Here is a 760,850-nt window from a genome sequence, read left to right as displayed (position 1 = left end):
CAAGAGGCGAACCAGGGGAACTGAAACATCTAAGTACCCTGAGGAAAAGAAATCAACCGAGATTCCCTTAGTAGTGGCGAGCGAACGGGGACTAGCCCTTAAGTGGCTTTGAGATTAGCGGAACGCTCTGGAAAGTGCGGCCATAGTGGGTGATAGCCCTGTACGCGAAAATCTCTTGGTCATGAAATCGAGTAGGACGGAGCACGAGAAACTTTGTCTGAATATGGGGGGACCATCCTCCAAGGCTAAATACTACTGACTGACCGATAGTGAACTAGTACCGTGAGGGAAAGGCGAAAAGAACCCCGGAGAGGGGAGTGAAATAGATCCTGAAACCGTATGCGTACAAGCAGTGGGAGCCCACTTTGTTGGGTGACTGCGTACCTTTTGTATAATGGGTCAGCGACTTATTTTCAGTGGCGAGCTTAACCGAATAGGGGAGGCGTAGCGAAAGCGAGTCTTAATAGGGCGTCTAGTCGCTGGGAATAGACCCGAAACCGGGCGATCTATCCATGGGCAGGTTGAAGGTTAGGTAACACTGACTGGAGGACCGAACCGACTACCGTTGAAAAGTTAGCGGATGACCTGTGGATCGGAGTGAAAGGCTAATCAAGCTCGGAGATAGCTGGTTCTCCTCGAAAGCTATTTAGGTAGCGCCTCATGTATCACTGTAGGGGGTAGAGCACTGTTTCGGCTAGGGGGTCATCCCGACTTACCAAACCGATGCAAACTCCGAATACCTACAAGTGCCGAGCATGGGAGACACACGGCGGGTGCTAACGTCCGTCGTGAAAAGGGAAACAACCCAGACCGTCAGCTAAGGTCCCAAAGTTATGGTTAAGTGGGAAACGATGTGGGAAGGCTTAGACAGCTAGGAGGTTGGCTTAGAAGCAGCCACCCTTTAAAGAAAGCGTAATAGCTCACTAGTCGAGTCGGCCTGCGCGGAAGATGTAACGGGGCTCAAACCATACACCGAAGCTACGGGTATCACTTAGGTGATGCGGTAGAGGAGCGTTCTGTAAGCCTGTGAAGGTGAGTTGAGAAGCTTGCTGGAGGTATCAGAAGTGCGAATGCTGACATGAGTAACGACAATGGGTGTGAAAAACACCCACGCCGAAAGACCAAGGTTTCCTGCGCAACGTTAATCGACGCAGGGTTAGTCGGTCCCTAAGGCGAGGCTGAAAAGCGTAGTCGATGGAAAACAGGTTAATATTCCTGTACTTCTGGTTATTGCGATGGAGGGACGGAGAAGGCTAGGCCAGCTTGGCGTTGGTTGTCCAAGTTTAAGGTGGTAGGCTGGAATCTTAGGTAAATCCGGGATTCCAAGGCCGAGAGCTGATGACGAGTGTTCTTTTAGAACACGAAGTGGTTGATGCCATGCTTCCAAGAAAAGCTTCTAAGCTTCAGGTAACCAGGAACCGTACCCCAAACCGACACAGGTGGTTGGGTAGAGAATACCAAGGCGCTTGAGAGAACTCGGGTGAAGGAACTAGGCAAAATGGCACCGTAACTTCGGGAGAAGGTGCGCCGGTGAGGGTGAAGGACTTGCTCCGTAAGCCCACGCCGGTCGAAGATACCAGGCCGCTGCGACTGTTTATTAAAAACACAGCACTCTGCAAACACGAAAGTGGACGTATAGGGTGTGACGCCTGCCCGGTGCCGGAAGGTTAATTGATGGGGTTAGCTAACGCGAAGCTCTTGATCGAAGCCCCGGTAAACGGCGGCCGTAACTATAACGGTCCTAAGGTAGCGAAATTCCTTGTCGGGTAAGTTCCGACCTGCACGAATGGCGTAACGATGGCGGCGCTGTCTCCACCCGAGACTCAGTGAAATTGAAATCGCTGTGAAGATGCAGTGTATCCGCGGCTAGACGGAAAGACCCCGTGAACCTTTACTATAGCTTTGCACTGGACTTTGAATTTGCTTGTGTAGGATAGGTGGGAGGCTTTGAAGCGTGGACGCCAGTTCGCGTGGAGCCAACCTTGAAATACCACCCTGGCAACTTTGAGGTTCTAACTCAGGTCCGTTATCCGGATCGAGGACAGTGTATGGTGGGTAGTTTGACTGGGGCGGTCTCCTCCTAAAGAGTAACGGAGGAGTACGAAGGTGCGCTCAGACCGGTCGGAAATCGGTCGTAGAGTATAAAGGCAAAAGCGCGCTTGACTGCGAGACAGACACGTCGAGCAGGTACGAAAGTAGGTCTTAGTGATCCGGTGGTTCTGTATGGAAGGGCCATCGCTCAACGGATAAAAGGTACTCCGGGGATAACAGGCTGATACCGCCCAAGAGTTCATATCGACGGCGGTGTTTGGCACCTCGATGTCGGCTCATCACATCCTGGGGCTGAAGCCGGTCCCAAGGGTATGGCTGTTCGCCATTTAAAGTGGTACGCGAGCTGGGTTTAGAACGTCGTGAGACAGTTCGGTCCCTATCTGCCGTGGACGTTTGAGATTTGAGAGGGGCTGCTCCTAGTACGAGAGGACCGGAGTGGACGAACCTCTGGTGTTCCGGTTGTCACGCCAGTGGCATTGCCGGGTAGCTATGTTCGGAAAAGATAACCGCTGAAAGCATCTAAGCGGGAAACTTGCCTCAAGATGAGATCTCACTGGGACCTTGAGTCCCCTGAAGGGCCGTCGAAGACTACGACGTTGATAGGTTGGGTGTGTAAGCGCTGTGAGGCGTTGAGCTAACCAATACTAATTGCCCGTGAGGCTTGACCATATAACACCCAAGCAATTTGCTGCTCCTAGTTGAAGAAACGAAAGAGGCCAGATTGCGGTGTGTGAAGACGAAACGAACCGAAAGTTCGAGATACTCACAAAACACCAAACTATCGCATACCCAATTTGCTGAAGCGAGGCCAGCCGGCCACGACTCAGTACCCGAATTTCTTGACGACCATAGAGCGTTGGAACCACCTGATCCCATCCCGAACTCAGCAGTGAAACGATGCATCGCCGATGGTAGTGTGGGGTTTCCCCATGTGAGAGTAGGTCATCGTCAAGATTAAATTCCGAAACCCCAATTGCGAAAGCAGTTGGGGTTTTGTTTTTGTCCGCAAGAAAGCCACGGCTGCTGGATTTCTATGCAATCGCTCGATGCGTGGCTATCATGCGGGCCTCATTGTGAGGCGAGACCTGCATGCTGACGTTGTTAAAGCTTCTTAAAGATGGCCGATTCCATTCGGGCCAAGCATTGGGTGCCGCCCTGGGCGTCAGTCGTAGTGCTGTGTGGAAGCAGCTTCAGCATTTGGAAGCTGAGCTGGGTCTGTCTATTCATAAGGTTCGTGGGCGCGGCTATCAACTGTCCGCGCCATTGGCGCTGCTCGATCCTGCCGAGATTAGCGCTCAGGCGCACTCCTGCGCCTGGCCCGTCCAGGTTTACGACTCAATCGACTCCACTAATGCCGAAGCACTGCGTGCTATCGAGCGTGGGCAAGCGGCACCCTTTGTGGTGCTTTCGGAGCGGCAGACAGCCGGACGCGGGCGACGTGGTCGCAAGTGGGTCAGTCCATTCGCAGAAAACGTCTATTACAGCCTGGTGCTACGCATTGATGGTGGGATGCGCCAGCTGGAGGGCTTGAGTCTTGTCGTTGGGCTCGCTGTCTTGCAGGCGTTGCGCGAGCTCGGTATTGCATCCGCTGGATTGAAGTGGCCTAACGATGTCCTTGTAGGCCAGAAAAAGATCGCGGGAATACTGCTCGAGTTGGTTGGTGATCCTGCTGATGTGTGCCACGTGGTCCTGGGGGTGGGGATCAATGTGAACATGCAGTCCGCTGATGAGGTGGACCAGCAATGGACATCCCTGCGGCTCGAGTCAGGCAAATTTTTTGACCGCAACCAATTGGTTGCGGTGCTGGGGGAGATGCTGCAGCGATACCTGGCTCGTCACCAGGCGGGTGGTTTTTTGGCCATCCAGTCGGAGTGGGAGCAAAATCACCTATGGCAGGGGCGAAGCGTGTCCTTGATTGCCGGCGTCAATCAAATTGATGGTGAAGTACTTGGTATTGATGGCCAGGGCGCTTTGCGCCTGAAGGTGGATGGTGTGGAGAAAGTCTTCAGTGGTGGTGAGTTGAGCCTGAGGTTGCGTGATGATTCTTGAGCTCGATTGTGGGAATAGTTTCATCAAGTGGCGTGTGCTTGCCGCTAATGCCGGGCAGGTGCTCGGTGAAGGGGTCGTCGATTCCAATCTTGGATTGCTGGAGGGTTTGGGGGCGATCAAAGGGCTTGCCCTCACGTTTTGCCGGTTGGTGAGCGTCAGGACCGCGGAGGAAACCGCTGCGTTGACGTCATTGCTCGGCGATACCTTTGATGTGCCGGTTGTATGCGCAACGCCTGCTCGCGAAATGTCAGGCGTGCGTAATGGGTATGAAGAGTTTGAGCGGTTGGGGCTGGATCGGTGGCTCGCAATGCTCGGAGGCTTTCATCTGGCCTCGGGTGCGTGTCTGGTGCTCGATTTCGGTACGGCCGTGACCGCTGACTTTATCGCGGCGGATGGAGGGCACCTGGGTGGTTTCATCTGTCCAGGGATGCCGTTGATGCGCAACCAGTTGCGCACCCACACCCGCAAAATTCGTTATGGGGATCTGGCGGCCGAGCAGGCTCAGGAAAGTCTTGTTCCTGGTCGCGCGACTGTCGAGGCTGTAGAGCGTGGTTGTCTGTTGATGTTGCGCGGCTTCGTGCTGACCCAGCTCGAGTTGGCGCGCAGTTACTGGGGTGAGGACTTTGTCGTGTTCCTCACCGGGGGGGATGCGAGCCTGGTTGCTGAGGTCGTGCCTCAGGCCAGGGTTGTTCCGGACTTGGTGTTTGTCGGATTGGCCATGGCCTGTCCCTTGTCCTGAGGTTTTTATGCGTTGGTTGTTTCTGCTGCTGCTTGTCCTCAATGGCTTCTACTACATCTGGCATCAACAAGAGGCTCCTTTGCGCGCGAAGGATGTCACGCCTTTGAGTCTGTATCGCGGATCTCAACAAGATATTCGCTTGTTGAGCGAAGCAAGTGACGTATCCAAGGATAAGGGAAAAGCTGCCTCGGCAGACAATGGCTGCCTTTATCTGGGCGGCTATACGCGCCAGGAGGCCGCACAGGCGGTTGAGCGTCGTTTGAGCGGGATGGAGGTCAAGTTTCAGTCCCTGCCGAAAACTGCGGCTGAAGGAGCGGCGTATTGGGTGCGTATCGCACCGGAAAGCCGGCGTTGGCTGGACGATTTGCAGCTGCAAAACCTTTCTAAAGAATTCAATGAGTTAAAACATAAAATAATGCCGTGCGAGGGGGTTGCACCCACCGAATAGTTTGCATAGAATGGCGCCCGCTCCACAGCGAACACCGGAAACGGTAAGCGGTGTGAAGCGAGGTCAACGCAGCTAAGCTCAGGTTTTTAATGAGAAAAATGCTTGACAGAAGGCTGGCATGATGTAGAATGCCGGCTCGCTTAGGAGGGGTTCCCGAGCGGCCAAAGGGATCAGACTGTAAATCTGACGTCTACGACTTCGAAGGTTCGAATCCTTCCCCCTCCACCATTTTTAGCGAGAGCTGTAAGCCTCGCGGGTATAGTTTAGTGGTAGAACCTCAGCCTTCCAAGCTGATGATGCGGGTTCGATTCCCGCTACCCGCTCCAAGTTTACGGGTTTTGCACAGTGTTACGCTCTTGTAGCTCAGTTGGTAGAGCACACCCTTGGTAAGGGTGAGGTCAGCGGTTCAAATCCGCTCAAGAGCTCCATATAACAAGGCAGATATGAAAATATCTGCCTTTGTTTTAGGTGGTAGTGGTTGCGCCTGATTGTGTTTCTGAGGGTTGCCGGTGTCATGGATATCGGTGTTGCAGCCAGGATTGCCTCGTAAGTGTTGTAAAGTCTTTTTCGGGTCGGCATAATGGTCGGCCTGATTTTGTTTTAGGTCAGTAGCTCAATTGGCAGAGCGACGGTCTCCAAAACCGTAGGTTGGGGGTTCGATTCCCTCCTGACCTGCCAGATTCACTCGGTGTGTCTGGCTTTCTTTTCACAGGATCTTCATAGATGACTCCTAAAGCTGAAGCTCAAGGCTCTCGTTTCGACCTCCTCAAGTGGCTTGTAGTAGTCGCTCTGGTGGTTGTTGGCGTTGTTGGCAATCAGTACTTTTCTGCTTCGCCGATCCTGTACCGCGTACTCGCATTGCTTGCTATTGCTGCCGTAGCTGCCTTTGTAGGCCTGCAGACAGTCAAGGGCAAGTCTTTCTTTGTACTGGTTAAGGAAGCGCGCACCGAAATTCGTAAAGTCGTTTGGCCAACTCGCCAAGAAACCACGCAGACCACGTTGATCGTTGTGGCTGTTGTCCTGGTTATGGCGTTGCTGTTGTGGGGGCTTGATTCCCTGCTCGGCTGGCTTGTTTCCTTGATCGTCGGCTAAGGGTGTCCCGTGGCTAAGCGTTGGTATGTTGTGCATGCTTACTCCGGTTACGAGAAGCATGTAATGCGCTCGCTGATCGAGCGCGTAAAGCTGGCTGGTATGGAAGATGGCTTCGGCGAGATTCTGGTTCCCACTGAAGAAGTGGTTGAAATGCGCAATGGCCAGAAGCGCAAAAGCGAACGCAAATTCTTCCCTGGCTATGTGCTGGTGCAGATGGATATGAACGAGGGTACTTGGCACTTGGTCAAGGATACGCCTCGGGTGATGGGTTTCATTGGCGGTACTGCCGATAAGCCTGCGCCAATCACCGATAAAGAAGCAGAAGCGATTCTGCGTCGCGTTGCCGATGGCAGCGACAAGCCGAAGCCGAAGACGTTGTTCGAGCCGGGCGAGTCGGTGCGTGTCAATGACGGTCCGTTCGCAGACTTTACCGGTGTTGTTGAAGAAGTTAACTACGAAAAGAGCCGGATCCAGGTCGCAGTGCTCATTTTCGGTCGCTCTACTCCGGTGGAGCTCGAGTTCAGCCAGGTCGAAAAGGTCTAGTTGAGCAAAAATCCCAACCCCGCAGCCGTAGGCTGTGGGGTTTTGTTGTCACTGGGATAAACGCGCAAGTAACCGGGGAGCCTCTCGAGGCGTTCGAACCCGTAATTGGAGTGCCTCATGGCCAAGAAGATTACCGCTTACATCAAGCTGCAAGTGAAGGCCGCTCAGGCTAACCCAAGCCCACCTGTTGGTCCTGCTCTGGGTCAGCACGGCGTGAACATCATGGAATTCTGCAAGGCTTTCAACGCCCGTACTCAGGGTCTTGAGCCAGGTCTGCCGACTCCAGTGATCATCACTGTCTATAGCGACCGTAGCTTCACTTTCGAAACCAAATCCACCCCTGCTTCGGTTCTGCTGAAGAAGGCGGCCGGTCTGACCAGCGGTTCCGCTCGTCCGAACACCGTTAAGGTTGGCACCGTGACTCGTGCTCAGCTGGAAGAAATCGCGAAAACCAAAAACGCGGATCTGACTGCAGCTGATATGGAAGCAGCCGTGCGTACTATCGCCGGTTCTGCTCGTAGCATGGGCCTTAACGTGGAGGGTGTGTAATGGCTAAGCTGACCAAGCGTCAAAAGGCTATCGCCGGCAAAATCGAAGCAGGCAAGGCCTACAACTTTGTAGACGCCGCTGCCCTGCTGGCTGAGCTGTCGACTGTCAAGTTCAGCGAGTCGTTCGACGTAGCTGTAAACCTGGGTGTTGACCCGCGTAAATCCGACCAGGTCGTTCGTAGCGCTACTGTGCTGCCACACGGCACTGGCAAGACCGTTCGCGTTGCTGTGTTCACCCAGGGTCCAGCTGCTGAAGCCGCTCTGGCTGCCGGCGCTGACCGCGTAGGCATGGACGACCTGGCTGCCGAAATGAAAGGCGGCGACCTGAACTATGACGTAGTGATCGCATCCCCGGATGCAATGCGTGTTGTAGGTCAGTTGGGTCAGATCCTCGGTCCACGTGGCCTGATGCCTAACCCTAAAGTCGGCACCGTAACTCCAGACGTAGCTACCGCGGTTAAGAACGCCAAGGCTGGTCAGGTTCGTTATCGCACCGACAAAAACGGCATCATCCACACTTCCGTTGGCAAGATCGGCTTCGACGCCGTCAAGCTGAAGGAAAACGTTGAAGCCCTGATCGCTGATCTGAAGCGTATCAAGCCAGCTTCCTCGAAAGGCATTTACGTCAAGCGCGTTACCCTGAGCACCACTATGGGCCCAGGTCTGGTCATCGACCAAAGCTCGCTCGACGCGTAAGACACAAATTGGCGCAAGCGATTGCGCCAATTGAAAAATTGGGGTCCCTGCCTGGCGGGGGCTATCCAAGACCGTAGGCGACGCAAGTCTTAAACCACAAGCCTACGCAGATGGTGCTCCCGGTTCCTTACCGAATCAGACACCAAAACGACATCCGGTTTCGACCAGATGAAACGGTAACAAGCAGGAGTTAAACCCGTGGCAATTAAACTCGAAGACAAGAAGGCCATCGTCGCTGAAGTCAACGAGGCTGCCAAAGTCGCTCTGTCCGCTGTCGTGGCTGATGCCCGTGGCGTAACAGTAGGCGCGATGACCGGACTCCGTAAAGAGGCTCGTGAAGCTGGCGTTTACGTACGTGTTGTACGTAACACCCTGCTCAAGCGCGCTGTTGCTGACACTGAATTCAGTGTCCTCAACGACGTGTTCACTGGCCCTACCCTGATTGCGTTCTCCAAGGAACATCCAGGCGCTGCTGCCCGGATCTTCAAGGAATTCGCAAAGGGTCAGGACAAGTTCGAGATCAAGGCAGCTGCGTTCGAGGGCAAGTTCCTCGCAGCTAACCAAATCGACGTACTGGCAACTCTGCCGACCCGTGACGAAGCAATTTCTCAGCTGATGAGCGTGATTCAAGGCGCTACCAGCAAGTTGGCTCGTACTCTGGCGGCAATTCGCGACCAGAAAGAAGCTGCTGCAGCCTAAGGCTCGTCAACTTCTCGCGTTTTTTGTTTTTTTCGATGGTCGCGTAGGCCGTCCCCAATATCAGGAATTAGATTCATGTCTATCTCTCAGAACGATATCCTTGAAGCAGTTGGCAACATGTCCGTAATGGAAGTTGTTGAGCTGATCAAAGCTTTCGAAGAAAAATTCGGTGTTACCGCTGCTGCTGCATCGGCTGGTCCAGCTGTTGCTGCTGCCGTTGCTGAAGAGCAAACCGAATTCAACGTCATGCTGACCGAAGCTGGCGAGAAGAAAGTTAACGTGATCAAGGCTGTACGTGAACTGACCGGTCTGGGCTTGAAAGAAGCCAAGGCTGTAGTTGACGGCGCACCTGCCATGGTTCTGGAAGCTGTTGCCAAAGACGCAGCTGACAAAGCCAAAGCAGCTCTGGAAGAAGCAGGCGCTAAAGTCGAGCTGAAGTAAGCATCGACTTTGCTCCTCCAGCCCGAGCGTTAAGCGACAGGCTGATGGCTGGTGGCTCTTGCCACCGGCCTTTTTCCGTTATTGGCAGCCGACTGGGTCGGTGCCGATAACGTGCTGTAACCACCCGATGCGGTGGCGCAAACCATGGGGTTTGCACGATTTTCTGGCTGCTCCCGTCGGGAGGGGCCAAACAAGCAGGTGACCAAGCTGGGGAACGCTGATGGCTTACTCATATACTGAGAAAAAACGTATCCGCAAGGACTTTAGCAAGTTGCCGGACGTCATGGATGTGCCGTACCTCCTGGCCATCCAGCTGGATTCGTATCGTGAATTCTTGCAAGCGGGAGCGACTAAAGATCAGTTCCGCGACGTGGGCCTGCATGCGGCCTTCAAATCCGTTTTCCCGATCATCAGCTACTCCGGCAATGCTGCGCTGGAGTACGTCGGTTATCGCCTGGGCGAACCGGCATTTGATGTCAAAGAATGCGTATTGCGCGGTGTAACTTACGCCGTACCTTTGCGGGTAAAAGTGCGCCTGATCATTTTCGACAAAGAGTCGTCGAACAAAGCGATCAAGGACATCAAAGAGCAAGAAGTCTACATGGGTGAAATCCCCCTGATGACTGAAAACGGTACCTTCGTAATCAACGGTACCGAGCGTGTAATCGTTTCCCAGCTGCACCGTTCCCCGGGCGTGTTCTTCGACCACGACCGTGGCAAGACGCACAGCTCCGGTAAACTGCTGTACTCCGCGCGCATCATTCCTTACCGCGGTTCGTGGCTGGACTTCGAGTTCGACCCGAAAGACTGCGTATTCGTGCGTATCGACCGTCGTCGCAAGCTGCCTGCATCGGTACTGCTGCGCGCGCTGGGCTATACCACTGAAGAAGTGCTGGACGCGTTCTATACCACCAACGTATTCCATGTGAAGGGCGAGACCCTGAGCCTGGAGCTGGTGCCTCAGCGCCTGCGTGGTGAAATCGCTGTCCTCGATATTCAGGATGACAAGGGCAAGGTTATTGTCGAGCAGGGTCGTCGTATCACCGCTCGCCACATCAACCAGCTGGAAAAAGCCGGGATCAAAGAGCTGGATGTGCCTCTGGACTACGTCCTGGGTCGTACAACCGCCAAGGTCATCGTGCACCCGGCAACCGGCGAAATCCTGGCAGAGTGCAACACCGAGCTGAACACCGAGATCCTGGCCAAAATCGCCAAGGCTCAGGTTGTTCGCATCGAAACTCTGTACACCAACGATATCGACTGCGGTCCGTTCGTCTCCGACACCCTGAAGATTGACTCCACCAGCAACCAACTGGAAGCGCTGGTCGAGATCTATCGCATGATGCGTCCTGGCGAACCGCCAACCAAAGACGCTGCCGAGACCCTGTTCAACAACCTGTTCTTCAGCCCTGAGCGCTATGACCTGTCTGCGGTCGGCCGGATGAAGTTCAACCGTCGTATCGGTCGTACCGAGATCGAAGGTTCGGGCGTGCTGTGCAAGGAAGATATCGTCGCGGTACTGAAGACCCTGGTCGACATCCGTAACGGTAAAGGCATCGTCGATGACATCGACCACCTGGGTAACCGTCGTGTTCGCTGCGTAGGCGAAATGGCCGAGAACCAGTTCCGCGTTGGCCTGGTACGTGTTGAGCGTGCGGTCAAAGAGCGTCTGTCGATGGCTGAAAGCGAAGGCCTGATGCCGCAAGACCTGATCAACGCCAAGCCAGTGGCTGCGGCGGTGAAAGAGTTCTTCGGTTCCAGCCAGCTGTCCCAGTTCATGGACCAGAACAACCCGCTGTCCGAGATCACCCACAAGCGTCGTGTTTCCGCACTCGGCCCTGGCGGTCTGACTCGTGAGCGCGCCGGCTTCGAAGTTCGTGACGTACACCCGACTCACTACGGTCGTGTATGCCCGATTGAAACGCCGGAAGGTCCGAACATCGGTCTGATCAACTCCCTGGCCGCTTATGCGCGCACCAACCAGTACGGCTTCCTGGAAAGCCCGTACCGCGTGGTGAAAGACGCTCTGGTCACCGACGAGATCGTGTTCCTGTCCGCCATCGAAGAAGCCGATCACGTGATCGCTCAGGCCTCGGCCACGATGAACGACAAGAAAGTCCTGATCGACGAACTGGTAGCTGTTCGTCACTTGAACGAATTCACCGTCAAGGCGCCGGAAGACGTCACCTTGATGGACGTATCGCCGAAGCAGGTAGTTTCGGTTGCTGCGTCGCTGATTCCGTTCCTCGAGCACGACGACGCCAACCGTGCGTTGATGGGTTCGAACATGCAGCGTCAAGCTGTACCAACCCTGCGCGCTGACAAGCCGCTGGTAGGTACCGGCATGGAGCGAAACGTAGCCCGTGACTCCGGCGTTTGCGTCGTGGCTCGTCGTGGCGGCGTGATCGACTCCGTCGACGCCAGCCGTATCGTGGTTCGTGTTGCCGATGACGAAGTTGAAACCGGTGAAGCCGGTGTCGACATCTACAACCTGACCAAGTACACCCGCTCCAACCAGAACACCTGCATCAACCAGCGTCCGCTGGTGCGTAAGGGTGATCGGGTTCAGCGTAGCGACATCATGGCCGACGGCCCGTCCACCGATATGGGTGAACTGGCACTGGGTCAGAACATGCGCATCGCGTTCATGGCATGGAACGGCTTCAACTTCGAAGACTCCATCTGCCTGTCCGAGCGTGTTGTTCAGGAAGACCGCTTCACCACGATCCACATCCAGGAACTGACCTGTGTGGCTCGTGACACCAAGCTTGGCCCAGAGGAAATCACCGCCGACATCCCGAACGTGGGTGAAGCGGCTCTGAACAAGCTGGACGAAGCCGGTATCGTTTACGTAGGTGCCGAAGTTGGCGCAGGCGACATCCTGGTCGGTAAGGTCACTCCGAAAGGCGAGACCCAGCTGACTCCGGAAGAAAAACTGCTGCGTGCGATCTTCGGTGAAAAAGCCAGCGACGTTAAAGACACTTCCCTGCGCGTACCTACCGGTACCAAGGGTACTGTCATCGACGTACAGGTCTTCACTCGCGACGGCGTTGAGCGTGATGCTCGTGCCCTGTCGATCGAGAAGTCCCAGCTGGACGAGATCCGCAAGGACCTCAACGAAGAGTTCCGTATCGTTGAAGGTGCTACTTTCGAACGTCTGCGTTCCGCTCTGGTCGGCCACAAAGCCGAAGGCGGCGCCGGTCTGAAGAAAGGCCAGGACATCACCGACGAAGTTCTCGACGGTCTTGAGCACGGCCAGTGGTTCAAACTGCGCATGGCTGAAGATGCTCTGAACGAGCAGCTCGAGAAGGCTCAGGCCTACATCGTTGATCGTCGCCGTCTGCTGGACGACAAGTTCGAAGACAAGAAGCGCAAACTGCAGCAGGGCGATGACCTGGCTCCAGGCGTGCTGAAAATCGTCAAGGTTTACCTGGCAATCCGTCGTCGCATCCAGCCGGGCGACAAGATGGCCGGTCGTCACGGTAACAAGGGTGTGGTCTCCGTGATCATGCCGGTTGAAGACATGCCGCACGATGCCAATGGCACCCCGGTCGACGTCGTCCTCAACCCGTTGGGCGTACCTTCGCGTATGAACGTCGGTCAGATCCTTGAAACCCACCTGGGCCTCGCGGCCAAAGGTCTGGGCGAGAAGATCAACCGCATGATTGAAGAGCAGCGCAAGGTTGCCGAGCTGCGCAAGTTCCTGCACGAGATCTATAACGAGATCGGCGGTCGTCAGGAAAGCCTCGATGACTTCTCGGACCAGGAAATCCTGGACCTGGCTCAAAACCTGCGTGGCGGCGTTCCAATGGCCACTCCAGTGTTCGACGGCGCCAAGGAAAGCGAAATCAAGGCCATGCTGAAACTGGCGGACCTGCCAGAAAGCGGCCAGATGCAGCTGACCGACGGCCGTACCGGCAACAAGTTCGAGCGCCCGGTTACCGTTGGCTACATGTACATGCTGAAGCTGAACCACTTGGTAGACGACAAGATGCACGCTCGTTCTACCGGTTCGTACAGCCTGGTTACCCAGCAGCCGCTGGGTGGTAAGGCGCAGTTCGGTGGTCAGCGTTTCGGGGAGATGGAGGTCTGGGCACTGGAAGCATACGGTGCCGCTTACACTCTGCAAGAAATGCTCACAGTGAAGTCGGACGATGTGAACGGCCGTACCAAGATGTACAAGAACATCGTGGATGGCGATCACCGTATGGAGCCGGGCATGCCCGAGTCCTTCAACGTGTTGATCAAGGAAATTCGTTCCCTCGGCATCGATATCGATCTGGAAACCGAATAACACGTGACGCGAATCGAGAGCGGGGCAGGATTGCCCGCTCTCTGCTCCGCCAGGAGGAAAGGCCTTGAAAGACCTACTGAATTTGCTGAAAAACCAGGGTCAAGTCGAAGAGTTCGACGCCATCCGTATCGGATTGGCATCGCCTGAGATGATCCGTTCGTGGTCGTTCGGTGAAGTTAAAAAGCCGGAAACCATCAACTACCGTACGTTCAAACCTGAGCGTGACGGCCTGTTCTGCGCCAAAATCTTTGGCCCGGTAAAGGATTACGAGTGCCTGTGCGGTAAGTACAAGCGCTTGAAGCACCGTGGTGTGATCTGCGAGAAGTGCGGCGTTGAAGTCGCGCTGGCAAAAGTTCGTCGTGAGCGCATGGCGCACATCGAACTGGCCTCGCCAGTTGCCCACATCTGGTTCCTGAAATCGCTGCCGTCCCGTATCGGCTTGCTGATGGACATGACCCTGCGTGATATCGAGCGCGTTCTCTACTTCGAGAGCTACGTCGTTATCGATCCAGGCATGACCACCCTTGAAAAAGGTCAGCTGCTGAACGACGAGCAGTACTTCGAAGCGCTGGAAGAGTTCGGCGACGATTTCGATGCCCGCATGGGTGCCGAAGCTGTCCGCGAACTGCTGCACGCTATCGACCTGGAGCACGAGATTGGTCGTCTGCGCGAAGAGATTCCGCAAACCAACTCCGAAACCAAGATCAAGAAGCTGTCCAAGCGTCTGAAGTTGATGGAAGCCTTCCAGGGTTCCGGCAACCTGCCAGAGTGGATGGTGCTGACCGTTCTGCCGGTTCTGCCGCCAGATCTGCGTCCACTGGTCCCGCTCGATGGCGGTCGCTTCGCGACTTCCGACCTCAACGATCTGTATCGTCGAGTGATCAACCGTAACAACCGCTTGAAGCGCCTGCTCGATCTGTCCGCTCCGGACATCATCGTGCGCAACGAAAAGCGTATGTTGCAGGAAGCCGTCGATGCATTGCTCGACAACGGTCGTCGTGGCCGCGCTATCACCGGTTCCAACAAGCGTCCTCTGAAATCCCTGGCTGACATGATCAAGGGTAAGCAGGGTCGTTTCCGTCAGAACTTGCTCGGTAAGCGTGTTGACTACTCCGGCCGTTCGGTAATTACCGTAGGTCCGACCTTGCGTCTGCACCAGTGCGGTCTGCCGAAGAAAATGGCTCTCGAGCTGTTCAAGCCGTTCATTTTCGGCAAGCTTGAAATGCGTGGTCTTGCTACCACCATCAAGGCTGCCAAGAAGATGGTCGAGCGCGAGCTGCCAGAGGTTTGGGACGTTCTCGCTGAAGTGATTCGCGAACACCCGGTTCTTCTCAACCGTGCACCGACCCTTCACCGTCTGGGTATCCAGGCGTTTGAACCGGTACTGATCGAAGGTAAGGCTATCCAGCTGCACCCTCTGGTCTGCGCCGCGTACAACGCCGACTTCGACGGCGACCAAATGGCCGTGCACGTACCGCTGACGCTGGAAGCCCAGCTCGAAGCGCGTGCGTTGATGATGTCGACCAACAACATTCTGTCGCCAGCCAACGGTGAGCCAATCATCGTTCCGTCGCAGGACGTTGTATTGGGTCTGTACTACATGACTCGTGAAGCGATCAACGCCAAGGGCGAAGGTCGTGTGTTCGCGGATCTGCAGGAAGTTGACCGTGTGTTCCGTGCCGGCGAAGCCGCACTGCACGCCAAGGTTAAAGTCCGGATCAACGAAACCGTCAACGACCGTGATGGCGGCAGCGTGAGCAACACCCGTATCGTCGACACCACTGTCGGCCGTGCTCTGTTGTTCCAGGTTGTGCCAAAGGGCCTGTCGTACGACGTCGTCAACCTGCCGATGAAGAAGAAGGCAATCTCCAAGCTGATCAACCAGTGCTATCGCGTGGTTGGTTTGAAAGAGACTGTGATCTTTGCTGACCAGTTGATGTACACCGGTTTTGCGTATTCGACCATTTCCGGCGTTTCCATCGGTGTTAACGACTTCGTTATCCCGGATGAAAAAGCCCGCATCATCAATGCTGCCACTGATGAAGTGAAAGAGATCGAAAGCCAGTACGCCTCCGGCCTGGTAACCCAGGGCGAGAAGTACAACAAAGTGATCGACCTTTGGTCGAAAGCGAACGACGAAGTTTCCAAGGCAATGATGGCCAACCTCTCGAAAGAGAAGGTTATCGACCGTCATGGCGTTGAAGTCGATCAAGAGTCTTTCAACTCGATGTACATGATGGCCGACTCGGGTGCGCGGGGTTCCGCAGCGCAGATTCGTCAGCTGGCCGGTATGCGTGGTCTGATGGCCAAGCCGGACGGTTCCATCATTGAAACGCCGATTACTGCGAACTTCCGTGAAGGTTTGAGCGTACTTCAGTACTTCATCTCCACTCACGGTGCTCGTAAGGGTCTTGCGGATACCGCGTTGAAAACGGCTAACTCCGGTTACCTGACTCGTCGTCTGGTAGACGTTGCACAAGATCTGGTTGTAACCGAGATCGATTGCGGCACTGAACACGGTCTGCTGATGACTCCGCACATTGAAGGCGGTGACGTTGTAGAGCCGCTGGGTGAGCGCGTATTGGGTCGTGTTATCGCCCGTGACGTATTCAAGCCAGGTACCGAGGACGTCATCGTTCCTGCCGGCACCCTGGTAGACGAAAAGTGGGTCGAGTTCATCGAACTCAACAGCATCGACGAAGTGATCGTGCGTTCGCCGATCAGCTGCGAAACCCGCTTCGGTATTTGCGCCAAGTGCTACGGCCGCGATCTGGCTCGTGGTCACCAGGTGAACATCGGTGAAGCGGTCGGCGTTATCGCTGCCCAGTCCATCGGTGAGCCGGGTACCCAGCTGACGATGCGTACGTTCCACATCGGTGGTGCGGCAAGCCGGACCTCCGCAGCCGACAGCGTTCAGGTGAAGAATGGCGGTACCGTCCGTCTGCATAACCTGAAGCACGTTGAGCGAGTGGATGGTCACCTGGTTGCTGTGTCCCGTTCCGGTGAGCTGGCCATCGCTGATGACTTCGGTCGTGAGCGTGAGCGTTACAAGCTGCCGTACGGTGCCGTGATTTCGGTTAAAGAGGGGGACAAGGTCGAAGCTGGCGCCATCGTGGCCAAGTGGGATCCGCACACTCACCCGATCGTTACCGAAATGAAAGGTACCGTGACCTACGTGGGCATGGAAGAAGGCATCACGATCAAGCGTCAGACTGACGAATTGACCGGTATGACCAACATTGAAGTACTCGACGCCAAAGATCGTCCAGCTGCCGGTAAGGACATCCGTCCTGCCGTGAAGATGGTCGACGACAACGGCAAGGATCTGTTGCTGCCAGGCACTGACGTTATCGCTCAGTACTTCCTGCCAGCCAACGCCCTGGTCGGTGTAGCGGATGGTGCGAAGATCGCGATCGGTGATGTTATCGCTCGTATCCCGCAAGAGACTTCGAAAACTCGCGACATCACCGGTGGTCTGCCGCGTGTTGCCGACTTGTTCGAAGCCCGTCGTCCGAAAGAAGCGTCGATTCTGGCTGAAGTCAGCGGCACCATCGCGTTCGGTAAAGAGACCAAAGGCAAACGCCGTCTGGTTATCACCCCGAACGACGGTACCGATCCGTACGAAGAGCTGATTCCGAAGTGGCGTCACCTGAACGTGTTCGAAGGCGAACAGGTAAACCGCGGCGAAGTTATCTCCGACGGTCCGAGCGATCCACACGACATCCTGCGTCTGCTGGGTGTGAGTGCGCTGGCCAAGTACATCGTCAACGAGATCCAGGACGTTTACCGTCTGCAAGGCGTGAAGATCAACGACAAGCACATCGAGACCATCCTGCGTCAGATGCTGCGTAAAGTTGAGATCGCTGAATCCGGCGATTCCAGTTTCATCAAGGGCGACCAGATGGAATTGACTCACGTACTGGTAGAGAACGAGCGTCTGAGCGGCGAAGACAAGTTTGTCTCCAAGTTCACTCGCGTTCTGCTGGGTATCACCAAGGCGTCGTTGTCCACCGAATCGTTCATCTCGGCGGCTTCCTTCCAGGAAACCACTCGCGTACTGACCGAAGCGGCGGTAACCGGCAAGCGCGATTACCTGCGCGGCCTGAAAGAAAACGTGGTCGTGGGTCGTCTGATCCCGGCTGGTACCGGCCTGGCTTATCACAGCGAGCGTAAGCGCCGCCGTGATGCAGACAAGCCGTTGCGCGTAAGCGCCAGTGAAGTGGAAGCTGCACTGACCGAAGCGCTGAACTCGAGCGGTAACTGAGTTCTGCGGTAAATGAGTGTGAGGCCCTGGTCACTCCGTTCATCGAATCGAGACAATTTGTCGAGATTGGATGAGCGGGGAGGGCGGGGCCTTGCCTTGACTGGGGACAAGATCCTCTTTAGACTCTTGTACCCCTAAATTTGGCGGGAACTCGTTCCTGCCATTTTGCTTTTCTTGCAAGACAATAGCGTCGCAAGACAACAGTGGAGCTAGTAGATGGCAACTATCAACCAGCTGGTACGTCAGCCGCGTAAGCGTATCGTCGAGAAATCCGACGTGCCTGCGCTGCAGAACTGCCCGCAACGCCGTGGCGTGTGCACCCGTGTGTACACCACCACGCCGAAAAAACCTAACTCGGCACTGCGTAAAGTATGCCGTGTGCGCCTGACCAACGGTTTCGAGGTTTCCTCGTACATCGGCGGTGAAGGCCACAACCTGCAAGAGCACAGCGTGGTACTGATCCGCGGCGGTCGTGTAAAAGACTTGCCAGGTGTTCGTTACCACACCGTTCGCGGTTCGTTGGATACTTCCGGTGTTAAAGGTCGTAACCAGGGTCGTTCGAAGTACGGTACCAAGCGTCCGAAGTAATCGGCCGTTTTGCAGTTTTTCATTTTATTGAGTCGATAAGAGTAAGGTCGGGCACGCATCCATAGGAGCTGTCCCGGGCTAACCTGAAGACCGTTTGAGGGCTTATCAATGCCAAGACGTCGCGTAGCAGCCAAGCGTGAGATTCTGGACGATCCGAAATACGGAAGCCAAATCCTCGCCAAATTCATGAACCACGTAATGGAAAGCGGCAAGAAAGCCGTTGCCGAGCGTATCGTTTATGGTGCCCTGGATACCGTGAAGGCTCGTAAGGCCGGCACCGATCCCCTGGAACTCTTCGAAAAAGCACTCGACGCCATCGCTCCGCTGGTCGAAGTGAAGTCGCGCCGCGTTGGTGGTGCTACTTACCAGGTTCCGGTCGAGGTTCGTCCTTCCCGTCGTAACGCTCTGGCAATGCGCTGGTTGGTAGACTACGCCCGCAAGCGCGGCGAGAAGTCTATGGCTCTGCGTTTGGCTGGCGAACTGTTGGACGCTGCCGAAGGTAAAGGTGCTGCAGTTAAGAAGCGTGAAGACGTTCACCGTATGGCTGAAGCCAACAAGGCTTTCTCGCACTACCGCTTCTAATTTTAGCGTCACTAATTTTGCGAGGGCTTTATGGCTCGTACAACACCGATTAATCGCTACCGTAACATTGGTATCGTTGCACACGTGGATGCTGGTAAAACCACCACCACTGAGCGCGTCCTTTTTTACACTGGCAAAAGTCACAAAATGGGCGAGGTGCATGACGGCGCCGCGACCACAGACTGGATGGTTCAGGAGCAGGAGCGTGGTATTACCATTACTTCTGCTGCCATTACCGCCTTCTGGCAGGGTTCCGCCAAGCAGCACAAAGACCAGTACCGTTTCAACGTCATCGATACCCCGGGCCACGTAGACTTCACTATTGAAGTTGAGCGTTCCCTGCGTGTACTCGACGGCGCGGTCGTTGTGTTCTGCGGTACTTCCGGCGTTGAGCCTCAGTCCGAAACCGTATGGCGTCAAGCCAACAAGTACGGTGTTCCACGTATCGTTTACGTGAACAAGATGGACCGTGCCGGTGCGAACTTCCTGCGCGTGATCGCTCAGATCAAGCAGCGTCTGGGTCACACTCCGGTGCCTATCCAGCTGGCTATCGGTTCCGAAGACAACTTCCAGGGTCAGATCGATCTGATGACCATGGAAGCCGTTTACTGGAACGATGCCGACAAGGGTATGACCCCTCGTCGTGAAGCCATCCCTGCTGAACTGCAGGAACTGGCTGAAGAGTGGCGCAACAACATGGTTGAGGCTGCGGCCGAAGCCAGCGAAGAGCTGATGAACAAGTACCTTGAAGGTGAAGAACTCACCATCGAGGAAATCAAGGGTGCTCTGCGTCAGCGTACTATCGCTGGTGAGATCGTTCTGGCTGTTTGCGGTTCTTCCTTCAAGAACAAGGGTGTTCCCCTGGTTCTCGACGCCGTTATCGACTACCTGCCGGCTCCAACCGACATTCCTGCCATCAAGGGTACTGACCCGGATGACGAGGAAAAGCAGATGGAGCGTCATGCAGACGACAACGAGCCGTTCTCGGCTCTGGCGTTCAAGATCGCTACCGACCCATTCGTGGGTACCTTGACTTTCGTCCGTGTTTACTCGGGCGTGTTGGCCTCCGGCGACGGCGTGATCAACTCGGTCAAAGGCAAGAAAGAGCGCGTGGGTCGTATGGTGCAAATGCACGCAAACGCCCGTGAAGAGATCAAGGAAGTACGCGCTGGTGACATCGCGGCCCTGATCGGCATGAAGGACGTCACCACTGGTGAAACCTTGTGCAACGCTGACAAGCCAATCATCCTGGTTCGCATGGACTTCCCGGAGCCGGTTATTTCGGTTGCCGTTGAGCCTAAGACCAAGGATGACCAGGAAAAAATGGGTATCGCTCTGGGCAAACTTGCTCAGGAAGACCCGTCTTTCCGCGTCAAGACTGATGAAGAGACTGGTCAAACGATCATCTCTGGCATGGGCGAGTTGCACCTGGACATCCTGGTTGACCGGATGCGCCGTGAGTTCAACGTCGAAGCCAACATCGGTAAGCCTCAGGTTTCGTATCGTGAGCGCATCACGAAGAATTGCGAAATCGAAGGCAAGTTCGTTCGTCAGTCCGGCGGTCGTGGCCAGTTCGGCCATTGCTGGATCCGTTTTGCTCCTGCTGACGAAGGTCAGGAAGGTCTGCAATTCGTGAACGAAGTAGTGGGTGGTGTGGTTCCTAAGGAATACATCCCGGCTATCCAGAAGGGTATCGAAGAGCAGATGAAGAACGGCGTAGTTGCCGGCTATCCGCTGATCGGCCTGAAGGCTACCGTGTTTGATGGTTCTTACCACGACGTCGACTCGAACGAGATGGCGTTTAAGGTGGCTGCTTCCATGGCGACCAAGCAACTGGCCCAGAAGGGCGGTGGTGAGTTGCTCGAGCCGATCATGGCGGTAGAGGTTGTTACGCCTGAAGACTATATGGGTGACGTGATGGGCGACCTTAACCGTCGTCGCGGCATGATTCTGGGTATGGAAGACACGGTCTCCGGTAAGGTGATCCGTGCTGAAGTTCCGTTGGGCGAGATGTTCGGTTATGCGACCGACGTTCGTTCGATGTCCCAGGGTCGCGCAAGCTACTCTATGGAATTCAAAAAATACAATACAGCTCCGTCGCACATCGTCGAAACTGTAACCAAAAAACAAGGCTGATTCAGTCCTTTAGGCAAGGAGTTAATTGTCGTGGCTAAAGAAAAATTTGATCGTTCCCTACCGCACGTCAACGTTGGCACCATCGGTCACGTTGACCACGGTAAAACCACTCTGACCGCAGCTCTGACTCGCGTTTGCTCCGAAGTTTTCGGTTCCGCAATCGTTGATTTCGATAAAATCGACAGCGCTCCAGAAGAAAAAGCTCGTGGTATCACCATCAACACCGCGCACGTCGAGTACAACTCGAAGATCCGTCACTACGCTCACGTTGACTGCCCAGGTCACGCTGACTATGTGAAGAACATGATCACCGGTGCTGCCCAGATGGACGGCGCGATTCTGGTTTGCTCGGCCGCTGATGGTCCGATGCCGCAAACTCGTGAGCACATCCTGCTGTCCCGTCAGGTAGGCGTTCCGTACATCGTGGTTTTCCTGAACAAGGCTGACCTGGTAGACGACGCTGAGCTGCTGGAACTGGTCGAGATGGAAGTTCGCGACCTGCTGTCCACCTACGACTTCCCGGGCGATGACACTCCAATCATCATCGGTTCGGCTCGTATGGCGCTGGAAGGCAAAGACGATAACGAAATGGGCACCACTGCCGTTCGTAAACTGGTTGAGACTCTGGACAGCTACATCCCAGAACCAGAGCGTGCTATCGACAAGCCATTCCTGATGCCAATCGAAGACGTATTCTCGATCTCGGGTCGTGGTACTGTTGTGACTGGTCGTATCGAGCGCGGTATCGTTCGCGTTCAAGATGCACTGGAAATCGTTGGTCTGCGTGACACCACCACTACCACCTGCACCGGTGTTGAAATGTTCCGCAAGCTGCTCGACGAAGGTCGTGCTGGCGAGAACTGCGGCGTTCTGCTGCGTGGTACCAAGCGTGACGACGTTGAGCGTGGCCAGGTTCTGGTTAAGCCAGGTTCGGTTAAGCCGCACACCAAGTTCACCGCAGAAGTTTACGTTCTGAGCAAGGAAGAAGGCGGTCGTCACACTCCGTTCTTCAAAGGCTACCGTCCACAGTTCTACTTCCGTACTACTGACGTGACTGGTAACTGCCAGCTGCCAGAAGGCGTTGAAATGGTAATGCCAGGTGACAACATCCAGATGGAAGTTACCCTGATCAAGACCATCGCAATGGAAGACGGCCTGCGTTTCGCTATCCGTGAAGGCGGTCGTACCGTCGGCGCTGGCGTCGTAGCCAAAATCATCGAGTAAGCATCTCTTTTGAGATAGCTTCGATGCTTTGAAAAGCCCCCGCTCAGCGGGGGCTTTTTTATTGGGTTGACACCCATCTGGGGCGTCTATAGAATTGCGCCTCCTTTTAACGGGCGTATTGCGCTCGGTGGGAATAGCAGCCGGAGTCTGAAATCCAATGCAAAATCAGCAAATCCGTATCAGGTTGAAGGCTTTCGACCATCGCCTGATCGACCAATCAACCCAGGAAATCGTGGAAACCGCGAAACGTACTGGTGCTCAAGTGCGTGGTCCAATTCCACTGCCTACCCGTAAAGAGCGGTTCACCGTTCTGGTCTCCCCGCACGTCAACAAAGACGCGCGTGACCAGTACGAGATCCGTACTCATAAGCGCGTTCTGGACATCGTCCAGCCAACGGATAAAACCGTTGATGCTCTTATGAAGCTTGATCTTGCGGCCGGTGTGGAAGTGCAGATCAGCCTCGGCTAAGACTCGGTCTTAGTCGTGTAACGCTCTGAAATGGGCGGCCATAGCGGGTGAAAGCCCCGTACACTCATGAGGTTTACAACATGACTATTGGTGTAGTCGGTCGTAAATGCGGTATGACCCGTATTTTCACCGAAGAAGGTGTCTCCATTCCGGTCACGGTCATTGAGATCGAACCGAATCGCGTCACCCAGTTCAAAACTGAAGAGACCGATGGCTATCGTGCAGTGCAAGTCACTGTCGGCGAGCGTCGTGCTTCGCGTGTAACAGCAGCTCAGGCTGGCCACTTCGCTAAAGCGAACGTTGCCGCTGGTCGTACCGTAATGGAATTCCGCCTTGAAGAAGGCGAGTACCAGGCCGGCGATCTGATCAACGCTGAAATCTTCGCCGCTGGTCAACTGGTTGATGTAACCGGTCAGTCCAAGGGTAAAGGCTTCCAGGGTACGATCAAGCGTTGGAATTTCCGCGGGCAAGATAACACCCACGGTAACTCCGTATCCCACCGCGTTCCAGGCTCTATCGGCCAGTGCCAGACTCCTGGTCGTGTATTCAAGGGCAAAAAAATGTCCGGTCATATGGGCGCTGAGCGCGTGACCGTGCAGTCCCTCGAAGTAGTGCGCGTGGACGCTGAACGCAATCTGTTGTTGGTCAAGGGCGCTGTTCCTGGCGCTACTGGCGGCAACTTGGTTGTACGTCCAGCAGCCAAGGCTCGCGGTTAAGGGGAAGCTGACATGCAATTAAATGTAAATGACGCTCAAGCGATCGAAGTTTCCGAACTGACATTTGGCGGCGAGTTCAACGAGACGCTGGTTCACCAAGCAGTCGTAGCCTACATGGCTGGCGGTCGTCAGGGTTCCAAGCAGCAAAAGACCCGTTCCGACGTTCGTGGTGGCGGCAAGCGCCCATGGCGTCAGAAAGGTACTGGCCGTGCTCGTGCCGGTACTATCCGTAGCCCAATCTGGCGTGGCGGCGGTACCACTTTCGCAGCTCGTCCTCAGGATCACTCCCAGAAGCTGAACAAGAAGATGTATCGCGCAGCAATGCGTTCCATCCTTGCTGAGCTGGTGCGTACTGATCGTCTGGTCGTGGTTCAGGATTTCGCCGTTGAAACGCCGAAAACCAAAGACCTGCTGGGCAAACTGAACAACATGAGCCTGACCGACGTTCTGATCGTGTCCGACGCTGTTGATCAGAACCTGTACCTGGCTGCTCGTAACCTGCCACACGTAGATGTACGTGACGTGCAAGGTTCCGATCCAGTTAGTCTGATCGCATACGACAAGGTGTTGATCACCGTGTCGGCCGTGAAGAAATTCGAGGAGCTGCTGGGATGAACCAGGAACGCGTATTTAAAGTTCTGCTTGGCCCGCACGTTTCCGAGAAGGCTACGGTTCTGGCAGACAAGAAAGGCCAGTTCGTTTTCAAGGTTGCTACCGACGCAACCAAGCTGGAAATCAAGAAGGCCGTCGAAAGCCTGTTCAGCGTGAAAGTAGAGCGTGTTACTACCCTGAATGTTCTGGGTAAGAGCAAGCGCACTGCTCGCGGTCTGGGCAAGCGTAATGACTGGAAGAAGGCAGTTATCTCCCTTCAGCCAGGCCAAGATCTCGATTTCAGCAGCAGTGCTGAGTAAGGAAGGGGTGCATCATGGCAATCGTTAAATGCAAACCGACTTCCCCTGGCCGCCGTTTTGTGGTCAAGGTGGTCAACCAGGAGCTGCATAAAGGCGCTCCTCACGCACCGCTGCTCGAGAAGAAATCGAAGACTGGTGGTCGTAACAACAATGGCCGTATTACCACTCGTCACATCGGTGGTGGTCATAAGCAGCATTATCGTCTGGTCGACTTCCGTCGCAACGACAAAGATGGCATCTCTGCCACTGTCGAGCGTATCGAATACGATCCAAACCGTACTGCTCACATCGCTCTGCTGCTGTACGCAGATGGCGAGCGTCGCTACATCATCGCCCCTAAAGGCGTGAGCGCTGGCGACCAGCTGATCGCAGGTGCCCTGGCACCGATCAAGCCGGGCAACGCTCTGCAACTGCGCAACATTCCAGTTGGTAGCACCGTACACGGCATCGAATTGAAGCCAGGTAAAGGCGCTCAGATCGCTCGTTCCGCTGGTGCTTCGGCTCAGCTGATCGCTCGTGAAGGCGTGTACGTTACCCTGCGTCTGCGTTCCGGTGAAATGCGTAAAGTCCTGGCTGAATGCCGTGCGACCCTGGGCGAAGTCTCGAACTCCGAGCACAGCCTGCGTTCGCTGGGTAAAGCTGGTGCCAAACGCTGGCGTGGCGTTCGCCCAACCGTTCGTGGTGTTGCCATGAACCCGGTTGACCACCCACATGGTGGTGGTGAAGGTCGTACCTCTGGTGGTCGTCATCCGGTATCGCCATGGGGCTTCCCGACTAAGGGCGCGAAGACTCGTGGTAATAAGCGTACCGACAAAATGATCGTCCGTCGTCGCAAGTAAATAGAGGGATACGACAGTGCCACGTTCTCTGAAAAAAGGTCCTTTTATCGATCTTCACCTACTGAAGAAGATCGAAGTGGCGGCGGAAAAGAACGATCGCAAGCCGGTGAAAACCTGGTCGCGTCGTTCGATGATCCTGCCACAAATGGTCGGTTTGACCATCGCAGTACACAACGGTCGTCAGCACGTCCCAGTTCTCGTGAACGAAGACATGGTCGGCCACAAACTGGGCGAGTTCGCCGGTACCCGCACTTATCGCGGGCACGTGGCAGACAAGAAAGCCAAGCGTTAAGGGGTTAGGAAATGGAAGTAGCCGCTAAGTTGTCGGGCGCTCGAATCTCCGCCCAGAAAGCCCGCTTGGTCGCCGACCAGATCCGCGGGAAGAAGGTGGGCGAAGCGCTCAACCTGTTGGCTTTCAGCAGTAAGAAAGCCGCCGAGATCATGAAGAAAGTGCTGGAGTCGGCCGTAGCCAACGCCGAGCATAACGAAGGCGCAGACGTTGATGACCTGAAGGTCAGCACTGTTTTCGTCAACGAAGGGCGTTCGCTGAAGCGCATCATGCCACGTGCCAAAGGCCGTGCTGATCGCATCGTCAAGCGGTCTTGCCATATCACTGTCAAGGTTGCTGACAAGTAACGGAGTCGAAGAGATGGGTCAGAAAGTACATCCCATTGGCATTCGCCTGGGAATCGTCAAGGAGCACACCTCCGTCTGGTACGCAGACGGTCGGACTTATGCGGACTATTTGCTCGCAGATCTGAATGTGCGTGAGTACCTCCAAGACAAACTAAAAAGCGCGTCCGTAAGCCGTATCGATATCCATCGTCCGGCCCAAACTGCACGCATCACCATCCACACCGCTCGTCCAGGTATCGTTATCGGGAAGAAAGGTGAAGATGTTGAGAAACTGCGTCAGGACCTGACCAAGCAAATGGGTGTGCCTGTGCACATCAATATCGAAGAGATCCGCAAGCCGGAGCTCGACGGTATGCTGGTTGCGCAGAGCGTAGCTCAGCAGCTGGAGCGTCGCGTAATGTTCCGTCGCGCTATGAAGCGCGCTGTACAGAACGCCATGCGCATTGGTGCCAAAGGCATCAAAATCCAAGTGAGCGGTCGTCTCGGCGGTGCTGAAATCGCACGTACTGAATGGTATCGCGAAGGTCGTGTGCCGTTGCACACCCTGCGTGCCGACATCGACTATGCCAACTACGAAGCTCACACCACTTACGGTGTGATCGGTGTAAAGGTTTGGATCTTCAAAGGCGAAGTAATTGGTGGTCGCCAAGAAGAACTGAAACCACAAGCACCAGCGCCTCGTAAAAAAGCTGCTAAGTAAGGGGTACGCCAAATGTTGCAACCAAAGCGTACGAAGTTCCGCAAGCAAATGACTGGTCACAACCGTGGCCTGGCATTGCGCGGTAGCAAAGTCAGCTTCGGCGAGTTCGCGCTGAAGTCTGTTGCTCGTGGTCGTCTCACCGCTCGTCAGATCGAGTCAGCGCGTCGTGCTCTGACCCGTCACGTAAAACGTGGCGGCAAGATCTGGATCCGTGTATTCCCGGACAAGCCTATTTCCAAGAAGCCACTCGAAGTTCGGATGGGTAAAGGTAAGGGTAACGTCGAATACTGGGTTGCCCAGATTCAGCCAGGCAAAGTCCTGTATGAAATCGAGGGTGTTTCTGAAGAGCTGGCGCGTGAGGCTTTCGCCCTGGCTGCTGCAAAGCTGCCGCTCGCCACCTCCTTTGTTAAACGGACGGTGATGTGATGAAAGCGAATGAACTTCGTGAAAAATCCGCACAGCAGCTGAACGAGCAACTGCTCGGCTTGCTGCGCGACCAGTTCAATCTGCGTATGCAGAAAGCAACTGGCCAGTTGGGGCAGTCTCATCTGCTCTCGCAAGTTAAGCGTGACATCGCTCGCGTGAAGACTGTGCTCAACCAGCAGGCAGGTAAGTAATCATGGCTGAAGCCGAAAAAACTGTCCGTACGCTGACTGGCCGTGTTGTCAGCGACAAGATGGACAAAACCATCACCGTTCTGATCGAGCGTCGCGTTAAGCACCCGATCTACGGTAAATACGTTAAGCGTTCGACTAAGCTGCACGCGCACGACGAAACCAATCAGTGCCACATCGGCGACAAAGTCACTATTCGTGAAACTCGTCCTTTGGCCAAGACCAAGTCTTGGGCGCTGGTTGATGTTCTCGAACGCGCTGTGGAAGTCTAAGGACTAGGGGTCGGAGAAATTATATGATTCAGACTCAATCCATGCTCGATGTGGCCGATAACAGCGGCGCTCGCCGCGTTATGTGCATCAAGGTGCTGGGTGGCTCCCATCGTCGTTACGCTGGTATCGGTGACATCATCAAAGTTACCGTGAAGGAAGCAATTCCTCGCGGTAAAGTGAAAAAAGGCCAAGTGATGACTGCTGTTGTAGTCCGCACTCGTCACGGCGTACGTCGTGCTGATGGCTCCATTATCCGCTTTGATGGCAACGCTGCTGTTCTGTTGAACAACAAGCAAGAGCCGATCGGCACCCGTATCTTTGGGCCAGTGACCCGTGAACTTCGTACTGAGAAGTTCATGAAGATCGTCTCGCTCGCCCCAGAAGTGCTGTAAGGAGATCCGACATGCAAAAGATTCGTCGTGACGACGAGATCATCGTGATCGCCGGCAAAGACAAAGGTAAGCGCGGTAAGGTGCTTAAGGTTCTCGCTAACAACCGTCTGGTTATTGGTGGTCTGAACCTGGTCAAGCGTCATACCAAGCCTAACCCGATGTCGGGCGTGCAGGGCGGTATCGTCGAAAAAGAAGCTCCACTGGATGCTTCTAACGTCGCCATTTTCAACGGCGAAACCAACAAGGCTGACCGCGTTGGTTTCAAAGTAGAAGACGGCAAGAAAATTCGTGTCTTCAAGTCGACCCAAAAAGCGGTTGATGCTTGAACACTGCTAGGTAGATGAGACCATGGCACGACTAAAAGAGATTTACCGGAAGGAAATTGCTCCGAAACTTAAGGAAGAACTTAAGCTTTCGAACGTGATGGAAGTTCCGCGCGTTACCAAAATCACCCTGAACATGGGTCTGGGCGAAGCGATCGGTGACAAAAAAGTCATCGAGCACGCTGTTGCTGACCTGGAAAAGATCACCGGCCAGAAAGTCGTTGTGACCTACGCTCGCAAATCCATCGCTGGCTTTAAAGTCCGTGAAGGTTGGCCGATCGGCGTCAAAGTGACCCTGCGCCGTGAGCGTATGTACGAGTTCCTGGATCGTCTGCTGTCGATCTCCCTGCCTCGGGTTCGCGACTTCCGCGGCCTGAATGCCAAGTCCTTCGATGGTCGTGGCAACTACAGCATGGGCGTGAAAGAGCAGATCATCTTCCCGGAAATCGACTACGACAAGATCGATGCTCTCCGCGGTCTGGACATTACCCTGACCACCACTGCCAAGAACGATGATGAAGGCCGCGCTCTGCTGCGTGCGTTCAAATTCCCGTTCCGCAACTGATTGGAGTAGGACCATGGCCAAGATGAGCATGAAAAACCGCGAGCTGAAGCGTCAGCTCACGGTTGCCAAGTACGCCAAGAAGCGTGCAGCACTGAAAGCTATCATCGTTGATCTGAACGCAAGTCCAGAAGCGCGTTGGGAAGCTACAGTAGCCCTGCAGAAGCAGCCACGTGACGCAAGCGCTTCGCGCATGCGTAACCGCTGCCGCCTGACCGGTCGTCCACACGGCGTTTACCGCAAGTTCGGCCTCGGCCGTAACAAGCTGCGTGAAGCTGCCATGCGTGGTGACGTACCGGGTCTGGTTAAAGCCAGCTGGTAAGTACTGTCAAAGTCTCGGTGTCCAGGATCGCAAGATCCTGACCACCGGTGGCCTTGAATCTGGATCAAGCCCCTTTTGGGGCTTGATTCATTTCCGGGGTGTGTCTAGAATACCCGGCTCGCCTGAGCCCGTGTTTTTCATGCTCGGAGATTCTCGGCGACACGTAATAGCCGCAAGGCTAATTTTTTTGTATTAGGAGCGTCTAGCCCATGAGTATGCAGGACCCGTTAGCGGACATGCTAACTCGTATCCGTAATGCCCAGATGGCTGAAAAGTCCGTCGTAAGCATGCCATCTTCCACGTTGAAGGTAGCTGTTGCCAAAGTCCTGAAGGACGAAGGTTACATTGCGGGTTATCAGATCAGCAGCGAAATCAAACCACTGCTGTCCATCGAGCTGAAGTACTTCGAAGGCCGTCCGGTTATCGAAGAAGTGAAGCGCGTTAGCCGTCCAGGCCTGCGTCAGTACAAGTCCGTCGATGATCTGCCAAAAGTTCGTGGCGGTCTCGGTGTGTCTATCGTCTCCACCAACAAGGGTGTGATGACTGATCGTGCTGCGCGCGCTGCCGGTGTCGGCGGCGAAGTTCTTTGCACTGTGTTCTAAGGGGGGATAAGCATGTCTCGCGTCGCTAAGAACCCCGTTAAGCTGCCAGCCGGTGTCGAAGTAAAATTCGCAGGCCAACAGCTTTCGGTGAAGGGTGCCAAGGGCACTCTCGAACTGAACATCCATTCGTCCGTTGAGATCGTTGAAGAAGCCGGTGAGTTGCGTTTCGCTGCTCGCAATGGCGATCAACAGACTCGCGCAATGGCTGGTACCACTCGTGCGTTGGTAAACAACATGGTCCAAGGCGTAAGCCAAGGCTTCGAGCGCAAGCTCCAGCTGGTCGGTGTTGGTTACAAAGCGCAAGCAAAAGGCACAGTGCTGAACCTGGCTCTTGGCTTCTCGCACCCAGTGGATTACGAACTGCCGGAAGGCATCACCGCTGAGACTCCTAGCCAGACCGATATCCTGATCAAGGGCATCGACAAGCAGCTGGTAGGTCAAGTGGCCGCCGAGATCCGCGACTTCCGTCCACCAGAGCCGTACAAAGGCAAAGGTGTGCGCTACGCGGACGAAGTCGTCCGTCGTAAAGAAGCCAAGAAGAAGTAGGGCATAGCAAATGACCGACAAAAAAGTTACTCGACTGCGTCGCGCTCGCAAAGCACGCCTGAAAATGCACGAACTCGAAGTCGTGCGTCTCTGCGTGTTCCGCTCTTCGCAGCACATCTACGCCCAGGTCATTTCGGCCGACGGCAACAAAGTCCTGGCAAGCGCCTCGACTTTGGATAAAGAACTGCGTGATGGTGCCACCGGCAACATCGACGCGGCCACTAAGGTTGGCCAGCTGGTCGCTACGCGTGCTAAGGCCGCTGGCGTCTCGCAAGTGGCTTTCGACCGCTCTGGCTTCAAGTACCACGGCCGCGTTAAAGCGCTGGCTGATGCTGCTCGTGAAGCTGGGCTGGAGTTCTAAGTTATGTCAAATAACGACCAAAAGCGCGACGAAGGCTACATCGAGAAGCTGGTTCAAGTTAACCGCGTAGCCAAAACCGTTAAAGGCGGCCGTATCTTCACTTTCACCGCGTTGACCGTGGTTGGTGATGGTAAGGGCCGTGTTGGCTTCGGCCGTGGCAAGTCGCGTGAAGTGCCTGCTGCGATCCAGAAGGCAATGGAAGCTGCTCGCCGCAACATGATCCAGGTTGATCTGAACGGCACCACTCTGCAGTACGCAATGAAGTCCGCTCACGGCGCTTCGAAGGTGTACATGCAGCCTGCTTCTGAAGGTACCGGTATCATCGCTGGCGGCGCCATGCGTGCTGTCCTCGAAGTTGCTGGCGTTCAGAACGTTCTGGCCAAGTGCTACGGCTCGACTAACCCGGTAAACGTGGTTCACGCCACTTTCAAAGGTTTGAAGGCCATGCAGTCTCCTGAATCCATTGCCGCCAAGCGTGGCAAAAGCGTCAAGGAGATCTTCTGATCATGGCTACCGTTAAAGTTACGCTGATCAAAAGCATGACCGGCCGCATCCCTAACCACAAACTGTGCGTTAAGGGTCTGGGTCTGCGTCGCATCGGTCACACTGTAGAAGTCCTGGATACTCCCGAGAATCGCGGGATGATCAACAAGGCTTACTACATGCTGCGTGTCGAGGGTTAATCGATGAAACTCAATGATCTGAGTCCAGCGCCGGGTTCCCGTCGCGAAAAGCATCGTCCGGGCCGTGGTATCGGTAGCGGTTTGGGTAAGACTGGTGGCCGTGGTCACAAAGGTCAGACCTCCCGCTCCGGTGGCACCATTGCTCCAGGCTTTGAAGGCGGTCAACAGCCGCTGCATCGTCGCCTGCCGAAGTTCGGTTTCGTTTCCCTGAAGGCCATGGACCGCGCAGAAGTGCGTTTGTCCGAGCTGGCTAAAGTGGAAGGCGACATCGTCACCGTGCAGTCCCTGAAAGATGCCAACGTGATCAACGTCAACGTACAGCGTGTGAAAATCATGCTGTCCGGTGAAGTGACTCGCGCTGTCACTATCGGCAAGGGAATCGGCGCCACCAAAGGTGCGCGTGCGGCTATCGAAGCAGCTGGCGGCAAGTTCGAGGAATAAATGGCTAAGCAAGGTGCTCTCTCTGCGCTCGGCAAAGGCGGTATGTCTGAACTCTGGGCTCGTCTGCGTTTTCTGTTCCTGGCGATTATCGTCTACCGAATAGGCGCACACATCCCGGTTCCAGGTATCAACCCGGACCGACTCGCGGACCTGTTTCGACAGAATGAGGGGACCATTCTTAGCTTGTTCAACATGTTTTCCGGCGGCGCGCTGGAACGGATGAGCATCTTTGCACTGGGGATCATGCCGTACATCTCGGCATCGATCATCATGCAACTGATGACCGCCGTCAGCCCGCAGCTGGAGCAGTTGAAGAAGGAAGGTGAAGCTGGCCGTCGCAAGATCAGCCAGTACACCCGCTACGGCACTGTCGTCCTCGCTCTCGTCCAGGCCATTGGCATGTCCATTGGTCTGGCGGGGCAGGGCGTTGCGTTCACTGGTGACTTTGGCTTCCATTTCGTCGCGGTATCCACTTTTGTGGCTGGTGCGATGTTCATGATGTGGCTGGGTGAGCAGATTACTGAGCGTGGTGTTGGCAACGGTATCTCGATGTTGATTTTTTCGGGTATCGTCGCCGGTCTTCCGAGAGCGATCGGGCAGTCTTTCGAGTCTGCACGTCAGGGTGATATCAACATCTTCGCCCTGGTTGCCATCGGTTTGCTGGCAGTAGCGATTATCGGTTTCGTGGTGTTCATTGAGCGTGGTCAGCGTCGTATTGCTGTTCACTACGCCAAGCGTCAGCAGGGCCGTAAGGTCTTCGCTGCGCAGACCAGCCACTTGCCGCTGAAGGTGAACATGGCCGGTGTTATTCCGGCTATTTTCGCGAGCAGCATTTTGCTGTTCCCGGCTTCGTTGGGTGCCTGGTTCGGTCAGTCTGAAGGTATGGGCTGGTTGCAGGACATCTCGCAGTCGATCGCTCCTGGTCAGCCGTTGAATATTCTGCTGTTTAGTGCAGGGATTATTTTCTTCTGCTTCTTCTATACGGCGTTGATGTTCAATCCGAAAGACGTAGCGGAAAACCTGAAGAAGTCCGGTGCCTTTATTCCGGGCATCCGTCCAGGTGAGCAGTCTGCGCGCTACATTGATGGCGTTCTGACTCGCTTGACCATGTTCGGTGCTCTTTACATGACGGCCGTCTGCCTGTTGCCCCAGTTCCTGGTGGTTGCAGCCAACGTACCGTTCTACCTTGGCGGGACCTCGTTGCTGATCGTCGTCGTGGTTGTGATGGACTTCATGTCCCAAGTACAATCGCACCTCGTTTCGCACCAGTACGAATCCCTGATGAAGAAAGCCAACCTGAAGGGTTACGGCAGCGGCATGCTGCGCTGACCCATAAGGTTCGAGGAGTTGGTGATGAAAGTTCGTGCATCGGTGAAAAAGCTGTGCCGTAACTGCAAGATTATTCGCCGCGAAGGTGTTGTTCGAGTAATTTGCAGCGCGGAACCGCGTCACAAACAGCGCCAAGGCTGAGTGTGATTGTGCTTCAAGCCCGGCAGCTAGTGCGCTGCCGGGTTGATTATTTGTTATTACAGCGATATTATCTCGCGCCCTATTTCTTGGCTTCCGGGGCGTAGGTAGCTGTCAATTGGAGTCCCACTGAATGGCCCGTATTGCAGGCGTTAACATTCCAGATAACAAGCATACTGTTATCTCGCTGACCTACATCTATGGTGTTGGTCGCACTACTGCACAGAAAATTTGTGCAGAGACTGGGGTAAACCCAGCAGCAAAGATCAAAGATCTGAGCGACGAGCAGATTGAACAGCTGCGTGGCGAAGTGGCGAAGTTCACCACTGAAGGTGACCTGCGTCGCGAAATCAACATGAAAATCAAGCGCTTGATGGACCTCGGTTGCTATCGCGGTCTGCGTCATCGTCGCGGTCTTCCAGTACGCGGTCAGCGTACCAAGACCAACGCGCGTACCCGTAAAGGTCCGCGTAAGCCGATCCGCAAGTAATCGCCCCAGCGAATCGACAGGAATTTAATCATGGCAAAACCTGCTGCTCGTCCTCGTAAAAAAGTTAAAAAGACAGTGGTTGATGGCATCGCCCACATCCATGCATCTTTTAACAACACCATCGTGACCATCACCGACCGTCAAGGTAACGCTCTTTCCTGGGCTACCTCCGGTGGTTCGGGTTTCCGCGGTTCCCGCAAGTCCACCCCGTTTGCTGCTCAAGTAGCTGCTGAACGTGCTGGTCAAGCTGCGCTGGAATACGGCCTGAAAAACCTTGACGTCAACGTCAAAGGTCCAGGTCCAGGTCGTGAATCCGCAGTCCGCGCTTTGAACGGCTGTGGCTACAAGATCGCCAGCATCACCGACGTGACGCCAATCCCGCACAACGGGTGCCGTCCGCCGAAGAAGCGCCGCGTGTAATCCAGGAGATTGTAAAGAATGGCTCGTTACATTGGTCCAAAATGCAAACTCGCTCGTCGCGAAGGCACCGATCTCTTCCTGAAGAGCGGCGTGCGCGCGATCGAATCGAAGTGCAACATTGAAGCAGCACCTGGTATCCACGGCCAACGCCGCGGTCGCCAGTCCGACTACGGCACCCAACTGCGTGAAAAGCAGAAGGTCCGTCGTATCTACGGCGTTCTCGAGCGTCAATTCAGCGGCTACTACAAAGAAGCTGCTGGCAAGAAAGGTGCAACCGGTGAAAACCTGCTGCAACTGCTCGAATGCCGTCTGGACAACGTTGTATACCGTATGGGCTTTGGTTCGACTCGCGCCGAATCCCGTCAGCTGGTATCGCACAAGTCGATCAGCGTAAACGGTCAGACCGTTAACGTTCCGTCCTACCAGGTTCGTGCTGGTGACGTGGTCGCTGTTCGCGAGAAAGCAAAAAATCAACTTCGCATTGTCCAAGCTCTCGATCTGTGTGCCCAACGTGGCCGCGTAGAATGGGTAGAAGTAGACACTGAGAAGAAGTCGGGCGTTTTCAAGAACGTTCCAGCTCGCAGTGATCTGTCCGCCGACATCAACGAAAGCCTGATTGTCGAGCTCTACTCCAAGTAAGGGCTAGAAAATAGGTGCATCCATGCAGATTTCGGTAAATGAGTTCCTGACACCCCGCCACATTGATGTGCAGGTTGTCAGTCCAACCCGCGCCAAGATCACTCTCGAGCCTCTCGAGCGTGGTTTCGGCCATACCCTGGGCAACGCGCTGCGCCGCATCCTGTTGTCCTCAATGCCCGGCTGTGCAGTAGTCGAGGCCGAGATTGACGGTGTGCTCCACGAGTACAGCGCCATCGAAGGTGTACAGGAAGACGTAATTGAAATCCTGTTGAACCTTAAAGGTCTGGCTATCAAGCTGCACGGTCGTGACGAAGTTACGCTGACCTTGTCGAAGAAGGGTTCGGGGGTGGTTACCGCTGCCGATATTCAGCTGGATCATGATGTCGAGATCGTTAATCCCGATCACGTAATCGCTAACCTGGCGTCTAACGGCGCCCTGAACATGAAGCTCGTAGTGGCTCGTGGTCGTGGTTATGAACCGGCAGACTCGCGTCAGAGCGATGAAGACGAAAGCCGCAGCATCGGTCGCTTGCAGCTTGACTCTTCGTTCAGCCCGGTTCGCCGTATCGCATACGTGGTGGAAAACGCCCGTGTCGAGCAGCGTACTAACCTGGACAAGCTGGTTATTGATCTGGAAACCAACGGTACTCTGGATCCTGAAGAGGCAATTCGCCGCGCTGCAACCATCCTGCAACAGCAGTTGGCTGCGTTCGTCGACCTCAAGGGTGACAGTGAGCCAGTGGTTGTCGAGCAGGAAGACGAGATCGATCCGATCCTGCTTCGCCCGGTTGACGATCTGGAACTGACTGTACGTTCGGCTAACTGCCTTAAGGCGGAAAACATCTACTACATCGGTGACCTGATTCAGCGTACCGAAGTAGAGCTGTTGAAGACTCCGAACCTGGGCAAGAAATCCTTGACTGAAATCAAGGACGTTCTGGCCTCCCGCGGTCTGTCCCTCGGCATGCGCCTCGACAACTGGCCGCCTGCAAGTCTTAAGAAGGACGACAAGGCGACTGCCTGATCGTCGTAATCACCGAACGTAGTGTTTGGTAAGGAATGAACCATGCGTCATCGTAAAAGTGGTCGTCACCTGAGCCGCACCAGCTCGCACCGCAAGGCCATGTTCCAAAACATGGCGGTGTCGCTGTTCGAGCACGAGCTGATCAAAACTACTCTGCCAAAAGCTAAAGAACTGCGCCGCGTTGCCGAGCCGCTGATCACTTTGGCCAAGATAGATAGCGTTGCTAACCGCCGTCTGGCTTTCGACCGTACTCGTTCGAAAGCTATCGTTGGTAAGCTCTTCAACGACCTGGGCAAGCGTTACGCTACCCGTGAGGGTGGCTACCTGCGCATCCTCAAGTGCGGTTTCCGCGCTGGCGACAACGCGCCTATGGCGTACGTCGAGTTGGTTGATCGTGCTACTGCTGGCGAAGCTGTATCTGCCGAGTAAGACGTCAGTCTGAAACAAAGAACCGGGCCTAGTGCCCGGTTTTTTGTGCCTGTAAGAAACGCGCCGTTTGTACAAGCGTCTCCTTCGTCCACATCGTCATGATGTGATGGGGATGATCATTAGTTTTTATCTATCGATGTCTACAAGTTAATGAATTTGTAGCTGTCATATTGATGATCAATACTCCTTCTCAGCCGATAGCCGGCAGTTCAAGACCGACAGAGGAAGGAACATCGCATGAGCCAAAACAAAACGCTTACTACCGCCAGTGGCGCTCCTGTTGCCGATAACCAGAATTCCCGTTCCGCTGGCCCTCGTGGCCCGCTGCTGCTCGACGACTTTCACCTGATCGAGAAGCTTGCTCACTTCAACCGTGAAAACATCCCAGAGCGCCGCGTACACGCCAAGGGCTCGGGTGCCTACGGTACGTTCACCGTGACGCGCGATATCACTCAATACACCAGCGCGAAGCTGTTTGAGGCAGTCGGCAAGCAAACCCCCACTTTCCTGCGGTTTTCCACCGTGGGTGGCGAGCGTGGTTCGGCCGATACCGAGCGTGATCCACGCGGGTTTGCCTTGAAGTTCTACACCGAGGAAGGAAACTGGGACATCGTGGGCAACAACACCCCCGTGTTCTTCATTCGTGATCCACTGAAGTTCCCGGACTTTATCCACACCCAGAAGCGTTTGCCGCAAAGCAACCTGAAGAGTGCTCAGGCGATGTGGGACTTCTGGTCGCATTCGCCCGAGGCGCTGCACCAGGTCACCATCCTGTTTTCCGACCGCGGTATCCCTGATGGATACCGTCACATGCACGGCTTCGGCAGCCACACTTACAGCCTTATCAACGCTCAGGGCGAGCGTCACTGGGTGAAATGGCACTACAAGACCAAACAAGGGATCAAGAACCTTGCACCTGCCGAGGCTGCTCGCCTGGCGGGTACTGATCCGGATTACGCTCAGCGCGACTTGTTCAATGCAATCGACCAGGGTGATTTTCCGAAATGGCGCGTGTGCATTCAGATCATGAGCGAGGCTCAAGCAGCGGCGCACTACGAGAACCCGTTTGATGTCACCAAAACCTGGTCGCAGAAAGAGTTTCCACTGATTGAAGTCGGAGAACTTGAGCTCAATCGCAATCCGCAGAACTACTTCGCGGAAGTCGAGCAAGCCGCGTTCGGGCCCAGCAACATGGTTCCAGGCGTTGGACTGTCGCCGGATCGTATGCTGCAAGGTCGGGTCTTCGCCTATGCGGACGCTCATCGCTACCGTGTCGGCACCAATCACCAGCAGTTGCCCGTCAATGCTCCTCGGAGTCCGGTCAACAGTTATCAGCGCGATGGTTCGATGGCTTTTGGCAGCAATGGCGGTGCGACGCCGAACTACGAGCCCAACAGCTACGTCGAGTCGCCGAAGCAGGCGCCTCGTTACGCAGAGCCGGCGTTGGCCCTCAGTGGTGCCGCCGATCGTTACGACCACCGTGAAGACACGGACTACTACAGTCACGCCGGCGCATTATTCCGCTTGATGACTGAAGAGCAGAAATCACTGCTGGTCAGCAACATCGCCGGTGCGATGGCGGGTGTGTCGAGTGATGTGGTTGACCGCCAGTTGCAACATTTCTACAAGGCTGACCCGGCGTATGGAGACGCAATCGCAAAGTTGCTCAACGTACAGCTTAACGAAGTCTAAATGAGAAGCAGAACCGCCCTTGTTTGGGCGGTTTTTGCGTTATTTCAGCCGGTTTTCTCAGAATATCTTCGCTTTTATTGCGTCTTGCGAGTGACGATACCGGCATGTTGGTTCAAACTACAACTTTCAAGCAGGGAGATGTAGGGCGATGCAGGGCCACCCAGATGTAATCGATTACCTCAACACGTTGCTGACCGGCGAACTGGCCGCGCGTGATCAATATTTCGTCCACTCGCGGATGTATGAGGACTGGGGTTTCACCAAGCTCTACGAACGAATCAACCACGAGATGGAAGAGGAAGCAGGGCACGCTGATGCCCTGATGCGCCGGATTCTGATGCTCGAGGGCACGCCGCGGATGCGTCCGGACGATCTCGATGTCGGCACCACAGTCACCGAGATGCTCGAAGCGGATTTGCGCCTGGAATACAAAGTGCGGGCAGCGCTGTGCAAGGGCATCAAGCTCTGCGAGCAACACAAGGACTATGTCAGCCGCGAAATGCTGCGGGTTCAATTGCATGACACCGAAGAAGATCACACCTACTGGCTCGAGAAGCAGTTGGGTCTGATCAAGTTGATCGGGCTTGAGAACTACCTGCAATCCCACACCTGATTGCTGCGAATACAAAAAAGCCCCTGTCACTGATGAAGTGACAGGGGCTTTTTCATGGGGCCCGGTTAAGCCCTGTCGCGTTCCAGCAGCGGCTTGAGGTAGTAACCGGTGTGGGATTGCTTCATCTCTGACACCTCCTCCGGCGTGCCGACGGCAATGATCTGTCCGCCCTTGGAACCGCCCTCCGGACCCAGGTCCACCAGCCAGTCGGCGGTCTTGATCACGTCCAGGTTGTGTTCGATCACCACCACTGTATTGCCGTGGTCGCGCAGGCGGTGCAAAACGTCCAGCAGTTGCTGGATATCCGCGAAGTGCAGCCCGGTAGTGGGTTCGTCGAGGATGTACAGGGTCTTGCCGGTATCGCGCTTGGACAGTTCGCGGGACAGCTTCACCCGCTGGGCTTCACCGCCGGAAAGCGTGGTCGCCGATTGCCCCAGCTTGATGTACGACAGTCCGACGTCCATCAAGGTTTGCAGCTTGCGCGCCAGGGCCGGTACGGCATCGAAGAACACCCGTGCTTCCTCGATGGTCATCTCGAGGGTCTCGTGGATGCTCTTGCCCTTGTACTTGATCTCCAGGGTCTCGCGGTTGTAACGCTTGCTCTTGCACACGTCGCAGGGCACGTAGATGTCCGGCAGGAAGTGCATCTCGACTTTGATCAGGCCGTCGCCCTGGCAGGCCTCGCAGCGGCCGCCCTTGACGTTGAAGGAGAAACGCCCCGGCCCGTAGCCCCGGGAGCGGGACTCCGGTACGCCGGCGAACAACTCGCGGATCGGTGTGAACAACCCGGTGTAGGTCGCCGGGTTGGAGCGCGGTGTACGGCCGATCGGGCTCTGGTCGATGTCGACGACCTTGTCCAGGTGTTCCAGACCCTTGATGCTGTCGTGAGCGGCAGCTTCAAGCGTCGTCGCGCCGTTCAGCGCCGTGGCGCTCAATGGAAACAGCGTGTTGTTGATCAGCGTCGACTTGCCCGAGCCGGACACGCCGGTCACGCAGGTCAACAAACCGATTGGAATCTCCAGGTCGACATTGCGCAAGTTGTTGCCGCGAGCACCCTTGAGCGACAGCGACAGCTTCTTGTTGCGCGGCGTGCGGTTGGCAGGGACTTCGATCTTCACCCGGCCCGACAGATATTTGCCGGTCAGGGAGTCAGGGTGAGCCATGACTTCGGCCGGTGTGCCTTCGGCGACGATGTGCCCGCCGTGCACGCCAGCGCCCGGTCCGATGTCCACCACGTAATCGGCCAGACGGATCGCGTCTTCGTCGTGCTCGACCACGATCACCGTGTTGCCGATATCGCGCAGGTGCTTGAGGGTGCCGAGCAACCGGTCGTTATCGCGCTGGTGCAGACCAATCGAAGGTTCGTCGAGGATGTACAGCACGCCGACCAGGCCAGCGCCAATCTGGCTGGCCAGACGAATACGCTGGGCCTCGCCACCGGACAGGGTGTCCGCGCTGCGATCCAGCGACAGGTAGTCGAGGCCGACGTTGACCAGGAATTGCAGGCGCTCGCGAATTTCCTTGAGGATCTTGTCGGCGATTTCGCCACGTCGGCCGGTGAGCTTGAGCCCGCCAAAATAATCGGACGCATCGCCGATTGGCAGGTTGGTCACCGCCGGCAGGGTTTTCTCGCCAACCCACACGTGCCGCGCTTCACGCCGCAGACGGGTGCCACGGCAATCCGGGCACGACTGGGTGCTGAGGAACTTGGCCAGTTCTTCGCGCACCGATGCCGATTCGGTTTCGCGGTAACGGCGTTCCAGGTTCGGCACGATGCCTTCGAACGGGTGCGAGCGTTTGACGATATCGCCACGGTCGTTCAGGTATTTGAAATCGACGTTTTGCGAGCCGCTGCCGTGCAGGATGAATTTCTGCTGATCGGCGGGCAGTTCGTTGAACGGAACTTCCAGGCTGAATTTGTAGTGCGAGGCCAGCGAGCCGAGCATCTGGAAGTAATAGACGTTACGCCTGTCCCAGCCACGAATCGCCCCTTCGGCCAGGGTCAGTTCGCCATTGACCAGGCGCTTGATATCGAAGAACTGCTTCACCCCCAAACCATCGCAGGTCGGGCAAGCGCCGGCCGGGTTGTTGAAGGAGAACAGCTTGGGTTCCAGTTCGCTGATCGCGTGGCCGCAGATCGGGCAGGCGAAGCGTGCGGAGAAGATCATCTCTTCACCCGGCTCGTCGTCCATCGGCGCCACCAGGGCGATACCGTCCGCCAGTTTCAGCGCGGTCTCGAAGGATTCGGCCAGGCGCTGTTGCAGGTCGGCGCGAACCTTGAAGCGGTCGACCACGACATCGATGGTGTGTTTTTTCTGCTTGTCGAGCTTGGGCGCTTCGTCCAGTTCATAGAGCTTGCCGTTGATTCGGGCGCGGACGAAGCCCTGCGCGCGCAGCTCTTCGAAAACCGACAGGTGCTCGCCTTTGCGCTCGCGGATGACCGGCGCCAACAGCATCAGCTTGCTGCCCTCCGGTTCGGCGAGGACCAGGTCGACCATCTGGCTGACGGTCTGCGCTTCCAGCGGGATGTCGTGATCCGGGCAGCGGGGAATACCCACGCGTGCATAAAGCAGACGCAGGTAGTCGTAGATTTCGGTGATGGTGCCGACCGTCGAACGCGGGTTATGCGAGGTCGACTTCTGTTCGATGGAAATCGCCGGCGACAGGCCTTCGATGGTGTCGACGTCGGGCTTTTCCATCATCGACAGGAACTGCCGGGCATAGGCCGACAGCGATTCGACGTAGCGACGCTGACCTTCGGCGTACAGGGTGTCGAAAGCCAGGGACGACTTGCCGGAGCCGGACAGGCCGGTGATGACGATCAGCTTGTCCCGCGGCAGGGTCAGGTCGATGTTCTTCAGGTTGTGGGTTCGAGCCCCACGAATCAGGATCTTGTCCAAGGTGGCCTCGCTCGGCGGGCGTCGAAAACGTAGGAGTATACGGCCAAATACTGGATGGATGCACACTATCAAACGAGTGGGCTACTGTCTTACATGAAGAGTGTGTCAGCAATGCGCGTCAAAGCGTCGCGATATACCCTGCCAATCGATGGGACTGGTAGAATCGCCGCCGGTTCACATGAGGTTTTTCCATGCACGATCCCCACAGCGAGCGCATGAGTGGCAGCGAGACCCGCGCGGCAAGCGGTCTGGCCCTGGTGTTCGCCTTCCGTATGCTTGGCATGTTCATGGTGTTGCCGGTACTGGCGACCTATGGGATGGATCTGGCTGGCGCCACGCCGGCGCTGATCGGTCTGGCGATTGGCGCCTATGGCCTGACCCAGGCAGTGTTCCAGATTCCTTTCGGTTTCATTTCCGACCGCATCGGTCGCCGCCCGGTGATTTACCTGGGCCTGATCGTGTTTGCCCTCGGCAGTCTGCTGGCAGCCAATGCCGACTCGATCTGGGGCGTGATTGCCGGCCGGATCCTGCAGGGCGCCGGGGCGATTTCCGCGGCGGTCATGGCCTTGCTGTCCGACCTGACCCGCGAGCAGCACCGGACCAAGGCCATGGCCATGATCGGCATGACCATCGGCCTGTCGTTTGCGGTGGCCATGGTGGTCGGCCCGCTGCTGACCCGCGCCTTCGGGTTGTCCGGGCTGTTCCTTGCCACGGGCGGTATGGCGCTGTTCGGCATCGTGATCGTGATGTTCATGGTGCCGCGCTCCACCGGCCCGTTGCAGCACCGTGAGTCCGGTGTCGCGCGCCAGGCGCTGATCCCGACCCTCAAGCATCCGGACCTGTTGCGCCTGGACCTGGGCATTTTTGTGTTGCACGCGATGCTGATGTCCAGCTTCGTCGCCTTGCCGCTGGCGCTGGTCGAGAAAGCCGGGCTGCCCAAAGAGCAGCACTGGTGGGTATACCTGACCGCGTTGCTGATTTCTTTCTTCGCCATGATCCCGTTCATTATCTACGGCGAGAAGAAACGCAAAATGAAACGAGTTTTACTCGGCGCCGTCGTGACGCTGATGCTCACTGAGCTATTCTTCTGGCAGTTCGGCGACAGCTTGCGGACTCTGGTGATCGGTACGGTGGTGTTCTTCACCGCGTTCAATCTGCTGGAAGCTTCGTTGCCGTCGCTGATCAGCAAGGTTTCACCGGCCGGCGGCAAGGGCACGGCGATGGGGGTTTACTCCACCAGCCAGTTCCTCGGCTCGGCACTGGGGGGAATCCTCGGTGGCTGGCTGTTCCAGCATGGCGGTCTGTCGGTTGTGTTCCTCGGATGCGCCGCTCTCGCTGCCCTCTGGCTGGCCTTTGCTGTTACCATGCGCGAACCTCCCTACGTCACGAGCCTGCGCTTGCCGTTGTCGCCCGAGGCGATCCGCGAAGCGGGTCTGGTCGAGCGCCTGAAGGCGGTCGTAGGGGTAACAGATGCAGTCATCGTCGCGGAAGAGGCGGCGATTTACATCAAACTGGACACCGAACTATTGGATCGCACCACCCTTGAGCGCCTGGTGAACAACCCGGCCGGGGCAGCGTGCGTAGCCTAGGAGAACGTTATGGCCCGTGGGGTTAACAAAGTCATATTGGTCGGCACTTGCGGCCAGGATCCCGAAGTTCGCTACTTGCCTAACGGTAACGCCGTGACCAACCTGAGTCTGGCGACCAGCGAACAGTGGACCGACAAGCAAACCGGTCAGAAAGTCGAAAAGACCGAATGGCACCGTGTGTCGATGTTCGGCAAGGTTGCAGAAATCGCTGGCGAATACCTGCGTAAAGGTTCGCAGGTCTACATCGAAGGCAAGCTGCAGACCCGCGAGTGGGAAAAAGACGGTATCAAGCGCTACACCACCGAAATCGTGGTCGACATGCAAGGCACCATGCAACTGCTGGGCGGCCGTCCACAGGGCGACCAGCAAGGCCAGGGCGGCGGTAACAACTACCAGCAATCCGCTCCGCGCCAGCAGGCTCCGCGTCCACAGCAGTCGGCACCGCAACAGTCGCGCCCGGCTCCACAGCAGGCGGCTCCTCAGCCGGCTCCGGATTTCGACAGCTTTGATGACGATATTCCGTTCTAATTCTTACCTAAGACTATTCTGTAAAGTTTAGGCTTGAGACCCCCGCCCTGCGGGGGTTTTGCGTTTTTGTGCGTCAATGCACCGGTCACGTTTGCTGACTTGGAGGCCGTGGGTGAGGGTATTGCTCACGTAACAGAGGCTTTTGTGTGCATGACTTTTCCATGTTGCCATGCCAGAAGCATCGCGACTGCTTGAACTGCACTGAGCAAGTTTGCACCAAGGGTGATGATGAAAAACTGGAGCGCCTGAAAAACAACGTGATGGCATTCGCTTGCAGCTTGGTAAAGCTCAAGAAGCCTCTGAAGAAGACGTCTACGGTGCAGATCGCTGGAGTCAGCATCAAAGTAAGACGCTGGACAGAATCGGGCAGCTTATCGAGATTCTGGAGTCGCCAAGCACTGCGAACGGCTCGGCAATCCGTTTGAGCATTGATCAGGAATTCAGTCCACTGAAGCGCGAGATCGCAGCTCGCTCAGGCATTTCAAAGCTCGCCACATCGACATCAGTGGAGCCTGATCTTGATGAACTTCGCTTGCTCCATGGAGGTAGCCATGGCTAAGCATTTGACCAGCAAGGACATCAACATCCTAGTCAACCTGATTGATACCTGGGAAAGAAAATTGGGCTGGGAAGTTCTCTGCGATGCGGCGGCATCCCTCGTTGGCGTGAGGCCGCCCCGTCAGACCCTTAACTCGCACGCGCAAATCAAAGCGCGTTCGGGCACAAGAAAAAACAGCAGAAAACAGGCTTTGTCTCGACGAAAAGACCGCCGAGCTTGAGCATTGCAGAGCAACGCATCAAACGCTTGGAAAACGAAAATGACCGTCTTAAAGCCGAGAATGCGGGTCTCCTGGAGAGATTTCTCAAATGGCAATACAACGCTTACAAGCATGGTGTACCAAAGGAGAAGCTTGATGCAAAGCTGCCAGCGATTGATCGCGACTCGTCAGAATAGAACTGACCATGGTGCTCGGATAGCCGGTTGCAGTGTTTCAGAATAAAAAATTGAATGAGCCATATTTTTCCACTGGGACTGCAGATAGCTCGAATATCGGAGTTTCGAGTCGCTTTCAGCCATAATGCGCCCAGCTCGCCTTTGGTTGGAAAGTTTTAGTGGGCACCCGTATATGCTGATTGAGTCCACAGAACTGGCACTAAACGCCTTTCTACCATCATGGATCGCTACTGATTAGCTGTCGCATAGTGCACTCAGGGGCTCTAGGCAGCGGCGCGTACAAATTGGATACAGGTAGGTTGGCATGAGTGCGATACCTTTCACGGATCGTGAATTGAAGCGGGCATGGCGGGATCTTTCTGCCATTGCCTCGCCCCCATCTGGCGATATGCGCAAGAATCCGCATCGCCTTCTGTTGTTCTATGCCGTTGAATGTGGCTTGAAAGCCGTCTGGTTGAAGCGGCAGAACCGCTCCCTTTTTGACCGCGCGGACATTGAGAAGACCGGTCATGATCTCCGTCAGGTACTCAAGGAGTTAAAGGTGGGCAGTCAGTTTTCATTGCCAGAAAATTTACAGCTTTCATCCGTCACGCGGGGCCAGAATCAGGTTCCGCGCAATGGCGATATCAGTATCCTGCATCAGGCCTGGCGCTACGGTGGAGTGTGTTCGGCACCCACTGATCAAGATTGCGAAGTTCAGCTGCAAAAGGTGTTGGACTGGATTCAAGGAGAACTCAAATGAGCTTGCGGAATACCGTTGCCGATCGCCTTTTGACCTGGCTGGATGTAGAGCGCCTGTTAAAGCAAAGGACGGCGCTGTGGAGTCGTCTTCCAGATGGCGTGCACTCCATCGACTGTTTTGCTGATGGGATGGAGATTCGTCATGCTGTCGAGGCCAACGCAGTTGAAGACTGGATAGCCAGTGTTTTTTCTCATGCTTACGACCGTGAGCGAAAGGCCATTCGCCTGCGTATCGCAGACGCCTGGTACCCCGTGCAGTTGGTCGTTGAATCTGCCGCAATAGTCAACGGGGAAAGTCCGACTTACCCCTTGTGGCGGGATGTGACTTATCTCCCGGAGGAGGTCACAGAGCAGCCTACGGATTTATCTAGTCTGTCCGTCCAGCGTTGGCCAGCAGTCTGGACAGCAGGCCCTTACATGGTTTCGTTCCACTCGTTCAAGGGCGGTGTGGGACGTACAACTGCGCTGATGACCTACGTTGCGGCTTGCATGCAGGAGCCCAGTGAGGGCCCGAAAAAAGTCCTCGTGATTGATGCAGACCTAGAGGCTCCGGGAGTTAGCTTCTGGCTGGATGAGGTGAATCGGCCGACAGTTTCATTCGTACAGTTGCTGGAGGCATTGCATTACCCGCCGGTCAGTGCCGAGGAAACACTGGACTTTTTTGCCGAAGAACTGCGCAAAACCTCATTGAGCGTTTCGGGCATGCAGCGCGAGTTGTTCATTTTGCCAGCCGCACTCGATCTTTCCGAAATTCAGGACATGCCCGTGGCACCAGAGCACTTGGCCCGCCATCCTGATAACCCGTGGCGCTTGTCCGATCATCTACACGCACTGGGTCGACGTTTAGGTGTTGATGCTGTCTTCATTGACCTTCGGGCGGGTTTGAGCGAGCTGGCCAGTCCGATTCTTTTTGACCCGCGTGTAGACCACTTCTTTGTCAGCACGGTGGCGCCGCAGTCGGTGATGGGGATGGCTGAAGTGCTGCGGCGCTTGCACGCTTTCAATAGCCGACTGCCTTTAGATAGGCGAGATGATGCTCGGCCAACCGTCATCTTGAGTTTGTTGACTAAAGAGCTGCGTGAAGCAGATAGCTACGAGCGGGCATTAGAGATGCTTGGGGAGGCATATCCAGCTGTCGATACCCTAGCCTCAGGCGTCCAATGGTTGGAAGCAGAGTTCTTGAGCACCCTCATGTCTATCAGTTCTGTGCGGGAGGCTCTGGATGTTTTGCCTGCGTCAAACCGGCTGTTTACCGGGGCTAGTGAATGGGCTGAAGCCCTTTATGCCGAGCTAGCTCCGACGCCGCAAGGCGCGTCGGCTGTAGTGAGTGCCGAGTCTTCTAGGCAGGCACTGGCTACACGACTGCACGAAGTTTGTAAGGTGGCACAGTTCGCAGAAAGCGATGGCAATGCTTCGATCTTAGCGATTGAGCCATTACTAAACTTGGGCAAGCTCCACGCTAAGGAGTTGCCCAATTTGTTGATGATTGGTGCTAAGGGAGCGGGCAAGACTTTCACCTGCCGACAAATTGTCAGGAGCGGCAAATGGAGTCTCTTTTTGGAGAGGCTTGGGTTTGACGCGGCTAGTACCGTTGATGCATCTATTTTTCCCGCACTTTGGTCCAGCAACATTGAAGATTCGCCAGAAGGCGAGATCAAGACCGCGCAGGGAGGTGCGCTCGATTTGATCGCGGGTGATAAGAGCAACCTGAAGCGTGGCTCGGACTTGTCTCGCTTAATCAAGGATGCACTTGGCAATCCACCTGCATCCTGGGAGCACTTTTGGGATGGGCTCATCGCGCAGCAGTTAGGTGCAGTCGATGGCAAGTTGAGTACGCTGAATGAGGAACTGATCAAAAAATCAGCGCGTATCATTATTGTTTTCGATGGCATTGAGGATGCGTTTGAAGATGCGACCAATAGCGTCGCTGCTGAAGCTATTCAGGCATTGCTGAGGTTGACCAATCGTTTGAGCGAACTGGATAGCAGGCACATTGGCGCGATAATTTTTGTGCGAGCGGACTATGTGCAGGCTGCGGTTCGACAAAATTTCGGTCAACTGCAACAACGTTATCAACCGTTCCGACTGCAATGGAATCCGGAGAGCTTTTTACGGCTAGCTTTCATGCTTAGCTGCCAGGCCGGAATTCATGCTGATGATCCAAGCTCGGCCGAATCACTCCGCGTGGAGCAGTTGAAAGACAAGCTTGAAGAATTATGGGGGAAAAAGCTCGGTAGCGAAAAATCGAAAGAAGCTCACTCTGCTCGTTGGGTGTATGCAGCCTTATGTGACCTGAAAGGCAATGTTCAGGCCCGCGACTTGGTACGGTTCCTCAAGTTTGCCTCTGACATCGAGTCGGAAAGAGTTGGATCTTCGTGGACAGATCGTGTCCTCTCTCCCGAGTCAATGCGAAAAGCTATTCCGTTTTGCAGTCAAGAAAAGGTTAGCGAAGCCGTCGCGGAGATTGCACCACTCAAAATGTGGACTCAATTGTTAAAGCAAAATGGTGTCCGCTCACTCAGGGTTCCTTTCAGTCAGGAAAGCGTTTGCCTGACAGTCGAGTTATTGGGGGCACTGCAAGATATCGGTGTCATTTATGAAGATCTTGATGGCAAATTGGGCGAAGAGCGACTTTTCCTACCGGAAATTTACCGTTCCGGGCTAGGTTTTGAAACGTCGGCGACTGGGCGTCCACGCATGCAGGCTTTGCTCAAGAAAAATATTGGGAGCATTCCTTTGTGAGCCGATTTCTCTAATGTTTTGCCGGTAAAAAACTAAATTATTTACGTATTTCTTTACATTTAAGTGAGTGTTCTTCATTTTTTGATTGGATTTATTTTATTTAAAAGGTTTTTTGCTATTAGTGGCTCTTTTGATATTTGTATCTAGGTATCCACTTCCGTACTAAAGCAGCCTCAAGCTACAAGCGGCAAGCTGAAACACAAAACCCGCACTTCACTTCGAAGTGCGGGTTTTTTATGGGCGGTAAAATTTGGTTGCAGACTCAGGCCGCTAGGAACTCGTTGGTCGACACCACGCTGGCATACGCAAACGCCAGGGCTGCCATGAACGCTGCATGAACCTGCACCGCCGCAACCGTCACGCCATTGAACTCCAGGTCACGGGTGGCGCAGGCGTCGTGGATCACGGTGACCGTATAGCCAAAATCCGCCGCCGCACGGGTGATGCCGTCGACGCACATGTGGCTCATGCTGCCCACGACCACCAGTTCCTTGATGCCTTGCTCGTCGAGGATCGATTTCAATTCGGTTTCGCGGAATGAGTTGACGAAGTGCTTGAGTACCACCGGTTCGTCGGCGCGGTTGAGCACTTTCGGATGCAGCTTGGCGCCTTCGGAGTTCGGAGTGAAAAACGGCGCCTCTTCGGAGGTGAATTCGTGGCGGATGTGCACCACCGAATCCCCCGCGTCGCGGAAGGCCTTGATCAGGCGGACGGCGTTGTCGGCGGCGGCGTCGGCACCGACCAGCGGCCACTTGCCTTGGGGGAAGTAGTCGTTCTGGATATCGACTACGATGAGCGCTTGCTTGGCCATGACTGTTTCCTCGAAGTGTGTGTTGGTGTGGAATGAAGTATTGGCTGTGGCAGGCAATCCGAGGATTGGCCGCACCGACAATAGAAGGGGGAAAACTGACAATGGACGCAGAAAGGGCAATCGCCGAACTCGGTGTGCTGATCTATCCCGGCGCGCAGATGGCGGCGGTGCACGGTTTGACGGACTTGTTCGGGGTGGCGAACCGGATCGCCGCCGAGCATCAGGCTGCGCAGTTACCGCTGTTGCGGGTCAGCCATTGGCAGGTCGAGGGTGATCAGCCGCCGGTTCGGGTATTCGATAGTCATTCCGGCCCGGGGCGCGCCCTGGTGGCCGTGTTGATTCCGCCGTCGATCGGCGGTTTTTCCGAGGGCCAGGCGCCACAGGGATTGATCCGCTGGTTGCGTGAGCAACATGCCAGCGGTGCGACACTGGGCGGGGTTTGCGTGGGTTCTATCCTGTTGGCCGAAAGCGGTCTGCTTGACGGTCGCAGCGCCACTACCCACTGGACCTCGGCCAAAGCCTTCGCCGAGCGTTATCCGGCGATCAGACTCAAGGCCGATACGCCGATTGTCGATGACGGCGACCTGATTACCACCGCCGGGCTGATGGCCTGGTCCGAACTGGGTCTGCGCCTGGTCAATCGACTGCTGGGGCCGAGCATCGCCACCAACACCGCACGTTTTCTGGTGGTGGAACACAGCGACAGCGCCAGTGAGTGCGGCAGCAACTTTGCGCCGATCCTCAGTCATGGCGATGCGGCGATCCTCAAGGTGCAACACTGGCTGCAAAGCACCGGGGCGACCGATGTGTCGCTGGCGGCGATGGCCGAAAAGGCAGGGCTGGAAGAACGTACCTTCCTGCGCCGCTTCCGCGCGGCCAGCGGGCTCAAACCCACCGAATACTGCCAGCATCTGCGGGTCGGCAAGGCCCGGGAAATGCTTGAGTTCACCAACGGCACTATCGATCACATCGCCTGGACCGTGGGGTATCAGGACCCCGGGGCATTTCGTGCGACGTTCAGGAAAATCACCGGGTTGGCGCCGAGTGATTATCGGACGCGGTTTGGGGTGACGCCGGGGGCCGCGGCACGGTAGGCCGTTCACAACAAATCCCCCTGTGGGAGCGGGCTTGCTCCGGGCGGCGTTCCGACGAATGCGGACTTTCAGTCAACATTTGCGGTGAATGACACTCTGCTTTCGCGAGCAAGCCCGCTTCCACATGTGTTCTGTGCCAGTCTGGAATCGTGCAAAATGCCGGAGTATCAAAGGGCGTCGTGCAGAATAAAACAGGCCTAATGCCATCGCTGTCTGTGCAACGGGCTGATTTTAAACCCCTTTTCCCTCGACGGGCCTTGGCCTGATCTCTGCACCCCTTCAGCTACATTCATCAAGCGTCGATTGAAGGGGGATGCATGACCCCAGCAAACTCCAGGAGACTGGTGGTCGCCCATTCGGTGCTCGCCGATGCACCGCAGCACGAAGTTGAAACCAACCGTGCGCTGGCCCGCTGGCTGGCTCAGATACTGGGGCTCAAGTATGGCGGCAGCTACGACCCGCAACTGCATGTCGGGCGGGACCTCTACCTGTTGCCGACCCAGACCCTGGTGGGCGCTGCGATTGCCCGGCAACTGGGGGTCAAGGGGCCGGAGGATTTGTGGGGTGGTTATGTCGACCACGACTTCATTTGCACCAAGGCCATCAGCCACGGATTGCTCAACCGCCACGCCCATGCGCCGCCAGGCTGGGCTCCGTTGTTTTCCGAGCGGGTGCGCAGCGTGGTGCTCGACGGTCTCAGTGTGTTCTCTCTGAAGGATGCGCGTCCGGCGGCAGAGCATTTGCTGTACACCGGGCCGATCCGCCTGAAACCGATTCATGCCTGTGCCGGACGTGGTCAGGAAGTGATCAAAAGCCTCGACGAGTTCGATGAGCTGCTTGCCCAGCCGGAGGCTGAGGCGATGTTCACCGAAGGCGTGGTACTCGAACAGGACCTGGACCAGGTGATCACCCACAGCGTCGGCCAGAGTCGTATCGGCGGCCACGTACTCAGTTACTGCGGTGATCAATATTTGACCGAGGACGCTCAGGGGGAACAGGTGTATGGCGGGTCCAACCTGCTGGTGGTGCCAGGCGGCTATGACGCATTACTGGAACTGGATCTTCCGGAAGACGTGCGCCTGGCGATCCATCAGGCACAGGTGTTCGACAGCGCGGCGGATGAAGCCTATCCCGGTTTCTATGCCTCGCGGCGCAACTACGACATCGCCCAGGGCGTCGGCAGCGACGGCCGGCCACGCAGCGGTGTGCTGGAGCAGTCCTGGCGCATGGGCGGTGCCAGCAGCGCCGAGGTGGCGGCCTTGCAGAGTTTCGTCAACGATCCGGGGATATGCGCGATTCGTGTGTCTTCGGTGGAAACCTACATCGACCAGCCGCTACCGGCGGACGCCATCGAGGTGTACCGCGGGCCGGCGCAGGCCAGTGACTTTCTCCTCAAGTACGTGACGGTTGAATCCTATGACGGCTAGAAGCGAATCCATTCAGATCGACATCGACGACGAACAGATGAGCGGGACCTTCCTGAGTCCCAAATCGAAAGTTCCCGGTGTGCTCTTCGTGCACGGTTGGGGCGGCAGCCAGGAGCGGGACCTGGAGCGCGCCAAAGGCATCGCCGGCTTGGGATGCGTGTGCCTGACATTCGATTTGCGCGGGCACACCAATGGCACCGGTATCCCATTGACACGGGTGACCCGGGAAGACAATTTGCGCGACCTGCTGGCGGCCTATGACCGCTTGCTCGCGCACCCGGCTCTCGATACCTCGGCGATTGCCGTGGTCGGCACCAGTTACGGGGGGTATCTGGCCTCGATCCTGACCTCGCTCAGGCCGGTTCGCTGGCTGGCGTTGCGGGTGCCGGCGCTGTATCGCGACGAGCAATGGCACGCGCCGAAACGCGATCTGGACAAGCTGGACCTGCGTGATTACCGAAGCACCCTGGTGCGTGCCGACAGCAATCGCGCCTTGCATGCCTGCTCGCAATTCACCGGGGATGTCCTGCTGGTGCAGTCCGAGACCGACGACTATGTGCCCCATTCGACGATCATGAGTTACCGCGCGGCGTGCCAGCAGACTCACTCGCTGACCCATCGCATCATCGATGGTGCCGATCACGCGCTGAGCGACCCGGTTTCGCAGCAGGCCTACACCTCGATCCTTGTCGGCTGGATTACCGAGATGGTGGTGGGGGAGCGGTTGAGCATTATTCAATCCCGGTGATTTGCGGTGTGCTCGCGAAGGCGTCTTCACAACCAGCACAAAATCACTTGGGTTTTTTCTCTATCCGCAGCGCCTTGGCCTTGGCTTCCACCAGCAAATACATCACCAGGGTAATCAACAGCGGCAGGATGAAATAAATCGCCCGATAGGCCAGCAGTCCCGCCACCAGGCTGCCCCGCGAAGCCTCGTGTTGCAGCAGGGCCACAAACACGGCTTCCAGCACGCCGAGCCCGGCCGGGATGTGAGTGATGACCCCGGCGATGGCGCTGATCAACAGCACGCCCAACACCAGTGGATAGTCCAGTTTGCTCGGCAGCAAGGTGAAAATCACCGCCGCCATCAGCGACCAGTTCAGGGCACCGAGGGCCAGTTGCAGCACCGCCATGCGCAAGGATGGCAGGTCGATTTCGATGCCGCGAATCGCCCACTCCCGACGCCTGGCAAACCGGCACGCCGCCAGGTACCCGGCGCTCAGCAGCAACAACACGACCCCCACGCCTTGCAGCGTGCTACTGCTGAGCTTCCAGCCCGGAGGCATGCGTACCAGCCCGCTGCTGAACACGGCACCGGCAATTACCATGTACCCAAACCAGTTGGTCGCCAGGCTCAGGCCGAGGATTTTCGCGATGTTGCTCTTGCTGACCCCGAGCCGCGAATACAACCGGTAACGCATGGCGATGCCGCCGACCCAGGCGCTGAGGTTCAGGTTGAAGGCGTAGCTGATGATTCCCACCGGCAGGATTTGCTTCCAGGTCAGGTTCTGGCGGATGTAAGTGCGGCCGATCAGGTCGAAGCAGGCGTACACCAGAAAACTCACCAGGGTCAGCCCCGACGCAATGATCAGTGTGCGCACCTTGAAGTCCGCCAGGTTATCGAACACTTCGTTCCATTCCAGGCGCTGGGCGAGCATCGTGAACAGCACGATCAGCATCAGGAAGAACAGCATCGTCAGCGGTCGTTTCCAGCGGCTCCAGTGCGACTTGCCCGGGCTTTTGGCGTGAGTTGCCGTGTGGGGATCAGCGCGGTTCATGGTCAGCGCTCTCGGTCGGAGGGGGGAAGGGTTTCAGGCGAGGTTTATGCGCCGGCAACCAACCGGCCCATGCCGGGAAATGCCGCAGGAAGTGGAACACCAGAAAACCGATGGTCATGTGCCAGACACGCCCGCGTGGCGCGATGTCGTGAGACATGACCTTGCAGTGGTTGTCGCTGAGGTCTTCCAGGCGATCGAACAGAACTCGATTGAAGCCACGGTCGCGGATCAGCACGTTGGCTTCCAGATTCAGCGACAGGCTCAACGGGTCGAGATTGCTCGAGCCAACGGTACTCCAGTCCTCATCCACCAGTGCGACCTTGCCGTGTAGTGGGCGGTCGCAATATTCGTAGATCTTCACCCCGGACTTGAGCAAGTAATCGTAGGTCATGCGCGCCGCGAGCTTGGCCACCCGCATGTCTGGCTGTCCCTGCAGGATCAACCGCACATCCACCCCTCGGCGTGCCGCGTTGCGGATCTCGCGCAGCAAGCGGAAACCGGGAAAGAAGTAGGCGTTGGCGATCACCACCCGGCGCTGCGCCTGGCGCAACACCTGGCGGTAAACCTCCTCGATGTCGGTCTGGTGTTCCCCGTTGTCGCGGTACACCAGCCGCACCTGGCCATCGTGATCACTGAAGGCCAGTTCCGAACGCCGCTGCCGACGGCGCTGCCACCAGTATTTGGCGTGTGCCGGGCGACCGCATTGCAGCAGGGCAAAGTGATGGATGTCGGCAACGGCCGGACCCTGAACCTCTACGGAATAATCCTGCTTGGCCTCGGGGCCGAAATCGGCCAGATGATCGGCGGAAAAGTTGATCCCGCCGACGAACGCGACGGTGCCATCGACCACCACAATCTTGCGGTGCAGGCGCCGGAACCAGTTGGTGCGGATGCCCAGGCGTTTCGGTGCCGGATCGAACATTTGCAGATGCACGCCGGCGGCTGTCAGGGCGGTGAGGAACCCGGTACTCAGTTCGCCGCAGCCAAAGCCGTCGAGGCTGACGGTGGTGCGCACGCCCCGTTGAGCGGCTTCGATCAGGATTTGTTGCAGCTCATTGCCCACCTTGTCCTCGAACAGAATGAAGGTTTCCAGCAAGATTTCACTTTGCGCCCGGCGCAGGGCTTCAAACACCCGGGGAAAATACGCCTCACCGTTTTCCAGCAACTCGACACGATTGCTGCCTTGCCAGCCGTATTCGACATCGACCGCTGTCGGCTCGCGGGTCGGCGGAGCGGGGATGTGTTCCAGCGTGGTTTTTTCCATCGACTGGCTGCTCATAGCTCGATCTCCACCGACAGCGGGACGTGGTCGGAAAGGTGCGACCAGGGCCGGGAGGTCAGCACTCGCGGATGGCTGGCCTTGAGGTTGCGCACGTAGATTCGGTCCAGGCGCAATGCCGGCAAGCGCGCGGGGAAACTGCGTGCCGGTTTGCCATGGTGCGCGGCGAAGACTTCACGCAAACCACTGGGTTTTAGCAACGCATCGGCGCGCTGGCGCCAATCGTTGAAGTCACCGGCGACAATCACCGGGGCGTCGCCGGGCAGTGCGTCCAGGCGTTGGGCGAGCAGCTTCAGTTGTGCGGTGCGATGGGTTTCGAGCAACCCCAGGTGTACGCAAATGGCATGCACCTCCTGGCCATCGCCGGGCAGGCGCAACACGCAATGCAGGAGCCCGCGGTTCTCGTGGCCGCTGATGGATACATCGAGGTTGTCGTGGCGGATGATCTGGAACTTCGACAACAGCGCATTGCCGTGATCGCCCGCCGGATACACCGCATTGCGGCCATAGGCGAACTGTGGCCACAGGCTGTCGGCGAGGAATTCGTATTGCGGCATCGCCGGCCAGTTGGTGTAGCGCCTGGGATGCTGTTCGTGGGTGCCGTGGACTTCCTGCAAAAACACCACATCGGCAGACACACTGCGCACCGCTTCACGCAGTTCCGGCAGGATGAAACGGCGATTGAGCGCGGTGAAACCTTTGTGGGTGTTGACCGTCAGCACTGTGAAGCTGCGCACTGTCGTATTGATGGGTGTCTGCTCGTCCGTGACGCCGACCGGCTCGGGAATGTTCATGGCAACACGCCCTCGGTGGCAGGCTCACCGGGGACGGTGGCGAGGTTTTTGTCGAGGTGCAGGCGTTGCAGCAAATGGCGTGCATCAAAGGGGGCGCGGATTTTGATGTCGTTATCGAAATAGCAGAATACCTCCCGGGATTTGCACGCCTTTGGTTTCTGCCGGGGCGCGATCAGTTGTGCATCATCCGGTTGCCGGCCGTGATGCCAGGCTTCGATTCGTTCGCCCCAGTGTTTTAGTGCCTGCGGGGTGTAGCCGCTGGCATAGAGTGTTTCGGCGCCATGCAGGCGCAGGTAGACGAAATCGCTGGTGATGTCTTCGCGGTACGGCCATTTACCTGCCGTGTCGGCGATGACCAGGGCCGTGTTGTAGCGCTTGAGCAAGCGGACGAACAGCGGATCGATAAAACTGTCGTGACGGATCTCTACGGCATGGCGCAAGGGCTGTTTTTTGTGAGCCTTCAGACTCGCATGGCCGGTGACGTGGGAGTCGTGCTGGCGGGCGAGGGCGGCGGCCTGTTCGGTATTGTGGGGCAATTGGTCGAGGAAGTTTTCGAACAACTCGGCATCGAATTTGAAACTGGGGGGAAACTGCCAGAGGACAGGGCCGAGCTTTTCTTTTAATTCCAGCACTCCGGACGCAAAGAAATTGGCCAGCGGTCTGTGGATGTCCCGCAGCCGCTTGATATGGGTAATGAAGCGCGGGGCCTTGACGCTGAAAACGAAGTCGAGCGGGGTTTCGCCGTACCACTGGGCATAACGTTCGGGCCGCTGCAGCGCGTAGAACGATCCATTGATTTCGATGCTGTTGACCGCCCGCGAGGCGAATTGCAATTCGCGCTTGTGGGTCAGGCCACTGGGGTAGAAGTCTCCCCGCCAGGGCGTGTAGCGCCAGCCTGAAATACCGATATGAATCGTCGCCATGTCGCCTCCGGTCTGACAGCGCCTGTCTTGAGATGACTACGAGGCTGCGGCGAAAGTTTCGATGGCGCTACGGACGGTAAATTTTCTACAGAGCACCACTTGTGGGCGATATATTCCGGCACGTAGCTGCCGATGAGGGCGATTACACCCGGAGCCAAAACGGCAAGGACGGTTTCACACCAGTCCAAATGCTGGCCGATGAATGTCCCCAGCGGCACGCCGGTGACCAACGCCGGCCAGGCTGGTGAACATGCTCGCAATCGTGCTGGCGGCTTTTTCCTTCGGCACTAGACTGGTGGCGATAGTCGAGTTGATCGAGAAAAACACCCCGTGGGCAGCGCAGCGTCTGGATTTGGCTCGTTCAGAAAAATACAGGGAAGGACATTTGATATTTGCCTCGGGCGCAAAGATCGCGAGCGCGGGTGTTAGTCTGTGGCGAGGGATCTATATCCGAACTTGTCCGGCATTTCTCGATCAGTTCCCTACCGACACAGCCAAAGGAGCGGGTGTTTTGATCAGGCTCAAGACCGCGATACTGCTCGGAGCGTTGCTGTTTGTGGGCAGCGAGCAACTGGAAGCCGCCGCGATACCGGGGCTGCCCGCCACCGCGACCGCCGCGACGCCGCCGGCCCACCCCGAGCCGCTGGTGCAAGGCGGGTTACTGGGGGCCATCAGTTCAAGCATCGACGAGGTCCAGACCAAACTCGATCTCAATGAAAATCTCGTCGACGTCTGGCGCCTGCGTGCCGACCTCGCAGTCGATGAAGTGGATCAGTTAGTCAATCAGCCTTCGGCCCGTTCGCCCTGGAGCGTGGCTGGCGATTTCCTGCTGCTGACCTGCGTGTGGGCGGTGGTGTTTGCCTGTCTTTGGCTGCTTGGGCGGATGGCCGTCAGGCGCCTGTGCGAGCATCGTCTGCTGCTCAGTCGTGAGCGGGGCCAGGCGTTGCTCGGCTACGTGCTGCCCTACACCCTTGCGGCGGTGATCAGTCTGCCGTTGACGATTTATGCCAGTCAGTTCTTGTCGATATCGGCGGGACGGGCGCTGGCGCTGTGTCTGGCTTATGCCGCCAGCGCGGGGATATTTGCCGCGTCATTGGTGCTGTCGCTGGTGGTGGTGTTCAATGTCGGGCACAAGCGGCGGGCGGTGCAGATCATCCGCGAGAAGAGTCCCCGCCCCTTGTTCGTCATCGGCTTTCTGGTTGCATTGAGCGATGCCCTGACCAGCCCGCAGATCGCCCATCAACTGGGCAGCAACCTCACCAGCAGCATCGCCGTGTTCACCGGGTTGGCAGCATCGATGTCCTTCGGCTTACTGGTGATCCGCATGCGCCGACCGGTCGCCCAGGTGATCCGCATCCTGCCGCTGGCCCAGCGCCTCAGGCAGCCGGCGCTGCGTGAAACCCTGCGGATATTTTCCGGGCTCTGGTATTGGCCGATTCTGTTGATGGTACTGGTTTCGATCATCAACCTGATCGGTGCCGGGGCCGACAACCAGAGAGTGCTGCGCAGCGCCTTGTTCACCACGGTGTTGCTGATTGCCACGGTGTTCCTCAGCACCACGCTGCACCATTTGTTCAAGGCCCGCAGCGAGACGGAGCTGCGCCGCAGCAGCGCCTACAAGGAACGCTTTCTCAATCTGTCCCACGCCTTGCTGCGCATCGGCATGGCCATCGTGTTCATCGATATCCTCGGACGGATCTGGGGCGTGTCGCTGTTCGAATTCGCAGTGACCAATGCCGTGGGCCGGGCGATCAGCGATTCCCTGAGCCACATCGGTTTGATCCTCCTGGTGACCTGGATGGTCTGGGTGTTGCTCGACACGGCCATTCAGGAAGCCCTGAAACCACCCACCAACAAGCGCTCGGCGCGCCAGCCGAGTACGCGGGTGAAAACCATCCTGCCGCTGCTGCGCAACGCGATCAAAATCATCCTGGTGGTGATTTGCGCGATCACCACCATGGCCAACCTGGGAATCAACGTCGCGCCATTCCTGGCCGGTGCCGGGGTCATCGGCCTGGCGATCGGTTTCGGTTCCCAGCAACTGGTGCAGGATGTGATTACCGGGTTGTTCATCATCATCGAAGACACCTTGTCCATTGGTGACTGGGTGGTGCTCGATTCCGGCCACGCAGGCACCGTCGAAGGCCTGACCATCCGCACCTTGCGCCTGCGCGACGGCAAGGGATTCGTGCACTCGGTGCCGTTCGGGCAGATCAAGGCCGTGACCAACCAATCGCGGCAATTCGCCTATGCGTTTTTCTCGGTGCAGTTCACTTACGACACCGATGTCGACAAGGCCATCGAACTGATCCGCGAGGCCGGGCACTCCATCAGCAACGACCCGTTCCTGCGCTACAACCTGCAAGGATCGCTGGATGTGTTTGGCGTCGACAAGATGGACCTCAACGGTGTGGTGCTGACCGCGCAATTCCGCACGGTGTCCGGTGGTCAATACGCGGTGAGCCGGGCCTTCAACCAGCGGTTGAAAAAGCTTGTGGATAACTGCCCGTGGGTGAACTTCGCGCAGACTTATCCACAGCAGGCATTGGTGCCGCGGCATCCGGTCGAAGCGCAACCCGAGGCAGGGCATGAGCCGGATCACTCGGCGGTGCTGATGCCGGATCGGCCGCGGTCTCAGTAGAAGGTTTTGTCCTGAGGTTCTTTGTTGGCTGTGATGGCCTCTTCGCGGTCGGATCGCCGCACCGCCGCTCCCACAGGGTTTTGTGTTGGAACACCAATCTGCGTCCGAACATAGATCCAATGTGGGAGCGGGCTTGCTCGCGAAGGCGCCAGACCAGACAACTTCAATGCCGGATCAGTTTGTTGCGCACCTCGGCACCACCGAGCTGATCCAACTCCCCCCAGAACTGCTGCTTGCCGGCAATCTCGGCAGCCACCGGCAACCCGTCCCGATACACCAGCCGATTGCTCGCCAGCGCTGGGACTTTCATGCCGGGCAATAGCGTGCCGGCGAGGTTCAGCGGATCGACCCCGCACACCGCGACCAGGCTGCCGTCATGGGGCCGACGCCGCACCTCTCGCAACAAGGGGATCGCCTCGGGCAGGGCGAATTGCTCGCCCGCCAGGCCACTGACAAACCGCCCGCCGCGAATCTCGCCGCGTGCCTCCAACCGATGGAAGGTACGCAGCAGTTCCCGCCAGCTCGGCAACCAGTCCGCCTCGCGTTCCAGCAAGCGCCAGAACACCACGCCGTAGCGGCGCAGCAAGGTCATGGCGATGTGTTCAAGGGTTTCGGCAGACATCCGCAGGTTTTGCACCATCGGCCCGGTAGGTGCGCGTCGCAACAGGGCCCAGCGTCCGGCGTCGTCCATGCCACCGATGAATGCTCCGCGTCCACGCCGACTGTTGCGCGGCTGGCGCTTGCTGGCCGGGGTAATCAGGGCGCGCAATCCGGCGAAGCTGTCGGCGTTCACCAGCCCCGCGCCCACCAGTTCCTGCAGGGCGATTTCCAGCTCTGAACGCAGCAGGTGGGCCTCATGGATCAGCTCATCGAAAAACAGCGCGCCATGCTGGCTGAGGGCGGCGTGGACCTTTTGCGTTTTCGGCGACAGTTCGCTGACCGGCGTCTGTTCGGTCAAGCTGCTCCAGAGGCCGACCTGGTTGCGCGGCAGCAACACGATCGGCGTGCTGCGCAGGGCGGTGCTGGCGCTTTTGTTGTGCGCAGTCAGGCGTGTCCATACCAGTCTGCCGCTGCGGCACAACTCATCCAGCCAGGTCGCCGAGTAGTCCTTGATTCGCGCTGGCAGGATATCGCTGTCCCAGGCTGAAGCAGCGGCGGGGTAGCCTTCGAATTGCGCAATAACGGCCGGCAAAACCGCCGCGCCCTGGCCCTGGCTTGCGCTCGATACATTCTGCCAGTCGAACAGGAATCGCATGAAATCCTGCAACGCCACCGGCTCGATTTCCCGGCGCAGGCGCTTGACCGTATAGCGGTGAATCCGCGCCAGCAAATGCCGCTCGCACCATTCTTCCTGGGCGGTGCCCGGGGTGAATCGGCCGCGCAGCACGTAACCTTCGCGTTCCAGTTGCGCCAGGGCCTGGTTGACCTGCGCAGCGGGCAAACCGAGCGGTTCGGCAATGCGCTCGAGAGCCAGCGGCCCGAAGGCGCTGAGCCGTGCACGGATCAGTTCGAGGATGGCGTCGTCGGGTTCCCAGGCCTCCTCGAAGTCCGGCAGCGCTTGCAGCGATGGCGTCAATTCGGCCTGTGGATAAATCGCCCGCAGGCAGGTCAGGCGTTCCAGTGCCAGCCACAGCGATTGCCCGGCGTTGATCTGCAAACGGCTCGCGCGCCCGCTGTCGGCCAGGGTTGTGAGCCAGTCTAGCCACTGCGGATTGGCGCTGGCCTCGGCATTGGTGATGCACGCCAGGCTCATCAAGGCCTCATGCATTTCATCGACACCGGAGGGCGTCGGCCAGGCTTCGTCGCGCACGGCGGCAATCGCCTCGGCGTCCAGCGCACCAAGATCATCGGTGGATTGCGGGTCGCTCCAGCGGCGGTTGAGTACGGCTTGAGTGCGGCGTTCTTCCAGTGGTGCATCGTCGAGAAAGGTATAGGGCCGGGCGCTGAGAATCTCCGCCGCCAGCGGCGAGGGTGCCGGCAAGTCGCGGCTGATCAGGCGAATGTCGCCGCGCTCCATGCGTCGAAGCAAAGCCAGCCAGCCTTCGGTGTCCATGGCGTCGTGCAGGCAATCGTCGAGGGTCTGTTCCACCAACGGATGGTCGGGAATCTCCCGTTCGCCAGCGAGGTTTTCCACGCAGGCGATCTGATCGGGAAACACGCTGGCGATCAGGTCTTCGCTTTTCATCCGCTGGATCTGCGGCGGGACCTTGCGCCCGCCGCTGTAGCGCGGTAGCGCCAGGGCCACGCCGGCATTCCAGCGCCAGCGCACGCCGAACAGCGGCGCGTCGAGCACGGCTTGAATCAGGATGTGTTCGGCACTGTTGCTGTGCAGGTAGCGCCAGACGTCATCCAGTTCAAAACTGTGGCCGGTGGACAACGACAGCACGATGGCGTCTTCGCTGGCGGCTGCCTGCAACTCGAAGTTGAAGGTGCGACAGAAGCGCTTGCGCAAGGCCAGGCCCCAGGCGCGGTTGATGCGGCTGCCGAACGGCGTGTGAATGACCAGTTGGGTGCCGCCGGACTCGTCGAAAAAGCGTTCCATCAGCAGCGTGTCCTGGGATGGCAGGGCACTCAGCGCTTGCCGTGCGCGAGCCAGGTAGTCCACCAGTTGTTCGGCGCTGGCAAGGTTCAGGCCCAGGGTCTCGGTCAGCCAGTCGAGTGCTGGTTGCAAGTTGCCTGGCGCAGCCCCCAGCAGGTCGTCGAGTTGTGCCTGCAAGCGCGCCACCGCCGCGGACAATTCGGCGCTGCGCCCCGGTGCTTCACCGAGCCAGAACGGAATGGTCGGCGGCAGGCCCCGGGCATCCTCGACCCGGACTTTGCCGGTTTCCACCCGCAGGATCCGATAGGACGTGTTGCCCAACTGGAAGATATCCCCGGCAATGCTTTCCACTGCGAAGTCTTCGTTGATGGTGCCGATGTTCAGCCCTTGAGGCTCCAGCAGCACGCTGTAGTCGGCGTTGTCCGGAATGGTCCCGCCACTGGTCACCGCCGTCAGTTTTGCGCCCCGGCGCCCGCGCAGGGTGCGGCTCACGGCGTCGCGATGCAGATAGGCGCTACGGATGCCCTGACGGCCGTTGTAGCCCTCGGCGAGCATGTGCAGCAGTGCCTGATAGTGTTTGTCGTCGAGTGCGGCGTAGGGCGAGGCGCGGCGCAGCATGTGCAGCAGCGCTTGCTCCGGCCATTCCTGACAACTGACCTCGGCGATGATCTGCTGCGCCAGCACGTCCAGCGGCGCTTGCGGGATCAGCAAGGTATCGAGTTCGCCCCGGCGCACGCAGTCGAGCAGCGCGGCACATTCGATCAGGTCGTCGCGGGTGGTGGCGAACAAACGGCCCTTGGGCGTGCCGCCGACCTGGTGCCCGGAACGGCCGACCCGTTGCAGAAACCCGGCAATCGAACGCGGCGAGGCGATCTGGCACACCAGGTCGACGTCGCCGATGTCTATCCCCAGTTCCAGCGATGCCGTGGCAATCAGCACTTGCAGGTCGCCGCGCTTGAGTCGCTGCTCGGCATCCAGGCGAAATTCCTTGGCCAGGCTGCCGTGATGGGCGGCCACGGCATCCTTGCCCAGGCGCTCGCTCAGGTGCCGGCTCAGGCGCTCGGCGAGGCGCCGGGTGTTGACGAAAATCAGCGTGGTCCGGTGTTCCCGGGCGAGGGCGGCGAGGCGGTCGTACACCAGTTCCCAGACATCGTTGGCCATCACGGCCGATAGCGGCACGGGCGGCACTTCGATGTCCAGGTCGCGGGGGCGGGCGTGGCCGATGTCGACGATCTCGCACGGACGATCGCCACCGACAAGGAAGCGCGAAACGGCTTCGATGGGCTTTTGCGTGGCCGACAGACCGATGCGCAGCAGCGGCTCCGGGCAGAGTGCTTGCAGGCGTTCAAGGCTCAGTGCCAGGTGGCTGCCGCGTTTGCTGGCGGCCATGGCGTGGATCTCGTCGACGATCACCGTGCGTGCCGTGCCGAGCATCTGCCGGCCGGAATCGGAGCCGAGCAGCACATACAGGGATTCCGGCGTGGTCACCAGAATGTGCGGCGCCGTTTTGCGCATCGCCGAACGGTCTTTTTGCGGTGTATCGCCGGTGCGCACGGCAGTGCTGATCTGCAGTTGCGGCAGGCCCATCACGCCCAATTGCTCGGTAATGCCGGCCAGCGGGTTTTGCAGGTTGATCTGGATGTCGTTGGACAGCGCCTTGAGGGGCGAGACGTAGACCACCAGGGTGGCGTCGGGCAAGCCTTCGGGGTTTTCCAGGCCGCGGTGTACCAGGTCGTCGATGACGGCGAGAAAGGCGGTAAGGGTCTTGCCGGAACCGGTGGGCGCGGCGACCAGGGTCGAGCGGCGCTGGCGGATCAACGGCCACGCCCGGGCCTGGGCGGCGGTGACGGCCGGGAACGTATGGTTGAACCAGGCGCTGACGGCAGGGTGAAAGCCGCTCAGGGCACTGTCTGCGGGGATGGGCAGGTTCATGCAGCAATTTATGCGGGTGGGGACGGGAAGTTGCAAGTACCGCTCAAGACCTTCGCTGGTCTTCAGGGCCTCATCGCGAGCAAGCTCGCTCCCACAGGGGGGCGGTTTACACAAAACCATTGTGGGAGCGAGCTTGCTCGCGATGAGGCCAGTGGCGGCAACGCAAAAGTCGGACATCTACACTTTACGGGTGACGGTTGCGCACTAAACCCGCAAAATGCAACGATTCCGGCAATTATCAACGACATCGCCTGGGGCGGTGTCGATAAAGCCATCGTTTCAATCAGACTGGGCCTGCTGACTCTATGCGAATGCGCCTTATGTTACTGGGCGGCGGAAATGCCCTTGGGCAGGCGCTGATTCGCCTTGGTGCGGAGGAAGACATCGGATTCCTCGCCCCCCGCCCGCCCGAAGACGGCTGGGATGCCGCGAGCCTGACACAACTGCTCGACGACACCCGTCCCGATGCATTGATCAACCTTGCCTACTACTTCGACTGGTTTCAGGCCGAGGCAGTGAGCGAATCGCGCCTGGCCGGCCAGGAGCGCGCTATCGAGCGTCTGGCGGAACTGTGCCAGCACCACAACATCGTTCTGCTGCAACCCTCCAGCTATCGCGTGTTCGACGGCTCCCGCGCCACGGCCTACAGCGAAAAAGACGAACCGGTACCCCTGGGTCTGCGGGGTCAGGCATTGTGGCGGATCGAGCAAAGTGTGCGCGCTACCTGCCCCCAGCACGTGCTGCTGCGTTTCGGCTGGCTGCTGGACGATAGCCCGGACGGCGCCCTTGGCCGCTTCCTCGCCCGTGCCGAGCAACCCGAAGAGCTGCTGATGGCCGACGACCGACGGGGCAATCCGACGCCGGTCGACGATGCCGCCCGCGTGATCATTTCAGTGCTCAAACAACTCGATTGCGCCGCGCCGCTGTGGGGCACCTACCACTACGCCGGGCATGAGGCGACCACGCCGCTGGCGCTGGGGCAGGCGATCCTGACCGAAGCCCGCAGCCTGCATCCGCTGGCTATCGAAGCCCCGACCGCCCAGGCCCACGCCGCGCGTCCGGATGCCGCCGAAGAACCGCAACACGCGGTACTGGCCTGCAAAAAAATTCTGCACACCTTTGGAATCAAACCGCGCGCCTGGCGTGCGGCGCTTCCCGGTCTACTGGACAGGTTTTATCGCCATGGCTGACGGCCCCGTTTTGATCACCGGTGGTGCCGGTTTCATTGGTTCTCACCTGACTGACGCGCTGCTTGCCAAGGGCCACTCGGTGCGGATTCTCGATGACCTGTCCACGGGCAAACGCAGCAATCTGCCGCTGGACAATCCCAGGGTCGAACTGATCGTTGGCGACGTGGCCGATGCAGCTTTGGTTGCCCGGACGATGGCCGGTTGCAGCGCCGTGGCGCACCTGGCGGCCGTGGCTTCGGTGCAGGCCTCGGTAGACGATCCGGTGCGCACGCACCAGAGCAACTTCATCGGCACGCTGAACGTCTGCGAAGCCATGCGCCAGACCGGGGTCAAGCGTGTGCTGTTTGCTTCGAGCGCGGCGGTGTATGGCAACAACGGCGAAGGTGAGTCGATTGACGAAGACACGCCCAAGGCGCCGTTGACGCCTTACGCGGTGGACAAACTGGCCAGCGAGCATTACTTCGACTTCTACCGCCGCCAACATGCGCTGGAGCCGGTGATTTTCCGCTTCTTCAACATCTTCGGTCCGCGCCAGGATCCGTCCTCGCCGTACTCCGGGGTAATCAGCATATTCAGCGAGCGCGCACTGAAGGGCTTGCCGATCACGGTGTTCGGCGATGGCGAGCAGACCCGGGATTTTGTCTATGTCGAAGATCTGGTCGACTTGCTGGTGCAGGCCATCGAGAAGCCCCGGGTCGAAGACGGTGCGGTCAACGTCGGCTGGAACCAGGCGACGACCCTCAAGCAAATGCTCGAAGCGCTCGAAGCGGTGGTCGGCAAGCTGCCACCGGTGAGCTACGGCCCGGCGCGCTCCGGTGACATTCGTCATTCCCGGGCGAACAACCGGCGCCTGTTGGAACGCTTCAGTACCACTGAGCAGACCCCGATGCGCGAGGGGCTGGCGCGGTTGCTGGGGCGATAGATCGCTTCCATGCGGACATGAAAAAGGCGCCTTTTTACAGGCGCCTTTTTCATGGCCGGAATTTACGTACAACTTGTGCAACTCCTGTGGCGAGGGAGCTTGCTCCCGCTCGACTGCGCAGCAGTCGTAAATCCAGTCAATGCGGTTTGTTTGAATCACCGCTTTTGTCGGTTTTAGGGTCGCTTCGCAACCCAGCGGGAGCAAGCTCCCTCGCCACAACAGCCAGGTTCACCACCACGTGAACATTCTTCCAGCAGTGTCGCTTAGAACTTGTAACCCAGACCCACCATGTAGACGAACGGATCCACATCAACGTCTACCTTGGCCCGGGTGCCCGGTGCAATGGCGTTGTTTTCCACAGTGGCGGTGGTATCGATGTCGATGTAGCGCACCTGGGCGTTAATCATCACGTTGTCGGTCAGCATGTAGTCGGCACCGACCTGCCAGGCCAGCCCCCAGGAATTATCCGCCTTGAAGTTACTGAAACCGGCGGACTGGGCTCGGCTGCCGACATGTTCGTCGTAGATATAGGTGTAGTTGATGCCACCGCCGATGTACGGCTGGAACGCCGACTTGGGATCCAGCGGGTAATACACCAGGCTCAAGGTCGGCGGCAGCTGTTTGATGCTACCGAGCTTGCCGTTGGCGGGTGCCAGCGCGGTGCCCTTGATTTTTACATCATGTTCAAATGGGGTCGCCGCCAGCAGCTCGATGCCCAGGTGGTTGGTGAGCATGTAGGCGAAGTTCAAGCCCAGTTGCGTGTCGCTGCTCAGTGTCGCCTTGCCACCCAGGTCGGCACCCGCCAGCGGGCCTTGATCAACCTTGACACTGGAGCTGTCGGCTTCCGGGTTGACGGTGATTGCACCGGCGCGAAGGAGAATGTCGCCCGCCTCGAAGGCGTGGGCGAGCGGGGCTGCAAGCGCGAGGGCAACCAGCGAAGCGCTGAGCATGGACTTGTTCATGGGGGCTCCAGAGGACGTTAAAAAGTTCGATGTCCAATGGTAAGCGGGCTAACTATTCGGTCTTTTGATGCAGCTCAATGAAAGTGGGGTGGGAGTGATTTTTGTGGTGTTTTTCATGGCCTGATCGTCGGATCGCCGCCCGGAGCAAGCTCGCTCCCACAAGGAGTTGTGGTGTGCTGAAGATTTGTGTTTCAGCACTTGACCCTGTGGGAGCGAGCTTGCTCGCGATGGCGGACAGACAGTTGACACAATACAGTCGGACTCACTCCGGCAATTCATACAGGTAAATCTTGTCCGCCTCCATCTGATATCCGGCATCCGCCAGTTCGCTGGTGGACGCCTTGACCTGCAACGCGCCTTCGATCCAATAAGGCTGATACAACTCGTCGAGCTTCACGCCGACTTCGCTCTTGACGTGCACGATCTGGTTCGAAGGCGGTGGCGGTACGTGGATGCAGGCGCCGAAATACGGCACCAGCAGGAACTCCGTGGTGCGGCCTTCTTCGCTCACTTCCAGCGGCACGATGTAACCCGGCAGGCGAATGTTCTGGCCATCGAGGGTCTTGACCACCGGTGCATTGGGCAGGTCTTGCTTGGCGGCGGGCGCCGATTCGGCCGACAGAGCATTGCTCATCTGCGAAAGATCGTGCAGCGGCGTCATGTTCGGCACTTCTTTTGGCGCGTCGGGCGGGATCATCTCCGACCAGGTCAGGTCTTTTGGCTGGGCCGCCCACAGCGGCAGGGCGACCAGCATCAACAGCGCAAGTACGGCGCGGGGCATTTTCAACGTCCTCATAAACGGATCGACAGGCCATCGGCCAGGGATTGGCGATAGGCGCGCCAGGCCGGCACACTGCCCATCAGCAGCGCGGCGATCAGGATGCCACCGAGCAGCGTCCATTCATATTCGCTCGGCCAGGACAGCGGCAGGAACAGACCGTAGTTGGCTTGCACATAGCCCTGGGCCGCCGCGATGCACACATACAACAACGCCACACCGGCGATCACGCCCGACAGCGCCAGGGCAAAGGCTTCCAGCACCAACAGCGTCGCGATGTGCCAGGGGCGTGCGCCCACCGAGCGCAGGATCGCCATCTCCCGGCGGCGTTCATTGAGGCTGGTGAGAATCGCCGTAAGCATGCCGATCAACCCGGTCAGCACCACAAACAGCGAGACCACGAACAAAGCCTTTTCCGCGGTGCCCATCAGACTCCACAGCTCCTGCAACGCCACGCCCGGCAGGATCGCCAGCATCGGCTCACCACGGAACTCGTTGATTTCCCGTTGCAGGGCAAAGGTCGAAATCTTGTTGTTCAGGCCGAGCATGAACGCGGTGATCGCTTGCGGCGTGAGGTCCATGTTGCGCGCCTGGTCGGCGGTGATGCGCCCCTCGCCCCGGGCCGGCACGCCGTTATGCCAGTCGATGTGAATCGCTTCCATGCCACCGAGGCTGATGTGCAGCGTGCGGTCCACCGGTGTGCCGGTGCGTTTGAGAATGCCGACCACGGTGAACGGCTTGTCGTCGTGCTTGACCAGGCTGATCGCCGCCACGCCGTGGGCCAGCACCAGTTTGTCACCGAGTTTGTAGTGCAGTGCATCGGCCACTTCGGCGCCGAGCACCACTTCGAACGGGTCAGTGGCAAAAGCCCGGCCATCGGCCAGTTGCAGGTGTTGCTGGCGTCCGTACTGGTAATGTTCGAAGTACGCCTCAGTGGTCCCCATCACCCGATAACCACGATGGGAGTCGCCGAGGGACATCGGGATCGCCCACTTCACTTTCGGGTTGCTGGCGAAGTGTTCGAAGCTGTCCCAGCGGATGTTGTTGGTGGCGTTGCCGATACGGAACACCGAATACAGCAACAGGTTCACCGAGCCGGAGCGGGCGCCGACGATCAGGTCGGTGCCGCTGATGGTGCTGGCGAAACTGGCCTTGGCTTCGGTGCGCACGCGCTCCACCGCCAGCAACAGGCACACCGACAGGGCAATGGCGAACGCGGTGAGGATCGCAGTGAAGCGACGGTTAGCCAGGCTGGCCATGGCTAGACGAAACAGATACATCTCAGACCTCGGGCGGGGTGGCGGCGCGATTGAGTTCGGCCAGCGACAGGTTGTGGTCGAACAGCGGCGCCAGGCTCTGGTCATGGCTGACGAACAACAGGCTCGACCCGGCTTCGCGGCACTCGGCGAACAGCAGGCGAATGAAGTTCTCGCGGGCGTCGTAATCGAGGGCCGAGGTCGGCTCATCGGCGATCACCAGTTCCGGTTGACCGATCAGTGCGCGGGCGGCGGCGACCCGTTGCTGCTGGCCGATGGACAGCGAGTCGGCGCGGCGACCGAGGATGTTTTCATCCTTCAAACCCAGGTGGGCGAGCAGCGTGGCGGCGGCTTTGTCGACGCTGCCGTGGCGTTGTTTCGCCCGTTCGGCGCGCAGTTTCGAGAAGTGGCAGGGCAGTTCGACGTTCTCGCGCACCGACAGAAACGGCAGCAGGTTGAACTGCTGGAAGATGTAGCCGGTGTGATCGACGCGGAAGTGGTCGCGGGCGCCGGCCGAGAGTTGCGTCAGTTCCTGGCCGAGCAGGCGGATGCTGCCGCGATCAGGCTTTTGCACGCCGCCGAGCAAGCCGAGCAGGGTGGTCTTGCCGCTGCCGCTGGGGCCTTTGAGGAACAGGGTTTCGCCGCGCTCCAGGCGAAACGCCGGGATGTCCAGCAGCGGCGGGTGACCGGGCCAACTGAAGCCCAGGTCGGACAGTTCGATGAGTGCTTGGGTCATTTAGCCGATTTCATGGGTGTTGATTGACCTGTGTAGGAGCTGCCGCAGGCTGCGATCTTTTGATCGTTGAAGGTCAAAAGATCGCAGCCTCGTTTCACTCCGCAGCTCCTACAGGGGGGCTTCAGTGAATTCAGAATTTCAGCGCAGCAGCCTTGGCCGTCACATCAACCCCTTGCTGCCCGCTCGGGCCGATCAGTTGTACCTGAATTTTCCGGGTGGCCGGGAAGCGGGTGAAAATATTCGCCAGGTCCAGGGTCTTCAATGCATCTGGCGTGGCGCAGGTGAACTGATAGCGAGCGTGGATTTCGCTGTGATCATGATGATGTTCGTGGCCGTCTTCGTCCTTGGCGTCTTCATCGTGATCATCGTCGGCCTCGGGCTTGTCGCCGAACAGCGGGCTTTCCAGTTCCTGGTTTTCCACCACGCAACCGGCGGCTTTCGGCAGGTTGAACAGGGCCAGTGGTTGCTCGAGTTGCGCGCGGGTGGCGGCGACCTTGGCTTTGTCGGCGTCGCTGGTGGCGACGTGCTCGAAACCCACCAGGTTCATGGCCGGGCTTTCCAGCTCCAGCTCCAGGGTCTTGCCGTCCAGCGCCGCGTTCAGGCGTTCCACGCCGTGTTCGTGGGCGGCCAGGCTGCCATGCTCATGATCGTGTTCGTCGGCGGCATGGGCGACAGCCAGCGGCAACATGGCAAACGGCAGGGCGAGAAGCAGACAGCGCATGACGAGTCTCCGAAAAGTAAAATGAAGAAAATGTTATGTAATCTTATAACGTAGGTGCGGAGAGTTTGACTGCCTGCTTGGCGTTGCACAAGTCCCATGGGAGCATGCCGGGAAGAAATGTGCGGGAGCAGACCTATGTTGCGAATTCGCGGAAGCATCGGCGATTGGCCGGTGGATTTGACCCTGGAGATGGACGACGCGGACTGGGCGCGGCTAGGGGCGCAGTTGCAGGTGGAAAAATCCGCCGTCAGCGTGCCAGCGGCGAAACCACTGAATCAGGATGATGCGCTGTGGCAGATCGCCAGGGATTTGCTGCGCAAGGCAGGGCAGCTCAGCGGGCCGGACCTGCTTGATCAACTCGAAGGGCTGACCGGCAGCGCGGCGGCGGGCAAACGCCTGCTGGTGCGTTTGCGCCATAGTCCGGACGTGAAGGTAGTGAGCGGCGGGGATACGCCGCTCTACAGCTGGATCGAGTAGACCGTAAAAAGATCGCAGCCTGCGGCAGCTCCTACAGGGTGAATACATATTCTCTGTAGGAGCTGCCGCAGGCTGCGATCTTTTGATTTTTAATAGAGGGCGGCAAACAACTTGCGGCGGTAGGTGCTCACCAACGGATGATCATTGCCCAGCAACTCGAACACCTGCAGCAAGGTCTTGTGTGGCAGGCCTTCGCTGTAGCTGCGGTTGCGGGTGAACAGCTTGAGCAAAGCATCCAGAGCGGCGTCGTACTGCTGACGGGCCAGTTGCTGGATCGCCAGTTGATAGACCGCTTCATCGTCCAGCGGGTCTTTTGCCAGCCGGGCCTTCAGATCGGCGGCATCCGGCAGGTCCTTGGCCAGACCGAGAAACTTGATCTGTGCCTTGGCGCCAGCCAGCGCGGCCTTGTGCTCGTCGCTCTTGACCGCATCCAGCACGGCTTGCGCTTCGCCCAGTTCACCGCGCTCGGTCAGGCAGCGGGCGTAGAGGATCAGTGCCTTGGCGTTGGTGTTGTCTTCACCCAGGATCACTTTGAGCAGCGCTTCGGCATCGGCAAAGCGGCTGTCGTCGAACAGCGCCTGGGCCTGTTCGAACGGATCGGCGGCGGCCGGTGGCGGCATCTGCACGTGGGGTTCGAGCAGGGCGCGCACGGCGGATTCCGGCTGGGCACCGGCAAAGCCGTCGACAGGCTGGCCGTCCTTGAACAGCACCACGGTCGGCAGGCTGCGGATGCCGAAGCGGGCGACGATGTCTTGTTCGAGGTCGCAATTGACCTTGGCCAGCAGCAATTCACCCTGATAGCTCTCGGCAATGCTCTGCAACATCGGCATCAGCACTTTGCAGGGCGCGCACCATTCGGCCCAGAAATCCACCAGCACCGGCTTGTGGAAAGAGTTCTCGATCACCGACTGGTCGAAATCGGCAGTCGTGGCGTCGAAGATGTACGGCGTTTCCTGACTCATGGGCAATCTCGTAAAAGCGTGAATGGGGCAACTATACGGCTTGGTGGGGGCGCGCCGGAAGCGGGGTGGCCGTTAGAGATGTTTCGTCTGACAAGACGTCATCGCGAGCAAGCTCGCTCCCACAGGGATTGAAGTCGGCCACAAGACTTGTGGTTCACACCAACCACTGTAGGAGCGAGCCTGCTCGCGATGCTTTTAGCTAGCGCTGCGCGTGGTACAGGCTCACATGCCGAAACTCGTGGGGCTCGGCCAGATCCGGCAGGGTCATCGCCTCCAGCATCTCTATGCGCCGGTACAACGGATGGCGAAAATCCCGCACTCGAGAATCCGCCACCAGCGCCTCTCGGCCGCGGCTGAGGAACTGGTCGAGCAGCGGCAGGTTGGCCCTGTCGTACAGCACATCCGCCACCAGAATCAGGTCGAAGCGATCAGCCTCAGCAAAAAAATCCGTCGAGTAGTTGAGCTCTACGTCATTGAGCTCGGCATTGGCCCGACACGCGGCAATCGCCAGTGGGTCGAGGTCGCAGGCCAGCACTTCCAGCGCGCCGGCCTTGGCAGCGGCAATCCCCGCCACCCCGGAACCGGCACCGAAATCCAGCACGCGCTTGCCTTCGACCCAATGCGGGTTGTCGGCCAGATAACGGGCCACGGCCAGGCCGCTGGCCCAGCAGAAACTCCAGTACGGCGGCTCATGCAGGATGCGCCGGGTCTCTTCCGGGCTGAAGGCGCGGTCCATGTTGTCGCCGTCGATCAGCCACAACTTCAGGTCGGTCCCTGGTAACTCACAGGCAACCAATTGCGCATCACCGAGCAGTTCACCCAACGCCTTTTGCAGGTCGAGCGGTGCACTCATGGGGCTTTGACAAATTGCAGTTGGCCCAGGGCCTGGGTGGTCGGCTGGGTAATCAGCTGCGACGGCAAGTGCAGGATCAGCTGCCCGGACTGACTGGCGCGGCCTCGCAGTTCAACACGGCCCCCGGACGGGAAGGATTGCGGATTGAAACGCAGGTGAAATGGCAGCACCTGGTTGTTGCCGATCAGGCTGGAACTGGCGAGCAATTGTTGCGGGCGGTCCTTATCGTCGATCACCAGCAATGCCAGTTCGACCTCAGCGCCGGCTGGAACGCCTTGCAGGGTACCGCTCAGTTCACGCTGATAGGCGGGCAGAGGGCCGAGGTCAGCCGCCTCCCGGGCTTTCTTCTGCGCTTGCTGCGGCGCCGGGCCTGGCGTTGGCGGCTGGGACTTGGGGGCATCGCTGCCGCAAGCCACCAGCAGACTGAAAACACTGAGCAAAATGAGCGGACGTAACGACATTGGTGGCTCCATAAAGCTGAATTCCATGGATCAAGTGATCATCCCGTCTGTATACCGCAAACCCTATGGCTTGTCTTGCCACCGGGATGCGCTACCATGGCCCTCCCTTTTTTTGTTGCCTGCCACCATGCACTGTCCCTTCTGCGGTGCCAACGACACCAAGGTCATCGACTCGCGTCTGGTCGCCGAGGGCGAACAGGTGCGCCGCCGGCGTGAATGCCTGGCCTGCGGCGAGCGTTTCACGACGTTCGAGACGGCTGAACTGGTGTTGCCGCGCCTGATCAAAACCGACGGCAGTCGCCAGCCGTTCGACGAAGAAAAACTCCGCGCCGGCATGCAGCGCGCGCTGGAGAAGCGCCCGGTGAGTGTCGAGCGCCTCGAGTCGTCGCTGGTGCACATCAAACACAAACTGCGCGCCACGGGCGAGCGCGAGGTCAAATCCCTCGTGGTCGGCGAACTGGTGATGGCCGAGCTGCAGAAGCTCGACGAAGTCGCCTATATCCGCTTCGCTTCGGTATATCGTCGCTTCCAGGATCTCAATGAGTTCCGCGAAGAGATCGATCGCCTGGCCCGTGAACCGGTGAAAGAATGACCATACCCGCAGAACAAGCCATCCTCGACGCCCATTTCATGGCTCGTGCCCTGGAACTGGCGCGCAAGGGACATTACACGACGCACCCCAATCCGCGTGTCGGTTGCGTGATCGTGCAGGGCGGGCAGATTGTCGGCGAAGGCTGGCACGAGCGCGCCGGCGAGCCCCACGCTGAAGTCCACGCCTTGCGCGCGGCCGGTGAGCAAGCTCGTGGCGCCACCGCATACGTGACGCTTGAGCCTTGCAGCCACCACGGCCGCACACCGCCTTGCGCCGATGCACTGGTCAATGCCGGTGTGGCTCGCGTGGTCGCAGCGATGCAGGACCCGAATCCGGAAATCGCCGGTCGCGGTCTGCAACGCCTGGCCCAGACCGGTATCGCCACTGAAAGCGGTGTGCTGGAAGGCGAGGCGCGCAAGCTTAATCAAGGCTTTCTGAAACGCATGGAACACGGCTTGCCGTTCGTGCGGGTCAAGCTGGCCATGAGCCTGGACGGGCGCACGGCGATGGAAAGCGGCGAAAGCCAGTGGATCACCGGCCCGGCAGCGCGTTCGGCGGTACAACGGCTACGTGCCCAGGCGAGTGTGGTGCTGACTGGTGCCGATACAGTGCTGGCGGACAGTGCTCGTTTGACCGTGCGCGCCGATGAGTTGGGTCTGGATGCCGGGCAAACGGCACTGGCCATGAGCCGTCCACCGCTGCGGGTGCTGGTCGACGGGCGCCTGCGGGTGCCGCTGGATGCACCGTTCTTCAAGGCCGGGCCGGCGCTGGTCGCGACCTGCGTGGCAGTGGAAGAGCAATACGCCAACGGTCCGGAATGCCTGATCGTGCCGGGCTACGATGGCCAGGTCGATCTGCGCCAGCTGCTGGTTGAGCTCGCCGCCCGTGGTGCCAACGAGGTGCTGGTCGAGGCCGGCCCGCGTCTGGCGGGTGCCTTTGCCCAGCTCGGTCTGGTGGACGAGTTCCAGATTTTTATTGCCGGCAAGTTCCTGGGTTCCTCGGCGCGGCCGCTGCTGGACTGGCCGCTCGCGCAAATGAAGGATGCGCCCGAGCTTAAAATCATCGAAATTCGCGCGGTGGGCGATGACTGGCGAGTCATTGCCATTCCTACGCCAGCAGCGAGCGTATAATTTCCGGCCATCGCTATAGCGCTGGCTTTGTTCTCGAGGAGAACCTCATGTTTACCGGCATCATCGAATCCATCGGCAGTATTCGTGCATTGACCCCAAAGGGCGGTGATGTGCGGGTTCACGTCGAAACCGGCAAGCTCGACCTGAGCGACGTCAAACTGGGCGACAGCATCGCGGTCAACGGCGTGTGCCTGACGGCCGTGGAATTGCCGGGCAATGGCTTTGCGGCGGACGTCAGTCGCGAAACCCTCGACTGCACCGCCATGAACGACCTGAAAAGCGGCAGCCCGGTCAATCTGGAAAAAGCCCTGACCCCGACCACTCGCCTCGGCGGGCATCTGGTCAGCGGTCACGTCGACGGCGTGGGCGAAGTGGTTGCCCGTACCGAGAACGCGCGCGCCGTGGAATTCCGCATCCGCGCGCCGAAGGACCTGGCCAAATACATCGCCCATAAAGGCTCGATCACCGTCGACGGCACCAGCCTGACCGTGAACGCAGTCGATGGCGCCGAGTTCCTGCTGACCATTATTCCCCACACCCTGAGCGAAACCATCATGGCGTCGTATCAGCCAGGCCGCCGGGTGAACCTGGAGGTGGACTTGCTGGCCCGTTACCTGGAGCGCCTGCTTCTGGGCGACAAGGCCGCAGAGCCGACTGCCGGCAGCACCATTACCGAAAGCTTTCTGGCCCAAAACGGCTACCTCAAATCCTGAGCTCTAATTTCGAAAGAAGGGGGGTGCCTTGTGGCGCTCAATAGCATCGAAGAACTGGTTGAAGACATCCGCCAAGGCAAGATGGTCATCCTCATGGATGACGAAGACCGCGAGAACGAAGGCGACCTGATCATGGCCGCCGAGTGCTGCAAGCCCGAGCACATCAACTTCATGGCCAAGCATGCCCGTGGCCTGATCTGCATGCCGATGAGCCGCGAGCGTTGCGAACTGCTCAAGCTGCCATTGATGGCGCCGCGCAACGGTTCCGGTTTCGGCACCAAGTTCACCGTATCGATCGAAGCGGCCACCGGCGTGACCACCGGCATCTCGGCCGCCGACCGTGCGCGCACCGTGCAGGCTGCCGCTGCCCGTGATGCCAAGGCTGAAGACATCGTCAGCCCGGGCCACATCTTCCCGCTGATGGCTCAGGCCGGCGGTACCCTGGCCCGTGCCGGCCACACCGAAGCGGCGTGCGACCTGGCGCGCATGGCCGGTTTCGAGCCGAGCGGCGTGATCTGCGAAGTGATGAACGACGACGGCACCATGTCCCGTCGCGCCGAGCTGGAAGCTTTTGCCGCTGAACACGACATCAAGATCGGCACCATCGCCGACCTGATTCACTACCGGATGATCCACGAACGTACCGTTCAGCGGATTGCCGAGCAGCCACTGGACAGCGAACTGGGCCAATTCAACCTGGTGACCTATCGTGATTCGGTGGAAGGCGACGTGCACATGGCGCTGACCCTGGGCAACGTATGTGCCGAAGAACCAACCCTGGTTCGCGTGCACAACATGGACCCGCTGCGTGACCTGCTGATGGTCAAGCAACCCGGCCGCTGGAGCCTGCGCGCCGCCATGGCCACGGTTGCCGAGGCTGGCAGCGGCGTGGTGCTGTTGCTCGGTCACCCGCTCGATGGCGACGTGTTGCTCGCGCATATCCGCGAAACCGCCGATCACGCAGCGGTGAAAAAACCGACCACCTACAGCACTGTCGGTGCCGGTTCGCAGATCCTGCGTGACCTTGGCGTACGCAAAATGCGCCTGATGTCGGCACCCATGAAATTTAATGCGATATCCGGTTTCGATCTGGAAGTTGTAGAATACGTGCCCTCCGAATAATGACCGGTTGTTTCCGGCCTTGAATTCGCGGTTCAAATATCACCGAGGGACGCGTACGAGACGCGTCCCGGCTCTTTAAGAGATCTATCGAATGACCCTGAAGACCATCGAAGGTACCTTCATCGCCCCTAAAGGCCGCTACGCTCTGGTAGTGGGCCGTTTCAACAGCTTCGTCGTTGAAAGCCTGGTCAGCGGTGCAGTTGATGCCCTGGTTCGCCACGGCGTGAGCGAAAGCGACATCACCATCATCCGCGCACCTGGCGCCTTCGAAATCCCGCTGGTTGCGCAGAAAGTCGCCCAGAAAGGCGAATTCGCGGCAATCATCGCCCTGGGCGCGGTCATTCGTGGCGGCACCCCGCACTTCGAATACGTGGCTGGCGAGTGCACCAAGGGCCTGGCCCAGGTGTCCATGGAGTTCGGCGTACCGGTCGCTTTCGGCGTCCTGACCGTTGATTCCATCGAGCAAGCCATCGAACGTTCCGGCACCAAGGCCGGCAACAAAGGTGCTGAAGCTGCCCTGTCCGCTCTGGAAATGGTCAGCCTGCTGGCGCAGTTGGAGGCCAAGTGATTAGCGACGAAAGCGATCGTTTCAACCCGCGCGATCCAAAGCCTGCGGATGCCGGCAAGCCATCGAAAAGCGTCAAGCGTCGCGAAGCCCGTCAGCTCGCGACTCAGGCGCTGTACCAATGGCACATGGCCAAGCAGTCGCTGAACGAGATCGAAGCGCAGTTCCGGGTCGATAACGATTTCAGTGATGTCGACGGCGCGTACTTCCGCGAAATCCTGCACGGGGTTCCGCAATTCAAGACCGAAATCGACACCGCGCTCACGCCTTGCCTGGACTTGACCATCGATGAGCTGGACCCGGTTGAACTGGCGGTTCTGCGTCTGTCCACTTGGGAGCTGCTCAAGCGCGTCGACGTGCCGTACCGCGTTGTGATCAACGAGGGTATCGAACTGGCCAAGGTCTTCGGTTCCACCGACGGCCACAAGTTCGTCAACGGTGTGCTCGACAAGCTGGCCCCGCGTCTGCGTGAAGCTGAAGTGAAGGCGTTCAAGCGCTGATCGGCGCTTGGAATGTCGACACGAAGCCATGGGCGAGTTTGAGCTGATCCGCAATTTCTTCGCCGCCGCGCCTTGTGCGCAGGGCGGCGAAGGCGTTGCCCTCGGGATCGGCGATGACTGCGCCTTGCTGGCTGTTCCCTCCGGGGAGCAGATGGCGATCTCTACCGATACGTTGGTGGCCGGTGTGCATTTCGCCGATCCCTGCGATCCGTTTCTGCTCGGTCAGCGCTCGCTGGCCGTGGCCGTCAGCGACCTGGCCGCCATGGGCGCCACCCCGATTGCCTTTACCCTTGCCCTGACTTTGCCGACGGTGACCGCCGATTGGCTGCAAGCCTATGCCCGTGGTTTGAACCAGATGGCGCAAAGCTGCGGCGTGGCGCTGGTGGGGGGCGACACGACCCGCGGGCCGCTGAGCCTGACCATGACCGTGTTCGGACGCGTGCCGGCCGGCCTGGCGCTGACCCGCAGTGGAGCGCAACCGGGCGACCTGCTGTGTGTCGGCGGCAACCTGGGCAATGCCGCCGGTGCCTTGCCCTTGGTGCTCGGCCAGCGCACAGCCGAAGCACGCATTGCCGAGCCATTGCTGGCGCATTACTGGTCGCCGCAACCGCAGCTCGGTTTGGGTCAGGCGCTACGGGGCAAGGCCACTTCGGCAATGGATATCTCCGACGGCCTGCTCGCGGATTGCGGGCATATCGCGCTGGCGTCGAAGGTCGGAATCGAAGTCGAGCGGGATCGATTGCCGCTGTCGCAGAGTCTGGTCGACTTTCTCGGTCAGTCGGACGCACAGGCTGCAGCCCTGAGCGGCGGCGACGATTACGTCCTGGCCTTCACCTTGCCGCCCGTCGAATTGCCGCTATTACTGGCCGGTGGCTGGCCGATCCATGTAATTGGCCAGGTTGTGACAGGGCAGGGCGTGAGGCTGCTGGACGCCGATGGCAAAGACATCACCCCGCAATCCCGGGGTTATCAACATTTTCGGGAGTCACCGTGACAGATCATCCCAAACAGGTCCCGGCGGAGTTCGTACCGCCGTCGGTCTGGCGCAATCCATGGCATTTCCTGGCGTTCGGCTTTGGCTCGGGCACCTTGCCAAAGGCGCCCGGCACTTGGGGGTCGTTGGTTGCGCTGCCCTTTATCCCGTTGTGGCAGATGCTGCCCGACTGGGGTTACTGGCTGATGCTGGGCATCACCATGCTGTTCGGCTTCTGGCTGTGCGGCAAAGTGGCCGACGATTTGCGGGTACACGACCATGAAGGCATCGTCTGGGACGAAATGGTCGGGATGTGGATCACCCTGTGGCTGGTGCCGGAAGGCTGGCAGTGGTTGCTGGCGGGTTTCCTGATGTTCCGCTTCTTCGACATCCTCAAGCCATGGCCGATTCGCTGGATTGACCGGCACGTACATGGCGGCGTCGGCATCATGCTCGATGATGTCCTGGCCGGGGTGTTCGCCTGGTTGGCGATGCAGGGACTGGTGTGGTTTTTCGCCTGACCGGGGATTCCAGGCGTTGATCATGAGAGCTGTTGATTCGAACTGACACGGTTCTTAAGGTAGATGATGTATCCATTGTGGGATCGCCGCACCGCCGCTCCCACATTGATTGTGGTGCGGTGTATATCAAACATTTTGATAGTTATCGCCGATAATTCAGCCTAAGCGTCCTCCGGAACCTGCTGTTACAATGCCGGCTCTGCGAATCTTCAGACTTTTAGATCAGGAGCACACCGGTGCCTGTCGTTTTTGTCGCCGCTTCCAAGCTGCCAACGCCTTTTGCGCAATTCACCATGCATGGCTTTCTCGATGAAGCCACCGGCCGCGAGCACGTTGTGCTGAGCCTGGGTGAGATTGCCGACGGTGCCCCGGTACTCGGCCGGTTGCACTCCGAATGCCTGACGGGCGATGCCTTGTTCAGCCAGCGCTGCGACTGCGGGTCGCAACTGGAGGCCGCCTTGCAGGCCATCGCCCGCGAAGGTCGTGGCGTCTTGCTCTACCTGCGCCAGGAAGGCCGGGGCATTGGCCTGCTCAACAAGATCCGAGCCTATGAGTTGCAGGACGGTGGCGCCGATACCGTCGAAGCCAACGAACGCCTGGGCTTTGCCGCCGACCAGCGTGACTACGCCATGTGCCTGCCGATGCTGGAGCACCTGGGCGTGAAGTCCTTGCGCCTGATGACCAACAACCCGCGCAAGGTCAAGGCCTTGACCGACATGGGTATCGTGGTCGCCGAGCGCGTGCCGCTGCACACCGGCCACAATCCGCATAACCGACTCTACCTGGCGACCAAGGCCAGCAAGCTCGACCACATGATGGGCAATGAGCATCAGGGCGAGGTAGATCGGGCGTGACCCGCGGTCAGGTGCGGCGGCGATTGTCCTTCAACTGGTGGCAATACCTGGCGCTGGCCTTGTTGCCGCTGTTTGTGATCAACGCGGTATTCGGTCAGAGCGAAGCGATTCTGCCGGTGCTGGCGATGCCGTTGTTCATCGCCGGAGTCGCCTCGATGTTTGTCAGCCTGAAATTTTTCGGTGCCTACAAACACGCGCTTATCGCCACCCAGAAAGCCCTCGATACCCCTGAAGAACCTGGCGCCTGGATCAGTCTGGCGGCCAAGCGGCGCACGGCATTCCTGGCCGCCGGGCTGCCGGCCTGGATCGGTGCCCTGGCGGTGTTCGTCGGTCTCGAAGCCGTGCCGCTGATGCTGCTGGCCCTGTCGACCGCCGTGCTGTTCTACCTTTACCGTATTCCGCGTCAACTCGGTTGATGCGCGCGCTCTGGCTGGCGGTGTTGCTGCTGGCCGCCAGCGGCTCGGCATTCGCGGTCGAACGGGTTGTCAGCCTCGCCCCGTCGCTCTCTGAAATCGTCGTTGAACTGGGTTCCGCCGACCTCCTGGTAGGGGTGCTGGACGCCGGTGAACGACCTGCCGAACTCAAGAACCTGCCCTCCGTTGGTCGCTATGGCCAGTTGGACATGGAGCGCCTGCTCAGCCTGAAACCCGATCTGTTGCTGCTATGGCCCGGTAGCGTCGGCCCGGCCCAGCGTGATCAGCTCAAGCGACTGAATATGCCCACCTACGTCGCCGAACCCCACAGCCTGAACCAGCTCGCCGCACAGATCGAGGCCATTGCCGCTCAGCTCGGTCGGCCTGAGCGCGGAACTTCATTGGCCGGCGATTTACGCCAGCGGCTGTATGAATTGCGTCAGCGCTATCGCCGGGACAAGCCGTTGCGAGTGTTCTATCAGGTCTGGGATCGGCCGCTGTATACGGTTGGCGGCGAGCAGATCATCAGCGATGCGCTGGAGGTCTGCGGTGCGCAAAACGTATTTGATGACCTGAAGCTGCCGGCACCGCAAGTCAGCGTGGAAGCCGTGTTGCAGCGCAATCCCGAGGTAATCCTGGCCAGCGATCAGGCGCAGCTCGATGCGTGGAAAGCCTGGCCGCAGGTGGCGGCCGTGGCACAAGGGCAATTGCGACTGGTGACGGACAAGGGCCTGGAGCGGCCGAGCGGGCAGATGATTGAGGCAACTGCAAAACTGTGCCAGTTGATCGCGCCGAATTTGTAACTGTGGCGAGGGAGCTTGCTCCCGCTGGGCTGCGAAGCAGCCCTAAAAACCAACACTGCAATTTGTCTGATTGCCCTGTCAGCTTTGATTGCGACTGCTGCGCAGTCGAGCGGGAGCAAGCTCCCTCGCCACAATGATTTGCGTCAGCCTCAGATCTCCGGCGTCCAGGTTACCCCGAACATCCACGCCCGACCTTCCTCGCGATACCCGTACTGGCTCCCTTGGAAGCTGTACAGCGCCCGGCTGTAACCCTTGTCCAGCAGGTTGTCGACCTTCAGCTCCAGCCGGACTTCACGATTGAGCTCCCAACTGCTGCGTAGTCCCAACAAGGCATAACCGCCCAATGGCTGTTGATTGTTCAGGTCGTCATAGCTGCTGCTGACCGCTTGCCAACTGGCGCCAAGGCCCAGGCGATCGAACTGACGGTCCAGATCCCAACTCAAGGTGCGGCGCGCGCGACGGGCCAGGGTGTGACCCGTGTCACGATCTCGTGGGTCGATAATCGCCACGCCAAGGTTGCTCTGCCAGCCGAACAGTTCCTGTTTCAGCGCTGCTTCGAAGCCGTTGATCCGTGCCGAGGCAACGTTCTCGGGGCGCGAGTTGCTGCCGAAAATGATCGCGTCTTCAAGGTCGGTGCGATACAGCGACGTCTCCAGGCGACTGTCCTCGGTCAATTGGCTACGCCATTGCAGCTCATAGCTTTTCGAGGTTTCAGGCTTCAGGTCGGGGTTGCTGAAGTCAGGGTAATACAGGTCGTTGAAGGTCGGCGCGCGGAAGCCTTCGCTGTAGGTCAGCAGCACTTCGTTGTCCGGGTTCAGCGGCAGGGTGAAGGTGCCGCTCCAGGTGTTCTGGCTGCCGAACTGCTGGTTATCGTCGTGGCGCAGGCCCAACTCCGTGGAAAAACTGTCAGCCTGATAGCGATGCTGGATAAATGCGGCGCGGTTCCAGCGGCTGTCTTCGTCGAATGCCGTGGTGCTATTGATCCGGTCTTCGTACCAGTCGCCGCCGAGCATCAGGCTGTTGCGCTCATTGAGCGTCAGGTCGTTTTGCCAGGTCACCGAGTCGCGATAGGTGTTGAACACGGTGCGCTCATCGCTGAGCTTGTCGAGGGTCTTCTCGCGGTTTTCACTGTGGCCGACATCAACGCGGGTTTTCCAGAGATCGTTGATCCGTGCATCGACATAGCTGCTGACGCTGCTCACGTCGAAGTCGCTGTAGGGCTGTTGCTGGACCGATTCGAACGTATTCATGTCGAAGCGACCGAACGGGTTGTCGAACTCGCTCTTGCCACGGTTATCCAGCAGGTTGGCGCCGACTTCGATGTCTTGCGTCAGGGCGTGACTCAGGCTCAGGCTGAGCGACTTGTTGCGATATTCGTCATGGTCGCCATCACTGGGATACGACTCATGGGTGCGATTGATGCCGGCGGTTTCGTCGAGGCTGGCGCCGAGGTTGAAGCGGGTTTGCTCATCACCGCCGGACAAACCGAGACTGCGCTCCCAGGTCTGGTTGCTGCCAAATCCCATGTGCAATCGAGGTTGCAGGCCTTGCTCGCCACCACGGCGGGTGAAGATCTGGATCACCCCGCCAATCGCATCGCTGCCATAAATCACCGAGCGGGAGCCGCGCAGCACTTCCACGCGCTCGACCTGCTCGATATTGATGTGTTGCAGGTTGCTGTCGCCGGAGGTCGAACTGCCGATGCGCTGGCCATCCACCAACACCAGGCTCTGGGCCGACTGGGTGCCACGGATGTAGACACCCGGAATGCTGCCGCGCCCGCCGGACTGCGAGACTTGCACGCCCGGCACCCGACGCAACAGGTCAGTGACGCTATAGGGTTGCAGGCGATCGATGTCTTCGCGGGTGAATACGGTGTTGGCGGCGCTGCTGTCGTTGCGCGCTTCGACCTGGCGGTTGGCGCTGATCAACACGTCGGGCAGCTTCAGGGCCTGGTCGCGTTCGAAGGCGTCGGCCAGCAATTGACCGGCCGGCAGCAGGGTCAGCGTCAGGGCGAAGGGAGAGAGTTTCATGGAGTATCCGAGATTTCAGATGCGACGCAACTCTCCGTAGGAGCTGCCGAAGGCTGCGATCTTTTGATTTTGATTTTTTCAGATATGGAGTTGTCGAGGGCCAGGATCAAAAGATCGCAGCCTTCGGCAGCTCCTACACAGGGTTTTGCGTTTAGAGGTTGAGCAGTTGCAGGCGTTCGCGAATGGACGCTTCGATTCCCGCCTCGTCCAAGCCACACTCGGCCAGCATTTGCGCCGGCTTGGCGTGCTCGACGTAAATATCCGGCAAGCCCAGGTGCAGCATCGACTTGAGGATGTTTTCGCGGGCGAGGAATTCGCTGACCGCGCCACCGGCGCCGCCCATGATCGCGTTTTCTTCGACGGTCACCAGCAAGTCGTGGCTGCCGGCGATTTCGCGAACCAGCGCTTCATCCAGCGGTTTGACGAAACGCATGTCGACCACGGTCGCGTCCAGCGTCTCGGCGACTTTCAGGGCTTCGGCCAGTTGCACGCCGAACACCAGCAGGGCGACTTTGCTGCCCTGTCGGCGAATCACACCCTTGCCGATCTCGATCGGCTCGAGGTCTTTCTCGATGGTCGCGTTCGGGCCGTTACCCCGTGGATAACGCACCGCCGCCGGACCTTCGTACAGGTGGCCGGTAGTGAGCATCTTGCGCAGCTCGTTTTCATCGCTCGGGGTCATCACCAGCATGCCGGGGATGCAGCGCAGGAACGACAAATCGAAGCTGCCGGCGTGGGTCGGACCGTCTTCGCCCACCAGGCCTGCGCGGTCGATGGCGAACAGTACGTCGAGATTCTGCACCGCGACGTCATGCACCAACTGGTCGTAGCCGCGCTGCAGGAAGGTCGAATAGATGGCCACCACGGGTTTGGCGCCTTCGCAGGCCATGCCGGCCGCGAGGGTGACGGCGTGTTGCTCGGCAATGGCGACGTCGAAGTAGCGCAGCGGGAAGCGTTCGCTGAAAGCAACCAGGTCCGAGCCTTCCTTCATCGCCGGGGTAATCCCGACCAGACGCGGGTCGGCAGCCGCCATGTCGCACAGCCATTCGCCGAACACACCGGAGTACTTCGGCCCGCTGGCTTTTTTCGGCGCGGCGGCCGGGGCGTCCAGGGGTTCGAGCTTGGTGATGGCGTGGTAACCGATCGGGTCGACTTCCGCCGGGGCGAAGCCTTTGCCTTTCTTGGTGACGACGTGCAGGAACTGCGGGCCTTTCAGATCGCGCATGTTGCGCAGGGTGGCGATCAGGGTCGGCAGGTCGTGGCCATCAATCGGGCCAATGTAGTTCCAGCCCAGTTCTTCGAACAGCGTGCCGGGAACCAGCATGCCTTTGGCATATTCTTCGGTCCGGCGAGCGATTTCCCAGGCACCGGGCAGGCGCGACAGCACTTTCTTGCTGCCTTCGCGCATGCTCGCGTAGGTGCGGCTGGAAAGGATCTTCGCCAGGTAGTTCGACAAGCCACCGACGTTACGCGAGATCGACATGTCGTTGTCGTTGAGGATCACCAGCATGTTGGCGTCCACTTCCGGTGCATGGTTCAGCGCCTCGAACGCCATGCCCGCGGTCAACGCGCCGTCGCCGATCACCGCGATCGCCTTGCGCTCGCTGTTTTGCAGGCGGGCGGCAATCGCCATGCCCAGCGCGGCACTGATCGAGGTGCTGGAGTGACCGACGCCAAAGGTGTCGTACTCGCTCTCGGAGCGGCGCGGGAACGCAGCGACGCCGTCCTTCTGGCGCAGGGTGCCCATGCGCTCGCGACGACCGGTGAGGATCTTGTGTGGATAAGCCTGATGACCCACGTCCCACACCAGCCGGTCGTCCGGGGTGTCGAAGACGTAATGCAGCGCGATGGTCAGCTCGATCACGCCCAGGCCGGCACCGAAATGCCCACCGGTCTGGCCGACCGTGTAGAGCAATTCCAGGCGCAACTCATCGGCCAGGGTTTCCAGCTCGGCTTCGCCTAACCGGCGCAGGCCGTCCGGCGTGTTCGCGCGGTCGAGCAGGGGCGTGGTCGGGCGCTTGCGGGGAATCTCATGAAACGTCGTGGGCATCAGGCGAATCGTTATAGGTATAAAAGATGCGGCAGTTTACCTGATGCATCGCCCCCTGCCCACGCGTTGGGCTTTTTTGGCGCAATCGCCTTCAGCTGCGGCGATCGACGATATACCGGGCCAGATCACGCAAGGGTTCGGCCGCCGCGTCAAACGGTCGCAGCGCGTGCAGGGCCTGATCGCGCAGCTCCAGCGCATAGGCCTTGGCGGCGTCGAGGCCGAGCAGGGCCGGGTAGGTCGGCTTATCCCGGGCAATGTCGGCACCCTGGCGTTTGCCGAGGGTTTCGGTATCGCTTTCGACGTCGAGAATGTCGTCCTGGACCTGGAATGCCAGGCCGATGGCCTGTGCATAAGTCTGCAGGGACTTGAGTTCGTCTTTTTCGGCACGGCCGCTGGCCAGGGCACCGAGCTTGACGCTGACCTCGATCAGCGCGCCGGTCTTGTGCCGGTGCATGTACTCCAGGGCTTTCTGGTCAAGCTTCAGTCCGACCGAGCCGAGGTCGATGGCCTGACCGCCGACCATGCCCGCCGGGCCTGCGGCCAGTGCCAGGGCGCTGACCATTTGCAGGTGGATTTCGGCATCCAACGCGCTCAGGCGCGGGTCGAGCAGGGCGCTGAAGGCCAGGCTCTGCAAGCCGTCGCCGGCGAGGATCGCGCAGGCTTCATCGAATTTCTTGTGGGTGGTGGGCTGGCCGCGACGCAGATCGTCATCGTCCATCGCCGGCAAATCGTCATGCACCAGCGAATAAGCATGGATCAGCTCCACGGCACAGGCTGCGCCGTTGGCTTGCTCGGGTTTGCCGCCCAACGCTTCGCAGGCGGCGTAGCTCAACAGTGGACGCACGCGTTTGCCGCCATTCATCACGCTGTAGCGCATGGCCTCGTACAGCCGCGCCAGCTCGGGGCTCGGGGCAGTGAACAGGGTTTCCAGAGCCGCATTGACGCGGGCCTGGCTGGTTGCCGAGTACGCTGCAATCATTCTGGCTGATCCGCTTCGAAGGGTTCCTCGGCCAGCTCGCCATCACGCTCGAGCAGCACCTGAACCTTTTGCTCGGCCTGGGCCAGCGCCGCCTGGCAATCGCGGGTCAGACCGATGCCTTGCTCGAAAGCGGCCAGCGAGTCCTCCAGCGACAATTCGCCATTCTCCAGACGCTCCACCAGCGTTTGCAGGTCGGCGAGGGACTGTTCGAAATCCAGTGCAGCTTTTTTGCGGGCCATGGCGGCGATTTCCGGTTGACGTTAAACCGGCGCGACACTAGCAGATAGGGGGTTCATGGGCAAATGAGCGGGGTGTTTGACACGCGAAAAGCGGAGCCCTGTGGCGAGGGAGCTTGCTCCCGTTGGGGCGCAAAGCGGCCCTAAATTCATCTGCCAGATTTTTCAGGAATACTGAGGTCAATTGATTGGGCCTGCCTCGCAAGCCAGCGGGAGCAAGCTCCCTCGCCACAAAGTAAGTGGACCTCAAGTGTACTGAGGATTATTCGGCTCACTTTATGAGCCGAATAACATCGCTATTCGGCTCACCGTCCACCCATTACCGTGATTCCCACCGCAATTTCGCAGCCGTCCGATTGTTAAAAAACACCCGAATGGATAACCTTCGAGCCCTATACGACCTGGTAGTCACGGGTCTTTCAGACGAAACGCAGTATTCGCATCTGTAACGTGCCCAGGATCAGGCGCAAGGTTTCGTCATGCATGGCAGGAGGCGTCGCATGCGCTCATTTCTATTGCTGCTGATCGGGCTGGTTTTCGCCCCCGTGATTCTGGCTGCGCCGAATGCCGAGTTATCGGAACCGGTGGGTGGATGGCGTTACAACGGTCTGTTGGACCGTAGCGAAAACCCGCAAGTCGCCTATCCCACTCCACCCATCGACCGGGGTGTGCAGCGCAATCGCACGATGATCGAAGGCCAACTGAAGGCCCTGGGCACCCAGCGCGGGCCGCACACCTTGGCGGTCAACGGCAATCCGCTGAATCTCTATACCGACGAGCAAGGGCGTTTCGCCCGGCCCTATGCATTTGGCGCCGGTTCCAACAGCGTCGAAGTGCGCAGCGCCGAAGGCCAGTCCCTCAAGCGTGTTCAATTCTATGAAGCCAACAACCTGCGCACCCCGGCGCGGATTCGCGTGGTGCTGGGTTGGGATGATCCGAAAGCCGAACTCGACCTGCATATTGTCACGCCCGATGGCCAGCATGCCTTCTGGGCACATTCGGCCTTGACCAATGGCGGCGGCCTCGACCCCGACGGCGTCGATGGCCCGGGTCCGGAAATGTTCACCATGACCGCGCCGCTGCGTGGCACCTATCTGGTTTACGTGAACTATTGGGGCAACTTCGGCAGCGGCGGCTATAACTTCGATGAGTCCGGCAACCAGAACGAGGTGATTACCTCGCAGATCAACCTGGTGCTCAACGAAAACACCGTCGATGAAAAACGCGAGACGTTCATCGTGCCCCTGCGCGCAATCGGCGACCTGCTGCTGGTCAAGACTTTCAACTACTAGGCATCCCCGCTCCACGGATGAACATCGGGTTTTGTGAACATGAGTGATAGCACTGTTACTCCGGCCGCAGGCGCACCAGCGGCCAAACCTTCTCTGCATTGGCCGACGCTGCTGATCGGGATATGCCTGGTCATTGGCGTGGCCGGTGGGCTGGGGTGGTTCATGCACAAGCCCAAGGCCCCGGCGCCTGTGTTGGCCAGTGACAAACTGGGCATGAGCCGCCCGGATGGCTTGCTGGAAACCCACTCCTTGAGCCAGTTACCCAAGGACTTGTTGGCAGTGCCGTTCCTCAAGGAAACCCTGACCGAAGATTTCGTCTTCTATTACGAAACCCACGCCGATCGCCTGGGGTTGATCGGCAGCTTGCGGCGGATCATCTACGAACATGACTTGAAACTGCAGGACACCTTGATCGAGCAACTGTTCGATCAACCGGCGGACGTAGCGTTGTGGCGCGGGGCGGATGGGCGGCTCAAGGATTTCCTGCTGGTGATGGATCGCGGCGGGCTGGCCAAGGTGCTGGAGCCGCTGGTCAAAGTGGCACTGGACGACTCGCAACTGAGCAAGGTTGCGGACCTGAAGGTCGGCACCGACGACGTGGGGCTCTATCAACTCAGTTACAACGCGAGCAAGGCGCTGCTGTTCGCGTCCCATGGCGACAAACTGGTGGTGTTGTCCAATCCGGCGAAACTCTACGATCCGCAAAGTGGCGCAACGGAAGAATCGGGCAGCGTGTCGACCACGGCCATTGCCGCGTTGCTCAATGGCGACAAACTGTTCCCCGAAGCCTTCGGCCTGCCGCCTCGTACGCCGGAGGTGAAACAACGCCTGTCGGTGAATGCCAGCGTGCTGGCCATGGGTTACCAGCGCTTTATTCCGAACTTCGCTGGCCTGCGTTTCGACATGGATGACAAGGGCTGGCACAGCTTCCTGGCCATGGATGAACTGGAGAATCAGCCGGACTTCGATTTCAAACCGATCTGGCAAGCCATGCCCATGGGCGCCAGCGCTTGCGTGGCGTTGCCGCTGGCTGCCGAACAACAGAAACCGCTGCTGGTGAAACTCGGTGCCGAAGATAGCGTGGCACAAGCGTTGACCGAACACATGGCCGGCGCGGCGGGGCTCTGCTGGTACGCTGATTCGCGTCTGTACACGCCGTTGCTGGTGGCCAGTCTGAGCGACGAGGATAGCGGCACGCTCGATGGCGATCTGGGCAAGCTGTTCGGCTCGATGGTCGGCGCCTATGAAAGCAATGTCGCCGGGCACGCATTCCCGGTGGTGGAGAAACAGGAGGGGCAGAGCCATCAGTGGCAGCGGCAAGTCAGTTCCAGTTTCGGCCCGTACAAAGCCAAGGACGCCGAAAATCCGGAGGCGATCAGCGGCAAGGCGTTCATGCGTGTGAGCCTGGCCCGCCACGGTTCAACCTTGCTGTTTTCCCTCGATGACAAACTCGTCGACAAGGCTCTAGGCACCCTCGACAAACGCTTCCCGCCGATGGCCGACGTGGTGCCCAAGGACCTGCTGATGCCGGTCTATTTCGGCCCGGATTCCATGGCGCAACTGATGCAGCAGGAAACCCTCGACAGCCTGCCCCAGGACATGGAACCGGTGTTCTACAACGCCGCGCAAACCTACCTTATCCCGAAGCTGCGCAAGCTCGGCGGCTACGGCAAGTACGCCCTGACCTTGCCCGAAGGCAGTGAGCCCGACGGCCATTGGCAATGGCTGCCGCTGGAGTGGAAAGCCCTGTGACGGCATTGATCCGAAGTCTCGGCCTGCTGGCGTTGTTGTTGAGCGCGGGTGCCCACGCTGTCGAGGCACCATCGCTCGACCCGCAGCAATCCCAGGTGTTTCGCGCCTGGTTCGTGCGTATCGCCCAGGAGCAACTGAGCCAGGGCCCGAGCCCCCGTTGGTATCAGCAAGACTGCGCCGGACTGGTGCGCTTCGCTGCCAATGAAGCGCTGAAAGTCCATGACGACAAATGGCTGCGCAGCAATGGCCTGTCCAATCGTTACCTGCCGCCGGAACTGCAACTGAGCGACGCCCAGCGCAGCCTTGCCCAGCAATGGCAGCAGGGCGGCGGCAAGGTCGGGCCATACGTCAATGCGATCAAGTTGATCCAGTTCAACAGCCATCTGGTCAGCCGCGATGTGTCTCAGGCACGCCCTGGCGACCTGATGTTTTTCGATCAGGGCGACGACCAGCACCTGATGATCTGGATGGGCCGCTACATCGCCTATCACACTGGCACCAGCACACCCACCGACAACGGCATGCGTTCGGCAAGCCTGCAGCAACTCATGACATGGAAGGACACCCGATGGATACCCGACGCAGCCAACCCCAACTTCATCGGCGTCTATCGACTGAATTTTCTTTCCCAATGACCGGTGCCCGCATGCTGCGTTTTCTGTCTCTGATGTTGGTATTGGTGCTGCCGTTCTCGGCGGGTTACGCCGACGATTCGGTCCCGGCCAGCGGCTATGCGCCGGTGGCCGGCGAGAGTTTTTTCCTGCTGGCCGACAGCAGTTTTGCCAGCGATGAACCGGCGATGGTGCGTCTCGAAGCGCCGGGCCGCGACTATCGCCGGTTTCGCATGGAGCCCTACGGCGGCGCCGACATTCGGGTGTATCGCATCGACAGACCGCTGGATTTCCTCAAGCGTCAGAAGAACCTGCATCGAGTGGTCAGCGATGGCCAGTTCAAGGGTGAAGGCCTGTCCAACACCCTCGCTTACCTGTGGGATAACTGGTATCGCAAATCCCGTCGGGTGATGCAGCGGGCGTTTTCCTACGAGTCGCGTAAACAAGTCACCGAGGAAGTGCCGGAACTGAAGATGGGCAATGCGATGGCCGCGCCAACGCCCTACGATGCGCAGCCGCAATTCGCGCTGATACCGGGTTTGCCGGTGGTCAGCCAGTTCCGTTATCCGTTGTGGCAGGCCAAGCCGATCCAGCCACCTGCGGGGGTGAACCTGGCCGGTTCCTCCAGCGAGTTCGTCAGCGTCGCGCCGGGCAACGTGTACATCCCGTTGGGCAATCTCAAACCAGGTCTTTATCTGGTGGAAGCGCTGATCGGCAAGTACCGTGCGACCACCATGGTGTTCGTCTCCAACACCGTGGCGGTGAGCAAGATCGCCGGCGACGAATTGCTGGTGTGGGCCGCGCGCAAACACGAAGGCAGCTCGGTGCCAAAGGTCAATGTGCTGTGGACCGATGGCCTCGGCGTAATGAGCAGCGGCGCTACGGATATCGATGGCTTGCTGCGCTTGAAGCACGTCAGCCCCGAGCGTTCGTTCGTGATCGGCGAGGACGAAGAGGGCGGGGTGTTCGTCTCCGAGAACTTCTACTACGACAGCGAAATCTACGACACCAAACTCTATGCCTTCACCGACCGGCCGCTGTATCGGCCGGGGGATTGGGTGTCGCTGAAAATCGTCGGGCGTGAATTCAAGAACGCGCGGGATTCGGTGCAGCCAAGCGCGGCCGACGTCAATGTAACCGTGCTGGATGCGACCGGTACGGCACTGCAATCCCTCGATCTGAAGCTCGATTCCAAGGCTGGCACCCAAGCCCGATTCCAGTTGCCGGACAACGCCGTGGCCGGTGGATATGAACTGCGTTTCAACTACAAGGATCAGGCCTACAGCAGCGCCTTTCGCGTCGCTGAGTACATCAAGCCGCACTTCGAGATTTCACTCAACCTGGCCAAGCAGGATTACCGTACTGGCGAGCCGGTCAAGGGCAACCTGGTGCTGCTGTACCCGGACGGAAAACCGGTGGCCAATGCGAAGTTGAGCCTGAGCCTGCGTGCCCAACAGCTGTCGATGGTCGACAACGAACTGCAATACCTTGGGCAGTTTCCGGTGGAACTGACCAGCACCGAATTGACCACCGACGCCAAGGGCAATGCGTCCCTCGACCTGCCGGCAGCCGACAAACCGAGTCGCTACATGCTGACCGTGTTTGCCAGCGACGGTGCGGCGTATCGGGTCAAGACCACCAAGGAAATCCTGATTGACCGTGGCGCGGCGAATTTCCGCTTGAGCGCGCCTCGGCGTTTCAGCGCGGTGGGTGACAAGGTTGCCTTCAGCTACACCCGCGAAGGCGAGCAGGTCGACGCCGTTACGCCAGGCAGTTTCAGTTGGGTACGCCTAGAGGACCAGAGCACCGGCGAAGGCAAACTCGCGGCAACCGACAAAGGTTTCACCCTGGCCTTTGACCGGCCGGGCACCTACAACCTGACGCTCAAGGATGATCATGGCCGGGTGGTCGGCGCCACCGGCCATTCGGTTACCGGCGAAGGTGTCAAAGCCGTACCCGGCACCGTGGAAATCGTCCTCGACAAGCCCGAGTACATCGCAGGCGATGAAGCGCTGGCGCTGATCACTTTCCCGGAACCGGTCAGCGATGCCTTGCTGTCGCTGGAGCGGGACAAGGTCGAAGCCACTGCGCTGCTGTCCAAGGGCGGCGACTGGCTGAAGATGGAAAAACTCAGCGATACCCAATATCGCGCGCGCATTCCGGTGAAGGACGGTTTCGCGCCGAACCTGACCTTCTCGGTGCTGTACACCAAGGGTGGCCAATACAGTTTCCAGAACGCCGGCATCAAGGTGGTCACGCCACAGATCGACGTGGCCATCGCCACGGACAAAGAAACCTATCAGCCGGGTGAAACCGTGTCGGTGGACCTGACCACCCAGTTCGCCGGCAAAGCGATTCCCGCGCACCTGACGGTCAGCGTGGTCGATGAAATGGTCTACGCCCTGCAACCGGAAGTGGCGCCGAGCATCGACCAGTTCTTCTATCACCCACGGCGCAACAACGTGCGCACCAGTGCCAGTTTGTCGTTCATCAGTTATGACGTCGCTTTGCCGGGCAGCCCCGGTGCACCGGGCAAAGCCAATCGCAGTGAGCGTGGCGTGAAGGTGCTGGAGCGACCACGTCGCGAGGACGTCGACACGGCGGCGTGGCAACCTGAATTGCTGACCGATGCCAACGGCAAAACCCGCTTCACCTTTAAGATGCCCGACTCCCTGACCCGCTGGCGCATCACCGCCAGGGCCATCGCCGATGGCGGGCAGGTCGGGCAGAAGAAGCAATTCGTGCGCTCGGAAAAACCGCTGTACCTGAAGTGGAGCGGCCCGACCCGATTCCGCGCTGGCGACAAACCGGACCTTGGTGTGTTCGCCTTCAGTCAGGCCGAGAAACCGGTCAAGGCCGAACTGGTGACCCGTTACGCCGGCAACGAACAACGCGTGCCTGTGACCCTGAACAGCGGCATCAACTACATCCCGTTGCCAGAATTTGAACTGGCCAATGGCGAGTGGAGCGCCGAGCTGGTGCAGGATGGCAAAACCGCTGACGCCCTGGCGGTGCGCCTGAGCGCGACCGGTGAAGGCTGGCAGGTGACTCAAACCCAGAGCCTCGATGTGGCTGAGGGCGATACGCCGCTGACGTTGCCGACAGACGCCAGTGATATCCGCCTGCGTCTGGACGACAGTGCGCAAGCGTTGTTCCGTTCTGCCCTCGACGATCTGTTGAGCTACCCCTACGGTGGCGTCGAGCAGACCGCCAGCCGCCTGCTTCCGTTGAGCATCGCTTACCCGACGCTGGCGGCGAATCCGCAGATCCGTGATCGTCTGCGCCTGATCATGCAAAACAGTCGTTTGCGCCTGGTGCAAATGGCCGGCCCTTCGGCGAGCTTCACCTGGTGGGGCATGGACGGCGAGCCCGATGCCTTCCTCACCGCCTACGCCTATTACGCCGACTGGCACGCCAGCCAGGTGCTGGAACTGAGCCTGCCGCCGGAGCATTGGCAGCGGGTGCTGGAGGTCTACGCCAAGCAGGCGAAGAACACGCCGCTGTTGCAGCGGGCGCTGATCCTGTCGTTCGCCAAACAGATGCAGTTGCCGGTCAATACCTTGCTCAGTGGCTTGATGGACGACCTGGCGAAAGCGGGCGAGGGCACTGCCGCGAACCTGATGGAAGACGGCGAAGACAGCCTCGTCATGAGCGATCCGGATTCCGCCTTGGGGCTGGCGGGTGCACGAGTGCTGACGGCATCGCTGGCCAGGCAGGCGAAGGTCGCTTTGCCGGTCCCGTTCAATCGGCAACTGGCCGACGCGCAGCAGCGTCTGGCGGTCAGTTCCCAGCCGTTTGCCGAAGCGTTGAACCTGTCGCTGCAACCCTTCGATCAGGCTCGCGCCCAGGCCTTGCTGCAACGTTTGCTGCCACAGCAATCGACCCTGGAACGTGCATTGTCGCTCACCTGGCTGCAACGCGGCATCGAGCAGGCATCGCCCACCATTGCATTGGCGCCGGGTGAAGGCTGGAAGAAGCAGTATGGGGTTTCTGGTGAGATGTACTGGACGTGGCAGGGGCCTGCGCCAGTGCCGGCGGTATTGACGCTGACCGGCGCGCAAGAGCGTCCACTGCGCGCTGCATTGAGCTACCGCAGTCAGCAGCCGGCGGTCGATCCGATGGCCGTGACCATTACCCGTCGCCTGTCGCGACTGGTGCCGGGGGATGAGGCTTTCACCTTCAAACTCGAAGCGGTCGGCAGCGCGCCGCTGTCCAGCGACAGCCTCTATCTCGATGAAGTGATCATCACCAGCAAAGCCGCCAGACCGTTGCGCTATGGCCTGCTGGAAGTGCCGCTGCCACCGGGTGCCGATGTCGAGCGCACCACCTGGGGCATCAAGCTCATGGGCAAGGCCGGCACCGAACCGACATCGCTGGAGAAGGCGCGTTTCGAGCCGGGGCAAATGGCTTATGCCGTTCCGGTCGATGCCTTGAGTGGCGAATTGCGCCTGCGGCATTTGGTGCGTTTCTCGCAGAAGGGGCAGTTCAACTTGCCGCCGGTGCGTTTCACTCAGGTGTATGCGCCGCAGCATCAGGCGATGGAACAAAAGGCTGCCCTTGGCCAGGTCACGGTTCACTGACGTGCACAGGCGGCTGATCGCTTGGTTGCTGTGTTTGACTCCTGTGCTGGCAATGGCGCAGGACGAACCTTTGCGCCTGGCCTTCAAGGGCGATTTGTTGTCCCTGAGCCGAACGCAGATGACCACCCGCGAGCCGTTGCCGCAGACGTTGCAGGCGCCGCTGGGCAGTGTGTGGAAGTTGTTCGTCTACGCCTGGCTGGTGGACACCGGCGCGCGCGAGCCTGCTTATGAATGCCGCGGACAGTCGAAAGAAGAGGTGTATTGCTGCACGGCGGGCGGCAGGGTCGAGCGTGATCAGGCGTTGGTGAAGTCATGCGGTCTGTATTTCGAACCCGCGCGATTGGGCATCAGCGATGCCGACTGGCGAGCCTATTGGCAGACGCGGCAGGCGCCGCAATGGCTGCTGGATTTGCCTTCGTTGCAACCGGCTACCCGGGTTTCGGTGGCGGAGCTTTTGAAGGTGTTGGCCGTGCTGCCAGCGCAGGATCAAGCCCGACGTGTGTTGCTCGATGTGGTGCTCAATGCCGCCGATGGCCAAGCCGTCGGCGAACTCGGAAGCCGCCTGCGGGTAAAGACCTGGAGCTGGTTGGCGGATCAGGATGCAACATCGCGTCAGGGTGGGTTTGCCGGTTGGACAGCGGACGGCACAGCGGTCTGGGCCGGTGGGCGCGGCACCAGTCAACGGGTTCTTCGAGATTACGCGCAGGCACTCTCTACGGTGATTCCAGTTGCATGGCCTGCGGATGCAGGGCAGTGCGTAGAGGTCGACCTGTTCTCCCGCTATCCACTTCGGGGCGTGCTGTCAGGGGGCACCGCGGTGAATTCCGGGGCGTTGCGGGGTGACTACCGCGTTGAATTCGCCAACGGCAATACGCTGGATATCCACAGCGACGGCGAACTGTTTCTGCTGAACCACAAGCTGGTGGCACGCCTGGATCGCGAAGAGTACGTGGCCCGTGTTCTCCAGCGCGAAGCCAGCGCCGAACCGGTCGAGGCCGCCAAAGCCCTGGCCGTGGCCATCCGCACCTACCTGCTGCAAAACGCCACGCGCAGCGGTGATTGCCTGAGCATCGACGACAGCAGCAGCCGTCAGCGGGTCGCACCGCGTCCGGCGTCGCCCGAGTCGCGCGACATCGCCGCCTGGACCAGCGACCTGGTGCTGGCCGGCAGCACCGTCACCTACCATTCCGATCAACCCGGCCCGGACAAGCTGTCCTGGCAGCAAGCCGTCGAACAGGCCCGTGCCGGCCAGCGCTACGATGCCATCCTGCTGCACGCCTACCCACGCGCCAGTCTCAGTCGCTGGGACAACCCGATCGCGTCCTGCGAAGCGTTGCCCGCCGCACAAGAATGGCTGCAAAAGCAACGGCGCGGCTGGCGCCAGAAACTTGAAAGCGAAACCGGCTACAGCGAAGTCAGCACCTTCGCCGTCTGCCGCCTGGCCTTCGGTCGTCCCTATGTCGACCGCGAACGTCGGCGCATCTACGTGCGTGGCGTGCAGACACTGCAAGACCGCCTCGACCTGACCCACGAATACCTGCACCTGGCCTTCGAAGCACACCCCAATGGCCAGGATGAAACCTACATCGAAGGGCTCGCCCGCCACCTCTTGCTGGAATAGTCCATGAAACTCCGTTATCCACAGGTCTTGCTGTTGCTCTGCTCGCTGGTGGCGTTGCCATCGGTGATGGCGGCTGACAGCGTCAAACTCGACACCCCCGCAGGTGGCTGGCGCACCGGCGCGCCTGAGGGCGAAGGGGAACACTTCCGGCAGACCGTGAACTACCCGGCCTCGTCGGTGAATACCCCGGCAGGGCAGGCCAACACCGCGCGCATCAGCGGGCAGATCAAAGCCACGCCCAAATCCACAGAGCCCGGCCGGTTGATCGTCAACGGAGTGAGCATGCCGCTGAAAATCGACCCGGCCGGCCGCTTCGATCGCCCGTTCTCATTCCCCAACGGCAGCAACAGCGTCGAGGTGCGCAGCCCCGATGGCCAGCAACGTCAGCGCACGCAATTTCTCAACAGCAGCGGCGGTGCGACCCCGGCCAAACTGCGCGTCTTGCTGGCGTGGGACAGCGACAACACCGACCTCGACCTGCACCTGATCACCCCCGACGGCGCGCACATCTGGTACGGCGACCGCGTCGCCCCCAACGGCGCCGCGCTCGACGTCGACGTCACCACCGGCTACGGCCCGGAAATCTTCGCCATGCCCGCACCGATCAAGGGGCAATATCTGGTCTATGTGAACTACTTTGGCGGCGGCTACAGCAGTGATGAAGAGGGGCAGGAAGATGCGGTGCAAGCGCTGACCACGGCCCAGGTGACGGTGATTACCGAGGAAGGCACGCCGAGCGAGAAGATGGAAACCTTCCTGGTGCCGATGCGTGCGGTGGGGGAGTTGACGTTGGTGAAGTCGTTTAGTTATCCGTGAGGGGAAAGTGACAGCAGTGCTGACACTATTTGTTTTTTATTTGTCGCAGCAGTGCTGCGACAAATGCAGGTTCTGGGCGGTTCACTTTCTTTCAGGCATTAAAAAGCCGGCTTGTGGCCGGCTTCTCGGGGACTGGCTTGGATCATTTTTGGTAAACCGCGCCAGCCTTCAAAACGTACACCCGGATCTTGCGTCCGGCTGTGGGACCTGGTGAGAAAGTCATCTGTCAGGCCAGTGCATCTGAGCCGCTGGGCGGTTCGATACGCAAATGTGGGGCGCAGCATACGCAGGTTTGATGGAAATTCCCAGCGGGAAGTGCCGGGCAGAGCCGTTTGGCCACTCGGGTGGGCGGCCGATGGGCGTTCTGGAGTGCTTAAAGAAAGGGCACCGTTGGCCGTCGTTTGTTCAGGGTCGACCACCAGAACACCCAGCCCAGCACCCTGATGTTCTGCTCTTCGATTTGTGCGGCCCTGAAGATTTCATCCGGGTATTCGGCGCGGTTGTGGCTGCGCAGTCGCAGGGAGTTGCCCGGCAGTCGATGCAGGTACTTGATGCGCAGCATGCCGTCATGTTCGATGGCGTAGATCTCGCCATCGACAATCTGGGTCAGGCCACGGTCAATCGCCAGGGTCGAACCGTCTTCAATTTTTTCCCCCATGCTGTTGCCGCTCATCAGGGCGCAGATGGCGTCTGAGTGATTGATTTCCAGGGAATCGAGGTGGCTGCGGGGCAGGCGGATGGATTTCTCGGGGTCTTCTATGACGTGGGTTTTGTTGGAGCCCAAGGCGGTGACAGCTTCCTTGAGGAATGGCAGTTCGACGTCGACAGGCTCGATGACCGTGTAGACACCGCGGATGGTCTGGGCATCGAAGGTGTTGCCAGTTTCGTCGAGCAGGCGCAGGAGCTGGGCATCTTTCGGGCCTTCGCCGGTTTTCAGCCAGTCGCTGCTGACGGAGAGTTTTCGGGCGACTTCTTCCATGCAATGGGCGGGCACACCGCGGGTGTACCAGTTATGTACATTTTGTGGAGCCGTATCCAGGAATTCGGCAAATCCGGTGGTCGTGATGTTCGCTGCTTCGAGGAGCGCTTTAAAGCGTGGGCCGCTAGTGTTCTTTTTCATGAACGTGAGTCTACTGGCGGCTAACAAGGGTTTGAATAAACGCCTCGTTCAAATTTTGCGGGTAATTTACGACCGGATGTAAGACGTTCCTGGGGCGTTTTAAACAAGCAAAAACTATTGGAAGGTCTGTTTAAACGGGGTGTTTGGCGTGCTTATCAAGCGCCCACAAAAAACCCCGGATTACCCGGGGTTTTTCTTGCCGTTTGCAGCTAAAAGCCTGCAGCCGGGCTTAGCCTTTGTAGGCGGCAACCGACTTGGTGATCGCTTCGCGGGCGGCGTCTGCACCGGCCCAGCCTTCGATCTTCACCCATTTGCCTTTTTCGAGATCTTTGTAGTTCGCGAAGAAGTGCTCGATCTGCTGGATCAGCAGTGGTGGCAGGTCGGTGTATTCCTTTACGTCCACGTACAGCTGGGACAGCTTGTCGTGTGGGACTGCGATGACTTTGGCATCGCCGCCGCCGTCGTCGGTCATGTTCAGGATGCCGACCGGACGGGCGCGGATTACCGAACCTGGAGCAACCGGGTAAGGGGTTACGACCAGCACGTCGAGGGGATCACCGTCGTCAGCCAGGGTGTTCGGGATGTAACCGTAGTTGGCCGGGTAGAACATTGGGGTGGCCATGAAACGGTCAACGAACAGGCAATCGCTGTCTTTGTCGATTTCGTATTTGATCGGCGCGTGGTTGGCCGGAATCTCGATCGCGACGTAGATGTCGTTCGGCAGGTCTTTGCCAGCCGGAATCTTGCTGTAGCTCATTGGGCGTTGCCCCCGTTAGTTGACCAAAAACACTTGGCCGGATTGACCAAAAAGTGGCGGCGATTATAGGCATATTCCTGTGTCGACGCCATGGACCAGAAGTCGTATGGCGCTTACTGGTGTGCCTGATAGACAGGGTCATGCGCCTGAAGTTGCTTCAACCTCGCCAACGGGTCCTGGCGATAGAACAGCTTCAACTGCTGGTACACCTGTGGATAAGCCTCGTGCAGCAAATCCGGGGCGCTGAAGAAGTATTCGCTGGTGACGGCGAAGAACTCGGCAGGATTCTCGGCGGCATACGGGTCGATGGCGGTTTCGGCATCGGGATTGCGTTCCAGTTGCCGGTCGAGGTCGTCGTAGGCCTCTTGCATGACGCAGGCCCAGTCACTGACACGCATGTCGGGATGCAACGGAGGCAGGCCGTTGGCGACACCGTTGAGCATGTCGAGTTTGTGCGCCAGTTCGTGGATCACCAGGTTGTAGCCTTCCCAGCCACCACTGGCCATTACACCGGGCCAGGCGAGGATGATCGGGCCCTGCTGCCAGGCTTCACCGCTGTGCTCACCGTCCCATTCGTGCTCGACGCCGCTGGCATCGCGATGGCGCTGGGGGCTGAGGAAGTCGTCGGGGTAGAGAATGATTTCGTGGAAGCCCTGATACCAGTTCAGGTCGCCGAGGTGGAGCAGCGGCAGCTGTGCCTGGGCGGCGAGCAGCAAGCGTTGTTCCTGATGCAGTTCGACACCGGGCAGGGCGCTCAGGTGCTTGTCTTCGAGGAACAGCACGCAGGCTTCGCGCAGCCATTGGTCTTCGGCGGCGCTGATGCCATCGAGAAAGCTCAGGTGATGGCGCACCCGTTGCCACATGTCATCGGCAATCGGGTGCTTTGCCAGGGTGCGCCGGCGACGCCAGGCGCTCAGGGACCACATCGTGTCAGCGCGATTCGGCTTTGGAGTTCGAACCGGCGAGGCGGTTGCGCACCATGCCAATGATCATCGGCACCAGCGATATCAGGATGATGCCGACTACCAGTAGCGACAGGTTCTTCTTGATGAACGGCACGTTGCCAAAGAAGTAACCGAGCGTCACCAGGCCGCCGACCCACAGGATGGTGCCCAGCACGCTGAAGGCAAAGAAACGCGGGTAAGGCATTTTCCCCACGCCGGCGACGAATGGCGCAAAGGTGCGGATGATCGGCAGGAAGCGCGCCAGGGTCACGGTTTTGCCGCCATGCTTGTCGTAGAAATCGTGGGTTTGTTGCAGGTAGTCACGACGGAAGATCTTCGAGTCCGGATTGCTGAACAGCTTTTCACCCGCCGTTCGTCCGATGATGTAGTTGGTGCTGTCGCCCAGGATCGCCGCCAGCATCAGCAGGCCGCCGAGCAGGACCGGGTCCATGCCGCCGCCGGCCGCCACGGCGCCAGCAATGAACAGCAGAGAGTCGCCCGGCAGGAAAGGCATGACCACAAGGCCGGTTTCACAGAAGATCACCATGAACAGAATGGCGTAGATCCATGCCCCGTAGTTGGTTACAAGCATGTCGAGGTAGACGTCGAGATGCAGGACAATGTCGATCGGGTTGAAATCCATGGAAAGCACCTGTGGTGACGGCCCGACTCGGCAGGCCTGTGCGGATGACTTCGCGTAAGACTACGGATAGGGGTAGTTTTTCTTACAAGCCGGGAATATCGGGATTATACGAGGCGAGTGGTGAAAATCGCGTCGAGATTGTAGCGGGGAATGTCATCACAGGGCTGATGTTTGATAACGATCGGGTGGGAGCGAGCCTGCTCGCGATGCCGTTGCCTCGTTGGACCAGTGTAATCCAGTCGATGCCATCGCGAGCAGGGTGCAGGTGATTCAGAGTTCTTCGCTGATCGGCAGCACATAGTTCTTGAATTCGGTGTCTTCCTTGAATCCGATGGACTCGTAGGTTTTCTGCGCGACTTCGTTGTTGCTGCTGGTGGAAACACGCATGCGCACGGCATTGGTTTCCTTGGCCATTTTTTTCGCAGTGCGGATCAGGTTGTCGGCCACCAACTGGCGGCGGGCGTCCTCGGCGACATAAATATCGTTGAGGATCCATACCCGCTTGAGCGAAAGCGAAGAGAAGCTCGGGTACAGCTGGCAGAAGCCCATCAGTTTGTTGCTGTCGTCATCGGACAGCGCCAGATAGATCACCGATTCCTTGCGACGCAGGCGTTTTTCGAGGAACGCCCGGGACGAGTCCGGATACGGCAGGGAACCATAAAACTCGCGATATTTGACGAACAACGGGGTCAGCAGGTCCAGGTGTTCGAGGGTCGCTTGAATAATCCGCATGGTAGGTCTCGTCTTCAAGTGGCTGTCTTGCGTCTCTGACGGCGATGGGAAACCCTTGGCGGGCGCGCAACGATCCTGCCTGAAACTGGTACGAATGTGCAATGCGCAAGCGGTTCAGGCATTCGGCGGGCCGAGCAGGAAATTTCCTTTCATGTCGCCTCCCGTGTCCGACTCCAGTGTCTGAACCTGTGCTTCGTCCTTCAGATTCACCCCTGACAACTGCCGTCGGCAGGCTTCGCGCATCAAATACAGCAAACGGTGTGCGGCCATGCCGTAGCTCAGGCCTTCGAGCCGAACGTTGGAGATGCAATTACGGTAGGCATCGGTAAGACCGACCTTGGGATTGTAGGTGAAATATAATCCAAGGCTGTCCGGAGAGCTGAGGCCAGGGCGTTCGCCGATGAGGATTACGGTCATTTTTGCACCAAGCAACTCACCGATTTCATCGGCGACGGCCACCCGGCCCTGTTCCACGAGTACGACTGGCGCAACAGTCCAACTGTCGCCGGCCATTTGCTCCTCGAAACGTGTCAGAAACGGCAGGGTATGACGATGAACGGCCAGTGCCGACAGGCCGTCGGCGACCACGATCACCAGATCCACGCCACCCGGATGAGCCGCTGCGTACTCACGCAAGGTCTGCGCCGAGGCATCACTGAGTTTTCGCCCCAGGTCGGGGCGTTGCAGGTAGGTGTTGCGATCCGTCGCCGCACTGTGCAGCAAAAGGCACTGGCGATCACGTTCGGCCAATTGCGCGCTGAGGGAGGCATGGTCAAACGGCAAGTGCACCGCATCTCGCGCCTGGGCGTGGGCGTATTGGAAGTCCAGTTGTGCACGGGTGGGAATGCTGGTGCCGGTGCGGCCCAGAGCGATTCGCGCTGGTGTCAGGCGTCGTAGCTCCAGCCAAGGGTTGTGTGGATCGAAGGGTAGTTTTTCCATGTCGATGCTCATCCCAGTTGCGCCAGGGCCTGCCGGAAGGCTGGCGGCAGGCTGTCGCCGAAGAGAACCCTGCCATCGGCTTGAGTGAAGATGCCCATTTTCGCCAGCCACTGTTCGAATTCCGGTGCGGGCTTCAGGCCCAGGGTCTGCCGGGCGTAGAGCGCATCGTGGAACGAAGTGGTCTGGTAGTTGAGCATGATGTCGTCGGAGCCGGGGATGCCCATGATGAAGTTGATCCCGGCGACGCCCAGCAGGGTCAGCAGGGTGTCCATGTCATCCTGGTCGGCTTCGGCGTGGTTGGTGTAGCAGATGTCGCAACCCATGGGCACACCGAGCAATTTGCCGCAGAAGTGGTCTTCCAGGCCGGCGCGGATGATCTGTTTGCCGTTGTACAGGTATTCCGGGCCGATGAAGCCGACGACGGTATTTACCAGGAACGGTTTGAAATGCCGCGCGACGGCGTAGGCACGGGTTTCGCAGGTTTGCTGATCGACGCCGTGATGGGCGTTGGCCGACAGGGCGCTGCCCTGGCCGGTTTCGAAGTACATCAGGTTCTGGCCCAGTGTGCCGCGATTGAGGCTCAAACCTGCGTCGTAACCTTCCTGCAATATATTGAGGTTGATGCCGAAACTGGCGTTGGCCGCCTCGGTGCCGGCGATCGACTGGAACACCAGGTCCAATGGGACGCCGCGATTGATCGCTTCGATCGAGGTGGTGACATGGGTCAGCACGCACGCCTGGGTCGGGATTTCATAGCGCTGGATGATCGCGTCGAGCATCTCCAGCATGGCGCAGATCGAGGCGATGCTGTCGGTCGCCGGGTTGATGCCGATCATGGCATCGCCGTTGCCGTGCAGCAGGCCGTCGAGAATACTTGCGGCGATGCCGGCCGGTTCGTCGGTGGGGTGATTCGGTTGCAGGCGCGTGGACAGTCGACCGCGCAGGCCCAGGGTGCCGCGAAACTGGGTGACCACGCGGATTTTCTGCGCCACCAGCACCAAATCCTGCACGCGCATGATCTTCGACACGGCGGCGGCCATTTCCGGCGTCAGGCCAGGGGCGAGGGCGCGCAGGACCTGCTCGTCGGCGGCATCGCTGAGCAGCCAGTCGCGAAAGCCGCCGACGGTGAGGTGGCTGACGACCGCGAAGGCTTGTTTGTCGTGAGTGTCGATGATCAAGCGGGTGACTTCATCGGACTCATAGGGAATCAGCACCTCTTGCAGGAAGTGGGATAGCGGAATGTCGGCCAACGTCATCTGGGCCGCGACGCGCTCGCCGTCATTGAGGGCCGCGACGCCGGCCAGAAAATCCCCGGAACGCGCCGGGCTGGCCTTGGCCATCACATCCTTGAGGCTGTCGAAGCGATAGGTCTGGGCGCCGACGGAATGGGCATATACGGCCATGGGGCGGGGGCCTCCTGATCAATTTAAAATGCGATCCGCTTTTCTGTGGGAGCGAGCTTGCTCGCGATAGCTGTCTTGCATCCGCCACATGTGCTGAATGACACACCGCCTTCGCGAGCAAGCCCGCTCCCACAGGGGAATTGCATGCACTTCAATAATGCAGGCGCCAGGCTCGAGGCCCGGCGCCGGTGCATTCATATACCTTCGAGCATAGCGTCTGCCGGTGCCTCGGAACGTTGCTTGGCGGTCACCTGGAAGTACAGGTAGCCGACAACCATGAAGCCGAGGAAAACCAGGCCGATCACAGTGTTGAACCAGGCCATCGCCACCAGGCACACCACCGCCAGGAACAGCGCGATCCCCGGTACGATCGGATAACCCGGTGCGCGGAAGGTGCGCTCCAGGTTCGGTTCGGTCTTACGCAGCTTGAACAGGCTCAGCATACTGATGATGTACATCACGATGGCGCCGAATACCGACATGGTGATCATTGCCGCCGTCAGGGTCATGCCTTGCAGGTTGACCAGGCCGTCGCTGTAGATCGCCGCGATGCCGATCACGCCGCCGGCCAGAATCGCCCGATGCGGGGTCTGGAAACGCGAGAGTTTGGCCAGCCCCTTGGGCAGGTAGCCGGCGCGAGCCAGGGCGAAGAACTGTCGTGAGTAGCCAAGAATGATCCCGTGAAAACTTGCCACCAGGCCGAAGAGGCCGATCCAGACCAGCATGTGCATCCAGGTCGAGTTATTGCCGACCACGGCTTTCATCGCCTGGGGCAGCGGATCGTTGATGTTCGACAGTTGACGCCAGTCGCCGACGCCGCCGGCCATCACCATCACGCCGATGGCCAGGAACACTAGGGTCAGAATGCCGCTGACATAGGCTCTGGGGATCGTGCGTTTCGGGTCCTTGGCTTCCTCGGCGGCCATGGCCGCGCCTTCGATGGCGAGGAAGAACCAGATCGCAAAGGGGATCGCCGCAAAGATCCCGGGAATCGAGTCCATCGTGAACTCGTTCGAGCCCGACCAGCCATTGAGTACGAAGTTGCTGAAGCTGAAGCCCGGGGCGACCACGCCCATGAACACCAGCAATTCAGCGACTGCCAGCACGGTGACCACCAGTTCGAAGGTGGCCGCGATGCTGACGCCGAGGATGTTCAGGCCCATGAACACGAAATAGGCGCCAACGGCGGCGATCTTCGGGTCCAGTTCCGGGTATTGCACGTTGAGGTAGGCACCGATGGCCATGGCGATGGCCGGTGGTGCAAAGACGAATTCGATCAGTGTGGCGATGCCGGCGATCAACCCGCCTTTCTCACCAAAGGCCCGGCGGCTGTAGGCAAACGGCCCGCCAGCGTGGGGAATCGCCGTCGTCAGTTCGGTGAAGCTGAAGATGAAGCAGGTGTACATCGTCGCCACCATCAGCGCGGTGACGAGAAAGCCCAGTGTGCCAGCGGTGCCCCAGCCGTAACTCCAGCCGAAGTACTCGCCGGAAATCACCAGGCCGACGGCAATACCCCATAAATGCAGGGTGCCGAGTGTGGGTTTGAGCTGTGTGGAAGAAGTAGTCATAAGTCCTCTCTAATTTTTATTGTTCAATCTTTTGGACTTTCGGGTACGACGGGTTGGGTGCAAATCCTGAATGATGGGTAGGCAAGGCCCGTGCCAGAGCGGCCAGGCCTTGTGTGTTGGGTCATTTAAGAAGGCGGTAGAAAGGGCGACACAGAAATACCTGTGTCGCCCCCGGTTTTTAGAAGAAGCCCAGCGGATTGATGTCGTAGCTCACCAGCAGGTTTTTGGTCTGCTGATAGTGGTCGAGCATCATCTTGTGGGTTTCACGGCCGACGCCGGACTTCTTGTAGCCACCGAACGCGGCGTGCGCCGGGTACAGGTGGTAGCAGTTGGTCCACACACGACCGGCCTTGATGGCGCGGCCCATGCGGTAGGCGCGGTTGATGTCGCGGGTCCAGAGGCCGGCACCCAGGCCGAACTCGGTGTCGTTGGCGATGGCCAGGGCTTCGGCTTCGTCCTTGAAGGTGGTGATGCTCACCACCGGGCCGAAGATTTCTTCCTGGAACACGCGCATTTTGTTGGTGCCCTTGAGTAGCGTCGGCTGGATGTAATACCCGCTCGCCAGGCTGCCCTCGAGTTTTTCCACCTTGCCGCCGGTCAGCAGCTCGGCGCCTTCGCCCTTGGCGATTTCCAGGTACGAAAGGATTTTGTCGAATTGCTGCTCGGACGCCTGGGCGCCGACCATGGTGTCGGTGTCCAGCGGGTCGCCACGTTTGATTTGCAGGACCTTCTTCATCACCACTTGCATGAATTCGTCGTAGATCGACTCCTGCACCAGCGCCCGGGAAGGGCAGGTGCAGACTTCGCCCTGGTTGAAGAACGCCAGCACCAGGCCTTCGGCGGCCTTCTCGATGAAGGACGGTTCGGCCTTCATGATGTCTTCGAAGAAGATGTTCGGCGACTTGCCACCCAGCTCCACGGTGGACGGAATGATGTTTTCCGCCGCGCATTTCATGATGTGCGAGCCGACCGGGGTCGAGCCGGTGAAGGCAATCTTGGCGATGCGCTTGCTGGTGGCCAAGGCCTCGCCGGCTTCGCGACCGAAACCCTGGACGATGTTCAGCACGCCCGGTGGCAGCAGGTCGCCGATCAGTTCGACCAGCACGGTGATGCCCAGCGGGGTTTGCTCGGCAGGCTTGAGCACCACGCAGTTGCCGGCAGCCAGCGCCGGGGCGAGTTTCCAGGCGGCCATCAGGATCGGGAAGTTCCACGGAATGATCTGCCCGACCACGCCCAGCGGTTCATGGATGTGATAGGCCACGGTGCTGCCGTCGATCTCGGCGGCGCTGCCTTCCTGGGCACGGATGCAACCGGCGAAGTAGCGGAAGTGGTCGGCGGCCAGCGGGATGTCGGCGTTGAGGGTTTCACGCACGGCTTTGCCGTTGTCCCAGGATTCGGTGATTGCCAGCAGTTCAAGGTTCTGTTCGATGCGGTCGGCGATTTTCAGCAGCACCAGCGAACGCGCCTGGGCTGAGGTGGCGCCCCAGGCATCGGCAGCGGCGTGGGCAGCGTCCAGGGCCTTGTCGATGTCTTCGGCCGTGGAACGGGGGAATTCGGCAATCGGTTGGCCATTTACTGGCGAGGTATTGGTGAAGTACTGACCTTTGACAGGCGCGACGAACTCGCCGCCGATGTAGTTACCGTATTTGGCTTTGAACGAAACGATAGCGCCTTCAGTACCGGGGTGAGCGTAACGCATGGTGGTCTCTCCTTGCTTTTGTGCTTATAGGGAGTCGCGCATGTGCGCTTGCTTTAAGCGTAGAGCAAGGGCCGGGCCAGTGCCTTGCATGTCAGGTAAATCAAGGCTTTGCGAGGTTTTTGTCGGACGGGTGGGCAGCGCCTGTGACGCTTTCGGTACAGCCTGGGTGACACTTTGTACCCTTTGTGGCACAGCTTGTGACCAACCGGTCTTGCAGGCATTGCAATGCGGGCCGGGCTGGAGGATGCTCGGCATCACCTCATGCACGGGACGCCGAGCCCCGGGGAGAATAATAAGAAATGCACGACAATCATTTGAGTCGCCATGCCCAGCAAGTATTGACGGTGACTCAGGGCAAGACCCACCTGCACGGTCCTGGCAGTGATCCGTCCATCGCCCGTTCCTGGCTGCGCTGCCTTGAGGACTATCACCTCGATCCGGCCCTGAGCATCGCGCCGACGGTGCTGGAACATGGCCGTGTCCTGGAAAGCCGCGAGCGCTTGCAGCAAGTGCTGCACATCGCCGGCAATGAAATGACCAGCTTGCATCAACAACTCTCCGGCGCCGGTCATGCCGTGCTGCTGACCGACGCCCGCGGCGTGATCCTCAACTGCGTCACCGCGCCCGCCGAACGACAGATCTTCGAGCGCGCCGGCCTTTGGCTCGGGGCCGACTGGAGCGAGGCTTGCGAAGGCACTAACGGTATCGGCACCTGCCTGGTGGAGCGTCAGTCGCTGACCATCCATCAGGACGAACACTTTCGCGGCCGCCACACCGGCCTGACCTGCTCGGCGAGCCCGGTCTTCGATCCCCATGGCGAATTGCTGGCGGTGCTCGACGTGTCGTCGGCGCGGCGCGATGTGTCGCGGCAAAGTCAGTTCCACACCATGGCGCTGGTCAATCTGTCGGCGAAGATGATCGAGAGCTGCTACTTCCTGCGCTGCTTCGACAATCAATGGTTGTTGCGTTTTCACTTGCAGGCCGAGTCCGTCGGTTTGTTCAGCGAAGGCTTGCTGGCGTTCGACGGGGAAGGGCGCATTAGCGCGGTCAACCAGAGTGCGCTGAACCTGCTGGGACATATTCGCGGCGGCTTGCTTGGCAAACCGGTGGAGGCGTTTTTCGATTGCTCGCTCGATGAGTTGCTCGGACGCGCGAGCACCAATGCCGCCGCCAGTTGGCCGTTGCGCACCCGTGATGGCCGCAAGCTGTTCGCGGTATTGCGCGGTGAGGCACGGCGACCGCTGCCGATTCCGATGGTGCCCGCGGCCAAGGTTGTACAAGCGCCGCGCCTGTCGGGCATTTGCCTGGATGACGCGATGTTGCAGGCGGACTTCCGCAAAGCCTTGCGCGTCTACGAGCGCGACGTGCCGCTGCTGATCAATGGTGAAACCGGGTCCGGCAAGGAGGCCTTTGCCAAAGCGGTGCACCACGCCAGCCAGCGGGCGGAGAAAGCCTTTGTCGCCCTCAACTGCGCGGCCATTCCCGAAAGCCTGATCGAAAGCGAGCTGTTCGGATATCGCGGCGGCAGCTTTACCGGTGCGCGCAAGGAAGGCATGCGCGGCAAGTTGCAGCAGGCCGATGGTGGGACCTTGTTCCTCGATGAAATCGGTGACATGCCACTGGCCATGCAGACGCGCTTGCTGAGGGTGCTCGAAGACCGTCAAGTGGTGCCGATCGGCGGCGAGCCGGAATCGGTGAATGTGCGGATCATCAGTGCCACTCACCGTAACTTGCTGGATCGTGTGCAGGACGGCAGCTTCCGTGAGGATTTGTATTACCGCCTCAACGGGCTGGAAGTCGCGTTGCCGGCCTTGCGTGATCGTAGCGACAAATCCCGGTTGCTCGACTTTCTGCTGGCCGAGGAGGCGGGCGGCGAAACCGTGTTGATCGACGGGCCGGCGCGGGCGGCCTTATTGGGATTCGCCTGGCCGGGAAACGTGCGGCAGTTACGAAATGTGCTGCGTACGTTGGCCGCCCTGTGTGAGGACGGGCGGATTGGCCTGGAGGATTTGCCGGCGATGATTCGTCAGGCGCGGCCGGTGGTGTCGACGATTGAAGAGGTGTCGGAGCATCCGCTGGAAGATGCCGAGCGGCTGGCATTACTCACGGCGCTGGAGCAGACGCGCTGGCATATGACGCACACGGCGGAGCAGCTGGGGGTCAGTCGAAATACCCTCTATCGGAAGCTGCGTAAACACGGTATCGCCCGCTAAATCGTGTCGCGCCCAATCGCGAGCAAGCTCGCTCCCACAGGGTCTGCGCATACCCTGTGGGAGCGGGCTTGCCCGCGAAGGCGTCTTCAGATCTGAAACACAAGGTGCGATTTTCCCCTCCCTAAGCTAACCTGCGGCCATGTTTTACGAGGTCGACTATGCACATTCATATTCTTGGTATCTGCGGCACTTTCATGGGGTCAATGGCGGTTCTGGCCAAAGAGCTGGGCCATCACGTGACGGGCTCCGATGCCAACGTCTATCCGCCGATGAGCACTCAGCTGCAAGCCCAGGGCATTGAATTGACCCAAGGCTACGACCCGGCGCAACTCGATCCGGCCCCTGATCTGGTAGTGATCGGCAACGCCATGTCCCGGGGCAACCCGGCTGTGGAGTACGTGCTGAACAAAGGCCTGCCCTATGTCTCCGGCCCGCAATGGCTGGCCGATCACGTGCTGCAAGGTCGCTGGGTACTGGCGGTTGCCGGTACGCACGGCAAAACCACCACCAGCAGCATGCTGGCCTGGGTGCTGGAGCACGCGGGCATGAGCCCCGGCTTCCTGATCGGCGGCGTACCGCAGAACTTCTCGGTGTCGGCGCGTTTGGGCGATACGCCGTTCTTCGTCATCGAAGCCGACGAATACGACAGCGCGTTCTTCGACAAGCGTTCCAAGTTCGTTCACTACCGTCCACGTACGGCCATCCTGAACAACCTGGAATTCGATCACGCGGACATTTTCCCGGACCTGCCGGCCATCGAGCGGCAGTTCCATCATCTGGTGCGAACCATCCCGAGCGAAGGCCTGGTGATTCATCCGACTACTGAGCCGGCCTTGCTGCGCGTGATCGAGATGGGTTGCTGGACTCCGGTGCAAACCACCGGTGCCGGCGGCCAGTGGCAGGTCAAGCTGCTCAGTGAAGATGGCTCGAAGTTCGAAGTGATGTTCGAAGGCGTCGCCCAAGGTGTGGTCGAGTGGGACATGACTGGCCAGCACAACGTCGCCAACGCCCTGGCGACCCTGGCGGCCGCACGCCACGTCGGTGTGGTGCCGTCCATGGGCATCGCCGCGTTGAGCGCGTTCAAAAGCGTGAAGCGCCGGATGGAGAAAGTCGCGGAAGTGGGTGGCATCACCATTTATGACGACTTCGCTCACCATCCGACCGCCATCGCCACCACGCTGGATGGCCTGCGCAAGCGCATCGGCGATGCACCATTGATCGCGATCATCGAGCCGCGTTCCAACTCCATGAAGCTTGGCGCGCACCGTGACGGATTGCCGGAAAGCGTGGTCGATGCCGATCAGGTGATCTGGTACGCACCGGCCAACCTCGGCTGGGATCTGGCGGGTACCGCGGCGCTGTGCACCGTGCCGTCGATTGTCAGCGATTCCCTGGAAGGCATCATCGAGCGCGTGAAGAGCCAGGCTCAGCCGGGCACCCACGTGGTGATCATGAGTAACGGCGGCTTCGGCGGCCTGCACGGCAAACTGGCCGAGGCGCTCAAATGAACCATGGCCCGGACCGCATCACCCTGGCCATGACCGGCGCTTCGGGCGCCCAGTACGGTTTGCGTCTGCTCGACTGCCTGGTGCGGGAAGATCGTGAAGTGCACTTCCTGATTTCCAAGGCCGCGCAGTTGGTGATGGCCACCGAAACCGACGTCACACTGCCGGCCAAGCCGCAGATGATGCAGGCGTTCCTCACCGAATACACGGGGGCTGCCGCCGGGCAGATTCGGGTATACGGCAAGGAAGACTGGATGTCGCCGGTGGCCTCGGGTTCCGGCTCTCCGGCGGCGATGGTGGTGGTGCCGTGTTCCACGGGCACGTTGTCGGCCATCGCTACCGGTGCTTGCAACAACCTGATCGAACGGGCCGCCGACGTGACGCTCAAAGAGCGTCGGCAGTTGATCCTGGTGCCCCGTGAAGCGCCGTATTCGAGCATTCACCTGGAGCACATGCTCAAGTTGTCGAACATGGGCGTGACAATCTTGCCGGCATCTCCGGGCTTCTATCATCAGCCGCAAACCATCGACGACCTGATCGATTTCGTCGTGGCGCGGATCCTCAACCTGCTGAATATTCCTCAGGACATGTTGCCGCGCTGGGGCGAGCATCATCTGACCAGCGATGAATAAGCTGCTGGTGATGGTGCTGGCGCTGCAATTGGCCGGGTGTGCGACCGTGCGCACCCTCGATGCAGCGAAGCCGGGGGCGCCGGTGGTGTACTCGGGGACTCGCCTGGATTTGTACGCGTTGAATGGTGGGTGCTGCGCGATGGACCGTTTCGGAGCCGAAGCACCGAGTTATCCGGGCGTTGATCTGCCGGCCAGTGCGTTGCTCGACACGCTGCTGTTGCCGTTGTCGTTGCTGACGGTGATCGGGGTGAGCTTTCAGGCGACGGGTGGATTGTAAGAGAGCGCTTCGCGCTCTATCGCGAGCAAGCTCGCTCCCACAGGATTTTGTGTTGTACACAAATTTTGTAATCGCTGAAAAAACCTGTGGGAGCGGGCTTGCCCGCGATGAGGCCCGCTCAGGCACCATAAAGTTACTTGCCCAACTTCCTCAGCTCATCCGACTCGACAATCCTGACCCCGTCCTGCTCTTCCAGTGCCAGACGCCACATTGCCCGGGCCAACTGGCACGCTTCGATGCCGTGGTATTTGCCAGGAATCAGCCGAGACAGCGGGCCTGCGACTTTCTCGCCCAGTCGCGGTTCGGTGCGATCACCCAGCAATAGCGAAGGGCGGCAGATGGTCAACTGCGGCCAGTCCTGCGCGCGCAGTGCGTACTCCATCTCGCCTTTGACCCGGTTGTAGAAAATCGAGGATCTGCGATCGGCTCCCAGAGCACTGATCACGATCAGGTGCCGTGCGCCCATCTCCCGTGCACGTTTGGCAAAGGCTACGACCATGTCCAGGTCCACCGCGCGGAACGCCTGTTCCGAGCCCGCCTGTTTGATGGTGGTGCCCAGGCAGCAGTAGGCGATATCGACCCGGCCGTTCAACTGCGGCAGAAACTCCGCCGGGTCGCCGACGGGGTTTTCAAGGTGCGGGTGCTCGGCCAATGGCCTGCGTGAGGGGGCCAATACCCGTGAAATCGTTGGCTCGTTGAGCAAACGATCAAGCAGATGTTCACCGGTCAGGCCGGTGGCTCCGGCAAGCAATACGTGCTGAGGCGTCAAGTACATAGTGTTTCTCCCTTGATACTATTCAGCTTAGTTGCTGTTTGCATCCTTGCTTTCAATGGACGCACTTTGCAGGGCTTTTCGTGCCTGCTGTTTGCGCAGCAGTTGCCAATGCGAGAGGACGGTTTTCGGTGCCCAGATCTGTGGTTCGGACGCTTCGAAACCGTCCGCCAGTTCACGTTCGGCGACAGTGGCCTTGGCCAGTTTGAAAGCTTGTTCCAGGTCATCGGTCTGGTTCAGGGCCTGGGCGAACAGGGCATCGCCGAAGTAAGTGAAGTTGGCTTCCTCCGAGCAACCGAAGGACACTCGGTCGGCCCGCGAGGCTGTCATGATCAGGGTCCGTTCATCCTTGAGCGCGGGGATGAAACCGCCGGAGTAGCAGGACGAAATCACGATGATCTTGTCGCGGTTCTTCAGTGGGGCGAGAACAGCGGCCAATTCGTCGGCCGGCAGATCGGCCAATTCCATGCGTGGCTGGTCTAGCACCAGTTCGTGTTCGCTGGTGCCATGGCTGGTCAGGTAGATGAAAATCAGGTCTTCCGGACCGCTGCGTTCGGCCAGCGTCAGGGCTGCGCGGCGCAGGTTTTCCCGGGTAGCCATCGGGCGGTCGGCGAGGTGGTCACGATGGTTCACCAGGCGGATCTGGCCAAAGGTGCCGAAACGGGTGTTGAGCATGTTGGCGACATAGTCGGATTCGCGCAGAAACACGCTTTGCTTGCCATCGCCACCCAGGGTCAACGAATACAGCTCCACCGCCGGGGTCGAGGGTGGAACGTTGGCCAGCGCTGCGTCGAGCAGGCGCCCCTGGGCCAGCAGGCCGAGCTCCAGGGTGTCGGGCAGTAATTTGCCCTCGGCGTCGCGTACGCGCTGGCCGTTGATCCAGGTGCCGCTGAGCACGGTGCCGTCGGTCAACACCAATGTGCCGCGCCCCTGGTAACTGTCGTTGTCGAACTGGCCGGTGTAAAAGCTGCCGTCGGACAGGTTCAAGCGACCCTGGCCGGAAAAGCGCCAGTCATTGAACTGGCCGATGTAGTGGCTGCCGTCAGTGCCGATCAACTCGCCCTTGCCGTTCAGCGAGCCTTCCTTGAACTGACCCAGCCAGACATCGCCGTCGGCGTTTTCGTAGCGGCCCTTGCCGTGCAGTTGATTGTTCTTGAAGCTGCCGACATAGATGTCGCCGTCGGCGCTGTTGAAAGTCCCGTTGCCTTCCAGCTGGCCGTCGACGAAATGCCCGGTGAACTGATTGCCGTTGCCGTCGCCGCGCTGACCTTCGCCATTGGGTTTGCCGTGGGCGAACTGGCCTTGATAGGAGCTGCCGTCTTCGAGTTCGAGTCGCCCCAGGCCGGCGTATTGATCGGCCTTGAACTCTCCGCGATAGCTCATGCCGTTTTCTTTGAGTGTGCCTTCGCCGTTGCGCCGGCCGGCCTTGAAGCCGCCGCTGTAGCTGCTGGCGTTGGTGGTCAGTGCCCCCTGGCCGTCGAACAGTCCCTGATTGAACTGCCCGCGATAGACTTCGCCATTGCTGCCATGCCATTCGCCCTGGCCCTGCCACTGGCCTTTGTCGAACTCGCCGGCGTACCAGCTGCCATTCGGGTAGTCGATACGCCCCTTGCCTTGCAGCAAACCATTGACCAGATCACCGCGATAGCGTCCGCCGTCCGGCAGGCGTGCGTCAGGAGGCAATGGCGATTCGCCGTCGCCGCAAGCGGTGAGCATCAGGGTCAAGGCGAGGAGTGCAAGTGGGCGCATAGCGGATTCCGGGCAATTAGGCGAGGGAGTATGCCGCAGCTATGTGCCCTTATACAGGTCGAGGTACCGCGTGAGGTCGCGAAACAGCGTGAACTGCTTCGCATCCAGGACGGTTTATACGAAGCACAGGGACAGGGGTTCGGCGATGTACGCCGGTTTGTCCGAACCTTCGATTTCCAGGGTGGTGGTGGCCTTGAGCAGCCATTGGCCGGGTTTCTTCTCGATGACTTCGGTCAGGTCGACCTTCAGGCGCACTTTCGAATTGACCTTGACCGGCTGGATGAAGCGCACGCTGTCGAGGCCGTAGTTGACCACCATCTTCAAGCCTTCTGGCATGACGAGGATGTCTTCCATCAATTTCGGGATCAGCGACAACGACAGGAAGCCGTGAGCGATGGTGCAGCCAAATGGCGTTTGCGCGGCCTTGACCGGGTCGACGTGGATGAACTGAAAATCCCCTGTGGCTTCGGCGAACAGGTTGATGCGGTCCTGGTCGATGGTGAGCCATTCGGAACGTCCAAGTTCCTTGCCGACATAATCTTTGAGCTCTGCAACTGGAACATAGGGCATTGAGACTCTCCTTGGGTTCATCGGTTTTATGGTTTTGGCTTGCGGGGATCTGACCTCCCGGCTTACCACTTTAGATCAACATGGCCAAACGCTCCGGTCAACTGACCATGCTTTTGGCGAATGCCGGTCTATAGCGCGAGCATGCTTATAATGCCCTGCCAATGCGGGTGACGGATTTTGCGGGAGATCTTTGATGCTGTTACGGGGCCTGACGTGGCTGGTGCTGTTCCAATTGCTCGGCACTGCGATCAATCATTTGTTCTTGCCGGTGCTGCCGGGGCCGATTGTGGGGTTGCTGCTGTTGCTGGTGTACCTCATCTGTCGCGGACAGGTCGGCGAACCGCTGAACCTGGCGGCCAGCAGCCTGCTGCGCTACCTGCCGCTGTTGCTGGTACCGCCGGCCGTGGGCGTAATGGTCTACGCCGCTGACATCGCGGCGGATTTCTGGGCCATTGTCGGTGCACTGGTGTTGTCACTGCTGCTTTCGATGGCCTTCGCCGGGGTGCTGATGCAGCGCATGGTCAAGCGTCACGCTCACTCCGAGGACAACCAATGATCTTCGACTGGCACGGCGCCTGGACGTCGGTAATTCATCATCCCTTGTTTGGTATCGGCATCACTCTTGGCGCCTACCAACTCGTCCTGGCGGCATTCGAGAAAACCCGATGGATCTTTTTGCAGCCGGTGCTTGTCTCCATGTTGCTGGTGATCGGCGTGCTGGTGGGTTGCGGCCTGACCTACGCCGAGTACCGCAAGAGCACCGAGATTCTCAGCATCCTGTTAGGCCCGGCCACTGTCGCGCTGGCGGTGCCGCTTTATCTCAACCTGCGACGGATTCGGCAGTTGTTCTGGCCGATATTTACTACGCTGGTGATAGGTGGGGTGGTGGCCACGGGAATGGGTGTGTTACTGGGCTGGTCGTTCGGTGCCGAGCACATGATCCTGATGACCATGGCGCCGAAATCGGTGACTTCGCCTATCGCCATGTTGGTGGCTGAGCAGATCGGTGGTGTCGCGGCGCTGGCAGCGGTGTTCGTCTTGATTACTGGCGTGATCGGCGCGATTTTCGGCCCGGCGTTGTTGACCCGTCTCGGCGTGCACAGCCCGGAAGCCAGGGGCATGGCGCTGGGCATGACGGCCCACGCGGTCGGCACGGCGGTGGCGATGCAGGAAAGTGAAGAGTGCGGCGCCTTCGCGGCGCTGGCGATGAGCCTGATGGGTGTGGCCACGGCGGTGTTCCTGCCGTTGGCGGTATCGATGGTGGTGTAAGGAAATGTCTATGAGTCTGCCGCTTTTTCCGCTCAATACAGTGCTGTTTCCAGGCTGCATCCTCGACTTGCAGATCTTCGAGGCGCGCTATCTGGACATGATCGGCCGCTGCATGAAGCAGGGCGGCGGGTTCGGCGTGGTATGCATCCTCGATGGCGAAGAAGTCGGTATCGCCCCGGCTGGATACGCCCTGGTCGGGTGCGAGGCGCTGATCACCGATTTCAAGCAGCAGGACAACGGCCTGCTGGGGATTCGGGTTCAGGGCGGGCGGCGTTTCCATGTATTACGAACGGACGTCCAGCGCGATCAGTTGACCGTCGCCGAGGTCGAGTGGCTGGAAGACGAGCCGGAGCAACCGTTGCAGGACGAAGATGCCGACCTGGTGGCGCTGCTCAAGGCTTTGGCCGAACACCCGATGGTCGAAGCCTTGAACATGGGCACCGAAGCGACCGGCCAGCAGTCGCTGGCCAATCAATTGGCGTACCTGTTGCCCTTCGCTGAACTGGACAAGATCGACCTGCTGCAACTCGATGATCCGCAGCAACGACTGGATGCGATTCAGGCGTTGCTGGATGAGTTGCAGGGGGAGTTGTTTGCCTGATTAATAATGACAAACCAACGATTGTTTGGCTGGGTGTTGTTGTTTGGTTGGGTCATCAATTTAATGGTTGGTTGTTTAGGTGGGGGTGTAGTCAGTTTACCTGTCTGGTCGTTGTATTGATTTATAATAAATTCGGGTAGTGGTTTGTGTTGATCTGTAAAGTTCAGCTGATTATATTTGCGTTGCCTGCATGAGGCGGGCATTACATATATAAGGAGCTGTTTTGTGAGAGATTTAAGCGGTGATGAACGTACGTTGTGGGGGTTGTGCTTTTCCCGTGTCATGGTGAAGTATGTTTTTGTAAATACACCACAGGTCGACGTTGAGTTTGCGGCGAACTCGGCGGCGAATGCGGCGAGTGCGTTGATCCTGGCGCGACGTTCGGGTGAGGGTGCCAATCGCGATAGTTTTGAGCAACGACTCTGGGATGATTATGCGGGGGAGGCGATGATCAAATTCTCTACGCAAGTTCGTTGGAAGTTGGATGACTATGTTGCCGTCGCTCGTGAAGTTGCCAGGCATGCCGAAGTAGCCATTGAGAAATATCGTGGTGTTAGTGGCTCGAATTTGCCAAGCTTCCCTTTTGATGATTGAGATTTAATATAAGTCATCAGGAGTCGTTGTTGTTTGGTATGGAGGCGATTACTGGTTGACCTGCAGTGATTGAGTGAGTCACTGAAAAATTGATTGCCTGGCATTGTTGAGAAGATCGCAGTCTTTGGCAGCTTCTACAGGGCGAACACCCCATTCATGTAGGTGCGACTGAAGGCTGCGATCTTCTGTTTTATCTAGTACGCATATCGCAACATCGTATGCGGTAAATGCCGCAACACGAAGAAACCGAACAATGCCAGCAGCGCCGGCAACACCAGCCACCAGACCTTGGGCGGCAAAGCATTGAGCGGTTCTTTGCGCTGGATCAGCCACAGGCTGGCCGCGCAGACACACGCTGCCAGCATTGCGCCGGCCAATACATCCGTCGGCCAATGCGCTCCGAGGTAGACCCGCGAAAGCGAAATCGCCATTGCGGGCAGGCAGCCCACCAATAACCAGGTCAGACGCATCCGGGGCGGTTGCCCGCGGCCGGCCAGGACGGCGAGGGTCAGGAACAGCGCGAAAGACCCTGAAGCATGGCCGCTGGGCATGCTGTAGCTGGTGAGCGGGTCGCTCAACACCTCGGGGCGCACGCGGGCGAAAAAGTACTTGGTCGCGGTATTGGCCAGTGCCGTGAAGAGCAGCGTGCTGCCCGCGAAAATCGCGTGCTGCCATTGGCGCATCAGCAGCAGCAAACCGGTCAGTAGCGCACTGAACAGCAACATGTTGCGGAATTCGCCGATCAGCGTGAAGACCACCGCTACTTCATCCAGCAACGGTTTACGATGTTCCTGCACCAGCGTCATCACGCCTTGATCGAGTGCGGACAGGTGCGAATATCCGATAAACAGCCCCGCAAGAATCAGTAGACTCATCCCGGTAATGAACAATGTCGCGCGGCGATGCCGGCGCAGACTGCTGGTCGCGCTCAAGCCGACCATCAGAGCAATACTGCCGGCAACAACCCCGGCCTGGAGCCAGAAACCTTCGGGTAAAGGCAAGCGGATTGCCGCGCCCGTGGCCCAGCCAGGCATCAGATAAGCGACAGACCAACCCGCGCCGGCCAGCAGGCTGACAGCGAAGAAACGCGGGAAAGGCATGTCGCACATGCCGGCCACCATGGGCAGCATGGGCCGCAGGGGGCCGATAAAACGCCCGACCAGCAGGCTGGCGATGCCGTAGCGCTGGAAATATGACTCGGCCCCGGCGATCCATTCCGGATGATGGCGCAAGCCCGGCAGGCGCCGGATGTTCTGATGGAAGTGCCGTCCCAGAAAATACGAAATGACGTCACCCAGCACCCCGGCGACGAAACCCAGCAAGAGCGTCTCACTGAGCGTCAGCGCGCCACTGCCTGCCAGTACCGCCACGGCGAACAGTAACACCGTGCCGGGAACGATCAGCCCGGCAATCGCCAGGCATTCCACAAAGGCCACGATGAATACCGCTGCCGCCAGCCACTGCGGGTTGACCGCCAACCATCCGGTCACGCTATCGAGCCATGGGCCCATAAAAACCACTCCATCAAATGTTCAATTGCTTCCAGGGGATAAGTGCAACTTTGAATACGCCACTGACCCCTGTGGGAGCGGGCTTGCCCGCGAATAGGCCCTATCGGTCAATATTGACGTCGCCTGACACGCCGCCTTCGCGGGCAAGCCCGCTCCCACAGGGGATCTCCGTTTGCATCAAGTCTGAGCCAATCTCAGGTCAGCACAAAATAATCGCGACCTTCGACCTGGCCCCGTCGTAGCGGGTTGCGCGTGCAATAAGCCGCGTAGGCTGCATCGACGAAGCGGTACATCAGGTGTTCATCGCGCCCGTGGGGGATGCCCAGCCGCGTGGTCTGGATGATGTGGGCGGGCGTCTGGCCGACGTGTTCCACCAGCAACACCTCATGATCGAAGCGTTTGGCGTCCCACACCGGTACTTTCAGGCCCAGTGCCTTGCACAGCAGGGTTTGCCCGGCGCAGAGTTTTTGTGACGGGCGAGGGCGGCCCTGGGCATCGGGATTGTTCAATAGCATCTGTGCAAGGCTGGCAGGCCCGCTCAATTGATCGACCCACGGGTAGGCGGATTTGATCAGCACGGCGTTACCTGGACCCTGGGCACTGAAGTTCAGTGAATCGCCGCCCCGGGCGTAATACATATAGATGTGGCCGCCATCCAGAAACAAAGCCTTACGTTTTTCTGTGTAGCCGAGGGACGCGTGGCTACCCTTTTCTGCACAGTAATAGGCTTCGGTCTCGATGATCCTGGCACTGAGCCACAGGTCACCAACCCGATGGCGAATGACTTTGCCCAGTAAGTCCCGGGCCAGAATTTTCGCGTCACGGTCGAAAAACGCGTCCGGGAGGCCCGTGGGCAGGCTCACGGCGGACGCTCGAACAGTCAGGTTGGACATGATGACCGGCATTTGTCAGGGCTGAATGAGTCGTGATGATAACAATTTGCGGCTTAATCCCGGCTGAACATCGGCAAATTGCCCTCCATTTCGACCATCCGCCTGTCACCGCTGTTAGTCAGTGGGCGCGACAGCTATAATCTGTCGCTTTACTCTTTACCAAGACCTAATCAAAGACCACGCCAGACCATGACTGAGTCCGTTCTTGACTATATGACCCGCCTGGGTCGCGCTGCCCGCGAAGCTTCCCGCGTGATCGGCCGTGCCAGTACCGCGCAGAAGAACCGCGCCCTGCAGGCCACCGCCAACGCGCTGGACGCTGCCCGCGCCGAGCTGACGGCGGCCAATGAACAGGATTTGGCCGCCGGTCGTGCCAATGGTCTTGAGCCGGCCCTGCTCGAACGCCTGGCGCTGACCCCGGCGCGTATCGATGGCATGATCGTCGGCCTGCGTCAGGTAGCGGCCCTGCCGGACCCGGTAGGCGCGATCCGCGACATGAGCTTCCGTCCGTCCGGTATTCAGGTCGGCAAGATGCGTGTGCCGTTGGGCGTGATCGGAATCATCTACGAGTCGCGGCCGAACGTGACCATCGATGCCGCGAGCCTGTGCCTGAAGTCCGGTAACGCAACCATCCTGCGTGGCGGTTCCGAGGCGATTCATTCCAATCGCGCCATCGCCGCCTGCATTCAGCGTGGCCTGGCCGAGGCCGATCTGCCGGCCGCGGTGGTGCAAGTGGTCGAAACCACCGATCGCGCTGCCGTCGGCGCGCTGATCACCATGCCTGAGTACGTCGATGTCATCGTACCGCGCGGCGGCCGTGGCCTGATCGAGCGCGTCAGCCGTGATGCCCGTGTCCCGGTGATCAAGCACCTGGACGGCATCTGCCACGTTTACGTGAGTGAACATGCCGACCTGACCAAGGCCCAGCGCATCGCGTTCAACGCCAAGACTTACCGTTATGGCATCTGCGGAGCCATGGAAACGCTGCTGGTGGATCAAACCGTCGCCAAGGAGTTCCTGCCGGCGATGGCTGCCCAGTTCCGCGAAAAAGGCGTCGAGCTGCGCGGTTGCGAGCGCACCCGGGCGATCATCGAGGCCGTGCCGGCCACCGAGCAAGACTGGAGCACCGAGTACCTGGCGGCAATTCTGTCGATCCGCGTGGTCGACGGACTGGACCAGGCCATCGAACACATCAATCATTACGGCTCCCATCACACCGATTCGATTGTCAGCGAACACCAGGGCGACACCCGGCGTTTCGTGGCTGAAGTCGATTCCTCGTCGGTGATGATCAATACCCCGACATGCTTCGCCGATGGCTTCGAATACGGATTGGGTGCCGAGATCGGCATTTCTACTGATAAGCTGCACGCCCGCGGCCCGGTGGGCCTCGAAGGACTGACCTGCGAGAAGTACATCGTGGTCGGCGACGGGCAGCTGCGCGGACAGGAGCCGGTCTGACTTGGGCGACTTCGACCCGTCAGCCCCGGTCACTGCCAGCGAGCCAGCCCCTCGCCGCATTGGCGTGCTGGGCGGAACGTTCGACCCGGTGCACATCGGCCATTTGCGCGGTGCGCTGGAAGTCGCCGAAACCCTGGCCCTCGATGAGTTGCGCCTGACACCCAGTGCCAGGCCGCCCCATCGGGACAAGCCGCAGGTGTCGGCAAAAGACCGTCTGGCGATGGTCGAGTGCGCGGTGGCCGGTGTGGCGCCGTTGGTGGTGGACGCCCGCGAATTGCAGCGGGACAAACCGTCCTACACCATTGATACCCTGGAACTGATGCGCGCCGAACTGGCCGAATCCGACCAGGTTTTTCTGCTTTTGGGCTGGGACGCTTTTTGCGGCCTGCCCACTTGGCACCGCTGGGAAGAGTTGCTCCAGCATTGCCATATCCTGGTGTTGCAACGCCCGGATGCCGACAGCGAACCGCCGGATGCCTTGCGCAACCTGCTGGCAGCGCGCTCGGTGAGCGACCCGCTGGCCCTCAAAGGGCCGAGCGGACAGATTGCATTCGTCTGGCAGACACCGCTCGCGGTATCCGCCACCCAGATCCGTCAACTGCTGGCCAGCGGTAAGTCGGTACGTTTCCTGGTGCCCGACGCGGTCCTGGCCTACATCGATGCGCACGGTCTGTACCGTGCGTCGAACTGAATAGGAGTGCCTCAAGGCACGTGGCAACAACGTGTATTGAAGCGCCCGAACATACGAGCAAAACGAGTTTTATATGACGAGCAACAACGAAAGCAAAGTAAAACGCAAAGGCACATTCAAGAGTGCCCCGTTGCCGGAAAAGGTCCTCGCCGCCGAGCCGCCTAAAGGCGACGAGCTGGTCAAGATCGCCGTAGCCGCCCTGGAAGACGTCAAGGCCCAGGACGTGCTGGTGATTGATGTTCGCGACAAGCAGAGCATCACTGACTACATGATCATCGCCACCGGTACCTCCAACCGCCAGATCGGCGCGATGCTGGACAAGGTTCGCGAGGCCGTCAAAGCCCTGGGTATCAAGCCGCTGGGTGAAGAAGGCAAGGGCGACAGCGACTGGGTGCTGTTGGACATGGACGACGTGATCGTTCATATGATGACCTCCAACGCCCGTCAGTTCTACGACCTGGAGCGCCTGTGGAAAGGTGCCGAGCAGAGCCGTGCAGCCGATGGCAAGCACCACAGCCCTGAAGTTGGTCACGAGCACTTCAACAAGCTCAACAAAGACCAGGAATAAGGGACCGCTGTGCGACTGCGACTGATCGCCGTCGGTTCACGCATGCCCAAATGGGTGGAAGAAGGCTGGCATGAATATGCCAAGCGTCTTCCGTCCGAGCTGGCGCTGGAACTGGTGGAAATTCCGCTCAATACCCGTGGCAAGAACGCCGACGTGGCCCGTTTCATCCGCCAGGAAGGCGAAGCCATGCTGGCCAAGGTCGGGCCGAACGAGCGGATTGTCACTCTCGAAGTCCATGGCAAGCCCTGGAGCACCGAGCAACTGGCGGTCGAACTCGATCGCTGGCGGCTGGACTCACGCACCGTCAACTTCATGGTCGGTGGCCCCGAAGGGCTGGCGCCGGAAGTCTGTGCGCGGGCTGACCAGCGCTGGTCGTTGTCGCCGCTGACCTTGCCGCACCCGCTGGTGCGGATCCTGATCGGCGAACAGATGTACCGTGCCTGGACCGTGCTGTCCGGTCACCCTTACCACAAGTAGTTCTGCCCCCATGTCCCAGCCGATCCGCATCAAGGACCACGAAAAAGACGCCCGTCTGGTGCGTGGGCGCGTCGTGTTCGGGGCAATTGCGGTGGTAGCGCTGATTGGCGTACTGATCGCTCGCCTGTATTTCTTGCAAGTGATCCAGTACGAGTACCATTCGACCCTGTCGGAAAACAACCGCGTCCATGTGCAGCCGATTCCACCCACTCGCGGGCTGATTTTCGACCGCAATGGCGTTGTGATTGCCGACAACCGGCCCAGTTTCAGCCTGAGCATGACCCGCGAGCGTTCTGGCGATTGGCAGCAAGTACTCGACGTGATCGTCGAAGTGCTGGAGCTGACACCCGAGGACCGGGTGATCTTTGAGAAGCGCATGCGTCAGGGGCGTCGGCCGTTCGAGCCGGTGCCGATCCTGTTTGAGCTGACTGAAGAGCAGATCGCGCGAATTGCCGTGAACCAGTTCAGGCTGCCGGGGGTGGAAGTGGTCGCGCAACTGGTTCGTCACTATCCCCAGGGCGCGCATTTTGCGCACTCGGTGGGCTACATGGGGCGGATCAACGAGAAAGAGCTCAAGTCTCTGGACCCGGTCAGTTATAGCGGCACCCATCAGATCGGCAAAACCGGCATCGAGCGCTTTTATGAGCCGGAGCTGCATGGTCAGGTGGGTTACGAGGAGGTCGAGACCAACGCTCGGGGCCGTGTATTGCGGGTGCTCAAGCGCACCGAACCGGTTTCCGGCAAAGACATCGTCCTGAGCCTGGACATCAAATTGCAGGAAGCCGCCGAAGCCGCGCTCGGCGGTCGTCGTGGTGCGGTGGTTGCCCTGAACCCGAAAACCGGCGAGGTGCTGGCGATGGTCAGTCAGCCGAGCTTCGATCCGAACCTGTTCGTCACCGGCATCAGTTCCAAGGCCTATTCCGAACTGCGCGACTCCATCGACCGGCCGCTGTTCAACCGCGTATTGCGCGGTCTGTACCCGCCGGGTTCGACCATCAAGCCTGCTGTGGCGATTGCCGGTCTGGATTCGGGCGTGGTGACGGCCTCGACCCGGGTGTTCGACCCCGGTTACTACATGCTGCCCAACTACGATCACAAGTACCGCAACTGGAACCGCACCGGTGATGGTTTTGTCGACCTCGACACGGCGATCATGCGTTCCAACGACACTTACTTCTATGACCTTGCCCACAAGCTGGGGATCGATCGGTTGTCGTCGTATCTGTCCAAGTTCGGTATCGGTCAGAAGGTTTCCCTGGACATGTTCGAGGAATCGCCGGGTCTGATGCCGACCCGCGAATGGAAGCGCGCGACCCGTCGCCAGGCATGGTTCCCGGGCGAAACGCTGATTCTCGGGATCGGTCAGGGCTACATGCAGTCGACCCCACTGCAGCTGGCCCAGGCCACGGCGCTGGTGGCCAACAAAGGCATCTGGAACCGTCCTCACCTGGCCAAGACCATCGAAGGCGAGAAACCGGTGGATCAGAACCCGATGCCGGACATTATCCTGCGCGATCCGTCTGACTGGACCAAGGTCAACCACGGCATGCAGCAGGTGATGCACGGCGCCCGCGGTACCGCACGCAAGGCTTCGATCGGTGCGCAGTACCGTATCGCGGGCAAGAGTGGTACGGCCCAGGTGGTCGCGATCAAGCAGGGCGAGAAGTACGACCGCTCCAAGGTTCAGGAGCGCCACCGCGATCACGCCTTGTTCGTGGGCTTCGCCCCGGCGGACGATCCGCAGATCGTGGTGTCGGTGATGGTCGAGAACGGTGAGTCCGGCTCCGGCGTCGCCGCGCCAGTGGTGCGTCAGATCATGGACGCCTGGTTGCTCGACCAGAACGGGCACCTCAAAGCCGAATACGCCAGCCCTACTAGCGCGGAGGCCACGGCCCGTGATGAATAATTTTGATCGCATGCTCTCCAGTGAGGATGTGATGCGTCGCCGTGCGACGCTGCTACAACGCCTGCACATTGACGGCCCGCTGCTGATCCTGCTGCTGACCCTCGCCGCCGGCAGCCTGTTCGTGCTGTATTCGGCCAGCGGCAAGAGCTGGGATCTGCTGGGCAAGCAAGCCACTTCGTTTGGCATCGGCCTGGTGTCGATGATCGTCATCGCCCAGTTCGAGCCGCGATTCATGGCACGCTGGGTGCCACTGGGCTACGTGGTCGGGGTGATGCTGTTGCTGGTGGTGGACATCATGGGCCACAACGCCATGGGCGCTACCCGCTGGATCAATATTCCCGGGGTGATTCGCTTCCAGCCCTCGGAATTCATGAAGATCCTGATGCCGGCGACCATTGCCTGGTATTTGTCCAAACGCACATTGCCGCCCCAGCTCAAACATGTGGGCGTCAGCCTGATGCTGATCGGCGTGCCGTTCATTCTGATCGTGCGGCAACCGGACCTGGGCACTTCGCTGCTGATCCTGGCCGGCGGCGCATTCGTGCTGTTCATGGGTGGCCTGCGCTGGCGCTGGATCCTCAGCGTGCTGGCCGCCGCCGTTCCCGTGGCGATTGCCATGTGGTTCTTCATCATGCACGACTACCAGAAGCAGCGAATCCTGACGTTCCTCGACCCGGAGAGCGATCCGCTCGGTACCGGCTGGAACATCATCCAGTCCAAGGCCGCCATCGGCTCCGGTGGTGTGTTCGGCAAGGGCTGGTTGCTGGGTACCCAGTCGCACCTGGACTTCCTGCCGGAAAGCCATACCGACTTCATCATTGCGGTACTGGGTGAAGAGTTCGGCCTGGTGGGGATCTGCGCGCTGTTGCTGATCTACCTGCTGTTGATCGGCCGCGGCCTGGTGATTACCGCCCAAGCGCAGACATTGTTCGGCAAGTTGCTCGCGGGCAGCCTGACCATGACGTTTTTTGTTTATGTTTTCGTCAACATCGGTATGGTCAGTGGCCTGTTGCCGGTGGTGGGGGTGCCGTTGCCTTTCATTAGCTACGGAGGAACTTCGCTGGTGACGCTACTGTCAGCGTTTGGGGTTTTGATGTCGATCCATACCCATCGCAAGTGGATCGCGCAGGTTTGAATAAGGTGAAATTTTCAATGCAAGTAATGCGTGGCTGGGCGACTCGATACGCGCCATGGGTCGGCCTGGTAAGCATCCTTGGCACCATGCAGGAAGCGTTGGCCGGCGACTACGAAGGCTCACCCCAGGTGGCCGAATTCGTCGGTGAAATGACCCGCGACTACGGTTTCGCCGGTGAGCAATTGATGGGCGTGTTCCGCGAGGCCGAGCGCAAGCAGTCGATTCTGGACGCCATCTCGAAACCCGCCGAACGGGTTAAGCAGTGGAGCGAATATCGCCCGATGTTCATCACCGATGCGCGCATCGCCCGGGGTGTGGATTTCTGGCGTCAGCACGAAGCGGTGCTGGCCCGTGCCGAGCAGGAATACGGCGTGCCGGCCCAGGTGATTGTCTCGATCATCGGCGTTGAAACCTTTTTCGGCCGTAATACCGGAAATTTCCGGGTGATCGATGCCTTATCGACCCTGGGTTTCGACTATCCTCCCCGTGCCGAGTTTTTCCGCAAGGAGTTGCGTGAGTTCCTGCTGCTGGCCCGTGAAGAGCAGGTCGATCCATTGACGCTCAAAGGCTCCTACGCCGGCGCAATGGGATTGCCGCAATTCATGCCGAGCAGTTTCCGCGCCTATGCGGTGGATTTCGACGGTGATGGCCATATCAACATCTGGACCAACCCGGACGATGCCATCGGCAGTGTCGCCAGTTACTTCAAGCGTCATGGCTGGGTTGCAGGCGAACCGGTGGTCAGCCGCGCCGATGTCCGTGGCGATCAGGTCGACGAAGGTCTGACCACAGGAATCGAACCGACGAAAACCGTCGGGGAGTTGCGAGCCCTGGGGTGGTCAAGTCATGATGCGCTGCGCGATGATATGCCGGTTACTGCGTTCCGCCTGGAAGGCGACAATGGCCCAGAGTACTGGATGGGCCTGAAGAATTTTTACGCGATCACGCGATATAACCGCAGCGTGATGTACGCCATGGCCGTACATCAACTGTCTGAACAGCTGGTCCAAGCACGGGGCGTCAAGTAATGCGGGCATTGCCTATCAATAAACCCCTGAAGCTGATGGCATTCGCCGCGCTGGCAGTGCTGGTCGCCAGTTGTTCGACCAGCCGCGCGCCAGCCCAGAAGACCAGCACCGCCGCCGTGCGCACGACGCCGGGGCTGGACATCAACCGCGCCCACAAGGATGGCGCGCCATGGTGGGATGTCGATGTTTCGCGCATCCCGGACGCCACGCCGACCCTGCATACCGGCCCGTACAAGGCCAACCCGTACACCGTGCTGGGCAAGACATACTTTCCGCTGCAAGAGTCCAAGACCTACGTGCAGTCGGGCACGGCGTCCTGGTACGGCACCAAGTTCCACGGTCAGAACACTGCCAACGGCGAAGTGTATGACCTGTACGGCATGAGTGCCGCGCACAAGACATTGCCACTGCCAAGCTACGTCCGGGTGACCAACCTGGACAACAACAAGAGCGTGATTCTGCGAGTCAACGACCGCGGTCCGTTCTACTCGGACCGGATCATCGACTTGTCCTACGCTGCCGCCAAGAAGCTCGGTTACGCCGAAACCGGCACGGCGCGGGTCAAGGTCGAAGGCATCGACCCGCAGCAATGGTGGGCCGCCAAGGGCCGTCCGGCACCATTAATGCTCAACGAACCGAAAGTCGCGCAGAATGGCGCCCCGGTGATTACGGCTTCGGCCGGTACCGTTGAGCAATGGACACCGCCGCCGCAGCAACACGCCGCCGCGGTGGTGCCTGTGCAGCTTGATGCAAAAAAAAACGCTTCTGCATCAGCCTCTGGCCAGTATCTGCAGGTGGGCGCGTTCGCCAACCCGGACGCTGCAGAACTCCTGAGATCGAAGCTCAGCGGGATGGTGAGCGCTCCGGTGTTCATCAGCTCGATCGTGCGCAATCAGCAGACCCTGCATCGGGTTCGCCTGGGCCCGATCGGATCGCCGGGTGAAATCCAGCAGGTGCAGAACAGTGTCCGGCTGGCCAATCTCGGTTCGCCAAGCGTTGTGACTGAGTAATACGTAGGACTTGATTGACGGTTCATCTGCGGTTTTGGGGGGTGAACCAGGTTGTTGGCTCTTCGAAGAACAAAAGCCCGGCAAAGGGTGATTGGAGTGAGCAACTGAACACGCGATGACTCGTTAGAAAGTCATCTGATTAGTTTTGCCCTTGGGCAGTTTCCATTAGCGATTTCGAGAGACGGATGAACATCACCACCTTTGCCAAACGCCTGTTCCTGCTAGTCCCGCTGCTTCTCTCACCCGCCGCATTCGCGGTCGAGATGATGCCTTCGCCACCACAACTGGCCGCCAAGGCCTATGTGCTCATGGATGCCAGCAGCGGCAACGTGCTGGTCGAGAACAATGGTGACCAGCGTCTGCCACCGGCCAGCCTGACCAAGCTGATGACCGCGTACATCGCGACCCTGGAAATCCGTCGTGGCCAGATCGGCGAAAACGACCCGGTAACCGTCAGCGAAAACGCCTGGCGTACCGGCGGTTCGCGGATGTTCATCAAGGTCGGCTCTCAGGTCACCGTCAGCGACCTGCTGCACGGCATCATCATCCAGTCGGGCAACGACGCCAGTGTTGCGCTCTCCGAGCACATCGCCGGCAGCGAAGACGCGTTCGCCGACATGATGAACAAAACCGTTGGCGACCTGGGCATGACCAACAGCCACTTCATGAACCCGACCGGACTGCCGAACCCGGAGCACTATTCGTCGGCTCACGACATGGCTGTGCTGGCTCGCGCGATCATCCACGAAGACCCGGCTCACTACGCGATCTACTCGCAGAAAGAGTTCTTCTGGAACGGCATCAAGCAGCCGAACCGCAACCTGCTGTTGTGGCGTGACAAGACCGTCGACGGTCTGAAAACCGGCCACACCGACGAAGCCGGCTACTGCATGGTGTCCTCGGCCGTACGTGATGGCATGCGCCTGATCGCCGTGGTCTTCGGCACCAATAGCGAAGTGGCCCGTGCCGCCGAAACCCAGAAGCTGCTGACCTACGGTTTCCGTTTCTTCGAAACCCAGACCTTCTACCAGAAGGGCACCGAGCTGGCTCAGGCTCCAGTCTGGAAAGGTTCCACCAACCAGGTCAAGGCTGGCCTGGCGCAAGACCTGACCATGACCCTGCCAAAAGGCCAGCTGAAAAAGCTCGCTGCCAGCATGACCATGAACCCGCAGCTGATCGCGCCAATCGCCAAAGGCGACGTGATCGGTAAAGTCGAAGTCAAACTGGACGACAAGGTGGTGCACAGCGCCGATCTGATCGCCCTGGATGGCGTCGAAGAGGGTGGTATCTTCCGCCGCATGTGGGATAGCATCCGTCTATTCTTCTACGGCTTGTTCAACTGATAGTGTGCACCTGCATGGCCCTGCGCTGATCCGGCGCGGGGCTTTGCCGTCGCCACGGCTTACGCTTACGAGGCCGTTACGCCATGACCGATACCGAAGTAAAGGCGCCAAAGATCGAGTTCCCTGCCAATGATTACCCGGTTAAGGTGATCAGCGACACCGGCGTGGGCAACAAGGACAGAATCATCGACATCGTCAGCAAGTACGCCAAGATCAATGATGAGCGTATTGACGAGCGCCAGAGCAGCAACGGCAAATACACCACGATTCAGTTGCACATCGTCGCGACGGACCAGGACCAGCTGTACAACATCAACAGCGAACTGCGGGCAACCGGTTTCGTGCACATGGTGTTGTGATGTCAGGCACGCTGGGCTTTCGTGAACTTGGCCAGATGGCTTACGAGCCGGTCTGGCACGCCATGCAACGCTTCACCAACGAACGCGGCAGCGATGCCGCCGACGAGATCTGGCTGGTGGAACACCCTGCGGTGTTCACACAGGGCCAGGCCGGCAAGGCCGAGCACCTGCTGCTTCCCGGTGATATCCCGGTGGTGCAGGTTGACCGTGGTGGTCAGGTGACCTACCACGGCCCCGGCCAGTTGGTGGCTTATCTGCTGCTGGACGTGCGCAAGCTCGGATTTGGCGTGCGCGATCTGGTCAGCCGGATGGAGCTCTGCCTGATCGAGCTACTGGCCAGTTACGGTGTCACCGCCGTGGCCAAGCCCGATGCACCGGGTGTCTACGTCGACGGGGCGAAAATCGCCTCCCTGGGTCTACGGATCCGCCACGGCTGTTCCTTTCATGGCCTGGCCTTGAACGTGGACATGAACCTGGAACCGTTTCGACGGATTAATCCCTGCGGCTATGCCGGGCTGGCGATGACCCAGCTGAGCGATCACGCAGGATCGATTGAATTTGCCGAGGTAAGTGCCCGGCTGCGCGCGCAGCTCGTCAAACACCTCGACTATGCTGAGCAGACGACCCTGACGGGCGGAATCGACTGATATGACTACTGATGCAGTGCAAACCATGATCCCGACGCTCGATGTCTCCGAGCGCCCGGCCCCGCGTCCCAAGGTTGAAGCGGGCGTCAAGCTGCGCGGCGCCGAAAAGGTTGCACGCATCCCGGTAAAGATCATTCCCACCACCGAACTGCCGAAGAAACCAGACTGGATTCGTGTACGCATCCCGGTTTCGCCGGAAGTCGACCGCATCAAGGCCCTGCTGCGCAAACATAAGCTGCACAGTGTGTGCGAAGAGGCGTCCTGCCCGAACCTGGGCGAGTGCTTCTCCGGTGGCACCGCGACTTTCATGATCATGGGTGACATCTGCACCCGTCGCTGCCCGTTCTGCGATGTTGGCCACGGTCGTCCGAAGCCACTGGACGTCAACGAGCCGGAAAGCCTGGCCATTGCCATTGCCGACCTGCGCCTGAAGTACGTGGTGATCACCTCGGTGGACCGCGACGACCTGCGTGACGGCGGTGCCCAGCACTTTGCCGACTGCATCCGTGAAATCCGCAAACTGTCGCCGAACGTGCAGCTCGAGACCCTGGTCCCGGACTACCGTGGTCGCATGGACATCGCACTGGAAATCACCGCTGCCGAGCCGCCGGATGTATTCAACCACAACCTGGAAACCGTGCCGCGCCTGTACAAGGCTGCGCGTCCGGGTTCGGACTACCAGTGGTCGCTGACCCTGCTGCAACGCTTCAAGCAGATGATGCCGCACATTCCGACCAAGTCCGGCCTGATGCTGGGCCTGGGCGAGACCGACGAAGAAGTCATCGAAGTCATGAAGCGCATGCGCGAGCACGACATCGACATGCTGACCCTGGGCCAGTACCTGCAGCCGTCCCGCAGCCACTTGCCGGTGCAGCGCTTCGTGCACCCGGACACCTTCGCCTGGTTCGCCGAGGAAGGCTACAAGATGGGCTTCAAGAACGTTGCCTCGGGTCCGCTGGTACGCTCCTCGTATCACGCTGACGAACAGGCCAAGCTGGTCAAGGCCGAGCTGATGTCGTCCTGATCGACGCAATGAAATGAAAAGCGCCCGCACGGCATCCAGCCTCGCGGGCGTTTTTTTGCCTGGCCTACGGCAATGGCTGTTTTTTCCTGCAACCTGCGGGGCAACGGTTCCTCTTCTGTTTGTCCCCGTTCCTGACTACTGTGTGCTGAAGATTTCACGCAGGGAGATTCACGGATGACCGCTCGACCGACCCACACCCTTTGCCCTCATGCTCCCGTCCCGGCACTGCCGTCGGAAGGCATGATCGGCGTTATCGCCCCCGCCGGTCCCGCGCCGCTGGACACCGACAAGGCGGTGCAATGGATGCGTGCCCGGGGTTATTCACTGAAATTGTTTCCCGGGGTCTACGAAAAAAACGGCTACCTGGCCGGGAGCGACGAAGTGCGACTGGGCGACCTGCATGCAGCGTTCGCCGACAGCGAAGTGGATGCCATCATCTGCCTGCGCGGTGGTTACGGCACGCCGCGGCTGCTCGATCGTATCGATTTTGATTTGCTGCGTGACAACGCCAAGCCGTTCGTCGGCTACAGCGACATCACCGCATTGCATTTGGCGATCAGTCGTTATGCCGGATTCGTGACCTTTCATGGTCCGTTGTTCAATGCCGATCTGCTGGGGGGCAAGCAAATACCTACCGAGTCTTCGTTCTTCAACATGCTGCGCGGGCAGGTGAGGGCGGGCACGGTGCTGGCTCATCCGGTGGCTTACCCGCTGACCACGATCGAGCCGGGCGTGGCTCATGGGCGCTTGCTCGGAGGCAATCTGGCCATGATCGCCGCGACCATGGGCACGCCCTACGAGATTGATGCCGAGGGCGTCATTCTGTTGATCGAGGACATCAACGAGCCGCTGTATCGCATCGACCGGTTGCTGACCCAACTGCGGCTGGCTGGCACCTTGCACAAGCTGCGCGGCGTGTTGGTCGGGGACGTGGCGGGGGTTGAGGTGGCAGCGCTGGACAGGTTGCTCAAGCAGACCTTCGAGCCATTGAAGATTCCGGTGCTGTCCGGGTGGCGCAGTGGGCATTGCGACCCGAACCTGACGCTGCCCATGGGCGCATTGGTCAGGCTGGATGCGGGGAATCAGGAATTGATGTTGGAGCAGGATGTGGTAATCAGGTAAGTCGCGAATATCTTGAAAAGATCGCAGCCTGCGGCAGCTCCTACGGGGTTTTGTGTACACCCGTAGGAGCTGCCGCAGGCTGCGATCTTTTGCTTTTAACGGTTACGCAATCCTTCCAGCAACTTGTGCGTCGGATACCCGTCCGCCGGCCAGCCAAACGACTGCTGGGCACTGCGGATCGCCTTGCGGGTATTGGCGCCGATGATCCCGTCGGCGGTACCGGCGTCATAGTTTTGCGCGCTCAGCAGGTTCTGCAGCTCGATCCGCTCGGTGCGGCTCAGAGGCAGGTCATCCTTTGGCCAGGTGCCGCTGATCAGGCCTGCGCCATTGAAGCGTTCCGACAGCAGGCTAACCCCCAAGGCGTAGGACGACGAGTTGTTGTACTTGAGGATCGCACGGAAGTTGTCGAGCACCAGAAAGGCCGGGCCACGGTAGCCAGCCGGCAGCAGCAGGGCCGCGGACAACTGCTCGGAGCCTGCCGGGACCTGGCCGCCGTTGGGCAGCGTAACGCCCAGTTGGCGCCACTCGGCGACACTCTTGCGAATCGTGCCATCGGCCAGCACGTAGTTGAAGCCGCCCGGCAGTTGGACTTCAAAGCCCCACGGCTGACCTCTCTGCCAGCCGGAGCTTTGCAGGTAATGCGCGGTCGAGGCCAGGGCGTCAGCCGAGCTGCCCCAGATATCGCGACGGCCGTCGCCGTCGAAATCGACGGCGTGGGTGTTGTAGGTGGTCGGGATGAACTGGGTCTGGCCCATGGCGCCGGCCCAGGATCCGAGCATCTTCTCGGGTTCGATGTCGCCTTGTTGCAGAATTTGCAGGGCCGCGATCAACTGCGCGTGGGCGAAGCCGGGGCGGCGGCCTTCATAGGCCAGGGTCGCCAGTGAGTTGATCACCGACTTGCTGCCCTGGAACTGCCCAAAGTTGCTTTCCATGCCCCACACCGCCACCAGCGCCTGGCGATCGACGCCGTAGCGCTGCTCGATGCCTTGCAAGATGTCGGCGTATTGGTCGATCAGCGACTGGCCTTTGCGTACCCGCAGCGGCGACAAGGCGCCGTCCAGGTATTCCCACACCGGTTTTGCGAATTCCGGTTGGCTGCGATCGGCACGAATCACACTGGGATCGAAGCTGACATTGGCGAAAGCGCGATCAAACAGATCGGCGCGGATACCGGCGGCCAGGGCATCCTTGCGGAAACCCGCCTGCCATTCGGCGAAAGTCTGGGTCGGCTGGATGTCGAGGTTCTCACCGGTCGGAACCACTGGCGGAACAACCGCCGGGGCGGTGGCGACAGGAAGTGTCTGAAGCGGCTGAGCGTCGGCTGCGGTCGGTTTTTCCGCACAGGCGACAAGCAAAACTAGGCTGGAGGCAGCGATCAATTGGCGCAGGTGCCAACGACGGGAAAGACAAAAGGGCATGCACGGGTCCAGGGAATACGAATCAGGTACAGACCTTAACATGTCGAAGGGGTGTTCTGCTTTACGCAGCCAGAAAGTAAGAAGCCTCCCAGTTGTCAGACTGGAAGGCTTCGCGGCGGTAACTGCCTTTGCCCTTGGCCGGGCGTTCCTTGCGGCTGCGGAACAATGGCTGGGCGATGATGGATTTGGCCTTGTTGGGGCCATGCGCTGATGGCTTTTTGCTCATGATGATGCCTCGCAAGTGAGTGGTTTTTGCGGGGCAAATAATCGGCCGAAGTTCGGGATCTGTCTAGTCCCTACATTGTGTAGGACCTTTCATTGATCTTGATAGCGATGTGGTTTATGTGGCGAGGGGGCTATTCAGCGGGCAATGTCAGACGCTGCCCGGCCATCAACAACGTCAACCGGCTCAAACTCATCCACGGCGAACCGGCCGCCTGGCCTTTGATCTGGGCATCAATGCGTTGCGCTTCGAGCAGCAGTTGCGCCCAGCGTTGGGCCGAGTAGCGTTGCAGGGCCTTGCTCACCAACGGTTTACGTTTGTCCCAGACTGGCGGTTTGGCCTGGCTGAAGGCCTTGTCCAGGGGGGTGCCCTGGCTGTATTGCAGGGAAATATTGGCCAGCAGGCGCAACTCCCGGGCCAGGGCCCAAAGAATCACCGGCGGCTCGACGCCTTCACCGCGCAACCCTTCGAGCATGCGCAAGGCGTGGGCGGCTTCGCCATTGAGCACCGCATCGGTCAGGCCAAAGACATCGAAGCGCGCACTGTCTGCCACCGCAGCCTGCACGGTTTCAACGGTGATCTGACCGCCTTCGGCCATCAGCTTGAGCTTTTCGATTTCCTGGGCGGCGGCCAGCAAGTTGCCCTCGACCCGTGCCGCGATCAGCTCAACGGCGTCCTGGCTGGCGGAAAGCCCGGCCTGGGACAAACGTTGGCGGATCCAGCTTGGCAACTGGGCGACATCGACCGGCCAGATCTGCACGAACTGGGTCTGCGGCCCTTCGACCAGCGCTTTGCCCCACTTGGTTTTCTGCGCGCTGCCATCGAGCTTCGGCAAGCTGATCAGCAGCACGGTGTCCTCGGCCGGGCGCGAGCAGTACTCAATCAGCGCGGCAGCGCCCTTGTCGCCGGGTTTGCCGGAAGGCAGGCGCAGCTCCAGCAGGCGCTTTTCGGCGAACAGCGACATGCTGGCACCGGCTTGCAACAGAGTCCCCCAGTCGAAACTGGCGTCGGCGGCAAATACCTGGCGTTCATCGAATCCCTGCTGACGGGCGGCAGCGCGAACAGCGTCGGCCGCTTCCTGGCACAACAACGGGTCATCGCCGCTGATGATATAGACCGGCGCAAGGGCGCCTTGCAGGTGTTTGGCGAGTTGGGCGGGAGCGAGCTTCATAATAGAGGGCGAACGGGGCGCCTGGGCGCCCCGTAAGTCTTACTGCTGCGGCAGTTCGACAGGCGACTGACGCGGGGTTTGCGCCTCAGCCTTCTTTGCCGCTTCCAGTGCAGCGGCGTCAGCCTTGGCCCTGGCTTCGGCAGTCTGCTGCAACTGATCCAGTTGGCCTGGGGTCAGTTGTTCCAGGCGCAGCATCATGCGCTGGACCATCTCCCGACGGCCTTCTGTCCGGGCCGTTGCGGCTTCCTGGTCAGAGCCCACCAGGTTGTTGCCGTCGTGCATATAGATCTTCTGCACTTCAAGCTTGTCACTCAACAGGGGCAGATCGCCGCGACCGCGGATGTCGTAGCTCAGCACGGTGGTGACCTGGTACTCGCCAGCACGACCGGCGCCTGCGTAGCTGATGATACGCTGGCTTTCCTGCTCATTGGTCAGCACCAGTTTGTACGGAGCGCCGGTATAGACCTTGACGCCGCTGCCCTCCAGTGCCTGGCGCAACTGGGTAACGGTTGGGCCATAAGCGTTACGGGCGCTCAGGTCGAGCTCCTTGATCGCCAGTACATTGGTGCCGGTGCCGCGCAGCTGGAAACCGCAGGCGCTCAGCAGAACCGCGAGGCCCATCACCAGCAGATTGCGTTTGATCATCTTGTTGCTCCCCTTGAAACCATGTGGGCCGATCAGGCGGCCCGAAAGGTTTTACTCGGCGCCAGGCTCACCTGGCGCCTGATCCAATTAGCTGGCGACGATATTGACCAGTTTCCCGGGCACTACGATCACTTTACGAATGGTCAGACCGTCGACGAAGCGCAACACGTTCTCGTTGGCACGGGCGGCGGCTTCGACTTCTTCACGGCTGGCACTGGCCGGCATTTCGATGTGGCCACGCAGCTTGCCGTTGACCTGAATCACCAGTTGCAGGCTGTCCTGTACCAACGCGCTGTCATCCACCACCGGCCAGCCGGCGTCGATCACAGGTTCAGCGTGGCCCAGTTGATTCCACAGCTCGTGGCTGATGTGCGGCGTGATCGGAGCCAGCAGCAGTGTCACGGTTTCCAGGCCTTCGTGAATCAGGGCGCGATCCTGGTCGGTGCCTTGCGCGGCTTTTTCCAGTACGTTCATCAGCGTCATCACCTGAGCGATGGCGGTGTTGAACTTGTGGTTCTGGCCAACATCCTGGCTGGCTTGCTTGATGGCCAGGTGGATCGAGCGACGAACGGCTTTCTGCTCGTCATTCAGGCCGGCGACGTCCAGTTTGCCCGGCAGGCCCTGAGTGACGTGGGCTTGAGCCAGGCGCCAGACGCGCTTGAGGAAACGGTGCGAACCCTCTACGCCGGAGTCGGACCATTCCGCGCTCATGTCAGGTGGCGAAGCGAACATCATGAACAGGCGGCAGGTGTCTGCGCCGAACTGGTCGATCATCGACTGTGGGTCGACGCCGTTGTTCTTCGACTTGGCCATCTTCTCGGTGCCGCCGATTTCCACCGGCAGGCCGTCGGATTTCAACTTGGCGCTGATAACCTTGGCTTTGCTGTCACGCTCAAGCTCGACGTCCGCCGGGTTGAACCAGGTGTAAGCGCCATTGGCTTCGCGGCGATAGTAAGTCTCGGCGATCACCATGCCCTGGGTCAGCAGGTTCTTGAACGGCTCGTTGGAGCTCACCAGGCCTTCGTCGCGCATCAGCTTGTGGAAGAAGCGCGCGTAGAGCAGGTGAAGAATCGCGTGTTCGATCCCGCCGATGTATTGATCCACCGGCAGCCAGTGGTCGGCGGCCGATTTTTCCACCAGGCCGCCTTCAAAGTGCGGCGAGGCATAGCGGGCGTAGTACCACGAGGACTCGACGAAGGTGTCCATGGTGTCGGTTTCACGCTTGGCAGGCTGGCCGCATTTAGGGCAGCTGCACTCGTAGAACTCGGGCATGCGCGCCAGTGGCGAACCGGCGCCGTCGGGTACGACGTCTTCCGGCAGCACGACAGGCAGTTGATCTTCCGGTACCGGCACGTCACCGCAAGTGTTGCAGTGGATGATCGGGATCGGGCAGCCCCAGTAACGCTGGCGGCTGATGCCCCAGTCGCGCAGGCGGAACTGGGTACGCGAGGCGCCCAGCTCTTTCTTGATCAGCGCGACTTCGATGGCGTCGAAGGCGCCTGCGAAGTCGAGGCCGTCGAACTCGCCGGAATTGATCAGCGTGCCGTGCTCGCCGTAGGCGTCTTGCCATGGCGCCGGGTTGCTGTCACCGGAACTGGTCTGCACCACGGATTTGACCGGCAGGTTGTACTTGTGGGCGAATTCGAAATCGCGCTCATCGTGGGCCGGAACCGCCATCACCGCGCCGTCGCCGTAGTGCATCAGCACATAGTTGGCGACCCAGACCGGCAGTTTTTCCCCGGTCAGCGGATGTTCGACGAACAGGCCGGTCGGCAGGCCTTTTTTCTCCTGGGTGGCGACGTCGGCTTCGGCCACGCTGCCGCCCTTGCATTCAGCGATGAACGCTTGCAGCTCTGGATTGTTCTGTGCGGCCAGGGTAGCCAGGTGGTGTTCGGCGGCCACTGCGACGTAGGTCGCGCCCATCAGGGTGTCCGGACGGGTGGTGAAGACCTTCAGCGCGCCGGTTTCGCCGATGGAATCGACGTTGTACGGGAACTGCACTTCCATGCCGCGGGATTTGCCGATCCAGTTGCGCTGCATGGTCTTGACCTGTTCAGGCCAGCCAGTCAGCTCGTCGAGGCTCTCCAGCAACTCATCCGCGTAGGCGGTGATCTTGAAGTAGTACATCGGGATTTCGCGCTTTTCGATCAGCGCGCCGGAACGCCAGCCGCGACCGTCGATCACCTGTTCGTTGGCCAGGACGGTCTGGTCGACCGGGTCCCAGTTCACGGTGCCGCTTTTCTTGTAGATCACGCCTTTTTCGAACAGGCGGGTGAACAGCCACTGTTCCCAGCGGTAGTAATCGGGCTTGCAGGTGGTCACTTCGCGCGACCAGTCCACCGCAAGGCCCAGGCTACGCAGCTGGGACTTCATGTAGGCGATGTTTTCGTAGGTCCACTTGGCGGGCGCTACGTTGTTCTTCATCGCGGCGTTTTCCGCCGGCATGCCGAAGGCGTCCCAACCCATGGGTTGCAGAACGTTCTTGCCCTGCATGCGCTGATAGCGGGAGATCACGTCGCCGATGGTGTAGTTGCGCACGTGCCCCATGTGTAGCTTGCCGCTGGGGTAAGGGAACATCGACAGGCAGTAGTAAGTCTCCTTGCCTGGCTGTTCACTGACTTCAAAGGACTTTTGCTCGTCCCAGAACGACTGGGCGGCGGCTTCGATTTCACGGGGCTGATATTGTTCGTGCATGGCTACTTTTGAACTGAATAGGGGTGGCCTAATCCTCTTCAATGCAACGCTGGACGCTGATCACGCCGCATTGGCGTTTTCGATGTCCAGCCGAGCTGGAAGTGGAGTTACAGGAAGCGCCGTAGCATACATGACCGCGCTCTACCGAGGGAAACCCTGATTGCTGCCGCGCGTCTCGCGAAAACCGCCGCGAGGGCCGTTGGTCGCGGCGCTCAGCCGGTTTGTTCATGGAGGCTAAGCTCTAACTGGGGAGTTGGTCTTATCTTCCAATGAGGTGAGGGATGGTTGAGTCACAGCAAAAAGCTACGAAACCGGAGCTGTACGAAAGACTGATCGATCGTTTGGCCCTGGCCCTGGAAGCGGCAAGAACTGCTGGCCGGTTGCGTGACGTACGCCCTCTGGAGCTGGAACTGCGTGGCCTCAGCCCCGCAGAGTTTGCACTGGTCAAGGCGTATCTGGATCGCAGTGAGCGTGAGACGCACGGATGCTTGTCAGAGGCGGTAAAGCAACTCGACGCACCACGTTCGGCCAAGATCATCTGGCTCAAGGACAAGGTTCCCGGCAGAGACGCGGTAAAGGTCCGGTCTTTGCAGTTCAAGTAAGACGCAGAGCCATGCTCCATGGTTTTTTTGAAGCATAGTCCTCCTGTATTGATTGTCGCATCGCACCAACCCACTTAGGCTTCGGGCATCTCCAGGAGATGCTCGATGCCTTTTCGTTATTTTTTAAAACAACTTCTTTTGCCCCCCGGCATTCTATTGCTGCTGCTTTTACTTGCCTGGTGGTTGCGCCGCTCAAGACCAAGGCTCGCCGGTGTGTGCTTTGCACTGGGGTTGGGTGGCCTTTGGCTGATGAGCCTGCCGGTGGTGGTGCAGTGGAGTGCCGGCCTGCTCGAGCGTGAGCCACCGCTGGCTCGCGGCGAATGGGCGGTGCTGGGGCAGCGCGCGGACGCCATCGTTGTCCTTGGTTCCGGGCGCGAGCGCGGTGACGCGGCCTGGGGCGCCGACCAGCCCACGGGTGTCGGCCTGGAACGCCAGCGGTTTGCCGCGCGGCTGGCCAAGGCTTCCGGCCTGCCGGTACTGACCAGCGGCGGCTTGCATTACGGCACCCCGCCAAGCGAAGCGCAGATGATGGCTGACTCCTTGCGCGACGATTTTGGCGTGACCGTGCGCTGGCAGGAAGGACGCAGTCGCACGACCTGGGAAAATGCCCGGTTCAGCGCCGAGGTATTGCTGCCACAGGGCATCAAGCGCGTGGTGCTCGTGACTCATGCCGGGCATATGCCGCGAGCGGTCTGGAGTTTCCGCAAGGCCGGGTTTGAGGTGGTGCCGGCGCCGGTAGGGTTTCTGGGCGGCGACAATGCGCGGCCACTGGGTGGCTGGATGCCGGAGTACAAGGCGATCTGGCAGAACGGGCAATTGATGAACGAGGCGGTGGGGCAGGTCGGTTATTCGTTGTTTTACCGGTAAAGATCAAAAGATCGCAGCCTGCGGCAGCTCCTACAGTTGGAATGCAATCCCCTGTAGGAGCTGCCGCAGGCTGCGATCTTTTCTAGACAGTCTTGGCCATCCGGCTCGCAATCAGCGCCCAGCCAAACAACAACACGCAGAGAATGAGCAATGGCCACGAGCGCCATTCCAGGTACGGCGTGAGGTTGTGCATCGGCACCACTTCGCCATACAGGATGCCGCGTTCGAACTGCGGGATCTGATCGGTAATCTGACCGAACGGGTTGATCAGGCCGGATACGCCGTTGTTGGTGGCGCGGATCATCCAGCGGCCGGCCTCCAGCGCACGCATCTGCGCCATCTGCAGGTGTTGCAGCGGACCGATGGAGGTGCCGAACCAGGTGTCGTTGCTGATGGTCAGCAACAGGTCACTGCGGGCGGCAAGGCTCGCGGCGAATTCCGGGTAAACCACTTCATAACAGATGTATGGCGCGATCTGATAACCCTTGGCTTGCAGCAGCGGCTGGTCAGCCGGGCCGCGAGCGAAGTCCGACATTGGCAGGTCGAAGAAGGCGATCAGCCCGCGCAGCACATCCTGCAGCGGAACATATTCCCCAAACGGCACCAGTTTTTGCTTGAGGTAAGTGCCGTCGCCTTCGCCGACAACGGTGATGCCATTGAAGAAGCGCTTCTCGTGGTGGACCTCCATGCGGACCGGGACGCCGGTAATCAGCGCCGATTTACGCTCGGCCGCGAAGCTGCCCATCATGTTCAGGTAACCCTCGGCGGACTCCTTGAGCACCGGGATTGCCGTTTCCGGCCAGATGAGAAGATCGGCGCGCCTGGAGCTGAAACTCATGTCGCGGTACAGCGCCAGTTGCGCGTTGAGCTGCGCCGGATCCCACTTCATGCTTTGTTCGATGTTGCCCTGAATGGCGGCGACGCTCAGTGGCGGGCCCGACGGGCTGGTCCAGGCGTGGTGCTTGAGCGCCATGCCGAGCAGCCATGGACCGACCAGCAGCAATGCACCGGCAGCGATGAAGCCTTTGCGCCCCGTGCGAACCAGGCGCAAGCCGTTGTAGATCAACGCTGCTGTCAGGGCCAGGGTGAAGGAAATCAGCCACATTCCGCCGATAGGCGCGAGCCCGGCCAGCGGGCCGTCGAGCTGACTGTACCCGGAATACAGCCATGGGAAGCCTGTCAGGAACCAGCCGCGGAAGGCTTCCTGGCCGACCCACAGCGCTGCGAAAGCCAGGGCGTCGGCCAGCGGCGCTTCATTTCGGCGCAGCCAACGCGCCCAGATCCAGGCGGGCAGGGCAAAGAACCAGGCAATCGCCGCCGTGAAGAGCAGCATCAGGAAACCGGCCAGCAATACCGAGGCGCCGCCGAAGTGGTGAATGCTGTAGTAGATCCAGCTGGTGCCGGCACCGAACAGGCCGAAACCGAAACACCAGCCGCGACCCAGTGCCTGACGTGGGCTCAGCTCGCGCAGGCCGGCATAGAACAGGCCGACGGCGAGCAGTGCCAGTGGCCAGATATCGAACGGCGCCAGGGCCAGTGTGGTGATTGCACCGGCCGCCACGGCCAGCAGGTTACCGGGCCAGCCGGGGCGGGTTGTCCAGCGCATTTCAATCCTTAGCGAGCAATGGGCGTCAGGCGAAGCAAGTGAATCCGACGGCTGTCGGCGTTCAGGATGCGGAAGCGGTAGGGGCCGATTTCAGTGATTTCGTTACGTTTTGGCAAATGCCCGAACGCGCTCATCACCAGGCCGCCAACGGTGTCGAACTCGTCGTCGGAGAATTCGCTGTCGAAGAACTCGTTGAAGTTCTCGATTGGCGTCAGGGCCTTGATCAGGAAATCACCGCTGGGCAGCGGCTTGATGTAGCTGTCTTCTTCGACGTCGTGTTCGTCTTCGATGTCGCCGACGATCTGTTCCAGCACGTCTTCGATGGTCACCAAACCAGCCACGCCGCCGTATTCGTCGATGACGATGGCCATGTGGTTGTGGTTGGCGCGAAACTCGCGCAGCAGCACGTTGAGGCGCTTGGATTCCGGCACGAAGGTGGCCGGGCGCAACAGGTCCTTGATGTTGAAGCTGTCGCCGTTTTCCTTGAGGATCAACGGCAGCAAGTCTTTGGCCAGCAACACGCCCATCACGTCATCGTGGCTTTCGCCGATCACCGGGTAGCGGGAGTGGGCCGAGTCGACCACGGCAGGCAGGAACTCGCGGGGTGTCTGGGTCGCCTTGATGCTGACCATCTGCGAGCGCGGGACCATGATGTCCCGGACCTGCAAGTCAGCCACCTGGATGGCGCCTTCGACGATGGCCAGCGCTTCGCTGTCCAGCAGTTTGTTCTGGTGTGCATCGCGCAGCAACTCCAGCAGCTCCTGGCGGTTTTTCGGCTCGTGGGCAAAAGCCTGGGTGAGCTTACCCAGCCATGACTTCTGCCCGTTGCTCGATCGATCTTCGCTCATAGCGATTACTCTGAATCCTTTGTTGTTTCGGTAGGGAATGCGTCAGTTTCGTCGTCCGCGTACGGATCGGGAAAGCCCAGTTCTGCAAGCAACGTTCGTTCCAGTGCTTCCATTTCTTCGGCTTCCTCGTCATCAATATGGTCGTAACCAAGCAGATGCAAGCAGCCGTGAATCACCAGGTGTGCCCAGTGGGCCTTGAGTTCCTTGCCCTGTTCAGCGGCTTCGCGCTCGACCACGGCCACGCAGATCACCAGATCGCCCAGCAGCGGGATGTCGAGGAACTCATCCGGCACGTCGGCCGGGAATGACAAGACGTTAGTTGCGTAGTCTTTTTGCCGCCAGGTGTGGTTCAGCTCGCGTCCTTCGGCTTCGTCGACCAGACGAATGGTCATCTCCGAGTCTGCGGTGCGCTGGCGCAAAGCCAGCTCGCACCACTGGCGGAATTCGGCTTCGCCGGGGGCGTCGGCTTCGGTGGCGATTTGCAGGTCAAGCTCAAGCATCGCGGCGGCTGTCCTTGGCGGCGGCATCATCGGCCGCTTTGGTTTCGAAGCGCTCATAGGCTTCGACAATCCGCTGCACCAGTGGATGGCGCACGACGTCCTTGGGCTGGAAATGGGTGAAGCTGATCCCTGGCACATCCTTGAGCACTTCAATCACGTGGTGCAGGCCGGACTTGGTGCCGCGTGGCAGGTCGACCTGGGTGATGTCCCCGGTGATGACGGCCGTGGAGCCGAAGCCGATCCGGGTCAGGAACATCTTCATTTGCTCGACCGTAGTGTTCTGGCTTTCGTCGAGAATGATGAAGCTGTTGTTCAGTGTACGGCCGCGCATGTAGGCCAGCGGCGCGACTTCGATCACCTGGCGCTCGATCAGCTTGGCGACGTATTCGAAGCCGAGCATTTCGTAGAGTGCGTCGTAGAGCGGGCGCAGGTACGGGTCGATTTTTTGCGACAGGTCGCCGGGCAGGAAGCCGAGTTTTTCACCCGCTTCGACTGCTGGGCGAACCAGCAGGATGCGGCGAATCTGCTCGCGCTCCAGTGCATCCACCGCGCAGGCCACGGCCAGGTAAGTCTTGCCGGTACCGGCCGGGCCGATGCCGAAGTTGATATCGTTACCGAGGATTTCCTTCACGTAGCGCACTTGATTCAAGCCGCGTGGGCGAATCATGCCTTTCTTGGTGCGCAGGGCCACGGAGGGTTCGGCGGGGGAGTGGTTGTCCAACTGCTCGACGGCCGATTCCTGCAGGAACAGGTGCACCATGTCCGGCGACAGCTCGGTACCCTTGGTTTCCCGGTACAGGCGGCGCAGGAGGTTTTCCGCGGAGGTGGTGTGTTTGGGTTCGCCGATCAGCTCGAACTGGTTTCCGCGATTGCGGATCTCGATGGTCAGGCGCTGTTCGATCAAGCGCAGGTGCTCGTCGAATTGCCCGCACAGATTGGCGAAGCGACGAGCTTCAAAAGGCTCGAGGATGAAACGATGTGGTTCTATAGGTGCGTTCAAGGTCGTATTTAGCCGCCCTGGGGCAATTGAGATAAATCAAGGATAGCGCCAGTGGCGCGGGTGCGAAAGCTCTTATATAGACCAAGTTAATTCACTGGCCTGGCGCTGTCCCTGTGGGAGCGGGCTTGCTCGCGAAGAGGGTGTCTCAGTCGACAATCATTTAACTGACACACCGTTTTCGCGAGCAAGCCCGCTCCCACAAGGGGGATGCGGTATTACTGGATCAGCGAGCCCCGCAGCGAGTGCGGCTGCGCGGCATCGATGTGCACATCCGCGAACTGGCCGATCAGGGTCGGATTGTCGCAGCGGAAGTTGACGATCCGGTTATTCTCGGTTCGGCCCTGCAGTTCGCCCGGGTCCTTTTTCGAGTAATCGGTCACCAGGATCCGCTGGATCGAACCGACCATTTGTCGGCTGATCTCGAAACCTTGCTGGTTCAAGCGATGTTGCAGTGCGTTCAGGCGTTCTTTTTTCAGCTCTTCCGGAGTGTCATCGGCCAGGTCGGCGGCCGGAGTGCCCGGGCGCTGGCTGTAGACGAACGAGTAGGAAAAGTCGAAACCCACGTCGGCAATCAGCTTCATGGTTTGTTCGAAATCTTTCTCGGTCTCGCCCGGGAAGCCGACGATGAAGTCCGAACTGATGCAGATCCCCGGTACGGCGGCGCGCAGCTTGCGCAGTTTGGATTTGTATTCCAACGCGGTGTGGTTGCGCTTCATCGCCGCGAGAATTCGGTCCGAGCCCGATTGCACCGGCAAGTGCAGGTGTTTGACCAGCTCCGGCACGTCAGCGTGGGCCTGGATCAGGCTGTCGGAGAACTCCAGCGGGTGTGACGTGGTGTAGCGGATGCGGTCGATGCCGTCGACCGCGGCGACCACGCGGATCAGCTCGGCCAGATCCGCCAGGCGCCCATCATGAGTCGTCCCACGATAGCCGTTGACGTTCTGCCCCAGCAGCGTCACTTCGCGCACGCCGTTTTCGGCCAGGTGAATGATCTCGGCAAGCACGTCGTCGAACGGCCGGCTGACTTCTTCGCCGCGGGTGTAGGGCACCACGCAGAACGTGCAGTACTTGCTGCAACCTTCCATCACCGACACGTAAGCGCTCGGGCCGTCGATGCGGGGCTCGGGCAAATGGTCGAATTTTTCGATTTCCGGGAACGAGACGTCAACTTGCGGCAGCTTGCTGCTGCGCGCGGCGTCGATCATTTCCGGCAGGCGGTGCAGGGTCTGCGGGCCGAAGACCACGTCGACGTACGGCGCGCGATCACGAATGGCCGCGCCTTCCTGGCTGGCCACGCAACCGCCGACGGCGATCACCATGTCCGGGTTGGCCAGCTTCAGTTCGCGCCAGCGACCGAGTTGGGAATAGACCCGGTCCTGTGCACGTTCGCGGATCGAGCAGGTGTTGAGCAGGATCACGTCGGCGTCTTCAGCGCGGGCGGTGACTTCCAGGGCCTGATGCTCGCCCAGCAGATCGACCATGCGCGAGCTGTCGTACTCGTTCATCTGGCAACCGTGGGTTTCGATGTAAAGCTTCTTGGCCATGGAATAGAGTCATCACGTGATTCAAAGAACCGCGCATTATAGGGAACATGTACCCAGGTTCCTACCGCTGCGCGTCCGATGGCTATGCTATAGTTCGCGCCCTCATTTTTATCCCCCGATGTGTTGCTCGCCTGCCATGACCAAACGTGAAGCTCCAATCTACAAGGTGATTTTCCTCAACCAGGGCCAGGTGTTCGAAATGTATGCCAAGCAGATCTATCAAAGTGATCTGTGGGGCTTTCTGGAAGTGGAAGAGTTCGTCTTTGGCGAGCGCACGCAAATGGTCGTCGATCCGAGCGAAGAAAAGCTCAAGGCTCAGTTCGAAGGCGTGGTACGCAGTTTTGTGCCAATGCATTCGATCGTGCGCATCGATGAAGTCGAGCGTATGGGCACACCAAAAATCAGCGAAGCCCGTGGCGCGGTCGGCAATGTCATGCCGTTTCCGATGCCGATGCCTGAGAAGTAAGTCTCAAGACCGAGTCGCCCCCATCGTCGGAACGCCGCCCGGAGCAAGCTCGCTCCCACAGGGAATTGCGGCGCACACAGGTTTTGTGAGCGCCAGAGATCAAATGTGGGAGCGAGCTTGCTCGCGATGGGGCCAGTCAGATCAACACAGAATCAGGGCAGTGGCGCGAAAGGCGTACGCCCGTCAGCGCTTTGCAATTCCATCAAATATTTACGGAAAATTTGCCCGAGCACCTGGGTCGCAAGCTCCAGTTCTTCGCGGGGCATTTTCTCGGTGACTTCGTCGGCGGTGTCCAGGGCGTCTTCGGCGCCGTTGACCGCTGCCATCTTCAGCAGGATGTACGCCTGAACGTTATTGGCCGGCACGCCTTCGCCGTGGAAGAACATGGTGCCGAGTTTGAATTGTGCCTGGGCGTGGCCTTGCAGCGAGGCTTTTTCGAAATAGCTCAGGGCCTGATTGAGGTCGCGCGGCGTGTTTTTGCCTTCGTAGTAGAACTCACCCAACTCGTATTGCGCTTGCGCATCCCCTTCTTCCGACGCTTTCTGGCAGGCGGCGAGCGCCTGTTCCAGGTCTTGCGGCTGGGTATTGAGGGTGCAGCGACCCATCGCTGGGATTAACAACGAGTTGCCGCCTGCTTGTGCGTGCGTGAGCAGGGGCTGAAGAAGCAACAGGCAGCCCAGTGCAAGGGTGCGGCCGGTGCGGTTCATGGGAATCGACTTACCTCTGAAGGGCGCGCGGACCCATCGAGGGGATCCAATAAGCGCGCATTATGAAATAAGCAGGGCCAACCTTACAAAGTCTTTACTCGTTTTTCTGCTGCGCGGGAAATTTATCGCCCACTTTGCGGGGGATTATTGGCAGACGAGCAGGAAAAATCGTGGGAATGCCGGCGAAAGCTGACGCTGGCAAGGGCCAGCGTCAGCATTTGAGCGTTACTTCAAGGCCGCGAAGGCGCGCTCGGCGGCGTCCAGGGTCAGCTTCAGTTCAGCTTCGCCGTGGGCGATCGAAGTGAAACCGGCTTCGAATGCGCTCGGAGCCAGGTACACGCCACCTTCGAGCATCAGGTGGAAGAAGCGACCGAACAGGGCTGCGTCGCTGGCCATGACGTCATCGAAGGTGACGATGTCGTCGGCACCGCTGAAGTACAGGCCGAACATGCCGCCGGCCTGGGTGGTCACGAACGGAATGCCGGCCGCATCGGCGCGCTGTTGCAGGCCGTCGAGCAGGCGAGTGGTGTAGTCGGTCAGCTCGGCGTGGAAGCCCGGGCGGCTGATCAGGCGCAGGGTGGTCAGGCCGGCTGCCATCGCCAGCGGGTTACCAGACAGGGTGCCGGCCTGGTAGACCGGGCCCAGCGGGGCGATGCGCTGCATGATTTCGCGCTTGCCGCCAAAGCAGCCGACCGGCATGCCGCCACCGATGATCTTGCCGAAGGTGGTCAGGTCTGGCGTCACGCCGTAGTACGCCTGGGCACCGCCGAGGGCGACACGGAAGCCGGTCATGACTTCGTCGAAAATCAGCACCACGCCGTGCTTGTCGCACAGGGTCCGCAGGCCTTCGAGGAAGCCTGGTGCCGGCGGCACGCAGTTCATGTTGCCGGCCACTGGCTCGACGATGATGCAGGCCACGTCCTGGCCGACTTCGGCGAGCATGGTTTCTACCGCGTCGATGTCGTTGAATGGCAGGGTCAGGGTGTGTTTGGCGAATGCCGCCGGTACACCGGCCGAGCTCGGTACGCCTTGGGTCAGTGCGCCGGAGCCGGCCTTGACCAGCAGGCTGTCGGAGTGACCGTGGTAGCAGCCTTCGAACTTGATAATGCTGTCGCGACCGGTGAAGCCGCGGGCCAGGCGAATGGCGCTCATGGTCGCTTCGGTGCCGGAGCTGACCATGCGCACCATTTCCATCGACGGCACGAGGGAGCAGACCAGGTCGGCCATCTGCGTTTCCATCTCGGTCGGGGCGCCGTAGGACAGACCGTGCTCAAGCTGTTTACGCACCGCGTCCAGTACGTCCGGGTGGCTGTGGCCGAGAATCATCGGACCCCAGGAACCGACGTAATCCACATAGCGCTTGTCGTCTTCGTCGGTGACGTAGGCGCCTTCGGCGTGCTTGAAGAACAGCGGCGTGCCGCCGACGCTCTTGAACGCGCGAACCGGCGAGTTCACGCCACCGGGAATGTGTTTCTGGGCATTGGCAAACAGGGTTTCGGAACGAGACATGATCGGGCTCTCAAATCAGATTTAAAGCTTAAATAGAAAACAATTCGTTGAAGGCGCGGGCGCGGCGGGTCACTTCAGCCGTGCTCTCGGCGCCGAACAGGCCATGCACCACCGCCAGCAGATCGACGCCATGGGCCACCAGTGGGGCGGCGTTATCCAGGGTGATACCGCCGATCGCGCAGATCGGCAGGTGCAGCTGTTTGCGGGCCTGGTCGAGCAGGTCGAGGCTGCAGGTCGGTGCACCGGGCTTGGTGTTCGAATTGAAGAAGCGGCCGAAGGCGACATAGCTGGCGCCTTCCCTGGCGGCCTGTTCGGCCAGTTCGAGCTGCGCGTGGCAGGTCGAGCCGATGATCGCCTGGCGCCCGAGCAGTGCACGGGCCGGGGTCAGCGGGCCGTCGGTCTGGCCCAAGTGCACGCCCACGTTCAGGCGTGCCGCCAACTCGGCGTCGTCATTGATGATCAACTGCGTCTTGTAACGTTCGCACAGCCCGCGCAAGGCTTCGGCCTCACGCAGACGGCGGGCTTCGTCGCTGCTCTTGTCGCGGTATTGCAGCAAGGTGACGCCGCCTTCCAGCGCCGCCTCCACGTACTTGAGCAACTTACCGTCCAGCAAATGGCTATCGGTAATGGCGTACAGGCCACGTAGTTTCATCGGAGAAGCCTCACCGCATACGAATAGAAGTTACGAACAGAAATCCAGCGGCAAACGGCGCGGCACGAACTGGCCTTTGCCCAGTTGCTCGGCATCACGCAGGGTGCGCCACGTGTAGTTAAGCGCGGTCTGCACGGCGCTGGCGAGGTTTTCGCCCTGGGCCAGACGACCGGCCAAGGCACTGGCCAGGGTGCAACCGGAACCGTGATAACTGCCCGGCAAACGCTGGCAGGTATAGGTTTCGCGCAGGCCATCGCGGCTATACAGGCGGTTGTGGATTTCGGTTTCGTCGCCGTGGCCGCCGGTGATCAGCAGGTGTTTGACGAACGGCAAGAGTTTTTCAGCGCACTCGTCCGCGGTGCCTTCGGGCAGTTCGGCGAGGATGCGGGCTTCGGGAAGGTTGGGGGTCGCAATGATCGACAAGGGCAGCAGACGCTCGCGCATGGCGTAGCCGACTTCGTCCTTGCCCAGGCGTCCGCCGCCGCCGGCGCGCAGCACCGGATCGCAAACCACCGGCAAATGCGGGTGCGCCGAAAGCAGTTCGACCACGGTGTCGACCATTTCCAGGGAACCGAGCATGCCCAGTTTGACCGCCGCGACTTCGGAGTCGTTGAGCACGGCATTGGCCTGGGCCAATACCCACTCACGGTCAAGGACGCGGAAGTCCGTGACATTGACGGTGTCTTGCACGGTCAGGGCGGTGACGGCCGGAGCCGCATGGCAACCCTGAGCGAGCAGGGCTTCGATATCTGCCTGCAAGCCGGCGCCACCACTTGGGTCGTGGCCGGAGAGACAGAGGACAACGGGGCGAGAGCTGTAGATATTCATGGTGCGCGAGCTTACCACCAAACCTGTTTTCCGGGTGTTGTGGCGGTGTGTTTGGTCGATACATTGTGGCGAAGGGGACAGCACCCTTGCCTGGATGATTTTCCTGCCATTGATAATCGTTCAGTTATGTCGCTGAAATGCCCGTCCTAGAGCCTTTTCAGGAAAAATTTCAATGGTGTTTAATGGCCATCAACGGCTATGCTAGAGTGGATCCAAACCAATAACAGGTGATGCCGGTTTTACGTCTGCTCAAAAGGAATGGGGGGCTTCCTGACAGAACCGGACAGGCCACGCTGGGGCTTCAATGCGCTATTTGCTGATGTTGCTGTTGTGTTTGCCCCTCCTGGCAAACGCCGTCGAGTTCGATGAGTTCACTCAAAGCCTCCCCTTGGGCCGAACCTTGCAGGTCTATGAGGACGCAAGTGGTCAGGCGACCATCGCGGATATCCGTGCGCAAGCGGCGGCCGGCAACTTCAAACCGCACCACAAGGACACGCTCAACGCCGGGTACTCGCGTTCGGTGTTCTGGCTGAAAATCGACCTGCATTACCGTCCGGCCAATCCGGCGGCGCAAAGGACCTGGCTGCTGGAACTGGCCTATCCGCCCCTCGATCGCCTCGATCTCTATTTGCCCGATGCGGCCGGCAACTATCAGTTGGTCAGTCAGACCGGCGATGCCTTGCCCTTCACCAGCCGCGAGATTCGTCAGAACAATTATCTGTTCGACCTGACGTTCAAGCCCGATCAGGCCGAAACCGTATTCATGCGCTTGCAAAGCGAAGGCTCGATCCAGGCGCCGGTCACCTTGTGGTCGAGCACCGCCTACCTCGAGGAGCAGCCCGTGCGCCTTTATGTACTGGGGCTGATCTACGGCGTGTTGCTGGGGATGCTGGTCTACAACCTGTTCATCTACCTCAGCGTGCGCGACACCAGTTACCTCTACTACATCTTCTATATCGCCTCGTTCGGCTTGTATCAGCTGTCGGTAAACGGTGCGGCCGTGCAGTATTTCTGGCCGGACAATCCATGGTGGGCCAACGCCGCAACGCCGTTTTTCATCGGCTGTGCCGGGCTGTTCGGCAGTCAGTTCGCCCGCAGTTTCCTGCAAATGGCAACCCACAGTCGCTGGCTCGACCGCCTGTTGCTGGCGTTGGTTGGCTTCGGTGCGCTGGTGGTCGGCCTGTCATTGATGACCAGCTACGCCTTGGCCTTGCGTCTGGCCACGGCCCTGGCGCTGACGTTCACCGTGGTGATTTTTGCCGCCGGGATCTTTGCCTGGTTGCGCGGCCTGCGGGTGGCGCGGTATTTCATCATTGCCTGGTCGGCGTTTTTGCTCGGCGGCATCGTCAATACGCTGATGGTGCTGGGTTACCTGCCGAACGTGTTCCTGACCATGTACTCCAGCCAGATCGGTTCGGCCATTGAAGTGGCGCTGCTGTCCCTGGCGCTGGCCGACCGCATCAACGCCATGCGCGAGCAGCAGGCTCAGACCCTGTTCGACGCCAGCCAGAAGCTTGAAGTCCTAAACCAGCAACTGGCCCGCAGTAACAAACTCAAGGACGAGTTCCTTGCCACCCTGACCCACGAATTGCGCACGCCCATGAACGGTGTGATCGGTTCGCTGGAACTGATGCAAACGGTCGAAATGGACCCGGAGCTCGAGCAGTACCAGCAGACGGCGTCTGGATCGGCGCGGGACATGATGCGCATGGTCAACGGCATCCTCACCCTCACCGAATTGCAGGCCGGCAAACTCAAGGCCTCGGCCGACACCTTCAGCTTGCGTGGCATGGTCGAGGCACTGCGCACGCAGTTCGAGGGCAATGCGTCGGGCAAGTCGCTGGACTTCAAGGTCGATGTCGCGCCAGGTGTGCCGGATCGTTTGCGCGGCGACAACGTCAAGATCGCGCAGTGCCTGGAATGCCTGCTGGATAACGCCATCAAGTTCACCAAGGTCGGCGGCCTGGCCCTGCGGGTGACCGGCAAGACCGTTGAGCCCGACCGGCTGGCGTTGACCTTTGCGGTGATTGACACGGGCATTGGTTTCACCGATTTGGGGGAGGCCACGATGTATCAACGGTTCTTCCAGCTCGATGGCTCGATGACCCGTGAATACGGCGGCCTGGGTGTTGGCCTGGCGATTTGTCGACAGTTGGTCGAGTTGCTCGGTGGACGCCTGACACACCGCTCCGAGCCAGGACGCGGCAGCCGGTTTCAGCTGGATGTGGAAGTCGGGCTGCCGGTAGTCGAGCGTCCGGTGACGCCATTGATGACCCGGGACTTTCCGCGCCTGCGCTTGCCTCAGGATTGTGCCGTGCTGTTGGTGGATGACAACGACATCAGCCAGTTGGTGATGCGCGGCATGTTGCTCAAGCTGGGCTTTCGCGTACGTACGGCCGACAGCGTCGATGCTGCTCTCGATCTCCTGCAGCGCGAAGTGTTCGACGCGGTGCTGGTCGATTGTCAGTTGCCGCTATTGGGCGGTGAGTCGGTGTGCTGCCGGATCCGCGCGTTACCTGGTTATGCCGAACTGCCGTTGTTCTTGATCGCCCTGAACGGTGACCGTGAGCGCTGCCCGACCGGCGCGGTGATTGATCACTTGAACAAGCCGGTGAAATTCGAGGAATTGCAGGCCGCGCTCTACCGCCGTGTACTTTGTTTGCAGCAGGGCGAAAGCGCCGGAAGTTAGGCGGATATGACACTTTGATCGGCCGAGGGGCGGTGATTAACTGATGTCAGTTGGCCGACCAAAGGAGCCCTGTCATGAACCTGCATCAGTTCGCCGAAACCCACGAAGTCACCAACCAGCCACCGTCACTGGACGGCGCCAACCTGTACCGCATCGACTTGCCGTTGCAGGAGTGGTCGCGGCGGTTCGGGGCCGGTTGGGCCGAATCGCGGATCGACGCCTATGGCGCACTGGCCGGTGGCCCGTTGATGGAAGCCGGGTTCCTGGCCAATCAGAACAAGCCGGTGTTCAACAGCCATGACCGGTTTGGTCATCGCATTGACCTGGTGGAGTTTCACCCGGCTTATCACGAACTGATGCGTACGGCGGTTGAACATGGCTTGACCTCGCTGCCCTGGGCTCATCCGCAGTCCGGCGCCCACGTGGCCCGCGCTTCCATGACTTACCTGCACAGCCAGGCCGAGGCCGGCAGCGGCTGCCCGTTGACCATGACCTTCGCCAGCGTTCCGGCCATGCGCCTGCAACCGGACCTGGCGCAAAAGTGGCTGCCGAAAATCCTCGCCACCGAATACGACCCGCGTAATGTCGCCATGGCCCACAAGGCCGGGGTCACCATCGGCATGGCCATGACCGAGAAGCAGGGCGGCACCGATGTGCGGGCCAATACCACCAAGGCGTATCCGGTGGGTGCCAGCGGTCCGGGCCAGGCCTATGAACTGGTTGGGCACAAATGGTTTTGCTCGGCGCCGATGTGCGACGCCTTCCTGACTCTGGCGCAGACCGACAAGGGCCTGACCTGTTTCCTGTTGCCGCGCCATCGTCCGGACGACACGCGCAATCAGTTCTATATCCAGCGCCTGAAGAACAAGCTCGGCAATTGTTCCAACGCCTCCAGCGAAGTGGAGTTCCGTGGCGCACTGGCGTGGATGGTCGGTGAAGAGGGCCGTGGCGTTCCGACGATCATCGAGATGGTGGCCATGACCCGCTTCGATTGCATGGTCGGCTCCAGTTCACTGATGCGCCAGGCGCTGACCCAGGCCAGCCATCACTGCGCTCATCGTTCGGTTGGCGGCAAGCTGCTCAGCGAACAGCCATTGATGCAGAACGTGCTGGCGGATCTGGCGCTGGAAAGCGAAGCCGCCCTGGCCTTGAGCCTGCGCATGGGCCGGGCGCTGGATCATCTGGACGATTCGCAGGAAGCCAAATTCGCCCGGCTGGTGACGGCGGTGGGCAAGTACTGGATCTGCAAACGGGCGCCGGCGATGATCAACGAAGCGGCCGAATGCATGGGCGGTGCGGGTTATGTCGAAGACAGTATCCTGCCGCGCCTCTACCGCGAGGCGCCGGTGAATTCGACCTGGGAAGGTTCGGGGAACGTGCAGTGCCTCGACGTGCTGCGTGCCCTGTCGAAAGAACCGGGTGTGCTCGATGCACTGTTCAGCGAGTTGGGCGATGGCCATGGCGACAAGCGCCTGGCTGCACACATCAATCAATTGCAGGCGGCCTTCAAGGACACCAGCGACATTCAGTACCGTGCCCGGCAACTGACTGAGGACATTGCCCTGGGGCTGCAGGCGAAGTTGTTGCTGGAAGCCGGGAATGCGGTGGTCAGTGATGCGTTTATTGCCAGTCGACTGAATGGTGGCGGCCGGGTGTACGGCGCATTGCCACGCGGGCTGGATGTGGAAGCGATTGTCGCTCGTTCGACTCCACAAGGCTTCTGATCGGTCAGAAGATCGCAGCCTGCGGCAGCTCCTACGGGTGCACGACGAGCCCTTGTAGGAGCTGCCGCAGGCTGCGATTTTTTTTGGCTGTTCCCGTGAAGCGACGATGCAGGCAAGATGAAGGTCTGCAAGTCAGAACACAGGATGCTGATCGTGACCGAAGCTTTTATTGTCGTTCAAACCGCCGAGCAAGCCGTGGACCGGCTCGCACACTTGCACAATCGTGCAACCACCGCGTTGAGCCAGGCGCTCAAGCGTTACCTCAAGGATCGCGTCGAGCCCGATGCCGAACAGCGCTCGATGTTCCGCTATCCCGAATTGCGCCTGACCTACCACTGCCAGGGCGAAGTCCCGCAGACCACCCGTGCCTACGCCAAGGTTCAGTTGCCTGGCACCTACAGCGTCACCGTCACCCATCCCTCGGCTTTTCGTAAATACCTGCTGGAGCAGCTCGTTCCGTTGATGCACGACTTCACCGTGACTGTGGAAGTCGGTGTCAGCCAGCAGAACATTCCGTATCCGTATGTGGTCGAGCAGGGCGATGAGCTGGCGGGTTCCGGTGTCACTGCCCCCGTGTTGGCGCGGGTGTTCCCGAGCACTGACCTGTCGGCGGCGACCGATGGCATTGCCGATGGTCTGTACGATTGGGAAAACACCGATCCGCTGCCCCTGGCGCTGTTCGATGCCGCGCGGGTGGATTTCTCCCTGCGCCGACTGGTGCATTACACCGGCAGCGACTGGCGGCACGTGCAGCCGTGGATTTTGCTGACCAACTATCACCGCTACGTCGACCAGTTCATCGTCCATGGCCTGGAGCAACTACGCAGCGATCCGCGTTTCGTGCGCATGGTGCTGCCGGGCAACGTGATCATTGAAAAAAGCATGGACCACGGCGAAGCCTCGGCGATTGCCGCCGGGGTGGTCTGGCACCGCTACCAGATGCCGGCCTATCACCTGATCGCCAGCGATGGCCACGGCGTGACCCTGGTCAACATCGGTGTCGGCCCGTCCAACGCCAAGAACATCACCGACCACCTGGCTGTATTGCGTCCGCATTGCTGGCTGATGATCGGTCACTGCGGCGGCCTGCGTCAGTCGCAGACCATTGGCGATTACGTGCTGGCCCACGCCTACATGCGTCGCGACGGCATTCTCGACCGGGTGGTGCCGCCGAACATTCCGATTCCGGCGTTGGCCGAAGTGCAACTCGCGCTTCAGCAGGCGGCGGCCAACGTCACCGGCGAGAAGGGCGACGAACTGAAGAAGCGCCTGCGTACCGGCACCGTGCTGACCTATGACGACCGTAACTGGGAGCTGCGCTGGGCGCAGGAACGGCCGCTGATCAACCTGTCCCGCGCCGTGGCGGTGGACATGGAAAGCGGCACGATTGCCGCGCAGGGTTATCGTTTGCGGGTGCCATACGGCACGTTGCTGTGCGTTTCGGACAAGCCGCTGCACAGCGAAATCAAGCTGCCGGGCTCGGCCAACGCCTTCTATGAGCGCGCGGTCAGCCAGCACCTGAAGATCGGTATCGAGGCGGTGGATCTGTTGCGCACCGAACTCAACTCGCTGCATTCGCGCAAACTGCGCAGCTTCGACGAGCCGCCGTTCCGCTGATTTGTCGATGGTCATTTAACGGTCGGGCTACTAGCATTAGCAGCCCTGACCGTTAGATGTTGTTTTGCCCATGTCGCGTCCATCTCGTCCACCTTCCCGCCGCCCTGGCGCGAAACCCTCTCCTTCAGCCCCGCGCCGTGTCGCCAAGGCACCACCGGCCGAGCCGAAGCTGATCCTGTTTAACAAACCTTTCGATGTGCTGACGCAATTCAGCGACGGCGAAGGGCGCGCGACCCTCAAGGATTACATTGATGTACCGGGAATCTATCCGGCCGGACGGCTGGACCGCGACAGCGAAGGCTTGTTGCTGCTGACCAACGACGGCCAGCTTCAGGCGCGGATCGCCGACCCGAAACACAAGCTGGCCAAGACCTATTGGGTACAGGTCGAGGGCGAGCCGAGCGCCGAGCAGTTGCAGCGCTTGCGTGACGGCGTCGAATTGAATGATGGCATGACCTTGCCCGCCGAGGCGCGGCAACTGGACGAGCCCGAGCTGTGGCCGCGCAATCCGCCGGTGCGTTTTCGTAAAAGCGTGCCGACCAGCTGGCTGGAGTTGGTGATTCGCGAAGGGCGCAACCGACAGGTGCGGCGCATGACCGCTGCGGTCGGGTTGCCGACCTTGCGTCTGGTGCGGGTCAGGATCGGCGACTGGACGATCGAGGGGCTCGATCAGGGCCAGTGGAAGGAAGTGCCGGCGCGCTTATAACGTGCCGGATTCGATCAGGCCGATCACCACGCTCTTGATCACGAACGCCGCCACGCCCAGGCCCAGCACGAAGAACAAAATGAACGAGCCGAAGCGCCCGGCCTTGGACTTCTTCGCCAGATCCCAGACGATGAAACCCATGAAAATGATCAGGATGCTGACCAGTCCGGTCATCATCCATTCTTCGAATACGGCAGGATCCATCGAATATCTCCAGCGCGGGCGTGGCTAAAAGGGCGCGGGGAGTATACGCCTGCGCGGGTTCGCGCTGTATTGACCTGCGTCGGTGTGTCGCAGTCATTCGTCGCCCGGTCTGACAACCGACCTGCTCTTGTAGGAGCTGCCGAAGGCTGCGATCTTTTGATTTTGCTGCTAAGAAAAGATCAAAGGATCGCAGCCTCGTTTCACTCGACAGCTCCTACAGGCGCCTACAGAAGTGCTACTCAGCTACGCAGATGAGTCAAAGGCAGTTCGGTGCTGTTCAAAACCTGATTCAGCACAAAACTCGATCGCACGCTGGTCACGCCTTCAATCCGTGTCAGATGCCCCAGCAACAATTTCTGGTAGTGATCCATGTCCGGCACCACGACCTTGAGTTGATAGTCGGCATCCATCCCGGTCACCAGGCTGCATTCGAGCACTTGGGGCAGGGTGCGGATGGCCGCTTCGAAATTCTCGAAACGCTCCGGCGTGTGACGGTCCATGCCGATCAGCACGTAAGCGGTCAGGCTCAGGCCGAGCATCTTGCGGTCGAGCAGGGCGACCTGGCGGGAAATGTAGCCGTCGTCTTCCAGTTGCTTGACCCGCCGCGAGCACGGCGAAGGCGACAGGCCGATGCGCTCGGCCAGCTCCTGGTTGGAGATGCGTGCGTCGCGCTGCAATTCCGCCAGAATACTCAGGTCGTAACGGTCGAGCTTGCTCATCAAACGGTCCTTTGTCGTAACTATTGCGGAGGATTATGTATCCGGGGTTAAAAATTGCGCAAGTGATGTTTAATTCAGCAATCTTCGCAATCCTCTGCCGGCGCTCCCGGCCTATTCTTATCACCAGAATCACTGCTCGGACAAACAGTCCAGTGCGGCTCGCCGAATCAGGCCCGCCGCGGTCGCCACCCCCACCGGGGATGTGCCGGCCCCCGAGCTACACACTGTCCAGAAGACGGCGTGAGGTGAGCCGACGCCACAAGTGTCGAGCCAGGACGAAGTTCTCTAAGGGGAGGCCGACGGGTCTCCCCTTTTTCTTGCGTGGAATTTGCTGCCGTGAATTAAAGAGCAGGCCTCAATAAATAAGTTGCGTGACTGATAACCTGTCGCAGAACCGGCCACTGCTTTCCCAGTCTTATGTACAGGCCCTTACCCGCAATGAGGAACAGCATGAAATCGCGCATCTGGCGTTTGGCCGGTGTTGGTTTGTTGTGTGTCAGTGTCTCTGCGCAAACGATGGCTGATGAGCAGCAAAATCGTGGTCATGATGGCGGGCAACACGGCCAGGGTGGGCATCAGGGCGATAACCAGGGCCATGGTGGCGGCAACCAGCCACATCCGCAAAACGGCCAGCAGCAGAATCAGCCCCGTGCGCAGAACAACGACAATCGCCAGTACGAGCACAGCGGCCAGGATCAACGTCAGGACAATGACCAGAGGCAGAGCCGCCCAGCACCGGACTACAACAGCCGGGTGCGCTCGCCGCCGCCTCCGCCGCAGATGCCGGCCACTGACATGCCGATCCAGCCACGCCCCGACACCGTGGGCCAGACCCGGGAGCCGCCGCACGGTTACGACCAGAATCAACCGCGTCGCAACGATTACAACAAGCACTGGAATGGCTACATAGGCGCGCCGTCCAATGACACGCATTGGGAGGGGCGTCCGAGTGGGCGCGGCAACGGCTGGGGGCCTGGTCCCAAGTATCGTCCCGGCCAGGTGATCGACCGTTTCCCCGAGCGCGACTACCGCGTGCCTTACCGTGGCATGGATTACTACTATTCCGGTGGCTACTGGTATCGCCCGCTGGGCCCGCGTTACGTGGTGGTGGAGCCACCGCGGGGGATTCGTGTCAGGTACCTGCCTGATTACGCCGAGCAGGTGTGGATCGGTGGGGCGCTGCTGTTCCTGGCGGCAGGTTCCTACTACGCCTATCAGCAAAGCACTCAGGATTACGTCGTGGTCGAACCGCCGGTTGGCCAATCGCAACCTCCAGCCGGCAACAGTGGTTATGACGTGGAGGCCTATCCAGCCAACGGTCAGTCGCCGGAACAGGTCAGCCGGGATGGTTACGAGTGTTATCAATATGCGGTGCAGCAGAGTGGTTTCGATCCACGAACCGCCACCTACCGGCCAGACCCGTCGGTGGTGCAAGCCTACCGACAGGCCCAGGGTGACTGCCTGAGCAGTCGCGGTTATCAGGTGACTTACTGATCCCGGGCGGCTTTTACCACTTCCTGCGGGTCGGCGTGCACCAGCACTTCGGCCCGCGGGTAGGCGGTGTGAATCGCCGCGGCAGCCTGATCGCTGATGCCGTGGGCCACTGACAGCGTCAGTTCCCCCGACAGCTCCAGATGCAACTGCACGAACCACTGGTTGCCGGAGATCCGTGTGCGCAGGTCATGGGCCCCCAACACGCCGGGCACGCTGCACGCCAGTTCCAGCATGTGCTGGCTGACCTCCGGCGGCAGTTCTTCATCCATCAACACCGCAAAGCTTTCCCGGGCGATCTGCACTGCGCTCCAGAGAATGTAGGCAGCGATGCCCAGACCGAACCAGGGGTCGACCTGGTGCAGTCCAAACCCGGCGAACACCAGTGCGATCAGAATGCTGCCGTTGAGCAACAGGTCCGAACGGTAGTGCAGCGAGTCGGCCCGCACGGCGTTGGAGCCCGTGGCCTTGATCACCCGATGTTGCAGCGACAGCAAGGCTAAGGTCAGGACGAGGGAGAAGACAATCACGCCGATACTGATCCACGGCGCGCCGACCGGTTCGGGATGTTTGAGTCGATCATAGGCCTGCAACGCGATCAGTACCGCACTGCCGCCAATGAACAGCGCCTGGGCCATGCCCGCCAATGACTCGGCCTTGCCGTGTCCGTAGCGATGATCGTTGTCGGCGGGGCGCAGGGCGTAATGCACCGCCAGCAGGTTGAGCAATGACGTGACACCGTCGAGTGTCGAGTCGGTGAGCCCGGCGAGCATGCTCACTGAGCCGCTCAGCCACCAGGCGATGGCTTTGGCGACGATCAGGATGCACGCCACCGCCACCGAGGCACGGGTCGCCAGCCGCAGCAGGCGGGCGTGTTCGGAGCTGGAGGTCATAGGGGCCATCGTTCCTTGAAGAGTCCTTTCGTGCGTAGGGATTACGCGGCGGGTTGCAGGCCGAACATCGCCAGTTGTTGAGAGCTGCCTTTACTCTGGATCAGGCGTGGATCGTCCAGCGGGAAGCTGCGGCCCAGTTCGCTTTCCAGAATAGTCTGCAACTTGCGATTATCGACCTTGCCGTCGGGACCGATAGCGTCCTTGAGTTTTTGCGGGTCGACCTGGGCGGTCTTGCCTGGCTCGAAGTAAATCGCGCCGGTGGCGAAGTCCACGGCAAACGCAATCAGGCCGGGGATGATGTAGAACAACAGGCCCACGGCGTCGAGCGCGGCGATGGCCGGGTCGATCTTGCCTTCGATCTGGCCACGTCGATCCGGGTAGAAGATCGACCCGCAGGCGGTCACTTGAGTCAGCAAGGTTGCGACCAGAACACCGCCAATCAGGCGAAAGGGAGCACGCATATGAAATCTCCTGAGTAGAACGCCAAGAACGTTACTGGTTAGAGCCCAGACTACGCCAAACAGTTCGCCGTTATACTCGCCGCTCTGTTTTGGAGCCAGCATGATTTCTTTGCCGATCGATGAAGTTTTACCCGCCCTGCGTGAAGCCCTCGCTACACGCCACGAAGCCGTGCTCGAAGCGCCGCCCGGCGCCGGTAAAACCACCCGCGTGCCTTTGGCCTTGCTCAACGAGTCGTGGCTGGCCGGTCAGACCATCCTGATGCTCGAACCCCGCCGGTTGGCCGCGCGCGCAGCGGCTGAACGGCTGGCCAGTGAGCTGGGGGAGAAGGTCGGCGAAACCGTGGGTTATCGCATTCGGCTCGACAGCAAGGTCGGCCCCAACACCCGTATCGAAGTGGTCACCGAAGGCATCCTCACCCGGCGTTTGCAGGATGACCCGGCGCTCGAAGGCGTGGGTCTGCTGATCTTCGATGAATTTCACGAACGCAGTCTCGACGCTGATCTGGCGCTGGCCCTGAGCCTCAATGGCCGCGAACTGTTCCGTGACGATCAGCCGCTGAAAATCCTCTTGATGTCTGCCACGCTCGAAGGCGAACGCTTGGCCGGGTTGCTCGACGACGCGCCGATCCTGCGCAGCGAAGGGCGCATGTACCCGGTGGCGATGCGCTGGGGGCGGCCATTCCAGGCCGGTGAATTCATCGAGCCGCGTCTGGTGCAGACCATCCTCGAAGCCTTGGACGACGAGACCGGCAGTGTGCTGGTGTTCCTGCCGGGGCAAGCAGAAATCCGCCGCGTGCATCAGCAACTGGCCGATGCCTTGGGCGAAAACACTCAGGTCCTACTGTGCCCGTTGCACGGTGAACTGGACCTCGCGGCGCAACGGGCAGCCATCGATCCGGCACCGGCGGGCAAGCGCAAAGTGGTGCTGGCCACCAACATCGCCGAGACCAGTTTGACCATCAATGGCGTGAGGGTCGTGATCGATGCCGGGCTGGCGCGGGTGCCGCGTTTCGACCCCGGTAGCGGTATGACCCGTCTCGACACCCAGCGCATTTCCAAGGCCAGCGCCACCCAGCGCGCTGGCCGGGCCGGGCGACTGGAACCGGGCGTGTGTTATCGCTTGTGGTCCCAGGACCAGCACGAGCAACTGGCGGCCTATGGCAGTGCGGAAATACTCTCGGCGGACCTCGCCGGGCTGGCCTTGCAGCTTGGTCGTTGGGGCGTGACGCCCGGGCAACTGGTGTGGCTCGACGTGCCGCCGGCCGCCGCTTATGCACAGGCTCAGGACCTGCTCGAACGCCTGGGGGCGCTGGAAGGAGAAGCGCTGACCCGCCATGGTCAGGCCATGGCCGAACTGCCGGCGCATCCGCGCATCGCGCATTTACTGTTGCGTGGCCAGGCGCTGGGGCTGGCGGACATGGCCTGCGACGTCGCGGCACTGCTCGGCGAGCGCGATATCTTGCGCGGTGCCGGGGCGGACTTGCATAGCCGACTGGCGCTGCTGTCCGGCGAAGAGCGTGCTGCACGCGGCGCGCAGGGCGGGGTGCAGCGCGCACGGCAACTGGCGCGGCAATATCGTGGTTACCTGCGCGGCAAAGCCTCGGAGCCGGTCAGCGATCCCGACCATCCACGCTGGCTCGGCGCCTTGCTGGCGCTGGCCTATCCCGACCGGGTCGCCCAACAACGGCGTGCCGGTGGCGCGGAATACCGTTTGGCCAACGGTCGTGCGGCACTGTTCGCCGAAGCCGACAGCCTGATGAAGCAAGCGTGGCTGGTGATCGCCGATCTGGGCAGTCGCCAGGGCCAGCGTGAGGAGCGGATTTACCTGGCGACGGACTTCGATCCGGCGCTCTTCGATTCAGTGCTGGCCGAGCAGGTGCGCTGCGTCGATCAACTGGATTGGGATGAGCGCGAGGGCGTGCTGCGGGCCGAGCGTCAGCGCAAGGTTGGCGAACTGATCCTCAGCCGCGAGCCACTGACCGGCCTCGACGAAACCGCCCGTAGCCAGGCGCTGGTGAACCTGGTGCGGCGCAAAGGCCTGGAGCTGTTGCCGTGGACCCCGGAACTGCGTCAGTGGCAGGCGCGGGTCGCCTTGTTGCGGCAACTGGACCTCGCCGCCAAGGGCGAGAGCGAGTGGCCGGATGTCAGCGACGCGGCATTGCTCAAGAATCTGGAACACTGGCTGATGCCGTATCTGGGCAAGGTTTCTCGGCTCAGTCACTTCGCCAACCTGGACTTGTCGAGCATCGTCCACAACCTGCTGCCGTGGCCGCTGCCGCAACGGCTGGACGAGCTGGCACCGCATCATTTGAGCGTGCCCTCGGGGTCGTCGATTCGTCTGGACTACAGCGAACAGCCGCCGATTCTGGCGGTGCGATTGCAGGAGTTATTCGGTCTGGCCGAAACCCCGCGCATCGCCGGCGGCCGGCAAGTGGTCAAGCTGCATCTGTTGTCCCCGGCAAGGCGACCGGTGCAGGTGACTCAGGACCTGGCCAACTTCTGGCGCAGCACCTATGCCGAGGTGAAGAAGGATTTGAAGGGGCGTTATCCCAAGCATTACTGGCCGGATGATCCGCTGGTGGCGGAGGCGACTGCACGGATAAAACCGCGCAAGTAATCGCAGCTCCTACACGGACGGCCTTGAGCTTTCGGATTTGGCGGTCAGTTGTTCGCGGCAGTAGTCGGCGAACAACTGCGCCGGCTTGGTCAGTTGCCCACGCTTGAGCCATGCGGCCACCAGCCCGGATCCGGTGACGTTTTCGGCGATGTCCACGCACACTACTTTCTGTCCGTCGTAGGTGCACTCCGAATGCGGCTTGGTCACCAGGATCGAGAACCCGAATCCCTGGCCAACCATGCCCCGCACCATCTCGATCGATGGCGAGCTGAAGGCGATGCGCGGGGTCAGGTCCAGCTCTTCGAACAGGCTGACGAAGTAGGTCCGGCTCGGTTGCACGTCCAAAAGAATCATCGGTTCCAGGCACAGGTCCCGCAATGACACCTGCGCCTGATGGGCAAAGCGGTGATCCGCCGGCAACAACGCATAAGGTCGTTGCGCCGGCATCAGCGGTTCGGTCGCGATGGTGCCGTCCAGGTCGTGTTCGTAGAGGATCGCCAGATCGAAGGCCCCGGAGGTCAGGCCCTGCACCAGCTCTTGTTGCTCGCCATCGCGGATGCGGATTTCTACCCCCGGGTACAACGCCGAAAATCCTGCGATCAATTGCGGCAGGTACAGCGGCGCGACGGTTTCGAAACAGCCGATATCAATCTGCCCGGAGACCACGTCGTTGTCGGCCAGAGCGTTCTGCTCGAACTCCTTGGCCATGCGCAGCAGTTCCTGTGCCTTGCGGTAGAAGCGTGCACCGCTGGGGGTCAATGACACGCCCTGTGCATGATGGCGGATCAGCAGTTGCACGCCGAAACTGTCTTCCAGCCCTTTGATGGCCGTGGAGATCGAAGGCTGGGCGATGTACAGCTTGCGCGAGGCCTCGGCAACGCTGCCGCACTCGACGGTGGTGATGAAGTATTTCAGTTGACGCAGATTGTAGGCAGCCACAGCAAACCTCGGGGGAGAACGGATCAGGCATCCTGGCAATTTGCGCGCCACCCTTATCCGCTCGGGTAGCGATTTGTTGTGTTTGAACAATAACCACATGCTGCGCCAGAAGGGAGATTGGCTACGTAGTTTTTTCTTGGCCTGCGAACACATTTTTACTGGTTTTCCACCGCTCGGGCCTGAGCGACTATCCAATACACAAGAATGTCCTCTGGAGCATCTGAACGTGTTCGAGCTTGAGTATTGGCAACGCAAGGCCGCTTCCCTGCGGTTTCCCGACCAGGCTGTGATAGACGGCCAGCGCCGCGCGGCGCAGTCGGGGCAGACCTTCGCCGCGATCAACCCCGCCACCGGGCAATGCCTGGCCAACGTTGCCGCCTGTGGTGAAGAAGATGTGAACGCGGCGGTGCACAATGCGCGGCAGGTCTTCGAGGCTGGCACCTGGGCTGCGCGCTCGCCGACCGAACGCAAGCAAGTACTGTTGCGCCTGGCCGACTTGATCCTGGAAAACCGTGAAGAATTGGCGCTGCTCGATTCGCTGAACATGGGCAAGCCCGTCACCGATGCCTACAACATCGACGTGCCGGGTGCCGCAGGCGTGTTCCGCTGGTACGCCGAAAGCCTCGACAAACTCTACGACCAGATCGCCCCCAGCGCGCAGAACGTGCTGGCAACCATTACTCGCGAAGCCCTCGGCGTGGTGGCTGCCGTGGTGCCGTGGAATTTCCCTCTGGACATGGCGGCGTGGAAACTCGCCCCGGCCCTGGCCGCCGGTAACTCGGTAATCCTCAAACCGGCCGAGCAGTCGCCGTTTTCCGCCCTGCGCCTGGCTGAGCTGGCGCTGGAGGCGGGGATTCCGGCAGGCGTCCTCAACGTACTGCCGGGCCTCGGCGAGCAGACCGGCAAAGCCCTCGGCCTGCACCCGGACGTCGATTGCCTGGTGTTCACCGGCTCCACCGAAGTCGGCAAATATTTCATGCAGTACTCGGCCCAGTCGAACCTCAAGCAGGTGTGGCTGGAGTGCGGCGGCAAGAGTGCGAACCTGGTGTTTGCCGATTGTCAGGACCTGGATCTGGCCGCGGAAAAAGCCGCGTTCGGCATCTTCTTCAATCAGGGCGAAGTCTGCTCGGCCAACTCGCGGTTGCTGGTGCAGCGCTCGATTCATGACGAGTTCGTCGAGTGCCTCAAGGCCCAGGCTGAACGCTGGTTGCCGGGCGATCCTCTGGACCCGTCGAGCGCCGCCGGGGCCATCGTCGACAGCCGGCAGACCGCGCGGATCATGAAGTTCATCCAGCAGGCCGAACAGCAAGGCGCGACTAAGGTTTGTGGCGGTCGGCAGTCGATCTTCAACGGCTCGGACAACTTCATCCAGCCGACGATTTTCACCGGTGTGACCCCGGACATGCCGCTGTTTCGCGATGAAGTGTTCGGCCCGGTGCTGGCGATTACGCCATTCGACGATGAGGCCCACGCCTTGCAACTGGCCAACGACAGCGTCTACGGTCTGGCGGCTTCGCTGTGGACCGACGACCTCAACCGCGCCCACCGTGTGGCGCGACAATTGCGGGCCGGTACGGTGTCGGTCAACAGCGTCGATGCGCTGGACGTGACCGTGCCTTTTGGCGGCGGCAAGCAGTCGGGTTTCGGCCGCGACCTGTCCCTGCATTCATTCGATAAATACACCCAGTTGAAGACCACCTGGTTTCAATTGCGCTGATAACAAAACGGAGAACTGGCGATGACCACACCACGTGACACCCGCGACTACCAGGCCGCCGACGCTGCGCACCACATCCATGCATTCGTCGATCAAAAAGCCCTCAACGACGAGGGGCCACGGGTGATGGTCCGTGGCGAACGCCTGCACCTGTGGGACAACGATGGCCGGCGTTACCTCGACGGCATGTCCGGGCTGTGGTGCACCAACCTCGGTTACGGGCGCAAGGACCTGGCCTTTGCTGCGAGCCAGCAGCTGGAGCAACTGCCGTACTACAACATGTTTTTCCACACCACCCACCCGCAGGTGATCGAGCTGTCCGAGCTGCTGTTCAGCCTGCTGCCGGCTCACTACAGCCACGCGATCTACACCAACTCCGGCTCCGAGGCCAACGAGGTGTTGATCCGCACGGTGCGTCGTTACTGGCAGGTGCTCGGCAAGCCCGAGAAGAAAATCATGATCGGCCGCTGGAACGGTTACCACGGTTCGACCCTGGCCGCGACGGCGCTGGGCGGCATGAAATTCATGCACGAAATGGGCGGCATGATTCCGGACATCGAGCACATCGACGAGCCGTACTTCTTCGCCCACGAAGGCAACCTGACACCGGCGGAATTCGGTCTGCGCGCGGCCCAGCAACTGGAAGCGAAGATCCTCGAACTGGGTGCGGACAAGGTCGCGGGCTTTATCGCCGAACCGTTCCAGGGCGCCGGCGGCATGATCTTCCCGCCAGAAAGCTACTGGCCGGAAATCCAGCGCATCTGCCGCAAGTACGACGTGCTGCTGTGCGCCGATGAAGTGATCGGCGGCTTCGGTCGCACCGGCGAATGGTTCGCCCACGAGTACTTCGGTTTCGAGCCGGACACCCTGTCCATCGCCAAGGGCCTGACCTCGGGCTACATCCCCATGGGCGGTTTGATCCTGTCGAAGAAAATGGCTTCGGTGCTGGTGGAGCAGGGCGGCGTGTTCGCCCACGGCCTGACCTATTCCGGGCACCCGGTGGCGGCGGCGGTGGCGATTGCCAACCTCAAGGCATTGCGTGACGAAGGCGTGGTGACGCGGGTCAAGGACGACATCGGCCCTTACCTGCAACAGTGCCTGCGGGAAGTGTTCGGCAAGCACCCGTTGGTGGGTGACATCCAGGGCACCGGCATGGTCGCGGCGTTGCAACTGGCCGAAGACAAATCCACTCGCAAGCGTTTTGCCAACGAGAACGATATTGCCTGGCGTTGCCGCACGATCGGTTTCGAGGAGGGGGTGATCATTCGCTCGACCTTGGGCCGGATGATCATGGCGCCGGCGTTGATTGCCAGTCGTGAAGAGATTGATGAGCTGATCGCCAAGACCCTGAAAGCGGTGGATCGTACGGCGCAGGAATACGGCCGGCTCTGATCTTGCTGGAAGGTCCTGCGGACCTTATCGCGAGCAGGCTCGCTCCTACATTGGATTTGTGTCGATCATCGGAAACGAGGGCGACATAGACCCCTGTAGGAGCGAGCCTGCTCGCGATTGCGACAGACATAAAAGATCGCAGCCTTCGGCAGCTCCTACAGGGGATCGCATTCCAATGTAGGAGCTGCCGAAGGCTGCGATCTTTTGCTGTTCTCAAGCTTTGCACCCACCTCGGGCATCCCCGCCCACAGCGCCCTTTCGCGGTGCGCGCTAACCAGTTTTTTCATCACTCGCATCCACATATTTCCTCGTTTTCCTAAGCCCTCCCATGGGCCAACATCGATCTCGCCAGCCCGCCGAATGCTGCCCGCCGAAGGGTCCATCCAGAGACCACAGGTCGCAGCCGATTCAGGGCTGGCCGTACTGCCCATGACAAAACTAAATCAACAGCTTTGGGAGTGCTCCATGACCAAGTCCTTGCTCACCCGCTTCACTTATCCGCTGGCGGTCACCGCCATCGCCGCGACGGTTGCCACCAGCGTCCAGGCCGGCACTCTGTCCATCGGTCATACCACCTGGGTCGGCTACGGCACCCTGTACCTGGCCCAGGACCTTGGCTACTTCAAGGAAAACGGTTTGACCGTCGAATTGCCGGTGGTCGAGGAAGCGGCGATGTACATGGCCGCACAAGCATCCGGCGAGTTGTCCGGCTCGGCGTCGACCATCGACGAGGTGCTCAAGTACCGTCCGCAATTCTGCTTCAAGGCCGTGGCCGCGCTGGACGACAGCCATGGTGGCGACGGCGTGCTGGTAGGCAAGGACATCAAGAGCCTGCAGGAACTCAAGGGCAAGGCCGTTGCGGTCAACGAAGGTTCGACCTCGCAGTTCTGGCTGTCCTATCTGCTGAAAAAACACGGCATGAGCATGAGCGACATCACCGTGCAGAACATGACGGCCGACGACGCCGCCACCGCGTTCATCGCCGGTCGCGTACCCGCCGCCGTGACCTGGGAGCCGCACCTGTCGATGGTTCGCGACAAAAAGCAGGGCAAGGTGCTGATCGACAGCAGCAGCACACCGGGGGTGATCGTCGATGTGGTCGCACTGAATTGCAGCGTGATCGAAAAACAGCCGGAAGACGTCAAGGCCCTGGTGGCCGGTTTGTACAAAGCCGTGCAGTACACCAAGGATCATCCGCAGGAAGCCTACAAAATCATGGCCAAGGGTGTCGGCGGTTACCTGGCCGATCCGAAGGAGCTGGAAGCCGCAGCGCAAGGCGTGCGTTTCTACGATCAGGCCATGAGCGAAAAACTGCTGGGCTCGCCGGGCAAGCCGGGTGACAGCGCACCGCTGATCAAACTGGCCAACGAGACCGCCAGCGAGCTGCAGGGCAAGCCCTACAACGTCAGCAATGACGACCTGATCGACAACCGTTTCGTCACCCCGCTCTAGGAGGCTGCATGTTCAAGCGCAATTCATGGCTGAGCCGTTGCATTACGCCCAAGACCGGTTTGCCGGTCTCGGTGATCTGGAGCGCGAGCGGCCTGGCCTGGGTGCTGCTGGTCGGTCTGTGGGCCGGCTTGTCCTACGGTGGCGTGGTGCCAGGCATGTTCCTGCCGACGCCGGGCGCGGTGGTCGAGGCCGCCGTGCGGTTAGGCCGCGACGGCACCCTTGGCCAACATGTGTGGGCCAGCGTTGAAGTGGTGATGGTCGGTTTCATCGTGTCGTCCCTGGTGGCGGTGCCGCTGGGACTGTTGATGGGCAGCTTCCGCATCGTCCAGGCCTTTCTTGAGCCACTGGTGAACTTCATTCGCTACCTGCCGGTGACCTCCTTCGTGCCGCTGTTCATCCTGTGGATCGGCATCGGTCTGGAGCAGCGGGTGTCGGTGATCATCTTCGGCGTGTTCTTCCAGCAACTGGTGATGATCGCGGACGTGTCCAAAGGCATCTCCAAGGACCTGATCAACGCCTCCTACACCCTCGGTTCCAATCGCCGCGATGCAGTGCTGCATGTGATCGCTCCGGCTTCCCTGCCTGGTGTGCTCGACACCTTGCGCGTGACCATGGGCTGGGCCTGGACTTACCTGGTGGTGGCTGAACTGGTCGCCGCTTCCAGTGGCCTGGGTTACCTGAGCCTCAAGGCCATGCGTGGCTTCCAGGTGGATGTGATTTTCCTCGCCATCGCGATCATCGGCCTGCTGGGCCTGGTCACCGATCAACTGTTCCGTTTCCTACGCCTGAGGATCACCGCATGGGCTCAGTAACCGCCGCCACTCATCGTTTTACCGCGCCTCATGCTGCCCCAGTGAACGCGCCTCGGCTGAAGGTGGACAAGGTCAGCCTGAGTTACAAGAAACCCGATGGCGGTACCTTTACCGCCTTGGAGGAAGTGTCGTTCGAGGTGCCGGACCAGCAATTTGCGGTACTGGTCGGACCTTCGGGTTGCGGTAAGTCGAGCCTGCTGTACCTCACCGCCGGCCTGGCCGAACCGACCTCGGGCGAGATCTACGTCGGCGGCCAACAGGTGGAAGGCCCCGGTGCGGACCGTGGCATGGTGTTCCAGAGCTACACGCTGTTCCCGTGGCTGACGGTGCGGCAGAACGTCGAGTTCGGCCTCAAGCGCCGCGGCATGCCGGCGGCGCAACGCAAGGACATCGTCGACTACTACGTCAATGAAGTGGGCTTGAGCGGCTTTGCCGACAACTACGCCAAGCAGTTGTCCGGCGGCATGATGCAGCGCGTCGCCATTGCCCGCGCGCTGGCCAATGATCCGCAGATCCTGCTGATGGACGAACCCTTCGGCGCCCTCGACAGCCAGACGCGCCTGCAAATGCAGCAGTTATTGCTGCGGGTGTGGGGCAACAGCAAAAAGACCGTGTTGTTCGTGACCCACGACATCGACGAGGCGATTCTGCTGGGTGACCGGGTGTATGTGATGGGCGCCAGGCCAGGGCGGATCAAGCAGACTCTGGATGTGCCGATCGAACGTCCACGCAACCTCGATATGGTCATGGAGCGCTCGTTCATCGAGATGAAGCGCGAGATCTTCGGGCTGCTGCATGATGATCTGGAGGAGGTGCATTAAGTCGAGCATACACAGACCCTGTGGGAGCGGGCTTGCTCGCGAAAGCGGTGTATCAGACAACATTGATCTCGGATGTACTGGCCTCTTCGCGAGCAAGCCCGCTCCCACAGGTATTGTGTTGCCTCGGTATCAGGGCGCAACCGGCAACAAAAACCGCGCAATCACCGGCAGGTGATCGGAGATGCGCAACGTATCATCCTGCCGCACCATCGCCTCCACCCGTTTGATCCGCGGGCTGTAGAACAGGTAGTCGACGGTCCGGTCCGGGCCGTTCAGCCCGGGATCGTTCGGGTAATGGGTCAGCCAGCGTTCGCGGTCGATACCACTGGCTTCGTTGTTGCTCGGGATCATCGGGTACTTGTCCCACAGCAGGTGCAGCGGGCTGTCGGCGGAGTAGGGCGCGCGTTGTGCGTCGGACAGGCGTCGATACTGGCCCAGCGGCAACAGGTTGAAATCCCCACCGATCAGCCACGGCGTGCCACGGCTTTCGAGTTTATCGAGGGCCCTGGCCACGGCGTTCACCTGGTTTTGCAAGGTGTTGTCGGCTCGATTGGCGCGGTCCAAATGGGTATTGAGCACCGCTATTTGCCCGCCATCAATCAACGGCAAGTAGCTCACCAGCAAGGCGTCTTTGGGTTTGAATTGGCGGCTGAGCGGATTGCCCGAGGCGATGGGCAGTTGCAGGCGTTCGGCATGTTCGATCCGGTAACGGCTCAGGGTCGCCAGTTGCCGGCCGACACTGCCGAAGATGTGCGGGTTCGGTACGAAGTCGGCCTTCCAGTCGAACGCGCTGGCGCCACAGGGATACAAGTCGGCAAGCCGTTCCTGCAGCAGTTTGAACTGCTGCTGGTAATCGCTGGCCTTGGCGCCGTCGTCCAGTTCCTGCAACAGCACGATGTCCGGTTGTTCGTCGCGAATCACCCGCGCCACTTCGTCGAGGCTGAAGGCCATATCTTCCGCTGTGGGACGTTCGTCGGCACCGGCGGCCAGGTCATTCCAGAATACGTAGCGCTTGCCGGCCAGGTACTGGACGTTCCAGGTCATCACCTTCAACGCCTGCCCGGGGACCAGGGAAGGGGCCTGGGTACTGCAACTGACTGGCAACACTTCTTTGGCGTCGGGGCGCCAGGTCAGGCTGTAGATCATCGCGCTGATCAGGACGGTCATGATCAGCAGGCCCAGCAGGGTGTAGCGCAGTAGACGGGTCATGGCTCGGCTTAATAGCGTTACAGAGTTGTTCCCGAGCATACCCGAGAGCGATGGTCGCGCCCAAGGTCAGAGCGAGTTGTCATTTCTCTCAGGCAACGGGTTGATCAGCATGAACAACCGGAACAGCACCACGCTGGTAAACAGTTGCAGGAAGCTGTGGGCACTGTCGATCAATAGTGAGATCACCGGGTTCTGCGGTTCCGGGTACGCCGCCAGCGTCACGCCCTTGAGCAGCCACAACGGCCCCATCACACACAGAATGCACAGCAGGATGCGCAAGAAATGCCCTTGGGTCATGCGCAGGCTTTCCTTCATGGCCGCCAGCGGCGCCAGGCCGCGCAACACCAGCAGGTATTCGCCAAACGCCAGGGTCACCATCAAGTAGATACCGGGCAGGAAGTACAGCGACAGGCCCAGCAGAATCAGCACGGTATTGAGCGCCGTCAGCAGGGCGAAGCGCGGCCACAGGTAGGCGGACCTGGACAGCAGCTCGCGGTTGCTCGGCGATTCGCCTCGGCTGCGGGCGTCGAGAAACAGAATCAGCGCGGCGGTGTACAGCGGATACACCAGCAAGCCGACAATCACGCTGATGCCGGGGAAACTGTCCGGCTCGGTGGAATGGTCGACCACTTGTTGCAGCAGTGCCTCAAGCATCACCAGCGGCAGGCACAGTTGCACGATCTGGCCCAGATTGCGCTTGAAGAAATACAGGGAGTCACGCAGCACATCTAACGGATTCATCAGTTGGTATCGCAGGTTGGAAGCAGTGGCCCACTTTAACCGATCAAGCGCAGGGGGAAGCAAACGTAAACGTTCGGTAAAGGACATTGAAACATCTTGTTTCAGCCTCCATTAAGGTCGAGCACCTTATCCTCATTGGATAAAGGCAACGATTTCCCCGGCAATCTACGAGGTCGCCATGAACAGCGAAGAACAAACCCTGATCGATGGACTGTTTTCCCGGCTGCAACAGGCCGAAACGGACTCAGCCCCGCGCGACGCCCAGGCCGAGGCGCGGATCAAGGAACACCTGACGCGCCAGCCCGCGGCAGGTTATTTCATGACCCAGGCGATTCTGGTGCAAGAGGCGGCGATCAAGAGCCTCGATGAGCAGAACAAACAACTGACCCGGCAAGTCCAGCAATTGCAGGCCGAACTGCAACAGGCCAAGGCCCAGGCGACCCCGGCTCCTGCGCCGAGTGGCGGTGGCTTTTTGTCGAGCATCTTTGGCGGCAACTCCCGCGAGCCACAGCCCGCATCAACCCAGAGCGCACCGCCGTCGAACGGTGGCTGGCGTGAGCCGGGACGCTCGTCGTTCGGTTCGCAGCCGCCACAGCAGAACATTCCACAACAGGGCTATGCACCCCAGCAACAGGCTCCGGCAGCGGCCGGCAGCAGTTTCCTCGGTGGCGCGCTGAAAACCGCCGCCGGCGTGGCGGGTGGAGTGATGCTGGCACAAGGCATCAGCAGCCTGTTCCATCACAATCAGCAACCGGAAGTCGTCGAAGTCATCAAGGAAGAGCCGGCCCAGGTCAACGACCAGGGCAACAATGGCTGGGGCGATGACCAGCGCATGGCCGGTAACGATTCCAGGAGCAACGATCAGGGCGGATTCAGCGACGCCGACTACAGCGATGACAGCTCATCGTTCTTCGGCGGCGACGACGATTCCTTCGTCTGACACGCCATTCGTCCGGAGCGCAACCACGCTCCGGGCTGATTATTCGCGGAACAATCCTTCGGGCTGGCATACTGGGCGACTTTTCGGGCCTGGTGCCTGATTCAGCCTCGAGGAAAGCCGGTGAAAAAAATCGCAGTGTTCGCCGATGTCCAGAACCTCTACTACACCGTGCGTCAGGCCTATGGTTGCCACTTCAATTACGCCGCACTGTGGGCTGACATCAGCAAACAGGGCGAGATCGTCGAAGCCTACGCCTACGCCATCGACCGTGGCGACAGCAAACAGCAGCAGTTCCAGCAGATCCTGCGCAACCTCGGTTTCACCGTGAAGCTCAAGCCGTACATCCAGCGCAGCGATGGTTCGGCCAAGGGCGACTGGGACGTGGGCATTACCCTCGACATCATGGATGCCGCCGACCATGTCGACGAAATCGTCCTGGCCTCCGGTGATGGCGATTTCGACATGCTGCTGGAACGCATCATCAGCAAACACGGGGTGCAAGCGGTGGCCTACGGCGTGCCGGGCCTGACCGCCAACTCGCTGATCCGCGCCGCCAGCCGCTACGTGCCGATCGAAGGCGCGTTGCTGCTCAAGAATTGATTTTTACGGAGTTGAAACAGGTTTGGAACGCATAGCAGTCATCGACTTTGAAACCACCGGGATCTCCCCGAGCAGCAGCTGCCGGGCTACGGAAATCGCCGTGGTGATCCTTGAACAGGGGCGCATCGTCGAGCGTTACCAAAGCCTGATGAACGCCGGCGTACGCGTCCCGGCCTTCATCGAACAACTCACCGGCATCAGCAACGCCATGCTGCGCACCGCGCCGTCGGCGGAGCAGGTGATGAATGAAGTGAATGAATTCGTCGGTACCACGCCATTGCTGGCGCACAACGCCGCGTTCGACCAGAAGTTCTGGGACTTCGAGCTCGGACGAATCAAACGCACCCGCTTGCAGAACTTTGCCTGCTCGCTGCTATTGGCCCGACGCCTGATGCCCGCCGCGCCGAACCACAAACTCGGCACCCTCACCACGTTCGCCAACTTGCCCCACACCGGCAAGGCCCACCGGGCGATGGCCGATGCCGAGATGGCGGCCAACCTGACGGCGCACCTGGCGGACGAACTGCGGCACAAGCATGGCTTGCGCGAGCTGTCCCATGATTTGCTGTGCAAGTTGCAGAAGGTCCCGGCGGCGAAAGTGGGCGAGCACCTAAAGCGTTATCGCTGATCCCGAAAACACCGCATAACCCCTGTAGGAGCTGCCGAGTGAAACGAGGCTGCGATCTCTTGATCTTGATCTTTAAAATCAAAGTCAAAAGATCGCAGCCTCGTTTCACTCGGCAGCTCCTACGGTCCCAAAGAAAGCTATTTGCCATTGCCTTCGATGTGCCCCAATGGCACCCGCTTCTCTATCGCACTCGACAACACGATCGACGTCTTGCTGAAGCCAAACGTGGCGATCCGGTTGATCAGTTCTTCCAGCTCCGGCATTGAGCCCACCGCCGCTTGCATGATCACGCACGGGTCGCCGGTCACCCGATGGCATTCGGTCAATTGCGGGATTTTGATCAGGTCGTCGTAGGCTTTCTGGTTACCGTGCTGGTTCAGGCGCAGTTCGATCACGCACTGGATCGGCAGGCCGAGCTTGGCCATGTCGACCTTCGCCTGATAACCGGTGATCACGCCGCTGGCTTCGAGCTTGGCCACGCGCTCGGCCACGGCCGGGGCAGACAGGTTGACCTTGCGCGCCAGGTCCGCGTAGGACGCGCGACCGTTTTCCAGCAGGGCGCTGAGCAGCATGCGGTCGTACTTATCCATCGGGGTGACTCCTGAAAATGGCCAGCTTTCGAAAATACGGTTTATAGCGCTGAACTCCGTGTTTTGAAAAGTGTACTGGCGCTTTAAACAGGTTTTGTAACTTATTTTCCGACGCTGGCCTTTCTAGAATAGCCGTTCACTTGTCCTTGCCTGTGAGCTGCCCCCATGTCCGGCCTTCGTCGCTTTCCCTTACCCTTGATCGCTGCCTTCTTCGCCTTGTATGTGATTTGGGGCTCGACTTACCTGGTGATCCGCATCGGCGTGGAGTATTGGCCGCCACTGCTGCTCGCCGGCATCCGTTTCGTCATCGCCGGGACCTTGATGTATGCCTTCCTGCGCTGGCGCGGGGCGCCGGCACCGACCTGGGCGCAGTGGAAAGCTGCCGGGATCATCGGGATCTTGTTGCTGGCGTGCGGCAACGGCGCGGTGAGCGTGGCCGAACACACCGGCGTTGCTTCCGGTGTCGCGGCACTGGCAGTGGCGACGGTGCCGCTGTTTACCTTGCTCTGCGGATATTTCTGGGGCGCACGTAATACCCGTCTCGAATGGGCCGGGATTGTGCTCGGGCTGATCGGCATCGGCATGCTCAACCTCGGTTCCAACCTGCAATCGAGCCCGCTGGGTGCGGCGTTGCTGATTTTTGCGGCGGCGACCTGGGCCTTTGGCTCGGTGTGGAGCAAACATTTGCCATTGCCTCAGGGCGCGATGGCCAGTGCTGTGGAAATGCTGGTGGGCGGTGTGGTGTTGCTGATTGCCAGCGCAGTCAGTGGTGAGCAGCTGGAAAAGGTGCCGCCGATCGAAGGCTGGGCCGCGTTGGCGTATCTGACCGTGTTCGGTTCGATCATCGCCTTCAACGCCTACATGTATCTGTTGAAGCATGTGCGTCCGGCGGCGGCCACCAGTTATGCCTACGTCAACCCGGCGGTGGCGGTGTTGCTGGGGATCGTGTTCGTTGGCGAGACCATCGGCATCGAAGAAGCCCTGGCGATGGCGGTGATCATCAGTGCCGTGGTGTTGATCGGCTTGCCACAATGGCGCCGCACGCCAGAACGGCCAGTGGTGGTGACGGCAGTACCGACAGAATCCCGTGTGAATTAGGGTAAACTGCGCGGTATTGCATCTTGTTTTGCACACTTGTTTTGAACAACCCGCGCTGAATTTTCCTACGGTACTCCCATGACTTTCGCCACCCTTGGCCTGATCGAACCCTTGCTGCGCTCCCTCGAGACGCTCGGCTACCAGACACCGACGCCGGTTCAGGCGCAAGCCATTCCGGCAGTGCTGGCCGGTCGCGACCTGATGGCCGCCGCCCAGACCGGCACCGGCAAGACCGCCGGTTTCGCCCTGCCGCTGTTGCAACTGCTGGCCATGGAAGGGCCGAAAGTCACCGCCAACTCGGTTCGCGCGCTGATCCTGGTACCGACCCGCGAGCTGGCCGAGCAGGTTCACGAAGCCGTGCGCCAGTACGCCGAAAACCTGCCGCTGCGCACCTACGCGGTATACGGCGGCGTCAGCATCAACCCACAGATGATGAAACTGCGCAGCGGTGTCGACCTGTTGGTGGCGACCCCGGGCCGCTTGCTCGACCTGTTCCGCCAGAACGCGCTGAAGTTCAACCAGCTGCAGACCCTGGTGCTGGACGAAGCCGACCGCATGCTCGACCTGGGCTTTTCCGAGGAGTTGGCGAACATTTACCGCGCTCTTCCAAAGAAACGTCAGACGCTGCTGTTCTCCGCGACCTTCTCCGACGACATCCGCCTGCTGGCCGGGCAAATGCTCAACGATCCGCTGACCATCGAGGTCAGCCCGCGCAACGTTGCGGCCAATACGGTCAAGCAATGGATCGTGACGGTGGACAAGAAGCGCAAGCCGGAACTGTTCGTGCACCTGATGCGCAAGGGCAAGTGGAAGCAGGTGCTGGTGTTCGCCAAGACCCGCAACGGCGTGGATGCGCTGGTGGATAAACTCCAGGGCCTGGGCATCAACGCAGACGGCATCCACGGCGACAAACCCCAGGCGACTCGTCAGCGCGCACTGGATCGTTTCAAGGCCAGTGAAGTGCAGATCCTGGTCGCTACCGACGTGGCCGCCCGTGGCCTGGACATCGAAGACCTGCCGTTGGTGGTCAACTTCGATTTGCCGATTGTCGCTGAGGACTACATCCACCGTATCGGTCGTACCGGCCGCGCGGGCTCGACCGGCGAGGCGATTTCCCTGGTCTGCGCCGATGAAGTGAATCTGCTGTCGGCCATCGAGATGCTGACCCGCCAAACCTTGAAGCGACAGAACGAGCCGGACTTCGAACCTGAACACCGCGTGCCGGACACCGATGCCAGTGGCCAGGTCGTCAAGAAGCCGAAAAAACCGAAGAAGCCCAAGGCTTCCGGTGGTGGCGGTGGTAAACGCAATCTGGGTCGGTGGGTTGATAGCGGAGAGGTTGCGCCGGCGGAACCTTCGATCAAGCCTGTGCGCAAAGTGCCGGTGTTCAATACCGGGCCGCGCAAGCGTAAGCCTTGATTTACCTCTGCGTCTGTTAGGCCGCCTTCGCGAGCAAGCCCGCTCCCACACTGGATCTGTGTTGTTCACAAATCCCCTGTGGGAGCGGGCTTGCTCGCGAAGGGCGCGCCTCGGTCTTCAGCCCTTGCGCTGCAACCATTTCACCATCCCCAACCCCGCCGCTCGCCCGCTGGCGAAACACGCGGTCAGCAGATAGCCGCCGGTCGGCGCTTCCCAATCGAGCATTTCCCCGGCGCAAAACACGCCAGGCAGTTGCTTGAGCATCAATCGCTCATCCATCGACTCGAACAACACACCGCCAGCACTGCTGATGGCCTCATCCAGTGGTCGGGTTTTCACCAGCGTCAGTGGCAATGCCTTGATCGATTTGGCCAGCAAGGCCATGTCGGCAAAGCAATCGGCGCTGGCCAGTTCACGCAATAGCGCCGCTTTTACGCCATCGATGCCCAACTGACTGTGCAAGTGCTTGGCCATGGAACGCGATCCCCGCGGCTTGCTCAACGCCGCTTGAACTTTATCCACAGGCCGGCCGGGCAACAGGTCCAGATGAATGGTTGCCGAGCCGTGCCGGTTGATTGCCTCGCGGATCGGTGCCGACAGGGCGTAGATCAGACTGCCTTCGATTCCGGTGGCGGTAATCACACATTCGCCAAGTCGCGGCACGTCATCGTTAAGGCCGATAGCGATGTTTTTCAGCGGCGCACCGGCGAATTTGTTGACCATCAATTCGCTCCAGGCCTGCACCTCGAAGCCGCAATTGCTCGGTTGCAATGGCGCCAGTCCTACACCCAGTTGCTCCAGTGCCAGCATCCATGCGCCGTCCGAACCCAGGCGCGACCAACTGCCGCCACCGAGGGCGAGCAGGGTGGCATCGGCTTGCACGGTTTTTTCGCCTTCCGGGCTGTCGATGCGCAATCCGCCACGCTCGTCCCAGCCGAGCCAGCGGTGGCGGGTGTGGATAACTACGCCGCTGTCGCGCAGGTGCTTGAGCCAGGCGCGCAGTAGTGGCGCGGCCTTCATGTCGGTGGGGAATACCCGGCCGGAACTGCCGACGAAGGTCTCGATGCCCAGGTCATGAATCCACTGGCACAGCGCTTCGGCGCCGAAGCCACGCAGCAGCGGGGCAATCTGCGGGGCGCGTTCGGCGTAGCGCGAGAGAAACGCCGGGTAGGCTTCGGAGTGCGTGATGTTCATGCCGCCGACGCCGGCCAGCAGGAGTTTTCGTCCGACCGAGGGCATGCCGTCGTACAGGTCGACCTTGATCCCGGCCTGGCTCAACACTTCGGCCGCCATCAGACCGGCGGGGCCGCCGCCGATGATGGCGACGTGAGGGGGAAGGGGTGACGAGGATTGGGTCATGGGATGCGCTGCGGTCTGGCGGGATAAGCCGGGCATTCTACCAGCCCGAATCCCTGTGGGAGCGAGCAAGCTCGCTCCCACAGGGATGATCGGTGTATTGGAGGGCTGGTTAAAAAACAACCACCGTTCTGTAGCCTATACGCAGCATGGGCTACAGGCCCTTTCACTCAGGTTATCCACAGGCAGTTCCACAGGCATTGTGGGTAAAGCATCCACAACTCAGTGACAACCTGATGACTGCCAGACGCGCTGCGCGCTGTGATGGAGGATGCCGTGACGGCGGGCCAGGGCCTGGCGGTCCTTGCTGTAGCCGCCGCCGATCACCCCGACCAGCGGAATGTCGCGGCCCAGGCAATGGCGCATCACGCTTTCATCGCGGGCGGCGACGCCTTCGTCTGTCAGCTTCAGATAACCCAGGGCGTCGTCCTTGTGCACATCGACTCCGGCGTCATACAGCACCAGGTCCGGCTGGTAGAGCGGCAACAGGTAGTTGAGTGCATCGTCCACCACCTTCAGGTAGTCGACATCGCCCATGCCGTTGGGCAGCGGAATGTCCCAGTCACTTTCGGCCTTGCGTGTGGGAAAGTTCTTCTCGCAGTGCAGGGAAACGGTCACCGCTTCCGGAGTGTTGTGCAGTATTCGCGCGGTCCCGTCGCCCTGATGCACATCGCAATCGAAGATCAGCACCCGATTCACCCGACCACTTTCCAGCAGGTAATGGCTGATCACCGCCAGGTCATTGAAGATGCAGAACCCGGCCGGGTAGTCGTAGTGCGCATGGTGGGTGCCGCCCGCCAGGTGGCAGGCCAGGCCATGCTCCAGCGCCTGCTCGGCTGCCAGCAACGAGCCGCCCACCGCCCGCACCGTACGCCGGGCCAGGGCTTCGTTCCAGGGCAGGCCGAGGCGGCGCTGGTCTTCGCGGGATAATTCGCCACTCATGTAGCGCTCGATGTATGAAGGGTCATGGGCGAGGGCGAGAATCTCTGCGGGACACAGTTCCGGGCGCAACAGGTCGGCATCGCGGGTCAGGCCGCTGTCCACCAGGTGATCGCGCAACAGGCGGAACTTGTCCATGGGGAAGCGGTGATCCGCCGGAAACTCGGGGCTGTAGTCTTCGTGATAAATCAGCGGGAGCGGCATGATGATTTCATTCAGGAATGAGAGAAGAATCCTACCAGCGTTGTAGACTTGCGGCATGCAAACGGAGGGCGGGGAGCAATGGAGCCAATACTGGAACTTGAAAGCGCCCGGCTGCTGTTGCGCCAGTGGCGCGATGAAGATTTACCTGACTTTGCGGCGATGTGTGCCGATCCGCAGGTGATGCGCTATTTCCCGGCAACCTTGAGCCGACTGGAAAGCGCATCATTGATCGGGCGAATCCGTGGTCATTTCGCCGAGCACGGTTATGGTCTCTGGGCTTTGCAGCGCAAGGACTCTGGCCAGTTCATCGGGTTTACCGGGCTTGGCGTAGTCGGTTTCGATGCACCCTTTACCCCGGCCACGGAAATCGGCTGGCGCCTGGCCCGCGAGCACTGGGGGTTGGGTTACGCCAGTGAAGCGGCGTGGACCGCTCTGCGCTGCGGGTTCGACCGCTTGCCGCTGAAAGAGGTCGTGGCCTTCACTACGCAAACCAACCTGCCGTCAGAGAAAGTCATGCAGGCCATCGGCATGCACCATGATCCGGAAAATGACTTCGATCACCCGCGACTCGACGTCGATCATCCGTTGCGTCGGCATGTGCTGTATCGCATCAGCCGGGAGCAATGGCTGCAAACCTTGCATGGATAACCTGGCACGGACGTTTACAATGGCCCCATGGGTAGAGTCCAGAAACTGAATCGAGCGTTGCAGCCAAGGCTGCGCGGCAATGTTTTGCGTGAGGAGCATCTGAATGAGCCAAGTGTTGGATGATCTGGTCGACCTGCTGACCCTGGAACCGATCGAAGAAAACCTGTTCCGTGGCCGTAGCCAGGATCTGGGCTTTCGTCAGCTGTTCGGTGGTCAGGTACTCGGTCAGTCGCTGTCGGCGGCCAGTCAGACGGTGGAAGAGGCGCGCCATGTGCATTCGATGCACGGCTATTTCCTGCGACCGGGCGATGCCGGGTTGCCGGTGGTGTATCAGGTTGACCGGGTGCGTGACGGTGGCAGTTTCAGCACGCGCAGGGTGACGGCGATCCAGAAGGGCCACCCGATCTTCACCTGTAGTGCGTCGTTCCAGTACGACGAAGAAGGCTTCCAGCACCAGTCCGAAATGCCGCAAGTGGTCGGTCCGGAAAACCTGCCATCGGAGCTGGAGATCACCCAGCAGCGCGCGCACCTGATCCCCGAGAAAATGCGCGAAAAATTGCTGTGCCCGAAGCCGATCGAATTTCGCCCGGTGACCGAGAAAGATCCCTACAACCCGCTGCCCTCCGATCCGGTCAAGTACGTCTGGTTCCGCGCCGACGGGGCGTTGGCCGATTCGCCGGCGCTGCATAAATACCTGCTGGCCTATGCCTCGGACTTCGGTCTGCTGGTCACCTCGATGCAGCCCCATGGCAAAACGGTCTGGAACAAGGACATGCAGGTGGCCAGCCTCGATCACGCGTTGTGGTTCCACCAGGATCTGCGTGCCGATGACTGGTTGCTTTACGCAATGGATAGTCCATGGGCCGGCAACTCCCGTGGATTCTCCCGTGGCAGCGTGTTCAACCGTGCCGGACAATTGGTGGCCTCGGTCACCCAGGAAGGCTTGATCCGTCATCGCAAGGATTGGGCATGAGCCTGGCCGACGTGCGTCACTGGGTGTTCGACATGGACGGCACCCTGACCGTGGCCGTGCACGACTTCGCGGCGATTCGCGTGGCATTGGCGATCCCTGCCGAACACGACATCCTGACCCACCTCGCCGCACTGCCGGCCGATGAAGCCGCAGCCAAACATGCGTGGCTGCTGGAGCATGAGCGGGACCTGGCCCTCGGTTCGCAACCGGCACCGGGTGCGGTGGAACTGGTGCGCGAACTGGCCGGGCGCGGTTATCGCCTGGGCATTCTCACGCGCAATGCCCGGGAGCTGGCACATGTCACGCTGGAGGCCATTGGCCTGGCCGACTGCTTTGCGCTGGAGGATGTATTGGGCCGCGATGATGCGCCGCCCAAGCCGCATCCGGGCGGGTTGCTGAAACTGGCCGAAGCTTGGAATGTACCGGCGAGCGAGATGGTGATGGTTGGCGACTACCGCTTCGATCTCGATTGTGGGCGGGCGGCGGGAGCGCGGACTGTATTGGTGAATCTGCCGGATAATCCATGGCCGGAATTGACTGATTGGCATGCGGCGGATTGTGTCGAGTTGCGGCAGATGCTGTTGGCTTGAGTGCTTCGTTGCCTGGTCAACCGCTTTCGCGAGCAAGCCCGCTCCCACAATGATTCTGTGTTGTTCACGATGTCGTGTTCACGCAGATCCAATGTGGGAGCGGGCTTGCTCGCGAAGAGACAGGCCCAGGCACTACAAGAGTCATTGCCCAAACAACGCCTTCTGCCCCTCCGGCGATGTAAACATCCCATCCCCATCATGTCCGACCCCGGGCACTTCAATCAGTTGCTGCTTCAACCCTTGCGGTTGCAACCGCTTCAGATAATCGAAGTAGTAACGCCCGCGGGCCAATCGAGACGGCCCTTGCGCTTTGGCCTCACAACTCTTGTCCAGCGCCGGATGGTTCGGATCGATGTCCTGCTGCCCCAGCAGGTAAACGACTTCACGCTTGAGGTAACTTTCCTGCAACTGCGCGGCGGTTTGTCCTTCGGCGTAGGCCGGTAAATCCGCCAGCCCGTACTTCCAGCGATTGAAATTCGGGCAACCGGCGTGGCTGAACGCTACCGGTCGACGCTCATCGAAATAAGCGTAGGAGGACGGATTGGCGATCACGTAGCGCACCTGCACGCCGGCCGCATCGAGCTCGGATTGCGCGTGGCCGAGCAACGCATAGCGCTGAACCACCTGCGCGCCACCGGAGTGCCCGGCGATGACGATTTGCTTCACATCCGGAAACTGCTGATGGTCGCCCAAGCGGGCGATGATTTCGTCGAGCGCCGCGTAGGAGCTCAGCCGAAACGGTGCCGTGGATTCGCCGCCGGCCATCCATTCATTGCCTTGCCAGCGCAAAACGGTGTCGGCCACCGGATGGACCGCAACGTCAGTTTCATTGAGGAATTGCGGGGCGATCACCAGGGTCGTTGCGCTTTGCCCGGCCAGTTCGGCGGCGTGCTCACCGCTCTGCAGGTAGGTTTGCGCGTTGCGCAAGCGACCATGGAGGATGATCAGCACCCGTTCGATTTTTGCCGGAGCGGGGCTGATGCCCACCGCGATTTCACCTGACTTCAACAGCAGGCGCCCTGAGCTGAGTTCCTTGACCCCAGGCTCGGCGGCCTGGGACGTTGCGCAAGTAAACAGAACAACCAACAACCACTTCTTCATTTACAGATTTTTCGCCGCAAAGGTATCGCACTGGCCAACCTGGCCTTGGGCGAAACCGGTTTTGAACCAGCGCACCCGTTGCGCTGACGTACCGTGGGTGAACGAGTCCGGGACTACACGGCCCTGACCCTGCTGCTGCAAACGATCGTCACCGATGGCGTTCGCGGCGTTCAGTGCTTCTTCGATGTCGCCTGGTTCCAGCCAGTTCAGGCGCTTCTGCGCATTGTTGGCCCAGACGCCGGCCAGGCAATCGGCCTGAAGTTCCTGGCGAACCAGCAAACCACCGTCACCCTCCATCTGCCGGCCTTGCTGGCGTGCGGCCTGAATTTTCGCGGACACCCCGAGCAAGGTCTGCACGTGGTGTCCGACTTCGTGAGCGATCACGTAGGCCTGGGCGAAGTCGCCCGCAGCGGAAAAGCGTTGGGACATTTCCTGGAAGAACGCCATGTCCAGGTAGACCTTCTGGTCGGCCGGGCAATAGAAGGGGCCGGTCGCCGAGGTGGCCAGACCGCAGGCCGAATTCACGCGGTTGCTGAACAACACCAGGGTCGGGTCCTTATATTGGCGGCCGGCCTGCTGGAATATCGCGCCCCAGGTGTCTTCGGTGTCGCCGAGGATCGAGCGCACGAACTCAGCGCTCTCATCATTGGCCGGCGGTGCCTGGCGACTCTGGTTGGTGGCGGGCGCCGATTGCTGCTCCATTTGCCCGGTCAGTTGTCCGAGGATTTGCAACGGATCCTGGCCGGTGATCCAGCCGATGCCGACAATCAAGAGGATCGCCGTCAGGCTCAGGCCCTTGCCACCGCCAAAACGCATGCCGCCGCCACCGCCACCAACATCATCGCCCCGGGCGTCGACCACGTTGTCGCTGCGTCGGCCTTTTTTCCATAGCATGTGCGAATCCTCTTCTGTTCCGGGTAAAGCTCTGTGCGATGAGTGTTGCTGCCAAGTGGGAGGGGCGCCAGTCCGGCCGTCCGTCTTTTTTCCGCGCACAGGTCAATTCCCGGCTACCCGTGAAGGGCTGCCGAGAAGGTTTCAGGCTTGTATTGAACACGGATAACCCATCGAATTCCGTAGGACGATGGTTTTTTATCGTAAGGGCGATCGCCGGTCTTGCGGATTATTCGTCGAACGCATCCCATACCGGCGCAAAGTCGGGGCTGACCTGACGCTCGCGTTTGGACAGGCTGGCGATCAAGGCACGGTCTTCATCATCCAGTCGCACATCCATCGCCGCGAGATTGGCCAATTGATTGGACTCGCTGCTGGCCTTGGGGATCGCGGCCACGTTGGGTTGATCGAGCAGCCATTTGAGCGCGACCTGGGTCGGCAGTACGCCGTGTTTCGCGGCGATCTGCTGGATGGCCGGAATGTCGGATACCTTGTTGCGCGCCAGTGGCGTGTAGGCTGTCAGCGCAAGATCCTGTTGACGGGCGTAGTTGAGCAGGGCGTTTTGTCCGAGCAGCACGTGGTACTCGACCTGGATCGCCGACAGCGGAGCCCCCAGTTCTTCGACGACTTTGCGTAGCAAGTGCAGTGGAAAATTCGCCACGCCAATGTTGCGCGCCAGGCCTTGCTCCCTGAACGACACCAGGGTTTCTATGGTGCGCGGCAAATCCCAATCGGTGGATGGCCAATGGAGCATGAACAGGTCGACGTATTCGCTGCGCAGGGCTTTGAGGCTGCGGTCCATGGAGTGGCGCATGGCGTCGGGTTGCAGTTGGTCCCACCAGACTTTGGTCGTGACGTGGATCTGCTCGCGGGGTGTCGGACTGTTCGTCAGCGCCTGACCGACAGCGTCTTCGTTGTTGTAGGCCGCTGCCGTGTCGATGTGCCGGTAACCCAGAGCCAGAGCCTGCTCCACGGCACGGGTGCATTCCTCGCCGAGCATTGGCCAGGTGCCGAGGCCGAGTTTCGGCATGTTCAAACCCTGTGCGTTAACGATGTGCTGCATGGTCGATCTCCTTTTCATAAGCCGTGACGCCTGCGATGTGGCGCGCGGCGATGTAGCCGAACGTCAGCGCCGGGCCGAGATTGATGCCGCCAGCGGGGTAGTGACCGCCCATGATGCTGGCCATGTCGCCGCCCGCCGCGTACAGGCCGGCGATGGGTTGTGCCGCGCTATCCAGGACCTGGGCATGTTGGTTGACCTTGAGCCCGGCGAAGGTGCCGAAGCAGCCCGGCTGGACTTTCACGGCATAGAAGGGGCCTTGTTTGATCGGCGCGACGCATGGGTTGGGTCGTTGCAGTGCGTCACCCTGCTTGCGGTTGTAAGGCGTGGAACCACGACCGAACTGCGGGTCCTCACCGTTGCGCGCGTGGCGGTTGTAGTCCGACACGGTGCTGCGCAAGCCAACCGGGTCGATGCCGCAGGCTGCAGCCAATTCCTCAAGGGTGTTGCCGGTTTTCAGATAGCCGCTGCGGATGAAGGATGACAGCGGCACCGGAAATGGCCGAGAGATGCCCAGGCCATATCGACGCTGAAAGCCATGGGTGCAGATCAGCCACGACGCCACCTCTTCACCCGGCGGGGCGGCGGCGACCATGGCCGTGACGTAGTCGTAGTAGCCGTTGGCTTCATTGACGAAGCGCTGGCCGTTGCTCAGCACACCGATGATGCCGGGTTTGCCACGCTCGATGATGTGCGGGAAGTGTCCCGTGCTGCCGTCGCTGTGCGGCACTTGCGAAACCGGCGCCCAGGCGACGGCGGACGCCATGTCGCTATTGACCCGGGCACCGGCACTTTCGCCCAGGCGCAGGCCATCGCCGCAAACGCCGAGGGGCGGCAAGGCCAGATGTTCATGCCCGGTCGGCGTGCGGGGGAACAGTGCCTTGCGGCGTTGGATGTCATTGGCGAAACCACCCGCGGCGAGCACCACGGCCTTGCGTGCATGGATGCGCACCGAGCCTTTGGCGGTGATGACCACTGCACCTCGTACCTGATCATTCTCGCGCAGCAATCGGCTCACGGGCGCTGATTCCCAGAGCAACACGCCGAGGTCATCGGCGGATTTCGCCAGGCGTGCCACCAAGGCCACGCCGTTGACCAGCTGCATCGCCCGGCCATGCATGGCGAGATCGAACAGGTGCCGGCTGAAACGCCGCGTAACGTGCCAGGCCGCCGACAGCGAACGGGTCAGGTTGAGGAATGCCGTGAGGTCCGCCCCCGCCATGATCGGCATGCCCATGAACGATGTTTCCCGCATGGTTTTGCGCAGGCGCTTGAGTAGCGCGCCGACTTTTCGTGCGTCGTAAGGGGCGGCGATCACCGAGCGTCCTCCGGTGCCGGCCCCGGGCGTGTCGCCATGAATGTCGGCGATGGCGTTGCCGTCGGCGAACTGCAGCGAGGTGTGCTGCTCGAAGAACGACACCATCCGGGGGCCGGCTTCCAGGAAAGCGTCGATCATCGCCGGATCAAAGCGCTCGCCCAGTTCGTGTTTCAGGTAAGTGCGCGGCAGTTCAACGTCTTCGACAATGCCCGCGCGCCGGGCCAGCGGGTTGCAAGGGACCCAGGCCCAGCCACCGGACCAGGCCGTGGCACCGCCGAACACCGGGTCTTTTTCCACCACTATGACTTTCAGCCCATGCCACGCGGCGGTCACGGCCGTCGACAGTCCCGCCGCACCGGAGCCAACAATCAGCACATCGCAGTCGATGTCGGGAAGAAAGTGCGCTTCGGCAGGCATTGTTTGAGCTCCGGTGTTTTATTGTTTTGGAATCTGGTTCCAGAAAATATAAGAATCGGGTGAGGTCGAACAAGTCTGGAGGGTGTAAAGCGGGCGGTTATCGAACGCTCAGTTCCAGATTTCGCATTCGTGTGGTTGTCTTCTAGAATCGAGCAAATTTTGCGTGGAAGCGACCATGGCTGGCAGTCAGATCGAACGTGTTTTCAGTGTGCTCGAAAGCCTCACCAGCGATCCCCGTGGCCTGCCGATGCAGACCCTGGCGGAGCAACTGGACATCCCCAAGAGCGCGACCCATCGCCTGCTGGCCGAGCTGATCCGCCTCGGTTATGTGCGGCAGAATCCGGATAATTTGCGTTATCACCTTTCGACCAAACTGGTGGCGATGGGCTTCCGTTACCTGTCGAGCAGCGGTGCCGACATTGTGCAGCCGGTGCTTGACCGCCTGGCGCAGGAAACCGGCGAACTGGTGCGCCTGGGCGTGATCGACGGCGAGCGTCAGACCTGGATCGCCAAATCCCAGGGCGCGCGCTCCGGTCTGCGTTACGACCCGGACATGGGCCGCGACGCGCCGTTGTTCTACACCGCCTCGGGGCATGCGTGGCTGGCGTGCATGAGCGATGCCGAAGCCTTGTCGCTGGTGGAGCGGCAGGGCGCGCAGGTGCCGGAACATGTGGGGCCGAACGCGCCGCGCTCGAACATCGAATTGCTCGAACGCCTGCGTCTGGCGCGGGAGCAGGGCTATGCCTGGGTCGAGGAGAGTTCGGCGGTGGGCACTTCGGCGATTGCGGCAGTGGTGCGCCATCCCGCCGATGGGCGGGTGATCGGGGTGCTCAGCATCGCCGGGCCGAGCGCGCGGATGCCGGGAGCGCGGCTGCATGAGCTGGCGCCGTTGTTGCTGGCTTACACCGAGGAGTTGTCGGCGGCGAGTCTGGCGTCGGAGTTGTTCAGCTAAGGCCTGCGCAAATCGACTGTGGGAGCGGCGGTGCGGCGATCCGACTTGCTCGCGAATGCAGTGGGTCATGCGATCTGGATGGCGACTGACACACCGCATTCGCGAGCAAGCCCGCTCCCACATTTTGAACAGTGTTCAGCTTGAGAAGCTGTGCGCTGTTCGAACACTTTCAGGACAGGTCTGTGTAAGAATCTGGAACCAGGTTCTAAATTATTGGAATTCATCGCTCCAATAACACTCACAAGAGGACCGTATCTTGAATTCGCCACTTCGCATCGCCCTGATCGGTGCTGGCAACATGGGCCAGCAGCACTACCAGCATCTGCAATCCTTGACTGAAGCGACGTTGTGCGCCGTGGCGGATCCCGGACCGCAGGCGGCCAGTCTTGCGGCGCAATGGGGCGTAGCCTGTTTCGCCGATCATCGTCAGATGCTGGAGCAGGCGAAGCCAGACGCTGCCGTCGTCGCCAATCCGAACACGCAGCACGTCAGCACGGCCCTCGATTGCCTCGCGGCCGGCGTGCCGGTATTGCTGGAAAAACCGGTGGGCGTGCACCTGGATGAAGCCAGGGAACTGGTGGCTGCCTCGAAGGCCAGTGGTGTTCCGGTACTGGTCGGACATCACCGCCGGCACAATCCGCTGATCGTCCGCGCCCACGAACTTGTCCACAGCGGCGCACTGGGTCGGTTGACCACGGTCACAGCGCTCTGGCAGTTGCGCAAGCCCGACAGCTATTTTGAAACATCCTGGCGCCGCGAGGCCGGTGCGGGGATGTTGTTGACCAACCTGATCCACGACCTCGATCTGCTGCGGCATTTGTGCGGTGAAGTGCGTCAGGTTCAGGCCATCACCAGCAATGCCATTCGCGGGTTTGCCAATGAGGATTGCGCGGCGGTGTTGCTGCAATTCGACAGCGGTGCACTGGGCAGCCTGACCGGCTCCGATGCGGTGGCTTCGCCCTGGAGCTGGGAGCTGGATTCGGGGGAGAACCCGGTGTATCCGCGTCATCCTGATCAACCGTGCTACTTGCTGGCCGGAACGGGTGGGGCGCTGAGCATTCCGCAGCTTAAACGCTGGCACTACAACGAAGTCGACGGCGGCTGGCATCAACCGTTGCTGGCAACCCAGGAAAGCTTCAGTGCCGATGAAGCCCTGCGTTTGCAGTTGCAGCACTTCGTGCGCGTTGCGCGCCGGGAGGTCGAGCCACTGGTGAGTGCCGCCGATGCCGCGCGTACGTTGGCGCTGATCGAAGCCATCCGCGAAGCCGCCGAAACCGGGCGTGCCTGTGCGCCATCGTTGATCGAGGGTTGAGCATGAGCGAACGTATCTTCTCCCTGGCCAGCCTGACCGTGCTGGAGTTGTCACCGCCCGACATGGTCGAGGTCGCCGCGCGGGCCGGTTACAGCCATGTCGGCTTGCGTCTGGTACCGGCGACCCCTGAGGAGCACCATTTTGCCCTGGTGGCCGACCACGAATTGCGGCGCCAGACCCTGGCGCGTCTGCGCGATACTGGTATTCGGGTGCTGGACGTCGAAATCCTGCGGCTCAAGCCGGAAACCGTCGTCGCCGATTTCGAAAGAATCCTCGCGGTGGGTGCCGAGTTCGGCGCCAGTGAGTTGCTGGTGGCCGGAAACGATCCTGACGAACAGCGGCTGACGCAGCATTTTGCCGAGCTCTGTGATCTGGCGGCAGCCTATGGACTGCACCCGCACCTGGAGTTCATGCCTTGGACCGATGCGCGCAATCTTCAACAAGCCACGCGTATCGTGGAAAACGCCGGGCGTGAAAACGGCGCCGTGCTGGTGGACGCCTTCCACTTCGATCGTTCGGGATCGCGGCTGGAAGATCTGGTCAAAGTTGCTCCCTCACGGTTACGGTATGCACAGTTGTGTGACGTCGCAGGACCACGGCCGGCCGATATGGCGGAGATCTTGCGTCAGGCGCGTAACGAACGGCGTTTTCCCGGCGATGGCGATTGTGATCTGCGGGGGTTGTTGGGGAGCTTGCCGGCTGACATTCCGTTGAGTCTGGAGATTCCCACCGTGCAGTTGCTGGAGCAGGGCGTGAGTGGATTGGACCGGGCGCAGATGGCGCTGGATAAAACCCGGGAATTGTTGGCGCAGCTCTAATCGGTGCTGCGCACCTATCGCGGGCAAGCCACGCTCCCACAGGTTCTATGCTGACTGGATGGACGCGTGGTTTGCCCGTGATGCTTTTGATTTCAAGTAAGGAAACCCCATGACCGTCAGCACCCCGCTTTCCGGCGTCAATCAGCCCTTCAAAGGGATCCTGCTGATCGTTGTCGCAACCTTCCTGTTTTCCAGCCACGACGCCTTTTCCAAATACCTCTCCGGTTTCTATCCCATCGTCATGGTGGTCTGGGCGCGCTACGTGGTTCACACCTTGTTGATGGCCGGGATTTTCCTGCCGCAGTCCGGGCTGCGGGTGCTGCGTACCAAACGGCCATTACTGCAGGTGATCCGGGCGCTGTGCCTGTTGGGCACCAGTCTGTTTTTCACCACGGGGCTGATGTACATCCCGTTGGCCGAGGCCACGTCGGTCAACTTCCTGGCTCCGGTATTGGTCACCGCGCTGTCGGTACCGCTGCTTGGCGAGCGGGTGACGCGGGGACAATGGCTGGCGGTGATTTTCGGTTTCAGCGGGGTGCTGATCATCGTTCACCCCGGGGGCGATCTGTTTACCCCGGCGGTGTTGCTGCCGTTCTGCTCGGCGCTGTTTTTCTGCTTCTATCAACTGCTGACGCGCAAGCTCAGCGAGATCGACAGCCCGACCACCAGCAACTTTTTCGCAGGCCTGTGCAACACGCTGGTGATGAGTGCGCTGGTGCCGTTCTTCTGGCAGACGCCGAACCTGGTGCATGGCGCGATGATGCTGGCGCTTGGGGCCTGCGGGATGACGGCTCACCTGTTCCTGACCCAGGCTTTCCGTCTCGCGGCACCGGCACTGCTGGCGCCGTTCAGCTATTGCCAGATCATCTTCGCCGGCCTCTTGGGCTGGCTGCTGTTTTCCCATACACCGACACTGACCACCGTGCTCGGCATTGCCGTGATCTGCTGCAGCGGGTTGGCGGCGGCCTGGCAGCAAAGCCGCCGCTAAGCGGCGGCAAAACGCAGGCAAAAAAAGCGCAGACCCGAGATCGGGCCTGCGCCGAGGGAACATCAGTCTTCTACTTTCGGAATCTTGCGCGGTGCCATGAAGTACATCCAGGTCAGCGCAATGAAGTACATCGCTGGAATCATGGTGAACAGCACGGTGTAGTTGTTGTTGGTGATGGTCAGGATGTGGCCGACCAGTTGGGTCATGAACATCCCGCCAATCGCCGCACACATGCCGCCGAAGCCGAACACCGTACTCATCATGTGCTTGGGCGTGTAGTCCATCACCAGGCTCCAGATGTTCGCGGTCCAGGCCTGGTGCGCGCCGATGGCCAGGGAGATGGCGGCCACCGCGACCCACAGGTTGCTGGAACCGGCCGCCATGATCACGCCGATGATGCAGCAGGCGAACAGGAACATGGACATCAGTCGCGCCTTGATCGGGTTGACGCCGCGACCGATCAGGAACGAAGAGAGAATGCCGCCGCCAACGCTACCGAAGTCGGCAGTGAGGTAGATGATGATCAGCGGGATACCCATCTGGGTGACGTTGATGCCCAGGTTGTATTGCTGGTTGAGGAACGGCGGCAGCCAATACAGGTAGAACCAGAACACCGGCGCGGTGATCGAGTAGGCGAGGGCGAAGGCCCAAGTACCACGCATGCGCAGGATTTTCGAGAACGGTACGCGGGTTTGTTCCGGTTCGACTTCGTTCTGGATGTAGTCCAGCTCCGACTGTTTGACGCTTGGGTGATCTTCCGGGTTGAAGTACTTCAGGCCCCAGAACAGCAACCAGATCCCGCCCAGTGCCGACATGCACAGGAACGCGGCCTGCCAGCCCCAGACGTGCAGGATCAGCGGCAGCAGCATCGGGGTGAACATCGCACCGACGTTGGTGCCGGCGTTGAAAATGCCGGTGGCCACGGCGCGCTCGCCGGCCGGGAACCACAGGCGCGTGGTTTTCACGCAGGCCGGGTAGTTGGCCGCTTCGGTCAGGCCGAGGATGAATCGGCAAACCATGAAGCCGACCGCCGAAGTGGCCAGGCCGTGGGCGCCGGTTGCCAGGCTCCAGAGCAGTACCGCGCAGAAGAACACACGCTTGACGCCAACCCGGTCGATCAGGCGGCCTTGCAGCACGAAGCCGATGGCGTAACCGACCTGGAACCAGAAGTTGATGTTGGCGTAGTCCATCGCCGTCCAGCTCATTTCCTTGGCCAGGATAGGCTGCATCACGCCCAGGGCGGCGCGGTCGATGTAGTTCAGGGTGGTGGCGAAAAACACCAATGCCAGCATGCCCCAACGGGTTTTGCCGACCGCCATGGCGCCGCGGATTTTGTCGCCGATGCCACCGGCAGTGGTGTTCATGGCCGGAGCCATGCGTGAGCTTTGGGAAGGAATCATGTGTACCACCCGTTTTTTGAATTTGTTATTTGGTGTTTTGGACATCGCGGCCGGTGCTGCGTGTCCGGACTTAATGTGAGGACGATGTTGGGCAGTGGACAAAAAATCGTCAATTCGCCAATCACCATTTTGTTCGATAATCGAACACAAAACTAACTGGGTAGTACACTTTAAATTGCTGTGTAAGTCTGTCGGCCCAATAATTCTCGCAAGACAAACGCTACCCACGTAGGAGCTGCCGAAGGCTGCGATCTTTTCCTCGATCAACATCAAAAGATCGCAGCCTTCGGCAGCTCCTACACAAGCGTGCAACGCCCCTAACAAGATTGCCTCCACCGGGAGCCGAAAACATGCAGCGTTCCATTGCCACCGTATCCTTGAGCGGTACCCTGCCGGAAAAACTCGAAGCCATTGCCGCCGCCGGTTTCGACGGCGTCGAGATTTTCGAGAACGACCTTCTCTACTACGACGGTAGTCCGCGGGAAATTAAACAGATGTGCGCCGATCTCGGGATCGCCATCACCCTGTTTCAACCGTTCCGCGATTTCGAAGGTTGCCGCCGCGATCGCCTGTCGCGCAACCTGGAACGCGCCGAGCGCAAGTTCGACCTGATGCAGGAGCTGGGCACTGACCTGGTGCTGGTGTGCAGCAACGCCTCGGCCGAGTCCATCGGTGATGAGCAGATTCTGGTCGATGACTTGCGACTGCTGGCTGAGCACGCCGGGGCACGTGGCCTGCGCATCGGTTACGAAGCGCTGGCCTGGGGCCGGCATGTGAACACCTGGCAACAGGTGTGGAGCATCGTGCGTCAGGCTGATCACCCAAGCCTCGGCGTGTTGCTGGACAGCTTTCACACCCTGTCGCTCAAGGGCGATCCAAGTGCTATCGCCGAGATTCCCGGCGACAAGATTTTCTTCGTGCAAATGGCTGACGCGCCGATCCTGGCCATGGACGTGCTGGAGTGGAGCCGGCATTTTCGCTGCTTCCCGGGCCAGGGTGAATTCGATTTGCCGGGGTTCCTCGCGCCGATCATCAAGAGCGGCTACACCGGACCGCTGTCGCTGGAAATCTTCAACGACGGTTTCCGCGCCGCACCACCACGGGCCAACGCCGCCGACGGCTTGCGTTCGTTGCTGTACCTGGAAGAGAAAACCCGCGAGCGCCTGGCCCAGGAAGCCAAGCCCGCGGCCAACGCCGGGATTTTGTTCGAAACGCCCAAGGCCAGCGAGTACAACGGCATTGAGTTCCTGGAGTTTGCCGTGGACGAAAGCCTCGGCGCCAAGCTCGCCCATTGGCTGGAGCGACTGGGTTTCGTCAAGGCCGGGCAGCATCGTTCCAAGAGCGTTAGCTTGATGCGTCAGGGCGATATCAACCTGATCCTCAACTCCGAGCCTTACTCGTTCGGTCACAGTTTCTTCGAGGCCCACGGCCCTTCGTTGTGCGCCACCGCCGTGCGGGTCAAGGACAGTGCCAGCGCGCTGGCCCGTGCCGTGGCCTACAAGGGCCAGCCCTATCGCGGGCTGGTCGGCCCCAATGAACTGGAACTGGCGGCGGTGCGTGCGCCGGATGGCAGCCTGATCTATCTGGTGGACCAGGATGCCGACGTCTACGGCACAGACTTCAATCTGCTGGCGGATGCGCCGGTCAGTGGTGGCCTCAAGCGCATCGACCACATGGCCATGGCGCTGCCGGCCGACAGCCTCGACAGCTGGGTGCTGTTCTATAAGAGCCTGCTGGATTTCGAGGCGGACGATGAAGTCGTGCTGCCGGATCCTTATGGTCTAGTGAAGAGCCGTGCCTTGCGCAGCCGGGACAGTTCGATCCGTCTGCCGCTGAACATTTCCGAGAACCGCAACACCGCGATCTCGCACGCGCTGTCGAGTTATCGCGGCTCCGGCGTGCATCACATCGCGTTTGATTGTGATGACATCTTTGCCCAGGTCAGCCGTGCAAAAGAGGCGGGCGTGCCGCTGTTGGATATCCCGCTCAACTACTACGATGACCTGGCGGCGCGGTTCGATTTCGACGACGAGTTCCTCAGCGAACTGGCCTACTACAATGTGTTGTACGACCGCGACGCCCAGGGCGGTGAGCTGTTTCATGTGTACACCGAGCCGTTCGAGGGTCGATTCTTCTTCGAGATCATCCAGCGTAAAAACGGTTATGCCGGCTACGGCGCGGCCAACGTCGCGGTGCGCCTGGCGGCCATGGCCAAATCCCGTAGCGGCGCATTGCGCCAGGCGAAGTTGTAGGTAATTCGTAAACGCGGGATTAAACGTGGGCCGCGCGGCTTCCTTCACCGTGCCGCGCGGCCCATAATCGCCAGCCTGTGCAGTGATGGCCGTGAGCCCGCAATGACAATGACTTCAGAACTCCCCGCAGCCTCCGTAGAACCTGGTGCCGAGCCGCGCAAGAGTCGCAAGAACAACCCGGAAAAGACCCGCGAAAACATCCTGCAGGAGGCGATTGTCGAATTCGTCCAGCAGGGGCTTTCCGGGGCTCGTGTCGATGCCATCGCCGAGCGCATCCACACCTCCAAGCGCATGATCTATTACTACTTCGGCAGTAAGGAGCAGCTCTACGTCGAGGTGCTGGAGAAACTCTACGGCGATATCCGCAACACTGAAAATCGCCTGCACCTGGCGGAACTGGCGCCGGTCGAAGCCATTCGGCGGCTGGTGGAGTTCACCTTCGATCACCATGATCGCAACGTCGATTTCGTGCGCATCGTCAGCATCGAGAACATTCACAACGCCGAGTATGTGAAGCGCTCCGATGCGATCAAGGCGATGAACAACACCATCCTCGACTCACTGGGCGAGATTCTGCGTCGCGGTGCCGAGCAGGGGGTGTTCCGTACCGGTCTTGATCCGCTGGATGTGCATCTGTTGATCAGTTCGTTCTGCTTCTATCGCGTCTCGAACCGCCACACCTTTGGTGAGATTTTTCAGATCGACCTGCCGGACGAACACATCAAGCAGCGTCATCGGGAGATGATTTGCGAGTCGGTGTTGCGTTATTTGCAGGCTTGAAAAGATCGCAGCCTTCGGCAGCTCCTACGTCAATCGCATTGATCTGTAGGAGCTGCCGAAGGCTGCGATCTTTTGATTTTCAGTCATTCATGCTCTGGAAATGCTCAAGCATCCGCTGGGCATCCGGCACCACGCCGCTGAACAACTCGAACGCCTTCACTGCCTGAAACACCGCCATGTTGCCGCCGTCCAGCGTCCGGCAACCAAGGGCGCGGGCGTTGCGCAGCAGTTCGGTTTCCAGCGGGAAGTAGACGATCTCCGCTACCCACAGTTCGGCTCGCAGCAACTCTACCGGCACTGGCATGCCCGGCAGCTTTTTCATGCCCATCGGCGTGGTGTTCACCAGGCCATCAGCCTGGGCCATGGCCTTGGCCAGGTCATACCCGGCCACCGCTCGAGCGACGCCGAAATGCTGATTGAGATTGTCAGCCAGATCCTGGGCGCGGCGGATGTCCACGTCAAAAATGCTCAGCTGTTGTACGCCTTCGCTCAACAACGCGTGGGCCACCGCCGCACCTGCGCCGCCGGCGCCCATTTGTACGACACGCTCAACGGCAACGCCTTTCAAACCCCGGCGAAACCCCTCGGCAAAGCCCAGGCAATCGGTGTTGTGGCCGATGCGTTTGCCATCCTTGAGCACCACCGTATTGACTGCGCCGATGCCGCGGGCCTCCGGCGAGAGTTCGTCGAGCAGCGGGATGATCGCCTGCTTGCATGGAAAGGTGATGTTCAGCCCGGTGTAGTTCATGCGCTCGGCAGCCATCAACAGGTCGGGCAGGGCGTTGCTGTCGAGCTTCAACTGATCAAGATCAATCAGGCGATAGAGGTAGCGCAGCCCTTGGGCATCGCCTTCATGCTCGTGCATGGCTGGTGTGCGAGAAGCCTGGATGCCGGCGCCAATCAGCCCGGCGAGTATCACGTGGTTCTGAGTCACGGCGATCACCCCTTCAAACGATGACTGAAGTGTTCCAGCGCCAGGCGATAGCCATGACTGCCAAAACCGGCCATCACCGCCGTTGCAATGGCGGATACGAACGAGTGGTGGCGGAAGGGTTCGCGGGCGTGGACGTTGGACAGGTGGACTTCGATCACCGGCAGTTCGCTGGCGACCAGGGCGTCGCGGATGGCGACCGAGGTGTGGGTCCACGCGGCAGGATTGATGATGATCCCGGCACAGCGACCGCGGGCGGCGTGAATCCAGTCGAGCAATTCGCCTTCATGGTTGGTCTGGCGAAACTCCACTGCCAGGCCGAACTCTTCGGCGCTACGTGCGCACAGGGCCGAAACATCTGCCAGGGTTTCGTGGCCGTAAGTCGCCGGTTCACGGGTGCCGAGCAGGTTCAGGTTCGGGCCGTTGAGCACCAGAACGATAGGGGACATCGCAATCTCTCCACTTATTATTTTTGGAATCGGCCGAGAATTTCGGCCTGTGGAGATAAATTGTACTAACTAGTTAATTTGGTCAATTGGAGTGAGGGCACGCGGGCGGGTTGTGGGCGGTGATCGGACACTTTCGCTGTTCAGCGCGGCAAATGCTCCACCAGAAAATCAATGAACGCCCTCAAGCGCAGCGGTACATGGCGACTTTGCGGGTACAGCAAGGTAAACGGCCGCGAACGCCCGCCATAGGGCTTGAGTACCTCCACCAGCGAGCCGTCGGCCAGTTCCTTTTCCACGATAAAACGATAGGTCTGAAACAACCCCGCCCCGTGTTTGGCCAAGGTGACGCCACCCAATACATCGTCAGAGCAACTGAGGCTGCCCTCGGCCAGAATCTCCCGGGGCACGCCCTCATCGTTGAACAACCAGGCAATGCGCCGACCGCTGCTGGGCAATTCGTATTGAATGCACTCGTGGTGTTCGAGGTCGTCGAGGGTTTGTGGAATGCCGGCCCGTTTCAGGTAATCAGGGCTGGCGATCATCACCAGGGCGGCATCTTCCAGCTGTCGGGCAATCAGGCCGGAATCCGGGATGGCTCGCACGCGAATTGCCATGTCGTAGCCTTCGCCGACGAAATCGATGTTGCGATTGCTGATGTGCGATTCGACCTTCACCGCCGGATAACGCGCCCGAAATTCGGGCAGCAAAGGCAGGATTCGATGATGCGCGTAGGTGGTCGGAATACTGATGCGCAAGGTACCGGACGGCACTTGTTGCTGGCCCATCACCTCGCGCTGGGCCTCGATCAGTTGCGCCAGGGCCAGGCGGCACTCCTCGTAATAGCGGCGGCCACTGTCGGTCAGCTTCACGCTGCGGGTGGTGCGCGCGAACAGGCGCACGCCCAGGCGTTCCTCCATGCGCGACACCGAACGGCTCACGGCCGCTGGGGTGACACCCGCCACCAGCGCCGCGGCAGTAAAACTGCCGGCCTCGGCGGCCAGGCAAAACAGCTCAATGCTGCCCAACTGAAGATCGTCGAATTGTCGCTGCATGATTGATTACACCGGGGATCAGATGAAGGGGCTTGATCAGTATTTATCAGGTGCCAGCGCCGTAATGAAAGGATTTCTTACCATTGCGCGCGGTGTTCCGCAGGGCTGGGTAACGGCAGGACACTAGTCTGAGGACGGAAGAAGTGATTCGACGGCCATTGCCAACGGTCGGATTTTCCAGAGAATGTCGAATCCTCGGATTCATTAACCTAACGGATGGGTTAGCATGAAGGTATGCAATTACAAAGGACTGTCGGTAGTGATCATGTTGCGAGACGAGCATTGTCCGCCTCATGCGCATGTGGAGGCCGGTACGTGGAGTGCGAGATTCAGGTTCTGCTTTTGGCACAACGGTGTCGAGCTCTGGGATGTAGTTCCGCTTTCGCGTCGGCCACCGTTGGCGGTGCTTGAGGGATTGCGCCAATCGCTCCAGCAACCTGCCCATTTGCGGCGCGCCCGGGGCATCTGGTGGCGAAAGTTACAAACGGCCTGTCTTGATAATCAATTGTGGGACTGGCAAAGCAACGAAGTCGTTGTGGTGAAAAGGGTTGTCAGTACCACCAACATGATTGGATCGGCTTGCTACGAACCCGAATCGAACAAGACGTTGCTGTCCCTGATAGGCACACAGGAAGGTGTGGAGATCGAGTTATGAAAACGATAAAAGCCAAGGTTCAGGCCGATAATCCCGTAACGGAAAGTAGCCTGGACAAAGCCATTGAACGTGGCGAATTACGTAGAAAAAATAGCCTGCAGGCGACAGCGGTTACCTACCAGCCCCCCTGCCTGGCTGTCAGCTTCGAAGACGGCAGCGGCGTATTGTTGCCCGTGGCCAACTATCCGGAGTTCGATGATTTTGAGGGCGGGGACTTCGCCAGTCTGACTGTCGGCTATGCGGGTACTGCCCTATGCCATGAAGGCAAGGACCTGCATGTATCCATCGCCGGGATGATTTCTGCGAGCAAGTCGCTGATGGCCATGGCGGCCTCGGTCGTCGCTTCGCGCAATGGTCGTCAGAGCAGCGCAGCAAAGTCTGAAGCCGCGCGGGCCAACGGCAGGAAAGGCGGGCGCCCGCGCAAGGTCGATGTTGTCTTGTAAACGCCCACAAAAAAGCCGTCGTGAAGACGGCTTTTTTGTGCCTGGCAGGCGCCATCAACGCCGGGTCAGCATCACCCCGGATTCCATGTGATGGGTCCACGGGAACTGGTCGAACATTGCGCATCGGGAGATGCGGTGGGTGTCGTGCAGTTGGGCGATGTTGGCCGCCAGGGTCTCCGGGTTGCAGGAGATGTACAGGATGTTGTCGAAGCGCCGGGTCAGCTCGCAGGTGTCCGGGTCCATGCCGGCACGGGGCGGGTCAACGAACACGCTACCGAACTCGTAGCTTTTGAGGTCGATGCCATGCAGGCGCCGGAACGGGCGCACTTCATTCAGGGCTTCGGTCAGCTCTTCAGCGGACAAACGCACCAGGGTGACGTTATCCACAGCGTTTTCGCTGAGGTTGCTCAAGGCCGCGTTGACCGAAGTCTTGCTGATTTCGGTGGCCAGCACCTTGCGCACGCGGGTGGCGAGCGGCAGGGTGAAGTTGCCGTTGCCGCAATACAGCTCCAGCAAATCATCGGAGCGATCGCCAAGCGCATCGTATGCCCAGTTGAGCATCTTCTGGTTCACCGTGCCGTTGGGCTGGGTGAACGCGCCTTCGGGCTGGCGATAGCTGAAGGTGCGGCCGCCGACTTCCAGCTTCTCGACCACGTAATCGTGACCGATGACTTCGCGTTTGCCCTTGGAGCGGCCGATGATGCTGACGTTCAAGTCGGCCGCGAGTTTCGACGCCGCCGCATGCCAGTGCTCGTCCAGCGGGCGGTGATAGCACAGGGTGATCATCGCATCGCCGGCCAGAGTGGTCAGGAACTCCACCTGGAACAGTTTGTGGCTCAGGGGCGCACTGGCTTGCCACGCTGCCTTGAGCTTGGGCATCAATTCATTGATGCGCAGGCTGGCAATCGGGAACTCTTCGATCAGGATCGGCGTGCGTTTGTCTTCCTGGGAAAACATCGCGTAGTGACGCTCGCCGGCTTCACGCCACAGGCGGAACTCGGCGCGCAGGCGAAAGTTTTTCAGCGGCGAATCGAATACGGCTGGCTCCGGTGCATCGAACGGGGCCAGCAGGTCACGCAAGCGCGTGACCTTTTCTTCGAGCTGAACGGCGTAGGCCTGGGAATCAAAAGTCATGCGTTGAACCAACCCAGCTTGATCACGAACAGAATCGACAGGATCACCAGCGCCGGGTTCAGCTCACGGCCGCGACCGGACATCAGCTTGATGGCGGTCCAGGAAATGAAACCGAAGGCGATGCCATTGGCGATGGAGTAAGTGAACGGCATTGCCAGCGCGGTGATCACCACCGGCGCGGCGACGGTAATGTCGTCCCAGTCTATTTCGGCCAGGCCGGATGTCATCAGCACGGCGACGAACAGCAGTGCCGGTGCGGTGGCGAAGGCCGGAACGCTGGCGGCCAGTGGCGAGAAGAACAGTGCCAGCAGGAACAGGATCGCCACCACGACGGCGGTCAGGCCGGTGCGGCCGCCGGCACTCACGCCCGCGGCGGATTCGATGTAGCTGGTGGTGGTCGAGGTGCCCAGCAGGGAACCGGCCATGGCCGCGGTGCTGTCAGCGATCAGCGCGCGGCCCATTTTCGGCATATGGCCGTCCTTGCCCATCAGGCCGGCGCGCTTGGCTACACCGATCAGGGTGCCGGAGTTGTCGAACAGATCGACGAACAGGAAGGCGAAGATCACGCTGACCAGACCTATGTCCAGCGCACCCTTGATGTCCAGTTGCAGGAAGGTCGGGGCCAGGGACGGTGGCATCGACATCACGCCGCCGAACGGGGTGAAGCCCATCACGATGGAAATGATGGTCACCACCAGAATGCCGATCAGCACCGCGCCGCGCACGGCAAGGGCTTCGAGGGCGACGATTAGGGCAAAACCGAGGGTAGCGAGGATCGGAGCCGGTTGTTTCAGGTCACCGAGGCCGACCATGGTCGCCGGGTTGCTGACCACGATGCCGGCGTTGTGCAGGGCGATCAACGCCAGGAACAGACCGATACCGGCGGCAATCGCCGAGCGCAGCGGCAGCGGGATGCTGTTGATGATCCATTCACGGATGCGGAAGATCGACAGCAGGAAGAAGCACACCGCCGAGATGAACACCGCACCCAGCGCCACTTGCCAGGTGTGACCCATGTGCAGGACCACGGTGTAGGTGAAGAAGGCGTTAAGGCCCATGCCCGGTGCGAGGGCGATCGGGTAGTTGGCGATCAGGCCCATGGTTGTCGAGCCGATGGCGGCGGCCAGGCAGGTGGCGACGAACACCGCGCCCTTGTCCATGCCGGTCTCGCCGAGGATGCTCGGGTTGACGAACAGGATGTAGGCCATGGCCAAAAAGGTCGTGACGCCCGCCAGAATCTCGGTCCGCACGTTGGTGTTGTGTGCCTTGAGTTGAAACAGCCTTTCCAGCATGTCTGCTCCCCGTGGCGCGCCGGGCGCCGTGAATGTATCGACCTCAACAGCAAAGCACAGGCAGCAGAACGCGCCTGGAAATTACTGTGGGCCGGAAAAAGCCGCGCATCATACCAGTAGCTTGGGAATATGGCTGCTTTGGCGGTGATCGTCGTCGATGTTTTGCGACAAGGCCAAGTGCGCCATACTGCGCGCTGGTTTTTTTGGGGGGATGGGTCCTGCATGAAAAAGTGTCTGGTTGCCGCCTCCGGTGCATGGATGGCATTGATTCTTGGGGTCCAAATGGCCGTGGCGGCCTCGGCGCCACCGCTGACGCAATTGAAAGTGCTCAAGGTCGCGTCGCCGTCCTGTGGTGTCGAGAACATCGACGAAGGGCAAACCCGGACGCGCTGCGATCACAATGGCCCGAACATCATGGTGTACGTGCTGGAAGTGGGTTACGGGCGTGAGGCCCATGTCGCCCTCGACGGTTTCGACGTGAACGGCACACGGACAGCGGTTTGCGCGTTCAAGAACGGCAACCTGACCAGTTGCACCGCCGGGGAAAAAACCGTCGGCTATTTGTATGCCCTCGATCTGGCGGGCAAGCAGGAAGGCACGCTGACCTTCAGCGATACCTCGATCAACGCGCCCGGAAACACGATGTCGACGCAGCTTTACATCAAGTAACCACAGGTCTCGAACACGGGGCGGGAAAGCTGACTACGCTTAAATGATCATTCCGTGGACAGCACCTGATGACCTTTAGAGCCTTGATTGCCCTCGCCGAGGGCACCGACGACCTGCAAACCGTGACCCTGATCGACGTACTGCGCCGTGCCAAGATAGAAGTGGTGGTGGCCAGTATCGAAGGTCGGCGCATGCTCACCTGCGCCCGGGGCACTCGCCTGACGTCCGATGCGATGCTGGTGGATTTGCTGGCACAACCCTTCGACCTGATTGCCTTACCCGGTGGTGCGGTGGGTTCGCAGCACCTGGCAGCACACCAGCCCCTGCAGCAATTGATCAAGGATCAGGCGGCGGCCGGTCGCCTGTTCGCCGGCATCGCCGAAGCGCCCGCCGTGGCACTGCAGGCCTTTGGCGTATTGCGTCAACGGCGCATGACCTGCCTGCCCACAGCCAGCCATCAACTGTCCGGTTGTACCTTTGTCGATCAACCGGTGGTGGTCGACGGCAATTGCATCACGGCCCAGGGCTCGGCTGCCGCATTGGCATTTGCCCTGGCGCTGGTAGAGCAACTCTGCGGTAAAGCCATACGTACGGCGGTGGAGGGGGAGTTGCTCGTTTAGAGAGCGTCAGACTTTCGCCTCTTCCTTCTCTTCATCTTTAGCCACGTGCATGCGATCGCGGCTCGCCAGAGTCGGGAACAGTTTGACCCACACCCCGGTCACCACCAGCGTACCGATCCCGCCCATGACCACCGCTGGCACAGTGCCGAACCAGTGGGCGGTCAGGCCCGATTCGAATTCGCCCAACTGGTTCGAGGCACCGATGAACAGACCATTGACAGCGCTGACCCGGCCACGCATTTCGTCCGGGGTTTCCAGTTGAACGAACGAGGCGCGGATCACCATGCTGATCATGTCTGCCGCGCCCAACACCACCAACACCGCCAGGGAAAACCAGAACGAGGTCGACAGGCCGAAGGCGATGGTTGCCACGCCGAAGATGCCCACGGCGGTGAACATCACCCGCCCGACGTTGCGCTCCACGGCAAACCGCGCCAGGAACAGCGACATCAGTAGCGCGCCCACCGCCGGTGCCGAGCGCAGCAGGCCCAGCCCCCACGGGCCGGTCAGCAGAATGTCCTTGGCGAACACCGGCAGCAGCGCCGTCGCACCACCCAATAGCACCGCGAACAGATCGAGGGAGATCGCCCCGAGAATGTCCGGACGACTGCGGATAAAGCGAATACCCGCCAGCAGTGAGTCCAGAGTGGCCTTGCCCTTGTTCAGCGGGGTTTGCCGGGCCGGCAGGTTGAGCATCAGCGAACAGGCGATGACATACAAAAGCACCGTCGGGCCATACACCCAGACGCTGCCGAAGGCGTAGAGCAAACCGCCGAGGGCCGGGGCGACGATGGTGGCCGATTGCTGAGCCGATTGCGCGGCGGCGACCGCGCGGGGAAACAGCGCGCTGGGCACGATACTGGGCAGCAGGGCCTGGGTGGTGGGCATTTCAAAGGAGCGAGCCGCACCGAGCAGGAAGGCCAGGATAAAGATCATTTCCCGGGTGACATGGTCGGTGGCGCTGCCGATGGCCAGCGACAGGGCGATCAATGCCTGCAAGGACTGGCAGATCGCCGCGACCTTGCGCCTGTCATAGCGGTCGGCGACGTGCCCGGTGTGCAGCATGAACAGTACGCGCGGGGCGAACTCGACCAGGCCGACCAGACCCAGGTCGAGCACGTTGCCGGTCAATTGGTACAGGTTCCAGCCGATGGCCACGGTGAGCATCTGGAAGCCGCTGGCGGTAAATACCCGTGCCAGCCAGAACGCGAGAAAAGGGCGATGGTGACGTAACAGCAAGGGCTCTTGGCTGGGCATCTGCGGGGAAGTCTGGGGAGAGGGGAACGGCGAGATTATCACCAACCTGTAACAAAAAGTTGCCGTGACAAAAAATTAGTTAGCCAGACATCGATTTTCTCCAGGTTCCCACAGGGAATGTGTTGCTGGCGATGACAAAAGCCGTGAGGCAACTTGTCACGCGGCAAAAGACCACGCGGTTCATCCCCGAAATTGGGACTACTCTTTCAACGTTGATTGATCCAGGTCAAGACCCACAAAAGGAATTGATCCGGCGGCCGCAAGGCCAGACTCCCTGCGTTGTGATGCGTGCAAAAAGAAGAACAAACAGAGATTCGCCACACTCCATATCCGTGGGGGCCGTGGGTGCAGGCTTCCAGCCAGCAGCCGTACTACCTGACAGAGGAAGACTTATGTTCGGTTTAGAGGCACTTGATCTCGCCCGAATTCAGTTCGCGTTCACCATCTCGTTCCACATCCTGTTTCCGGCCATCACCATCGGCCTGGCGAGTTACCTGGCGGTACTCGAAGGCCTGTGGCTGAAAACCCATAACGACACCTACCGTGACCTCTACCATTTCTGGTCGAAGATCTTTGCCGTCAACTTCGGCATGGGAGTGGTTTCCGGCCTGGTAATGGCCTATCAGTTCGGCACCAACTGGAGCCGCTTCTCGGATTTCGCCGGTTCCGTGACCGGGCCGTTGCTGACCTATGAAGTACTCACGGCATTCTTCCTCGAGGCCGGGTTCCTGGGCGTCATGCTGTTTGGCTGGAACAAGGTCGGGCGTGGCCTGCACTTTTTCGCCACCGTGATGGTGGCCATCGGTACGTTGATCTCCACGTTCTGGATTCTCGCGTCCAACAGCTGGATGCAGACCCCGCAGGGTTTCGAGATCGTCAACGGTCAGGTCATCCCCACCGACTGGCTGGCGATTATCTTCAACCCTTCGTTCCCGTATCGCCTGATGCACATGGCCACGGCAGCCTTCGTCGCCACGGCGTTCTTCGTCGGTTCTTCCGCGGCCTGGCATTTGCTGCGCGGCAAGGACAACCCGGCGATCCGCAAAATGCTCTCGATGGCCATGTGGATGGCATTGATCGTCGCGCCGATCCAGGCGGTCATCGGTGATTTCCACGGTCTCAATACGCTCAAGCATCAGCCGGCGAAAATCGCCGCGATCGAGGGGCATTGGGAAAACAAGGGCAACGAGGCGACGCCGCTGATCCTGTTCGGCTGGCCGGACATGAAGGAGGAAAAAACCAGATTCGCCGTCGAGATCCCGTACCTGGGCAGCCTGATCCTCACGCACTCCCTGGATAAACAGGTGCCGGCGCTCAAGGAGTTCCCGCCTGAAGACCGGCCGAATTCGACCATCGTGTTCTGGTCGTTCCGGGTCATGGTAGGCCTGGGCATGCTGATGATCTTCACCGGTTTGTGGAGCCTGTGGCTGCGCAAGCGCGACACCCTCTATACCTCGCGGCCGTTCCTGTACCTGGCATTGTGGATGGGGCCGTCCGGCCTGATCGCGATCCTCGCCGGCTGGTTCACCACGGAAATCGGCCGTCAGCCATGGGTGGTCTATGGCCTGATGCGTACGGCGGATGCGTCGTCCAACCATAGCTTCATGCAGATGAGCATCACCCTGATCCTGTTCGTCGTGGTTTATTTCGCGCTGTTTGGCGCCGGTCTTGGCTACATGATGCGCCTGGTGCGCAAGGGGCCGAAGATCGACGAAGGCAAGGAAACCAACGACGGTGGCCCCGGCCAGAAACGCACACCGGCCCGTCCGCTGTCGGCCGCCGACGACGATCACGCCGATGCCGGCCAAAGCCTGACCAAGGAGATTTGAATCATGGGTATTGATCTTCCGCTGATCTGGGCCGTGATCATCATCTTCGGCATCATGATGTACGTGGTCATGGACGGTTTCGACCTGGGCATCGGCATTCTCTTCCCGTTCATTCCGGGCAAGACCGATCGCGATGTGATGATGAACACCGTCGCCCCGGTCTGGGACGGCAACGAGACCTGGCTGGTGTTGGGGGGCGCGGCGTTGTTCGGCGCGTTTCCTCTGGCCTATTCAGTGGTGCTCTCGGCGTTGTACCTGCCGCTGATCCTGATGTTGATCGGGTTGATCTTCCGCGGCGTGGCCTTCGAGTTCCGCTTCAAGGCCAGGGACGACAAGCGTCACCTGTGGGACAAGGCGTTCATCGGTGGTTCGGTCACCGCGACGTTCTTCCAGGGCGTTGCGCTTGGCGCGTTCATCGATGGGCTGCCGGTGGTCAACCGGCAGTTCGCCGGTGGTTCGCTGGACTGGCTGACACCGTTCACGATGTTCTGTGGTGCGGCGCTGGTGGTGGCGTATGCCTTGCTCGGATGTACCTGGCTGATCATGAAGACCGAAGGCAAATTGCAGGAACAGATGCATGACCTGGCACGACCATTGGCCTTCGTGCTGCTGGCGGTGATCGGCATCGTCAGTATCTGGACTCCGTTGGCCCACACGGATATCGCCGCTCGCTGGTTCACCATGCCGAATCTGTTCTGGTTCATGCCGGTGCCAATCCTGGTGCTGGTGACAATGTACGGCCTGATCCGCGCCGTGGCCCGCAACGCGCACTACACGCCGTTCCTGCTGACCCTGGTGCTGATCTTCCTCGGTTACAGCGGGCTGGGCATCAGCCTGTGGCCGAACATCATCCCGCCTTCGATCTCGATCTGGGACGCCGCCGCGCCGCCGCAAAGCCAGGGCTTCATGCTGGTGGGCACGCTGTTCATCATCCCGTTCATCCTGGGCTACACCTTCTGGAGCTATTACGTGTTCCGCGGCAAGGTCACCCATGAAGACGGCTATCACTAGTCTGCTGCACAACGAACCTGTGGGAGCGAGCTTACTCCGGGCGGCGTTCCGACGATGGCGTCGGATGCGACGCCATCAATCTTGAAGAGGATTGACGTTATGGCTGCAAAACATTCCCTGCACGACATTGAAGAAGCCGAAAAAAAGCCGCTGTGGCAGCGGCTCGGCTGGTTGGCCCTTATCTGGGTCGGCAGCGTGGGCGCCTTGTTCATCGTCGCCAGCCTGATGCGTATGTTCATGAACGCAGCCGGCCTGACCACACACTGACATCTCTCCCGTGGCCTAAGGGCACGGATTTACGACCCTCCGACCGGAGGGTTTTTTTTGCCTGTTACTTGCGTGCCTTGAGGATCACGAATTTCGGGTTGGCCGCCACTTGCTCGACCCCCCGGAACAATCGCGCCAGCTTGCTGTGGTAGCCCAGGTGACGATTGCCGACGATGTACAGCGCGCCGCCCACGACCAGCGCTTCGCGGGCCTGCTGGAACATCCGCCACGCCAGGAAGTCGCCCACCACCTGTTGCTGGTGAAACGGTGGATTGCACAGTACGACGTCGAGCGATTGCGGTTCCTGGCCGGCCAGGCCATCGCCGGCGCGCACGATCACTTCCCGTTCACCCAAGGCTGCGCGCCAGTTCTCGGACGCCGATTGCACCGCCATGAATGACTCGTCCACCAGCGTGTAGTGGGCCTCGGGGTTTTGCAGGGCGCTGGCGATGGCCAGGACGCCGTTACCGCAACCGAGATCGGCGACTTGCGCCGAGCCGAGGTTTTTCGGCAGGTGTGGCAAAAATGCCCGGGTGCCGATGTCCAGGCCTTCGCGGCAAAACACATTGGCGTGGTTGAGCAGTTCGATAGCCGGTTCATCGAGTCTGTATCGCGTTGGGTAAGGCGACACTGCTGGCGTTTTGTCCTGAGCCGTGGCAATCAATAACCGCGCCTTCTTCACCGCCAACGAGGCTTGCACGGGGCCGATGTAACGCTCCAGCAAGTCGCCCGCCGCCCGGGGCAGATGCTTGATCATGGCTGCGGCGACCACTTGGGCGCCGGGTGCCAGTTGGCCTTGCAGGCGAATCAGTTGTTCTTCCAGCAGGGCCAGGGTTTTCGGTACACGGATCAGAACGCAGTCGAACGGCCCGGCAATGGCTTCGCTGGCGGGTATGCTCGGCACCGCATCAAAGGCCAGGCCGTTGCGCACCAGGTTCTTTTCCAGACCCTGCGTGGCCAGGAACGAATCACCGCTGCTGACCACTCGCACCTTGCCCGCCAGGCTGGCCGCCAGCGCGCCGAAACTGTCATTGAGCACCAATACCCGGGTGTCCGACGCCGGCTGCTGTTCGGCCAGGTGATTGAGCAGGTATTCATCGGCCGCATCGAAAGCTTGCAGCGGTTCGTTCTGCTGTTCGGGCTGGCGGATCAGGTCGAGGCTGGCGAAGGGTGTTTCGAGCAAAGGCATGGGGCGGGGCTCTGGGTAATCTACGGATGTCCCGCTGCCCGAAGGCGTTGGAGCGGGCGGAGCCGTCCGAGTGAACTGCGTCGTGACGGTCTACACGCCATCACTCAGGAAGGACCGCAAATGGTACGTTTTTTTTGCCTGGATTACCCGCAGGTTTTCTCGCGGGCGGGCGCTTTCAGATGGCTCCGGACCGGGCCGCGGCGATGACTGCCGCAATCTTGTTATTGACGCCGAACTTCTCGATAGCCCTGTGCACATGAAAATTGACGGTGCGTTCACTCAAACTGAGAATCCTGGCAATTTCATAGGCCGTCTTGCCATCGGCTGAGAGTTTCAATACTTCGAGTTCCCTCCGTGACAAGGGGGGAGCCTGGGGGCGAGCCGGTTTTTCCGGGTGCATTGCGAGCGCCAGTGCGTGCAAATGGCGGCTGATGAATACCGAGAATCCAAGATGCTCGTACAGCTCATAGGCTGAAATCGGGCAGTGGCTTCTGGCCAGGCTGAGAATACTGCGCAGGCCGGTTTCCTCATCGTGGATCCCCTGGGACCAGCCATGCTGCAAACCTTGTTGCTGCAGCAACTGCCATAGCCATGGCGTCCTGGAAAAAAGCTCTTCGCTCCAGAGAACGGGCAGCGTTGAGTGATTGCAATGCGCTATTACCGGGTCTATTTGCGTGACGTTGTTTTTTTCATATTGAACGTTCCACTCATGGGGAAAATTGTTCAGGTTCACCGTACTGGCGTCGGCTCCGACTGAGTTAGAAGTAACTGAAAATCCACAAAATTTATATCCAAGGTTTCTAACGAAGTTGAGCGCGATTCGATAGGCCGTATTGATCTCTTGCGTGTGCGCCAAATGATTGAGCTGTGACTCCTTCCAAATCTCCATAGTATTTTCTCCATGTGCGTATTGTCCGTTGGCAGTATTGGATCCGAAATGCGGCACGTCACGGAGTGTAGGACAGTTCTTACAGAAATGGTCCGACAATTTTGCTCTTTTGACTGTTGGAAAAGTGTGTTGAAGGTTCTTAGACAATGGAGGCGTTATAAGATGTCGTGTGGCATTTTGTAATCATTGATGTATGTCGCATTTGGTAAACAGTCTTTGGTATGGATTAATGTCACTACAAATTGTCGGTGGTTACGCCGCTTTCTTTGCGGGACACTGGGGCATCTTCGATTGGAGCCTTCCATGTCCGTCAGTGAAGAAAAATTTACCCGTCAGACCTTGCTTGAGGTTCATCCCCTGACCCAGAGCCTGTTTACCTTGCGTGCCACCCGGGACGCAGGGTTTCGGTTTCGGGCGGGGCAGTTTGCCCGATTGGGTGTCACCAAGGCTGACGGCAGCACGGTATGGCGCGCCTACTCCATGGTGTCCTCGCCCTATGACGAGTTCCTCGAGTTCTTTTCAATTGTCGTACCGGGCGGTGAGTTCACCAGCGAGCTCAGCCGCCTGGGGGTTGGCGATGCATTGCTGGTCGACCGCCAGGCGTTCGGTTACCTGACGCTGGACCGTTTTGTCGATGGGCGCGATCTGTGGCTGTTATCCACAGGCACGGGCATCGCGCCGTTCCTGTCGATACTCCAGGACTTCGAAGTCTGGGAGCGATTCGAGCGGATCATCCTGGTCTACAGCGTTCGCGAAGCCCGGGAACTGGCTTATCAGGAGCTGATCGCCGGGCTGGCCCAGCGTGATTATCTGGCAGAGTACGCACACAAACTGCAATTCATCACCACGGTCACTCGTGAGCAGCATCCCGGTTCATTGAACGGGCGGATCACTACGCTGATTGAAAACGGCGAACTGGAGCGCGCGGCGGGTGTTGCGCTGACCCCTGAGCATTCTCGGGTCATGTTGTGTGGCAACCCGCAGATGATCGATGACACGCGCAAGCTGCTTAAACAGCGGGACATGCACTTGAGCCTCAGCCGGCGCCCCGGCCAGGTGGCGGTAGAAAATTTCTGGTAAAAAAAACGGCGCCTCGAAGGCGCCGTACTTTTTTGCCAATGCCGTCAAGGCCGGTTGTTCTGGGCCTTGAGCAAGTCGCGGATCTCGCCCAGCAACTCTTCTTCCTTGGTTGGAACCGGCGGCAGGCTAGGGGCCACGGCCTCTTCGCGCTTCAGGCGGTTGATGGCCTTGACGCCCATGAAGATCGCGAAGGCGACAATGACAAAGTCGATGATGGTCTGGAAGAATTTGCCATAAGCCAGCACCACCGCCGGAGTCGCGCCGTCCGCTGCCTTGAGCGTTACGACCAGATCAGTGAAGTCCACGCCACCGATCAGCATCCCGATTGGCGGCATGATCAGGTCACCGACAAACGAGGTAACGATCTTGCCGAAGGCCGCACCGATAATGATGCCGACGGCCATGTCGACCACGTTGCCTTTGACCGCGAAGGCCTTGAACTCATTTAGCACGCCCATAGGTTATTTCCTTGTTACAGATGAGATTGATGAGCGCAGTGTAAATCAGCAAATCGCATTCTGCTCGAATCAACTGCCTGCCGTGCTTGCAGCAATCGACGGCGGGTGATGTTGAAAAACGCACCGATTGATCTCAACTGTGGGGTGGCCAGGCCTTTTGCGGTGTTTTGCATACGACGTTTTTCAGCGATATGGCTTCTATGTGTGAGCGAGCCAGGGTCAAGGGACTATCCCTGGATCGGGACGTTAAGTTAATCGGGTAGTTAGAAGTCGGCGGGCGGAATGTGGACTGTTTGGTTAGTTTCGGGGTTGGCAAGTTGCGTATTTTTTTTGGTTAATAACCGCGCATTATGTAAGTGTATTTGAGGTTGTGTTTTAAATGTGTAAATGAATAAGGTTTGTATAGGTTTTCAAGTTGCGCAATAGAGCTTGTCTCTAGAGTTTGTTGGTTATATTGAACAAAAAACTTATACAAGGCTTGTAAGTGAGTGTGTATCAATCTGTCTGAGTTTAATGGGGCTGTTTGAAGTCACCAAAAGGGTTGCGAAGTATCCGGCCGCACTCGCGCGCTTCAGCTGAGCTATCATCGCGTTTTTTTCCGGGAGTTCCGATGGCCAAGGCCAAGCGCATGTACGGCTGCACCGAGTGCGGCTCAACCTTCCCCAAATGGGCCGGCCAGTGCGGTGAGTGCGGAGCCTGGAACACGCTCACCGAAACCATGGTGGAAAGCGGCGGGGCAGCCGCCCCCAGCGGTCGTACCGGGTGGACCGGCCAGCAGGCGCAGATCAAGACCCTGGCCGAAGTCAGTGTCGAAGAAATTCCGCGCTTCTCCACCGCTTCCAGCGAGCTCGACCGGGTTCTGGGTGGCGGTCTGGTGGATGGCTCGGTGGTGCTGATCGGTGGCGACCCCGGCATCGGCAAGTCGACCATTCTGTTGCAAACCTTGTGCAACCTCGCCAAGAGCATGCCGGCGCTGTACGTCACCGGCGAAGAATCCCAGCAGCAAGTGGCCATGCGTGCGCGGCGCCTGGGGTTGCCCCAGGATCAACTGCGGGTCATGACCGAAACCTGCATCGAAACCATCATTGCCATGGCTCGTCAGGAAAAGCCCAAGGTGATGGTGATCGATTCGATCCAGACGATCTTTACCGAGCAACTGCAATCGGCACCGGGGGGCGTATCCCAGGTGCGTGAAAGCGCGGCGTTGCTGGTGCGTTACGCCAAACAGAGCGGCACGGCGATTTTCCTGGTGGGCCACGTCACCAAGGAAGGCGCGCTGGCTGGCCCTCGGGTTCTGGAACACATGGTCGACACCGTGCTGTATTTCGAAGGCGAGTCCGACGGGCGCCTACGTTTGTTGCGGGCAGTGAAGAACCGTTTCGGTGCGGTCAATGAACTGGGTGTGTTCGGCATGACCGACAAGGGCCTGAAAGAAGTCTCCAACCCCTCGGCGATTTTTCTGACCCGTGCCCAGGAAGAAGTCCCGGGTAGCGTGGTGATGGCAACTTGGGAAGGCACGCGGCCGATGCTGGTGGAGGTTCAGGCGCTGGTGGACGACAGCCACCTGGCCAACCCCCGTCGGGTCACGCTGGGGCTGGATCAGAACCGGCTGGCAATGTTGCTGGCGGTGCTGCACCGCCACGGTGGCATTCCGACCCACGACCAGGACGTGTTTCTCAACGTGGTCGGCGGAGTCAAGGTGCTGGAAACGGCGTCCGACCTGGCGTTGATGGCGGCGGTGATGTCCAGCTTGCGCAACCGGCCGTTGCCCCACGATCTGCTGGTATTCGGTGAGGTCGGGCTTTCCGGTGAGGTGCGTCCGGTGCCGAGTGGTCAGGAGCGCTTGAAGGAAGCTGCCAAGCACGGGTTCAAGCGGGCCATCGTGCCCAAGGGCAATGCGCCGAAGGAGGCGCCGGCTGGGTTGCAGATTATTGCTGTTACGCGTCTGGAGCAGGCGTTGGATGCGTTGTTCGAATAACTTGCAGGTTGAATACAAACCCTGTGGGAGCGAGCTTGCTCGCGATAGCATTGATTCAGACAATCTCTTTATTGACTGAACGGCCGCCATCGCGAGCAAGCTCGCTCCCACAAAGATTTTCGGTGATGGCTAGATCTCGATCAGCGCACCTAGTTCTCGCTCCAGTTCCTGCGGATCAGCGAGATTGAGCTCGATCAATCGCCGCAGGCGTTCGATGGACTCCAGACTGATGTGCAGGCAGACAAAGCCGAGTTGGCCATGGTCGTCGTGGGCCAGTTGCACATCCATGGTGATGTCGGCCTCTTCGTTCAGATGAATGTCGACCAGGAAATCCTGCTGTGGATTGCCCAGCCAGGGATCGGGTCGCTCGATCAGCAAGCCCTTGAGCGACAGGTCGATCAACTTCACCGGCCACGTTGACTCACCCTGGCTCAGCTCGGTTCGGGCATCGAACGCAATACGTTTGAAGCGGCGACGTTCGGCAGGGTGCTCGCTCATGGTGCGATCCTCGGAAATGTACGCTGACTATAGACCCGCATGATCAGAGGCTGCCAGCGCGTGCAGGTGTCTAGACCAATGTCGGGGTATGGTCTTTGCCGTCAGGAGCGCTAAACTCGGGGTGGCTGTCTTTCTTGTCCACTCTGGCTGGAATAATAAAATGAAAAATAATAATAGCCCGCTACGCCATTTGCCTTGGCTGGTGCTGGCAATCGTAGGTGCGTGCGCCCTGGGTGTCGTGGCATTGCGCCGAGGCGAGGCAATCAACGCCTTGTGGATTGTGGTCGCTGCCGTGGCCATCTATCTGGTCGCCTACCGCTACTACAGTCTGTTCATCGCTAACAATGTCATGCAACTCGATGCGCGACGGGCCACTCCCGCTGTGCTCAATAATGACGGTCTGGACTACGTTCCAACCAACAAGCACATTCTTTTTGGTCACCACTTTGCGGCCATCGCTGGCGCGGGACCTCTGGTCGGCCCGGTATTGGCGGCGCAGATGGGCTACCTGCCCGGTACGCTGTGGCTGATCGCCGGCGTGGTGCTGGCCGGTGCCGTTCAGGACTTCATGGTCCTGTTCATGTCCACCCGCCGCAACGGGCGTTCCCTGGGGGACATGGTCCGTGAGGAAATGGGCCGCATCCCCGGCACCATCGCGCTGTTCGGCTGCTTCCTGATCATGATCATCATCCTCGCGGTGCTGGCACTGATCGTGGTCAAAGCCCTGGCCGAAAGCCCTTGGGGGATTTTCACGGTGATGGCGACCATCCCGATCGCGATGTTCATGGGCATCTACATGCGCTACATCCGCCCGGGTCGTATCGGTGAGATCTCGGTGATCGGCGTATTGCTGCTGCTGGGTTCGATCTGGCTCGGCGGGCAGATTGCCGCGGATCCGGTGTGGGCCAAGGCGTTCAGCTTTACCGGTATCCAGATCACCTGGATGCTGATCGGCTACGGTTTTGTCGCGGCGGTACTGCCGGTGTGGCTGATCCTGGCACCGCGTGACTATCTGTCGACCTTCCTGAAAATCGGCACCATCGTCGCCCTGGCCATCGGCATCCTGGTGACCATGCCCGAGCTGAAAATGCCGGCCCTGACCCAGTTTGTCGACGGCACTGGCCCGGTATGGAAGGGCGGTCTGTTCCCGTTCCTGTTCATCACCATCGCTTGTGGTGCGGTATCCGGTTTCCACGCGCTGATTTCCTCCGGCACTACGCCGAAGCTGCTGGATAACGAAACCAACGCCCGCTACATCGGCTACGGCGGCATGCTGATGGAATCGTTCGTGGCGATCATGGCCATGGTTGCCGCTTCAGTGATCGAGCCTGGCGTGTACTTCGCCATGAACAGCCCGGCGGCCGTGGTCGGCGGTGATGTGGTGGCCGTTGCGACAGCCGTCAGCAACTGGGGCTTTGCGATTACCCCGGAAGCCCTGCAAGCCGTAGCCCACGATATTGGTGAAACCACCATCCTGGCCCGTGCCGGTGGTGCGCCGACCCTGGCGGTCGGTATCGCGCAGATCCTGCACAGTGTTCTGCCGGGCGAGAACACCATGGCGTTCTGGTACCACTTCGCGATCCTGTTCGAAGCGCTGTTCATCCTGACTGCCGTGGATGCCGGCACCCGTGCCGGGCGTTTCATGCTGCAGGACTTGCTCGGCTCCTTCGTTCCGGCGCTCAAGCGCACGGAATCCTGGACCGCCAACCTGATCGCCACCGCCGGTTGTGTGGCCATGTGGGGCTGGTTGCTGTATCAGGGCGTGATCGATCCGTTGGGTGGCATCAATACCCTGTGGCCACTGTTCGGTATCTCCAACCAGATGCTGGCCGGTATCGCGCTGATGCTCGGCACCGTCGTGCTGATCAAGATGAAACGCCAGCGTTATGTCTGGGTCACCATGTTGCCAGCCGTATGGCTGTTGATCTGCACCACGACAGCGGGCTTCATCAAGCTGTTCGATGCCAACCCGGCGATCGGCTTCCTGGCCCTGGCGAAGAAATACAGCGATGCCCTGGCCAACGGCCAGATCCTCGCCCCGGCCAAGGACATCACCCAGATGCAGCACGTGATTTTCAACGCCTACACCAACGCAACGCTGACCGCGCTGTTCCTGTTCGTGGTGTTCAGCATCCTGTTCTATGCACTCAAGGTCGGTATTGCCGCCTGGGGTAAAAAAGAGCGTACGGATAAAGAGTCGCCATTCCAGGCGCTGCCGGATGCGTAACCAGAGGATTGCAGCATGTTCAATGACTTGAGTCGCCTCGGTAAATACCTCGGACAGGCCGCGCGCCTGATGGTCGGGATGCCCGACTACGACAACTATGTCGAGCATATGCAGACCAAGCACCCGGATAAACCGGTGATGAGCTATGAGATGTTCTTTCGGGAGCGTCAGGAAGCCCGTTACGGTGGCAAGGGTGGGCCGAAGTGCTGTTGATCCGGATTGCGGGTTAACAGCAAAACCTGTGGGAGCGAGCCTGCTCGCGAAAGCGGTGTCCCAGTCAGCCTATTTGTTGAAGCTGACGGCCCCTTCGCGAGCAGGCTCGCTCCCACATTTGTTTTGTGTTGTTTATCAGTTTTGTGAAACAGGAGATCAATTTTGTCCTCTCCCATCCCCGTAACAATCCTCAGCGGCTTCCTCGGCGCCGGCAAGACTACCCTGTTGCGTCACCTGCTCAAGGCCGAGCACGGTCTGAAAATTGCCGTGATCGAGAATGAATTCAGCGATGCCGGTATCGATACCCAGTTGTTGGGCGATGAGCCGGTACAAGTGATGACGCTGTCCAACGGCTGCGTCTGCTGCACCATCCACACCGACCTGACTAAAGCGCTTTATCTGTTGCTCGAGCGTCTGGACCGGGGCGACATCGCCTTCGACCGCCTGGTGATCGAATGCACCGGCCTGGCTGATCCGGCACCGGTGGCGCAAACCTTTTTCATCGACGAAGAGTTGCGTGAGCGCTATATCCTCGACGGCATCATTACCCTGGTCGACGCGGCACATGCAGACCTGCACCTGACCCAGACTATCGCCCAGGCGCAGGTCGGATTCGCCGACCGCTTGCTGGTGAGCAAGCGCGACCTGGTGGACGAACCGACCTTCACCGCGTTGAGCGAACGCCTGACCCGCATCAACCGGCGTGCGCCGATCCGCAAGGTTGACCACGGCAAGATCGACCTGGCCGAGTTGCTAGATGTGCGCGGTTTCAACCTCAACGCCGACCTCGGTGGCGGCGTGAGTTTGCGCCCGGTCAGCCAGGCAGCTCCGTCTATCGACCGCATTTCCAGTCTGGTGCTGCGCACTGAAAAACCGCTGGATATCGACAAGCTCAGCGAGTTCATGAACGAACTGCTGGAGGAGCATGGCAAGCAGTTGCTGCGCTACAAAGGCGTGTTGAACATTCTTGGTGAATCCCGTCGCATGGTGTTTCAGGGGGTGCTGAAGCTTTATGGTTTTGACTGGGATACCGAGTGGGCGGAAGACGACGTGCGCGAAAGCGTGATCGTGTTCATTGCCGATGACTTGCCGGAAAAAAAGATCCGCGAGGGGTTTGCGCGGGTGGCTGCGCAGTAACGTCAAAAATTGCAGTGAGCCCTGAGCCGCCATCGCGAGCAGGCACGCCCCACACTTGAAGTGCAGTTCCCTGTGGGGGCGAGCCTGCTCCGGGCGGCGTTCCGCCGAAAGCGGACTAACCTGCGGCACAGTTTTGGCCCAGTACCGATGCAGGACTCAGCAACAAATCTTCCAGGTAATCCAGATGCCGGTTGAGCGCGACTTGGGCCTTCGCGGCATCGCCTCGCTCCAGCGCATCCAGAATCTCCATGTGCTCCACGCAATATTCCTTCTGCTGCAGATCAAACTGCGCAATCGCCAAGGAAGTCAGCGGTACCAGGCTCTCAAGGAAATGCGCTAGCGGTGCATTCCCCGCCATTTGTGCCAACTGCAGATGAAACTCTCCCGACAAGCGAATCGCCCGGCCACGCTCGGTGCACTGATGCTCGTTATCGACCAGTGTCCGCAGGCGCTTCAAGTCTTGCGCGCAGGGTCGCTGACACGCCAGCCGCACCAGCATGATCTCGGCCAGACGCCGGGCGTGCAGTGTCTGCCGGGTCTGCTCGGCATCAAGCTCGGCGACGCGGGGACGATGGTTGACCCGAAGGATGATGATCTGCTGGTGGGACAGCCGCGTCAGCACATCACGCATGTCGCTGCGCCTTGCACCGAACATCTGCGCCAGGCTTTCTTCGGTAAAGCGACTGGCCGAATGGATGCGCTGTTCGAAAATGGCATCGAGGACACGCGAATACAGATCATCCACCGACGGGCGGACGGGCAGGGTGGCGAGCGTTTGTGGCGAGGCGAAGCTGTTCATGGCCAATCTCCAGTTCGAAGAGGTTTCAACTGCCGAGGTTGTCTTCCGGGATGTTCAGTTCGATGCCCATGCGCTGGCCTTCGCACAAAATGTGCCGGCGCATCTCGGCGCTGGCCTGGGCGCTGTTCTTGTTGCGGATCGCGCGCACCACGGCTTCGTTTTCTTCAAGGCGTTCAGCCAGATGCTCCGGGGAGTTGCGCAACACTTCGGCGCTTTGCTTGAGGGCATTGCTGGTTTGCTGGACCACGCTCTGGAAGATCGGGTTCGACGTCAGCGTGAACAGCTCTTCGTGGAACGCGATGTAGGCGCTTACGCCAGTTTCACTGTCATTGGCCTCCAGGGCTTCGCGCATGTCCATCAGGGTCAGGCGCAGTTGCCCGACCTCCTTGCTGCTGATGGACTGCGCCACGAGGCCGACGATGAACGGCTCGAGCGTGTAGCGCAGTTGCAGCACGTCTTCCAGGCTCGCTGCGGCCACTGCACTGTCATGCGCCTGGTTGTCAGCGAGATTGGCTTCGAGCACCACCACGCCTTTGCCCGGCATCGAACGCACCAGGCCAAGGGTTTCCAGGACGATGACGGCTTCACGCAGGCTCGGGCGGCTGATACCCAGCTGTTCGGCCAGTTCACGTTGCCCCGGCAGCATTTCGCCGGAGCGCCACTGACCTCGGGCCAAGGCGGCCCGTAGTTTTTCCACGACTGAAGTTACGACGGTCGACGAGGTAATCACTGTTCGCTCCATGAGCATTTAAAAGTGGTGAAGGTGTGCCGGCCAAGGCGAGGCCGGCACACCGTTGATTCAGAATTCCTGCTGATGTGCCGGTGCAATCGGTTTTCTTGGCTGGAAGGTATAACCCGCCTGGCCCGAAAGTACCTTGTTCGCCCGCTGCACATCGATGTCCTTTTCCCATCGCGCGATGGCGACGGTCGCCACGCAGTTACCGATCAGGTTGGTCAGCGCCCGGCCGATCCCCATGAACCAGTCCACGGCCAGCACCAGCACCAGGCCCACCACCGGAATGGCCGGAATGGCTGTCAGGGTGGCCGCCAGAATCACCAGCGCCGAGCCCGGAATACCGTGGGCCCCCTTGGAGGTGATCAACGATACCAACAGAATCGTCAGCAGGTCGGTCATTGCCAGCGGCGTGCCGGTGGCATTGGCGATGAACACGATGGCCAGGGTCAGGTAGATCGAGAAACCGTCGAGGTTGAACGAGTAACCCGTTGGAATCACCAGCCCGACCGTCGAACTGCCGATGCCCAGGTGCTCAAGCTTGCGCATGATTTGAGGCAGCACAGCGTCGGACGAAGCGGTGCCCATGACGATCAGCAGTTCTTCGCGCAGGTACTTGAGCAACGGCCACATCTTCAAGCCAGAGAGGCGCATCACCAGGCCGAGAATCAGCGTCACGAAAGCCACGCAGGTCAGGTAGAACAGGCCGACCAGGCTGCCCAGGTGTTGCAGCGAGTCCAGGCCATACTTGCTGGTGGTGAAGGCGATCGCACCGAACACACCGATCGGCGCCAGGCGCACGATCATGCCCATGATGCGGAAAATCACATGGCTGAGTTCATTGATCAGCCGCGAAATGCCCGATGCCGCCTCGCCCACCAGATTCAGCGCACTGCCGAACAGCACAGAGAACAGGAGGACTTGCAGGATGTTGTTATCGGCAAAGGCACCAATCACCGACGTCGGAATCAGGTCCATCAGGAACTGTGTGGTGGTGTGCATGTGCTGGCCGCGCTGGGCAATGTCGCCCATGTCGGCTGCGGAAAGCTGCTCCAGGTGAATGTTCGCACCGCTGCCGATACCGGTGCTGAAGGCAAACACCAGACCGATCACCAGAGCGATGGTGGTCAGGATTTCAAAGTAGATCACCGATTTTAGGCCGATACGGCCGACCTTCTTCAGGTCGCCGGCACCGCTGATGCCGCTGACCACTACGCAAAACACAATCAAGCCAATGAGCATTTTGATCAGCTTGATAAAACCGTCACCGAGCGGTTTGAGCTGAGCGGAGTATTCGGGAAGGGTCAGCCCACAGACGATGCCGAGCACCAGTCCGAGAACCACTTGGAGGAAGATTGAACGCGAGCACCATCTGAGCATGGGAGGAATCCTGGTCGGTGTCCTGGCTGCCGTGTGCGGAGCACATCAGATTCAGGACTTAATTATTGTGGTCTTACCGGTATGTCCAGTGCAGGCGCAGTCTAGGCGCTATTTTTGGGTGTTCGCAAGTAAAAATTAGAAAATTGGCATGACCGGTCTTACCAGTTGGTGAGTGAGCCCGGTTTAGAGCCTTTCCCCCCGACTGAATAAAAAACGTGCGAAAAAAAACCGGCCATCTCTGGCCGGTTTTTATAGCTACGGTTTAACGGGCTGATTAAGCGCCGTACACCGGCAGCTTCTTGCAGATGGCCTTGACCTTCTCACGAACGGCATCGATCACCGCTTCGTTGTTCAGGTCAGCCAGGATGTCGCAGATCCAGCCGGCCAGTTCCTTGCACTCTGCTTCCTTGAAGCCACGAGTGGTCACAGCCGGGGTGCCGAAGCGCAGGCCGGAGGTGACGAACGGGGAACGTGGATCGTTTGGCACGGAGTTCTTGTTCACGGTGATGAACGCTTTGCCCAGCGCGGCATCGGCGTCTTTACCGGAGATTTCCTGCTTGATCAGCGACAGCAGGAACAGGTGGTTCTGAGTACCACCGGAAACCACGTCGAAACCGCGCTCGATGAACACGCTGGCCATGGCCTGGGCGTTCTTCACCACTTGCTGCTGGTAAACCTTGAACTCAGGCTGCAGCGCTTCCTTGAAACAGATCGCCTTGGCCGCGATCACGTGCTCCAGAGGACCACCCTGAGCGCCCGGGAATACGGCGGAGTTCAGCTTCTTCTCGATATCGGCGTTGGCGCGAGCCAGGATCAGGCCACCACGTGGACCGCGCAGGGTCTTGTGGGTGGTGGTGGTCACGACGTCAGCGAATGGAACCGGGTTCGGGTAGACGCCAGCGGCGACCAGACCGGCCACGTGGGCCATGTCGACGAACAGGTAGGCACCTACTTTGTCGGCGATTGCACGGAAGCGCGGGAAGTCGAGGATCTGCGAGTAGGCAGAGAAACCGGCCACGATCATTTTCGGCTTGTGCTCAACGGCCAGGCGCTCGACTTCGTCGTAGTCGATCAGGCCGTTGGCGTCGATGCCGTACTGGATGGCGTTGTACAGCTTGCCCGAAGACGAAACGCTGGCACCGTGGGTCAGGTGACCGCCGTGGGCCAGGCTCATGCCCAGGATGGTGTCGCCGGCCGACAGCAGGGCCAGGTAAACGGCGCTGTTGGCTTGCGAACCGGCGTGCGGCTGAACGTTGGCGTAGTCGGCGCCGAACAGCTCTTTGGCGCGGTCGATAGCCAGCTGCTCGACGATGTCTACGTACTCGCAACCACCGTAGTAGCGCTTGCCCGGGTAACCTTCGGCGTACTTGTTGGTCAGTACCGAGCCTTGGGCTTCCATCACAGCAGGGCTGGTGTAGTTTTCCGAAGCGATCAGCTCAATGTGCTCTTCCTGGCGCTGAGCTTCTTGCTCCATGGCGGCAAAGAGATCGGCGTCGTACTTGGCAATAGTCAAATCACGGCTGAACATGGCGGTCCTCAAGGATCGGGGGCGGAAAAGGGGGGCATTCTAACCCAATGGGTTTTAGATGGCATATGAAACGGCATCATGTCGCAGACAAGTGGCATTCACGGTGCGCGGCTGAATATTCGGACACAAATTATCCCTGAAGCACGGAGTCGCATTGGGCATCCTTGTTTTTTGCGGGGCACACCTTGTTCTGGAAGCCTGGATAAAGACTTGAGCTGACGAGCGTCTTGCCCCTGAACGCTGGACAGGAGGCCGATGGATGATGCCCGTAACCGATCTGATGCCCACCACTCCCGTTTCTGCGCAGGCTTGCCCATTTCGTCGGATAGCCCTTGTATGGGCCATCCTGTTGGCTTGCATGGTGCCCGGCACGACGTACGCCCTGGCCAATGATCCTGTGCTGCTGGACAGTCCCGCCGGGCAGTTTGCAATCGATCCGGACACGCTGGCCATTTCCCTTACGACTTCACAGGGCAAGCGCCTGGCGCTGGCGTCCCCGGCGTTCAGCGGTAGCAGGGTCGAGCGGCTGTCGGATCACGAATGGCAAGTGGCGGCAGGTACGGCCCGGTACAAGGTCGCGGCCAATATCGAGTTCGGTGCCTTACGGGTGTCAGTCCGGTCGCAAGGTCCATCGGTGTTGAACTGGCCACGGACCGCGGATCCCGGGGCCATCAGGGCTTATGCATTTCCTTTTGGCGAGGGCAGTTATGTGCCGGCGGACGACCCCGGGTGGCTTGACTGGATGGTGCGTCGTTACGAGCCGGAAAGTGTGCTGAGTATTCTTTCCATGCCGTTCTGGACGGAGTTGCGAGAGGGGCTTTCCGTGACCTGGCTGTTGGAAACACCCCTGGATACAACGTTTGATGTCGAACGCAGGGAAGATCGGGCACGACCTGGTTTTACTCACCGCTTCTCCTCTTTATCACCCGATGCCGCTTATACCCTGCGTATTGTGCCCGGTCCGCAGGACCCGTTGGCCGGGGCGCGTGGATACCGGCAGTGGCTGCAAGCAAGCGGCCAGTTTGTCTCCTTGAACGACAAGATCGCTACGACGCCCGAAGTCGCCCGGTTAGGAGGGGCATCTCATATCTATCTGTGGGGCAGCGATCCGCTGAAAGTCGCGGACATCGTTCAATGGAGAGCGTTTCTGGAACAGTTTCGGCGCCAGCGAGGCGATGACACGCAACTGGCGGGCCGTCTGTGGAAGGTGCTTGATGATGAAAAGCGCAAAACCGTCGAGAAGGCGTTCAAGGCGGCAGCCAGGAACCCGGGTGATATCGAGCCGTGGCTGAAAAGAGAGGTGATTCGAGCGCTCAACGCGGCACTGTTGAAGGTGATTGCCCGTCCCGAAGTGACACCGCTGCCGGGCGGGCATGACCCTGGCGGTGAAGTGGCGTGGGCACGGGATATGAGCGTCGCCATGGAACAGGCCTTCGGTCCGCTGTTGGCTCCCGCCCGAGGTTGGGGAGGCGGTCTCTCGACCGACTTGGTCAGCGCGCTGCAATCGGCAGGTTTGCGCCGTGCCTGGCTGGGCGTCAGTGAGTGGCGAACGGCGCTTTGGCATCCTGAAGCCATTGAACAGGCCAAGGCGGCGGGTTACCTGGTCGGCGTCTATGACAGCTATGGCAGCGCTCACCCCTCGAACCTTGCGGCAACCTGGTCTACCGCGCAGATGGGCGATGAATTGGCGAATGCCGGTTACCGGGATCAAAACGGCCAACCCGCCACCGGTTTTGCCGGACGGGGGGTGTATGTCAGCGCTCGTGCCGCCCATGACTATGCTCGAAAACGCATCGATGCGATTGCACAAAACGCTGGGCTCAACAGCTATTTCCTGGATGTGGATGGCGCCGGCCCACCGCGTGAGGACCATACGCCCGGGCGCGAGACCAGTGAGTCGCAGGACAGTCAGAGCGTGCGCCAGAGGCTGGCTTATCCTGCCCGGGCATTTGGCCTGGTGACCGGGACGGAAGGCGGGTTGTCCTGGTACGCCCCACAGTTCGCGTTTGCCCAGGGCATGACGACGCAGCCCTTCGCCTGGATGGATCCTGACATGAAGGATTCACGCTCGCCGTACTATCGGGGCCGTTACTGGCCCGACGAAACGCCCAGTCTTTACTTCAAGCCTGTACCGCTCAAGTCTTCGATCGCCCGTTATGTGCGCTCGCCATGGTTTCGCCTGCCGCTTTATCAGATCGCCTTGCATGACAGCGTCGTGACAACCCATCACTGGGAGTACGGCTCATTGAAATTCAGCAATGAGTGGGAGGCGACGGCGCTCCTGCAGCTGTTGTACATGGTGCCACCGCTTTATCACCTGGCCGATGAAGTGCTCGATCGCGATCTGCCGGTGATCGCGGCCTATGACCGAATCTTCCGCCCGCTGCACGAGCGGCTGTTCAACGTGGCGATGGTGGATTTCAAGGTGTTGTCGACAGATCGCGCGCTCCAGCAATCAAGCTTTGCCGATGGAACGCGCATCACCGTGAACTTCAGCAGCGAGCCGATGGTGGCACAAGGTACGACGGTGCCTGCGCTGGCTGCGCGTGTCGAAGAACCTGACCAGCCTGTACGAGTGCATGAGATGAGTACGGTGTTCAAGGCACGTTGAGACGGCAGTGGTCAATCAAACATGAACAATGCATCGTTACTGTATTGGGCCTCGAACCGATTGGCCGGCATCGGTCGACCGAACAGATAACCCTGTACCTCGTCGCAACCGTGCTCCCTCAGGAAATCCAGCTGCTCTTGGGTTTCCACGCCTTCGGCGATCACCGCCAGGTTCAGGCTGTGGGCCATGGCAATGATTGCCCGGGCAATCTGTGCATCCTGCTCGCCGCTGGGCAGGCCATCGACAAAGGTGCGGTCGATCTTCAGAACATCGATCGGGAATTGCTTGAGGTAGTTGAGCGATGAGTAACCGGTACCGAAATCGTCGACCGCAATGCTCAGGCCGAGGTTTTTCAGGCCGTCGAGGATCTGCATCGCCTCGCTGACTTCACGCATCAGGATACTTTCGGTCAGCTCCAGTTCCAGGCACGCCGGTGGCAGGCCGGTTTCCTTGAGGATGGTGGCGATTCGCGTACCGAGTTGGCCGTCGGAGAACTGCCGCGCCGAGATGTTCACCGACACCTTCGGCACCCGCACCCTGGCCTGATGCCAGGCCTTGAGTTGGCGGCAGGCTTCGCTGATCACCCAGTCGCCGACATCCACCACCAGCCCGAGCTCTTCGAGCACAGGAATGAAATCCCCCGGCGGCACCAGCCCGCGGCGTGGATGACGCCAGCGCAACAGCGCCTCGGCACCGGTCAGGCGCTTGCCGTCACCGCTGAACTGCGGCTGGTAATACAGCACGAATTCGTTCTGTTCCAGGGCATGGCGCAAGTCGCTTTCCAGCTCCAGACGTTCCAGTGCACTGGCGTTCATGTCCGCCTGATAGAACTGGAAGTTGTTCTTGCCACGCTCCTTGGCGTGGTACATCGCGGTGTCGGCGTTCTTCATCAACTGGCTGAGTTCGTTGCCGTCCTGTGGACTCAGGGCGATGCCGATACTGGCCGTGACGAAGAACTCGCGGCCTTCGAGCACGAAGGGTTTCACCAGGCTGGCGAGAATCTGTTCGGCCACATGGATCGCCCGGTTCAGGGCGATTTCACGGTTGGCTCGCGGTTGCAGGAGCAAAGTGAATTCGTCACCGCCCATACGCGCCACGGTGTCGTCATCGGCGACGCAACCGAGCAGGCGCGTGGCCATTTCCTTGAGCATGCGGTCGCCGGCGGCGTGGCCCAGGGAGTCGTTGATCGGCTTGAAACGGTCGAGGTCGAGGAACATCAGCACCACCCACGACTTCTGCCGCTCGGCCGATTGCAGTGCCGTGTGCAGGCGATCCTGGAACAGCGAACGGTTGGGCAGGTGGGTCAGGGCGTCGTAGTAGGCGAGGCGGTGAATCCGCTGCTCGCTGGCCTTGCGCTCGCTGATGTCGCTGAAGAAACACACATAGCTGGCCAGGTCGCCTTCATCGTCGAGCACGGCGGTGATCCCGACCCAGGCCGGGTAATGCTCGCCATTACGGCGCTTGAGCCAGACTTCGCCCTCCCAGGTACTGTGCTGGCCCAATTGCTTGAGCACGTAACGCAGATGGGCTTCCTGCTGGTCGTCGACCGTCAGCATGTTCGGCAGCTGGTCGAGGACCTGCTCCACGGCGTAACCGCTGACACGACTGAAGGCTTCGTTGGCCTGGACGATGTAGCCGGCCGGGTCGGTGATCAGGATCGCCGAGGTCGAGTGTTCGAATACCGTGGCCGCCATGCGCAGGTCTTTTTCGGCCCGGCGTTGCTGGCTGATGTCGCGGCCGACGCCGAGCACGCCTTCGAAGGTGCCGTGTTCGTCCCAGACCAATACCAGGCGCAGTTCGATCGGGATCTTGCGCCCGTCGGCCCGCAGGCAATCGAACAGGAACAGTTGGGTTTGCACCTGGCTGCGCAACAGCGCCAGTTGGTCCGGCTGATCCAGCGCTTTGCTGACCCGGTCCATCAGGTGGTAGATGCCGGTCAGTTGTTGCGGGTTGGCGATGGTCGATTGCCAGCCGTTCTGGAAAATCCACTCGACGCCGTAACCCAGCACCGCTTGCACCGAGGGGCTGACGTAATTGAGGTTAAGGCGGCTGTCGGTGGAGAAGATCACGTCACTGATGCTTTCGGCGAGCATCCTGTAGCGCTGCTCGCTGTCGCGCAGGGATTCGCTGGCTTCGATCTGGTCGGTGATGTCCTTGGCCACGCCGATGATCCGCGTGACCTGGTCTTCCTTGTCCCGCGCCAGCGCCTGCTCGCGAATCTCGAAGCGTCGCCACTGGCCGTCCCGATGGCGGAAGCGCAATTGGCACTGCATCAACTGGCGATAACCGGCCTGGCGCTGGATCTGGCGGGAGCGGTGGTAATAGTCGGCGTCTTCGGGATGCAGGAGGATTTCCCAGAAGTATTCGCCCATCTGGTGCAGTTCGGTGCGGTTGTAACCCAGGGTCTGGCCCAGATGGTGGTTGCTGTAGATCATCCGCTGGCTGATCACATCCTGCACATACAGGTGATCCGGCACGGTGCGCACCACGTCCGACCAGAACCCTTCGCGCTCCTGCAGCGACAGTTCGATGAGCTTGCGGCTGGTGATGTCGGTGATGCTCAGGATCACCGCTTTATAGTCGTCCTGGGTTTGCGGCAGGCGCAGCACCAGCCACAGGTGCTGGTCGCGGCCGCTGGCGTCCTGGAGCTTGATTTCCAGTTCAAGCTGTTGCTGCCGGTTGAGCATCGCGTCGAGCACCTGGTTGCCGATGGCGGTGCCGTCCTGTGGGTTTCCGTCGATCAGCAGTTTCCAGGCTTTGTCGGCGCTATCGACATTAAGCAGTTGCAGCGCAACCTGGTTGACCTCGGTGATCCGCAGTTCCTTGAGCAATGGCCGTCGTTGCTCCGGGATCGCCAGCCACGCTTGCAGTTGCTCGCTGCCCTGCAGTTGCGCCTTGTCGAAAAAGACCTTGAGCCCGGACATGTCGAGGACGCACAAGGCCACGCCGGTGCCTTCGAAAATGTCCTGGTAACGCCGGCGGCCTTCATTCAACTGGCGCTGACGCCGGCGCATGTTCAGCAAGGCGAGGAACGGCAGCATGGAAAACGCCAGGCCCAGCAGGCATTTGCCGATGAACGCCGGCAGCAGCTCTTCCAGTACGCGCTGACGGTCAAACAGACCGCGCAGTTGCCAATCGCTGCTGCTCAGCGGGACGGTCAGCACGCTGTTGGCGACATCGTCCGCGGTCAACGTTCCCGGATTGACCGAGGGCAGCGCTTCGTCGCGGCTGATGATCTGATGATTGATGCGGTTCTCCACCAGCCACAACGGGCGGCCGCCGGCCTCGCCTTGTTTGGTCAGGGACGAAAAGAAGGTGGGTGTCAGGCGCAAGACCCAATAGCCTCGGGAACTGCCGCTGGCCTGGTGCAACAGTAAGTGCACCACGGAACCGTCGGTGGCATTGCTGAAATAGTGCGCCTGTGCGTGGCTGCGGCGTACCAGTTCACCCAGGTAGTCGCTGTCATCGCTGTCGGGAGCGCTGTCACTGATGACTCTTCCCGAGGGGCTGAGCAACGCCAGGCTGCGCAGATCAGGCAGCGATTGTTGCAGTTTGCGCAACAGGGCCTGCAATTCATCGGCGTCCTGCGGTTGCTCGACGATCGGCAGCAGGTTGAGGGCGATCTGCGCATTGAGCGCCATGTTCAGGCTGACCTGCGCGGCCAGATCGGCGGTGTAGTCGATGGTGTACTGGCGCTGGTTCTTCTGGGTTTCCCGCAACTGGTCGAGCAACTGCCAGAACAGCAGGGCCAACAGCAATAATACGAGTGTCGCCAAGGTGCCCTTCAAGGTCCCGCGCAGGGGGGAGCCGGGCGCTGTGGCCGGCGCACTGGAAGTCAGAGGCGGAGGGACAATGGACAAGCTGTAATCCTGCGGTTTGGCTGGACTGGCGCGACGTGCACTATAAGCCGGACGCCCGAAGGGCGGCTAGCATGCCTTGAGTTGTGGCGAAGTGCCAGCCCCTGTCCGTCGGCTGGACTGCCATCTGTCATTAAGGTAGCTTTGCCGGTTACGCGGGAGCGTTCCAGCTCCTAGACTCAGACTTTTTCAGCGTCGCCTCTTACGGACGACGCGCACGGTCTGGCCGGGCATTGCCTGCGCTCCAATCATTCATCAGTCACTGACCCTAGGTTCTCCATGGCTCAATACGTATTCACCATGCATCGGCTGGGCAAAGTTGTTCCGCCGAAGCGGGAAATCCTGAAAAACATTTCTCTGTCGTTCTTCCCTGGCGCCAAGATCGGCGTACTTGGCCTCAACGGTTCGGGTAAGTCCACGCTGCTGAAAATCATGGCCGGCGTCGACACCGAGTTCGAAGGCGAAGCCCGTCCGATGCCAGAGCTGAACATCGGCTACCTGCCACAGGAACCGATTCTGGACCCGACCAAAACCGTGCGTGAAGTGGTTGAGGAAGCGGTCAGCGTCATCAAGAACGCTCAGGCACGTCTGGACGAGGTCTACGCCGCGTACGCCGAACCGGATGCCGACTTCGACAAGCTGGCGGCTGAACAGGCCAAGCTCGAAGCTATCCTGCAAGCCGGCGATGGTCACAACCTTGAGCGTCAACTGGAAGTCGCCGCCGATGCGCTGCGTCTGCCAGCCTGGGATGCCAAGGTCGAAGTTCTGTCCGGTGGTGAAAAGCGTCGTGTGGCCCTGTGCCGCCTGCTGCTGTCCGCTCCGGACATGCTGCTGCTCGACGAACCGACCAACCACCTGGACGCCGATTCCGTTGCGTGGCTTGAGCACTTCCTGCACGACTTCCCGGGCACCGTGGTCGCGATCACGCACGACCGTTACTTCCTGGACAACGTTGCCGGCTGGATCCTGGAACTCGACCGCGGCGCGGGCATTCCTTACGAGGGCAACTATTCGGGTTGGCTGGAAGCCAAGTCCGATCGTCTGGCTGCCGAATCCAAGCAGCAGTCGGCCCACGAAAAAGCCATGAAGGAAGAACTGGAGTGGGTGCGCAAAGGCGCCAAGGCCCGTCAGTCCAAATCCAAGGCTCGTCTGCAACGCTTCGAAGAAATGCAGTCGCAGGAATTCCAGAAGCGCAGCGAAACCAACGAGATCTATATCCCGGCCGGTCCGCGCCTGGGCGACAAGGTCATCGAATTCAAGAACGTCACCAAGGGCTATGGCGACCGCGTGCTGATCGACAACCTGTCGTTCTCCATGCCTAAAGGCGCCATCGTCGGCGTGATCGGCGGTAACGGTGCCGGTAAATCGACCCTGTTCCGCATGCTGATGGGCAAGGAAACGCCGGATTCTGGCAGCATCGAAGTCGGTGAAACCGTGCAGTTGGCTTGCGTTGACCAGAGCCGCGAAGACCTGGACGGCAGCAAGACCGTGTTCCAGCAGATCTCCGACGGTTCCGACCAGATCCGCATCGGCAACTACGAGATCCCGTCGCGTACCTACGTCGGTCGCTTCAACTTCAAGGGCGGCGATCAGCAGAAGTTCGTCAAGGACCTGTCCGGTGGTGAGCGCGGTCGCTTGCACCTGGCCCTGACCCTGAAGGAGGGCGGCAACGTCCTGCTGCTCGACGAACCGTCCAACGACCTCGACGTTGAAACCCTGCGTTCCCTGGAAGAGGCCCTGCTGGACTTCCCGGGCGCCGCCATTGTGATCTCCCACGACCGGTGGTTCCTTGACCGCGTCGCGACTCACATCCTGGCGTACGAAGACGACTCGCAAGCGGTGTTCTTCGAAGGCAACTACACCGAGTACGAAGCCGACCGTAAAAAGCGTCTCGGCGAAGCGGCTGCCCAGCCGCATCGTGTACGCCACAAGAAGCTGGCCTGATTTCAGGTTGGTTGCATAAAGAGCGGAGCCTTCGGGCTCCGTTTTTTTTGCCTGTGTTTTTTCAATGACACCGAGCCGCGCCATTCGCGAGCAAGCCCGCTCCCACAGGGTTTTGTGAAAGGCACAAATCTCAATTCAGAAGAAGATCCCTGTGGGAGCGGGCTTGCTCGCGAAGGCGGTGTTCCTGATGGTGCATTGCTCGAATGGTGAATCCCTATTCAGGTGCAGAATGAGTCCAAAAAGCGGACTTATTTATATCCTGTGCACCATTTAATTTCATAAGTGCGACATTTTGCGCTGTTCCTGTGCGCGATTCGTTTGTTACAGTCCGGCCCAATCTCCTCCAACGACAACAAATTTGCCGAGACTTTTTCATGATCGAATCCGTCGAATCCTTCCTTGCGCGCCTGAAAAAACGCGACCCGGATCAACCCGAGTTTCACCAGGCTGTCGAAGAAGTCCTGCGTACCCTGTGGCCGTTTCTTGAAGCCAATCCGCATTACCTGACCTCCGGCATCCTGGAGCGCATCTGCGAGCCGGAGCGTGCGGTGGTGTTTCGCGTGTCGTGGGTCGACGATCAGGGCAAGGTCCAGGTCAATCGTGGTTTCCGCATCCAGATGAACAGCGCAATCGGCCCGTACAAGGGTGGCCTGCGTTTCCACCCGTCGGTGAACATGGGCGTCCTGAAGTTCCTCGCCTTCGAGCAGACCTTCAAAAACTCCCTGACTTCATTGCCCATGGGCGGCGGCAAGGGCGGGTCGGACTTCGATCCGAAGGGTAAGAGCGACGCGGAAGTCATGCGCTTCTGCCAGGCCTTCATGAGCGAGTTGTACCGCCACATCGGTGCTGACGTTGACGTGCCGGCCGGGGACATCGGTGTCGGTGCGCGGGAAATCGGTTTCCTGTTCGGCCAGTACAAGCGCCTGAGCAACCAGTTCACCAGCGTGCTGACCGGCAAAGGCCCAAGCTACGGCGGTAGCCTGATTCGCCCGGAAGCCACCGGTTTCGGTTGCGTGTACTTCGCCGAAGAAATGCTCAAGCGTCGCGGTCTGGCCGTGGAGGGTAAACGCGTAGCGATCTCCGGCTCCGGCAACGTCGCGCAATACGCGGCGCGCAAGGTCATGGACCTGGGCGGCAAAGTGATTTCGCTGTCCGACTCCGAAGGCACGCTGTATTGCGAAAGCGGCCTGACCGAGGAGCAATGGCTGGCGGTGCTGGAGCTGAAAAACGTACAGCGCGGGCGCATCCGTGAGCTGGCCAGCCGTTTTGGCCTGGAATTTCGCGCCGGTGAACTGCCATGGGGCCTGAGCTGCGACATCGCACTGCCGTGCGCGACGCAAAACGAACTGGATGCCGACGCCGCTCGCACCTTGCTGCGCAACGGCTGCATCTGCGTGGCCGAAGGCGCGAACATGCCGACCACCCTTGAGGCGGTGGATCTGTTCATCGAGGCCGACATTCTGTTCGCGCCGGGCAAGGCGTCCAACGCCGGTGGTGTGGCGGTGAGCGGGCTGGAAATGTCGCAGAACGCCATGCGCCTGGCATGGACCGGTGGCGAAGTGGACAGCAAGCTGCACGCGATCATGCAGTCGATTCACCACGCTTGCGTGAATTACGGTGAGGAGAACGGCCGGGTCAACTACGTCAAGGGCGCGAACATCGCCGGCTTCGTCAAAGTCGCCGATGCCATGCTCGCCCAAGGTGTGGTCTAAGCCGGTTCGATACGGATCACCTCAATCAATTGATCCCCGGCAGGGCGCTGCCACAGCACTTCATCGTTGAGTCGTGCGCCGAGCAGTGCCCGTCCCAACGGTGAACCCCAATTGATCAGGTCGTGGGCGGCATCGGCCTGATCTTCGCCCACCAGTTGTACCCGGCGTTCGGTGGCGTGTTCATCGGCGTAGGTCACCCAGCTGCCGATCTGCACTTTCTCGGTCGAAGTCGCGGCGGGTACCACCTGAGCGCTGCCCAGGCGCTGCTTGAAGTAACGCAAATCACGTTCGAGATCCGCCAGGCGCTGCTTGTCGGCCTGCTCGCCTTTGGCCGATTGTTCGGCGTGCAGGGTTTGCAGTTCGGTGACTTTTCCCTGCAACAGGTCCAGGCCTTGCGGCGTGACGTAATTGGGCTGCGCGCTGACCTGCCGTTCGACTGGCTGATCGGCTTGCGCGGCGGCGTTATCTTCATTGACGAAGGCACGGCTCATGGAATTCTCCCGGTATAGGGTTTGGGCCATGGTCGCAGGCATTTGGTTTCACCGGATGTCTGAAAACGACTTATGGCGAGTGATAGGCCCGGGCGGCGTCCTGATCTTTCTGCTGCTGCCAGGCTTTACACCCGGCCATCCGTCTCACTCTCCCAAGCCGATGGCCCATAGATAAAGTCTAGAAGTGGATTTGTCGGGTGTATGTGAAAGGAGTGCATGCATTTTGTCGAACACCACATAACCCCCTGTGGGAGCGGGCTTGCTCGCGAAAGGGGCGTGTCAGCCAGCATCAATGTTGAGTGGCATATCGCATTCGCGAGCAAGCCCGCTCCCACAGGGTAAGTGGTGTGTCAGGTCAGTAGTGATACCACTTCAGCTCAAGCATCACTTCGTTCTCGGCCGTTGCCAAATGGCTGAACTCACGCTGGGCGCTCAAGCGCAGTCCGAGATTGCGGGATATTTCCCACTGTTGATTCAGGCTCAGGCTGCGGCGCACTTCACCATTGGTGAAAAAGTCGCCCTTGGCTTCCAGGCTCAAATTGCCCAGAGGGTTTTTCCACAGCACACCACTGTTGAACCCGGCGGCCGGGGCAATGAACGCGGCGAAGTCGCTGTTGTGCTCGATACGCACGGTGCCCAGGGCAAAACCGAGCAGGTCATCGCCCAGTTGCCAGGTGCCGCCACCACCGCCGTTGACATGGCTGACCAGGGTCTGGTCATCGTGCTTGCCCGGCACCCGCTCCAGGCCACCAGTGACTTGCCATGACAGCGGTTGCAGCAATTCGTTACGCGGGGTCAGGGAGCGAATGGTCGCCAGGTCCAGTTGCTGCACTTGCCAGTCATTGCCTTCGTACTGACGCAGTTTCAATTGCAGGATTTCGATCTGCGCGCCAAGGGGAAAGCTTTCGTTGTTGTCATTGAGGTCGTGATAAGCCATGCGCAAGCCGTACTCGCCAAAGGCTTTATCTCCACGGGTGCCGAGGCCGAGCTGCCAGGTGCGGGACTCGTGACCGTCTTCAGGCAGGCCCGGTTGCGGAATCTCCAGCTCCGGTGCCGGGTTCTGGTTGATTGCCCGCAGCAGTTCGAAGCTGCGCTGGGCGCGCGCCGGGTCGCGCTCCTGGCCATTGGCGCGGTAACGCTCCAGACGATAGGCCGCATCGATAATCAGCGCCTGACGGTCGCGGGGTTGCGCCTTGAATACCGGGTCCTGCAATTGTTTCTGATCGGCGCTGACTTTCAGCACCCATTGCTGCTCTTCAGGGTTCAACGGCTCGGCGCAGCTGAGCAACTCGCGCTCCCGGGACGGACGATACTGGATCGATTCCACCAGCCCAGCCGCTTTCACGGCTTTGACGGTGTCGGTCGGGATGGCCGTGAGCGGGAATTGCTCGGTCAGGCGCAGGCCCGGGCGGGCCACTTGCAGCAGTTCCAGCAAGCGGTACGAGCAGTTTTCGTCGAAGAAGAAATAGTCGAACTTGATCTGCTTGAGCTCCCAGACATGCTCGACCATGCGCGCGGTTTCCTGCCGGGTCAGGTTCAGGCGGTACTCCCACAGGTCGCGGTTTTCCAGGCTGCGGTATTCCGAGAGTTTTTCCTGGTAGGGCACCATCGCGAACAGGCCGGGATAGCCGCCCATCAGGCCTTTCCAGGCATAGATGATGCTGTTGTCCGAGCCCTCGATGTAGGCGCCGAAGTTGATCGCGTAACTGAGCAGCGAAGTCTTGTCGCTCTTCACTTCGGCCTGGTCAATGCGCAACAGGGTATGGCCGAACATCGAGGACGGGCTGTTCAAGTAGGCCGCCGGGAAGATCATCACCGCGCTGTCGGGCGAGACGTCCTTGAACCATTGCTTGAATTCGGCGCAGTCCGGCGTTGGCAGGCCGGTCAGGCCGAGTTGTTCTTTCAGCCAGCGGGTGCGGGCCGGGTAGGCGCATTGAGCGTGTGTTTCACCGGCACTGGCCGGGGCATACAAGGCTTGTACAGTCGCCGCCAGTTCATGGTCCGGATGTTCATTGCCGTCAGCGGCGAGGAAAAATTTCCGGTCACTGACATAGCTGCGCCAGCCACCGAGCTTGGCGGTTTCGTAATGGCCCAGGGAGATCCAGAAAGGGTCGTTGGCCAGTTGCTGCAAACGTTGTGGATCGATGTGAGGCGCGGCGGACAGCGGGGCGCAGACACACAGCGCCAGCCAGGCAAGGCGTTTGAGCATAGAGGGCAACTTAAATACCTGAGAAAAAGACCCAAAGAGGGGCAGGTCCAAAAAATAAAACCCGCTTCCCGAAAGAAGCGGGGCGGGTCGAGCTTAAGCCTGAGTCGCGTACTTGGCCAGACGAGGGTCGGCTTTGAGCACGGCCAGGGTGTTGGTATGCACGTCTTCTGCAGTCACGTCAGCCTTGCTGAAGATCTGCTGGAAGTGCTCGTGAGTGACGGCGGCGAAGTGCGCACGGTCTTCCGGCGCCACGCCCAGTACCACGGCATAGGTGGTCAGCGCTTCGCCCTGACCCTTGGCCATGTCTTCGGACAGTTCGTTCATCATGCCATTCATGGCAAACCAGGATTTGCCGCCATAGGTCAGCGCCGAATTGGTTGCGCAACCGTTGGTGCCTGAGGTCATGCCGAAGGTTGCGTTGCCGGAGGTGCCGTTGGTGGTGGATGCCAGGAAGTGAGCTGGAGTACCACGCTGGCCTTCGAACAGCATGTTACCCCAACCGCAATCCGGACCGCCTGGCGCTTGCGCCATGGCATTGATGGATACAGCGGTGAAGAGAGTACCAAGAAGAATCCGTTTCATAGCTTTGTTCTCTTTGTGTGCATACCAATAGACAAGGGAGTCTGGCCCGTTCCGGTGCCAGTGGGCCGGGCATTAGCCCAGCCGCGCAGTTTGGAGTTTAGGCACGATCACGGGGTTCCGTGATTTTTTGCAAAACATTCATGGGAAACACCGGCGCAAGCCCGGCCCGCCTGGGGTTGGCCGATTGACAATGCTCAGGCCTGCGGCGCTCCTTGCCAGTCGGGCATGGGCAGCGCCAGAATGCTGCCATCTGCCCCGCCTGATTGTAAGGAAGCCCGATGCCTGATCCTGTTGCTGCCAGCTTGCGTCTAGCGCCCGAAGCGCTGACCCGTCCGTTTTCCGCTGAACAGTTCAGCTTCTCTACCACCAATGATCTGGAGCCCTTTCGCGGTGTGCTTGGCCAGGAACGTGCGGTCGAAGCCTTGCAGTTCGGTGTGGCCATGCCACGCCCCGGTTACAACGTATTCGTCATGGGCGAGCCCGGCACCGGCCGGTTCTCGTTCGTCAAACGCTACCTCAAGGCCGAAGGCAAGCGCCTGCAGACCCCGGCGGACTGGGTCTATGTCAACAACTTCGATGAACCGCGCGAACCACGTGCCCTGGAGTTGCCGTCGGGCACTGCCGGTAACTTCATTGGCGATATCAACGTTTTGATCGACAACCTGCTGGCGACATTTCCGGCAGTCTTCGAGCATCCGTCCTACCAGCAGAAGAAAAGCAGCATCGACCGCGCCTTCAACCAGCGCTACGACAAGGCCCTTGACGTCATCGAGCGTCTGGCCCTGGAAAAGGAAGTCGCGCTCTACCGCGACGCCAGCAATATTGCCTTCACCCCGATGAGCGATGGCAAGGCGTTGGACGAGGCTGAATTCGCCCAGTTGCCGGAAGCCGAGCGCGAGCGCTTTCACGAAGATATTTCGGCACTGGAGGAGCGCCTGAACGAAGAGCTCGCCAGCCTGCCGCAATGGAAGCGCGAATCGAGCAACCAGCTGCGTCATCTGAACGAAGAAACCATCACCCTGGCCTTGCAGCCATTGTTGTCGCCACTGTCGGAGAAGTACGCCGAGAACGCGGCGGTCTGCGGTTATCTGCAAGCGATGCAGGTGTACTTGCTCAAGACCGTGGTCGAGCAACTGGTGGACGACAGCAAGACCGACGCTGTCGCCCGCAAGTTGCTGGAAGAACAATACGCGCCGAGCCTGGTGGTCGGTCACTCGGCCAGCGGCGGTGCGCCGGTGGTGTTCGAGCCGCACCCGACCTATGAAAACCTTTTCGGTCGCATCGAATACAGCACCGATCAGGGCGCGCTGTACACCACCTACCGCCAACTGCGACCGGGTGCCTTGCACCGGGCCAATGGCGGTTTCCTGATCCTTGAAGCGGACAAAATGCTCAGCGAGCCGTTCGTGTGGGACGCGCTGAAACGCGCCCTGCAATCGCGCAAGCTGAAAATGGAGTCACCGCTGGGTGAACTGGGGCGTCTGGCCACCGTGACCCTGACACCGCAACACATACCGTTGCAGGTCAAGGTCGTCATCATCGGTGCCCGTCAGCTGTATTACACGCTGCAAGACCTCGATCCGGACTTCCAGGAGATGTTCCGCGTCCTGGTGGATTTCGACGAAGACATCCCGATGGTCGACGAGAGCCTGGAGCAGTTCGCCCAGTTGCTCAAGACCCGTACTTCCGAGGAAGGCATGGCACCGCTGACAGCCGATGCGGTGGCACGCCTGGCGACCTACAGTGCGCGTCTGGCCGAGCATCAGGGGCGTTTGTCGGCGCGTATCGGTGATTTGTTTCAACTGGTCAGCGAGGCGGATTTCATTCGTCACCTGGCTGGCGATGAAATGACCGACGCCGGGCACATCGAACGTGCGCTCAAGGCCAAGGCCACGCGGACCGGGCGGGTGTCGGCGCGGATTCTCGACGACATGCTGGCCGGGATCATCCTGATCGACACTGACGGCGCGGCGGTCGGCAAGTGCAACGGCTTGACCGTTCTGGAGGTCGGTGACTCGGCCTTCGGCGTGCCGGCGCGGATTTCCGCCACGGTGTACCCCGGCGGCAGCGGTATTGTCGACATCGAGCGTGAGGTCAACCTCGGCCAGCCAATCCACTCCAAAGGCGTGATGATCCTTACCGGTTATCTGGGCAGCCGCTACGCCCAGGAGTTTCCGCTGGCGATTTCCGCGAGCATCGCCCTGGAGCAATCCTACGGTTATGTCGATGGCGACAGTGCTTCCCTGGGCGAGGCCTGCACCCTGATCTCGGCCTTGTCGAAAACCCCGCTCAAGCAGTGCTTCGCCATCACCGGTTCGATCAATCAGTTCGGCGAAGTGCAGGCGGTTGGCGGGGTCAACGAGAAGATCGAGGGCTTCTTCCGTCTGTGCGAAGCCCGCGGCTTGACCGGCGAGCAGGGGGCAATCATTCCTCACGCCAACGTCGCGACCCTGATGCTCGACGAGAAGGTGCTGACGGCAGTGCGTGCGGGGCAGTTCCATGTCTACGCGGTCCGTCAGGCCGACGAAGCCTTGAGCTTGCTGGTCGGCGAACCGGCCGGCGAGCCGGACGAAAATGGCGAGTTTCCTGAAGGCAGCGTGAACGCGCGAGTCGTGGAGCGCCTGCGGGTTATCGCGGAAATGATCAGTGAGGATGATCTCAAGGAAGCCGAGAAGGAGTTGGCGCAAGAGGCATTGGCGGAAACCAAACCGGCTTGATGCAGTAACCCATGTGGGAGCGGCGCACCGCCGCTCCCACATTTGTTTGTGTGAATACTGGAAAAGCGTCGTCGAAATGACGTCAATATTCACACTATGACCATTCGGCGCCTTTCGGTCTCGCCCTGGCCTGCAAGCCGGACTTTTCTTCTATTCTCTGCTCAAGGATATCGACGTAATCACAGGATCGAAACAGCCTTCCCATGGGGGCTGAATACCGGATCTACCGAGGGTCGCCGCCATGTCGCGCAACCTCTGCCTTACCCGTCAATGCCTGGGCCTTGTGACCCGTATCGAATGTGCCATCCGTCCATTGGCGGGAGATACGGGCATGTGGACTCTGCTGTTCGCCGCCGGAATGGCCGGTGAGCAACCTTCGGCCATCAAGGCCCAAGGCCCGTTTCATGGTCCGTTCGTCGCTGAATCAATCCTCGACACCATCGTTGAAAGCCTGACCCTGCACGGCTACGAATTGGCCGACGATCCGCAAATCTGGTGCCTGCACCTGCAAGCCCAACTGCGGGAAATCAATGGTGGTCGCTGCCGGAACATGGGCGGTTTCGAGTTTCACCCTGAGCACTGAGTGGCACTATTGATCAAGGCGCGTCATGTCGGCCTTGTCGAGTTTGACTTCGAAACCATATTGCACGGTGGCGAGGTCAGTGCGCTGGTAGGTTTCCAGGCGCGTAGGCTGCCCATAGAAATAATGCACGGCAAACTGCGCCGGACCCTGTGTGCTCGCGCCATGGCTGACCGATAGAATCTCCTTCAAGTAATTACCGCTGTCGTCCTTGGCGAAAAAGCGCCAGTCCTGTGCGGGAAATGCCTTCAGGTCCACCACCAGTGCATTGTCTTTGAGCGCGAGGCCCTTGGGCAGTTGACGGGCATCGACGGTTTGCTTGTCGACCGCGGCCAGGAACAGCGGCATCGAGCCCACCGCATAGGCCGGAGTCTGCGGAAACAGATTCAGGTCGTAAGTGATGGTGCCGCGCAGGGGGTCGATCTGGTACGCCTCTGACGGCAGTTCGATCGGCTCGTCGCGTTTTCCAAGCGTGTCTTCGGTAAAGAAGCTCACCGGACTTTCGCCGGGGTTGAACGATGTGCCGAGCAGTTCATCGTTGAAGGTGCGCAGGTGAGTGAATTCGATTCGCGCAGCGCTGGGGTCGTCGACCGACTGACTGATGCTGACGTTCTTTTTCAGTTGATCCTCACTCAGCGTTGCCCCTTTCAGCCAGCTCGCCGCCTGATCGTCATAGACCACCACGGACAGGTTCAAGGGCTGGATGGACTTGTCCGTGGTATTGGCATCGAAGCGCCGGATCGGCAGGTCGAGGTCCTTTCGGGTGACCGTGACGGCGGAAAAATCCAGCATGCTGACTTCGAGGGTTTCGATTGTCCCGTTGAAGTACACCTTCGAATAATGTCGTGCCTGCTGTTTCTCAAAGTTGCGTTGTTCTTCGTCGAGCTGTTTTTCCAGGGCCTCGCTCCAGCTCTTTTGCTGCTGCATCTTGGCCAGTTGCTGCTGATAGAAGGCAATTTGTACTGAGGTTTCGTTGATTGAGCCGGCGCGCGCGATGAATTGCCCGGTGCTGTCCCTGGCCTGGACGATCAGCGGGTTGAGCGGAGTTTCACTGACTTCGGGGGCCAGCGGCGCGCTGTTGTTGTATTCGATTTCTGCGTAGCTGTTCGTCAATGCCAGCAGGGTGACGCTCAGGTTGTCATTGGTGCGGGTCTGGCCTACGTCCTTTTTCGTCAGGTCGAAGCTGTACAGGCGACGTGGCGCGATGACTTCGACCTTGCCTTGCAGGCTCACCGGTTGCGGTTGTTGCTTTCTGTCGATGTCGAGGCCTTCGATGAAGGGGTAGGCCACGGTCAGGTCATCGGGGTTGGTCAGGTTGGAACTTGATGGGCTGAGCTGAATGCCAGGGTCGGTTTCCGACCATTCCGGCTGGAACGCAATCACCCGTTTGTTGCTCAGCGTGACCGACTGCCATTCCAGGCCATGGGGAAACAAAAACGCTGCAGGAACGCTGAAAGTGAAGGGGAACACTGGTTGCAGATCGGTCAGGTAGTCGGAACTGGAGTCCTTTTGCAGCACGAACAATCCGTTGATGTAGGTGTCGACCAGGGCCTGCGGGTTCGGGTAGTGCTTGAGCATGGCGAGGGCGTCTTCGCCGTATTCGGTTTCCATCGGCTTGCTGTCGAGCTTGAGTTGCGCGCGTTCGAGCAGCAGCAGCGAGCCGCCCAGCTCCGACACGGCATCCTTGAGCTTCGGATCCTGGATGGCGTCCAGCGACTTTTCGAATTGCGCGGTTTTTTCTTCGAGGCTGACCTGGCGTTTTTCGTCGCTGGGCGAGCAGCCGCTCAGCAGCAACGCCAGGCAAATTCCGGCACTCGTCAAAGGCAATCGCACATCCATTTTCCAGTCTTCCTGTCCGACATCACTGAGCAATCAATGATTTGGACACTAGCAGAAAAACTTTGATACACAGGCGCAGGTGGCGGATTTTTCGACGGTTTCTGGCAGCTTCTGGCTATAGGCGGGCGGCTGGTATACTCGCCGCCGTTTTCAGCCCTACTTGTGAGATTCAATGGAACGCTTTATCGAAAATGCAATGTACGCCTCGCGCTGGCTGTTGGCGCCGATCTATTTCGGTCTGTCCCTCGGGCTGTTGGCGCTGGCACTGAAATTCTTCCAGGAAGTCTTCCACGTCATCCCGAACGTGTTTTCGATGGCCGAATCGGACTTGATCCTGGTGCTGCTGTCTTTGATCGACATGGCCCTGGTGGGCGGTTTGCTGGTGATGGTGATGATTTCCGGCTACGAGAACTTCGTCTCGCAACTGGACATCGACGACAGCAAGGAGAAGCTCAACTGGCTGGGCACCATGGACTCTTCGTCGCTGAAGATGAAGGTGGCCGCATCGATCGTGGCGATCTCGTCCATTCACCTGCTGCGCATCTTCATGGACGCCAAGAACGTCGATCCCGAGCATCTGCAGTGGTACGTGATCATCCACATGACCTTCGTGGTCTCGGCATTTGCCATGGGTTACCTGGATAAAGTCACCAAGCACTGATCCGGACCGGCTCCCTTTGTGGCGAGGGAGCTTGCTCCCGCTGGATGGCGAAGTGATCCCGCTTTTTTGGGGCCGCTACGCAGCCCGGCGCGAGCAAGCTCGCTCGCCACAAGCTCCTGCAGTAACAGACAAACGGTCTGGCCAGTGGCTTGTGCTTTGATGCGCCGAAGCCTATCCCTGTAAAGAGGCTCGCTACTGCGTGAGGTGCGCTCATGAACCTGCAAGAGTTGAATGCGTATGCCGTCGCCGGGAAGGTCGATGAGCTGAACCTGATCTCGATGGAGGGCGGGATCTACCTGCTGGAGGCGCGGATGCATGGCACGGCGTATCCCTTGAGCGATACGCGCGGGCACATGATGAGCCTGCGTTCGGTGGAGCATGCCCGTGATGTGCTGCGCTCCTTTCCAAAGTTGCACTTCAATCTTGTGCACACGGTCGTGCATGACGAAATGTGCGGCCTGGTTGCCGATGTGGAGGAAAACCTGAAGGTGCCGATCGCCTGAGGCCCCTCATCAATGGCATGACATCTGTGCTAGTCTGCTGGCCCTTTTGGTTCCGGGCGCTCCGGGACGCGCTGTGCACGCATGGCAAGTTCCCGAGCCGTCCGCACAGCGGAGCAGTGTCATGTCCGAAGTAAATCTGTCCACCGACGAAACCCGCGTCAGCTACGGCATTGGCCGTCAGCTGGGCGACCAACTGCGCGACAACCCGCCACCGGGCGTAAGCCTGGACGCGATCCTGGCAGGTCTGACCGACGCGTTCGCCGGTAAGCCAAGCCGTGTGGGTCAGGAAGAAATGTCCGCCAGCTTCAAAGTCATCCGCGAAATCATGCAGGCCGAAGCTGCAGCCAAGGCTGAAGCGGCTGCTGGCGAAGGCCTGGCCTTCCTGGCTGAAAACGCCAAGCGTGACGGCATCACCACTCTGGCTTCCGGCCTGCAGTTCGAAGTCCTGACCGCTGGTGAAGGCGCCAAGCCATCCCGTGAAGATTCCGTGCGTACTCACTACCACGGCACCCTGATCGACGGCACTGTGTTCGACAGCTCGTACGAGCGCGGCGAGCCTGCGGAATTCCCGGTTGGCGGCGTGATCGCCGGCTGGACCGAAGCCCTGCAACTGATGAACGCCGGCAGCAAATGGCGCCTGTACGTGCCGAGCGAACTGGCTTACGGCGCTCAAGGCGTTGGCAGCATCCCGCCGCACAGCGTACTGGTGTTCGACGTCGAGTTGCTGGACGTTCTGTAATACCCGGCCCGATATGACGTCGGGCTAATGTGGGAGCGAGCCTGCTCGCGAAGACGGAGTGTCAGTCAGCATAAGTGTTGAATGTCAGATCGCTTTCGCGAGCAGGCTCGCTCCCACAGTTTCTTCGGTGATTTTCATATTTCGATCTTGTGGTGCAGTTCACTGTGCGGGCGCAACGCCCGGGCATAGCAGAACAGAAACAGATTACGCACCAGTTCCTTGAGCACCACCGGCTCGCTGGAACTCAGGCCATTGAGATCAAGATCACCCTGGTCCTGCAGTTCACTCAAGGCTTCTTCTTCAAGCACCGCACAGACTTCCCCGGTTTCCCGATGCAGGATCCTGAGGTAAGGGTGTGGGCGGTCCAGCCAGGCATCGATCAAGTAAGTCATGGTTCTCATCTCCATTGAAGGGCTTTATGAGAATAATTCTTATTCATCAAATAGCAAGGGTCTATTGGCGGTTTGCGCTTTTTTCCGGGTAAAGATTGCGTCAGGTCAAATCGACTGGCGTTTGGCTATTGCGAGGATTTACTGGGTGAAGCGGGGAGGGTGAGACGCCATCCCACGCCGGGCGCGGGATGGGTAACAGCAGGCTCAGACTTTTCTGACGAACTCGGACTTGAGTTTCATCGGGCCGATGCCGTCGATCTTGCAATCGATGTCGTGATCACCATCGCACAAGCGGATGTTCTTGACCTTGGTGCCGACCTTGACCACCAAAGACGTACCCTTGACCTTGAGGTCCTTGATCACGGTGATGGTGTCGCCGTCCTGCAGGACGTTGCCGACCGAATCCTTTTTCACTGCGTCATCGGACGCAGCTTCGGCTTCACCGCTGGCGGACCATTCGTGGGCGCACTCGGGGCAGATCAGCTGGGCGCCGTCTTCATAGGTGTATTCGGAATTGCATTTTGGGCAGGGTGGCAACGTGCTCACTAAGGCTCCTTGGATTCAGGATCGTTAAAAGCGCACATTATATAGGGTTTTAGCGGGGAGGGGGTGCAGCGTGGAAGAACCTGTGGGAGCGGGCTTGCTCGCGAAGACGGAATGACATTCAACATCTCTGTCGACTGTCACGCCGCATTCGCGAGCAAGCCCGCTCCCACAAGGGATATTCGTGGTCAGTGCGTACGCGCGACCGCGAACTCGCTCAGTTCAACCAGTGCATCACGGTACTCGCTGGCAGGCAGCGCTTCGAGGCACTTGATCGCACGGGCCACATAGTCACGGGCCAGTTGCGCGGTGTACTCCAGCGAGCCCGAGGCTTCCACGGCTTCGCGGATGCTTTCCAGGTCTTCGATCCCGCCTTTCTGGATCGCCTTGCGCACCAAGGCGGCCTGTTCCGGCGTACCTTCGCGCATGGTGTAGATCAGCGGCAGGGTCGGCTTGCCTTCGGCCAGGTCGTCACCGACGTTCTTGCCCAGGGTTTCGGCATCGCCTTTGTAGTCGAGCAGGTCATCGACCAGCTGGAAGGCCACGCCCAGGTGATCACCGAATGTACGCAGGGCTTCGGACTGTTCCGGCGAGGCCTGGCACAGGGCGGCGGCACTGTGGGTCGAGGCTTCGAAGAGCATCGCGGTCTTGCCGCGGATGACTTCCATGTAGGTTTCTTCGGTGGTGCTGGCGTCACGAACCTTCGACAGCTGCAACACTTCGCCTTCGGCGATGATGCGCGTGGCTTGCGAAAGGATCTTCATCACCGGCATCGAGCCCAGTTCGACCATCATTTCGAACGAGCGCGAATACAGGAAGTCGCCGACCAGTACGCTGGGCGCGTTGCCCCACATGGCATTGGCGGTCGAGCGGCCACGGCGCATGCCGGACATGTCGACCACGTCGTCATGCAGCAGGGTAGCGGTGTGCAGGAACTCGATGGTCGCGGCCAGCAGGCGCAGTTCGTCGCCCTCACGGCCAAGAGCCTTGCCACACAACAGCACCAATAAAGGACGCAGGCGTTTGCCGCCGGCCGAGGTAATGTAATCGCCGATTTTCGATACCAGCGGCACTCGGGAAGTCAGCTGCTTCTTGATGATGCCGTCGACGGCGCTAAAATCGTCCGCGACCGCGCGGTAGAAAGCTTGGGGTTGCATCAGCGACAGTCGCTCCAGAAGGGTTGCGCGGCATGCTAGGACCCACGCTTGCAGGTGTCAAGGCGCGATGGACGGCCCCTTGCAAGGCGCTCGTGCCTTGCGTACAATCGCGCACCCTGAACTTCCTGGGCAGCACCTGCCTTACGCAATTGCAAGCGGGCCTCCAGCCCAATGCAGCCATGCCAGCCAATACCTCTTCTTATAAAGAGCTGGGTGAGCAGGATTATCGGAGAAATACCATGTCTTATGCAGTAATCGTTACTGGCGGCAAGCAGTACAAAGTCGCCCCAGGTGAATACCTGAAGATCGAAAAACTGGAAATCGCTACCGGCGAATCCGTTACCTTTGATCGCGTTCTGTTGGTTGCCAATGGCGACGACGTGAATATCGGCGCTCCAGTTGTTGCTGGCGCTACCGTTGTGGCTGAAGTGATCTCCCAAGGTCGTCACGATAAAGTCCGCATCATCAAGTTCCGTCGCCGTAAGCACCACATGAAGCGTATGGGCCACCGCCAGTGGTACACCGAGATCAAAATCACCGGTATTCAGGCTTAATTACAGCCTAATTCCTCACTAGGAGAATTGAACTCATGGCACACAAAAAAGCTGGTGGTAGTACCCGTAACGGTCGCGACTCAGAAGCCAAACGCCTTGGCGTGAAGATGTATGGCGGCCAGGCTATCAAAGCAGGCAACATCATCGTGCGTCAGCGCGGCACCCAATTCCACGCTGGCTACGGCGTTGGCATGGGTAAAGATCACACCCTCTTCGCTAAAGTCGAAGGCGTGATCAAGTTCGAAGTAAAAGGCGCCTTCGGTCGTCGTTACGTGAGCGTAGTCGCAGCTTAATTGCGCGATCGCTGGAAAAGCCCTGTCTCGCGACGGGGCTTTTTCGTTTGTGGGGTGAGTCTCTTGCAAAGCTGTTTGTATGGGCTGTCGGCGTACGATGTAGGTATCGTGGTTCAGGGTCGCTGCGCTCATTTTTGCAAGAGTCTTATGTCTTGATTGTTTTTCGGCTCGTCCGTATGGCGAGAGGCGTTTGTTATGAAGTTTGTTGATGAAGTATCGATTCGCGTAAAGGCTGGTGATGGCGGCAATGGCGCCATGAGTTTCCGTCGGGAAAAATTTATCGAGAACGGTGGCCCGAACGGCGGTGATGGCGGTGACGGCGGTTCCATCTACATGATGGCCGACGAAAACCTCAACACCCTGGTGGACTACCGTTACACCCGGCACTTCGATGCCGAGCGTGGCTCCAACGGCGGCAGCACCGACTGCACCGGCAAGAAGGGTGAAGACCTGATCCTGCGCGTTCCGGTCGGCACCACGGTGATCGACTCCGCGACTCAGGAAGTCATCGGCGACCTGACCAAGGCCGGTCAGAAGTTGATGGTAGTGCAGGGCGGCTGGCACGGTCTGGGTAACACCCGTTTCAAATCCAGTACCAACCGCGCGCCGCGCCAGACCACTCCGGGCAAGCCGGGTGAGCAGCGCGACCTGAAGCTGGAAATGAAAGTACTGGCTGATGTCGGTCTGCTGGGCTTGCCGAACGCTGGTAAAAGTACCTTTATTCGTTCGGTTTCGGCTGCCAAGCCGAAAGTTGCCGACTACCCGTTCACCACGCTGGTGCCGAACCTGGGTGTGGTCAGCGTCGATCGCTGGAAGAGCTTCGTCATTGCCGATATTCCGGGTTTGATCGAGGGTGCTTCCGAAGGTGCTGGCCTGGGCATTCGCTTCCTCAAGCACTTGGCGCGCACGCGTCTGCTGCTGCACCTCGTGGACATGGCGCCGCTGGATGACGCCAGCGCACCGGATGCCGCTGAAGTGATCGTCAACGAGCTGATCAAGTTCAGCCCGTCCCTGGCGGAGCGTGATCGCTGGCTGGTCCTGAACAAGTGCGACCAGATCCTTGATGAAGAGCACGATGCTCGCGTCAAGGAAATCGTTGATCGCCTGGAATGGACGGGTCCGGTCTACGTGATTTCGGCCATCTCCAAGCTTGGTACCGAGCGTCTGTGCCACGACATCATGCGTTACATGGAAGATCGTGCTGATCGCCTGGCCAATGACCCGGCCTACAAGGAAGAGCTGGCCGATCTCGATCAGCGCATCGAAGATGAAGCTCGCGCGCAGCTGCAGGCGCTGGATGACAAGCGTGCCCTGCGTCGCAGCGGCGTGAAGTCGGTCCACGACATCGGCGACGATGATTGGGACGAAGAAGATGTGGATGACGAAGACGGTCCGGAAATCATTTACGTGCGTGACTGATTCGTTGCGATAAACTTAAGCGCCGCTCAATCGAGCGGCGTTTTGGTATCTGGAAATCGATTGTTGGTCACGAGTAACCACGAATAACGTCACGGGCAGTGCTAGGTCGCGTTGCCCTCAAGCTAAGGTTGAAGATGATGCGGAGCAAGGTGACAGGTGCGCAGCGTTGGGTCGTGAAGATCGGCAGCGCTTTGCTGACGGCGGACGGCAAAGGCCTGGATCGCGCGGCAATGGGTGTCTGGGTTGAGCAGATGGTGGCCTTGCATGAGGCGGGTGTCGAACTGGTGCTGGTGTCCTCCGGGGCGGTGGCGGCCGGCATGAGCCGTTTGGGCTGGACCTCGCGACCCAGTGCGATGCACGAGCTTCAGGCTGCCGCCGCAATCGGTCAGATGGGGTTGGTGCAGGCCTGGGAGTCGAGCTTTGCCGAGCATGGCCGGCATACCGCGCAGATTCTCCTGACTCACGACGACTTGTCCGATCGCAAGCGCTACCTGAACGCCCGCAGCACCTTGCGTGCGCTGGTCGAGCTGAAGGTTATTCCGGTGATCAACGAGAATGACACCGTGGTCACCGACGAAATCCGTTTTGGCGACAACGACACGCTCGCGGCGCTGGTGGCGAATCTGGTCGAGGCTGACCTGTTGGTGATCCTGACGGATCGCGACGGCATGTTCGACGCCGATCCGCGCAATAATCCGGATGCCCAGCTGATTTACGAGGCGCGTGCCGATGATCCGGCGCTCGATGCGGTGGCGGGCGGTACTGGTGGTGCGCTGGGGCGTGGCGGCATGCAGACCAAGTTGCGTGCTGCGCGTCTGGCGGCCCGTTCCGGCGCTCACACCATCATCGTTGGTGGGCGCATCGAGCGTGTGCTGGATCGCCTCAAGGCGGGCGAGCGCATCGGCACCTTGCTGTCGCCGGAGCGCGGCATGCTGGCGGCGCGCAAGCAGTGGCTGGCCGGTCATCTGCAAACCCGTGGCACTCTGGTGCTGGATGCGGGTGCAGTGATGGCGTTGTCCCAGGGCAACAAAAGTTTGCTGCCGGTTGGGGTCAAGTTGGTCCAGGGCAGCTTCCGTCGCGGTGAGATGGTGGTCTGCGTGGCGCCTGACGGTCGTGAAATTGCCCGTGGCCTGGCCAACTACAGTGCGCTGGAAGCGCAAAAAATCATCGGTCAGTCGTCCGAGGCGATTGTCGGTCTGTTGGGTTACATGGCGGAACCGGAACTGGTTCACCGCGATAACCTGATCCTGGTCTGAAGGAATACCTGAATGCGCGTGGCAAAAGGGTTGTTGGGGTTGCTGTTGGCGATGCCGCTGTTGGCTTCGGCCGAAGAGATTGGTCAGGTGTCGACGGTGTTCAAGTTCGTCGGGCCGAATGACCGGATCGTGGTCGAGGCCTTTGATGATCCCAAGGTTGATGGTGTGACCTGCTATCTGTCGCGCGCCAAGACCGGTGGGGTGAAGGGGGGTCTTGGTTTGGCCGAGGATCGTGCTGAAGCGTCTATCGCTTGCCGGCAGGTCGGGCCTATCAGCTTCAAGGGTGAGCTCAAGGATGGCGACGAGGTGTTCAAGGAGCGCACGTCCCTGGTGTTCAAGACCATGCAGGTGGTGCGTTTCCTCGACAAGAAGCGTAATACGCTGGTGTATCTGGTGTACAGCGATCGCCTGATCGAGGGCAGTCCGCAGAATGCGGTGACGGCGATTCCGATTTTGCCGTGGGCCCACACTCAGTAATTTCACACAATCAGAGTTGTGGGGGCGAGCAGGCTCGCTCTCACATTTTTTTGCGTCGAATTCACTGAATCGCAGGCAATAAAAAACCGACCCTGAGGTCGGTTTTTTAATGAACGAGTCGCTTAGGCAGCAGCGGCAACGTTCAGGGCCTTAACGTGGCCATTCAAACGGCTCTTATGGCGAGCAGCCTTGTTCTTGTGGATGATGCCTTTATCGGCCATACGGTCGATAACTGGCACAGCCAGAACGTATGCAGCTTGAGCTTTTTCAGCGTCTTTTGCGTCGATGGCCTTAACTACATTCTTGATGTAGGTACGAACCATGGAACGCAGGCTGGCGTTGTGGCTGCGACGCTTCTCAGCCTGTTTTGCACGTTTTTTGGCGGAAGGTGAGTTGGCCACCGTCGAGCTCCTCGAAAGACTTTTTAGGAAATAGCAAACAAAATAGGCCGCGAATCATGCCGATGAGTTGAGGTCTTGTCAAGGGCGGTTGAGACGTTCCGCTAAGTGGTAGGTGAAGCAAGCTTGGAGATTTCTTTCCAGCGTGCGACCTGTAAACTCGCGAGCTTTGGCTCTGTGCTGTTGCGGCGCGGAGTATCGCATAAGTAGGCGCGTAGTTCGCCTGCTGTTTATCGACAGGCACAAACTCTTTCCATGAATCTGCTCAAATCGTTGGCCGCCGTCAGCTCTATCACGATGCTTTCCCGGGTTCTGGGGTTTGTTCGCGACACCCTCATTGCGCGAACATTTGGCGCGGGAATGGCGACTGACGCCTTCTTTATCGCCTTCAAATTGCCCAATCTGTTGCGGCGGATCTTTGCCGAAGGGGCGTTTTCCCAGGCATTCGTGCCGATTCTTGCAGAATACAAAAGCCAGAAGGGTGAAGAGGCGACCCGCACATTCATTGCCTATGTCTCGGGCCTGCTGACGCTGGTACTGGCGCTGGTCACGGTGTTGGGCATGATCGCCGCGCCGTGGGTCATCTGGGTCACTGCGCCGGGTTTTACCGATACCCCGGAAAAATTCGAGCTCACTTCCAGCCTGTTGCGGGTGACCTTTCCCTACATATTGCTGATTTCCCTGTCGTCGCTGGCGGGCGCGATCCTCAACACCTGGAACCGTTTTTCGGTCCCGGCATTCGTGCCGACGCTGCTCAACGTCAGCATGATTATTTTTGCGTTGTTCCTCACGCCGTACTTCGATCCGCCCGTAATGGCGCTCGGCTGGGCGGTTCTGGCAGGTGGCCTGGCGCAGTTGCTCTACCAGCTGCCGCACCTGAAAAAAATCGGCATGCTGGTGCTGCCGCGCCTGAGCCTGCGCGACACCGGCGTCTGGCGCGTAATGAAGCAGATGCTGCCAGCCATCCTCGGTGTCTCGGTGAGTCAGATCTCGCTGATCATCAACACCATCTTCGCTTCGTTCCTGGTTGCCGGGTCCGTGTCCTGGATGTACTACGCCGACCGCTTGATGGAACTGCCTTCCGGCGTGCTGGGCGTGGCGTTGGGGACGATTCTGTTGCCGACCCTGGCCAAGACCTACGCCAGCAAGGATCGTCACGAATACTCGCGCATCCTCGATTGGGGCCTGCGCCTATGCTTCGTGCTGGTATTGCCTTGCGCCCTGGCGCTGGGGATTCTGGCCGAGCCGTTGACGGTTTCGCTGTTCCAGTACGGTCAGTTCGATGCCCATGATGCGGCGATGACCCAGCGCGCGTTGATCGCCTACTCCGTCGGTTTGCTCGGGATTATCGTGATCAAAGTGCTGGCGCCGGGCTTTTATGCGCAACAAAACATCCGCACGCCGGTAAAAATCGCGATTTTCACCCTGGTGGTCACCCAGCTGTTCAACCTGATGTTGATCGGACCGCTGGCCCACGCCGGCCTGGCTCTGGCTATCAGCGCTGGTGCCTGCTTGAATGCGGGGTTGCTGTTCTATCAACTGCGCAAGCAGCAGATGTACCAGCCACAACCGGGCTGGGCGAAGTTCGGCTTGAAACTGGTGATCGCGGTATCGGTGATGTCGGGCGTATTGCTGGCCGGGATGCATTTCATGCCGGCCTGGGGCGAGGGGCAGATGCTTGAGCGTTTCCTGCGCCTGGGTGCCTTGGTCGTTGCCGGTGTGGTGGCTTATTTCGGCATGTTAGTGTTGATGGGCTTTCGTTTGCGCGACTTCAATCGCAAGGCGCTGGGCTGAGGTTCTGGCCTCGATAAACACGGGCGAGCCGGCGGTTTTGTCGGCTCGATCACTTTGGGTTACGGTGTTGCCTGTCGTCGGCCGCCGGGTGTGGTTATAATCGACCACTTTATGAGCAAGAAGCGCGTTATGCAGCTGGTTCGAGGCCTCCACAATCTGCGCCCCCAGCATCGGGGCTGTGTCGCCACTATTGGCAACTTTGACGGTGTTCACCGTGGCCACCAGGCTATCCTGGCGCGCCTGCGTGAGCGTGCGCTCGAGTTGGGCGTGCCCAGTTGCGTGGTGATTTTCGAGCCGCAGCCGCGGGAGTTCTTCGCTCCGGACACCGCGCCGGCCCGTCTGGCCCGCCTGCGGGACAAGCTGCAATTGTTGGCCGCCGAAGGCGTCGACCGTGTGCTTTGCCTGGCTTTCAACCAGCGCCTGAGCAAGCTCAGTGCCAGTGAATTCGTCGATACCATTCTGGTGGATGGCCTTGGCGTGCAGCATCTGGAGGTCGGTGACGACTTCCGTTTCGGCTGTGACCGCGCGGGAGATTTCGATTTCCTGCTACAGGCAGGCACCCTTCAGGGTTTTACCGTCGAAGCGGCACAAACCGTCGAACTCGATGGCATCCGGGTCAGCAGCACGCAAGTTCGAAATGCCCTGGCCGCCGCGGATTTCGCCCTGGCCGAACGCCTGCTCGGGCGGCCGTACCGGATCGCCGGTCGCGTATTGCATGGCCAGAAGCTGGCCCGGCAGTTGGGTACGCCCACTGCCAATATTCAACTCAAGCGCCGTCGCGTGCCGCTCACCGGGGTTTACCTGGTGGATGTCGAGATCGACGGCAAGACCTGGCCCGGCGTCGCCAACATTGGCGTGCGGCCCACGGTTCAAGGTGATGGCAAAGCCCACCTGGAAGTGCATCTTTTAGATTTTGCCGGCGATCTGTATGACCGGCGTTTAACGGTGGTTTTCCACCACAAGCTGCGCGAAGAGCAGCGTTTCGCCTCTCTGGAGGCGTTGAAAACGGCGATCAACGCGGATGTCGCCGCCGCCCGTGCACTAGCCGCACCTAGCGCCCATCGCTAATGAAGAGCCTTAAATGACCGACTATAAAGCCACGCTAAACCTTCCGGACACCGCCTTCCCAATGAAGGCCGGCCTGCCACAGCGCGAACCGCAGATCCTGCAGCGCTGGGACAGTATTGGCCTGTACGGAAAGTTGCGCGAGATTGGCAAGGATCGTCCGAAGTTCGTATTGCACGACGGCCCTCCGTACGCCAACGGCTCGATTCACATCGGTCATGCGCTGAACAAGATTCTCAAGGACATGATCATCCGTTCGAAGACCCTGTCGGGCTTCGACGCGCCTTATGTTCCGGGCTGGGACTGCCACGGCCTGCCGATCGAGCACAAGGTCGAAGTGACCCACGGCAAGAACCTGGGCGCGGACAAGACCCGCGAACTGTGCCGGGCCTACGCCACCGAGCAGATCGAAGGGCAGAAGTCCGAGTTCATCCGTCTCGGCGTGCTGGGCGACTTCGCCAACCCGTACAAGACCATGGACTTCAAGAACGAGGCCGGTGAAATCCGTGCCTTGGCCGAAATCGTCAAGGGTGGTTTCGTGTTCAAGGGCCTGAAGCCTGTGAACTGGTGTTTCGACTGCGGTTCGGCCCTGGCCGAAGCGGAAGTCGAGTACGAGAACAAGAAGTCCTCGACCATCGACGTGGCGTTCCCGATTGCCGATGAAGCCCAACTGGCTGCCGCCTTCGGCCTGCCATCGCTGGCCAAGCCTGCCTCGATCGTGATCTGGACCACCACCCCGTGGACCATCCCGGCCAACCAGGCGTTGAACGTTCACCCGGAATTCAACTACGCCCTGGTCGACGTCGGCGACAAGCTGCTGGTACTGGCTGAAGAGCTGGTCGAGTCGTGCCTGGTGCGCTACTCGCTGGAAGGTTCGGTCATTGCGACCACCACCGGTAAAGCGCTGGAGCTGATCAACTTCCGTCACCCGTTCTACGACCGTCTGTCGCCGGTTTACCTGGCCGACTACGTTGAACTGGGCGCCGGCACCGGTGTGGTTCACTCCGCTCCGGCCTACGGTGTGGACGACTTCGTGACCTGCAAGAAGTACGGCATGGTCAACGATGACATCCTCAATCCGGTCCAAAGCAACGGCGTGTACGCGACCTCGCTGGAATTCTTCGGCGGCCAGTTCATCTGGAAGGCCAACCCGGCCATCGTCGACAAGCTGACCGAAGTCGGTGCGCTGCTGCACACCACTATCATCGAACACAGCTACATGCACTGCTGGCGCCACAAGACCCCGCTGATCTACCGCGCCACCGCGCAGTGGTTCATCGGTATGGACAAGCAGCCGACCACCGGCGACACCCTGCGTCAGCGCTCGCTCAAAGCCATCGAAGAAACACAGTTCGTTCCGGCCTGGGGTCAGGCGCGCCTGCACTCGATGATCGCCAACCGCCCGGACTGGTGCATTTCCCGCCAGCGCAACTGGGGCGTGCCGATCCCGTTCTTCCTGAACAAGGAAAGCGGCGAGCTGCACCCACGTACCGTCGAGCTGATGGAAATCGTGGCCAAGCGCGTTGAAGTCGAAGGCATCGAGGCCTGGTTCAAGCTGGACGCCGCCGAGTTGCTGGGCGATGAAGCGCCGCAGTACGACAAGATCAGCGACACCCTGGACGTCTGGTTCGACTCGGGCACCACGCACTGGCACGTCCTGCGCGGTTCGCACCCGATGGGCCACGAAACCGGCCCGCGCGCCGACCTGTACCTGGAAGGTTCGGACCAACACCGTGGCTGGTTCCACTCGTCGCTGCTGACCGGTTGCGCCATCGACAATCACGCGCCGTATCGCGAGCTGCTGACCCACGGCTTCACCGTCGACGAGTCCGGCCGCAAGATGTCCAAGTCCCTGGGCAACGTGATTGCTCCGCAGAAAGTCAACGACACCCTGGGCGCCGACATCATGCGTCTGTGGGTCGCTTCGACCGACTATTCGGGCGAAATGGCGGTTTCCGAGCAGATCCTGCAACGCAGTGCGGACGCCTACCGGCGTATCCGTAATACCGCGCGCTTCCTGCTTTCGAACCTGACCGGTTTCAACCCGGCCACCGACCTGCTGCCGGCCGAAGAAATGCTGGCTCTGGACCGTTGGGCCGTGGACCGTACCCTGCTGCTGCAGCGCGAGCTGCAAGAGCACTACGGCGAATACCGCTTCTGGAACGTGTACTCGAAGATCCACAACTTCTGCGTGCAGGAACTGGGCGGCTTCTACCTCGACATCATCAAGGACCGTCAGTACACCACTGGCGCGAACAGCAAGGCCCGCCGTTCGGCGCAAACCGCGCTGTTTCACATCTGCGAAGCGCTGGTTCGCTGGATCGCACCGATCCTGGCCTTCACCGCTGACGAGCTGTGGCAATACCTGCCGGGTGAGCGTAACGAATCGGTGATGCTCAACACCTGGTACGAAGGCCTGACCGAATTGCCGGAAGGCTTCGAACTGGGTCGCGCGTATTGGGACCGGATCATGGCCGTGAAGGTTGCGGTCAACAAGGAAATGGAAATCCAGCGTGCCGCCAAGGCCGTCGGTGGCAACCTGCAGGCCGAAGTGACGCTGTTCGCCGAAGACGCACTGACCGCCGACCTGGCCAAACTGAGCAACGAACTGCGCTTCGTACTGATCACTTCGACCGCTGCTGTTGCACCGCTGGTGCAAGCACCGGCCGATGCCGTGGTCACCGAAGTCAGCGGCCTGAAGCTGAAGATCGTCAAGTCGAGCCACGCCAAGTGCGCTCGTTGCTGGCACTGCCGTGAAGACGTCGGCGTGAACCCGGAGCACCCGGAAATCTGCGGCCGTTGCGTCGACAACATCAGCGGCGCTGGCGAGGTCCGTCATTATGCCTAATGCCGTTGGCCGTTTCGGACGGCTGAGCTGGCTTTGGTTGAGTCTGCTGGTCCTGGTCATCGACCAGGCCAGCAAGTTCTACTTTGAAGGCAAGCTCGAGATGTATCAGCAAATCGTGGTGATTCCCGATTTGTTCAGCTGGACCCTGGCCTACAACACTGGCGCGGCGTTCAGCTTCCTGGCTGACAGCTCCGGCTGGCAGCGCTGGCTGTTCGCGTTGATCGCTATCGTGGTCAGTGCGGTGCTGGTGGTGTGGCTCAAGCGTCTGGGCCGCAACGAGACCTGGCTGGCGGTTGCGCTGGCACTGGTGCTCGGTGGCGCGCTGGGCAATCTGTATGACCGCATTGCCCTGGGCCATGTGATCGATTTCATTCTGGTGCATTGGCAGAACCGCTGGCACTTCCCGGCGTTCAACTTTGCCGACAGTGCCATTACTGTTGGTGCTGTCATGCTGGCACTGGATATGTTCAAAAGTAAAAAGACCGGAGAAACCGTTCATGACTGAACAGGTATTGGCTGAACAACGCATCGGCCAGAACACGGAAGTCACCTTGCATTTCGCATTGCGCCTGGAGAACGGCGACACGGTGGACAGCACTTTCGACAAAGCCCCGGCGACCTTCAAGGTCGGTGATGGCAACCTGTTGCCAGGTTTCGAAGCGGCGCTGTTCGGTTTCAAGGCCGGTGACAAGCGTACGCTGAGCATCGAGCCGGAAAACGCTTTCGGCCAGCCGAACCCGCAAAACGTGCAGATCATCCCGCGTTCCCAGTTCCAGGACATGGAACTGTCGCCTGGTTTGCTGGTGATCTTCAACGATGCGGCCAATACTGAATTGCCGGGCGTGGTCAAAGAGTTCGATGACGCGCAAGTGACCATTGACTTCAACCACCCGCTGGCGGGCAAGACCTTGACCTTTGACGTGGAAATCATTTCCGTCAAAGCGCTGTAACTGACCGGACACGGTCAAAAATGTGGGAGCGGGCTTGCTCGCTCCCACAGTTAGTTTCTACAGTTTTCGCTATTTCTTGCGCGCAAGACACGAGGCACAGCATGCAAATCAAACTCGCCAACCCCCGTGGCTTCTGCGCCGGTGTGGACCGTGCGATCGAAATCGTCAACCGCGCCCTGGAAGTCTTCGGGCCGCCGATCTATGTACGCCACGAAGTGGTCCACAACAAATTTGTCGTCGAAGACCTGCGCTCCCGTGGAGCGATCTTCGTTGAAGAACTGGATCAGGTGCCGGACGACGTCATCGTGATCTTCAGTGCCCACGGCGTTTCCCAGGCCGTGCGCAGCGAAGCGGCTGGTCGTGGGCTGAAAGTGTTCGACGCCACGTGCCCGCTGGTGACCAAAGTCCACATCGAAGTGGCGCGCTACAGCCGTGACGGCCGAGAGTGCATTCTGATCGGCCACGCCGGTCACCCGGAAGTCGAAGGCACCATGGGCCAGTACGATGGCGGCAATGGCGGCGCGATCTACCTGGTCGAAGACGAGAAGGATGTCGCGGCGTTGCAGGTGAACAACCCTGAAAAGCTCGCCTTCGTGACCCAGACCACGCTGTCGATGGACGATACCAGTCGTGTTATCGACGCCCTGCGTTCGCGCTTTCCGGCCATCGGTGGACCGCGCAAGGACGACATTTGCTACGCCACGCAAAACCGTCAGGATGCGGTCAAGCAACTGGCGGACGAGTGCGACGTGGTGCTGGTGGTCGGCAGCCCGAACAGCTCCAACTCCAATCGCTTGCGCGAATTGGCAGAACGCATGTCCACTCCTGCCTACCTGATCGACGGTGCTGAAGACCTGCAAAAGAGCTGGTTCGACGGCGTTGAGCGTATCGGTATCACCGCCGGTGCATCTGCCCCGGAAGTCCTGGTGCGCGGCGTGATCCAGCAGTTGCAGGCCTGGGGTGCAACCGGTGCCGATGAACTGGCCGGTCGCGAGGAAAACATCACGTTCTCGATGCCTAAAGAACTGCGCGTTCGCTCGTTGACCTGAATGTTCTCCTTTTTTCGCATAACGGATGCTCAGCCTTGTCGCTGCGCAGGCTGACGCGACCGGTCCGAGCCAGCACCACTTGATGTTGGCTCACCGGTTCGCGAACGGCGCAAATGTGTAAAGTCCCTCCTAACAGTGACTCGCCCTGACCTCTGAACCGTATGGAGCTTTCGACCGTACTGTTCCCCACAATCGACACGCGTGGGCCGCTCTGGCGTTCGGTCAGTAGTGGATTGTCGCTGTCCATTTCCCCTTTGCCGCTGATATCCAGAATGATCCGCCAGCCTTGGCCCCAGTCGCCATTGATGCCGTGAATCACCACGGCCTGGTTGCGGGTGATGGCTTCGCTCCGGGCGGTACGAATACCGCTGGACAGAGCCTGTGCCGCTTGCTGTCTTTGGTTCGATTCGATCAGCGTTGCGAACGCCGGACTGACCAAATGCAGAACAATTCCTGTAATTGCCAGTCCCATGAGCAGTTCGATCAGGCTGAAGCCTTGTTGCCGCATGACATCTCCCTCCGTGGCGTGCTGTGGCTCGCGCAATCCCTGCGCGAGAAATGGCAACGCAAACGCACCGCATCGCTCGAATGTGGTGCCGCGCAAGAGCAGGTATAGCCGAAGGAAACAGAAGGCCCCGATGGATCATCCTACAAAAGGTTTCACGCTGATCGAGTTGCTGGTCGCGATCGCGATCCTTCTGATTCTGCTGACTCTGGCTGTGCCGGCGTTTACCCGCTCGACGCAAACAACCAGGGCTGATACTGAAATCGCTGACCTGCGACGAGCCTTGAATTTTGCCCGGTTAGAAGCCATCGATCGGGGCAATACCACACGGGTGCGCCCGACGGCCGGCGGGGATGTCTGGAGCGGGGAGCTGACGATTTACGACGGTACTGGCGCTTTGGCCAATGTATTGCGGGTTGTTCCGGCGATGAGCGGCGGCGCAACTCTGGCGCTAACCTCTGGCATCACTGCCATCGATTTCAACAGTATGGGCGGATTGTCATCACCGTCCTCAGAGGTGGTGATCAGCTATGGGCGGGGCACACAAAGCAGGACGCTGACGGTGTGTTTGAACGGACGAATTCTAATGGGTGGAAGTTGCGGATGAGGGCCGGGAGGCAAAGAGCGCAGGAGGGTATGACGCTGGTCGAAGTCCAGGTGGCGTTAGTCATTCTGGGAGTGGGCTTGCTGGGGGCGGCGGCGTTTCAGCTCAATGCGCTGAAGTACACGGACAGCGCGCGCATGACCAGTCAGGCCAGTTTTATCGCCTACGACCTGATGGACCGCATTCGCGCCAATGCCGCAGCGGATTACACCATTGCGCCGCCGACTTCGGGCAACCCCGACGTTACCCGGGATCAGGACCTGTTTGACTTCAACACCAACATCGTCAGTTCACTCGGTGCCTCCGCGACGGGCAGTGTCACTGTCAGCCAGAAGGTGTACACCATCACGATTACCTGGGACGACTCGCGGGCTGCGAAGGCTGCCGACTCGCGGCGCAATTTCGTCCTGAGCAGTCGCGCGGACATTGATCCGACGGTGATCCCGTGAGTCGGCGCAGCAGGGGTTTTAGCCTGGTCGAGTTGCTGATCGCCCTGGCATTGAGCCTGATCGTGGTGCTGGGCGTGGTGCAGGTTTTCATCGCAGCCAAGAACACTTATCTCAGCCAGAACGCGGCCGCGAACATGCAGGAGGACGCACGTTTTGTGTTGAGCAAAATGATTCAGGAAGTCCGCATGGTCGGGATGTTCGGTTGTCTGGAAACGATCACCGATTCAAGTCAGAAAGGTGATTTCCATGCCAGTCAGCTAGCACCGATCCGTTGGGACAGCGGCGGCCGTAAGTTGACGCTGGTTACGGCGGATGTCGGCGTTAATGGTGACAAGCCGGACTGGACCGTACTTTCCGATTGTCGAACCCATTCGACGGCCTACAGTGAAGGTCGGAAGCCAGTGGCAGGGCAGCTGGCATTTCCGATCCGGCGGCTGACTTATAGCTACAGCAACGACCAACTGCTGATGAAGAGCGGGGCTGCAGCACCACAGGTGCTGGTGGATAACGTCAGCGCTTTTGACGTGAGCTTCGGCCTGGCCAGCACGGCCACTGATCTGGCAGCTTCGCGTTACAGCAGCAACCCGCCGGACGCCGCGCTGATTCGTAGTGTTCGCCTGAGCCTGACTCTCTTCGATCCGAACCACCGGGTGGCCGATCAAACCTTCAACGTGGTTGCCGCCCTGCGCAACCGCTTGCCATGAAGGAGTGCCAATGAATCGTGCTCCCAAGACGTATTTCGCCCAACGCGGCATGGCCCTGTTGGTCAGCCTGGTGTTCTTGCTCTTGCTGACGTTGATTGGTCTTTCATCGATGCAGAGCGCCACCCTGCAGGAAAAAATGGCCGCTAGCGTCGCCTTGCGCAACCAGTCGTTCCAGAGTGCCGAAGCCGCATTGCGGGTCGGCGAGGGTACGGTGCAGCGGGACAGTTATGCGCTGCCTGTTTGCAGCGGCATCGTGCAATGTGCACCACCGTCCGAGTCTTCGACAATTACCGCTGCCGGTTTCAACGCCTCTTCCGGCGTGACCTGGATTGCATCGGACAAGGGTTTTTATGGCGTGCAAAACATCGGTATCAGCCAAAATGCGGTGAATGTGCCAATCAATACCCCGGCAACCTTGTATCGGGTAACGGCAGTCGGCATCGCGGGGCACTCGCGCAGTGTGGTGGAGAGCATCTATGCGAAGTACTGAGCGACCTGCCAGGTTATGGTCGCAACTATTTGTTGTCGTCGCGCTTGACCTGTCGATGTCGGCGCACGCTGCCACATCAGTGGATTCGCCAGCGCTGAACCGGCCAACCTGTCTGGCCAATGGCAACTGGTACGGTTTTTATCACAGCAATCAGGGGTTGAAGGCCGTCTGCCTGAAGCTGCCCGCTGCGATCAGCGTTAAGATGCTCGACAGCAACGCCGATGGAGTGGTCGACAACAGCGACACACTATCCGATGGCGTGATCTTTATCGGAGAACATTCGACCCGGGACGCCAGCGACAGCGGCGGGGTCGTGAACGATTCCACTGGCGACGGTACTGCGGGGATGGAAAAATCCGGCGGCAGCCGTCGCATCATGTGGCGACAAATACAGTGAGTGAGAGTTGATGCATGCGTAGTTCCAACCGCGGTTTTACCCTGATCGAAATCATGATCGTGATTGCGATCATCGGTATTGTCATGACCATTGCTGCCCCGAGTCTCACCGAATACATGAACAAGGGCCGTCGCGCAGAAGCAGCCGGTCTGCTCTCGGAGCAGGCGCAACTCCTGGAGCGCTTCTACTCGCAGAAAAATGCCTACACCGATGCGACGGGCCTCAGTGCCGGCAATGATTACTACAGCATCACACCGACCCTGACCGACCAGACCTTTCTGCTGACGGCGGTGCGCAAGGCTGATTCGAGCATGGCCACTGACAAGTGCGGTGATCTGACCATCACCAACACCGGTGTGCTCGGTATGGTCAACGCGGAATCCGGCCTGACCAGCAAAGACTGCTGGGGGCGCTGAGTTTTTTTCGGGTGCCTTTTGTACCCTCTGTCTATTTAACGATTGGATCAGAACATGACCAGGCAACAGCAAGTGGTGATTGTCGGCGGCGGGGTGATTGGTTTGCTGACGGCGTTCAATCTCGCCTCCGAAGTGCAAAGCGTTGTGCTGCTGGATCGCTCGAGCGTCGGCCAGGAATCGTCCTGGGCCGGTGGCGGCATCGTTTCGCCGCTTTACCCGTGGCGCTACAGCCCGGCGGTCACCGCATTGGCTCACTGGTCCCAGGACTTTTATCCACAGCTGGGCGAGCGCTTGTTTGCCGCCACTGGGGTTGATCCTGAAGTGCACACCACCGGTCTGTACTGGCTGGATCTGGATGACGAGGCTGAAGCCCTGGCATGGGCCGCCCGGGAAAATCGCCCGCTCAGCGCGGTGGATATATCGGCCGCACACGACGCCGTGCCGGTGCTGGGCAGTGGTTTTGCCCGGGCGATCTACATGGCCGACGTCGCCAACGTGCGCAACCCGCGTCTGGTGAAGTCACTCAAGGCCGCATTGCTGGCACTGCCGAACGTGACGATCCATGAGCAGTGCGAAGTCAGCGGGTTTGTTCGTGACGGCAACAAAGTGGTCGGCGTGCAGACCTCCACAGGTACTGTCCCGGGCGATCAAGTTGTCCTGACGGCGGGGGCCTGGAGCGGTGATTTGCTCAAGCTGCTTGATCTGACGCTGCCGGTCGAGCCGGTGAAAGGGCAGATGATTCTCTACAAGTGTGCGGCGGATTTCCTGCCGAGCATGGTCCTGGCCAAGGGCCGTTATGCGATTCCCCGGCGCGACGGGCACATACTGATCGGCAGTACGTTGGAGCATGAGGGCTATGACAAGACGCCGACCGGGTCGGCACTGGAAAGCCTGAAGGCGTCCGCGGTGGAATTGATCCCGGCACTGGCCAATGCCGAAGTGGTGGGGCATTGGGCCGGATTGCGTCCGGGATCACCCGAGGGCATTCCTTACATCGGCCCGGTGCCGGGGTTTGACGGGCTCTGGCTCAACTGCGGGCATTACCGTAACGGGCTGGTGCTGGCGCCGGCATCATGCCAGCTGTTTGCCGATGTGATGCTGGGCCGGGCACCGATTATCGATCCGGCGCCTTATGCGCCTGCCGGAAGACTTTGACAAGATCGCAGCCTGCGGCAGCTCCTACAGTAGGCACGCTCTCATGTAGGAGCTGCCGAAGGCTGCGATCTTTTTAAAGCCTCAATCCAATCCCAACTTCTTGAGCCTGTAGCGCATCGACCTGAATGACAGGTTCAACCGCTGGGCCGCCGCCGTGCGGTTCCAGCGGGTTTCCTCCAGGGCCTGGAGCAGCAGTTGGCGTTCGACGTTTTCCAGGTAGGCTTCCAGGTTGTCGATCCGGGTCAGGTCTGGCACGCCAACTTCAGCCCCACAGTTGCCTTCAGCCAAGCGCAGGTCACCGGCTTCAATCTGTTTGTTCTCACACAAGGTGTGTGCCCGTTCGAGCATGTTTTCCAGTTCCCGCACATTGCCCGGGAAGCGATAGCTTTTCAGTGCATCGAGGGCCTGGGGGTGGAGTCTCGCCGCAGGTTGAGCGGTATCGGCAGCCAGACGCTTGAGAATGTGGCTAGCTAGCATTTCGATATCGTCGCGACGTTCACGCAAGGGCGGCACCCGGAGTTCGATTACGTTCAAGCGGTAGTAAAGATCATGACGAAAACGTCCGGCGGCGACTTCGGCACCAAGGTCTTTGTGCGTGGCGCAGAGAATGCGCACATCCACAGCCACTTCCTGCTGCCCGCCGACGCTGCGTACGGATTTCTCCTGAATTGCGCGCAGCAGTTTGACTTGCATGGCCAGCGGCAGGTCGGCCACTTCGTCAAGGAGCAGGGTGCCACTGTGGGCTGTCTGGAACAGGCCGGGTTTGTCTTCGATGGCACCGCTGAAACTGCCTTTGCGATGGCCGAAAAACTCGCTCTCCAACAGCTCCGAGGGAATCGCCGCGCAGTTGATCGCAATGAACGGCTGATGGGCGCGGGGGCTTTGATCGTGGATCAGGCGCGCGACCAACTCCTTGCCGCTGCCGGACTCTCCGCTGATGTAGACCGTCGCATGGCTGCTGGCCAGTTTGGTGATGTGCTTGCGCAGGTTGCGCATGGGCAATGAATCGCCCAGCAAGCGTCGTTCGATGCCGACTCCGTGGGCAGGAACCAGCAGGGCGTTGGTGACCAGTTCACGCAGGCGCGCAAGGTCCACCGGTTTGGTCAGGAAGTCGAAGGCCCCGGCCTTGAGCACATTGATCGCGTTTTCGAGGCTGTCATAGGCGGTGATCATCGCCACCTGGACCTGAGGGTGGCGTTGCTGGATGTGTTGCACCAACTCCAGGCCGGTGCCGTCCGGCAATTGCATGTCGGTCAGGCATAGATCGAAGGTTTCGCGTTTGAGCAGGGATTGCGCTTCGCCAACGTTGCGGGCGTTGAACGTCTCCAGATTCATCCTGCCCAAGGTGATTTCCAGGAGTTCTCGAATGTCCGGTTCGTCATCGACGATCAGGACTTTTTGTCGTGGTCTGGTGTTCAATGTGGCGTTCGTCCGTGTGCATAGGTCCTGCAAAAGCAGCCGCTTTCCTGGCGTACCTTGAAGTCTAGGCGGGACAAAATGCTTTCGCCCGGCTGGCCGGACAGATTAAGCCCCAGGCCCTTGGTATGGCGGGCTGGGGCTTCATTTTCGAGTATTTCCAGTGATTTCAGGTCGAGCCGTAGCGGAGGGATTTGCACGCGGCGCTGTAGGTGCAGGACGTTTTCGATTACCCGGTTCATTCGCACAGAGAGGTCTTGAATAATCTGCGTCAGACGTCGATCAACACCTTTCAGTTCCTTGGGTACGCGCGATAGTCCTTGAACGGTTGCCATTTCTGCTCAAGTGTCAGTGACCACTGGAGCCCTTGCCTTGCTCGAGATGAGCCTGGCTGCAATACCATTGCTGGTCGAGGCTCAGTGCGCGGTCACGGGGCAGGTGAACGCCGCAATGGGCACAACGGACCATGGGCGCCGCTTCCCGCTCGGCAGGGGGCTTGGGGGTGGAGGCCTGCCCCTTGAACTTGCGCCAGAACCATACTGCAGCGGCAATCAGGGCAATCCAGAACAATAAACGAAGCATGGTGAGCTGCTTTTTGATTGATGAAGCGGCAGTTTAGCCAAGGACCTGGCAGGCGCACAGTGTAATAAAGTGCTTGAAATAAAAAAGGGAGACTCGAAAGTCTCCCTTTTTGCACAACCTGGGGTGTCAGTCGAACACACCGAGGGTCATGTAGCTGAACCACGAACGGTCGTCGTTGTTGCCTTGCGCTTCGTGATTTTCTTCTTCGATCACATCGCCTTCGGCATCTTTAGGCTTGAGCTCGCTCGGGATGGCGTCCTTGGCTTCCTGGAATTGCTTCTGTACGTCCTGGTTGGCGCGGGTTTCACCCGGCGGCAGCGGCGGACGGGATTCGATCAGGCCCAGGGTCGCCTTGCTCAGCCACGAACGGTTGTCGGCTTCGGCCACGGTCGGTACGAACTGACCGTCTACCAGTGTCGGGTGGTTCGGGTAGTTGAGCTTCAGGGTTTCCAGGCTGGTGGCAGCCAGTTCGTCCAGGTGCATGCGCTGGTAGGCCTCGGTCATCACCGCCAGGCCGTCGCCGACCGAAGGGGTTTCCTGGAAGTTTTCCACCACGTAACGACCGCGGTTCGCGGCGGCGACATAAGCCTGACGGGTCAGGTAGTAGTCGGCCACGTGAATTTCGTAGGCTGCCAGCAGGTTGCGCAGATAGATCATGCGCTGCTTGGCGTCTGGCGCGTAGCGGCTGTTCGGGAAGCGGCTGGTCAGCTGGGCGAACTCGTTATAGGAGTCGCGGGCGGCGCCCGGGTCACGCTTGGTCATGTCCAGCGGCAGGAAACGCGCCAGCAGGCCGACGTCCTGGTCGAAAGAAGTCAGGCCCTTGAGGTAGTAGGCATAATCGACGTTCGGATGCTGTGGGTGCAGGCGAATGAAGCGTTCGGCAGCGGACTTGGCCGCTTCTGGCTCGGTGTTCTTGTAGTTGGCGTAGATGAGTTCGAGTTGCGCCTGATCGGCATAGCGACCGAACGGATAACGCGATTCCAGAGCCTTCAGCTTGGCGATGGCGCTGGTGTAGCTGCTATTGTCCAGGTCGGCTTGAGCCTGTTGGTACAGCTCGACTTCACTGAGGTTTTCGTCTACGACTTCCTTCGATGAGCAAGCAGCGGTCAATGCGAGGATGGCGATCAGCAGCAGGTGTTTCACTTGCATGGCGGCTTGCGTCCCTATGACGGCCGCTGTCTTGGGCGTGGCCGTCCTGTTATGATGAGCGCCCCGTTGAATAGCCTCGGGGCAAAAGACGCCGTATTTAACCACAAGCGCGCAGCCGAAACCAAAGGCTGTGCCGACGCCTAGTCTGAGCATGTCCGATAAAATTGAACTTCGCGCAGAGGTGCCGTCCGAATTGGGCGGCCAACGCCTCGATCAAGTCGCCGCACAATTATTCGCTGAGCACTCGCGCTCGCGCCTTTCCGCCTGGATCAAAGACGGCCGCCTGACTGTGGATGGGGCGGTTATCCGCCCGCGAGACATCGTCCACGGCGGCGCCATCCTTGAGCTGACTGCCGAGCAGGAAGCTCAGGGCGAATGGGTCGCTCAAGACATAGCCCTGGATATCGTCTATGAAGACGACGACATCCTGGTGATCAACAAGCCTGCGGGCCTGGTGGTGCACCCGGCTGCCGGTCATGCCGACGGCACCTTGCTCAACGCCTTGCTGCACCACGTGCCGGACATCATCAATGTGCCCCGCGCCGGTATCGTGCATCGCCTGGACAAGGACACCACCGGTCTGATGGTGGTGGCCAAGACCATTCAAGCGCAGACGCAGCTGGTTACACAGTTGCAGAGCCGCAGCGTCAGCCGGATCTACGAGTGCATCGTGATCGGAGTGGTGACAGCCGGTGGCAAGATCAATGCGCCGATCGGACGCCACGGCCAGCAACGCCAGCGCATGGCCGTGATGGAAGGTGGCAAGCAAGCCGTCAGCCATTACCGCGTGCTCGAGCGCTTCCGCTCCCACACTCACGTGCGGGTGAAGCTGGAAACCGGTCGTACGCACCAGATTCGCGTGCACATGGCGCACATCAACTACCCGTTGGTCGGAGATCCTGCCTACGGCGGTCGTTTCCGTATCCCGCCGGCCGCCAACCCGACCATGGTCGAGTCGCTGAAAAATTTCCCGCGTCAGGCGCTGCATGCGCGTTTCCTGGAACTGGATCATCCGACCACCGGTCAGCGCATGAGCTGGGAATCGCCGTTGCCGGAAGATTTCGTCTGGTTGCTGACCCTGCTCAAGCAAGACCGCGAGGCGTTCATCGGATGAGTGACTGGCTGATTCCTGACTGGCCCGCGCCGGCCGGGGTCAAAGCCTGCGTCACCACCCGTGCGGGCGGCGTCAGTGTGGCGCCGTTCGACAGCCTCAACCTCGGCGATCACGTCGACGACAGCCCTGAAGCTGTTGCCGAGAATCGTCGTCGTCTTACCGATCATTTCTCCATTCAACCGGCCTGGTTGCAGCAGGTTCACGGCATCGTCGTGGCCCATGCCGATCCTGACCGGGTGGATACGGCTGATGCCAGCTGGACATCAACGCCGGGCGTCGCCTGTGCTGCGATGACCGCCGATTGCCTGCCTGCGCTGTTTTGCGACCGTGCCGGCACCCGCGTTGCTGCAGCCCATGCCGGTTGGCGCGGGTTGGCGGCGGGCGTGCTGGAAGCCACCCTCGACAGTCTGGCGGTGCCACCGGCCGAAGTATTGGTCTGGCTCGGCCCGGCCATCGGCCCGCAAGCCTTTGAAGTCGGCCCGGAAGTGCGCGAAACCTTCGTGCAGCAGTTGCCGCAAGCGGCTGAAGCCTTCGTGCCGAGTCAAAACCCCGGCAAGTTCATGGCCGACATCTATAGGCTGGCGCGTCTGCGCCTGGCCGCTCGTGGCGTCACCGCTGTCTACGGTGGAGGTTTCTGCACCGTGACCGACCCACGTTTCTTTTCCTACCGCCGTGCCCCTCGCACCGGTCGCTTTGCCTCCCTGATCTGGCTCGCCCGCTAAGCTTCTCTGATCTGCATCAATGTCTTGATGCTTGAAACTCCCAGAATCGACCGCATCTATAACGGTATCTGGCAGGTTTCTTCATTCAGGATGTTTTATAGGTCCGGCCTGCTCAAAAGGAAGGTGACCCATGCGTATAGACCGTTTAACCAGCAAATTGCAGTTAGCGTTGTCCGATGCCCAATCCCTGGCTGTCGGCCTTGATCATCCGGCCATCGAGCCGGCGCACTTGATGCAGGCCTTGCTCGAACAGCAGGGCGGCTCGATCAAGCCTCTGTTGATGCAGGTGGGCTTTGACGTCAACAGCCTGCGTAAAGAGCTGACCAAAGAGCTCGACCAGCTCCCAAAAATCCAGAACCCGACCGGCGACGTGAACATGTCGCAGGATCTGGCGCGCCTGCTCAACCAGGCCGACCGCCTGGCCCAGCAGAAGGGCGACCAGTTCATCTCCAGTGAGCTGGTGCTGCTCGCCGCCATGGACGAGAACAGCAAGCTCGGCAAGCTGTTGCTCGGTCAGGGCGTGAGCAAGAAAGCCCTGGAGAACGCGATCAACAACCTGCGTGGTGGCGAGGCCGTCAACGACCCGAACCACGAAGAAGCGCGACAGGCCCTGGACAAATACACCGTCGACCTGACCAAGCGAGCCGAAGACGGCAAGCTTGATCCGGTGATCGGCCGTGACGATGAAATCCGTCGGACCATCCAGGTGCTGCAACGTCGCACCAAGAACAACCCGGTGCTGATCGGTGAGCCTGGCGTGGGTAAAACCGCGATCGCCGAAGGCCTGGCCCAGCGCATCATCAACGGCGAAGTGCCGGATGGTTTGAAGGGCAAGCGCCTGTTGTCCCTGGACATGGGGGCGCTGATCGCCGGTGCCAAGTATCGCGGTGAGTTCGAAGAACGCCTGAAATCCCTGCTCAATGAACTGTCGAAGCAGGAAGGGCAGATCATCCTGTTCATCGACGAACTGCACACCATGGTCGGCGCCGGTAAGGGCGAAGGCTCGATGGATGCGGGCAACATGCTTAAGCCGGCCCTGGCCCGCGGTGAGCTGCACTGTGTCGGTGCGACCACGCTCAACGAGTACCGCCAATATATAGAGAAGGACGCCGCTCTCGAGCGACGTTTCCAGAAAGTACTGGTGGACGAGCCGAGTGAGGAAGACACCATCGCTATCCTGCGTGGCCTCAAGGAGCGTTATGAGGTGCACCACAAGGTGGCGATTACCGACGGCGCGATCATTGCCGCAGCCAAGCTCAGCCATCGCTACATCACTGACCGGCAGTTGCCGGACAAGGCCATCGACCTGATCGATGAGGCCGCCAGTCGCATCCGCATGGAGATCGACTCCAAGCCGGAAGTGCTGGACCGTCTGGAGCGTCGCCTGATTCAGCTGAAGGTGGAGTCCCAGGCGCTGAAGAAAGAAAGCGACGACGCGGCGAAGAAGCGTCTGGAGAAACTGCAGGAAGAAATCGCTCGTCATGAGCGTGAGTACTCGGATCTCGAAGAAATCTGGAACTCGGAAAAAGCCGAAGTCCAGGGTTCTGCGCAGATCCAGCAGAAAATCGAGCAGTCCCGTCAGGAATTGGAAACCGCTCGCCGCAAAGGCGACCTGAACCGCATGGCCGAGTTGCAGTACGGGGTGATCCCGGATCTGGAGCGTAGCCTGCAAATGGTCGACCAGCATGGCAAGCCCGAAAACCAGTTGCTGCGCAGCAAGGTGACTGAAGAAGAGATCGCCGAAGTCGTATCGAAGTGGACCGGTATTCCGGTGTCGAAGATGCTCGAAGGCGAGCGCGACAAGCTTATGAAGATGGAAAGCCTGTTGCACCAGCGTGTGATCGGTCAGGACGAAGCGGTGGTGGCGGTTTCCAACGCGGTACGGCGTTCCCGTGCCGGGTTGTCCGACCCTAATCGCCCAAGCGGCTCGTTCATGTTCCTCGGCCCGACCGGTGTCGGTAAAACCGAGCTGTGCAAGGCATTGGCCGAATTCCTCTTTGACACCGAAGAGGCGATGGTGCGGATCGACATGTCCGAGTTCATGGAGAAACATTCCGTGGCTCGCTTGATCGGTGCGCCACCAGGCTACGTGGGCTACGAAGAGGGCGGTTACCTGACCGAGGCCGTACGTCGCAAACCGTATTCGGTAATCCTCATGGACGAAGTCGAGAAGGCGCACCCGGATGTGTTCAACATCTTGTTGCAAGTGCTCGAGGATGGTCGTCTGACCGACAGCCATGGCCGCACGGTGGATTTCAAGAACACCGTGATTGTCATGACCTCCAACCTGGGGTCGGTACAGATCCAGGAGCTGGTCGGTGACCGTGAGGCGCAGCGCGCGGCGGTGATGGATGCGATTTCCAGCCACTTCCGGCCGGAGTTCATCAACCGGGTCGACGAAGTGGTGATCTTCGAGCCGTTGGCGCGGGATCAGATCGCCGGCATTACCGAGATCCAGCTGGGTCGCCTGCGCAGCCGCCTGACCGAGCGCGAGCTGAAGCTTGAGCTCAGCCCGGAAGCCATGGACAAGCTGATCGCGGTCGGCTACGACCCGGTGTACGGCGCACGGCCGCTCAAGCGCGCCATCCAGCGCTGGATCGAGAACCCGCTGGCGCAGTTGATACTGTCCGGTCGATTCATGCCGGGCGATACCGCTCACGGTGTGGTGGAGAACGACGAAATCGTCTTCGTCTGATCCATAACGGCAGCAAAATCGAAAAGGCCTCGCATAACGAGGCCTTTTTTTCGTTAGGCTGTTGAACTCAAAGGAAAAGGCTTGTAAAGTGCGCCCCGCAGTAAGTCACCCGCCAGGGTTTCCGCTCCCCAAGCAGGAATCCAAAATAAGTTGCAAATCATTAACTTGAAAGCAATTTAGGGGGTTGACAGAGGTGCTGAAGATTGTAGAATAGCGCGCCTCAGACACACGAACGCAGCGATGCGAACGGGTCGAAGAGAACGCAGTAAAAGCTTCAAAGTTGTAAATTGAAATGTGTAGTTCCGTGATAGCTCAGTCGGTAGAGCAAATGACTGTTAATCATTGGGTCCCAGGTTCGAGTCCTGGTCACGGAGCCAATTTCAAACCGGGGTATAGCGCAGTCCGGTAGCGCGCCTGCTTTGGGAGCAGGATGTCAGGAGTTCGAATCCCCTTACCCCGACCATTTTTGGGTCGTTAGCTCAGTTGGTAGAGCAGTTGGCTTTTAACCAATTGGTCGTAGGTTCGAATCCCACACGACCCACCATTTTTGAAACCAGTTAGCGCTGGAATCGAATCTTAAGATCAGAGGCCAAAAGCGCTGATCGAGGAAGGCGCCTTCAAGGGTGCCTTTTTTTTACCGGGGTATAGCGCAGTCCGGTAGCGCGCCTGCTTTGGGAGCAGGATGTCAGGAGTTCGAATCCCCTTACCCCGACCATATTAAAAATCCTCGTATCGAAAGATACGGGGATTTTTTTTGTCCACAGGAAACTCAGGAACGCCGCAAAGCCAATGTGGGAGCGAGCAAGCTCGCTCCCACAGTGGTTGAGGTGTTAGTGCAGTTTCAGCCGTGGCTCAGTCCCACGTCCGATCTTGCTGCCCAGCATCAGCATCGCCGTGCGGAACGGCCCGTACAGCGCCATCTGGTGCATGCGGTACAGCGACACGTAGAACATCCGCGCCAGCCAGCCTTCGAGCATCACGCTGCCTGTGAGGTTGCCCATCAAGTTACCCACAGCCGAAAAGCGCGACAGCGAAATCAGCGAGCCGTAGTCGGTGTACTTGTACTCCGGCAGTGCCTTGCCTTCGATGCGCAGTTTCAGCGATTTGGCCAGCAACGAAGCCTGTTGGTGAGCGGCTTGGGCGCGTGGTGGCACATTGCGGTCGCTGCCCGGTTGCGGACAGGCGGCGCAGTCACCGAAGGCGAAGATGTTCTCGTCACGGGTGGTTTGCAGGGTCGGCAGCACTTGCAGCTGGTTGATGCGGTTGGTTTCCAGGCCATCGATGTCCTTGAGGAAACCCGGTGCGCGAATCCCGGCGGCCCAGACTTTCAGGCTGGCCTTGATTTCGTTGCCGTCGGCGGTGATCAGGCTGTCGGCCGTCACTTCGCTGACAGCGGCATTGGTCATGACGTTGACCCCGAGTTTCTCCAGGGTTTTATGCACAGGCCCGCCAATCCGCTCCGGCAGTGCCGGCAGCACCCGTGGACCGGCTTCGATCAGGGTGATGTGCATGTTTTCCGGTTTGATCCGGTCCAGGCCATAGGCTGCCAATTCGTGGGCTGCGTTGTGCAGTTCGGCGGCCAGTTCGACCCCGGTGGCACCGGCGCCGACGATGGCCACGCTGATTTGTTCGATCGCGTCGGTCTGGCCGGCGTGAGCGCGCAGATAGTGATTGAGCAGTTGCTGGTGGAAGCGCTCGGCCTGTTTGCGGGTGTCGAGGAACAGGCAATGCTGCGCCGCGCCCTGAGTGCCGAAATCATTGGTGGTGCTGCCGACGGAAATCACCAGCGAGTCGTAAGGCACTTCACGCGCGGGTACCAATTCCACACCGGCTTCGTCATAGGTGGCGGCCAGCTGGATTTTTTTCTGCGCACGATCAAGCCCGCTCATGCGCCCCAGTTGGAACTCGAAGTGGTTCCATTTGGCCTGGGCAACATAGTTGAGTTCATCTTCGGAGGAGTTCAGGGAACCGGCCGCCACTTCGTGCAACAAGGGTTTCCAGATGTGGGTCAGGTTCGCGTCGACCAGCATCACGCTGGCTGTGCCGCGCTTGCCCAGAGTCTTACCCAGGCGGGTAGCCAACTCCAGACCGCCGGCGCCGCCGCCGACAATGACAATACGATGGGACATGGGGATAACTCGCAAGGCTAAAGGAAATCGGTGTCAGTACCTTCGCGAGCGCAAGGCAGCTCATAGCGTCAGGTAACTGATAAGTCGGCTCAACAGGCCCAGACCAATGGTCACTGCCAATACCAGTACAAGGAGCATCCACGGCCGGAAGGGCCGGCGCTCGACTTGGTGCTGGGACAACTGCAGGTACTCTTCGACATGCTTTTGGTCGTCGGGGTTCAGGCGGCTGGTCATATCGGGCCTCGTCAGGGGTAGACGTTGCTGAATGTGTAGAAGCTACAGTGTTTTTACCCAGGGTTGAACGCAGCATAGCCGCTGTCTGGAATGGGTTCGACGCTTACGGTGTCGTCCAGGCGAATGATGCCACTTTGTAACACCCGGGCAGTGATTCCGCCATGTCCGCGCACGGCCTGAAAGGTGCCGATGCCCAGGTTGCTTTCCAGGCGCGCGCAGGGCTGGCACCAGCCGGTGGTTTCGAACGTTGCCTGGCCGATCCGGAAGCGGCGGCCCTTGAGGCTGAACAGATTGATGCCACTGATAACGAGGTTGCGCCGCAGATCTTCAGGCCGGACCGGATGATCGAGTGCGCGCCCCATCAGTGAACTGATGACCGCCAGGTGCTCCCACTGAATCAGCGTTACCTGCCGTGCATTGCGCACGCCCGGGCGGGCGTGGTCGCCGGTCAGGCCGGCTTCCAGGCGCGCTTCCACGGCATCGAGTTCAAGCATCGCCGAACGTGATTGCGGGCGCACGCCGATCCAGCGTACCCGACCTTGTTGCGGCACCTCGGCGATCAGCTCCTGCAGCGGGCTCACAGGCTGATCCCGACGTCGAACACAATGCTGCGCCCCAGGTTGCTGCGCAAGAAGTCCGGAGCATCCGGGTGAGCGAACAGCACGCGGGCAAAAGTCGGCCCAACCAATGATAGCGAACGCCAGCCCTGGCGCAGGTATTCGGTTGGTGGCGGGAAATGGCTGTTGAGGTCCAGCACTTCGCGTTTGAGGCTGGCGAAGGCAATGATGTCCAACTCACCCAGATCCATGCCGCGCTCTTTGTAGTTGTGCGCTTTTTTGCGCAAGGTCGGCGCCAATCGCAGCAAGAACTCGTTGGCGGGGATGCGTCGTGGCTTGGCCTCGCGGCGCACCAGTTGGCTCAGGGAGAACGCGCTGCGTCGGCGTTGCAGCTCGTCGCGCCATTCATCGTTGAGGCGCCGGCCCTCGTCGAGCACGAAGAACACCTCGAAACTGGCATCGCGAAACAACACATCCGGCGGCTCCCCGGCGGGGGCGAACTCATCGGCGCGATAGGGAATGTTCAAGCCTTGCAGCAGGCGCTGGCAGACCCAACGCTCACGCTCCCATTTGCGGGCATTGGACAGAAACGCGTTGGCTTGCTCGGCCGCGATGGTCAGCAGGCGTAAATAATCTGAGTCATCCATAGGCCCAAGCTTAGCGTTCAAATGTGATCGCAAAGAAGACAATTTGTCGAAGAGGCTCATAGCCTTCCGTTCCCATGCCCGTTCCAGGGCCCTGCACAAAACGGATAGTGGTCTGCGCTCACTGGCTATTGCCACGTATCGGACGGCTCTACCCTCGGCTGTACGGACGTAAGCCGTGTTACCGCCGCTCTAAAAAAACAACAACAAGAGATAAATGCCATGCGCAAGATCGACGTACATGAGGTTATCGACAACGCTCGCTTCAACCGCTTTCACTGGATGGTGCTGTTCTGGTGTGCCCTGATCATCATCTTCGACGGTTACGATCTGGTGATCTACGGCGTGGTCTTGCCGATGCTGATGAAAGAGTGGGGGCTCAGTCCTCTGCAAGCCGGTGCACTGGGCAGTTATGCACTGTTCGGCATGATGTTCGGCGCGCTGTTCTTCGGTCCGCTGTCGGACAGGATCGGCCGCAAGAAAGCCATCACCATCTGCGTGATGCTCTTCAGCGGCTTCACCGTGCTCAATGGTTTCGCCCGTAACCCCACCGAGTTCGGCCTGTGTCGCTTCATTGCCGGGCTCGGCATTGGCGGCGTGATGCCTAACGTCGTGGCGCTGATGAACGAGTACGCGCCGAAAAAAATCCGCAGCACGCTGGTTGCGATCATGTTCAGCGGTTACTCGGTGGGCGGCATGCTGTCCGCCGGGCTGGGCATTGTGCTGATCCCGCGTTTCGGCTGGCAGTCGGTGTTTTACGTGGCGGTCCTGCCGCTGCTGTTGTTGCCGCTGATCATGTACTTCCTGCCCGAATCGGTGGGCTTCATGTTGCGTCAGGGGCGCAATGAAGACGCACGCAACATTCTGCAGCGCATCGACCCGGCCTACGTCGCACAAACCTCTGACCAATTGCACATGGCCGAAGTGAAAGGCACGGGCACCCCGGTGTTGCAGCTGTTCCGTGACGGCCGTGCGCTGCGCACGCTGATGCTGTGGCTGGCGTTTTTCTGCTGCCTGTTGATGGTGTATGCGCTGAGTTCCTGGCTGCCGAAACTGATGGCCAACGCCGGTTACAGCCTGGGTTCGAGCCTGTCGTTCCTGCTGGTGTTGAACTTCGGGGCGATCTTCGGCGCGGTCGGGGGCGGGGTGCTGGGGGACAAGCTCAATCTGCCGCGGGTGCTGTCGGTGTTTTTCGCCATGGCGGCGGTGTCGATCACCCTGTTGGGCTTCAACAGCCCGATGCCGGTGTTGTACCTGCTGATCGCCATTGCCGGTGCCACTACCATTGGCTCGCAGATTCTCTTGTACGCCTGCGCCGCGCAGTTCTATTCCATGACGATTCGTTCGACCGGCCTGGGCTGGGCCTCGGGCATCGGGCGCAACGGGGCCATCGTCGGTCCGCTGCTGGGTGGCGCCTTGCTCGGGATCAGCCTGCCCCTGCAGCTGAACTTCATGGCGTTTGCCTTGCCCGGTGCGGTGGCGGCCCTGGCCATGACCGTGTTCGCCATCAGCAGCCGACGTAGCGCTGCTGGCGTCAACCCAGCGTTGTCAGCGACCGGTGCCTGAATCATGAAAGCGTTTTTCCAGGACTTCTCGTTGTCAGCCGCCGTGGCTGGATTCATTGCCACGGTGATTTCCTACGCTGGCCCGTTGGTGATCATCTTTCAGGCGGCAGAAGCGGCACATCTTTCGCGGGAAGTGTTGTCATCCTGGATCTGGGCGATCTCCATCGGCAGCGCCGTGCTCGGCATCGGTTTGAGCCTGCGCTACCGCGTTCCGGTGATCATCGCCTGGTCGGCGCCGGGTTCGGCGTTGCTGGTGACACTGTTGCCGGACATTTCCATGGCAGAGGCGGTGGGGGCTTATCTGGTCAGCAGCCTGATCATTTTCGTGGTCGGCATCTCGGGGGCTTTCGACCGGATCATCAGCAAGCTGCCCGCCGCCATCGCGGCGGCGATGCTGGCGGGGATCCTGTTCAGTTTCGGCACCGGGCTGTTCGTGTCGATGCAACACAAGCCGCTGCTGGTCCTGGCGATGTTTGCCACGTACCTGATCTGCAAGCGTGTGATGCCGCGTTATGCAGTGATGATGGTGCTGCTGGTGGGCTGTTCGATTGCCGCGTTCACCGGTGATTTGCATCGTGAAGCGCTGGTGATCGGCCTGGCCACGCCGGTGTGGATCACGCCTGAATTCAGCCTGGGCGCGATCCTGAACATCGCCTTGCCGCTGGTGATGGTGGCGCTGACCGGTCAGTTCGTGCCCGGCATGGCGGTGCTGCGCGCCAGTGGATATCCGACGCCGGCGAGCCCGATCATCACCAGCAGCGCGCTGGGCACGGCACTGCTGGCGCCGTTCGGTTGCCATGGACTGAATCTGGCGGCGATCACCGCGGCGATCTGCACCGGTCGCGAAGCCCACGAGGATCCTCGCAAGCGCTATGTGGCCGGGGTCGTCGGCGGCCTGTGCTACCTGCTGTTGGGGATCTTCGGCGCCACGCTGGTCTCGCTGTTTTCAGCGTTCCCCAAAGAGTTGATCGCGGCGCTGGCCGGGCTGGCCCTGTTCGCAGCCATTGCCGGCGCGTTAACGGGTGCGATGGCGGTACCGAGCGATCGTGAAGCCGCGCTGGTGACATTCCTGGTCACGGCTTCGGGCATGTCGTTGTTCGGTTTGTCCGCAGCGTTCTGGGGGCTGATTTTCGGCATGGTCACCCATGTGCTGTTGAGCGCCCGTCGTCCCTTTCCCCGTCGCAAATCCACTGCAACTGAAGTCCTTCAACCAGTCGATCAATAACAATAAGAGAAAAACGATGAAACAGATTCTCCCAACAACTGGTTCGGCGTTGTCCCTGGCTGTCGTCTCGAGTTTATCCACAGGTGCGATGGCCGCTGAAAAAGGCTTTATCGAAGACACCACCGCGACGTTGCAGGCGCGCAATTATTACTTCAGTCGCGACTATTCCGACATCGTCGGCGCCAACCAGCAATCGAAGGCTGAAGAGTGGGCACAGGGTTTCATCCTCAATGTGAAGTCCGGATACACCCAGGGCACCGTCGGGTTTGGGGTGGACGTCATTGGCTTGCTCGGCCTCAAGCTCGACAGTGCCCCGGACCGGACCAATACCGGTTTGCTGCCGGTGCAGGGCGACGGCCGCGCGGCGGACAACTACAGCCGACTGGAAGGCGCGTTGAAGATGCGCTACTCCAAAACCGAACTGAAAGTCGGTGAGCTGCAACCCAATCTGCCGGTGTTGGTATTCAGTGATATTCGTCTGCTGCCACCCAGTTATCAGGGCGCAAGCATCACCTCCAACGAGATCAATGGCCTGACGCTGCAGGGTGGTCACTTGAGTTCAACCAGCCTGCGCAACGAGGCTGGCGACGAAAAGATGCAAGCAATGCTGGGGCACGTGCCGCAGCGCCAGGTCAGCAGTGACGGTTTCAATTTTGCCGGCGCTGATTATGTCTTCAACGACAAGCGCAGCTCGATCAGCGCCTGGTACGGGCAACTGGAAGATATCTACAACCAGCGTTTTCTGGGTTTAAAGCACAGTGAGCCGGTGGGCGACTGGATCCTCGGCGCCAACCTCGGTTACTACGATTCGCGCGAGGACGGCAACAAACTGCTGGGTAACATCGACAACCAGGCGTTCTTCTCGTTGCTGTCGGCCAAGCGTGGCGGCCATACGTTTTACGTCGGCTATCAGGGCATGTTCGGTGACAGTGCGTTCCCACGGGTGTTTGCCAACATCTCGCCGTTGGGCAACGAAGTGCCGACCTATGAGTTCGCCTTCACCGATGAACGTTCCTGGCAGGCGCGCTACGACTACGACTTCGCGGCGCTCGGCGTACCGGGGCTGACCAGCACCGTGCGCTACATCAGCGGCAATAACGTCGATACCGGCAAGGGCTATGAAGGCAAGGATCGCGAGCGTGACCTGGATATCGGCTATGTGTTGCAGAGCGGCAGCCTCAAAGGCCTTGGCATCCGTGTGCGCAACGCGATGGCACGTTCCAACTACCGCAGTGATATCGACGAGAACCGCTTGATCCTCAGCTACACATGGACCTTGCTGTGAGCCTGGCGATCACAGGTTGCTGGTGCAATCACCCATGACGTTGTAGGTCACGCGATGGGCCTGTCCTTGATGATCAATGTATTCCATGGTCGCCGGTACAACCCCGCACGCAGTCGCCGTGTCGGACACCGAAACCACCTTGGCGATGTCCAGTGGCTGCGCCGGGTTGTACAGGACCGCGAGGGGCTCGTTGTCGGCGGCCATGGCCGAGGTGGCGATGACGGTCAGCAACAGGCTGATCAACGTTTTCATATTGGCATGCTCCGTGTCGGATTCGATGTCTGAATTTTAGTCTTTGCCACCGACGGATAAAGGGGCGAACCAGGGATGCAGCCTTACATAAAACGTAACAGTCATCGCCCTATCCTTCGCGACGTTTTCTCGATGGCAAGGTCCGCACCCGGGTGGACTTTCTCAAGTCAGAGCTACCGAAGCTGTTCGCCGAACATGACGCGGTGATGAGCGATCCGCGGCATTGGGCTTGAAGTCGAAGGGCGGGCGAGTGGCGGTGTAGACTGAAGATCTGTTGTTCTTCGCCTGGGAGGCGCGCGTAGCCATGATCGGTGCAGAGTTGCTGTCATCGCAAACCCTTGCGGTCGGCTGGCTGATCTATGCGCCGGTGTTGATCTGGGCGATCTGTCGCGCGCCATGGGTTGAGCTGTTCACCGACAGCCGTCGTCAGCATCTGCTGCTCGGAACGGTGTTTGCGCTGTTTCTGTTGTGGCTGGTGCGGCGCGACTTTGATACCGGCGTGTCTTACCACTTCATCGGCATGACAGCGGTGACGCTGCTGCTGGACTGGCCGTTGGCGCTGGTTGGCGGGTTGGTTGCACAAACGGGGTTGGTGTTGCTCGGTCGACAGGACCTGGCGGCGGCCGGGGTCAATGGCGCGCTGTTGATTGCGCTGCCGGTGCTGGTCACCGAGTGCTGCGCCATTCTGGTGGAGCGGGCGCAGCCACGAAATCCCTTCGTGTATATCTTCGTTTCCGGATTTTTTGCGGCGGCGCTGTCGGCGTTGCTGTGCCTGCTGCTGGCGCTTTGGTTGCTGTGGTTCGACGAGCGTTTCGAGATGCCGTACTGGCTTGAGGATTTTGTCGGTTACCTGTGGCTGATCATTTTCCCCGAAGCGTTTATCAACGGCATGATCGTCAGTGCGCTGGTGGTGTTCTGCCCGGAGTGGCTGGAAACGTTCAACCGCACCCGTTACCTCTCGGCTCCCTGGAAGGACGACGATCCCAAGTCCTGATCCGCATCAAGACCTGGAATCGCCCATTCGATGGATCAGTGACGCGGGTCGAAGTCACCGCTGAACATCTCGTCCTCGGCATCGGGAGCCACCGGAATCTTGTGCTCTTCGGACGCCCAGGCACCCAGGTCGATCAGTTTGCAGCGGTCGGAGCAGAATGGCCGGAACTTGCTTTCGGCGGTCCATTCCACGGGGGCGCCACAGGTTGGGCATTCGACGGTTGTTGGTTGGCTCATGACTGGCCTCCACGCAAAGATAGATAAAAGTGATGCAGGCGTTCGACCTCGCTGTGCAGCCAGGCAAGGTCGCGGTCATTGACCACGACGTCGTCTGCATGGCTCACGCGATCCTGGCGGCTGGACTGGGCCTTGAGGATCGCCTGGACTTGCTGCTCGCTGGTCTGGTCACGTTGCAGGGTGCGTTCGATCTGCAATTGTTCGGGGGCATCGATCACCAGCACCCGTTGGGTCATGGCGTATTGTCCGGACTCGATCAGCAGCGGCGAAACAAGAATCGCATAAGGCGATTTTGCCAGCGCCAGGTGGTGAGCGATTTCCTCGCCGATCAGCGGATGCAGGAGGGCCTCCAGCCAGCGGCGCTCTTCAGGCACTTCGAAGATCAATTTGCGTAGCGCCGCGCGGTCCAGTTGCCCGTCGGCCTGCAACACGCCGGGGCCGAAGTGTTCGGCGATTTGTGCCAGTGCCGGGCGGCCGGGTTCCACTACCCAGCGAGCGGCATGATCGGCATCGACCACATGCACGCCCAGGTCGATGAAGTGTTGGGCGGCCGCACTTTTGCCGCTGCCGATGCCGCCGGTCAGGCCGAGAATCCAGGGTTTTTCCACAGGGCTATTCATTTCAAACCGACAAACTGCCAATAGAGGTCGGTTATTTGACCACCCCAGAGCAACGCAATCCAGCCGGCAATGGCCAGATAGGGGCCGAAAGGGATCGGCGTCGAGGTTTTTGCGTTGCGCCAGCGCAGCAGTATCAGCCCGATAATGGCACCTACCAGCGAGGACAGCAGGATGGTCAGGGGCAAAATCTGCCAGCCACCCCAGGCGCCCAGCATCGCCAGCAGCTTGAAATCGCCGTAGCCCATGCCGTCCTTGCCTGTGACCAGCTTGAACAGCCAGAACACCGACCACAGCAGGCCGTAGCCGGCAATCGCCCCCCAAAGCGCCTCGTGCAACGACACGAACAGGCCGAAGCTGTTGACGATCAACCCCAGCCATATCAACGGCAGCACCAGTACGTCCGGCAATATCTGATGTTCGGCGTCGATCAGGCTCATCGCCAGCAACCCCCAGCTCAGGATCAGCACCAGGGCGGCTGGCCAACCGAAGCCAAAGTGCCAGGCCACAAACGCCGACAACAGACCGCAGGCCAGTTCGGTCAACGGATAGCGCGGGCTGATCGCTGCCGCACAGGCTGAGCAGCGGCCGCGTAAAAACAAATAACTGAGCAGCGGGATGTTTTCCCAGGCGCGGATGCGGTGACCGCAGTGCGGGCACTGGGAGTGGGGCAGCAACAGGTTGTAAGTCGGCAGTGGCGTTTCGCCAGGCAGGCCGAGAATGTCATGGGCCTGCTCGCGCCAGTCGCGTTCGAGCATTTTCGGCAGGCGCCAAATCACGACATTGAGAAAACTGCCGACCAGCAGACCGGTGATGCCTGCGAGAACGACAAAGGCCAGCGCAGAGTGAATCAGGATTTCATTCAAGGGCATGTCAGATCGCTGAGCCAAGTTGGAAGATCGGCAGGTACATGGCAACTACCAGTCCACCGACGATAACACCCAGCACCACCATGATGAACGGCTCCATCAGACTGGTGAGGTTATCGACCATGTTATCGACGTTGTCTTCGTAGAACCCCGCGACTTTGTCGAGCATAGCGTCCAGGGTGCCGGACTCTTCGCCGATTGCAGTCATTTGTATCGCCATGTTCGGAAAGACGCCGCAGGTGCGCATGGCGAAGTGCAATTGCATGCCGGTCGAGATGTCCTGCCGGATGCGCAATACCGCGTGCTTGAACACGACATTGCCGGTCGCACCGGCCACTGATTCCAGGGCCTCCACCAGCGGCACGCCGGCAGCGAAAGTGGTCGACAGTGTACGGGCGAACCGGGCCACGGCGGACTTGTGCATCAGGGTGCCCACCAGCGGCAGTTTCAGCAGCCAGGTGTCCATCCGGTCACGGAAGGCAGGGGATGTCCTGAGGGCGTGGCGCACGCCGAAGGCCGTTGTGACCAGCGCGCCAAGGACCACCCACCACCAGGCCTGCATGAATTGCGACAGGCCAATGACCATCACGGTGAAGGCCGGCAGTTCGGCGCCAAAGCCTTTGAACACGGATTCGAACTGCGGCACGACATTGACCAGCAGAATCCCGGTGACAATCGCCGCGACGAACACCACCACCAGCGGGTAGGTCATGGCTTTCCTGATCCTGGCCTTGAGGCTTTCGCTTTTTTCCTTGTAGGTTGCGACCCGCTCCAAAAGGGTATCGAGGGCACCGGCCTGCTCGCCGGCATCCACCAGGTTGCAATACAGCTCATCGAAATACCGGGGCTTCTTGCGCAGGGTGGCGGCGAAACTGCTGCCTGCCGCAACTTCCTGTTTCAGTTCGTCCACCAGCTTGCGCATGGCCGGATTGTCGAAGCCTTCGCCGATGATGTCGAACGACTGCAACAACGGCACGCCGGCCTTCATCATCGTCGCCATTTGCCGGGTGAACAGGGCAATGTCCTGGGCCTTGATGCGCTTGCCCATGTCGAAAACCGAAGGGTTTTTCTTGCGCACCTTGCCGGGACTGATGCCTTGCTTGCGCAGTTTCGCCTTGATCAGCGCCGGGTTTTGAGCGCTGAGTTCGCCGGTCACTTTTGTGCCTTTGCGGTCGATGCCTTCCCATGCATACACGCTGATTTTCGCTGCCTTGACCGCCATATTCAGTCCTGGGTATTCCGATTGAACTGCTCTTATAGCCTAGTCAAGGGACGGGGCCAAACCCACTCGGTGAGGTGACAAAAAACGTCAGATAGTGCTGATCCTGGTAGTAGGTAAGGGCTTTGCGGGCCACCAAGCCCCTGCCAACAGGGGCTTCTGGCCTTGGCACAGGCTGTGCTGCCATGGGGCAGGTCATGAGCCTTCGACTCATGCATGGAGCTTGTACATGAACAATCAGAAAGGTTTTACCCTGATCGAGTTGCTCGTCGTGGTGGCGATCATCGGGATCCTGGCAACACTGGGCCTGCCGATGTATTCCAAGTACCAGGCCCGGGCCAAGGTCACGGCGGCACTGGCCGAGCTGACTGCAATGAAGGTGCCGTTCGAGGATGTGATCAACCAGGGGGAAACCCCGACAATTGCCAACGTGGCACCCGCTGGCAAGGCATCGACCAACCACTGCGCCCTGTCTGTGACGGCTACAACGCAGGCGGGAGCGGGATCAATCGTTTGTACGTTGCGCAATGCCCCGGGGGTGGTCCAGGACAAAACCGTTACCCTGACACGGGACGAAACCAAAGGTTGGTCATGCAAGAGCAGCGTTTCCGAGGACTACTTGCCTAAAGGTTGTTCCGGGTCTGCGGCATGAAGTGCTGAATCAAGTCCCCGCTTTTGCGGGGTTTTTCCTGTTTGTCGACCTGTCGTCAAATGCTGCAGATAAAGCTCAGAAATTTCAGCATCTTAGGAACTTTCCATAAACCCGCAACTTGCATGCAGAGTTTGTGCTTCTCGTGCATTTTGCATGATTTCGAAATTTGGCTGATTTTATAACTTGTTGATTTATAAAGCTTTGTTCTTTGTTTCAAAGTTGGCATAGCGTTCGCAATATCCCAGATAACCCTGCCGGCAAGACACCCGGCAGACTTTCCGAAAAACAGGAGTTACTCGTATGAAGAAGTTCGCTATCACTGCCGCTGCTGCTACCGCGCTGACCCTGACCATGGCCAACGCCGCGTTTGCTCAAACCACCCAGGCAACCCAGTCGCCAATGGTGCTGGCTGCCGGTGAAATGACCGAAGCGAAAGAAGCTACTTCCGATACCTGGATCACCACCAAAGTCAAAGCTGACCTGATGACCGAAAAAGGCATTCCAGGTAGCGACATCAAGGTTGAAACCAACAAAGGCGTGGTATCGCTGTCGTCGACCACCGCCGTGACCGATTCGCAAAAAGAAATGGCTGTGGCCATCACCAAGAAAATCAAAGGCGTCAAGGCGGTCTCCGCTGACGGCCTCAAAGCCGAGTAAGGCAAGACTTCTCGCCTGGACCGGGAGAAGGCGCGACAGACGGGCAGAGTCATACGCCTGTTGCAACCTGAGAGTTCATGCGAAAGGCCATAAGGATGTGGCCGTCACAGGCCCCGTGCATTTTTGCCGGGGCCTGTTCTATGTGTGGCGCTGAAAATCAATTGTGGGAGCGAGCTTGCTCCGGGCGGCGTTCCGACGATGGCAGACTTTCAGGCGACATCGATGTCGACTGTTTGGTCGCCATCGCGAGCAGACTCCAGCCGCCGATTCATCACTCGGCATCCAGATGCATCGGCGTCACCACGCGGCCGTCGCTTTGCGCTTCGCCCAGATTGGCGTCGATGAAGTACACCCGGTCATCTTCCAACTGGGCCTTGTCGACCAGGTAATCCTTGATGCTGCTGGCGCGTTCCTGGCCCAGTTGACGCAACAGCACGTCGCTGGAGCTCCAGAACTTGATCACCTCGGCACGCATTTTCGCGGTGCGCTCTTCCTTGCCCAGATCCTTCCATTCGGCGGGGGGCTGGGTTTTCAGGCGGGTGCGGTAGATACCTTCGAGCAGCGGGCCTTTTTCCCCGTCCGGCACTTCCAGCAACGAAGCCTGGGCCGGGACCTTGTCACCGCGGCGCTGGAGCATTTTGTAGTAGTTGTACTGGTATTCACGTTCCAGGCGTTGTTCGGCGATCAGCGGGCCATCGCTGCTCTGGGCGGCGGTGCCTTCGATTTCCAGGCGCAGGGCCGGACGCTCCTTGAGCGCCTTGGACAGTTTGTCCAGGGCGCCTTCGGCGTCCTTGCCCAATTCGCTGGAACCCGCTGCAAATGAAACGCTGCCCAGGTCTTCCGAGCCACCACCGTTGACCAGCCCGCCAATCAGTTTGAACGGCGCTGCCGCGGCCTTGACGACCAGGTTGCGCAAGGTCTGCCAGATAATCGGCATGACACTGAACTGAGGGTTGTTCAGGTCGCCGGTGACCGGCAGTTCGATGGAGATCTTGCCATCGACGTCCTTGAGCAAGGCAACGGCCAGTTTCAGCGGCAGGCTCACGGCATCCGGGCTGTCGACTTTTTCACCCAGTTCCAGTTGTTCGACCACCACTTTGTTTTCAGCTTTGAGCTGACCCTTGGTGATCTGGTAGTGCAGGTCGAGATTGAGCCGGCCCTTGCGGATACGGTAGCCGGCGAACTTGCCGGAGTAGGGCGTCAGCGTGGTCAGCTCCACGCGTTTGAAGCTGGTGGCGATGTCGAGGCTGGCCATCGGGTCAAACGGATTGACCGAGCCCTTGATGGTCACCGGCGCGTAGCGATCGACCTTGCCCTTGACGTCGACACTGGCCGGTTTCGGCTGGCGGCTGTCGATGGTGCCGATCTGCCCGTTGAGTTGCTGGATGGCGGTGGCGAAGTTCGGGGTCAGGCTGAAGTCGGCGAAGTTGGCCGAACCGTCATTGATGAAAATGCCGCCGATGTGGATGCCCAAGGGTTTTTCTTTGCTGGCCGGTTTGCTGGCCGCCGGTTTTGCCGCGGAGTCCGCCGGTTGCGGAATCAGCAGGTCATCGATATTGGTGGTGCGATCATCGTTGATCATGAAGCGCGCATAGGGCTGGAACAGGTTGATCTTGTCGATCGACAGGCTGTCCCCATGCTGATAGTTCAGGCCTTCGACCACGACCTGTTGCCACTTGAGGAAGTCGCGGGTTTTCAGGGTGTCCAGGGTATGGAGCTGATCGACCTGGGCGCGGCCGGTGACGTTGAACGCCAGGGGCTCGGTGCTTTTCAGGTCGACCGCCAGATCACTGCCGAGCATGCCGCTGCGCAGTTCCAGGCGAATGAACGGCGTGATGTAGGACTGGGCAACCCGCAGGTCGATGTCCTTGGTCTGTACCTTCAGTCTGGCGCTGACCGGAGCCAGGTTGACCTCGCCGTCGGCCATGATCTTGCCTTGCTTGCCCACGCCGCTATCGAGCTTGAGGGTAAAGGGTGAACCGTTGAGGCTGTCGAAGTTTTGCAGGTCAAGGTTCAGCGGACCCAGTTCCAGGGCGACGGCGGGTTGTGCCTTGCGGTCCGCCAGATGCACCTGGTAGTCGCGCAGTTGCACATCCTTGAGCAGCACCTGCCAGGGCTTGTCCGGGGCAGTCGGTTCAGGCTTGGGTGAGTCTGCCGCCGCCGGAGTGCTGGTCGGTTCGGCATCCGCCTTGGCCTTTGCGGTGGGTTTTGACGGTTGGCTGGCGAACAGTTTCTGCCAGTCGAGTTGGCCGTCCGATTCCAGCGCGGCCCAGGTTTCCAGTTTGTGGCTGCGGATCTTGCCGACCACCACTTGCTGTTTGGCCAGGTCCACGGTGGTTTCGCTGACGTCCAGGCGCTCAAGCTTTACCAGCGGCCGGCCATCCGGCGCCTTGATCGCGAAGGGGGCGATGCTGACCGCTACATTGCTTAGCAGCAGCTCGGTTTCCTTGGTCAGGTTGAGTTTGTAGTCGGTGCTGATGCTCATGACGCCGTTTTCGAGATCCAGTGGCACGGCATCGCGCACATAGGGCCAAAAGGCTTTCATCTTGCCATCAGTGATTTTCAGCTTACCTTCGGAGGCGATCGGGATCAGGCTGAAGTTGCCGGTCCAGTCGATCTGTCCGCCATTGGGGCCGACGGCCACCAGGGTCATGTCGGCGCTGTCATCGGGCAGGGTGCTGAGGTTCTTCAGCTCGAAATCGAGTGTGTCGTAGAGAAACTCGATGGGTTCGCTGGGCCGGGCATCTTCAAAGTGTACGGCGCCGCCCGCCAGTTTGATCCGCTCGATGCGCAGCGGAAACGGCTTGGCATCAGGGTCGGCCGGCGTGGGTTCGCTCTCTGGTAGCTTGAACAGCCCGAGCAGGTTGAGTTTGCCGTCCTTGCTGAACAGGATTTCGGTCTTGGGCTTGGTCAGCTCGACATCAGACAGGTGCACCGCCTTGGTCCACAGGCTGTCGAATTGCAGATTGGCGTACAGGCGCTCGAAACCGACCTGCTCCTTGCCGGGTTCGCCGATGTTCAAGCCCCAAAGGGTCAGTTCAAGGCTGAACGGATTGAATTCGATCCGCTGGATGGTCGCGGGTGTAGTGGCGTAGCTGGCCAGTTGCTGGTTGGCAACGCGCAACGCGACACCCGGTAAAATCAGAAAACCCAGCAAGCTGTAGAGGGCCAGAGCAGTCAACAAGGCGCCAATGGCGCGAATCAATCCTTTGTACATGTGCGGCTTCATCTGTCTGAATCGGAGAGCCTTGGAGTATGGCATGCGTTTCCGGTTCCGAAGTGATCGGCCTGTTCAGGAAATTTCAGATTTCTCCGAGGACGGTCAGAGCTGAAGAATCAGGGTTTTCAGCGGTGGCTGTTGATCCAACGACGGAAAATCGGCGCCTGGCTTCATCATGGTCCATTCACGCACCGGCCGTCCGGCCTTTTCCGCGCAACGCAAAACCTGTTCGCGCCAGTCGTCCATGCTGACTTTTGCCAGGTTGTTGCAGCAGATCAGCACGCCGTTGTCGGCGGTGGTCAACAAGGCGGGTTTGAGCAGGCTTTGGTAGTCGCGCAGCAGGTCGACGGTGCCGAACGCGCTCTTGGCCCAGGCTGGAGGGTCCAGCAGCACCAGATCGTACTGGCGCTGTTCCAGGCGCTGATAGCTCGGCAGCTTTTGCCCGCGGCGCTGGCTGATCGGCAGCCCGGCCAGTTGGCGAATGGCCGGGAAGTAGTCGGACTGGATAAATTCCATGGTCGGCAACTGCGGGTTGAGTTGGCCGTTCTCCCGACCGACCGCCAGGTTGCCTTCGGCGAAGTCCAGGTTGCACACCTCGCGCGCGCCACCGGCGGCAGCACTGAGGCCGACACCACAGGTGTAGGCGAACAGGTTCAGCACGCTTTTGTTCTTGCTGTGATCCTTGACCCAGCCGCGGGTGTTGCGCAGGTCGAGGAACAGCAGCGGGTCCTGTCCGGCATGGCGCCCTCGCACCCGATACTTCAGGCCCCACTCGTGGCCGACCAGGTCTTGCAGGGCGGCTTCGTCGGCGCGGTAGACGATGTCTTCGCGATCGATGCGCGAGTTGCCACGGGAGCGGTCGTTGTAGACCAGCAGGGTTTCAAAACCCAGGTATTGATTGATCGCTTCGTGCAGTTGCAGCAGCGTCTCGCGCTCCAACGCCTGGTGGAAACTTTGCACCAGCAATTGTGGGCCGTAGCGGTCGATGGTCAGGCCACCGGCGCCTTCCTGGCTGCCGTGGAACAGGCGATAGCAATCGGTACCTTGCTGGTGCAGTTCGGCGAGCAGGTCCTGGCGTTGATCGAGGGCGGCGCGCAGCGCCTGATTCAAGGAAGACATGCTGGGCGCCTTGCAGGAGGGAATTGGGCGCGGGAGTTTAACAGTTTTGGCGCGGGACCGACTTGCTCGCGAAGCTTTTGATCTTTGTTCTTTCTAAGTAATCCCCATCCGCCGTTTAGCCCGCTGCACTGACCCGTTACGCACCGCCCAGCGCAGCATCGGCGCACTGCGATTGACACTGGCGCGGATCAGCTTGCGTTGCAGCGGGTTCTGGCTGACGCCGAGCATGTCGCTGGCCCAGTCCGGCAGCAGGTCGATCCCGGCCTGCATCATCAGGCCGCCGAAGGGCTTGGCCAGACGGCTGGGGGCGGGGGCGTTCAATAGCAGGCGCAGCACTTCGCGACTGCGTTCATCGCACAACAATTGCGGGCGAACGCGCTCAAGGTAATCGGAAATTTCCTGCCGTGAACGGGGCACATCACGCGCCCCAAGACGTTCGGCAACCAAGGCAATCTCGGCGTAATAACGATCCTGATCCGCGAGGGACAAATGTGGATTGCGATAGCGCAAATGCGCGGCGAGGAAGTTGCTCACTTCCGCGACGTGCACCCAGGTCAGCAGATCAGGATCGCTGGCTGCGTAAGGGCGCCCATCCGGTGCCGTGCCGGTCACTTGCAGGTGAATGGTGCGGACTTTTTCGATCAGCCAGTCGGCATCCTGTCGAGAACCGAAGGTGGTGCCGGAGATGAACTGCCCGGTGCGGCGCAACCGGCCGAGCATGTCTTCACGAAAGTTCGAATGGTCCCAGACCCCGGCCAATGCCAGCGGGTGCAGGGCCTGCAGCATCAGGGCGCTGATGCCACCGATCAGCATGCTGCTGAAATCGCCATGGACTTGCCAGCTCACCGAGTCCGGCCCGAACAGCCCGGGGTCGCCCTTGGGGTTTTCCAGGTCGAGTTTGCCCAAAGACAAACCGGTCAGGCTCATGATCTGGGTTTCGATGCGGGTGCGGATGAATTCCATGGCCACTCAGTGATGAAAGAGGAGGGCGCGGCCACTGGCCGCGCCTGTAGGTTACTGGTTCAAGCGCTTGTCGATCAGCCCTTGCACCACGCTCGGGTCTGCCAGGGTCGAAGTATCACCCAGACTGTCCAGTTCATTGCAGGCGATCTTGCGCAGGATGCGCCGCATGATCTTGCCTGAGCGGGTTTTCGGCAAGGCCGGGGCCCACTGGATCAAGTCCGGTTTGGCGAAACTGCCGATTTCCTTGCTGACCAGGGCCAGCAATTGCTTCTTCAGTTCATCGTTGGTTTCGACGCCGTTCATGGGCGTGACGAAGACATAGATGCCCTGGCCCTTGATGTCGTGGGGATATCCGACCGCAGCGGCTTCGGCGATGCTCTCGTGCAGCACCAGGGCGCTTTCCACTTCGGCGGTGCCGATACGGTGGCCGGACACGTTGATCACATCGTCGATGCGCCCGGTGATCCAGTAGTCGCCATCTTCATCGCGCCGTGCGCCGTCACCGGTGAAGTAGTAGCCGGGGTAGGGTTTGAAGTAGGTGTCGACCATGCGTTGCGGGTCGCGATAGACACTGCGGATCTGCGCCGGCCAGCTGGATTTTATGGCCAGTACGCCGCTGCCGGCGCCCTTGATTTCCTTGCCTTGCTCGTCGAGCAGCACCGGTTGCACGCCGAACATCGGTTGTGTCGCACAACCGGGCTTGATCCGCTGGGCACTGACCAGCGGGCTGAGCATGATGCCGCCGGTTTCGGTCTGCCACCAGGTATCGACGATCGGGCAACGCTCTTGGCCGACCTCATGGAAATACCATTCCCAGGCTTCCGGGTTGATCGGCTCGCCGACCGTGCCGAGTAGCCTGACGCTGGCGCGGGATGTTTGCTTCAACGGTTCCGGGCCTTCGCGCATCAGTGCGCGCAGGGCCGTCGGGGCGGTGTAGAAAATGTTCACCTTGTGCTTGTCGATCACCTGCCAGAAGCGCGAGGTGCTCGGGTAGTTCGGCACGCCTTCGAAGATCAGCGTGGTCGCGCCGTTGGCCAGCGGGCCGTAGACGATGTAACTGTGGCCAGTGACCCAGCCGACGTCGGCGGTGCACCAGAAGACTTCGCCGTCGCGGTAGTCCAGCACGTACTTGAAGGTCATCGCTGCTTGCAGCAGGTAACCGCCGGTGGTGTGCAGCACGCCTTTGGGTTTGCCGGTGCTGCCGGAGGTGTAGAGGATGAACAGCGGGTCTTCGGCGTCCATCGGCTCGGGCGGGCAATCGGCGCTGGCTTCGCTCAGTGCCTGCTGGTACTTGATGTCTCGTCCTTCGACCCGGTTCACCGACCCCTTGCTGCGCTCGACCACCAGCACGGTGCTCACGTCCGGGCAGCTTTGCAGCGCCTTGTCGACGTTCTGCTTGAGTGGCACGACCTTGCCGCCGCGCACACCTTCATCGGCAGTGATCACGGTGCGGCAGTCGGCGTCGAGAATGCGGTCGCGCAACGAGTCCGGGGAGAAACCGCCGAACACCACCGAGTGCACCGCGCCGATGCGGGTACAGGCCAGCATGGCGTAGGCCGCCTCGGGAATCATCGGCATATAGATGCACACACGGTCGCCTTTTTTCACGCCACGGCTTTTCAGCACGCTGGCCAGGCGACAGACGTTTTCATGCAGTTTTTTGTAGGTGATCGATGTCGAGTCGGCAGGGTCGTCGCCTTCCCAGATGATGGCGACCTGATCGCCGCGTTTCTCCAGGTGCCGGTCGATGCAGTTATAGCTGACGTTCAACTGCGCGCCGGCAAACCAGGTGGCTTCACCGGTTTTCAGGTTGTAGCGCTGGACGGTTTCCCAGGGGGCGCTCCAGTCGAGAAAACGCGTGGCCTGTTCGGCCCAGAAGGTGCTGGGGTGTTCGATGGATTGGCGGTACAGGCGCTGATAGTCGTCTTGACTCAATTGCGCGGCCCGGCGGACGGCATCGGCTTTGGGGAACGTGCTGATATCGAACATGACGGTTCCTTATTCTTGTTTTGCGACAAAGATAAAGATGCGCCGAGAGGTCAAAGGGTTCAAGAGGGGAGCTGTGCGACCCTCGTAGGAGCTGCCGAAGGCTGCGATCTTTTGACGTTGCTTTGAAGATCAAAAGATCGCAGCCTTCGGCAGCTCCTACAGTGATAGTGCACGCCACCGTTTTTGCAGTAAACCCGGTGCCGTTTGAAGGGGCGGGCTAACCGCCCCTTCAGCCGATCACCCGCGGTGACGACCACGGAAGTAATTGATCAGCCCTTGGGTCGAGGCGTCCTCGGCCGGGGTTTCTTCGCTGCCGACCAGGCGGTTGTAGACGCCTTTGCCCAGCTCTTTGCCCAGCTCAACACCCCACTGGTCGAAAGCATTGATGCCCCAGATCACGCTTTGCACGAAGACTTTGTGCTCGTACATCGCCACCAGAGCGCCGAGGCGACGCGGGCTGATGCGCTCGACCACCAGGGTGTTGCTCGGACGGTTGCCCGGGATCACCTTGTGTGGCGCGAGTTTTTGCACTTCGGCGTCACTCATGCCTTTGTCGCGCAGTTCGGTTTCGGCCTCGCCAAGGGTCTTGCCGAGCATCAGCGCCTGGCTCTGCGACAGGCAGTTGGCGTACAGCCACTGGTGGTGGTCGGACACCGGGTTGAAGCTGACGATCGGCACGATGAAGTCAGCCGGGATCAGTTGGGTGCCCTGGTGCAGCAACTGGTGGTAGGCGTGCTGACCGTTGCAGCCGACACCGCCCCAGATCACCGGCCCGGTGTCGGTGGACACGGGCTTGCCGTCCTGGCGCACGCTCTTGCCGTTGGATTCCATGTCCAGCTGTTGCAGGTGCTTGGTGATGTTGCGCAGGTAGTGATCGTACGGCAGGATCGCGTGGCTTTGCGCGCCCCAGAAGTTGCCGTACCACACGCCGAGCAAGGCCAGCAGCACCGGCATGTTCTGTTCGAACGGCGCGGTCTGGAAGTGCTGGTCCATGGTGTAGGCACCGGACAGCAACTCCTTGAAGTTCGACATGCCGATGGCCAGGGCAATCGGCAAACCGATGGCCGACCACAGCGAGTAGCGCCCGCCGACCCAGTCCCACATCGGGAAAATGTTTTCTTCGCGGATGCCGAACGCCACGGCGGCGGCGTTGTTGCTCGAAACCGCGATGAAGTGGCGATACAGCTCGGCTTCCGAACCACCCTGGGCCAGGTACCAGGCACGGGCGGCCTGGGCGTTCTTCAGGGTTTCAAGGGTGTTGAAGGATTTCGACGAGACGATGAACAGCGTGGTCTCGGCGCGCAGCTTCATGGCCAGTTCGTGGAATTCGCTGCCGTCGATGTTCGCCAGGTAATGGCAACGCACGCCTTTCTGGGCGTAGGACAGCAAGGCTTCGGACACCAGCTCCGGGCCGAGGAAGGAGCCGCCGATGCCGATGTTCACCACGTCGGTGATCGGCTTTTCGGTGTAGCCGCGCCACAGACCGTCGTGGATACGGCCGACGAGGTCGGTGATCTGGTTCAGCACCTTGTGCACTTCGGGCATCACGTTGACGCCATTGACCGACAGCTTGTCGCCGACCGGGCGGCGCAGGGCCGTGTGCAGGGCCGGACGACCTTCGGAAGAGTTGACGATTTCGCCATCGAACAGCGACTTGATCGCGCCCTTGAGGTCGACTTCGTTGGCCAGGCCCACCAGCAGATTGCGGGTCTCGGCGTTGATCAGGTTTTTCGAATAGTCGAGAAACAGGCCGCAGCTGCTGAGGGTGAATTGAGTAAAACGCTGCGGATCGGCATTGAAAGCTTCGCGCATGCTGAAATCCTGCATGGCTTGGCGGTGGTCATTCAGCGCTTGCCAGGCAGGCAGAGCGGTAACGTCGTGAGGAGTGCGGTAATACGCCATCGCTGCGGGTTTCCTTATTACTTGAACGGCCTTTTGAACACTAAAAATCCCGGAGCGCTGTGGGTGGGCGTTCCGGTCAACTGCGTCGACACGATTTCATGGCGCAGGGCGACTACAGTAAACCCCGCGCAATGATCTGTCTTGACTTTGTCTGACCTGTTTCCGGTACTTTTTTAACATCGAAGTTAGGAATGGTCCGACAAACGGAAGAGACAGGGATCGGATCAGGCGACCTGGACCGGAATGGCGTTGCTGGTGTGGCTCAGTTCATTACCCGGTGCCATGTAGAGCATGCGCGGCTTGAAGTTGAGCAGTTCGGCTTCGCTGTAATGAGCGTAAGCGCAGATGATCACGCGATCGCCAACCTTGGCCTTGTGCGCGGCGGCGCCGTTGACCGAAATCATGCGCGAACCTTCTTCGCCACGGATGGCATAGGTGGTGAAGCGCTCGCCGTTGTCGACGTTGTAGATCTGGATCTGCTCGTACTCACGAATGCCGGACAGGTCCAGCCATTCACCATCGATGGCGCAGGAGCCTTCGTAATCGAGTACAGCGTGGGTGACTTCGGCGCGATGCAGCTTGGCTTTGAGCATGATGGCGTGCATGAGTATTTCCCAGGTCGGAATCGAACGGCGGGCAGTTTGCCCGAAGGCTTGAGAGGCAGCAATAAGGTGTGGAAACTGCCGCAAATCGAATGTGGGAGCGGGCTTGCTCGCGAAGGCGTTGCGTCAGTCGACGTATGTGTCAGCTGACAGACCGTATTCGCGAGCAAGCCCGCTCCCACAGGGTATTGCAGTGTTTAGATTGGCGCGTCGAGGTTCAGGTGCAGGTTGTCGATCAACCGCGTCGTACCGAGGAACGCCGCCACCAGAATCACCAGGTCACGATCCTGCGCCGTCGCAGGGCGCAAGGTCAGGGCATGGCGGATTTCCAGATAGTCGGGACGCAGGCCGGCGGCTTCGAGCTGTTTGATCTGGGTGCCGATCAGCGCCGGGTAGTCGCGTTCGCCCTGCCTGATCGCTTCGCCGATCGCATTCAGCGTGCGATAAACCACTGGTGCCACAGCGCGTTGCTCTTCGCTGAGGAAACCATTGCGCGACGACAGCGCCAGGCCATCGGTAGCGCGAACAGTGGGCTCGCCGATGATCTGGATTGGCATGTTCAGGTCATGAACCAGCGCGCGAATCACCGCCAGTTGCTGGAAGTCTTTCTCGCCGAAAATCGCCAGGTCCGGCTGGACCATGTTGAACAGCTTGCTGACCACCGTCGCCACGCCTTCGAAATGCCCCGGACGGCTGGCACCGCACAGGCCTTCGGACAATTGCGGGACGCTGACGCGGGTCTGGCCGGCCATGCCGTCGGGGTACATCTCTTCAACGGTGGGGGCAAACAGCAGATGGCAACCGGCCTGGAGCAGTTTTTCCTGGTCGGCGGCGAGGGTGCGCGGGTACTTGTCGAGGTCTTCGCCAGCACCGAATTGCAGCGGGTTGACGAAAACGCTCGCAACCACGAAGTCCGCCCGTTGGGAGGCTTTGGTCACCAGCGCCACGTGGCCGCTGTGCAGGTTGCCCATGGTTGGCACAAAGGCGATGCGCTTGCCTTCGCCACGGGCACGGGCCACGGCGGCCCGCAGTTCGCGTACGGTTTTTACGGTGTTCATGCAGAGAATCCGTGTTCGATCCCAGGGAATGTTGCCGCTTTGACTTCAGTCACGTAGGCAATCAATGCAGCTTCAATGCTGGTCTGGCCAGTCATGAAGTTTTTCACGAATTTCGGCATGCGGCCGGTAATGGACAGGCCCAGCATGTCGTGCAGAACCAGCACCTGGCCATCGGTGCGATTGCCAGCGCCAATACCAATCACCGGAATCTTCACCGCCTGGGTGATTTCTTCCGCCAGTTCGCTCGGGACGCACTCGAGCAGCAGCATTGCCGCACCAGCCTGTTCCAGGGCGATCGCGTCGGCACGCATTTGCCGCGCCTGGTTTTCATTGCGACCCTGGACCTTGTAGCCGCCAAGGATGTTCACCGATTGCGGCGTCAGGCCCATGTGCGCACAGACAGGGATGCCGCGCTCGGCCAGCAGGCGGATCGAATCGGCCAGCCACAACGCTCCTTCGACCTTGACCATGTGCGCGCCGGCCTGCATCAACAGGGCGCTGTTGGTCATGGCTTGCTCGGTGGTGGCGTAGGCCATGAAAGGCAGGTCGGCGAGGATCAGGGCATCGCTGTTACCGCGTTTGACGGCGGCCACGTGATAAGCCATTTCGGAGGTAGTGACAGGCAAGGTGCTGTCGTGGCCCTGCAAAACCATGCCGAGGGAGTCGCCCACCAGCAGCACTTCGACGCCGGCCTGGTTGCAGGCGTGGGCGAAGGTTGCGTCGTAGCAGGTCAGCATGGTGATTTTTTCACCTTTTTGCTTCAGACCTTGCAGGGTGGTCAGGGTGATGGCTGGCATGAAAAGTTCCTCATTCAGGCGCTGTGGAAACTACTGCGAGTAACGCGCGTGATTCTTCGTTGAATACAGGCGCACGCTCTTTCGTCGTGCTTTTAAGGCCTGGATTGCGCCCTTGAACGCCGTGTAGGCGGCAGCGGGACGCCTATAGTCGTGAGGAGAACGAGGGAAGTCAATTGCGTGTGTTACCGCATTGTTACGGGTGGGGTGTTACCGGGGTAACTGATGCGATTCAGCAGCAGATATTGTGATCGACGCAAAACCAATGTGGGAGTGGTGTCACGCCGGGAGCAGGCGTTCCAACCCGACGAACGGGCAGGCTGCGAGTAATTCACTTAGCTCGCGGCCATCGGCCAGGCGCAGATCCGCAGGGGCCAGTTCCGCCAGTGGATACAGCACGAAGGCCCGTTCCTGCATGTGGTAATGGGGAACCTTGAGGCGTGGTTCGTCGATCAGGCGATCACCGAACAGCACGATGTCGAGGTCAAGCGTGCGCGGCCCCCAGCGCACAAGGCGCTCGCGACCCTGGCCGTTTTCAATGGCCTGTAAGGCATCGAGCAAATCTAGTGGCGCCAGCGTGCTATCGAGAGCGGCCACCGCGTTGGTGTAGCGCGGTTGTCCAGGCAGCAGCGAGTCGCTTTGATAAAACGCGGATATCCCGACCAGTTCCGTTTGCGGCAAGTGCGCCAGCGCCTCGACGGCGCTGCGCAATTGTTCGGCGGGGTCAGCCAGATTGCTGCCCATGCCGATGTAGATGCGTTCCATGGATTACTCGCCCGTGGTGCTCGAAGCGCCGGCAGCGCGTTTGCGCTTGGAACCACCGCTGCGGCGACGCTTGCGCGGGGCGCCGGTGCCTTCATCCTTGCCGCTGAGGTCGCGAATCATGTCGCGACGCTCGCTTTCGTTGGCGTCCTGATAGTCAGTCCACCATTCGCCCAGGCCATCGGTCTGCTCGCCGGCGCTTTCGCGTAGCAGCAGGAAGTCGTAGCCGGCGCGGAAACGCGGATTGTCCAGCAGCAGATCGGCACGCTTGCCGCTGCGGCGGGGCAGGCGTTCCTGCATGTCCCAGATTTCGCGGATCGGCATGGTGAAGCGTTTCGGAATCGCGATGCGCTGGCACTGTTCGGCAATCAGCTCGTGCGCCGCTTCCTGCATCGCCGGAATCGGCGGCATGCCACGCTCCTGCAGGCGCAGGACACGGGCCGGCAGGGCAGGCCAGAGCAGGGCTGCAAAGAGGAACGCCGGGGTTACCGGTTTGTTCTGCTTGATCCGCAGGTCGGTGTTGATCAGGGCTTCGCTGATCAGGGTGTGGGTGTACGTCGGGTTGTATTCCAGTGCTTCGGCGCTGGCCGGAAACAGTGGATCGAACAATTGCAGGTCGACCAGCATTTCAAACGTATCGGCGGCATGGCCGGAGAGGAACAGCTTGAGCACCTCTTCGAACAGGCGGGCCGACGGGATCTCGCGCAGCATCGGCGCCAGGCCGCGGATCGGCAGGGCGCTGTGTTTTTCGATGCCGAAGTTCAGCTTGGCGGCGAAACGCACGGCCCGCAGCATCCGTACCGGGTCTTCCTGGTAGCGTTGCGTCGGATCGCCGATCAGGCGGATCAGGTGATTGCGGATGTCGTGTACGCCGTTGGCGTAGTCGAGGATGCGTTCGCTGACCGGATCGTAATACAGGGCATTGATGGTGAAGTCGCGACGTTGCGCGTCTTCTTCCAGGGTGCCGTAGACGTTATCGCGCAAAATGCGCCCGCTCTCGTTGCGCGAAGACTGGTTGCTGTCTTCCTCGTCTTCGTTTTGCGGGTGATTGGCGCGGAAGGTCGCGACTTCGATGATTTCGCGGCCGAAGTGGATGTGCACCAGCTTGAACCGGCGCCCGATGATTCGCGCGTTACGGAATTCGGCCCGTACCTGTTCCGGTGTGGCGCTGGTGGCAACGTCGAAATCTTTCGGTGTGATACCCAGCAGCATGTCGCGCACGCAACCGCCAACCAGGTAAGCCTGATAACCGGCGTTCTGCAGGCGTTCAACGATATTCACCGCGTAGCGGCTGAATTGCGCCTTCTGCAGCGAGTGTTGACCGCTGTTGAGCACTTCAGGCGTGCTGCGAATGTGTTGCGTAGGACGCTTGGGAGAACGGAATGACTGGAACAGCTTCTTCAGCATGGGATGCACTGTTTGAAGGAATATTCGGCCATAACAGAAGAATGACCGCATGATGGGCGGGGATTCTAGCATTTAGTCGGGGGATGGTGTAGGACACAGCAGATATGAGCTGTAGGCCGCAGGCTTAAAGGCCGGAACGAGCCGATTTACGGGGATTTGCGAATCGCGCAAACCACAAGGGGAGCCGAAGCTCCCCAAGAAGTAGTTGCATGCTCTATTTTTATTTTTGGTTTCGGGCTTCTTGTTTTTGTTGAGTGCCCTCGCCATGAAGCTTTCCTTCATGACCCTCCCAATCGGGAGCCAAGAGCAAACGGATTGCTTTGGTCGCTGAATTGCAGTGATCTTTCGATCCAACCAGTACAGGCTCTGTCTTAGGACAGTTTTTGTTGTTCTCGGCCTGGTCGTGGGGCAAGCCCCAAATACAACGCCTCTCCAAAAGAATCAGTTAGCTGCGCCTCTCGCCGTCTTGTTTTTATTGTGCGTGAGTCGATTCGTCTTATTTTTATTGTCTTGTGCATTGCTTGTTATTGTTCTTGTACCAAACATATAGCAGGGTGCGTGCCAACTTTTTCGAAACCCAATAAAACAAGGGGTTAGGCCGGTTGGCAGGCATTTCGAGGGCCAAAAAAAGCCGGGGCTTCGTTACCGTAAGCCCCGGCTTCTGTTACGTGAAAAAGCTGAGGTAACAGTTTTTTCACAAAGTCACGTGTTACCCGCACATACGACAGGTGCGATTCAGCTTTCGCTGGCCACCCCGGTCTTGCGGCGCGGGATGCCCAGGCGCTGACGGCGCTCCCATAGGCATTTGCGGCTGACCCCGAGCTTGCGGGCCAGCTCGGTTTCGGTCATGTGGTCCTGATGTTCGAGGACGAAATGCTGGAAGTAGTCTTCCAGGGAGAGGTCTTCGGTCGGTTCGTGGTTGCTGTTACTGGTGTTGCCGTTGCCCTGTTGGGGCGCCAGGCCAATGAACTCGTCGTCTTCCAGGTCGCCCAGTTCGATGTCGATGCCCAACAGCTCGGCGGAAATTTCCGGGCTTTCGCACAGGATGACGGCGCGCTCGACGGCGTTTTCCAGTTCGCGAACGTTGCCCGGCCAAGCGTAGTGACGAATGGCTTGCTCGGCATCCGCGGCGAATTTGAGGTCGGTGCGGTTGACGCGCGCACTTTGCCGCGCCAGAAACGCATTGGCGATTTCGTTGACGTCCGCACCGCGTTCGCGCAGGGCTGGCAGCTTCAGCGCGATAACGTGGAGGCGGTAATACAAGTCTTCACGGAACTGGCCGATTTTCGCCAGGCTCTTGAGGTCGCGGTGAGTCGCCGCGATCAGGCGCACATCGACTTTTTGCGACTGCACCGAACCCACGCGACGAATTTCGCCTTCTTGCAACACACGCAACAGGCGAGCCTGGGCTTCCAGTGGCAGTTCGCCGATTTCGTCGAGGAACAAGGTGCCGCCGTCCGCCGCTTCCACCAGGCCGGCGCGCCCGGCGCTGGCGCCGGTGAATGCGCCTTTTTCGTGGCCGAACAGTTCGGACTCGATCAGGCTTTCCGGAATGGCCGCGCAGTTCACCGAAATCATCGGCGCCTTGGCGCGTTTGGACAAATTGTGCAGGGCGCGAGCCACCAGTTCTTTACCGGTACCCGATTCGCCCTGGATCAGAACGTTGGAGTCGGTCGGTGCCACTTTGCGGATCTTGCCGTACAGGTCCTGCATCGGTGGGCACGAGCCGATAATGCCGATTTCACCGTTGCTGTTGTCGGTACCGGATTTCGCCGCACCGTTGGTGACTTTGCCGGCAACGGCTTCACCACCGGCTTGTACCGTTTGTCGGTCACGCAGGATTCGTGCGGCCGCTTGTAGCATTTCGTCATGGTCGAATGGCTTGGCAATGTAGTCCACCGCGCCCATTTTCATCGAGTCGACCGCCGAGCGCAGGCTGGCATAGCTGGTCATGATCAGCACCGGCGTGCCCTGCGCGAGCTTGATCAACTCCGTGCCAGGCGCGCCCGGCAGGCGCAGGTCACTGATGATCAGGTCGAACGAGGGAATGGTGAAGCGTTCTTGTGCTTCCTGCACTGATCCGGCTTCGCTGACCTGGTACTGGTTACGTTCCAGCAGGCGGCGCAAGGCGGAGCGGATGATGGTTTCGTCTTCGACGATCAAAATGTGCGGCATTGATTCGATACTCTCGACGGTCTCAGTTCACAGCGGACGTCGCTTCGACATGACGCGGCAAGGTAACCCTGATTCGGGTACCGCGTTGGCTTTGAACATCAGCCGGGCTGTCGATGGTGATTTGTCCATAATGCTCTTCAACGATGGAATAGACCAGTGCAAGGCCCAGACCGGTGCCTTCGCCAGGGTCCTTGGTGGTGAAGAAAGGTTCGAACAATCGGTCCATGATGCTCGACGGAATACCGCTGCCTTCGTCTTCCACGATCAGGTCGACCGTGTGTTCGCCGGCTTCGCTCTTGACCCGTACCGCGCTGCCGGGAGGCGAGGCGTCACGGGCGTTTGACAGTAGGTTGATCAGTACCTGGGCCAACCGTTGCGGGTCGCCTTCGACCCAGTGATCGGGGTCGCACAGGTTGTAGAACTGCACTTCGAAATTGCGTCGGTTCAGGGCCAGCAGGCCGATGGCATCCTGAGCCACTTCGGCCAGACAGACGGGCTCGTCGCTGTGTTGATGGCTGCCGGCATGGGCAAAGCTCATCAGCGACTGGACGATGCGCGACACGCGTTTGGTCTGCTCGAGGATCTGGCCGCTGATTTCCTTCAGCTCGCCGTCTTCTTCACGTTCTTCGCGCAGGTTCTGCGCCAGGCACGCGATACCGGTAATCGGGTTGCCGATTTCATGGGCCACGCCGGCCGCCAGTCGACCGATGCTGGCCAGGCGCTCGGAGTGCACCAGTTTGTCTTCGAGCATCTGGGTTTCGGTCAGGTCTTCCACCAGTAATACCAGGCCACTGTTGCCCGGCGCGAGGGGTTCGTCGATCGCCGCTTTGTGCAGGTTCAGCCAGCGTGTCTGGCCGTCGAGTGCCAGGTGCTGTTTGTGCAAGTGCTCGTCCGGCACATTGATGAAACCTTGCAGCAGGTCTTTCCATGGGTCGGCAATGGTACTCAGGCGCGAACCGACCACGCGCTGCGCGGCGATGCCGGTCAGTTCCTCCATGGCCTTGTTCCACATGAGGATCTCCTGATCCTTGGCCAGCGAGCAAACGCCCATCGGCAATTCCTGCAGGGTCTGGCGGTGGTAGCGGCGCAGGGCATCGAGTTCGGCGGCCAGGCCGGTCAGGCGCGAGTGGTAATCCTCGAGGCGGCTTTCGATGAAGTGAATGTCTTCGGTGACGTAGTTTTCGCCGCCGGCCTTGTATGGCAGGAACGTCTCGACCATGTCCTGGGCCACGCTCGGGCCCATCAGGCCGGAGAGGTTGGCCTCGATGCGGTCACGCAGGCGGCGCAGGGCATAGGGGCGGCGTTCGTCGAAAGGCAGATAGAGGTCGCGCAGTGCCTGTTCCACCTCTTTCTGCGCCGCCTTTGCACCCAGTGGCTTGGCCAGTTGCGTAGCGAATTCCTGGGGCGAGGCGGCGTGCAGTTCCCGGCGTTGCGGGCGGCGAACGTTATCCACGGCGCAGGCTTCGGCAGCGCTTGCCTCTTCGGTGCTGGCATTGGTGAACAACGAGATCAGGGTGAACATCAGCACGTTGGCCGCCAGCGAGGCAATCGCCGCCATGTGCCAGCTGGTGTCGTCCAGCACGTAGATCATGTTCAGCAGCGGAATGTAGAAGCCTTGCAGGTTGCCGACCAGCGGCAACAGCATGGTCACCAGCCACACCAGGATCCCTGCCAGCAAGCCGGCGATGAAGCCGCGACGGTTGGCGGTCGGCCAATACAGGACCGAGAGCACGCCCGGCAGGAACTGCAACGTGGCGACGAAAGCGACAATGCCGAGGTTGGCCAGGTCCTGTTCGGCACCGAGCATCAGGTAGAAGCCGTAGCCGGCCATGATGATCGCGACAATCAGCGCCCGGCGGGTCCACTTCAGCCAGCGGTAGATGTTGCCTTCGGCCGGTGGTTGATACAGCGGCAGCACCAGGTGGTTCAAGGCCATCCCGGACAGCGCCAGCGTGGTGACGATGATCAGGCCACTGGCGGCGGACAGTCCGCCGACATAGGCCAGCAACGCCAAGGCCTTGCTGTTGGCGGCTATGCCGATGCCCAGGGTGAAGTATTCCGGGTTGGTGGTGGCGCCGAGCTTCAGGCCGGCCCAGAGAATCAGCGGTACCGCCAGGCTCATCAGCAACAGGAACAGCGGCAGGCCCCAGCTCGCACTGACCAGCGAACGCGGGTTGAGGTTCTCGGTAAAGGTCATGTGATACATGTGCGGCATCACGATCGCCGAGGCGAAGAACACCAGCAACAGCGTACGCCACGGGCCTTCCTGCAAAGGGGTGTGCAGGGCAGCGAGCGCGGTCTGGTTTTGCAGCAGCCACAGTTCAAGCTGTTGTGGGCCGTCGAACACGCCGTAAAGCGCATACAGCCCGACACCGCCGAGGGCGATCAGCTTGATCACCGACTCGAAGGCAATCGCGAACACCAGGCCTTCATGCTTTTCGCGGGTGGCGATGTGGCGGGAGCCGAAGAAAATCGTGAACAGCGTAATCAGTGCGCAGAAACTCAGGGCCACGCGATGCTGTACCGGCTCTCGGGTGAGGATACTGATGGAGTCGGCGACCGCCTGAATCTGCAAGGCCAGTAGCGGCAATACGCCGACCAGCATGAAAATCGTAGTCAGCGCACCGGCCCAGGTACTGCGGAAGCGGAAGGCAAACAGGTCTGCCAGCGACGACAGCTGATAGGTGCGGGTGATCTTCAGGATCGGGTAGAGCAGCACCGGCGCCAGCAGGAATGCCCCGGAAACGCCCAGGTAGCTGGACAAAAAACCGTAGCCGTACTGATAGGCCAGGCCCACGGTGCCGTAAAACGCCCAGGCGCTGGCGTAGACGCCCAGCGACAGGGTGTAAGTCAGCGGGTGGCGAATGATCGCCCGGGGAATCATGCCCCGTTCGCTGATCCAGGCCACACCGAACAGCACCGCCAGGTACGCGGCGCTGATCAGGATCATCTGGGTCAGGCTAAAGCTCATCGGCATCTTTTTGGCTCTGCAGGATGAAGGTCACGACGATCAGGATCAGCCAGAGCAGATAAGGGCGATACCAGGCGCCAGTGGCGTCGATCCACCAATCCATGATGGCCGGGGAAAACAGGTAAATCCCCACTACCAAAAGCAGGACCAAGCGATAGATGTACATCCCGGCCTCTCTTTCTTATGCGTGTGCCCGTAAACGTGCGGCGATGGTAACGGATGGGCGCGTCACTGCAAGTGTGATCACAGTAGCTGTGCCTCGGGCAGGCTCAGTGTGCGCGGGATCAGCGAGGCATCCCAGTGGGCAATGCCCCAATTCAGCACTTCCCGTGGGGTGGCGTACGTCAGTTCGGTTCCCGGGTTCTGTCCCAGCGCCCGAAGCGCGCGCAGCAGCAGGGGTGTTGCCTGATCCTCGGTCAAGGGCGGCGAACGGTAGGACTTGCCGAGTTTGTTGCCATCCGGCTGGGTAATCAGCGGGATGTGCAGGTAACGCGGTTGAGGCAGGCCGAGCAGTTCTTGCAGATAGAGCTGGCGGGGCGTGGAGTCCAGCAGGTCGGCACCGCGAACGATATCGGTGATGCCTTGCCAGGCATCGTCCAGGACCACGGCCAATTGATAGGCATAGAGCCCATCGCGACGGCGGATCACGAAATCGCCGACTTCCCGCCCCAGATGCTGTCGGTATTGGCCCTGCACCCGGTCGATGAAGTGGTATTCCAGCTCCGGTACGCGCAGGCGGATGGCCGCATCGTCAGTACCATGGCCAGCATTGCGGCAGAAGCCCGGATAAATCCCGTGAAACGGCTCCAGCTGTTTGCGCGAGCAGGTGCAGGCGTAGGCCAGTCCTTGATTGAACAGGCGATTGAGCACCTCGGCGTAGGCATCGTGCCGCTCGCTTTGGCGAACCAGGTCGCCATCCCACTCGAAGCCATAGCTTTCCAGTGCCTTGAGAATGGCCGCCTGGGCGCCGGGTTCCTCGCGGGGTGGATCAAGGTCTTCCATGCGCATCAACCAGCGTCCGCCCACCGAGCGCGCGTCGAGGTAGGAGGCCAGTGCGGCGACCAGCGAGCCGAAGTGCAGATGGCCACTGGGCGTGGGGGCGAAGCGCCCGATGTAGGGGGAAACGTCAGCGGTCATGGGGTGATGTTACTTTATCTGGACTGGCGCCAACCCCCTGTGGGAGCGGGCTTGCTACCGAGGTGAATCCTGGAAACAAAAACGGAGCGTTCGCACGCTCCGTTCTTCGTTCAAGTCGCAATTATTTGCCGACTTGCTTTTCCTTGATTTCCGCCAGGGTCTTGCAGTCGATGCACAGGTCGGCGGTAGGGCGCGCTTCGAGGCGCTTGACGCCAATCTCGATGCCGCAGGATTCGCACCAGCCGTACTCTTCGTCTTCGATCAACTGGAGTGTCTTGTCGATCTTCTTGATCAACTTGCGTTCACGGTCGCGGGCACGCAGTTCGAGGGCGAATTCCTCTTCCTGGCTGGCACGGTCTGCCGGATCAGGAAAGTTGGCCGCTTCGTCCTTCATGTGGTCCACGGTCTTGTCGACACCTTCCATCAGCTCTTTTTTCCACTGATTCAGGACCTTGGTGAAGTGCTTGCGCATGGGCTCGCCCATGTACTCTTCGCCGGTTTTCTGAACATAGGGCTCGAAGCCGCTGATCGTCTGGTTTTGCTGCTTTGCTTGGGTGGACATGAAATAGACCGCCTCTACTCTTGTAATCCATCTGCGCAGGATTGCTCCATCACCGACACCTGCCGGCCCTGCGGCTGCAAGCGGGCGAACTTACCAGATCAATTCGGGCCGCGCTACTCCCGGATGTCGAGCTCGCGGCACATGGTGCTTGCGAATGACGACAAACCGTTGTCTGGTGGCTCTGGAACCCTGCTCAATTATTGATTTTAGCCAAACCTTGCGCGCGCGCTTGAGTCATTCGTGATCGGAGTTACAAGGCCTCTGACCGCTTTAGGTTCTCGCTCGTTCCTGCGCTTGGGTAGAATCGGTTTTTTATTCCGTTGAAGGAAGGCCAATGGCTCAGCCCTACAGTGCCCGCAGTCGCGCGATCGAACCTTTCCATGTCATGGCGCTGTTGGCGCGGGCCAATGAATTGCAGGCGGCCGGCCACGATGTGATCCACCTGGAAATCGGCGAGCCGGACTTCACCACCGCCGAACCGATCATCCAGGCCGGCCAGGCTGCGCTGACAGCGGGGAAGACCCGTTACACCGCCGCGCGTGGCATTCCCGAGCTGCGTGAGGCCATTTCGGGCTTTTATCAGCAGCGTTATGGCTTGAACATCGACCCACGGCGCATCCTCATCACGCCGGGTGGCTCCGGCGCGCTGCTGCTGGCCAGCGCTTTGCTGGTCGACCCCGGCAAGCACTGGCTGCTGGCGGACCCGGGCTATCCGTGTAACCGGCATTTCCTGCGATTGGTCGAAGGCGCGGCACAGTTGGTGCCGGTCGGCCCGGATGTGCGTTATCAATTGACGCCGGGCCTGATCGAGCGTCATTGGGACCACGACAGCGTCGGCGCACTGGTGGCGTCGCCAGCCAATCCGACCGGCACGATCCTGACCCGCGACGAGCTGGCGAAGCTGTCTGTCGCGATCAAGGAGCGCCACGGTCATCTGGTGGTCGACGAGATTTATCATGGCCTGACCTATGGCACCGATGCGGCCAGCGTGCTGGAAGTCGACGACAGTGCATTCGTTCTGAACAGCTTTTCGAAGTACTTCGGGATGACCGGTTGGCGGCTCGGCTGGCTGGTGGCACCCGACGCGGCCGTCGGTGAGCTGGAAAAGCTTGCCCAGAACCTCTACATCAGTGCACCAAGCATGGCACAGCACGCTGCTCTGGCCTGTTTCGAGCCGGCGACCATCAGCATTCTCGAAGAGCGTCGCGCCGAATTTGGCCGGCGTCGGGACTACCTGCTGCCGGCCTTGCGTGAATTGGGCTTCGGGATTGCCGTGGAGCCGGAAGGGGCGTTCTACTTGTATGCCGATATCAGCAGGTTCGGCGGCGATGCCTTCGCGTTTTGTAAGTATTTTCTGGAAACCGAACATGTGGCATTCACCCCGGGGCTGGATTTCGGGCGTTATCAGGCCGGGCATCATGTGCGGTTCGCCTACACGCAAAATCTCGAGCGGTTGCAGGAAGCGGTCGAGCGCATTGCCCGTGGATTGCGGAGCTGGCAAGGCTGATGCGTTTTCATCCTCCCCTCGAAGAAGGGCGCCTGATCCGACGTTACAAGCGTTTTCTCGCCGATATCGAAACCGTTGGCGGCGAATTGCTGACCATTCACTGCCCGAACACAGGCTCGATGCTCAATTGTCAGGTCGAAGGCGGGCAGGTCTGGTTCAGTCGCTCCAACGATCCGAAACGCAAGTTGCCCGGCACCTGGGAGATCGGCGAAACCCCGCAAGGGCGGCTGTTTTGCGTGAACACCTCCCGCGCCAACGGTTTGATTGAAGAGGCGCTGCGAGCGGGCGTCATCACGGAGCTGAACGGGTTTACCGGGCTCAAGCGCGAAGTGGCTTATGGTCAGGAAAACAGTCGTATCGATTTCCGCCTCGATTACCCCGAAGGGCCGGCCTACGTCGAAGTCAAAAGCGTGACCCTGGGGTTCGACGGTACGGCGGTGGCGGCGTTTCCCGATGCGGTTACCCAGCGTGGCGCCAAGCATCTGCGGGAGCTGGCCCACTTGGCCAGGGACGGTATTCGCGCGGTGCAGTTGTACTGTGTTTGCCTTTCCGACATCGAGGCTGTGCGCCCGGCGCAGGAAATCGATCCGGCTTATGCGCAGGCCTTGCGTGAGGCTATTGCCTGTGGGGTCGAGGTGCTGGCCTACGGTGTGCGGTTGAGCCACGAAGAAATGCTGGTCGACCGGTGCCTGGACGTATTGCCGGGTGCTAGAGGCTGATCCAGATACCTTGTTCGTCCTCGCGGCAGGCCACGCTGGTCAAGGCTTGCCCCGCGCAAGGGCCGGCGACGCATTCACCGTCTTCGATCAGGAACAGTGCGCCATGGGTGGCGCACTGGATCAGGCTGTTGCTGGGGTCGAGAAACTGGTCGGGATGCCACTCCAGGGCAACGCCCCGGTGCGGGCAGCGATTGATATAGACGTAAACCTGTCCGCTGCGGCGCACTGCAAAAAACTTTTGGCCATCGATGTCGAACCCGCGGCTGCTGTCATTGACCAACCCGGCGCCAGCGCAAAGCAACTTCATGTCTATCCTCGGTCCCGCAGCTCGTGACTGGATATGTCCGAGCTTGAAGGTTGAATGCTATCAAATGGCTGCCCTGTCCGTCGGGTGCAAGTGCCTTCATCCTGCCAATACTTTTCCACAGGCAAAAAAAGACCCGGCAAGAGCCGGGTCAAATAACCGTGATTAGCCTGATGAGGAGATAATCCGAGAGTCCGAACCAAGGGCTTTTCAGAATATCGACCAGTCTCGCGACCAGTTGTGATAATCATATCGATTCTCATTACCAAGTCAACCGCTGTTTTTCGATTTCTTTGCGATTCGCCGGATTTGTGTCTGCAGGCCTCGTAATCATTGGGTTTCAGGCTGTAAAGCTTCGCAAGCATGTATCAGATCAGTTCTTGTGGCGTGTAGAGATGGCTTCCAGTTGTTTGTTCAGGGCTTCCTTGCGCTCGGCAGGAATGTCATTCCAGTGAACGTCCATCAGTGCGCCTTCAATTGCGTACAACAACACCTTGGACGCCCGAAAACCGCGCGTGCGCACGGCCCGATAAGCATCCACCGCCCCGAGGCGACGCAAGTCCGAAGCGCTATGGATGCCCACGGCATGCAGCCATTGCGCTGACGTCTTGCCAAGATTCTTCAGGTGTTGCAGTTCATCATTCATCAAGCCTCCTTGCGATGGCCGAATGGAGAGCGTGGGCAATCTTCTGAGGAGTGTAGCCATCAGTAGGAAAAGCGTGATTGTTTGCTCGATTACGACGCAAATGCTTCTAAGAAACGAGTATTGGCAGGGCGTGAAAAGTCTATGCGCGCGGGAGGAAGAGTGGGGGAGAGCAAGGATTTAGGGGCGAATATCCCAGCAGTCCAGCGCAGCGCAGGCGCTGGACGTGTAAGGCGGCGAGACGGTGATTATCGGGTGCGATAACGCAATCGCGTGCCGAAGTTCATCGACATCAGGATTTCGTCGGCACTGAGTTCGACCGGAAAGTACGTACCGGAGATCTGCGCGTGAGCCAGGCTCGCGCCTTCCAGGTTCGCTTTGCGAAAATCGATGCCGCGCAAGTCGGCGGAACGGAAGTAGGCGTCGCTGAAATCCACGCCGTCGGCATTCAGCTCGCGCAGGTCCAGCCCCCGGAAATCTCCACCTGCCATGTCGATGGGACCATCCTTGGGGCGTTCACTGTTGAAGCCTTTGATGTCGTCTTTGTGCAGCAGGGCATATAGCGATGTGTCGAGAAGTTTAGGCTGGCTCATGTCGCATCACCTGATGGTTTTATGACGCCAGTATAGTGCCACCATTTGAAGGTCGTGAAGCCAGCGCGGACTTCACGACCGAAATAGTTTCTTACAGGCCTGGCAGGCGCTGGCGAATCTGTTCCACAACGGTATCGAGCGTCCCGCTTTCATTGGTCTGGACGCGCTTGCTGCAGAGGATTTCCGCAGGTGTCAGCGCTTCACGGCTGGTTTGCTGGGCTGCGATAACGGCCAGGGTGGCATCGGACGGGTCTTTCTTGTCTGCCTGGCGCATGGCCAGCCAGCTTTCGATCACGGCCTGTGGCGCATTGCAGTCGAGGATCAGGAAGGGGGCGCCGGTGGCTTCGGCAACCTTCGCTGCACTGTCACGCTGATCATGCTTGAGGTAAGTGGCATCCACCACCACCGGGAAACCCGCACGCAGAATGACGCCGGCGATTTCGTGCAGGCGGGCATAGGTCGCTGCACTGGCGTCGGCGCTATAGATGCCGGCCTGTACGTCGTTCTCGACGGTTTGCTCGCCGAACAGGCGCTTGCGCTCGACATCGGAACGCAGGCGGATCGCACCCAGGGCTTCGACCAGGCGCATGGCGACGTGGCTCTTGCCGACAGCGGAAACACCGTGGGTAATGGCCATGAAACGCGAAGGAATGGTGCTATAGCTTTCCGCCAGGTTGGCGTAGTTGCGGTACTGGCGCAGGGTGGTGGCGCGCTGCACCGCAGTGGCGTCGGCCGGCATGCTGAACAGGGCAACCTTGGCGCGAACCAGTGCGCGGTAGGCTTTATAGAAGTTCAGCAGTTCGAGGCCGCGATAGTCGCCGGTCAGCTCCAGGTACTGGCTGATGAAGCGACGCGCCAGGCACTTCAAGCCGCGATCTTCCAGGTCCATCGCCAGGAAGCCGGTGTCGGCGTAAACGTCGGTAAAGCGAAACGGTTCGTTGAATTCGATGCAGTCGAAGATCACGACCTTGCCGTCGATCACGGTGGCGTTACCCAGGTGGATATCACCGTGGCATTCACGAATGAAACCTTCGGCCTTGCGCTGGGCGAGCAGCGGCTTTAGGCGCTCGAAGCTGCTTTCTGCCCAGGCTTGCAGGGCGTCGAGTTGCAACAGGTCGGCTTTATCGCTGAGGAACGGGTGGATCTGTTCGAAGTTCTGCCGCACCGGCGCCATGACACTGTCCGGGGTGCCGGCTTCGTGCCCGGCCGGCACCTTCGGTGCGTTGAGGTGGAAGCGGGCGATTTGCTCGGCCATCTCGTCGATGTGCGCGGTGGTCAGTTCGCCATTGGCTTGCAGGGTGCTGAGCAAGCCGGTTTGCGGGAACTGGCGCATCTTCAGTACGTATTCGATGGCCGGGCCTTCGCCGCCCAGTTGCGGAGCTTCGGCGCTGCCGGTGACGGGCAGCACTTCGAGGTACAGATCGTCGGTCAGGCGCTGGTTCAGGCGCAGTTCTTCAGCGCAAAAGTGTTCGCGAGCCTCAAGGCTGGTGAAGTCAAGAAAACCGAAATTGACCGGCTTCTTCACTTTATAGGCATAGGGGCCGGTGAGCAGTACCCAGGAAATATGGGTCTCGATGACCTGGAATCCCTCTACAGGATGCGGGTAGAGGGCAGGGTTTTGCAGGGCAGCGATCAGGGACTGGCTCACAGGCGATCCTTCAGAGTCTGGGAAATTCAAGGCCGTCATTATGGCTGCAAGTCCGCCTGACGCAAACCTCGGAGCGCTCCTGTTGAGGATGAATAAAGTGCGTATAATCCGCCGCCATGACTCGTACTCGAACTCCCCGCACCCCAAAAAAACCACCCTCCAAGGGCCTGCGCCCGTGGCTGGGCTGGGCCATTAAACTCAGTCTGGTCGCCCTTGTGGTGCTGGCCGGATTCGCCGTTTACCTTGATGCAATCGTCCAGGAGAAGTTCTCCGGCAAGCGCTGGACCATCCCGGCCAAGGTTTACGCGCGCCCGCTCGAACTGTTCGTCGGACAGAAGCTGAGCCGGGATGATTTCCTGACCGAACTCGATGCCCTGGGTTATCGCCGTGAAAGCGTGGCCAATGGTCCGGGGGCGGCGTCGGTCAATGGCAATACCGTTGACCTGAACACCCGCGGCTTCCAGTTCTATGAAGGCATGGAGCAAGCGCAACCGGTGCGGGTGCGTTTCTCCGGCGATTACGTGGCCGAGTTGGCGGGGGCAAAAGGCTCGAAGCTGTCGGTGGTGCGCCTGGAGCCGCTGTTGATCGGTGGCCTGTACCCGAAAAACCTCGAAGACCGGATTCTGATCAAGATCGATCAGGTGCCGCCGTACCTGCTTGAAACGCTGGTGGCGGTCGAGGATCGTGATTTTTATCATCACTTTGGTGTTTCGCCGAAGTCGATCGCCCGTGCAATCTGGGTCAACGGTTCGTCCGGGCGCATGCGTCAGGGCGGCAGTACCCTGACGCAACAGTTGGTCAAGAACTTCTACCTGACCAACGAGCGCAGCCTGAGCCGCAAACTCACCGAAGCGATGATGGCGCTGCTACTTGAACTGCATTACGACAAGCCCGAAATTCTCGAGGCTTACCTCAACGAAGTGTTTATCGGGCAGGACGGTCAGCGCGCGGTGCATGGTTTCGGCCTGGCCAGCCAGTTCTTCTTCAGCCAGCCGCTGGCCGAGCTCAAGCTGCATCAGGTTGCGCTGCTGGTGGGCATGGTCAAGGGGCCTTCTTCCTATAACCCCCGTCGTTATCCGGAGCGTGCCCTCGAGCGGCGCAACCTGGTGCTCGATGTGCTGCAAGAGCAGGGCGTCGCGACTGCCGAGCAGGTTGAGGCGGCGAAGAAAATGCCTTTGGGCGTGACCAAGCGCGGCAGTCTGGCGGACAGCTCGTTCCCCGGCTTCCTCGATCTGGTCAAGCGTCAGCTGCGCGAAGACTATCGCGACGAAGACTTGACCGAAGAAGGGCTGCGCATCTTCACCAGCTTCGATCCGATCCTGCAGATGAAGGCTGAAGCTTCGGTCAACGACACCTTCAAGCGCCTGGCTGGGCGCAAGGGTTCCGATGACGTGGAAGCGGCAATGGTCGTGACCAACCCGGAGACGGGGGAGGTGCAGGCCATGATCGGCAGTCGCCAGGCCAGTTTTGCCGGGTTCAACCGGGCGCTGGATGCGGTACGGCCGATCGGCTCGCTGATCAAGCCGGCGGTTTACCTGACCGCACTGGAGAAACCAAGCCAGTACACACTGACCAGTTGGCTGTCGGACGAATCCTTTTCGGTCAAAGGCGCGGACGGTCAGGTCTGGAAGCCGCAGAACTATGATCGTCGTTCTCACGGTACAGTGTTCCTCTATCAAGGCCTGGCGCATTCCTACAACCTGTCGACCGCGCGTCTCGGTTTGGCGGTGGGGGTGCCGAACGTCCTGAAAACGGTGGAGCGCCTGGGTGTGACCCGTGAATTCCCGGCCTTCCCGTCGATGTTGCTCGGGGCCGGCGGCATGACGCCAATCGAAGTGGCGACCATGTACCAGACCCTCGCCAACGGCGGCTTCAATACGCCGATGCGCGGGATTCGCAGCGTGCTGACTGCCGAGGGCGAGCCGCTCAAGCGTTATCCATTCCAGATCCAGCAACGTTTCGATCCGGCCTCCATTTACCTGATCCAGAGCGCCATGCAGCGGGTGATGCGTGAAGGTACCGGCAGCTCGGTCTATAACGTGCTGCCAAGGACCCTGACCCTGGCGGGCAAGACCGGTACCAGTAACGACTCGCGGGACAGTTGGTTTGCCGGTTTCAGCCAGGACTTGCTGGCGGTGGTCTGGCTGGGTCGCGACGACAACGGCAAGACGCCATTCACCGGCGCCACAGGGGCCTTGCAGGTCTGGACCAGTTTCATGCGCAAGGCCGACCCGTTGCCGCTGGACATGCCGCAGCCGGATAATATCGTTCAGGCCTGGGTGGACTCGCGAACCGGGCAAGGTTCTGATGCTGGTTGCCCGGGTGCCGTGCAGATGCCGTATATTCGCGGCAGTGAACCACCTCCCGGTGCCGCTTGCGGTGGTGAAAACCCTGCAGAGTCGGTGATGGACTGGGTCAAAGGCTGGATGAATTAAGCAAAGAGGGTTTCAAGTGAACAAGTGGTTGATTCCAGCGGTTGCCGCCGTAGCTTTGCTCAGCGGTTGTTCCAGCGTACAACGTGGCTCGATTCCGGTTGTGGACTCCGGCACCGCCGTGTCCAACAGTGAGCGGATCTCGGCCAATGGCGGTTTCCGCCAGACGACCGTCAAGCGCCCAGCGCAGGGGCAGTCGCAGACCCAGGCGATTGCGCAGGGTGACAGCGGCGTAGTGGTGATGGTGCCAGGCGCGGCGACGACTTCGACGCCGATCAGCACCACGCCGATCACGCCGGGTCCGATCACGCCGGGGCCGATTGACACGTCGCCGGTCCAATCGGCGCCGATCAATCAGGGCAGCTACAGCATGCCGTCGTCGCCAAGCGGGATTCCATCGGCCAGTTCGGGCGGACTTTCTGCCGACGAGCAGTTGGACGGCCCGGTATTGGCTTTGCTGACCACCGCTCAACAGCAACAGGCGAGCGGTGATCTTAATGGTGCCTCCTCCAGCCTCGAACGCGCCCAGCGCGTTGCACCGCGTGAGCCGCAGGTGCTTTACCGGCTAGCCCAGGTGCGCATGTCTCAGGGCGATGCCGCCCAGGCCGAACAGTTCGCTCGCCGTGGGCTGACCCTTGCCAATGGCCGTCCAGCCCTTCAGGCCAACTTGTGGGAGCTGATTGGCCAGGCGCGCGAAAAGCAGGGTGACTCCCAGGGCGCGGCATTGGCTCGTCAGAAGGCCAAGGTAACGCTGTGATGGATGCGCGCTTTCTGAAAATCGCCGATCAACTGTTGTTGATCGAGCGCGAGTTGCGGGTGCAAGGATGGTGGGATGAGGTCTCGCCCTCTGCCGAAGCGCTTTCCAGTGTCGAGCCGTTTTCGGTCGACACACTGGATTTCGAGCAGTGGCTGCAATGGATCTTCCTGCCACGCATGAAGATGATCCTCGAGCAGGATTTGCCGCTACCCAACGCTTCGGGCATTCAGGAAATGGCTGAAATGGTCTTTGCCGGGCGCAATGTCCAGGGTAGGGATCGGCAGTTGCAGGTGCTGCTCAAAGAATTCGATCAGCTGATTACCGCGTCCCGCTGAGCCAGAAGCTGCCAGCGTCCGCTGGCAGTTGTTCACAATATCTGTCTATTTTGTCGGCCGTTGCAAGGTAAGTGCATTCGCGTGCCAATTTTTTGCTAAAAGTTGCGCAATCGAAGCTAACACAGGGCTGATTTACGGGTTTTTTCTTGCGTTCTCATGCGCTTAGTAGAATAAAGCACATAGACGACTTGACTTGCGAAGGACGAAACAGAAGAATCCAAAGTCCGCTGTACAGGGACTGCCAGAAGCAGACCCTCTCAGCAGATCATGAGGCGCATATCCGCGTCGACCTGTTACACCCGCAACGCGTTACCTCGCGCTGGGTGGGAAAGCCCCGCAACACTTGGGACGATCCCAATACTTGCTCAGTCAGTGCTGACGTAGTCGGCGACCACCGTCGCTCATGCTCTGCCGAGAAGTAAACCTATTAAGACCCGTTCCATTTTTCGTGGGCGGTATTCTGGCGTTTTAGAGGTGAGCAACGTGGAGCTTTTATCTGGCGGTGAGATGCTCGTCCGCTTTTTGCGTGACGAAGGCGTCAAATATATCTACGGGTACCCGGGTGGTGCTCTTCTTCATGTCTACGATGCCCTGTTCAAAGAACCGGAAGTGACCCACATCCTGGTTCGTCACGAGCAAGCGGCTACCCATATGGCTGACGGCTACGCCCGTGCCACCGGTAAAGCCGGTGTGGTACTGGTGACTTCCGGTCCTGGCGCAACAAACGCCATCACCGGTATCGCCACCGCCTACATGGACTCCATTCCGATGGTGATCATTTCCGGCCAGGTGCCTAGCACCATGGTGGGTACCGATGCGTTCCAGGAAACCGACATGATCGGTATCTCCCGGCCGATCGTGAAGCACAGCTTCATGATCAAGCACGCGTCGGAAATCCCGGAAGTCATGAAGAAGGCGTTCTACCTGGCGCAATCCGGTCGTCCTGGTCCGGTCGTCGTCGATATTCCGAAAGACATGACCAACCCGGCCGAGAAGTTCGAATACGTCTTCCCGAAAAAAGCCAAGTTGCGCTCCTACAGCCCGGCTGTTCGCGGTCACTCCGGTCAAATCCGCAAGGCGGCAGAAATGCTCCTGGCGGCCAAGCGTCCTGTGTTGTATTCGGGCGGCGGCGTGATCCTCGGCGGTGGTTCCGCACCACTGACCGAACTGGCGAAGATGCTCAACCTGCCAGTGACCAATACTCTGATGGGCCTCGGTGGCTTCCCTGGCACCGACCGTCAGTTCATCGGCATGCTCGGCATGCACGGCAGCTACACCGCCAACCTGGCGATGCACCATGCTGACGTGATCCTCGCTGTCGGCGCACGTTTCGACGACCGTGTCATCAACGGCGCGTCGAAGTTCTGCCCGAACGCCAAGATCATTCACATCGACATAGACCCGGCTTCGATCTCCAAGACCATCAAGGCCGACGTGCCTATCGTGGGTCCGGTTGAGAGTGTCCTGACCGAAATGGTCGCGATCCTCAAGGAAATCGGCGAGACCCCGAACAAGGAATCCGTTGCCAGCTGGTGGAAGCAGGTTGACGAGTGGCGCGGTGATCGCGGCCTGTTCCCGTATGACAAGGGCGACGGCAGCAAGATCAAGCCGCAGACCGTGATCGAAACCCTGTGCGAAGTGACCAATGGCGACGCCTTTGTGACCTCCGACGTGGGCCAGCACCAGATGTTTGCTGCGCAGTACTACAAGTTCAACAAGCCGAACCGCTGGATCAACTCCGGTGGCCTGGGCACCATGGGCTTCGGTTTTCCGGCGGCCATGGGCATTCAGTTGAGCTACCCGGATGCCGACGTCGCCTGTGTAACGGGCGAAGGCAGTATCCAGATGAACATCCAGGAACTGTCCACCTGTCTGCAATACGGTTTGCCGGTAAAAATCGTCATTCTGAACAACGGCGTTCTGGGTATGGTTCGCCAGTGGCAGGACATGAGCTATGGCAGCCGTCACTCGCACTCCTACATGGAGTCGTTGCCTGACTTCGTCAAGCTGGCTGAAGCCTATGGCCACGTTGGCGTGCGCATCACTGAATCGAAAGATTTGAAGTCGAAGATGGAAGAAGCGTTCGCCATGAAAGATCGCCTGGTGGTGATCGATATTTCGGTCGATACCAGCGAGCACGTCTACCCGATGCAGATCAAAGACGGCTCCATGCGCGATATGTGGCTGAGCAAGACGGAGCGTACCTAATCATGCGGCACATTATTTCCTTGCTTCTGGAAAACGAACCCGGTGCTCTGTCTCGTGTGGTTGGCCTGTTCTCGCAGCGCAACTACAACATCGAAAGCCTGACCGTGGCCCCGACCGAAGACCCGACCCTGTCGCGTCTGACGCTCACCACGGTTGGTCACGATGAAGTCATCGAGCAGATCACCAAGAACCTGAACAAGCTGATCGAAGTGGTAAAACTGGTCGACCTGTCGGAGAGTGCTCACATCGAGCGCGAACTGATGCTGGTCAAGGTCAAGGCCACCGGCGCCCAGCGTGCCGAGATCAAGCGCACTACCGATATTTACCGTGGACAGATCGTCGATGTCAGCGCCAGCGTGTATACCGTTCAACTGACCGGTACCAGCGACAAGCTCGACAGCTTCATTCAGTCCATTGGCACCGCCTCGATTCTGGAGACCGTCCGTAGCGGCGTGACCGGCATTGCCCGCGGCGACAAAGTACTCAGCATCTAAACCAAATTAGCGAACGGCCTGAACGGCCTGATATAGGGGAAATTCATGAAAGTTTTCTACGATAAAGACTGCGACCTGTCGATCATCCAGGGCAAGAAAGTTGCCATCATCGGTTACGGTTCCCAGGGCCACGCTCAAGCGTGCAACCTGAAAGACTCCGGCGTTGACGTGACTGTCGGTCTGCGTAAAGGCTCGGCCACCGTTGCCAAGGCTGAAGCCCACGGCCTGAAAGTGACCGACGTTGCTTCCGCTGTTGCGGCTGCCGACCTGGTCATGATCCTGACCCCGGACGAATTCCAGTCCTCCCTGTACAAGAACGAAATCGAGCCGAACATCAAGAAAGGCGCCACCCTGGCCTTCTCCCACGGCTTCGCGATCCACTACAACCAGGTTGTGCCGCGCGCTGACCTCGACGTGATCATGATCGCGCCGAAGGCTCCAGGCCACACCGTGCGTTCCGAGTTCGTGAAGGGCGGCGGTATCCCTGACCTGATCGCTATCTACCAGGACGCCTCGGGCAACGCCAAGAACGTCGCTCTGTCCTACGCTGCCGGCGTTGGCGGCGGTCGTACCGGCATCATCGAAACCACCTTCAAGGACGAGACTGAAACCGACCTGTTCGGCGAACAAGCCGTTCTGTGCGGTGGTACCGTTGAGCTGGTCAAGGCCGGTTTCGAAACCCTGGTTGAAGCTGGCTACGCGCCGGAAATGGCCTACTTCGAGTGCCTGCACGAACTGAAGCTGATCGTTGACCTCATGTACGAAGGCGGTATCGCCAACATGAACTACTCGATCTCCAACAATGCCGAATACGGCGAGTACGTGACCGGCCCTGAAGTCATCAACGCCGAATCCCGTCAGGCCATGCGCAACGCCCTGAAACGTATTCAGGACGGCGAATACGCCAAGATGTTCATCAGCGAAGGCGCTACCGGCTATCCTTCGATGACCGCCAAGCGTCGTAACAACGCCGCTCACGGTATCGAAATCATCGGCGAGCAACTGCGCTCCATGATGCCGTGGATCGGTGCCAACAAGATCGTCGACAAAGCCAAGAACTAAGTCACGCACTTGTACGAAAAACGCGGCTTAGGCCGCGTTTTTTCGTTTGGGGGGCCGGTTCTGGTATAAAGCTGCATCGTTTGCGGCCGAACCGTCGTCCCAGACACCTGTCCAAACTTTCCACCCCGTTGCAAGGTAATGTCCATGAGCGAACGCCCCGAAGAGCCAAACCAGGCTTCTGACGCCGAAAGCCTGCTGCCCATCGATGAGCATGTCGAAGAAGGGCATGACGCGGAAGGTCGTAAAGTCCGGCATCGTGGTATCTATCTTCTGCCGAATCTGTTCACTACTGCGAACCTGTTCGCAGGGTTCTATTCCATCATCAACTCGATGAGTGCCCAGGCGGCCTTGAGTGCTGGTGACTCGGCCAATGCGAGCAAGTATTTCGCGTTCGCGGCCATCGCGATTTTTGTCGCCATGGTGCTCGATGGTCTTGATGGGCGCGTGGCTCGCATGACCAATACCCAGAGTGCCTTCGGTGCCGAGTACGACTCGTTGTCGGACATGGTTGCCTTTGGTGTTGCCCCTGCATTGCTGGCTTTCGGTTGGGCCTTGGGTGACATGGGCAAGGTTGGCTGGATGGTCGCCTTCATCTATGTGGCGGGCGCGGCATTGCGTCTCGCACGCTTCAACACCCAGGTCGGCACCGCGGACAAGCGCTACTTCATCGGTCTGGCCAGCCCTGCCGCTGCAGGTGTGGTTGCAGGTATCGTCTGGGCGTTCAGCGACTACGGCATCCAGGGTTCCAAGATGTCTTTCCTGGTTGCGCTGATGGTGGCGGCGGCCGGCATGCTGATGGTCAGCAACATCAAGTACAACAGCTTCAAGGAACTGGACCTGAAGGGGCGAGTGCCTTTCGTGGCGATTCTCGCAGTAGTGTTGGTGTTCGCGGTTGTTTTCAGTGATCCGCCGCGCATCCTGCTGCTGGTCTTCCTCGCCTATGCCGCGTCCGGTCCGGTTCAATACCTGTTACATCTTCGTCGGCGTAAAAGCGTCGAGTGATGTAATTTCCCCCATACTCCGCAGTCTGTTGGTGCATCTGTTCTCCAATACTGCGGAGTAGCCATGCTGATCAAAGTCCCTAAAGCGTCCGACTGCCATGAGTCGGATGTCACGCCTGAATCCATCTATCTTTCTCGACGCAATGTATTGAGTGTTGCTGTTACCGGTTTGGCCGTGAGCGGTCTTCCTCGGTGGGCGGCTGCCGACGATGTGGCGCGTTATGCGGATGTCGAGCCAGGCAAGGCGCCTGTCTGGTTCAGCGAAAAACTTTCCTCGGTCAAGTGGGGGGCAGTTGTCGTCAAGGATGAGGCGATCACGCCGTTCAAGGACGCGACCCACTACAACAACTTCTACGAGTTCGGCACTGATAAAGGTGATCCGGCTGCGAATGCCGGCACGCTGAAGACTGAACCGTGGTCTGTGGTGGTGGATGGGGAGGTGGGCAAGCCCGGGCGGTATGCCCTCGAAGACTTCATGAAACCGTATCAGCTGGAGGAGCGAATCTACCGACTGCGCTGCGTGGAAGCCTGGTCGATGGTCATTCCCTGGATCGGTTTCCCGCTCTCGGCTTTGCTCAAGGAGGTAGAGCCGACCTCGAAAGCCAGATTCATCCGCTTCGAAACCCTGCAGGATCCCAAAAGCATGCCGGGCCAGCGCTCCGGTTTTGCCTTGATCGACTGGCCTTATATAGAGGGGCTGCGACTGGATGAAGCCATGAGTCCGTTGGCGATTCTTGCGGTCGGCATGTACGGGCGTGTATTGCCAAATCAGAACGGCGCGCCGTTGCGTCTGGTCGTGCCCTGGAAGTACGGGTTCAAAAGTATCAAGTCCATCGTGCGCATCAGTCTGGTCGGCGAGCAGCCGAAAACCACCTGGCAGAGCATTGCGGCGGATGAATATGGCTTTTATGCGAACGTGAATCCCACCGTTGATCATCCTCGCTGGACTCAGGCCCGTGAGCGCCGCCTGCCTAGTGGCTTGTTCAAGCCCAATGTGCGCGACACGCAATTGTTCAACGGCTATTCAGAGGAAGTCGCCTCTCTATATACGGGGCTCGACCTGAGGAAGAACTACTGATGCGCTATCCGTTTTGGCGTGTCGGTGTCTTTGTCGTGGTGCTGGTGTGGCCGCTGCTGTGGTTGTACCAGGCCCTGGAGGATGTTCTCGGGCCGGATCCGGGCAAGGTGCTGGTCGACCGGCTGGGTTTGGGGGCGCTTGTTCTGCTGCTCGTCATCTTGAGTTTGACGCCTTTGCAGAAACTCACGGGTTGGGCAGGGTGGAATGTCGTGCGGCGACAGTTGGGATTGTGGTGCTTTGCCTATGTGCTGCTCCACCTCAGTAGTTATTGCGCATTCATACTTGGGTTTGATTGGTCGCAGCTGGGTGTCGAGTTGCGCAAGCGGCCTTACATTATTGTAGGGGGGCTGGGTTTTCTTGGTTTGCTGGCATTGGCGGTGACTTCCAATCGATATAGTCAGCGACGATTGGGTGCCCGCTGGAAGAAGTTGCATCGCTTGGCGTATGTCATTCTCGGGCTTGGATTACTGCATATGCTCTGGATTGTGCGCGCCGACCTGAAGGAGTGGGTGATCTATGCATCTACAGGTGCATTACTGTTAGTGCTGCGGCTACCGCCTTTGGCGCGTCGAATCCCGCGTCTAATGGCTAAAAAGGGCTCTTCTGCCAAAAAGGCGTAAATAGTGGTTGACGGCAGATTCTGGAGGCCTATAATTCGCCCCACTTCCGGCGCAGTCGAAACGGAAAACTCCTTGGTAAACAATGAGTTACGCAGTTTTCGGCAGTGGGTTGCTTCAGTTCATCGAAGCCGAAAGGGAGTTGAAAAAGAGGTGTTGACAGCAGCGTGTAACGCTGTAGAATTCGCCTCCCGCTGACGAGAGATCTGAAGCGCAAGTGGTTGAAGTTGTTAAGGATTTCCAAGCGAAACTTTGAAAACTTCTGAAAATAATCACTTGACAGCAAATGAGGCTGCTGTAGAATGCGCGCCTCGGTTGAGACGAAAGATCTTAACCAACCGCTCTTTAACAACTGAATCAAGCAATTCGTGTGGGTGCTTGTGGAGTCAGACTGCTAGTCAACAGATTATCAGCATCACAAGTTACTCCGCGAGAAATCAAAGATGTAACCAACGATTGCTGAGCCAAGTTTAGGGTTTTCTCAAAACCCAAAGATGTTTGAACTGAAGAGTTTGATCATGGCTCAGATTGAACGCTGGCGGCAGGCCTAACACATGCAAGTCGAGCGGATGACAGGAGCTTGCTCCTGAATTCAGCGGCGGACGGGTGAGTAATGCCTAGGAATCTGCCTGGTAGTGGGGGACAACGTTTCGAAAGGAACGCTAATACCGCATACGTCCTACGGGAGAAAGCAGGGGACCTTCGGGCCTTGCGCTATCAGATGAGCCTAGGTCGGATTAGCTAGTTGGTGAGGTAATGGCTCACCAAGGCGACGATCCGTAACTGGTCTGAGAGGATGATCAGTCACACTGGAACTGAGACACGGTCCAGACTCCTACGGGAGGCAGCAGTGGGGAATATTGGACAATGGGCGAAAGCCTGATCCAGCCATGCCGCGTGTGTGAAGAAGGTCTTCGGATTGTAAAGCACTTTAAGTTGGGAGGAAGGGCATTAACCTAATACGTTAGTGTTTTGACGTTACCGACAGAATAAGCACCGGCTAACTCTGTGCCAGCAGCCGCGGTAATACAGAGGGTGCAAGCGTTAATCGGAATTACTGGGCGTAAAGCGCGCGTAGGTGGTTTGTTAAGTTGGATGTGAAAGCCCCGGGCTCAACCTGGGAACTGCATTCAAAACTGACAAGCTAGAGTATGGTAGAGGGTGGTGGAATTTCCTGTGTAGCGGTGAAATGCGTAGATATAGGAAGGAACACCAGTGGCGAAGGCGACCACCTGGACTGATACTGACACTGAGGTGCGAAAGCGTGGGGAGCAAACAGGATTAGATACCCTGGTAGTCCACGCCGTAAACGATGTCAACTAGCCGTTGGGAGCCTTGAGCTCTTAGTGGCGCAGCTAACGCATTAAGTTGACCGCCTGGGGAGTACGGCCGCAAGGTTAAAACTCAAATGAATTGACGGGGGCCCGCACAAGCGGTGGAGCATGTGGTTTAATTCGAAGCAACGCGAAGAACCTTACCAGGCCTTGACATCCAATGAACTTTCCAGAGATGGATTGGTGCCTTCGGGAACATTGAGACAGGTGCTGCATGGCTGTCGTCAGCTCGTGTCGTGAGATGTTGGGTTAAGTCCCGTAACGAGCGCAACCCTTGTCCTTAGTTACCAGCACGTCATGGTGGGCACTCTAAGGAGACTGCCGGTGACAAACCGGAGGAAGGTGGGGATGACGTCAAGTCATCATGGCCCTTACGGCCTGGGCTACACACGTGCTACAATGGTCGGTACAGAGGGTTGCCAAGCCGCGAGGTGGAGCTAATCCCACAAAACCGATCGTAGTCCGGATCGCAGTCTGCAACTCGACTGCGTGAAGTCGGAATCGCTAGTAATCGCGAATCAGAATGTCGCGGTGAATACGTTCCCGGGCCTTGTACACACCGCCCGTCACACCATGGGAGTGGGTTGCACCAGAAGTAGCTAGTCTAACCTTCGGGAGGACGGTTACCACGGTGTGATTCATGACTGGGGTGAAGTCGTAACAAGGTAGCCGTAGGGGAACCTGCGGCTGGATCACCTCCTTAATCGACGACTCAGCTGCTCCATAAGTTCCCACACGAATTGCTTGATTCATTGAAGAAGACGATAGAAGCAGCTTTAAGCTCCAAGCTGATAGCTCAAAGCTAACAGTTACGCGCTCGAAATTGGGTCTGTAGCTCAGTTGGTTAGAGCGCACCCCTGATAAGGGTGAGGTCGGCAGTTCGAATCTGCCCAGACCCACCAATTTTGTTATGGGGCCATAGCTCAGCTGGGAGAGCGCCTGCCTTGCACGCAGGAGGTCAACGGTTCGATCCCGTTTGGCTCCACCATATAACTGCTTCTGAAAGTTTAGAAATGAGTATTCCGATGTGAATATTGATTTCTAGTCTTTTGATTAGATCGTTCTTTAAAAATTTGGGTATGTGATAGAAAGATAGACTGAACGTTACTTTCACTGGTAACGGATCAGGCTAAGGTAAAATTTGTGAGTTGCTCTTAGGAGCTCAATCGAATTTTCGGCGAATGTCGTCTTCATAGTATAACCAGATTGCTTGGGGTTATATGGTCAAGTGAAGAAGCGCATACGGTGGATGCCTTGGCAGTCAGAGGCGATGAAAGACGTGGTAGCCTGCGAAAAGCTTCGGGGAGTCGGCAAACAGACTTTGATCCGGAGATGTCTGAATGGGGGAACCCAGCCATCATAAGATGGTTATCTTGTACTGAATACATAGGTGCAAGAGGCGAACCAGGGGAACTGAAACATCTAAGTACCCTGAGGAAAAGAAATCAACCGAGATTCCCTTAGTAGTGGCGAGCGAACGGGGACCAGCCCTTAAGTGGCTTTGAGATTAGCGGAACGCTCTGGAAAGTGCGGCCATAGTGGGTGATAGCCCTGTACGCGAAAATCTCTTGGTCATGAAATCGAGTAGGACGGAGCACGAGAAACTTTGTCTGAATATGGGGGGACCATCCTCCAAGGCTAAATACTACTGACTGACCGATAGTGAACTAGTACCGTGAGGGAAAGGCGAAAAGAACCCCGGAGAGGGGAGTGAAATAGATCCTGAAACCGTATGCGTACAAGCAGTGGGAGCCCACTTTGTTGGGTGACTGCGTACCTTTTGTATAATGGGTCAGCGACTTATTTTCAGTGGCGAGCTTAACCGAATAGGGGAGGCGTAGCGAAAGCGAGTCTTAATAGGGCGTCTAGTCGCTGGGAATAGACCCGAAACCGGGCGATCTATCCATGGGCAGGTTGAAGGTTAGGTAACACTGACTGGAGGACCGAACCGACTACCGTTGAAAAGTTAGCGGATGACCTGTGGATCGGAGTGAAAGGCTAATCAAGCTCGGAGATAGCTGGTTCTCCTCGAAAGCTATTTAGGTAGCGCCTCATGTATCACTGTAGGGGGTAGAGCACTGTTTCGGCTAGGGGGTCATCCCGACTTACCAAACCGATGCAAACTCCGAATACCTACAAGTGCCGAGCATGGGAGACACACGGCGGGTGCTAACGTCCGTCGTGAAAAGGGAAACAACCCAGACCGTCAGCTAAGGTCCCAAAGTTATGGTTAAGTGGGAAACGATGTGGGAAGGCTTAGACAGCTAGGAGGTTGGCTTAGAAGCAGCCACCCTTTAAAGAAAGCGTAATAGCTCACTAGTCGAGTCGGCCTGCGCGGAAGATGTAACGGGGCTCAAACCATACACCGAAGCTACGGGTATCACTTAGGTGATGCGGTAGAGGAGCGTTCTGTAAGCCTGTGAAGGTGAGTTGAGAAGCTTGCTGGAGGTATCAGAAGTGCGAATGCTGACATGAGTAACGACAATGGGTGTGAAAAACACCCACGCCGAAAGACCAAGGTTTCCTGCGCAACGTTAATCGACGCAGGGTTAGTCGGTCCCTAAGGCGAGGCTGAAAAGCGTAGTCGATGGAAAACAGGTTAATATTCCTGTACTTCTGGTTATTGCGATGGAGGGACGGAGAAGGCTAGGCCAGCTTGGCGTTGGTTGTCCAAGTTTAAGGTGGTAGGCTGGAATCTTAGGTAAATCCGGGATTCCAAGGCCGAGAGCTGATGACGAGTGTTCTTTTAGAACACGAAGTGGTTGATGCCATGCTTCCAAGAAAAGCTTCTAAGCTTCAGGTAACCAGGAACCGTACCCCAAACCGACACAGGTGGTTGGGTAGAGAATACCAAGGCGCTTGAGAGAACTCGGGTGAAGGAACTAGGCAAAATGGCACCGTAACTTCGGGAGAAGGTGCGCCGGTGAGGGTGAAGGACTTGCTCCGTAAGCCCACGCCGGTCGAAGATACCAGGCCGCTGCGACTGTTTATTAAAAACACAGCACTCTGCAAACACGAAAGTGGACGTATAGGGTGTGACGCCTGCCCGGTGCCGGAAGGTTAATTGATGGGGTTAGCTAACGCGAAGCTCTTGATCGAAGCCCCGGTAAACGGCGGCCGTAACTATAACGGTCCTAAGGTAGCGAAATTCCTTGTCGGGTAAGTTCCGACCTGCACGAATGGCGTAACGATGGCGGCGCTGTCTCCACCCGAGACTCAGTGAAATTGAAATCGCTGTGAAGATGCAGTGTATCCGCGGCTAGACGGAAAGACCCCGTGAACCTTTACTATAGCTTTGCACTGGACTTTGAATTTGCTTGTGTAGGATAGGTGGGAGGCTTTGAAGCGTGGACGCCAGTTCGCGTGGAGCCAACCTTGAAATACCACCCTGGCAACTTTGAGGTTCTAACTCAGGTCCGTTATCCGGATCGAGGACAGTGTATGGTGGGTAGTTTGACTGGGGCGGTCTCCTCCTAAAGAGTAACGGAGGAGTACGAAGGTGCGCTCAGACCGGTCGGAAATCGGTCGTAGAGTATAAAGGCAAAAGCGCGCTTGACTGCGAGACAGACACGTCGAGCAGGTACGAAAGTAGGTCTTAGTGATCCGGTGGTTCTGTATGGAAGGGCCATCGCTCAACGGATAAAAGGTACTCCGGGGATAACAGGCTGATACCGCCCAAGAGTTCATATCGACGGCGGTGTTTGGCACCTCGATGTCGGCTCATCACATCCTGGGGCTGAAGCCGGTCCCAAGGGTATGGCTGTTCGCCATTTAAAGTGGTACGCGAGCTGGGTTTAGAACGTCGTGAGACAGTTCGGTCCCTATCTGCCGTGGACGTTTGAGATTTGAGAGGGGCTGCTCCTAGTACGAGAGGACCGGAGTGGACGAACCTCTGGTGTTCCGGTTGTCACGCCAGTGGCATTGCCGGGTAGCTATGTTCGGAAAAGATAACCGCTGAAAGCATCTAAGCGGGAAACTTGCCTCAAGATGAGATCTCACTGGGACCTTGAGTCCCCTGAAGGGCCGTCGAAGACTACGACGTTGATAGGTTGGGTGTGTAAGCGCTGTGAGGCGTTGAGCTAACCAATACTAATTGCCCGTGAGGCTTGACCATATAACACCCAAGCAATTTGCTGCTCCTAGTTGAAGAAACGAAAGAGGCCAGATTGCGGTGTGTGAAGACGAAACGAACCGAAAGTTCGAGATACTCACAAAACACCAAACTATCGCATACCCAATTTGCTGAAGCGAGGCCAGCCGGTCACGACTCAGTACCCGAATTTCTTGACGACCATAGAGCGTTGGAACCACCTGATCCCATCCCGAACTCAGCAGTGAAACGATGCATCGCCGATGGTAGTGTGGGGTTTCCCCATGTGAGAGTAGGTCATCGTCAAGATTAAATTCCGAAACCCCAATTGCGAAAGCAGTTGGGGTTTTGTTTTTGTGCGTGAAAAAAACAGAGCTGCTCGTTGCACATTTTGCACAGTTATTTTCAGCTCATGGCACTAGAATAGGTCCAACTTTTTCAGAGTCAGAGCCTTTATGCCGGATCCGGTTGACGCCCAAGGGCTGTCAGAATTACCACTAGAAAATCTGGTTGCCTGCCATGAGTGCGACTTGCTCATGCGTAAACCCGAACTCGCCCATGGCGAAAAAGCCCTGTGCCCGCGCTGTGGCTACGAGCTTTATGCCAATCGGTACAACGTCGTACAGCGCAGTCTCGCCCTGGTTATCGCCGCCTTGTTGTTGTTTATTCCGGCGAATTTTTTGCCCATCATGCAGCTCAATCTACTCGGGCAGTCTTCGCAAGACACTGTCTGGAGCGGTGTTGTCGCCCTTTTTGACACGGGCATGCAAAGCGTTTCAGTGATTGTGTTCCTGTGCAGCATGGGGATCCCGCTGCTCAAGCTGCTGTGCCAACTGGCCGTATTGTTGAGTATCCGTTTCGATGTCGGACGCAGCTACGGCTTGTTGCTCTATCGCATTTATCACCATATACGCGAATGGGGGATGCTCGAGGTTTACTTCATGGGCGTACTGGTGGCTATCGTCAAGCTGGCAGATATGGCAGCCATCACTGTAGGCCTCGGCCTGGTGTGCTTCATTGGAATGTTGCTGATTCAAGTCTGGCTGGAGGTCGTAATGTCGCCTCACCAGATCTGGCAGGCGTTATCAGGAGAGGATGCCCATGCGGGCGATTGATGCAGGCATTCTGATTTGCAAGGAATGTCATGAATTGAACAGGCAGGAAGCTGATACCGACGAGCAAGTCTGTACGCGCTGCGGGGCGCTGGTGCATGCCCGCAGCCCGAATAGCCTGGTGCGGACCTGGGCATTGCTGATTACCGCCGCCATTCTTTACATACCGGCCAACTTGTTGCCGATCATGACCGTGAACTCCCTGGGCAAAGGTGCGCCCAGCACGATCATGGCGGGTGTAATCGAACTTGTGCACTACGGCATGTTCCCCATTGCGGCCGTGGTGTTTATCGCCAGTATCCTGGTGCCCACCTTCAAGCTGGTGGGCATCGGCCTGCTGCTGTTTTCCGTGCAGCGCCGTCAGCCCCTTTCGGCTCGCCAGCGTATCTGGATGTACCGTTTCATTGAATTCATCGGCCGCTGGTCGATGCTCGATATTTTTGTGATCGCCATCCTCGTGGCGGTTGTGAATTTTGGGCGGCTTGCCAGCATCGAAGCCAATCTTGGCGCCATCGCTTTCGCCACGGTGGTGATTCTGACGATGCTTGCCGCAGTAACTTTTGATCCCCGACTGATTTGGGATAACACGGAGTCGGACGACGACCATGACTGATTTGCCTGTAGCGAAAACCCGACCGGCTTCGAACTGGTCTGCCATTTGGGTGTTGCCTCTGATCGCCTTGATCATCGGCGGCTGGCTCGGCTGGCGGGCCTATAGTGAGACCGGTATCGAGATTCAGGTGCGTTTTGAGAGTGGCGAGGGCATTCAGGCCAACAAGACCGAAGTTGTCTATAAAGGTATGTCGGTCGGCAAGGTCAAAAGCCTCAAGCTCGATGACGAAGGCAGTTCCAAAGGTGTGATTGCCAGCATCGAAATGAACAAGGATGTAGAGCCATACCTGCGAACCAGCACGCGTTTCTGGCTGGTCAAGCCGAGCGTTACGCTGGCAGGGATCACCGGTCTCGAGACGCTGGTTTCAGGTAACTATGTCGCCATCAGCCCGGGGGAAGGCGAGCCCGTCCGCAAGTTCAAGGCCTTGGCCCAGGAACCGCCGCTCTCCGATGCCCAGCCCGGTTTGCACTTGACCATCAAGGCCGACCGCCTGGGCTCGCTGAACCGTGGCAGTCCGGTGTTCTATAAACAGATCAAAGTGGGCCAGATCAAAAGCTATGTGTTGTCCGAGGACCAGAACACCGTCGAGCTCAAGGTCTTCATTGAGCCGACTTACGCCAAACTGGTGCGCAAACATACACGTTTCTGGAACGCCAGCGGCATCAGCATCGACGCCAATCTGTCGGGTGTGAAGGTCCGCAGTGAGTCCCTGGCCAGCATCGTCGCCGGTGGCATTGCCTTCGCTACACCTGAAAACCGCAAGGACAGCCCGCCTACCGACCCGAGCCTGCCATTCAGGCTTTATGAAGACTTTGATGCCGCCGCCGCCGGTATCCGGGTGAAGGTCAAGCTCAGTGATTTCGACGGCTTGCAGGCCGGTCGCACACCGGTGATGTACAAGGGTATTCAGGTGGGCAGCCTGAAAACGCTGAAGGTCGATGCGGATCTGTCCGGCGCGACCGCCGAGTTGACGATGGACCCGTTGGCCGAGGATTACCTGGTCGAAGGCACCCAGTTCTGGGTGGTCAAACCGTCGATTTCCCTGGCGGGGATTACCGGCCTCGAGGCGTTGGTCAAAGGCAACTACATCGCTGTGCGGCCTGGCGACAAGGGTTCGGCGCCACAGCGAGAGTTTGCGGCACGGGCAAAGGCACCACCGCTGGACCTGCGTGCACCCGGCCTGCACCTGGTGTTGTTCACGGAAAACCTCGGTTCGCTGGAAGTCGGCAGCCCGGTTCTCTACAAACAGGTCAAAGTCGGCTCCGTACAGAGCTATCAGTTCTCGCGCACCAAGAAACGACTGATCATTGGCGTGCACATCGAGAAGGAATACGAAGGCCTGGTCAACGCCTCGACGCGCTTCTGGAACGCCAGTGGCATCACCCTCACGGGTGGTCTGACTGGCGGGGTCCAGGTTAAAAGCGAATCGTTGCAGAGCTTGATGGCCGGCGGCATTGCCTTCGAGACCCCGCAGGACAACGCCCCGTTGCAGAAGCGTATTCCACGTTTCCGTCTGTTTGCGAACCATGAAGACGCCACGCAGAAAGGCGAAGTCATCACGCTCAAGCTCGATCGCGCTGATGGCCTGCATACCGGCACTCCGATTCGTTTCAAGGGGCTGGATGTCGGCAAGGTGGAGGATGTTGATCTCAGCGAGGACCTGCAATCGGTGCTGCTGACCGCGCGGATTACCGAAGTGCCGGAGCGTATAGCACGGGTCGGCAGTCAGTTCTGGGTGGTCAAGCCTGAACTGGGACTGATCAAGACGTCCAACCTCGAAACCCTGGTGACCGGGCAATACATCGAGGTGCAACCGGCGCAGAAAAACCTGGGACCGCAGAAGAACTTTGTCGCTTTGGCCGCCGCGCCCGAAACAGCCAAGCAGGAAGCGGGATTGAGTCTGGTGCTGAGCGCGGCTCGTCGTGGTTCGCTGAAGGCCGGTGTGCCGGTGACCTATCGCGAAATCACCGTGGGCAAGGTGACCGGTTATGAGCTGGGCCAGACCGCTGATCGCGTCCTGATCCATATCCTGATCGAACCGAAGTACGCGCCACTGGTACGCAGCGGTACACGGTTCTGGAACACCAGCGGTTTCGACTTTGATGTCGGTCTGTTCAGAGGTGCAACGGTGCGTACTGAATCACTGGAGACGATGATTCAGGGCGGTGTTGCCTTTGCCACGCCGGATGGCGAGCGCATGGGCAGTCCGGCACGACCGGAGCAGACGTTCGCGTTGTTCGACAAGTTCGAAGAGGAATGGCTGGGCTGGGCGCCGAAGATTTCCATCGGCAAGTAGTCTGGAACTGCTCAGGCGTCTGTGATGACGCCTTCGGAGCGCCGCCCGGGGCAAGTCCGGGGTTGTTCCTGAAGAAATGCGATCAAATGTGGGAGCGGGCTTACCCGCGAAGAGGCCCTGAAGTTCACTGCAAAGCTAAATGACACCCCTATGAAAAAGGCCGCGATCCATTGGACCGCGGCCTTTTTCATTGCCTTCGATTCAAGCCTCAGACCGCATCCAGCTCCGGCTCATCCGCTTGCTCGTTGACCGTCGCCTTCACCTGATCGTGACGACGGATGTATTTCCAGTCCGCCTCGTCGATGTAGATGCCGGCCGGGCCGCTGCCGCCTTCCAGGTCGATGGCGACACTGGCGCAGACCTGCGGCTTCACGCTCGCCAGGATCGGCACGAAGCCCAGCTGCAGACTGGTTTCCAGCAAGGCGGCCTGGTTCTTCTCATCGATGTCCGCTGCCTCGTCGAGGTAGTACGGCAGGCGCACACGACCGGCCTGGTCACGGTCCATCAAGTGCAGCAACAAGTACATGTTGGTCAGCGCCTTGATGGTCATGGTGGTGCCGTTGGAAGCGGCGCCGTCGATGTCGGTGTGGATCACCGGTTGGCCATTGACCTTGGTGATCTCGAACGCCAGTTCGAACAAGTCCTTGAGGCCGAGCTGGTTGTGGTTGGCCGCCACCAGCCGCGCCAGATACTCCTTAGCCTCTTCGTTCTTGTTGTCCTGCTCGGCGCTTTGGCTCAGGTCGAAGACAGACAGGGTTTCGCCTTCTTCGTACTGACCGGCGCTGTGGATGATCTGGTCGATGTGCTTGAGCGCTTCCTTGTTCGGGGCGAGCACGATGCGGAAGCTTTGCAGGTTGGAGACCTGACGTTTGTTGATCTCGCGGTTGAACAGCGCCAGTTGGTGTTCGAGGCTGTCGTAGTCGCTGCGGATGTTGCGCAGGGTCCGGGCGATGTCCGTCACGGCGGCGCGGCGAGCCTTGCCCAGGGTCAGGGCTTCGTCGGTACGGTGCGCATAGGCGTTGATCAGCAGTTGCAAGCGACGCTCCATATCGTCTTCGCTGTCGAACTTGGCCACGCCCTTGAGGCGCACCTGAGCGTACAGCGCTTCGATCTGTCCGTCGGCCCGCAGCAGGCCTTGCCAGCTGTCCTGATAGTCGTTTAGCAGTGGCAGCAGGTTGTCCATGGAGTCGTCGATCGGGTCCATGAACGGTGTGCCGAACGGCAGGTCCGCCGGCAACAACTGGCGACGGCGCAGGGCGTCGTCGAGGGTGCGTTGCTTGGCTTCCATGTCGCCGATCTGGCGGCCGACCAGTTGCAGCTTGGCCGACAGTTGCTGGACACGTTCGGTGAAGGCATCGCTGGAACGCTTCAGCTCGTCCTGGGCGGCTTCCATTTGCGCCAACTGTTCCAGCTTGTCGCCTTCCTCGGCGCTCAGGGTTTGCGCGCGACGGAAATCTTCCAGGGCTTTCTGCGCATCCAGCACTTGCTGGTACAGCGCTTCGGTCTGGGTCTTGCTCGCGGCGCGGTCGGCGGCCACGGCTTGCTGGGTCTTGAGTTGCTTGAGTTCTTTGTCCAGGCGCTCTTTCTGGTCGCGCAGGGCCGCGCGGTCAGCCAGCGCTTGCAGGGCCGGCGGCTCGATGTGGGAAATGTCGATGGACAGCCCCGGTACTTCGAAGCGTTCGCCTTTGAAACCGTCGAGGATCAGCTCCACGGATTTCACCCAGTCGCCGTTCTCGTCGAGGGTGATGCCGTGTTCGCCCAATGGCAGGCTGAACAGCGCGCTGTTGAACAAGCGCATCAGGCGTTCGACGTCCTGTTGCGAGAACTCTTCACGCAGGCGGGCGTAGCTGTTGTTGTCGGCGTGATCGAGTTGCTGCTTGACCGACTTCAGGCGTTTTTCCAGATCGCGCAGACGCTCTTCGAGGTCTTCGGCGCTGAACTGTCGGGACTGTGCCAGCGCACCGGCCAGTTCGTCGTGGGCGTCCTTGGCGGCCAGCAGTTGCTGTTCCAGCACCTTGACGTCATCGACCAGGGCAAAGCGATGCTTGAGCACCGACAATTCGCCGAGCCAGCGCTGGATGCCGGTGATTTCCCGCTCCAGACGCATCAGTTCCTGGGTACCGCCGCGCTGGTCGTTTTGCAGGGCATCCTGCTCGTTGCGGTAGTGTTCGGACTGAATGGTCAGTTCTTCCTTGCGCGCACTGGCATAGTCCGACCAGGTGCCGAGCAAGGAGTCGAGCAGCGGCGAGATCCGGTGCAGCTTGCCACGCAGGATGTCGCGTTGCTTCACGCCGTTGGCCAGGGCTTCGACCAGCGGGCCGGCGGCGACCAGCGAGTTGTAGTCCTGCTCCATGCGTCGTACATCGCGGAACGCTTCTTCGCACGCGGCGATGTAGTCGACGCTGCCGGAGCGCAGGCTGTGTTCGAAGGCATCGAGGAACAGCTGCTTGAGCTTGGCCGCGGTGATTTCGCGCATGTGCAGCAGGTTGATGAACAGCGCGCGGAAGGTCTTCAGGCTCTGCTCGCTGGTGGAGCGCAATGGAATCAGCGTCAGGTCCAGCGGGATCGAGGTGTGACCGCCGACCAGCAAACGGCGCAGTTCGTCCGGCTTGAGTTCGTAGGCTTTCAGGCCTTCGCGCTCAAGGTTGGTGAACAATTCTTTCTGGCGCAGGCAGGTGTCGTTTTTCTGATAGTGGGCCAGGTCCAGTTTGCCGGCATAGGCAAAGAACTGGTGACCGAAACCGCCGCCCGGGCCGCGGCCGACCACGCCGATCACGTGGGGGCCGTGGGGCAGGTTCACTTCCACCAGGATGTAACTGGTGTCTGAGGCGAAGTAGAAGCGCCGGGATTGTTCCAGGCTGTACTTGCCGAAGCTCATGTCCGACATGCGCGCCAGAATCGGGAACTGCAGGGCGTTGATCGAGGCGGATTTACCGAGGTTGTTCGCGCCGTACACCGACAGAGGTTCTTCCAGCGGGAACAGGCCGAGGCTGTAGCCAGCGGTGTTCAAAAGGGCAAAGCGGCGGATGCCGTAACGTTCCTTGCTCATGCGTCGAGCTCCTGTTCTTCGGCAATGGCCCGGGCCAGTGCGTCTTCTTCGCTTTCACCCTCGAACTCACTCAGATCGAGCGGATCGTCGGTCTGCAGCAGTTTTTCGTCGCTGTCTTCGTCGATCAGTACCGGCACCGGCAACGGCAGGACGCTGTGCAGGCTGGCGGCCAGGTCGCGGTCCTGCTGCACCGACAGGCACACATCGAGGAAGCGGTGCATCGGCGGCAGGAAACGGTAGATGCCGTTTTCTTCGCTGGCAAAGCCGAGCTGGGTCATGCGGCGCATGATCTTTTCTTCCAGTTCGTCCTGGGTCTGCACTTCGGCCTGGATGAACAGGTCGCGGTACTTTTCCAGCAACGACGGCAGCTCATCGCGGCCGAGACTGCCGCCATCGAGCACGGAGATCGGGTCGCGGCCCTGGTCGGCCAGGTGCTCGACGAGGATGAAGGTGAACAGCGCAAGCCGCTGGGCGGTCTTGTTCACCGCAGCCGCCGCGAGGTCCGGCACGAAGTAGTAGAAACCGCGGGTGTCACAGACCAGTTCAAAGCCCAGGGCCTTGAACAGCGTGCGGTACTGGTCCTGAAAGTTCGACAACTGTGCGTACAGTTCCGGATCGCGGCGGCTGACGTGGTAACCCTTGAACAGCTCGCGAAAGATCGGTGCCAGATGGGACAGTTCGGATAGATCAAGATGCATAAGGAGTGCTCGCAGAATCCTCGGCGGCGGTGTCGCTGACCGAGAGCAGGGCGAAGGAGCGCAGGCTGACCTGATGCTCGTGAGTATGGTATTGGCGACGTTCCAGACGCTCGCGCTTGAAACGTTTTTCCCGCGACAGACGCGAGAACCAGTACAGCAATTCGTCGGTGGCGCCGTCCGGTTCCTGCTCCAGCAACCAGGTCATCAGGTCCGGCATCGGCAGGGCGTCTTCGCAGCGTTCGAGCATTTCCCGAACGGTGCGTGGCGCCCGTGGCGCTTCGCCTTTCTGGGTCTTGTGAGCCTTGGGGAAGCGCGCCGGTTTCGGTTCGAAACGGGCCAGGGCATAAACGTAGGCTTCGACCTGACTGGCACTGCCGAGAAAGGTGCTCTGCGGACGAGTGAACATCGGCATCGCCGCTTGTGGCACGGCGTCGAGGCCCTTGCGGCGGATCATCGACAGGGCCAATGCGGCGCCACGGGTCACGGCGTTGTGCCGGCGCGCTTCTTCACGCAGCGGCAGCAACAGCTCGCGGGCGTGACGCAGGGTCAGTTGGGCGCTGGTCTGCATTTCGAGGATGCGCGCGTGGGTGCGCAGCAGCATGTCGTCGTCGACCAGGTGGCCGAGGCGCTGCTGCTCGCTGAGCATCTTCAGCAGGACGGTTTCGACCTTGCGCACGCCTTGTTCGAAGGCGCCGTCGGCGTTCACCAGATCAATCATCGGCTCGACGTATTCGTCCCAGGTCGCCAGCACTTCAGCGTAACGCTGGCGCAACGGAATCTGCCGATCGCTGGTTTTCGCCCGTTCGGCGACGGCCACCAGTGCCTGTTCGTCGTTATCGAGTTTTTTCAGTACATCGCGAACCCGCATGTCGAGCAGGCGCAACTGGCGGGCCAGATCATTGCCGTCGCGGATATCGAATGCGTCCTGGATATAACCGGCCAGACGCTCGAGGTGGCGCAGGTAGGCTTCGATTTCCAGGCACAGGCCCAGCCGGTGTTCGCGGCGTAGATAGGCAAGGAAGTCGTGAATCTGCGCATTGAGCTCGAAACGGTTCGGGCTTTTGGCCACGGGAACCAGGATATCGAGGCGAATCCACACATCCAGCAGGCTGGTGATGTCCTGCGGCGTACTGTCGAGTTGCTGGGCGGCCAGTTGCGTGCGCAGTTCGTTCAGGCTCAGTGTGCCTTGGTCGAAGTGCTCGCACAGTGGCTCCAGAAGTGCCCAGTGTTCAGCGAGGGCGCGCAAGACGCGCTTGGGTTCGATCATCGGAATGGCCGGCTGGTTGGCGATTAAAAGCCGCGATTGTACTGCATCGGGGGCAATCCGATTCAATCTCGGGACAGGCTGTCGCCTTCTTTTCGGTAATGTGCATCGATCAACTGCGGGCGATCTTGAGCGAACGGCGGTAGAATCAGCGCACTTTAGTTATCCACAAGTGGCCGACCTTTGCTTATCGAGTCCCGTCGTCGCGCTTATCTGGCCGCCATGCAGGTGGTCAACTGGCTGCCGCGCACCGAATTGCCCTTTGCCGCGCCGTCGCGGCCCGAGCTGCTGGAGGAGATCCCCGAGCCGGTTGTGGTCGCGCCTGTCGTGCCCGCAGTTGTGGCTCAGACGCCCGTGGCGCCTGTGGCCAAGCCGGCCGAGCGGGTGAAGATCGAGGTACCGCGACCATCGCTGGCGAGCACGCGCACCGGGGCCAAACCGGTGGAAGAGGCCGAAGAGGCAGCGGTCGTGATCAAGGCGCCGGTCGTGCCGCCGCCGCGTTTCGCCCTGCAATTGCTGCGGGCCGGGCGTTGCCTGCTGCTGGTGGAGTTACCCACAGGTGAATCCTTCCAGACTCGCGATCCTGCCTATCTGCTGCTCAAAGACATGCTGCGCGCCGCCGGTCTGCCGGACAGCCCGCAGATCGTCGGTGAGCCGGTGCGTTGGCCGCTGCTGGTGCGTGGCACGATGGATCAGGGCCCGGAAGCGGCCCGCGACTTCGTGCAGGGTTTTCTCTCGGTGCGCATGGAAGAAACGCCCTGCGCCTGCTTGTGGCTGATCGGCCTGCCTGCGGTGCGATTTGCCGGCGAAGCGGATGCCGAGGCGTTCAATCACGAGTTGCAGATCGAAGGCCTGGGCTCGGCCTGGGCGGTACCGGGCCTGGAATTATTAATGGAAGAGCCACAGCGTAAGGCTGATGTCTGGCAAGCCATGCGTCGGCTGATGGCGCGCTGGAAAGAATCGAATGAGTAACGCTGTATCGTTTCGCCCGATGACCGAGGCGGACCTGGAAACCGTACTGAAAGTCGAATACGCGGCCTATAGCCATCCCTGGACCCGCGGGATTTTCCTCGATGGCTTGGGCAAGTATCAGATCTGGCTGATGTTCGAAGGTCAGCAACAGGTCGGCCACGGTGTGGTGCAGATCATCCTCGACGAGGCGCACCTGCTGAACATCACGGTCAAGCCGGAAAACCAGGGCCGTGGCCTGGGGCTGACATTGCTTGAGCATTTGATGTCGATTGCCTACAAGGCCGACGCCCGGGAGTGTTTCCTGGAAGTGCGCGACAGCAATACCGCGGCGTTCAAGCTGTATGAGCGTTATGGTTTCAACGAGATCGGCCGGCGTCGGGATTACTACCCGGCGGTGGGCGGGCGCGAAGATGCGGTGGTCATGGCCTGCACTTTGGTGGATTGAGCTTGTAGGAGCTGCCGAAGGCTGCGAACTTTTCAAGGATCAAAGGATCGCAGCCTTCGGCAGCTCCTACGGATGTCCGTAGAGCTCAACGTTTTTTGTCGAGAGGGTCGCGCCGCGCCAGTTCCGCCTCATCCAGACCATTGCCACCGCCAATATCGTCCTCATCGACGATGCTCAGGTCCCAATCCGCGCGGCTATCATTGCCCGCCTCATGGGCATCCCGGGCGCCGTCTTCACGGATCAGGGTTTCCGGGCTCAGGTCGTCGTCGGTAGGTTGATGGTCACCGGTCGAGGCACCGGTCAGGCCCGCTTCACGTCCGCGCTGGCGCGGCATCTGTTGCTCGCGCTCCTTTTCCGGCAGTTCGTCACCGATTCTGGCGCTGGGTTCTTCGGTGTCGAAATCCAGCTCACGCACCGAGCCCATGCGGTCTTCGTTGTCATCGACGGGTTCCGGCTGCACCGCATCGTACGGACGTCGTGAATCATTCATGGTAATTCCTCATACTGTAGGCCTTACTACGGTTGACCTACTTGGCTGCCGAGAATTCCACCGGCATGGAGCCCCGTGTTCCGGATCAGGAGAGCATCTGCATTTCGCGCGTGACCCCGACGGACGGTTGTCAGTCAAAGCTGCGCATCATTCTTGAGGCTTCAAAGCATGAACGAATTACAAGATCTGATTGATAACAACGAGCGTTGGGCCGCTGCGATCAAGGAGGAAGATCCTGACTTCTTCGCCAAGCTGGCTCGCCAACAGACCCCGGAGTTCCTGTGGATCGGTTGTTCCGACGCCCGTGTGCCGGCCAATGAGATCGTCGGCATGCTGCCGGGCGATCTGTTCGTACACCGTAATGTGGCCAACGTCGTGCTGCACACCGACCTTAACTGCCTGTCGGTGATTCAGTACGCGGTCGATGTGCTCAAGGTCAAACACATTCTCGTCACCGGCCACTATGGCTGTGGCGGTGTGCGCGCTTCGATGCAGGACCGCCAGTTCGGCCTGATCGACGGCTGGCTGCGTTCGATTCGCGATCTCTATTATGAAAAACGTGAAGAACTGGCCAAATACGCCACCGAAGAGGAGCGCGTCGACCGCCTCTGCGAACTGAACGTGATCCAGCAAGTCGCGAACGTCGGGCATACCAGCATTGTGCAAAACGCCTGGCACCGCGGGCAGAGCCTGTCGATCCACGGCTGCATCTACGGCATCAAGGATGGCCGCTGGAAGAGCCTGAACGCGACCATCAGCGGATTCGAGCAACTGCCGCCGCAGTACCGCCTGCGTCCGTTCGAACCTCTGTAAAACCTTTCAATACAGGCTTCGCCGACGCCACTGCTGCAAAAACAGCTGGCCGTCGGCGTTCGGCTCTTCATCATAGCCTGTGATCCAGCCACGGCACTCGTATGAGCCGCACTGGCAGGCGAACTGGCGTTGCAGTTTGTCTTCGCTGGCGGCGAAGTCCATGGTCAGCCAGTCGCCCTTGTTGATGTCCTTCAGCGCCCATAACCACAACTCGCTCAAGTCCAGAAAGACATTGGGGTCGCAGGAGTGTCGCAACAGTCCGCAGAAACGCGGGTCGTAGACGTGCACACCCGGGGCGAGCTGGCGGGTATGCCGGCAGCGATAGGGCAGCAAGTGCCCTGATGCCCGGCAGAGACGAGTGATTCGCGGGAATTCACGCCGTGCGGCAATAGCCGTGGCTTCGCCCTTGGCGTTTTCAATGATTTCGAAGTCGGCCAGGGAAGGAAATCCCAGGCGAACGGGTAGCTCCGAAAAGGGGTAAACACCTTGCGGCGGTTGTGGGTTTTTTCGTCGAGGGGCGTGAGCTTTCATAACGATCCCTGTCTGCTGGGTGCTGCGACTTCCTTGCGCCGACGGTCCTGTTGGCACAGCAGCACATGAGTTCAGCCCAAGCCTCTCGCAGTTATAACGGGCGGTCTACTGTCATAAGTGACAGATCTGGCCGCCGTTCATCGGGTTAAAACGGCGGAGCAGGCTTCGCCGTGACTGGCGCCGGGGCCTTGAGCTGCTTGAGCTGGGTCACGATCGAAGCTGTCGCGCATTTACCCGCAGCCTGCTGGGGCGACAGGTTGCGGATCGAGGTGTAGAACAGCTCACAGGTTTTTTCTTTCTGGGCCACTTGCCAGGTTTGCCGGCAGGTATTGAGTTCAAGGTCTGGATTGCTGTCCGGTTGGCGGCCCATGGTGGCCTGCCAGCACGCAGCACTCAGATCCTGCCCCATGACTTTCAGGCCTGCCGCATCGGCCTTGGCCTGGGCGTCACTGCCGGTGTAGTTTGCCGGATCGGCGGCATACCAAATGTAGCTCGGGTGGTTGGAGCCCAATACGGGGACTTTCACGCCGTTGTCCGGAGTGATCTGCACCAGGCTCAACACGTTCACTGTCTGCCCGTATTGCTCTTTGATCCAGTTACGCACCGGTGTGCCGAAGGCGACCATCGGCAGCGCTGCGCCGCTGGCGTTCAGGCTGACTTCCTTGACCATGGTGCTCTGGTAATCCTTGAAGTAGCCGTAGACGCCTTCGAGGTCCTTGCCCGCGTTGGACGGCGCGGCAATCGGGGCGATGTCGATGATTGTCTGGTAGCCCGGCGTCTGCCCGGCCGGAATGCCGTTGGCGGTCAGCAGCGTGGCCCAGCGATCCGTGGTGGCGGACCTCAGGTAATCCTGGGCCTGGGTCAGCGAATAGTCTGGCGGGAAGTGCAGCAGCTCAACGCTCTTGCGGTTTTCCAGGGCCATGCCCAGCGGCAGGAACAGATACCAGCTATACGCCCACTTGCCATCGGCATTCAGTTTGCTGGCGCCGTTATAGGCCAGGTCACCGGCGTCGAGCAGCGCGGCCAAAGGTTTGTCATAGCCGTCGGGCACGCCGATGATTTCTGCATGGAGCTGACCATTGTCGGTTTTGACCAGAACCTTCGCATCGCCGTAGCCATCGCGCTGCACGCTTTGGGTCAGGTAATGCTCGACGGTCTGTTCTAGCGTCCAGTTGCGAAAGCAGATCACGTTGCAGTTGTTGGGATAGGCGAAGAGGCGGGTAACGCGTTCGGTACTGCCCAGCTTCAGGTTGATATCGGCATGGGCTGTGGCACTCAGGGTGAGGGCTGCGAGGGTAAGTCCTGCGAGTTTAAGCATGCTCAGATCCTTTTCAGCGTGGTCCCGTTACGGATACACACCATACTGGATCAACTCAGTGACTCAAAAAAGTAGGCCTCAGGCATTTTTTTGGAGCAATGGCATCCAGCCCGCAACGTGTGTTTTGCGGGCTGGTTCAAATATCAGGCAATCACAGAAGGCGCAGTGCCAATTGGCTGCCGGCACGCAGGTATTCGACTTGTGCGGTGACCGCGTCCCTGACGATCGCTTCACCGGTGTCGTTCAGGCGGGCTTTTTTTGCATCGATAACGGAGGTTTGCAAGAGTTGCATAGTGACATCCACTGCTTTCTGAAAGGCCGTCACGTTGTTGTGCTGACCAAACGCCTGCACCACCGCGTTCATACGGAGATCGGCATCGTCTCGCAAAGCTTTGTACTCAGCTATCGAGACGTTGCCATCCTGGTAAATTTCATTGATCAACTCTTCCAATGTTTTGGATATTGGTGTCATCGGGTCTTCCTTGGGTTTTGGTGTTTGATTCTCCGGGACAGGTTAATTCAACACTGCTGGCGGCAAGAGTCAGGACTTGCGCCTGTATTGAGTGGGACAACGCCACAGGTTTTGTAGGAGAGGGGGCTTTCAACCTGTCGCTTTCGTTAGAACTCATGAAACGACAGTGTTTCTGCCTGAGCCCCGTCACATTCTTGCGGGGATCAGGCAGCCAAAGCGCCATATCGTGACGCAGTTGGACGTTTGCTTACGGCATCACCGGTGGCGTATAGGCCAGCGTCGTCCCCAGCGCCCAGAGCAGCAACAATACCAGCGGTGTGTGCACCAGCAATTGCACGAACGAGAAGCCGATCAGGTCCCGTGCCTTCAACCCGAGCACGCCCAGCAGCGGCAGCATGTAGAACGGGTTGATCAGGTTGGGCAGGGCTTCGGCGGCGTTGTAGATCTGTACGGCCCAGCCCAGGTGATAGTTCAGGTCATTGGCCACCTGCATCACGTACGGCGCTTCGATGATCCACTTGCCACCACCGGACGGAATGAAGAAGCCGAGGATCGCCGAGTACACACCCATCAGCAACGCATAGGTGTCGTGGGAAGCAATGCTGACGAAGAACGTCGAGATGTGGTGCGCCAGGGTCTGCGCGTCGGCGCCTTTGACCGTGGTCATCAGCGCGGCAATCGAACCGTACAGCGGAAACTGGATCAGCACGCCCGTGGTAGTCGGCACCGCGCGGGACACGGCGTCGAGGAAGCTGCGCGGGCGCCAGTGCAGCAGGGCGCCGAGCATGATAAACAGGAAGTTGTAGGTGTTCAGCCCGGAAATCGCGCTGATCGCCGGTTTGGTCGAGAACTCGTGGAATAGCCAGCCACCGGCCAGCAGCACCAGCAGGATCATCAGCAGCGGACTGTACTCCAGCCATTCGCCGGGACGGGTGCGCGGTTGCAGCGGCGGCAGGTTGAAACTCGGATCGACGCCGCAGGCCTTGGCATCACGCGCCGAGTTCGGACCAGGGGCGGTGGCATAGGCAATGATCAGCGAAATGACGATCAAGGCCAGTAGCATCACGCCGGACTGCCATAGAAAGATCGTCTGCGTGAACGGAATCACCCCGGTGATCGACAGAATCGACGGTGGCAGGCTCGCTGGGTTGGCCTGCAACTGTGCCGCGGACGACGACAGGCCCAAGGCCCATACCGCGCCAAGTCCCAGATAGGCGGCGGCACCGGCGGCGCGGTAGTCCATTTTCAGATCGGTGCGGCGGGCCAGGGCGCGCACCAGCAATCCGCCGAACACCAGGGACAAACCCCAGTTCAGCAACGACGCGACCATGGAAATCAGCGCGACCCAGGCCACGGCGGAGCGGCCGTTTTTCGGGAGTTTTGCCAGTCGGTCGATCAGTTTCACCGCCGGTGGCGAACTGGCGACCACGTAGCCACCGATCACCACAAAGGCCATTTGCATGGTGAAAGGGATCAGGCTCCAGAAGCCGTCACCGAACGCCATCGCGGCATCGGTGGGCTTGGCACCCATGGCCATGGTGGCCAGGGCCACGATAATCACCGCCAGGGCCGCAAACACCCAGGAGTCGGGAAACCAGCGTTCGGCAAAACTTGAGCAGCGCAGGGCAAAGCGGGCGGAGCGGCTATCTTCGATATCAGCGGCCACGGGGGTACCTCGGATTTTTATGTTTGTCGTGGTCTTCGGGGCGGTAACCGCCCGTCTGGACAGATGCCAACATTAATTCAAGCGGAGGATTTTTGCGGGGCTGTTTCGTGGCTATGGGACTTTGGTCTAACGGGTTGTCCGCCGGTGCGTTTACGTAGACCATGGGCGCCTTGGTTTTTGCCCGTGCCAGAGTTCTTTTCATGACTGCCAACACCGATTCGCGCCCGACGCCGTTCAACCGCTCGGACTACAAGACCCTCGGGCTCGCCGCGCTCGGCGGGGCGCTGGAAATCTACGATTTCATCATCTTCGTGTTTTTCGCCCTGACCCTCAGCCAGTTGTTCTTCCCGCCGGAAATGCCCGAGTGGCTGCGCCTGCTGCAAAGCTTCGGGATCTTCGTCACCGGGTATCTGGCGCGACCGCTGGGCGGCATCCTGATGGCGCATTTCGCCGACCGTCTGGGACGCAAGAAAGTCTTCAGCCTGAGCATCCTGATGATGGCGTTACCTTGCCTGCTGATCGGGATCATGCCGACCTACGCGCAAATCGGCTATTCCGCGCCCTTGCTGCTGTTGGCCCTGCGCATCCTCCAGGGCGCGGCGGTGGGCGGCGAGGTGCCCAGTGCCTGGGTATTCGTCGCCGAGCACGCGCCCGTCGGCCATCGCGGCTATGCCCTGGGGTTCTTGCAGGCGGGGCTGACCTTCGGTTATTTGATCGGTGCATTGACCGCAACCTTCCTGGCGCAAGCGTTCACTCCAACGGAAATCCTCGATTACGCCTGGCGTTACCCCTTCCTGCTGGGCGGCGTGTTTGGCGTGATTGGCGTCTGGCTGCGTCGCTGGCTCAGCGAAACCCCGGTGTTCATGGCCATGCAGACACAGCGGGAGGCGGCCGGCGAACTGCCGCTGCGCACGGTCTTGCGCGAGCATCGCCTGGCCATTTTGCCAGCGATGATTCTCACCTGTGTGCTGACCTCGGCCGTGGTGGTGTTCGTGGTCATCACCCCGACCATGATGCAGAAAACCTTTGGCATGACCGCCAGCCATACCTTCGCCTTGAGCGCACTGGGCATCGTGTTCTTGAACATCGGCTGCGTGCTCGCCGGGCTGCTGGTCGACCGCATCGGCGCCTGGCGCACGGTGATGTTCTATAGCCTGCTGCTGCCGCTGGGCATCGGCGTGCTGTATGCCTGCCTGATCATGGGCGGCGACTGGGTTGGCCTGGCCTACGCCGTGGCAGGGCTGTCCTGCGGGGTGGTTGGCGCGGTGCCATCGGTGATGGTCAGCCTGTTCCCGGCGCGGATTCGCGTCTCGGGCATTTCCTTTACCTACAACATCGCCTACGCCGCATGGGCGAGTGTCACACCGCTTTTGCTGATCGGCCTGATGCCGTGGAGTCCATGGATCTGCGTGATGTTCAGTGCGGTGATGGGCGCGGTGGGCGTGGGCAGCGCGGCTTATTTCGGTGCGCGGATGCCGAGAGTCGCAGGCTGTTCTGCGGCTGGCGCGCATTGATTGTGTGCGTAGTAACTATTTTTACAGGGCAAGCCTGAAACACGCTTAAGTAAATGTTTCCAAGGCCGATGGTTAGGCTGCATATCGCTTTCTACCCCTGTCCATCGGTGCTTTCCCATGTTCAATAAACGCTTGAAGCAGGAGCTGTCGGCTCTTCGTGAAGAACTCTCCAGCCTTCAGCAAGTGAAGGACAGTCTGGAAAGCGAGATGCTGGTGCTGACCCTCGACAGCGATGGACGGGTTCAGTCGGTCAATCAGAACTTCCTTGGCGAAATGCATTACAAGAGCGGCGACCTGATTGGCCGGCACATCGACGACCTGGTCCCGGATCACGTGAAATCCGATGAATTCCAGCTGCGTTTCAAAAACGCGCTGACCCGTGGCGAGCACTTCGCTGGCGCGGTGCGCCTGTTGCGCGGTACCGGCCAGGAGGCGTGGCTGCGTTCGATCCTGCAACCGGTGCGCTCGGCGGATGGGCGGATCAGGTGTTTTTCGATTTACTCCAGCGACCTGACCCGCACCATCGAGGCCTCCCGCGAACACGAGAACCTGATCGGCGCGCTGGTGCGCTCCACGGCGGTGATCGAATTCGACCTCAATGGCAATGTGCTGAGCGCCAACGACCGCTTCCTTAGTGGCATGGGTTACAGCCTGGCGCAGATCAAGGGCAAACATCACCGCATGTTCTGCGAGCCGGCGGATTACAACAGTGCCGAGTACCAGGACTTCTGGCGTCGCCTGAACGCGGGTGAATTCGTGGCCAACCGTTTCAAACGGGTCGACAGCCATGGTCGTACGGTCTGGCTGGAGGCGTCCTACAACCCGGTGGTCGATGCCAACAATAATCTCTACAAGGTGGTTAAGTTCGCCACGGTGATTACCGACCAGGTCAATCAGGAACAAGCCGTCGCTGAGGCCGCCAACATCGCCTACAGCACCTCGCAGCAAACCGACCAAAGCGCCCAGCGCGGTAATGCCGTGGTGACCCAGGCCGTGGACGTGATGCGTGACCTGGCCAGGCATATGCAAACCGCCGGTGATGGCATCGAAGCCCTGAACGAGCAGTCGCTGGTGATCGGTACCATTGTCAAAACCATCAGCGGCATTGCCGAGCAGACCAATCTGCTGGCGCTCAACGCGGCCATCGAAGCGGCGCGTGCGGGCGAGCAAGGGCGGGGCTTCGCCGTGGTAGCGGATGAGGTCCGGCAACTGGCTTCGCGCACCAGCCAGGCCACCGATGAAATCGTCCTTGTGGTCCGGCAGAACCAGGACATGGCGCGCAACGCCGTGGCCCTGATGACCGACGGCAAGCTTCAGGCCGAGCAAGGCCTGGCGCTGGCGGCGGAAGCGGGGGCGGTGATTGTCGAGATCCAGGACGGCGCGCAGAAAGTGGTCAATGCGGTGGGGCAGTTTGCCAATCAACTCACTAACTGACCTGCTATCCGCTCTTGGTGGGAGAGGGCTTGCTCCGGGCGGCGTTCCGACGAAAGCGGTGTGTCATTCAACGCAACTGTGACTGAACTGACACCTTCGCGAGCAAGCCCGCTCCCACAGGGTTACGTGGGCGCTACAATCGGCTCTTTTCCCCCAGGAGCAGACTTCCATGAGCGCTTCCCTCCGCCGTCCGGTTCCCTTGTCCAAGGCCTATCGTCTGCTCAATCATGGCCCGACCGTGCTGGTCAGCGCAGCCCACGATGGCCAGCGCAACATCATGGCGGCAGCCTGGGCCATGCCGCTGGACTTCGACCCCCCGAAAATTGCCGTGGTGCTGGACAAGTCCACCTGGACTCGCCAGTTGCTGGAAGCCTCGGGCACCTTTGTGCTGAATGTTCCCTGCGCCGCCCAGGCCGACATTGTGCAAACCGTCGGTTCGACCTCCGGCCTGGAATTGACCCGGGGCCAGGGGCGCGACAAGTTTGAGACCTACGACCTGCAGACGTTCACCGGCGAGTCGGTCGATGCGCCGATGCTCGAAGGCTGTGTGGCCTGGCTGGAGTGTCGCCTGTTGCCGGAGCCGAACAACCACCAGCAGTACGATCTGTTCCTGGCCGAAGTGATTGCCGCCCAGGCAGACGAACGTGTGTTCAGCGAAGGCCGCTGGCACTTCAAAGGGCAAGATGCCTTGCGCACCTTGCACCACGTGGCGGGCGGGCACTTCCTGACCATTGGCGAGCCGGTGGACGGCAAGACCTTGCAGGCTTGAGTCGGTCAGCGCTCAAATCCACACATCATTCTCGGCCGTGCGCTCACCACCTTCGCTGCCGGTATTGAGCACGCCCTTGGGTTCGATCAGCAGGAGTTTTACCTCCTGCTCGGCACAAGGCTTGTGCTCGACGCCTTTGGGTACCACGTACATTTCCCCGGCGTTCACCAGCACGTGACCATCGCGAAAATCGATGCGCAACCGGCCTTCGAGCACGATGAAGGTTTCGTCGGTATCGAGGTGGTCGTGCCAGATAAAGTCCCCCAGCAACTTCACCACCTTGAACTGGTAGTTGTTCATTTCGGCGATGACCCGGGGCGACCAGTGGGAATCGATCCGGCTGATTTTTTCAGCGAAGTTCAGGCTTTCGTAAGCATTCATGAAACAGCTCTCGCGGTGGTTGGTGAACCCACGATAGCCAGCGACTCAACGCGCTTCTTGTACGATTGTGCGTGGCTCAACGGCGCTGCATGTTGATCCAGCGGGCCGGTGACAGGCCGTAGGTCTTGCCGAATTGCCGGGTCATGTGGCTCTGGTCGGTGAAGCCTGCGATCAGCGCGGCGCTGACCAGGCTCTGACCCTGGATCAGCAGCGCACGGACCAGGTCCAGGCGCCGCATGGTCAGATAGCGGTAGGGGCTGGTGCCGAACAACAGGCGAAAATCCCGGGACAGGCTCCAGCGATCCCGACCGCTGTGCTGCGCCAGTTCATCCAGGGTCACGGTGCGATCCAGGGCGCCGTGGATGTATTCCCGCGCACGCTGCGCGGCCACGTAATCGAAACCCGAGCGTTTGCCCGCCGCGGCGGAAACCGTGCTCATGGCTTGCGCCAGATCGAACAGCGCGTCCTGTTCTTCCAGTGGATCGAGCGGGCAATCCAGGCTGCGCAGCAACGCGCCCGTGGCGGCGAACAGGCGGGGATCGTTCGATAGCCCGGTCTTGATGAATGGCAGCGCTTGCCCACCGAGCATCTGCTGGATCAGCGCCGGTTCGATGTACATCATCCGGTACTGGAAACCGGACTCGGTGCCGGCCTCGCCATCGTGGGCTTCGTCCGGGTGCAGTACGATCGTTGCGCCCGGCAGGCTGTGACGCCAGCCGCCGCGATACTGAAAGCTCTGCACCCCGGCCAGGGTATGACCGATGGCATAGGTGTCGTGGCGGTGCAGATCATAGCCATGGCTGGCAAAAAACGCCTCGAAACGCTGCAGCCCGCCGACATCGGGCGCGCGAAGGAACCAGTCATTGCTAGGCGGACGCTTGGCCATGGTGATGATCGTCTTGAGTTTGATGCGCAATACGGTATCTCAGCCAACGGTTCGCTGTCTTCTGATCGGATGGCGGTTTGCCCGCTAGAAAACCAAGGGCAAATACTGCACTGTGGGGCGCATTCGCTACAGGTCGTTGTTTATTTTTCAGTATGAGGCCAGGTCATGAGCAAGTTGCGCGTGGGGATCATTTTCGGAGGCCGTTCGGCCGAGCATGAGGTGTCGTTGCAATCGGCGAAAAACATCGTCGATGCGCTGGATCGCTCACGCTTCGAGCCGGTGTTGATCGGCATCGACAAACAAGGCCACTGGCACCTCAACGACCCCTCCAACTTTTTGCTGAACCAGGAAAACCCGGCGCTGATCGCCCTCAATCAGTCCAATCGCGAACTGGCCGTGGTACCGGGCAAAGCCAGTCAGCAATTGGTGGAAACCTCCAGCCAGGAAATGCTCGGTCACGTCGATGTGATCTTCCCGATTGTCCACGGCACCCTCGGAGAAGACGGTTGCCTGCAAGGCTTGCTGCGCATGGCCGATCTGCCGTTTGTCGGCTCCGATGTGCTCGGCTCGGCCGTGTGCATGGACAAGGACATCAGCAAGCGCCTGCTGCGCGATGCCGGCCTGGCCGTGACGCCGTTCGTGACATTGACCCGCGCCATGGCGGCGCGCACCGGGTTTGCCGAGGTGCGGGGCAAGTTGGGTTTGCCGCTGTTCGTCAAACCGGCCAACCAGGGCTCTTCCGTGGGTGTGAGCAAGGTCACCAACGAGGCCGAGTACAGTGCAGCGGTGGAACTGGCCTTGAGTTTCGATACCAAGGTGTTGATCGAATCTGCCGTCAGCGGCCGCGAGATTGAATGCGCGGTGCTCGGCAATGAAGACGCCATTGCCAGTGGCTGCGGCGAGATCGTGGTGCGCAGCGGGTTCTATTCCTACGACAGCAAGTACATCGACGACACGGCGGCTGAAGTGGTGGTGCCGGCCAACATCAGCGTCGAGGCCAGCGAGCGCATTCGCGCCCTGGCCGTCGAAGCGTTCCAGGTCCTGGGCTGTTCCGGCCTGGCCCGAGTCGACGTGTTCCTGACCGACTCCGGTGAAGTGCTGATCAACGAAATCAACTCGCTGCCCGGCTTCACCCGCATCAGCATGTACCCGAAACTGTGGCAGGCCACCGGCATGACCTACAGCGAACTGGTGACGCGACTGATCGAGCTGGCGCTGGAGAAGCACCAGGTTCGGCAGGGGTTGAAGATCAGTCGATAGCGACTTGCTCATAAACAAAGGGCCTACCCACCGGTAAGCCCTTTCTCATTGCATTGCAACGTTAGGCTTGAACGACCGGGAGCGACGGCGGTGGGCCTGGTGGCGATTACGGCGTTGATCTATTCGTTGACGGCCTAATAGCAAAGATCAAAAGATCGCAGCCTGCGGCAGCTCCTACATTGGAATGCGTTTCCCTGTAGGAGCTGCCGCAGGCTGCGATCTTTTGATTCAAAGGCATAAAAAAACGCCGCGTACGACTCAATCCCCCAACGCTTGCCCCTCACGCCGCGGATCGGCCCCGCCTGTCAGCGACGCTTTGCCTTGGGCGTCCTTGACCCGAACAATCGCCTGGGTGCCGCTGGTCATGTCGATCTCGCTCACGCTGTGCCCTTTGTCTTTCAGCGCCTGAATCAGCATCGGGCTGAACTGGCCCAGTTCCAGTTCGGTGGGGCCGTTGCGGCTGCCGAAGTTGGGCAGGTTGATGGCGGCTTGCGCATCGAGGTTCCAGTCGAGCAGGCCGATGGTGGATTTGGCCACGTATTCGATGATTTGCGAGCCGCCGGGGGAGCCGACGGTGGCGAGGAATTCGCCGCTCTGGCGGTCGAAGATCAGGGTCGGGGCCATGGAGGAGCGCGGGCGTTTGCCGGGCTCGACGCGGTTGGCGACTTTTTGCCCGTTTTCCTCGGGGATGAACGAGAAGTCGGTCATCTCGTTGTTGAGCATGAAACCCTGAACCATGATGTGCGAGCCAAACGCCGATTCGATGGTAGTGGTCATCGACACGGCACCGCCGGCGTCATCGACGGCCACCACCTGCGAGGTGGAAATCCGCAGCGGCGAACGGTCTGGCGCATAGGCCACCCGGATGCCCGGCGGAGTGCCGGGTTTGGCCGTGCCCATGCTGCGTTCGCCAATCAGGGCGGCGCGGCTGGCGAGGTAGGCCGGGTCGACCAGGCCCTTGACCGGCACGGGTACAAAGTCGGAATCGGCGACGTACTGAGCGCGGTCGGCGTAGGCCAGGCGTTCGGCTTCAGAGATCAGGTGCACGGCTTGCGGGTCGGGTTCGATACCGGCCGAGGCGGTGGTCTTGACCGGTTTCAGCGGTGCCAGCGCCATGCGCTTGTCGCGAGTCTCCAGGGCTTGCAGCGTGCCGAGGATCTGCGCCACGGCGATCCCGCCCGATGACGGCGGCGGCATGCCGCAAACTTGCCAGCGCTTGTAGTCGGTGCACAGCGGCGCGCGCTCCTTGGCCTGGTAGTTGGCGAGGTCGGTCAGGGACAGGCTGCCGGGGTTGGTGTGACCCTGAACCTTGGTCGCAATTTCCTCGGCGACCGGGCCTTTGTACAGGGCATCCGGGCCTTCATGGGCGATGCGTTTGAACACGGCGGCCAGGGCCGGGTTCTTCAGGTTTGTGCCGACGGCTTTTGGGCTGCCATCGGCATTGCGAAAGTAAGCCATCATTTCCGGTGAGCGCGGCATGGACGAATCCGCAGCGATCAACTGGTGCAATCGAGGTGAAATGGCAAAACCTTGCTCGGCGAGCCGGATGGCCGGTTCAAACAGCTGCGCCCAAGGCAGGCGTCCGTGTTTTTGATGGGCCAGTTCCAGGGCGCGCAATACGCCGGGCGTGCCCACCGAGCGGCCTCCGATCTGCGCCTGGGTGAACCCCATCGGTTGTCCGTTGGGTTGCAGGAAAAGCTTCTCGGTGGCGCCGGCCGGGGCGGTTTCACGCCCGTCGTAGGTGCGCACGGCCTTACCATCCCAGAGTACGATCAATGCGCCGCCACCGATGCCCGAAGACTGTGGCTCAACCAGCGTCAACACCGCTTGCATCGCAATCGCCGCGTCGATGGCCGAGCCGCCCCGGCGCAGCATCTCCCGCCCGGCTTCGGCCGCCAGCGGGTTGGCCGCCGCTGCCATGTATTTCTCGGCGTGTTGAGTTTTCAGGTCGGTGCGAAAGCCCGAAGCGCTTTCCGGTGCGAGTGGCAGCGTCGGCACCGAAGCGTTGTTGCACGCGGTAAGGGTCAAGGCGCTGGCGAGCAGAACCAGGGCTGGCAGGCGATAGCGGCGCAAAGGGTAGGTTGAGAACACGTGGGGTACTCCGTCCGTTGGATCTACGATCAGTGGACTTTATCGGCCGACCGGGAGGGACGCAAACCGGGTCCGGCGGCACCGATGTTTTTGTCCTTCATCAATGGCGGAATTTTCTGTAGGGTCGTTGCCAACAGGCAGGCCGGTAAATCAACAAGAGGCAGACATGCAAACCGAGTTCCCCACCCATTCCAGCTATCGCACCCAGCGTGAACAATTCCTGGCCGCGGCGACCACGGCAGGCGCAACGCTGACGGAGTATCCACACCCGCTCAAAGGGCCGTTCGGCGAACCCCTGAGCACCGATGTGGCGGTGCTGGGTGATCCGGGCGCCAAGCGGCTGCTGATCGCGTTGAGCGGCACTCACGGGGTCGAAGGCTTCTATGGTTCGGGCTGCCAGATCAAATGGCTGCAGGAGTTGGGCAAGCGCTGCCTGCCAACGGATGTCGCCGTGGTCATGATCCATGCCATCAACCCCTGGGGCATGGCGTGGTTGCGCCGGGTCAACGAAGACAACATCGATCTGAACCGCAATCACCTGGATTTCCAGCGACCGCTGCCAGACAACCAGGCCTACAACGCCCTGCATGAAATCTATGCCTGCCCGCAGCTGCACGGCCCGGATCGTGATCGTGCCGATGCCTTGCTCGACGAGCAGATTCACCTGCACGGCTGGCCGGCAGTCATGTCGATTGTCGAGGGCGGTCAGCATGCTCATCCCGATGGCCTGTTTTTCGGCGGGCTGGCGCCGAGCTGGTCGAACCGTACATTGCACAAGATCGTGCAAACGCACGTGGCCCATGCCGAGGTCGCCATGTGTTTCGACTTGCACACCGGCGCTGGCGAGTACGGTCATCCGATGTTGTTGACCATCACCGAGTCCGCCTATCCGGCGTTGTCGGATGCGCAGGCGATTTATGGCCCGTGGCTCTACAGCCTGCAAACCGGCGCCGACACCGTCAGCGAAACCGGTGTGGCGGCAACGGCCACCGGCTACACCTCGCAGGCGCTGATCAATGCACTGCCGCAGGTGCGCCTGATGCCGTTTGTCATTGAGTGCGGGACTTATCCGGGACCGGACGTTCACCGTCATCTGCGCGATGATCACTGGCTGCATCTGCACGGCAACCCGAATGACGCAACGGGGCGCGAGATCAAGCTGAATCTGCTTGAGCAGTTCTATCCCGCCGACGCCGATTGGCAGGCGATGGTCTGGCTGCGCACCTGGCAGATCTGGGAGCGGGCGTTGTCGGCATTACCGACGGTTCGCAACTGACACCCCTCAGTGGCCGATGGCCGCGGTCCAGGCTGGCCTGTGACCGCGGCACCATCACGCCGAAACCATTACGCCGCCTTCGAGTGCCGTAGCCCCGGCCACTTTGCACAATTCAACCCCCGCCGCCGCAAAGCGAATCGCACTGCGCATGTACATCACGCCACGGATGGAGCTGCATACAACCTGCGTAGCGCCAGTGATGGGGTCTATGACGTGCACCACCGGTTCATCACGCTCGATCCACGCGCCGGGTTTGTGCAGGAATACCACGAGCCCGGCGCAGGGGGCGCGCAAGGTCAGCGAGCCGTCGAAGGGCGTTGCGGGCTGGAGCAGGGCGGGCATCGGCGGCGGTGTGCCGGCGAGGATGCCCCGGTGTTGCAGGAAGGCGTAGAGGGCGGCGGCATCGACGCGGGCCAATGCATGATCGACATCCGCTTCACCGCGTAACTCGACGGTAGCGGCGACGCAGCCGGAAGGGATCGGAAAGCGCCCGGCAAACGCTTCGGCCAGGCGCCACCAGGGTTGACCGCAAGCCTCGTCAAACGAACCGGCGCCCGTACCGCTGGCCAGCAGGCTGGCCTGTGCGCCGATGTAGCGTGCCAGCGGTTCGATCTGCGACCAACAGGGCGTTTCTCCGTACAGGTGAACCACGGCCTGGGCATCGCAATGCAGGTCGAGGACGAAGTCGGCGTCGTGGGCCAGCAGCAATTGTGCCTGGCGCATCGAGTCGATCTCGCTGCTCGGGCGGATCTGTTTCAGGGCACTGGCCATGGCGCGCCGAATGATCTGCCGGTTTTCATCGGCATCCCCGGTCAGCTCATGGGCCAGCCGATCTCTGATTGTCTCGGCCAAATCAGGATACCGGCGATTGAAATTCTCACCGCTGTTGAAATCGAAACGCCCCATCGCGTCGTGCATCAAGGTCTGTTCGAGGCCAATCGGATTGGCGATGGGGACCAGCACGATCTCCCCGAGAATCTGTCCGCGAGCCTCGGCACTGTCGAGCATTCCACGCAGGTGATGCAGTGCCAGCATGCCGGGCAATTCGTCGGCGTGCAGGCTGGCTTGCAGATAAACCTTGTCGGCGCGTCCCGGCCGGCCGTAATGGAAGCTGATCAGGTGCCGCTGGGTACAGGGGTTGCGGGTCAACAGGGGCTGATGCTCGACGCGCATAAAGCGTTCCTTGAGACAGAGGGGCAAGTGCCGAGGGTTTCATCTTTATGAAAATGAGTGGCCCCATCAATCGAATAATTTACCCGTCACAGGTGAGCAAAATGATCCATTGACCGGCAGCGACACGCCGAAATGTGCCATAAGACCGTTCAATAAAATTTGACAGTGACGCAAATTTATTTCGATTGATGTAATCGTTTCGTCACCAATACTAGGGCCCTCGGTTCAGGTCTCTGTGAGCCTGGCATTCCCAATAAGAATAAAGAGGTGCTCGCATGACCAGTTGTGCCCAGGCGCTCGTCCGGTTACTTGAAGGCTACGGCGTGGAGTCGGTGTTCGGCATTCCCGGTGTGCACACGGTCGAGCTTTATCGCGGGCTGCACGGCAGTTCTCTGCGCCACATCAGTCCGCGTCACGAACAGGGTGCAGGCTTCATGGCGGACGGCTACGCCCGGGCCAGCGGCAAGCCTGGCGTATGCTTCATCATTACCGGCCCCGGGATGACAAACATCCTCACCGCCATGGGCCAGGCCTACGCCGACTCGGTGCCGATGTTGGTGATTTCCACCACCAGCCGCCGCGAACATCAACGCCTGGGCCATGGCTACCTGCATGAAATGCCCGACCAGCGTGCAGTGGTTGCCGGGGTCTGCGCCTTCAGCCATACCTTGCAGCGGCCCGAGGAATTGCCGGAAGTGCTTGCCCGTGCCTTCGCGCTGTTCGGTTGTGCCCGCCCGCGTCCAGTGCACATCGAAATTCCGTTGGACGTGCTGGAAATGCCGGCCGACAACCTCGACCTGCGCCCACGTAGCTTGCCGCAAGCCCCGGCGCCGGCTGCCGCGAATATTGCGGCGGCGGTGAAGCTGCTGGCGACGGCGCGCAAGCCGTTGATCCTCGCCGGTGGCGGCGCCCGAGGCGCAGGCCCGCTGGTGCAGGCACTGGCGGAAAAGTTGCAGGCGCCGGTCGCTCTCACCACCAATGCCCGTGGCCTGCTTGCGCCGGAGCACCCGCTGTTGCTCGACGGGGTGCAGTCGTCGGCTCATGGCCGTGCACTGTTTGCCGAAGCCGACGTGGTATTGGCAGTCGGTACCGAATTGGGGGAAACCGATTACGACTTCTTTGGTCTGGGCCCGCTGTCACTCAATGCGCCGCTGATTCGCCTGGACATCGATCCCTTGCAGATATTGGGGGCGGCTCGCGCCGACGTGGGCTTGCTGGGCGATGCCGGGCAAGGGCTGCAAGCGCTCCTGGCGGCAGTGCCTGAAGCCGCCGCCAGCGACTGGGCCTATCAGCGTGTGGCACAGGTCAACGCTGCCGAACGGTCCGGCTGGAGCAGCAAGCAGAACGTCATGCAGCAGATGCTCGACACCCTGCGCGACAGTCTGCCCGCGCCGATCGTGGTCGGCGATTCGACCCAGCCGGTGTATCAGGGCGCGCTGGGTTATCGCGCCCCGCAAGCCAACAGCTGGTTCAACGCCGGCACCGGCTTTGGCACTTTGGGTTACGGCTTGCCGGCGGCCATCGGCGCCAAGCTCGCCGCGCCCGATCGTCCCGTGGTGGCGGTGGTCGGCGATGGCGGCGTGCAGTTCTCCAGTGCCGAACTGATCGCTGCCCGTGAAGCAGAGTTGGGGGTGATCGTGGTGCTGTGGAACAACCACTGCTATGCCGAAATCCGCGACTACATGACCAACCGCGATATTCCCCCATTGGGCGTGGACATCCTGCCACCGGACTTTGCCGCGTTGGCCAAGTCCTGCCACGTCGCCCACATCGCCATAAGCAGCCTTGAGCAGTTGCGCGAGGTACTTGCCAGCCAGGCCCACATCCGTCAGCCGATTCTGCTGGAGCTGGACGCCGCCGCTTTTCTGTCTGCCTGAGCCGCCATTTGCTGAACCGTTAGGAGTGAACCGCATGGAATTGCAGAAGAGATTTGCCCTGAAGTGGATCGACCAGCATCGCCAGCAGTTATCGGATTGGCACCAGATCATCTGGCACTACGCGGAGCCAGCGTTTCGCGAGTACAAGTCCTGTGCCTGGTATGTGGATCTGTTGCGCAAGGAAGGTTTCACCGTCGAAGAAAACAGCGGCGGCATGCCCACCGCGTTTTGCGCAACCTTCAGTAATGGCCAGGGACCGGTGCTGGCAACCTACGCCGAATACGATGCGGTCCCCGGTAACTGCCAGGCTGCCACCACCCGCAAGATGCCCCGCGAAGGTTTGTCGCGATTCGCTCCTGGCCACACCGACCCGCATTCTGCGCTCGGCATCAGTGCGTTGGGCGGGGTGCTCGCGGCGAAGGCGGCGATGCTTGAGTTCGGCATCGAGGGCACCATTCGTTTCTTTGGTGAGCCGGCGGAAAAGCTCCGTGCGTCCAAACCCGTACACGCGGCCAAGGGTTACTACGACAACCTGGATGCGGCGATCAGCTTTCACCCCACCTACATGTTGCCGCTGAACAACACCACCACCTGGGATACCCATTGCGGCATTGCTTACGCCTACATCTACAGCTTCACCTGCGAAGACCCGGAACACTGGATTGCCGCCGACCGCTATAGTCCGATCCCGCAGAATCACCTGGCTGCGCGGGCACCGGGCGCCAACGATGCGCTGATGCACTTCTACAACCTCAACGAAAGCCTGCGCCGTTCGACCCTGCCGTTCACCGGTTTGTGGAGTTACAACGAGGCCATCCTGACGGCCGGGCAGGCCACCGCAGACAACCTGCCACCGCACCTGTCACAGATCCAGTACCTGCTGCGTTGCGACTCGATCGAGCAGGCCGAAACCATTTCCAAGGTGATGGATAACAACGCCGCCGCTGCAGCGATGGCCACCGGTTGCCAGTGGAAAAAGACCTGGGTCTGCAAGTCCCGTGGGGGTCTGCCCAACCACGTGCTGGCGCGTGCGACGTACAGCAACCTGGCCGCCGTCGGCGCACCGCATTGGGGCGCCGAGGCCTGTGACATTGCCCGCCAGATCCAGAGCAATCTCGGCCTGGAACCGATGGCGGAGCCCTTCCTGCCAGCCACTGAACAACTGATCGACCCGCAGGAATGCGAACGGCAGATGCGCCTGCAAATGCCGGCATGGCAGAAGTACCTGACCTCCGACGACTACCCCGAATACACCTGGCATTGCCCGACCGTGCGTCTGTTGGTGGCCCGCCCGATGCTCAGCGCTCCCGCCGGCCACGTGTACCCGGATTGGGTCTCCAATGCCCTGGGCGGCATACCGCAGACCATCGACCCGATGATCGAGGTGGCGGCGAAAACCATTGCCAACACCTTGCTCGACCTGTTCTGCAACGAAGACCTGCTGAAGGCTGCCACGGACGAGTTCAACCAGCGTACCGGCGGCGGCATCGGTGGCGAGCACTGGCAGGCGCCGCTATTGCCGGCCGACTTTCAAGCCCCTCATCGCTTCCGCTGGCCGGAGTACATACGCACCGTACGTGGTGAAGAGTGGTGGATCCCGGCGCGCGACGACGAATAGTCGTGGCGTTGCCCGGCCTGCCTGAACAATCAGAATTCGAGGATCCAGACGTGCAAGCACTCACCCACGTGAATATCCCCCAGTCACACACGGACACCGCAGTCGTTGCCATCGATGACCTGCACAAGAGCTATGCCGATCACCACGTGCTCAAGGGCATTTCGATGCGCGCCAAAGAGGGCGAGGTGGTCTCACTGATCGGTTCCAGTGGTTCGGGCAAAAGTACCTTGCTGCGTTGCATCAACCTGCTGGAAATCCCTTGCAGCGGCAGCCTGAGAATCAACGGCGAGGAAGTGCGTTTGAAGTCAGGGCGTGGTGGCGTCGCGCAGATCGCCGATCCGCGTCAGGTCGAGCGTCTGCGCACGCGCTTGAGCATGGTGTTCCAGAGTTTCAACCTGTGGCCCCACCGCACCGTGCTGGAAAACGTTATCGAAGCGCCGGTGTACGTACTTGGCGAGGACCGCAAGGAAGCCACGGCGCATGCCGAGCACTTGCTGGAAAAAGTCGGCCTGATCGACAAGCGAAACGTGTATCCCTCGTTTCTGTCCGGTGGCCAGCAACAGCGCGTAGCGATTGCCCGGGCCCTGGCCATGCGCCCGCAAGTGATGCTGTTCGATGAGCCGACCTCGGCCCTGGACCCTGAGCTGGTGGGCGAAGTGTTGCGGGTGATTCAGGGCATCGCCGAAGAGGGGCGGACGATGATTCTGGTCACCCACGAAATGGCCTTCGCCCGCGATGTGTCGAGCAAGGTCATCTACCTGCATCAAGGCCGGATCGAAGAAGAAGGTACGCCGCAGCAGGTATTGCTCGATCCACGCAGTGAGCGTTGCCGTCAATTCGTGATGGCCCAGGACAATCGCGGATAACCCGCACTGATGTTTTCACCTCGATAACTACAACCTGAAAAGAGGCATCAAGACATGAAGAGAACTCTGTTGATCACCCTGCAAGCCTGCCTGCTGGCCGGCATCGCCAGCACCTCGTTCGCTGCTGACAAACTGGTGTTTGGTATCGCCCTGGAACCTTACCCGCCGTTCTCCTTCAAGAGCGGCAAGGGCGAGTGGAGTGGCTTTGAACCGGAGATGATCACCGCAGTCTGCGAGCGCATGAAGGCCGATTGCAGCCTTAACGAAATGTCCTGGGACGGCCTGATTCCGGCCCTGAAGTCGCAACAGGTTGACGTGGTGCTCAACTCGTTGTCGATCACTCCCGAGCGTCAGCAAGTGATCGATTTCACCCAGCCGTACTTCTTCACCCGCGCACTGTGGATCGGTGATCGCAGCATGGAGCTCGAGCCGACCCCGGCCGGCCTCAAGGGCAAGATCATTGGTGTGCAGGGTTCGACCACCCACGCCGCGTTCGTCAAAAAGTACTACGGCGAAACCTCCACCATCCGTTATTACAACGACCAGGACGACATCCTCGCGGACCTGCGCAGTGGTCGCGTCGACATCATGTTGGCCGACCAATTGGTGGTTGAGCCGCTGCTGGACAACCCCGACAACTCAATGCTCGCCAGCAAGGGCGTGGCTCCGCTTGACCCGCTGTTTGGCGATGGTGTGGGCGCGGGTGTGCGCAAAGGCAACGATGCCCTGCGCGAGCGTTTGAACGTGGCGCTGCAATCGCTGCGTGCCGACGGCAGCTACGAAAAGATCCGTGAGCGCTACTTCAAGTCTGATATCTCGGCCCTTGAGTAATCAGCTTCTTCCGGCAAACCCAACGCAGGTGTGCTCATGACACTTTCTGATATTTCCCGGCTGTTCTTCAGCGATGGCTGGCTCCAGGCCTTGGCCCAGGGGATGGTCAAGACCCTGGGGATTTCCCTGGGGGCCTTTGTCCTGGGGCTGGCCATCGGCCTGGTCGTGGCCATGGTCAAGCTCAAGGGGCCGCGCTGGATGGTCGTTTGCGCCAATTGCTACACCACGCTCTACCGCGCGGTGCCGGAATTGCTGCTGATCCTGCTGCTCTACTACGCCGGTGCCGATCTGATCAACCTGACGCTGGCCGCATTCGGCCAGCCGAGCGTCGAGATCAACGGGTTCATGGCTGCCGTGGTGGTGCTGGGCATTGTGCAGGGTGCCTATTCGGGGGAAATCATTCGCGGTTCGATCGAGTCCATCCCCCACGGTCAGATTGAAGCGGCGCGCGCCTACGGAATCTCCCGCAGTTTGCTGGTGAGGAGGGTGATCCTGCCGTGCATGCTGCCCTTCGCGATCGCCGGGTTATCCAACCTGTGGCTGGTGCTGGTCAAGGAAAGCGCCTTGATCAGCGTCGTGGGTTACAGCGAATTGCTGACAGCGGGTCGCCAGGCGGCGGCATCGACCAAGCACTATTTGCTGTTTTACCTCGCCGTGGCAGCGTTCTATTACTTGATCACGCTGGTTTCCAGCTCGGTCTTCCGGCGGGTCGAAGTGCGCTTCGAACGCTGGATGCCACGGCACGCATAAGGGGAGGGCGAGCATGGACTTTCATTGGCTGGGAAATTTTTACCAGGAGCTGGTCAAGGGCGCCGGACTGACCCTGCAGCTGTTGCTGATCTCGGGGGTTATCGGCTTTTTCATGGCGGTGCTCGTGGCGCTGGGGCGCTTGTCGAAGAACCGCTTGCTGTCCAACGGCCTGCGCTTTTACACCAGCGTGCTGCGGGGGACGCCACTGCTGGTGCAGATTTACGTGTTGTACTACGGCGTGGGCAGTGTTTTTGCGACCTTCCCGCTGATTCGCGGCAGCATGTTCTGGCCGTACTTGCGAGAAGGCTTCTGGTACGTGGCGTTCGCGCTGACCTTGAGCGTTTCCGCGTACGTCGGTGAAGTGTTGCGCGGTGGCTTGCGCGCGGTACCGCGTGGCGAACTGGAAGCCGCGCGGGCCTATGGCATGCGCCCCTGGCTGGTGTTGCGCCGGGTGTGGATGCCGCGCGCCTTGCAGATGCTGCGCCCGACATTGGCCGGGGAAAGCGTGATGCTGCTCAAGGCCACGGCGCTGGCCTCGACCGTGGCGGTTACCGACTTGCTGGGCGCGGCAAACCTGGTACGTTCGCAAACATTACGTGTCTATGAGCCGCTGCTGGTGGTGGCGGTGATCTACATCATCCTGGCGATTGTCATTGAGCAAGGTTTTGCCCGGATAGGCAAAACGCCGCAACGTCAGGCCTGACTTCAAGGTCGATGGACACATCGGCCCAAGGGCTCATAAGGAGTGTCATATGAAATATTCGTCCATGGTCAAACGCATCAGTGGCGAAACCGTCACCGCCTGGGACATTCACTACGCAGCCTGTGATGCACAGGCTCGCGGTGAAGATGCGATCGTGTTGAGCATCGGCGATCCGGATTTCGCCACTGCCGATGAAATATGCGCGGCAGCGGTTCAGGCAATCAATGAGGGCGACACCCATTACACCCACGTGATCGGTCGCCCGGCCCTGCGCGAAGCGATTGCCGCCAAGCAGTCGGCGTTGCTCGGCCAGCCGGTGTCCGCCGACAACGTGGCGCTGGTGGCCGGCGCACAGAACGGTTTGTATGCCACGGCCATGTGCCTGTTCGAACAAGGCGATGAAGTGCTGGTGCCGGAACCCATGTACCTGACGTACGCGGCGAGCATCCAGGCTTCAGGTGCATGCCTGGTGCCGATTGCCCAGCCGGCCGAAGAAGACTTCCGCCTGACCCTGGCCGCGCTGGAAGCGGTGGTGACCGACAAGACCCGTGGCATCGCCTTGGCCACGCCGAACAATCCCACCGGCAACGTCTACACCCGCGAGGAGCTGGAGGCCGTTGCGCTGATTGCTCAACGCCATAACCTGTGGGTCATCAGCGACGAGGTTTACGGTCAGCTGACCTATGACCGTCCGCACCAGAGTGTGGCCACCCTTGAGGGCATGGCCGAGCGCACCGTGGTGCTTAACAGTCTGTCCAAATCCCATGCCATGACCGGCTGGCGGGTAGGCTGGGTGGTGGGACCGCAAGAGCTGATCGGCCACCTCGATAACCTGTTGCTGTGCATGCTCTACGGCTTGCCGGGGTTCATTCAGGCCGCCGCGCTCAAGGCACTGGAGCTGGATGAGCAAGTGGTCGGGGAAGGGCGGGCTCTTTACCGTCGGCGCCGAGACCTGGTGGTCGAAGGATTGCGCCACGTGCCGCTGCTCAAGTGCAAGGTGCCTGAGGCGGGCATGTTCATGCTGGTGGATGTGCGGGAGACGGGCTTGTCGAGCACGGACTTTGCCTGGCAACTGTTCCGTGAAACCGGTGTTGCCGTACTCGATGCCAGCGCTTTTGGCGCCAGTACCACGGGCTTCGTACGCATCTCGTTCACGGTCTCCGACGCAGCGCTCAGTGATGCGTGCGGTCGAATCGCAGGATTCATCGAGCGCCTTCGCGGACAATGACGTTTCTGCTGCCAACGGGCGTAGGGGCCTGCCCCTGTCTGCCTTGGCAGCCATTCGAAATCCGATGCGACAACTTCAATACGGCGGCACAGGATTTCCTGTCGCCGTAGCGTACTTTTCTCGAGGCATAAAAAAACGGCTTACCTTGCGGTAAGCCGTTTTTAGTACTTGGTGGCTACACAGGGACTTGAACCCCGGACCCCAGCATTATGAATGCTATGCTCTAACCAACTGAGCTATGTAGCCAAGTGGCGCGCATTATTCACCGGTAACGGGGATGCGTCAAGCATAAATCTAAAATATTTCTCTGCGCTTTCAACCGTTTATCAAAATCTATCCTCTGAGCAGGGGTGAAGGGCAGCGCTGGAACCAGCGACTGGCCTGTTCGTACGCGTGCGCCAGTTGCAGGACGGCGAAGTCGGCCTGGTGCCGGCCGATGATTTGCAGGCCCATGGGCAGGCCGCTGGCGTTGAAGCCGACCTGTACGTTGGCCACCGGGCAGCCGGACAAGGTGCCGGGAATCACCACCTCCATCCAGCGGTGATAAGTGTCCATGGTCACGCCCTCGATGGCGGCGGGCCACGGTTGGGTTTTATCGAACGGGAACACCTGGGCGCTGGGCAGCAGCAGGTAGTCGTATTTTTCGAACAGCCTGGAGATCGCCCGATACCAGTCGCTGCGCGTCACCGAGGCGGCAAACACGTCGGTGGCCGAGAGTTTCAGGCCGTTTTCCACTTCCCAGCAGGCCTCCGGTTTCAACAGCGCACGTTTTTGCGGGTCGGCATAAGTCGCACCCAACGAACCGGCGACCATCCAGTGACGCAACGTCCGCCAACTGCTCCACAGCTTCTCTGGCGCGAATTCGGACTGAACCGGTTCAATGTGGCAACCCAGGCTTTCGAAGTCGACAAAGGCCTTCTCGCACAGCGAGAGGATGCCTTGCTCCATCGGCAGGTAGCCGTTGAAGTCGCCGAGCCAGCCCAGACGCGTGCCTTTGAAGTCTCGACCCAGCGGTGCCGCAAAGACGCTGCCGGGCTGGGCAATGGACAGTGGCGCCCGCGCATCGGCCCCGGCCTGCACCGACAACAGCAACGCCGCATCGCGCACGCTGCGAGCCATGGGGCCTTCGTAGCCGAGTTGGTCGATAAACAGGTCGGCACTGTCATCGAAGGGCACGCGGCCCTGGGACGGACGGAACCCGAAGATGTTGTTGAAGGCCGCCGGGTTGCGCAGTGAGCCCATCATGTCGCTGCCGTCGGCCACCGGCACCAGGTGCATGGCCAGCGCCGCCGCCGCGCCACCGCTGCTGCCGCCTGCGGTCTTGCTCGGGTCGTAGGCACAACCGGTCGCGCCGAACAGCGGGTTATAGCTTTGCGAGCCGAGGCCGAATTCCGGGGTGTTGCTCTTGCCGATGATGATCGCGCCGGCGGCCTTGATCCGCTCGACCATGATGCCGTCGCGCTCGGGGATGAAGTCCTTGTACAGCGGCGAACCCAGGGTGGTGCGGATGCCACGGGTCAGGGACAAGTCCTTGATGGCGTGGGGCAGGCCGTGCATCCAGCCACGGTATTGGCCTTTCGCCAGTTCGGCATCGCGGATATCGGCCCGGGCCAGCAGGTCTTCTGGCGCTTGCAGGCTCACCAGCGCATTGACCTGCGGGTTGAAGCGTTCGATATGGGCAAGATAAGTCTGCATCACTTCCCGGCAGGAAACCTGGCGCAGGCGGATGCGTTCGGCGAGCTCGTGGGCCTGCAACAGGACCAGTTCGCTGATGTTATTAGAGTTCATTGCAAGCGGCCTTTCAGACGGCTGGAAAAACGCCCCGCCATCGCGTCGGGGCGGTAGAGATCAACGCATCAGGTTGGTCCAGAGACGGTCGGCCAGGCGGATCGCGCCTTCGCCGCAAGTCTTGCTGAACACCACGTTGGTGCCTTCGGGAATGTGCAGTTCCGGCGCGTCCTTGAGGCTCGCATCAAGGAACGGCTCCACACCCTTGATCGGGCTCTGGTGCTTGAGGAAGTTCTGGGTCATCGCCGCGTTTTCAGGCTGGCTGAGGAACGCGATGAAGGCCTTGGCGTTCGCCGGGTTCTTGCTGCCGGTCGGGATGACCATGTTGTCGACCCAGGCCAGCACACCTTCTTTCGGGTACAGGTATTTCAGGCTCGGTTTCATCTCCCGGGCGCGCATCGACGAGCCGCCCCAGAAGGTCGACATGTCGATTTCACCCGAGGCGAGGTTTTCGCGGATCGAGCCGGCCTTGGAGCTATAGGTCTTGACGAAGGGTTTCTGCGCCTTGAGCAGGGTCAGAACCTGCTGCATCTGCTTCGGGTCTTCGCTGCACAGCGGGATATTCAGGTACAGGCTGGCCATGTCCACCACGTCGCTGACCGAGTCGAACATGTTGATCCGCCCTTGCAGCTCGGCCGGTGGCTCGTAAAGCACCTTGAGGCTGTCGGTGGGGCCCTTGTAGCGCTCGGTGTTGAGCACCACGCTGGTGGTACCCCAGATGAACGGCACGGAGTAGGCGCCTTCCGGGTCCCAGGTGGGTTTTTTCAGGTTGTCGACGACGCTGGCGTAGTAGGGCTGGTTGACCGGGTCGAAACGCTCCAGCAGTTTTTCCTTGATCAGGATCGGCACGAACTGGTGCGACGGGATCGCCACGTCATAACCGGCACCCCCCTGCTTCAATTTGGCCAGCAGGGTTTCGTTGGAATCGTAGGAGTCAACGGTGACTTCGATGCCGGTCTGCTTCTGGAATTTGGCGAGAATCTCCGGCGAAAAGTAACCGCTCCAACTCACCACGTTGAGTTTTTCCGAGGCCTGAACGCTGCCGGCCATGGTCAGCGGTAAAGTCAGGAACAACGAAGTGCCGATGCTTGCAATCAACTTGCTCATGCTATTTCCCCACAGTACGTAGAAGGTTCAGGTTTTCTTTTTGCCCAGCAGATAAGAGAGCGTGACGAACAGCACCGAGACGCCCAGGATCAGGGTCGAGACGGCGTTGACGTCCGGTGTCACGCCCATGCGCAACAGGCCGAAGATGAAAATCGGCAAGGTCGTGGTGCCGGCCTGGGAGACCATCATCGAGATCACGAAGTTATCCAGCGACACGATGAAGGCCAGCATCAGCCCGGAGAAAATCCCCGGCATCAGCAGCGGCAGGGTGACCTTGCGGAAGGTCCGCCACGGGCCGGCATACAGGTCGGCCGAGGCCTGTTCCAGGGACAGGTCCATGTCGTTCAGGCGTGCCCGTATTGGCAGAAAGGCAAACGGAATGCAGAACACGGTGTGCGCGATGATCAGGTTGCCGTAGCCCAGGGACAGGCCGATGGTGGAGAACAGCGCGAGGGTGGCGACGCCGACCACGATTTCCGGCAGTACCAGGGGCAACATGATCGCGCCCATGGACAGTTGCAGGCCCTTGAACTTCGCACCCCGTGAAGTGCCGAGGGCGGCGAGGGTGGCGATGGCCGTGGCGACCATGCTGGCGCAGACCGCGATCAACAGGCTGTTGCCGGCCGCCTGGCGCAGGGCCTGGTTGGCGAAGGCCGCGCGATACCAGTCGAGGCTGAAACCGGTCCACACCGTGGCCGACTGGTTGGCGTTGAACGAGAACACCACCAGCACCACGATCGGCGCGTAGAGGTACAGGTAGAACAGAAAACTGAAACCGCCGAAGCCCGGGAAATCCTGCACACCCAGCGTGTTGCGTTTGAACAGGCTGATCATCACGCACCTCCTTTGGCGATGCGCTGGCGCTCGGCACGCAGGGCATAAACCGTCAGTACCAACATCACCGCCGCCATCAGCACCAGCGACAGGGCCGCGCCGAATGGCCAGTTACGCGCATCGCTGAACTGCCGGAAGATCAAGTTGCCGAGCATCATCCGCGTGCCGCCACCGAGCAGTTCCGGGGCGATCATCGCGCCCAGGCAAGGCACGAAAGTGAGAATGGCGCCGGCGAGAATCCCCGGCCTGGCGATCGGCAACACCACCTTGCGCAAGGTTCGAATGCGTCCGGCGTAGAGGTCCTGAGCCGCTTCGAGCAGGCGGATGTCCATTTTTTCCAGGGTGGCGTAGATCGGCAGTACGACGAAGGGCGCGTAGGTGTAAACCAGCCCCAGCAGCACCGCGCCGTCGGTGTAGAGAAGTTGTAGCGGCTGGTCGATCACTCCGAGGCCCATCAGACTGTTGTTGATCACCCCGGTATTGCGCAGCAGCAGAATCCACGCATAGGTGCGGATCAACAGGTTGGCCCAGAACGGCACGGTGATCAGAAAGATCAGCAGACCACGACGATGGGGCGGCTGCATGGCCAGCCACACCGCCACCGGAAAACCGATCAGCAAAGTGATGAGGGTGGTCAGCCCGGCGATGCCGATGGAGCGCAGGGCAATGATCAGGTAGGAGTCGGCGAAGGCCAGGCTGTCATCCAGTTGTCGTTCGAACAGCAACGAGGTGTAGGCATCGCTGCTGAATACCTTGTTCACCCCGCCGTAGGGGTTGGCCTCCATCAACGAATAGCCGATGACAATCAGGATCGGCACGATCAGAAACAGGCCGATGGCGATCAGCGCCGGGCTGACCCCGAGGAAACTCTGGAAGGCCCGCCGACGTTCCAGGGTATTGGCAATCGGTAAAGCGTGCATGGCGATTCCTCGTGCTCAATCGTGCAGGACGCTGGCGCTGCCCTGGTCGAACAACAGACCGGCCTGGCTGCCGACGGCGAAGCGTTTGCTCTGGTCGACGCAGTTGGGGGTGCGCACAGTGAGGCGCGAACCGTCGCTCAGGCTGACCTGGTATTGCAGGTCGGTGCCGAGGTAGATCTGCGCTTCGATTCGGCATGGCAAGGCACATTCGGTATTGCCCGGCACCAGATGCAAACGCTCGGGACGCACGGACAAAGTGACGTTGGCCCCGACCCGCACATCGCTGCATGGCTGTGCAGGCAGCGGATGACCGGCCGGGCCGGCGAACCAGGCCAGGCCGTCTTCGATGCGGGTGACCGTGCCTTCGATGAAGTTGGTTTCACCGATGAAGTCCGCCACGAAGCGATTGCGCGGGCGTTCGTAGATGTCTTCCGGACGGCCGACCTGCTGCACCTCGCCTTCGGACAACACGGCGATGCGGTCGGACATGGTCAAGGCTTCTTCCTGGTCATGGGTGACAAAGATGAAGGTGATGCCGGTGCGGGCCTGAATGGTTTTCAGCTCTTCGCGCATGGCCTGGCGCAGCTTGAGGTCCAGCGCCGAAAGCGGTTCGTCGAGCAGCAAGACTTTGGGGTGCGGCGCCAATGCACGAGCCAGGGCGACACGCTGTTGCTGACCGCCGGACAACTGCGCCGGCTTGCGGTTGGCAAAGCGTTCCATCTGCACCAGGGCGAGCATCTCGCGCACCCGTTCGGCCAATTGCGTTTTGTTCAGGACTTTGCCCATCGGGTGGGACTCAAGGCCGAAGGCCAGGTTCTCGGCGATGGTCATATGCGGGAACAACGCGTAATGCTGGAACACCGTGTTGACCGGGCGCTGGAAGGGCGGGCGGTCGGCGATGTTTTCGCCGTAGAGCAGAATCTCGCCTTCGGTAGGGAATTCGAACCCGGCGATCATCCGCAGGAGCGTGGTTTTGCCGCAGCCCGATGGGCCGAGAAGGGTGAAGAACTCGTTGTCGCGAATGTCCAGGTCGATGCTTTTGAGCGCCACCGGGCCAGTCTTTGGATCACCGTAGACTTTGCGCACTGAGCGGATGGACACCGCCAGCGTTTGCAGCGAATGCAGGGCATTCATGCGTTACCTCCGATTCCCCCATCGCCTGCGCACGTGCTGAAAACAGCTGTGTCGTCGGGCCATGGATATTATTTTTCTGGGCAGGATCGAGATTGCGTTCGGGTGTTGTAACCAGCTGTTTTTTTGTTCTGCTGTGGATCGATTATCAGCGAGGGGTTGCGGGGGCGAAACTTCAATTTTAACATAGGGGCTGTTAAAAAATTTAACAGCAGAAGGCGCCCGAATACCATGCCTGACCACCGTTTGCCGCCGCTCAACGCAGTGCGTGCCTTTGATGCCGCGGCCCGGTTGGGCAGCTATGTCGAAGCCTCCAAGGCCCTGCACGTGACCCAGCCGGCCATCGGCCGCCACGTGAAATTGCTGGAAGACTGGCTAGGCATCCAACTGTTCGAGCGCACCTCTCGCGGGGTCAACCTGACGACGGCGGGGGAGAAGTACCACCGCAAGATCACCGCCGCCTTGCAGTTGATCATCGAGGCCGGAAAAGAGGCGCAACCCAAGCACGCCGAACGCTGGCTGCGCATCATGGTGGTGCCGGGGTTTGCCAAGCGCTGGCTGATGCCGCGCATCGAGGCTATGCGGCACCTGCGTCCGGGCTTGAAATTCGCCATCGAACCCAATTCGACCTTCACCGAGGTGGATGGCAAAAGCGCTGACCTGGGCATCGTCTACGGGTTGGACGGCCAATATGCCCACTCGCGCACCAGCCTGATTTGTCCTCGGGTGTTTCCGATCTGTTCCCCTGATTATCTGGCCAGCGTCGAGCCCATCGACAGTCCCGCGGACCTGGTGAAGCACAACCTGATCCACGTCGATGACGGCGAGTGGTGGAACCTGTGGTTCGCCGCCAATGACCTCGACATCCACCTCAATTCGGACATGCTCTACGTCAACAACGACCACGCCTTGTCGGTGGCCGAGAGCGGGCAGGGCATTGCGCTGGCCAACGAAGTGCTGGTGCGCGAAGAGCTCCATAGCGGCAAGCTGGTGCGGGTGGTGGACGCGCAAGTGAAGCTGGAAAGCTATCGGGTGCTGACGCCGTCCGCCGAACTCTCGGCGGACGTGGCGTGGTTTATCGACTGGCTAAAGAGCGAACTGGAGCAGGACTTCCCGGAGGCGGTGATCCGCGCCTGAGAAGTCCTGGCGGATTCAACTCAAGCGGAAACGCCCGGTGTTGGCGCTGAGGGCCTTGCTGCCGTGGCTCAGGGTGTCCGCTGCCTGGTTCACCGCGCGGGCACCTTCAAGAAGGCGCACCGCCGCTTGATCGACCTGCTGGATATTGCCGCTGACCTCGTCGGCGGTACTGGCCTGTTCTTCAACCGCCGTGGCGATTTGCGCCAGGGTATCGGTGACGCTCTGCACCGCACTGGCGATTTCACCGAGCCGTTCACCGAGGCCGGTGACCGCTTGTGCATCGCTCTCTGCCTGACTGCAGGCGGCTTGCATCAGGCTGACGGCCTCATTCACGGTGCTGCGCAGGCTGTCGACCGTGCCGGCAATCTGCGCGGTCGACGATTGCGTGCGTTGCGACAGGCTGCGCACTTCATCGGCTACCACCGCGAAGCCACGCCCTTGCTCGCCCGCCCGAGCCGCCTCGATGGCGGCATTGAGCGCCAGCAGGTTGGTCTGCTCGGCGACGCCGCGAATGGTGTCGACTACCAGTTGAATCTGCTGCCCCTGCTCGCTGACCCGGCCCAGCGCCGCAGCGGTCTCGTTCAGGCGTTGATTGAGTTGCTGGATGCTCGCGGTGGTGCGCAGGCTGTCACGGCTGCTGTCGGCGGCAATGCGTCGGGTGTGCTGGGCACTGCCGGACGCCTGTTCGCAACTGTGGGCCACCCCTTGTGAGGTGGCGGCCAGTTGTGTCGCCGCAGCGGCAATCTGGCTGATCTGCAACTGCTGGGCTTCGACTTCGCCCAGGGCATCGCTGGAGTGATGGTTGAGGGTTTGCACCGCGTTGCTCAGTTGCAGGGTTTCGTGATCCACCCCTTGCAGGCTGCTGCGCAGTTGCACCACGGCGACGTTCAGCGCGGTGCTGATGACCGCCAGTTCGTCCCGGCCCTGAACCGGCACTTGCAGACTCAGATTGCCATCGCGCAAGGCCTCGGCCAGCACCGTGATGCCGCTGGCGCTGCGGCGGATCGAGGCCTGCAAACAGATGAACAGATACAGTGCCGCCAACAGCAGGCAGCCCAACACGGCGGCCACCATAACGAACTGGCGGATCGCCGAGTCGTGGTAGTAATCCAGGCGCTGATCCAGCGACACCAGCGACTGCTGGCGCAACGAAGCGAGGTCGGAGAGCAGGGCATCGAGACTGCGTTCGAAATCCTCCGGCTTGAGGTTGATGCTGCCGCCGAACACGCCGTCATCCAGCACCTTCAGGCCCGCATCGAGGCGCTTGAGGCTGTCGTGGTACTGCCCGGCCCAGGTTTGCAGGGCGCTGGGCAAGCGCGCTTCGAGCAGGCCTGCGGTTTTCACCAACTGCTCTCGCGCATCGCCGATGCGACTGCGCAAATCGCGCAGTTGCAAGCGGCTTTGCAGGGTGAACTGCCCGGACACCACCGAGGCCTGGCCTACCGCCGCCAGACGACCGACCCGTTCGATCAGGTCTGGCGCATGCTGGGTGGAGATCTGCGTCAGCAAGTAGGTTTCCAGCCACGGTGCCAGCGTCAGGCGATTGTCCATGGCGATCTGCTCGCGCAAGGCTTGCAGGGCGCTCAAGGCGTTGGTGAAGCGATCATAACCATCCGGCCACCAGCCGACATTGCTCAGGCTTTTTGAGTCGAGGCCATCGAGGGCGGTTTGCAGGGCCTGGTAACGCGACAGGGTCTCGCCCTCGGCGTTTTCTTTTTGCAGGGCATTGCCCAGCTCGGCAGTGGCCTGGCTGACGGCGGGCTGAACGGCATCGAAGGCGGCCATCGCGGCGAGGGTGGCCGGCGTTGGCTGGCGATTGGTTTCCGTGGCGCGCCACCGGGCGGCGCGATCACGCTGGGCGGCGAGCAGGTCATCCAGCGCATCGAGCGCAAGCAGTTGCCGCACCCCGGCGCGTTCGCCTGAGATCAGGTTGAGTTTGTCGCGATAGTCCTGGCCGATCATCCACAGGCTACCGGCCAGCGGCAGGATAAATAGCAGAAACAACAGCTGGAATTTACGTGCGAAGCCAAAACGCCCCAGCAGCCCGATCCCCGGTGATAAAAAAGCCTGCATGCCCCAAGACTCCTCTGGACACCACGCACTATTGGCGTGCGTCGGAGGTTGTGGACTCCGACTCGTGCCCTCTAAAAAGGCCTCGAAAGTTCACCCTTGTCCGCTCTGTAGGCCGACTCTGTAGCGAAACTTCCCATTGTCGGTCTCCTTTGTAAGGAGGCCGCGTTCAAGCAGACAAGGAAGGCAAGATTCAGACCATGGCTTTGCGCCATCAAGGAGGTGGAAATGAAAAATCGAAGTCGTTAGCAGGCTAAGGGGATGGCGTTGCTGCACTGAAAAATGGCACATTGACGCACCTGCACGTTTGTACCTCCTGTTGTCTGGAAATTCCCATGGCTATCAGCAACGCCCAGTCCGGCTCAGTGCCGGCTTCCGCTACGCCCCAAAGCAGTCCCCTGGTGATGCGCATCATCGGCGCCGTAGCGCTGGCGCACTTGATCAACGACCTGATCCAGTCGGTGCTGCCGTCGATCTATCCGATGCTCAAGGCCAACTATGGCCTGACCTTCACCCAGGTCGGCCTGATCACCCTGACATTCCAGTTGACGGCCTCGCTGCTGCAGCCATGGGTCGGTTACTACACCGATCGCCATCCCAAGCCGTGGTTGTTGCCGGCGGGGACGGTCTGCACCCTGGTTGGCATTCTGATGATGTCGGTGGTTGCCAGTTTCCCGTTAATCCTGTTGGCGGCGGGGCTGATCGGCATCGGTTCTTCCACCTTCCACCCGGAAGCGTCCCGCGTGGCGCGCCTGGCTTCGGGCGGACGCTTCGGGCTGGCGCAATCGACCTTCCAGGTCGGCGGTAATGCAGGCTCTGCGTTCGGCCCGTTGCTGGCGGCGGCGATCATCATTCCCTACGGTCAAGGGCACGTGGCCTGGTTCGGCCTGTTCGCGGTGTTTGCGCTGTTCGTGCTCTACCGGATCAGCCGCTGGTACGCCAACCACTTGAACCTGTTCAAGCTCAAGCAGGGCCAGGCTGCGACTCACGGCCTGTCCAAGGGCCGAGTCACCAGTGCGCTGGTGGTACTCGGGTTGCTGGTGTTCTCCAAGTATTTCTACATGTCGAGCCTCACCAGCTACTTCACCTTTTACCTGATCGAGAAGTTCGACCTGTCGGTGGCCAGTTCGCAGTTGCACCTGTTCCTGTTTCTCGGCGCGGTCGCGGCGGGGACATTCTTCGGCGGGCCGATCGGCGACAAGATCGGGCGCAAGGCGGTGATCTGGTTCTCGATCCTCGGTGTTGCACCCTTCACATTGCTGCTGCCCCATGTCGACCTGTTCTGGACCAGCATCCTCAGCGTAGTCATCGGCTTCATCCTCGCCTCGGCGTTCTCGGCCATCGTGGTGTACGCCCAGGAGTTGGTGCCGGGCAATGTCGGGATGATCGCCGGGGTGTTCTTCGGCCTGATGTTCGGTTTCGGCGGGATTGGTGCGGCGCTGCTGGGCCATCTGGCGGACATTCATGGCATCGAATACGTGTACTACCTGTGTTCGTTCCTGCCGCTGTTCGGGGTGTTGGCGATCTTCCTGCCGCGAACCAAAAAGGCATAGAGCTAAAAGATCGCAGCCTTCGGCAGCTCCTACGCCGATCATCTGTAGGAGCTGCCGAAGGCTGCGATCTTTTGAAATTCTCACAAAAAAGCCGCGTATCAAACGCGGCTTTTTCTTGTGCGTATGGCTTACACGTTGAAGCGGAAGTGCATCACGTCGCCGTCCTTGACGATGTAGTCCTTGCCTTCCAGGCGCCATTTGCCGGCTTCCTTGGTACCGGCTTCGCCCTTGTACTGGATGAAATCGTTGTAGGCGATCACTTCGGCGCGGATGAAGCCTTTTTCGAAGTCGGTGTGGATCACGCCAGCGGCTTGTGGTGCGGTGGCACCGACGCGGACGGTCCAGGCGCGGACTTCTTCGACACCGGCGGTGAAGTAGGTCTGCAGGTGCAGCATTTCGTAGCCGGCGCGGATCACGCGGTTCAGGCCAGGCTCTTCGAGGCCCAGGGCTTCGAGGAACATGTCCTTCTCTTCGCCGTCATCGAGCTCGGCGATTTCCGCTTCGATTTTGTTGCACACCGGTACAACCATGGCGCCTTCTTCTTCGGCGATGGCGCGAACAACGTCCAGGTGCGGGTTGTTCTCGAAACCGTCTTCAGCGACGTTGGCGATGTACATGACCGGCTTGGTGGTCAGCAGGTGGAAGCCCTTGATCACCGCTTTTTCGTCGGTGCCCATGTTCTTCATCAGGCTGCGCGCCGGCTTGCCTTCGGTGAAGTGGGCGATCAGTTGCTCCAGCAGGCCTTTCTGGACCACTGCGTCCTTGTCGCCGCCCTTGGCGTTGCGAGCGACTTTCTGCAGTTGCTTCTCGCAGCTGTCGAGGTCGGCGAAGATCAGTTCCAGGTCGATGATTTCGATGTCGCGTTTCGGGTCGACGCTGTTGGAGACGTGAATCACGTTCTCGTCTTCGAAGCAGCGGACCACGTGGGCGATGGCATCGGTTTCACGGATATTGGCCAAAAACTTGTTACCCAGGCCTTCACCTTTCGACGCACCGGCAACCAGGCCAGCGATGTCGACGAACTCCATGGTGGTTGGCAGGATGCGCTTTGGATTGACGATGGCTGCCAGGGCATCCAGGCGCGGATCCGGCATCGGCACGATACCGCTGTTGGGTTCGATGGTGCAGAAGGGGAAGTTCTCGGCCGCGATCCCGGATTTGGTCAGGGCGTTGAACAGGGTGGACTTACCGACGTTAGGCAGGCCGACGATGCCGCAATTGAATCCCATGGTGTTTCCCCGAGGAGTTAGAGTCAGGCCTTCTGGCTGTGCAGGTTTTTCATCGCGCGGTTCCATTCCCCGGCGAGGATATCCGGCAGCACGCCGAGGGCAAAGTCGATGCTGGCATCGAGTTTTTCCTGTTCGGCGCGTGGCGCACGACCCAGGACGAAATTTGAAACCATACTGGCGACGCCCGGGTGGCCAATGCCAAGCCGCAGACGGTAGAACGTATTCTGATTGCCCAGTTGCGCAATGATGTCGCGCAACCCGTTGTGACCGCCATGGCCGCCGCCCTGCTTGAGTTTGGCAACGCCGGGTGGCAGGTCGAGTTCGTCGTGCGCCACGAGGATTTCTTCAGGCTTGATGCGGAAGAAACCGGCGAGTGCCGCCACGGCCTGGCCGCTGCGGTTCATGTACGTGGTGGGAATCAGCAGACGAACATCCTGACCCTGATGCGAATAGCGCCCGGTCAGGCCGAAATATTTGCGGTCCGCCACAAGGTTCACGCCTTGTGCGTTCGCGATGCGCTCAACAAAAAGGGCCCCTGCGTTATGCCGGGTCTGTTCGTATTCAGCGCCTGGATTTCCCAGGCCAACGATCAGTTTGATGGCAGTCACGATAGGGGCCCTTCCTTGGAGTGGTGGATAACATCGCCGCAATCAGGGAAAGCGGCGAAAGTGGACGAAAATTGCTCATTTACCATGATGTAAACTCCGCGTTCTCGCCCGCTTTCTCGCTATGCTCTAGTCCGCGATGTTTCCGGTCACTCCGGCGTACAGAGTAAAATTACTCTGCAGCGCCTTCTGCAGCTTCTGGAGCAACACGTGGAGCGTGGACGTTGGCGACAGCCTTGTCATCACCGTGTGCCAGGGCAACGAACTCAACGCCTTTAGGAGCCTTGAGGTCCGACAGGTGAATGATCGAACCGATTTCAGCGTTAGCCAGGTCGACTTCGATGAACTCAGGCAGATCTTTCGGCAGGCAGGAAACTTCGATCTCGGCAACAACGTGCGAGATTTCGCCGCCTTTCTTGGTCGGTGCTTCTTCGTTGATGAAGTGCACTGGAACGATAGCGGTCAGTTTCTGGCCAGCTACTACGCGTACGAAGTCAGCGTGCATCACGTGGCCTTTGGCCGGGTGACGCTGCAGGGCTTTGATCACGACGTTCTGCTTGGTGCCACCAACGTTCAGCTCGATGATGTGGCTGTAAGCCGCTTCGTTTTCGAGCAGTTTGGCAACTTCTTTGGCCAGCATGCTGATGGATTCAGGGGCTTTTTCGCCACCGTAAACTACAGCTGGAACCAGGGCGGCGAGACGACGCAGGCGGCGGCTCGCACCTTTCCCCAGGTCGGAACGCACTTCAGCATTCAGGGTAAAATCGTTCATGTTGTATCTCCAAAATAACCACACTCGCCCCAGCGTTTGCGACCAGCGCTAAAGGCGATATGGGCAAAAAAGCCCCGCCCCGACAGGAATGCCGGGGCGGGGCGCTTTTCGTCAACGAGACATTTCGAGAAGGGCAGGGCCCTTAGCGGAACATCGCGCTGATCGATTCTTCATTGCTGATGCGGCGGACCGCCTCGGCAACTACCGGTGCGATATCCAGTTGGCGGATACGCGCACAGGCTTGTGCTGCAGCGGACAGCGGGATGGTGTTAGTCACCACCAGCTCGTCCAGCACGGAATTTTCAATGTTTTCGATCGCCCGACCCGACAGCACAGGGTGCGTGCAGTAGGCGAAAACCTTGGCTGCGCCATGCTCTTTCAGGGCCTTGGCCGCATGGCACAGGGTGCCGGCGGTATCGACCATGTCATCGACCAGAATACAGGTACGCCCTTCGACATCACCGATGATATGCATCACTTCAGAGTGATTGGCTTTCTCACGGCGTTTGTCGATGATCCCGAGATCCACGCCCAGGGATTTGGCAACGGCACGTGCACGCACGACGCCGCCAATGTCCGGGGACACGATCATCAGGTTTTCGAAGCGCTGATCTTCGATGTCATCCACCAGAACCGGGGAGCCGTAGATGTTATCTACCGGAATATCGAAGAAACCCTGGATTTGGTCAGCATGCAGATCAACCGTGAGAACACGGTCGATGCCGACTACGGTAAGCATGTCAGCAACGACTTTCGCGCTGATAGCCACACGTGCGGAACGCGGACGGCGATCCTGTCGGGCATAACCAAAGTAAGGAATAACAGCAGTGATACGAGTAGCCGAGGAGCGGCGGAAGGCATCAGCCATCACTACCAGTTCCATCAGGTTATCGTTGGTCGGAGCGCAAGTCGGCTGAATAATGAAGACGTCTTTACCGCGAACGTTTTCATTGATCTCGGCTGTAATTTCGCCGTCGGAGAATTTACCGACAGAGATGTCACCGAGAGGGATATGCAGCTGACGTACAACACGCCGAGCCAGATCGGGGTTAGCGTTCCCCGTAAAGACCATCATCTTGGACACGCGCAGTACCTGAAGGCTGAGGGTAACCTGGATGAGTATAGGAAAATGGCAGGGGCGGCTGGATTCGAACCAACGCATGGCAGGATCAAAACCTGCTGCCTTACCGCTTGGCGACGCCCCTGTATCTGTTGCAACGATTACCCAGTAATCGGTTCCTTTAGAGCAGACTTTGCAGCTTGCGATGCAACATCGAAACGTTGCTTCCTTTTGCCACAAACCCTGTAAGGGTCTCTGTAAGAAGGGCCGAGACTTTATCAGCTTCAGCTTTGCTTGGGAAGCCCCCAAACACACAACTTCCAGTTCCGGTGAGTTTTGCTTCGGTAAATTTACCTAACAAATTCAAAGCGTTACGTACCTCTGGATAACGCCTTGTTACCACCGGCAAGCAGTCATTACGACTGTTTCCCTTGGGAACGGGGCGCACTTTAATGGGAGGAGTGTTACGTGTCAACAACGGATCTGAAAAAATTTCTGCCGTACTTACAGAGACTTGCGGCACCAGCACCAGATACCACGGTTCTTCCGGGTCGACAGGGGTCAGTTTCTCCCCCACGCCCTCGGCGAAAGCCGCGTGGCCACGTACGAAAACCGGGACGTCGGCGCCCAGCGTCAACCCCAGCCCGGCAAGGCGATCTTCATCCCAGCCCAATTGCCACAGATGATTCAAACCAAGCAAAGTCGTTGCGGCATTCGAGCTGCCGCCACCGATGCCGCCGCCCATTGGAAGGATCTTGTCGATCCAGATATCGACGCCCAGCGGGCAAGCGGATTGCTCCTGAAGTTTTCTGGCGGCCTTGACGATCAGGTTGCTGTCGTGGGGGACACCCGGGAATTCGGTGTGCAATTGAATGACACCGTCATCGCGCAGGGCGTAGGTGATTTCGTCGCCGTAATCGAGAAACTGAAACATTGTCTGCAGTTCGTGGTAGCCGTCTTCGCGGCGACCCAGAATGTGCAGCATCAGATTGAGTTTGGCCGGCGAGGGCAGCGTCAGGCGATTGTCCGGCATGTCATTGCCCCAGTTTGCGCGGTTGCCAGACCTTGATCACCAGCGTGACATCAAGGTCGGTGCCGCTGAGCTTGATACGCTCGGGCAACCAGTAACCGTTTTGCTCGGTGTAGGCGGTGTAGTCGACCTTCCAGCCATCCTGTTCCAGGCTGGCCAGGCGGCTGTCGCCGTCCAGGGTCAGGCGACTTTTAGTGTCGGGAGCCGGGAGCCCGCGCACCCACCAGGCCAGGTTGGATACCGGCAATTTCCAGCCCAGCTGTTCTTCGAGCAGCACTTCCGGGTTCGGCGCGTCGTAGCGTCCCTGGTTGGCGACTTCCAGCGACACCTTGCCCGGACGTCCGGTCAGGCGAGCGGCGCCGCGGCCCAGTGGTCCGGACAGGCGGATGTCGTAGTAATCCTGGCGCTGCAACCAGAACAGCGTGCCGCTGCCCGAGTCTTTCGGGGCGCGGATGCCGATCTTGCCGTCGATCTGCCAGCCATCGAGGCCGGTCAGTTGCTGTTTGTGCTCGCGCCATTGGGCGGCGTTGCCATGACCCTCGACCGATTCGCGGGGACCCAGGCCTGCGCAGCCGGCGAGCAGGGCGATAAAACTGAAAACGATGAAATGGCGCAAAAACATAATCTTAAAGAGTCTCTGATCCGGTCAGGCGTTTGATGGTGCCGCGCAGGGTCGGGCTGTCGGGTTGTTCCTTGAGGAACTTGCCCCAGACTTGTTTCGCTTCACGCTGTTTGCCGTTGGCCCACAGGACTTCGCCCAGGTGCGCAGCGACTTCCTGGTCGGGGAAGCGTTCCAGGGCCTGGCGCAGCAGGCGCTCGGCTTCGTCGAGATTGCCCATGCGGTAATTCACCCAGCCAAGGCTGTCGAGCACCGCCGGGTCTTCCGGGCTGATCCGGTGCGCCTGTTCGATCAGGGCCTTGGCTTCGGCGTAGCGCGTGGTGCGGTCGGACAGGGTGTAGCCGAGGGCGTTCAACGCCATGGCATTGTCCGGGTCGCGCTTGATGATCGTGCGCAGGTCTTTTTCCATCTGCGCCAGGTCATTGCGTTTTTCCGCCTGCATGGCGCGGGTGTAGAGCAGGTTCAAATCGTCCGGATATTGCTGCAAGGCTTGTTGCAGAACGTTCCAGGCCTTGTCGCCCTGATTGTTGGCGGACAGGGTTTCGACTTCGATCAGGTACAACTGGATCGCGTAATCGGGCTGCTCGTCGCGCTCAGCCGCCAGTTTGCGTTGGGCTTCGGCGGTCTTGCCGTTGTCGATCAGAATGTCGGCCTGGCGCAATTGCGCCGGCAGGTAGTCGCTGCCCGGACCAACCTTGGCGTATTCGATCAGCGCGCCTTGCGGGTCGTTCTGTTCTTCGGCGATGCGGCCGAGGTTCAGGTGTGCCGAGTCGACATGGCTTTCCCGGGCGATCAGGTCTTCAAGATAACCCTTGGCCTCGTTCCAGGCCTTGGCTTCCAGGCAGACCAGTGCCAGGGAGTAACGCAGTTCGTCGTCTTCCGGGTATTGCTGGACCAGGCTCGAGAACTCGGCCTTGGCGTCGTCCATGCGGTCCTGTTCAACCAGCATCCGCGCGTAAGTCAGGCGCAGGCGTTTGTCGTCCGGGTACTTCTTGATGCTTTTTTGCAGCAGCGGCAAGGCCTCGTCACCGCGATCGAGGGTTTGCAGCAGGCGTGCGCGCAGCAGGATCGGCGCGATTTCACCGTCGTCCGGCGGATTGTCTTCCAGCAACTTCAACGCGCCTTTGGTGTCGCCGTCCTGTTGCATCAGCAAGGCCTTGCCGAAAATCAGCTGGCTGTTGTCCGGATGACGTTGCAACAAACGGTCGAAACTTTTCATCAAGCCGTTGCGGGTGTCCTGGTCGGTGTCGGCCGCGGACAGCGCAAGGAAGTCGAAATGGGTGTCGCCCTTGCCTTGCAGGACTTTCTCCATATAGACCATGGAGTCGTCATAACGACCGGTGCGTGCCAGCTGCACGGCAGCGGCGCGTTGCGCTTCGAGGTCGTCGGGGGCGTTCCTGGCCCAGATCAGCGCAGTGTCCAGGGCTGCCTGATCGGCGCCCAGATATTCGGCGATACGAAATGCGCGCTCGGAGATGCCCGGATCCTGGGTGTTGATGGCCTGGGTCACATAGTTGTCCAGGGCAATGTCGAAACGATTGCGCTGGCCCGCCAGTTCGGCACTCAACAGGCTGAAAATGGTTTCCTCGCTGAATGAGCTGTAGACCTTGGGCTTTTCAGGGGCCGGGGTGCTGTCTTCAACCGGTGGCGCACCGTCCGACGACACGGGGGCCAAGGCCTGGCAGCCGCTGAGGAAGGCAAGAGCGAGGAGCAACGCGGAAGATCTATTCATATAGGAGGAGGACGACTAACCTGCGGTCGGATCATCATGACACAAGCTTTCGGCCAAACATAACCGGCCCGGCAATTTACCTGCCAGCCCGATAGAAGACTCTTGGGGATCCTTTAAACGAGAACCGCTCGCAACGTCGGCGTCGTCTACTGGCACGATAGATATCGAGTAGTTGTTCTGATTCCGTCGAAGTAGGACAATTGTCGGCTTCACGTCACAATCAGCGACTTTGAATGGCCTTCCTTGCACTCGGTATTAACCACAAGACTGCTTCAGTAGACGTCCGCGAGCGCGTGGCTTTTACCCCTGAGCAGCTGGTTGAGGCCTTGCAGCAGCTCTGCCGACTCACCGACAGCCGCGAAGCTGCGATCCTCTCCACCTGCAATCGCAGTGAACTCTATATAGAACAGGATCACCTGTCGGCAGACGTCGTGCTGCGCTGGCTGGCCGAATATCATCATTTGAGCTACGACGAGCTGCGCGAAAGCGCCTATGTGCATGAAGATGATGCGGCAGTTCGTCACATGATGCGGGTCGCTTCCGGGCTCGACTCGCTGGTGTTGGGCGAACCGCAGATTCTCGGCCAGATGAAGTCGGCCTATGCCGTGGCTCGCGAGGCCGGGACCATCGGGCCGTTGCTCGGGAGGCTGTTCCAGGCCACGTTCAATGCGGCCAAGCAGGTGCGCACCGACACGGCTATCGGCGAGAACCCGGTATCGGTGGCGTTTGCCGCGGTGAGCCTGGCCAAGCAGATTTTCAGCGACCTGCAACGCAGCCAGGCCTTGCTGATCGGTGCCGGCGAGACCATCACCCTGGTCGCCCGCCATCTGCATGACCTGGGTGTAAAGCGCATTGTGGTCGCCAACCGTACCCTGGAGCGCGCGAGCATCCTGGCCGAACAGTTCGGTGCTCATGCGGTGTTGTTGTCGGATATTCCGGCAGAGCTGGTGCGCAGCGACATCGTCATCAGTTCCACCGCCAGCCAGTTGCCAATCCTGGGCAAGGGTGCAGTGGAAAGCGCCTTGAAACTGCGCAAGCACAAACCGATCTTCATGGTGGATATCGCTGTTCCCCGCGACATCGAGCCAGAAGTCGGCGAGCTGGACGACGTTTACCTGTATAGCGTCGACGATCTCCACGAAGTGGTTGCCGAGAACCTCAAGAGTCGTCAGGGCGCAGCCCAGGCCGCCGAAGAGATGGTCTCGATCGGCGCCGAAGACTTCATGGTCCGCCTGCGTGAGTTGGCGGCGGTGGACGTGCTCAAGGCCTATCGTCAACAGAGCGAACGCCTGCGCGACGAAGAATTGCAAAAGGCCCAGCGCATGCTGGCCAACGGCAGCAGTGCCGAAGAGGTGCTGGTGCAACTGGCTCGCGGGCTGACCAACAAACTGTTGCATGCACCGAGCGTGCAGTTGAAAAAGCTCTCTGCCGAAGGTCGCCTGGATGCGCTGGCGATGGCCCAGGAACTCTTTGCCCTCGGTGAGGGCTCATCGGATAGCTTTTCGGATAAAAAACCGCAATGAAAGCGTCACTGCTCAATAAGCTGGATATCCTCCAGGACCGTTTCGAGGAATTGACTGCCCTGCTGGGCGACGGCGAGGTCATTTCCGATCAAAACAAGTTCCGCACCTATTCCAAGGAGTACGCGGAAGTTGAACCGATCGTGGGCGCCTATAAACAGCTGCTGAAAGTGCAGGACGACCTCGAAGGCGCCCAGGCACTGCTCAAGGACAGCGACCCGGACATGCGTGAAATGGCCGTGGAAGAAGTCCGCGAGGCCAAGGAACGCCTGGTCACGCTCGAAGCCGACCTGCAACGCATGCTGCTGCCCAAGGACCCGAACGACGGGCGCAATGTGTTCCTCGAGATCCGTGCCGGTACCGGCGGTGACGAGGCGGCGATTTTCTCCGGCGACCTGTTCCGCATGTATTCGCGTTACGCCGAGCGTCGTGGCTGGCGGGTGGAGATCCTCTCGGAAAACGAGGGTGAACACGGCGGCTATAAAGAGGTGATTGCCCGGGTCGAGGGCGACAACGTTTACGGCAAGCTGAAGTTCGAATCCGGCGCGCACCGTGTGCAGCGGGTTCCGGCGACGGAATCCCAGGGCCGCATCCACACGTCGGCCTGCACCGTGGCGGTATTGCCCGAGCCGGACGAACAGGAGGCCATCGAGATCAACCCGGCCGACCTGCGCGTCGATACCTATCGCTCCTCCGGCGCCGGTGGCCAGCACGTCAACAAGACCGACTCGGCGATCCGTATCACGCACTTGCCGTCCGGCATCGTCGTTGAGTGCCAGGAGGAACGTTCACAGCACAAGAACCGCGCCCGGGCGATGTCCTGGTTGTCGGCCAAGCTGAACGATCAGCAGACCTCCGCTGCGGCCAACGCCATCGCCAGCGAGCGCAAGTTGCTGGTCGGCTCCGGTGATCGCTCCGAGCGCATCCGCACCTACAATTTTGCCCAGGGCCGGGTCACCGACCACCGGGTCAACCTGACCTTGTATTCCCTCGACGAGATCCTCGCCGGCGGTGTCGAGGCGGTGATCGAGCCGTTGCTGGCCGAGTACCAGGCCGATCAACTGGCAGCGATAGGTGAGTAAATGACGATCATTGCCAGTTTGTTGCGCGCCGCCGATTTACCCGACTCGCCGACGGCGCGTCTGGATGCCGAACTGCTACTGGCGGCGGCGTTGGGCAAGTCCCGCAGTTTTTTGCACACCTGGCCGGAGCGCATCGTACCGAGCGAAGCGGCGCTGACGTTTGCCGAATACTTGCAACGCCGCCGCAGCGGTGAGCCGGTGGCCTATATTCTTGGCCAGCAGGGTTTCTGGAAACTGGACCTGGAAGTGGCACCGCACACGCTGATCCCACGCCCCGACACCGAGTTGTTGGTGGAAGCCGCGCTGGAACTGTTGCCGGCCACACCGGCCAGGGTACTCGACCTCGGCACCGGCAGCGGCGCCATCGCCCTGGCCCTGGCCAGCGAACGCCCGGCATGGAATGTCACCGCCGTGGATCGCGTGCTGGAGGCCGTGGCCCTGGCCGAACGCAATCGCCAGCGCCTGCATCTGGGTAACGCCACCGTGCTGAGCAGCCATTGGTTCAGCGCTCTGGAAGGTCAGCGCTTTCAACTGATCATCAGCAATCCGCCCTACATCGCAGCGGCCGATCCGCATCTGGTCGAGGGCGATGTGCGCTTCGAACCGGCCAGCGCCCTGGTGGCGGGTATCGACGGGCTCGACGATCTGCGGCTGATCGTCGCCCAGGCACCGGACCATCTGGATGCCGGTGGTTGGCTGATGCTCGAACACGGCTATGATCAGGCCGAGGCGGTCCGCGATTTGCTGCTGACCCGGGGTTTTGAAGAAGTCCACAGCCGCACCGATCTGGGCGGTCACCAACGCATCAGTCTGGGGCGCCTGCCGTGCTGAATGATCAGGAATTGTTGCGTTACAGCCGGCAGATTCTGCTGCAACACATCGATATCGACGGCCAGTTGCGGCTCAAGCAAAGCCGCGTATTGATCGTCGGCCTTGGCGGCCTTGGCGCGCCCGTGGCGCTGTATCTGGCGGCCGCCGGGGTTGGCGAGTTGCACCTGGCGGACTTCGACACGGTCGACCTGACCAACCTGCAACGCCAGATCATTCACGACACCGACAGCGTCGGCATGACCAAGGTCGATTCGGCAATCAAGCGCCTGACCGCGATCAATCCCGAGATTCAACTGATCGCCCATCGTGCGGCGCTGGATGAGGATTCCCTGGCCGCCGTGGTGGGTGGGGTGGATCTGGTCCTCGATTGTTCCGACAATTTTTCCACCCGTGAAGCGGTCAATGCCGCTTGCGTGGCGGCCGGCAAACCGCTGGTCAGCGGTGCGGCGATTCGCCTCGAAGGGCAACTGTCGGTGTTCGATCCGCGTCGACCGGAGAGTCCGTGCTACCACTGTTTATACGGGCACGGCAGCGAAGCCGAATTGACCTGTAGCGAGGCCGGCGTGGTCGGTCCGCTGGTGGGGCTGGTCGGCAGTCTGCAAGCGCTTGAAGCGCTGAAGTTGCTGGCCGGATTCGGCGAGCCGCTAGTGGGGCGCCTGCTGTTGATCGATGCCTTGGGCACGCGCTTCCGTGAATTGCGGGTCAAGCGCGATCCGGGCTGCAGTGTCTGTGGGTCGAAACATGCGTGAAGCGCCGATTGGCGTGTTCGACTCCGGTGTCGGCGGGCTCTCGGTACTGGCCGAGATCCAGCGTTTGCTGCCTAATGAATCTCTGCTGTACGTCGCCGACTGCGGGAATGTTCCCTACGGCGAGAAAACCCCGGAATTTATCCGGCAGCGTTGCAGCGTGATGGCCGACTTCTTTCGGCAACAGGGCGCCAAGGCCTTGGTGCTGGCGTGTAACACGGCGACGGTTGCCGGTGTCGCCGACTTGCGTCGCGACTATCCAGAATGGCCCATCGTTGGCATGGAGCCGGCAGTCAAGCCGGCCGCCGCCGCAACCCGCTCCGGCGTGGTGGGGGTGCTGGCCACCACCGGTACCTTGCAGAGCGCCAAGTTCGCCGCGTTGCTCGACCGCTTCGCCACGGACGTGAAAGTGATCACCCAGCCCTGCCCCGGGCTGGTGGAGCTGATTGAAAACGGCGACCTGCGCAGCCCGGAGTTGCGTCAGCTGTTGGCTGGATATGTTCGGCCACTGCTGGCTGCCGGCGCGGACACCCTGATTCTCGGCTGCACCCACTACCCCTTTCTCAAGCCGATGCTGCGGCAGATGATCCCCGAGGACATCAGCCTGATCGACACCGGCGCCGCCGTCGCGCGGCAACTTCAGCGTCTGCTGGCCGAAGGCGAGCTGCTCGCCGATGGGCCGGCCCGTGAGGCACAGTTCTGGACCAGCGCCGATCCGCTACATTTCAGAAATATCTTGCCGATATTGTGGAATACGGCTGGCGTTGTGCGAAGCTTCAGCAGGTAGAAGGCTGTCCGGGGGGAATACGAAGAGTCGGGTGAACTTCTGATAAATCGCTGACTTCTATAGTTTTGCAGGGCTTGGCAACAAAAAAACCATACGAAATCGTTCGCAAAAGGAAGTTTCAAGTGAAGCGACTATTCTGCTTGGCCGCGATTGCGGCCGCACTTTTGGGGCACACTTTTACCGCGCAGGCGGCAGGTGTGGAGTTTGCCGTGGGGCAAACCGGCGAGTCGACCATGACCTATCGATTGGGGATGCAATTCGATTGGGACCAGAGCTGGTGTCAGAGTGACGTGGGTCGTCTGACCGGTTATTGGGACGGCGCCTACACCTATTGGGAAGGTGACAAGACATCCAGTAACCACAGCCTGTCGTTCTCGCCCGTGCTTGTTTATGAATTTTCCGGCCAGAACGTCAAACCCTACATCGAGTTTGGGGTTGGCGTGGCAGCCTTTGCCAGCACCGAAGTCGAAAACAACGATCTGGGCAGCGCCTTCCAGTTTGAAGACCGCTTTGGTTTCGGTTTGCGCTTTGCCGGCGGGCATGAAGTCGGGGTCCGCGCGACGCACTATTCCAATGCCGGGATCACCACTCCGAACGATGGTGTAGAAAGTTACGCATTGCATTACACGATGCCGTTGTAAGGCGCAACGCTGTACTAAATGTGGGAGCGGGCTTGCTCCCACATTGGTATTGGGACAACTTCAAACTAGCGATACGCCGTCGAAATCCCCTGGCGCTCTTCGATGCACTCCGGTGCGCCCATCTCGAACTCCCGGCAGATCAGCGGGCGTTTTTCGTAGATGGTGCACATCATCGTGTTGCGATCCAGCGCGGCACACCAGCCGTCATCCAGGCGCAGCATCACTTCCCCACCCCAGTCATCGGTATCGATGAACCGTTCAGGCACGCCCGTATCGGTGATCAGCATGACTTCGAGCTGGCAGCAGCAGGCCGCGCAGGTCGAGCAGGTGACTGCGGGTTCCGCGATTTGCGTATGGGGGATGGTTTTCATGGTGCGCAGTGTAAGGCAGTCACCGGGTGCTGTGTGAAAGGTCGGACGGACGCTCAAGTATCGGAACGTCCGGGATACCGATGCCGATAATGGCGATTTTCAGGGTTGATCCTTGATCGGCGGCTGGCTGCGTATCATGCGCTTGCCGATTTCCAGTTTCACTTGGTCCGGCCGTTTGGCGAGTGGCCAGAGGGCGCCCATGAACGCCGCCGGGAAAGCGATTTCCAGCGGGCGGTCCTTGAGTTTTTCGAAGATGTGCCGCGCGGCTTTCTCCACCGGCCAGCTCAAAGCCATGGAGGAGTCGTTTTTCGCTGTCAGCGGCGTCTCGACAAACCCGGGGCTGATCACCGTGAGTTCTATGCCTTCCGGGGCCAGGTCGATGCGCAGTGACTCGAACAGGTAACGCAGCCCGGCCTTTGAGGTGCCGCAGGCTTCTGCCTTGGGCAGTGGCAGGTAAGTCACCGTGCTGGCCATGGCGATCATATGCGGTGCGGTACCGGCCCGCAGCAAAGGCAGGGCGGCCTCGATGCAATAACTGCTGGCCAACAGGTTGGTACGCACCACGTGCTCGACAATCGACGCATCGAACTGCTTGGCATCCACGTACTCGCAGGTACCGGCGTTGAGTATCACGGTGTCCAGCGAGCCCCAGTCTTCGGCAATCTGCTCGCCGATCTCGCGCACGGTCTGGCTGTTGGTCAGGTCTCCGGCGACCACCAGCACCTGCCCCGGGTAACGGAGCGACAAGTCTTTCAGTGGTGCCACGGTGCGCGAACTGACGGCCAGGTGCGCACCGGTTTTGAGGATTTCTTCGGCCAGGGCGGCACCAATGCCACTGCTGGCACCGGTCAGCCAGTATCGTCGTGCGAGCGTACGACTCATCCCAATCTCCTTTTCAGCCGGGCAATTGCCCGGCCCAATACGGGTAAATGTCCATCATGCAAAGCCCCGGCATCGAAGTCATCCCGGAGGCGATAATTCATGATCCAACGGCGGCATACTGCCGCAAGGGCAGGTTTTTGAATACCGTCAACGCACGCGTACGGGAAGCGCTCAAGTCGACGATCGGTGGGGGGTAATCCACAACACCGAAAAGGCCGCCGAGATTGGCGGGGTTGTGCACGTCCTTTTTGTTCAGTCCGGCCAGTTCCGGCAACCACTGCTTAATGAACACGCCTTCGGGGTCGAATTTTTCCGACTGGCTCAACGGGTTGAAAATCCGGAAGTAAGGCGCCGAGTCGGTGCCGGTGGACGAACTCCACTGCCAGCCACCATTGTTCGCCGCCAGGTCGCCGTCAATCAGGTGACGCATGAAAAAGCGTTCGCCTTCGCGCCAGTCGATCAGCAGGTTTTTGGTCAGGAACATCGCCACCACCATGCGCAGGCGGTTGTGCATCCAGCCGGTTGCCAGCAGTTGGCGCATGGCGGCGTCGATGATCGGCAAGCCGGTACGCGCCTGTTGCCAGGCGGCCAGTTCTTCTGGGGCGTTGCGCCAGGCCAGGGCTTCGGTTTCCGGACGAAACGCGCGGTGCCGGGAAACCCGTGGGTAACCCACCAGGATGTGTTTGTAAAACTCGCGCCACAGCAGTTCGTTGATCCAGGTGACGGCGCCGGTCTTGCCGCTTTCGAATTCACCTTGATTGCTGTTCAAGGCCGCGTGCAGGCATTGGCGTACAGAAATCACCCCGGCGGCGAGATAGGCCGAGAGCTGACTGGTACCGGGCTTCGCCGGGAAATCCCGTTCGCTTTGATAGTGCTCGATCTGTGCATCGCTAAAGCTGTCGAGGCGATGCCGGGCTGCGGCTTCTCCCGCCGGCCACAGGTTGCGCAGGTTAGCAGCAGGTGTTGCGAAACCAACGATCCTCAAGGGGATCGCATCGCTGGCAATGTTCAGCGGTGCTTGTTTGTGCGGCGCCCCTACCAGGCTGGGCAGCGAGTGGTGCAGGCGCTCGTAGCAGACTTTGCGGAACTGGCTGAAGACCTGGAAGTAAGTGCCGGTGCGGGTCAGCACGCTCCCGGGCCTGAACAGCAATTGATCGAGGTAGCGGTGAACTTCGATGCCTTCGGCCTGTAGCGTCCGGGCGACCGCTGCATCGCGACGGGACTCGTGGATGCCGTATTCCTCGTTGAGGTGCAACGCGTCGACCTGCCACTCTCGGCACAGGTTCAGCAATACGCTGGGCACGTCATCCCAGCGGGGAGCCTGGCGGATCAGCAGGGGAATGTTCAGTTGACCCAGCTCGCGGCTCATTTCGCGCAGGTTACGCAGCCAGAAGTCCACTTTGCAGGGCGCATCATCGTGTACCAGCCATTGTTCCGGACTCAGCAGATACACCGCCACGCACGGGCCGCGAGCCGCGGCGGCCGAGAGGGCGGTGTTGTCATGCAGGCGCAAGTCGCTGCGCAGCCAGATCAATTGCATTTTGTTATCCACGGGATCCATTTAAATCAGTCCTCGCTGAACGAGTGCCTGATGTGCCGACAACGGATCTTCGGCCAGGTACAAATCAGCGATCTCGGCAGTACTTGCAGACAACTCGGCGTGGTGGATGCATACCGTTGGTCCGGCAATCATTTTTGGGCAACTGACGCCTTTGAAAAGTTTCGGCAGTCGCGCCGGATTCAGGGCTTTGCTTGAGTACAGCAGAACCCCGCGGGGTTGCAGAAGTTCGACTGCCAGTGCCAGTTCGCCGACAGGCAGCGGCCAGTCGAAGACCTCCACCGGGCAATCCGCACTGCTGACCAGCCAAGCCGTGAGCCACAGGTGCGGTTCCATGGGCAGGTCCGAATGGTTGACCAGCAGCAACGGCGCGGTGCGCAACTGACGGTTGTTATGGTAGATGCGCGCACCGAACTTGCTGCGCAGCCAGGCACAAAAAAAGCCCCGCTCCATCTGCGCCCCGAACTGGCCTTGCCAGCGTTGCTCCAGAGCGGCCAGCAAGGGCATCAGCAATTGCTCGCACAGGGTTCGCGGCGGATACAGCGCCATCGCCTGATTGACGCTGTCGTCCAGGGCACGCTCCTGCAATCGGCTGACCGCCAGCAGTAACGTTTGCAGCAAGGCGTGCCAATCGTTGTCGACGGACTCGCTGAAGGCTTGAGGCGTGTCGAGCAATGGCTTGACCTGGCTGACGGCAACGCCACGGTTGAGCCAGGTGAGGATGGTCTGGATGCGTTGTACGTGGTCGGCCGAGAACAACCGATGGCCCTTGGGCGTGCGCAGCGGCACGATCAGACCGTAGCGCCGCTCCCAGGCGCGCAAGGTCACGGCATTGACCCCGGTTTGCCGCGCCACTTCACGGATCGGCAGCCAGCCTGCGTCCAGCGCCTTTTTAAAGTCATCGCCGAGGTCTTCGCGGGCGCTGGTGTCGAGTCCTTTTTTCATCAGATGGCGTTTCGCAGGCTGAGGTTTTCCGGGTGCGGTTGCAGGTAAACCTGCTGTGCGATGTACGGATCGGGGTGTTGGCGAAAGTGATGCTTGAGCAGCGTCAGCGGCACCACCAGCGGCACGATACCCAAGCGGTACTGGCTGATCACGTGCTGCACTTCCTGCTTGTCTTCGCCGCTGATGGCCTGTTTCAGGTAGCCACTGAGGTGTTGCAGGACGTTGGTGTGAGTGCGGCGCGTGGCGCATTTTTTCAGTGCCGCCATCAGTTCGCTGAAATAGCGGGGGGCCAGTTCCTGCGGATCGGTTTTGCCCATGTTGCCCAGCAGGTGGCCCAGGGTTTTGTACTGCACCGGGTTGTGGGCCATCAGCAGGTATTTGTAGCGCGAGTGAAAGTCCGTGAGACCACGCCGAGTCATGCCCTGCTGGCGCAGTTGCTGCCAGGCGCTGTAGGCGAACACCCGGGTAAGGAAGTTTTCCCGTAGCACCGGATCGTTGAGCCGACCGTCTTCCTCCACCGGCAAGTCCGGGTGCCGCAGGCAGAAGGCCCGGGCATAGATCCCGCGCCCGTCTCTGTCCGCCCGCGCGCCGTTGGCGTGGTAGACCTTGACCCGCTCCAGCCCGCAGGACGGGGAATTTTGCATGAAAATATAGCCGCAGATATCCCCCAACTGCGCTGCCATGTCCCGGCCGTAGGTGTCCAGTGGTTGCGTCACGTTAAGCTTGTGATCGAGGGTGCCCACGGCTTCGGGTTGATCCGCGCTGCCCACCAGTCGAATCGGTTGGCGCGGTACACCCAGGCCGATGGCCACTTCCGGGCAGACCGGGATGAAATCGAAGTAGTCAGTGAGGGTGCGGCTGCACAGCCGCGACTCTTTGTGCCCGCCGTTGTAGCGCACATCAAGGCCCATCAGGCAGGCGCTGATGGCGATTTTCGGTTTGGCGGGGGAGTGGAGCATCGGAGCACCTCGAATCTGAACCTGTACAAACATTCGCGTCTGTACAAGATAACTTCATCATAGATTCGAAGTTATACAAGTCAAATTTTTTGTATAGGTTTTTGGCGGGCTGCTGTCCAAGGCGACAGCAGCGATTTGCTCGGATCGATGCCCTTTACTGCAGGTGCTCATGCAGGCGGCGGGCGGCTTCCTGACCGCTGAGCCAGGCTCCTTCGACGCGTCCGGACAGGCACCAGTCGCCACAGGCATACAGCCCCAGGTCGGCATCGGCCAGGGTACCCCATTCGTGACTGCTGGCGGGGCGGGCGTAGAGCCAGCGGTGGGCGAGGCTGAAGCTCGGCGCGGGCATGGAGTCGTGCAGCAGTTCGGCGAAGGCGCCGTGCAACTGCTCGATCACCGCTTCCTTGGACAGGTCGATGTGCTGGCGACTCCAGGCGCTGGTGGCGTGCAGCACCCAGGTGTCGAGTGTGTTGTCGCGTCCGGGTTTGCTGCGGTTTCGGGCCAGCCAGTCGAGTGGGCTGTCCTGTACGAAGCAGCCTTCCATGGGCGTTTCCAGCGGCGTTTCGAAGGCCAGGGCGATGGCCCAGGTCGGGTCCATTTTCACCCCGGCGGCGGCCCCGGCCAGTTTCGGCGCCGATGCCAGCAAAGCTGTGGCCTGAGGGGCCGGCGTGGCGATGACCACGTGGCTGAACGGTCCGTGGGTGAAGCCTTCGGCGTCCTGCAGGTGCCAGTGTTCTTCACCGCGATAGACCTCGGTGATCCGGCAGGCGAAATGCACTTCCAGGTCACCGAGCAGCGCGCGGGTGATGGCGCTCATGCGGGGTGTGCCGACCCAGCGGGTCTGCTCGTCCGGCGACAGGTTGAGCTGGCCGCCATGGTAGGTATACAGCTGCGGCGTCCACTCGGCGACCCAGCCTTTGGCTTGCCAGCGCTGGACTTCGTTGACAAAACGCCGGTCGCGGGCAGTGAAATACTGCGCGCCCATGTCCAGGGCACCCGCATCGCTGCGCTTGCTCGACATGCGCCCGCCGCTGCCGCGGCTTTTATCGAATAGTTGAACCACGTACCCGAGGTCCGTCAGGGCCTGGGCGGCGGAGAGTCCGGCAATGCCGGTGCCGATGATTGCGATAGGTACAGTCATAGGGGCCTCGTTTACCTTTCTGTACAGACTACGCTGGGGTTCAAACCTGTACAATATTGTTTTTTGGTATAACTTTTAGCGTTCTCGATCTGACAGCTTGGCCTATTGTTAAACATAGAGCCTGCTCGATACCAAAGATCCCTGCTTATAAAAATAGACTAATGGACAAGGTAAAACGCCACGCGAGGAAGAAGTCATGCACATATTGCTGACCGGCGGTACTGGTTTGATAGGACGTCAGCTCTGCCGGCACTGGTTGGGCCAAGGTCATCGCCTGACAGTCTGGAGTCGCCAACCTGAAAATGTCGCGAAAATATGTGGTGCCCAAGTGCGTGGAATTGCCCGTTTGGAGGATCTCGGGCAGGAACCTGTCGATGGGATTATCAATCTTGCCGGTGCGCCGATTGCCGCCCGGCCCTGGACGCACAAACGCAAAGCCCTGTTGTGGAGCAGTCGCATCTCGCTGACCGAAACCCTGCTGGCCTGGCTGGAAAGCCGCGAACAGAAACCCCGGGTGCTGATCTCCGGTTCCGCTGTTGGTTGGTATGGCGATGGTGGCGAACGTGAGTTGACCGAAGAGTCGCCACCGGTCATCGATGATTTCGCCAGCCAGTTATGCATCGCCTGGGAAGAGACCGCACAGCGGGCTGAGGCGTTGGGCATTCGCGTCATCCTCATTCGAACCGGGTTGGTGCTGTCGGCGCAGGGCGGCTTTTTGTCGCGGCTGTTACTGCCGTTCAAACTGGGCCTGGGAGGGCCGATCGGCAACGGCCGGCAGTGGATGCCGTGGATTCATATCGACGATCAAATCGCCCTGATTGATTTTCTTCTGCATCGCAACGAGGCCAGCGGTCCCTATAATGCGTGCGCGCCCAAACCGGTGCGCAACCGCGAGTTTGCCGAGGCGCTGGGCAGCGTATTGCATCGCCCGACGTTCATGCCGATGCCGGCCTTCGTATTGAAGGTGGGGTTGGGCGAGTTGTCGCTGTTATTGCTGGGTGGCCAGCGCGCCACTCCGGTGCGTTTGTTACAGGCTGGTTTCACTTTTAAGTTCACGGATTTGCGCGCGGCTTTGGACGATCTGTCCAGTCGCCTTTGAAATAGGACGTTGCATGACCGATCACGCGTTGCTTCTGGTCAACCTGGGCTCACCTGCCTCCACCTCGGTGGCGGATGTGCGCAGCTACCTCAATCAATTTCTGATGGACCCGTACGTGATCGACTTGCCATGGCCGGTTCGACGGCTGTTGGTGTCGCTGATCCTGATCAAGCGTCCCGAGCAGTCGGCCCATGCCTATGCCTCGATCTGGTGGGACGAGGGCTCGCCGCTGGTGGTGCTCAGCCGTCGCCTGCAACAAGCGATGATCAGTCAATGGCAGCACGGTCCGGTCGAATTGGCGATGCGTTACGGCGAGCCGTCGATTGAATCGACGCTGGTGCGCCTGGTCGTGGCGGGACACAAGCGAATTACCCTGGCCCCGCTTTATCCACAGTTCGCCGACAGCACCACGACGACGGTCATCGAGGAGGCCAGGCGCGTGGTGCGCGAGAAAAATCTCGACGTGCAGTTGTCGGTGCTCCAGCCGTTCTACGACCAACCGGAATACCTCGATGCGTTGGTGGCCACGACCCGGCCCTATCTGGAGCAGGATTTCGATCACTTGCTGATGAGCTTTCACGGCTTGCCGGAACGGCATCTGAAGAAACTCAACCCCGGTCACTGCTTCGAGGGTGGCGGTGATTGCTGCGCCGGAGCGTCGCCGGCGGTGGTCGCCACCTGTTATCGCGCCCAGTGCCTGCGTACGGCGGCAGAGTTTGCCAAGCGCATGGGGTTGCCTGAGGGCAAGTGGTCGGTGTCGTTCCAGTCGCGCCTGGGACGCGCCAAATGGATTGAACCCTATACCGAGGCGCGCCTGGATGAGTTGGCCAAAAGCGGCGTGAAAAAGATTCTGGTGATGTGCCCGGCGTTCGTTGCCGATTGCATCGAGACCCTGGAAGAAATCGGTGATCGCGGCAAGGAACAATTCCGCGCAGCGGGGGGAGAGGACCTGGTGCTGGTGCCGTGCCTCAACGATGACCCGCATTGGGCTCGGGCGTTGAGTACATTGTGCGAGCGAGCGCCGTTGGCGCTTTAAAAGCTTCGCGAGCAAGCCCGCTCCCACAGGTGGAATGCATTCCAAATGTGGGAGCGGGCTTGCTCGCGAAGAGGGTCTTTCAGTCAGCGAAGAATCCGAACCTGCTTAGATCAGCGGCTCATCCGCTTTCTTGTGCTTCCAGCTGTCGTTGCCCGGCAGGATCAGGTTCAAGCCAATCGCCACCACCGCGCACAGCGCGATGCCCTTGAGGCCGAAATCGTCCGGCCCGGTGCCGGTGCCGATCAGCACGCCGCCGATCCCGAAAACCAGGGTCACCGACACAATCACCAGATTGCGCGCCTCGCCCAGATCGATCTTGTGGCGGATCAGCGTGTTCATCCCCACCGCCGCGATCGAACCGAACAACAGGCACAGAATCCCGCCCATCACCGGTACCGGAATGCTTTGCAGCAGTGCGCCGAACTTGCCGATGAACGCCAGGCTGATGGCGAAGATCGCCGCCCAGGTCATGATTTTCGGGTTGTAGTTCTTGGTCAGCATCACCGCGCCGGTCACTTCGGCGTAGGTGGTGTTGGGCGGACCGCCGAACAGACCGGCCGCCGTGGTGGCAATGCCGTCACCGAGCAGGGTGCGGTGCAGGCCGGGCTTCTTCAGGTAATCGCGACCGGTCACGCTACCCACGGCAATCACGCCGCCGATGTGTTCGATGGCCGGGGCCAGGGCCACCGGTACGATGAACAGAATCGCCTGCCAGTTGAACTCCGGCGCGGTGAAGTGCGGGATGGCGAACCAGGGTGCCGCCGCAATCTTCGCGGTATCGACCACACCGAAGTAGAACGCCATGCCAAAGCCCACCAGCACGCCGGAGATGATCGGCACCAGGCGGAAGATGCCCTTGCCGAATACCGCGACGATCAGTGTGGTCAGCAGTGCGGGCATCGAAATCATCATTGCCGTCTGGTAATGAATCAATTCACTGCCATCGCCGGCCTTGCCCATGGCCATGTTGGCGGCAATCGGCGCCATGGCCAGGCCGATCGAAATAATCACCGGACCGATTACCACCGGCGGCAGCAAGCGGTCGATGAAACCGGTGCCTTTGATCTTCACCGCGAGGCCGAGGAAGGTGTAGACGAAACCTGCCGCCATCACGCCGCCCATGGTCGCGGCCAGGCCGAACTGGCCCTTGGCGAGAATGATCGGGGTGATGAAGGCAAAGCTAGATGCCAGGAACACTGGCACCTGACGCCCGGTGACGATCTGGAACAGGATCGTCCCCAGGCCGGCCGTGAACAGCGCCACGTTCGGGTCGAGTCCGGTAATCAGCGGCATCAACACCAGGGCGCCGAAGGCCACGAACAGCATCTGTGCACCCGACAGCACCGTGCGCCAGAGCGGATCGTTGAACTCTTGCTGCATGGTCACGCGTCCTTCTGCTTGGTGCCGAAGATCTTGTCACCGGCATCGCCCAGTCCAGGGATGATGTAACCGTGTTCGTTCAGTTTCTGATCAATGGAAGCGGTGTAGATGATCACGTCCGGGTGAGCTTTCTCTACGGCGGCGATGCCTTCCGGGGCGGCAACCAGCACCATGGCGCGGATGTCGCGGCAGCCGGCCTTTTTCAGCAAGTCGATGGTGGCAACCATGGAGCTGCCGGTGGCGAGCATCGGGTCGATGATCATCGCCAGGCGTTCGTTGATTTCCGGAACCAGCTTTTCCAGGTAGGTGTGGGCCTGCAGGGTTTCTTCGTTGCGGGCAACGCCGACGGCGCTGACCTTGGCCCCCGGGATCAGGCTGAGCACGCCCTCAAGCATGCCGATGCCGGCACGCAGGATCGGCACGACAGTAATCTTCTTGCCGGCGATTTTCTCGACCGACACCGTGCCGCACCAGCCTTCGATATCGTAGGATTCCAGCGGCAGGTCTTTGGTGGCTTCATAGGTCAGCAAGGCGCCGACTTCCTGAGCGAGCTCACGGAAATTCTTGGTGCTGATGTCTGCGCGGCGCATCAGGCCAAGTTTATGACGGATCAGCGGGTGGCGGATCTCATGGATGGGCATGGGGAAAGGCTCCGGCGGCGGGCAAAAAAACCGGCCTAGATTAATCTATCCGAGGGTGTTGTCCTATAGACATACAGTACGTTAGTCCACAAACGCTTGATCTGGCCTCGCTTGATGCGTACCTTTGCCCGCTTTTCCGAATCCGTCCCTCCCCCCAAAACCTTGGAGAGCGCCATGTCCGCTGATCTCGAGCATATCCGTCAAATCATGCGAGAGGCTGACTGCCTGTACACCGAAGCTGAAGTCGAGGCGGCCATCGCCCGCGTCGGTGCACAAATCAACGATCAACTGGCGGACAGCAACCCGGTGGTGTTCTGCGTGATGAACGGCGGGCTGATTTTCTCCGGCAAGCTGCTGACCTACCTGCACTTCCCGCTGGAAGCGTCCTACCTGCACGCCACCCGCTATCGCAACGAAACCAGCGGCGGCGACCTGTTCTGGAAAGCCAAGCCGGAAGTTTCCTTCATCGACCGTGACGTGCTGATCATCGACGACATCCTCGACGAAGGTCACACCCTGGGCGCGATCATCGACTTCTGCAAACACGCCGGTGCCCGCAAAGTGCACACCGCCGTGCTGATCGACAAAGACCACGACCGCAAGGCCCGTCCGGACCTCAAGGCCGACTTCGTCGGCCTGCCGTGCATCGATCGCTACATCTTCGGTTACGGCATGGACTACAAAGGCTACTGGCGTAACGCCAACGGGATTTTCGCCGTTAAAGGAATGTAAGACATGGATACGCCTCGCTTTCTGGATCAGACCCTGTTCGCCGAGCTGGCCGGGAAAGCCGCGGCCAGTCCTCGTGGGCGCCAGCATCACAACTTCCATCAGATGGAAGACGCCTGCCATCGCATGGCGGTGGGGTTGCAGCCGTCCACGTATATCCCGCCTCACCGGCATTTGGGCGACAACAAGGCCGAAACCCTGTTGGTTCTCAAGGGGCGGCTGGGTGTGTTGATCTTTGACGAGACCGGTGCGGTGCTCAGCAAGACCGTGCTCCAGGCCGGTGGCGACTGTGTTGGCGTGGACCTGCCAACCGGTGTGTTCCACGGTTTGGTGGTGCTCGAGGCCGACAGCCTGATGTTCGAATGCAAGGCCGGACCTTATCGCCCGGTCGGTGAGGGTGAGCTGGCGCATTGGGCGCCACGCGAAGGCGAGCCTGGTGTTGCCGAGTATCAGGCCTGGATGCGCGCGCAGTTCGACTGATCTTTGCCCCTGTGGGAGCGGGCTTGCTCGCGAAGAGGGCGTGTCAGCCGACATCAAATTAGCTGACACACCGCTTTCGCGAGCAAGCCCGCTCCCACAGGGGTTTCTGTGCACTTGAACCACTTCCTTCAGCCCATGCTAGAGTGCTCGGCCCCGATTCCGGAGCCTGCCATGAGCCGTTCGATCCGCTGCTGCACAGCCCTGTTGCTGACCCTCAGCCTGCCCCTGGCCGCCGCGCCGGCGCCCATGCATGCGCAGTTCCTGCCGCCCGATGACTTGACCCTGCGTGACAGTGATCCCGAACAGCAGCAACTGATGCAGGTCACCGATTATTCGGTGGTGGTCGGTGCTCAGCGTCAATCCAATCAACAGCCGATTCCGGTCACGTCCCCATTAATGATTCGTCTCAAGGGCAAATCCCTGAACAAGGGTGCCACCATCAGTCAGGTGCTGGTCAACTTCGATGGTGAAAGCAAAAGCCTGAAGAAGCCGGTTTACGACGAGGCGAGCAAGACCCTGACCCTCTATTACCCGCTGGCGCAATACCGGGTGGTGATCGACTTGTTGCGCAACGACACGGTGTATTGCCAGTTTCTCAGCTATGCCAATGGCCATGTCTGGGCCGATCTGCACACCGGCAGTACTCGTCCGCGTTGAGCCTTGTGCCTGCGCAGGGGTAAACTGCCCGCCCCGTGAAATGTCTGCGAGCTGGAGTCGGCAATGCGTAAAGATAAAAAACAAGTGATTGGTGACGAGATCGGCGATGAGCAGATCAAATTGTTTCTCGATTTCGAACCGGTCGACGCGACTTCGCCGTCCCTGCACAAACTGGTCAAGGCTTACCGTGGCCTGCGCATCGACGATTTCGCGCGTTTCCTGACGTTCTTCGTCGAAGCGGGTTACGACGTCAATGGCAAGGATGAGCACGGAAATGACTTCGTTGCCCTGATCAAGGATCAGCGCAACGCGCCGGATTACATCGAGCTGATCGAAAAAGCTCGCGGTTAAAGATCAAAAGATCGCAGCCTTCGGCAGCTCCTACTTTGGAACGGCGTACCTCCTGTAGGAGCTGCCGAAGGCTGCGATCTTATAAAGGCATAAAAAAACGCCCCGCTCTCAGTGAGAACGGGGCGTTTTTTATAAGGCCGAATCAAGCGTAGCTTTCGGTTTCGCTGCTGGCTTCAACCAGTTCCAGGGCAACGTTGTTCTGCGTATTGATCTTTCGATACAGCGCAGCGTCGGTTTCCAGGACCTTTTCCCGGGCCGGGAAGATTTCTGCCAGTTTGCTGGCCCATTCGCCCTTGGCTTTGCCCGGGAAGCATTTTTCGATCAGCTCAAGCATGATCGAAACGGTCACCGAGGCACCTGGCGAAGCGCCGAGCAGTGCCGCCAGGGAACCGTCCTTGGCCGCGACCAGTTCGGTACCGAATTGCAGGATGCCGCCTTTTTTCGGGTCTTTCTTGATGATCTGCACTCGTTGGCCGGCCACTTCCAGGCGCCAGTCTTCAGCTTTCGCCTCAGGGTAGAAGCGGCGCAGGGACTCCAGGCGCTGCTCCATCGACTGCATCACTTCGCTGACCAGGTACTTGGTCAGGTCCATGTTGTTTTTTGCCACGGAAAGCATCGGCCCGATGTTGCCGGCGCGAACCGACATCGGCAGGTCCATGAAGGAGCCGTGCTTGAGGAACTTGGTGGTGAAACCGGCATAAGGTCCGAACAGCAGGGACTTCTTGCCTTCGACCACACGGGTGTCCAGGTGCGGCACGGACATTGGCGGCGAACCTACGGCAGCCTGGCTGTAGACCTTGGCCTGGTGGTGCTTGACCACTTCCGGGTTGTCGCAACGCAGCCATTGGCCGCTGATCGGGAAGCCGCCGAAGCCTTTGCTCTCTTCGATGCCCGAAGCCTGCAGCAGCGGCAGTGCCGCACCGCCAGCGCCGAGGAAGACGAATCTGGCATCGACTTCACGGGTGTTGCCGCTGTTGACGTCCTTGATGCTCACGGTCCAGCCGCCGTTGCTGCGCTTGAGGCCGGTCACGCGCTTGCAGTACTTGACCTGGGCATCGGGTGCGCTGGTCAGGTGCTTGAGCAACTGGTTGGTCAGGGCGCCGAAGTTGACGTCGGTGCCATTGATCACGCGGGTCGCGGCGAGGGTTTCGCCAGGATCGCGGCCAGGCATCATCAGCGGCATCCACTCGGCCATCTTGGCCTTGTCTTCGGTGTACTCCATGTCCGAAAAGGCGTGGTGCTTGCTCAGCACCTTGAAGCGCTCCTTGAGGAAGGACACGCCGCTGTCGCCCTGCACGAAACTCAGGTGAGGCACCGGGCTGATAAACGATTTGCACGAGCCGAACGTGCCTTTTTTGGTCAGGTACGACCAGAACTGCTTCGACACCTCGAACTGGGTGTTGATGTGCACGGCTTTCTTGATGTCGACGGTGCCATCGGCGGCCTGCGGCGTGTAGTTGAGCTCACACAGCCCGGCGTGACCGGTACCGGCGTTGTTCCACGGGTTGGAACTCTCCGCGGCACCGGAATCCATCAGCTCGACGACTTCCAGCTTGATCGCGGGGTCGAGCTCTTTGAGCAGTACTGCAAGGGTGGCACTCATGATGCCGGCCCCAACCAGTACTACGTCGACTGCTTCGTTATGCGCCATTTAACGCGTCTCCAAAATCTGCAGCACCAAATTGTCGGCATGGCTGCCAGGCGTTCCGGGGCGAGTCAGTGATGCCCCTGGATCTCATGGCAGTATCGCCATGTCCGAATCTTCGCAATTTATCGCAACTTCGACGGACGCTACCTGCCGGGCCTATGAGCCATATGAACTCATTTCGGCGCGCGGGAGGCAATTCGACTTATGGTCGATACATCCGTTTGTGCAACCAAATCCGTAGCGGACAGGCTTCAGGCTCCGGTGTTCGAGGAATACTCGGTCCTGTGTCGTTGGGCTGTTGTAGACGCTAATGGTGCATGTTCAGACGCAAAACTATTCATTTGCTCGCCACACTCTTGTGAAGTTGTGAAAACCCGTTTTTTTCACGCTCTTTTGAAGACGTGAACCTCAAAAAAGGGCTGTCCCAGGCTGGCACCGTGCCCGGATGGATTGCCGCCATGGGATACAGGGCAGGCAAAACGGGCAAACAGCTCAGTGACCGAGCGTAATGACAGCTCTGCAGATTCGCGAAAAGTGGAGGTTTTGCTCAATAAAACAGCAAGCGCGCCAGCTTCACTCGATCTGTGTGGGCGGCTCTCTGTGGGCGGTTCGGGGTGTCAATACAAGCGCATTGACGATGCTGCGAGGCCCGATCAGGAGACGTCCTTATAATCGGGGGGAGATTGTATCTAAGAAACGCAGGGAAATGGTCGTGTTTAATGACTTTTATTAGGTGTTTGGTCAGGTCGTCATCAGATGCTGTGCACGCGAGCGTGGCCGGTGCTGCCGGGAAACGACGCGGGCACCGGCAGGCAGTGGCTGATTCAGCCAGTTCAGGCGGATCTCTTCGATTTCAACCCAGCCATCGCCCATGGGCTGGAGGCTGCACTGCCTGAAGGCCTGGCAGCGGCCGTTGCGGTCGAGCAGGGCGAAGCAGCGATGCAGTGGGCGTGGCGCGAACAGAGAGATCAGATGGCGCATGGCAAAATACCGTTTGGGTGACTGCCGAGAAGGTTGCCTGCAGGCCATTACGTGCAAGTGTATGGGGGGTGACATCTGTGTGACAGGAACCGCATGAGCAAGGGTTTGTCAGAGATATAATCAAACACTGTGCGGTGCTGGTTCCCCGCGGTGGCGCACCGCTATACTGCCGGCCTGTTTGTGCCTGATTCTGGAGAGAAGAGCATGTTGCAACGCCTGTTGTTCGGTTTGATCACTGTGACCAGTTTGACCCTGGTTGGCTGCGCCCACAGCCCGCAACAACTGAACCCGGAACCCAAGTTGACGGCTCAACTGGCGCCCGTCGGCCACGGTCAGCCTGTTGTGGTGCGTGTGGTGGACGGACGTCCGTCGCCAACCCTCGGCACCCGTGGTGGCCTGTACCCGGAGACCAGCGCGATCACCGTGCAGGGCGCGCAGATCCTGCCGAAACTGCAGGCTCAGGCCGAAGCTGCCGTGCGCCTGTTGGGCTTCACCCCGACCGCCAATGCGGCGAATGCACCGCAAATCACCGTGACCCTCGCCGAGCTGAAGTATCAGTCGCCTAAAGAAGGCATGTACGTGACCGAAGCGACCATCGGCGCGACTTTCCGCTCAGATGTGCAAAACGCCAACCGTCGCTACAGCGGCCGTTACGGTGCGTCCCTGGACCAGCGCTTCGGTATGGCGCCTAACCAGGAAACCAACACCAAGCTGGTCAGCGATGTGCTCAGTGATGCGTTGACCCGCCTGTTCAAGGACCCGACTGTGGGTCAGGTTCTCGGCGAGTAATGCGAGCCATGTAGGAGCTGCCGCAGGCTGCGATCTTTTGATCTTGTCTTTAAGGTTTGGAGCCGCCGAAGATCAAAATCAAAAGATCGCAGCCTGCGGCAGCTCCTACAGGAAGATATCGTCAGGCCGCTTGCGAGTAAAAGTCCAGCACGCTCACGCCCGTCAGCAAATCCGCCTCCGGTAAATCGGCATGCTGGTGGCCACCGAGTGCGCAATACACCAGCCAATGGCGGTCTTGAACATTGAAAGCGAGGCTGCCGACGAGGGCTTGCTGTTCTTCGCTGGGGGTGATGAGGTAAAGACGATCCTGGTTTTCGGCGTGGAGCATGACGTGATCCGTGTCGGTTTCGAGGTGCGCATGTTCGCCGATACAGATGACGAAGCCGTGACTCAGGACAGCCATTGATCAAAAGCTTCGTTATTTGTCGGAAAACGAGGGCAGGTGCGCAGGCTTTCGGTAGAATCCGCGCCGCGGTCGCCGGCCCGGCACCTGCCACCTGTTTTACTTGAGGTTCGTGATGTCGCTGCACTTGATGACGCTGTTTACCGCCCATCCCGCCAAATTGATCAATCTGCTGGCCTTGCTCTTTGCCTTCCCGGGTGGCTGGTTGCTGCACGCCACCCGTCGTCGCGAACTGCGTGCGATGGCCAGTTTGCAGGCGCAGCGCCAGAGCAGTCCCAACGCAGAGCCCACGCTGGACTGGGCGACCTTGCGCATGAACCGGTTTTTCTACATCTTCGGTTTTGCCTGCATGGGGATGGCGCTGCTGGTGTCGTGGATCAGCACTCAGGTTTGAGTAAGCGCAAAACTGTGGTGAACAGATACAAAAGCGGCGCCTCGAGGGCGCCGTTTTCACATCCAGCCGATACCGCTTACAGCGGCAATCCGGCCTTCACCCGGTACTGATTGCGTACCGGCATCGCATATTGAAGCACCAGGAATGGACGATGCTCTTCAGGGCAGGCGTCCAGGCGGCGTTGCCATTCTTCCTGGGCCTTGGTCAGTTCCTCGGTCGGGAACACTTCAGCGGCCTTCGGTACCTGCAACTGCGGATCGGCGTCCTTCCACTGTGCATAAGCCAGGTAGTGCACCGGGAACAAGCGGTATCCGCTGAGGATTTGCCTGTCCATCTCGACCGCCAATTGCTTGGTGTCTTCGAACAGTTCGGTGATCGGCGCGGCAAAGTTCACATGCACCCGGCCCTTGTAGCCGGTGATGCCCTTGGCGATGCTCACGTCATCCTCGCCCGGCACCTTGGTGTAGCTGCCGGTGCTGGCGCGGATGAAAAGCTCGCGGGCCTTGGCCTGGTCGCACGGGTCGTACTCGTAGCTGATCGACACCGGGGTCAGGTTCAGCGACTGGATGACTTCACCGAACGGCTCGTCCTTGCGGCTCATGTGGAACATCTTGAGGATCGCCGATTCGGTACGGTCGTCACCGTCCTTGGCGCGGCCTTCGGCCTGGGCAATCCAGATCGAGGCGCAATCGTTGCGGATCGAATGGTTGATGTATGCCGACAACAGTTGATAAGCCGCCATTTTCTCCCGGCGTCCGCTGATCGAGCGGTGCACGATGAAGCTCTTGTTCAGACGCATCAGGTCGCTGACGAAAGGCTTTTGCAGCAGGTTGTCGCCAATGGCGATGCGCGGGGTCGGCAGGCCGGCGTGGTACACGGCATAGTTGACGAAGGCCGGGTCCATCACGATGTCGCGGTGGTTGGCGATGAACAGGTAGGCGCTGCCGGACTTGAATTGCTCCACCCCGGTATAGGTAACACCGTCGGTGGCGCGCTCGATGGTATGGTCGACGTAATGCTCGACTTTGTCCTGTAACGTGGCCACGGAGGTTATGCCGGCAAACTCACGGCGCAGCCGATGGGCTATAAGAGGTTTGAGTGCCCAGCCTAAAGCGCCGGCGAAACGCGGGAAGCGGAAGTGGGTGAGGATATCTAGAAACGCCTTGTCGCCTAGCAGTCGTGCCAGCACTGCCGGGACTTCGCTGTCGTCGTAAGGTCGGATGGCATCGAATTCGCCCATCATGCTCTCTTGTTAGAAACGGCTAGGGTAAGTAAAGGTTTTGATCGAAAACCGGCGGGGTACGGTCTGAAAAAGTAGCCAGACAAAAATAGCCCTGCAAATAGACCGGCGATTATACGCACAAGTCACCTGGGAGACCGCGATGCTGGAAACTACGCGATATGAATGTCCGTATTGTGGTGAGGAAGTCGAGACGACGCTGGACTTGTCCGGTGGTGATCAGACCTATATTGAAGACTGTCAGGTGTGCTGCCGGCCGATAACCTTCGTGTTGCAGGTTCATGAAGGGGAATGGCATCTCGAAGTGTTCAGCGAAAACGAGTGAGGAGCGTGTATGCAGCGCATCTACGACCCGGAAAACCTGATGGAAGGCGAATTGCTGCAAGGCATGCTCGCCAGCGAGGGCATCGAAGCGCATCTGATGGGCCGTGATTTGCTCGGGGGCAGCGGCGAGTTGCCGATCTATGGCCTGCTCGGGCTGTCGGTCGAGAACGACCAGGCCGAATACGCCCGCGAGCTGATCACCGCGTACAATGCCGCGCTGCCGCTGTCTGGCGATGAACCGGACAGCTTTCCCGGCACGCTGGTCTGTTAGGCTGGCGTTCGTTTGATCAAGAGTCGTGTTGCCCCATGTGTGGACGTTATGCCCTGTTTCGCTGGAACCCTGCCTTCGCGGCACTGCCCGGTTTTCCCGCCGACCAGCAGGCGCAGTGGAACATTTCCCCCAATGATTCGGTGTTGATGCTGCGGGCCGAGCCTGACGGCCAGCGCTCGCTGGCCCGCGCCCGCTGGGGCCTGACGCCACCCTGGTTGACCGATCTGTCCCGCACCCCGGCCCACGCCCGTGCCGAAACGGTTGCCGAACAGCCCATGTTTCGCCAGGCCTTGCGCGAGCGCCGCTGCCTGTTGCCGGCCAATGGTTTTTACGAATGGCGCGGCACAACGCGAAAGCGCCCGTACTGGCTGACACCGGGGGAGGGCTCGTCATTATTTTTTGCGGCAATCTGGGAGGCGTATCCGGTACAGGAGCAGGTGTGGCTGAGTACCGCCGTGATTACCCAGCCGGCGGCAAGCCAGCGGCGACCGTTGATTCTTGATGAGGCGGGGCAGGCTGCGTGGCTGGATCCCGAGACGCCGTTGTATGCACTGCAAGCCTTGCTGGCCAGTGAACCCGCCGCATTGCGCGAGCGGGTGCTGGCCAACATGGTGAATGATCCGAAGCTCAATGGGCCGGAGTGCCTCACTCCCGGTTAGTCAGGCGCCGCTACCGGCCGCGCTCGACTCATCCGCATCACCGCCCACTTCATTGGTCACCTGATCGATCTCGGCCACCTGCTTGAGCGGGCGGGTATGAGCGCGGGCAGTTGAAATGACTGTTTTTGCGTGCTGGATGTCTTAATTGAATCAAGGCGTGGCGTGATGGGCTGCGGGTTGTCGCCGTATGTGAATTTTTTCTACGGCGATGAGAGCTTTGTCCGAATTGCGCGTCTTACGTCCATTGTATCTGGCGTCGATACATTTCCACGCCTAGGATACTCGGCATGTTTTCAGGGAGTTTTTTGATGAACAAGATTTTGGTTGTCAGTGCACTGGGCGCAGCACTTTTGCTCAGCGGTTGCCAGTCGGTCAATACCACCAGTGGCGGTGCCGTGGGGGTGGAGCGCAAGCAGTACATGTTCAGCATGTTGTCTGCGCAAGAAGTCGACCAGATGTACGCCCAGTCCTATCAGAAGACAGTGGGCGAGGCGTCCAGCAAAGGTGTGCTGGACAAGACCAGCAATGAAGCCCGGCGGGTTCAGGCGATTGCCGACCGGCTGATTGCCCAGGCGCCGAACTTCCGTCCGGACGCGGCTCAGTGGAAGTGGGAAGTCAACCTGATCAAGAGCGATGAACTCAACGCCAACTGCGGTCCTGGCGGCAAGATCATCTTTTACACCGGCCTGATCGATAAACTGAAACTGACCGACGATGAAATCGCCGCGATCATGGGCCATGAAATCGCCCACGCCCTGCGCGAGCACGGTCGTGAAGCGATGTCCAAGGCGTACGGCATGGAAATGGCCAAGCAGGGCGCCGGTGCCTTGTTGGGATTGGGGCAGGACAGCCTGGCCCTGGCCGATACTGTGGCCAACTACGGCATGACCCTGCCCAACAGCCGCGCCAATGAAAACGAGGCGGACCTGATCGGCCTGGAACTGGCCGCCCGCGCCGGTTACAACCCGAATGCCGCGATCACCCTGTGGAACAAGATGAGCAAAGTCTCGGAAGGTTCGCCACCTGAGTTCATGAGCACTCACCCGGCATCGTCGAGCCGTATTGCGGCGTTGCAGGCGGCGATTCCGAAGGTCATGCCGCTTTACGAGCAAGCCAGGAAGTCCTGATAGTCATGTGGTGAGGCTGCTGGCCTCTTCGCGAGCAAGCCCGCTTCCACAATAAACCTCCATTGACTGCAAACTTTGTGTGCACTGGAGACCCAATGTGGGAGCGGGCTTGCTCCGGGCAGCGTTCCGACGAAGAACGATAACGCGGTCTATAGACTCTATCGCGTCAAACCCACCCGCTGCTCTGCATCGCCTTGTACACCGCGACAATCGCCAGGATGAAGAACGCCGACGCCGCCAGTCGACGGATCAGGGTCAATGGCAGCTTGTCAGCGGCAAAGTTACCGGCCAATACCACGGGCACGTTGGCAATCAGCATGCCAAGGGTGGTGCCGATGATCACCAGCCACAACTCCGGATATTGCGCAGCCAGCATCACGGTCGCGATCTGCGTCTTGTCGCCGATTTCCGCCAGGAAGAACGCGATCAGCGTGGTCAGGAACGGCCCGAACTTGCGGGCGGTGCTGGCCTCGTCGTCATCCATCTTGTCCGGAACCAGGGTCCATAGCGCCGTGGCGGCGAAGCTCGCGGCGAGGATCCAGTGCAGCATCGTATCCGAGAAGAAACTGCCGACCCAGGCGCCTACCGCACCGGCGGCCGCGTGGTTGGCCAGGGTCGCGGCGACGATACCGGCAATGATCGGCCAGGGCTTGCGGAAACGGGCAGCGAGAATGAGCGCGAGCAGTTGCGTCTTGTCGCCGATTTCGGCCAAGGCAACGATTGCGGTAGGTACGAGTAGTGAATCCAGCATCAGGGGTTTTCCTAAGGGGCGGGTCGACACGGCTATGACACGTACAGCCTTCCCGCCCCGGGTAAGGTGTTCGTGTCATAGGTCTTGTCAAACCCTGCAATCCATCTGAAGTGGATGCTTGGGTCGCATGCGCCATGGTCTGAGGACCAAGTATGTTGACGCATGCCGGACGAGCGTGGCGCTCGTGGGAGACTACTCCCCTAGGACGGAGCGGATTCTGCCTAGGCAAAAACCATTCGGCAAGCCTTCTTTATCAAAAGAATTTCAACCGCGTTTGGCTCGATAGATCCGGAAGCCCTGTCCTTCGGCCTTGATCGCACACACGCCAAGATGCTCTTCGATCAGCGGTTGATACTTCAGGAAACTATTCGCCACCAAGCGCAGTTCGCCGCCGTTTTTCAGATGTTTGGCTGCTTTTCGCAGCAGGTTTTCCGTTGCGAAATAATCGGTGTGCACGCCGACATGGAACGGCGGATTGCTCAGGATCGCACTCAACCCCATCGGTGCGGCATCGATTCCGTCGCCGGTAATCACTTCGGCTTCCAGACCATTGGCAGCCAGGGTCAAGCGACTGCTGGCAGCGGCAAAGGCATCCACGTCCAGTAACGTGACCTGGTTATGCGGGTAACGACGTTTCACCGCCGCGCCCAAGACTCCTGCGCCGCAACCGAAATCGAGCAAGTGACCGCCGGGCAGTTTGTCCAGATGCTCCAGCAGCAGCGCGCTGCCGCGATCGAGGCGACCATGGCTGAACACCCCCGGCAGGCTGATGACCTTCAACGGGCCTTCGGCCAGCGGCAGTTCGTAGGTCTGCGCCAGGCTTTCCAACGGTTTGGCTTCAGGCGCGTTGGCCACGGTGACCAGCCAGAGCTGGCAGTGGCGCGCGCTGTCGAGTTTACGTGGCTTGCCGAACGGGTTGAGTTGTTTGGCGGCACCTTCGATGCCGCTTTTTTTCTCGCCGACCAGGTACAGCTCGCGGCCGGCCAGCCGCGAGGCGAGGGCGTTGAGGATGTAGTCGGTCAAGTCCTTGGCCTTGGGCAGAAACACCACCGCTGTATCGAACTCGCGCTCGGGTGCATTCACGCCAAAATGGCTGCGCTCGGCGAAGCGGGCGTCCAGCGCGGCCTGATCGCCGGCGTGCCAGCACCAGCCATGCGCTTTGGGCAGACGGCCCAGCAAGTCGTCGGCGGGCAAACCGGCCAACAACACCGAACCCTGGAATAACTCGGCCTGACGAAGCAGTACTTCACTGCGCGGATCCATAACTGCTCCCGTGGAAAAAAGTGCCGCAGTTTATCAACTGACGACCCGCAGCGCCTTACCGCTGAAGTATCCCAGTGCGTTTTCGGTGACTTGACCAACGATTCTCTGGCGCGCTTCGCGGCTGCCCCAGGCGTTGTGAGGAGTGACGATCAGGCGCGGGATGTCATGGGCCAGCAGTGGATTGCCATTGACGGGAGGCTCCACGCTCAGCACGTCAGTGGCGGCGCCCCCCAGATGGCCGTTGCGCAAGGCGTCGGCCAGCGCCTGCTCATCAATCAATCCACCGCGAGCGGTATTGACCACGAACGCGCCGGGTTTCATTGAGGCCAGTTCGCGGGCGCCGATGAAGTGGCGGGTGTGCTCGTTGAGCGGGCAGTGCAGAGTCAGTGCGTCGATTTGCGGTAACAGTTCATCCAGTGGCAAGCGGTCCGGCCGGGCAGGGCGTCCGGGAATTTGCCCCAGCAGAACGCGCATGCCGAAGGCTTCAGCCAGTCGTGCGACCGCGCCGCCCAATTCGCCATGACCCAGCAGGCCAAGGGTTTTGCCTTCGAGTTCGACGATCGGGTAATCCAGCAAACAGAACTGTCTGGCCTGCTGCCAGCGGCCTTCGCCGACGGCTTTTTGATAATCGGCCAGGCGCGTGGCCAGGTTGAGCAGCAGCATGATCGTGTGCTGCGCCACCGATGGCGTGCCATAACCCTGGCAGTTGCACACGGTGATCTCGTGAGAGCGGGCGGCGGCGAGGTCGACATTGTTGGTGCCAGTGGCGGTGATCAGGATCAGCTTGAGATCAGGGCTGGCCGCCATGGCGGCGGCATCGATCAGGATCTTGTTGCTGATGGCGACGGTGGCGCCCTTGAGGTGTTCGATGACTTGATCGGGCAAGGTCTGGGCGAACAACTGCAATTCGCTGAAACAACTGCGCAGTGGGTTGAGGTCAAGGTCGCCAAGGTCCAGGGACGGGTGGTCGAGGAAAACGGCGCGGCGAGTGTTCGTCATCAACTGTACCTTTTGTGCATTGAACTGAAGGCGTAATCTGCCGAGCCTACCAGATGAAATAAATAGTTACGCTTGGCCTGAAGGAGCCCCCATGTACTGGACAGAGTTCTTGACCGTTGCCCTGATTCACCTGCTGGCCGTGGCTAGCCCTGGCCCGGACTTTGCCGTGGTGGTGCGCGAAAGTGTTACCCACGGTCGCCGCGCTGGCACCTGGACCGCGCTGGGTGTGGGGACGGCGATTTTCCTGCACGTGGGTTACTCGCTGTTGGGGATCGGCCTGATCGTGTCCCAGTCGATCGTGCTGTTCAATGCCTTGAAATGGGCGGCCGCCGCTTACCTGCTGTACATCGGTTACAAGGCGTTGCGCGCGCAGCCGGCCAAGCCTGTGGCGGACGATCTGCACAAGGAAGCCGGGGAGCGCACCGCCCGTGGTGCCTTCACTTCGGGTTTCGTCACCAATGGTCTCAACCCGAAAGCCACCCTGTTCTTCCTGTCGCTGTTCACTGTGGTCATCAATCCGCAAACGCCACTGGCCGTGCAGGCCGGTTACGGGGTTTACCTGGCGGTGGCGACAGCGATCTGGTTCTGCCTGGTGGCGATGCTGTTCAGCCAGCAGCGCGTACGCGCCGGTTTCGCCCGCATGGGTCACTGGTTCGACCGGACCATGGGCGCGGTGCTGATTGCAATTGGCGTGAAGCTGGCTTTTACCGAGATGCATTGATTCCGTAGGAGCTGCCGCAGGCTGCGATCTTTTGATCTTCAGCATTATTATTGGAATCGCCTAAAGATCGCAGCCTGCGGCAGCTCCTACACCGGATCCAACTGCAATCACCAAACTTCTGTGAGGGCTGGCGCAACGCCAGTATTCATGCGGTTCTGCAAATCATTCCTTTGGCTGATTTGGCTGACCTTCAAGGGCACTACAGTGCGTACTTTCAGTCACGACCGTGCAGTCAGATTAAAGGGATTATTATGTTGCAGACTCGCGTTATCCCCCCGGCCGAAGGCGCTTACCAGTACCCGCTGTTGATCAAACGGCTGCTGATGTCCGGTGCCCGTTATGAGAAAACCCGCGAGATCATTTACCGCGACAAGTTGCGCTATAGCTACCCGACCCTGATCGAACGGGTGGCCCGCCTGGCCAACGTGCTGACAGCGGCCGGGGTCAAGCCCGGGGATGCCGTGGGTGTGATGGACTGGGACAGCCATCGCTACCTGGAATGCATGTTCGCCATCCCGATGATCGGTGCGGTGATCCACACCATCAACGTGCGCCTGTCGCCGGAACAGATCCTCTACACCATGAACCACGCCGAGGACCGCTTTGTGCTGGTCAACAGCGAGTTCGTCGGCCTCTACAAGGCCATCGAGGGGCAACTGACCACGGTCGACAAAACCCTGCTGCTGACTGACCTGCCGGAAAAAACCGCAGACCTGCCGAACCTCGTCGGCGAATACGAACAGCTGCTGGCCGCGGCGAGCCCGCAGTACGACTTCCAGGATTTCGACGAAAACTCGGTCGCGACCACGTTCTATACCACTGGTACCACCGGCAATCCCAAGGGCGTGTACTTCACCCACCGGCAACTGGTGCTGCACACCATGGGCGTGTCAACCATCATGGGCGCGATCGATAGCGTGCGCCTGCTGGGCACCAACGACGTGTACATGCCGATCACCCCGATGTTCCACGTGCACGCCTGGGGCTTGCCGTATGTGGCGACCATGCTCGGGCTCAAGCAGGTGTATCCCGGCCGCTATGACCCGGAATACCTGGTGGAGTTGTGGCGCAAGGAGAAAGTCACGTTCTCCCATTGCGTACCGACCATTTTGCAGATGGTCCTCAATGCCAAGGCCGCGCAGGACGTCGACTTCGGCGGATGGAAAATCGTCATCGGCGGCAGCGCCCTGAACCGCACCTTGTACGAGGCTGCCAAGGCCAAAGGCATTCAGTTGACCGCCGCCTATGGCATGTCGGAAACCGGGCCGCTGGTGTCGTGCGCGCACCTCAACGACGAATTGATGGCCGGTACCGAAGACGAACGCACCACTTACCGGATCAAGGCCGGCGTGCCGGGGCCACTGGTGGAGGCGGCGATCGTCGACACCGAGGGCAACTTCCTGCCCGCAGATGGCGAGACCCAGGGCGAACTGGTACTACGCGCGCCATGGCTGACCGAGGGTTATTTCAATGAGCCGCAGAAGGGCGCCGAGCTCTGGGCCGGAGGCTGGCTGCACACCGGTGACGTGGCGACCCTGGACAGCATGGGTGTGATCGACATTCGTGACCGGATCAAGGACGTGATCAAGACCGGTGGCGAATGGGTCTCCTCCCTGGACCTGGAAGACCTGATCAGTCGTCATGCGGCGGTACGTGAAGTAGCAGTGGTGGGGATCCCCGATCCGCAGTGGGGCGAGCGGCCGTTTGCCCTGCTGGTGCTGCGTGAAGGGCATGCAATCGGGGCACGGGAACTCAAGGAACACCTCAAGCCGTTTGTGGAGCTGGGACACTTGAGCAAGTGGGCGATTCCGAGCCAGATCGCCCTTGTTACTGAAATTCCCAAGACCAGCGTCGGCAAACTCGACAAGAAGCGCATTCGCGTCGATATCAGCGAATGGCAGGCCACCAACAGCACCTTCCTCTCGACGCTTTAAGCGTCTCCCGGCGTGCCCGAAAGGGCACGCCAGCCCCACCAAGCAAGCGCTTGGCTTGTCAAATCGAAATTTTCAGCCATCCTTGCCGTGCCGACGGGTGTCGGACTGGCGAAAGGACTGTTCCAGAGTGGCTGGCAACTGCAAATCACACTTTAGAGGGATCAAGCGCTACTACCTGCTGGCTATAGTCCGCTCAAGGATTTTTAAGAACGGGGCAACCGCACGAACAGGGGCGATGCAACTTTGGAATGACTTTGGGATGCCATGGCTCCCGGTTATCCACAACGTTTTTAGAAGTGCTCTTGCCATAAAAATAAAATGCACATGGAGTAGCGTCGATGACATCAGTTAACCAGTTCTGGCGCCGGGCGAAACTGCCCCTGGCTGTCAGTCTTGCCTCTACGCTCGCCGGGCCAGCATTCGGCGTCAGTTTCAACGTCGGTGAAATCGAAGGTCAATTCGACTCATCCCTGTCGATCGGTGCCAGTTGGTCTACCGAAAGTGCCAACAAGAACCTCATCGGTGTCAACAATGGCGGCAAGGGTCTGTCCCAGACTTCTGATGACGGTCACCTGAACTTCAAGAGCGGGGAAACCTTCTCGAAGATCTTCAAGGGCATCCATGACCTTGAACTGAAATACGGCGATACCGGTGTTTTCGTCCGTGGCAAATACTGGTACGACTTTGAACTGAAGGACGAAAGCCGTCCGTTCAAGGACATCAGCGACGAGGGCCGCAAGGAAGGCGCCAAGTCTGCCGGCGGCCAGATCCTCGACGCCTTCGTCTACCACAACTACGCCATTGCCGATCAACCAGGCTCCGTGCGTCTGGGCAAGCAGGTCGTGAGCTGGGGTGAAAGTACCTTCATCGGCGGTGGCATCAACTCGATCAACCCGATCGACGTGTCCGCGTTCCGTCGTCCGGGTGCCGAGATCAAGGAAGGCCTGATCCCGGTCAACATGTTCTATGTGTCCCAGAGCCTGACCGAAAACCTCTCGGCCGAAGCGTTCTACCAAATTGAATGGGACCAGACCGTCGTCGACAACTGCGGCACGTTCTTCTCTCAGCCGGACATCGTTGCCGACGGCTGCAACGACAACCTGCGCGTACTGGCCAAGCGCTCGCAAATTCCGGCCATTGCCTTGGGGCCGTTGGCCGCCAACGGCGTCGACGTCAACAACGAGGGTGTTCTGGTGCGTCGTGGCCCTGATCGCGATGCCCGTGACAGCGGTCAGTGGGGCGCGTCCTTCAAATACATGTTCGACCCGCTGGACACCGAGTTCGGCGCCTACTTCATGAACTACCACAGCCGTGCGCCGATCTTCAGCGCCACCGGTGCGCCGCAGTCGGTCTACAACACGGCAGCGGGGCTCCCGGGCCCGTTCGCCGCGCTGGCGCCATTGTTGGTAGCGGGTAATTCGCAGTACTTCATCGAATACCCGGAAGACATTCGCCTGTATGGCCTGAGCTTCTCCACCACCCTGCCTACCGGTACGGCGTGGAGCGGTGAGATCAGCTACCGTCCGAACGCTCCGGTGCAGCTCAACTCCACCGACATCCTGTTCTCCGGTGTCCGTCCTATAGGCAATAACAACCCGAACAACCCGTTGACCAATGCATCGCTGCTTACCGGCGTGCCAGGTCAGGACCTGCACGGGTATCGTCGCAAGGAAATCACCCAGTTCCAGACCACCCTGACGCACTTCTTCGACCAGGTCATGGGCGCCAGCCGTCTGACCCTGGTGGGCGAAGTGGGCGTGACCCACGTTGGCGGCCTGGAAAGCACTTCCGACGTTCGTTATGGCCGCGATCCGGTCTACGGTCCGGGTGAGTTGCCTGCCTCTGGCGCGCTTGATACCTGCGTGGCGCTCAACACCAGCACCATCAACGGTGCCGGCGCGGGTACGCCGACCAACAACCGCAGCCGCAACTGCACCGACGAAGGCTTCACCACGGCGACTTCGTGGGGCTATCGCGGTCGTGCCATCTGGGAATACAACGACGTGTTTGCCGGTGTGAACCTCAAGCCGAACGTTGCCTGGTCCCATGACGTGAGCGGTTACTCCCCTGGCCCTGGCGGCAACTTCGAGGAAGGCCGCAAGGCGGTGAGCCTGGGTGTCGATGCCGAGTACCAGAACACCTACACCGCGAGCCTGGCTTACACCAACTTCTTCGACGGCAGGTACACCACCGTGGATGACCGCGACTTCGTTGCGCTCAGCCTCGGCGTGAACTTCTAAGCACAGTATTTTCAGGACGAACGCATAAATGAAAATAACAAAAAGTCTGTTCCACGCCGGTGTTCTGGGCCTTTCGCTGCTGGCGACCAGCGTCATCGCAGCGGTTCCCCAGGCCGAGGCCGACAAACTGGGCAAGAGCCTGACCCCGATGGGTGCCGAAATGGCGGGTAACGCCGACGGTTCGATCCCGGCCTGGAAGCCGATGGCGAAGAACGCCGGTACGGTCGACAGCAAAGGTTTCCTGTCCAATCCGTTCGCCAGCGAAAAACCGCTGTTCACCATCACGGCGCAGAACGTCGACCAGTACAAGGACAAGCTCGCCCCGGGCCAGTACGCGATGTTCAAGCGCTACCCGGAAACCTTCAAGATGCCGGTCTATCCGTCCCATCGCGGTGCCACCGTGCCGGATGAGGTGTTCGCCGCCATCAAGAAGAACGCCACCAACACCAAACTGGTGTCCGGCGGCAACGGCCTGGAGAACTTTGAAACCGCCATTCCGTTCCCGATTCCGAAAAGCGGCGTTGAAGTCATCTGGAACCACATCACCCGTTATCGCGGTGGTAGCGTGACCCGCCTGGTAACCCAGGCCACGCCACAACCGAACGGCTCGTTCAGCCTGGTGTACTTCCAGGACCAGTTCGTGTTCCGCGACAAGATGAAGGACTACGATCCGGCGAACCCGGGCAACATCCTGTTCTACTTCAAGCAGAAAGTGACTGCCCCGGCACGACTGGCCGGTGGTGTGCTGCTGGTGCACGAGACCCTCGACCAGGTGAAGGAACCGCGCTCGGCGTGGGTCTACAACGCCGGTCAGCGTCGTGTGCGCCGTGCGCCGCAAGTGTCCTATGACGGCCCGGGTACTGCGGCCGACGGCCTGCGTACTTCCGACAACCTGGACATGTTCAACGGTGCACCGGATCGTTACGACTGGAAGCTTGAAGGCAAGAAAGAGATGTACATCGGCTCCGATGCCTACAAGCTCGACGATCCGAAGCTCAAGTACACCGACATCATCAAGGCCGGTCACATCAACCAGGACCTGGCGCGTTACGAGTTGCGTCGTGTGTGGCATGTGGTTGCAACCCTGAAGGAAGGTCAGCGTCACATCTACGCCAAGCGTGATTTCTACATCGACGAAGACACCTGGCAAGCTGCGGTGATCGACCATTACGACGGTCGTGGCCAGCTGTGGCGTGTAGGTGAAGCCCATGCCGAGAACTACTACGACAAGCAAGTGCCGTGGTATGCCCTTGAAGCCCTGTACGACCTGCAATCGGGTCGTTACCTGGCGCTGGGCATGAAAAACGAAGAGAAGTCGGCTTATGACTTCGGCTTCACTGCCACCACCAGCGATTTCACCCCGGCCGCCTTGCGCCAGGATGGTGTTCGCTAAGGTGAACTGAGTAGAGGCCGCACCCTCTGAAACGCCCCGACTGGTTCGGGGCGTTTTTTTTGCGTGCAGACTTTTTGTAGCCATTTGTAGCAATTACCTTCATTCCCTATCCGTTTACCGCTAGTCTGCGGACATCTGCAACGCCGCCACCCGCAATTCAAACAAGAGCCGGCTATGACTGATTTGTCTACACTCCCAGGTTCTGCAAACGTTGCTGTCGCGACACTCGACGGGCGCTTCTTCCGCCCGCCGTTGCCCGACGGCCATGTGCTGCGTCCACGCTTGTGCGAGCGCCTGAGTGCCGGGCTCGGTGGCAGGTTATTGCTCGTCAGCGCACCAGCAGGGTTCGGCAAGAGTTCGTTGGCGGTGGAGTTTTGTCAGGGGTTGCCGGCGCACTGGCAAAGTCTCTGGCTGGGCTTGAGCCCGCGAGACAGTGACCCGGGGCGTTTTCTCGAGCGCCTGCTGGAAGGTCTCCAGGACTACTTCCCGCACCTGGGCAGGCAATCGCTCGGGTTGTTGAAAATGCGCCAGCGCCATCAGCCTTTCGCATTCGAAGAATGGCTGGACGGCCTGCTCGACGAATTGGCCGAGCACCTGTCCACCGCGACGCCATTGCTGTTGGTGCTGGATGATTACCATCTGGCCCAAGGGCCGGTACTCGACCGTTGCCTGCAATTTTTCCTCAATCATCTACCCGATGGTTTGCTGGTGATGGTCACCAGTCGCCAGCGTCCCGACTGGCATCTGGCGCGGCTGCGGCTATCGCGGCAACTGCTTGAGTTGCATGAACAGGATCTGCGCCTGACCCACGACGAGGCCTTGAGCCTGCTCGACCGGCACAGCAGTTCCCTGCGCGGTGAGGCACTGGAGAACCTGATCGAGCGCAGTGAAGGTTGGGTCGCGGGGTTGCGTTTCTGGCTGCTGGCCGCCTCGGAGGCGGGCACCGATGGCGCGTTGCCGCAATCGTTGCACGGCGGGGAAGGACTGATCCGCGATTACCTGCTCGAAGAGGTCATCGATTGCCTGCCCGCCGAGGTCCAGTCGTTCCTCTATGACACGGCGCCCCAGGAGCGTTTTTGCAGCGAACTGTGCGACGCCGTTCGCGACGCACATGACAGCGCAGAGATCCTGCGTTTCCTGCTCGCCCACCAAGTGTTCCTGGTGCCTCTGGACGAGCATGGCCACTGGTATCGTTACCACCACCTGTTTTCCGATCTGTTGCGCACGCGCCCGACTTCCCAGTCGATGGTGCCGGCCGCCAGCCTGCACCTGCGTGCCTGCCGCTGGTTCAATGCCCAGGGGCTGCTCGATGAGGCCGTGGAGCAGGCCTTGCGCGCCGGTCACCTGGACGTCGCGGCGAACCTGGTACAGAACCTCTCCGAAGAGCAACTGCTGGCCGAGCAGAATGTCGGCATGTTGCTGCGCTGGAAAATGGACTTGCCTGACAGCTTGCTGATCAGCACGCCGCGACTGATTGTGCTCTATAGCTGGGCGCTGGGGATGGCATGCCAACTGGATGCCGCGGAAGAACTGGCCAGCCATTTGAGCCGCTTCCTGCCCGCTCCGTCGGCCACCGCCCAGAAGTCCATGTTGGCCCAATGGCTGGCATTGAGCGGCATTATTGCCCGTGGGCGCGGCAACCGCGAACTGACGCTGCGGTACTGCGGCGAAGCGTTGGAAAGCCTTCCACCCAAGCGTTACGGTCAGCGCCTGATGTGCCTCTCGACCCTGTCCAACCTGGCCATTGCCGACGGTGATTTGTGGCGGGCACGAGGGCTTAACCGCGAATCGCTGGAGCTGGCGCAACGGGTCGGCAACCCCCTGTTCGAAGCACTGGCGCACTACGACCGCGCCCGGGTGCTGCAAGCGCGCGGGGAAATCTGTCGGGCGCTGGAGGAGGTCCGTCAGGGAATGCAGCGCCTGCAGAGCTTGCCTGCGCAACGGCTGTATGCGGTTCGCGCCCGGCTGACCTTGTACGAAGGCTTTTTACTGGCACTGCGCATGCAGCCGCAAGTGGCGCGCTTGCGATTGCAGGCCGGTTTGAGCGAGGCGCGGGCCTGCCGTGATATCAGCGTGCTGATCGGTCACTGCGTGATTGCCAGGCTGGAAGGCAGCAGCGGCGAGTTCGCCAAGGCCTTTGCCGAACTTGCCGAAGCCGAACGCCTCATGCACATCTGGGACGTACCACCGATCTACTACCTGGCCATGATCACCCTGGTCAAATGTGAACTCTGGCTGGCCCAGGGGCGCACCGATCTGGCCGAAGCCTGGCTAGCGCGCCTGGGGCAGACCTATAACGGCGAAAACGGGGCGGCACCACCGGAGTTCCACCCGCAACTGCCGTTGCATATCGAATTGCAACAAGCCTTGCTCGACGTCATCCAGGGCCAGCCGATGCTGGCCGAAGGGCGTTTGAATGCGCTGCTTGAACATGGCCAGCAAAGCGGTCGTCAGATGCTCAGTGCCATGGCGCTCACCCAGAAAGTGGCGTTGTTGCTGGGCAGCGGCCGGGAACCGGAAGCACGCAGGGCGCTGGCCCAGGCGCTGGACGCTACTGGCGGAGGAGGGCTGCAACCCTTTGAGGGCTTGTTGGCCGAGCACCCGGACTGGCTGCGTGGGCAGCTTCAAAACTGTCCACAAACCCCCGTATCCCTGAGCCTCAGTGAGAAATTGCCGGCATTGGCTGCCCGTCCCGGACTGGAGTCCTGCGTGGCCGCGGAACAGCTCAGCACCCGGGAAATGGCAGTCCTGCGATTGATCGCCCAGGGCTGTTCAAACCAGGAAATCAGCGATCAGCTGTTTATCTCACTGCACACGGTCAAGACCCACGCCAGCCATATCAACAGCAAACTTGGGGTCGAGCGGCGTACACAGGCGGTGGCGCGGGCCAAGGAGCTGGGGGTGTTGGTGTAACGTACAGTGGATTTTCTATTGTGGGGGTGCTGGTATTAGTGGCTCTGTGTTACAGGAGGGGAGTTGTGGTCAAAAAAACGGGCCAGGTTTGAAAACATTGGCCGCAATCAGCCCGGGAGCGCCCCACACTGTTCAATGCGGCTACTCTCGGTGCGACTCTCAATTTCTCCGTCTGGCCCAATGTATATATCTGTGTTTGGCCATTTCGGTTTGACCCGTATGCAGTGTGATTTACCTCCGTTGCTCCAGTAAAACTCCATAAAAAATTTCGCGTCAGGGAAGATATGACCGGGTCCTCCAGTCACTTCACCGGGGTAAAGTTCTCCCTTTGAGATCTCGTGCTGAACATTCAGGATGTAGCCTAGGCGCCCCTGGCCTTTTTCAGAAAAGTAGAAGTTCACCTGAGGTGCGGCGAAGTACCAAAAGAGGATGGGAGCGAGCAATAGAATGACCAAGCCGCACCATTTATTCCTGGAATGGGGCTTACTTACAGATATGGTCACGAATACCATCCCCCCAGCTTCTGCGTGGTAAACCTAAGACTTCATCCATCAGCATCTTCACAGTTATCCCGCCGTTCGGTTGAAGTCTGTAAAGTTTGATGCCAATGCTGATAGATACCCTGTCTCCGATGTCGTCCCACGCTCGCATCCCTTCGATGTCCGCCGACCGACGTGGACCCGGTCTTTTATCCCATTTTTGTATTTTACGGATGGAATCTGAGGCAATTTGTTCGACTCCAGCTCCATCCAAAAGGAGACCTTCGGAAAGTCCTCCCGCCATCCCTACGTACCCATAGTGCACGTTTGACCATATATCGTAGAAGTAGTCGAACATACCTTGCTTCTGCCAAGGCCCGCCAAACTGTAGCCCTATCGTGACTTTGTGATCCCAGGGTCTGTTCTGACCTACACGCTCTGCCCAAAGAGCCATAGCAGCCACCCTATTTCCTGATTCAATTGCTTTGAAGTTGGGTGGGGAAAGGCGTGCGAACCAAGGTAGTTTTCTGAACTTCTTTTGTTCAGCATCAGCGTCAAAACTGTTGAGACTTTTCATCTTCACCACGGACGGATGAGTAATATTGCGGTTCATTTCCCCGGCAATATAGCTAGCTACCTCTTCCATCATGTCAGGGTCGTTGCAAACGACAGGTCGTGTTTTCCTCTCAGCTAGTTGCTGATCACTTTGTGGAGAATTTGTCGTCGATGCTTGATCAGAATGCCTTGTCGAATGAGCAACATCTTGAATGTGCTCGGAGCGGGTAGCGCGAGGCGAAGGTGCGGGAGCAATCAGTCGATTGGTACCTGGTGGGCAGCCGCAGTGAACTTCTGCACCGTCCAGTACAGTTGGAACCCCATGCCATTTCATAGCGGGTAGGCTGTCAACGATAACGCCGGCTTTTCCGCATTTCTTACACGCAGTGGTCTTGTCCCCGAGTCGTAGTACTGCACGCCCTCCATGCGTCGCACAGGGCAAGCTACTGATACACATGGCTCCTGTGGTGGTCAGGTCGCCGTGCAATCCTTGACCTAACCCGTTAGCTGTTCCTCTTCCCATGATTCAGCCCTTGTGTTGATTGCAGGGACGAGCACGCTAGGCTAGGCGGTATGGGAGTTAAATCAGACGTTTCCCTGAATGATGTAGGTTGATTTTGCAATCAGGCAGGTGATAGGCGGCGGACGGCATCGGCGATGTCGGCGGGCTGTGCCAGAATAGGACATCCATTTTTTTCAGGAACACCCATGGACGCTGTCAAACCTGCGCTGATCCGCGAAACCTTCCCCGTCGGCCCTTTGCAGTGCAACTGCACGATCATCGGCGATCCGGTAACGAAAAAGGCCATTGTCGTCGATCCGGGTGGCAATCATGAGCTGATCCTGGCGCGGCTCGATGCTCTGGGGCTGAAAGTGGTCAGCATCATTCACACCCATGCGCACCTCGATCATTTCCTGGCTTCCGGTCAACTCAAGGAGAAAACCGGCGCGACCCTGCATCTGCACAAAGAAGACCAGTTTCTCTGGGACAACCTGGAAATGCAGTGCCAGATGTTCGGTGTCCCCTACACCCCGGTACCATCCCCGGATCGCTGGCTGGCCGATGATGAAGAACTGGCCTGCGGCTGTGGCGTGGCGCTGCACACGCCAGGTCATACACCGGGCTCCATGAGCTTCTGGTTTTCCGAGGCCAAGCTGCTGATTGCCGGTGATACGCTGTTTCGTCGCGGCGTCGGACGCACGGATTTGTGGGGCGGCGACCAGGCGACCATCGTGCGCTCGATCAAGCAGCGGCTGTACACCCTCGACGAAGACGCAACCGTAGTGACCGGACATGGTCCGGATACCCGTCTGGGCGACGAAATGCGCGAGAACCCCTTTGTTCGGGGCTGATTTGTAACATTCGGAATTTTTACTGATTAACATGATCCAACGCCCGCAAAGGCTGATGCCTTGGACCGTTGCACCACAGAATGCAAAAAAAGTAGGAGCTTTACATGTTCACCACGCGTCGTTTGATGATTGTCGCTACAGCTGTGGCCGTTTTGTCCGGTTGTGCCTCGCCTAACCCTTACGGCGGTCAGGGCCAGGCTCAGGGCCAGACGGATAGCGGCTCCGAAGGCATGAGCAAGACCGCGAAATACGGTGGCCTCGGCGCTCTGGCCGGTGCGTTGGCCGGTGCTGCGATCAACCACGATAACCGTGGCAAGGGCGCACTGATTGGTGCTGCGGTGGTCGGTGCTTCCGCCGCCGGCTACGGCTACTACGCCGATCAGCAAGAGAAAAAGCTGCGCGCCAGCATGGCCAACACCGGTGTTGAAGTGCAGCGCCAGGGCGACCAGATCAAGCTGATCATGCCGGGCAACATCACGTTCGCGACCGATTCGGCGAACATTGCCCCAGGTTTCTATCAGCCGCTGAACAACCTGGCGGGCTCGCTGAAAGAGTTCAACCAGAACCAGATCGAGATTGTCGGTTATACCGACAGCACCGGCAGCCGCCAGCACAACATGGACCTGTCCCAGCGTCGCGCCCAGAGCGTGGCAACCTACCTGACCTCGCAAGGTGTCAGCGGTGCCAACCTGAGCGCTCGCGGTGCCGGCCCGGATGGCCCGGTTGCCAGCAACGCTGACGTCAATGGCCGTGCACAGAACCGCCGTGTAGAGGTTAACCTCAAGGCGATTCCAGGCCAGCAGTATGGTGGTCAGCAGCAAGGTCAGGTTCAGCAGTACCCTTGATCGTCTGATTGAACCCCAGGCGTAAATAAAACCGTTCGGTCCTTTTGGGGTCGAGCGGTTTTTTTGTGTCGTCGATTCCGGCCCCATCGCGAGCAGGCTCGCTCCCACAATTGATCTTCAATAGACACAAATTCTGTGATCGAAGTAGAACCCTGTGGGAGCGAGCTTGCTCGCGATGGGGCCAGTACAGGCAAAGAAGAATGCAGAAACAAAAAAGCCCCCGGACAAGTGATTGTCCGGGGGCTTTTTGCCATGCGCGAAAGCTGATTACTTCTTCAGGCCATAATGCTCATCAAGCATGCCCGGCGAGTTCGGGGCTTTCGGTGCGTAGTCGCGCGGCGGCTCCTGATCGCGCGGTGGCGTCAGGCGCTCACGGGGTGCCTGCGTCGCATCGGCGTGCAGGGAGGCCAGCAGGCGTTGGCGGGTCTGTTCGTCCAGGGCCAGGCGGTTGGCGCCCTCGGCGAGATGGTCCTGCACTTCCTGATAGCTCTGAGTCAGTTTCTTGACCAGTGTCGCGGTGCTGTTGAAGTGGGTCACCACCTCGTTCTGATAACTGTCGAAACGTTCCTGAATATCGTCCAGCTGACGCTGCGTGCGGCTGGGCGCGGCGTTCGGTGCAACGCGAGCGATCAGGAACCCAATGGCGACACCCACAACCAGGGCAAGAGTCGGTAACAACCAAACTAAGAGCGAGTGTTCCACGAGTCCTTCCTCTATAAACGGCTTTGCTTTACGTTAACGGCTCGAACCTGCGCTGTATACCGCGATTCACTCGCAATAGACAGCCACAGACAATTTGCTAGACGAGTCGACCTGATCCGAGGTCACGGAGTTCCTTCCTTGCTTATGCGTGAAACCCCTGTAGTGATTGATGGCCCGGTGGGTCAACTGGAAGCACTGTACCTGGACAACGAGCGGCCTCGCGGCCTGGCACTGATCTGCCATCCGAACCCGGTGCAGGGCGGCACCATGCTCAACAAAGTGGTCTCGACCCTGCAGCGCACTGCGCGTGATGCCGGTTTGATCACCCTGCGTTTCAACTACCGTGGTGTCGGCGCCAGCGAAGGCACCCACGACATGGGCACCGGCGAAGTCGATGATGCCCAGGCTGTGGCTGATTGGTTCAGGGCCAAACACCCGGAGTTGCCACTGACGCTGTTCGGTTTCTCCTTCGGCGGATTTGTTGCAGCAAGTCTCGGTGGACGTCTGGAAGCGAAGGGCGAACAGCTCAAGCACCTGTTCATGGTCGCGCCGGCGGTCATGCGCCTCGGCGATCAGGATCAGCTGCCGCAACAGGGCGAACTGACCCTGATCCAGCCGGAAACCGACGAAGTGATCGATCCGCAGTTGGTTTACGAATGGTCCGACAAGCTCGAACGCCCCCATGAGCTGCTGAAAGTGGCAGAATGCGGACACTTTTTTCATGGCAAGCTGACCGATCTCAAGGATCTGATCCTGCCGCGTCTCTCGAATTGATTGCAGTCTGACAAGCGATTACCCATGACGACTCGTACCCGTATCCTCACCGGCATCACCACCACCGGCACGCCGCACCTGGGCAACTACGCCGGCGCCATCCGCCCGGCGATCGTCGCCAGCCGTGACAGCAATGCCGATTCGTTCTACTTCCTGGCCGACTACCACGCCCTGATCAAGTGCGATGACCCGCTGCGCATCCAGCGCTCGCGACTGGAAATCGCCGCGACCTGGCTGGCCGGTGGCCTGGATGTGGACCGCGTGACCTTCTATCGCCAGTCCGACATCCCGGAAATCCCCGAACTGACCTGGCTGCTGACCTGCGTTGCCGCCAAGGGCCTGCTCAATCGCGCCCACGCCTACAAGGCTTCGGTGGACAAGAACGTCGAGACCGGTGAAGACCCGGACGCCGGCATCACCATGGGCCTGTACAGCTACCCGGTGCTGATGGCCGCGGACATCCTGATGTTCAACGCGCACAAGGTGCCGGTCGGTCGTGACCAGATCCAGCACGTGGAAATGGCGCGGGACATCGGCCAACGCTTCAACCACCTGTTTGGCCAGGGCAAGGAGTTCTTCACCATGCCCGAGGCGTTGATCGAAGAGAGCGTCGCCACGTTGCCGGGCCTGGATGGCCGCAAGATGTCGAAGAGCTACGACAACACCATCCCGCTGTTCTCCAGCGCCAAAGAGATGAAGGACGCGATTTCGCGGATCGTCACCGACTCCCGCGCGCCGGGCGAAGCCAAGGATCCGGACAATTCGCACCTGTTCACCTTGTTCCAGGCGTTCGCCACTGCGGCGCAGGCCGACGAGTTCCGTAGCGAACTGTTGCAGGGCCTGGGTTGGGGCGAGGCGAAGAATCGTCTGTTCCAGTTGCTCGACAACGAACTGGGCGAATCCCGCGAGCGTTATAACCAGCTGATCGAGCGCCCGGCGGATCTGGAAGACATCCTGCAACACGGCGCGAAAAAAGCCCGTGCGGTGGCGACGCCATTCCTCAACGAACTGCGTGAGGCGGTGGGCCTGCGCTCGTTCGTTGCCCAGACCCAAGTGGCGGCGACCACCAAGAAGAAAGCCGTGAAGGCTGCACGTTTTGTCAGCTTCCGTGAAGACGACGGCAGTTTCCGCTTCCGTCTGCTGGCGGCCGATGGCGAACAACTGCTGCTGTCGCGCAACTTCGCCGACGGTAAAACCGCAGGGCAGGTGACCAAGCAACTGCAGTCGGGCCAGGATCTGGACGTGCGCAGTGAAGACCTGAGCTTCAGCGTCTGGCTGGAAGGCGAGTGCGTTGCCGACAGCCCGGCGTTTGCCGACAGCGCCGCCCGTGACGCTGCCGTCGAGGCTTTGCGCATCGCCCTGACGCCTGTTCAGGAATAAACAACGGTTCGGCCCGACCAAGGGCCGATTGCCATTCCTCGGGGCCGTCGCTACAGTGTCGGCCCGTTTTTGTTGCCTTGCTAACGAATTATGACGCCCCTAGAACGATATCAAGCTGATCTGAAACGCCCGGAATTCTTCCATGACGCCGCACAGGAAACTGCCGTGCGTCATTTGCAGCGCCTGTACGACGACCTGGTCGCGGCCGAGCAAAACAAGCCGGGCCTGCTGGGCAAGTTGTTTGGCAAGAAGGATCAGACCCCGGTCAAGGGCCTGTATTTCTGGGGCGGCGTAGGTCGCGGCAAGACTTACCTGGTGGATACCTTCTTTGAAGCGCTGCCCTTCAAGGAAAAGACCCGTACGCACTTCCACCGCTTCATGAAGCGCGTGCACGAAGAGATGAAAACCCTGGGGGGCGAGAAAAACCCGCTGACCATCATCGCCAAGCGTTTTGCCACCGAAGCCCGGGTCATCTGCTTCGATGAATTTTTCGTTTCCGACATCACCGACGCCATGATCCTTGGCACCCTGATGGAAGAACTGTTCAAGAACGGCGTGACCCTGGTCGCGACGTCGAACATCGTACCGGACGGCCTGTACAAGGACGGTCTGCAACGCGCGCGCTTCCTGCCGGCCATCGCGCTGATCAAGCAGAATACCGAGATCGTCAACGTCGACAGCGGCGTCGACTATCGTCTGCGTCACCTCGAACAAGCCGAACTGTTCCACTATCCACTCGATGAAGCCGCCAACGAAAGCCTGCGCAAGAGCTTCCGTGCGCTGACGCCGGAATGCACGGCGGCGGTCGAAAATGATGTGCTGATGATCGAGAACCGTGAAATTCGTGCCGTGCGCACCTGCGATGACGTGGCCTGGTTCAACTTTCGTGAACTGTGCGATGGTCCGCGCAGCCAGAACGACTACATCGAGTTGGGCAAGATCTTCCACGCCGTGCTGCTCAGCGATGTCGAGCAAATGAGCGTTACCACCGACGACATCGCCCGACGCTTCATCAACATGGTCGACGAGTTCTACGACCGTAACGTGAAGCTGATCATCTCCGCCGAAGTCGAGCTTAAAGACCTGTACACAGGTGGTCGCCTGAACTTCGAGTTCCAGCGTACCTTGAGCCGACTGCTGGAAATGCAATCCCACGAATTCCTGGCCCGGGCGCACAAGCCGTAGGACGATTCGGAAAATAAAAAAGGCCTGCGATTGCAGGCCTTTTTTGTCAGCGCAAATCCTCCGCCCACAGGTTTGTACATTGTTTTGAAGTCAAATGTCCTCGTTGAGATAATGCGCAAGCTCGTGCTGCCGTTGGCAACCAAGCAGCAGCCAAAGCAGAATTCTGGCTTTTCGCGGACATAGAAAACCCGCCATCGATGCCCCCTTGCGAATCAAGTCCATTTCACCACCGCCAAAACCGTAAGAGGCACGTGCGGTGGAGCCGGAACCGGTTCGGGTCGCAATGATCACGGGGATTCGTTCGGCAATATGTTCAATCATTGTCGCCCAGCGCTGCGAGATGTGGCCGGCGCCGAAACCGCCGATCACCAGCCCGTCGTAATCGAGTGCGAGAATATTTTCCAGTAGCAGGGTGTCGGCCGAAAGTGAGGCCTCAAGCAGCGCAACCTTCTGCGTGGTCTGTTGCGGCAGCGGTAACACCGTGCGTGGCCCTGGCGGGCGCAGGTAGCGAACACGGTCTTCCAACAGTAGGCCCGCGGGCCCCACGACCGGAGAGGAAAACGCCTGTAATGCCAGCGAATCGGTTTTGCGGACGCTGCACGCTTGATGAATCTGTCCGTTCATCACGACCTGGACACCGCGTTGCTGGCTGTTCTGCGCCAAGGCAACGCGACATGCATCCAGAAGATTGGCCGGTCCATCGGCACCTGGCTGCGCTGCGGAACGCATGGCACCGGTCAGCACCAAGGGGGTGTCGTAGGGCCACAGGTAATCGAAAAACACCGCGGCTTCTTCGAGGGTGTCGGTGCCCTGGGTTATCACGACCCCATCGGTTCCCTGTTTGACCTGAAACTCAGCCCAGGACAATACGTTCAGCAAAAACTCGAAATCCAGGGATGCACTGGGCAGCAGGCCGAGGGTCTCGACGGTGACTCCGGCCAGTGTCGTCAGTTCCGGTATGGAAGTCAGCAGGGCTTCGCCGCTGACGGTCGGGATGACGCCTTCACCGGCATTGCTCGCTTGCATGCTTACCGTGCCGCCAAGTGCCGCGATGGACAGTTTGGGCAGGTCCATGGGATACCTCGCTTGTTTGTAATGAAAAGTGGCTGTATCCGCTTTTGAGGCCGCGATACAGCCGAATAGCTGGGGCATTAATCAGCGATCAAAAAACCGATCAGCGGCACGATCAGCAGTGTGCTGATGGCCATCGACAGTACATTAGCGATGTAGGCGTGCATGTCGGCCGGTAATTTCCTGGCAATCACACAGGCCAGCGGTGGTGCGAGTAATGCCCCCAGCAGTGCACTTGAGACGATAATCTGCCAGCTGCCGCCATAGGCCAGGATTGCCGCGGGCACCACTGAAACCAGCGGGATGTAAGTGGGATACCAGCCGCGCAACATCCATTGTCGACGCCAGATCAGCACGCCGATGGCTGAGGCTAATGCCTGCGCGCCGATGATGTGCAGCAACAGGCCCGATCCGTACGCGGGGCTTGAAGGGTTCAAGCTGTACGCCAGCAATGCACCCAGTATCAGGCCAAGGCTAGCCAGCTCATTGCCGAAGAACGGTGCTTCGGAAAAGTCCGCCAGAATCCGGCGCAGGCTCCAGATGACGCCATAGTCGGGCGCCTTGGCGGGAGCAATCGAGGCGGGTGGCGTTTGCGACGACCTGGATTTCACCAGGCTCGGCCAATAGCGGCAGAATAGAAACGCCAGGACGCTGGCAATCGCCATGCCCAGCACATTGCCAATCACTGCAGGTAAGGCCAGCGGTTGGCACACGTAGTTGACGATCAGCAGGCACATCGGTGTGACGAATAGGGCGCCCATGAGTGCGCCGTTGATTGTGACCTTCCAGCCTCCACCAAACATCAGCACCATCGCCGCTGGCAGCGAGACGAATGCTACGAATGTGGGTTGCCAGGTTGTGGCTGTCACCGTCCAGCCCCACAGCAGATTGCTCAGCAGCAGCCCGAGCAACGAACTGGTGACCAGCCAGGGCCAAAGTCCCGTTCCATAGGAGATGGCAAACCCTTGCCAGGATTTCCCCGTTCGACTCGCCCAGTAAGCCAGATAAGCGCCCGCCAGCAGGCCGATCGAGGCGAACTCGTGCTTGTAGAAAGCCACCTCGCTGATGTCACCTAACACCCAGCGCAGCCGGGCACTCGGTTCGGGTAGCAGCGATACCATGTCGCCGTACCCGGGCCAATGTGCTCCCCAGAAAGTCCGGTTGCTGAAAGAAAGCCAGACGATCAGCAGTGTCGCGCCGATCATTAGCAGGACGACGGCTGTATCAATCGGTGATTTGCGCGATGGTTGGTTTTTGTCGGTTGTAACTTCCATGGGATAGGCCTCCTGATCAACGTGGGAGGCAAGGGTGTTGGGTGTAGCCGAGCATCTGATCGTAAAGGTCGGCTCGGCGATCGCGATGCAGATCGTTCAGGTTGTTCCAGATGGGCGCACTGCGGGAGCTGGTCAGGTCGACATCGGCAAACAGGATTTCCTGTCTGTCTGCCGAAGCCACGGCGCCAATCGGCCAGCCGTTGGTTCCGGCAATCAACGAGCAACCTAGGTAGCGCGCGCCGCGCTCCTCGCCGATCCGGCTGGCGGCAGCGATAAACACGTTGTTGACGTGAGCGGCGGTCATCGTCAGATACGACGCCATGCACTTACCGGCATCGTCGAACAGCGGCGGCGGTGTCCAGACCCAGTTGTTCAGGCTGCAAATGATGTCTGCGCCTTGCTGGGCGAGGATCCGTGGCACCTCCGGGAACCAGATGTCCCAGCAGATCAACAGCCCGATGCGGCCGATCGGTGTGTCGAAAACCGGGAAACCCAGGTCGCCGGGGGTGAACCAGAGCTTCTCCAGATTCCACAAATGGGCTTTGCGGTACTTGCCGATAAAACCGTCTGGTCCCACCAGAACGCCGGTGTTGAAGAGTCGCATGCCGTCGCGTTCGGCCAGGCCGGCCACGAGGTAAACGTTGTGTTCGCGGGCGAAGTCGATCCAGCACTGCACGCTTGGCCCGTCGGGAACCGCTTCGGCATGGGCGAAGGCATCCTGTCGATTGCTGAAGAAATAGCCGGTATTGGAAAGCTCGGGCAGAACGATGAGATTCGCACCGCCGTTTACCGCTTCAAGCGCCAATTCCAGGCTGCGACGCAGATTACCTACACATTTCTCGATGCCGACTTGTGGATCGAATTGCACGACTGCTACACGAACAGGGCTTGTTGGCTCAGTCATTCCGTCGTTCCTCTTTTTATTGTTTTTCAAGCTGTTAAATGGCGTGTGTATAAGAGGGGAGTCAGGAGTGGGATGTAAGTCAGCTACTTCCGTTTAGGTCGTAGTCCTTGTCCGAAAGTGGATCAGGGTGATGTTTGATGGCGGTGGGTAGCCGGCGCGAGAGGTAGAGCCATGTATTGCTTGCATGGCTCTGGAACGGGGATGTGATCAGATTTTGAGTTGGTAGTGCGGGTAGTCGCTCAAGGAAAATCCGCCATTGAAGGTCGCGGCGGTTTTGTTGCAGATATGAATCACTGCATCGACAGCACCGCGAAAACATGGCTCCGTCCAACCGGCATCGACGGAAAATGACTCGCCGGACAAATACAAGCCAGATACATGAGCAAAGTCCCGGTTGTACTTCATCAGGCCGACGGCATCATAGTAGGTGCCCGGTCGGTAAAGCTTGGCACAACCCAGAGCATTTTTATCAGTGATCCAACGCTGAACCACCGCTTGATCAATGCCGATGTAGGGAGAGATTTTTTCCTGGACGTTGGCAGAGTTCATGAGTATGCGATCCAGCTCTTCGGCGCATTTTGATACCAGCTCCTTATCGCTGAATGAGGCCAGCTTGGTTGCGTCATCTTCCCAGGTATAACTCAGCAGGATGCAGTCATAGCTGTAATTGTCGTTGTAGCGGTAGGTATAGACATCATGGATGAAACTGTCGGTTACGATGGCTTGCGGGATGTTTTTGTTTTTCGAGAGAAATGATTTTTTCAGCGGTGCAAACACTTTGCAGCTAGTTTCCCAGTGTGCGGTTTTGTAGGCGTTAATCGTCTCGAAAGGCAGCATCTCCCGGGTGAAATTTTCGAGCTTGATTCGAGTTTCAATCAGCCAGGAGGGTAGTGTCATGATGACCGAGTCAAAGTCATCAAATTGCTCCTGGATTTGCTCGGGTTGACTGTGTTTCCAGTTGTAATAGACGCGTATTCTTTGATTGGTCAGTTTTTCCAGTTTTGTGACGGATGAGTTGGTGAGAAGCCCATTGCTTCTTTCGAGGCAATGTTCGTAGAGGGACTTTCCGGTTTCGTCGGTTTTCACAAATAGCAGGCATTCGTCCAAAGCGGCGAGGCCGATGTAGCGGGGCCTGTCGAAACTCTGCCCCCATTGAGTCAAAAACGGCTTCGCTATTGAGGTAGGGCGAATCCAGTGGATCGCCGTTTGAGTCCACTCGACCATGGATCAGTTGCAATTGGCTGCTGAAACCGAAAATCGCGGTACGCAGAGGGTAGAGGCAGCAGACGTCGTAAAAAGCTCCCCAGCTACCGTCACCTATACCTATCGCGTAAAAAATTGCGGACTCTTGCGCAGACATTCCCATTCCGCCGAAATCCCCGGGTGAGCGGCGATCCCAAGTTTCCAGTGCTGGCATGCTGACCAGGTCGCGGAACGAGACACTCTCGTATTTTTCAACGATAGAAGCCCATATGGCTTCCCATTCCTGGCTCGCATAAAGCTCAGCAACGTGGCGGGTCATGCGATCGGCAAAGGCTTTCCACTTGGAATAAACCTTTTGCAATTCATCGCCGGGAGGCGGTGTGGCGCCGTCTTCGTTTTTCCATATCAACATTTGCGGCGCCGACCCGCCGCCCATGCTGCCCTCTCGGAGATAGATGCCTGTCGAGTTAACCCATTGGCTACCGGGGTTGGCGAAGTCTGAAAACGCCAATTCAAATTGATTGGCGTAGTAAGCCATCAGCGACCGACCTTCTGTCGGTGGCTCATCCGCCCGGTTAAAGAAGGGCATGCGCATGGCGCCCATTTCAAACGGTGTATGGCTTACTGCCGAGTTTTGGCTACCGGGAGCGGTCAGATGCCTGCCGCCGATGCGTCTGGATTGTTCGATGAGAGTGATATGGGTAAAGCCGCAGCGATAGAGTTCTCTGGCGGCGGTCAGGCCTGTGACGCCGGCGCCGATGATGCAGATTTTATGTTGCGGGTCAGTTGCCTTGGCGATGCCGTTTTCCTGTTCTACCAGTGCACGATAGTCAAAGCACAAATCCGGCGGATTGGGAAAGCGAGCCGCCCATTTGCTTTTAGCCGAGCGCTTTGTTCGGGCGGCCTCCTTGGCGATGTATGAAGGGTAGTTGTAGCTTGATCCGATAGTCATGGTTGATCTTCCCTGATGGTGTTTGCAGGGAAGATTTTCAAGTTTTTTAAGGGGCTGCGTCTGTGGGCGGGGTTGGGTTCTTCGGCGCTCTGTATTCCGCTTTTTGCGTAGGAAAATGCACAGCGAAAGAACTGCGTGGCCGGCGCAAGATCTGCGTGGAAGCGAGCAGGCTCGCTTCCACATTCGGTTGGTGTTCGGCTACGCAGCCTGCTGAAACTGCTGCCGATACTGATTCGGCGACAACTCCGTGTGCTGGCGGAACAACCGGGCGAAGAAGCTCGCATCGTCATAGCCGACTTCATAGCTGATGGTCTTGATGCTCTTGCGGCTGCCGGACAGCAAGCCCTTGGCGGTTTCGATGCGCAGGCGCTGCAGGTAATGCAGTGGCTTGTCGCCGGTGGCGGTCTGGAAGCGGCGCATGAAGTTGCGGATGCTCATGCCGTGTTCGCGGGCGACGTCCTCGAAACGGAACTTGTCGGCGAAGTGATCTTCGAGCCAGTGCTGGATCTGCAGGATGATCACGTCCTGGTGCAGCTTCTGCCCGCCGAATCCAATCCGTCCCGGTGAATAACTGCGCTGCACTTCGTAGAGGATGTCCCGGGCCACGGCCTGGGACACGTTGGCGCCGCAGAAACGCTCGATCAGGTAAATGTACAAATCGCAGGCCGAGGTGGTGCCGCCGGCGCAGTACAGGTTGTCGGCGTCGGTCAGGTGCTTGTCCTGATTGAGCTGGACCTGGGGGAAACGTTCGGCGAAGGCATTGAAGAACCGCCAGTAGGTGGTCGCTTCCTTGCCATTGAGCAACCCGGCTTCGGCCAGCCAGAAAACACCGGTGGCTTCGCCGCACAGTACGGCACCGCGCGCATGTTGTTGGCGCAGCCAGGGCAGGACTTGCGGGTAACGCTTGCAGAGGCTGTCGAAATCATCCCAGAACGCCGGAAGAACGATGATGTCGGCGTTTTCCAGCCCGCCGTCCACCGGAATCATCACATCACTGAAAGTGTTGACCGGTTTGCCGTCGGGGCTGACCAGACGGGTTTCGAACGCCGGTGTCAGGCCCTGGCCCAGCTGTTTGCCGTAGCGCAGGCTGGCGAGGTGGAAGAAATCCTTGGCTTGCATGAGGGTGGAAGCGAAAACCCGGTCGATGGCCAGGATGCTGACGCGCCGCAGGGGCGTGGAGGCTTGGTTAGACATAATTCAACTTTATTTTTATAGGGGGAAGTGGTCACCAGACGGCTGGATCGTCTTATTTTTTGTCGGATGTGTCCAGTGTCCTGTATCGGAAGCGAGGCTTAGTCTCTGAAGGTCAACTCATTCTAAAAACAAAGAAAAGGTGCCGCATGATCCCCAGAACCCTGTTCAGTTCCGAGCACGAGCTTTTCCGCGACAGCGTGCGGACGTTCCTCGAAAAAGAGGCGGTGCCGTTCCATGGGCAATGGGAAAAACAGGGCTATATCGACCGCAAACTGTGGAACAAGGCGGGGGAGGCGGGGATGCTTTGCTCGCACTTGCCGGAAGAGTACGGCGGCCTGGGAGCGGACTTTCTCTACAGTGCGGTGGTGATCGAAGAAGTGGGGCGACTGGGCCTGACCGGCATCGGTTTTTCCCTGCACTCGGACATCGTGGCGCCCTACATCCTGCATTACGGCAGTGAGGCGCTGAAGCATAAATACCTGCCGAAACTGGTGTCCGGCGAGATGGTTACCGCGATCGCCATGACTGAACCGGGCGCTGGTTCCGATTTGCAGGGGGTGAAAACCACGGCCGTGCTCGATGGCGATGAGTACGTGATCAACGGCTCGAAAACCTTTATCACCAATGGCTACCTGGCCGATCTGGTGATCGTCGTCGCCAAGACCGATCCGAAGGCCGGCGCGAAGGGCACCAGTCTGTTTCTGGTGGAAGCCAATACGCCGGGCTTCGACAAGGGCAAGCGCCTGGAGAAGGTCGGGATGAAAGCCCAGGACACCTCGGAGCTGTTCTTCCAGGATGTGCGTGTGCCCAAGGAAAACCTGCTGGGCCAGGCCGGGATGGGCTTTGCCTACCTGATGCAGGAGTTGCCTCAGGAGCGCCTCACCGTGGCCATTGGCGGATTGGCTTCAGCCGAAGCTGCGCTGCAATGGACGCTGGACTACACCCGCGAGCGCAAGGCGTTCGGCAAGTCGATCGCGGATTTCCAGAATACCCGGTTCAAGCTGGCGGAGATGGCCACGGAAATCCAGATCGGTCGGGTCTTCGTCGACCGCTGCCTGGAACTGCACCTGCAAGGCAAGCTCGACGTGCCGACGGCGGCGATGGCCAAGTACTGGGGCACCGACCTGCAGTGCAAGGTGCTCGACGAGTGTGTGCAGTTGCACGGTGGCTACGGGTTCATGTGGGAGTACCCGATCGCGCGGGCATGGGCGGATTCGCGGGTGCAGCGGATCTATGCCGGCACCAATGAAATCATGAAGGAGATTATTGCGCGGTCGCTTTGATTGGCGCTGATGGTTGAAAAGATCGCAGCCTCCGGCAGCTCCTACACAGAATTGGCGTACACCCTGTAGGAGCTGCCGAAGGCTGCGATCTTTTCGTGGTCATGACAAATTATGGAGCCGGATTCGGATGATCCTTGTGAATCGCCTCGATCCCTTCCAGCACTTCCTCCGACAGCTTCAAGTCGAAACTGCCGATGTTGCTCTCCAGTTGCTCCATCGTCGTCGCGCCAATGATGTTGCTGGTCACGAACGGCTGCTGCGTGACGAACGCCAGGGCCATTTGCGCCGGGTCCAGGCCGTGCTCGCGAGCCAGGGCCACGTAACGGCTGCAGGCGGCTTCCGACTGCGGATTGAAATAGCGGCTGAAGCGGCTGTAGAGGCTCAGGCGACCTTTTGGTGGGCGGGCGCCACCTTCGTACTTGCCTGACAGGAAGCCGAACGCCAGCGGTGAATAGGCCAGCAGCCCGCACTGTTCGCGGATGGCGATTTCCGCCAGGCCGACTTCAAAGCTGCGGTTGAGCAGGTTGTACGGGTTCTGGATCGACACCGCACGCGGCCAGCCTCGGGCTTCGGCCAGGGCCAGGAAGCGCATGGTGCCCCATGGTGTCTCGTTGGACAGGCCGATGTGGCGGATCTTGCCGGCGCGGACCTGCTCGTCCAGCGCTTCGAGGGTGTCCTCCAGTGGGGTCAGGTTGGCTTCGATCTTGTGCTTGTAGCCCAGTTGTCCGAAAAAGTTGGTGCTGCGTTCCGGCCAGTGCAGTTGGTACAGGTCGATGTAGTCAGTCTGCAGGCGCTGGAGGCTGGCATCCACCGCTTCGGTGATGTGCTGGCGGTTGTGGCGCAGGTTTTTATCGCGAATGTAGTCGATGGTGTTGCCGGGGCCGGCGATCTTGCTGGCCAGGATCCAGTCGCCGCGGTCGCCGCGGCTTTTGAAGTAGTTGCCGATGTAGCGTTCGGTGGTGGCGTAGGTTTCGGCCTTGGGTGGCACCGGGTACATCTCGGCGGTGTCGATGAAGTTGATCCCGGCACGCTTGGCCCGCTCAATCTGGGCGAAGGCCTCTGCCTCGCTGTTTTGCTCGCCCCAGGTCATGGTTCCGAGGCAGAGGGCACTCACGTTCAGATTGGTTCGGCCTAGCTGGCGATAGTCCATCGGGTGCTCCTTGGGCAAAACAATCATAAAAGCAGGTTGAATTATTTTTCGCAATCTGCATAATTGCGCACCTCTTTCTGCAGTGGAAGTGATGCGCCGCCGCCGAAGAATCTTGCCGTTGAACGGACGCGCCGACCCGAGCCCCCGAAAGCGTCTGTATCCGGCTGCCTTTGACTTGTCAAAGTACGCACTATTCAGTAAGATCCGCCGTCTAATTTACAGGGCGGCCCCTGAGGCTATAAAGAATGAAAACTTTTACTGCTAAACCAGAAACAGTAAAGCGCGACTGGTTTGTCGTCGACGCTGCTGGTCAGACCCTGGGTCGTCTGGCCACCGAAATCGCGAGCCGTCTGCGTGGCAAGCACAAGCCTGAGTACACTCCTCACGTTGACACCGGCGACTACATCGTCGTAATCAACGCTGAGCAGATCCGTGTTACCGGTGCTAAAACCACTGACAAAATGTACTACTCCCACTCCGGTTTCCCGGGCGGCATCAAGTCGATCAACTTTGAAAAGCTGATCGCCAAGGCCCCTGAGCGCGTGATCGAGACCGCGGTTAAAGGCATGCTGCCTAAAAACCCACTGGGTCGCGACATGTACCGTAAGCTGAAAGTCTATGCGGGCGCTGCACACCCACATACTGCTCAGCAGCCCCAAGAACTGAAGTTTTAACGGAATAGTACATTATGTCGGCGACTCAAAATTACGGCACTGGCCGTCGCAAGACCGCAACCGCACGCGTTTTCCTGCGTCCGGGTACTGGTAACATCTCCATCAACAACCGTTCGCTGGATAACTTCTTCGGCCGCGAAACTGCCCGCATGGTAGTTCGTCAGCCGCTGGAGCTGACTGAGACTGTCGAGAAGTTCGACATCTACGTCACCGTGATCGGCGGTGGTGTGAGTGGTCAGGCTGGCGCAATCCGCCACGGTATCACTCGTGCCCTGATGGACTACGACGAGACTCTGCGCAGCGCCCTGCGTAAAGCCGGCTTCGTAACCCGCGATGCTCGTGAAGTTGAACGTAAGAAAGTCGGTCTGCGTAAAGCGCGTAAGCGTCCGCAGTACTCGAAGCGTTAATTCGCTTTCACGTTCAAAAAAGAACGCCCAGTTTCCTCACGGAGCTGGGCGTTTTTTTATGTCTGCGATTTATCAAAGAATTGCGCTGTGACAACTTGCCACATCCGCAGACGCCCTATACTACAAGGCTTGGGGGTGATGGGTTCCGGTAATTACCTTGTCAGAATTGGGGCTTTTCATTACCATTCGGCAAAATTTTTATAAGTACATAGTTTTACTTAGTAGACGCCTGATTTAACAGGCCACAAAGCTGATGGGAGAGGACTGAATGAGCAATGACGGCGTGAATGCAGGCCGGCGTCGCTTCTTGGTAGCAGCCACATCCGTGGTGGGTGCTGCAGGAGCGGTGGGGGCTGCGGTCCCGTTCGTGGGGTCATGGTTTCCCAGTGCCAAGGCGAAAGCCGCAGGTGCACCGGTGAAAGTGAATGTCAGCAAGATCGAGCCAGGCCAGCAGATGATTGCTGAGTGGCGCGGCCAGCCGGTGTTCATCGTCCGCCGTACACAGGAAATCCTGGGGAATCTGAAGAAGATCGAGGGCCAGCTCGCTGACCCGACCTCCAAGAACTCGACGCAACCGACTTACGTTGATCCGGAAACCCGTTCGATCAAACCCGAGGTCCTGCTGCTGATCGGTATCTGCACGCACCTGGGTTGCTCGCCGACCTTCCGTCCCGAAGTGGCACCTGCGGATCTGGGTAAAGACTGGGTAGGCGGCTATTTCTGCCCTTGCCACGGCTCCCACTACGATCTGGCTGGTCGCGTCTACAAGTCGCAGCCTGCGCCTTTGAACCTGCCAGTTCCCCCGCATTCCTATGAGACCGATGAAATTATTATCATTGGCGTCGATACGGAGAAAGCGTGATGAGCAAGTTCATGGATTGGGTTGATGCGCGCTTTCCCGCCACCAAAATGTGGGAAGACCATCTCAGCAAGTATTACGCACCGAAGAACTTCAACTTCTTCTACTTCTTTGGCTCCCTGGCGCTGCTCGTTCTGGTCAACCAGATCGTCACCGGTGTCTGGCTGACCATGAGCTACAACCCGTCGGCGGAAGAGGCGTTCGCCTCCGTCGAATACATCATGCGTGACGTCGAGTACGGCTCGATCCTGCGTCTGTTGCACTCCACCGGCGCTTCGGCGTTCTTCATCGTGGTCTATCTGCACATGTTCCGTGGCCTGCTCTACGGTTCGTACCAGAAGCCTCGTGAGCTGGTGTGGGTCTTCGGCATGCTGATCTACCTGGCGCTGATGGCCGAAGCCTTCATGGGCTACCTGCTGCCGTGGGGCCAGATGTCCTACTGGGGTGCCCAGGTGATCATCTCGCTGTTCGGTGCGATCCCGGTCATCGGCAACGACCTGACCCAGTGGATTCGTGGTGACTACCTGATTTCCGGTATTACCCTGAACCGCTTCTTCGCCCTGCACGTGGTTGCCCTGCCAATCGTTATCCTGGGTCTGGTGGTGCTGCACATCCTGGCGTTGCACGAAGTCGGTTCGAACAACCCGGACGGCGTCGACATCAAGAAGCACAAGGACGAAAACGGCATACCGCTGGACGGCATTGCCTTCCACCCGTACTACACCGTGAAAGATATCGTCGGTGTGGTGGTGTTCCTGTTCATCTTCTGCTCGATCGTGTTCTTCTTCCCGGAAATGGGCGGCTACTTCCTTGAAAAGCCGAACTTTGAAGTGGCGAACGCCTTCAAGACCCCAGAGCACATCGCTCCGGTCTGGTACTTCACCCCGTTCTACGCCATCTTGCGTGCGATTCCGGACAAGCTCCTGGGTGTGATCGCCATGGGTGCGGCCATCGCTGTGCTGTTCGTCCTGCCATGGCTGGACCGTAGCCCGGTCAAGTCGATGCGCTACAAGGGCTGGCTGAGCAAGATCTGGCTCTGGGTGTTCTGCATCTCGTTCGTGATCCTGGGCGTGCTGGGCGTATTGGCCCCAACCCCTGAGCGTACGCTGTTGTCGCAGGTATGTACCTTCCTGTACTTCGCCTACTTCATTCTGATGCCGTTCTACACCAGGCTCGAGAAGACCAAACCGGTTCCGGAAAGGGTGACTGGCTGATGAAAAAACTATTTGCTGTATTGATGCTTGCTGCGCTGCCAGTGTTTGCTTTCGCGGCTGAGCACGGTGGCCCCGAGCTGGAAAAGGTCGATATCGACGTTTCCGATAAAGCGGCCATGCAGGACGGCGCGCGTACGTTCGCCAACTACTGCATGGGTTGCCACAGTGCCAAGTTCCAACGCTATGAGCGTGTTGCCGACGACCTGGGCATTCCCCACGAGTTGATGCTCGAGAAGCTGGTGTTCACTGGCGCCAAGATCGGCGACCACATGAGCATCGGCATGCAGCCGGCGGACGCCAAGGCCTGGTTTGGCGCAGCGCCGCCGGACCTGACCCTGGTTGCCCGTGTTCGCGGCACCGACTGGCTCTACGGTTACCTGAGGTCGTTCTACGAAGACCCTGCGCGTCCATGGGGCGTGAACAACAAGGTCTTCCCGAACGTGGGCATGCCTAACGTCCTGGCCGGCCTGCAAGGTCGCCAGGTGGTTGGCTGCAAACAGGTTCAGATCGTCGAGGGCGGCAAGAAGCAATATGATCCTCTGACCGGTACGGCGCTGACTCATGAAGCGTGCGATCAGTTGACCATCGTGCCGAAAAGCGGTGCCCTGACTGCAGAGCAGTTCGATGAGAAGGTCAAGAATCTGGTAACCTTCCTGGCTTACTCGGCTAACCCGGTTAAGCTGCAACATCAGCGCATCGGTACATACGTATTGTTGTACCTGGCGTTCTTCTTCGTCTTCGCTTACCTGCTCAAGCGCGAATACTGGAAAGACGTGCACTGATAAAGCTTCAAGCTATTGCTGTTAATCGCGCGCGCCCAAGGGCGCCTCTGAAGATGTAGCGAAACTGGTGATCCAGTCGTTACGGGAGGCGCCCTCTGGGCGCGCTCGTTTTTGAGCTTTCGATAATTTCTACAAGCGAGGAGGATCGCCATGGGCGTGACCAATCGGTTGGCCTGTTACTCCGACCCCGCCGACCACTATTCCCACCGAGTGCGCATCGTACTGGCAGAGAAGGGTGTCAGCGCCGAGATCATTTACGTGGAGGCTGGTCGCCAGCCGCCTAAACTGATTGAGGTGAACCCTTATGGCAGTCTGCCCACACTGGTCGATCGTGACCTGGCGTTGTGGGAGTCGACTGTGGTGATGGAATACCTGGATGAGCGTTACCCGCATCCGCCGCTACTGCCGGTTTATCCCGTGGCGCGTGCCAACAGTCGCCTGCTGATACACCGCATTCAGCGCGACTGGTGTGGTCTGGTGGACCTGATTCTGGATTCGCGGACCAAGGAAGCGGCCCGTGCCGTGGCTCGAAAAGAGTTGCGCGAAAGCCTGACGGGTGTGTCGCCACTGTTTGCCGACAAACCGTTTTTCCTCAGTGAGGAACAAAGTCTGGTGGATTGCTGCCTATTGCCAATACTCTGGCGATTGCCGATTCTGGGTATAGAACTGCCGCGGCCGGCCAAGCCGCTGCTTGATTATATGGAGCGCCAGTTTGCGCGTGAGGCTTTCCAGGCGAGTCTGTCTGGTGTCGAACGCGACATGCGCTAAGGCTTAAGGAGCCGTTATGAACTCCAGTCGACCTTATCTGGTCCGTGCGCTCTATGAGTGGATTGTGGACAACGATTGCACCCCGCACATGCTGGTCAATTCCGAGTACCCGTCGGTGCAGGTGCCTCAGGGGTTTGCCAGTGACGGACAGATCGTCCTGAACGTATCGCCACAAGCCGTGCGTCATTTGCACATGGATAACGAAGCGGTCAGTTTCGAAGGGCGCTTTGGTGGCGTACCGCACACCTTGTACGTGCCGATTGCTTCGATCCTGGGCATCTACGCCCGGGAGAATGGCCAGGGCATGGTGTTCGATCTGGAGTCGCCCATGGGCGAGGACGACGAGATCGAACCGGATGACGATCTACCGCCACCCGACAGTGAGCCGCCGCGTCCAAGCGGTCGCCCCAGTCTGAAAGTGGTGAAGTAATAAAAAAGGCGATCCAGATGGATCGCCTTTTTTATGCGTGGGATTGCAGGTCAGTCGATGTACTCGAACAGCTTCACAATCTTCTGCACGCCGGATACGCCTTGTACCAGGTTGGTCGCCTGCGCAGCTTCCTGCTTGGTCAGCAGGCCCAGCAAGTAGACGATGCCGTTTTCAGTGACAACCTTGATGCGCGAGCCGGGGATGTTCGCATCGGCGAGCATCTGGGTCTTGATCTTGGTGGTCAGCCAGATGTCGTTCTGGCGTGCCAGCAACGAGGACGGTGGCAGGACTTGCAGTTCGTTGTGTACCTGTTTCACGCGCTGGACGGCGGCGGCGGCCTGTTCGGCCTTGGCCTTGAGGTCCGCGCGTGGCGTTTGCCCGGCGAGCAGCACGACACCGTTGAAGCTGGTGACGACGATGTGCGAATCCTTATCCAGGGCCGGGTCGGCCTTGGCGACGTTCACACCAACCTTGGTGTCGATCAGGGAATCGTCGATCTTGCTGCCCAATGTGCGAGTGCCACGGTCATCTTCAATCGGTGCTTCGCGGCTGGCAGTCACCACCGAGGTGCAGCCGCTGATGCCGAGGCACAGGGTCAAGGCCAGTAGGCCAAGGCGATTAGGGGTCATTCTTCACTCCCGAACAATTGGCTGTCGATCAAGTCGCAAAGGCAGTGGATCGCCAGCAGGTGGACTTCTTGAATACGAGCGGTGACGTTGGCCGGCACGCGAATCTCGACGTCCTCGGGCAACAGGAGCGACGCCATGCCGCCGCCATCACGCCCCGTCAATGCTACGACAATCATTTCGCGATCATGTGCGGCCTGGATCGCTTGAATTATGTTGGCCGAGTTGCCGCTGGTGGAGATAGCCAGCAACACATCGCCCGGTTGGCCGAGTGCACGGATCTGCTTGGAGAAGATTTCGTTGTAGCTGTAGTCGTTGGCGATCGAGGTGATCGTCGAACTGTCGGTCGTCAGGGCGATGGCCGGCAGGCTCGGGCGTTCGCGCTCAAAGCGATTGAGCAGTTCGGACGAGAAGTGCTGGGCATCGCCGGCAGAGCCGCCGTTGCCGCAGGAAAGCATTTTGCCTTCGTTGAGCAGGGCGTTGACCATGACCTGGCTGGCTTGCTCGATGTGCGGTGCAAGTACTTCCATCGCCTGTTGCTTGGTGTCGATACTGGCCTGAAAAAGCTGGCGAATTCGCGATTGCATGTCCATCTGTGTGACCTTAAGTAGCGCGGCTGTTCGGCACGTGAATGTGCAGCCCGCAAAGCAAAGAGCAAAAATGTTGGGTGATAGTGTCCGGTTCGCAATGCCGGCGATCAGCCGTCGAAGGCATTCTGTAGCCAATTCAACTGATCGAGGTTGCTGTCGATGGCAATCACGTCGAAGCGGCAAGGGGAATTGGCCCAGCGCGGCTCGCGCTGAAGAAAATATTGCGCGGCGAAAATCAGTTTTTGCCGTTTGCGCTCATCGATGCTATCGAGCGCGCCACCCCATTGAGTGTTTTTTCTGTAGCGGACTTCAACGAATACTACTGTATCGCCATCTAGCATGACCAGATCAAGCTCGCCGCGTTTACACAACCAGTTCTGCGCCAGCAGGCGCAGACCCTGTTGTTGAAGATGCTCGAGCGCATGGCGCTCGGCATCCTTGCCGCTTTGCTGGCGTGACCTGTCGGGCATCAGCGAGCGGTGTCCGGCAGGCGCTGAACCTGGCCATTGACGAACTCGGCCCATGGCAACTGGCGCACGACCCGCTGGCTCTGAGACATGCCAAGGCTGCCCGACTCACCGTCGATGCGGCTGTCCGGCAGTGACTTGAGCTGGCCCAGGCGTGGTGCCAGGCGATAGGCGTCCACACCCATGGCATACAGGCGCCCCAGGCTGCCGGCGGCTTGTGGCCACTGGGCAGTGACCTGGCGGCGCAGTGGATCGTTGGCGTCCAGCAACCATGGCGTCTCGCAGAAGCGAATGCCATTCATGTCGTTGTACTGGTTGACGTCACCGCTGGCGCTGAACACGTGGGAGGTGGCGTAGACCGGAACATCACCTGCGTACTGGAAGTTCAGGGTCGGTTTGATCTGCTGGGCCTGTTGCGGCGTTGCGGCGAGGAAAATGAACTCGATGTCCTGGCGGCGCGATGGCTGGGCGGCCACTTGCGAGCCAACGGTGCTTTGCAGGCTCTTGGCGCGACCTTCGCTCTGACGCAGCTGGAACATGTCGGCAATCTGCTGGGCCAACTGGACCGGCTGGTCGACGCGTTCGATGGCGACGATGGTGCCGCCATTGGCTTGCCAATCCTGGCTGAACGCCTTGAGCACACGGTCGCCCCATTCACCTTTTGGCACCATGATGGCTGCGCGATGCAGGCCGTCGGCGCGAGCGCGGCGCGACACTTCGCGGGCTTCGTCTTCAGCGGCAAGACCGAACTGGAACAACTGCGCCGGGCCTTGATCGCCCTCGCTGTAATTGAGCGCCAGGGTGGTGATCGGTAACTGCGGACGAGTGCTCAGCTGTTTGACCAGCGGCTTCTCCAGCGGGCCGACGACCAGTTGCACGCCATCGGCCTGGGCCTTGCGGTAGAACTCGTCCATGGACGTCAGGCGCGAGCTGTCATAGAACTCGATGGCGGGTGGTTTCTGCCCGGCCTGCTGGGCCTGGTAGTGAGCGGCCATGAAACCGTCGCGCAGCGCTTTGCCAACCGAGGCCAGTTGGCCGTCCTGAGGCAGCAGCAGGGCAATCTTGTTCAGGGGCTGGCTGGCCAGCTCCTTGAGTTGGGTCAGTGGCTGCGGCAATTGTTTGGCTGCCGGGTGCTTCGGATTCTGCGCGCGCCAGTTGTCGATGGCGGCCTGTTGCTGCTCCAGGGTGCCGGCGGATTTCACGGCCAGTGCCAAGGCCATCCAGCCGCCGAGATCGTCGGTGGTGTTTGGCTGCAACTGATCGGTCGGTAGCGAAGCGATCAGGGTCCAGATGGCTTCATGGTTTTTGCTTGCGGCTTCACCTTCGAGCATCGGGGCGATGAAAATGCGCTGGCGAGCGGCGGCGAGGGTCTGGCCATCGGCTTCAAGGGCGCGGGCGTGAACGGTGCCGGTGCGGACCTGTTGTTCGTCGGGCAGTTCGCTCAAGTACTGCAGGCTCGGATGGCTCAAGGCGGCCAGCGCGGCCTTGGGCTGATTGCGGGTCATGGCCAGTTCAGCCGCCAGGGTGTTGGCGAAAACCTGTGGGGCCGGCTTGAGCTGTTCGACAGGAACCTGTTGCAGGATTTGCGCGGACTGGCCGGCATTGCCCTGGCGATAGGCCAGGTCGGCAGCGCTCAAGCGCAGCAAGGCAGCATCTTCCGGTGATTTGCTTTGGGAGGCCTTCTCAAGCAGTTGCTCGATACTGGCATCCGGTGTCCGTGGTAGTTCGCCAAGGCTGGACGAGGGCGAGCTGGCGCAAGCCGCCAGCAAGGCAGCGAGGCAGAGGGCAGATAACAGCCGCAGGCAAGCGATCATGTAAGCGTTCCTGATACTCGATCAAATTAGCGTGGAATTGTACCCAAGCACTGGCCGGGGCGCGATGTTACTGGCGTGAATCGATCAATTTAGCTGGTGTAAATGTTGCGCCAGCGCACAAACGGTCACCGATACCTTGTTTGCTTACGGGTTCGAGAGTCTCGCTACGCGCTACAATGGCGACTTTTACCGATCATGAGGTGTGCGCTTTGACTGCTCCAGGTGCTTTGAATTCCGCTGCTGGCTCGCTTTATGTGGTGGCGACGCCCATCGGCAACCTGGATGACATCAGTGCGCGGGCGCTGAAGATTCTGCGCGAAGTGGCCTTGATTGCCGCGGAAGACACTCGTCACTCCCAGCGCTTGATGCAACATTTCGGCATCTCGACGCCATTGGCGGCCTGCCATGAGCACAACGAGCGTGATGAAGGTAGCCGCTTTATCACGCGCCTGCTTGCCGGTGACAGCGTGGCGTTGATCTCGGATGCCGGGACGCCGCTGATTTCCGATCCGGGTTATCACCTGGTGCGGCAGGCCAGGGCGGCGGGCATCAGTGTGGTGCCGGTTCCGGGTGCTTGCGCATTGATTGCGGCGTTGTCGGCGGCCGGGCTGCCTTCCGACCGATTCATTTTCGAAGGTTTTCTGCCGGCCAAGGCGGTGGGGCGGCGTGCGCGTCTCGAGCAGGTAAAGGAAGAGCCTCGTACATTGATCTTCTATGAGGCCCCGCATCGCATCCTGGAATGCCTTCAGGACATGGAGTTGGTGTTCGGTCCCGAGCGCCCGGCGCTGCTTGCCCGTGAGCTGACCAAGACGTTTGAGACTCTCAAGGGGCTGCCGTTGGCTGAGCTGCGCGAGTTTGTCGAGTCGGACAGCAATCAGCAGCGTGGCGAGTGCGTGGTGCTGGTGGCGGGCTGGTCCGCGCCCGAGGAGGAAGGCACCGTCAGCAGCGAGGCGATGCGCATCCTCAACCTGTTGCTCGAAGAAATGCCGCTCAAGCGTGCGGCGGCTTTGGCGGCGCAAATCACCGGCGAGCGAAAGAATGTGCTGTACCAGATCGCGCTGGATCAGCAGAAGGGCGAGTAAAACCCGACGCACAGGCGTGCTCTATGGCGCTTGGTGCTTGTTCTTCAGGCGCTCTGCCGGTAACCTTCGCGGCGGAGAGTCGATCGGACAGTCGCTGCCCTCTATGAAAATTAGGGGGGGGAGGAAAGTCCGGGCTCCATAGGGCGAAGTGCCAGGTAATGCCTGGGAGGCGTGAGCCTACGGAAAGTGCCACAGAAAATAACCGCCTAAGCGCTTCGGCGCCGGTAAGGGTGAAAAGGTGCGGTAAGAGCGCACCGCACGTCTGGCAACAGTTCGTGGCTAGGTAAACCCCACTTGGAGCAAGACCAAATAGGGTCCCAAGGCGTGGCCCGCGCTGGGACCGGGTAGGTTGCTAAAGATGTCCAGTGATGGCCATCGTAGACGAATGACTGTTCAAGACAGAACCCGGCTTACAGATCGACTCTCCACCTTTTTCTTTCCTCTGCTTGAATCATCAGGCAGGGGGGCAAGTGATAGCAATTTCCCTCCTTACACAATCATCCGCAGAACCTCTTTTGTAATACCAAAAAAATCTTACTCTTAATAAATTACTTTAACTTTCGAACGCAGCCTTCTGTGCTGATTCAAGTTATTGGTCAGTTTCATCTGCCGGATTCTCGTTACCTCTCCGTTAATGCTCCTAAATCTCAGTTCTGTAAGGGTTTTCCTTTACTCCGCGCCTTGACGGTGTGGTGGGCGCATTCCTATAGTGTGCGCAAGTGGCGGAAAGTGGCATGAAGTGGGTTTTTTGAACTCAAAACGCTAGAATTTGGAGAAACGCTGACGTGTTTCGCGGAGCCAACGCTATCAGTCTCGATGCAAAGGGCCGTCTCGCTATGCCGAGCCGGTACCGTGACGAGCTCGATTCGCGTAGCTCCGGTCAATTGATCGTGACAATTGATGCCGTTGATCCTTGTTTGTGTGTTTACCCCCTCGATGAGTGGGAAATTATTGAAACCAAACTGCGCGCATTGCCTTCGCTTCGCGAAGAGAACCGTCGCCTGCAACGTTTACTGATTGGTAATGCCGTCGACCTCGAGCTCGATGGCAGTGGTCGTTTTCTGGTTCCACCGCGTCTTCGTGAATATGCCAAGTTGGATAAGCGCGCGATGTTGGTAGGCCAACTGAACAAGTTCCAATTGTGGGACGAGGATGCCTGGAACGCGGTTTCTGCCGCTGACCTGGCTGCCATTCAACAACCGGGCGCGATGCCTGATGAACTGCGTGATTTGATCCTGTGACTATTGATAGCGGCTTTAACCACATCACCGTACTGCTTGACGAAGCCGTCGAGGCTCTCGCCGTACGTCCTGATGGCTGCTATCTGGACGGTACGTTCGGACGCGGCGGACACAGCCGGTTGATCCTCAGCCAGCTCGGACCCGATGGTCGGTTGCTCGGATTCGATAAGGATCCACAAGCGATTGCCACCGGGCAAGCGCTAGCGGCCGAAGACGGCCGCTTTGTCGTTGTGCAGCGCAGCTTTGCCGAGCTCGGTTCGGAAGTCGCCGAACGCGGTCTGGCCGGCAAGGTCAGCGGCGTGCTGCTGGATCTGGGGGTGTCTTCGCCACAGCTCGATGATCCTGAACGCGGCTTCAGCTTCCTCAATGACGGCCCGCTGGACATGCGCATGGATCCGTCCCGTGGCATCAGCGCCGCCGAATTCGTCAACACCGCGCCCGTGGAGGAAATCGCCCGGGTGTTCAAGGAATACGGCGAAGAGCGTTTCTCCGGTCGCATGGCCCGTGCCGTGGCCGAGCGCCGCGACATCAGGCCATTCGAGCGTACCGGTGACCTGGCAGAAGTCCTGAAGGTCGCCAACCCGGCGTGGGAAAAGGGCAAGAACCCTGCAACCCGCGCGTTCCAGGGATTGCGTATTCACGTCAACAACGAACTGGGTGATCTGGAAACCGGCCTCGAAGCCGCTCTGGAATGCCTGGAAGTGGGTGGTCGCCTGGTGGTGATCAGCTTCCACTCCCTTGAAGACCGTATCGTCAAACTGTTCATGCGCAAGCTGGTCAAAGGCGAAGCCGACAACCTGCCGCGCAACCTGCCGGTTCGGCATGTCGCCTTCGAACCGAAAATCAAAGTCCATGGCAAAGCGCAGACGGCCTCCGACGCCGAACTCAAAGCCAACCCACGTTCCCGTAGCGCTGTCATGCGTGTGGCGGAGAAGCTGCGGTGAGCAGGCTTTTCGCCAAGCCATTGCCCGGCGGAAGCTTCTTCATGCTGCTGCTGTTTGTCGGCGTGCTCGTGTCGGCCATCGGCGTGTCCTACAGCGCGCACTGGAACCGTCAGCTATTGAATTCGCTGTACAACGAACTGAGCGTGCGCGACAAGGCGCAGGCGGAGTGGGGCCGGTTGATTCTGGAGCAGAGCACCTGGACCGCCCACAGCCGTATCGAAGTGCTGGCCACCGAACAATTGAAAATGCACATCCCCGGTGCCGCTGACGTGAAGATGGTGGCGCCATGATGAAACTCGAAGGTGCACTCTTTCCTTGGCGGTTCCGCGTGGTGCTGGGTTTGCTAGGGATAATGGTGGCCGCGATTGCCTGGCGCATCATCGATTTGCAAGTGGTCGACCGTGCCTTCCTTAAAGGTCAGGGCGATGCCCGCAGTGTTCGTCATATTCCGATTCCGGCTCACCGTGGTCTGATCACCGACCGTAACGGCGAGCCATTGGCCGTGAGTACTCCTGTCACCACCCTTTGGGCCAATGCCAAGGAGATGCAAACGGCCAAAGAGAAGTGGCCAGCATTGGCCGCTGCGCTGGGGCAAGACCCTAAAGCCTTGGCCGAGCGCCTTGAAGCGCAAGCCAATAAAGAATTCATTTACCTGGTGCGCGGGCTGACGCCTGAGCAGGGCCAGGCCGTGCTCGATCTGAAAGTGCCAGGCGTCTATGGCATCGAAGAGTTCCGCCGTTTCTATCCGGCCGGTGAAGTGACCGCGCATATGGTCGGCTTTACCGACATCGATGACCATGGAAAGGAAGGTATCGAACTGGCCTATGACGAATGGCTGGCCGGGGTGCCGGGTAAACGACAAGTCATCAAGGACCGGCGCGGCCGGTTGATCAAGGATGTCCAGGTCACCAAAAACGCCAAGGCCGGAAAGCCCTTGGCGTTGTCCATTGACCTGCGCCTGCAATACCTGGCCAACCGCGAGTTGCGTAACGCGATCATCGAGAACGGCGCCAAGGCCGGCAGCCTGGTGATCATGGACGTGAAGACCGGCGAGATTCTCGCGATGGTCAACCAGCCGACCTACAACCCGAACAATCGCCGCAACCTGCAGCCGGCGATGATGCGTAACCGCGCCATGATCGACGTGTTCGAGCCAGGCTCGACCATGAAAGCGATCTCGATGAGCGCTGCCATCGAAACCGGCCGCTGGAAGCCGAGCGACACCGTCGAGGTGTATCCGGGCTCCCTGCAGATTGGCAAGTACACCATCAAGGACGTATCCAAGACCGAAGGCCCGGTGCTCGACCTGACCGGCATTCTGATCAATTCCAGTAACGTCGGCATGAGCAAGGTCGCGTTCGATATCGGCGGCGAAACCATTTTCCGTCTGGCGCAGAAAGTCGGGCTCGGCCAGGACACCGGCCTGGGCTTCCCGGGCGAGCGTGTCGGCAACCTGCCGAACTACCGCGAGTGGCGTAAGGCCGAGACCGCGACGCTGTCCTATGGCTACGGTGTTTCCGTGACAGCGATCCAGCTGGTCCATGCCTTCTCGGCCCTGGCCAACAATGGTCGCCTCGCACCGCTGACCCTGATCAAGACCGACAAGGCGCCGCAAACCACCCAGGTGTTGCCGGAGGCGGTCGCGAAAACCATGCAAGGCATGCTGCAACAAGTGATCGAAGCCCCGCGCGGTGTGTTCCGTGCGCAGGTACCGGCGTATCACGTGGGCGGCAAGTCGGGTACTGCGCGCAAAACCTCGGTCGGCACCAAGGGTTACGCCGAGAACTCCTACCGTTCGCTGTTCGCCGGCTTCGGCCCGATGAGCGATCCGCGTTACGCCATAGTGGTCGTAATCGACGAGCCGACCAAGGCCGGTTACTTCGGTGGCCTGGTTTCCGCGCCGGTGTTCAGTCGCGTGATGTCGGGCACCCTGCGCCTGATGAACATCACGCCGGACAACCTGCCACCAACTCAACAAGCGAACGCAACACCGGTCGTTCCGCTGAAAGCCAATGGAGGGCGCGGCTGATGTCTCTGAGCCTGAACAAGATTTTCCCTCATGCCGGCCACGATTTGCTGATTCGCGAACTCGCCCTGGACAGCCGCAATGTGCGCGCGGGCGATCTGTTCCTCGCCGTGCCAGGCGGGAAGTTCGATGGGCGCGCGCATATTGCCGACGCCTTGCAGCGCGGTGCAGCCGCGGTGGCCTATGAAGTAGAAGGCACCACGGTCCTGCCGATCACTGAAGTGCCACTGATTCCGGTCAAAGGTCTGGCGGCTCAGCTGTCGGACATCGCCGGGCGCTTTTATGGCGAGCCGAGCCATCACCTGAACCTGGTGGGCGTGACCGGCACCAACGGCAAGACCAGCGTGACGCAATTGGTTGCCCAGGCGCTGGATCTGCTCGGTCAGCACTGCGGTCTGGTCGGCACGCTCGGTTCGGGTTTCTTCGGCGCGCTGGAAAGCGGCCTGCACACCACGCCAAACCCGATTGCTGTGCAAGCGACCCTGGCGGACCTGAAAAAGGCCGGCGCCAAAGCCGTGGCGATGGAGGTTTCTTCCCATGGCCTGGACCAGGGCCGTGTGACTGCACTGGCGTTCGATGTGGCTGTGATGACCAACTTGTCTCGCGATCACCTGGATTATCACGGCACCATGCAGGCTTATGGCGAAGCCAAGGCCCGGCTATTTGACTGGAATGACTTGAAATGCCGCGTGGTCAACCTCGACGACGAGTTCGGCCGGCAACTGGCCGCCGACAAGCGCGAGTCGCGGGTGATCACCTACAGCCTGGAAGATTCCAGTGCCTACCTGTATTGCCGTCAGGCGCAATTCGACGACGAAGGCGTGCGCGCCACGCTGGTCACGCCACAGGGCGAGCACCACTTGCGCAGCACCTTGCTCGGTCGCTTCAACCTGAGCAATGTCCTGGCCGCGGTCGGCGCGTTGCTCGGTCTGGATTACGCCCTGGACGAAATCCTCACGGTCCTGCCGAAGCTTGAAGGCCCTGCCGGTCGCATGCAGCGTCTGGGCGGTGGCTCGCAGCCGCTGGTGGTGGTCGATTACGCCCACACTCCGGATGCCCTGGAAAAAGTATTGCTGGCCCTGCGTCCACACGCCAAGGGCCGGTTGCTGTGCCTGTTCGGCTGTGGCGGCGACCGCGATCGCGGCAAGCGTCCGTTGATGGCCGAAGTGGTTGAGCGCCTGGCCGATGGCGTGCTGGTGACCGATGACAATCCGCGCACTGAAGATCCATCGGTGATTTTCGATGACATCCGCGCCGGTTTCACGGCTGCGGATAAAGTGGAGTTCGTTGCCGGTCGTGGTCAGGCGATTGCCCGGCTGATCGCCAGTGCCTCGGCGGATGACGTGATTGTCCTGGCCGGTAAAGGTCACGAGGACTATCAGGAAATCAACGGCGAGCGTCATGCCTTTTCCGATCTGGTCGAGGCCGATCACGCCTTGACCGCGTGGGAGGTGGCCCATGCTTAAGGCCTTGAAGCTGAGTGAACTGACCGTTGCGCTGAATGCTCGCCTGGTGTCCGCCGATGCCAGCTTCGACGGCGTCAGCATCGACAGCCGCGCGATCAAGCCGGGTCAACTGTTTATTGCCCTGACCGGTCCGCGTTTTGACGGTCATGACTATCTCAATGATGTCGCCGCCAAGGGCGCCGTGGCTGCGCTGGTCGAACGTGAAGTGGCCGACAGCACGCTGCCGCAGTTGCTGGTCAGCGACACCCGCCAGGCGTTGGGTCAATTGGGTGCGCTGAATCGCGCCGCCTACACCCATCCGGTCGCGGCCGTCACCGGTTCCAGCGGCAAGACCACGGTCAAGGAGATGCTTGCGAGCATCCTGCGCACGCGCGGCGCGGTGCTGGCCACGCGTGGCAACCTGAACAACGACCTCGGCGTACCGCTTACCTTGCTCGAACTGGCGCCGGAGCACACCGCTGCCGTGATCGAGTTGGGTGCTTCGCGCCTGGGCGAAATTGCCTACACCGTCGGCCTGACCAGGCCGCACGTGGCCATTCTCAACAATGCCGGGACCGCCCACGTCGGCGAGTTCGGCGGTCCGGAAAAAATCGTCGAAGCCAAGGGCGAGATTATCGAAGGGCTGGATGCCGATGGCGTCGCCGTTCTCAATCTCGACGACAAGGCATTCGGGATCTGGAAGGCCCGCGCCGGCGACCGCAAAGTGCTGACGTTTGCGTTGAGCAACTCCAGCGCCGATTTCCATGCCAGTGACCTGGCCACCGATGCTCGTGGCTGCCCGGCATTCAACCTGCACAGCCCTGAAGGTGTGGAGCGCGTGCAACTGAACCTGCTTGGCACCCATAACGTCGCCAATGCCATGGCTGCCGCCGCTGCTGCTCATGCCTTGGGCGTGTCGCTGTTCGGTATCGCCACCGGCCTTGGTGCGGTGCAACCGGTCAAGGGCCGCACCGTCGCGCAACTGGCCAGCAATGGCATGCGCGTGATCGATGACACTTATAACGCCAACCCCACCTCCATGTGCGCTGCCGTTGATATACTGGCCGGCTTTTCCGGTCGCACCGTCCTGGTGCTCGGGGATATCGGCGAGTTGGGCGAATGGGCGGAGCAGGGGCACCGCGACGTGGGCGAGTACGCCCGTGGCAAGGTTTCTGCGCTGTACGCCGTTGGGCCAATGATGGCTCACGCCGTGAACGCATTCGGTCCACAGGCTTTTCACTTCAGCACGCAGGCTGAACTGATCAAGGCCCTGGGCGCCGAGCAAGATACAAACACCACCATTTTGATCAAGGGGTCGCGCAGCGCTGCGATGGAAAACGTCGTTGCCGCCTTGTGCGGGTCCAGTCTGGAGAAACATTAATGCTGCTGCTGCTAGCGGAGTATCTGCAACAGTTCTACAAAGGCTTCGCGGTCTTCCAGTACCTGACCCTGCGCGGGATTCTCGGTGTACTGACCGCGCTGGTCTTGTCGCTGTGCTATGGCCCATGGATGATCCGCACGTTGCAGAACCGTCAGATCGGTCAATCCGTTCGCAACGACGGCCCGCAGTCGCACCTGTCCAAGTCGGGTACACCGACCATGGGCGGTGCGCTGATTCTGTCGTCCATCGGTGTCAGCACCCTGCTGTGGGCTGACCTGAGCAACCGCTATGTCTGGGTCGTGTTGCTGGTGACCCTGCTGTTCGGCGCCATCGGCTGGGTCGACGACTACCGCAAGGTCATCGAGAAGAACTCCCGTGGCTTGCCGAGCCGCTGGAAATATTTCTGGCAATCGGTGTTCGGTCTGGGGGCAGCGGTCTTCCTTTATATGACTGCCGCCACGCCAGTGGAAACCACCCTGATCCTGCCGATGCTCAAGGACTACAGCATTCCGCTGGGCGCCGGTTTCATCGTGCTGACCTACTTTGTGATCGTCGGTTCGAGCAACGCGGTCAACCTGACCGACGGCCTCGACGGCCTGGCGATCATGCCGACCGTGATGGTCGGTGGTGGCCTGGGCATTTTCTGCTACCTGTCGGGTAACGTGAAATTCGCCGAATACCTGCTGATTCCTTACGTACCGGGCGCCGGTGAGTTGATCGTGTTCTGTGGCGCACTGATCGGAGCGGGCCTGGGCTTCCTCTGGTTCAACACCTATCCGGCACAAGTCTTCATGGGTGACGTCGGCGCACTGGCGCTGGGCGCGGCCCTGGGCACCATCGCGGTGATCGTCCGTCAGGAAATCGTCCTCTTCATCATGGGCGGTGTGTTCGTGATGGAAACGCTGTCAGTCGTCATTCAGGTCGCCTCTTTTAAACTGACCGGTCGCCGCGTATTCCGCATGGCGCCCATTCACCACCACTTTGAACTCAAGGGTTGGCCCGAGCCGCGCGTGATCGTCCGTTTCTGGATCATCACCGTGATTCTCGTGCTGGTCGGCCTTGCCACCCTGAAGCTGAGGTAGAAACACGTGTCTCTGATCGCTTCTGACCACTTCCGCATCGTTGTCGGCCTCGGCAAGAGCGGCATGTCCCTGGTTCGCTTCCTGGCGAACCAGGGCGTGGCGTTTGCCGTGGCCGATACGCGGGAAAATCCACCGGAACTGGCCACGCTCAAGCGTGACTATCCCCACGTGGAAGTGCGTTGTGGCGAGCTGGACGTCGAATTCCTGTGCCGTGCCGACGAGCTCTACGTGAGCCCCGGCCTGGCGCTGGCGACCCCGGCCCTGCAGGCTGCCGCCGCCCGTGGCGTGAAGTTGTCCGGCGACATCGAGCTGTTCGCGCGTAACGCGAAGGCGCCGATCGTGGCCATCAGCGGTTCCAACGCGAAAAGCACCGTCACCACGCTGGTCGGCGAGATGGCGGCTGCGGCCGGCAAACGTGTTGCCGTCGGTGGCAATCTCGGTATCCCGGCGTTGGATTTGCTTAGCGACGACATCGAGTTGTACGTGATGGAGCTGTCGAGTTTCCAGCTGGAAACCACCGATCAGCTCAACGCCGAAGTGGCGACCGTGCTCAACGTCAGCGAAGACCACATGGACCGTTACAGCGGTCTGCCGGCCTACCACCTGGCCAAGCACCGGATCTTCCGGGGTGCCAGGCAGTTCGTGGTCAATCGCCAGGACGCTTTGAGTCGTCCGTTGATGGGCGAGGGCCAGCCGTGCTGGACCTTCGGCCTGAGCAAACCCGATTTCAAAGCCTTCGGCATCCGTGAAGAAGAGGGCGAGAAATACCTGGCCTTCGAATTCCAGAACCTGATGCCGGTGCGCGAATTGAAGATTCGCGGCGCCCACAACCAGTCCAACGCCCTTGCCGCCCTGGCCCTGGGTCATGCGGTCGGCCTGCCGTTCGACGCCATGCTCTCGGCCCTGCGCACCTTCGCCGGTCTCGAGCACCGCTGCCAGTGGGTCCGTGACCTCGACGGCGTGGGCTACTACAACGATTCCAAGGCCACCAACGTCGGTGCCGCGCTGGCGGCCATCGAAGGCCTGGGCGCGGACATTGACGGCAAGGTCGTGCTGATCGCCGGTGGCGACGGCAAGGGTGCCGAGTTCAAGGATCTGCGCGATCCGGTGGCGGCCAACTGCCGTGCCGTGGTCCTGATGGGCCGTGACTCCGACAAGATCGGCGAAGCCATCGGCGATGCCGTACCGCTGATCCGCGCCGGCACCCTGATCGAAGCTATCGAGCAATGCCGCGCCGCAGCCCAGCCGGGCGATGTGGTGTTGCTGTCGCCAGCCTGCGCCAGTTTCGACATGTTCAAGAACTACGAAGACCGTGGCCACCAGTTCGTCCAAGCCGTGGAGGATCTGGCATGAGCCTCAAAGGCATCATCAAGCCGTATCCATCGCCGCTCATCACCGGGCGCGGTATCGACCTCGACTTCCCGATGCTCGCCGGTTGCCTGACGCTGCTCGGCCTGGGGCTGATCATGATCGCCTCGGCATCGACCGAAGTGGCGGCCGTACAGTCGGGCAGCGCCCTGTACTACATGATCCGCCACCTTATTTACGTGGTGTTGGGCCTGGGTGCCTGCATCGTCACCATGATGATCCCGATTGCCACCTGGCAACGCCTGGGCTGGCTGATGCTGCTGGGGGCGTTCGGCTTGCTGGTGATGGTGATCATTCCGGGGATCGGCCGTGAGGTTAACGGCTCGATGCGCTGGATCGGCTTCAGTTTCTTCAACGTCCAGCCTTCCGAGATCGCCAAGGTGTTCGTGGTGATCTACCTCGCCGGTTATCTGGTGCGTCGCCAGAAAGAAGTGCGCGAAAGCTGGATGGGCTTCTTCAAGCCGTTCATCGTGCTGCTGCCGATGGCGGGCCTGCTGCTGATGGAACCGGACTTCGGTGCCACCGTCGTGATGATGGGTGCTGCGGCGGCGATGCTGTTCCTCGGCGGGGTCGGGCTGTTCCGTTTTTCCCTGATGGTGGTCCTGGCCGTCGGCGCGGTGGTGCTGTTGATTCAAATGCAGCCCTATCGAATGGCGCGCCTGACCAACTTTGCCGACCCGTGGGCCGACCAGTTCGGCGCCGGCTATCAGCTGTCCCAGGCCTTGATCGCTTTCGGTCGCGGCGAATGGCTGGGCGTCGGCCTGGGCAACAGCGTGCAGAAGCAGTTCTACCTGCCCGAAGCCCACACTGACTTCGTGTTCTCGGTCCTGGCCGAAGAGCTGGGTGCAGTGGGGTCGTTGTGCACCGTGGCACTGTTCGTCTTCGTGTGTATTCGTGGCATGTACATCGGTTTGTGGGCTGAAAAGGCCAAGCAGTTTTTTGCAGCTTATGTGGCATACGGCCTGTCGTTCCTGTGGATCGGCCAGTTCCTGATCAACATCGGCGTGAATGTCGGTCTGCTGCCGACCAAGGGTCTGACCCTGCCATTCCTCAGTTATGGCGGTAGTTCGTTGGTGATCTGCTGTGCCTGTCTCGGCTTGTTGCTGCGCATCGAGTGGGAAAGTCGAACCCACTTGGGCAGTGAAGAGATGGAGTTCCATGAGAGCGACTTCGCCGAGGAGCCGAACCATGGGCGCTAACGTCATGATCATGGCTGGCGGCACCGGTGGCCACGTGTTCCCGGCGCTGGCCTGTGCCCGCGAATTCCAGGCGCGCGGCTATACCGTGCACTGGCTCGGCACCCCGCGTGGGATCGAGAACGATCTGGTGCCGGCGGCCGGTATCGAACTGCATCGGATCAATGCCAGCGGTCTGCGGGGCAAGGGCAAATTGTCCCTGCTCAAGGCACCGTTCATGTTGCTCAAATCAGTCTGGCAGGCGCGGGCGATCATTCGCCGTCTGCAACCGGTCTGTGTCGTGGGTTTTGGTGGCTTTGTGACCGGTCCTGGCGGCGTCGCGGCAAAACTGGCCGGTGTGCCGGTGATCGTTCACGAACAGAACGCCGTGGCCGGTACCGCCAATCGGTTGCTGGTGCCGTTGGCCGCCCGAGTCTGTGAAGCGTTCCCCGACACCTTTACCCTGTCGGACAGCCGCCGGACCACCGGTAATCCGGTGCGCACCGAGCTGTTCCTCGAAACATCGCGACCTGCCCTGGCCGGTCGCAAGGCGCGTTTGCTGATCCTGGGCGGAAGCCTGGGCGCAGAACCGTTGAACAAATTGCTGCCTGAAGCCCTGTCGCAAGTCGCTGTCGACTTGCGTCCGGAAGTGTTCCATCAGGCCGGCAAAAACCACGATGAAGTGACTGCAGAGCGCTATCGCGCGGCTGGCGTCGAGGCGCAGGTGCAGCCCTTCATCAAAGACATGGCCCAAGCCTACAGCTGGGCCGACCTGGTGGTATGTCGCGCAGGCGCGCTGACCATCAGTGAACTGGCCGCCGCCGGTCTGCCCTCGATGCTGGTGCCTTTGCCTCACGCCATCGACGATCACCAGACCCGCAACGCCGAATATTTGGCCCGTGAAGGCGCAGCCTTCCTGATGCCACAAAGAACGACCGGCGCAGCGGATCTTGCCGCTCGCCTGACAGAGGTCCTGATGCAACCACAACGACTCAACGAAATGGCCGCCGCGGCACGCCGCCTGGCCAAACCCGATGCCACCCGTAACGTGGTCGATAGCTGCCTGGAGGTGGCCCATGGTTGAGAGTCAGAAAGCCATGCCGCAACCGGAAATGCGCCGCATCCGCCGCATCCACTTCGTCGGTATCGGCGGTGTGGGCATGTGCGGGATTGCCGAGGTGCTGCTGAACCTGGGTTATGCCGTGTCCGGCTCTGACCTGAAGGCATCGCCGGTGACCGAGCGTCTGGAGTCCTTCGGTGCGCAGATCTTCATCGGCCACCGCGCCGAGAACGCCGCGGCCGCTGACGTGCTGGTGGTGTCGAGCGCCGTGAACACCTCCAACCCGGAAGTCGCTACCGCGCTGGAACGCCGTATCCCGGTGGTGCCGCGTGCGGAAATGCTGGCCGAACTGATGCGTTATCGCCACGGCATCGCCGTGGCCGGTACCCACGGTAAAACCACCACCACCAGCCTGATCGCTTCGGTGTTCGCCGCCGGTGGCCTGGACCCGACATTCGTGATCGGTGGACGCCTGAACGCCGCGGGCACCAATGCCCAGCTCGGCACCAGCCGCTACCTGATTGCCGAAGCCGACGAAAGCGACGCCAGCTTCCTGCACCTGCAGCCGCTGGTGGCCGTGGTCACCAACATCGACGCCGACCACATGGCGACCTACGACGGTGACTTCAACAAACTGAAGAAAACCTTCGTCGAATTCCTCCACAACCTGCCGTTCTATGGTCTGGCGGTGGTGTGCCTGGACGATCCGGTGGTGCGTGAAATCCTCCCGCAGGTCAAACGCCCGACGGTCACCTATGGTTTCGGCGAAGACTGTGACGTGCGCGCCATCAACGTGCGCCAGCAAGGCATGCAGACCTTCTTCACCGTGCTGCGCCCTGACCGCGAGCCGCTGGATGTTTCGGTCAACATGCCGGGCAACCACAACGTATTGAACGCACTGGCGACCATCTGCATCGCCACCGACGAAGGCGTCAGCGATGAAGCCATCGTCCAGGGCCTGTCCGGGTTCCAGGGTGTCGGCCGCCGCTTCCAGGTCTACGGCGAACTGCCGGTGGAGGGCGGCAATGTGATGCTGGTCGATGACTACGGTCACCACCCGACGGAAGTCGCGGCCGTGATCAAGGCCGTACGCGGTGGCTGGCCGGAGCGCCGCCTGGTGATGGTCTACCAGCCGCACCGTTACAGCCGCACCCGTGACTTGTACGACGATTTCGTCAATGTACTGGCCGACGCCAACGTCCTGCTGCTGATGGAAGTCTATCCGGCCGGCGAAGAGCCGATTCCGGGGGCCGACAGCCGCAAGCTGTGCAACAGCATCCGTCAGCGTGGCCAGCTTGACCCGATCTACATCGAGCGTGGTGTCGACCTCGCGCCAGTGGTCAAGCCACTGTTGCGTGCCGGCGACATCCTGCTGTGCCAGGGCGCCGGCGATATCGGCGGTCTCGCACCAAAACTGTTGAAAAGTGAGTTGTTCGCCGGTGCCGTTGCCGCGCCGGAGAAGGGGAAGTTGAAATGAGTGCTGCCTACGCCAACCTGGTCTCCACGATCGCGCCGAAAGACTTCGGCCGCGTCGCTGTGCTGTTCGGCGGCAAGAGCGCCGAGCGCGAAGTGTCCCTGAAATCCGGCAACGCTGTTCTGGACGCTCTGCAAACCGCCGGTGTGGACGCGTTCGGCCTCGACGTGGGCGATGACCTGCTGCAGCGTCTGCAGAGCGAAAAGATCGACCGCGCCTTCATCATCCTCCACGGTCGTGGCGGTGAAGACGGCAGCATGCAGGGCCTGCTCGAATGCCTGGGCATTCCGTACACCGGTAGCGGCATCCTGGCGTCGGCCCTGGCCATGGACAAGCTGCGCACCAAGCAGGTTTGGCACAGCCTGGGCATTCCGACCCCTCGTCACGCAGTCCTTTGCAGCGAGGCCGATTGTATTTCGGCGGCGACGGAACTGGGCTTCCCTTTGATCGTCAAACCGGCCCATGAAGGTTCAAGTATCGGGATGGCCAAAGTGAGTTCCGCGTCCGAATTGATCGACGCATGGAAAGCGGCCAGTACCTACGATTCGCAAGTGTTGGTCGAGCAATGGATTCACGGTCCGGAGTTCACCATCGCCACCCTGCGTGACCAGGTGTTGCCACCGATTGCCCTGGGCACGACGCACAGCTTCTACGACTACGACGCCAAATACATCGCCAACGATACCCAGTACCGCATTCCGTGCGGTCTGGACAGTGCCAAGGAAAAGGAACTCATGGACCTCACGGCGAAAGCCTGTGAAGCGCTGGGTATCGCCGGTTGGGGCAGGGCAGACGTGATGCAGGACGCCGACGGGCAGTTCTGGTTCCTGGAAGTCAACACCGCACCGGGCATGACCGATCACAGCCTGGTGCCGATGGCGGCCCGTGCCGCCGGTCTGGATTTCCAGCAACTGGTCCTGGCCATTCTGGCCGAGAGCGTTGTCGGCAAGACTGCCGGTAACCAAGAGTCAATGAGAGGTTAAGGCCATGCAAGGCGCTCAGCTCAGACATCAGCCCACCGTACCGACCGGCCGCAAGCCGGTACCGCGGGGTGCCAGCCGAATGGTGGCCAAAGAGCCGATGTCCGCGCGCCTGCCGAAAGCCAACTTCGGTTTTCTCAAAGCGTTGTTCTGGCCGGTACTGCTGGTGGCCCTGGGGTTCGGTACTTACGAAGGCGCGACACGGCTGTTGCCGTATGCCGACCGACCGATCACCAAGGTCAACGTGCAGGGCGACTTGAGTTACATCAGCCAGCAAGCGGTGCAGCAACGGATCGCCCCTTACGTGGCGTCGAGCTTCTTCACCATCGACCTGGCGAGCATGCGCACCGAACTTGAAACGATGCCATGGATTGCCCACGCCGAAGTGCGCAGGGTATGGCCGGATCAAGTGGTGATCCGCCTGGAAGAACAACTGCCGGTGGCCCGTTGGGGCGACGAGTCGCTGTTGAACAACCAGGGCCAGGCCTTCACGCCGCGCGAGTTGGCGAACTATGAACACCTGCCACAGCTGTTCGGCCCACTGCGGGCCCAGCAGCAGGTAATGCAGCAATACCAGGTGCTGAGCCAGATGCTCAGGCCGCTGGGCTTCTCGATTGCACGCCTGGAACTGCGTGATCGCGGCAGCTGGTTCCTGACCACCGGCCCCGGCAGCGCGGGTCCCGGGATCGAACTGCTGCTGGGACGCGGCAACCAGGTGGAAAAGATGCGCCGTTTCATCGCCATCTATGACAAGACGCTTAAAGAACAGATTACGAACATTGCGCGCATCGATCTGCGCTACGCCAACGGCCTCGCTGTTGGCTGGCGGGAACCTGTAGCGCCCACGGCAGCCCAACCCGCTGTCGCGAAGAATTAAGAAGAGGCAGGACCCATGGCAAACGTGCAAAGCGGCAAAATGATCGTCGGTCTCGATATCGGCACCTCCAAGGTGGTGGCGCTGGTGGGCGAGGTCGCGGACGACGGCACGCTGGAAATCGTCGGGATCGGTACCCATCCGTCCCGTGGCCTGAAAAAAGGCGTGGTGGTGAACATCGAGTCCACCGTGCAATCGATCCAGCGCGCCATCGAAGAAGCGCAGCTGATGGCTGGTTGCCGCATCCACTCGGCGTTCGTCGGCGTGGCCGGCAATCACATCCGCAGCCTGAACTCCCACGGCATCGTGGCGATTCGTGATCGCGAAGTCAGCTCGGCCGACCTTGAGCGCGTGCTCGACGCTGCCCAGGCCGTGGCGATCCCGGCTGACCAGCGCGTGCTGCACACCCTGCCGCAGGATTACGTGATCGATAACCAGGAAGGCGTTCGCGAGCCTCTGGGCATGTCCGGCGTACGTCTGGAAGCCAAGGTCCACGTGGTCACCTGCGCCGTCAACGCCGCGCAGAACATTGAAAAATGCGTGCGCCGCTGCGGCCTGGAAATCGACGACATCATTCTCGAACAGCTGGCTTCGGCCTATTCGGTACTGACCGATGACGAGAAAGAGCTGGGCGTGTGCCTGGTGGACATCGGTGGCGGCACCACCGACATCGCGATCTTCACCGAAGGCGCGATCCGTCACACCGCAGTGATCCCTATTGCCGGCGACCAGGTGACCAACGACATCGCCATGGCGTTGCGCACTCCGACCCAGTACGCCGAAGAAATCAAGATCCGCTACGCCTGCGCCCTGGCCAAGCTGGCCGGTGCCGGTGAAACCATCAAGGTGCCAAGCGTTGGCGACCGTCCACCGCGCGAACTGTCCCGCCAGGCCCTGGCCGAAGTGGTCGAGCCGCGCTACGACGAACTGTTCACGCTGATCCAGGCCGAACTGCGCCGCAGCGGCTACGAAGACCTGATCCCGGCCGGCATCGTGCTGACCGGCGGTACGGCGAAGATGGAAGGCGCTACCGAACTGGCCGAGGAAATCTTCCACATGCCGGTGCGCCTGGGCGTGCCGCATGGCGTGAAAGGTCTGGATGACGTAGTGCGCAACCCGATCTATTCCACGGGCGTCGGCCTGTTGATGTACGGCCTGCAGAAGCAGTCCGACGGCATCTCGTTCTCGGGCATCGGCAGCCGCGACAGCTACAGCAATGAAGAGCCACAGGCTCCGCTGCTGGACCGCCTGAAGAAGTGGGTCCAGGGCAATTTCTGAAGATTTACCGCAATACCGTTACACCGAAGCACGCAGTAGGCGAAAAAACTAGAGAATTGAAAGGAGAGGGAAAATGTTCGAACTCGTAGACAACATCCCCGCAAGCCCGGTAATCAAAGTTATCGGTGTCGGCGGTGGCGGCGGCAACGCTGTCAACCACATGGTCAAGAGCAACATTGAAGGCGTTGAGTTCATCTGCGCCAACACTGATGCCCAGGCGCTGAAATCCATCGGCGCGCGGACCATCCTGCAACTGGGTACCGGCGTGACCAAAGGCCTGGGAGCCGGCGCCAACCCTGAAGTAGGTCGTCAGGCCGCTCTTGAAGACCGTGAGCGCATTGCCGAAGTCCTGCAGGGCACCAATATGGTGTTCATCACAACCGGCATGGGCGGTGGTACCGGTACCGGTGCTGCGCCGATCATCGCCGAAGTGGCCAAGGAAATGGGGATCCTCACCGTTGCGGTGGTGACCCGTCCGTTCCCGTTCGAAGGCCGCAAGCGCATGCAGATCGCCGACGAAGGCATCCGTCTGCTGTCTGAAAGCGTCGACTCGTTGATCACCATTCCCAACGAGAAGCTGCTGACCATCCTCGGTAAAGACGCAAGCCTGCTGTCGGCTTTCGCCAAGGCCGACGATGTGCTGGCCGGTGCCGTTCGCGGTATCTCCGACATCATCAAGCGTCCGGGCATGATCAACGTCGACTTCGCCGACGTGCGTACCGTGATGAGCGAAATGGGCATGGCAATGATGGGCACTGGCTGCGCCAGCGGTCCGAACCGTGCACGCGAGGCCACCGAAGCGGCCATTCGCAACCCGCTGCTGGAAGACGTGAACCTGCAAGGCGCTCGCGGCATCCTGGTAAACATTACCGCCGGTCCGGATCTGTCCCTGGGCGAGTACTCCGACGTGGGTAGCATCATCGAAGCCTTCGCTTCCGAGCACGCGATGGTCAAGGTCGGTACCGTTATCGATCCGGACATGCGTGACGAGTTGCACGTGACTGTCGTTGCCACAGGTCTGGGCGCTAAAATCGAGAAGCCTGTGAAGGTCATCGACAACACCGTTCACACTTCGATGGCTGCACAGCCACAACAACAGGCCCCTGTTCGTCAGGAAGCTCCAGCGGTGAACTACCGTGACCTGGACCGTCCGACCGTCATGCGCAACCAGGCCCAGGCCGGTGCTGCGACTGCCGCGAAGATGAATCCGCAAGATGACCTGGACTACCTGGACATCCCGGCTTTCCTGCGTCGTCAGGCCGATTGATGGAATGTATCAGGGCTATGAAGGTGATTGGTGTTCAGCAAAGGCTCGGTCTGCTATCATCGCCAGCCTTTGTTGATACCAGTTCGCAATTTGCGCTGAAGCGGCCCAAGCCATGATTAAACAACGCACACTGAAAAATATTATCCGTGCCACAGGTGTAGGCCTGCACTCCGGGGAGAAGGTCTACCTGACCCTCAAGCCTGCGCCTGTCGACACTGGCATTGTGTTTTGTCGCGCTGACCTCGACCCTGTGGTGCAGATTCCTGCCCGCGCGGAAAACGTCGGTGAAACCACTATGTCGACCACGCTGATCAATGGCGACGTCAAAGTGGACACGGTAGAGCACTTGCTCTCGGCCATGGCTGGCCTGGGCATCGATAACGCCTACGTCGAGCTCTCCGCGTCCGAAGTCCCGATCATGGATGGCAGCGCTGGACCTTTCGTATTCCTGATTCAATCGGCAGGCCTGGAAGAACAGGACGCCGCCAAGAAATTCATCCGCATCCTGCGTGAAGTGACAGTGGAAGACGGCGACAAGCGCGCCACTTTCGTCCCTTTCGAAGGGTTCAAGGTGAGCTTCGAGATCGATTTCGATCACCCGGTTTTCCGGGACCGCACCCAAAGTGCAAGCGTGGATTTTTCCAGCACTTCGTTCGTAAAAGAAGTCAGCCGCGCCCGTACTTTCGGTTTCATGAGTGACATCGAGTACCTGCGCAAGCACAACCTCGCACTCGGCGGCAGCGTTGAAAACGCAATCGTGGTCGACGCCGATGGCGTACTGAACGAAGACGGCCTTCGCTATGAAGACGAATTCGTGAAGCACAAGATCCTCGATGCAATTGGCGACCTGTACCTGCTGGGCAATAGCCTGATTGGTGAGTTCAAGGGCTTCAAGTCCGGCCACGCACTGAACAACCAGCTGCTGCGCAAGTTGATTGAGCAGACAGATGCCTGGGAAGTCGTGACGTTCGAAGACGCCAGCACCGCACCAATCTCTTACATGCGCCCGGTTGCGGCGGTGTAAGCAAAAAACCTCTCTAGTTTTTTAAAGGCTGCCTTCGGGTGGCCTTTTTTTATGCCCTGATTTCCATGGTGGCAGTGAAGGCCTCTTCGCGAGCAAGCCCGCTCCCACAGTTGACCGCGTTTCTCTGTGCGGGCTTACCCGCGAAGAGGCCAGTCGATTCAGCATAGAATTCAGCCGGCGCACACCACCCGGTTACGCCCCCCTTCCTTGGCCTGATACAACGCCTTGTCGGCGCTGAACAGCAATTGCTCCAGGTTGATATCACTGGCCACCGTCCAGGTGGCAATACCGATACTCACGCTCATCGGCGGCTCACCAGGGTCTACTAGTGGCAGTTTCTGCACCGCTTCGCGGATGTGTTCGGCGATTTGCTTCGCGCCTTCACTGCCAGTTTCAGCCAGGACTACTGAAAACTCCTCGCCACCATAACGAGCCACCAGATCCGCCGGGCGATGGACATTGGCGCGGATGACCTCGGCCAACGCCCGCAAGGCTTCGTCGCCGGCCTGATGCCCGTGCCGGTCATTGAAGGCCTTGAAGTGATCGGCATCGATCATCAGCAACGACAACGGCTTGCCGCTGCGCTGCGCGCGAAACCATTCATGGCGCAGGGTCTGGTCAAGGGATCGACGGTTGGCCACGCCCGTCAAGGCATCGGTGGCCGCCAGTTGCGCCAATTCCTGCTCGGCATTTTGGCGCCGTCGCAGCTCGCGGCAGAGTAGCCAGGTCAGCCACAACAGGCCGATGCACAAAACCCCTGTTGCACCGCTGATCGCGTAGGCCGTGCGGTTCCAGGCAGCGAACACTTCGTCGATGGAAAGGGCCACGATGACGGTCAGCGGCAGATTGCCGACCCGGGTAAAGGTGTACAGGCGCCGTTGATGGTCGACACTCGACACGCTTTCAAAGGTGCCACTGCGCTCGCGCAGCATGCGTGCGACGTTGGGGCGGCTGGAGAGGCTTTTACCGATGGTGTTGGGTTCCCGGTACGGTTTCTGTGCCAGGAGGATCCCGTCGTCGTTGATGATGCCCAGCGTACTGCCGTTGCCGATGTCGAGGCTGCTGAACAGCTGATCGAAATAGCTCATGCGCATCGACGCCACCGCGACCCCCAGGAATTCACCCGTGGGCGATGAAATGCGCCGGCTGAAACTGATGCGCCATTCGTCGCTGTCATCGCAGTCGCACCGTGGCTTGAACGGCCGGCTGATAAACATGCCGGTGTCGCGATTGAAGGCATGGGCCAGGAAGTAATCGCGGTCAGCGAAGTTGCCCGGTTTCGGTTCGATCAATGATGAGTCGGCGAGCACGTCGCCGTGCTTGTCCAGCAGCAGGATGTCACCCTTGTAGCGTGTGGTGGTGGAGCGGTCGAACAACACCAGATGACGGATCTGCGGTGCAACCTGTTTAAGGTCGTCCCGTTGGGCGGCGGCAATCAGGCCCTGCAAGGTCAAGTCATAGAGCTCGACCGTACGCAGGACGTCGGCATCGATCAGTTGCGCAATGGTGGTCGCGCTGCGGGTGGCGGTCTGCTGGGCGTTGGCGTGTTCGCGGATCAGCAGGAAAGTGACGATGCACAGGATCGAGATGACTGTCAGGGTGCTGCCCAGGATCACCATGATTTCGGGTCGCCCGGTCGGGCCTTGAAAATGTGCGGTGCGGCTTGCGGTCATAGGGCTGACGTCTGCTAAAGGGACGCTCTAAGCGTAGTTGCATAAACGTAGCAGCCGAGTGAATCCTTCTTGTTGCTCGAACGATTGACCGTTGACGCGGGCGTCAGTGACTTTCGTTGCAGAAATTGTAATTAAGGCTGAGTCGCCACTATAAAAAAAGCCGCTGACAACAGCGGCTTTGGAGACAACTTTTCAAAGGGAAGAGCCGATGAAAAGTGTCGTTGAAAACGGTAGTGATCGGTGCCGGTCAGCTGTCTTTCTCGACCAGCGGCTTGGCCTGGATGCTGGATGCCTGCGGGACTTGGGAGTCTTGCGCAGCCTTGGCCGTCATCTCGATCCGATGCTCTTCGAACGTCGCGGCACGTGCGGCGTTATGCGCGACGAAAGTCTGCGATTCTTCCGCCATCGCCAATGGCGACAGGAACAAAGAGGACAAAACGAAAGCGCTGGCAATACCCATACTGTTGGACATCTTGGAAACCTTCTTGCTTGGCAAGTGCTGTTTGGTGCGGGCAAAGATAAGGATATGAGACGAGGGGAAAAAGAGCGGATTCATGAAAGGACTGTTACAGCAAAAGCAAAGATCGCAGGTATGTCAGACCGGGAGATGGATACCGAAGGTATTCATCCCATGATCGCTGCGCACGAACACATCGCCGCCATGCATCAGCGCAATCGCCTTGACGATGGCCAGCCCCAAGCCGTGATTGTGGCCGCTGTTGCTGCGTGAGGCATCGACCCGGTAGAAACGCTCGAACAGGCGAGGCAGGTGTTCACTGGCAATCGGCGAGCCGGGGTTGGCGATGCCGATGCTGACTTGATGCTCCTGGGCTTCGATCCGCACCTGAATCACCTGCCCGGGCGCGGTGTGCTGTACGGCATTATTCAACAAGTTGATCAACGCCCGGCGCAGATGGGCGATCTCGATCCACACCTGCGCGTCACCACTGACCTCGACCTGAACCTGAGCGTCCTCGAGAATGAAATCCAGATATTCCAGGGTCGTGGCCACCTCATCGGCCAGCGAGGTCGAGGTGAGTTTGGTCGCCTTGCTGCCCTGATCGGCGCTGGCCAGGAACAGCATGTCGTTGATGATCGAACGCAGTCGCTCCAGCTCTTCGAGGTTCGATTGCAGCACTTCGAAGTAATGCTCGGCGGAGCGTCCGCGGGTCAACGCGACCTGGGTCTGGCCGATCAGGTTGGTCAGTGGCGAGCGCAGTTCGTGGGCGACGTCGGCATTGAACGATTCAAGGCGCGAGTAGGCCTGCTCGACCCGTTCCAGGGTCGAGTTGAACGAGCTGACGAATTGATCGAGTTCCGGCGGTAACGGTGACAATCGCAAGCGTCCCGAGCGCAACGGCGGAGCCAGGCGCTGGGCTTCCTGGGACAGTTTGATCAGCGGCTTGAGCCCGATCCGCGCCACCCAATAACCCAGTGCCGAGGCCAGCAGCACGCCGACAATCGCCAGGCTGATCAGCGCGACCAGCAGGTGATGCTGGGTATGGAAAAACGTTTCGGTGTCGATGGCGATCATAAAGCGCAGCGGCGGGCGCTGATCCTTGGCCGGGAACTCGCTGACCAGCACTTTCAGCGGATACGGGTGGTCCGGCAGATGCATGTCGCGCGTGCCCAGCGGCCCTTGGGCAAAGGCGCGGATCTGCGGGGTCAGGTTGCCGTATTCGTAGCGTGGATCGCCACTGATGATCCAGAAACTGATGCGCTTGTCTTCTTCGCTCAGCAGGTTGAGCTTGTTGTTGATCTTCACCCAGTGCTCGGGCGTGCCGTAACGGCCGACCGTGGATTCGAGCACGCTGTAGCGTGCGTCCAACTCGGCTTCTGGCAGCAGGCCCAGGCCTTTGTCGACCTGCTGGTACAGCGCCCAGCCGATCAGCAGGAACACTAGCAGCGCCACCAGCGTGAACATCCCGCTCAGGCGCAGGGCAATGCTGTTACTGGACACCACGGCTCTCCAGCACATAACCCATGCCGCGAATGGTGTGCAGCAGTTTCTCTTCGAACGGCCCGTCGAGCTTGGCCCGCAGGCGTTTGATCGCGACTTCGACGACGTTGGCGTCGCTGTCGAAATTGATGTCCCAGACCATTTCGGCAATGGCGGTTTTCGAGAGGATTTCACCCTGGCGCCGGGCCAGTACGCTGAGCAGCGAGAACTCCTTGGCGGTCAGGTCCAGGCGTGTACCGGCGCGGGTGGCCTTGCGGCTGATTAAATCTATCCACAGGTCGGCGATGCTCACCTGCACCGGTTCATGGCCGCCGCTGCGGCGGGTCAGCGCTTGCAGGCGCGCCACCAGTTCCAGGAAGGAAAACGGTTTGCCCAGATAGTCATCGGCGCCTTCGCGCAGTCCCTTGATGCGATCTTCCACACGCTCGCGGGCGGTGAGCATGATCACCGGGGTTTGCTTGCGCGCACGCAGGGCGCGCAACACACCGAAGCCGTCGAGGCCCGGCAGCATCACGTCGAGGACGATCACCGCGTAGTCACTCTCCAGCGCCAGGTGCAGGCCTTCCACGCCATCGCGGGCCAGATCCACAGTGAAACCCTGTTCCGTCAGGCCGCGATGCAGATAGTCCGCGGTTTTTTCTTCGTCTTCGATAATCAGAACGCGCATGACCCGCCTCAGTCTGTGGTCGCCAGCACCGGTTCTGGCGCAGGTTCAGGTCGATGGAATAGCCGCTCAAGCCACAAGTATATGACCGGCGTGGTGAACAGCGTCAGCGCCTGGCTCACCAGCAAGCCGCCGACCACCGCGATCCCCAGGGGCTGGCGCAACTCGGCACCGGTGCCATAGCCGAGCATCAGCGGCAGGGCGCCGAGCAGGGCGGCGAGGGTGGTCATGATGATCGGCCGGAACCGCGTGATGCAGGCCTTGAAAATCGCTTCCTCAGGCGACAGCCCGCCATTGCGCTGCGCTTCGAGGGCAAAGTCGATCATCAGGATGCCATTCTTTTTCACGATACCGATCAGCAACACCAGCCCGATCAGCGCCATGATCGAAAAGTCCTGGCCGCAGATCCACAGCATGATCACCGCGCCGAGGCCCGCCGAAGGCAAGGTCGAAATGATCGTCAGCGGGTGCACGAAGCTCTCGTAGAGCACACCGAGAATGATGTACACCGCCAACAGCGCCGCCAGGATCAGCCATGGCTGGCTGGCCAGCGAACTCTGGAACGCCTGGGCCGCGCCCTGGAAACTACCGCTGATGGCGGTCGGCATGCCGATGTCGGCCTTGGCCTGGTTGAGCATGATCACCGCATCGCCCAACGCCACGCCGGGGGCCAGGTTGAACGACAGGTTGGCCGCCGGGAACATCCCGTCATGGGCGATGGACAGCGGGCCGATGGTCGGCGCATCGAACCTGGCCAGGGCCGACAGCGGCACCATTTCCCCGCTCAGGGGCGAGCGCAGGTAGAAGTAGTTGAGGCTTTCGGCCTTGCCGCGCTGTTTGGTGTCCAGTTCCAGAATCACGTTGTACTGATTGATCTGGGTCTGGAATTCATTGACCTGGCGCTGACCGAAGGCATCGTACAGGGCTTCGTCGACGTCGCTGGCGGTGAGGCCGAAACGTGCCGCGGCGCTGCGGTCGATGCTGATGTGGGTGATGCTGCCGCCCAGTTGCAGGTCGTTGGAAATGTCGCGGAACGCCGGGTTGGCGTGCAGTTTTTCCGTCAGGCGCTGGGTCCAGGTGCTGAGGGTCGCACCGTCGTTGCTCTTGAGCACGTATTGGTACTGGGCGCGGCTGGGGCCGGAGCTGAGGTTGATGTCTTGCCCTGCACGCAGGTACAGGACGATGCCCGGGACTTTCATCAGTTGTGGGCGAATCCGGTCGATGAATTCGCTGGCCGAGACGTCGCGATCCCCGCGTTTTTTCAGGGTGATCCAGAAGCGGCCGTTGGCAATGGTCTGGTTGCTGCCCGAGACGCCGACTGAGTGCGAGAAGGTTTCGACAGCGGGGTCGGCGGCAACGATTTCGGCCATCGCCAGGTGTTTTTTCACCATGTCGCCGTAGGAAATATCGGCGGCGGCTTCAGTGGTGCCAAGGACGAAACCGGTGTCCTGGATCGGGAAGAAACCTTTGGGAATGAAGATGTAGCCGGCAACGGCCAGCGCCAGCGACAAAGTGAACACGCCGATCATCATTTTCTGGTGGGCGAGGGCATGGCGCAGACCTTTTTCGTACCACGCCAGCAGACGTTCACCAAAGCCCGGTTTGCTATGAGCGTGATGCACCGGTGCCCGCATAAACAGCGCTGCCAGCGTTGGCGCCAATGTCAGCGAAACCACCACCGAAATCAAAATGGTAGAGGTGGCGGTCAGGGCGAACTCCTTGAACAGTCGGCCGACCACACCGCCCATGAACAGCAGCGGAATGAACGCTGCCACCAGCGAGAAACTGATCGACACCACGGTAAATCCGATCTCGCCGGCACCCTTGATCGCCGCCTCGCGCATGCCGTCGCCGGCCTCGAGATGTCGGTGGATGTTTTCCACCACCACGATCGCATCGTCCACCACAAAGCCCACGGCGACCACGATCGCCACCAGCGTGAGGTTGTTCAGGCTGAAGCCCATGACGTACATCAGCGCAAAGCTGGCGATCAGCGACACACCGAGCACTGCCGACACGATCAGCGTGGCCGACAGTTGGCGCAGGAACAGCGCCATCACCGCCACCACCAGCATCATGGCGATCATCAAGGTGATTTCCACCTCGCGCAGCGAAGCGCGGATGGTCTGGGTGCGGTCGATCAACACCTTGACCTGCACCGAGGCGGGCAACATCGCCTGCAGTGCCGGCAACGCGGCCTGAATGCGATCCACTGTCTCTACGATGTTGGCGCCTGGCTGGCGGAAGATCACCAGGTTCACACCCGGTTGCGAACCCGCCCACGCCTGAACGTAGGCATCTTCCGAACCGTTGACGACTTTCGCGACATCCTTGAGGTGAACCGGTGCACCATCCTTGTAGGAAACGATCAACTGGCTGTATTCGTCGGGGTGGAACAACTGGTCGTTGGTCGACAGGGTTGAAATGCTCGATTCGCCGTACAGCGCACCCTTGGCCAGATTGAGGCTGGTCTGCTGGATCGCCAGGCGAATGTCCGCGAGGGTCAGGCCGATGGCGGCGAGTTTGTCGGCGGACACCTGGACACGAATCGCCGGACGCTGCTGACCGGTGATGACGACCTGGCCTACACCGTCGACCTGACTGAGCTGACGGGACAACAAGGTTTCCGTCAGGTCGCTGAGCTCAGGGCCAGGCATCAGCGAGGAGTTGACGCTGAGGATCAGCACCGGGCTGTCGGCCGGGTTGACCTTGCGCCAGGTCGGCAGGTTCGGCATGTCCTTGGGCAGTTTGCCCGCGGCGGTGTTGATCGCCGCCTGCACTTCCTGGGCCGCGGTGTCGATGCTCTTGTCGAGGGTGAATTGCAGGGTCAGGTTGGTCGAACCCAGTGCACTGCTTGAGGTCATCTGGGTTACGCCGGGAATGGCACTGAATTGCACTTCAAGGGGCGTGGCCACCGAGGAAGCCATGGTTTCCGGGCTGGCGCCGGGCAGTTGCGCGGCCACCTGGATGGTCGGGAATTCTGCCTCCGGCAACGGCGCTACCGGCAGGCGCGGAAACGCGATGACACCCAGCAGCACCAGGGCGAACGTCAGCAGGACCGTGGCCACCGGGTGGTCGATGCACCAGGCTGAAATCGAACCATGGCCCTTCATTGCGCGGCCTCCGATCGCACCACTTGAGGCGGCTCGGTCAGTACTTGCACAGTAGCGCCGGGCTTGAGCCGCGACTGACCATCGCTGACCAGTACATCACCCGGCTTCACGCCCTTGATGATGTCCTGGCCGCTGCCTTGATAGACCATCTGCACCTGCACGGCTTCGACCTTGTCCCCATTGACCCGGTACACAAAGTGCTGGTCGAGGCCGCGTTGTACGACTGTCGGCGGCACCACCAGCGCATCTTTATCCAGGGCTGTCTGAATCTTTACCGTCACCAGCAGGCCCGGCCAGAGCTTCTGTGCGTCATTGTCGAATTCGGCCTTGGCGCGGATGGTGCCGGTGTTGGCGTTGATCTGGTTGTCGATCAGGGTCAGGTGACCTTCGCCGAGCAGGTTGCCGGTTTCGCCGTCGGTGTCGGCACCGATGTAGGCCTTGACCCGGGCGTGCCGTGGGTCGTTGATCAGACCCTGCAAGGTCGGCAGCATTTGCTGCGGCAGGGAGAATTCCACAGCGATCGGGTCGATCTGGGTCACTGTGAACAGGCCTTGGGTGTCGGTCATGCGCAGGAAGTTGCCTTCGTCGACGGTACGAATGCCGACACGACCGCTGACCGGGGAGCGAATTTGTGTGTAGGAAAGCTGTACCTCGGCGGAGTCAATCGAAGCCTGGTTGCCTTGGGCGGTGGCCTTGAGCTGGTTGACCAGGGCCTGTTGCTGGTCGTAGGTCTGCTTGGACACGCCGTCGTCGACACTCAACAGCTTGTAGCGCTTGAGGTTGACCAGCGCCACTTGCAGTTGCGCCTGGCTTTCGCCCAGTTGTGCCCTGGCCTGGTCGAGGCTGGCGCGGATCGACCGGTCGTCGATGGTGGCCAGCAGGTCACCTTTTTTCACCAGTTGGCCTTCCTTGACCATGATTTTGGTGAGAATGCCGTCGATTTGCGGGCGGACCACGACGCTGTGCAGGGACAGCACCGAGCCGATGCCGCTGACGTAGCGCGGCACGTCTTTTTCGGCGACGGCGACCACGCGCACGGGGATGGCGGTGGGGGTGGCGAGTTTGGCCTTGGCCGGTTTGGTGGCGTACCACAGGCCCAGCGCTGCCAGGACGATCAGAAGGGCGACGAGCAGGGCGGGGTTTTTCTGGATTCGCATGCGAGTGGGGCGCCGGGGCTGGGTTTTGGGTCGAAGGGGAGTTTCCTTTATAAACCTGTTTGGTGGTCAGGAGGGTGACGGCTAACTGACGGCGCTGTCAGTTTGGGTTTCCTTGGCGGCCTATGGGCCGACCATGTTGTGGGTGACCGTGTACATATCCGTTTCTTCGGTAACGGCGGCTGGCGGTTTCGCCCTTACGGCGAGTCCCTTTTGGCAAACGCCCCAAAAGGAACCAAAAGGTCTCGCCCCGAACGTCCGGCCCCTCGCTGGGGCTCGGCGTTCCTTCGCTCCGACATTCATCCGGGGGCATTGCCCTCCGGTCGGCTTCGCTTCGACCTACATGCAATGAGTTCGACTGCGTCGAACGGCGCTGCGCGCCAATCCCCGGATGAACGCCTCCGCTCAGCCTCCCGAGGGGGCGGGTGGATCAAGATCAAGAGCTGCAGGCGAGCTAACGCTCGGCCTGATGAGTGGTGAAGAGCGTGGGTGTACGCGGCTTTTGCTTTTGCTTTTCTGTGGGAGCGGGCTTGCTCGCGAAGGCGGCTTACCTGCTTACATAGATGCTGGATGTGCAGACGCCATCGCGAGCAGGCTCGTTCTCACAAAGAATCAATCCATGAGCCGAGAGATGATCAATTCGCCACCCGAACCCCACCCAAACTCCCGCTCAACTCATACGCCGCCAATTCCGCCTGATGCGCCGCCAGCAATTCCGGCAATGACCCGCGCAGGTATTCCACCCAGGTCTTGATCTTCGCATCCAGGTACTGGCGCGACGCCATGGCGACATTGTCCAGTCGAACTGATTTCAAGCGCATACGTGCTCCTGCACGAACTGGCTTACCAGCGAAGGCATCCATGCATTCGCAATAAAATGAAGGCGAACGCTGCAAGCTTCCTCCGCTGAGACATTTCTAATCCGGGTCAAATAGTCCCGTTCCGGACGATTCCTACGCGCCCCTCAGAAGCTTCCTATTTCTAAGTCAGTCAGGTTCCTGAAAGCTCTCCTGCGCTTGAGCACGAGCCCAATCCGGGTTTCGTCGAGGTGCCGGCCTGGAATGGCGACAACCGCCAGGACCAACCGGTTGATCAACACTCACGTAAAGGGACTGACATGAACGATAGGCTGCACCGTACGGACACACTGGGCTCCTGCAAGACCGTAATCTGCGGCAAACAGAAAATGCACTGGATCGAATTCCAGTTGCTCGATGAACAGGGCGAACCCTTGGCGAACCTGCCTTATCGCGCGCTGAGCGAGGCGACCCGCAGCGACTACATTCCGGAATACAGGGGCCGCACCGATGCCGAGGGAGTGATCCGCCTGGACGGCCTGCACCCGTTGGCCATCACCTTGCTGATAGACGCCGAACTCTTGGCCGAGTTACTGCAAAATCGCCGCCTGCGTGCCCAGCGAGCGGAACCCGAGCGGCCCGGCTTTGCTGATCGCGCACCGCTGTATGGTCCGCAGTGTTCGGGCTTCTCGCCCATCGAACAGCGGGCGGTCGCAGCCGGTCATGGGTATCACTACCTGCGTATCGGCCAGTTGTGTGATCGGCTGCCGACATTCGACCCGCCCTTGGCGGACGCCAGGCAACCCCCGGCCTACCATTTTCCAGACCCGAAGTTCGGCGGGTTCACCATTGCCGACGATCAACTCGATCGTCGGCATGTGCTGGAAGTCTGTCCGCTGCGCGCCTGGTCGCTGACCTTGCATCACCAGGCGGAGTACAGCCTGGTCAATGCTTACAACCTGGCGCTGATGAGTATTTTGGCGTACAGCACGCGGCCCGAGAATGCATTGGGTTCCGTTAAGGAGTTCTTCGAGCGGCAATGTTTGGACTTATCGCGTACCCCCATAATTCTGGACAGTGGTCAGAAATTGCCGTGCGTGGTCACCGATGTTCCCTTCAATGGGCGTTACACCATCGCTGAACCGTTGGACACCACTCAGGCTCGACCGCCAGAGGGGGACACCCAGCTGTTTTATGCCATCAATGCCACCCAGGTGCTGGTGGGTTGGCGGGGTACAGAAGTGGATGGGTTCGCCGATCCAGGTACTGATGCGACTTTCCGCCCGGTAAAACCGGAAGTGCAGGCCTTGTGCGAGCCCAAAGTGCCCTGTGCCGATTTGACTCCAGAGGGCAGTGTGCATTTGGGCTTTCGCGATGCGTTCGAACTGGCCAGAAGAGTTTATGCGAAGGATCTGGGTAAGACGATTCCTGAAGCTATCGAAGGTAAGGGGTTGTTCATTTGCGGCCACAGCCTGGGGGGCGCCCTCGGTCTGGTCCATGCCGCATCGCTGAAAGAGCGAAATCCACTGCTGTACACCTACGGCATGCCACGCACCTTCACCCTCAAGGCCGTAACGTGCCTCAACGAGATCGTACATTTCCGTCATGTCAACGACATCGACCCGATCCCCAGCGTGCCGCCCGAAGCCGAGCTGGACAATCATCTGTATAAACTCTACGGCCCCCTCGGTACCACCCTGGGGTTTGCCTGGTCGATGCTGCAGTTGACCGCCAGCCAGTTGTTCCGCCATGGCGATCCCTTCTGTCACCACGGCGAAATCGCCATGTTTTTCAAGGCCGAACAGCACACCCTTCGGCGAGGCTCGCCGTACCCCGCCTACCGCAACAAGGACGGGCTCGGCGCGCCTTACAACACCACCATCGCCTATCGCCTGTCGGAAAAGGTCAAGTTTTACCTGGTCCCGAGCCTGAGTCCCGACGACGACCAGCAGGCCGAGCAGGCGCAGCAGCGCCTCACCACCTCGTTGACCGCCGAAAGCCGGGCGAGGTTTTTCCCGCCCTTCAGCAATCCCAAGGCAGGCCGGTTCGTGGGTCTCGGCAATCACTTCATGAGCAATTACCAGCCATACATCTACGGCCAGTTACTGGAGTCAATCAACCCTGAGCGCTCGCCGTTGTTGAAGCGGCAACTGGATCGACAGAATTTCGAACAACAGACCAGGGATAACTACGGGAGCCTTGTCGAAGACGAACTGGCACGCAACCGGGTGTTCCTCGATTTGCAAAGTCGTCTCGGCGAAACCTTGCGGGTGACGCAACAGGCCGATGGCGGTGCCGAAGCGTTGCAACGCTTCGACGCCGTGGCCGACCCGAGCGCCTGCTACGAAAGAACCCACTGTTGAGCCCGGCCCGCGCCGTCAAGGATCCGACCATGATCAAGAAAATGCCTATCGCGATACTCACTCTGTGCGTCAGCCTCAGCGGTTGTGCCAAGGATCAGAGCCTGGCGCCTCCGCCGGATGGCGAATCGATCACCGTGACGGTGAAAGTGCCGAAGGAGCTGGTCGCGGAAACCCTACAGGTGATGTATCGCTCGACCCTGTGCACCTTTACCGACCATTCCGCCTTCGGCGAAGCCTATCAACGCGATGGCTATCAACGTACCGATCTGCAACTCGTGCGTGAGGGACAAAGTGACCGCTATGTGGCCAAGCTGCCGATCGATGGTGGCGGTGCCTGCCAGTGGAGATTGAGCAACGTGACTTTTGGCGTCGCTTATGGTCATCCCACTAATTTTGGCGAAAACGTGACTTACGGGGCAGGCGGTGGTGTGGTGGTGATCTTCGATCACAACAACTCGCCTCGTGGTGGCGCGGACATCAAGGTCGAAGGAGATTTGACGATCAGAAAGGACTATTACCCCTGGGTAAAAGAGAGCTTTTTAGGAGGATACAGAAAGCGGGTCAGTCTGGCGGGTGAGGGCGATATCTATGTGATGTATCAGGCCCTGCAAGCCCGGCAGGTGTATTTCGAACCCGTCCTGCATTCCGGTTTCCTGGTCACCTCTGTGCAGCCAAAGGTGAAGAAGAAAGGCAATCACACCAGCTTCACCTATCCCGATGGCAGCGTCGTGACGGATGGCCGCTCCAAGCCAGATTTCCGCAAATTACAGGCGATCCGCCAAGCAGCGGAGAGCAAGCAGTGAGCCCCAGTTCTCCTGCCCTGCAGATCCCCTTCGAATTGGCGCGCCACCGGGTGTTCCTCGATTTGCAGGGTCGTCTCGGCGACACCTTGCGGGTGACGCAACAGGCCGATGGCGGCGCCGAGGCGTTGCAACGCTTCGACGCCGTGGCCGACCCGAGCGCCTGCTACGAAAGAGCCCACTGTTGAACCCGTCCAGCGCCGTCAAGGATCCGACCATGATCAAGAAAATGCCTATCGCGATACTCACTCTGTGCGTCAGCCTCAGCGGTTGTGCCAAGGACCAGAACCTGGCGCCGCCGCCGGATGGCGAATCGATCACCGTGACGGTGAAAGTGCCGAAGGAGCTGGTAACGGAAAACCTGCAGGTGATGTATCGCTCGACTCTGTGCACCTTTACTGACCACTCCGCCTTTGGCGAAGCCTATCAACGCGATGGCTATCAACGTACCGATCTGCAACTCGTGCGTAAGGGACAAAGCGACCTCTATGTGGCCAAGCTGCCGATCGATGGTGGCGGTGTTTGCCAATGGCGATTGAGCAACGTGACTTTTGGCGTCGCTTATGGCCATCCCACAAACTTTGGCGAAAACGTGACTTACGGGGCAGGCGGTGGTGTGGTGGTGATCTTCGATCACAACAACTCGCCTCGCGGTGGCGCGGACATCAAGGTTGAAGGGGACTTGACGATCAAGAAGGACTATTACCCTTGGTTGAGTGAAGCCTTTCTTGGAGGCTATAGAAAACAGATCAGCTTGGCGGGTGAGGGCCGTATCTACTTAAAGTATCAGGCTCTGCAAGTTCGGCAGGTGTATTTCGAACCCGTCCTGCATTCCGACTTTCTGGTCAAGTCGGAGGGTACCAAGGTACATAAAATAGGCAGCTTCATAAAATTCTCTTATCCAGATGGTACGACCGTGGCCGACGGTCGTTTCCAACCAGATTTCCGAAAGTTACAAGCGATCCGCCAGGCAGCGGAGAGCAAACAGTGAGCTTCGTTTTTCCTGCCCTGCGCACCCCCTTCGAACTGGCACGCAACCGGGTGTTCCTCGACTTGCAGAGTCGCCTCGGCGACACCTTGCGGGTGACGCAACAGGCCGATGGCGGTGCCGAAGCGTTGCAACGCTTCGATGCCGTGGCCGACCCGAGCGCCTGCTACGAAAGAGCCCACTGTTGAACCCGGCCCGCGCCGCGTTCAACGAGGTCTACACACGCTTCTTCGTCAAGCCATGGCCAGTGCATGCTGCGGTGGCGTGGCGTACCTGGTGGTGGAAGGCATGCGTGTGGAAGTGCCGGCGAGGCGGCCAAGGCCTAAGTCTCCCGGCACACACACACACAACTCTGTGGGAGCGGGCTTGCCCGCGAAGGTGGCTTACCCGCTTACATAGATGTTGGATGTGCTGACGCCATCGCGAGCAGGCTCGCTCCCACAAAGAATCCATCCATAAGCCGAGAGATCATCAATTCGCCACCCGAACCCCACCCAGACTCCCGCTCAGTTCATACGCCGCCAATTCCGCCTGATGCGCCGCCAGCAGTTCCGGCAGCGATCCACGCAAATACTCGACCCAGGTCTTGATCTTCGCATCCAGGTACTGGCGCGACGGGTAGATGGCATACAGGTTAAGTTCCTGGGAGCGGTAGTTGGGCATCACGCGCACCAGCGTGCCGTTGCGCAGGCCTTCTATCGCGGCGTACAGCGGCAGGACGCCAACGCCCATGCCGCTGATGATCGCGGTTTTCATCGCGTCGGCGGAGTTCACCAGGAAGGGTGAACTGTTGATGGTGACCATTTCCTGGCCATCAGGACCGTCGAAGGCCCATTTCTCCAGCGGAATCACCGGGCTGACCAGGCGCAGGCAGGCGTGGTTGAGCAGGTCGCTGGGTTTTTGTGCGCAGCCGTTGGTTTTGACGTAGGCCGGTGAGGCGCAAACGATGCTGTAGGTGATGCCCAGGCGCTGGGAGACGAAACCCGAATCCGGCAGTTCGCTGGCGAGGACGATGGACACGTCGTAGCCCTCGTCGAGCAGGTCCGGCACGCGGTTGGCCATGGTCAGGTCGAAGGTCACGTCCGGGTGGGTCTTGCGGTAGCGGGCGATGGCGTCGATCACGAAGTGCTGGCCGATGCCGGTCATGGTGTGCACTTTCAGTTGCCCGGCCGGGCGCGCGTGGGCGTCGCTGGCCTCGGCTTCGGCTTCTTCGACGTAGGCCAGGATCTGTTCGCAGCGCAACAGGTAGCGCTTGCCGGCTTCGGTCAGGGCAATGCGTCGGGTCGTTCGATTGAGCAGGCGGGTTTGCAGGTGGGCTTCCAGGTTGGAGACCGCGCGCGAGACGTTGGCGGTGGTGGTGTCCAGTTGCGCGGCGGCGGCGGTGAAGCTGCCGGCTTCGGCCACGTAACTGAAGGCGCGCATGTTTTGCAAAGTGTCCATGGGGTGCTCTCTCGTCGAATGACAAATTGTGACACGAAGTTTCTGTTTGTTTACAGGCGACTAAAGATCGACTTGCGGATTATCTCGTTAACGGTAACAAAGATTCACAGGAATCCCAGCTTATCGCCATTCAGGCCGCCCCATAGAATTGCGCAATTCGCAAAACTCCCCACCTCAGGAAATCGCAGCAGTGCCGCGTCGCATCAGCAGAGCGCTTCAGCCGCTCAGTGTTTTGGCTTTAACCCTGGCAATCAGCGGCTGCATCGGAACCGGAGGTATTACCCCGCAGGGCAAGGCGCTGGAGGCCAATTTACTGGCTACCGACGAAGCGATCCAGAGTGCCGCGCAGGATGCGCACTGGCCCACCGCGCAATGGTGGCAAGCCTATGGCGACCCGCAACTGAATCGCTGGATCGATCTTGCCCTGCAAGGCAGCCCGACCCTGGCCATGGCCGCCGCCCGGGTGCGTCAGGCCAAGTCCATGGCCGGCGTGGCCGAAGCGGCCGAGTCGCTGCAGATCAATGGCGAGTCCACCCTCAAGCGTCACAACTGGCCTACCGACCAGTTCTATGGTCCCGGCGAGCTGGCCAACAGCACCACCTGGGACAATAACGCGGCGCTGGGTTTCAGCTATGCCCTCGACCTTTGGGGCCGTGAAAGCAATGCCACCGAGCGCGCCGTGGACATGGCGCACATGAGCGTCGCCGAAGCGCGCCAGGCCCAGCTCGAATTGCAGGACAACATCGTACGGGTCTACATCGAGTTGTCGTTGCATTACGCCCGGCGGGATATCGTCGAAGCGACCTTGAAGCAGCAACAGCAGATCCTTGAGTTGGCGCAAAAACGCCTGGACGGGGGGATCGGCACTCATTTCGAGGTCAGCCAGGCCGAGACGCCGCTGCCGGAAACCCATCGCCAGATCGACGCCCTCGACGAAGAAATCGCCTTGAGCCGCAACCAGCTCGCCGCTCTCGCCGGCAAGGGGCCGGGGGAGGGCGCGCAGTTGCAGCGGCCAACGCTGTCGCTGGGTGCGCCGCTGAAACTGCCATCGTCGCTGCCGGCGCAATTGCTCGGCCAACGGCCGGACGTCGTCGCCAGCCGCTGGCAAGTGGCGGCGCAGGCGCGGGGCATCGATGTCGCCCATGCCGGCTTCTACCCGAACGTCGATCTGGTCGGCAGCCTCGGCTACATGGCCACCGGCGGCGGGGCGCTGGAGTTCCTGACCGGCAAGAAACTCAACTACAGCGTGGGTCCGGCGATTTCCTTGCCGATCTTCGATGGCGGACGCTTGCGCTCGGAGTTGGGCGAAGCCTCGGCGGGTTATGACATCGCCGTGGCCAAGTACAACCAGACCCTGGTCAACGCGTTGAAAAACATCTCCGACCAGTTGATCCGTCGCGAGTCCATGGACAAGCAACAGGCTTTCGCCGCCGAGTCGGTGGCCACTGCGCAGAGGACCTACGACATCGCGATGATTGCCTACCAGCGCGGCCTGACCGACTACCTCAACGTGCTCAATGCCCAGACCCTGCTGTTCAAGCAGCAGCAAGTGCAGCAGCAGGTTCAGGCGGCGCGTTTGAGTGCCCATGCGCAATTGGTGACGGCGCTGGGCGGTGGTCTCGGTGCCGGTTATGACGTACCGAACGCCGAACAGACCCAGGCGCCGAAAACCCCGAGCCTTTTGAGGTGACCAGATTGTTTCAGGCACACCCGCTTTTGTGGCGAGGGAGCTTGCTCCCGCTTGAGTGCGCAGCACTCACAAAATGTTCACGGGGTGCCGGAATTTTGGGGCCGCTACGCAGCCCAGCGCGAGCAAGCTCGCTCGCCACAGGATTGCCCTCATCCCAAGTCTTTTCTAACTGAGCAGCATTTGATGACTCCCTTGCCCGCACCTCTGCGCTGGCTGTACTCCCTGGAATGGCGCCGGGGCTTCTTCGACTGGGTCCGCAGCGATGGCGTGACCTGGGTCTATATCTTCAAGGTGCTGACCGCAGCTTTCCTGACGCTGTGGCTGGCCATGCGCCTGGAGTTGCCGCAACCGCGCACGGCGATGATCACCGTGTTCATCGTCATGCAGCCGCAAAGCGGCCAAGTGTTCGCCAAGAGTTTCTATCGCTTTCTCGGCACCCTGGCCGGGTCGGCGGTGATGGTCGCGTTGATCGCCCTGTTTGCGCAGAACACTGAGCTGTTCCTCGGTTCGCTGGCGATCTGGGTCGGTATCTGCACGGCCGGCGCCGCCCGCTGCCGCAACTTCCGCGCCTACGGTTTCGTACTCGCCGGATACACCGCCGCGATGGTCGGCTTGCCCGCACTTGCCCACCCGGACGGCGCGTTCATGGCCGCGGTCTGGCGGGTGCTGGAAATCTCGTTGGGCATTCTCTGTTCGACACTGATCAGTGCAGCCATCCTGCCGCAAACCGCCAGCGCCGCCATGCGCAATGCCCTGTATCAGCGCTTCGGCGTGTTTGCCCTGTTCGTCACCGACGGCTTGCGTGGCCGCAGTCAGCGCGAGGCGTTCGAGGCTGGCAATGTGCGCTTCATTGCCGAGGCAGTCGGACTGGAAGGGCTGCGCAGCGTCACCGTGTTCGAAGACCCGCACATGCGTCGGCGCAATGGACGACTCAGCCGCCTGAACAGTGAGTTCATGGGCATCACCACGCGCTTCAATGCCCTGCATCAGTTGCTCGAACGTTTGCGCAGCAACAATACGGATCATGCCGTGGCGGCGATAAAACCGGGCTTGCAAGACCTCGCCGAACTGCTCGACGGCTTCAGTGGCCGTGCCCTGACCAGCGCCGATGCGGCGCGCCTGGTCACGGTGCTGAGTGCCTACAAGGCAGGGTTGCCGGCGCGGGTGCGCAGCCTGCGGGCGATCTTTCAGGAGAGCGAACCGAGCGACGACGAGCTGCTGGACTTCCACACGGCGTACGAACTGCTCTATCGCTTCGTCGACGACCTGCACAGTTATGCGCAGACACACGCCTCCCTGGCCGATCACAGTCACGAACGGGAGCGCTGGGACGAGCCGTTCACCCCGCAAACCAACTGGATGGCAGCGGCAGCATCGGGGATACGCGCAGCGTTTATCCTGGTGGTATTGGGCAGCTATTGGGTGGCAACCGCCTGGCCGAGCGGCGCGACCATGACCCTGATTGCTGCCGCGACCGTGGGCCTGTCCGCCGCCACCCCGAACCCGAAACGCATGGCCTTTCAGATGGCGTGCGGGACGTTGCTCGGGGCGTTGATCGGCTTCGTCGAGATGTTTTTCATTTTCCCGTGGATCGACGGATTTCCATTGCTGTGCGTGATGCTCGCACCGGTGATCGTACTCGGCTCGTTCCTGACCTCGCGGCCGCAATACGTGGGCGTCGGCCTGGGCTTGCTGATCTTTTTCAGTACCGGTTCGGTGCCGGACAACCTCACGGTCTATAACCCCTACACCTTCATCAACGACTACATCGCCATGGTGCTGGGCATGCTGGTGTGCGCAGCGGCCGGGGCAATCATTCTGCCGCCCAACAGCCGATGGCTGTGGCGTCGCCTGGAACAGGACCTGCGTGCTCAGGTGGTGTACGCGATCAGCGGCAAGCTCAAGGGGCTGGCGTCGAGTTTCGAAAGCCGTACCCGCGATCTGGTGCACCAGGCCTACGGCTTCGCAGCGGGTCAGCCGCAAGTGCAGCGGGACTTGCTGCGCTGGATGTTCGTGGTGCTGGAAGTCGGCCACGCGATCATCGAGTTGCGCAAGGAGCAGGCGATTCTGCCGGTGCATCCGGCCTATGCCGAATCCCAGCCGTGGCGCCAGGCGATCCGGGTGATGGGGCGTGCGCTGGTGCGGCTGTTCCTGCAACCGAACGGCAGCAACCTGGAGCGCGCGCTGGTCGCCGTCGATCACGCGATCAGCCGTGTGCAGTCCACCGACGAACCCTTCGCCCCGCACTTCGATACCTCGGCGCTGCGCCGGGTGAAGAGCTACCTGCACTTCATCCGTACCTCGCTGCTCGATCCGCAATCACCGCTTGCTACGTTCGCAAACAGTCATTCCCAAGGACTTGCACATGCCTCGTGAAATCGCCTTCCACGGCGTGTACATGCCGACCATGACCCTGATGTTTTTCATCGCGGCGGCGCTTGCCTGGGCGCTGGACCGGTTCCTGTCCGGGTTCGACCTGTACCGTTTTTTCTGGCATCCGGCGTTGCTGCGCCTGAGCCTGTTTACCTGTCTGTTCGGCGCGTTGGCGCTGACTGTCTACCGTTGACTCTCTATCACTGACTCTCTATCTCTGAAGAATGCCCCGATGAAAAAGTTTTTCAGCCTGTTCGCGACCTTGCTGGTGCTGGCCCTCGCGCTGTGGGTCGGCCGCTCCTTGTGGGAGCACTACATGAACACGCCATGGACCCGTGACGGCCGCGTGCGCGCCGATATCATCAACGTCGCCGCCGACGTCACCGGCGAAGTGGTGGACGTGCCGGTGCGCGACAACCAGCTGGTGAAGAAGGGTGATTTGCTGATGCAGATCGACCCCGAGCACTACCGTCTCGCGGTGAAACAGGCACAGAGTCTGGTGGCATCGCGCAAGGCGACCTGGGAGATGCGCAAGGTCAACGCCCATCGTCGTGCCGACATGGACAATCTGGTGATCTCCCGGGAAAACCGCGACGACGCCAGTAACCTCGCCGACTCGGCCCTGGCCGATTACCAGCAGGCCCAGGCGCAACTGGAAGCCGCCGAACTCAACCTCAAGCGTACGCAAGTGCGTGCGGCGGTGGACGGCTACGTCACCAACCTCAATGTGCATCGTGGCGACTACGCGCGCATCGGCGAGGCGAAAATGGCCGTGGTCGACATGAACTCGTTCTGGGTCTACGGCTTCTTCGAAGAAACCAAGCTGCCCCATGTGCGCGTGGGTGATAAGGCCGACATGCAACTGATGAGCGGCGAGGTGCTCAAGGGCCATGTGGAAAGCATTTCACGCGGCATCTACGACCGCGATAATCCGCAGAGCCGAGAGCTGATTGCCGATGTGAACCCGACGTTTAACTGGGTGCGTTTGGCACAGCGGGTGCCGGTGCGGATTCACATCGATGAAGTGCCGGAAGGGGTGCTGTTGGCGGCGGGGATTACTTGTACGGTGGTGGTCAAGCAAGGTGAGGGGGCATAACCGATAGACCGAGTCGCCTGCTCGCGAAGCAGGCGACTCGGTCCACATTTCACTCCTGGCAAAACGTCTCATGCAGATGCCGCCAGATCACCCGGCCATCGGCTTGCTTCTCGAACACCACGGTCGAGCGACGATCCGAGTGCAGGCCGGTCGCATCGGTCTGTTGCTCGCGGTAACTCACGGTTGCGCCGCCGTCGTACAGCGCAATACCGCGTAACTCGCTGAGCTCGATGCGGAACCCGAGCTTCTTGCCGCCCGCCAGGGTGAACAATTCGTTCAGCGCGTCAAAATCCAGCACCCGGCCGAGCGGAGAGACCATGGAGAACTGCGGTGAAAACCGTGTCAGCAATTTTTCGAGTTCGGATGCGTCGCGTTCTTCGGCCAGCCATTGTTCGATGGCAACGTGCGCCTGGATCACTTCGTCGAAGTATTCGGTGTAGTCGGTCATGTTTGATTCCTTGAGTTCTGTGGAGTCTGTTCTGGCGCCTTCGCGGGCAAGCCCGCTCCCACAGGGGAACGCATTTCAAATGTGGGAGCGGGCTTGCTCGCGAAGGCGTCGACTCGGTCTCAGAGTTGCCCACGCAACCCGAACCGCTTCATCAATCCCGATTCCAGCAACCCCTTCGGCAACAATCCGGCAAGCAACGGCAACGCGCGGCTGCCATTACCCAGGCGGATCAGCCGTGGCGGTTTGGCCTGCTGCACCGCCTTGAGCAATCCGGCCGCAAATTCACTGGCCGGAGTCGGGTTGTCCTGAGAAGCCTTGGCCCGTGCACGAATGCCTTCGCGCAGCGGAAACCACGGCGATTGCTCGCTGATCAACTGCTCGGCTTCGTGTCCGGCATTCTTTGCAAAACTCGAAGCGATGGCGCCGGGCTGAACCTCCATCACCCGCACGCCAAATGGCGCCAGTTCCATGCGCAAGGCATCGCTCAAGGCATGCACGGCGGCTTTCGAGGCGCAGTAGGCGCCGGCGAATGGCGTGACCAACACACCCGAAACGCTGCCGATATTCACGACCAAACCTTTGGTCCGGCGCAGCACGGGAAACATCGCGCGGGTGACGCCAACGACAGCGAACACATTGGTTTCGAACTGGCGCTGCATGGCCGGCACGCCGCCATCGAGCAGCGGCCCCATGGCGCCATAACCTGCGTTGTTGATCAGCACGTCGAGACCGCCGCGCTCCTGGTTGATGCGCTCGCTCAACTGCTCAAGGGCAACACCGTCATTTACGTCAAGTTGCACGGCGGTAAATCCGGCAGCGCTCAGCATGGCGACATCTTCGGCCTTGCGCGCACTGGCCCAGACTTCATAGCCGGCGACCTTGAACGCATCGGCAAGGGCGCGGCCAATGCCGCTGGAACAACCGGTAATCAACGCAACGGGCATGGCGCATTCCTTGTGCAAAAAATGGAGGAGGGGTCAGTCGGAAAAACTACCCTGCAATCGCTCGGCGCGAAACTCCAGGGTTTCCGGACGGTAGCCAGGACGCAGTGGCGGCAGCGGCAAACAGTCTTCCCAGTTACCACCGGCCTGCAATTCGCCGGGGCCGCGATAGCGCGGGGCGGTGTATTGATTGTCGGCCAGGTTCACCGTATCGCCCGGTGCATAAGCCGCGACCCGCCAGCGCAACTCAGTCAGCGGCACGTCATTGCCGTTGTTCAGGGTCAATTGCAATGGGCGGTCGGCGGGACATTGTTGTGGCGCGTAACTGATGCGCAACTCCAGGCGTTGCAGCTGCTTGAGCTCGTGGTGGTCCATCCAGATGACCCAGGTGGCGACGATACCCAGCCCCGCGGCGGCGGCCATGGATACGGGCAAGGCCTTGGCCGGATAGCGCAGCAACAGGATCAGCCAGGTGATGACCAGCAGGACGCCGATGAACATGACGTGAAATCTCGGGAATAGAGAGGGTCATCCTACCTAAGCGCAGGTGGGGTTGGCGATGGGCGATTCGGTGGTGTGCTGACTGGCGCCATCGCGAGCAAGCTCGCTCCCACAGTGGACCGAGTCGAGCACAAAATCTGCGGTCGACCCAATACCCTGTGGGAGCGAGCTTGCTCGCGAAGAGGCCAGTCGAGGCACTACAAAAACCCAGTGCAAAAAAAAAAAGCCCCCGCCCAGCCTGCTGCGGATAGGGAACGCAGCAGGCTGGACGAGGGCTTCTTGTTTTACTGAACGTTACTGCGCGATGGTTTTCACCGACACGCCACGCTCAACCGGCGTCGAGCGCCCGTAGATATCTTCAAACCGCTCGATATCGTCTTCGCCCAGGTAGCTACCCGATTGAACTTCGATGATCTCCAACGGAATCTTCCCCGGGTTACGCAGGCGATGCACCGACGCGATCGGAATGTAGGTCGACTGGTTCTCGGTCAGCAGGAACACGTTCTCGTCACAGGTCACCTCGGCGGTGCCGCTGACCACGATCCAGTGCTCGGCGCGGTGGTGGTGCATCTGCAGCGACAGGCACGCGCCCGGCTTGACCGAGATGTGCTTGACCTGGAAGCGCCCGCCCATATCCACCGAGTCGTAGGAGCCCCACGGACGATAGACTTCGCAGTGGTTCTGGGTTTCGCTGCGGCCCTGTTCGTTGAGGGTGTTGACCATCTGCTTCACGCCTTGGACCTTGTCCTTGTGGGCGATCATCATGGCGTCCTTGGTTTCGACCACGACGATGTTTTCCAGGCCGATCACCGACACCAGCTTGCCGTTGCCGTGGATCATGCAGTTTTTGCTGTCCTGGATCACCACGTCGCCTTTGGTGACGTTGCCGTTGGCGTCCTTTTTATTGACCTCCCACAGCGACGACCAGCAGCCGACATCGCTCCAGCCCGCGGTCAGCGGCACGACGCAGGCGCGTTGGGTTTTTTCCATCACCGAGTAGTCGATGGAATTGTCCGGGCAGCAGGCGAAGGTGGCTTCGTCGAAGGTGATGGTGTCGGCATCCTGATGGCTGCGCTCCAGGGTCAGCAGGCAGGTGTCGTAGATGTCCGGATCGTGCTTCTTCAGCTCTTCGAGGAAGCGGCTGGCGCGGAACAGGAACATGCCGCTGTTCCAGAAGTAACCGCCGGACTGGACGAACTCGGTAGCGCGCTTCACGTCGGGTTTTTCGACGAAGTGCGAGACACGGCTGACGCCTTCAGGCAGCAGCGAGTCGTTGGTCGACTTGATGTAGCCATAACCGGTTTCCGGCTTGGTGGCCGGCACGCCGAACAGCACCATTTCACCGTTTTCGGCGGCGACGGTGGCCAGGGCCAGGGCGCGTTGCAGGGCTTTCTGGTCTTCCAGCACGTGGTCGGCCGGCAGTACCAGCATCAGCTCGTCGCGACCTTCGCTGACCAGCATCATCGCAGTCAGGGCCACGGCCGGCGCGGTGTTGCGACCGAACGGTTCCATCAGGATGCGTTGGGTTTCCAGTTTGCGCGCCGCTAATTGCTCGTTGACGATGAAGCGGTGGTCCTTGTTGCAGACCACGATTGGCGTGTCCATGCCTTCGAACACCAGGCGTTCCAGGGTTTGCTGGAACAGGGTGTGTTCGCCGGTCAGGGCCAGGAACTGCTTAGGGAATTGTTTACGGGAAAGCGGCCAAAGACGTGAGCCACTACCACCTGACAAGATCACCGGAATCATGTTGTTACTCCTTGAATATCGATTGGTTAGAGCTACTGCGTTCTGTCGTTTCACTCTTGTTTTTGTTCCGTGTCGCAGGGGTTGCGCTGCCTGTGTAGGAGCTGCCGAAGGCTGCGATCTTTTGGCGCATTCAATGACGCCGAGAATCAAAAGATCGCAGCCTGCGGCAGCTCCTACAGAGATCGACGTTACCTCTGCGGAAAGTTCTTTAGCGCGTCGACACCGGGCGTTTTACCCAGACCGGCGACAGGCTGCTGCCGCTGCCGGTGACGTACAGCACCGCGGCTTCACCGCGTTCCAGGGCGACCGGTTTCACGTCGCCGACCTTGGTGGTGCCGTCGTACAAGGCCAGGCTGACCTTGACCGGGTTGATTTCACGTTCGCCGCGACCCTTGGGCGCAACGTTCGGGACTACGTCGGTCTTGCCATCGGCGGTCTTCAGGGTCAGTGCCTTGTCGCTGAGGTTTTGCACGCGTACCAGGGACTTCTGCTTGTTCTTGAACGGCGGCTCTTCGATCAGTTGCGGTGCGCCGCTGGCGTTGTTGACCAGGGTGTAATAGTGGTCGCCGGCCAGTTTCACCGGCAGGTTCTGGCTACCGACCTTGGCGCTGTAGTCGCCGCCCGGCATGAAGCTGAAGTCACTGCTCGACAGTGGCGCGACATCGCTCAGGTTGGTGTTGCCGACGGTGGCGCTGACTTCGGCGTTGCTGGCGTTGTAGATACGCACGAAGGTCGAGCCTTTCGGTGCGGTCGGGCCGTACAGGGCGGCGTCGCCACCGGCGAAAGCCTGTACCGACAGCACGCTGAGGCCGGCAACCAGGGCAAGGCGTTTGGCGAGACGACGAGGAGTTGTAGTGAAAGTCATGGTGTACCTCTCTTTCAGTTTTGCGCCCGGTCGGGCGTCTCGGATTTGTTGTTGATGGCTACGTTTTGTTGGCGGGCGCCGGCTTGTTTAAGCTCTGCGACCCACTGCGGGTCGGCGTCGCCGATTTCGTTGTTCACAGGCAGATATCGTTCAGGGAACTCCCAGATCAGCACCTGTGGCGGGCTGTTCTTGAAGGCGTCGCTCTTGAGGTAGCTGAGCATCGGCAGAATCGGGCCATGGCCGTCTTCGGCGTAATTGACTACGTCGCTGTTCAGCGCTTGCTTGAGCGCACCGACGAAGTTCCAATTGGGGTTGGCGCTGTAGCTGGTGCCGATCAGGGCCACCGGCACTTCGGTGTTGGCGAACAGCGCGTCGTCACCGGCGGATTGATCTTCAGCCGCGACCGTATTGCGCTTCTGCAATTGCTCCTGTTTAGGCATCAGGTTTTCGAACAGCGGGTCCAGTGGCAGGAACAGACGCAGGTCGCCCTTGTGGGTGATGGTCTCGGCAGGTTCGGTGACGAAGCGCTGCGGCTCGCCGCTTAGCGGGTACTTGTCGGCAATGGTCCTGGCCAGACGGTTGGCGGCGATCTCGGCACCTTGCGGCGTCCAGTGGGTGTCGGTGCGCAGGAACACTTGCTGGCCATCCTGCTTGGCCTGTTGCAGCGGGCCGAGCAGGTCAGGGGCCGGAATCCGGTCGGCGGCCAGGCGCTGGTGGAAGTCCTTGTAGAGGTTGGCGTGGATGCTCGCCGGTTTCACCTCACCGAGGTGTTCCGGGTACAGGCGAACCTTGGCCGGAACCACGGCCATCACCAGTTGCACGCCTTTTTCCTTCAAGGTCTGGCGCACGCCTTCGACCAGCGCGTAGTTGCCTTGCAGGTTCAGCTCTTCGTTGACCACCGGGTGGAATTCTTCATCGCTGTACAACCACTGGTCGCGACCGAGCACCACGCCCGGACGACCTTCGTTGAACAGTTTGAAATCCAGCGCGGCCCACAGGTTGGTACCCAGGCGCTTGATCGGGAACTCGTCGTCGTAGTGCGTTTCCACGGCCTTGGTCCAGCGACCGTTGAGCACCGTCGCATCGGCGTTGGTACTGAAGCCGAAGAAGCTGCGCACCGACCACAGACCGAGCACCAGCAGGGTCACCAGGAACAGCGCGATGTAGAAGATGCGTAATGAGCGGGTCATGGTCAGATCCCTCAGAACTGGAAGTAAAGGAACGGCGAGAAGCTTTGCGCCGAGAGTTTGAGAATCGAGGCGATGAACAGCAGCAGCACCAGTGCACGCATCACATAGCGCGACCAGTCAGCGGTCCAGTAGGCCGGTTGCACCTGGGCTTCGACGCCGACGGTGTAGCCAGGCTGATGGATGCTCGCCGGGTTATCCCCTGGCACGGCCTTGATCGTTCCCGGTGTCGCAGCGGCCGGGCCGTCGGTGTCGACGTTCACGGCAGGCTTGGTCTTGACCGGAGGCTGATTGGTGTAGAAATCCCGCAGGCCGAAGAACGCCAGGGTCACGTAGGCCACGATCAGGGTTGCCACTTGCAGGCCGGTGAGGCTGGCCTGGTTGAGTTCCGACAGCGACCAGTCGCCGAAGCTGAACATCGCGCCGTACATGCGTCCGGCGACGTGCAGGTTTTCCGCGCGGAAGATCACCCAGCCCATCACCACCAGCAGGAAGGTCAGTGCCCAGCGGATCGGGTTGAAGCTGCGTGGCGAGGTGTTCAGGCCGATGGCTTTCTCGATCGCCAGCCACATGCCGTGCCATGCACCCCAGACGATGTAGGTGATGTTCGCGCCGTGCCACAGACCACCGAGCAGCATGGTCAGGAACAGGTTGCGATAGGTCATCAGCGTGCCTTTGCGGTTACCGCCGAGGGTGATGTACAGATAGTCACGCAGCCAGGTCGACAGGCTGATGTGCCAGCGGCGCCAGAACTCGGTGATCGACTGGCTGACATACGGCTGCTTGAAGTTCTCCATGAAACGGAAACCCATCATCAGGCCAAGGCCGATGGCCATGTCGCTGTAACCGGAGAAGTCGAAATACAGCTGCGCGGTGTACGCCAGCGCGCCGAGCCAGGCATCGCCCGTGGTCGGGTTTTGCAGGGCGAAGCAGTGGTCGGCCACCACCGCCAGGGTGTCGGCGATGAAGACTTTCTTGATGAAGCCCTGCATGAACCGCGTGCAGCCCTCGGAGAACTTGTCGAGGGTGTGGGTGCGGTTGTTGAACTGGTCGGCCAGGTCGCGGAAACGCAACACGGGGCCGGCGATCAGGTGCGGGAAAATCGCCACGAACGCCGCGAAGTCGATCAGGTTGCGGGTCGCCGGGGTGTCGCCACGGTAGACGTCGATGATGTAGCTGATGGACTCGAAGACATAGAACGAGATCCCGATCGGCAGCAGCACGTGAGTCAGGATGAAGGGCTCAAGGCCCACCGACGTCATCATTGCGTTGATGCTGTCGACGCCGAAGTTGGCGTACTTGAAGTAGCCGAGGATGCACAGGTCGACGGCCACGCCGAGCAGCAACCAGCGCTGCGCCGGTTTGGTCCTGACCCCGGCGGCCCCGACTTTCAGGCCGATCCAGTAGTTCCACAGGGTGACGCCGGCGAACAGCGCGAGGAAGTCCACACGCCACCAGGCGTAGAACACGTAACTGGCAATCAGCAGCAGCAAATTGCGATAGCGTTGCCCGCTCAGATAGTACAAGCCGAGGAAGATCGGCAAGAACAAAAACAGGAACACGTTGGATGAAAAAACCATCCCGGTCTCTCCTTGTTTGAACCAACAGTCAAGGGCCAACGGCCCCCCCAAACCCCCCACGGAAATCCGGGGGGCTAACTCACAAAACCTACTTTCGACACCGACCCTGTAGGAGCTGCCGAAGGCTGCGATTTTTTAAAAACAGGATCAAAAGATCGCAGCCTTCGGCAGCTCCTACAGGGGGTTGTGTCTGGTCTAGGAACCCTTGCTGCCCTTTTCATTGGCCGGGTCGTAGACCTTGGTCAGGTCACCGCCGAGGCGGAAGGACTTGAACGGTTGCATCTTGTGCTTCTTCGCCAGCACCTCGGGCGAGCAGGTGTAGAGCGAACAGAACGGTTCGAGCCAGGCAAATTTCGAGTCGACCTTCAGGTCGGTCATGTCCTGTTCCTTGCCGTTCTTTTCCTCGAACTCATCCGGGTCTTTCACCCCGGACAGCACCCGGTCACCCAGGCGTTTGAGTGCGCCATTGTTTTCCTGACGCAAGTCCACACCGTTGACCTGAGCGAAACTGGCGATCATCGCCAGCGGCGGCAGGGCGTAGTTGTGGTAAGCCAGGGCCCGTTGCTGACGCTTGAGTTCGTTGGGCAGGTAGCCGTCGGCGTCGACCTGGTTGGCGCCGACCTTGTATTCCTTCACTGCCCAGTCGAACAGGTCGCGACGGTTGGTGGCGACGGAGGTGGCCATCACCGACCAGGCGGCCCAGTACGAGTGGTTGTTGGTCTGGTCGAGCGGCAGGTTGTCCCAGTCGCTGACCACCTGGTCGGCCATCTTGCTGAACCAGGCTTCGATCAACTGCGCTTGCTGTTGATGGGTGGCCAGCGGGCGGGAGTCGGAAAACTTCAGGCGGATGTATGCCGAAGCCATGCTGCCCAGCGCCCATTTGCGCATCGACTTGCCGGTGTGGTTGAAGTCCTTGGACATCAAGGCATCGGCCTGGGCCCAGGTCGTCAGCCAGTTCAGCATGCAGTCAAGCTGTTCCGGGCGACCGTCACGCATGAACTGCATCACGTGCTTGCTGATGCCGCGCTCGATCTTGGTGATGTCGGCGGTGCTTTCGCGGAAGGCTTTTTCCGACTGCTCGTTCAGGGTCGCGCGGGCCTTGTCCGAACCTTCGTACTTGCTGCGAAATTGCAACGAGCCGGTGTACGGCGTCGGCACCGCATCGCAGCCTTCGCTCTTGTCGCCCGTCTTGAATTTATCCACAGGCGCCAAATAGCCCTGGGGTGGACGCAGTGGCGCAGCCGCTTGCGTGGCCCCGGCGAACATCGCCAGGCTCAAGAGCGTCGGTGCCAACAGAGTTGAAAATTTCGGATAGCGCATAGCAGACCTCATTGCCCGACCGAAGCAGTACGCTGTTCGGCGCCCGGGAATACGTTGCGTTTGCAGATTTTCGCTTCGACTTTCTGTGGCGCGGCACCCGCTTGTTCCGGGCCCTGGACTTCAACGGCCAGCAGGTTCTGCGAGGCCCAGTCTTCGTCCGTGCGCAACTCGAAGGCGAAACGCCCGTCGGTGTCGGAGGTTTCCGGTTTGTCGATCTTAATGTCCTCGTGGCGACCGTTCATGTACCAGAGGGTGGCTTGCAGGGTTTTCACCGACGTGTCGGCGAAGCGAATGTCGACCTGGTGGCTACCGTTGCGCAGGTCCATGTTCTTGCTGTTGACCATCAACTCGTTTTTGCCCGGCTTGAGCGTGGCGCTGCCGGACATCTGTGCATCCTTGCCTTCGCAACCGTTGTCCAGCAGCGCCATCATCTGGCGGTAGATGGTTTCCTGGTCGAGGCGGTACAGCGGCGAGAATTCCCAGATGAGAATCTTCGGCGGGTTCTTCTGGAACTCGTCGCTGCCCAGATACTGCAGCATCGAACCTTCCAGGCCGCCGCCGGGGAACGCTACGTTGAAGATGTCGGCGCCGATGGCCTCTTCGAGGAAACCGGCGAAGTTGTAGTTCTTGCCGCTGTGGGAGGTACCCACGAGGGTGATTTGCGGATTGCCGGAATCGCCGAACAGATCGCCATCGCCCGCTTCGCCCTTCGGCTCGGTGGTGAACTGATCCATGTACTGGATCGCGTAGCTGGTGCCACAGAGTTGACCGGCCATGTTGTGCAATGTTCCGGTCTTGCCCATGCGACCCGATTTTTTGGTCTCGAATTCGCGCTTGGGAATGTCGGCGAACTCAGGCAATTGCTTGACCTTCTCGGCGACGATTTTCGCCGTGCGCTGGGCGCCGTACGGGGTCCAGTGCTGGTCGCCACGGAAGTAGAAATCGTGTGCGGGCAGGGTGTCGGGCAACGACTCGTTGGTCAGTGGCGACAGGTCCGGAACGACGTAGCCCATCTGCGCGAAACGACCGAGCATGGACTTGTAGTTTCTCAGCGCCTTGTCGAAGTCGAAGCTGGCCTTCTCCGCCGGGTTGAGCTTGTTGCGGTTCACCAGGCCACGGGTCGGCTGGTACACGACAACCAGTTCCACGCCTTTGCTCTTGAACGCATCGTGCAGTTGTTTCATGCGTTTGTAGCCGGCGGGCGTGGTGTCGAATTCGGTGCGCAAGTCTTCTTGCGTACGGAACAGCCAGTCACCCTGGGCCTGCACCAGCGTGGTGAAGTTCTGCTGATAACGGGTGGTGTAGTTCTTCGGGTCGTGGGCGGCCGGGCACAGGCTGCAGCACGGTTCGGCAGTGAATTTTGGAGCCTGGACTTCATCGGCACGCGCGCCGCCGCTGGCCGCGAGAATGCCGGCGGTCAGGGCCGAAAGGCTGAGTAGTTTGATCAAGTGTGGGTGCATAAGATTATCCTCAGTCCCGCATTTCGGTCTGGCGTTCGACGGGGTCGATCAGCACGGCTTTCTGCTGGCGCACCAGCAGGTCGAGAATTTCATCCTGGCGCTCGCCAAGAATGCCGGTGAAGCTGATGCCGCTGGATTTGGTCGGTGCGAGCATGGACACGCGATACAACTCGACACTCAGCGGCGAGTCGATGGACAACGGTCCGCTGCCGTTTGCCGCCAGCTCACCGCCGACCACGATCAGCGACACCTGGGCGTCGAACGGGTCGAGCTTGATGTCACGGTCGGTGTTGCTCAGGTCCTTGATGTGCCCGTAGACACCGGTCAGGCCGTTGGCCATGGAGACGTTTTCGTACAGGCGAATGTTCACGCTGTTACGAATGCGGATGCCGTGGCGGCGGTTGCTGACGACTTTGTTGCCCCACAGCAGGTTGTCGGCACTCTCGTAGAGGGTGATGCCGTCGGTGTGGTTCTGGTAGATCTCATTGTGGGCAATCAGGTTGTTGACGCTGTTACGGTCGATCACCAGGCCCGACAGCTTGTTGTCATAGCTGCGATTGTTGAAGATGAAGCTGTCGTTGACCTCACGGGAAATAATGATCCCGTGCTTCTTCTTGGTCCCGTACACCGTGTTGTCGGCAATGATCAGACCGTGGGAACGGTCGTGCGGATCGATGCCGTAGACGATGTTGTCTTTGTAGGTGTTGCCCTTGACCACGAAGTCGCGAGTCTCATAGCAGTAGAAGCCGTACCACATGTCCGAGAACTCGGAGCCGACGATCCAGCCGGTCGGCTCAGGGCGCTTGAGCACCTTGGCCATGTTCGGCGTGTACTGGGAAATACTCACGCCGTAGGACTTACTGTTGGCATAGCCGAAACTGGCGATCTTGCTGTTGGCGATGTAGGTCTCGGTACCACCCCAGGACAGCAGGAACGGACGGAACTCCTTCGGCGAAGTGAACGTCGCCGGGCCGTTGTCCTTCTCGCGCCAGCCGGTGATTTTGGTGTCGCGCACGAACAACTGGCCGTCGTTGACCAGGAACGCACCGGCCTCCTGGGACAGGCGCAGTTCCTGGGTCTGCTTGTCGATTTCCAGGATGCCGTGACGACCGACCACGATCGGCAACTTCGCCAGGTACACACCCGGCGAGGTTTCACTGAAGTACTGCTTGGGGACCTTTTTCGCCAGGTCCTTGAGGTTCATGTAGCCATCGTCGACGAAGATCGCCTGGGGAATGCCGTGCTGACGCACCACCCACTCGGCCATCTTGTTGTCGCCACCGATGAAGTCCTTCAGGGCGTCTTCCTGCATCATCCGGCGCAGGCTGATCTTGCCCGGTTTGCTGCGCATGATCTTCGCGGCGATGGCTTCGGCTGTGTAGCCGGAAACGTCCGGCAGTTTCGGCTTGGCCAGTTCCAGCGGCGCGGTCGGTGCGCTGCTGACGGTGTAGGTCTTGGCCTGTTGCAGTTCCTTGGCCGTGGTTACCGGCTTGGCCGGTTCCACATTGGCCGGCGCCACATTGGCGAAGCCAGTCGCACTGGCCAGCAGCATCGCGCCGGCCAACAGGCTGATCGAGCCTTTTCGGGCTGGATGATTCATCTGGGAGACTCCCTTCGCGGTTTGCATCAGAAGCGCCAGATCACGTCGATGAACGCACGGTGCATGTACGAATCGACTTCCTTGCCGTACGCATCGCCTGGCTTGAACACGCCGCCACGGAAGCGCACCAGGGCCGAAGGCTCATCGATCGCCTGACTCATCGACGCCGGCAACAAGCCTTGCTTGAAGTACTTGGTGACCACCAGATCCATTTCCTGACCGAGGTCTTTCTCGCCATCGTTCAGTGGCAGCGAAGTACTGGAGAGGATCGCGCCGGTCACATCGTCGGTGTTGTTCTCGACGGCGTTGATGCCATTGCTGCCGACCGGCTTGTTGCCGTCGACACGCCAGAACTTGTGGTAGATCAGGCTGGCGTCGTATTCGTCGTTGAGCATCCACGAACCGAACAGGGTGGCGCTCTGCATGTTGTTCATTTCGCCACGGAAGGCCTCGCCGAAACGGTGCACGCGCGAGCGGGTGCCGGTGTAGTTCGAGCGGTTACTTTCCAGACCGTTCTGTTCGTAGTCGGCGCTGGCGCGGGCATAGGCGGCACCGACTTGCCATTGCGGATCGAGGCGCAAACGCACGCCGACATCGGTGGCCCAGCCGTTGAGGTCTTCACCGCGCTTGGCTTCAGTTGGCGGCGTGCCGTCGGCGTTCAGCGGGTTGACCTTGTCGATGTCGCCGCTCATGCCGGTGATGCTGCCCCAGTAATTGACGGTGTTGGTGTTGCGCCAGTTGTAGGCGTCGCTGTCGGCGGTCAGGCCGAGCCAGCTGATGTCACCGTTCTGTTTCTTGTCCAGCGAATCGGTCGGTACACCCGGCTCCGGGTAATCGAGCTTGCCGTTGTCATGGGTGTGATGACCGCGAATGCCGACCCAGTTGCCCGGTGTCCACTGGTACGCGGCATCGGCGTAGGCGTGCAGGCGATCCTTGTCTTGTGGCGACAATTCCTTGAGGTCGGTGCGGTACTCGCTGAAGCGTTCGGCGATACCGACGTTGGCGCGCAGCAGGGTCGTGTCGAAGGTCCAGTTCAGGGCTTCGATGTTGGTGTCGCGCCATTGGCCGTCGTCATTGCGCAGGCGCTGGCGACCGAACTTCAGGATCTCGCCGGGGTAGGGCGTGAAGCCGCTGTAGCCGACCCAGAACTCACGCATGGCCAGGTAGTTTTTCTTGGTCTCGCGATCACCGTTGTCGGTGTTCTCGGCGCCATCGGATTGTTGCAGGGTGTCGGTCTCGATGATGTCAGTGGACGTCACCGCCTGACCCATGGCGTAGGCGCTCCACGCGCCGCTTTCGCCGTAGACCCACGGACGCAGGTCGAGGCCGACGCCATTGACGTCGCCGCCGGGAGCGGTGCCGAGGTCGCGGTCATCTTCGGACTGGCCGGTGATTTTCACGTCCAGGCCGAAGTTCTTGGTTTCTTCAGTCATCGCAGCAAGCGTCGGGCAAGACCAGATCAGCGCGAATGTCAGGCCAATACCGGCCTTCATGAATGGATTCAACTTCATTGGGATTCCTCGCCATCTTCTTCTTGCAGGGCATGCATTTCCGGCGTGTTCGGGCTCAGGGCACCGCGCACGGCCTGTTCTTGTTTCAACAGGCGTTGGGCTTCGGCCAACCGGTCGGGCGGCAATTGCGTTTGGATTGTTTGCGCAAGCTCGGTGGCTTGCGGAGTGTTCTGGGCCAGGGCCAGTTGGCTGAAGACGTAGGCGTTCAGCGGATCAGGCTTGGTGCCCTTGCCTTGGGAAAACAGTTGGGCAATGGCGAAGTCGGCGCTGTTCTGGCCGTTGCGCGCAGCGGTCAACAGATGGTCGAGAGCCTTCTGCGGGTAGACCTTGCCCAGGTAGCCACGGCGATAGATCTGGCCGAGGTAGTAATCGGCAGCGACTTCACGGCCGACGGCTTTCTGGAAATGCGCTTCGGCGACCTTGGCGTCGGCCGGCACCAGTTTGCCTTCGAAGTAGAGCTTGCCCAGCAACAGTTCGGCGCGAGGCTGGTCGGCGGCGCGGCCGTTGTCCAGGTACTTCATCATCTGGTCGACGTCGCCCAGTTCCGGGAAGTCGTAGAGCAATTGCGCGAGGGTGACCCACGATGCCGGGTAGCCCGGTGCGATCGGTTCGAGCAGCGACTGCGCGGTTTTCTCGTCGGTCTTGCCCAGGGAGGCATCGGCGAGCACGCGGGCGACGCTGTCGACGCGCTGCGCCGAAACGGTGCCTTGGGCATGAGCCGCTTGCATCTGCTTGATCAGCTCGGCCTGTTGCTCTGGCTTGGCCTGTTTCTGATAGACCGTGGCCAGTTCGACGTAGCAGATATCGCTGATGTTGAGCGCGGCCTTGCAGATTTTTTCCACGTCATCCAGATGCTGGTCGTAGGTACCCTGGGTGCGATAGAGCAGCACTTGCGCCAGACCCGCTTCCGGTTTGTTCTCGGCACGCCATTGGCTGATCTGCTGCTGGGCGTTCACGTTGGGAAAGCTGTGCGGGTATTGCAGGTACAGCATCGCCAACGGGATCAGCGTATTGCCTTCGCCTGCCGCAGCGGCTTTTTTCAACAGGGTTTCGGCTTCGTGTTGTTCCGCTTCGGTGGAACCGGGCTTGGCCACCAGCAGACGACCGAGGCGTGCCTGGGCGCGCGGCGAAACGCTGGCTGCGGCGCGGTAAGTCGCCTCGGCCTGTTTCATCTGCGCCGGGTCACGGCTGTCGACCTGGATATCGGCCAGGCCGACCTGGGCTTCGCTGTAGCCCAGGTCTGCCAGTTGCCGGTAGTTCGCCGCGGCAGTGGTGGTGTCACCGCGCTTTAGCGCTTCGTTGGCCAGGCGCTGGTCGGGCAGGCCGGCGCAACCGGCGAGGCTCACCGCCAATGCAACGGCACACAGAGAGCCCATGTGGGAGCGGGCTTGCTCGCGAAGCAGGCGACTCGGTGCATCAGACAGACCGCGTCGATCCCATCGCGAGCAAGCTCGCTCCCACAGGGTCGGCGGCGTGTTGAGGGTTGGAGTAGTCACAGGCATGTCCTCGACTTAAAGACCGACAGCCATGGCTTTGTCGATCAGCCAGTTCAGGTTCGGGCCACGGTCGCTGTTCACTTCCACCGGGCGGCCGGCGAGGGAGCTGTCCAGGGTTTCGTCCGGCTGGATCAGCACGCGGATGTCCGAAGACAGATCGGCGCTTTTCAGGCTGGTGCTGCTGACGATCTTGCCGGTGCGGCTCTTGTCCTCGCCGGCGATCTGGAAGCGCACCGAAGTACCCGGGCGCACGTCGCCGAACTGGCGATAGGAGAAGCGCGCTTCAACATTGGCTTCGCCGCCCCGCGGGACCAGTTGGAAGATCACGTCGCCCTTGCTGGCGTACTGACCGTTGGCGACCATTTGCTGGGCCACGGTGCAGTCGCAAGGCGAGGTCAGGGTGCCGGTCATCTGCTTGCCGAACAGTTCTTCAACCTTGGCCGGTTGCAGTTGGTCTTCGTCCAGATGGCCCTTGAGCACGTCGAGCATGCTGGTGCTGAAGGTTGCCAGCGGTGCGCCCTTGGCGGCCACGCCGTCGGCTTTCACCAGACTCTGCACGGTGCCGTCGCGGGGCATGGTGATGTTCACGCCCGGCACGCTGACCAGGCCGGCCTGGGCATGGCTGACGAAGTACATGCCGTACACCGACTTGAAGACAAAGCCGAATGCAGCCACGCCGACAACGAAGATCCCCAGGCTGAAGGTCACGGCTTTCAGGCGGCCGAACGCGGACATGCCGTGGCCGCCGTCCTTCGTCTTGCGTGCCTTGGTGAAGTTGTCGCGCTGCAGGGTCGCCAGCATTTCACCTACGCTGACGATGTCGCCCGCCAGGTGCGAAGTGATCAGGTGGCGCAGGGTCGAGATGTCCCGTGGTTCCAGGTTCTGGAACTGGCAGCCGGCGCGTCCGGTCTCGCGGTCGAAGGAGCGGACCTGCAACTCGACGTCCATGGCCAGGCCGAGGTTGTCGATGACGAATTGCAGGCGGGCCTTGTACACGTCACCCACCTTCAGCGGCAACTGACCGGCGTTGAATGCCAGGCCACCGGCGGACAGGTCGATCACCCGGGCTTCGACCGGCGTCCGGTCAGGGCCGAAGAAACGCAACTTGGCCGGGATTTTCACTCGGGCGTGTTGGCGCTGGGCTTCGGATTCGTGCACTACGTTGGCGTTGACGGCGGTATTCATAGGGGGCGTTTTCCTAGTTAATTCAGGCGAGTTCGGTCAGACCATCAACAGCAGCACGGCGACAAAAATGCTGCCGGCAGAGAAGGTCATGGTCCGAGACGACCAGGTGTTGAACCAACGTTGAAAGCTGGCGAGATCACGGGTCAGGGAAGTGGGTTGGCGAGTCCAGGACTGTTGGTCGAGGCGGAAGAACACGTAGATCTTCACCAGCGCGCCGACTATCTGGTTGTAATAGAGAATTGCCGGGTAGGCCGGGCCGATCCGGTGTCCGGAGCACGACAGCAACAAGGTCAGGATGAACCGGGTGATGCCGATCCACAGCAGGTACACCAGGATGAACGCGGTGCCGTACTTGAAGCTGGCGATCAACGCCACGGTCAGGCCCAGCAGCGAGGTCCACATCGACACGCGCTGGTCGAACAGCACCACCGAAGTGAACACGCCAAGGCGTTTGACCCCCAGGCCCAGGGCACGGGAGTTCTGCCGCAGGTTGTTGCCGTACCAGCGGAACATCAGTTTGCGGCTGGCCTTGATGAAGCTCTTTTCCGGCGGGTGTTCAACGGTGTTGATCGCCGCGTCGGGCACGTAGAACGTGTCGTAGCCCAGGCGCATCAGGCTGAACCAGCTCGACTTGTCATCGCCGGTAAGGAACTTGAAGCGGCCCAGGCGCCAGTGTTGCAGCGAGTCGCTTTCCACGTCGGCGATGAAGTCCGGGTTGGTGACCACGGTGGCGCGGAACACCGACATGCGGCCGGTCATGGTCAGCACGCGCTTGGACAAGGCCATCGAGCACATGTTGATGTGGCGCTGGGCGAAACGCAGCTTGTGCCATTCGCTCATGATGTAGCCGCCGCGCACTTCGCAGAATTCGTTGGTGGTCAGGCCACCGACGTTGCCGAACAGCTGGAACCACGGCACGGTCTTGAGCACCACGCCTTCGGCCAGCACGGTGTCACCATCGATGACAGCGACCACGGCGCGATCATCCGGCAGGTGCCGGGAGATGGCGCGGAAGCCGTAGGCCAGGCCATCGCGTTTGCCGGTGCCGGGAATGCGCACGAAGTCGAGCTTGACCCGGGACGGCGGGTTCATCCGGTTCCACAGGCTTTTGACCAGCAGCTCATCGGACATTTCCACGATGGAGCAGACCACGGTGGTCGGCAGGCCGCAGTCGATGGCTTCGCGGATCACCGAGCTGTAGACCTGCGCGGTGGTCAGGGCATCGATGCGGAAACTGGTGACCATCAGGAACACGTGGGACGGGTCAGCCGCTTTGCCCAGCTTGCGCACTTTGCGCCGCAGGTACGGGTAGACGATGTACAGAAAAATCATGCCGCGCACAAAGTGAGTGGCACCCATCGAGTAGCGCCAGATACCCACGGCGCCAATCAGGAAAATGAAGTCCTTCGACTCGGAGTCGAACGTGGACACGGGCAACGCCATGGCGAGACCCATCAGTAAACTCAGGTAGAACAGCCAACCGGCGGCCTGGAGTAGGCCGTGCTTTAGCCTGTGCATAATCTGCATCCGTCTCGATCTCGGGCGAGCCTTTGGGGTGGCCCGATGGGGTTAAGGCAGGCCTGTGAAAACTGGCGGCACCCGCTCTGGATGACGCCAGAATCCCTGTAGGAGCTGGCGAAGCCTGCGATCTTTTGATCTTCAGCAATCACGCCGGCGCCAAAAGATCGCAGCCTGCGGCAGCTCCTACAGATACCGCGTTACCAGCAGATGCCTTCGGCCCGGCTATTGGTGCTGGTGGCCTTGGACATGAAGCCCACCAGGTCGATCACCTGCTTGCCGTGTGGAACGTCCTGCACCAGGGCGCGGAATTTCTCGTCACGGTTGCCGAGGATGATCACGTCGGAGTTGTTGATCACCGCGTCGAAGTCGGAGTTGAGCAAGGACGAGACGTGAGGGATCTTCGACTCGATGTAGTCCTTGTTCGCACCGTGAACGCGGGCGTACTCGACGTTGCTGTCGTAGATGCTCAGGTCGTAGCCCTTGCCGATCAGCATTTCCGCCAGGTCGACCAGCGGGCTTTCGCGCAGGTCGTCGGTGCCGGCCTTGAAGCTCAGACCCAGCAGGGCGACTTTGCGTTTGTCGTGGCTGGAAACGATGTCGAAAGCGTTCTGCACCTGGGATTCGTTGCTGCGCATCAGCGAGTTGAGCAACGGCGCTTCCACGTCCAGGGAACCGGCGCGGTAGGTCAGGGCACGCACGTCTTTTGGCAGGCACGAGCCGCCGAAGGCGAAACCTGGGCGCATGTAGTACTGGGACAGGTTGAGGGTCTTGTCCTGGCAGACCACGTCCATCACTTCGCGACCGTCGACGCCGACCGCCTTGGCGATGTTGCCGATTTCGTTGGCGAAGGTGACCTTGGTGGCGTGCCACACGTTGCAGGTGTACTTGATCATCTCGGCGACCGCGATGTCCTTGCGGATGATCGGTGCGTCGAGCTCTTCGTACAGCGATTGCAGGACGTCGCCGGACGCCTTGTCGAATTCGCCGATGACGGTCATTGGCGGCTGGTCGTAGTCGGCGATGGCGGTGCTTTCGCGCAGGAACTCAGGGTTCACGGCCACGCCGAAATCAACACCGGCCTTCTTGCCGGAGCAGTCTTCGAGAATCGGGATGACCACGTTGGCCACGGTGCCCGGCAGCACGGTGCTGCGCACGACGATGGTGTGGCGGGTGGTCTTGTCGCGCAGGACAAAACCGATTTCGCGGCATACGGCCTCGATGTAGTTCAGTTCCAGGTCGCCGTTCTTCTTGCTCGGCGTGCCCACGCAGATCATCGACAGGTCGGTGTCGCGAATCGCCTCGGCGAAGTTGGTGGTGCCACGCAGACGACCTGTCTGGATGCCTTGGGCCAGAAGTTCACCCAGGCCCGGTTCAACGATCGGCGATTTGCCGGCATTGATCATATCGATCTTGTCTTTGGCCACATCGACGCCAACGACGTCATGGCCCCGTGCAGACAGGCAACCGGCACATACTGCGCCGACGTAACCCAAACCAAAAATGCTGATGCGCATCGCAATTACCTCTCTGTTATCAAGCCTGTATACATCAAGCCATTAGATGGCCGGAGTTAATGGTGTTCAGCGTGTTTTAGTGCACTCGCAAGTGTGCCTTACAGGCACGACAATGCCCTGTGCTGGCATATAAGTTACGAGTGTCTAAATAAGTGCACTCAAAGTGTGCGCAACTAGGCCTTGTTGTTATGATTTGCCCTGTTATGCAGCCGATCCTCCTGTCGGAAGGATGCGGGTGCAACGGCCTTGTACGCTTGATGTCAGGCCGAAAGCCCGTGGATCAAGCGGTTGGGTGCTCGGGTGAGCACGTTTATATGGGGCGCTGTCGTGGCCTTGTAGGGGATAGTCATACCGCGTTATCTCCTGTCCGATTGCTGTTGTCCAAATCAGTGATTAGTCAGCGCAAGTTAGTGTTTCAACTTCGCAACATGAATCGCTTATCTGCGTAAGTTATCTCGTACACGCTCGGCGAGAATCGTTACCGGTGGTATGAGCGGCGCGTTTGGACATAGTTCCAGTCCGCTCATCGCGAAATCTGAAATTTCTTGAAATATTGTGAAAGATGGCACTGCTCTCAAATTGATAGCACTTGCCGTTTCGCCCTTTATATATAGGCGGTTCATTGGCTGGGATATTTTTGTGCCACCACTGTTAAAAAAAGTCAGTGCCACTACGCAAAAAAATGATTGAAGTCGAGTGAAACTAAAGTTAGAAAATCGGGTGGTGTTTTTCTGGCGCCATGAAAATGGCGAAAAGGCGGGGAAGGCTGAAGTGAGTCGAGGGTCGGCGCACGAGCGGGTGTGAAGGTCGTGCGCCGACCGGATGCATCACTCTGGTGCGTGATCGCGCAGAAACACCAGATTGTCCGGCTTGGACTGTTCGGCGCTGTAGCGATAGCCTTGAACGTCGAATTGCTTGAGGGTGGCCGGGTCATTGATGCGTTCTTCGATAACGAAGCGGCTCATCAAGCCGCGGGCCTTTTTCGCGTAGAAGCTGATGATCTTGTACTGGCCGTTCTTCAGGTCCTTGAATTCGGTATTGATGATGCGCGCGTTCAAGGCGTTGCGCTTGACCGCCGAGAAGTACTCGTTGGACGCCAGGTTGAGCAGCACGTCATCGCCCTGATCGACCAGGGCTTCGTTCAGCCATTCGCTGATGCGCGAGCCCCAGAAGGCATACAGATCCTTGCCTCGGGCGTTGGCCAGCCTGGTGCCCATTTCCAGTCGATAGGGTTGCATCAGGTCCAGCGGGCGCAGCAGGCCATAGAGGCCCGAGAGCATGCGCAGGTGTTTTTGGGCGTAGTCGAAATCGGCTTCGCTGAGGGTTTGCGCATTCATGCCGGTGTACACATCGCCCTTGAAGGCCAGCAACGCCTGCTTGGCGTTTTCCGGGGTGAACGCGGGCGTCCAGCTGCCGAAACGCGCGGCGTTGAGCCCGCCTATCTTGTCGGAGACGTGCATCAACTCGCTGATTTGCGCGGGTGTCAGCTCGCGCAATTGCAGGATCAATTCCTGGGAGTGGTCCAGGTACTGCGGCTGGGTGAAGCGCTGGGTCGCCGGCGGTGTTTCATAGTCGAGGGTCTTGGCGGGTGAAATCACCATCAGCATGAAGTCGTCTCCTTTAATCGTGGCGGCGATTCTAGGGGGTTGTTCGTGTTGACTCCAGCTATGAGCGTGATAGGTGATCGGTGGTGTCATGGGACAAGATCGCAGCCTCGCTTCGCTCGACAACTCCTACGGGACCGGGTTGGCTCAAAAATGGAATCGGATCGCGTAGGAGCTGCCGTAGGCTGCGATCTTTTGATCTTCCCGGGATATAGTGCCGCGCGGGTTTTGTTATGGAGACATCCCATTGCGTATCGCTTTTCTCATCTCGATCTGGCTACTGAGCTTTGGCGCCGTCGCGGCACCGGGTGATGTGGCGACGCTCGATCGCAGCACCTGGCCGGAAAAACTCGGTAATCCGACGCTGTTCGACGTGGCGTCCAGAGCCGAGATCCTCATGTTTTCCAGCGTCCTGTTGGCCAGCGAGGCGCTGGATGAACCCGGCCTGGCCCAGCGCCTGGGCCTGCGCACGATCAATCTGGAGTCGGTCAACCGGGTTCGCCAGCGCATGTGGCAACGGCTGCTGGCCAACTACAACTTCGCCCAGCAGAGCTGCGACCAGGATGCCTCCTTCTGTTTCCTGGTCGAAGACATGCCCACCTTGCGCGAGCAGGCTGCCAGGTTCCAGGTCGGCGCAGACAGCTACTACATCAAGTGGGCCGAGCCGAGCCGCGTGTTCCATACCCAATACCTGGACGAACAGTTGCGCAAGGCCGCGCTGTTTCCGCAGAGCAGCAGCGAAGTCGATCATTTTGGCGACTATGAGCGCAGTGGCGACGGGATGCATGACCGGCTGTTTCTGCTGACCTTCGACAGCGCCGCCAACGCCGCGCCGGATAACACCGCCTGGGTCGCCGAGTACCTGCGCAAGTCGAACCTGAGCGGGACATTCTTCGTCCTCGGCAAGGACATCCAGGCGCGTTTGGCCGACGCTTCGGTGAGCAACCTGCAAGAGACCTACTCGAGCCAATGCATCGGCGTACAAGGCTGGGAGTTCCGTTCCCACAGCCACTGGCAGGACTGGCAGGACTCTGTGCGCCGCAGCGCCGAACTGGTCAAGAGCAAGCTGCCGGAGAACTACGTGCCCCTGTTCCGTCCGCCCGATGGCCAGCGCCGTTCCGATGCTGAAGGCTTCTTCAAGACTCAGGGTCTGCAGGTGGCGCTGTGGGACATCGACGCCCAGGACGGTGCCGGCAAACTCAAGGGCAACCCGAGTGCGCAACGGGTGCTGACCCTGATGCTGCTGTGGCGGCACGGGGTGATCAATTTCAATGTGAAACAGGATGCAGTGAAAACGGCATTGCCGTGGCTGGTCACGCAAACGGCGCCTGTCGGGATCGGCTGGGAGGATTGCCAGGATGCGTTTCGCTGAAAACGACAAAGCCCCGTAAACATTGGGTTTATGGCGATTTTGGAAGGGGATTCGTTGCAGGTGGACTTCCGACTGTAAACGGGTGATGGCAGTCCGCCAAGTGCTATTGGTCAATCTGCAAAATAAACTTCAAAAAAGCGTCAAAGTACTTTTTTCTGTCACACGTTTTGGAGTATTACGAAGACAGACCGCCGAAACCTGCAACACAGGTGGCGTCTTCCAAGACCCCGCATGTATGCAGAACACTTGAGTCCCCGCAGGTGTATTCGGCAGTCACTTCGAGGCGCAGCACCGTCAAGGTATTGCGTCGAATGGCTCCCACAAAGGTGACCGAGTATGGATGATCACGGACGTAGCTCTTCTTCCAACCAGCCAATCCTTTATGTACTCGATACCAACGTATTGATTCACGATCCAAACGCGCTGCTTAACTTCGAAGAACACCACGTCGCGATCCCGATGACCGTGCTTGAAGAGCTGGACAAGCTCAAGAGCGGGCATCACAGCGTAGCCGCCGAATGCCGCCAGGCCATCCGCCTGATCGACAAGACTCTGGGCGATGCCTCACCCGAGGATGTCGAGCAGGGTGTGCCGATCCAGCGTGGCAAAAGCGGACCCAAGGGTTTGCTGTCAATTCTGATGAGCAAGCATGCCGAGCCGAACCTGATTCTGCCCGAGCATCTGAACGACAACAAAATCATCAACCAGCTGATCGACCTGCACGCGCGCGACCCGAAGAAGCCCGTGGTGCTGGTCACCAAAGACATCAACATGCGCCTCAAGGCGCGCGCCTGCGGGATCGCGGCCGAGGACTACAGCACCGACCAGCTGGTCGACGACGTGTCCTTGCTGCCCAACGGCTACCACAACATGACCGGCTCTTTCTGGGACCGCGTGAGCAAGGTCGAAACCCGTCAGGACCACGGCCGCACCTGGCATCAGGTGCAATTGATCGACAACCTGCCGGCGGTGCACATCAACGAGTTCATCATTGATGAACAGGGCTTTGTCGGCTGGATCAAGGAGATTGAAGAAGACCGCTTGCTGATCCTCGACCTGCACCAGGAACCGCTGCTGCACCAGGAAGCCTGGGGGCTCAAGCCGCGTGATATCTATCAGAGCCTGGCGCTGTACGCCTTGCTCGATCCGGACATCCACCTGGTCAACCTGTCGGGTGCCGCGGGCTCGGGTAAAACCATCCTGGCGCTGGCCGCTGCGATCGAGCAGACCATGGTCAGCAAACGTTATCGCCGCATCATCGCCACCCGCAGCGTGCAGGGCCTGGACCAGGAAATCGGTTTCCTGCCCGGCACCGAAGCGGAAAAAATGGAGCCGTGGCTGGGCGCCATCACCGACAACCTCGAAGCCTTGCACATGGATGACGAAAGCACCCATGGCAGCGTTGACTACATCCTCAGCAAAGTGCCGTTGCAGTTCAAATCCCTCAACTACATCCGGGGCCGCAGCTTCCAGCAGAGCCTGATCCTGATCGACGAATGCCAGAACCTCACGCCGCACCAGATGAAAACCATCATCACCCGTGCCGGCGCCGGTTCCAAAGTGGTGTGCCTGGGCAACCTGGCGCAGATCGACACCCCTTACCTGTCCGCGACCAGCTCCGGGCTGACCTATCTCACTGAACGCTTCAAGGACTTCCCGAACGGGGTGCACATCACCCTGCAAGGGGTACCACGCTCGATCCTGGCCGAATACGCCGAATCGCATTTGTAACTGTCCACCGGAGCCGGGCGGCCGCGAGGTCGCCCGGTTTTTTTGTACGCCACGTAAAGGCCCGTGCCTCAGGGCAGACCCAATACCGATGAATGTGTTTCTGCAAAGCCTGGGGCCGAAAGCAGTCTTGTTTACAGAGATTGCGAAAAATAGCCCTTGAGGGTTTCCGTCAGAATTGATTGAGCGTTCAATACCTCTTGGCTCGGCTCAGGCTGTGAGCTACTAAACTTTTTTCGCGTCCAGCTGAAAAAGAAGGGGCCATCAATAATACGTTCATTGTGTTCCGCCAAATATAACTGGGTCACGGAGGCATACCTGGGGAAAACATGAAAATGTAGCTCATGATTGAGCTCGGAAATACGCATTATGTATATTTTCTCAGGAGAAAATAGAGTATTTAAAGCTCGCTCCGTAAATGCCAAGCCTTTCATCAGTTCAGCACTTTCAGCCGGATTTAGTTCTGCGAGTCTTGATATGTCCCGCTTAAGAGAAATAATCATGTAGCCAGGGATGTCGCAGTCCCGGCAGTGAGAGATTACGATGTGTTTTCCTGAGTGAATTGTCCGCGCTGACATGACTGGTCTCCCGTGTGCCACCATGGTTGAAGTGTAGGACCTGCCCCGTTGAGCTGCTGCCGGAGGTCAGTAGAAAAAACCTAATGCGATACCTCAGTGCTGAAATTTTTAAGATCGTTAGCTTTGCTGGTCATTTTTTCTCGAATTAACAAATCGGTCTAATATTTAGTTGTAGGAAGTTTCATGGCGGCCATGAGTGCGTACTTACGGAAAATTCTCACGTCGAAATTTGTTATAAAATAATCAGTAACTTATCGGCTGGCGCACCCATTAAAATTGATCAGTGATGTCAGGAAAAGCGAATTTTCAGTAGGCTTTTGTTACATTTCTTTCTGTTGTTTGGTATGACTTTAATTTGTGTTTTTAAAACTTAATAAGGAATCGCATCTGAAACTGTCCACCGAGTCCGTGTGTATGAAGAACCTGTGGGAGCGAGCTTGCTCGCGATGACGGTGTGTCAGTCGACATCTCGGGTTAATGACAGGCCACTATCGTCGGAACGCCGCCCGGAGCAAGCTCGCTCCCACATTGGTTTGTGGTGTGCCGATAATCAAGCGTGCGAAAAATTGACCCGCAGGTTTACAATCGACGCTCCTGATCAGGAGTAATCCCGTGCTGACTCATCTCGATTCCCAAGGTCGCGCCAACATGGTCGACGTCACTGAAAAAGCCGTGACGTTCCGTGAGGCGACCGCTCAAGCGCTGGTGCGCATGCTGCCCGAAACCCTGCAGATGATCGTCAGCGGCGGCCACCCCAAGGGTGATGTGTTTGCCGTGGCGCGCATTGCCGGCATTCAGGCGGCGAAGAAAACCAGTGATCTGATTCCCCTGTGCCATCCGCTGATGCTCACCGGCGTCAAGGTCGAGCTCAGTGCCGAAGGCGACGATTCGGTGCGTATAGTGGCGCGCTGCAAGCTGTCCGGGCAGACCGGCGTTGAAATGGAAGCCCTGACCGCTGCCAGTGTCGCCGCGCTGACGATCTACGACATGTGCAAGGCCGTGGACCGGGGCATGACCATCGAAAGCGTGCGTCTACTGGAGAAGGTCGGCGGCAAGAGCGGACATTTCCAGGCGGAGCAGCCATGAACGTTACCGTGAAGTTTTTCGCCCGTTATCGTGAAGCGCTGGGTCTGGACTCGGTGACAGTGGAAGGCAACTTCGCCACCGTCGACGACGTCCGCGCGCTGTTGGCCCAACGTGATGGTGCCGAGGTGTTGAGCGAGCAAAACCTGATGTGCGCCCGCAACGAAGACCTGTGCCAGCTCGACGAGCCGGTCAGTGAGGGCGATGAAGTGGCGTTCTTTCCGACTGTGACCGGAGGCTGAGCCATGGCGATTCGCGTGCAGTCCACCGCGTTCGACCCGGGTGCCGAAGTCAATGCCATGCACGATGCCAATGTCGGCGTGGGTGCGGTGGTGAGTTTTGTCGGCTACGTACGCGACTTCAATGACGGCCTCGATGTGGCCGGGATGTTCCTCGAACACTATCCGGGCATGACTGAAAAGGCCCTCGGAAAGATCGCCATCGAGGCCGAGCAGCGCTGGCCGTTGCTCAAGCTGGAAGTGCTGCACCGCATCGGCGCCCTGGAGCCGGGCGAGCCGATTGTCTTCGTTGGCGCGGCCAGCGCCCATCGTCAGGCGGCATTCGACGCCTGCGCCTTTGTCATGGACTACCTGAAAACCCGTGCGCCGTTCTGGAAGAAAGAAATCACCAGTGACGGGCCGCGTTGGGTCGAGGGGCGTGACAGTGATCATGCGGCGGCGGATCGCTGGAAGCAGTAATTTCTGCGGCGTTCTCTAGTCAGCCATCGCGAGCAAGCTCGCTCCCACAGTGGATCTGGTTGAACACAAATTTTGTGTACGACACAGAACCCTGTGGGAGCGGGCTTGGTCCGGTCGGCGTTCCGACGAAGGGGCCATCTGACTCACCCAATACCTTGCAGAACCACCACCCGACTATCGGCCGGATCGGGCTGCATTTGCCTCATTGACGATTTATACATAAAAGTCCAGTATGGAATTATAAGTACAAAAAAAGGTTTCCACCCGTTTCAGCTTTTTCTTCTGTCTTGCCAAACCAACAACAACCGCGAGAAAACGAACATGAAGAAGTTCCCCCTCATCACCGGTCTGGCCCTGAGCCTGTTGGCGTGCAGCTCTGTGTTCGCCGCCGAGAAAACCTTGCGCATCGGTATCGAAGCGGCGTATCCACCGTTCGCCTCGAAAACCGACAAAGGCGAAATCGTCGGTTTCGACTATGACATCGGCAATGCCCTGTGCGCGCAGATGAAGGTCAAGTGTGTGTGGGTCGAAGGCGAGTTCGACGGTCTGATTCCTTCCCTGAAGGTGAAGAAAATCGACATGGCGCTGTCGTCCATGACCATCAATGAAGACCGCAAGAAGTCGGTGGACTTCACCCACAAGTACTATTTCACTTCGTCGCGCCTGGTGATGAAGGATGGCGCGGTGGTGGATGACCAGTACGCCAGCCTCAAGGACAAGACCGTCGGCGTGCAGCGCGCCACCACGACCGACCGTTACGCCACCGAGGTGTTCGAGCCAAAGGGCATCAACGTCAAGCGCTACAGCAACAACGAAGAAATCTACATGGACCTGGCAGCCGGTCGCCTCGATGCGATTTTTGCCGACACCATTCCACTCAATGACTTCCTGTCGATGCCGCGCGGCAAGGGTTACGCCTTTGCCGGGCCGGAGCTGAAAGATCCGAAATATGTGGGCGAAGGTGCCGGGATTGCCGTGCGCAAGGGCAATACCGAACTGGTCAGCGAGCTGAACACGGCCATTGATGGCATTCGTGCCAGTGGTGAGTACCAGAAGATTTCGGACAAGTATTTCAAGTCCGACATTTACGGCGATTGATCAAAAAGATCGCAGCCTGCGGCAGCTCCTACAGGGGAATGCGTTTCACTGTAGGAGCTGCCGCAGGCGGCGATCTTTTGATTTTCAGCCCTTCAATTCCTTCAAATGCTTGTACACCGTCGCCCGGCCCATGTTCAGCACATTGGCCACGTAGTTCGAGGCGCTTTTGCCCTTGAACGCGCCTTCGGCGTGCAATGCCAGCACCAGTTCGCGCTTGTGGTCGCGAGTCAGCAGATTCAGGCTCAACTGCCGCTCGCGCAGCCAGGCGTGGAGGAAGGTGTTGATCCGCTCCTGCCAGTCATCGCGAAACAGCGCATCCGGTTGCGGGATCAGCTTGGTCGGCGACAGGAACAGGTCCAGGGCGGCCTTGGCATTTTCGAACAACGAAATATTCAGGTTGATGCACAGCACCGCCTGTGGACGACCTTCACTGTCCCGAAGCACCGTGCTGAGGCTGCGAATCTTCTGACCATCCCAGTTGAGCTTTTCGTACGGCCCGATGTTTCGTTCGCTGACATCGTCGCTGAGCATGTCTTCCAGCGCCGAGTCGTCGCCGATTTCCCGCTTGGACAGGTTGTTGGCGATGTAGTCGACCTTTTGCGTGCGCAAGTCGTGCAGCACCACTTCGGCGTGGGGGAAAAACAACGTGGCGATGGCGTCGGCAATCGCGTGGAAGTTATCCAGGGATGTGTCGTCCAGGGCCGAGTCTTTTTCGGGAGCGTTCATACAGTGGAACTCCAGGCAGCGTCAGCGCCCCATCAAAGGGGCGCTGAAAGTGTGCCGTAATCGTGTGGGCACGTCACCTGAGGATCAGGATCCGCCGAGGCGGGCAGGGGAGAGCATTTCGGCATTCAGCCCGAAATGGCCGAGCGACTCGGGCAACGCGGCACCGCGCACCAGTGCCGCGCTGGCCTGGCCCATGGCCGGCGAGGTCTGGATGCCATAACCGCCTTGTGCCGCGACCCAGAACAGCCCCGGTACCTGTGGATCGAAGCCGGACAGCAAGTCGCCGTCGCTGACGAAGCTGCGCAGGCCGGCCCAGGTGCGGGTCGGGCGGCGAATGGTCAGGGTCGTGGCTTCTTCGATCTGGTAGATGCCCATGGCAATGTCCAGCTCTTCGGGCTGCACATCGTGGGGTTCCACCGGGTCGGCGTTGGCCGGTGAACCGAGGAACATCCCGGCATCGGGTTTCATGTAGAAGGATTCGTCGAGGCTGACCAGCATCGGCCAATGGTGGATGTCCACGCCTTCGGGACCGGCGAAGATGAACGCGGCCCGGCGTTTGGGTTGCAGGCCCAGGGGATTGGCGCCAGCCAGTTGGCCGACCTTGTCGGCCCAGGCGCCGGCGGCGTTGATGATGACCGGTGCGCTGAAGGTCTGGCTGCCGGTCTGGACGTGCCATGTGCCCTGGCTGTCGCGGCTCAGACTGACGACTTCGCTGTCGGTGTGCACTTCGCCCTGGTTGCGGCGGATGCCGCGCAAATAGCCCTGGTGCAGGGCATCGGTGTCGATGTCGCTGGCGGTCGGGTCGTAGATGGCGCCGTGGACCTTTTCCCGGCGCAGGATCGGCACTAACGCGCAGGCCGCGTCGGCGTCGAGCAACTGCATCTCCGGCACCGTGGTTTTTGCGCTCTGGTATTGCCTGTTCAGCTCGTCCGGGTCACCGGTCAAGTCCACGGTCATTTCGCCACGCGGGGTCAGCAGCGGGTGTTCGCAGAAACCACTGGGCGGGTTGTCGAAAAAGTCCCGGCTGGCCAGGGTCAATGCCCGCACTTGCGGGGTGCCGTAGGCGGCGGTATACAGCGCCGCCGAGCGGCCGGTGGAGTGATAGGCCGGATGGGATTCGCGCTCGAGCACGATCACGCGGCCGTGCTGCGAAAGCCAGAAACCCGTGGAAGCACCGGCAATCCCGCCGCCGATGATGATGAAATCTGCCTGGCTCATGAACGTCTCCTGTTGGGGCGTAAATGCCGGATTTATGGTGATCTCTTGTAGGAGCTGACGAGTGAAACGAGGCTGCGATCTTTTCAAAAGCAAAGTCAAAAGATCGCAGCCTTCGGCAGCTCCTACAGGATGAATTTGGTGTCAGTGCGTGAGGCGATAGATCGCGTTGGCCAGCGCAATGTCTTCCAGGCCCAGGCCGATGGAGCGGAAAAACACATGGCGATCGTAATCAGGGCGCAGGACTTTTCCGCTGAGCAGGTCGGGCAGGTCGCCGACAATCGCGCCCTTGTCCCAGTCGTGCCGTTCGGCGGCGATCAGCATTTCGCCGGCCGAGCCCGGGGTGGTCAGGCGATAGTCGCAGAACACCTGCATGTCGTTGAGGCTTTGCGGCGGCACTTCATGGGCGCGCGGCGCATTGGTGCTGATGGAGGTGATCAACGCCGGTTTGCGCAAGCTCGACGGATCGATCACCGGACCGGCGGACGAGGTGCAGAGCATGATCACGTCGGCGTCCTGAACGGCAGCTTCGCGACTGTCGACGATGTTCAGGCGTGGCTCGATGTTTTTCAGCCGGCGCACGGTTTCGGCGTCTTCGCTCACGCTCGGCGAGTACAGGCTGATGCTCTGCCAGTCGCGCAGGCCTTTCACGTAATGCAGGTGCGCCTGGGCCACTTTGCCGCTGCCAATAATGGCAAGGCGATTGGCTGTGAGTGGTGCGAGGGCATCGACCGCGACGGCGGTGGTCGCCGCGGTGCGCGCGGTGGTCAGTTCGCCGGCATCGCACAGCAGCAGCGGCTGGCCGGTCTGCATCGACATCAACAACGTCCACGCCGTCACCAGCGGCCCCTGCTCACGGACGATGTACGGCGACGTCTTGATCCCGTATACGCCTTCTCCGGCAAGCACACCCAAGTAGTTAATGAAGTCGCCGGCGCCCTGTGGAAATTCCACCAGTTGCTGCGCCGGTTGTACGGCTTGCCCGGCGGCCAGGTCGCGGAACAGTTTGCGCAGGATCTGTGGCACATCGACCTGCGCCAGTAGCTCGCGAGCCTGGGCTTGGGGGATCACTTGGGGCGTGCTGGACATGGTCGGCTCCGGAGCTGAGAGTAAACTAATTTGTCTATTATGGACTTTTAGATATCTACAGCAAGCACCTGTTGAAAAAAAGCCGGACGAAAAAAAAGCGCAGTCCGTTTCCGGCTGCGCTTGTCTTTTCAGCGTCCCTTAATGCGGGCGCTTGCGTTCAACGGCCCGCAACAGATGCGTCGGTGGCGTTTCACAGCTGATCTTGCGCCCCAGCTTTTCCTCGATGGACGGTAGCTGGTAGGAGTCGTCTTCACCGGCAAAGCTGATGGACACACCGTCGGCACCGGCGCGGCCGGTACGACCGATGCGGTGCACGTAGTCGTCCGGCACTTCCGGCAGGGTGAAGTTGATCACGTGGCTGATGCCGTCGATATGGATGCCGCGACCGGCCACGTCGGTGGCGACCAGTACGCGAATCTTGCCTTCGCGGAAGCCTTCGAGGGTCTTGATGCGCTTGTGCTGCGGCACGTCGCCGGACAGTTGCGCGGCGTTGATACCGTCACGCACCAGGCGTTCTTCGATGCGTCGTACTTCATCCTTGCGGTTGGCGAAGACGATCACCCGCTCCCAACCGTTGTCGTTGACCAGGTTGTAGAGCAGTTTGTATTTGTCGGCACCGGCCACCGCGTAGATGTGCTGCTCGACGTTTTCGTTGGCCACGTTCTGCGACTCGATCTCGACGATCGACGGGTCGGTGGTCCATTGCTTGGCCAGGTTCATCACGTCTTCGGTGAAGGTCGCGGAGAACAGCAGCGTCTGACGCTCGGACTTCGGCGGCGTCTGGCGAATGATCTGGCGCACTTGCGGGATGAAGCCCATGTCGAGCATGCGGTCGGCTTCGTCCAGCACCATCACTTCGACCATGTCCAGGTGCACGTCGCCGCGCTGGTTGAAGTCCAGCAGGCGGCCCGGCGTGGCCACGAGGATGTCGCAGTGGCGGGCCTCGAGGTGCTTGAGCTGTTTGTCGAAGTCCATGCCACCGACGAACGTCATGACGTTGAGGCCGGTGTACTTGGTCAGGTCGGCGGCGTCCTTGGCGATCTGCACTACCAGTTCGCGGGTCGGTGCGATGATCAGTGCCCGTGGCTCACCCATGTAGCGCTCTTTCGGCGGCGGGGTTTGCAGCAACTGGGTGATGATCGAGACCAGGAACGCAGCGGTCTTGCCGGTACCAGTCTGGGCGCGGCCGATGGCGTCTTTGCCCGCGAGGGTGAAGCCCAGTACCTGTGCCTGGATCGGCGTGCAATACGGGAAGCCCAGGTCCTGGATGGCGTGCATCAGTTCCGGGGCGAGTTTGAAATCGTGGAAGCGGGTCTTGCCTTCCTGGGGCTCGACGACGAAGTCTTCGAGTTTCCATGGGATGACCGGTGCCTTTGGCTTGGGTTCGCGGCGCGGTCTGGCGGGTTTTGGCGTTTCGCTGAGCGGCTGTTCCGGGGCTGTTATCGCCGCAGGCAGGTCAGCCATTGCGGTCTTCGGCTCATGCTTGGGTGCCGCCGTGGCGGTGGCTCGTTCAGACTGATTACCGTCGGTGCGGTGGCCGGGAGCGTGAGACGCAGGGCTGGGAACTGGCGCGAGTTGCTCAGTCTCGCTTTTACCGAACATTTTCTTGAGTGCTTTGAGCACGGTCATCTCATCAATTGATTAAGGAATGTACGCCGGGCAGTGTAATGCAAGAATCGGGCGCGGCGTAGTGGGATGGATCAAAGGGTGCTTTTAAACACAAATGCTTAACGCAAGCGCTCGGCGAGCCAGACACCGATGTCGCGAATTTCTTCGGGTAACACTTCGTGACCCATTGGGTATTCCTGCCATGTCACGGTGACACCACGCAGCTTCAAATGCTCGTAGGCGCTGCGCCCCATCGAGTTTTGCACCACATCGTCGTACTGGCCGTGCATCGACAGCACCGGAATCCGCTGCTGGCTGGCGGACAGTTGCAGTTCGTCGCTGAAGGTCGGTGCATAAGTAGAAAGGGCAACGACGCCACCCAACGGACCCTGCCATTTCAGAAATGCGGTGTGTAAAACCACGGCGCCGCCCTGGGAAAAACCTGCCAGGAAGATCCGCGAGGCGTCTATTCCGCTGGCTCGCTGCACTTCTATCAATTCAATGACACGGTTCGCCGACTCTTCCAGCTGCTCGCGGTTGATCGCGCGCGCCGGGCTCATGGCCAGGATGTCGTACCAACTCGGCATCTCGTAGCCGCCGTTGATAGTGACAGGGCGATGCGGTGCCTGCGGGAGAACGAAGCGGGTACTCAGCAAGGTTTCCTGCAGCGCTTCGGCCACCGGCAGGAAGTCGTAGCGATCGGCGCCCAGGCCGTGCAGCCATATAACGCAGGCGTCTGCGGGCTTTACGGGCTGAAGAATCAAGGGCTCGGTCATGTCTGCTCCAATGTTGTGCGTGCGCGTACATATAAGTGCGTGATCAAAGTGCGCGTCAGGTTGATCCGTTAATAAAGTGTCGCAAGCGTACAAGTTTTGCTATTGACCTGCAGCTGAACCGCTTCGGCGAGCGGTGTGGTACGGGCTTTGCTATGGGGAAACGGTGCAACCCATCTCGCGCCCGGCGGTAACACTATCAGTGTACTGCCGACTGTGGGATAGCAATGAATCCGGTGATGGATGTTCGCCAATGGCCGCTACGGGGCTTCGCGAACGTGAAAGGGCTACAGCCCGTTCGGCCGACTGGTGAGAGTGAGTTTTCCATGACGTGGATTTTCTCCTACTAGACTCATAGCTAACGTCTTACGTCGGTTGACCCCAAAACAAGCCAACACGGGTCGACTACGCCTCAAAAGGGTGCGACAGGACTCACGCTCCGACACAACAAGAGCAAAACTGGAGGTTTGAATGAAGATGTTGAAATCCACCCTGGCTATCGTGACTGCAGCCGCAGTACTCGGTGTCAGCGGGTTTGCCCAGGCGGGCGCAACCCTGGATGCAGTGATGAAGAAAGGTTTCGTGCAGTGTGGCGTCAGCGATGGCTTGCCAGGCTTCTCGGTTCCGGATTCCACCGGCAAGATCGTCGGTATCGATGCTGACTACTGCCGTGCAGTAGCGGCGGCTGTCTTCGGCGACGCGACCAAGGTCAAGTTCAGCCAGTTGAACGCCAAGGAGCGCTTCACCGCGTTGCAGTCCGGCGAAATCGACATTCTGTCGCGCAACACCACCATGACCAGCTCCCGCGACGCGGGCATGGGCCTGAAATTCCCGGGCTTCATTACCTACTACGACGGTATCGGCTTCCTGGTAAACAACAAGCTGGGCGTCAAGAGCGCCAAGGAACTGGACGGTGCAACCATCTGCATCCAGGCCGGTACCACCACCGAACTGAACGTTTCCGACTACTTCCGCGGCAACGGCCTGAAATACACCCCGATCACCTTCGACACCTCCGACGAAAGCGCCAAGTCGCTGGAATCCGGTCGTTGCGACGTACTGACCTCCGACAAATCCCAGCTGTTCGCCCAGCGCAGCAAGCTGGCTTCGCCGAAAGACTACGTGGTTCTGCCGGAAACCATTTCCAAGGAGCCTCTGGGCCCGGTCGTGCGTAATGGCGACGACGAGTGGCTGGCGATCGTGCGCTGGACTGGCTACGCCATGCTCAACGCTGAAGAAGCCGGCATCACTTCGAAGAACGTCGAAGCCGAAGCCAAGGGCACCAAGAACCCTGACGTTGCCCGTCTGCTGGGTACCGACGGTGAATACGGCAAAGACCTGAAAGTGAAGAAAGACTGGGTCGTGCAGATCGTCAAGCAAGTCGGCAACTACGGCGAAGTGTTCGAGAAAAACCTCGGCAAGAGTACTCCGCTGGAAATCGACCGCGGACTGAACGCTCTGTGGAACGCTGGCGGCATTCAATACGCACCACCAGTGCGCTGATGGTTCTATCACCCGGTGGGCCAACCACCGGGTGATGTTCTGTTCCATTATTTGCGGGGCACTTCATGCAAAATTCAATCGGCGCGCCAAAGCAGAGGCTCAGCCTCAGCGATCCACGCGTGCGTGCTTGGGTATTCCAGATCATCACGATTATCGCGGTGGTCTCGCTGGGCTGGTTTCTGTTCGATAACACGCAAACCAACCTGCAACACCGGGGCATTACCTCCGGGTTCGACTTTCTGGAGCGCAGTGCCGGTTTCGGCATCGCTCAACACCTGATCGACTACACCGAAGCGGACACATACGCCCGGGTGTTTGTCATCGGCCTGCTCAACACCTTGCTGGTGACCTTCATCGGTGTGATCCTGGCGACGATCCTGGGTTTCATCGTGGGTGTGGCGCGACTGTCGAAGAACTGGATCATCGCCAAGGTGGCGACGGTGTACGTGGAAGTCTTCCGCAACATTCCGCCGCTGCTGCAGATCCTGTTCTGGTACTTCGCGGTGTTCCTGACCATGCCAGGGCCGCGCAACAGTCATAACTTCGGCGACACCTTCTTTGTCAGCAGCCGCGGCCTGAACATGCCGGCGGCGTTGATGGCGGATGGTTTCTGGCCGTTTGTGATCAGCGTTGTAGTCGCCATCGTCGCCATCGTGCTGATGAGCCGCTGGGCGACCAAGCGCTTCGAAGCCACCGGGGTGCCGTTCCACAAGTTCTGGGTCGGTCTGGCGATGTTCCTGGTCATTCCTGCGCTGTGCGCGCTGATTTTCGGCGCACCGGTGCACTGGGAAATGCCGAAACTGCAAGGCTTCAACTTCGTCGGTGGCTGGGTGTTGATCCCGGAACTGCTGGCGCTGACCCTGGCCCTGACGGTGTACACCGCAGCGTTCATCGCCGAGATCGTGCGTTCGGGCATCAAGTCGGTCAGCCATGGCCAGACCGAAGCGGCGCATTCCCTCGGCCTGCGCAACGGTCCGACCCTGCGCAAGGTGATCATTCCGCAGGCCCTGCGCGTGATCATCCCGCCGCTGACCAGCCAATACCTGAACCTGGCGAAGAACTCCTCGCTGGCGGCCGGTATCGGTTATCCGGAAATGGTCTCGCTGTTTGCCGGGACCGTGCTCAACCAGACCGGCCAGGCGATCGAGGTGATTGCCATCACCATGAGCGTGTACCTGGCGATCAGTATCAGCATTTCCCTGCTGATGAACTGGTACAACAAGCGCATTGCGCTGATCGAGCGGTAAGGAAAAGCGCATGAGTACTCATACTTTCAAACCTGACATGCCGCCACCGAACCGCAGCATCGGTGCGGTGGCGTGGATGCGCGAGAACATGTTCTCCAGCTGGCTCAACACCCTGCTGACCCTGTTCGCGTTCTACCTCATCTACCTGGTGGTACCGCCGATCCTGCAGTGGGCGATCCTTGACGCCAACTGGGTCGGCACCAGCCAGGCCGACTGCACCAAGGAGGGCGCCTGCTGGGTGTTCATCCAGCAGCGTTTCGGCCAGTTCATGTACGGCTACTACCCGCCGGTACTGCGTTGGCGCGTGGACCTGACGGTGTGGCTGGCGATTGTCGGCGTGGCGCCGTTGTTCATCTCGCGCTTTCACCATAAGGCGGTGTACGGGCTGAGCTTCCTGGTGCTGTACCCGATCATTGCCTGGTGCCTGCTGCATGGCGGCGTATTGGGACTGGATGCCGTGGCGACCAGCCAGTGGGGCGGCCTGATGCTGACCCTGGTGATCGCCACCGTCGGTATCGCCGGTGCGTTGCCACTGGGCATCGTCCTGGCGCTGGGCCGTCGTTCGAACATGCCGGCGATTCGCGTGGTCTGCGTGACCTTCATCGAATTCTGGCGCGGCGTGCCGTTGATCACGGTGCTGTTCATGTCCTCGGTGATGCTGCCGTTGTTCCTGCCTGAAGGCATGAACTTCGACAAGCTGCTGCGGGCGCTGATCGGCGTGATCCTGTTCCAGTCGGCCTACGTGGCCGAGGTGGTGCGCGGTGGCCTGCAAGCGATTCCAAAAGGTCAGTACGAAGCGGCGGCGGCGATGGGCCTGGGTTACTGGCGCAGCATGGGCCTGGTGATTCTGCCGCAAGCCCTGAAGCTGGTGATCCCCGGCATCGTCAACACCTTCATTGCGCTGTTCAAGGACACGAGCCTGGTGATCATCATCGGCCTGTTCGACCTGCTCAATAGCGTCAAGCAAGCCGCCGCCGACCCGAAATGGCTGGGCATGGCCACCGAAGGCTATGTGTTCGCCGCCCTGGTGTTCTGGATTTTCTGTTTTGGTATGTCGCGCTATTCCATGCATCTGGAACGCAAGCTCGACACTGGCCACAAGCGCTAAGTCGCTACCTAATTTAGGAAGTTTTGTGATGAGCGAAGCAATCAAACAGCCTGTGAGCCCTGAAGGCATTATTCAGATGCAGGGCGTGAACAAGTGGTACGGTCAGTTTCACGTACTCAAGGACATCAACCTCAACGTCAAGCAGGGCGAGCGTATCGTCCTGTGCGGCCCGTCAGGTTCCGGCAAATCCACCACCATCCGCTGCCTCAACCGTCTGGAAGAGCATCAGCAGGGCCGCATCGTGGTCGATGGCGTGGAGCTGACCAACGACCTCAAGCAGATCGAAGCGATCCGTCGTGAAGTCGGCATGGTGTTCCAGCACTTCAACCTGTTCCCGCACCTGACCATCCTGCAGAACTGCACCCTGGCGCCGATGTGGGTGCGCAAGATGCCCAAGCGCAAGGCCGAGGAAATCGCCATGCACTACCTGGAACGCGTACGCATTCCGGAGCAGGCGCACAAGTACCCGGGGCAGTTGTCTGGCGGTCAGCAACAGCGTGTGGCGATTGCCCGTGCGCTGTGCATGAAGCCGAAGATCATGCTGTTCGACGAACCGACCTCGGCACTCGACCCGGAGATGGTGAAAGAGGTACTGGACACCATGATCGGCCTGGCCGAAGACGGCATGACCATGCTCTGCGTGACCCACGAAATGGGCTTCGCCCGCACCGTGGCCAACCGCGTGATCTTCATGGACAAGGGAGAAATCGTCGAACAGGCTGCGCCGAACGACTTCTTCGACAACCCGCAGAATGAACGCACCAAGCTGTTCCTGAGCCAGATCCTGCATTGATCGGTCAGTGACTGTCTCAATGAGCCCCGCCGATTGTTCGGTGGGGCTTTTTTTATGAGTGCGGGTCAGTCTGCGGCTTTGCCGCGTTCCAGTGCCAGCTGCACTGCCCGCAGGGCATTGAGGCGACCATGACCGTAGTAATGACTGTGGCCGTTTTGATCGTATTGACCAAGGGGGCCGTCGTCGGCGTGGCTGATTTTGTTGCAGCAATCGGCGAGCAGCTGTCGAACCTGTTCGCGGTCCAGTGCCGGGTTGACCCCCAGTACCAGTGCTGCCACGCCCGCGGCTCCAGGGCAGGCGCTGGAAGTGCCGCTGAACAGTTCGGTGTAGGCCGCATTGATCGGGTCGGCAAACCGGCCGCTCAGATCCGTGGTTCGAATGCCTCGGGTCTGCGGGACTGAAGTGGCGGGTTTGAACTTTGGATCGGGGTGTTGCTGGTCCCCGCTGGGGAAGCAACACCACAATGCTTTGCCGTAGTCACTGTAGCCGCTGCGACGATTTTGATCATTGCAGGCACCCACGGCAATGACCATGGGATGGCTGGCATAGCCATCGTTGTCCACGCTCTCGTTGCCGTTGCCGGCACCAAAAAAAATGACGCAGCCTTTGCCCTGGCGGCCTTTTGTCGCGGCGTACTCTATGGCCAGGCGGGTGCTCGCGGCCAGCGCAAACTCCTGAGAGTGCCTGGCGTCGGTAGGGTCAGCCCAATGTCCTTCCGATGGCCCCCAACTGCAGGAAATGACATCGGCCCCTTGGTCCGCAGCCCAGAAAAACGCGTCTGCTTCGGCTCGGGCGCCTAGTGGTTTGGTCAGTTTCAACGGCATGAGACTGGCTCGAGGTGCCACGCCGCTGGCGCCGGCTTCACCATTGGCGCATGCAACACCGGCGACTGCCGTACCGTGGCGCTCAAGGGGGGTTTTAGGCCGTGGGCCTTGAGGGGCGTTCAGGCGGTCAAAGTTTTTTGCTCCGATGATTTTGCCGGTTCCGGCGAACTCGGGGTGATCGATATCAAAGGCATCGTCGATGATCGCGATCACGATGCCTTCACCCTGGGTCAAGGCATGGGCTGCCTCGACATTGGCGCTGGCATCGACCTGAACCTGATAGGTGACGGTGGTTTTTTTCAGGTGCCATTGGTTGTCATGGATCGTCCGGCGTTGGCCCGGACGCAGTATTTCCGGGTGGCAGTAGTCGACGTCCTGACGTTCGAGCAATTGAAGTGTGAATGAGCAGACTTCAGTGCCGCGACAATGTGCGTGATATACGAAAAAGGCATTGGCCGCGTAGGGAACCTGCTGTTTGATGGTCAGACCCAATTCATCGAGGATAACCAGGCACTCTGTCGCAGTGAGTCGATCGACGAATTTCAGGAAAATGTTTTCGGTGTAGAAAACAGGTTCCCGGGTATGAGGATCGACCAGAGCGCTGCCGGCGAAACGTACGTCTGGCAACTCGCGCAGCAACGCCTTGCATTGGCGAACATCGGCATTGTCCGGCAGTTTGAATAGCTGAACGTCGGCGTCCTCGATGTGCAGTACCAACTCACTGTCGGCCAATGCCTGTCGAGCTTTTTCGCAGTGTAACGTTTCGTCAAGCCTGCTCCCGGCCTGGCTGCGTACAACGAGCAGTTGCCGATCCTTTTCCAGTAAAAAACGTCGGCTGTGCTTCTTGCCGAAAATGACTTCTTCCATCGGTTGTTCCCATTCCCTTCAGACATTCGAGCGAAAGTGCCCGCATTAAAAGTCCGAAAGTCTGATGGCCTGTCTCAATTTCGGATGTCAGCTCTTTCATGTGGCCTGGGTGGGAAATCACTTTCAGGCGTCAGGAATTTCACCTTCTGTCTTAAGGAGTCTTCCGGTATCAGGGTGATACGCGAAAGAGGGTGCCTTGCCTGATTGGGCGAAGCTGACTACCATGTCAGAAAATTCATCCTATGATTGGATGAGAGGGCGAATTCCATGTCAGAAATCTCTCCATTGGTGAAACGATCCCTGGTCGATCAGGCCTTGGATCAGTTGCGCCTGCGTATCAACCAGGGCACCTGGGTCGTGGGCCAGCGCTTGCCCACCGAGCCTGAGTTGTCCGCTGAGCTGGGCATCAGCCGCAACACCGTGCGCGAAGCCATGCGCGTGTTGGCATTTTCCGGGTTGATCGAAGTCCGTCAGGGTGACGGCAGTTACCTGCGGGCGGTGGTCGATCCGCTCGATACCTTGAAGGCGCTGTCCCGTTGTTCCCTTGAACAGGCACGGGAAACCCGGCACATCCTCGAAGTCGAGGCCATTGGCCTGGCAGCGATGCGCCGTACCGACGAAGATCTGGTGGCATTGCACGAGGCCCTGGGTGTCAGCGGTAGCCACTATCACGGCGATCTCGACACCTACATCGCCTGCGACCTGGTGTTCCACCGCCGTCTGGTGGACGCCGCGCACAACCCGACCCTCAGCGAGTTGTATCGCTATTTCTCCAGCATCGTCGGCGCCCAATTGCGCCAAACCCTGAGCATCGTCCCGCGCCGTCAGGAAGTGTTCGACCTGCACATCGCGTTGCTCGATGCCGTCGAACAACGCGACCCGGAACGGGCCAAGGCCCTGTCGAGGCAGTTGATCAATGAACCTTGAAACCGAGAAGTCCATGCACCGCAGTGAGTTATCCACAGCCCCCAAACGTTCGGCCGAGTTGGAAGAACTGCTGATCGATGCCGAGGCCGATGACGAACAGGTCCAGCACACCCACCCGGTTCTGCGTCGGCCCTGGCTGTTGCTGTTGGGCCTGATACTGGTGGCGCTGAACCTGCGCCCGGCGCTGTCGAGCATGGCGCCGATGCTCAGCGAGGTGTCGAAGTCCCTCGGTCTGACAGCTTCTCAGGCTGGATTGCTGACCACGTTGCCGGTGCTTTGCCTGGGCCTGTTTGCGCCGTTGGCACCTGTGCTGGCGCGGCGATTTGGTGCGGAGCGAGTGGTGCTGGGTATTCTCCTGGCCCTGGCGGGCGGGATCATCCTGCGCAGTTCGTTCGGTGAAATCGGCCTGTTTGCCGGCAGTGTGCTGGCCGGTGCCAGCATCGGCGTGATCGGCGTGTTGCTGCCGGGCATCGTCAAGCGCGATTTCCCGAAGCAGGCCGGGACCATGACCGGTGTCTACACCATGGCCCTGTGTCTGGGGGCGGCAATGGCGGCGGGTGCGACCGTGCCGTTGAGTGAACACTTTGACAAGAGCTGGGCGATGGGCCTCGGCTTCTGGGTCATTCCGGCATTGGCGGCCGCGCTGTTCTGGTTGCCGCAAGTCGGCCAGAAACACGGCGCACATAACGTGGCCTACCGGGTTCGGGGATTACTGCGCGATCCGCTGGCCTGGCAGGTGACCCTGTACATGGGCTTGCAATCGTCCCTGGCCTACATCGTGTTCGGCTGGTTGCCGTCGATCCTGATCGGCCGTGGCCTGACCCCGACCCAGGCCGGACTGGTGCTCTCGGGTTCGGTGATCGTTCAACTGGTCAGCTCCCTCGCCGCGCCATGGCTGGCGACACGGGGCAAGGATCAGCGCCTGGCGATTGTGATCGTGATGGCCCTGACCCTCGGCGGACTGTTCGGTTGCCTGTACGCTCCGATTGAAGGTCTGTGGGGCTGGGCGATTGTGCTGGGGTTGGGGCAGGGCGCTACGTTCAGCCTGGCATTGACCCTTATCGTGTTGCGCTCGCGGGACTCCCATGTTGCGGCGAACCTGTCGAGCATGGCCCAGGGCTTCGGTTACACCCTGGCGTCCATGGGGCCGTTCGCGGTCGGCATCGTGCATGACTGGACCGGCGGCTGGACGGCCGTGGGCTGGATCTTCGGTGTCATCGGCCTTGGTGCGATTCTCGCCGGCCTGGGGGCCGGGCGTGCGTTGTATGTGCAGGTCGAAAGCGAAAAGGTCTGATTCCCGCACACTGTCGGTATTCGTCTTGCGAATGCCGATAGTGTTCGACCCGTTTGCAGACTATCGTGCAGGAAATCGTTCGATACCCATTGCACAACAGGGAGTCTGCCCATGAGTGAAGTCCACAGCGCCTTGATCACCCGCTTCTACCAGGCCTTCCAGCGTCTCGATGGCGAAGCCATGGCTGCCTGCTACACCGATGACGTGGTGTTCAGTGACCCGGCGTTCGGCGAGCTTCGTGGTCGTGATGCCGGCGATATGTGGTGCATGCTCACTACCCGCGCCAAGGATTTCTCCCTGACCTTCGATCATGTCCGTGCCGATGATCGTACCGGTAGCGCCCATTGGGTCGCGACCTATCTGTTCAGCCAGACCGGCAATACCGTGGTCAATGACATCCAGGCACGCTTTGTCTTTCGCGATGGCAAGATCTGCGAGCATCACGACAGTTTCGACCTGTGGACATGGTCGCGTCAGGCCCTGGGTTTCAAAGGCCTGCTGCTGGGCTGGACGCCACTTGTTCGCAACGCCGTTCGATCACAGGCCCTGAAGGGGTTGAAGGCATTCCAGGCCAGTCGCTGATAAGATCGCGGCTTGTTTCCTTTCAAGCCCTGATCGTTACGTGACCACCCTCAGCGAAAGCCCTGTCGACGCCGACACCCCCGCGAGCAAATCCTGGTTCGTCTACCTCGTTCGCGCTGCCAACGGTTCGCTCTATTGTGGGATCAGCGATGATCCCGTGCGTCGCTTTGCCAAGCATCAAAGCGGCAAGGGCGCGCGATTCTTTCTTTCCAGCCCGGCCATGGCCCTGGTCTACACCGAACGCTGTCGCGACAAAAGCGATGCGTTGCGTCAGGAGCGGCTGATCAAAAAACTCAAGAAGAGCGCCAAGGAATGCCTGGTGGCGAACGCCGCCCCTGGCTTATCACTCTGACTGATCAGTTCCCATCAGGCAGATCTGTAGGCTGCCAGGTGATTGCGCGCTAAGCTGCGGACTCCTGATTCTTGCGGCGGAGCCGAGCATGTCCGAGTTGATTCTGCATCATTACCCGACGTCCCCCTTTGCCGAGAAGGCCCGCCTGCTGCTGGGCTTCAAGGGCTTGTCCTGGCGCTCGGTGAAGATCTCGCCAGTGATGCCCAAGCCGGATCTCACGGCATTGACCGGTGGCTACCGCAAGACACCAGTGCTGCAGGTCGGTGCCGATATCTATTGCGACACGGCATTGATTGCCCGGCGACTTGATCAGGAAAAGGCCTTGCCGGCGTTGTTCCCGGAAGGTCAGGAAATGATCACCGCGTCGTTTGCCGCCTGGGTTGATTCGGTGGTGTTCCAGCATGCGGTCAGCCTGGTGTTCCAGCCGGAATCGATTGCCGTGCGTTTCGGCAATTTACCGCAGGAAGCGATCAAGGCGTTTCTGGCCGACCGTGCCGGTTTGTTCAGTGGTGGCAGCGCTACAAAATTGTCTACCGAACAGGCGAAGCATCAGTGGCCAACGATCATGTCGCGCCTGGAGCAACAGTTGCAGCGCGAGGAGGGTGACTACCTGTTTGGCGAGCCGTCGATTGCCGACTTTGCCCTGGCTCATTGCCTCTGGTTTCTCAAGGCCACGCCGGTGACGGCTCCGTTGGTCGAAGCTTATCCGGCAGTCAATGCATGGCATGCGCGGGTATTGGGCTTCGGTCATGGTGCATCCAGCGAGATGAGTTCCGAAGAGGCTCTGGCAGTGGCGCGCACGTCCACGCCAGCGGCTTTGCCAGATCAGCAGTTTGTCGATCCCAATGGATTCACGGCGGGGCAGCAGGTAGTGATCGCAGCCACGGACTACGGCGTTGATCCGGTGGCGGGGGAGTTGTTGTTTGCCGGCCGCGAGGAGCTGATTGTACGGCGAGAGGACGAGCGTGGCGGTGTGGTGCATGTGCACTTCCCGCGGTTTGGCTTCCGGATCGAAGCCTGCTGAAACCGACATACAGCTGTGGTGAGGGAGCTTGCTCCCGTCGGGTCGCGAAGCGGCCCCTTGAAGAGGGACTGCTGCGCAGTCCAGCGGGAGCAAGCTCCCTCGCCACAGCTGTCGTGCAAATCTGCTGGGGTTACTTCAACACCGCCAGAATCGCATCCGGGTCATACCCGCGAATCAGCGTCCCGTTCACATCGATGATCGGAATGCCGCCACCGCCCAGTGCCTGATAGTCCGCGCGCGCGACTGTATCCTTCTCGATATCGAACTCCTTGTACGCAATGCCTTTCTGATCGAGGAAGCGCCGGGTCAGCTTGCAGTAGCCACACCACTCGGTGGCGTAGAGCACGACGTTGGCCTTGGCCTGAGTCTGCGCCGGCACCACTTGCGATGGATTGAACACCCGCTCGATCTTGCCCCAGTTCTGATAGGCCACGACCACCAGCAGGATCAGCAGGAATTTCTTCAGTACGCCGCCGAGCATCAGTTGCGACGCTTCAGCTGATCGGTGAGTGAAGTGGGCAGGCCCTTGATGATCAGCGTGCCGGCTTCTTCGTCGTACTCGATCTTCGAGCCCAGCAGGTGCGCTTCGAAACTGATCGACAAGCCTTCGGCGCGGCCGGTGAATCGGCGGAACTGGTTCAGGGTGCGTTTATCGGCCGGGATTTCCGGCGAGAGGCCGTAATCCTTGTTGCGGATGTGATCGTAGAAGGCCTTCGGGCGTTCTTCGTCGATCAGTCCGGACAATTCTTCCAGACCCATTGGCTCACCGAGCTTGGCCTGGCTGCTGGCGTAATCCACCAGGGTCTTGGTCTTCTCGCGGGCGTCGTCTTCCGGCAGGTCTTCGCTTTCAACGAAATCACTGAAGGCCTTGAGCAGGGTACGGGTTTCACCCGGACCGTCGACGCCTTCCTGGCAGCCAATGAAATCGCGGAAATACTCCGAAACCTTTTTCCCGTTCTTGCCTTTGATGAACGAAATGTATTGCTTGGATTGTTTGTTGTTCTGCCACTCGGAAACGTTGATCCGCGCCGCCAGGTGCAACTGGCCAAGGTCCAGGTGACGGGACGGCGTGACGTCCAGTTCGTCGGTCACGGCCACGCCTTCGCTGTGGTGCAGCAGGGCGATGGCCAGGTAGTCGGTCATGCCTTGCTGATAGTGGGCGAACAGCACGTGGCCGCCGACCGACAGGTTCGATTCTTCCATCAGCTTTTGCAGATGTTCGACCGCCACGCGGCTGAACGCAGTGAAATCCTGGCTGCCCTCGAGGTACTCCTTCAGCCAGCCGCTGAACGGGAACGCACCGGATTCCGGATGGAACAGGCCCCAGGCTTTACCCTGTTTGGCGTTATAGCTTTCGTTGAGGTCGGCGAGCATGTTCTCGATGGCCGCGGACTCAGCCAGTTCAGAGTCACGGGCGTGGAGAACTGCAGGTGTGCCGTCGGGTTTTTTGTCGATCAGGTGGACGATGCAATGACGGATCGGCATGGGCTTCTCGGCTGAGTGAAGAGAGGAGGGCGTGCTCCCCCGAAAAAGCGCTCAGTGTACCGCAACCACTGGTTTTGGCGCGGTGCGAAGGGCAATTGACGGGTGACCGACGGCGCTTATGCAGTTTTTTCCTGTTTTAGCGCAATAAAGCTGACCAAATGGGTAGCTAGAGGCGGATATTTCCACGTCTGTGTGCTAGCTTTGCCCGGTCTTGCGCGAAGTCACTGCGTTAAGCGTGCAGTCAGCATTTGTCAGGTCGAACCAAACCCTGATTTCGGTATCTATAACCCCGATCCCGAGGTTATTTGGCCGAGGGTGCCAGATCCAAAAGATCGGGCTCGATGGCTGACATTGCACTGTGCAATCCATATGAATTTGATAGGGAAGGAACACTAAATGGCTCTTACTAAAGACCAACTGATCGCCGACATCGCTGAAGCTATCGACGCGCCGAAAACCACCGCGCGTAACGCTCTGGACCAACTGGGCCAAATCGTTGCCGATCAGCTGGAAAACGGCGGCGAAATCACTCTGCCAGGTATCGGCAAACTGAAAGTGACTGAGCGCCCTGCCCGTACTGGCCGTAACCCTTCGACTGGCGCTGCCATCGAAATCGCTGCCAAGAAAGTGATCAAGCTGGTTGTGGCCAAAGGCCTGACCGACGCTGTTAACAAGTAAGACTTGTTAAGAAAAAACCGTGCACCGGAGCGATCCGGGCACGGTTTTTTTGTGGGCGCGATAAAGCGCTCACTACGCTTGAACGTTGCTCCATCGTGCCTGGCGCCAGGCCTGTTGCTGCGCTTTGGTCTGGAAGGTCCAGGCGACGAAGCGGCTCTGCTTCTGCCCCTGGGACATTTCCACTACCTGGCTTTCCAGGGCACCGGCCTTTTTCAGGGCGGTCTGGATCGCCGGCAGGTTGGACGCCTTTGACACCAATGTACTGAACCACAACACCTGCTGGGCTACCTGCACGCTTTCGCTGACCAGTTGGGTCACGAAGCGTACTTCTCCGCCTTCGCACCACAACTCGGCCGACTGGCCGCCAAAGTTCAACACCGGCAGCTTGCGTTTCGGATCGGCTTTGCCCAGGGCGCGCCATTTGCGCGTGCTGCCCCGCGTGGCCTCGTCCAGCGAGGCGTGGAATGGCGGGTTGCACATGGTCAGGTCGAAGCGCTCCGTGCTCTCCAGCAGGCCTGTGAGGATCTGCTTGGGATTGCTCTGCTGGCGTACCTGAATGGCTTTGTTCAGGCCATTGGATTGAACGATGGCCTTTGCCGCGGCGATGGCGGTCGCATCGATATCGGAACCGAGGAACTGCCAGCGATAGTCGCTGTAACCGATCAGCGGATACACGCAGTTTGCGCCCATGCCGATATCCAGCACCTTCACGGCGGCGCCACGGGGGATCACACCGTCATTGCCACTGGCCAGCAGGTCGGCTAGGAAGTGCACGTAGTCGGCACGGCCTGGCACCGGTGGGCACAGGTAGTCGGCCGGAATGTCCCAGTGAGCGATGCCATAGAACGACTTGAGCAGCGCCCGGTTGAACACCCGCACGGCTTCCGGGCTGGCGAAGTCGATGCTTTCCTTGCCGTACGGATTGATGATCACGAATTTCTTCAGTTCCGGGGCGCTTTTGATCAGCGTCGGAAAGTCGTAGCGGCCCTGATGGCGATTGCGCGGGTGCAGACTGGCCTTTTCCTTCGGGGCGACGGCCGTGGCCGGGGTCTTTGGGGCAGGCTTTTTTCGCGCAGGCTTGGGGGAGCGGGGGGCGGTCATGGCGGTGGTCGATTCGGGTATGGCTAAAAGTGGCGGGCATTGTCCCACATTGATGGCGAATGCGCCGAACCCGTAGGAGCTGCCGCAGGCTGCGATCTTTTGATCCTGTTTTTTAAGCAAAGTCAAAAGATCGCAGCCTGCGGCAGCTCCTACAGGGGATTTGTTGTGTTTTTGGATAAAAAAGGGAGACCACTTGGGTCTCCCTTCTTCATTGCGACTTGCCGTTACAAACTGGCAATCCGCGCATGTTGCTCGGCCAGCTTGCCCAGGGCCTGTTCGGCCTCGGCCAGTTTGGCGCGTTCTTTCTCGATGACTTCGGCTGGTGCCTTGTCAACGAAACCGGCGTTGGACAGCTTGCCGCCGACTCGTTGCACTTCACCTTGCAGACGCTGGATTTCCTTGTCCAGACGCGCCAGTTCCGCACCTTTGTCGATCAGGCCGGCCATTGGCACCAGCACTTCCATCTCGCCGACCAGCGCAGTGGCGGACAGCGGTGCTTCTTCGCCAGCAGCCAGCACGGTGATCGATTCGAGGCGCGCCAGCTTCTTCAGCAGGGCTTCGTTCTCGGTCAGGCGACGCTGGTCTTCGGCGCTGACGTTCTTCAGGAACAGCGGCAGCGGCTTGCCTGGGCCGATGTTCATTTCGCCACGGATGTTGCGGGTGCCGAGCATCAGGCCTTTGAGCCATTCGATGTCGTCTTCGGCGGCTTGATCGATGCGGGTTTCATTGGCCACTGGCCAAGGTTGCAGCATGATCGTCTTGCCATCGATGCCAGCCAGCGGCGCGATGCGCTGCCAGATTTCTTCGGTGATGAACGGCATGAACGGGTGCGCCAGGCGCAACGCCACTTCCAGTACGCGAACCAGGGTGCGACGGGTGCCGCGCTGGCGTTCGACGGGGGCGTTTTCGTCCCACAGCACAGGCTTGGACAGTTCCAGGTACCAGTCGCAATACTGGTTCCAGATGAACTCGTACAAGGCTTGTGCGGCCAGGTCGAAACGGAACTGGTCGAGTTGACGGGTCACTTCGGCTTCGGTGCGTTGCAGCTGCGAAATGATCCAGCGGTCAGCCAGGGACAGTTCATAGGCTTCGCCGTTCTGGCCGCAGTCTTCGCCCTTGTCCAGCACGTAGCGCGCCGCGTTCCAGATCTTGTTGCAGAAGTTGCGATAGCCTTCGACGCGGCCCATGTCGAACTTGATGTCGCGACCGGTGGACGCCAGCGAGCAGAAGGTGAAGCGCAGGGCGTCGGTGCCGTAGCTGGCGATGCCTTCGGCGAACTCGTCGCGGGTCTGCTTCTCGATCTTCTTCGCCAGTTTCGGCTGCATCATGCCGGAGGTGCGTTTCTGCACCAGGGCTTCGAGCTCGATGCCGTCGATGATGTCCAGCGGGTCCAGGACGTTGCCCTTGGACTTGGACATCTTCTGGCCCTGGCCGTCACGCACCAGGCCGTGCACGTACACGGTCTTGAACGGAACCTGCGGCGTGCCGTCTTCGTTTTTCACCAAATGCATGGTGAGCATGATCATTCGGGCAACCCAGAAGAAAATGATGTCGAAGCCAGTCACCAGGACGTCAGTGGAGTGGAATTTCTTCAGGAACTCGGTTTTTTCCGGCCAGCCGAGGGTGGAGAACGTCCACAGACCCGAGCTGAACCAGGTGTCGAGAACGTCGTTGTCCTGTTGCAGCGCAACGTCCGGACCGAGGTTGTGCCTGGCCCGCACTTCGGCTTCGTCGCGACCGACGTAGACCTTGCCCGACTCGTCGTACCAGGCCGGAATCCGGTGGCCCCACCACAGCTGACGGCTGATGCACCAGTCCTGGATGTCGCGCATCCACGAGAAGTACATGTTTTCGTACTGTTTCGGCACGAACTGGATACGGCCGTCTTCAACGGCGGCAATCGCAGGCTCGGCCAAAGGCTTGGTGGACACGTACCACTGGTCGGTCAGCCAAGGCTCGATGACGGTGCCGGAGCGGTCGCCTTTCGGTACTTTCAGGGCGTGATCGTCAACGCTGACCAGCAGGCCGGCAGCGTCGAACGCGGCCACGATCTGCTTGCGCGCTTCGAAGCGGTCGAGACCGGCGTATTCGGCCGGGATCTTGCCGTCGATGGTTTCGTTCAGCGTGCCGTCGAGATTGAACACCTGGCACGCTGGAAGAACGGCGGCGTTCTTGTCGAAGATGTTCAGCAGCGGCAGGTTGTGACGCTTGCCGACTTCGTAGTCGTTGAAGTCGTGGGCCGGGGTGATTTTCACGCAACCGGTGCCGAATTCAGGGTCGCAGTAATCGTCGGCGATGATCGGGATGCGGCGGCCAACCAGTGGCAGCTCGACAAATTTGCCGATCAGGGCTTTGTAGCGTTCATCGTTCGGGTTAACGGCCACGGCGGAGTCGCCGAGCATTGTTTCCGGGCGAGTGGTCGCGACGATCAGGAAATCGTTGCCTTCAGCGGTCTTGGCGCCGTCAGCCAGTGGGTATTTCAGGTTCCACAGGAAACCTTTCTCGTCGTGGTTCTCCACTTCGAGGTCGGAAATCGCCGTGTGCAGCTTTGTGTCCCAGTTGACCAGGCGCTTGCCGCGGTAGATCAGGCCGTCTTCGTGCAGGCGTACGAAAGCTTCTTTAACGGCTTCCGAGAGGCCGTCGTCCATGGTGAAGCGCTCGCGGCTCCAATCTACGGACGAACCGAGGCGACGGATCTGACGGCTGATGTTGCCACCGGACTCATCCTTCCACTCCCAGACTTTCTCGAGGAATTTCTCGCGGCCCAGGTCGTGGCGGCTCTGGCCCTTGGCTTCGAGCTGACGCTCTACCAGCATCTGCGTGGCGATACCGGCGTGGTCGGTACCCGGCTGCCACAGGGTGTTGCGACCCTGCATGCGGCGGAAACGGATCAGGGCGTCCATGATCGCGTTGTTGAAGCCGTGACCCATGTGCAGGCTGCCGGTGACGTTCGGCGGCGGGATCATGATGGTGTAGGACTCGCCCGCGCCTTGCGGGGCGAAGTAATTCTCTGACTCCCAGGTGTTGTACCAGGAAGTTTCAATGGCGTGCGGCTGGTAGGTCTTATCCATGCGCGGCGGGACCCTATTGGCATTTATTCAGGAAAAGCCGGGAAGTATAGCGGGGATGAGCCAATGCGCGTAGAGCGAGGTGACAATGGGTGGGGGAAAGTTGTGGTTTTTCGGGCGGGGTGTCTGCAATGACGCCATCGCGGGCAAGCCACGCTCCCACAGTGTCGGTGTCGATCACAAAAATGTAGTACGACAGTAACCCTGTGGGAGCGTGGCTTGCCCGCGATGGCGGCCTATCAGTCGATGCGATTCAAATCGTTATGCCGCGTTTCCTTCAGGCACAGCACTGCAATCAAACTCAGCACCGCCGCCCCGGACACGTAACCGCCGACGTAACTCAACCCGCCCATCGCCACCAGTTTCTGGGCGAAGAACGGTGCTGCGGACGCGCCGACGATACCGCCCAGGTTGTAGGCCGCTGAGGCGCCGGTGTAGCGCACGTGGGTGGGGAACAGCTCCGGCAGCAGCGCACCCATCGGTGCAAACGTCACGCCCATCAGAAACAGTTCGATGCACAGGAACAGCGCCACACCCCAGGTCGAGCCTTGGGTCAGCAGCGGCTCCATGAGGAAGCCGGACAGGATCGCCAGCACTCCGCCGATGATCAGCACCGGTTTGCGCCCGTAACGGTCGCTGGCCCAGGCCGACAGCGGGGTGGCGGCAGCCATGAACAGCACCGCGAAGCACAGCAGGCCGAGGAAGGTTTCGCGGCTGTAGCCGAGCGTTGCCACGCCGTAACTCAGGGAAAACACGGTGGAGATGTAAAACAGCGCATAGCACACCACCATCGCGCCGGCACCCAGCAATACGGGCATCCAGTATTGGCCGAACAGCTCGAACAGCGGGATCTTCACTCGTTCCTGGCGTGCCACGGCGTTGGCGAATACCGGGGTCTCATGCAGCTTGAGGCGCACATACAGGCCGACCATCACCAGTGCGGCGCTGAGCAGGAAGGGAATACGCCAGCCCCATGAGCGGAACTGTTCATCGTCCAGCACCACGGCCAAGGTCAGGAACAGGCCGTTGGCCGCCAGAAAGCCGATGGATGGGCCCAGTTGCGGGAACATGCCGAACCACGCACGCTTGCCTTTCGGCGCATTCTCCGTGGCCAGCAATGCCGCGCCACCCCATTCACCGCCCAACCCAAGGCCTTGGCCGAAGCGCAGGACGCAAAGCAGGATCGGTGCCCAGGCGCCAATGCTGTCGTATCCCGGCAGCACGCCGATCAACGTGGTGCACACGCCCATCAGCAGCAGCGAGGCGACCAGGGTCGACTTGCGGCCGATACGGTCGCCGAAGTGGCCGAACAGGGCAGAACCCAAGGGGCGCGCAAGGAAGGCGATGCCGAACGTGAGAAACGCCGAAAGCATCTGGGCGGTGCCGGATGTCTGCGGAAAGAACACCGGGCCGATCACCAGCGCGGCGGCGGTGGCATAGACGTAGAAGTCGTAGAACTCGATGGCGGTACCGATGAAGCTCGCGGTGGCCACGCGGGTGGCGGAGTTCGTCGGTTGTGCAGGTGTGGAGTCGCTGTAAGTCGTGCTGGTCGTCATGCGGTTATCCCTGACTGTCATGTGCTCCAGTGGAGCGAATTATTATGGTCGAGAACCCAGGGATGTGGGTGGAGGCACGGTCGCTGTTCAAGGTAGGAACAGTCGGCGGTCTGTTGCGGGCTTTGCTGATGGACGGGCCGGAAGCTGCGAAGTGCGGGGTAAGCACGGGGGCCGGCGAGGCTTGGGTAAGCGCTTCGATTATAGAAAGGTGGCTAACGATCGAACAAGTGGCTTGAGTGGCCACGAAAGATTTGCCTGGCAGTTAGATAACAACCGGCATCGAGCTGGTCTGCCAGATCAGCACCCGCGTGACCCGGTTGTCTTCGGTCTCGAGAATTTCCAGGCGATACCGGCCGATCTTCAGGCACACCGCGCTTTCGGGAATGGTTTCCAGGGCCTCGGTAACCAGGCCATTCAGGGTTTTCGGGCCATCGCTGGGCAGGTGCCAGCCGAGGCTCTTGTTCAGTTCGCGAATGGACGCGGCACCGTCGATCACCAGGCGTCCGTCGGCTTGCGGATGAATGTGCGGATTGTCCAGGCTCTGCTGGCTTTCGAACTCGCCGACGATTTCTTCGAGAATGTCTTCCAGGGTGACGATGCCCAGCACTTCGCCGTATTCGTCGACCACCATGCCCAGGCGCCGCTGCTGCTTGTGGAAGTTGAGCAGTTGCAGCTGCAACGGGGTGCTTTCCGGCACGAAGTACGGTTCGTGGCTGGCCGCCAGCAACGCTTCCCTGGTCAGGCTGGCATCGGGCAGCAAGTGAAGGATGTGCCGGGTGTTGAGGACGGCTTCGACCTGGTTGATATCACTGTGGAACACCGGCAGGCGCGTGCACTTGTTGTGGCGCAATTGTTCGATGATTTCTTCGATGGAGTCATCGAGATTGATGCCGTCCACGTCGCTGCGCGGTACCAGGATGTCATTGACGGTGATGTTGTCCAGCGCGTGGATGCCTGGCAGCGGGTGAGGGCGGCTTACGGTTTCGGAGGGCGCATGCCGCTCCGTCAGCGTTTCGTCCTCACTCTGTTGCACCACTTTGGCTTTACGGGCGAATGGCCGCGTCAGCAACTGACTGATGCTGTTGAGCAGCCATGCCGCGGGATAGATGATTTTCAGCGGTAGCCGCAGCAGGTTGTTGCCCTGGGCCAGGATCGCATCCGGATAGCGAGCGGCCAGGGCGCGTGGCAAGTAGTCGGAAAACACCAGCAACATGGTGCCCGCCCCGAGGCAGGCGACCCACGGACCGTTCTCCGCCCAAGTGAAAATGGCCAGCAAGGTGCTGATGACCACCACGAGTGCGCGGCACAGGGTGTTGCAAAAAATCAGGCTGGCCAGGGGGAAGTTGAGTTTCGCCACCGGTTTGTCGCTGGAGCGCGTTGCGGTGCGCTGGGCCAGCAAATGCTGATGCGCCGCTTCGATGGCGGTAAACAGCCCCGACCATAAAACCAGCAGGGTCACTACCGCGAGCATCGGCCCTATGGGCAAGTCGTCCATTAATGCCGCCCGTCAGATATGCAGGATGTATTCACGAACCAGCTTGCTGCCGAAATACGCCAGCATCAGCAGGCAAAAACCGGCCAGGGTCCAGCGAATGGCTTTGTGCCCGCGCCAGCCGAGGCGATTGCGTCCCCACAGCAGTACGCTGAAAACGATCCAGGCCAGGCAGGCCAGCAGGGTTTTGTGCACCAGATGCTGGGCGAACAGATTCTCGACGAACAACCATCCGGAAATCAGCGACAGCGACAACAGCGTCCAGCCGGCCCAGAGGAAGCCGAACAGCAGGCTTTCCATGGTTTGCAGCGGCGGGAAGTTCTTGATCAGCCCGGAGGGGTGCTTGTGCTTGAGCTGGTGGTCCTGGATCAGCAGCAGCAAGGACTGGAACACCGCGATGGTGAACATGCCGTAGGCCAGGATCGAAAGCAGGATGTGGGCGAGGATGCCCGGCTCCTCATCGATGACCTGTACCGTGCCGGCAGGGGCAAAATGCGCCAGCATCACGGTCAGGGCTCCAAGCGGGAGCAGCAGGACCAGCAGGTTCTCCACCGGAATCCGCGAGCAGGCCAGCAGGGTCAGCGCGATGACCGCCACGGCAATGAGGCTGGCGGCACTGAAGAAGTCCAGGGCCAGGCCGGTCGGGGTCAGCAGGTGGGTGAGCAGGCTGACGCTGTGGGCCAATACGGCGAGCACGCCGAGCATGACCAGCAGGCGTTTGTTGACCTTGGCGCCGGACGCCAGGCGAGTGCCCTGGTAAATGGTCGCAGCGGCATACAAGCAGGCGGCGGCGAGGGTAGTTAGCAAGCTGGGTGACAAGGGGAGCATAAATCCTGTTAGGCAAGCCCGAAAGTCGCTGAGTTTGGCATAGAACCCCCGCCGCACGAAAGACCGCGCAACCTGACAGCGAGGTGTCCGCCGGCCACAGTCTTCGCTATAATCCGCGACCTGCCCACGCCGCAGGCTCGCCGAGCACACGTTTAGTCCGGTCCGGGCCGCCATTATCCCGGTCTACACAGGGCCTGAAAGGATCGCGCAATGTTTGAAAACTTAACCGACCGTCTCTCGCAGACGCTGCGCCATGTCACCGGCAAGGCCAAGCTGACCGAAGACAACATCAAAGACACCCTGCGTGAAGTGCGCATGGCGTTGCTCGAAGCCGACGTCGCCCTGCCGGTGGTCAAGGACTTCGTCAATTCGGTCAAGGAACGCGCCGTAGGCACCGAGGTATCTCGCAGCCTGACGCCGGGCCAGGCCTTCGTGAAGATCGTCCAGGCCGAACTCGAAAGCCTGATGGGCGCGGCCAACGAAGATTTGAACCTGAGCGCCGTTCCGCCCGCCGTCATCCTCATGGCCGGTTTGCAGGGCGCGGGTAAGACCACCACCGCCGGCAAGCTCGCGCGCTTCCTTAAAGAGCGCAAGAAGAAGTCGGTCATGGTTGTGTCCGCGGACGTTTATCGTCCAGCGGCGATCAAGCAGCTGGAAATGCTCGCCGGTGAAGTCGGCGTTACCTTCTTCCCGTCCGACCTGAGCCAGAAGCCGGTCGAGATCGCGCAAGCGGCTATTAAAGAAGCGAAACTCAAATTCATCGACGTGGTCATCGTCGATACCGCCGGTCGCCTGCACATCGATGAAGAGATGATGGGCGAGATCAAGGCCCTGCATGCCGCGATCAACCCGGTCGAAACCCTGTTCGTGGTCGACGCCATGACCGGCCAGGACGCCGCCAACACGGCCAAGGCCTTCGGCGATGCATTGCCGCTGACCGGTGTGATCCTGACCAAGGTCGACGGCGACGCCCGTGGCGGTGCCGCCCTGTCGGTGCGCGCCATCACCGGCAAGCCGATCAAGTTCATCGGTATGGGCGAGAAGAGCGAAGCGCTCGATCCGTTCCACCCTGAGCGTATCGCCTCGCGCATCCTCGGCATGGGCGACGTGCTCAGCCTCATCGAGCAGGCGGAAGCGACCCTCGACAAGGACAAGGCCGACAAGCTTGCAAAGAAATTAAAGAAGGGCAAGGGCTTCGATCTCGAAGACTTCCGCGATCAGTTGCAACAGATGAAGAACATGGGCGGCCTCGGCGGGCTCATGGACAAGCTGCCGAACATGGGTGGCGTGAACCTGGCTCAAATGGGCAATGCCCAGGGCGCGGCAGAGAAACAATTCAAACAGATGGAAGCCATCATCAACTCCATGACCCCGGCCGAGCGCCGCGACCCTGAGATGATCAGCGGTTCGCGCAAGCGCCGGATCGCCATGGGGTCCGGCACCCAGGTGCAGGACATCGGCCGCTTGATCAAGCAGCACAAGCAGATGCAGAAGATGATGAAGAAGTTCTCTGCAAAAGGCGGAATGGCCAAGATGATGCGCGGCATGGGCGGAATGTTGCCCGGCGGCGGCATGCCAAAGATGTAAAGAATCCGCGCCGGTCATCGCACCGGCGCAGACCCGCAAGGAAGCGGGATCTCCAGCAAACCCGCACTTGGCGGGAGCTGACCGGCCGTTTTCAACGACGGCTCTATAGCAAATCTGCATGGCGGCCGATAGACCGCCGGAAAAAGTCATTTGCAAAAGTCCGGATATTCCTTAGAATATGCGGCCTTTCGGGCACCTATGCCCGCTGTGCCTTTAGATTTGCAGCACCGACTACAGGAACGATGTTCACATGCTAACAATCCGTCTTGCCCTTGGCGGCTCCAAAAAGCGCCCGTTTTACCACTTGACCGTAACCGACAGCCGCAACCCGCGCGACGGTTCGCACAAGGAACAGGTTGGCTACTTCAACCCTGTTGCCCGTGGTCAGGAAGTTCGTCTGTCCGTGAACCAAGAGCGCGTAGCCTACTGGCTGAGCGTTGGTGCACAACCTTCTGAGCGCGTTGCTCAGTTGTTGAAGGAATCTGCTAAGGCTGCGGCCTGAGCAATATGAACGCGACGCCAGCCATTGCTGATGATTTGATCGTTATCGGCAAGATTTATTCTGTTCACGGCGTTCGCGGCGAAGTAAAGGTGTACTCCTTTACTGATCCGATCAAAAACCTGCTGGAATACAAGACCTGGACGCTCAAGCGTGACGGTAATGTAAAGCAGGTAGAGCTGGTCAGCGGACGCGGGAACGACAAGTTCCTGGTCGCAAAGCTCAAGGGTCTTGATGATCGCGAAGAAGCTCGTCTTCTGGCCGGTTATGAGATCTGCGTGCCGCGCAACCTGTTCCCTGAACTCACCGACGGCGAGTACTACTGGTACCAGCTGGAAGGTCTCAAGGTCATCGACACCCTCGGACAACTGTTCGGGAAAATCGATCACCTGCTGGAGACCGGCTCGAACGATGTCATGGTGGTCAAGCCTTGCGCTGGCAGCCTGGATGATCGCGAACGCCTGTTGCCCTATACGGAGCAATGCGTGTTGGCCGTCGACCTGGCAGCGGGCGAGATGAAGGTGGATTGGGACGCGGATTTCTAAGCGTGGCTAACTTGCGCGTAGAAGTGATCAGTCTGTTTCCCGAGATGTTTTCCGCCATCAGCGAGTACGGCATCACCAGTCGGGCGGTGAAACAGGGGCTCTTGCAGCTCACCTGTTGGAATCCGCGAGACTACACGACGGATCGACATCACACTGTGGACGATCGCCCGTTTGGCGGTGGTCCGGGCATGGTGATGAAGATCAAGCCCCTGGAAGATGCTCTGGTTCAGGCCAAGGCAGCAGCCGGGGAGGCGGCGAAGGTAATTTACCTGTCCCCCCAAGGCCGTCAACTGACTCAGTCGGCGGTACGCGAGTTGGCGAATCTGGATGCATTGATCCTGATTGCCGGCCGCTATGAAGGCATTGACGAGCGTTTTATTGATGCTCATGTCGATGAAGAGTGGTCGATTGGCGACTATGTACTGTCTGGCGGCGAGCTGCCGGCGATGGTCCTGATCGATGCGGTTACACGACTGCTGCCTGGAGCTTTAGGGCATGCGGACTCCGCCGAGGAAGATTCCTTTACGGATGGTTTGCTGGATTGCCCGCACTACACCCGACCGGAGGTGTATGCGGATCAGCGTGTTCCCGACGTATTGCTAAGTGGCAATCACGCGCACATCCGGCGTTGGCGTTTACAGCAGTCCCTTGGTCGGACCTTTGAACGACGCGCCGATCTTCTGGAAAGCCGCTCGCTTTCTGGAGAAGAGAAGAAGCTGCTCGAGGAATACATCCGCGAGCGGGACGATAGTTAACAACGTATCGATGGTAGATCCGACGATTTACCTTAGGAGCACAGCATGACTAACAAAATCATCCTTGCACTCGAAGCAGAGCAGATGACCAAAGAGATCCCTACCTTTGCCCCGGGCGACACCATTGTCGTTCAGGTGAAAGTGAAGGAAGGCGACCGTTCGCGTCTGCAAGCGTTCGAAGGTGTTGTTATCGCCAAGCGTAACCGCGGCGTAAACAGTGCATTCACCGTTCGTAAAATCTCCAACGGTGTTGGCGTAGAGCGTACTTTCCAGACCTACTCCCCGCAAATCGACAGCATGGCTGTCAAGCGTCGCGGTGACGTACGTAAAGCCAAGCTGTACTACCTGCGTGACCTGTCGGGTAAAGCAGCTCGCATCAAGGAAAAACTGGCTTAAGTCCAGCTTCCGATGCAAAAAAAGCAGCCTGCGGGCTGCTTTTTTGTTGTCTTCGATTTAATGAGTTCTCCGGTTCGCGGCCTGGCGCAAGACCGAGTCGCGGCCATCGCGAGCAGGCTCGCTCCCACAGTGGATCTTCAGTGGATGCAATATCTGTGAGCACCAAAGATCATTGTGGGAGCGAGCTTGCTCGCGATGCGTTTTAGCCGGCGCCAACAGTCTCCGGCTGAATCAACGCCAACAACGTCCACCCCGCCGCAGGCTTGATCGTGCTTTCCGGTGTCACTACATGCACCCAACCGCTGCCGTCGCGCACGAACAGCAAGGTCGCACGCTCGCCATGCAACGCACGGTAGTCGTCCCAGCTGAAACCATCCGTCAACGTTGTGCTGTACAACTCGGCGCCCTGGCCCAACTGACTGGCGAGCTTGGCGTAGGTCAGCGCTTCGCTGCCCAGTTGATTGCCGCGATGTTCCAGGCTGGTGCGGTGCTTGTCGGTGCGGCGGTTTTCCTGGCCGCTGGCCAGGCCGAACATGCGCTGATGGCCCAGCTCATGACGAAAGCGCATCAGCGCCAGGGTGTTCATCTCGCCGGAGGGCGACAACGCCAGCAAATGCCCGAGGCCGACCAGGTCCAGGTGCGCATCGGCATGTTGCGACGCCGGGTTGCCAAAATAGGTCGGCAAGCCTTCCATCCGCGCTGCGCGAATGTTTTCCCAGCTCGAATCCGTCAGCAGTACGCGACTGCCCAATTGTTGCAGGGCCTTGCCCAGCGTGCGCGCAGGTCCGTTGGCGCCGATGATCAGGAAGCCGCTCGGTGCCGGTTCCGCCACCTTTAGCAGGCGAGCCAGCGGTCGTGCCGTCGCGCTTTGCAACACCACCGTGCCGATGATCACCGCAAAGGTGAGCGGCACCAGCAGCAATGCTCCCTGGTGACCGGCCTCATGCAGGCGAATGGCGAAGATCGCCGACACTGCCGCTGCCACGATGCCCCTTGGGGCAATCCACGCCAGCAACGCTCGCTCGCGCCAACCCAGGCTGGAGCCCGCCGTGCTCAGTAGCACATTCAATGGTCGGGCGATGAACTGAATGACCAGCAGCAAAATCAGCACCAGAGGCCCGAGGCCGATCATGGCGTTCAGGTCCAGCCGGGCCGCCAGCAGAATGAACAGGCCGGAGATCAGCAGTACGCTGAGGTTCTCCTTGAAGTGCAGGATGTGCCGCACGTCCACGCCTTTCATGTTAGCCAGCCACATGCCCATCAAGGTCACGGCCAGCAACCCGGATTCGTTGGTGACTTCATTGGAGCCAATGAAAATACCCAGGACTGCCGCGAGCGCTGCCAGGTTGTGCAGGTATTCCGGCAGCCACTGGCGGCGAATCAGTGTACCGAGCAACCAGCCACCCAAAACACCGAACAGGCTGCCGCACAAAATCACGCCGCCGAAGGTCAGCAGGCTTTCCTCGAGACCGTTACCTTTGGAGCTGGCGATGATGAAGCTATAGACGACCACCGCCAGCAGGGCACCGATGGGGTCGATGGCAATGCCTTCCCAGCGCAGGATGTTGGCAATCGACGCTTTCGGGCGCACGACGCGCAGCATCGGTACGATCACGGTCGGCCCGGTCACCAGGGTCAGGCTGCCGAACAGGATGGCCAGCATCCAGTCGAAATCCAGCAGCCAGTGAGTGGCGACAGCAATGACCACCCAGGTAGAGAGGGCGCCAATGGTGACCAGCCGATGGACAACGCTGCCGATTTCGCGCCATTCGGACAGATGCAGGGTCAGGCTGCCCTCGAACAGGATCAGCGCCACCGCCAGGGACACCAGCGGCATCAACAGTGGGCCGAACATTTCCTGCGGGTCGAGCAAGTGCAGCACGGGGCCGGCCAGGATGCCGGTCAACAGCAGAAAAAGAATCGCCGGCAGTTTCAAGCGCCAGGCCAGCCATTGGCAAAGCAGCGCCGCCGCGCCTATCCCGCCAAATGCCAATAAAATCTGCTGCTCGCTCATTGCTGCTCCCTGTTCCTTGAAATGGCGGCCTATGAAAGACTAGCGGCCGTTTCCATGTCCAATTTTAATTTTGCGCGCGGCCTCAAGGCTGCGTGATTCGAGTGCCCATGCCTGCCATCGATCACCCGCTGATAGACCAATTCCTCGATGCCCTGTGGCTGGAGAAAGGCCTTTCCGATAACACCCGCGATGCCTATCGCAGTGACCTGGCGCTGTTCAACGGCTGGCTGCAGGACAAAGGGCTGGAGCTGGTCAATGCCGGGCGCGAGTTGATACTCGACCACCTGGCCTGGCGTCTGGAGCAAAACTACAAGCCTCGTTCCACTGCGCGCTTTCTCTCGGGGGTGCGTGGCTTTTATCGTTACCTGCTGCGGGAAAAGATGATCTCGGTCGATCCGACATTGCGCGTTGATATGCCGCAACTCGGCAGGCCGCTGCCAAAGTCCTTGTCCGAGGCGGATGTGGAAGCCTTGCTGAAGGCGCCCGATTTGAGCGAGGCCATCGGCCAGCGCGACCGGGCCATGCTTGAAGTGCTGTATGCCTGTGGTTTGCGGGTGACCGAGCTGATCAGCCTCACCCTGGAGCAAGTCAATTTGCGTCAAGGCGTGTTGCGAGTGATGGGCAAGGGCAGCAAGGAGCGGCTGGTGCCGATGGGCGAGGAGGCGATTGTCTGGGTCGAGCGCTATATGCGTGATGCCCGCAGCGAACTGCTTGGCGGGCGTCCCAGCGATGTGTTGTTCCCGAGCCAGCGTGGCGAGCAGATGACCCGCCAGACCTTCTGGCACCGGATCAAGCACCAGGCCAAGGTGGCGGGGATCGGCAAGTCGCTGTCGCCACACACCTTGCGCCATGCCTTCGCCACGCACCTGCTCAACCACGGCGCAGACCTGCGGGTGGTGCAGATGCTGCTGGGGCACAGCGATTTATCGACGACGCAGATCTACACCCATGTTGCCCGAGCGCGTTTGCAGGATCTGCATGCCAGGCATCACCCCCGGGGTTGACCGAAAAACCTGTGGGATTGTGCAGCCACAAATGTCTTGCATCAGGTGCATTCGGCCCTGCGGACCTTATGTGATAGGCTGGGCCGGTTTGCACGATGGGCGGTTATGACCCGGTGTTTCGGCACGGGCGTTCTGATCGTCCCATATGTTCGCCTTCAGGAGTTCTCATGCGTCTGACCCAGATTTTCGCCGCCGCAGCCATTGCGTTGGTCAGCACCTTTGCCGTCGCCGATGACGCGGCCGACAAAGCCATTCGTAAAAGCCTGGAAAACCTCCAGCTCGAAGTGCCGGTAGAGACCATCACCGCCAGCCCGTTGCCAGGCCTGTACGAAGTCAAGCTCAAGGGCAGCCGTGTGCTGTACGCCAGCGCCGACGGCCAGTACGTGGTCCAGGGCTACCTGTTCGATCTCAAGGACGGCAAGCCGGTCAACCTGACCGAGAAGACCGAGCGCCTGGGCATCTCCAAACTGATCAACAACATTCCGGTTGCCGAAACCGTTGTCTACCCGGCCATTGGCGAAACCAAGTCGCACATCACCGTATTCACCGACACCACCTGCCCGTACTGCCACAAGCTGCACGCCGAAGTGCCTGAGCTGAACAAGCGCGGCATCGAAGTGCGTTACGTCGCGTTCCCGCGCCAGGGCCTGGGCTCGCCGGGTGACGAGCAACTGCAAGCGGTGTGGTGCTCGAAAGACAAGAAAGCGGCCATGGACAAAATGGTCGACGGAAAGGAAATCAAGGCCGCCAAGTGCGATAACCCGGTTTCCAAACAGTTCGCACTCGGCCAGTCGATCGGCGTGAATGGCACACCGGCCATCGTTTTGGCCGACGGTCAGGTCATTCCGGGCTACCAGCCTGCGCCACAAGTCGCCAAACTGGCGCTGGGCGCGAAGTAAATTCGCATCGTCACGGCGAGCCTTGACGATCATGGTCCGGCAGCGACATTCGCCGGGCCATCAATAGAGAGCCGCGAGCATGCGGTTGTTTTCACGGCCGGCCTCGAGTCGGCCGTTTTATGGGGAGTTCACAGTGAAACCGGTCAAAGTAGGCATCTGTGGGTTAGGAACCGTCGGTGGCGGTACCTTCAACGTACTTCAGCGCAACGCCGAGGAAATTGCTCGTCGTGCCGGGCGTGGGATCGAAGTGGCACAAATTGCCATGCGCACGTCAAAGCCTCAGTTCCAAACGACCGGTATTGCGATTACCAACGATGTCTTCGAAGTGGCCACGAACCCTGAGATCGACATCGTTATAGAGCTGATGGGCGGCTACACCGTTGCCCGCGAGCTGGTACTCAAGGCCATCGAGAATGGCAAGCATGTGGTCACCGCGAACAAGGCGCTTATCGCCGTTCACGGTAATGAAATTTTCGCCAAGGCCCGCGAGAAGGGCGTGATCGTTGCGTTCGAAGCGGCGGTGGCCGGTGGCATCCCGGTGATCAAGGCGATCCGCGAAGGCCTGTCCGCCAACCGCATCAACTGGGTGGCCGGCATCATCAACGGCACGGGCAACTTCATCCTCACGGAAATGCGCGAGAAGGGTCGCACCTTCGAAGACGTATTGGCCGAAGCCCAGGCCCTGGGTTACGCCGAAGCCGATCCGACCTTCGACGTCGAGGGTATCGACGCGGCTCACAAGCTGACGATCCTGGCTTCGATTGCGTTCGGTATTCCGCTGCAATTCGACAAGGCCTACACCGAAGGCATCACCAAGCTGACCACCGCCGACGTGAACTACGCCGAAGCGCTGGGTTACCGCATCAAGCACCTGGGCGTGGCGCGCAGCACCGCGGCCGGTATCGAACTGCGCGTGCACCCGACGCTGATCCCGGCCGATCGCCTGATCGCCAACGTCAACGGCGTGATGAACGCGGTGATGGTCAACGGCGATGCTGCCGGTTCGACCCTGTTCTACGGCGCTGGCGCCGGCATGGAGCCGACTGCTTCGTCGGTGATCGCCGACCTGGTGGACGTGGTCCGCGCCATGACCTCCGACCCGGAGAACCGCGTGCCGCACCTGGCGTTCCAGCCGGACTCGCTGTCGGCTCACCCGATCCTGCCGATCGAAGCCTGCGAAAGCGCCTACTACCTGCGTATCCAGGCCAAGGACCATCCGGGCGTATTGGCTCAGGTCGCGAGCATCCTCTCGGAGCGCGGCATCAACATCGAGTCGATCATGCAGAAGGAAGCCGAGGAGCACGACGGCCTGGTGCCGATGATCCTGCTGACCCACCGCGTGCTGGAACAGCACATCAACGATGCCATCGCTGCTTTGGAAGCCTTGGCGGGTGTGGTCGGTCCGGTTGTACGGATCCGTGTCGAGCACCTGAACTAAGCCGATATCGTTGACCGGGCTCGCTTGCGGGCCCGGCACTACGAACACTGTCCATTGGAGTCAGTCATGCGTTACATCAGTACCCGCGGCCAGGCACCGGCCCTGAATTTCGAAGACGTCCTGCTGGCAGGCCTTGCCACCGACGGCGGTCTGTACGTCCCGGAAAACCTGCCACGTTTCACCCAGGAAGAAATCGCCTCCTGGGCCGGCCTGCCATATCACGAGCTGGCTTTTCGCGTCATGCGCCCGTTCGTCACCGGCAGCATTCCGGACGCCGATTTCAAAAAGATTCTTGAAGAAACCTACGGCGTGTTCGCCCACAGCGCTGTTGCGCCGCTGCGTCAGCTGAACGGCAACGAATGGGTGCTGGAGCTGTTCCACGGCCCGACCCTGGCGTTCAAGGACTTCGCCCTGCAACTGCTGGGTCGCCTGCTCGACTACGTGCTGGAAAAGCGCGGCGAGCGCGTGGTGATCGTCGGTGCAACCTCCGGTGACACCGGTTCGGCCGCCATCGAAGGCTGCAAGCACTGCGAAAACGTCGACATCTTCATCCTGCACCCGCACAACCGGGTGTCCGAAGTGCAGCGTCGGCAGATGACCACCATCTTCGGTGAGAACATCCACAACATCGCCATCGAAGGTAACTTCGATGATTGCCAGGAAATGGTCAAGGCGAGCTTCGCCGACCAGGGCTTCCTCAAGGGCACTCGCCTGGTCGCGGTGAACTCGATCAACTGGGCGCGGATCATGGCCCAGATCGTTTACTACTTCCACGCAGCGCTGCAACTGGGCGGCCCGGCGCGTTCGGTGTCGTTCTCGGTGCCGACCGGCAACTTCGGCGACATCTTCGCCGGTTACCTGGCGCGCAACATGGGCCTGCCGATCAACCAGTTGATCGTCGCCACCAACCGCAACGACATCCTGCACCGCTTCATGAGCGGCAACCAGTACGTCAAGGAAACCCTGCACGCCACGCTGTCGCCATCCATGGATATCATGGTGTCGTCGAACTTCGAACGCCTGCTGTTCGACCTGCACGGTCGCAACGGCGCGGCCATCGCCGGGCTGATGGATTCGTTCAAGCAGGGCGGCGGTTTCAGCGTCGAGCAAGAACGCTGGACCGAAGCCCGCAAGTTGTTCGACTCGCTGGCCGTGGATGACGCGCAAACCTGCGAAACCATCGCCGAAGTCTACGAGCAGACTGGCGAAGTGCTGGATCCGCACACTGCCATTGGCGTGAAAGCTGCGCGGGAATGCCGTCGCAGCCTGGACATTCCAATGGTGATCCTGGGCACCGCCCACCCGGTCAAATTCCCGGACGCGGTGGAAAAAGCCGGTGTAGGAAAAGCTCTTGAACTGCCAGTACATCTTTCTGATTTGTTTGAGCGAGACGAACGTTGCACCGTATTGCCAAATGACCTGAAGGCCGTGCAGGCCTTTGTCAGTAAGCATGGCAACCGTGGCAAGCCCCTGTAACCGGTCAGCGCTGTTACATTTTGAAGCCCGTCTCCTGACGGGCTTTTTCATTTCTGCATGCACACTTGTCGTGTTATCGCCGCGAAGGGACAGGCGAATGGATCACCAAGGACGTGGGAATGCTGTTTACAAGTGTGTTCAAGCCAGTCGCGCGCTGGCTGATTTTATTCGGCATGCTGGGAATCGCCGAATGGGGCGGGGCGAACCCTGCGTCGATTCAGGAGCGTGGAAAGCCTGTCGCACGCTCAATGGTCGTGCTGGATGACCAGGAGTTGCAGTGGATGGCCAGCCATCCACGGGTCGTGGTCACGGCACTGGAATACCCGTTGTACCTGTTCAAGGATGAACAAGGCCAATGGACGGGCTTGAACAGTGACCTGCTCAAGCGCATCAGTGAGATGACGGGGTTGCAGTTCGTTTACCAGGAGTCTTTCTCCACCGACCAGATGCTGGCCCATCTGGAAAACGGCGCTGCGGATTTGAGTACGACGCTGGCGATGAATGACGAACGCAATGCGTTTCTCGATTTCAGCCATGCATTCGGCGGTGCAGGATGGGTCTTTGTCGGGCGGGCCGGGGCACCGCCGGTGCAAACGCTGGAGGATATGGCGAAGCGGGTACTGGTGCTGCCGACCCGGCATGCACTGGAAGCGGTGATCCGTCGCGATTATCCAGCCATCGAATTGCGTTCGGTTAAAACCCACGCCGAAGCCCGTGCATGGGTTGAAAGCGATGAAGCCTACGTCACCATCGAGAACGAAATCGGCGCCCGGCTTTTTCCGTCGGGGCGGTTGCAGGTCGGGGCTGTGGTACCGGGTAAATGGGATGCGGATTATCTGACGTTGCGCAAAGGCCAGCCGCAGCTGTTGAGTATCCTCAATAAGGCGCTTGAGGCGTTTTCTGAACAGGAGTTGCGCGGCCTTCGCCTGAAGTGGTTCGGCGGCGCTACCGTGCCACAGGCGCCTGACCTCTGGCAGCGGATTGACCAGTGGGTTTGCTGGGGCGTGTTGGTGGTCGGCCTGTTCGGTCTGTTGTCCCTGCTCTGGAACCGACGGTTGGCGGTGGTGGTCAGGCAACGGGTCGAGGCCCAAAGCAATCTGCGCGATCAACTCGCTTTCCAGCATGCCCTGATGGATGCCATGCCTGACCCGATGTTTGTCCGTGATCTGCAAGGGTGCTTGATCATGTGCAACAAAAGTTATGAGGACGCCTTGTCGACGCGTTTTGACCGGATGCAGGGGCGGCAGTTGATTGAGGTCGACGCCATGCCCAGGCAAACCGCGGAACTGCTGCATGCCGAGTACATGGCGCAATTGAGTTCACGCAGGACGCGCTTTTTCGAGCGTCAATTGATGTTCAAGGACGGAGTCAGGGATATCTACCAGTGGACGGTGCCGTTTTACACGGCCGATGGCCAGCTACGGGGATTGCTGGGGGGATGGGCCGACATCGCCCGGCGCACCCGACAGGCGTGATGATGGCGTTTTTTCTCTGTCATGTTCGCCGTGCATGCTCACTTGACTGGGTTGCAGGTTCGCCTGCGGTCAGTATCCAGAACTTTCTTCTCGGGCCAGCGGTCATTTGTTGTAGGCATGCCCCAGGCACGTTGTTTTCGGACTATTGAGTGGTGATCGGGATGGAAAGTATCAGTCTGTTGCTCGGTGAGGCGCTGAGCCCGTATCAGGTTACGTTGACCCCGTCAGGCATTCGTGGCGAATGCCGGGTGACCCTGAAGAATGCTATGGGCGCCACCGTTGTCGAGCGCGAGTTCAATCAGGCCCAGTTGAATGACAAACGCTTGCTGACGGATGTGGTCGACGGTTTGCATCGCGACGTGCTGATTGCTGAAGGACGTCTTGAGCCTTGTGTCATTGCGGCATTGCGTAATGCGGCGCAGGACAAGCTGCTGGCCAGTCGCAACTGAAAGGTTATTTGCGGGAACCTTCCCGCGCCCAGGTCAGTCAGACTTTGTAACAGCAGGATCAAGCATTGTGCTCCGGTGCTTGTAGCTTGCTGCTACTGGTCTCCAAACAGACCACGTTTAACCCCGAGTCGTCTCCCCACTTCTCGGGGTTTCTTTTGCCCGGGATTTGTCAGGGGGATGCCAGGTCGTCGAAAAACGCCTTGGTATCTTTCAGGTAATCGTTGCGACTCTCCGGATCCAGCCAGGCGGCGTAGGCCTCGTCAAGGCGTTCACGGGGAAGGGTGCGCAGCACCTGGTTGATCTCGACAATGGCCTGCCGGCCCTTTGGCGTGTCGGTGCAACCGATGTAACCGGACAGGTATTTGCCCGCGCCACGGATCGGATAGAACTGCAATTCATCCTCGGCAATGCCTTGCAGAGAGGCCTGGTAGCGAATTTCCGGGCGATAACCCAACAGCAGGCGCAAGCGTCCCAGGCGCTGCATCTGCAGCAGGCTGCCCAAGGCGTCGTTACCGTAATGAGCGGTCAGCGCGTCGGCCGGCGCTTGCTTGAGCAGTGCGTCGAGGTATTCGCCGTAATTGCGCTCGGCAATGATCCCCAGTTTTTCGCTGCCGCTGGCGAGCAGTGCTGCCAGGTCCACTTCGCCGTCCTTGATAAAAGGGGCCAGCGCTTTCTGGTCGACGCGCCGCACGGCCAGGCCATTACTCATGGCACGGAAGACCGGGATGGAAAAGGCGATCCACTGTTCCCGTTCCTTGCTCCAGTTCAGCGCCGCATCGCAGACGAGGGACGGCTCGTGGAGCATTTGCAATCCGCGTGCGCGATTGACCCTCATCACGCTGTGCTGGTATTGCGGCATGCTGGCAATCAACAGTGGAAGCAGTTGATCGATTACGCCCTGGCCTTTTTTCGGCCCCTCGAAGATCGTCAGTGGCGGCAGGTTGCGCTTGAGCCAGATCAGGGTTTCCCTGGTTTGCGCCAGGGCTGAGGGGACCGGTTCAAGGAGCAGAAGCGAAATCGCCAGCACGCACAGCAGCCACCCGCCGCGTGACGGGCAGGGTCCAATGTCCCATGCAGGCAGGCGCCTCAGTTCAGATGGCTCCGTCTTTGCGCAATTGTGCGATCTGCGTCGCGTCATAGCCAAGTTCCTGGAGTACCTGTGCGTTGTGCTCACCCAGTTGTGGCCCGACCCATTCACATTCCCCGGGTGTCTCTGAGAGTTTCGGCACAATGCCCGGCATCTTGAAGTCTTTGCCGTCCGGCAGCTTGGCTTGCAGGAACATTTCCCGTGCCAGGTACTGAGGGTCATTGAACATGTCTTCGGCGCTGAAGATCCGGCTGGCCGGCACTTCGGCCTGATTGAGCTGCGCCAGCACCGTGTCGAGCGGCAGCGAATTGACCCAGCGATCGATGACGCCATAAATCTCGTCGCGTCGGGCATCGCGGCCATCGTTGCTGGCAAGCTGGGTGTCGTTGGCCAGGTCTTCGCGGCCAATGATCAGCATGAAGCGTTTGAAAATCGCGTCGCCATTGGCGCCTATCTGCACGTGCTTGCCATCGGCACTGGTGTGGATCGAGGACGGAGTGATGCCGGGCATGATATTGCCCGTGCGTTCGCGGATGAAGCCGAACACGTCGAACTCCGGGACCATGCTTTCCATCATCGCGAAGATGGCTTCGTACAGCGCCACGTCCACCACTTGCCCCTGGCCGCCGTTGACTTCACGATGACGCAGGGCCATCAACGCGCCGATCACGCCCCAGAGCGCGGCAATCGAGTCGCCGATGGAAATGCCGGTGCGCACCGGTGGGCGGTCTTCGAAGCCGGTGATGTAGCGCAGCCCCCCCATGGATTCACCGACAGCGCCAAAGCCGGGCTGATCCTTCATCGGGCCGGTCTGGCCGAAACCCGACAGCCGCACCATGACCAGCTTCGGGTTCAGGGCGTGCAGGACGTCCCAGCCCAGGCCGAGTTTTTCCAGGACGCCGGGGCGAAAGTTTTCGATCAGGATGTCTGCCTCACCCAGCAGCTGTTTCAGGATCGCCTGACCATCGGGATGCTTGAGATTGAGGGTCAGGGACTTTTTGTTGCGAGCCTGGACGAACCACCACAACGAAGTACCTTCATACAACTTGCGCCATTTGCGCAATGGATCACCGCCGTCCGGGGATTCGATCTTGATCACGTCGGCACCGAATTCAGCGCAAATGCGCGAGGCAAACGGGCCGGCAATCAATGTGCCCAATTCGATGACTTTCAGACCGGAAAGCGGTTTGGCGGTGAACGGCATGCTGGATCCTGTGGGGCAAAGGTTGGGCGAATAGAGCGTTTTAGCATAGCCGACTGTCCGACGCTCCAGCTTGATGGTGTTCAATTCGTGGATTGCCCGTTGCATCGGTTAGACTTGCCGCCTTTCCTCGTATCAAGAAGCCCGTTCATGGCCCAGCCGTCCACGACCTACAAGTTTGAACTGAACCTCACCGACCTCGACCGCAGCGTCTATGAGAGCGTGAAGCAGACCATCGCCCGTCATCCTTCGGAAACCGAAGAGCGCATGACCGTGCGCCTGCTGGCCTACGCCCTCTGGTACAACGAGCAGCTGTCTTTTGGCCGTGGTCTGTCAGAAGTGGATGAACCGGCCTTGTGGGAAAAAAGCCTGGATGACCGCGTCCTGCACTGGATCGAAGTCGGCCAGCCGGATGCCGAGCGCCTGACCTGGTGCTCGCGCCGCACTGAGCGTACCAGCCTGCTGGCCTATGGCAGCCTGCGTGTGTGGGAGGGCAAAGTGGTGCCGGCGGTGAAAAACCTGAAGAACGTCAACATCGCTGCCGTGCCTCAGGAAGTCCTGGAAACCCTGGCCAAAGACATGCCCCGCGTCATCAAGTGGGACGTGATGATCAGCGAAGGAACGATTTTCGTCACCGACGACCGTGGTCAGCACGAAGTCCAGCTGCAGTGGCTGGCCGGTGAGCGCGGCTGATTTTTCGCTGCTGCACCGCGTCACCCGGTCTTATCCTACGTATTGAAGAGAAGCATCTTTCACCCCATGCGCATCGAACCTCGCCAGCTGCCCGACACCCTGCCATTCCTCGGTGATATTCCGCCGCTGTTGACCCGCCTGTACGCGGCTCGGGGCGTGCTGTCCGAGGCGGAACTGGACAAGAGCCTGGCGCGGTTGATTCCGTTCCAGCAACTCAAGGGCATCGATGCGGCGGTGGATTTGCTGGTCACGGCACTTGAGCAGCGTCAGCGCATCCTGATCGTCGGCGACTTCGATGCCGACGGCGCGACGGCCAGTACCGTGGGCACGCTGGGCCTGCGTTTGCTGGGTGCGGCACATGTCGATTACCTGGTGCCCAACCGATTCGACTACGGCTACGGCCTGACGCCGGAAATCGTCGCGGTGGCGCTCGAGCGTCAGCCGCATTTACTGATTACCGTCGACAACGGCATCTCCAGCGTCGAAGGCGTGGCAGCGGCGAAAAAGGCCGGGCTCAAGGTGCTCGTCACCGATCACCACTTGCCCGGTGACGAACTGCCGCTGGCCGATGCCATCGTCAATCCGAACCAGCCCGGTTGCGAGTTTCCGAGCAAGGCGCTGGCCGGCGTCGGGGTGATTTTCTACGTGCTGATGGCCCTGCGCGCGCGGCTGCGCGAGCTGGGCTGGTACACAAGCACGCCGCAGCCGAATATCGGCGAACTGCTCGACCTGGTGGCTCTGGGCAGCGTGGCCGATGTGGTGCCGCTGGATGCCAACAACCGGATTCTGGTGCATCAGGGCCTGGAACGGATTCGCGCCGGACGTGCCCGGCCGGGGATCAAGGCGATCCTGGAAGTGGCCAAGCGCGATCATGCGCGCATCACCTCCACTGACCTGGGTTTCATTGTCGGGCCACGCCTGAACGCTGCAGGGCGCCTTGACGATATGAGCCTGGGCATCGAGTGCCTGCTGACCGAAGACGCCGGTCTGGCCCGTGAGATGGCGGCGCAACTGGACGGCATGAACCAGGATCGCAAATCCATCGAACAAGGCATGCAGCGCGAAGCGCTGGCACAGCTCAAGGATCTGCCGGTGGAGTCGATGCCGTTCGGCTTGTGCCTGTTCGATCCCGAGTGGCACCAGGGGGTCATCGGTATCCTCGCGTCACGGATGAAAGAGCGCTATTTCCGCCCGACCATCGCCTTTGCCGATGCCGGGGATGGTTTGCTCAAGGGCTCGGGGCGTTCGGTCCAGGGCTTTCACATCCGCGACGCCTTGAGCGTGGTGGCGGCGCAGCATCCGAATCTGATCACCAAATACGGTGGGCACGCGATGGCGGCCGGCCTGACGCTGCCGGAAGCGAATTTCCCCTTGTTCGCCGAAGCCTTCGACGCTGAAGTGCGCCGGCAACTGCGCGAAGAAGACCTGACGGGCCGTCTGTTGTCGGACGGCACCCTGGCGGTGGAAGAGTTCCACCTGGAACTGGCACGTGCCCTGCGGCATGCCGGCCCTTGGGGTCAGCACTTCCCGGAGCCGTTGTTTCATGGGGTATTCCAGTTGGTCGAGCAGCGTGTCGTTGGCGAGCGGCACCTTAAAGTCGTGCTCAAAAGTGAGTGTGGTTCGGTGAAACTCGACGGCATTGCCTTCGGGATCGACCGCGACATCTGGCCGAATCCGACCATCAAGTGGGTGGAACTGGCCTACAAGCTCGACCTCAACGAGTTTCGTGGCAACGAGACGGTTCAATTGATGATTGCCCACATCGAACCGCGATAGTGCGTTAAAGATCAAAAGATCGCAGCCTTCGGCAGCTCCTACAAAGGCATGACGTACACCTGTAGGAGCTGCCGAAGGCTGCGATCTTTTCTTGAACCCTCCACTGATCTCCGATGTCGACTAGGCTCTAAGCACTGCTTGATTTTGGCCTTGTGACGTCTTGTCGAATTTTTTGCCCGCGGGGGCGGGTGTTGTACCTTTTTCCTGTCACTCGTCGACTATTCAAACAGAACCTGGAGCCTGCCCACTGATTCGAGAGGTGCCCCATGAGTCTGCTGCTTGAACCCTTTACCCTTCGCCAATTGACCCTGCCCAACCGCATCGCGGTATCGCCGATGTGCCAGTACTCCAGTGCCGATGGCCTGGCCAATGACTGGCACCTTGTCCACCTCGGCAGCCGCGCTGTCGGCGGGGCCGGGCTGGTGTTTACCGAAGCCACGGCGGTCACCGCCGACGGGCGTATCACGGCCGAGGACCTCGGTCTTTGGAATGACGAACAGATCGAACCCCTGCAACGTATCACCCGCTTTATCACCGCCCAGGGCGCCGTTGCCGGCATTCAGCTGGCTCATGCCGGGCGTAAGGCAAGCACCTACCGGCCGTGGCTCGGCAAGCATGGCAGCGTCAAGCCCGATGAAGGCGGCTGGGTGCCGGTCGGCCCTTCACCGATTGCATTCGATCCACAGCACACCCAACCCAGGCAACTCGATGACGGCGAGATCGCCAAGGTCATCCAGGCCTTTGTCGATGCGGCAAAGCGCTCACTGACGGCCGGTTTCAAGGTGGTCGAAGTGCATGCGGCCCATGGTTACCTGCTGCATCAGTTCCTGTCACCGTTGAGCAATCAGCGTCGCGATCAATATGGCGGTTCGTTCGAAAATCGCATTCGGCTGGTGCTGCAAGTCACCGAAGCGGTGCGTGCGGTGTGGCCTGAAGAGTTGCCGGTGTTTGTCCGGGTATCGGCCACCGACTGGGTGGAAGACGGCTGGAACCCCGATGAAACCGTGGAGCTGGCACGACGCCTCAAGGCCCTGGGGGTCGACCTGATCGACGTCTCGTCGGGCGGGACGGCGGTGAATGCGGAGATTCCCACTGGGCCGGGTTACCAGACCCGCTTCGCCGAGCGGGTGCGCAAGGAGTCGGGCATGGCCACCGGTACGGTCGGCATGATCACCGAGCCGGCCCAGGCCGAGCACATCCTGCGCACCTGTCAGGCGGACATCATCTTCCTCGCTCGTGAGTTGTTGCGCGATCCGTACTGGGCGCTGCACGCGGATGACGATCTGGGCGGGCACAAGGCTGTATGGCCGGCGCAGTATCAGCGGGCGACTCACCGTGAGCAGCCGATTCATGAATCGGATTTGCGCGACTGAAATCCATCGATACGAAAAAGCCCCTGAATCGCGAGATTCAGGGGCTTTTGTTTATGCCGGTGACCGATCAGGCCGCTTCGATCTTGCTGCGATTCTTTTCGACCTGGCTCAGGTAGCCCTTGAGCTTTTCCTGTTCGGCCGTCGTCGTGAACAAGCCGAGCTTGCTGCGACGCCAGAGGATGTCGTGGGCGCTGGTGGCCCATTCTTCGCTGCACAGATAGTCGACTTCGCGGGTGTAGAGACCGCCGCCGATGTGCTCGCCCATATCGCCGAGGTCCTGTACGCCTTCGAGCATGCGCCAGGTACGGCTGCCGTAGGTGGTGGCCCAGCGGCGCGCGATCTCGCTCGGTACCCAGTCGAATTTGTCGCGGATACGCGAGCTCAAGGCTTGCGGGGTGGTCATGTCTTCACCGCCCGGCAGCGTGGCGCTGGCGGTCCAGCTTGGCTTGATGTGCTTGAAGTAGGGTGCCAGTTGCGCCAGTGCCGACTCGGCCAGTTTGCGATAGGTGGTGAGCTTGCCGCCGAACACCGACAGCAACGGAGCCTCTTCGCCAGTGCCAGACAGCGCCAGGGTGTAATCGCGGGTCACGGCCGACGGGTTGTCGGACTCGTCGTTGCACAGCGGACGCACACCTGAATAGCTGTGCAGAATGTCGTCGCGGCTAATTTGCTTTTTGAAATGGGCGTTGACTACGTTCAACAGGTAATCGGTTTCGCCGTCGGTAATTGCCACTTTCGCCGGATCGCCGGTGTATTCGCGGTCGGTGGTGCCGATCAGGGTGAAGTGATTCAGGTACGGAATGGTGAACACGATGCGCTGATCTTCGTTTTGCAGGATGTGCGCGTGTTCGCCTTCGTACAGTTTCGGCACGATCAGGTGGCTGCCCTGGATCAGGCGGATGCCGTATGGCGACTCCATCTTCAAGTCATCACGAATGAACCTGGCGACCCATGGCCCGGCCGCGTTCACCAGTGCCTTGGCGCGGATCGAAAACAGGCTGCCGTCGGCGCGTTCCAGGTGCAGGTGCCACAGACCCTTGGTGCGGCGTGCGCTGACGCAGCGGGTCTGGGTATGAACGTGGGCGCCTTTTTCCCTGGCGGCCATGGCGTTCAACACCACCAGGCGCGCGTCATCGACCCAGCAATCTGAGTATTCGAAGCCCTTGGTGATCTCGCTTTTGAGCGCGCTGTCGGGGCCGAACTTCAGGCTTTTCGAACCTTGCAGTTGCTCGCGCTTGCCCAGGTTGTCATAGAGGAACAGACCGGCACGAATCATCCAGGCAGGGCGCAGGTGCGGGCGGTGCGGCAACACGAAACGCATTTGCTTGACGATGTGCGGAGCCTTCGCCAACAGCACTTCACGTTCGGCCAGGGCTTCGCGCACCAGGCGGAATTCGTAATGTTCGAGGTAGCGCAGGCCGCCGTGGATCAGCTTGCTGCTGGCCGACGAGGTATGGCTGGCCAGGTCATCCTTTTCACAAAGGAACACCGAAAGACCGCGACCGGCGGCATCCGCTGCGATCCCCACGCCATTGATCCCGCCACCGATGACGGCGATATCGTAGACCTCGGCGAGAGGGGGCGTAGGCAAGGTGGAAGTGGGCATCGGCACGGCCTCGGAATTCTTTGATGTTCTGTATTTGAATTCGAACATTAATGTTCATTTGCGAAAATACTAGCCCATAAAGACGCGCACAGCCAGTCAGATTCGATTGAAAATACTCATCGAAGGGCGGTTAAAGGAAAATTTACGAACATAAAAGCAAAAGATCGCCCGAGCGCGGGGCGATCTTTTAAGACTGGGAAGGGGTTAAACGACTTCCAGCCGAACCTTGTGCTGGTTCAACAACTGCGCCAGCGCCGGGGAAGGCTGCTGATCGGTGACCAGGCAATCAACCAGGCTGATCGGCCCCAAGCGAATCATGGCGTTGCGCCCGAACTTGCTGGAGTCGGCCGCGAGGATCACTTGCCGGGCATTGGCGATGATCGCCTGGGATACCCGCACTTCCTGATAGTCGAAGTCCAGCAGGCTGCCGTCTTCATCGATGCCGCTGATGCCGACCAGGGCGAAGTCGACCTTGAACTGGTTGATGAAGTCGACACTGGCCTGACCGACCACGCCGCCGTCACGCCGTACATTGCCACCGGTCAGCAGTACGTCGAAGTCGTCCTTGGCACTGAGCATGGAGGCGACGTGCAGGTTGTTGGTGATGATTTTCAGGTGGCTGTGGTTGAGCAGTGCCCGGGCAATGGACTCGGTGGTCGTGCCGATGTTGATGAACAACGAGGCATGGTCGGGAATCTGTGTGGCAATGGCTTCGCCGATACGCTGTTTCTCGTCGCGCATCTGATCGGCGCGCATGGCGTAGGCGGTGTTTTCAACGCTGGAGTCGTAAGCCGCGCCGCCGTGGTAGCGACGCAACAAATTGGCTTCCGCGAGCTGATTGATGTCGCGGCGAATGGTCTGCGGGGTTACTACGAACAGAGTGGCCATTTCCTCGATGCTGACATAGCCGCGTTCGCGGACCAGTTCGAGGATTTGCTGCTGACGGGGAGGCAGATTCATGGGGCGTCCTTTGGGCTGCCGTGCAAAATTTGCCCATGATGCCGCAGGAATCCCCTCCCTACCAGTTACATACAGATACGGGAACTGGAGTTCGCTTATTCAGCCTCGTCTTCAGCCGCCCAATTTCGGGTGCGGCTGACCGCTTTTTTCCATCCTGCGTAGAGTTTTTCCTTCGCCGTTTCATCCAGCGTCGGCTCGAACTTGCGCTCGATCACGGCCTTGCCGCGCAACTCTTCCAGGCTACCCCAGAAGCCACAGGCCAGGCCTGCCAGGTAAGCCGCGCCCAGTGCCGTGGTTTCACGCATTTGCGGACGCTCGACCTGCGTGCCGAGGATGTCGGCCTGGAACTGCATGAGGAAGTTGTTGGCCACAGCGCCGCCATCCACGCGCAGGGCCTTGAGGCGTTCGCCGGAGTCCTGCTGCATGGCGTCGAGCACGTCGCGGGTCTGGTAGGCAATCGACTCCAGCGCGGCACGAATGATGTGATCCACGCGTACGCCGCGGGTCAGGCCGAACAGTGCTCCACGGGCGTACGGGTCCCAGTAGGGAGCGCCAAGACCGGTAAAGGCCGGCACCAGGTACACGCCGTTGCTGTCCTTGACCTTGTTGGCGAAGTATTCGGTGTCGTGGGCGTCGTTGATGATTTTCAGTTCGTCACGCAGCCACTGCACGGTAGAACCGCCGTTGAACACTGCGCCTTCGAGCGCGTAAGCGACTTCGCCACGTGGGCCGCAAGCGATGGTGGTGAGCATGCCGTGTCGGGATTTCACCGCTTTGTCGCCGGTGTTCATCAACAGGAAGCAGCCAGTGCCGTAGGTGTTTTTCGCCTGGCCTGGCTCGACGCACATCTGGCCGAACAGGGCGGCTTGCTGGTCGCCAGCGATGCCGCCGATGGCGATTCCGCTTTTGGTGCGGCCATAAATTTCCGAGGACGATTTAACTTCCGGAAGCATTTCGCGCGGAATATCCAGCACTTCCAGCATCTTCGCGTCCCACTCCAGGGTGTGGATGTTGAAGAGCATGGTGCGCGAAGCGTTGGTGTAGTCGGTGACATGCACCTTGCCGCCGGTAAATTTCCAGATCAGCCAGCTGTCGACCGTGCCGAATAGCAGCTCACCGTTGCGCGCGCGTTCGCGGCTGCCTTCGACGTTGTCGAGGATCCACTTGAGCTTGGTACCGGAGAAATATGGGTCGGTGACCAGGCCGGTGGTATCGCTGATGTATTGCTCGTGGCCATCGCGCTTGAGTTGCTGGCAGATCTCGGTGCTGCGGCGGCACTGCCAGACGATCGCGTTGTAGATCGGGCGGCCGGTGTTCTTGTCCCAGACCACGGTGGTTTCGCGCTGGTTGGTGATGCCGATGGCTGCCACCTGGTCGTGGTGCAGGCCGGCTTGCGCCAGGGCCTCGACCATCACGGCGCTTTGGGTGGCGAAGATTTCCATCGGATCGTGTTCGACCCAACCGGCTTGCGGGTAATGCTGCGCGAACTCCCGTTGGGCGGTGCAGACCACGTTCGCGTCGCGATCGAAAATGATTGCGCGGGAGCTGGTCGTACCCTGATCGAGGGCAATGATGTAGTTCTTATTCTGTGTGTCGGTCATGTCGATTGCCTTGGACGAAATAAGGGAGTGAGGTCTGGCGCGCGATCAAAGGGCAGTGGCACGCGCCAACGGAATCAAGAAGTTCTGGGTTTGCCGTCAATGGCAGCTGTTGCATCCTTTGTAGCAGGTACGGCGCTGGGCAGATGGCGGGCAATCAACCCGCGATAGGCGGCGGCACCGAGGCAGGCACCGACAATCGGTGCAAAAACAGGAATCAGGAAATACGGGATATCGCGTCCGCCGGTGAAGGAAATTTCACCCCAGCCAGCGAAGAAAGTCATCAGTTTCGGACCGAAGTCCCGCGCAGGGTTCATGGCAAAACCGGTCAGCGGTCCCATCGAACTGCCGATCACCGCAATCAGCAGGCCGATCAGCAGCGGTGCCAACGGGCCTTTGGGCAGGCCATTATTGTCATCGGTCAGGGACATGATCACGCCCATCAGGATGGCCGTGATGATCACCTCGACCAGAAATGCCTGGGCGGTGGTCAGCACAGGATTCGGAAAGGTGGAGAACACGGAGGCCAATTCAAGGCTGGCTTGAGTGCCGCGAACCATGTGGTGAGTTTGTTCGAATTCGAAAAATAGATTGCTGTAGAGGGTGTAGACCAACAACGCTCCACAGAAGGCGCCCGCCACCTGGGCAAGTATGTAGAAAGGCAATTTACGTTTTTCGAAGTCCGCGAAAATGCTCAGGGCAATGCTGACGGCGGGGTTCAGATGAGCACCGGAAACTCCGGCGGTAAGGTAGATCGCCATGCTGACGCCGACGCCCCAGATAATGCTGATTTCCCACAAGCCAAAACTGGCACCCGCGACCTTGAGCGCGGCAACACAACCTGTACCAAAAAAAATTAGCAGCGCCGTACCCAGGAACTCGGCCATGCATTGGCTCGAGAGCGACGGTTGTTGTAAAGCAATTGTCATTGAAACCTCTTTTTTTTGTTGTCTGGCGCTTTTTTCCATCATGGTCGGAGCGCGTTTTTCGCCGAGGCAGGATCCCCATCCTGGTCGCGGTTTACTGCTGGGTGCAGCGGTAGGACGTTTCGTACAGTTTCATAAACGAAAAAATATAGACAAGAAACGCTGCTGTCAAAGGTCGAAAGTGAACCGTCGGTCACAAAAAAACTATTCGCTGTATGAATGAACGGGTTGTTGAGGAATGGGATGGCCAGGCAATGGCGTTATGGATACGCCGCCGTAGAGCCTTTTAATGATCAATGTCCTAGAATCGGGCGCAGTATTTTTCTACTGTCGCCCAGTCTGGAGCTGTCATGACCCCCGCATTGGATTTGTTGAAAAAGGTTCGGGCCGAACATCGCGTACACAGTTACGAACATGACCCGAAGGCCGCCTCCTACGGATTGGAAGCGGCGGAAAAACTCGGGCTCGATCCGGCTCAGGTGTTCAAGACCTTGCTGGCGGCCAGTGAAAAGGGCGAGTTGCTGGTGGCCGTGGTGCCGGTTGTCGGCAGCCTGGACTTGAAAGGACTGGCCCACGCCGCGGGCGTGAAAAAGGTCGAAATGGCCGACCCGGCAGCAGCGCAGCGCTCCACTGGATATCTGTTGGGCGGGATCAGTCCGCTGGGGCAGAAAAAGCGTTTGCGTACCTTCATTGATAATTCGGCCCAGCCCTTCGCCAGCATTTTTGTCAGTGCGGGTCGACGTGGGCTGGAAGTCGAGCTGGCACCGGCAGTGCTGGCCGAACACACCCAGGCGAAGTTTGCCGATATCGGCCGTGCGTGAGCCTCTAAGCGGGTGCAGCTCTGTATGGTGAAAATCAGCCTGCTCTGTCACTGGTGCCAGTTGGGCCAGCGCGGCATGCTCGACGGTCTGACAAAGGGAGAAGGTTATGCAGCTTGAGTTTCATCAGGTCGACGCGTTCAGCAATCAGTCATTCAGCGGCAATCCGGCAATGGTCTATCGGCTCGATACCTGGCTCGCCGATGAGCTGATGCAAAAGATTGCCGCTGAGCACAACCTCGCCGAGACGGCGTTTGTCGTGCGTGAAGGGCAGGGCTGGCACATCCGTTGGTTTACGCCGACCACCGAGGTGCCATTGTGCGGTCACGCGACGCTGGCTAGCGCCCATGTGCTGTTCGAGATCTATAAAGAGCCCGTCGAGCGACTGGACTTCACCTGCAAGTCCGGCCCGTTGAGCGTGACCCGTGAAGGTGGGCGCCTGTGGCTGGATTTCCCGGCGATCACTGCGTCGCCGGTGAACGTAATCCCGGACATCGAGCGTGCACTGGGCGTGAAAGCTCTCGAGGTACTGGCTTCGAATGAGCTATTCGTGGTGCTGGAGTCCGAGCAAGCCGTGCTCGACTGCAAGCCGGACATGGTGGCCCTGGCGAAACTGCCATGGCTGGGCGCCATCGTGACGGCGCGGGGCGAGCAGCACGATTTCGTGTCCCGTTATTTCGCGCCGGCAATCGGCATCAACGAAGATCCGGTCACCGGATCGACCCATTGCCTTCTGATTCCGTACTGGTCAAAGCGTTTGGGTAAATCGAGCCTGACGGCTTTTCAGCGTTCGGCGCGGGGTGGGGCGTTGTTCTGCCAACTGGAAGGCGATCGGGTGAAGATCGGCGGGCATGCGACGCTCGTAGCAAGCGGAACGCTGATGCTGGGTTAACGCAAATCCAGTGTGGGAGCGGGCTTGCTCGCGAATGCGGACTGTCAGTCAACATCATCATTGGCTGACACACCGCCTTCGCGAGCAAGCCCGCTCCCACAATTGTTTCGTGTGTATCAGTTGGCGGTGCTGTAGCGGCGGACACCGGATTCAGCCACCGGAATCTGCGCCGCCGTGCTGCCGGAAGCCTGGAACAGCACCAGGTGTTCAGCCGCGACACGAATACCCACTTGCGCTCCAACCTGACGATCGACATGGCTCGGGAAGATCGATTCCAGCTGTGCGCCAGTCGGCAGTTGCAATCGATACAGGGTCGATGCACCCAGGAACGTCTTGCCGGAAATTCGCGCCTTCAGTGCGCTGTCCGGCGCATAGACGATATCGTCCGGGCGCAGCAGCACGTCCACGGCGCCGCCTACCGGCCAGGTGTAGGCCCGATTGCCGCGCAACTCACCCAGCTCGGTTTGCACCGACTCGGGGCTGCTCAACTGACCGCGAATGAAATAGCCCTGGCCGATGAAACTCGCGACAAAGGGTGTCAGGGGTTCGTGATACAGGTTGTAGGGCGTATCCCACTGTTCCAGGCGACCTTCCTTGAACACGCCAACGTGGTCGCTGACCGCGAAGGCTTCTTCCTGGTCGTGAGTCACCAGAATCGCGCTGGTGCCACGGGCCTTGAGGATGTCGCGTACTTCATGGCTGAGCTTGCGGCGCAATTCGCCATCAAGGTTGGAGAACGGTTCGTCGAGCAGCAGCAGTTGCGGTTCTGGCGCCAGGGCGCGGGCCAGGGCGACACGTTGCTGCTGACCACCGGAAAGCTCGTGGGGGAAACGCTTGCCGAGGTTCTTCAGGTTGACCAGTTCCAGCAGTTCTTCGGTCACGCGATCCTTTTGCGGATGCTTGCGAATGCCGAAGGCGATGTTGTCGGCCACGCTCAAATGCGGAAACAGCGCGTAGTCCTGGAACACCATGCCGATACGACGTTTCTCCGGCGCGAGGGTGAAACCGGCGCTGGAGATGGTTTCGCCAGCCAGCTGGATTTCGCCTTCGTGAACGGGTTCGAAACCGGCAATCGCCCGCAGGGTGGTGGTCTTGCCGCAGCCCGAAGAGCCCAGCAGGCAACCGATGTCGCCTGCGTTCAGGTGCAGGTTGAGGTTCTGCACCACGCGCTGGTCTTGATAGCCGCAGGCGAGGTTGCGCAGGTTAAGCAGTAATGGCTGGCTCATGCGTGATGGTACGAAGGCGGAACGAGGAATTCGAGCAAGGCCTTTTGCGCATGTAGACGGTTTTCGGCTTGATCCCAGGCCACGGAGCGCGGGTCGTCGAGCAGGTCGACACTGATTTCCTCGCCACGGTGCGCCGGCAGGCAGTGCATGAACAGCACGTCCTCAGCGGCCAGATCGAGTAGGGCGCGGTTGACCTGATACGGTGCGAACAGTTGCAGGCGCTTGGCGGTTTCCTCTTCCTGGCCCATGGAGGTCCAGACGTCGGTGCTCACAAGGTGCGCACCACGCACGGCTTCCTTCGGATCGCGAACGATGGTGACCCGATCGCCGGCCTTGGCCAGGAACACCGGGTTGGGCTCGTAGCCTTCCGGACAGGCAACGCGCAACTGGAAGTCGAACTGGATCGCCGCTTCTATATAGCTGTTGCACATGTTGTTGCCGTCGCCGATCCAGGCCACGGTCTTGCCCTGGATGGAGCCGCGGTGTTCGAGGAAGGTCTGCATGTCTGCCAGCAACTGGCACGGGTGCAGGTCATCGGACAGGCCATTGATCAGCGGGACGCGCGAATTGGCGGCGAATTCGGTCAGGGTGCTGTGGGAAAACGTACGGATCATCACCGCATCAAGCATGCTCGACATGACAATGGCGGCGTCGCCGATCGGCTCGCCACGGCCCAGTTGGGTGTCACGGGGTGACAGGAAGATCGCCTGGCCACCGAGCTGGATCATGCCGGCTTCGAAGGAGATCCGGGTGCGGGTCGAGGATTTCTCGAAAATCATCCCGAGCACGCGGTTTTTCAGAGGCTCGAACAGTACGCCGCGGTTACGCAGGTCCTTGAGCTCAACGCCTCGACGGATCACGCTGACCAGCTCTTCGGGCGTGCAATCCATCAGGGAGAGAAAGTGCCTTGCGCTCATCATTGACTACCTTTTGCTACAAACCGCAGATGCTCAAAGCCTTGTTTAACGGAACAACGGGCGAGACCTGCGGCGTAAGCCGCACGGGGCGACGAAATAGGGGGAGGCGCGATCTTATAATTAAATGTCGCGTCTTACCAATAGGGCTACAGTTTTTAGGGAGTTTCAGAGGTGCTACGGGTTTACCGAGGTAGCGCATTTGAAGCCTGTTTCCTGATAGCAGCGGTTCATTTGTACACCGGCCCCTCGGGGCTTGGCAATCAGGCTGGGCGGCAATGGTGCGCTGACAGTCGGTTTCTGACCTGTCATTCATCAGCGCCGGGCTCGACGAGCACTGGCGCCTGATCGGCGAGCTGACCGGAGTGCATGGCCCTCACGGGCCGATTGAAACCCTTCAGGAAATCCAGTTGCAAGCGCCGCCCAGGCTGCCTTCGAACTGAACCCGGACGGCCATCGGCTGGCCTGATAACCCTCGATTCACAAGATGAACGTCGCTGGCGTGGCGGCGTCTCTGGCGCCATAGTTTTGTTTCCGCGGCCAACGTTGCCCGCCCAAAACAAGACAGAGACTGGCCATGACCAAGACTCTCCATCACCGTGCTTGCCATTTGTGCGAAGCCATCTGTGGCCTGACCATCGAAACCACCGAGGTCGAAGGCGGTAACGTCCAGATCACTTCGATCAAGGGCGACCCCCAGGATACGTTCAGCCGTGGGCACATCTGCCCCAAGGCCGTGGCGTTGCAAGACATACAGAGCGATCCGGATCGCCTGCGTCAACCGATGCAGCGAGTGGGTAATGAATGGCAGCCCATCGAGTGGGAAGCGGCATTCAATCTGGTCGCCGATCGTCTCGCCGCCATTCAGGAGCATCACGGGCAAAATGCCGTGGCGGTCTATCAGGGCAACCCGAGCGTGCACAATTACGGGCTGATGACCCACAGCAATTACTTCCTTGGCCCGCTGAAAACCCGCAACCGGTTTTCCGCCACCTCGGTCGATCAATTGCCCCATCACCTGACCAGTCATTTGATGTACGGCCACGGTTTGCTGTTGCCGATCCCGGACATCGATCACACCGATTTCATGCTGATCCTGGGCGGCAACCCGCTGGCTTCGAATGGCAGCATCATGACCGTGCCGGATGTGGAAAAGCGCTTGAAGGCGATACAGGCCCGTGGCGGCAAAGTGGTGGTAGTCGATCCGCGTCGTAGTGAGACGGCGGCGATTGCCGACCAGCACTTGTTCGTGCGCCCGGGGGGGGATGCCGCGCTGTTGTTCGGCCTGCTCAATACCTTGTTCGCTGAAGGTCTGACCCGCGACAGCCATCTGCCGGTGGACGGCCTTGAGGACGTGCGGGAGGCCGTCGCGCCGTTCACCGCCGAGGCCATGAGCCCGTTGTGCGCCGTGCCGGCCGAACAGATCCGCCAGTTGGCGCGGGACTTTGCCGCGGCGCCCAGTGCTGTCTGCTATGGCCGCATGGGCGTTTCGACCCAAGCCTTCGGTACGCTGTGCCACTGGGTGGTGCAGTTGATCAACCTGGTCACCGGCAATCTCGACCGCGTGGGTGGTGCCCTGTGTACGGAGCCAGCAGTGGACCTGGTGGCGACGACTTCGGGCGGGCATTTCAATCTGTGGCAGAGCCGGGTCTCCGGGCGTCCGGAGTACGCCGGAGAACTACCTGTCTCGGCGTTGGCCGAGGAGATGCTCACCGAAGGGGAAGGGCAAGTCCGCGCGTTGATCACCGTGGCAGGCAATCCGGTACTGTCCACACCCAATGGCCGAAAGCTTGAGCAGGCGCTGGACGGGCTGGAGTTCATGGTCAGTATCGACCTGTACATCAATGAAACCACGCGTTACGCCGACCTGATCCTGCCGTCCACATCGGCGCTGGAAAACGATCATTACGACACCACGTTCAACCTGTTCGCGGTGCGCAACGTCAGCCGTTTCAACCGCGCCATCCTCGCCAAGCCCGAAGGTGCCTTGCACGACTGGGAGATTTTCGTCGGCCTGGCCAAGGCATTTGCCGCCAGGACCGGCAAAGAATTGAAGCCCACCATTGCCCCGGCGCAAATGATCGATCGTGGCCTGCGCATGGGAATGTACGGTGACAACTCAGAGCACAAGCTGTCTCTGGCGACCTTGTTCGATCATCCCCATGGCGTCGATCTGGGCGCGCTCAAGCCTAACCTGACGCCCCGCCTGAAGACTTCCAATCAACGCATCCAGGCCGCACCGGCCGCGATTCTCGCTGACCTTGCGCGCTTCGCGGCCTTACAGGCGCCGGCTGCCGACGAGTTGTTGATGATTGGCCGCCGGCATGTACGCAGCAACAACTCATGGATGCATAACTATCATCGGTTGGTGAAAGGCAAGCCACGTCACCAGTTGCTGATGCATCCGGACGACCTGGCCAGTCGCGGGCTCAGCGACGGACAGCGTGTTCGGGTCAGCTCGCGGGTGGGCGTGATCGAAGTCGAAGTGCTTGGCAGTCTGGACATGATGAAAGGTGTGGTCAGCCTGCCTCACGGCTGGGGACACGCGCGGCCGGGCGTGCAAATGACGATTGCCAGCAGCCAGCCGGGATCGAGCGCCAACGATCTGACCGACGACTGCCAGCTTGACGAGTTGTCGGGAAATGCTGCACTCAATGGTGTGCCGGTGACCGTGGCGGCGGCTTGAATCAGTCAGACGGAGAGACCGAGCAGGGCGCTCGGCTTTCCGTTACAATGCGCCACCGTGCCGACCCATGAGTCGGAAAGTTCAGTCGAGGTGCTCCATGGATATCATCGAAACGATTAAAGAGCAGATTGCCAACAACACCATTCTGCTTTACATGAAAGGCTCGCCGAATGCCCCGCAGTGCGGCTTCTCCGCGAAAGCCGCGCAGGCCGTGATGGCATGTGGCGAAAAGTTTGCGTACGTGGACATCCTGCAGAACCCGGAAATCCGCGCCAACCTGCCTAAATACGCCAACTGGCCAACCTTCCCGCAACTGTGGGTCGGCGGTGAGCTGGTCGGCGGCAGCGACATCATGACTGAAATGGCTGCTGATGGTTCGCTGCAGAGCCTGATCAAGGACGCCGCCGCCAAGGCTGCTGCTCCAAAGACCGAAGCCTGATTCCCTTGGCTCCCCTGTAGGAGCTGCCGCAGGCTGCGATCTTTTGATCTCCAGCAATAAAAAGCCCCGCTACTCGAAAGAGTGCGGGGCTTTTTATCAAGTTCGAAAAGTTACTGCATAGTTGCCGCTGTAATCGCCAGGATCGCAGCCTGCGGCAGCTCCTACTCTTCGCCCATCTGCGATTGCAGGTAGTTCTCAAGACCCACTTTATCGATCAGGCCCAATTGGGTTTCCAGCCAGTCGATATGTTCTTCTTCGGACTCGAGGATATCTTCAAGCAGCTCACGGCTACCAAAGTCGCCAACTTTTTCGCAATGAGCGATAGCCGCTTTGAGATCGGCATGGCCGGTTTTCTCGATACGCAGGTCGCACTCCAGCATTTCCTTGGTGTGCTCGCCGATGTGCAGCTTGCCCAGGTCCTGGACGTTCGGCAGGCCTTCAAGGAACAGGATGCGCTTGATCAGCTTGTCCGCGTGCTTCATCTCGTCGATGGATTCGTGGTACTCGTGCTTGCCGAGCTTGTTCAGGCCCCAATCTTCATACATGCGCGCATGCAGGAAGTATTGATTGATCGCGACCAGCTCATTGGCAAGGATCTTGTTGAGATGCTGGATGACTGTAACGTCGCCTTTCATGATGGGGTCCTGCCCTGTATTAGCTGTCAATAGAGCTGAGTTTGAGCCGGGTATTTAATAGTGTCAAACCTAAGTTATTGAAACTTAAATGAAAATTAATCGGAATAAGAATGTTTGTGTTCCGCGTCTAGGGCATAACTAGTTGATTTTGAGGCATAAAAAAACCGGACATATGTCCGGTTCTTTGAAATTCGATATTCAAGCGGCTGTAAATTCTGCTGGAAAAGGAATCGCAGCCTGGGCCGTTTGCAGCTTGGTCAGGGTCTCGCGGACCACTTCCTTGGCGAGGCAGGCACATTTGCCGCACTGGCTGGCAACGCCGGTGGCCACACGGACTTCCTTGTAGCTGCAGCATCCTTCATAGATCGCATCGCGGATTTGACCGTCGGTGACACCAGTGCAGAGGCAAACATACATAGGGAAGGACCGTCGCTGATTGTGACTCAATTGCGATGGATCTTAATGTTAACGAGAATGATTGTCAAAGTGGTTTCAGGGCACTTTTCGTCATAAAAGGGTATGGCTGACGAACGGTCTACCTGGCAAATCGGTGAAACAAAACCGTCGGCGATTTCATCGTACGGGGAAAAACAGCTAAGCCAGCTCAAACACGCGGTGTATGATGGCCGGTCTTTTGCGACCGGGGATCGTGTCACAGGGCTGTCGCCTCAGGGTGGCAGGCTGATGCGAAACCTGTTTCTCACGTTATTACACCAGGAGATATCCAATGAGCGTACTCGTAGGCAAACAAGCCCCTGACTTCACCGTACCGGCCGTACTCGGCAATGGCGAGATCGTTGACAGCTTCACCCTGTCCTCGGCGATCAAAGGCAAATACGGCCTGGTGTTCTTCTACCCACTGGACTTCACCTTCGTTTGCCCGTCCGAGCTGATCGCTCTGGACAACCGCATGTCTGACTTCAAGGCCCGCAACGTTGAAGTGATCGCTGTTTCGATCGACTCGCACTTCACCCACAACGCATGGCGCAACACTCCAGTGAACAATGGCGGTATCGGCCAGGTTCGCTACACCATGGCTGCCGACATCAAGCAGGACATCATGAAGGCCTACGACGTTCAGTCCGCTGACGGCGTGGCTTTCCGTGGCGCGTTCCTGATCGACGACAAGGGTGTTGTCCGTTCGCAGATCATCAACGACCTGCCGCTGGGCCGTAACATGGAAGAGCTGATCCGTCTGGTCGACGCTCTGCAATTCCACGAAGCGAACGGCGAAGTCTGCCCTGCCAACTGGAAAAAAGGCGACAAAGGCATGAACGCTTCGCCAGAAGGCGTTGCCGCTTACCTGACCGAGCACGCTGCCGCTCTGTAAGGCGCACGCTCCAGCTATAAAAAGCAGGTACAAAAAAACCGGCCATCGAGGCCGGTTTTTTTATGGGCGGGATAACACCGGGACCGACTCAGTCGTCGAAATCTTCCCAGCCACCCATCTGTTTCCAGCGATTGACGATGCCGCAGAACAGCTCTGCCGTCTTCTCGGTGTCATAGCGAGCCGAGTGAGCCTCGCGACCGTCGAAGTCGATGTCTGCTGCCTGGCAAGCCTTGGCCAGCACGGTCTGGCCGTAAGCGAGGCCGGCGAGCGTTGCGGTATCGAAACTGGAGAACGGATGGAATGGATTGCGCTTCATGTCCAGCCGCGCAACCGCCGCATTGAGGAAGCCCAGGTCGAAGCTGCTGTTATGCCCGACCAGGATCGCCCGTTTGCAGCCATTGGCCTTGAGGGCCTTGCGCACGCCGCGGAAGATATCGTTCAGGGCAGACTCTTCACTCACGGCCATGCGCAGCGGGTGATCAAGCTTGATCCCGGTGAACTCCAGGGCCGCCGCTTCGATGTTCGCGCCTTCGAACGGCTCGACACGGAAGAAGTAGGTGTGATCGGGGTAAACAAAACCCTTTTCATCCATGGCGATGGTGGTCGCGGCGATCTCCAGCAGGGCGTCGGTGGCCGAATTGAAGCCACCGGTTTCTACGTCGACGACTACCGGCAGGTAACCACGGAACCTGGCCGCCATTGGATGACGCGGGCCGCCTCCGCCGCCATTGCCTTCCAGTTCGTCGTCGAAATGGTCTTCACTCACGCGTGTTCCTCCAGCAGGCGCCAGCGCAGTTTTTCACCGGCGCGCAGCGGGATAACGGTCAGCTCGCCAAATGGCAGGCTGGTCGGGGCGGTCCACTCTTCGCGGACCAGGGTGATGCGATCGGTGTTGGCCGGCAGGCCATAGAACCGAGGGCCATTGAGGCTGGCAAAGGCCTCGAGCTTGTCCAGCGCATTGCGCTGTTCGAAGGCTTCGGCATACATCTCGATGGCCGCATAGGCGGTGTAGCAACCGGCGCAACCGCAGGCCGCTTCCTTGGCGTGCTGGGCGTGGGGGGCCGAGTCGGTGCCGAGGAAGAACTTCTCGCTGCCGCTGGTGGCCGCGTCGAGCAGGGCTTCCTGGTGGGTATTGCGCTTGAGGATCGGCAGGCAATAGAAGTGCGGCCGGATCCCACCCACCAGCATGTGGTTGCGGTTGTACAACAGGTGATGCGCGGTAATGGTCGCGCCCACGTTGGCCGAAGCCGAGTTGACGAACTGCACGGCATCGGCGGTGGTGATGTGTTCGAAGACCACTTTGAGGGCCGGGAAACGCTCGACCACGCGACGCATGTGCTCGTCGATGAAGATTTTTTCGCGGTCGAACACGTCGACATCGCCCCGGGTGACCTCACCGTGGATCAACAGCGGCATCCCGACTTCGGCCATGGCCTCGAGTGCAGGGAAGATCTTGTCGATGCTGGTGACGCCAGAATCCGAGTTGGTGGTCGCGCCGGCCGGGTACAACTTGGCGGCGTGAATGAATCCGCTGGCCTTGGCCTCGCGAATTTCTTCGGGCTGGGTGCGGTCGGTCAGGTACAGGACCATCAGTGGCTCGAACAGGCTGCCGGCCGGGCGAGCAGCGAGAATCCGCTGGCGATAGCCGTCGGCTTCGGCCGCATTGCGCACCGGTGGAACCAGGTTGGGCATGATGATGGCGCGGCCAAAGGTGCGCGCGACATCCGCGACGGTATTGGTCAACACGGCACCATCGCGAAGATGAATATGCCAGTCGTCGGGACGCAGCAGGGTCAGGCGGTCGGACATGAGGGGATTCCAGGCGGGTCAAACTCAAGGGAATGCTACCGGAAAAGACTCTTGCAGGCACTCGCTATCAAGTTTTGCAGGAAGCTTCCGATATCCAACAGGTATGCCGTAAACATGTGTGTGTCGGTCTTTTTGTTGTAGAAACCAGTGGAGCCTCCCGTGCGCCAGCGTTATTTAGCCTTGCTCAGTGTGTTTGCCAGCCTTCCGGCGATGGCGCTCACTTTCCAGACACGTCTGGAGAACATTGAGTGGACGGTCGAAGGCGACAAGTTCGAATGCCGCCTGACTCAGCCGGTTACCGACTTCGGCTCTGGCGAGTTCGTGCGTCGTGCCGGCGAGCAGGCGACGTTTCGTCTGAAAGCCTACAACCCGATGATCGGCGGTGGTTCGGCGACCTTGCTGGCCGCTGCCGCGCCGTGGCAGCCGGGTCGTGACGATATCAACCTGGGCACGGTGAGAATCGGCAGTGGCAACGTATTGTTCAACAGCTCACAGGTTCAGGCCGGGCGTCTGATCAGTGGCCTGATGGACGGTCGCAGCCCGGTGGTTCGACATTCTTCGGGGGATGGGCGGGTGTCGGAAGTACGCTTGTTACCGGTCAGGTTCACCCAAGCGTTTGCCGACTACCAGGGTTGTGTGGCGAAACTGTTGCCACAGAATTTCGAACAGGTGAAGCAATCCGAAATCGGCTTCCCCGGCGGCGGAATCGAACTCGACAGCACCGCAAAAGCCAAACTGCAGGTGATGCTGGAGTACATGAAGGCCGATCCGACGGTCAATCACATTGAACTCGACGGGCACTCCGACAACAGCGGCAACCGCCTGACCAACCGCGACCTGTCGCGGCGCCGAGCCCTGGCAGTGATGGAGTTCTTCAAGGCCAACGGCATCCAGGAGTCGCAAATCACCCTGCGTTTCCATGGCGAGCGTTATCCGGTGGCGCCTAACACCAACAACATCAACCGTGCGAAGAACCGTCGAGTAGCGGTACGCCTGGAGCGCGGAGCACCAGTGGAACAAGTCGCCCCGCAAGCGACGAAAGCGGCCACATCGGCAACTTCCTGACTCTTTGGTCATCGTCGCCCTCTCGACATAATCTGTCGCTTCGTCGTCATAAGCTGTCGCGCCACTGTAAATTATTCTGCATGAGCGGTAGACTTCCCGGCTTTCCGTAGAACCCCGTGGAGTGATGGCATGGCGGACGTAAACAAGGTCGTTCTGGCGTATTCCGGCGGCCTGGACACTTCGGTGATCCTCAAGTGGCTGCAGGATACTTATAACTGTGAAGTGGTGACCTTCACCGCTGACCTGGGGCAGGGCGAAGAGGTCGAACCTGCACGCGCCAAGGCTCAGGCCATGGGCGTCAAAGAGATCTACATCGACGACTTGCGCGAAGAGTTCGTGCGCGATTTCGTTTTCCCGATGTTCCGCGCCAACACCGTTTACGAAGGCGAGTACCTGCTGGGTACTTCCATCGCTCGTCCGCTGATCGCCAAGCGCCTGATCGAAATCGCCAACGAAACCGGTGCAGACGCCATTTCCCATGGCGCCACCGGCAAGGGTAACGACCAGGTTCGTTTCGAACTCGGTGCGTACGCCTTGAAGCCAGGTGTGAAAGTGATCGCTCCGTGGCGCGAATGGGACCTGCTGTCCCGTGAAAAGCTGATGGACTATGCCGATAAGCACGCGATCCCGATCGAGCGCCACGGCAAGAAGAAGTCCCCTTACTCCATGGATGCCAACCTGCTGCACATCTCCTATGAGGGCGGCGTGCTGGAAGACACCTGGACCGAGCACGAAGAAGACATGTGGCGTTGGACCGTTTCTCCGGAAAACGCTCCAGACAAGCCGCAGTACCTGGAACTGACCTACCGCAACGGCGACATCGTCGCGCTGGACGGCGTCGAAATGACTCCGGCCACCGTGCTGGCGACCCTGAACCGTATCGGTGGTGAGCACGGTATCGGCCGTCTCGACATCGTCGAGAACCGCTACGTGGGCATGAAGTCCCGTGGCTGCTACGAAACCCCTGGCGGTACCATCATGCTGCGTGCCCACCGTGCGATCGAATCGATCACCCTGGACCGCGAAGTGGCTCACCTCAAAGACGAGCTGATGCCCAAGTACGCCAGCCTGATCTACACCGGCTACTGGTGGAGCCCTGAGCGTCTGATGCTGCAACAGATGATCGATGCGTCCCAGGTCAACGTGAACGGCGTTGTGCGCCTGAAGCTGTACAAGGGTAATGTGATCGTCACTGGCCGCAAGTCCGACGACTCGCTGTTCGACGCCAATATCGCGACCTTCGAAGAAGATGGCGGCGCGTACAACCAGGCGGATGCAGCGGGCTTCATCAAGCTCAACGCCCTGCGCATGCGCATTGCGGCGAACAAAGGCCGGAAGCTGTTCTGAGACCTTTGAAATCGTGATGGTTACCTGGCCTCGTCCTCGACGAGGTCAGGTACCTGAAAACGGGGTGTGACGCCAGTTACTGCGTTGTCGGGTGTTTTCGTATCCGATGATGATTTCCTGTTTTTCTCCTGCTCAATGGCCTGACCTGTACTAAACGTTGTTGTTCGCCGGTTGCTCGGCCTGATCAATGACCGACAGCCTGTGCGAGTCTGGATTGTAGGTCACATAAAAGGCGTCACTGCGCTTGCTGGCCTGCCTTGAATGTTCATGCGCACCGGCTTTCAGTAATTTCTCCGAAACGGCACAAGTGACAAACACAATCACATACGCCGCCTTTTCCCGTGGCCTCTGGATTTTTTCCAGCAGCGCTCCAAACTCGACCTCTCTGTTCATCCAGCGTACATCGACGATGTAGAGGTCTTTTACCTGTTCCGGCAGCTGAAGGTGATGCTGGACGGATACGGTGGTTTGCAGACCGATCCCGGTTGGCGGGTCCTGTGCGCCACAGGGCGTTCGGGTTGACTGGCAGTCATTCGTTGACGTCTCCAGTGCGGGGTTTTCAGATGGCTTTGCGGAGGCTTTCTTTTCCGAACGCCCAACATCATCCATGACCTTCATGAAGTGCTTGCCCTTTTCAAAATCGGAAGGCGCATAAAGTGATTTATAGTTGAAGTTGAGTGTCGCGAAAAAAAGTAAAATTAAATAGAACGGAAAGCTGATCAGGAACCAGACGTAGAGTTCTCTTTCCTCCTGATCAAGGAAGGGTAGAGAGACGGCTGCCGAAGTTTCAGATAGCGCTGCGAATATCGCGATAATTGTCATTGGGTTGGTGACTCGTTTGTTTATCATGTTTTGTACTCATGTCGGATTGTCTGTTCTCGAGTGGTTTATGAGGTTGGTTTGATGTGGTGGTTATTGTAATGTTTTTTAGTGTCTGCTGGTTTTTGGTGGGTTATTATTTGTTTGTTGTATTGCTCTTAGGGTTCTTGAGTTTTTGGCATGTTTTAATGATTGCTCAAAAAATATTATTTGCTGTAAGAGTAAATGGATGCTGGGTGTGTGATATTTCCGGTGTGAGTGTTGAATACGTAAATATCAGTTACGTTTTGACGGAGAGGTAGAGGCTAGTGTTTTTCAGGGCGCGGCCGATCAAGCTGGTACTCGGAAAATTTTGGTCGTAAATCGACAGGGGTGGCTGCTGGAAAGTGCGACACACTGACGCTGATACAGTTTTCAATTCATTCCGTTCGAGGGATTTTTGTAGGAGAAATCCGTGTTGTTTGTAGGGTATGTCTCTTGGTGTGGGTGGCCGGGAGGGGCGACATGCCATGGGTGAAACGACTAGGCTATTGTGCGGGCTCTAAAAATTCGAACAGCGAAAATTGGACTTGCCCATGAATAAAGTGCTGATCGTGGATGATCACCCCGTCATTCGTCTTGCGGTACGTATGCTAATGGAGCGTCATGGCTACGAAGTTATTGCAGAAACCGATAATGGTGTGGACGCACTGCAACTAGCCCGTGAACTTATGCCGGACATTGTCATTCTGGATATCGGGATTCCGAAGCTGGACGGATTGGAAGTCATCGCGCGTTTGTCTTCGGCCTCAATGCCGATGAAAGTGCTGATCTTGACTTCCCAGGCACCGGGACATTTTTCGATGCGTTGCATGCAGTCCGGTGCAGCCGGTTACGTCTGCAAGCAACAAGACCTCACGGAGTTGCTCAGTGCAATAAAGGCCGTGTTGTCAGGTTACAGTTACTTTCCTAATCAAGCCTTGCATACCGTGCGTTGCAGTTTGGGGAATGCCAGTGAGGCCGATATGGTTGATCGGTTGTCGGGGCGGGAAATGATGGTCCTGCAACAGTTGGCCCGAGGAAAGACCAATAAAGAGATTGCCGATGGAATGTTTCTCAGCAATAAAACAGTCAGTACTTACAAGACCCGCCTGTTGCTCAAGCTCAATGCGCGGTCTCTGGTCGATCTGATCGAACTGGCACAACGCAATGGTCTGGTGTGATGACATAATTGCGCGACAAGGGGCGCCTACCGGGGTATGGCACTTAGAAAAAAAGCCTCCGTTTCGGGAGGCTTTCAGGTGTCATAAATCAAAATCGTAATCGGCCAATTGCTTTTGCAGTCGGCGCTCCTCCAGCAGGTTGTCGATGGTGCGGCGTTTGCTCAGATTAGTTTTCGCCACTTCAACCACCGGCTCGGCGTCATCGGTTTCGGCGGTGGTGAAATCGTCTTCTACGTCCAATTGCTCTTTGCCAGTACTCATTTAGTTGCTCCAGGCTAAGAAGGCCTTTGGCGCTCCTTATATCGACAATCTCCCGGCGGGTAAAAAAGATTTTTTCAATCGACAATTCAATAAACCTAATAGCGCCTCAATCGTCGGAGGTTTTGTGCTTGTATTCGCACAAGTCCTCGATCCGGCAGCTTCCGCATCGGGGCTTGCGGGCCAGGCAGACATAGCGGCCGTGAAGAATCAGCCAGTGATGGGAGTCGAGCAGGTACTCCCTGGGCACGAATTTCATCAGTTTTTTCTCGACTTCCACCACATTCTTGCCGGGAGCAATACCCGTCCGGTTGCTGACCCTGAAAATATGCGTGTCGACGGCCATGGTCAGCTGACGGAATGCCGTATTGAGTACCACATTGGCGGTCTTGCGGCCGACGCCGGGCAGTGCCTCCAGCTCTTCGCGGGTTTGTGGCACTTCACCGGCGTGACGCTCGACCAGCAAGCGGCAGGTTTCGATCACGTTTTTCGCTTTGCTGTTGTACAGCCCGATGGTCTTGATGTACTCCGAGAGCCCTTCGACACCCAGGGCATGGATCGCTGCCGGGGTATTGGCGACCGGGAACAGCCTGGCCGTGGCCTTGTTGACGCCCACATCGGTCGACTGCGCCGAGAGAATCACGGCGATCAGCAATTCGAAGGGTGAGGAATAGGCCAGCTCGGTCTTTGGTTCCGGGTTGTCCTCGTGCAGTCTGCGGAAGATTTCCAGACGTTTTGCGGCATTCATGGGTAGTACGTTTCCTCGAAGGCAATCAGTGTGTGGGCGTGGGGCGCCAGGCCTGCCAGGCGGCGATCAGCAGCCCGAGCAGGATGAACCCGCCAGGGACCAGGGTGGCCAGGCGCAGGCCACCGTCAGCCATCAGTACCCAGCCTTGCCAGTCAGTTTGTGTTGCGCCGGACAGCCACGATAGAGGGTTTCCAAGTGCTCCGTTGCCGATGAGTTCGCGCAGCAGGCCCAACGCGATCATCAACGTGGCAAACAGGGCATTGAGTCGCCGGCGTTGGCGCCAACCGTTCTGAAAGAACCCGGTGTGTTCCAGTACGACGCATTGCAAGGCGATCAGGGCGCCGTAAAACCCCAGATGCTGCTGCCATTGCAGCGACCAGACTTGTGCCATGAGTTCCGCGCAACTGGTGAGCGTGGCCGCCAACAGGATGCTGGCCAGCAAGCAGGTCGCCGGGACCAGTCGGGATCGCAGGACGCCCATGGCCAGGCTGAACAACTCGGTCACCACCATGAACATCAGGCATAGGCCAAGTGCGGCCATCAGCGAGTGGGTGGCGCCGATCAGCGGTGTCAGCATCAAGGCGTTACGCAGAGTCGAGGAGCTATCCATGGGCAGGGATTCCGAGCAGTTGTTGCCGGTGTTCATCGAAGTAGCGCAAGGCATCGTGGATGGCATTGATCACCGCTCTTGAGGTGATGGTCGCGCCTGCGATCTGATCGAACTGCCCTTGATCCTTTTTCAGCGCCCAGCCGCTGTCACCGGGTTCTGTTCGAGACTTGCCGGAAAAAACCCGGAGCCAGGCATTGGGCCAGTCGGCGATCTTTGCCCCCAGCCCTGGTGTTTCCAACTGTTTGAGGGTTTTGACGCCCAGCAACCTGCCGTTGGCGTCGACAGCGATCAACAGGTCGATGGCACCGGCGTAGCCAAGGGTTTGACTGCGCAGCAACACCGCGACGGGTTGATCGCCCCGGGTCGCCAGATAACCACCGAGCAAGGTGCTGTTGGTCAGTGGGGTTGCTTCAATCGTTATGGGGTGTTCGAGTGGTTGATTGTCGTAGCTGTCCGGCGCGATCAGGTCCAGCAGATGACCGCTGTCGATCAGGCGCTGTTCGGCTGCAATGCGCGGCGCGCTGCCGAGTTGCACGAAGTAGGTCATGCCGAGGCCCAATGCGGCCAAAAGCACCACAAGTGCGATGCTTGATGTCCGGTTCATGGCGTCTCCGGCTGTTGCCTGGCTGCTACGAACCGCTCCAGCGCCGGCACGCACAGGTTCATCAACAGCACCGCGAAGGCGATGCCGTCCGGATAACCACCCCAGGTACGAATCAGATAAGTCAGGAGCCCGACGCCGACGCCGAACAGCAATTTCGCGCCAGGGCTTCTGGGGCCGGACACCGGTTCGGTGATGATAAAGAACGCCCCCAGCATGGTCGCGCCACTCAGCAGGTGAAACAATGGCGAGCCATGGGAGTCGGAGCCCGAACCGTTCCAGCACAGCAGGCTGATGATGAACAGGCTGGCCAGCATGCCAACCGGTGCATGCCAACTGATCACCTTTCGTTGCAGGAGAAACATTCCACCCGCCACAAAGGCCAGGTTCACCCATTCCACCCCCCGGCCGCCAAAGTGGCCGAATGCCGGGTTGCCGGCAAACAGTTCATCAATGGTCAGGCTTTTGTTGATCCGCAGACTGTCCAGTGCGGTGGCCTGCACCCACGCATCCGGCATTTGGCCGATGCCGAACACGTGCTGCAAGCCGCTCGGTAGATCCATGCCATGGGGCGATGGCCAAAGGGTCATTGGGTAGGGAAAGGTCACCAGAACCAGCGCCAAACCGAGCATCGCCGGGTTGAAGGGATTCAAGCCGACGCCGCCATACAAGTGCTTGCCGAATACCATCGCAAAAGCGGCTGCACTGAGGGTCAGCCACCATGGGCAGTAAGGTGGCAGCGCCAGAGCCAGCAGTGCGGCACTGACCAGCGCGCTACCGTCACTCAAGGTTGGCCCCGGCGGTCGCTGGCGCAAATGCATGACAGCGGCCTCGACGGCCAACGCGGCAGTGGCCGCCAGAACCAGATTGATCAACATGCCCCAGCCATACAGCCAGAACGCCGCCAGCATTCCCGGCAGCGTGGCCAACAGCACCAGTTTCATCGCCTGTTGCAGGCGATCATCCACCACGTCAAGGGCTGGCATGGGCGTCTACCAGGCGTTCGGCTTCACCGAGTGCGCGCTCCAGGGCTTCGATTTGCTCCGCCGGTGCCTCGTTGGCCTGAGCCTTCTTGAGTTCGGCGCGGTGCATGGCCAACTGGATCTTGGCCCGTTTCAGATCGGCATCATTTGACGACACAGCTGCGACCGTCGGTGCAGGGGCCGATGGGGCGACACTTTCCAGGTGCGCGAGGTTTTTCTCGGCGGCTTCGAACTGCTGTTGCAGGGCAATCAACTGCGATTGCTGTTCGAAGGTTGGCGGGTGCCCAAAGGCCTTCAGCGATTTGTGCAACTGCGCCCGACTCATCGCAACATCGATCCTGGCCTTTTTCAGTTCGCCATCGGCATTGGCGGTTTTCTGTGCGCGGACGCGTTCGAGGGCCGCCTGCACCGGGTCGGCTGTCGTCTCGGCAGGTTGCGCGGCTCGCTGCCTTGCCTGGCGCTCGGCGACTTTCTGTTGTTCCTCACGCAGCAGGCGAGCATTGCGTTGTTCGAAGCGGCGCCGTGCGTGGTCGCGCTTGATAGTGCGGGCCTGCCGCGCCTGTGGTGTGAGGGCCAGGCCCCCGACAACGGGCAGTACCGTGTTCGGCAGCAACGGGCGCATTTCGATGCAGTCCACCGGGCACGGTGCCACGCAGAGGTCACAACCGGTGCACTCATCGATGATCACCGTGTGCATCAGTTTGGCCGCGCCGACGATGGCATCGACCGGGCAGGCCTGGATGCACTTGGTGCAACCAATGCACTCGGCCTCGCGGATATAGGCGATCTGCGCCGGGGCCGAGCCACGGCTGACATCCAGCTCCAGCACCGGCACCTTCAGCAAATCGGCCAGGGCCGCGATGGTTTCGTTGCCGCCTGGCGGACACTTGTTGATCGGCTCGCCATTGGCGATGCCTTCGGCGTACGGTTTGCACCCGGGGTGGCCGCACTTGCCGCATTGGGTTTGCGGCAAGAGAGCGTCGATGATTTGAATCAGACTCATGTTTTGATCAGTCCACTGAATCCGAGAAAAGCCACTGCGATCAGGCCGGCACCGATCAGGTCGATCGGCAAGCCGCGAAAGGGCAGGGGAACATCGTTGTCGGCCGTGCGTTCACGCAAATCAGTGAACAGGCTCAACACCAGCCAGAAGCCCAGCCCTGCACCGAGGCTCAAGGCTGTGGCGTGAAAGAAACCCTTGTCTTGCTGAGCGTTGAGCAAGGCCACGCCGAGCACGCCGGCATTGCCCAGCAGTAACGGCCAGAGGCCTTCGAACGGCAATGTCGAAAACAGCCGGGCCAACAACTTCAGCAACGGGCTGATCAGCAGCACGCTCAATGGCAGAAACACAAACAGACGCAGCGACGTCAATTGCAGTGGCACCAGCAGCCATTGAAAGAACGCATAGCCGAGCATGCCCACGACCAGCATCAGGCAGGTCGTCGCAATGCCCAGGGCATGGACCTGACGGCGCTGGCCGGCCAGCAGCGGATCGACGGCCAACGGCCAGTGCAACACGATGTTGTTGATCAGGGCGGCGCTGATAAGCGTAAGCAGGATTTCGGTCATGATCGTCCATATCCGATGCTGGATAACTCTGTAGGAGCTGCCGCAGGCTGCGATCTTTTGACTTTGCTCTTAAAGAAGCCAAGATCGCAGCCTGCGGCAGCTCCTACAAGATGAAGCCAGACCTGAGAGACAGTATGGGCCAGACATGAAAATCCCACAGCCGCGCCAGGCACGACTGTGGGATCGATTTGCCGCAGACCTTACTTGATGCGCTGGCCCGGCTTGGCGCCGCTGTCAGGGCTGAGCAGGTAGATCTCTTCACCGCCAGGGCCGGCCGCCATCACCATGCCTTCGGAGATACCGAACTTCATTTTCCGTGGCTTGAGGTTGGCAATCATCATGGTCAGTCGACCATCGAGCTTGGACGGGTCCGGATAAGCACTCTTGATCCCGGAGAACACGTTGCGTTGCTCGTCACCGATGTCCAGGGTCAGGCGCAGCAGCTTGTCTGCACCTTCCACGTGTTCGGCCTTGACGATCAGAGCGACACGCAGGTCGACGGCGGCAAAGGTGTCGAATTCGATTTCCGGCGACAGCGGATCCTTGGCCAACTCGCCGTTGCCGGCAGGCGCGGCTTCGCCGGTGTCGGTCTGGCTGGCAGTCAGGTCTTCTTTCGAGGCGTCGGTCATGGCTTGCACCTTGACCGGGTCGATACGGGTCATCAACGGCTTGAACTCGTTCAGCTGGTGATTGCCGAGCAAGGTCGCGTGGTCGTTCCAGGTCAGCGGCGCGACGTTGAGGAACGCCTCGGCATCAGCGGCCAGCAGCGGCAGCACTGGCTTGAGGAAGATCACCAGTTGACGGAACAGGTTGACGCCGGTGGCGCAGATGGCCTGGACTTCATCCTGTTTGCCTTCCTGTTTGTTCAGCGACCACGGCGCCTTGTCGGCGATCCAGGCGTTGGCGCGGTCGGCCAGGCCCATGATCTCGCGCATGGCGCGGGCGAAGTCGCGGGCTTCATAGGCGTCGGCGATGCCTGGCGCGGCGGCCAGGAAGGCTTCGGACAGCTCGGGCGCGGCGTTGGTGTCGACCATCACGCCGGCATTGCCCTTGTTGATGAAGCCGGCACAACGGCTGGCGATGTTGACGACCTTGCCCACGAGGTCGGAGTTGACCTTCTGCACGAAGTCTTCGAGGTTCAGGTCCAGGTCATCGACGCCACGGCCCAGCTTGGCCGCATAGTAATAGCGCAGATATTCCGGCGACAGGTGGTCCAGGTAGGTCCGGGCCTTGATGAAAGTGCCGCGGGACTTGGACATCTTCTGGCCGTTGACGGTCAGGTAGCCGTGCACGTTGATCCCGGTTGGCTTGCGGTAGCCCGCGCCTTCGAGCATGGCTGGCCAGAACAGGGCGTGGAAGTTGACGATGTCCTTGCCGATGAAGTGGTACAGCTCGGCGGTGGAGTCCTTGCCCCAGAACGCGTCGAAGTCCAGCTCCGGCGTGCGGTTGCACAGGTTCTTGAAGCTGGCCATGTAACCGATCGGCGCATCCAGCCACACGTAGAAGTATTTGCCCGGCTCGTCGGGGATTTCAAAACCGAAGTACGGCGCATCGCGGGAGATGTCCCACTGTTGCAGGCCGGCATCCAGCCATTCGGCGATCTTGTTGGCCACGGCATCCTGCAGGGTGCCGCTGCGGGTCCAGGTTTGCAGCATTTGCTGGAAGTCTGGCAGCTTGAAGAAGAAGTGCTGGGAATCCTTGAGCACCGGGGTGGCGCCGGAGATCGCCGACTTCGGATCCTTCAGGTCGGTGGGTGCGTAGGTCGCGCCGCATTTTTCGCAGTTGTCGCCGTACTGGTCTTCGGTGCCGCATTTCGGGCAGGTGCCCTTGATGAAGCGGTCGGCCAGGAACATTTTCTTTTCCGGGTCGAAGTACTGGGTGATCGAACGCGTGGCGATATGCCCGGCGTCACGCAGCTTCAGGTAGATCTGGCTCGACAGCTCACGGTTTTCTTCGGCGTGAGTGGAGTGGAAGTTGTCGAAGTCCACCAGGAAATCGGCAAAGTCGGCGCTGTGTTCAGCCTGGACGTTGGCGATCAGCTGTTCCGGGGTGATGCCTTCCTTTTCCGCGCGCAGCATGATCGCCGATCCGTGGGCGTCGTCAGCACAGACATAAATGCATTGATTGCCGCGGTGCTTCTGGAAGCGCACCCACATATCGGTCTGGATGTATTCCAGCATATGGCCAAGGTGGATCGAACCATTGGCATAGGGCAGGGCGCTGGTGACGAGGATCTTGCGTGGCTCGGACATGGGGCTCGGCTACTTGATGAAACGGAGGTCGGCCACTATAAAGCGCCGGCGCATATTTTTCACCCTGTGAGCCTGTTTCATTGGATGAGTAACAGGTGAAGGTTCAACATCCCGCCGAACGCTTAGAACAGGTACGATACCCATCATCTTTCCAGTCCTGTTTTCGGAGTTGCCCATGAGCGCCGTCAATCGCGCAGCGGTGGAAGCCGTCCTTCGCCAATACACCGACCCTTACCTGAACCAGGACCCGGTCAGCGCCGGGTGCGTGCGCAACATCGAGATCCAGGGCGAGCGCGTCAGCGTTCAGCTTGAACTGGGTTATGCCGCCGGGCTGTTCAAGAGTGGCTGGGCGCAGATGCTGGAAATGGCCATTCAGGGTCTGGATGGCGTGGCCAGTGCCAAGGTTGAAATCACCAGTGTGATCGCTGCGCACAAGGCTCAGGCGCAGATTCCGGGCCTGGCGAACGTAAAAAACGTGGTGGCCGTGGCGTCCGGCAAGGGCGGCGTGGGTAAATCCACCACGGCGGCCAACCTGGCCCTGGCCCTGGCCCGCGAAGGCGCCAAGGTCGGGATTCTCGATGCAGACATCTACGGCCCGAGCCAGGGCATCATGTTCGGCATCCCCGAGCGCACCCGCCCTGAAGTGAAGGACCAGAAGTGGTTCGTGCCGCTCAAGTCCCATGGCGTCGAAGTGATGTCCATGGCCTTCCTCACCGATGACAACACGCCGATGGTCTGGCGCGGGCCGATGGTCTCCGGCGCCTTGCTGCAACTGGTGACCCAGACCGCGTGGGGGGACCTGGATTACCTGGTCATCGACATGCCGCCTGGCACCGGTGACATCCAACTGACCCTGGCGCAGAAAGTGCCGGTGGCCGGCGCGGTCATCGTGACCACCCCGCAGGACCTGGCATTGCTGGACGCGCGCAAGGGTGTGGAAATGTTCCGCAAGGTCAACATTCCGGTGCTGGGCGTGGTGGAGAACATGGCCGTGCACATCTGCTCCAACTGCGGACATGCCGAGCATCTGTTCGGTGAGGGCGGAGGTGTGAAACTGGCCAACCAGTATGGCGTCGAGTTGCTGGCTTCGCTGCCGCTGTCGATGGTCATCCGCGAGCAGGCCGATGGCGGCAAGCCAACGGTGATCGCCGAGCCTGACAGCCAGATTGCGATGGTTTACCAGGAACTGGCCCGCCATGTGGGGGCGCGGATCGTGTTGCAGGAGGCTTTGACGCCGGCGATGCCGAATATCAGCATCAGCGACGATTGATTCCGGTCGCCTGTTGAAAGATCGCAGCCTGCGGCAGCTCCTACGGGGTGAATATCAGTCCCATGTAGGAGCTGCCGCAGGCTGCGATCTTTTGATCTTGCTTTAGATCCGCAACCCACCATCCATCTCCAGGATCCGACCGGTGTAATAGTCGTTCTCGAAGATGTAAGCCGCCGAATGGGCGATTTCTTCAGGCTTGCCCATGCGTTTGAGCGGGATCCCGGCAGTCATCTTCTCCAGCGCTTCAGGCTTCATGCCCAGGGTCATTTCGGTTTCGATGAAGCCCGGTGCAATGCCGGCGACGCGAATTCCGTAGCGTGCCAGTTCCTTGGCCCAGGTCACGGTTGCCGCAGCGACACCGGCCTTGGCGGCGGAGTAGTTGGTCTGACCGACGTTGCCGGCGCGGGAAATCGACGAGATATTGATGATCGCGCCGCTGTTGTTCAGCTCGACCATTTTCGCCGCGACTTCACGGGTGCACAGAAACACGCCGGTCAGGTTGACGTCGATGACGGCCTGCCACTGGGCCAGGCTCATCTTGGTCATTTCGCCATCCTTGACCTTGAGCAACAGGCCGTCGCGCAGGATCCCGGCGTTGTTGATCAAGCCATGGATCGCGCCAAAGTCTTCAGCGACCCGGGCAACCATGTGGGTCACTTGCTCTTCGTTGGCCACGTTGCACAGGTAGGCGCGGGCCTCGACACCCTGGGCCTTGCAGGCCGCGACCGCGTCGTCGAGTTTTTCCTGGTTCAGGTCCACCAGCGCGAGTTTCGCGCCCAGGCCTGCGAAATACTCGGCCATGGAGCGGCCTAAACCCTGGCAACCGCCAGTGATAATGATTACTTTGTCAGTGAGTTGCATTCGCATGCCCCGGTAGCAGGTCTGAGTGTTTTCCTTGTAGAGAGCCTCTCGATCTGCGCCTGACGTGGCCCGGCTGCACATGAGAACTGCCCCGATGGCGTGCTGGGACTTTCACCAGCAGCTCGTCCGTTTTTCTGACGGATTCTATTTAAGGAGTCATAAATTGAGCGTTGAAGCGGCTAAGCATGCACGAGAATTGCTCCTCAAGGAATACCGTGGGGTGCTCTCGACGCACTCCAAATCGATGCCCGGTTTTCCGTTTGGCTCCGTGGTTCCTTACTGCCTGGACGAGCAGGGCCGGCCGCTGATCCTGATCAGCCGTATCGCCCAGCACACGCATAACCTGCAAAAAGATCGGAAATGCTCGCTCTTTGTCGGCGAACGTGGCGCCGAAGATGTCCAGGCCGTTGGTCGACTGACTTACCTGGCCGAGGCGCATCAACTCGAAGACGAAGCCGCCATCGAGGCTGCTTCCGAGCGTTACTACCGCTACTTCCCGGAGTCGCAGGGTTATCACAAGGCCCACGATTTCGATTTCTGGGTGCTCGAGCCTGTACGCCACCGATACATCGGCGGTTTTGGCGCGATTCATTGGGTCAACGAGCTGACCCTGGCCAACCCGTTCGCCGGCAAGGCCGAAGTGAGCATGGTCGAGCACATGAACGCCGATCACGCCAAGGCCATCGCCCATTACGTCGATCTGGCCGGGCTGCCGAAAAACGTGCCGGCGCAAATGGTCGGTATCGATACCGAAGGCATGCACCTGCGTATCGGTCAAAGTCTGTACTGGTTGCCGTTTCAAGCGTCTTGTAATACGCCGACACAAGTTCGCGAAGCCTTGGTTTCTCTGGCCCACGCCGATCATTGGCCGAAAAATGAAGTGGCCGACGCTTGAATTCACGAAACGGCGACGTCATCTAAGGTGAACTGGCAAGGCATTCTTGCGTTGAGGAACCATTTGATGCGCCCTTTTTTGTTGCTCTTTCTGCTGTTCCCGGTGTTGGAGCTGTTCGTATTCGTCAAGGTGGCAGGGTCCATCGGGTTTTTCCCGGCCCTGCTGCTGATCATTCTCGGCTCGATGTTCGGCGTGTTTGTGCTGCGTATAGCTGGCCTGGCCACGGCACTGCGTGCCCGTGAAAGCCTGAGCCGCGGCGAACTGCCGGCCCAGACCATGCTCGAAGGCCTGATGCTGGCATTGGCCGGTGGCCTGCTGATTCTTCCGGGTTTCATCAGCGATGTGATCGGCCTGTTCATGCTGTTGCCGTTCAGCCGTCGCCTGCTGGCCAATAAAATGCGCCAGCGCGCCGAAGAGCAGGCGCTGCGTCAGCGAGCGTTCGCCGACGATCTCCAGGCCCGTGGCGGCCCGGTGCCTCGCGAACCGCTGGGCCGTGAGCCCAACGTGATCGAAGGCGAGTTCGAACACCGCGATACCAAGTAATACGCACATCGACACGGCACCTGCGGGTGCCGTGTCCGTTTGCGGGGCAGCGAACAGAAAATTTTTCGAACTCCGCCCTTGTAATAAGCTTATGCGCCCTTATGTAACGGTCACCGCAAGGTTTCTGGCGATCACGCCAGACAGACTTCCGCGGTTCGCTTGACGAACCGCACCCGGCGCCGCCGGACTTTGTTAAACCCGCCGGGACTACACCGGCCGATGAAAACCACAATTAGGAGAGATCGACAATGAAGCTTCGTCCTCTGCATGACCGCGTCGTCATCCGTCGCAGCGAAGAAGAAAAGAAAACCGCTGGCGGTATCGTCCTGCCAGGTTCGGCTGCTGAAAAAGCCAACAGCGGCGAAATCCTCGCTGTAGGCCCAGGCAAAGCACTGGAAAGCGGTGAAGTGCGTGCACTGTCCGTGAAAGTGGGCGACAAGGTTGTGTTCGGTCCTTACTCCGGCAGCAACACTGTGAAAATCGACGGCGAAGACCTGCTGGTAATGAGCGAGAACGAAATCCTCGCTGTTATCGAAGGCTGATTACCCGCTCATTTTCCCGCTACTTCAAAGTATTTAAGGAATATCGATCATGGCTGCTAAAGAAGTTCTGTTTGGCGATTCCGCCCGCAAGAAAATGCTCAAAGGCGTCAACGTCCTGGCTGACGCGGTAAAAGCGACCCTGGGCCCGAAAGGCCGTAACGTGATCATCGAGAAGAGCTTCGGCGCTCCGACCATCACCAAGGACGGCGTTTCCGTCGCCAAAGAAATCGAACTCGAAGACCGTTTCGAAAACATGGGCGCGCAGCTGGTCAAAGACGTTGCCTCCCGTGCGAACGATGACGCTGGTGACGGTACTACCACCGCTACCGTTCTGGCTCAGTCGATCGTCAACGAAGGCCTGAAAGCCGTCGCTGCCGGCATGAACCCGATGGATCTGAAGCGCGGCATCGACAAGGCGACCATCGCCATCGTCAAAGAGCTGAAAAACCTGTCCAAGCCATGCGCTGACACCAAGGCAATCGCTCAGGTTGGCACCATCTCGGCCAACTCCGACAACTCCATCGGCGACATCATTGCCGAAGCCATGGAAAAAGTCGGTAAAGAAGGCGTGATCACCGTTGAAGAAGGCACTGGCCTGGAAAACGAACTGTCGGTTGTAGAAGGCATGCAGTTCGACCGTGGCTACCTGTCCCCGTACTTCGTCAACAAGCCGGAAACCATGGTTGCCGAGCTGGACAACCCGCTGGTTCTGCTGGTCGACAAAAAGATCTCGAACATCCGCGAAATGCTGCCAGTGCTGGAAGCCGTTGCCAAAGCCGGTCGTCCACTGCTGATCGTTTCCGAAGACGTTGAAGGCGAAGCCCTGGCGACTCTGGTCGTGAACAACATGCGTGGCATTGTTAAAGTCGCAGCCGTCAAGGCTCCAGGCTTCGGCGACCGCCGCAAGGCCATGCTGCAGGACATCGCCGTTCTGACCGGCGGTACCGTTATCTCCGAAGAGATCGGCCTGAGCCTGGAAGCAGCCACCCTGGAAAACCTGGGCAGCGCCAAGCGCGTGACCATCTCCAAGGAAAACACCATCATCGTTGACGGTGCTGGCGTAGCAGGCGACATCGAGTCCCGCATTGCTCAGATCCGTGCCCAGGTTGCCGAAACCTCCTCGGACTACGACCGTGAAAAACTGCAAGAGCGTCTGGCCAAGCTGTCCGGCGGCGTTGCAGTGATCAAGGTTGGCGCTGGTTCCGAAGTCGAAATGAAAGAGAAGAAAGCCCGCGTTGAAGACGCCCTGCACGCTACCCGTGCAGCCGTTGAAGAAGGCGTGGTACCTGGCGGTGGCGTTGCGCTGATCCGCGCTCTGCAAACCCTGAACGATCTGAAAGGCGACAACGCTGATCAGGACGTAGGTATCGCTGTTCTGCGCCGTGCCGTTGAAGCACCGCTGCGTCAGATCGCTGCCAACAGCGGTGACGAGCCAAGCGTTGTGGTCAACGAAGTCAAGAACGGCAAAGGTAACTTCGGTTACAACGCTGCGACTGGCGAATACGGCGACATGATCGAAATGGGCATCCTGGACCCAACCAAGGTTACCCGTTCGGCTCTGCAAGCTGCATCGTCGATCGGCGGTCTGATCCTGACCACCGAAGCTGCTGTTGCTGATGCACCGAAGAAAGACGGCGGTGCTGGTGGCGGTATGCCAGACATGGGTGGTATGGGCGGCATGGGCGGCATGATGTAAGCCAGCCTTACCCCTGTACGAAAAAACCCCGCCTGCGAAAGCCGGCGGGGTTTTTTATTGCCCGGATTTCAATGTTCACATCGATCCATTGTGGGAGCGGGCTTGCTCGCGAAGGCAGTGTGTCAGTCGACATAGATGCTGAATGACATTCCGCTTTCGCGAGCAAGCCCGCTCCCACAAGGAACTGCATAAATCCTGTGGGAGCGTGGCTTGCCCGCGATGACGTCAGATCAGGCGCCGACAGGTTCTGCGGTGGTCCCGCGTTCAGCCTTCAACGCCGGTCGGTACAGAACGTAGTAATACGACCCCAAACAGATCAGCCAGCAGAACACCGCCGTCCACACGTTGTGCGAGAAGAAGTGTGCGCCCTGCATCATTCGCCCGATGGAGAACACCGAGCCGAGGGCGAAGGCGAAGACAAACGCTGCGCGAGCCATGCGCGGGCGACGGTCACGCAGTACGAAAAACAGGGCAAACAGGGTGAAGCCGGTGGCCGCATGGCCGCCGGGCCAGCAACGCCCCGGTTTTTCGGTGTGCGGGCGAGGGCTCAACAGTTCGCTGTAGGTCTCGTGACCGCCGAATTGCTCGAGGCTCCATGGGCATTGCACCGCGGTCACCGCTTTCATGGGCGTGACAAACGAAGTCGCCAGGCCCAAGGACAGCACCAGGCAACCCAGTTCCCGCTTGAACGGTTTGAGCCTGGCCATGAAGAACGACGCGATGTAGCCGAAGATGGCAAACACCGAGAAGGCGATGACCAGTTGCTTGGCGCGATCGTGGAGGATGTCCTCGAGAAAGTAACTGTGGCGGCCAATGAATTGCCCGGCTACCGGGTCGTAAAACAGTTTGGCCAGGTCCATGTCCAGACTGGTCAATTCGAGCAATACCAGAATGATCGCTGCTACGGCGGGGACTCCAAGGCACACCCGGAAATTGAGCGGACGAGGGGTAGGGCGGGCAAGGGTCGAAACCATGCTAGTTCCTTGATCAGTGAAATGTTCTCAAATGCGCAGCCGCGCGGAGTTTGAACCCGATTCTGTCGCCAGTGTGTGAATCGCGGGTGAAAAACTTGTTAAGGCTGTAGTCGGTCAATTTCCACGCTTTTGCGCTTCACTCAGTCCTAGCCGTGAGCTGAACTTCGCCTTAAGCTGCGCGGGCCACGACGGCCGTTACTGTGGACGGAGAGATACCCATGCGAATTCTATTGGTTGAAGACAACCGCGATATCCTGGCCAACCTGGCCGATTACCTGGGGCTCAAAGGCTATACCGTGGATTGCGCTCAGGATGGTCTGTCGGGCCTGCATCTGGCGGCCACCGAGCACTACGATTTGATCGTACTCGATATCATGCTGCCCGGCATCGATGGCTACACCCTGTGCAAGCGCCTGCGCGAGGATGCCCGCCGCGAAACACCGGTGATCATGCTCACCGCCCGCGATCAGCTGGATGACCGTCTGCAAGGCTTCAAGTCGGGTGCCGATGACTACCTGATAAAACCGTTCGCCCTGTCGGAACTGGCAGCGCGTATCGAGGCGGTCATGCGCCGAACCCAGGGCGGCGGGCGGCGGACCTTGCAGGTCGGCGACCTGAGCTACGACCTCGACACCCTGGAAGTCACTCGCGAAGGCCGGTTGCTGAAACTCAACCCGGTCGGGCTGAAGTTGCTGGCCGTGTTGATGCAGAAAAGCCCTCATGTGTTGCGTCGTGAAATTCTTGAAGAAGCGCTCTGGGGCGACGACTGCCCGGACAGCGACAGCCTGCGCAGTCATGTCCACCAACTGCGCCAGGTGATCGACAAGCCGTTCGCCAAGCCATTGCTGCAAACCGTGCACGGTGTGGGGTATCGCCTGGCCGAGGGCCGTGATGGAGTTTAAGCAGAGCCTTGCCCAACGCATCATCATTGCCTTTGCGCTGATGAGCGCACTGGTGGCGGGCGCCTTTGCCATGGGCATCGTGGCGACCGTACACCTGGTGGAAGAAAAACTGATTTCGGCCGGTCTGGGTGGCGATTTACAGCGCCTGCTGCTGATGGACAATGTCACGGACTGGAGTCATCGTCCCGAACCGGACCAATTGTTCTACTTCAGCAACGGGCCAGGCGATTTCAGGTTGCCCAAGGATTTGCGGCACCTGGAGCCGGGTTTCCACGAAGTGTTCCGTGAAAACCTGTCGTACCACGCCATGGTCGAAATCGTCGACGGCCGACGTTACGTGCTGTTGCAGGACCAGAGCGACTTCGAAGAGCGTGAACGGGTGCTGTTTGCCGTGGTACTGGTGGGATTCGTGCTAAGCCTGGCACTGGCGGTGTTTCTTGGCTGGGTGCTGGCGCGCAAGGTCATGGCGCCGGTGGTGCGGCTGGCCCGCCAGGTACGCCATCGCGATCAACTGCTGGGTTTGGCTCCTCCCTTGGCTCCGGATTATGCCGCCGACGAAGTGGGCGAACTGGCCGTGGCGTTCGATGCCACCCTCGGGCGCTTGCGTCAGGCCCTGACCCGCGAGCGGTTGTTCACCAGCGACGTCAGCCACGAATTGCGTACGCCCCTGATGATCCTGGCCAGTTCCTGCGAGTTGTTGCTGGAAAACCCGGGGCTCGATCAGCGCGGTCGCGCCCAGGTCGAGCGCATTGCCCGGGCCTGTGAAGAAATGCGTGAGCTGGTGCAAACCTTCCTGATGCTCGCCCGTGCCCAGCGCGAAGACGCCAGCATGTCGCCGCAGCAGTCCCTGGGCCAGGTAGCCGAGGGCCTGGTCGGTCTGTGGCGCGAGCCCATTGAAAGCAAAGGGTTGAAGCTGATCTTCGAACCGGGCAACCCCGAGGCCAATGGCTACAATGCGACGCTCCTGCACGCGGTGATGGGTAACTTGCTGCGCAACGCCTTGCACTATACCGAGCGGGGCTTCATTCGCCTGAGCCTGACGGGCACCGGATTTCTGGTCGAAGACAGCGGTGTGGGCATTCCCGAGGAAAAACGCGAGGCGATGTTCGAACCCTTCGTTCGGGGCACTGAAAAGCGCGGGGAAGGCTTGGGCCTGGGGCTTTCACTGGTGCAGCGGATCTGTGAAAACCAGGGTTGGAACGTCAGCCTGACAACCATGGAGCCCAGTGGCTGCCGTTTTCAGGTGGAGCTGTCCCGAACTTGATCTGTTAAGTCAGGCGTCCAGCAAACCCTGTCATTTCCGTAAAACCCTGTAATACTTCAGGGTTTCCCATAACGATATTTTCACAAATGGATGACCAGTCACTGACACTACAAAATCTAAGGTAGCTGCTATCAGAAGTTCAGGAGACCTGATGATGGACGGCCCGATCAAGCTCGATTTCTCGGAAAAGTACGACGATCAACACGCGCAACGCTATTTGCGCAAACACCAGGAAGGTCTCGGCCGTCGATTGTCCCACTGGCGTGACGAACAACTGGCGCGCAAGGCGCTGGCCCTGGTTGGCGAGCCTGGTCTGGTCCTCGATTTGCCTTGTGGTGCAGGGCGTTTCTGGCCCTTGTTGGCGGAAAAATCCAACCGTGTGATCATCGGCGCCGATAACTCGCAGTCCATGCTCAAGATCGCAACCCAGGCGCAACCTGCCGATGTGGTGAAACGGGTACAACCCTTGCACACATCCGCATTCGACATCGCCTTGCCGGATAACGCCGTCGACAGCATCTTTTGCATGCGCTTGCTCCACCACATCGGTGAAGCCGGGCATCGCATGGCTATTTTGCGTGAATTCGAGCGGGTTTCCCGTGACAGCGTGATCCTTTCGCTGTGGGTCGATGGCAACTTCAAGGCCTGGAAACGCAAGCGTTCGGAGAAAACCCGTGGGCAGGAAGGTTACCAAAACCGGTTTGTGTTACCGGCCGCTACCGTAGAGAAGGAATTTGAGCAGGCGGGTTTCCGGATCCAGGAACAACTGGACTTTTTGCCGCTCTATGCCATGTGGCGAGTTTACGTATTACGCAAGAGGTAACAGGATGGCAGTGCAGTGTGCAGCAGAAACGGAAGTCGTTCCCCAGGACCGCTTCGATCATTTCTGGAATCAGCGCGGTGAATGGGTAGAAGAACCCAATGTCCGTCGCGGCGGGGAAAGCGGTGTTCAACGCCTGATGGGCAGTGATGGTCAACTGCTCTACGTCAAGCGCCAGACCGGGCATATCCATCGTAGCTTGCAGCACCCTTTCGGGCGGCCTACGGTACTGCGCGAGCATGCTGCGCTCATCGGTGTGACCGAGCTTGGCGTACGGGTTCCGGAAATCGTTTTCTGTGGCGCACAGCGCGATCCCGTACACAAATGGCGTGCCTTGCTGGTCACCAAGTCGCTGGACGGCTTCGTGGAAATTGATCGCTGGTACGCCGGTGGCGGTCGCGAGCGTCATGGTGAAGTTATAAACGAACGAGTGCTCAAGGACCTGGCTGAAAACCTGGCCCGCATGCACAAGGGCCGCTGGCAGCATGGTTGCCTTTACGACAAGCACGTATTCGTTCGTGTGACCGGTGAGGACGAGATGGCCAGGGTCGAAGTTGCCCTGATCGATCTGGAGAAGTGCCGCAAGCGTTTAACGGCCTATCGCGCAGCAGTCCATGACATCAAGCAATTGCGTCGCCATTCGTCGTTCAGCGACGCAGACTGGAAAAAGCTCATCTACTTTTATGAGACGGCGTTTGGCAGCGCTATCAAGGGTTTATAGCGATGAAACTCGAAATTGCACGAGGTTTGTTTCTGGTAGGAGCCTTGGCAGTTGCATCGATCGCGATGGCAACCTGGGAGCAACCACGCCCCCAGGTTCTCAGCTCGATAAGCGCAGAAGAACATTGTCCGTTGCCACGGGTTGCCAAGGCATCCGTGGCCACTCGACCCGATCATGACTTGTTGCTGTTCATGTTCGGACTCTCTCAGGGATTGAGGCCGCAGAGTTGAACCGATTGAAGCCAAAATGAAAGGCCTCGCTATGCGAGGCCTTTTTTTTATTGTCCTGATTTTCAATACAACAGGAATCAATGTGGGAGCGAGCCTGCAGATACATCTGTTTCAGCGCTTATCGGGTTTGGCCACCAAGGTGTAGACGCAGGGCAACACAAACAGTGTGAACAACGTGCCGATCGACATGCCCGTCGCGATGACCGTGCCGATGTCGAACCGGCTGACCGCGCCAGCACCGCTCGCGATGATCAATGGCACCATGCCGAACACCATCGCCGCGGTGGTCATCAGGACCGGACGCAACCGGATGGCTGCCGCTTCCTCTACCGCTTCGCGCGCTGTCAGGCCCTTGTCCTTGCGTAGCTGGTTGGCGAACTCGACGATCAGGATGCCGTGCTTGCTGATCAGCCCGATCAAGGTCACCAGCCCTACCTGGGTATAGATATTCATGCTCGACCAACCCAGGAACAGCGGAATCAATGCGCCGCAGATAGACAGTGGCACGGTGACCAGGATCACCAGCGGGTCGCGGAAACTTTCGAACTGGGCCGCCAGCACCAGGAAAATGATCGCCAGTGCCAGGGCAAAGGTAACCCACAGGGCGCTGCCCTCCTGTACGTACTGCCTCGATGCGCCAGCGTAGTCGAAGGCAAAGCCGGCGGGTGCCTCTTCCCGGGCGATCTGGCGCACCAGGTCGATGGCTTCCCCCATGCTCACCAGCGGTACGCCGGACAGGATGGCCGAGTTGAGTTGCTGGAACTGGTTCAGCTGTCTCGGTCGAGCGCGGTCGCTGACGGTGATCAGGGTCGACAACGCCAACAGTTCACCCTTGGTGTTCTTCACGTAGTAATTGTTCAGCCAGTCCGGATTGTCACGGAACGGCCGCTCGACCTGGGCAATGACCTTGTAGCTGCGACCCTCAATGGTGAATCGGTTGATCTCGCCTTCGCCGAGCAGGGTCGCCAGGGTTCCCCCCAGATCCTGCATGGAAACCCCCATCTGCGCAGCCTTGGCGCGGTCGATATCCACCACCACTTCCGGTTTGTCGAAGGCCAGGTCAACGTGGACAAACGCAAACTTGCCGGACTCCTTCGCGCGTTTTTTTACCCGGTCGACCACTTGCAGCAGCAATTCGTAATCGTTGGAGGAGTTGATGACGAACTGGAACGGCAAGCCTTCGCCGGTGCCCGGCAGTGACGGCAGGTTGAAGCCGAAAATCTGCAGCCCCGGGATCTTTTCCAGTTTGGCCTGCACCTCGGGCAGGATCGCCATTTGCGTGCGACTGCGATCGTCCCATGGCTTGAGCAGGAAACCGCCGATGCCCGATTGCACGCCGCTGAAACCGTTGATCTGGAACGACGAGTAGTACTCGGGAAACGCCTTGAAAATCGAGACGAACTCGTCGGTGTAGGTGTTCAGGTAGTCGAGGTTGGTCGGCTGCGGGGCGTTGGCAATCATGAAAATGATGCCCTGGTCCTCATCCGGTGCCAGTTCCGATTTGGTGAATTTGAGAAGGACCGGAATCAGGCACAACACGATTACGGCAAACACCAGCACCACAGGCCGGGTGTTGAGGGTGCCGTGAAGCAGGCTCTGGTAGCGGCGCTTGAGGCTTTCGAAAATCATGTCCAGGCGATGGGCCAGGCCGCTGGGGTTCTCGTCGTGACGCAGCAGAAACGCACACATCATCGGCGACAGGGTCAGGGCGACGATACCGGAAATCACCACCGCGCCGGCCAGGGTCAGGGCGAACTCCTTGAACAGCGCCCCGGTCAGGCCGGTCAGGAAACCGATCGGTGCATACACCGCCGCCAGGGTGATGGTCATCGAAACCACCGGCATGGCGATTTCCCGGGCGCCTTCAACGGCAGCCTCGAGCGGTGTCTTGCCTTCCTCGATGTGACGGTGAATGTTTTCCACCACCACGATGGCGTCATCTACCACCAAACCGATGGCCAATACCATCGCCAGCAGGGTGAGCAGGTTGATCGAGTACCCCATCATCTGCATGAAGAACATCACGCCGATCATCGACAGCGGGATGGTCACCACCGGGATCACCACCGAGCGCAGGGCGCCAAGGAACAGGAACACCACCACGATCACGATCAGTACCGCTTCGAACAGGGTCTTCACCACTTCGTCGATCGAGGCCTGGATGAACAGGGTGGCGTCGTAGGCGATTTCACCCTTCAGGTTCGGCGGTAGCTGGGCCTCCAGGTCCGGCATGATCTTGCGCACTTCCTTGATCACTTCCAGAGGGTTAGCGCCGGGCGTCGCCTTGATGCCGATGTACACCGAAGGGGTGCCACCGAACGAGCTGATGGAGTCGTAGTTTTCCGCACCCATTTCCACGCGCGCCACATCCCGCAGCAGCACACGGCTGTCGCCATCGACCTTGAGTGGAATCGTCCCGAAGGCTTCGGCGGACTTGAGTTCGGTATTGGCATTGATGCTGGTGACCACGTATTCGCCCTTCACCTCGCCGGCGGCCGAGAGGAAGTTGTACTGGCGCACCGCGTTGGTCACATCGCTGGCACTGAGGCCGAAACCCGCCAGCTTCATCGGGTCCAGCCACAGGCGCATGGCAAACACCTGGTTACCGAGGATCTCGGCTTCGGCCATGCCGGGCAAGGTCGCCAGCTTGGGCTGGATCACCCGTGACAGGTAATCGGTAATCTGCGGGTTGCTCAACTCCTTGCTGAAGTAGCTGATGTACATCAGCACTGACGCATCGGCAGACTCTTTACTCAGTACCGGGTCTTCAGCGTCCTGGGGCAGCTGGTTCTTGACCTCGTTGGCCTTGGCCAGCAGTTCGGTAAACAGACGGTCGCTGTTGGCGCCGACGCGCGCGTAGATCGAGATCACCGAGAAGTTCTGGCGACTGACCGAGGTCATGTAGTCGATGCCCTCGGCGCTGGCCAGGCTTTGCTGCATCGGTTGGGTGATGTAGCCCTGGATGGTCTCGGCGTTGGCCCCGGGGTAGGCGGTGGTCACCGTGATCAGGGCGTTTTCCATCTGCGGGTATTGGCGTAGCGGCAGCTTGCTCCAGGCCTGGAAGCCCAGCAGCACGATCAACAGGCTGACCACGGTAGCGAGTACCGGACGGCGGATGAACGGGTCGGTAAAAGCCATGGGAATTCCTTGATCAGTCCGCGCGTCGCGGGCTGTTCTGCCCGGTGAGGGTCTTGTCGTCGCTGATGGCAACGCGTGAGCCGTTATCCAGCTTGAGCTGGCCGGCGGTCACTACTTTCTCGCCGCTCTGCACGCCTTTGGTGATCATCACTTGCCCATCACGGCGTTCGCCGGTCTCGACAAAACGCCGTTCGGCGATCAGCACCGGTTGGCCCTTGTCGTCCTTAACCAGGCTGCCATCCTCAGCCTTCTTGGGCACGGCCACATACACGGAGTTGCCGTAGAGCGTGTAAGTAATTGCGCTTTCCGGCACCACGATGCGCGGCTGCGGGTCGGGCAGGAGTACCTGGAGGTTGGCGAACATGCCTGGCATCAACTTGCCGTCAGGGTTGGCCAGAGTGGCGCGGACCTGCACGTTACGGGTGCTGTTCTCGACTTTAGGGTTGATTGCACTGATGGTGCCGGGGTACTCCAGGGTCGGATACGCCGCGACAATGACCTGCACCGGCTGGCCGAGCGCAATCTTCGGCACCGACTGCTCGGGCACGAAAAAGTCGACATACAGGCTACTGAGGTCTTGCAGGGTGGCAATCATGGTGCCGCTGGCCACATAGTCGCCGACGTCCACCTGACGAATGCCGATGGTGCCGCTGAACGGCGCGATGATGCGTTTTTTCTCGAGCGCCGCCTTGAGCTGATTAACCGTGGCCCTGCTCTTTTTCAGGACCGCCGAGAGTCGGTCGAACTCGCCTTTGGAAATCGCCTGGCTGCCCACCAGCTGGCTGCCACGGTTGTAGTCCAGCTGGGCGAGCCCGAGGTCGGCCAGGGCGGTTTCGAGCAGGGCGCTTTCCACGGCGCTGTCGAGCCGGACGATGGGTTGACCGGCCTTGACCTTCTGCCCTGACTCGAACTGGACATCGATAACGGTGCCATCGGTCTCCAGGCTCAGGTCCACGCCCTGCAATGCCTTGAGCGTGCCGACGGTAGGCAGTCGGGCTTGCCATGGGCGCTCGGTGGCGGTGGCCACGGCAACGCTGATAGCCGGTCTGGGTGCAGAGAAGCCTTGAACCATCGTGTAGATCGAGAAGGCTTTGTACGCAGCCAGGACCAGCACAATCAGCAGAACAACACCCAACATGATCAGCATGCGGCGACGCAGCATATTCCAGTTCCTTGGAGAAAATCAGGCGAGACAGTGGGGCACATTACCGGGAGTGTAGAGGGTAATCCAACTGCCGTTTTTACAGGTTGCGAGGTATTAGAGGGGTGAAAGCCTGAAAAGATTCGTCGCCTCGGGTCGCGCCTGCGGGGTGGACGTCATCCCGATACAGGCGCGGCCCAAGGCGGCGATTTTTTTCAATGATTCAGGCCATCAGGTGCAGATGGTTGTCCCAGAGCCCTGTGGGCAGCTCCAGTGGTTTTGCGACGAGGTTTGTCTGGCGGCAGTCGTAGTAGCGGCAGCGCCCCTGGCCCGAGGTCACGACAAAACCATCGGCCACGGCGCCGACCCCGGCGCAATCGGGCAGTGGCGCGTCCAGGCGTACTTCAGCACTGTCCAGGTCCCAGATGAAAAAGCGGTTGCCCCGCGGTGCGGTCAACGCCACCAGGCGCAAGTCGCTGTGTACCGCGACGCTGGCGGTGTAGTGCCCCATGGCCTGCAACTGGTGCTCGGGCACCGGGAACGCGACGAAAGGCTGGCCGGGACGCTTGATCGCCAGCAACTCCGACGACTCGTGGGCCGCGCCCATGAACTGCTGGCTGGCGACGATGGTGCCGTCGCTGGCGACGGCCAGATGGCGCACGCTGTTCATCTGCTGAGCGAGGGTTTCCTTGCTCAGCAGGGCGCCGTCGCGGTGCATCAGGACCAGGCTCGGTTCCATGGCGTTGAGGTTCATCTCCACCCGGCTTTCGGCCTCGGTGCGAATCCCGCCGTTGGCCACCACCAGGGTTTCGCCATCGGGCATCCACGACACTTGGTGCGGACCGAGGCCGTGGGTGGAAATCTCACCGCTGTGCACCAGCCGCTCGCCTTCGAACTTATACACGCCGAGCAGGCCGCGACCCGGATCGGTGGTGTCGTTTTCGGTGGCGTACAGCCAGTCGCCGCTGTGGTGAATGACCGCGTGCCCGTAGAAGTGCCGGTTCGGCTGTGACACCACGGTTTGCAGGAGCGCGCCGTCGCGCAGGTCGACCAGGTAGCTCTCGGTGCCTGGACGGCGAGCGACGAACAGTGCAATCGGCAATGTCGGGTGGTTGATGATGTCGTGGCAACGCTGGCCGACCCGGGTGGCGAACACCTGGGTGCCATCGAGCCGATAACCGACGGCGTAATGCTGGCCGTCGGTATCGTCCCGTGCCGAAAGCAACAGCGGACTCTTGTCCTTTTGCTTGAACAGCTTCCAGCCGCCCAGCGTCACTGCACCGAGCAGCAAACTACCTAATGTCAGAACCTGGCGTCGCAGCATGGAACCGGCCCTCATCAGTCACCGTCGTTGGCGTTGAAGCCCAGCTGGATGCCCAATGCCTTGGCCAGATCGGCCTCGTGCAGGCGATGGACGACGTTGAGGCTGTCATACAGCTCGTTGAGTTGTTGGCGGCCGGCCTCGTCATTGAGCATGTCGGTCAGCGAGCGCTGGTTGCCGGCAAACAGTTTCAGCGAGGCGGCATAGGCTGCGTCGATCTTGTCGGCCAACGGTTTCTGCTCGCTCGGCAACAGGCCGCGCAGGCCTTTGTTGTCCACACCCTCCCAGACCGTTTTGGCCGCCGCGAGGCTGGCTTCGAGACTGGTCAGGGATGCCTGGCTGCGCCATGCGTCGGCCTGGAACGGTTGCGGCACACCCTTGCTCTGGCGGCCCATCGGCGTGCCGAGCTTTTTCTTCAGGGTGTCGATGGCGGTGACTTGCACGCGCAGCAGATCGGCGATCGCTTCGTGGGAGTCCGCGTAACGCTGATTCGGGAATTTGCTCATTTGCGCGAGCATGCCGTCGGTGTTGTTCCAGGATTGCAGAATCTCCTCGGCCAATTGCTTCTGGCGTTCGCCGATGGCGATCAGCAGCGGGCAGTATTTGCTCTTCTGCTCGGCGTTGGCCACGTCAGGCTTGCTGTCGAACAGAATGTATTCGTAGGCCGAGAGCCCCTGTACCACAACGCTGGACTTGGCCAGGGCGACGGCATCGATTTGCGGCTGGGCGGTGATCAGTTGCTCGACCTGACGGCCGACCAGGTTTTTCTTGTCTGGCCAGAACTGCACCTGCCACGAACGGTTGCCTTCGGCCAATGGCCCGATCAGCAGCGGTTGCAACTCGGCCCAGGCTTTTTGCGCATGCAGGAAATCGGCACGGGCGGTTTCCAGGGTTTCCTTGCCTTCGCAGTAGGCGAGGGCGCTGACCGCCAATTGACGGTCGGCTTCAACCCAGCGAGTGTAGGTCGGCAGGATCACCGACTTGGCGATGGCCGCCGACGTGACCGCTTGCGGGTCTTGTGGCGAGCAGGCGCCCAGGGCGAGGGCGGCAAGGCTGGTGAACAACAGTTTGGGACGGAACATGTCGGGCTCCCGCGGGTGGAATGCGTGTTAAAGGGAATTCAGGAACGCCAGCAACGCAGCGCGTTGCTCGGCATTGAAAGACAAAACCTGTTGCTGCGCCGCTGTTGCCTCGCCGCCATGCCAGAGCACGGCTTCGAGCAGGTTGCGGGCGCGGCCGTCGTGCAGGAACTGGGTGTGGCCGCTGACCGTCTGTGTCAGGCCGATGCCCCACAACGGCGGGGTACGCCATTGGCGGCCGCTGGCCTGGAACTCGGTACGGTTGTCGGCCAGGCCGTCGCCCATGTCATGCAACAGCAGATCGCTGTACGGGCGAATCACTTGATTGGCCAGTTCAGGTTCGGCGGCGTTGGCGGCGGTGGTGTATTTCGGTGTGTGACAGGACTGGCAACCGGCCTGATAGAACAAAGTCTTGCCGGCCAGCACTTCTGGCGCGTTGACGTCGCGGCGCGCCGGTACGGCGAGGTTTCGGCTGTAGAACAGCACCAGGCGCAGGATGTTGTCGCTGACTTCCGGCTCGCCATTGGGGCCGTTGCCATTGGGGGCCTGTTTGCAGGCTGTTTGCGCGTCCGTGCAGTCATCAATGGGTCTGAGGCTGGTCGTGAGCCCCATATCACCGGAAAACGCGTGGACATTCTGCTGATTGAGGTTCGGTTGTCCGGCTTTCCAGCCAAATCGCCCCAGGACGGTCTTCTGCTGGGCGTCATCCCAGACCCGGTTCGGTTGTCCGCTGATGCCTTTGTTCGCCTTGGCCTGTGCCTCGGCGTTGGCCAGGATTGCCTCGTCGGGGATCGCTTCGAGCAGGCCCAGGCCAATCATCGGCGGTGCCACGCGGGCCGAGAAGCGGGTGTCGGGGTGCATCGGGCCGTAGCCCAGTTGGGTGATGTTCAGGCTCGGTTTGCGCAACTCGACTTCAGTGCCGTCCTTGAAGCGAACCGGCACGGCGGTGTAATCGACCCGCACTTTGCCTTCGGGGGCTACGCCGGGGACGGACATGTCCTGGAACTGGCCGCCGTAGACGGGCTCCGGCACCACGCCGAGCTGTTCGATGACCCTGGCATACGCCGGGGCGTCGGGAATCGACAGCCGTACCAGCATCGACACGGCGTTCACATCGTCGGGAGTCGGCGGATGGCCGCGGCCGTCCTTGATGTGGCAGCCCTGGCAGGCATTGGTGTTGAACAGTGGACCGAGGCCATCGCGAGCGGTCGTCGTCGACGGGGCGATTACCCAGGGGCTGCGGAAGAAGCTGTTGCCGACACTGAAGTCCACGCGCCGAGACGGCGGCAGATTCGCCGAAGGCATGGAAAACGCGTTCTGATCGGTCTTGCGCACCGTTGCATTGCCGCCGGAGCGGGCTTCACCGGGTTCGGCCTGGGTGAATTTCGGGGCGTCATCGCAGGCACTCAGGCCCAGGGCCAGAAACAGTGCGGACAAGCGAAGAGGCAGCGAGGGCATCAGACATCCTGCAAGACGAGCAAAACAAGGGCGCAAAGTCTAACAGGGGATGGGAATTTGAATAAGAGGAATTATCGTTTGCTTGATGTGGGACAGGTAATTTGGCTTACCCACAATGGACGGTGTAGGGCAGGTATGAAAAAGGCGACCCGAAGGTCGCCTTATTCACTCAGCCAGCATTGATCAGAATTCGTGATCAGCGTTGTCCGGGTTCAGGTCGTTGATGCCCAGTTTGCCAGCGGCGGCTTCGATCGAACCGGTCTGCTTGACCAGGGACGCGATGGCGTCACGGACGATCTGGTTGCCCGCGGTGTTGCCGGCAGCGATCAACTGGTCGTAGTGCTCACCCTTGTTGGCGTGGTCGACCATGACCTGAAGCTTGGCTTCGGTGGCGGCCAGGTCGTCTTTGAGCGCGGTGTCGGCAGCCGGATCGGCCTTGGCCACCAGGGACGACAGGCTGGCGCCGGTCATTTTGGTGCCGTCGACGCGAGTGTATTCACCCAGGTACACGTTACGAATGCCCTTGGCATCGTAGAAGTGCGAGTTGTGGGTGTTGTCGCTGAAGCAATCCTGTTCGTCTTCCGGGGAGTTGGCTTCCAGGGAAACCTTCATGCGCTCGCCCGCCAGTTCACCCAGGGACAGACTGCCCATGCCGAACAGCATTTTACGCAGGCCGGTTTCAGCCGGTTCCGCTTCCAGGGTGGCGCGGTAGTTGTCGGCCACGTTCGGCTTCCAGTTACCGACCATTTCTTCCAGGTCGCTGACCAGCAACTGAGTCACGGACTTCAGGTAGGCACGACGACGATCGTTGTGACCGCCGGTAGCGCCTTTGCCTTCCAGGTAGTCCGAAGCCGGACGGTTGCCGGCGCCAGGGCCGGTGCCGTTCAGGTCCTGGCCCCAGAGCAGGAATTCGATGGCGTGGTAGCCGGTGGCGACGTTGGCCTCGGAACCGCCCAGCTCGTTCAGGCTGGCGAGTTTTGCCGGGGTGATGTCTTTGACATCGACCTTGTCTTCGCCGATCTGCACTTCAGTGTTGGCGATGATGTTGGCAGTGGCACCCGGGTTGCCCAGAGCGTGTTCGTAGGATTTGTCGACGTAGTCGATCAGGCCTTCGTCCAGCGGCCAGGCGTTCAGTTGACCTTCCCAGTCGTCAACGATGGTGTTGCCGAAGCGGAACACTTCGCTCTGCAGGTAAGGCACGCGAGCGGCAACCCAGGCAGCCTTGGCGGCTTTCAGGGTGTCGGCGTTCGGCTTGGCGAGGAAAGCGTCTACGGCGGTTTGCAGGGTCTTCGCGGTGGATTCGGCATCGCTGTAAACGGCGAAAACGATGTCGGCGTAATGGGCGACAACGGCCTTGGCGGCAGCTTCGTCGACTTTACCGGCAGCAGCAGGCGCAGCGGCTGGAGCAGCCGGGGCAGCCGCAGTGCTGGCAGCTGGCGCGGCAGCTTTTTCTTGGTCTTTACCTTCGCCGCAACCGGCGAGGGAAATAGCGATGGCCAACAGACTGGCGGTAGCCAGAGGCATACGAATCATGGCGAACATCCTGCTTCGATAGGGGTGGAGTCGTGCTATGCACACGCAAAACTGCGACATAATGCAAATCTTTCGCATTATCTGTAAAGGGTTGTACCTGTAAATATTTCTTATTCAGCGGGTGGTTTGCTGCAAATCAAAGGATCGCCCGAGCGAGCGAGGGTCGCCGTGCGGTTTTTGACGATTCAGAGGATGGCCGCATTACTGCGTTGGGCCTGCTTGAGGTAAACGCCCAGTTCCCGTGCCGGCAAAGGCTTGCTGTAGTGATAGCCCTGACCTTCGTGGCAGCCTTCGGAAATGATATAGGCCTCTTGCTCGGCGGTTTCCACGCCTTCGGCAATCACCTGCATGCCCAGGCTCTTGCCCAACTGGATGATGGCGCGAACGATGGTCGCATCGTCGTCGTCATCGAGCAGGTCCTGGACGAAGCTCTTGTCGATCTTGATCTTGTCCAGAGGCAGGCTCTTGAGATAGCTCAAGGACGAATAGCCGGTTCCGAAGTCGTCGATGGCGATCAGCGCGCCAGAGCGGCGCAGGCTGAGCAAGTGCTGGGCCGCGGTGCTGATGTCTTCCATCAGGCCGGTTTCGGTGACTTCCAGTTCCAGGCTGCGCGGTGGCAGGCGGTACATCTGCAGCAGGTTGTTGACCACCCGTGGCAGTTCGGCGTGGTGCAATTGAACCGTAGACAGGTTTACCGCCATGCGCAGGTCGGAGAAGCCCTGGTCATGCCACTCGCGCAGTTGTTTGCAGGCCTGGTCCAGCACCCATTCGCCGATGGCAATGATGGTGCCGTTCTGTTCGGCCAGTGGGATGAACAGATCCGGCGGCACCAGACCGTGCTCGGGATGTTGCCAGCGAATCAGTGCTTCGACGCCCACCACGCGGTTGTCGCGGTAGCTGATCTGCGGCTGGTAGACGAGGTAGAACTGATTGCGGATCAACGCATCGCGCAGGTCTTTTTCCAGCTCGCGGCGACGACGCATTTCGGTGTCGACGCTGGCGATATAGAACTGATAGCGGTTGCGCGAACGGGTCTTGGCCAGCGTCATGGTCTGCTCGGCCTTTTGCAGCAGTTTCTCGGTGCTGTCACCGTCCTCGGGGAACAGGGTGATGCCGATGGTGGCGCGCAGGCGGATTTCCTGATGGTCGAGGGCAAACGCCGCTTCCAGGTCATCGAGAATGCTTTGCGCCAGCTCGGCGGCTTCGTAGGGCTGCTCGATGTCGGCCTGGACCAGGGCGAACTGGTCGCCACCGAGGCGGGCGAGGGCGCCCAGGCGACCACTATGACCGCGCAGGCGATCGGCCAGGGCCAGCAGCAATTGGTCGCCTGTCTGGTAGCTGAATTGCTCGTTGATGCCCTTGAAGTCATCGAGGCCGACACACAACACGGCGACCCGGCGTTGCAATTTGCCGGCGTCGACGAGGATCTTGTCCAGTTGCTGCTGCAATTGCTGCCGGTTCGGCAGCCCCGTCAGGAAATCGTACTGGGACATGCGCACCAGGCTGTTTTCCGCTTCGTGGCGCAGATGGGTATTGCGTTCGATGGACTCGAGCAACTGGTTGGCGGTGTTGATCCAGATGCCCAGTTCGTTGTTCTCGTGCCCCTTGAGCTGCGGAATCTTGTGTTCGCTGGGACGATCCGGATTGATTTCCGTGAGGTGCTCGATGATCCGCGACAGCGGCTTGGTCAGCAGCCAGTGGTAGACCAGGTACAACACCAACCCCATGGCGAGTGCGCGCAGGACGCCGGAGATGAATATGATCACCGAGCTGACAATGAACCCTTGGCCGTAGTTGGCGGTATCGAGGGTGATGCTCAGGTCGCCGTAATACTCGCTGTAGGGCCCGCGGCCGACCAGTTGGGTGGTGAAGGTGCGTTCCTTGCCAAGAATCAGGTCGGTGAGCCAGCGACTGTTGGAGTGCTGCAATTCGCGGGTTTTTTGCGCGAGCATGGCTTCGTTGGGATGACCGATGGAGGCCTTGCGCACGGCTTCGTCCTGAAACAGGCCTTCGATCACCTGCATGCCCATTTCCCGGTCCAGGCTGTAGACGGCCTGGGTCGAGGGATCGCGAAACATGTCGAGGATCCGTTCGGCATCGCTGGCGACGGCCTGGCGTGTTTTATAGGCATCGAACACAATCTGCGCGCAGCTCAAGACCACGCCGACGATCAATGCCGACAGGAGCACGACCCGGAGCAACTTCACCGACAAGCTGTTCTTGAGTTCCAGCTTCAAAGGGTTATTCCTTGTTCCGTGCGGGTAGCATCAAGTTGCCATGAGTATTGGCAATCCCGTGATGGCAGTCAAAGGGACAATCATCCTTGGGGGATTTTGCCTGCAGCTTGGCCGATTTGCAGTTGTACTGGCGAGTTAGCCTATTAGCACTGTGTCGGTTGTCGAGTCCTTCAACTTGAGGGGCGGGGTGGAGATTTTTTCCTTCTATTTGATGTTAGTCGTCCGCGGCGGGGGAGCAAGGGCTGGACGGCTTGTTTCATCGTCGGAAAACGCCTTGGATTCTGTAGGTTGTTTTGGAGTTTTAACGGAGTACATATCCATTTCTTCGGTAACGGCGGCTTATGGTTTCGCCCTTACGGCGAGTCCCTTTGGCAAACGCCGGAGTGCCGGCCCAGCCCAAAGGAACCAAAGGTCTCGCCCCTTACGTACGGCCCCTCGCTTAGGCTCGGGGTTCCTTCGCTGCGGCATTCATCCGGGGGCATCGCCCTCCGGTTGGCTTCGCTGGCACCTACATGCGATGTGTTCGACTGCGTCGAACGGCGCTGCGCGCCCATCCCCGGATGAACACCTCCACTCAGCCTGCCGAGGGGGCGGGTGGATCAAGATCAAGAGCTGCAGGCGAGCTAACGCTCGGCCTGATGAGTGGTGAAAAAGCGGCGCGGTGTGGGCTGCTCTGCTTTTGCTCTTCTGTGGGAGCGGCGGTGCGGCGATCCGACTTGCCCGCGAAGGCGGCCTGATGGCCGACCTGGTTTTTGCAGATGTCCCCAATCCCTGTGGGAGCTGGCTCCGCGTTACGTTTTTGCGAGTTAGTGCGGTGTAGGAAAGCGCCAGAAGTTTCCCACGCAGTTTTCAGGTTGCCCGTCGGAAGCGGACTCAATAGCCTCTGACTGTCGCTGAAAACTCAGCGATCGGGTGTGAGAACCCGGCAAGTCATAGTCATCCAGTGCCAGTATCCGCATAATTGCCGCCAGCTTATCCGCTGTCTGTAAATGCGTTATGGCGGCTGTGTGCGGGCAGACTTTTGTCTGGCCGGGTGCCTATGACCGGTTTTCTCACCTCGCACATAGCTGCCACCTCTTTGCCGTGTGAGAACGGCAATGGGTGGCACCCACCGCATAGGAATATTTCAGTGGATAAGTTAATCCCCGATCCGCCCTTAAATACAGCCAAACCCTACACCCCCAACACCATGTTCATGATCGTCCCGGACATGGATACCGAATCCCTGCTGGCCCACGCTTGTGAGTCATTGGCTTCGGCCAACGTCATGGCGAGTGATTTCGCCACCTTCCTGACCGGCCCTCAGCGCAACACGGCATTGGCCATTGCGCAGATCATCATGCTGGCGGAACTGGCGGTGAATCGTGCGTTGGATAACGTCGATCCGCAGGGATAGGTATTCAGTCAGGTTGACCGCGTCATCGTTCATCGCGAGCCTGCTCGCGAAGGGGCCCTGCCGAACGCTGAAAATCCCGGGCAATAAAAAACCCGGCTAAAAAGCCGGGTTTTTTGACTGGCGTCGAGCTTAAGCGGTGAAGGTTTTGCCTTCGAACTGCTCGGCCACGAACTTCCAGTTGACCAGGTTCCAGAACGCTTCGACGTACTTCGGACGCAGGTTGCGGTAGTCGATGTAGTAAGCGTGTTCCCAGACGTCGCAGGTCAGCAGCGGGGTGTCGCCGTTGGTCAGCGGGTTGCCGGCGCCGATGGTGCTGGCCAGGGCCAGGGAACCGTCAGCCTTCTTCACCAGCCAGCCCCAACCGGAACCGAAGGTGCCGATGGAAGTCTTGCTGAACTCTTCCTTGAACTTGTCGAACGAACCGAAGGCCGCGTTGATGGCTTCAGCCAGAGCGCCGGTTGGTTGACCGCCAGCGTTTGGCGCCAGGCAGTTCCAGTAGAAAGTGTGGTTCCAGACCTGAGCGGCGTTGTTGAAGATACCGCCCGAGGAAGTCTTGACGATTTCTTCCAGGGTCTTGCCTTCGAACTCGGTGCCTGGCACCAGGTTGTTCAGGTTCACGACGTAGGTGTTGTGGTGCTTGTCGTGGTGGAACTCCAGGGTTTCCTTGGAGATGTGCGGCTGCAGGGCATCGTGTGCGTACGGCAGTGGCGGCAATTCGAAAGCCATGATGATTCTCCTAGTCAGGTCAGTTGCGGTGAGCGCAAGGCCGATCACGGGCGGCCAGACAAGCGCCGGGGAGTTTGTACTCTTTGCGGCGCAGGGAGTCGGATCATAGCACCGGGGGGGCGGCATAACCACGCAACAACTGTGTGGAATAGAGGTTCCGCCGATCAGATGGCCGCGATCAGTTGCAGCGCTACGGCAAACATCATCACCGCCACCAACAGATCGAGAATTCGCCAGGTGCTGGGCCGGGCGAGCCACGGTGCCAGCCATGCCGCACCGAGGGCCAGGGTGAAAAACCACAATAGCGAGGCACTGGCCGCGCCTACGACATAAGCGCCGGGCTCGGTTTGTTGGGCGCCCAGGGAGCCGATCAGCAAAACGGTATCCAGATAGACGTGCGGGTTGAGCAAGGTCACCGCCAGCGCGCTGAGCATCACCGCCCGCAGCGAGCGTACGGTCTGGCCTTCGCCCTGCTCAAGGCTCTGCTTCGAGAAGGCCCGGCGCAGCGCCTGGCTGCCATACCACAACAAGAATGCTGCACCGCCCCAGCGGGCGATGGCCAACAGCGTCGGGTTCTGCGCCAGTACGGTCGCCAGGCCGAATACCCCGGCGGCCACCAACAGGGCGTCGCAGGCCACGCAGAGCGCCGCCACCGGCAGGTGATGTTCACGTCGCAGGCTTTGCGCCAGGACAAACGCATTCTGGGTGCCGATCGCCATGATCAGGCCGAAGGCCACGAGCAGCCCGTTCACATAACTTTGCCACATGATTTTTTACTCCGCGTTGGCTGCCAGATCCCGCAGCACTTGCAGGGCGCGGTCGGCGTCGGCATGGCCGACAAACAAATGGTCGTGGTAGTAGCCGGCAATCACGTTGCAACTGATTCCGGCCTTGCCCAGTGCCGTGGCGAACGCGGCGGTCAGGCCGACCGCTTCGAGGGCCGAATGTACGTTCAAGGTGATCCAGGCTGCGATGTAGTCGAAGCTGAATCCGGCTTTTACGGCGTGGGAACGTTCGAGAATCACGGTCAGGCCTTCCTGTTCACGGAAGCTGCCGACAATCTCCAGATCCCTGGGCAACTTGCCGTCTCGCAGGGTGCAGAACACGTATTCGCCGGCGTTGAGTTGCGGGCTCATGCTGCGCAGCAGCGTTGCCAATGAAGTTTCGCCAGCCATATGGGTGATCCTTGTTCAAGAGTTCTTGCTGGTCATTGTCCTTGTGAAAGCTGTATAAGAAAAACCAATCTTGCTGATCGCTCATTAGGAAAACTGATGTTCGACTATAAATTGCTTTCTGCCTTGGCCGCTGTGGTCGAACAGGCCGGTTTTGAGCGGGCGGCCCAAGTGCTGGGCTTGTCGCAATCGGCGATTTCCCAACGCATCAAGCTGCTGGAGGCGCGGGTTGGCCAGCCGGTGCTGGTGCGGGCCACACCGCCAACGCCGACGGAAATCGGCCGGCGGTTGCTCAACCACGTGCAGCAGGTGCGTTTGCTTGAACGGGATCTGCAAAGCCTGGTGCCGGCGCTGGATGAAGAGGGCCTGCCGGAACGCCTGCGGATCGCCCTGAACGCCGACAGCCTGGCCACATGGTGGGCGCAGGCGGTGGGCGAGTTTTGCGCCGAGCAACATCTGTTGATGGATCTGGTGGTCGAAGACCAGACCGTCGGCCTCAAGCGCATGCGTGCCGGTGAAGTGGCAGCCTGCGTCTGCGCCAGTGAGCGTCCGGTGGCAGGTGCGCGCAGCGTGTTGCTGGGGGCCATGCGTTACCGTGCGCTGGCCAGCCCCGCCTTCATTGCCCGGCATTTTCCGCAGGGGGTACGCGCCGATCAGTTGGCCCGAACCCCGGCGCTGGTATTTGGCCCGGACGATTTCCTGCAGCATCGCTACCTTGCGTCCCTCGGTGTCGAGGGTGGATTCGAACACCATTTGTGCCCGTCCTCCGAAGGTTTCATTCGTCTGACGGAAGCCGGGCTGGGCTGGGGGCTGGTTCCGGAACTGCAGGTGCGCGAGCAACTTGAAAGGGGGGTATTGCAGGAGCTGCTGCCAGATAAGCCGATCGATGTGCCGCTGTACTGGCATCATTGGCGTAATGGCGGCCAGTTGCTGGGGCTGCTCACCGATCAATTGGTCAGCGCATCGAAGCAATGGCTGGTGCCGTTGGACTGACGCGCAGCGTCAAGACCTCACGTAATACGCAAAACGAAATATTCGGAGCAATTCATGAAGATTCTGGTTACCGGCGCAAGCGGCTTCATCGGCGGGCGCTTTGCGCGTTTTGCCCTGGAGCAGGGCCTGGACGTGCGGGTCAACGGTCGCCGGGCCGAGAGCGTGGAGCATCTGGTACGCCGGGGAGCGGAGTTCATCCCGGGTGACTTGAGCGACCCGGAACTGGCGCGCGAGCTGTGTTCGGACGTCGAGGCCGTGGTGCATTGCGCCGGCGCTGTTGGATTGTGGGGCCGTTATCAGGACTTCCATCAGGGCAACGTCCAGGTCACCGAGAACGTGGTCGAAGCTTGCCTGAAGCAGCGAGTTCGGCGGCTGGTGCATTTGTCGTCGCCGTCGATCTACTTCGATGGTCGCGATCACCTGGGCCTGACCGAAGAACAGGTGCCCAAGCGCTTCAAACACCCTTACGCCGCCACCAAGTACCTGGCCGAGCAAAAAGTCTTCGGTGCCCAGGAGTTCGGTCTCGAAACCCTGGCCCTGCGCCCGCGTTTCGTCACGGGGGCCGGCGACATGAGCATCTTCCCGCGCTTGTTGAACATGCAGCGCAAGGGACGCCTGGCAATCATCGGCAACGGTCTGAACAAAGTTGACTTCACCAGCGTGCAAAACCTCAACGAGGCGTTGCTCGGCAGTTTGCTGGCCAGTGGTTCTGCGCTGGGCAAGGCCTACAACATCAGTAACGGCACGCCGATCCCTCTGTGGGACGTGGTCAATTACGTCATGCGCAACATGGAAGTCCCACAGGTCACCCGTTACCGTTCCTACGGCCTGGCCTACAGCGTGGCGGCGCTCAACGAGGGTGTGTGCAAGTTGTGGCCGGGGCGTCCCGAACCGACGCTGTCGCGTCTGGGCATGCAGGTCATGAACAAAAATTTCACCCTGGACATCAGCCGCGCCCGGCATTATCTGGATTACGATCCCAAGGTCAGCCTCTGGACGGCGCTCGATGAATTCTGTGGCTGGTGGAAGGCCCAGGCTGTTCGCTGACCCTCGAACCATGACCCCTGACTGAACCGGATTCGGGCTTGGGGGTCAATGGTTGCGGCTGTGGGGTTTATACTGTGCGGCATAAAGCCATTATGTGATTCACTAAGGTTGATTCAATGTCTATGCGAAACGATGCCAACGACGACTTCGATGATGTACCGAGCCTGCGTGCAGACGTTCTCGATGACGACTTTGCGCCGACCGCCCGCACGGTCGTGCACTCGCGCACGGCGCCAGTGGTGAAGGTCAAGGCGGCGAGTACCGGTGCCTTGTGGGCGTTGGTCGGGGCGTTGTTCTTTGCGTTCGCGGGCCTGGCCTGGTGGAGCTTTCAGCAGATCTCCCTGATGGAGCAGCAACTGGTGGCGACCCAGGAAAGCTTCGCGCGAATCAGTGAGGAAGCGGCGGGGCGCCTGCAGGATATTTCCGGAAAGGTTGTTGCCAGCCAGACCAGCGTCAACACTGACAGCGAGGCTTTGAAGCTGCAAATCCGCCAGTTGGAAAGCAAGCTCCAGGACCAGAGCGCCCAGCAGCAAGGTGTTGCCGGCCAGGCCTCGGACCTGGACAAGCGACTGGCACAAATGACCGCGCAAACCACCGAACTGGACAAACGCCTGGCGCAATTGACTGCCCAGGACACCGAACATCAGACGGCCAATACGCAGTTGCAGGCCCAGGTCAAAGCCTTGAGCACTGAATTGGCCGCCCTGAAAAGTGCCCCGTCGGATTCGGAAAAATTCGATGCACAGCTCAAAAGCCTGGGCGCCGATATTGCCGCACTGAAGAAACAAGGCAATCCGAGCGCGGCCATCGAGCGTCTCGAACAAGACATGATCGTGGTCAAGAGCGTGCAGGACAACCGTCCGGCGGTCGCGCAGGGTTCGACCAACACGGCCGAGTTCGATGCCTTCCGCAGCCAGGTCACCCGCAATATCAATACCCTTCAGGCGCAGATCCAGAACCTTCAGCAGCAACTGCGCGCCCGGCAGTAATCGACTGCTTCAGGAGGTTCCTGATATCCATGCATCCCCCATTGCCGTCTACGCTCTTGAAACACCACCAGGAACGAGGGATGCGCAATGGGGTTTCTGCATAGGTTCACCTTGCTGTGCGGCATGTTTTTGTTGTGCCTGGGCCAGGCGCAAGCCGCCGGGACGGAAAAGGACGACAGCAAGGCGGCCATAGCCCTGCTGGAAAAAGCCCTGGCCTACTACCACCAGAATGGCGACAAGGCCCTTGCGGCGTTCAGCCGCCAGGGTGAGTTTGTCGACAAGGACCGTTATGTCTTCGTGCTCGACACCAAGGGTGTGATGCTTGCCAGTGGCGGGCCGTCGTCGGCGCTGATTGGCCGGGACGTGTCGGAAGTGCTCGGGCCGGACTTGCAGAAAACCTTCAAGGACGCCCTGAAAGTGCCGGAAGGCAATGGCATTCAGCAGGCGGAATATCGCTGGCAGAACTGGAATGATGGCAAGGTCGAGCGCAAGCATGTCTACTACCAGCGCATTGGCCAGCGGATTCTGGCGGTCGGTTATTACCTGCCCAGGGCCTCCGCCGAACAGGCCATGGCCTTGCTGAACAAAGCGGCAACCGATCTGGCCAAGGACGAAAAGGGCACCCTGACGGCGATCAACTCCCTCAAGGGCGGCTACCTGCAGGATGACCTGTATGTATTTGTCGTCGACCTGGACACCCAGCGTTACGTGGCCCACGGCACCAACCTGCGGCTGATCAATACCGACTTCAGCAAGATCGCAGACCCGGAAGGCAAACCGGTGGGCGAGCCGATTCTGGCTATGATGGCCAAGCAGGATTACGGCGATTACGAATACCGCTGGAAAAACCCGGTGACCGGCAAGGTCGAGAACAAACATGCCTACCTGAAGAAAGTCGGGCATTTTCTGGTGGCGGTCGGGTATTACAGCCCTTGATAGGTGGTGTCTGAAAAATCGCTATCGCGAGCAAGCTCGCTCCCACAGTTGACCGCGTACTCATGAGCGACTCGGTCTAATGTGGGAGCGGGCTTGCTCGCGAATACAAGCGACTCGGTCTGCCTACCGAACCTTATCCTCCCGCCCGCGCAACAACGTGTTCGGCATGGCAATCGCCGCCGCCAGCCCCAGCAGTGAAACGGCCGCACTGACCGTCAACAAGTGCCGGAACGTCAGCAACAACTCGGCACGCAAGGCGTTCTGCGCATCACCTGGCGCGGCATTCAAACCGTCCAGCAACACATTCCCCGAATGACCTTCGGCAATCAGCGACGAGCCGGCCAGGTGCGCGAAACTCGAGTCCTGCAACAACGCCAACAGCAGCGCCGACATCAATGCCACACCCACGGCACCACCCAGCGAACGGAACAGATTGGTGGTGCTGGTGGCGACGCCGATGTCCCGTTGGTCCACCGAGTTCTGCGTGCCGACCAATGACGTCGGGAACTGCATGCCGGAGGCAATCCCGCAGAGCAGCATGAACAGGCTGCTCACGACGAATGCCTGGGGCGGGCTGAACGCCATGCCGATAATCGAGACAGGCATCAGCGCCGCGCCGGCAAGGATCATCGGTTTGTAGCGCCCGGTCACCGAGGTGCGGCGGCCGGCGAAATACGCGCCGATCGGCAAGCCCATGGCCAGGGGCAGCAGGTGCAGGGCGGCGCTGTCGGCACCGGCGCCGGTGACGCTCTGGAAGCGCAGCGGCATCAATACGATCAGTGAGATGGCCTGGAAGCTGGTGAAGAAAATCGTGCACCAGCACAGGATCGCGTTGCGGTTGGCGAACAGATGCATGGGCAGCAACGGCTCCCGTGCCCCTCGCTCGTGGACGACGAACAGCCCCAGCACCAGCACCGCACAGGCCAGCAGCGCCAATACTTCGGCACTGCGCCACGAGTGGCCCTGGCCGACCTGGGTGATGCCCAGCAACAAGGCGGTCAGCCCGATGATCATCAGCACAGTGCCCAGGTAATCGATGATCGGTTTGCGTTGCGGAATCGGCAGCCCCATCAGCGTGCGATGGGCCACCAGCCAGGCACCCAGGCCCAGCGGCAGGTTGATCAGGAACACCCAGCGCCAGGACAGGTATTCGGTCATATAGCCGCCAAGCACCGGGCCGGCCACGCTGGCCACGGCATACATGCTGCTGAAATAGCCCTGGTAACGACCGCGCTCCCGTGGTGGCACGATGTCACCGATGATCGCCTGGCTCACCGAGATCATCCCGCCGGCCCCGATGCCCTGGAGGATCCGGGCCAGCACCAGTTGCTCCATGCTCTGGGCCATGCCGCAGAACACCGATGCCAGGGTGAACAGGCCCATGCCGAACAGCATCAGTTTGCGCCGCCCGTACAGGTCGCCCAGTTTGCCGTAGATCGGCACCGCCACGGTCATGGCCACCATGTAGCCGGAAATCACCCAGGCCAGCAGGCTGACGTCCTTGAATTGCGCGGAAATGGCCGGCATCGAAACGGCGACGATGGTCTGGTCCAGCGCGCCGAGGAAGATCGCCAGCATCAGGGCGATCAGCACGCTGCGGATAGCGGGTTTGGGCGTTTCAGGCTGGTGGAGATTGGTCACGGGAAAACCTGCGGGCAGTGATTGACCCGCAAGTAGCTAGGCGAGCGGGGATGCTCGCCAGTGTAAGTCGGTAGGAAGCTATTCGATAGCCTCGTAAGGAAGCCCGACGTAGTTTTCTGCAATGGTTTTTCGACCCGCTTCAGAGCCGACAAAATACTCCAGCTCCGACTCGGCAATGCGCTGGCTAAAGGCATCGTGATCGTCGAAACGGTGCAGCATCGAGGTCATCCACCAGGAAAACCGTTCGGCCTTCCACACCCGGCGCAGGCAGATTTCCGAGTACTTCTCCAGCAGATCGAGGCGATCTTCGCGGTATACCTTGACCAGGATGTTGAACAGCGTACTGACGTCACTGGCCGCCAGGTTCAGGCCCTTGGCGCCAGTGGGCGGGACGATGTGCGCGGCGTCTCCGACCAGGAACATGCGCCCGTACTGCATGGGTTCGACGACGAAGCTGCGCAGTGGCGCGATGCTTTTTTCGATGGACGGGCCCGTTACCAGCTTGTCCGCCAACTGTTGTGGCAGTCGCGACTTGAGTTCGTCCCAGAAGCGTTGATCCGACCAGCTGTCGACATGATCGCTGGTGGGCACTTGCAGGTAATAACGGGTGCGTGTCGGCGAGCGCATGCTGCACAGCGCGAAACCGCGCTCATGGCGGGCGTAGACCAGCTCTTCGTGGACTGGCGGGGTGTCGGCCAGGATCCCGAGCCAGCCGAACGGATAGATCCGTTCGAAGACTTTCAGGCGGTCGGCGGGAATCGATTGCCGCGCCACTCCATGGAAGCCGTCGCAACCGGCGATGTAGTCGCAATCGAGACGATACCGTTCGCCGTCCTTCTCAAAAGTGACAAACGCTTCGTCGGTTTTCATGCCGTGGGGAACAACGTTGTCGGCTTGATAAATCGTCTGCGCGCCAGCCTCCCGACGAGCGGCCATCAGGTCGCGGGTGACTTCGGTCTGGCCATAGATCATCACGCTCTTGCCCCCCGTCAGGGCGTGCAGATCGATGTGGACCTGGCGTCCGTCGAGGGCCAGTTCGAAGCCGCCATGGACCAGTCCCTCGGCGTCCATGCGCTGACTCACGCCGGCCTGACGCAACAGCTCTACCATGCCTTGTTCAAGCACGCCGGCGCGGATTCGGCCGAGCACGTAGTCCGGGGTCTGGCGTTCTAGAATGAGGGTGTCGATGCCGGCGTTGTGCAGCAATTGGCCGAGCAACAGGCCAGAAGGGCCGGCGCCGATGATGGCGACTTGGGTTTTCAGCGTTTTCATTGTTTTTATGACTCGCAAGCTTCACGCGACCAGGGCCGGTGAATGATTTTTATGGATCGAGTGCTTGCATTTTTCCCTTGCGGGTCTGTCAATTGAAGGTGAAAACTGAGCCGATAGCTGTACATTCTGCCAATCGGTGCGATTATCGCCCGCCATCTACTCCGAGGCCTGGATTGAAGTGATGAACAAGCCTGACCTGCCTTCGATTCCGGTGTTCAAGCTCTACGGTGAAAGCCTGGATTGGCCGACCCCGGACTTGCTGCACTGTGAAACCATTTCCAAACGCAGTCGCGAACATCATTGGGAAATCAAACCTCACCGCCACGCTGATTTGTGCCAGTTGCTCTTCGTGTTCAAAGGTCAGGCCGAGCTTGAAATCGAAGGCAAGCGAACGCAACTGGTGGAACCGGCAATCCAGATCCTGCCACCGCTGTCAGTGCACGGCTTTCGCTTTTCCGAGGATGTGGAAGGGTTTGTCGTGACCCTGGCCGCGCCGCTGATCGCCCACCTGCAGATACAGTTGGGGCAATCGGTCAATGCCCTGGCCCAGTCCGAAAGCTACCCGGCAGGCAAGGACGCCGAGTACCTCAACAGCCTGTTCAGCGCCTTGCAGAACGAATACACCAGCCATCAACCGGCGCGGGAAATGCTCATGCATTCGCTGGTCAGTGTGATCGTGGTGTGGGTCAGCCGCCAGGTGATCCAGCGCCGCACCGCCATGGCGCGACCGCAGCGGGCCCGGGAATACCTCAACGGCTTTATTCAGCTGGTGGAAGAGACCTATCGCCAGCACGTCAAGGTCGAGGACCTGGCCCATCGGCTGGGGATTTCCGTATCCCACCTCAACGGCACCTGTCGTGAGCTGGCGGGGCAACCGGCGTTGCAGATCATGCACGAACGTCAATTGCTGGAGGCCAAGCGTTTGCTGACCTACACCAGCATGACCATTTATGAAATGTCCGACGTGTTGGGGTTTTCCGATCCGACCAACTTCACGCGCCTGTTCCGGCGTCGTGTGGGGATTTCGCCCAAGGCGTTCCGCGACCGCCTGAAGGCCGATCAGGACAACGAAGCCTGACCCCTTCGTTATCGGAGGGCGTTGAGGGTGGCGTTGTGGGGGATGCAGCGTTCGAAGTTGCAACTCGCCGCTTCACGGGGCAGGTTGCGCAGTTGCTCGACGCGCCAGGCCGCAGCGCCATACAGCCCGAGCGTGACCGCGCAGGTGATGAAAATCGCGAGGTATCTTCTTGTTTTGATGTTCATGGCGTTGACCTCTGAACGAATACCTTTCGGTATTACTTTGAGCATAGGTCAGCGCCGGTGAGTTGTGTAGGAGCTGCCGAAGGCTGCGATCTTTTGACTTTGATTTTAAGAAGCAAGATCAAAAGATCGCAGCCTTCGGCAACTCCTACAGGGGGGCGGTGTTACAACCCGATATCCCACTCCGGTTCTTCCGGAAATCTAAGCACCAGAAAATCCAGCAAGCTGCGCAACGCCGTCGGCATGTGCTTGCGCGAGGCATACACCGCATACACATTCATTTGCCGGGGTTCCGCCGCCGGCAGCAGGCGAATCAATTCGCCGCTGTGGATGTGCACGCCGGCCTGGTAGGTGGGCAGCATCGCCACCCCGGCACCGGCGATCGTTGCGCGCAGCAGCGTGCTGGCCTCGTTGGCGCTGATGTTGCCCTGCACCGGTACAGAAACCTGCTCGCCGTCCTGCTCGAAATGCCACAGGCTTTTGCCGAAGTAGGAGTGGGTCAGGCAGTTGTGCAGGCTCAGGTCCTCGACCCGTTGCGGCACCGGGTGCTCACGCAGGTAAGCGGGGGACGCGCAGATCACCGAGCGGCAAACCGTCAGGCGGCGGGCGATCAGGTTCGGGTCCAGGTCGTTGCTGGTGCGGATCGCCAGATCGATGCGCTCATCCACCAGGTTCACGGTGCGGTCGAGCATCTGCATGTCGATGCTGACGCCGGGGTAGCGCCGGACATACGCAGCCATGGCATCGGCCAGTTGTGCCTGGCCGAAGGAGGTGCTGACGCTGATCCGCAGCAGGCCGCGCGGTGCGTCATCCGGTTCGCTGACGGCGGCTTGCATGTCGGAGGACAAGTCGAGCATCTGCCGACAGCGGGGCAGGATCTCGGTGCCGGCAGCGGTCAGGCTCAACTTGCGTGTGGTGCGATGCATCAGGCGCGCGCCGACCCAGTCTTCCAGTTCCGCCAGATACCGCGACACCACCGGCCGTGACAGCTCCAGATGATCGGCGGCGGCCGACTGGCTGCCGAGGTCGACCACCGTGACGAACACGCGCATTGCTTGAAGACGATCCATGATTTGCCCGCTTTCAGAAACAAACTATGTTCAAGCATCGCATTTTTTGTACTGAGTCAGGCAACTAAGCTCTGTTCCATCGCCAAGCAAGGCATTCGGACAACGGAGCAACAGATGATCGGTTTCACCACTTTAAAGCGCATTTTGCTGGCAGGCGTCGCCCTCGGTTTCGCCGCCCATGCAGCCGCCTCGACCTTGACGCTGGATGTCTACAACCCCTGTGATAAAGCGATCTTCCCGGTGACCTCGGTGCTGGTCAGTGGCGAGAAAGAAGCGATCCTGGTGGATGCGCAATTCGGCAAATCCCAGGCCGAGCAGGTGGTGGAAAAAATCCGCGCCAGCGGCAAGCAACTGACCACCATCTACATCAGCCACGGTGATCCGGATTACTACTTCGGCCTCGATACCCTGACGGCTGCGTTCCCCAAGGCGAAGGTCCTCGCCTCGCAGCCGACCGTCGACCACATCAAGCGAACCGTCGACGGCAAACTGGCGTTCTGGGGCCCGAAAATGGGTGCGGACGTGCCGGCCAAAACCATCGTGCCGGACGTGCTCAAGGGTGACAGCCTGATCCTTGAAGGGCAGAAGTTGCAGGTGCTTGGTCTTGAGGGCCCGCAGCCGGATCGCAGCTTTGTGTGGATTCCGTCGCTCAAGGCCGTGGTCGGTGGTGTCGTGGTGGCGCAAAACATCCACGTGTGGATGGCGGACACGCAAACGCCACAGTCCCATGCCGATTGGTTGGCTACGCTGCACTCCATTGAAACCCTGAAACCGCAGACCGTGGTGCCGGGTCATTACCTTGGCGAGAGCGATCGCTCCCTGGCCGCCGTGCAGTTCACCGCCGCATACATCAAGGCCTTCGACGAGGAAACCGCCAAGGCCAAGGATTCCGCCGCGCTGATCGCGGCGATGAAAAAGCGCTTCCCGACCCTGGAAGATGAAAGCTCCCTGGAGCTGAGCGCCAAGGTCGCCAAGGGCGAGATGAAGTGGTAACCCGCCTCAACTGAAATCCTAGAAGCTCAACCCACTGGAGAACGTCATGAGCAAAATCGCAATCATAGGTGCCACCGGTCGTGCCGGTAGCCAACTGCTGGAAGAAGCCCTGCGCCGCGGTCACAGCGTTACCGCCATTGCCCGCGATACATCGAAAATCGACCCGCGTGACGGTGTGGCCGGCAAGGCCGTCGATGCCCTTGATGCCGCTGCGTTGCAAGCTGCGATTGCGGGCCATGACGTGGTTATCAGCGCGGCGCATTTCGCCACGCTACCTGCCGGCGCAGTCGTTGGTCCGGTGAAAAAAGCCGGGGTTAAACGTCTGCTGGTGGTGGGCGGGGCGGGTTCACTGCTATTGCCCGATGGCACTCGAGTGATCGATAGCGAAGGTTTCCCAGAGGCCTACAAGGCAGAGGCCGGCGCGGGTGCCGAATTCCTCGCCAGCTTGCGTGAAGAACGGGATCTGGACTGGACCTTCCTGTCGCCATCGGCAGAATTTGTCGAGGGCGAGCGCACGGGGAAATTCCGCCTCGGTCAGGATGACTTGCTGGTGAGCAGCGAAGGGCGCAGTTGGATTAGCTTTGCCGATTACGCGATTGCAATGCTCGACGAAGTGGAAGCGCCGAAGCATTCGCGGCAGCGGTTTACAGTCGGGTACTAACACCGCAATCCATGTAGGAGCTGCCGCAGGCTGCGATCTTTTGACTTTGACTTTCAAGATCAAAAGATCGCAGCCTGCGGCAGCTCCTACAGATACCGTGGTTCAACGCGACTGCGCCTGCTCCACCAACCAGCCCATCAATTCACGCAACTTCGGCGAAGGCCCGGGTTTTTCGGGGAATACCAGGTAATACGCCAGTCCTGTCGTTACCTTCAAGTCGAATGGCATGACCAGCCGCCCGGCGTTCAGGTCATCGCCGATCAGCGACCAGTCGCCAATCGCCACCCCCGTTCCCTGGGACGCCATCGACATCGCCAGGTCCAGTGTTTCGAAATGCTGGCCCTTGCCGACATTGGTCAAATGCACATTCGCCGCTTTCAACCAGGCCTTCCAGTCCCGCTCGTCTCGGGTCGGGTGCAGCAGCAGGTGCTGTTGCAGATCGGCCGGGCTCTGCAGGGGCATGGGGCCTTCGAGCATCGGTCTGGAACACACCGGCGTGAGTTGTTCGTCGAAGAGTTTTTGCGACATCAATGAATCGTCCGGCGGTGCGCCGTACATCACCGCTGCATCGAATTGCTCGCGATGAAAATCCACCCCGTGCTTGACCGTGGTGGTCAGTTCCACCGGCACGTCCGGGCGTTCCCTTTGCCATTGCAACAGACGCGGCAGCAACCAGCGCATGACGCAGGTCGGTGCCTTGAGCTGCAGGGTTTCGCGCTTCTCGCCGATCTGTTCAACGGCCTCGTCGATCAGGCCGAAAATCTGCTGCACCCGTGGCAGCCATTCCCGTCCCTCGGCTGTCAGGGCAAGGCCTCGGGCCAGGCGGATGAACAGCTCATAACCCAGATGATCTTCCAGCCCGGCGATCTGCCGACTCACCGCGCCCTGGGTGATATGCAGCTGTTCGGCGGCCCGGGTGAAATTGCAGCACTGCGCGGTAATCAGAAAAGTGTGCAGCGCCGGCAGGGGAGGCAGTCGTTTCATTGGGATCCAAGGTATGACGTGAGGACATGGCTAGTATGACTTTTTATCCATTGTTGCGGCTACCTGTCGCCCGTTCCAATGAGGCCATTCCCGGGCCTGCGAATCCATCATAAACACAGCGCACGCCCGGCGTCTCAAACGAACAAAAAGGGCAAAGACATGGCGACGTGCGGCGAAGTATTGGTCAAGTTACTCGAAAACTACGGGGTCGAGCAGGTGTTCGGCATTCCGGGGGTGCATACCGTGGAGCTGTATCGCGGGCTGGCCCGTTCGAGCATCAACCACGTCACGCCGCGTCATGAGCAGGGCGCCGGCTTCATGGCCGACGGCTACGCCCGTACCAGCGGCAAACCGGGTGTGTGCTTCATCATCACCGGCCCTGGCATGACCAACATCACCACCGCCATGGGCCAGGCCTATGCCGATTCGATCCCGATGCTGGTGATCTCCAGCGTGCAATCGCGCAGCCAGTTGGGCGGCGGTCGCGGCAAGCTGCATGAGTTGCCGAACCAGGGCGCACTGTGTGCCGGTGTCGCGGCGTTCTCCCACACCCTGATGTCGGCTTCCGAGCTGCCGGGTGTGTTGGCCCGCGCCTTCGCGCTGTTCCAGGCGGGTCGTCCGCGTCCGGTGCACATTGAAATTCCGCTGGATGTCCTGGTTGAAGAAGCCGACGACTTGCTCAGCAGCCTGCCGGTCAATATCGACCGCGCTGGCGCTTCGCCGAGCGCCGTGTCGCGCATGACTGAATTGCTGGCCGGTGCCAAGCGTCCGCTGATCCTCGCCGGTGGCGGCGCCATCGACGCGGCCGTCGAGTTGACTGAGCTGGCAGAATTGCTGGACGCGCCAGTCGCCTTGACCATCAATGCCAAGGGCATGCTCGCCTCCGGCCACCCGCTGCTGATCGGCTCGACCCAGAGCCTGGTCGCCACCCGTGCACTGGTTGCCGAGGCCGACGTGGTACTGGCCATCGGCACCGAACTGGCCGAAACCGACTACGACGTGACCTTCGCCGGTGGCTTCGAAATTCCTGGCAAGTTGCTGCGCGTCGATATCGACCCGGACCAGACCGTGCGCAACTACCCGCCGCACGTGGCACTGGTGGCCGACTCGCGCAACGCCGCCCAGGCTTTGCTCAGCGCCCTGTCACACAAATCCCTGGCCGAGCGCCGCAACGATTGGGGCCAGGTACGTGCCGCCCGTCTGCGTGAAGACCTGGCCGCGACCTGGGATGCACCGACCCTCGCCCAGACCCGCTTCCTCGAAACCGTTCTGCAGGAATTGCCGGACGCGGTGTTCGTCGGCGACTCGACCCAACCGGTATACACCGGCAACCTGACGTTCAACCCGGAGCGTCCGCGTCGCTGGTTCAACTCGTCCACCGGTTACGGCACCCTCGGCTACGCCCTGCCGGCGGCGATTGGCGCCTGGTTGGGTGGCAGCGTCGAAGGTGGTGCGCGGCCTCCGGTGGTGTGCCTGATCGGCGACGGTGGCCTGCAGTTCACCCTGCCGGAACTGGCCAGCGCCGTTGAAGCGCGCACCCCGGTGATCGTGCTGCTGTGGAATAACCAGGGCTACGAAGAGATCAAGAAGTACATGGTCAACCGTGCCATCGAGCCGGTGGGCGTGGACATCTACACCCCGGACTTCATCGGTGTGGCCAAGGCATTGGGTTGCGCCGCCGAAGCGGTCAGCAGTGTCGAGCAACTGCGTGGCGCATTGCGTGTGGCTACCGATCGCCAGGGCCCGACCCTGATTGAAATCGACCAGACCCAGTGGATGCAGGCGGTGTCGAAATGACTTTCCCTACGACCCTGGATGGCCTGTACATCAACGGCCAATGGTCGGCCGGCAACGAACACCTGCGGGTGATCAACCCGGCGACCGAAGCCCTGTTGACCACCGTCAATGGCGGCGATGAGCGCGCCGTTGACCACGCGGTGAGCGCGGCGACCCAGGCGTTCGCCGACTGGTCGAAAACCACGGGCGCCGAGCGCGGCGCGATCCTGCGCAAAATCGCCGTGGGGGTGCAGGCCAATCGTGAAAAGCTGATGCACTTGCAGTCGAGCAACAACGGCAAGCCGCAGTTCGAAGCCGCGATTGATGTCGATGACGTGATCGCCACTTTCGAGTATTACGCCGGTCTCGCCGAAGGGCTGGATGCCAAACAAGACAGCGCGATAGAACTGCCGACCGACGACTTCAGCGCACGTTTGCGCCGCGAGCCGTGCGGTGTGGTCGGCCTGATCGTGCCGTGGAATTTCCCGATGGTCACCACCGCGTGGAAACTCGCCCCGGCCCTGGCCGCCGGTTGCTGCGTGGTGCTCAAGCCTTCGGAAGTGACGCCGCTGCCGGAGCTGGAACTGGCAGCGATCATCGCGCAAGCCGGGTTGCCGGCAGGCGTGTTCAACCTGGTGTGCGGCACCGGTCTTGCGGTTGGCGCGCCCCTGTCGGCTGACTCGCGCATCGCGAAAATTTCCTTCACCGGCAGCAATGCGGTCGGCGTGCAGGTCATGCAGCGGGCGGCGGAAACCGTCAAGGGCGTGAGCCTGGAACTGGGCGGAAAATCCTCGCTGCTGGTACTGGCCGATGCCGATCTCGACCTGGCGGTGGAAGTGGCCTGTGGCGGTGGTTTCTTCAACGCCGGGCAGATGTGCTCCGCCACCAGCCGCGTGCTGGTCGCCGATGAACTGGCCGATGAATTCCTGAGCCGAGTGAAGACCCGTGCCGAAGCCATTCGCGTGGCCGACCCGTTCGACCCGGACGTGGAAATGGGCGCGCTGGTCAATCAGGCGCAATACCAGCGCGTGCTCGGTCACATCGATCGCGGTTTGAGTGCCGGCGCCAAGCTGGTTTGCGGTGGCAATCGCCCGGCAGACCTGCCGCGCGGATATTTTTTGCAGCCGACGGTGTTTACCGACGTGCCCCAGGGCAGTGCGCTGTGGAATGAAGAGATTTTTGGTCCGGTGATCTGCGTACGCCGTTTCGCCTCTGAAGCCGAGGCGATTGCCCTGGCCAACGACAGCCAGTTTGGCCTGGTCGCCAGTGTGGTGACACGCAATGCACAGACCGCTGACCGTGTCGCCAACGCTTTGCAGGCGGGGCTTGTGTGGATCAATGCGCCGCAGGTGATCTTCCCGCAGACCGCCTGGGGTGGCTACAAGCAGAGCAGCATCGGCCGTGAATTGGGGCCGTGGGGCTTGCAGGCTTTCCAGGAAATCAAACACGTGATCCGGGCCGTCTGAAGGCACGAAAAAGGTGAGTGCATGCCTCGCGTTGAGGCATGCGCTGGCGTCATGGCTTCAATGAGTTTTTATCGATAGTCAGGTGTTTTACACGACCTCAGGATGAACTCGCTGGCTCAGCCAAGCCCCCGAAAATACGAGGGCTAACGCTGGTCCGGTCGCGCGGATGCAACAGTTTCGACCTGCCTTATACCTACAAAAACAAAGGGAGTCCGTAATGGGCGAGCATGATCTGAACAGACGTCAATTTATCAAGACCGTAGGCGTAGCCTCGGTTGCAGCGGCAGCCATGAGCATGCCGTTCATCAAGGCCAATGCCAGCGACACACGTTTTGCCGGCAAGACCCTGCGTTTGCTGACCTGGTCCGATGACACCGGCCTGGCTGCGCTACGCAACATCGCCGCGACGTTCGAAGACAAGTACGGCTGCAAGGTCATCGCCGACCGCACCGGCAGTACCTCGGAAATGGTCGCCAAGCTCAAGGCCGGCGGTGATCGTCCGCAGTACGACATCATCACCCTGGCAGGCGTCGGCGCCGAAGGTCTGGCCGCCGCCAACCTGCTGGAAAAACCCGACCTCAACCGCATTCCCAACCTCGTCGATGTACCGGAGAAATACCGCACCGGCGCCAATGGCCACGGTATCGGTTACCTGCTGTGGTGCAACAGCCTGGTCTACAGCACCCGCACCCAGAAAGAAGCCCCGACCAGCTACGCCTCCCTGTGGGATGCCGACGCGGCGCCGAACATCTTCCTGCCGCCGCCGAACTGGACCGAGGCCATGGACCTGATCATCATTGCCGCCAAACTGGCCGGTGGTGACGAACACAACATCGAGCCTGGCTTCAAGAAACTCGCCGAGCTGAAAGATCGTGTGGTGACCCTGGGCGAAAACCCGAACCAGATCGCCGAACTGTTCCGCACCGGTTCCCTGGACATGGGTGGCCTGTACGCACCGGCCTTCTTCCCGAAACAGATCCGCGACCCGAACTACGGCCTGGGCGCCACGTTCGGCATGAAGGAAGGTTTCTACACCGACCTGATGCTGTCGGTGATGCCGAAGAACCGTCCGGGCGATACCGATATGGCCTACGCCTTCATCAACCACTCCCTGGACCCGCTGGTGCAGGGCAAGATGGCTGAAGACATCTACAACGGCCCGGTCAACGCCAAGGCGATCATCTCCGCCGAAGCACGCAAGAGCCCGTACATCCTCACGCCGGAGCAGATTGCCGAGAAAGCGATCATGCACGACAACGCCTTCCTGGCGACTGTGCATGACCAATGGATTCGTCGTTACACGGAAATCTTTTCTTCCTGATCCGTAGGAGCTGCCGAAGGCTGCGATCTTTAGATCCTGCTCTTCGGTAGCTCTGAAAAAGATCAAAAGATCGCAGCCTGCGGCAGCTCCTACAGGGGGGCCGTACAGGCTGATATTTCTGATCTTCCATTGACGAGACCCTTTGCTATGGAACACCAACCTCTGACTCATCCGGTGAGTGCCGCCCCCGTGCGCGCCGCTCGGGGTGTTTCGCCAACGACGCGCGCCTGGCTTTTCCTCACGCCGTCGATGCTGTTTCTCGGCGTGCTGATCGCCGCGAGCCTGCTGGTACTGCGCATGAGCGTGGGCACCAAGGGCGCGGAATGGTCCGGGTTCAGCCTGGCCAGTTACGCCCAGTTGCTGGAACCCTATTACCTCAAGTCGCTGATGCTGACCCTGCGCCTGGCGCTGATCAGCGCGGTGATCGCAGTGATCCTGGCGATCCCGGTGGCCTACACCATGTCGCGCCTGACCTCACCGTTCGTGCGGCGGATCTTCCTGGCGGCGGTGTTGCTGCCCTTGCTGGTCAACCTGTTGCTGCAAAGCTACGGCTGGCTGGTGATCCTCGGCCCTGGCGGCATGCTCAACCAGGCACTGATGGGCCTGGGCCTGATCAAGCGCCCGATCATGCTGTTGTACAACCAGAACGGCGTGTTGATGGGCCTGGTGCAAACCGCCTTCCCGCTGGCCGTGTTGCCGATTGCCAGCGCCATGCGCGGCGTCGCCCGCAGTTACGAAGAAGCTGCCGCCACCCTTGGCGCCAGTCGCTTCCAAGTGTTCCGCCAAGTGGTGTTGCCGATGAGCCTGCCGGGGATCATTACCGGCGCGACCCTGGTGTTCGCCTACAACGCCAGCAGTTTCGTGGTGCCCTTGCTGCTCGGCGGCCGGCGCGTGCCGATGCTGGCGGTGATGGTGCATGACCAGATCGCCCCGCTGATGAACTGGCCCGCCGCATCCGCTGCCGGTGTGGTGCTGATCGTCACCACCCTCGCGATCATGACCCTGTCCGAATACATCACTGGCCGCCGTCGCCGCATGCTGGAGGCTTCGCAATGAGTACCCTGATCAAGAAGCGCCAGTTGTTGCCGGGTGATACCGGCAAGTTTGCCGGCATCCTCTCGGGCTTCATCCTGCTGTTGGCGGTGTTGCCGATTCTGACCATGATCGTGATGTCGTTCAGCGGTGCGTCGAACCTCGATTTCCCGCCGAGCAGCTACAGCCTGCAATGGTACAAGGCCGCCTGGCACACCTTCGTGTCGCCGGACGCCAGTGACGTCCTGAGCCTCGGCCAGGCCATGAGCACCAGCCTGCTGGTGTCGTGCCTGACCATGGTTTTCGCCACGATCATCGCGGTGCCGGCGGCCTACGCGCTGACCCGTTGCGAGTTCCGTGGCAAGGCCGTGGCGCTGCAACTGATGTCGTTGCCGCTGGTGTTCCCGATGGTGGTGCTGGGCCTGGCGTTGCTGCTGGTGTTCGACAGCCTGCCGTTCCACATGACCACCTCGCGCCTGGTGATTGCCCACGTGATCCTCGCGTTGCCGTTCGTGGTGAAGAACTGCACGGCGGCGATGCTTTCCATCGGCAGCGAAGTCGAAGAGGCCGCGCAAATGCTCGGCGCTTCACCGCTGCGGGCGATTGTCGATGTGGTGGTGCCGTTGATGAAGTCGGGGATTCTGGCGGGCATGCTGCTGGCGTTCATCGTCTCGTTCAACGAATTCACCGTGACCTACTTCCTCTACACCATCGACGTCATGACCGTGCCGATCTGGATGTACAGCCGCACCGTGTCTTCGCTCGACCCAACCGTATTTTCGTTTGCCGTGCTGATCGTGCTGATCGACTTCGTCCTGATCTGGGCGCTGGAGAAGCTGGTTGGTGAAGGTGGCGTTTCGTTCTGATTTCTTGAGGTGATTCACATGTCTGGTCTGATTCTGGAAAACGTCGAGAAACATTACGGCTCGGCCTGCGCGGTAACGGATGTGAACCTGCATTTGCCCGAGGGCAAACTGGTGTGTTTCCTCGGCCCTTCGGGTTGTGGCAAAACCACCTTGCTGCGCATGATCGCCGGCCTTGAAACCCTGACCGGCGGCGAGATCCGCCTGGATGGCGAAGACATCGGCAACACCCCGGCGCACCTGCGCAACTTCGGCATGGTGTTCCAGTCCCTGGCGCTGTTCCCGCACATGACAGTCGGGGAGAACATCGCCTATCCGCTGAAACTGCGTGGAGTCAGCAAGGCTGACCAACAGGCGCGGGTGGTGGAATTGCTGGAACTGATCCAGCTGCAGCAGATGATCAATCGCCCGGTGGCCAAGCTGTCCGGCGGCCAACGCCAGCGCGTGGCGATTGCCCGGGCGATTGCCTCACACCCGAAAATCCTCCTGCTCGACGAACCGCTGTCAGCGCTGGACGCCAAGCTGCGCGAGTCGATGCAGGTGGAAATCCGTCAACTGCAACAACGCCTGAACATCACCACCATCATGGTGACCCACGACCAGCGTGAAGCCATGACCATGGCCGATATCGTGGTCGTATTGGGTGAACACAAGGTGCAGCAGGTGGGTACGCCGATCGAGATCTACCGGCACCCGGCCAACGAGTTCGTCGCGGACTTCATCGGCTCGGGCAACATTTTCCCGGCCACGGCGCTGGGTAACGGCAAGGTCAGCCTGCCGGGCGGCGATGCGCTGCAAGTACCGATCTGCAGCAGCATCGTGGTCGGTGAAAAGGTGAAGATGCTGATTCGCCCGGAAGACTTGCAACTGTCAGCGCCACAAGCGACGGCGGGCAACCGCCTGCTGGGCAAAGTGACCTTCGTGCGCGATATCGGCGCGACTATCGAGACCACGGTGGAGTGTTCAGGGGTGTCCTTTACCGCGCTGAGCACGCCGTGCCAGGGCTTTGGCTTGAGCGTTGGGCATCCGGTGTCGGTGACCTTGCCGGTGGAGGCTTGCCGGGTACTTGGGGCTTGATCCGGATTTGATGCTGTTTGTGCTGGCCTCATCGCGAGCAAGCTCGCTCCCACAGTAGATCTGAAGTGTTCACAAGTATTGTGTTCGCAGGAGATCCAATGTGGGAGCGAGCTTGCTCGCGATGAGGCCGGCACTGCTTGCAAAGAAACAAGCTCAAACCGATAACCGCAACCGCGCCAGATCCCTTAACGGCGGAGCCCCGAACAATCGGCTGTACTCCCGGCTGAACTGCGAAGGGCTTTCATACCCGACCCGATACCCTGCCGCCGAAGCCTCCAGCCCTTCGGCCAGCATCAGCCGCCGTGCTTCCTGCAGGCGCAGCTGCTTCTGATACTGCAACGGGCTCATCGCCGTCATCGCCTTGAAACGATGATGCAGCGTCGACACGCTCAGGTTCACTTCCTTGGCCAGATCATCAATGCGCAACGGCTGTTCGAAATTGCCGTTGAGCCATTTGATCGCCTGGCTGATGCGATGGCTCTGACTGTTGGCGATGGCGATTTCGTACAGCCTATGTCCCTGTTTGCTGCGTAACAGTCGATAGAGGATCTCCCGGCGAATCAGCGGCGCCAGCATGGCGATGTCTTTCGGCGTGTCCAGCAACCGTGCCAGACGCAGCACCGCATCAAGCATCGCGGTGTCGAGTTTTTCGACATACAGCCCGCGCCCGGCCGGCCGGGTGGGCACGCCGAGGGGGCCGGCGTCGGCGATAAGTGCGGTGATTTCCGTCGGGTCGATGTCCAGGCGCAGGGCCAGGATCGGTTCCTCAGGCGAGACATCCACCACCCGTCCACTGAGCGGCATCGAGACCGAGACCACCAGGTAGTTCAATGGGTCATAGTTGAAGTACTCGTTGGCCAACTGAACTTCCTTGCGCCCCTGGGCCATGATGCACAGCGCCGGTTGCGCCAGAACCGGGGCGAACTCGTGGGACTGGCTGTGGCGGGACATGAATAGCGAGCCGATGGCCGTGGCATAACTGCCATCTTCGGCGGTGTTGCGGCGGATGATGGCCGCCAGTTCCGCGCGCTGCTTTTCCATGTCGGTGTCCAGCGGGGCTTGAAAGTGATCGAGCGACGACATGCGAGGCATCCTCGGCAAGGCATGGAGGGAGTGGTGCAGAGCATAAGTTTGTGCAAGCGGCAGCGGTAGACACATCCTGCCGGATGCTTGCCTGATTCTGCCTGGGGTTGGTTTCGTACCCAAGCACGGCCAACGCACAGGCGCGCTTGAACTAACGCCGATAACCCCGTAGGAGCTGCCGAAGGCTGCGATCTTTTGATTTTGAAAGTGAAAGTCAAAAGATCGCAGCCTTCGGCAGCTCCTACACAAAGCTCGTATGGCAGAACCGTGACAGTGTTTTACAGCTTGTTACAGGCTTGTCATGCAGTTTCGCAGGATTGTGCAACGCACCGGCAGGAATCGACTAACGAGAAAGGCGTCGCGACCCTTAACCTTTGATCCTGTCGCAGCCCGTCCCCTGGCTGCCACGCGACTCCCCGGGAGGGTTGAACATGTCCACGCAAATCCCCGTCAGTCATATGGCCTTCGTTCGAGCGCGCGCCGGGCGTTCGGCGGAACTCGGTGTGCGCCTCAGCGCCCTGATCGAACCGTCCCGTGCAGCGCCAGGCTGCCTGAGCTTTTCCTTGCAGCATTCGCAATGCGATCCGCAGTTGTGGCTGGTGTCCGGTTTCTGGAGCAATCAACAGGCTATGACCGCGTACTTCAACACGCCGGCGATGGAGATTTTTGCCGAGTTGGTGCAGGAGCTGGTGGTCAACAGCCTGGACTTCCACACCTTCAAGGATGTCTCGGCGGCGCAGGCTCTGGGACAGTCCGAAGTGGCGGTACACAAACTGGCCGGTTGAGGGTTTAATGACGGCATTCTCAATCAGCCAGGATGCGCGACATGGCACGTAAAGCCTTTGATCACTTCGAAGCTGTTTCCGCTGTAGTACCGGGCGAGGGTGGTTACCACGCCGCTATCGCCGTCAAAGCGCTGGGTGGTGCCGGCGCCCCGCGTTTTCACAAAGTGCTGGAAGGCCAGATCTTCAAGACCGCTCACGAGGCCGATGATGCGGCCGCCAAGGAGCTGACCCGCCTCAAGGACGTCAAGGAAAACACCGACCTGCTCTGGTGATTCTCACCGCCCCGGGCGGTACATCTTGAACAACGCCTCAGGCCCCAGCTGGAAATAATCCGCCGGCCCGCCGCCGCGCAGAATCGGTTCTGCCGCGGCGGTGTCGTATACCCCATCCTTCAACAGCCATTTGGCGATATGCACGGCGACCACTTCGCCGAGGATCAGCCAGCTCGGCACCACGTTGCCGTCCGCCCGTTGCAACTGGATGATCTGCGTGACCTTGCACTCGAAGGACACCGGGCTCTCTGCCACCCGCGGCACCTGAATGACCTTCGAGGCAGCGGTCGTCAGCCCGGCCAGTTCGAATTCGTTGACCTCAGGCCCGACCATGGCGCAGCTCTGGTTCATCTGCTCGGCCAGCGGCCGGGTGGCCAGGTTCCAGGCGAACTCGCCGGTCTGTTCGATGTTGTTCAGGCTGTCTTTGCGCCCGACGCTGGAAAAACCAATGATCGGCGGGATGTAGTTGAAGGCGTTGAAGAAGCTGTAGGGCGCCAGGTTCAAGCGGCCCTCGGCGTCCTGTGAAGAGATCCAGCCGATGGGGCGCGGGCCGACGATGGCGTTGAACGGATCGTGGGGCAGGCCGTGGCCGTTGGCGGGTTCGTAGAAGTGGATGTCGTCGGGCATGGGATTTCCAGAAGGCAGCATTTGAAGATCGACCATAGTGCTAGGGCCAGACGCTGATTTCCAGTCATGCGCAACCCTGTGGGAGCGAGCTTGCTCGCGATTGCGGACTGACATTCAGCATGGATGTCGACTGAATGTCAGTCATCGCGAGCAAGCTCGCTCCCACAGGTTTTATGTGATTACCAGACTTTGTGGCCCCCAAAAACGACCAAGCCCGGCCGAAGCCGGGCCGTGAGCTTCCCTCCACGATCAGCCGATAGCTTCAGCGCTACCGGTTTTGTCGAAACCGTCGGCAGCGACAGCGTCCGCGGTGCCGGTTTTATCGAAGCCGTCCGAGGCATAGGTGCCCGAGTGGCTGCGTTCGATGGCAGCGCTGGCATCGGAGCCGAAAGAGGCCGAGCCGGTTTTGTCGTAGCCATCGGCGGCGAACGTGTTGGCGGCCAGTACGGAAAGGGCCAGGGCAAGGATCAGTTTGGTTTTCATGGTGGTGACTCCCGTCTCGTTGGCGTTTAGTGGAAAAAAGCCAAGACGCCAGATAAATCGATTAAATTTCGCAATTAAATCCTGCTACTGATCGATTAATTGGATGTTAAGGTCGTCAGGCTTTTTCGCTTTCAAGGACTGAGTGAGCACATCGCAATGAATCGATCAGGCCGTTAAAGGTTGGGCGGCGAGCATTAACGCGTGATTAATCGGCTCTTTTACCTGGGTGACAGGTTTTTCATGAAGCCCTTACCCATTTTCACTGCCGCAACGCCAATCCGGGCTCCGGCCGAACTGACTTGATGTCGAGTCGGCTCCATTCGCGAGCAAGCCCGCTCCCACATTTAACCGGGTTGTTCCAGAAGGAACGCGGTCGAATGTGGGAGCGGGCTTGCTCGCGAAGAGGCCAGTACTGCCAGCTTCGATCTATCTGTCAGTCAGTGACGATCCGCGAATGCTTGCGGGTGTCTTTCATGGTGACGTACACCAGCAACGACACGGCAATGCACGCGGTAACGTACCAGTAGTAACCCGTCTCCATGCCGATGCTCTTGAACCACAGCGCGATGTATTCAGCGGTGCCGCCGAAAATCGAGACGGTCAGTGCGTACGGCAGGCCGACGCCCAGGGCGCGGATTTCGGTTGGGAACAGTTCGGCTTTCACCACCGCGTTGATCGAGGTGTAGCCGCTGACGATGATCAGCGCCGCCATGATCAGGAAGAACGCGCCCCACCAGGTCGTAATGGTGTGCAGGGTGGTCAGGATCGGTACGGTGAACAGCGTGCCCAGAATGCCGAAGGCAATCAGGATCGGCCGGCGACCGATTTTATCCGACAGCCCGCCGATGATCGGTTGCAGGCACATGAACAGGAACAGCGTGGCGGCGGAAATGGTGGTGGAGTCGGAAATGCTCATGCCGACGGTATTCACCAGGTATTTCTGCATGTAGGTGGTGTAGGTGTAGAACGCCAGCGTACCGCCCATGGTCAGGCCAACCACGGTCATCAGTTCCTTCGGGTGGCGCATCAAGGTGCGCATCGCGCTTTCCTTGGCTTTTTCTTTCTTGGTGAAGGACTCGGTCTCTTCCATGCCGCGACGCAGGTACAGCGCAACCACGGCACACAGCGCGCCGATGGCGAACGGGATGCGCCAGCCCCAGGCGTAGAGCTCCTCGGTGGTCAGGAAGTTCTGCAGGACAATCAGCACCGCCAAAGCGATGAGCTGGCCGGAGATCAGGGTCACGTACTGGAAGCTGGAGTAGAAACCGCGACGCTCCTTGGTTGCCATCTCGCTGAGGTAAGTGGCGGAGGTGCCGTATTCGCCACCCACCGACAGGCCTTGCAGCAAGCGCGCGAACACCAGCAGGATCGGTGCGCCGATGCCGATGACTTCATAACTCGGGCTCAGGGCGATCAGCAGCGAGCCGAAGCACATCAGGTACACCGAGGCCATCAGGGCCTTTTTGCGCCCGACCTTGTCGGCATACAGACCCATCAGCCAGCCACCGATCGGACGCATCAGGAAGCCCACGGCGAAGATCGCGGCGGTGTTGAGCAGTTGTGCGGTGGTGTCGCCTTTGGGGAAGAAGGTCTTGGCGAAGTACAGGGAGAAGGCGGCGTAGACGTACCAGTCGTACCACTCGACCATGTTGCCGACAGAACCGCTGAAAATCGATTTGATGCGACTGGCGGTGGTTCTTTCTTTAGCCGGCGTGGCAGCCGACCCAAGGGGCAGGGCGTTGGAGTTATCCATTGAAGGATCCTTCATTTAATTGTTTTTGTGGAGCGCGAATAAACGCAGCCTGCCAGGGCTATAGCAGGAGCTGTGCCAACGGGGAGAGGGCCGGTTTAGAGGGGGCAGGATGTTTGGCTGAGCGGAAATCCGCCTATGAGGATGTTTGCGTGAGCGGAAATCCGCTGAAAAGATCGCAGCCTTCGGCAGCTCCTACAGGGACATCGCGTTCATCGGTAGGAGCTGCCGAAGGCTGCGATCTTTTGATTTTGAGGGCTACTCGCTTAAAAACATCTCCCGGGTCAGACCATGCCGCTGCATCTTTTCATTGAAGGTCCGGCGCGGCAGTTGCAGTTCTTCGAGCACCGCTTTCACATCGCCCTTGTGCCGGGTCAATGCCGCACGCAGGCATTGCGCTTCGAACGCTTCCTGTTGCGCCGCCAGTGACTGGCCGGGCTCGATGCCCAAGGGCTCCGGCTCACCGAGCCCCAATACCTGACGCTCGGCGACGTTCGCCAGTTCGCGCACGTTGCCCGGCCAGTCGTGGCTCAGCAAGTGACTCAACTGGGCACCGCTCAACGGTGGAAACTTGCGTCCCAGGCGTTCGGCGGCGTTTTGTGCAAAGGATTCAAACAGCAGGGGTATGTCTTCACGGCGTTCGCGCAAGGGCGGCAGACGTAGTTCCGCGACGTTCAAACGATAGGCCAGGTCTTCGCGGAAACGTCCGGCCCGCGCTTCGTCGAGCAGGTCCGGCTTGGTCGCGGCAATGATGCGCAAATCCACGCGGATGCTCTGGTTCGAGCCCAGCCGTTCAAGCTTCTGCTCCTGTAACACCCGCAGCAGTTTCACCTGCTGGGCCAGGGGCATGCTTTCGATTTCATCGAGAAACAGCGTGCCGCCGTCGGCGTACTCGAGCTTGCCGATGCGCTTGCCGGACGCACCGGTAAACGCGCCGCTCTCGTGACCGAACAGCTCGGCCTCGAACAATTGCTCGGGAATGGCCGCGCAGTTGAGCGCGACAAAGGGCTTGTCGGCCCGCGGCCCGAAGTCGTGCAGGCAACGCGCGACCAGTTCCTTGCCGCTACCGGTTTCGCCGCGAATCAGCACGTTGACCGGCAATGCTGCCAGGTCCAGAACTTGCCGTCGCAGGGTCTGCAAGCCCCGGGACACGCCAAGCAGCGTGGCATCCAGTTTGGCACGGTTGTCCGCCTGCTCGTGCAGCGCGCGGTTCTCCAGCACCAGCCGGCGCTTGTCGAGGGCGCGGCGCAGGCTGCCGAGCAGGGTTTGCGGGCTGAAAGGTTTTTCGAGGAAATCGTAGGCACCGTCGCGCATGGCCTCGACGGCCATCGGTACATCGCCGTGGCCGGTCAGCAGGATCACCGGCAAATCGGCATCCCGGCGTTGCACCTCGGCCAACAGTTCCAGGCCGGTCATGCCGGGCATGCGCACGTCGCTGAGAATCACCCCGGCAAAATGCCTGGGCAACTGCGCCAGGCACTCGTCGGCGCGGCTGAACAACTGCACCTCGAAACCCGACAGGCTCAACCATTGCTCGACGGCACTGCGAATGCTGCTTTCGTCGTCGACCACGATCACTGAGTTCAGCATGGTTCATGCACCTCCAGGTCGATGGGCAAAGTCATGGTAAACACGGCGCCTTTGTCATGATTGTCGGCAGTCAGGCGCCCGCCGGATTCATGAACGATGGCAAAGGACACGGCCAGCCCGATCCCCAGGCCATCGCCCACCGGCTTGGTGGTGAAGAACGGATCGAAGACCTTGGGCAGGTTCTCTTCGGCGATACCGCCACCGTTGTCGATCACGCTCAGGCGCCACAATTGTTCGTCGGCTTCGAGGCGGATTTCCAGGCGTTTGCAGGGTTTATCCTGCATCGCATCGAGGGCATTGCGCAGCAGGTTGATCAGCACCTGTTCCAGGCGAATCGCATCGCCACGCACCCAGGCCGGGCGGGTCAGGTGCAGCACGGTGCTGACCTGTTCGTCGCGCAACCGGGTGTCGAGCAGTTGCAGCGACTGATCCACCACCGCCGCCAGGTCCAGGCGTTCGCGCAAACCGCCGGGGCTTTTGCGGGCGAAGGTTTTCAGATGGCCGGTGAGGGCCGCCATGCGGGTGAGCATTTCATCCACTGGCTTGAGCGCCTTGTAGGCGTCATCGACTCGACCGTGGTCGAGCAACAGGCGCAAGGTCGCCAGTTGCATGCGCTGGGCGGTGAGCGGTTGGTTGATCTCATGGGCCAGGGCGGCGGACATTTGCCCCAGCGCGGCGAGTTTGGCCGATTGCACCAGGCCTTCCTGAGCGGTGCGCAGGTCGCGGGTACGCTCTTCTACAAGCTGCTCGAGTTCTTCGCGACTGCGTTGACGCAGTTTGGCCAGGCGCCAGCGTTGATTGAGAAACAGCAGCAGGAACACCAGGGTCAGCCATAGCCCGGCCGCGGCGAGGGCGGCGTTGCGGCTGTCTTCGAAGGCAACTTGCGGACGCCGCAGCAGGTGCAGCGTCCAGCCTTCGGTGCTCAGCGGCAGGGATTCCCACAGGTAATCGGCCTTGCCGTCCGGGCCATCGACCCGAGCCAGGTCGCTGTTGTCATCGAAGCGCCGCAACGATTGAAACTCAAGTAGCGTCAGCGGCTGCTTGTCGTACTGGCGGGTGGTCTTGAGTTCGGCGTGGTCGCTGTCGCTCAGCGGCTTGAGCAGGCGATAGCGCCAGCCCGGCTGGTTGGCGATGAAGATGATTCCACGTGCGTCGCTGACCAGCAAGGTGTCGCTGCCCTGACGCCACTCGCGTTCCAGTTCGGGGAACTCCAGTTTCACCACCATGGCACCGAGGAACTGACCGTCGTCATCGCTGACCGCGCTGGAGAGGAAGTAGCCGGGAATGCCGCTGGTCACCCCCACGGCATAAAAGCGACCGGTGCCCTGGGTACGGGTCTGGTTGAAATAGGGACGGAAACCGTAGTTGTGGCCGACATAACTGCTGGGCAAACGCCAATTGCTCGCGGCTACGGCCAGACCGGTGCGATCGAGCAGTTCCAGGGTCGAGGATTCGGCGGCGCCGTTGATCTTTTCCAGTTTGCGGTTCAGCGCATCCTGTTGCTCGGGGCTCACCGCCCCCTTGAGCGCCGAGCGCAGCTCCGGGTCCAGCGCCAGCACCGCGGGCAGGGCGCGGTAACGTTCGATCAGGGTGTGCAGGGATGTGGCATACAGCGCCAGTTGCTGATTGGCGCGAGCCGCGTCCTCGACCATTGACTGGCGCACGGTGTGGCGCATCGCCAGGGTGGCGGCGATGGCGGCACCGGCGATGATCAATAAGGTGTAGAGCGCCAGGCGCAGGGGGCGGGAGGTCGTCAACATGCAGTGAACAACAGGCCAAAATGGGGGAAGGCACCATAGCATGCGAAGGGCGGTCTGCTCTCGCCGGAGTACAGATATCCGGCCGAAAAAAAACCGGTCTGTCGTTGCCGACAAACCGGTTTTTTCAGCGGAGCTGAGTGCCGTTTATTGCACTTCCACCGCCAGGCTTTCACTGATCTTTTTCTGCCAGATGGCAGGACCGGTGATGTGTACCGACTCGCCCTTGCTGTCGACCGCAACGGTCACAGGCATGTCTTTGACGTCGAACTCGTAGATCGCTTCCATGCCCAGTTCGGCGAAAGCGACCACGCGGGATTTCTTGATCGCTTGCGCCACCAGGTAAGCCGCGCCACCTACAGCCATCAGATAAACGGCTTTGTGGTCCTTGATCGCTTCGATCGCGGTAGGGCCGCGCTCGGATTTGCCGATCATGCCCAGCAGGCCTGTCTGCTCGAGGATCTGACGGGTGAACTTGTCCATCCGCGTGGCGGTAGTCGGGCCCGCCGGGCCAACCACTTCTTCGCGCACCGGATCAACCGGGCCGACGTAATAGATGAAGCGACCTTTCAGATCGACCGGCAGGGTTTCGCCCTTGTTCAGCATCTCGACCATGCGCTTGTGCGCCGCGTCGCGACCGGTGAGCATCTTGCCGTTGAGCAGGACGGTTTCGCCCGGCTTCCAGCTCTGCACGTCTTCCGGGGTCAGGGTGTCGAGGTTGACGCGACGGGCCGACGGACCGGCTTCCCAGACGATTTCCGGGTAGGCGTCCAAAGGTGGCGCTTCCTGGGCAACCGGGCCGGAACCGTCGAGCACGAAGTGCGTGTGACGGGTGGCGGCGCAGTTCGGGATCATGCACACCGGCAGCGAAGCGGCGTGGGTCGGGTAGTCCATGATCTTCACGTCAAGCACGGTGGTCAGGCCACCGAGGCCCTGGGCGCCGATGCCCAGTTGGTTGACCTTCTCGAACAGCTCCAGGCGCATTTCTTCAATGCGGTTCTGCGGGCCACGGGCTTTGAGCTCGTGAATGTCGATGGATTCCATCAACACTTCCTTGGCCATCACTGCGGCTTTCTCGGCGGTGCCGCCGATGCCGATGCCGAGCATGCCCGGTGGGCACCAGCCGGCGCCCATTTCCGGGACGGTTTTCAGCACCCAGTCGACGATCGAGTCGGACGGGTTGAGCATGGCCATCTTCGACTTGTTCTCGGAACCGCCGCCCTTGGCCGCCACGTCCACTTCCACGGTGTTACCCGGAACGATGGAGTAGTGGATGACTGCCGGGGTATTGTCCTTGGTGTTCTTGCGAGCGCCTGCCGGGTCGGCGAGGATCGAAGCGCGCAGGACGTTTTCCGGCAGGTTGTAGGCGCGACGTACGCCCTCGTTGATCATGTCGTCCAGGCTCATGGTGGCGCCATCCCAACGCACGTCCATGCCCACGCGGACAAATACGGTCACGATGCCGGTGTCCTGGCAGATCGGACGATGGCCGGTGGCGCACATGCGCGAGTTGATCAGGATCTGTGCCATCGAGTCGCGGGCCGCTGGCGATTCTTCGCGCAGGTAAGCCTCGTGCATCGCCTGGATGAAATCCACGGGGTGGTAGTAGGAAATGAACTGCAGGGCGTCGGCAACGCTCTGAATCAGGTCGTCTTGCTTGATCACGGTCATGAGTCGCGCTCCTCTAAAAGACGGGAACATTCAATAAGGTGCTTGCAGCTTGGGTGCATCGGTCGGTTGCAAGCACCTTTCAAGGCACGCCGGGCAAGCTGGCGCGACGCTAAAAAGGCGCGGCAGTATACCGCGCATCAAAGGCCGGCACACGCGCCGGCAGTCAATCGTTGGTCGCATAAGCTCCTGCAAGCGAGACGACCTTGCCCATCCCGAAAATTGAATGGTCATTTATCGGTCACGCAACTAAAGTGACATGCGGTCTGTAGAGTAGGACGCTCTGTCAGTCTCCTTTCATCTGGTGAGTCAACGATTGACCCATAACGCCATCCAGCGCCTGTTGCTCAAACGTTTCGCCCTCGCGGCCGGCACCTATGCCTTGGCATTGCTGTTGCTGTGGCTGGCATTCTTTACCGGTCACTACGATGCACCGCTTTCCAGTGTCGCCATCGGCAGCGCACTGGTGGTGATCAACCAGGCCATCCTGTTCGCGGTGTTCTACAGCGGCTGCAATCTGCGCTTCGCCGACCCCAGCCTGACCGAGGTGCAAGTGTTGCTGGGGCTGGGCTGGCAAACCTGGCTGATTGCCCATCTGGACGAAGCCCGGGGTGCGTTCCTGGTGTTTTACGTGCTGATCCTGCTGTTCGGCCTGTTCCATCTGTCACGCCGGTCTTTAGTACGATGCGCGCTGCTGGTGTTTTTCAGTTTCAGTGCAATCACGCTGTGGGAGGGTTACCACTTACAGCTGCCCGACCCGGCCATGGCGTTGTTGCAGGTCTGTGTGCTGTTCATCGTGCTGGTGTGGCTGGTGCTGTATGCCCGCTATGTCCAGGCTTCGCGACAGCGAATGCGCCAGCGGCGTTTTGCCTTGCAGGCGCACCAGGACACGTTGCGCGGGATGATGCGCCAGCTCGAAGACCTGGTGGCCACTGATGAACTCACGGGTCTGTTCAATCGCCGGCATTTCCTGCGCCTGGCTTCCCGCGAATTGAACGCCATGGACCCGGGTGTCATGCATGGCCTGGCGCTGATCGACCTCGACCATTTCAAACGCATCAACGATCTGCACGGCCATGCCGCCGGCGATCAGGTGCTGCAAGCCTTTGCCGGGGTTGCCAGCGCGTGCCTGCGCGACGGCGATGTTCTGGCCCGCTACGGTGGTGAAGAGTTCGTGGTGCTGCTGCCCGATTGCGATGCCGACAGTCTGACTTCGTGCTGCGAACGGCTGCGCATCGCGTTCACCGATGTCGAGCTGATTGGTCTGAATGTACGCAGCCTCAGCCTGTCCGCCGGCATGACCCTGCTGGAATTGGGCGACGACCTCGATGACGCTCTGCAACGGGCCGATCAGGCGCTTTATCGTGCCAAGCGTGATGGCCGCAACCGGTGCGCGGCAGCGTGGGAGAACGTCGATGCCTGAGCTGCGGGTTGGCGAGCGCCAATGGTCGGTGGCGGCGGGCAGCAATCTGCTCGACGCGCTGAACCAGAACGACGTGCCAGTGCCTTACAGTTGCCGCGCCGGCAGTTGCCATGCGTGCCTGGTGCAGTGTGTGCGGGGGCTGCCGAGCGACAGCCGCCCCGATGCCCTGAGTGCCCGGCAGCGTGAACAGGGCTGGCGACTGGCGTGCCAGTGCCAGGTGGTCGAGGACTTGCAGGTGCACGCCTTCGATCCGCAAACCGATGGTCATCCGGCCGAAGTCGCGGCGATCGATTGGCTGAGTACCACGGTGCTGCGCTTGCGGGTAATCCCCCAGCGACCATTGCGCTACAGCGCCGGTCAACACCTGGTGTTGTGGGCGGGCAGTGTGGCGCGGCCGTATTCTCTGGCCAGCCTGCCGCAGGAAGATCGTTTTCTGGAGTTTCATCTCGATTGCCGCAAACCCGGGGAATTCAGCGATGCCGCCAGGCAATTGCGCATCGGCGATCCGATCCGTCTCGGTGAACTGCGCGGCGGTGCCTTGCATTACGACCCTGACTGGCACACCAGGCCGTTGTGGTTGATGGCGGCCGGCACCGGGTTGGGGCCATTGTTTGGTGTCTTGCGCGAAGCGCTGCGTCAGAATCACCAGGGCACTATCCGCGTCATCCACCTGGCCCATGATGCCGATGAACACTACCTGGCCAAACCCCTGCAAGCCATGGCCGCCAGCCGTCCGAACCTGAGCGTCGAACTGTGGACCCCGGCCGAGTTGCCTGCGGCTTTGGCGCAACTGCGCCTTGTTTCCCGGCAAACCCTGGCCTTACTCTGCGGAGCCCCCGACAGTGTCGACGCCTTTGCCCGGCGCCTGTACCTGGCGGGATTGCCGCGCAATCAACTGCTGGCCGATGTGTTCCTGCCCCGTGGTTGAGCGCTGACTTTTCAGACGCGAGACCTGCCATGACCGATGCCATCCAAGTTGAACGCGAACGCGGCCTGTTGACCCTGCGCCTGAATCGCCCGGACAAGAAAAACGCCCTGACCCGCGCCATGTACAGTCACTTGGCCGAGGCGTTGCAACAGGCTGACAGCGACCCCGGGATCAACGCCGTGCTGATCACCGGCTCTGCCGAATGCTTCACCGCCGGCAACGATATCGCCGATTTCATCCAGCAACCGCCGAATGGACTCGACAGCCCGGTATTCCGGTTCATGCACAATCTGCTCGAATGCCGCAAACCGGTGATCGCTGCCGTGGCCGGAGCGGCGGTGGGCATTGGCACGACGATGTTGCTGCATTGTGATCTGGTCTACGTGAGTCGCGACGCCCGCCTGCGCATGCCGTTCGTCAACCTTGGCCTATGCCCGGAGTTCGGCTCCAGCCTGATCCTGCCGCGTCTGCTTGGGCAGGCCAAGGCGGCGGAGTTGTTGCTGCTGGGTGAAAGTTTCAGTGGTGAACAGGCGGCTGCGTGGGGCATTGCCTGCGAGGCGCTGGGCAGTGGCGAAGAGACCCTGGCCAAGGCGCGGGAGATGGCCCTGCGCTTCGAGTCGCTGCCGCCGGAAGCGGTGCGCATCAGCAAGCAATTGATGAAGGCGCCGGACCGGGAGCTGTTGCGCAAGGTGATTGAGGAGGAGGGGGCGTTGTTTACCCAGCGGCTGCGGTCGCCGGAAGCGTTGGCGGCGTTGACGGGGTTCATCAAGCGGCATTGATTTTTCGCTGACTGTACCGGCCTCTTCGCGGGCAAGCCCGCTCCCACATTGACCGGGGTTGTTCACAAATCATGTGACCAACACAAAACCCTGTGGGAGCGAGCTTGCTCGCGATGAGGCCGGCCTGGACAACACAACGATCGGATCAGAAAGCAAAAAGCCCCGCCATTCACATGGCGGGGCTTTTGTTTTTCGAGCAACCGGTCACTCAGACCATCGGGTCGCCAACGTGCAGGATCTTCATGCCGTTGGTGCCGCCGGTGGTGTGGTAGCTGTCGCCTTTGGTCAGGATGACCCAGTCGCCTTTCTGTACTACGCCGCGCTTGACCAGCTCGTCGATAGCCTTCTGGCTGACTTCGTTCGGCGCCAGCGAAGCCGGGTCGAACGGGATGGTGTACACGCCACGGAACATTGCCGCGCGAGCCTGGGCTTCGCGGTGTGGGGTGAACGCGTAGATCGGCACCGAGGAGCGGATGCGCGACATGATCAGCGGGGTGTAGCCACTTTCGGTCAGGGCGATGATCGCCTTCACGCCCGGGAAGTGGTTGGCGGTGTACATGGTCGCCAGGGCAATGCTCTCGTCGCAGCGCTCGAACTCTTTGCCGATGCGGTGGCTGGAGGTCTTGCTGGTCGGGTGCTTTTCGGCGCCGACGCAGATACGCGCCATGGCCTGAACGGCTTCCAGCGGGTACAGGCCAGCAGCACTTTCAGCCGAGAGCATCACGGCGTCGGTGTAGTCGAGCACGGCGTTGGCTACGTCGGACACTTCGGCGCGGGTCGGCATCGGGTTCTGGATCATCGACTCCATCATCTGGGTCGCGACGATCACTGCCTTGTTGTGGCGGCGTGCGTGCAGAATGATCTTCTTCTGGATGCCCACCAGCTCGGCGTCGCCGATTTCCACGCCCAGGTCACCACGGGCAACCATCACCGCGTCGGAGGCCTTGATCAGGCCGTCGAGGGTTTCGTCGTCGGCCACGGCTTCGGCGCGTTCGATCTTCGCCACCAGCCAGGCAGTGCCGCCGGCTTCGTCGCGCAGTTGACGGGCGTATTCCATATCGGCGGCGTCACGGGGGAAGGAGACCGCGAGGTAGTCGACTTCCATTTCCGCGGCGAGCTTGATGTCGGCCTTGTCTTTTTCGGTCAGGGCCGGAGCGGTCAGGCCGCCACCGCGACGGTTGATGCCTTTGTGATCGGACAGCGGGCCGCCGATGGTCACGGTGCAGTGCAGTTCGGTGGCCGTGGCGGTATCGACGCGCATTACCACGCGACCGTCGTCGAGCAGCAGCTCATCGCCCACGCCGCAGTCCTTGACCAGGTCCGGGTAGTCGATGCCGACCACTTGCTGGTTGCCTTCGGTCAGAGGATGGCTGGTGGAGAAGGTGAATTGATCACCGATCTTCAGCTCGATCTTCTTGTTGGCGAATTTGGCGATACGGATTTTCGGGCCTTGCAGGTCACCCAGCAGGGCGACGAAGCGGCCGTGCTTGGCAGCGAGGTCACGCACCAGCTTCGCGCGAGCCTTGTGCTCGTCGGGAGTGCCGTGGGAGAAGTTCAGGCGGGCGACGTCCAGGCCAGCCAGAATCAGCTGTTCGAGAACTTCCGGCGAGTTACTGGCCGGGCCTAGGGTGGCGACGATTTTGGTACGACGGACGGACATGCAAAGACTCCTGAGTTCAAGCGCTGAGTGAGGCTACTATGCTCCGAAGTTGTAGTCATTGTTCGTTTGCACTACTTATTTCTTTCTTTATTGAACCCTGCAACTTTGCGTCCCGGCAGCCTGAAGATTTCCGGCCATGGGTCGATACAGCGTTCAAGACAGGAGATTTCCCCATGCGTTTCGTTCTCATTGCCGCCCTTGCCATCAGCGCCCTCAGCGTCACGGGATGCACCCGTTGGTCGATGAACCATCATTTGAACAATGCCTACAGCGCCTACGACCGGGGCAATTGCGAGCAAGTGATGCTCGAGTTGTCCAAGGTCGAACGCGACAGCCGCGCGCGGCCTTATGTGTGGCCGGAAGTATCGTTGATGCGCGGCCTGTGCCTGGAGCGGCAGAAGATGTACATCGATGCGGTTCAAACCTATCAGTTCATCATGGCGTCCTACCCTCAGAGCGAATATGCCTACCGCGCCCGTGCCCGCATCGAAACCCTGCAGAGCCTGGGTCACTACCCGATGCGCAGTGCAGCGGCTGTTAAACCTACGCAGTTCTGATGGCGATAACCCTCCAGTCGCTGGCTCACCGGCGGTGCTGAGCTATAGTCCAATGAACCGGTTTTAGAGCCTTGTCCTCTGAACCGGGGCAACACCTGTGACCGGCACAAGCAGGACTCTGCGCTACAAGGACTGGCGCACCGGAAGCGGGGAGAGCGGGCAAAGACTCATGCATACCCGTTCCGAAGCAGTAGTGCGGCTCTGCTTAAGAGCCTTGCATAGCGAAATTGCACATGTTCACTGACCGCCGAATCGAGCGGCATCAACTGCCGTACTTCCTCAAAGTGTTCAACGGCATCACCGGCAAACCCATCGGCTACCTGGGCAATGTCTCCGAAGACGGGCTGATGCTGATCAGCCAGTTGCCGATGATGATCGGCGCGGACTTCAACCTGCGCCTGAAAATTCCCGCCAGCGAAGGTGGCCAGCGAATCATCGACCTGCAGGCCTGTTGCCTGTGGTGCCACGAAGACGCGACCCCCCAACATTACGACGCCGGGTTCAGCCTGCAACGGGCGCCACCGGAATATGGGCAATTGGTGGAGGCGTTGAAGCAGTACTTCAGTTTTCTGCCGTTGCCGGCTTCGGCCTGAGATCAATGGGAACTCGGCTGTGAGTGATTGCTCAGGCTCAGAGTCCGGTTCTTTTCCAGCCCAGGTACCGAGTCACCAGCTCTGCCCCCAACTCACCGGGCCGCGCATCCATCACCAACACTCCATGAGCGTTCAAGCGCTCATGGAGTTCGGCGCGTGCATTGAGGTAGTCCACGGTCCCGCAATAGGCCAGCGCTTCGGACAAGGTCTGCACCGATGACTGACGCAGGGTATCGAGCACGTCTTCGCGCAGGCTCGCGACCAGCACCTGATGCTGCCGGCTCAGGCGGTGGACGGCCGGAAGCAGTTCATCGTCGTCCTCTTCGCGCAGATTGGTCACCAGCACCACCAGTGCCCGGCGTTTTTGCCGTGCCAGCAGTTGCGTGGCCGCGGCTTGATAGTCGGCGCTGCGTTGGCTGCTGCTCAAGTCATAGACGGTGTTGAGCAGGGTGTTGAGATGACTGGTGCCTTTTACCGGCGCGAGGTAGCGCGGCTGTTCGCTGGCAAAGGTACTCAGGCCCACCGCGTCGCCCTGACGTAGCGCCACGTAGCTAAGCAACAGACAGGCGTTGAGGGCGTGATCGAAGTGCGACAGCTCATCATCCTGGCTGCGCATGTGCCGGCCGCAGTCGAGCATGAAAATGATCTGCTGATCGCGTTCGTCCTGATACTCCCGGGCAATCGGCGTGCGCTGGCGGGCGGTGGCTTTCCAGTCGATCTGGCGCAGGCTGTCACCCTCGCGAAACTCGCGCAATTGATGGAATTCCAGGCCCAGGCCCCGCCGTTGTTTCTGGCGGACGCCAAGCTGGCTGAGCCAGTTGTCCACCGCCAGCAATTGCCCTCCATACAAGCGGGCGAAATCGGGATAGACGCGGGTGGCGTCGGGCAGTTCGAGCAAGCGTCTGTCCGACCAGAGCCCCAAGGGACTTGGCAGGCCGACTTCGCAGCGTTCGAAGCTGAAGTGACCGCGCTTGAGCGGGCGCAGGCGATAGCCGGCCAGGCTGTGCTGGCCGGGTTGCAGCTCGACCGTCAGCGGCAGGTGTTCGAAGCTCAGGCCAGGTGGCACATGATCGAAGACTTGTACCTTCAGCGGTTGCGTAAAGTCGTGTTCGACCGTCAGTTGCACCTCGCCCCATCGACCCAGGGCCAGGCTGCCGGGTATCTGGCGTTTCAGCCGGGGCGAAGGCAAGCGCTTGAGGCGAATGGCATCGAGGATGGCCAGGGCCAGCAGCGCCAGGAGCAACCCCCAGTTGATCGCCATGAGATTCGCCGGAACCGCGAACTGCAATGCCCGCAAAGCGCCCGACACAATGGTGCAAGCCAGCAGGATCAATAGCCAGGCGAGCATCAGGCGCGAGGGTTTCACAGGCGCGGCGCCGGCACTTGGTCGAGCATCTGCTGGAGCACCTGATCGACATCCAGGCCCTCGATGTCCAGCTCCGGCGCGATGCGCACCCGATGGCGCAGCACGGCCAGGGCACAGCCTTTGATGTCATCCGGAATCACGAACTCACCGCCGCGCAACAGCGCTCGGGCCCGGGCACATCGCACCAGCGCGATGGATGCGCGTGGGCCGGCGCCGAGGGTCAAGCCGGGCCAATTGCGGGTGGAGCGGGCCAGGCGCACGGCGTAATCGAGCACCTGGTCATCCAGGGCCAGATCGCTGGCGATGCGTTGCAGGGCCAGTACATCCCTGGCCTGGAGCAACGTGCGCATCGGCTGGACATCAAGCATATCGGCCCGGGTCGAGCGGCAGACCTGACGCACCATGTCCAGCTCTTGCCCGGCATCTGGGTAGTCCATGCGCACTTTGAGCATGAAGCGGTCCAGTTCAGCTTCCGGCAAGGGGTAAGTGCCTTCCTGTTCGATCGGGTTTTGCGTGGCGAGCACCATGAACGGTTGCGCAATCGGCAATGGCTGGCCTTCGAGGGTGACTTGCCGCTCCTGCATGGCTTCGAGCAGCGCGGCCTGGGTTTTCGCCGGGGCACGGTTGATCTCGTCCGCCAGTAGCAGGTTGGTGAACAATGGCCCCTTGCGCAGTTTGAATTGCTCGGTCTGCAGGTCATACACGGCATGCCCGGTGACGTCGCTGGGCATCAGGTCCGGGGTGAACTGGATTCGCGCGAACTCACCGCCGAAGCAGCGGGCGAGGGCGCGCACCAACAGGGTCTTGCCCAAGCCCGGTACGCCTTCGAGCAACACGTGGCCACCGGCGATCAGCGCGGTCAGGACGTCGTCGATCACGCAGTCCTGGCCAATCACTGCTTTTTGCAATTCTTTGCGTACGGCCTGGGCCAGATGGCCGGCACGCTGGCGCTGTTGAGCGGCATGGCTCGGTGCGTCGGGCTCGATCGATTGACTCATTACTTCCGGAGCCTTGTTAACAGTTATATGCGTTTTATCTTCCATAAATCAGTCACTTACCTAATCTAACTTTTTTCACGGTTTTTTTGCGTGGAATGAGTGAGTGACTGCCAATCTGCCTCGTTGCAATCCTATGGCAACTCCCTCATTTGAGCGTTCGTCAGAGTTGGAGGTTAGTCTATGACGGTCTGAGGCCACGCGATTTCAGAGTCGATTATGTAACCGAAGAAAATCCAGTTTCTGGTCAAGCTTTCGTTGTGTAATTGCGCTGATTTGACCACCTGTTTGCAGGGGATTTGATAAGGGTGTTTTGTCGCCATGATCAGCAGATAACGTTCGTTTTCTGCCCCTCGTGACAGGCAAGAATCGGCCGAGGTTGTGTAAAAACGGTTTAGAGCAGGTTTGAAAGTCAGAACCAGAACGAAAATAGCGTTTCTACGCAAATTTCAGGTCCGCTGATACACCAATCATTGGCAGATTTACGTAGCGACGCAGACTTCAAAACAGTGTCTGCGTTTTTACACAGCCTGGGCCGAAAGCTGCCGACCATCAAGGGCTGCTACCGACCTGGAGCAGTCGGCGAACAGAGTAATGGCAAATTAATGGCTATGCTTGGTCTGCTGTCGAAACTGATCAGGCAGTCCGGCAGGCTGCGCGGAAATGACCCGCCACGTGCCCTATGTCACCCGACTATTCTGCGTGAAGCATCCAGTTCAGGGGCGCAAATCCGCAACTACACTCGGGAAGACATGGAGCAAACCCTACACCTGCAGGCGCAGGGTTTGGACTAGATCTGTCGGGATCACTCAGGATCGAATCGACTTGCGCTACGGTGCGGCTGGGCACTGCGAAAATGGGGATATGCTCACCCCAGACATGCAGGCCTTGGTCTGCACGCTCGCCAGAGGCGCAGAACGAGGCTGAGGAAATTGAAAGGAACAGAACATCTGGCAAAAGTGATTGCCGACGTTCAGTTCTACAATAGAGAGCGAGGAGAATCGTTACCTGAAACGATGATGTCAAACACAACAAATGAAGCTGATTTCGTTTTCTCGCCGAAATGTTAAGAGACTGCTTCCGAGAGTAAAAAATCTCACCATGAAATTAGCATCGCCAAATGCATTGCTTAGTGTCGAATAGCTGGTTGGCATGACACTCAAGACGTATAGCTTCGGTAGCTATTGCTTGTCTCGGGAGCTTCGCTCACGAAAACCAGCGTGAATCCAGAACAGAAAAAAATTTGGCTAATGCTACGTGCGGTGTGTTCTCAGGTTCAGGTGTCGGCACAAAAGGTTAATTGGTTTCCGAATACCGCTTCTATTGGTCAATTTAGAAGGATTATGTTTGGAGATTGTGAAATGGATTTTTTCAGGAATAAAAGCGCCGCAAAGCAAGCCATACCCACCAGTTCGAATAAGCCACGCTCGACCAAATGGCACCGCATGTACTTTTTTCTTGCTGGATTCGACGTGCTGGTTGTTGTGCTGAGCGTGCTATTGAATCACCTGATCGTCGATACCTATCACCGCTCCATCAAGGCAAACCAGTCGTGGGTCCAACAGCTGTCGAGCTATTCAACGCTGGGCAGCCTGGCTTCCACAGTCAATGCGCCGGGCAATAATGTGTTCGATACACATAATGTTGAAGCCGAATCGCGGAACATGAATGAAGCCTTGCGCGCCTTCAACGAGCATTTGGCAGTGGCCAAAAAACAGTTGGAAGTACGGATCGCCAATGAGGCTGAACACAGTGCAGATATACAAGCCTTTTCCCTTGCATTGAAGGATGAGGTGGGTGCAGTTGATGCCGCGATGGTCGAAATGGTGAACGAGGCCTTGCTGATCTTTTCCTACTTCAGGGAGGGGCAGTCGGATAATGCCGGCAAACGCATGGCAACGATGGACAGGAAGTTTGCCCTGTTGCTCGCCTCACTCAGTACTGTGCGGGATCGCGTTGGCCTGATTCAAAGCAAGCTCCTGGAGGAGGAGCTTGAGTCGGTCGAAGAACTGCGCCGGGTCGAATACGCGATCATGGTGTTCGTGCTACTGATGGTCAGTGCGGCCGTTATCTACGGGGGCAAGATCAGGCGCGAAATGGAGTCGCAAGCAGCCGAAAGGGAAGGTTATCTGGCAGTGCTGCGCGAAAGCGAGAAGCAGGCCCGCCAGCAAGCATCGCTGCTGGACAAGGCCCAGGACGCCATTGTCGTTCACGGGATGGATAATCGCATCCTGTACTGGAACAAAAGTGCCGAGCGTCTCTACGGTCTGTCAAAGGAAGAGGCACTCGGCAAATCGGCACAGGAGTTGATCTACCAGGGTAGCGCCGCTTTCAATGCGGCCACTAACAACCTGATAGATACGGGTGACTGGGCGGACGAAGTTACACTTCGACGCCGGGATGGTTGCACCATCACGCTCGAAAGTCATCGAACCCTGGTGCGAGACGATGATGGCCAGCCGCAATCCGTTCTCTCGATCAATACTGACATCACCCACCGTAAGACCGCTGAGCAAGAGGTCCAGCGTTTGGCTTTCTACGATCAGTTGACCGGGCTGGCCAACAGGCGGCTCATGTTGGACCGGTTACAGCATCTGCTGGCGGGCAGCTCCCGTAGCCTGTATACGAGCGCGATAATTCTCATTGACCTGGATAACTTCAAGGCACTGAACGACACGCTGGGGCATGACAGAGGCGACATGTTGCTGCAGCAAGTTGCTCTGCGCCTTTGCGGCTGCATACGCGAGAGCGACACCGTGGCTCGCCTGGGCGGAGACGAATTCGTCGTCCTGCTGGGTGGCCTTAATGAGAGTCCTCCAGAAGCAGCTATCCAGGCCAAGGCTATTGGCGAAAAGATTCTCAACTCTCTGAACATTTCCTACCAGTTGGATGGATATGAGCACCACAGCACCCCCAGCCTCGGCATTGCGCTGTTCCAGGGGCAGCTGAGCACCGTGGACGATATTATGAAGCGCGCTGACCTGGCGATGTATCGCGCCAAGGCGGCGGGCCGCAATACCATGCGCTTCTTCGATCCGGAAATGCAGGCGGTTGCCACGGCACGGGCCAGACTGGAAGTAGACTTGCGCCAAGGCTTGCGGGACAACGAATTCCTTCTTTATTACCAGCCGCAGGTGAATAGTGAGGGCCGTATCATAGGCGCAGAGGCACTGATGAGATGGCAGAATCCTGAGCGCGGAGTCGTGTTTCCAGGCGAGTTCATTCCATTGGCAGAGGAAACGGGGTTGATTCTGCCGTTAGGCCGTTGGGCGCTGCAGGCAGCCTGCACTCAGCTGGTTGCCTGGGCAAAGCATTCGGAAACCGCCCGACTGGGTATGGCTGTGAATGTCAGCGCCCGCCAGTTTCACCATCCGGACTTCGTCGAGGAGGTACTGCAAGTACTGAGATACACGGGGGCCGATCCGAAGAAATTGAAACTGGAACTGACCGAAGGCCTGCTGATAGAGGATATGGAAGGTACTGTCGCCAAAATGATCGAGTTGAAAGAGATTGGCATAGGCCTTTCGCTGGATGATTTCGGAACCGGCTACTCGTCACTGTCATACCTGAAGAGCCTTCCGCTGGATCAACTCAAGATCGACCAGTCCTTCATCAGAGATGTGTTGGTTGATCCCAACGACGCCGCCATCGCCTGCGCGATTGTGAGCCTGAGCCAGATATTGGGGCTTTCGGTGATTGCAGAAGGTGTGGAGACAGAAGCTCAGCGCACCTTTCTGGTCAAGCATGGCTGCCAGACCTACCAGGGCTTCCTGTTTTCCCCGCCACTGCCAGCCGAACAATTTGAGGAGTATGTTCACGATAGATTAATGGCGAGCACTGATTTCTCACGGACCACGACTAAATCGCCATAACTTCGCAGGGCGATATCATCCGCCATTACGCTAGGGGAACCGCCGCCATCAGCAACCACCTGTACTTCATATCCATCGCGCACCAGGCTCAGCGCCGGATAGACCGTGCATACGTCATTGGTGACCCCGGCGATGATCAGTCTCTTGCGCCCCGTAGCCTTGACCGCTGAGGCGAAGTTCTCATCGTCCATGGCGTTGACGATAAACAACATCTCAGGCTATGAGCTCGTAAGGGGCTGTCTTCTAATACAATGGGAATCTAACGCTTGTTAGGTGCCAGATCATAGGGCGCTCCTCAAGGTTTGCAGGTGGGCGACCTGACGGCTGAATTCAACGCTGGAAAGCCGTTGTTTCGGCCGCGGGCTCATGGCCTGGCTGATGGCGCGTGTGGGTTGGCCGGTCAGGCGCGCGAGCACCAGCCATTGTTCGGCAACACCGAGCTGTTCAAAACCGGGGTGGCGACGCCGCACACGCCGCAGGATGTCTTGCTGCAAGGCTTGCAGCAGGCCGGCCTGACCGTTGCGGCGCAACAGGAAGTCGGCACTGGCGCGCAGGTGTTCCTGCAGTTGTCGGCGCGCTTTCGGCGCCGGTTCCAGCAATGGACCCTGACGCACGCCAAAGTGCCAGAAACCCAGGCCGATCAAGGCGAACAGCGCGACAAGCGCCTGGGGGAAATAACGCAGCAGCAAGGTCAGCAGGCTGTCGTGATCGGTGTTGAATATTAGTGTCACGCGGGTGTCGGCGGTCAGGTACCAGAGCAGCCAGGCGTTATCGTACCGGTCGATGGCCGGGGTTTTCCACAGGTCGGCATCGGTGACCACGATGATCGAACCGAGCCCGTGGTCGAGTTGCATCATGTGGGTGGCCCTGGCGCTGTTGGCCCAGGCCAGGGCGAGGTTTTTCGGGTCTTCGAGATGGAACGCGGTATCGAAACCGGCATAGGCCGGGGCGTCTTCGTCTTCCAGGTAGAGCTTGGTCAGTGGCGGGTACGGATCATCACCGACACCCGGCGGTGGGGCCTTGAGGTCTTTGCTCAGGGACTGGTGCAGTTGCACCTTGTCGAGCAGCAGGTCATTGCTGTGGCCGAGCTTTTCATCCCACAGCGACTCGGCGACGAACAGAAGGCGCCCGCCGGCCCGGGTCCAGTTCATCAACTGGTCGATCTGCCGTGGACTCATGTTGCCGCGTTCCCCGAGCAACAGCAGGCTGTGTTGGCGAGGGTCGAGGCTGGGCAGGATGTCGAGGCCATTGGCGTGGTCGACGCTCAGGCCTTGTTTGCGCAGGAACAACTCTGCCGCCAGATAAGGGTTGGCATTGGCTTCGGGGGAGGGGCCGTGGTCGATTTCGGTCTGGTAGGGGGTAGCCTTGAGGTACAGATAAACGCTCAGTGCAGCCAGCAACACGGCAACCAACGCACCGGCTATCGAGCCCCAGCGCCGGCTCAACGGGCAGTCTCCGGGCCGAACAGAACACGCCAGCCATTACACAGTTCCTGCTGCACCTGAGCGGGCGGCAGGCGATGCCCGTAGGCCATGTTTTGCCAGTGCCCGGTCAGGTTTTGGCTGTAGGCCAGCAAGGCCGGTTGTTGCAGTAGTTCGACACGCCGAAGCACCTGGCCTTCGGTGTCGGCGGACTTGAGCGCGATGTTGAAGTCGTGCAGCAGACGGCTGAGCAGGGCGCGATAAAGCAAACCAAGCGCTTCGCGTGGATGAGTCTGCCAAAGACTTTCGGCGTGGGCGGCGATGTCGCTGGGCAGGGACTCGGGCTTGAGGTCCAGGCCGAACGCCTGCGGCGGTAACGGTCCCGTGGCTTTGTTGACGGGGATCGGTCGGCGGCTGACGAAGGCCTGTAACCAGTCACGATAGCGCCAGATCAACAGGCCGACGGCCCCAATGACGATGCCCCACAGCACGATTTCAATCAGGGTCGCCAATGCCCCGAAGCCTCGTCCCTCGAACAGCTTCAGCAGGGTCTTCAACCATTTCGGTGTCTTGCCATCGTCCGTGGCGCCAGCACTCGATTGCTCTTCGCCAAAGCGGTAGCGCGTGACCGACTCCCGGTTCTTGAAGGGCGGCTGTTCGAGGATCGCCTTGATGCTGTCCCTGGAGGCCTGGCTGGTCAGGGGCTGATCCAGCAGGCGCGGGCTGTCGGGTGAGAGGGCCGGCTCCGTGGCCCATGCGGTGTGGGTGGTCGGCATCAGCACAATCACGGCCATCAACAGGACAGCGCTTGCACCGACCAGACGCTGGCGCATTCGACGGAACACCAGTTCGATATCCCAGGCCTCCAGCACGGTGCGTCGGTTGAGGTACAGGCTGAAACCGCAGGCGACATAGATCGGTTCCCAGACCACCAGCACCAGCGCATAAAAGGCGTTGGTCAGGTGTTCCAGCCAGCGCCAGTCCTGGGTGGCCGCCGAGATCAGCGACTGCCAGCTCCAGTCGAGCGCGACCTGTTGTGGCAGCAATAGATAGAACAACACCATCAAGCCGGTCCACAACGTGCCTTCCAGGTGCGCGCCGATGATTGTCAGCCAGCGTGCGGCGCCGGCGTCTCGCTGCAACAGCACCTGTATCCGCTGTTGCCGTTGCTGCCCATCCAGTCCTTCGAGTTGCATCACCGGCATCAGGAAACTGCGGGGCAAGCTCAGGCGTCGCCAGGTCAGGCTGGCCAGCAATTGCGGTTTGAGCAGGCGTGGCCATTGGTGCAGGGCCTGCTTGAGCGTAGGCGTTTCACCGAACATGGCTTTGGACAGGATGTACAAGGGCAGGCGTTCGAACGCCGGCTTCAGCCACCAGAAAATGAACACCGCTAGAGAGGGCGAATCCCAGAGCCCCCAACTGAGCAGCGCGAAAACCGGCAAAGTAACCAGGGCCCAACTGGTCATTAACAGGCGTCGATGGCGTTGGCTCAGGAGCACCCCAAGATCCATGGCTTCCCAGTTCGAACGTGGGCGAATCACCACCGTGGCGTCACTCAGGCGCATGGCGGTGACGTCCGGCGAACACGAGATAAACCACCACCAGCAGCCAGAGCGCCGCGCCGACCAGGTACTTGGTCTGGTGCGAAGGGCCGGTCTTCGACGACCAATAGGCTTCGATAAAGGCCGCGATCAACAGAAATAGCATGGCCCCGCAGATCAGCAGCACGCTCTTGCCCGCTGCCAATTGCAAGGCCTCGGCGCGTGGCAGGCGCCTGGGGGCGACCAAGGCCCAGCCCAGCTTCAGACCGGCGGCACCGGCCAGGGCGATGGCGCTGAGTTCGAAGGCGCCATGGCCGATCACGAATGACCAGAAGGTTTGCCCATAGCCGACGTAGGTCAGATGCCCGGCCACCGCCCCGATCATCAGGCCGTTGTAAATCAGGAAAAACACACTGCCCAAACCAAACAGCAAACCGCTGGCGAAGGTCTGAAAGGCAATGCCGATGTTGTGCATGATGTAGTAGCCGAACATCGCCCAGTCCTCACTGGCGGCTCGCCCCGCCGTGCGCCCGAGGTGACCGGCAACGGGGTCGTACATGCTTTGCATCTCGCTGACCTGCGCGGCGGGGATCAGGTTGTAGACCAGCTCGGGGTACAGGTACACCAACAGCGCGAAGCCGGCCAGGCTGCCAAAGAACATCAGGCTGGCGGCGAGGACAAAACGCCATTGTTCGCGCACCAGTCGCGGAAAGTCAGCCATGATGAACGCCAGCACATTGGCCCCCAAACGGCTGCGATGACGGTAAAGCTGTTGGTGTCCGCGCAGCACTTGTTGCTGCAGGGAGTCGATCAGAAAACTGCTGTAGCCACGCTCCCGTGCCAGTGCCAGGTGTTGGCAGAGACGTCGGTAGTCCTTCGGGAAACTGCCGGCGTCGGTGCTTTTGCCGTCCCGTTCCAACTGCTCGAGCAGGTGGGCGAAATGCTCCCATTCGGCCTTGTGCCGGCTTTCAAAAAGGCTTTGCTTCATGTCGGCCCCAACAAGCCGCGGGCGATGCCGTTGAGCTCGGTCACCACCTGTGGGGGCTGGACTTTCAAGGGTTGGGCGAGAATCGAAGCCAGTTCTTTGACCCGGGCTGCGGAGAGTTCACCCTGGCGCTCGGCAAACCCGAGAATGGCCCGTTGTTCGGTGAGTGTCAGGACAAAGGCCGGGCGACGCGACTGGGCTTCGGGGAGCTGGGGGCGGGTGTGCGGTCGTTCGCGGTAGATCACCAGGGTCCCGGCGGCGATATCGCCGAGGCGCTTGAAGTGGGGGTGTTGCAGGCAACTGACGGCCCCGAGGAAGTAACCGAATGGCAGCAGGTCGACAACGCGCAACAGGTTGCGCAGCAGCGACGCCGACCAGCCGACCGGGGTGCCATCGTCGTGCACCACCCGCAAGCCCATCCATTGTTTGCCCGGCGAGCGGCCGTGGTTCAGCACCTCGAACAGCACCATGTACCACCAACTCACCACGAACAGCAGGATCGAGCCGAGCCCGGCCCCCAGTTTGCCGAGCATCGCCAGCACAATGAACAGCACGCCCAGGACCAGGCCGCGCAAACCAAGATCGATGGAGAATGCCAGCGCACGGACCATCAACCCGGCCGGCCGCAGTGGCAGATCGATGCCTTCCGGCGTTTCGACCTGGTACCGCGTATCCAGTGGCGGTGACAGCGGCGCATTCCGTGGCTGTGCTGTTGTCTCGAGCATGGGCAACCTGACGATGTGGCCTTATTCGGGATAGTGTATCCATTCGATGCTAGCAGCCTATTCGAGGGGCGGGGGCGGGAGGAAACGACATAACTATGTATTGCATGGTGAGCCGCGCAAGGTGTTTGAATGACAAGACTACTGGCCGGGGCGGGAGGTGAACGCCTAGACTTTGCCGATCTTCAGTTCAGGAATCGCCCGTGACCTCCATCTTCTGGTACGACTACGAAACCACTGGCATCAACCCCCGTTGCGACCGTCCGTTGCAAATGGCCGGCTTGCGCACTGACTTCGATCTCAATGAAATCGATGAGCCGGTCAATCTTTACTGCCAGCCCAGTGATGACATCCTGCCGCATCCGGCTGCCTGCACGATCACGGGGATCACCCCCGGGCAACTGCAGGCGCAAGGCTTGAGCGAAGCCGATTTCATGACCCGTGTGCATGCCCAGCTCTCGGCGCCCGGTACCTGTGGCGCGGGGTATAACACCCTGCGTTTCGATGACGAGATGACCCGCTACAGCCTGTACCGAAACTTTTTCGACCCCTATGCTCGGGAGTGGCAGGGCGGTAACAGTCGTTGGGACCTGATCGATGTGGTGCGCGCCGCTTATGCCCTGCGCCCCGATGGCCTGGTCTGGCCGACCGATGACGAGGGGCGGGTCACGCTCAAGCTCGAGCGCCTGACCGCTGCCAATGGCATCGATCATGGCAATGCCCACGAAGCGCTGTCGGATGTTCGCGCGACAATCGCCCTGGCGCGCCTGATACGGGAAAAACAACCGAAGTTGTACGACTGGCTGTTTCAACTGCGCAGCAAACAGAAAGTCATGGACCAGATACGCCTGCTGCAACCTTTGGTACATGTTTCCGGACGTTTTTCGGCCGCGCGCAGCTATGTGGGTGTGGTGTTGCCGCTGGCCTGGCACCCGCGCAACAAGAACGCCCTGATTGTCTGTGATCTGCACCTCGATCCCCAGGGCCTGCTCGACCTGGATGCCGAAAGTTTGCGCCAGCGCTTGTATACCCGCCGCGACGAGCTGGCCGAGGGCGAGTTGCCGGTGCCATTGAAGCTGATTCACATCAACAAGTGCCCGGTAGTGGCTCCGTTGTCGGTACTTCGCCAGGAAGATCAGCAGCGTCTGGGATTGGATATGGCGCTGTATCAGCAGAGGGTGTCGCAGCTCAATGACGCCCGGAAAGTTTGGCAGGATAAAATCCTGGCGATTTATGCGCGCGAAGATTTTTCCCAGAGCCAGGATCCGGAGCAACAGTTATATGATGGATTTATCGGTGATCGGGATCGACGATTGTGTGAACAAGTCAGGACCGTTGACCCGATGCAATTGGCACAAGAGCAGTGGCCTTTCGATGACGAACGTTTGCCTGAATTGCTGTTTCGATATCGCGCACGCAACTTTCCCGACACGTTGAATTCCGAAGAGCAAGAACGCTGGCGAATATTCTGTCAGAAACGTTTGTCAGACCCAGAATGGGGTGCGCCAAATACCCTTGATAGTTTTGTGGACGCCGCGGCCCAATTGAGCGTTAGTGCTACTGCGTTTCAGCAGGGGGTGCTCGGTGAGTGGCAGGATTATGTCCAGGGACTGCGCAAGCGTTTGAGTCTTTGAAATCGAACATGCCGGGGCTTAAACACCGCGCATAAAAAACGCCAGCATTTGCTGGCGTTATTTTTTGTCACGGATCCATCTGCGACAAGCTCTGAGGCTTAGCCCAGCAGGGTAGCCCAGCCTTCCACCACGTCACCGCCCCACTTGGCTTTCCACTCTTTCAGAGTCTTGTGGTTGCCACCTTTGGTTTCGATGACTTCACCGTTGTGCGGGTTTTTGTATTGTTTAACTTTGCGAGCACGCTTGGTGCCAGTAGTTTTCACTGCACCGCCGCGTGGTGCCTTGGTTTTGGATTCTGGATCCAGCAGCGCGATGATGTCACGCAGGGACTTGGAGTATTCGCCCATCAGGGTGCGCAGTTTGCCTTCGAATTCCAGCTCGGTTTGCAGTTTGTCGTCTTGGGACAGGTTCTTCAAACGGGCTTGCAGCTCTTTGATAGCTTCTTCGGTGGCGCGATATTCGTTGATCAAGGACATGGTGACTACCTTATGTTGTACGCTGGATGGCAGGTGACAGTGCGGCAATAATAGTCACCGTGTTTCATCAAGTAAACATTTAAGGCAAGTTTATTTAATTTAATTGCCGGGGTTTTGGCTCGCATTGGTAATGCAGTTTTTAGTGTGGTCCCGGTCTGTCAGATATACATAAATTAACAATTGCTCGGCGACGCAAGAGCATCTGTGCAAGCAGGCACTGCGGGTGTCCGCCCTGGCGCACTGACCTTCCGGCAGGGCGAAACGTCAACAATACTGCAGTTTTGCTGCGCAATCGCTAGAATGGCGGCCTTTGCGAAGTTCTGGAGTTTCCCCCTCATGCGCACTTTTCGTCTGGTGATTTCTTGCCCGGACCGTGTTGGCATCGTTGCCAAAGTCAGTAACTTTCTGGCATCACACAACGGCTGGATCACTGAAGCGAGCCATCACTCGGACAATCTCAGTGGCTGGTTCTTCATGCGTCACGAAATCCGTGCCGACTCCCTGCCATTTGGTATCGAAGCGTTTCGTGAAGCCTTTGCCCCGATCGCCGAAGAGTTCTCGATGGACTGGCGCATCACCGATACCGAGCAAAAGAAGCGCGTGGTCCTGATGGCCAGCCGCGAGTCGCACTGTCTGGCCGACTTGCTGCACCGCTGGCACAGCGATGAGCTGGACTGCGAAATTTCCTGTGTGATTTCCAACCATGATGACTTGCGCAGCATGGTGGAGTGGCACGGTATTCCGTACTACCACGTCCCGGTCAATCCGCAGGACAAGCAGCCAGCCTTCGCCGAGGTTTCGCGCCTGGTCAAGCAGCACGACGCCGAAGTGGTGGTGCTTGCCCGCTACATGCAGATCCTGCCGCCCGAGTTGTGCAGCGAATACGCGCACAAGGTCATCAACATTCACCACAGCTTCCTGCCGTCGTTCGTTGGTGCCAAGCCGTACCACCAGGCCTCCCTGCGCGGCGTTAAGCTGATCGGCGCGACCTGCCACTATGTGACCGAAGAGCTGGATGCCGGCCCGATCATCGAGCAGGACGTGGTACGCGTCAGCCACAGCGACAGCATCGAAGACATGGTGCGTTTCGGCCGTGATGTCGAAAAAATGGTGCTGGCCCGTGGCTTGCGTTATCACCTGGAAGACCGGGTACTGGTGCACGGCAACAAGACTGTCGTCTTCTGACAGACGTACGTCACAGTTGAAACTCGAAGGGCCTGGGCGTTCAATCGCTTCAGGCCCTTCGCCGTTTCTGCACCGAGGACATGACCATGGCCGATCCACTGGACAAAGCCACCTCCAAGGCTCCCGCCACGCTGGGCGAGGGTTGCCTGAGCCGCTACGACCCGGATGACATGGGGCCTGAAACCGGTACGGAGTTTCCTGACGCCGCGCAGCTGTGGGAGCAGATGCAGCAAGAGCCCGAGGACAAACCTAAGCCTGCCTGAGTTTCATCAACTTCATCAGCAGTGGCCGACCCAGCATCAGCAAAAATACCGGCCCACCGACCAGTAAATAGAAGTAATAGGTCACCGCCCGCCAAATCAGAATCGCCGCGGCTGCCGTGGATTTCCCGACCATGGGCGCCAGCAGTGCAGCGGACGTCAGTTCGGCCGCCCCGGCTCCCCCCGGCAGCAGGCTGAATTGACCGGCGCTCAGGGCAAGCATCTGGACCAGAAAACTCCAGGCCCACTGCAAGTCCGCGCCGAGCCCTCGTAGCGCCAGGTACAGCACGCTGTAGCGCAGGACCCAGTGCATGCAGGTCAGGGCGAATACCTTGATCAAGGTCTGCACGGGCAACTTCAACGTGTCGGTAAACGCCGCCAGAAACTGCAGGAGTTTGCGCGCCCAGCGCATTCGCGTGGCCGCCTTGACATTGAGTCGGGCGAGCCAACGGCCACTCAGGCGAATCAATAAGCGGTGATAGCGGGCCACCATGACGCAACTGATCAGGCCGCCGAACAGCGAAACGGTGCTGACCATCAGCATCCATTCCATGCGCTGGCTGAGGTGCTGGAACAGGGCGTAAATCAGAATCCCGCTCAGGGCACAGAGGAAAAACAGCAAGTCGCTCAGTTGATCCATGGCAAACACTGCACTGCCCCTGGCGGGACGCACGCCGCGACGCGCCAGTAAGGCCATGATCGTCAGAGGTCCGCCACTGCCGCCGGGCGTGGCGCAGTAGGCGAATTCGGCGGCCATCACCACGCCGAGGCTCCTGAGTCGGCCGACCTTGTCGCACTGATCCCCCAGCAACAGGCGCAAACGCAGAGTGTTCACTCCCCAGCACAGCAGGATCATGCCGAACATGATCAGCAACCACGGCAGCGGAAATGCGCTCAGCCGAGACCAGGTTTCGCTGCCGCCCAACAATAATGGAATCAGCACTGCCGCGAGCAAACCGACGAACAACAGCAGTGCGCGACTCATGCGGCAAGGCCCATTCGGTCGTTTTGCAGCGCCAGCCAGCGGGCCTTGGTCATCGGAACTCTTCCGATGTCGAGCAGGTGCTCCAGGGTTTGTAGCCAGTATCGGCGTGAGAACTCATGGCGCATGTCCACCGGGTGCAGGCCCAGGCGAATCACCGGGGCGTGCTGCCAACGCTGTTCTCGCCAGTCGCTGACGAGCTTCGAAACACCCCGGCGCAAGGCGCTGCGCGCGCTCCAGACCAGCCCCGGCGCCTCTATCGCGATGAAATCCGGTAGCCGGTATAAATGTTGCGAGTCGCTGGTGTAACTCAACGGCAATTGGCGCAACGCCTGGCGAGTGCCCTGGCTCATCAGCCAGGCCGGGGCGACGAACCCCTCGAGCGGCCAGTCATGGCGGTGGAACATATCGATACCCGAACGCAACCGGGCGAGGGCGTCTTCCTGCGACAAACGGTAAAACTCGCCTTCGTGGGTGTAGACCCGACGCATGAACCAGTCGCGGGGATTGATGGTCATCGGCCCGTCGTCACAATGGAAATAGCCATGCAGTGCCAGTTCGTCGCCCCGGGCGACCCTGGCACTGAGCTGGCGACAAAATTGCGGATGGGCGTCCAGATTGTTGTGTTTGTGCAAATCCGGGACCACCAGCCAGGTGATCGGCACGTCACCCAAGGCGTCGACGGTTTCGACGAACGACTGGTAATCGGCCCAGGTGGGCGGTGCCACGTCGTGCAGTACCAGCAGTAAAGCGGGACAGTTCATGGACTCAACCATTGGCTGCCTGCGGCCATTGGCTGCCGAGCACGGCGTGGTAGTGGCGCAGCAGGCTGTTGACCACCGTATCCCAGGCGTAATGCCGTTCGACATGCAATCGCGCTTGCCGGCCCAGGGTTACGCTGCCCGAGCCGAACAGTTCTCGAACGGCGGTGGCCATCGCGGCGGGATTGTTCGGCGCACAGAGCAGGCCGCAGTCCTCGGTGACGATTTCCTCGAAGGCCCCGGCCGCCACGGCTACCACTGGAATGCCGCTGGCCATGGCCTCCAGAATGACCAGGCCGAAGGTTTCCTGATCACCGGCGTGGAGCAATGCGTCGGCGCTGGCCATCAGGCGGGCCACCTGCGCCGCCGGGCAGAACTCGTCGATCACCGTCACGTTGGACGGCACGGCCGTGGGCATCGACGAGCCAACCAGCAGCAGGTGATAGCGTCGGCCCAGGCGTTTCATGCAGTCGAGTAGCACCGGCAGGTTTTTTTCCTTGGACCCGCGCCCGGCGAAGATCAAGAGGCGGGTGTTTTCGTCCAGGCCCAGCTCGGCCCGCAGCCCGGGGTCTCTGGCATCGGGATTGAAGGTTTGCAGGTCGACGCCGAGCGGCTGCACGAAGACATTCCTGACCCCAAGCCCGGTGAGCTTGTCGGCCATGACCCGGCTGGGCGCCAGGACCCGGTCGAAGTTGCCATAGAGCTTGCTGACATAGGCCTCGACGTTGTTGGTCACCCAGCTTCCCATGCGGTTGCTGACCAGCAGCGGCAGGTCCGAGTGATAGAAGCCGATGACCGGCACATCGAGTTGGCGCCGCGCATCCAGCGCCGCCCATGCGGTGAGATAGGGGTCGCCGACTTCGATCAGATCGGGTTGCAAGTCTTGCAGCACATTGCGCCAAGGCGCCAGACGCAGAGGAAAGCGATAACCCTTGCCGAAGGGCAGGGCAGGGGCGGGAACCGTGAAGATGCCATCCTGCTCGCCCAAGGACGATCCGGGGATCAGCAAACTGTGGCGAATGCCTGGCTTGATGCCCAGGCGACGGTGCTTTGCATCCAGATAAGTGCGCACGCCTCCACTGGCGGGGGCGTAGAACATGGTGATGTCCGCGATATGCACGATGAACGATCCTCCGGTCCTGTTACTCCTTTGGTTGACCTATATGAAGGATAGATGTTCGGTCGGGGTTTGTTGCAAGGCGCTGGATGAAGGCTGTTGTGGCGAGGGAGCTTGTCGGATCGCCGCACCGTCCCGACAAGCTCCCTCGCCACATGGGGTTGCTGCATCAGATACGGAAACTGCCTACCAACTGCTTCAACCGTGCCGCCTGCTGCTCAAGGTCCGAGCACGCGCGCAATGTCGATTGCAGGTTCTCCACGCCTTCCTGGTTCAGTGTGTTGATCTCGGTGATGTCGACGTTGATCGACTCCACCACGGCGGTCTGTTCCTCCGTCGCGGTAGCCACCGACTGGTTCATGCCGTCGATTTCACCGATACGCAGCGTCACGCTGTTCAGGCGTTCGCCCGCGAGGTTGGCGATTTCCACGCTGTCCTGACTGTGGCGCTGGCTGTCGCTCATGGTGCTGACCGATTCCCGGGCGCCGACCTGCAACTCCTCGATCATGGTTTGCACCTGTTGTGCCGATTCCTGTGTGCGATGTGCCAGGTTGCGCACTTCGTCCGCCACCACGGCAAATCCACGACCGGCTTCACCGGCGCGGGCGGCTTCAATGGCGGCGTTGAGTGCCAGCAAATTGGTTTGCTGGGAAATGCTGGTGATCACTTCGAGAATCTGCCCGATGTTCACCGTTTTGCTGTTCAGCGATTCGATGTTGGAGCTCGATGCACTGAGCATGCTCGACAGTTGATTCATCGCCGCGATGCTGCGGTCCACCACTTGCTGGCCGTCTTCGGCCAGGTTGCGGGCATCGCTGGCCTGGCTCGAAGCCTGAGCGGCGTTACGGGCAATTTCCTGGGCTGCGGCACCGAGCTGGTTGATCGCGGCCGCGACGCTGCTGGTGCGCGAGGCTTGCTGGTCGGAGTTGAACATCGACGAGTTGGAAGCGGCCACTACGCGCAATGCCACTTCGTTGACTTGCCCGGTGGCTGAGGACACTTCGCGGATCGAGCCGTGAATGCGCTCGACGAAACGGTTGAACGCGGTGCCGAGTGTGCCGAATTCGTCATTGTTCTGGATGGTCAGGCGCTTGGTCAGGTCGCCTTCGCCGTCGGCGATGTCGGCCATGGCACGGGTCATGACGTGCAGCGGCTGGATCAGGATGCGAATCAGCATGCCGAGCAGGGCGATGATGATGGCCACGGCAATAATGGTCGCAACCACAGCCGAGGCGCGGAATTCGCTGAGCATCGAGTAGGCTTTTTCTTTGTCGACCGACACACCGATGTACCAGTTGACCGATGACAAGCCTTTGATCGGGGTGAAGGTCACGATGCGGGTTTTGCCATCGACCTGGATTTCGCTCATTGCGCTGCTGATAGCCGGCGTGTCTTGCGGGTAGACATCCTTGAGCGCCTTCATCGCCAGCGCTTTGTCGGGATGTACCAGGATCTTGCCATCGGAGCTGACCAGGAAGGCATAACCCATGCCGTCGAAATCCAGCGTGCCAAGGCTGTCGGCGATCACTTGCAGACTCAGGTCACCACCGACCACGCCGATGTTCTGGCCGTCCTTGATGACGCTGTCGACAATGGAGATCACCAGTTGGCCGGAAGCCAGATCAATATAAGGCTCGGTCAATGCCGAACCGCTGCTGCCTTGCGCGCTTTTGTACCAAGGGCGTGCACGTGGATCATAGCCATCGGGCATCTTGCTGTCCGGGCGAATGATGAACGAGCCATCCTTGTTGCCGAGGTAGGCACCCATGAAGGTCGAGGTCACGGCTTTTTGTACAAGCAGGCTGGAAACGTTGTCGGCATCGGGGTTGAGCGCAACAGTTTGTGACAGGTTTTCAATCAACAGGCTGCGCCCGTTCAACCAGGTCTGGATATTGTTGGCGGTTACCGCGCCCATTTCCTGCAGATAATTTTCCAGGTTTTCGCGAATGGCATTGCGCTGCAAATAGTCGCTGTACAGCGTGAATGAGGCGAAGGCGGCAATCACAATGAGGGCGGCGGCAAGCAGGATTTTATGGCTGAAACGCAGATTTTTGTTCATGGCTTGGGGTTCCGCTAAGGTCTTAATGTCCAGCGCGTGCTTTTATAAAGGGACGCACGACGGGCAAGGTTGAAAGCAAGTGAATTTTCCGACTCTCCTTAGGGAAATTTCCGACCAGATCGTGTCTGACTGCTTTGTCGTTATCTCTATCGGCCGTGCAGGACCAAAGATTAATCATGGGTGACCAAATGCCTGACTCATTGCAACTCGTTATCGGCGCAGATCTCGAAGGGCAGCCGATTGCCCAGGCCATGCGCCTGGCGAACCGCCACGGATTGATCGCGGGCGCGACCGGCACCGGCAAGACCGTCACTTTGCAACGAATGGCCGAAGCCTTCAGCAATGCCGGCGTAGCGGTGTTCGCCGCCGACATCAAGGGTGACCTGTGCGGCCTTGGCGCCGCCGGCAACCCCCAGGGCAAGATCGCTGAGCGGATTGCCGGGATGCCCTGGCTCAACCACAAGCCTCAGGCTTATCCGGTGACGTTGTGGGACATACACGGTCAGTCCGGTCATCCTTTACGCACAACCTTGAGTGAAATGGGGCCGCTGCTGCTGGGCAGCCTGCTGGAGTTGACCGACAGTCAGCAATCGGCACTCTACGCCGCGTTCAAGGTGGCGGACCGCGAAGGCCTGTTGTTGCTCGATCTCAAGGACCTGAAGGCGTTGCTCAATCACCTGCGGGACAACCCCCAGTTGCTGGGCGACGATGCGGCATTGATGACCACCGGCTCCAGCCAGGCATTGCTGCGACGTCTGGCGACCCTGGAGCAACAGGGCGCCGAAGCCCTGTTCGGCGAGCCGGCGCTGCAACTCGAAGACATCCTGCAACCCACGGCGGATGGCCGTGGGCGCATTCATTTGCTGGACGCCAGCCGCCTGGTGCATGAGGCGCCGAAAGTCTATGCGACGTTCCTGCTGTGGCTGTTGGCCGAACTGTTCGAGCAACTGCCGGAGCGTGGCGATGCCGAAAAACCCTTGCTGGCATTGTTCTTCGACGAAGCTCACTTGTTGTTCAACGGTACGCCCCAGGCATTGCGTGATCGTCTGGAACAGGTTGTAAGGCTGATTCGTTCGAAAGGCGTGGGCGTGTATTTCGTCACCCAGTCGCCGGGTGACCTGCCGGATGATGTGCTGGCGCAGTTGGGTTTGCGCGTCCAGCACGGTCTGCGTGCGTTCACGGCCAAGGAGCAGAAGTCCCTGCGCGCGGTGGCCGAAGGATTCCGGCCGAATCCTGCGTTCGACGCGTTGTCGGTGCTGACCGAGCTCGGGATCGGTGAGGCGCTGGTCGGCACCCTGCAGGAAAAGGGCACGCCGGAAATGGTCCAGCGGGTATTGGTGGCACCACCGCAATCGCGGATCGGGCCTTTGACTGAAACCGAGCGCACGATGTTGATCGCAGGCTCACCGTTCAAAGGGCGTTATGACCAACCGATCGATCGCGAATCAGCCTATGAGGTGCTGGTGGGACGCAAGGGACTGGCACCTGAGCCCGAAGCGGAGCAGGGCAAACAGGAACCGAGTTTCACCGAACAGGCCGGAGAGTTCCTCGGCACAGCGGCTGGGAAGGCGCTGAAATCGGCGATGCAACAGGCGGCGAACCAGATTGGCCGACAGTTGGTGCGCGGCTTGATGGGCTCGTTGCTGGGCAGCAAAAAACGCCGCTGAAAGCAAAGGATCGCAGCCTTCGGCAGCTCCTACGGGTTGCTCGCAAATTTAAATGTAGGAGCTGCCGGAGGCTGCGATCTTTTGATCTTGTCTTTAACCTTTGGTTTTGGCATGCGCCGCCAACCGCTCCAGCGCTGCCCGCAGATTCGGGTCGCTGATCCCGTCGGCCGTGGCCTGAATGGTCGCTGCCGCGTCGTTGGACAAGTCCATGGTATGCCCGGTCGCACCTTGCTGAACGGTCGGCGGTTGAACTTTGAACAGGATCCGGGTCAGATTGGCAAACTCGTCGAACATTTGCAGTTGCCGTTGCAGGCGCTTCTGCTGGTAGCGCAGGCGGGTTGCCCAATGACCGTCGGTGACAATCAGCAACAAACTGCCTTCGCGCCAGGAAGCCACGTGGCAATGCTCGCGAGCGGCGGGTTGCAATTGGCTTTCGAGCAAGCGTTGCAGGTGACCCAGGCGTTGAGCGTGGCCGAGAATGGCCTTCAGCGGCTTGGCTTCGCGTAGTAGAACGGCAGGTACTTTGGCCGTAAGTGGGCGAAATGCCATGATCAGACACCTGAAGTAACAGAGGCGCCATGGTAGCAGAAAGCGCCGGATGCACCCGCCCATTGCTTTTGTGGGCGCTTTACCCATTAAATCAACAACTAACTTCTGTCTTGAACGGCTTGAAGTTGAGCAAAACGCCCTTATTTTAAGTGAGCCCCGTCAAAGCGCTGTGCCAGCATCGTGGAATATCGCCACTTTCCTCTCCATCGTTTCCGGGTAGAATGCTCGTTCGCATGCGGCCATGAGGGCTGCACGGGCGACTCACGGGGCCGCCCTCCATCCCTTTAGTGTGGAAGATCCTGCCGATATGTTTGCGCCTTTGTTAAAGAAACTTTTTGGAAGCAAGAACGAGCGTGAAGTCAAGCGCATGCTCAAGACGGTGCAACTCGTCAATGCCTTCGAAGAGCAAATGGTGGCCCTTTCGGACGATCAATTGCGTGCCAAGACAAGCGAGTTCAAGGCCCGCATCGCCAAAGGGGAATCCCTCGACAATCTGCTGCCAGAAGCCTTTGCGGTCGCCCGCGAAGCCGGCAAGCGTGTCATGGGCATGCGCCACTTCGATGTCCAGCTGATCGGCGGCATGACCTTGCATGAAGGCATGATCGCGGAAATGCGTACCGGTGAAGGCAAGACCCTGGTGGCAACACTGGGCGTTTACCTCAACGCGCTGTCCGGCAACGGCGTGCACGTTGTGACGGTGAACGACTACCTGGCCCGCCGTGACGCCAACTGGATGCGCCCGCTGTATGAATTCCTCGGCCTGACGGTCGGCGTTGTCACGCCATTCCAGCCGCCGGAAGAGAAGCGCGCTGCCTACGCCGCAGACATCACCTACGGCACCAACAACGAATTCGGTTTCGATTACCTGCGCGACAACATGGCGTTCAGCATGGAAGAAAAATTCCAGCGCGAACTCAATTTTGCCGTGATCGACGAAGTCGACTCCATCCTCATCGACGAAGCCCGTACGCCGCTGATCATCTCCGGTCAGGCCGAAGACAGCTCCAAGCTGTACATCGAGGTCAACAAGCTGATCCCGCAGCTCAAGCTGCACGTTGAAGAAGTCGAAGGCGAGGTCACCCAGGCCGGTCACTACACCGTCGACGAGAAGACCCGTCAGGTCGAACTCAACGAAGCCGGTCACCAGTACGTCGAAGAAACGCTGACCCGCATCGGCCTGCTGGCTGAAGGCGAGAGCCTGTACTCGGCGCACAACCTGAGCCTGCTGACTCACGTCTACGCCGGCCTGCGCGCGCACAAGCTGTTCCATCGCAACGTCGAATACATCGTGCAGGACGGTCAGGTCGTACTGGTCGACGAGCACACCGGCCGGACCATGCCGGGCCGCCGCTTGTCCGAAGGCCTGCACCAGGCCATCGAAGCCAAGGAAAACCTGAACATCCAGGCCGAAAGCCAGACACTGGCGTCGACCACCTTCCAGAACTACTTCCGTCTGTACAACAAGCTGTCCGGCATGACCGGTACGGCCGACACCGAAGCGTTCGAGTTCCACCAGATCTATGGCCTGCAGGTCATGGTGATTCCACCGAACAAGCCGCTGGCCCGTAAAGACTACAACGACCTGGTGTTCCTGACCGCCGACGAGAAATACGCGGCAATCGTTGCCGACATCAAGGAAAGCATGGCCGCGGGCCGTCCGGTTCTGGTCGGTACCGCCACCATCGAAACCTCCGAGCACATGTCCAGCCTGCTCGTGAAGGAAGGCATCGAACACAAGGTCCTGAACGCCAAGTTCCACGAAAAGGAAGCCGAGATCATTGCCCAGGCCGGTCGTCCGGGCGCACTGACCATCGCCACCAACATGGCCGGTCGTGGTACCGACATCCTGTTGGGCGGTAACTGGGAAGTGGAAGTGGCTTCCCTGGAAAACCCGACCCCTGAGCAGATTGCCCAGATCAAGGCCGACTGGCAGAAGCGTCACCAGCAAGTGCTCGAATCGGGCGGTTTGCAGGTGATTGCCTCCGAGCGTCACGAATCGCGCCGTATCGACAACCAGCTGCGTGGTCGTGCCGGTCGTCAGGGTGACGCCGGTTCCAGCCGTTTCTACCTGTCGCTGGAAGACAGCCTGATGCGCATCTTCGCCTCTGACCGGGTGAAGAACTTCATGAAGGCCCTGGGCATGCAGCCTGGCGAAGCGATCGAGCACCGCATGGTGACCAACGCCATCGAAAAGGCCCAGCGCAAGGTTGAAGGCCGCAACTTCGACATTCGCAAGCAGCTGCTCGAGTTCGACGACGTCAACAACGAACAGCGTAAAGTGATCTATCACATGCGTAACACGTTGCTGGCCGCCGACAACATCGGTGAGACCATCGCTGACTTCCGTCAGGACGTGCTCGACGCCACCGTCAGTGCGCACATTCCTCCGCAGTCGTTGCCTGAACAGTGGGACGTGGCTGGTCTGGAAGCTGCATTGCAGAGCGATTTCGGTGTCACGCTGCCGATCCAGCAATGGCTCGACGAAGACGATCACCTGTACGAAGAAACCCTGCGCGAGAAACTGATGCAGGAACTGATCGCGGCGTACAACGAGAAAGAAGACCAGGCGGGCGCCGAAGCGCTGCGCAGCTTCGAGAAGCAAATCGTTCTGCGCGTGCTGGACGACCTGTGGAAAGACCACCTGTCGACCATGGATCACCTGCGTCACGGTATCCACTTGCGTGGTTATGCCCAGAAGAACCCGAAGCAGGAATACAAGCGCGAGTCGTTTACCCTGTTCTCCGAATTGCTGGATTCGATCAAGCGCGATTCGATCCGTGTGCTGTCCCACGTTCAGGTTCGCCGCGAAGACCCGATCGAAGAAGAGCAGCGTCTGCGTCAGGAAGCCGAGGCATTGGCCGCTCGCATGCAGTTCCTGCATGAAGAGGCGCCAGGCCTTGAACAGCCGGAAGTGTTGGGCGAAGAGGTCGATGTTGCCCTCGCGGCCGCACCGGTTCGCAACGAGCAGAAACTGGGTCGCAACGAGTTGTGCTACTGCGGTTCGGGCAAGAAGTTCAAGCATTGCCACGGGCAGATCCAGTAAAACCCGTTTCAAACGCTGAAATACCCGCGCCGCGACCGGCTTCTGCCGTCGCGGCGTTTTACCATTCGAACCACCGTTCTGCTGAAACGGTGCTGACATCATTTATAAAGGAGCGCATTCATGGCTGTTGGTCTTGGTCCTTTGCCAACGTTGCACCCGGTTGCCGGTTTTGAACTCGGTATCGCCTCGGCCGGCATCAAGCGCCCGGGGCGCAAGGATGTTGTGGTCATGCGCTGTGTTGAAGGCTCCACGGTTGCTGGCGTGTTCACCCTGAACGCCTTTTGCGCCGCGCCGGTGATCCTGGCCAAGCAACGCGTGCAAGGCCCTGTGCGTTACCTGCTGACCAACACCGGCAATGCCAACGCCGGTACCGGCGAGCCAGGCCTGGCCGCCGCCGAGCGCACTTGCGCCAAGCTGGCCGAACTGACCGGTGTCGATGCCAGCCAGGTGCTGCCGTATTCCACCGGTGTGATCGGCGAGCCGTTGCCGGTCGAGAAAATCGAAGGCGCGCTGCAAGCGGCCCTCGACGACCTGTCGATCCATAACTGGGAAGCTGCCGCCACCGGCATCATGACCACCGACACCCTGCCAAAAGGTGCCAGTCGTCAGTTCCAGCACGACGGCGTGACCATCACCGTAACCGGCATCAGCAAAGGCGCCGGCATGATTCGCCCGAACATGGCGACCATGCTCGGCTACATCGCCACCGACGCCAAAGTCTCCCGCGATGTGCTGCAAAACCTGATGCTCGATGGCGCCAACAAGTCGTTCAACCGTATCACCATCGATGGCGATACCTCGACCAACGACTGCTGCATGCTGATTGCCACCGGTCAGGCGGCACTGCCGGAAATCACCCGTGCCGAAGGCGAACTGTTCGCCAAGCTCAAGCAAGCGGTGTTCGAAGTGTGCATGGACGTGGCCCAGGCCATCGTTCGCGACGGTGAAGGCGCGACCAAGTTCGTCACTGTTGAAGTCAACGGCGGCGGCAATCACCAGGAGTGCCTGGACGTCGGTTACACCGTGGCTCATTCGCCGCTGATCAAGACCGCGTTGTTCGCTTCCGACCCGAACTGGGGCCGTATCCTGGCGGCTGTAGGCCGTGCCGGAGTGCCGAACCTGGACGTGAGCAAGATCGACGTGTTCCTCGGCGACGTGTGCATCGCCAGCCGTGGCGCGCGCGCGGCGACCTACACCGAAGCCCAGGGCGCGGCGGTGATGCAGCAGGAAGAAATCACCATCCGTATCGAGTTGGGTCGTGGCGATTGCAGCGAAACCATCTGGACCACCGACCTGTCCCACGAATACGTGAAGATCAACGCCGAGTACCGTACTTAATACACGGTTCAAGACCGAGTCGTCCCATTCGCGAGCAAGCCCGCTCCCACAAGAGATCTTCAGTGAACACAAAGTGTGCGTACTGCCCGATCAACTGTGGGAGCGGGCTTGCTCGCGAAGGCTGACGACCAGACGCTAGATATTCTGGCTTGTTACCCTGACGAGAAGGCACCCCGAACATGAGCCTGCACCTGATCATCGGCGACAAACTGCATTCCTCCTGGTCCCTGCGTGGCGCCCTGGCCCTCGATCTGACTGGCGCTTCCTACACCGAAGAACTGATCAAGCTGAACCAGCCGGACACCCGTGAGCGTCTGCTCAAGCATTCGCCAACCTGTAAAGTCCCGCTGCTGAAAACCGGACACGGCACCATCGCCGACTCCCTGGCGATTGCCGAATACCTGGCAGAACAATTTCCCGACGCGAACCTGTGGCCCAAAGACATTGCCGCCCGTGCCCAGGCGCGTTCGGCGTGCGCGCAGATGCACAGTGGCTTTTTCGCCATGCGCGGCAACATGCCGTTCGACCTGAGCCATGACGCAGCGCTATCGCCGGTCCCGGCCGATGTCCAGGCGGACATCGAACGCATGTCTGCGTTGTGGGCCGAGTGTCGTGCCGCTGCGACCGAGAGCGGTCCGTACCTGTTTGGCCGCATCACGTTGGCCGATGCGTTTTTTGCACCCATCGCCGTGCGCCTGCGCACCTATCGGGTGAAACTGTCCGCGGCTGACGAAGCCTATGTTGAAACCCTCTACCAATGGCCAGCGTTCAAGGCCTGGCAGAAGGCCGGACTGGAGGAGTCGTAAAGGTGAAACGAGTCCATGTCGCCGCCGCCGTCATCCGTGATGGCAGTGGCCAAATTCTGATCGCCCGTCGTGCGGATTCACAGCACCAGGGTGGCTTGTGGGAATTTCCCGGGGGCAAGGTCGAGGCCGACGAGTCGGTCGAAACCGCACTGGCCCGCGAACTTCATGAGGAACTGGGCATCGTGGTCGGCGCGGCGCGCCCGCTCATTCAGGTCCGGCACGATTACCCGGACAAGCAGGTGTTGCTGGATGTCTGGGAAGTCTCGGCGTTTACCGGCGAGCCCCACGGCGCCGAAGGCCAACCGCTGGCCTGGGTGTCGCCCCGGGATCTGTCGGATTACGAGTTTCCGGCGGCCAATCAGCCGATCGTCGCGGCCGCGAAATTGCCCGCTCAGTACCTGATTACCCCGGAAGACCTGGAAACCCCGGCGTTGCTGCGCGGCATCCAGAAGGCCATTGCTGGCGGCATCAAGCTGATCCAGTTGCGCGCACCGAACGGTTACGACCCGAAATACCGGGACCTGGCCGTGGATGCGGTGGGGCTGTGTGCCGGCAAGGCGCAATTGATGATCAAGGGGCCGTTCGAATGGCTGGGCGACTTCCCGTCCGCCGGTTGGCACATTACCTCGGCGCAGCTGCGCAAATACGCAGCGGCTGGCCGACCGCTACCGGCATCGCGCTGGCTGGCGGCGTCGTGCCATAACGCTGAAGAGCTGGCGCTGGCCGAGCAGATGGGGGTGGACTTCGTGACCCTGTCGCCGGTACAGCCGACCCAGACTCACCCTGGCGCCGAGCCGTTGGGTTGGGAGCAGGCGTCGAGCTTGATCGAGGGCTTCAGCAAGCCGGTGTTCCTGCTTGGTGGGGTTGGCCCGGCTGAGGTCGAGAAAGCCTGGGCGACGGGTGCGCAGGGTGTGGCGGGAATACGGGCGTTTTGGCCTGATTCCGAGTGATGCAAATGGCCTCATCGCGAGCAAGCTCGCTCCCACAGTGGATTTGCGGCGATCACAAAACCTGTGGGAGCGAGCTTGCTCGCGATGAGGGCTTGGCAGGCGCCGGCTAAACCTCAGGTTTCGCCGCAGGCTGCCAAAGAATCTCCGCCACTCCCTGACGCTTGGCAATCAGCCGCGCCATCACAAACAACAAATCCGACAACCGATTGATGTACGCCAGGCCAACTCCGGCCAACGGCTCAATCGCATTGAGTTGCTGACAGCGCCGCTCTGCGCTGCGCGCCAGGCTACGGCAGACATGAGCCTGGGCAATCAGCGTCGAGCCACCGGGCAAGATGAAGTTTTCCAGGGGCCCCAACTCTTCATTCCACACATCGATCGCCGCTTCCAGTCGTTCGATTTCTGCTGCATTCAACGCCTGGTACACCGGCATCGCCAGTTCGCCACCCAGATCAAATAACCGATGCTGGCAGGGGGCCAATACCTCGATCACTTCGTTCAAGCCTGGAAACTCACCCGTTTGCGCCGCCAGCCCGGCCAGCAACACGCCCACCTGACTGTTCAGCGTATCGACTTCGCCAATGGCCTCGATCCGCGGGTGATCCTTGGGTACGCGACGACCGTCGCCCAGCCCGGTCTCGCCTTTGTCGCCAGTGCGGGTGTAAATCTTCGACAAACGAAAGCCCATGGTTACCTCGATAGCAGATTGAGTTCTTGCGAGACAGGTGGGGTACTCGCCAGGGGCAGGCGCAAGGTGAAGCAGGTGCCTTGGCCAAGAGTCGATTGCACTTCCATCTGCCCCTTGTGGTTATTGGTGATGATGAAGTACGACACCGACAGGCCAAGCCCGGTGCCCTGGCCGATTTCCTTGGTGGTGAAGAACGGCTCGAAGGTCCGTTTGCGCACGTTTTCGCTCATGCCGATCCCGTTGTCCTCGACCTGGATTTCCGCCCATGGCGGATTCAGTCTGGTGCGTAGGATGATCCGCCCCGGTTCGCTGTCGTCTTCGCGCTGATGGATGGCTTGTGCAGCATTCTTCAACAGGTTGAGCAGCACTTGCTCCAGTTCGTTGGCGGTGCCGGGGACCGGTCCCAGGGCCGGATCGAACTGGCGAATGATGGCCTGGCCCTTGAAGTCGAAGCCGATCGCCAGGTCGAAGTCGTTACCGGCGATCTCCACCGCCTGGTCGATCAGGGCAGGCAGATCGCAAGGGGCCATCTGGCGGGTGCTGCGACGGCTGAAGCTGAGCATGTGGGTGACGATTTTCGCCGCCCGGGCACCGGCCTGCTGGATGCCGTCGAGTAACTGTGGCACTTCGCGGATTTTCAGGTACTGGTTGACCGTCGCCAGTTCGATGCCGGCCTGTTCGGCCACTTCGAGGTTCTTCGGCAAATCGGACGACAGGCGTCGGCGAATGTTTTGCACGTTGTGCAGGATTGCGCCCAGCGGGTTGTTGATCTCGTGGGCCATGCCGGCGGCCAGGCCACCCACCGACAGCATTTTCTCCGACTGCACCATCATCTCTTCCAGGGACAGGCGCTGGGTGATGTCGTCGATCCGGATCACCACGCCACGCCCGGCACCGCCCATCAACGGATAGAAAGTCAGGGCGTAGTGGCGGGGCTCGTCATCCTTGAGCCAGGTGACACGCTCGATCTTGGCCACCGTATGCTGCTCGACCGTTTGCTTGAGTTGCGGCAGGAACGGCTTGAGCGGTTCGAAGGCGAGGAAGATAGGCTGGTTCAGGGCTTCATCGAGGCGCGTGCCGGACAGGGCGCTGGCCTCCTGGTTCCATTGCGTCACGTAGAGTTGTTCGTCGAGGGCGATCAGCGCCGATGGCATGGAGTCGATGATGCTGTTGAGGTAGTTCTGGAAACCGGTGAGCTTTTTCTCGATCTTGCTGCGCACCTGGACTTCGAGCTCCAGTTTGCGGTTGGTATGGCGGGTTTCTTCCGCCAGACCCTGGGCCTGGTCATAGGCTGCCTGGGAGTCGTCCCTGGCCCGCTTGAGTTGCTGCTCCCTGGCCTCGATCCGCGAGAGCATGGTGTTGAACGCTTCGGCGAGGCTGCCGATTTCATCGTGGTTTCCGCGCGAAGCACGCAGTGCGTAGTTCTCTTCGCGGGTGACCTGCCGGGACAACTCTTCGAGCTGGTGGATCGGCCGGGTAATCAGGCGCTTGATCTGGCGGGCAATGATCAGCCACAGCAATACGCTGAAGATCAGAATCCCCAGGCTGGCCGTCAGGGTCCCGGTGTAGAACGCCACTGGCAGTTCGCTCGAAGCTACCAACAGCAGGTGTCCTGGTGCCGCGCCAGTGCGGGGCAGGGGGATGACTTGGTTGGTACGAAACTCGGTGGCCTGCCAGTCTTCGATATGCCGGAAACGCTTCGGTAGCTCCAGGTTGTCGCCATGCTGCAATTGCGCCAGTCGCTCACCCTTTCCGTCATACAGGGCTGCCGCGCGCAAGGGCGAATAGCTGTTGAGTTCATTCAGCAGGCGCTCGGCGCTTTGGGGGGACGCCAGGGCTTCGGAGGCCAGGCTCGGGTTGGATACCAGCCGGCCGATGGTCTGCAGGGCCTGGGGCGCCATGCTTTCCTGGGAGATGTAGTAGGCGGCGCTGATAAAGGTCAGGTTGGCAACCAGCAGGACGGTGACCATCAGTACCAGCAGGGCGGCCAGCAGTTTCTGGCCGACGGGCAGGTTTTCAAGGCGCTGGCGCAATGGCATCGGATTCATCGCAGACAAGGAACAAGTGGCCAGCGTAGCCGCTGCTCAGTCGCTGGGCAATCCAAGGCGTTGCAGGCGAGCGATCAACCTTGCCTCAAGTTGATTGAGGTGAGGCAGGTTCAGTTGATGGCGCCCGGCCACTTTGCAGGCATAACCGAGCAGGTAGCTGATTTCCGTGCGGCGCTGGCTCGTGACGTCCTGATGCATCGAGGAGTAGTTGGCGGCGGTGGCGTGAATCACCCGTTCGACTTCCTGCTGCAGGTTTTCGGCCGCTGCCGGCTGACCACAACGCTCGAGCAACTCCACCAGTTCACCGCACAGGGTGGCGACCTCACATTGATGTTGCTGCAAACCGCCATTACGGCAATCGTGTAGCACCGTCAGCGGATTGATCGCACAGTTGAGGGCGAGTTTGCGCCACAGCCGGGTCAGGATCTCGGTGCTCCACTCGTGGGGGATGCCGGCAGCGCTCAGGTCATCGAGCCAGATCGGTGCCACCGGATGGCTCGCATCCCCCAGCCAGGTGAAGCCATGTCCGGCAAACACCACGCGCCAATCACCATCGCGGAAGGCGCCTTCGGTGCTCGAGGCATAGATGCAGCGTGCCTGGGGAACCTGGGCGGCGACCGCGTCCTGGCTGCCCAGGCCATTTTGCAGCAGGATCAGTTCGGCGCCTGGGGCCAGGCGTGGCGCCAATCGAGCCACCGCACTTTCGGTATCGTAGGCTTTACACGCCACCAGCAGGCGGTGGATCGGTTGGGGGTTGTCGGCTGTCTCTGCGGGCACGGCATAGTGTTGCGCCTCGCCGTGTTCCACCAGTGTCAATCCACCGGCCACCTCATAGGCCTGCAGTCTCGTGGTGTCCCGCAGGATCAGCCGGACCGGCATTCCAGCCCGTGTCAGGCGTGTCGCCCATAAAGTGCCGAGGCTGCCGGCGCCCAGTACATGCCAGGTGGTGGACATCAGCTTTTTGCTCTGTTTAAGGCGTGCATCGGCAGCTCGCAGTGAATGATGGGAAAGACCCGTTATAATCAGCGCGGATTTTAACCGCAAGCCAGGCGTGCTCCATCAGTGCGCCTTTAATTTTGGAGAGATTACATGCCGTCGTTCGACGTGGTATCCGAACTGGACAAACACGAAGTCACCAACGCGGTCGAGAACGCCGTCAAGGAACTCGATCGTCGTTATGACCTGAAAGGCAAAGGCAGCTTCGAGTTCAAGGAAAAAGACCTCACCGTCAACCTGACCGCCGAAGCGGATTTTCAGCTCGAAGCGATGATTGAGATCCTCAAGCTGGCGCTGGTCAAGCGCAAAATCGACGTGCAGTGCCTTGAAGTCAAGGACGCGTTCGCGTCGGGCAAGCTGATGAAGCAGGAAGCCGTCCTCAAGGAAGGCATTGACAAGGAGCTGGCGAAGAAAATCGTCGCTCATGTCAAAGACGCCAAGCTCAAGGTTCAGGCGGCCATTCAGGGTGAGCAGGTTCGCATCACCGGCAAAAAGCGTGATGACCTGCAAGAAGCCATTGCAGCGCTGCGGGCCAAGGAATTCGGTATGCCGCTGCAGTTCAACAACTTCCGCGACTGAGCCTCGAAGCGGGAACCTCTTGGCGTTTGCGACGTCGGAGGCCAAGCAGCGGCAGAAACGATTGAGCCCGTCGCGGTTCGGTCTTTCTGCCGCTTTTTTTACGCATGCCGGGTAGCCGGAAAACAGGAGAGTGTAGATGGACTTAAATGCCGAGGTAGACAATCTGGTCAAGGTATCCCAAACCTGGATCCCGATGATCATGGAGTACGGCAGCCGTGTACTGCTGGCGGTTATCACCCTGGCCATCGGCTGGTGGTTGATCAACAAGGTCACGAAAAAGCTCGGCGGCCTGATTGCATTGCGTAATGCCGATCTGGCGCTGCAAGGCTTTATCAGCAGCCTGGCGAATATCATTCTCAAGATTCTGCTGATCGTCAGCGTGGCCTCGATGATCGGTGTGGAAACCACTTCGTTTGTGGCAGCGATTGGTGCGGCAGGCCTGGCCATTGGCCTGGCCTTGCAGGGCAGCCTGGCGAACTTCGCCGGTGGCGTGCTGATTTTGCTGTTCCGTCCGTTTCGCATCGGTGACTGGATCGAGGCTCAGGGTATCGCCGGTACTGTCGACAGCATCCAGATTTTCCATACCGTGCTGCGTACTGGTGACAACAAGACCATCATCGTACCTAACGGCAATCTGTCGAATGGCATCATCACCAACACAAACCGTCAGCCGACCCGCAAGGTCGTGTTTGATGTAGGCGTTGATTATGAAGCGGACCTGCAGAAAGCCCGTGAAGTTTTGCTGGAATTGGCCAAGGACCCGCGAGTATTGGCAGATCCGGAACCACAGGCCGTTGTTTCTACCCTGGGTGACAGTGCGATCACACTTTCGCTTCGTGTCTGGGTAAAGACTGCCGATTACTGGGACGTGATGTTCATGTTCAACGAACTATCCCGGGATCGTCTGCGAGAGGCCGGTATCGATATTCCATTTCCACAGCGGGTTATTCGTGTGGTTCAGGAATCTGCGGTGCAGTGACCGGTCTTGCCATACACGGCTGACTTTTCGGTCAGGCATGGATAGCGATTGTTCAATAATTGAACAGTTTGCATAGACAACAAAAAAGGCCCATCCGAAGATGGGCCTTTTTTTTGTTACCGCAAACTAACTGGATGCGATTACAAAACCGACAGCGGGTAGTCGACGATGAAACGGAACTCTTTCACGTCGCCTTCACCTTCGTCAGCGTTAGCGAAGTGCCATGCTTGACGAATACGGAAGGACAGGTCTTTTGCCGGGCCAGTCTGAACAACGTACTTGGCTTCGAAGTTGGTCTCGTTGTGCTTGCCGTCTGCACCATACAGGCCTTCGTAAGCGCTGCCTGCTGGAGTTTTGGTGCCGTCGATGTCCCAGCCTTTAACGTAACGGGTCATGAAGCTCAGACCTGGAACGCCGTACTCAGCCATTTTCAGGTCGTAACGAACCTGGGCAGACTTCTCGCCAGGGGCGTTGAAGTCAGAGTACTGGATGGAGTTGGCGAGGAAGATCGAGTCGCCGCCGCGGTTGTTCTTGCCCACGCCGATGTAGTCGAACGGAGTGTCACCGTTAACCTTCTGGAAGGCCAGGGTGATGGTGTGTGCTTTCATGAACGAGAAAGCTGCTGCCAGGGAGTAAGCGGTGTTGCTGATCTCGCCCGCTTTGGCGTCACCGGTATCTTTGGTGTTGTAGATGTTACCGTCCAGGTTCAGCGACTCATCGCCACCCAGCGGAATGGTGTAGTTCAGGTTGGCGTAGTACTGGTTCCAGATGTCTTCCAGCTTGGCGCCATACAGCGATGCCGACAGGTTGTCGGTGATGCCGTATTTACCACCGAAATAGTCGATGCTGTTGGCTTCTACGCCAGCGTAGGTTGCATACAGGCCACCGTCACGGGCGTTGCGGTCCTGGCTGGTCGCCGAGTAGAAGTGACCGGCTTCGAGGTCAAGGTCTTTGACTTCGCTGCTCTGCAGCTGGATGCCGCTGGCAGTTTGAGGAAGGATGCGGGAACCGCCAACTGCAAACACTGGAGCAGTGCTTGGCTGCATGTCGCCGACTTTCAGCTCGGTCTTGGATACGCGGAATTTAACTGCGCCGCCTGCTTTGCCCTGGCTGTCATTGACTTCGCCATCGGCGTCGCGGCTCATGTTGCCGGTGCCGCCGGTGCCATCACCGCCGTCCAGTTTGATTGCCAGGTAGCCGAATGCATCAACACCAACACCGATCAGGCCTTGGGTGTAACCGGAGCTGAAATTGCCCCAGATGCCTTGGGTCCAGTCTTTCTGGTCGTTGGCGCCATCTTTGTTATCACGGTTGAAGTAGTAGTTGCGAACCAGCAAGTTCAGCGTGCTGTCTTCAACAATACCTTTGGCTTCAGCCTGGTCACTTACGAAAGGGGCGGCCGTAGCCAATTGGGTACTGGCGGCTGCTGCAACTGCCAGTGCGATCATGCTCCACTTCATCACGCGCATCGTGATTTGCTCCTTTGGTTTTAGAAGAGTACTGCCGTCCCACCTGATTTATTATCTGGGCGGCTCTTTCTTTTTGTGTCGGCGCAAACTTATATCACGCCGACAATGTTGGCGATACTTGCGCATCTAACCTTTCGCCTTCTTTACGACCCTGTCGCAAACAGCATGGTAGATGTCGCAAATTTCCAGCTCCGACGCAACAGGGCGGACAACTTTAATGCTGTTTTCTGCGCCTTGTCGTCGCTAAAAAGAGTCCTGGTGAAACGTTTGAATCTCCATCGGGCTACCTTGCCACTATTTTTTTTGCCTGAGGGGCTCCGCTTCCCGCGGGTGCCACTCGGGTGATATTGGGTATGAATGCAACAAGCGTGCACAAAATCGTGTTTTGTTACGCTTTTTTTCTAATTGACTGCCAAGTGCTGTAAAAACCTCATGAAACCGGGGGGTTCAAGCGCTTTCGGTTTGGGCTTGACGCCTTGCCTTACATCATGTTGCACCCTTCTGGTCGACAGCCTGGCAACCGGAAATGTTACCGGTTCACCCCGCCACTGAGTAAATGGCGGATGTCGAAGCACCCAGCGTAGACCCACTGTGCGGTTTTGGTGCAAAAAATTTTAGCCTTGTATTGAATTCACCTCTTTCGAGCCCTTGGCTGAAGCGAACTTTTCCTTGTTGCTCAGTCATTTCGGCGTGTTTTGCCTGTCGTTCGGTTCTGTAATGGTGCACGGTGGAAAAAATAGTCCTGTCCGGGGGCGGCTATCAGTTTTTGCTGGCGCTCGTGGCCTCGAGGCAAGGTTCGCCGTGAAGCCTGCGTCGTTCGCAGGTATGCTGCCATCCGGTCGCTTGGTGCGCTGTCCCGTCAGGATGGGCGCTAAGCTGAAAAATGATGCCCCGGCGGGAGAACGCGCAGTGTTCGCTTTAGATCCACGACTTCAACAAGACACGTTACCGATCGGGGACTTTCCGCTCTGCCGGTTGTTGCTGTCCAACGATTCGAACTATCCCTGGTTCATCCTGGTACCTCGTCGTGAGGCTATCAGCGAGATATTTCAGTTGGATGTCGCAGACCAGCAACAGCTTTGGCAGGAAACCACTGCGCTGTCGCAAGGACTCAAGGACGCGTTCGATGCGGACAAGTTGAATGTGGCGGCGCTGGGCAATGTCGTCAGTCAGTTGCACATGCATGTAATCGTGCGCAAGCGCGAAGATGCCGCCTGGCCGGCGCCGGTTTGGGGTAAACATCCGGCAAAACCTTACGGTTCGGAGCAGATCGCCGCGATTCGCGAGCGTTTGCGCTTGATTTTGACCGATGATTTTACGTTTCTGGAGGGCTGAATCATGAGCCTGGAAGAACGCGTTACCGAGCTTGAAAGCCGTCTGGCGTTTCAGGATGACACCATCCAGGCGTTGAACGATGTGCTGGTGGCGCAGCAGCGGGTGGTGGAGCGCCTGCAGTTGCAAATGGCCGCGCTGCTCAAGCGACAGGAGGAAATGGTCGGGCAGTTCGAGTCATTTGAAGAAGAAGCGCCTCCGCCGCACTATTAAGCAAGTCACAGGCATGAAAAAACCGCGGACAGCTCGGCTGTGCGCGGTTTTTTTAGCCTTGAGTCAGCGGCGCGGCAGTGCGGCGATCACATCTTCGGCTTGCAGGCCTTTGTCACGATTCATGACGGAGAACTCCACGCGCTGGCCTTCGACCAGGACACGGTGGCCTTCACCGCGAATGGCCCGGAAGTGGACGAAGATATCGTCGCCGGAGTCGCGGGAGATGAAGCCGAAGCCTTTGGATGTGTTGAACCACTTGACGGTGCCGGTATCACGGTTGCTCATGTCGTAGCTTGGCGAGGCAGCGGCTGGTGACGACTTGTAAAAGCTGATGCCGAGGTGCAGGGCAACGGCGATCAGGGTTGCGACCAGGCTGAACAGTACGGCGGGTTGACCGGCGATGACGGGCATCGGTGCGATCAGCGTCAGGGTTTGCAGGACCACGCTCAGCACCAGCAGGGCGCTGACCAGGTTTTGCAGTTGGTGACGCGGGCCTTTGTTCCAGTAAGGGATGACTGGTGCAAGCGTAAGGTTGAGCAGGCCGAAAAAGGCCAGGTACAGTGCGTCGGGTTGTTGCAGGTAAGGTAAGGCTTCGGATTGCAGGCTAGGGATGAAGGACAGCAGCAAGGCCGCTGCGCCTATCAACAGATGGACGATTTTCAACATTTTGATTAACTCACGTTAAGACAGCTCACAAGGAAGAGCTGATGGCGCACGGTTCGCTTCAAGATAATAAAGAGGCGTTGGACACGTACCCGGTATCAGCCTATGCGCCGTGCCCGGAAAAAATAGGCACTGGCGACACACTGTCTATTTAACAGCAAAGCCGCAGGCTACTCAAATCAGGGCGTCCGGCGGCTCTTTTCGGGGCGAATTGACGCAGGTTGCCCCAAGTTACGGGGTAGCGGTACCTTCCTGCGACCGACTTGCTGACCTCGCGGATGCCGGTGCATGAAAAGCGGCGTGGATGCTCCGCGATCTTCTTTGCTGGACCATTCCATGGGGTGTTTCTGAAGGGCGCATCGCTTCGTTGCGTGGGAAAATGTCTGGAGTAGGACGCTCTCCAGGGTCTGCCAAAAGTTGTTGGCTTATCCTACGTCGAGGGTCATAAAGTCGGCTGGAAAATACCTTTGCACCTGAGTTTTTATAAGTCGACACACAGTTGCGCTTTAAAGAAACCAGATGGCAAAGGAGTGTCAGCGTTATGGTTTATGAAAGGCAAGAAGAGGGGCGATACGGTTCGCACAAGGATGTAAGGGTTGATCCGTTTGTTCGCGAGTTCGATATGGGGCTGGCCCAGCCCTTCTCCCGCTCCGTACGATTGAATGGCTTCGCCACCTGTTTGCGGCTCGAGCAGGTTTATTGGGATATTTTGGGGGCGATGGCCCGGGTCAATGGTTGCTCGGTCAATAACCTGTTGTCTCATGTGGATCGCGAAGTTCACTTACGTCATGGCGGGGTAAGGAACTTCAGTGGATTGGTGCGGGTTGTCTGCGTCGTACACAGTCTGAAGGAAGGGGGGGGCATCGCCATGGCCTAGTCTGGACGGCGAAAACAGCAGAGTGTCGGTCCGTGCAGTCTTACGGCTGCACAGGCCGCATTTAATGGATATAATCCCGCTCTTTGCCGCAAAACCCTGCGTGTGCGGTAGCAATCTGATCGCCGAGACAACCTCCATGCCGATGTACGATTATCAATGTGCTTCCTGTGGTCATCAGTTGGAAGCCATTCAAAAGATCAGCGATGCACCGCTGGTCGACTGCCCTGTCTGTCAGGCGCCAGAGCTTAAAAAGTTGCTGTCCATGCCGGGCTTCCGCCTCAGCGGCACGGGTTGGTACGAAACCGATTTCAAGACCGGTTCCAAGAAGAACCTGGCCGGCGGCGACAAAGCTGACTAAGGCCCGGCCCCTGAGTTGTGACCTGAGTTGAACGACACGCGTGGGTTCTTGCATCATCCCATAGTGGATGTGCCCAAGGCCTCCAACCGAATTTCGAATTACGAGAAGTGAAACCACGACCATGATGCGCAGCCATTATTGCGGCCAACTGAACGAAAGCCTGGACGGCCAGGAAATTACCCTTTGCGGATGGGTCCACCGTCGCCGTGACCACGGTGGGGTGATTTTCCTCGATATCCGTGATCGTGATGGTCTGGCCCAGGTCGTGTTCGATCCGGATCGCGCTGAAACCTTCGCTGCTGCCGATCGCGTGCGCAGCGAGTACGTCGTGAAGATCACCGGCAAGGTTCGCCTGCGTCCGGCCGGGGCGACCAACGCCAACATGGCGTCGGGCATGATCGAAGTCCTGGGTTACGAGCTGGAAGTGCTGAACGAATCGGAAACCCCGCCGTTCCCGCTGAACGAGTTCTCCGACGTTGGTGAAGAAACCCGCCTGCGCTATCGCTTCCTCGACCTGCGTCGCCCGGAAATGGCCGAGAAGCTGCGTCTGCGTTCACGCATGACCACCAGCATCCGCCGCTTCCTGGACGAGAACGGCTTCCTCGACGTCGAGACGCCGATCCTGACCCGTGCCACCCCGGAAGGCGCGCGCGACTACCTGGTGCCGAGCCGTACTCACGCAGGTTCATTCTTTGCCTTGCCGCAATCGCCACAGCTGTTCAAACAGCTGCTGATGGTGGCCGGCTTCGACCGTTACTACCAGATCGCCAAGTGCTTCCGTGACGAAGACCTGCGGGCCGACCGCCAGCCGGAATTCACCCAGATCGACATCGAGACCAGCTTCCTCGATGAAAAAGAGATCATGGGCCTGACCGAGCAAATGATCCGCAACCTGTTCAAGGAAGTGCTGGGCCTGGAGTTTGGCGAGTTCCCGCACATGACCTTCGAAGAAGCCATGCGCCGCTACGGTTCCGACAAGCCAGACCTGCGTAACCCGCTGGAACTGGTGGACGTTGCCGATCAGCTCAAGGAAGTCGACTTCAAGGTGTTCAGCGGCCCGGCCAACGACCCGAAATGCCGCATCGCCGCCCTGCGCGTGCCTGGCGGCGCGAGCATGCCGCGCAAGCAGATCGACGACTACACCAAGTTTGTCGGCATCTACGGTGCCAAGGGCCTGGCGTACATCAAGGTCAACGAGCGCGCCAATGGCGTTGACGGTCTGCAATCGCCGATCGTGAAGAACATCCCTGAAGCCAACCTCAACGTGATCCTGGATCGTGTTGGTGCAGTTGATGGCGATATCGTGTTCTTCGGCGCCGACAAGGCCAAGATCGTCAGCGAAGCGTTGGGCGCATTGCGCATCAAGCTCGGCCACGACCTGAACCTGCTGACCTGCGAATGGGCTCCGATGTGGGTCGTTGACTTCCCGATGTTCGAAGAGAACGACGACGGCAGCTTCAGCGCCTTGCACCACCCGTTCACCGCGCCGAAGTGCTCCCCGGCGGAGCTGGAAGCCAACCCGGCGGGCGCTTTGTCCCGTGCCTACGACATGGTGTTGAACGGCACCGAGCTGGGTGGCGGTTCGATTCGTATCCATCGCAAAGAAATGCAACAAGCGGTCTTCCGCCTGCTGGGCATCAACGAAGCGGAGCAGGAGGAGAAATTCGGCTTCCTGCTCGACGCCCTGAAGTACGGCGCGCCGCCGCACGGTGGCCTGGCCTTCGGTCTGGACCGTCTGGTGATGCTGATGACCGGCGCCCAGTCGATCCGTGAAGTGATCGCCTTCCCGAAAACCCAGAGCGCGGCAGATGTCATGACTCAGGCACCGGGCCAGGTGGATGCCAAGGCATTGCGCGAATTGCATATTCGTCTGCGCGAAACGCCTAAGGCCGAGTAAGGCCGACCTGAAGGGCGCATCTGTGGATGCGCCCTTTCTGTATAGATAGAGCTGTTCAAGATTTTTGTTTGCCGGCCGGCGCAATGCGGCGTAGCGGGCAATGTTTCAAAGAGAATTCGGAGCGAGTTATGGCAGGTCATTCCAAGTGGGCGAACATCAAGCACCGCAAAGAACGTCAGGATGCCAAAAAAGGCAAGATTTTCACCAAGTGGATTCGTGAGCTGACCGTTGCTGCTCGCCAGGGTGGCGGTGATCCAGGTTCCAATCCGCGTCTGCGCCTGGCGTTGGACAAGGCTCTTGGCGCGAACATGAGTCGCGACATCATCGACCGGGCAGTTGCCCGTGGTGCCGGTGCCGCCGATACCGACGACATGGTCGAGCTGACCTACGAAGGTTATGGTCCGGGTGGTGTCGCGGTGATGGTCGAATGCATGACCGACAACCGTAATCGCACTGCAGCCGCTGTTCGTCACGCGTTCAGCAAATGTGGCGGCAACCTGGGGACTGACGGTTCGGTGGCCTATCTGTTCGAGCGCAAGGGGCAGATCTCCTTCGCTGCCGGCGTTGACGAAGACGCACTGATGGAAGCCGCCATGGAAGCCGACGCCGATGACGTGGTGACCAACGAAGACGGTTCGATCGATGTGTTCACCTCGTTTGCCGGGTTCTATTCCGTGCGTAACGCACTGGAAGCGGCGGGTTTCAAAGGTGACGACGCGGAAATCGTCATGTTGCCGACCACCAGCGCCGAACTCGATCTGGAAGGCGCCGAGAAAGTCCTCAAGCTGATCGACATGCTCGAAGACCTGGACGACGTGCAAAACGTCTACTCTAACGCGGAAATTCCGGAGTCGGTGGCCGCGCAGCTCGGTTGAGGCATCGATAAAGATCGCAGTTTTCACCAGCCTCTGTAGGAGCTGGCGAAGCCTGCGATCTTTTGATTTTTGGCTTTTTATTTAAATGATCGCAGCCTTTGGCAGCTCCTACACGGTTATCCTCCGTTAACCGCGATCTCTTTCTGCAGGCGTTATGACTTTAATTCTTGGTATCGACCCCGGTTCGCGCATCACCGGTTACGGTGTGGTTCGTGATACCGGTCGCGGCTGTGAGTACGTCGCCTCCGGTTGTATCCGCACCGGTGCCGGCGAGCTGCATGAGCGACTGCAGATTGTCTATCGCGGGGTGCGGGAGATCATTCAGACGTACCATCCGGTGACCATGGGGATCGAAAAGGTGTTCATGGCCCGTAACGCCGATTCCGCCCTGAAACTGGGGCAGGCCCGTGGCGCAGCGATTGTGGCAGGCGCCGAGGAAAACCTGGAAATTGCCGAGTACTCCGCAACCCAGGTCAAACAAGCGGTGGTTGGCACTGGTGCTGCTAATAAAGAGCAAGTGCAGATGATGGTCATGCACATGCTGAAATTGACCAGCAAACCCCAGATCGATGCCTCGGACGCCCTGGCTATTGCCATCTGCCACGCTCACACCCGTTCCAGTCTGCTGCCCCATGGGCTGGGAGCTGCACGCAGTCGTGGCGGGCGCCTGCGTCTCTGATAGCATCAGCAATCATTTTCATGGAGTGAGGGCGTTCCGCCTGGGTTGTCGGCGATGCTCCCTCGCTCTATCAGTCGCTGGCCAAGAGCTGGCCAACGCTCAAGGATTTGTAACGTGATTGGACGTTTGCGCGGCACCCTGGCTGAGAAGCAGCCTCCTCATCTGATTCTGGATGTAAATGGCCTGGGCTATGAACTTGAAGTGCCCATGACGACCCTTTACCGCTTGCCGTCGGTCGGTGAGCCGCTAACCTTGCATACCCATTTGGTCGTGCGCGAAGACGCACAGTTACTCTATGGTTTTGTCGGCAAGCGTGAGCGCGACTTTTTTCGCGAATTGATCCGCCTCAACGGCGTCGGGCCGAAACTGGCACTGGCGTTGATGTCGAGCCTGGAAGTCGACGAACTGGTTCGTTGCGTACAGTCCCAGGACACTTCGGCGCTGACCAAGGTCCCGGGCGTCGGCAAGAAAACCGCCGAACGCTTGCTGGTGGAACTCAAGGATCGCTTCAAGGCCTGGGAAACCGTACCGGCCATGTTCGCCCTGGTGCCGAACCAGCCGGATGGACCGGCCCCGGTGAACACTGCCGAGACTGACGCCGTCAGCGCCTTGATTTCCCTGGGCTACAAACCCCAGGAAGCGAGCAAGGCGGTGTCTGCGATCAAGGAGAAAGATTTGAGCAGTGAAGACATGATCCGCCGCGCCTTGAAGGGAATGATCTAAGTGATTGAAGCTGATCGTCTGATCGCTGCCACGCACAGCCCGCGTGAGCGCGAAGAAGTCCAGGACCGCGCCATTCGCCCGGTCAGCCTGGCCGAATACATTGGCCAGCCGACCGTTCGCGAGCAGATGGAGTTGTTCATTCAGGCCGCTCGCGGTCGTAACGAATCCCTGGATCACACGCTGATCTTCGGGCCGCCCGGCCTGGGCAAGACCACCCTCGCCAACATCATCGCCCAGGAAATGGGGGTGTCGATCAAGAGCACCTCGGGGCCGGTGCTGGAGCGCCCTGGTGACCTGGCGGCGTTGTTGACCAACCTTGAACCTCACGATGTGCTGTTTATCGACGAAATCCATCGCCTGTCGCCCATCGTCGAAGAGGTGCTGTACCCGGCCATGGAGGATTTCCAGCTCGACATCATGATCGGTGAGGGGCCGGCCGCGCGTTCGATCAAGCTGGACCTGCCACCGTTCACCCTGGTTGGCGCAACGACGCGGGCGGGGATGCTCACCAACCCGTTGCGTGACCGTTTCGGCATCGTTCAGCGTCTTGAGTTCTACAATACCGCCGACCTGTCGACGATTGTCAGTCGTTCGGCGAGCATCCTCGGTTTGCCGCTGGACCCGGAAGGCGCCTTCGAAATCGCCCGCCGTGCCCGTGGCACGCCGCGCATCGCCAATAGGCTGCTGCGCCGGGTGCGTGATTTCGCCGAAGTTCGCGCCAAGGGGCATATCACCAAGCCGATTGCCGACCTGGCGCTGAACCTGCTGGACGTCGACGAGCGTGGCTTCGATCACCAGGACCGGCGTCTGTTGCTGACCATGATCGAGAAATTCGACGGTGGACCGGTCGGGGTCGACAGCCTGGCCGCAGCCATCAGCGAAGAGCGTCACACCATCGAAGACGTGCTGGAGCCTTACCTGATCCAGCAGGGTTACATCATGCGTACGCCTCGGGGGCGGGTGGTGACGCGGCATGCTTACCTGCATTTCGGTTTAAACATTCCGTCACGATTGGGCGAAATGCCCGTGGTAGACGAGTTTCTCAATGCCGCTGACGATTAATTAACATTGCGTGCTGATTTTTTCGGGCAATGTAGGGTCCCAGGACCGTACTTTCACGAGAAAGCCGCAGAACAATGAAAAACAGTTGCCATGCCGGATTGGCAACCTGAGGAGTAAGCACTAGAGTATGCGCGCGCAAAACGGGCTTGAGCCTTTCGCACATCGTTGTCGCGTTTATTACGAGGACACCGATGCGGGCGGCATCGTGTATTACGTTAATTACCTCAAGTTTATGGAACGGGCTCGAACCGAGCGGCTACGAGATCTGGGCTTTGCCCAATCGCAGCTTGTCGGGGAGGACCTGTTGTTCGTCGTGCATTCCAGCGAAGCGCGCTACCACGCGCCGGCGCGACTGGATGACGAACTGCTGGTAAGCGCCGAGGTAATCGAATTGAACCGTGCCAGCCTGCGCTTCAAACAGCAGGTCAGGCGGGCAACGGATAATGCACTGCTCTGCGAAGGGCAGTTTCTGGTGGCCTGTGTGCGCACTGAAAGTTTGAAACCCCGGGCCATTCCCGAAGCTCTACGAGCGGCCTTTGCCGACGTGAGCGGCGCGGGTACACACTCAAAGCAGGAGATAAAGCGTGGAAGCTAACGTCGTCGACCATTCCTCCATGTGGAGCCTGGTCAGCAATGCCAGTATCGTGGTGCAACTGGTAATGCTGATCCTGGTAGCCGCATCGGTGACCTCGTGGATCATGATCTTTCAGCGCAGCAACCTGCTGCGCGCCGGTCGACGTGCCCTGGAGAGCTTTGAAGAGCGCTTCTGGTCGGGTATCGACCTGTCCAAGCTGTACCGTCAGGCCGGCAGCAATCCGGACCCTGATTCGGGTGTCGAGCAAATCTTCCGTGCCGGTTTCAAGGAATTCTCCCGTCTGCGCCAGCAGTCAGGCGTTGACCCGGAAGCGGTCATGGAAGGTGTGGCCCGTGCCATGCGCGTTGCCATTTCCCGCGAAGAAGAAAAACTCGAGCAGAGCCTGCCTTTCCTGGCCACCGTTGGTTCCGTCAGCCCGTACATCGGTCTGTTCGGTACCGTCTGGGGGATCATGAACTCCTTCCGTGGCCTGGCCACCGCCCAGCAAGCGACCCTGGCCACTGTGGCCCCGGGTATCGCCGAAGCACTGATCGCCACCGCGATCGGTCTGTTCGCTGCCATTCCAGCCGTTATCGCTTACAACCGTTTTGCTGCTCGCAGCGAAACCCTGCTGGGCCGCTACTACACCTTCGCCGACGAGTTCCAGGCGATCCTGCACCGCAAAGTGCACACCAGCGAAGAATAAGCAGGTAATTTCCAATGGCTTTAATCGCTCGAGCTCGCAAAAAGCGCAAGCCGGTCGCCGAGATGAACGTGGTGCCTTACATCGACGTGATGTTGGTGCTGCTGGTCATCTTCATGGTGACCGCTCCGATGCTCAATCAGGGCGTGAAAGTTGATCTGCCCAAGGTTTCCAGTGAAGCCTTGCCGCAGGACAACAACACCCAGGTCCTGACCATTTCCATCAAATCCGACAAGACCTACTACTGGAACCTTGGCAGCGAAGTCGACACCGAAAAACAGCAGGATCGGGCCATGACCCTGCCGCAGATGACTGACGCGGTGACCAAGATCATTCGTGTCGGCAACGAAGGCGGCAAGCGTACCCAGGTCTTCATTCGCGGCGACAAATCCGTCGATTACGGCTCCGTCATGGGCGCGATGGGCGGGTTGCAGAAAGCCGGGGTCGGTAATGTTGGCTTGATTACCGAGGCGCCCTGATGCAGCAACAGCGAGAGCCGTCCGCCTCGGAAAGCTACTTCTGGCCTAGTGTCTGGGCGATTGGCTTGCACGTGCTGGTGTTCGGCATGCTGTTCGTCAGTTTTGCCTTTACCCCGGAACTGCCGCCTGCCAAGCCGATTGTCCAGGCGACCTTGTACCAGCTGAAATCGAAAAGTCGGGCGACCACCCAGACCAATCAGAAGATTGCCGGTGAAGCGCAGAAATCCGCTGCGCGTCAGACCGAAGTCGAGCAGATGGAACAGAAAAAGGTCGAGCAGGAAGCGGTGAAGGCTGCGGAACAAAAGAAAGAAGAGGCGGCTCAAAAGGCCGAAGAAGCCAAGAAGGCCGACGAGGCGAAGAAAGCGGACGAGGCGAAAAAGGCTGACGAAGCCAAGAAAGCCGACGATGCGAAGAAAACCGCGGAAGCCAAGAAGGCAGAAGAGAAACAATTGGCTGATATAGCCAAGAAGAAAGCCGAAGAAGAAGCCAAGAAAGCCGCGGAAGAAGAGGCCAAGAAAGCGGCCGCTGAAGAAGCCAAGAAAAAGATCGTCGAAGACGCGAAGAAGAAAGCCGCGGAAGACGCCAAGAAGAAAGCTGAAGCTGAAGAGGCGAAGAAGAAAGTCGCCGAGGAAGCGAAGAAGAAAGCTGCCGCCGATGCTGCGAAGAAGAAATCGCAGGATGCGGCGCGTAAATCCGCCGAAGACAAAAAGGCCCAGGCCCTGGCAGATTTGCTTTCCGATACGCCGCAGCGTCAGCAGGCCTTGGCCGATGAGCAGGGCGACGAAGTCGCCGGCAGTTTCGATGACCTGATTCGTGCGCGTGCAGCGGAAGGCTGGGCTCGTCCACCTTCGGCACGCAAAGGCATGACGGTCGTGTTGCAAATCGGCATGTTGCCGGACGGTACGGTGACTTCGGTCAGCGTCTCCAAGTCCAGTGGCGACGGTCCGTTTGACGCATCGGCTGTTGCAGCAGTGAAGAATATTGGACGTTTGACAGAAATGCAGGGAATGAAGCCGAGTGATTTCGCTCCGTATCGTTCATTCAAGATGACATTCACACCTGAGGATCTAGCCTTGTGAGAAACCTTCTTCGAGGAATGCTGGTCGTTATCTGCTGCATGGCAGGGATGGCGATGGCAGATGAGAAAAACATTCTGGTTACCAGCGGCAGCGATCGGGCGACCCCGATCGCAGTCGTGCCGTTCGGCTTCCAGGGCGGTAGCGTGCTGCCGGACGACATGGCGGAAATAATCGGTAATGACCTGCGCAACTCGGGTTACTACTCGCCGCTTCCAAAGCAGAACATGATCAGCCAGCCGAGCCAGGCCAGCGAAATCATCTTCCGTGACTTCAAGGCCCTGGGTGCCCAGTACGTCATGGTCGGCAGCATTGTGCCGGCGGGCGGTCGCCTGCAGGTGCAATACGCACTGTTCAACGTGGCCACCGAGCAGCAAGTGCTGACCGGCAGCGTGTCCGGCGGCGTCGATCAGCTGCGCGACATGGCGCACTACATCTCCGACCAGTCGTTCGAAAAACTCACGGGTATCAAGGGTGCCTTCTCGACTCGCCTGCTGTACGTAACGGCCGAGCGTTTCTCCGAGAACAACACTCGCTATACCCTGCAACGGTCGGACTATGACGGTGCTCGCGCCGTGACCCTGCTGCAGTCGCGCGAGCCGATCCTGTCGCCTCGTTTCGCACCGGATGGCAAGCGCATCGCTTATGTCTCCTTCGAGCAGAAGCGCCCACGCATCTTCATGCAGAACATCGACACCGGTCGTCGTGAGCAGATCACCAACTTCGAAGGCCTGAACGGTGCGCCAGCCTGGTCGCCGGATGGCAATCGCCTGGCGTTCGTGCTGTCCAAAGACGGCAACCCGGACATCTATGTGATGAACCTGGGGTCGCGTCAGATCAGCCGCGTTACCAACGGTCCCGGCATCAACACCGAACCGTTCTGGGGCAAGGATGGCTCGACCATCTACTTCACGTCCGACCGCGGCGGCAAACCGCAGATCTACAAGACCAGTGCCGGTGGTGGCGGTGCCGAACGCGTGACTTTCGTCGGTAACTACAATGCCAACCCTAAACTGTCAGCTGATGAAAAGACGCTTGTCATGATTCACCGTCAGGATGGCTTCACCAATTTCAAGGTGGCAGCCCAGGATTTGCAGCGCGGTAGTGTAAAAATCCTCACTGATAGCACTCTGGACGAGTCGCCTACTGTCGCGCCCAACGGCACCATGGTAATCTACGCCACCCGCCAGCAGGGCCGGGGAGTCTTGATGCTCGTGTCCATCAATGGACGCGTAAGGCTCCCGCTTCCTACCGCACAAGGCGAAGTCAGAGAACCTTCCTGGTCCCCTTACCTGAACTGACGCGGCGCTATACGTTGTACTTAACACACTGGGGTTCATTAGGAGTTTCACGATGGAAATGCTGAAGTTTGGTAAATTTGCTGCGCTGGCACTGGCCATGGCTGTAGCTGTAGGTTGCTCGTCCAAAGGCGGCGACAATGCCGGTGAAGGCGCGGTAGATCCAAACGCTGGTTACGGCGCAAACACTGGTGCAGTTGACGGCTCCCTGAGCGAAGAAGCTGCACTGCGCGCTATCACCACTTTCTACTTCGAATACGACAGTTCGGACCTGAAGCCAGAAGCCATGCGCGCTCTGGACGTTCACGCCAAAGACCTGAAAGCAAACGGCGCTCGCGTTGTTCTGGAAGGCAACACCGACGAACGTGGTACTCGTGAGTACAACATGGCACTGGGCGAGCGTCGTGCGAAAGCCGTTCAGCGCTACCTGGTACTGCAAGGTGTTTCCCCAGCTCAGCTGGAACTGGTTTCCTACGGCGAAGAGCGTCCAGTTGCTACCGGCAACGACGAGCAGTCCTGGGCTCAAAACCGTCGCGTCGAACTGCGTAAGTAATTCGTCATGCGAACGTGCCGTCGTGCTGTAACTGTCCTGGCTCTCAGCCTCGCGCCGCTAGCGGTGTGGGCTGCGGTTCCTGTGGTCGATAATGACTCCGGCTATAACACTAGCGGGAGCAGTTATCCGCCTGCAGGTTACGGTACGAACGGCGCCTATGCCGGGGGAGGGGTTTCGGCCCCTGTCTCGGCACAGGGCGAGCTGTTCAACCAACTGCAATCAATGCAGCAACAGATCGAGCGCCAGCAAGGTGCGATCGAGGTTCTGCAAAATGATGTAGCGCGCATGAAGCAGGAAAACCTGGAGCGATACCAGGATCTTGATCGGCGCATAGGAACCGGCGTTGCACCAGCCGCGACTCCTGAAAATTCTTCCACCGGTGGTGATATGAATGCCGCTGGTGCAGCAACAGGTGCGGCAGCAGGCGCAGCCGCCGCTCAAGCACCTGCCGCGGGTAGCGAGCCAGCGGATCCGGCGAAGGAAAAGCTCTATTACGATGCTGCCTTCGACCTGATCAAGGCCAAGGATTTCGACAAGGCCAGCCAGGCTTTTGCCGCTTTCCTGCGCAAATACCCGAACAGCCAGTACGCGGGCAACGCCCAATACTGGTTGGGCGAAGTGAACCTGGCCAAAGGCGATCTGCAAGGCGCGGGTCAGGCATTTGCCAAGGTTTCGCAGCTGTACCCCAAGCACGCCAAAGTGCCGGACTCGCTGTACAAGCTTGCTGATGTAGAGCGTCGCCTGGGTCATACCGACCGGGTCAAAGGCATTCTGCAGCAGGTGGTGTCCCAATATCCGGGCACTTCCGCCGCTCAGCTGGCCCAGCGCGATCTGCAAAAAATGTAAGCTTGCTTGACCCGTTTCAAAGAAACCCGCGCTTGTCGCGGGTTTTTTCGTTAGAATTCACGCCCTTTTTATGAAACACGCTTTTAGGGGCCTGCGCTTTGCCGGGGTTCCTTCAAGTGCCTGACGGAGGCGGACAGCCTGTTTAGCTGTTACGCCCGTGGCGACTATGCAAGACACATTGAGAATCACCGAAGTTTTCTACTCGTTGCAGGGTGAAACGCGGACTGCCGGCCTGCCCACTGTTTTTGTGCGCCTGACCGGTTGCCCCCTGCGTTGCCAATACTGCGACAGCGCCTACGCGTTCACCGGCGGAACCATTCGCACCCTCGACGACATCCTCGAGCAGGTTGCAGGGTTTCGCCCGCGTTATGTCTGCGTCACGGGCGGCGAGCCCCTGGCACAGCCAAACGCCATTCCCTTGCTCAAGCGCTTGTGTGACGCCGGTTACGAAGTGTCACTGGAAACCAGTGGCTCCATCGATATCTCGGCAGTAGATTCCCGGGTCAGTCGCGTTGTCGACCTGAAAACCCCGGGTTCGAAGGAAGCACACCGCAATCGCTATGAAAACATTGAGCTGCTCACGCCCAACGATCAGGTGAAGTTTGTCATCTGCTCGCGGGAGGACTATGACTGGTCCGTTTCCAAGTTGATCCAGTACGGTCTGGACAAGCGCGCCGGCGAAGTCCTGTTCTCGCCAAGTCACCATGATCTCAATGCTCGGGACCTGGCGGACTGGGTGGTGGCGGACAACCTGCCAGTGCGTTTGCAATTGCAGCTGCATAAATATCTATGGAATGACGAGCCGGGGCGCTGAAATGACTGAACAACTCAATACTGCTGAAAAACGTGCGGTCATCCTGCTGTCCGGTGGCCTGGACTCGGCGACCGTCGTGGCCATGGCGCGCGCTGAAGGCTACAGCTGCTACACCATGAGCTTCGATTACGGTCAGCGCTCTCACGCCGAACTGTACGCCGCCGAGCGTGTGGCACGGGACTTGGGTGTGGTCGAGCACAAGGTGATCGGCCTGAACCTGAACGGCATGGGTGGCTCGGCGCTGACTGACCGCAGCATCGATATTCCGGAAGAGTTGGGTGAGGGCATTCCGGTGACTTACGTGCCTGCGCGTAACACGGTGTTTCTGTCCCTGGCCCTGGGCTGGGCAGAAGTGCTCGGCGCACGGGACATCTTCATCGGCGTCAATGCGGTGGATTACTCCGGTTACCCGGACTGCCGTCCCGAGTTCATCGAGTCGTTCGAGCGCATGGCCAACCTGGCAACCAAGGCCGGCGTGGAAGGCAATGGCTTCCGCATTCAGGCACCTCTGCAAAACCTCAGCAAGGCGCAGATCGTCCAGGAGGGCGTGAAGCTTGGCGTGAACTACGGACTGACCGTTTCCTGCTATCAGGCCGACGATAAGGGTCGTGCATGCGGCAAGTGCGACAGCTGCCGACTGCGTGCAGAAGGCTTTGCGGCGGCCGGAATCAGCGATCCAACCCCTTATTTTTGATTTATTTCAAAATAGGTGTTGAATAGTCCTTAAAAATCAGTATTATACGCGCCACCACACAGCGGGTCGTTAGCTCAGTTGGTAGAGCAGTTGGCTTTTAACCAATTGGTCGTAGGTTCGAATCCCACACGACCCACCATTTTTGGCGGTTTAGAAAATCCGGAAGGCCCACGCAAGTGAGGATTTCCGGGTTTTTTTTTGCCCGCGATTCAAGCCCGCTTCGCAGCGCGCTGCTGCGCATGACGCAGGTCAGAATCACCTTTTGCATCCGTCGGATATTCTGTAGCCTTGCGCAGCTTCAACGCTGTCCGTGCCTGATGAATACTCACTTTCCCGGCGGTACCCCGATGGGTCCGGAGCCGGGTGTATACTCGACTTTCGCGCGAATGCGCCTGCAGGTCTTGCGAACATGACGCAAATTTCCGAACGCCTTTTGGTTCAAGCCCACCTCGACGCCAAACAGCCCAAGCCGCTGACCGCCGATGAAGAGGCTTATTACCGTGCTGCCATCGCTGCCGAGCTCAAGGCTCAGGACGCGGTACTGGTGGCCCACTTCTATTGTGACCCTGTCATTCAGGCGCTGGCCGAAGAGACGGGCGGCTGTGTCTCCGACTCGCTGGAGATGGCCCGCTTCGGCAACGCTCATCCGGCCAAGACCGTGGTCGTCGCCGGCGTGAAATTCATGGGTGAGACCGCCAAGATCCTCAACCCGGAAAAACGCGTATTGATGCCGACGCTCGAAGCGACCTGTTCGCTCGACCTGGGTTGCCCGGTGGACGAATTTTCCGCGTTCTGCGATCAACACCCGGAGCGCACGGTGGTGGTGTACGCCAACACTTCCGCTGCGGTAAAGGCCCGAGCGGATTGGGTGGTGACTTCAAGCTGTGCGCTGGAAATCGTCGAAAGCCTGATGGACAACGGCGAGACCATCATCTGGGGCCCGGACAAGCACCTGGGGACCTACATCCAGCGCCAGACCGGTGCCGACATGCTGCTATGGGACGGTGCCTGCATCGTTCACGAAGAGTTCAAATCCAAGCAGCTTGAAGACATGAAGGCGCTGTACCCGGATGCTGCGATTCTGGTGCACCCGGAGTCGCCGACCTCGGTGATCGAATTGGCGGACGCCGTGGGTTCCACCAGTCAGTTGATCGCGGCGGCACAGAGCCTGCCGAACAAGACACTGATCGTCGCGACCGACCGTGGCATCTTCTACAAGATGCAGCAGCTGTGCCCGGACAAGGTCTTTATCGAGGCCCCTACGGCGGGTAACGGCGCGGCGTGCCGCAGTTGTGCACATTGCCCGTGGATGGCCATGAACACCCTTGAGCGCACGCTGAAGGCGTTGAAGGAGGGGGCGAACGAGATCTTTGTCGACCCGGCGCTGATTCCTCAGGCGATCCGGCCGCTCAAGCGCATGCTTGATTTCACCCAGGCGGCACGGATGAAGCTGGCCGGTAACGCCTGATATTTGTCAGGTAAGTCGTAAAAATTGTGGGAGCGAGCCTGCTCGCGATGAGGTCGTGTCAGTCAACATCACTGTTGAATGTCATGCCGCTATCGCGAGCAAGCTCGCTCCCACAGTGGTTTCTGCGTCGGGAAACTATTTGGTCTTCTTCGGAATCCGCACCAGTTCGGTATTGGAGTAGATGTCATGCCAGCTGCGTTTCTGCTTGTCGAACAGCGACCAGAAGAATCCCAGGCCAACACACAGCAGTGAAGCAATCGACACCAAAAAGCGCAGCAGCGCCTGCAAAAGGCTGATGGACGAGCCATCGGCATTCTGCACGCGGATGCACCACACCTGCATGCCCAGGGTCTGACCGGACCAGGTCCAGAATTTGGCGAAGAAGCCGAACAGTACGAATAAAAGAACTGTGGAGAGCAGGGGATCGCCGTCCAGCGCACCCGCTTCGGTCAGGGCGCGCATCCTTTCTTCGCCGATGATCGCCATCTGGATCATCTTGTAGATGCCGCTGGTGACGATCAGCAGGGCTGTGCACAGCAGGAAATCATAGAACATGGCTGCCAGGCGACGACCCAGGCCAGCGGCGGGGAACTCGCCCTGGGGGGTAAGCAGGTGTTTCGACATGGGCAGGCTCTCGGCAAAAAAAGAAGCCATTTTACGGATTTATGCGCACAAAAAAGCCCCTGATGTCAGCATCAGGGGCTTTTTCGTTACAGAAGATTAGGCTTCTGCTTGTACTTCGTCAGCCTGCATGCCTTTCTGGCCCTGCACAGCGATGAAAGTCACTTTCTGGCCTTCTTTCAGGCTTTTGAAGCCGTTGCCCTGGATGGCGCGGAAATGCACGAACAGATCCGGACCGCTTTCAGGAGTGATAAAACCAAAACCTTTCTCGTCGTTAAACCACTTGACGGTACCGCTCTGACGTTGGGACATTTCTTATTTCCTTTGACGCAAAAAATTAATGACAGTCTCCTTCTCATGAAAGAGTACTGGGGCTGGTTGCAGGAGAGTAAGAAGACGTCGAACGGGATGTAGCTAACTTGTAGGCTACTGCCCAGGTCACGATTCCAAGCGACCCATGCAAACACAGTGAACAAACTCTACGCCAACTACGGGAGAAAAAACAAGCCCCGTGAAGGCCCCGGATTTCCTCAGGTTGCTGGCAAAGTCAGTCCACTAGTGGGGCCTTATTCTCTAACCTCGTTCAATTGTTTTCGATCGTTATAAGCAAAGTTCATAATCGAAGCTTAGAGCCAAACATTGCACTGTTTTATGGCGGTTGCGTTACACATTAGTGCACAGTTAACGCAACCGCGTTACTTATAGGAACAGTCAATCAACCACGATAGTAGCGTTGTGGAACAAATGGCATTTTGCTTACAAGCAAAGGCACCTTTTTCCCACGAACGATTGCCCAGACCGGTGTGTCCAGTGCGATGTAGGCGCTGTCGACATAACCCATGGCCAGCGGCCCACCCAGGGTCGGCCCGAAACCACCGCTGCAGACGCTGCCGATGATGTCGCCGGCTTCGTTGACGATCTCGGCGCCTTCACGCACGGGTGTACGTTCCTGTGGTAGCAGACCTACACGTTTACGGTTCACGCCTGCCTGTTGCTGGGCAAATACGGTTTCGGCGCCAGGGAAGCCGCCGGCCCGTGCGCCATCAGCGCGACGTGGCTTGGAGATCGCCCACAGCAGGCTTGCCTCGATCGGGGTGGTGTCGGTGTTCATGTCATGGCCGTACAGGCACAGGCCGGCTTCCAGGCGCAGGGAGTCACGAGCGCCAAGGCCGATGGCGGCCACTTCCGGTTCGGCCAGCAGGGCACGAGCCAGGGCTTCGGCGTTGGCGGCGGGTACGGAAATTTCATAGCCGTCTTCACCGGTGTAACCCGAACGGCTGACAAAGCAGTCCACGCCCAGCAGTTTCACGCGGGCGAACTGCATGAAGGTCATCTTTGCCACTTCCGGCGCCAGACGCGCCAGTACAGTGACTGCCGCCGGGCCTTGCAGGGCGAGCAGGGCACGCTCTTCGAACAGCGGCTCGATGCTGCACTGGTCGCCGATGTGCTTGCGAAGGTGGGCCAGGTCCTGATCCTTGCAGGCGGCGTTGACCACCAGGAACAGTTCGTCGTTACCCAGGTTGGCGACCATCAGGTCGTCGAGGATGCCGCCGGTCTCGTTAGTGAACATGGCGTAACGCTGCATGCCCACTGGCAGGTCGATGATGTCCACCGGCACCAGGCTTTCCAGGGCTTTGGCGGCATTGGCGCCGGTCAGGCGGATCTGGCCCATGTGCGAGACATCGAACAGCCCGGCCTGGTCGCGGGTGTGCTGGTGTTCTTTCATCACGCCCAGCGGGTACTGCACGGGCATGTCGTAGCCGGCGAAGGGCACCATGCGGGCGCCGAGTTCAATGTGCAGTGCGTGCAACGGAGTTTTCAACAGTTGTTCGGTGGACATATTCAGCTCCTGAAGAAGGGTGCAGATGAGCGCGCATCAGCACTCGATAATGTTGACCGCCAAACCGCCACGGGCGGTTTCCTTGTATTTGCTTTTCATGTCGGCGCCGGTCTGGCGCATGGTGCGGATGACCTTGTCGAGGGAGACGAAGTGTTGTCCGTCGCCGCGCAGAGCCATGCGCACGGCATTGATAGCCTTGACCGAACCCATGGCGTTGCGCTCGATGCAAGGCACTTGCACCAGCCCGCCAATCGGGTCGCAGGTCAGTCCGAGGTTGTGTTCCATGCCGATTTCCGCGGCGTTTTCCACTTGTTGCACAGTGCCGCCAAGCACTTCGCACAAGGCGCCGGCGGCCATCGAGCAGGCGACGCCGACTTCACCCTGACAGCCGACTTCGGCGCCGGAGATGGAGGCGTTTTCCTTATACAGAATGCCGATGGCCGCGGCGGTCAGCAGGAATCGCACCACGCCGTCGTCATTGGCGCCGGGGATAAAGCGCATGTAGTAGTGCAATACCGCTGGAATGATCCCCGCCGCACCGTTGGTGGGCGCCGTTACGACGCGCCCGCCGTTGGCGTTCTCCTCGTTGACCGCCAGGGCGTAGAGGTTGACCCAGTCCAGCACCGACAACGGGTCGCGCAACGACGATTCCGGGTTCTTGCACAACTGCCGATGCAGCGCGGCGGCCCGGCGCTTGACCTTCAAACCGCCGGGCAGGATGCCTTCATTGCGGCATCCGGCGGCGACGCAGTCCTGCATCACTTGCCAGATTTTCAGCAGGCCGGCGCGGGTTTCCGCTTCCGGGCGCCAGGCGCTTTCGTTGGTCAGCATCACCTGGCTGATCGACAGCCCGTATTTGACGCAATGACCGAGAAGATCCTTGGCACTCTTGAACGGAAAGGTCAGGGGGGTGGCGTCTTCGACGATGCGGTCGGCGCCGGCGGCGTCCTCATCGACCACAAAACCGCCGCCGACCGAGTAGTACTCGCGGCTGCGGATCTGCAGGCCCGCTGCGTCGAAGGCGCGAAAAATCATGCCGTTGGGGTGATAGGGCAACGGTTTGCGAATCATCGCCAGGTGTTCTTTCTCGTTGAACGCAATGCTGTGTTCACCGAGCAGGTTCAAGCGGCCGTTGCTGCGAATCTCTTGCAGGCGCGCAGCGACGGTTTCTGTATCCACGGTGTCCGGGTGTTCGCCTTCCAGGCCCAGCAGCACAGCCTTGTCACTGCCGTGGCCTTTGCCGGTGGCACCGAGCGAGCCGTACAGCTCGACTTTGACGCAGGTGGTGGCCGTCAGCAGCCCTTCACGGCGCAGGCCTTCGGCGAAACGCACAGCGGCGCGCATCGGGCCGACGGTGTGGGAGCTTGAGGGGCCGATGCCAATCTTGAACAGGTCGAACACGCTTAACGACATGGTGGTTCTCCGGTTTCTTGTTATAGGCGTATCACGGGAGATGCTTTGCGTAGGAGCTGCCGCAGGCTGCGATCTTTTGATCCTGTTTTTTCAAGATCAAGATCAAAAGATCGCAGCCTGCGGCAGCTCCTACAGGAGGTTTGCGGTGTTCTTGAGTGGGGCGGATCAATCCGCCCCCTCATTCGTTTAAGCGTAGCTTTCGATCGACGGGCAGGCGCAGACCAGATTGCGGTCGCCAAACACGTTGTCGACGCGACCGACCGGCGGCCAGTACTTGCCTTCGATCAGCGACGCAACCGGGTACACCGCTTGCTCACGGCTGTACGGGTGCGACCACTCGCCCACCAGCTCCTTGGCGGTGTGCGGCGCGTTTTTCAGCGGGTTGTCGTCCTTGTCCAGGGTGCCGTTTTCCACTGCGCGGATTTCTTCGCGGATGCGGATCATGGCGTCGCAGAAGCGGTCCAGTTCTTCCTTGGATTCACTTTCGGTCGGTTCGATCATCAACGTGCCGGCCACCGGGAACGACATGGTCGGTGCGTGGAAGCCGAAGTCGATCAGGCGCTTGGCGACGTCATCGACGCTGATGCCGCTGCTGTCTTTCAGTGGACGCAGGTCGAGGATGCACTCGTGCGCCACCAGGCCATTGCTGCCGGTGTACAGAACCGGGTAGTGCTCTTCGAGGCGACGGGAGATGTAGTTGGCATTGAGGATCGCCAGCTGCGAAGCACGCTTGAGGCCCGCGCCACCCATCATACGAATGTACATCCAGGTGATCGGCAGGATGCTCGCGCTGCCGAACGGTGCCGCGCAAACGGCGCCTTCCTTGCGCTCCATCTGGGCGTGGCCTGGCAGGAAGGGTGCCAGGTGCGATTTCACGCCGATCGGGCCGACGCCCGGGCCGCCACCGCCGTGTGGAATGCAGAAGGTCTTGTGCAGGTTCAGGTGCGATACGTCGCCGCCGAACTTGCCCGGCGCGCAGAGGCCGACCATGGCGTTCATGTTGGCGCCGTCAATGTACACCTGGCCGCCGTTGTCATGAACGATGCCGCAGATTTCGCGGATGCCTTCTTCGAACACGCCGTGGGTGGACGGGTAGGTGATCATCAGTGCGGCGAGGTGTTCGCGGTGCTCGATCGCCTTGGCGCGCAGGTCTTCGATGTCGACGTTGCCACGGGCATCGCAGGCGGTGACGACCACGCGCATGCCGGCCATCTGTGCGGTGGCCGGGTTGGTGCCGTGGGCCGACGACGGGATCAGGCAGATGTCGCGACGGTCTTCGCCACGGCTCTGGTGGTAGGCGCGGATCGCCAGCAGACCTGCGTATTCACCCTGGGAGCCGGCGTTCGGTTGCAAGGATACCGAGTCGTAGCCGGTGGCAGCGCAAAGCATCGCTTCCAGCTCGTCGGTCAATTGCTGGTAGCCGGCGCTTTGCTCGGCCGGGGCGAACGGGTGCAGGGCGCCGAATTCGGCCCAGGTCACCGGGATCATTTCGCTGGCGGCGTTGAGTTTCATGGTGCACGAACCCAGCGGGATCATGGTGCGGTCCAGCGCCAGGTCCTTGTCCGCCAGTTTGCGCAGGTAGCGCATCAGCTCGGTTTCCGAGTGATAGCGGTTGAACACCGGGTGGCTGAGAATCGGCGACTGACGCACCAGCGCGGCCGGAATGGTGCTGGTGACCGAGGCGGCGAGGGCGGCGAAGTCCGGCAGGGCCTTGCCGTCGGACAGCAGGCTCCACAGGGTTTCAACGTCGGCCTGGGTGGTGGTTTCGTCCAGGGACAGGCCCAGGCGTTCGCCATCGACCACGCGCAGGTTGATGCGCTGGGCGTGTGCCTTGTCGTGCAGGGCGGTGGTTTGCGCGCCGGTCTTCACGGTCAGGGTGTCGAAGAAGCTCGCTTGCTCGACGCTCAGGCCCAGTGCGCTCAAGCCTTTGGCCAGGATTGCGGTCAGGTGATGTACGCGGTTGGCGATCTGCGTCAGGCCTTTCGGACCGTGGTACACGGCGTACATGCTGGCGATGTTGGCCAACAGCACTTGCGCGGTGCAGATGTTCGACGTGGCTTTCTCGCGACGGATGTGTTGCTCGCGGGTCTGCATGGCCAGGCGCAGGGCCGGGTTGCCGAAACGGTCTACGGAAACACCGACAAGTCGGCCCGGCATGTCACGCTTGAATGCGTCCTTGGTGGAGAAGTAAGCCGCGTGCGGGCCACCGAAGCCCAGTGGCACGCCGAAGCGCTGTGCGCTGCCGATAGCCACATCGGCGCCGAATTCGCCCGGTGCGGTCAGCACGGTCAGGGCCAGCAGGTCGGCAGCCACGGCAACGAGGGCGTTGGCGGCGTGGAAGCGTTCGGTCAGCTCGCGGTAATCGAACACGTCACCGTTGCTCGCCGGGTATTGCAGCAGCGCGCCGAAGAATGGCGTTACGTCAGTCAGTTCGCGCTCGTCGCCAACCACCACGTCGATGCCCAAAGGCTCGGCACGGGTGCGCAGTACGTCGAGGGTTTGCGGGTGGCAATGCACGGAGGCGAAGAATGCGTGGCTGCCCTTGTTCTTGCTCAGGCGCTTGCAGAAGGTCATGGCTTCGGCCGCGGCGGTGGCTTCGTCCAGCAACGAGGCGTTGGCGATCGGCAGGCCGGTGAGGTCGCTGATCAGCGTCTGGAAGTTCAGCAGCGCTTCGAGACGGCCTTGGGAGATTTCTGGCTGATACGGGGTGTAGGCGGTGTACCAGGCCGGGTTTTCCAGCAAGTTGCGCAGGATCGGCGACGGCGTGTGGGTGCCGTAGTAACCTTGGCCGATGAAGGTCTTGAACAACTGGTTTTTAGTCGCGATGGACTTGATCAAGGCCAGGGCATCGGCTTCGCTCAAGCCGTCTTCCAGGCCGAGGACGCTGGTGCCCTTGATGCTGTCGGGAATCACGCTGGCGCTCAGGGCTTCCAGGGAGTCGAAACCGAGGCTGTTGAGCATGGCTTGCTCGTCACCGGCGCGCGGGCCGATGTGACGTGCGATGAATTCGTTGGCGGTACTTATGTTTACAACGGCAGGATTAATCTGGGTCATGTCAGTGCTCCTCAGGCTTCGGCTTGGGCTTTGATAAGACGGTCGTAGGCGTCCTGATCCAGCAGTTGGGCGACTGCCGAGGCGTCGCTTGGCTGGAAGCGGAAGAACCAGCCTTCGCCCAGCGGATCTTCGTTGACCAGTTCAGGGCTGCTGTCCAGCGCCGGGTTCACTTCCAGCACTTCGCCGTCCAGCGGCATGTACACGCCGCTGGCAGCCTTTACCGATTCCACGGTGGCGGCTTCGGCGCCTTTGTCGTAGGACTGCAGCTCAGGCAGTTGAACGAAAACCACGTCGCCCAGGGCGTTCTGTGCGAAAGCGGTGATGCCGACCGTGACGCTGCCGTCAGCTTCGGTGCGCAGCCATTCGTGATCTTCAGTAAAACGCAACTCGCTCATGGAAACTCCTAAGGGGCCAGACTCGTCTGGTGGACGCGATTGAATGCTTGGGCAATGCCCGGTTTATGTGGGAGTACATAGCAAGAACGCGGCCAACGTTATTTTTATTGTTATTGATCAATGATTTAGGTGGTTTCGACAAAGGCTGAAAATCAATCGTTGTAGCGAAATCGATACGGCATATGTCAATGATAAAAGCCGAGGTGGATCAAAGCCTTGCACAGCCGTGATCGGAGAGGGGTGTAGCGATATCGTTCCGCTGTAGCGCTTTCAGTACAGGTGGAGGTCGTTTTTAAACAGGTGAAGAAGTTTTCGAAGTGACAATCCGTTCCGTAGGAGCTGCCGCAGGCTGCGATCTTGTCGCAGGCACCATAAGATCAAAGTCAAAAGATCGCAGCCTGCGGCAGCTCCTACACAGGTTGGTGTACACAGCCCACCATCTGTCGACGCAAGGCTTCAAGCCTTGTTGGGAATCCCGTACTTGCGCAACCGGTGGGCAATCGCCGTGTGGGAGGTTTGCAGGCGGGTCGCAAGTTGTCGGGTCGAGGGATAGCTGGCGTAGAGCTTTTCCAGCAGGGTTTTCTCGAACTCGTCCATGGCCTGTTCCAGGCTGTCGACGTCATGGTCGCCCTGGCGGGCCACCGAGGTGCCGGCGATGTCGAGGTCGCCGATGTCCACCAGGCTGCTTTCGCAAATCGCCGCGGCGCGGAAGATCACGTTCTGCAATTGCCGCACGTTGCCCGGCCAGCGGTTGCCCAGCAGCGCCGGGTAAGTGCCCGGCGCCAGGCGACAGGTCGGGCGCTGGATCTGCGCACAGGCCTGCTGCATGAAGTAGCGGGCCAGCAGCAGGATGTCCTGGCCGCGCTCGCGCAGGGGCGGCACTTCGACGTTGAGGACGTTGAGGCGGTAGAACAGGTCTTCGCGGAACAGCCCTTCGCTGACCATCTTCTCCAGGTCGCGGTGGGTGGCGCTGAGGATCCGTACGTTGACCTTGACCTCACGGTCGCCGCCGACCCGGCGAAAACTGCCGTCGTTGAGGAAACGCAGCAATTTGGCCTGCAAGTACAGCGACATCTCGCCGATCTCGTCGAGAAACACCGTGCCCTGGTTGGCCAGTTCCATCAGCCCCGGCTTACCACCCCGTTGTGCGCCGGTGAAGGCGCCGGGGGCGTAGCCAAACAGTTCACTTTCGGCGAGGTTCTCTGGCAATGCCGCGCAGTTCAACGCCAGAAAGGGGGAGCTGTGCCGGGCGCTGATGGCGTGGCAGGCGCGGGCCACCAGCTCCTTGCCGGTGCCGGTTTCGCCCTGGATCAGCAGCGGTGCATCGAGGGCCGCCACCCGCTGGGCGCGCGCCTTGAGGGTGCGGATCACCGGGGACTCGCCGAGCAAGGCATCGAAACCTTCGGCGTGGTCATGGTGCAGCGCGGAAAGGCGTTCGCCGATGCGGTTCGGTTGGTACAGGGTCAGCAGGGCGCCGGCGTCGGTGATCGGCGTGGCGTCGAGCAACAGGGTCTGGCCGTTGACGGTAATTTCCCGCAGCGGCAGGCGAAAGCCGTGTTCGAGCAGGGCGTCGAGCAACGCCGGGTCGGCAAACAGGTCGCCCACGCTTTCACCGTCCGGTTCGCGACCGTACAGGGCGATCAGGGCCGGGTTGGCCAACAGCACCTTGCCGTCGCTGTCCAGTGCCAGCACCGGGTCGGTCATGGCTGCCAGCAAGGCGTCGAGTTGCAAGTGCCGGCGCTGGCCGGGCAGGATGTCGACCACCGTCACCGCTTGCACGCCACGCACGCTGAACAGGGCATCGCGCAGTTCCTCGAGGACTTGCGGGCTCAGGGTCGGGGCGTCGATATAGACATTGGGCGGGACCATTTCCACCGCATCCAGGTTCAGATTGCGCCCGCCGAGCAGGGCCAGGACTTCCTGGGTGATACCGACGCGGTCGATGAAGCTGACGTGGATACGCATGGGGCGGTCTTGGGGTCTGCAGTGCGAAGGGTGGCAAGTATGCCTTGGAGGAGGGGGCAGGTGAAATGTCGATGGGGTATGGCTTGAAAAGATCGCAGCCTTCGGCAGCTCCTACGCCGAACGCATTCCCCTGTAGGAGCTGCCGAAGGCTGCGATCTTTTGATCTTCCAAACGTTATTCCAGGTGCTCGGGTTTGACCGGGTCGCCCGATTTCATGTTCAACTGCACCCGCACGTCTTCGAACATTGCGTCGTAATGTTTGTGGATCGAACCGATGTTGCTATGGGTTTTCGGGATGCCATGCTTCTCGGCAATCTTGGTGACGTTGCTGGCGAAGTTGTAGGCCATGTCCTTGGGCAGGAAGAACGTCTCGCTCATGTCCTTGCCCTGGATGTTGCCGTGCATCTTGAACTGCATCCCCTTGCCTTCCTTGGGATCCTGGGCGATTTCATAGTCGATGCAGATGTTGTAGCTGACGTCATCCTTGTTCAGCGCGTGTCGCTCGATGTGCAGGTGACCCGGCTCGAACGTTGCCATTGTTGACTCTCCTTCAAAAGATCTTGAATCAGGGCAAGCCTCAGGCCTGCCCCGCAGTTTCGTTTACTGATAGCTGATGCCCGGTGTCGCCGTACTGATGCGCGTGCCGGCCTTGCCCTGGACGATCGCTTCGATGTCCGCGAGCGAACCGATCACTGCGACTTTCCCAGTATGGCGTGCGAATTCGCAGGCTGCCTGCACCTTCGGTCCCATGGAGCCGGCGGCGAAGCCGAGTTTTTCCATTTCGTCGGGGTGGGCCTGGGCGATGGCTTTCTGCGTGGGTTTGCCAAAGTCGATGAAGGCGGCGTTGACGTCGGTGGCGATCACCAGCAGATCGGCTTCAAGCTGTTCGGCCAGCAGCGCCGAGCACAGGTCCTTGTCGATGACCGCTTCGACGCCCTCGAGTTTGCCGGGCGAGGTATACATGGTCGGAATGCCGCCACCGCCGGCGCAGATCACGATGCTGCTTTTTTCCAGCAGCCATTTGATCGGGCGGATTTCGAAGATGCGCTTCGGTTTCGGGCTGGCGACCACGCGACGGTATTTGTCGCCGTCCGGGGCAATGGCCCAGCCTTTCTCGGCGGCCAGTGCTTCGGCCTCATCCTTGGTATAGACAGGGCCGATGGGTTTGGTGGGGTTCTTGAAGGCCGGGTCATTGGCATCGACTTCGACTTGGGTCAGCAAGGTCGCGAAGGGCACTTCGAAGTCCAGCAGGTTGCCCAGTTCCTGTTCGATGATGTAGCCGATCATGCCTTCGGTTTCGGCACCGAGCACGTCCAGCGGGTAGGGCGAAACCGAGGTGTAGGCCGCCGCCTGCAGAGACAGCAGGCCGACCTGAGGGCCATTGCCGTGGGCGATGACCAATTGGTTGCCGGGATGGATCTTGGCGATCTGTTCGGTGGCGATCCGGATGTTGGCGCGCTGGTTGTCAGCGGTCATGGGTTCGCCCCGGCGGAGCAGGGCATTACCGCCCAGAGCAACGACGATACGCATGGTGCAGTCCTTCTAGAGTAGGAGCTGCCGAAGGCTGCGATCTTTTGATCTTGCTACTGATCTTCAAAGATCAAAAGATCGCAGCCTTCGGCAGCTCCTACGGGTCAGTGAGCGATCAAGAGGACATGATCAGCCGTTATAGATCCGCCAGCGTCGACACCAGAATCGCCTTGATGGTGTGCATGCGGTTTTCCGCTTGCTCGAAGGCGATGCAGGCCGGCGACTCGAACACGTCATCGGTCACTTCGATGCCGTTGTTCAGGAACGGGTACTGCTCGGCAATCTGCTTGCCGATCTTGGTGTCGCTGTTGTGGAACGCCGGCAGGCAGTGCATGAACTTGGTGCGCGGATTGCCGGTGGCTTTCATCAGTTCGGCGTTGACCTGATACGGCAGCAGTTGCTGGATGCGCTCGGCCCAGGCTTCGACCGGCTCGCCCATCGACACCCAGACGTCGGTGTGGATGAAGTCCACGCCCTTGACCGCGGCTTTTGGGTCTTCGGTGAGGGTGATGCGCGCGCCGCTTTCTTCGGCGTACTGTTTGCAGCGAGCCACCAGGTCGTCCGCCGGCCACAGGGCTTTTGGCGCGCAGATGCGCACGTCCATGCCGAGCTTGGCGCCGATCAGCAGCAGGGAGTTGCCCATGTTGTTGCGCGCGTCGCCCAGGTAGACGTAGCTGATCTCGTGGATCGGCTTGTCGGCGTGCTCGCGCATGGTCAGCACGTCGGCGATCATTTGTGTCGGGTGATACTCGTCGGTCAGGCCATTGAACACCGGTACGCCGGCGAACTTGGCCAGCTCCTCGACGATTTCCTGTTTGAAGCCACGGTACTCGATAGCGTCGTACATGCGCCCGAGTACGCGGGCGGTGTCCTTCATGCTTTCCTTGTGGCCGATCTGCGAGGAGTTCGGGTCGATGTAGGTGACGTTGGCGCCCTGGTCATAGGCTGCAACTTCGAACGCGCAGCGGGTGCGGGTCGAGGTTTTTTCGAAGATCAGCGCGATGTTGTTGCCCTTGAGATGCTGCTGTTCGGTACCGGTGTACTTGGCACGCTTGAGGTCGCGGGACAGGTCGAGCAGGTAGCGCAATTCGCGAGGAGTGTGGTGTTCCAGGCTCAGCAGATTGCGGTTATGGATATTGAACGCCATTTTGGATCTCCTAAGGTGTCGGTTATCCCCTTGGCCTGCGCATGCCCTTGGGTAGAGGGCAGCGCGGGCCAAGGTAATAGGTTAGTAGTCAATCGGGTCGCGGATGATCGGGCAGGTCATGCAATGGCCGCCGCCCCGTCCCCGGCCGAGTTCGCCGGCGCTGATGGTGATCACTTCCACACCGGCCTTGCGCATCAGGGTGTTGGTGTAGGTATTGCGGTCGTAGCCGATGACCACGCCCGGCTCCACGGCCACTACGTTGTTGCCGTCGTCCCATTGCTCGCGTTCGGCGGCGAAACTGTTGCCGCCGGTTTCCACCACGCGCAACGCCTTGAGGTTCAGGGCCTGGGCCACGGTGTCGAGGAAGTTGGTTTCTTCTCGGCGGATGTCGATGCCACCGGCCTTGCTTTCATCGGGACGCAGGGTGAAGGCGACAATCTGGTTCACCACTTCCGGGAAGATCGTGACGAGGTCGCGATCGCAGAAGCTGAACACGGTGTCCAGGTGCATCGCCGCGCGGGATTTCGGCAGGCCGGCAACGATCACTTTCTCGACCGCCTTGTTTTTGAACAGGTTCACCGCCAGTTGGGCAATGGCCTGGCGCGACGAACGCTCGCCCATGCCGATCAACACCACACCGTTGCCGATCGGCATCACGTCGCCACCCTCAAGGGTGGAGTTGCCGTGGTCTTTGTCCGGGTCGCCGTACCAGATCTGGAAGTCGGCGTTGGTGAACTCGGGGTGGAACTTGTAGATGGCGGTGGTCAGCAGGGTTTCCTGACGGCGCGCCGGCCAGTACATCGGGTTGAGGGTGACGCCGCCGTAGATCCAGCAGGTGGTATCGCGGGTGAACTGGGTGTTTGGCAGCGGCGGCAGGATGAAGCTGGAGTGGCCGAGGAAGTCGCGGAACATCTCGATGGCCTTGCCGCCGAAACTGGTGGGCAAATCGTCACCCGATACGCCGCCGATCAGGAACTCGGCGATGTGACGTGGCTCCAGGCTGCGCAGCCACGACGCGGTTTCGTTGATCAGGCCCAGGCCCACCGAGTTGGCGGTGATCTTGCGTTCCAGAATCCAGTCCAGGGCTTCGGGAATGGCGACGATGTCGGTCAGCAGGTTGTGCATTTCCAGTACATCGACGTTGCGTTCGCGCATCTTGGTAACGAAGTCGAAGTGGTCGCGCTTGGCCTGGGCCACCCACAGCACATCGTCGAACAGCAGTTCATCGCAGTTGTTCGGGGTCAGCCGCTGATGGGCCAGGCCTGGGGAGCAAACCATGACTTTGCGCAGTTTGCCGGCTTCGGAATGGACGCCGTACTTAACTTTTTCCGTGGTCATTACAGTGATCCTCCAGATGACAAAACAGGGTTGTGCTTCTAGAAACAGGAGTTAAAGGGTCAGGAAGCCGTCATAGAGGCCGTAGGCCGCCACCACGGCGCCGACGACCACCGCAGCGAAAATCAGCTTCTCGACGTTGGTGAAAACCGGTTTGTTGATTTCCAGCTTGGCCTTTGCAAAAAGGATCACGCCGGGGGCGTAGAGCAGGGCGGACAGCAACAGGTATTTGGTGCCGCCGGCGTACAGCAGCCAGATCGCGTAGATCAGGGCCACGGCACCGATGATGAGATCCTTCTGCCGCTCGCCCGCCGCGCCTTCGTAGCTTTCGCCACGCACCGCCAACAGCAACGCATAGGCCGCCGACCACAGGTACGGCACCAGGATCATCGAGGTGGCGAGGTAGATCAGCGACAGGTAAGTGCTGGCCGAGAACAGCGTGATGATCAGGAAAACCTGGACCATGGCGTTGGTCAGCCACAGGGCATTGACCGGTACGTGGTTGGCGTTTTCCTTGCGCAAAAACGCCGGCATGGTGTGGTCCTTGGCGGCGGCGAACATGATCTCCGCGCACAACAGCACCCACGACAGCAGCGCCCCCAGCAACGAGATGATCAAACCGACACTGATCAGCACCGCGCCCCAGTGACCGACCACGTGTTCCAGCACGGCGGCCATTGACGGGTTCTGCAGTTTGGCCAGTTCCGGCTGGGTCATGATCCCCAGCGACAGCACATTCACCAGGACCAAAAACAGCAGCACGGTGACGAAACCGATCACGGTGGCTTTACCCACGTCACTGCGTTTTTCCGCCCGGGCCGAAAAGATGCTCGCGCCTTCGATGCCGATGAACACCCACACGGTGACCAGCATCATCTTGCGCACCTGGTCCATCACGCTGCCCAGGTCCGGGTTCTTCAGGCCCCAGATGTCAGCGGTGAAGATGTCCAGTTTGAAGGCGAACAAGGCGATCAGCATGAACAGTAGCAGCGGCACGATCTTGGCGACGGTGGTCACCAGGTTGATGAACGCTGCTTCCTTTATTCCTCGCAGTACGAGGAAATGCACGGCCCAGAGCAGCACTGAGGCACCGATCACGGCAGCGGGGGTATTCCCCTCCCCAAATAGCGGAAAGAAATAGCCGAGCGTGCTGAACAACAAGACGAAGTAACCGACGTTGCCCAGCCAGGCACTGATCCAGTACCCCCAGGCGGACGAGAAGCCCATGTAGTCGCCGAAACCGGCCTTGGCGTAGGCGTAGACCCCGCCATCAAGATCGGGTTTGCGATTGGCCAGGGTCTGGAACACGAATGCCAGGGTGAGCATGCCAACGGCAGTGATCGCCCAACCGATCAGAATGGCGCCGACATCCGCGCTGGCGGCCATGTTTTGTGGCAGGGAAAAGATCCCGCCACCAATCATCGAACCCACGACTAACGCGACCAGCGCGCCGAGTTTGAGTTTTCCGGGAGCTTCAGACATTGCATGACTCCAATGCAGGAGAAGAGAAACAACAGACTAATTCCGTTGAATATCAAATCAGCTGACTTAGATCACAAAATGAGAGCTTTTCCAGTTTTTAGCGAAGTGCCATCATTTGCAGGGCGGCTGTCTGTAATGCTTGTTCTAGAGCCTTTTGTGGATTATTTAAGTACTTTTAGAATTTGTTTCGAATTATGACGCTAGTTGGTTTTTCAAAAATCGCAACTTTTCCTCGCGGGTTTTTTGTACAAAATTGATGTATTGGAAAAACCTATACAACAAATGATTATATCGGCGCCTCTAATAGCCGTTTTGTGCAAGTAAAAGACCTATGTTGGCGTTATCCAATAAACGTTATTACTCTTCAACAGTTTAATTGACGCCCGTTATGTGACGATCTCGCGGCAGTTGTCGCCCCTCAGAAAAATGGAGATGCAACGATGGCGCAATCACCGAACAAGCTTCGCCTGAGCGCCTTGATCGCGTTGGTGGTGGGTTCGATGATCGGTGGCGGGATTTTTTCCCTGCCGCAAAACATGGCGGCCAGGGCCGATGCCGGGGCGATCCTGATCGGTTGGGCAATCACCGCCGTTGGCATGCTGACCCTTGCGTTCGTGTTCCAGACCCTGGCCAATCGCAAGCCGGAACTGGACTCCGGGGTGTACGCCTATGCCAAGGCCGGGTTTGGCGACTACATGGGCTTTTCTTCGGCCTGGGGCTACTGGATCAGCGCCTGGCTGGGCAACGTCGGCTACTTCGTGCTGCTGTTCAGCACCCTCGGTTATTTCGTTCCGGTCTTTGGTGAAGGCAACACGCCGATCGCCATCGTCTGCGCTTCGGTGCTGCTCTGGACCGTGCATTTTGTGGTGATGCGCGGGATCAAGGAGGCGGCGTTCATCAACCAGGTGACCACGGTGGCGAAGATCGTGCCGCTGATCATGTTCATTGTGATCGCCGCCGTGGCGTTCAAGGCGGACATCTTTACCCTCGATATCTGGGGACGCAACAATCCGGAATTCGGCAGTGTGATGGATCAGGTTCGACACATGATGCTGGTCACCGTGTTCGTTTTCATCGGTATCGAGGGCGCCAGTGTCTATTCGGCCCGGGCAGAGAAACGCTCCGACGTGGGCCGCGCGACGGTGATCGGGTTCATTGGGGTATTGGCGCTGCTGGTGCTGGTGAACGTGCTGTCGCTGGGGATCATGACCCAGCCGCAACTGGCGAAACTGCAGAACCCCTCGCTGGCGGCGGTGCTTGAACATATCGTCGGCCCTTGGGGGGCGTTGCTGATCAGCGTCGGCCTGGCGATTTCGCTGTTGGGGGCCTTGTTGTCCTGGGCGCTGCTGTGCGCCGAAATCCTGTTCGCCACGGCGAAAGACAAGACCATGCCGGCATTCCTGACCAAGGAAAACGCCAACCGTGTGCCAGTCAATGCGATGTGGCTGACCAACTCGATGATCCAGTTGTTCCTGCTGATCACGCTGTTTTCCGCCAGCACCTACACCAGCCTGATTTATCTGGCGTCCTCGATGATTCTGGTGCCGTACCTGTGGTCGGCGGCCTATGCGGTGTTGTTGTGCGCACGGGGTGAAACCTACCAACAGGCACCCGCCGAACGGATCAAGGACCTGCTGATCGGTGGCATCGCCCTGGGCTACGCGGTGTGGCTGCTGTATGCCGGCGGCCTGAAGTATTTGCTGCTGTCGGCGTTGCTGTATGCGCCGGGTGTGATCCTGTTTGCCAAGGCTCGTAACGAGCAGGGCAAGCCGCTGTTCACGGTGGTCGAGAAAGGCATTTTCACCTGTGTCATCGGGGGGGCGGGGCTGGCGGCTTATGGGTTGTACAGCGGGGTGCTCAGCCTGTGAGGGTGTCGCTGGCGTACCAGCCGCCCTATGACTGGCCGGCGTTGCTGGGGTTCTTGTCGGCGCGGGCGATCGTGGGTCTGGAAAGGGTGGTCGAGGGTGTCTACGCGCGCAGCATCGACTTGCATGGCGTACACGGTACGTTTTCGATCCAGCCTGCCGCATCCGATGCGCTTGAGCTGACCCTGGATTTTCCGGATGCTGGTGCCGTACCCGAGATCGTTGCGCGAGTGCGGCGAATGTTCGACCTGGATGCCGACCTGTCCACGATTCACCGGCACCTGGCGGTTGATCCGCTGATGGCGCGGTTGATTGCCGAACGCCCGGGCCTGCGCGTACCGGGAGCGTGGGATGGGCTGGAACTGGCGATCCGCGCGGTACTGGGGCAGCAGATTACGGTGGTGGCGGCGATCCGGTTGGCGGGCAAACTGGTAGCGCGGTACGGCACACCGTTAAATTCAGCATTGCCGGGAGTGACCCATGTTTTTCCCCTGGCCAGGGTTTTGGCAGACGCAGATCTGGCGACGCTGGGCATGCCGAAAAGCCGAGGCCGGACCTTGTCGGGGGGGGCTCAGGCATTGCTCGATGATCCGCGATTGTTTGAGCCCGGCCGGGAAGGGGGCATAGCGCGGTTGCTGGCCTTGCACGGGATTGGTGACTGGACGGCGCAATACATTGCCTTGCGTCACTTGCGAGAGATGGACGGGTTTCCCAATGGTGATGTGGGGCTGATCAATGCGCTGGCGGCGCTCGAAGGCGGGCCGGTGACAGCGAAGCAGTTGTTGTTGCGGGCTGAAGGGTGGCGGCCTTATCGAGGGTATGCGGCGCAGGTGTTGTGGACTTCCTTGAGTCGGGTGGACTGAGCTGATCTGGTTTTTGTGTTGCTGTTTCTGGCGCCATCGTCGGAACGCCGCCCGGAGCAAGCTCGCTCCCACATTTGATCGCGATCGTCAGGAAAAATGCGGTCCCTGTGGGAGCGAGCTTGCTCGCGATGGCGATCTGACGGTCACCACCACTGCGCGCGATGTGAACCCAAATCAGTTGCTGGCAAAGTCCATTGCAACGGTGTCTCCGTCATCTTAAGCGGCACATGCAACCGATGCGCCGGTCCCCAGGGTGTTTGCTCAACCTGTATCCCCTGATCGTTTTGATCCTCTGCCCGCAACGGCTCATCGGACCCGGCCCCAGCCTCGATCAACAACCTCGCCGTACGCGCCAACGACAATCGCGCCGAACCCCCCGTACCGTCGTTCAACCGCTGCGCCAACAACCTGATCGCACTGGCCGCCATCAAGTACCCGGTGGCGTGATCGAGGGCTTGCACCGGCAGTGGCGTCGGCTTGTCCGCCTGCTTCCAGCGCATGCCCGCTTCGGCAATGCCACTGCTCATCTGCACCAGGCTGTCGAAGCCCCGTCGGTTTTGCCAAGGGCCGCTCCAGCCATAGGCGTTGAGGCAAACATCGATCAGGTCGGGGTTCAGTTGCCGGCGTTCATCCATGCCCAGACCAAGTCGCTCCAGCGCATCGGCGCGATAGCCGTGGAGCAGAATGTCGGCGTCCTTGAGCAGGCACTCGAATACAGCGCGATCGGAGCTGTCGTTCAGATCAAGACGCGCGCAACGTTTTCCCAAGGTGACCTCCGGTACCACCCCGGGCTCGTTCCAGGTCGGCGGATCGATGCGCAAGACATCGGCGCCCAGGCCTGCCAGAAAGCGGCTGGCGATGGGACCTGCCAGTACTCGGGTCAAGTCCAGCACCTTGATGCCGGCCAGCGGGCGAGCCACTGAACCAGTCCAGGGTTTGCGGCTCTGGATTGGATGGTTGGCGAACAGAACCAAGGGTTCGGCATTCACTGCCTGGCCTTGAGGATGGACCTGCCATTGTTCCCAGGTGCGCATTTCGGCAGCGCAACCACCGGCATCGACCACCGCCTGCTCCAGCTCGCTGTTCGCCCATCGGGCCACTTGGCTGGCCATCGCTGCGCGGTCGATACAGTGGCCGAGCACGCTTTCGGCAGCGGCGCGGTGATGGGGTGCGTTGGTGTGCAGGCGAATCCAGCCATCGCGGGTGGCGTAGTCACCGGCCACTGGGTCCCACAACGGCGGAACGCTCCAGCCAAGCGGACGAATCGAGGTTGCGAACCAGAATGATGCGAGGCGTCGGTCGACCTCAAGGTCGGGCAGGTGCCCGGTTTGCTGGTGCAGCAGTTCGCTGACGGCCTGGCCTGCGGCAGCGATGCCGGCGCAGGCCAGATCCGTGACGGCAAACGCCGAGGGCAGGGCGCCGCTGGACGTGAATGGAATCGGGGTGTGAGGCAAACCGAGTGCGGCTTGAATGGACGTGAGCAGATCAGTCATCGAAGGGCCCTCCGGAGCGAGAGCCCGATCTTAGATCAAATCAGGTGACAAGCCCGCTCCCACATTTATCGGTGGTGCTTCCTAAACGCGGAACTGATCCATCAACTTCATCTGGTGGGTGGTCAGGGCGTTGAGTTGGCTGCTGATCTGCGCCGACTCGGTGGCCTGGCCGGTCAGGGTTTCGGTGACGGTGCGGATCGCCGAGACATTGCGGTTGACCTCTTCGGCGACGGCGCTTTGCTGTTCGGCGGCGCTGGCGATTTGCAGGTTCATGTCGCTGATCACGGTGACCGCGTCGCTGATCTTGCCCAAGGCCTGGACCGCCTGCTGGATCTGTCCGGCGTTGCTGTGGGCCTGGGTCTGGCTTGAGTGCATGGTGGCGACCACGCCGCGGGTGCCGGACTGGATGCGTTCGATCACCAGGCGAATTTCTTCCACCGAGTCCTGGGTACGCTTGGCCAGATTGCGCACTTCATCGGCGACCACCGCGAATCCCCGGCCGCTTTCACCGGCACGGGCGGCTTCGATGGCGGCGTTGAGCGCCAGCAGGTTGGTTTGTTCGGCGATACTGCGAATCACCTCCAGCACCGAACCGATCTGCTCGCTGTTGACCGCGAGGGCTTCGACTTCGGTCACGGCCTTGCTGACCTCTTCGGCCAGTTGATTGATGTCGCGGGTGCTGCGTTCGATGATCGACATGCCGTCGCGGGCCGACTGGTCGGCACCCTTCGCCGCGTTGGCCGCGTTCGAGGCGCTGTTGGCGACGTCGTGGGCGGTGGCGCTCATTTCGTTGGACGCGGTGGCGACCTGGTCGATTTCGCGGAATTGCACCTGCATGCCTTCACTGGTCTGGCGGGCGATTTCCGAAGACTGGTCGGCGGTGCCTCGGGCATCGGTGATGCTTTGCTTGATCTGCGCGATGGTCGGTTGCAGCTTGTCGAGGAAGCGGTTGAACCAGCTCACCAGTTCGCCCAGTTCGTCCTTCTTGCTGTAGTGCAGGCGCTGGGTCAGGTCGCCGTCGCCGCTGGCAATCGCCTTGAGCATGTCGGCCACGCTGTTGATCGGGCGGGTCACGCCGGACGCGGTGAGCCACATCAGCAACAGCCCGAGCAGACCGGCAATCACTGCCACCGACAGCGCCTTGAGCGTGCCGCTTTGCTGGGCATCGTCGAGTACCGCTTGCAGCTTCACCGAGTCGGCCAGCAGCACTTGCCGGGGCAGGTCGATCACCACGGCCCAGGCCTTGGCGTCGGCAATCGGGCTGACCGGGTACACCGCGCGGATCAACTCGCCTTGCTGGAGAATCTTCGGCGCGCCATTGCCGAGCAATTGCAGGATGTCCTTGCCATCGCCGCCCAGGGTGTCGCCGATGTTCTTGCCGACTTTGCCGGCATCGACACTGTAGGCGGCCAGCACGCCAGTGCCGGAAACGATCAGCATGTGCCCGGCACTGTTGAACAGGTCGCGCTGGGAGTCGACCGCCGCCGCTTGCAGGGCGTCGAGGGCGATGTCGATACCGACCACGCCGATGGACTTGCCATCCACCAGCAGCGGTACGGAAATGGTGGTCATCAACATTTCCTTGTTGCCGACCGTATCGGCATAGGGGTCGAGCAGGCAGATGCGCTTGCTGTCCCGCGGACAGGTGTACCAGATGTTGTACGGCGTACCGCTGAGGTTCAGGGTAGTCTTGGTCATGTCCTCTTCGACCATGATCGTGTTGAGGGCATCACCCCCGGCGCGGCTCCAGTACGTGGCGAAACGTCCGATCTCGTTGGATTGGCGGGCGGCGTCATTGACGAACTCGCTGTCCTTGCCATCCAGGCCGTTGGGTTCGAACGCCAGCCAGATCCCCAGCACCTTGCTGTTGCGCTCGAACGCGGTTTTCAGGCTCTGGTTCAACTCTTCACGCAGGGCGCCGGGTTCGAGGGCGCGCTTGGCGGCCAGGTTGCGCATGTCCTGGATCTGGTCCGCGAGAGCGGTCACCACCGTCAGGGTTTCACCGAAGGTCTTCTGCACCCGCACGGCTTGCTCGGCGGCCTTGGCCTGGAGCAGGTCCTGCACACTGGCGGTGAGCATCCTGCTGCTGGAATCGCTGACCAGGTCATCGTTCTGATTGGTCTGATAGATGTTCATGCCCACTATCAAGGCGACTACGCCCAGCAGGCACAGACCGGACAGCAGGACGATTTTCAGGCGGATGGACAGTGAGTCGAACATAGGGCGAGCTCGCGAATGGATGAAGTGTTGGCTGTGGGCCGTCGCGGCTCACTCGCTAAATCCATTTAGCGCCGATCAATGCACATCGGCGTGGCGATGAGGTTACATGAGGGGCATCCCGACGAACGGTAATGGTTGAACGTTTGCGCAGGAAAATGTGCCGAAAATGGGGGTGAAAAGAGGAAAAAAGCGCGGGAGCGTTCAGGGTGGTTACGCCAAGGATTCCGGCTTCGAGCCGCCCTGAGTGAAACTCTCGAAATACATATGTACCGCTTCTCATTAAGGGCAGACCGCTTAAATACGCGGGCCACCTCGGTGGAACGATTGCGGAAGTTTTCGGATCCGGCATCTGACAGAAAATAATGAGAAGGACTTCATGTGTATGACTTGTTTTAAAGGGATAGGGTTTCGCTCGGTAGCATTGTTTTGGGGGATGTTATTGGCGGCAGGGACGGCACCTGCGATGTCTTTTCTGAACTCGGCCGCAGTTTCGGGTATCGCGTCCCAAATAACCCCGGCGGCCACGGTACTGCCGGACAAACTGAACACCCTCAAGGAAAGTCTGGCTGACGAAGCGGATGTGAAACATTACAGTTTCGTGGCTGTGCGGGGCCAAGATGTGTTGATCCATGCGGGTGACACGAAAGGCGGGCCATTGATGTTGGAATACAATCGCAACGGACGCTGGGCTGCTATTCCTTGGGGGGCACCTTTCACTGTGTCTGGCCTGAAGCCGAATGAGGAAGTTCAGGTTCGCATCTCGAAAAAGCCGTCTGCTCCCTTCGTAGCGGGTGATATCTACAAGCTCGAGTTTGGCTCAGCGCCTTACTACACCGACAGTCGTGTCCAGGGCGATACCGGTGATCTGCGGCACTACTGGGCGACTACGCAGGCCTACCGAGTCTTGAATTGGTCGGTCCGGTTGAGTGATTCGACAGGACAGCCGGTCGAAGGTGCTACCGCCACTTTGAAGTTGGACAAAGGGACGGATAAGACCCCATACGACCTTGTAACGGATGTTACCGGTAATGCCATGGGTGTCGTTCAGTTGGGCGGGTGTTATGGGCAGCTGAAGTCTGAGCCTTTCTGGACCAGCAGTGGCAAGTATCGATATAAGTGGGAAGTTGAATATAACCTGGGACATTGGTTGATCCAGATTCAAGGCAAAGAGGCGTCGGGGGTGGGAGGACACAACGTACCGAATGTTTCATTCGCACATATATGTTATCAGAATATGTTGCGTAACTAAGCCTGTCAGGTCCCCGGCAAAGCGCACATATATGTTCGCTTTGCCGGGTTTTATCGAACGATCAGGCCTCGATGTGCAGGCCCTGTTTTTTCTCGATCGGATTCTTCTCGGCCTTTTTATGCAATTGATCCAGCCAGGAGTCTGGACTTTCCAAGTCCAGCGCACCTTTATTCAGCAGTAATCCATAGTCAATCATCTTGTGGAAGTTGCTCAGGTCCAGTTTTACCTTGCCCTCAAACTGTGGCTTATCCAGCTGAGTCAACTCGATTACGGCCTTGGCGTGCTTGAGGGTCAGGGGTTGCAAGCCTTTGGCCTCGTTCAACAGGGTATTCAATATTTCCTCATCCCTGGCAGTCAGGGTGTCGGGGGGCGAAGTGACTTTCAACTGCCCGTCTTCGGCCACGGTGAAGCCCATTACGTTATGGGCCAGACCAGACCATTTGCTTTGCAGGTCTTTTTTGAAGTCGGAGTAAATCCCTTCCATTCTTTTGAGCACCAGATCTGCCTGGAATGCATGATGTCTAATCATTGAATTTCTAAAGCTTTCTATCAGAGGGGGGAGGTCATAGAACCCGCTAAGTGATTCGAGCGAATTCAAAAAATCATCCACCTCATTCAGTTTTTCGCTGCTGAGATTTCTAGCTACACCTTGAGGCGCTCGGAGTTTCTCGATGGTCAACCTTAACCTGTCATCCATTACCGAAATGTCGAATTTCTCAGGCTGGGCTTTTTCCGTGTTCGCTTTCAATGTTTGCGGATACGGAACTTGAAAAGATGCAGCGGCACTTACATTCATGTCAGCTTCTCGTCGTGGGGTTTCATAGTGCTTAACGGCCAACCCCGGAAATGGATGACCTGATAAACACGTAGGAGAAATCCGAACAGGAAGTAGGTACTTTCAAGTGCGCTGTTGTTGGCAACTACAGGGCGACTTGAAGGGGCTTCAGGTGACTTGCGGCAGTGATTCCGGCCGTGACCAGATCCACAGGTTGCCCAGCCCCATCCCGGCAATCGCCAGGTAAATCGGCCAGCCGTGATCGAGCATCACCAGCATCAGACCGGCACACAACAGCATGCTGACCGTGGCGCTGACTTTTGCCCGACGCGCGATGATCTTGCCGTTGCGCCAGTTATGGAGGATAGGGCCGAACAGCCGGTGGTTTTCCAGCCAGGCGCTCAGGCGCGGCGAACTGCGGGTCGCGGCCCAGGCGGCCAGCAGGATGAACTCGGTGGTTGGCAGGCCGGGTATGACGATGGCGATCAGGCCGATGCCCAGGCTGACATAGGCCAGCAGGCCGAAGAGGAGGCGGGAGAGTTTTGAAGAGGCAGGCATGGGTTCAAGGCAACACGTGAGGCGAATCGAAATCCTGAAGACTTGCTTCGTCCAATGTGGGAGCGGCGGTGCGGCGATCCGACTTGCTCGCGAAGGCGGTCTGACATTCAAAAAACATGTCGACTGATACACCGCTTTCGTCGGAACGCCGCCCGGAGCAAGCCCGCTCCCACAGGGACAGCGGTGTGTCAGGCGACTTCCGGCGCGCTGGCGTAAGCCTGCTCCAGCAACACGGTAAACCGGTTGAACGCGTCGATGGCGCCTTTTTCCACTTCGGCTTCTTCCTGGGTGCTGAATGCCAGGCCGTCCAGGGTCTGGACGAAGCGCTTCCAACCTTCAGCGCGGCCACCGGCCGGTTCGCCGAGGTGGCGGGCGCCGAAGGTTTCGCTCAGGCCAAGGCCCACGGCACGCTTGATCAGGAACGCCGCACCGAGCTTCGAGCCTTCCGAAACAAAGATCCAGCCCAGGGCTTCGGCCTTGGTCGGGTTCTTCAGTGCACCGGCCACAGGTGTCGGCACGTCGGTGTCCAGGTCCGCGAGGTCGGCCCTGGCGGCATCGGCACGGCAGCGGGCCGGCAGATCCGGGACGATGGCGGTCAGTTCGGCATCGTTGTACAGCGACACCAGTTCCGACTGGAACAGGTACTGCGCTACCACGAAGCGGGCGAAATTGGCCGGGGTTTCAAACGGGGAGTGGGCCTTGACCAGGGCATCGAGCTTGCTGTGCGGCTCGTTGGTGATCTGGTTCAAACGCTGTGAGCGCAGGTTGGGGCGTTGTTCGGTGGCCTGGGTAGTCATGGCAATTCCTTGGAGAAAGAAGAGGCGCTTGGTAACGAGACGAACAGCAAGGCGCCTGACAGTAAAAAAACCTCACCGGGCGGCTAGATGAAACCGCCCAGCGGGATGTGCGGATCAGATATCCCAGATCAGGTTGACCGCAAAGTTGCGACCCGGCTGGGTCAGGCGATCGAGGTTGGCCGGTTGGGTCACCGAGGCCTCGCCGACGCTGTCGTAGCCGCGCACGTCATCCCACAGCCAGTATTTCTTGTCGGTGAGGTTGTAGACGCCGCCGCTGACGGTCACGTCGTCGGTCACTTTGTAGAACGCGCTCAGGTCCAGAATGCCGAAACCGGGGGTCTTGAACTGGGTGCTGGTGCCGTCCGGGGTCTTGAAGCTGGTGCTGTCGACGCGGTCCTTCTTCTTCACCAGGGTCCAGCTGAGCAAACCGCCGTAGGTGTCCTGGTCGTAGCCGAGGCCGAATACACCGGTCAGCGGGTTGACGCTGTTGAGCGGCTCGCCGTTGTCGTCATTGCGACCGTAGGCATAAGCCACCGAGCCCTGGGTGTAGAGGCCTTGCGGCGCGCCGAAGGCGTCGAGGTTCAGGCGGCCTTTGACCTCGGCCCCCTTGATGGTGGCGTGCTTGATGTTGTTGCTCTGGAACGTGGTCTCGGTGTAGCCCGGAGTGATGGCGTTCTCGTTAATGAAGTCGCGGTACTTGTTGTAGAACACCGCCACATCAAACGAGCCCTGCTCGAAGTTGCCGCGCAAACCCGTTTCGTAGCTTTTGCTCTTTTCCGGTTCGAGGTCCGGATTAGGCTCGACCCGATAGCCGCCGGCGATGTTTTCGAAACGACCATACAACGCCTTGGCGGTCGGGGTGCGGAAGCCTTCGGCGTATTGGCCGTACCAGGTGTAGTGATCGTTGAAGCTGTAGGTGGTGCCGAATTTCGGCGACAGGCGATGCCAGGTCTTGGTCTCGTCGCTCACCGTGCCGTTGCCGCTCTGGTCGGCGGTGGCCAGGAACTCGTCGGTGATATGCGGCTTGAGCTGGGTGTAGTCGTAGCGTGCACCGGGCAGGAAGGTCCAGTTGCCCCAGCTGATCTGATCCTGGGCGAACAGGGCGTAGCTATTGATGGTCGGGTCCGGGAAGTCACTGGCGGGTGTCAGCGTGTCGCTGGTGCTAGGGGCGCCAATGACACGGCAGGCACCGGCCACGGTCAGGCAGGTGCCGGTACCGGTACGCAGGCCGGTGACTTTGTCCTGCTTGATGGTGGTGCCATAGGTGACGAAGTGATCGGTATCGGCGATGGCAAACGACTTGTCAGCCTGGGCATCGAATACCCATTGGCGATCCTTGTAAGTCGTATCACGGTTACGCAGCACAGTCCGCGACGGCGCGTAGATTTCTTCGGTGGTCTGGTCGGTCTTGGCGATCTGGTAGTTCAGCGTCCACTTGATGTTGTCAGCCAGAGTGCTGTCCAGACCGAAGCTGTGTTCCAGGCCAAAGCGTTCGCGGGTGATCGTGTCGTTACCGGTACGGGACTTGTAGTAGCCGAACCCGCGTCCGGCATTGAACGGGCCGCCCACTGCGCTCAATTGATTGGTGTCGCGGTCGTCCTTGTAATGCTCGTAGGTCAGGCCAAAACGCGCGTCGTCGGCGTAATTCCAGCCCAGTTTGGCCAGCACGCTGGTGGTGCGCGCGTCCTGGGGGTTGGCCTCCGTGCGGTTCAGGCCAGTGCCGCCGGTATCGCCATAGGACTCTGTTTCATGGCCGTTGCGTTGACTCAGATGCAAAAGGCCATCGAACTCGCCGGTGCGGCCGGCGACGGTGCCGGAAGTCAGCCAGCTGTCGTCGGCGGAGCTGTAGCCGGTTTTCAGGCGCGCGCCGACATCCTTGCCTGGCTTGATGATGTCGTCCGGGTCCAGCGTGTAGTAGCTGACCGCACCGCCAATGGCGCTGCTGCCATACAGCACCGACGCCGGGCCCCGGAGGATTTCCACACGCTTGACGATTTCCGGATCGACATAGTTGCGGTTGGTCTGGGCATAGGGGCCGTTGAAGAAACCGTCGGGTACCTGCACGCCATCGACCTGGGTCAGCACGCGGTCGCCATCGATGCCGCGAATGTTGTAGCCCGTGATGCCGGCGCGTTGGCCTGAACCACCCACCGAAACACCGGGCTCGTAACGCACCAGTTCCTTGATGGTGTTGACGTTGTTTCGGTCCAGATCTTCGCGAGTGTAGACAGAGACCGTGCTCGGTACGCTGTTCACATCCTGCTCGTTACGGGTGGCGCTGATGGTCACCTGTTGCAGGTTGAGCGTACTGCTGCCACTGCGCTTTTCCAGGACGATGCTGTTGTTGCCCAGTTTGCGATAGCCCAGGTTGGTCCCCACCAACAGGCGATCCAGGGCGTTCTCCGGCGACAGCGAGCCGCGTACTCCCGGCGAGGCCACACCTTGCGCCAGCTCCGACGACACGCCGACTTGCCAGCCCGTCACGGCGGTAAAGGCATTGAGTGCCGACACCAGTGATTGCTGGGGAATGGCGAATGCGTAGTCGCCCATTTTGCGGGTCGACTGCTCGGTGGAGGTGGCGGCCATGAGCGGTGCGGTACCGGCCATCAGGATGGCGGCGGTCAGCAGCGACAGCACGCGGGAAGGTGTAGGGGCTTGGCGGGTAAGGCGAGGGGACATCGATAGCGCTCCGTGTCGCACGAATCTTTATAGGTGCTGATTGGCAGGGTTAGATGCGAATCAATTGCATTGGCTATAACGAGACGTACGGGGTTTGGCTATCGAGTAAAAATAATTCTCATTCAGTTCAGGATGACCAGCGCCGGGAATTCCTGGAGCCGGGCCGAGGTGATATGGGCCAGGGAGCGAACCACGTCCAGCGGCTGATCGAGGCGGTAGTTGCCGGTCACGGTGACATCGGCCAACTGCTCGTTGTTGTTGATGATCCAGCCCGGGTAGTAGCGGCGAAGTTCTGCCAGCACCTGGTTCAACGGGCAGTTTTCGAACACCAGACGTCCCTGGACCCACGCCAGGTCGGTGGCGGCATCCAGCTTGGCCGGGCGGTCGAAGCCGTTGGGGCCGATGCGAATGCTTTCCCCGGCGGACAAGCGCACCCGGGCGTCGTTGCGGGTGGCGCGCAAGTCGACATCGCCGCGCTGTACCCGCACCTGTGCCACGCCGTCGAGGTAACGCACGGCAAACGCGGTATCGCGAACGCTGGCCGTGACCGGTCCGGCATCGATTTCCAGGGGTTGGCCGCGATTGGCCTGCACTTCGAAAAACGCTTCGCCCTGATACAGGCGGGCAACACGTTGCTGGTCGTTGATGGTGCTTGAAAACGCCGAATTGGTATTGAGCAGGACCCTGGAGCCGTCCTCCAATTGCAGGCGCTGGCGCTCGCCGACCACGGTCAGGTGATCGGCCTGCAGGCGCATCGGCAAACTGCTGAAACTGAACAGCCCGAGCAGCAGCACGGCGGCGGTGGCCAGTGGTTTCCAGTGCGGACGCAGACGGGCAATGGCAGTGACTTTCGCGGGGCGCGCAGCCAGGCTTTGCGCGCACTGCGCCACTTGTGGGCCGTCCCAGATCGCCTGGGCCTTGGCGAACACCTGGGCATTCAACGGATCGGCGTCAAGCCATGCATGGAATTGGCGGGTCTGCTCCTCGTCGGGACTGTCGAGCACGATCAGCCAGTCCAGGGCCTGGTCCATCGCGCTTGCGGGGTCCTGCGCCGATGAAGGCTCTGGGGAACGGTGGTTGTCCGTCACGGTGTTTCCTCGGCAGTGTCAGTGCACGGCTGTTTTTTTAGTGAAGCGTAGAAAGTGGACCAAGGGTAGCAAAGCCCGATGATCAGCGCAGTCGGTCCAGATAAGCGCAGGGCCTTGGCGCTCAGTTGGCGTTCAAGCGATCGGCAACCCCGATGCAGATCGACATGATCAGTTTGAGTTCTTTCTGCACAGTACTGAGGGACACGTTCAGCTCCTCGGCGATTTCCTGGTAGCTGTGCCCGTGCAGGCGGCTGAGGATGAAAATTCGCTGTTGGCGGGCGCTGAGTTGACCGAGGCTCACGTTCAGGCGCTCCAGCAATTGTTCGGCATGGGCGGCGTCTTCGGCGCTGCTGGTGGGGGCGGCGATGCTGTGCACCAACTCCTGCGGCACGTCATCGACCATGGTGCGCGAATGGATGCGCCGCGCGCGCAAATGGTCCAGCGCCAGGTTGCGTGCCGTCTGGAAGACAAAGGGCTCAAGATGATCGATGGCCCGTTCGCTCAATGCACGGGTCACCCGCAGGTAGGTTTCCTGCAAGAGGTCTTCAGCAGTGCTGTGATTGTTGACCATCCGTTCCAGCGTGCGCAGCAGGGAGGTGCGCTGGGTGAGGAAAACGTGGTTGAAGCGCGACTGACTCACGGGAGAACCTGATCCATTTCGAGTAGATGATAATGCTTATCATCTACTCGAGTGGTCAAGTCCTGATTTGTGAAGCTTTATGCGCGGCCCTGCAAGTAGGTGGCGTAATCGGGAATCCGATGGGGGTGCGCCTGATCCATCAGCGGGCTGCTGAGCAGGTAGTCTGCGCTGCATTCGTTGCACGCCACCGGGATGTTCCACACCGCCGCGACCCGCAGCAACGCCTTGATGTCCGGGTCGTGGGGCTGGGGTTCGAACGGGTCCCAGAAAAACACCAGCATGTCGACCCGCTGCTCGGCGATTTGCGCGCCGAGCTGTTGGTCGCCGCCCAACGGCCCGCTGATCATGCTTTGCACCGGCAGGTCGAGGCGTTGTTGCAACAACAACCCCGTGGTGCCGGTGGCGACCAGATCATGCCGGGCCAGCCTGTCTTTTTGCCGTTCGGCCCAGTCCAGCAAGAACACCTTGCAGTGGTCATGGGCGACCAGGGCGATACGCTTGCGCGCCGCCATGGTCTTTTGCGTAAAGCTGATGCCGATCATGGGGGGCTCCAGGACATGAACACGATGCTTTGCATTGCGCACATCTGTAGGAGCTGCCGGAGGCTGCGATCTTTTGATTTTGCTTTTTAAGAACAAGATCAAAAGATCGCAGCCTCCGGCAGCTCCTACAGTCGTAAGCTTCGCTTACTCGGCGTTGCACAGCGCCAGGCAGTTATCGAGCATGCGGTTGGAGAAACCCCATTCGTTGTCGTACCAGGCCAGTACCTTGAGCAGCTTGCCGCTGGACTTGGTGTGGTTGGCATCGAAGATCGACGACAGCGGGTTGTGGTTGAAGTCGCTGGAAACCAGCGGCAGGGTGTTATAGCCAAGGATCTTAGAGTGCTGGCTGGCTTGCTTGAGCAGCGCGTTGACTTCCTCTGCGCTGGCTTCTTTTTTCAGTTGCACGGTCAGGTCCACCAGCGACACGTTGATCACCGGGACGCGCACCGCCATGCCGGTCAGTTTGCCTGCCAGTTCCGGCAGCACCAGGCCGACCGCTTCGGCGGCACCGGTCTTGCTCGGGATCATGTTCTGGGTGGCCGAACGGGCACGGTACGGGTCAGTGTGGTAGACGTCGGTCAGGTTCTGGTCGTTGGTGTAGGCGTGAATGGTGGTCATCAGACCGCTTTCGATGCCCAACTCGCGATGCAACACCTGGGCCACCGGAGCCAGGCAGTTGGTGGTGCACGACGCGTTGGAAATGATCTGGTGCGATTGGCGCAGAATGTCGTGGTTCACCCCGTAAACGACGGTGGCGTCGGCGCCTTTGGCCGGGGCCGAGATGATCACTTTGCGCGCGCCCGCCGTAATATGCGCGGCGGCCTTGGCCCGGTCGGTGAACAGACCGGTGCATTCGAACACTACATCAATCTTTTCCGCGGCCCAGGGCAGGTCGGCCGGGTTGCGGATGGCACTGACCGAAATGCGGTCGCCGTTGACCGTCAGGCTCTCCTGGTCATGCTGGACATCGGCATCGAACGTGCCGTGAACGGTGTCGTACTTGAGCAGATGAGCATTGATCGCGCTGTCGCCCAGGTCGTTGATGGCGACGATCTGCAGATCCTGACGGTAGCCCTGGGTATAGAGTGCTCGCAGGACATTACGGCCGATGCGGCCAAAACCATTGATTGCGATTCGAAGAGTCATAGTGCGGCGCTACCGTCGTTTTGTTGTTGGAATTACAAGATTATTCGCAAAAAAATAGAAAACAAGCCTTTTTAATGGCAATATTTTGTTCAATCTACAACGAGTGACCTGAATCAACTGGTCCAACCGATCAAGAAAACCGTCTGTCATCCCATCGACACCGGGCTTTGATCAGCATAGACAATCAGGTCGCCACATCCGTTAGCCTGGAGTTCTACACATGCATCCCCGCGTCCTTGAGGTCACCGAACGGCTTATCGCCCGCAGCCGCGCCACGCGTGAGGCTTACCTTGCATTGATTCGCGGTGCGGCCAGCGACGGTCCGATGCGCGGCAAGCTGCAATGCGCCAACTTCGCCCACGGCGTGGCCGGATGCGGCAGCGACGACAAGCACAGCCTGCGGATGATGAACTCCGCCAACATTGCGATTGTTTCGTCATATAACGACATGCTCTCGGCGCACCAGCCGTACGAAGTCTTTCCGGAGATGATCAAAAAGGCTCTGCGCGAGATCGGCTCCGTCGGCCAGTTCGCCGGTGGCACCCCGGCCATGTGCGATGGCGTGACCCAGGGCGAGCCGGGCATGGAACTGAGCCTGCCGAGCCGCGAAGTGATCGCGTTGTCCACGGCCGTGGCGCTGTCCCACAATATGTTCGACGGCGCACTGCTGCTTGGCATCTGCGACAAGATCGTGCCGGGCCTGATGATGGGCGCGCTGCGCTTTGGCCATCTGCCGATGATTTTCGTGCCGGGTGGGCCGATGGTCTCGGGCATTTCCAACAAGCAGAAAGCCGACGTGCGCCAGAAGTACGCCGAAGGCAAGGCAACTCGCGAAGAGTTGCTGGAATCGGAAATGAAGTCCTACCACAGCCCTGGCACTTGCACCTTCTACGGCACCGCCAACACCAACCAGTTGCTGATGGAAGTCATGGGCTTGCACCTGCCGGGCGCGTCCTTCGTCAACCCGAACACGCCGTTGCGCGATGCCTTGACCCGCGAAGCGGCGCATCAGGTCACGCGTTTGACCAAGCAGAACGGTGACTACATCCCGATCGGCGAAATCGTCGATGAGCGTTCGCTGGTCAACTCGATTGTCGCGCTGCACGCCACCGGCGGTTCGACCAACCACACCCTGCACATGCCGGCCATCGCCATGGCAGCGGGCATTCAATTGACCTGGCAGGACATGGCCGACCTCTCCGAAGTCGTGCCGACCCTCAGCCACGTCTACCCGAACGGTAAAGCCGACATCAACCACTTCCAGGCCGCGGGTGGCATGTCGTTCCTGATTCGTGAACTGCTGGAAGCCGGTCTGCTCCACGAAAACGTCAACACCGTGATGGGCCACGGCCTGAGCCGCTACACCCAGGAGCCGTTCCTCGACAATGGCCAACTGGTCTGGCGCGAAGGCGTGACCGACAGCCTCGATGAAAGCATCCTGCGTCCGGTCGCCCGTGCATTCTCGGCCGAAGGTGGCTTGCGGGTGATGGAAGGCAATCTCGGTCGTGGCGTGATGAAAGTCTCCGCCGTGGCCGTGGAAAACCAGATCGTCGAAGCGCCGGCCATGGTGTTCCAGGATCAGCAGGACCTGGCCGATGCGTTCAAGGCCGGTTTGCTGGAGAAGGATTTTGTCGCGGTGATGCGCTTCCAGGGCCCGCGCTCCAACGGCATGCCGGAGCTGCACAAGATGACGCCGTTCCTCGGCGTGCTGCAGGATCGCGGCTTCAAAGTCGCGCTGGTGACCGACGGGCGCATGTCCGGTGCGTCGGGGAAAATCCCGGCGGCCATTCATGTCAGCCCCGAAGCTTATGTCGGTGGCGCTTTGGCGCGGGTGCAAGAGGGCGATATCATCCGCGTCGATGGCGTCAAAGGCACCCTGGAGCTTATGGTGGACGCCGAAGAATTCGCAGCGCGCACGCCGGCCAAAGGCCTGTTGGGCAACAACATCGGCACCGGTCGCGAGCTGTTCGGTTTCATGCGCATGGCCTTCAGCTCGGCGGAGCAGGGCGCCAGCGCCTTCACTTCTGCCCTGGAGACGCTTAATTGAAACTGGCTTTGGTCGGTGACATCGGTGGGACCAACGCACGTTTCGCGTTGTGGAATAACCAGCAACTGGAATCGGTCCAGGTGCTGGCAACGGCAGATTTCCCCAGCCCTATCGATGCGATCAGCTTCTATTTGAATGGCCTGGGGCTGGCGCCGGGTGCGATCGGTTCGGTGTGCCTGTCGGTGGCAGGCCCGGTGAGCGGTGATGAATTCAAATTCACCAACAATCACTGGCGCCTGAGCCGCAAGGGCTTTTGCCAGACCTTGCAGGTGGATCAGCTGTTGCTGGTCAACGACTTCTCGGCCATGGCCCTGGGCATGACCCGTTTGCAGCCCGGCGAATTCCGCGTGGTCTGCGCGGGCACGCCCGAGCCGTTGCGCCCGGCGGTGGTGATTGGCCCGGGCACCGGCCTGGGCGTCGGCACCTTGCTCGATCTGGGCGAGGGCCGTTTTGCCGCATTGCCGGGGGAGGGTGGTCACGTCGATCTGCCATTGAGCAGTGCACGTGAAACCCAGCTCTGGCAGCACATCTTCAACGAAATCGGCCATGTCAGTGCGGAAACAGCCCTGAGCGGTGGCGGCTTGCCCCGTGTCTATCGGGCGATCTGTGCGGTGGACGGGCACACGCCTGTGCTCGATACGCCGGAAGCGATTACTGCTGCCGGGCTGGCGGGCGACCCGATTGCCGTGGAAGTACTTGAGCAGTTCTGCTGCTGGCTCGGTCGCGTGGCCGGCAACAACGTGCTGACCACCGGTGGACGCGGTGGCGTGTACATCGTGGGCGGGGTGATTCCGCGGTTTGCCGATTTCTTCCTCGAAAGCGGTTTCGCCCGCTGCTTCGCCGACAAGGGTTGCATGAGCGATTACTTCAAGGGGATTCCGGTGTGGCTGGTGACGGCGCCGTATTCGGGATTGATGGGTGCGGGTGTGGCTTTGGAGCAATCTCTCCCAGCCTGAAATACGATCAAAATGTGGGAGCGGGCTTGCTCGCGAAAGCAGTGTGTCAGTCAACCAATATGTTGAATGTTACGACGCCTTCGCGAGCAAGCCCGCTCCCACAGTTGTTTCTGTGGTGTTTGTAAAATCAGTGCTTAAGGCATAATCCGCCCAATTCAAACAACAAGGACGCCTTCCTGTGAGCTCAGTCAACAAGTCGATTTTGTTGGTCGATGACGATCAAGAGATACGCGAGTTGCTGGATACCTACCTGACCCGCGCCGGATTTCAGGTCCGTACCACGCCCGACGGTGCCGGCTTTCGCCAGGCGCTGAACGAGGCGCCGAGTGATCTGGTGATCCTTGATGTGATGTTGCCCGACGAAGACGGCTTCAGCCTGTGCCGCTGGATTCGCCAGCATCCGCGTCAGGCGCAGGTGCCGATCATCATGCTCACCGCCAGTTCCGATGAGGCCGATCGCGTCATCGGCCTGGAACTGGGTGCCGACGATTACCTCGGCAAGCCCTTCAGCCCGCGGGAATTGCAGGCGCGGATCAAGGCGTTGCTGCGCCGCGCGCAGTTCGGTCAGGAGCGCAGTGGCGGTGAGGTGCTGGCCTTCGATGACTGGCGGCTGGACATGGTCAGCCATCGGCTGTTCCACATCGACGGCGAAGAGGTGATTCTCTCGGGCGCCGACTTTGCGCTGCTGAAGTTGTTTCTCGATCACCCGCAGGAAATCCTCGACCGCGACACCATCGGCAACGCCACCCGTGGCCGTGATCTGATGCCCCTGGATCGCATCGTCGACATGGCGGTCAGCCGGTTGCGCCAGCGCCTGCGTGACACCGAGAAACCGCCACGGCTGATCCGCACCGTGCGTGGCAGCGGTTACCAACTGGCAGCCAACGTGGTTGCCAGCAATGGTCACTGAGACTTTACGCAAGCTCGCCGCCAAGGTGCCGATGCCGCGTTCGCTGCTCGGGCGGATGTTGCTGTTGACCCTGCTGGCGGTGTTGTTCGCCCAAGCACTGTCGAGTGTGATCTGGGTGTCGCAACTGCGTGCCACGCAACTCGAGGGCCTGGTCACCAGCGCCCGCAGCCTGGCCCATTCAATGACCGCCAGCGTCAGTTATTTCCGTTCGTTGCCGGTGGCGTTTCGCCCCTTGGTGCTCGACCAGTTGCGCAGCATGGGCGGCACCCGGTTCGTGGTGACGCTCAACGACAAGCCGCTGGGCATGGAAGTGTTACCCATTACTCCGCGCAAAGAGGCGGTGCTCAAGGCGGTGGACGAAGTGCTGCGCCAGTCTCTCGGCCAGGACACCGACATCTCGGTGACTTTTGTCAGCCCGCAAGACCTGCGCATCTTCAATGGCGGCCTCAAGCTTGATGAGTTGCCACGCTCCTGGGCGCACTACGCGCTGACCCTGGAGCCGGTGAATCCGCCGGTGCTGGTCACGCAGATCCAGATGGCGCCGGGCGAATGGCTGTACATCGCCTCGCTGTTGCCCGAGCCCTACACCAGCCTTGAAGAGCAGGGCCTGCCGGCGCAGCAGGTGTGGTTCATTGTCCTGACCAGCAGCTTTTTGCTGTTGTTCATCGGCCTGCTGGTGCACTGGCAGAGTCGTCCGCTCAAGCGCCTGGCGCGGGCGGCGCGGGACCTGTCGCTGGGGGCCGATGTGGAACCGGTGGCCGAGGGCGGTGGCAGCGAAGTGGTCGAGGTCGGGCGCGCCTTCAACACCATGCGCGAGCGCATCAGCCGTTACCTGACCGAGCGCAGCCAGTTGTTCAGCGCCATTTCCCACGACCTGCGCACGCCGATCACCCGCTTGCGCCTGCGGGTTGAATTGCTCGAGGACGAAACACTGCAAGCCAAGTTCGGGCGCGACCTGGACGAGCTCGAATTGCTGGTCAAGGGTGCGCTGCAATGCGTGAAAGACACCGACATCCACGAGAACATCGAGCCGGTGGACCTCAACCATGTGCTCGATTGCCTGGTGGAACCCTATCTCGCGCCGAACGGCAACGGCCGCGTTACCCAGCAGGGGCGGGCGCTGGCGTCCTATCCGGGCAAACCGCTGGCGCTCAAGCGTTGCATCGGCAACCTGATCGACAATGCGTTGAAGTACGGGCAGAACGCGCACCTGCACATCGATGACGATGAAAGCGCGTTCATCCTGCATGTCGATGATGAGGGGCCGGGCGTGCCGGAGCAGCGCCTGGAGCAGGTGTTCGAACCGCACTTCCGCCTGGCCGGGCAGCAGCAGGGTTATGGCCTGGGGCTGGGGATTGCCCGCAACATTGCCCATAGCCATGGCGGTGAGGTCAGCTTGCAGAATTTGCGTGAGGGCGGGTTGCGGGTGACCCTGCAGTTACCCCGCTCGATGGATTGAAAGTCAAAAGATCGCAGCCTTCGGCAGCTCCTACATGGATCCCTGTAGGAGCTGCCGAAGGCTGCGATCTTTTGATCTTGCTATGCAATTGTCACAGCCTGGTGACATAACCCACCCCCTTCGTTACAAGCCCGCCTTCGTCCGTTGTTTATGCTGCCCCTCAGTCATAACAACAAAAAAGGTACGCCATGGACACCTTCCAACCGGCCTTCAGCAGTTGGCTGAATGCACCTGCCCATCAGCAATGGCTCGCCACCGAAGGCTTGCGCCTGCTGGCCTTTGCCAAGGCTTCGAAACTGCCTGAAGGCTTCGGCAACCTCGATGAAAAAGGCCGTCTCCCAGCTGATGCGCAAGCCCACACCATGAACACCGCGCGCATGACCCATAGCTTTGCCATGGCCCATATTCAGGGCTTGCCGGGTTTTGCCGAGCTGGTGGATCACGGTGTTGCCGCCCTGCGCGGACCATTGCGTGATGCGCTGCATGGCGGCTGGTTCGCGACTGCCGAACACCGCGACGGCAATACCGGCAAGAATGCCTATCTGCACGCTTTCGTCGCGCTGGCCGCCAGTTCTGCGGTGGTCGCGCAGCGTCCCGGTGCGCAAGCCTTGCTCGATGACTCGATCGATATCATCGACACTTATTTCTGGTGCGAAGAAGAAGGCGCGATGCGCGAGTCTTTCAGGCGCGACTGGAGCGAAGAGGAGGCGTACCGGGGCGCCAACAGCAACATGCACGCCACCGAGGCCTTCCTCGCCCTGGCCGATGTCACCGATGACAACCGCTGGCTGAGCCGCGCCCAACGGATTGTCGAACGAGTGATCCATGGCCACGCCGCCGCCAACGATTACCTGGTGATCGAGCATTTCGACCGCGCCTGGCAGCCACTGCGGGACTACAACCACGACAATCCGGCCGACGGCTTCCGCCCTTACGGCACCACGCCTGGCCATGGTTTCGAGTGGGCGCGGCTGTTGCTGCACCTCGAAGCTTCGCGGGTGAGAGCGGGGATGCTCACGCCGGGCTGGCTGGTCACCGATGCGCAAAAACTGTTCGAGCACAATTGCCTCCACGGCTGGGATGTCGATGGCGCGCCGGGCATCGTCTACACCCTGGACTGGGACAACAAAGCGGTGGTCCGCCATCGCCTGCACTGGACCCATTGCGAAGCCAGCGCCGCCGCCAGTGCCTTGCTCAAGCGCACCGGCGATGAACAATACGAACACTGGTACCGACTGTTCTGGGAATTCTCTGACAGTCATTTCATCGACCGCGAAGGCGGCAGCTGGCATCACGAACTCGATCCGCTGAACCGCCCGAGTGCCGATATCTGGCCCGGCAAGCCTGACCTTTACCACGCCTGGCAAGCCGTGCTGATTCCGCGCCTGGCGTTGGCGCCAAGCATGGCTACGGCGCTGGCGCAGTTGTCCCAGAGCGGTTCTATGTAACCATGCGGTGACATTCGCGCATCCCTTCGTTACCTGCGAAGGGATATCCCCTGTTTAGAATCCTATGCAGCGCAAGCAACAGACTTGCATGCATAACAACAAGAAAGGTGCTCCTAGATGAATGCGATTTCTCGCCTCGCTACTGTCATTTCTCTCGCTTCCCTGTCTGCACTTCCCCTCAGTGTCCTGGCCGCCGAATCCAAAGGTTCCGTTGAAGTCGTTCACTGGTGGACTTCCGGTGGTGAAAAAGCAGCGGTCGATGTCCTGAAGGCTCAAGTCGAAAAAGACGGCTTCACCTGGAAGGACGGCGCAGTCGCCGGCGGTGGCGGTTCCACGGCCATGACCGTACTCAAGAGTCGCGCCGTAGCCGGCAACCCGCCGGGCGTTGCACAGATCAAGGGCCCGGACATCCAGGAGTGGGGCAGCACCGGCCTGCTCAGCACCGACGCGTTGAAAGAAGTATCCAAGTCCGAAAACTGGGATGGCCTGCTGTCGAAGAAAGTCTCCGACACCGTGAAGTACGAAGGTGACTACGTCGCCGTGCCGGTGAACATCCACCGCGTCAACTGGCTGTGGATCAACCCGCAGGTGTTCAAGAAAGCCGGGATCGAAAAAGCCCCGACCACCCTCGAAGAATTCTATGCCGCCGGCGACAAGCTCAAGGCCGCCGGCTTCATCGCGCTCGCCCACGGCGGTCAGCCTTGGCAGGACAGCACCGTGTTCGAAGACATCGTGCTCTCGGTCATGGGTGCTGACGGCTACAAGAAAGCCCTGGTCGACCTGGACCAGAAAACCCTGTCCGGCCCGGAGATGACCAAGTCGTTCGCCGAGCTGAAAAAGATCACCGGCTACATGGACCCGAACCGCGCCGGTCGTGACTGGAACATCGCCGCCGCCGACGTCATCAACGGCAAGGCCGGCATGCAGATGATGGGCGACTGGGCGAAAAGCGAGTGGACGGCGGCGAAGAAAGTCGCGGGCAAGGACTACCTGTGCGTAGCGTTCCCGGGCACTGAAAAAGCCTTCACCTACAACATCGACTCCCTGGCGGTGTTCAAGCTCAAGGCCGATCGCAAGGGCGACATCGCTGCCCAGCAAGACCTGGCCAAGGTCGCCTTGGGTACCGATTTCCAGAAAGTCTTCAGCATGAACAAGGGTTCGATCCCGGTGCGTAACGACATGCTGAACGAAATGGACAAGCTCGGCTTCGACGAGTGCGCCCAGAAGTCGGCCAAGGACTTCATCGCGGACGACAAGACCGGCGGCCTGCAACCGAGCATGGCGCACAACATGGCCACTTCCCTGGCGGTGCAAGGCGCGATCTTCGACGTGGTCACCAACTTCATGAACGACAAGGATGCTGACCCGGCCAAGGCCAGCGCCCAACTGGCCTCGGCTGTCAAAGCTGCCCAGTAATTCCCTGGCATCCCCCCTGTAGGAGCTGCCGCAGGCTGCGATCTTTTGATTTTGTTTTTTAAAATCAAGATCAAAAGATCGCAGCCTGCGGCAGCTCCTACAAGGGATCGCACTCCGATCCTTACATCTAAACCTGGATTATCCCGATGAGCTCTGTGGCGGTTTTCAGCAAAGCCTCACCGTTCGATGCGCTGCAACGCTGGCTACCCAAGTTGGTACTCGCGCCGAGCATGCTGATCGTGTTGGTTGGTTTCTACGGTTACATCATCTGGACGTTCATTCTGTCCTTCACCAACTCCAGCTTCATGCCGAGCTACAAGTGGGTCGGCCTGCAGCAATACATGCGCTTGATGGACAACGACCGCTGGTGGGTCGCGAGCAAGAACCTCGCGCTGTTCGGCGGCATGTTCATCGGCATCAGCCTGGTGCTGGGCGTGTTCCTCGCGGTGCTGCTGGACCAGCGCATTCGCAAGGAAGGCTTCATCCGCACCGTCTACCTGTACCCGATGGCGCTGTCGATGATCGTCACCGGTACCGCGTGGAAATGGCTGCTCAACCCAGGCCTGGGCCTGGACAAGATGCTGCGTGACTGGGGCTGGGAGGGCTTTCGTCTCGACTGGCTGGTGGATCAGGATCGCGTCGTTTACTGCCTGGTGATCGCCGCCGTGTGGCAAGCCTCCGGGTTTGTCATGGCGATGTTCCTTGCCGGTCTGCGCGGTGTCGATCAATCGATCATCCGTGCCGCGCAAGTCGACGGTGCGAGCCTGCCGACCATCTACCTGAAGATCGTCCTGCCGAGCCTGCGCCCGGTGTTCTTCAGTGCCTTCATGATCCTGGCGCACATCGCGATCAAGAGCTTCGACCTGGTCGCGGCGATGACCGCGGGCGGTCCGGGTTACTCCTCCGACCTGCCGGCAATGTTCATGTATTCCTTCACCTTCAGCCGTGGCCAGATGGGCATCGGTTCGGCCAGCGCCATGCTGATGCTCGGTGCCGTGCTGACCATCCTCGTGCCGTACCTGTACTCCGAGCTGCGAGGCAAACGCCATGACTAATCAACTCGGCAAACCAGCATTGAGCTTCAGCCGCATCGCGATCTACGCCACCCTGCTGTTGGCAGCGGCGGTGTACCTGATTCCGTTGGTGGTGATGCTGCTGACCAGTTTCAAATCCCCGGAAGACATCCGTACCGGCAACCTGTTGAGCTGGCCGACCGTGATCGACGGCATCGGCTGGATCAAGGCCTGGGACGTGGTCGGTGGCTACTTCTGGAACTCGGTGAAGATCACCGTGCCAGCGGTGCTGATTTCCACGTTTATTGGTGCGATGAATGGCTACGTGCTGTCGATGTGGCGCTTCCGTGGTTCACAGCTGTTCTTCGGCCTGCTGCTGTTCGGCTGCTTCCTGCCGTTCCAGACCGTGCTGCTGCCGGCCTCGTTCACTCTCGGCAAGTTCGGCCTGGCCAACACCACCACCGGCCTGGTGCTGGTGCACGTGGTCTACGGCCTGGCGTTCACCACGCTGTTCTTCCGCAACTACTACGTGAGCATTCCGGATGCGCTGGTCAAGGCCGCAAGGCTCGATGGCGCGGGCTTCTTCACGATCTTCCTGAAGATCCTGCTGCCGATGTCGATCCCGATCGTGATGGTCTGCCTGATCTGGCAGTTCACCCAGATCTGGAACGACTTCCTGTTCGGCGTGGTGTTCGCCAGTGGCGACGCCCAGCCAATTACCGTGGCCCTGAACAACCTGGTCAACACCAGCACCGGGGCCAAGGAATACAACGTTGATATGGCCGCCGCGATGATCGCCGGGCTGCCGACACTGCTGGTCTACATATTCGCTGGCAAGTATTTCCTGCGTGGGCTGACGTCCGGCGCGGTCAAGGGGTAGAAACATGGCAACTCTCGAATTACGCAACGTCAACAAGACCTACGGCCCCGGCTTGCCGGACACCCTGAAAAACATCGAACTGAAGATCGATGACGGCGAGTTCCTGATCCTGGTCGGCCCGTCGGGCTGCGGCAAGTCGACCTTGATGAACTGCATCGCCGGCCTGGAAACCATCAGCGGCGGCGCGATCCTGGTGGACGATGCCGACATCAGCGGCATGAGCCCCAAGGATCGCGACATTGCCATGGTGTTCCAGTCCTACGCGCTGTACCCGACCATGAGCGTGCGCGACAACATCGCCTTCGGCCTGAAGATCCGCAAAATGCCGATCGCCGAAATCGACGAAGAAGTCGCTCGGGTTTCCAAGCTGTTGCAGATCGAACACCTGCTCAGCCGCAAGCCCGGCCAGCTCTCCGGCGGCCAGCAACAGCGCGTGGCGATGGGCCGTGCCCTGGCGCGGCGGCCGAAGATCTATCTGTTCGACGAACCGCTGTCCAACCTCGACGCCAAGCTGCGGGTCGAGATGCGCACCGAAATGAAACTGATGCACCAGCGCCTGAAAACCACCACGGTCTACGTGACCCACGACCAGATCGAAGCCATGACCCTGGGCGACAAAGTGGCGGTGATGAAGGACGGGATCATCCAGCAGTTCGGTACGCCGAAGGACATCTACAACAACCCGGCCAACCTGTTCGTGGCGAGCTTCATCGGTTCGCCGCCGATGAACTTCATCCCGCTGCGCCTGCAGCGCAAGGACGGTCGTCTGCTGGCATTGCTCGACAGCGGCCAGGCCCGTTGCGAACTGCCGCTGGGCATGCAGGACGCCGGTCTTGAGGACCGCGAAGTGATCCTCGGCATGCGCCCTGAGCAGATCATCCTGGCCAACGGCGAAGCGAATGGCTTGCCGACCATTCGCGCCGAAGTCCAGGTCACCGAACCGACCGGGCCGGACACCCTGGTCTTCGTCAACCTCAACGACACCAAGGTTTGCTGCCGCCTGGCACCGGACGTGGCGCCAGCGGTGGGCGAGACCCTGACCCTGCAATTCGATCCGGCGAAAGTGCTGCTGTTCGATGCGAAAACGGGTGAGCGACTGGGGGTCGCTGGCGTAGCGAAAACCGAATCACACGCTGCCAACGTCGCACAGTTCAAAGGCCGCTGAAGATCAAGAAATGTGGGAGCGGGCTTGCTCGCGAAAGCGGTGGATCAGTCGACATCTGCGTTGAATGGCACACCGCATTCGCGAGCAAGCCCGCTCCCACAGGGGGATCCGTGGTGCGCGGCCTGTCGCGCATCGCAACTGATGTAACCGCGTTAAAGAAGAAAAGTTAATAACAATAAAACGAGGAAGTAGGGATGAAGATGAAGAACAAGGCCCGGTTGATCTGCCAGGTTTCAGCAGCGGCAGCACTGGTTCTGGCCGGCAATGCGATGGCCGATGAAGCGTTCAGCTCAGACTCCAAATGGATGACGGGCGACTGGGGTGGCGAGCGTACCAAGCTGATCGAGCAGGGTATCGACATCAAGATGGACTACGTTGGTGAAGTCGGTGGCAACCTGCATGGCGGGTTCAACGATGACAAGACCGCGCGCTATGCCGACCAGTTTGGCCTGGGCGCGGCGCTGGACCTGGAAAAACTGTTCGGCTGGGATAACACCCAGGCCAAAATCCAGCTCACCAACCGTAACGGCGAAAACATCTCCAACGACCGTATTGGCGATCCACGTGCCGGCACCTTGAGTTCCTCCCAGGAAGTCTATGGTCGCGGCCACATGGTCCGTCTGACCCAGCTGTGGATTCAGCACCAGTTCTTCGACAACAAGCTGGACGTCAAGGCCGGTTACTTCGGTGAAGGTGAAGACTTCAACACCTTCCCGTGCGAATTCCAGAACCTGGCGTTCTGTGGATCCCAGGTCGGTAACTGGGCCACCAACATCTGGTACAACTGGCCGGTCAGCCAGGCGGCGATCCGCGTGAAGTACAACATCAACGACGAACTCTACGCTCAGATTGGTGCGTACAACCAGAACCCGACGCAACTGGAACACGGTAACGGTTTCAAACTCAGCGGCAGTGGCACTGAGGGCACCGTGTTGCCGGTCGAACTGGTCTGGTCGCCGAAGGTCAACAACCTGCCGGGCGAGTACCGTGTCGGTTACTACAAAAGCACAGCCCCGGCAGACGACGTTCTCGAAGACGACAACGGCCAGAACGCAGCGACCAGCGGCAACCCTTATCGCGTCCACGATAGCAAGCACGGCTACTGGTTCGTCGCGCAGCAGCAACTCACCAGCCACAATGGCGATGCTTCCCGTGGTCTGAACATCGCGGCCAACGCCACGTTCCACGACAAGGACACCAACTTCATCGACAACTACCAGTCGCTGATGTTCGTGTACAAGGGCCCGTTCGACGCGCGACCGAAGGATGACGTGGGCATCGGTTTCGCCCGTATCCATGTCAACGATGACGTGAAGAAAAACGCCGAGCTGACCAACGTGGCCAACGGTGTTTCGGAATACGACAATCCGCTGTTCTCGCCGATTCGTGAAACCGAATACAACTACGAGATCAACTACGGCTTCCACGTGACCAACTGGCTGACCGTACGTCCCAACCTGCAATACGTCACGCACCCGGGTGGTGTGGATGAAGTCGACAACGCGCTGGTGGCCGGCCTGAAAATTCAGTCGGTGTTCTAACGCGTCTGCGATAAGCTTCTCTCCATGTGCGCATATTTGCGGACAGCCATGGCTGTCCGCTTTTTTTTGCGGGCCGCGCACCCCGGTGACAGTTGATTTCAGGACCGTGGCACATGCTTGAGCATCCGCTACAACGCTTCTTCAAATCCTTGCGCGAACGTCCGGTGTTCGCGTGGGAGCGCTATCAGACGCGCGACGTGCTGGTGATCGACCATCCGCTGTGTCAGGCGGTGTTCAGCCGTCAGGGCGCGCAGTTGCTGCACTTCCAGCCCAAGGGCCAGAAACCCTGGCTGTGGTGCGCGGCAAAGTGGCCGCAGGTCGGCGCCATTCGTGGCGGCGTGCCGGTGTGTTGGCCCTGGTATGGCCGGCATCCGAGCGAGAACGCCTGGCCGTCCCATGGCTGGGCGCGGTTGCTCGACTGGAAGCTGCTCGACAGCAACAGTGACGACGATGGCGTGCGATTGCACTGGCAACTGAAGCTGTGCGACTGGCAGGTGGACCTGCACGCGCGCCTGGGTGAACGCATGGAATTGCGCCTGAGCACCGAGCATCAGGACGACATGCCGTGCCAGTTGAGCCAGGCTTTGCATGCTTACTGGCGTATTGGCGATGTCAGTGAGATAGCGCTGTCTGGGCTCGAAGGCGCGCAGGGTTACGACCAGTTGAGCCGGCAGGTTTGTCAGCAGGAAGGCGAATTGCGCGTGGACGGCGGATGCCAGCGGGTGTTCCAGCACGACGGCGAATTGCAGTTGAACGACCATGCCTGGGACCGGGCGTTGTGCATCGATACCGGGGATACGGCCGACACCGTGGTGTGGCATCCCGGTTCACGTCCGCTGCTCGGCGTGACCTGGAACGAGATATCCGAATTTGTCTGTGTGGAAGCGGCGAGTGGAGGCACCGACAGCCTGTGCCTGAAACCGGGGGAGCGGGCGCATTTGAGTTTGCAGGCGCGGGTGGGGGGGTGTAAAGAAGATCAAAAGATCGCAGCCTTCGGCAGCTCCTACACAAGCGCGTATACCTGTAGGAGCTGACGAGTGAAACGAGGCTGCGATCTTTTGCGCGAAGCGTCCTAATTAAACTCGTCACCCACCGGATACCGGCTCGCGTTCAAGCTCTCCTTGATTTTGCGCAAATGCGGCTGGAAATCCACCCCGCGACGCAAGGTCATGCCCGTGGCGAGCACGTCGAGCACGGTCAGCTGGATGATCCGCGACGTCATCGGCATGTAGATGTCGGTGTCTTCCGGCAGCGGGATATTCAGGCTCAGGGTACTGGCCTTGGCCAGTGGCGAGTTCTCGGCGGTCAGGCCAAGCACCGAGGCACCGTTTTCCCGGGCGATGCGCGCCACTTCCACCAGTTCGCGGGTGCGGCCGGTGTAGGAAATGATCACGAACAACTCGCCGGTATGGGCCACCGAGGCAATCATGCGCTGCATCAGCACATCCGCGTGGGCCGTGACGGCGAGGTTGAAACGGAAGAACTTGTGCTGCGCATCCAGTGCCACCGGGGCCGAGGCGCCGAGGCCGAAGAAGTGGATTTGCCGCGCCTGGATCAGCAGGTCGACGGCACGGCTGATCAGGTTCGGGTCCAGTGCCTGGCAGGCGCTGTCCAGGGAGGCGATGGCGCTGCCGAAGATCTTCTGGGTGTAGGCCTCCGGATTGTCATCGGCCTCCACCGCACGGCTGACATAGGCGGCGCCACTGGCCAGGCTCTGCGCCAGTTGCAGTTTGAGCTCGGGGTAGCCGCTGACGCCGAACGAACGGCAGAAACGGTTGACCGTCGGTTCGCTGACCGAAGCGGCCTGGGCGAGGGCGGCGATGCTGAAGCGGGTGGCCTGCTGCGGGTTGAGCAGGATCACCTCGGCGACTTTGCGTTCGGCCTTGTTCAGCTCTTCAAGGCGATTCTGGATTTGCTCCAGTAAATTTCGCACGCGGTCCATATAAGTTTCCTTGATTCACCGGCACCGATAAGCGCGCGGCTAATGCAAAAAGGGCCTTTGGTGAGGCCCGTAACGGTGGCCTATCCTACTGATGGCTCCGACCGACCACCACTCGGAATCTGTATTTTGCGAAAATGTTGTGGTTATTACTACATTTTCCCTTGAGTGATGCCTTGAAAAAAGGTATTTGTAGCTTAACTTGATAAAAGAACAAACATCATGCTCTCGATTACGGTTGAACCGTGCACCTTTGCCTTGTTCGGCGCTCTTGGCGATCTCGCCCTGCGCAAGCTGTTTCCTGCCCTCTATCAACTCGATGGTGCAGGCCTCTTGCACGAGGATACGCGGATCATCGCGCTGGCCCGTGAGCCGGGCAGCGAGCAGGAACACCTGGCGTTCATCACCTCCGAGCTGCGCCGCTATGTGGGCGCCAAAGAGCTGGACGAAGCCGTGGTCGAGCGTTTTCTGGCGCGCCTGAGCTACCTGCACGTCGACTTCCTCAATCCCGATGATTATGTGGCCCTGGCCGAATCCGCCGGCAGTTCGCAGCGGGTCATCGCCTACTTTGCGACCCCGGCCGCCGTGTACGGCGCAATTTGCGAGAACCTGGCCAAGGTCGGCCTGGCGGAAAACACCCGCGTGGTGTTGGAAAAACCCATCGGTTCGGACCTGGAATCCTCGCGCAAGGTCAACGACGCCGTGGCACAGTTCTTCCCGGAGAACCGCACCTATCGCATCGACCACTATCTGGGTAAAGAGACCGTCCAGAACCTGATCGCCTTGCGTTTCGCCAACAGTCTGTTCGAAACCCAGTGGAACCAGAACTACATCTCCCACGTGGAAATCACTGTGGCCGAGAAGGTCGGTATCGAAGGCCGCTGGGGTTACTTCGACAAGGCCGGCCAGCTGCGGGACATGATCCAGAACCACCTGCTGCAACTGCTCTGCCTGATCGCCATGGACCCGCCGGCCGACCTGTCCGCCGACAGCATCCGCGACGAGAAGGTCAAAGTGCTCAAGGCCCTGGCGCCGATCAGCCCGGAAGGCCTGACCACCCAGGTGGTGCGCGGCCAATACATCGCTGGCTACAGCGAAGGCAAAGCGGTGCCGGGGTACCTGGAAGAACCCAATTCCAACACCCAGAGCGACACCGAAACCTTTGTCGCCCTGCGTGCCGACATCCGCAACTGGCGCTGGGCCGGCGTGCCGTTTTACCTGCGTACCGGCAAGCGCATGCCGCAGAAGCTGTCGCAGATCGTCATCCATTTCAAGGAACCGTCGCACTACATCTTCGCTCCCGAGCAGCGCCTGCAAATCAGCAACAAGCTGATTATCCGCCTGCAGCCGGACGAAGGCATTTCCTTGCGTGTCATGACCAAAGACCAAGGCCTGGACAAGGGCATGCAGCTGCGCAGCGGTCCGTTGCAGCTGAATTTTTCCGACACCTGGAGCAGCGCACGGATTCCCGATGCCTACGAGCGGTTGTTGCTGGAAGTGATGCGCGGCAATCAGAACCTGTTTGTCCGTAAAGATGAAATCGAAGCCGCGTGGAAGTGGTGTGACCAGTTGATCGCCGGGTGGAAAAAATCCGGTGATGCGCCCAAGCCGTACGCGGCCGGGTCCTGGGGGCCGATGAGCTCCATTGCTCTGATCACGCGGGACGGGAGGTCGTGGTATGGCGATATCTGATTTGAAACTGCCCCAGGGCGTCAGCGCCCATGGGTTCAAGAGCCCGGTGCTGCTGGCTGAAAGCCTGGCACTGAACGTGGCGAAACAACTGAGCGATGCGATCGACGCCCAGGGCACTGCGACCCTGGTGGTGTCCGGTGGCCGCAGCCCGGTGGCGTTTTTCCTGCACCTGGCCAAGCAGACGCTGGACTGGTCGAACGTGGTGATCAGCCTGGCCGACGAGCGCTGGGTACCGGTGGAGCACGCCGACAGCAACGCCGGTCTGATCAAGCGTTACCTGTTGCAAGGCCCGGCGGCCAAGGCGCAGTTCCTGAGCCTGTACAGCGCCAGTGCCAACCTGGAACAGGCGGCCGAGCAGGCCGACCGCTTGCTGTCGGAGTTGCCGGTGATCGACGTGCTGATCCTCGGCATGGGCGATGACGGCCACACCGCGTCGCTGTTCCCCAACAGCCCGAACCTTGCCGAGGCATTGCAGGCCGATGGCGTTCGTCGCTGCTGGCCGATGCTGGCGCCGACCGTGCCGCATCAGCGCCTGACCATGAGCCGCGCGCTGCTGGCCTCGGCCAAGCACAAGGTTCTATCGATTTCCGGTCAGTCCAAGCTGACCACCCTGAGTACCGCACTGGCCGGTGATGATGTCGCCGCAATGCCGATTCGCGCGTTTCTGCAACCCACGTTAGAGATTTACTGGTGCCCATGAGCCAAGGAACAGCCGCTATGACAAACCCATCCCCGACCGTTTCCATGGCGGATAAAGTTGCCCTGATCGACAGCATCTGTGCGAAAGCGCGGATCCTGCCGGTGATCACCATCGCCCGCGAGCAAGACGTTCTGCCGCTGGCCGACGCCCTTGCGGCCGGTGGCCTGACAGCCCTGGAAGTGACCCTGCGTTCGCAATTGGGCCTCAAGGCCATCCAGATTCTGCGCGAGCAGCGTCCGGAGCTGGTGACCGGTGCCGGCACCGTGCTGGATCGCCATATGCTGGTGGCGGCGGAAGCGGCCGGCTCGCAATTCATCGTCACCCCAGGCATCACCCGTGACCTGCTGGAAGCCAGCGTCGCCAGCCCGATTCCACTATTGCCAGGCATCAGCAATGCCTCGGGCATCATGGAAGGCTACGGCCTGGGTTATCGCCGCTTCAAGCTGTTCCCGGCGGAAGTCAGCGGCGGCGTCGCGGCCATCAAGGCTTTGGGCGGTCCGTTCGGCGAAGTGAAATTCTGCCCGACCGGCGGCGTGGGACCTGCCAACATCAAGAGCTACATGGCGTTGAAAAACGTCATGTGCGTGGGCGGTAGCTGGATGCTTGATCCGGAGTGGATCAAGAACGGCGACTGGGCCCGCATTCAGGAGTGCACCGCCGAGGCTTTGGCGCTGCTGGACTGATCGCTTCACCCTACACCTCGTTGTGTGTTCTACGGCTTTACGGTGCGCTTGGTCGGTGCACCGTTTTTTTTTGCCTGAAGAAAGTTGCCCGGATCGACTCATATCCCCACAGGGACAAGGACATCCAGCGATACATAGTTACCGCATAACGAAAATTGACCGGTGCTAGCCTGCGTTCATCTTATGGAAGAGAGAACGTCATGGACGCCAACACCTCAGTTGCACCCCCGGCACCGGTCTGCCTGCTGTCTCCCGAGCAGATTGCCGGCCCGTATTTCCGCAACCCCAAACTGATCCGCAGGAACATCAGCGAAGGCGCCGAAGGCGTTCCGTTGGTATTGCGGTTGACCATTGTCGATGCCATGACCGGTGAGCCGGTCCCCGATGCGTTGGTGGACATCTGGCACTGCAATGCCCGCGGTGCCTATTCGGGCTGGAGCAAGATCAACCCGGACGTCGAGGTCGATACCGGAGACATCGGCGCCGTGCCGCGCACCGATGACGATACCTACCTGCGCGGCGGGCAGTTCACCGACAAGTCGGGCATCGTGCGCTTCACCACGATCTATCCGGGTTTTTACGCCGGCCGCGCCTTGCACATTCACGTCGCCGTGCGCATCACGGCCGGCAACAACTATCTGCAAGAACGGCATGTCGCCTGGGTCGGGCAGCTTTACCTGCCTGAGGTGGCCTCGCGCTCGGTACTCGGCAGTCGCCCGTACAGCGGCCGAACGGTGCCGGTCCTGGCCAACGACCAGGACTTTATCTATACAACCATGGGCGGTGAAAAATCGACCTTGAGCGTGCACACCCTGGGGCGGGATTCGGCTGAAGACGGCTACTTCGGGCAGATGACCATCGGCATCGACACGTTCGCCGTGTCGACACAGATCAGGCCCGAGGACTTTGACAAATACACCGTCTGACGTCAGCCCAGTTCGGTCAGTGCCCTGGCCAGCACATCCATGTCAGATGCGGTGGTGGTAAGCCCCGGTGTAATGCGGATGCACGGACCGCATGCGGCGCCACTGCGGGCCACGGTGAACAGGTTGTATTCATTGAGCAGGCGCTCGACCATGAGTTGCTGGTCGGCATGCCGGGTAAAACGCATCGAAGTGATGCCGCAATACAGGCGCGGATCATCCGGTGTCAGGACTTCGACACCCGGCAACTGCCGCGCTGTCGCGACCCAGCGGTTGCGCAGATAGTTAAGCCGCGCGCCCTTGGCCGCGGCACCCCCCATCGCCCAATGTTCTTCAAGCACCAGCGGTAGAGTCATCAGCGCCGGGATATTGGGGGTGCTGTACGAGGTACGGGCGCGAATGTCAGTGGGCGGAAAATGCATCTCGCCCATGTCCGGATCGATGTCGGCCAGGCGTTCGAGGGCGATGTAGATAAAACCCAGGGTCAGCGGTGCGCCGATCCACTTGTGCAGATTGAAGCCGGCGAAGGCGATACCGAGCTCGGTCAGGTCGAATTCAAGCTGGCCGAGGGCATGGGCGCCGTCGAGGATGACGTCGATGCCATGCTCCTTCGCAGCCGCTGCAATCGCCTGCACCGGCATCACCAGGCCCGTGCGATGGGTGACGTGGGTCAGGGCCATCAGCTTGAGCCGCGGATACCGCGCGAAGGCTTGCCGATAGGTATCGAGCAGGCTGTCGAAGGTGGCCGGGTGTGCGTGTTCGATCTCGATCACTTCAACGCCGCGACTACGCGCCAGCCAGCGCATGGCGCCTTTGACCGTGTCGTATTCCAGATCGCAAATCAGTACCTGATCGCCGGGCTGCAGCCGGTTGTAGTTGCGGATCAGCGACTGCAAACCTTCCGAGGCGTTACGGGTCAGGGCGATGCTGTCGGCGGGGACGCCAATCAACCTGGCCAGTTGCGCACGGATCTTCAGGCTGTCGCCTTGTTCGAAACGCTGGCGCACGTACACCGAATTGCTGCGGTTGATCAGCTCGATGTTGCGCTGGTATTCCTCGACCACCGTGCGCGACATGCGTGCGAAGTAACCGTTCTCCAGGTTGAGCGGGCCGGGTTCGACATCGTAGCGGTCGGCAAAGGTTTGCCAGAAGGCTTCATCACGGGCGCGGCGGGTGTTGTCGGGCATGGGGGACTCGGTAGGTGTTCAGTGGCGCGGGGCAGGTTTGCCGTGTTTGGCGCGCAGCGGTTCGAGCAAGTCCGACAAACCGTTGTGGTCGATCTCCTGCATCAGGGCCAGCAGGCCACCCAGCTCGCCATGGGGAAAGCCTTCCCGGGCGAACCAGTTCAGGTAAGGGCCGGGCAGGTCGGCAATGATTCGACCCTTGTACTTGCCAAAGGGCATTTCGCGGGTGATCAGCAGTTCGAGCTTTTCAGGATTCATCAATCGGTCGTCTTGATTCAGTCAGTCTGGAAAATACAGGCATTCTGCATGCAGGCCAAATGACAGATCATGCAAATAAAACGGATACAGATTTTCTGATAATGGCTAACTGTTTGAAAAATAATGAATAAGTAAACAATTCCAGACTGGCATGCAGGGTGCACGACTCATTGCATCTTTCATCAACCGCGAGGAACTGAAAATGACCGACATGAATAAAGAAGCGATTTCTGTACTCAACGACCTGATTGAAACCAGCAAGGACGGTCAGGCCGGGTTCAAGACTTGCGCTGAAGACATCAAGCACCCTGAACTCAAGAGCCTGTTCATCAAGCGTTCGGCCGATTGTGCGACAGCCGCCGCGGAATTGCAGTCTGCCGTACGCTCGATGGGTGGCGATCCGGAAACCTCCACCAGTGTCAGCGGTGACCTGCATCGTCGTTGGGTCGACGTGAAGTCGATGTTCACCGGCAAGGGCGAGGAGGCTGTACTCAATGAAGCCGAGCGCGGTGAAGACCATGCGCTGAAGGCTTACCAGGACGCCATGGAGAAAATCAACAAGCACAACCTGGTGGGCATTCGCGATCTGGTTGAGCGTCAGTACCACGGCGCGCAACGAAATCACGATCAGGTCAAGGCTCTGCGTAACCAGGCGCGTGCGCGTTCGTAATGCCTGGTTGAAACAACTGTAGGAGCGAGCTTGCTTGCGATAGCGCCAGTTCAGTCAACATCAATGTTGAATGTCAGGCCCTCATCGCGAGCAAGCTCGCTCCCACAGTGTTTGTTTTTGCCCCGTCAATCAGCCGATGCTGATGGCCGGCAGTTCCGTCAACGTCACGCTCTGTTGCTTGCGTGGCGCGAGGATCTCCGCCTCGCCATCGACCACCAGTTCATCTCGCTGGTTGAACACGCGAGTGGCAATGCGCACGCGAAACTTCGGCAGTTTTTCGAGGATCTCCAGGCGCACGGTCAGGGTGTCGCCGATCTTCACCGGCTTCTGAAAGCTCATTTGCTGGCCGATATAGATGGTCCCCGGCCCAGGCAATTCGCAGGCGACCGCAGCGCTGATCAACGCACCGCTGAACATGCCGTGGGCGATGCGCTCCTTGAACATGGTGCTGGCGGCGTAATCGGCATCCAGGTGTACCGGGTTGTGGTCGCCGGACATCGCAGCGAACAACTGGATATCGCGCTCTTCGACCGTCTTGCTGAAACTGGCGGTCTGGCCGACTTCGAGGGCTTCGTAAGGGGTGTTGGTAACCTGGGTCATCTGTCTCAATTCCTGTGACGAATTAAAAAATCCACAAAAAACTATTCGGACCGGTGCGGCCGAGGAGCGCTCAAGGCCTGTGCGATCCAGTTCAGCACATCGGCGATGATTTCATCGCGATTGCTCTCATTGAACAGTTCGTGCCGCGCCTGCGGGTAAACGGTCAGTTGCAGGTGCTGGCTGCCGGCCGCCCGCAACGCGTCGGCCAGATCCTTGAGACGTTTGCCTTCGCTCACCGGATCACATTCGCCGCCAATCACCAGCAACGGCAGGCCCGGGTCGATCTGCGCGAGATTGGACGCTTTGCTGATTTGCTGCAAGCCGCCGAGCAAATCGATCCACAGTTGATTGGTGCAGCGAAAGCCGCAGAGCGGGTCGTTGACGTACAGATCGACCTGCGCCGGATCACGGCTGAGCCAGTCGAACGGCGTGCGTGCCGGTTTGAATTTGTTGTTGAACGAGCCGAACGACAGCCATTCGATCAAGGCGCTGCGTCCTTTGCGGCCCTGGCGCAGGCGTTCGAGACGGGCGATCTGCCTTGCCGCACGATAAAGCGCCACAGGCTGGAAGTTCGAGCCGCTGAGGATTGCCCCGTGCAGGCTGGCACTGTGGTGCAGCAGATAGGCCTGGGCGATGTAACTGCCCATGCTGTGACCGAGCAGCACGATCGGGACGCCAGGGTGCTGCTGGCCGATGTGCTGGTTGAGGCTGGCCAGGTCGCTCACGACCTTGCACCAGCCATCGTCATCGGCGAAATGTCCGAGTGTCCCGTTTTCGGCAGTTTTGCCATGTCCCCGCAGGTCAGGGGCACACACGCCATAGCCCTGCTCACAGAGTTTTTCCGCCAGGGGACCATAGCGAGCGCTGTGTTCGGCCATGCCGTGGGCCAGCAGAATCATTGCCTTGAGGCTGCCGTCGGGGAGCCACTGGTTGACGAAGAGGCGGCTGTGGTCGCTCGTGGTCAGCCAGAAAGTGTCATGGATCATGGCGGTTCCTTTGCATGAGGCTGCTTGGTCTGAAACAGCTCGTTGCAGTTTATAGCGCATCCTTGGCCGGGCGTCTGATCAGCCTACGCCACGGCGAGTAGATTCATACGGTCAATGACGGCCGTGGGCATATTTGCCTGCTACGTCATAACTGCTAGTGTCCGTGAAGCTCCGCTTTTTGCATTTTTTTTGAAAAGTGACAGAGAAGTGGCCCCGGATAGATTCAGGTAAAGAGGACAACAACAATGCAACCTGATTTCTGGAATGACAAACGCCCGGCCGGCGTCCCCCTGGATATCGATCTGGGAGCCTACAAGTCGGTAATCGAGGTGTTCGAGCGTTCCTGCAAGAAGTTTGCTGACCGCCCTGCGTTCAGCAACATGGGCGTGACCCTGACCTACGCCGAGCTGGAACGCCAGAGCGCAGCCTTCGCCGGCTACCTGCAAGCCCACACCGACCTGGTACCGGGTGACCGCATTGCGGTGCAGATGCCCAACGTCCTGCATTATCCGATTGCCGTGTTCGGAGCCTTGCGCTCCGGATTGATCGTGGTCAACACCAACCCGCTGTACACCGCGCGGGAAATGCGTCATCAGTTCAAGGATTCCGGTGCCCGGGCGCTGGTGTACCTGAACATGTTCGGCCAGAAAGTCCAGGAAGTGCTGCCCGACACCGATATCCAGTTCCTGATCGAAGCGAAGATGGGCGACCTGATGCCCACCGCCAAGGGGTGGCTGGTCAACACGGTGGTGAGCAAGGTCAAGAAGATGGTCCCGGACTACTCCTTGCCCCAGGCCGTTTCCTTCAAGAGTGCGCTGCGCATGGGCCGTGGCCTGGGTATCAAGCCACTGAAGGTCGGCCTCGACGACATCGCCGTGCTGCAATACACCGGCGGCACCACGGGCCTGGCCAAGGGCGCGATGCTGACCCACGGCAACCTGGTGGCGAACATGCAACAGGCACGGGCCTGCCTCAGTCAGTCGGCCAGCGACGGGCAACCGCTGCTGCGCGAAGGCCAGGAGGTGATGATCGCGCCGCTGCCGCTGTACCACATCTATGCTTTCACAGCGAACTGCATGTGCATGATGGTGACCGGCAACCACAACGTGCTGATCACCAATCCGCGGGACATCGCCGGCTTCATCAAGGAACTGAAGAACTGGCGGTTCTCGGCGTTGCTGGGGCTGAACACTCTGTTCGTCGCGCTGATGGATCATCCGGACTTCAAGACCCTGGACTTCTCCAGCCTCAAGCTCACCAACTCCGGTGGCACTGCGCTGGTCAAGGCCACCGCCGAGCGTTGGGAGCAACTGACCGGTTGCCGCATCACCGAAGGTTACGGCCTGACCGAAACTTCCCCGGTGGCCTGCACCAACCCCTATGGCGACCAGTCGCGGATTGGCACGGTCGGCCTGCCAGTGCCGGGCACCACGCTGAAAGTCATCAATGATGACGGTGTCGAGCAACCTTTGGGCGAACGCGGCGAGTTGTGCATCAAGGGCCCGCAGATCATGAAGGGCTACTGGCAGAAACCCGATGCCACGGCCGAAGTGCTGGATGCCGAGGGCTGGTTCAAGTCCGGTGACATTGCGGTGATCGACCCGGACGGTTTCGTGCGCATCGTTGACCGCAAGAAGGACATGATCATTGTCTCGGGCTTCAACGTGTACCCGAACGAGATCGAAGACGTGGTGATGGCTCACCCGAATGTCGCCAACTGTGCGGTCATCGGTGTGCCCGACGAGCGGTCGGGGGAGGCGGTGAAGTTGTTCGTGGTGGCCCGTGAAGCAGGGGTCAGCCTTGAAGAGCTGAAGGCTTACTGCAAGGAAAACTTCACGGCGTACAAAGTCCCGAAGCACATCGTGCTGCGTGAGTCGCTGCCGATGACGCCGGTGGGCAAGATTTTGCGGCGGGAGTTGCGTGATATCGCGTAGCAGGTCGTAGAGACCGGCGCGGCTCCAAAAGATCGCAGCCTTCGGCAGCTCCTACAGGGAACGCATTTCTTTGTAGGAGCTGTCGAAGTCTGCGATCTTTTGCTTTGAGTCCCGGTTTTAGCGGGCTACAGGGCTTTATAGGTTTTTTGCTCTAAAATGACTGCTTGCAAGTCTTGAGTCACAATTGTGACCGTAGAGGCCGCTTTTGGCTCTAGTCGACCCTTGGCAAAGCTGCTACTCTCGGCGCGCTTTGTGACTTCTCGGCCTTCTATCAGCCAGATTCACCAATGACCAAACACCAATAATAATCGCATCAAATGCGGTGCTGAATTCGCGTTGCTGAGGAGTGGGCTTCCATGATCGAAGACTTTTGGAAGGATAAGTACCCAGCTGGGATTGCTTCCGACATCAATCCAGACGAGTATCCGAATATTCAGGCAGTGTTGAAGCAATCCTGCCAACGCTTCGCCAACAAGCCGGCATTCAGCAACCTGGGCAAGACACTCACCTACGGTGAACTGTACGAATTGTCCGGTGCGTTTGCCGCTTATCTGCAACAGCATACCGATTTGCAGCCTGGCGATCGAATCGCCGTGCAACTGCCCAACGTGTTGCAGTACCCGGTAGCCGTCTTCGGTGCAATCCGCGCCGGGCTGATCGTGGTCAACACCAACCCGCTCTACACCGCGCGGGAAATGGAACACCAATTCAACGACTCCGGTGCCAAGGCCCTGGTCTGCCTGGCCAACATGGCGCACCTGGCGGAAACCGTGGTGCCGAAAACCGGCGTCAAGCACGTGATCGTCACCGAAGTCGCCGACCTGTTGCCACCGCTCAAGCGTCTGCTGATCAACAGCGTCATCAAGTACGTGAAGAAGATGGTGCCGGCCTATCACTTGCCCAAGGCCGTCAAGTTCAACGACGTGCTCAGCAAAGGCATGGGCCAGCCAGTGGCGGAAGCCAGTCCGGCCAGTGGCGATGTCGCGGTACTGCAATACACCGGCGGCACTACCGGCGTGGCCAAGGGCGCGATGCTGACCCACCGCAACCTGGTGGCGAACATGCTGCAGTGCAAGGCGCTGATGGGCTCCAACCTCAATGAAGGTTGCGAGATCCTGATCACGCCACTGCCGCTGTACCACATCTATGCCTTCACCTTTCACTGCATGGCGATGATGCTGATCGGCAACCACAACATCCTGATCAGCAACCCGCGCGACCTGCCGGCGATGGTCAAGGAACTGTCAAAGTGGAAGTTCAGCGGCTTCGTCGGCCTGAACACGCTCTTCGTGGCCCTGTGCAACAACGAAGGCTTCCGCAAGCTGGATTTCTCCGCGCTGAAAGTCACCTTGTCGGGCGGTATGGCCCTGCAACTGGCCGCGGCCGAACGCTGGAAAGCGGTGACCGGTTGCGCTATCTGCGAAGGCTACGGCATGACCGAAACCAGCCCGGTGGCGACGGTGAACCCGATCCAGCACATCCAGATCGGCACCATTGGCATTCCAGTGCCGTCGACCCTGTGCAAAGTCATCAACGATGCCGGTGTCGAGCAGCCGCTGGGCGAAATCGGCGAGCTGTGCGTGAAGGGGCCGCAAGTCATGAAGGGTTACTGGCAGCGCCAGGAAGCCACGGATGAAATCCTCGACAGCGAAGGCTGGTTGAAGACCGGTGACATCGCCCTGATCCAGACCGATGGCTACATGCGCATTGTCGATCGCAAGAAAGACATGATCCTGGTGTCCGGCTTCAACGTGTACCCGAACGAACTCGAAGACGTGCTGGCGACACTGCCGGGCGTGCTGCAATGCGCGGCCATCGGTGTACCGGACGAGAAGTCGGGCGAGGCGATCAAGATTTTCATCGTCGCCAAGCCGGGCGTTACCCTGACCAAGGAACAGGTGATGGAGCATATGCGCGCCAACGTCACCGGCTACAAGGTCCCGCGCTCCGTGGAGTTCCGCGATGCACTGCCGACCACCAACGTCGGCAAGATCCTGCGTCGTGAATTGCGCGATGAAGAGCTGAAGAAGATCAACGCGAAGAAAGCCACTGCGTAATCAACAAAAAGCCCCGCAGATGCGGGGCTTTTTTTGGATGCCTGATAAGTCATTGGTGCCTGTCAGGCCGTCTTCGTCGGAACGCCGCCCAGAGCAAGCCCGCTCCCACATTCGACCGCATTCTTGCTGGAGGAACTCGGTTAAATGTGGGAGCGGGCTTGCTCGCGAAGCTTTTAGCTTTTTGGGTTACTGGCGAAACGGTGCAAAGTTGACGTTGGTGCCCGCCGGGCGCATGTCCTGCAGGAAGGAGTCCTTGTCGGCGCTCAGTTCCAGGCTCAATGCCGCCTTGCGCTTGCCTTCATTGCGCACCACCAGGCCTTCGAGCTTCTCGCGCAGGAACACCGTCGGCACTTTCAGGTGCAGCAGTTCGTCGGTGGCCGGCGTGTGCATCAGCAGGTGAATCCACTCGTACTGACCGATTGCAAGGCGCGTCACCGGGAGGTCGAACCACCAGATGTTGCGGTTACGGTTCAGTTCGGCGAAGTGGCAGTTGTTGACGCCAAGCACAGCACCGCCGAGTTCCTGGTTTCTGCGGGCAATGGCCTGCTTTTTATCGAGTTTCATAACGTTCCTACGGGATTGGATCTTCAGCGCCAAGGCCTGAATGTGTTGCGCATTCTCAGGGGTTGGCCCGCAAACATAAAGCGCAACCTGCATTGAACGATGAAATGTCGTGGTGAAATAAATGAAACTCCCCGCAAAAGCCCTCGGTCAACCTTGTGTAACGACTTTCCTGCATTGAAATGTCTTAAATGAAAAGAAGACGCGGCCATCTTCAGATGGCCGTTTTTGTGTCAGCCTGAACTTGCACGCTGAATTTGTTTCAAAGTCGCCAACTGGGCTACCTTGATGAAAGAAAACAGCCCCTGAGTCGCCACGACTTCAACCCCAATCCGTATGCGGCGAATGGAGACGCGAATGATTTTTCCGGACATGAGAGGCTTGCCCCTGCACCGTGTGATGATGCGCACGGTCACCGAGTTCATGGCCGACGAGATGTCGACCTATGCCTCGGCGCTGGCCTATCAAATGCTCTTTTCGCTGTTTCCGTTCATTCTGTTCCTGATCGCCCTGATCGGCTTCCTGCATCTGCCCGACTTTTTCTCCTGGCTGCGCCTGCAATCGGAACTCGTATTGCCGCCCCAGGCGCTGGAGCAGGTCAACCCGGTAATTGACCAGCTTCAGCAGTCCAAGGGGGGGCTGCTGTCGGTGGGTATCGTGATTGCGCTGTACACCGCCTCCGCCGGCGTGCGGCTGATGATGAGCGCGATGAACGCCGCCTACGACGTGGTTGAAGGGCGCCCGCTGTGGAAACGCTTTCCGTTGTCGATCATCTACACCGTCGGCATTGCCGGCATGCTGCTGATCGCCGCGGCACTGATGGTGCTCGGGCCACAGGTGATGAGCTGGATCGCTGCGCAGGTCGGCCTTGAGTACTTCATCGTCACCCTCTGGACCATCGCGCGCTGGCCGGTGATCGTGATCCTGCTGATGGTCGCGGTGGCGTTGATCTACTACGTCATGCCGGACGTCAAACAGGAATTCCGCTTCATCACCCCAGGCTCAGTGCTGGCGGTGGTGGTATGGATCATCGCGTCCCTGGGCTTCGGTTTGTACGTCAAGGAGTTCGCCAACTACAACGCCATGTATGGCAGTATCGGTGCGATCATCGTGCTGTTGCTGTACTTCTACATTTCCGCCGCAGTGCTGCTGCTGGGCGCGGAAATGAATGCCGTGATCGAGCACATGTCGCGAGAGGGCAAGGACCCTGGCGAAAAAGTGGCTGGCGAGCATGGTCCCGTCCATGAGGAAAAGCACCATGTATCGGGGTTGGGCCGCGATCACTCACACAAACCGACCATTGATGAAACCTGATCATGATTCGTGAAATTCTGAAAATGGGCGATGAGCGCCTGCTGCGCATTGCCCCGCCAGTACCGGTCGAAATGTTCGACAGCCCCGAGCTGTGGCAACTGATCGATGACATGTTCCAGACCATGGAAAGTGTGGGGGGCGTTGGCCTGGCGGCTCCGCAGATCGGCGTCGACCTGCAACTGGTGATCTTCGGCTTCGAGCACAGCGAGCGTTATCCGGATGCCGAGGCCGTGCCGCAGACGATCCTGATCAACCCGTTGATTACACCGCTGAGCCCGGGCCTGGAAGAGGGCTTCGAAGGCTGCCTGTCCGTGCCTGGCCTGCGTGGCGCGGTGCAGCGTTATCAGCAGATTCGCTACGAAGGCGTCGACCCCAAGGGTGAACCCATCGTGCGCTTTGCCTCGGGGTTTCATGCACGGGTGGTGCAGCATGAGTGCGATCACCTGATCGGCCGACTGTACCCGTCGCGCATTACCGACTTCAGCAAGTTTGGCTTCACCGAGGTGATGTTCCCGGACCTGGATCCCAGCGCGGACGATTAAATCGCCGCAAAACCCCGTGGGAGCGGGCTTGCTCGCGAAGAGGTCCGGTCAGTCAACATTGTTGGCGACTGATACACCGCCTTCGCGAGCAAGCCCGCTCCCACATTTTTGATCCCGGTTACTTCGGCGCCAAACCCATCGCAATCATCGGCTTGCTGCGCGCATAGCGGCTCAACCGTTCAACCATCGCGTATGGCATCGGCGGATCGAACGTAAACCCGCGTCGCTCATAAAACCCTCGCAAGTCCGGATGGCAGAACAGCCATACCGGCAGTTCGCACTCCTTCACCGCGGCCGCAATCAACCCGGCGGCAAGCCCTTGCTCGCGACAGGCCGGATCGACCAGCAATCCGGTCAGCCAATGCCCGCCGGACACCGGACGCAAACACAGCACGGCAACAATCCGGTCACGTCGGGCCACCCACAACTGCGCGTCGCGCACCGCTTTCATCGATGACTGGTGAGCGCGATAGAACTTGTTCATCAATGGCCATAACGGCTCGTCGAGCAGGGCGTATTGGGTGTCGGGCATGGTCTTTGGCTGTCGGTGTGCAAAGCGGGCGATTATAAAAGAACGCGCGCGCCGGGATAGGTGTATACCTGATCTCACATCCCCATGAGTGGAGTACGCATCATGTCCAAAGGTATGGATTCAAAGAAAGCGGCGAAAAAGAAACCAGCGAAAACCGCCATTGAAAAGCGCGCGGACAAGAAAGCCAAGAAGGTCGGCGTGTTCGGTCACTGATCCCGCATTGATTGATCGCTCCCATGCAACATGGGAGCGATCCTCCTGAAAATAATCTGCAAGATTTCCCAAGGTCATTGCACAGAAGGGGACTGGTCCCCGATCTGAGCAACGCCATGCCCCATTACTTTGATAGCGCCCACCAAGCAGAAATCGAAACCCTGCGCCGTCGCTTCACCGCCCGCACCGAATGGCCGACCTGGTTGCTGTTGATCAGTGTGTATGGCGTCTGGTTTGGCATCGTATTGAACAGCCATCGATTGGGTTTGTGGTGGAGCACGCTGTTGCTGATTCCATTGCTGGTGCTGTGGTTATCCGTGCAACACGAACTGCTGCACGGCCATCCCACGCGCTGGCCAACCCTTAACAAAATCCTGGGCTACGCGCCATTTGCCGTCTGGTATCCGTACACCTTGTACCGCGATAGCCATTTGCTGCATCACCGCGACGAGGACCTGACGATTCCCGGTCGAGATCCGGAAAGCCGTTACCTGAGCGCCGGGCAGTGGCAGGGTAGTTCACCGCTGGTGCGCAGCCTGTGCTGGCTGAACAAAACCGTGCTCGGCCGCTTTGCCCTGGGTGCACCGCTGGCCTTGCTGGCGCTGGCCCGGGAAGAGCTGCAACGCCTGAGAGCGGGCGAGCGACAGGCCTGGCTGATGTGGTTGAGTCACGGCTTGATGACCGGGTTGATGTTGCTGTTTATCGCAAGCTTCAGTGTATTGCCGGTTTGGCATTACCTGTTTTTGATCAGTGTGCCGGCGCTGTCGATCGCCATGATTCGTTCCTACTATGAACATCGGCCTCATGCCGCGCCGGAGCAACGCACGGTGCTCAATGAAGCGGCGTGGCCGTGGCGCTGGCTGTTCCTGAACCTCAATTTTCATCTGGTGCATCACGAGTTGCCGGGGTTGCCCTGGTACGACTTGCCCCACGCTTACCGGGCCCGCCGCGAGCAATGGCTGGCGCGCAGTGGTGGATTCCTGGTGCAGGGTTATGGGCAGTTGTGGCGTGAGCATGGAGTGAAGGCCATCGACAGCCCGAGGCATCCGTTTTACTGATTTTTTGAATCGCCACTGACCTACTGTGGGAGCGAGCTTGCTCGCGATAGCGGAGTCACAGATTGCATGGATGTTGACTGACACGACGCCATCGCGAGCAAGCTCGCTCCCACAGGGGATTTTCGTTGCATGGGACAATATCGATGACCCAACACATTGCCGAACTGCTGATGTACACCGCCCCCGACCCCATCCATCAGGCCAACGCACGCTGGCTGGCGCGAATCTTCGAGCATCTGGGCGGCACCCGCCGTGATACCGAAGGCCTGTCCCTGATGCAAATGTGGTTGTCGCCGCACTTGCTGCTGACACAAACCTGCGGTTATCCGCTGATGACGGCATTGCGCGGCAAGGTCCGGGTGCTGGGGCGGCCTCATTATGAACTGCCGGACAGCAGCGGCGGTAATCATTGCAGCCTGATTCTGGGGCGCCTTGATGATGCACGGCGAACCCTGGCGGATTTTCGCGGCAGCCGAGGCGTGATCAATGGCCTGGACTCCAACAGCGGCATGAACCTGCTGCGCCACCGGTTGGCGCCACTGCAACGTGACGGGCGTTTTTTTGCCCGGGTCGGAATCAGCGGCAGCCATCGAGAAAGCCTGCGCTGGTTGCGCGAAGATCTTGCCGATCTGGCGGCCATCGACAGCGTTACCTTTGCCTATCTGGCACGCCATGCCGCAGAGGAAGTGGCTGGATTGCGGGTGATCGCCCGCAGTGCGTTCAGTCCCGCCTTACCGATCATTACTGCCGCGACGGTCAGCGATGAACTGGCTGAAGAGCTGCTGAAGCTGATGAACCTGGCGTTGCGCGAACTGCCAGAGGTTGCCGAAACCCTCGGTTTGCCAGAGGTGCTGCCGGCCAACGAAAGCGACTATCAGGTTGTGCTCGACTATCAGCGTGAGGCTGAGACGTTGGGGTATGGGGATTTGCGATAGAGGCTTGTCAGGAGTTATTTTTAATTCCATAAGTGAATATAAAAATAAGTTTTAAATATTATTAATGAATAAGGCTCCTTGCTAGGATTCGCCTCACCGGACCACCGGACATTCAGCGACCCCTAACCCAGGAGCCCCTATGTCCGGCGCCGATATTCTTCATCGCAAGTGCGTGGACGGATTGTTCCGCGCCCACTACCACTGGCTCTGCACGCGACTGCGTCAGTCCCTGAACGATGCCGCCGCTGTCGAAGACATTGTCGGCGAAACCTTCGTGCAACTGCTCCAGGCCCCAAGCCTGACGGCAATCCGTGAACCCCGTGCCTTGCTCACCACCATCGCCCGGCGCCTGCTCTATCAGCGCTGGCGTCGAGGTGATCTGGAGCGCCAGTACCTTCAACAACTGCAACAGGCCGAGCCGGTCCACGCCGAATCGCCGGAGGCACTGGCTCAGTTGTCCCAGACCCTGACCCGTGTGGAGCGCAGTCTTCAGCGGCTGCCAGGCAAAGTCCGCTCGACCTTCCTGCTGTCGCGGATCGACGGCCTGACCTATCCGCAAATTGCCGCTGCGCTGGGCATCTCCCTGCGTTCAGTCAGCGACTACATGAGCCGCTCCCAGGCCCTGTGCGACCGGCACAGCGCCAACCAATCCCTGAACCGTCCCCTCCAGAACAAGAGGTCCGCATGAGATCGATCAAAACCCTGCTCGGCAGTTCGCTGCTGGCCCTGAGCCTGTTGTCCCACCCCGCATCGGCCACGGAAAAAACGGCACCTATTCACTTTGGCGACATCACTTGGGAAAGCGGCAGCCTCATCACCGAAATCCTGCGCCTGATCGTTGAAAAAGGTTACGGCTACCCGACCGACACGCTGCCGGGCAGCACCGTCAGCCTTGAAGCGGCGCTGGCGAAAAACGATATCCAGGTCATCGGTGAAGAGTGGGCAGGGCGCAGCCCCGCCTGGGTCAAGGCGGCGGCGGAGGGCAAGGTGTTTGGCCTCGGCGATACGGTCAAGGGCGCCACCGAAGGGTGGTGGGTGCCGGAGTACGTGATCAAGGGCGATCCCGAGCGCGGCATCAAGCCGTTGGCCCCGGAGTTGAAGTCCGTTGCTGACCTGGCGAAATACAAAGACGTATTCCGCGACCCTGAAGACCCGAGCCGCGGACGCTTCCTCAACAGCCCGACCGGCTGGACTTCGGAAATCGTCAACAGCCAGAAACTCAAGGCCTATGACCTGACCGCCAGCTACGTCAACTTCCGCACCGGTTCCGGTGCAGCTCTGGACGCAGAAGTAGCGTCGTCGATCCGCCGAGGCAAACCAGTGCTCTTCTACTACTGGTCGCCGACACCGCTGCTGGGGCGCTTCAAACTGGTGAAACTCGACGAGCCACCGTTCGACGCCGAAGCCTGGAAAACCCTGGCCGACGCCAACAACCCGAACCCCAAAGGCACGCGCTCGATGCCGGCCAGCCTGGCCATTGGCGTGTCGGCACCGTTCAAGGCGCAGTATCCGGATCTGGTGACGTTTTTCGAAAAGGTCGACCTGCCGATTGATCTGTTGAACCAGACCCTGGGCCAGATGAGTGAAAAACGGCAGAAACCCCGTGAAGTCGCCGAAGCGTTTTTGCGTGAGCAGCCGCAGGTGTGGAAGGGCTGGGTGCCGGGGGAGGTGGCCACCAGGGTGAGTACCAGCTTGTAGTGCTTTCTGACGTTTCTGCAGTGTTTGAGCTGCCGTCTTCGCGAGCAAGCCCGCTCCCACATTGGGTCTGTTGTGTCCACAAATCCCGTGGTCAACAAAGAACCCCTGTGGGAGCGGGCTTGCTCGCGAATGTTCTCAAGTCTTACGCCAATTTGCTGTCCTGTGCCGTTCTCATGCTCGACGGGCGGCAACCCCCAACAAGCAGCTGAATCGTTTTTGTCCTCAATGCTGGCCGACTAGTGGCCTTGCAAGCCCAAGGTTGCTGTCTATGATCAGCTGTAACTAACCATATCGGCCGTGATGGGGCGGTTGATGGCTTGGCGAAAGAGTGCGCAAACGAACGCACCAACACTTGGTGACAGGGAGTTGTCCGTTAAATGGAATTTGTTGTGAACCTGTTAGGGCTGGCCCGCATGCGGGCTATCAAGAGAAGGATGTCTTGATGAGCGTGTCGCTGTAAGGACCCTCCGATTGATCATCAATTATCACCTGACTAGTCCTTCTTTTTTGGAGGGATGCGTGTGCCTGTTCCGTGGAACGTAGTGGTGGATGTGAAAGACCTGCAACTTTCATCAATCAAAAACCGCGCTGAAGGTGATACAACCATGTTCAACCTACATCACAAGGCTGACCTGCTGGAAATCGAACGCTTCAGCTGTGCGCTGACTGAGGCCAATGCCAAGTTGGCGGCGATCAGTCGTTCGATGGCGATGATTGAGTTCACCCCGGATGGCACCGTCATCGATGCCAACGAAAACTTTTGCAATGCCATGGGCTACAGCGCCGACGAAGTGCGCGGCAAGCATCACCGGGTCTTTTGCGAGGAGCAGTATTACCGCAGCGACGAGTACACCAGGTTGTGGCGTGACCTGGCGCGGGGCGAGCCGCTGAGCGGGACCTTTTTGCGCTTGCACAAGAGTGGCCGGGAGATCTGGCTCGAAGCCAGCTACATGCCGGTGCTGGGCCCTGACCGGCAGGTGAAAAGTGTGATCAAGGTAGCCACCGACATCACCGCACGGATCAACAAGGAACACGAAAACGAAAGCAGGCTCGCCGCGATCGGTCGTTCAATGGCCGTGATCGAGTTCACGCCCGAAGGCAAGGTCATCAGCGCCAACGAGAACTTCCTGAAAACCATGCAGTACTCGCTCAATGAAGTGGTGGGGCAGCATCACAGCCTGTTCTGCCACCGTGCCGAATCCGAGTCCCAGGGTTACCGGAATTTCTGGGCTTCGCTTAACCGTGGCGAATATCACTCCCACCGTTTCGAACGCAGGAACAAGCAAGGTCAGACGGTATTCCTGGAGGCGTCCTACAACCCGTTGTTCGACGCCAAGGGGCGGTTATACAAAGTGGTCAAGTTCGCCAGCGATATCACCCACCAGATGACCACCCTGCAAACCGCCGCAGAATCGGCCCACAGCACTTCAGTGCAAAACGACGTCTGCGCGCGCAAGGGTTCCGAAGTGGTGCAGCAGACGGTGCAGATCATCCAGGATATTTCCCGGGATTTGAACGAGGCGGCACTGAGTATCGACGCCGTGAGCAAACAGTCCGACATCATCGGCACCATCGTGCAGACCATTCGCGGCATTGCCGATCAGACCAACCTGCTGGCGCTCAACGCGGCAATCGAAGCGGCCCGCGCTGGTGAGCACGGGCGCGGGTTTGCGGTGGTGGCCGATGAAGTGCGCAGCCTCGCGGCACGCACCAGTCAGGCGACGCTGGAGATTGTCGAGGTGGTGCGCAAGAACCACGATTTGTCGCTCAGCGCGGTGTCGAGCATGCAATCGAGCCTGAGTCGAACCGGGCTCGGCGTTGAATTGGCGAATGAGGCAGGGGAGGTGATTCTGGAAATCCAACAGGGTTCGCGGCATGTGGTGGATGCGATCAGTCAGTTCAATTCGACATTGCAATTGAACTAGTCGCGGCAAATGAAAAAGGGTCCCGGTAGAGGGACCCTTTTTTATTGTGTGTGGCGGCAACCTGTGGCCATTCAGGGTAAGCCGTTGCAGCAATGCTTCAGGAAACCGGGGTGTTGCGCCAGGCGTTTGAAATACTCATCGACGGCGGGGTAGTCGGGCCGGTCGATCGGCGTCATCAGCCAGCGGTTGACCGACAAACCGATGACAACGTCGGCCAGGGTAAAGCGTGGCCCGGCGACATACGCCTTGGTGGTCGCGAGTTGATGCTCGAGGATGCCCATTTTCTGGTTCCAGCCGCGGATGCCGACTTCCAGGCGATGGGCGTCCTGGAACTCCGGGTCCTTGCGCACCAGCGCCATGAACGCATAGCTCCAGGACGGATTGAGCTCGGTGGCTTGCCAGTCCATCCACTGCTCAACCCGGGCGCGTGCCGCCGGTTCGACGGGCAGCAGATCGTGCTGGTGTTGGTGTTTGCCGGCCAGATAGCGGCAGATGGTATTGGATTCCCACAACACGCCGGCCTCATCGATGATCACCGGCACCTGTGCGTTGGGATTGAAGCGCAGGAACTCGGGGCTGTGGGTGGATGCAAAACCACTGCCCCAGTCCTCGCGTTCGTAGGTTATGCCCAGCTCCTCACAGGTCCACAGCACTTTTCGGACGTTGATGGACGAGGCTTTGCCGAGAATCTTCAATGTATGTTCCATTTGAGCTGCTCCATCGCGAAAGGCGTATATGCAATTGTAGGAGCTGCCGAAGGCTGCGATCTTTTGATCTTGATTTTTAGAGATCGCAGCCTTCGGCAGCTCCTACACTTGGCGAGACGGGAAACTATGTACTCTCGCGCACCTTCAACTCAAACCCCATGTCCTGCACCGGCCTGGCCACGGTGTTGCCGGCCATCAGCGTCAGCATCTGCTCCGCCGCGCGGCGGCCGATGGCTTCGCGTGGGGTGTTGATGCTGCTCAGGCGCGGAACCATGTGTTCGGACATGGGCAAGTCGTTGAAGCCGAGGATCGCCACTTGTTCCGGGATCTTGATCCCGCAGCGCATGGCTTCAAGCAGGGCGCCCTGGGCCAGGTCATCGTTGCCGAAGAAGATCGCATCGACATCCGGATGACTGGCCAGCAGTTGCAGGAACAACTCGCCACCGAGGCCGACGGAGGAGGAGCGGGGCGTCAGCACTTCCAGGTCCGGGTCATACAAACCGGCCTTTTGCAGGGCCTTGCGGAAACCTTCGCCGCGCAGCAAGGTACGCTGGTCCAGTTGCGCGCCGATGTAGGCCAGGCGTTTGCGGCCGCGGGACAGCAAGTGTTCGGCGGCCGTTTCGCCGGCGGCCAGTTGCGAAAAGCCAACGCAATTGAGCCCGGCGGCGCTGTCCAGTTCCATCATGTACACACACGGAATGTTGCTGGCTTCGATCATCCGCCGCGAACTTTCAGTGCGGTCGAAACCCGTCAGCAACAAGCCGCGGGGTTGATAGGCCATGTAGTTGCGCAGCAGGTTTTCTTCTTCATCGCGCGAATAATGGAAGTTGCCGATCAGCACTTCGAAGCCCTTGGGGCGCAAAACCCGATGAATGGCTTCCAGGGTGTCGATGAACAGCAAATTGGATAATGAAGGCACCAACACCACCACCGATTGGCTCTGGGCTGAGGCCAGGGCGCGGGCGGCAGGGTTGACCACATAGTTGAGTTCCAGCGCCGCTTTCTGCACCTTTTCCACCAGTTCGGTGGCCACGGTGCTGACGCCACGCAACGCGCGGGAGGCGGTGATCGGGCTGACGCCGGCCAGTCGGGCAACTTCGTTCAGGGTAGGGCGGCCAGTGGTGCGGGTATTTTTATCGTTCTTGGTTGTGTTCATCGACGGCTTGCCAAACAAAATTCAAGGCACTAAGGTAGCGCTGTCTCGATGCAGCTGCAAATGCGTGAGCAAGGGTTCGCCTGATCCTTGCTTTTTGGTGTCGGGACCTAACCTGCTGCAACCCATAAAATGACAAGAAAGGCGTCGGCAACTTCTGCTTTTGGTCTAGTGTCATAACTGGCAAAGGTAGCGCTGTCTGCGCGCTGAGGTGTTACATGAATCATCCCATCACCGCCCTGGTCATCATGGGCGTTGCCGGTTGCGGCAAGACGTGCGTCAGCGAGGCCCTGTGCCATTTGAGCGGCGCCACTGCCATTGAAGGCGACTCTTTTCACCCTGCCGCCAATATCGAAAAGATGAGCGCGGGTATTCCCCTGAACGATGAAGACCGTGCCGGCTGGCTCGACAGCCTGTGCGATGAACTGCGCCGTGTCGACGCCAAGGGCCAGCGCCCGGTGCTGACCTGTTCGGCGCTCAAGCATATCTATCGCGAACGTCTGCGCAGTGCCTTGCCGGGCCTGGGCTTCGTGTTCCTTGAGTTGACTCCCGAAGTCGCCGCCGACCGTGTCTCCCATCGGCCAGGCCACTTCATGCCGTCGACCCTGATCGACAGCCAGTTCGCCACCCTCGAATCGCCCGTCGGCGAGCCATTGACCCTGGCGCTGGATGCTTCGACCCATAACGTCGAGCAACTGGCGGCGCAGGCTCATGCTTGGTGGCAGGCGAACGGCCTGAAGCAGGCGGTATGACTGTGTTTGCAAAGACAGCGCTGTCCTCACGACTTCTGATCAACCCGCTTTAATAACAACAACAACCAGGAGACACCCCTAATGTTTGGCATGTCCCACGAGACGTTCCTGCTGCTCGATGCAGTGGTCACGGTGATCGGGCTTATCGTCCTGATCACCAAGTTCAAGTTGCACCCATTCCTCGCACTGATCATCGCCGCAGCCTTCCTCGGGCTGACCTCCGGCATGCCGATCGGCACGATCATCAAGGCGTTCCAGGACGGCTTCGGTGGCGTGCTTGGTTTTGTCGGCATCATCCTCGCGCTGGGCACGATGCTCGGCAAAATGATGGCCGAATCAGGCGGTGCGGATCAGATTGCGCAGACGTTGATCCGCGCCTTCGGCAAGGACAAGGTGCAGTGGGCGATGATGTTCGCCGCGTTCCTGGTCGGCATTCCGCTGTTCTTCGAAATCGGCTTCGTGTTGCTGATTCCGCTGGTGTTCATCGTGGCCCGCCGCACCGGCGTGTCGATCATCAAGATCGGTATCCCGCTGCTGGCTGGTCTGTCCGCGGTGCACGGCCTGGTGCCACCGCACCCGGGCCCGTTGCTGGCCATCGGCGTGTTCGGTGCCGACATCGGCAAGACCATTCTGTACGGCCTGATCGTTGCGCTGCCAACCGCCATCATTGCCGGCCCGATCTTCGGTACGTTCATTGCCAAGCACATTCCCGGTCATCCGAACCAGGAGCTGGTGGATCAACTGGCGCGCGAAACCGATTCGGCTGAACTGCCGAGCTTCGGCATCACGCTGGTGACCGTGCTGCTGCCGGTGTTCCTGATGCTGCTCAAGACGTTTGCCGACGTGGTGCTGCCCGATGGCAACATCTTCCGCGCTTTCATGGACCTGATCGGTCACCCGATTTCGGCATTGCTGCTGGCATTGCTGCTGTCGCTGTATACCTTCGGCTACAAGCAGGGCATCGGTTCCAGCCAAATGATGAAATGGCTGGATGCGAGCCTCGCGCCGACCGCCGCGATCATCCTGATCATCGGTGCCGGTGGCGGCTTCAAGCAGATGCTGGTGACCAGCGGCGTGGGTGACGTGATCGGCCACATGGCGGTGAACGCACAGATCTCGCCGATCCTGCTGGCCTGGCTGGTGGCGGCGGTGATCCGTATCGCCACCGGTTCGGCGACCGTGGCGACCATCACTGGCGCCGGCATCGTGGTGCCGGTGGTGGGGATGATCCCGGGTGTGAACCGTGAACTGCTGGTGCTGGCCACCGGTGCAGGCTCCCTGATCCTGTCCCACGTCAACGACGCCGGTTTCTGGCTGGTCAAGCAGTACTTCAACATGACCGTGGCCGAAACCTTCAAGACCTGGACCGCGATGGAAACCATCCTCTCCGTGGTTGGCCTGGGCTTTATCCTGTTGTTGTCGCTGTTCGTCTAAGCGAATCGACAGACACAAAAAAACCGCAGCGATGCGGTTTTTTTGTGGGTGACCTGTAGGAGCTGCCGAGTGTAACGAGGCTGCGATCTTTTGACTCTACACGGCAAGATCAAAAGATCGCAGCCTGCGGCAGCTCCTACAGGTCATCGTGTTACTTAGTGACTAGGCCATCCGCTCTGAACATCCCGCGAATCCCGCGTACGGCCTGGCGAATCCGGTCCTGGTTTTCGATCAGGGCGAAGCGCACGTGATCATCGCCATACTCGCCAAACCCGACGCCCGGCGAGACACACACCTTGGCTTCGGCCAGCAGTTTCTTGGCGAATTCCAGTGAGCCCAGGTGCGCATAAGCCTCGGGAATCTTGGCCCAGACGTACATCGAGGCTTTCGGGTTTTCCACCATCCAGCCCAGTTCATGCAGGCCCTTGACCAGCACGTTGCGCCGCTGCCGATACTGCTCGGCGATGTCGCGCACGCATTGCTGATCGCCTTCAAGCGCAGCGATGGCCGCCACTTGCAGCGGGGTGAAGGTGCCGTAGTCGTGGTAGCTCTTGATCCGCGCCAGGGCGTTGACCAGTTCCGGGTTGCCGACCATGAAGCCAATGCGCCAGCCGGCCATGTTGTAGCTCTTGGACAGGGTGAAAAACTCCACCGCAATGTCCTTGGCACCGGGTACCTGCATGATCGACGGGGCTTTCCAGCCGTCGTAGACGATGTCGGCGTAGGCCAGGTCGTGCACCACCAGTACGTCGTACTGCTTGGCGAGGGCGATCACCCGCTCGAAGAAGTCCAGCTCCACGCACTGGGCGGTAGGGTTGGACGGGAAGCCGAGGATCATCATCTTCGGCTTGGGGATCGAACCGCGAATGGCCCGCTCCAGTTCAGCGAAGAAATCCACGCCTGGCACCAGCGGCACCGACCGCACCTGGGCGCCGGCAATCACCGCACCGTAGATGTGAATCGGGTAGCTCGGGTTCGGCACCAGCACGGTGTCGCCCTGGTCGAGGGTGGCCAGCATCAGGTGCGCCAGGCCTTCCTTGGAACCGATGGTGACAATGGCTTCGCTTTCCGGGTCGATGTCGACCTCGTAACGGTCCTTGTACCAGTTGGAAATCGCCCGGCGCAGGCGCGGAATGCCCTTGGAGGTGGAGTAACCATGGGTGTCTTCGCGCTGGGCGACCTGCACAAGTTTTTCGACGATGTGCGGCGGCGTGGCGCCGTCGGGGTTGCCCATGCTCAAGTCGATGATGTCTTCGCCACGACGACGGGCGGCCATCTTCAGCTCGGCGGTGATGTTGAAAACGTAAGGGGGGAGTCGATCTATGCGCGCAAAGCGGCGCGGCGAACCTTGTTCGGCCATTGTTGCCTCGGATAACGTAAGCGCCCGGAACCGTCCGAGCGACGTAGGTCAGTGGTGACCTGTGGCGGAATGTACGGGCAGCTGTGGCAGACTGTCCAGCCTCTATGTAAACAAATTTGTCCGAAGGATAGGGTTGATGGAATTTACCAGCGGCTTCTTGCTGAGCCTTTCGCTGTGCCTGGATATCGGCGTGGCCAACATCGCAATGATCACCCTGGCCATGCAGCGCGGCTATTTCCAGGGCTTTGCCCTGGGGTTGGGGACCTGTGTCGGCGACCTGATCTACGCAGTACTGGCACTGGCCGGCATGACCGTGTTGCTGCAATACGAAACCGTGCGCTGGGTGTTGTGGATCGGTGGCTCGGCGCTGCTGGTGTACTTCGCGGCGAAGATGATCTATTCGGCGATTCACCACGAAGCGCTGCTGGCCGAGACGGCAGAGGTCGGGAACAACTCCCACCGCAAGGAATTTTTCCGCGGGATTTTTCTTGCCATGTCTTCGCCCAGCGCCATTCTCTGGTTCGCCGCGGTGGGCGGCACGCTGATCGCCCGCTCCGGTGGCGGTGGCCCGCTCAGCTCGGCACTGTTTCTCGGCGGTTTCCTCTGTGCCGGGCTGCTCTGGTCGGCCGGCTTGTGCTTTGCCGCGAGCCATGGCGGCAAGTTGCTGGGGGACAAGTTGCTGCGTTATTCCTACATGGCATCGGCAGCGATCTTCTGTTATTTCGCGGTCTACGTGATCCTATCGGGTTACAACGAGTTTGTTGGCGCCGCTGCCGTCGAGCAATTGCACGCACTGTAATTGGGCGAATCTGGTTTGGCTTCTATACTCC

693 protein-coding genes, 13 tRNA genes, 5 rRNA genes, 1 other RNA gene, 12 pseudogenes and 1 riboswitch (1 of these 725 running past the window's edge) are annotated in these 760,850 nt (G+C 59.8%); of the genes and pseudogenes, 414 read left to right on the top strand and 310 right to left on the bottom strand.

Translation table 11 applies throughout. The features are described from left to right. From ACMDB8_RS25070 to bfr (ACMDB8_RS24820), 51 genes are all read left to right on the top strand, one after another. Positions 1–2,721 (top strand): 23S ribosomal RNA (locus tag ACMDB8_RS25070); it begins 171 nt to the left of the window's first position. A 169-nt stretch (positions 2,722–2,890) separates the two neighbouring features. Next, positions 2,891–3,006, top strand: a 5S ribosomal RNA gene (rrf, locus tag ACMDB8_RS25065). Positions 3,007–3,141: 135 nt separating this feature from the next. Further along, entirely contained in the window at positions 3,142–4,101 is a 960-nt protein-coding gene (gene birA, locus ACMDB8_RS25060) for a bifunctional biotin--[acetyl-CoA-carboxylase] ligase/biotin operon repressor BirA (protein WP_056728984.1), read from the top strand. Then, entirely contained in the window at positions 4,091–4,840 is a 750-nt protein-coding gene (locus tag ACMDB8_RS25055; RefSeq protein WP_056728982.1) for a pantothenate kinase, read from the top strand. The genes birA and ACMDB8_RS25055 overlap by 11 nt, the downstream gene beginning before the upstream one ends. 7 nt (positions 4,841–4,847) lie before the next feature. Then, entirely contained in the window at positions 4,848–5,288 is a 441-nt protein-coding gene (locus ACMDB8_RS25050) for a hypothetical protein (protein ID WP_409078840.1), read from the top strand. Between the two features lie 143 nt (positions 5,289–5,431). After that, positions 5,432–5,516, top strand: a tRNA-Tyr gene (locus ACMDB8_RS25045). A gap of 24 nt (positions 5,517–5,540) precedes the next feature. Further along, positions 5,541–5,614 (top strand) — tRNA-Gly (locus ACMDB8_RS25040). 26 nt (positions 5,615–5,640) lie between these two features. Next, positions 5,641–5,716, top strand: a tRNA-Thr gene (locus ACMDB8_RS25035). A 174-nt stretch (positions 5,717–5,890) separates the two neighbouring features. Beyond that, a tRNA-Trp gene (locus tag ACMDB8_RS25030) sits at positions 5,891–5,966 on the top strand. A gap of 45 nt (positions 5,967–6,011) precedes the next feature. After that, positions 6,012–6,380: a preprotein translocase subunit SecE gene (gene secE, locus ACMDB8_RS25025; protein ID WP_007984402.1), complete on the top strand. Its 369-nt coding sequence runs from the start codon at positions 6,012–6,014 to the stop codon at positions 6,378–6,380. Between the two features lie 9 nt (positions 6,381–6,389). Beyond that, on the top strand, positions 6,390–6,923 hold the full coding sequence (gene nusG / locus ACMDB8_RS25020) for a transcription termination/antitermination protein NusG (RefSeq protein WP_007984405.1): 534 nt from the start codon (positions 6,390–6,392) through the stop codon (positions 6,921–6,923). 117 nt (positions 6,924–7,040) lie between these two features. Then, a complete protein-coding gene (rplK, locus tag ACMDB8_RS25015; protein ID WP_007933726.1) occupies positions 7,041–7,472 on the top strand; it encodes a 50S ribosomal protein L11 in 432 nt (143 codons plus the stop codon). Continuing rightward, entirely contained in the window at positions 7,472–8,167 is a 696-nt protein-coding gene (rplA, locus tag ACMDB8_RS25010; protein ID WP_003186095.1) for a 50S ribosomal protein L1, read from the top strand. Before rplK ends, rplA begins: the two co-directional genes overlap by 1 nt. A 198-nt stretch (positions 8,168–8,365) precedes the next feature. Next, on the top strand, positions 8,366–8,866 hold the full coding sequence (gene rplJ / locus ACMDB8_RS25005) for a 50S ribosomal protein L10 (RefSeq protein WP_007970413.1): 501 nt from the start codon (positions 8,366–8,368) through the stop codon (positions 8,864–8,866). A gap of 75 nt (positions 8,867–8,941) precedes the next feature. Then, complete coding sequence (gene rplL, locus ACMDB8_RS25000; RefSeq protein WP_007970414.1) at positions 8,942–9,307, top strand: 50S ribosomal protein L7/L12; 366 nt, start codon at positions 8,942–8,944, stop codon at positions 9,305–9,307. Between the two features lie 220 nt (positions 9,308–9,527). Beyond that, positions 9,528–13,601 carry a DNA-directed RNA polymerase subunit beta gene (gene rpoB / locus ACMDB8_RS24995; RefSeq protein ID WP_053162836.1) on the top strand — a complete coding sequence of 1,358 codons (4,074 nt, stop codon included), beginning with the start codon at positions 9,528–9,530 and terminating at the stop codon, positions 13,599–13,601. A gap of 64 nt (positions 13,602–13,665) precedes the next feature. Beyond that, positions 13,666–17,865, top strand: a complete 4,200-nt coding sequence (rpoC, locus tag ACMDB8_RS24990; protein WP_056728978.1) for a DNA-directed RNA polymerase subunit beta' — start codon at positions 13,666–13,668, stop codon at positions 17,863–17,865. 216 nt (positions 17,866–18,081) lie between these two features. Then, positions 18,082–18,453: a 30S ribosomal protein S12 gene (rpsL, locus tag ACMDB8_RS24985; RefSeq protein WP_003186084.1), complete on the top strand. Its 372-nt coding sequence runs from the start codon at positions 18,082–18,084 to the stop codon at positions 18,451–18,453. A gap of 108 nt (positions 18,454–18,561) precedes the next feature. Next, a complete protein-coding gene (gene rpsG / locus ACMDB8_RS24980) occupies positions 18,562–19,035 on the top strand; it encodes a 30S ribosomal protein S7 (RefSeq protein ID WP_007994653.1) in 474 nt (157 codons plus the stop codon). A gap of 30 nt (positions 19,036–19,065) precedes the next feature. After that, a complete protein-coding gene (gene fusA / locus ACMDB8_RS24975) occupies positions 19,066–21,171 on the top strand; it encodes an elongation factor G (RefSeq protein WP_007994652.1) in 2,106 nt (701 codons plus the stop codon). Positions 21,172–21,201: 30 nt separating this feature from the next. Then, complete coding sequence (gene tuf / locus ACMDB8_RS24970; RefSeq protein ID WP_008053875.1) at positions 21,202–22,395, top strand: elongation factor Tu; 1,194 nt, start codon at positions 21,202–21,204, stop codon at positions 22,393–22,395. 157 nt (positions 22,396–22,552) lie between these two features. Further along, entirely contained in the window at positions 22,553–22,864 is a 312-nt protein-coding gene (gene rpsJ / locus ACMDB8_RS24965; protein ID WP_003186070.1) for a 30S ribosomal protein S10, read from the top strand. Positions 22,865–22,944: 80 nt separating this feature from the next. Continuing rightward, positions 22,945–23,580, top strand: coding sequence for a 50S ribosomal protein L3 (gene rplC, locus ACMDB8_RS24960; protein ID WP_003186059.1), 636 nt, complete (start codon positions 22,945–22,947; stop codon positions 23,578–23,580). A 12-nt stretch (positions 23,581–23,592) separates the two neighbouring features. Then, positions 23,593–24,195, top strand: coding sequence for a 50S ribosomal protein L4 (gene rplD / locus ACMDB8_RS24955; protein ID WP_003228735.1), 603 nt, complete (start codon positions 23,593–23,595; stop codon positions 24,193–24,195). After that, entirely contained in the window at positions 24,192–24,491 is a 300-nt protein-coding gene (gene rplW / locus ACMDB8_RS24950) for a 50S ribosomal protein L23 (protein WP_002555488.1), read from the top strand. Before rplD ends, rplW begins: the two co-directional genes overlap by 4 nt. 14 nt (positions 24,492–24,505) lie before the next feature. Then, positions 24,506–25,330 (top strand): 50S ribosomal protein L2, encoded by an 825-nt coding sequence (gene rplB / locus ACMDB8_RS24945; protein WP_003176423.1) that lies wholly within the window; start codon positions 24,506–24,508, stop codon positions 25,328–25,330. Positions 25,331–25,346: 16 nt separating this feature from the next. Then, positions 25,347–25,622: a 30S ribosomal protein S19 gene (gene rpsS, locus ACMDB8_RS24940; protein WP_002555486.1), complete on the top strand. Its 276-nt coding sequence runs from the start codon at positions 25,347–25,349 to the stop codon at positions 25,620–25,622. 11 nt (positions 25,623–25,633) lie between these two features. Continuing rightward, complete coding sequence (gene rplV / locus ACMDB8_RS24935) at positions 25,634–25,966, top strand: 50S ribosomal protein L22 (protein ID WP_003103908.1); 333 nt, start codon at positions 25,634–25,636, stop codon at positions 25,964–25,966. A 13-nt stretch (positions 25,967–25,979) separates the two neighbouring features. Beyond that, complete coding sequence (gene rpsC / locus ACMDB8_RS24930; protein WP_007970424.1) at positions 25,980–26,666, top strand: 30S ribosomal protein S3; 687 nt, start codon at positions 25,980–25,982, stop codon at positions 26,664–26,666. Between the two features lie 12 nt (positions 26,667–26,678). After that, positions 26,679–27,092, top strand: coding sequence for a 50S ribosomal protein L16 (rplP, locus tag ACMDB8_RS24925; protein ID WP_003228729.1), 414 nt, complete (start codon positions 26,679–26,681; stop codon positions 27,090–27,092). Continuing rightward, the gene (gene rpmC, locus ACMDB8_RS24920) at positions 27,092–27,283 is read left to right on the top strand and encodes a 50S ribosomal protein L29 (protein WP_002555481.1); all 192 of its coding nucleotides are present in this window, start codon (positions 27,092–27,094) and stop codon (positions 27,281–27,283) included. Before rplP ends, rpmC begins: the two co-directional genes overlap by 1 nt. 2 nt (positions 27,284–27,285) lie before the next feature. Beyond that, positions 27,286–27,552 carry a 30S ribosomal protein S17 gene (gene rpsQ, locus ACMDB8_RS24915; protein ID WP_003176419.1) on the top strand — a complete coding sequence of 89 codons (267 nt, stop codon included), beginning with the start codon at positions 27,286–27,288 and terminating at the stop codon, positions 27,550–27,552. A 23-nt stretch (positions 27,553–27,575) separates the two neighbouring features. Then, positions 27,576–27,944 carry a 50S ribosomal protein L14 gene (rplN, locus tag ACMDB8_RS24910; protein WP_002555479.1) on the top strand — a complete coding sequence of 123 codons (369 nt, stop codon included), beginning with the start codon at positions 27,576–27,578 and terminating at the stop codon, positions 27,942–27,944. Between the two features lie 11 nt (positions 27,945–27,955). Beyond that, positions 27,956–28,270 carry a 50S ribosomal protein L24 gene (gene rplX / locus ACMDB8_RS24905; RefSeq protein ID WP_003176416.1) on the top strand — a complete coding sequence of 105 codons (315 nt, stop codon included), beginning with the start codon at positions 27,956–27,958 and terminating at the stop codon, positions 28,268–28,270. Positions 28,271–28,292: 22 nt separating this feature from the next. Further along, positions 28,293–28,832 (top strand): 50S ribosomal protein L5, encoded by a 540-nt coding sequence (rplE, locus tag ACMDB8_RS24900; protein ID WP_003210069.1) that lies wholly within the window; start codon positions 28,293–28,295, stop codon positions 28,830–28,832. A gap of 13 nt (positions 28,833–28,845) precedes the next feature. Next, a complete protein-coding gene (gene rpsN / locus ACMDB8_RS24895; protein ID WP_003176414.1) occupies positions 28,846–29,151 on the top strand; it encodes a 30S ribosomal protein S14 in 306 nt (101 codons plus the stop codon). A 209-nt stretch (positions 29,152–29,360) separates the two neighbouring features. Further along, positions 29,361–29,753, top strand: coding sequence for a 30S ribosomal protein S8 (gene rpsH, locus ACMDB8_RS24890; protein WP_003186040.1), 393 nt, complete (start codon positions 29,361–29,363; stop codon positions 29,751–29,753). Between the two features lie 12 nt (positions 29,754–29,765). Beyond that, positions 29,766–30,299, top strand: coding sequence for a 50S ribosomal protein L6 (rplF, locus tag ACMDB8_RS24885; RefSeq protein WP_003176412.1), 534 nt, complete (start codon positions 29,766–29,768; stop codon positions 30,297–30,299). A gap of 10 nt (positions 30,300–30,309) precedes the next feature. Then, positions 30,310–30,660, top strand: a complete 351-nt coding sequence (gene rplR / locus ACMDB8_RS24880; RefSeq protein ID WP_003186037.1) for a 50S ribosomal protein L18 — start codon at positions 30,310–30,312, stop codon at positions 30,658–30,660. A 3-nt stretch (positions 30,661–30,663) separates the two neighbouring features. Beyond that, the gene (gene rpsE, locus ACMDB8_RS24875) at positions 30,664–31,164 is read left to right on the top strand and encodes a 30S ribosomal protein S5 (RefSeq protein WP_003186035.1); all 501 of its coding nucleotides are present in this window, start codon (positions 30,664–30,666) and stop codon (positions 31,162–31,164) included. A 2-nt stretch (positions 31,165–31,166) separates the two neighbouring features. Continuing rightward, on the top strand, positions 31,167–31,343 hold the full coding sequence (rpmD, locus tag ACMDB8_RS24870; protein WP_003186033.1) for a 50S ribosomal protein L30: 177 nt from the start codon (positions 31,167–31,169) through the stop codon (positions 31,341–31,343). Between the two features lie 3 nt (positions 31,344–31,346). Further along, positions 31,347–31,784: a 50S ribosomal protein L15 gene (rplO, locus tag ACMDB8_RS24865; RefSeq protein WP_003228720.1), complete on the top strand. Its 438-nt coding sequence runs from the start codon at positions 31,347–31,349 to the stop codon at positions 31,782–31,784. Further along, positions 31,785–33,113 carry a preprotein translocase subunit SecY gene (secY, locus tag ACMDB8_RS24860; protein ID WP_003228718.1) on the top strand — a complete coding sequence of 443 codons (1,329 nt, stop codon included), beginning with the start codon at positions 31,785–31,787 and terminating at the stop codon, positions 33,111–33,113. Positions 33,114–33,137: 24 nt separating this feature from the next. Beyond that, a complete protein-coding gene (gene rpmJ, locus ACMDB8_RS24855) occupies positions 33,138–33,254 on the top strand; it encodes a 50S ribosomal protein L36 (RefSeq protein ID WP_002555468.1) in 117 nt (38 codons plus the stop codon). A gap of 130 nt (positions 33,255–33,384) precedes the next feature. Further along, positions 33,385–33,741: a 30S ribosomal protein S13 gene (gene rpsM / locus ACMDB8_RS24850; RefSeq protein ID WP_009045849.1), complete on the top strand. Its 357-nt coding sequence runs from the start codon at positions 33,385–33,387 to the stop codon at positions 33,739–33,741. A 30-nt stretch (positions 33,742–33,771) separates the two neighbouring features. Next, a complete protein-coding gene (rpsK, locus tag ACMDB8_RS24845; RefSeq protein WP_002555466.1) occupies positions 33,772–34,161 on the top strand; it encodes a 30S ribosomal protein S11 in 390 nt (129 codons plus the stop codon). An 18-nt stretch (positions 34,162–34,179) separates the two neighbouring features. Next, positions 34,180–34,800: a 30S ribosomal protein S4 gene (rpsD, locus tag ACMDB8_RS24840; RefSeq protein WP_003176404.1), complete on the top strand. Its 621-nt coding sequence runs from the start codon at positions 34,180–34,182 to the stop codon at positions 34,798–34,800. Positions 34,801–34,822: 22 nt separating this feature from the next. After that, entirely contained in the window at positions 34,823–35,824 is a 1,002-nt protein-coding gene (locus ACMDB8_RS24835) for a DNA-directed RNA polymerase subunit alpha (protein ID WP_007970428.1), read from the top strand. A gap of 42 nt (positions 35,825–35,866) precedes the next feature. After that, a complete protein-coding gene (gene rplQ, locus ACMDB8_RS24830; RefSeq protein ID WP_046041617.1) occupies positions 35,867–36,253 on the top strand; it encodes a 50S ribosomal protein L17 in 387 nt (128 codons plus the stop codon). Between the two features lie 237 nt (positions 36,254–36,490). Then, a complete protein-coding gene (locus ACMDB8_RS24825) occupies positions 36,491–37,945 on the top strand; it encodes a catalase (RefSeq protein ID WP_056728976.1) in 1,455 nt (484 codons plus the stop codon). A 148-nt stretch (positions 37,946–38,093) separates the two neighbouring features. Then, positions 38,094–38,558 carry a bacterioferritin gene (bfr, locus tag ACMDB8_RS24820; RefSeq protein WP_008053867.1) on the top strand — a complete coding sequence of 155 codons (465 nt, stop codon included), beginning with the start codon at positions 38,094–38,096 and terminating at the stop codon, positions 38,556–38,558. A 65-nt stretch (positions 38,559–38,623) separates the two neighbouring features. Here the strand turns inward: bfr (ACMDB8_RS24820) and uvrA are convergent, their stop codons facing one another. Further along, positions 38,624–41,458, bottom strand: coding sequence for an excinuclease ABC subunit UvrA (uvrA, locus tag ACMDB8_RS24815; protein WP_056728975.1), 2,835 nt, complete (start codon positions 41,456–41,458; stop codon positions 38,624–38,626). 191 nt (positions 41,459–41,649) lie between these two features. Here uvrA and ACMDB8_RS24810 point away from each other — a divergent pair, with 191 nt between their 5' ends. From ACMDB8_RS24810 to ACMDB8_RS24785, 6 genes are all read left to right on the top strand, one after another. Then, complete coding sequence (locus tag ACMDB8_RS24810) at positions 41,650–43,047, top strand: MFS transporter (protein WP_056728973.1); 1,398 nt, start codon at positions 41,650–41,652, stop codon at positions 43,045–43,047. Positions 43,048–43,056: 9 nt separating this feature from the next. Then, the gene (locus ACMDB8_RS24805) at positions 43,057–43,575 is read left to right on the top strand and encodes a single-stranded DNA-binding protein (protein WP_007984430.1); all 519 of its coding nucleotides are present in this window, start codon (positions 43,057–43,059) and stop codon (positions 43,573–43,575) included. A 271-nt stretch (positions 43,576–43,846) separates the two neighbouring features. Continuing rightward, positions 43,847–44,134 carry a hypothetical protein gene (locus ACMDB8_RS24800; RefSeq protein WP_409078839.1) on the top strand — a complete coding sequence of 96 codons (288 nt, stop codon included), beginning with the start codon at positions 43,847–43,849 and terminating at the stop codon, positions 44,132–44,134. Then, positions 44,127–44,354 carry a hypothetical protein gene (locus tag ACMDB8_RS24795; protein WP_409078838.1) on the top strand — a complete coding sequence of 76 codons (228 nt, stop codon included), beginning with the start codon at positions 44,127–44,129 and terminating at the stop codon, positions 44,352–44,354. The genes ACMDB8_RS24800 and ACMDB8_RS24795 overlap by 8 nt, the downstream gene beginning before the upstream one ends. Positions 44,355–44,834: 480 nt before the next feature. Next, positions 44,835–45,272, top strand: a complete 438-nt coding sequence (locus tag ACMDB8_RS24790) for a hypothetical protein (protein ID WP_409078837.1) — start codon at positions 44,835–44,837, stop codon at positions 45,270–45,272. After that, complete coding sequence (locus tag ACMDB8_RS24785) at positions 45,269–48,013, top strand: ParA family protein (RefSeq protein ID WP_409078836.1); 2,745 nt, start codon at positions 45,269–45,271, stop codon at positions 48,011–48,013. The genes ACMDB8_RS24790 and ACMDB8_RS24785 overlap by 4 nt, the downstream gene beginning before the upstream one ends. 262 nt (positions 48,014–48,275) lie before the next feature. Here the strand turns inward: ACMDB8_RS24785 and ACMDB8_RS24780 are convergent, their stop codons facing one another. Beyond that, positions 48,276–48,824, bottom strand: coding sequence for a cysteine hydrolase family protein (locus ACMDB8_RS24780; protein WP_056728971.1), 549 nt, complete (start codon positions 48,822–48,824; stop codon positions 48,276–48,278). A 101-nt stretch (positions 48,825–48,925) separates the two neighbouring features. Between ACMDB8_RS24780 and ACMDB8_RS24775 the strand changes: the two genes are divergently transcribed. The 3 genes from ACMDB8_RS24775 to ACMDB8_RS24765 all read left to right on the top strand — a co-directional run bounded on the left by ACMDB8_RS24775 (position 48,926) and on the right by ACMDB8_RS24765 (position 52,093). Beyond that, positions 48,926–49,918 carry a GlxA family transcriptional regulator gene (locus ACMDB8_RS24775; RefSeq protein ID WP_056728969.1) on the top strand — a complete coding sequence of 331 codons (993 nt, stop codon included), beginning with the start codon at positions 48,926–48,928 and terminating at the stop codon, positions 49,916–49,918. A gap of 317 nt (positions 49,919–50,235) precedes the next feature. Next, positions 50,236–51,345, top strand: a complete 1,110-nt coding sequence (locus tag ACMDB8_RS24770) for a DUF3182 family protein (protein ID WP_056728967.1) — start codon at positions 50,236–50,238, stop codon at positions 51,343–51,345. Then, positions 51,335–52,093, top strand: a complete 759-nt coding sequence (locus ACMDB8_RS24765) for an alpha/beta hydrolase family protein (protein WP_056728965.1) — start codon at positions 51,335–51,337, stop codon at positions 52,091–52,093. Before ACMDB8_RS24770 ends, ACMDB8_RS24765 begins: the two co-directional genes overlap by 11 nt. 43 nt (positions 52,094–52,136) lie before the next feature. Here ACMDB8_RS24765 and ACMDB8_RS24760 read toward each other — a convergent pair whose 3' ends face one another. The 5 genes and pseudogenes from ACMDB8_RS24760 to ACMDB8_RS24740 form a co-directional block, all read right to left on the bottom strand. Further along, on the bottom strand, positions 52,137–53,123 hold the full coding sequence (locus tag ACMDB8_RS24760) for a lysylphosphatidylglycerol synthase domain-containing protein (protein ID WP_409078835.1): 987 nt from the start codon (positions 53,121–53,123) through the stop codon (positions 52,137–52,139). Beyond that, entirely contained in the window at positions 53,110–54,402 is a 1,293-nt protein-coding gene (clsB, locus tag ACMDB8_RS24755; RefSeq protein ID WP_409078834.1) for a cardiolipin synthase ClsB, read from the bottom strand. The genes ACMDB8_RS24760 and clsB overlap by 14 nt, the downstream gene beginning before the upstream one ends. Further along, positions 54,399–55,196, bottom strand: a complete 798-nt coding sequence (locus tag ACMDB8_RS24750; RefSeq protein ID WP_056728959.1) for an endonuclease/exonuclease/phosphatase family protein — start codon at positions 55,194–55,196, stop codon at positions 54,399–54,401. The genes clsB and ACMDB8_RS24750 overlap by 4 nt, the downstream gene beginning before the upstream one ends. Beyond that, complete coding sequence (locus ACMDB8_RS24745; RefSeq protein ID WP_056728957.1) at positions 55,193–56,119, bottom strand: DUF72 domain-containing protein; 927 nt, start codon at positions 56,117–56,119, stop codon at positions 55,193–55,195. The genes ACMDB8_RS24750 and ACMDB8_RS24745 overlap by 4 nt, the downstream gene beginning before the upstream one ends. Positions 56,120–56,220: 101 nt before the next feature. Then, positions 56,221–56,458, bottom strand: a pseudogene (locus tag ACMDB8_RS24740) (MFS transporter); the annotation flags it as partial. A gap of 172 nt (positions 56,459–56,630) precedes the next feature. Here ACMDB8_RS24740 and ACMDB8_RS24735 point away from each other — a divergent pair. After that, positions 56,631–58,760: a mechanosensitive ion channel family protein gene (locus tag ACMDB8_RS24735; protein WP_056728955.1), complete on the top strand. Its 2,130-nt coding sequence runs from the start codon at positions 56,631–56,633 to the stop codon at positions 58,758–58,760. A 163-nt stretch (positions 58,761–58,923) separates the two neighbouring features. Here the strand turns inward: ACMDB8_RS24735 and ACMDB8_RS24730 are convergent, their stop codons facing one another. Further along, positions 58,924–63,231: a DEAD/DEAH box helicase gene (locus ACMDB8_RS24730; protein ID WP_409078833.1), complete on the bottom strand. Its 4,308-nt coding sequence runs from the start codon at positions 63,229–63,231 to the stop codon at positions 58,924–58,926. A gap of 305 nt (positions 63,232–63,536) precedes the next feature. On the opposite strand from ACMDB8_RS24730, the gene ACMDB8_RS24725 reads away from it, so the two are divergent. Together ACMDB8_RS24725 and ACMDB8_RS24720 are read left to right on the top strand one after the other, a co-directional pair. Beyond that, positions 63,537–64,421 carry a sugar nucleotide-binding protein gene (locus tag ACMDB8_RS24725; RefSeq protein WP_008053852.1) on the top strand — a complete coding sequence of 295 codons (885 nt, stop codon included), beginning with the start codon at positions 63,537–63,539 and terminating at the stop codon, positions 64,419–64,421. Then, complete coding sequence (locus ACMDB8_RS24720) at positions 64,414–65,343, top strand: NAD-dependent epimerase/dehydratase family protein (protein ID WP_056728949.1); 930 nt, start codon at positions 64,414–64,416, stop codon at positions 65,341–65,343. Before ACMDB8_RS24725 ends, ACMDB8_RS24720 begins: the two co-directional genes overlap by 8 nt. A 263-nt stretch (positions 65,344–65,606) precedes the next feature. On the opposite strand, the gene ACMDB8_RS24715 is transcribed toward ACMDB8_RS24720, so the two are convergent. The 5 genes from ACMDB8_RS24715 to ACMDB8_RS24695 form a co-directional block, all read right to left on the bottom strand. Beyond that, positions 65,607–66,305, bottom strand: a complete 699-nt coding sequence (locus tag ACMDB8_RS24715; RefSeq protein ID WP_056728947.1) for an OmpW/AlkL family protein — start codon at positions 66,303–66,305, stop codon at positions 65,607–65,609. Positions 66,306–66,567: 262 nt separating this feature from the next. Next, positions 66,568–67,086 carry a DUF3299 domain-containing protein gene (locus tag ACMDB8_RS24710; RefSeq protein WP_056728945.1) on the bottom strand — a complete coding sequence of 173 codons (519 nt, stop codon included), beginning with the start codon at positions 67,084–67,086 and terminating at the stop codon, positions 66,568–66,570. 11 nt (positions 67,087–67,097) lie between these two features. Beyond that, a complete protein-coding gene (locus ACMDB8_RS24705; protein WP_056728943.1) occupies positions 67,098–68,363 on the bottom strand; it encodes an ABC transporter permease in 1,266 nt (421 codons plus the stop codon). A 1-nt stretch (position 68,364) separates the two neighbouring features. Next, positions 68,365–69,075, bottom strand: a complete 711-nt coding sequence (locus ACMDB8_RS24700; protein ID WP_056728942.1) for an ABC transporter ATP-binding protein — start codon at positions 69,073–69,075, stop codon at positions 68,365–68,367. 130 nt (positions 69,076–69,205) lie between these two features. Beyond that, positions 69,206–69,796: a DUF2796 domain-containing protein gene (locus ACMDB8_RS24695; protein ID WP_409078832.1), complete on the bottom strand. Its 591-nt coding sequence runs from the start codon at positions 69,794–69,796 to the stop codon at positions 69,206–69,208. A gap of 135 nt (positions 69,797–69,931) precedes the next feature. Between ACMDB8_RS24695 and ACMDB8_RS24690 the strand changes: the two genes are divergently transcribed. Then, positions 69,932–70,273: a hypothetical protein gene (locus tag ACMDB8_RS24690; RefSeq protein ID WP_056728938.1), complete on the top strand. Its 342-nt coding sequence runs from the start codon at positions 69,932–69,934 to the stop codon at positions 70,271–70,273. Positions 70,274–70,362: 89 nt separating this feature from the next. Here the strand turns inward: ACMDB8_RS24690 and trxA are convergent, their stop codons facing one another. The 3 genes from trxA to ACMDB8_RS24675 form a co-directional block, all read right to left on the bottom strand. After that, positions 70,363–71,235, bottom strand: a complete 873-nt coding sequence (gene trxA, locus ACMDB8_RS24685; RefSeq protein WP_008053844.1) for a thioredoxin — start codon at positions 71,233–71,235, stop codon at positions 70,363–70,365. A gap of 199 nt (positions 71,236–71,434) precedes the next feature. After that, positions 71,435–72,088, bottom strand: a complete 654-nt coding sequence (locus ACMDB8_RS24680; RefSeq protein WP_056728936.1) for a class I SAM-dependent methyltransferase — start codon at positions 72,086–72,088, stop codon at positions 71,435–71,437. Further along, positions 72,085–72,549 (bottom strand): YbaY family lipoprotein, encoded by a 465-nt coding sequence (locus ACMDB8_RS24675; protein WP_056728934.1) that lies wholly within the window; start codon positions 72,547–72,549, stop codon positions 72,085–72,087. The genes ACMDB8_RS24680 and ACMDB8_RS24675 overlap by 4 nt, the downstream gene beginning before the upstream one ends. A 127-nt stretch (positions 72,550–72,676) precedes the next feature. Between ACMDB8_RS24675 and nrdR the strand changes: the two genes are divergently transcribed. From nrdR to ACMDB8_RS24620, 11 genes are all read left to right on the top strand, one after another. After that, positions 72,677–73,141, top strand: a complete 465-nt coding sequence (gene nrdR, locus ACMDB8_RS24670) for a transcriptional regulator NrdR (protein WP_003228656.1) — start codon at positions 72,677–72,679, stop codon at positions 73,139–73,141. Beyond that, positions 73,138–74,271, top strand: coding sequence for a bifunctional diaminohydroxyphosphoribosylaminopyrimidine deaminase/5-amino-6-(5-phosphoribosylamino)uracil reductase RibD (gene ribD / locus ACMDB8_RS24665; RefSeq protein WP_409078831.1), 1,134 nt, complete (start codon positions 73,138–73,140; stop codon positions 74,269–74,271). The genes nrdR and ribD overlap by 4 nt, the downstream gene beginning before the upstream one ends. A 47-nt stretch (positions 74,272–74,318) precedes the next feature. After that, the gene (locus ACMDB8_RS24660) at positions 74,319–74,984 is read left to right on the top strand and encodes a riboflavin synthase (protein WP_046815884.1); all 666 of its coding nucleotides are present in this window, start codon (positions 74,319–74,321) and stop codon (positions 74,982–74,984) included. 30 nt (positions 74,985–75,014) lie between these two features. After that, complete coding sequence (gene ribBA, locus ACMDB8_RS24655; RefSeq protein ID WP_007984459.1) at positions 75,015–76,106, top strand: bifunctional 3,4-dihydroxy-2-butanone-4-phosphate synthase/GTP cyclohydrolase II; 1,092 nt, start codon at positions 75,015–75,017, stop codon at positions 76,104–76,106. Between the two features lie 91 nt (positions 76,107–76,197). Further along, on the top strand, positions 76,198–76,674 hold the full coding sequence (gene ribH, locus ACMDB8_RS24650; RefSeq protein ID WP_003228649.1) for a 6,7-dimethyl-8-ribityllumazine synthase: 477 nt from the start codon (positions 76,198–76,200) through the stop codon (positions 76,672–76,674). Next, positions 76,671–77,171, top strand: a complete 501-nt coding sequence (gene nusB, locus ACMDB8_RS24645) for a transcription antitermination factor NusB (protein ID WP_056728930.1) — start codon at positions 76,671–76,673, stop codon at positions 77,169–77,171. Before ribH ends, nusB begins: the two co-directional genes overlap by 4 nt. Positions 77,172–77,199: 28 nt before the next feature. Continuing rightward, positions 77,200–78,165 (top strand): thiamine-phosphate kinase, encoded by a 966-nt coding sequence (gene thiL / locus ACMDB8_RS24640; RefSeq protein ID WP_056728928.1) that lies wholly within the window; start codon positions 77,200–77,202, stop codon positions 78,163–78,165. Next, entirely contained in the window at positions 78,162–78,665 is a 504-nt protein-coding gene (locus ACMDB8_RS24635) for a phosphatidylglycerophosphatase A family protein (protein ID WP_007970166.1), read from the top strand. Before thiL ends, ACMDB8_RS24635 begins: the two co-directional genes overlap by 4 nt. Before the next feature lie 236 nt (positions 78,666–78,901). After that, positions 78,902–79,519, top strand: coding sequence for a GTP cyclohydrolase II (ribA, locus tag ACMDB8_RS24630; RefSeq protein WP_056728926.1), 618 nt, complete (start codon positions 78,902–78,904; stop codon positions 79,517–79,519). Next, positions 79,516–79,935 (top strand): hypothetical protein, encoded by a 420-nt coding sequence (locus tag ACMDB8_RS24625; RefSeq protein WP_056728924.1) that lies wholly within the window; start codon positions 79,516–79,518, stop codon positions 79,933–79,935. The genes ribA and ACMDB8_RS24625 overlap by 4 nt, the downstream gene beginning before the upstream one ends. Then, positions 79,935–80,735, top strand: a complete 801-nt coding sequence (locus tag ACMDB8_RS24620; protein ID WP_056728923.1) for a cobalamin-binding protein — start codon at positions 79,935–79,937, stop codon at positions 80,733–80,735. Before ACMDB8_RS24625 ends, ACMDB8_RS24620 begins: the two co-directional genes overlap by 1 nt. A gap of 149 nt (positions 80,736–80,884) precedes the next feature. Here ACMDB8_RS24620 and ACMDB8_RS24615 read toward each other — a convergent pair whose 3' ends face one another. The 4 genes from ACMDB8_RS24615 to ACMDB8_RS24600 form a co-directional block, all read right to left on the bottom strand. Beyond that, the gene (locus ACMDB8_RS24615) at positions 80,885–82,768 is read right to left on the bottom strand and encodes a TonB-dependent receptor domain-containing protein (protein WP_409078830.1); all 1,884 of its coding nucleotides are present in this window, start codon (positions 82,766–82,768) and stop codon (positions 80,885–80,887) included. Between the two features lie 151 nt (positions 82,769–82,919). Further along, positions 82,920–84,818: a 1-deoxy-D-xylulose-5-phosphate synthase gene (gene dxs, locus ACMDB8_RS24610; protein WP_056728919.1), complete on the bottom strand. Its 1,899-nt coding sequence runs from the start codon at positions 84,816–84,818 to the stop codon at positions 82,920–82,922. A gap of 91 nt (positions 84,819–84,909) precedes the next feature. Beyond that, positions 84,910–85,797, bottom strand: coding sequence for a polyprenyl synthetase family protein (locus ACMDB8_RS24605; RefSeq protein WP_056728917.1), 888 nt, complete (start codon positions 85,795–85,797; stop codon positions 84,910–84,912). Beyond that, a complete protein-coding gene (locus tag ACMDB8_RS24600) occupies positions 85,794–86,036 on the bottom strand; it encodes an exodeoxyribonuclease VII small subunit (RefSeq protein WP_056728915.1) in 243 nt (80 codons plus the stop codon). Before ACMDB8_RS24600 ends, ACMDB8_RS24605 begins: the two co-directional genes overlap by 4 nt. A gap of 497 nt (positions 86,037–86,533) precedes the next feature. Between ACMDB8_RS24600 and ACMDB8_RS24595 the strand changes: the two genes are divergently transcribed. Genes ACMDB8_RS24595 through ACMDB8_RS24570 form a run of 6 tightly spaced genes read left to right on the top strand, consistent with a single transcriptional unit; the run spans position 86,534 to position 96,705 of the window. Next, complete coding sequence (locus ACMDB8_RS24595) at positions 86,534–87,325, top strand: YfaP family protein (RefSeq protein ID WP_409078829.1); 792 nt, start codon at positions 86,534–86,536, stop codon at positions 87,323–87,325. 39 nt (positions 87,326–87,364) lie between these two features. Beyond that, the gene (locus ACMDB8_RS24590; protein WP_223542038.1) at positions 87,365–89,077 is read left to right on the top strand and encodes a DUF2138 domain-containing protein; all 1,713 of its coding nucleotides are present in this window, start codon (positions 87,365–87,367) and stop codon (positions 89,075–89,077) included. After that, complete coding sequence (locus ACMDB8_RS24585; RefSeq protein ID WP_056728909.1) at positions 89,047–89,712, top strand: DUF1175 domain-containing protein; 666 nt, start codon at positions 89,047–89,049, stop codon at positions 89,710–89,712. The genes ACMDB8_RS24590 and ACMDB8_RS24585 overlap by 31 nt, the downstream gene beginning before the upstream one ends. Next, positions 89,709–94,268 carry an alpha-2-macroglobulin family protein gene (locus tag ACMDB8_RS24580; RefSeq protein WP_409078828.1) on the top strand — a complete coding sequence of 1,520 codons (4,560 nt, stop codon included), beginning with the start codon at positions 89,709–89,711 and terminating at the stop codon, positions 94,266–94,268. Before ACMDB8_RS24585 ends, ACMDB8_RS24580 begins: the two co-directional genes overlap by 4 nt. A 52-nt stretch (positions 94,269–94,320) precedes the next feature. Then, complete coding sequence (locus tag ACMDB8_RS24575; protein WP_409078827.1) at positions 94,321–95,889, top strand: DUF2300 domain-containing protein; 1,569 nt, start codon at positions 94,321–94,323, stop codon at positions 95,887–95,889. A 3-nt stretch (positions 95,890–95,892) separates the two neighbouring features. After that, positions 95,893–96,705, top strand: coding sequence for a YfaP family protein (locus tag ACMDB8_RS24570; protein WP_056728905.1), 813 nt, complete (start codon positions 95,893–95,895; stop codon positions 96,703–96,705). Between the two features lie 373 nt (positions 96,706–97,078). On the opposite strand, the gene ACMDB8_RS24565 is transcribed toward ACMDB8_RS24570, so the two are convergent. The 9 genes from ACMDB8_RS24565 to exaC all read right to left on the bottom strand — a co-directional run bounded on the left by ACMDB8_RS24565 (position 97,079) and on the right by exaC (position 106,510). After that, complete coding sequence (locus ACMDB8_RS24565; protein ID WP_056728903.1) at positions 97,079–97,825, bottom strand: LexA family transcriptional regulator; 747 nt, start codon at positions 97,823–97,825, stop codon at positions 97,079–97,081. 229 nt (positions 97,826–98,054) lie between these two features. Then, entirely contained in the window at positions 98,055–98,582 is a 528-nt protein-coding gene (ppa, locus tag ACMDB8_RS24560; protein WP_003205933.1) for an inorganic diphosphatase, read from the bottom strand. A 113-nt stretch (positions 98,583–98,695) separates the two neighbouring features. Next, on the bottom strand, positions 98,696–99,508 hold the full coding sequence (locus ACMDB8_RS24555; RefSeq protein WP_056728901.1) for a zinc-dependent peptidase: 813 nt from the start codon (positions 99,506–99,508) through the stop codon (positions 98,696–98,698). 4 nt (positions 99,509–99,512) lie between these two features. Continuing rightward, complete coding sequence (locus ACMDB8_RS24550; protein WP_008052342.1) at positions 99,513–100,169, bottom strand: DedA family protein; 657 nt, start codon at positions 100,167–100,169, stop codon at positions 99,513–99,515. Positions 100,170–100,439: 270 nt separating this feature from the next. Next, positions 100,440–100,901 carry a GNAT family N-acetyltransferase gene (locus ACMDB8_RS24545; protein ID WP_056728900.1) on the bottom strand — a complete coding sequence of 154 codons (462 nt, stop codon included), beginning with the start codon at positions 100,899–100,901 and terminating at the stop codon, positions 100,440–100,442. A gap of 114 nt (positions 100,902–101,015) precedes the next feature. Beyond that, on the bottom strand, positions 101,016–101,840 hold the full coding sequence (gene eutC / locus ACMDB8_RS24540; RefSeq protein ID WP_409078826.1) for an ethanolamine ammonia-lyase subunit EutC: 825 nt from the start codon (positions 101,838–101,840) through the stop codon (positions 101,016–101,018). Between the two features lie 8 nt (positions 101,841–101,848). Further along, complete coding sequence (locus ACMDB8_RS24535; protein ID WP_409078825.1) at positions 101,849–103,243, bottom strand: ethanolamine ammonia-lyase subunit EutB; 1,395 nt, start codon at positions 103,241–103,243, stop codon at positions 101,849–101,851. 194 nt (positions 103,244–103,437) lie between these two features. Beyond that, the gene (gene eat / locus ACMDB8_RS24530) at positions 103,438–104,811 is read right to left on the bottom strand and encodes an ethanolamine permease (RefSeq protein WP_056728896.1); all 1,374 of its coding nucleotides are present in this window, start codon (positions 104,809–104,811) and stop codon (positions 103,438–103,440) included. Positions 104,812–104,989: 178 nt separating this feature from the next. Continuing rightward, positions 104,990–106,510: an acetaldehyde dehydrogenase ExaC gene (gene exaC / locus ACMDB8_RS24525; protein ID WP_409078824.1), complete on the bottom strand. Its 1,521-nt coding sequence runs from the start codon at positions 106,508–106,510 to the stop codon at positions 104,990–104,992. A gap of 299 nt (positions 106,511–106,809) precedes the next feature. Here exaC and ACMDB8_RS24520 point away from each other — a divergent pair, with 299 nt between their 5' ends. The 4 genes from ACMDB8_RS24520 (at position 106,810) to ACMDB8_RS24505 (ending at position 111,137) form a co-directional block, all read left to right on the top strand. Beyond that, entirely contained in the window at positions 106,810–108,723 is a 1,914-nt protein-coding gene (locus ACMDB8_RS24520; protein ID WP_409078823.1) for a sigma-54-dependent Fis family transcriptional regulator, read from the top strand. Positions 108,724–108,881: 158 nt separating this feature from the next. Next, the gene (gene mpl, locus ACMDB8_RS24515) at positions 108,882–110,231 is read left to right on the top strand and encodes a UDP-N-acetylmuramate:L-alanyl-gamma-D-glutamyl-meso-diaminopimelate ligase (protein WP_056728892.1); all 1,350 of its coding nucleotides are present in this window, start codon (positions 108,882–108,884) and stop codon (positions 110,229–110,231) included. Beyond that, on the top strand, positions 110,228–110,860 hold the full coding sequence (ubiX, locus tag ACMDB8_RS24510) for a flavin prenyltransferase UbiX (protein WP_056728890.1): 633 nt from the start codon (positions 110,228–110,230) through the stop codon (positions 110,858–110,860). The genes mpl and ubiX overlap by 4 nt, the downstream gene beginning before the upstream one ends. Continuing rightward, positions 110,853–111,137 carry a YceK/YidQ family lipoprotein gene (locus ACMDB8_RS24505; RefSeq protein ID WP_056728886.1) on the top strand — a complete coding sequence of 95 codons (285 nt, stop codon included), beginning with the start codon at positions 110,853–110,855 and terminating at the stop codon, positions 111,135–111,137. Before ubiX ends, ACMDB8_RS24505 begins: the two co-directional genes overlap by 8 nt. Positions 111,138–111,270: 133 nt before the next feature. Here ACMDB8_RS24505 and ACMDB8_RS24500 read toward each other — a convergent pair whose 3' ends face one another. The 3 genes from ACMDB8_RS24500 to ACMDB8_RS24490 all read right to left on the bottom strand — a co-directional run bounded on the left by ACMDB8_RS24500 (position 111,271) and on the right by ACMDB8_RS24490 (position 114,228). Next, positions 111,271–111,912: an oxidoreductase gene (locus ACMDB8_RS24500; protein WP_056728884.1), complete on the bottom strand. Its 642-nt coding sequence runs from the start codon at positions 111,910–111,912 to the stop codon at positions 111,271–111,273. 27 nt (positions 111,913–111,939) lie between these two features. Next, complete coding sequence (locus tag ACMDB8_RS24495; RefSeq protein ID WP_056728881.1) at positions 111,940–113,658, bottom strand: C13 family peptidase; 1,719 nt, start codon at positions 113,656–113,658, stop codon at positions 111,940–111,942. Between the two features lie 114 nt (positions 113,659–113,772). Next, positions 113,773–114,228, bottom strand: coding sequence for a MaoC family dehydratase (locus ACMDB8_RS24490; RefSeq protein ID WP_056728879.1), 456 nt, complete (start codon positions 114,226–114,228; stop codon positions 113,773–113,775). 193 nt (positions 114,229–114,421) lie between these two features. Between ACMDB8_RS24490 and ACMDB8_RS24485 the strand changes: the two genes are divergently transcribed. The 4 genes from ACMDB8_RS24485 to ACMDB8_RS24470 all read left to right on the top strand — a co-directional run bounded on the left by ACMDB8_RS24485 (position 114,422) and on the right by ACMDB8_RS24470 (position 116,692). Further along, positions 114,422–114,784 carry a CidA/LrgA family protein gene (locus ACMDB8_RS24485; RefSeq protein ID WP_056728878.1) on the top strand — a complete coding sequence of 121 codons (363 nt, stop codon included), beginning with the start codon at positions 114,422–114,424 and terminating at the stop codon, positions 114,782–114,784. After that, complete coding sequence (locus tag ACMDB8_RS24480) at positions 114,781–115,497, top strand: LrgB family protein (RefSeq protein ID WP_046041674.1); 717 nt, start codon at positions 114,781–114,783, stop codon at positions 115,495–115,497. Before ACMDB8_RS24485 ends, ACMDB8_RS24480 begins: the two co-directional genes overlap by 4 nt. Positions 115,498–115,507: 10 nt before the next feature. Continuing rightward, a complete protein-coding gene (locus ACMDB8_RS24475) occupies positions 115,508–116,098 on the top strand; it encodes an LON peptidase substrate-binding domain-containing protein (RefSeq protein ID WP_223542020.1) in 591 nt (196 codons plus the stop codon). 225 nt (positions 116,099–116,323) lie between these two features. Beyond that, positions 116,324–116,692, top strand: a complete 369-nt coding sequence (locus tag ACMDB8_RS24470; protein ID WP_056728873.1) for a hypothetical protein — start codon at positions 116,324–116,326, stop codon at positions 116,690–116,692. 194 nt (positions 116,693–116,886) lie between these two features. On the opposite strand, the gene ACMDB8_RS24465 is transcribed toward ACMDB8_RS24470, so the two are convergent. Together ACMDB8_RS24465 and ACMDB8_RS24460 are read right to left on the bottom strand one after the other, a co-directional pair. Beyond that, positions 116,887–118,203 carry a bifunctional DedA family/phosphatase PAP2 family protein gene (locus ACMDB8_RS24465; RefSeq protein ID WP_056728871.1) on the bottom strand — a complete coding sequence of 439 codons (1,317 nt, stop codon included), beginning with the start codon at positions 118,201–118,203 and terminating at the stop codon, positions 116,887–116,889. Positions 118,204–118,397: 194 nt separating this feature from the next. Further along, entirely contained in the window at positions 118,398–119,096 is a 699-nt protein-coding gene (locus ACMDB8_RS24460; protein WP_056728995.1) for a DNA-3-methyladenine glycosylase, read from the bottom strand. A gap of 189 nt (positions 119,097–119,285) precedes the next feature. Between ACMDB8_RS24460 and ACMDB8_RS24455 the strand changes: the two genes are divergently transcribed. The 13 genes from ACMDB8_RS24455 (at position 119,286) to ACMDB8_RS24395 (ending at position 131,867) form a co-directional block, all read left to right on the top strand. Continuing rightward, positions 119,286–120,557, top strand: coding sequence for a glutamate-5-semialdehyde dehydrogenase (locus ACMDB8_RS24455; RefSeq protein WP_056728869.1), 1,272 nt, complete (start codon positions 119,286–119,288; stop codon positions 120,555–120,557). A 1-nt stretch (position 120,558) separates the two neighbouring features. Further along, entirely contained in the window at positions 120,559–121,248 is a 690-nt protein-coding gene (gene nadD / locus ACMDB8_RS24450) for a nicotinate-nucleotide adenylyltransferase (RefSeq protein WP_056728867.1), read from the top strand. Between the two features lie 73 nt (positions 121,249–121,321). Beyond that, the gene (gene rsfS, locus ACMDB8_RS24445; RefSeq protein WP_007975896.1) at positions 121,322–121,816 is read left to right on the top strand and encodes a ribosome silencing factor; all 495 of its coding nucleotides are present in this window, start codon (positions 121,322–121,324) and stop codon (positions 121,814–121,816) included. A gap of 9 nt (positions 121,817–121,825) precedes the next feature. Continuing rightward, complete coding sequence (rlmH, locus tag ACMDB8_RS24440) at positions 121,826–122,293, top strand: 23S rRNA (pseudouridine(1915)-N(3))-methyltransferase RlmH (protein WP_008052376.1); 468 nt, start codon at positions 121,826–121,828, stop codon at positions 122,291–122,293. A gap of 10 nt (positions 122,294–122,303) precedes the next feature. Then, entirely contained in the window at positions 122,304–124,199 is a 1,896-nt protein-coding gene (gene mrdA, locus ACMDB8_RS24435; RefSeq protein WP_056728865.1) for a penicillin-binding protein 2, read from the top strand. Positions 124,200–124,230: 31 nt separating this feature from the next. Beyond that, on the top strand, positions 124,231–125,334 hold the full coding sequence (gene rodA, locus ACMDB8_RS24430) for a rod shape-determining protein RodA (protein WP_056728863.1): 1,104 nt from the start codon (positions 124,231–124,233) through the stop codon (positions 125,332–125,334). Positions 125,335–125,351: 17 nt separating this feature from the next. Next, a complete protein-coding gene (mltB, locus tag ACMDB8_RS24425) occupies positions 125,352–126,362 on the top strand; it encodes a lytic murein transglycosylase B (RefSeq protein ID WP_223542019.1) in 1,011 nt (336 codons plus the stop codon). Continuing rightward, positions 126,362–127,372 (top strand): septal ring lytic transglycosylase RlpA family protein, encoded by a 1,011-nt coding sequence (locus ACMDB8_RS24420; protein ID WP_409078822.1) that lies wholly within the window; start codon positions 126,362–126,364, stop codon positions 127,370–127,372. Before mltB ends, ACMDB8_RS24420 begins: the two co-directional genes overlap by 1 nt. A 185-nt stretch (positions 127,373–127,557) precedes the next feature. After that, positions 127,558–128,715 (top strand): D-alanyl-D-alanine carboxypeptidase family protein, encoded by a 1,158-nt coding sequence (locus ACMDB8_RS24415; protein ID WP_056728857.1) that lies wholly within the window; start codon positions 127,558–127,560, stop codon positions 128,713–128,715. Between the two features lie 83 nt (positions 128,716–128,798). Continuing rightward, on the top strand, positions 128,799–129,074 hold the full coding sequence (locus ACMDB8_RS24410) for a DUF493 domain-containing protein (protein ID WP_056728855.1): 276 nt from the start codon (positions 128,799–128,801) through the stop codon (positions 129,072–129,074). Then, entirely contained in the window at positions 129,074–129,721 is a 648-nt protein-coding gene (lipB, locus tag ACMDB8_RS24405; protein WP_056728853.1) for a lipoyl(octanoyl) transferase LipB, read from the top strand. Before ACMDB8_RS24410 ends, lipB begins: the two co-directional genes overlap by 1 nt. Before the next feature lie 25 nt (positions 129,722–129,746). Next, entirely contained in the window at positions 129,747–130,745 is a 999-nt protein-coding gene (gene lipA / locus ACMDB8_RS24400) for a lipoyl synthase (RefSeq protein ID WP_162130451.1), read from the top strand. A 174-nt stretch (positions 130,746–130,919) separates the two neighbouring features. Beyond that, entirely contained in the window at positions 130,920–131,867 is a 948-nt protein-coding gene (locus ACMDB8_RS24395) for a S66 peptidase family protein (protein ID WP_409078821.1), read from the top strand. A gap of 95 nt (positions 131,868–131,962) precedes the next feature. Here the strand turns inward: ACMDB8_RS24395 and ACMDB8_RS24390 are convergent, their stop codons facing one another. The 5 genes from ACMDB8_RS24390 to leuS form a co-directional block, all read right to left on the bottom strand. After that, on the bottom strand, positions 131,963–133,285 hold the full coding sequence (locus tag ACMDB8_RS24390; RefSeq protein WP_056728849.1) for a lytic murein transglycosylase: 1,323 nt from the start codon (positions 133,283–133,285) through the stop codon (positions 131,963–131,965). Positions 133,286–133,346: 61 nt separating this feature from the next. After that, positions 133,347–133,511 carry an alternative ribosome rescue factor ArfA gene (gene arfA / locus ACMDB8_RS24385; protein ID WP_056728848.1) on the bottom strand — a complete coding sequence of 55 codons (165 nt, stop codon included), beginning with the start codon at positions 133,509–133,511 and terminating at the stop codon, positions 133,347–133,349. A 130-nt stretch (positions 133,512–133,641) separates the two neighbouring features. Beyond that, positions 133,642–134,679: a DNA polymerase III subunit delta gene (gene holA / locus ACMDB8_RS24380; protein WP_223542018.1), complete on the bottom strand. Its 1,038-nt coding sequence runs from the start codon at positions 134,677–134,679 to the stop codon at positions 133,642–133,644. 39 nt (positions 134,680–134,718) lie between these two features. Next, entirely contained in the window at positions 134,719–135,324 is a 606-nt protein-coding gene (gene lptE, locus ACMDB8_RS24375; RefSeq protein ID WP_056728844.1) for an LPS assembly lipoprotein LptE, read from the bottom strand. An 87-nt stretch (positions 135,325–135,411) separates the two neighbouring features. After that, a complete protein-coding gene (leuS, locus tag ACMDB8_RS24370; RefSeq protein WP_409078820.1) occupies positions 135,412–138,018 on the bottom strand; it encodes a leucine--tRNA ligase in 2,607 nt (868 codons plus the stop codon). A gap of 281 nt (positions 138,019–138,299) precedes the next feature. Between leuS and ACMDB8_RS24365 the strand changes: the two genes are divergently transcribed. Next, positions 138,300–138,620: a hypothetical protein gene (locus tag ACMDB8_RS24365; RefSeq protein WP_008052397.1), complete on the top strand. Its 321-nt coding sequence runs from the start codon at positions 138,300–138,302 to the stop codon at positions 138,618–138,620. 105 nt (positions 138,621–138,725) lie between these two features. Further along, positions 138,726–139,487 carry a YdcF family protein gene (locus tag ACMDB8_RS24360; protein ID WP_056728841.1) on the top strand — a complete coding sequence of 254 codons (762 nt, stop codon included), beginning with the start codon at positions 138,726–138,728 and terminating at the stop codon, positions 139,485–139,487. An 82-nt stretch (positions 139,488–139,569) separates the two neighbouring features. Here ACMDB8_RS24360 and lnt read toward each other — a convergent pair whose 3' ends face one another. The 5 genes from lnt to miaB form a co-directional block, all read right to left on the bottom strand. After that, on the bottom strand, positions 139,570–141,093 hold the full coding sequence (lnt, locus tag ACMDB8_RS24355) for an apolipoprotein N-acyltransferase (RefSeq protein WP_056728839.1): 1,524 nt from the start codon (positions 141,091–141,093) through the stop codon (positions 139,570–139,572). Between the two features lie 8 nt (positions 141,094–141,101). Then, entirely contained in the window at positions 141,102–141,941 is an 840-nt protein-coding gene (locus ACMDB8_RS24350; protein WP_027924283.1) for an HlyC/CorC family transporter, read from the bottom strand. A 5-nt stretch (positions 141,942–141,946) separates the two neighbouring features. After that, on the bottom strand, positions 141,947–142,441 hold the full coding sequence (gene ybeY, locus ACMDB8_RS24345) for an rRNA maturation RNase YbeY (RefSeq protein ID WP_056728838.1): 495 nt from the start codon (positions 142,439–142,441) through the stop codon (positions 141,947–141,949). Next, positions 142,434–143,441, bottom strand: coding sequence for a PhoH family protein (locus ACMDB8_RS24340; RefSeq protein ID WP_056728837.1), 1,008 nt, complete (start codon positions 143,439–143,441; stop codon positions 142,434–142,436). Before ACMDB8_RS24340 ends, ybeY begins: the two co-directional genes overlap by 8 nt. A gap of 215 nt (positions 143,442–143,656) precedes the next feature. After that, on the bottom strand, positions 143,657–144,985 hold the full coding sequence (miaB, locus tag ACMDB8_RS24335; RefSeq protein ID WP_056728835.1) for a tRNA (N6-isopentenyl adenosine(37)-C2)-methylthiotransferase MiaB: 1,329 nt from the start codon (positions 144,983–144,985) through the stop codon (positions 143,657–143,659). 136 nt (positions 144,986–145,121) lie between these two features. On the opposite strand from miaB, the gene ACMDB8_RS24330 reads away from it, so the two are divergent. Next, positions 145,122–145,451, top strand: coding sequence for a DUF1820 family protein (locus tag ACMDB8_RS24330; RefSeq protein ID WP_056728833.1), 330 nt, complete (start codon positions 145,122–145,124; stop codon positions 145,449–145,451). Positions 145,452–145,603: 152 nt separating this feature from the next. Here the strand turns inward: ACMDB8_RS24330 and ACMDB8_RS24325 are convergent, their stop codons facing one another. From ACMDB8_RS24325 to ACMDB8_RS24310, 4 genes are all read right to left on the bottom strand, one after another. Next, complete coding sequence (locus ACMDB8_RS24325; RefSeq protein ID WP_056728831.1) at positions 145,604–146,158, bottom strand: tetratricopeptide repeat protein; 555 nt, start codon at positions 146,156–146,158, stop codon at positions 145,604–145,606. A gap of 225 nt (positions 146,159–146,383) precedes the next feature. Further along, positions 146,384–147,667 (bottom strand): glutamate-1-semialdehyde 2,1-aminomutase, encoded by a 1,284-nt coding sequence (gene hemL / locus ACMDB8_RS24320; protein ID WP_056728829.1) that lies wholly within the window; start codon positions 147,665–147,667, stop codon positions 146,384–146,386. Positions 147,668–147,695: 28 nt separating this feature from the next. Next, the gene (gene thiE / locus ACMDB8_RS24315; RefSeq protein ID WP_056728827.1) at positions 147,696–148,319 is read right to left on the bottom strand and encodes a thiamine phosphate synthase; all 624 of its coding nucleotides are present in this window, start codon (positions 148,317–148,319) and stop codon (positions 147,696–147,698) included. 30 nt (positions 148,320–148,349) lie between these two features. Then, positions 148,350–149,147 (bottom strand): hydroxymethylpyrimidine/phosphomethylpyrimidine kinase, encoded by a 798-nt coding sequence (locus ACMDB8_RS24310; protein WP_008052407.1) that lies wholly within the window; start codon positions 149,145–149,147, stop codon positions 148,350–148,352. Positions 149,148–149,451: 304 nt separating this feature from the next. On the opposite strand from ACMDB8_RS24310, the gene ACMDB8_RS24305 reads away from it, so the two are divergent. The 4 genes from ACMDB8_RS24305 (at position 149,452) to ACMDB8_RS24290 (ending at position 155,883) form a co-directional block, all read left to right on the top strand. Next, positions 149,452–151,836, top strand: a complete 2,385-nt coding sequence (locus ACMDB8_RS24305; protein WP_409078819.1) for a 7TM diverse intracellular signaling domain-containing protein — start codon at positions 149,452–149,454, stop codon at positions 151,834–151,836. Between the two features lie 74 nt (positions 151,837–151,910). Then, positions 151,911–153,560: an acyl-CoA dehydrogenase family protein gene (locus ACMDB8_RS24300; RefSeq protein WP_409078818.1), complete on the top strand. Its 1,650-nt coding sequence runs from the start codon at positions 151,911–151,913 to the stop codon at positions 153,558–153,560. 117 nt (positions 153,561–153,677) lie between these two features. After that, on the top strand, positions 153,678–155,177 hold the full coding sequence (amn, locus tag ACMDB8_RS24295; protein WP_177336502.1) for an AMP nucleosidase: 1,500 nt from the start codon (positions 153,678–153,680) through the stop codon (positions 155,175–155,177). Between the two features lie 70 nt (positions 155,178–155,247). Beyond that, on the top strand, positions 155,248–155,883 hold the full coding sequence (locus tag ACMDB8_RS24290; RefSeq protein ID WP_056728822.1) for a pseudouridine synthase: 636 nt from the start codon (positions 155,248–155,250) through the stop codon (positions 155,881–155,883). Here the strand turns inward: ACMDB8_RS24290 and ACMDB8_RS24285 are convergent. Continuing rightward, entirely contained in the window at positions 155,878–156,087 is a 210-nt protein-coding gene (locus tag ACMDB8_RS24285; protein WP_007937369.1) for a DUF2788 domain-containing protein, read from the bottom strand. The two genes, ACMDB8_RS24290 and ACMDB8_RS24285, sit on opposite strands and share 6 nt — an antisense overlap. Positions 156,088–156,326: 239 nt before the next feature. Continuing rightward, positions 156,327–156,806 (bottom strand): Lrp/AsnC family transcriptional regulator, encoded by a 480-nt coding sequence (locus ACMDB8_RS24280; RefSeq protein ID WP_007937367.1) that lies wholly within the window; start codon positions 156,804–156,806, stop codon positions 156,327–156,329. Between the two features lie 450 nt (positions 156,807–157,256). Here ACMDB8_RS24280 and ACMDB8_RS24275 point away from each other — a divergent pair, with 450 nt between their 5' ends. Then, positions 157,257–158,300, top strand: coding sequence for a DUF6515 family protein (locus ACMDB8_RS24275; protein ID WP_056728819.1), 1,044 nt, complete (start codon positions 157,257–157,259; stop codon positions 158,298–158,300). On the opposite strand, the gene ACMDB8_RS24270 is transcribed toward ACMDB8_RS24275, so the two are convergent. Continuing rightward, a complete protein-coding gene (locus tag ACMDB8_RS24270; protein ID WP_409078817.1) occupies positions 158,294–159,190 on the bottom strand; it encodes a cation diffusion facilitator family transporter in 897 nt (298 codons plus the stop codon). The two genes, ACMDB8_RS24275 and ACMDB8_RS24270, sit on opposite strands and share 7 nt — an antisense overlap. A gap of 41 nt (positions 159,191–159,231) precedes the next feature. Then, the gene (locus tag ACMDB8_RS24265) at positions 159,232–159,651 is read right to left on the bottom strand and encodes a hypothetical protein (RefSeq protein ID WP_056728815.1); all 420 of its coding nucleotides are present in this window, start codon (positions 159,649–159,651) and stop codon (positions 159,232–159,234) included. A 100-nt stretch (positions 159,652–159,751) separates the two neighbouring features. Between ACMDB8_RS24265 and hrpB the strand changes: the two genes are divergently transcribed. After that, the gene (gene hrpB / locus ACMDB8_RS24260) at positions 159,752–162,268 is read left to right on the top strand and encodes an ATP-dependent helicase HrpB (RefSeq protein WP_056728813.1); all 2,517 of its coding nucleotides are present in this window, start codon (positions 159,752–159,754) and stop codon (positions 162,266–162,268) included. Positions 162,269–162,277: 9 nt separating this feature from the next. On the opposite strand, the gene ACMDB8_RS24255 is transcribed toward hrpB, so the two are convergent. Next, positions 162,278–163,207: a LysR substrate-binding domain-containing protein gene (locus ACMDB8_RS24255; protein ID WP_056728812.1), complete on the bottom strand. Its 930-nt coding sequence runs from the start codon at positions 163,205–163,207 to the stop codon at positions 162,278–162,280. A 226-nt stretch (positions 163,208–163,433) separates the two neighbouring features. Between ACMDB8_RS24255 and ACMDB8_RS24250 the strand changes: the two genes are divergently transcribed. The 5 genes from ACMDB8_RS24250 to ACMDB8_RS24230 all read left to right on the top strand — a co-directional run bounded on the left by ACMDB8_RS24250 (position 163,434) and on the right by ACMDB8_RS24230 (position 169,401). Then, complete coding sequence (locus tag ACMDB8_RS24250) at positions 163,434–164,924, top strand: aldehyde dehydrogenase (protein ID WP_409078816.1); 1,491 nt, start codon at positions 163,434–163,436, stop codon at positions 164,922–164,924. 21 nt (positions 164,925–164,945) lie between these two features. Next, the gene (locus tag ACMDB8_RS24245) at positions 164,946–166,316 is read left to right on the top strand and encodes an aspartate aminotransferase family protein (RefSeq protein WP_056728808.1); all 1,371 of its coding nucleotides are present in this window, start codon (positions 164,946–164,948) and stop codon (positions 166,314–166,316) included. A gap of 465 nt (positions 166,317–166,781) precedes the next feature. Next, complete coding sequence (locus tag ACMDB8_RS24240; RefSeq protein ID WP_056728804.1) at positions 166,782–167,768, top strand: ABC transporter substrate-binding protein; 987 nt, start codon at positions 166,782–166,784, stop codon at positions 167,766–167,768. Positions 167,769–167,776: 8 nt separating this feature from the next. Further along, complete coding sequence (locus tag ACMDB8_RS24235) at positions 167,777–168,580, top strand: ABC transporter permease (protein ID WP_007990681.1); 804 nt, start codon at positions 167,777–167,779, stop codon at positions 168,578–168,580. Continuing rightward, a complete protein-coding gene (locus tag ACMDB8_RS24230) occupies positions 168,568–169,401 on the top strand; it encodes an ABC transporter ATP-binding protein (protein ID WP_056728802.1) in 834 nt (277 codons plus the stop codon). Before ACMDB8_RS24235 ends, ACMDB8_RS24230 begins: the two co-directional genes overlap by 13 nt. A 129-nt stretch (positions 169,402–169,530) precedes the next feature. On the opposite strand, the gene ACMDB8_RS24225 is transcribed toward ACMDB8_RS24230, so the two are convergent. Both ACMDB8_RS24225 and ACMDB8_RS24220 read right to left on the bottom strand, forming a co-directional pair. Beyond that, positions 169,531–170,610 carry an endonuclease/exonuclease/phosphatase family protein gene (locus tag ACMDB8_RS24225; protein ID WP_223542007.1) on the bottom strand — a complete coding sequence of 360 codons (1,080 nt, stop codon included), beginning with the start codon at positions 170,608–170,610 and terminating at the stop codon, positions 169,531–169,533. A gap of 66 nt (positions 170,611–170,676) precedes the next feature. Continuing rightward, on the bottom strand, positions 170,677–171,351 hold the full coding sequence (locus ACMDB8_RS24220) for a YciC family protein (protein ID WP_056728798.1): 675 nt from the start codon (positions 171,349–171,351) through the stop codon (positions 170,677–170,679). 178 nt (positions 171,352–171,529) lie between these two features. On the opposite strand from ACMDB8_RS24220, the gene ACMDB8_RS24215 reads away from it, so the two are divergent. The 3 genes from ACMDB8_RS24215 to ACMDB8_RS24205 all read left to right on the top strand — a co-directional run bounded on the left by ACMDB8_RS24215 (position 171,530) and on the right by ACMDB8_RS24205 (position 173,519). Next, on the top strand, positions 171,530–172,291 hold the full coding sequence (locus ACMDB8_RS24215) for a DUF2076 domain-containing protein (RefSeq protein ID WP_409078815.1): 762 nt from the start codon (positions 171,530–171,532) through the stop codon (positions 172,289–172,291). 120 nt (positions 172,292–172,411) lie between these two features. Further along, positions 172,412–172,891, top strand: a complete 480-nt coding sequence (locus tag ACMDB8_RS24210) for an NYN domain-containing protein (RefSeq protein ID WP_007990686.1) — start codon at positions 172,412–172,414, stop codon at positions 172,889–172,891. A 22-nt stretch (positions 172,892–172,913) separates the two neighbouring features. After that, the gene (locus ACMDB8_RS24205) at positions 172,914–173,519 is read left to right on the top strand and encodes a 3'-5' exonuclease (protein ID WP_056728794.1); all 606 of its coding nucleotides are present in this window, start codon (positions 172,914–172,916) and stop codon (positions 173,517–173,519) included. A 137-nt stretch (positions 173,520–173,656) separates the two neighbouring features. Here ACMDB8_RS24205 and ACMDB8_RS24200 read toward each other — a convergent pair whose 3' ends face one another. Continuing rightward, the gene (locus tag ACMDB8_RS24200) at positions 173,657–174,109 is read right to left on the bottom strand and encodes an Lrp/AsnC family transcriptional regulator (protein WP_007990688.1); all 453 of its coding nucleotides are present in this window, start codon (positions 174,107–174,109) and stop codon (positions 173,657–173,659) included. Between the two features lie 165 nt (positions 174,110–174,274). Between ACMDB8_RS24200 and yedA the strand changes: the two genes are divergently transcribed. Both yedA and ACMDB8_RS24190 read left to right on the top strand, forming a co-directional pair. Then, entirely contained in the window at positions 174,275–175,207 is a 933-nt protein-coding gene (gene yedA / locus ACMDB8_RS24195) for a drug/metabolite exporter YedA (protein WP_223542006.1), read from the top strand. Between the two features lie 78 nt (positions 175,208–175,285). Beyond that, positions 175,286–176,626, top strand: coding sequence for a DEAD/DEAH box helicase (locus tag ACMDB8_RS24190; RefSeq protein WP_150726987.1), 1,341 nt, complete (start codon positions 175,286–175,288; stop codon positions 176,624–176,626). 117 nt (positions 176,627–176,743) lie between these two features. On the opposite strand, the gene ACMDB8_RS24185 is transcribed toward ACMDB8_RS24190, so the two are convergent. Together ACMDB8_RS24185 and ACMDB8_RS24180 are read right to left on the bottom strand one after the other, a co-directional pair. Then, positions 176,744–177,985 carry a TIGR03862 family flavoprotein gene (locus ACMDB8_RS24185; protein WP_409078814.1) on the bottom strand — a complete coding sequence of 414 codons (1,242 nt, stop codon included), beginning with the start codon at positions 177,983–177,985 and terminating at the stop codon, positions 176,744–176,746. A 219-nt stretch (positions 177,986–178,204) separates the two neighbouring features. Beyond that, positions 178,205–179,125, bottom strand: coding sequence for a histone deacetylase family protein (locus ACMDB8_RS24180; protein ID WP_056728788.1), 921 nt, complete (start codon positions 179,123–179,125; stop codon positions 178,205–178,207). Positions 179,126–179,203: 78 nt separating this feature from the next. Between ACMDB8_RS24180 and ACMDB8_RS24175 the strand changes: the two genes are divergently transcribed. The 3 genes from ACMDB8_RS24175 to ACMDB8_RS24165 all read left to right on the top strand — a co-directional run bounded on the left by ACMDB8_RS24175 (position 179,204) and on the right by ACMDB8_RS24165 (position 181,336). Further along, on the top strand, positions 179,204–179,773 hold the full coding sequence (locus ACMDB8_RS24175) for a GNAT family N-acetyltransferase (protein ID WP_056728786.1): 570 nt from the start codon (positions 179,204–179,206) through the stop codon (positions 179,771–179,773). Positions 179,774–179,876: 103 nt separating this feature from the next. Then, positions 179,877–180,746: an acyl-CoA thioesterase II gene (gene tesB, locus ACMDB8_RS24170; protein ID WP_056728784.1), complete on the top strand. Its 870-nt coding sequence runs from the start codon at positions 179,877–179,879 to the stop codon at positions 180,744–180,746. Continuing rightward, on the top strand, positions 180,743–181,336 hold the full coding sequence (locus ACMDB8_RS24165) for an HAD family hydrolase (RefSeq protein WP_150755010.1): 594 nt from the start codon (positions 180,743–180,745) through the stop codon (positions 181,334–181,336). Before tesB ends, ACMDB8_RS24165 begins: the two co-directional genes overlap by 4 nt. A gap of 141 nt (positions 181,337–181,477) precedes the next feature. On the opposite strand, the gene ACMDB8_RS24160 is transcribed toward ACMDB8_RS24165, so the two are convergent. From ACMDB8_RS24160 to ACMDB8_RS24145, 4 genes are all read right to left on the bottom strand, one after another. Continuing rightward, a complete protein-coding gene (locus ACMDB8_RS24160; protein ID WP_056728780.1) occupies positions 181,478–182,437 on the bottom strand; it encodes an alpha/beta hydrolase in 960 nt (319 codons plus the stop codon). Further along, entirely contained in the window at positions 182,438–183,331 is an 894-nt protein-coding gene (ypfJ, locus tag ACMDB8_RS24155) for a KPN_02809 family neutral zinc metallopeptidase (protein ID WP_056728778.1), read from the bottom strand. A gap of 226 nt (positions 183,332–183,557) precedes the next feature. Next, on the bottom strand, positions 183,558–184,391 hold the full coding sequence (locus tag ACMDB8_RS24150) for an aldo/keto reductase (RefSeq protein ID WP_056728776.1): 834 nt from the start codon (positions 184,389–184,391) through the stop codon (positions 183,558–183,560). Then, positions 184,375–186,123: an FAD-dependent oxidoreductase gene (locus ACMDB8_RS24145; RefSeq protein ID WP_056728775.1), complete on the bottom strand. Its 1,749-nt coding sequence runs from the start codon at positions 186,121–186,123 to the stop codon at positions 184,375–184,377. The genes ACMDB8_RS24150 and ACMDB8_RS24145 overlap by 17 nt, the downstream gene beginning before the upstream one ends. A gap of 175 nt (positions 186,124–186,298) precedes the next feature. On the opposite strand from ACMDB8_RS24145, the gene ACMDB8_RS24140 reads away from it, so the two are divergent. The 4 genes from ACMDB8_RS24140 (at position 186,299) to ACMDB8_RS24125 (ending at position 190,193) form a co-directional block, all read left to right on the top strand. Next, positions 186,299–187,075: an IclR family transcriptional regulator gene (locus tag ACMDB8_RS24140; RefSeq protein WP_056728773.1), complete on the top strand. Its 777-nt coding sequence runs from the start codon at positions 186,299–186,301 to the stop codon at positions 187,073–187,075. A gap of 256 nt (positions 187,076–187,331) precedes the next feature. Further along, entirely contained in the window at positions 187,332–188,387 is a 1,056-nt protein-coding gene (locus tag ACMDB8_RS24135) for a Gfo/Idh/MocA family protein (protein WP_409078813.1), read from the top strand. A gap of 2 nt (positions 188,388–188,389) precedes the next feature. Then, positions 188,390–189,205, top strand: coding sequence for a sugar phosphate isomerase/epimerase family protein (locus ACMDB8_RS24130; protein ID WP_056728770.1), 816 nt, complete (start codon positions 188,390–188,392; stop codon positions 189,203–189,205). Positions 189,206–189,314: 109 nt separating this feature from the next. Further along, the gene (locus ACMDB8_RS24125) at positions 189,315–190,193 is read left to right on the top strand and encodes a DMT family transporter (protein WP_008052441.1); all 879 of its coding nucleotides are present in this window, start codon (positions 189,315–189,317) and stop codon (positions 190,191–190,193) included. A 62-nt stretch (positions 190,194–190,255) separates the two neighbouring features. Here the strand turns inward: ACMDB8_RS24125 and ACMDB8_RS24120 are convergent, their stop codons facing one another. After that, positions 190,256–191,593, bottom strand: coding sequence for an MFS transporter (locus ACMDB8_RS24120; RefSeq protein ID WP_056728768.1), 1,338 nt, complete (start codon positions 191,591–191,593; stop codon positions 190,256–190,258). A gap of 350 nt (positions 191,594–191,943) precedes the next feature. On the opposite strand from ACMDB8_RS24120, the gene quiC reads away from it, so the two are divergent. Both quiC and ACMDB8_RS24110 read left to right on the top strand, forming a co-directional pair. Next, positions 191,944–193,845 carry a 3-dehydroshikimate dehydratase QuiC gene (quiC, locus tag ACMDB8_RS24115; RefSeq protein WP_056728766.1) on the top strand — a complete coding sequence of 634 codons (1,902 nt, stop codon included), beginning with the start codon at positions 191,944–191,946 and terminating at the stop codon, positions 193,843–193,845. A 102-nt stretch (positions 193,846–193,947) separates the two neighbouring features. Further along, positions 193,948–194,625, top strand: a complete 678-nt coding sequence (locus ACMDB8_RS24110) for a TetR family transcriptional regulator (protein WP_056728764.1) — start codon at positions 193,948–193,950, stop codon at positions 194,623–194,625. 79 nt (positions 194,626–194,704) lie between these two features. Here the strand turns inward: ACMDB8_RS24110 and ACMDB8_RS24105 are convergent, their stop codons facing one another. The 3 genes from ACMDB8_RS24105 to ACMDB8_RS24095 all read right to left on the bottom strand — a co-directional run bounded on the left by ACMDB8_RS24105 (position 194,705) and on the right by ACMDB8_RS24095 (position 197,057). Continuing rightward, the gene (locus tag ACMDB8_RS24105; protein WP_409078812.1) at positions 194,705–195,559 is read right to left on the bottom strand and encodes a shikimate dehydrogenase; all 855 of its coding nucleotides are present in this window, start codon (positions 195,557–195,559) and stop codon (positions 194,705–194,707) included. A gap of 5 nt (positions 195,560–195,564) precedes the next feature. Beyond that, positions 195,565–196,005, bottom strand: coding sequence for a type II 3-dehydroquinate dehydratase (gene aroQ / locus ACMDB8_RS24100; RefSeq protein ID WP_056728761.1), 441 nt, complete (start codon positions 196,003–196,005; stop codon positions 195,565–195,567). Positions 196,006–196,145: 140 nt separating this feature from the next. Next, complete coding sequence (locus ACMDB8_RS24095) at positions 196,146–197,057, bottom strand: LysR family transcriptional regulator (protein WP_223542000.1); 912 nt, start codon at positions 197,055–197,057, stop codon at positions 196,146–196,148. 226 nt (positions 197,058–197,283) lie between these two features. Here ACMDB8_RS24095 and ACMDB8_RS24090 point away from each other — a divergent pair, with 226 nt between their 5' ends. Then, complete coding sequence (locus ACMDB8_RS24090) at positions 197,284–197,712, top strand: hypothetical protein (protein WP_046041741.1); 429 nt, start codon at positions 197,284–197,286, stop codon at positions 197,710–197,712. Continuing rightward, positions 197,709–198,155, top strand: coding sequence for a DUF2442 domain-containing protein (locus ACMDB8_RS24085; protein WP_046041742.1), 447 nt, complete (start codon positions 197,709–197,711; stop codon positions 198,153–198,155). Before ACMDB8_RS24090 ends, ACMDB8_RS24085 begins: the two co-directional genes overlap by 4 nt. Before the next feature lie 54 nt (positions 198,156–198,209). On the opposite strand, the gene trmA is transcribed toward ACMDB8_RS24085, so the two are convergent. Next, complete coding sequence (gene trmA, locus ACMDB8_RS24080; RefSeq protein ID WP_056728758.1) at positions 198,210–199,289, bottom strand: tRNA (uridine(54)-C5)-methyltransferase TrmA; 1,080 nt, start codon at positions 199,287–199,289, stop codon at positions 198,210–198,212. Further along, a complete protein-coding gene (locus ACMDB8_RS24075) occupies positions 199,286–200,581 on the bottom strand; it encodes an NCS2 family permease (RefSeq protein ID WP_056728755.1) in 1,296 nt (431 codons plus the stop codon). The genes trmA and ACMDB8_RS24075 overlap by 4 nt, the downstream gene beginning before the upstream one ends. 222 nt (positions 200,582–200,803) lie before the next feature. Here ACMDB8_RS24075 and ACMDB8_RS24070 point away from each other — a divergent pair, with 222 nt between their 5' ends. Beyond that, positions 200,804–201,250, top strand: a complete 447-nt coding sequence (locus ACMDB8_RS24070; protein WP_056728990.1) for a DUF4879 domain-containing protein — start codon at positions 200,804–200,806, stop codon at positions 201,248–201,250. A 68-nt stretch (positions 201,251–201,318) separates the two neighbouring features. Continuing rightward, complete coding sequence (locus tag ACMDB8_RS24065; RefSeq protein WP_056728754.1) at positions 201,319–201,870, top strand: DJ-1 family glyoxalase III; 552 nt, start codon at positions 201,319–201,321, stop codon at positions 201,868–201,870. 6 nt (positions 201,871–201,876) lie between these two features. Here the strand turns inward: ACMDB8_RS24065 and ACMDB8_RS24060 are convergent, their stop codons facing one another. Beyond that, the gene (locus ACMDB8_RS24060; RefSeq protein WP_008050777.1) at positions 201,877–203,127 is read right to left on the bottom strand and encodes an MFS transporter; all 1,251 of its coding nucleotides are present in this window, start codon (positions 203,125–203,127) and stop codon (positions 201,877–201,879) included. A gap of 392 nt (positions 203,128–203,519) precedes the next feature. On the opposite strand from ACMDB8_RS24060, the gene ACMDB8_RS24055 reads away from it, so the two are divergent. The 3 genes from ACMDB8_RS24055 (at position 203,520) to ACMDB8_RS24045 (ending at position 206,234) form a co-directional block, all read left to right on the top strand. After that, the gene (locus tag ACMDB8_RS24055) at positions 203,520–204,956 is read left to right on the top strand and encodes a cytochrome ubiquinol oxidase subunit I (protein ID WP_056728752.1); all 1,437 of its coding nucleotides are present in this window, start codon (positions 203,520–203,522) and stop codon (positions 204,954–204,956) included. 3 nt (positions 204,957–204,959) lie between these two features. Continuing rightward, entirely contained in the window at positions 204,960–205,967 is a 1,008-nt protein-coding gene (gene cydB / locus ACMDB8_RS24050; RefSeq protein ID WP_056728750.1) for a cytochrome d ubiquinol oxidase subunit II, read from the top strand. A gap of 99 nt (positions 205,968–206,066) precedes the next feature. Continuing rightward, positions 206,067–206,234 (top strand): DUF2474 domain-containing protein, encoded by a 168-nt coding sequence (locus tag ACMDB8_RS24045; RefSeq protein WP_082563037.1) that lies wholly within the window; start codon positions 206,067–206,069, stop codon positions 206,232–206,234. A 64-nt stretch (positions 206,235–206,298) separates the two neighbouring features. Here the strand turns inward: ACMDB8_RS24045 and ACMDB8_RS24040 are convergent, their stop codons facing one another. After that, entirely contained in the window at positions 206,299–207,423 is a 1,125-nt protein-coding gene (locus ACMDB8_RS24040; protein WP_056728749.1) for a methyltransferase, read from the bottom strand. 175 nt (positions 207,424–207,598) lie between these two features. Further along, positions 207,599–208,312 carry a helix-turn-helix transcriptional regulator gene (locus ACMDB8_RS24035; RefSeq protein WP_056728747.1) on the bottom strand — a complete coding sequence of 238 codons (714 nt, stop codon included), beginning with the start codon at positions 208,310–208,312 and terminating at the stop codon, positions 207,599–207,601. Positions 208,313–208,615: 303 nt separating this feature from the next. On the opposite strand from ACMDB8_RS24035, the gene ACMDB8_RS24030 reads away from it, so the two are divergent. Continuing rightward, positions 208,616–209,392 carry a ferredoxin--NADP reductase gene (locus ACMDB8_RS24030; protein WP_056728745.1) on the top strand — a complete coding sequence of 259 codons (777 nt, stop codon included), beginning with the start codon at positions 208,616–208,618 and terminating at the stop codon, positions 209,390–209,392. A gap of 44 nt (positions 209,393–209,436) precedes the next feature. On the opposite strand, the gene mscL is transcribed toward ACMDB8_RS24030, so the two are convergent. Further along, positions 209,437–209,850 carry a large-conductance mechanosensitive channel protein MscL gene (gene mscL / locus ACMDB8_RS24025; protein WP_056728743.1) on the bottom strand — a complete coding sequence of 138 codons (414 nt, stop codon included), beginning with the start codon at positions 209,848–209,850 and terminating at the stop codon, positions 209,437–209,439. Positions 209,851–210,460: 610 nt separating this feature from the next. Here mscL and radA point away from each other — a divergent pair. After that, positions 210,461–211,828 (top strand): DNA repair protein RadA, encoded by a 1,368-nt coding sequence (radA, locus tag ACMDB8_RS24020; protein ID WP_056728741.1) that lies wholly within the window; start codon positions 210,461–210,463, stop codon positions 211,826–211,828. Between the two features lie 129 nt (positions 211,829–211,957). Here the strand turns inward: radA and ACMDB8_RS24015 are convergent, their stop codons facing one another. Next, the gene (locus ACMDB8_RS24015) at positions 211,958–212,326 is read right to left on the bottom strand and encodes a PilZ domain-containing protein (RefSeq protein WP_056728739.1); all 369 of its coding nucleotides are present in this window, start codon (positions 212,324–212,326) and stop codon (positions 211,958–211,960) included. Positions 212,327–212,486: 160 nt separating this feature from the next. Here ACMDB8_RS24015 and ACMDB8_RS24010 point away from each other — a divergent pair, with 160 nt between their 5' ends. The 3 genes from ACMDB8_RS24010 (at position 212,487) to yjiA (ending at position 215,903) form a co-directional block, all read left to right on the top strand. Then, positions 212,487–214,553 (top strand): carbon starvation CstA family protein, encoded by a 2,067-nt coding sequence (locus ACMDB8_RS24010; RefSeq protein ID WP_090451508.1) that lies wholly within the window; start codon positions 212,487–212,489, stop codon positions 214,551–214,553. Between the two features lie 15 nt (positions 214,554–214,568). Further along, positions 214,569–214,766, top strand: a complete 198-nt coding sequence (locus ACMDB8_RS24005; protein WP_007895266.1) for a YbdD/YjiX family protein — start codon at positions 214,569–214,571, stop codon at positions 214,764–214,766. A 162-nt stretch (positions 214,767–214,928) separates the two neighbouring features. Beyond that, entirely contained in the window at positions 214,929–215,903 is a 975-nt protein-coding gene (yjiA, locus tag ACMDB8_RS24000; RefSeq protein ID WP_223541997.1) for a GTPase, read from the top strand. Between the two features lie 115 nt (positions 215,904–216,018). Here the strand turns inward: yjiA and ACMDB8_RS23995 are convergent, their stop codons facing one another. The 4 genes from ACMDB8_RS23995 to glyA all read right to left on the bottom strand — a co-directional run bounded on the left by ACMDB8_RS23995 (position 216,019) and on the right by glyA (position 220,343). Beyond that, on the bottom strand, positions 216,019–216,702 hold the full coding sequence (locus ACMDB8_RS23995; protein WP_223541996.1) for a GntR family transcriptional regulator: 684 nt from the start codon (positions 216,700–216,702) through the stop codon (positions 216,019–216,021). 25 nt (positions 216,703–216,727) lie between these two features. After that, a complete protein-coding gene (locus ACMDB8_RS23990; RefSeq protein WP_056728734.1) occupies positions 216,728–217,432 on the bottom strand; it encodes a FadR/GntR family transcriptional regulator in 705 nt (234 codons plus the stop codon). Between the two features lie 69 nt (positions 217,433–217,501). Continuing rightward, entirely contained in the window at positions 217,502–218,815 is a 1,314-nt protein-coding gene (locus ACMDB8_RS23985; RefSeq protein WP_056728732.1) for a C4-dicarboxylate transporter DctA, read from the bottom strand. Between the two features lie 274 nt (positions 218,816–219,089). Continuing rightward, positions 219,090–220,343, bottom strand: coding sequence for a serine hydroxymethyltransferase (gene glyA, locus ACMDB8_RS23980; RefSeq protein WP_056728729.1), 1,254 nt, complete (start codon positions 220,341–220,343; stop codon positions 219,090–219,092). 259 nt (positions 220,344–220,602) lie between these two features. Here glyA and ACMDB8_RS23975 point away from each other — a divergent pair, with 259 nt between their 5' ends. Continuing rightward, positions 220,603–222,954, top strand: coding sequence for a glycoside hydrolase (locus ACMDB8_RS23975; RefSeq protein ID WP_409078811.1), 2,352 nt, complete (start codon positions 220,603–220,605; stop codon positions 222,952–222,954). An 11-nt stretch (positions 222,955–222,965) separates the two neighbouring features. Here ACMDB8_RS23975 and ACMDB8_RS23970 read toward each other — a convergent pair whose 3' ends face one another. Further along, positions 222,966–226,814 (bottom strand): sensor domain-containing protein, encoded by a 3,849-nt coding sequence (locus ACMDB8_RS23970; protein ID WP_223541994.1) that lies wholly within the window; start codon positions 226,812–226,814, stop codon positions 222,966–222,968. A 276-nt stretch (positions 226,815–227,090) separates the two neighbouring features. Between ACMDB8_RS23970 and ettA the strand changes: the two genes are divergently transcribed. Further along, positions 227,091–228,755, top strand: a complete 1,665-nt coding sequence (gene ettA, locus ACMDB8_RS23965; protein ID WP_223541993.1) for an energy-dependent translational throttle protein EttA — start codon at positions 227,091–227,093, stop codon at positions 228,753–228,755. Between the two features lie 374 nt (positions 228,756–229,129). Continuing rightward, the gene (gene gdhA / locus ACMDB8_RS23960; RefSeq protein WP_056728723.1) at positions 229,130–230,467 is read left to right on the top strand and encodes an NADP-specific glutamate dehydrogenase; all 1,338 of its coding nucleotides are present in this window, start codon (positions 229,130–229,132) and stop codon (positions 230,465–230,467) included. On the opposite strand, the gene ACMDB8_RS23955 is transcribed toward gdhA, so the two are convergent. From ACMDB8_RS23955 to ACMDB8_RS23945, 3 genes are all read right to left on the bottom strand, one after another. Beyond that, complete coding sequence (locus ACMDB8_RS23955) at positions 230,464–230,958, bottom strand: GreA/GreB family elongation factor (RefSeq protein ID WP_056728721.1); 495 nt, start codon at positions 230,956–230,958, stop codon at positions 230,464–230,466. The genes gdhA and ACMDB8_RS23955 overlap by 4 nt on opposite strands. A 355-nt stretch (positions 230,959–231,313) precedes the next feature. Continuing rightward, complete coding sequence (locus ACMDB8_RS23950) at positions 231,314–233,167, bottom strand: DUF4105 domain-containing protein (protein ID WP_409078810.1); 1,854 nt, start codon at positions 233,165–233,167, stop codon at positions 231,314–231,316. A 93-nt stretch (positions 233,168–233,260) separates the two neighbouring features. After that, positions 233,261–233,749, bottom strand: coding sequence for a DUF3015 domain-containing protein (locus ACMDB8_RS23945; RefSeq protein ID WP_008052053.1), 489 nt, complete (start codon positions 233,747–233,749; stop codon positions 233,261–233,263). 278 nt (positions 233,750–234,027) lie between these two features. Between ACMDB8_RS23945 and ACMDB8_RS23940 the strand changes: the two genes are divergently transcribed. Both ACMDB8_RS23940 and ACMDB8_RS23935 read left to right on the top strand, forming a co-directional pair. After that, on the top strand, positions 234,028–236,466 hold the full coding sequence (locus tag ACMDB8_RS23940; RefSeq protein WP_056728717.1) for a Lon protease family protein: 2,439 nt from the start codon (positions 234,028–234,030) through the stop codon (positions 236,464–236,466). Positions 236,467–236,707: 241 nt separating this feature from the next. Beyond that, on the top strand, positions 236,708–237,049 hold the full coding sequence (locus ACMDB8_RS23935; protein ID WP_008052055.1) for a hypothetical protein: 342 nt from the start codon (positions 236,708–236,710) through the stop codon (positions 237,047–237,049). 6 nt (positions 237,050–237,055) lie between these two features. Here the strand turns inward: ACMDB8_RS23935 and ACMDB8_RS23930 are convergent, their stop codons facing one another. After that, entirely contained in the window at positions 237,056–238,885 is a 1,830-nt protein-coding gene (locus ACMDB8_RS23930) for a hypothetical protein (protein WP_056728715.1), read from the bottom strand. A gap of 172 nt (positions 238,886–239,057) precedes the next feature. Here ACMDB8_RS23930 and ACMDB8_RS23925 point away from each other — a divergent pair, with 172 nt between their 5' ends. From ACMDB8_RS23925 to ACMDB8_RS23915, 3 genes are all read left to right on the top strand, one after another. Then, the gene (locus tag ACMDB8_RS23925) at positions 239,058–239,546 is read left to right on the top strand and encodes a TIGR00645 family protein (RefSeq protein ID WP_007970904.1); all 489 of its coding nucleotides are present in this window, start codon (positions 239,058–239,060) and stop codon (positions 239,544–239,546) included. 212 nt (positions 239,547–239,758) lie between these two features. Further along, positions 239,759–240,049, top strand: coding sequence for a DUF6482 family protein (locus tag ACMDB8_RS23920; RefSeq protein ID WP_008052057.1), 291 nt, complete (start codon positions 239,759–239,761; stop codon positions 240,047–240,049). A gap of 121 nt (positions 240,050–240,170) precedes the next feature. Continuing rightward, positions 240,171–240,788, top strand: coding sequence for an FKBP-type peptidyl-prolyl cis-trans isomerase (locus tag ACMDB8_RS23915; RefSeq protein ID WP_008052058.1), 618 nt, complete (start codon positions 240,171–240,173; stop codon positions 240,786–240,788). A gap of 134 nt (positions 240,789–240,922) precedes the next feature. Here the strand turns inward: ACMDB8_RS23915 and ACMDB8_RS23910 are convergent, their stop codons facing one another. From ACMDB8_RS23910 to ACMDB8_RS23900, 3 genes are all read right to left on the bottom strand, one after another. Next, complete coding sequence (locus ACMDB8_RS23910) at positions 240,923–241,180, bottom strand: hypothetical protein (RefSeq protein WP_008052059.1); 258 nt, start codon at positions 241,178–241,180, stop codon at positions 240,923–240,925. A gap of 204 nt (positions 241,181–241,384) precedes the next feature. Further along, the gene (locus ACMDB8_RS23905) at positions 241,385–241,726 is read right to left on the bottom strand and encodes a zinc ribbon domain-containing protein YjdM (RefSeq protein ID WP_008028840.1); all 342 of its coding nucleotides are present in this window, start codon (positions 241,724–241,726) and stop codon (positions 241,385–241,387) included. A gap of 185 nt (positions 241,727–241,911) precedes the next feature. Beyond that, positions 241,912–242,880 (bottom strand): polyprenyl synthetase family protein, encoded by a 969-nt coding sequence (locus ACMDB8_RS23900; protein WP_056728713.1) that lies wholly within the window; start codon positions 242,878–242,880, stop codon positions 241,912–241,914. Positions 242,881–243,119: 239 nt separating this feature from the next. Here ACMDB8_RS23900 and rplU point away from each other — a divergent pair, with 239 nt between their 5' ends. The 5 genes from rplU (at position 243,120) to ACMDB8_RS23875 (ending at position 246,879) form a co-directional block, all read left to right on the top strand. Beyond that, the gene (gene rplU / locus ACMDB8_RS23895) at positions 243,120–243,434 is read left to right on the top strand and encodes a 50S ribosomal protein L21 (protein WP_003176051.1); all 315 of its coding nucleotides are present in this window, start codon (positions 243,120–243,122) and stop codon (positions 243,432–243,434) included. A 35-nt stretch (positions 243,435–243,469) separates the two neighbouring features. Further along, complete coding sequence (gene rpmA, locus ACMDB8_RS23890) at positions 243,470–243,727, top strand: 50S ribosomal protein L27 (RefSeq protein WP_003281574.1); 258 nt, start codon at positions 243,470–243,472, stop codon at positions 243,725–243,727. Positions 243,728–243,922: 195 nt separating this feature from the next. Beyond that, positions 243,923–245,146 carry an Obg family GTPase CgtA gene (gene cgtA / locus ACMDB8_RS23885; protein WP_008052064.1) on the top strand — a complete coding sequence of 408 codons (1,224 nt, stop codon included), beginning with the start codon at positions 243,923–243,925 and terminating at the stop codon, positions 245,144–245,146. Positions 245,147–245,283: 137 nt separating this feature from the next. Further along, complete coding sequence (gene proB / locus ACMDB8_RS23880; RefSeq protein WP_056728709.1) at positions 245,284–246,402, top strand: glutamate 5-kinase; 1,119 nt, start codon at positions 245,284–245,286, stop codon at positions 246,400–246,402. A 12-nt stretch (positions 246,403–246,414) separates the two neighbouring features. Beyond that, positions 246,415–246,879, top strand: a complete 465-nt coding sequence (locus ACMDB8_RS23875) for a CreA family protein (RefSeq protein WP_056728707.1) — start codon at positions 246,415–246,417, stop codon at positions 246,877–246,879. A 122-nt stretch (positions 246,880–247,001) separates the two neighbouring features. Here the strand turns inward: ACMDB8_RS23875 and rpsT are convergent, their stop codons facing one another. Further along, the gene (gene rpsT, locus ACMDB8_RS23870) at positions 247,002–247,280 is read right to left on the bottom strand and encodes a 30S ribosomal protein S20 (protein WP_020798646.1); all 279 of its coding nucleotides are present in this window, start codon (positions 247,278–247,280) and stop codon (positions 247,002–247,004) included. A 252-nt stretch (positions 247,281–247,532) separates the two neighbouring features. On the opposite strand from rpsT, the gene murJ reads away from it, so the two are divergent. From murJ to ispH, 6 genes are all read left to right on the top strand, one after another. Next, entirely contained in the window at positions 247,533–249,071 is a 1,539-nt protein-coding gene (gene murJ, locus ACMDB8_RS23865; RefSeq protein ID WP_056728705.1) for a murein biosynthesis integral membrane protein MurJ, read from the top strand. 129 nt (positions 249,072–249,200) lie between these two features. Further along, positions 249,201–250,139 (top strand): bifunctional riboflavin kinase/FAD synthetase, encoded by a 939-nt coding sequence (ribF, locus tag ACMDB8_RS23860; RefSeq protein ID WP_056728703.1) that lies wholly within the window; start codon positions 249,201–249,203, stop codon positions 250,137–250,139. A 13-nt stretch (positions 250,140–250,152) separates the two neighbouring features. Beyond that, positions 250,153–252,984: an isoleucine--tRNA ligase gene (gene ileS, locus ACMDB8_RS23855; protein WP_409078809.1), complete on the top strand. Its 2,832-nt coding sequence runs from the start codon at positions 250,153–250,155 to the stop codon at positions 252,982–252,984. After that, positions 252,977–253,489 (top strand): signal peptidase II, encoded by a 513-nt coding sequence (gene lspA, locus ACMDB8_RS23850; RefSeq protein ID WP_056728699.1) that lies wholly within the window; start codon positions 252,977–252,979, stop codon positions 253,487–253,489. The genes ileS and lspA overlap by 8 nt, the downstream gene beginning before the upstream one ends. A gap of 7 nt (positions 253,490–253,496) precedes the next feature. Continuing rightward, positions 253,497–253,934 (top strand): FKBP-type peptidyl-prolyl cis-trans isomerase, encoded by a 438-nt coding sequence (gene fkpB, locus ACMDB8_RS23845; protein WP_172435403.1) that lies wholly within the window; start codon positions 253,497–253,499, stop codon positions 253,932–253,934. A 101-nt stretch (positions 253,935–254,035) separates the two neighbouring features. Continuing rightward, positions 254,036–254,983, top strand: a complete 948-nt coding sequence (gene ispH / locus ACMDB8_RS23840; RefSeq protein WP_056728697.1) for a 4-hydroxy-3-methylbut-2-enyl diphosphate reductase — start codon at positions 254,036–254,038, stop codon at positions 254,981–254,983. Here the strand turns inward: ispH and ACMDB8_RS23835 are convergent. Then, positions 254,952–255,491: a GspH/FimT family pseudopilin gene (locus tag ACMDB8_RS23835; protein WP_056728695.1), complete on the bottom strand. Its 540-nt coding sequence runs from the start codon at positions 255,489–255,491 to the stop codon at positions 254,952–254,954. The two genes, ispH and ACMDB8_RS23835, sit on opposite strands and share 32 nt — an antisense overlap. Positions 255,492–255,621: 130 nt before the next feature. Between ACMDB8_RS23835 and ACMDB8_RS23830 the strand changes: the two genes are divergently transcribed. The 7 genes from ACMDB8_RS23830 to thiO are packed head-to-tail and all read left to right on the top strand — an operon-like array spanning position 255,622 to position 259,703. After that, positions 255,622–256,095, top strand: a complete 474-nt coding sequence (locus ACMDB8_RS23830) for a GspH/FimT family pseudopilin (protein WP_056728693.1) — start codon at positions 255,622–255,624, stop codon at positions 256,093–256,095. Further along, positions 256,092–256,541: a type IV pilus modification protein PilV gene (gene pilV / locus ACMDB8_RS23825; protein WP_409078808.1), complete on the top strand. Its 450-nt coding sequence runs from the start codon at positions 256,092–256,094 to the stop codon at positions 256,539–256,541. Before ACMDB8_RS23830 ends, pilV begins: the two co-directional genes overlap by 4 nt. Further along, a complete protein-coding gene (locus ACMDB8_RS23820) occupies positions 256,538–257,245 on the top strand; it encodes a PilW family protein (protein ID WP_409078807.1) in 708 nt (235 codons plus the stop codon). The genes pilV and ACMDB8_RS23820 overlap by 4 nt, the downstream gene beginning before the upstream one ends. A 10-nt stretch (positions 257,246–257,255) precedes the next feature. After that, the gene (locus tag ACMDB8_RS23815) at positions 257,256–257,735 is read left to right on the top strand and encodes a pilus assembly PilX family protein (RefSeq protein ID WP_056728687.1); all 480 of its coding nucleotides are present in this window, start codon (positions 257,256–257,258) and stop codon (positions 257,733–257,735) included. Continuing rightward, entirely contained in the window at positions 257,722–258,132 is a 411-nt protein-coding gene (locus ACMDB8_RS23810; RefSeq protein WP_056728685.1) for a hypothetical protein, read from the top strand. Before ACMDB8_RS23815 ends, ACMDB8_RS23810 begins: the two co-directional genes overlap by 14 nt. Positions 258,133–258,146: 14 nt before the next feature. Then, on the top strand, positions 258,147–258,548 hold the full coding sequence (locus ACMDB8_RS23805; protein ID WP_056728683.1) for a type IV pilin protein: 402 nt from the start codon (positions 258,147–258,149) through the stop codon (positions 258,546–258,548). 54 nt (positions 258,549–258,602) lie between these two features. Continuing rightward, positions 258,603–259,703: a glycine oxidase ThiO gene (gene thiO, locus ACMDB8_RS23800; protein ID WP_056728681.1), complete on the top strand. Its 1,101-nt coding sequence runs from the start codon at positions 258,603–258,605 to the stop codon at positions 259,701–259,703. An 81-nt stretch (positions 259,704–259,784) separates the two neighbouring features. On the opposite strand, the gene ACMDB8_RS23795 is transcribed toward thiO, so the two are convergent. The 4 genes and pseudogenes from ACMDB8_RS23795 to ACMDB8_RS23780 form a co-directional block, all read right to left on the bottom strand. Next, positions 259,785–261,122, bottom strand: a complete 1,338-nt coding sequence (locus ACMDB8_RS23795) for a sigma-54-dependent transcriptional regulator (protein ID WP_056728679.1) — start codon at positions 261,120–261,122, stop codon at positions 259,785–259,787. Further along, positions 261,119–261,421: pseudogene (locus tag ACMDB8_RS23790) on the bottom strand (hypothetical protein); the annotation flags it as partial. The pseudogene ACMDB8_RS23790 and the gene ACMDB8_RS23795, both read right to left, overlap by 4 nt. Before the next feature lie 46 nt (positions 261,422–261,467). Continuing rightward, complete coding sequence (locus ACMDB8_RS23785; RefSeq protein WP_056728677.1) at positions 261,468–261,701, bottom strand: PP0621 family protein; 234 nt, start codon at positions 261,699–261,701, stop codon at positions 261,468–261,470. 126 nt (positions 261,702–261,827) lie between these two features. Next, on the bottom strand, positions 261,828–262,850 hold the full coding sequence (locus ACMDB8_RS23780) for an outer membrane protein assembly factor BamD (RefSeq protein WP_056728675.1): 1,023 nt from the start codon (positions 262,848–262,850) through the stop codon (positions 261,828–261,830). Positions 262,851–263,001: 151 nt separating this feature from the next. Between ACMDB8_RS23780 and rluD the strand changes: the two genes are divergently transcribed. The 7 genes from rluD (at position 263,002) to ACMDB8_RS23745 (ending at position 268,096) form a co-directional block, all read left to right on the top strand. Further along, positions 263,002–263,964: a 23S rRNA pseudouridine(1911/1915/1917) synthase RluD gene (gene rluD, locus ACMDB8_RS23775; protein ID WP_008052092.1), complete on the top strand. Its 963-nt coding sequence runs from the start codon at positions 263,002–263,004 to the stop codon at positions 263,962–263,964. Continuing rightward, positions 263,961–264,686 carry a peptidoglycan editing factor PgeF gene (gene pgeF, locus ACMDB8_RS23770; RefSeq protein ID WP_056728673.1) on the top strand — a complete coding sequence of 242 codons (726 nt, stop codon included), beginning with the start codon at positions 263,961–263,963 and terminating at the stop codon, positions 264,684–264,686. Before rluD ends, pgeF begins: the two co-directional genes overlap by 4 nt. A gap of 130 nt (positions 264,687–264,816) precedes the next feature. Next, a complete protein-coding gene (clpB, locus tag ACMDB8_RS23765; protein WP_223541988.1) occupies positions 264,817–267,381 on the top strand; it encodes an ATP-dependent chaperone ClpB in 2,565 nt (854 codons plus the stop codon). A gap of 301 nt (positions 267,382–267,682) precedes the next feature. Next, a tRNA-Asn gene (locus tag ACMDB8_RS23760) sits at positions 267,683–267,758 on the top strand. A 9-nt stretch (positions 267,759–267,767) separates the two neighbouring features. Continuing rightward, positions 267,768–267,844, top strand: a tRNA-Pro gene (locus ACMDB8_RS23755). A gap of 5 nt (positions 267,845–267,849) precedes the next feature. Continuing rightward, positions 267,850–267,925: transfer RNA gene (locus ACMDB8_RS23750), tRNA-Lys, on the top strand. Positions 267,926–268,019: 94 nt separating this feature from the next. Beyond that, positions 268,020–268,096, top strand: a tRNA-Pro gene (locus ACMDB8_RS23745). A gap of 115 nt (positions 268,097–268,211) precedes the next feature. Here the strand turns inward: ACMDB8_RS23745 and ACMDB8_RS23740 are convergent. From ACMDB8_RS23740 to ACMDB8_RS23725, 4 genes are read right to left on the bottom strand one after another with little or no spacing between them, the layout of a single operon-like run. Further along, the gene (locus ACMDB8_RS23740; protein WP_056728670.1) at positions 268,212–269,510 is read right to left on the bottom strand and encodes an NAD(P)/FAD-dependent oxidoreductase; all 1,299 of its coding nucleotides are present in this window, start codon (positions 269,508–269,510) and stop codon (positions 268,212–268,214) included. Positions 269,511–269,570: 60 nt separating this feature from the next. Further along, positions 269,571–269,744: a DUF3094 domain-containing protein gene (locus ACMDB8_RS23735; protein WP_007970531.1), complete on the bottom strand. Its 174-nt coding sequence runs from the start codon at positions 269,742–269,744 to the stop codon at positions 269,571–269,573. Positions 269,745–269,797: 53 nt separating this feature from the next. Next, positions 269,798–270,325: an MOSC domain-containing protein gene (locus ACMDB8_RS23730; protein WP_056728668.1), complete on the bottom strand. Its 528-nt coding sequence runs from the start codon at positions 270,323–270,325 to the stop codon at positions 269,798–269,800. Further along, positions 270,322–270,948, bottom strand: a complete 627-nt coding sequence (locus ACMDB8_RS23725) for a DUF1780 domain-containing protein (protein WP_007970534.1) — start codon at positions 270,946–270,948, stop codon at positions 270,322–270,324. Before ACMDB8_RS23725 ends, ACMDB8_RS23730 begins: the two co-directional genes overlap by 4 nt. Positions 270,949–271,167: 219 nt before the next feature. Here ACMDB8_RS23725 and ACMDB8_RS23720 point away from each other — a divergent pair, with 219 nt between their 5' ends. Genes ACMDB8_RS23720 through ACMDB8_RS23710 form a run of 3 tightly spaced genes read left to right on the top strand, consistent with a single transcriptional unit; the run spans position 271,168 to position 275,020 of the window. Continuing rightward, on the top strand, positions 271,168–272,511 hold the full coding sequence (locus ACMDB8_RS23720; protein ID WP_056728666.1) for an aromatic acid/H+ symport family MFS transporter: 1,344 nt from the start codon (positions 271,168–271,170) through the stop codon (positions 272,509–272,511). Between the two features lie 3 nt (positions 272,512–272,514). Then, positions 272,515–273,735 carry a benzoate/H(+) symporter BenE family transporter gene (locus tag ACMDB8_RS23715; RefSeq protein WP_223541986.1) on the top strand — a complete coding sequence of 407 codons (1,221 nt, stop codon included), beginning with the start codon at positions 272,515–272,517 and terminating at the stop codon, positions 273,733–273,735. A 16-nt stretch (positions 273,736–273,751) separates the two neighbouring features. Then, positions 273,752–275,020, top strand: a complete 1,269-nt coding sequence (locus tag ACMDB8_RS23710; RefSeq protein WP_223541985.1) for an OprD family porin — start codon at positions 273,752–273,754, stop codon at positions 275,018–275,020. A 9-nt stretch (positions 275,021–275,029) separates the two neighbouring features. On the opposite strand, the gene ACMDB8_RS23705 is transcribed toward ACMDB8_RS23710, so the two are convergent. Next, positions 275,030–275,272 carry a DUF2790 domain-containing protein gene (locus ACMDB8_RS23705; RefSeq protein WP_056728659.1) on the bottom strand — a complete coding sequence of 81 codons (243 nt, stop codon included), beginning with the start codon at positions 275,270–275,272 and terminating at the stop codon, positions 275,030–275,032. A gap of 110 nt (positions 275,273–275,382) precedes the next feature. Between ACMDB8_RS23705 and ACMDB8_RS23700 the strand changes: the two are divergent. Together ACMDB8_RS23700 and ACMDB8_RS23695 are read left to right on the top strand one after the other, a co-directional pair. Next, a pseudogene (locus ACMDB8_RS23700) lies at positions 275,383–275,505 on the top strand (LysR family transcriptional regulator); the annotation flags it as partial. A gap of 71 nt (positions 275,506–275,576) precedes the next feature. Beyond that, entirely contained in the window at positions 275,577–276,266 is a 690-nt protein-coding gene (locus tag ACMDB8_RS23695; protein WP_409078841.1) for an energy-coupling factor ABC transporter permease, read from the top strand. Between the two features lie 35 nt (positions 276,267–276,301). On the opposite strand, the gene yacG is transcribed toward ACMDB8_RS23695, so the two are convergent. Genes yacG through ACMDB8_RS23675 form a run of 4 tightly spaced genes read right to left on the bottom strand, consistent with a single transcriptional unit; the run spans position 276,302 to position 279,210 of the window. After that, entirely contained in the window at positions 276,302–276,502 is a 201-nt protein-coding gene (gene yacG, locus ACMDB8_RS23690) for a DNA gyrase inhibitor YacG (protein ID WP_007970539.1), read from the bottom strand. Continuing rightward, positions 276,499–277,122: a dephospho-CoA kinase gene (gene coaE, locus ACMDB8_RS23685; RefSeq protein WP_046041800.1), complete on the bottom strand. Its 624-nt coding sequence runs from the start codon at positions 277,120–277,122 to the stop codon at positions 276,499–276,501. Before coaE ends, yacG begins: the two co-directional genes overlap by 4 nt. After that, entirely contained in the window at positions 277,119–277,991 is an 873-nt protein-coding gene (locus tag ACMDB8_RS23680; RefSeq protein ID WP_056728655.1) for a prepilin peptidase, read from the bottom strand. The genes coaE and ACMDB8_RS23680 overlap by 4 nt, the downstream gene beginning before the upstream one ends. 1 nt (position 277,992) lies before the next feature. Continuing rightward, positions 277,993–279,210 carry a type II secretion system F family protein gene (locus ACMDB8_RS23675; RefSeq protein WP_409078806.1) on the bottom strand — a complete coding sequence of 406 codons (1,218 nt, stop codon included), beginning with the start codon at positions 279,208–279,210 and terminating at the stop codon, positions 277,993–277,995. A 226-nt stretch (positions 279,211–279,436) separates the two neighbouring features. On the opposite strand from ACMDB8_RS23675, the gene ACMDB8_RS23670 reads away from it, so the two are divergent. Both ACMDB8_RS23670 and ACMDB8_RS23665 read left to right on the top strand, forming a co-directional pair. Beyond that, a complete protein-coding gene (locus tag ACMDB8_RS23670) occupies positions 279,437–279,859 on the top strand; it encodes a pilin (RefSeq protein ID WP_056728651.1) in 423 nt (140 codons plus the stop codon). Positions 279,860–280,159: 300 nt separating this feature from the next. Then, positions 280,160–280,516: a BON domain-containing protein gene (locus ACMDB8_RS23665; RefSeq protein WP_056728649.1), complete on the top strand. Its 357-nt coding sequence runs from the start codon at positions 280,160–280,162 to the stop codon at positions 280,514–280,516. Positions 280,517–280,787: 271 nt separating this feature from the next. Here the strand turns inward: ACMDB8_RS23665 and ACMDB8_RS23660 are convergent, their stop codons facing one another. From ACMDB8_RS23660 to dksA, 15 genes are all read right to left on the bottom strand, one after another. Beyond that, positions 280,788–283,778 carry a DUF748 domain-containing protein gene (locus ACMDB8_RS23660; protein WP_223541984.1) on the bottom strand — a complete coding sequence of 997 codons (2,991 nt, stop codon included), beginning with the start codon at positions 283,776–283,778 and terminating at the stop codon, positions 280,788–280,790. A 60-nt stretch (positions 283,779–283,838) separates the two neighbouring features. Next, positions 283,839–284,855: a class I SAM-dependent rRNA methyltransferase gene (locus ACMDB8_RS23655; RefSeq protein ID WP_056728646.1), complete on the bottom strand. Its 1,017-nt coding sequence runs from the start codon at positions 284,853–284,855 to the stop codon at positions 283,839–283,841. A gap of 93 nt (positions 284,856–284,948) precedes the next feature. Then, entirely contained in the window at positions 284,949–285,818 is an 870-nt protein-coding gene (locus ACMDB8_RS23650) for an oxygenase MpaB family protein (protein WP_223541983.1), read from the bottom strand. Between the two features lie 51 nt (positions 285,819–285,869). Further along, a complete protein-coding gene (gene acs, locus ACMDB8_RS23645) occupies positions 285,870–287,807 on the bottom strand; it encodes an acetate--CoA ligase (RefSeq protein WP_409078805.1) in 1,938 nt (645 codons plus the stop codon). A gap of 237 nt (positions 287,808–288,044) precedes the next feature. After that, positions 288,045–289,709, bottom strand: a complete 1,665-nt coding sequence (pgi, locus tag ACMDB8_RS23640; protein WP_056728640.1) for a glucose-6-phosphate isomerase — start codon at positions 289,707–289,709, stop codon at positions 288,045–288,047. A 224-nt stretch (positions 289,710–289,933) separates the two neighbouring features. Continuing rightward, the gene (gene panD / locus ACMDB8_RS23635; protein WP_003228271.1) at positions 289,934–290,314 is read right to left on the bottom strand and encodes an aspartate 1-decarboxylase; all 381 of its coding nucleotides are present in this window, start codon (positions 290,312–290,314) and stop codon (positions 289,934–289,936) included. Positions 290,315–290,508: 194 nt separating this feature from the next. Beyond that, a complete protein-coding gene (panC, locus tag ACMDB8_RS23630) occupies positions 290,509–291,369 on the bottom strand; it encodes a pantoate--beta-alanine ligase (RefSeq protein ID WP_056728637.1) in 861 nt (286 codons plus the stop codon). Further along, positions 291,366–292,166: a 3-methyl-2-oxobutanoate hydroxymethyltransferase gene (panB, locus tag ACMDB8_RS23625; RefSeq protein WP_056728635.1), complete on the bottom strand. Its 801-nt coding sequence runs from the start codon at positions 292,164–292,166 to the stop codon at positions 291,366–291,368. The genes panC and panB overlap by 4 nt, the downstream gene beginning before the upstream one ends. Before the next feature lie 276 nt (positions 292,167–292,442). After that, entirely contained in the window at positions 292,443–292,928 is a 486-nt protein-coding gene (gene folK, locus ACMDB8_RS23620) for a 2-amino-4-hydroxy-6-hydroxymethyldihydropteridine diphosphokinase (RefSeq protein WP_409078804.1), read from the bottom strand. Positions 292,929–292,931: 3 nt separating this feature from the next. Continuing rightward, the gene (locus ACMDB8_RS23615) at positions 292,932–294,332 is read right to left on the bottom strand and encodes a polynucleotide adenylyltransferase PcnB (RefSeq protein ID WP_056728631.1); all 1,401 of its coding nucleotides are present in this window, start codon (positions 294,330–294,332) and stop codon (positions 292,932–292,934) included. A 735-nt stretch (positions 294,333–295,067) separates the two neighbouring features. Further along, positions 295,068–296,507 carry a sigma-54-dependent transcriptional regulator gene (locus ACMDB8_RS23610; RefSeq protein WP_056728629.1) on the bottom strand — a complete coding sequence of 480 codons (1,440 nt, stop codon included), beginning with the start codon at positions 296,505–296,507 and terminating at the stop codon, positions 295,068–295,070. Between the two features lie 22 nt (positions 296,508–296,529). Continuing rightward, positions 296,530–299,484: a sensor histidine kinase gene (locus tag ACMDB8_RS23605; RefSeq protein ID WP_223541981.1), complete on the bottom strand. Its 2,955-nt coding sequence runs from the start codon at positions 299,482–299,484 to the stop codon at positions 296,530–296,532. After that, positions 299,468–299,644 (bottom strand): hypothetical protein, encoded by a 177-nt coding sequence (locus ACMDB8_RS23600; protein ID WP_003176118.1) that lies wholly within the window; start codon positions 299,642–299,644, stop codon positions 299,468–299,470. Before ACMDB8_RS23600 ends, ACMDB8_RS23605 begins: the two co-directional genes overlap by 17 nt. Positions 299,645–299,721: 77 nt before the next feature. Beyond that, positions 299,722–300,615 (bottom strand): tRNA glutamyl-Q(34) synthetase GluQRS, encoded by an 894-nt coding sequence (gene gluQRS, locus ACMDB8_RS23595; protein WP_223541980.1) that lies wholly within the window; start codon positions 300,613–300,615, stop codon positions 299,722–299,724. 121 nt (positions 300,616–300,736) lie between these two features. Continuing rightward, on the bottom strand, positions 300,737–301,177 hold the full coding sequence (dksA, locus tag ACMDB8_RS23590; RefSeq protein WP_008053890.1) for an RNA polymerase-binding protein DksA: 441 nt from the start codon (positions 301,175–301,177) through the stop codon (positions 300,737–300,739). A gap of 334 nt (positions 301,178–301,511) precedes the next feature. On the opposite strand from dksA, the gene ACMDB8_RS23585 reads away from it, so the two are divergent. After that, positions 301,512–302,684: a pyridoxal phosphate-dependent aminotransferase gene (locus ACMDB8_RS23585; protein WP_409078803.1), complete on the top strand. Its 1,173-nt coding sequence runs from the start codon at positions 301,512–301,514 to the stop codon at positions 302,682–302,684. Then, on the top strand, positions 302,684–303,403 hold the full coding sequence (sfsA, locus tag ACMDB8_RS23580; RefSeq protein WP_409078802.1) for a DNA/RNA nuclease SfsA: 720 nt from the start codon (positions 302,684–302,686) through the stop codon (positions 303,401–303,403). Before ACMDB8_RS23585 ends, sfsA begins: the two co-directional genes overlap by 1 nt. On the opposite strand, the gene ACMDB8_RS23575 is transcribed toward sfsA, so the two are convergent. The 4 genes from ACMDB8_RS23575 to ACMDB8_RS23560 form a co-directional block, all read right to left on the bottom strand. After that, positions 303,393–303,710: a Rieske (2Fe-2S) protein gene (locus tag ACMDB8_RS23575; protein ID WP_056728620.1), complete on the bottom strand. Its 318-nt coding sequence runs from the start codon at positions 303,708–303,710 to the stop codon at positions 303,393–303,395. The genes sfsA and ACMDB8_RS23575 overlap by 11 nt on opposite strands. Positions 303,711–304,080: 370 nt before the next feature. Further along, positions 304,081–304,353 carry a TfoX/Sxy family protein gene (locus ACMDB8_RS23570; RefSeq protein ID WP_008053897.1) on the bottom strand — a complete coding sequence of 91 codons (273 nt, stop codon included), beginning with the start codon at positions 304,351–304,353 and terminating at the stop codon, positions 304,081–304,083. A 245-nt stretch (positions 304,354–304,598) separates the two neighbouring features. Next, positions 304,599–304,943: a pentapeptide repeat-containing protein gene (locus tag ACMDB8_RS23565; RefSeq protein ID WP_056728618.1), complete on the bottom strand. Its 345-nt coding sequence runs from the start codon at positions 304,941–304,943 to the stop codon at positions 304,599–304,601. Between the two features lie 91 nt (positions 304,944–305,034). Further along, the gene (locus ACMDB8_RS23560; protein ID WP_409078801.1) at positions 305,035–306,591 is read right to left on the bottom strand and encodes an AAA family ATPase; all 1,557 of its coding nucleotides are present in this window, start codon (positions 306,589–306,591) and stop codon (positions 305,035–305,037) included. A gap of 116 nt (positions 306,592–306,707) precedes the next feature. Between ACMDB8_RS23560 and mrcB the strand changes: the two genes are divergently transcribed. The 17 genes from mrcB (at position 306,708) to ACMDB8_RS23475 (ending at position 326,020) form a co-directional block, all read left to right on the top strand. Further along, positions 306,708–309,026 (top strand): penicillin-binding protein 1B, encoded by a 2,319-nt coding sequence (gene mrcB / locus ACMDB8_RS23555; RefSeq protein ID WP_056728615.1) that lies wholly within the window; start codon positions 306,708–306,710, stop codon positions 309,024–309,026. A gap of 16 nt (positions 309,027–309,042) precedes the next feature. Continuing rightward, a complete protein-coding gene (locus tag ACMDB8_RS23550; RefSeq protein ID WP_056728613.1) occupies positions 309,043–309,780 on the top strand; it encodes a hypothetical protein in 738 nt (245 codons plus the stop codon). Beyond that, entirely contained in the window at positions 309,780–310,115 is a 336-nt protein-coding gene (locus tag ACMDB8_RS23545; RefSeq protein ID WP_056728612.1) for a YqcC family protein, read from the top strand. The genes ACMDB8_RS23550 and ACMDB8_RS23545 overlap by 1 nt, the downstream gene beginning before the upstream one ends. A gap of 483 nt (positions 310,116–310,598) precedes the next feature. After that, positions 310,599–312,323: an acetolactate synthase 3 large subunit gene (locus ACMDB8_RS23540; RefSeq protein ID WP_008053903.1), complete on the top strand. Its 1,725-nt coding sequence runs from the start codon at positions 310,599–310,601 to the stop codon at positions 312,321–312,323. Between the two features lie 2 nt (positions 312,324–312,325). Beyond that, positions 312,326–312,817 (top strand): acetolactate synthase small subunit, encoded by a 492-nt coding sequence (ilvN, locus tag ACMDB8_RS23535; protein WP_003176102.1) that lies wholly within the window; start codon positions 312,326–312,328, stop codon positions 312,815–312,817. Between the two features lie 45 nt (positions 312,818–312,862). Then, on the top strand, positions 312,863–313,879 hold the full coding sequence (ilvC, locus tag ACMDB8_RS23530; protein ID WP_003228216.1) for a ketol-acid reductoisomerase: 1,017 nt from the start codon (positions 312,863–312,865) through the stop codon (positions 313,877–313,879). A 144-nt stretch (positions 313,880–314,023) separates the two neighbouring features. Continuing rightward, a complete protein-coding gene (pssA, locus tag ACMDB8_RS23525) occupies positions 314,024–314,881 on the top strand; it encodes a CDP-diacylglycerol--serine O-phosphatidyltransferase (RefSeq protein ID WP_056728609.1) in 858 nt (285 codons plus the stop codon). A gap of 63 nt (positions 314,882–314,944) precedes the next feature. Then, the gene (gene msrP, locus ACMDB8_RS23520; RefSeq protein WP_056728607.1) at positions 314,945–315,958 is read left to right on the top strand and encodes a protein-methionine-sulfoxide reductase catalytic subunit MsrP; all 1,014 of its coding nucleotides are present in this window, start codon (positions 314,945–314,947) and stop codon (positions 315,956–315,958) included. Then, positions 315,958–316,578: a protein-methionine-sulfoxide reductase heme-binding subunit MsrQ gene (gene msrQ / locus ACMDB8_RS23515; protein ID WP_056728604.1), complete on the top strand. Its 621-nt coding sequence runs from the start codon at positions 315,958–315,960 to the stop codon at positions 316,576–316,578. Before msrP ends, msrQ begins: the two co-directional genes overlap by 1 nt. Before the next feature lie 497 nt (positions 316,579–317,075). Continuing rightward, positions 317,076–318,612 (top strand): 16S ribosomal RNA (locus ACMDB8_RS23510). 122 nt (positions 318,613–318,734) lie between these two features. Beyond that, positions 318,735–318,811, top strand: a tRNA-Ile gene (locus ACMDB8_RS23505). Between the two features lie 10 nt (positions 318,812–318,821). After that, positions 318,822–318,897: transfer RNA gene (locus ACMDB8_RS23500), tRNA-Ala, on the top strand. 234 nt (positions 318,898–319,131) lie between these two features. Continuing rightward, positions 319,132–322,023, top strand: a 23S ribosomal RNA gene (locus ACMDB8_RS23495). 169 nt (positions 322,024–322,192) lie between these two features. After that, positions 322,193–322,308: ribosomal RNA gene (gene rrf, locus ACMDB8_RS23490) — 5S ribosomal RNA — on the top strand. Together the 16S, 23S and 5S rRNA genes with 2 tRNA genes alongside form the textbook arrangement of a ribosomal RNA operon. 146 nt (positions 322,309–322,454) lie before the next feature. Next, entirely contained in the window at positions 322,455–323,114 is a 660-nt protein-coding gene (locus ACMDB8_RS23485) for a paraquat-inducible protein A (RefSeq protein ID WP_056726312.1), read from the top strand. Further along, the gene (locus ACMDB8_RS23480; protein WP_046043780.1) at positions 323,101–323,724 is read left to right on the top strand and encodes a paraquat-inducible protein A; all 624 of its coding nucleotides are present in this window, start codon (positions 323,101–323,103) and stop codon (positions 323,722–323,724) included. The genes ACMDB8_RS23485 and ACMDB8_RS23480 overlap by 14 nt, the downstream gene beginning before the upstream one ends. After that, the gene (locus tag ACMDB8_RS23475) at positions 323,717–326,020 is read left to right on the top strand and encodes an intermembrane transport protein PqiB (RefSeq protein WP_056726311.1); all 2,304 of its coding nucleotides are present in this window, start codon (positions 323,717–323,719) and stop codon (positions 326,018–326,020) included. The genes ACMDB8_RS23480 and ACMDB8_RS23475 overlap by 8 nt, the downstream gene beginning before the upstream one ends. Positions 326,021–326,228: 208 nt before the next feature. Here ACMDB8_RS23475 and mksF read toward each other — a convergent pair whose 3' ends face one another. The 3 genes from mksF to mksB are packed head-to-tail and all read right to left on the bottom strand — an operon-like array spanning position 326,229 to position 331,034. Then, entirely contained in the window at positions 326,229–329,069 is a 2,841-nt protein-coding gene (gene mksF, locus ACMDB8_RS23470; protein WP_056726310.1) for an Mks condensin complex protein MksF, read from the bottom strand. After that, the gene (mksE, locus tag ACMDB8_RS23465) at positions 329,066–329,767 is read right to left on the bottom strand and encodes an Mks condensin complex protein MksE (protein ID WP_056726309.1); all 702 of its coding nucleotides are present in this window, start codon (positions 329,765–329,767) and stop codon (positions 329,066–329,068) included. The genes mksF and mksE overlap by 4 nt, the downstream gene beginning before the upstream one ends. Beyond that, complete coding sequence (mksB, locus tag ACMDB8_RS23460) at positions 329,757–331,034, bottom strand: Mks condensin complex protein MksB (protein WP_056726308.1); 1,278 nt, start codon at positions 331,032–331,034, stop codon at positions 329,757–329,759. The genes mksE and mksB overlap by 11 nt, the downstream gene beginning before the upstream one ends. A gap of 219 nt (positions 331,035–331,253) precedes the next feature. Between mksB and ACMDB8_RS23455 the strand changes: the two genes are divergently transcribed. Both ACMDB8_RS23455 and rimI read left to right on the top strand, forming a co-directional pair. Continuing rightward, positions 331,254–332,003, top strand: coding sequence for a hypothetical protein (locus tag ACMDB8_RS23455; protein ID WP_056726307.1), 750 nt, complete (start codon positions 331,254–331,256; stop codon positions 332,001–332,003). Continuing rightward, entirely contained in the window at positions 331,996–332,448 is a 453-nt protein-coding gene (gene rimI / locus ACMDB8_RS23450) for a ribosomal protein S18-alanine N-acetyltransferase (RefSeq protein WP_056726306.1), read from the top strand. Before ACMDB8_RS23455 ends, rimI begins: the two co-directional genes overlap by 8 nt. An 85-nt stretch (positions 332,449–332,533) precedes the next feature. Here the strand turns inward: rimI and ACMDB8_RS23445 are convergent, their stop codons facing one another. Beyond that, positions 332,534–332,938 carry a hypothetical protein gene (locus tag ACMDB8_RS23445; RefSeq protein WP_056726305.1) on the bottom strand — a complete coding sequence of 135 codons (405 nt, stop codon included), beginning with the start codon at positions 332,936–332,938 and terminating at the stop codon, positions 332,534–332,536. Between the two features lie 168 nt (positions 332,939–333,106). Here ACMDB8_RS23445 and can point away from each other — a divergent pair, with 168 nt between their 5' ends. Continuing rightward, positions 333,107–333,751, top strand: a complete 645-nt coding sequence (can, locus tag ACMDB8_RS23440; protein ID WP_008046121.1) for a carbonate dehydratase — start codon at positions 333,107–333,109, stop codon at positions 333,749–333,751. Positions 333,752–333,757: 6 nt separating this feature from the next. Here can and ACMDB8_RS23435 read toward each other — a convergent pair whose 3' ends face one another. The 4 genes from ACMDB8_RS23435 to ACMDB8_RS23420 all read right to left on the bottom strand — a co-directional run bounded on the left by ACMDB8_RS23435 (position 333,758) and on the right by ACMDB8_RS23420 (position 337,738). After that, a complete protein-coding gene (locus ACMDB8_RS23435) occupies positions 333,758–334,282 on the bottom strand; it encodes an SET domain-containing protein (RefSeq protein WP_056726304.1) in 525 nt (174 codons plus the stop codon). A 145-nt stretch (positions 334,283–334,427) separates the two neighbouring features. Then, positions 334,428–335,600, bottom strand: coding sequence for a hypothetical protein (locus ACMDB8_RS23430; protein WP_056726303.1), 1,173 nt, complete (start codon positions 335,598–335,600; stop codon positions 334,428–334,430). A gap of 151 nt (positions 335,601–335,751) precedes the next feature. Continuing rightward, positions 335,752–336,072 carry a hypothetical protein gene (locus ACMDB8_RS23425; protein ID WP_056726302.1) on the bottom strand — a complete coding sequence of 107 codons (321 nt, stop codon included), beginning with the start codon at positions 336,070–336,072 and terminating at the stop codon, positions 335,752–335,754. A gap of 247 nt (positions 336,073–336,319) precedes the next feature. Beyond that, positions 336,320–337,738 (bottom strand): short-chain fatty acid transporter, encoded by a 1,419-nt coding sequence (locus tag ACMDB8_RS23420; protein WP_056726301.1) that lies wholly within the window; start codon positions 337,736–337,738, stop codon positions 336,320–336,322. Positions 337,739–337,938: 200 nt separating this feature from the next. On the opposite strand from ACMDB8_RS23420, the gene ACMDB8_RS23415 reads away from it, so the two are divergent. The 4 genes and pseudogenes from ACMDB8_RS23415 (at position 337,939) to ACMDB8_RS23400 (ending at position 341,455) form a co-directional block, all read left to right on the top strand. Continuing rightward, positions 337,939–339,252, top strand: coding sequence for an MFS transporter (locus tag ACMDB8_RS23415; RefSeq protein ID WP_409078427.1), 1,314 nt, complete (start codon positions 337,939–337,941; stop codon positions 339,250–339,252). 117 nt (positions 339,253–339,369) lie between these two features. Then, a pseudogene (locus ACMDB8_RS23410) lies at positions 339,370–340,098 on the top strand (PAS domain-containing protein); the annotation flags it as partial. Then, positions 340,078–340,686, top strand: a complete 609-nt coding sequence (locus ACMDB8_RS23405; RefSeq protein ID WP_236709753.1) for a methyl-accepting chemotaxis protein — start codon at positions 340,078–340,080, stop codon at positions 340,684–340,686. The pseudogene ACMDB8_RS23410 and the gene ACMDB8_RS23405, both read left to right, overlap by 21 nt. Before the next feature lie 169 nt (positions 340,687–340,855). Further along, entirely contained in the window at positions 340,856–341,455 is a 600-nt protein-coding gene (locus ACMDB8_RS23400; protein ID WP_409078426.1) for a flavin reductase family protein, read from the top strand. Positions 341,456–341,467: 12 nt separating this feature from the next. Here the strand turns inward: ACMDB8_RS23400 and ACMDB8_RS23395 are convergent, their stop codons facing one another. After that, a complete protein-coding gene (locus ACMDB8_RS23395; protein WP_056726297.1) occupies positions 341,468–341,836 on the bottom strand; it encodes a cupin domain-containing protein in 369 nt (122 codons plus the stop codon). Between the two features lie 76 nt (positions 341,837–341,912). Further along, the gene (locus tag ACMDB8_RS23390; RefSeq protein WP_056726336.1) at positions 341,913–342,722 is read right to left on the bottom strand and encodes an AraC family transcriptional regulator; all 810 of its coding nucleotides are present in this window, start codon (positions 342,720–342,722) and stop codon (positions 341,913–341,915) included. Positions 342,723–342,887: 165 nt separating this feature from the next. Here ACMDB8_RS23390 and ddlA point away from each other — a divergent pair, with 165 nt between their 5' ends. Next, complete coding sequence (gene ddlA, locus ACMDB8_RS23385) at positions 342,888–343,982, top strand: D-alanine--D-alanine ligase (protein WP_056726296.1); 1,095 nt, start codon at positions 342,888–342,890, stop codon at positions 343,980–343,982. 258 nt (positions 343,983–344,240) lie between these two features. Here ddlA and ggt read toward each other — a convergent pair whose 3' ends face one another. Further along, entirely contained in the window at positions 344,241–346,073 is a 1,833-nt protein-coding gene (ggt, locus tag ACMDB8_RS23380) for a gamma-glutamyltransferase (RefSeq protein WP_409078425.1), read from the bottom strand. Between the two features lie 166 nt (positions 346,074–346,239). On the opposite strand from ggt, the gene ACMDB8_RS23375 reads away from it, so the two are divergent. Further along, complete coding sequence (locus tag ACMDB8_RS23375; RefSeq protein WP_056726294.1) at positions 346,240–347,349, top strand: DUF2817 domain-containing protein; 1,110 nt, start codon at positions 346,240–346,242, stop codon at positions 347,347–347,349. Positions 347,350–347,403: 54 nt separating this feature from the next. Here the strand turns inward: ACMDB8_RS23375 and ACMDB8_RS23370 are convergent, their stop codons facing one another. Further along, positions 347,404–348,522 carry a succinylglutamate desuccinylase/aspartoacylase family protein gene (locus tag ACMDB8_RS23370; protein WP_409078424.1) on the bottom strand — a complete coding sequence of 373 codons (1,119 nt, stop codon included), beginning with the start codon at positions 348,520–348,522 and terminating at the stop codon, positions 347,404–347,406. Between the two features lie 275 nt (positions 348,523–348,797). Between ACMDB8_RS23370 and ACMDB8_RS23365 the strand changes: the two genes are divergently transcribed. Genes ACMDB8_RS23365 through ACMDB8_RS23335 form a run of 7 tightly spaced genes read left to right on the top strand, consistent with a single transcriptional unit; the run spans position 348,798 to position 356,395 of the window. Continuing rightward, positions 348,798–350,399 (top strand): 5-guanidino-2-oxopentanoate decarboxylase, encoded by a 1,602-nt coding sequence (locus ACMDB8_RS23365; RefSeq protein ID WP_223540956.1) that lies wholly within the window; start codon positions 348,798–348,800, stop codon positions 350,397–350,399. 34 nt (positions 350,400–350,433) lie between these two features. Further along, the gene (locus ACMDB8_RS23360; RefSeq protein ID WP_056726291.1) at positions 350,434–352,017 is read left to right on the top strand and encodes a hypothetical protein; all 1,584 of its coding nucleotides are present in this window, start codon (positions 350,434–350,436) and stop codon (positions 352,015–352,017) included. 50 nt (positions 352,018–352,067) lie between these two features. Continuing rightward, complete coding sequence (locus ACMDB8_RS23355; protein ID WP_409078423.1) at positions 352,068–352,883, top strand: ABC transporter ATP-binding protein; 816 nt, start codon at positions 352,068–352,070, stop codon at positions 352,881–352,883. A 54-nt stretch (positions 352,884–352,937) separates the two neighbouring features. Next, on the top strand, positions 352,938–353,714 hold the full coding sequence (locus ACMDB8_RS23350) for a transporter substrate-binding domain-containing protein (protein ID WP_056726290.1): 777 nt from the start codon (positions 352,938–352,940) through the stop codon (positions 353,712–353,714). Positions 353,715–353,750: 36 nt separating this feature from the next. Then, entirely contained in the window at positions 353,751–354,464 is a 714-nt protein-coding gene (locus ACMDB8_RS23345) for an amino acid ABC transporter permease (protein WP_056726289.1), read from the top strand. 13 nt (positions 354,465–354,477) lie between these two features. After that, the gene (locus ACMDB8_RS23340; RefSeq protein ID WP_056726288.1) at positions 354,478–355,167 is read left to right on the top strand and encodes an ABC transporter permease; all 690 of its coding nucleotides are present in this window, start codon (positions 354,478–354,480) and stop codon (positions 355,165–355,167) included. Positions 355,168–355,216: 49 nt separating this feature from the next. Further along, a complete protein-coding gene (locus tag ACMDB8_RS23335; RefSeq protein WP_056726287.1) occupies positions 355,217–356,395 on the top strand; it encodes a pyridoxal phosphate-dependent aminotransferase in 1,179 nt (392 codons plus the stop codon). A 169-nt stretch (positions 356,396–356,564) separates the two neighbouring features. On the opposite strand, the gene ACMDB8_RS23330 is transcribed toward ACMDB8_RS23335, so the two are convergent. The 6 genes from ACMDB8_RS23330 to ACMDB8_RS23305 all read right to left on the bottom strand — a co-directional run bounded on the left by ACMDB8_RS23330 (position 356,565) and on the right by ACMDB8_RS23305 (position 362,178). Beyond that, positions 356,565–356,641 (bottom strand) — tRNA-Met (locus ACMDB8_RS23330). An 87-nt stretch (positions 356,642–356,728) separates the two neighbouring features. Next, positions 356,729–358,183, bottom strand: coding sequence for an amidase (locus ACMDB8_RS23325; protein ID WP_056726286.1), 1,455 nt, complete (start codon positions 358,181–358,183; stop codon positions 356,729–356,731). 60 nt (positions 358,184–358,243) lie between these two features. Next, the gene (locus tag ACMDB8_RS23320; protein WP_056726285.1) at positions 358,244–359,290 is read right to left on the bottom strand and encodes an extracellular solute-binding protein; all 1,047 of its coding nucleotides are present in this window, start codon (positions 359,288–359,290) and stop codon (positions 358,244–358,246) included. Positions 359,291–359,317: 27 nt separating this feature from the next. Then, complete coding sequence (locus ACMDB8_RS23315) at positions 359,318–360,124, bottom strand: ABC transporter permease (protein WP_056726284.1); 807 nt, start codon at positions 360,122–360,124, stop codon at positions 359,318–359,320. Continuing rightward, complete coding sequence (locus tag ACMDB8_RS23310; RefSeq protein WP_056726283.1) at positions 360,124–361,044, bottom strand: ABC transporter permease; 921 nt, start codon at positions 361,042–361,044, stop codon at positions 360,124–360,126. Before ACMDB8_RS23310 ends, ACMDB8_RS23315 begins: the two co-directional genes overlap by 1 nt. A 15-nt stretch (positions 361,045–361,059) precedes the next feature. After that, on the bottom strand, positions 361,060–362,178 hold the full coding sequence (locus tag ACMDB8_RS23305) for an ABC transporter ATP-binding protein (RefSeq protein WP_056726282.1): 1,119 nt from the start codon (positions 362,176–362,178) through the stop codon (positions 361,060–361,062). A 228-nt stretch (positions 362,179–362,406) separates the two neighbouring features. Here ACMDB8_RS23305 and ACMDB8_RS23300 point away from each other — a divergent pair, with 228 nt between their 5' ends. Next, positions 362,407–363,312, top strand: a complete 906-nt coding sequence (locus tag ACMDB8_RS23300) for a LysR substrate-binding domain-containing protein (protein ID WP_056726281.1) — start codon at positions 362,407–362,409, stop codon at positions 363,310–363,312. Between the two features lie 15 nt (positions 363,313–363,327). Here the strand turns inward: ACMDB8_RS23300 and ACMDB8_RS23295 are convergent, their stop codons facing one another. Continuing rightward, a complete protein-coding gene (locus ACMDB8_RS23295; RefSeq protein ID WP_409078432.1) occupies positions 363,328–364,386 on the bottom strand; it encodes a methyl-accepting chemotaxis protein in 1,059 nt (352 codons plus the stop codon). A gap of 1,331 nt (positions 364,387–365,717) precedes the next feature. On the opposite strand from ACMDB8_RS23295, the gene ACMDB8_RS23290 reads away from it, so the two are divergent. Next, positions 365,718–366,935 carry an MFS transporter gene (locus ACMDB8_RS23290; protein WP_056726279.1) on the top strand — a complete coding sequence of 406 codons (1,218 nt, stop codon included), beginning with the start codon at positions 365,718–365,720 and terminating at the stop codon, positions 366,933–366,935. Positions 366,936–367,063: 128 nt separating this feature from the next. Here the strand turns inward: ACMDB8_RS23290 and ychF are convergent, their stop codons facing one another. The 8 genes from ychF to ACMDB8_RS23250 form a co-directional block, all read right to left on the bottom strand. Then, the gene (ychF, locus tag ACMDB8_RS23285) at positions 367,064–368,164 is read right to left on the bottom strand and encodes a redox-regulated ATPase YchF (RefSeq protein WP_056726278.1); all 1,101 of its coding nucleotides are present in this window, start codon (positions 368,162–368,164) and stop codon (positions 367,064–367,066) included. A 23-nt stretch (positions 368,165–368,187) separates the two neighbouring features. After that, positions 368,188–368,772 (bottom strand): aminoacyl-tRNA hydrolase, encoded by a 585-nt coding sequence (gene pth / locus ACMDB8_RS23280; protein ID WP_008037207.1) that lies wholly within the window; start codon positions 368,770–368,772, stop codon positions 368,188–368,190. Positions 368,773–368,941: 169 nt separating this feature from the next. After that, positions 368,942–369,541: a 50S ribosomal protein L25/general stress protein Ctc gene (locus ACMDB8_RS23275; protein ID WP_056726277.1), complete on the bottom strand. Its 600-nt coding sequence runs from the start codon at positions 369,539–369,541 to the stop codon at positions 368,942–368,944. Between the two features lie 142 nt (positions 369,542–369,683). Further along, positions 369,684–370,625: a ribose-phosphate pyrophosphokinase gene (locus tag ACMDB8_RS23270; protein WP_003171603.1), complete on the bottom strand. Its 942-nt coding sequence runs from the start codon at positions 370,623–370,625 to the stop codon at positions 369,684–369,686. Positions 370,626–370,671: 46 nt separating this feature from the next. Beyond that, a tRNA-Gln gene (locus ACMDB8_RS23265) sits at positions 370,672–370,746 on the bottom strand. 36 nt (positions 370,747–370,782) lie between these two features. Further along, positions 370,783–371,634: a 4-(cytidine 5'-diphospho)-2-C-methyl-D-erythritol kinase gene (gene ispE, locus ACMDB8_RS23260; protein ID WP_223540960.1), complete on the bottom strand. Its 852-nt coding sequence runs from the start codon at positions 371,632–371,634 to the stop codon at positions 370,783–370,785. A 1-nt stretch (position 371,635) separates the two neighbouring features. Then, on the bottom strand, positions 371,636–372,253 hold the full coding sequence (gene lolB / locus ACMDB8_RS23255; protein WP_056726275.1) for a lipoprotein insertase outer membrane protein LolB: 618 nt from the start codon (positions 372,251–372,253) through the stop codon (positions 371,636–371,638). 4 nt (positions 372,254–372,257) lie between these two features. Further along, entirely contained in the window at positions 372,258–373,982 is a 1,725-nt protein-coding gene (locus ACMDB8_RS23250; RefSeq protein WP_056726274.1) for a tetratricopeptide repeat protein, read from the bottom strand. 233 nt (positions 373,983–374,215) lie between these two features. Between ACMDB8_RS23250 and hemA the strand changes: the two genes are divergently transcribed. The 6 genes from hemA to ACMDB8_RS23220 all read left to right on the top strand — a co-directional run bounded on the left by hemA (position 374,216) and on the right by ACMDB8_RS23220 (position 379,589). Next, entirely contained in the window at positions 374,216–375,505 is a 1,290-nt protein-coding gene (gene hemA, locus ACMDB8_RS23245; protein WP_056726273.1) for a glutamyl-tRNA reductase, read from the top strand. After that, on the top strand, positions 375,502–376,584 hold the full coding sequence (gene prfA, locus ACMDB8_RS23240; protein ID WP_056726272.1) for a peptide chain release factor 1: 1,083 nt from the start codon (positions 375,502–375,504) through the stop codon (positions 376,582–376,584). The genes hemA and prfA overlap by 4 nt, the downstream gene beginning before the upstream one ends. Further along, positions 376,585–377,415, top strand: coding sequence for a peptide chain release factor N(5)-glutamine methyltransferase (gene prmC, locus ACMDB8_RS23235; RefSeq protein WP_056726271.1), 831 nt, complete (start codon positions 376,585–376,587; stop codon positions 377,413–377,415). After that, on the top strand, positions 377,409–378,164 hold the full coding sequence (locus tag ACMDB8_RS23230; protein ID WP_223540963.1) for a molybdopterin-synthase adenylyltransferase MoeB: 756 nt from the start codon (positions 377,409–377,411) through the stop codon (positions 378,162–378,164). The genes prmC and ACMDB8_RS23230 overlap by 7 nt, the downstream gene beginning before the upstream one ends. After that, the gene (murI, locus tag ACMDB8_RS23225; protein WP_056726269.1) at positions 378,157–378,948 is read left to right on the top strand and encodes a glutamate racemase; all 792 of its coding nucleotides are present in this window, start codon (positions 378,157–378,159) and stop codon (positions 378,946–378,948) included. The genes ACMDB8_RS23230 and murI overlap by 8 nt, the downstream gene beginning before the upstream one ends. Positions 378,949–379,070: 122 nt before the next feature. After that, complete coding sequence (locus ACMDB8_RS23220) at positions 379,071–379,589, top strand: acyloxyacyl hydrolase (RefSeq protein WP_056726268.1); 519 nt, start codon at positions 379,071–379,073, stop codon at positions 379,587–379,589. A 65-nt stretch (positions 379,590–379,654) separates the two neighbouring features. Here the strand turns inward: ACMDB8_RS23220 and ACMDB8_RS23215 are convergent, their stop codons facing one another. From ACMDB8_RS23215 to ACMDB8_RS23185, 7 genes and pseudogenes are all read right to left on the bottom strand, one after another. Further along, positions 379,655–379,960: a YkgJ family cysteine cluster protein gene (locus ACMDB8_RS23215; RefSeq protein WP_056726267.1), complete on the bottom strand. Its 306-nt coding sequence runs from the start codon at positions 379,958–379,960 to the stop codon at positions 379,655–379,657. Between the two features lie 99 nt (positions 379,961–380,059). Continuing rightward, the gene (locus ACMDB8_RS23210) at positions 380,060–380,842 is read right to left on the bottom strand and encodes an SDR family NAD(P)-dependent oxidoreductase (RefSeq protein ID WP_056726266.1); all 783 of its coding nucleotides are present in this window, start codon (positions 380,840–380,842) and stop codon (positions 380,060–380,062) included. Continuing rightward, positions 380,839–380,937: pseudogene (locus ACMDB8_RS23205) on the bottom strand (nuclear transport factor 2 family protein); the annotation flags it as partial. The gene ACMDB8_RS23210 and the pseudogene ACMDB8_RS23205, both read right to left, overlap by 4 nt. Before the next feature lie 2 nt (positions 380,938–380,939). After that, complete coding sequence (gene phrB / locus ACMDB8_RS23200; protein WP_409078422.1) at positions 380,940–382,382, bottom strand: deoxyribodipyrimidine photo-lyase; 1,443 nt, start codon at positions 382,380–382,382, stop codon at positions 380,940–380,942. Positions 382,383–382,403: 21 nt separating this feature from the next. Next, on the bottom strand, positions 382,404–383,345 hold the full coding sequence (locus ACMDB8_RS23195; RefSeq protein ID WP_409078421.1) for a MerR family transcriptional regulator: 942 nt from the start codon (positions 383,343–383,345) through the stop codon (positions 382,404–382,406). Continuing rightward, entirely contained in the window at positions 383,345–384,304 is a 960-nt protein-coding gene (locus ACMDB8_RS23190; protein WP_409078420.1) for a YbgA family protein, read from the bottom strand. Before ACMDB8_RS23190 ends, ACMDB8_RS23195 begins: the two co-directional genes overlap by 1 nt. A 154-nt stretch (positions 384,305–384,458) precedes the next feature. Then, positions 384,459–385,445 (bottom strand): NAD(P)/FAD-dependent oxidoreductase, encoded by a 987-nt coding sequence (locus ACMDB8_RS23185; RefSeq protein WP_056726263.1) that lies wholly within the window; start codon positions 385,443–385,445, stop codon positions 384,459–384,461. Between the two features lie 196 nt (positions 385,446–385,641). Here ACMDB8_RS23185 and ACMDB8_RS23180 point away from each other — a divergent pair, with 196 nt between their 5' ends. Together ACMDB8_RS23180 and hemH are read left to right on the top strand one after the other, a co-directional pair. Beyond that, positions 385,642–386,544 (top strand): TIGR01777 family oxidoreductase, encoded by a 903-nt coding sequence (locus ACMDB8_RS23180; protein WP_056726262.1) that lies wholly within the window; start codon positions 385,642–385,644, stop codon positions 386,542–386,544. 13 nt (positions 386,545–386,557) lie between these two features. Continuing rightward, complete coding sequence (gene hemH, locus ACMDB8_RS23175; protein WP_056726261.1) at positions 386,558–387,580, top strand: ferrochelatase; 1,023 nt, start codon at positions 386,558–386,560, stop codon at positions 387,578–387,580. A gap of 105 nt (positions 387,581–387,685) precedes the next feature. Here hemH and ACMDB8_RS23170 read toward each other — a convergent pair whose 3' ends face one another. Together ACMDB8_RS23170 and upp are read right to left on the bottom strand one after the other, a co-directional pair. Then, complete coding sequence (locus ACMDB8_RS23170; protein WP_046041878.1) at positions 387,686–388,960, bottom strand: uracil-xanthine permease family protein; 1,275 nt, start codon at positions 388,958–388,960, stop codon at positions 387,686–387,688. A gap of 2 nt (positions 388,961–388,962) precedes the next feature. Beyond that, entirely contained in the window at positions 388,963–389,601 is a 639-nt protein-coding gene (gene upp, locus ACMDB8_RS23165) for a uracil phosphoribosyltransferase (RefSeq protein ID WP_056726260.1), read from the bottom strand. A gap of 174 nt (positions 389,602–389,775) precedes the next feature. Between upp and ACMDB8_RS23160 the strand changes: the two genes are divergently transcribed. The 4 genes from ACMDB8_RS23160 (at position 389,776) to ACMDB8_RS23145 (ending at position 391,818) form a co-directional block, all read left to right on the top strand. Next, positions 389,776–390,333, top strand: a complete 558-nt coding sequence (locus tag ACMDB8_RS23160; RefSeq protein WP_008045996.1) for a hypoxanthine-guanine phosphoribosyltransferase — start codon at positions 389,776–389,778, stop codon at positions 390,331–390,333. Between the two features lie 3 nt (positions 390,334–390,336). Then, a complete protein-coding gene (locus tag ACMDB8_RS23155; RefSeq protein ID WP_056726259.1) occupies positions 390,337–390,810 on the top strand; it encodes a WbuC family cupin fold metalloprotein in 474 nt (157 codons plus the stop codon). 171 nt (positions 390,811–390,981) lie between these two features. After that, positions 390,982–391,467 (top strand): hypothetical protein, encoded by a 486-nt coding sequence (locus ACMDB8_RS23150; protein ID WP_409078419.1) that lies wholly within the window; start codon positions 390,982–390,984, stop codon positions 391,465–391,467. A gap of 63 nt (positions 391,468–391,530) precedes the next feature. Continuing rightward, positions 391,531–391,818, top strand: a complete 288-nt coding sequence (locus ACMDB8_RS23145) for a PA4642 family protein (protein ID WP_046041883.1) — start codon at positions 391,531–391,533, stop codon at positions 391,816–391,818. Positions 391,819–391,960: 142 nt separating this feature from the next. Here ACMDB8_RS23145 and mqo read toward each other — a convergent pair whose 3' ends face one another. Beyond that, positions 391,961–393,469 (bottom strand): malate dehydrogenase (quinone), encoded by a 1,509-nt coding sequence (gene mqo, locus ACMDB8_RS23140; protein ID WP_409078418.1) that lies wholly within the window; start codon positions 393,467–393,469, stop codon positions 391,961–391,963. 738 nt (positions 393,470–394,207) lie between these two features. Further along, on the bottom strand, positions 394,208–394,447 hold the full coding sequence (locus ACMDB8_RS23135) for a hypothetical protein (RefSeq protein ID WP_056726256.1): 240 nt from the start codon (positions 394,445–394,447) through the stop codon (positions 394,208–394,210). Between the two features lie 204 nt (positions 394,448–394,651). Between ACMDB8_RS23135 and ACMDB8_RS23130 the strand changes: the two genes are divergently transcribed. After that, positions 394,652–395,236 carry a YajG family lipoprotein gene (locus ACMDB8_RS23130; RefSeq protein WP_056726255.1) on the top strand — a complete coding sequence of 195 codons (585 nt, stop codon included), beginning with the start codon at positions 394,652–394,654 and terminating at the stop codon, positions 395,234–395,236. Positions 395,237–395,357: 121 nt separating this feature from the next. Here the strand turns inward: ACMDB8_RS23130 and ACMDB8_RS23125 are convergent, their stop codons facing one another. Next, a complete protein-coding gene (locus ACMDB8_RS23125; protein WP_033052291.1) occupies positions 395,358–395,564 on the bottom strand; it encodes a hypothetical protein in 207 nt (68 codons plus the stop codon). A gap of 190 nt (positions 395,565–395,754) precedes the next feature. Here ACMDB8_RS23125 and ACMDB8_RS23120 point away from each other — a divergent pair, with 190 nt between their 5' ends. Then, a complete protein-coding gene (locus tag ACMDB8_RS23120) occupies positions 395,755–396,033 on the top strand; it encodes a hypothetical protein (protein ID WP_056726254.1) in 279 nt (92 codons plus the stop codon). Positions 396,034–396,109: 76 nt separating this feature from the next. Here the strand turns inward: ACMDB8_RS23120 and ACMDB8_RS23115 are convergent, their stop codons facing one another. Then, entirely contained in the window at positions 396,110–397,276 is a 1,167-nt protein-coding gene (locus ACMDB8_RS23115) for a 1-acyl-sn-glycerol-3-phosphate acyltransferase (protein WP_056726253.1), read from the bottom strand. Between the two features lie 139 nt (positions 397,277–397,415). Here ACMDB8_RS23115 and ACMDB8_RS23110 point away from each other — a divergent pair, with 139 nt between their 5' ends. The 4 genes from ACMDB8_RS23110 (at position 397,416) to ACMDB8_RS23095 (ending at position 399,654) form a co-directional block, all read left to right on the top strand. Further along, a complete protein-coding gene (locus tag ACMDB8_RS23110; protein ID WP_056726252.1) occupies positions 397,416–397,598 on the top strand; it encodes a CPXCG motif-containing cysteine-rich protein in 183 nt (60 codons plus the stop codon). 9 nt (positions 397,599–397,607) lie between these two features. Next, the gene (locus tag ACMDB8_RS23105) at positions 397,608–397,868 is read left to right on the top strand and encodes a putative signal transducing protein (RefSeq protein ID WP_056726251.1); all 261 of its coding nucleotides are present in this window, start codon (positions 397,608–397,610) and stop codon (positions 397,866–397,868) included. Between the two features lie 35 nt (positions 397,869–397,903). Further along, a complete protein-coding gene (locus ACMDB8_RS23100) occupies positions 397,904–398,527 on the top strand; it encodes an SOS response-associated peptidase (RefSeq protein WP_056726250.1) in 624 nt (207 codons plus the stop codon). Positions 398,528–398,835: 308 nt separating this feature from the next. After that, positions 398,836–399,654: a M48 family metallopeptidase gene (locus ACMDB8_RS23095; protein ID WP_056726249.1), complete on the top strand. Its 819-nt coding sequence runs from the start codon at positions 398,836–398,838 to the stop codon at positions 399,652–399,654. A gap of 166 nt (positions 399,655–399,820) precedes the next feature. On the opposite strand, the gene ACMDB8_RS23090 is transcribed toward ACMDB8_RS23095, so the two are convergent. The 3 genes from ACMDB8_RS23090 to ACMDB8_RS23080 form a co-directional block, all read right to left on the bottom strand. Further along, a complete protein-coding gene (locus ACMDB8_RS23090; protein WP_008016665.1) occupies positions 399,821–400,405 on the bottom strand; it encodes a TMEM165/GDT1 family protein in 585 nt (194 codons plus the stop codon). Between the two features lie 89 nt (positions 400,406–400,494). Continuing rightward, positions 400,495–400,619, bottom strand: a riboswitch (yybP-ykoY riboswitch). A 50-nt stretch (positions 400,620–400,669) separates the two neighbouring features. After that, entirely contained in the window at positions 400,670–401,668 is a 999-nt protein-coding gene (locus ACMDB8_RS23085; RefSeq protein WP_056726248.1) for a class I SAM-dependent methyltransferase, read from the bottom strand. A 33-nt stretch (positions 401,669–401,701) separates the two neighbouring features. Then, complete coding sequence (locus ACMDB8_RS23080; protein WP_056726247.1) at positions 401,702–402,667, bottom strand: 2-hydroxyacid dehydrogenase; 966 nt, start codon at positions 402,665–402,667, stop codon at positions 401,702–401,704. Positions 402,668–402,758: 91 nt separating this feature from the next. Here ACMDB8_RS23080 and ACMDB8_RS23075 point away from each other — a divergent pair, with 91 nt between their 5' ends. From ACMDB8_RS23075 to ACMDB8_RS23055, 5 genes are all read left to right on the top strand, one after another. Then, positions 402,759–403,388 (top strand): LysE family translocator, encoded by a 630-nt coding sequence (locus ACMDB8_RS23075; RefSeq protein ID WP_056726246.1) that lies wholly within the window; start codon positions 402,759–402,761, stop codon positions 403,386–403,388. Between the two features lie 251 nt (positions 403,389–403,639). Further along, a complete protein-coding gene (locus ACMDB8_RS23070) occupies positions 403,640–405,322 on the top strand; it encodes a fatty acid--CoA ligase (protein WP_056726245.1) in 1,683 nt (560 codons plus the stop codon). Positions 405,323–405,660: 338 nt separating this feature from the next. Then, entirely contained in the window at positions 405,661–407,562 is a 1,902-nt protein-coding gene (locus ACMDB8_RS23065) for a DUF1302 domain-containing protein (protein ID WP_056726244.1), read from the top strand. Between the two features lie 28 nt (positions 407,563–407,590). Further along, complete coding sequence (locus tag ACMDB8_RS23060) at positions 407,591–408,955, top strand: DUF1329 domain-containing protein (RefSeq protein WP_056726243.1); 1,365 nt, start codon at positions 407,591–407,593, stop codon at positions 408,953–408,955. A 174-nt stretch (positions 408,956–409,129) separates the two neighbouring features. Beyond that, positions 409,130–411,868 (top strand): LuxR C-terminal-related transcriptional regulator, encoded by a 2,739-nt coding sequence (locus ACMDB8_RS23055; protein ID WP_409078417.1) that lies wholly within the window; start codon positions 409,130–409,132, stop codon positions 411,866–411,868. A 483-nt stretch (positions 411,869–412,351) separates the two neighbouring features. Here ACMDB8_RS23055 and ACMDB8_RS23050 read toward each other — a convergent pair whose 3' ends face one another. Beyond that, the gene (locus ACMDB8_RS23050) at positions 412,352–412,996 is read right to left on the bottom strand and encodes a polymorphic toxin type 44 domain-containing protein (protein ID WP_409078416.1); all 645 of its coding nucleotides are present in this window, start codon (positions 412,994–412,996) and stop codon (positions 412,352–412,354) included. A 614-nt stretch (positions 412,997–413,610) separates the two neighbouring features. Here ACMDB8_RS23050 and ACMDB8_RS23045 point away from each other — a divergent pair. Both ACMDB8_RS23045 and ACMDB8_RS23040 read left to right on the top strand, forming a co-directional pair. Continuing rightward, entirely contained in the window at positions 413,611–414,255 is a 645-nt protein-coding gene (locus ACMDB8_RS23045; RefSeq protein ID WP_150727983.1) for an MBL fold metallo-hydrolase, read from the top strand. Positions 414,256–414,359: 104 nt separating this feature from the next. After that, positions 414,360–415,100, top strand: a complete 741-nt coding sequence (locus tag ACMDB8_RS23040; RefSeq protein WP_056726240.1) for an OmpA family protein — start codon at positions 414,360–414,362, stop codon at positions 415,098–415,100. 267 nt (positions 415,101–415,367) lie between these two features. On the opposite strand, the gene ACMDB8_RS23035 is transcribed toward ACMDB8_RS23040, so the two are convergent. Further along, positions 415,368–415,802 carry a YhcB family protein gene (locus ACMDB8_RS23035; protein WP_056726239.1) on the bottom strand — a complete coding sequence of 145 codons (435 nt, stop codon included), beginning with the start codon at positions 415,800–415,802 and terminating at the stop codon, positions 415,368–415,370. Between the two features lie 144 nt (positions 415,803–415,946). On the opposite strand from ACMDB8_RS23035, the gene ACMDB8_RS23030 reads away from it, so the two are divergent. The 3 genes from ACMDB8_RS23030 to zapE all read left to right on the top strand — a co-directional run bounded on the left by ACMDB8_RS23030 (position 415,947) and on the right by zapE (position 419,141). Next, positions 415,947–416,576: an alpha/beta hydrolase gene (locus tag ACMDB8_RS23030; protein WP_056726238.1), complete on the top strand. Its 630-nt coding sequence runs from the start codon at positions 415,947–415,949 to the stop codon at positions 416,574–416,576. Between the two features lie 24 nt (positions 416,577–416,600). Next, entirely contained in the window at positions 416,601–417,956 is a 1,356-nt protein-coding gene (locus ACMDB8_RS23025; protein WP_056726237.1) for a tryptophan--tRNA ligase, read from the top strand. A 90-nt stretch (positions 417,957–418,046) separates the two neighbouring features. Then, positions 418,047–419,141: a cell division protein ZapE gene (gene zapE, locus ACMDB8_RS23020; protein ID WP_056726236.1), complete on the top strand. Its 1,095-nt coding sequence runs from the start codon at positions 418,047–418,049 to the stop codon at positions 419,139–419,141. 90 nt (positions 419,142–419,231) lie between these two features. Here the strand turns inward: zapE and ACMDB8_RS23015 are convergent, their stop codons facing one another. The 5 genes and pseudogenes from ACMDB8_RS23015 to ACMDB8_RS22995 form a co-directional block, all read right to left on the bottom strand. Then, a complete protein-coding gene (locus tag ACMDB8_RS23015) occupies positions 419,232–420,215 on the bottom strand; it encodes an asparaginase (RefSeq protein ID WP_409078415.1) in 984 nt (327 codons plus the stop codon). 77 nt (positions 420,216–420,292) lie between these two features. Further along, on the bottom strand, positions 420,293–421,486 hold the full coding sequence (locus ACMDB8_RS23010; RefSeq protein WP_056726234.1) for a hypothetical protein: 1,194 nt from the start codon (positions 421,484–421,486) through the stop codon (positions 420,293–420,295). 16 nt (positions 421,487–421,502) lie between these two features. Then, entirely contained in the window at positions 421,503–422,390 is an 888-nt protein-coding gene (locus tag ACMDB8_RS23005) for a nitrilase family protein (protein WP_218426738.1), read from the bottom strand. A gap of 207 nt (positions 422,391–422,597) precedes the next feature. Further along, positions 422,598–424,545: pseudogene (locus ACMDB8_RS23000) on the bottom strand (flavin monoamine oxidase family protein). A 198-nt stretch (positions 424,546–424,743) separates the two neighbouring features. Further along, a complete protein-coding gene (locus ACMDB8_RS22995; protein ID WP_177336483.1) occupies positions 424,744–425,664 on the bottom strand; it encodes a GlxA family transcriptional regulator in 921 nt (306 codons plus the stop codon). Positions 425,665–425,885: 221 nt separating this feature from the next. Here ACMDB8_RS22995 and ACMDB8_RS22990 point away from each other — a divergent pair, with 221 nt between their 5' ends. Continuing rightward, entirely contained in the window at positions 425,886–427,022 is a 1,137-nt protein-coding gene (locus ACMDB8_RS22990) for an acyl-CoA dehydrogenase family protein (RefSeq protein WP_409078414.1), read from the top strand. A gap of 109 nt (positions 427,023–427,131) precedes the next feature. Here the strand turns inward: ACMDB8_RS22990 and ACMDB8_RS22985 are convergent, their stop codons facing one another. Then, positions 427,132–428,172: an NADP(H)-dependent aldo-keto reductase gene (locus tag ACMDB8_RS22985; protein WP_056726231.1), complete on the bottom strand. Its 1,041-nt coding sequence runs from the start codon at positions 428,170–428,172 to the stop codon at positions 427,132–427,134. Positions 428,173–428,417: 245 nt separating this feature from the next. On the opposite strand from ACMDB8_RS22985, the gene rplM reads away from it, so the two are divergent. The 7 genes from rplM to ACMDB8_RS22950 all read left to right on the top strand — a co-directional run bounded on the left by rplM (position 428,418) and on the right by ACMDB8_RS22950 (position 433,306). Then, entirely contained in the window at positions 428,418–428,846 is a 429-nt protein-coding gene (gene rplM / locus ACMDB8_RS22980; RefSeq protein WP_007917032.1) for a 50S ribosomal protein L13, read from the top strand. Between the two features lie 14 nt (positions 428,847–428,860). Continuing rightward, a complete protein-coding gene (gene rpsI, locus ACMDB8_RS22975) occupies positions 428,861–429,253 on the top strand; it encodes a 30S ribosomal protein S9 (protein WP_003228056.1) in 393 nt (130 codons plus the stop codon). 268 nt (positions 429,254–429,521) lie between these two features. Further along, positions 429,522–430,115: a ubiquinol-cytochrome c reductase iron-sulfur subunit gene (gene petA, locus ACMDB8_RS22970; protein WP_046041913.1), complete on the top strand. Its 594-nt coding sequence runs from the start codon at positions 429,522–429,524 to the stop codon at positions 430,113–430,115. Continuing rightward, the gene (locus ACMDB8_RS22965) at positions 430,115–431,326 is read left to right on the top strand and encodes a cytochrome b (RefSeq protein ID WP_008045954.1); all 1,212 of its coding nucleotides are present in this window, start codon (positions 430,115–430,117) and stop codon (positions 431,324–431,326) included. Before petA ends, ACMDB8_RS22965 begins: the two co-directional genes overlap by 1 nt. After that, positions 431,326–432,108, top strand: a complete 783-nt coding sequence (locus ACMDB8_RS22960; RefSeq protein WP_056726230.1) for a cytochrome c1 — start codon at positions 431,326–431,328, stop codon at positions 432,106–432,108. Before ACMDB8_RS22965 ends, ACMDB8_RS22960 begins: the two co-directional genes overlap by 1 nt. 150 nt (positions 432,109–432,258) lie before the next feature. After that, positions 432,259–432,876, top strand: a complete 618-nt coding sequence (locus ACMDB8_RS22955; RefSeq protein ID WP_007972581.1) for a glutathione S-transferase N-terminal domain-containing protein — start codon at positions 432,259–432,261, stop codon at positions 432,874–432,876. 16 nt (positions 432,877–432,892) lie between these two features. Beyond that, complete coding sequence (locus ACMDB8_RS22950) at positions 432,893–433,306, top strand: ClpXP protease specificity-enhancing factor (RefSeq protein ID WP_007998247.1); 414 nt, start codon at positions 432,893–432,895, stop codon at positions 433,304–433,306. A gap of 50 nt (positions 433,307–433,356) precedes the next feature. Here the strand turns inward: ACMDB8_RS22950 and ACMDB8_RS22945 are convergent, their stop codons facing one another. The 4 genes from ACMDB8_RS22945 to ACMDB8_RS22930 form a co-directional block, all read right to left on the bottom strand. Then, positions 433,357–433,935, bottom strand: coding sequence for a BON domain-containing protein (locus ACMDB8_RS22945; RefSeq protein ID WP_056726229.1), 579 nt, complete (start codon positions 433,933–433,935; stop codon positions 433,357–433,359). After that, positions 433,932–434,525 (bottom strand): phosphoheptose isomerase, encoded by a 594-nt coding sequence (locus tag ACMDB8_RS22940; RefSeq protein ID WP_007972584.1) that lies wholly within the window; start codon positions 434,523–434,525, stop codon positions 433,932–433,934. The genes ACMDB8_RS22945 and ACMDB8_RS22940 overlap by 4 nt, the downstream gene beginning before the upstream one ends. 104 nt (positions 434,526–434,629) lie before the next feature. Continuing rightward, a complete protein-coding gene (locus tag ACMDB8_RS22935; protein WP_008045939.1) occupies positions 434,630–434,992 on the bottom strand; it encodes a YraN family protein in 363 nt (120 codons plus the stop codon). Further along, positions 434,992–436,803, bottom strand: a complete 1,812-nt coding sequence (locus tag ACMDB8_RS22930) for a penicillin-binding protein activator (RefSeq protein WP_223540969.1) — start codon at positions 436,801–436,803, stop codon at positions 434,992–434,994. The genes ACMDB8_RS22935 and ACMDB8_RS22930 overlap by 1 nt, the downstream gene beginning before the upstream one ends. Positions 436,804–436,979: 176 nt before the next feature. Between ACMDB8_RS22930 and rsmI the strand changes: the two genes are divergently transcribed. The 18 genes from rsmI (at position 436,980) to lpxC (ending at position 456,504) form a co-directional block, all read left to right on the top strand. Beyond that, the gene (rsmI, locus tag ACMDB8_RS22925; protein ID WP_177336479.1) at positions 436,980–437,885 is read left to right on the top strand and encodes a 16S rRNA (cytidine(1402)-2'-O)-methyltransferase; all 906 of its coding nucleotides are present in this window, start codon (positions 436,980–436,982) and stop codon (positions 437,883–437,885) included. 75 nt (positions 437,886–437,960) lie between these two features. Continuing rightward, positions 437,961–438,314: RNase P RNA component class A (gene rnpB / locus ACMDB8_RS22920), an RNA gene on the top strand. 356 nt (positions 438,315–438,670) lie between these two features. Next, positions 438,671–439,126 (top strand): division/cell wall cluster transcriptional repressor MraZ, encoded by a 456-nt coding sequence (gene mraZ / locus ACMDB8_RS22915; protein ID WP_007917012.1) that lies wholly within the window; start codon positions 438,671–438,673, stop codon positions 439,124–439,126. Beyond that, positions 439,123–440,070, top strand: a complete 948-nt coding sequence (rsmH, locus tag ACMDB8_RS22910; RefSeq protein ID WP_056726226.1) for a 16S rRNA (cytosine(1402)-N(4))-methyltransferase RsmH — start codon at positions 439,123–439,125, stop codon at positions 440,068–440,070. The genes mraZ and rsmH overlap by 4 nt, the downstream gene beginning before the upstream one ends. After that, positions 440,067–440,360, top strand: a complete 294-nt coding sequence (gene ftsL, locus ACMDB8_RS22905; RefSeq protein ID WP_056726225.1) for a cell division protein FtsL — start codon at positions 440,067–440,069, stop codon at positions 440,358–440,360. The genes rsmH and ftsL overlap by 4 nt, the downstream gene beginning before the upstream one ends. Then, positions 440,360–442,099 (top strand): peptidoglycan D,D-transpeptidase FtsI family protein, encoded by a 1,740-nt coding sequence (locus tag ACMDB8_RS22900; RefSeq protein ID WP_173900782.1) that lies wholly within the window; start codon positions 440,360–440,362, stop codon positions 442,097–442,099. The genes ftsL and ACMDB8_RS22900 overlap by 1 nt, the downstream gene beginning before the upstream one ends. Beyond that, on the top strand, positions 442,099–443,562 hold the full coding sequence (locus ACMDB8_RS22895; RefSeq protein WP_223540970.1) for a UDP-N-acetylmuramoyl-L-alanyl-D-glutamate--2,6-diaminopimelate ligase: 1,464 nt from the start codon (positions 442,099–442,101) through the stop codon (positions 443,560–443,562). Before ACMDB8_RS22900 ends, ACMDB8_RS22895 begins: the two co-directional genes overlap by 1 nt. Next, positions 443,555–444,922: a UDP-N-acetylmuramoyl-tripeptide--D-alanyl-D-alanine ligase gene (locus tag ACMDB8_RS22890; RefSeq protein ID WP_223540971.1), complete on the top strand. Its 1,368-nt coding sequence runs from the start codon at positions 443,555–443,557 to the stop codon at positions 444,920–444,922. Before ACMDB8_RS22895 ends, ACMDB8_RS22890 begins: the two co-directional genes overlap by 8 nt. Beyond that, a complete protein-coding gene (mraY, locus tag ACMDB8_RS22885; protein WP_008045924.1) occupies positions 444,922–446,004 on the top strand; it encodes a phospho-N-acetylmuramoyl-pentapeptide-transferase in 1,083 nt (360 codons plus the stop codon). The genes ACMDB8_RS22890 and mraY overlap by 1 nt, the downstream gene beginning before the upstream one ends. A gap of 6 nt (positions 446,005–446,010) precedes the next feature. Further along, positions 446,011–447,357 (top strand): UDP-N-acetylmuramoyl-L-alanine--D-glutamate ligase, encoded by a 1,347-nt coding sequence (gene murD / locus ACMDB8_RS22880; RefSeq protein WP_056726221.1) that lies wholly within the window; start codon positions 446,011–446,013, stop codon positions 447,355–447,357. Then, the gene (ftsW, locus tag ACMDB8_RS22875) at positions 447,354–448,571 is read left to right on the top strand and encodes a putative lipid II flippase FtsW (RefSeq protein ID WP_056726220.1); all 1,218 of its coding nucleotides are present in this window, start codon (positions 447,354–447,356) and stop codon (positions 448,569–448,571) included. The genes murD and ftsW overlap by 4 nt, the downstream gene beginning before the upstream one ends. After that, positions 448,561–449,631 (top strand): undecaprenyldiphospho-muramoylpentapeptide beta-N-acetylglucosaminyltransferase, encoded by a 1,071-nt coding sequence (murG, locus tag ACMDB8_RS22870; RefSeq protein WP_223540972.1) that lies wholly within the window; start codon positions 448,561–448,563, stop codon positions 449,629–449,631. Before ftsW ends, murG begins: the two co-directional genes overlap by 11 nt. Next, the gene (gene murC, locus ACMDB8_RS22865; RefSeq protein ID WP_056726218.1) at positions 449,624–451,084 is read left to right on the top strand and encodes a UDP-N-acetylmuramate--L-alanine ligase; all 1,461 of its coding nucleotides are present in this window, start codon (positions 449,624–449,626) and stop codon (positions 451,082–451,084) included. The genes murG and murC overlap by 8 nt, the downstream gene beginning before the upstream one ends. Then, complete coding sequence (locus ACMDB8_RS22860) at positions 451,081–452,064, top strand: D-alanine--D-alanine ligase (RefSeq protein ID WP_056726217.1); 984 nt, start codon at positions 451,081–451,083, stop codon at positions 452,062–452,064. The genes murC and ACMDB8_RS22860 overlap by 4 nt, the downstream gene beginning before the upstream one ends. A gap of 4 nt (positions 452,065–452,068) precedes the next feature. After that, positions 452,069–452,938, top strand: coding sequence for a cell division protein FtsQ/DivIB (locus ACMDB8_RS22855; protein ID WP_056726216.1), 870 nt, complete (start codon positions 452,069–452,071; stop codon positions 452,936–452,938). Positions 452,939–452,953: 15 nt separating this feature from the next. Then, entirely contained in the window at positions 452,954–454,213 is a 1,260-nt protein-coding gene (gene ftsA / locus ACMDB8_RS22850; RefSeq protein WP_007972611.1) for a cell division protein FtsA, read from the top strand. Between the two features lie 73 nt (positions 454,214–454,286). Continuing rightward, positions 454,287–455,480 (top strand): cell division protein FtsZ, encoded by a 1,194-nt coding sequence (gene ftsZ / locus ACMDB8_RS22845; RefSeq protein ID WP_046041931.1) that lies wholly within the window; start codon positions 454,287–454,289, stop codon positions 455,478–455,480. Positions 455,481–455,592: 112 nt separating this feature from the next. After that, positions 455,593–456,504 carry a UDP-3-O-acyl-N-acetylglucosamine deacetylase gene (gene lpxC / locus ACMDB8_RS22840; RefSeq protein ID WP_007916984.1) on the top strand — a complete coding sequence of 304 codons (912 nt, stop codon included), beginning with the start codon at positions 455,593–455,595 and terminating at the stop codon, positions 456,502–456,504. A gap of 170 nt (positions 456,505–456,674) precedes the next feature. On the opposite strand, the gene ACMDB8_RS22835 is transcribed toward lpxC, so the two are convergent. From ACMDB8_RS22835 to ACMDB8_RS22805, 7 genes and pseudogenes are all read right to left on the bottom strand, one after another. Beyond that, on the bottom strand, positions 456,675–458,177 hold the full coding sequence (locus ACMDB8_RS22835; protein WP_056726215.1) for a sensor domain-containing diguanylate cyclase: 1,503 nt from the start codon (positions 458,175–458,177) through the stop codon (positions 456,675–456,677). A 247-nt stretch (positions 458,178–458,424) separates the two neighbouring features. Beyond that, positions 458,425–458,649: a hypothetical protein gene (locus ACMDB8_RS22830; RefSeq protein ID WP_056726214.1), complete on the bottom strand. Its 225-nt coding sequence runs from the start codon at positions 458,647–458,649 to the stop codon at positions 458,425–458,427. Positions 458,650–458,772: 123 nt separating this feature from the next. Continuing rightward, positions 458,773–460,137, bottom strand: a complete 1,365-nt coding sequence (locus tag ACMDB8_RS22825) for a heavy metal sensor histidine kinase (protein WP_409078413.1) — start codon at positions 460,135–460,137, stop codon at positions 458,773–458,775. Beyond that, a complete protein-coding gene (locus ACMDB8_RS22820) occupies positions 460,127–460,804 on the bottom strand; it encodes a heavy metal response regulator transcription factor (RefSeq protein ID WP_056726212.1) in 678 nt (225 codons plus the stop codon). The genes ACMDB8_RS22825 and ACMDB8_RS22820 overlap by 11 nt, the downstream gene beginning before the upstream one ends. An 8-nt stretch (positions 460,805–460,812) precedes the next feature. Further along, the gene (locus ACMDB8_RS22815) at positions 460,813–463,914 is read right to left on the bottom strand and encodes a multidrug efflux RND transporter permease subunit (protein ID WP_223540973.1); all 3,102 of its coding nucleotides are present in this window, start codon (positions 463,912–463,914) and stop codon (positions 460,813–460,815) included. Beyond that, the gene (locus ACMDB8_RS22810; RefSeq protein WP_056726210.1) at positions 463,911–465,071 is read right to left on the bottom strand and encodes an efflux RND transporter periplasmic adaptor subunit; all 1,161 of its coding nucleotides are present in this window, start codon (positions 465,069–465,071) and stop codon (positions 463,911–463,913) included. The genes ACMDB8_RS22815 and ACMDB8_RS22810 overlap by 4 nt, the downstream gene beginning before the upstream one ends. A gap of 632 nt (positions 465,072–465,703) precedes the next feature. Next, positions 465,704–465,847 (bottom strand): annotated as a pseudogene (locus ACMDB8_RS22805) (LysR family transcriptional regulator); the annotation flags it as partial. A 338-nt stretch (positions 465,848–466,185) separates the two neighbouring features. Here ACMDB8_RS22805 and ACMDB8_RS22800 point away from each other — a divergent pair. Genes ACMDB8_RS22800 through ACMDB8_RS22780 form a run of 5 tightly spaced genes read left to right on the top strand, consistent with a single transcriptional unit; the run spans position 466,186 to position 470,204 of the window. Continuing rightward, complete coding sequence (locus ACMDB8_RS22800; protein ID WP_056726333.1) at positions 466,186–468,228, top strand: lipase family protein; 2,043 nt, start codon at positions 466,186–466,188, stop codon at positions 468,226–468,228. A gap of 29 nt (positions 468,229–468,257) precedes the next feature. Next, entirely contained in the window at positions 468,258–469,031 is a 774-nt protein-coding gene (locus ACMDB8_RS22795; protein ID WP_056726332.1) for a hypothetical protein, read from the top strand. Further along, positions 469,028–469,216, top strand: coding sequence for a hypothetical protein (locus tag ACMDB8_RS22790; protein ID WP_056726208.1), 189 nt, complete (start codon positions 469,028–469,030; stop codon positions 469,214–469,216). The genes ACMDB8_RS22795 and ACMDB8_RS22790 overlap by 4 nt, the downstream gene beginning before the upstream one ends. A gap of 29 nt (positions 469,217–469,245) precedes the next feature. After that, positions 469,246–470,019, top strand: coding sequence for a hypothetical protein (locus ACMDB8_RS22785; RefSeq protein ID WP_056726331.1), 774 nt, complete (start codon positions 469,246–469,248; stop codon positions 470,017–470,019). After that, a complete protein-coding gene (locus tag ACMDB8_RS22780; RefSeq protein ID WP_056726207.1) occupies positions 470,016–470,204 on the top strand; it encodes a hypothetical protein in 189 nt (62 codons plus the stop codon). The genes ACMDB8_RS22785 and ACMDB8_RS22780 overlap by 4 nt, the downstream gene beginning before the upstream one ends. Before the next feature lie 283 nt (positions 470,205–470,487). Here ACMDB8_RS22780 and ACMDB8_RS22775 read toward each other — a convergent pair whose 3' ends face one another. After that, on the bottom strand, positions 470,488–471,456 hold the full coding sequence (locus ACMDB8_RS22775; protein ID WP_056726206.1) for a LysR family transcriptional regulator: 969 nt from the start codon (positions 471,454–471,456) through the stop codon (positions 470,488–470,490). 190 nt (positions 471,457–471,646) lie between these two features. Here ACMDB8_RS22775 and ACMDB8_RS22770 point away from each other — a divergent pair, with 190 nt between their 5' ends. From ACMDB8_RS22770 to ACMDB8_RS22755, 4 genes are all read left to right on the top strand, one after another. Beyond that, positions 471,647–473,146, top strand: coding sequence for an efflux transporter outer membrane subunit (locus tag ACMDB8_RS22770; RefSeq protein ID WP_056726205.1), 1,500 nt, complete (start codon positions 471,647–471,649; stop codon positions 473,144–473,146). A 183-nt stretch (positions 473,147–473,329) separates the two neighbouring features. Next, a complete protein-coding gene (locus tag ACMDB8_RS22765) occupies positions 473,330–475,522 on the top strand; it encodes an FUSC family protein (RefSeq protein ID WP_056726204.1) in 2,193 nt (730 codons plus the stop codon). Continuing rightward, positions 475,512–475,712, top strand: a complete 201-nt coding sequence (locus ACMDB8_RS22760) for a DUF1656 domain-containing protein (RefSeq protein WP_007896379.1) — start codon at positions 475,512–475,514, stop codon at positions 475,710–475,712. Before ACMDB8_RS22765 ends, ACMDB8_RS22760 begins: the two co-directional genes overlap by 11 nt. Before the next feature lie 39 nt (positions 475,713–475,751). Next, positions 475,752–476,615, top strand: coding sequence for an efflux RND transporter periplasmic adaptor subunit (locus ACMDB8_RS22755; RefSeq protein ID WP_056726203.1), 864 nt, complete (start codon positions 475,752–475,754; stop codon positions 476,613–476,615). Positions 476,616–476,664: 49 nt separating this feature from the next. Here ACMDB8_RS22755 and ACMDB8_RS22750 read toward each other — a convergent pair whose 3' ends face one another. From ACMDB8_RS22750 to yaaA, 16 genes are all read right to left on the bottom strand, one after another. Continuing rightward, complete coding sequence (locus ACMDB8_RS22750) at positions 476,665–477,063, bottom strand: DUF4440 domain-containing protein (protein WP_056726202.1); 399 nt, start codon at positions 477,061–477,063, stop codon at positions 476,665–476,667. Positions 477,064–477,182: 119 nt separating this feature from the next. Then, positions 477,183–478,007 (bottom strand): SDR family oxidoreductase, encoded by an 825-nt coding sequence (locus tag ACMDB8_RS22745; RefSeq protein WP_056726201.1) that lies wholly within the window; start codon positions 478,005–478,007, stop codon positions 477,183–477,185. A 33-nt stretch (positions 478,008–478,040) separates the two neighbouring features. Beyond that, on the bottom strand, positions 478,041–478,505 hold the full coding sequence (locus ACMDB8_RS22740; RefSeq protein WP_056726200.1) for a hypothetical protein: 465 nt from the start codon (positions 478,503–478,505) through the stop codon (positions 478,041–478,043). 294 nt (positions 478,506–478,799) lie between these two features. After that, positions 478,800–480,251 carry a mannose-1-phosphate guanylyltransferase/mannose-6-phosphate isomerase gene (locus ACMDB8_RS22735; RefSeq protein WP_056726199.1) on the bottom strand — a complete coding sequence of 484 codons (1,452 nt, stop codon included), beginning with the start codon at positions 480,249–480,251 and terminating at the stop codon, positions 478,800–478,802. A gap of 208 nt (positions 480,252–480,459) precedes the next feature. Further along, positions 480,460–481,116: an alginate O-acetyltransferase AlgF gene (locus ACMDB8_RS22730; protein WP_056726198.1), complete on the bottom strand. Its 657-nt coding sequence runs from the start codon at positions 481,114–481,116 to the stop codon at positions 480,460–480,462. Positions 481,117–481,130: 14 nt separating this feature from the next. Next, on the bottom strand, positions 481,131–482,306 hold the full coding sequence (locus ACMDB8_RS22725) for an alginate O-acetyltransferase (protein ID WP_056726197.1): 1,176 nt from the start codon (positions 482,304–482,306) through the stop codon (positions 481,131–481,133). Positions 482,307–482,317: 11 nt separating this feature from the next. After that, positions 482,318–483,883: an MBOAT family O-acyltransferase gene (locus ACMDB8_RS22720; RefSeq protein WP_056726196.1), complete on the bottom strand. Its 1,566-nt coding sequence runs from the start codon at positions 483,881–483,883 to the stop codon at positions 482,318–482,320. 195 nt (positions 483,884–484,078) lie between these two features. Then, complete coding sequence (locus ACMDB8_RS22715; protein WP_056726195.1) at positions 484,079–485,203, bottom strand: mannuronate-specific alginate lyase; 1,125 nt, start codon at positions 485,201–485,203, stop codon at positions 484,079–484,081. 8 nt (positions 485,204–485,211) lie between these two features. Continuing rightward, on the bottom strand, positions 485,212–486,663 hold the full coding sequence (locus ACMDB8_RS22710) for an alginate O-acetyltransferase (RefSeq protein ID WP_409078412.1): 1,452 nt from the start codon (positions 486,661–486,663) through the stop codon (positions 485,212–485,214). 10 nt (positions 486,664–486,673) lie between these two features. After that, positions 486,674–488,263 carry a mannuronan 5-epimerase AlgG gene (gene algG, locus ACMDB8_RS22705; protein ID WP_056726193.1) on the bottom strand — a complete coding sequence of 530 codons (1,590 nt, stop codon included), beginning with the start codon at positions 488,261–488,263 and terminating at the stop codon, positions 486,674–486,676. A 26-nt stretch (positions 488,264–488,289) separates the two neighbouring features. Further along, positions 488,290–489,774 (bottom strand): alginate export family protein, encoded by a 1,485-nt coding sequence (locus ACMDB8_RS22700; RefSeq protein ID WP_056726192.1) that lies wholly within the window; start codon positions 489,772–489,774, stop codon positions 488,290–488,292. Then, positions 489,771–491,270 carry an alginate biosynthesis TPR repeat lipoprotein AlgK gene (algK, locus tag ACMDB8_RS22695; protein WP_409078411.1) on the bottom strand — a complete coding sequence of 500 codons (1,500 nt, stop codon included), beginning with the start codon at positions 491,268–491,270 and terminating at the stop codon, positions 489,771–489,773. Before algK ends, ACMDB8_RS22700 begins: the two co-directional genes overlap by 4 nt. A 15-nt stretch (positions 491,271–491,285) precedes the next feature. Then, positions 491,286–492,455, bottom strand: a complete 1,170-nt coding sequence (locus tag ACMDB8_RS22690; RefSeq protein ID WP_056726190.1) for an alginate biosynthesis protein Alg44 — start codon at positions 492,453–492,455, stop codon at positions 491,286–491,288. Between the two features lie 36 nt (positions 492,456–492,491). Then, positions 492,492–493,973 (bottom strand): mannuronan synthase, encoded by a 1,482-nt coding sequence (alg8, locus tag ACMDB8_RS22685; protein ID WP_409078410.1) that lies wholly within the window; start codon positions 493,971–493,973, stop codon positions 492,492–492,494. Positions 493,974–494,173: 200 nt separating this feature from the next. Further along, complete coding sequence (locus ACMDB8_RS22680; RefSeq protein WP_046041959.1) at positions 494,174–495,490, bottom strand: nucleotide sugar dehydrogenase; 1,317 nt, start codon at positions 495,488–495,490, stop codon at positions 494,174–494,176. Between the two features lie 827 nt (positions 495,491–496,317). Continuing rightward, positions 496,318–497,097 (bottom strand): peroxide stress protein YaaA, encoded by a 780-nt coding sequence (gene yaaA / locus ACMDB8_RS22675; RefSeq protein ID WP_056726188.1) that lies wholly within the window; start codon positions 497,095–497,097, stop codon positions 496,318–496,320. Positions 497,098–497,341: 244 nt separating this feature from the next. On the opposite strand from yaaA, the gene ACMDB8_RS22670 reads away from it, so the two are divergent. Together ACMDB8_RS22670 and ACMDB8_RS22665 are read left to right on the top strand one after the other, a co-directional pair. Then, complete coding sequence (locus ACMDB8_RS22670; protein ID WP_056726187.1) at positions 497,342–498,466, top strand: polysaccharide deacetylase family protein; 1,125 nt, start codon at positions 497,342–497,344, stop codon at positions 498,464–498,466. 336 nt (positions 498,467–498,802) lie between these two features. After that, positions 498,803–500,197: a PhoH family protein gene (locus tag ACMDB8_RS22665; protein WP_008050144.1), complete on the top strand. Its 1,395-nt coding sequence runs from the start codon at positions 498,803–498,805 to the stop codon at positions 500,195–500,197. A 131-nt stretch (positions 500,198–500,328) separates the two neighbouring features. Here the strand turns inward: ACMDB8_RS22665 and ACMDB8_RS22660 are convergent, their stop codons facing one another. Then, positions 500,329–500,772, bottom strand: a complete 444-nt coding sequence (locus ACMDB8_RS22660) for an HIT family protein (protein ID WP_409078409.1) — start codon at positions 500,770–500,772, stop codon at positions 500,329–500,331. Positions 500,773–501,384: 612 nt separating this feature from the next. Here ACMDB8_RS22660 and moaC point away from each other — a divergent pair. From moaC to ACMDB8_RS22640, 4 genes are all read left to right on the top strand, one after another. After that, on the top strand, positions 501,385–501,858 hold the full coding sequence (gene moaC, locus ACMDB8_RS22655; RefSeq protein WP_007972660.1) for a cyclic pyranopterin monophosphate synthase MoaC: 474 nt from the start codon (positions 501,385–501,387) through the stop codon (positions 501,856–501,858). Further along, positions 501,855–502,097 carry a molybdopterin converting factor subunit 1 gene (moaD, locus tag ACMDB8_RS22650; protein WP_409078408.1) on the top strand — a complete coding sequence of 81 codons (243 nt, stop codon included), beginning with the start codon at positions 501,855–501,857 and terminating at the stop codon, positions 502,095–502,097. Before moaC ends, moaD begins: the two co-directional genes overlap by 4 nt. A 3-nt stretch (positions 502,098–502,100) precedes the next feature. Further along, positions 502,101–502,553 carry a molybdopterin synthase catalytic subunit MoaE gene (gene moaE, locus ACMDB8_RS22645; RefSeq protein ID WP_046041968.1) on the top strand — a complete coding sequence of 151 codons (453 nt, stop codon included), beginning with the start codon at positions 502,101–502,103 and terminating at the stop codon, positions 502,551–502,553. A 321-nt stretch (positions 502,554–502,874) separates the two neighbouring features. After that, entirely contained in the window at positions 502,875–503,651 is a 777-nt protein-coding gene (locus ACMDB8_RS22640) for an ABC transporter substrate-binding protein (protein ID WP_409078407.1), read from the top strand. A gap of 84 nt (positions 503,652–503,735) precedes the next feature. Here the strand turns inward: ACMDB8_RS22640 and ACMDB8_RS22635 are convergent, their stop codons facing one another. From ACMDB8_RS22635 to ACMDB8_RS22615, 5 genes are all read right to left on the bottom strand, one after another. Beyond that, positions 503,736–504,377, bottom strand: a complete 642-nt coding sequence (locus tag ACMDB8_RS22635; protein WP_056726182.1) for a helix-turn-helix transcriptional regulator — start codon at positions 504,375–504,377, stop codon at positions 503,736–503,738. Positions 504,378–504,461: 84 nt separating this feature from the next. Continuing rightward, positions 504,462–505,595, bottom strand: coding sequence for an NAD(P)/FAD-dependent oxidoreductase (locus ACMDB8_RS22630; protein ID WP_409078406.1), 1,134 nt, complete (start codon positions 505,593–505,595; stop codon positions 504,462–504,464). A gap of 141 nt (positions 505,596–505,736) precedes the next feature. Then, entirely contained in the window at positions 505,737–506,681 is a 945-nt protein-coding gene (locus ACMDB8_RS22625) for an ornithine cyclodeaminase family protein (RefSeq protein WP_409078405.1), read from the bottom strand. A gap of 138 nt (positions 506,682–506,819) precedes the next feature. Continuing rightward, positions 506,820–508,310: an ATP-dependent RNA helicase RhlB gene (gene rhlB / locus ACMDB8_RS22620; RefSeq protein ID WP_056726179.1), complete on the bottom strand. Its 1,491-nt coding sequence runs from the start codon at positions 508,308–508,310 to the stop codon at positions 506,820–506,822. A gap of 98 nt (positions 508,311–508,408) precedes the next feature. Next, on the bottom strand, positions 508,409–509,065 hold the full coding sequence (locus ACMDB8_RS22615) for an alpha/beta hydrolase (RefSeq protein WP_056726178.1): 657 nt from the start codon (positions 509,063–509,065) through the stop codon (positions 508,409–508,411). A 468-nt stretch (positions 509,066–509,533) separates the two neighbouring features. Between ACMDB8_RS22615 and ACMDB8_RS22610 the strand changes: the two genes are divergently transcribed. From ACMDB8_RS22610 to ACMDB8_RS22595, 4 genes are all read left to right on the top strand, one after another. Further along, a complete protein-coding gene (locus tag ACMDB8_RS22610) occupies positions 509,534–510,565 on the top strand; it encodes an amino acid ABC transporter substrate-binding protein (RefSeq protein ID WP_007972676.1) in 1,032 nt (343 codons plus the stop codon). A 65-nt stretch (positions 510,566–510,630) separates the two neighbouring features. After that, positions 510,631–511,812 (top strand): amino acid ABC transporter permease, encoded by a 1,182-nt coding sequence (locus ACMDB8_RS22605; RefSeq protein WP_056726177.1) that lies wholly within the window; start codon positions 510,631–510,633, stop codon positions 511,810–511,812. Positions 511,813–511,822: 10 nt separating this feature from the next. Then, positions 511,823–512,920, top strand: a complete 1,098-nt coding sequence (locus ACMDB8_RS22600; RefSeq protein WP_056726176.1) for an amino acid ABC transporter permease — start codon at positions 511,823–511,825, stop codon at positions 512,918–512,920. 28 nt (positions 512,921–512,948) lie between these two features. Next, positions 512,949–513,713, top strand: coding sequence for an amino acid ABC transporter ATP-binding protein (locus ACMDB8_RS22595; protein WP_008053474.1), 765 nt, complete (start codon positions 512,949–512,951; stop codon positions 513,711–513,713). 65 nt (positions 513,714–513,778) lie between these two features. Here ACMDB8_RS22595 and ACMDB8_RS22590 read toward each other — a convergent pair whose 3' ends face one another. Then, positions 513,779–515,404 (bottom strand): S8 family peptidase, encoded by a 1,626-nt coding sequence (locus ACMDB8_RS22590; RefSeq protein ID WP_056726175.1) that lies wholly within the window; start codon positions 515,402–515,404, stop codon positions 513,779–513,781. Positions 515,405–515,671: 267 nt separating this feature from the next. On the opposite strand from ACMDB8_RS22590, the gene ACMDB8_RS22585 reads away from it, so the two are divergent. From ACMDB8_RS22585 to ACMDB8_RS22565, 5 genes are all read left to right on the top strand, one after another. Continuing rightward, positions 515,672–516,331 carry a FadR/GntR family transcriptional regulator gene (locus ACMDB8_RS22585; protein ID WP_056726174.1) on the top strand — a complete coding sequence of 220 codons (660 nt, stop codon included), beginning with the start codon at positions 515,672–515,674 and terminating at the stop codon, positions 516,329–516,331. Next, entirely contained in the window at positions 516,321–517,625 is a 1,305-nt protein-coding gene (locus tag ACMDB8_RS22580) for a CynX/NimT family MFS transporter (RefSeq protein ID WP_056726173.1), read from the top strand. Before ACMDB8_RS22585 ends, ACMDB8_RS22580 begins: the two co-directional genes overlap by 11 nt. A 111-nt stretch (positions 517,626–517,736) precedes the next feature. Beyond that, positions 517,737–518,207 (top strand): nuclear transport factor 2 family protein, encoded by a 471-nt coding sequence (locus ACMDB8_RS22575; RefSeq protein WP_056726172.1) that lies wholly within the window; start codon positions 517,737–517,739, stop codon positions 518,205–518,207. A gap of 40 nt (positions 518,208–518,247) precedes the next feature. Then, the gene (locus ACMDB8_RS22570) at positions 518,248–518,559 is read left to right on the top strand and encodes a GIY-YIG nuclease family protein (RefSeq protein WP_056726171.1); all 312 of its coding nucleotides are present in this window, start codon (positions 518,248–518,250) and stop codon (positions 518,557–518,559) included. Positions 518,560–518,647: 88 nt separating this feature from the next. Next, positions 518,648–519,583 (top strand): glutathione S-transferase family protein, encoded by a 936-nt coding sequence (locus tag ACMDB8_RS22565; RefSeq protein ID WP_056726170.1) that lies wholly within the window; start codon positions 518,648–518,650, stop codon positions 519,581–519,583. Between the two features lie 130 nt (positions 519,584–519,713). Here the strand turns inward: ACMDB8_RS22565 and ACMDB8_RS22560 are convergent, their stop codons facing one another. Both ACMDB8_RS22560 and yejK read right to left on the bottom strand, forming a co-directional pair. Next, positions 519,714–520,064, bottom strand: coding sequence for a glutaredoxin family protein (locus ACMDB8_RS22560; RefSeq protein WP_056726169.1), 351 nt, complete (start codon positions 520,062–520,064; stop codon positions 519,714–519,716). Further along, positions 520,064–521,068, bottom strand: a complete 1,005-nt coding sequence (gene yejK / locus ACMDB8_RS22555; protein ID WP_007972706.1) for a nucleoid-associated protein YejK — start codon at positions 521,066–521,068, stop codon at positions 520,064–520,066. The genes ACMDB8_RS22560 and yejK overlap by 1 nt, the downstream gene beginning before the upstream one ends. A 396-nt stretch (positions 521,069–521,464) precedes the next feature. On the opposite strand from yejK, the gene ACMDB8_RS22550 reads away from it, so the two are divergent. Beyond that, entirely contained in the window at positions 521,465–521,746 is a 282-nt protein-coding gene (locus tag ACMDB8_RS22550; RefSeq protein ID WP_007905514.1) for an HU family DNA-binding protein, read from the top strand. A gap of 72 nt (positions 521,747–521,818) precedes the next feature. Here the strand turns inward: ACMDB8_RS22550 and rlmF are convergent, their stop codons facing one another. The 5 genes from rlmF to ACMDB8_RS22525 all read right to left on the bottom strand — a co-directional run bounded on the left by rlmF (position 521,819) and on the right by ACMDB8_RS22525 (position 529,791). After that, positions 521,819–522,847 carry a 23S rRNA (adenine(1618)-N(6))-methyltransferase RlmF gene (rlmF, locus tag ACMDB8_RS22545; protein ID WP_409078404.1) on the bottom strand — a complete coding sequence of 343 codons (1,029 nt, stop codon included), beginning with the start codon at positions 522,845–522,847 and terminating at the stop codon, positions 521,819–521,821. A 224-nt stretch (positions 522,848–523,071) separates the two neighbouring features. Further along, a complete protein-coding gene (locus ACMDB8_RS22540; RefSeq protein WP_409078403.1) occupies positions 523,072–525,918 on the bottom strand; it encodes a valine--tRNA ligase in 2,847 nt (948 codons plus the stop codon). A 236-nt stretch (positions 525,919–526,154) separates the two neighbouring features. After that, positions 526,155–527,471: an MFS transporter gene (locus ACMDB8_RS22535; RefSeq protein WP_056726166.1), complete on the bottom strand. Its 1,317-nt coding sequence runs from the start codon at positions 527,469–527,471 to the stop codon at positions 526,155–526,157. A 262-nt stretch (positions 527,472–527,733) separates the two neighbouring features. Next, a complete protein-coding gene (locus ACMDB8_RS22530) occupies positions 527,734–528,966 on the bottom strand; it encodes a transporter associated domain-containing protein (RefSeq protein WP_409078402.1) in 1,233 nt (410 codons plus the stop codon). Positions 528,967–528,978: 12 nt separating this feature from the next. Next, entirely contained in the window at positions 528,979–529,791 is an 813-nt protein-coding gene (locus ACMDB8_RS22525) for a cytochrome C assembly family protein (RefSeq protein WP_056726163.1), read from the bottom strand. Between the two features lie 210 nt (positions 529,792–530,001). Here ACMDB8_RS22525 and ffh point away from each other — a divergent pair, with 210 nt between their 5' ends. The 5 genes from ffh to rplS all read left to right on the top strand — a co-directional run bounded on the left by ffh (position 530,002) and on the right by rplS (position 533,573). Further along, entirely contained in the window at positions 530,002–531,378 is a 1,377-nt protein-coding gene (gene ffh, locus ACMDB8_RS22520; protein WP_056726162.1) for a signal recognition particle protein, read from the top strand. Positions 531,379–531,628: 250 nt separating this feature from the next. Then, complete coding sequence (gene rpsP / locus ACMDB8_RS22515) at positions 531,629–531,880, top strand: 30S ribosomal protein S16 (RefSeq protein WP_007972721.1); 252 nt, start codon at positions 531,629–531,631, stop codon at positions 531,878–531,880. Between the two features lie 5 nt (positions 531,881–531,885). Next, complete coding sequence (gene rimM, locus ACMDB8_RS22510) at positions 531,886–532,422, top strand: ribosome maturation factor RimM (RefSeq protein ID WP_056726161.1); 537 nt, start codon at positions 531,886–531,888, stop codon at positions 532,420–532,422. 2 nt (positions 532,423–532,424) lie between these two features. After that, positions 532,425–533,177 carry a tRNA (guanosine(37)-N1)-methyltransferase TrmD gene (trmD, locus tag ACMDB8_RS22505; RefSeq protein WP_007897583.1) on the top strand — a complete coding sequence of 251 codons (753 nt, stop codon included), beginning with the start codon at positions 532,425–532,427 and terminating at the stop codon, positions 533,175–533,177. 45 nt (positions 533,178–533,222) lie between these two features. Continuing rightward, complete coding sequence (gene rplS / locus ACMDB8_RS22500) at positions 533,223–533,573, top strand: 50S ribosomal protein L19 (RefSeq protein ID WP_003175895.1); 351 nt, start codon at positions 533,223–533,225, stop codon at positions 533,571–533,573. A gap of 202 nt (positions 533,574–533,775) precedes the next feature. Here the strand turns inward: rplS and ACMDB8_RS22495 are convergent, their stop codons facing one another. Next, positions 533,776–535,587, bottom strand: coding sequence for a cation:proton antiporter (locus ACMDB8_RS22495; protein ID WP_409078401.1), 1,812 nt, complete (start codon positions 535,585–535,587; stop codon positions 533,776–533,778). Between the two features lie 107 nt (positions 535,588–535,694). On the opposite strand from ACMDB8_RS22495, the gene xerD reads away from it, so the two are divergent. From xerD to ACMDB8_RS22465, 6 genes are all read left to right on the top strand, one after another. Then, the gene (gene xerD, locus ACMDB8_RS22490) at positions 535,695–536,591 is read left to right on the top strand and encodes a site-specific tyrosine recombinase XerD (protein ID WP_056726159.1); all 897 of its coding nucleotides are present in this window, start codon (positions 535,695–535,697) and stop codon (positions 536,589–536,591) included. A gap of 167 nt (positions 536,592–536,758) precedes the next feature. After that, positions 536,759–537,490 (top strand): bifunctional protein-disulfide isomerase/oxidoreductase DsbC, encoded by a 732-nt coding sequence (gene dsbC / locus ACMDB8_RS22485; RefSeq protein WP_056726158.1) that lies wholly within the window; start codon positions 536,759–536,761, stop codon positions 537,488–537,490. Positions 537,491–537,623: 133 nt separating this feature from the next. Beyond that, positions 537,624–538,928 carry a homoserine dehydrogenase gene (locus tag ACMDB8_RS22480; RefSeq protein ID WP_409078400.1) on the top strand — a complete coding sequence of 435 codons (1,305 nt, stop codon included), beginning with the start codon at positions 537,624–537,626 and terminating at the stop codon, positions 538,926–538,928. A 66-nt stretch (positions 538,929–538,994) separates the two neighbouring features. Then, positions 538,995–540,404: a threonine synthase gene (thrC, locus tag ACMDB8_RS22475; RefSeq protein WP_056726157.1), complete on the top strand. Its 1,410-nt coding sequence runs from the start codon at positions 538,995–538,997 to the stop codon at positions 540,402–540,404. Positions 540,405–540,523: 119 nt separating this feature from the next. After that, a complete protein-coding gene (locus tag ACMDB8_RS22470) occupies positions 540,524–541,879 on the top strand; it encodes a transporter substrate-binding domain-containing protein (protein ID WP_056726156.1) in 1,356 nt (451 codons plus the stop codon). A 161-nt stretch (positions 541,880–542,040) separates the two neighbouring features. Next, positions 542,041–542,328 carry a DUF3509 domain-containing protein gene (locus ACMDB8_RS22465; protein ID WP_056726155.1) on the top strand — a complete coding sequence of 96 codons (288 nt, stop codon included), beginning with the start codon at positions 542,041–542,043 and terminating at the stop codon, positions 542,326–542,328. A gap of 169 nt (positions 542,329–542,497) precedes the next feature. Here ACMDB8_RS22465 and ACMDB8_RS22460 read toward each other — a convergent pair whose 3' ends face one another. Together ACMDB8_RS22460 and ACMDB8_RS22455 are read right to left on the bottom strand one after the other, a co-directional pair. Then, a complete protein-coding gene (locus ACMDB8_RS22460) occupies positions 542,498–543,466 on the bottom strand; it encodes a TIGR02285 family protein (RefSeq protein WP_409078399.1) in 969 nt (322 codons plus the stop codon). Next, entirely contained in the window at positions 543,420–544,619 is a 1,200-nt protein-coding gene (locus tag ACMDB8_RS22455; protein ID WP_056726153.1) for a CaiB/BaiF CoA transferase family protein, read from the bottom strand. The genes ACMDB8_RS22460 and ACMDB8_RS22455 overlap by 47 nt, the downstream gene beginning before the upstream one ends. A gap of 147 nt (positions 544,620–544,766) precedes the next feature. On the opposite strand from ACMDB8_RS22455, the gene ACMDB8_RS22450 reads away from it, so the two are divergent. The 3 genes from ACMDB8_RS22450 to ACMDB8_RS22440 all read left to right on the top strand — a co-directional run bounded on the left by ACMDB8_RS22450 (position 544,767) and on the right by ACMDB8_RS22440 (position 548,458). Beyond that, complete coding sequence (locus tag ACMDB8_RS22450; RefSeq protein ID WP_007971297.1) at positions 544,767–545,309, top strand: YaeQ family protein; 543 nt, start codon at positions 544,767–544,769, stop codon at positions 545,307–545,309. A gap of 66 nt (positions 545,310–545,375) precedes the next feature. Beyond that, positions 545,376–547,085, top strand: a complete 1,710-nt coding sequence (gene recJ / locus ACMDB8_RS22445; protein ID WP_409078398.1) for a single-stranded-DNA-specific exonuclease RecJ — start codon at positions 545,376–545,378, stop codon at positions 547,083–547,085. 266 nt (positions 547,086–547,351) lie between these two features. Then, positions 547,352–548,458 carry an NADH:flavin oxidoreductase/NADH oxidase gene (locus ACMDB8_RS22440; protein WP_056726151.1) on the top strand — a complete coding sequence of 369 codons (1,107 nt, stop codon included), beginning with the start codon at positions 547,352–547,354 and terminating at the stop codon, positions 548,456–548,458. 67 nt (positions 548,459–548,525) lie between these two features. Here ACMDB8_RS22440 and glpD read toward each other — a convergent pair whose 3' ends face one another. The 4 genes from glpD to ACMDB8_RS22420 form a co-directional block, all read right to left on the bottom strand. Further along, complete coding sequence (gene glpD, locus ACMDB8_RS22435) at positions 548,526–550,064, bottom strand: glycerol-3-phosphate dehydrogenase (protein ID WP_056726330.1); 1,539 nt, start codon at positions 550,062–550,064, stop codon at positions 548,526–548,528. Between the two features lie 204 nt (positions 550,065–550,268). After that, positions 550,269–551,024 (bottom strand): DeoR/GlpR family transcriptional regulator, encoded by a 756-nt coding sequence (locus tag ACMDB8_RS22430; RefSeq protein ID WP_056726150.1) that lies wholly within the window; start codon positions 551,022–551,024, stop codon positions 550,269–550,271. A 95-nt stretch (positions 551,025–551,119) separates the two neighbouring features. Further along, on the bottom strand, positions 551,120–552,625 hold the full coding sequence (glpK, locus tag ACMDB8_RS22425; RefSeq protein WP_223541842.1) for a glycerol kinase GlpK: 1,506 nt from the start codon (positions 552,623–552,625) through the stop codon (positions 551,120–551,122). Positions 552,626–552,699: 74 nt separating this feature from the next. Next, positions 552,700–553,551, bottom strand: coding sequence for an MIP/aquaporin family protein (locus tag ACMDB8_RS22420; protein WP_409078431.1), 852 nt, complete (start codon positions 553,549–553,551; stop codon positions 552,700–552,702). A 347-nt stretch (positions 553,552–553,898) separates the two neighbouring features. Between ACMDB8_RS22420 and ybaK the strand changes: the two genes are divergently transcribed. Beyond that, positions 553,899–554,369 (top strand): Cys-tRNA(Pro) deacylase, encoded by a 471-nt coding sequence (gene ybaK / locus ACMDB8_RS22415; protein WP_007971306.1) that lies wholly within the window; start codon positions 553,899–553,901, stop codon positions 554,367–554,369. A gap of 106 nt (positions 554,370–554,475) precedes the next feature. After that, a complete protein-coding gene (locus ACMDB8_RS22410) occupies positions 554,476–555,258 on the top strand; it encodes a PhzF family phenazine biosynthesis protein (RefSeq protein WP_056726147.1) in 783 nt (260 codons plus the stop codon). Positions 555,259–555,374: 116 nt separating this feature from the next. Here the strand turns inward: ACMDB8_RS22410 and ACMDB8_RS22405 are convergent, their stop codons facing one another. Beyond that, entirely contained in the window at positions 555,375–556,484 is a 1,110-nt protein-coding gene (locus ACMDB8_RS22405) for an ABC transporter ATP-binding protein (RefSeq protein ID WP_056726146.1), read from the bottom strand. Beyond that, the gene (gene argF, locus ACMDB8_RS22400; RefSeq protein WP_032829900.1) at positions 556,481–557,401 is read right to left on the bottom strand and encodes an ornithine carbamoyltransferase; all 921 of its coding nucleotides are present in this window, start codon (positions 557,399–557,401) and stop codon (positions 556,481–556,483) included. The genes ACMDB8_RS22405 and argF overlap by 4 nt, the downstream gene beginning before the upstream one ends. Positions 557,402–557,975: 574 nt before the next feature. Between argF and ACMDB8_RS22395 the strand changes: the two genes are divergently transcribed. Together ACMDB8_RS22395 and grxD are read left to right on the top strand one after the other, a co-directional pair. Continuing rightward, positions 557,976–560,084, top strand: coding sequence for a molybdopterin oxidoreductase family protein (locus tag ACMDB8_RS22395; protein ID WP_409078397.1), 2,109 nt, complete (start codon positions 557,976–557,978; stop codon positions 560,082–560,084). A 97-nt stretch (positions 560,085–560,181) separates the two neighbouring features. Further along, positions 560,182–560,523: a Grx4 family monothiol glutaredoxin gene (gene grxD, locus ACMDB8_RS22390; protein ID WP_046042012.1), complete on the top strand. Its 342-nt coding sequence runs from the start codon at positions 560,182–560,184 to the stop codon at positions 560,521–560,523. A 161-nt stretch (positions 560,524–560,684) separates the two neighbouring features. Here grxD and bfr (ACMDB8_RS22385) read toward each other — a convergent pair whose 3' ends face one another. Together bfr (ACMDB8_RS22385) and ACMDB8_RS22380 are read right to left on the bottom strand one after the other, a co-directional pair. Beyond that, positions 560,685–561,158, bottom strand: a complete 474-nt coding sequence (gene bfr / locus ACMDB8_RS22385) for a bacterioferritin (RefSeq protein ID WP_056726144.1) — start codon at positions 561,156–561,158, stop codon at positions 560,685–560,687. 198 nt (positions 561,159–561,356) lie between these two features. Beyond that, complete coding sequence (locus ACMDB8_RS22380) at positions 561,357–561,575, bottom strand: bacterioferritin-associated ferredoxin (protein ID WP_008053520.1); 219 nt, start codon at positions 561,573–561,575, stop codon at positions 561,357–561,359. A gap of 310 nt (positions 561,576–561,885) precedes the next feature. Here ACMDB8_RS22380 and ACMDB8_RS22375 point away from each other — a divergent pair, with 310 nt between their 5' ends. Continuing rightward, positions 561,886–562,488, top strand: a complete 603-nt coding sequence (locus ACMDB8_RS22375) for a peroxiredoxin (protein ID WP_056726143.1) — start codon at positions 561,886–561,888, stop codon at positions 562,486–562,488. Between the two features lie 88 nt (positions 562,489–562,576). Here ACMDB8_RS22375 and rnt read toward each other — a convergent pair whose 3' ends face one another. Both rnt and pyrC read right to left on the bottom strand, forming a co-directional pair. After that, a complete protein-coding gene (rnt, locus tag ACMDB8_RS22370) occupies positions 562,577–563,254 on the bottom strand; it encodes a ribonuclease T (RefSeq protein WP_046043606.1) in 678 nt (225 codons plus the stop codon). Continuing rightward, positions 563,251–564,297: a dihydroorotase gene (gene pyrC, locus ACMDB8_RS22365; protein WP_056726142.1), complete on the bottom strand. Its 1,047-nt coding sequence runs from the start codon at positions 564,295–564,297 to the stop codon at positions 563,251–563,253. The genes rnt and pyrC overlap by 4 nt, the downstream gene beginning before the upstream one ends. A gap of 159 nt (positions 564,298–564,456) precedes the next feature. Here pyrC and ACMDB8_RS22360 point away from each other — a divergent pair, with 159 nt between their 5' ends. After that, entirely contained in the window at positions 564,457–565,362 is a 906-nt protein-coding gene (locus tag ACMDB8_RS22360) for a flagellar protein MotY (protein WP_409078396.1), read from the top strand. 129 nt (positions 565,363–565,491) lie between these two features. Beyond that, positions 565,492–566,709 (top strand): argininosuccinate synthase, encoded by a 1,218-nt coding sequence (locus ACMDB8_RS22355; protein ID WP_007985864.1) that lies wholly within the window; start codon positions 565,492–565,494, stop codon positions 566,707–566,709. Positions 566,710–566,859: 150 nt separating this feature from the next. Here the strand turns inward: ACMDB8_RS22355 and ACMDB8_RS22350 are convergent, their stop codons facing one another. Further along, positions 566,860–567,558 (bottom strand): hypothetical protein, encoded by a 699-nt coding sequence (locus tag ACMDB8_RS22350; protein ID WP_056726140.1) that lies wholly within the window; start codon positions 567,556–567,558, stop codon positions 566,860–566,862. Positions 567,559–568,103: 545 nt separating this feature from the next. On the opposite strand from ACMDB8_RS22350, the gene ACMDB8_RS22345 reads away from it, so the two are divergent. Further along, positions 568,104–568,730: a response regulator transcription factor gene (locus ACMDB8_RS22345; RefSeq protein ID WP_056726139.1), complete on the top strand. Its 627-nt coding sequence runs from the start codon at positions 568,104–568,106 to the stop codon at positions 568,728–568,730. Between the two features lie 81 nt (positions 568,731–568,811). On the opposite strand, the gene ACMDB8_RS22340 is transcribed toward ACMDB8_RS22345, so the two are convergent. The 8 genes and pseudogenes from ACMDB8_RS22340 to metG form a co-directional block, all read right to left on the bottom strand. Then, positions 568,812–568,991: a PA3496 family putative envelope integrity protein gene (locus tag ACMDB8_RS22340; protein ID WP_007972325.1), complete on the bottom strand. Its 180-nt coding sequence runs from the start codon at positions 568,989–568,991 to the stop codon at positions 568,812–568,814. 106 nt (positions 568,992–569,097) lie between these two features. Next, positions 569,098–569,736, bottom strand: coding sequence for an endonuclease III (gene nth / locus ACMDB8_RS22335; RefSeq protein WP_008053529.1), 639 nt, complete (start codon positions 569,734–569,736; stop codon positions 569,098–569,100). Positions 569,737–569,761: 25 nt separating this feature from the next. Further along, on the bottom strand, positions 569,762–570,346 hold the full coding sequence (locus tag ACMDB8_RS22330; protein ID WP_223541837.1) for an Rnf-Nqr domain containing protein: 585 nt from the start codon (positions 570,344–570,346) through the stop codon (positions 569,762–569,764). After that, positions 570,339–570,950, bottom strand: coding sequence for an RnfABCDGE type electron transport complex subunit G (locus ACMDB8_RS22325; RefSeq protein WP_056726137.1), 612 nt, complete (start codon positions 570,948–570,950; stop codon positions 570,339–570,341). Before ACMDB8_RS22325 ends, ACMDB8_RS22330 begins: the two co-directional genes overlap by 8 nt. Beyond that, complete coding sequence (locus tag ACMDB8_RS22320) at positions 570,947–571,933, bottom strand: RnfABCDGE type electron transport complex subunit D (RefSeq protein ID WP_409078395.1); 987 nt, start codon at positions 571,931–571,933, stop codon at positions 570,947–570,949. Before ACMDB8_RS22320 ends, ACMDB8_RS22325 begins: the two co-directional genes overlap by 4 nt. Before the next feature lie 607 nt (positions 571,934–572,540). Next, positions 572,541–572,912 (bottom strand): annotated as a pseudogene (gene rsxB / locus ACMDB8_RS22315) (electron transport complex subunit RsxB); the annotation flags it as partial. A 17-nt stretch (positions 572,913–572,929) separates the two neighbouring features. Further along, positions 572,930–573,499 carry an electron transport complex protein RnfA gene (locus ACMDB8_RS22310; RefSeq protein WP_409078394.1) on the bottom strand — a complete coding sequence of 190 codons (570 nt, stop codon included), beginning with the start codon at positions 573,497–573,499 and terminating at the stop codon, positions 572,930–572,932. A 200-nt stretch (positions 573,500–573,699) separates the two neighbouring features. Further along, positions 573,700–575,751 (bottom strand): methionine--tRNA ligase, encoded by a 2,052-nt coding sequence (gene metG / locus ACMDB8_RS22305; RefSeq protein WP_409078393.1) that lies wholly within the window; start codon positions 575,749–575,751, stop codon positions 573,700–573,702. Positions 575,752–575,926: 175 nt separating this feature from the next. Between metG and apbC the strand changes: the two genes are divergently transcribed. Continuing rightward, complete coding sequence (gene apbC / locus ACMDB8_RS22300) at positions 575,927–577,021, top strand: iron-sulfur cluster carrier protein ApbC (protein ID WP_223541834.1); 1,095 nt, start codon at positions 575,927–575,929, stop codon at positions 577,019–577,021. A 102-nt stretch (positions 577,022–577,123) separates the two neighbouring features. On the opposite strand, the gene ACMDB8_RS22295 is transcribed toward apbC, so the two are convergent. Next, positions 577,124–577,882, bottom strand: a complete 759-nt coding sequence (locus ACMDB8_RS22295; RefSeq protein WP_223541833.1) for an SDR family oxidoreductase — start codon at positions 577,880–577,882, stop codon at positions 577,124–577,126. Between the two features lie 163 nt (positions 577,883–578,045). Between ACMDB8_RS22295 and ACMDB8_RS22290 the strand changes: the two genes are divergently transcribed. From ACMDB8_RS22290 to groL, 4 genes are all read left to right on the top strand, one after another. After that, entirely contained in the window at positions 578,046–578,777 is a 732-nt protein-coding gene (locus ACMDB8_RS22290; protein ID WP_056726130.1) for a HugZ family protein, read from the top strand. 66 nt (positions 578,778–578,843) lie between these two features. Continuing rightward, the gene (locus ACMDB8_RS22285) at positions 578,844–579,320 is read left to right on the top strand and encodes an FxsA family protein (protein ID WP_056726129.1); all 477 of its coding nucleotides are present in this window, start codon (positions 578,844–578,846) and stop codon (positions 579,318–579,320) included. 248 nt (positions 579,321–579,568) lie between these two features. Next, on the top strand, positions 579,569–579,862 hold the full coding sequence (locus ACMDB8_RS22280) for a co-chaperone GroES (RefSeq protein WP_056726128.1): 294 nt from the start codon (positions 579,569–579,571) through the stop codon (positions 579,860–579,862). Positions 579,863–579,911: 49 nt separating this feature from the next. Continuing rightward, a complete protein-coding gene (gene groL, locus ACMDB8_RS22275; RefSeq protein WP_008053540.1) occupies positions 579,912–581,558 on the top strand; it encodes a chaperonin GroEL in 1,647 nt (548 codons plus the stop codon). Positions 581,559–581,788: 230 nt separating this feature from the next. On the opposite strand, the gene ACMDB8_RS22270 is transcribed toward groL, so the two are convergent. Next, positions 581,789–582,532, bottom strand: a complete 744-nt coding sequence (locus ACMDB8_RS22270; RefSeq protein ID WP_056726127.1) for a phosphatase PAP2 family protein — start codon at positions 582,530–582,532, stop codon at positions 581,789–581,791. A gap of 218 nt (positions 582,533–582,750) precedes the next feature. On the opposite strand from ACMDB8_RS22270, the gene colR reads away from it, so the two are divergent. The 5 genes from colR to ACMDB8_RS22245 all read left to right on the top strand — a co-directional run bounded on the left by colR (position 582,751) and on the right by ACMDB8_RS22245 (position 586,469). After that, positions 582,751–583,434 (top strand): two-component system response regulator ColR, encoded by a 684-nt coding sequence (colR, locus tag ACMDB8_RS22265; protein WP_007985839.1) that lies wholly within the window; start codon positions 582,751–582,753, stop codon positions 583,432–583,434. Beyond that, positions 583,424–584,698, top strand: a complete 1,275-nt coding sequence (locus ACMDB8_RS22260; protein WP_223541154.1) for a sensor histidine kinase — start codon at positions 583,424–583,426, stop codon at positions 584,696–584,698. The genes colR and ACMDB8_RS22260 overlap by 11 nt, the downstream gene beginning before the upstream one ends. A 154-nt stretch (positions 584,699–584,852) precedes the next feature. Continuing rightward, positions 584,853–585,521 (top strand): class I SAM-dependent methyltransferase, encoded by a 669-nt coding sequence (locus ACMDB8_RS22255; RefSeq protein WP_056726125.1) that lies wholly within the window; start codon positions 584,853–584,855, stop codon positions 585,519–585,521. A gap of 4 nt (positions 585,522–585,525) precedes the next feature. Beyond that, entirely contained in the window at positions 585,526–586,239 is a 714-nt protein-coding gene (locus ACMDB8_RS22250) for a lipopolysaccharide kinase InaA family protein (RefSeq protein ID WP_056726124.1), read from the top strand. 2 nt (positions 586,240–586,241) lie between these two features. Then, positions 586,242–586,469, top strand: coding sequence for a hypothetical protein (locus tag ACMDB8_RS22245; RefSeq protein WP_015096670.1), 228 nt, complete (start codon positions 586,242–586,244; stop codon positions 586,467–586,469). A 111-nt stretch (positions 586,470–586,580) separates the two neighbouring features. Here the strand turns inward: ACMDB8_RS22245 and ACMDB8_RS22240 are convergent, their stop codons facing one another. From ACMDB8_RS22240 to ACMDB8_RS22210, 7 genes are all read right to left on the bottom strand, one after another. Further along, positions 586,581–589,607 carry a multidrug efflux RND transporter permease subunit gene (locus ACMDB8_RS22240; protein ID WP_409078392.1) on the bottom strand — a complete coding sequence of 1,009 codons (3,027 nt, stop codon included), beginning with the start codon at positions 589,605–589,607 and terminating at the stop codon, positions 586,581–586,583. A gap of 13 nt (positions 589,608–589,620) precedes the next feature. Beyond that, positions 589,621–590,769, bottom strand: coding sequence for an efflux RND transporter periplasmic adaptor subunit (locus ACMDB8_RS22235; protein WP_056726122.1), 1,149 nt, complete (start codon positions 590,767–590,769; stop codon positions 589,621–589,623). Between the two features lie 202 nt (positions 590,770–590,971). Beyond that, complete coding sequence (locus tag ACMDB8_RS22230) at positions 590,972–592,072, bottom strand: DUF1513 domain-containing protein (protein WP_409078391.1); 1,101 nt, start codon at positions 592,070–592,072, stop codon at positions 590,972–590,974. 14 nt (positions 592,073–592,086) lie between these two features. After that, positions 592,087–593,151 carry an imelysin family protein gene (locus ACMDB8_RS22225; RefSeq protein WP_409078390.1) on the bottom strand — a complete coding sequence of 355 codons (1,065 nt, stop codon included), beginning with the start codon at positions 593,149–593,151 and terminating at the stop codon, positions 592,087–592,089. 27 nt (positions 593,152–593,178) lie between these two features. After that, positions 593,179–594,606: a di-heme oxidoredictase family protein gene (locus tag ACMDB8_RS22220; protein WP_409078389.1), complete on the bottom strand. Its 1,428-nt coding sequence runs from the start codon at positions 594,604–594,606 to the stop codon at positions 593,179–593,181. A gap of 183 nt (positions 594,607–594,789) precedes the next feature. Further along, positions 594,790–596,139, bottom strand: coding sequence for an imelysin family protein (locus ACMDB8_RS22215; RefSeq protein ID WP_056726119.1), 1,350 nt, complete (start codon positions 596,137–596,139; stop codon positions 594,790–594,792). Positions 596,140–596,324: 185 nt separating this feature from the next. Beyond that, positions 596,325–598,376 carry a putative bifunctional diguanylate cyclase/phosphodiesterase gene (locus tag ACMDB8_RS22210; protein WP_056726118.1) on the bottom strand — a complete coding sequence of 684 codons (2,052 nt, stop codon included), beginning with the start codon at positions 598,374–598,376 and terminating at the stop codon, positions 596,325–596,327. Positions 598,377–599,505: 1,129 nt separating this feature from the next. Between ACMDB8_RS22210 and ACMDB8_RS22205 the strand changes: the two genes are divergently transcribed. After that, positions 599,506–599,772: a DUF6124 family protein gene (locus ACMDB8_RS22205; RefSeq protein WP_056726117.1), complete on the top strand. Its 267-nt coding sequence runs from the start codon at positions 599,506–599,508 to the stop codon at positions 599,770–599,772. A 129-nt stretch (positions 599,773–599,901) separates the two neighbouring features. Here the strand turns inward: ACMDB8_RS22205 and ACMDB8_RS22200 are convergent, their stop codons facing one another. From ACMDB8_RS22200 to ACMDB8_RS22190, 3 genes are all read right to left on the bottom strand, one after another. Next, the gene (locus ACMDB8_RS22200; protein ID WP_008022038.1) at positions 599,902–600,498 is read right to left on the bottom strand and encodes a superoxide dismutase; all 597 of its coding nucleotides are present in this window, start codon (positions 600,496–600,498) and stop codon (positions 599,902–599,904) included. A 164-nt stretch (positions 600,499–600,662) separates the two neighbouring features. Continuing rightward, positions 600,663–601,265: a LysE/ArgO family amino acid transporter gene (locus tag ACMDB8_RS22195; RefSeq protein ID WP_056726116.1), complete on the bottom strand. Its 603-nt coding sequence runs from the start codon at positions 601,263–601,265 to the stop codon at positions 600,663–600,665. A 6-nt stretch (positions 601,266–601,271) separates the two neighbouring features. Then, positions 601,272–601,673, bottom strand: coding sequence for an ACT domain-containing protein (locus ACMDB8_RS22190; RefSeq protein WP_056726115.1), 402 nt, complete (start codon positions 601,671–601,673; stop codon positions 601,272–601,274). 96 nt (positions 601,674–601,769) lie between these two features. On the opposite strand from ACMDB8_RS22190, the gene ACMDB8_RS22185 reads away from it, so the two are divergent. From ACMDB8_RS22185 to ACMDB8_RS22170, 4 genes are all read left to right on the top strand, one after another. Beyond that, entirely contained in the window at positions 601,770–602,663 is an 894-nt protein-coding gene (locus ACMDB8_RS22185; RefSeq protein WP_056726114.1) for a LysR family transcriptional regulator ArgP, read from the top strand. Positions 602,664–602,717: 54 nt separating this feature from the next. Beyond that, a complete protein-coding gene (locus ACMDB8_RS22180) occupies positions 602,718–603,710 on the top strand; it encodes an NAD-dependent epimerase/dehydratase family protein (RefSeq protein WP_056726113.1) in 993 nt (330 codons plus the stop codon). A gap of 116 nt (positions 603,711–603,826) precedes the next feature. Next, complete coding sequence (locus tag ACMDB8_RS22175; protein ID WP_056726112.1) at positions 603,827–604,699, top strand: hypothetical protein; 873 nt, start codon at positions 603,827–603,829, stop codon at positions 604,697–604,699. 87 nt (positions 604,700–604,786) lie between these two features. Next, on the top strand, positions 604,787–605,635 hold the full coding sequence (locus ACMDB8_RS22170; RefSeq protein ID WP_409078388.1) for a cache domain-containing protein: 849 nt from the start codon (positions 604,787–604,789) through the stop codon (positions 605,633–605,635). Between the two features lie 123 nt (positions 605,636–605,758). Here ACMDB8_RS22170 and ACMDB8_RS22165 read toward each other — a convergent pair whose 3' ends face one another. Together ACMDB8_RS22165 and pobA are read right to left on the bottom strand one after the other, a co-directional pair. Then, positions 605,759–607,276, bottom strand: coding sequence for an MDR family MFS transporter (locus ACMDB8_RS22165; protein ID WP_409078387.1), 1,518 nt, complete (start codon positions 607,274–607,276; stop codon positions 605,759–605,761). 78 nt (positions 607,277–607,354) lie between these two features. After that, entirely contained in the window at positions 607,355–608,539 is a 1,185-nt protein-coding gene (gene pobA, locus ACMDB8_RS22160) for a 4-hydroxybenzoate 3-monooxygenase (RefSeq protein ID WP_409078430.1), read from the bottom strand. 190 nt (positions 608,540–608,729) lie between these two features. Between pobA and ACMDB8_RS22155 the strand changes: the two genes are divergently transcribed. Continuing rightward, entirely contained in the window at positions 608,730–609,626 is an 897-nt protein-coding gene (locus tag ACMDB8_RS22155) for a helix-turn-helix domain-containing protein (RefSeq protein WP_056726108.1), read from the top strand. Between the two features lie 8 nt (positions 609,627–609,634). Here ACMDB8_RS22155 and ACMDB8_RS22150 read toward each other — a convergent pair whose 3' ends face one another. Together ACMDB8_RS22150 and ACMDB8_RS22145 are read right to left on the bottom strand one after the other, a co-directional pair. Next, the gene (locus ACMDB8_RS22150) at positions 609,635–609,811 is read right to left on the bottom strand and encodes a hypothetical protein (RefSeq protein WP_020799474.1); all 177 of its coding nucleotides are present in this window, start codon (positions 609,809–609,811) and stop codon (positions 609,635–609,637) included. Positions 609,812–609,972: 161 nt separating this feature from the next. After that, on the bottom strand, positions 609,973–610,878 hold the full coding sequence (locus tag ACMDB8_RS22145) for a LysR family transcriptional regulator (protein ID WP_201783890.1): 906 nt from the start codon (positions 610,876–610,878) through the stop codon (positions 609,973–609,975). Positions 610,879–610,992: 114 nt separating this feature from the next. On the opposite strand from ACMDB8_RS22145, the gene ACMDB8_RS22140 reads away from it, so the two are divergent. Then, complete coding sequence (locus ACMDB8_RS22140) at positions 610,993–611,871, top strand: MBL fold metallo-hydrolase (protein ID WP_056726105.1); 879 nt, start codon at positions 610,993–610,995, stop codon at positions 611,869–611,871. Positions 611,872–611,917: 46 nt separating this feature from the next. Then, positions 611,918–612,532, top strand: a complete 615-nt coding sequence (locus ACMDB8_RS22135) for an NAD(P)-dependent oxidoreductase (protein ID WP_409078386.1) — start codon at positions 611,918–611,920, stop codon at positions 612,530–612,532. 102 nt (positions 612,533–612,634) lie between these two features. Here ACMDB8_RS22135 and ACMDB8_RS22130 read toward each other — a convergent pair whose 3' ends face one another. Beyond that, positions 612,635–613,516, bottom strand: coding sequence for a LysR substrate-binding domain-containing protein (locus ACMDB8_RS22130; protein ID WP_056726103.1), 882 nt, complete (start codon positions 613,514–613,516; stop codon positions 612,635–612,637). A gap of 159 nt (positions 613,517–613,675) precedes the next feature. Here ACMDB8_RS22130 and ACMDB8_RS22125 point away from each other — a divergent pair, with 159 nt between their 5' ends. The 6 genes from ACMDB8_RS22125 to ACMDB8_RS22100 all read left to right on the top strand — a co-directional run bounded on the left by ACMDB8_RS22125 (position 613,676) and on the right by ACMDB8_RS22100 (position 621,051). Then, a complete protein-coding gene (locus tag ACMDB8_RS22125; protein WP_056726102.1) occupies positions 613,676–615,313 on the top strand; it encodes a 5-guanidino-2-oxopentanoate decarboxylase in 1,638 nt (545 codons plus the stop codon). Beyond that, entirely contained in the window at positions 615,310–616,758 is a 1,449-nt protein-coding gene (locus ACMDB8_RS22120) for an aldehyde dehydrogenase family protein (RefSeq protein WP_223541150.1), read from the top strand. The genes ACMDB8_RS22125 and ACMDB8_RS22120 overlap by 4 nt, the downstream gene beginning before the upstream one ends. 217 nt (positions 616,759–616,975) lie before the next feature. After that, on the top strand, positions 616,976–618,079 hold the full coding sequence (locus ACMDB8_RS22115; protein ID WP_007978499.1) for an extracellular solute-binding protein: 1,104 nt from the start codon (positions 616,976–616,978) through the stop codon (positions 618,077–618,079). Positions 618,080–618,226: 147 nt separating this feature from the next. Then, entirely contained in the window at positions 618,227–619,135 is a 909-nt protein-coding gene (locus ACMDB8_RS22110; protein WP_056726100.1) for an ABC transporter permease, read from the top strand. After that, complete coding sequence (locus ACMDB8_RS22105; protein WP_223541148.1) at positions 619,132–619,977, top strand: ABC transporter permease; 846 nt, start codon at positions 619,132–619,134, stop codon at positions 619,975–619,977. Before ACMDB8_RS22110 ends, ACMDB8_RS22105 begins: the two co-directional genes overlap by 4 nt. Before the next feature lie 18 nt (positions 619,978–619,995). Beyond that, complete coding sequence (locus ACMDB8_RS22100) at positions 619,996–621,051, top strand: ABC transporter ATP-binding protein (protein WP_008052508.1); 1,056 nt, start codon at positions 619,996–619,998, stop codon at positions 621,049–621,051. 153 nt (positions 621,052–621,204) lie between these two features. Here ACMDB8_RS22100 and ACMDB8_RS22095 read toward each other — a convergent pair whose 3' ends face one another. Then, positions 621,205–622,134, bottom strand: coding sequence for an AraC family transcriptional regulator (locus tag ACMDB8_RS22095; RefSeq protein WP_056726098.1), 930 nt, complete (start codon positions 622,132–622,134; stop codon positions 621,205–621,207). A 431-nt stretch (positions 622,135–622,565) separates the two neighbouring features. Between ACMDB8_RS22095 and ACMDB8_RS22090 the strand changes: the two genes are divergently transcribed. Continuing rightward, positions 622,566–622,919, top strand: a complete 354-nt coding sequence (locus tag ACMDB8_RS22090; RefSeq protein ID WP_056726097.1) for a putative quinol monooxygenase — start codon at positions 622,566–622,568, stop codon at positions 622,917–622,919. A gap of 41 nt (positions 622,920–622,960) precedes the next feature. Continuing rightward, positions 622,961–623,191, top strand: a complete 231-nt coding sequence (locus ACMDB8_RS22085; RefSeq protein WP_223532182.1) for a hypothetical protein — start codon at positions 622,961–622,963, stop codon at positions 623,189–623,191. Positions 623,192–623,194: 3 nt separating this feature from the next. On the opposite strand, the gene ACMDB8_RS22080 is transcribed toward ACMDB8_RS22085, so the two are convergent. The 6 genes from ACMDB8_RS22080 to ACMDB8_RS22055 all read right to left on the bottom strand — a co-directional run bounded on the left by ACMDB8_RS22080 (position 623,195) and on the right by ACMDB8_RS22055 (position 631,069). Beyond that, entirely contained in the window at positions 623,195–623,818 is a 624-nt protein-coding gene (locus ACMDB8_RS22080) for a flavin reductase family protein (RefSeq protein WP_223541147.1), read from the bottom strand. Positions 623,819–624,067: 249 nt separating this feature from the next. Further along, on the bottom strand, positions 624,068–624,301 hold the full coding sequence (locus ACMDB8_RS22075) for a hypothetical protein (protein WP_056726094.1): 234 nt from the start codon (positions 624,299–624,301) through the stop codon (positions 624,068–624,070). Between the two features lie 433 nt (positions 624,302–624,734). Beyond that, positions 624,735–626,054 (bottom strand): MFS transporter, encoded by a 1,320-nt coding sequence (locus ACMDB8_RS22070; protein ID WP_056726093.1) that lies wholly within the window; start codon positions 626,052–626,054, stop codon positions 624,735–624,737. A gap of 255 nt (positions 626,055–626,309) precedes the next feature. Then, a complete protein-coding gene (locus ACMDB8_RS22065; RefSeq protein ID WP_056726092.1) occupies positions 626,310–627,641 on the bottom strand; it encodes a sigma-54-dependent transcriptional regulator in 1,332 nt (443 codons plus the stop codon). After that, the gene (locus ACMDB8_RS22060; protein ID WP_409078385.1) at positions 627,635–629,401 is read right to left on the bottom strand and encodes a sensor histidine kinase; all 1,767 of its coding nucleotides are present in this window, start codon (positions 629,399–629,401) and stop codon (positions 627,635–627,637) included. Before ACMDB8_RS22060 ends, ACMDB8_RS22065 begins: the two co-directional genes overlap by 7 nt. A 144-nt stretch (positions 629,402–629,545) precedes the next feature. Then, positions 629,546–631,069 carry a fumarate hydratase gene (locus ACMDB8_RS22055; RefSeq protein WP_056726089.1) on the bottom strand — a complete coding sequence of 508 codons (1,524 nt, stop codon included), beginning with the start codon at positions 631,067–631,069 and terminating at the stop codon, positions 629,546–629,548. A gap of 313 nt (positions 631,070–631,382) precedes the next feature. Here ACMDB8_RS22055 and ACMDB8_RS22050 point away from each other — a divergent pair, with 313 nt between their 5' ends. Genes ACMDB8_RS22050 through ACMDB8_RS22040 form a run of 3 tightly spaced genes read left to right on the top strand, consistent with a single transcriptional unit; the run spans position 631,383 to position 634,196 of the window. Continuing rightward, entirely contained in the window at positions 631,383–632,489 is a 1,107-nt protein-coding gene (locus tag ACMDB8_RS22050; RefSeq protein WP_056726088.1) for a GGDEF domain-containing protein, read from the top strand. Further along, a complete protein-coding gene (locus tag ACMDB8_RS22045; protein WP_056726087.1) occupies positions 632,482–633,417 on the top strand; it encodes an iron-sulfur-binding ferredoxin reductase in 936 nt (311 codons plus the stop codon). Before ACMDB8_RS22050 ends, ACMDB8_RS22045 begins: the two co-directional genes overlap by 8 nt. A 29-nt stretch (positions 633,418–633,446) precedes the next feature. Continuing rightward, the gene (locus ACMDB8_RS22040; protein WP_056726086.1) at positions 633,447–634,196 is read left to right on the top strand and encodes an enoyl-CoA hydratase-related protein; all 750 of its coding nucleotides are present in this window, start codon (positions 633,447–633,449) and stop codon (positions 634,194–634,196) included. Between the two features lie 208 nt (positions 634,197–634,404). On the opposite strand, the gene pyk is transcribed toward ACMDB8_RS22040, so the two are convergent. Further along, complete coding sequence (pyk, locus tag ACMDB8_RS22035; RefSeq protein WP_056726085.1) at positions 634,405–635,856, bottom strand: pyruvate kinase; 1,452 nt, start codon at positions 635,854–635,856, stop codon at positions 634,405–634,407. Between the two features lie 173 nt (positions 635,857–636,029). Between pyk and ACMDB8_RS22030 the strand changes: the two genes are divergently transcribed. Both ACMDB8_RS22030 and ACMDB8_RS22025 read left to right on the top strand, forming a co-directional pair. Then, the gene (locus ACMDB8_RS22030) at positions 636,030–636,413 is read left to right on the top strand and encodes a tetratricopeptide repeat protein (protein WP_056726084.1); all 384 of its coding nucleotides are present in this window, start codon (positions 636,030–636,032) and stop codon (positions 636,411–636,413) included. Positions 636,414–636,646: 233 nt separating this feature from the next. Next, entirely contained in the window at positions 636,647–637,006 is a 360-nt protein-coding gene (locus tag ACMDB8_RS22025) for a PilZ domain-containing protein (protein ID WP_056726083.1), read from the top strand. Between the two features lie 37 nt (positions 637,007–637,043). Here the strand turns inward: ACMDB8_RS22025 and ACMDB8_RS22020 are convergent, their stop codons facing one another. After that, complete coding sequence (locus ACMDB8_RS22020) at positions 637,044–638,372, bottom strand: DUF58 domain-containing protein (RefSeq protein ID WP_056726082.1); 1,329 nt, start codon at positions 638,370–638,372, stop codon at positions 637,044–637,046. Further along, positions 638,369–639,370 carry an AAA family ATPase gene (locus ACMDB8_RS22015; RefSeq protein ID WP_056726081.1) on the bottom strand — a complete coding sequence of 334 codons (1,002 nt, stop codon included), beginning with the start codon at positions 639,368–639,370 and terminating at the stop codon, positions 638,369–638,371. The genes ACMDB8_RS22020 and ACMDB8_RS22015 overlap by 4 nt, the downstream gene beginning before the upstream one ends. Before the next feature lie 1,358 nt (positions 639,371–640,728). Between ACMDB8_RS22015 and ACMDB8_RS22010 the strand changes: the two genes are divergently transcribed. Further along, positions 640,729–643,239, top strand: coding sequence for a putative bifunctional diguanylate cyclase/phosphodiesterase (locus ACMDB8_RS22010; RefSeq protein WP_223541156.1), 2,511 nt, complete (start codon positions 640,729–640,731; stop codon positions 643,237–643,239). A gap of 2 nt (positions 643,240–643,241) precedes the next feature. On the opposite strand, the pseudogene ACMDB8_RS22005 reads toward ACMDB8_RS22010, so the two are convergent. From ACMDB8_RS22005 to ACMDB8_RS21985, 5 genes and pseudogenes are all read right to left on the bottom strand, one after another. Next, positions 643,242–643,448, bottom strand: a pseudogene (locus ACMDB8_RS22005) (isochorismatase family protein); the annotation flags it as partial. Positions 643,449–643,520: 72 nt separating this feature from the next. Continuing rightward, positions 643,521–644,684, bottom strand: coding sequence for a DUF4350 domain-containing protein (locus tag ACMDB8_RS22000; protein WP_223541145.1), 1,164 nt, complete (start codon positions 644,682–644,684; stop codon positions 643,521–643,523). Then, positions 644,681–646,225, bottom strand: coding sequence for a DUF4129 domain-containing protein (locus ACMDB8_RS21995; protein WP_409078384.1), 1,545 nt, complete (start codon positions 646,223–646,225; stop codon positions 644,681–644,683). Before ACMDB8_RS21995 ends, ACMDB8_RS22000 begins: the two co-directional genes overlap by 4 nt. Then, on the bottom strand, positions 646,212–647,189 hold the full coding sequence (locus ACMDB8_RS21990; protein ID WP_409078383.1) for a stage II sporulation protein M: 978 nt from the start codon (positions 647,187–647,189) through the stop codon (positions 646,212–646,214). Before ACMDB8_RS21990 ends, ACMDB8_RS21995 begins: the two co-directional genes overlap by 14 nt. After that, the gene (locus ACMDB8_RS21985) at positions 647,186–647,911 is read right to left on the bottom strand and encodes an RDD family protein (RefSeq protein WP_409078382.1); all 726 of its coding nucleotides are present in this window, start codon (positions 647,909–647,911) and stop codon (positions 647,186–647,188) included. The genes ACMDB8_RS21990 and ACMDB8_RS21985 overlap by 4 nt, the downstream gene beginning before the upstream one ends. A gap of 200 nt (positions 647,912–648,111) precedes the next feature. Between ACMDB8_RS21985 and sbcB the strand changes: the two genes are divergently transcribed. Further along, a complete protein-coding gene (gene sbcB, locus ACMDB8_RS21980) occupies positions 648,112–649,542 on the top strand; it encodes an exodeoxyribonuclease I (RefSeq protein WP_056726076.1) in 1,431 nt (476 codons plus the stop codon). Positions 649,543–649,640: 98 nt separating this feature from the next. Here sbcB and mvaT read toward each other — a convergent pair whose 3' ends face one another. Further along, a complete protein-coding gene (gene mvaT, locus ACMDB8_RS21975; protein ID WP_007933316.1) occupies positions 649,641–650,018 on the bottom strand; it encodes a histone-like nucleoid-structuring protein MvaT in 378 nt (125 codons plus the stop codon). Between the two features lie 336 nt (positions 650,019–650,354). On the opposite strand from mvaT, the gene purU reads away from it, so the two are divergent. Together purU and ACMDB8_RS21965 are read left to right on the top strand one after the other, a co-directional pair. Further along, positions 650,355–651,203 carry a formyltetrahydrofolate deformylase gene (gene purU / locus ACMDB8_RS21970; RefSeq protein ID WP_007993692.1) on the top strand — a complete coding sequence of 283 codons (849 nt, stop codon included), beginning with the start codon at positions 650,355–650,357 and terminating at the stop codon, positions 651,201–651,203. An 86-nt stretch (positions 651,204–651,289) separates the two neighbouring features. Beyond that, the gene (locus ACMDB8_RS21965; RefSeq protein ID WP_177336478.1) at positions 651,290–651,466 is read left to right on the top strand and encodes a hypothetical protein; all 177 of its coding nucleotides are present in this window, start codon (positions 651,290–651,292) and stop codon (positions 651,464–651,466) included. Here the strand turns inward: ACMDB8_RS21965 and ACMDB8_RS21960 are convergent. The 4 genes from ACMDB8_RS21960 to ACMDB8_RS21945 form a co-directional block, all read right to left on the bottom strand. Further along, positions 651,453–652,448 (bottom strand): lysylphosphatidylglycerol synthase transmembrane domain-containing protein, encoded by a 996-nt coding sequence (locus ACMDB8_RS21960; protein ID WP_056726075.1) that lies wholly within the window; start codon positions 652,446–652,448, stop codon positions 651,453–651,455. The two genes, ACMDB8_RS21965 and ACMDB8_RS21960, sit on opposite strands and share 14 nt — an antisense overlap. After that, positions 652,445–653,221: a DUF2334 domain-containing protein gene (locus ACMDB8_RS21955; protein ID WP_223541143.1), complete on the bottom strand. Its 777-nt coding sequence runs from the start codon at positions 653,219–653,221 to the stop codon at positions 652,445–652,447. The genes ACMDB8_RS21960 and ACMDB8_RS21955 overlap by 4 nt, the downstream gene beginning before the upstream one ends. Beyond that, complete coding sequence (locus ACMDB8_RS21950) at positions 653,214–654,326, bottom strand: glycosyltransferase family 4 protein (RefSeq protein WP_056726073.1); 1,113 nt, start codon at positions 654,324–654,326, stop codon at positions 653,214–653,216. Before ACMDB8_RS21950 ends, ACMDB8_RS21955 begins: the two co-directional genes overlap by 8 nt. A 166-nt stretch (positions 654,327–654,492) precedes the next feature. Continuing rightward, a complete protein-coding gene (locus ACMDB8_RS21945) occupies positions 654,493–656,382 on the bottom strand; it encodes a methyl-accepting chemotaxis protein (RefSeq protein ID WP_056726072.1) in 1,890 nt (629 codons plus the stop codon). A 188-nt stretch (positions 656,383–656,570) separates the two neighbouring features. Between ACMDB8_RS21945 and ACMDB8_RS21940 the strand changes: the two genes are divergently transcribed. After that, positions 656,571–658,049 carry a helicase HerA-like domain-containing protein gene (locus tag ACMDB8_RS21940; RefSeq protein ID WP_056726327.1) on the top strand — a complete coding sequence of 493 codons (1,479 nt, stop codon included), beginning with the start codon at positions 656,571–656,573 and terminating at the stop codon, positions 658,047–658,049. A gap of 93 nt (positions 658,050–658,142) precedes the next feature. On the opposite strand, the gene ACMDB8_RS21935 is transcribed toward ACMDB8_RS21940, so the two are convergent. After that, positions 658,143–658,598: a DUF721 domain-containing protein gene (locus ACMDB8_RS21935; RefSeq protein WP_056726071.1), complete on the bottom strand. Its 456-nt coding sequence runs from the start codon at positions 658,596–658,598 to the stop codon at positions 658,143–658,145. A 307-nt stretch (positions 658,599–658,905) separates the two neighbouring features. On the opposite strand from ACMDB8_RS21935, the gene secA reads away from it, so the two are divergent. The 4 genes from secA (at position 658,906) to ACMDB8_RS21915 (ending at position 664,735) form a co-directional block, all read left to right on the top strand. Next, positions 658,906–661,641, top strand: coding sequence for a preprotein translocase subunit SecA (gene secA, locus ACMDB8_RS21930; RefSeq protein ID WP_056726070.1), 2,736 nt, complete (start codon positions 658,906–658,908; stop codon positions 661,639–661,641). Between the two features lie 120 nt (positions 661,642–661,761). Further along, positions 661,762–662,979, top strand: a complete 1,218-nt coding sequence (gene argJ / locus ACMDB8_RS21925; RefSeq protein ID WP_056726069.1) for a bifunctional glutamate N-acetyltransferase/amino-acid acetyltransferase ArgJ — start codon at positions 661,762–661,764, stop codon at positions 662,977–662,979. Between the two features lie 179 nt (positions 662,980–663,158). Beyond that, entirely contained in the window at positions 663,159–663,785 is a 627-nt protein-coding gene (locus ACMDB8_RS21920; RefSeq protein WP_223541140.1) for a glutathione S-transferase family protein, read from the top strand. A gap of 2 nt (positions 663,786–663,787) precedes the next feature. Next, the gene (locus tag ACMDB8_RS21915; protein WP_056726066.1) at positions 663,788–664,735 is read left to right on the top strand and encodes a Nudix family hydrolase; all 948 of its coding nucleotides are present in this window, start codon (positions 663,788–663,790) and stop codon (positions 664,733–664,735) included. 106 nt (positions 664,736–664,841) lie between these two features. On the opposite strand, the gene ACMDB8_RS21910 is transcribed toward ACMDB8_RS21915, so the two are convergent. Genes ACMDB8_RS21910 through ACMDB8_RS21900 form a run of 3 tightly spaced genes read right to left on the bottom strand, consistent with a single transcriptional unit; the run spans position 664,842 to position 668,425 of the window. After that, complete coding sequence (locus ACMDB8_RS21910; RefSeq protein WP_056726064.1) at positions 664,842–665,423, bottom strand: cob(I)yrinic acid a,c-diamide adenosyltransferase; 582 nt, start codon at positions 665,421–665,423, stop codon at positions 664,842–664,844. Positions 665,424–665,425: 2 nt separating this feature from the next. Next, positions 665,426–667,462, bottom strand: coding sequence for a sensor histidine kinase (locus tag ACMDB8_RS21905; protein ID WP_056726062.1), 2,037 nt, complete (start codon positions 667,460–667,462; stop codon positions 665,426–665,428). Positions 667,463–667,507: 45 nt separating this feature from the next. Further along, positions 667,508–668,425: a putative 2-dehydropantoate 2-reductase gene (locus ACMDB8_RS21900; protein ID WP_056726060.1), complete on the bottom strand. Its 918-nt coding sequence runs from the start codon at positions 668,423–668,425 to the stop codon at positions 667,508–667,510. Positions 668,426–668,560: 135 nt separating this feature from the next. On the opposite strand from ACMDB8_RS21900, the gene ACMDB8_RS21895 reads away from it, so the two are divergent. Then, a complete protein-coding gene (locus tag ACMDB8_RS21895) occupies positions 668,561–669,046 on the top strand; it encodes a YajQ family cyclic di-GMP-binding protein (RefSeq protein ID WP_053155306.1) in 486 nt (161 codons plus the stop codon). 136 nt (positions 669,047–669,182) lie between these two features. Then, a complete protein-coding gene (locus ACMDB8_RS21890; protein ID WP_056726058.1) occupies positions 669,183–670,025 on the top strand; it encodes a mechanosensitive ion channel family protein in 843 nt (280 codons plus the stop codon). A gap of 140 nt (positions 670,026–670,165) precedes the next feature. Here ACMDB8_RS21890 and ACMDB8_RS21885 read toward each other — a convergent pair whose 3' ends face one another. Next, entirely contained in the window at positions 670,166–671,494 is a 1,329-nt protein-coding gene (locus tag ACMDB8_RS21885; RefSeq protein WP_056726055.1) for an OprD family porin, read from the bottom strand. A gap of 909 nt (positions 671,495–672,403) precedes the next feature. Between ACMDB8_RS21885 and ACMDB8_RS21880 the strand changes: the two genes are divergently transcribed. Next, positions 672,404–672,829, top strand: coding sequence for an HIT domain-containing protein (locus ACMDB8_RS21880; protein ID WP_056726053.1), 426 nt, complete (start codon positions 672,404–672,406; stop codon positions 672,827–672,829). A 3-nt stretch (positions 672,830–672,832) separates the two neighbouring features. After that, on the top strand, positions 672,833–673,039 hold the full coding sequence (locus ACMDB8_RS21875) for a SlyX family protein (protein ID WP_008052459.1): 207 nt from the start codon (positions 672,833–672,835) through the stop codon (positions 673,037–673,039). 63 nt (positions 673,040–673,102) lie between these two features. Here ACMDB8_RS21875 and ACMDB8_RS21870 read toward each other — a convergent pair whose 3' ends face one another. Then, on the bottom strand, positions 673,103–673,705 hold the full coding sequence (locus ACMDB8_RS21870; protein ID WP_056726050.1) for a cold-shock protein: 603 nt from the start codon (positions 673,703–673,705) through the stop codon (positions 673,103–673,105). 538 nt (positions 673,706–674,243) lie between these two features. Here ACMDB8_RS21870 and ACMDB8_RS21865 point away from each other — a divergent pair. The 18 genes from ACMDB8_RS21865 (at position 674,244) to nadA (ending at position 688,678) form a co-directional block, all read left to right on the top strand. Continuing rightward, a complete protein-coding gene (locus tag ACMDB8_RS21865) occupies positions 674,244–674,579 on the top strand; it encodes a ribbon-helix-helix domain-containing protein (protein WP_082562985.1) in 336 nt (111 codons plus the stop codon). Positions 674,580–674,715: 136 nt separating this feature from the next. Further along, positions 674,716–674,937: an FmdB family zinc ribbon protein gene (locus ACMDB8_RS21860; protein WP_056726046.1), complete on the top strand. Its 222-nt coding sequence runs from the start codon at positions 674,716–674,718 to the stop codon at positions 674,935–674,937. A gap of 121 nt (positions 674,938–675,058) precedes the next feature. Next, positions 675,059–676,834 carry an aspartate--tRNA ligase gene (gene aspS, locus ACMDB8_RS21855; protein WP_223541137.1) on the top strand — a complete coding sequence of 592 codons (1,776 nt, stop codon included), beginning with the start codon at positions 675,059–675,061 and terminating at the stop codon, positions 676,832–676,834. A gap of 128 nt (positions 676,835–676,962) precedes the next feature. Next, positions 676,963–677,709 carry a YebC/PmpR family DNA-binding transcriptional regulator gene (locus ACMDB8_RS21850; RefSeq protein ID WP_056726044.1) on the top strand — a complete coding sequence of 249 codons (747 nt, stop codon included), beginning with the start codon at positions 676,963–676,965 and terminating at the stop codon, positions 677,707–677,709. A 154-nt stretch (positions 677,710–677,863) separates the two neighbouring features. Beyond that, a complete protein-coding gene (gene ruvC / locus ACMDB8_RS21845; protein WP_046042207.1) occupies positions 677,864–678,388 on the top strand; it encodes a crossover junction endodeoxyribonuclease RuvC in 525 nt (174 codons plus the stop codon). Positions 678,389–678,502: 114 nt separating this feature from the next. Beyond that, positions 678,503–679,111: a Holliday junction branch migration protein RuvA gene (ruvA, locus tag ACMDB8_RS21840; protein ID WP_008052450.1), complete on the top strand. Its 609-nt coding sequence runs from the start codon at positions 678,503–678,505 to the stop codon at positions 679,109–679,111. Then, on the top strand, positions 679,112–680,173 hold the full coding sequence (gene ruvB / locus ACMDB8_RS21835; RefSeq protein WP_056726040.1) for a Holliday junction branch migration DNA helicase RuvB: 1,062 nt from the start codon (positions 679,112–679,114) through the stop codon (positions 680,171–680,173). A gap of 127 nt (positions 680,174–680,300) precedes the next feature. Further along, complete coding sequence (gene ybgC, locus ACMDB8_RS21830) at positions 680,301–680,768, top strand: tol-pal system-associated acyl-CoA thioesterase (RefSeq protein ID WP_056726038.1); 468 nt, start codon at positions 680,301–680,303, stop codon at positions 680,766–680,768. Next, entirely contained in the window at positions 680,758–681,453 is a 696-nt protein-coding gene (gene tolQ / locus ACMDB8_RS21825; protein WP_007897030.1) for a protein TolQ, read from the top strand. The genes ybgC and tolQ overlap by 11 nt, the downstream gene beginning before the upstream one ends. A 23-nt stretch (positions 681,454–681,476) precedes the next feature. After that, complete coding sequence (tolR, locus tag ACMDB8_RS21820; RefSeq protein WP_162135951.1) at positions 681,477–681,929, top strand: protein TolR; 453 nt, start codon at positions 681,477–681,479, stop codon at positions 681,927–681,929. Continuing rightward, positions 681,929–683,008, top strand: coding sequence for a cell envelope integrity protein TolA (gene tolA / locus ACMDB8_RS21815; RefSeq protein WP_056726036.1), 1,080 nt, complete (start codon positions 681,929–681,931; stop codon positions 683,006–683,008). Before tolR ends, tolA begins: the two co-directional genes overlap by 1 nt. Before the next feature lie 17 nt (positions 683,009–683,025). Continuing rightward, positions 683,026–684,306 carry a Tol-Pal system beta propeller repeat protein TolB gene (gene tolB, locus ACMDB8_RS21810; RefSeq protein ID WP_167362903.1) on the top strand — a complete coding sequence of 427 codons (1,281 nt, stop codon included), beginning with the start codon at positions 683,026–683,028 and terminating at the stop codon, positions 684,304–684,306. A gap of 52 nt (positions 684,307–684,358) precedes the next feature. Further along, positions 684,359–684,856: a peptidoglycan-associated lipoprotein Pal gene (gene pal, locus ACMDB8_RS21805; RefSeq protein ID WP_003178634.1), complete on the top strand. Its 498-nt coding sequence runs from the start codon at positions 684,359–684,361 to the stop codon at positions 684,854–684,856. Between the two features lie 6 nt (positions 684,857–684,862). After that, positions 684,863–685,702, top strand: coding sequence for a tol-pal system protein YbgF (gene ybgF, locus ACMDB8_RS21800; RefSeq protein WP_056726035.1), 840 nt, complete (start codon positions 684,863–684,865; stop codon positions 685,700–685,702). 166 nt (positions 685,703–685,868) lie between these two features. Beyond that, positions 685,869–686,516: a 7-carboxy-7-deazaguanine synthase QueE gene (queE, locus tag ACMDB8_RS21795; RefSeq protein WP_056726033.1), complete on the top strand. Its 648-nt coding sequence runs from the start codon at positions 685,869–685,871 to the stop codon at positions 686,514–686,516. Position 686,517: 1 nt separating this feature from the next. After that, a complete protein-coding gene (queC, locus tag ACMDB8_RS21790; RefSeq protein ID WP_409078381.1) occupies positions 686,518–687,210 on the top strand; it encodes a 7-cyano-7-deazaguanine synthase QueC in 693 nt (230 codons plus the stop codon). 63 nt (positions 687,211–687,273) lie between these two features. Further along, a tRNA-Lys gene (locus ACMDB8_RS21785) sits at positions 687,274–687,349 on the top strand. Positions 687,350–687,619: 270 nt separating this feature from the next. Then, complete coding sequence (nadA, locus tag ACMDB8_RS21780; protein WP_007995624.1) at positions 687,620–688,678, top strand: quinolinate synthase NadA; 1,059 nt, start codon at positions 687,620–687,622, stop codon at positions 688,676–688,678. A 135-nt stretch (positions 688,679–688,813) separates the two neighbouring features. Here nadA and ACMDB8_RS21775 read toward each other — a convergent pair whose 3' ends face one another. The 12 genes from ACMDB8_RS21775 to arcD (ACMDB8_RS21720) all read right to left on the bottom strand — a co-directional run bounded on the left by ACMDB8_RS21775 (position 688,814) and on the right by arcD (ACMDB8_RS21720) (position 703,460). Next, positions 688,814–689,302, bottom strand: coding sequence for an RDD family protein (locus tag ACMDB8_RS21775; RefSeq protein WP_409078380.1), 489 nt, complete (start codon positions 689,300–689,302; stop codon positions 688,814–688,816). Between the two features lie 96 nt (positions 689,303–689,398). Then, the gene (locus tag ACMDB8_RS21770) at positions 689,399–689,611 is read right to left on the bottom strand and encodes a cold-shock protein (RefSeq protein ID WP_007977299.1); all 213 of its coding nucleotides are present in this window, start codon (positions 689,609–689,611) and stop codon (positions 689,399–689,401) included. 403 nt (positions 689,612–690,014) lie between these two features. Then, positions 690,015–691,139, bottom strand: coding sequence for a glycine cleavage system aminomethyltransferase GcvT (gene gcvT / locus ACMDB8_RS21765; protein ID WP_056726013.1), 1,125 nt, complete (start codon positions 691,137–691,139; stop codon positions 690,015–690,017). 36 nt (positions 691,140–691,175) lie between these two features. Continuing rightward, entirely contained in the window at positions 691,176–692,552 is a 1,377-nt protein-coding gene (locus ACMDB8_RS21760; protein WP_056726010.1) for an L-serine ammonia-lyase, read from the bottom strand. 186 nt (positions 692,553–692,738) lie between these two features. Beyond that, on the bottom strand, positions 692,739–695,606 hold the full coding sequence (gene gcvP / locus ACMDB8_RS21755) for an aminomethyl-transferring glycine dehydrogenase (protein ID WP_409078379.1): 2,868 nt from the start codon (positions 695,604–695,606) through the stop codon (positions 692,739–692,741). A gap of 11 nt (positions 695,607–695,617) precedes the next feature. Next, positions 695,618–696,001: a glycine cleavage system protein GcvH gene (gcvH, locus tag ACMDB8_RS21750; protein WP_008047373.1), complete on the bottom strand. Its 384-nt coding sequence runs from the start codon at positions 695,999–696,001 to the stop codon at positions 695,618–695,620. A 456-nt stretch (positions 696,002–696,457) separates the two neighbouring features. Beyond that, positions 696,458–697,966 carry a sigma-54-dependent transcriptional regulator gene (locus ACMDB8_RS21745; RefSeq protein WP_409078378.1) on the bottom strand — a complete coding sequence of 503 codons (1,509 nt, stop codon included), beginning with the start codon at positions 697,964–697,966 and terminating at the stop codon, positions 696,458–696,460. Positions 697,967–698,140: 174 nt separating this feature from the next. Next, a complete protein-coding gene (locus tag ACMDB8_RS21740) occupies positions 698,141–698,503 on the bottom strand; it encodes a DUF5064 family protein (protein WP_056726002.1) in 363 nt (120 codons plus the stop codon). Positions 698,504–698,566: 63 nt separating this feature from the next. Continuing rightward, positions 698,567–699,496 carry a carbamate kinase gene (gene arcC, locus ACMDB8_RS21735; protein WP_046042230.1) on the bottom strand — a complete coding sequence of 310 codons (930 nt, stop codon included), beginning with the start codon at positions 699,494–699,496 and terminating at the stop codon, positions 698,567–698,569. Positions 699,497–699,632: 136 nt separating this feature from the next. Further along, the gene (locus ACMDB8_RS21730) at positions 699,633–700,643 is read right to left on the bottom strand and encodes an ornithine carbamoyltransferase (protein WP_056726000.1); all 1,011 of its coding nucleotides are present in this window, start codon (positions 700,641–700,643) and stop codon (positions 699,633–699,635) included. An 81-nt stretch (positions 700,644–700,724) separates the two neighbouring features. Next, the gene (gene arcA / locus ACMDB8_RS21725) at positions 700,725–701,981 is read right to left on the bottom strand and encodes an arginine deiminase (RefSeq protein WP_056725998.1); all 1,257 of its coding nucleotides are present in this window, start codon (positions 701,979–701,981) and stop codon (positions 700,725–700,727) included. 51 nt (positions 701,982–702,032) lie between these two features. Beyond that, entirely contained in the window at positions 702,033–703,460 is a 1,428-nt protein-coding gene (arcD, locus tag ACMDB8_RS21720) for an arginine-ornithine antiporter (RefSeq protein ID WP_056725997.1), read from the bottom strand. A 440-nt stretch (positions 703,461–703,900) separates the two neighbouring features. Here arcD (ACMDB8_RS21720) and arcD (ACMDB8_RS21715) point away from each other — a divergent pair, with 440 nt between their 5' ends. Both arcD (ACMDB8_RS21715) and ACMDB8_RS21710 read left to right on the top strand, forming a co-directional pair. Further along, the gene (gene arcD, locus ACMDB8_RS21715) at positions 703,901–705,328 is read left to right on the top strand and encodes an arginine-ornithine antiporter (protein ID WP_056725995.1); all 1,428 of its coding nucleotides are present in this window, start codon (positions 703,901–703,903) and stop codon (positions 705,326–705,328) included. Next, positions 705,325–706,188, top strand: a complete 864-nt coding sequence (locus ACMDB8_RS21710) for a DNA-3-methyladenine glycosylase family protein (protein ID WP_409078377.1) — start codon at positions 705,325–705,327, stop codon at positions 706,186–706,188. The genes arcD (ACMDB8_RS21715) and ACMDB8_RS21710 overlap by 4 nt, the downstream gene beginning before the upstream one ends. A gap of 143 nt (positions 706,189–706,331) precedes the next feature. Here the strand turns inward: ACMDB8_RS21710 and ACMDB8_RS21705 are convergent, their stop codons facing one another. The 3 genes and pseudogenes from ACMDB8_RS21705 to ACMDB8_RS21695 form a co-directional block, all read right to left on the bottom strand. Beyond that, positions 706,332–707,681, bottom strand: a complete 1,350-nt coding sequence (locus ACMDB8_RS21705; RefSeq protein WP_409078376.1) for a CoA transferase — start codon at positions 707,679–707,681, stop codon at positions 706,332–706,334. Between the two features lie 81 nt (positions 707,682–707,762). Beyond that, positions 707,763–708,293, bottom strand: a pseudogene (locus tag ACMDB8_RS21700) (methyl-accepting chemotaxis protein); the annotation flags it as partial. A gap of 375 nt (positions 708,294–708,668) precedes the next feature. After that, a pseudogene (locus ACMDB8_RS21695) lies at positions 708,669–709,637 on the bottom strand (chemotaxis protein); the annotation flags it as partial. Positions 709,638–710,283: 646 nt separating this feature from the next. Between ACMDB8_RS21695 and ACMDB8_RS21690 the strand changes: the two are divergent. Further along, on the top strand, positions 710,284–711,150 hold the full coding sequence (locus ACMDB8_RS21690; protein WP_156385801.1) for a hypothetical protein: 867 nt from the start codon (positions 710,284–710,286) through the stop codon (positions 711,148–711,150). 61 nt (positions 711,151–711,211) lie between these two features. On the opposite strand, the gene ACMDB8_RS21685 is transcribed toward ACMDB8_RS21690, so the two are convergent. The 8 genes from ACMDB8_RS21685 to gap all read right to left on the bottom strand — a co-directional run bounded on the left by ACMDB8_RS21685 (position 711,212) and on the right by gap (position 719,375). Continuing rightward, positions 711,212–711,946, bottom strand: a complete 735-nt coding sequence (locus tag ACMDB8_RS21685) for a hypothetical protein (protein ID WP_156385799.1) — start codon at positions 711,944–711,946, stop codon at positions 711,212–711,214. Between the two features lie 147 nt (positions 711,947–712,093). Continuing rightward, entirely contained in the window at positions 712,094–712,483 is a 390-nt protein-coding gene (locus ACMDB8_RS21680; RefSeq protein WP_056725980.1) for a YbaN family protein, read from the bottom strand. A 188-nt stretch (positions 712,484–712,671) separates the two neighbouring features. Further along, the gene (locus tag ACMDB8_RS21675) at positions 712,672–713,280 is read right to left on the bottom strand and encodes a biliverdin-producing heme oxygenase (RefSeq protein WP_056725978.1); all 609 of its coding nucleotides are present in this window, start codon (positions 713,278–713,280) and stop codon (positions 712,672–712,674) included. Between the two features lie 114 nt (positions 713,281–713,394). Then, a complete protein-coding gene (locus ACMDB8_RS21670) occupies positions 713,395–715,959 on the bottom strand; it encodes a TonB-dependent receptor (RefSeq protein WP_409078375.1) in 2,565 nt (854 codons plus the stop codon). A 122-nt stretch (positions 715,960–716,081) separates the two neighbouring features. Next, positions 716,082–717,047 carry a FecR family protein gene (locus tag ACMDB8_RS21665; RefSeq protein WP_223541249.1) on the bottom strand — a complete coding sequence of 322 codons (966 nt, stop codon included), beginning with the start codon at positions 717,045–717,047 and terminating at the stop codon, positions 716,082–716,084. Positions 717,048–717,168: 121 nt separating this feature from the next. Continuing rightward, complete coding sequence (locus ACMDB8_RS21660; protein ID WP_056725973.1) at positions 717,169–717,687, bottom strand: RNA polymerase sigma factor; 519 nt, start codon at positions 717,685–717,687, stop codon at positions 717,169–717,171. 77 nt (positions 717,688–717,764) lie between these two features. Further along, positions 717,765–718,229, bottom strand: coding sequence for a methylglyoxal synthase (locus tag ACMDB8_RS21655; RefSeq protein WP_056725971.1), 465 nt, complete (start codon positions 718,227–718,229; stop codon positions 717,765–717,767). A 144-nt stretch (positions 718,230–718,373) separates the two neighbouring features. Continuing rightward, positions 718,374–719,375, bottom strand: a complete 1,002-nt coding sequence (gene gap, locus ACMDB8_RS21650; RefSeq protein ID WP_056725969.1) for a type I glyceraldehyde-3-phosphate dehydrogenase — start codon at positions 719,373–719,375, stop codon at positions 718,374–718,376. Between the two features lie 220 nt (positions 719,376–719,595). Here gap and edd point away from each other — a divergent pair, with 220 nt between their 5' ends. The 11 genes from edd (at position 719,596) to ACMDB8_RS21595 (ending at position 733,244) form a co-directional block, all read left to right on the top strand. Next, positions 719,596–721,422 carry a phosphogluconate dehydratase gene (edd, locus tag ACMDB8_RS21645; RefSeq protein WP_056725966.1) on the top strand — a complete coding sequence of 609 codons (1,827 nt, stop codon included), beginning with the start codon at positions 719,596–719,598 and terminating at the stop codon, positions 721,420–721,422. Then, the gene (locus tag ACMDB8_RS21640) at positions 721,419–722,378 is read left to right on the top strand and encodes a glucokinase (RefSeq protein ID WP_409078374.1); all 960 of its coding nucleotides are present in this window, start codon (positions 721,419–721,421) and stop codon (positions 722,376–722,378) included. Before edd ends, ACMDB8_RS21640 begins: the two co-directional genes overlap by 4 nt. 178 nt (positions 722,379–722,556) lie before the next feature. Next, entirely contained in the window at positions 722,557–723,288 is a 732-nt protein-coding gene (locus ACMDB8_RS21635) for a response regulator (protein ID WP_056725962.1), read from the top strand. A gap of 31 nt (positions 723,289–723,319) precedes the next feature. Further along, positions 723,320–724,747: an ATP-binding protein gene (locus ACMDB8_RS21630; protein WP_201783892.1), complete on the top strand. Its 1,428-nt coding sequence runs from the start codon at positions 723,320–723,322 to the stop codon at positions 724,745–724,747. Positions 724,748–724,935: 188 nt separating this feature from the next. Continuing rightward, a complete protein-coding gene (locus ACMDB8_RS21625) occupies positions 724,936–726,195 on the top strand; it encodes an AGE family epimerase/isomerase (RefSeq protein WP_056725959.1) in 1,260 nt (419 codons plus the stop codon). A 117-nt stretch (positions 726,196–726,312) separates the two neighbouring features. Further along, the gene (locus ACMDB8_RS21620; protein ID WP_056725956.1) at positions 726,313–727,611 is read left to right on the top strand and encodes an ABC transporter substrate-binding protein; all 1,299 of its coding nucleotides are present in this window, start codon (positions 726,313–726,315) and stop codon (positions 727,609–727,611) included. Positions 727,612–727,757: 146 nt separating this feature from the next. Then, positions 727,758–728,666, top strand: a complete 909-nt coding sequence (locus ACMDB8_RS21615) for a carbohydrate ABC transporter permease (RefSeq protein WP_008032969.1) — start codon at positions 727,758–727,760, stop codon at positions 728,664–728,666. Next, positions 728,659–729,504, top strand: a complete 846-nt coding sequence (locus ACMDB8_RS21610) for a carbohydrate ABC transporter permease (RefSeq protein ID WP_007995997.1) — start codon at positions 728,659–728,661, stop codon at positions 729,502–729,504. Before ACMDB8_RS21615 ends, ACMDB8_RS21610 begins: the two co-directional genes overlap by 8 nt. A 4-nt stretch (positions 729,505–729,508) precedes the next feature. Then, positions 729,509–730,669: an ABC transporter ATP-binding protein gene (locus ACMDB8_RS21605; protein ID WP_056725954.1), complete on the top strand. Its 1,161-nt coding sequence runs from the start codon at positions 729,509–729,511 to the stop codon at positions 730,667–730,669. 194 nt (positions 730,670–730,863) lie between these two features. Then, positions 730,864–732,210, top strand: a complete 1,347-nt coding sequence (locus ACMDB8_RS21600) for a carbohydrate porin (protein WP_223541250.1) — start codon at positions 730,864–730,866, stop codon at positions 732,208–732,210. 113 nt (positions 732,211–732,323) lie between these two features. Beyond that, the gene (locus ACMDB8_RS21595; protein ID WP_223541251.1) at positions 732,324–733,244 is read left to right on the top strand and encodes a D-hexose-6-phosphate mutarotase; all 921 of its coding nucleotides are present in this window, start codon (positions 732,324–732,326) and stop codon (positions 733,242–733,244) included. Positions 733,245–733,282: 38 nt separating this feature from the next. Here ACMDB8_RS21595 and ACMDB8_RS21590 read toward each other — a convergent pair whose 3' ends face one another. After that, positions 733,283–734,143: a MurR/RpiR family transcriptional regulator gene (locus ACMDB8_RS21590; protein WP_170948639.1), complete on the bottom strand. Its 861-nt coding sequence runs from the start codon at positions 734,141–734,143 to the stop codon at positions 733,283–733,285. Positions 734,144–734,371: 228 nt separating this feature from the next. On the opposite strand from ACMDB8_RS21590, the gene zwf reads away from it, so the two are divergent. From zwf to ACMDB8_RS21570, 4 genes are all read left to right on the top strand, one after another. Further along, positions 734,372–735,841 (top strand): glucose-6-phosphate dehydrogenase, encoded by a 1,470-nt coding sequence (zwf, locus tag ACMDB8_RS21585; RefSeq protein WP_056725950.1) that lies wholly within the window; start codon positions 734,372–734,374, stop codon positions 735,839–735,841. After that, positions 735,828–736,541 carry a 6-phosphogluconolactonase gene (pgl, locus tag ACMDB8_RS21580; RefSeq protein WP_056725949.1) on the top strand — a complete coding sequence of 238 codons (714 nt, stop codon included), beginning with the start codon at positions 735,828–735,830 and terminating at the stop codon, positions 736,539–736,541. Before zwf ends, pgl begins: the two co-directional genes overlap by 14 nt. A 17-nt stretch (positions 736,542–736,558) precedes the next feature. After that, on the top strand, positions 736,559–737,224 hold the full coding sequence (locus tag ACMDB8_RS21575; RefSeq protein WP_056725947.1) for a bifunctional 4-hydroxy-2-oxoglutarate aldolase/2-dehydro-3-deoxy-phosphogluconate aldolase: 666 nt from the start codon (positions 736,559–736,561) through the stop codon (positions 737,222–737,224). Positions 737,225–737,424: 200 nt separating this feature from the next. After that, entirely contained in the window at positions 737,425–738,150 is a 726-nt protein-coding gene (locus ACMDB8_RS21570) for an intradiol ring-cleavage dioxygenase (protein WP_056725946.1), read from the top strand. A gap of 2 nt (positions 738,151–738,152) precedes the next feature. Here ACMDB8_RS21570 and ACMDB8_RS21565 read toward each other — a convergent pair whose 3' ends face one another. Together ACMDB8_RS21565 and ACMDB8_RS21560 are read right to left on the bottom strand one after the other, a co-directional pair. Then, a complete protein-coding gene (locus tag ACMDB8_RS21565) occupies positions 738,153–739,334 on the bottom strand; it encodes an aminotransferase class V-fold PLP-dependent enzyme (protein ID WP_056725944.1) in 1,182 nt (393 codons plus the stop codon). An 18-nt stretch (positions 739,335–739,352) separates the two neighbouring features. Next, positions 739,353–739,589, bottom strand: coding sequence for a DUF3820 family protein (locus tag ACMDB8_RS21560; RefSeq protein WP_003227425.1), 237 nt, complete (start codon positions 739,587–739,589; stop codon positions 739,353–739,355). A 202-nt stretch (positions 739,590–739,791) separates the two neighbouring features. Here ACMDB8_RS21560 and ACMDB8_RS21555 point away from each other — a divergent pair, with 202 nt between their 5' ends. After that, the gene (locus ACMDB8_RS21555) at positions 739,792–740,259 is read left to right on the top strand and encodes a ferritin-like domain-containing protein (RefSeq protein ID WP_409078373.1); all 468 of its coding nucleotides are present in this window, start codon (positions 739,792–739,794) and stop codon (positions 740,257–740,259) included. A gap of 129 nt (positions 740,260–740,388) precedes the next feature. On the opposite strand, the gene ACMDB8_RS21550 is transcribed toward ACMDB8_RS21555, so the two are convergent. Further along, the gene (locus tag ACMDB8_RS21550; protein ID WP_056725943.1) at positions 740,389–740,859 is read right to left on the bottom strand and encodes a MaoC family dehydratase; all 471 of its coding nucleotides are present in this window, start codon (positions 740,857–740,859) and stop codon (positions 740,389–740,391) included. A 41-nt stretch (positions 740,860–740,900) separates the two neighbouring features. Next, the gene (locus ACMDB8_RS21545) at positions 740,901–741,845 is read right to left on the bottom strand and encodes an alpha/beta hydrolase (RefSeq protein WP_056725941.1); all 945 of its coding nucleotides are present in this window, start codon (positions 741,843–741,845) and stop codon (positions 740,901–740,903) included. Positions 741,846–742,090: 245 nt separating this feature from the next. Between ACMDB8_RS21545 and fadD2 the strand changes: the two genes are divergently transcribed. Continuing rightward, entirely contained in the window at positions 742,091–743,779 is a 1,689-nt protein-coding gene (gene fadD2, locus ACMDB8_RS21540) for a long-chain-fatty-acid--CoA ligase FadD2 (RefSeq protein WP_056725939.1), read from the top strand. Positions 743,780–744,135: 356 nt separating this feature from the next. After that, positions 744,136–745,836 (top strand): long-chain-fatty-acid--CoA ligase FadD1, encoded by a 1,701-nt coding sequence (gene fadD1, locus ACMDB8_RS21535; protein WP_056725937.1) that lies wholly within the window; start codon positions 744,136–744,138, stop codon positions 745,834–745,836. Between the two features lie 186 nt (positions 745,837–746,022). Here the strand turns inward: fadD1 and ACMDB8_RS21530 are convergent, their stop codons facing one another. After that, the gene (locus tag ACMDB8_RS21530) at positions 746,023–746,400 is read right to left on the bottom strand and encodes a hypothetical protein (protein WP_008054262.1); all 378 of its coding nucleotides are present in this window, start codon (positions 746,398–746,400) and stop codon (positions 746,023–746,025) included. Between the two features lie 354 nt (positions 746,401–746,754). Between ACMDB8_RS21530 and ACMDB8_RS21525 the strand changes: the two genes are divergently transcribed. Beyond that, the gene (locus tag ACMDB8_RS21525; protein ID WP_056725935.1) at positions 746,755–747,711 is read left to right on the top strand and encodes a YihY/virulence factor BrkB family protein; all 957 of its coding nucleotides are present in this window, start codon (positions 746,755–746,757) and stop codon (positions 747,709–747,711) included. 2 nt (positions 747,712–747,713) lie between these two features. Beyond that, positions 747,714–748,253 (top strand): peptide deformylase, encoded by a 540-nt coding sequence (def, locus tag ACMDB8_RS21520; RefSeq protein WP_056725933.1) that lies wholly within the window; start codon positions 747,714–747,716, stop codon positions 748,251–748,253. 118 nt (positions 748,254–748,371) lie between these two features. Here def and ACMDB8_RS21515 read toward each other — a convergent pair whose 3' ends face one another. Beyond that, complete coding sequence (locus tag ACMDB8_RS21515) at positions 748,372–748,785, bottom strand: GNAT family N-acetyltransferase (protein WP_409078372.1); 414 nt, start codon at positions 748,783–748,785, stop codon at positions 748,372–748,374. Positions 748,786–749,114: 329 nt separating this feature from the next. Between ACMDB8_RS21515 and ACMDB8_RS21510 the strand changes: the two genes are divergently transcribed. The 6 genes and pseudogenes from ACMDB8_RS21510 (at position 749,115) to ACMDB8_RS21485 (ending at position 754,614) form a co-directional block, all read left to right on the top strand. Continuing rightward, complete coding sequence (locus ACMDB8_RS21510) at positions 749,115–750,056, top strand: fatty acid desaturase (protein ID WP_056725930.1); 942 nt, start codon at positions 749,115–749,117, stop codon at positions 750,054–750,056. Positions 750,057–750,199: 143 nt separating this feature from the next. Next, positions 750,200–750,991 (top strand): phosphate/phosphite/phosphonate ABC transporter substrate-binding protein, encoded by a 792-nt coding sequence (locus tag ACMDB8_RS21505; protein ID WP_409078371.1) that lies wholly within the window; start codon positions 750,200–750,202, stop codon positions 750,989–750,991. Between the two features lie 139 nt (positions 750,992–751,130). Then, positions 751,131–751,679 (top strand): sigma-70 family RNA polymerase sigma factor, encoded by a 549-nt coding sequence (locus ACMDB8_RS21500; RefSeq protein WP_409078370.1) that lies wholly within the window; start codon positions 751,131–751,133, stop codon positions 751,677–751,679. Next, the gene (locus ACMDB8_RS21495) at positions 751,676–752,689 is read left to right on the top strand and encodes an ABC transporter substrate-binding protein (RefSeq protein WP_056725924.1); all 1,014 of its coding nucleotides are present in this window, start codon (positions 751,676–751,678) and stop codon (positions 752,687–752,689) included. Before ACMDB8_RS21500 ends, ACMDB8_RS21495 begins: the two co-directional genes overlap by 4 nt. Positions 752,690–753,204: 515 nt before the next feature. After that, positions 753,205–754,065, top strand: a pseudogene (locus ACMDB8_RS21490) (PAS domain-containing protein); the annotation flags it as partial. A gap of 9 nt (positions 754,066–754,074) precedes the next feature. After that, positions 754,075–754,614 carry a methyl-accepting chemotaxis protein gene (locus ACMDB8_RS21485; protein ID WP_227698141.1) on the top strand — a complete coding sequence of 180 codons (540 nt, stop codon included), beginning with the start codon at positions 754,075–754,077 and terminating at the stop codon, positions 754,612–754,614. A 71-nt stretch (positions 754,615–754,685) separates the two neighbouring features. On the opposite strand, the gene ACMDB8_RS21480 is transcribed toward ACMDB8_RS21485, so the two are convergent. Together ACMDB8_RS21480 and ACMDB8_RS21475 are read right to left on the bottom strand one after the other, a co-directional pair. Next, positions 754,686–755,321, bottom strand: a complete 636-nt coding sequence (locus tag ACMDB8_RS21480; protein WP_409078369.1) for a glutathione S-transferase family protein — start codon at positions 755,319–755,321, stop codon at positions 754,686–754,688. A gap of 124 nt (positions 755,322–755,445) precedes the next feature. Further along, on the bottom strand, positions 755,446–756,477 hold the full coding sequence (locus ACMDB8_RS21475) for a LacI family DNA-binding transcriptional regulator (protein WP_056725920.1): 1,032 nt from the start codon (positions 756,475–756,477) through the stop codon (positions 755,446–755,448). A gap of 215 nt (positions 756,478–756,692) precedes the next feature. Here ACMDB8_RS21475 and ACMDB8_RS21470 point away from each other — a divergent pair, with 215 nt between their 5' ends. Next, complete coding sequence (locus ACMDB8_RS21470) at positions 756,693–757,226, top strand: gluconokinase (RefSeq protein WP_056725918.1); 534 nt, start codon at positions 756,693–756,695, stop codon at positions 757,224–757,226. Positions 757,227–757,307: 81 nt separating this feature from the next. Continuing rightward, a complete protein-coding gene (locus tag ACMDB8_RS21465) occupies positions 757,308–758,660 on the top strand; it encodes a GntP family permease (RefSeq protein ID WP_007974485.1) in 1,353 nt (450 codons plus the stop codon). 151 nt (positions 758,661–758,811) lie between these two features. On the opposite strand, the gene alaC is transcribed toward ACMDB8_RS21465, so the two are convergent. Continuing rightward, positions 758,812–760,020 carry an alanine transaminase gene (gene alaC / locus ACMDB8_RS21460; protein ID WP_056725916.1) on the bottom strand — a complete coding sequence of 403 codons (1,209 nt, stop codon included), beginning with the start codon at positions 760,018–760,020 and terminating at the stop codon, positions 758,812–758,814. A gap of 136 nt (positions 760,021–760,156) precedes the next feature. On the opposite strand from alaC, the gene ACMDB8_RS21455 reads away from it, so the two are divergent. After that, positions 760,157–760,819, top strand: coding sequence for a LysE family translocator (locus ACMDB8_RS21455; protein WP_056725914.1), 663 nt, complete (start codon positions 760,157–760,159; stop codon positions 760,817–760,819). The last annotated feature ends 31 nt before the right edge of the window (positions 760,820–760,850 follow it).

The sequence above is a fragment of the Pseudomonas monachiensis genome (genome assembly GCF_047345015.1).
In the GTDB taxonomy this organism is placed as follows: Bacteria; Pseudomonadota; Gammaproteobacteria; order Pseudomonadales; family Pseudomonadaceae; genus Aquipseudomonas; species Aquipseudomonas monachiensis.
This window is presented reverse-complemented; position numbering and strand designations above follow the sequence as displayed.

Coding starts and splice junctions, on each gene's coding strand:
- birA (WP_056728984.1), top strand. CDS start 3,142: ATGCTGACGTTGTTAAAGCTTCTTAAAGATGGCCGATTCCATTCGGGC.
- ACMDB8_RS25055 (WP_056728982.1), top strand. CDS start 4,091: ATGATTCTTGAGCTCGATTGTGGGAATAGTTTCATCAAGTGGCGTGTG.
- ACMDB8_RS25050 (WP_409078840.1), top strand. CDS start 4,848: ATGCGTTGGTTGTTTCTGCTGCTGCTTGTCCTCAATGGCTTCTACTAC.
- secE (WP_007984402.1), top strand. CDS start 6,012: ATGACTCCTAAAGCTGAAGCTCAAGGCTCTCGTTTCGACCTCCTCAAG.
- rplK (WP_007933726.1), top strand. CDS start 7,041: ATGGCCAAGAAGATTACCGCTTACATCAAGCTGCAAGTGAAGGCCGCT.
- rplA (WP_003186095.1), top strand. CDS start 7,472: ATGGCTAAGCTGACCAAGCGTCAAAAGGCTATCGCCGGCAAAATCGAA.
- rplL (WP_007970414.1), top strand. CDS start 8,942: ATGTCTATCTCTCAGAACGATATCCTTGAAGCAGTTGGCAACATGTCC.
- rpoB (WP_053162836.1), top strand. CDS start 9,528: ATGGCTTACTCATATACTGAGAAAAAACGTATCCGCAAGGACTTTAGC.
- rpsL (WP_003186084.1), top strand. CDS start 18,082: ATGGCAACTATCAACCAGCTGGTACGTCAGCCGCGTAAGCGTATCGTC.
- rpsG (WP_007994653.1), top strand. CDS start 18,562: ATGCCAAGACGTCGCGTAGCAGCCAAGCGTGAGATTCTGGACGATCCG.
- fusA (WP_007994652.1), top strand. CDS start 19,066: ATGGCTCGTACAACACCGATTAATCGCTACCGTAACATTGGTATCGTT.
- rpsJ (WP_003186070.1), top strand. CDS start 22,553: ATGCAAAATCAGCAAATCCGTATCAGGTTGAAGGCTTTCGACCATCGC.
- rplC (WP_003186059.1), top strand. CDS start 22,945: ATGACTATTGGTGTAGTCGGTCGTAAATGCGGTATGACCCGTATTTTC.
- rplD (WP_003228735.1), top strand. CDS start 23,593: ATGCAATTAAATGTAAATGACGCTCAAGCGATCGAAGTTTCCGAACTG.
- rplW (WP_002555488.1), top strand. CDS start 24,192: ATGAACCAGGAACGCGTATTTAAAGTTCTGCTTGGCCCGCACGTTTCC.
- rplB (WP_003176423.1), top strand. CDS start 24,506: ATGGCAATCGTTAAATGCAAACCGACTTCCCCTGGCCGCCGTTTTGTG.
- rplV (WP_003103908.1), top strand. CDS start 25,634: ATGGAAGTAGCCGCTAAGTTGTCGGGCGCTCGAATCTCCGCCCAGAAA.
- rpsC (WP_007970424.1), top strand. CDS start 25,980: ATGGGTCAGAAAGTACATCCCATTGGCATTCGCCTGGGAATCGTCAAG.
- rplP (WP_003228729.1), top strand. CDS start 26,679: ATGTTGCAACCAAAGCGTACGAAGTTCCGCAAGCAAATGACTGGTCAC.
- rpmC (WP_002555481.1), top strand. CDS start 27,092: ATGAAAGCGAATGAACTTCGTGAAAAATCCGCACAGCAGCTGAACGAG.
- rpsQ (WP_003176419.1), top strand. CDS start 27,286: ATGGCTGAAGCCGAAAAAACTGTCCGTACGCTGACTGGCCGTGTTGTC.
- rplN (WP_002555479.1), top strand. CDS start 27,576: ATGATTCAGACTCAATCCATGCTCGATGTGGCCGATAACAGCGGCGCT.
- rplX (WP_003176416.1), top strand. CDS start 27,956: ATGCAAAAGATTCGTCGTGACGACGAGATCATCGTGATCGCCGGCAAA.
- rplE (WP_003210069.1), top strand. CDS start 28,293: ATGGCACGACTAAAAGAGATTTACCGGAAGGAAATTGCTCCGAAACTT.
- rpsN (WP_003176414.1), top strand. CDS start 28,846: ATGGCCAAGATGAGCATGAAAAACCGCGAGCTGAAGCGTCAGCTCACG.
- rpsH (WP_003186040.1), top strand. CDS start 29,361: ATGAGTATGCAGGACCCGTTAGCGGACATGCTAACTCGTATCCGTAAT.
- rplF (WP_003176412.1), top strand. CDS start 29,766: ATGTCTCGCGTCGCTAAGAACCCCGTTAAGCTGCCAGCCGGTGTCGAA.
- rplR (WP_003186037.1), top strand. CDS start 30,310: ATGACCGACAAAAAAGTTACTCGACTGCGTCGCGCTCGCAAAGCACGC.
- rpsE (WP_003186035.1), top strand. CDS start 30,664: ATGTCAAATAACGACCAAAAGCGCGACGAAGGCTACATCGAGAAGCTG.
- rpmD (WP_003186033.1), top strand. CDS start 31,167: ATGGCTACCGTTAAAGTTACGCTGATCAAAAGCATGACCGGCCGCATC.
- rplO (WP_003228720.1), top strand. CDS start 31,347: ATGAAACTCAATGATCTGAGTCCAGCGCCGGGTTCCCGTCGCGAAAAG.
- secY (WP_003228718.1), top strand. CDS start 31,785: ATGGCTAAGCAAGGTGCTCTCTCTGCGCTCGGCAAAGGCGGTATGTCT.
- rpmJ (WP_002555468.1), top strand. CDS start 33,138: ATGAAAGTTCGTGCATCGGTGAAAAAGCTGTGCCGTAACTGCAAGATT.
- rpsM (WP_009045849.1), top strand. CDS start 33,385: ATGGCCCGTATTGCAGGCGTTAACATTCCAGATAACAAGCATACTGTT.
- rpsK (WP_002555466.1), top strand. CDS start 33,772: ATGGCAAAACCTGCTGCTCGTCCTCGTAAAAAAGTTAAAAAGACAGTG.
- rpsD (WP_003176404.1), top strand. CDS start 34,180: ATGGCTCGTTACATTGGTCCAAAATGCAAACTCGCTCGTCGCGAAGGC.
- ACMDB8_RS24835 (WP_007970428.1), top strand. CDS start 34,823: ATGCAGATTTCGGTAAATGAGTTCCTGACACCCCGCCACATTGATGTG.
- rplQ (WP_046041617.1), top strand. CDS start 35,867: ATGCGTCATCGTAAAAGTGGTCGTCACCTGAGCCGCACCAGCTCGCAC.
- ACMDB8_RS24825 (WP_056728976.1), top strand. CDS start 36,491: ATGAGCCAAAACAAAACGCTTACTACCGCCAGTGGCGCTCCTGTTGCC.
- bfr (WP_008053867.1), top strand. CDS start 38,094: ATGCAGGGCCACCCAGATGTAATCGATTACCTCAACACGTTGCTGACC.
- ACMDB8_RS24810 (WP_056728973.1), top strand. CDS start 41,650: ATGCACGATCCCCACAGCGAGCGCATGAGTGGCAGCGAGACCCGCGCG.
- ACMDB8_RS24805 (WP_007984430.1), top strand. CDS start 43,057: ATGGCCCGTGGGGTTAACAAAGTCATATTGGTCGGCACTTGCGGCCAG.
- ACMDB8_RS24795 (WP_409078838.1), top strand. CDS start 44,127: ATGGCTAAGCATTTGACCAGCAAGGACATCAACATCCTAGTCAACCTG.
- ACMDB8_RS24790 (WP_409078837.1), top strand. CDS start 44,835: ATGAGTGCGATACCTTTCACGGATCGTGAATTGAAGCGGGCATGGCGG.
- ACMDB8_RS24785 (WP_409078836.1), top strand. CDS start 45,269: ATGAGCTTGCGGAATACCGTTGCCGATCGCCTTTTGACCTGGCTGGAT.
- ACMDB8_RS24780 (WP_056728971.1), bottom strand. CDS start 48,824: ATGGCCAAGCAAGCGCTCATCGTAGTCGATATCCAGAACGACTACTTC.
- ACMDB8_RS24775 (WP_056728969.1), top strand. CDS start 48,926: ATGGACGCAGAAAGGGCAATCGCCGAACTCGGTGTGCTGATCTATCCC.
- ACMDB8_RS24770 (WP_056728967.1), top strand. CDS start 50,236: ATGACCCCAGCAAACTCCAGGAGACTGGTGGTCGCCCATTCGGTGCTC.
- ACMDB8_RS24765 (WP_056728965.1), top strand. CDS start 51,335: ATGACGGCTAGAAGCGAATCCATTCAGATCGACATCGACGACGAACAG.
- ACMDB8_RS24760 (WP_409078835.1), bottom strand. CDS start 53,123: ATGAACCGCGCTGATCCCCACACGGCAACTCACGCCAAAAGCCCGGGC.
- clsB (WP_409078834.1), bottom strand. CDS start 54,402: ATGAGCAGCCAGTCGATGGAAAAAACCACGCTGGAACACATCCCCGCT.
- ACMDB8_RS24750 (WP_056728959.1), bottom strand. CDS start 55,196: ATGAACATTCCCGAGCCGGTCGGCGTCACGGACGAGCAGACACCCATC.
- ACMDB8_RS24745 (WP_056728957.1), bottom strand. CDS start 56,119: ATGGCGACGATTCATATCGGTATTTCAGGCTGGCGCTACACGCCCTGG.
- ACMDB8_RS24730 (WP_409078833.1), bottom strand. CDS start 63,231: ATGAACCTGCCCATCCCCGCAGACAGTGCCCTGAGCGGCTTTCACCCT.
- ACMDB8_RS24725 (WP_008053852.1), top strand. CDS start 63,537: ATGCGAATGCGCCTTATGTTACTGGGCGGCGGAAATGCCCTTGGGCAG.
- ACMDB8_RS24720 (WP_056728949.1), top strand. CDS start 64,414: ATGGCTGACGGCCCCGTTTTGATCACCGGTGGTGCCGGTTTCATTGGT.
- ACMDB8_RS24715 (WP_056728947.1), bottom strand. CDS start 66,305: ATGAACAAGTCCATGCTCAGCGCTTCGCTGGTTGCCCTCGCGCTTGCA.
- ACMDB8_RS24710 (WP_056728945.1), bottom strand. CDS start 67,086: ATGCCCCGCGCCGTACTTGCGCTGTTGATGCTGGTCGCCCTGCCGCTG.
- ACMDB8_RS24705 (WP_056728943.1), bottom strand. CDS start 68,363: ATGTATCTGTTTCGTCTAGCCATGGCCAGCCTGGCTAACCGTCGCTTC.
- ACMDB8_RS24700 (WP_056728942.1), bottom strand. CDS start 69,075: ATGACCCAAGCACTCATCGAACTGTCCGACCTGGGCTTCAGTTGGCCC.
- ACMDB8_RS24695 (WP_409078832.1), bottom strand. CDS start 69,796: ATGCGCTGTCTGCTTCTCGCCCTGCCGTTTGCCATGTTGCCGCTGGCT.
- ACMDB8_RS24690 (WP_056728938.1), top strand. CDS start 69,932: ATGTTGCGAATTCGCGGAAGCATCGGCGATTGGCCGGTGGATTTGACC.
- trxA (WP_008053844.1), bottom strand. CDS start 71,235: ATGAGTCAGGAAACGCCGTACATCTTCGACGCCACGACTGCCGATTTC.
- ACMDB8_RS24680 (WP_056728936.1), bottom strand. CDS start 72,088: ATGAGTGCACCGCTCGACCTGCAAAAGGCGTTGGGTGAACTGCTCGGT.
- ACMDB8_RS24675 (WP_056728934.1), bottom strand. CDS start 72,549: ATGTCGTTACGTCCGCTCATTTTGCTCAGTGTTTTCAGTCTGCTGGTG.
- nrdR (WP_003228656.1), top strand. CDS start 72,677: ATGCACTGTCCCTTCTGCGGTGCCAACGACACCAAGGTCATCGACTCG.
- ribD (WP_409078831.1), top strand. CDS start 73,138: ATGACCATACCCGCAGAACAAGCCATCCTCGACGCCCATTTCATGGCT.
- ACMDB8_RS24660 (WP_046815884.1), top strand. CDS start 74,319: ATGTTTACCGGCATCATCGAATCCATCGGCAGTATTCGTGCATTGACC.
- ribH (WP_003228649.1), top strand. CDS start 76,198: ATGACCCTGAAGACCATCGAAGGTACCTTCATCGCCCCTAAAGGCCGC.
- thiL (WP_056728928.1), top strand. CDS start 77,200: ATGGGCGAGTTTGAGCTGATCCGCAATTTCTTCGCCGCCGCGCCTTGT.
- ACMDB8_RS24620 (WP_056728923.1), top strand. CDS start 79,935: ATGCGCGCGCTCTGGCTGGCGGTGTTGCTGCTGGCCGCCAGCGGCTCG.
- ACMDB8_RS24615 (WP_409078830.1), bottom strand. CDS start 82,768: ATGAAACTCTCTCCCTTCGCCCTGACGCTGACCCTGCTGCCGGCCGGT.
- dxs (WP_056728919.1), bottom strand. CDS start 84,818: ATGCCCACGACGTTTCATGAGATTCCCCGCAAGCGCCCGACCACGCCC.
- ACMDB8_RS24605 (WP_056728917.1), bottom strand. CDS start 85,797: ATGATTGCAGCGTACTCGGCAACCAGCCAGGCCCGCGTCAATGCGGCT.
- ACMDB8_RS24600 (WP_056728915.1), bottom strand. CDS start 86,036: ATGGCCCGCAAAAAAGCTGCACTGGATTTCGAACAGTCCCTCGCCGAC.
- ACMDB8_RS24595 (WP_409078829.1), top strand. CDS start 86,534: ATGCGCTCATTTCTATTGCTGCTGATCGGGCTGGTTTTCGCCCCCGTG.
- ACMDB8_RS24590 (WP_223542038.1), top strand. CDS start 87,365: ATGAGTGATAGCACTGTTACTCCGGCCGCAGGCGCACCAGCGGCCAAA.
- ACMDB8_RS24585 (WP_056728909.1), top strand. CDS start 89,047: ATGGCTGCCGCTGGAGTGGAAAGCCCTGTGACGGCATTGATCCGAAGT.
- ACMDB8_RS24580 (WP_409078828.1), top strand. CDS start 89,709: ATGACCGGTGCCCGCATGCTGCGTTTTCTGTCTCTGATGTTGGTATTG.
- ACMDB8_RS24575 (WP_409078827.1), top strand. CDS start 94,321: ATGGCGCAGGACGAACCTTTGCGCCTGGCCTTCAAGGGCGATTTGTTG.
- ACMDB8_RS24570 (WP_056728905.1), top strand. CDS start 95,893: ATGAAACTCCGTTATCCACAGGTCTTGCTGTTGCTCTGCTCGCTGGTG.
- ACMDB8_RS24565 (WP_056728903.1), bottom strand. CDS start 97,825: ATGAAAAAGAACACTAGCGGCCCACGCTTTAAAGCGCTCCTCGAAGCA.
- ppa (WP_003205933.1), bottom strand. CDS start 98,582: ATGAGCTACAGCAAGATTCCGGCTGGCAAAGACCTGCCGAACGACATC.
- ACMDB8_RS24555 (WP_056728901.1), bottom strand. CDS start 99,508: ATGTGGTCCCTGAGCGCCTGGCGTCGCCGGCGCACCCTGGCAAAGCAC.
- ACMDB8_RS24550 (WP_008052342.1), bottom strand. CDS start 100,169: ATGGATTTCAACCCGATCGACATTGTCCTGCATCTCGACGTCTACCTC.
- ACMDB8_RS24545 (WP_056728900.1), bottom strand. CDS start 100,901: ATGCGGATTATTCAAGCGACCCTCGAACACCTGGACCTGCTGACCCCG.
- eutC (WP_409078826.1), bottom strand. CDS start 101,840: ATGGAAAAACTACCCTTCGATCCACACAACCCTTGGCTGGAGCTACGA.
- ACMDB8_RS24535 (WP_409078825.1), bottom strand. CDS start 103,243: ATGGCCGTATATGCCCATTCCGTCGGCGCCCAGACCTATCGCTTCGAC.
- eat (WP_056728896.1), bottom strand. CDS start 104,811: ATGACTACTTCTTCCACACAGCTCAAACCCACACTCGGCACCCTGCAT.
- exaC (WP_409078824.1), bottom strand. CDS start 106,510: ATGCGTTACGCTCACCCCGGTACTGAAGGCGCTATCGTTTCGTTCAAA.
- ACMDB8_RS24520 (WP_409078823.1), top strand. CDS start 106,810: ATGCACGACAATCATTTGAGTCGCCATGCCCAGCAAGTATTGACGGTG.
- mpl (WP_056728892.1), top strand. CDS start 108,882: ATGCACATTCATATTCTTGGTATCTGCGGCACTTTCATGGGGTCAATG.
- ubiX (WP_056728890.1), top strand. CDS start 110,228: ATGAACCATGGCCCGGACCGCATCACCCTGGCCATGACCGGCGCTTCG.
- ACMDB8_RS24505 (WP_056728886.1), top strand. CDS start 110,853: ATGAATAAGCTGCTGGTGATGGTGCTGGCGCTGCAATTGGCCGGGTGT.
- ACMDB8_RS24500 (WP_056728884.1), bottom strand. CDS start 111,912: ATGTACTTGACGCCTCAGCACGTATTGCTTGCCGGAGCCACCGGCCTG.
- ACMDB8_RS24495 (WP_056728881.1), bottom strand. CDS start 113,658: ATGCGCCCACTTGCACTCCTCGCCTTGACCCTGATGCTCACCGCTTGC.
- ACMDB8_RS24490 (WP_056728879.1), bottom strand. CDS start 114,228: ATGCCCTATGTTCCAGTTGCAGAGCTCAAAGATTATGTCGGCAAGGAA.
- ACMDB8_RS24485 (WP_056728878.1), top strand. CDS start 114,422: ATGCTGTTACGGGGCCTGACGTGGCTGGTGCTGTTCCAATTGCTCGGC.
- ACMDB8_RS24480 (WP_046041674.1), top strand. CDS start 114,781: ATGATCTTCGACTGGCACGGCGCCTGGACGTCGGTAATTCATCATCCC.
- ACMDB8_RS24475 (WP_223542020.1), top strand. CDS start 115,508: ATGAGTCTGCCGCTTTTTCCGCTCAATACAGTGCTGTTTCCAGGCTGC.
- ACMDB8_RS24465 (WP_056728871.1), bottom strand. CDS start 118,203: ATGGGCCCATGGCTCGATAGCGTGACCGGATGGTTGGCGGTCAACCCG.
- ACMDB8_RS24460 (WP_056728995.1), bottom strand. CDS start 119,096: ATGTCCAACCTGACTGTTCGAGCGTCCGCCGTGAGCCTGCCCACGGGC.
- ACMDB8_RS24455 (WP_056728869.1), top strand. CDS start 119,286: ATGACTGAGTCCGTTCTTGACTATATGACCCGCCTGGGTCGCGCTGCC.
- rsfS (WP_007975896.1), top strand. CDS start 121,322: ATGACGAGCAACAACGAAAGCAAAGTAAAACGCAAAGGCACATTCAAG.
- mrdA (WP_056728865.1), top strand. CDS start 122,304: ATGTCCCAGCCGATCCGCATCAAGGACCACGAAAAAGACGCCCGTCTG.
- rodA (WP_056728863.1), top strand. CDS start 124,231: ATGCGTCGCCGTGCGACGCTGCTACAACGCCTGCACATTGACGGCCCG.
- mltB (WP_223542019.1), top strand. CDS start 125,352: ATGCAAGTAATGCGTGGCTGGGCGACTCGATACGCGCCATGGGTCGGC.
- ACMDB8_RS24420 (WP_409078822.1), top strand. CDS start 126,362: ATGCGGGCATTGCCTATCAATAAACCCCTGAAGCTGATGGCATTCGCC.
- ACMDB8_RS24415 (WP_056728857.1), top strand. CDS start 127,558: ATGAACATCACCACCTTTGCCAAACGCCTGTTCCTGCTAGTCCCGCTG.
- ACMDB8_RS24410 (WP_056728855.1), top strand. CDS start 128,799: ATGACCGATACCGAAGTAAAGGCGCCAAAGATCGAGTTCCCTGCCAAT.
- lipB (WP_056728853.1), top strand. CDS start 129,074: ATGTCAGGCACGCTGGGCTTTCGTGAACTTGGCCAGATGGCTTACGAG.
- lipA (WP_162130451.1), top strand. CDS start 129,747: ATGATCCCGACGCTCGATGTCTCCGAGCGCCCGGCCCCGCGTCCCAAG.
- ACMDB8_RS24395 (WP_409078821.1), top strand. CDS start 130,920: ATGACCGCTCGACCGACCCACACCCTTTGCCCTCATGCTCCCGTCCCG.
- ACMDB8_RS24390 (WP_056728849.1), bottom strand. CDS start 133,285: ATGCCCTTTTGTCTTTCCCGTCGTTGGCACCTGCGCCAATTGATCGCT.
- arfA (WP_056728848.1), bottom strand. CDS start 133,511: ATGAGCAAAAAGCCATCAGCGCATGGCCCCAACAAGGCCAAATCCATC.
- holA (WP_223542018.1), bottom strand. CDS start 134,679: ATGAAGCTCGCTCCCGCCCAACTCGCCAAACACCTGCAAGGCGCCCTT.
- lptE (WP_056728844.1), bottom strand. CDS start 135,324: ATGATCAAACGCAATCTGCTGGTGATGGGCCTCGCGGTTCTGCTGAGC.
- leuS (WP_409078820.1), bottom strand. CDS start 138,018: ATGCACGAACAATATCAGCCCCGTGAAATCGAAGCCGCCGCCCAGTCG.
- ACMDB8_RS24365 (WP_008052397.1), top strand. CDS start 138,300: ATGGTTGAGTCACAGCAAAAAGCTACGAAACCGGAGCTGTACGAAAGA.
- ACMDB8_RS24360 (WP_056728841.1), top strand. CDS start 138,726: ATGCCTTTTCGTTATTTTTTAAAACAACTTCTTTTGCCCCCCGGCATT.
- lnt (WP_056728839.1), bottom strand. CDS start 141,093: ATGCGCTGGACAACCCGCCCCGGCTGGCCCGGTAACCTGCTGGCCGTG.
- ACMDB8_RS24350 (WP_027924283.1), bottom strand. CDS start 141,941: ATGAGCGAAGATCGATCGAGCAACGGGCAGAAGTCATGGCTGGGTAAG.
- ybeY (WP_056728838.1), bottom strand. CDS start 142,441: ATGCTTGAGCTTGACCTGCAAATCGCCACCGAAGCCGACGCCCCCGGC.
- miaB (WP_056728835.1), bottom strand. CDS start 144,985: ATGGCCAAGAAGCTTTACATCGAAACCCACGGTTGCCAGATGAACGAG.
- ACMDB8_RS24330 (WP_056728833.1), top strand. CDS start 145,122: ATGACCAAACGTGAAGCTCCAATCTACAAGGTGATTTTCCTCAACCAG.
- ACMDB8_RS24325 (WP_056728831.1), bottom strand. CDS start 146,158: ATGAACCGCACCGGCCGCACCCTTGCACTGGGCTGCCTGTTGCTTCTT.
- hemL (WP_056728829.1), bottom strand. CDS start 147,667: ATGTCTCGTTCCGAAACCCTGTTTGCCAATGCCCAGAAACACATTCCC.
- thiE (WP_056728827.1), bottom strand. CDS start 148,319: ATGAAACTACGTGGCCTGTACGCCATTACCGATAGCCATTTGCTGGAC.
- ACMDB8_RS24310 (WP_008052407.1), bottom strand. CDS start 149,147: ATGAATATCTACAGCTCTCGCCCCGTTGTCCTCTGTCTCTCCGGCCAC.
- ACMDB8_RS24305 (WP_409078819.1), top strand. CDS start 149,452: ATGCGCTATTTGCTGATGTTGCTGTTGTGTTTGCCCCTCCTGGCAAAC.
- ACMDB8_RS24300 (WP_409078818.1), top strand. CDS start 151,911: ATGAACCTGCATCAGTTCGCCGAAACCCACGAAGTCACCAACCAGCCA.
- amn (WP_177336502.1), top strand. CDS start 153,678: ATGAAGGTCTGCAAGTCAGAACACAGGATGCTGATCGTGACCGAAGCT.
- ACMDB8_RS24290 (WP_056728822.1), top strand. CDS start 155,248: ATGTCGCGTCCATCTCGTCCACCTTCCCGCCGCCCTGGCGCGAAACCC.
- ACMDB8_RS24285 (WP_007937369.1), bottom strand. CDS start 156,087: ATGGATCCTGCCGTATTCGAAGAATGGATGATGACCGGACTGGTCAGC.
- ACMDB8_RS24280 (WP_007937367.1), bottom strand. CDS start 156,806: ATGAGCAAGCTCGACCGTTACGACCTGAGTATTCTGGCGGAATTGCAG.
- ACMDB8_RS24275 (WP_056728819.1), top strand. CDS start 157,257: ATGAAATCGCGCATCTGGCGTTTGGCCGGTGTTGGTTTGTTGTGTGTC.
- ACMDB8_RS24270 (WP_409078817.1), bottom strand. CDS start 159,190: ATGACCTCCAGCTCCGAACACGCCCGCCTGCTGCGGCTGGCGACCCGT.
- ACMDB8_RS24265 (WP_056728815.1), bottom strand. CDS start 159,651: ATGCGTGCTCCCTTTCGCCTGATTGGCGGTGTTCTGGTCGCAACCTTG.
- hrpB (WP_056728813.1), top strand. CDS start 159,752: ATGATTTCTTTGCCGATCGATGAAGTTTTACCCGCCCTGCGTGAAGCC.
- ACMDB8_RS24245 (WP_056728808.1), top strand. CDS start 164,946: ATGACCACACCACGTGACACCCGCGACTACCAGGCCGCCGACGCTGCG.
- ACMDB8_RS24240 (WP_056728804.1), top strand. CDS start 166,782: ATGACCAAGTCCTTGCTCACCCGCTTCACTTATCCGCTGGCGGTCACC.
- ACMDB8_RS24235 (WP_007990681.1), top strand. CDS start 167,777: ATGTTCAAGCGCAATTCATGGCTGAGCCGTTGCATTACGCCCAAGACC.
- ACMDB8_RS24230 (WP_056728802.1), top strand. CDS start 168,568: ATGGGCTCAGTAACCGCCGCCACTCATCGTTTTACCGCGCCTCATGCT.
- ACMDB8_RS24225 (WP_223542007.1), bottom strand. CDS start 170,610: ATGACCCGTCTACTGCGCTACACCCTGCTGGGCCTGCTGATCATGACC.
- ACMDB8_RS24220 (WP_056728798.1), bottom strand. CDS start 171,351: ATGAATCCGTTAGATGTGCTGCGTGACTCCCTGTATTTCTTCAAGCGC.
- ACMDB8_RS24215 (WP_409078815.1), top strand. CDS start 171,530: ATGAACAGCGAAGAACAAACCCTGATCGATGGACTGTTTTCCCGGCTG.
- ACMDB8_RS24200 (WP_007990688.1), bottom strand. CDS start 174,109: ATGGATAAGTACGACCGCATGCTGCTCAGCGCCCTGCTGGAAAACGGT.
- yedA (WP_223542006.1), top strand. CDS start 174,275: ATGTCCGGCCTTCGTCGCTTTCCCTTACCCTTGATCGCTGCCTTCTTC.
- ACMDB8_RS24190 (WP_150726987.1), top strand. CDS start 175,286: ATGACTTTCGCCACCCTTGGCCTGATCGAACCCTTGCTGCGCTCCCTC.
- ACMDB8_RS24185 (WP_409078814.1), bottom strand. CDS start 177,985: ATGACCCAATCCTCGTCACCCCTTCCCCCTCACGTCGCCATCATCGGC.
- ACMDB8_RS24180 (WP_056728788.1), bottom strand. CDS start 179,125: ATGCCGCTCCCGCTGATTTATCACGAAGACTACAGCCCCGAGTTTCCG.
- ACMDB8_RS24175 (WP_056728786.1), top strand. CDS start 179,204: ATGGAGCCAATACTGGAACTTGAAAGCGCCCGGCTGCTGTTGCGCCAG.
- tesB (WP_056728784.1), top strand. CDS start 179,877: ATGAGCCAAGTGTTGGATGATCTGGTCGACCTGCTGACCCTGGAACCG.
- ACMDB8_RS24165 (WP_150755010.1), top strand. CDS start 180,743: ATGAGCCTGGCCGACGTGCGTCACTGGGTGTTCGACATGGACGGCACC.
- ACMDB8_RS24160 (WP_056728780.1), bottom strand. CDS start 182,437: ATGAAGAAGTGGTTGTTGGTTGTTCTGTTTACTTGCGCAACGTCCCAG.
- ypfJ (WP_056728778.1), bottom strand. CDS start 183,331: ATGCTATGGAAAAAAGGCCGACGCAGCGACAACGTGGTCGACGCCCGG.
- ACMDB8_RS24150 (WP_056728776.1), bottom strand. CDS start 184,391: ATGCAGCACATCGTTAACGCACAGGGTTTGAACATGCCGAAACTCGGC.
- ACMDB8_RS24145 (WP_056728775.1), bottom strand. CDS start 186,123: ATGCCTGCCGAAGCGCACTTTCTTCCCGACATCGACTGCGATGTGCTG.
- ACMDB8_RS24140 (WP_056728773.1), top strand. CDS start 186,299: ATGGCTGGCAGTCAGATCGAACGTGTTTTCAGTGTGCTCGAAAGCCTC.
- ACMDB8_RS24130 (WP_056728770.1), top strand. CDS start 188,390: ATGAGCGAACGTATCTTCTCCCTGGCCAGCCTGACCGTGCTGGAGTTG.
- ACMDB8_RS24125 (WP_008052441.1), top strand. CDS start 189,315: ATGACCGTCAGCACCCCGCTTTCCGGCGTCAATCAGCCCTTCAAAGGG.
- ACMDB8_RS24120 (WP_056728768.1), bottom strand. CDS start 191,593: ATGATTCCTTCCCAAAGCTCACGCATGGCTCCGGCCATGAACACCACT.
- quiC (WP_056728766.1), top strand. CDS start 191,944: ATGCAGCGTTCCATTGCCACCGTATCCTTGAGCGGTACCCTGCCGGAA.
- ACMDB8_RS24110 (WP_056728764.1), top strand. CDS start 193,948: ATGACAATGACTTCAGAACTCCCCGCAGCCTCCGTAGAACCTGGTGCC.
- aroQ (WP_056728761.1), bottom strand. CDS start 196,005: ATGTCCCCTATCGTTCTGGTGCTCAACGGCCCGAACCTGAACCTGCTC.
- ACMDB8_RS24095 (WP_223542000.1), bottom strand. CDS start 197,057: ATGCAGCGACAATTCGACGATCTTCAGTTGGGCAGCATTGAGCTGTTT.
- ACMDB8_RS24090 (WP_046041741.1), top strand. CDS start 197,284: ATGAAGGTATGCAATTACAAAGGACTGTCGGTAGTGATCATGTTGCGA.
- ACMDB8_RS24085 (WP_046041742.1), top strand. CDS start 197,709: ATGAAAACGATAAAAGCCAAGGTTCAGGCCGATAATCCCGTAACGGAA.
- trmA (WP_056728758.1), bottom strand. CDS start 199,289: ATGACTTTTGATTCCCAGGCCTACGCCGTTCAGCTCGAAGAAAAGGTC.
- ACMDB8_RS24075 (WP_056728755.1), bottom strand. CDS start 200,581: ATGCTGGAAAGGCTGTTTCAACTCAAGGCACACAACACCAACGTGCGG.
- ACMDB8_RS24070 (WP_056728990.1), top strand. CDS start 200,804: ATGAAAAAGTGTCTGGTTGCCGCCTCCGGTGCATGGATGGCATTGATT.
- ACMDB8_RS24065 (WP_056728754.1), top strand. CDS start 201,319: ATGACCTTTAGAGCCTTGATTGCCCTCGCCGAGGGCACCGACGACCTG.
- ACMDB8_RS24060 (WP_008050777.1), bottom strand. CDS start 203,127: ATGCCCAGCCAAGAGCCCTTGCTGTTACGTCACCATCGCCCTTTTCTC.
- ACMDB8_RS24055 (WP_056728752.1), top strand. CDS start 203,520: ATGTTCGGTTTAGAGGCACTTGATCTCGCCCGAATTCAGTTCGCGTTC.
- cydB (WP_056728750.1), top strand. CDS start 204,960: ATGGGTATTGATCTTCCGCTGATCTGGGCCGTGATCATCATCTTCGGC.
- ACMDB8_RS24045 (WP_082563037.1), top strand. CDS start 206,067: ATGGCTGCAAAACATTCCCTGCACGACATTGAAGAAGCCGAAAAAAAG.
- ACMDB8_RS24040 (WP_056728749.1), bottom strand. CDS start 207,423: ATGCCTTTGCTCGAAACACCCTTCGCCAGCCTCGACCTGATCCGCCAG.
- ACMDB8_RS24035 (WP_056728747.1), bottom strand. CDS start 208,312: ATGGAGATTTGGAAGGAGTCACAGCTCAATCATTTGGCGCACACGCAA.
- ACMDB8_RS24030 (WP_056728745.1), top strand. CDS start 208,616: ATGTCCGTCAGTGAAGAAAAATTTACCCGTCAGACCTTGCTTGAGGTT.
- mscL (WP_056728743.1), bottom strand. CDS start 209,850: ATGGGCGTGCTAAATGAGTTCAAGGCCTTCGCGGTCAAAGGCAACGTG.
- radA (WP_056728741.1), top strand. CDS start 210,461: ATGGCCAAGGCCAAGCGCATGTACGGCTGCACCGAGTGCGGCTCAACC.
- ACMDB8_RS24015 (WP_056728739.1), bottom strand. CDS start 212,326: ATGAGCGAGCACCCTGCCGAACGTCGCCGCTTCAAACGTATTGCGTTC.
- ACMDB8_RS24010 (WP_090451508.1), top strand. CDS start 212,487: ATGAAAAATAATAATAGCCCGCTACGCCATTTGCCTTGGCTGGTGCTG.
- ACMDB8_RS24005 (WP_007895266.1), top strand. CDS start 214,569: ATGTTCAATGACTTGAGTCGCCTCGGTAAATACCTCGGACAGGCCGCG.
- ACMDB8_RS23995 (WP_223541996.1), bottom strand. CDS start 216,702: ATGAACAGCTTCGCCTCGCCACAAACGCTCGCCACCCTGCCCGTCCGC.
- ACMDB8_RS23985 (WP_056728732.1), bottom strand. CDS start 218,815: ATGCTCAGATGGTGCTCGCGTTCAATCTTCCTCCAAGTGGTTCTCGGA.
- glyA (WP_056728729.1), bottom strand. CDS start 220,343: ATGTTCAGCCGTGATTTGACTATTGCCAAGTACGACGCCGATCTCTTT.
- ACMDB8_RS23975 (WP_409078811.1), top strand. CDS start 220,603: ATGATGCCCGTAACCGATCTGATGCCCACCACTCCCGTTTCTGCGCAG.
- ettA (WP_223541993.1), top strand. CDS start 227,091: ATGGCTCAATACGTATTCACCATGCATCGGCTGGGCAAAGTTGTTCCG.
- gdhA (WP_056728723.1), top strand. CDS start 229,130: ATGATCGAATCCGTCGAATCCTTCCTTGCGCGCCTGAAAAAACGCGAC.
- ACMDB8_RS23955 (WP_056728721.1), bottom strand. CDS start 230,958: ATGAGCCGTGCCTTCGTCAATGAAGATAACGCCGCCGCGCAAGCCGAT.
- ACMDB8_RS23950 (WP_409078810.1), bottom strand. CDS start 233,167: ATGCTCAAACGCCTTGCCTGGCTGGCGCTGTGTGTCTGCGCCCCGCTG.
- ACMDB8_RS23945 (WP_008052053.1), bottom strand. CDS start 233,749: ATGAAACGGATTCTTCTTGGTACTCTCTTCACCGCTGTATCCATCAAT.
- ACMDB8_RS23940 (WP_056728717.1), top strand. CDS start 234,028: ATGCCTGATCCTGTTGCTGCCAGCTTGCGTCTAGCGCCCGAAGCGCTG.
- ACMDB8_RS23935 (WP_008052055.1), top strand. CDS start 236,708: ATGTCGCGCAACCTCTGCCTTACCCGTCAATGCCTGGGCCTTGTGACC.
- ACMDB8_RS23930 (WP_056728715.1), bottom strand. CDS start 238,885: ATGGATGTGCGATTGCCTTTGACGAGTGCCGGAATTTGCCTGGCGTTG.
- ACMDB8_RS23925 (WP_007970904.1), top strand. CDS start 239,058: ATGGAACGCTTTATCGAAAATGCAATGTACGCCTCGCGCTGGCTGTTG.
- ACMDB8_RS23920 (WP_008052057.1), top strand. CDS start 239,759: ATGAACCTGCAAGAGTTGAATGCGTATGCCGTCGCCGGGAAGGTCGAT.
- ACMDB8_RS23915 (WP_008052058.1), top strand. CDS start 240,171: ATGTCCGAAGTAAATCTGTCCACCGACGAAACCCGCGTCAGCTACGGC.
- ACMDB8_RS23910 (WP_008052059.1), bottom strand. CDS start 241,180: ATGACTTACTTGATCGATGCCTGGCTGGACCGCCCACACCCTTACCTC.
- ACMDB8_RS23900 (WP_056728713.1), bottom strand. CDS start 242,880: ATGCAACCCCAAGCTTTCTACCGCGCGGTCGCGGACGATTTTAGCGCC.
- rplU (WP_003176051.1), top strand. CDS start 243,120: ATGTCTTATGCAGTAATCGTTACTGGCGGCAAGCAGTACAAAGTCGCC.
- rpmA (WP_003281574.1), top strand. CDS start 243,470: ATGGCACACAAAAAAGCTGGTGGTAGTACCCGTAACGGTCGCGACTCA.
- cgtA (WP_008052064.1), top strand. CDS start 243,923: ATGAAGTTTGTTGATGAAGTATCGATTCGCGTAAAGGCTGGTGATGGC.
- proB (WP_056728709.1), top strand. CDS start 245,284: ATGCGGAGCAAGGTGACAGGTGCGCAGCGTTGGGTCGTGAAGATCGGC.
- ACMDB8_RS23875 (WP_056728707.1), top strand. CDS start 246,415: ATGCGCGTGGCAAAAGGGTTGTTGGGGTTGCTGTTGGCGATGCCGCTG.
- murJ (WP_056728705.1), top strand. CDS start 247,533: ATGAATCTGCTCAAATCGTTGGCCGCCGTCAGCTCTATCACGATGCTT.
- ribF (WP_056728703.1), top strand. CDS start 249,201: ATGCAGCTGGTTCGAGGCCTCCACAATCTGCGCCCCCAGCATCGGGGC.
- ileS (WP_409078809.1), top strand. CDS start 250,153: ATGACCGACTATAAAGCCACGCTAAACCTTCCGGACACCGCCTTCCCA.
- lspA (WP_056728699.1), top strand. CDS start 252,977: ATGCCTAATGCCGTTGGCCGTTTCGGACGGCTGAGCTGGCTTTGGTTG.
- ispH (WP_056728697.1), top strand. CDS start 254,036: ATGCAAATCAAACTCGCCAACCCCCGTGGCTTCTGCGCCGGTGTGGAC.
- ACMDB8_RS23835 (WP_056728695.1), bottom strand. CDS start 255,491: ATGCGGCAACAAGGCTTCAGCCTGATCGAACTGCTCATGGGACTGGCA.
- ACMDB8_RS23830 (WP_056728693.1), top strand. CDS start 255,622: ATGGATCATCCTACAAAAGGTTTCACGCTGATCGAGTTGCTGGTCGCG.
- pilV (WP_409078808.1), top strand. CDS start 256,092: ATGAGGGCCGGGAGGCAAAGAGCGCAGGAGGGTATGACGCTGGTCGAA.
- ACMDB8_RS23815 (WP_056728687.1), top strand. CDS start 257,256: ATGAATCGTGCTCCCAAGACGTATTTCGCCCAACGCGGCATGGCCCTG.
- ACMDB8_RS23810 (WP_056728685.1), top strand. CDS start 257,722: ATGCGAAGTACTGAGCGACCTGCCAGGTTATGGTCGCAACTATTTGTT.
- ACMDB8_RS23805 (WP_056728683.1), top strand. CDS start 258,147: ATGCGTAGTTCCAACCGCGGTTTTACCCTGATCGAAATCATGATCGTG.
- thiO (WP_056728681.1), top strand. CDS start 258,603: ATGACCAGGCAACAGCAAGTGGTGATTGTCGGCGGCGGGGTGATTGGT.
- ACMDB8_RS23785 (WP_056728677.1), bottom strand. CDS start 261,701: ATGCTTCGTTTATTGTTCTGGATTGCCCTGATTGCCGCTGCAGTATGG.
- ACMDB8_RS23780 (WP_056728675.1), bottom strand. CDS start 262,850: ATGCAAGTGAAACACCTGCTGCTGATCGCCATCCTCGCATTGACCGCT.
- rluD (WP_008052092.1), top strand. CDS start 263,002: ATGTCCGATAAAATTGAACTTCGCGCAGAGGTGCCGTCCGAATTGGGC.
- pgeF (WP_056728673.1), top strand. CDS start 263,961: ATGAGTGACTGGCTGATTCCTGACTGGCCCGCGCCGGCCGGGGTCAAA.
- clpB (WP_223541988.1), top strand. CDS start 264,817: ATGCGTATAGACCGTTTAACCAGCAAATTGCAGTTAGCGTTGTCCGAT.
- ACMDB8_RS23740 (WP_056728670.1), bottom strand. CDS start 269,510: ATGTCCCATCGTATTGTCATTGTCGGCGGCGGCGCCGGCGGTCTGGAG.
- ACMDB8_RS23735 (WP_007970531.1), bottom strand. CDS start 269,744: ATGACCAGCCGCCTGAACCCCGACGACCAAAAGCATGTCGAAGAGTAC.
- ACMDB8_RS23725 (WP_007970534.1), bottom strand. CDS start 270,948: ATGGATGACTCAGATTATTTACGCCTGCTGACCATCGCGGCCGAGCAA.
- ACMDB8_RS23720 (WP_056728666.1), top strand. CDS start 271,168: ATGCGCAAGATCGACGTACATGAGGTTATCGACAACGCTCGCTTCAAC.
- ACMDB8_RS23715 (WP_223541986.1), top strand. CDS start 272,515: ATGAAAGCGTTTTTCCAGGACTTCTCGTTGTCAGCCGCCGTGGCTGGA.
- ACMDB8_RS23710 (WP_223541985.1), top strand. CDS start 273,752: ATGAAACAGATTCTCCCAACAACTGGTTCGGCGTTGTCCCTGGCTGTC.
- ACMDB8_RS23705 (WP_056728659.1), bottom strand. CDS start 275,272: ATGAAAACGTTGATCAGCCTGTTGCTGACCGTCATCGCCACCTCGGCC.
- ACMDB8_RS23695 (WP_409078841.1), top strand. CDS start 275,577: ATGATCGGTGCAGAGTTGCTGTCATCGCAAACCCTTGCGGTCGGCTGG.
- yacG (WP_007970539.1), bottom strand. CDS start 276,502: ATGAGCCAACCAACAACCGTCGAATGCCCAACCTGTGGCGCCCCCGTG.
- coaE (WP_046041800.1), bottom strand. CDS start 277,122: ATGAATAGCCCTGTGGAAAAACCCTGGATTCTCGGCCTGACCGGCGGC.
- ACMDB8_RS23680 (WP_056728655.1), bottom strand. CDS start 277,991: ATGCCCTTGAATGAAATCCTGATTCACTCTGCGCTGGCCTTTGTCGTT.
- ACMDB8_RS23675 (WP_409078806.1), bottom strand. CDS start 279,210: ATGGCGGTCAAGGCAGCGAAAATCAGCGTGTATGCATGGGAAGGCATC.
- ACMDB8_RS23670 (WP_056728651.1), top strand. CDS start 279,437: ATGAACAATCAGAAAGGTTTTACCCTGATCGAGTTGCTCGTCGTGGTG.
- ACMDB8_RS23665 (WP_056728649.1), top strand. CDS start 280,160: ATGAAGAAGTTCGCTATCACTGCCGCTGCTGCTACCGCGCTGACCCTG.
- ACMDB8_RS23660 (WP_223541984.1), bottom strand. CDS start 283,778: ATGCCATACTCCAAGGCTCTCCGATTCAGACAGATGAAGCCGCACATG.
- ACMDB8_RS23655 (WP_056728646.1), bottom strand. CDS start 284,855: ATGTCTTCCTTGAATCAGGCGCTGCGCGCCGCCCTCGATCAACGCCAG.
- ACMDB8_RS23650 (WP_223541983.1), bottom strand. CDS start 285,818: ATGGAATTCATCCGCACCCGCATCGAAACCCAGATCATGAGCCTGACC.
- acs (WP_409078805.1), bottom strand. CDS start 287,807: ATGTTCGATATCAGCACGTTCCCCAAAGCCGATGCCGTCCGCCGGGCC.
- pgi (WP_056728640.1), bottom strand. CDS start 289,709: ATGGCGTATTACCGCACTCCTCACGACGTTACCGCTCTGCCTGCCTGG.
- panD (WP_003228271.1), bottom strand. CDS start 290,314: ATGCACGCCATCATGCTCAAAGCCAAGCTGCATCGCGCCGAAGTCACC.
- panC (WP_056728637.1), bottom strand. CDS start 291,369: ATGAACACCGTAAAAACCGTACGCGAACTGCGGGCCGCCGTGGCCCGT.
- panB (WP_056728635.1), bottom strand. CDS start 292,166: ATGCCAGCCATCACCCTGACCACCCTGCAAGGTCTGAAGCAAAAAGGT.
- folK (WP_409078804.1), bottom strand. CDS start 292,928: ATGGAACGCATCTACATCGGCATGGGCAGCAATCTGGCTGACCCCGCC.
- ACMDB8_RS23615 (WP_056728631.1), bottom strand. CDS start 294,332: ATGCTGAAGAAGCTGTTCCAGTCATTCCGTTCTCCCAAGCGTCCTACG.
- ACMDB8_RS23610 (WP_056728629.1), bottom strand. CDS start 296,507: ATGCCGCACATTTTGATCGTCGAAGACGAAACCATCATCCGCTCCGCC.
- ACMDB8_RS23605 (WP_223541981.1), bottom strand. CDS start 299,484: ATGCCGATGAGCTTTAGCCTGACCCAGATGATCCTGATCAGCGCCGCG.
- ACMDB8_RS23600 (WP_003176118.1), bottom strand. CDS start 299,644: ATGTACATCTATCGCTTGGTCCTGCTTTTGGTAGTGGGGATTTACCTG.
- gluQRS (WP_223541980.1), bottom strand. CDS start 300,615: ATGACCGCTGACGTTTCCCCCTACATCGGGCGCTTCGCCCCCACGCCC.
- dksA (WP_008053890.1), bottom strand. CDS start 301,177: ATGTCCACCCAAGCAAAGCAGCAAAACCAGACGATCAGCGGCTTCGAG.
- ACMDB8_RS23585 (WP_409078803.1), top strand. CDS start 301,512: ATGGCTCAGCCCTACAGTGCCCGCAGTCGCGCGATCGAACCTTTCCAT.
- sfsA (WP_409078802.1), top strand. CDS start 302,684: ATGCGTTTTCATCCTCCCCTCGAAGAAGGGCGCCTGATCCGACGTTAC.
- ACMDB8_RS23575 (WP_056728620.1), bottom strand. CDS start 303,710: ATGAAGTTGCTTTGCGCTGGCGCCGGGTTGGTCAATGACAGCAGCCGC.
- ACMDB8_RS23570 (WP_008053897.1), bottom strand. CDS start 304,353: ATGAATGATGAACTGCAACACCTGAAGAATCTTGGCAAGACGTCAGCG.
- ACMDB8_RS23565 (WP_056728618.1), bottom strand. CDS start 304,943: ATGAGCCAGCCTAAACTTCTCGACACATCGCTATATGCCCTGCTGCAC.
- mrcB (WP_056728615.1), top strand. CDS start 306,708: ATGACTCGTACTCGAACTCCCCGCACCCCAAAAAAACCACCCTCCAAG.
- ACMDB8_RS23545 (WP_056728612.1), top strand. CDS start 309,780: ATGGATGCGCGCTTTCTGAAAATCGCCGATCAACTGTTGTTGATCGAG.
- ilvN (WP_003176102.1), top strand. CDS start 312,326: ATGCGGCACATTATTTCCTTGCTTCTGGAAAACGAACCCGGTGCTCTG.
- ilvC (WP_003228216.1), top strand. CDS start 312,863: ATGAAAGTTTTCTACGATAAAGACTGCGACCTGTCGATCATCCAGGGC.
- pssA (WP_056728609.1), top strand. CDS start 314,024: ATGAGCGAACGCCCCGAAGAGCCAAACCAGGCTTCTGACGCCGAAAGC.
- msrP (WP_056728607.1), top strand. CDS start 314,945: ATGCTGATCAAAGTCCCTAAAGCGTCCGACTGCCATGAGTCGGATGTC.
- msrQ (WP_056728604.1), top strand. CDS start 315,958: ATGCGCTATCCGTTTTGGCGTGTCGGTGTCTTTGTCGTGGTGCTGGTG.
- ACMDB8_RS23485 (WP_056726312.1), top strand. CDS start 322,455: ATGCCGGATCCGGTTGACGCCCAAGGGCTGTCAGAATTACCACTAGAA.
- ACMDB8_RS23480 (WP_046043780.1), top strand. CDS start 323,101: ATGCGGGCGATTGATGCAGGCATTCTGATTTGCAAGGAATGTCATGAA.
- ACMDB8_RS23475 (WP_056726311.1), top strand. CDS start 323,717: ATGACTGATTTGCCTGTAGCGAAAACCCGACCGGCTTCGAACTGGTCT.
- mksF (WP_056726310.1), bottom strand. CDS start 329,069: ATGAGCAAGGAACGTTACGGCATCCGCCGCTTTGCCCTTTTGAACACC.
- mksE (WP_056726309.1), bottom strand. CDS start 329,767: ATGCATCTTGATCTATCCGAACTGTCCCATCTGGCACCGATCTTTCGC.
- mksB (WP_056726308.1), bottom strand. CDS start 331,034: ATGATCGAACCCAAGCGCGTCTTGCGCGCCCTCGCTGAACACTGGGCA.
- ACMDB8_RS23455 (WP_056726307.1), top strand. CDS start 331,254: ATGCAGGTGGTCAACTGGCTGCCGCGCACCGAATTGCCCTTTGCCGCG.
- rimI (WP_056726306.1), top strand. CDS start 331,996: ATGAGTAACGCTGTATCGTTTCGCCCGATGACCGAGGCGGACCTGGAA.
- ACMDB8_RS23445 (WP_056726305.1), bottom strand. CDS start 332,938: ATGAATGATTCACGACGTCCGTACGATGCGGTGCAGCCGGAACCCGTC.
- can (WP_008046121.1), top strand. CDS start 333,107: ATGAACGAATTACAAGATCTGATTGATAACAACGAGCGTTGGGCCGCT.
- ACMDB8_RS23435 (WP_056726304.1), bottom strand. CDS start 334,282: ATGAAAGCTCACGCCCCTCGACGAAAAAACCCACAACCGCCGCAAGGT.
- ACMDB8_RS23430 (WP_056726303.1), bottom strand. CDS start 335,600: ATGCTTAAACTCGCAGGACTTACCCTCGCAGCCCTCACCCTGAGTGCC.
- ACMDB8_RS23425 (WP_056726302.1), bottom strand. CDS start 336,072: ATGACACCAATATCCAAAACATTGGAAGAGTTGATCAATGAAATTTAC.
- ACMDB8_RS23415 (WP_409078427.1), top strand. CDS start 337,939: ATGACTGCCAACACCGATTCGCGCCCGACGCCGTTCAACCGCTCGGAC.
- ACMDB8_RS23400 (WP_409078426.1), top strand. CDS start 340,856: ATGAGCGCTTCCCTCCGCCGTCCGGTTCCCTTGTCCAAGGCCTATCGT.
- ACMDB8_RS23395 (WP_056726297.1), bottom strand. CDS start 341,836: ATGAATGCTTACGAAAGCCTGAACTTCGCTGAAAAAATCAGCCGGATC.
- ACMDB8_RS23390 (WP_056726336.1), bottom strand. CDS start 342,722: ATGGCCAAGCGTCCGCCTAGCAATGACTGGTTCCTTCGCGCGCCCGAT.
- ddlA (WP_056726296.1), top strand. CDS start 342,888: ATGAGCAAGTTGCGCGTGGGGATCATTTTCGGAGGCCGTTCGGCCGAG.
- ACMDB8_RS23375 (WP_056726294.1), top strand. CDS start 346,240: ATGCAAACCGAGTTCCCCACCCATTCCAGCTATCGCACCCAGCGTGAA.
- ACMDB8_RS23370 (WP_409078424.1), bottom strand. CDS start 348,522: ATGCGCGTCGAGCATCAGCCCCTGTTGACCCGCAACCCCTGTACCCAG.
- ACMDB8_RS23365 (WP_223540956.1), top strand. CDS start 348,798: ATGACCAGTTGTGCCCAGGCGCTCGTCCGGTTACTTGAAGGCTACGGC.
- ACMDB8_RS23360 (WP_056726291.1), top strand. CDS start 350,434: ATGGAATTGCAGAAGAGATTTGCCCTGAAGTGGATCGACCAGCATCGC.
- ACMDB8_RS23350 (WP_056726290.1), top strand. CDS start 352,938: ATGAAGAGAACTCTGTTGATCACCCTGCAAGCCTGCCTGCTGGCCGGC.
- ACMDB8_RS23345 (WP_056726289.1), top strand. CDS start 353,751: ATGACACTTTCTGATATTTCCCGGCTGTTCTTCAGCGATGGCTGGCTC.
- ACMDB8_RS23340 (WP_056726288.1), top strand. CDS start 354,478: ATGGACTTTCATTGGCTGGGAAATTTTTACCAGGAGCTGGTCAAGGGC.
- ACMDB8_RS23335 (WP_056726287.1), top strand. CDS start 355,217: ATGAAATATTCGTCCATGGTCAAACGCATCAGTGGCGAAACCGTCACC.
- ACMDB8_RS23325 (WP_056726286.1), bottom strand. CDS start 358,183: ATGAACTCTAATAACATCAGCGAACTGGTCCTGTTGCAGGCCCACGAG.
- ACMDB8_RS23320 (WP_056726285.1), bottom strand. CDS start 359,290: ATGAGCAAGTTGATTGCAAGCATCGGCACTTCGTTGTTCCTGACTTTA.
- ACMDB8_RS23315 (WP_056726284.1), bottom strand. CDS start 360,124: ATGATCAGCCTGTTCAAACGCAACACGCTGGGTGTGCAGGATTTCCCG.
- ACMDB8_RS23310 (WP_056726283.1), bottom strand. CDS start 361,044: ATGCACGCTTTACCGATTGCCAATACCCTGGAACGTCGGCGGGCCTTC.
- ACMDB8_RS23305 (WP_056726282.1), bottom strand. CDS start 362,178: ATGAATGCCCTGCATTCGCTGCAAACGCTGGCGGTGTCCATCCGCTCA.
- ACMDB8_RS23300 (WP_056726281.1), top strand. CDS start 362,407: ATGCCTGACCACCGTTTGCCGCCGCTCAACGCAGTGCGTGCCTTTGAT.
- ACMDB8_RS23295 (WP_409078432.1), bottom strand. CDS start 364,386: ATGGTGGCCGCCGTGTTGGGCTGCCTGCTGTTGGCGGCACTGTATCTG.
- ACMDB8_RS23290 (WP_056726279.1), top strand. CDS start 365,718: ATGGCTATCAGCAACGCCCAGTCCGGCTCAGTGCCGGCTTCCGCTACG.
- ychF (WP_056726278.1), bottom strand. CDS start 368,164: ATGGGATTCAATTGCGGCATCGTCGGCCTGCCTAACGTCGGTAAGTCC.
- ACMDB8_RS23275 (WP_056726277.1), bottom strand. CDS start 369,541: ATGAACGATTTTACCCTGAATGCTGAAGTGCGTTCCGACCTGGGGAAA.
- ispE (WP_223540960.1), bottom strand. CDS start 371,634: ATGCCGGACAATCGCCTGACGCTGCCCTCGCCGGCCAAACTCAATCTG.
- lolB (WP_056726275.1), bottom strand. CDS start 372,253: ATGTTTTTGCGCCATTTCATCGTTTTCAGTTTTATCGCCCTGCTCGCC.
- ACMDB8_RS23250 (WP_056726274.1), bottom strand. CDS start 373,982: ATGAATAGATCTTCCGCGTTGCTCCTCGCTCTTGCCTTCCTCAGCGGC.
- hemA (WP_056726273.1), top strand. CDS start 374,216: ATGGCCTTCCTTGCACTCGGTATTAACCACAAGACTGCTTCAGTAGAC.
- prfA (WP_056726272.1), top strand. CDS start 375,502: ATGAAAGCGTCACTGCTCAATAAGCTGGATATCCTCCAGGACCGTTTC.
- prmC (WP_056726271.1), top strand. CDS start 376,585: ATGACGATCATTGCCAGTTTGTTGCGCGCCGCCGATTTACCCGACTCG.
- murI (WP_056726269.1), top strand. CDS start 378,157: ATGCGTGAAGCGCCGATTGGCGTGTTCGACTCCGGTGTCGGCGGGCTC.
- ACMDB8_RS23215 (WP_056726267.1), bottom strand. CDS start 379,960: ATGAAAACCATCCCCCATACGCAAATCGCGGAACCCGCAGTCACCTGC.
- ACMDB8_RS23210 (WP_056726266.1), bottom strand. CDS start 380,842: ATGAGTCGTACGCTCGCACGACGATACTGGCTGACCGGTGCCAGCAGT.
- phrB (WP_409078422.1), bottom strand. CDS start 382,382: ATGCAATTGATCTGGCTGCGCAGCGACTTGCGCCTGCATGACAACACC.
- ACMDB8_RS23195 (WP_409078421.1), bottom strand. CDS start 383,345: ATGAAAAAAGGACTCGACACCAGCGCCCGCGAAGACCTCGGCGATGAC.
- ACMDB8_RS23190 (WP_409078420.1), bottom strand. CDS start 384,304: ATGCTCCACTCCCCCGCCAAACCGAAAATCGCCATCAGCGCCTGCCTG.
- ACMDB8_RS23185 (WP_056726263.1), bottom strand. CDS start 385,445: ATGACTGTACCTATCGCAATCATCGGCACCGGCATTGCCGGACTCTCC.
- ACMDB8_RS23180 (WP_056726262.1), top strand. CDS start 385,642: ATGCACATATTGCTGACCGGCGGTACTGGTTTGATAGGACGTCAGCTC.
- hemH (WP_056726261.1), top strand. CDS start 386,558: ATGACCGATCACGCGTTGCTTCTGGTCAACCTGGGCTCACCTGCCTCC.
- ACMDB8_RS23170 (WP_046041878.1), bottom strand. CDS start 388,960: ATGCAGCAAGAGTTCAACGATCCGCTCTGGCGCACGGTGCTGTCGGGT.
- upp (WP_056726260.1), bottom strand. CDS start 389,601: ATGCCCATCCATGAGATCCGCCACCCGCTGATCCGTCATAAACTTGGC.
- ACMDB8_RS23160 (WP_008045996.1), top strand. CDS start 389,776: ATGTCCGCTGATCTCGAGCATATCCGTCAAATCATGCGAGAGGCTGAC.
- ACMDB8_RS23155 (WP_056726259.1), top strand. CDS start 390,337: ATGGATACGCCTCGCTTTCTGGATCAGACCCTGTTCGCCGAGCTGGCC.
- ACMDB8_RS23150 (WP_409078419.1), top strand. CDS start 390,982: ATGAGCCGTTCGATCCGCTGCTGCACAGCCCTGTTGCTGACCCTCAGC.
- ACMDB8_RS23145 (WP_046041883.1), top strand. CDS start 391,531: ATGCGTAAAGATAAAAAACAAGTGATTGGTGACGAGATCGGCGATGAG.
- mqo (WP_409078418.1), bottom strand. CDS start 393,469: ATGGCGCATAACGAAGCAGTCGACGTAGTACTGGTTGGGGCCGGCATC.
- ACMDB8_RS23135 (WP_056726256.1), bottom strand. CDS start 394,447: ATGCGCCATCTGATCTCTCTGTTCGCGCCACGCCCACTGCATCGCTGC.
- ACMDB8_RS23130 (WP_056726255.1), top strand. CDS start 394,652: ATGTTGCAACGCCTGTTGTTCGGTTTGATCACTGTGACCAGTTTGACC.
- ACMDB8_RS23125 (WP_033052291.1), bottom strand. CDS start 395,564: ATGCTCCACGCCGAAAACCAGGATCGTCTTTACCTCATCACCCCCAGC.
- ACMDB8_RS23120 (WP_056726254.1), top strand. CDS start 395,755: ATGTCGCTGCACTTGATGACGCTGTTTACCGCCCATCCCGCCAAATTG.
- ACMDB8_RS23115 (WP_056726253.1), bottom strand. CDS start 397,276: ATGATGGGCGAATTCGATGCCATCCGACCTTACGACGACAGCGAAGTC.
- ACMDB8_RS23110 (WP_056726252.1), top strand. CDS start 397,416: ATGCTGGAAACTACGCGATATGAATGTCCGTATTGTGGTGAGGAAGTC.
- ACMDB8_RS23105 (WP_056726251.1), top strand. CDS start 397,608: ATGCAGCGCATCTACGACCCGGAAAACCTGATGGAAGGCGAATTGCTG.
- ACMDB8_RS23100 (WP_056726250.1), top strand. CDS start 397,904: ATGTGTGGACGTTATGCCCTGTTTCGCTGGAACCCTGCCTTCGCGGCA.
- ACMDB8_RS23095 (WP_056726249.1), top strand. CDS start 398,836: ATGAACAAGATTTTGGTTGTCAGTGCACTGGGCGCAGCACTTTTGCTC.
- ACMDB8_RS23090 (WP_008016665.1), bottom strand. CDS start 400,405: ATGCTGGATTCACTACTCGTACCTACCGCAATCGTTGCCTTGGCCGAA.
- ACMDB8_RS23085 (WP_056726248.1), bottom strand. CDS start 401,668: ATGGATCCGCGCAGTGAAGTACTGCTTCGTCAGGCCGAGTTATTCCAG.
- ACMDB8_RS23080 (WP_056726247.1), bottom strand. CDS start 402,667: ATGACGAACACTCGCCGCGCCGTTTTCCTCGACCACCCGTCCCTGGAC.
- ACMDB8_RS23075 (WP_056726246.1), top strand. CDS start 402,759: ATGTACTGGACAGAGTTCTTGACCGTTGCCCTGATTCACCTGCTGGCC.
- ACMDB8_RS23070 (WP_056726245.1), top strand. CDS start 403,640: ATGTTGCAGACTCGCGTTATCCCCCCGGCCGAAGGCGCTTACCAGTAC.
- ACMDB8_RS23065 (WP_056726244.1), top strand. CDS start 405,661: ATGACATCAGTTAACCAGTTCTGGCGCCGGGCGAAACTGCCCCTGGCT.
- ACMDB8_RS23060 (WP_056726243.1), top strand. CDS start 407,591: ATGAAAATAACAAAAAGTCTGTTCCACGCCGGTGTTCTGGGCCTTTCG.
- ACMDB8_RS23055 (WP_409078417.1), top strand. CDS start 409,130: ATGACTGATTTGTCTACACTCCCAGGTTCTGCAAACGTTGCTGTCGCG.
- ACMDB8_RS23050 (WP_409078416.1), bottom strand. CDS start 412,996: ATGATGGAAGAGGTAGCTAGCTATATTGCCGGGGAAATGAACCGCAAT.
- ACMDB8_RS23045 (WP_150727983.1), top strand. CDS start 413,611: ATGGACGCTGTCAAACCTGCGCTGATCCGCGAAACCTTCCCCGTCGGC.
- ACMDB8_RS23040 (WP_056726240.1), top strand. CDS start 414,360: ATGTTCACCACGCGTCGTTTGATGATTGTCGCTACAGCTGTGGCCGTT.
- ACMDB8_RS23030 (WP_056726238.1), top strand. CDS start 415,947: ATGCGTGAAACCCCTGTAGTGATTGATGGCCCGGTGGGTCAACTGGAA.
- ACMDB8_RS23025 (WP_056726237.1), top strand. CDS start 416,601: ATGACGACTCGTACCCGTATCCTCACCGGCATCACCACCACCGGCACG.
- zapE (WP_056726236.1), top strand. CDS start 418,047: ATGACGCCCCTAGAACGATATCAAGCTGATCTGAAACGCCCGGAATTC.
- ACMDB8_RS23015 (WP_409078415.1), bottom strand. CDS start 420,215: ATGGACCTGCCCAAACTGTCCATCGCGGCACTTGGCGGCACGGTAAGC.
- ACMDB8_RS23010 (WP_056726234.1), bottom strand. CDS start 421,486: ATGGAAGTTACAACCGACAAAAACCAACCATCGCGCAAATCACCGATT.
- ACMDB8_RS23005 (WP_218426738.1), bottom strand. CDS start 422,390: ATGACTGAGCCAACAAGCCCTGTTCGTGTAGCAGTCGTGCAATTCGAT.
- ACMDB8_RS22995 (WP_177336483.1), bottom strand. CDS start 425,664: ATGCAAGCCAAGGATTTCTTCCACCTCGCCAGCCTGCGCTACGGCAAA.
- ACMDB8_RS22990 (WP_409078414.1), top strand. CDS start 425,886: ATGATCCCCAGAACCCTGTTCAGTTCCGAGCACGAGCTTTTCCGCGAC.
- ACMDB8_RS22985 (WP_056726231.1), bottom strand. CDS start 428,172: ATGGACTATCGCCAGCTAGGCCGAACCAATCTGAACGTGAGTGCCCTC.
- rplM (WP_007917032.1), top strand. CDS start 428,418: ATGAAAACTTTTACTGCTAAACCAGAAACAGTAAAGCGCGACTGGTTT.
- rpsI (WP_003228056.1), top strand. CDS start 428,861: ATGTCGGCGACTCAAAATTACGGCACTGGCCGTCGCAAGACCGCAACC.
- petA (WP_046041913.1), top strand. CDS start 429,522: ATGAGCAATGACGGCGTGAATGCAGGCCGGCGTCGCTTCTTGGTAGCA.
- ACMDB8_RS22965 (WP_008045954.1), top strand. CDS start 430,115: ATGAGCAAGTTCATGGATTGGGTTGATGCGCGCTTTCCCGCCACCAAA.
- ACMDB8_RS22960 (WP_056726230.1), top strand. CDS start 431,326: ATGAAAAAACTATTTGCTGTATTGATGCTTGCTGCGCTGCCAGTGTTT.
- ACMDB8_RS22955 (WP_007972581.1), top strand. CDS start 432,259: ATGGGCGTGACCAATCGGTTGGCCTGTTACTCCGACCCCGCCGACCAC.
- ACMDB8_RS22950 (WP_007998247.1), top strand. CDS start 432,893: ATGAACTCCAGTCGACCTTATCTGGTCCGTGCGCTCTATGAGTGGATT.
- ACMDB8_RS22945 (WP_056726229.1), bottom strand. CDS start 433,935: ATGACCCCTAATCGCCTTGGCCTACTGGCCTTGACCCTGTGCCTCGGC.
- ACMDB8_RS22940 (WP_007972584.1), bottom strand. CDS start 434,525: ATGGACATGCAATCGCGAATTCGCCAGCTTTTTCAGGCCAGTATCGAC.
- ACMDB8_RS22935 (WP_008045939.1), bottom strand. CDS start 434,992: ATGCCCGACAGGTCACGCCAGCAAAGCGGCAAGGATGCCGAGCGCCAT.
- ACMDB8_RS22930 (WP_223540969.1), bottom strand. CDS start 436,803: ATGATCGCTTGCCTGCGGCTGTTATCTGCCCTCTGCCTCGCTGCCTTG.
- rsmI (WP_177336479.1), top strand. CDS start 436,980: ATGGCGACTTTTACCGATCATGAGGTGTGCGCTTTGACTGCTCCAGGT.
- ACMDB8_RS22900 (WP_173900782.1), top strand. CDS start 440,360: ATGAAACTCGAAGGTGCACTCTTTCCTTGGCGGTTCCGCGTGGTGCTG.
- ACMDB8_RS22895 (WP_223540970.1), top strand. CDS start 442,099: ATGTCTCTGAGCCTGAACAAGATTTTCCCTCATGCCGGCCACGATTTG.
- ACMDB8_RS22890 (WP_223540971.1), top strand. CDS start 443,555: ATGCTTAAGGCCTTGAAGCTGAGTGAACTGACCGTTGCGCTGAATGCT.
- mraY (WP_008045924.1), top strand. CDS start 444,922: ATGCTGCTGCTGCTAGCGGAGTATCTGCAACAGTTCTACAAAGGCTTC.
- ftsW (WP_056726220.1), top strand. CDS start 447,354: ATGAGCCTCAAAGGCATCATCAAGCCGTATCCATCGCCGCTCATCACC.
- murG (WP_223540972.1), top strand. CDS start 448,561: ATGGGCGCTAACGTCATGATCATGGCTGGCGGCACCGGTGGCCACGTG.
- murC (WP_056726218.1), top strand. CDS start 449,624: ATGGTTGAGAGTCAGAAAGCCATGCCGCAACCGGAAATGCGCCGCATC.
- ACMDB8_RS22860 (WP_056726217.1), top strand. CDS start 451,081: ATGAGTGCTGCCTACGCCAACCTGGTCTCCACGATCGCGCCGAAAGAC.
- ACMDB8_RS22855 (WP_056726216.1), top strand. CDS start 452,069: ATGCAAGGCGCTCAGCTCAGACATCAGCCCACCGTACCGACCGGCCGC.
- ftsA (WP_007972611.1), top strand. CDS start 452,954: ATGGCAAACGTGCAAAGCGGCAAAATGATCGTCGGTCTCGATATCGGC.
- ftsZ (WP_046041931.1), top strand. CDS start 454,287: ATGTTCGAACTCGTAGACAACATCCCCGCAAGCCCGGTAATCAAAGTT.
- lpxC (WP_007916984.1), top strand. CDS start 455,593: ATGATTAAACAACGCACACTGAAAAATATTATCCGTGCCACAGGTGTA.
- ACMDB8_RS22835 (WP_056726215.1), bottom strand. CDS start 458,177: ATGACCGCAAGCCGCACCGCACATTTTCAAGGCCCGACCGGGCGACCC.
- ACMDB8_RS22830 (WP_056726214.1), bottom strand. CDS start 458,649: ATGTCCAACAGTATGGGTATTGCCAGCGCTTTCGTTTTGTCCTCTTTG.
- ACMDB8_RS22820 (WP_056726212.1), bottom strand. CDS start 460,804: ATGCGCGTTCTGATTATCGAAGACGAAGAAAAAACCGCGGACTATCTG.
- ACMDB8_RS22815 (WP_223540973.1), bottom strand. CDS start 463,914: ATGAAGGGCCATGGTTCGATTTCAGCCTGGTGCATCGACCACCCGGTG.
- ACMDB8_RS22810 (WP_056726210.1), bottom strand. CDS start 465,071: ATGCGAATCCAGAAAAACCCCGCCCTGCTCGTCGCCCTTCTGATCGTC.
- ACMDB8_RS22800 (WP_056726333.1), top strand. CDS start 466,186: ATGAACGATAGGCTGCACCGTACGGACACACTGGGCTCCTGCAAGACC.
- ACMDB8_RS22795 (WP_056726332.1), top strand. CDS start 468,258: ATGATCAAGAAAATGCCTATCGCGATACTCACTCTGTGCGTCAGCCTC.
- ACMDB8_RS22785 (WP_056726331.1), top strand. CDS start 469,246: ATGATCAAGAAAATGCCTATCGCGATACTCACTCTGTGCGTCAGCCTC.
- ACMDB8_RS22775 (WP_056726206.1), bottom strand. CDS start 471,456: ATGGACACTTTGCAAAACATGCGCGCCTTCAGTTACGTGGCCGAAGCC.
- ACMDB8_RS22765 (WP_056726204.1), top strand. CDS start 473,330: ATGACTCCCTTGCCCGCACCTCTGCGCTGGCTGTACTCCCTGGAATGG.
- ACMDB8_RS22760 (WP_007896379.1), top strand. CDS start 475,512: ATGCCTCGTGAAATCGCCTTCCACGGCGTGTACATGCCGACCATGACC.
- ACMDB8_RS22755 (WP_056726203.1), top strand. CDS start 475,752: ATGAAAAAGTTTTTCAGCCTGTTCGCGACCTTGCTGGTGCTGGCCCTC.
- ACMDB8_RS22750 (WP_056726202.1), bottom strand. CDS start 477,063: ATGACCGACTACACCGAATACTTCGACGAAGTGATCCAGGCGCACGTT.
- ACMDB8_RS22745 (WP_056726201.1), bottom strand. CDS start 478,007: ATGCCCGTTGCGTTGATTACCGGTTGTTCCAGCGGCATTGGCCGCGCC.
- ACMDB8_RS22740 (WP_056726200.1), bottom strand. CDS start 478,505: ATGTTCATCGGCGTCCTGCTGGTCATCACCTGGCTGATCCTGTTGCTG.
- ACMDB8_RS22735 (WP_056726199.1), bottom strand. CDS start 480,251: ATGATTCCGGTGATCTTGTCAGGTGGTAGTGGCTCACGTCTTTGGCCG.
- ACMDB8_RS22730 (WP_056726198.1), bottom strand. CDS start 481,116: ATGACTTTCACTACAACTCCTCGTCGTCTCGCCAAACGCCTTGCCCTG.
- ACMDB8_RS22725 (WP_056726197.1), bottom strand. CDS start 482,306: ATGACCCGCTCATTACGCATCTTCTACATCGCGCTGTTCCTGGTGACC.
- ACMDB8_RS22720 (WP_056726196.1), bottom strand. CDS start 483,883: ATGGTTTTTTCATCCAACGTGTTCCTGTTTTTGTTCTTGCCGATCTTC.
- ACMDB8_RS22715 (WP_056726195.1), bottom strand. CDS start 485,203: ATGCGCTATCCGAAATTTTCAACTCTGTTGGCACCGACGCTCTTGAGC.
- ACMDB8_RS22710 (WP_409078412.1), bottom strand. CDS start 486,663: ATGCACCCACACTTGATCAAACTACTCAGCCTTTCGGCCCTGACCGCC.
- algG (WP_056726193.1), bottom strand. CDS start 488,263: ATGAATCATCCAGCCCGAAAAGGCTCGATCAGCCTGTTGGCCGGCGCG.
- ACMDB8_RS22700 (WP_056726192.1), bottom strand. CDS start 489,774: ATGAAGTTGAATCCATTCATGAAGGCCGGTATTGGCCTGACATTCGCG.
- ACMDB8_RS22690 (WP_056726190.1), bottom strand. CDS start 492,455: ATGAATACCGCCGTCAACGCCAACGTAGTGCACGAATCCGAAGCCCAG.
- alg8 (WP_409078410.1), bottom strand. CDS start 493,973: ATGCACAGGCTAAAGCACGGCCTACTCCAGGCCGCCGGTTGGCTGTTC.
- ACMDB8_RS22680 (WP_046041959.1), bottom strand. CDS start 495,490: ATGCGCATCAGCATTTTTGGTTTGGGTTACGTCGGCGCAGTATGTGCC.
- yaaA (WP_056726188.1), bottom strand. CDS start 497,097: ATGCTGATGGTGATTTCACCCGCCAAGACCCTCGACTATGAAACACCG.
- ACMDB8_RS22665 (WP_008050144.1), top strand. CDS start 498,803: ATGGATGATCACGGACGTAGCTCTTCTTCCAACCAGCCAATCCTTTAT.
- ACMDB8_RS22660 (WP_409078409.1), bottom strand. CDS start 500,772: ATGTCAGCGCGGACAATTCACTCAGGAAAACACATCGTAATCTCTCAC.
- moaD (WP_409078408.1), top strand. CDS start 501,855: ATGAACGTTACCGTGAAGTTTTTCGCCCGTTATCGTGAAGCGCTGGGT.
- moaE (WP_046041968.1), top strand. CDS start 502,101: ATGGCGATTCGCGTGCAGTCCACCGCGTTCGACCCGGGTGCCGAAGTC.
- ACMDB8_RS22640 (WP_409078407.1), top strand. CDS start 502,875: ATGAAGAAGTTCCCCCTCATCACCGGTCTGGCCCTGAGCCTGTTGGCG.
- ACMDB8_RS22635 (WP_056726182.1), bottom strand. CDS start 504,377: ATGAACGCTCCCGAAAAAGACTCGGCCCTGGACGACACATCCCTGGAT.
- ACMDB8_RS22630 (WP_409078406.1), bottom strand. CDS start 505,595: ATGAGCCAGGCAGATTTCATCATCATCGGCGGCGGGATTGCCGGTGCT.
- ACMDB8_RS22625 (WP_409078405.1), bottom strand. CDS start 506,681: ATGTCCAGCACGCCCCAAGTGATCCCCCAAGCCCAGGCTCGCGAGCTA.
- rhlB (WP_056726179.1), bottom strand. CDS start 508,310: ATGACCGTGCTCAAAGCACTCAAGAAAATGTTCGGTAAAAGCGAGACT.
- ACMDB8_RS22615 (WP_056726178.1), bottom strand. CDS start 509,065: ATGACCGAGCCCTTGATTCTTCAGCCCGTAAAGCCCGCAGACGCCTGC.
- ACMDB8_RS22610 (WP_007972676.1), top strand. CDS start 509,534: ATGAAGATGTTGAAATCCACCCTGGCTATCGTGACTGCAGCCGCAGTA.
- ACMDB8_RS22605 (WP_056726177.1), top strand. CDS start 510,631: ATGCAAAATTCAATCGGCGCGCCAAAGCAGAGGCTCAGCCTCAGCGAT.
- ACMDB8_RS22600 (WP_056726176.1), top strand. CDS start 511,823: ATGAGTACTCATACTTTCAAACCTGACATGCCGCCACCGAACCGCAGC.
- ACMDB8_RS22595 (WP_008053474.1), top strand. CDS start 512,949: ATGAGCGAAGCAATCAAACAGCCTGTGAGCCCTGAAGGCATTATTCAG.
- ACMDB8_RS22590 (WP_056726175.1), bottom strand. CDS start 515,404: ATGGAAGAAGTCATTTTCGGCAAGAAGCACAGCCGACGTTTTTTACTG.
- ACMDB8_RS22585 (WP_056726174.1), top strand. CDS start 515,672: ATGTCAGAAATCTCTCCATTGGTGAAACGATCCCTGGTCGATCAGGCC.
- ACMDB8_RS22580 (WP_056726173.1), top strand. CDS start 516,321: ATGAACCTTGAAACCGAGAAGTCCATGCACCGCAGTGAGTTATCCACA.
- ACMDB8_RS22575 (WP_056726172.1), top strand. CDS start 517,737: ATGAGTGAAGTCCACAGCGCCTTGATCACCCGCTTCTACCAGGCCTTC.
- ACMDB8_RS22565 (WP_056726170.1), top strand. CDS start 518,648: ATGTCCGAGTTGATTCTGCATCATTACCCGACGTCCCCCTTTGCCGAG.
- ACMDB8_RS22560 (WP_056726169.1), bottom strand. CDS start 520,064: ATGCTCGGCGGCGTACTGAAGAAATTCCTGCTGATCCTGCTGGTGGTC.
- yejK (WP_007972706.1), bottom strand. CDS start 521,068: ATGCCGATCCGTCATTGCATCGTCCACCTGATCGACAAAAAACCCGAC.
- ACMDB8_RS22550 (WP_007905514.1), top strand. CDS start 521,465: ATGGCTCTTACTAAAGACCAACTGATCGCCGACATCGCTGAAGCTATC.
- rlmF (WP_409078404.1), bottom strand. CDS start 522,847: ATGACCGCCCCCCGCTCCCCCAAGCCTGCGCGAAAAAAGCCTGCCCCA.
- ACMDB8_RS22540 (WP_409078403.1), bottom strand. CDS start 525,918: ATGGATAAGACCTACCAGCCGCACGCCATTGAAACTTCCTGGTACAAC.
- ACMDB8_RS22535 (WP_056726166.1), bottom strand. CDS start 527,471: ATGACGACCAGCACGACTTACAGCGACTCCACACCTGCACAACCGACG.
- ACMDB8_RS22530 (WP_409078402.1), bottom strand. CDS start 528,966: ATGGACGACTTGCCCATAGGGCCGATGCTCGCGGTAGTGACCCTGCTG.
- ACMDB8_RS22525 (WP_056726163.1), bottom strand. CDS start 529,791: ATGCTCCCCTTGTCACCCAGCTTGCTAACTACCCTCGCCGCCGCCTGC.
- ffh (WP_056726162.1), top strand. CDS start 530,002: ATGTTTGAAAACTTAACCGACCGTCTCTCGCAGACGCTGCGCCATGTC.
- rpsP (WP_007972721.1), top strand. CDS start 531,629: ATGCTAACAATCCGTCTTGCCCTTGGCGGCTCCAAAAAGCGCCCGTTT.
- rimM (WP_056726161.1), top strand. CDS start 531,886: ATGAACGCGACGCCAGCCATTGCTGATGATTTGATCGTTATCGGCAAG.
- rplS (WP_003175895.1), top strand. CDS start 533,223: ATGACTAACAAAATCATCCTTGCACTCGAAGCAGAGCAGATGACCAAA.
- ACMDB8_RS22495 (WP_409078401.1), bottom strand. CDS start 535,587: ATGAGCGAGCAGCAGATTTTATTGGCATTTGGCGGGATAGGCGCGGCG.
- xerD (WP_056726159.1), top strand. CDS start 535,695: ATGCCTGCCATCGATCACCCGCTGATAGACCAATTCCTCGATGCCCTG.
- dsbC (WP_056726158.1), top strand. CDS start 536,759: ATGCGTCTGACCCAGATTTTCGCCGCCGCAGCCATTGCGTTGGTCAGC.
- thrC (WP_056726157.1), top strand. CDS start 538,995: ATGCGTTACATCAGTACCCGCGGCCAGGCACCGGCCCTGAATTTCGAA.
- ACMDB8_RS22470 (WP_056726156.1), top strand. CDS start 540,524: ATGCTGTTTACAAGTGTGTTCAAGCCAGTCGCGCGCTGGCTGATTTTA.
- ACMDB8_RS22465 (WP_056726155.1), top strand. CDS start 542,041: ATGGAAAGTATCAGTCTGTTGCTCGGTGAGGCGCTGAGCCCGTATCAG.
- ACMDB8_RS22460 (WP_409078399.1), bottom strand. CDS start 543,466: ATGACGCGACGCAGATCGCACAATTGCGCAAAGACGGAGCCATCTGAA.
- ACMDB8_RS22455 (WP_056726153.1), bottom strand. CDS start 544,619: ATGCCGTTCACCGCCAAACCGCTTTCCGGTCTGAAAGTCATCGAATTG.
- ACMDB8_RS22450 (WP_007971297.1), top strand. CDS start 544,767: ATGGCCCAGCCGTCCACGACCTACAAGTTTGAACTGAACCTCACCGAC.
- recJ (WP_409078398.1), top strand. CDS start 545,376: ATGCGCATCGAACCTCGCCAGCTGCCCGACACCCTGCCATTCCTCGGT.
- ACMDB8_RS22440 (WP_056726151.1), top strand. CDS start 547,352: ATGAGTCTGCTGCTTGAACCCTTTACCCTTCGCCAATTGACCCTGCCC.
- glpD (WP_056726330.1), bottom strand. CDS start 550,064: ATGCCCACTTCCACCTTGCCTACGCCCCCTCTCGCCGAGGTCTACGAT.
- ACMDB8_RS22430 (WP_056726150.1), bottom strand. CDS start 551,024: ATGAATCTGCCTCCCCGTCAGCAGCAAATCCTCGAACTGGTCCGCGAA.
- glpK (WP_223541842.1), bottom strand. CDS start 552,625: ATGACCGACACACAGAATAAGAACTACATCATTGCCCTCGATCAGGGT.
- ACMDB8_RS22420 (WP_409078431.1), bottom strand. CDS start 553,551: ATGACAATTGCTTTACAACAACCGTCGCTCTCGAGCCAATGCATGGCC.
- ybaK (WP_007971306.1), top strand. CDS start 553,899: ATGACCCCCGCATTGGATTTGTTGAAAAAGGTTCGGGCCGAACATCGC.
- ACMDB8_RS22410 (WP_056726147.1), top strand. CDS start 554,476: ATGCAGCTTGAGTTTCATCAGGTCGACGCGTTCAGCAATCAGTCATTC.
- ACMDB8_RS22405 (WP_056726146.1), bottom strand. CDS start 556,484: ATGAGCCAGCCATTACTGCTTAACCTGCGCAACCTCGCCTGCGGCTAT.
- argF (WP_032829900.1), bottom strand. CDS start 557,401: ATGAGCGCAAGGCACTTTCTCTCCCTGATGGATTGCACGCCCGAAGAG.
- ACMDB8_RS22395 (WP_409078397.1), top strand. CDS start 557,976: ATGACCAAGACTCTCCATCACCGTGCTTGCCATTTGTGCGAAGCCATC.
- grxD (WP_046042012.1), top strand. CDS start 560,182: ATGGATATCATCGAAACGATTAAAGAGCAGATTGCCAACAACACCATT.
- bfr (WP_056726144.1), bottom strand. CDS start 561,158: ATGAAAGGCGACGTTACAGTCATCCAGCATCTCAACAAGATCCTTGCC.
- ACMDB8_RS22380 (WP_008053520.1), bottom strand. CDS start 561,575: ATGTATGTTTGCCTCTGCACTGGTGTCACCGACGGTCAAATCCGCGAT.
- ACMDB8_RS22375 (WP_056726143.1), top strand. CDS start 561,886: ATGAGCGTACTCGTAGGCAAACAAGCCCCTGACTTCACCGTACCGGCC.
- pyrC (WP_056726142.1), bottom strand. CDS start 564,297: ATGTCCGACCGCCTGACCCTGCTGCGTCCCGACGACTGGCATATTCAT.
- ACMDB8_RS22355 (WP_007985864.1), top strand. CDS start 565,492: ATGGCGGACGTAAACAAGGTCGTTCTGGCGTATTCCGGCGGCCTGGAC.
- ACMDB8_RS22350 (WP_056726140.1), bottom strand. CDS start 567,558: ATGATAAACAAACGAGTCACCAACCCAATGACAATTATCGCGATATTC.
- ACMDB8_RS22345 (WP_056726139.1), top strand. CDS start 568,104: ATGAATAAAGTGCTGATCGTGGATGATCACCCCGTCATTCGTCTTGCG.
- ACMDB8_RS22340 (WP_007972325.1), bottom strand. CDS start 568,991: ATGAGTACTGGCAAAGAGCAATTGGACGTAGAAGACGATTTCACCACC.
- nth (WP_008053529.1), bottom strand. CDS start 569,736: ATGAATGCCGCAAAACGTCTGGAAATCTTCCGCAGACTGCACGAGGAC.
- ACMDB8_RS22330 (WP_223541837.1), bottom strand. CDS start 570,346: ATGGATAGCTCCTCGACTCTGCGTAACGCCTTGATGCTGACACCGCTG.
- ACMDB8_RS22325 (WP_056726137.1), bottom strand. CDS start 570,950: ATGAACCGGACATCAAGCATCGCACTTGTGGTGCTTTTGGCCGCATTG.
- ACMDB8_RS22320 (WP_409078395.1), bottom strand. CDS start 571,933: ATGCCAGCCCTTGACGTGGTGGATGATCGCCTGCAACAGGCGATGAAA.
- ACMDB8_RS22310 (WP_409078394.1), bottom strand. CDS start 573,499: ATGACCGAAATCCTGCTTACGCTTATCAGCGCCGCCCTGATCAACAAC.
- metG (WP_409078393.1), bottom strand. CDS start 575,751: ATGTCCGAGCCACGCAAGATCCTCGTCACCAGCGCCCTGCCCTATGCC.
- apbC (WP_223541834.1), top strand. CDS start 575,927: ATGAGCGCCGTCAATCGCGCAGCGGTGGAAGCCGTCCTTCGCCAATAC.
- ACMDB8_RS22295 (WP_223541833.1), bottom strand. CDS start 577,882: ATGCAACTCACTGACAAAGTAATCATTATCACTGGCGGTTGCCAGGGT.
- ACMDB8_RS22285 (WP_056726129.1), top strand. CDS start 578,844: ATGCGCCCTTTTTTGTTGCTCTTTCTGCTGTTCCCGGTGTTGGAGCTG.
- ACMDB8_RS22280 (WP_056726128.1), top strand. CDS start 579,569: ATGAAGCTTCGTCCTCTGCATGACCGCGTCGTCATCCGTCGCAGCGAA.
- groL (WP_008053540.1), top strand. CDS start 579,912: ATGGCTGCTAAAGAAGTTCTGTTTGGCGATTCCGCCCGCAAGAAAATG.
- ACMDB8_RS22270 (WP_056726127.1), bottom strand. CDS start 582,532: ATGGTTTCGACCCTTGCCCGCCCTACCCCTCGTCCGCTCAATTTCCGG.
- colR (WP_007985839.1), top strand. CDS start 582,751: ATGCGAATTCTATTGGTTGAAGACAACCGCGATATCCTGGCCAACCTG.
- ACMDB8_RS22260 (WP_223541154.1), top strand. CDS start 583,424: ATGGAGTTTAAGCAGAGCCTTGCCCAACGCATCATCATTGCCTTTGCG.
- ACMDB8_RS22255 (WP_056726125.1), top strand. CDS start 584,853: ATGGACGGCCCGATCAAGCTCGATTTCTCGGAAAAGTACGACGATCAA.
- ACMDB8_RS22250 (WP_056726124.1), top strand. CDS start 585,526: ATGGCAGTGCAGTGTGCAGCAGAAACGGAAGTCGTTCCCCAGGACCGC.
- ACMDB8_RS22245 (WP_015096670.1), top strand. CDS start 586,242: ATGAAACTCGAAATTGCACGAGGTTTGTTTCTGGTAGGAGCCTTGGCA.
- ACMDB8_RS22240 (WP_409078392.1), bottom strand. CDS start 589,607: ATGGCTTTTACCGACCCGTTCATCCGCCGTCCGGTACTCGCTACCGTG.
- ACMDB8_RS22235 (WP_056726122.1), bottom strand. CDS start 590,769: ATGCTGCGTCGCCGCATGCTGATCATGTTGGGTGTTGTTCTGCTGATT.
- ACMDB8_RS22230 (WP_409078391.1), bottom strand. CDS start 592,072: ATGCTGCGACGCCAGGTTCTGACATTAGGTAGTTTGCTGCTCGGTGCA.
- ACMDB8_RS22225 (WP_409078390.1), bottom strand. CDS start 593,151: ATGTTCCGTCCCAAACTGTTGTTCACCAGCCTTGCCGCCCTCGCCCTG.
- ACMDB8_RS22220 (WP_409078389.1), bottom strand. CDS start 594,606: ATGCCCTCGCTGCCTCTTCGCTTGTCCGCACTGTTTCTGGCCCTGGGC.
- ACMDB8_RS22215 (WP_056726119.1), bottom strand. CDS start 596,139: ATGATTCGTATGCCTCTGGCTACCGCCAGTCTGTTGGCCATCGCTATT.
- ACMDB8_RS22200 (WP_008022038.1), bottom strand. CDS start 600,498: ATGGCTTTCGAATTGCCGCCACTGCCGTACGCACACGATGCCCTGCAG.
- ACMDB8_RS22195 (WP_056726116.1), bottom strand. CDS start 601,265: ATGTGGCAAAGTTATGTGAACGGGCTGCTCGTGGCCTTCGGCCTGATC.
- ACMDB8_RS22190 (WP_056726115.1), bottom strand. CDS start 601,673: ATGGCTGGCGAAACTTCATTGGCAACGCTGCTGCGCAGCATGAGCCCG.
- ACMDB8_RS22185 (WP_056726114.1), top strand. CDS start 601,770: ATGTTCGACTATAAATTGCTTTCTGCCTTGGCCGCTGTGGTCGAACAG.
- ACMDB8_RS22180 (WP_056726113.1), top strand. CDS start 602,718: ATGAAGATTCTGGTTACCGGCGCAAGCGGCTTCATCGGCGGGCGCTTT.
- ACMDB8_RS22175 (WP_056726112.1), top strand. CDS start 603,827: ATGTCTATGCGAAACGATGCCAACGACGACTTCGATGATGTACCGAGC.
- ACMDB8_RS22170 (WP_409078388.1), top strand. CDS start 604,787: ATGGGGTTTCTGCATAGGTTCACCTTGCTGTGCGGCATGTTTTTGTTG.
- ACMDB8_RS22155 (WP_056726108.1), top strand. CDS start 608,730: ATGAACAAGCCTGACCTGCCTTCGATTCCGGTGTTCAAGCTCTACGGT.
- ACMDB8_RS22150 (WP_020799474.1), bottom strand. CDS start 609,811: ATGAACATCAAAACAAGAAGATACCTCGCGATTTTCATCACCTGCGCG.
- ACMDB8_RS22145 (WP_201783890.1), bottom strand. CDS start 610,878: ATGGATCGTCTTCAAGCAATGCGCGTGTTCGTCACGGTGGTCGACCTC.
- ACMDB8_RS22140 (WP_056726105.1), top strand. CDS start 610,993: ATGATCGGTTTCACCACTTTAAAGCGCATTTTGCTGGCAGGCGTCGCC.
- ACMDB8_RS22135 (WP_409078386.1), top strand. CDS start 611,918: ATGAGCAAAATCGCAATCATAGGTGCCACCGGTCGTGCCGGTAGCCAA.
- ACMDB8_RS22130 (WP_056726103.1), bottom strand. CDS start 613,516: ATGAAACGACTGCCTCCCCTGCCGGCGCTGCACACTTTTCTGATTACC.
- ACMDB8_RS22125 (WP_056726102.1), top strand. CDS start 613,676: ATGGCGACGTGCGGCGAAGTATTGGTCAAGTTACTCGAAAACTACGGG.
- ACMDB8_RS22120 (WP_223541150.1), top strand. CDS start 615,310: ATGACTTTCCCTACGACCCTGGATGGCCTGTACATCAACGGCCAATGG.
- ACMDB8_RS22115 (WP_007978499.1), top strand. CDS start 616,976: ATGGGCGAGCATGATCTGAACAGACGTCAATTTATCAAGACCGTAGGC.
- ACMDB8_RS22110 (WP_056726100.1), top strand. CDS start 618,227: ATGGAACACCAACCTCTGACTCATCCGGTGAGTGCCGCCCCCGTGCGC.
- ACMDB8_RS22105 (WP_223541148.1), top strand. CDS start 619,132: ATGAGTACCCTGATCAAGAAGCGCCAGTTGTTGCCGGGTGATACCGGC.
- ACMDB8_RS22100 (WP_008052508.1), top strand. CDS start 619,996: ATGTCTGGTCTGATTCTGGAAAACGTCGAGAAACATTACGGCTCGGCC.
- ACMDB8_RS22095 (WP_056726098.1), bottom strand. CDS start 622,134: ATGTCGTCGCTCGATCACTTTCAAGCCCCGCTGGACACCGACATGGAA.
- ACMDB8_RS22090 (WP_056726097.1), top strand. CDS start 622,566: ATGTCCACGCAAATCCCCGTCAGTCATATGGCCTTCGTTCGAGCGCGC.
- ACMDB8_RS22085 (WP_223532182.1), top strand. CDS start 622,961: ATGGCACGTAAAGCCTTTGATCACTTCGAAGCTGTTTCCGCTGTAGTA.
- ACMDB8_RS22080 (WP_223541147.1), bottom strand. CDS start 623,818: ATGCCCGACGACATCCACTTCTACGAACCCGCCAACGGCCACGGCCTG.
- ACMDB8_RS22075 (WP_056726094.1), bottom strand. CDS start 624,301: ATGAAAACCAAACTGATCCTTGCCCTGGCCCTTTCCGTACTGGCCGCC.
- ACMDB8_RS22070 (WP_056726093.1), bottom strand. CDS start 626,054: ATGGATAACTCCAACGCCCTGCCCCTTGGGTCGGCTGCCACGCCGGCT.
- ACMDB8_RS22065 (WP_056726092.1), bottom strand. CDS start 627,641: ATGCTGAACTCAGTGATCGTGGTCGACGACGAAAGCAGCATTCGCAGT.
- ACMDB8_RS22060 (WP_409078385.1), bottom strand. CDS start 629,401: ATGTTGACGACCTCCCGCCCCCTGCGCCTGGCGCTCTACACCTTATTG.
- ACMDB8_RS22055 (WP_056726089.1), bottom strand. CDS start 631,069: ATGACCGTGATCAAGCAAGACGACCTGATTCAGAGCGTTGCCGACGCC.
- ACMDB8_RS22045 (WP_056726087.1), top strand. CDS start 632,482: ATGCCTGAGCTGCGGGTTGGCGAGCGCCAATGGTCGGTGGCGGCGGGC.
- ACMDB8_RS22040 (WP_056726086.1), top strand. CDS start 633,447: ATGACCGATGCCATCCAAGTTGAACGCGAACGCGGCCTGTTGACCCTG.
- pyk (WP_056726085.1), bottom strand. CDS start 635,856: ATGTCCGTCCGTCGTACCAAAATCGTCGCCACCCTAGGCCCGGCCAGT.
- ACMDB8_RS22030 (WP_056726084.1), top strand. CDS start 636,030: ATGCGTTTCGTTCTCATTGCCGCCCTTGCCATCAGCGCCCTCAGCGTC.
- ACMDB8_RS22025 (WP_056726083.1), top strand. CDS start 636,647: ATGTTCACTGACCGCCGAATCGAGCGGCATCAACTGCCGTACTTCCTC.
- ACMDB8_RS22015 (WP_056726081.1), bottom strand. CDS start 639,370: ATGAGTCAATCGATCGAGCCCGACGCACCGAGCCATGCCGCTCAACAG.
- ACMDB8_RS22010 (WP_223541156.1), top strand. CDS start 640,729: ATGGATTTTTTCAGGAATAAAAGCGCCGCAAAGCAAGCCATACCCACC.
- ACMDB8_RS21995 (WP_409078384.1), bottom strand. CDS start 646,225: ATGCGCCTGAGTGACGCCACGGTGGTGATTCGCCCACGTTCGAACTGG.
- ACMDB8_RS21990 (WP_409078383.1), bottom strand. CDS start 647,189: ATGAAGCAAAGCCTTTTTGAAAGCCGGCACAAGGCCGAATGGGAGCAT.
- ACMDB8_RS21985 (WP_409078382.1), bottom strand. CDS start 647,911: ATGCTCGAGACAACAGCACAGCCACGGAATGCGCCGCTGTCACCGCCA.
- mvaT (WP_007933316.1), bottom strand. CDS start 650,018: ATGTCCTTGATCAACGAATATCGCGCCACCGAAGAAGCTATCAAAGAG.
- purU (WP_007993692.1), top strand. CDS start 650,355: ATGCGCACTTTTCGTCTGGTGATTTCTTGCCCGGACCGTGTTGGCATC.
- ACMDB8_RS21965 (WP_177336478.1), top strand. CDS start 651,290: ATGGCCGATCCACTGGACAAAGCCACCTCCAAGGCTCCCGCCACGCTG.
- ACMDB8_RS21960 (WP_056726075.1), bottom strand. CDS start 652,448: ATGAGTCGCGCACTGCTGTTGTTCGTCGGTTTGCTCGCGGCAGTGCTG.
- ACMDB8_RS21955 (WP_223541143.1), bottom strand. CDS start 653,221: ATGGTTGAGTCCATGAACTGTCCCGCTTTACTGCTGGTACTGCACGAC.
- ACMDB8_RS21945 (WP_056726072.1), bottom strand. CDS start 656,382: ATGAACAAAAATCTGCGTTTCAGCCATAAAATCCTGCTTGCCGCCGCC.
- ACMDB8_RS21940 (WP_056726327.1), top strand. CDS start 656,571: ATGCCTGACTCATTGCAACTCGTTATCGGCGCAGATCTCGAAGGGCAG.
- ACMDB8_RS21935 (WP_056726071.1), bottom strand. CDS start 658,598: ATGGCATTTCGCCCACTTACGGCCAAAGTACCTGCCGTTCTACTACGC.
- secA (WP_056726070.1), top strand. CDS start 658,906: ATGTTTGCGCCTTTGTTAAAGAAACTTTTTGGAAGCAAGAACGAGCGT.
- argJ (WP_056726069.1), top strand. CDS start 661,762: ATGGCTGTTGGTCTTGGTCCTTTGCCAACGTTGCACCCGGTTGCCGGT.
- ACMDB8_RS21920 (WP_223541140.1), top strand. CDS start 663,159: ATGAGCCTGCACCTGATCATCGGCGACAAACTGCATTCCTCCTGGTCC.
- ACMDB8_RS21910 (WP_056726064.1), bottom strand. CDS start 665,423: ATGGGCTTTCGTTTGTCGAAGATTTACACCCGCACTGGCGACAAAGGC.
- ACMDB8_RS21905 (WP_056726062.1), bottom strand. CDS start 667,462: ATGCCATTGCGCCAGCGCCTTGAAAACCTGCCCGTCGGCCAGAAACTG.
- ACMDB8_RS21900 (WP_056726060.1), bottom strand. CDS start 668,425: ATGTCCACCACCTGGCATGTACTGGGCGCCGGCAGCCTCGGCACTTTA.
- ACMDB8_RS21895 (WP_053155306.1), top strand. CDS start 668,561: ATGCCGTCGTTCGACGTGGTATCCGAACTGGACAAACACGAAGTCACC.
- ACMDB8_RS21890 (WP_056726058.1), top strand. CDS start 669,183: ATGGACTTAAATGCCGAGGTAGACAATCTGGTCAAGGTATCCCAAACC.
- ACMDB8_RS21885 (WP_056726055.1), bottom strand. CDS start 671,494: ATGCGCGTGATGAAGTGGAGCATGATCGCACTGGCAGTTGCAGCAGCC.
- ACMDB8_RS21875 (WP_008052459.1), top strand. CDS start 672,833: ATGAGCCTGGAAGAACGCGTTACCGAGCTTGAAAGCCGTCTGGCGTTT.
- ACMDB8_RS21870 (WP_056726050.1), bottom strand. CDS start 673,705: ATGTTGAAAATCGTCCATCTGTTGATAGGCGCAGCGGCCTTGCTGCTG.
- ACMDB8_RS21865 (WP_082562985.1), top strand. CDS start 674,244: ATGGTTTATGAAAGGCAAGAAGAGGGGCGATACGGTTCGCACAAGGAT.
- ACMDB8_RS21860 (WP_056726046.1), top strand. CDS start 674,716: ATGCCGATGTACGATTATCAATGTGCTTCCTGTGGTCATCAGTTGGAA.
- aspS (WP_223541137.1), top strand. CDS start 675,059: ATGATGCGCAGCCATTATTGCGGCCAACTGAACGAAAGCCTGGACGGC.
- ACMDB8_RS21850 (WP_056726044.1), top strand. CDS start 676,963: ATGGCAGGTCATTCCAAGTGGGCGAACATCAAGCACCGCAAAGAACGT.
- ruvC (WP_046042207.1), top strand. CDS start 677,864: ATGACTTTAATTCTTGGTATCGACCCCGGTTCGCGCATCACCGGTTAC.
- ybgC (WP_056726038.1), top strand. CDS start 680,301: ATGCGCGCGCAAAACGGGCTTGAGCCTTTCGCACATCGTTGTCGCGTT.
- tolA (WP_056726036.1), top strand. CDS start 681,929: ATGCAGCAACAGCGAGAGCCGTCCGCCTCGGAAAGCTACTTCTGGCCT.
- tolB (WP_167362903.1), top strand. CDS start 683,026: ATGCTGGTCGTTATCTGCTGCATGGCAGGGATGGCGATGGCAGATGAG.
- pal (WP_003178634.1), top strand. CDS start 684,359: ATGGAAATGCTGAAGTTTGGTAAATTTGCTGCGCTGGCACTGGCCATG.
- ybgF (WP_056726035.1), top strand. CDS start 684,863: ATGCGAACGTGCCGTCGTGCTGTAACTGTCCTGGCTCTCAGCCTCGCG.
- queE (WP_056726033.1), top strand. CDS start 685,869: ATGCAAGACACATTGAGAATCACCGAAGTTTTCTACTCGTTGCAGGGT.
- queC (WP_409078381.1), top strand. CDS start 686,518: ATGACTGAACAACTCAATACTGCTGAAAAACGTGCGGTCATCCTGCTG.
- nadA (WP_007995624.1), top strand. CDS start 687,620: ATGACGCAAATTTCCGAACGCCTTTTGGTTCAAGCCCACCTCGACGCC.
- ACMDB8_RS21775 (WP_409078380.1), bottom strand. CDS start 689,302: ATGTCGAAACACCTGCTTACCCCCCAGGGCGAGTTCCCCGCCGCTGGC.
- ACMDB8_RS21770 (WP_007977299.1), bottom strand. CDS start 689,611: ATGTCCCAACGTCAGAGCGGTACCGTCAAGTGGTTTAACGACGAGAAA.
- gcvT (WP_056726013.1), bottom strand. CDS start 691,139: ATGTCCACCGAACAACTGTTGAAAACTCCGTTGCACGCACTGCACATT.
- ACMDB8_RS21760 (WP_056726010.1), bottom strand. CDS start 692,552: ATGTCGTTAAGCGTGTTCGACCTGTTCAAGATTGGCATCGGCCCCTCA.
- gcvP (WP_409078379.1), bottom strand. CDS start 695,606: ATGACCCAGATTAATCCTGCCGTTGTAAACATAAGTACCGCCAACGAA.
- gcvH (WP_008047373.1), bottom strand. CDS start 696,001: ATGAGCGAGTTGCGTTTTACTGAAGATCACGAATGGCTGCGCACCGAA.
- ACMDB8_RS21745 (WP_409078378.1), bottom strand. CDS start 697,966: ATGCGTATCCACGTCAGCTTCATCGACCGCGTCGGTATCACCCAGGAA.
- ACMDB8_RS21740 (WP_056726002.1), bottom strand. CDS start 698,503: ATGGCAACGTTCGAGCCGGGTCACCTGCACATCGAGCGACACGCGCTG.
- arcC (WP_046042230.1), bottom strand. CDS start 699,496: ATGCGTATCGTCGTTGCTCTGGGCGGTAATGCCCTGCTCCGCCGGGGC.
- ACMDB8_RS21730 (WP_056726000.1), bottom strand. CDS start 700,643: ATGGCGTTCAATATCCATAACCGCAATCTGCTGAGCCTGGAACACCAC.
- arcA (WP_056725998.1), bottom strand. CDS start 701,981: ATGACCACGGAAAAAGTTAAGTACGGCGTCCATTCCGAAGCCGGCAAA.
- arcD (WP_056725997.1), bottom strand. CDS start 703,460: ATGTCTGAAGCTCCCGGAAAACTCAAACTCGGCGCGCTGGTCGCGTTA.
- arcD (WP_056725995.1), top strand. CDS start 703,901: ATGGCGCAATCACCGAACAAGCTTCGCCTGAGCGCCTTGATCGCGTTG.
- ACMDB8_RS21705 (WP_409078376.1), bottom strand. CDS start 707,681: ATGACTGATCTGCTCACGTCCATTCAAGCCGCACTCGGTTTGCCTCAC.
- ACMDB8_RS21690 (WP_156385801.1), top strand. CDS start 710,284: ATGACTTGTTTTAAAGGGATAGGGTTTCGCTCGGTAGCATTGTTTTGG.
- ACMDB8_RS21685 (WP_156385799.1), bottom strand. CDS start 711,946: ATGAATGTAAGTGCCGCTGCATCTTTTCAAGTTCCGTATCCGCAAACA.
- ACMDB8_RS21680 (WP_056725980.1), bottom strand. CDS start 712,483: ATGCCTGCCTCTTCAAAACTCTCCCGCCTCCTCTTCGGCCTGCTGGCC.
- ACMDB8_RS21675 (WP_056725978.1), bottom strand. CDS start 713,280: ATGACTACCCAGGCCACCGAACAACGCCCCAACCTGCGCTCACAGCGT.
- ACMDB8_RS21670 (WP_409078375.1), bottom strand. CDS start 715,959: ATGTCCCCTCGCCTTACCCGCCAAGCCCCTACACCTTCCCGCGTGCTG.
- ACMDB8_RS21655 (WP_056725971.1), bottom strand. CDS start 718,229: ATGATCGGCATCAGCTTTACGCAAAAGACCATGGCGGCGCGCAAGCGT.
- gap (WP_056725969.1), bottom strand. CDS start 719,375: ATGACTCTTCGAATCGCAATCAATGGTTTTGGCCGCATCGGCCGTAAT.
- edd (WP_056725966.1), top strand. CDS start 719,596: ATGCATCCCCGCGTCCTTGAGGTCACCGAACGGCTTATCGCCCGCAGC.
- ACMDB8_RS21630 (WP_201783892.1), top strand. CDS start 723,320: ATGCCGCGTTCGCTGCTCGGGCGGATGTTGCTGTTGACCCTGCTGGCG.
- ACMDB8_RS21625 (WP_056725959.1), top strand. CDS start 724,936: ATGGACACCTTCCAACCGGCCTTCAGCAGTTGGCTGAATGCACCTGCC.
- ACMDB8_RS21620 (WP_056725956.1), top strand. CDS start 726,313: ATGAATGCGATTTCTCGCCTCGCTACTGTCATTTCTCTCGCTTCCCTG.
- ACMDB8_RS21615 (WP_008032969.1), top strand. CDS start 727,758: ATGAGCTCTGTGGCGGTTTTCAGCAAAGCCTCACCGTTCGATGCGCTG.
- ACMDB8_RS21610 (WP_007995997.1), top strand. CDS start 728,659: ATGACTAATCAACTCGGCAAACCAGCATTGAGCTTCAGCCGCATCGCG.
- ACMDB8_RS21605 (WP_056725954.1), top strand. CDS start 729,509: ATGGCAACTCTCGAATTACGCAACGTCAACAAGACCTACGGCCCCGGC.
- ACMDB8_RS21600 (WP_223541250.1), top strand. CDS start 730,864: ATGAAGATGAAGAACAAGGCCCGGTTGATCTGCCAGGTTTCAGCAGCG.
- ACMDB8_RS21595 (WP_223541251.1), top strand. CDS start 732,324: ATGCTTGAGCATCCGCTACAACGCTTCTTCAAATCCTTGCGCGAACGT.
- zwf (WP_056725950.1), top strand. CDS start 734,372: ATGCTCTCGATTACGGTTGAACCGTGCACCTTTGCCTTGTTCGGCGCT.
- pgl (WP_056725949.1), top strand. CDS start 735,828: ATGGCGATATCTGATTTGAAACTGCCCCAGGGCGTCAGCGCCCATGGG.
- ACMDB8_RS21575 (WP_056725947.1), top strand. CDS start 736,559: ATGACAAACCCATCCCCGACCGTTTCCATGGCGGATAAAGTTGCCCTG.
- ACMDB8_RS21570 (WP_056725946.1), top strand. CDS start 737,425: ATGGACGCCAACACCTCAGTTGCACCCCCGGCACCGGTCTGCCTGCTG.
- ACMDB8_RS21565 (WP_056725944.1), bottom strand. CDS start 739,334: ATGCCCGACAACACCCGCCGCGCCCGTGATGAAGCCTTCTGGCAAACC.
- ACMDB8_RS21560 (WP_003227425.1), bottom strand. CDS start 739,589: ATGAATCCTGAAAAGCTCGAACTGCTGATCACCCGCGAAATGCCCTTT.
- ACMDB8_RS21555 (WP_409078373.1), top strand. CDS start 739,792: ATGACCGACATGAATAAAGAAGCGATTTCTGTACTCAACGACCTGATT.
- ACMDB8_RS21550 (WP_056725943.1), bottom strand. CDS start 740,859: ATGACCCAGGTTACCAACACCCCTTACGAAGCCCTCGAAGTCGGCCAG.
- ACMDB8_RS21545 (WP_056725941.1), bottom strand. CDS start 741,845: ATGATCCATGACACTTTCTGGCTGACCACGAGCGACCACAGCCGCCTC.
- fadD2 (WP_056725939.1), top strand. CDS start 742,091: ATGCAACCTGATTTCTGGAATGACAAACGCCCGGCCGGCGTCCCCCTG.
- fadD1 (WP_056725937.1), top strand. CDS start 744,136: ATGATCGAAGACTTTTGGAAGGATAAGTACCCAGCTGGGATTGCTTCC.
- ACMDB8_RS21530 (WP_008054262.1), bottom strand. CDS start 746,400: ATGAAACTCGATAAAAAGCAGGCCATTGCCCGCAGAAACCAGGAACTC.
- ACMDB8_RS21525 (WP_056725935.1), top strand. CDS start 746,755: ATGATTTTTCCGGACATGAGAGGCTTGCCCCTGCACCGTGTGATGATG.
- def (WP_056725933.1), top strand. CDS start 747,714: ATGATTCGTGAAATTCTGAAAATGGGCGATGAGCGCCTGCTGCGCATT.
- ACMDB8_RS21515 (WP_409078372.1), bottom strand. CDS start 748,785: ATGCCCGACACCCAATACGCCCTGCTCGACGAGCCGTTATGGCCATTG.
- ACMDB8_RS21510 (WP_056725930.1), top strand. CDS start 749,115: ATGCCCCATTACTTTGATAGCGCCCACCAAGCAGAAATCGAAACCCTG.
- ACMDB8_RS21505 (WP_409078371.1), top strand. CDS start 750,200: ATGACCCAACACATTGCCGAACTGCTGATGTACACCGCCCCCGACCCC.
- ACMDB8_RS21500 (WP_409078370.1), top strand. CDS start 751,131: ATGTCCGGCGCCGATATTCTTCATCGCAAGTGCGTGGACGGATTGTTC.
- ACMDB8_RS21495 (WP_056725924.1), top strand. CDS start 751,676: ATGAGATCGATCAAAACCCTGCTCGGCAGTTCGCTGCTGGCCCTGAGC.
- ACMDB8_RS21485 (WP_227698141.1), top strand. CDS start 754,075: ATGACCACCCTGCAAACCGCCGCAGAATCGGCCCACAGCACTTCAGTG.
- ACMDB8_RS21480 (WP_409078369.1), bottom strand. CDS start 755,321: ATGGAACATACATTGAAGATTCTCGGCAAAGCCTCGTCCATCAACGTC.
- ACMDB8_RS21475 (WP_056725920.1), bottom strand. CDS start 756,477: ATGAACACAACCAAGAACGATAAAAATACCCGCACCACTGGCCGCCCT.
- ACMDB8_RS21470 (WP_056725918.1), top strand. CDS start 756,693: ATGAATCATCCCATCACCGCCCTGGTCATCATGGGCGTTGCCGGTTGC.
- ACMDB8_RS21465 (WP_007974485.1), top strand. CDS start 757,308: ATGTTTGGCATGTCCCACGAGACGTTCCTGCTGCTCGATGCAGTGGTC.
- alaC (WP_056725916.1), bottom strand. CDS start 760,020: ATGGCCGAACAAGGTTCGCCGCGCCGCTTTGCGCGCATAGATCGACTC.
- ACMDB8_RS21455 (WP_056725914.1), top strand. CDS start 760,157: ATGGAATTTACCAGCGGCTTCTTGCTGAGCCTTTCGCTGTGCCTGGAT.